Below are 922746 nucleotides of genomic sequence, written 5' to 3' on the forward strand. Positions count from 1 at the left end.
ACAGGGTGGGGAGGTGACCCGCGCGGCGATGGTGCTTTTGTCCTGGCCCTCGCTTGAGCTACTGGAGTATCAGGTAGCGCGCATCCCCACCACCATGCCCTATATCCCCGGTTTTCTCTCCTTCCGTGAATATCCTGCGCTGCTCGCAGCGTGGGAGCAGCTCTCGCAAAAGCCCGACCTGCTGTTCGTTGATGGACACGGCATCTCTCACCCGCGCCGCCTGGGCGTTGCCAGCCACTTTGGTCTGTTGGTGGACGTGCCGACCATTGGCGTTGCCAAAAAACGGCTGTGCGGAAAGTTTGAACCTCTCTCTGACGAGCCTGGGTCACGGGCGCCGCTCATGGACAAAGGGGAGCAGCTGGCATGGGTCTGGCGCAGTAAAGCGCGCTGCAACCCGCTTTTCGTGGCAACAGGCCATCGGGTAAGTACTGACACCGCCCTGGCGTGGGTCGAACGCTGTACAAAAGGCTACCGACTCCCGGAGCCGACACGTTGGGCCGATGCGGTAGCCTCAGGGCGCCCGGCGTTCACGCGATGGCAGGCAATTCAGGGCTGATTAAGGTACACTGCGGCTAATTTCAGTGTCTGAGAACTCATCATGTTACAAAACCCGATTCACCTGCGTCTGGAGAAGCTCGCCACGTGGCAGCATGTCACCTTTATGGCCTGCCTGTGCGAACGTATGCATCCCAATTACGCCATGTTCTGCCAGCAAACCGAGTTTGGCGAGCCACAGTTGTACCGCCGTATCCTTGACCTGGTATGGGAAACGCTAACGGTCAAAGACGCGAAAGTGAACTTTGATAATCAGCTTGAGAAACTGGAAGAGGCAATTCCCTCTGCTGACGACTACGATATGTACGGTGTCTATCCGGCGATCGATGCGTGCGTGGCGTTGAGCGATCTGATTCATGCGCTGTTAAGCGGCGAAGCGCTGGAATACGCCATCGAGGTCAGCAAGACCTCGATCACCACCGTGGCAATGCTTGAAATGACGCAGGCGGGTCGTGAAATGACCGACGAGGAGTTGAAAGAGAACCCCGCAGTGGAGCAGGAATGGGACATCCAGTGGGAAATCTTCCGCCTTCTGGCGGCGTGCGAAGAACGCGATATTGAGCTGATTAAAGGCCTGCGGGCAGACCTGCGTGAGGCTGGCGAGAGTAATATCGGTATAAATTTGCAGCAATGAGACAACAAAACGTGATTTAACGCCTGTTTTGTCGTTCTGGGAGGCTTCCCTTCTGACCCCCGTCTGGTCTACATTTGGGGGGCGAAAAAAAGTGGCTATCGGTGCGTGTATGCAGGAGGGTGCTTTTGAGGCATTTCCGTCGCACTCGATGCTTAGCAAGCGATAAACACATTGAAAGGATAACTTATGAACAAGACTCAATTAATTGATGTAATTGCAGACAAAGCTGACCTGTCTAAAGTACAGGCTAAAGCTGCTCTGGAATCCACCCTGGCTGCGATTACTGAGTCTCTGAAAGAAGGCGATGCTGTACAACTGGTTGGTTTCGGTACCTTCAAAGTGAACCACCGCGCTGAGCGTACTGGCCGCAACCCGCAGACCGGTAAAGAAATCAAAATCGCCGCAGCTAACGTGCCGGCATTTGTTTCTGGTAAAGCACTGAAAGATTCTGTTAAGTAAGACAGCATGGCAGTGAACAGTTTTATCGAAGGGGCTTTGCGGCCCCTTTTGTCATTCTGGCGTCGGTCGTTGCCGCTGGCTGGCATACTGTTACTGACTGCCTGTAGTCACAACGACGCGCTACCGCCTTTTACCGCCAGTGGTTACGCCGGGGACCAGGGGGCGATGCGCTTATGGCGTAAAGATTCTGGCAACGAGACACATATTCTCGCGGCTTTCAGCCCCTGGCATCGTGGCAACACCTCCCTGAGTGAGTATCGCTGGCAGGATGATGCACTCAGCCTGATTGAGCTCAACATCTACGGTAAACAGCCCGAACACATCCGTATACGCTTCGACGACCACGGCGAACTCAGCTTCATGCAGCGTGAAATCAACGGGCAGAAGCAGCAAATTTCCAGCGATCAGGTCGCGCTCTATCGCTATCGTGCCGATCAGATTCGCCAGACCAGCGATGCATTGCGACAGGGAAGGGTAGAACTGCATCAGGGCCGCTGGCATACCAACGGTGCGGTGACCACCTGTGAGGGCCAGACGATAAAGCCTGATCTGGATGCATTAGCGCTTAGCCACATTCAGCGTCGACAGGATCACTCGTCGGTAGAGGTGAGCATCGCCTGGCTTGAAGGACCTGAAGGGGCGCAGTTGTTGCTGGTGGCAAATGAAGATTTCTGCACCTGGCAGCCAACGGAGAAGCGCTTCTGAGGTCATTGCGACCAGCAGCTTTCATGCCGACCCTCTCCCTGAGGAGAGGGTGGATTAGAGAAATTACTTCCCTTGCTCGCGTGCAATAGCACGATAACCAATATCCTTGCGGCTGAAGCTGCCATTCCAGTGAATATCGGCCATCAGTGCATTAGCGCGCTGTTGAGCTTCGGCAACGGTCTCGCCAAGCGCCGTAACGCAAAGTACACGGCCTCCGCTTGTCAGCACCTGATCCTCAGCCGACAGTGTCGTACCGGCATGGAACACTTTACCTGCAGGCGTCGATTCCAGCGGCAGGCCGTGGATAACGTCACCCGTGTTGTATTCACCCGGATAGCCGCCTGCCGCCATCACTACACCCAGGGCAGCGCGTGAGTCCCACTCAGACGTCTTCTCATCCAGATTGCCTTTGCAGGCGGCAAGACAGAGGTCTACCAGATCTGACTGCATACGCATCATGATCGGCTGCGTTTCAGGATCGCCAAAACGGCAGTTGAATTCGATAACCTTAGGGTTACCTGCTTTATCGATCATCAGCCCGGCATACAGGAAACCGGTGTAGGTATTTCCCTCTGCCGCCATGCCTTTTACGGTTGGCCAGATCACGCGTTCCATGGTGCGCTGGTGAACGACATCCGTCACGACCGGAGCCGGGGAGTAAGCCCCCATACCGCCGGTGTTCGGGCCAGTATCACCGTCGCCCACACGCTTGTGGTCCTGGCTGGTGGCCATCGGCAGCACATGCTCACCGTCGACCATCACAATAAAGCTGGCTTCTTCGCCATCCAGAAACTCTTCGATAACGATACGGTGACCCGCGTCACCAAAGGCGTTGCCAGCCAGCATGTCGTTCACGGCGGCTTCCGCTTCTTCAAGGGTCATTGCTACGATAACGCCTTTACCGGCCGCCAGACCGTCCGCCTTAATCACAATCGGTGCACCTTTCTCACGCAGGTACGCCAGCGCAGGCTCTACTTCAGTGAAGTTCTGATATTCCGCTGTCGGAATCTTGTGGCGTGCCAGGAAGTCCTTGGTGAAGGCTTTGGAGCCTTCCAACTGGGCGGCACCCTGCGTGGGGCCAAAAATTTGCAAGCCCGCTGCACGGAAAGCATCCACCACACCAATAACCAGCGGTGCTTCCGGGCCCACAATCGTCAGGTCAATTTTTTCACTTTGAGCAAAATTCAACAGGGCCGGAATATCCGTCGCACCAATAGCAACGTTCTGCAACGTCGGCTCCAGAGCAGTGCCGGCATTACCCGGTGCCACGAATACGGTATTAACGAGCGGCGATTGTGCCGCTTTCCATGCAAGGGCGTGTTCGCGCCCACCGTTACCAATCACTAATACTTTCATTGTCTGCTCCGTGGATTAATGGCGGAAGTGACGCATGTCGGTGAAGATCATTGCGATACCGTGTTCGTCGGCGGCGGCAATCACTTCTTCATCACGGATAGACCCGCCAGGCTGGATGACACAGGTGATGCCCACCGCCGCCGCCGCGTCAATGCCGTCACGGAACGGGAAGAACGCGTCGGAAGCCATTGCTGAGCCTTTTACTTCAAGCCCTTCGTCGCCGGCTTTAATCCCTGCGATTTTCGCGGAGTAAACGCGGCTCATCTGCCCTGCGCCTATGCCGATAGTCATGTTCTCTTTGGCGTACACAATGGCGTTGGATTTCACGAACTTCGCCACCTTCCAGCAGAACAGCGCATCGCGCAGCTCTTGTTCGGTCGGCTGGCGTTTACTGACCACGCGCAGTTCACCTTCGGTTACCATTCCAAGATCGCGGTCCTGAACCAGCAGGCCACCGTTAACGCGTTTGAAATCCAGACCCGGCACACGTGCAGACCATTCACCGCAGGTCAGGACGCGAACGTTCTGTTTAGCAGCAGTGATTTTCAGCGCTTCCTCTGTCGCAGAAGGGGCGATGATCACCTCTACAAACTGACGAGAGATAATGGCCTGTGCGGTATCCGCATCCAGCTCGCGGTTAAAAGCGATGATGCCGCCGAATGCCGAGGTGGGGTCGGTTTTGTACGCGCGATCGTAGGCATCCAGAATAGAGTTGCTTACCGCCACGCCGCACGGGTTCGCGTGCTTGACGATAACGCAGGCCGGCTCGCTGAACTCTTTCACACATTCCAGCGCCGCATCAGTATCCGCGATGTTGTTATAGGAGAGGGCTTTACCCTGCAGCTGCCGGGCTGTGGCTACCGAGGCTTCTTTCACCTCTTCTTCTATATAGAAGGCTGCCTGCTGGTGGCTGTTCTCGCCATAACGCATATCCTGCTTCTTAATGAAGTTCAGGTTCAGGGTACGCGGGAAGCGACCGGCGGCTTCTTTACTATCGCCGTGGTAAGCCGGCACCAGACTACCGAAGTAGTTGGCAATCATGCTGTCGTAGGCCGCAGTGTGTTCGAATGCTTTGATGGCGAGGTCGAAGCGGGTTTCCAGCGTCAAAGAGGCGTCGTTGGCATCCATCTCTTCAATAATGGCGTTGTAGTCGCTGCTCTTTACTACAATGGCGACATCTTTATGGTTCTTGGCCGCAGAGCGCACCATGGTCGGGCCGCCAATATCGATGTTTTCTACCGCATCTTCCAGCGAGCAGCCTTCGCGAGCAACGGTCTGTGCAAACGGATAGAGGTTAACGACAACCATATCAATGGGAGAGATGCTGTGTTCAGCCATGATGGCATCATCCTGGCCACGACGGCCGAGGATCCCGCCGTGTACTTTCGGATGCAGGGTCTTCACGCGTCCATCCATCATTTCCGGGAAACCGGTGTAATCGGAAACTTCGGTCACGGGTAAGCCTTTATCTGCCAGTAGGCGGGCAGTACCGCCTGTAGAAAGCAGTTCCACACCACGTGCGGAAAGCGCCTGAGCGAATTCAACGATGCCTGCTTTGTCAGAAACACTGAGCAGAGCGCGGCGGACTGGACGACGTTGTTGCATGGTAAATCCCCTGGATTTGACGATAACAGAGAGCGTTAGCTGAATTTTCATTTAAAAACTCAGCTAACGCCCCTTACGGGGCTGCTTTTTTGCGCGGGCATTGTAACGAAAACGTTTGCGCAACGCTCGCGAATTTTTATCTTTCGACCAGGAACGCATAATTTTGCCCTTCCTTTATAGGTTGGCGAGGCTAATTTCAGCAAGGTGCCGGAAAGGTTTGTGGATAACTCTGTGCGTAAAAGGGTATAAGGCGGGGTTTTGCTGGGGAATGCAGCAGTCAGTCATTTTTCTGCAATTTTTCTATTGCGGCTTCAGGAGAACTCCCTATAATGCGCCTCCATCGACACGGCAGATGTGAATCACTTCACACTAAACAGCCGGTTCGGTTGAAGAGAAAAATCCTGAAAATCAGGGTTGACTCTGAAAGAGGAAAGCGTAATATACGCCACCTCGCAACGGTGAGCGAAAGCCGCGTTGCACTGCTCTTTAACAATTTATCAGACAATCTGTGTGGGCACTCAAAGTGACATGGATTCTTGATGTCCTCGGACAAAAAATGAATACCAAGTCTCAAAGAGTGAACACGTAATTCATTACGAAGTTTAATTCTACGAGCATCAAACTTAAATTGAAGAGTTTGATCATGGCTCAGATTGAACGCTGGCGGCAGGCCTAACACATGCAAGTCGAACGGTAGCACAGAGAGCTTGCTCTCGGGTGACGAGTGGCGGACGGGTGAGTAATGTCTGGGAAACTGCCTGATGGAGGGGGATAACTACTGGAAACGGTAGCTAATACCGCATAATGTCGCAAGACCAAAGAGGGGGACCTTCGGGCCTCTTGCCATCAGATGTGCCCAGATGGGATTAGCTAGTAGGTGGGGTAATGGCTCACCTAGGCGACGATCCCTAGCTGGTCTGAGAGGATGACCAGCCACACTGGAACTGAGACACGGTCCAGACTCCTACGGGAGGCAGCAGTGGGGAATATTGCACAATGGGCGCAAGCCTGATGCAGCCATGCCGCGTGTATGAAGAAGGCCTTCGGGTTGTAAAGTACTTTCAGCGGGGAGGAAGGCGATACGGTTAATAACCGTGTCGATTGACGTTACCCGCAGAAGAAGCACCGGCTAACTCCGTGCCAGCAGCCGCGGTAATACGGAGGGTGCAAGCGTTAATCGGAATTACTGGGCGTAAAGCGCACGCAGGCGGTCTGTCAAGTCGGATGTGAAATCCCCGGGCTCAACCTGGGAACTGCATTCGAAACTGGCAGGCTTGAGTCTTGTAGAGGGGGGTAGAATTCCAGGTGTAGCGGTGAAATGCGTAGAGATCTGGAGGAATACCGGTGGCGAAGGCGGCCCCCTGGACAAAGACTGACGCTCAGGTGCGAAAGCGTGGGGAGCAAACAGGATTAGATACCCTGGTAGTCCACGCTGTAAACGATGTCGACTTGGAGGTTGTGCCCTTGAGGCGTGGCTTCCGGAGCTAACGCGTTAAGTCGACCGCCTGGGGAGTACGGCCGCAAGGTTAAAACTCAAATGAATTGACGGGGGCCCGCACAAGCGGTGGAGCATGTGGTTTAATTCGATGCAACGCGAAGAACCTTACCTACTCTTGACATCCAGAGAACTTGGCAGAGATGCCTTGGTGCCTTCGGGAACTCTGAGACAGGTGCTGCATGGCTGTCGTCAGCTCGTGTTGTGAAATGTTGGGTTAAGTCCCGCAACGAGCGCAACCCTTATCCTTTGTTGCCAGCGATTCGGTCGGGAACTCAAAGGAGACTGCCAGTGATAAACTGGAGGAAGGTGGGGATGACGTCAAGTCATCATGGCCCTTACGAGTAGGGCTACACACGTGCTACAATGGCATATACAAAGAGAAGCGACCTCGCGAGAGCAAGCGGACCTCATAAAGTATGTCGTAGTCCGGATCGGAGTCTGCAACTCGACTCCGTGAAGTCGGAATCGCTAGTAATCGTGGATCAGAATGCCACGGTGAATACGTTCCCGGGCCTTGTACACACCGCCCGTCACACCATGGGAGTGGGTTGCAAAAGAAGTAGGTAGCTTAACCTTCGGGAGGGCGCTTACCACTTTGTGATTCATGACTGGGGTGAAGTCGTAACAAGGTAACCGTAGGGGAACCTGCGGTTGGATCACCTCCTTACCTTAAAGAACCTGCCTTTGCAGTGCTCACACAGATTGTCTGATGAAAAGTAAATAGCAAGGCGTCTTGCGATTGAGACTTTGTGTCCCCTTCGTCTAGAGGCCCAGGACACCGCCCTTTCACGGCGGTAACAGGGGTTCGAATCCCCTAGGGGACGCCACTTGCTGGTATGTGAGTGAAAGTCACCTGCTGATATATCTCAAAACTCATCTTCGGGTGACGTTTGAGATATTTGCTCTTTAAAAATCTGGATCAAGCTGAAAATTGAAACAACACCCTGTTTCTTTTCTCCGTAATAAGAAAAGAAAAACAGGCGTGTTTGAGTCTCTCAAATTTTCACGACACTGAAGTGTTTTACGAAACAGCTTCGGGTTGTGAGGTTAAGCGACCAAGCGTACACGGTGGATGCCCTGGCAGTCAGAGGCGATGAAGGGCGTGCTAATCTGCGATAAGCGCCGGCGAGGTGATATGAACCCTTGACCCGGCGATACCCGAATGGGGAAACCCAGTGTGACTCGTCACACTATCATGTCATGAATACATAGTGGCATGAGGCGAACCGGGGGAACTGAAACATCTAAGTACCCCGAGGAAAAGAAATCAACCGAGATTCCCCCAGTAGCGGCGAGCGAACGGGGAAGAGCCCAGAGTCTGAATCAGCAAATGTGTTAGTGGAAGCGTCTGGAAAGTCGCACGGTACAGGGTGAAAGTCCCGTACACGAAAATGCATCTGTTGTGAACTCGAAGAGTAGGGCGGGACACGTGGTATCCTGTCTGAATATGGGGGGACCATCCTCCAAGGCTAAATACTCCTGACTGACCGATAGTGAACCAGTACCGTGAGGGAAAGGCGAAAAGAACCCCGGCGAGGGGAGTGAAAAAGAACCTGAAACCGTGTACGTACAAGCAGTGGGAGCACCTTCGTGGTGTGACTGCGTACCTTTTGTATAATGGGTCAGCGACTTATATTCTGTAGCAAGGTTAACCGTATAGGGGAGCCGCAGGGAAACCGAGTCTTAACTGGGCGTTAAGTTGCAGGGTATAGACCCGAAACCCGGTGATCTAGCCATGGGCAGGTTGAAGGTTGGGTAACACTAACTGGAGGACCGAACCGACTAATGTTGAAAAATTAGCGGATGACCTGTGGCTGGGGGTGAAAGGCCAATCAAACCGGGAGATAGCTGGTTCTCCCCGAAAGCTATTTAGGTAGCGCCTCGTGAACTCATCTCCGGGGGTAGAGCACTGTTTCGGCTAGGGGGCCATCCCGGCTTACCAACCCGATGCAAACTACGAATACCGGAGAATGTTATCACGGGAGACACACGGCGGGTGCTAACGTCCGTCGTGAAGAGGGAAACAACCCAGACCGCCAGCTAAGGTCCCAAAGTCATGGTTAAGTGGGAAACGATGTGGGAAGGCACAGACAGCCAGGATGTTGGCTTAGAAGCAGCCATCATTTAAAGAAAGCGTAATAGCTCACTGGTCGAGTCGGCCTGCGCGGAAGATGTAACGGGGCTAAACCATGCACCGAAGCTGCGGCAGCGACACTTATGTGTTGTTGGGTAGGGGAGCGTTCTGTAAGCCGTTGAAGGTGGCCTGTGAGGGCTGCTGGAGGTATCAGAAGTGCGAATGCTGACATAAGTAACGATAAAGCGGGTGAAAAGCCCGCTCGCCGGAAGACCAAGGGTTCCTGTCCAACGTTAATCGGGGCAGGGTGAGTCGACCCCTAAGGCGAGGCCGAAAGGCGTAGTCGATGGGAAACAGGTTAATATTCCTGTACTTGGTGTTACTGCGAAGGGGGGACGGAGAAGGCTATGTCGGCCGGGCGACGGTTGTCCCGGTTTAAGCATGTAGGCGGAGGTTCCAGGTAAATCCGGTACCTTTTAACGCTGAGGTGTGATGACGAGGCACTACGGTGCTGAAGTGACAAATGCCCTGCTTCCAGGAAAAGCCTCTAAGCATCAGGTAACACGAAATCGTACCCCAAACCGACACAGGTGGTCAGGTAGAGAATACCAAGGCGCTTGAGAGAACTCGGGTGAAGGAACTAGGCAAAATGGTGCCGTAACTTCGGGAGAAGGCACGCTGGTGCGTAGGTGAAGTGACTTGCTCACGGAGCTGAAACCAGTCGAAGATACCAGCTGGCTGCAACTGTTTATTAAAAACACAGCACTGTGCAAACACGAAAGTGGACGTATACGGTGTGACGCCTGCCCGGTGCCGGAAGGTTAATTGATGGGGTTATCCGTAAGGAGAAGCTCTTGATCGAAGCCCCGGTAAACGGCGGCCGTAACTATAACGGTCCTAAGGTAGCGAAATTCCTTGTCGGGTAAGTTCCGACCTGCACGAATGGCGTAATGATGGCCAGGCTGTCTCCACCCGAGACTCAGTGAAATTGAACTCGCTGTGAAGATGCAGTGTACCCGCGGCAAGACGGAAAGACCCCGTGAACCTTTACTATAGCTTGACACTGAACATTGAGCCTTGATGTGTAGGATAGGTGGGAGGCTTTGAAGCGTGGACGCCAGTCTGCGTGGAGCCAACCTTGAAATACCACCCTTTAATGTTTGATGTTCTAACGTGGACCCGTTATCCGGGTTGCGGACAGTGTCTGGTGGGTAGTTTGACTGGGGCGGTCTCCTCCTAAAGTGTAACGGAGGAGCACGAAGGTTAGCTAATCCTGGTCGGACATCAGGAGGTTAGTGCAATGGCATAAGCTAGCTTGACTGCGAGAGTGACGGCTCGAGCAGGTGCGAAAGCAGGTCATAGTGATCCGGTGGTTCTGAATGGAAGGGCCATCGCTCAACGGATAAAAGGTACTCCGGGGATAACAGGCTGATACCGCCCAAGAGTTCATATCGACGGCGGTGTTTGGCACCTCGATGTCGGCTCATCACATCCTGGGGCTGAAGTAGGTCCCAAGGGTACGGCTGTTCGCCGTTTAAAGTGGTACGCGAGCTGGGTTTAGAACGTCGTGAGACAGTTCGGTCCCTATCTGCCGTGGGCGCTGGAGAATTGAGGGGGGCTGCTCCTAGTACGAGAGGACCGGAGTGGACGCATCACTGGTGTTCGGGTTGTCATGCCAATGGCACTGCCCGGTAGCTAAATGCGGAAAAGATAAGTGCTGAAAGCATCTAAGCACGAAACTTGCCCCGAGATGAGTTCTCCCTGAGACTTTAAGTCTCCTGAAGGAACGTTGAAGACGACGACGTTGATAGGTCGGGTGTGTAAGCGCAGCGATGCGTTGAGCTAACCGATACTAATGAACCGTGAGGCTTAACCTTACAACGCCGAAGCTGTTTTGGCGTGAGAAACACGATTTTCAGCTGATTCCAGAATTAAGTGCGCAATAATTTACGCAGCAGCAAGGCGGCCAGCGAAGGAAAGGAAGGAGCATACTGAGGTATGTGACTGACTTTGCGAGCGCAGGCAACGCGGCTGATGCGATAAAAGATTGCGTACAGAGCACAAAGAATTTGCCTGGCGGCAGTAGCGCGGTGGTCCCACCTGACCCCATGCCGAACTCAGAAGTGAAACGCCGTAGCGCCGATGGTAGTGTGGGGTCTCCCCATGCGAGAGTAGGGAACTGCCAGGCATCAAACAAACAGAAAAGCCTCATGCGAAAGCATGGGGCTTTTTTGCTATTGTTATATCTCAAAACGTTGAACGTATTGCTAAAGGAATTGGCTATGACTGTTCTGTACGCTCAGATTTATAAAAACCGAATGGTGGTTCGTAACCTTAATACGCGCCAGCAGGTCACCGGTACCCACATATTCAGCAATCAACGCATCATTATTGCCGATTTCTTTGAAGCGGAAGGTTTCCTGGCCCATCTTATTAAGCAGGTTGCACCCCGATCTTTCTGGCATGTGCTACCCGGCGCGGGAAACTTGCAGATCCTCAGCCACGCCCTGGAAATGAACGAGGGCGGGCTGTCGGCGGTAGAAGAAAGAGCCTTGCTTGAAATGACCTTCGGGGCCTCACAGGGGCGGTGTAAATATCCCAAAGTCATCGATGATGAGACGCTTCTGAACGATGAACAGGTCCTGGCGGCGCTCAGTCGGCAGGGTAAAGACGCTAATCCCCCCGCCAGTAAGCCTAAAATTATCTCCTGACCACAAATTGCCACGTTGCGACACAGTCGCGACGTGAAACTTCCTCACCTTCCACATGCAGACTCGACATTTACAGAAATCCTGGGTATCTTTCCAGCTGTCTGGATGTCTAAACGTTTAAACGTATGCAGTGAGGATATAAGTTATGCCGATTCGGGTGCAGGACGAGCTACCAGCCGTCAATTTCTTACGTGATGAAAACGTCTTTGTAATGACGACGTCACGTGCAACTGGTCAGGAAATTCGTCCGCTGAAGGTACTTATTCTCAATCTGATGCCGAAGAAAATCGAGACGGAGAACCAGTTTTTACGCCTGCTTTCCAACTCTCCCCTGCAGGTTGACGTTAAACTGCTGCGTATTGATACACGAGAATCCCGCAATACACCCGTTGAGCATCTGAACAATTTCTACTGCAATTTCGATGAAATCAGCGAAGAGAATTTCGATGGACTGATCGTTACAGGCGCGCCGCTGGGGCTGGTCGAGTTTAACGATGTGGCCTACTGGCCGCAGATCCAGCAGGTGCTGGAGTGGGCCAAAGATCACGTCACCTCAACGCTTTTTGTCTGTTGGGCCGTACAGGCGGCGCTCAATATTCTGTATGGTATCCCCAAGCAAACTCGTGAAGGAAAACTCTCCGGCGTTTACGAGCACCGCATTCTGCACCCTCATGCGCTGCTGACCCGTGGTTTTGACGATACCTTCCTGGCGCCGCACTCCCGTTACGCCGACTTCCCGGCCGCGTTGATTCGTGACTATACCGATCTTGAAATCCTGGCTGAAACAGACGATGGAGACGCTTACCTCTTCGCCAGTAAAGACAAGCGTATCGCCTTTGTTACCGGCCACCCTGAGTATGATGCCAACACCCTGGCGGGAGAATATTTCCGCGATGTGGAGGCGGGGCTGTCACCAGAGGTTCCCTATAACTATTTTCCTAAAAACGATCCGCAGAACAAACCGCATGCTACCTGGCGTAGCCATGGAAACCTGCTGTTTATCAACTGGTTGAACTACTATGTTTACCAGATCACCCCTTACGATCTGCGCCACATGAACCCCACTCTGGACTGATCCATTTGCGGGATCGTTAACCGTTTCAGCAGCATTTTAAGGCACCTTCGGGTGCCTTTTTTATTTCCGAAACCCCCTCCATGAACGATACAAACTTTAAATCATTTGTTATCAATACGTTAAATTGATTTTAAATTAAAAATGGAAATTGTTTTTGATTTTGGATTTTAATTGAGTAGTCTTATTTCTGCTGAACGAAAAAACGACAACCTGTCTCTTTCAGCGTGGGGACGTATTCGGATCACTGACGAGGGCTGCGTAATGACACAACAGGCAACGACAACGGACGAACTGACGTTTATTAAACCTTCTGGCGAGCGGGAAGAGCATATTCTTACGCCCGGTGCGGTAGAGTTTTTGACTGAACTGGTTACGCGCTTTACGCCACAACGTAATAAACTGCTGGCGGCACGCATCCAGCAACAACAGGCTATTGACGAAGGGACGCTTCCTGATTTTATTTCGGAAACGGATTCCATTAGAAATAGTGAATGGAAGATCCGTGGGATTCCGGCTGACCTCATGGATCGCCGCGTAGAGATCACCGGGCCGGTAGAGCGCAAGATGGTGATCAACGCGCTCAACGCCAATGTGAAGGTCTTCATGGCGGATTTTGAAGATTCCCTCTCACCCGACTGGGACAAAGTTATTGAGGGACAGGTTAACCTGCGCGATGCAGTGAACGGCACCATCAGTTACACCAACGATGCCGGGAAAATTTACCAACTTAAGCCCAATCCGGCGGTACTGATTTGCCGTGTGCGCGGTCTGCATCTGCCAGAAAAACATGTTACCTGGCGGGGTGAAGCCATTCCCGGTAGCCTGTTTGATTTCGCGCTCTACTTCTTCCACAACTATAAAGCGCTCCTGGCTAAAGGCAGCGGCCCCTATTTCTATCTGCCAAAAACCCAGGCCTGGCAGGAAGCCGCATGGTGGAGTGAGGTTTTCAGCTATAGCGAAGATCGCTTTAATCTGCCTCGCGGCACCATCAAAGCCACCCTGTTGATTGAAACGCTGCCTGCGGTTTTCCAGATGGATGAGATCCTGCACGCGTTGCGCGACCATATTGTGGGGCTTAACTGTGGTCGCTGGGACTATATTTTCAGCTATATCAAGACACTGAAAAACCACCCGGACCGGGTGTTGCCTGACCGTCAGGTCGTTACTATGGACAAACCTTTCCTCAATGCCTATTCGCGTCTGTTGATCAAAACCTGCCACAAACGCGGCGCGTTTGCGATGGGCGGTATGGCGGCCTTCATTCCGAGTAAAGATACTGAGCGCAACAATCAGGTGCTGGAGAAAGTTAAAGCGGACAAAGCGCTGGAAGCCAACAATGGGCATGACGGAACCTGGATTGCGCACCCTGGTCTTGCCGACACGGCGATGGACGTCTTTAGCAAAGCGTTGGGTGAGAATCCTAATCAGCTCTCTGTCACCCGGGAAGAAGATGCACCTATTACCGCAGAACAACTGTTAGCGCCAGCTGACGGTGAACGAACTGAAAAGGGGATGCGCGCCAATATCCGCGTGGCGGTGCAGTACATCGAAGCCTGGATCTCCGGCAATGGGTGTGTGCCGATCTATGGTCTGATGGAGGACGCGGCCACGGCTGAAATCTCCCGCACCTCCATCTGGCAGTGGATCCACCACGAGAAAACACTCAGTAACGGTAAGCCTGTGACCAAAGCCCTGTTCCGCCAGATGCTTGCTGAAGAGATGCGGGTCATTCAGGACGAGCTGGGGGAGCACCGCTTCAGCAGCGGTCGTTTCAACGATGCCGCGCGGTTGATGGAACAAATCACCACTTCTGATGAGCTGATTGATTTCCTGACCTTGCCGGGCTACCGCCTGCTCGCATAACGCCCAGGCTATTTTGTTCGCCATTTTGACTTCGGGCAGTTCTGAGACAAAACGCAACACGTTTTAAACGCCCTGGGGTGGTCCCGAAGGGATAAGCGGCTTCCCGAAAGCAAACTGCCTTCACTAATAACGCCTGGGTTGCCAGGATAAAAAATGGAGCATCTGCACATGAAAACCCGTACCCAACAAATCGAAGAATTACAAAAAGAATGGACTCACTCTCGCTGGGAAGGCATTACACGTCCTTACAGCGCGGAAGAGGTGGTGAAATTACGTGGCTCGGTGAACCCGGAATATACGCTGGCGCAGCTGGGTGCCGCGAAAATGTGGCGTTTATTGCATGGCGAATCGAAGAAAGGCTATGTCAACAGTCTGGGCGCGCTGACCGGTGGGCAGGCACTGCAGCAGGCGAAGGCGGGCGTGGAAGCCATTTATTTGTCCGGCTGGCAGGTGGCCGCAGATGCGAACCTCGCATCCAGCATGTATCCGGATCAATCGCTCTATCCGGCTAACTCCGTGCCCTCCGTGGTGGATCGGATCAACAACACCTTCCGCCGCGCGGATCAGATCCAGTGGTCATCCGGTATTGAACCCAACGATCCGCGCTACGTGGACTACTTCCTGCCGATCGTCGCCGATGCGGAAGCCGGATTTGGCGGTGTACTGAATGCCTTCGAGCTGATGAAATCGATGATTGAAGCCGGTGCAGCGGCGGTTCACTTCGAAGATCAACTCGCCTCGGTGAAAAAATGCGGACATATGGGCGGCAAGGTACTGGTTCCGACGCAGGAAGCAGTGCAGAAACTGGTGGCCGCACGCCTGGCGGCAGATGTACTGGGGGTGCCAACGCTGGTGATTGCGCGTACCGATGCTGACGCGGCGGATTTGATCACTTCTGATTGCGACCCTTACGACAGCGCATTCATTACCGGTGAGCGCACCAGCGAAGGGTTTTACCGTACTCACGCCGGTATCGAACAGGCTATCAGCCGTGGCCTGGCGTATGCGCCTTATGCTGATTTAGTGTGGTGTGAAACCTCCACACCGGACCTGGCGCTGGCGAAGCGCTTCGCCGATGCGATTCATGCGAAGTTCCCAGGGAAATTGCTGGCCTACAACTGTTCTCCCTCATTTAACTGGCAGAAAAATCTGGACGATCAAACCATCGCCAGTTTCCAGCAACAGTTGTCAGACATGGGCTACAAGTATCAGTTTATTACGCTCGCGGGTATTCACAGCATGTGGTTCAACATGTTCGATCTGGCGCGTTCTTATGCGCAGGGCGAAGGAATGCGTCACTACGTCGAAAAAGTGCAGCAACCGGAATTTGCCGCCGCCAAAGAGGGTTATACCTTTGTGTCCCATCAGCAGGAGGTGGGGACGGGTTATTTCGATAAGGTCACCACTATCATCCAGGGTGGCGTTTCGTCGGTGACGGCGCTGACCGGGTCAACGGAAGAGTCGCAGTTTTAATTTTCCCCTCACCCTAACCCTCTCCCCATTGGGGAGAGGGAACTGGCCGTGCTCGCCTTTTTTTGTGGGGATTCCCCAACCCTTAGGGAGAGAGGATGACAGGGTTGGGTGCTCAGGATTCGTGCCGTTTTTTTCTCCCTCTCCCCATTGGGGAGCGGGAACTGGCCGTGCTCGCTTTTTTGGTGGGGATTTCCCAATCCGCAGGGAGAGAGGATGACAGGGGTGGGTGGTCAGGATTCGTGCCGTTTTTTTCTCCCTCTCCCCATTGGGGAGCGGGAACTGGCCGTGCTCGCTTTTTTGGTGGGGATTTCCCAACCCTCAGGGAGAGAGGATGACAGGGGTGGGTGGTCAGGATTCGTGCCGTTTTTTTTCTCCCTCTCCCCATTGGGGAGAGGGAACTGGCCGTGCTCGCCTTTTTTTGTGGGGATTCCCCAACCCTCAGGGAGAGAGGATGACAGGGTTGGGGGCTCAGGATTCGTGCCGTTTTTTTCTCCCTCGCCCCTCCGGGGAGAGGGCCGGGGTGAGGGGACGCTATGTCGCGTGGGCTGGAACTACTGATTGCACAAACCATTCTGCAGGGCTTCGACGCCCAGTATGGTCGTTTTCTGGAGGTTACCTCCGGGGCGCAGCAGCGCTTTGAACAAGCCGACTGGCATGCGGTACAGCAGGCGATGAAACAACGCATCCATCTCTACGATCACCATGTGGGGCTGGTGGTGGAACAACTGCGCTGTATTACTGATAACCCGCGCCCTGACCCCGATTTTCTCCTTCAGGTTAAAGCGCACTATACCCAGCTTCTTCCGGACTATCCGCGCTATGAAATCGCCGAGAGTTTTTTTAACTCCGTATATTGCCGCCTGTTCGATCACCATGCGCTGACGCCCGAGCGGCTATTCATATTCAGTTCTCAGCCAGAACGCCATTTTCGTGAGCATGCCCGTCCGCTGGCAAAAGATTTTTACCCTGAAGCTTGTTGGGAAACGCTGCTGACGCGGGTGCTCAGTGATTTACCATTACGCCTGCCCTGGCAGAACCTGACGCGGGACGTGGGCTACATCATTGCCCATCTGGTGGAAACCTTCGGTGTTGAGGTGCTACGCAAGGCGCATCTGCATATCGCCAATGAACTCTTTTATCGTAATAAAGCGGCCTGGCTGGTAGGCAAACTGGTTACGCCTGCGGGGACGCTGCCTTTTTTGTTGCCGATTCACCGTAGCGATGATGGCGAGCTTTTTGTGGATACCTGTCTGACGGCCATCGCTGAAGCCAGCATCGTATTTGGCTTCGCCCGCTCCTACTTTATGGTTTATGCACCACAGCCTGCCGCGCTGGTGGAGTGGCTGCGGGAAATCCTGCCCGGCAAAACTACCGCCGAGTTGTATATGGCAATTGGCTGCCAGAAGCATGGCAAAACCGAAAGCTACCGTGAATATCTGAGCTACCTTGCGGGCAGTGATGAGCAGTTTATCGAAGCGCCGGGCATACGCGGCATGGTGATGCTGGTGTTCACTCTGCCGGGCTTTGATCGGGTGTTTAAAATCATTAAGGACCAGTTCCCGCCGCAAAAAGAGATGAGTGCCGCCCATGTACGTGCCTGCTATCAGCTTGTCAAAGAGCACGATCGCGTAGGGCGCATGGCGGACACCCAGGAGTTCGAAAACTTCGTGCTGGAGAAACGCCGGATAGCACCAGAATTAATGGCATTGCTATTTAAAGAGGCATCACAAAAGATCACCGACCTCGGCGATCGCATTGTCATCAGCCATCTTTATATCGAGCGGCGGATGGTGCCGCTCAATCTGTGGTTTGAGCGGGTAAGCGGTCAGCAGCTGCGCGATGCCGTTGAGGAGTATGGTAACGCGATTCGCCAGCTTGCGGCCGCGAATATTTTTCCCGGCGATATGTTGTTTAAAAACTTCGGCGTCACCCGCCACGGGCGTGTGGTGTTCTACGACTATGACGAAATTTGCTACATGACCGAGGTGAATTTCCGGGATATTCCTCCGCCGCGCTACCCGGAAGACGAGATGAGTGCGGAACCCTGGTACAGCGTCGCGCCGGGAGATGTGTTCCCGGAGGAATTTCGCCACTGGCTCTGCGCAGACCCGCAAATCGGACCTTTATTTGAGGAGATGCATGCGGACCTGCTGCGGGCAGATTACTGGCGCGGGTTACAAACACGTATTAAAAACGGCCACGTGGAGGATGTTTACGCCTACCGCCGGCGCCAGCGGTTTTGTATTAGAAGGTAAAAGCAAAACGGCAACATTGTTGCCGTTTTTAGGGTTTGTACCTTCTCACTGTAACTGTTTTATTCACATTGCGCTGTGTTATCGCTGTAAAGCGTAATGTTACTGAGGCCTCCTCTCCCGGTGGGCTGAGGAATCCTCATAAAAAATGCGAGCACAGACGGTTCCCTCTCCTCTTAGGGGAGAGGGCCAGGATAAGGGCATCAGCCTTAGCGCATCCCGCCCCAGGCCAGCGTCACCTCTTTCGCCCCTTTGATCGCCATCGCCCCCAGCTCCGTCACCCGGTCATCCGTGATGCGTGAAACCGGACCCGAAATAGAGATTGCCGCGAACGGCACGCCATGTTCATCATAAATACAGGCGGCAACGCAGCGCAGACCCAGTGCATGCTCTTCGTCATCAAAGGAGTAGCCGCGCTTGCGCGTCTGGGCAAGATCTTCTTTAAGATGTATCGGCGAGACCAGCGTCGCATGGGTATAAGCATGCAGCCCTTTACGATGCAGCAAGCCCGTGACCTGCTCCTCGCTTAACTGAGACAGAAAAGCTTTCCCCGCCCCTGAAGCGTGCATCGGCAGCTTGCCGCCAATCGGTGCGGACATACGCATAAGCTGGGTGCACTGCACCTGGTCGATAATAATGGCCTGATGATCGCTCTGGTCGAGTACCGCCAGGTTGACCGTTTCGCCGGAGTTCTCCATCAGGGTGCGCAAAATCGGATGCACAATCGCCATCAGATTGCGGCTTTGCAGGAAGCTGCTGCCGACGATAAAGGCATGCGCCCCTACGGACCAGTGGCCCAGTTCGCCCACCTGACGCACAAACCCCAGTTGTTGCATGGTGGTCAGTAAGCGGTGGGTGGTGGAGTTGGGCAAGCCAGCCTGCTGTGCCAGTTCGGTTAACGCCACGCTGCCGTGGGATTCAGCAATGGACTCCAGCAGCTTAAGCCCGCGCGTTAACGACTGGACCTGACCTGTGGGTTGCGTGGCAGCGGCAGTAGCGGGTTTTCTGCCGCGTTTAGCGGGTACATTGGCAACCATAGCTGACTCCTTTTCTGTATCGTGGAAATCATTTTCGTTTTATAGAATTATAACGCAACCCCATCAACTACTGATCGGATGAGTTCAGGTGAACATCTCTCATGTTACCCCTGTGCGACTTTTCCGATCTGCCAGTTTATGCCAGTATGTCCTGCTGGCCTTTTGGCCTGGTTGAGCGTCGTCGGGAGCACGTGTGAGCAGCAAAGTTGAACAACTGAAGCAGCAGTTAAACGAACGCATTCTGATTCTGGATGGGGGCATGGGCACCATGATCCAGAATCAACGTCTGAGTGAGCAGGATTTTCGCGGCGAACGTTTCGCCAACTGGCCCTGCGATCTCAAAGGTAACAATGACCTGCTGGTCATTACCCAGCCCGAGGTGATTGCGACTATCCACTCCGCCTATTTTGCTGCGGGTGCGGATATTATCGAAACCAACACCTTTAACTCGACGACTATCGCGATGGCGGATTACCAGATGGAATCCCTGTCAGCGGAAATCAACTTTGCCGCGGCGAAGCTGGCACGCGCCTGCGCTGATGAATGGACAGCCCGCACGCCGGAAAAACCGCGCTACGTGGCCGGGGTTCTCGGGCCAACCAACCGTACTGCCTCTATCTCACCGGACGTTAACGACCCGGCGTTTCGTAATATCACCTTTGACGGGCTGGTAGAGGCGTATCGCGAGTCCACCAAAGCGCTGGTGGAAGGGGGCTGCGACCTCATCCTGATTGAGACGGTGTTCGATACCCTCAACGCCAAGGCCGCCATTTTTGCGGTAAAAGAAGAATTTGACGCGCTGGGCGTCGACCTGCCGATCATGATTTCCGGCACCATTACCGACGCCTCCGGGCGCACGCTCTCAGGGCAGACGACGGAAGCCTTTTATAACTCCCTGCGCCACGCCGATGCGCTCACTTTCGGCCTCAACTGTGCGCTGGGGCCGGACGAACTGCGCCAGTATGTGCAGGAACTCTCCCGCATCGCCGAATGCTACGTGACCGCGCACCCGAACGCCGGCCTGCCCAACGCCTTTGGTGAGTACGATCTTGATGCGGACACCATGGCGGCGCAAATCCGCGAGTGGGCCGAAGCGGGCTTCCTTAACATCGTGGGTGGCTGTTGCGGCACCACGCCGGAGCACATCAAGGCGATGAGCGATGCTGTGGCAGGCCTGGCGCCGCGTAAGTTGCCGGATCTGCCGGTGGCCTGCCGCCTGGCCGGTCTGGAACCGCTGAACATTGGCGACGACAGCCTGTTTGTGAACGTGGGGGAACGTACCAACGTTACCGGTTCAGCCAAATTTAAACGTCTTATTAAAGAAGAGAAGTACAACGACGCGCTGGATGTCGCCCGCCAGCAGGTGGAAAGCGGTGCGCAGATTATCGATATCAACATGGATGAAGGGATGCTCGACGCGGAAGCGGCAATGGTGCGTTTCCTTAATCTCATCGCCGGTGAGCCGGATATTGCCCGCGTGCCCATCATGATTGACTCCTCCAAATGGGAGGTCATCGAAAAGGGGCTGAAATGCATCCAGGGCAAGGGCATCGTCAACTCTATCTCAATGAAAGAGGGTGTCGACACCTTTATCCATCACGCGAAGCTGGTGCGCCGTTATGGTGCCGCGATGGTGGTGATGGCCTTTGACGAAGTGGGGCAGGCGGATACCCGAGAGCGCAAAATCGAGATTTGCCGCCGGGCGTACAACATCCTGACCGAAGAGGTGGGCTTCCCGCCGGAAGATATTATTTTTGACCCGAACATCTTCGCGGTCGCGACCGGTATCGAGGAGCACAATAACTACGCCCAGGATTTCATCGGTGCCTGTGAAGACATTAAGCGTGAACTGCCGCATGCGCTGATCTCCGGTGGCGTATCGAACGTCTCGTTCTCGTTCCGTGGTAATGACCCGGTGCGTGAAGCAATCCACGCTGTCTTCCTCTATTACGCCATCCGGAACGGGATGGATATGGGGATTGTGAACGCCGGGCAGTTGGCGATTTACGACGACCTGCCCGCCGAGCTACGCGAAGCGGTTGAAGATGTGATCCTCAACCGCCGCGATGACGGCACCGAGCGTCTACTCGATCTGGCGGAAAAATACCGCGGCAGTAAAACCGATGAAACCGCTAACACCCAGCAGGCGGAATGGCGTAGTTGGGATGTGAAAAAGCGTCTTGAGTACTCGCTGGTCAAAGGCATCACTGAATTCATTGAGCTGGACACCGAAGAGGCTCGTCAGCAGGCTGCGCGCCCGATTGAGGTGATTGAAGGCCCGCTGATGGATGGCATGAATGTGGTGGGCGATCTCTTCGGTGAGGGCAAAATGTTCCTGCCACAGGTGGTAAAATCGGCCCGCGTCATGAAACAGGCGGTGGCCTGGCTGGAGCCCTTTATCGAAGCCAGCAAAGAGAAAGGCTCCAGCAACGGAAAAATGGTCATCGCCACGGTGAAAGGCGACGTGCATGACATCGGCAAAAATATCGTTGGCGTCGTTTTGCAGTGTAATAACTACGAAATCGTCGACCTTGGCGTGATGGTGCCGACAGAAAAAATCCTCAAAACCGCCCGCGAAGTGAATGCCGACCTGATTGGCCTCTCCGGGCTGATTACCCCGTCGCTGGATGAGATGGTGAACGTCGCCAAAGAGATGGAGCGTCAGGGCTTTACCCTGCCGCTGCTGATTGGCGGGGCGACGACCTCGAAAGCGCACACGGCGGTGAAAATCGAGCAGAACTATAGCGGCCCGACGGTTTACGTACAGAACGCCTCGCGGACCGTGGGTGTGGTGGCGGCGCTGTTATCGGAGACTCAACGTGATGACTTTGTGGCCCGCACCCGCAAAGAGTACGAAACCGTGCGTATTCAGCATGCACGCAAGAAACCGCGTACCCCACCGGTAACGCTGGCCGCTGCGCGCGAAAACGATCTGGCGTTTGACTGGGCAAGCTACACGCCGCCGGTTGCGCACAAGCTGGGCGTGCAGGACGTGGAAGCCAGCATCGAAACGCTGCGCAACTACATCGACTGGACGCCGTTCTTTATGACCTGGTCGCTGGCCGGAAAATATCCGCGCATTCTCGAAGATGACGTGGTGGGGGAAGAGGCGAAACGCCTGTTCCAGGACGCCAACGATATGCTGGATATGCTCAGCCGTGAGAAGACGCTCAACCCGCGTGGCGTAGTCGGTCTGTTCCCGGCGAACCGCGTCGGCGACGATGTAGAAATCTACCGCGACGAGAGCCGCACGCAGGTGCTGACCGTCGCGCATCATCTGCGCCAGCAAACGGAAAAAGTCGGCTTTGCAAACTACTGTCTGGCCGATTTCGTCGCACCCAAACTCAGCGGAAAAGAAGACTACATTGGTGCCTTTGCGGTGACCGGTGGCCTGGAAGAGGATGCACTGGCAGAGGCTTACGACGCGCAGCATGATGATTACAACAAAATCATGGTGAAAGCGGTGGCAGACCGCCTGGCGGAAGCCTTTGCCGAGTATCTGCATGAGCGTGTGCGTAAGGTCTACTGGGGTTATGCGCCAAATGAGAACCTCAGCAATGAGGAGCTGATTCGCGAAAACTATCAGGGCATTCGCCCGGCACCGGGCTACCCGGCCTGCCCGGAGCACACCGAGAAAGGCACCATCTGGGAACTGCTGGATGTGGAAGCCCACACCGGCATGAAACTGACGGAATCCTTCGCCATGTGGCCGGGCGCATCGGTCTCTGGCTGGTACTTTAGCCACCCTGACAGCAAATACTTTGCCGTGGCGCAGCTGCAGCGCGACCAGGTAGAGGATTATGCCCGTCGTAAAGGGATGTCGACGCAGGAAGTGGAACGCTGGCTGGCACCGAATTTAGGCTATGACGCGGATTAATACTCCTCGCTGCTCATATTCAATACATGGCCTGATTATTCAGGCCATTTTTATTTTCATCATTTCATTCGATGGACATCGCGGTACGACAATTTTTTATTAATCGTATGACAATTATAATTGTCATTAGCCGTCTTCGTATATATAACTATAGAGAGTGTTAATCCGCGTCATAATTAATAACGTATTAAAAATGATACCTCAAAATAATATAAAAAATTAGGTACTATTTTTGATACCTTAAAAGTCACCTCTCTAAATCAGGTTATGTGATCGCCGTAAATAACTAAGCTTAGCCTTATTTTATAAAATAACAAAATAAAGACAGCGTTCTTATTTCTTGAATATGAGCCAAATTAATTTGGCTTAAATATCTATTACAGAGGCCATATATGGAAAACGTTCAAAGTACTCTTGTCACGCGTGAAAGCAGTGGCTGGAGAAAGAGTGATACCGTCTGGATGCTGGGCCTGTACGGTACTGCAATTGGCGCTGGCGTACTCTTCCTGCCCATTAATGCCGGGGTAGGGGGTTTAATTCCGTTAATTATTATGGCCCTGCTGGCCTTCCCGATGACCTTTTTTGCTCACCGTGGCTTAACCCGTTTTGTCCTGTCCGGCAAAAACCCGGGGGAAGATATTACCGAAGTTGTCGAAGAACATTTTGGTGTGGGTGCGGGTAAATTAATTACTCTGCTCTATTTCTTTGCCATATACCCGATTCTGTTGGTATATAGCGTAGCCATTACGAATACCGTCGACAGCTTTATTACCCATCAACTTGGCATGGTGTCACCGCCGCGCGCTATCCTGTCGCTGATCCTGATTATCGGTATGATGGCAGTCGTGCGCTTCGGTGAAAAAATGATCGTTAAAGCGATGAGCGTGCTGGTGTTCCCGTTCGTTGCGGCCCTCATGATGCTGGCGCTGTATCTTATCCCCCAATGGAACGGCGCGGTTCTTGATACCCTCTCACTGAGCAGCGCGGCGCCCACCGGCCACGGTCTGTGGATGACCCTGTGGCTGGCGATCCCGGTCATGGTGTTCTCCTTTAACCATTCGCCGATCATCTCCTCCTTTGCTGTCGCAAAACGTGAGGAGTACGGTCAGGATGCCGAACGCAAATGCTCCCGTATCCTGAGCTTTGCCCATATTATGATGGTGCTGACGGTGATGTTCTTCGTCTTCAGCTGCGTGCTGAGCCTGTCGCCGGAAAACCTGGCCGAAGCGAAAGCCCAAAACATCTCCATTCTCTCTTACCTGGCAAACCACTTTAATGCACCAGTGATTGCCTGGATGGCACCCATTATTGCCATGATCGCCATTACTAAATCCTTCCTTGGCCACTACCTGGGGGCGCGTGAAGGCTTTAACGGCATGGTGATTAAATCTCTGCGCGGCAAAGGCAAGTCCATTGAGCTCAACAAACTGAACAAAATCACGGCGCTGTTCATGCTGGTGACCACCTGGATTGTTGCCACCCTGAACCCGAGCATCCTCGGCATGATTGAAAACCTCGGTGGCCCGATTATCGCCGTCATCCTGTTCCTGATGCCGATGTATGCCATCAATAAAGTCCCGGCGATGCGCAAATACAGTGGTGCTATCAGCAACGTGTTTGTGGTCATGATGGGCCTGATTGCCATCTCCGCCATCTTCTTCTCGCTGTTCAGCTAAGTTTCCCGCGCCGCCTGACTGAGGCGGCGTCTCTTTTCTGCTCCGTAACTCGCATGGGTGCCACATGATTAGCGTTTTCGATATTTTCAAAATCAGCATCGGGCCGTCCAGCTCTCATACCGTCGGGCCAATGAAAGCGGGAAAACAGTTTGTTGATACCCTGCAGGAAAAAGGCCTGTTACATAAAGTCACGCGGCTGGTGGTGGACGTTTACGGTTCGCTGTCATTAACCGGCAAAGGCCACCATACGGATATCGCCATTATCCTTGGCCTTTCCGGTTATTTACCGGAGACGGTGGATATCGACGCCATCCCGACGATTATCCGTGACGTCAACACCAACCAGCGTCTGTTTATCGAAGAAGGGAAGCGTGAAATAAAGTTTCCGGTCGCGGAATGCATGCGTTTTCATAATGAGTTCCTGCCGCTGCATGAAAACGGTATGAGCATCACCGCATTTTGCGAGGGCAAAATTGCCCATTTCCAGACCTATTATTCCATCGGTGGCGGCTTCATTGTTACCGAAGAAAACTTTGGTAAAAGCCAGGATGCGGATATTGATATTCCTTTCCCGTTCTATTCTGCGCGTAATTTACTAACCCACTGCCATGACAATTGCCTCTCTATTTCAGCCGTGATGATGAAAAACGAGATAGCTCGTCACGGTCGGGGCAATGTTGAACAGAACATGGCGAAAATATGGGACACCATGCGCAATGCCATCAACCGTGGGATGAGTACCGAAGGCATTCTGCCAGGCCCACTGAAGGTGCCTCGTCGCGCCTCCGCACTGCACCGTGTGCTGGCACCGCAAAGCCAGTCCATTACCCCATTAAGTGCAATGGACTGGGTTAACATGTTTGCAATGGCGGTGGGGGAAGAGAACGCCGCGGGCGGGCGTGTGGTGACGGCCCCGACCAATGGCGCCTGCGGGATCATTCCTGCTGTTCTGGCTTATTACGATCGCTTTATCAAAACCGTAACCCCGGACATTTACATGCGCTATTTTCTGACCGCAGGCGCGGTTGGCATTCTGTATAAGATGAATGCCTCGATTTCCGGTGCGGAAGTAGGCTGCCAGGGTGAAGTGGGTGTGGCATGTTCGATGGCCTCAGCCGGACTTGCTGAACTGCTGGGCGGTAGCCCGGAGAAGGTGTGCATTGCTGCTGAAATTGGCATGGAGCACAATCTGGGACTGACCTGTGACCCGGTTGCCGGTCAGGTGCAGGTGCCGTGCATTGAGCGTAACGCTATTGCGGCAGTCAAAGCCATTAACTCGGCCAGCATGGCGATGTACCGCACCAGCGACCCGAAAGTCTCTCTGGATAAAGTCATCGAAACGATGTTTGAAACCGGTAAAGACATGAATGCGAAGTACCGAGAAACGGCGCGGGGTGGGCTTGCTATCAAAGTCGCGGTGTGCGAATCCTGATCTCCTCAATTAAACCGTCTGCCTGGCAGACGGTTTTTTTCTGTCATTACTCTTTCTTTGCAACATCCGGCGCCTGATGTGACCAGACGACGCTATGGGAGGCAGAGGAGGTGTACCACTCGTTAATGGTTGAGTGGGCATCGTGCTTGAGAGCCGCATCTTCGGCGAATTTCTCTTTCGACGCGGTGGCCTGTTTCTTACGAATGCGGATACGGGCAGGAACGGCGGCGTTAATCTGTGCATTAAAGGCGCGTATGTGGGAGTCATACAAAATCGACTCCAGTTGATGCAGCCGATCCAGGCCCCGCAAAATGCCAATTAAGGTGCTGAGCGTGACGGACTCGCCCAGTTCAACGCGCTTAATGGTCGCGGCGCCAACCTGAGCGCGTTCCGCCAGTTCGATTTGCGACAGTCCGAGTTGCATACGGGTTTCTTTAATTCGGCGGCACAATTCGGCGATAATTTCATTATCGGACATCGTACTGAAGCGCATTTCACATCCTCTACTGCGACATTAAGCAGAGCAGATTATTTAACATAATAAATTATAAATAAAGCGGATAATTTTAAATTTGCGATGGTAACAACATGCTTTTTTCATTAACAAAGTTTCTACAGGAGAGACAGCCAATAATAAAAATAATAAAATTCCCCCCAAATAAATACCGCAGACGTTCTTTATCTCATTATTGCCGCGATTGCCTTTATACTTGATACGGTTAGCCGAACAAGGATGAAGTAATGAGATGAGTATAAAAGATAAAATATTTACGTTCTGGGGAATGATGGATGTGTTCGCTATCGGCAGCTACCTCTTTTTTTCCGTAAAAATGGGTAATCTGCCGTTCTGGTCTGACATTCGACACTTCTATGTCAATCTGTCGTTTATGCAAGTGAAGGGTGCTGACTATCTGTTGTTACAGTGTGTTTTCTTTATCTACCTGATGCTGATGGTTTCCCTGTTTTATTCTGGCTGGTGTTTCCTTAAGAAAAAACAGATTGGTATTTTGTTCATTAGCTTACAGGAGGTGATGCGGTTTTTCTCTCTCTCCTGCTCCGTTGCCTTCTTTCCTCTCATCTTACGGATCATGCGCATCGAGGATGCTCTGGTGGCCTTTATCCTCTTTCTGCTCTCGGAGACGCTTAAAATTGGCTCGTTGCAGTGGCTCAGGAAACAGAAGGGTTAAGGCGAACGGGCACCTGCTGTCTCTTTATTGTGTTTAACCTCTTATACTGAGAGTAAACCTTCCCCGCTTCCGCCCCCCGTGGTGGCACGACCCCCTTTCTGCTGAAGTAAGGAAGGGGTAGCGAGGGAAAGACAGGAACTTATAACAATAAGGAGAATCTGCATCCGTGTTAATTCTGCTTCACCTGCTCTCTTCGGTTGCCCTGTTAGTCTGGGGCACACACATTGTACGTACCGGCGTGATGCGCGTATTCGGTGCGCGGCTGCGCACCGTACTCAGCCGTAGCGTCGAGAAAAAAACGCTCGCCTTTAGCGCCGGGATTGGGGTAACTGCTCTGGTTCAGAGCAGCAATGCGACCACCATGCTGGTCACCTCTTTTGTGGCCCAGGATCTGGTAGCACTGGCGCCTGCGCTGGTGATTGTGCTGGGGGCGGACGTGGGAACCGCGCTGATGGCGCGCGTGCTCACTTTCGATCTCTCCTGGTTGTCGCCTTTGCTGATTTTCGTAGGGGTCATCTTCTTTCTTGGACGTAAGCAAACGCGGGAAGGGCAGCTGGGCCGCGTGAGCATCGGCCTTGGGCTTATCCTGCTGGCGCTTGAGCTTATTGTACAGGCGGTCACGCCCATTACTCAGGCGAACGGCGTACAGGTGATTTTCGCCTCACTGACGGGCGATATCATGCTGGATGCGCTCATTGGCGCGGTGTTCGCGATCATCAGCTATTCGAGCCTGGCCGCCGTACTGCTGACGGCGACCCTGACCACGGCGGGGATCATCTCTTTCCCGGTGGCCCTCTGCCTGGTGATTGGCGCGAACCTCGGCTCTGGCTTGCTGGCGATGCTCAACAATAGCGCAGCCAATGCCGCCGCCCGCCGCGTGGCACTGGGGAGCCTGTTGTTTAAGCTGGTGGGGAGCATCGCCATTCTGCCGTTTGTGCATATGCTGGCGGATCTGATGGACGAGCTGCCGCTGCCCAAAGCTGAGCTGGTTATCTATTTCCACGTCTTCTACAACCTGATTCGCTGTCTGGTGATGGTGCCCTTTGTGGGGGCGATGGCGACCCTTTGCCAACGATTAATCCGTGATGAACCAGAACTGGACGCCCGGCTTAAGCCGAAGCACCTGGACAGTTCTGCGCTCGACACGCCTACCCTTGCACTGGCCAATGCCGCCCGTGAAACGCTACGCATTGGTGACGCGATGGAGCTCATGCTTGAAGGGCTGCACAAAGTGATGCACGGTGAACCCCGTCAGGAGAAGGAGCTGCGTAAGCTCGCTGATGACATCAACGTGCTTTATACCGCCATCAAGCTTTACCTTGCCCGTATGCCCAAAGAGGAGCTGGCCGAAGAGGAATCTAAACGCTGGGCCGAAATTATTGAGATGTCGCTCAACCTGGAGCAGGCGTCCGATATTGTCGAGCGTATGGGGAGTGAAATCGCTGATAAATCGCTGGCGGCCCGGCGGGCTTTTTCCGTCGAGGGACTCAGGGAGCTGGATGCGCTCTATGAGCAACTGCTCACCAACCTGAAGCTGGCAATGTCGGTCTTTTTCTCCGGTGATGTCACCAGCGCCCGCCGCCTGCGTCGCAGTAAGCACCGTTTTCGCATTCTCAACCGACGCTATTCTCACGCGCATGTTGACAGGTTACATCAGCAAAACGTGCAGAGCATTGAAACCAGTTCACTGCATATGGGCCTGCTGGGTGACATGAAACGCCTCAACTCGTTGTTCTGCTCCGTAGCTTACAGCGTGCTGGAACAGCCCGACGACGATGACGGGAAGGACGAGTATTAAGTCTGACAGAGTGGGTGGCGCAGCGGATCCACTGCACGGCGCCATCTGCCAGTGCTTATTGTTTATAGTGCAATGACTGTCTTAATGGATAGCGCAATGGCCAGCGCTTTCATCACGGCGAGGGTCGTTTTCAGCGTTGAATTGCCTTAGTCACTGACTGAGCGAGATAGCTGTTCGCGGGATAAACCCGTGCTGGCTGCAACCTGTGTCATCCCTTTCGCACGCGCCACGACGCCTAACGCTTTTGCACTGTACGCGGCATCGCCTGTTTCAAACGCATCAGCCATAAAGATGGCAATTTCATCATCAACCAGCGCAGTGGCGGGATCATAGAGGGTAAGGTTGTTCATCAGTGAATATCCCCTGCTCTGTGATTGAATTTGATAATTTTTCGGCAAGGATGATGTCGTTTTCTTGAGAACGTTTATCACCATAAAGCAGAAGAATGATAACCTTCCCCTGTTATTTATAATAAATCCTGTATCCCGGCCCCCAGTGAACCCTTGGCTCACTAATGCCCTCTCCAACGGGTTACGCATCACCCGAAAGGGGATTGGCCAGGCGGAAAAGGCGAGTGGCAATAAGTGTCTTTGCCCGTCGGTCTGTAAGATTTTTTTCCCATCTACGCAACACATCGGTTGATTCCGCGTTTGTTGCTCACACAACGTTGCGCGGTCTTTCAGGCGTCACGTTATGCAGAAAGACGCAGCAGATCACATTTAATTGGCGAGCGCTTGTGTAGAGGATTTTTTATCTGCAGTCAGGTGAGATATATTTCACCGATTACAGGAGAATTTATGCTGCCAGACTCATCAACCCGATTAAATAAATACATCAGTGAGAGCGGAATCTGCTCGCGCCGCGAGGCCGACCGCTTTATCGAACAAGGCAACGTCTTTATTAATGGTAAACGCGCTGCCATTGGCGATCAGGTTAAGCCCGGTGACGTTGTGAAGGTCAACGGCCAGTTGATTGAGCCGCGCGAAGCCGATGATTTAGTGCTGATTGCGCTGAACAAACCGGTCGGTATTGTCAGCACAACCGAAGATGGTGAGCGCGATAACATCGTGGACTTCGTTAACCACAGTAAGCGCGTTTTCCCTATTGGCCGTCTGGATAAAGACTCTCAGGGGCTGATTTTTCTTACCAACCACGGCGACCTGGTCAACAAGATTTTGCGCGCCGGTAACGATCACGAAAAAGAGTATCTGGTGACGGTGGATAAACCCGTTACCGACGATTTCATCCGTGGCATGGGCGCGGGTGTACCGATCCTGGGTACCGTCACCAAAAAATGCAAGGTCAAGAAAGAGGCACCTTTTGTGTTTCGCATTACCCTGGTGCAGGGGCTGAACCGCCAGATCCGCCGCATGTGCGAACACTTTGGATTTGAAGTGACCAAACTGGAGCGCACCCGCATCATGAACGTCAGCCTGACGGGCATTCCACTGGGTGAATGGCGTGATCTCACCGACGATGAGCTGATCGACCTCTTTAAACTCATCGAGAATTCGTCGTCTGAAGCGAAGCCGAAAGCGAAGGTAAAACCGAAGGCCGCAGCGACAACCGCGAAGAAACCGGCAGCCAGCGGGGCGAAAAACATGGCAAAAACCCCGGCGGAGCTGGCGTCACGCAAACGCTTTACCGCACCGGGTCGTAAGAAGAAAGGACGTTAACGCCTGCCGCGCGTTGAGGTACTGGCCGACCACGAAAAGGTGGCCGCTTCATCCGGTTTGTAAGCCTGCTTTTTCTTTAACTGGCGGGCTTTTTTTGCCTCTGCTTCCCGCTCCACCATCAGTTTGTCGATGTACTCTTTTTTGACGTTATTGGTTTCGGCGTTGGTCAGCACGCGTCCGTGGGCAATGCGTGCGCGATCCAGTAACGTTTTCAGTTCACGCTGTTCGCGCTCGGTCATCTCTTTTTGCGTAATGCGGGGGAGTGCCATGGGTGTGCCCTCAGTGGGAAAGTGAACCCAGTGTACGGCAATGTGGCGAAGCTCACCATGATATAAGCCGGGTAAGCGTGAGCCACCCGGCTTTGCTCATTACTTTTGCGTCACTCTGTCCTGCGGTTGCTGTTCAATAGGCTTACCAGACCAGTAGCCTGCCAGCAGCGAACCGGAGAGGTTGTGCCACACCGAGAACAGTGCCCCCGGCAGGGCCGCCAGCGGGGAAAAGTAGATTTTACCGAGCGCTGCCGCCAGCCCGGAGTTTTGCATACCCACTTCAATCGCAAGCGTGCGGCAGGTGGACTCGTCAAAACCAAACAGACGTCCGCCCCAGTAGCCGCACAGCAGACCGATGCTGTTATGCAGAATCACCGCCACTATCACCACCAGGCCGACTGACGCAATGTGTGCCGCAGAACCCGCCACCACCGCGCTGATGATCGCCAGAATGCAGACCATTGAAAATGCCGGCAGGTACGGCTCTACAGCTTTCACCACACGTGGGAACAGATGGTGAACGACCAGACCGAGGCCAATCGGTATCACCACAATTTGCAGGATGCTGAGCAGCATACCCATGATATCAACCTGAATATGCGCGTCCACGTAGAGGCGGGTGAGCAGCGGCGTGGCAATCACGCCCACCAGCGTGGAGACAGACGAAATCGTCACGGAGAGCGCCACATCACCCTTCGCCAGATAGATCATCACGTTGGAGGCCGTGCCGCTTGCCACGCTGCCAACCAGCACCATCCCGGCAGAAAGGTCCGGCGGCATGTTGAAAATCATCGCCAGCAGCCAGGCGGCTAATGGCATCACAAGGTAGTGCAGAAAAGTCCCTGCGGCGACGGGAGCCGGGCGCGACAGCACACGCTTAAAGTCGTCAATTTTTAAGTGTACGCCCATGCCAAACATAATCAGCATCAGAAGCGTGCTGACCCAGGGGCCAATGGGCGTAAAGGTAGAGGGCGTGTAATAAGCAACAACAGAGAGCAGCAGCGCCCATAACGGGAACAGCCGGGTCAGTACGGCGAGCATAGCGATTTCCTTGCAGGTGTGGTGTTGTGTTTCGTTATGTACCCTAACTAATTCGAGTCGCCGGAAGGCGGCAAGTGTGTGACTCCCAGGGAGCTTACCGAAGTAAGTGACTGGGATGAGCAAACACAGCCAACACGCGTGCGGCCTGAAGTATGACGGGTATAAAAAAGGCCGGGATCGAGCACGGCCATAGGTATTGTTTATCGTGTGCGGAAAAAATATTCAAACAAATTATGGTGAAGAGGATTCATGTGCCGGTGTGGATGCTTTCCCAGCTCAGCCCGAAACGGGCCAGATATTTGCGCAGACGGTCGGCATCGTTAGGATTGGCTTTCTTCAGCCGTGAGACGGCAAACAGCTCGCGGCCTGCCCCGGAGAGAGAGGTACTGCGGCGGCACACCTCCAGCACCGTTTCGAGCTGGCGCTGGTCAAAGAGATCAATCTCTTCATTGAGCGGCGTGGGGGCAGGTATGCTGCGCCAGTTCTGTTGTAAGCGTGTAATCTCCTCTTCAGCGCCGGCCAGGGTGATACGACCTTGCTCCGCAAGCGTTGCCATACGGGCAATGGACGAACTCAGCTCGCGGAAGTTGCCGCGCCACTGCGCCTGAGCGGAACAGGCAAAGGCCAGATAGCGCTCACGGGCTTCTTTGTCGAAGCGGATCTGCGTTTGCGCTTCTGCCGAGAAGCGTTGCAGTTCAAATTCGATATTGGGGGCGATGTCTTCCCGCCGCTCGGCAAGCCCAGGCAGGGCGAAGGTCCACATATTGATACGTGCGTAGAGATCCTCGCGAAACCGTCCTTCCATCACCCACTGGTGCATATCCCGGTGGGTTCCGGCGATAAGCTGAAAATCGCTGTGGACCTCTTTATCTGATCCGAAGGGAAAAAAGGTTTTTTCCTCAATGGCTTTTAGCAGCATCGCCTGTTCGTCCAGCCCCAGTTCGGCAATTTCATCCAGAAAGAGTACCCCTCCATCCGCCTCGCGCAGTAACCCCTGGCGTGATGAGAGCGCCCCGGTAAAAGCGCCTTTCACGTGGCCAAACAGCGTGGACATGGCGTTATCGCCACGCAACGTGGCGCAGTTGACCGCCACCAGTCTGCCCGCCACCCGGTGCCGAGCCTGACGCAGCTGAAAAATACGTTTCGCCAGGAAGGATTTCCCGGCACCTGTCGGGCCGGTAAGCAGAATCGGGGCCGTGGAGCGTAAGGCGACACGTTCGATCTGTTCTATAAGCGTATTAAAGGTTGCGTTGCGGGTATCGATACCCGCTTTCAGCAGAGACACCGCGTGCTGCTGCTCGCGCTGAAAGCGGCTGGTTAAGGTGGCGTAGCGGCTCAAATCCAGGTCGATGACAGAATGTACCCCCGCCGCAACATCTTCTTCTGAGGAGCCTTTGGGTGCCGGACCGGTTTGCAGAAGGCTGGCGGGCAGATAGCGGGCCTCCGTCAGTAAAAACCAGCAAATCTGTGCCACGTGCGTGCCGGTGGTGATATGCACCAAGTACTCTTCGTTGTCGGTATCAAAGTCATAGTGGGTCGCAAAATCGAGAAACGCAGCGTAGACCTCTTCAAAGTCCCAGGGGTCCTGGATCGTCACGCTGTGCGGACGCACCTCCGTCCCGGGGGAGAGAAGGGCAATATCTTCCGCCAGTTGTTGTGCCATACCGATGTCGCGTGGCTGATGGAGCAGTTCCAGCCGATCGACTGGCAAATCCGGCTGCTGACACAACCCGACCGTTGGCCGCCATTTGCGCAGGCGGTTGGCCCGTTTTCCCCGCTTGTCGAGTACCGTACCAAGAACACCAATCACTACCCTGCGTTTCTTCATGTTTATCCTGCAAGATAAATTCCGATAACTTAGTATAAAAATACAGCTAAGTGAACACAAGTTAGTTAAAAGCGATTGTCATAAAATTACTTATTTATCAATAGCTTAAATAAATTATTTTCTTTTTTATCTTTCTGGCACGCTTCTGGCAATAGCTAATACGTCACGATGCTGAGCACGCAGGGGGTAAGGCCCCGCCAGCGCACCCGGAACGGTAAGACGTTATCCGCGGGGCGTTCTGTCAGCACCGGGACACATTAAGGGTTCGATTCCCGACTCACCCTTCCAGGTGAACACTGGTTGTATTGGTTAATGCGCTGTCAGGTTGGTAACGACAGCAACACACCGGCGCCGATAAGGGTTCCGGGTCGCAGGCAAAACAGGCTGGCAGGAGTGGCCTGTTCCCCTCCGGCTCCGCACCTGCATCCGTGCCGGTACGTGAAAAGATAAGGATGAAAAATGAATAAGAAAATCACTATTCGTAAAGGACAGTTGGCTCTGCTGGCAAAAGCAGGCGATTACACCCACATTTTTGAGGCAGGAGAGCACCGTCTCCCCAGGTTTGGTAAGCAGGAGGTCACCTTCGTTGATCTCAATGGCGGGGATGTGGAGAGAGAACTTGCTCACTATCTGCGCCGTTTCCGGCCGGAATGGGTCGACGCCTACTGCCTGACCGCTGATACCACCGAGCATAACGTTGCTGCGCTGTACCGTAATGACATCCTCGTGGAAATCATACCTCCCGCTTCGCGTCGGATGTTCTGGCAGGACGGCAGCCTGAGCATTGCATTGCTGGATACTAAGGATGCGCGCGTGCCTGAGCGCATCATGAATGCCGTACTGCAACCACGTACTGCCATTAAGGGACGGGAAGCCATCCAGACCGTCAACGTCGGAGCATGGCATGTCGGCGTCCTGAAAATTGATGGTGTTACACAGCCGCTGTTGCCACCGGGCATCACCGCCTACTGGCAGGTGAACCATCTGATTGAGGCGGATGTTGTCGACACGCGTTTGCAGGTGATGGAGGTCACGGGGCAGGAGATCCTGACCAAAGACAAAGTGAATTTGCGCATCAACCTGGGCGCAAACTGGCACTACAGTGACGTCTTACGGGCGTTCAGTCAGCTTAGTAAACCGCTGGAGCATCTCTATCGCGAGTTACAGTTTGCTCTGCGTGAAGCGGTAGGGACCCGTACACTTGATGAACTCCTGGAAGACAAGCAGGTGATCGACAGCGTGGTGAGCGCCCAGGTTAAAACGCGCATGACGCCCTTTGGCATGGATATCGCCTCGCTGGGGGTGAAGGACATCGTACTGCCAGGCGACATGAAAACTATCCTGGCAAAACTGGTGGAGGCGGAAAAATCAGCACAGGCGAATGTGATTCGTCGACGTGAAGAGACAGCGGCGACCCGATCATTACTGAACACCGCAAAAGTGATGGAAAGCAACCCGGTGGCACTGCGCTTAAAAGAGCTGGAAACCCTGGAAAGAGTGGCGGAGCGTATCGATAAGATCTCCGTCTTCGGTGGCCTGGATAATGTACTGAATGGACTGGTGAATATTAAAGGATAACCTCATGCAGCATAACGAATTTCAACTGTTAACGGCGCAAAACAGCGCGCCAATAAAAATGTGGACCCACGGAGTTCCGGTCGAGCCTGAGGCGCGTGCGCAGTTGCAGAACACGGCGAAGATGCCGTTTATTTTTCAGCATCTGGCGGTGATGCCGGATGTGCATCTGGGTAAAGGCTCCACCATCGGCAGCGTGATCCCAACCAAAGGGGCCATCATTCCGGCGGCGGTCGGCGTGGATATAGGTTGTGGCATGATCGCTGTACGTACTTCGCTTATGGCAAGCGACCTGCCCGATAACCTGAGTGGACTGCGCAGCGCCATTGAGCAGGCGGTGCCGCACGGGCGAACCAGTACCCGCTCCGGGCGTGATAAAGGGGCCTGGGAAACGCCCCCGCAGGAAGTGGATAACCACTGGTCGCTGCTGTCAGCGCGCTTTAAGCGCCTGACGGATAGCTATCCGCAGTTACTGAAAACCAATAATTATCAGCACCTGGGTACGCTCGGGACGGGCAACCACTTTATAGAGATCTGCCTGGACGAGCAGCAGCGCGTGTGGGTGATGCTACATAGCGGATCCCGCGGCGTGGGTAACGCCATCGGTACGCTGTTTATTGCGCTGGCGCAGCAGGATATGCAGCAGCATATTGCCAACCTGCCGGATAAAAACCTGGCCTATTTCCAGGAGGGGAGTAAGCACTACGACGATTACATGGAGGCGGTCTCATGGGCGCAGGATTTTGCCCGTCATAACCGGGAAGTGATGATGGCGCGCGTGCTGGCGGCGCTGTCACGCATCGTGACGAAGCCGTTCATGACGCAGCAGGAAGCGGTGAATTGCCACCATAACTATGTCCAAAAAGAGCGCCATTTTGGTGAAGAGGTGCTGGTGACGCGCAAAGGGGCGGTCTCCGCGCAAAAAGGCCAGATGGGGATTATTCCCGGTTCGATGGGGGCCAAAAGTTTTATCGTGCGGGGACTGGGGAACGAAGAGAGTTTCTGCTCCTGTAGTCATGGCGCAGGGCGTGCGATGAGCCGTACGGCTGCGAAAAAGCGCTTCACCGTTGATGACCAGATTCGCGCTACCGCGCATGTTGAATGTCGTAAAGACAGCGACGTCATTGATGAAATTCCGATGGCCTACAAGGATATCGATGCGGTCATGGCGGCACAGGCGTCGCTGGTGGAAATCGTTCACACCCTGCGTCAGGTGGTGTGTGTAAAAGGATAAAAAAATGACGGTCAATGGTGTGGATGCTGGCATGCGCGAACGCGTGCGGCAGCATTTGAAGAGGGTTGAGCAGGACTATGGTGTTCGGGTGCTCTACGCCTGCGAGTCCGGCAGTCGGGGGTGGGGCTTTGCCTCACCGGATAGTGACTATGACGTGCGATTTTTATACGTGCATCCACCGGAATGGTACTTACAAGTGGAGACACCACGTGACGTTATCGAACTGCCGATCAATGATGAGCTGGACGTGAGCGGTTGGGAGTGGCGCAAAGCGCTGGGCTTGCTAAAAAGCGCCAACCCGACACTGATTGAGTGGCTGGATTCGCCTGTCGTTTACCAACGGGAGGAGGCGGTGATAGCGGCGCTCAGCGCGCAGGTGCCGAAATGGTTTTCTCCCGTGCGGGCGCGCTGGCACTACTACTCTATGGCCCGCAGAAACTTTCACAGCTATTTGCAGGGCGATGAGGTGCGGTTGAAGAAGTATTTCTATGTGCTGCGTCCGTTACTGGCCGTGCGTTGGGTGGAAGCAGGAAAAGGCGTTCCTCCTATGCGCTTTGCCGAACTGCTGGCAGGCAGTGAACTGGAGGCGGAGCTGCGTCTGGAGATAAAGGAACTGCTGGCGCGTAAGCAGCGTGCCGGAGAAGCGCAGTATGGTGCACCTTTGCCACGCTTGCATGCGTTTATCGCCGCGGAGATCGACAGGGGCACGCTTCCTCCCGTGTTACCAGATAGTCGGGATGGAGAGGTGAAAGCGCTTGATCGGTTGTTGTATCAAACGGTGATGGCATAAAACGAGGCCGGACAGGGTTGCCCTTCCGGCCTCTGCCTTGTTATTCGAACAGATTATGGTGCAGTTTCTGAACGACCTGCTCCGCTTCGCTGCCCGGCACCAGGAAGCACAGGTTGTGGCTGGATGCGCCGTAGCAAATCATACGGATATTGAACGGTTCGAGTACACCAAAAACCTCTTTGCCGACGCCGCAGGCTTTCGACAGGTCATTACCAATAATCGCCACCAGCGCCAGGTTTTCTTCCACCTCTACCCGGCAGAGTGAAGAGAGCTCGGTCAACAGCGCCTGCGTCAGCAGGGTATCTCCGGTAGAGGTAGAACCGGTGGTGTCCAGCGTCAGCGCCACGCTCACTTCCGAGGTGGTAATGAGGTCAACCGAGATGCTGTGGCGCGCCAGAATGCCGAATACTTCCGCCAGGAAACCGCGGGAGTGCAGCATGTTAAGGCTGTGCAGCGTCAGCAGGGTCTGCTTACGGCGCAGAGCCAGCGCCCGGAACAGCGGAGGATTGCTGGTTGTATTGCAGACCAGGGTGCCGCCTGCTTTTGGATCTTTACTGGAACCCACGAACACCGGGATGTCGCTGCGTACGGCAGGAAGCAGGGTGGCAGGATGCAGCACTTTCGCGCCAAAAGTAGCCATTTCAGCCGCTTCTTCAAAGGCAATTTCGTCGATGCGTTTGGCCGAAGGCACTACGCGTGGGTCGGTGGTATAGATGCCTGGAACGTCAGTCCAGATATCAACGCGGGCGGCATGCAGGGCTTCACCAAGCAGGGCGGCGGTATAATCGCTGCCCCCGCGGCCCAGGGTCGTGGTGCGGCCTTTAGCTTCGCTGCCAATAAAGCCCTGGGTGACCACCATGCCGTCGGCGAGTCGCGGGGCGAGCTGCTGGGTGGCGAGTTCCGCCAGGGCGGCAACGTCCGGCTCGGCACGACCAAAACGATCGCTGGTGCGCATCACTTTACGTACGTCAAACCACTGCGACTGAATATCGCGTTCGCGCAGGATTTCAACAAACAGCAGGGTCGACATCAGTTCGCCGTGGCTGACCAGTTCGTCGGTCAGTGCGGTGGAGGTTGCCAGGGAAGCGGCTTCGGCAAGCGTGGTGATGTTTTCCAGCAGGCGTTCGATCTCTTCCCGGATAACGTTCGGGTTGGCCAGGCGTTCCAGGATATCGAACTGAATTTTACGGATAGCATCAAGTTTGACGAAGCGCTCGGTGGACTCCAGCCCTTCGGCGAGCGCAACCAGCAGATTGGTGACGCCAGCAGAAGCGGAGAGCACCACTAAGCGGGTATTCGGGTCGGCGAGCACCACATCGGCGCTGTGGTTCATGGCATCATAATTTGCCACACTGGTACCGCCAAACTTGGCGACAACTAATTCAGACATAACAACCTCGTGTCAGGGGATCGATTATTCAGCCATGGCACAAGGGAAGAGCGAAAGGGGTAGGCGCAGCAAACTACGATTACACCCAGAAGTGCTCCACCACTTGTGAAACGCCCGACTGCGAACGTTTCTGGTGACAACTCAGGGGATTCAGCCCCTGTAGCCGATGGTGATTGCTGCCGTGCAATCCACCACCTCGGCGGTGCTCCCCCTCACGTATCGTCTCCGGATGGGCTCCTCGAATACGGTTACCTGGGCAACGCTCCTCTTCTGGCTATTACCTTCGCCTTTCACACTCTCTGTAGCGAGAAATGCTCTGGTAATACACAAACTCGCCTGTAGGCGGGTAGCGCATATAGAAATAAAGGCTCGCGGCATCCCTGTCAATGTTGTGATTATGCGGATTTTTCATGCAGAGGAATCGATTAGAAAAAGGGCTTATGTTGGGCTAATTTATTGCTTTATTTCGCCCGTTTTGCCGCGGCGTCCGGGAGTGGAAAACAAAAACCATCACAATTTTTGTTCGCAGGCGCTACAATCGACCGCAGTCACAATTCTCAAATCAGAAGAGTATTGCTATGAAAAATATCAACCCAACGCAGACTTCTGCCTGGCAGGCATTACAGAAACACTACGCTGACATGAAGGACGTTACCCTCGCGGATCTCTTCGCGAAAGATAGCGACCGTTTTGCTAAGTTTTCCGCAAAATTTGATGATGTGATGCTGGTGGATTTTTCCAAAAACCGCATTACCGACGAGACCCTGGCCCTGCTGCAAAATCTCGCGAAAGAGACCGAACTGGCAGGGGCGATTAAGTCCATGTTCTCCGGCGAGAAAATCAACCGTACCGAAGACCGTGCCGTGCTGCACGTGGCGCTGCGTAACCGTAGCAACACGCCGATTATGGTTGATGGCAAAGATGTCATGCCAGAAGTGAATGCCGTACTGGAGAAGATGAAAACCTTCTCGGAAGCCATCATTTCCGGTAGCTGGAAAGGCTATACCGGCAAAGCCATTACTGACGTGGTGAATATCGGTATCGGTGGTTCTGACCTTGGCCCGTTCATGGTGACCGAAGCACTGCGCCCGTATAAAAACCATCTCAACATGCACTTCGTTTCTAACGTTGATGGCACGCATATCGCTGAAGTCCTGAAAAAAGTGGAGCCGGAAACCACGCTGTTCCTCGTGGCTTCCAAAACCTTTACGACGCAGGAAACCATGACCAACGCCCACAGCGCCCGCGACTGGTTCCTGAAAACCGCCGGTGATGATAAGCACGTAGCGAAACACTTCGCCGCGCTTTCCACCAATGGTAAAGCGGTTGGTGAATTCGGTATCGACACGGCAAACATGTTCGAGTTCTGGGACTGGGTTGGGGGTCGTTATTCGCTGTGGTCGGCGATTGGCCTGTCTATCATTCTGTCCGTGGGTTTCGACAACTTTGTTGAACTGCTTTCTGGCGCGCATGCGATGGACAAACACTTCTCCACCACCGCACCTGAGCAAAACCTGCCGGTTCTGCTGGCGCTCATCGGTATCTGGTACAACAACTTCTTCGGTGCTGAAACCGAAGCGATTCTGCCGTATGACCAGTATATGCACCGCTTTGCCGCTTACTTCCAGCAGGGCAACATGGAATCCAACGGTAAATACGTTGACCGCAACGGCAACGCCGTGGATTACCAGACCGGCCCCATTATCTGGGGTGAGCCAGGGACCAACGGCCAGCACGCGTTTTACCAGCTGATTCACCAGGGCACCAAAATGGTACCCTGCGATTTCATTGCTCCGGCCATTACTCACAATGCGCTCTCTGACCACCATCAGAAATTGCTCTCCAACTTCTTCGCTCAGACCGAAGCGCTGGCGTTTGGTAAGTCCCGCGATGTTGTTGAGCAGGAATATGCTGACCAGGGTAAAGATCCGAAGACGCTGGAACACGTTGTGCCGTTTAAAGTCTTTGAGGGCAACCGCCCGACGAACTCTATCCTGCTGCGTGAAATCACGCCGTTCAGCCTGGGCGCACTGATTGCGCTGTATGAGCACAAAATCTTCACCCAGGGGGCGATCCTGAATATCTTCACCTTCGATCAGTGGGGTGTGGAGCTGGGTAAACAGCTGGCGAACCGCATTCTGCCGGAACTGGGCGACGATAAAGAAATCAGTAGCCACGACAGTTCCACCAATGGGCTTATTAATCTGTATAAAGCCTGGCGTTAATTTTTTTTGCATCCTTAGCGATGCGCCGGATATGCTATAAAAAAATGCCGACATTGCGTCGGCTTTTTTTATCGGATAAATCTTCTTCCCACTATTAATACCTAATTCCGCGCTCTGAGGTTATTCTGAAAAGCAAGAATAACCGTTTAATGTCCAGGCGTTATTTTCAGATGTTACCTATACTTCCCAACTGGGTGAGTAATTTTAACAATATGAAATATAAAGGTTTTAAATTAAATATATAATTTTTATATATCTCTTTTATCCAATTTTCTTAAAACTTCCCGCTACGTTTCCCATTCGATTAATAGCCTGCTTTAGTTGTGTATACTCGTACTCGCCTGATTATTTCAGGCACATACCCGTCGTACTTCAGGTTGCATGTGTGTTGGCTGCATTCGTTCACCCCGGTCACTTACACCAGTAAGCTCCCGGGGATTTTCTCACTTGCCGCCTTCCTGCAACTCGAATTATTTAGGGTAAATCTCCATTCATTCAATGAAGGGAAATTGATATGAAAAAGGCACTGTTTGGCATTTTTGCCATAACCGCGCTTGCGGCGACGTCTGCGTTTGCGGCACCGATTCAGGTCGGTGAAGCAGCAGGCTCGGCAGCGACGTCTGTCTCAGCGGGAAGTTCGTCTGCGACCAGCGTCAGCACCGTAAGTTCTGCGGTGGGTGTTGCCCTGGCGGCAACCGGTGGCGGTGATGGTTCCAATACCGGAACCACAACCACTACGACCACCAGTACTCAGTAATCGCGAGTACTTAATCATAACCACACTTCGGTGTGGTTATTTCGTCACTCCCCTGGAGAAGAGTCGTGAAGCGACCCGCAATTATTCTGATTTGCCTGCTTATTCAGGCCTGTTCTGCCACCACCAAAGGGCTGGGGAATTCGCTGTGGGATAGCGTTTTCGGCACGCCCGGCGTCCATCTGACCGATGAAGACATTGCCAGCATGCCTTACGCCAGCCAGTACATGCAGCTTAATGGCGGGCCGCAACTCTTTGTGGTGCTTGCCTTTGACGAGAATGGTCAGCAGAAGTGGGCGACACAGGACCAGTCGCTGGTTGTCACTCAGCATTACCGCATCGTTAAAACCCGGCTGGGTGAAAATAACCTGCTTGAGGTGAACAATCTGGCGGCAGACCCGCTGGCTAACCCAGGCCTGATTACCGACGGGGCGAGCTGGACCCGCACGATGGGCTGGACCGAACACAATCAGGTGCGCTACGCCACGGCGCGTTCCATCTTTCGCTGGAACGGTACCGACACGGTAACCCTTGGTAGTGACGAGACGCCCGTGCGGATCCTGGATGAAGAGGTGACCACAGATAAAAAAAGCTGGCGTAACCGCTACTGGGTGGATGAGAACGGCCTCATCCGCCAGTCGGAACAGTACCTGGGAGCGGACTGGTTCCCGGTAAAAACTACGCTGATTAAGGCGCCGAAATCATGAAGATACGAATTTATGCAGCGCTGATCATGACCCTTTGCGCTCCCCTGGCGCTGGCCGCGGGTACCATTGAGGTACACACCGCAGGCGACACTAAACCCAGAACCCTGACCGACGCCGCCCATCTGATAGATGTGGTCGGCCAGCCGCGACTGGCGCAAAGCTGGTGGCCTGGCGCCGTCATTAGCGAGCGTCAGGCTACGGCTGTAGCAACCGAACGCCAGCAGGCCCTGCTGGGTCGGTTACGCAGCCTGGCGGCGGAAGAGAGCGGTGATGATGCAGCGGCGGTGAATGCGCTGAGTCATCAGGTTGCGGCGCTGAAAATCACAGGTCGCCAGCAGGTTAACCTCGACCCGGACGTCGTTCGGGTAAGAGCTGGCGCAAACCCGCCTTTAGAAGGGCATTACAGCCTGTGGGTCGGCCCCCGTCCTGACACCATTACCATTTTTGGCCTCGTCAGTAGCCCAGGAAAAAAAGCGTTCACGCCGGGACGTGACGTCGTGAGTTATCTTGACGAGATGCATTTGCTGAGCGGCGCGGATAAAAACGATGCCTGGTTGATTTACCCCAACGGCCGCACCAAAAAAGTACCGGTGGCCTACTGGAACCGACGCCACGTCGAGCCAATGCCCGGCAGCACCATTTTTGTCGGCTTTTCCCCGGCGTTATGGGGCGACCGTTATGAAACGCTGAACGCGGACATTCTTCATTCTCTGACGCACAGGATACCGGAACAATAATGAAAAAATCCTTTGTCATCAGTGTGCTGGCGCTGGGGATTAGCGCCGCCTGCCACGCAGAAAGTTACCCGGCACCCATTGGCCCGTCGCAGTCTGACTTCGGTGGGGTGGGTCTGCTGCAAACCCCCACGGCGCGTATGGCCCGGGAAGGGGAGATCAGTCTCAACTATCGCGATAACGATCAGTATCGCTATTACTCCGGCTCAATACAGCTTTTCCCGTGGCTTGAAACCACGCTGCGTTACACCGATGTGCGTACCCGTCGCTACAGCAGTGTGGATGCCTTCTCTGGCGACCAGTCCTATAAAGATAAGGCCTTCGATCTGAAATTACGCCTGTGGGAAGAGGGGTACTGGATGCCGCAGGTTGCCGTAGGCGCACGTGATATCGGCGGAACGGGGCTGTTTGATGGCGAATATGTGGTGGCAAACAAGGCCTGGGGGCCGTTCGACTTCTCCCTTGGCCTGGGATGGGGCTATCTCGGTACGGCCGGGAATATCAAAAACCCCCTCTGTTCGTATGAAGAGAAATATTGCTACCGCGATAACAGTTATAACCAGGCAGGCTCGGTGGATGCCAGCCAGATGTTCCACGGTCCCGCGTCGCTGTTTGGCGGGGTAGAGTACCAGACACCCTGGCAGCCCCTGCGGCTTAAGCTGGAATATGAAGGCAACAACTATCAGCAGGACTTTGCCGGTAGCCTGCCGCAAAAGAGCAAGTTTAACGTCGGTGCCATTTACCGGGTGGCGGATTGGGCTGACGTCAATCTCAGCTATGAACGTGGTAACACCTGGATGTTTGGCTTCACGTTACGCAATAACTTCAATGACCTGCGTCCCGCCTACAATGATAACGCCCGACCGCAGTACCGCCCGCAACCGCAGGATGCCATCATTCAGCACTCTGTTGTCGCCAATCAGCTGACCTTGCTGAAATACAATGCGGGTCTGGCCGATCCGAAAATTCAGGTGAAAGGCGATACGTTGTACGTGACGGGCGAGCAGGTAAAATACCGCAACTCGCAGGAAGGTATCGAACGCGCTAATCGCATCGTGATGAACGACCTGCCGGAAGGTATTCGCACCATTCGGGTGACGGAAAACCGCCTTAACCTGCCGCAGGTGACCACCGAGACGGACGTTGCCAGTCTGCAGCGCCATCTGGAGGGGGAGCCGCTGGGGCAGGAGACGACGCTGGTGCAAAAACGCGTCACCCCGATAGTGCCGGAATCTACCGAGCAGGGCTGGTATATCGAAAAGTCGAGCTTTGATTTCCATATCGACCCGGTGCTCAATCAGTCGATTGGTGGCCCGGAAGGGTTCTATATGTATCAGCTTGGGGTGATGGCGACCGCCGACTGGTGGCTCACCGATCACCTGCTGACGACCGGCAGTCTGTTCGCTAACCTTGATAACAACTACGACAAATTCAACTACACCAACCCACCGAAGGATTCACAACTGCCGCGTGTGCGTACCCGCGTACGTGAATATGTGCAGAACGATGTGTATGTGAATAACCTGCAGGCCAACTACTTCCAGTATCTGGATAATAATTTCTATGGCCAGGTGTACGCCGGCTATCTGGAAACCATGTACGGCGGCGCGGGGGCTGAGGTGCTCTGGCGTCCGGTGGACAGCAACTGGGCGTTTGGTGTGGATGCCAACTACGTGAAGCAGCGTGACTGGCGCAGCGCGCAGGATCTCATGAAATTCACCGATTACAGCGTGAAGACCGGGCACTTAACGGCCTACTGGACGCCACCGTTTGCCCAGGATGTGCTGATCAAAGCCAGCGTTGGGCAGTATCTGGCGGGTGATAAGGGCGGCACACTGGAGGTGGCGAAACACTTCGACAGCGGTGTGGTGGTGGGAGCCTATGCCACTATCACCAACGTTTCGCCGGATGAGTATGGTGAAGGGGACTTTACCAAAGGCGTATATGTCTCCATTCCGTTGGATCTCTTCTCCACCGGCGCGACCCGCAGTCGTGCGGCCGTTGGCTGGACGCCACTGACGCGTGATGGCGGGCAGCAGCTGGGACGTAAATTCGATCTTTATGGGATTACCAGCGATAAGAGTATGAATTTCAGGTAATTTGGCGTTCGCGTCCCCTCACCCTGGCCCTCTCCCCAGAGAGACGAGGGGAGCGATGGAGCCGCTTTCCCCCCTCACCCTGGCCCTCTTTCCAAAGGGGCGAGGGGATCGATCGAGCCGCTTTCCCCCTCACCCTGGCCCTCTCCCCAAAGGGGCGAGGGGAGCGATCGAGCCGCTTTCCCCCTCACCCTGGCCCTCTCCCCAAAGAGACGAGGGGAGCGATGGAGCCTGCTAAAAGGTGTGGACTTTTCTCCCTCTTTCTTTTAATTGAAGTGCCCTCACTAATATTACGTTTTACAGCGATAACATTGCGTCATGGGAATAAAACAGTCACCGCGATGACAGGGTCCGGCTGAAAATCGACGACGCGTATCCGCAAGGCCGGGGCGCCGCGCAGGGATGCGCGGCGAGGGCGGCTTTACAGGGAGGTTTCCTCCGCCCGTCCCCGACAAGCCTGAAGGATTAAGCGTCGTGGACCGCGAAGCGGCGATTTTCGTGGCCGGGAGCCCGGGTCGCCAGGGTGGTGGCGGTGAACCACCCTGGCACGTTCACGGGTTCTGGCGTGACAGAGAAGCAAGAAACATAAGGTGAACGGAATGACCACAAGAGCCGCATGTTTCCCCTCACCCTGGCCCTCTCCCCAAAGGGGCGAGGGGAGCGATGGAGCCGCTTTTCCCCTCACCCTGACCCTCTCCCCAGAGAGGCGAGGGGAGCGATGGAGCCGCTTTTCCCCTCACCCTGACCCTCTCCCCAGAGAGACGAGGGAAGCGATCGAGCCTGCTAAAAAGCGTGGTTTTTTCTCCCTCTCCCTTTCAGGGAGAGATACCGTCTTGCGGTTCAGGCCGCAAGCGGTATCTCAGCGTCGAATATGCGACCCGATTTCACTACGCCATAAGCCAGTTGCAACAGCTTTCTCATTCCCGCGCAGACCTGCTCTTTCCCTGATTTTCCTCGTTCAGCCAGCCGCCCCATCAGGCTCTTCACCACTTCGTTATATCTGCCCGCGACGATGGCAGGCATGTACAACGCGCTACGTAACTCTCCCTGCCCCACCTTCGATATCCGGCTTTTCCCTTTCCACAACCCCGATTCACAGCGCCGTGGATTCAGTCCTGCATACGCCACCAGCGCCTTGCTGCTACTGAACCGGCGCAGGTTTCCCGCATATGCCAGCAGGCTGGCACTCAGCATATCTCCCACGCCCGGAATGCTCTTCAGCAGGGCTTTATCACGCTTCAGATCCGGGTTGTCGTCGATGTGCTGATTGATTTTCTTCTTCGTCTCTTCTATCAGCGCATCCAACTGGGCGATATGTTCAGTCAGGGACGCAAGGATGACCTCTTCAGCCCCTTCCAGCCGGTTTTCCTCCATCTGGCGCATCTCTTCCAGATTTTTCAGATGGCGGACCAGCGCAGTCAGTTGCCGCTCGTACAACGGCGCCGGGAACCAGGCCGATGGCTTATGCAGGGCGCAGTAACGCGCTATCAGCGCAGCATCACCTTTATCCGTCTTATTGCGGGTCAGTTCAGCCTTGCCAAAAGCGCTGATGCGCGCCGGATTTTCGAGGCTTACCCTGCAACCGTTATCAGCCAGCAGAGTGGCAAGTTCAGTGCTGTAGCAACCGGTGGCTTCCATGCAGACATGGCAGTCGCCAAAGCGCTTCAGCCAGGCCAGGAACTCGCGCGCCCCGGAAGAGGTATTCGCGAATTTTTTAGTTTTGTATTTCTGATTAGGAAGCAGAACGGCAACATCAAATTTGAGTTTGGCGATATCCACGCCGACAGGAACAAGATTCATGATGGCACTCCGTAACCTTATGACAATATCGCCGGACCATCCTTATATGTGGGTGCTCAGGGCACAGGATACCGTTCGGTCTTGAGGCGACAGGGAAACAGGTGACCGGGGCATAATCTCTCCCACGGGCTCAGAGGCACCAGGGCCAGGGGATGCTCACCGGTCACCTCCCGATGATCAGTCGGGGATCTTCTCCGGCTGAGCGGAGAAGATCAAGACATAAGGGTCGGGGTGAGGGTCTACAGCCGCCGCAGTAGCCTTGCCGGATTCCCTGCATACACCCCTTTCTCGGTCAGCGACTTTGTCACCACACTCCCCGCACCAATCACCACGCCATCGGCAATGCTCACCGCCAGAATAGTCGCGCCGCTGCCAATCGACACCTCGTTGCCTATCACAATCCGCCCCCAGTTTTCCCGGTCCGGGTCAGGTTTTCCGTCGCGGAACATGTCGTTGGCGAACATCACGCCGTGGCCGATAAAGCAGCGCTCGCCAATGGTCACGTACTCACAAATAAAGGTGTGCGACTGAATTTTGCTGCCTTTGCCAATACGGGTATGACCCTGGATCTCCACAAAAGGCCCGATAAAAACCTCATCTGCCAGCGCACAGTCGTAGAGATTGACCGGTTCGTAAATCACCACATTCTCGCCACGCACCACGTTGCGGATTGCCACCTGCCGTATATTTGGATTCATTGCGACGCCTTAAATTGATTTTCCCAAAATATGCATTGTGCTCTGCTGTGAGGGACTGCTGAACACCGTATCGTGTAGATGGATCAATCCCAGGCGTTCATAAAAGCGGCGGGCCTGCGTATTTGCGCTTAGAACTTCCAGCCAGAAAAATGTTTCGCCGTGTGCTTTGGCTCGCTGAATAACATCGTTGAAAATCACCTCGCCATAGCCTTTGCCGGTCGCGTGCGGCAGTAAATAGAGTTTATTCAGTAGGGTGCCAGCGGGGCCTTGCGGATGAACAGGATGGTGCCAGCTGAATTTGGCAAAGCCAACGGGCTCGCTGGCATTCGTGGCGATAAGCCAGCAGCAATTGTCGTTCTGTAAGCTCTCCTGCAGAGCCTGAAGGGAATATTCCTGTTCGAGAAAATTCGTCAGCTCATCTTTGTCCTGCCACAAATGGGCGAAATGAAAGGGGTAACTTGTACAGCCCATTTCGTGCAGTAATGGCGCGTCAGTAACATGCGCCTTATTGATTGTCAGCACTCTGTTTTTTCTCCCTGTTCTTATCAGTACAGGGCGCTATGTCATCATGGCGCGGCACAAAATATAAGCAAAAAATCTAGATCTGGATCACATTTCTGCGTTATACAGGAGGCTCGCCACTGAACATGAGGTGCCAGTATGACCATGCCATCGCTCAACACGCGCCCGCGCGTTGAGTTCATCTCTACCGTTCTTCAGACGGTGTTAAACATGGGCCTGTTGAGTCTGGGGCTGATCCTGGTTGTCTTTCTTGGCAAAGAGACGCTGCATCTGGCGGACGTCCTGTTTGCGCCCGAGCAGGCCAGCAAGTATGCGCTGGTAGAAGGGTTGGTGGTTTATTTTCTCTACTTCGAATTTATCGCCCTGATTGTGAAGTACTTTCAGTCCGGTTTTCACTTCCCGTTACGCTACTTTATCTACATTGGGATCACCGCGATTGTGCGGTTGATCATTGTTGATCATAAATCACCGATGGACGTGCTGATCTACTCCGGCGCGATCCTGTTGCTGGTGATCACTCTCTGGCTTTGTAACTCTAAGCGCCTGAAACGTGAATAAAAAAGGGCGCTCCGAAGAGCGCCTGATAAACAATCATAGTCACAAGTTAACTCGTCATACTTCGTGTTGCAGTGTGTTGGCTGCGCTCTTTTGCCGCCTGTCTGCAACCCGCGTTATTCAGAGTTACGGGTCAATATTCCAATGAGGACAACAGTGGCACATCATGATGAAACTTAACCTTTTACACCGCCCGCGGTCAGGCCGTTCACCAGCCAGCGCTGAGCCAGCAGGAAGACGGCGGTAATGGGGATAGCTGACAACACAGCAGCGGCGGCAAAGTCACCCCACAGATAGTTCTGCGGGTTCAGGTACTGCTGCATGCCCACCGCCAGGGTGTAGCTGTTAACGTCACGTAATAGCAGCGAGGCGACCGGCACTTCAGTAATGGCCGCGATAAACGACAGAATAAAGACCACCGCCAGGATAGGCACCGATAGTGGCAACAGCACCAGACGGAACGCCTGCCACGGTGTGGCGCCATCCAGCGCAGCGGCTTCTTCAAGGGAACTATCGATAGTTTCAAAATAGCCTTTGATGGTCCAGACGTGTAGAGCAATGCCACCCATATAAGCGAAGATCACCCCGCCGTGCGTATTCAGTCCGATAAAGGGGACGTACTGGCCCAGACGGTCAAACAAGGCATACAAAGCAACCAGCGACAGAACCGCCGGGAACATCTGGAAAATTAGCATCCCTTTAAGCAGCGTGGCTTTGCCGGGAAAACGCATACGGGCAAAGGCATACGCACAGGTGGTGGAGAGTGCCACCACGCCAATGGCGGTAATGACCGCAATCTTGATAGAGTTCCACAGCCACAACAGCACCGGGAACGGCGGCGGGGTGACGCGCCCGTCAGCGTGTTCGACGCTAAAGCCCAGCGCCAGCTTCCAGTGCTCCCAGGAGATGGTTTCCGGGATGAGACTGCCTGTCGCGAAGTTACCTTCACGCAGGGAGATGGCGATGACCATCAGTAACGGGAACATGATGGCGGCAATAAATGCCAGCAGCAGCACGTGGGTAATCAGTAATCTTAGTTTTTGCGATTTTGCCTGGACCATAGCCATGTTCATCGCCCTCCTTAGTCAAATTTCATGCGTGTGGCTTTCAGATTGATGATGGCAAGCGCACCCACCAGCAGGAAAATCAGCGTGGCAATGGCGGCGGCAAGGCCAAAATCCTGCCCACCGCCGCCTTCAAAGGCGATGCGGTAGGTGTAGCTGACCAACAGGTCGGTATAACCCGCTGGCGTGGTAGTGCCGATGCGGTCCGGGCCACCATTGGTCAACAGCTGAATCAACACGAAGTTGTTAAAGTTAAAGGCGAAGCTTGCGATCATGAGCGGCGTGAGCGGCTTAATCAGCAGCGGGAACGTGATACGGAAAAAGTTCTGCAATGCGCTGGCTCCGTCCATCGCAGAGGCTTCGTACAAATCGTCCGGAATGGCTTTCAGCAGGCCCATGCAAAGAATCATCATGTACGGGTAGCCGAGCCAGGTGTTGACGATGACGATCATTGATCGCGCGGTGGTCGGGTCGCTGAACCAGGCGGGTTTGATGCCAAACAGGGCGCTCAGCATCATGTTGATCTCACCAAAGCTCTGGTTAAACAAACCCTTGAAGATCAGGATGGAGATAAACGATGGCACTGCATAGGGCAGAATGAGCAGCACGCGGTACACGGCTTTGCCTTTGAGCGCTTCCCACTGTACCAGGCAGGCCAGCACCATCCCGACCGCCACGGTGAGCACCACGGTCAGCAGCGAGAAGACAATGGTCCAGATGAATATGGCGAAGAAGGGCTTCTGGATGCCTTCATCGGTAAAGACACGGGTGAAGTTATCCCAGCCGATGGTCACGGTATAACCCGGACTGAGCTTTTCGTCGCCCCAGCTGTTATCCGCATTGACTGCCTGATAAAAACCGAGGCTGTTATTGGGGCGGTATTTTACGCCGCTCTGTTTGTTTGTCAGCGAGCCATCCTGCTCCAGGGCATACAGCGGTGTCGTACCGGAGAACTGACGCAGGGAGCTCATGACCACATTACTGTTGTCCGGCAATACGGCGGTGAGCTGAGTTAAGGCGGCACGGTTTTGCGTAACATCACGTAGGGTGCCACGCTCGCCGGTGGGCAGGGCGTCGGCCTCTTTTAAGGTGATTTTCTGCTCGCCGCCAAGAGAAAAAGCGTCTGAGAGATAGTTTTTGCCGCTTTCCCCGTCGGTCAACGCAAGGCGCCATTTTCCCTCTGCGGGATAAAGGGCAAAGTTGTAAATTTTCCCTGCCTGATAGGAGCGATCCATCAGTACCTGTTGAGCACGCTCCTGGGTGAGCTGGTGGGTGCTACTGTAGTTGGTAAACGCAATGGCGATGGTACAAACCAGCGGAAACAGTACAAACAGCCCCATGCCAGCAAGGCCAGGGTAGACATAGCGCCAGGCGTAGGCTTTACGGTTGGCGAAAATATAGAGGCCAAGAGAGCTTAAAATCAGCGTCGTGATGGCAAAAAGGTATTCCCCTTGGGCATACATCAATACGACAAGATATCCCACCAGCAGTCCGAGCAGCCCGATGACGGACCACTTCAGCGTGTTACTTTGCCACCAGTGTTTCTTTTTAACGACATCCATGGGAAATTTCCTCTACAACAATTAAGCAACCCTCACCCCAACCCTCTCCCTGAGGGAGAGGGGGTAGTTTTCTCCTTCTCCCTTCAGGGAGAAGGCCGTGATGAGGGGGTAACAGCCTGTCTTACTTAGTAATACGACCCTGTGCATCTTTCAGCGCGGCATCCACGGTCTGACGACCGCTGACTGCGTTGATCACCGCCGTGCGGGTGGCATACCAGAAGGCAGCCATTTGCGGGATGTTCGGCATGATTTCGCCTTTTTGGGCGTTGTCCATGGTGGCCGCAATGCGTGGGTCTTTCGCTAACTGATCCTGGAAGGATTTGAGGGCCACCGCGCCGAGCGGTTTATCCTTGTTCATTTCATCCAGTCCCTGGTCGGTCAGCAGGTAGTTTTCGAGGAACTCTTTTGCCAGCTCTTTGTTCGGGCTGGCGGCGTTAATACCGGCACTCAGCACGCCCACAAAGGGTTTAGACGGTTTGCCATTGAAAGTTGGCAGTGGTGCAACGCCGTAATTGACTTTGCTCTTATCGATGTTGGCCCATGCCCACGGACCATTAATGGTCATCGCCGTTTCGCCTTTGTTAAACGCAGCTTCGGCGATGGAGTAGTCGGTGTCGGCATTCATGTGCTTGTCTTTGATAAGCTTCACAAGGAAGCTCAGGCCGGCTTTCGCGCCCGTGCTGTCCACGCCCACATCTTTCACATCATACTTACCGTCGGTATATTTGAACGCGTAGCCACCGTCAGCGGCAATCAACGGCCAGGTAAAATACGGCTCCTGCAGGTTAAACATCAGCGCGCTCTTACCTTTCGCTTTCAGCGTCTTATCCAGCGCTGGGATCTCTTCCCAGGTTTTTGGCGGATTGGGTACGAGGTCTTTGTTATAAATCAGCGAGAGCGATTCCACGGCTACCGGGTAAGCGATCAGCTTGCCGTTGTAGCGCACCGCGTCCCAGGTGAACGGGAACACTTTGTCCTGGAAGGCTTTATCTGGGGAGACTTCTGCCAGCAGGCCAGATTGCGCGTAGCCGCCGAAACGGTCATGCGCCCAGAAAATGATATCCGGACCGTCGCCGGTAGCCGCAACCTGCGGGAATTTCTCTTCCAGCTTGTCCGGGTGCTCAACGGTTACTTTAATGCCGGTGTCTTTCTCGAATTTCTTACCCACTTCCGCAAGGCCGTTGTAGCCTTTGTCACCGTTGATCCAGATGACCAGCTTACCTTCTTCAATTTTTGCGAGGGCAGAAGCGGAGAACATCATCGTCGTCAGTGCAGACAATGCGAGGATGCGTGCGCCTGTTTTGAATTTCATATATCCCGTCCTTTAGGTGATGTGCTCGTGGATATGTTGAGGGGTCTGACGGCAGGTAGTCTCCTTTTTTGGCAAGCGCTTCTCATCCTCCTTACCCCTACGCCCCTGGGGCCAAATATGTGATCTTTGTTACATAAACTTTCGTTATGCGTGTCAGCGCACACAAAACCACACCGTTTTTTGCCGTCTGTGTCACGAAAATTGCCTCACCCCCTGGTCGCCCTGACCAGCCTCGTCCCTCTCATCCTCCCGTCTCCTCCCCCACAAAAAACCAGGGGGGCGGAGGATTCGCGGCGTTTTCGGATGGCCCATAGTCAGCCCCATCTTGAATGTATCCGTAAGTGACAAGTTGTAACGAAGGGAGAGGGCATGGCGAACGTACAGCTGCGTAATGTGACGAAAGCCTGGGGCGATGTGGTCGTATCAAAAGACATTAATCTCGACATCCATGAAGGCGAATTCGTGGTGTTTGTCGGGCCATCGGGCTGCGGTAAATCTACGCTGCTGCGTATGATTGCAGGCCTGGAAACCATCACCAGCGGCGATCTGTTTATTGGCGATGTGCGGATGAACGATGTTCCTCCGGCCGAACGTGGCGTGGGGATGGTCTTCCAGTCTTACGCGCTCTATCCGCACCTGTCGGTGTCGGAGAATATGTCGTTTGGCCTGAAACTGGCTGGCGCCAAAAAAGAGATGATTCAGCAGAAGGTCTCGCAGGTTTCTGAGGTGCTGCAACTGGCTCATCTGTTGGATCGTAAACCAAAAGCACTTTCCGGTGGGCAGCGTCAGCGTGTGGCCATTGGCCGTACCCTGGTCGCGGAGCCGCGCGTCTTCCTGCTCGATGAACCCCTTTCTAACCTTGATGCAGCACTGCGCGTGCAGATGCGCATTGAGATCTCCCGCCTGCATAAGCGCCTTGGGCGCACCATGATCTACGTTACCCACGATCAGGTCGAAGCGATGACGCTGGCCGACAAAATCGTGGTGCTGGACGCCGGGCGCGTGGCCCAGGTGGGTAAGCCGCTTGAGTTGTATCACTACCCCTCTGACCGCTTTGTTGCCGGGTTTATCGGCTCGCCAAAAATGAACTTCCTGCCGGTAAAAGTGACCGCTACCGCCATTGAACAGGTACAGGTGGAACTGCCAAACCGCCAGCAGGTCTGGCTGCCTGTCGACAGTGCCAACGTGCAGGTCGGCAGCAATATGTCACTGGGTATTCGCCCGGAACATCTGCTGCCCAGCGACATCGCGGATGTCACGCTGGAAGGGGTGGTGCAGGTCGTCGAACAACTCGGCCACGAAACGCAAATTCATATCCAGATCCCCGCCATCCGTCAGAACCTGGTCTACCGCCAGAATGACGTGGTGTTGGTAGAAGAGGGGGCCACATTCGCTATCGGTCTGCCACCGGAGCGTTGTCATCTTTTCCGTGAAGATGGCACCGCCTGTCGTCGGTTGCATAAAGAGCCGGGCGTTTAAGGCTTCCCATTAAAAGAAAACGCCAAACGCGTCGTATCTGCCGCCTACGAAGAGGCAGCCGACGGGTGAAGCGTTCAAAGAAAAGCAACTCTCTCAGGAGATAGAATGATGACTACTCTGCGCAAACTTCCACTGGCCATCGCCATTACCGCAGGCATCCTGTCTGCGCAGGCGGGCGCCGTAGACTTCAAAGGTTACGCACGTTCCGGCATCGGCTGGACCGGTAGCGGCGGTGAGCAGCAATGCTTCCAGGCCACCGGTGCACAAAGTAAATATCGTCTTGGTAACGAATGCGAAACTTATGCTGAGCTGAAACTGGGCCAGGAAGTCTGGAAAGAAGGCGATAAGAGCTTCTACTTCGATACCAACGTAGCCTACTCCGTTTCACAACAAAATGACTGGGAATCCACCAGCCCGGCGTTCCGTGAAGCTAACGTTCAGGGTAAAAACCTGATTGAAGCGCTGCCGGGTTCTACCATCTGGGCAGGTAAGCGTTTCTACCAGCGTCATGATGTGCACATGATCGACTTCTACTACTGGGATATTTCAGGTCCTGGTGCCGGTATTGAAAACATCGATCTGGGCTTCAGTAAGCTCTCCCTTGCGGCAACCCGTTCGTCTGAATCAGGCGGCTCGGGTACCTTTGCTGACCGCGATGCCTTTGGTAACCGTGTTTATGACAACATCGTCCCTAACGACGTGTTTGACGTGCGCTTCGCGGGGATGGAAATCAACCCGGGCGGCACGCTTGAATTCGGCGTCGACTACGGTCACACCAACCTGCCGGATAACTACAATCTGGCGCCTGATGCGTCCAAAGATGGCTGGATGTTCACCGCTGAACATACTCAGAGCATGCTGAAAGGCTTTAACAAGTTTGTTCTGCAGTACGCGACGGACTCCATGACCTCTAACGGTAAAGGGATCCCGCAGGGCGGCAGTATCAACAACAACGGCTCTCTGTGGCGCGTGCTGGATCATGGTGCGGTTACGCTGGCTGACAGCTGGGACCTGATGTACGTCGGTATGTACCAGAATATCGATCGTGATGATAACAACGGTACCAAGTGGTGGACCGTGGGTATCCGTCCTATGTACAAATGGACGCCAATCATGAGCACCCTGCTGGAAGTGGGCTATGACAACGTGAAGTCTCAGCGCACTGACGAAACCAACAACCAGTACAAAATCACCCTTGCTCAACAGTGGCAGGCGGGCGACAGCATCTGGTCACGCCCGGCAATTCGTGTCTTCGCGACCTATGCCAAATGGGATGAGAAATGGGGTTATGCCAACAATGATTCAGGTGCCGGTTACACCTCTGGCGTAGCTTACAACGACACCTCCGCAAGAACCTTCAGCCGTGGTGACAACGACGAGTGGACCTTCGGCGCGCAGATGGAAATCTGGTGGTAATGCTGAAGCGTTGATGTAACGAACAAGAGGGGCGCAAGCCCCTCAATTCTTCGGGACAGCGCGCTATTGCCGGGCGTTAGCTGACTCATGTAAAGAAGGTGATAACAATGAAAATGAAAAAAAGTCTCCTCGCCCTGTGCCTGTCCGCCGGCCTGTTTGCCGCCGTGCCTGGGGTGAGCGTCGCCGATGTTAACATCGTGCCACAAAATACAACCGCTGCGCCGTCTGTTCCGGCCTCTGCCCTCCAGCAACTGAGCTGGACGCCGGTTGATCAAAGCAAAGTACAAACCACCTCTCTTGCCACCGCAGGCCAGCGCCTGAACGTGGCGGGGATAAGCGGCCCGGTGGCGGCTTACAGCGTACCGGCCAACATCGGTGAGCTGACCCTGACCCTCACCAGTGAAGTGAGTAAGCAGACCAGCGTATTTGCGCCCAACGTCTTGATCCTCGATCAGAATCTGGCGCCTGCCGCCTTTTTCCCGAGCAGTTTCTTTACCTATCAGGCACCCGGCGTCATGAGTGCCGACAGGCTTGAAGGCGTGATGCGTCTGACGCCCGCCCTCGGCCAGCAAAAAATCTATGTGCTGGTCTTTACCACCGACAAAGATTTGCAGCAGACCACGCAACTGATGGACCCGGCCAAGTCCTATGCCAAAGGGGCAGGTAACGCGGTGCCGGATATCCCTGATCCTATTGCGCGCCATACCACCGAGGGTACGCTGAAACTGAAGGTGAAAACCAACAGTAGTTCGAGCGTACTGGTAGGCCCGTTGTTCGGCTCATCAGGACCCGGCCCGGTCACCGTGGGTAACACGGCGGCACCAGCCACGGCGTACAGTGCGCCGGTTGCGGCACCTGTCGCCGCTCCTGCTGGCGCGCCGACCTCTGCTGCTGCGCCATCTGCAGCGAAAAGCGAACCGATGCTGAATGACACCGAAAGCTATTTCAACAAAGCCATTAAAGAGGCTGTAGCGAAAGGTGATGTTGATAAGGCTCTGAAATTACTGAATGAAGCTGAACGTCTCGGGTCTACCTCTGCCCGGAGCACTTTTATCAGCAGTGTAAAAGGCAAGGGGTAATTCACCCCGCAATGCTGATGTTTGCAACAACTGGTGCGTCGCCTGACGCACCCTTTTTTCCCGGCGCAACGGGCGCTGTTGCACAGCTGTTGCGCTTATGAAAACTGAATGAAGTTTCCACGCACGAGGCCCTCTGTTCTGCGATACAATGCAATAACGTAATGTATTGGAGAGTAAGGCATGTCACACCCCGCGCTTACGCAATTGCGTGCGCTGCGCTACTTTGACGCACTTCCCGCACTCGATCCGCAACGACTCGACTGGCTGTTGCTGGAAGATTCGATGACCAAACGCTTTGAACAACTGAATAAAAAAGTGACCGTTACCCTGGTTCAGGAAGCGTTTGTGACCGCTGAGTCTCTGGAACAGGAACGCCATCTGCTCCCCGATGATAAGCGCTACTGGCTGCGTGAAATTCTGCTTTGCGCTGACGGTGAGCCCTGGCTTGCCGGACGCACGGTGGTACCGGAATCGACCCTGACCGGCCCGGAACTGGCCCTGCAGACGCTAGGCACTACCCCGCTCGGGCGCTATCTCTTTACATCGTCTACGCTAACACGAGATTTTATTGAAGTCGGCCAGGTCGAGTCGCTGTGGGGGCGTCGTTCCCGCCTGCGGCTGGGGGGAAAACCGCTGCTGCTGACTGAACTGTTTTTGCCTGCATCACCGCTGTATTAAGAGGATAGAAAAATGGAGTGGAGTCTCACGCAGAATAAGCTGCTGGCCTTTCACCGACTTATGCGCACGGATAAGCCGATTGGCTCATTTTTATTGCTCTGGCCGACATTATGGGCGCTGTGGGTGGCTACGCCGGGCGTGCCGCCGCTGTGGATCCTGCTGGTGTTTATTGCCGGTGTCTGGTTAATGCGTGCAGCGGGGTGTGTGGTCAATGATTATGCTGACCGCAAGTTTGACGGGCACGTTAAGCGCACTGCCGGTCGCCCGATGCCGAGTGGGGCGGTGACGGAAAACGAAGCGCGGACGTTGTTTGTTGTGCTGGTACTGCTGGCGTTTGCGCTGGTACTGAGTCTCAACATGATGACCATTCTGCTCTCCGTTGCGGCGCTGGCGCTGGCCTGGGTTTATCCTTTTATGAAGCGCTACACCCACCTGCCTCAGGTGGTGCTGGGGGCGGCATTTGGCTGGTCGATCCCAATGGCCTTTGCTGCGGTGAGTGAATCCGTGCCGCTGAGCTGCTGGATATTGTTCCTCGCCAATATTCTCTGGGCCGTAGCGTACGATACCGAGTATGCGATGGTGGACCGGGATGACGATCTGAAAATAGGCATCAAGTCGACGGCGATTCTGTTTGGTCGTCAGGACAAGCTGATCATTGGTATTTTACAGGTGGCGGTGCTGGCGTTGATGGTTGCCGTAGGCAAGCTTAACGGTCTGGGCTGGGATTTTTACTGGTCGGTGCTGGTTGCGGGCGCACTCTTTGTTTATCAACAAAAGCTTATCGCCGGGCGCGATCGGGATGCCTGCTTTAAGGCCTTTTTGAACAATAACTATGTGGGCATGGTGCTGTTTATAGGGCTGGCGGTGAGCTATTGGAGGTAAAAGCAAAAAGGCAACGTCAGTTGCCTTTTTTGTGTTTGCTCCTTCTCCCTGGGGAGAAGGAAGCAGACCGCATCCTGTTCACTCGCTCTGCGTCGCACTCTCAATCGTCAAACGCACATCCGAGGTAATCAACTCCGCCAGCAGTTGGTAAATCTCCAGCGTTTGCGCCGGTTCCGCATCACCGGTATCGCTGATGAAGCCCTCATCACGCAGGGTCAGCACCAGGGTACTGAACACCGCCTTGTCGAAGAATTCCGGCGCGTTGATGCCATGCAGCACGGAAAGACGTTGTGCCAGCGTGCGGCTCTCTTTCTCCAGCGTACTGCGGTTGAACGACGGATTCGCGCTCAGCAGCCAGAAGGTAATGGCGTAGCGTTGCAGCGTTTCGCGCGCACCCGCCGCCAGCAGTTGCAGGGTACGGGAGTGTGAAGGGTTAATATTCAGCTGCCCCTCTTTGATGGTGACCAGCCCCTGGCGCAGCATCTCCTGTGCGAGGTTGTCCAGCACGCCCGCCAGCTCCGCTTTTTCCCAGCGCAGGAACAGTTCTGCTTTGAGCATCGGGTAGAGCAGCTCAACATGGCGCAGCATCTCATCCTGAGAAATATGACGGTGTTGGGTGAGGATGGCTGCCATTAACGACGGCAGCATCAGCATATGCGCGATGTTGTTGCGGTAGTAAGTCATCAGCACCGCCTGCTCACGCGGCAGAATGATGATGTCGCCGATGGTGTCTTTTTCTACCTCAAACTTATTCATCTGCAGGGCATGGGCGATGAGCTCCGACGCGCTGGCCGTTGGCACCGTGGAATCTTCCGCGTAAGGCACATTGCGCATCAGGTTCAGGTAGCAATCCAGTTGCTCCGTCAGTTGTTCACGGGTCAGCGAACGCTGGCGGGAGGCGAGGAGGGCGGTGCAGCAGAGGTTCATGGCATTGGCAGCCCCTGCGTTGTTAATGCGCACCATCAGATCGGCGGCGATGGCGTTCACCGTCGGCGTCAGCCAGGCCGGACGCACCGCTTCGATAGGATCGATAGATTCCCGCCATTCCGGCACGCGCTGGTTAAGGTAGTTCATCAGCGGGATAGGCTCGCCGAAGTTCACATACCCCTGACCCAGGTTACGCAGCTTGCTTAAGCCGCGTAACATCTGCATAAAACCCTCTTTCTCTTTGGTCGCGCCACGCAGCTCTTTGGCGTAAGTTCCGACTTCCATGACGTGTTCATACCCAATGTAAATGGGCACTAAGGTGATGGGACGGGTGCCGCCGCGCAGCATCGCCTGGATGGTCATCGACAGGGTACCGGTTTTCGGGTCCAGCAGGCGACCGGTACGCGAACGTCCGCCTTCCACGAAGTATTCGACCGAATAACCACGCTGGAACAGCTCGCCCAGATATTCACGAAACACGGTAGAGTAAAGTTTGTTGCCTTTGAACGAGCGGCGAATGAAGAACGCGCCCAGACGGCGGAAAATCGGGCCGGCAGGCCAGAAGTTCAGGTTAATACCAGCCGCGATATGCGGCGGGACCAGCCCCTGGTGGTAAAGGACGTAGGAGAGCAATAAATAGTCCATGTGGCTGCGGTGGCAGGGCACATAAACAATTTCATGGCCATCATGGGCCAACTGGCGCACACGCTCAGCGTTGTGCACGTTAATGCCCTGATACAGACGGTTCCAGGTAAAGCTCAGGATGCGATCGGAGAGACGAATCATCTCATAAGAGAAGTTTGCCGCTATCTCTTCCATCAGGGCGATGGCGTTTTGCTGCGCCTTGTCATGAGAGATTTTTTTGCTGCGCGCTTCGTCTTCTACTGCACGCGCAATTGCCTTGGAGGCCAGCAGTTTGTTAAACAGATCCTGACGGGCAGGCAGGCGCGGGCCAACCGCAGCCAGACGCTGGCGAGCGAAATGCATACGCGCCACACGGGCCAGCTTCTGCGCGATGATTTTATCCGTACCGTGCTCGGTCGCCATGCGGCGTAACGAGACCGGGGGAGAGAAGCGTACAAAGCTGTCACGGCCAAGCCAGGAGACAGCAAAGAATTTCTGGATGCCATTGAGCATACGCAGGGGGGGATTCACTTCACCCTTCTCGCGGCCCGGTGAGCGGCCGAACATCATCGAAACCGGCACCATCTGCACATCCAGATCGGGATGGCTACGGTGCACATCGAGATAGTCATGGAACAGCTTGATAGACTCTTCTTTCGGCGTGTACCAGGTAAACACCCGTGGTCCACCGTGAATGAAGATGTATCGCGGGAGCTCCGCTCCGTCGATCACCAGCGGTTCTAACGGGTCCGGCAAATCATGTGCCAGACATTGTGCACGTAACGTGAGTAAGTCAGCCTTAGAGTTATAAGGCAAAACGTACATAATAGGGCGTGAGGTATCGAGCCCCAGCTCCTGCGCAGGTTCCGCAGGGATCGACTTACTTTTTACCAGTACGCTTAATGGTAAATTAAGTAATTTGTAGTAAATTCGTGGCCAGCCGGACATAAAGGATGTGAAGCCTCTGGTTAAAAATGCCATTGCGCCGCAAGAATATCAGAAAGCGCGCACAAATTCTTTGTACCTCTATAACCTTACATAGAGATCGTTGTTCATTACATAAAAAGGTTCTTTTAATGGCCAATAATACCACTGGCATTACCCGCATCATCAAAGCGGCGGGTTATTCATGGAAAGGCGTACGCGCAGCATGGATCAACGAAGCTGCTTTCCGCCAGGAGGCCGTTGCGGTCATTCTGGCAATTATTATCGCCTGTTTCCTTGATGTTGACGCCATCACCCGTGTATTGCTGATTGGCTCAGTGGTTCTGGTGATGATTGTTGAAATCCTCAACAGCGCTATTGAAGCCGTGGTTGACCGAATTGGCGCTGAATTTCATGAGCTGTCCGGGCGCGCGAAAGATATGGGGTCGGCAGCGGTGTTGATGGCCATTCTGGTTGCGATCTTTACCTGGGTTTCGCTGTTGTGGAGCCATTTTCGATAAAGCTTCAGGATTTGCGCTAACTGCTGGTTTTTTGCGTAATTTTGGTTTCAAAATCGCCTTTAGCTGTATATACTCACAGCATAACTGTATATACACCCAGGGGGCGGAATGAAAGCTTTAACGGCCAGGCAGCAAGAGGTGTTCGATCTTATCCGCGATCGAATCAACCAAACCGGTATGCCGCCGACGCGTGCAGAGATCGCGCAACAATTGGGGTTCCGTTCCCCAAACGCAGCGGAAGAGCATCTGAAAGCGCTGGCGCGTAAGGGTGTACTTGAGATTGTCTCTGGTGCCTCTCGTGGCATTCGTTTGCTGCTTGAAGTGGAAGATGATGCAGGTCTGCCCTTAGTCGGGCGCGTCGCGGCGGGCGAGCCTCTTCTGGCCCAGCAGCATATTGAAGGCCATTACCAGGTTGACCCCTCTCTGTTCAAACCTAATGCTGATTTCCTGCTGCGCGTTAGCGGGATGTCGATGAAAGACATTGGCATTATGGACGGCGACCTTCTGGCCGTGCATAAAACGCAGGATGTCCGTAATGGTCAGGTAGTGGTCGCCCGTATTGATGACGAAGTGACGGTTAAACGGCTGAAAAAGCAAGGTAATACTGTTCAGCTCCTGCCGGAAAATAGCGAGTTTTCGCCTATCGTGGTTAATCTGCGCGAGCAGAATTTTACCATTGAAGGGCTGGCGGTTGGCGTGATCCGCAATGGCGAATGGCTGTAACTTACTTTTATGAGCCGTGATAACGCATACAGTTATCGCGGTTTATTTGCTTTTATTACAATAACTTAAATCCCCCTCGTTCTCTGCCGCATTCTTTTTTCTCCTCAATGTCTATTCTTCAAAACAGCGTATGGATGGTTAAAAATTCCGAATAAATCCACCGCATCGTTATCCCTGACTACAATTATTATCACGTTCAGCACATTAAGAACGTAATAAATGGATGAATACTCGCTATTCAAAACCGAACGATGAGGAAATGATTATGAATAAAGACGAAGTCGGCGGTAACTGGAAACAGTTCAAAGGTAAAGCGAAAGAACAGTGGGGCAAACTGACTGACGATGACATGACCGTCATCGAAGGTAAACGCGATCAGCTGGTAGGTAAAATCCAGGAACGTTATGGCTACCAGAAAGATCAAGCGGAAAAAGAGGTTGGTGACTGGGAAACCCGTCACGATTACCGCTGGTAGTCTTAAAGCCCTCTGAACAGGCATTTTAAGAGACTACCCTGCCCGACGGTACATGGACGTACCACTCTTCTTTCTCCACCCGCCCAGAGCCCGTGCTTAACGTGGCTTTTTCTTGATTAAAATTGAGTGATCGTGGTGGCAGTCGCCCTGATGGCGGCAGGCTTCCACTTCAGCGCAACGGGCACACAGGCCATGCGCTTCAATAACATTATGGCGCAGGGCAAAGCCTAATTTTGCGGCGAGCATGTGCATGATATCTTCCACACCTTCCGCTTCTTCCTCTTTGACCACCCCGCAACGATCGCAGATGAACATCGCCGAAGTATGGGTCGGCTGGTCAAAAAGATGGCACAACACATAGCTGTTGGTAGATTCTACTTTGTGCACAAAGCCTTGTTCCAGCAGGAAATCCAGCGCACGATAAACGGTGGGCGGTTTCGCCTGCGGCTCGCTCTCGCGAAGCAGATCCAGCAGATCATAAGCGCTGATAGCACCCTCTTGCAGACTCATCAGCCGCAGAACCTCAAGGCGCTGTGGCGTCAGACGCACATTGCGCTGCACGCACAGTTTTTCAGCCTGCGTTAGCATCTCTTGCGAAGTGGTCTTATCCATTGTCGTCCTCTCGTTTCCCGGCGGCATAATCCCTCACTTTATCATGTTCTGCGTTAAACGCCGAGATCGGCCTGCTTTAGCGCCTTTCACAATCGCATTACGTCTTCTATAAATAATGTGGGACATTTCTTATAACTATACTTTCTGCCAGTTATTGCCTGTCTGGCAGAATAAGACATATTTTTGGTGTTATTCGCAGCAATAGAGCATTCCCGTTCATGTAAAAAGGAGCGGGGCATAAAAAAACTCATCTGACTACGAGACGCATAATTGTGAAAAACAAACTCAAACTTTCAGTGGTCGCTATCGCTGTCTCCTTTACAGTGGCAAATCAAGCGGGAGCAGCGAATACCTGGGCGGAAGCGCGTAATGATGCGATGGGGGGGACGGGGGTTGCTTCAGCCAGTTATGGCAGTGCGGCATTAATTAACCCGGCGCTCCTGGCGAAAGCCAAACCTGAAGATGATATATCCATTATTCTGCCAAGTTTTACTGCGCAAATTAATGATAAAGATGATTTGAGAAATGAAATTGAGGACATCAGTGACAAGATCGATTACTACGGTGATGTCGTTGATGGTCTTTCACTTGGGGATGTGCTCGCTAATCCCATTGGTACCGTCAACCAGTTCCAGAATGCCGCAGGCGATCTGGCTGAATCTCTGGAGTTTTTAAAAGGCAAACGCGCAAGCGCGAATGCGGGGGCGGGAATTGCCGTCAGTATTCCAAACGATACGCTCTCCGTGGCATTTATGACCAAGGCTTACGCTCATGCTTATGTGTCTGCTTCAATCGATCAGCAAGATATTCGCTATCTGCGTGAGATGGACGATCCCAATGACCCTGCTGATTTTACCAGGGCAAGCCTGAGGGCAGTTGATGCCGCTGTCTTTGGTACTGAACGAATTTCAGATAACCTCAACTCTACCGCATCAGGTCGCGCTGCCATTGTCTCCGATTTTGGGGTGGCCTTCGCGCATCAGTTCGACGCAGGTGGGGTACCGCTGTCGGTAGGGGTGACGCCTAAACTGCAGAAAACCTGGCTTTATAACTACACCACCACGATTAGCGATTACGATAAAAACGACTGGAAAAAAGATCGTTACCGTACTGATGACACGTCGTTCAACATTGATGTGGGCCTGGCTGCAGACCTGACGGAAAACTTCACCGTGGGGTTAACCGGGCAGAACCTTATCTCTAATAACATCGATACCAAAGATGTACTCATCGAAAACCGCCGTACCGGCGAAGTGAAAAATTATAAAGATACCTATCAAATCAGTCCGGTGGTGACCGCCGGTGTGGCCTGGCAAAATGAACTGCTGACCCTGAGTGCGGATGGCGATCTTACTGAAACCAAAGGGTTTAAAAGCGAGAAAAACTCACAGTATGTGGGTGTCGGTGCAGAAGTGCGTCCGCTTAACTGGCTGGCTGTTCGCGCCGGTTATCGTGCGGACGTAAAAGGAGATGAAAGCAATGTCTTTACCGGAGGGGTAGGTTTTGCGCCCTTTAACACCGTACATGTCGATTTGACAGGTATGGTGGGTGAAAAAGAGACATGGGGAGCGGGAGCACAGCTCACCCTGACGTTCTGACAGAGAGCCGGAGGCCTTGCGCCTCCGGTTTTTCTTTGTGCTATAGTAGCGCCCCTTTTTCGTAAAGCTCATTTATTCGCCATGTCGCCAGAAATTCAGCCTACTGTTTACCCCGCTCACCGTTTCTCGATCGCGCCGATGCTCGACTGGACGGACAGGCATTGTCGTTACTTCCTGCGTCAGCTCTCCCGCCATACGCTGCTCTACACCGAAATGGTGACGACGGGCGCCATTATTCATGGTAAAGGTGACTATCTGGCCTACAGCGAGGAAGAGCATCCGGTGGCCTTGCAGCTCGGAGGAAGCGACCCGGCTGCGCTGGCGCAATGTGCAAAACTGGCTGAACAGCGCGGTTATGATGAGATCAACCTGAACGTAGGTTGCCCGTCCGATCGCGTGCAGAACGGCATGTTTGGCGCCTGCCTGATGGGTAATGCGCAACTGGTTGCCGACTGTGTTAAAGCGATGCGTGATGTCGTAACGATCCCGGTGACCGTGAAAACACGTATCGGGATTGACGACCAGGACAGTTACGAGTTCCTTTGCGATTTCATCAACACCGTCGCCGGCAAAGGCGAATGTGAGACCTTTATCATCCATGCGCGTAAAGCCTGGCTCTCTGGTCTGAGCCCGAAAGAGAACCGCGAGATCCCGCCGCTGGATTACCCACGGGTTTATCAGTTAAAGCGTGATTTCCCGCATCTGACCCTTGCCATTAACGGGGGCATTACGTCGCTGGAAGCGGCGAACGCCCATCTTGAACACATGGATGGCGTCATGGTGGGGCGCGAAGCCTATCAAAATCCAGGGATCCTGGCGCGAGTTGATCGCGAGATTTTCGGCGTGGATGGTCCGGATGCCGATCCGGTGGCCGTGGTGCGTGCCATGTATCCTTATATTGAAAATGAGCTGAGACAAGGCACCTATCTTGGCCATATCACGCGACACATGCTGGGTCTCTTCCAGGGCATCCCTGGTGCACGCCAGTGGCGGCGTTACCTCAGCGAAAATGCGCACAAGCCCGGCGCTGATGTCGCCGTGCTGGAACATGCGTTGAGCCTGGTGGCTGGTCGTTAAATTTTCACTACTTGTTGGTCAATTTCACCAAACCCTGCACTTGATGGCAGGGTTTTTTGTTGATAAATCAACGATAAAAATTCTGGCACGTTTCTTGATATATCTCTGGCATAGAGTCCAGGTTATGACTCATTTATCGGGAGCGCACCATGCTGGAATTACTGTTTGTTATCGTCTTTTTTATTGTGTTACTGGCGACAGGCGTGTCGGTATTAGGCATTCTGGCGGCTATCCTGGTTGCCACCGCTTTGATGTTTGTCGGCGGTTTGTTCGCCATGATGATTAAACTGTTACCGTGGCTGCTGCTCGCCGTGGCGGTTGTTTGGGTGATACGCGCGGTCAAAGCTCCAAAAGTGCCTCAATATCAGCGCAATAAGCGCTGGCGTTACTAAAGGTTTGAGTGCTTGATCACAACCTCAACACTTTTTCAGGCACATCGCTAAGAACCGAATAGGATTTAGATATCAAATCTGTCACTATCGCGCCGTTAACGAATTCATCGCGCTGTACCCTACATACAGCCGAACTAAAAAAAGAATGGGCTTCCCTCGGGAAGCCCTAATTCTTTCTTCCTCGTCATCATTCATGCCGTAGATGCGTGGCTGCTTTCATTCGCCCTGGTCACTTACCTGAATCAGCTTCCAGGGATTCATTCAATTGCCGCTTTTCTGCAACGTAAATTATTTAGAAGATGCAGGAATCAGCAAACTTGACCCTTGCGTGGCACGACTTTCCAGCATCTCATGCGCCCGCTGCGCATCCTCAAGTGCGAATTTCTGCGTATCGGCCACATCAACTTTTATCACGCCGCTGGCAATCAATGAGAAGAGTTCATTGCTGGCCTCTTCCAGCTCCTCCCGCGTGGTCACGTAGCCGTTCAGCGAGGGACGCGTGGCGTAAAGTGACCCCTTTTGATTAAGAATGCCAAGATTCACGCCTGTTACCGGTCCTGAGGCGTTACCGAAGCTGACCATCAGCCCCTGGCGTTGCAGGCAGTCCAGCGAGCTTTCCCAGGTATCTTTACCCACGGAGTCATACACCACGCGCACTTTTTTACCGCCGGTTATCTCTTTTACCCGCTCGACAACGCTCTCCTCACGGTAGTTAATGACCTGCCAGGCACCGGCCTGCAAGGCGCGCTGCGCTTTCTGGGCAGAGCCCACCGTACCAATGAGCTTCGCCCCCAGCGCTTTCGCCCACTGACAGGCAATCAGGCCCACGCCACCGGCTGCGGCGTGGAACAGAAAAGGCTCATCGGGCTTGATCTCATAGGTTTTGCGCAGCAGGTAAAAGACCGTCAGACCCTTCAGGAAGGAGGCCGCAGCCTGCTCAAATGAGATGGCATTCGGCAGGATGGCGACTTTATCGGCGGGAACATTATGCACTGAGCTGTAAGCGCCCAGCCCGGACTGAGCATAGACCACGCGGTCACCCACTTTAATGTGCTCAACCGCACTGCCTGTTTTGCTCACTACACCAGCCGCTTCAGTGCCGAGGCCAGCAGGCAGCGCTGGCGGTGGATAGAGGCCGCTACGTATATAAGTATCGATATAGTTAATGCCAATCGCTTTGTTTTCTACCTGCACCTCGTTCGCCGCGGGATCGGCGGGAGTGAATTCAACGGCTTGCAGAACATCCGGCCCACCATGCTTGTGAAATTCAATTCTTGTCGCCATGCTTCCTCCTGAATGTGATAATCTTTCGACCCATTCTCTATCTCGGTAACTCCATTCACTATGGCAGGAAATAAACCCTTCAACAAACCGACTGAACCCCGCGACAGACAGCTCGAGGGGATGAAAGTGCCTCCTCATTCTATTGAAGCGGAGCAGTCAGTGTTGGGCGGTTTAATGCTGGATAATGAGCGCTGGGACGACGTAGCTGAACGCGTAGTATCAGAAGATTTCTATACCCGCCCGCACCGCCATATCTTCACGGAAATGCATCGTCTTCAGGAGATGGGTAAGCCTATCGACCTGATTACACTGGCGGAATCGCTGGAACTGCAAGGGCAGCTGGACATCGTCGGCGGTTTTGCTTATCTGGCTGAATTGTCCAAAAACACGCCAAGTGCGGCGAATATCAGCGCTTATGCCGATATCGTCCGTGAACGTGCAGTCGTGCGTGAGATGATCTCCGTCGCCAATGAGATCGCCAGCGCGGGGTTTGACCCTCAGGGGCGCACCAGTGAAGACCTGCTCGACCTGGCTGAGTCGCGCGTTTTCAAAATAGCGGAAAGTCGCGCCAACAAAGATGAAGGCCCGAAAAACATCGCTGATGTGCTTGAGGCGACCGTTGCGCGTATTGAGCTGTTGTTCCAGCAGCCGCACGATGGCGTCACCGGCGTCAACACCGGTTATGACGACCTCAATAAAAAAACCGCGGGTTTGCAGCCTTCCGATTTGATCATCGTCGCCGCGCGTCCCTCGATGGGTAAGACCACTTTTGCGATGAACCTCGTCGAAAATGCGGCGATGTTGCAGGACAAACCGGTGCTTATCTTCAGTCTTGAGATGCCTTCTGAGCAAATTATGATGCGTTCGCTGGCCTCGCTGTCACGTGTGGACCAGACCCGTATTCGTACCGGGCAGCTGGATGACGAGGACTGGGCGCGAATCTCCGGCACCATGGGCATTTTGCTGGAAAAACGCAATATCTATATTGATGACTCATCCGGCCTGACGCCGACAGAAGTGCGTTCCCGTGCGCGCCGCATTGCGCGCGAGCACGGCGGGATCGGTCTTATCATGATCGATTACCTTCAGTTGATGCGCGTACCGTCGCTCTCAGACAATCGTACGCTTGAGATTGCCGAAATCTCCCGCTCGCTGAAAGCGCTGGCGAAAGAGCTGCAGGTGCCGGTGGTGGCGCTCTCCCAGCTAAACCGCTCCCTGGAGCAGCGCGCCGATAAACGCCCGGTGAACTCCGACCTGCGTGAATCCGGTTCCATCGAGCAGGATGCCGACCTGATCATGTTTATCTATCGTGACGAGGTCTATCACGAAAACAGCGACCTGAAAGGGATCGCAGAAATCATTATTGGTAAGCAACGTAACGGCCCTATCGGTACGGTGCGTTTGACCTTTAACGGGCAGTGGTCGCGTTTTGATAATTACGCAGGACCACAATACGACGACGAATAATCCTCGTCATCCTTTGAGCTGCAGCGGCGTTGCCTGCGTCCGCTCACTCCGTGAACGTAGTGGACTACGTTCACGGAGAGTCGTGGCTTTGCCGCCTAGCTGCAACTTAAATGATTCAGAGGATGGTCTATTTTTCATTTAGGCAAGGAATTCAAATGCAAGCGGCAACTGTTGTAGTCAACCGCCGCGCTCTGCGACATAACCTGCAACGCCTGCGCGAACTGGCTCCCGCCAGTCGCCTGGTGGCGGTTGTGAAAGCGAACGCCTATGGACACGGTCTTGTTGAGACCGCGCGAACGCTCCCCGATGCCGACGCTTTTGGCGTCGCCCGTCTCGAAGAGGCCCTTCGCCTGCGCGAAGGCGGCATCACTCATCCCATTCTGTTGCTCGAAGGTTTTTTTACCGCCGACGAGTTGCCTCTCGTGTCGGCTCAGCGCCTTGATACCGTAGTGCACAGCGTCGAACAGCTGGTGGCGCTGGAGTCCACCGACCTGGCGACTCCCGTCACCGTCTGGATGAAGCTCGACACCGGCATGCATCGCCTTGGCGTGAGTCCGGATGAGGCTGAGGCTTTCTATCAGCGCCTGACGCAGTGTAAAAATGTGCGTCAGCCGGTCAATATTGTCAGCCATTTTGCCCGTGCGGATGAGCCCGACTGTGGGGCTACCGAGCGCCAGATTGCTATCTTCACCACCTTCAGTGAAGGTAAACCGGGACAGCGTTCTCTTGCCGCCTCCGGCGGAACGCTCCTGTGGCCCCAGGCACATTTTGACTGGGTGCGCCCTGGCATCATTCTTTACGGTGTTTCGCCGCTTGACCGCCGTCCGTGGGGCGAAGATTTTGGTTTCCTGCCGGCGATGACTCTCACTTCCAGCCTTATCGCCGTGCGCGAACACAAAGCCGGTGAACCCGTGGGTTATGGCGGCACCTGGGTCAGTGAGCGTGACACCCGTCTGGGAGTGGTGGCGATGGGCTATGGCGATGGTTATCCGCGCTCGGTGCCATCCGGTACGCCGGTGCTGGTTAACGGGCGCGAAGTGCCAATCGTCGGCCGTGTGGCGATGGATATGATCTGTGTCGACCTGGGGCCGGAGTGTCAGGATCAGGTGGGCGATCCGGTTATCTTCTGGGGTGAAGGTCTGCCTGTTGAACGCATTGCGGAGCATACCGGCATCAGCGCCTATGAGCTGATAACGCGTCTGACCTCGCGTGCGGCGCTGAAATACGTTGATTAACCTGGAGTTTGCTCTCTTCCTCAACCTGGTCCTCTTCCCAAAGGGTGAGAGACCGAAATCAGCACGCTTTTCGCCCTCTCCCCGTGGGCTGAGGAATTTCCAGTAATATGACGTTTTACAGCGATATCACGGCGCAATGAGAATACAGCCGTCACCGCGATGACTGGGTCCGGCTGAAAATCGATGAGGCGTTGACGGCTGACCGGAGCCGCCCGCAGGGAGGCAGGCTGGTCCCCGACCCGATAGTCAGACGATATAAGCATCATGGACCGCGAAGCGGCGATTTTCCTGGCCGGGAGCCCGGGTCGCCAGGGTGGTGGCGGTGAACCACCCTGGCACGTTCACGGGTTCTGACGCTACAGAAAAGCAAGGAACATGAGGTGAACGGAATGACCACCAGAGCCGCATGTTCCCCTCACCCTGACCCTCTCCCCAAAGGGGCGAGGGGACCGACCGTGCTCGTATTATTTTGTGGGGATTCCTCAGCCCCGTGGGAGAACGCCGGGCTGAAGGCACCAGACGATGAGGTGTAAACATCTCTCTCGACCTTCCTCCGCTTCCGGTTTATTGTGTCTTTCTTGCCACTGTAAACCTGGAGAACCACCTCGTGTTTCAGAAAGTTGACGCCTATGCGGGCGACCCTATCCTGACGTTGATGGAGCGTTTTAAAGAAGACCCCCGTAGCGACAAAGTAAACCTCAGCATCGGGCTCTATTATAACGAAGAGGGTATCATTCCTCGTCTGCAGGCGATTGCCGAAGCCGAAGCTCGTCTGAATGCTCAGCCGCACGGGGCGTCACTTTATCTGCCGATGGAAGGGTTGAACAGCTACCGCCATACCATCGCCCCCCTGCTGTTTGGGGCCGATCACCCGGTCCTGGCGCAAAAACGCCTGGCGACCATCCAGACGCTGGGCGGCTCCGGCGCGTTGAAAGTGGGTGCCGATTTCCTTAAACGCTACTTCCCGAATTCCGGCGTCTGGGTCAGCGACCCTACCTGGGAAAATCACGTTGCTATCTTTGAAGGTGCCGGTTTCACCGTCAGCACTTATCCCTGGTTCGACAGCGAAACTAACGGCGTGCGCTTCGCGGCGCTGCTTGAAACACTGGAGGCGCTGCCGGCGCAGAGCATCGTGTTGCTGCATCCGTGCTGCCATAACCCGACCGGCTCCGATCTGAGTAACGATCAATGGGATGCGGTGGTGGCCGCGCTCAAAGCACGCAACCTGATCCCGTTCCTCGACATCGCGTATCAGGGCTTTGGCGCTGGCATGGAAGAGGATGCCTACGCCATTCGCGCGGTTGCGGATGCCGGCCTGCCTGCGCTGGTAAGCAACTCGTTTTCCAAAATTTTCTCCCTTTATGGTGAGCGTGTCGGCGGCCTGTCGGTGGTTTGTGAAGATGCTGATGCAGCCAGTCGCGTACTGGGTCAACTGAAAGCTACGGTCCGTCGCAACTACTCCAGCCCGCCAAATTTTGGTGCTCAGTTGGTCGCAACCGTGCTTAGTGATACGGCGCTGAAAGCCTCATGGCTGGCGGAAGTGGAAACCATGCGCATCCGTATTCTGTCCATGCGTCAGGCACTGGTTACCGTGCTGAAAGAGGCGGTGCCTGGCCGTAACTTTGATTGTCTGCTGCAGCAGCGCGGCATGTTCAGCTACACCGGCCTGAGCCCGGCGCAGGTTGACCGTCTGCGTGACGAGTTTGGCGTTTACCTCATCGCCAGCGGACGCATGTGTGTCGCTGGTCTTAACAGCCGCAACGTTCACCGCGTGGCGCAGGCATTTGCCGCCGTAATGTAACCGCCCACTTTTCCTCCCGCCGGGGAGGAAAATGCCCTAAAAAGTGCAGAAACGACTTTCCATACCCCGCTTCAGGGGGTATGGTCGAACGGTTTTTTAATCATTTGCACAAATTCTAAGCATAACGAACTGAAAATTTAGGGATAAATATGCGAAAAATTACAGTGGCACTCTGCTTATCATTTTCGCTTTTCAGCGCGGTCTCTGCTCTTGCCTCCACGCCAACGCCTGACAATACCGCTGGGACCAATGTTGCCAGACTCGCCGAACAGGTTCCCGTGCATTGGGTCTCCGTCGCTCAGATTGAAAACAGCCTTGTGGATCGCCCGCCGATGGCCGTAGGATTTGATATCGACGACACGGTGCTCTTTTCGAGTCCGGGCTTCTGGCGCGGGAAAAAAATCTACTCCCCGGACAGCGACGCATATCTGCAAAATCCTGAATTCTGGGAAAAGATGAACAACGGCTGGGACGAGTTCAGCATTCCAAAAGAGGTGGCGCGCGCGCTGATTGCGATGCACGTGAAGCGAGGCGATCGCCTCTTTTTCGTGACGGGGCGCAGCCAGACTGCGACCGAAAGCGTAACCAAAACTTTGCAGGACGACTTCCTGATCCCCGCCGCCAACATGAACCCGGTAATTTTCGCCGGCGATAAGGCCGGGCAAAATACCAAAACCCAGTGGCTGATGGATAAGCAGATCAAAATCTTCTACGGGGATTCGGACAACGATATTACCGCAGCCAAAGCGGCTCAGGCGCGACCGGTGCGCATTCTGCGCGCTTCAAACTCTACCTACCGGCCGCTGCCGCAGGCGGGGGCGTACGGCGAAGAGGTCATTGTTAACTCAGAATACTGAAGTTTTTTACTGCCTGATTAAACAAAAAAGCCTTAGCGGGTTTTACCTTTTGCTGACTTGCTGCACACTTAAAAAGATTCGTCTTTCACAATGGAGCAGCAGATGTGGTATCAACAAACGTTAACGTTGGACGCTAAATCACGTGGTTTTCATTTAGTCACTGACGAGGTGTTGGGGCAGATCCATGATTTGCACCGCATCAAAACGGGATTGTTACATCTGCTGCTACAGCATACTTCTGCTTCTCTTACCCTCAATGAAAACTGCGACCCTACCGTGCGTCACGACATGGAGCAGCATTTTCTCAAGACCGTACCTGAAAATGCGCACTATGAGCACGACTATGAAGGGCCGGATGATATGCCTTCACATATCAAGTCCTCCATGCTTGGCGTGTCCCTGATGCTACCCATTTCTCACGGGCGCGTTCAGCTTGGCACATGGCAGGGGATCTGGCTGGGAGAGCATCGTATCCACGGCGGCTCGCGACACATCATCGCGACGCTACAAGGAGAATAAAGATGACCATTTCGGAGTTATTACAGTACTGCATGGCGAAAAAGGGCGCAGAGCAGAGCGTTCACAGTGACTGGAAAGCCACGCAAATCAAAGTATCTGACGTATTGTTTGCGATGGTGAAAGAGGTGGACGGGCGTCCGGCGGCGTCACTGAAAACCAGCCCGGAGCTGGCGGAGTTGCTTCGTCAGCAGCATAAAGATGTGCGCCCCAGCAGGCATCTTAATAAAGCCCACTGGAGCACGGTCTATCTCGACGGCTCACTGCCCGACTCACAGCTCTACTACCTGGTTGATGCCTCGTATAATCAGGCGTTATCGCTGTTGCCTGATCCCGTCAGGCAACAGCTGTCCGTCTGACTACTTCAGTAACGGCTTCAGGAAGCGCGCCGTGTGCGAGGCTTCGCATTCGGCGACGGTTTCAGGCGTACCGGAGATGAGAATTTCCCCGCCGCCGCTACCGCCTTCCGGACCAAGATCGACAATCCAGTCGGCAGTTTTAATAACGTCCAGGTTGTGCTCAATCACCACGATAGTATTGCCCTGATCGCGCAACTGATGCAGCACTTCCAGCAGCTGCTGAATGTCCGCAAAGTGCAGACCGGTGGTGGGTTCATCCAGAATATACAACGTCTGACCGGTGCCACGTTTCGAAAGCTCACGCGCCAGCTTCACACGCTGTGCTTCACCGCCGGAGAGCGTGGTGGCAGACTGCCCCAGGCGGATGTAGGTCAGGCCGACATCCATCAGGGTTTGCAGCTTACGGGCCAGCGCTGGCACGGCGTCAAAGAATTCACGCGCCTCTTCGATGGTCATATCCAGCACTTCGTGGATCGTCTTGCCCTTGTACTTAATCTCCAGCGTTTCGCGGTTGTAGCGTTTGCCTTTGCACTGGTCGCACGGCACGTAAATATCCGGCAGGAAGTGCATTTCAACTTTGATGACGCCATCGCCCTGGCAGGCTTCGCAGCGTCCGCCACGGACGTTAAAGCTAAAGCGCCCAGGGGTGTAGCCACGAGAGCGGGACTCCGGCACGCCAGCGAAAAGTTCGCGTACCGGCGTAAACACCCCGGTATAGGTTGCCGGGTTTGAACGCGGTGTGCGGCCAATCGGACTCTGATCGATGTCGATAACTTTATCGAAATGTTCCAGCCCTTTGATATCGCGATAAGGCGCGGGTTCCGCCAGCGTTGCGCCGTTGAGTTGGGTCTGGGCAAGCGGGAAGAGGGTGTCATTAATCAGGGTTGATTTACCGGAGCCGGAGACGCCGGTAATGCAGGTAAACAGGCCAACCGGCAGCGTCAGCGTCACGTCTTTAAGGTTGTTACCGCGTGCGCCGGTCAGTTTCAGCACTTTTTCCGGGTCAGCCTTAACGCGTGATGCTGGTACGGTGATCTGCCGCTTACCGCTCATGAACTGGCCGGTGAGTGACTCTGGTACCGCCATAATGTCATCCAGCGTACCTTCTGCAACAACCTGGCCGCCGTGAACGCCGGCGCCAGGGCCGATATCAATCACGTGGTCCGCGGCGCGGATGGCATCTTCATCATGTTCAACCACAATGACGGTATTGCCGAGATTGCGCAGGTGAATCAATGTACCGAGCAGGCGCTCGTTATCACGCTGATGCAGGCCAATCGACGGCTCATCCAGGACGTACATCACCCCCACCAGACCAGCACCAATCTGGCTCGCCAGACGGATACGTTGCGCTTCGCCACCGGAGAGGGTCTCCGCCGAGCGGGAAAGCGTCAGGTAGTTCAGGCCAACGTTGACCAGGAATTTCAGGCGATCGCCAATCTCTTTCAGCACTTTTTCGGCGATTTTAGCCCGCTGACCAGAAAGCTTCAGGTTAGTGAAGAAGTCCATCGCGTGGCCAATGCTCATATCCGAAATGGTTGGCAGCGGCGTATTTTCAACATAGACGTGGCGTGCTTCACGGTTCAGACGCGTCCCTTCGCAGCTCGCACACGGGCGATTGCTGATGAACTTTGCCAGTTCTTCACGCACCGCAGAGGACTCGGTCTCTTTATAGCGGCGCTCCATATTATGCAGCACCCCTTCAAACGGATGGCGGCGCACGGAGGTGTCGCCGCGATCGTTCATGTATTTGAACTCGATGCTCTCTTTTGCGGAACCAAACAGCACCACTTTATGGACGTTTGCGCTCAGGCTTGCCCAGGGCGCGTCCACATCGAATTTGTAGTGGTCAGCCAGCGACTTCAACATCTGGAAATAGTAAAAATTGCGCCGATCCCAGCCGCGAATAGCGCCGCCCGCGAGGGACAGTTCAGGATTCTGAATAACGCGATCCGGGTCGAAATACTGCTGCACGCCGAGGCCGTCGCAGGTAGGGCAGGCGCCAGCCGGGTTGTTGAACGAGAACAGGCGCGGTTCCAGTTCACGCATGCTGTAGCCACAAACTGGGCAGGCAAAGTTGGCGGAGAAGAGCATCTCTTCCGCTTTGGTGTCGTCCATATCGGCGACAATCGCCGTACCGCCGGAGAGCTCCAATGCAGTTTCAAAAGATTCCGCCAGGCGTTGGGCTAAATCCTCACGGACCTTGAAGCGGTCAATCACCACCTCGATGGTGTGTTTCTTTTGCAGTTCAAGCGACGGCGGATCGGAAAGGTCGCATACTTCACCATCAATACGTGCGCGGATGTAGCCCTGGCTGGCCAGATTTTCCAGCGTCTTGGTGTGTTCACCTTTTCGCTCTTTAATAACCGGCGCGAGGAGCATCAGGCGCTTGCCTTCCGGCAGGGCCAGTACGTTATCCACCATCTGACTGACGGTCTGCGCCGCCAGCGGCACGTCATGATCCGGGCAGCGCGGCTCGCCAACGCGAGCATACAGCAGACGAAGGTAGTCGTGGATTTCCGTGATGGTCCCGACCGTAGAGCGCGGGTTGTGCGAGGTGGATTTTTGCTCAATGGAAATCGCAGGCGACAGCCCTTCGATGTGGTCAACGTCCGGTTTTTCCATCAGGGAGAGGAACTGGCGGGCGTAGGCAGAGAGCGACTCTACATAGCGGCGCTGCCCTTCGGCGTACAGGGTGTCGAAAGCCAGTGATGATTTACCTGAACCCGACAGCCCGGTCACGACAATCAGCTTGTCGCGTGGGATGACGAGGTTGATGTTTTTGAGATTGTGGGTGCGTGCGCCCCGTACTTCGATCTTATCCATTCACCTTTCCCGGTAATGACTCGGAATGCCTGGTTTGTTTGAAGGACAACCGGCAGAAACGGCTAATTATGACACAATTTAACCTGGCTGAATATACAGTATTGGAATGCGCATTCTGATTAAGTGTGCAACAATGTATGGATCGTGCGAATGCCGGGAGATGCTTCGAAACTATCGAAAGGCCACGTGGAAATGGTACACTCGCGCGCTTACACTATTTAGAAATGTTTTCAGGAGACACGATCATGGCCAGCAGAGGCGTAAACAAGGTGATTCTCGTCGGTAATCTGGGGCAGGACCCGGAAGTACGCTACATGCCGAGTGGTGGTGCAGTGGCCAACATTACGCTGGCGACCTCCGAATCCTGGCGCGATAAAGCGACGGGTGAGATGAAAGAGCAGACTGAATGGCACCGTGTTGTGCTGTTTGGCAAACTGGCTGAAGTCGCCGGTGAATACCTGCGCAAAGGTTCTCAGGTCTATATCGAAGGTCAGTTGCGTACCCGTAAATGGACAGATCAGTCTGGTACTGAAAAGTACACCACTGAAGTCGTGGTTAACGTTGGTGGCACCATGCAGATGCTCGGTGGTCGCCAGGGTGGCGGTGCGCCGGCAGGTGGCAATATGGGCGGCGGCCAGGGTCAGCAGGGCGGCTGGGGTCAACCTCAACAACCGCAGGGTGGCAACCAGTTCAGCGGCGGTGCACAGTCCCGTCCGCAGCAGCAGTCTGCGCCAGCGCAGTCTAACGAACCACCGATGGACTTTGACGACGATATCCCGTTCTGATGGATGTCCGAAACGGCGCATTAAGCCACTGACTAAAACCCTCGCAATGACGAGGGTTTTTTGTCTCTGCCATCCAGATATAAAAAAAGCTCCACGCGGGAGCTTTTGCATCAGGTAATCACCATTGGCCATTCCGGCGGCGCTTTTGCTGATATTTCCGTCATGATATTGACCAGGTTATGCCAGACGTTGGCTGCGTCCATCAGGGTAATACCCAGCAGACCGGTGGCAAACCAGCAGGCCGCGACAAGCCCCAGTCCACTACTGATAACGGCAAGGCCGATATAATCCGCTTTACGAAACCGAATATTCAGTGTGCTGGCCATAAACATCAGCACTGCACTCAATATCTGCCAGCGTAAGAGAACAACGCCGGTGGTTAAGGTTGCCATGAAACTATCCTCAAAAAGAAACAAAGCTCAGGCGGACAGGCGTGGGCCATGCCCATTATGGGCTGGCAGTGCTTGAGTCCGCAGGGGGTAGCGCATCAGGTTGAAACAGTGTTGCTGCTTTCAATAATGTGAACTATATCACGTTTGTTCTTTTATTCACCAGCCTGATACGTGTAAATTTTGGCTGAAAAGCGGGAGCGGGGCATCAAAGGGATAGCTTCTGTCACCCCTTCGCCACGCAGGAAAGAGTGAACCTGTAAAGGCGTACAGGTAGCCTGCGGGGCAACAGATACTTTAATTTTACTTACGCTTACCGGAAACATCATGTGCTGCCGCGAAGCATAGGGGAGAGAGTAAGAAGGGGTGAATGCAAGAGCATTATCGCTATTTTCAGTCGTAAATGATCGGGCATGCAATAGCTGAAAAAATATCCTACCGGCCCGCCTTTTTTTTATCCTGTGGGAAGTTTGACTTAATCAACGATAGTATGTTGCGCAATCAAAAAAAACGTCTGAACAGTGGATAAAGGCATTCCTTAATATAAACATAACGCATACTTTTAGTTTGGCTTACGGACAAATATTATCGTCATAACCAAATATTAGGTTTTTAATGAGAAAAGTAAGTTGCTAATGTCGTATGATTCATGCAACGTAATCACCTGTTTATCAAAGCATCCTGCCTACATTACATGCAGGCACACTAAATGCAGGGATATAGGCGGAAATGAATCATAGCGTGCGTCGCAAGATGCTGAGACTTGTCGGGATCATCGTGGTAGTGCTCCTGCCGGTGATGCTGTCGCTATGGTTTGCGCATGTACGTGCAGTGAAGGAAACAGGAGCGCATTTCAACGTCGAGTGACAGCTATTATCAGTCCCTCTATCACCAGGCAACGCTGACTCTGCCGTTGGGGATGATATGCAGTATTATTGTGTTGCTGATGTGGTCACGAACACGACAGGAGTTTAACTCCCCACGTCGGTTACTTCATCGGGCATTAGCAAAACATCAGCTGAAACTTCATTACCAACCTATTATTGATATAAAAAATGGCCAATGCGTGGGTGCTGAAGCATTATTACGCTGGCCTGGTTTTAATGGCCCGGTAATGAGCCCGGCGGAATTTATTCCGTTGGCAGAAAAAGAGGGGATGATTGAGCGTGTCACCGATTATGTGGTTGACGAACTTTTTCAGGATTTAGGCGATTTTCTGGCTAAGTGGCCTGAGCTTTATATTTCGGTCAATCTTTCAGCAGTAGATTTTCACTCATCAAGGCTCATTGCCCTTATTTCTAATAAAGCCCGCGAATATTCGGTCCGTGCAGAGCAAATTAAAATAGAAGTCACTGAGCGCGGGTTTATTGACGTCCCTAAAACAACACCCGTCATTCAGGCATTTCGTCAGGCAGGTTATGAAGTCGCAATTGATGATTTTGGTACTGGTTATTCAAACTTACATAACCTGTATTCATTAAATGTCGATATTCTGAAGATAGATAAATCCTTTATCGATACCCTGACTACCAATAGCACCAGCCATCTCATCGCCGAACACATTATCGAGATGGCGCACAGTCTGCGGTTAAAAATCATCGCTGAAGGGGTGGAAACCGGTGAGCAGGTCACCTGGTTGCTCAAGCGCGGCGTGCAGTTTTGTCAGGGCTGGCACTTTGCGAAGGCGCTCCCCCCGCAGGACTTCATGGCCTGGGTTAAGCAGCCGCCTCCACTAAAGTAATTACCCCGGCGGCCGCTACGCGTGATGACGATAGTCGCTGGGTGTCCGATCAAATTCACGACGAAACACCCGAGAAAACGTCTGTTGCGAGACATATCCCAGATCCATCGCAATATCAAAAATCGGACGCTGCGTAGTGCGCAGTGCTTCCGCCGCCAGTAACAACCGACGCTGACGAATATAATCGCCCAGGGTTTGATGCGTTACCGTGCGGAACATCCTTTGCAGATACCATTTAGAATAGCCTGACTTTCTGGCGACAACATCAATGTTCAACGGTTGGTCGATATGCTCATCAATCCATTCCGTCAGTGTTTGAATAATCTGCTGATGGGACATATTGGTGCCTCTTTCTCGATTCGTCGATTTGTCTGCGCTGGAGTATAATTCCTCAAGTTAACTTGAGGTAAAGGGGTTTTATGGCAGTAAAATCACCGCGTATAAAAGCGCTGTTATCGCCGGGAGAAGTGGCTAAGCGTAGCGGGGTAGCGGTCTCTGCATTGCACTTTTATGAAAGCAAAGGGCTGATTAAAAGCACGCGAAATAGTGGTAATCAGCGGCGTTATACGCGTGATGTGTTGCGTTATGTGGCGATTATCAAGATTGCCCAGCGCATTGGCATCCCGCTGGCGACCATTCACGATGCTTTTGGTGTGTTGCCGGAAGGGCATACGTTGAGCGCAAAGGAGTGGAGGCAGCTCTCCTCTCAATGGCGTGAGGAGCTCGACAGACGTATTCATACTCTGGTGGCACTGCGTGACGAGCTCGATGGCTGTATCGGCTGCGGTTGTCTGTCGCGCAGCGACTGCCCGTTGCGTAACCCTGGCGACCAGTTAGGCCAGCAGGGTACCGGCGCGCGGTTGCTGGAAGAGGAGTGATAGCGCCAGTGCGCGCTGCAAAAAACTAAAGCGCACGGCAGGGGCGCTTTAGTCGTTCCGGTCTTTGCCTTTCTCTCTATCCCACTCATCTCTGGGAGGGTTTCCCCCGACTTCAGCACCCCTCAGGTAGACAGGAGGTTCCGGATTGTGCTGACACCTTTAGTATAGATCCTGCTTAAAAAACAACCCGCTCGTGCCGCGACTTTTTAGGAATTTTTTTATCCAACGGCCAGCCTTTTCTATAGTTAATTCGAATAAATTGTTATTCAACTAACCTGGGGAGACCACCATGCTTACCGTGCATCATCTGAACCAATCACGTTCCCAGCGGGTGCTCTGGGCCCTGGAAGAGTTAGAGCAACCCTACCAGATCGTCCGCTATCAGCGTGAGAAAACCATGCTTGCCCCGGATTCACTCAAAAAAGTCCATCCACTGGGTAAGTCTCCGGTGCTGGAAGATGGCGGGCTGGTGATTGCCGAATCCGGCGCTATCCTTGAGTACCTTCAGGAAACCTATGATCCTGAACAGCGCTTTAAACCGCAGGACCCCGCCATGCGCCAGCAGTATCGGTTCTGGCTGCATTATGCAGAAGGTTCGCTGATGCCGTTGTTACTGATGAAACTGGTATTTTCCAGTCTGGGTAAAGCGCCGGTGCCGTTTGGCTTTCGAACAATAGGCAAAGCCCTGGGCGGCGGCATTCAAAAAGCCTGGCTGAATAAACAAATAACGACTCATGCCCGGTTTATTGAATCTGAACTGGCGCACCGTCCCTGGTTTGCAGGGGAGGCGCTAAGCATGGCTGACGTGCAGATGAGCTTCCCCATCTTTGCCTTACTTGCCAGAGGCGGCCTTGACGACCTTCCCAATACCAAAGCCTGGCAAAAACGCGTTGAACAGCGTCCGGCCTGGCAACGGGCGATACAGCAGGGTGGACCTTTTGAGCTACCGGGCAGCGAAAAGTGATCCCGAAATGTTGCAAAGTTGCGCACCCACGATAACGTTTGCGCATATGGCGGTTATTTCTTCACCGCCATAAGCGAAAATTAGCAAAAAGCGGCAAAGTTCTGTTGAAAAGCGGTATCTAAACGCTGGATAATCGTTTGCCTTTTTCTTCCAACCGTTTTGTATGCGCGGAGTTAAACGTTTGCTTTTTGTGACACCCCTTTGTCACAAAGCATAGGGAAACGACGTTTGACACGCAGTGGACTGTCCGCCGCGTATACCAACGAACGATAAAAATTCTCAGGGGATGTTTTCTATGTCTACGCCTTCAGCGCGTACCGGCGGTTCGCTTGACGCTTTCTTTAAAATTTCTGCCCGTGGCAGCACGGTTCGTCAGGAAGTTGTCGCCGGTTTAACCACTTTTCTGGCAATGGTCTATTCCGTCATTGTGGTGCCCGGCATGCTGGGCAAAGCAGGCTTTCCGCCCGCTGCGGTTTTTGTGGCAACCTGCCTGGTTGCCGGTGTGGGTTCTATCGTCATGGGCCTGTGGGCGAATCTGCCGCTGGCTATCGGTTGTGCTATCTCGCTGACGGCGTTCACCGCATTTAGCCTGGTGCTGGGTCAGCAGATCAGCGTCCCGGTTGCGTTAGGTGCAGTGTTCCTGATGGGGGTATTGTTCACCGTGATTTCCGCTACGGGCATTCGTAGCTGGATCCTGCGCAACCTGCCGCAGGGCGTTGCGCATGGCACGGGTATCGGTATCGGCCTGTTCCTGCTGCTGATTGCGGCCAATGGCGTGGGTCTGGTTGTGAAAAATCCTCTGGACGGTCTGCCGGTTGCGCTGGGTCATTTCGCCAGCTTCCCGGTCATCATGTCGCTGATTGGTCTTGCGGTCATCATCGGTCTGGAAAAACTGAAGGTGCCGGGCGGTATCCTGCTGACCATCATTGGTGTCTCCATCGTCGGCCTGATTTTCGATCCGAGCGTCCACTTCTCCGGCATCTTCGCGATGCCATCGCTCAGTGATGACAAAGGTAATTCGTTAATTGGTAGCCTGGATATCATGGGTGCGCTGAATCCGGTTGTTCTGCCAAGCGTGCTGGCGCTGGTGATGACCGCCGTGTTTGATGCCACCGGCACGATCCGCGCGGTAGCCGGGCAGGCGAATCTGCTGGATAAAGACGGCCAAATCATTGATGGCGGTAAAGCGCTGACCACTGACTCCCTGAGCAGCGTCTTCTCCGGGCTGGTGGGGGCTGCGCCTGCGGCGGTCTATATCGAATCGGCAGCGGGTACAGCGGCTGGCGGGAAAACCGGTCTGACTGCGCTGACTGTAGGTGTATTGTTCCTGTTGATTCTGTTCCTCTCGCCGCTCTCTTATCTTGTACCGGCTTACGCCACCGCTCCTGCGCTGATGTACGTCGGCCTGCTGATGCTCAGTAACGTCGCTAAAATTGATTTTGCTGATTTTGTGGATGCGATGGCGGGCCTCATCACGGCGGTGTTTATCGTGCTGACCTGTAACATCGTAACCGGCATCATGATCGGTTTTGCCTCGCTGGTTATTGGCCGCGTGGTTTCCGGTGAGTTCCGTAAGCTGAACATTGGCACCGTCGTGATTGCGGTGGCGCTGGTGGTCTTCTATGCCGGTGGCTGGGCTATCTAAAGCAATGCTGGATGGCAAAAACGGGCGGCGCTGGCCGCCCGTTCTCATTTTTGCGCACATCTCGTTATCATTGCGTTAAGCTGGATGTTCTATTATCAAGGCATGACGCCTTTATAAAAAACATTGCAACAGGGAACGCATGGAACTCTTTTTTACCATTCTCATCATGATCCTCGTGGTATCGCTCTCCGGGGTCGTTACCCGTGTTTTACCCTTCCAGATCCCCCTCCCGCTGATGCAAATTGCCATCGGCGCGCTGTTGGCTTTTCCTACGTTTGGTCTGCACGTGGAGTTTGATCCGGAACTGTTTCTGGTCCTCTTTATCCCGCCGCTGCTCTTCGCTGATGGCTGGAAAACACCGACGCGAGAGTTTCTCGAGCATGGGCGAGAGATCTTCGGTCTTGCGCTGGCGCTGGTCGTTGTGACCGTCGTGGGAATTGGTTTTCTCATCTATTTTCTGGTGCCAGGCATTCCACTGGTACCGGCTTTTGCGTTAGCTGCGGTGTTGTCACCCACCGATGCGGTGGCATTGTCGGGTATTGTCGGCGAAGGGCGCATTCCAAAGAAAATCATGGGTATTTTGCAGGGTGAGGCGCTGATGAATGACGCCTCTGGCCTGGTGTCGCTAAAATTTGCCGTGGCCGTGGCAATGGGCACGATGGTCTTCACCATCGGCGGTGCCACCGTCGAATTTTTCAAAGTGGCCATCGGCGGCATTCTCGCCGGGTTTGTGGTGAGCTGGCTGTATGGTCGCTCACTGCGTTTTCTCAGCCGCTGGGGTGGTGATGAACCTGCTACCCAGATAGTTCTGCTGTTCCTTCTGCCGTTCGCCTCTTATCTGATTGCTGAACATATTGGTTTCTCCGGTATCCTGGCGGCGGTGGCGGCGGGGATGACCATCACCCGTTCCGGCATGATGCGTACCGCGCCGCTGGCTATGCGCCTGCGAGCCAACAGCACGTGGGCGATGCTGGAGTTTGTCTTCAATGGCATGGTGTTCCTGCTGTTAGGCCTGCAGCTGCCGGGTATTCTGGAGTCCTCTCTGGTGGCGGCGGAGGCCGATCCCAATGTCGAAACCTGGATGCTGTTTACTGACATCGTACTGATTTATCTGGCGCTGATGCTGGTCCGCTTTGGCTGGTTGTGGACCATGAAAAACTTCAGCAAACGCTTTTTACGCAAGAAGCCGATGGAGTTTGGTTCCTGGAGCACACGTGAGCTGCTGATTGCCACCTTTGCGGGCGTGCGTGGGGCCATTACCCTGGCGGGTGTGTTGTCTGTTCCCCTGTTCCTGCCAAACGGTATGGACTTCCCGGCCCGGTATGAACTGGTGTTCCTCGCCGCGGGCGTTATCCTCTTCTCGCTGTTTGTAGGGGTGATTGCCCTGCCGCAACTGCTCCAGCACATTGAAGTGCGTGACCATACGCAGCAGTTCAAAGAAGAACGCATGGCTCGTGCAGCAACGGCAGAAGTGGCGATTGTCGCGATCCAGAAGATGGAAGAGCGCATGGCGGCAGATGCTGAAGAGAACATCGATAATCAGCTGCTTACCGAAGTCAGCTCAAGGGTTATCGGAAACCTGCGACGTCGTGCGGATGGCCGTAATAATGTCGAAAGTTCGCTAATGGAAGAGAACCTGGAGCGGCGCTTTCGTCTGGCGGCACTGCGGTCAGAGCGCGCTGAGTTGTACCATCTGCGTGCAACCCGTCAAATCAGTAATGAGACGCTGCAGAAGATGCTTCACGATCTGGACTTACTGGAGTCACTGCTGGTAGAGCACAAATAAACCTTTTGCCCGCCCGGTAACGAGACGCTTACCGGGCTGTGGCGTCAAAGACCGTTGTGGTCGTGTTCAGAAAAAATCCCTCGCAGCACGTCAGCCACGCTCTGGCGCTGTGTGATAAGTAAACGCCGTCGCGCCAGATCAACCCCAACCGCCAGCGCAAATCGCTCTCCAGTGGAACCCAGTTTAGCGTCTGCCTGTCGAGACGCTGACAGATTGGCTCAGGCAAAATAGCAATGCCCACGCCAGCCTGCACCATCGCGGCAAGAAAATCCCACTGCCCGCTGCGTACCGCAATTTGCGGTTTCACACCATGTTCACTGAAGAGCTGATTAAGCTGGCGGCTTAAGGCGAAATCCTCGTTGTAGATGAGCAGCGGGTGGTCGGCAAGCAGTGCCGGCGTAATGGATTTCATGGTGTGCCACTCACCGGAACGCGGCGTCAGCACACAGAGCGGATGGCTGAACAGGGGGAGGGCGGCAAGGCCGCTGTCCGACGCTACCGGCAGGGCCGTCATGGCGACATCAAGCTCCCCATTAATGACAGCCTGCTGCACCGATAAGCCACCAAACTCAGCAATTTTCAGCTCGACCCCTGGATAGCGTTGGCGAAATAAACCGATGGGACCCGCCATTAACATGCCAACCATCGGGGGAATACCCAGGCGCAGCACGCCGCTGTTCAGCGCGTTGATATCACCCAGTTCGTCCTCCAGCTGGCGAAATTCAGTAAGAATTGCCAGGCCACGTTCGAACACCACCCGTCCGGTATCAGTGAGCAATAATTTGCGCCCGTCACGAATAAGCAGTGTGCAGTTAAGTTCATCCTCAAGGTTTTTAAGCATCTTGCTGATGGTAGGCTGCGTGACGAATAAGCGCTCCGCTGCGCGCGTGAAACTTTGCTGGCGCACCACCTCGACAAAATAACGCAGCGTTCGGATATCCATCATTATTCCTTAAGACCCTGCCTGCAATGAGTTTAATGTATTTCTGAACGCAGCGGTGGCACTCTGTACGCGGCCTCTGTCTCATTTGTGCAAGAAATAGTGATGAAAATAACCTGAGTCTCCTCAGTGTCTGCAGGTAATAAAAAACGCATCGCTGCCGGCTGCATAAAACCCCATAAAGCCCAACAAAAAAATAGCGCGGAGTGACCCGCGCTGCTCATTCTCTATTGCTGCTTTCTGAGGCGCGACACCAGTTCAAATTCGCTGAAATTGACCGGGCGCTGTTGCTGCATTGACAGATTTCCCGCAATGCCGGTCAGAATAGACATGGCCCCTGCCCGGTGGTCGGCCGCGCGCTGAAGCGGATCATGGCCTGGCGTGCCGAACAGGTCGGCGAGCATCGCGTTATCGCCGCCGCCATGACCCCCTTCACCCAGGGTAAAATCCGCCTCCCAGGCGGGCGCAAACATCGGGAATACCGTAATATTGCAGGACTCCAGACTACCCTCGTCAGCGCGCGCGCCTCCGGCGTTAACGTAGGATTTTTCAACGATTTTCATCTCAAGTCGCCCAAGACTGCCGTTAAACACCACGTTCAGTCCCTCCCAGGGCAAGTACGTATTCAGCGAATAACTGAGCTGGCACTGGTTCTGGTATTTCACCAGTACTGAGAGCGTATCTTCGATGGTGATCCCATCGCTGAATACGCTCTGATCGCGCCAGTAGTTATCCTCATGTTCTGCATCGAGATAGAGCGCTTTGAGCTGCGGATTTTCCTCCATATGCAGCGCGAAAGGGTCATTTTTCGCCGCCGGATAGCCGTGAGCCCGTGGATAAAAGTCGGTAACGCCACGCTTTTCCGCATTCTCTTTACCATAAAAACGGAGCGCCCCTTCGGCGTAAACCCGCTGCGGGTAACTATCAAGCCAGAAGTTCATCAGATCGAAATGGTGAGTGGATTTGTGGACCAGCAGGCCGCCGCTGTTGCGTTTCTCCCGGTGCCAGCGACGGAAATAATCTGCACCGTGCTCGGTATTCAGTAGCCATTCGAAATGGACAGAGTAAACCTCGCCAATGGCACCGCTCATTAACAGTTCGCGCACTTTACTGTGGTGAGGCGCATAGCGGTAATTGAAGGCCACACGCACGGTATGGCCGGTCTCTTCAATGGCATCGAGAATACGCAGGGCGCGTTTTTCATCAATGGTCATCGGTTTTTCGGTTATAACATCGCAGCCTGCTTTCAGCGCCCGCACAATATAATCATCATGCGTGCGGTCCATCGTGGTGACAATAATAATATCCGGGCGCGTTTCATGGATCATCGCTTCAAATTGCCCGGCAGGCCAGGTCGAAACCGGCTCTGCGCCTTCTTTTGTTAATAAGGTATTGGCATACTGCATTCGCGTCTGATTGGTATCACAAAAGGCGACCATCCGCGCATTCTCTTTCCACTGCCCCCCGATGGCGGCAATATAAAGCCCGGCACGTCCCCCTGTACCCACAAGAGCATATTTCTTCATAGCATCCTCTTTGACTCAATGAATAAGCGTATCTAAGTAATAAAACAATGTTTCAGTTTGCTTGTTTACTGTAACGCTACGGCTGAGGATGGATACTGTGCGGGGAGAAAAATGTGATCCCCGGCCAGAATGACCGGGGAGTGTGATTAATGCGCGCGACCTTGATCGATGCCAATACCCGTTTGCGAACGGATAAACTGCGCACGGAACTGCTCGCGTTCACGCAGCCCTTCGGCGGTATTATCGGTAATTGAGAAGATCCAGATACCAATAAAGGCCACGGCGATGGAGAAGAGTGCCGGATATTCATAAGGGAATATCGGAGCGGCATTACCCAGGATCTTCACCCAAATGGTCGGGCCCAGCACCATCAGAATAACCGCGGTCAAAAGCCCCAGCCAGCCGCCAATCATTGCGCCACGGGTGGTCAGTTTGGACCAGTACATGGAGAGCAGAATGATCGGGAAGTTACAGCTGGCAGCAATGGAGAACGCCAGGCCTACCATGAAGGCAATATTCTGATTTTCAAACAGAATACCCAGAAGAATGGCGACGACACCCAGCACCAGCACGGTAATTTTCGACACTCTCAGCTCATCACGTTCGGTTGCCCCTTTACGGAACACGTTAGCATAGAGGTCATGAGACACCGCCGAAGCACCTGCCAGCGTGAGGCCGGCCACTACCGCCAGAATGGTGGCGAAGGCTACGGCTGAGATAAAGCCAAGGAACAGGTTACCGCCCACGGCGTTCGCCAGATGGACAGCGGCCATGTTGTTGCCGCCAATCAATGCACCTGCCGCATCTTTAAAGGCCGGATTCGCCCCCACCAGCATGATGGCACCAAAGCCGATGATAAAGGTCAGGATGTAGAAGTAGCCCATAAAACCGGTGGCATAAAAGACGCTTTTACGCGCCTCACGTGCATCACTCACCGTGAAGAAGCGCATCAGAATGTGTGGCAGACCTGCCGTACCGAACATCAGACCCAGCCCCAGAGACAAGGCGGATATAGGATCTTTCACCAGCCCTCCCGGGCTCATAATGGCAGACCCTTTGGGGTGTACCGCCATCGCTTCGGTGAAAAGGTTATTGAAGCTAAAGCCAACGTGTTTCATCACCATAAAGGCCATAAAGGTGGCGCCAAACAGCAGCAGCACGGCTTTGATGATCTGCACCCAGGTGGTAGCGAGCATGCCACCGAAGAGTACATACATCACCATCAGCACACCCACCAGCACCACGGCAACATGGTAGTTCAGGCCGAACAGCAGCTGAATGAGCTTACCGGCACCCACCATCTGTGCGATGAGGTAAAGCGCGACCACCACCAGCGAGCCGCAGGCAGAGAGTGTGCGAATCGGCCCCTGTTTCAGGCGGTAGGAGGCGACGTCAGCAAAGGTGTAGCGACCAAGATTACGCAGACGTTCGGCAATCAGAAACAGAATGATAGGCCAGCCCACCAGGAAGCCCAGTGAGTAGATGAGCCCGTCATACCCGGAAGTAAAGACCAGCGCGGAGATGCCGAGAAACGACGCCGCCGACATATAGTCTCCGGCAATCGCCAGGCCGTTCTGAAAGCCGGTAATATTGCCGCCCGCCGTATAATAGTCGCTACGGGTGCGGGTACGTTTTGAAGCCCAGTATGTGATACCGAGCGTGAACGCCACGAAAATCACAAACATAATGATCGCCTGCCAGTTGGTTGGCTGACGCTGCACAGCTCCGGTGAGCGCATCCGCCGCCTGAGAGGCGAAAGAGGTGACGAGAAGTGGGGCGGCGAGCGCCATCAAAAAACGTTTCATGGTGCTTTTACCTCTTGCAGAACCGCTCTGTTCAGACGATCAAACTCGCCGTTGGCACGCCAGACGTAAACGCCGGTGAGAATAAATGAAATCAGGATCACACCCACGCCAATCGGAATACCGCGCGTGATGCTACTGCCGTCGGAAATCGGTGTCCCGAGCCAGCCAGGGGCGAAAGCGATAAGCAGAATAAAGCTGACGTAAATCACCAGCATAATAAGCGACAATATGGTGGCAAACCGTTGCCTTTTTTCGACTAACTCCCTGAAATGCGCGTTGTTTTCAATCCGTTGATAAATGGTGTCATTCATCACAGAGTCTCCAGAGGTATCCCCTTCGTCTTTCGCGCCGCAGGTGCGTTGGCTGCGCTCGTTACTCGGCCCATCCCTGGGCCTCGCCCCTGACGGGGCCGTTACAAGTAACGTTCAAATCTGTTCCATACAGATTTGTCACCCCAGTCACATAGTTCACTATGCTCCTGAGGATGTGCTCGCTTGCCGCCTTCCTGCAACACAAAATCCTTTGGGGAGGGGTTTTTTATATTATTCCCTCCCCCGGATGGGAGAGGGGTAGGGTGAGAATAACGTTACGATGGCATGGTGATGGCCTGCTTCTCTTCGAGCAGTTTGTCCACGACACCAGGATCGGCCAGAGTGGATGTATCGCCCAAATTGCTGGTATCTCCGGCGGCAATCTTGCGCAGAATGCGGCGCATGATCTTGCCTGAGCGGGTTTTGGGTAACGAGTCGGTCCAGTGCAGCACGTCCGGCGTCGCCAGCGGGCCAATCTCTTTACGCACCCAGTTACGGACCTCAGTGTAGAGCGCAGGGGTCGGCTCTTCTCCGTGGTTCAGCGTGACATAGGCGTAGATAGCCTGGCCTTTAATATTGTGCGGAATACCGACCACCGCGGCTTCGGCGATTTTCGGGTGAGAGACCAGCGCTGACTCAATCTCGGCGGTGCCCAGACGGTGTCCGGAGACGTTCAGCACATCATCCACGCGACCGGTTATCCAGTAATAACCATCGTCGTCACGACGTGCGCCGTCGCCACTGAAGTACATGTTTTTGAAGGTGGAGAAGTAGGTCTGCTCAAAACGGTCATGGTCGCCAAAGAGCGTGCGGGCCTGTCCCGGCCAGGAGTCGACAATCACCAGGTTACCCTCGGTCGCTCCTTGCTGGGGATTCCCTTCGTTATCCACCAGCGCAGGCTGCACACCGAAGAACGGACGCGTCGCGGAACCGGCTTTCAGCTGGGTAGCGCCGGGCAGCGGCGTTATCATGAACCCCCCGGTTTCGGTCTGCCACCAGGTGTCCATCACCGGGCATTTTTCGTTGCCGATTTTTTTCCAGTACCACTCCCAGGCTTCCGGGTTGATTGGCTCGCCCACGGACCCGAGAATGCGCAGTGAAGAACGGTCAGTCCCTTCAATCGCTTTGTCGCCTTCGGCCATCAGGGCGCGAATCGCGGTCGGTGCGGTGTAAAGAATATTCACCTTGTGCTTATCGACCACCTGGCTCATGCGTGCCGGGGTTGGCCAGTTTGGTACGCCCTCAAACATCAGCGTGACCGCGCCACAGGCCAGCGGCCCGTACAGCAGGTAGCTGTGTCCGGTGACCCAGCCGACGTCGGCGGTACACCAGTAGACATCGCCATCATGATAGTCGAAGACATATTTAAAGGTGCTTGCGGCATACACCAGATAGCCGGCAGTGGTGTGCAGCACCCCTTTCGGCTTGCCGGTTGAACCCGAGGTATAAAGGATAAACAACGGATCTTCCGCATTAACTTCAACCGGCTGGTGCTCGTCGCTGGCGGTTGCAGTCAGCGCATCCCACCACAGGTCGCGGCCTTCATGCCACTCAATGTTGCCGCCGGTACGCTTGAGTACAACCACATGTTCAACGGTTTTGACGCTTGGGTTTTTCAGCGCATCATCGACGTTCTTTTTCAGCGGAATGCTGCGTCCTGCGCGTACCCCTTCATCGGCGGTTATCACCAGCCGTGAACTGGAATCCACGATGCGCCCGGCAACGGCTTCGGGTGAGAAGCCGCCGAAGATAACCGAGTGAACCGCACCGATGCGCGCGCAGGCGAGCATGGCGACGGCAGCTTCAGGCACCATCGGCATATAAATAGCCACGACATCGCCTTTTTTGATGCCAAGATCCACCAGTACATTGGCAAAGCGGCAGACGTCACGGTGCAGTTCGCGGTAAGTGATGTTTTTACTTTGCGTCGCATCATCACCTTCCCAAATAATCGCGGTCTGATCGCCACGCGTGGAAAGGTGTCTGTCCAGGCAGTTAGCCGCAAGGTTAAGCGTGCCGTCTTCATACCATTTAATTGAAATATTGCCTGGCGCGAAGGAGGTATTTTTTACCTTCTGATAAGGTTTAATCCAGTCAAGGATTTTACCCTGCTCGCCCCAGAACGCATCCGGGTCGGTGACCGATTGCTGATATTTCGCCTCGTACTGCTCCGGATTAATCAGGCAACGCTCCGCAATATTTGCGGGAATATCGTGTTTATGGATTTGGCTCATGGCTTTTGCTCTCCTTGTAGGATGTTAATGATATGTCACATAAACGTTAATTGTAGGGGCTTTGCCGGCTTTGTTTATTATTTGCGCGACAGATCACGCATTAATGAACAGGTTGAAAAATGGGCAAATGAAACTTTGCAGGGAAATAATTACCCGTGGGCATTATCTAAAATAGGCGCAAAAAAAGCGGTTTCATAACAAATAGTTATGCACGATAAATGGTATAAAAATGCGGTTTTAAACAAAAAATCAGTCAATACCCCTTCTGGTAAAGGGTTGCACGTTACACCCTGCAAATGGTACTGATAACGCGCGTTAAAAAACCCCGTAAGAGCGTGTGACGCTAACCATACCCTTTCCCTATGAGTCGTTCCCCGGTCGGGAAAGTCGCTTTATTGAGGATCTCTGCAGTTATGAAAACATTGAAAGTCAGCCTGGCCTGGCAGATTTTGCTGGCCCTGGTGCTGGGTATTCTTCTGGGCAGCTATCTGCATTACCAGAGCGACAGCCGTGAATGGCTTATCGCGAATCTTCTGTCTCCGGCAGGGGATATCTTTATCCACTTAATTAAAATGATTGTGGTGCCCATTGTTATTTCCACGCTGGTTGTCGGTATTGCCGGTGTCGGTGATGCGAAACAACTGGGGCGAATTGGCCTGAAAACCATTCTCTATTTCGAAGTGATCACCACGGTTGCTATCGTGCTGGGTATTACGCTGGCGAATGTGTTCCAGCCAGGTACGGGCATCGATATGACGCAACTGGCATCGGTGGATATTTCGAAATATCAGAGCACGACGGCCGAGGTGCAAAGTCATGCTCATGGCCTGATGGGGACGATTCTCTCCCTGGTGCCGACCAATATCGTGGCCTCAATGGCAAAAGGCGATATGCTGCCGATCATCTTCTTCTCGGTATTGTTTGGCCTCGGGCTCTCTTCACTGCCTGCCACGCATCGCGAACCGCTGGTGACCGTATTCCGCTCTATTTCAGAAACCATGTTTAAAGTTACCCATATGGTGATGCGCTATGCGCCGGTTGGGGTATTTGCGTTAATTTCCGTGACGGTCGCCAACTTTGGTTTCGCCTCTTTGTGGCCGCTGGCAAAGCTGGTTATCCTGGTGTATTTCGCGATTCTGTTCTTCGCACTGGTGGTGCTGGGGATCGTGGCGCGTATCTGCAAGCTCAGCATCTGGACGCTTATCCGCATCCTGAAAGAAGAGCTGATTCTGGCCTACTCCACGGCGAGCTCTGAGAGCGTGCTGCCGCGTATCATTGAGAAGATGGAAGCCTACGGTGCCCCGGCGTCAATCACCAGCTTCGTGGTGCCAACCGGTTACTCATTCAACCTCGACGGCTCTACGTTGTACCAGAGTATTGCGGCTATCTTTATTGCCCAGCTGTACGGCATTGATCTGTCGCTCGGCCAGGAGATTATTCTGGTGCTGACCCTGATGGTGACCTCAAAAGGGATCGCGGGTGTGCCGGGGGTATCCTTTGTGGTGCTGCTGGCAACGCTCGGTAGTGTCGGTATCCCGCTGGAAGGTCTGGCGTTTATTGCCGGCGTTGACCGTATCCTTGATATGGCGCGTACCGCACTGAATGTGGTTGGTAATGCGCTGGCTGTGCTGGTTATCGCCAAGTGGGAACACCGCTTCGACAGCAAAAAAGCACAGGCTTACGAGCGTGAAATGCTCGGTAAGTTTGAAAAAACCGCCGACCAGTAATCTTTGCTCCGCCCTCACCATAATGAGGGCGGAGAAAAATTGGGTGCATTAAGAACCTCACTTCCAAATAAGTCGGGCGAGTTTCCCCGCCCGAGAGTTAACCTAACGAACAGGCTAATTTCGCTACTACCTCCTGATTCTCTCCACGAATATATAATTCGCACAGTTTCCCACGATGAATAAATGAAAACGTCAGGATCGTCAGACACACGATAATAAGAATGGCCAACGTCTATTTTAATGGCTCCATGCCTAATACTCCTTGTAAAAAAAGGGTACGAGGCCACTCTCAACTTGTTTGGAGTTGAGGTAGAGTAGCCTCGGGTTATTGGAAACTAGCCCTGGGCTTTTCCACTCTCTGACCTTCAACAATAATGCTCAAGACCAGAAAGCCTTAAGCACCGCGACGTATAACATTCAATTTCATATACCCGTCATACTTCAAGCTGCATGTGCGTTGGCTCTCCTCACTCACCCCAGTCACTTACTGGAGTAAGCTCCTGGGGATTCGCTGCGTTGCCGCCTGCCTGCAACTCGAATTATTTAGGGTGTTAAAATAAAGACAAAGCAGAATGTAATTTCGTTGCATTTATTCCATGTTCATGGAATAACACTCGCAAAAGAGCTATTTAATATTTATATAATGAATTAATTATTGGTGGAAATAAAACGGCGCAGGGACTAAATCCTCTGCGCCTTTTATTCTTTACCGAAGGTATTACCCCATCGCGCTTTCGCGCAAGCGGGATTTCAGCTTAGTATACTCATCAATGACGTACTGTTCCGCGGCACGCTGGTCGGCAATAGGTTCAATATTGACGGCACAGTATTTGTACTCCGGCGTTTTGGTAATCGGACTGAGGTTCTCGGTCACCAGCTCATTGCAGGCACCAATCCACCACTGGTAGGTCATATACACAGCTCCTCTGTTCGGGCGCTCACTGACCTGTGCACGGGTGATAATCCGCCCTTTACGTGAGTTCACCCACACCAGGGCTTCATCCTCAATACCAAGGCGCACGGCATCGGCGACGTTGATTTGCGCATAGCCGGGTTCATCCGCCAGGGCAGAAAGTGCGGCACAGTTACCGGTCATCGAACGGCAGGAGTAGTGGCCGACTTCACGCACGGTAGAGAGCACCATCGGATATTCGTCAGTGAGTTTATCGACAGGTGCCACCCAGTCGCAGGTGAAGAACTTCGCAAGGCCGGTATCGGTGTCGAACTTCTCTTTAAAGAGATACGAGGTACCCTGATCGGCATCCGAGGTGTCACGACACGGCCACTGGATGTAGCCCAGTTCACCCATTTTTTCATAGGTGGCACCGTAGAATTCCGGGCAGAGGTGACGCAATTCGTCCCAGATGTCCTGCGTGTTGTGGTAATGCATCGGATAACCCATGCGGGTGGCAATCTCACTGATAATCTGCCAGTCCGTTTTCAGATCCCACTGCGGTTCCACTGCCTTAAAGAAGCGCTGGAAGCCACGGTCAGCCGCCGTGTACACCCCTTCATGTTCGCCCCATGACGTTGAGGGTAAAATGACATCCGCTGCCGCCGCGGTTTTGGTCATGAAGATATCCTGCACGATGACCAGCTCCAGATCCTCAAACGCCTTACGCACGGCGGAGAGCTCTGCGTCTGTCTGCAGCGGATCTTCTCCCATAATGTAAGCCGCACGCACGTCACCGTGCGCCGCGCGGTGTGGCAGTTCGCTGATGCGATAGCCAGTATGTGCAGGCAGGCTTTCCACGCCCCAGGCCCTGGCGAATTTATCGCGGTGGGCCTGCTCTTTCACGAACTGATAGCCGGGGAAGGTATCCGGCAGTGCTCCCATATCGCAGGCGCCCTGGACGTTATTCTGACCACGTACCGGGTTAACCCCGACATGGGGTTTGCCGAGGTTGCCGGTCAGCATGGCGAGACTGGTCAGCGAGCGCACGGTCTCCACCCCCTGGTAAAACTGGGTGACGCCCATGCCCCAAAGAATGGTGGCATTTTTCGCCCCGGCATACAGACGCGCCGCGTTACGGATCTCCGTTGCCTGCACGCCCGTAATCTCTTCTACCGCCTCAGGTGTATAGCCTTCGACGATTTTTTTATACTCATCAAAGCCTTGTGTGCGTGACGCCACAAATGCCTGGTCGTAAAGCTTTTCTGCAATAATGACGTGTCCGAGCGCATTCAGCAGCGCAATATTGGAGCCGTTTTTCAGCGCCACGTGCATATCCGCAATGCGCGCGGTTTCAATTTTCCGCGGATCGCAGACGATGATTTTTGCCCCGTTCTGTTTTGCGCGAATCACATGATTAGCGACGATGGGGTGGGAATCTGCCGGGTTGTAGCCAAAGATGAACACAAGATCCGTGTTATCGATTTCATTAATGGCATTGCTCATTGCGCCATTGCCGACCGACTGGTGCAGACCTGCAACCGAGGGGCCGTGTCAGACGCGTGCGCAACAGTCGACGTTATTAGTACCAATAACGGCGCGCGCAAATTTTTGCATGATGTAGTTGGTTTCGTTACCCGTGCCCCGTGACGAGCCGGTCGTCTGAATCGCATCCGGGCCATACTTCGCTTTAATGGCGCTCAGGCGGCTGGCGACGTACTCCAGGGCTTCGTCCCAGCTAACGGACTCCAACTTGCCGCCACGCTCACGACGGAGCATAGGGGTTTTCAGGCGAGGAGTGAGGATCTGGGTGTCGTTGATAAAATCCCAGCCGTAATAGCCTTTCAGACACAGCGTACCCTGGTTGGTTTTACCCTGCGCCGCTTCCGCCCGAACGATTTTGCCGTTATCCACCACCAGGTTTATTTTGCAACCTGAGGCGCAGTAGGGGCAAACCGTGACGACTTTTTTCATCGCTATCGCTCCAGTTAAGAAAAAGCGCGCTTTCGCGCCATCACACCCATTATGCATCATCTAAGCCATGCTGCTTTTGTGGGTATTGCCGGATCTTAAGCCCAATTTCTGTTCAAAATGCTGACGACGGGCAGGATGTCGTCAGATTTGACGTGACCACAGGGAAGGGGGATGTGACGGTGATTATAAAAACAGCATTAATTCACCGCCGTTATGCATCCGCCAAATAAAATAAAGCAGAATAGGTAAACTTTCCTGACGGATGCGGACGATGAAACCTGCAATTCTGATAGTGGATGACGATCTGGCGGTGTGTGAACTGCTGAACGATGTGCTCAGCGAGCATGTCTTTACCGTTCTCGTTTGCCATAACGGGCTGGATGCTATCGCGGCGGTAGCGCGTCATCCGGAGATAGCGCTGGTGTTGCTGGACATGGTTCTGCCGGACATCAACGGATTGATGGTGTTACAACAACTGCAAAAGCAGCGCCCGGCGCTGCCCGTCATTATGTTGACAGGCCTCGGCAGTGAGTCCGATGTGGTGGTGGGGCTGGAAATGGGGGCCGACGACTATATTGGTAAACCCTTCAATGGCCGCGTACTGGTGGCACGGGTCAAAGCCGTCATGCGGCGAACCGGTGCGCTGGCGACAGAAGCGGCAAACGTGAAGGTGGCTGGTTTCAGTTTTAACGGCTGGCATCTCGACCCGGCACGCTGCGCCTTACAGGATCCCCGGCAGCAGACCGTGGCGCTGACCCAGGGCGAGTACAGTCTGCTGCTGGCGCTGGTGCAAAATGCGCGCCGTGTCCTGAACCGGGAGCAGTTACTGGAACTCACGCACAGTGAAAGTATCGAGGTGTTTGATCGCACCATCGATGTCTTGATTATGCGCCTGCGGCGTAAGATCGAAATCAATCCACACCAGCCCGCGCTCATTAAAACCATTCGCGGCATCGGCTATGTGTTTGCCGCTGACGTGGCCGACAATAATAAAGCGGCGTAACAGGCTACGCCGCATCCGTTAACTCTGCTTTAAGCTCCTCCAGCGTCTTCGCACCATCAATAGCGTTGGCGCATAACAGGCTGGCGCGGGCACACGCATGGGCCAGTTGAATGCTTTGCACCAGCGACCAGCGTTCATGGCAGCCGTACAACAGGCCCGCGCAGAACGCATCTCCCGCCCCCACGCTACCGACAATCTCTTCCTGTCTGAGCAGTCGTGATGCCACCCACTGGCCCTCGCTGCCGGCCTGCAATCCCCATGCGCCTTCCGGGCAATGAATGACCACACGCTGTTTCACACCGGCGTTCATTAGTTGGGTCGCGGCCAGGGAGATATGGTCGATATGGGGCGCATCGTCAGCTGTTCGCATCTCAAGCCCGCTAAACTCGCCCGCCTCCAGCTCATTAATCACCAGATAATCAAGATGCGGCAGGCAGGGAACGACCAGCGGCTGATAGCGCGGGTCGCCCTTGCGGGAGACCAAATCAAGGGACGTTTCATAACCCTGCTCGCGCATCTGCGCCAGCAGGCGCGCGCTGCGGGTGCCATATTCTTCATCCGGCAGATCGAGACTGTCGAGCAGCAGCAGGTAGCCAAGATGGAAGATTTTCAGGGTGGTGTCGAGACGGTCAAACGCGGGCAGATCCAGCAGGCGATTTGCCCCTGGCGAGTGGAAGAAGGTGCGCTGTCCGGTAGGGTCGGTCATCACCTGCGACATTGACGTGGGCGCCACGGTGGTGCGCTGCACGTGCTGGCGATTAACGTGGTACTGCTCCAGCATCGCCATAATATAATCACCGTCGTTATCCTCGCCCACAAGCCCCACGGCCTGAAGCGGCATACCGGTATGCATTTTTGCCAGCGTCAGCAGCACGTTAAGTGGCGCGCCGCCGGTGGAGCGTTCGCTCTGCGTGATCTCCGCCAGCCAGCCACGCTCCGGCCACTGCACAATCTGATGCACATGATCGACCAGCATATTTCCGGCGGCGATAATCCCCTGGCGCGCCATCAGCATTGCCCCGCACTGCCAAAGGTGCGCATCTGCGTGGCGACGGTATCGGTAATGGCCTCTTCGATACTCAACAATAACTGGGCGAACTCGTCATACACCGGCTGGCGATCGGCCATCCGCGCTTCGATGGTATCGAGTGCTGCCTGAGACATGCCGGTGTAGAAATTAATCTTATGGATGCCGAGCGAGATGGCGCGACGGAAATCCGCATCGCTGATCCCGGAGCCACCGTGCAGCACCAGCGGCAGGCCGGTTTGCTGACGAATCTCATCCAGCCGCGTGAAGTCGAGTCTGGGCTCCCCTTTGTATTTGCCATGAGCGTTACCGATGGCCACCGCCAGGGCATCAATGCCGGTGCGATCGACAAAGTCGCGCGCAAGGGCCGGGTCGGTAAAGAAGGCCTCATCGGCATGGCCGTAAAGTGCGCCGCCCTCATCGCCGCCCACGGCGCCCAGTTCAGCCTCCACCGACACGCCCACCGCATGACACATCTTCACCACTTCCCGCGTCTGGCGAATATTCTCCTCGTACTCCAGCGTTGAGCCGTCGAACATCACCGAGCTGAAACCAAGCCGCAGCGCGCGCACCACCGATTCGAAATGCAGGCCGTGGTCGAGGTTGAGCACCACCGGGATGTCGCTGCGCATGGCCTCAAACTTTACCGCTTCCACCAGCGAGTCGAGGGAGACATATTTAAAATGGACTTCGGCAATATTAATAATAAACGGCGAACGTTCCTGTTTTGCCGCCGCAAACAGGGCGCGCAGGAAATGAGAGTCGAGCACGTTAAAAGCGCCCAGTGCATAGCGGTGCTCACGGGCATGGGTTAAACCTTCAGCAAGCGAAATCAGCGGCATGGGAATCTCCTTTAATCCAGAAACAGACGGTATTCGTTACACAGCACTAACTGTGCGGTTTCGTCTTCCAGAATGTCGTTATAGCGATCCACGGGTGTCAGAAAGTGGTTATCGTGGTCGTCGTCGTTAACCGATGAGACCTCACCGACCAGCACATCACCAAAGCCCGTTTCGCCCCAGAAGCTGTGGTACAGGCCTGGTGTCAGGCAGATGCTTTCTCCGGGGGAGAGCCGCAACTGGCTGCCTGCTGCATGCGTTTGCATGCAGCCATCAATCACCACCGTCACGTCGCTGTTGACGGTCTCTTCTCTGGCACCGGCATTCCACAACTCAATGATGAGATTGCCGCCGCCGCGATTGATGATGTCTTCACGCTTGCGCCAGTGAAAATGCATCGGCGTTACCTGCCCGTCGCGCACGTGCATGATTTTCTCGGCATAGCATTTGGCATAAGGCGTGCCGTTTGGGGAGCCGTTACGCAGGGTAAAAAGCGTGAGCCCCTGGGTGTAAAAATCGGTACTGCCGAAGGCGGTCACATCCCAGCCGAGCTTGAGGTCAAAAACTTCTCGCCAGGCCCCTTTGTCGAGCTGCCGCCATTTAGTGGGCGGGAAACTGGCAAACGGCGGTAAATGCACATCGTGCATTGAAAAGAACTGGCGGGTATGGCCGAGTATTTCGTTGATTTCGGAGCGTTTCATGGCGATCTCCTGATGGCATTTGAGCGCGTTGTGCCCCTCACCCTAACCCTCTCCCCCCAGGGGCGAGGGGATGGTTTGCTCCCTCTCCCACAGGGGCGAGGGGATGGTTTGCTCCCTCTCTCACAGGGGCGAGGGGATGGTTTGCTCCCTCTCCCCTATGGGGAGAGGGCAGGGGTGAGGGGAAGAATCCGCACTTACTTAACCGTCCAGCCCTTGTAGTTCCCGACGTTCTGCTTGTCGATCATCGTCACCGGGATCAGCACCGGCTCTTTTGGCGCCGCTTTACCCTGCAGAATGTCGTAACCGATCTCCACCGCTTTGGCCGCCATGACCTGCGGGTCCTGCGCCGGGGTGGCTACGAACAGGGAGTTTTCACGCTTCAGCGCCTCCTCACCGTCCGGGGAACCATCCACGCCGACGATAAAGAATTCGTTGCGTTGCGCCTGTTTTGCTGCCAGATCGGCCCCGATCGCGGTCGGATCGTTAATCGCAAACACGCCGTCAATTTTCGGATGCGCAGCCAGCAACGAGGTCATGATCTCCAGACCCCCTTCGCGACTGCCTTTGGCGTTTTGGTTATACGAGAGCACTTTGATATCCGGGTGGCGCTTGAATTCAGTCTGGCAGCCTTCCACACGGTTCTGTACGGCGGATACCGGCGGTCCGTTGATGATGACTACGTTGCCTTTGCCTTTCAGGCGATCGGTAATGTACTTACAGGCCATTTCTCCGGCCTGGGTGTTATCGGAGGTAATAGTGGCATCGGCCCCTTCCGCTGCCACGTCAACGGCGACCACCACGATCCCGGCCTCTTTGGCGCGTTTCACCGCCGGACCAATGCCTTTAGAATCGGCGGCATTGAGGATAATCATGTCCACTTTTGCGGCGATGAAGTTATCAATCTGCGCCACCTGCTGGCCCAGATCGTAACCGCTCGACACCAGCGTGACTTTGACGTTATCACCCGCCAGCTTGCGAGCCTCAAGCTCAGCCCCTTTGGTGATTTGCACGAAGAACGGGTTAGCAAGATCGCCCACCGTTACCCCGATGGATTTCAGATCTTTTGCCTGGACAAACGGCGTTGCGACAAGCAGTGCGCCAGCACAGAGCGCGGTGACTAAGGGTTTCAAACGCATGTTCTTTCCTCACGTAGGGTTTTCAGGGAAATATTGTTGTTATGCACTTTGATGATGTCGGGTACGGTATTTATCTATCAGCACTGCAATGATGATCACCGCCCCTTTGATCACCAGTTGCCAGAAGTAGGAGACGCCCATCAGGGTCATGCCGTTATTCAGTGTGGCGATGATTAATGCGCCCACCAGCGTACCGGTGATGGTGCCAATACCGCCGACGAAGCTGGTGCCGCCAAGAATGACCGCCGCGATGGCATCCAGCTCATAGCCTGCTCCAAGATTGCCGTTGGCGCTGTAGAGGCGCGAGGCGCTCATCACTCCGCCGAGGCCAGAGAGCAAACCGCTCATGCCATAGACAAACAGCAGCACCATCCACACTTTGATACCGGTAAGACGGGCGGCCTGCATGTTGCCGCCAACGGCATAAATGTGAACGCCAAGCGTGGTACGCCGCAGGATGAACCAGCAGATGGCAATCACTGCCAGGGCGATTACCACCAGCCACGGCACCGGCCCGAGGTAGTTATTACCAATCCACTCAAAGCCAATACTGGAGTTAATCACCGTGGTGCCATCCGCCAGCAGATAAGCCGCACCGCGCAATGCCGTATAGGTGCCCAGCGTAACAATAAAGGGTGGTAGTCCGGCAAAGGCGACCAGCGCGCCATTAAACAACCCCAGCACCATGCCAAGCATCAGTGCGGCAGGAACTGAGAGCATGGCCAGTTCAGGCATCAGCGACACGACCATCGCCGCCACTGCCGTGGTGCCAAGAATCGACCCCACCGACAGATCGATACCCCCTGTCAGAATGATGAAAGTCATGCCAGCCGCGAGCACGATGTTGATCGAGGCCTGACGGGTAATGTTGAGCAGGTTACTTTCAGTGAAGAAGTTCGGTGCGATAAAGCCAAATACCGCCACAATCAGGATCAGAATGGGTAAAATACCGACCGTTTGCATCAGATCGCCCATCAGCATTTTCTTCGCTGAGGCCGACTTTGGTGTTGAGGCAGAGGTATGTTTAGATTCAGTCATGGTGCACCACCTGATGGGATTCGTTAACGCCGGTTGCCAGCGTCATAATGTTTTCCTGGCTAATCCGCTCGCCTTCCAGCTCGCCGGCAATGCTGCCTTCATGCATCACGTAAACGCGGTCACTCATCCCCACCACTTCCGGCAGTTCGCTGGAAATCATCAGAATGGCGACACCCTGACGCGCCATCTGGCTCATGATGCGGTAGATTTCGCTCTTGGCCCCGACGTCCACACCGCGCGTCGGTTCATCCAGGATGAGTATGCGCGGGCCGATGGCCACCCAGCGGGAGATCAACAGTTTTTGCTGGTTGCCGCCCGACAGGCCTCCCGCCCGCACCTGAGCGTGGGGTACGCGAATATTGAGCAACTTAATGGCGTCATCGGAGATGGACTGCGCTTTTTTGCGGTCGAGCATGCCGTAGTTAGCGTCGCGCTCAATGGTCGCCATGGTGATGTTTTCCTGCGCCGCCAGCTCCAGAAACAGACCCTGCTCTTTGCGGTTCTCGGTGAGAAACCCGATGCCCAAATCAATGGCGGCACGCGGCGAGTGAATCACCACCGGTTCGCCATCAATTTCGATTACCCCACCGGTGGCTTTACGCACGCCAAAAATCAGCTGTGCCAGTTCAGAGCGGCCCGCGCCCACCAGCCCGGCAAGGCCGACGATTTCACCTGAGCGAACCTGCAAACTGACCGGCTGAATTTTGCTGCCGTCGGTGAGGTGATGAATGTTCAGCCGGATGTCGCCTTTGGGGATGTCCCGCTCTTTGTTGAACAGGTCACTGAGTGGGCGGCCCACCATCATGCGTACCAGCTCAGAGGCGTTGAGTTTGTCGCGAGTCAGGCTGCCGACGTACTGCCCGTCACGCAGCACGCTCACCCGGTCAGAGAGCTCATACACTTCTGCCATACGGTGGCTGATGTAGATGATCGCCATTCCTTCGTCACGCAGACGCATGATCAGCTCAAACAGGCGGTGGGTTTCGCGGGAGGAGAGGGCGGCGGTGGGTTCATCCATTACCAGAATACGGCTGTTGCGGTGCAGAGCGCGGGCGATCTCCACCTGCTGCTGCTCAGCGATGGTCAATTTCATTACCAAATCGCTGGCTTTGAATTGTGCGCCGAGCCGGTCAATCACGCTCTGCGCCTGGGCCACCATTTCCCGGCGCTGTACCAGTCCGCCGCGTGAAATTTCGCTGCCGAGGAAGATGTTTTCCGCCACGGTCAGATTGGGGGCGAGCTGCATCTCCTGGTAAATCAGCGTGATGCCGGCCGCCAGCGCGTCTTTTGGCCCTTTAATATGAAACGGCTGACCGTCTATCAGGATCTCACCGCTGGTGGCAGTGTACGCCCCGGCGAGGATTTTCATCAGGGTGCTTTTACCTGCGCCATTTTCACCCATTAAGGCATGGATTTCACCGGCATACACCGTCAGGTCGACCCCTTTTAGCGCATAAAACTTGCCAAACACTTTGGCAATATTGCGCATCTCCAGAACCGGCGTCTTGCTCATTGCTTGCTCCTGCAAGGGTTTGGTTTACGCCAGTCCAACACGGCGAAATAAATGCAAAATGTCATTGGGCATTCATATTTGTCATATTGTTGAATAGTTAACGAAGATCACAGTTACGTAACATGACTTCCTTCACCCTCACCCCAGCCCTCTCCCTGGAAGGGAGAGGGAGAAAACCCGCTCCCGGCGCATTGGGGAGAGGGGGAAAACCAGGCCGCACTGAAGCCTCCTCTGTTCCTGGAAGGGAGGGGGGAAAAACCAGACCGCACCGAAGCGTCCCCTCGCACCTCCGGGGAGAGGGTCAGGGTGAGGGGAACACAGACACCGGAGCCCGCTATGCCTTATCGGCACAACTCGTTCTTCGCCAGCGCCCGTGGGCGACTGCTGTTCTTTAACCTCTTGGTGATGGCCGTGACCCTGATGGTCTGTGGCGTGGCGGTATTGGGTTTTCGCCATGCCAGCCAGATACAGGAACAGGTTCAGCAACAAACCCTGGATGACATGACCGCCAGCATGAATCTGGCGCGGGATACCGCCAACGTTGCCACGGCGGCGGTGCGCTTATCGCAGGTGGTAGGCGCACTGGAGTACAAAGGAGAAGCCGAGCGACTGAAGGCGACACAGACGGCGCTGCAGCGCTCGTTGTCACAACTGGCGCAGGCGCCGCTGGCACGGCTTGAACCTCAGCTTGTCGAGCGGATTACGTCGCGTAGCAACGAACTGGAACAGAGCGTAACGCAAATGCTGGAACGCGGTCAGCGTCGGCACCTTGAGCGCAATACGCTGCTCAGTTCGCTCTATCAAAACCAAAGCTATCTGCGCCACGTACAGCATATCAACCAGCGTGTAGGCGGGGCGCTACCCGATCCCCGGCTGCTCAGTGAGATGGACAGATTGCTGGATGCGGCCATTCGTACCCCTTCACCCACGGCGACGGTGCAGCAACTGACGGCGGTAATGAGACAACTGCCGTCGCAGACAACAAATCCGATGGTCAGCAGCATTGTGGCAGAGTTCAGAACCGAGCTTGGGAAACTCGCTCCGCTATCCGGGCAACTGGAAGAGAGCGATATGGCCATCAACTGGTCGATGTTTCATATCAAAGCGCTGGTAGCCATTCTTAATACCGATATCAATCAATACGTGGCGCAGGTAGCGAGGGCCTCTGAACAACGTACCGCGCAAAGCCATCGTGAGATGCACTCCATCATCATCTTTATCAGCACCTTTGCTCTGCTGGCGCTCATCATCACCGGCTGCGCGGGCTGGTATATCTACCGCAACCTTGGCTCCAACCTGACGGCGATTTCCCGGGCGATGGCGCAACTGGCGCGTGGGGAGGCAGATGTCTCTGTACCTGCGCTGCAACGGCGCGATGAGCTTGGCGAGCTGGCGCGTGCGTTTAACGTTTTTGCCCGCAATACCGCCTCGCTGGAGCACACCTCCCGGCTGCTGAAAGAGAAAAGCACCCAGCTTGAAACCACCTTTCACGCCATGCGCGATGGCTTTGCCCTGTTTGATAACCTCGGCTGTCTCGTGGTCTGGAACCCGCAGTATCCGCTGCTGCTGGGGCTGGATGCGGAGGCGCTGCAACGGGGAATGCATTACCAGAGCCTGCTGCGTCAGGTGGGGGATCTGCCAGGGCATGTGCAGGAGAATTTATCGCGCCTGATGCCCAGGGCCCAGGAGCTACGGCTGGCGGACCACCGCACCATCGAACTACGCTTTAGCCCGGTGCCGGGGCGCGGCATGGTTAACGTGGTGCTGGACCGAACCGAGCGCAAAGGGCTGGAAGAGGCGTTGCTGCATAGTCAGAAAATGAAAGCGGTCGGGCAACTGACCGGCGGGCTGGCCCATGATTTCAACAATCTGCTGGCGGTGATTATCGGTAGCCTTGAACTGGTGAGCCCGGCGTCGCCAGATGCGGTTCGCATCTCCCGTGCGCTCAAAGCGGCTGAACGCGGTGCATTGTTGACCCAGCGCCTGCTGGCGTTCTCCCGTAAACAGTCGTTGCACCCGCATCCGGTCGAGATGCAGCCGCTACTTGAGAACCTGAGTGAACTGATGCGTCACTCGCTGCCAGCATCACTGACCCTCGATATTGAAGCTCAGCAGCCCGCCTGGCCCGCCTGGATTGATGTCGGCCAGCTGGAAAACGCCATTATTAACCTGGTGATGAATGCCCGCGATGCGATGGAAGGGCAGAGTGGGGTGATTAAGATCCGTACCTGGAATCAGCGGGTGACCCGTACCGACGGACGCAGGCAGGATATGGTAGCGCTGGAGGTGATTGACCGGGGATGTGGCATGTCGCAGGAGGTGAAAGCGCGCGTCTTTGAACCGTTCTTTACCACCAAGCAAACCGGCAGCGGCAGCGGTCTGGGGCTGTCGATGGTCTATGGCTTCGTGCGCCAGTCCGGGGGGCGGGTGGAGATCGAAAGTGCGCCCGGGCAGGGGACAACCGTGCGGTTACAGCTCCCACGCGCTTTTGTGCAGGCGGCGGCCCCGCTGGAGCAGGATGCGACTCAGGCGCAGGAGGGTACTGAGAAGCTGATTCTGGTACTGGAAGATGAAGCCGATGTGCGCCAGACCCTGTGTGAACAGCTGCATGAGCTGGGCTATCTGACGCTGGAGGCGGAGAGTGGCGAACAGGCGCTGCAACTGCTGGCGGCGTCGCAGGAGATTGGCATGGTGATAAGCGACTTAATGCTGCCGGGGCGGCTCAGTGGCGCAGAGGTGATCAACTTTGCCCGCCTGCACTACCCGCATCTGCCGTTGTTACTGATAAGCGGGCAGGATTTACGCCCGGCGCACAATCCGGCGCTGCCGGACGTGGAGCTGCTGCGAAAACCCTTTACCCGTGGGCAACTGGCCCAGGCGCTGCGGCGGATTGCGGCGTAAGAGGGCGGCGGTTTGGGATTCCTCCGCTACTCCTTGTGATGACTCTTTAATAAGGTTAAGCCAGTCCAATTCCGAGGCTGGCATTATGAAATCTTATGTAACTCTGCTGCTCGTCAGCACGCTCTCTTTCTCTGCTCCGTTCGCACAGGCGGATATTGTTGATGATGCCATCGGGAATATTCAGCGCGCGATTAATGATGCCTATAATCCGAACGATGCAAACCGCGACGACGAGCAGAGGCGTTATGAAGAGGATCGCCGCCGCAGCGACGATCAAAGCAGACAGTATGAAGAGAGGCGCAGACAGCTGGAAGACCGGCGTGCCCGGCTCGACGACCGTCAGCGCCAGCTCGATCGCGAGCGCCGACAGTTAGACGATGAAGAAAGGCGGCTGGAAGAGCAGTTCTGAAAAGGTATTAGTTCTTTTTAACGAATTCTGATTTCAGCTTCATCGGGCCGAAGCCGTCGATTTTGCAGTCGATATTATGATCGCCTTCAACCAGGCGGATGTTTTTCACCTTGGTCCCAATCTTCAGCATCGACGAGCTGCCCTTTACTTTCAGATCTTTAATCACGGTGACGCTGTCGCCGTCGACCAACAGATTGCCGTTCGCATCTTTCACGATCGGTTCGTCTCCATCCTGCGCGGCTTCGTTGTCATTCCATTCATGAGCGCATTCCGGGCAGATGAACATGCCATTATCTTCATAAACGTATTCAGAATTGCATTGTGGGCAGTTAGGGAGTTGCATGCGGATATCCTCAAAAGTACCTGGACGCTGGAAACAGGCCAGCAAAAAAGGCGGTGTTTTGCCAGAAAGGGGAGGGATTATACAACAAGTCCGCACTTTTGCTGGTGCTATTCTTTTTTTCAGAAAAAGATAAAAAAGTGATTACGGTGACATAACCTGTCATCACGTTGAGCGATGCTGAATGCGTCCGATACTGTGGAATCGCTTATGAATACTATTTAGAATATTTTCGCCATGAAATTGCCACTTTTTACCAATTCAGATAAGGTGGGATGAAGCATTCGGTGTTAATAATGACATGCCGTCATCCTTGCTAAGCTTTCAGTCGAAGGCAGTTAATTACCTCGCAAATTGGGGGGGTAAATAAATGACGATATATTCTGGCAGCTCCTGAAAATGGGCTACCCTCTGTATCTCCCCGGCCTTAATTGGCGTGGAGGGTGTACTGTGTCAGTCTCTCTAGAGAAATATAATTTCCTGATAATCTTCAGGCGCTTATCTTTTATAAGATATTTTCCACACGTAATTATAAAAGCCGAAACTTCACAAATAAAACATTGCGGCTTAATAAAAGTAAGAAATTTGCGTTAAGGAAAGACTTTTATATGCACACACAAACGATTTTCGAATTAAGCCAGGAAGCAGAGAGGCTTTTGCAGCTCTCATTGCATAACCTGCAGGCCCTGAAGACGTTGCCATTAGCCACGCTTGATGATGTAGCTCCTGGTAAAAAAGCAGAAAACACCAATGTATTACCCTTACATTTCAGTACGCGTGGAATCGAAACGCAGCAAGCCACCCTGCACAATGAATTGCGTAAAATTACCCGTCTGGAGATGGTATTAGCCATTGTCGGCACCATGAAGGCCGGGAAGTCGACCACCATTAATGCCATTGTCGGGACGGAAGTGCTGCCGAACCGCAACCGTCCTATGACTGCATTACCTACATTGATTCGTCATACGCCGGGGCAGAAAGAACCCGTGTTACATTTTGCCCATGTCGGCCCTATCGATGCCCTGACACAACAATTACAAACCCGACTGTTTAATTTCGATCGTGAAAAATTGGCGCAAAGACTGGAAGTTGACAAGGACATGAGTGCGCTGCTCGACCGTATTACGCAGGGCGATGCATTTGATAAACATTATTTGGGTGCACAGCCCATTTTCCACTGTTTAAAAAGTCTTAATGATCTGGTGCGGTTATCGAAGGCACTCGACGTCGATTTTCCTTTTTCTGCTTACGCGTCCGTAGAAAATATCCCTGTTATTGAGGTGGAGTTTGTCCATCTGGCTGGTCTGGAAAATGCCGTCGGTCAACTGACGTTACTGGATACACCGGGGCCGAACGAAGCGGGGCAACCACACCTGCAAAAAATGCTCAGTGAACAGCTGGCGCGAGCGTCAGCGGTGCTGGCGGTGATGGATTATACCCAGCTTAAATCAGTCTCTGACGAAGAAGTCCGTCATGCTGTTTCTGCCGTCGGTCGGTCAGTGCCACTTTATGCGCTGGTTAACAAATTTGATCAGAAAGATCGTAATAGCGACGATGAGGATCAGGTTCGCGCGCTGATTTCCGGGACGTTAATGAAGGGGCATATTAACCCTTCGCAGATTTTCCCGGTCTCGTCTATGTGGGGCTACCTGGCAAACCGCGCCCGCCATGAGATCAAGCATCGCGGTAAATTGCCCGATCCGGACGATCAGCCCTGGGTACAGGATTTTGCCGAAGCCGCACTGGGCAGACGCTGGCGCACCGCAGACCTGGATGATGTAGACCATATTCACCATGCCGCTGAGCTGTTATGGAAAGACTCACTCTTTGAGCAGCCTATCCGCAAACTCCTTCATGCAGCGCATGCGAATGCCTCGTTGTTTGCCCTGCGTTCGGCGTCACACAAACTCCTCAATTACGCCCAGAGTGCGCGTGAATATCTCGATTTTCGCTATCAGGGTCTGACCGTGGCCTTTGAGAATCTGGAGCATAATATTGCCCGTCTGGAAGAAGATATGGCCCTTCTCCAGAGCTGCCAGGTAAGCGTCAGTGATGAAATCGATCATGAGGTTGATGAGGCGCTGGTGGCTGCTAACCAGTTCATTTACGACCAGCAGATTGAGATTATCGCGGCTATTGATGCCTGGTTCCGTGATGGCGAACTGATGCATATGGTGAAGGAAAACCGGGTGAATTTGCGTCTTGACGCAGAGTTCTCCGCAGGGCAACTGGTGCTGGAAGATGAAGGGCAGGCGCAGAACGTACTCAGTAAAATGCGCTCATCCTGTGAATCTATCTTACTGGCGGCGCAAGAGAAAATCAGCCGTGAGCTGGCGCTGCGTTTTGACCAGCTGGAAAACACCCTCACTCGTTCCCTGAACGATGCCATGCGCCCTATTGAGATGCGTATCAAAGAAGAGTTGAGCCACGCGGGATTCCGTGCGCGCATTAGTTTTCCGGCGTTTCAGCCCAGTGCGCTTAACTTTAATACCCGCCAGCTTTTCAATAATGCGATTGCGTCAGAAGATACGCCGGCGGGGCAGCTTCCCCGTGCAGGGAGCGTGCGTGAGACGGTGTCGCGCTGGTTGAACAATCCGGGCTGGGGCTGGGATGATTATGTGGTAACCCGCACCCGTTACGTCATTGATGTGGCCTCCTTACAGCAGAAGCTCACTCAGCATGTCGCTCATTTTTGTGAACAAATTCGTAAAGCTTTAGCCGCGCAGGTCGATGTTTCTGTTACGGCCGGAATGGCAACGTTCTTTGCCGAATTCTCGTTGAGTCTCGAGGGACTACAAGAAAGTTTGCGTGACAGTCTGGCGATACGTCAACAAAACGAATCTTCAGTGCAGGCCTTGCGACAGCATCTACAACAATGCATCAAGACTGCCCACTGGATTCAGGAAGATGCACGCCTGTTACGCGATGATATTCAAACTCTATTCGCGGCAGAACAACCATGAAAAATCGACTACTGGAAGGGCCCGGGCGGACACTGGAGTGTATTCATCCCAAGTTCATCGTCGATCTGGTGCAGGGCGTTGATGCGCCCCGGCAGAGCCAGATTGTGCCCCAACAGCAGTTGTTTCGTGAGCGGTTGACGCAGGAAGTCATGGCGCAAACGCAATTACGCCCGTGGGCGATGTCCGGGGTGCTGAATGAAAATGATACCCTTCGACTGGGTCTGGCGGAAAAACTGGCCAGTATGCTCGACCCCGGCCATCTTGCGCTGACGCGTATTACCCAGCGTTTAATCGCCTTACAGCAGACAGAGCGACGGCCGGTTAACGGCACGGGCAGTGGTCTGCCACAATATGATGAGATGATTGAGCATTTCAGTCAGCGAGCTGGCTGGAAAGAGAAAGCCCTGACCCAGCGCGGCCTGACGGTGCAGGCCGGTCATCACAGCGAACAGATTTTTACCCGCTGGCGCGCCGGTAATTATAACGGCTGGTCAATGGCCGGGCGTTGCTATGTGGCGCTGGAGGAGCTGCGTTGGGGAGCATTTGGTGATGCCTGCCGCCTGGCAAGCAGTGAAGTTGCTTCAATGCTGAAAGATAACCTGCGCGCAATGGCAGCGGATTTTCTGGCACAAGGTATTAACGCCTCCCCCTCCACGCGGCACTTTTATCACCAGTGGCTGACCACCCCTGCCACACCGGGAATAATGGATTACAAGGATTTGCTGGGCTGGTTAGGCGACTGGAGTGATGCGGAGCGTCATCCCATTTGCTGGTCGGTGACCCAAAGCTGGCAGACCGTGGCGCTGGGTATGCCAAGACTCTGCTCAGCCACCCGCCTGGCGGGGGCAATGGTGGATGAGATATTTGGCGAGTAAAAAGATGTGCCCTGCAATTAACCAACCTTGATGGTTAATTGCAGGATGCAGCTGCCTGACAGGAAGTAAAAGAAGCGTTCCCCCATCATGCCTCCCTGACAGCAAAAAGAACCTTTCCACCGGGTGAAAAGGTCCTCTTTTGCGTAAATCAACTACCTGACACTAGCGGCGAGCGAGATCAGTGCCCCGCAGATTCGACGGGCTTTTCTGCCGCTTTATCGGCAACCGGAACGTTGCCGAAGCGTCTTGCATAAAGTGCGGTAATAATCGGCACCAGAATCGCGGTCACAATCACACTGGCGGCCACCAGTGCAGTGGCGGAAGCGGCGACCGGCTCAAACGCCGGGTTAATCTGGGCGATGATAACCGGGTTTGCAACCGCGGCCCCTGCGGCAGATGAGGCTGCTATACCCGCTGTGCCGTTACCGCCGCCGATGACTTTGTCAGCAATGATCAACGGGATGCCGGTGATGATGATGACCGCAACACCCAGGAAGATACCGAGTAAACCTGTATCGAGAATGACGCTCAGGTTAATGGTATTACCCAGTGCAAAGCCAAAGAATGGAATCAGAACCGGTGTGGCTTTGCTAAAGAAGGCGCGAAGATCGTGGTCCAGGTTACCCAGTGCAAAGCCGATGAGGAACGGCAGCACCGCGCCGATAAAATGGTGAGGTTCAAAAGAGGCCAGCCCTGCGGAGCCCAGAATCACCATTGTCATCAACGGGCCGGACTCCAGCGACATCAGGACGAAGGCGCCCGATTCTTCTTTCGTACCGTACTGGTTCATCAGGCTGGCATAGAGGCCACCATTTGTCATGTCCATAGCGGAGACGATAGCCAGAACGGAGATGCCTGCAAAGAAGCCGGTCTGAATTCCACCTTCAGGAATAAAGGAGGCGGCAATCATAGCCACAAGCCAGGCGACGGCGATTTTTGTCACCACCAGCGTGCCGGATTTACGCAAAACCGTACCGGTTGCGCGCAGGTCAATGGATGCGCCAATACAGAAGAACCAGACAGCCAGAATTGGAACCGTACCGCTAATCATCCCTTTGGTGAAGGAGCCAAAATAAGCGCCTGTATTCGGGGCAAGGGTATTTAAGATTGCCCCAAGGAGCAGAGGTATCAACATCATCCCGCCAGGGATTCGTTCAATGGTGGCTTTGATCTTCATAATAAATCCTCACTTCTCATCATATGGAATGACCGAGAAAAACCAGAAGTTAACTTTCATAAATTCAAAGGGTTAAGCCCGCAGAGTTTTATCGCCCCTGGCACATTTCCGCCGATGCGGCTGATGAGAGGAGCAGGCTATAAATCTGTTTATCTCTGGTGGCAACATATCTGGGCGTATGATGCGATCAATGGAATATTGATTCAATGAAAATAAAACAATGTTTTAGTTATCTTCATCACATATTCCGTGTAAAGATTTCTAAAGGCTCCAATAATTAGATTGGCTGTAAATGGCTTGTAAAGAATCAGAGGGTAAATACTGCTAGCAAAGTAATAATCACCACAGTTATTTGGTTTCATGTTTTGCTATGCGTCAGGAACATCTTATTTTTATTGAACGTAATTTCCCGTTAAGTAAAACGTAGTTTCGATAAAAAAAGGTTCAGATTGCTGGAATTGTGCCGTGCTTCACACGGCAACTTTATGTGAAGTTGATCACGTTTTTAAATCCTGTTAGGGTAAAAATAAATCGTTAACTGCCCCAGCAGGCGTCAACAGGTTCGGTTGTACAGGCTGTGACCAGCCCGTGTAAGTAAACCTGCTACGCTTGAATAAGGACGCTGCAAGATGCGGCGTAATACGCCTGGCGTTAATGTGGAATAAAGCCGGGCGGTAATGGGCGAAAGTCAAAAGAGGAAACTATGTTAAAAAGGAAAAAAGTTAAACCCATCACTTTGCGCGATGTAACCATTATAGATGATGGGAAATTACGCAAGGCTATTACCGCTGCATCGCTGGGTAATGCGATGGAGTGGTTTGACTTCGGGGTATATGGTTTTGTGGCTTACGCCCTCGGCAAAGTGTTTTTCCCTGATGCCGATCCCAGCGTACAGATGATTGCAGCGTTAGGTACCTTCTCTGTACCGTTCCTTATTCGTCCGCTCGGCGGGTTATTCTTCGGGATGCTCGGTGACAAATACGGGCGTCAGAAAATTCTCGCTATCACCATTGTTATTATGTCCGTCAGTACATTCTGTATTGGCCTGATTCCCTCGTATGAATCCATCGGCATATGGGCACCCATCCTGCTGCTGCTTTGTAAGATGGCGCAGGGCTTTTCGGTGGGCGGAGAATATACCGGTGCATCTATTTTTGTGGCGGAGTATTCCCCGGACAGACGTCGCGGCTTTTTAGGAAGCTGGCTGGACTTCGGTTCTATTGCGGGCTTCGTATTAGGGGCAGGTGTTGTGGTTCTGCTTTCCACGATTGTCGGCGAACAGAACTTCCTGGACTGGGGCTGGCGTATTCCATTCTTCCTGGCCTTGCCGCTCGGCATTATTGGTCTTTATCTCCGCCATGCGCTCGAAGAGACCCCGGCGTTCCAGCAGCATGTGGATAAACTGGAACAGGGCGATCGTCAGGGATTACAGGAAGGGCCGAAAGTCTCCTTTAAAGAGATTGCAACGAAACACTGGCGTAGCCTGCTGACCTGTATCGGTCTGGTGATTGCAACTAACGTCACCTACTACATGCTCCTGACCTACATGCCGAGCTATCTGTCTCATAACCTGCATTACTCTGAAGATCATGGCGTGCTGATTATCATCGCTATCATGATGGGTATGCTGTTTGTTCAGCCGATGATGGGGCTTCTGAGCGACCGCTTTGGCCGACGTCCTTTCGTCTTGTTCGGCAGCGTGGCGCTCTTTGTGCTCGCCATTCCGGCGTTCCTGTTGATTAACAGTAACGTTATCGGCCTGATTTTTGCGGGTTTGCTGATGCTGGCGGTGGTGCTCAACTGCTTCACCGGTGTCATGGCCTCTACGCTTCCGGCGATGTTCCCGACGCACCTTCGTTACAGTGCGCTGGCCAGTGCCTTTAATATCTCCATTCTGATTGCGGGTCTCACCCCAACGCTGACGGCCTGGATGGTCGAAACCACCTCCGATCTAATGATGCCAGCCTATTATCTGATGGTGGTTGCGGTAGTGGGCCTGATAACTGGTATCACGATGAAAGAGACGGCCAATAAACCGTTGAAAGGGGCAACGCCTGCGGCATCGGATATTCAGGAAGCCAGAGAGATCCTGCAAGAGCATCACGACAATATCGAACAGAAAATCGAGGATATTGATCAAGAGATCGCAGAACTGCAGAAGAAGCGCACCCGGCTTGTTCAGCAGCATCCGAAGATTGACGAGTAAGTGAATAAAGCCCGGTGAGAACCGGGCTTTTCTTTATCTATTAGCACCCGGCAGCAATGTAGTCGCCGTTGGCACTGACCGGAATCACGGTTAAGAAGAGCACCACCGCAAAAAGCAGTAATGCCACGCCACCGGCAAGACGCACTGCCGAAAGTAGCCAGGGGAATTGCCCGGACTCCCGGCTGAAGAATGTCGCGGTGCTATTACGGGCGTAACGGACGGCCAGCGACAGGCCCATAATAGACAGCGCCGTGCCGAACGACATCGTCATCACGGCCGCCATTCCCCAGCTCACGATCCCCAGCGCATTAGAGAACAACAAGATCATGATGGCCCCACTGCATGGGCGAGCACCGATGGCCAGAATCACCCCGAGACGCGTTTTCCAGTCGCCCTGCGTACTGACGCCGACACCGTGTTGCCCACAGCCGCAGTCCATGTGATGGGCATGTTCCCCGGCAAGTGGCCGTAACGCTGTGATTTGCCGTTTTTTCGGTTTTAAACGCCTCGCCGCCTGCCAGATAAGCCAGCAGCCGAAGCCGCCAATCATCACGGCACTGATTTTCTCCACATACCAGCGGCTTTGACTGAGATCGCCAGAGGCAAGGTTGAACCCTACCGCCAGAATGAAGACAAACAGAATCGCGCTGACGCCCTGCATCAGGCTGCCCAGAAAGGGAATCACGCGAGCGGCAGTCTGACTCTCTTGATTGGTCGTCATCCAGGTCGTCACAATGAATTTGCCGTGCCCCGGCCCAATGGCATGGAGTACGCCATAAAAGAAGGCGCCTGACAGGAGCCAGATTCCTCCGGTGTACTGATGATTATTAAGCTGGAGCAAATACATCACCAGGTAACGATGCAGCGTGATTTGCGCGTTCAGACACCACTGCAAAAACTCGGCCCAATGGGTATGCAAGGCCACGGCGGCGAAGATAACAAGCATTACCAGCGCGATGGCGCCCGGTACGCGCCAGGGGCGGGTCAGGGTTTGCGTCGTCATAGTGTCAGGCGGGATGGGGAGACCATAAGGGCAGTATAGGTGCTGCTTTGGGTTCGCTCCAGAGAACCGGCGATGGCGAACAGGCGTGAGCAATAAAAACGGGAGCCAAATGGCTCCCGCATGAGGGGATCAGAAGGTTTTGCGCAGACGTAAACTAAAGGTATGCGCCTGGTAACGCTCGCCTGCCTGCAGATCGTAACGCGCATCAAGGGTAAGGTCCTTCGCGTTATACAAGGTGCTGCCGATAGCGATCCCGGCCATGTCTTTCACCGGCGCGGCACCTTTGGTCGTAAACTGCGTTTCGCCAAGGGTATCGGCACCAAAGGTCGCCGTGCTGCTCATCTGACGATCGTCATACTGATGAATCCAGGACGCTTGCACGAACGGGGTCAGTTTGCCGAGACGCGTATCAAAAGTCTTCTCTACGCGGGCACCGATATCGCTGGTTACCGACTGATTGTGGCTGCTGCCGACATTCAGTGCCATACCATTACCGCCGCTCTCTTTGTAGCCATCAATATGCTGATAACCATAAGTGAGCGTCGCCATCGGCGTCAGTACGACGTCGGCAGGAAGCTGTAGTGGGTAGCCCAGCTCAGTTTGCAGCGTCACGGACTGACCATTGAACTTGCCATTTGCACGACCAGAGAAGCCAGTAAAGTCGGCATTACGCGTCGACGCGTAGTTTTGACGGTTCACACCGGCAGAGAGGTTCAGGTACCACGGGTTGCCCGTGTAACCGGCATAACCAATCACACCGTAGTTATCGGCAGTCGAGCGATCATTGTTCAGGTTGCCGGTACCGTGAACGGAGGTGTTGCTATAGTTCACGGCCGCACCGGCACGCCAGTTGTCACCCAGGGCACGATCGGCACCCAGCAGCAGACCGCCGAACTTCGCTTTATAACCGCTGACTTCACGAGAGCTGTCCTGACGGGCAAAGCCACCAAACGGTTGACCCCAGAAGGCCCACTCATCCCAGGCATCACCGGTAGAGATGCCGCTCATGCCCGCGGTTTGCGGATTACGCGCCGTGTTCATGTGGTTACCGACAATACTCATCGCTTTGGTGACTGCGGTGCCGGTGGCAGTACTGGCATTGATGTTCTGGCTGGAGGAGAGTTGCTCACCAACACGGTTTGCCTCAGAGGTACCGTTGATGGCCAGTGAGGCGTTATACAGCTCCAACAGTTGCGGAGAAATACCGGAATACTGCGTCAGGCCGGTCAATGTTGACGTCGCACCCTCCGTGGTAGCCCAATTTTTCAGGCCTGGTTTTACCGGCTCCGCTTGCGGCTGTGCTGGCGTTGCGGCAATCGGTGTCACAACAGCAGGGGGCGCAACCACTGGCGTCGCATCGACGGGCGTGACAACAACCGGCGTCACCACGGCAGGTGTTTTTGGTACAGTCGTGGTCGGTGCCGTCGTTACCGGGGTGACAACCACCGGTGATGTCGGGGTGGTGACAACCACCGGTGATGTCGGGGTGGTGACAACCACCGGTGATGTCGGGGTGGTGGTAACAGGAGGAACCGTAACAGGTTCTGGGGTCACCGGTGTTGGCTGAGATGTCTGCGGAGGCGTAACGATAACCGGTGCCTCTTCCAGACTCAGCACTAACGCACTGCGCGTGCCGTCGTTAACTTCCGTTCCTTTCACGGCACCGTTGTAACCCACGGCTTTATAATTCAGGCTGCTGGCGTTGTACTGGGTATCGGCACTGTTTGCGCTGATAACCACATAGCGCTGACCGGTGGCAAACGAGTAAGTATTGCCTGTACGTGCCAGCGAGATGTGGGAACCCTGGTCGATGGTTGCAGCACCGTTCACCGTAAGACGACCGTAGCCAGAGGCCGTCGTTGTATCTTCCGAGGCATTAGCACCGTCACTGACGCCCAGAATCAGGGAGCCGGTGGCATTCTGGTGATAATTGCCATAAATGATAAGCGGCGCATTCACCTGGAGACGTGCCGCGTCGTTAAGGACCGTGCCACCCGAGGCATAAACATGGTTGTTCAACAGTAACGAACCTGAACTGAAGGTCACGTTCCCGCCATTGGTAAAGATATACCCGGTTGCGCCTGGATTATAACCTGTCAGTAGACCTTGCCCGTCACTGCTGCCAGCGATAACGATCGGCGTTGCACCATAATTATAAATATTACCGGCGATGGTTCCGCTGTTGGTAATCTTTATAGCGTCACTAAAGCTATTGTTATTATAGGTATATATGGCCTGCGGCGCTTTAATTAGCCCGCTATTAATGATCTCGCCAATGGCATTATATTGCGTGCTGTCGCTTAAAATGCCGAAATAATTGCTGCTGATGGTTCCGCTGTTGATCAGTGTGCCAATGTTGCCATAGTTTCGAATGGCGACGCTGCCGCCGACCAGGCCATTACTGTAATTGGAAGAGATAGTTCCGGTGTTAACAATGGTATCAATGCTGCCTTCGTTAAAAATAGCACTGTCACCTGAGTGACCATTATTATTATTGGAAATGGTACCGGCGTTTTCGACCTGGTAGATATATCCGTTGTTATACAAACCCATAGCACCAATAATAGTGCCATCGGCTTTGTTATTCAGCGTGTTGATATAGCCATAGTTATGAATGGCGTATCCATAGTTGCTGCTGCTGGCGTCGCCAATCAGTCCGCTGTTGCTGATGAGGTCAGTCTGACTGCCGTTTTCCAGGTAGACAGCCCCATAGGTGCTGGCGTTCGCAATCGTGCCGCTGTTCGCAATCGTGCCGATAGTGCCAGCGTTATAGACCGAATATCCACTGGTGCCGGAAATCGTGCCCGCATTATTTAAATAATTGAGGTTACCATCGTAAGTTACCTGGATTGCAGAAAATCCAGAAGCAATCAATGAACCCTGGTTGGTAATATCTAAATTATCGAAAGTAAATGAAATTTCACGACTTGTACTAACTGCTGTGCTAATAGTTTCATTCGTTGTAATGGCGTGAGCATAAGTCGCCAGCAATCCTTGCGCAGAGGTGAGTGCCACCAGCAATGAACCATGCTGGCCGATTCTTAATTTCTTCATGATGTACCGTTGCGTTATATTTTTAAAAGATTCCTGGTGTTGGTGAAATTGGATCTCAGATTCGTCTGATATTTATCCAAGTGCAGAATATACATTTGGTTGCAAAAAACACAATCCGTGCTAAATGATGTTTAAGCATCACTATACGCTTTATAAATGCCGTTTTATGCACGATAAAACCCTGCAAAGAGAAGGCTTAATGCGTAATAAATGTGGAGAGAAAGTAAGTCATTTGTTGATTGCTATGGTTTTTTTATTAAGCGGATGTGGTACTACCACTCGTCAGGATAATCTTGGTGCGCTCACAAAAACTACTGGTCTAACCAGTGAAAATTTACAAACTAAGACATTTGTGCTACGCGCCTTAAGTAAAACTTTAGCCCCTGTTAACATTTTGCGGGTTTATATTGAAGGTGATGGTTTCGCCTGGGTTAATCGCTCAACCCCTTCAGATGACCCGACACCGCGTAACCCGGTAGGATTAAAACTCGCAGCAGCGGATCCGTCGCCCAATGTCCTTTATCTGGCCCGCCCTTGCCAGTTCACTGATCTTCCTATGGCTGCCGTTTGTACCACAACGTGGTGGACGGACAAACGCTTTGCGCCTGAAGTGGTCAGCGCGATGAATGAAGCGCTCACAATATTTGCTAATCGTTATCCGGGGGTGCAATTAGAGCTGGTGGGGTATTCAGGCGGGGCAACCCTCGCTGCGTTGCTTGCAGCACGTCGCCATGATGTCCGTTCATTGCGCACGGTTGCCGGAAATCTGGATGTTGCTTACGTCAATGCGTTACATCATGTCACGCCAATGCCTGAGTCGCGCAGCGCAATAGACGTCGCCGCACAACTTTCAACCCTGCCGCAGGTACATTTCAGTGGCACCGACGACACCACGGTCCCAACGTTAGTGGCAAGACGATTTCAGCAGGTGGCCGGTAAGCGATGTGTTCAGATCGTGGAGGTTACGGGCATGGAGCATGGTTCAGACTGGGCAGCGCGCTGGCCGGTATTGCTGGCGACGCTGCCGAAGTGTCAGTGATTACGGGTTAACGATCACTTTGTGGTAGTTCTCTTTATCGATCTCGCCAATCTCAATGGTGATGCTGGTCTCTACGCCATCCTCGACGGAGAAGTGTTCAGCCGCCAGCGCCAGCACGATATCCGCAGCGGCTTTTTTCACCTCCGCGCTACGCCCCGGCAGCATGCGAAAATCAATTTGCAGGAAGGCTTTGTGTGCAATGCCTGCACCTGAGACGTAACGGGATACGGGAATAAAGAAAGTTTTGAAATTGCCGACGTCGGTGACCACAACGGGTGCGAGCAGAGTGTGTATCTTTTGCGCAAAGGTTTCGAGTTTATCCTGTGCAGGCAGATTGGCGGTGTAGTGCATGAGAATATTAGGCATGAGATTTCCCTGTAAGAAACAGGCCTTTATGTATACGTCAGGTGGTGGCGTGAAAGCAAGCGAGGGTAGGGGAATGGATAATCGGGTAGCAGGAATGAGATGTGGGCAAATGCCGAAGGGGCGCAATCGGGAGATAAGCTGTCGCATTTTCCCCCTCACCCTAACCCTCTCCCTCAAGGGAGAGGGGACCGATCGTGCTCGCATTTTTTTGTGGGGATCCCTCAGCCCTCAGGGAGAGGGAGAAAACCAAAAGCAAAAACCCAGCCATAGGCTGGGTTCTCTGAATAAGTGGTGCCCGGACTCGGACTAACGCCGGAGGCGTTGAACAGCGCGTGTGTCGCGCTGGCCCCGAAGGGGTGAGTCGCTTGCGGCGAATAATCGAACGGAGTTCGATGGAGAGTCCGCATCTCTAAAAGCAAAAACCCAGCCATAGGCTGGGTTCTCTGAATAAGTGGTGCCCGGACTCGGACTAACGCCGGAGGCGTTGAACAGCGCGTGTGTCGCGCTGGCCCCGAAGGGGTGAGTCGCTTGCGGCGAATAATCGAACGGAGTTCGATGGAGAGTCCGCATCTCTAAAAGCAAAAACCCAGCCATAGGCTGGGTTCTCTGAATAAGTGGTGCCCGGACTCGGAATCGAACCAAGGACACGGGGATTTTCAATCCCCTGCTCTACCGACTGAGCTATCCGGGCAACGGGGCGCATTAAACCTTAATCGCTGTAAGGCGTCAACTCTATTTCAAAAAATGCTGTTCAGTTGCTCAACTTTACGGCAGTCTGAGCGATTCTGCGCCAAATAGCGGCGTGCTGCACAAATCTTCCAGATTTTTTCTGCGCGGGCAGGCCATGCTGTTCACGAGGATAGCGGAGGCAATATGGCAAATGACTGGCTGGAGCTACGGCAACATGCTGATACCGGTATTGAAACCATTCGTGCGCACTTTGAGGGGCACGCGTACGATCCGCACTGGCACGATAGCTATCTTGTCGGTATTACCCTGAGCGGCACGCAGGAGTTTCATTGCCGCCGTGAACGCCATCGCAGCGTGCCGGGTGACGCATTCTTGCTGGAACCTGGCGAGATTCATGATGGCGACGCGCCGGTGGAAGGGGGCTTTACCTACCTGACGTTCTACCTTGATGAAGGGTGGTTGAACTCAACATTGCGTGGATTATACGACTCGGTGCCTTCCAGCTACTCGCTCCATTTTTCTCGCACGATGGCGCGCGAGCCGCTGCTCGCCAGGGCTATTTCGCAAACGTTTTATTCTCTGCATAGCGAAGAGATGCGGATCGTGCAGCAAAGTGCGATGGACAATCTGCTTGGCCAGCTTACCCGGCATACCCAATGGCGAAAGCGCCTGCCGTCGCAGTTGCAAAGCGCCGCAGTGGCGCATCGTGCACGTGATTATTTGCACGCGCATATAGGGGAAAATATCGGCCTGTCGGATCTGGCGCGGGAGACGGGTACCGATCGCTTCACCCTGACGCGTTGCTTTAAACGTGAGTTCCACCTTTCGCCCCATGCCTGGCTTATTCAACTGCGGCTGGCCAATGCCCGCAGCAGGCTGGCACGGGGAGAGCAGCCCGCGAGCGTGGCGGCCGCGCTGGGGTTTGCCGATCAAAGCCACCTCGGGCGCTGGTTCCAGCGTGCTTATCGCCTCTCCCCCGCCCATTACCGAAAACTCTGCACAAATCTTCCAGACGGTGTCAGTAAATAGCGCGACAGTCACAGTACGGAGAATAAGGAGTCCCGACTGTGCATACTTTCTACACTTACCTGCCGTTTATGCTTTTTGCCTTTGTGGCGTCGATAACCCCCGGCCCAACTAACATTTTGATTCTCACCAGCAGCCAGCGCTATGGCGTTAAGGCGACCCTGCCTGCGGTGATGGGGGCCTGCGTGGCGGCGAGCCTGATTGTGTTTATTTCCGGCGCGGGGGCAGGGGAAATACTGCGTGACCACCCGCTGATACGCGAGGCCATGAGCTGGGCGGGCGCCCTCTGGCTAAGCTGGATGAGCTGGCAGTTGTTTACCGCGCCGCCGGCCAGTTTGCACGGCAATGCCGGGGCGCCGTTTAGCGGGCGATCTGCGGCCATGTTGCAGCTCATTAATCCGAAAACCTGGATGATGGCGCTGGCGATCGTAAGCCTGTTCGCGCCAGCGGGCGCACACCCACTGCGGGATGTGTCGCTGCTGTCGCTGAGCTTTCTGGTCATTTCCCTGCTTTGTCTGTGCGCCTGGACGCTGCTTGGCAAAGCGGTTAACCGACTGTTTCGTACGGCGACATCACTGATTATTTTTCAGCGGGTAATGGCGCTGTGTCTGTTGCTATCGGCCTGGATGGGGTTTGTCGGCTGATCAGGTCAAGGCACCGCCTGCCCGGCAGCAGGCAAAGCGCAGAATATCTTCCGCCAGCCGATGTGCCGTATCCACATCCGCCTGGCTGCGATTAACCAACATCCGGCTCAGGCAGCCTTCCAGCACCAGCTCCATCTGTTTGGCAACCATCGTCGGGTCGTCCACATCCAGTTGCCTTAGCAGGTCATGCGTGAAGGCGAAGGCTGCTTGCTTTTGCTGCTCAGCCAGCTGGTGGACAGGATGATCGCGGTCCGGATAAAACGTGCACGCGGCAATGAACAAACAGCCCGGATAGCGGTTGTTGCTCACACACTCGGTTAACGCACCGTAGCGGGCCAGTAGCTTTTGCTCCGTCGTCAGCGCTTCGTTGAGCAGAAGCTGCCTGCGCCAGGCGTCCACCTGCTGGCTGAGATGGCGCAATGCATCATAAAACAGGGCCTCTTTATCCGGCCAGAACCGCTGAAACGTCTCCAGAGGATAATCAACGCGCTCGGCCACCATCTCGGGCTTTGTATCAGCAATTCCTTTCAATTCAAAAAGTTGAAGCGTTTCATTTAAAACATCTTCACGTTGCACGGTGAACTCCTCCGTCTTCATAAGCCAGCTTCCCCCCCCAAGTGTTGTTTATGGGGCCAGATTGCGCAAATGCGCGGCGAAGGCGCTGGCATCCATAAATCCTGTCACGCGCTGCGCCGGATGCTCCTTGCCCTCTGCATCGAAAAATACAATGGTGGGCAAACCCAGCACCTGTAAATGTTGCAGCAGGGCTTTATCCTGCGCGGTATTGCGTGTCACATCGGCTTGCAGAAGCAGCGTGTTCTGCAAGGCTGTTTGTACCTGTTTATCGCTAAAGGTGTACTTCTCGAACTCTTTACAGGCCACGCACCAGTCAGCATAAAGATCCAGCATGACCGGGCGGCCGTTCGCCTGCGCCAGCGCCTGATTGAGGTCGTCGACGGTTTTGATAGTGGTAAAGGGCAGATGCGCCTGACTTTCAGTAACGGGTTGCCCAAATGCCCAGTCCTGTAACGGACGCGCGCTGACCAGGGCGGCGCCGAGCAGGAGAATCTGGAAGATACGCATTACCGGGCGGGTGGCCCCGAGGCTTGAAATAAACGCCCAGGCGAAGAAAGCGACGCCGAGCAGCGACCAGAGACGCAGCCCCCAGTCGTCACCCAGCACACGCTCCAGCAGGAACACCGGCAAGGCAAGGATCACAAAGCCAAAGGCGATTTTGACCTGCGCCATCCACGGCCCGCTTTTGGGCAGCAGCCGGTTGCCAAACACCGTCACCAGAATCAGTGGCAACCCCATGCCCAGCGCATAGAGGTAGAGCGTGCCGCCACCGAGCCACAGATTACCGCTCTGGGCAATATAGAGCAGGATGGCACTCAGTGGCGCGGTGGTACAGGGGGAGCAGATAAGCCCGGCAATGGCACCCATGGCGAAAACACCGCCCGGCGAGCCGCCCTGCTGGCGATTGCTCAAGAGTGTCAGGCGTGTTTGCAGGGACGAGGGCAATTGCAGGGAGAACAGGCCAAACATCGACAGCGCCAGCAGAATAAAGACCACGGACAGGCCAATCAGCACGTAAGGATGTTGAAGTGCAGCCTGGAACTGAAGCCCGGCGGCGGCGACCACCAGACCGAGCGCGGTGTAAGTCAGCGCCATCCCCTGAACGTAGATGAATGCCAGCATGAGGGCTCGCGCCGTGGAGAGACGCTGTTTACCGCCAAGCACGATGCCGGAAATCAGCGGGTACATCGGCAGCACGCACGGCGTAAAGGCGACACCGATGCCGATAAGCAGTGCCCAGAGCGCAGAGAAGGGCAGTGCGTCTGAGTTTTGGGTGTCATCGCCCCTCACCCCGGCCCTCTCGCCCGAGGGGAGAGGGGGAATGTCAGCTTCAGCGCGTGTTTGTTCCCTCTCCTGGGGGAGAGGGTCAGGGTGAGGGCGAACCTCACTTAGCGGAATCACTTTGGTTTCCGGTGGGTAGCAGAACCCGGCGTCGGCACAGCCCTGGTAAGTAACCGTCAGCGTCGCGCCCTCTGCCGCCTGGTTAATCGTGACCGGCAGGTTTAACCGCTGGCGGTAAATCTCACTCTTACCGAAAAACTCATCCTCATGGGACTCGCCGGCGGGCAGCGAGAGCGGGCCAACGTCCGCCTGCGCAGGCGTGACTTTTATCTGCTGGCGATAGAGGTAGTAGCCCTCTTTGATCTGCCAGTTCAGCGAGAGATCCTGCGCCTGCTGTTGGAAATCGAATACAAATGCCCGATCCGCAGGCACAAAATTCGACCCTCCGGGCGCGTCAAACAGCCCGGCGAGGGCAGGGGTACTGCATAGCAGCAGAATCAGCGTAAAGATGCGTTGAGCCATGAGAGGTAGTCAAAGTCTCCGTGAGTAACCGGTATAGCGAGCAATTCTGGGGTCTGGTAAGGATGATGCGCTTTAATGCAGGCGAAGAGGCCTTCGAGATGAGCAGCGTCGCTTTTCAGCAGCAGCTGGACTTCGTACTCCTGTTCGAGCTTTCCCTCCCAGTAATAGAGGGAGGTCGCACCGGGGAGGATCGTCACGCAGGCGGCGTGTTTATCGGCCAGAACTTTTGCCGCCAGCTCCTGGGCGGTGGCCTCATCCGGAGCAGTGCAGAGTACAACAACAGCGTCGGGCGTGTTCATCGTTAACCTCTTCTTCGCGAAAAGAGGACTATACCACGCGTAAAAAAATCGGGCCGCAGCACGGCCCGGTTTTAATAAGATTTACATCAGGATGCCGCCAATCACAAAGCCGAGCAGCACGCAGAGCGAAATGGCGATGACCCCCGGGATAAGAAAAGCATGGTTAAACACATACTTGCCAATGCGGGTTGAACCGGTGTCGTCCATCTCGACGGCAGCCAGTAACGTCGGGTAAGTCGGCAGGACAAAAAGCGCTGACACCGCCGCAAAAGAGGCCACCGCCGTCAACGGGCTTACCCCCAGCAACAGCGCCGCAGGCATAAGCGCCTTGGTGGTAGCGGCCTGAGAATAGAGCAGCGTTGAAGCAAAGAAGAGTACAACGGCCAGTAGCCACGGGTAATTATGCAGCAGATCGCCTGCTACTGTCTGAATGTCGGTAATGTGCGCTTTCACGAAGGTATCACCCAGCCAGGCGACACCCAGAACGCAGACGCAGGCGCTCATGCCGGATTTAAAGGTACTGGCGTTGAGAATGTCGCCGGTATCGATTTTACAGGTCATGCTAATCAACGTCGCGATGGTCAGCATAAAGACCACGATCGCTTCGTTACGCGGCAGTACCGGGTTCTTAATCAGACCCACGGTGTCACTGATGGCAGTGGCATAAAACATCACTGCCACAATACCGATCAGGAAGAGCAGCACGGAACGTTTGGCGTGTGGCTTAAGCTCGAATGCCTGACTGCCACGCAGTTTGACTTCGCCCTTCGCCAGACGCTCCTGGTAAACCGGATCATCCTTAAGCTCCGTACCGAGAAAGTTACACACGACAGCCGTCAGCATCACGGCGATCAGCGTCACCGGGATACAGATAGCCAGCAGCGTCAGGTAGCTCACCCCCAGCGGCTCCAGGATCCCGGCAAAGAAGACCACGGCGGCGGAGATAGGTGAGGCGGTGATCGCAATTTGCGAGGCCACCACGGCAATGGAAAGCGGGCGTGACGGGCGAATGCCCTGCTCTTTTGCCACTTCCGTAATCACCGGCAGCGTGGAGAACGCTGTATGCCCGGTGCCCGCCAGAATCGTCATAAACCAGGTAACCAGCGGGGCGAGAAAGGTGATGTATTTCGGGTGCCGCCTTAGCATACGTTCCGCCAGGCTTACGAGGTAGTCCATCCCCCCTGCCACCTGCATGGCGGCGATGGAGGCGATAACGGCCATGATGATTTCAATGACGTCAAAGGGTATTGCGCCAGGTTTGATTTGAAAGAAGAGGGTGAGTATAAGCACGCCGAAGCCACCGGCAAAACCAATGCCGATGCCGCCGAGTCTGGCCCCCAGGTAAATGGCAAGCAGGACGAGTACAAGTTCTGCAGCAAACATAAATGCCTTCCTTGTTGATGAAGTGAGATTGAATTTTTTCTACTGAAGGCCAAAAAAAAGGCACGTCTGCTGACGTGCCTTCAGGCTTTAGCCGCCAGTGTTACTGTTCGCTTTCATCGGTATAACGCTTGGCTTTATAGGCCGGATGCATCAGGTTCTGGGCGGAGAAAATATCATCCAGTTCCGCTTCGGTAAGCAGACCACGCTCCAGAACGACTTCACGTACGCTCTTGCCCGTTTCGGCGCAAATTTTGCCGACGATGTCACCATTGTGGTGACCAATGAACGGGTTAAGGTAGGTGACGATGCCGATGGAATTATAAACATAGCCCTCACAGACGGATTTATTAGCGGTAATACCGTTAACGCATTTTTCCAGCAGGTTGTAGCAGGCATTCGTCAGAATATGGATGGACTCAAACATCGCCTGGCCAATCACGGGTTCCATCACGTTCAGCTGCAGCTGGCCCGCTTCAGACGCCATCGTCACGGTGGTGTCGTTACCAATTACCTTAAAGCAGACCTGATTCACCACCTCTGGCACCACCGGGTTCACTTTGGCCGGCATGATGGACGAGCCCGCCTGCAGCTCAGGCAGGTTGATTTCGTTCAGGCCGGCGCGTGGGCCGGAGGAGAGCAGGCGCAGGTCATTACAGATTTTGGACATCTTCACGGCAAGGCGTTTGAGCGCACTGTGTACCATGACGTACGCGCCGCAGTCAGAGGTCGCTTCAATCAGATCTTCTGCCGGAACCACGGGTAAGTTTGACACTTCTGCCAGCTTCTGCACCGCCAGCTGCTGGTAGCCGTCTGGCGTATTCAGCCGTGTGCCGATGGCAGTTGCGCCGAGGTTCACTTCCAGCAAGAGTTCTGACGTGCGCAGCAGATTTTTGGTCTCTTCTTTTAGCAAGACGTTAAAGGCATGGAACTCCTGACCGAGGGTCATGGGCACCGCGTCCTGCAACTGGGTACGGCCCATTTTCAGAACATCGCGGAACTCATCCGCCTTATGTTCAAAACCATCGCCCAACTGGCTAATGGCGTCGATCAATTTAAGCACCGAGGTATACACCGCAATACGAAAACCGGTTGGATAGGCGTCGTTAGTGGACTGGCATTTATTCACGTGATCGTTCGGGTTGAGGTACTGGTACTCACCCTTCTGGTGTCCCATCAGCTCAAGGCCAATATTTGCCAGCACTTCGTTGGTGTTCATATTCACCGAGGTTCCTGCGCCGCCCTGGTAGACGTCGACCGGGAACTGGTCCATACATTTGCCGTTATTAAGGACTTCATCACATGCTGCCACGATGGTATTCGCAATGCTCTTCGGGATGGTTTGCAGCTCTTTGTTTGCCAGAGCCGCCGCTTTTTTTACCATCACCATGCCGCGGACAAATTCCGGGATGTCGCTGATTTTGCTATTACTAATGTAGAAGTTTTCAATCGCTCTAAGAGTATGTACACCATAATAGGCATCCGCTGGAACTTCCCTTGTACCCAACAAATCTTCTTCGATACGAATGTTGTTTAACATGTGAACCTTCTTTTTCAAGCTACGAATGAATGCACCAAACACACAGTAGATATGTGGTTATGTGTGATTTCTGACCGACGATTATCTCCTTTATCGGCCAGATATTCGCGATCATATTCTGATTACGCTGAAATGCCGTAATCTGGATCACTTATTATCTTAGCTGTTTTAGCAGAATCATTAATCTGTGAAATGAATCACCGCTTGCGGAGCGCCTGAAAAATACTTTGGTGAAAAAATTGAATTTTGGCCTAATCATCACCATCTCACCTTAATGCGACTCGCAAACCCTTTTCGACGGGGGCCTTAGGCGTCCGTCCCCTGACAGGAGAAACCAGTGCGCTGGATACCGTTACTCGCTATTTTTTTATACGTTTACATTGAGATTTCAATTTTCATTCAGGTCGCCCATGTGTTTGGCGTTCTGATGACCCTGCTGCTGGTTATTTTCACTTCCGTGATTGGTATGTCGCTGGTGCGTAACCAGGGCTTTAAAAATTTCCTGCTGATGCAGCAGAAGATGGCGGCAGGCGAAAGCCCGGCGGCAGAGATGATCAAAAGCGTGTCCTTGATCATCGCCGGTTTACTACTGCTGTTGCCAGGATTTTTCACCGATTTGCTGGGGCTGTTACTTCTGCTTCCGCCGTTGCAGAAGCTGCTGACGCTTAAGCTGATGCCGCATTTGCGTTTTGCACGCATGCCGGGCGGTGGGTTTAGCGCGGGGCCGGGTGCGGGTAATACTTTTGAAGGTGAATATCAGCGCAAAGACGAGCAGCGCGACCGTCTGGACAATAAAGACGATCGCTAACCGTTTTAGCGTGTAAAAAGCCCGGGTGCCGGGCTTTTTTACTGCATGACCAGGGTGCGTTTAGGCAACAGCACCCACAGCCCCGCCAGCATGACAATCGCGTACAAGCTTTTCCAGCCGGGAATCGCCAGCAGTAACAGGCAGAGCAGGCTACCCACCCACGCCAGCACCTTGTATTTGCCTTTCAGCAAGCGGCATCCTGCCATCATGCATAGCAGATAGATAAGAATGAAAATACCGTTGGCGTAGATTATCAAGGTATCGAGATCGACCGAGAACGCGTAGATGCCGATCGTGCAGATAACGCAACAGGCCAGCACCGCATTCAGAGCATTAAGCGGGATGTGTCTCGCAGAGAGGCGGGCAAGCGGGCTTTGCGGCTTATATTGTGCCTGCGACCAGACCAGGCGGGCAAAGCTCTGGATATAGATATTAAGACTGGCGAAGCAGGCGAGGTAGCCAATGATACAGGCAATCCATAGCGTCTCTTTGCCAAAGAGATTGACGACAATAACCGGCAACGAAGCCGCTGCGCCCAGGTCGCGCCAGAGATCAAAATGCAGCACCACCACGGTACAGGCCCAGTAGACGGAGCCGGCCAGTATCAGGCCAATCATCAGCGCCCGCGGGAAGTCGCGCTCCGGGTGTTTAAATTCCGATGCCAGATGAGCAAAGGCTTCAAGCCCGACGAAACACCAGAACATGACCGCCAGCGCGCCGGTCATGCCCGAAAGTGACACCTCTGCAGGCGCAGGGAAAGGGATTGTGGAGAGCGATAATTCTCCTTTCCACCAGATAGCGGCGATCAGCGCCACAATCAGCCCGGCAATCAGCATCTGCAAATTGGCGCTTGAACCGGCACCACGCGTGCCCATAAGCCAGATCAATCCCAGCGTCGCCAGTTCAGCCATCAATACCTGCCAGCCCTGCCAGCCAAACATCCCTTGCCAGAAGCCTGCTGCTATGTGCAGCGCAGCGGGAAGGCCCACCGGAATGACCGATAAGAACAACCAGCCGGTTACGCGTTCCAGGCGCGGGCCAAAGGCCATGCCAACAAAATGGGCAACGCCGCCCGCGCTGGGAAAGTGACGCCCCAGTACCGCAAAAACGATGGCAACCGGGAACACAAGAGCAATCAAAACCGGCCAGGCCCACAGGCTGTCATTGCCTGCCGCCAGCGCCGCCAGCGCCGGAACGGCAAATACCCCCGTGCCCAGCAAAGAGGTGGAGAGTAGTCCAATCCCTTGTGCTAACCCCAGCTCCTGTTTTAATCCGCTCATGCTGCTTATTCCTGTCGTCGTCATCGTATTGTCGTTGAAGTCATGCTAACACAATAGATTTTACTTATGGTCGCCGGGTAGCCTGCCGGAAACAGCAGCTTGTCTTCGGGTTTTTTTACCGCAGAGCGCATTTATGCGAATTTTTTTTGAGCCCCCCCCTTGAAGGGAAAAAACATGGCCCCATCTCTCAGGTCACCAGCCGGAGAAGCCAGTGCGGACCGGCGCCATCCATAACTGATAAAGACTTTCTCAAAGGAGAGCTATCAATGAGTATTCGTCCGTTACATGATCGTGTGATCGTCAAACGTAAAGAAGTTGAATCCAAATCCGCTGGCGGCATCGTTCTGACCGGTTCAGCAGCAGGCAAATCAACTCGTGGCGAAATCATCGCTGTCGGTAAGGGCCGCATTCTGGAAAACGGTACTGTTCAACCGCTGGACGTTAAAGTGGGTGACATCGTGATTTTTAACGACGGTTACGGCGTGAAATCTGAGAAGATCGACAATGAAGAAGTGTTGATCATGTCCGAAAGCGACATCCTGGCAATTGTTGAAGCGTAATCCGCGAACGACACTGAACATACGAATTTAAGGGAAAGAAAAAATGGCAGCTAAAGACGTAAAATTCGGTAACGACGCTCGTGTGAAAATGCTGCGCGGCGTAAACGTACTGGCAGACGCAGTGAAAGTGACCCTGGGCCCGAAAGGCCGTAACGTGGTTCTGGATAAATCTTTCGGTGCGCCGACTATCACTAAAGATGGTGTTTCCGTAGCACGTGAAATCGAACTGGAAGACAAGTTCGAAAACATGGGCGCGCAGATGGTGAAAGAAGTTGCCTCTAAAGCGAACGACGCTGCAGGCGACGGCACCACCACCGCAACCGTACTGGCACAGTCCATCATCACCGAAGGACTGAAAGCGGTCGCTGCTGGCATGAACCCGATGGATCTGAAACGTGGTATCGACAAAGCTGTCGCTGCTGCGGTTGAAGAGCTGAAAGCGCTGTCCGTACCGTGTTCTGACTCTAAAGCAATCGCTCAGGTTGGTACCATCTCCGCTAACTCCGACGAAACCGTAGGTAAACTGATCGCTGAAGCGATGGATAAAGTCGGTAAAGAAGGCGTGATCACCGTTGAAGACGGTACCGGTCTGCAGGACGAGCTGGACGTGGTTGAAGGTATGCAGTTCGACCGTGGCTACCTCTCCCCGTACTTCATCAACAAACCGGAAACCGGTGCTGTTGAACTGGAAAGCCCGTTCATTCTGCTGGCTGACAAAAAAATCTCCAACATTCGCGAAATGCTGCCGGTTCTGGAAGCCGTTGCGAAAGCAGGTAAACCTCTGCTGATCATCGCTGAAGACGTTGAAGGCGAAGCGCTGGCAACGCTGGTGGTTAACACCATGCGTGGCATCGTGAAAGTGGCTGCGGTTAAGGCACCTGGCTTCGGCGACCGTCGTAAAGCTATGCTGCAGGACATCGCAACGCTGACTGGCGGTACCGTTATCTCTGAAGAGATCGGTATGGAGCTGGAAAAAGCAACCCTGGAAGACCTGGGTCAGGCGAAACGCGTTGTTATCAACAAAGACACCACCACCATTATCGATGGCGTGGGTGACGAAGCAGCGATTCAGGGTCGTGTGACTCAGATTCGTCAGCAGATCGAAGAAGCGACGTCTGATTACGACCGTGAAAAACTGCAGGAGCGCGTAGCGAAACTGGCAGGCGGCGTTGCAGTAATCAAAGTTGGTGCTGCTACCGAAGTTGAAATGAAAGAGAAAAAGGCACGCGTTGAAGATGCTCTGCACGCTACCCGTGCTGCGGTTGAAGAAGGCGTGGTTGCAGGCGGCGGCGTGGCGCTGATTCGCGTTGCAAGCAAAATCGCTGAGCTGAAAGGCCAGAACGAAGACCAGAACGTGGGTATCAAAGTTGCGCTGCGCGCGATGGAATCCCCGCTGCGTCAAATCGTGCTGAACTGCGGTGAAGAGCCGTCTGTTGTCGCTAACACCGTGAAAGCGGGCGACGGTAACTACGGTTACAACGCAGCAACCGAAGAATACGGCAACATGATCGAGATGGGTATCCTGGACCCAACCAAAGTGACCCGTTCTGCGCTGCAGTACGCGGCCTCTGTGGCTGGCCTGATGATCACCACCGAGTGCATGGTAACCGACCTGCCGAAAGGTGATGCGCCTGACTTAGGTGCAGCTGGTGGTATGGGCGGCATGGGCGGTATGGGCGGTATGATGTAATTTAATCTTCATACTTCAGACCGCAGATGCGTTGGCTGCGCTCATTCACCCCAGTCACTTACTTGAGTAAGCGCCTGGGAATGAATGGACTTGCCGCCTGCCTGCAACCTGAATGATTCGATTAAATAAGTATCTCGCTAAAAATGAGAAACCCCCGGGCAGAAATGGCCGGGGGTTTTTCTTTTGGTCATCTTTTTAGTATAAGGTTTACACACGGACGACTGTGTCCAGCTCATTGAAAATGGGGAATAACATGCAGGTGAAATATTTAGCAGGGATCGTTGGCGCAGCCTTATTGCTGGCAGGTTGCAGTTCCGGCAATGAGCTCTCTTCAGGCGGGCAGAACGTGCGCTTTGTTGAAGATAAGCCTGCCGCCGAATGCCAGTATCTGGGTACCGCCACCGGTAAGCAAAGTAACTGGCTTTCCGGGCAGCATGGTGAAGAGGGCGGGTCAATGCGTGGTGCCGCGAACGCGCTGCGTAATCAGGCCGCGCAGATGGGCGGAAACGTAATATTTAGCGTCACCAGTCCGACACAAGGCTTCCTCTCCAGCTTCGTGCCGACCGCCAGTGAAATGAACGGTCAGGTTTACAAGTGCCCAAACTGATTTGAACTGCGGTGAGAACGCCCCTGAAAACGCTCAGGGGCGGATTGCCACTAACTCTGACTGGCTTTCTGTTTTATCTGCTGCTGCACGCTGTGCAGGCTGCGCATGCATTGCTCAAGCGTCAGGCGGTGGCGTTTATCGCTGCTTAACGTTTTAACGCTCACCTGGCAGGGTTTCCCCTTCAGTCTGTTCAAACGATGGCTGTAATCCAGTACGCGACGGGAAACAGAGGCCATCTCATCGTCTTGCGACAGGCTACGGGTTTTAATCACGGTTCCGCTGTACTGAATGTCTCCATTTGCATCAGTGTAATGATAAATAAGGGCGTGATGGTGGCTAAACAGGGCCTGCTTCCATTCCGCCTGAGTATAAGTATCGTAGGCAATATTACCGTCAGGTAAAAAGTCTGCGTCATATAATGGAAGAAAATCCAGAACAGATGAGAGGCTGATAGCAACCTCACGCATCTCCGCATTATTAATTGCATGAATAATTGCTGCGACGACGACCTCTATCTGATGCTCATTAATACTTAACTTCAGTTTTTTGCCGCAATGCAGCGTAAAATTAAAAATCAGTTCACTGGCTCCGTTTTCATCCAGTTCCACAAGATTAACGCGCTGACCAATATCCGCATTTTTTAGCTCATCTATTTCAACAGGCGGGATATGGGAATGCATTTTTTTTGATGCTGAATCAATAGCTTTTCGCTGTTGCTCCTTCGCCTTACCGGCAGATGCTGCCTGGCGTGACAGGCGATGCTCCAGCGCGAGTAACAGATCTTTCAACGCAACCAGTGGGAAAAATAATAGGGATTGTTTATTTTTAGGGTGCTTAATTTTTAAGGCTAAAGCCGCGAATTTATCATTGTGACGAATAACACCGGTATTAACACCCATAATTGTGTATACCATCTGGTTCTCCTTAACCATTCATCTATTTAATTTATGCGAAATCGCAGAGCGTCATAATAACAAAAAATAGAGCGCAGGGGTCCCCGGATGAAGCGTGAATTCACCCAGGGCGAGAGTGGAAATATAAAGTGTGGGGTTACGACTGGCGCAGCTGTAAATCCAGCGGCGTTTTACTTGGCTCACCGCCAATTTCACGGGCCAGTTTTGGCACCATATAACCGGACACCAGCGTGAGTAATTCGCGCATGATGGTACGTGCCTCATCGTCACTCACCATAAAATGCGCCGCGCCCTCTACTTTATCCAGCACATGCAGGTAGTAGGGCATTACGCCTGCATCGAACAACGCATTGCTTAAGTCAGCCAGGGTCTGCGCATTATCGTTCACGTCGCGCAGTAACACGCTCTGGTTAAGCAGTCTTACGCCAGCCTGACGCAGCTTTGTCATCGCGGCCCGGAAGTCCTCACCAATCTCCCTGGCGTGATTAATATGGTTAACCAGCAGGAGTTGCAAAGAAGAGCGGGCAAAACGTGCGGCCAGAGCGTCAGTTATACGTGCCGGGATCACAATGGGTAAACGGCTATGGATGCGCAGGCGCTTGATATGCGGAATACCTTCAAGCTGCTCAAGCAGCCAGTCCAGCTCGTGATCCTTCGCCATCAGCGGATCGCCACCGGAGAAAATGATCTCATCCAGTTCATCGTGCGCGGCAATATAGTCGAGGGCGACCTGCCAGTTACGTTTGTTGCCCTGGTTTTCCGCATACGGGAAATGGCGACGGAAGCAGTAGCGGCAGTTCACCGCGCAGCCGCCTTTCACCAGCAGCAGTGCACGGTTGCGGTATTTGTGCAGCAGACCGGGCACCGCATTATGCTGTTCCTCCAGCGGATCGGTGCTAAATCCGGGGGCGGCGAGAAACTCCTCCCTGGCGGTCAGAACCTGGCGTAACAGAGGGTCGTCAGGATCGCCTTTTTGCATACGTGCAACAAATGCCCGGGGAACGCGCAGCGCAAACAGGCGCTTTGCCTCGCGTCCGGCAAGGAGATTTTCGTCAGCGTCTATATTTAAAACACGCAGGAGTTCATCGGGATCGGTTATTACATCGGCAAGTTGTACTAACCAATCTTCTCTGGATGGGGTATTTAGGGTTACAATATGCGCCATTTTGTGGCTTAGCTACCAGTTAACAATTTTAGAGGGCCTTTATGGCGACTTACTATAGCAACGATTTTCGTGCCGGTCTTAAAATCATGATGGACGGCGAACCCTACGCGGTTGAAGCCAGTGAATTTGTTAAACCGGGTAAAGGTCAGGCTTTCGCACGCGTTAAGCTGCGTCGTCTGCTGACCGGCACTCGCGTTGAGAAAACCTTTAAATCAACGGACTCCGCTGAAGGCGCTGACGTTATCGATATGAACCTGACTTACCTGTACAACGACGGTGAGTTCTACCACTTCATGAATAACGAAACCTTCGAGCAGCTGGCTGCGGACGAAAAAGCAGTTGGCGACAACGCCAAATGGCTGCTGGATCAGGCGGAATGTATCGTTACTCTGTGGAACGGTCGTCCTATCGCTGTTCTGCCGCCGAACTTTGTTGAACTGGAAATCGTTGAGACCGATCCAGGTCTGAAAGGCGACACCGCAGGTACTGGCGGCAAACCTGCAACCCTGAGCACTGGCGCTGTGGTTAAAGTGCCGCTGTTCGTGCAGATTGGTGAAGTGATCAAAGTGGATACACGTTCTGGCGAATACGTTTCCCGCGTGAAATAATCCCCGATTATCTCTTACCCGTGGCGCAGCAGCCCTGTTGCGCCATCCTTCCGCCAGGCAACCCTCTTTCTCGTGCGGTCAGTTAAGGCTTCACATCGTCCTAAAAATCATCCTTCCTTCTGCATCCTGCGCAATCTTGTCTATGCTTAAGTAGCTATACACAAACAATATTGGCTATAAAAGGAAGATATTATGGTTAAGAAAACAATTGCTGCGATCTTTTCTGTGCTGGTGCTTTCTACTGTACTGACTGCCTGTAACACCACCCGTGGTGTCGGTGAAGATATCTCCGATGGCGGTAGTGCTATCTCTGGTGCAGCCACAAAAGCGCAGCAGTAATACCAGCCGGTACGGCTCACGCCGTACCGCTCATTTCAGCGTTACGGTAGTGAATCAACCCCGCCATGAACTTCTGGCAGTGACAGAAACGGCGTGAACCGATTTCCCATTCCCAGCTTCATTCTTATATTCCGCTTATAGGTGTACACCGTTTTACCATTGATACTGAGCTTGGTGGCGATCGACTGATTGCTTGTGCCTTCCATCCAGAGCGACAACACTTTCTCTTCCTGGCGCGTCAGCAGCGGGGTGGCAATATGCGGTGCCATTCGCACCGGGCGAGCAAGAACTGCCGCATCGATAGCGTATGCCAGCGTTTCCAGGGGCACGCTTTTTTGCAGACTCGCATGGAGAGCATACTGCGCACAATAGTCATCCAGCTGCGTATCTTTTCCCGACTCCAGTAGGATGAGACGGTTCTCTTCGCTGCACGCGGAGAACAAGGAGGAGAGTTGATGAATATGGTGCAGGTCGTTTCTGAAGCCAAACAGGTCGGCGATGATCAGGTCAGGCTGCCACTGCGCAATGTGCTCTTTTGCCAGCATCAGATTATTCAGTGCCGTCACAAGAAATGAGGCGGGAAAAAGATCGGTTTGATTGAGCCAGGCTTCCAGCCCCGTCCGGGTGAAATAACAACGGTCAATCAGAAGGATTTTGAACATATTTTTCTTCGCAGTAGAATGGTGGCGCACGGCTTCCTTTTCCCGGATAGCACATCATCATAGGGGGTAGCGAAGGTGAATAAATGCCTGAACTGCGCAGCTATCTGGGGCTATTTCTTGCTTTAAGTCACTTAAATTGATGCAATTGCAAAAAAATTGCATCAGGGCGGTTACTGCGCCAGACTTTATTTTCTACCACCAGCCTGTCGGGACGACCCGGCAGCGCCAATCTCAACGGGGACGGCCCCACACTGGAGCCAACAATGTCCTGGATAATTCTATTGATTGCAGGCCTTCTGGAAGTGGTTTGGGCCATTGGTCTGAAATACACGCACGGATTTACCCGCCTGATTCCCAGCCTGATTACCGTTTCGGCGATGATAGCAAGCGTTGTGCTGTTGTCATGGGCAATGAAGAGTCTGCCGGTCGGTACGGCTTACGCCATCTGGACCGGCATTGGGGCCGTGGGTGCGGCGATAACGGGCATGATATTGCTCGGCGAGTCAGCCAGCCCCGCCCGATTGCTCAGCCTGGGGCTGATTGTTGCAGGTATCATCGGGCTTAAACTCAGCACCCACTAATAGGTCTGGTTTATCCACATCAGTTTTTCAACGGCAAAACCTTCGCGGGCGGCGATATCAACCATCTGTTTTTTCACCTTATCCGGCAGGGTCGGGGTGCGGGAGAGGATCCACAGATAGTCGCGATCCGGCCCGCACACCAACGCGTGCTGGTAATCCTTATCCAGCGCAATGATGTTATAGCCGCCATAGAATGGCCCAAAGAACGACACTTTTAACGCCGCACGGCGGCTGTCACCGGTGAAATAGGCTTTACCAATCGACTGCTGCCACTTTCCTCTTTCCCGATTGTATCCCCGGTTAATGACCTGAATACCACCATCGTCCATAGTGCTGTAAGTGGCGGTCACCTTTTCCAGCCCGCGTTCGAAGCGGTGGTCGAAGCGGGCGATTTCGTACCAGCGACCGAGATAACGCTGGGCGTCAAAATTCTCAACAACGGTTACGCCAGAAGGCGGGGTGGGCGTACTACAGGCCACAAGCAAAAACGCAGCGGCAGCTGTTGCAATGACAGGCAGCAAACGCATGATGTTTTCCTTTCAGGTTTTTATGCTAAGTGTAGAACCTTAGGGAGAAATTGCCTGCGCAGCGATCTGTGACGCCACCTGCATTACCGCAGCGGGAGGCTGTTGCTGACGTATCTGCTGCGCCATGAATCGCATCCACGGATCCATATGGCTGAACATGGCTTTGTACCCGGCACAAAGGTGGTTGTGCCAGCGATCGCCCATTTTGTGAATGCGATGTTTTGGGCAGCCGCCGTGGCAGGCGAAGCGCCACTCACACTGCTGACACAATGACGAAACCTGTCCCTTCTCCAGTCCGAATTTACGTTGCTGTTTACCGTTAGCCATCTGTGCCAGTGAATCACGACGCACATTGCCCAGTTTATGGGTGGCGTACACGTAATGATCGCAGCTGTATACATCGCCGTTTTGTTCGACCACCAGCCCAAAACCGCACCGTGACTGCATGACGCAGAGCGAGGGCGTCTCCCCAAGCCAGGCGGCCAGGGCACTGTCAAACAGCTGGACATAAACCCGGCCAACATCATGGCGAACCCAGTAATCAAAAACAGTGATAATAAACTGCCCCCACTGCTCGCCTGAAACTGACCAGTCCGTCACCTGGCGCTGGCTAAGTGACTGAGGGTAGAGCAGCTCACCATATTTTTCATGCACCGGCCGTTGCTCAACGGCAGGGATGAATTGTACAAAATCGGCACCGAGCTCCTGGGTAATAAAGCGGTATATCTCAAGCGGGTGCTGTGCTGTTTGATCATTAATAACCGTAAGCACATTGACCTCAACGCCGTGTTGTTTAAGCAACGTCATGGCGTTCAGCACCTGACTAAAAACGGAGCGACCACTCTGGGTTTTACGGTAGGTGTCATGCAACCAGGCAGGGCCATCGATGGATAGCCCGACAAGAAAATGGTGTTTTGCCAGAAAACGCGCCCAGGTCTCGTCAATTAAAACGCCATTTGTCTGGATGCTGTTACGGATAGTTTTGCCCGCTGCGTAACGGGCCTGGAAGGCGAGCGCTTTCTCAAAAAACGCCAGTCCCGCCATCGTAGGCTCGCCCCCTTGCCAGGTGAACTCCACTTCGGGCGCGGGATTCGCCTCAATGTACTGCTGAACGTAGCGTTCAAGGGTAACGTCATCCATATGACGCTGTACCTTTTTAGGCTTTAGCGTGTCCTGTTCTTTTTCAAGGTAGAAGCAGTATTCGCACGTCAGATTACACTGGTAACTGACCGGTTTTGCCATCAAATGAAAAGCGCGATTCATGTCATTCTCCCGATCGGTTAGCACGACTAAAAGTGATATGAGTCACTGTTTCGTCGCTTGCCGTTGACATTATGTAGAATGCAAGGAAATAATAATTTCATTAAAACACAACAAGCGTGAAATTTAAAATTCAAACGTCAACATCAGGGAATCCTTATGAGCAAATTCTTTGCAGGCGCACAGAATCTGGGTAAGTCGTTCATGTTGCCCATCGCGGTGCTTCCGGCGGCGGGGCTGTTACTGGGTATCGGCGGCGTTTTCTCAAATCCGGTCACTATTTCCACCTATCCGCTACTGGATAACCATATCCTGCAGGCCATTTTTACCCTTATGAAACTCTGCGGAAGCGTAGTGTTTGATAACTTGTCCCTGCTGTTTGCCGTGGGGATTGCCGTCGGTCTTGCGCGAAGCGATAAAGGCACCGCCGGGCTTGCATCCGTTCTCTGTTTCGTGGTGATGAACAAAGCGATTAACGCCATGCTGATGCTGACCGGAAAGCTGGCGGTGGATAATCTGGCGGCGGTCGGACAAGCGAACGTGCTGGGAATTGTTACGCTGCAAACCGGGGTGATGGGCGGCATCATCAGCGGCCTGCTGACGGCCTGGGCGCACAATCGCTATAACAAAACGGAGCTGCCAAATCTGCTGGCCTTCTTCAGCGGCTCGCGCTTTGTGCCTATCATGACCTCTTTCTTCGCCATTTTTCTTGGCGTCGCGCTCTTTTGGGTGTGGCCGCCCATTCAGGCCGGGATTACCCACCTCGGCGGGTTAGTTGAGAAAACCGGTTATGTTGGTACGCTTTTCTACGGCATGATCCTTAAGTGCCTGATTCCTCTTGGCTTACACCATCTTTTCTATCTGCCATTCTGGTTAACCAGCGTGGGCGGTGAGATGACCGTCAATGGTCACGTGGTTCAGGGAACGCAAAAAATCTTTTTTGCCCAGTTAGCTGACCCGAGCGTGCAGCAATATTACATTGGCGTTTCGCGTTTTATGGCCGGCCGTTTCGCAGACTTTATGTTTGGCTTACCGGGCGCAGCGCTGGCTATTTATCACACCTCCAAACCTGAAAATCGCAAAAAAGTGGCGAGTCTGATGCTCTCGGCAGCCCTGACGGCGTTCGTCACCGGTATTACCGAGCCACTGGAGTTTGCGTTCATGTTCTGTGCTCCGCTGCTGTATGGCGTGCACATCATCCTCACGGGCGTGGCCTTCATGTTTACGCACATCCTTGAGATCACCGTCGGACAGACGTTCTCAGGTGGCCTGATTGATTTCCTGTTGTTTGGTGTACTGCAAGGCAATGCGAAAACCAACTGGATGCTGATGCTGCCGCTGGGGGCCGTGATGTTCTGCCTCTATTACTTCTCCTTCCGTTTCCTCATCCAGTGGCGTCAGTTGAAAACCCCTGGTCGTGAAGAAGAGACGCAGGAGTCAGTTACCGTCAGCGGCAGTGCACGACCGGCGCAAATCGTGGATGCGCTGGGCGGAAAAGAAAATATCGTCGATGTTGACTGCTGCGCAACACGCCTGCGAATCACGGTGAAAGATCCGGCGCAGGTGCAACTGGATAACTTTAAAGCGCTGGGGAGCAAAGGCGCATTTATACGTGGACAAGGAGTCCAGGTGGTGTACGGCCCGCACGTCACCATTATTAAGAATGAAGTTGAAGAATTTATTGGCGCCTGACCAGGGACCTTATTATGAAAGCTGTAATGCTGATGTTTGACACACTGACGCGCAATCACCTTGCGCCTTATGGTGGCGATGCGATTACGCCGAACTTTACCCGGTTAGCACAGGAGTCTGTGCAATTTAATAACTTTTTCGTGGGCAGCATGCCGTGCATGCCTGCCCGCCGGGAACTGCATACCGGACGCTACAATTTCTTGCATCGCAGTTGGGGTCCGCTCGAACCTTTTGATTTTTCTACCATGCAGGCTTTGCATAAGCAGGGTGTGCACACCCATATGGTGACTGACCACAAGCACTACTGGCGGGACGGCGGCGCGACCTACCATACCCGGTACTCCACGTTCGACTTTATTCGTGGTCAGGAAGGGGATTGCTGGAAAGGGCAGGTCGAGAAACCGCTGATTCGCTGGCAGGGCATGGAGGATGAAGAAACCCGCCGCCGTCGTGCCGGGCGCATGACCCAGGATCTGATTAACCGGGCGGCAATGCCGACGCAGGAAGACCATTTTACTCACCGAACCATTGCGTCTGGTCTGGAGTTTATGGAGACCAACCAGCATCAGGATAACTGGTTCTTACAGATAGAGTGTTTCGACCCACATGAACCTTTCTTTGTGCCAGAGAAATACCTGGCCCAGTATGGATGCACTTCCGATGACTTCGACGGCTGGGTGCCCTATTACTGTGGTAGCCCCGGCGGAGAGAATAATGATAAAGCGAGGAAGTTTTATCAGGCGCTGATCACCATGTGCGACGACTATCTCGGTCAGGTCATGGATAAGATGAAGGCGCTCGACCTGTGGGAAGATACCCTTTTCATCGTCTGTACCGACCACGGATTCTTGCTGGGCGAGCATCAGTGGTGGGGTAAAAACATCATGCCGGTGTATAACGAGATCGCCAGAACGCCATTCTTCATCCGCGATCCGCGCTGTAAAAAGCAGGGAGAGCAACGTGAAGCCCTGGCGCAAACTATAGATATTCCTGCGACGTTGCTGGACTACTTTAATGTTGAGCGGCCGGATTCCATGACCGGGCGGCCTCTGCTTCCTGCCGTTATTGATGATACGCCGGTACGCGACTATGGCCTGTTTGGTTATTTCGGCGGCCATATAAACATTACCGATGGCGAATCCGTCTATATGCGCTGTCCGCGTGAAAAGGGCAAAGCAAACCTCTTTGAATACACCCTGATGCCCACGCGTATTGATAGCCCCTTTAGCGTCAGCGAGTTAAAAGATATTCGCATCCACCCAGGGTTTGACTTCACGCAGGGGGCCCAGGTCATGCAGATCCCTGCCAGCTTCGGCTATCTGAATCCGTGGCGTTTTGGCGACAAACTCTATGATATTAAGAATGACCCTTTACAGGCGCAGCCACTGAACGATCCGCAAAAGTCATTCGAGATGGCGCAGGCCATGTTGCCCCTTCTTAAGGCTCACGATGCGCCGGCAGAATTACTGGTGCGTTTTGAACTGGACGAGCTTTCACCCGAGCGCGAACAGGCGTTCAGTGAGCGCTGGAGCCAGGACGATGCGCTGGCAGACACGCCGTGGCACTGTGCCGACCGGGGTGTCTATGAAGCCCTGATGTTTGTCAGCAAAGCCGCAGAAAAACAAGGGGTAACCCTTGAGATGCTTCTCGAAGCGTGCCCGGTAGAGCAGGGCATTCACGGGGACGATGTCCTGCGGCTGGTCGAACGTCATTTTACTGGTGACCAGCAACTGGCCCTCTCTTATCAGGTTCGATTACTGCTCAGGGTGGAGTAACAATGGCGTGCTGGACGCTGGAAAATGACGCCTGGCGGATACGCGTGGCGGCCCGGGGCGCGGAACTGTGTGAATGGTGGGATAAAACGCATCAGCGTTCTCCGCTCTGGCAACCCGATCCCAGGGTGTGGAACAACAGCGCCACGCAGCTCTTTCCGGTCGTTGGACGGTTACGCCATAACGGTTTGTGGCATCAGGACGCGTTCTGGCCGCTGCCTGCGCATGGTTTTTTACGGCATCAGCCGTTCAGCCTTGAGCACATTGGCCCGGACACGCTGCAACTTAAGTGTGACGCGAATGATGAGACGCGGAAAATGTGGCCGTTTGACTGGACGCTCCGGGTTGGCTGGACGCTCACGCCTCAAGGAATAACGGTCAACTGGAGCATCGAGAACCATGACGCCCGGGCCTTTCCTTTTGCGCTGGGCTGGCACCCGGGTTTTGCGCTTACGGTGGCAACGCAAGCCGGGTGGCAGATCAGGTTTTCATCACCGGTCGGCGGCCCTTATCCTACGCAGGACAGAACGTTATCTATTCCTGACGAGTCGCCCTGTACTTCCGCCTTTTCGCTCGGCCCTGACACCTTTCAACAGGGTGCCGTCTATTTTGCAATGCAGGAGGCAAAGGATATCAGCGTTGTCTCTCCTGATGGGGTGGTCGCGCTACGAATGAACGCACCCGAAGCGCGCTGGCTGGCACTTTGGGGGGTGCCGGGTGCGGACTTATTGTGTATCGAACCGCTGACGGGCACAACGGACGACCCGACCTTCGATGGCAATGTTATCCACAAACGTGGAATGCGCTGGTTAGCGCCAGGTGAACGTTACCGGCAGAGTGTCGGCGTTATCCTTGCGCAAGACGTGGCATGAATTGATGGCTAAAATACCCGGCAATAATCTGTTGCATAACGCGTTGTCCATGAAAAGGGATGAGCCGGGAGAGTCATGCATGAGTGTTAATAAAGAAAAGGTGCGCGTTTACATCGCCAATATCCTGGTGGGACTGGCGGAGACAGACCACAAAATTGCAGAGTTCATATTGCGTAACCCGGCGCGGGTCGTTCAGTTACCGGTGAAGAAAATTGCCCTCGAGATAGGCGTTAGCGAAGCCACTATTGTCCGGTTTTGTAAGAAGATTGGCTATGGGGGTCTCCTGAGTCTGAAGGCGGAGCTTAAACGTGAACTGCTGGAAGAGAGTGACCTGACGTTGCCCTCATCCCCGGACATCTTTATGAACGACACCCGCAATGATGTTGCACATAAAATTGCGCTCACGCTTGAGACTACGGTGAAAGAGACCATCGATCTGCTCGACATGAAAAAAGTGAAATCCATTGTCGAGCGGTTTATTCAGGCACCAAGGGTGATGTTCGTTGGTTTCGGCGCGTCTGGTCTCGCGGCGATGGAGGCGCGAGACAAGATGAACCGTATTGGTATTGAATCCGAAGCCTTTACTGACCGCTTCACCATGACCTTAAAACTGGCAAACCTGAAAAGTAACGATCTGGTGGTGGCATTCTCCCACTCCGGTGAAACGCCCGAGGTGGTTAATGCTTTTCGTCTTGCCCAAAAAGCCGATGCCGGGCGGCTGGCCATTACGCATAACCCGCACTCACCGTTAACCGAGATGGCCGATATTTTTCTGTTGACCTGTGGTGCCGCCGGGCCTTTTCAGGGTGACTCTATCGCCACCCGTGTATCACAACTATTTATGATTGAATTTCTCTGCACCGAGATAACCCGGCATAACTTTAAAGAGAGTGCTTCGCCGGGGCTCTCTATCAAAGAGATACTGATTAAGGAACGCATCAAACGTGAGTCAGCAGGGTAACACTTCCCCTCGTTTGCGAGAAAAATGGTGGCTGGCGGGTAAAAAGCCAGATTACCGCTTTACGCTTGCCAACGAACGTACTTTTCTCGCCTGGATCCGTACCGCGCTGGCGTTGCTGGCGGGGGCGGTGGGCATCGATCAGTTTTCTCCACAGTTAAGCTCCCCGACACTGCGCCTCGCGCTTGCGCTGCTGCTGGTGTTCTCCGGTACGGTACTGGCCATCGTTGCCTGGTATCGCTGGCGTGAAAATGAATATGCCATGCGGCTGGAGAGAGAGCTTCCTTACACCCGTTTCTTATTGCTGATTGCCGGTGGCGTGGTGCTGATTGCTCTCTTACTGGCGTGGTTGCTCTGGCAGGGCCAGCCGTGACGGTACGCGACCCGGGATTGCAGCCTGAGCGTACCCGGCTGGCGTGGAGGCGCACAGCGTTTTCGGCTCTGCTGGTCGGTTGCTTGTGTCTGAGAGGTTGGGTGACGCAGGCAAATTACCTCTATGGCGCGGCGTTCTGCCTGATGCTGCTGGCAATCATCGCGATTGTTTTACAACGAAAACGAGCGGTTGTGCTCTCGCTGGTGTTAGCTGGCATCGGGCTTGCCATCCATTTTACCCGTCTGATCTGAACACCCGCCAGCCTGAGCCAGCGGGTCTTTGCTTAAAGAAAAATCACACCGATCAGCGTTACCACGCTCAGAATGGCGGCAAGGCCGTAAAAGACCCATTTCCCGTTAGGCACATGCACTTTGATGTCATGCATGGCGTGGTGCAGGCGATGAAGCCCGCACCAGAGCGGCAGGACGATCATCAGGAACAGAAAAGCACGACCAATAAAACTCTGGGCAAAAGCGAGAACACGTTCATAGCCAAGCGCCTCGCCAGGGTAGAGTCCCAGCGGCAATAGCACCCCGACCAGCAACACTATCACCGGGGCCACGATCGCTCCCCACATGCCGCCTGCACCAAATAATCCCCAGAAGACGGGTTCGTCAGAGCGTTTTGGGTTTGGATTAATCATCGGGGCCTCCTTACCAGAAAAGTGCGACGAAAAGGATGACCAGCGTCGCCAGTCCGGTCACGACCCAAAGTCCGAGAATGATCGGTTCGGGCCTGAGTTTTTCATCTTTAATGATGACGTTTGCGGCCTTGGGTGCCAGCTCAAACCAGGTTTTGGTATGCAGCAGCGCAGCGGCCAGGGTTATCAGATTCAGAATGACCACAATGGGGTTTTGCAAAAAACTGACGAAACCCATCCAGGATTCCGGCCCATGTTTTAGCGAAAACAGCCCGTATATCAGGATAATACTGAACCAGACGGTGGGGACCGCCGTACCTTCACGCAGCATATAGAAGCGATAAAACGGCAGTGACTTCCACCAGGTCGACGGCACAGGCCGGACATAGGGTTTGCGTTGAGTCATAGTGCGCTCCTTAGCGTGGTTTCAGGGTTGCGATAAGAAAGTCTTTCGAGCTTTCTACTTTGCCCTGCTGAATAGCGGCCGCCGGATCAACGTGTTTCGGACACACTTCCGAGCAGTAGCCAACAAAGGTGCAGCTCCAGACGCCATTAGGGCTGTTTAACTGTGCCATACGCTGCTGCTTGCCTTTATCGCGGCTGTCCAGGTTATACCGGTGCGCAAGCGTAATAGCGGCGGGGCCAATGAATTCAGGATTAAGGCCGAACTGCGGGCAGGCGGCATAGCACAGGCCGCAGTTAATACACCCCGAGAACTGATGGTACTTCGCCATTTGCGCCGGCGTCTGTTTGTTGGGACCCTGATCGGGCGTGCGCGGGTTGCCAATGATGTATGGCTTGATGGCTTCCAGGCTTTCGATAAAGTGGGTCATGTCGACCACCAGATCGCGTTCAATAGGGAAATTGGCCAGCGCTTCAACCTTCAGACCTTTCGTGTATTCACGTAAAAACGTCTTACAGGCAAGCTTAGGCACCTTGTTGACCATCATGCCGCAGGAGCCGCAAATCGCCATGCGACAGGACCAGCGGTAGCTGAGGTCGGGCGCCAGGTTATCTTTGATGTACCCGAGCGCATCCAGCAGCGACGTTTGCTCATCGTAGGGAACATCATAAAAAGCACTGTGCGGCGCAACATCGACTTCCGGGTTGTATCGCACCACCTCTATTTTCAGCATCTTCATTTCAGCCATGGGTCGATTCCTTCTTCTCGGTGGCTTCCGCTTCTGCACCATAAACGCGTTTTGCAGGAGGCAACGTCGTTATCTTCACGTCGCTATAATCAAGGCGCGTTGAGCCATCTGCATCGCGGTAGGCCAGCGTGTGTTTCAGGAAGTTCACGTCATCACGTTCGGTGCAGCCTTCATCCAGACGCTGATGGGCACCACGGGACTCTTTACGCGCCAGCGCGGAGTGCGCCATACATTCGGCAACGTTCAGCCCGTGACCTAATTCGATGGTGTAGAGAATGTCGGTGTTGAAAACACTTGAGGTATCCGTGATACGCACGCGCTTAAAGCGCTCCTGCAGCTCTGCGAGCTTATCAACGGTTTTCTGCATCAGCGCTGGTGTGCGATAAATCCCGCAGCCTTCTTCCATCGACTCACCCATCTCGTCACGGATTTTCGCCCAGTTTTCAGTGCCCTCCTGGTTCACCAGCGTTTTCAGGCGTTGCTCAACGTCGGCAGCTTGTGCGTTAAGTGCGGCATCGCTGGCAGCAGAAGCAGAAGCGGCACGGGCCACAGCCTGTTCACCGGCCAGGCGACCAAATACGACGAGCTCGGCCAGTGAGTTGGAACCGAGGCGGTTTGCGCCGTGTAGCCCAACGGAGGAGCACTCACCCACGGCAAACAGCCCCTGGATCTGGGTTTCACACTGCGGGTTGGTTTCGATGCCGCCCATGGTGTAATGCGCGGTCGGGCGAACCGGAATCGGCTCTTTTACCGGGTCGACGCCGACATAAGCTTTTGCCAGTTCGCAGATAAAGGGTAAGCGTTCGAGCAGCTTTTTCTCGCCAAGATGGCGAAGATCAAGATGCACGACATCGCCGCGCGGGGTAGAGATAGTGTTGCCTTTACGCCACTCATGCCAGAATGCCTGCGACACTTTATCGCGCGGGCCAAGCTCCATATATTTGTTTTTTGGCTCGCCCAGCGGTGTCTCTGGACCCATGCCGTAATCCTGCAGATAACGGTAGCCATTTTTATTCACCAGAATCCCGCCTTCGCCACGACAACCTTCTGTCATCAAAATGCCGGAGCCGGGCAGCCCGGTTGGGTGGTATTGCACAAACTCCATATCCCGTAGCGGAACGCCGTGCGCCAGCGCCATCCCCATGCCGTCGCCGGTCACAATGCCGCCGTTGGTATTAAAACGGTAGACGCGCCCCGCGCCCCCGGTGGCCAGAATGACGGCATTCGCGCGGATCTGCACCAGCGTGCCCTCCATCATGTTCATGGCGACGAGGCCGCGTGCCTGACCGTCATCGACGAGAAGATCAAGGACAAAATGTTCGTCGAAACGCTGAATTTGCGGGAACTGTAAAGAGGTCTGGAAGAGGGTGTGCAGCATGTGGAAGCCGGTCTTATCGGCGGCAAACCAGGTACGTTCAATTTTCATGCCCCCAAAGCGGCGCACGTTGACGGAGCCATCTGCGCGACGACTCCAGGGGCATCCCCACTGCTCCAGTTGGGTCATCTCCGTAGGGCACTGATGCACGAAATAGTCGACAACATCCTGTTCGCACAGCCAGTCGCCACCAGCGACCGTGTCGTGAAAATGATACTCAAAGCTATCATGATCCTGGGCGACGGCGGCGGAGCCACCCTCCGCGGCCACGGTGTGGCTTCGCATAGGATAAACTTTAGAAATGAGGGCGATTTTGGCATCAGGATTCGCTTGGGCTGCGGCGATAGCAGCGCGTAATCCCGCGCCACCAGCACCTATTACAGCGAGATCGGCGTGAAAGGTATGCACGACATTCCTCCAGGTTTTGTTATTTCGTCCTGCGACAGGGGTCGAAGACGAACGTGTTCACTGCTCCTTTTTGTGCTGGCAGTATAACCGTAGGGGAAACAGGGAAATTTGATGTGTTCGATTTTTTTGCTGTTCACCGTTGTTATTAATCACTCAGGTTGATAAATGTCAGCTTGAAAGCGTGATCCGGCCTCTGTTTTCCTCCTTCAGTAAATGTATTGCGCAAAATTTGTCTCTCTCAGCCGATGCGGGTAGACTTCGTGCCCTTATCAGAATTTGGAGAAAGTACCATGAGCGAGACGGCAACCTGGCAGCCGAGCGCATCCATTCCTAACTTATTGAAACGCGCGGCTATCATGGCGGAAGTTCGACGCTTCTTCGCCGATCGCGGCGTACTGGAAGTGGAAACGCCATGTATGAGCCAGGCCACGGTTACGGATATTCATCTGTTTCCGTTCGAGACTCGCTTTATAGGACCCGGCCACTCTCAGGGGATGAATCTCTACCTGATGACCAGCCCGGAATACCATATGAAACGCCTGCTGGCCGCAGGATGTGGCCCGGTGTTTCAGCTGTGCCGTAGTTTCCGTAACGAAGAGATGGGACGTCATCACAACCCGGAATTCACCATGCTTGAGTGGTATCGACCCCATTACGACATGTACCGTCTGATGAACGAGGTGGATGACCTTTTGCAGCAGGTACTGGAGTGCCCCGCTGCAGAGTCACTCTCTTACCAGCAGGCCTTCCAGCGTCACCTGGAGATCGATCCGCTTTCAGCCGATAAGACCGCGTTACGTGAAGTGGCTGCAAAACTCGATCTGAGTAATATTGCCGACACTGAAGAAGACCGCGATACATTATTGCAACTGCTCTTTACCATGGGTGTTGAACCGCATATTGGCAAAGATCGCCCAACGTTTGTCTACCACTTCCCGGCGAGCCAGGCCGCGCTGGCGCAAATCAGCACCGAAGATCACCGTGTGGCAGAGCGCTTTGAGGTCTACTTCAAAGGCATTGAGCTGGCGAATGGTTTCCATGAGCTAACGGATGCCCGTGAGCAACAGCAGCGTTTTGATCAGGACAACCGTAAACGTGCCGCCCGCGGTTTACCGCAGCAGCCGGTGGATATGAATCTGCTGGCGGCCCTCAAAGCGGGAATGCCGGACTCTTCCGGCGTGGCGCTGGGTATAGACCGGTTAGTGATGCTGGCGCTGGGGGCTGAAAGCCTGGCAGAGGTAATGGCCTTTACCGTCGACCGCGCTTGATTTAGTAAGCTCTTATATGAGCGGAAAATATATCCATACCATTTATAGATTAGCTATAACTACTAAATGGTATGGAGAATGAGGTTTCCTGTCTTTTTATTTTTGCCGTAGCTGTTACGCTTTAAATCACCACGGGTTAAAAAGAAGTGCAGTAAATATAATTAACTGTATTCATAAACCCGCAGGCTTGTTATCTCACGAATAGCATGTATGTGGATGCCAGATTATCGAAGAGAAAGCGACTATAATAAAAATTCTGGGGAATCAGTAATGACATGGAAAGTGTTCACACCAGGCTTTTTATAGCTTTTAGCTTCCCTGCTCTGGATTGTAATCTGTTCTGTTCAAGATAAAGAGTGGTGGACAGGTATTGGGGAAGTCCATAACATTTGCGATCTTATGAGATCTATTGTGAAGGATGATATTCGCGATGTTGGGCTCGTCTCTTCATTACCTGTATTCTTTCCGGCAAGTTATGCCATTCTCATAAAAAGAAAACGGTATTGGTTTATTTACCTGGTGACTTTTCTTATTAGTGGATACTGGTTGTGGCAATTTTTCATCCGCTACCCGCTTTGTCTGTGGTAATTAACATTGTAAAAAATACCGGCCAGATGATGACCGGTATCTGTGATTTATAAACTCCCTGCCGGGCGTTTATTGTTACCCGCTGACGTTAAGGTACGTGCTGTTTTCTGCCCGTCCAGACTTTCCAGACGCATCTGGAAGGGAGGGAATGGCAGCTCAATCCCATGTTCACGGAAGCCCGCCAGGATCAGCTGATGAATTTCATGGCGCAGCGGCATACGATGTCCCATTTCTGCGGCATAAATACGCAGTTCAAACAGCTGAATGCCCTGCTGGAGATCCACGAGGAAAACTTCTGGCGCCGGGTTATCAATCACCAGCGAGCAGCGCTCTGCTGCCGTGTGCAGGATCTGCGTTACCTCTTCACTATTGGCATCTCCCGGGGCCGGTACCGTCAGCACCACGCGTGTCACCGAATCTGACAGTGACCAGTTGATAAACTGCTCAGTAATAAACGCCTTGTTTGGCACGATGATCTCTTTTCGATCCCAGTCGCTGATGGTTGTCGCACGGGTATTGATTCTGGTGATGCTGCCTGTCAGATCGCGGATTGTCACGGTATCGCCAATACGAATCGGCTTCTCAAACAGAATGATCAGGCCTGAAATAAAGTTGGCGAAAATCTCCTGTAAACCAAAACCTAAACCAACGCCGAGCGCGGCTACCAGCCACTGGAGTTTCGACCATTCGATGCCAATCATGGAGAAACCCACCAGCCCACCAAACAGCATCAGCAGATACTTGGTAATGGTGGTAATGGCGTAACCCGTGCCGGGCGTTAAATCCAGGTGCTGTAAGAGAGCCAGCTCCAGCAGGGCAGGGAAATTTCGCACCAGTTGCGTGGTAATGATAAAGACCAGAATGGCGATCAACACAGCACCAAGGGTAATCGGCTCAAGGCTCTCGACACCCTGTACGGTTGAGGTGACATCCCAGAGTGAGATATTTTCAAGGAAACCAAAGGCAGAGTGGATTTCGGACCACAGCACGATGACCGAAAGCAGCGCAATCAGCATCAGAATCGAACGCACCAGGCGCAACGACTGCACGCTGATGGCATCCAGATCGAGCTCTTTTTCATCAATCTCGACAACACCTTCAATACTGGTTGCGTGTGCGGCGTCATCTTCGCCTTTCGCGCGCTGGGCCAGAATTTCAGCGCGACGGTGCCGGGCGCGATCGAAGGCGAGGCGGCGGCGCTGTATCAGCATCCAGCGACGTATAACGTGATAGACCACCAGCAACAGGAACCAGATGGCAACGGAGGTTTCAAGTCGCGCCAGCAGCGCCTGCGACGTGGCCAGATAACCGACCGCCGCGGCCAGGATGGCGAGTAACGGAGCACTCAGTAACAGGTTCCACAACATGCTGTTTGCCATGTTATTACCGCTGCCGGTCTTGTCGACATAGAGCGGAATGCCTGCGCGCTTGAAGCTCAGGGTCACCACGGTTAAGGCACCGCAGATTAAAATAAAGCACAGACGCCCCAGCGACCCGGAAAACTCCCGATCATTAAGATTATCAAACATGATCAGGGCCATGATCAGCGGCACAATTAAGCTGATGCTCATCAGGTAATAACGCATACCGCGTGCTACCCGGTTCCGCGGCCAGCCAAAATGCGCCACAAACAGGCCCGTCGGACGGGCAAACGTGGCGCAAATCATCACCACCCACAACAGCGGCACGGTGGCGGTCACGCCATCACCAATGGCCACCGCCAGCGGATAAGGCCAGGCTTCGCGCAGCCCATAACCGAGCGTTGCCCAAAGCACCGGCAGCGGCAGTGCGACGAGAATTGACCAGAACACCGTTCGCAACGTGAGCCAGAAATGGTCCTGAGTGACCTTGCCGACTTTCGCGCTGGAACGCTCAAGGAAGCGGGTGAAATGTTTACGCGAATAAAGGCTAAACCCAACCAGCACCAGCGCGCCAAAGAGGGGGAATAACGTCTCTTTACTGGTTACCATCATCAGCCCGGCTTTACCCAGTTGACTGAAGGTGTCAAGGGAGATGAGGCGCTGAAGATCCTGGACGATTTCGAGTGGCCAGGCGAAGGTCATAGGGCTGACGTCTGCCGTCCAGAAGAGATAGCGGTGTGTGGCTTCGTTCATTTCCCGGAGCGCATCTTCAAGCTGGCTGTTTGACACTTTCAGTTTGGTCAGCTCAAGGATCAGCGTATCGCCGCCCTGCAACAACGAAGAGAGCAGCTCGCGCTGGGTGCGCAACTGCGCTTCCAGGATACGGTTCTGCTCGCTGGTCAGGGGCTTACCGTCCGCCTGACGAATTTGCCGTAACTGCGGCTGCTTGTTTACCAGATCTTCATACCGCATGCGATGGACGCGCAATTGGGCCATCTCGGTATCCAACTGCTGCGGTTTTGGCATCTCTGGCAGCCGGGCAACCTGTGCACGCAACGCTTCGCCGAGCATATTTGATGCGCCCAGCCACTGCGACTGTTCGCGCAGTGTGTTGAGCGCCTGGCGAACCTGTAACGTCTGATTCGTGGCCTGGCGCTGCTGGGAGGCGACCAGATCCATACGCTGCGCCTGTTGATTCAGCGCCTGCGACAGCTCACGGTTTACCTTGAACTGATCCACAATCCCCGGCGGCAGGTTGTCACTGTTTTCCGCTAAAAGCTCGGTGCTTTCCAGCGCCTGCTCCGCCTCACGCTGACGTTGACTGTTTAATTGGTTTCTTAAGGTTTGCAGATAGGTATCAAGCTGCTGGGCCTGTTTTTGCGCCAGTTCGGAGCGCATGCGGGCCAGCTCCTGACGGTTATTTGCCGACAGCTGTGCCAGTTCAAGCTCATCGACAAGCGCGCGGAGCCTGGCGGATTCAGCCTGAGCACTGAAATTTTGCGCCTGAGCCAGCGGCGTGGCCGCGCTTTGAGCGCCGATACGTCGTTCGACCTCATTGACCTGGCGACGGGCATCCGTTTGCTGTTGTGGTAGCTGGCTCAGAGAGTCGTTGATTTCACGGGCACGTTCCTGCTCTTGCTGTGCCTGGCGGGTTTTATCCAGTAACTGGCTGCTGACCTGCAAAATCTCCTGATTAAGGGCGTCAGTGCTGAGATTGGCGGGCACAGATTTGGGCTCGTCGCGCAGGTTATCCAGCTGCGCGCGCAGCGTGCGTGACAGTTTGGGGAAATTATCAATAACATCTTGATACTGCGAGGCGCGTTCAAGAGAACCTTTGCGTTCCTCAAGGGCGTTGAGCGCCCCCTGGAGCAGCTCTACTGTTTCGGTCTGTTCCGGTGTGGCTTTCGCCGCTTTGGCTTGCTCCAGCTCCTGGGAGATTTGTTTGGCATCAGGGGCGGTCGCCGCACTCGCCCCCAGGCTGAGGCACCAGGCCATCAGAAAAATGATAATCAGGCGCACAACAGCTTACCTTTCGTTAAACTTCGTCTTTTTTATCGTCAACCAGTGGGCTGGCTTCATGTTCTGCCGCGATCTCTTCTGCGGGCAGTGGGGTCGGTTCAATGTCAGGGGTGACCAGCGTTTCTGTTGAAGCCGCCAGCGGTTCACCGATTTTGGTCACCGACAGGTTTTGCAGATGCGCTACCAGTTCAACCTTACCAGGCGCAAACAGGTTAATAACGGTAGAACCCAGTTTAAAACGGCCCATTTCCTGACCTTTAAGCAAAGCAACCGCACCGTCGCTCTCCCCGGCAGGCCAGGTCCAGCGTTTAATAATGCCTTCACGCGGTGGGGTGATGGTGCCCGCCCAGACGGTTTCAATGCTACCAACGATAGTGGCACCCACCAGGATTTGCGCCATTGGGCCAAACTCGGTATCGAACAGGCAAATGACGCGCTCATTACGCGCAAAAAGGTTCGGGACGTTTTGCGCGGTCAGGTGATTCACAGAGAAGAGGTCGCCTGGCACGTAGATCATTTCGCGCAGAATACCGTTACAGGGCATATGCACACGGTGATAATCCCGCGGAGAGAGATAGGTGGTAACAAAAGAACCGTTACGGAAAAGATCCGCCATCAGGTAGTTGCCGGCCAGCAAGGCTTCGAGGCTGTAATGGTGTCCTTTGGCTTGCAGAAGTTTGTCATTCTCGATGGAGCCCAACTGACTTATCACGCCATCTGCAGGCATCACCAGCACGTTGAGATCGGTATTTAACGGGCGAACCTCATCACGCAGCGGGCGGACAAAGAAGTCATTAAAGGTGCGGTAGCTCGCGGTATCCGGCTTTTGCGCCTCGTTCATATCGACCTTGTAATATTTCACAAACAGATCGATAACCAGTTTAGTCAGCCAGCCTGCTCGTTTGCTTGCGCCCCAACCCGCCAGGCGAGTGAGCCACAGTTTAGGCAGAATATATTGAAGCGAAAGTTTAAATGAGTTTAACAAAGTAGCCTCCAGGCCATTGTTTTTTGTCGTTCCTGAACCGGGAGCATTCACCGGATCTATAGAAAAGGGGACGATTCTAGCGACGCTTAGGGTAGTTGTCAGTCTTCGGATTCAGAAAAGTTTTTACGCGTTTTTACCTGCGCCATACTTTCTAAAATACGGTGATAGTTTTCAAACCTTGTCTCAGCAATATCGCCCTTATCGACCGCTTCACGGATGGCGCAGCCAGGGTCGGTGTCATGCTTACAATCGCGATATTTGCAATGGCCGAGATAGTCATGGAATTCGACAAAACCATTAAAGATTTGTTCCGGTTCAAGGTGCCAGAGGCCAAACTCGCGCACCCCTGGAGAGTCAATCACATCACCGCCATGTGGGAAATGATAAAGACGTGAGGCGGTAGTCGTGTGCTGACCCAGACCGGAGTTATCGGAAACCTCGTTGGTGAGGATCTCATTTTGCAAGCCAAGCAGATTATTCAGCAGGCTGGATTTACCGACGCCGGACTGGCCAGCAAAAATGCTGATTCGGTCTGTTAACGCCTCTTCAAGCGGTGTCAGGCCATCTTTTTTATGGCTGGAAACCATCAGTACGCGATAGCCGATATGCCGGTAGATATCCATCTGTTCATTCACAAAATCCATGCCTTCCTGATCCAGCAGGTCGATTTTGTTCAAAACAATCAGGGGTTCAATCTCTAAGGTTTCGCAAGCGACAAGGTAGCGGTCGATGATATTCAGCGACAGCTCTGGCAGGATGGCGGAGACAATCACAATCTGATTGATGTTAGCGGCGATCGGCTTCACGCCATCATAAAAGTCCGGGCGATTCAGAACGGAAGTCCGTTCGTGCACAGCTTCTACAATGCCTTTTACCGTTACGCCTTCCGCGGCTTCTTTACCGGGGCGCCAGACCACGCGGTCGCCGGTCACCAGTGAACGAATCGTGCGGCGAATGTTGCAGCGGTGTACGCCGCCTTCGGCTGACTCTACATCGGCATGCATGCCAAAGCGGCTAATGACAATGCCTTCAGCCGTTTCGCCAAAGAGATTGTCATCAAAGTCTTTTTTCTCCGCCGACGTTTTTAATCTACGCTCATGGTTTGCATTAACGCGGCGCTGTTGGCCTTTGGAGAGTTTATTTTTACTCAATCGAGCTGGCTCCTGGTCGCCCTGTCAGGGCAAAACCTCTATGATACACGCTATTTTAGATGAATATAGTCACGCTGGTATGACGCGAGAAGGGTGGAAAATAGCATGAGTGCAAATGAAAACAACCTCATTTGGATCGATCTGGAGATGACCGGGCTTGATCCCGAGCGCGATCGCATTATTGAGATCGCCACACTGGTGACCGATGCGAATCTTAATATCCTGGCGGAAGGGCCGACCATAGCGGTTCATCAGTCTGACGAACAGCTGGCACTGATGGATGACTGGAACGTGCGCACTCACACCGGCAGTGGCCTTGTCGAGCGCGTCAAAGCCAGCCATCAGGACGACCGGGCTGCTGAACTGGCCACTATCGAATTTTTACGACAGTGGGTGCCGGCAGGAAAATCGCCCATTTGCGGAAACAGTATCGGTCAGGACCGGCGTTTTCTGTTCAAGTACATGCCGGAACTCGAAGCGTACTTCCATTATCGTTATCTCGATGTCAGTACGCTTAAAGAGCTGGCGCGTCGCTGGAAGCCGGAAATTCTCGATGGGTTCAAAAAGCAGGGCACCCATCAGGCCCTGGACGATATTCGCGAGTCGGTAGCCGAACTCTCCTATTATCGTGAGCACTTTATTCAGCTCTGACGCTGTCGCCGGGGGCGTGGAGGACCGCTATTTTCAGGTATTCCGGATAAAAACTCCCGCTTTCGGCGTAAAAACAGGCAATGTGACGAATAATCGAACACTTGAATCAAAATTCAAAAAAAACGGTTTCAGGGGGCTTGCAGGAGAAAGGAATTCTCGTATAATGCGCCTCCCGTGAAGACACAGAAATGTGAAAGCACGACAGCAAGAAAATGATGTTTGCGGGAATAGCTCAGTTGGTAGAGCACGACCTTGCCAAGGTCGGGGTCGCGAGTTCGAGTCTCGTTTCCCGCTCCAAAATTTGAATGCACCATCCTGATCAAAGATTCAAATCGCTGCCAGGCGCGGCAAATTGAATACCGAGATTATGCGGGAATAGCTCAGTTGGTAGAGCACGACCTTGCCAAGGTCGGGGTCGCGAGTTCGAGTCTCGTTTCCCGCTCCAAAATTTGAAAAGTATCGCAAGATACGCACCACCCAAGCGGGAATAGCTCAGTTGGTAGAGCACGACCTTGCCAAGGTCGGGGTCGCGAGTTCGAGTCTCGTTTCCCGCTCCAAAATTTACTTACCTCTAAAAGTATCCACAGCGAAACAGCAGGCTGGGGACGATTCTTTTCATGTTGAAAAAGTATTGTGAACAGACTTATCCACAGGTTCTGCCAGCGCAAGAAAAAATAAAATTACTTCGCCTGATTAATAGTATCTTTTTAACTTTTTGAATTTCATAGAAAAAATAACATTTCAAATTGTTACCGCGATCGCTTGACGAATCTGGTCGCGTTGAATCGCAATGCATTTTTAATTTTATTCACACGCTGTGGACGACTCAGGCATCACGTGCTAGGCCCTTTTCAATCACCCTGACAAGCCGCTGTTTCTGCGGTGTTTGCACCTCAACCACACAGGCATTTCGCTTCTCAATTTGCTGCGCAATCGCCCATTCAATGTGCTCATCAAGAAGTGGGTGCTCACCTCGTCGTTCTTCCAGCGCGGCAATATTAGCTTCATCCCAGGGCGCGTTTCCCAGCGCCACGGCAATGTTTCGCAACCATCGCAGATGACCGATGCGACGAATCGCTGACCCTTCCGTTACCTTCAAAAACCAGCTTTCACTCCAGGCAAATAGCGCAATCAACTCAGGTGCGTGCAGGGCTTTGCGTGGACTGAAATCCGCTTCATCGGTGATTTGTGAGTAACGGTTCCACGGGCAGATCAGCTGGCAGTCATCGCAACCATAAATGCGGTTGCCAATGAGCGGACGCAGGGCTGCGGGAATGGCCCCTTCAAGTTCAATCGTCAGATAGGAAATACAGCGCCGGGCATCAACCGTATAGGGTTCGACAATGGCACCCGTCGGGCAAATGGTCATGCAGGCGACGCAGCGACCACAGCCTTCTTCCACGGGCTTGTCGACGGGCAGAGGGATATCCACCAGCAGCTCCCCCAGGAAAAAGAAGGAGCCGGCGTCCCGGTTAAGGATAAGCGAGTGCTTACCTGTCCATCCAAGCCCGGCTTTTTCAGCCAGGGGACGTTCAAGAATGGGCGCAGAATCTACAAACGGTCTAAAATTCAGCGAGACACAATGCTGCTGAATTTTCTCGCCAAGCTGCTTCAGGCGGTTACGTAATAGCTTGTGATAATCACGGCCCAGCGCGTAGCGGCTGACATAGCCCAGCGCCGGGTTTTTGAGTGTGCTGGCAAAAGCGGCATTGGCGGGGAGATAGTTCATCCGGACGCTGATGACACGCAGGGTGCCGGGCAGCAGCTCATGCGGACGGGCACGCATCATACCGTGACGTGCCATCCACGCCATTTCGCCATGATATTGCTTGTCCAGCCAGGCCTGAAGTTTTGGCTCGCTGGCAGAAAGATCGGTATCGGCAATGCCGACCTGCTGAAAACCCAGTTCAGTGCCCCATTGTTTGATGTTCTGCGCTAATTGGTTGAAATCGAGGGGCTCTGACATGACGGACCATACAATGAAGAAAAACGCAGCAAGTATACCACACTCCATCTGGCCTGCGGAGGCACTACGGCAGGCAGAAAAAGAGGCTGCTGACAGTCTCGGCATTACGCTTTATGAACTGATGCAACGGGCAGGGCTGGCGGCTTTCAACGTGGCTCACACCCACTACCCCGACACGCAACGCTGGCTGATTTTATGCGGGCACGGTAATAACGGGGGAGATGGTTATGTGGTCGCCCGGCTTGCGGTCGCTGCGGGAATCGATGTCACTTTGCTGGCCATTGAGAGTGATAAACCACTGCCGGAGGAGGCGCAGGCCGCGCGCGATGCCTGGCTTGAGGCGGGCGGCACCCTCCATGCCCCGGATATTGCCTGGCCAGAAGATATTGACCTGATTATTGATGGTTTGTTGGGAACCGGCATCAGCAGCGCCCCGAGAGAACCCATCGCAGGGTTGATCACCCATGCTAACAGCCATCCGGCACCGGTCGTGGCGCTGGATATTCCCTCGGGTCTGGTAGCCCAGACCGGTGCTACACCAGGGGCCGTCATCAGGGCGGCGCATACCGTCACGTTTATTGCGCTTAAACCGGGCCTGTTGACCGGCCAGGCGCGGGACGTGGTGGGCGAGCTGCATCATCATGCCCTGGGACTTGAGGCCTGGCTTGCCGGGCAGGAGACGGCGCTTTCGCGAATGGATGCGTCCCAGCTTCCTCACTGGTTTCCGCCAAGACGGCCAACGTCGCATAAAGGTGCCCACGGCCGGCTGGTTATTATCGGCGGCGATCACGGCACGGCGGGGGCAATTCGTATGGCAGGTGAAGCCGCCCTGCGAGCCGGTGCGGGGCTGGTTCGGGTCTTAACCCGCCTGGAAAATATCGCGCCGATTATCACCGCGCGGCCCGAGCTGATGGTGCATGAGCTTACCCCTGAATCGCTGGAGGAGAGTCTGGAATGGGCCGATGTAGTCGTTATTGGGCCCGGCCTTGGTCAGCAGGAGTGGGGTAAAAAAGCGCTGCAAAAAATTGAGAATTTTCGCAAACCCATGCTCTGGGACGCCGATGCGTTGAACCTTCTGGCAATCAATCCCGATAAACGTCACAATCGCATTCTGACGCCACACCCCGGTGAAGCCGCGCGTCTGCTCAACTGTACCGTTGCAGAAATTGAAAGTGATCGCTTACTTTCGGCGCAGCGTCTGCTAAAACGGTACGCAGGCGTTGTGGTTTTAAAAGGTGCCGGGACGGTAGTCAGTGCGGAAGGTGGCAACACCTGTATCATTGACGCAGGCAATGCCGGTATGGCGAGCGGTGGGATGGGTGATGTCCTTTCTGGCATTATTGGTGCGTTACTGGGCCAGAAATTTGAATTGTATGACGCGGCCTGCGCGGGTTGTCTCGCGCATGGGGCGGCGGCTGATGTGCTGGCAGCACGGCAGGGCATGCGAGGCATGCTGGCGACCGATCTTTTTTCCACGCTGGTGCGTGTAGTTAACCCGGATGTTAGTGATACCGAATGATGAACCAAGTAATTCCTTTACCTGACGAGCAGGCGACCCTGGATTTTGGCCAACGTATGGCACAGGCTTGCGATGGCGCAACAGTGATTTATCTCTACGGTGACCTTGGGGCAGGCAAAACCACCTTTAGCCGGGGCTTTCTCCAGGCGCTCGGCCATAGCGGAAATGTAAAAAGCCCGACCTATACGCTGGTCGAACCCTATACGCTGGCAGGCGTAAACGTGTATCACTTTGACCTGTATCGTCTTGCGGATCCTGAGGAGCTGGAATTTATGGGGATCCGCGACTATTTTGCCAACGACGCAATTTGTCTGGTCGAGTGGCCGCAACAAGGCGCGGGTGTACTGCCTGACCCGGATGTCGAAATCCATATTGATTACAAGGCGCAGGGGCGTGAGGCGCGCATTACTGCTGTTTCCTCATCTGGCGTTTCGTTACTTGCACGTTTAGCCAGTTAGTTTTAGGGATGACGGGATGATTTATCGCGTAAAAAGTTGGCTGGCTGCAGCGTTCATTTTGCTCTGCACCCAGGCCGGTGCGGCCAGTTTGTCTGATATTCAGGTCTCGAATGGTGACGCTCAGGCCCGCATTACCTTTAGTTTTATGGGCGACCCGGAGTATGCGTTTTCGCAGGAAGGAAAACGCAGCGTGGCACTGGACATCAAGCAGACGGGCATTATCCAGGGTCTGCCGTTGCAGTTCAGCGGCAATAATCTGGTGAAAAGTATTCGTTCAGGCACGCCGAAAGATAACCAGTCGCTACGTCTGGTGGTCGACCTTACGCAAAACGGTAAAACCCGCGCGGTGAAGCAGCAAAATGGCGCGGGATATTCCGTGGTGTTCACCATTGATGCGGATGTTCCACCGCCGCCACCGCCACCACCGCCAAAAGCCGTGGTGCAGCGCGTAGAGACACCGGCTGTTGCTCCGCGTCCAGCCGAGCCTGCGCGTAACCCGTTTAAATCGGACAATGACCGTATTACCAGCGTCACCAGCAGCAATTCGTCAGTGCGCCCTGCGGTCCAGGCGCGTGCGGCAACGGGTGATAAGGTGATTATCGCTATTGACGCAGGACACGGTGGTCAGGATCCCGGCGCTATTGGGCCTGGCGGCACGCAGGAGAAGAATGTCACCATTGCTGTCGCGCGCAAACTGCGTACCTTACTCAATGCCGATCCAATGTTTAAAGCGGTCCTGACCCGCGATGGCGATTACTTCATTTCGGTGATGGGGCGTTCTGACGTGGCCCGCAAACAGAATGCCAATTTCCTGGTGTCGATTCACGCCGATGCGGCACCAAACCGCAGCGCCACCGGGGCTTCAGTGTGGGTCTTGTCCAATCGCCGGGCCAACAGCGAAATGGCAAACTGGCTTGAAGAGCATGAGAAGCAGTCTGAACTGCTGGGTGGTGCAGGTGATGTTCTGGCGAACAGTCAATCCGATCCCTACCTGAGCCAGGCGGTGCTGGATTTACAGTTCGGTCATTCTCAGCGGGTCGGGTATGATGTTGCCGCCAAGATGCTTACGCAGCTTTCGCAAATTGGCGCCCTGCATAAGCGTCGGCCTGAACATGCCAGCCTCGGTGTGCTGCGCTCGCCGGATATCCCGTCGGTGCTGGTCGAGACCGGATTTATCAGTAATAACAGTGAAGAACGCCTGCTGGACAGCGATGACTACCAGCAGCAGTTAGCTGAAGCCATTTACAATGGTTTGCGAACCTATTTCCAGGCGCATCCGTTGCAGTCTGCGCCACAGGGCGGTACCGCGCAAACCGCCAGTGCGGAAACCTCTTCACGCGGATTTTTTAACTAAGGAGTCTTCATGCCGATTCAGGTTTTGCCGCCACAGCTTGCGAACCAGATCGCCGCTGGCGAAGTGGTGGAGCGTCCTGCATCGGTGGTGAAGGAGCTGGTTGAAAATAGTATCGATGCGGGAGCAACCCGCATCGATATCGACATTGAACGTGGTGGTGCGAAGCTTATCCGCATTCGTGATAATGGATGCGGAATTAAAAAAGAGGAGCTGGCGCTGGCGCTGGCGCGTCACGCCACCAGTAAAATTGCCTCTCTGGACGATCTCGAAGCCATTATCAGCCTTGGATTTCGTGGAGAAGCCCTCGCGAGTATCAGTTCCGTCTCTCGTCTGATGCTCACCTCGCGTACGGCGGAGCAGGCGGAAGCCTGGCAGGCGTATGCCGAGGGACGAGACATGGACGTCACCGTCAAACCGGCGGCCCATCCGGTCGGCACCACGCTTGAAGTGCTGGACCTGTTTTACAACACCCCCGCTCGCCGTAAATTTATGCGTACCGAAAAAACGGAATTTACCCATATCGATGAGGTCGTGCGGCGAATTGCGTTGGCCCGCTTTGATGTCACTATTAATCTCAGTCATAACGGAAAAATGGTACGCCAGTATCGTGCCGTTCCTGAGGGTGGGCAGCATGAGCGTCGACTGGGCGCAATCTGCGGGACGGCGTTTCTTGAAAAGGCGCTGGCCATTGAGTGGCAACATGGCGATCTTGCCCTGCGCGGATGGGTAGCGGAACCCACGGCAACCTCTTCTGCACTGGCTGAAATTCAGTACTGCTATGTGAATGGTCGTATGATGCGTGACCGGCTGATCAATCATGCCATCCGCCAGGCCTGCGAAGACAAGCTGGGGGCCGAGCAGCAGCCCGCCTTTGTGCTTTACCTTGAGATTGACCCACATCAGGTGGATGTGAACGTGCATCCGGCAAAACATGAGGTGCGCTTTCATCAGTCACGATTAGTCCATGACTTTATTTATCAGGGCGTTCTGAGCGTACTTCAGCAGCAGGCTGAGACGTCACTGCCGCTAAAGGATGACGTTGCCCCGCGTACTATTGTGGAAAACCGGGTAGCGGCGGGTCGCAATCAGTTTGCAGAACCTGCGGTGAGTCGTGAACCTTCTGTGCTGCGCGAGCCTGCCTCGACAGGCACATTATCGGGCGCCTCTTCTGCACGCCAGCCTGCCTGGCCCAATGCACAGCCGGGTTATCAGAAAAAGCAGGGGGCCTTGTACCGCCAACTGCTGGAAACGCCAGAAGATACTCCTGTAGTAGACAGTAAGCCGGCTGAAAATAGAGCTGCGCCGGAGGCCCACAATCAGAGTTTTGGCCGGGTACTGACCATTGTGCCGCCGGCGTATGCTCTGCTTGAACGCGAAGGTGCGTTGATGTTGCTGGCGCTTCCTGTAGCCGAGCGCTGGTTGCGATACCGCCAGCTTTCGCCTCAAACGGGCCCGGTCTGCGGCCAACCGCTGTTGATCCCCGTGCGCCTTAAAGTCTCATCGCAAGAGCGTGCCACCTTAACGCAGGCGCAGGATGTTCTGGCGGAAATGGGGATTGAATTTGTTCCCGATGGTCATTACGTGACGCTGCGTGCGGTGCCTTTACCCTTACGCCAACAAAATTTACAAATCTTGATTCCTGAACTGATAGGCTACCTGGCGCAGCAGACAACGATTGATGCGGTGAATACTGCTCAGTGGATTGCCCGCCATCTGGCCAGCGAACCCGGCCAGTGGAATATGGCACAGGCCATTACTCTATTGACCGACGTCGAACGTCTTTGTCCGCATCTGGTGAAAAATCCACCGGGTGGTTTATTACAACCTGTTGATTTATCTATGGCGATGAACGCCCTGAAACATGAGTGATGTAAGTAAAGCTGGCCTGCCAAAGGCGATTTTTTTGATGGGGCCGACCGCCTCCGGCAAGACGGCGCTCGCCATTGAGTTACGTAAAGTTTTGCCAGTTGAGTTGATAAGCGTCGATTCCGCCCTTATCTATCAAGGGATGGACATCGGGACGGCGAAGCCGAATGCCGATGAATTGCGTGCCGCTCCCCATCGTTTACTGGATATTCGCGATCCTTCTCAGGCTTATTCCGCAGCGGATTTCCGACGTGATGCGCTGGCTGAGATGGAGGAGATCACTGCAGCAGGGCGTATTCCTCTGCTGGTAGGTGGCACTATGCTCTACTTCAAAGCGTTGCTGGAAGGGCTTTCACCACTGCCTTCCGCAGACCCGACAGTAAGAGCCGAGATTGAAAAACAAGCAGCAGAGCGTGGGTGGGATGCGCTACATCGGCAGTTACAGGAGATCGATCCTGTCGCCGCAGCGCGAATCCATCCGAATGATCCGCAAAGGCTTTCCCGGGCACTGGAAGTTTTTTTCATTTCGGGTAAAACTTTAACAGATCTGACGCAAACGTCAGGAGACGCTCTGCCGTATCAGGTGCATCAGTTCGCCATCGCCCCGGCGAGCCGTGAACTGCTCCATCAGCGAATTGAGCAGCGGTTTCATCAGATGTTGGCTTCAGGTTTTGAAGCAGAAGTGCGGGCTTTATTTGCCCGCGGTGATTTGCATACGGACATGCCTTCCATTCGTTGCGTGGGATATCGCCAGATGTGGTCTTACATCGCCGGTGAGATTTCATACGACGAAATGGTTTACAGAGGTGTTTGCGCTACGAGGCAGTTAGCCAAGCGGCAGATTACCTGGTTGCGTGGGTGGGAGGGCGTTCACTGGTTAGACAGTGAAAAGCCGCAACATTCATACAACGATGTGTTACAGGTTATTGGTGCTATAGCGGGTTGAGTGTGTACAATTAACTAGTATCGTGCGCAAAATTTTACGCAGTTTTCAGAACTCCCGGGTTCTAAGTACAAAACAAGCATATAAGGAAAAGATAGAATGGCTAAGGGGCAATCTTTACAAGATCCGTTCCTGAACGCACTGCGTCGGGAACGTGTTCCAGTTTCAATTTATTTGGTGAATGGTATTAAGCTGCAAGGGCAAATTGAGTCTTTCGATCAGTTCGTGATCCTGTTGAAAAACACGGTCAGCCAGATGGTCTATAAGCATGCTATTTCTACTGTTGTCCCGTCTCGCCCGGTTTCACATCATAGCAACAACGCGGGTGGCGGCACGGGCAGTAACTACCATCATGGTAGCAATGCACAGGCTTCTGCGCAGCAGGACAGCGAAGAAACCGAATAAGGTTGATGGCTGTATTTCCATGTCGGGGAGCCAGGATTCTGAGTTCCCCGCTGGTATTTTAGGAGAGTTTACGCTTGTTTGACCGTTATGAAGCCGGTGAGCAGGCGGTGCTGGTACACATCTATTTTTCGCAAGACAAAGATATGGAAGATCTCCAGGAGTTTGAATCTCTGGTCTCTTCTGCCGGTGTCGAAGCAATGCAGGTGATTACTGGTAGCCGTAAAGCGCCGCACCCAAAGTATTTTGTAGGTGAAGGTAAGGCTGTCGAAATTGCGGAAGCCGTAAAAGCGACAGGGGCTTCTGTTGTTTTATTTGATCACGCATTGAGTCCGGCCCAGGAACGCAACCTGGAACGTTTATGCGAATGTCGCGTAATTGACCGCACAGGTCTGATTCTCGATATTTTCGCCCAACGTGCGCGTACCCATGAAGGTAAGCTGCAGGTTGAGCTGGCGCAGTTGCGCCATTTAGCTACGCGCCTGGTGCGTGGCTGGACCCACCTTGAAAGACAAAAAGGCGGGATTGGTTTGCGTGGCCCTGGTGAAACCCAGCTCGAAACCGACCGTCGTTTACTGCGTAATCGTATTATGCAAATCCTCTCGCGGCTTGAGAAAGTGGAAAAGCAGCGTGAACAGGGACGCCGCTCGCGTATGAAAGCGGATATTCCTACGGTGTCGCTGGTGGGGTATACCAACGCCGGCAAATCCTCACTGTTTAATCAGATAACCGAGGCCCGGGTGTACGCGGCGGATCAACTCTTCGCCACGCTGGATCCGACCCTGCGTCGTATTGATGTTGCTGACGTAGGGGAAACCGTGCTGGCGGATACCGTTGGCTTCATCCGCCATCTGCCACATGATCTGGTGGCCGCGTTTAAAGCGACGCTACAGGAAACCCGGCAGGCGACGTTGCTTTTACACGTCATTGACGCCGCCGATGTGCGGTTGCAGGACAATATTGAAGCCGTAAACATTGTGCTCGAAGAGATCGATGCGCATGAAATCCCGACGCTGCTGGTGATGAACAAGATTGATATGCTGGACGATTTTGAGCCACGTATCGACCGGGATGAAGAAAATAAACCCATTCGGGTCTGGTTATCTGCCCAGACCGGAGAGGGTGTATCACTGTTATTTCAGGCTTTAACAGAGCGTCTGTCTGGCGAGGTGGCGCAACATACCTTGCGTTTACCAGCCAAAGAGGGGCGCCTGAGAAGTCGTTTTTATCAGCTTCAGGCCATCGAAAAAGAGTGGATGGAGGAGGACGGGAGTCTGGGTATGCAGGTGCGCATGCCGATTGTGGACTGGCGTCGCCTCTGTAAACAAGAACCGGCACTGGAAGACTATGTCGTCTGACCGGTTGGAGATGGCTTGAAGATTTTTTCGCCTCTATACCTTTTGGATTTTGAGCTGCAGGAAGGCGGCAAGCCCATAAATCCTCAGGAGCATAGTGAACTATGTAACTGAGGTTGATGGGTGTGGCCAACGCACATGCAGCACAAAAGACATAGGTATAGCACCGCATAACAAATATGGAGCACATACATGGCGTGGAATCAGCCCGGTAATAACGGACAAGACCGCGACCCGTGGGGAAGCAGCAAACCAGGCGGCAACTCTGAGGGAAATGGAAACAAAGGCGGTCGCGATCAGGGACCACCTGATCTGGATGATATCTTCCGTAAGTTGAGCAAAAAGCTCGGCGGTCTGGGCGGTGGCAAAGGCACCGGTTCTGGCGGAGGAAGCCAACAACCTTCTGGCCCACGTGCGCACATTGGTGGTCGTATTGTCACTATTGTTGCGGCAGCGGCGGTGATCATCTGGGCGGCGAGTGGGTTCTACACCATTAAAGAAGCCGAACGTGGCGTGGTAACGCGTTTTGGTAAATTCAGTCATCTGGTTGAACCCGGCCTGAACTGGAAACCGACCTTCATTGATAACGTAACGGCGGTTAACGTCGAATCAGTTCGTGAACTGGCGGCGTCTGGCGTCATGCTGACCTCCGACGAAAACGTAGTGCGCGTTGAGATGAACGTGCAGTACCGTGTTACCGATCCTGAGCGCTACCTGTTTAGCGTGACCAGCGCAGACGACAGCCTGCGTCAGGCAACCGACAGTGCGCTGCGTGGTGTCATCGGCAAATACACCATGGACCGTATCCTCACCGAGGGGCGTACCGTTATTCGTAGCGATACCCAGCGCGAGCTGGAAGAGACGGTGCGTCCGTACAACATGGGTATTACGCTGCTCGACGTCAACTTCCAGGCAGCGCGTCCACCGGAAGAAGTAAAAGCCGCCTTTGACGATGCGATTGCCGCACGTGAAAACGAACAGCAGTTCATCCGCGAAGCAGAAGCCTATACCAACGAAGTGCAGCCGCGTGCGAATGGTCAGGCGCAGCGTATTCTCGAAGAGGCACGTGCCTATAAGACGCAGACTATCCTGGAAGCACAGGGTGAAGTGGCTCGCTTCGCACGGATCCTGCCGGAATATAAAGCCGCACCGCAAATCACCCGCGAGCGTCTCTATATTGAAACCATGGAAAAAGTGTTAAGCCATACCCGCAAGGTGGTGGTGAATGATAAAGGTGGCAATCTGATGGTTCTGCCGCTGGATCAAATGCTCAAAGGCGGCACTGCCCCTGCGGCAAAGAGTGACAGCAGTGGCGCGAACAACCTTCTGCGCCTGCCGCCTGCCTCCTCGTCTGGCTCAAGTGGAGCAAGCTCGTCCTCGTCCTCAAATCAGGGCGATATCATGGACCAACGCCGTGCTAACGCACAGCGTAACGACTACCAGCGTCAGGGGGAATAACGATGCGTAAGTCACTTATTGCGATCATCATTATCGCGCTGGTTGTGCTTTATACCTCTGTATTTGTTGTGAAAGAGGGTGAGCGTGGCATCAAGTTCCAGTTCAGCAGCGTCGTGCGTGATGACGACAAAAAACCGGTAATTTACGAACCGGGCCTGCACTTTAAAGTTCCGTTTATTCAGTCCGTGAAGACGCTCGATGCGCGTATTCAGACGATGGATAACCAGGCCGACCGTTTCGTGACCAAAGAGAAGAAAGACCTGATCGTTGATTCCTATATCAAATGGCGCATCAGTGATTTTAGCCGTTACTTCCTGGCAACAGGCGGTGGCGATGTTTCTCAGGCAGAAGTCCTGCTGAAACGTAAGTTCTCTGACCGTCTGCGTTCTGAGATTGGTCGTCTGGATGTGAAAGATATCGTCACCGACTCACGTGGTCGCCTGACGCTGGAAGTCCGCGATGCACTGAACTCCGGCTCTGCTGGCACCGAAGATGAAGTGGCGACTCCGGCGGCGGATGATGCAATTGCCAAAGCTGCTGAGCGCGTTCAGGCTGAAACCAACGGCAACGTACCGGTGATTAACCCGAACAGTATGGCGGCACTGGGCATTGAAGTGGTTGATGTGCGTATCAAACAGATCAACCTGCCTGCTGAAGTCTCTGAGGCGATCTACAACCGTATGCGCGCTGAGCGTGAAGCGGTTGCCCGTCGTCACCGCTCTCAGGGTCAGGAAGAGGCTGAAAAACTGCGTGCAGCAGCGGATTACGAAGTGACTAAAACGCTGGCCGAATCTGAGCGTCAGGGACGTATCCTGCGTGGTGAAGGGGATGCCGAAGCGGCGAAGCTGTTTGCTGATGCCTTTAGTCAGGATCCAGACTTCTATGCCTTTATCCGTAGCCTGCGTGCTTATGAAAGCAGCTTCCAGAGCAACCAGGATGTCATGGTGCTCAGCCCGGATAGCGACTTCTTCCGTTATATGAAGTCACCCACAACGCCCGTGACGCGCTAAGCGCTCTTAAGCGGTTTAACATGATAAACCACCGGCTCCCCCAGGAGCGGTGGTTTTTTTATAGGGGTAAAAATGAACGCAACCATCTGGCTGGCACTGGCCCTCGTTCTGGTGCTGGAAGGGTTAGGTCCAATGCTCTATCCACGTGCCTGGCGCCGTATGATCGCGACGATGAGTACTCTGCCGGATAATATTTTACGTCGCTTCGGCGGGGGTCTTGTGGTCGCTGGCATTGTTGTCTACTACATGTTGAGGAAAACGATTGGCTGATCAAAAAGCAGGCAGTTTTGCCATAATTTGGGTACAAAAAGTGCTGTCTATCTGAAAATCCGATGGTAGAATCCATTTTTAAGCAAACGGTGATTTTGAAAAAATGGGTAACAACGTCGTCGTACTGGGCACCCAATGGGGTGACGAAGGTAAAGGGAAGATTGTTGATCTTCTGACTGAACGGGCTAAATATGTTGTACGCTACCAGGGCGGTCACAACGCAGGCCATACTCTCGTAATCAACGGTGAAAAAACCGTCCTCCATCTTATTCCATCAGGCATTCTCCGCGAAAATGTAACCAGCATCATCGGCAACGGTGTGGTGCTGTCTCCGGCTGCGCTGATGAAAGAGATGAAAGGCCTGGAAGACCGTGGTGTCCCGGTTCGTGAACGCCTGCTGTTGTCCGAAGCCTGCCCGCTGATCCTCGATTATCATGTGGCGCTGGACGTAGCACGCGAAAAAGCGCGCGGTTCTAAAGCCATCGGCACCACCGGTCGTGGTATCGGGCCTGCTTATGAAGATAAAGTGGCTCGCCGTGGCCTGCGCGTAGGCGATCTGTTCGACAAAGCGACCTTTGCTGACAAACTGAAAGAAGTGATGGAGTACCACAACTTCCAGTTGGTGAACTTCTATAAAGCAGAAGCGGTTGACTACCAGAAGGTGCTGGACGATGTCATGGCGATTGCCGACATCCTCACGGCGATGGTTGTTGACGTTTCCGACCTGCTGGATCAGGCGCGCAAGCGTGGCGACTTCGTGATGTTCGAAGGCGCACAGGGTACGCTGCTTGATATCGACCACGGTACCTATCCGTACGTCACCTCCTCTAACACCACCGCAGGTGGCGTTGCGACCGGCTCCGGCCTGGGTCCACGTTATGTCGATTACGTTCTTGGGATCATCAAAGCCTACTCCACACGCGTGGGTGCAGGTCCGTTCCCGACTGAACTGTTTGACGACATCGGCGAGTTCCTGTGCAAGCAGGGTAACGAATTCGGTGCCACCACCGGCCGTCGCCGTCGTACTGGCTGGCTTGATGCGGTTGCCGTTCGCCGCGCGGTGCAGATCAACTCCCTGTCTGGTTTCTGCCTGACCAAGCTGGACGTGCTGGATGGCCTGAAAGAGGTGAAAATCTGCGTCGGTTACCGTATGCCGGATGGTCGCGAAGTGACGACCACACCACTGGCGGCTGATAACTGGGAAGGTATTGAGCCAATTTATGAGTCAATGCCGGGCTGGTCTGAAACGACCTTTGGTGTTAAAACCCGTGATGGCCTGCCGCAGGCTGCGCTGGACTACATCAAACGCATTGAAGAACTGACTGGCGTGCCGATCGATATCATCTCTACCGGTCCGGACCGCTCTGAAACCATGATCCTGCGCGACCCGTTCGACGCATAATCATTGCAGGGGCCTGCCAGACGGGCCCCTTCTTCCTGCTTTTTCCCCCTCCTGTTCAAATAAATTAGCGGCATTCCTGCTGGCTGGTTTATCATCAATAGAGTCAATACCTGCGGGTATCTCATTTTCCCCCTGTTTCTGAGGTTGATGTGCAGTTAACGAGTTTCACTGATTACGGATTACGTGCGTTGATTTATATGGCGTCATTGCCAGAAGGGAAAATGACGAATATCACCGAAGTCACTGAGATTTATGGTGTGTCCCGTAATCATATGGTCAAAATAATCAACCAACTTAGTCGTGAAGGCTATGTGATGGCCGTCAGGGGAAAAAATGGCGGTATCCGCCTGGGCAGACCTGCGCAGGAGATTCGTATCGGTGATGTCGTGCGCGATCTGGAGCCGCTTTCGCTGGTAAATTGCAGCAGTGAATTTTGCCATATTACTTCCGCCTGCCGCCTCAAGCAGGCGCTTTCTAAGGCCGTCAGTAGTTTCCTTAAGGAACTGGATAACTACACCCTGGCCGAATTGGTTGAAGAGAATCAACCGCTTTACAAATTACTATTGGTGGAAGAGTAAAGCCCAGTAAATTTCGCGTTGCATCAAGGTGGCAACTGAACGAATGCCGGACTTACACAAGTGAGTGACCGGGAGACGTGAAGGCAGCCAACAAAGAGGCGGCGTGAAAAATGAAGGGACTTTCACCAGAGATGACAACGGAGGAACCGCTATGTCACACGATCCTTTCCAGGAACGCGAAGCTGAAAAATATTCCAATCCCATCCCCAGCCGCGAATTTATCCTCGAACACCTCACCAAACGTGAAAAACCCGCCAGTCGTGATGAACTGGCCACTGAACTCAATATCGAAGGCGAAGAACAGCAGGAAGCGCTGCGCCGCCGCCTGCGCGCTATGGAACGCGACGGGCAACTGGTCTTCACCCGCCGTCAGTGCTATGCCCTGCCGGAACGTCTCGACCTGCTAAAAGGCATGGTCATTGGCCACCGCGATGGGTTTGGTTTCCTGCGCGTTGAAGGGCGCAAAGACGATCTGTATCTCTCCAGTGAACAGATGAAAATGTGCATGCACGGTGACCAGATTCTGGCTCAGCCGATGGGTGCCGATCGTAAAGGCCGCCGCGAAGCACGTGTTGTGCGCATTCTGGTACCGAAAACCGGTCAGATTGTTGGCCGTTACTTTACCGATGCAGGCGTAGGCTTTGTGGTCCCTGACGACAGCCGTTTGAGCTTTGATATTCTGGTGCCGCCGGAAGAGACGATGGGTGCCCGCATGGGCTTTGTGGTGGTGGTTGAGCTGACCCAGTGCCCGACCCGTCGCACCAAAGCCATCGGTAAAATTGTCGAAGTTCTGGGCGACAACATGGGCACCGGCATGGCCGTTGATATGGCGCTGCGTACCCATGAAATTCCGTATGTCTGGCCGCCAGCGGTTGAACAGCAGATTTCTGGGCTGAAAGAACAGGTGCCGGAAGAGGCCAAAATTGGCCGTATCGATCTGCGTTCACTGCCACTGGTCACCATCGATGGTGAAGATGCCCGTGACTTTGATGACGCCGTTCACTGCGAGAAAAAACGCGGCGGCGGCTGGCGCCTGTGGGTTGCCATTGCCGACGTCAGTTATTACGTCCGTCCGGGCACGCCGCTGGATGATGAAGCCCGCAGTCGTGGTACCTCCGTCTACTTCCCGTCGCAGGTTGTGCCAATGCTGCCGGAAGTGCTCTCCAACGGCCTCTGCTCGCTCAACCCACAGGTTGACCGACTGTGTATGGTCTGTGAAATGACCATTTCGGCAAAGGGTCGCCTGACGAGCTATACGTTCTACGAAGCGGTAATGAGCTCTCATGCCCGTCTGACCTACAACAAGGTCTGGCATATACTGCAGGGCGATCAGGATCTGCGCCAGCAGTACGCGCCGCTGGTGAAGCACATTGAAGAGCTGCATAACCTCTATAAAGTGCTGGATGCCTCCCGTGCCGAACGTGGCGGTATCTCCTTTGAGAGCGAAGAGGCGAAGTTTATCTTCAATGCTGAGCGTCGTATCGAGCGCATTGAGCAAACGCAGCGTAATGATGCCCATAAGCTGATTGAAGAGTGCATGATCCTCGCGAATATCTCGGCGGCGCGTTTCGTTGAGAAGGAGAATGAGCCCGCGCTGTTCCGTATTCACGACAAGCCGACCACTGAAGCGATTACCTCCTTCCGTACCGTGCTGGCAGAGCTGGGCCTTGAGCTGCCGGGCGGCAAAGTGCCTGAGCCTGCGGATTATGCGGCGCTGCTTGAGTCCATCGCCGATCGTCCGGATCATGAGATGCTGCAAACCATGTTGCTGCGCTCCATGAAGCAGGCGGTCTACGATCCGGAAAACCGGGGTCACTTTGGCCTGGCACTGCAATCCTATGCCCACTTCACCTCGCCGATTCGCCGTTATCCTGACCTGTCGCTGCACCGCGCCATTAAGTATCTGCTGGCGAAAGATGAGGGCCATACCGGCAACAGCACCGAAACCGGTGGCTGGCACTACAGCATGGAAGAGATGCTGCAACTGGGTCAGCACTGTTCATTGACCGAACGCCGTGCTGATGAAGCGACCCGTGAAGTCTCTGACTGGCTCAAATGCGACTTTATGCAGGATCAGGTGGGCAACACCTTCCCGGGCGTCATTGCCAGCGTCACCGGCTTTGGTTTCTTTGTCCGTCTGGACGATCTGTTTATCGACGGTCTGGTACACGTCTCTACGCTGGATAACGACTACTATCGCTTCGACCAGGTGGGCCAGCGTCTGATTGGCGAATCGGGCGGGCAGACTTACCGTCTGGGCGATAAAGTGCAGGTGCGTGTGGAAGCGGTCAATATGGATGAGCGTAAAATCGACTTCTCGCTGATCTCCAGTGAACGTGGCCCGCGTAATGTCGGGAAAACCGCACGGGAAAAGGCGAAGAACGGCAGCGGCGCCAAACCGTCCGGCAGCAAACGTCGTCAGAGCGGAAAGAAAGTGAATTTCGAACCGGACAGCGCGTTTCGTAAAGCAAAAGACCCGGCGAAAGCGAAGAAAGAAAAAAGCGTGAAAAAGCCGTCGGCGAAAACGCAAAAAATCGCATCGGCGACCAAAGCAAAGCGTGCTTCAAAAAAGAAAGACGCTGAATAAATAGTCCTGAAATAACACCCCATAACCCCTCTCCATGCAGAGGGGTTATTCTTTTTTAACGTAATATATTCCACGCGTAATAGATATAGCCCTCCGGACGGTTATTTCCCGGCTTAGCTAAATTGTGAAAATCGATATTTATTATTGGTGATTAGCCGCCAGAATCAGATGTGTATAGTGACTTGCATCAGCTATTCGCTTATTTAGCAAGGCGTCATCATGCATCTGGCGCGTTTTCCCCGACTGTCACTCGGCCATTTTCCTACACCTTTAGAACTTCTGGATAATCTCTCCACTTTACGCGGTGGTCCGAAAATATGGATTAAGCGTGATGATGCAACGGGGCTTGCCAGCGGCGGAAATAAAACCCGCAAACTGGAATTTCTGCTGGCCGATTCGCTGGAGAAATAAGCCGATGTGATCATTACCCAGGGGGCGACGCAATCGAACCACGTGCGCCAGACCATTGCCGGAGCGGCAAAACTCGGCCTTGCGGCGAAAGTGCTGCTGGAAAAACGGGTCACTGACTTTGGTGAAGATTATCAGCGCTCCGGCAACGTGCTGCTGGATGATTTGCTGGGGGGCGACATTGTCGCGCATCTGCCGGGCGGCACCGATATGCAGCAGGCGATGGAGGAGTATGCCGCCACGCTACGTGAGCAAGGGCATAACCCCTACGTTATCCCCGGCGGGGGATCTAACCCGATTGGTGCACTGGGCTACGTAGCCTGTGCCGAGGAGCTTCTCTACCAGTCTTCGCAGTTACGTTTGTGTATTGATCATGTGGTGCACGCCACCGGCAGCACCGGCACACAAGCCGGGCTGGTCGCCGGATTTACCGCCACCAACAGTCAGGTGCCGGTGTTGGGGGTAAGCGTTCGTGCCCCTGCTGATGCCGCTCCAGCGTGAGTATGGGCTGGCGTATTTGTTTATCTCCCATGATTTAAACGTGGTGCGCCACATTGCTGACCATGTTGGGGTGATGCAGCACGGTCGCCTGGTGGAGCAGGGAGAGAGTGAGCGGATCTTCACCCGGCCAGCGCATGACTATACCCGTTATTTACTGAGCGCGAGGCTGCCTGAATACCCGGTCACGCACGATGACTGGCGTGCAGGGGTGAATGGTTGAACGTTCAGGAGTCGATTTGCAGGCGTTGTCGGTTATAATGGGCGATGTGACTATCTGAACCCTTTCAATCCGGCGATATCGCCTCAAATGAGTACCCTTAATGAGTGAAATGATTTACGGCATCCATGCGGTGCAGGCCCTGCTGGAACGCGCTCCCGAGCGTTTTCAGGAAGTGTTTATTCTGAAAGGCCGCGAGGATAAACGCCTGCTGCCCCTGATCCATGCGCTGGAAGCGCAGGGTGTCGTGATTCAGGTCGCTAACCGTCAGTATCTGGACGAGAAAAGCGAAGGCGCGGTGCATCAGGGTATCATCGCACGCGTGAAGCCGGGTCGTCAGTATCAGGAAAACGATCTGCCGGATCTGATCGCCAGCCTCGAACAGCCTTTCTTCCTGATCCTCGATGGCGTCACCGATCCCCATAACCTCGGTGCCTGCCTGCGTAGCGCCGATGCCGCTGGCGTTCACGCCATCATCGTACCGAAAGATAAGTCGGCACAGCTGAATGCGACCGCCAAAAAAGTGGCCTGTGGCGCGGCGGAAAATGTCCCGTTGATCCGTGTGACCAACCTGGCGCGCACCATGCGTCTGTTGCAGGAAGAGAACATCTGGATCGTTGGCACCGCAGGTGAAGCAGACCACACCCTGTTCCAGAGCAAAATGACCGGCCCGATGGCGCTGGTCATGGGAGCTGAAGGTGAGGGGATGCGTCGTCTGACGCGTGAGCATTGCGATGAGCTGATCAGCATCCCGATGGCGGGCAGCGTGTCATCGCTGAACGTGTCTGTCGCCACCGGTATCTGCCTGTTCGAAGCCGTTCGTCAGCGCACGAAATAAACAGCAAAAGGCAACGTAAGTTGCCTTTTTAGTGTTTGTACCCACACCCCTCACCCTAACCCTCTCCCCAAAGGGGCGAGGGGACTTTCCGTGCTCATATTATTTTGTGAGGATCCCTCTCCCCGTGGGCTGAAGAATCCCCTGTAATATGACGTTTTGCAGCGATATCACGGCGCAATGAGAATAAAGCCGTCACCGCGATGACAGGGTCCGGCTGAAAATCGATGAGGCGTTGACGGCTGACCGGGGCCGCCCGCAGGGAAGCGGGCGGAGGGGATAGCCTACAAGGACGTAGGCTGGTCCCCGACCCGATAGGCAGGCGACATAAGCATCATGGACCGCGAAGCGGCGATTTTCCTTGCCGGGAGCCCGGGTCGCCAGGGTGGTGGCGGTGAACCACCCTGGCACGTTCACGGGTTCTGGCGTGACAGAAAAGCAAGGAACATAAGGTGAACGGAATGACCACAAGAGCCGCATGTTTCCCCTAACCCTGACCCTCTCCCCAAAGGGGCGAGGGGACCGATCGTGCTCGCATTTTTTTCTGGGGATCCCTCTCCCTCAAGGGAGAGGGGACCGATTGTGCTCGTATCAGGCCGCACTACTCCTCCAGTGAGCGCTGATGGTCGTCCTTCCTGAGGGTCATCAGCGCAATCACACTTACTACCGCCGTTGCCATCACGTAATACGCCGGAATATCCAGATTCCCCGTCTGCTTAATCAGCCCGGTGATGATAAGCCCCGCACAGCCTGAAAAAATCGCATTCGACAGCGAATAGGCCAGCCCCAGCCCCGTATAACGAACGCGGGTCGGGAACATCTCGGCAAGCATGGCAGGCCCTGGCCCTGCCAGCATCCCCACCAGTCCACCTGCGATAAACACCACCAGCGCTTTGATGAGCAGCGTGCTGGATTCTGCCTGCAGAATTTTCAGTAACGGCAACGCCAGTACCAGCAGCAGGATTGCGGCGGTGACCATCACGGTGCGTCGACCTATCCGGTCACTGAGCATGCCGGAGGGGATAATCGTCACGGCGAACCCGACATTGGAAATCACCGCGATTAGCAGCGCCTGGTTAAAGCCTGTGTGCAGCGCCGACTGCAGGTAGGTCGGCATAATGACCAGGTAGGTATAGCCTGCCGCTGACCAGACCATCAGCCGGCCAATTCCGGTGATGATGGCTTTCAACGTACTGGTGAAACTGGCTGCCTGCGGAGGCGCGACCTGCGTTTGTTGACGAACAAAGCTGGGCGTTTCTTCCATATGAACGCGTAGCCAGAGCGCAACGGCACCCATCGGCAGGGCGATGAAGAACGGAATACGCCAGCCCCAGTCGTGGAGGGCTTCCGGACTGAGCAGTACTGAGAGCAGCGCCACTACGCCAGCGCCCGCCAGCAGACCAAGGGCAACGGTCAGCGACTGCCATGCGCCGTATAATCCACGTTTACCTCGCGGCGCAAATTCGGTCATCAGTGATACCGCACCGCCATATTCTCCGCCCGCAAATAATCCCTGCAAAATACGCAGACCCGTAATGATAAGAGGTGCAGCAACGCCAATACTGGCATAAACCGGTACCAGGCCAATGGCCGCTGTCGCGAGCGTCATCGACACCAGCACGATGATAAGCGTCGGTTTACGGCCTATCCGGTCGCCCATGCGCCCAAACACCACCGCCCCGAGTGGGCGAAAGAAGAAGGCGACGGCAAAAGCAGCGTAGGTCAGGATAAGACTGGTGATCGCCGATTCGCCTGCGAGAGTGAAGAAGTTCTTTGCAATCACCGTGGCAAGAAACCCGTAAACCGCAAACTCATACCATTCGATAAAGTTACCAATAGCGCCTGCGACCAGCGCTTTGCGTTGTGCATCAGTGGTAGTCATGGATATCACCTTTCCTGGTTTCATCTACGTAAGCCTTACCCCTAAGTACGCGTAACGCAAACAGAAAGCAGCTATACCTGCTGTTTTGTGACCGCTATCGCGGGCGGAGCGCCGCTCATCTGACCATACTTACAGGAATGCCATTGATGGAGGGAGAAGTGATGCACTGGCAAACGCATACCGTTTTTAATCAACCCGCCCCCCTGAATAACAGCAACCTTTTTCTGTCCGATAGCGCACTGCACGATGCCGTAATACGTGAGGGCGCCGCCTGGGATGTCGATTTGCTAGCCAGTATCGGACAGCAACTGGGGACGGCGGAGTCGCTGGAGCTCGGAAGGCTGGCCAACGTTAACCCACCTGAACTGCTGCGCTATGACCCGACGGGCGCCCGGCTGGATGACGTGCGGTTTCACCCCGCCTGGCACCTGCTGATGCAGGGGCTTTGCGCTAATCGTGTGCACAATCTTGCCTGGGAAGAGGAGGCCCGCAGCGGTTCCTTCGTTGCCCGGGCCGCCCGGTTTGTGCTCCATGCTCAGGTGGAGGCGGGATCGTTATGCCCTGTCACCATGACGTTTGCCGCGACCCCATTGCTGCAACAGGCGTTGCCCACCGCTTTTCACGACTGGTTGAAACCGTTACTGAGCGATCGCTATGACCCTCATCTTGCGCCAGGAGACCAAAAGCGTGGTCTGCTGATCGGCATGGGGATGACGGAAAAACAGGGCGGTTCGGACGTGCTCAGTAACACCACTCGTGCAGAGCGCAGTGGTGACAGCTACCGGCTGGTGGGACATAAATGGTTTTTCTCGGTCCCACAAAGCGATGCGCATCTGATTCTCGCGCAGGCTGAGGGCGGCCTTTCCTGCTTTTTCGTCCCGCGCTTCCTGCCCGACGGACAGCGCAACGGCGTCCGCCTGGAACGTCTGAAAGACAAGTTGGGCAACCGCTCTAATGCCAGCAGCGAAGCGGAGCTCTGCGAGGCCAGCGGCTGGCTGTTAGGGGAGGAGGGGGATGGCGTGCGCCAGATCCTTAAAATGGGCGGGCTGACCCGCTTTGACTGTGCGCTCGGTAGCCACGGTTTAATGCGCCGGGCGTTTTCCGTGGCTCTGTACCATGCTCATCAGCGGCAGGCCTTTGGTAAAAACCTCATTGACCAGCCGATGATGCGTGAAGTCCTTAGCCGGATGGCGCTGCAACTCGAAGGACAGACGGCCTTTTTATTCCGCCTGGCCCGCGCCTGGGATTCTCGCTCAACGGCGTCAGAAGCGCTGTGGGCTCGTCTTTTCACCCCTGTCGCAAAATTTGCCGTCTGCAAAGCCGGGATGCCCTTTATTGCTGAGGCGATGGAAGTGCTGGGCGGCGTGGGCTACTGCGAAGAGAACGAGCTGCCACGCCTGTACCGGGAAGCGCCGGTCAACAGCATCTGGGAGGGCTCCGGCAATATTATGTGTCTTGATGTGCTGAGAGTGCTCGGTAAGCAACAGGGTGCTTTCGAACTCCTGCAGGACGGTTTTGCGGCGGTAAAGGGCCAGGACCGTCACTTTGATCGGGCATGGCGTCAGCTACAACAGCAGTTACGCAAACCGCAGGAAGCCCAGGGGCGGGAGATAGTTCAGCAGCTATATCTGTTGGGAACGGGGGCGCAAATGTTGCAGTATGCTCCCCCGCCCAGGGCACAAGCCTGGTGCAGAATGATGCTGGATATACGTGGCCCTTCAGCGCTCGGCGAGCAGGTGAAAAATGACCTGCTGCTTCGCGCTACAGGCGGTGCGGGTTAGTCGGTTTTCAGGCTAAACAGGCGAACAACCTCGGTCAGATGTGCCCCTTTTTCGCGCAGGGTGCCAGCGGTCTGCTCGCTGCGCGAAACCCGTCCGGCGTTAATGTGGGTTGCCTCACCAATGTGTGTCATGGCGATATTAACCTGATTAATGCCAGCCGATTGTTCGTGAGAGGCGTTATTGATCTCATTAACGAGTTGATTAATATGATTCATATGTGCGGTGATGGATTCCATCGCCTGGCGTGTATTGTCAGATAATGTGTGACCCTCACGGACTTTTTTCAGCGTATCACTGGTCAGTTCATCAATCTCTTTAACCGCATTGGCGCTACGGGCGGCCAGCGCCCGCACTTCCTGCGCGACGACGGCGAACCCTTTACCATGCTCACCGGCACGCGCGGCTTCCACCGCCGCATTGAGCGCCAGGATGTTGGTCTGGAAGGAGATGGATTCAATCACGTTCGTGATGTCGGCAATGCGTTGAGAGGCAATACGAATCGCGTCCATCGTCGCAACGGCTTCGCCAACGGTTGCTCCCCCTGTTTGTACAGCCAGCGTTGTTTCATTTACCCTGGACTGCATTTCTTCCATATTGGCCGCGTTCTGCTGCACGGTGGCGGCGAGCTGCTCCATGCTGGCTGATGTCTCCTCAACGCTGCTGGCCTGCTTGTTGATTTGTTCGCTGATCTCACTGCTGTCGGCGGCAAGCTGGTTAGTACCAAGGTGGATCTCGCTTGCTGATTCACGGACCTGAAGCACGATGGCATGAAGCCCGTTCCCGATGCCATTGATAGCATCAATAAGTTGCCCGACCTCGTCCTGGCGGTTAACCGCAAGCGTGGCCCGGAGATCGCCCGACGCATAACGGCTCGCCAGACCGATGGCATCGCGCAGTGGACGAGTCAGCCAGCGGCGAACAATCACGACGAACAGGGCGGCAAATGCCAGGGAGAGCACCAGGCCGGCAAGCAGGAACTGGTTGCGTAAGGTGTTGACGTCATGGAGCAGTACCGCTTTATCAACTTCGCCCACCACCGTCCAGTTCCAGCCTGGGACGGTTATCCAGGAGAGCATGCGGGAGTGCCCCTCCGCATTCTGTTGCTCCAGCGTACCGGACGTCTCTTGCAGCACCCTGTTCAGCTCACGCTCCTCCCACTGCGGACGTTTTCCCTCTTCGCTGGGGTGAAAGAGGTAGTTACCGTAATTTTTACCGCTATTACGGTCCAGTACGTAGAAATGGCCGCTTTCACCGAGCCTACGACCAAGGATCTTACTGCGCATGATCTCCCATGAATGCGTGATATCCACCCCGACAAACAAGATCGCAATCGTATGGCCGCTGGCATCTTTCACCGGCTGGTACTGCGTGATGTAGCGCTTGCCAAATAAGAGAGCCAGCCCACGATAAACCTCGCCTTTGAGCACCGGCGCATAGGCCGGACTGGCTTTGTCCAGCCGCGTTCCTATAGCTCGTTCGCCGTTTTCTTTACGTAATGAGGTGGAGACACGAACAAAATCATCGCCGCTACGCACAAACAGTGTGGCGATAGCGCCTGTGCGCGTCAGGAAGTCATCTACCGTGGTGTTATTTTCATGAAGTTCACTGTCGCCGCCCTTCAGTAAGGGAACGTTGATGCCATTAATTTCACGGCGTTGAGCAGAGTCAATAGTGACAGGTTGAGGCAGAAAGCTCACGAACAGACGGGTATAGCTTTCGACCTCTTCGCTGAGGCTGCTGTTAAACATCTCCACCATGTCCTGAACACCCGTGGACTGATTATGGAGATCTTCCAGCGCCAGGGTTTGCAGTTGTTGGCTGGCTTTATTGCTTAACAGAAAGGTAAAGATCAGAAAAAGCACGGCGACGCTGGTGCCCGTCAAAAGAGAAAGTTTGGTGCCGAGTCCAATGCGACTGAAAAAGGTGCTCATAAAAAATCCGCTGAAAAAAATGTCAGCACCTTCAACGGCAATAATTCGATAACATTTAATTTGTCAATGTAACTAAATATTACACAAAGAGAACCTTACGGTAACTCATTGTTAACAAAGAGCGGCGCACAAAAAAGCCACTCTTAAAACGTGGCTTTTCGTCGTCACTCATCAGGCATAAAGAATGGCCTGAACCCGCCAGTTATCTACCCGGTGGTCTTCCTGCATTTGAATAATTCGGTACCAGGAGGCCCCTTGTTCATCAGCTTTTAACGCGATGACGCGCTCAACATCCTGGGGCGTACCGGAAACATTGTTGACAGAAATCAGGCCAATTTCATTCAGGCCGGTGACGCAGTCAGCGCTCGCGAACTCTGCGGACTGCGCTGATGTGGTTATCATACCCACGGAAAGCAACAGTGAGGTTAAGGCAAGAGATCGTTTCATATCAGCTCCATTTCACGTTACCCCGATGAATTACAGGGCATTCCATCGCGAGTGAATCCATACAATCCATTGTGCACAGGCGAACATAAACGGGTTAAAATCAGTGTAAATCTTCCTTAAACAACGCGCGTTTTACTGCCGGTACAGAAGGGCACGTGCGTACCAGCGTCCCGGGAGAATCGTGTCATCCATCATTAAAATGACGTAATAATCCGCCCTGGCTTCGGTCGCTTTTACCTTTATGGCCTCTTCAACATCCATCGGTGAACCTAACACCGTGACGCTCACGGCACCGATTTCCTGCAGGCCTGGCGTCTGATTACGACTGATCTCCTGCGGATGCGCACTGACCGGGGGCGCCGGCTGCGGCTTACCTTCCAGCACGCTACAACTGCTCAGCATCAACGTCAGCAGAAGTGTACTGACCATGCGCATCATGTTTTTATGTTTCCTGACTGCCATAGTGTAGTTCCTCCGGTATTCCCTCTCAGGGGAATGTTCCCAATCTGTTATCCCCACCGTTGTTTTCGAATGAAAAGACGGTGAAAGCGTAATCTGTATCGCAAAGTTTTCGCTTTATTAAAAAAGGCTGACTTGCGCCTTCCGCTATAAGGTGGCATACCAGCACTATAGAACACGGAGGCGACAGTGATTGAACTTAACGTTGACTATTTTGCAGGTATCGAAACGCTCCATGCTTTTCCGGCGGGAAAGGCGACGCAGCCGCTGCCCACGATTATTTTTTACCACGGGTTTTTGTCATCAAAGCTGGTTTACAGCTATTTTGCGGTGGCGCTGGCGCAGGCCGGATTTCGGGTAATTATGCCGGACGCCCCCCTGCATGGCGCGCGCTTTAATCATGATGAAAACGGCAGGTTGCAACAGTTCTGGCAAATCTTACAGAGCAATTTTACGGAGTTTCCCGCGCTACGGGATGCGCTTTATCAGGCTGATGTAGTGGAAGGTGATCGGCTGGCCGTGGGGGGCGCATCGATGGGCGGAATGACCGCGCTCGGCATCATGACGCACCACCCTGAGGTGCGCAGCGTGGCATGCCTTATGGGGTCAGGGTACTTCTCCACGCTCTCACGCACGCTTTTTCCGCCGGTTGACGTTACTCAGCCCGCTCAGAAGACGGATTTCGACGCTATTATTGCGCCCCTGGCACAATGGGATGCTACAACGCATTTACCGCAGTTGGGAAATCGACCGCTCCTGTTATGGCATGGCGAAGATGACGATGTCGTTCCGGCTGCCGAAACCGTGCGTCTCCAGCAGGCGCTGGCTGCAAAAGGGGGGGATAACCAGCTCACCTTTCTCCTGGAACCGGGTGTCAGGCACCGCATCACCCCCACCGCGCTTGAGGCCACCGTCGCGTTTTTTACACGCAGCCTGTGAGCAAATCCGTACTCCTTTTACGTTCAGATCCTCAGGCCCACTGAGGATCGTCGCAGTAGCCTTTATGCCGGATGATTATCCGGCATAAAGGCTGTTTTCACCGCTTTTGGGCAGGAGGGGAAGGATGCGCCAGCAAAACGCACGCTGCAGGAAGCCGTGGGGAAACCCTTCGCGCCGGATGCGGTGGCAAGAAAAAGCCTCCATTAAAGGAGGCTTAAACCGTAGCGTCGTCGCTCAACGGTAGACTTCTGCGCTGGCATGCAGGCTATGATGAGTGCCAGGCTCATGCATTATCAGGGTGTGAAAATATTTTGCCCCGCGTGCGGTGGCCTCTTTGTTCAACGCTTTTTCCGCATCATTTTCCTGCGCGAAGTTATGGTTGATGTAGACCACGCCCAGACTCTGGACATCATCCATGTTGCGGGCCTGTTGACCGTTAATGTTGATGGCCGCAGTGGCGCTGGCGCTCATCAACAGCATGGTTACTAAAATTGCGATGTTTTTCATGGTATTACGCTCCACAACTACTGACTTTATCATCGTCAGGTCATGCGTTCGTCCTGGTGTTTCGTTATGCGTAAAGTCTACGCTTTCCCGCCAAAACGTATCGCGACCATTTCTGATGCTGTCGTTCAAAAATTTGCCGTGATGCGGTTTGCCTTAAGTTTAATGCTGGCGGGTGATACGGCTTTGCGCTTAGTGCGAATTATTTGCGCAATCAGCTTGAGTTTGAGGGGGGAGGTAAGTATTATGACGCGTCATTTTTCAGCCGACCTTTAACACGTTCCTTGCCTCCATGGGCCTCGGCTGACCCAGACAGGAGGCTGAATAATCCGTAAGGAGCAATTCGATGCGTCATTACGAAATCGTTTTTATGGTCCATCCTGACCAGAGCGAACAGGTTCCGGGTATGATCGAACGCTACACTGGTGCAATCACTGCAGCAGAAGGCACGATCCATCGTCTGGAAGACTGGGGCCGCCGTCAGCTGGCTTACCCGATCAACAAACTGCACAAAGCACACTACGTTCTGCTGAACGTTGAAGCACCGCAGGAAGTTATCGATGAGCTGGAAACAAACTTCCGCTTCAACGATGCCGTTATCCGTAGCATGGTAATGCGTACTAAGCACGCTGTTACCGAAGCATCTCCGATGGTTAAAGCGAAAGACGAGCGCCGTGAGCGTCGCGATGATTTCGCAAACGAAACCGCAGATGATGCAGATGCTGGGGATTCTGAAGAGTAATTTCTGATGACCAACCGTCTGGCGTTATCCGGCACCGTGTGCAGGATGCCCCTTCGAAAGGTCAGCCCATCAGGAATTCCTCATTGCCAGTTCGTGCTTGAGCATCGTTCTGTGCAGGAGGAAGCCGGCTTTCACCGGCAGGCGTGGTGCCAAATGCCCGTTATTGTTAGCGGACACGAAAACCAGGCCATTACTCACAGTATAACGGTCGGTAGTGCAGTAATCGTTCAGGGGTTTATCTCTTGCCACAAGGCAAAGAACGGTCTGAGCAAAATGGTTCTGCATGCCGAGCAGATTGAATTGATAGATTCTGGAGACTAGCCATATGGCACGTTATTTCCGTCGTCGCAAGTTCTGCCGTTTCACCGCGGAAGGCGTTCAAGAGATCGACTATAAAGATATCGCAACGCTGAAAAACTACATCACCGAAAGCGGTAAGATTGTCCCAAGCCGTATCACCGGTACTCGTGCAAAATATCAGCGTCAGCTGGCTCGCGCTATCAAACGCGCTCGCTACCTGTCCCTGCTGCCGTACACTGATCGTCATCAGTAATCGGGCACAGTCCATTTATACGACTTTAAGAGGATAAGGTAATGCAAGTTATTCTGCTTGATAAAGTAGCAAACCTGGGCAGCCTGGGTGATCAGGTAAACGTTAAAGCGGGCTACGCTCGTAACTTCCTGGTCCCACAGGGTAAAGCTGTTCCTGCTACTAAGAAAAACGTTGAGTTTTTCGAAGCACGTCGTGCTGAACTGGAAGCCAAACTGGCTGACGTTCTGGCCGCTGCTAATGCACGCGCTGAGAAAATCAACGCACTGGAAACCGTAACCATCGCGTCTAAAGCTGGCGACGAAGGTAAACTGTTCGGTTCCATCGGTACCCGCGACATCGCTGACGCTGTAACTGCAGCAGGCGTTGACGTTGCCAAGAGCGAAGTTCGTCTGCCGAACGGCGTTCTGCGTACCACTGGCGAGCACGAAGTGGACTTCCAGGTTCACAGCGAAGTGTTTGCTAAACTGACCGTTAACGTTGTTGCTGAATAATTCAGCCTCTGACGTTGCGTAAGAAACGCCGGCCTTGTGCCGGCGTTTTGCTTTTCTGCCCGGCGACCATCCTCTCTGTTTCCATTCCTTAGCGATTTCGCGATAATCAAATTTAAAACGTAATTTTAAAATGGGGAATTAAATGGAAACCGTGCTCCCTGCTCCTCTCTTTGCGCGCAAAAAAGCGGCATACGCGGGTGCAGCCTTCTGTTGTCTACTTTGGGGAAGCGCCTACCCGGCGATAAAAAGCGGTTATGAGATTTTCCAGATTGCGGTGGACGATATTCCGTCCAAAGTGGTGTTTGCGGGCTATCGCTTCTTCTTTGCCGGACTCCTACTGCTGCTATTCATGATGGCGCAGCGCAAGCCGCTCGGTCGCCTCTCAACCCGGCAGTTTGGTCAGGTAGCCCTGCTTGGCGTGACGCAAACCTCCCTGCAATACGTCTTTTTCTACGTCGGTCTGGCCTTCACCACCGGGGTAAAAGGGTCGATCATGAATGCGACAGGCACCTTCTTCAGCGTGCTACTGGCGCACTTCATCTACCAGAACGACAAGCTCAGTTTCAACAAAAGCCTTGGCTGCGTGCTGGGCTTTAGCGGCGTGATGGTCGTCAACCTGAGTAGTGGCTCACTCGATTTCAGCTTCAGTCTGATGGGGGATGGGTTTGTGGTGCTGGCGGCGTTTATCCTGTCGGCCGCCACGCTGTATGGTAAGCGTATCTCTCAAACGGTGGACCCGATGGTCATGACGGGATACCAGCTGGCGTTTGGTGGCCTGGTTCTGATGATCGGTGGCTATGTTAGTGGGGGTTCACTCACCGTACATGGCCTCTCATCGGTAATGATTCTTGGCTACCTGACGCTGCTTTCCTCCGTCGCGTTCGCCTTATGGAGCGTGCTGCTGAAGTACAACCGCGTCGGCATGATTGCGCCGTTTAATTTCCTGATCCCGGTCTCAGGCGCGCTGCTCTCTGCGATTTTCCTTGGCGAAAACATCGTTGAACTGAAGTATGCCCTGGCGCTGGTACTGGTCTGTTCAGGCATCTGGTGGGTGAATAAGGCCACCAGTAACAGATAACGCCCTGATGAACCCGGCGGCACAGCCACCGGGTTCATCAGGCATCGTTAGCGTGCGCGAATAAAGCTACCATCCTGTTGACGGGTAAACAGCACGGACTGGGCATTACCACCTTCGATAGTCAGGCCTGTCACCACGCCGTTAGCGTTCTGGCGGATCTTAACCATCTGACCGCTTTGCAGGCTGCTGAGCGGCTTTCCGTCACCTTCCACTTTGGCCATGGCATAAACATCTGTCGGTGGCAGATTGTGATCGCGAAAAAGCTGTGCCAGCGTTTTACCCTTTTCAACACGATACGTCCGCCATTGCTGCTCAATACCCTCTGCAGCAGGCAGTGCGCTGTGTTGCGAGGTCTGTACGTCGTCCTGAGGCTCTTCCTGGATAGGTTCAGGTTCAAGCGGGACGTTCTGCTGCGGTGCATTGACCAGCGGTGCCGACGATGGCGTCTGTGCGGGCGGAGTCGTCAGGGTGGGCGAAGAGGGTTGTGATTGCGACTGGATATCCAGCTGGGCCTCGCGCGAGGCGGTAGCAGAAGGCGGTGCATCATTCCCAGAGGGCAACAGGATGCCAATCACCACCAGCAGAAAGGCGATAATCAGCCCCTTACGGTGCAACGACGGAAGCGGGTCCATAATGCGAAAATGGTCCGGGGCGTGCCAGATTTTCGCCAGGGTAGGTTTCAGTTCAAATCGCCCGGGCATGGCTTTCCTCCTGCTCCGCGTCATTTATTATCCTGTGATGTTGAGTATAGATGGCTAACTCTCTGATCGACTGCGTAATGTGATACGTCCTCACATGACATTGAGATAAATCTTACCGGCTCTATTCTTTCTGTTTCTCTGCGATTTGTCATCTTTACTGCGACAAAGTTTTACCCGTTGCAGTGTGGCTGCTATGCTGCGCGCTACCTTAAAAAGTGATGAAAGGAAGACCCATGACAACCCCAACGTTTGACACGATTGAAGCGCAGGCCAGCTATGGCATTGGTTTGCAGGTAGGGCAGCAGCTGAGCGAATCCGGCTTACAGGGGCTGTTACCGGAAGCACTGGTTGCCGGTCTGGCCGATGCGCTTGCAGGCAAACAACCGGCTGTTCCGGTGGATGTGGTTCACCGTGCGCTGCGTGAAATTCATGAACGTGCGGACGCGGTACGCCGTGCTCGCTTCGAAGAGATGGCGGCTGACGGCGTTAAGTACCTTGATGAAAACCGTGAAAAAGAGGGCGTGAACAGCACCGAATCCGGCCTGCAGTTCCGTGTTCTCACTCAGGGTGAAGGCGCTATTCCGGCACGTACTGACCGCGTCCGCGTACACTACACCGGTAAACTTATTGACGGCACGGTGTTCGACAGCTCTGTAGCCCGTGGCGAACCGGCTGAATTCCCGGTTAATGGCGTCATCGGCGGCTGGATTGAAGCTCTGACTCTGATGCCGGTCGGTTCCAAATGGGAACTGACAATCCCTCACAACCTGGCTTACGGCGAACGTGGCGCTGGCGCCTCTATCCCGCCATTCAGCACCCTGGTATTTGAAGTGGAATTACTGGAAATCCTGTAATCTTCACGGTGCTTTCCTCTCCCCGACGGGGGAGAGGAAGAGCACGCTACGCTAATCATTCAATAAATGAATTAATTTCGATACTTTATCTTGCCATACAGGACAGGCGGTGTATTTTTGTGAGCTTCGTCGACTAATACGAGTGATATGCTGCTCACTTTAAACAAATATTTAACATCGTCTTGAATTCAGAGTATTCATCCCGCCGATTCTTACCTAATATCGTTGCGTCCGCGATAGGGCGAATGACGTATTTAAAGGCCAGAAGAGCCTCAACAACACAGACAGGAAATAAACATGGTAGATCAGGTAAAAGTCGCCGCCGATGAAGAGGCGTCGACGGAACAATCGCTACGGCGCAATCTTACAAACCGGCATATTCAGCTTATTGCTATCGGCGGTGCCATTGGCACCGGGCTATTTATGGGGTCCGGGAAAACCATCAGCCTCGCCGGGCCGTCGATCATATTTGTCTATATGATCATTGGTTTTATGCTGTTTTTCGTCATGCGTGCAATGGGTGAACTGCTGCTGTCGAATCTGGTGTACAAATCTTTTAGCGATTTCGCTGCCGATCTGCTCGGCCCCTGGGCGGGGTACTTCACTGGCTGGACCTACTGGTTCTGTTGGGTTGTCACCGGCATGGCAGACGTGGTGGCCATTACCTCTTATGCCCAGTTCTGGTTCCCCGGCCTTTCTGACTGGATCGTTGCGCTCTCCGTGGTGGTACTCCTGCTGAGCCTTAACCTTGCCACGGTGAAGATGTTCGGCGAGATGGAGTTTTGGTTTGCGATGATCAAAATCGTCGCTATCGTGGCGCTGATTATTGTCGGTCTGGTGATGGTGTTAACCCACTTTACCTCGCCGACAGGCGTGGAAGCCTCGGTGTCACACCTGTGGAATGACGGCGGCTGGTTCCCGAAAGGCATCAGCGGTTTCTTTGCAGGCTTCCAGATTGCGGTCTTCGCCTTTGTAGGGATTGAACTGGTAGGCACCACGGCAGCGGAAACCAAAGATCCGGAGAAATCCCTGCCGCGGGCGATTAACTCCATCCCGATTCGTATCATCATGTTCTACGTCTTTGCGCTGATCGTTATTATGTCCGTGACGCCGTGGAGTTCCGTGGTGCCGGATAAGAGCCCGTTCGTTGAGCTGTTTGTGCTGGTGGGCCTGCCTGCGGCGGCGAGCATCATTAACTTTGTGGTGCTGACCTCGGCCGCCTCTTCAGCGAACAGCGGCGTCTTCTCGACCAGCCGTATGCTGTTCGGCCTGGCGCAGGACGGGGTGGCCCCGAAAGCCTTCGGGAAGCTCTCTAAACGCGCGGTACCGGCGAAAGGGTTGACCTTCTCCTGTATCTGCCTGCTCGGTGGCGTGGTCATGCTGTACGTGAACCCAAGCGCGATTGCCGCATTCACGATGATCACTACCGTCTCGGCCATTCTGTTTATGTTTGTCTGGACGATTATTCTTTGCTCGTACCTCGTCTACCGTAAACAGCGTCCACAGCTGCATGAAACCTCTATCTACAAGATGCCGCTGGGTAAACTGATGTGCTGGGTCTGCATGGCGTTCTTTGTCTTTGTTATTGCGCTGTTGACGCTGGAACAGGATACCCGTGAAGCGCTGATCATCACGCCGTTATGGTTTGTGGTGCTGGGCCTGGGCTGGCTGATTGTTGGCAGGAAACGTCTGCAGAACCTGCAGAAATAAAAAAGAGCCGCTTTGGCGGCTCTGAATGACTTCCATGACACAGGGCGCTCTCGGGCGCCTTTTTTAATTCCCGGCGAGGGCACGCGGAAACAGGACGTTGTTCTCCAGGCTGATGTGCTCCATCAGATCGTCAATCAATTCATTGATGCCGTTATACATCGCCTTCCAGGTGGTGCACGCTTCCGGCGGTGGCGTCACGCCATTGGTGATGTGTTTGATCACCTCCAGTAGCTCCCCGGCTTCATCATGCTCACTCTCCATCACGCTGATGGGGCCGGCGGCCTGGCTTCCCATACCCTGTTTGATCAGAGGGAACAGAATACGCTCCTCTTTCATCATGTGGCTGGAGAGTTCGTCGTGCAGCATGGTGAGATATTTTGTCAGCCCTTTAGGGACGTTCGGTTTGTCTGCGTGTACCCGCTCCACTTTGGTGGCCTGCAGAATCAGCTCCGGCAGTTGCTCACGATGGCGATCGTGGTAACGCACGATGATGTGGTCGATAATTTCGTCGAGTGCGGTAGCGCGCCAGTCCTGCTCCACCGGTTGTTCTGCCAGTTTTGCCAGCTCCGCTTCAATCACGCCCACGTCCAGCTCTTTGCGCGTTGCTGCGCGCGCAAGCGTCTGCTTACCGCCGCAGCAGTAGTCCATATCGTATTTACGGAACAGCGCAGACGCACGTGGAATGGAAAGCGCCAGTTCACCCAGGGGTTGGTCACGGAAGGCCATAGCAGTTACCTCATCATCGAAATTATAAGTTGTATTTTAAATGCATCTTTAAAGCGATGATATACCCCTTTCGGGCAAGAGGGAATGAATTTCACCGCCCCCGTCCAGGAGCGGTAGCGTCAGGCGGTGTGTTCAGAGGGGGACAACAGTGGTTTTTACTGGCTTCGCCCTGACCGCCATGACAACGCCTGTGACCAGCAGCGCAATACCGAAGAGCGTGAGCCAGGCGGGCACCGACTGGCGTAACAGAAAGGTGTAAAGCAGGCCCGCCAGAGTTTCAAAGACAATTAATGGCCCGAGGATCACCGTCGGCAGACGCTGACTGGCAACGTTCCAGCACAATGCGCCTACCCAGGAGCACAGCACCGCAATCGCCACCATCAGGCCGATAAACACCCCGGGGCGCGGGCCGAAGGGCTGAGCAAAGTCGGGTTGCTGAAGGTTCAGCCACAGGCAGGCGGCAGCATAGCCCAGAAGGGAGACCGGGAGGGTCACCAGCGCCTGGGCTGTGGCCCACATCATCGGGTTTTTGTCCGGGTTTTCCCGCAGCCAGCGGGCGTTGCGCAGGGCGTACCAGGCCCAACATCCCACAGATACCATCGCCAGGGCAATGCCGGAGCCATAGCGCCACCAGGAAAAATCAGGCAGACCGCCGTGCAGCTCAGCAATGTTGACGCATAACAATCCGGCCGCAATACAGAGCAGAGCAGGGGCAAGACTTGACCAGGCGAGCCTGCCGTCGCGCTGGCTGTAGAGCACATTAGCGCAGACTGGAATCACCACCGGCAGGGTGCCGATTATCATGGTTGAAACCGGTGCCCCGGTGCGCTGGATGGCGCTGGCAAGGCAGACGTAATAGATGAGGTTGCCCATCAGGGTCAGCGCAAGCGCCGTTGTCCAGTCGGCACGCGTGAGCTGGCGCAGACGCTGGCGGCCCAGCCAGGCGAGCGGCAGCGCAATCAGACCTAATGCCAGGTAACGTCCCGTGGATTGCAGAACCGCCGGGTAGTCCGGCACAAGTAAAGGACCAACGAAAATCAGCCCCCATAACATCCCCGCAAGCAGGGCATACAGCACACCACTAATCATACTTCCATCCACATTGACGAATTTCGCTGTCAGTGTAGAAAGGGCACGGAACGGAATATTGTATGAGATTGCGCATCAGCGCCGGGCCACCTGCTTTTGATAGCGAACTGGCGTAATACCATAGCGATGGGTAAAGGCGCGGGTGAGATGAGACTGGTCCGTCAGGCCGGTGGCCGCAGCCACTTCGGCGGCGGGCATCCCCTGGGTGAGGAAATTTTTGGCGCGCCAGAGACGGATTGCCATCAGCATCTGGTGCGGGGTGACATGATAATGGGCCTTAAACTGGCGCTGGAAATGGTAGGGACTCAGTGACACCACCCGGGCCAGCTCATCCAGCGTCAGAGGGCGCATGTAGTTGTCATGCAGGAATTCGCGCACGCGCCCGAAGCGGTGGGCGGCCTCCTGGTAAACCGGGGCATGACGCGCCAGCGGACGAAAGCTGTCGATGAGATCAAGCAGCAATCCTTTTTGCGCCAGCGGATCGTCGGTGTGCCAGAGGCCATGAATCAAGCCGCAGATCTGTTGGGTGCGCAGCGGGTCATGACGCATCACATCGCTGAACCACCAGTGACGAATACCGGTTACCTCTTCCAGTAACGACGGATCGAGATAAACCATCCGGTAACGCCAGCCGTCGGCGCCGTCGGCTTCTCCGGTATGAAGTTCATCCGGGTTCATGGTAACGACGGAGTTGGCAGGGGCAACATACTGGGTGCCCCGGTAGCGAAAGCGTTCGGCACCGGCTTCAATCGCGCCAATGCCAAAAGCTTCATGGGTATGGGGCTCAAAGGCGTAGCGGGAGATATGGGCGTGGTAAAGTTCGACGCCCGGCACCTGGGCCAGGTGGCGAAAACGCGCGCTGTCTCTCTCGTCATCAAACTGTTCCGGTACGCCCTGCACACTCACTCTCCGCCATGACCATCCTCTCATTATTAAGGATGGTCAGGCGGCATGCCACAAAAATTAACCATTTTGTAACTGTTACAGAATGCCTTTGACGCTCTCGGCAAGCGGGGTAGTCGGGCGTCCAGTCAGCGTGCTTAAGGTACGGCTGTCATCAAACAGGCCACCTTTTGCGGCACCGGTATCAGAGTCCGCAAGCAGGTTCGCGAAAGCCTCTGGCAGGCCCACGTCTTTCAGTGCAGCAGCAAAATCCGCTTCGCTCAGGTTCTGATACACCACGCTTTTCCCGCTCTGTTTGCTCAGTTCAGCGGCCAGTTCGCTTAACGTCCAGGCATCATCGCCCGCCAGCTCATAGACCTTACCTGCATGATTCTCTTCACGCATAACACGCGCCGCCGCCGCCGCGTAATCCGCACGGGTGGCAGAGGCGATTTTACCGTCACCTGCCGCTCCAATAAATACGCCGTGCGCCAGGGCTGCCGGCGCGCTGGCAAGGTAGTTTTCGCTGTACCAGCCATTACGCAGCAGCGCAAAGGGGATACCGGATTCAGCGAGCATATGTTCGGTTTCAACATGCTCAACGGCCAGGCCCAGCGGGGAGCTATCCGCATGCAGAAGGCTGGTGTAGGCAATGAACTTCACGCCCGCTGCTTTGGCTGCATTAATAACATTACGATGCTGAGAGGTACGCTGCCCCACTTCGCTGGAGGAGATAAGCAGCAGCTTGTCCACCCCGGTCAGGGCCGCGGTCAGCGCGGCGGCGTCGTTGTAATCACCCTGACGAACAACAACCCCTTTTTGAGTTAAGGCTTCGGCTTTCGCCGGGTTACGAACAATGGCAACTATCTCGTTGGCAGGGACGGTTTCCAGTAAGGCTTCAACAGTAAGTGCACCGAGCTGACCGGTAGCGCCGGTAATGGCGATCATGATGAATCTCCTTCGTGTTTGGCTTGTGTTGTGGCACACTATCACCTTAACTAACTTTTAGTAAGTACGTACAAAAAGGTAAGTATGAAAAACACCAATCCGACGCTAAGCGAGCAGCTGCGCAACGGGGATCTCTTTGCTGAGTCGTGTCCCTCGCGGGACGTGCTTAAACATGTCACCAGCCGTTGGGGCGTATTGATCCTGGTGGCCTTACGTGACGGCACGCACCGTTTCAGCGATTTACGCCGCAAGATGGGGGGAGTCAGCGAGAAGATGCTGGCGCAGTCATTACAGGCGCTTGAGCAGGACGGTTTTCTCAACCGTATTTCCTACCCGGTGGTACCGCCGCACGTGGAATATAGTCTGACGCCGTTAGGCGAGCAGGTGAGCGAGAAAGTGGCGGATTTAGCCGACTGGATTGAGCTGAATTTGCCTCAGGTTCTGGCGACGCGAGACGATCGCGCCGCCTGAGATGTTGCGCTTGGTATGACGAGCGCACCGCTGTTCCCCCTCACCCCGGCCCTCTCCCTCAAGGGAGAGGGAGAAAGGCAAATTTCAGACCGCTCGAGTGGTCCTCTGCCCCTGTAGGGCTGAGGAATCCCAGGTGATATTACCTTTTGCAGCGATAACACTGCGTCATGAGAATAAAACCGTCACCGCGATGACAGGGTCCGGCTGAAAATCGACGACGCGTATCCGCAAGGCCGGGGCGACGCGCAGGGATGCGCGGCGAGGGCGGCTTTACAGGGAGGTTTCCTCCGCCCGTCCCCGATAAGCCTGAAGGATTAAGCGTCGTGAACCGCGAAGCGGCGATTTTCGTGGCCGGGAGCCCGGGTCGCCAGGGCGGTGGCGGTGAACCGCCCTGGCACGTTCACGAGTTCTGGCGTGACAGAAAAGCAAGGAACATAAGATGAACGGAATGACCCTCAGAGCCGCATGTTTCCCCTCACCCCGACCCTCTCCCCAAAGCGGAGAGGGGGCTGTCCGTGCTCGTATTATTTGGTGGGGATCCCTCTCCCTCCGGGGGAGGGGCTGTTCACGGCTTACTGACTCAAATCCATCTGATACAGCGCAAAGCCAATCTCATCATCGCCCACTTTCTTCATCGGGTACTGCGCTTTCTCTTTGATAAAGGCCGCGGCTTTTTCTGACGGTGAGGTTTCGAAACGAATATCCAGCGGTACGGAGCTATGAATCGGGGCCAGACGCCAGTTGTTATCGGCCGCCGGGTGTATTTCTCCCGCCCGCGCTGACTCGTCGCTTATCCATTTTGCCAGCACCGCACGGTTTTCATCCGGGGAGGCAAAGGCGATATGGCTGTCGCCAGTACCCGCAAACTTGCCGCCGTAGGCACGGTAGTTGTTGGTGGCGACCAGGAACACCTGATTCGGATTAATAGGTTTGCCGTTGAACGTCAGATCTTTGATGCGCTCCGCCTGCGGATTGACGCTCTGGCATTCACCGTCGTAACGGGCCGGTTGCGACACATCAATCTGGTATTTCACCCCATCAATGACATCGAAGTTATAGGTACGGAACGTCTCCCAGTTGATAAGCGACTGGGGCTTGCTGTTGTTGGGATCTATCTGGTTAAACTGCCCCGCGGAACACTCCAGCCACTCTTTAACCTCTTTGCCGGTCGCTTTCACCACCACCAGGGTATTAGGGTAGAGATAAAGATCGGCGGCGTTGCGGAAGGTGAGTTGCCCTTTTTCGACCTCAACAAAACTGGCCGGATCGTTTTTACGCCCGCCCGCTTTAAACGGTGCGGCGGCAGAGAGCACCGGCAGGTTCGCCAGATCCGGATCGCCCTGAATAAAGTGCTTCACATAGGCCGTTTGGGCGTTGTTAACCACCTGCACGGTCGGGTCATCCTGTACCAGTGACAGGTAGCTGTACATATTGTCAGCGGACTTGCCGATAGGTTTGCCAACAAACTCGCGGGTGGCATCGTGATCGTGCTTGAGAATGTCCACCAGCTTGCTGTCTTCTTTCACCAGTGCCTTTTTGGCGGCGGCATCATAAATGGGGCGCGCTTCCGCTTTGGAGGAGATGACCTGCCATTTTCCACCATCGTTATTCAGCACCAGGTCAACAACACCCAGGTGATCGCCCCACATACCCGGCATCACTGATGGCACACCGTTCAGCGTGCCCTTCGCGATATCAGCGCCTTTAATGGCGGCGAAATCTTTTGACGGGAACACCGCATGCGCGTGGCCAAACAGGATGGTGTCAACGCCAGGAATTTCACTTAAGTAGTAGACGGAGTTTTCCGCCATCGCCTGGTAAGGCTCTGCGGAGAGTCCGGAGTGAGCCACCACGACAACCAGATCTGCCCCTTTTTCACGCATTTCAGGCACATATTTTTTTGCCGTTTCGGTGATGTCGTCGACGGTGACTTTGCCCGTCAGATTCGCTTTATCCCAGACCATGATTTGCGGTGGCACAAAACCGATATAACCGATTTTCAGGGTTTGCGGTTTTCCGTCTTTATCGATGACCTTCGTCTCTTTGATCAGGTAAGGCGTAAAGAGCGGTTTTTTAGTTTTGGTATCAATAATGTTGGCGTTAACGTAGGGAAATTTCGCCCCTTCCAGCGCCCGGTGCAGGTAATCCAGACCGTAGTTGAATTCGTGGTTACCGAGGTTACCAACCGCATAATCCAGCGTATTCAGCGCCTTGTAGACCGGATGAATATCACCCTTTTTCAGCCCCTTTGCCGCCATGTAATCACCCAGCGGACTGCCCTGAATTAAGTCGCCGTTATCCACCAGCACGCTGTTTTTGACTTCACTTCTGGCGGCATTAATCAGGCTGGCGGTGCGCACCAGGCCGAATTTTTCTGTCGCAGAATCTTTGTAGTAATCAAAGTCCATCATATTGCTATGCAAATCAGTGGTTTCCATAATGCGTAAATCCACTGTTGCGGCCTGCACGCTGGCGGCAATCAGCGTTGCCAGGAGCGTTGCGCTAAACTTAATCATCAGAGGTGTCCTTTTTAGATCTGAGCCACAAAAGAAAGTGATATGTACATTTTGTTGCTTACAGAATTGTGAATACTGACATGATTTTCGCCACATAAATGCAACAACTATCACACCTGGCGGATAATGGCTGAATGCGATATAAGTAAACCAATGAATTATCTAGGGTAAAAACCCCACTGCCAAAAACAGGAGGTGGACGATGTTAGAAGCGATTTGTCAGCTCGCACGGGAAGCGGGCGATGCCATCATGGACGTATACGACGGTCATCAGCCGATGGACGTCACCAGCAAGGCCGATGACTCCCCGGTGACCGCTGCGGATATTGCTGCGCATGGCGTGATCATCCGTGGCTTACAGGCGCTGACGCCTGACATTCCGGTGCTGTCAGAAGAAGACCCGCCCGGCTGGGAAGTGCGCCAGCACTGGCAGCGTTACTGGCTGGTGGACCCGCTTGACGGCACCAAAGAGTTCATCAAGCGTAATGGTGAGTTTACCGTGAACATCGCGCTGATTGAGCAGGGTAAACCTGTCCTGGGCGTGGTTTACGCGCCAGTACTGAAAGTGATGTATGCGGCAGCGGACGGCAAGGCATGGAAAGAAGAGAACGGTGTCCGCAAGCAGATTCAGGTGCGTGACGCGCGTCCGCCGCTGGTGGTTATCAGCCGTTCTCATGCTGCTGCGGACAGCGAGCTGCAGGAGTATCTGACCCAACTCGGCGAGCACCAGACCACCGCGATTGGCTCTTCGCTTAAGTTCTGCCTGGTCGCTGAAGGGCAGGCGCAGTTATATCCCCGTTTTGGGCCAACTAACTCCTGGGATACGGCGGCAGGCCACGCGGTGGCGGTGGCTGCCGGGGCGCACGTTCACGACTGGCAGGGCAAAACCCTTGATTACACGCCGCGTGAATCCTTCCTCAACCCCGGCTTCCGCGTTTCTATTTACTGAGTAATTTCTGCAGCAGGGCGACAACCTGCTGCACCTCCGCCTGGCTCAGACTGCCGTCTTTGGCGTACTGGATTTTTCCTTCTTTATCCAGCACCACAACCGCCGAACTCTCTTCTTCAAGCTGCCAGGCTTTGCGCACCATTCCATCGCTGTCCACCACAAACTGCGACCACGGGTAGAGCTTTTTGTTGCTCTCTATGCTGCTGCGCACAAACATGGCCGAGCCGGGAATCGCATCGTCAGTGTTGATAATAGTGGTGGTCTGGTAGCGGTCATGGGGCAAACTGGCGGACTTGATCGCTTCAATGAGGGCTGCATTTTTCTCTTTTGCCGATGTTCGACCCGCAATATGTTGCACCACTCGCACTTTGCCAGGAAGCTGCGCGCTATTCCAGGCTTTATAGCTAAACTTACTGTTATCGAGAATTAACTCTCCTCTGTCAGCGACGCCAACAGGTGGTACTCGCTGGCCCGTCTCAAAATTTTGAGCATGCGCCAGAAGCGGCATTAGCAGGCAGGTGGCTGCCAGGATGTTGCGTAGGGTCATGGTGTTTCCTTTATTGTTTTGCACTGATTATCTGCAGGTGATCCGACCACTTAATGAACCTCTTAATCATAAGTGCGATCAATAAGGATTTCCCGCAATCGGGATGCCAGTTTGCGGGTTAACGCACATAACCGCGAAAAAACGATGCCTTATACTGCCTTGCCTAAAGGACTGCAAAGAAAATTCTGAATAACTGTCATCAAAAGGTAAATAAACTTATACAGACTATGTGTCCTGAATGTTCTGGACTATAGTCACTGGGCAACAAAATTTGCGCTCATCACAGTCGGGCCAAGTGTGGCTCCGCAAGGGCGTAATACTCAACAGGAGATACAAAAATGAAAATTTTCCAACGTTACAACCCACTTCAGGTGGCGAAGTACGTGAAAATCCTGTTCCGTGGACGGTTGTATATCAAGGACGTTGGCGCTTTCGAGTTCGATAAAGGCAAAATTTTGATCCCGAAAGTGAAGGACAAACAGCATCTTACTGTTATGTCAGAGATCAATCGTCAGGTTTTGCGTCTCCAGGCGGAGATGGCTTAACAATCCATGCTATGCAGTAACCGCGGTACAAAGAAACGGCTCCGAAAAGGAGCCGTTGATGTTTTCAGCATCTGCCTTCACTCATCCCTTCATAACATTTTTTATATTCCATCGGTGGGATGCCATTATGTTTACGAAAGATCCGCGTGAAGTAGATCGGATCGGCGTACCCCACCGATTGAGCCACTTTAAATACCGGCAGCGGCGTTGACTGGATCAACAGCCGGGCGCGGTTGATGCGTTGGACTTCTCGCCAGGTTTACGATTTTTAACTCTTCGGCGATGTGCTCATTCAGATAATTGCACACCGTATTCATTTTAAACAGAATTTTTTCTCAGCTTCAATTAGCTTTTCCTTACGGTTTTTTCCAATACTACGAAAGCGCGTGGCACCTATTAAATAATAAACATTCTTTTTTTTATATTTTCCTAGAAGATAAAGCTCTTCAGCATTATTTGAATCCATTCCTGCTTTACACCAAACATGTTCGACTAATTCATCCTCTTTTTTCATAAGCAGTTCTCCGGCTAAAGATGCAGAGTAAACGAGTTCACTAGAGAATATTTTGTTATGTTTGTCATCAAGTTCAAATTTCACCCCGAATGTATTTATATCGACATTTGAGTAGACATCAATTTTCCTTGAGTTTTCTGGAAAGAAATCCGGGAGCCATGTCCTTACTCCTGAATTTTCTGGAATAGAAGAGTAGTGCTCATATTGATAACGATTGACGTCAATTTCTCCAATAAAGTAGTAGGTCATAACAAAAATAAACCAACATGGTAAGGATAGCGTAATGATTTTAAAGAAATGTCGCGGTATAATTCCTTGCTTCATTTAAGATATCCCTCTTCAATGAGGAGTTTTATTGTTTTTTTATGCTCTGGGTCGATGAATTTTTTACATCTATCTGAGCAAGTCTCCTCAGCAGGACAGGTGATTCCATACGCATTTACTTTTAGATCTTCCGCATTGTCTAAGACCATGTCATAAAGAGATAGTTTTCCTTTTCCATATAATCCAAAACCATTTAATAAGAAGTCTCTTGTTTCTTTTAAATTGCCGAGGAAGGTTGCATAGCCACTAGATGCAACTCTTGATTTAGATGTAAGACAAAATGCACTACAATGAAAAAACTGGTCTCCTCCAATTATATTCAATCTTTTCATGTCGTTATGAGTCTTACTGAGTATGCTATACGCATCAGCATTCATATACCATGGTTCATTGTTTTGTGCGGTTGTCAACGCTGACTGATAACCAGCCTGGCTAAAATGTCCATTTAGTATCGTCCAACCATTTAATCCTAAAGGATCTATAGTTGTAACCGGATCCAACGGATACAGATATAAATTCCACCCCCCCTTCAGCCCAACCGGGTCCTGGGTGATATACCGTCCCTGTCGCGGGTCATAATAACGATAGCGGTTATAGTGCAGCCCGGACTCTTCATCATACTGCTGACCCGGCAGGCGGAGTGACTGGATGAGGTTCTTCGGGTTGTCCTCGTACAGCAGGTTTCCCCACTCGTCATAATCGCCACGCCAGGCGAGGGTGCCGTCTTCGTTGACTAATGCGAGAGGCAGTCCCCGGTGGTCGCAGTGGTACAGATGAATTTTTCTCGCCGGGACGGGCAGGGCTTCCAGCAGTGCCGCCATGCGCTCCGGCGTCAGGCCGCATCCGGCCAGCCACTGATGGCTCTCCGTGCTGACGGCCCCGGCCCGCAGCTCACCCTCAAGCCGGTCCAGCATTGCCACCAGCTCTGGCGGGAACACCACGGCATAACCGGCCTCACTGCCATCCTGTTGCAGTTTCTGCGCCAGCGTCCGGTGATGGCGCAGGGCATCCAGTTCCGCCGTGGCGGTTTCCACCCGGATGAGCGGCGTAAAGCTGCCGGGTTCATAAATCGTCTGGATGCGGGACTGCGCCGTCTGCGTGGTCACCAGCCGGTCGCCGTCCCAGCCGTACCAGGTCAGTGACGGTTCCACATGCTCCTGATGCCGGAACTGCTTCGCCAGCCGGCGGCCCAGCGGGTCGTAGAGGTAGCGGCCTTCAGCCCTGAGGCCGTTATGCCGCGTGTGGATGAAATGAATCAGCCGGTGCTGGTTATCGTAACGGTAGTGATGGCTGTCCCCGTCATCCACCGGCGTGCGCGCCGTTTTCTCTGTCAGCCTGCCGTGGCGGTCGTGATGGTACAGATAATGTGCGTCTTCATGGATACGGTTATCCGGCCATGCTGTCAGGGCGCGCTCTGGATGCAGCCCGGGCTCAGGCAGCCGGTTGCCTGCAGGGTCGGTGAGGTAAGTGTGCTGCCCATCAAGGTTCTCACTGGTGGTACGCACAGCGGTCAGTCTGCCGCCGGAGCCGTACGTATACTCCCTGACCTGAAGCGGGCCGCTGATGCGTACCAGTTGCCCGACTGCATCGTAGCCATAGTCGCGGTCCTGCTGCGGGCTGTTGAGGTGGTGGCTCTGCAGCTGCCCGCCGGGGGTCCAGGCGGTGGACAACGTATATAAAGGTGTGCCGAAGTGGCGCAGGGTTTCCCGGTGCAGACGGTCGCGGGTGAACTCCATGAGCGGGGTGTCGCCGAGCTTCATGCCTGCCAGGTATCCGGAGCCGTATGTCAGCCACTCCACCGGGGGAAGGCTGTCCGGCCGGAAGCGGTTCACCTGTCCCTGTTCATTCCGGGCGTGTGTGGTTTCGTGCTGCCAGAGCAGTGCCGCCGTGTCCGGGGCCTGTACCGTCTGGCGCTCACTGACCAGGCGGCCACGGTCATCGTACTGATAGTGCACGGCGACCCGGTGCCCTTCGCTGAGGTGGCTGATTTCAGTCAGCCAGCCGCGGTCGTCATAGTGCCAGTGCTCTGCAGGCTCGCCGTTCATGCTGCGGTGCGTCAGCCGGTCGGATGCATCGTAGTGCCAGAGGGTGATGAGGTCTTCCTCTTCGCTGCGGCTCAGCCTGCCGGTCAGGTCGTACCGGTAATACTGTGTCCTGCCGTCGAAACCGGTCTGCTGCGTCAGCCGGTCCAGTACGTCGTAATGCAGTGTACAGTGGCGGCCGTTTTCATTCGTGAGCCGGGTGACACGCCCCGCGGCATCGTAATCGAGTTGCCGGGTCAGGCCATCCTGCGTGGTGGACACGGCCCGGCCCGTGGCGTCATACCCGGTTTCACTGCGCCTGCCGTCCGGCAGTATCACCGTGGTCAGGTCACCGGCATCGTTGTACGCATAGCGGGTTTCATGGCCGTCAGCATCCGTCTGGCTGACCATCTGGCCCCGTTCGTTGTACGCGAACACCTGGCTCAGCCCTTCCTCGTGATGGATGGCTGTCACCTGCCCGAAGCGATTGTATTCATAGTGGGTCTGGTATCCCGAGCAGTCGGTGAAAGTCAGTACCTGACCGTAGCGGTTGCGGGTTATCTGTTTCTGGCTGCCGGTAGCGTCCTGAATACGGGACGGGTATTCACTGCGCGGGTCCTCGTACCCGTAGCGGGTGGTATTGCCCTCGCGGGAGGTCTCTGCCGTCAGGCGGCCCTGCGCATCGTATGTGAGACGCAGGACCAGACCATCCGGGTACTTCACGGCGCAGAGCTGTCGCTGAGGGGTGTGATAAAATTCGGTCAGCCTGCCATCGGGGGTGACAATGCCGGTGATGTTGCCGGAGGCAATATTATGCCGGTACTGCGTTTTGCGGCCTGCCGTATCGGTCTGTTCGATAAGCCAGCCCATCGGATTGTATGCGCTGAGCGTCACGCTGCCGTCGGCGTGCTCTTTTTTCACCACCCGCTTCAGGCCACCTTCGCCTTCGGTGTGCAGGACCTCCCGGCGGTTCAGGCTGTCGGTGATGGCAACCTGGTCGCGGGCATAATCATAGCGGTAGCTTAAGCCTGCCGGATTATGCTGCTCCGTTACCCGTCCTGACGCATCGTAGCAATAGGTGGTCTCAGGGCGACCGGCATAGCCGTGCGCCACCATCCTGCCGGGGTGTGCCGGGTCGTATGCAAAGCGACGCACCTGCACATCGCCCCGGTCATACACGGCTGCCAGCTCTCCGGCCGGGGAATACACATAGCGCGCCAGCGGTGCCGCTGGCAGGGTGTCGGGGTATTCGGGGTCATGCGTCAGCCAGACGGCGTCCAGCCGGATACCGCTGTCCTGACCATAGCGGGTGGCGACCGGCGCATCAGGACAGGCCGGTAATCCCTGCTGCCGGTCACGCTCTGGTCGTGTACTCAGCATCAGGCGAAAGCGACGCCCTGCGCCGTCCGTTACCGCCGTGATATGCCCGGTAAACTCACCTGCGGCCTCGCGGTGATACGTCAGTGTATGCCCGAAACGGTCAGCCAGCCCGGTCAGCACCCGGTACGGTGGCAGCGGGGGTGGCAGCGCTTCATCGATGCCCGGTACGCGCTCAGCCCACCCCAGAATCCACCAGGGGCCCTGCAGGCTGCTGATGGCCAGGTACGTATGCTGACTGAGGCGGAGGTCTTCCGGCAGGGTCTGCCACACAGTATGCAGGGGGTTACTTGCGTGCAACCGGTCCACGCCACCCCGGGCAAGCCAGAACAGTTCAGAGCGGCTGAAGGCGGTCTCGCCGGGCAGCAGATGCTCAAAGTGAATGCTGCGCCCGCCGTTGTCATTGAGGATAAGCGCCCCGTCCTGTATCTGCAGGACGATATCAGACGGGGCTTTCCAGCCGGGGCCGAAGAGACCGACCGGGGCGGGAGTGGGGGTACGGTAACTGCTGTAGGTGCGGGTGAGCAGAAAAGGCAGCGGGCCGGGAAGGGCGATATCGGTTTCGCCGGGCAACACTTTGGCACCGGGAAGCGGGTTGACCGGGGAGCCGGAGGTGATACCCCCGGGGCAGACCGAGCAGGCCACCCCGGTGGGTGCCCCAATCATCACGCCCGCCGAGCCCTGCACAATGGGGCCGCCATACTGCGTCATGTCGCCCTTCCGGGCCGCCGGTCTGCCGCTCATCATCACATCCTTTTGTATGACGGCAGGCCTCATGCCCGCCGGTAAAAACAGGGATATACTTATGCTGTGCAACGGGAAGGAAACAGAGAACCCGATCCGCAACCGGGCAGATTAGGAAAACGTTTAGGGGAGTTGAACAGAACAATAGGGAGAAACAGGCAGGTAGAGTAGGTGAAACCAGTCCGCGCTAAACTGACTGGCACGGCTCCAAAATGGAGCCGTTGATGTTTTTAAGGTAGGGAGAAAATTAGGCGTCGTTCGCTATTTTTTCTTCCGCATCCGGCAGCTTTGGCGTTAACACAGTGGCTTTGCTGTCGATACGCGTCACCAGCAACTGGTCGATGCGGTAGTTATCAATATCCACCACCTCGAACTTGTAGCCAGAGAATTTCACCGCGTCGGTGCGTTTCGGGATCTTGCGCAGCATAAACATCATAAAGCCGCCGATGGTTTCGTAATTACCGGACTGCGGGAACTCGTCGATGTCCAGCACGCGCATCACGTCGTCAATGGGCGTACCGCCGTCCACCAGCCATGAGTTTTCATCACGCGCCACGATTTGCTCTTCCAGCCCCTGGCCCACCAGATCGCCCATCAGCGTGGTCATCACGTCGTTCAGGGTGATAATGCCCACCACCAGCGCGTATTCATTCATGATTACCGCAAAGTCTTCCCCGGCGGTTTTGAAGCTTTCCAGCGCTTCGGAGAGGGTCAGCGTATCGGGCACAATCAGGGTATTGCGGATCTGCACGCCGCTGTTCAGTGCCAGACTCTGGTTGCCCAGCACACGGTTCAGCAGATCTTTGGAGTCGACGTAGCCAACGATATGGTCAATGTCGCCATTGCAGACCAGGAACTTCGAGTGCGGGTGCCGGGCTACTTTATTCTTCAGACTCTGCTCATCTTCATGGAGATCGAACCAGATGATGTTCTCACGCGACGTCATGGAGGAGGGAACAGTACGTGACTCCAGTTCAAAGACGTTCTCAATCAGCTCATGCTCCTGCTTACGCAGCACCCCGGCCAGGGCACCGGCTTCGAAAACGGCATAAACGTCATCAGAGGTAATATCGTCTTTGCGCTCCATCGGTAGTTTAAACAGGCGGAAGATGTTGTTGGCCATGCCGTTAAAGAACCACACCAGCGGGCGGAAGATAAACAGGCAGAAGCGCATCGGGTTGATAATGCGCAAAGCCACAACTTCAGGCGCGATCATACCGATGCGTTTCGGGGTCAGGTCGGCGAACAGGATGAACAAACCCGTTACTAACGTGAATGAGATAATAAAGCTCAGGCGCTCTGCCAGTTCAGGTGAGACCACGCTGATGAGCATGCTGTAAAAGGCGGGGGAGAAGGCGGCGTCTCCGACGATACCGCCGAGAATGGCGACGGCGTTGAGGCCAATCTGCACCACGGTAAAGAAGGTGCCGGGGTTTTCCTGCATTTTTAAAATGCGCTGCGCATTGATGTTGCCATCATCGGCAAGCAGTTTCAGTTTGATTTTTCTGGATGCGGCAAGTGATATCTCAGACAACGAGAAGAATGCACTTACAACGATCAGACAGAGTATGACTAAGATGCTGTTTAACATAATTTATCCAGTCGGTGACCGGATCCTCGGAAGGGGAAATTGAATAATCCATGTGGCATAGCACATTAAAAGCCGGTCCGAAGCGGTGGGCCGGCAATTTCGTTGGCTAGTATAGCGTAAGCGGATAACCGCTCGCCAGCAGTGTAAGCAGTTTGTTACGTAACCCGGCAGGCGGTTCTTTCGTCAATCTGGCCTCATTTGCGCCAGAAATGGATGGAAACGTCACCGTCTCTGCATAACCAAAGGGTATATCGAAGACACGGGGGTATGGAAAAGAGGAACCGGCCCAACAGGCAAGCCGGTTATCGCTGATGGAAAATCAGGGGTTATGCCAGCTGCGGCGGCAGGCAGACGCCAATGCCGCCAATACCGCAGTAGCCATACGGATTTTTGTGCAGATACTGCTGATGATCATCTTCCGCATAATAGAACGGCGGCGCGGTGGTGATTTCTGTAGTGATGGTGCGTTCGTCATTGGCCGCATGCATTGCCTGCTGGAAACGCTCAAGGCTCGCACGTGCCGCTGCATCTTGTTCCGGGGTCAGCGGAAAAATGGCCGAGCGGTACTGGGTGCCCTGATCGTTACCCTGACGCATACCCTGCGCCGGATCGTGATTTTCCCAGAATGTCTGCAGGAGCTGATCATAGCTGATCACGGCAGGATCATAGACCACGCGAACGGCCTCGGTGTGGCCGGTCTGCCCGGTGCAGACTTCCCGATAGGTAGGATTTGGCGTGTAGCCGCCCATGTAGCCTGCGGCAGTGCTGTACACCCCAGGTAATTGCCAGAACAGGCGCTCAACGCCCCAGAAGCAGCCCATCGCAAAAAAGGCGGTTTCCATGCCATCTGGCACGTTGGTCATCGAGTGTTCGTTCACGGCATGTAAGCCTGCGACAGGCATCGGGGTGTTACGTCCGGGTAGCGCATCCGATTGAGTAACAAGATTTTTTTTATCAAACAGACTCATGGTGAGCCCTCCCAGGATCGCAAGTTGCGGTTAAGGTTGTAACGAAGCGTCTCTTTTAACACAATAAACGTGGTAAATAAGACTAGATTTAAACATAAGAAATATTTGGGGTGTCTTCCGTTTTTCAATCCACATTTTGGATTTTTTACAGGCCGCGGAGCGGCGTTGACGTTTCCTTCCAGGGGCGGGAACAAGGGATATTCAGGAGAAAACGTGCCAAAAATCCGTTATTTATGTTTTGTCGGCTTATTACTGGCATGCGAGAGCGCTGTCGCGGCAAACGTGCGATTACAGCTCGAAGGGTTAACCGGGACATTACAAAAAAACGTCCGCGCCCAGTTATCGACCATCCAGAGCGATGAAGTCACGCCGGATAAACGGTTCCAGGCACGCGTTGATGATGCCATTCGTGAAGGACTAAAAGCACTCGGTTACTACGAGCCGACGATTCAATTTGAGCTACGCCCCCCTCCGGCCAAAGGGCGCCAGGTGCTGATTGCCCACGTGACGGCGGGTGAACCGGTGCGCATTGGTGGCACGGACGTGATTCTGCGCGGCGGTGCACGCACCGACGAAGATTACCTGGCGTTATTAAGCAAGCGCCCAAAAACGGGCACCATTCTCAATCATGGCGACTACGACGGCTTCAAGAAATCTCTGACCCGCGTGGCCCTGCGCAAAGGCTACTTTGACAGCCAGTATAATCATAGCCAGCTGGGGATCGCCCTGGACAGACGCCAGGCTTTCTGGGATATCGACTACGACAGCGGTGAGCGTTACCGCTTTGGCGACGTCACCTTTGAAGGGTCGCAAATCCGCGAAGAGTATCTGCAAAACCTCGTGCCTTTTGAAAAAGGCGATTATTACCAGACGAAAGATTTGGCAGAGCTGAACCGCCGGCTGTCGGCTACCGGCTGGTTTAATTCCGTCATCGTGGCTCCCGAATTCGACAAATCGCGTAAAACAAAAGTGCTGCCGCTAAAGGGTGTGGTCTCACCGCGCATAGAAAATACTATTGAGACCGGCGTGGGCTACTCCACCGACGTGGGGCCACGTGTTAAAGCGACCTGGCGTAAGCCCTGGGTAAACTCTTACGGACACAGTTTCTCGACCACCGCCAGCGTCTCGGCACCCGAACAGCAGCTTGATTTCAGCTATAAAATGCCGCTTTTGAAAAATCCGCTTGAGCAGTATTACCTTGTGCAGGGCGGCTTTAAGCGCACCGATCTTAACGATACGGAAGCCGACTCCACGACCCTTGCGGTCTCCCGCTACTGGGATCTCTCCAGTGGCTGGCAGCGCGCCATTAACCTGCGCTGGAGCCTTGACCACTTTACTCAGGCCAATGTCACCAACACCACCATGCTGCTCTACCCTGGGGTGATGATAAGCCGTACCCGTTCACGCGGTGGGTTGATGCCGACCTGGGGCGACTCGCAGCGTTACTCGGTAGATTATTCGAGCACCGCCTGGGGCTCGGACGTTGAGTTTGTGGTGATGCAGGCGCAGAACGTCTGGATCCGCACCCTCTACGATCGTCACCGTTTCGTCGCCCGTGGCAACGTGGGCTGGATCGAAACTGATGACTTTGATCGCGTTCCACCGGATCTGCGCTTCTTCGCCGGTGGCGATCGCAGTATTCGTGGCTATAAGTACAAATCGATCGCCCCGGAAAATGACGATGGCAAACTGATCGGTGCCTCCAAAATGGCGACCGGCTCGCTGGAGTACCAGTACAACGTCACCGGAAAATGGTGGGGAGCGGTCTTCGTCGACAGCGGCGAGGCGGTCAGTGACATTCGTCGCAGCGATTTTAAAACCGGTACCGGTGTCGGCGTGCGCTGGCAGTCGCCGGTCGGCCCGATCAAGCTCGATCTCGCCGTTCCGGTGGGCGACAAAGATGAGCACGGTTTACAGTTTTACATCGGTCTGGGGCCTGAATTATGAGTTTATGGAAGAAGATAAGCCTCGGCGTACTGGTGTTTATTCTGCTGGTTCTGGGGACGATAGCCTTTCTGGTGGGGACCACCAGCGGCCTGCATCTGTTATTTAATGCGGCGAATCGCTGGGTGCCGGGGCTGCATATCGATCAGGTGACCGGTGGCTGGCGTGATCTGACGCTGAAAAACGTGCGTTACGACAGTCCCGGCGTGGCAGTGAATGCCGGAGAGCTTCATCTCGGTGTAAAGCTCGGTTGCCTGCGTGACACCAGCCTGTGTGTGAACGATATTTCGCTCAAAGACATCAATGTCGTCGTTGATACCAAAAAGATGCCGCCCGCCGCTAAAGTCGAAGAAGAGGAGAGCGGGCCGCTCAATCTTTCCACCCCGTACCCTATTACCCTTAGTCATGTGGCGCTCAACAACGTCAACATCAAAATTGATGACACCACCGTGTCGGTGATGGATTTCTCCTCCGCCCTGAACTGGCAGGATAAAAACCTGACCCTGAAACCCACGTCGCTGCGTGGGTTATTGATAGCACTACCTAAGGTGGCGGAGGTGGCGCAGGAGGAGGTGGTTGATCCAAAGATTCAACAGCCCAGACCTGACGAGTTACCGCTCGGTGAGTCGCTAAAACAACTGTTTTCGAAACCGGTCCTGCCGGAGATGACGGACGTTCACCTGCCGCTCAACCTGAATATCGAAGAGTTCCGTGGGGAACAACTGCGCCTGACCGGCGACACGGACATTATCGTCAGCACTATGCTGCTTAAAGTCAGTAGCATCGACGGTAATATGAAACTGGATGCGCTGGATGTTGATTCAAACCAGGGCACCGTGAATGCGACCGGCACCGCGACGCTACGTGATAACTGGCCGGTAGATATCACGCTCAATTCCACCCTCAATGTCGACCCGATTAAAGGTGAGAAGGTGAAGCTGAAAGTCGGCGGCGAAGTACGCAAGCAGCTGGAGTTTGGCGTTAACCTGTCCGGCCCGGTCGATATTGTTCTGCGTGGGCAGACGCAGCTGGCTGAAGCCGGGCTGCCGCTCAATCTCGATATCACCAGCGAACAGCTTTACTGGCCGTTTACCGGTGAAAAGCAGTATCAGGCCGATGACCTCAAGCTCAAGCTGAGCGGGAAAATGACCGACTACAGGCTGTCGTTCCGTACGGCGGTGAAAGGCGCGGATTTACCCCCTGCCACCATTACCCTGGACGGTAAAGGGAACGAGCAGCAGATCAATATCGACAAGCTGAGCGTGGCGGCGCTGGAGGGAAAAACCGAGCTCAAGGCGCTACTTGACTGGCAGCAGGCCATCAGCTGGCGGGGTGAGTTAACGCTGGACGGCATTAACACCGCCAAAACCTTCCCGGAGTGGCCGGCGAAGCTAAGCGGGCTGGCGAAAATGCGTGGCAGTCTGTACGGCGGTACCTGGCAGGTCGATATTCCTGAGCTGAAGCTCGCCGGGAACGTAAAACAGAATAAAGTGAGCGTCGACGGTCATCTTAAAGGCAACAGCTATATGCAGTGGGTTATTCCCGGCCTGCATCTGGAGCTGGGGCGTAATAAAGCAGACGTGAAAGGCGAGCTGGGGGTAAAAGATCTTAATCTGGATGCCACCATTGATGCGCCGGGGCTGGATAACGCCCTGCCGGGCCTCGGTGGCACCGCGAAAGGGCTGGTTAATATTCGCGGCACGGTAGAAGCACCGCAGGTGCTGGCTGACATTACCGCCAATAATTTGCGCTGGCAGGAACTACGCATCGCCAGAGTGCTGGTGAAAGGGGATATCAAATCCAGCGACCAGATAGCCGGGACGATGAACGTGCGTGTGGAGCGGATTTCTCAGCCCAACGTCAATCTCAGCCTGGTAACGCTGGCTGCAAAAGGCAGTGAAAAACAGCACGAGCTTGAACTGCGCGTACAGGGCAAGCCGGTTGCCGGGCAACTGAAGCTGGCGGGGAGCTTTGATCGCAACGAGCAGCGCTGGAAAGGCACGCTCAGCGATACCCGCTTCACCACCCCCGTTGGACCGCTGGTGCTCAATCGTTCCGTTGCGCTGGATTACCGCAATCAGGAGCAGAAAATCAGCATCGGGCCGCACTGCTGGAGCAACCCAAATGCGGAGCTGTGCGTACCACAAACCATTGATGCTGGCGCAGAAGGGCGGGCCGTGGTCAATCTCAACCGCTTCGATCTGGCCATGCTTAAACCCTTTATGCCGGAGGCGACGCAGGCCAGCGGCACCTTCAGCGGAAAAGCCGACGTGAGCTGGGACACCACCAAAGCGGGGTTGCCGCAGGGTGAAGTGACGCTGAACGGACGAAATGTTCGTGTGACGCAGCTTATTAATGGCTCGCCACTGCCGGTGGCCTTCGAGACGCTCAACCTCAATGCGCAGTTGCGTAATAACCGCGCGGATGTGGGCTGGATGATGCGCCTGACCAACAACGGGCAGTTTGACGGTCAGATCCAGGTGACCGACCCACAGGGGCGGCGCAACCTCGGTGGTAATGTGAACATCCGTAATTTCTCACTGGCGATGGCGAACGCTATCTTTACCCGTGGCGAGAAAGCGGCAGGCACGCTGAATGCCAGTCTGCGGCTTGGCGGCAACCTGCAAAGCCCGCAATTGTTCGGGCAGATGCAACTTAACGGTGTGGATGTGGAAGGCAACTTTATGCCGTTCGACATGCAGCCAAGCCAGCTGGCGATGAACTTTAATGGCACCACATCCACGCTACAGGGGGTGGTGCGCACGCAGCGCGGGCAGATTAGCCTGAGCGGTGATGCGGACTGGAGTCAGATAGATAACTGGCGCGCCCGTGTTGCGGCGAAAGGCAGTAACGTCCGGATCACCGTGCCGCCCATGGTGCGCCTCGACGTGTCGCCGGACCTGGTGTTTGAAGCGACGCCGAGTCTGTTCACCCTGGATGGCAATGTGGATGTGCCCTGGGCGCGCATCGTCGTGCATGAAGTTCCCGAGAGTGCGGTTGGCACCTCCAGCGACGAAGTGATGCTCAATTCAGACCTGAAACCGGAAGAAGCCAAAACCGCCGCCATTCCGATTAACAGCAATCTGACGGTGCATGTGGGCAATAACGTGCGTATGAGCGCTTTTGGCCTGAAAGCACGCTTAACGGGTGATTTAAAAGTTGTTCAGGATAAACAAGGGCTTGGTCTTAACGGACAGATCAATATTCCGGAAGGGCGTTATCATGCGTACGGTCAGGATTTGCTTGTGCGTAAAGGTGAGTTATTGTTCTCCGGTCCACCTGACCAGCCATTACTTAACATTGAGGCGATCCGTAACCCGGAGGCGACTGAAAACGACGTGACGGCCGGGGTACGCGTCACCGGTATGGCTGATGAACCGAAAGCAGAAATCTTCTCTGACCCGGCAATGTCGCAGCAGGAAGCGTTATCCTACCTGCTACGCGGGCAGGGTCTGGAGAGTGGTCAAAGCGATAGTGAAGCGATGACTTCTGCTCTGGTCGGTCTGGGGGTTGCACAAAGTGGCCAGGTTGTGGGTAAAATCGGCGAGACCTTTGGCGTCAGTAATCTGGCGCTCGATACCGAAGGGGTGGGTGACTCCTCTCAGGTGGTGGTCAGTGGTTATGTATTGCCGGGTCTGCAGGTAAAATATGGCGTGGGAATTTTTGACTCACTGGCGACTCTTACGTTACGTTATCGCCTGATGCCTAAGTTGTACCTGGAAGCGGTGTCTGGCATAGATCAGGCACTTGATTTGCTCTATCAGTTTGAGTTCTAGCAATGCGAATATTTGTCTACGGCAGTTTACGACGCAAGCAGGGCAATAGTCATTGGATGACAAATGCCCAGTGGCTTGGCGATCACAACGTTGAACATTATCAACTCTACAGTCTGGGGCACTACCCTGGTGCTGTGCCGGGTGATGGATGTGTGCAGGGTGAAGTGTACCGCATTGACGCGGCGACCCTGAGCGAGCTGGACGCATTGCGTACCGCAGGTGGCGAATACAAACGCCAGCTCATCCAGACGCCCTATGGCAGCGCCTGGATGTATGTGTATCAGCGTCCTGTTGATGGGCGACAGCACATCGTGACAGGCAACTGGTTGGACAGAGACCAGGCTTAAAACGAAACAACGCCACCTTCGGGTGGCGTTGTTTTTTACCCCGCTACCAGTGTTCAATCAGCGACGCGCCGATTTCCGCAATTTTCTTGTTTCGTTCATCCATCGTGGCCTGTGTTCCGGTCAGGTAAATCACCACAATGCGTGCCGGCTTGCCATCTGGCCCCAGCGCCGCAACGATGCCGCGGGAACCCCGCTCGCCCGCTCCTGTTTTATCAGCAATAAACCACCCTGCAGGCGTAACAGAACGCAGCAAAGGCCCGCCGACGTTATCTGCCTCCATCCAGTCCAGTAGCTGCTGGCGTGACGTTGGCGTCAGTACCTTGCCGATGAGAAGCTGACGCAGCGTCCGTGCCATGCTTTCTGGTGTGGTGGTATCTCGCTCATCTCCTGGCAGGGCGGCATTTAAGTCAGGCTCCCATCTGTCAAGACGCGTGGCCTCATCGCCCATCTTGCGTAAAAACGCGGTTAATTCCAGTGGGCCGCCAACTGTCGTCAGCAACAGGTTAGCCGACGTGTTATCACTCATGGTGATGGCGGCATCGCAGAGTTCAGCCACCGTCATACCGTCGGTAAGGTGCTTTTCCGTCACCGGTGAGTACTCAATCAAATCCTGCTGACGGTAATGAACGCGGCGTGTCAGTTGCTCCTTACCGGCGTCAACTCGAGATAATACTGCACCGCATAGCAGCGCTTTAAAGGTGCTCATCATCGGAAAACGTTCCTGAGAACGATAGCTCTCCAGAATCTTGCCATCAGCCAGAGAGACTTCGGCATAGCCCACGCGGGCATGAAGCTGCTGTTCGACTTCTTTAACTTTATTCAGTGTTTCCGGGTGAGCCCACGCGGGCAGGCAAAAGGTACTCAACAAGGGGATGAGGGGCAGGCGAAACCGTAGCATAGCAATACTCTTCCTTGGGATCGGGTTTATGACAGAGATGCATTGTAGGCGCAGATGATTTTCAGTGCGCGGTTGCCTGGACGTGAAGTGGGTAAAATCAGTCGGGAGAGGTACTGTGCCATCCGGCAATGAAGCCGGATGGCGTTCGGGATTAAGCGGCGCTCTGATGCAGTTTAAAGAGGCTGACAGCCTCTAACAGCTCCTCTGCCTGGCGCTGCATTTCATGAGCCGCGGCTGAGGACGCCTGCGAAAGGGTGGCGTTCTGCTGGGTAGCGGTATCCATATGGGTGACCGCGACGTTCACCTGATCGATACCGGTACTTTGCTCTTTGCTGGCCGCTGAAATGGTTTCCACCAGTTCACTGACCTGTTGCACGCTGCGCAGTATTTCATTCATGGCGGAACCCGCATTCTGCACCTGCGTGTTCCCTTCGGCGATACGGCCAACGGAATTGTCGATGAGGTGACGGATATCGCGCGCGGCTGAAGAAGATCGTTGTGCCAGCGCACGTACTTCTGCCGCCACCACCGCGAAACCCCGGCCTTCCGCCCCGGCGCGCGCGGCTTCCACTGCGGCATTCAGCGCCAGAATATTGGTCTGGAAGGCGATGCTGTCAATCACGCCAATGATGCTGTTAATTTCACTGGAGAGCTGGTGAATGTCGCTCATGGTCTGCACCACACGTTCCACGGCCTCGCCACCCTGACCGGCGATAGTAAAGGCATCACGTGCAATGGTGCTGGCGAAGCGGGAGTTCTCCGCGTTGCTTTTCACAACCGACGTCAGCTCTTCCATTGAGGCCGCGGTTTGTTCAAGCGCGCTGGCCTGCGCTTCATTACGCGAGGAGAGTTCACGGCTGCCCGTGGCAATCTCTGCCGAGGCGGAAGCGATGGATTCGGTACTATGACGCACGCCGTGCACAATGCGGGTCAGGTTGCCGTTCATCTCTTTAAGCGCCTGCATCAGTTCTGCGGTTTCATCGCGACCGGAAACCGTAAAGGTGGTTTTCAAATCACCGGATGCCACCGTACGGGCGACCGCGACCGCCTGAGCCAGCGGGTGCGTAATACTGCGCACCAGCCACCAGGTAATAAGCGCGCCGACCAGCATCGTAATGGCCATTGCAGTGAGTAGCATCAGGCGCGTTTGCTCAAACTGCGCCTGGTTGCGGGCATCCGTCTCGGTGTGAATGTTGTTGGCGTGTTCCAGCGTGCGTGCCACCACCTCGTCGATCATCCTGGTCGGCTCACGATCGATACCGGTGACCAGTTTGTCTACCCGTGAGGCGCTGGTGGCGTCGGTCAGTACAAACTGCTGTAAGGCGCTCAGGTAATGCTGCTCAAGTTCGGCATGCAGAATAAGGGTCTTCTCTACCTGCTTATTATCCATGCCCAACTGCGGCAGCAGACCACTGAGTTTTTGCAGTAACTGCTGGGTTGTCTGACTCTGCGCAATAAACGCGTTTTTATATTTATCAAACGTTTCCTGGCCTTGTGTGCCGCGCAGTAAGGTGTTTTTCCACTCCTGCACCTGAATTTTGAACTGTACCTGGGCGTTACGGGCGGTGTCGATACTGTCGGCCAGCACTTTTTCGGTGTTCATCATTTTTTGGTTCTGGTCGAAACCGGCGCTGTTGATAGCAAGCCCACGTAACCCGATAAACAGCGTTGCCAGGAGTAATAGCGTAGCCATCAGGCCAAGACGTTGTCCGATGGTGAATTGATTGAGTTTCATACCGCTTCCGTTGAGTTCACGAGACATTGATCACAAACAGGGGGTATCGACCAACGGGGAGAGGACTTTATGGCAGGAAAAACAGGGTGATAGCCTCAGTCTGGCTTATGCCATTCATTAGCATGGAAAAAGAATTTTATGGCACTTTTATGACAGCGCAATAAACGGGCGAAACAGGGTCAAAAAACCGACCCGTCCGCCGTCTGTTACAGGAAAAGCGCCCGTGATGACGCCGCACCGGATAACAGGGCGCGGCGTCACTCTCATCCCGGTCAGATTTTTTCCAGATCGATTTTCAGCACTGCGTCTGCTGATTTGCTCATCTCTTTTTCGCCCTGCTTCAGGCTGACAAACAGTTCGCTACCGTTAGCCGCCAGCGCCAGGCTGTTGGGCAGTAATTCGGTAGCAATATAGGTTTTAAGGCGATAGGAGGTGCCGTCAATAATGCTGATGAGTTTTGCATTGCGATGGGTAATATAAATTTCATCGCGTTTGGCGTTGTAAAGCACCGCCAGAGAGTTAACGTTATTAATACTGTGGATAATTTTACCGTTACGGGTATCGACGACCAGAATATTGGGCAGATCCGGGTCAGTAATAAAAGCGCGATCGTTTTTGCTGTCGAGTGCGATATTCAGGAAGAAGTGTTTTTTATTGCCTTCAATCACATGGCGGCTGACGATTGAATTATCTTTCCCATCGATAGTAACCAACTCGCCACTGCCGTTAATGACATATACCAGACCTTTTTCGCTATTCACGGCAAGGCCTGTTGGCCATTTACCCATCGCTTTTATGGTGGTCAATAGCGTATTTGTTTGGGTGTCAATAACCCAGACCACTCCCTCTTTTGCTACGCCGGAAACATATAAACGGTGGTGGACGTTATCCAGCGCCATTTCGCGGGTATGAATAATCGCTTCCGGGTTTGAGGTATCGCTCAGCTGCAGGGTTTTCAGTTCCTTACCGCTACGGGTATCCAGCAGGGTCACGGAGCCTTCCAGCGTGTTACCGAGGTATAACCTGTGGTTTGCTTCATCCAGCGCGGTGGCGAACGCGCGGCGGCTGGTGTTCAGCGTGCCGGTGGTATTCAGGGTCTGCGGATCGAGGCGGTAAACGAGACCATGCGTTTTGTCTTTATCGAAAGAGGGGGCAGAGGCAGCGAACAGTGTGTTCTGGCTCGCGTCATATGCCAGCTCATAAATTCCCGGACCGGGGGACGCGGTCAGAAAGTCGCTTTGCGGACGTGTTGCTGCGCTGGCAGAAAACGATGTCACAAGCAGAGTCAGAGAGAGAGTAATCGCAGAGGCCGCTTTCAGGGCAGGTAAACGAGATAAGGTCATTGGCGTATCTTAATGTTATTTATGGAACGCAAATGATAATTATTGTCAGTAACGTTTGCAATGTTCGTAACAGGTACAAAAAAGCCCTGAGCCGCCGTCACCGACGTTCAGGGCTTTTCAAGCAAAGGGATTACTTCTTCGCAGCGCGCTCGAAGGAAGCAACGATTTCAGCTTTAGCGGCTTCAGCGTTGTCCCAACCGTCTACTTTCACCCATTTGCCTTTTTCGAGATCTTTATAGTGCTCGAAGAAGTGCGTGATCTGGGCCTTCAGCAGCTCAGGCAGATCGTTTACATCTTTAATGTGATCGTACTCTTTGCTCAGTTTGGTGTGCGGAACCGCAACCAGTTTGGCGTCTTCACCTGACTCGTCGGTCATTTTCAGCACGCCAACCGGACGGCAGCGGATCACTGAGCCTGGCTCCAGCGGGTATGGCGTTGGGACCAGTACGTCAACCGGGTCACCGTCCAGAGAGAGGGTGTGGTTGATGTAGCCGTAGTTGCACGGATAGAACATCGCAGTAGACATGAAGCGGTCAACGAACAGCGCGCCGCTGTCTTTATCGACTTCGTATTTAATCGGGTCAGCGTTAGCCGGGATTTCAATCACTACATAGATATCTTCTGGCAGATCTTTACCCGCCGGGACGTTGAGTAAGCTCATGTTTGTTTCCTTTGAAATGTGTGGCAAACAAGTGCCGGGTATTATAGCCAACTCCCCGCGAATGTCTCCGCCTGTTTTACTCTTCACCCCATCAGCGGCAGACTATTTTGCATAAAAACATGACCGGATTGTCCATAAAGACAGCCGCATCATCAATAAAATTATGTAAGCGATTACACTGAGGGTGCTGAGAGCAGTTTCACCTGAAAAAGACTGTAATTTCAAAGCATGATGCAGGCCCGATCCCTCATGCTCTTTTCGCGCGCCAGATCGCAACTGGAAGCTAACAATTTATTCACTTTTCCAATTTGTGATGTAACGCATTCTGTTACATCTCCTATTGTCTATAGTTTTCCCGCAGGCAAAGTTGCAGCCAACAATAACCCTACGAGGATACTCTTATGTGGAAGCGCTTACTTCTTGTCACAGCAGTTTCAGCAGCCATGTCGTCTATGGCGATGGCCGCCCCTTTAACGGTGGGATTTTCGCAGGTTGGTTCTGAATCCGGCTGGCGTGCCGCCGAAACCAACGTCGCGAAGAGCGAGGCTCAAAAACGCGGTATCACCCTGAAAATCGCTGATGCACAGCAAAAACAGGAAAACCAGATTAAAGCCGTGCGCTCGTTTATTGCGCAGGGTGTGGACGCCATCTTTATCGCGCCTGTTGTGGCAACGGGGTGGGAACCGGTGCTGAAGGAAGCGAAAGACGCCAAAATTCCGGTCTTCCTGCTCGACCGCACCATTGATGTGAAAGATAAAGATCTTTATATGACCACGGTTACCGCCGACAACGTGCTGGAAGGCCGTCTCATTGGTGACTGGCTTATTAAGCAGGTCGACGGTAAGCAATGTAATGTTGTGGAACTGCAAGGTACCGTAGGGGCAAGCGTCGCCATCGATCGTAAGAAAGGTTTCGCCGAAGCCATCTCTAAAGCTTCCAATATCAAAATTATCCGCTCTCAGTCTGGCGACTTCACCCGCAGTAAAGGGAAAGAGGTCATGGAAAGCTTTATCAAAGCCGAGAACAACGGCAAGAACATCTGCATGGTTTATGCCCATAACGATGACATGGTGATCGGTGCTATCCAGGCGATTAAAGAAGCGGGTCTGAAGCCGGGCAAAGACATCCTGACAGGCTCTATTGACGGCGTACCGGATATCTACAAAGCGATGATCGACGGTGAAGCCAACGCCAGCGTTGAGCTGACCCCGAACATGGCTGGCCCGGCATTTGATGCGCTGGAGAAATTCAAGAAAGACGGCACCCTGCCTGAAAAAGTTACTATCACCAAATCGACGCTCTACCTGCCGGACACGGCGAAAGAAGAGTTAGAGAAGAAGAAAAATATGGGCTACTGATGCCTTTGTCGCTCTGCCCCTCACCCCAGCCCTCTCCCCGGAGGGGAGAGGGAGTCGAAGGGCTGGCACGATTAATCCCCTCTCTCCCGAAGAGGAGAGGGAGTTAAGGGTTGGCACGATTAATCTCCTCTCTCCCGAAGAGGAGAGGGAGTTAAGGGTTGGCACGATTAATCCCCTCTCTCCCGAAGAGGCGAGAGAGTTAAGGGTTGGCACTATTAATCCCCTCTCCCCTCTGGGGAGAGGGTCAGGGTGAGGGGGAGAATACAATGACGACTGAACAACACCAGGAAATCCTCCGTACTGAGGGGCTCTGCCAGTATTTTCCGGGCGTTAAAGCGCTGGATAACGTCAATTTCAGCCTGCGCAAAGGCGAAATTATGGCATTGCTCGGTGAGAACGGGGCGGGAAAATCAACGCTGATTAAAGCCTTAACCGGCGTCTATCATGCAAACAGCGGCACTATCTGGCTGGAAGGCCAGCAGATCAACCCCAAAAATACCGCCCATGCCCAGCAACTGGGCATCGGGACGGTCTACCAGGAGGTGAACCTGCTGCCGAATATGTCGGTGGCGGATAACCTGTTTATTGGCCGTGAGCCTCGCCGCTTTGGTTTACTGCGCCGTAAAGAGATGGAGAAGCGGGCCACCGAGCTTATGGCTTCTTACGGCTTTTCGCTGGACGTGCGTGAACCGCTCAACCGCTTTTCCGTCGCCATGCAACAGATTGTGGCGATTTGTCGCGCCATCGATCTCTCTGCGAAAGTGCTGATTCTGGATGAGCCTACCGCCAGCCTGGATACCCAGGAGGTGGAGATGCTCTTCACGCTCATGCGCCAGCTTCGTGCGCAGGGTGTCGCGCTGATTTTCGTCACTCACTTTCTCGATCAGGTTTATGAGGTGAGCGACCGCATCACCGTGCTGCGTAATGGCAGCTTTGTGGGCTGCCGCGAAACCCGCGAACTCCCGCAAATCGAACTGGTGAAAATGATGCTGGGGCGCGAGCTGGACAGTAACGCTCTGCAACGCGCAGGACGCACCCTGCTCAGCGAAAAACCCGTCGCGGCATTTAAAGATTTTGGTAAGAAGGGCGTCATTACGCCATTCGACCTTGAAGTTCGCCCCGGTGAAATTGTCGGACTGGCGGGACTGCTTGGTTCCGGGCGTACCGAAACCGCCGAAGTGATTTTTGGGATCAAGCCTGCCGACAGCGGTAGCGCCCTCATCAAAGGTAAGCCGCAGGCCCTGCGTTCGCCGCATCAGGCCTCCTGTCTGGGCATCGGCTTTTGCCCTGAAGATCGTAAAACCGATGGCATTATTGCCGCCGCTTCGGTGAGAGAAAATATCGTGCTGGCGCTACAGGCCCAGCGCGGCTGGCTGCGTCCGATACCCCGGCGCGAACAGAACGCCATCGCCGAGCGTTTTATTCGTCAGTTGGGCATTCGCACGCCGAGCGCCGAACAGCCCATTGAATTTCTGTCCGGTGGTAATCAGCAAAAAGTGCTGCTTTCACGCTGGCTGCTGACGAAGCCGCAGTTCCTCATCCTTGATGAACCGACCCGCGGCATCGATGTGGGGGCCCACGCGGAGATCATTCGTCTGATTGAAACCCTCTGCGCTGATGGTCTGGCGCTGCTGGTTATCTCCTCGGAGCTGGAGGAGCTGGTGGGCTATGCCGACCGGGTAATTATCATGCGCGATCGCAAACAGGTAGCGGAAATTCCGCTTGCTGAGCTGTCGGTTCCGGCGATCATGAATGCCATCGCGGCATAAGGAGTAATCTGTGATGCCTCAGTCACTTCCGCAAACCGGGCCGTCGAAACGGCGCTTCACATGGCCGACAGGCACGCCGCAGATCCTGGCGCTCCTGCTGGTGCTGCTGGTCGACAGCCTGGTTGCTCCCCACTTTTTTCAGATTATGTTGCAGGATGGGCGCCTTTTCGGTAGCCCGATAGACATTCTCAACCGTGCGGCCCCCGTCGCTTTACTGGCTATTGGCATGACGCTGGTGATTGCGACCGGTGGTATTGATTTGTCGGTCGGGGCAACCATGGCCATTGCCGGCGCAACGGCAGCCTCAATGACCGTCGCCGGGCATAGCCTGCCGATAGTGCTGCTCGCGGCGCTCGGCACTGGTGTGCTGGCCGGGCTGTGGAACGGCGTGCTGGTGGCGATACTCAAAATTCAGCCCTTTGTCGCCACGCTGATTCTGATGGTCGCCGGGCGCGGCGTGGCGCAGCTTATCACCTCAGGGCAGATTGTCACCTTTACTGCCCCGGATCTTGCCTGGTTCGGCAGCGGCAAGCTGCTGCTGTTCCCGACACCGGTAATTATTGCGCTGGTGACGCTGGTTATCTTCTGGCTGTTCACCCGCAAAACCGCACTGGGTATGTTTATCGAAGCGGTGGGGATCAACATTCGGGCCGCCAAAAACGCTGGCGTAAACACCCGCGTGGTAGTGATGCTGACCTACGTACTGAGCGGCGTCTGCGCCGCCATCGCCGGGGTGATTGTCGCGGCGGATATTCGTGGGGCGGATGCGAACAACGCGGGATTGTGGCTGGAGCTGGACGCGATTCTGGCGGTCGTCATCGGGGGCGCCTCCCTGATGGGCGGGCGTTTTAATCTGGTGCTATCGGTCATAGGTGCGCTGATTATTCAGGGCATGAATACGGGGATTTTGCTCTCGGGCTTCCAGCCAGAGCTTAACCAGGTGGTGAAAGCAGTGGTGGTGCTGTGCGTGCTGATTGTTCAGTCGCCGCGCTTTATTGCACTGATTAAAGGAGCTCGCGGTCATGATAAAACGTAACCTGCCGCTGATGATCACCCTCGGCGTCTTCGTGCTGGGGTATCTCTACTGTCTGACGCAGTTTCCCGGTTTCGCGTCGACACGGGTAATCTGTAACATTCTGACCGATAACGCCTTTCTGGGAATTATCGCCGTCGGCATGACCTTTGTTATTCTCTCCGGCGGAATTGACCTCTCCGTTGGCTCGGTGATTGCCTTCACCGGGGTGTTCTTAGCCAAAGCGATCGGCTTCTGGGGCATTTCGCCCCTGCTGGCCTTTCCGCTGGTGCTGGCGATGGGCTGCGCATTCGGGGCCTTTATGGGGCTTTTGATTGACGCGCTGAAAATCCCCGCCTTTATCATTACCCTGGCCGGGATGTTCTTCCTGCGCGGGGTGAGCTACCTGCTCTCGGAAGAGTCCATTCCGATTAATCACCCGGTCTACGATAGCCTGTCCAGCCTCTCCTGGCTGATTCCCGGCGGCGGACGCCTGAGTGCGATGGGGCTGCTGATGCTGGGCGTCGTGGTAATTGGTATTTTCCTCGCGCACCGCACTCGCTTTGGTAATGAGGTGTATGCGATTGGGGGCAGCGCGACCTCCGCGAACCTGATGGGGATCTCCACCCGCAGTACAACCATTCGTATCTACATGCTGTCAACCGGCCTTGCAACGCTGGCAGGCATTGTCTTTTCGGTCTACACCCAGGCAGGGTATGCGCTGGCGGGGGTTGGGGTCGAGCTTGATGCCATCGCCTCGGTGGTGATTGGCGGTACACTGCTCAGCGGCGGAGTGGGCACGGTACTCGGCACCCTGTTTGGCGTGGCTATCCAGGGGTTGATTCAGACCTATATCAACTTTGACGGTACGCTCAGCTCCTGGTGGACCAAAATCGCTATCGGCATTTTGTTATTTATTTTTATCGCGTTGCAACGTGGTCTGACAGTACTCTGGGAGAACCGTCAAAGCTCGCCCGTAACCCGCGTTAGTACGATGGCGCCAAAGTAGTAACCTATTGAAATTACTATAAAGAACTAAAGTTTTTCCGGTGGCGGACGATAACCTGCCAATGAGGCTTAATTTACGCCTGAAAGAATCTCTGTTACCGGAAAAACTATCATGCTCAGAACGCTCTCGCTCCGTACCGGCCTGTTATCTCTCCTCGCCGTAATGACTTTCCTCCTGCTGCTGGTCAGCGGCATGGGAATTTATGCCCTCAGTAAAAGTTCCTCCTCCCTTGAGCGCGTTAGCGTGTTGCAGGGGGAGAAAATGGCGCGCCTTAACGAAGGCTACACGCGGATTTTGCGGGCGCGTAATGAGTCAGGCCAGGCGGTGCGCATGATGGAGGTCGGGCTGCTGGCGGATGCCGGGAAGTCGGTTGCCGCCATTAATGACGAGATAGACAAAGGTCAGAAGGCGCTGGATAGCGTGCTTAAGGGTGGCATAGAGGATGAAAAGGGCGCTGCGCTCATGGCGCAGGTTTCTAAAAGCTATGCGGCTTACGTTGCTCAGGGCATCAAACCGATGCAGGCAGCCCTGAAGTCCCAGAGCGCTGATGACTATTACGAGCTACTGGAAAACAAACTCATCCCTGTCTCACGGCAATTTGATAACGACATGCAGACATTTCAGGCATGGGGTGAAGCCAGAGGCAAAGCGGAAGTCAGTGCCGTGCAGTCGAGCAAAAACGTGGTCATGATGCTGATTGTGGTAGTGGCAATAGCGGCGGCAGGGGTCATTGTGCTGGCCTGGCTTGCACTACGCCATATGCTGCTAAAGCCGCTGGAATCCTCTATCAGTCAGCTTGAGCATGTCGCCGCAGGCAATTTGACCGAAGTAAGTGCTCACACTGCTAGTAAAGAGTTCAGCCGACTTAACACTGCCATTGAGAATATGCGCTATTCGCTTATCAACTCGGTGACCCGCGTGCGTGATGCCAGTTCGCAGATTGACACCGGCAGCCGTGAGCTATCACTGGGTAACGTCGACCTGGCGCAGCGCACGGAATCTACCGCCACATCGCTGGAACAGACCGCGGCGAGCATGGAAGAGATCACCGCCACCGTGAAGCAGAATGCGGATAACGCCGATCAGGCGCATCAGCTGGCGAAAACCGTCTCCGATACCGCCGACCGCGGCAGTGAGATGGTCTGCTACGTGATTGAAAAAATGCGTGATATCTCCGACAGCTCCAGCCGTATTGCCGACATTCTCAGCATGATCGACAGCATCGCTTTCCAGACCAATATCCTGGCGCTCAACGCGGCGGTCGAAGCGGCGCGTGCCGGCGAACAAGGGCGCGGTTTTGCAGTGGTGGCAGGGGAAGTGCGCAACCTGGCGAGCCGCAGCGGCGATGCCGCCAAAGAGATCCGTCAGCTTATCAGCAGCTCTCAGGCTCATGTTTCTGAAGGCAGCGATCTGGCGATGCAGGCGGGTGAAACGATGGATGAAATCGCTGCGGAAGTGATGCGAATGACCAGGCTGATGCGCGAGATTGCCAGCGCCTCGCAGGAGCAGAGCCGTGGTATCGAACAGGTGAATATCGCGGTCAGTCAGATGGACGAGACGGCGCAGCAGAACGCCGCACTGGTACAGCAATCTTCTGCGGCAACACGCTCGCTGGAAGAGCAGTCCCGTGAACTCCTGGATGCAATGGCTTCTTTCCGTTTACAGTCAGCTGCATAATAATTAACGCCGTGCAGGTTCGCACGGCGTTAATTATCGACAGGGCAGGGATAGATGGAGACGCAGGAAGAAATCAGAAAAAATATTTGTACTCAATGCGATAACGAAGTGCTTAAGGGCGGTGATTATTGCGAAGCGTGCGAGAACAAAGAATGTAAGAAAATCGGTGGCTGGCTGTATCTTCCCGCGCTGGGACTGCTTGTGGCGTTAGTGGCCAGTATTTTCGCCATCAACAATACCGCACGTACCCTGCTGGAATTTGGCAGCAGCGTCACCCCCCGTGGGCTGGGGGTCATTTATTTTGAGCTCTTTGGTTTTATCGGACAATTTCTGCTGACGATTTATGTGGGCAGTCTCTTTCTGCGCAAAAAGCGCAGGTTACCGCTTACTTACATCATTTTTCTTCTTTACGGCGTGGTGTTTGTGGGCGTGGATTTGTGGCTGGCGAACGCACTGATGAACATTCCGCTTGGCTATGACGATGCACGTTCTCTGATTCGTGCGATTGTTGCCTGCTGCATCTGGATACCCTACTTCCGCGTTTCAACACGCGTTAAACGTACCTTTGTGCATTAACGCATTACTGCGCCGGGGAAACCCGGATGACGGCGCAGGGCCGCATCCGGATTATGGGTGTTACGCGTCCGGGTACTCACGCATAAGACGTTCTACATCATTCACCATATGCTCGTTGCCGACGAAGAACGGGCGGCGCTGGTGCAGACTTTGCGGCACGATATCCAGAATGCGGTCTTTACCGTCACTCGCTTTACCGCCAGCCTGTTCCGCCAGGAACGCCATCGGGTTGCACTCATACAGCAGGCGCAGTTTCCCTTCCGGGTGGCTTGCGGTGCTTGGGTAGAGGTAGATCCCGCCTTTCAGCAGGTTACGATGGAAGTCAGCCACCAGTGAGCCGATATAGCGCGTGGTGTAGGGACGCAGCGTCGCCTTATCTTCTTCCTGACAGAACTTAAGATACTTCTTCACGCCCTGCGGGAACTTAATGTAGTTGCCTTCGTTGATGGAGTAGGTGTTGCCCTTCTCCGGGAAGCGCATACGCTCCTGGCAGAGGCAGAACACGCCCAAAGAGGGATCATAGGTGAAGGCGTGAACGCCGCAACCGGTGGTGTAAACCAGCATGGTGGACGAACCGTAAACCACATAACCTGCGGCTACCTGCTGGCTGCCCGGTTGCAGGAAGTCTTCTTCGGTAACGGGGGTGCCGACCGGTGTGACGCGACGATAGATGGAGAAAATAGTCCCGACAGAAACGTTAACATCAATGTTACTGGAACCATCGAGTGGGTCCATGAGCACGACATACTTCGCATGTTCACACCCTTCAAAGACAACGATTTCATCTTCTTCTTCAGAGGCGATCCCGGCGACAATATCACGTGCACGCAGTGCGGCTTTTAGTTTTTCATTGGCGAACAGATCGAGCTTTTGCTGTACCTCGCCCTGCACGTTCTCAGCACCGCTGGCACCCAGGATATCAACCAGACCGGCTTTGTTGATATCGCGATGGATGATCTTGGCACCCAGTTTTATTGCTGACAGCAGCGCGGTTAACTCACCGGTAGCGTGAGAAAACTCATGCTGTTTCTCAACAATAAATTCACCTAACGTTTTCATACCCTGTCCCTGCATTTTGTGTGGAGTAATGTGACCTCAACAATCTTAACAAAGATTCAAATGATCGCGCACAGGTGAATCGCGCCAGCAGGATACGGATTATCCTGAAATGCATTTCCGTCATGTTAAACATATGAGTAAAATGTGCGCCAAAGATAAGAAGGATAGAGACGAATGCGCATTCATATATTGGGGATTTGTGGCACTTTCATGGGCGGTCTGGCAATGCTTGCCCGCTCGCTGGGTCACGAGGTGACGGGGTCGGACGCCAATGTGTATCCGCCGATGAGCACGTTGCTTGAGAAGCAAGGCATTGAACTTATTCAGGGTTACGACGCCAGCCAGCTCGATAACGCGCCGGATTTAGTCATTATTGGCAATGCAATGACGCGCGGGAATCCCTGTGTTGAAGCGGTGCTGGAGAGAAATATTCCGTTCATGTCTGGCCCTCAGTGGCTGCATGATTTCGTTCTGCGCGACCGCTGGGTAGTCGCGGTTGCGGGCACACACGGTAAAACCACCACTGCCGGAATGGCGACCTGGATCCTTGAAGCCTGCGGGTACAAGCCGGGTTTTGTGATTGGTGGCGTACCGGGCAATTTTGAGGTTTCCGCCCGCCTGGGAGAGAGCCCGTTCTTTGTTATCGAAGCGGATGAGTACGACTGTGCGTTCTTCGACAAACGCTCCAAATTTGTTCACTACTGCCCGCGCACGCTGATCCTCAACAACCTTGAATTCGACCATGCGGACATCTTTGACGATCTGAAAGCGATTCAGAAACAGTTCCACCACCTGGTACGCATTGTACCGGGGCAGGGCAAGATCATCTGGCCGGAAAACGACATCAATCTGAAGCAGACGCTGGCGATGGGCTGCTGGAGCGAGCAGGAGCTGGTCGGTGAACAGGGCCACTGGCTGGCGAAAAAACTGACCACTGACGCGTCAGAATGGGAAGTACTGCTTGATGGCGAAGTGGTAGGTCAGGTGAAATGGGGCCTGGTAGGTGAGCACAACATGCATAACGGACTGATGGCGATCGCTGCTGCCCGTCATGTGGGTGTCGCGCCGAAAGACGCCGCAGACGCGCTGGGTACGTTCATTAATGCGCGCCGCCGTCTGGAGCTACGTGGTGAAGCGCATGGTGTGAAAGTGTATGACGATTTTGCACACCATCCGACGGCGATTCTGGCGACGCTTGCCGCGCTGCGCAGCAAAGTGGGCGGCACGGCGCGTATTATCGCGGTGCTGGAGCCGCGCTCTAACACCATGAAAATGGGGCACAGCAAAGACGATCTCGCCCCCTCTCTTGGCCGGGCGGATGAGGTCTTCCTCCTTCAGCCGCAGCACATTCCGTGGCAGGTGGCTGAAGTGGCTGACGCCTGTGTACAGCCTGCATACTGGAGCGGTGATGTTGATGTGCTGACCGACATGATCCTGAAAACCGCACTGCCGGGCGATCATATTCTGGTGATGAGTAACGGGGGTTTTGGGGGAATTCATCAGAAACTGCTGGATGGTCTGGCGAAGAAAGCCGCAGTGGCCGCAGCCGGATAAGTGAGCCGGTAAAGTCATCGACTGGGAACCGCGCCATCTGATGGGAATGGCGCGGTTTTTTTATGCCTACTCTTTCGCGATAGGTGTCTCAATCACCTGCTGCGTTTTACTGCCCTGAATATCCGCTACCCGTTTTTCCACTTCCTGCACCTGGCCTGCGTTATGCAACAGGGTGTAGGTAAGGTCAAAGCGAGTGCTCTGGCCGGGTTCCAGTTTCTTCACGCGTTTCTGTTCACGCTCGATGGTGACCGGATAGGCGTAGCTGGTGCCAGGTTCAATGCCGGTGACATAGCCCTGCTTTAAGGTATCGGTGTTTTTCCACAACGTCAGAACAGGCAACTGCTGGGTGTTAAAGCTGATGGCGGCCCCTTTGTCGCCCGCCTTATTAATGACGGCTGCTACGGTCTGTTTGCTGGCGTCTGCCAGCGGTTTTAGGTTAAAGACCATCTCATCGAAGCCTTTGGTGGGGCCACTGTAGGTTTGCCACTCCTTCAGGCCCGCTTTGGCGTAATCGTTAAATGGACTGACGCTTTCGACCGGGGCGATAAAGCGCGCACCTTCTTCGAGGATCGGCGTACCAAAATTGCTGTGATAAATAATCTGATAGTCGTGCGCATAGTCAGCATGGTTGGTCAGCACGTCGTGCAGCGTGAAGCTGTTGCTGCCAGGGATGTAGCTCAACTCCATCGTCGTTTGCAGATCGGCCTTCTTGAAGGTGCTCTCTTTGACCAGACCGCGAATGCGAATTTCATACGGCGCTTCTTCGCTGACATCGACGGAAACCTGCGAAGCCGGGGTGTTGCCCACTTTGCCATGCAGGGTGTAAATTTGTCCGTCCGCGGTCACCGGATGGCCGGTCCACTCATAACCGCAGCGTACCAGCATCTCGTTGAATCCATCCAGCCAGCCCAGACCATTGCGGCTCTCCAGGTTGATATAGGCGGGGTTTACCACCTCTTTTACCGGTGAATCCCAGCCCATGCGCACGCCAAAACCTTCAACACGCAGTAAGTTCATGCCTCGCGTTGGGCTAAGGGTGATTGTCAGCCCGTTCTGGCTGGTAATGGTGATGATTTTGCTGCCTTCCTGCTTACCACCATGCAGCACCTTCTGCTCAATGCTGAAGTTCTGATCTTTAATTTTCAGCTGCTGGCTGTTCACCTGCCAGTTTCCTTGTTCTATGCCGCTTTCAGCGCTGGTCAGCAACCAGGTTTTCGCACTGACGTTGCCGGAGATAAGCAGGGCGAGGGCAGAGATCACGACTGTTTTTTTCATTCATCATTCCTTTTTGCTGAATCGATTATGTTTCTGACCCGTGAAATCTAATAATTGCTGACTCCAAAAAATGTGATCGAATCGATCTGATGGAATAAAGGGCGATGAGACGATCAAAAATACGATATTGATCGCTTTAATCAATGAAATACTAGTGATACATACAGAAAAGTTGTGAAGTTGGCAGGGTTATGCTTTAACGATTCAGCTAATCCAACTGCAAAGCATTAGCAGATTATGAGGTAATAATCCTTAAAAAGCAGAACCGCATCGTTGATTATGATGACGCCGTGTATGGCAGAGGGTTTTTAACGGGTTAATGACAAAGGGGTTGGCTTGCCAAAGCAGAAGACGCTTTCGGGGAGTGCCCGCTGGCTTGCGGCGCTTTGATTACTGGCTTTTAACCAGCCCATTGCTTACACCTACGGTAGCAGCAAAAGCGTGTTGCATTAATTCTGTTGCTTCACGAATGGCTTTAACGTCGATTTCGCCAAAGGTATGAACATGCTCGGGGCGGGCGTTTTCACCTTTATCAATTCTGCCCCTTTCTTTCGCACTTGCCAGCAGATCGGCAGATAATTCGGCTTTCATGGTAATCTTATCGCCTTCGTTAATGTCCCAATCGGCTTAGTAGAACGCTGTACGCCAGCGTTAAATCAGCATGCCGGTTAGCGACTTCAGCGCTTTTTTTGTTCACTGGTTAAATCGTCTCGTTCATTTTCAGGATAAACGTTTGTGTACCCGGTACGCTAAACCGGCGGCAGTGAATTACGGAAAAAGGAGGGGGATGAAGTATGAAGAGGAAAGCAAAAGCGATGTGCGGAGGCGAGTCCGCACATCTGCGAAGGGATTATTCCTGACCTTCTGCCAGCTCGCGCAGATACTGGAAAATCAGACGAGAAGATTTTGGCGGCTTATTGCCTTCTTTCTCTTTTTTAGCATTACGGATGAGTGAACGTAGCTGCTGACGATCGGCATCAGGCCACAGGTTCATCACTTCCGCCAGCGCATCGTCGCCATTTTCAATCAGACGATCGCGGATCTGCTCCAGTTTATGAAACAGCGCCACCTGCTGGTTATGACGGTTTTTCAGTTTATCCAGCGCCTGGCGAATCGGCTCAACGTCGCGCTGACGCAACATTTTACCAATCAGCTGGAGCTGACGGCGGCGTCCTTCTTTCTTAATGCGCTGGGCGAGTTCAATGGCCGCGCGCAGGTCCGGGTCAAGCGGGATTTTATCAAGCGCGTTTTTACCAAGCTCAACCATTTCGAGGCCGAGCTGTTTTAACTCTTCGGCATCACGCTTAATTTCACTTTTACTGACCCAGATTATCTCATCATCTTCGTCCTCGATGTCGTCACCGGGAACGTCGTCGAGCCAGTCTTCGGGCTGCTTTGTCATCTATGGCTCCTTAAAAAAGAGGCTAATGTTACCAGTTAAGGTGCGCACTGAAAAACGGTTCTCTGTTAGACTTCAAATTATCTCTCCTTTAATTATGGCATTGGCGATGAAAGTAATCACACAAGTTGCACAACAACGTAAGGCACTGGAAGAGGCCGTCTCTACCGCGCTGGAACTGGCGTCTGGAAAATCAGACGGTGCGGAAGTGGCCGTCAGCAAAACCACCGGGATTAGCGTCAGTACGCGCTACGGTGAAGTGGAAAACGTCGAGTTCAACAGTGACGGCGCGCTGGGCATCACGGTCTATCATCAAAACCGTAAAGGCAGTGCTTCATCGACCGATTTAAGTCCCGACGCCATTGCCCGCACGGTGCAGGCTGCGCTGGATATTGCCCGTTATACCTCCCCGGACCCCTGCGCGGGGGTAGCAGAAAAAGATCTGCTGGCCTTCGAGGCGCCGGATCTGGATCTGTTCCACCCGGCGGAAGTCTCTCCGGACGAGGCCATTGAGCTGGCCGCCCGGGCCGAGCAGGCGGCGTTACAGGCTGACAAACGTATCAACAATACTGAAGGCGGTAGCTTCAACAGCCACTACGGTATTAAAGTCTTCGGCAACAGCCACGGTATGTTGCAAGGCTATGCCTCGACCCGCCACTCTCTTTCAAGCTGCGTGATCGCTGAAGAAAATGGCGATATGGAGCGCGATTACGCCTACACCATTGGCCGTGATATTCGTGACCTGAAGAGTGCAGAATGGGTAGGGGAAGAGTGCGCGCGCCGCACCCTGTCCCGTCTGGCGCCGCGTAAACTGTCGACCATGAAAGCCCCGGTTATCTTCGCCAATGAAGTGGCAACCGGACTCTTCGGTCATCTGGTTGGGGCGATTGCGGGCGGGTCGGTATACCGTAAATCCACCTTCCTGCTGGATTCGCTGGGCCAGCAGATCCTCCCTGAGTGGCTGACCATTGAAGAGCATCCGCACCTGCGTAAAGGACTGGCCTCCACGCCGTTTGACAGCGAAGGGGTACGCACCGAACGTCGCGACATCATCAAAGACGGCGTGCTGACCCAATGGCTGCTGACTAACTACTCCGCACGCAAACTCGGCCTGAAAAGCACCGGGCACGCTGGTGGCATCCATAACTGGCGGATTAAAGGGCGCGGGTTGGGCTTTGAACAACTGCTGAAACAGATGGGCACCGGCCTTGTGGTCACCGAACTGATGGGTCAGGGCGTGAGCGGTATCACCGGGGATTACTCCCGTGGCGCGGCCGGTTTCTGGGTCGAAAACGGCGAGATCCAATATCCGGTCAGTGAGATAACGATTGCAGGAAATCTGAAAGATATGTGGCGTAATATTGTTACGATTGCTGACGATATCGAAACACGTAGCAATATTCAGTGTGGTTCAGTGTTGTTGCCGGAGATGAAAATCGCCGGCCAGTAAAACCCGCGATACTTCAGGTTACAGGTGCCTGGCTGCACGCACTTATCCCCGCCACTTACGCATGTAAGCTCATGGGATGGGCGTGTTTGCCAGTTGCCTGAAACTCGACTTATTCAGGGTATGACTTTTTAATAATAAAAAAGGAAGTGAGCAATGCGGAAAAAACTGCTGGCGATGTTAGCTGTCTCTACCCTTGTCCTCGGTTCGGTGCAGGCATTTGCCGCCGATCTTGAAGAGGATATGGATACCCTCAATGAAAATCTGAAAGTGGTCGAGAAAGCTGACGATGCGGCGACCATTAAAGATGCGTTAACCAAAATGCGCACCGCAGCAGAGGATGCGCAGAAAGCGACCCCGCCTAAGCTGGAAGGTAAAGCGCCGGACAGCCCTGAAATGAAAGATTACCGACAGGGCATGGACACGCTGATCACGCAGATTGATGGCGCGCTTAAACTGGCCAACGAAGGCAAAGTGAAAGAAGCAAAAGCGGCGGCGGAAGCGTTTAAAGCCACCCGCAACAGCAACCACAAGAAGTTTCGTTAATTATCCTGAAGTGGGGCGCTTGCCCCACTTTCGCCCTCACTGAGGTATTCCTCCTCACGTACAGCCTGCCTTTATGCCCGTTAATGCGTCAGCGCTTAACGCATAACACGCAGCTATCTCAACGGATACTGTTATCAGCGAATACGAAGTGGCTTCCTGGTGTTGATGGACGGAACGCGCCCGTGAATGCTGGAAAATATTTCGACCAGCGTCACTTTCGTGTGATCCTGGCGCATACCTGCCTCACCACACTTTGCGGCCCGCTGTATGGAGATGGCTTTGCGGCGGCGGCGTTTGTTAATGCGGTTGTTGAGCGTAAGACGCCTGTCAGCACAATGTTTGGCGAGGGCATTGCGCTTCTGCACCCGTTTGTGGCTGCGCGTTGATACAACGCGCCCCACCGTTGGCCAGTTAATATAAAAATTTATGCTGCGTATGCTTATTTCCCTTGCGGGGGTAAGGTTTTATTATTTTCCCTCTCGTGTAGCATTAAATACAAATTATGCAAGGAGGAGGGTTTATATTTATTAATGGTTATTGTTTTTCTTCATTGCGAGACTTAATAGATTCTCCTTCCTTAGCCGCAATATTTGTCATTTTATCATTGAGTATTTCTTTGATAACTGTCGCCGGTTGGCTCACGTTAAAGGCGAGTTCCGGGGCGCTTACTTTCAGCCCTGAGAAGGCATCTACCGTGACTTTCTCTCCGTTGGGATACTTCGTTACAGAGACCAGTCGGCCGTGATAGAGCGGGATACCGGTCATCTCCAGCGTATAATCGGTCTTCTTTACCTCCTCGTGTTTTAATTGCTTTTCTTTTTTAATTTCAGCTACTGATGTCGTTGCCAGAGAAACTTTCGTACTGCTTTCCTCCGGCTCGCTATTTTTATTATCAGCATTTATCTCTGCAGATTTAGGTTTATTTCGCAGAGCCAACGTGCTGTCATTATCTGATGGATGAGAATCGCCGTGTGCGCCAGCACTCACGGCGGTAATTTTATCAATACCGTTCATTATCATCTCCGGAATATAACGTAGAATCCGACGCCTGGAGCGTAAGTGCCTCGCTGGAATGATGAGTCTGCGTTAGACAAAACGAGACTACGTCGTTATCGGCAGCGGCAGGAATTTGTTTAGTTAATTGTCGCTGTTATTGTTCTTTCATTTTTTTTGAACGATAGAAACAAATAGTTAGGCTTTCCCTAACCGGCTGTTGGGATTACTCTTTTCAATTGTCAGGGCAAACTGCCACCGGGTTGTTTGCTCTCGTTTAAGGGAAAGACAGGAATCGGCGAATCATGAACTCGTTTCAGCGCATTTTGAACGCACTCTTATCACGTGAGCAGCCTGTCGCGCAGACCACAACCCCGTTGGAATTAACCACCCTTTCAGGAGGCGTTATGCCAGAGAACTACCTTGCTTTAGCGAAACAACGCAGAACCATTTATGCACTGGGCAAAGATCTGCCGTTGCCGGAAGATGACGTTGTTCAGATCATTCAGGACGCCATCAAGCAAGCGCCTTCTGCCTTCAACTCACAGAGCTCCCGCGCGCTTATCCTGCTGGGCAGTGAGCACAATAAATTCTGGGAACTGGTACGCGAACAACTGAGAAAAATCGTTCCGGCTGAGAGCTTCCATGCGACCTCCGATAAACTCGATGGCTTCGCCGCCGCGGCAGGTTCTGTACTGTTCTTTGAAGATCAGGGTGTGGTGACCGCGCTGCAGGAGCAATTTGCGGCATACGCGGATAACTTCCCGATTTGGTCAGAACATAGTTCGGGTATCGCCCAGTATGCCGTCTGGATGGCGCTGGCGGAGAAAGGAATTGGCGCAAACCTCCAGCACTATAATCCGCTGGTGGATGAAGACGTTCAGCGTACCTGGAATGTCCCGGCCAGCTGGAAACTGCGTGGCCATATGAACTTCGGTTCCATTCAGGCGCCGGCAGGCGACAAAACCTTCATCGAAGATGAAAAACGCTTTATCGTTGCCAAGTAATCCGCCGGTCCGGATATTTGATAAAACGGTTTTCTCCGGTAAGCATTGCGCTACCGGGGAATCCCGAAGAGTGGCACAAGTGTCTTGTCCGGGCTATTTATGAACTTCCGTGAAGAGGAGTATCAACATGACAGGTGATAATTCACCTGCCTGTAAAGGGCCAAAAAAGAGAGCGAGCTTTAACCTTTCGGTATTACCGCAACCCTTCAAATATGACGAAAAAATTTAAAGTGTATACAGGTTTTTATATTCATCAGTGCCCTGCATTTGCTAAAAATCATTTACCGTGTGTAATTACCCTTTCATCTTTATGCAAAAAATGCACATACATTTCCTTGTTTTCAGCTAAATCTTCATGTCCATTTATCAAATAAATTTCATGTCTCAATACAATTTCCTCTAAAAGCTATGAAAAAGGAGGTTGAAAGCGATACGTGAAATTCAGTACAATCCGCGAAAACAATATTACATGAAGTAATTCGTCCCTCTTTTTTTCATGAGCATTATATGTTGCTCATATTTATCATTCACATGAATGTTTGTGATAATATGAAGCTAATATTCTTTATATAAATGTGTAGAGGCGAATAATATATTTCACGGAGGGATATACCATGCATGGATGTGCATTTTTTCTCTTTTCTCTGTTCTGGTGTACGGCGACGCAGGCAGGGATTCAGTTTGACAGCACGCGGATTATTTATCCGGCGGCAAAGGGCGAAATAACGCTCGCGCTGACCAACAATGCCAGCACGCCGCGTCTGTTACAGGCATGGATGGATAATGGCGATCCCACTCTTCGGCCCGACATGTCTACCGTCCCTTTTATTGTTACGCCACCCATCTTTCGTCTCAATAGTGCCAAAGGCCAGACGCTGCGTATCCGTTTTATCGGCGGTAATATTTCGCCGGATCGTGAATCGGTTTTCTGGCTGAACGTGCTGGAAGTGCAGCCAAAAATGAAGCACAAGGCAAAGGACAATAATGTTATTGAGTTCCCGGTGCGTTCCCGTTTAAAACTCTTTTACCGTCCCGTAGGGTTGCCAGGCTCGCCGGGCGATGCCGTTAACGCGCTTCGCTGGCGGCTTCTCAGCGTAGCAGGCCAGAACAAAATCGAATGCGAGAACCCGTCGGCATTCAGTGTCTCGTTTGCTCGTCTCAGCCTCAGTGAAGCCGGGGCACATGCTGAGGAAATAACAGGCATGTGCCCGGCGAAAGCGCGTTCTGTATTTACGTTGTCGGGTGCGGGAAAGGGAATTATTTATTTCACCACGATTAACGATCACGGCGGCTTTACGCGACATCAAGCTGTCTATAGACGTTAAAGCAATGAGTTATTTGCGCTCCGGTTGGAGCAGGGAAATATGCGATGAATATGCTTAAGCACTTTTTAAATTTGTCCCTTCTTTTGGGGCTGATGACACTGAGTTTTATCAGCAATGCAGGTTGTTGGTTTACTGGTGGTGGTATTTACAACAGGTCTTACACTGTTGATATTGCATCGCTATCAGTAGCGAGTAATCAGCAGCCGAATACACCGCTGGGTCCGGTCATCACAATTCCGCAAGGGGGACAGGCATTTTTTCGATGCGATTCAGCGCCGGTTGATATGATGACGAAATTCGCAGAAACTCTGACAGAGTCTGTTTATCCCGGGATTTATAAGACTAATGTAGAAGGCATAGGTGTTAAGGTTTGGGTAGTGAGTGAAAGTAATGTTGTTGGTAACAATTTATCGATATATCTCCAATGGCCACTTAATAGTTTTGGGAGTTTCAAGTTTCTTAATACATACCTTCAGTTCTATGTTATCGGTCCGGTTAGTCAGGATGACGGTCCGTTACAACTTAACTTTACGGTTGAAGGCTGGGTAAATAATTCAGTTTCCACCATTGCTGGCATGAAAACTGCCGAAATAAAAATAACCAGTAATATCCCCGTCACCATCAAATCCTGCGAAACCCCCGATATTTCCGTTGACCTCAACAAACACAGTAAATCGGATTTCCCAAGCGTAGGTTCCACCAGTAGCGCCACACCATTTAATTTTGAAATCAAAAAATGCAGTAAGGATATGGCGGCGGTGAAGTATACTTTTAAGCCCGCTGCGGGGATCAATCTTGTCAATTCAGGAAGCAGTGATCAGCATATCACCCTGCGAAGTGGTTCCACAGCGAGCGGGGTGGGGGTGCAAGTGTTGTATGCCAATGACACACTGGTGCCGTTTAACAGCGCGGTGAAATACTCCGGCTACAGCCCATCCCTGGGCGGTGATTACGTTATCCCGATGAAAGCCCGCTTTATCCGCACGGGTGAGGTCAGCCCCGGTTCGGCAAACTCTGCGGTGGAATTTACGATGTCATATGAGTAATTCTCTCACTGCGGCGATGCGCTTATTCGGCCTGTAAATCACCTCAGCATGTGTTCTGAGGTGATTTTTTAGCGCAGGTGATGCACCACCTGATTGCTGCTGCCCCGCCAGATGAGCATGGGGTCTTTTAGATCCTGCACAAACTTCCCGTCGATCAGCACATTGATCAACGCCACCACCGCTCTTTGTGCCTCGTTTAGTTCGTCCATCTTATAACCCGTCCACAGCCAGATATCTTTGCCCGGGCATTCGGCCCGCACGCGTTTGACCAGTTTCAGGATCGCCGGTACGTTCTGCGGATGCAGCGGATCGCCGCCGGAGAGCGACAGCCCCTGGCGTTTGATGCGGGTATCGTTGAGATCGCTGATGATCTGGTCTTCCATTTCCTGCGTAAACGGCATGCCGGAGTTTAGCCGCCAGGTGCTTTTGTTGTAGCAGCCCTGGCATTCGTGCACGCATCCGGAAACGAACAGGGTGCAGCGGGTGCCGGTGCCGTTGACGATATCGACAGGGTAGTACTGGTGGTAATTCATTTTTCTACTAGGCCGGTTTTTACCGGCCTAAAATTCCTTAAAGTTTTACTTCGACGTCAATAATATCTACACAAGTTTGGGCTTTACTGTGATTGTCGGCGGTGTACCACTGACCATCACGGATTTGAACATTTTCTAAATCGACCAGCCGTAAGCAACGCCAGTTGTAGGGGGATGAAGAGTCGATTTTTCCCTTGCTGCTTTCCCCCCCGAATTGGAAGAACAATGCTTGTTGCTTGCCATTTTTAGTTCCTAAAGCGTGCGGACACATTTCTCGATAATAGCCATCGTATACAGCAGTAATTTGTTTTTTGTTCAGAATTGCATGCTTGATTAACTCGTAAGTATTCATACTGCGATCTCCTGGTTTGCTTGCTGTTAGAACTTAACCGATTTGCCCATTTCCCAGATGCTTAACCCGGCGTTTCACTTCTTCCTGCTTTCCGGCATTAAAGGGACGCGCATCCGGGCTGCCTAAGTAGCCACACACGCGGCGGGTGACCGAGACGCGGGCGGCGTCGTGGTTACCGCATTTCGGGCAGGTAAAGCCTTTGCTGGTACATTCGAACTCGCCGGTGAAGCCGCACTCATAGCACTCGTCGATAGGGGTATTGGTGCCGTAATAAGGCACATGCTGATAGCTGTAATCCCAGACATCTTCCAGTGCGCGCAGGTTGTGCTGGATGTTTGGATACTCGCCATAGCAAATAAAGCCTCCGCTGGCGAGCGGCGGGTACGGCGCCTCGAAATCAATCTTGTCGTACGGGTTCACCTTTTTCTCGACGTCGAGATGGAAGCTATTGGTGTAGTAGCCTTTATCGGTGACCCCGTCGACCACGCCAAACTCCGCGGTGTCGAGGCGGCAGAATCGGTCGCACAGGTTCTCGCTCGGCGTACTGTAGAGACTAAAGCCGTAGCCGGTCTCGTCTTTCCACTGATCCACGGCCTGACGCAGACGCTCCACAATCGCCACCCCTTTGGCACGCAGCGTTTCGCTGTCAAACATATGCGCTTTGCCGAACAGTGCATTGATGGTTTCGTGAATGCCGATATAGCCCAGTGAAATAGAGGCGCGGCCATTTTTGAAGATTTCAGAGACGTCATCGTCTGCTTTCAGACGCACACCGCACGCCCCTTCCATGTAGAGGATAGGTGCCACACGCGCTTTCACCCCTTCAAGGCGCGCAATGCGGGTCATCAGGGCTTTACGCGCCAGCACCAGACGTTCATCCAGCAGCGCCCAGAATGCGGCTTCATTGCCTTTGGCTTCCAGAGCAATACGCGGCAGGTTCAGGCTTATCACGCCGAGGTTATTGCGCCCGTCATGGATTTGCTCGCCATTCTCTTCGTATACGCCGAGGAAGCTGCGACAGCCCATCGGGGTTTTGAACGAGCCGGTGACTTTCACCACCTGGTCATAGTTCAGAATGTCCGGGTACATGCGCTTGCTCGCACACTCCAGCGCCAGCTGTTTAATGTCGTAGTTCGGATCCTCAACCTTATGGTTCAGGCCATCTTTAATGGCGAAGACCAGTTTCGGGAAGACGGCCGTTTTGCGGTTTTTGCCCAGGCCCGCGATGCGGTTACGCAAAATCGATTGCTGGATGAGGCGCGATTCCCAGCTGGTGCCAAGGCCAAAGCCGAAGGTTACAAAGGGAGTCTGCCCGTTGGCGGTATGCAGCGTGTTGACTTCATACTCCAGCGACTGGAAGGCGTCGTAGCACTCTTTTTCGGTGCGAGTACGGGCATAGCCGTCGGCGTCCGGGATCTGCCAGTCAATGGCAATCTTACGGTGTTTTTCAAAGCTCTCGGTCACGAACGGTGCGAGCACTTCGTCAATACGGTTGATGGTGGTGCCACCGTAAATATGGCTGGCGACCTGAGCGATGATCTGGGCGGTAACGGCTGTTGCCGTGGAGATGGATTTTGGCGGCTCGATTTCCGCGTTACCCATTTTAAAACCTTGCGTCAGCATGCCTTTCAGGTCGATCAGCATGCAGTTGAACATCGGGAAGAACGGCGAGTAATCGAGATCATGGTAGTGGATATCGCCACGTTCATGCGCCAGTACCACGTCGCGCGGCAGCAGGTGCTGGCGGGCATAATGCTTGGCAACGATACCGGCCAGCAGATCGCGCTGCGTCGGGATCACTTTACTGTCTTTATTGGCATTTTCATTGAGCAGAGCAGAATTGGTCTGTTCAACCAGGCCGCGAATTTCCTGATTCAGACGACCCCGCTTTTCACGCGCGATATCGCGGTCGTGGCGGTATTCGATGTAGGCGCGGGCAAGCTGTTTATGCGGCCCCGACATCAACTGGTTTTCCACCGCAATCTGAATTTCGCCGATATCAACCTGCGCACGGTTGTGCATCTGCTGACTGACGACTTCCGCGACGGTGGCGCAATAGTCTGCGTCATCGACTCCCGCTGCTTTAGCTGCACGCAAAATTGCTTCCTGAATGCGCTCTGACCTGAAAGGCACTTTCTTGCCATCACGTTTCATCACATGCGGTGTCATGATCACTCCATCTTAAAAACAGGTTATCCACAGAGGTGAGGAAATATTCACAGCCGTTAAGTGTCGCCGCGACAGTGAGTTCCCCGAATCCCGACCCTTGTTATCCACAATTCCAGCCAGTTATGCTGCCGTTATTTTGTTGGAATAATAGACGATAAATACAATATGTTGGGTCGGCGTGCATTCTAAGTTCTATATATAGTGATTTGCATCAAACAAGTTTGCGTTTTTATTGATTCAGGACAAAGTAAAAAAGAGAGAGTACAAAGGACGGGCGCTGGGGAGGTTTGTAAATTCACATGGAATAGTTTTGCTTAATTATTCAACAAAAACAGTATGGTAATCGTACACTGCCCGGCCGCAGCGACCTGCCGGGCAGTGCACTTAAGCATGATGCTGTAGCCACCAGATGGCCTCGAATGGCCGTAGCGTCATATTGCCAGGGGTGAGTGAGATCTCGTTATAGTTGTTCATCAGCACCTGCCAGCACCCCGCCTGATCGCCAGGCTGCCACTGCTGGCACTGGTGGCTGAGGTTAGCAGCCACCATCAGTGTCTGCCCGTTGTGCTGGCGACGGTAACACCACAGGTACGGGTGTTCCGGCAGCAGATCCTCATAGTCACCCCAGGTCAGTACGGGCTGGGTTTTACGTAGCGCGATCAGATGCTGATAGGTATAGAACACCGAGTCGGGATCGTTAAGTGCTGCCTCGGCGTTAATTTCCTGCACGTTATTGCACAGTGAAATCCACGGCGTACCGGTGGTAAATCCGCCATGCCTCTCTGCGGACCACTGCATGGGGGTACGACTGTTGTCGCGGGATTTGCTGGCGAGAATGGCGAGCAGCTCATCGGCATCACGTCCGCTGGCGCGCAGGCTGGCAAACATATTGTGGCTCTCTACGTCGCGGTAATCGGTTATTTGCGAGAAGTGCGGGTTAGTCATGCCAATCTCTTCGCCCTGATAAATGTAAGGCGTCCCCTGCAGACCGTGCAGCACCATCGCCAGCATTTTCGCCGCCGGAACCCGGAATTCTCCTTCATCGCCAAAGCGCGACACAATGCGTGGCTGATCGTGATTACACCAGAAGAGCGCATTCCAGGCCTGGTTGTGCATGCCCTGCTGCCAGTGGTTAAACAGGGCTTTGAGCGCCACATAGTCCGGCGCCGCCAGCGTCCATTTTTCGCCGCCGGGATAATCGACTTTCAGGTGGTGGAAATTGAAGGTCATCGACAGTTCACGTCCGTCGAGACTGGCGTACTGTTGGCAGTGTTCGAGGGCGGTGGAGGACATTTCGCCGACGGTCATCAGTTTACGTGGGGTAAACACGTCGCGGCTCATCTCTTGTAAGAATTCATGCACACGCGGGCCATCGGTATAGAAGCGGCGGCCGTCACCGTGTGGATCGTCCGGGAAATTCCAGTCTTTGGAAATCAGGTTCACCACGTCCAGACGCAAACCCTCGACGCCGCGATCGGCCCAGAATTCGCAGATCTTTTTCAGCTCGTCGCGAACCTGCGGGTTTTCCCAGTTCAGATCCGCCTGCTCCGGAGCAAAAAGGTGCAGATAGTATGCTTCGCTTTGCGCGTGCCACTGCCAGGCACTACCGCCAAACTTGGACTGCCAGTGGTTGGGTTGAGCGTCAGGCTGGCCTTCGCGCCAGATGTAATAGTGCCGGTACGGGCTTTGCGGATGTAAGGCGTCGTGAAACCACGGATGTGCCGTCGACGTGTGGTTAAGCACCATGTCGAGCACCAGACGAATGCCGCGCGCTTTAGCCTGCGCCACCAGCTCGTCGAAGTCCGCCAGCGTACCGTACGCCGGGTCAATGGCGGTGTAATCCGCCACGTCATAGCCATTGTCTATCTGCGGTGAAATATAGAAGGGGGTCAGCCAGATTGCATCCACGCCCAGCGTTTTCAGGTAATCAAGACGCTGAATAACGCCACGTAAATCGCCGGTGCCGCTGCCGGTCGTGTCCTGAAAGCTTTTGGGGTAGATCTGATAGATGACGCCGTTCTGCCACCAGTGGGGAAGGGTATTCATAGCGATTTCCTGGTTAAAGCGAAGGGGCGCAAGCGCGCCCCAAAATGTTACACAATCTGCAGCGTGCCCTGGCGGAACTTACGCTGGTAAATCACCGTGGTGAGCGCCATTGGCACGATAATCGCCACCGCCATCGCCACTGAGAAGACCTGCCAGTAGCCCGGTTGAATGGAGAGGATGCCAGGCAGACCGCCGACGCCGATGCCGTTCGCCATCACGCCGTTCAGACCACATAACAGCCCGGCGAGGCCAGAACCTACCATTGCGCAGAGCATCGGGAAGCGATATTTCAGGTTGATGCCGTACATGGCCGGTTCGGTTACGCCAAGGTAGGCGGCGATGGCAGCCGGAACGGAAATTTCGCGCTCGTTCTGTTTACGGCTGGTGAGGATGATTCCCGTCACCGCCGAGGCCTGAGCAATATTCGAAAGGGCGATCAGCGGCCATACCGGGGTGCCGCCGAGGCTCTGGATCATCTGCATGTCGATGGCAAGCGTGGTCTGATGCACGCCCGTGATGACCAGCGGCGCATACAGAAATCCGAACAGCGCAGCGCCAATTGGCGCGAAGCTACCGGTCATCAGGTGGCGGACGGCAAAGGCCACACCGTCGCCAATCATACGGCCAAACGGGCCGATAAAGGCGTGGGCGAGAAACACCGCCAGCAGCAGCGAACAGACCGGCACCATCACCAGATAGAGATAGTCCGGCACCCATTTTTTGAGACGTGTTTCAATCACGCCCAGCGCCAGGCCTGCCAGCAGGGCGGGGATGACCTGTGCCTGGTAGCCTACTTTTTCAATGGCAAACAGGCCGAAGTTCCACACTTCCGGGATTTTACTGCCGAGATCATAGGCGTTCATCAGCTGCGGCGACACCAGGGTCACACCGAGCACAATACCGAGGATCGGCGTACCGCCCATTTTACGCACCGCTGACCAGCAGATACCCACCGGCAGATAAAAGAAGATCGCTTCGCCAATCAGCCACAGGAAGTCATAAAGGGTTTTCAGGCCGGGAGACATTTGCGCCAGGGTTTGGCCGTTGCTCATTGGCAGGTCGCCAATGACATTGCGAAAACCAAGGATCAGGCCACCGCTGATTAGCGCCGGAAGGAGCGGGAAGAAGATCTCTGCAAAGTGCGAGATCAACTGCTCGTGCCATTTCATGTTCTGTCGGGCGGCACGTTTCGCCTGCTCTTTGTCGACGGAGGCCTGGCCGATCGTGGCGATCAGAGCCTGATACCAGTCGCCCACATCCGTGCCGATCACCACCTGGAACTGGCCGGCATTGGTGAAACAGCCTTTGACCATAGGGAGAGTGTCGATTGTTTTTGGGTCGGCTTTGGCCGGTGAATTGAGGACGAAACGCAAGCGGGTGATGCAATGGCTCACCGTTGCGATGTTCTCGCGCCCGCCGACCAGCTCAATAAGCCTGGCAATATACTCCTGTCTGACTTTGCTCATCGTGATGCCCCACTGAGAGAAATAATGACTGCTGATGAATGCGCGCAAGCATATCCATTGAATGGATAACTGAAAATGGGAACGTTCCCGTAATCAGGCGACGATCACAATAAACCGAACGGAGAGGGGATCAAATGAGGCTGGCGGGGATCACTATCTGTCGTGGATCGGCGCGACCATTAACCTGATCGATAAGCTGCGCGGCGGCCTGACGGCCTGCTTCGGCATAGCCGGGATCCACGGTGATGATTTCCGGGTGAAGAAATTTGATAAGCGGCGTGTTGCCTACGCTCGCAAGCTGCAGATTTTCAGTGCGCTGTTCCTGCAGGTATTTGCTCGCCCCGAGCGCGAGGGTGTCGGTGGCGCAGACCAGCGCGGTCGTCGTCGGAGTGAGCACGCGGGCCACGTTGTCATAACCGTGCTTCATCGCCAGCCCCGGCAGGAGGTAATGCGGCGTGAGCTGGTGCTGCTGACAAAACGCCATGTAGGCTTCGTGGCGGCGCTGACCGGTGGTGATATCGCTATGGGGGACGCCGATAAAGCTGATCTGGCGGTGGCCCCGCTCGAAAAGATGCTGCATCAAAAGCGTAATGGCCCCCTGGTCGTCATAGCAGACCGAGGCGAAACCTTTGGCATCCCGCGCCAGCAGAACCAGCGAGGCGCGCCAGGCCTGAAGCAGGGTGTCGGTGATGCCGGTAAAACCAAACAGCACCACGCCATCGATGTTACGTCGGCTCAGCATCTGGAGGTGTTCTTTCACCAGTTCCGGGGAGAACTGGCTCTCCATCATGATCGGGTCGTAACCCTGCTCATAAAAGGCGGGCAGCATGGTCTGGACGGCGAGGTTTTCAGACAAAGAATCCAGGCGGGAGACAATAATGGCGACCACTTTGTCACTCTGGCCGCGCATGGCGCGTGCGGAACGGGAAGGGGAGAAACCATGCTGATTAACCACCGCTGCTACGCGCTCGCGGGTGCGTTCACTGACGCCGCTTTCATTATTCAGCACACGAGAAACGGTGGATTTCCCGACGCCACTTAAGCGCGCAATGTCTTTGATTGTCAGCCGGTTTTGCATGCGTCCTGTCCTGTCCCTCTTCAGCGGTTTGCAGAGTAAAGCAAGTTTGGTCAACACTCAACCAGACGACAATGAGTAAAGTCCGGTTTACGTTCGGTTTAATTCACCTGCGTTACTATTTTCACGCTGTTACCGAGACATTTTTACCCTTACCGGAGGCTCTATGGACCCTGATCCCGCACCTCTCCCCCGACGGAGATATTTCTTCCGGTAAGCCCGTCTCTGCTGCCTTACCGGAAGCGTAAGGCAGCGACGTCACACGTCCCTGCACAATTTATTACGTCTTCAGGACGCGGCTTGCCCGTGCCCGCAAGATAAGGGACTTATCATGTTCAAAAATATTACCCGGATTCTCGCCCGGCTTAACCGTCATTTACCTCGCCGTCTGGTGCAGCGCGACCCGCTGCCTGACGCGGCACATTCCCCCCATGCTGAGGTTTCCGCCTCCTTAAGCGCACGTTGTCTGACGCTTGCGAAGATGGCTATCCCTGAACTGTGGAAACCCCTCAGCGCCCACCCGGAGGGGCTGAATGCCCAGGAGGTGCAGCGCGCGCGGGAAGCGCACGGCATAAATCAGATCCCCGCCCAGCGCCCGATGCCCTGGTGGGGACACCTGTGGGTCTGTTATCGCAACCCGTTCAACCTGCTGCTGACCTGTCTGGGACTTTTCTCTTATGCCTCAGAAGATCTGTTCGCAGCAGGGGTTATAGGCCTGATGGTGGCGATTTCCACCTGCCTGAATTTCATTCAGGAGGCGCGATCCACCAGGGCGGCGGATGCGCTCAAGGCAATGGTGAGTAATACCGCGACCGTTCTGCGCATAATAAATGCCAGAGGTGAAAACAGTTGGCTTGAGATCCCACTCGATCAACTGGTGCCCGGTGACATCGTCAGACTGGCGGCGGGGGATATGATCCCTGCCGATCTACGTGTGGTGCAGGCTCGCGATCTTTTTGTCGCCCAGGCGTCCCTCACCGGAGAGTCGCTGCCGGTGGAAAAAGTGGCACATACGCGCCTCCCGGAACAAACCAACCCGCTTGAGAGCGACACCCTGTGCTTTATGGGCACGAACGTTGTAAGCGGCACGGCGCAGGCCATCGTCATCGCCACGGGAGGCAATACCTGGTTTGGTCAACTGGCCGGGCGCGTCGGCGAGCAGGAGAGCGAACCGAATGCGTTTCAGAAAGGTATAAGCCGCGTCAGTATGTTGTTGATTCGCTTTATGATGGTAATGACGCCGGTCGTGCTGTTGATAAACGGGTTTACCAAGGGGGACTGGTGGGAAGCGGCGCTCTTCTCGCTCTCGGTGGCGGTGGGCTTAACGCCGGAAATGCTGCCGATGATCGTCACCTCAACGCTGGCGCGTGGTGCGGTGAAGCTCGCAAAACAAAAAGTCATTGTGAAGCATCTGGATGCCATTCAAAACTTCGGTGCGATGGACATTCTTTGTACTGACAAAACCGGCACCCTGACTCAGGATAAGATTGTTATTGAAAATCATACAGATATAGCAGGTAAACTCAGTGAGCACGTTCTGCATATGGCCTGGCTGAACAGCCATTACCAGACCGGGCTAAAAAACCTGCTCGACGTGGCGGTGCTGGAAGGGGTGGAAGCAGAAACAGCCCAGGCGCTCGCTTCACGCTGGCAGAAAATTGACGAAATCCCCTTTGATTTTGAACGCCGTCGTATGTCAGTGGTGGTAGCAGAAGAGGCGGATAAGCATCTGTTGATTTGCAAAGGGGCGCTACAGGAAGTCCTTGGCGTCTGTACTCAGGCACGCTACCACGGCGGCATTGTGCCGCTGGATGAAAGCATGTTGAAACGCATTCAGCGGGTGACCGAAACGCAGAATCGCCTGGGGCTGCGTGTGGTGGCGGTGGCAACGAAATACCTGCCTGCGCGCACCGGCGATTACCTGCGTGTGGATGAGTCGGATCTGATCCTCGAAGGTTACATGGCGTTCCTTGATCCGCCGAAAGAGAGCACCAAACCGGCGCTGAAAGCACTTAAGGCCAGCGGCGTGACGGTCAAAATACTCACCGGAGACAGTGAGCTGGTGGCAGCGAAAGTGTGCCGTGACGTCGGGCTGGAGGTGGGGGAGTGGGTTACCGGCCACCAGACAGAGCAAATGGGTGATGACGAACTGGCTAAACGTGCCAGAGAGACCACCCTGTTTGCCCGCCTGACGCCAATGCACAAGGAGCGTATTGTCACGCTGCTTAAGCGGGAGGGGCACGTGGTAGGCTTTATGGGGGATGGTATTAACGATGCACCTGCGCTGCGTGCGGCGGACATCGGTATTTCCGTTGATGGCGCAGTGGATATTGCCCGTGAAGCCGCCGACATCATCCTGCTGGAAAAGAGCCTGATGGTGCTGGAAGAAGGGGTGATTGAAGGGCGTAAGACCTTCGCCAACATGCTGAAATACATCAAAATGACCGCCAGCTCCAACTTTGGTAACGTCTTTAGCGTACTGGTGGCGAGCGCCTTTCTGCCGTTCCTGCCGATGCTGCCGTTACACCTGTTGATTCAGAACCTGCTGTATGATGTGTCCCAGGTGGCGATCCCGTTTGATAATGTGGACGAAGAGCAGATCCAAAAACCGCAGCGCTGGAACCCGGCGGATCTGGGGCGCTTTATGATCTTCTTCGGCCCGATAAGCTCCATCTTCGATATTTTGACCTTCTGCGTGATGTGGTGGGTATTTAAGGCCAACGTGCCGGAAGCACAGACTCTGTTCCAGTCCGGCTGGTTTGTGGTGGGACTGCTGTCGCAGACGCTGATTGTGCATATGATCCGTACCCGTCGCGTGCCCTTTATCCAGAGCCGCGCCGCCAGGCCGCTGATAATGATGACGCTAATGGTGATTGTGGTGGGCATTGCGTTGCCGTTCTCGCCGCTGGCGAGTTACCTGCAATTGCAGGCGCTGCCGCTGTCTTACTTCCCGTGGCTGATTGCCATTCTGGCAGGCTATATGACGCTGACCCAACTGGTAAAAGGGTTCTACAGCCGCCGGTATGGCTGGCAGTAATCTCACCTCATGGCTGCTACGGTAGCCATGACGCTTTCTCTGTTAGCCCTTTATGACCCGCTTTACGAGGGCTAAATTTTTTCTGAAATAATAAATGGTTAAAGCTACTTATCAGAACAGGCTAAATATTGATGTTAGCGTAAAAGAATATTTATTCCTTTATTGGTCTTTACATGATTAATATAACTTCAGTCGTGTTGTTATTATGTGGCGATTTTGATCAACAGTGTCTGGCCAGAGAGTTCAACATATTTGGCACGATTGAGACCGAGGTTAAATGGCATGACTGAACGTGGGTACGCCTTTTTCCTGTCGAAGATAGTCCGCATCGTTACGGTTGCTGCATTTATTTATATGCTTTATGTGATTTGCGCTTGTTGGGATTTTGTGCGTGAAAGCAGTGCGTTGGTGGCCGTACAATGGTGCCGTAACGATCAGTCACGTTTGCACTACGCTGACGAGCTCTCCAGACATGGGTTATATGTTTATCTGGAAAAATCCTCTGGGAAAGTCAGGGTGAGAGAAATGAGCATTGCGCTTGCCAGCCCCTTTCAGCCTTACAGATATCGTTATCAGACTATTGGTTATGAAAATAATATTCAGACAGCCAGAGAGAAATGGGGCACTATTAAATGTCTCAAGAAGAATAAAGCCCTTATCGGTTCATCGGGTTATATTTTCTCATGGGGGGAATAAGCGATGAATCATTTTTTACGGCAGCACAGACGAACTGTTGTTTTTCTACTGCTCGTACTATTGGTATGTGTCTTTTTAATTGGTTCAGCTCAGAGATATAACGATCTTGTCAGTTTTAGAACTGACAACGAAATGATTTTTACCCTGGAAAGAGTACGAGACGAAGGTGCTGATGTGCTGAAGTTGAATGTTTATCGCTCCAGAATAAGTTGGATTACGGGGCGGGTTTGCCTCTCTAAATATATTGAATCTCACACTACAAGCCCAATGGAGTTGTATAACTGGACGATCGAGAATCTTGCAAAGGACTCGGTGACATTAACCAACACTGGCAAAGTATTGGTTTATTCCTTTACTGACTGCACAGGCCAATTACTCAAAGATAAGCCGGATCAACCCGTATCCCAATGAGGCAAGAACCAGGATCAGGATGGTCCAGCTAAACATATAAAACGCATTACCCGTGCCCACACCTGAGCGGGCGAGGAAGGTATCGCCTATTTTGATATGTTTCGCAGACAGTGCGCGGTAGCGGCAGATATAACTCACGCAGTAAACCAGGAAAAGAGGGATCGTCCAGATAGCGACGGCCTTCGAGAAAATCAGTGCCAGCAATACGGAGGTAACCAGGAAGCCGAGAAAGACGAATGATGCTGTGGTTTCCATTTTCTTTAAGTCACCGCGAATGCGCCTGGCATGCTGTTCTTCCCAGCGACGAAGCGTGCTCATGCTAAAGCCATACTTCTCACACAGTTCATTACCCGGTGTGCCACCTTTGGCCTGCTGCAGAAATGCCGCAATCTGCTCTTCTGTAAATCGTGCATTTGCCATTGCTGAACCTCCGTGGCGCGACCTGTCTACTGGGGGAATAAAAGTGGGGGCGATGAGGAGAAAAGATAATCCAGGCTTCGCTTCGACCCGGATTATCTTGCCTGACAGCGACTAGCGGCGAACCGCGATGGCTTCAATCTCGATTTTCACATCTTTAGGCAGGCGGGCCACTTCAACGCAGGAGCGCGCCGGGAAGGTCGCATTATGCTCTGCGAAAAAGGCTTCATAGGTGGCGTTAACGGTGGCGAAATCGTTCAGATCTTTCACGAAAACCGTTGTCTTAACAATGTCACCTACTTTCAGGCCAGCGGCTTCGACGATGGCTTTAACGTTTTCCAGCGACTGGCGCGCCTGGGCTGCCACCTCTTCCGGCACGCTGCCGGTTTTCGGATCTACCGGGATCTGACCGGAAGTGATGATCATGCTGCCAAGATCAACACCCTGTACGTAAGGGCCGATTGCTGCTGGTGCATTTTCCGTCGCGATAGTTTTAGTCATGTTATCTCCTGAAGAACAGCGGTAAAAAGGTCGGGGCCATTATACCCATCATGCTTTAAGTTGCATGCCTGTTGCTCTGCTTTGTTCACCCCGACCCGATGATTAACCGCGCAGTACTACCGAGTGGGCAAACTCTTTTTCGCAATATTTGCACTTCAGGGCGATATCATTAGCGCGTTTTTTTACGGCAAAACTGGAGGCCACCGGCTCGGCGTGGCTGATGCAGTTGCTGTTCGGGCAGACCAGCACGCTATCAATGCGATCCGGCAGGTTCGGGTGTGACTTACTCACCACCTCGTAATTATCGATACGATTTACCGTCGCCAGCGGCGCATACAGCGCCAGCTGATCGACCTGCTCATCCGTCAGGAAGGTATTTTCAATTTTAATCAGATCCTTGCGGCCCATTTCGCCGGAGGGGAGGTTCAGGCCGATGGTGATGCGCTGGTCGGTTTCGGTCAGCTTGAACAGGGACAGTAGCTTGAAGCCGATCTGTGCCGGGATATGGTCAATTACGGTGCCACGTTTGATGGCTTCAACCTGGAGTTTGTTATCCTGTGTCATTGTCGTTTCCTCCTACAGAGCCAAATCACTATTCAGAACCAGTGCCAGAATCGCCTGACGCGCAAAGATGCCATTGCCTGCCTGCTGAAAGTACCAGGCGTGTGGCGTCTTATCGACATCGGTCGTTATCTCATCCACGCGCGGCAGCGGGTGCAGCACTTTCATATTGCTACGTGCTCCGGTCAGGTCGCTGGCACGCAGAATGAACTGCGCCTTCACGTTGGCGTATTCAGACGGGTCGAGACGCTCTTTCTGCACACGGGTCATATAGAGAATGTCCACCTCGGCCATCACCTCCTCGATACTGGCGTGAATGCTCCAGGCAAGCCCTTTCTCATCCAGCATGTCGAGAATGTACTGCGGCATGGCCAGCGCATCCGGGGCGATAAAGTAGAAGCGGTTGCCGTTAAATTTCGCCAGGGCCTGCGCCAGCGAGTGGACGGTGCGGCCATATTTCAGGTCACCGACCATCGCGATGTTGAGGTTTTCCAGGCGGCCCTGAGTCTCCTGGATGGTGAAGAGATCGAGCAGCGTTTGCGTCGGGTGCTGGTTCGCGCCATCACCGGCATTAAGGATAGGAATGCCGCCGGAGAATTCGGTCGCAAGGCGTGCGGCCCCTTCCTGCGGATGGCGCATCACGATGGCATCCACATAGGTGCTGATAACCGAGATAGTGTCCGCCAGGGTTTCGCCTTTTTTGCCAAGCGACGTGTTGCTGCTGTCCGAGAAGCCTACCACGCTCGCCCCGAGACGATGGATAGAGGTCTCGAAGGAGAGGCGGGTTCGGGTAGAGGCTTCAAAGAAGCAGCTGGCGATCACTTTGTGCCTGAGCAGCTCTGGCTGCGGGTTGGCTTTCAGTCGGGCAGCAGTGTTCAGCACCAGTTCAAGTTCTTCGCGGCTGAGATCGTTTATGGAAATGATATGTTTTTGATACAGCGGATTAGCCATGGTTATCTCCTGACGACTGCGCAAAAAAAAGCCCCTCAATAGAGGGGCTGTGGAATGGGGTAAGCAGCGGAAAGAAAAACGGCAGGCCAGCGTCCTTTTTCAGACGCCCAGGGACACTATGTCGAACACACTGGACCATGCTTCCTCCCGGCAAATTGTCCGCGATTATACTCAGCTGTTTTGGTCGATCAAGCGATTAATGCAACATTTACCATAAGCAATCGGTTTATTTGCATATAAATGCATAATTTATGGGTAATTAACTGATGTGCCTGCATGGGCCAGGTACGGAGGGGAGATCGCTGGAATAAACATGCGTTAGCGCAAAGCTTCGGCAGAAAGGGGTGGTAGCCAACAGGGTTTTTCCGTATAAAAGAAAAAATGAAACATTGTTTTATATTAAGGAGTGAATCATGATCGTTGGCAATATCCACCACCTCCAGAGCTGGCTTCCGCAGGAGCTGCGCCAGGCCATTGAACATATTAAAGCGCATGTCACCGAGGCCACCCCAACCGGTAAACATGACATCGACGGCAGCCGCCTGTTTTACCTGGTGTCAGAAGATATGACTCAGCCTTTCGCCGAGCGCCGTGCGGAGTATCATGCGCGCTATCTGGATATCCAGATTGTCCTGAAAGGTCAGGAAGGCATGACGTTCAGCACCCTGCCTGCGGGTGCGCCGGATACCGACTGGCTGGCGGATAAAGACATTGCGTTTTTGCCGAAAGGCGACGAGGAAAAAACCTTCACCCTGAGCGAAGGGGATTTTGTGGTCTTCTATCCCGGCGAAGTGCATAAACCGCTGTGCGCCGTCGGTGCGCCTGCGCAGGTGCGCAAAGTGGTGGTGAAGGTTTTAGTAGCCTGACTCGCGTTACCCGTTTCCCCTCATCCTACCGGGCGAGGAGAGCGATCGCCGTGCGAAGCACCGATTTCTTTGCGGGGCCGCAGAGATTGTAAAGGGGAACGCGGTGTTCCCCTTTACCCGTTCACGTGTCCGGAGATCCATTTCGCCATGAACATAAGGTGAACGGAACCCACCTCCCGAGCCGCATTTTCCCCCCTAGCCCTGGCCTCTCCCCGGGGGGAGAGGGAGAAAACCGGTCGTAGCCCGGGTAAGCGCATGCACACCCGGGAAAACATCTGGCTACCCCTCACCCCTTATCAGAGCTACACGAACAGCGCACCCAACGAATCTGGCTTTCCACTTTCCCTCCCTGCCTGGCTTCCCCTTACCACATCGCATAACGAAAACATGATGGCGATCTCATTAATACGTATTATAACGTATTAATGTTATCCCGAATTCAATATCCCTGCGTCTAACTTATGTGGAGATTTTCAACGTTATGAATATCAAAGAAATTATTGAAAAACTGGCGGCCAATGTTAAAGACAATGGCGGGATTCGCCAGGTGTTTCTGGTGGCATGTGGCGGTTCGCTGGTGGATATGTATCCGGCAAAATACTTCTTCGACAGCGAAGCCACCACGCTGCATGTGGGCATGTACACCGCGAATGAATTTGTTTATGCCACCCCGAAAACCCTCAGTGAAAACTCACTGGTCATTGTCTGTTCGCACGGCGGCAATACGCCGGAATCGGTCGCGGCGGCAAAACTGGCGCGTGCGCATCAGGCGCAAACCGTGACCCTGACCCACAACGAACAGGCGAAGCTTATTCAGCACGCCAGCCATAACATTCTGTATGCCTGGGGCAACGATACCAATGTCGTTGATAACCCGATGGCGATTATCCTCAGCCTGTGCGTCGAGGTACTCAATCAGGTGGAAGGGTATGCGCCTTATGCGGATTTTCAGCAGGGCATGGAACAAATCAACGGCGTTATTGCAAAAGCGCGTCAACAGGTGGCTGACCGCTGCCAGCGCTTTGCCCGTCTTTATCAGGACGAAAAATTGTTTTATATCCTTTCCAGCGGTGCGTCCTATGGCCATGCTTACGGCTTCGCCATTTGTTCGTTAATGGAGATGCAGTGGCTGCACGCCGCGCCCATTCACTCCGGCGAATATTTCCACGGGCCGTTTGAAGTGACCGATAAAGAGACGCCGTTTATCTTACTGATGAACGAAGGTCGCACGCGCGTGATGGATGAGCGGGCTAACGCTTTCCTTTCCACCTACGCAGAAAAAGTGGAAGTGGTTGATGCAAAAGAGCTGGGTATTGGCGTACTTCCTCCCCGCGTCGTGGAGTTCTTTAACCCGGTGCTGTTCTACAGCATTATGTGTGAATATCGTTCGGCGCTGGCGGATATTCGTCAACACCCGCTGGAAACACGTCGCTATATGGGACAAGTCGCGTATTAAGGAGAGCATGATGAAAGTCATAGGCGTTGGCGATAATGTCGTCGATCAGTATGCCCATATTCGTACGATGTACCCAGGCGGCAATGCGCTTAATTTTGCAGCTTATGCCTCTATGCTGGGCTATGAAGCGGCGTATCTGGGCATTTTTGGCAATGACAGCGCGGCAGAACATGTTATTTCCGTACTGGACGAACTGGGTGTCAAACATCCGCACTGTTTATATGTCTCCGGGGAGAATGGTTGTGCGCAGCTTAAAATAGAGAATGGCGAGCGAATATTTCTCGGATCAAATGCCGGAGGTATTCGTAAAACAACTTCAATGGATTTTATTTTCCATCATACGGACTATCTGCGGGAATATTCTCTCATTCACAGCGGTTGTTATAGCTATATGGAAGAACAGCTTCCGGCATTACAGCAACTGGGTGTGCCCGTCTCGTATGACTTCTCGGATGATTTTGTGCTCGAAGAGGCGTTGCCGCTTTGTCAGTATGTCGACTTTGCCTTTTTCTCCTGCGCTGATTACAGCCTTGAGCAGACGCGAGGCATTATTCAGCAGGCGCATAATAGCGGCAGTCGGATTGTCTGTGCCACGCGTGGCAGCGAAGGGGCAATTCTGTTTGATGGCAAGCAGTGGTATCAACAGGCCCCGGAATATGTCACGCCTGTGGATACGATGGGGGCAGGCGACGCGTTTATTACCGCCTTCCTGTGCCATTATCTTGCACAGACAAATACCCCGGATGAAGAAGCGATTCCTGCAAGCCTTAAGCAAGCCGCATTATTTTCGGCGAAAATCTGCCTCAAAGAGGGGGCTTTCGGCTACGGTGTTCGCTATTAAATAACGCTATCTAAATAGGTTTTTATTTCGCTCATTTTATGAGGGGAAGGGGCGCGGTTTTGCGCTTTTTCCCCAATAAGGAAAGAGTTATGCCTGAATATCATACTGCCGATCTTATTCTGCGGTCGGATAATATATTTACTGCCGACAGCGATGAATTATTTTCTGGATATATTGTTATAAGCCACGGCGTTATTTCAGCGATACTTGCAAACGATGAAGATATTCGCCCGTGGCGCGGCCCCACTACCCATTTTCGCGATCTTGGCGAGCGGCTAATTTGTCCTGGTTTTTGTGATAATCACACCTTTTTCACGGGGTATATGAGCATGCATCGCGGCGTAGATCTTAGCGCCACGAACACTAGCGCGGCGGCACTATCGCTGCTCAAAAAAGCGGAGCAGGGTCTGCCTGCCGGAAAAAGCCTTTACGCGTGGGGCTGGTCTGCGGCGCAGTGGGGAGCGTTGCCTGACAGTGCAGAACTTGACGACGCTTTTCCCCATCGCCCGGTGGTCGCGATTAATAGTGACAAGAGCTACTGCTGGATGAATCAGGCAGCGATCGCTCGCTACGGGTTCACGCCTGACGACTGTAGCGCGGAGGCACGTGTGCACCTGCTTACAGAAATGCTTAACGACGTGGGGCAGGTAAAAGAAGAGTTGCGCGCCTTTATGGCGATGCTGGCGACGCGCGGTATAACGGCAATTAAAGATGTCTGTTTTGATGATGCCCCCGCGCTGCTGGACGCCTGGGCCGGGCTTGAGGCGAATGATGAACTGTCACTGCGCGTCAGCCTGGTCAGTGAGCCAGTGGCCAGCGCCGCTAATTTTACTTTTGCCCGCCAGGCGCGTGACCGTTTTCACTCTTACCGGCTGCGTTTTCATGGCTTTAAATTTATGGTAGATGGCGTGATTGCCGATTACACCGGCGATATGTTGCAGCCTTATACTGACCGGCCGCACACGCATAACGAAAAACCGGTGGATTACGCGGTATTGCGCCAACAGGTGCTGGAAGCCGACCGGCTTGGGCTTAATTGCTGCCTGAACGCCGAAGGGGATGCCGCCATACGTCATTGCATCGATATTTTCGCTGAATGTCACCGCGTCAATCCTCCTCGAGTGCGCCATCACGCCTTAAGCGATCTCGAGTGCCCGCATCCGGACGATATCCCACGTCTTGCCGCACTGGACCTTTCTGCTGAGGTCTACGCGCAGATACTGCTGCTTAATCAGAGCGCGTCTGACGCCTATATGCGTGAGCGCGGAGGCGAAGCCAGGGAGAGGCAGTTCTTTAACTATGCCGCGCTGTTCAATGCCGGGGTTCTGGTGACCATCGGCACCGATTTGCCGCTGTTTATCCCCAGTATTCCCGATGCGATCTATGCGGCCTGCTGTCGCCATTTTGCCGATGGTTCGCCACCAGAAGGGTGGTATCGCGAACACGGAATGACGCGAACACAGCTTCTGAAAGCCTGGACCATCAACGCCGCCGTTCAGCATGGCATGGGGGCACAGACCGGAAGTCTGACCGTGGGCAAGCGCGCGGATATTGCCGTGTTCGACCGCAACCTGCTCACCTGTGCCGATGATGAAGTGCGTAACGCGCGAGTGGTGCTGACCCTGATGGATGGCCGTACAACACACGATGTTTTATAGACGCCCGCCTTCACGCGCACAGACGACGTGATGACAGGCGATAAAGCGAATTCTTACCGAGGCAGATTATGCGTATTCCAACAATAAAATGGGCCGTACCCCACTGCTACGCTCTGATCTTTTTTATCATTGTTGTGGTTGCCGTTTTAACGTGGTGCATCCCCAGCGGCAGCTTTGACTATCACGCGGTCACTTTACCGGGTGGCGAGACCAAAAGCCTGGTGGTGCCCGGCTCTTATCATGTACTTGAAAAAGTCACCACTGATGGTGACTTACGACAGGGACTTTCGGCAATTCTTGCCGCTCCCTTAGAAGGCATCATTAAAGCAGCCGATGTGATCGCCTTTGTGCTGATAGTCGGTGGCGCGTTTGGCATCATTATGCGGACCGGCGCCATTGAGCGCGGCCTGCTTGCGCTGGCGCAGCGGCTGGCAGGCAAAGGGATTCTGGTGATTCCGCTGTCTATGACGCTGTTCAGCTTGGGCGGTGCGACTTTCGGCATGAGCGAAGAGGTCATTCCGCTCTATGCCATCTTCATTTCACTGATGTTCGCACTGGGCTATGACTCCCTCACCGCCATTTTGATCTTGTTTCTGGGGACGCAGATTGGCTACGTCGGCGCGATGACCAACCCCTTTTCCGTGCTTATCGCCCAGGGCGTTGCCGGTATTCAGGGCAACCCACAGCTCTGGCTGCGCGCCATTGCCTGGGTGGTTTTTACCGCGATGTCGATTATCTTCACCATGTGGTACGCCCATCGCGTGAAGCGTGATCCGAGCAAATCACCGTCGTATGAAAGCGACTCCCAGAACCGCACGCTGTTTATGGGAGAGCAGACAGGAACGGTATACTTCTCGCTGAGTGACCGGTTGATCATCATCGCCTTTGTACTCGCGCTGGCGGTTATCTCCTGGGGGCTCATCACCCGTGGCTGGTATATGGTGGAGATTGGTACCGTCTTTTTAGCGCTGGGGCTGTTTGCCGGTATCGTCAGCAGAATGTCTGTGAGCGATGTGGCGGAAAGCTTTGTCGATGGCTGCAAAGAGTTTGTCTATGCCGCGGTCGTTATCGGCCTGGCGCGCGGCATTCTGGTGGTGGCGGAAAACGGCAAAATCATCGACACCCTGCTCTATGGCCTGTCGGAAATGCTGGATGGTTTGCCGCAGTATGCTTTTACGACGCTGATGCTGCTGAGCCATAACATCATCACCTTCTTCGTGCCGTCCTCTTCGGGGGAAGCGGCGTTAACCATGCCGGTGCTCGCACCGCTGGGCGATCTGGTTAATATCAATAAAGAGGCGATGGTGATGGCCTATCAATTTGGTAACGGGCTGACCAATCTTATTTCGCCCACCGGCGGTGTGCTGCTGGCCGGGTTGTCGATTGCGCGCGTAGGGTTTGGTCAGTGGCTGCGGGTGATTATGCGCCTATTTCCGCTGCTGTGGATCACCAGCGCCATTTTTGCGGCCATCTCCGCCTGGGTTTAACCGCGCTATGCGCGCCGGCATAGTTTGCCGTGCGCGCATCGACTATAATCCGGGTTCAAATCATTGGCCCTGTTGGTGAATACGCGATGTTGAGTAATGGACTGCAACAGCAGACCGCTGTCCCGCTATACAGACAGTTGAAGGATAAAATCCTCAGCGATATCTCCTCCGGCAAACTTACGGAAGGGGCGAAAATACCCACCGAAGTTGAGCTGAGCGAGCTGTATGACATTAGCCGTGTGACGGTGCGTAACGCTATTAAAGAGCTGGTGGACGAAGGCTATCTGGTTAAGAAACAGGGAAAGGGTACCTTTGTTTGTCTGCCGAAGATTGAACGTAAAGTGGTGCATCTGCTGAGCTTTACCGATGCCTGTGACAGTAGCCATCTGACTACCGCCAGCAAGGTGCTGCGTACCGCTATCCTCGACGATTATCACCATATTCGCGAAGCGCTGCGCTTAGCTGACGACGACTCGCTGCTCTATATTCAACGCCTGCGTCGCGCGGGGGACCAACCTTTGATGCTGGAGAATAACTACTACTCACTCAAGCGATTTGGTTTTTTACAGCAGGAAGATCTGAGCGGTTCGTTGTATCAGCTTTTACGCGAAAAGTACGCGATTTGCCCGACCCATGCCGGGGAAACCACCGTGGAGATGGTGCGCGCCCACGGCGAGACGGCAACGTTGCTGGAACAGCCGCTCGGAGAGCCGCTGTTTTTAATGAAGACGCTGATTCTGGATGCCGACTACCAGCCTATTCACTACGGCGAGCAGCTTATCGTTGCCGAGCGGTATAAATTCAATTTTTGAGATGCGGGTGATTCTCCCGGATGCGCTGCGCTTATCCGGGCTACGCCTGAGTGTCGCCACGGTAGGCGTAGCGCGCCGTGGAAATGATTACGGAGCCAGCGTCGCCACCATCACCGCTTTAATCGTATGCATCCGGTTTTCAGCCTGATCAAACACAATGCTTGCGGCTGATTCAAACACCTCATCCGTCACTTCCATCCCGCCGTGCAGACCAAACTCTTCCGCCATTTTCTTGCCGAGCGTGGTCTGGTCGTCATGGAATGCCGGCAGGCAGTGAAGGAATTTCACATTGGCATTGCCGGTCAGTGTCAGCATCTGGCTGTTCACCTGGTACGGGCGTAGCAGGCTGATCCGCTCTGCCCATTTTTCCTTTGCCTCGCCCATTGAGACCCACACGTCAGTGTAGATAAAGTCCGCGTCCTTCACGCCTGCGGCAATATCTTCAGTCAGTGTAATGTTGCCGCCGTTCTTCCTGGCCTGCGCCGTGCATTCTGTCACCAGGCGCTCTTCCGGCCAGCAGGCGGTCGGGGCGACAAGACGCAGATCCAGGCCAACCAGGGCGGCGGCTTCCAGCATTGAGTTACCCATGTTATTGCGCGCATCGCCGGCATACACCAGGGTCATCTCGTTAAAGGGTTTTCCCGGCAGGTGTTCCTGCATGGTCAGTAAATCGGCCAGCAGCTGGGTCGGGTGGAACTCATTTGTCAGGCCATTCCATACCGGTACTCCGGCGAATTCCGCCAGCGTTTCAACGATTTCCTGGCCGTAACCACGATACTGAATCCCGTCGTACATTCTTCCCAGCACGCGCGCAGTATCTTTAATTGATTCTTTATGCCCAATCTGACTGCCGCTTGGGCCGAGATAAGTGACGCGAGCGCCCTGGTCAAATGCGGCAACTTCGAAAGAGCACCGGGTGCGAGTGGAGTCTTTTTCGAAGATGAGCGCGATGTTTTTACCAGTAAGCTTTTGTACTTCCTGACCTTTTTTCTTATCAGATTTTAACCGGGCGGCAAGTTGTAGCAGGGTGTTGATTTGTTCAGGGGTAAAATCGAGTAATTTTAAAAAGTGCTTTTGGTAAAACGTCGTCATGGTTCCCTCACCTGGCTGGCCACTTATTGAATTAAAATTCAATTTATATGTATTAATATTCATTTTCAAGCGCTATGAATAAATCTTTTCTCCCAGGAGTGGAGGCATTGACGGCGGTATGTGACAATAAGTCTATCTGCCACATTATGAGGAATGAGCCATGGCGAACCCGGAACAACTGGAAGAGCAGCGCGAAGAGACGCGTTTGATTATTGAAGAATTGCTGGAAGACGGCAGCGATCCTGATGCGCTGTACACCATTGAGCATCACCTGTCGGCAGATGACTTCGAAACTCTGGAAAAAGTGGCGGTCGAAGCCTTTAAGATGGGCTATGAAGTGACCGAGCCGGAAGAGCTGGAGCTGGAAGATGGCGAAGTCGTTATCTGCTGCGACCTGCTTTCTGAGAGCGCACTGAATGCCGATCTGATTGATGCTCAGGTTGTACAACTGATGGATCTCGCAGAAAAATTTGAAGTCGAATACGACGGTTGGGGCACCTACTACGAAGACCCGAACGGTGAAGACGGCGACGAAGGTGATGACGATTATGAGGATGAAGACGACGACGGCGTGCGTCACTAAATCCCCCTGCGGCGGCTTCGGCTGCCGCACTGCAAGGAACAGGCATGGATTACCCGCAAATACTCTCTCCGGTTTTACACTTTCTGCACTGCACGACCCCGCAAGCCTGGATAGACAAAGCCCGTGACCCGGCACATCTGCCTCTGTTACTCACCGACCATCTGATCTGCGAACTGAAAGCGGCGCAAACGGCCATGCTGTTGGTGCGTAAATACGTTGCCAGTAAAGAAGGGGCCAACATGCTGCTGGAATGGCTGAAACCCTACGAGGCGTTCGCCTTTCGTGAAGGGCCAGAGCCCGATTTCAATACGTTGCAAAAACAGGTAGCCAAAGGCGCGATGCCCAAAACGGAGGATCCGTGGGGACAGGCATTAATCGACAGCATGGTATTGCTGATTAAAGAAGAGTTGCACCATTTCTGGCAGGTTCGTGAAGCCATGACAGCGCGCAATATTCCCTATGTGAAAATCACCGCCAGTCGTTACGCCAAAGGTATGCTGAAAGGGGTGCGCACGCATGAACCGTTGACTCTTATCGATAAGCTCATCTGTGGCGCCTATATCGAAGCGCGATCCTGCGAGCGCTTTGCGGCGCTGGCACCGCATCTGGACGATGAGCTAAAAGCATTCTATCTGTCACTATTGCGCTCGGAGGCCCGCCATTATCAGGATTACCTGACGCTGGCGCAGCAAATTTCAAAGACCGACATTACGCCACGTATTCGCTATTTTGGTGAGGTTGAAGCCGCCTTGATCAGCACCCCTGATGCCGAATTCCGCTTTCACAGCGGCGTGCCGCTCTGACCTGTCAGAAGCGGTTGTTCTGTTTCTCACGGCGTGACATCTTTCCAGGGCGGTTAAAGAGGCGGCATTACCGCTTTGGTGAGTGTTGTGGGCGTTATTCGGCTGACCGCGGAATATCAGTAAGCGGTTTGCCTCTCCCGTACAACGTGAGGGAGGCATGGTTTAAAGTGATTTCAACATCCTTACTTCGCAATCCACATGCCCGGTACAGCCGAGCGGCTCATGAATATGCATAAAGCCAAGGTGTTCGTACAGGCCTATTGCCTCTTTCAGAAAGGCCGTAGTCTCCAGATAACAGCGCGTAAACCCCTGCGCACGCGCGTGATCAAGGGCGAGAAGGGCCAGTTTTTTTGCCATCCCCAGGCCACGCGCTGAGGGCAGGAAATACATCTTTTGCAGCTCGCAGATATCCGGCTCGCTACCGCTCAGTGGTGCTACGCCGCCGCCGCCCACAACAACGCCATCCTGCTCAACCACCCAATAGGCATGGCCCGGTTGGCTGTAGAGTTGATAAAGCTCATCAAGATTAGGATCGGCCACGGTATAGCCTTTGTCAGCAGTCAGACCGTATTCTGCGGAAACCTGACGGATAACGGCGGCGATAACGGCATTATCACAGGCACGAATTGGGCGTAATGTTACGCACTGTTTAGCCACTACATTCATACATACACTCAATAATACAAACTTATTAATTGGCGTATTTAATAGCACTCTCTGAAAGTGCGTGCAAGTTGTTTAATACAGATGCCATTTATTGGTCGATACGTTATCGTAGCGCGCTCACGGAAGTGATAATCATTATTTGCTTATTCAATGCTTATATTTAAGGATGATGTTTTTATGCACGGAGATATCCGTTTTAAGAATGATGTAAGGCAGTCGTTTATATTTCATGGTAAAGGTCTGGACTATTTTTTAATTTCACTAGTCAATATTTTTCTGTCGCTTATCACTATTGGTATTTACATGCCCTGGGCGATGGTGCGATCCCGCCGTTACCTCTATGAAAATCTCGAACTCAACGGCGCACGCTTTGGCTACCACGCAAAGGGGAGTGCACTGTTTCTGAGCTGGCTACTCATGGCGATAATCCTGTTTATTGTTGTCTTTGTCGCCGGGCTGCTCCATCCTTTTGTAAGCTCATTGACTCTGTTTGTTATCATGCTGGTGATGCCGTTTCTGATGGTAAAAAGCCTGCAATATAATGCCCTGATGACCACGCTGAATAATATCCGCTTTGCATTTCATTGTTCGATGAAAAGCGCCTGGTGGATAATAATGGGGCTGCCCACGCTGTTGACCCTTATTTTATGCACGGTTTTATTTAGCCTCGGGTATATGATGTTCAACGGTTATAATTTTGACGGTTTGCTGGTGAAAATCATTCTCCTTGCGCTAATTGGAATAACGGGCCTGAGCGGGATCAATGGCTATGTCTATGCCAGATGGCTCTCCCTGATTGGGCAGAGCGGGCAGTTTGGCGTGCATAAATTTGATATTCATGTCAGCACGAAATTCTGTATTAAAGCCTGCCTGTTCTCGCTGTGTATTTTAATCCCTTTTTTAGGGCTGATTTTCTACTGCTTCTCACTGTCGTTTAGCAATATGGACATGCTGCGGAGGATGGGCGGTTCAGACAACGAGGTGATTTCGCATTTCCCTGGGCTGATTTTGTTGTGCTACCTGCTCTACTTCGCGGCGATTTTGCTCTCCTCTGCTTATATCTGGCAGGCCTATCGCAACCACTTTATGAATGGACTAACCCTGGCAGACGGGCGCATTCGTTTTGCCTCAACCCTGACATTTTACGGTGTTGTTGTCCAGTTGTTGCAGTTGGTTTTCGTCTCGATGATAACCTGTGGCTTAGCCTATCCGTGGATGAAGATGCGCTTTATCCGCTATCAGGCCCGCCACTCCTGGGTAGAAGGTTGCCTCTCCAGCGTGGCATTGACTGACCACAATGAACAGGTGGATAAAGGTGTGGTTGCAACGGTGTCTCGCGGCGTGATGCCGGTGATTCCCTTTCTTTAACCTTGCCGGCCGAAGCGTACTTCGGCCTTTATTTCACTCTCAGTTTTTCCGCCTGTTTTCCCGCTATAGCATCATCAGCATACCCTGACAATCCCAGTAATATTAGTCGCTACATTTTTAGTACAAAATTAACTAAACTTAATAACGGCAATAAAAACCGCAATGGTAGTGTGGCTTATTTGGTGTTGTTCTATTTACGATAAGGATTGTTATGTCTTTCGAAACTCAAGGTGCTACGGCAGCACCCTCACGGAATTTTACGTTCCAGGGGAGCGGTGCCGGCTATTTCTGGATCTGGCTGGTTAATATTTTACTGACTATTGTCACGATGGGACTTTTTTTACCCTGGGCATTAGTACGTGCACGCCGTTATTTTTATGCTAATACGGAACTGGAAGGGGCGCGTTTTTCTTACCATGCCACCGGCAGTTCGGTATTCATCGGCTGGCTCTGCCTGGTGGTGCTTTACGTTATCTTTTTTGTAAACATGGTCCACAATAACGTCCTGTTATCCTTTTGTATGATTGGGCTCTTTTTGATCTTCTTTCCCTGGCTGGTGACACAGGGTCTGCGCTATCAGATGCTGATGACGGAAATTAACAATGTCCGTTTCAGCTTCTATGCCAGCCCGCTGCGCGCCTGGTGGGTGATGCTGGGTTGTCCGTTGCTCATCATGGTGGTCTCCGTTCTTATTTTCTCCGGAATAATGACCAGCACCATGAGCACGGGTTCTTATACGGCGATGTTTGTGGGTATTGGCATTGGTTCGCTCTGTCTGCTGCTCGGTATGGCCGTAATGCAGGGGATCTACACGGCGCAGTGGTACGGTATGCTGGTAAATAACCTGCAGTATGGCACGCAGAAATTTGCCGGCAGCTTCTCCATCAAGAAATGTACTATGATTGCGCTGTTCTCAATGTTGCTGCTGTTCCCGTTCCTTGCGCTGGCGATGTTTATTGTCGTTCCGGCCCTGATGACCCTGATGCAGTACTCATCGGTGGTAGGGGGCGATCCTGAGCAACTGGCAGTGCTGGCCGGGCCGCTCTACAGCAGAATGGTGCTGGCTTACTTTGTCTATATTTTCGGGGCGTTGTTCTGCTTTATTTTCGCCTTCGTGAAAATGCGTAACTACATCTATTCGCAGGTTTCGCTGGCGCAAAACATCCACTTCTCCTCAACCGTCACTATTGGTCGTGTGATGTGGCTGTCGGTAACCAACGTTCTGGTGTGCATGGTAACGCTGTTCCTGGCGTGGCCGTGGGCGAAAGTGCGTTTTACCCGCTATGTGCTGGAAAACACCCATGTGCACGGCGAGTTGCAGAATCTGACGCTGGAAAATCATGGTCAGCAACCGGCGAAAGACCCGGCGAACCTGCTGGCGCGTGGGCTTTCCTTCTTCCCTGCGGTGTTCTGATTACGCTCAGTAAATAAAAAAGCCAGGCGTAAAAGCCTGGCTTTTTATTTTGCAACCCGATTACAGTGCGGCGATAACGGCCTGCTGCTCAATCAGCTTGGCTTTGGCTTCGGCATAGCCATCCAGCTTCTCACGCTCTTTGGCAATCACCGCTTCCGGTGCGCGGGCCACAAAGCCTTCATTGGACAGTTTGCTTTCGATGCGGCCAATCTCACCTTCGATCTTCGCCACTTCTTTCGCCAGACGTGCAAGCTCATCGTCTTTATTGATAAGACCCGCCATCGGGATCAGCAGCTCTGCGCCGTCAACAATCTTGGTCACGGAAACCGGACCTTTCTCGTTAGCTGGCAGTACGGTGATGCTCTCCAGGCGTGCCAGGTTCAGCAGGAAGCTGCGGTTGTCATTCACACGACGCTCCGCATCTTTGCTGCAACCGCGCAGCAGCAGCTCAAGCGGTTTACCCGGAGAGATGTTCATCTCGGCGCGGATGTTACGCACGGCGATAATCGCCTGCTTCAGCCATTCGGTGTCAGCGGCAGCGGCTTCATCAACCTGAGACGCATCGTACTGCGGCATAGGTTGCAGCATGATGGTGTCAGCGGTAATGCCTTTCAACACTTTTACACGCTGCCAGATGGTTTCGGTGATAAACGGAATGATCGGGTGCGCCAGACGCAGCAGCGCTTCCAGCACGTTGACCAGCGTGTTGCGGGTACCACGCAGTTCCGCTTCAGAGCCGCCGTTCATCACCGGCTTGGTCAGCTCCAGATACCAGTCGCAGAACTGGTTCCAGGTGAATTCATACAGAATGCCCGCCGCAATATCGAAACGGAAGTTATCCAGCGCTTCACGGTAGGCTTTCACGGTCTGGTTAAATTCCGCAAGGATCCAGCGATCGGCAAGAGAAAGCACCATATCGCCGCCGTTAAAGCCGCAGTCCTGCTCTTCGGTGTTCATCAGTACGAAGCGGCTGGCGTTCCAGAGTTTGTTACAGAAGTTACGGTAACCTTCCAGGCGCTTCATGTCCCAGTTGATGTCACGACCGGTGGAGGCGAGCGCGGCCAGGGTGAAACGCAGGGCATCGGTGCCGTGTGGCTCAATGCCGTTCGGGAACTGTTTCTCGGTGCGTTTGGCTATTTTCTCAGCCAGTTGCGGCTGCATCATATTGCCGGTGCGTTTTTCCAGCAGATCTGCCAGAGAGATACCGTCGACCATATCCAGAGGATCGATAACATTGCCCTTGGATTTGGACATCTTCTGGCCTTCGTCATCACGAATCAGACCGGTCATGTAGACGGTATGGAACGGCACCTGCGGCTTGCCATCTTCATCTTTGATGAAGTGCATGGTCATCATGATCATGCGGGCAATCCAGAAGAAGATGATGTCGAAGCCAGAGACCATCACGCTGCTCGGGTGGAACTGACGCAGGGCGTCGGTATTCTCCGGCCAGCCGAGGGTGGAGAAGGTCCACAGGGCGGAGGAGAACCAGGTGTCGAGCACGTCTTCGTCCTGGCGCAGGGCAACGTCAGCGCTCAGGTTATTTTCCTGGCGCACTTCAGCTTCGGTGCGGCCCACGTAGACGTTGCCTGCTTCGTCGTACCACGCCGGGATACGGTGACCCCACCACAGCTGACGGGAGATACACCAGTCCTGAATATCACGCATCCAGGAGAAGTACATGTTTTCATACTGTTTCGGCACGAACTGAATGCTGCCGTTTTCAACCGCTTCCACCGCCGGTTTCGCCAGCACGTCAGCGCGAACGTACCACTGATCGGTCAGCATCGGTTCGATAACCACGCCGCCGCGGTCGCCGTAAGGCACGGTCAGGTCGTGGGGTTTAATCTCTTCCAGCAGGCCCAGCGCATCGACAGCGGCAACCACCGCTTTGCGCGCGGCAAAACGTTCCAGTTTCTGGAACTCAGCCGGGATGGCGCTGGAATAGACGTCAGACTCTTCGCCTTTGGTGTCATAGACTTCGGCGCTTTCACGGATGTCGCCGTCAAAGGTCAGGATGTTGATCATCGGCAACTGATGACGACGACCCACTTCGTAGTCGTTAAAGTCGTGTGCCGGGGTGATTTTCACGCAGCCGGTGCCCTTTTCCATGTCGGCGTGTTCGTCGCCCACAACAGGAATGCGGCGGTTCACCAGCGGCAGCACCACGAATTTGCCAATCAGGTCTTTGTAGCGCGGATCTTCCGGGTTAACTGCCACGCCGGTATCACCGAGCAGGGTTTCCGGACGGGTGGTCGCAACCACCAGATAATCTTTACCGTCTGCGGTTTTTGCGCCGTCGGCCAGCGGGTAGCGGATATGCCACATGGACCCTTTGGACTCACGGTTTTCCACTTCGAGGTCGGAAATCGCCGTACGCAGTTTCGGGTCCCAGTTCACCAGGCGCTTGCCACGGTAAATCAGGTCTTCTTTATACAGGCGGACGAAGACTTCTTTCACGGCATTAGACAGGCCTTCGTCCATGGTGAAGCGCTCGCGCTCCCAGTCCACGGAGTTACCCAGACGGCGCATCTGGCGGGTAATGGTGCCGCCGGATTCTGCCTTCCACTGCCAGATTTTATCGATGAAGGCGTCGCGGCCGTAATCGTGGCGGGTTTTCCCTTCTTCAGCGGCAATTTTACGCTCAACCACCATCTGGGTGGCGATACCTGCGTGGTCGGTACCGGCCTGCCACAGAGTATTTTTACCCTGCATACGCTGGTAGCGGATCATGGTATCCATGATGGTTTGCTGGAAGGCATGACCCATATGCAAACTGCCGGTGACGTTCGGCGGCGGGATCATGATGCAGAAGCTTTCCTGGCTTTCATCGCCATTGGGTTTGAAGTAGCCCTGCTTTTCCCAGTGCTCGTAAAGCGGCTGTTCGATATCTTGTGGGTTGTATGTCTTTTCCATTATTTCCAGGTTGCCGTGTTCAGGTTGAAACCAGCCATGCGATAGGCTTTATAGCGCTCGCGAGCCAGTTGTTTCAGAGTGTCTTCGTAAGGGACAAAGTCTATCACTTCTGTGAAAGCGGTGGCAAAATCTGCAAAGTTCGTGCGCAGGCTGATAAGCACATCGCGGGCGCTGCTGTTGCGCTTTTGCGGCCAGGCGATTTCGACCGGCGCGCCGCCACGTGGGCCTTCACCCGCCAGGTTATGCGGCACAAAGCTTTCCGTTGGCCTTGCCCACAGCGCTTCGTCGAGGCGAATAGCCTGTTGCTCATCTTCGCAGGCAATCAGTACGCGTTTGCCAGTGCGCCAACGTTCTGCGGCAATCTCACACACCAGTTGCTCGACGGCGCTCAGGCCATCCTGCTGCGTGTCGTTGTCCAGAAGATAAAACGTGGCGTTCTTCATGATATGGGGCTTCTTGTGGTGGATTTAAATCGTACACCCTCACCCCGACCCTCTCCCTCAAGGGAGAGGGAGAAAACCTAACCCTCGCCCCTTTGGGAGGAGGGTTAGGGTGAGGGGGATTTTGCTTACTCTTCGCCGTTAAAACCCGCACGGTTCAGCAGGAACTGCGACAGCATGGCAACAGGACGACCTGTCGCGCCTTTGGCTTTACCGGAGCGCCATGCGGTACCGGCGATGTCCAGATGGGCCCAGTTGTACTTACGGGTAAAGCGAGACAGGAAGCAGCCCGCCGTGATGGCACCGCCGGGACGTCCGCCAATGTTTGCCATGTCGGCAAAATTAGAGTCCAGCTGTTCGTAGTACTCATCACCCAGCGGCAGACGCCATGCGCGGTCGCCCGCCTGTTCTGAAGCACCAATCAGCTCATGCGCCAGCGGGTTGTGGTTCGACATCAGCCCGGTGATGTGATGGCCCAGCGCAATCACGCAAGCACCAGTCAGGGTCGCCACATCGATAACCGCTTCCGGCTCAAAACGCTCAACGTAGGTCAGCACATCGCACAGTACCAGACGGCCTTCAGCATCAGTGTTGAGCACTTCAACGGTCTGGCCGGACATGGTAGTCAGCACGTCACCCGGACGATAGGCGCGTCCACCCGGCATGTTTTCACAGCCAGCCAGTACGCCCACAACGTTAATCGGCAGTTGCAGCTCTGCGACCATGCGCATTACGCCGTACACCGCCGCCGCACCGCACATGTCATACTTCATCTCGTCCATGCCTTCGGCAGGCTTGATGGAGATACCGCCGGAGTCAAAGGTCAGCCCTTTGCCCACCAGCACAATCGGGCGCGCCTCTTCTGACGGGTTGCCTTTGTATTCAATGACAGACATCAGGGATTCGTTCTGCGAACCGTTACCGACCGCCAGGTAAGAGTGCATGCCCAGCTCGCGCATCTGCTGCTCGCCAATCACCCGGGTAATGACGTTTTTACTGTAGGAGTCAGCCAGCTGGCGCGCCTGAGAGGCCAGGTAGGCCGCGTTGCAGATATTGGGCGGCATATTGCCGAGATCTTTTGCCGCTTTGATGCCGGCGGCAATGGCCAGACCGTGCTGAATGGCACGTTCACCGCTGGTCAGTTCACGGCGAGTCGGCACATTAAAGACCATTTTACGCAGCGGACGACGTGGCTCGCTCTTATTGGTCTTCAACTGGTCAAAACTGTAGAGCGACTCTTTTGCGGTTTCCACCGCCTGGCGCACCTTCCAGTAGGTGTTACGGCCTTTCACGTGCAGCTCGGTCAGGAAGCAGACGGCCTCCATAGAACCGGTGTCATTCAGGGTATTGATAGTTTTCTGGATGACCTGCTTATACTGGCGTTCATCCAGCTCACGTTCTTTACCGCAACCAATTAACAAAATGCGTTCGGAGAGCACATTTGGAACGTGGTGCAGCAGCAGGGTTTGTCCTGGTTTGCCTTCCAGTTCGCCACGGCGCAGCAGGGCGCTGATGTAACCGTCGCTGATTTTGTCGAGTTGCTCGGCAATCGGCGAGAGACGGCGCGGCTCAAAAACACCCACAACGATGCAGGCACTCCGCTGTTTCTCGGGGCTACCGCTTTTTACACTGAACTCCATGCACTACGCTCCTGAATCTTAAAGACAACAGCGGCGGCTACGGATAGAATTGCAAGCTTTCGTAACTCGGTTCCGCTGTTGCGGTGACTTCGTGTTAATCTTAACGTTACTTGGGTTTCGGCACGTCAGATCGGGGTCGGATACGTTTAACCGCTGAGTATAATAATCTTAGCGATGATTTCGACGACTCAAGAGAATAAATGACGTTTAAGCCACGAAACAAGCGATTTTCCAGTAAAAAGACTGGTTTTTACGGGCGTAATGTAAAGTGATAATCATAAGATATCTTGCGCGGGAGACGCTTAAAAGCCAGCTTGCGATCCTATTCATCCTGCTTCTGATCTTCTTTTGTCAGAAACTGGTCAGGATCCTTGGCGCAGCGGTCGACGGCGAAATTCCAACGAACCTGGTGCTCTCGCTACTGGGTCTCGGCGTGCCTGAAATGGCGCAACTTATCCTGCCTCTCAGTCTGTTCCTCGGTCTGCTGATGACGCTGGGCAAATTGTATACTGAAAGTGAAATTACCGTTATGCACGCCTGCGGCCTTAGCCGGGCGGTGCTGGTAAAGGCGGCAATGATCCTCGCGCTACTGACCGGTGCAGTGGCAGCCATCAACGTGATGTGGTTAAGCCCGTGGTCATCGCGCCATCAGGAAGTGGTACTGGCCGATGCCAAAGCCAACCCCGGCATGGCGGCACTGGCGCAGGGGCAGTTCCAGCAGGCCTCTGATGGCAACTCCGTAATGTTTATTGAGAGCGTTGATGGTAGCCAGTTTCACGAGGTCTTCCTTGCTCAACTACGCCCGAAAGGCAATGCGCGCCCGTCAGTGGTGGTCGCAGACTCCGGTCATCTTGCGCAGATGAAAGACGGCTCTCAGGTGGTGACCTTAAATCAGGGCACGCGCTTTGAAGGCACCGCGCTGCTACGTGATTTTCGCATCACCGATTTCAAAGACTATCAGGCAATTATCGGTCATCAGGCCGTAGCCCTGGACCCGGACGACACCGAGCAGATGAAGCTCGGCACCCTGTGGCGTACCGATAATCCGCGTGCGCAGGCAGAGTTCCACTGGCGTCTGACGCTCATCTTCACCGTCTTTATGATGGCGCTGATGGTTGTGCCGCTGAGCGTGGTCAACCCGCGCCAGGGCCGTGTGCTGTCGATGCTGCCAGCGATGCTGCTTTATCTGGTGTTCTTCCTGCTGCAGACCTCCCTGAGATCCAATGCCGCGAAGGGAAAAATTGATCCGTTGATTTGGATGTGGGCGGTGAACCTCGCGTACCTCGCGCTGGCAATCGGCCTGAATCTATGGGATACGGTGCCGATGCGCCGGATTCGCGCCCGCGTGATGGGCAGAGGAGCGGTATAATGCAGGCGTTTGGCGTACTTGACCGCTACATCGGTAAAACTATTTTCACCACCATCATGATGACGCTGTTCATGCTGGTGTCGCTCTCCGGCATCATCAAGTTTGTCGATCAGCTGAAAAAAGCCGGGCAGGGGAGCTACGACGCGCTGGGGGCGGGGCTCTATACCATCCTTAGCGTGCCGAAAGACATTCAGATTTTCTTCCCGATGGCTGCACTGCTCGGTGCCCTGTTAGGCCTCGGTATGCTGGCGCAACGTAGTGAACTGGTGGTGATGCAGGCATCCGGTTACACCCGTATGCAGGTGGCGCTCTCCGTTATGAAAACCGCCATCCCGCTGGTGCTGCTGACAATGGCGATTGGCGAATGGGTGGCCCCCCAGGGCGAGCAAATGGCGCGCAACCAGCGTGCGCAGTCAATGTACGGCGGCTCGCTGCTCTCCACGCAAACCGGTCTGTGGGCCAAAGATGGCAACAGTTTTGTCTACATTGAACGGGTGAAGGGCGATGACGAACTGGGCGGGGTGAGTATTTACGCCTTTAACGATCAGCGTCGTTTGCAGTCGGTACGCTACGCGGCGACTGCCAAATTTGACAAAGACCATAAGGTCTGGCGCCTCTCGCAGGTGGATGAATCGAACCTCACTGACCCGAAACAGGTGACGGGCGCGCAGACGCTGACCGGCACCTGGAAGACCAACCTCACGCCCGACAAACTGGGTGTGGTGGCGCTGGACCCCGATGCGCTCTCCATTAGTGGCCTGCACAACTACGTGAAGTACCTGAAGTCGAGCGGCCAGGATTCCGGGCGTTATCAGCTCAACATGTGGAGCAAAATTTTCCAGCCCATGTCGGTAGCGGTGATGATGCTGATGGCGCTGTCCTTTATCTTCGGGCCGCTGCGTAGCGTGCCAATGGGCGTGCGTGTGGTGACGGGTATCAGTTTCGGCTTTGTTTTCTACGTGCTTGATCAGATTTTCGGCCCATTGACTCTCGTCTATGGCATTCCACCGATAATCGGTGCCCTGCTCCCGAGCGCCTCGTTCTTCCTTATCAGCCTCTGGCTGTTGATGCGTAAGAGTTAGTTCTGCTCTTTCCCTCCGCCTGTAGATGAGGGCCCCGACTTTTCTCCCTCTACCCGTGGGAGAGGGTCGGAGTGAGGGCAGCAGACCGCACAAGGTAAAAGCAAAACGGCAACCTGCGTTGCCGTTTTTTGTGTTTTCTCCCTCGTCCCGTGGGCTGAAGCATCCCCAGTAATATGACGTTTTGCAGCGATATTACACTCCCATGAGAATAAAACAGTCACCGCGATGACAGGGTCCGGCTGAAAATCGATGAGGTGTTGACGGCTGACCGGGGCCGCCCGCAGGGAAGCGGGCGGAGGGGATAGCCTACAAGGATCCAGGCTGGTCCCCGACCCGATAGTCAGACGACATAAGCATCATGGACCGCGAAGCGCCGATTTTCCTGGCCGGGAGCCCGGGTCGCCAGGGTGGTGGCGGTGAACCACCCTGGCACGTTCACGGGTTCTGGCGTGAAAGAAAAGCAAGGAACATAAGGTGAACGGAATGACCACAAGCGCCGCATGTTTCCCCTCACCCTGGCCCTCTCCCCAAAGGGGCGAGGGAACTTTCCTTGCTCGTATTATTTGGCGGGGATCTCTCAGCCCCCGTGGGTGAGGGCACCAGACCGCACATAATGCCCATAACTTTCTCCATCGTTTACGCGGTTCTTGAAAACGTAATACGCAGCGCCGACTATGCTTGGCTTATGGTTCTCAAAAAATTCAGGAAGCTATGTCCAGATTCTTTTTTAATGACCGTAAACAACTGGTCAATGACGCCATTGAAGGAATGGTGATTTCCGCCCCTCACGGCAACCTGGTTCGCCTCGACATCGATCCCGCTATTCGCATTGTTGCCCGTGCCGACTGGGATAAATCCCGCGTCGCGGTCATTTCTGGTGGCGGCTCCGGCCACGAACCGGCCCATGCGGGCTTCGTCGGTAAGGGAATGCTTACTGCCGCCGTATGCGGCGACGTCTTTGCCTCCCCAAGCGTCGATGCGGTGCTTAACGCCATTGTGGCGGTGACCGGCGATCGCGGTTGCCTGCTCATCGTCAAAAACTATACCGGCGACCGGCTGAACTTCGGCCTTGCCGCCGAGAAAGCCAAACGTTACGGCCTGAAAGTGGAAATGGTGATTGTCGCCGACGATATTGCCCTGCCGGATAATAAGCAGCCGCGCGGGATCGCCGGGACAGCGCTGGTGCACAAAATTGCAGGCTATGCGGCTGAGCAAGGGAAATCCTTAAGCGAAGTGCGTGACATCGCTCAGCAGGCGAGCGAGAGCGTCCGGAGCCTCGGACTGGCGATGGAGAGCTGTAACCTGCCGGGCAGCGAAGAGGATGACCGCATTCCACGCGGGCAGGTGGAACTGGGGCTGGGCATTCATGGTGAACCCGGCGCCAGTACTGTCGACAGCCACAACAGCAAGCAGCTGATTGAGGCGCTGGTGACGCCGTTGAAAGCGCTGGCGGGTAACGACCGCGTTGCGGTGCTGATTAACAATCTGGGCGGTGTCTCGGCGCTGGAGATGGCCCTGCTTACTAAAGAGCTGGCGCACTCGTCGCTGAAAGACCAGATTGCATATCTGATTGGTCCTGCAACCCTGGTCAGTTCGCTCGATATGAAAGGCTTCTCCCTTTCCGTGCTCCGGCTCAATGAGACCTTCGAGAAGGCGCTTTGCGCCGATGTGCAGACCGTGGGCTGGCAAAAACCGGTACCCTTCGCGCCGATGAAAACCCAGCGTCATAGCCCGGTCTACAACCAGCTTGAGACTGAACCTTCTGAAAATGCGCAGGTAAAAGCGCTGGTTTCTGCCGCCGCACAGACGCTAATCGGGCTGGAAAACCGCCTGAACGCGCTGGATGCCAAAGTCGGCGATGGCGATACCGGCTCGACCTTTGCCGACGGGGCGCGGGAAATTGCCAGCCTGCTTGAGCAGGGCAAGCTGCCGCTTAACAACACCGCGCAACTGCTGCAACTGGTGGGCGAACGACTCGCGACGGTGATGGGCGGCTCAAGCGGCGTGCTGATGTCGATTTTCTTCACCGCTGCGGGTCAGGCGGTGCACGACGGCAAAACGCTGCCCGAGGCGCTGCTACGTGGCTTAACGCAGATGAAACACTACGGTGGGGCAGACCTTGGCGATCGCACACTGATTGATGCACTGCAACCGGCGCTGGAGGCCCTGCGTGACCGCGGGCTGAATGCCGCCGCTGCCGCCGCGAAGACGGGTGCTGAGAAAACGGCGACCATGCAGAAAGCCGGCGCAGGCCGCTCGTCGTATGTGAACAGCCAGAATCTTGAAGGGGTGCAGGACCCCGGTGCCGTGGCGATTGCAGAAGTGTTTGCGGCGTTGAATAAGGGGTAACACCCCTCACCCTGACCCTCTCCCCAAAGGGGCGAGGGGATGGTTTCTCCCTCTCCCGGAGAGAACGCGCGGAGTGAACCGGAACTGCGCTTTTCTCCCTCTCTGAGGAAGAGCTCGGAGTGAAATGGAACTGCGCTTTTCTCCCTCTCTGAGGAAGAGCTCGGAGTGAAATGGAACTGCGTTTTGCTCCCTCTCTGAGAGAAAGCTTGGAGTGAACTGGGACTGCGCTTTTCTCCCTCTTTGAGAGAAAGCTCGGAGTGAACTGGAAGTGCGCTTTTCTCCCTCTCCCTCAGGGAGAGGGCAGGGGGGAGGGTGGAAACGCCTGCACCTCACCCCCACACCTGCTCCCGCCTTTCCCTCAGCGAGACATCATCAGAAATCCGCTTTCAGCACCACGCGGTAACGCGCCTTGCCGTCACGCACATGCTGCAACGCTTCGTTGATCTGCGACATCGGGAACATCTCCGTCGTCGGCGCGACCTTCGCACGACCCGCAAACTTCATCAGCTTACGCAGCTCGAACGGCGTACCGGTCGCGGAACCGGAGATGGTTCTGTCACCCGCAATCAGGGTAAACGCAGGCACTTCCAGCGGCTTCAGCACCGCGCCCACCGTGTGGAACGCACCGCCGTGGGCCAGGGCTTCAAAGTACGGCTGCCACTGCAGATCGACGTTTACGGTGTTGATGATGAGGTCGAACTGGCCCGCCAGCGCTTTCAGTGCCTCCGGGTCGCGGCTGTTTACCACATAATCCGCACCCATCAGACGCACTTCCGCTTCCTTCGCCGGGTTCGAACTGAACGCCGTCACCTCACAGCCCATTGCGTGCAGCAGCTTGATGGCGATATGCCCCAGTCCGCCAATACCAATCACCCCGACGCGGCTGGTGGCGGTGATATGGTGCATCAGCAGCGGTTTGAACACGGTGATGCCACCGCACAGCAGCGGACCCGCGGTTTCAATGTCAATGCTGTCCGGCAGGGGGATGACCCATTGCCAGCCCGCACGAATTTTGTCGGCAAAGCCACCGCGATTCAGGATGGTCGGCACAGCACCTTCGTGACAGTTGATCTGGTCGCCGTCGATACAGGCGTCGCAGTGGCCGCAGCTTTTCGCCGTCCAGCCGATGCCCACGCGCTGACCAACCTTCAGCCCTTTGCTCTGCGCCGTGCTACCCAGCGCCACCACGCGGCCAATCACTTCATGCCCGGCGACCAGCGGATATTGTGAGAAGCCCCATTCATTGTCGATCATCGACAAGTCAGAGTGGCAGATCCCGCAGTAGTCCACCTGCACTTCCACGTCTTCCTGACCTAACTCTCCCGCGTCATACTCAAACAGCTCCAGGTCAGCCCCGGCTTCTTTAGCGGCATAGCTTTTGATAATCGACATCGCCTTTCCCTCATGATGGTTGAGAATTGAGTGTAGAGGATAGAGAAATAGTCTGAGCTAATCTTTGCGTAACAAGGCGTTAAGCCAGGTTTCATCACGATCGGGGCGTTTGTCCTGCGTCGTCCACATCGACTGCACCCGGATGCCCGCAAGCTGCGCGACCAGCGCATTCAGCCCCGCTTCGGTTAAATCACTGAAATGACGACCACCTTTTTCGCGCTCGCTGTCGCCGTATTTGAATGAGACGTACCAGATGCCACCCGGCTTCAGCGCCTGCGCCAGGCTGCTCATCGCCTGCGGCAACTCCTGCGCGGGCACGTGCAACAACGACGCGCAGCACCAGATGCCATCGTAATGATGACTGCCCTGCACCTCGTTAAAGGTCATCTGTTTGACGGGCAGACCGCTGTGCTCGGTTGCCAGGCGCACCATTTCCGACGAGGCATCGAAGGCCTCGACCGCATAGCCCATCTCCACAAAGGCACGGGCATCGCGGCCGGAACCGCACCCGGCATCCAGCACGCGGGCACCGGGCGCGAGGTGCGCGACAAAGGGGGCGTAGAGCGAGGACATATCGACGCCGATGGTGTCGGAGAAGAACGCCTGCGCATGGTGTTGATAGTAGTTGATGGTCATCAGAAGGTATCCGGCCCGGCGGCCTTTGGCTCCCATTCGTGGAATAAGGTTACCCGCGCAGTGTTCCAGACATTTGACAGAAAATCATGCCGTTTTGCGCTGTTTGCGCCGGTCTGACGGATGAGAGTTTCGCGCAGCGGGAGGTGACTGGTAATGAAGTATTCGTTGCGATCGTGCAGGCGCTGAAGCAGTTTGGCCGACGGGACGCGGGCAAATTTTCCCTGCTTACCCCGGTTACAACATTTACAGGCCAGCACCAGGTTCCAGACGCCGTTCACATTGCCCACCTGGTCTTTGAGCATCCACGGAATAAAGTGGTCGACATCGGCCAGGTTTGCGTCGCCCGGCTCCACGCTGATGGGCGCGAAGCAGTAAAAGCAGCGTCCTTTCTGGTATCCGTTGAGGCTGTCGCGACAGCTGGTGATGGTGATGCGGCGGTTATTCTGGATGCTGAACAGCATGTTGTCCTGCGCGTCATGCTCCACGGCGATGAGGTTGCGCGACACGCCCATCGCCCAGCCCTGTTCAACCAGATTCCAGCGCGCGTCGGTCTCACACTTCAGGTTCTGGAACTGCTGACGCTCGGTGAGCTGATGGAAGTTTGTCGTCAGGCGGATGCCTTTATGGCTTTTGCGCTCATCGATGAAAAAGCGCTTTTCAATCTCGCCCTGATTCACATTGTGGAAGGCATCAATCACGTTGTTAAAGCCGAAGCGCACGGTGGTTGCGGTGAGGGCGTTCTGGTCGATCTCCCCGGCGTTAAACTGGCGACAGGCATCAAGATACTGACTTCTGGCAGAGGTGATTTGTTTGGGGGCCTGCGCCAGGTGACGGCACAGATGCTGGCTGAACGGCACGGCGAGGTCTTCCAGCAGGATGAGGTCACTGCCGTCGCGCTTTACGTCGTACATCGCATGCGCCAGCGCGAACTTGTAGGAAGCGACATTTTTGCCAAAGAGGATGATGCCGCGCCAGTAGTTCTCCAGCGTGGGCTCGACCTGATAGAAACGCATGTCTTGTCCTGAGTTATAGATGCGGTGAATACCAACAACTTGTAACAGGATCAGATAACAAGACGGGAAAAATGTAAACCGCTACCGTCACGTTGCAGCGTTTTGCGAGCTGCCTTCCAGAGAAAGGCTAAGTGAATGGGGAATATGTCGATTTTTTCGGCACTCAGACGCGACAAGGCCGGGGAATGCTTGCGCAGGGGTCAGCAACAGGTATAATGCAACCCGCTATCAGCATCCCCTTCAGTGCCGAAGTGGCGAAATCGGTAGACGCAGTTGATTCAAAATCAACCGTAGAAATACGTGCCGGTTCGAGTCCGGCCTTCGGCACCAAAGGCATGTAAATGGACCTCAACTGAGGTCTTTTTTTATGTCTGAAATCCGCGCCACATAAGGCTTTCCACGATTTTCTCCTCAACTGAAGTCAACCTAACTCAACCCACATCAACAAGCTTGTGAGTATACTAATGAGTATATTTGCCGATTCGATATTGCTTGTATACTCACGAAATACCAATGGAAGGAGGACCATTATGGCCCTAACGGATACTAAAGTTCGTTCTGCGAAACCTGAGGAGAAAGAGTATTCACTTGTTGACGGTGACGGCATGTTCTTACTTGTAAAACCTAACGGTTCCAAGTATTGGCGATTTCGTTTCCGTTTTGGCGGTAAACAGCATTTGATGGCGTTCGGTGTCTATCCTGAAATTTCACTGGCGGATGCCAGGAAGAAAAGGGAAGAAGCCAGAAAGCTGGTAGCTGCTGGTATCGATCCTCGTGAGCATAGACGTGCTGTGAAAGAAGAGCAGGCGAAAGAGATTATTACTTTCGAGAAGGTTGCCAGAGAGTGGCTCGTGACCAACCAAAAATGGTCGGAAGATCATGCTAATCGCGTAAAAAAGAGCCTAGAGGACAATATCTTTCCGGCAATTGGTACTCGCAACATTACTGAATTGGGTACTCGTGACTTACTGGCACCCATTAAAGCGGTGGAACTGTCTGGACGTCTTGAGGTGGCCTCCCGTCTTCAACAGCGCACCACGGCCATCATGCGTTATGCAGTGCAAAGCGGGTTAATTGATTACAATCCGGCGCAGGAGATGGCGGGGGCGGTAGCTTCCAGTAATCGGCAGCATCGTCCGGCACTAGAGTTAAAGCGCATCCCTGAGTTACTTGAGAAAATAGATGACTACACCGGCAGGCCACTAACCCGTTGGGCAACGGAACTGACTTTGCTTATCTTTATTCGCTCCAGTGAACTGCGTTTTGCTCGCTGGTCAGAGATCGATTTTGAAACGTCAATGTGGACCATCCCGCCAGAGCGAGAGCCTATTCCGGGCGTGAAACATTCTCAGCGGGGATCAAAGATGCGTACACCTCATTTGGTGCCGCTTTCAAAGCAGGCGCTGGCGATCCTAAAGCAGATAAAACAGTTTTGTGGTGATAAGCATGAGCTGATTTTTATTGGCGATCATGATCCGCGTAAGCCAATGAGTGAAAACACCGTAAACAGTGCGCTAAGGGTGATGGGATATGATACTAAGGTCGAGGTTTGCGGCCACGGCTTCCGCACAATGGCCTGTAGTTCGTTAATTGAGTCAGGGCTATGGTCGAAGGATGCGGTGGAGCGGCAGATGAGCCATATGGAACGCAATTCGGTGCGGGCGGCGTATATCCATAAAGCGGAACATCTGGATGAACGCAAGCTGATGTTGCAGTGGTGGGCCGATTTTTTGGATGCAAACCGGGAGAAGGGGATTACGCCGTTTGACTATGCGAAGATTAACCGGGGTAATGGAGAGTGAGTTGCTCATTATACCTGTTTAATTAAACCTAGTCGGCCAGCCTTACTGGAGAGGCTGGTTGGTGATTTTACAGGGGGTATTGCAGTTAGAGGCTCTCCACAGGCCCATCAAGGTAGATGTACTGCCAGAACGAATCATTGCATGTTCAAAAGTCTTTGTTGATTAATTCTTATTTATCTCTCTTTTACGCGATCATAATATTCGATGATTTGCAGTGCCACGGCAGCAATTTGCACCGCTTCCTCCCTACTGGTACCGGCTGCTTTACCACCAAAACGATCATGGAGGACGGCTTGATGAAACTCACCCACCTCTTCCCCGAGAATAGCTCCCCAGATAAAAGGGTCTTGATTACGGTCTGCCCCCCATTTGTCATCCTGCCGATGCATTTCTGCTAATACGTCAGATAGGGCTTTAGTGTCTTGATGTTTACCTTTCATGTTTCCCTTACGAATCTGCTATTTTAAGGCCATCATTAACATTAAATATGTGCAGAGTCCATTAATTCGATACATCTCATTTTGTGAATGAGCGTTGAGTTTGCTATAAACGTAGCAACCAAGAAAAATAAAAGTGGATAATTTTGTTCATTACCTTTCAAAGCAAAAAGTTAAGGGCTATTTGCGAGAGTATGCACGAGGCAAATGAGATCTTTGGTGACAAACTGGCATCAAGACTGCGCTCGCGACTTTCCGACCTTTCCGTGACGGACAACATATTACTGTTGCCAGTGGGTTCGCCGGAGGTATGCTTTGAGGATGGGGAAGAGTGTATTACAATTACTCTTTTAGGTGATGTAGAAATGGGATTTGTCTGTGGGCATACAATTCAGCCAAGAAATCAAGACAATACAATTGACTGGTCTCGAGTCAGCCGGATACGGTTAGTGTTCATAGGTGACGTGAAATGATGGTAACGCAGGACTTCCAGCCTGACTGGGTATCTCCACCCGGTGATACGATTATAGATCTAATGGATGAACATGGGCTTTCTGGTGAAGAACTGAGCAAGAGAGTTGGATTGTCTCTTGTCCGGGGTCAGCAACTTCTCGAAGGGAAAATCCGACTCAATGAGTCTCTGGCCTGCAAACTTGAGGAGCTATTCAGCGTATCGACAGACTTCTGGATCAAGCGCGAAGACGCTTATCGCCAGCAAATTGAATACCTCGAGAGAGTGAATAGTGATTGGCTCGAATCATTGCCCGTACGTGATATGATGGAGTTTGGTTGGATCCCCAAAACTACAACTCGGGAAAGTAAATTCAGACACTGCCTGTCATTTTTCGGAATTAATTCCGTGAATGATTTTTTTTATAAAATTCAGACAGATGCTCCTTTGGTCGCTTTTCGTAAATCTCTTAATCTGGCAACCGAACCTGTAGCCGATTTGGTGTGGCTGACTAGGGCTGCACAACTTACCGCAAACCAAGACTGTGCAGTATGGGATAAAGAGGTGCTGCTAGCATTATTGCCAGAACTGCGCAAAGCCACAAATGAACCCGACATGGGGATTTTTATCCCTTACATTCGCGGCCTTCTCGCCACTGCTGGAGTTTCTCTTGTTGTGTTGCCAACGCCAAGGGGATGTCGGGCAAGTGGTGCTACCTGCTTTTTTACACCAGACCGTGCTACCCTAGTCATGAGTTTCCGTTATCTGACCGATGACCATTTTTGGTTTACGCTGTTTCATGAGATTGGGCATCTTATCTTGCATGAAGCTGTCCGAGTTCGCGTAGAAGGTAAAGATGGTCTTTCGACGAAAGAGGAAAAGGAAGCTGATAAATTTGCCGTTGATGTTCTTATCCCAGAAGAATACCGGCAGCAGCTTGGTCGCTATGGTGTCCGGCACTGGAAAGAGATCATCCGGTTAGCTAGGAAAATGGGGGTATCCAAAGGGATCGTGCTGGGATATTTGCAGCACGAAGGTAATATACCCTTTTCTCACCTTAATCGGTTTAAAGTGAGATTCCGTAAAGAAGATATCGTCTGATATTAGCCGCCGAAATAGACATAACGGTCAGGTGACTTCTGCCAGTTGCACAATGCATCTTCAATGATCTGCATTCTCAGGTAGGGTGCAGGAATAATTGCCGCAAGGTCAGCCAGTTTTTCATTCAATACATCTATTGTGTCACCAGCAGTCCGGCTATTGCTGAAAAGTAGTCGGCTTCCTTGGAGGGGACCTGTTGCCCCATTCAGAAAGACATGACCTGGTTCTGCCTCCAGAAGTCCAGTTTTCTTGAGCATAGTTAGGTAATCAAATTTTGCGGTTCTTCCAAATGAGATCACAGCATTCAGCCCTGAATACAAAAGTTCGAATAAAGCTTCGGGTGAAGATGAAAAACTCCTGGCCTCTGCAAACCTAGCCTCATGACTGTGTGTGGTACCAATGAATCCGATATAAGAGCGAAAAACCGCAGGTATTGAACGACGAGAGTGATATTTCTTCGTTTCATATTTCCGGTGGTTACCATACTGCCTTAGGCTGCTGTTTGCTGTCAGCTCATCAGAGACGCTGGCAAACCATTGTTCAAAAGCAGCAAAGTCATCAGTTATCGTATCCCATGTCCACGTTTGTGTACCGAGTCCACTGTATATATCTCGACACAAAATCCAGCCGGTTTTGTTACTCTTGCCGAAATGTGTGGCAAGGAAAACCAGCCAGCAGGCTTCGTCATAATTGTTTTCACGAAGATGAAGGCAGGCAGCACGGAGAGGATCAAAAACATCAGAATTCGGCTCTTTTCGTAACGGAGTCATATAATCAGTCCGTAATGCAAGAGTTTCCACATAGCGTATACGACGTATACTGTCGATAATCTGACAGGCTAAAACATCAAAGCAGGCGGGAGAACTTAGGCCATTTAGGTTGTGTTCATTGCGACTAAAATTTTGCAAACTAACAACCAACTGACTGATTTGATTGTGTCTTTTCATTGTAATTTTCCATCAAAAATAAATCGATATTCCTGATTTTTCATTGCAGCCAACTCTTGGAAGGCTAGTTCTTTGTGGTTGGATGTACGTGAACGTAACAAAAAGTGGATTTTTAAAATACGCAGTAAATCCTTCCAGTAGTCATTCAAGGAAGTAGTGTCAATATCAAATTCCTTATTCTCTCGAAGAGCTTTTTCTGCCTCAAGCAGGGGTAATATATCATCTAAGGAATGCATTTCAGGCATCGATCCCATGACTGGTAGAGTGCTCATGAACCCCTCTTTCTGAAGTGCCTCCACTTTTTCTAAATCATTTTTATAGAGATGTAGACTGGATACGAAGTGATGATAGTGGCCCAATTCGCATCCTATCAAGCGGGCGACTAATTCCTGTAGCATCGTGAAAGCAAATACATCATGGGGCAGCCCCATAAAGGCATCGTTAGAACGCATACAAACAAATAGATGCAGCTCCCCACGTCTGACAATAAACTGCATAGATATTGTACAAGGAATATCTACGTATTCTTGCTGTTCAGTTTTTGAGGGCACCAAGTCTGAAGCATCGAAAAGCTGTATTACTGCACGTCTGGTAGGTTTTTTCTCCTGCAAAAGGTTGATGACATTTTTCAGCTGATTATATAAACCACGCATATTAAACAACCGCGGGCCATAACCACCATGTATTTTCCCATCTGACTCAGCGGATTCAGCGTAACGTGGTATGAAGTGTTTGATAAACTCGAGATCGTTCTGAGCTGAGAGGTACCACAGTAATTCACCTAAGCAACTAATTAGTTTTCCTCGGGATTCCGTTCTACTTATTCTTCGCCGAGGGTCGGTAAGGACAAGATAGGCACCAAGAATCTCTAGAGTTGATCCTTTTGTAGGATCATTGCTGAGACCATCAGCCAAGATAGCTTGATGAACATCGTTTATCAGATCGTCGACACACTCAGCCGTTACCAAAAGGGTCATTTTCTGCCTTTTCCTGTATGGTTGTAACAAACCATTACCACCTGTACGGCATATAGTCAATATAGTATTAATATCAACATGGTTAACAGGTTAAGTCAGACTTGGCGTTCTTACATTACAATGTGACATTCAACTATGGCGGGAAAGCATTGGGCTAATCTGATGATGGTTATAGAATTATTTTCACGCTGGTTTCTAGGCTTGATGAGTTTGTTTTAATAGATACGACACTGACGGGGAAAAGCCCTCATGAAAATATAAAGATGAGGCTATAAAGACATCACTGCCAATATAGCCAAGACCAGTATTCGTGGGTCATTTTTTCATCTTTATTAATACTCACCCTGATTAATTGAAGTATGTTTGGCTAATTGAACCAAACATATCATTTGTTTCAACTATATTAATATTAAGTTTTTTCATTAGTTCAGAGTGAAAACTAACGATTTTAGAAAATGTCTGTTGTTTTTCTAAAGGAGGTACAGGTATCCTGAGTGCAGATAAGGTACCTTGGCTAATATTCTGAATATTCGCCCCTTGGCCTCCGCTTAACATTTTCCGTTTCATTGAAGGTGTACGGAAGAGAAAGTTAAGATATTCTGCCGTGATTGCAGAATTTTCTATTCTGTATCGAATGCAAAATCCACTAAATGTGACTTTTTCTTTATTTGGATAAATAGTAAGACATCTTCCGACCAAGGCTTTATTACCATTAGAACGGACAAAGACAATATCACCATCTTTCAAAAGATAATCATCTGAAGGGAGCGTATTTAATTCAATTTCACCGATATTGTCCATACAGGTAATCGTTGCTAGTGATTTGAAATTGCCAACTCCCAGACACTTCAGTACAGAGCCTGACTCACCTTTCGTAAAATTCATTCCATTTTTAAATGAACCATATTCTAATAAAGAAGCCACATCCCATCTCTTCGGGTTTTCAACAGGATCACCAAAAATCGCTAAAAACGTAGCACGCAAAAAATCATCAGCCAGTTTGATGGCTTGTTCGCGTTTTTGGCGTATGCTCGCTGCTTTATCAAAAATAGCAACTATACGTCTCTGATCATTTAAAGATGGTAGAGGTATAAGCAATTCTTTAAATCTTTCAAGATTTAAGTTCGATATATTAGTCGTTTTTTGCCCACAATTTCTTATTATTACTTGAGTGTGTTCAAGTGTCAGCCAAAAGTATAAATATTTTGGAATGACTTTTTCTTTTTTTGCTCTAATGATTGATATAAAACCACCAGCAGTAGATTTTGCCGGTAATTTTTCAATAAAACTAATTTTCCCAACAAGCTCCCAACTATTTGCACTGGAAATAAGCATATCTTCAGAACGTAAATATTGCTCATCCCGCTTGATAAAACTATCGGGAATGGCAATTAAATCCGAAATATCTAACCCACCCCTTTGAACATTTTTTGTTCTCATGACAATGGTTGAGCCTTCACTCAATGGCTCAACCTGATCATTTGGCTTAAACGTTACTCCTCGAATGATTGATAAAACATCCCCTAACTTCACCATTGGCCAGCTCACAGCATCCCCTCCAGCTCATCCAAATCCGCCAGAATCTCTTTTTCCAGATCCTTCAACCGCTTCAGTATCACCTTCGGATCTTCATACTTCTCCGTCTGATACACGACTTCTTTATAACGGTTGATGGAGAGATCGTATTTCTGCGCCGCAAGTTCCTCCTTCGGCACCACAAACACCGCCTGAGTGCGATCTTTAAAATCAACGCCAGCATCAATCCCTTCCGGGGACTGTTGTTTCAACAATGAGGCTAATTTCTCACCCATAAAGTTATCAACCGGTAGCCCGCGTAAAGTACGGTAATGCTTCCAGCTTGCCAGCAGATGCGGCAGGTCGTTGTCTTTTATCGGGTTACGCTTGTCATCCAGGCTGTAACCATCATTTTGCAGATCGTAGAACCAGACCTCGTCCGTCTGACCACCTTTGGTAAAGATCAGGATCGCCGTCGCCACACCAGCGTAAGGTTTAAATACGCCGGAAGGCAGATTGATCACCGCTTCCAGCTGGTTATCTTCTACCAGCGTTTTACGCAGTGATTGGTGCGCCTTACTGGAGCCAAACAGTACACCCTGCGGCACGATAGTGGCACTGCGTCCGCCTACTTTCAGCATTTGCAGGATGCGCGCCAGGAACAGCAGCTCAGTTTTCTTGGTTTTCACCATCGCCGACAGCGTGGCGTCGATATCTTCCTCATCCAGTGAACCGGTAAACGGTGGGTTCGCCAATATCAGATTGAAAGCATTTTTGCTGGCCTGTGGGAAGTTGGTGCTGAAACTCTGACTCATGGTGTCCTGATAGTGGATATCCGGCTCTTCCACGCCGTGCATAATCAGGTTCATAGCGGCGATACGCAGCATAGTAGTGTCAAAGTCGTAGCCGTGGAACATGTTGTTATCCACATGGTCACGCCACGGCGTCAGCAGATCGCCAGTAAAGATTTTTTGCTCTTCCAGCTCACCGCGTTCGTTGCTGCCAATCTCTGTATGGATGGACTCCAGCGAGCTGTATTTTTCCAGCAGGTACTCATAGCTGGTCGCCAGAAAACCACCAGTGCCACAGGCCGGATCGCAAATCGTCTCACCACGCGCTGGATTCGGCTCCATCATTTCAACCATCGTGCGGATAATGTGGCGCGGCGTACGGAACTGACCGTTGATTCCGGCGGTGGTCAGCTTGCTTAACAGGTATTCGTAGAGATCGCCTTTGGTGTCGCCACGATCCAGCGGCAGGTTTTTAATCACCTCTACGGCTTTGGTTAACAGCGACGGTTTGACGATCTCCAGACGGGCATCTTTCATAAAGTTGCCCAGCAGTGTCACCTTTGATGCATCAGCCTGGCCGAGCTGTCGGAAATGCTGGAACACGCCATCACGCACCACGTCCATCATTTCATCCGAGCCAAGGTTGCTGTAGTGGCTGAAGCGAAACTCCTGCTGCTCAGGCGCAAAGCGCGGTTTAAAATCAATACCCGCGATTTGCTTACGCTTCTCGTCCCGTTGTTCCTGGGTATCCAGCATCCTGGAGTACATCAGGTAGGTGATCTGTTCGATAACGGTCAGCGGGTTTGTGATACCACCCACCCAGAAATCTTCCCACAGCCCGTCGATTTTACTTTTTAAGTCACCGGTGATCATTGTTAACGTCTATACCCTGTTATAAAAATAAAAGCCCCGCAGCCGGGGCTTGTCATATGCGTATTATACCGTCGCTACGTCGGTCACAACACCCAACTCTTCGACTATCTTTTGCAACCGGGCGATCTGCTCTATGTCTGGGAAAACACCAGTAACACCTTCGTTGTGGATGTGTGTAAACGGCTGTTCAAAGAGCTGTCGCATTTCAATGGTGCCGTAATCGCGGATGTGGTTTTTCAGCAATGACAGGAAACGCAGTTGCTGGCTGGTCAGGCTGTTGTCAGCGGCGAACCGGGCAAAGCGCACTTCCACCGCGTCGCTGTCCATCCCGATAATGGTACGCAAAAGTTTATCCAGGCTTGCGGTTGCCTGCGGGTAGAACTCTTTTAGCGCTCGGATATCAACGTTGGGGTTTTGGATCAGTACCAGTTTTGCCAACTCATCCAGTTCGCCTTGTGTTACCGGCTCGCCGTTGCGGATTTTTTTCAGTACCGGATTTTGCTGAAACAGGGGCTCCAACGCTCCTTGAACCTGCTGACGATAGAGTTTGAAATCAATCGAGCGTATGTTGGTTTTGCGGGTCTCCGTCTGGATCAGGTTCGCATCTTCGGTAATATCCACCTGTATCGAACCAAATTTCGGCGTCGCGTCTTTTTCCATCAGGTGCATGATGCCGCGCAAATGAATGCGGATATCCTCCAGTTCTTCCAGGCTGGCTTGCTTCCACCAGCCTAAATCACGAAGTTGATTAATCCGTTGTCCTTGCTGTTGCACCTGAGTCAGATGCGGCGGCAGACGTTCCACTTTCTCGATGATGACCGGCCAGAGCACATCAAGCTCTTCCGGGTTGGTATAACGGGCAGTTTGCGCCGCCAGAATATCCATATCAAAGCGCATGGCATCGCTTTGCCCGCGAACGTCCAGCCACTGCATCAGCGGGGCCAGGACAGATAGCAGATCCTGCTGTGTTTTCGGGGAAAGCTGGCGCAGCACTTTTTCATCGCTGTACTGCGCTTTTTGCTGCCACTTCTCCTGTACGGCAATCGACTTTTCATCCAGCGCGTTGATCTGTTCGCGGAGCTGGTGAGCGACTAAATCCACCGCCTGTTTGTCGAACTTACGCTGTGCAGCAGCCCCCAGCATAACCCACGCTTCGAAGCGTTTTTGCGCCAGCGATTTTGTCGCTGTGACTTCGGCCTCTTCGGTATGCAACTCGTGATACTCAAAATTGCCCCAGTGATCGAAGATACGGAATTTTTGCTTATCCAGCGGTTTGCCGTTGTCATCGTAGCCGTACAGCCCCGCACAGAGGCGCGTACCACGGCCAATCATCTGCCAGAACTTCACTTTTGATTTGACCGGCTTGGCAAAGACCAGATTTACAATTTCCGGAACATCAATACCGGTATCAAGCATGTCAACAGAGATAGCGATGGTCAGCTCTTTGTTGGTGCTTTCATCCAGCCCTTTAAAATCGTCAATCAGTTGCTCGGCGCGGGGATCGTAGTTGTCGATGACCTGGCAGAAGCGTCCAGCAAACTGCGGGTACATGTCGTCGAACAATGCATTCAATAGCAGCGCGTGTTTGTGGTTACGGGCGAAAATGATGGTTTTACCTGGCAGTTGGCCGTCCTGATCTTTCAGGCCGTTTTCCATCAGGTTACGCAAGATATAGCGGTTGGTATCTTTGTTATAAATTGCCTCATCCAGCGCCTTGCCATCAAATTCCAGCGTATTGGGATCGATACCCTGTTCTTCCAGTTCGCGGATTTGTGCGTCGCTTAACTTCTCCCGTTTGATACCTTCGCGCAGGAATTCCGTGGTGTGCGTAACAACTTCATAGGGAACCAGATTGTTATCGGCGATGGCATCTTCCAGGCTGTAGTTGGCGGTAGGGATACGTCCTTCACAACCAAACAGGCCGAAAGTGGTTTTACTCACCATGTCGATCGGCGTGGCCGTCAGGCCAATCTGGAGGGCATCAAAATACTTAAACAGGTCGCCGTAGACGTTGTAGATAGAGCGGTGGGATTCATCGGCGATAATCAAATCGAAATAACCAACATCAAAATGGTCCATGATTTTCATCATGCCGGGATAGGTGGCGATGTAGATCCTGGCATTCTGCCTGTCTGCTTTCTTCGATTTCCCGACCACATACAGCGGCTCATTGGTGAATTGATTAAAGGCATTCGCCGCCTGTTTACGTAGCTCTTTGCGGTCACAAAGAAACAAGACGCGTTTTACCCAGCGGGCATCAATCATCAGTTTGCTCAGTGCAATAGCCACGCGGGTTTTACCTGTACCGGTAGCCTGAACAATCAACGACTGGCGATACTTGTTGGTGAAACGTTCGCTGACGCGGGCAATGGTTTCAAGCTGATATAGACGTCCGGCAACTGCTTTGCCTTCATTATCCTTAACGTGCGGCACGCTGTTGAGCGGCAGACGGGTTTCACGCTGCTGAATAAGATATTGCAGGCTTTCCTTGCTGTAGAAGCCAAATACCCGACGCGGCGGATAGCCATGAGTTTTATGGTCGTCCCACAGCCAGATATCGTAGCCGTTGGTGTAGAAGATGACCGGACGCTGACCATATTCCTTCTCTAGCCAGTCGGCATACAGCCGGGCCTGAATTCGCCCCTGCTCGGCATTGACGCTGGTTTTTTTGGCTTCCACCACCGCCAGCGGTTTATGTGCCTCATCCCACAAGACATAATCCGCATAACCGTCACCGGTTGCGGTAGGCTGTTCTTTAACAGGGTGTTCCTGCGTAACCTGATCGGTATCTTTTAGCTCTTCCCCTACATTCCAGTCAGCAGCAAGCAAGCGGGAGTCAATCAGGCGGCGGCGGGTTTCCGCTTCATCAATAGAGAGGATATCGGCAACATGCTGGTTACGCGCTCTGGCTTCATTCAGGCGCTGGGTGAGGTGTTCGGCCTTTTCCTGCTCTTGCTGTAGTGCGCGTTGTAACGCCAGTTCTCGCTCACGGCTTTCATCTTGAGCCCTGATTGCATCTTCCAGACGTTTATCATCTGCACGACCTGAAGATTGCGTTAATGGAGGAAGAGTAAATTTGGGGCAGTTATCAACATTACCGTGGGCGTAGCGGACATATAGCCAAATTCCCAACAAATACGCTTCTTTGAGCAGCCAGTAGGTATCTTTAGCTTTGATACGACCACCGTGCGCGGCACGGTTGCCGTGGATACGTAGCGCATCCATTTTCATGATGATGGCTTCCGGCATCATGCTGGTAAACACATCGGCGTTCATTAAATCGTACAGATTAGCCTTGATGCCTTCCGGCAACCGCTCCTGACGATACAACCAGCGCACTATCAATTCGGTGTAGTTACGCAGCTTAACCAGACAGCTTTCAGGATCGGAGTGAACATAGCGTTCCGCCATACACGCGAGTTCCGCCAGTTCCGGCCACTGGCTACGCAACATTTCAAAATTGAGAGACTGCTCCATCAATCATCGCCTTATGTCGTGGATACAACAGGAATTCTGGAAAGAATATCACACTATTTTGGCTGACGAAGTGAGCCGGATGGCATATGGGGGCTATGAATTGACTGCCGTAACAACTGTAAAGAGATCAAGCATTTATTAATTACAGTCAATAGCATGATTTTTTATACTTTGGGCTCAGAAGAACCCTGAAGACGGTAACGGGCTGTCCGTTCTCCCGCAACTGGCGATACTTCGGAAAGCCTGTTATTGGATTACATGAATTTATCTATGGGTTTTAATTATTGTGTTGTCTTTTGCACGCAGATAGAGCTTTATCGAAAAGTTCTTTAAAATCCCCCTCACGCGCCCACCCTTTTATCATGCTTGCTGAGTTAGCTGATTCATTCAAATTGTTAGCTATGATGAATTCATCAAGCCTCCCACCCAGTTCATTGTGTAATGCAGTAGCTGTTTTCAGTTTAGAGTTTGGTTCTGGCAGTATTTCCTCTTTCAGGATGCGAGTAACTTCTTTTTTGTGAGCACCAAAACTCTTCTCAGCCTTTACATTTGCAGCTTTTTTTGCATCCTCGTGTTTTTTTAACGCTGACTCAAGGGCCTGCACGTTGCTGCACCATCCCCGAAACTCTCCCAGCTGTTCGAAGGCTTCAAACATTGCATTCGACTTCTCGGCTTCGCGGCCCATTTCACTCAGGTAATGAAAGGCCAGAGTAAAAAAGTAAGAAGCTGCTTCAAACCTGTCCATTCCATTGGTATTCAGTAACTCATTTACCGTATCAAGTCCCTTGCGCAAGCCTTTGACATGCAGTGAAGTAAAATCTGGGTCTTCTACAGATTCTTGGTCGTTAAGTTTTTTCAGGTCGCTAAGTCCAGTTTCAATTTCATCTTCCTCACTTAAGTCTTCAAGAAGGAAGCGCATAAAAGTATCAAAATTGCACTGTGTGCTGACAACGTAGTTTTGAAGAATAGTTGACGGGTGTCGTTCCTTTACCGAGTTTTTCCTCAATGTAATGTGATGTATCCAGTCGGGATACGAGTCATTCAGATAACTTACCAGACGTTGTTCTGACGAGGAAAAACTGAGCCAGTGATCATTCAGGAAACTACCTGGAACAGGCGGTGTGGGCTTATTAAAGTGTTCTAGATAGTAATCAGTAGGCGTTTTACCAAATTTACCTTCAAAGTTATTGTTTCTTTTTCGTACCATGCCTCATGGGTATCCTTGCCAACATTATGATTTTTCTATCATAAACGAAAAAGTGTCAGGTGTTGTGCGCTATCTCAAGAAAATATTTTCTGCACACGTATTTTTACCTTTATATCTTGCTCTTAAAGTCAATAGCACTCCGGGGAATTCTCCGGCTATCAACTTAAGGAGGAACCAACGATGATCAACCCGCCACGAACCGATTATCCGGTTTATGCAAGCTGGCATAACAACATAGAGACTGGACGACCACCCCTACCAGACGTTGAAAAACGGATCCACTTTGCAATGGGCGATGACATCCTGCTCAGCATGAAAGACATCACCGCTCACAGTGGCCTTAGTGACAAGCATTACTATTCACTTATTTCCAGAGGTATGTTTCCCCGACCGCTGAAAATTGGTCGCTCAAGTCGCTGGAGAAAAAGTGACTATGAAGCATGGTTAAATGAGCGGGACACAAATCGCAAGTAATCTGGACTGCAATATCGCTTACTGAAACGATTTGTATTAATGGGATTATCTAAAGTACGAGAAAATACGCACGCCTGTAATTGAAAAATAAGTTATCTGTACCAGCATATTTATCACATTAACCCCGTGAGGGGAACAGCTATACCTGCTGTTCATCAGCTGGTATATGGCTTATGCTCTTTAACAATAAGGGAACATTATCATGAATCTGCCCCTGCAGAATTATCAGGGGGAAACTCCTGAACAACGAAATATGTCTGTTAACGCCTCTGAAACACTATCATTTCCAATAAGGTCTCTTCCCAAAAAAATCAGTAATGCAATCATCGCTACTAGTGTAAATAAAGGAGTCTCTGTAGAGATTGCTGCCAGTTCATTTCTGGCTGCTGCTTCTCTTGCCTGCCTCCCGCTGGTTGAAGTGATACCTGTACATACAAAGATCCCTGAGCCCGCCGTGCTCAATTTTCTGGTTATTGCCGGGTCCGGTAGCGGAAAGTCTACGGTGTTGAGAGCTGTTATGCAGGTCTTTCATGATTTTTCATCAGAGGTGAATGAAGAATATAAAAATCTATTGAACCAATTTCAGGCCGATACAAGCCTGTGGGAGGAAAATAAAAAGGCCCTGGCCCGAAACCTACGGCAGGCGACGTCCCGCAATTATGGTCGTGAAGATGCAGAAGGGGCTATGGAGGAGCATCTGAAAAATAAACCGCAGAAACCTGTCAGGTTTAAATTCTTATATCAGGATATATCTAACGGTGAGCTTATCAAAAGCCTCGGAGATAATCCTGATGCGGGTATTTTCTCTGAAGAAGCCGTTACATTTTTTAAATCTAGGGCTAAAAACGATCCGGGTATATTTAACCTCGGGTGGGACGGTGCTCCATACTCATATCAACGCGACGGCGTGGATTGTGAAATCAATCTTCGCCTGATGTTTTGCCTGATGGTTCAGCCCGATATTTTTGATGAATATATCACCAGAAATCAGACAACAGGGAGAGGGAGCGGTTTCCTTGCCCGCTTTCTGTCAGTCAAAGTCGAGGGTGAATGTCAATATCAGGATGGCGATTCTAGTCATATGAACCGCGCTCTTGACGAATTTGAAAACAGAGTCCTGGAGCTATTGGAACGGGCAAAGCAACGTTTTTATGATGGCATCACTGATAAGCAGCAATTAATCCTGTCACCTCAGGCCATTGCATTTATGGGCGAAAAACGCGCCGAAATGAAGCAAAAAATAAGCGAGGGAGGACCATGGGAACATATTAAGGATATTGCTCTTAAATCGGGCTCTAACGCGATACGACTGGCTGCAATGCTTCACCACTTTGATGAGCAGCCAGAAAATGAAATATCGCTTTCAGTAATGGAATGTGCACATAGGGTCATTGACTGGTATATGCAACAGGCTGGAAGAGTGTTTTATAGAAATTCACGTCTTTTCCTTTTTGAAAAAGATGTGCTGGAAGTATACCACTGGATCCACAACAGAATGACGATAGAGGGAAGAGCGATAATCGCAAAGTCCGAAATTATGCGTCTGGGACCCACGCATAAGGATAATAATCTCCGGTTAGCCAGCAAACTGGAACCCATCCTGGCACAACTGGCATGGCAAAAAAGAATTTATTTGATTCAGAATTACACAGGAGGACCTGTTTATATCATTCTGCCTAATTCACTCGGTTTTTTTCAGAATCCCGACATGCAGCGAGACTTATTCCCTCAGGGATGCAGATACCTTGAGCCCAGCGATTTATCTGAAAGGGTGGCACTGAACTTACCTAATCTGACTTTCTCTTGGTGAAGTCGGTGCCCATTACCGGATACTCGATGTGATTATTTATTCACTGTGTGTCTCGGTATCCACATAAGGCGGCTGAGTGTTTTTTCATCAAAATGCAATTACTATGACTTCACAAGCCCTGATTCTTGCGAATTTTCGCAGGATCACGGCAATGGTTATGTCTGCATTTTTATTTTTGGTTGAAAATTGAGTTGTAAAGCTATTTTGGGGGCGGCATGACCTAAAAGGTAAAACCTTCAAAACCGAATAATTAGTCACGTGGAACGCATTTGTTCATCAGTAAAACTCGCCCTTCATAGTCACTCTGTTATCACTTTGAGTACATTAGTAGCAACTGAAGGGCTTCATTAAATATACCTATCAGGGGAGGAAATATAAAATTTATAATGAATGAATATTTAAAATTTTAATGAGATAGTCTCTAGGTGGCTTCTGTCTCATTTAACCCATCTTACATTATCTTATTACTATCATTTATTAATAATTAACTATTCTATCTATTAATTATCATTAAGAATACTATCATGACACAATGTGATCGGGGTAACTGTAAAAAGGATATACTCAGACGTACAGCTTCTGGTAATGTAGGTCTTTGTGAAGAGCATTATCAGAAGTTTATGTTTAATCAACAAAATAAGGAGAAGAAATTATTAAGCATCTGCCAGTATTGCGGTTGTTCTTTGGCAGAGACAAGAAATGAAAAGTATTGCAGTACTGGATGCCGCCAGAAAGGTTCACGTAAAATCCCTTCTGATAGCGTTGTCAGTATTCTGAGTTCATCATACTCGCAGCATATTGATGAAACGATTAAACGAAATCCACTCTCATTAGGCTCTATTACTGGACCGGGGGATGTGGTGGATTTTCACCAGCTATATCAGATAAAAGCCCGTCATCAGCGAAGCTATGCCATTCCTGCTTACGAGGGGTACCAGGGAAAACTGAAGCTTGTAGCATTGCTGTGTATTGAAATATGTCATATGTATCCAAATGGAAAAGGAGGTGCAAACATAGCAGGTAATTTGATTATAGCTCCTGAATTATTAAACCGCAGAAACAGAGATATACTACCTTTTCAGGGACATGGTTTCGATGGTATTAAATCAACAGGTGAATATATTCCATTCAGTGGAAGCCTTTATGAAGGATTAGTTGAACGCTTCGGCTCAGTTGCCGTCAATAATTCCTTGGCTAAAATAACCCCTGTTAAGCGTTTTCATGGGAATGCCGTAAGAGAGATAGATTTCAGCGGGATTGATCAATTGCTCCCCCTATTTACCTTACTGCATGAAGAACTTTGGCGTCTGGGATACCGGAAGATCACAGAATGTCTTGCGCAGATCCGGCAGTTATATCCGTATTATCCTTTATATCTTGAGTTGTTGGCTGTCATCGGTTTTCATGCAGTTCTATCCGGTGATCCAGATCGTTTTATGGCACTTTTATGTCGCGTGTTTAACAAGTATTTCGGTTTTACCTCGCGGATATCCCGTCCACACAAGCGATGTGCAGGGCTGATGTATCTTCTATTGCGTAAATATCTACGTCGATATTTTAGCGTGGAAATTGAAAGTAAAGAGGCTGTGGTGGCTTTCTACAATAAATTCTATTCACAGGAGATAGTCTCGGTGAGCCCAGTCAAGGATCTGGTAATCTGTTACCAGTATTCAAGGGGAGTCAGAAGGTCCACCAGCACGTTTTTCTATATATCTCCCCAAGACAAAGATAACTCTATCGAATTATGGCATCTGATAGGAGGTGATTTGCCTTTTTAACCACTAAACAATCAGACCACATCACCTGTACCGTGATGTGGTCTTTTTTTAGCTTTCTCCTGCTTTCTGTAATACCCCTCGCTAAAAAATTATTTCCTGCCTGACAGCATTGACTGAAAACTATTCGATTTTATTACAATGCCTTATTTTTCTCAGATTAACCTGTAAACCATATCCCAGAAAATCTCACGGCTATATTACTCATGTGAACAGTCGGTTACTCATCTTCCGACTTTGCTTTTCACAGGAGTAAACATGCCTCAAACCCCCGAATCGCAGGATACCAGTGATATCCTGCGTACTTGCCTTAATTTCTTACCCCAACAAACGACCGAACGTATTATTTCCCGTCTGCAACAGGCAATTCACTACGAGCCCGTGATTGGTATTATGGGCAAAAGCGGTGCGGGTAAGAGTTCGCTTTGCAACGCCCTGTTTCAACAACCGGTATGTCTGACCAGCGATTTGCTGGGCTGTACCCGTGAACCTCAGCGGATAGTGCTCACCGTGGGCGAGCGCTGCATGACACTGGTAGATTTGCCTGGAGTTGGCGAGACACCGGAATACGATGCAGAATATTCGGCGTTGTATCAGAACTTGCTGACGGAGCTGGATTTGATTATCTGGGTCCTGCGTGCTGATGATCGTGCGCGTGCGGTCGATATCGTCACGCACCGGTCACTGCTTGCTTATGGCGCGGATGCTTCCCGTTTCCTGTTTGTTGTCAGCCAGGCAGACCGGATTCCTCCGTTGCCAGAACTTGCCGGACAGGTTGTTCCTTCAACGGAGCAGTGCCTTTCACTTGCGGTTATCAGTTCGCAGATTGCTGGTCAGTTGCCGTCCTCTTTCCCGGTGATGGCTGTTTCAGCACATACCGGCTACAACCTGCATGCTCTGGTGGAACTGATGATACATGCGTTACCCGTACAGGCCAGTAGCGCATTTTATTGTCAGTTAAAGCCAGAAAATCATACGGAGGAGAGTGATGTCGCTGTACGTCAGCGTTTTGGTGAGATAGCCGGTTCGGCTTTTGATACGGTGATCACTTCTGAGCGTCTGCCTTCTGGCTGGAGCTTGTTGCTGAGGAGGCTACGGAAAAAGCTGATACAGCTTGCGTCTGAATTATGGGAAAGGATTTTTGGCTGAACCGGACAGACTCAGCCACGGACAGACATAAACCCGTTACTTTTTATACCTTACAGATATGGTTCTTTTAACGTAATTCTTACCAATTTCATAGTCCGGGTTCCATGTCGCCAGATTATGGACACCGATTGCGGCGGCGCTCACCGCTCCCAGAAGTGCGGTTGGTGACCACAGGGAGCCTGCCACCGCAGTGCTTCTGTATTCGGTGTATACACGGCAGGTTAACTTCTTCTGCTGATGTTCTATCGCATACTCCACTCTTTTGACGGTTTCACTGATGTCAGTAACATTCGTGATATCAAAACTTTTCCGGTAAAAAATCAGGTCATTCAGTTCCTCTCTGGTTAGAAATTCTGCATTAAACGACTCAATCTGTACTGTTCCTGACATCCGTTGTTCCTCTCTTTCCTGGAATCTATGAATTTCCCCCGGTACGCGCCTTATGGTCAAACATTGCACTTTTCAGGGGCATTGTGTGTCAGAAAAGAATATATCGATCTGTATAAACGATCAATAATGATAAATTGATCGTTATTATCTATCAATAATAGCTTTCGATATCCATGAATTGATCGTCTTAACCTATCAAGAAGTAAGGATATTCTGGTTCGTTTAGCACCGTTTTCTTGCTCCTTTGACAGATGTCGACTGATTAATAACTTATGCAGTGGTTCTCTCCTGACCACTGCTGCCAATCCACAGGTGATTTATGAAAACCAGAACAATAATTGCTCTTTTACTCTCCGCCGCCTCTGTTTCTGCGCAGGCAGGCAACTGGATGGTGAAAAATGGATGGTGCCAGACCATGACGGAAGACGGTCAGGCGCTGGTTATGCTGAAAAAAGATACCATCGGCATCTTCGGCCTGTTGCAGGGTTGCCCCAACGGTCAGCAGGAACTGATGGGAAGCCGTATCAGTATTAACGGGAATCTGATCCCCACCTCACAGATGTGTAACCAAAAAACAGGCTATAAAGCTGTTGAAATTGAAGGTGAGCAGGCACCCGCCGCAGCCCGGAAAGCCATTGAATCAATTGCCGGTCAGGATATTTCCAGCGTACAGGCCTTCGGCACACAAATGAAATTTACCCGTGGCGATATGCTCCAGGTTTGCCCGAAATATGTCAGCGCCCTTGCAGGCGTATCAGCAGAAGCCACCGGGAACAAGCCGCTGAAAGTCAACAAAGGTTCGGTAATGAAAGCGGCCAGACAGGCGTACACGAAAGAATATGACCGTGAAACGGCAGACGCCGCTGATTTTGGCAGCTATGAAGTGAAGGGAAATACGGTGGTATATGAAGTCTACAATGCCGCTTACCGCACCTACGATAAAATCGTTGTTACTGTAGGGTCTGATGGTAACGCCACCGGTGCAAAGGTGGAGTACATGGGGCAATAACCCCCTGGTATCATTTCTGACTCAGTCATAAAGGCCGTGCCTCCATCGGGAAGCATGGCCTTTTTGCTTTTATGCCGCCTCACTCATTGCATCACCTACCACAAGAGCAGGCATAAATGACTGGCTCACCGTGTTTTAACACCCTGATTTAACGACTCATCATCACGCCAGCCCTGACCGGCTGGCTTTTTTATTTTCGGAGTGATTAATCATGACTACTGCAATTACTGACGCCACCTTATCGTCAGACACTATTTTCGCCGTGCCTGTCGCAGATGAACAGCGCCCCGGTTTCTGGCCGCTGCACTTTGGCTCCATTCCACAGTGGATATTACTGGAGCCACGTATCTTTGCCTGGATGGACCGTTTCTGTGCGGATTACAGCGGCGGTATCTGGAATTTTTACACACTCAGCAACGGTGGGGCTTTTATGGCTCCGTACACTGACCGCGATGCACAATGGCAACTCTTTAACAGCATGAATGGCAATGATGCGCAAATGAGTGCAGAGGCCGCCGGAATTACCGTCTGCCTGATTGAGTACAGCCATCACGCCTCTCGTACCGGGTGTGATGCCATGACCACGCATTATTATCGCCTGCGTGAGTATGCCCTGCGCCATCAGGAATGCTCCGCCATCATGCACATCATCGACTGAGGGGGCCGGTATGAATACAACCGAACTGTCGCTATCAGACACCCTGTGGGAATCGCTGAAACGCATTCCGGTCACAGAGGAGGATGAAGATATTGTTATCAGCGAACCTTTTTTGCATTTTCCTGCCGGAACGCACCTTACCACGGTCTGGATGTGGTTCGAAGCCATGGCCCCGGCCTTTTCCGTGGCCCATAAACTGTATGGCAAACCGCAGTAAAACCCCACTCCTTTTTACTATCCTGAATGACCAGAGAGAACATTATGGTTATATCCTCTTATTCGACAGACAGCGCGTTACCTTTAACCGCGCAGCGAACGGTAAAACGTGCGTTATCCCTTCTTGAGCACCATCTGCGTGAGCCTGGTGTGGCATTCACGTCTACCTCGGTTGTCCGGGACTGGCTGCGCCTGAAAATGACCGGGCTGAAGCGCGAAGTGTTTCTGGTGCTGTACCTTAACCAGCAAAATCAGTTAATTACTCACGAAACCCTGTTTACCGGCACCATCAACAGTACGGAAGTGCATCCCCGCGAAGTGGTGAAATCAGCCCTGCACCATAATGCCGCCGCCGTGCTTTTTGCTCACAACCATCCCTCCGGTGAAGCTGAGCCCAGCCAGGCCGACAGGCAGATTACCGCCAGACTGGTAAAGGCTCTTACGCTGGTAGACGTCCGGGTGCTGGATCACTGTATCGTCGGAGGCATGACAGTGGTTTCATTTGCCGAACGAGGCTGGTTATGAAGGAGGGCAAAAGATGCCACTGACTGATGCAAAACATTGGGGGTTACAGCGAAGTTTCACACCAAATTTTGGCGCAAGGCTGGTACAGGAAGGCAACCGACTGCATTACCTGGCTGACCGGGCCAATATCACCGGTAAATTTGTTGATGCCGAATGTCAGAAGCTGGAAGAAGCATTCCCGCATTTTATCCGCCAGATGGAACTGATGCTGAGCACTGGCGAACTTAATCCCCGTCATGCGCACAGCGTCACTCTCTACCACAACGCTTTCACCTGTGAAGCCGATACTCTCGGCAGTTGTGGTTACGTCTACATCGTTATTTATCCCACTCAACGTTAAATCTTTTTCATTCGCGAGAACAAAATGAAAACCATACCTGCAACAACTCAGCGGGCGGCGAAGTCGTGCCCGTCGCCCGTGGCTGTCTGGCAGATGCTACTTACCCGTCTGCTGGAGCAGCATTATGGCCTCACCCTGAATGACACGCCGTTCAGCGATGAAACCGCTATTCAGGAACATATCAACGCAGGCATCACACTGGTTGATGCCGTTAATTTTCTGGTGGAAAAGTACGAACTGGTTCGTATCGATCGCAGAGGGTTTAACTGTCAGGAGCAGTCCCCTTATCTGGGTGCAGTGGATATTTTGCGGGCGCGGCAGGTAACCGGCCTGTTGCGGCAAAGCCCTCATCCTTCGATACGCTGAATCTTGCGAGCCGTCTTCCCGAATTACATCACCAATCTTATTTCCTTATTAACTCATTGCATAATGCGCCTGCCACTCCCGGCAGGCGTGTTTGCTTTTATACGGACAAAAAAACATGCAAACAGAAGCTGAAGTCTTAACTGACCATAATGAGCTAATTTGCTCAACCAGCATTGAGCGTATCGTCACCGGACGTGATGCTGCCTTGAAACAGATTGAGGCGCTAATTCGTCAGCTTGATGACGTTTCCCGACTCACTTCCGGGATTGGTGGCGACGTAGCGAGTCATTGGGCGATGCGGCAGGGCCATGCTTTCGACTGCTGGCTGGTGCAACCTGTAGATAAAGCGATGCCTGTCATCACCCGCAATATCGACCGTAGCATCTGGCGCGATCTGATGCTGAAGTCCGGGATGTTAACGTTGATGGATGCCGAAGCCCGTAGCCAGTGGGCGAAGAATCTGGAGGAGGGCGATCTTCCGGCCATTAGCGAAGCCAATATCCTGAGTACCTTTGAACAGTTGCACCATAACAAGCAGGATGTTTTTGAACGTGGAATTATCAACGTGTTCAAAGGGCTAAGCTGGGACTATAAAACCAATAATCCCTGCTATTTTGGTAAGCGGATCATCGTTAACGGCCTGGTAAAGCACGACAAATGGGGCTACAGCCTGAATTGGGGCTGGCGGCGCGATCAGCTCGCCGATCTGGAGCGGATGCTGTATCTGCTTGACGGGAAGACTATTCCCGACAACCGGCATGATGTCTCTATCCGGTTTATGGACTTTGTGCGTGATAACCCGCATCAGCAGGTCTTTGAGGATGATTTATTCTTTATTCGCTACTTCCAGAAGGGCAGCGGGCATATCACGTTCAAGCGTCTGGATCTGGTGGAGAAGATGAATGATATTGTGGCGAAACACTATCCGGGGATGTTGCCTGCGAAATAAGATGTGATGTTTTTATAGGCACCTCTATGCTAATCTTAATAGGAGTTATTAAGTGTTATTAAAAGAGGTAATCCCTATGGGTTCGCTTACTAAACAAACCATCAGCGCACAGATACCTATTGAATTGGCCGCTGCTGTAGAGAATCTGGCAATTGAGTTAGATCGTTCTAAGAGCTGGATTATTAAGGAAGCGTTGACCAGTATGCTGGCCGAAAGAGAACGGCGTCACCAGAGCATCCAGGCCGGTCTTGCGGATGTGGATGCCGGTCGCGTGGTGAGCCACTCGGACATGGTGGATTTTGCTAATCGTTTAAAGAAATCCTGATAAATGGAAATTTACTGGACGCTTAAAGCTCAGGATGACCTGGAACGTATCTACCGTTTTGCCCTTCAGTACAGCCGCCAGCACGCCGATGACGTTTTGGATCGCCTGATTACTGGCTGTGCTGGTCTTACAGCGCATCCGGCTATTGGCGTACAGCAGACTCGGTATGAACCTCGGGAAGTCCGAAAAGTGTTATTTGATGACTATGAGGTTCACTACGAACTTCGTGACAATAACATTTATATCGTGGATCTCTGGCATACCAGAGAAGAACGTTGAAAAGTTGCTCTTCACATTAGCGAGTACAGCCCACTCGTTTAAAAACTCATTTTTGTGTTTTTTACTCTTTTTTGTGTTTTAATGATATCCATTACTTCTTGGTAAGTGAGGAGGGCATCATGCAAAACAAAATCAAAGAACTTCGTACTCAACTATCAATCACTCAGCGTGAATTGGCAGATATGGTTGGTACCAGCCAACAACAGATCCAACGTATAGAGACAGGGAAAGTTGCGGCCAAGTTAGGACTGGCGCAGGCGATAAGCGCTGTCTTAAAGAAACCATTGAATGCAGTTTTTCCTGGTAACGATACTTTATTGCAAAAAGTGCGTAATCAAAGTAGCCGTAGTGATGATGATCTGGAAAGCATCGCTGCTAGTGGTATTGAAATGGATGGCTGCATTTGGATGGTGAAACTCTGGTTACGAGGGCAGCAAGATTATTTGCTGTTACCTATTTCCCCGGCTGATAAGCGTCGTTTTTACTCACACTTTCAGGAAAGAGCAGTGCCTGGTTATGAGCATTTCTTTGTTTTCGACTCTGAACAGCATCGTTATGCCTTAAATGCGCGAGAGGTGATTTTCCACCAATTCTTGTTTGAAGCGTTTCCACCTATCCCTGATGACGAGGATGGTGATGCAGATGAAGGAAGATATGGGAATGTCCATATCACCATGGTGAATGGTGGCCCAGTTATTGAACTTTGTTGCGAGCCAGATGAGTCTGAGGACGAAAGTGATGGCGATATCGGTCAGTTGAATGCATTTTTTGACATTCTGGAGTTAGAGCCGGAATCAACAGAGCGATATCAGTTAACCGACATAGATGGAGAAGATGCTTTTATCCGTATTGGTTCTATTGCGATGGTGCGAGTACCACTTGATGCGCTGGAGCCTGTAGAAGAAGATGAGGAGTGATTTTAAGTTAGCTGAGTTTTCAGAGAATTGCGTATGAGTATACATGTGAGTATACATAGCGGTTCTCTTATTTTGTAATTTAAGCTATTTCAGTTGGTTACGTAGAGAGTCGCGGTGCGGCCTTCGCACCATCGGAACATCAATAGACGTCAACGGACGTCTTTTTTTGTGTCTGAAATCCAGTATCCGCAAGGCTTTCCTCGCTTTTTCACTCTACCTAAGTCAACCTGATTCAATCTACATCAACTTACTGATGCGGGTACAACTGCGGGTATATCCCGGTTCGATAATGTTTGTACCCACACAGAACTCTTGAAAGGATACTCATCATGGCTCTGAGTGATGTGAAGGTTCGTTCGGCTAAGCCTGAAGCAAAAGCCTATAAACTTACTGACGGCGACGGTATGGTTTTGCTGGTTCACCCGAATGGCTCAAAATACTGGCGGCTACGTTACCGCTTTGGTGGCAAAGAGAAGATGCTGGCACTGGGGAAATACCCCGAAGTCTCACTGGCGGATGCAAGGGCACGACGTGACGATGCGCGTAAGCAGTTAGCTAATGGTGTCGACCCCAGTGAGAGCAAAAAAGCCGTTAAGGTAGAGCAGGAGCAAGAAGTGATAACTTTTGAAGTGGTAGCCAGAGACTGGCACGCCAGCAATCAAAAGTGGTCTGCATCGCATAGTGCTCGTGTATTGAAAAGCCTCGAAGATAATCTCTTTGCTGCCATTGGTAAGCGGAACATTGCAGAACTGAAAACGCGAGACCTACTTGTACCCATCAAAGCAGTCGAGTCGTCCGGGCGCCTTGAAGTTGCTGCCCGTTTACAGCAGCGTACTACCGCAATTATGCGCTTTGCCGTTCAGAGCGGCTTAATCGACTACAACCCTGCGCAAGAAATTGCCGGTGCGGTGGCTACGGCGAAAAGACAGCATCGTGCTGCTCTGGAACTCAATCGTATACCTGAATTGCTTCACCGTATCGATCACTATTCTGGAAGACCGTTAACCCGACTGGCTGTCGAACTCACGTTATTGGTTTTCATCCGTTCAAGCGAGCTGCGTTTTGCCCGCTGGTCAGAAGTCGATTTTGAAACGGCTATGTGGACGATTCCAGGTGAGCGTGAACCGCTGGAAGGTGTTAAACATTCTCAGCGTGGTTCAAAGATGCGGACGCCACATCTTGTTCCCTTGTCGCGTCAGGCCTTAGCTATTTTGGAAAAGATCAAAGGCATGAATGGAAACCGAGAGCTGATCTTCGTTGGCGATCACGATCCGCGTAAGCCGATGAGTGAGAATACGGTGAACAAGGCTTTACGGGTGATGGGCTATGACACGAAAACTGAAGTTTGTGGACATGGTTTCAGGACGATGGCGTGTAGTTCACTTATTGAATCAGGATTGTGGTCGAGGGATGCAGTGGAGCGGCAGATGAGTCACCAAGAGCGTAGTTCTGTACGGGCAGCTTACATCCATAAGGCGGAACATCTGGGAGAGAGGAGACTGATGCTGCAGTGGTGGGCGGATTATCTGGATGCGAATCGGGAGAAGGGGGTTAGTCCGTTTGATTTTGGAAATAATGGTAATGTGTTGAAATGATTTAATTATTTATCGATTTTATAATTTAAAAGTGTGCGCTCGATATGGTCAGCTGACGTGGTTGAAGTGTTTGGGACTTTTTGTGTTTAGTTCAACACTACAAAATAGACGAACCCTTAAGAATTAGTCAGTTGCTGTGACGTTGGTCATTGCCCGGGAAGATGTGGAAAGCTAAGATAAAGAGTTATGAGCCTTAAATATATGGATAGGCTCGCACAGCGATGGATTAAAACCTAATGATGACTAAATCCAATTTTGAGTTCCTGAAGGGCGTCAACGATTTCACCTATGCCATCGCCTGTGCGGCGGAAAATAATTACCCGGATGATCCCAACACCGCACTGGTGAAAATGCGTATGTTTGGCGAAGCGACGGCTAAACACCTTGGCCTGCTGCTGGATATCCCCCTCTGTGAGAATCAACACGATCTTCTGCGTGAACTGGGCAAAATTTCCTTTGTTGATGACAACATCCTTTCTGTATTCCATAAATTGCGCCGAATTGGTAACCAGGCCGTCCACGAATACCATAATGATTTGGATGATGCCCAGATGTGCCTGCGCCTGGGTTTCCGTCTTGCCGTCTGGTATTACCGGTTGGTAACCAAAGATTACGACTTTCCTGTGCCGGTTTTTGTGCTGCCTGAGCACGGTGAGGATCGCTACCACGCCGAAGTTCTCACCCTCAAACAGCAACTGGAACAGCAGACACAGGAAAAAGTACAAAGCCAGGCAGAACTGGAAGCTCAGCAGCAACGATTAATTGCACTCAACGGCTACATTGCCGTTCTCGAAGGCAAACAGCAGGAAACCGAAGCACAAACCAAAGCACGCGTGGCCGCACTGGAAGCGCAACTCGCCGCCAAAAACGCCGAGTTAGCAAAACAAACCGAACAGGAACGCAAGGCATATCATAAAGAGATTATCGACCAGGCTATCAAGCGCACACTGAATCTCAGCGAGGAAGAAAGCCGCTTCCTGATTGATGCCCAACTGCGTAAAGCGGGCTGGCAGGCCGATAGTAAAACGTTACGTTTCTCCAAAGGTGAGCGTCCAGAACCGGGTGTAAATAAAGCCATTGCCGAATGGCCAACTGGCAAAGATGAAACCGGGAAGCAAGGTTTTGCGGATTATGTTCTGTTCGTGGGCCTTAAGCCTATCGCAGTGGTCGAAGCAAAACGTAAAAATATCGATGTTCCCGGCAAACTCAACGAATCGTATCGCTACAGTAAATACTTCGATAACGCGTTCTTACGCGACACGTTGTTAGAACACTACTCTCCTGATGAAGTACATGAAGCGGTACCTGCTTACGAAATTAGCTGGCAGGACACCAGCGGCACACAGCGTTTTAAAATCCCCTTTTGCTACTCCACCAACGGGCGTGAATACCGCGCGGCAATGAAGACCAAAAGCGGTATCTGGTATCGCGACGTCCGCCACACCACCAATATGTCGAAAGCGCTGCCGGAATGGCATCGCCCGGAAGAGCTGCTGGATATGCTGGGCAGCGACCCGCAAAAACAGAATCAGTGGTTTGCCGATAACCCCGGAATGAGCGAACTGGGTCTGCGTTATTACCAGGAGGATGCCGTTCGCGCGGTAGAGAAGGCCATTGTTAACGGCCAACAAGAGATCCTGCTGGCAATGGCGACCGGTACCGGTAAAACCCGTACCGCCATCGCCCTGATGTTCCGCCTGATCCAGTCGCAGCGTTTCAAACGCGTCTTGTTCCTGGTTGATCGTCGCTCGCTCGGCGAGCAGGCGCTGGGATCGTTTGAAGATACACGGATTAACGGCGACACTTTTAACAGCATTTTCGATATCAAAGGATTGACCGATAAATTCCCGGAAGACAGCACCAAAATTCACGTCGCCACGGTTCAGTCGCTGGTTAAACGCACGCTGCAATCAGATGAACCGATGCCGGTCGGCCGTTACGATTGTATTGTCGTCGATGAAGCACATCGCGGCTACATTCTTGATAAAGAGCAGACCGAAGGCGAGCTGCAGTTCCGAAGCCAGCTGGATTATGTTTCCGCCTACCGCCGCATTCTCGATCATTTCGATGCGGTAAAAATTGCGCTGACCGCCACGCCAGCGCTGCACACGGTAGATATTTTCGGCGAGCCGGTTTACCGCTACACCTACCGAACGGCGGTGATCGACGGCTACTTGATCGACCAGGATCCCCCCATTCAGATTGTCACACGTAACGCGCAGGATGGGGTCTATCTTTCCGAGGGCGAACAGGTGGAGCGCCTGAACCCGCAAGGCGAGCTGATCAACGATACGCTGGCTGACGATCAGGATTTTGAGGTTGCCGATTTTAACCGCGGCCTGGTGATCCCGGCGTTTAACCGTGCGGTATGCGGTGAGCTCACCAAATACCTGGATCCCACCGGACAGCAAAAAACGCTGGTGTTCTGCGTCACCAACGCCCATGCCGACATGGTGGTTGACGAGCTGCGCACCGCGTTTAAGAAAAAGTATCCGCAGCTTGAACACGACGCCATTATCAAGATCACCGGTGATGCCGATAAAGACGCGAAGAAAGTGCAAAGCATGATCGTCCGCTTCAACAAAGAGCGGCTACCCAATATTGTGGTTACCGTCGATCTGTTGACCACCGGCGTGGATATCCCGTCAATCTGTAATATTGTGTTCCTGCGCAAAGTCAAAAGCCGCATTCTCTACGAGCAGATGAAGGGCCGTGCCACGCGTCTGTGCCCGTCGGTGGGGAAAACAAGCTTTAAGATTTTCGACTGTGTTGATATCTACAGCTCGCTGGAAAGCGTCGATACCATGCGCCCGGTGGTTGTGCGTCCACAGGTGGAACTGCAAACGCTGGTCAATGAAATTACCGACTCAGAAACCTACAAAACCATTGAAGCGGATGGCCGCAGTTTTGCCGAGCACAGCCATGAACAGTTGGTCGCTAAGTTGCAGAGAATCATCGGCCTCGCCATTTATAACCGCGATCGCAGCGAAGCGGTGGATAAGCAGGTTCGCCGTCTGGACGAGCTGTGCCTGGATGCCGCGGGCGTCAACTTTGGCGGTCTGGCCTCACGCCTGCGGGAAAAAGGACCGCACTGGAGCGCCGAGATTTTCAATAAGCTTCCCGGCTTTATCGCGCGCCTCGAAAGGCTGAAAACCGATATCAACGCCCTGCGCGAGGCCCCTATTTTCCTCGATATTGACGATGAGGTGGTGAGCGTTAAATCGCTGTACGGTGATTACGACACGCCGCAGGATTTCCTGGAAGCGTTCGATGCGCTGGTGCAGCACGCTCCTAACGCCCAGCCTGCGCTGCAGGCGGTGATCAATCGTCCGCGCGACCTCACCCGTAAAGGGCTGGTGGAATTGCAGGAGTGGTTTGACCGCCAGCATTTTGAAGAGTCCTCCCTGCGCAGCGCATGGAAAGCAACGCGCAATCAGGATATCGCCGCCCGGCTGATCGGCCACATCCGTCGTGCGGCGGTGGGCGATGCGCTCAAACCGTTCGACGAGCGTGTCGATCACGCGCTGGCACGTATCAAGGGCGAGAACGACTGGAGCGATGAACAGCTAAGCTGGCTCGACCGTTTAGCGCAGGCGCTCAAAGAGAAAGTGGTGCTCGACGACGACGTCTTCAAAACCGGCAATTTCCACCGTCGCGGCGGTAAGCCCATGTTACAGCGCGCCTTTGACGACAACCTCGATAGCGTGCTGGATAAGTTCAGCGCTTACATCTGGGATGAGCTCGCCTGACGCGTTATCATCCCAGGCAATTTCTTCTTCTGCGGCCCCGATAAGGGCCGCTGTTTTACATAGGATCTTCAATGAACAATAACGATCTGGTCGCCAAACTGTGGAAACTGTGCGACAACCTGCGCGACGGCGGCGTCTCCTATCAAAACTATGTCAATGAACTCGCCTCGCTGCTGTTTTTGAAAATGTGCAAAGAGACCGGCCAGGAAGCGGACTACCTGCCGGAAGGCTACCGCTGGGATGACCTGAAATCGCGTATTGGTCAGGATCAGATGCAGTTCTACCGTAACCTGCTGGTTCAGTTAGGCTCAGATGAGAAAAAGCTGGTGCAGGCGGTATTCCATAATGTCAGCACCACCATTGAACAGCCCAAACAGCTGACGGAACTGGTCAGCTATATGGACGCGCTGGACTGGTACAATGGCGACCACGGCAAGTCCCGCGACGACTTCGGCGATATGTACGAAGGGCTGCTGCAAAAGAACGCTAACGAAACCAAATCCGGCGCGGGCCAGTACTTCACCCCGCGTCCGCTGATCAAAACCATTATCCATCTGCTGAAGCCGCAGCCGCGTGAAGTGGTGCAGGACCCGGCGGCGGGAACGGCGGGCTTTTTGATTGAAGCCGACCGTTACGTGAAATCCCAGACTCACGATCTCGATGACCTGGATGGCGACACCCAAGATTTCCAGATCCACCGCGCGTTTATCGGCCTTGAACTGGTGCCCGGCACCCGCCGTCTGGCGCTGATGAACTGCCTGCTGCACGATATTGAAGGCAACCTCGACCACGGCGGCGCCATCCGTCTGGGCAACACGCTGGGCAGCGACGGTGAAAACCTGCCGAAGGCGCATATTGTCGCCACCAACCCGCCGTTTGGCAGCGCCGCGGGCACCAACATCACCCGTACCTTCGTGCACCCGACCAGCAACAAACAGCTGTGCTTTATGCAGCATATTATTGAAACCCTGCACGCCGGCGGCCGCGCGGCGGTGGTGGTGCCGGATAACGTGCTGTTTGAAGGCGGTAAGGGCACCGATATTCGTCGCGACCTGATGGATAAATGCCATCTGCACACCATCCTGCGCCTGCCGACCGGCATCTTTTACGCCCAGGGCGTCAAAACCAACGTTCTGTTCTTTACCAAAGGCACGGTGGCCAATCCGCATCAGGATAAAAACTGCACCGACGACGTGTGGGTGTATGACCTGCGTACCAATATGCCGAGCTTCGGCAAGCGCACGCCGTTTACCGAGCAGCACCTGCAGCCGTTTGAAACCGTCTACGGCGAAGATCCACACGGCTTAAGCCCGCGTGAAGAAGGCGAATGGAGCTTTAACGCCGAAGAGAGCGAAGTCGCCGACAGCGAAGAGAATAAAAACACCGACCAGCACCAGGCCACCAGCCGCTGGCGCAAGTTCAGCCGCGAGTGGATCCGCAGCGCGAAATCCGATTCACTGGATATCTCCTGGCTGAAGGATAAAGACAGCATCGACGCCGACAGCCTGCCTGAGCCGGACGTGCTCGCCGCAGAAGCGATGGGCGAACTGGTCCAGGCGCTGGGCGAGCTGGACGCGCTGATGCGCGAGCTGGGGGCGGGGGATGAGGCGGATGCGCAGCGTCAGTTGCTGGAAGAAGCGTTTGGCGGGGTGAAGGCATGAGTGATTTTAAATTCCATACTCCCAACTCATGGATATTATCCTCACTGCCAGATATTGCTGGAATCAATATGGGACAATCACCCTCAAGTTCAGATGTTAATGAACAAGGAGAGGGTATTGTCTTTTTCCAAGGGAAGGCTGAGTTTGGAAAATTGTATCCAACCCCCAGAAAATATTGCACAAAACCAACAAAAATTGCGTCAGCTGGAGATATTTTGCTATCAATAAGGGCGCCGGTTGGACCAACGAACATTGCCACTGAAACAACGGCGATTGGTCGAGGGCTGGCAGCCATCAGTGCTCACAGTGGTTTAACAGACCCTAAATATCTTCTTTACTATTTTAGATGTATAGAGCCGTGGTTAAGTACACAAGGCACGGGGTCTACTTTCAAAGCTATTTCAGGTCAGTTTATTAAGGAATTAAAAGCCCCATTACCGTCTTTTGCCGAACAAAAAATCATTGCCGAAAAACTCGATACGCTGCTGGCGCAGGTAGACAGCACCAAAGCACGTCTTGAGCAAATCCCACAAATCCTGAAACGTTTTCGTCAGGCGGTGCTTGAAGAAGCTGTCAGTGGTAGATTAACGGAAAACTGGAGAGATGCGAGCATTAGTGAAAAATCAGCGGAAGAACTTCTCGTTACCATAAGTAAAACAAGAAAAAAAAATCTTACCAGTGGCGCAGACTCTCTAGCTACAGAGTCTAAGCGATATCTTGCAAAGATTGACGCCCATCATTTTAATATTCCTGATGTTATTCTTCCAGTTGGATGGAAATGGACTACTTTCTTACAATCGATGGAAAAAGTGGTTGACTGTCATAACAAAACAGCACCATATACAGAGAAAGGTATTTATCTTATCAGGACACCTGATATTCGTAACGGTATTATTTCATTAAAAAATACTAAATATGTCAATGAAGACACCTATAATTTTTGGTCAAAACGATGCCCCCCAAGAAGTGGTGATATAATTTTCACACGAGAAGCTCCTATGGGAGAGGCTGGAATTGTACCTGAGAATACACGTCTCTGCATGGGACAAAGAATGATGCTACTTCGCCCCATGCAGAGCTATCTCAGCAATAAATATGTTTTGCTGAATATTCTATCAATTAGTTTTCAGGCGAGAATGTTGTCTCAGGCAATAGGTACTGGAGTTAAGCACCTTCGGGTAGCTGATGTCGAATCATTAATGTATCCTTTACCACCACTCCCAGAACAACACGAAATCGTCCGCCGCGTCGAGCAACTCTTCGCCTACGCCGACACCATTGAAAAACAGGTCAACAGCGCCCTGACCCGCGTCAACAATCTCACCCAGTCTATCCTGGCAAAAGCCTTCCGCGGCGAGCTGACCGCCCAGTGGCGTGCTGAAAACCCTGATCTCATCAGCGGTGAAAACAGCGCCGCCGCCCTGCTGGAAAAAATCAAGGCCGAACGCGCCGCCAGCGGCGGTAAAAAAACCTCGCGTAAAAAAGCGTAATGATGGTCATCGGCCATCGCTGACTCGAGTCGTTTTAGCGCTCCCAACTCTTTATTGGGAGCGCTAATGCATTAAGACGGCATCACCTCTACCAGCACATCCGTTGCCCAGCTTTCCTCGCTATTAAGGACTTTGCCCTCCTGGCAGGCTTGCGCCAGTTTTACTAGCTGATAAGTCACATCATCAGTAAAGTCAAAGTTACGCCATGCATACGGGAAGTCGATACGCCAGTATCCCATTCCCTGGTCGAAGCGAATCTTCAACATCTGACTATCTTCAAAGGTCACCGTCAGCTTACGATGATGTGGAATATCACGTGGCGAATCGAACACCGTCAGTTCTACCGCTCTGCCCATTGCCGCAGTAAACCACTGGTCGGCGAAATCCTGAAAATCCGCTTCGCTCATCCAGTCATGAGAGGGGCGATTTCCTGAACGATCTTTGGGCTTAAACAGAGTATCAAGCTCAAGCTCCGCGTCATCGGTCAGCTTTGTTTTTAGCGGTTTCAGTATCGCCCCCAGCAGTGCCAGCGCAACCGGGTTTTGCAGATAGCGATCGGTATAGTGAACGCTGGTGATTCGCTGGTTTTTCATCAGTGACTGTGCTTCTTCATGGTTGTTACACAGCAAATCCCAGAAGCGTTGTCCGAACTGCGAAAGTGGACCATTTAACTGTTTATGAATCTCTATGTCTTTGACACGCTCAACCGCGTTCGCTGCTTTCCCCGGCAAAACAAACTCGTTCAGTTTTACCGTGTTATAGCCGAGGCTGCGAACGACCAGTTCGTCATTCAGGTGCCAGCCTGGCCCTGGGATAGTTGCCTGCTGGCTGCGTGAAGCCAGCGTCATTACGCGATCGGCAAAGGCGACTTGCGCAACAATCGGCAATTCCAGAGCCTGTTCGCTATGACACAAACGCACGCCCAAAGCAGTAAACTGCGAAAGCTCATGCAACAGCTCCGGATCATCGACGCCAGCAGGAATGACAAGGTCGACCGCAACATTGTCTTTAATCCGGTAGTTCTGAATAGCCGCCCGGAATTGACGGGCATAAAGATCCCACTCATTGAGTGGCCCATTCATCCACAGTGTGAGTTTTTCAGCACCCTCGTTAATCGCCCGACGAAGGGTATCGCCAATGGCTCCCGGGCAATATCGGGCATCCGGTAGCGAGAATGTTTCATCATCCGGCAAACCGATGTAGTACGAGAAGTCATCACCAAGCCATGCCTGTGCTGCTTTACGATCCAGCAAATCGTGATCGTGGCGAGTCTGGGAGTCGAGGAGGCATTCACTGCATGCCGTATCGCAGTGGTGGCAACCCAACTGCTTCACCATTCCCAACAGAATGGCCTCAATGTGCATTGGCGCACTGGATGCAAAACCTGCACCACCGCTAATCACATCGTAGAGTTGAACGGCTAATACTGATTGTCCATCTTCCAGTCTGACCGGACGAACGGCGTAGCCCAGTTCTGCCGCGGAGATACCCAAAACCCCGGCCAGCGCCTGACGTAGTGCTACCGCCAGAGTCATGGCAACAATCCGCCCTTCTTCCGTGCTATCCGGGAGATATTCACCGTTTTGCGGCTTGCGTAGAACCATTTCAAAGACATCCGTTCGTGCCAATGCCCCCAGCGTGACGTTCTTCATGAGCGCCGTCGAGCCGGGGCAAATTAGACGTTGATTCTGGCTGTCGCGATCTGCTTTTCCCGGACGCGGCGGGTAGTGGGCTTCCATACTTTTCGGCGCATCGTTTGCGTTCAACATCGACTCTGCGCGACCACAGCTCAGGCAAAGTGCGTAACCATGCCCACCTTCTCCAAGGCTTTGCTGGAAAACATGCCCATCAGCGCCAGATGCCATATACCCCATTATCGGGTTAGGCAGCGGTACGGGTTCTGCTTTAACAAATACCCAGGCAGGGACAACCGGGATAAATTTCATGGTTTCAATATTGTTCGTCACCGGCGCATGCGCATCAGTTACAAACCCGGCTGGCTGCAGCACCTGGCGACGATTATCCTGGATGATTTTTTCGCCACAGGCGCTGTTGGTGCAAAATAGCGTCCCGGAACTGCTCAACCCCTCTTCATAACCTATGGTCCCGCATTTGTGACAGCGCCAGGCGCAATCCAGACGCTGGGCTTCATTGGTATCGGCATTAATATTGTGCCAGTGCAGTGAGACGCCAGCAGAACGGAAGACCCGGCCATCCAGTATGATCTCTGCGCCTGGCGCATATTCACGGATGGCAACCCCCAGGTTACGCGAGGGAAGTCCTTTATAACGTGAAACATTATCTTCGCGATCTTTTTTATCCCGGCTTTTCTGTGATTTTTCACGGATATAGTCTTCCATAGTGAAGTTATCAAACGTCACCACATCTGTCGGGAAGCCGTATCCCGGCAGGAAAGTCCTGGCCGCCAGGTCACGCAGCAAATACTCGCCACAGTGCCGTTTTTTCTCCAGTTCTATGCGCTTGCGATAAGGTGTTTGTGGCTGCGATTCTCGTTCCTGGGCTACAAGATCGCGGTAGACGGAAAGCCATCGCTGTTGCAGGAACGTAATCGCATGGATTGTTTTATCCCGCAACAGGTCGGGTCTGGCGCCATGTAATGCTGTACCTTTCACCAGCCGTTCCAGCGCCGCGTCGATATCAAGAACCGGACGCTCGAGCCAGACTTTAAAGCGTTCACATTTTGATTGCCCGTCGTCTTCACCGAAAAACCAGAGGCTATCAAGACTGGTTTTTTCTTTATCCGTTTCGCCAATGACGTGACATAAAAAGTCGGACAGTAATAGCGCATTAACGTGGCGTTGCACCAGCCGGGCGGAATTCATTGCCACCATTGGCGCGGGGATCATGGTCTCAAATGGCCAGAGTGGGTTGGCAAAAACCTGTTGATCGTGCGGGTTCCCTTTACATAGTGTGTAAGAGATCGCACGCGATTCCTGACTACGCCCGGCTCGCCCGGCACGCTGTAAATAGTTAGCCGGATGGGGCGGTACGTTGTTCATCACTACGGCGGTAATGCCACCGATATCAACCCCCATTTCCATGGTGGTGGAACAGTTGAGAACATTAAGCTGCCCGTTTTTGAACATCTTTTCGTAGCTTTGCAAACGTTCTGACGATTGCTGAGCAGAGTGCTCGGCTGTGCGGTAGTAAAATCCGCCTTCCACGACACGATCGTTAATATCCGTCCAGACGTTTTCCGAACGTAATTGTGCGATTAGTGGCTCTTTACTAACCCAGTCACGTACCTTCGCCAGACCCGGAGCGTAGTCTTCTTGCGAACGATCCAGCTTCCAGATTTCCGGCATGGTGACCTTTTGCGCGACAAAAGCGTCATATTGTGTCTTGGTAAGGTGTTCAAACGAAATGTGGGTGGGCAGATAAGGGGTTAAGCCTTTAAAGGCTGTATCCAGAATCTTATTGGTTACCGGACAAATCCAGGCATCTATGATTAAAGAAAAAGTCATGTGCTCTTTTGGCAGATAGAAACGGTTACCATCAGGTTTCAGCACTGCAAGTGGCCCGGTAAGTTGGGTCCACGCTTCTTTCAGCCACGTATTGATAATATCCATCGTCGCCGTATTAACGGTTTTGAATCCTGCGCCAAGCATTAATAACTTCACTAAACGATGGGATATATTGCCATTACGAATTTGTGGCCAGCGTCTGTTCTGATTATCTTCGGGATCTTTTGTGTCCGGGTTACGGACGAATTTCGATGAAAAACGGCTACCAATCCAGTTTTTCAACTCATCGTCCAGTTGTGTGAAGTTGCTTTCACGTACGTACAGATCCAGTGTAACCTTAAGAAAATCCTTCCAGTCATCCAGCGTCAGCCCTTTCTCTTGCCAATGCACCGGCATCTTATGGACCTTCTCCAGCCCCTGATAACCAACCTGAACTAATCCCTGCGTTTCCAGGCTGTTAGTTCGTTTGGGTCGGCGCATAAACTCCCGGAATAACAACATTTCAGAAAGCTTCAGCGGCCCGCCATTTTCATTGAAAATTTCAGGCTTCAGATAGTGGTTATATTGCAGAATAGGGCCGCGAATATCGGCTTTCTCTTTAAGTTCATTAACCATTTCAATCCAGGTCCGCGAAACCAGAATAGTCGCAGCTTTGCCACCGGTCGCGGCCTGAATAGCCTGTTCAAGTTGTTCGGCTTGCGCTTCAGCCAGTTTTGCTTGTTCCGGCATTCCCCAGCTTCTATATTCTTTCGCCTCATGGCGGGCCTGTTTTGCCCTCGTCGCTAACTTTTCCAGATCGGCATTGGCATTCGGTGTTGCAGAAGTCTGTGTTCGTTGATGCCAGCTCAGGATTTCGACCACACTACCGCGTAAGCGGCTGCGCTCAGCTTCTTGCTGCATGCGCACCGCCATTCGGGCCGTTCCTTGCCGGCTGTCGGTAAAGGTAATAAGTCGACGGCCTCGACCTGGTAACGAATCAGGTCCGACGCCCTCTTTTCCTTCTTCACTAATAAAATCCTGACAATATTCCAGAACGGTTGGCACAATATTGGTGACGTAAAATGGCCCACCTAATAAGGCTCGGCGGAACGGTTGTTTTCCGCTCGCGCCTCTGTAGCCACAGCTACTGGCACTACATACTTGTTCAATGTCGTTAATAACCAGCGGGATGCTGTCATTGTTAATAACACCAATACGACGCGTCTGACGGTCCAGACGCTGTTGGGTATAACCCGCCGCGCTGGTCTTCTCTGCGGCGATAATGAGTGGGGGCTGAAAACGACTCTCTTTATCAACTTTTTCTTCTGCGGCATCATTTTCAATATGCACATCATCTTGCAAAGAGAACTCATCACCGCCTTTATTTTCCCATTGGACAAGTTTTCCCTTTTTGTCCCGCGCCAGAAGATGTGGCTCATTACATTCATTACAGAATGCCAGCTCGTAAACCGGGCTTCCACAATCGCAATTTTGGCGTTTGTTCACATACACATAACCAAAAGGCCAACCCTTTTCCAGCGGGGTACCGTGCTTTAATCTGCATTCTTTATCAACACAGGCCCACACCCCCTGGGTATTGCGTTGGAATATGTGCGCCCTGACCTTAAGAAATGCGGGATCCTTAGTATTGGGTTGTGTGCCAGAGCAGACGTCAATCCAGCGCAACACATCCTGTTGGCTATAATGCTGTTTTGTTAGCGAGTTCAACCGCTGCGTCATATCATCCAACTTCATTGGATTCGATTGAGTAACTAACATTTCACGCAAGTAATGCGCTTCAGGTGAATGCGTAAGTGCATCAAAGCGCTCTGGGCTTACGCCCTTCATGTCTGTATCAGGGATTTGCTCAATTTCTTCTAACGGAATAAAAACGTGTTTGCATGGTTCCAGTTCCGGAATAACCCGGCTTCCGTCCAGTACGTCAATGCGCTCTTGCGGTATACCGGATAATTCAGAGAGGAATTTTTTTAATTGCTTTTCGGCATCGCTTCCGGCAATGGTTGCAGAGGTTGCTACAAAGCGAACATCATCTGGAGTCACACCAAAGGCCGTCATCACGCGGCGTAACTGCAGCGCCAGTTCAGCGGCCTGCGAGCCGACATAGGTATGCGCTTCATCCAATACGATCCAGCGTAATGATTTTTGTGATTTAGATTGCTGGATAATTGGAGCGTCGATCTGGCGGACCATCATATATTCCAGCATTGTGCCGTTGGTCACTAGAATTGGAGCGGGTTCTTCACGCATTTTTTCGCGCGAGAGTACTTCATTCGGTCTTTTTACCTGTTCGCTTTTCACTGCGGCGTGTAGATTTTCGGTATTTCCGTTGTAGAGGCAGTATCGGATTCCGGAACCAAAACCACGTGTCCAGGCGTCCAGGCGCTCACGTTGCGAATTAATTAAGGCGTTAAGTGGATAGAGGAAAAGGGCCCTGACGCCGATAAGTGGGTTGTTGCCATTTTCATGTAATTGCCGGTAGAGGTCTTCCAGCACCGGCACCATAAAACATTCGGTTTTGCCTGAACCCGTACCGCTGGTCACTACCACAGAATGTTTTTTTTCCAGCAGAGCCTTCCAACTGGCTAGCTGGTGAGTAAAGGGTTTCCAGTCAGCACCAAAACGATAGCGTCCATTGTTCTGATCATCCAGCGAATCAACCACAGCTTTACTGAGCAATGCCTTGCCTTCCGTCAGGCTACGCATCGTTTTGTTTGACGCTTTCCAGCCAAACATTTGTTGGAAAACGGGAGAAGCAAGGAATGAGCCTGATTTCCCACAATCGGCGCCCATTTGTTGCGCGAGGTGCTCACGCAACTGCGGGTTTGTGACCCCCATGATACTCAGTGTTGCTTCAGTTGAACGAGACAACGATTGTTCAATAAGTGACGAAAAATAGCGTGTAGTCATTCTTATCCCTTTTTATTTTTGAGCAAAATAACGCAACAGGCTGCACTGGAAGATGGCCTTAAACCAGCGGGAATCGAAGTCCCTGACCTGTCTCAGGAAAAATACGGCACCCGGTTTACGGTCAAATACGGCTTCAAAAGAGGTATTGCCGCTTGCTACAGCTGCGGCGAAGACGGGTAACCAGGCAACGGAATAGCGGTATTCTGCGTCAGGATTAATGCTGATCACTGGATTTTTTTGTGATGTCATCCAGCTATGCAGCCGCTTGCTGCCGTACTCTGGCCAGCGAGCTTCACTATGCTCACGTAAAAGCTCCTGATACCACTCGCGAATGAAGAACTCTGGAATGGGCGGAGGGAATTGTCCATAACTTAACCATTTCTCAATTTCGTCGGCATATGTCGGGAAAACGAGCCCCAATCGCTGATACAAGCTCTTCACCAGTAAATTCTGGGTTTCTTCCGGTGCACCCTTTTGGCTCAGGAACAATTTAAATCGATCGGCTGCGGTTTTGATTTCGAAGATGGGGAAGAACTCCCATAAAATAGGGAACTCATTTTCAATGCGGCTCAGATACTCAGCTGACATCTCAAATTTAAATAGCGACATCGCCAGTGCTTGTGGATGCTGTACTAGCGCACGCCAAACTTCAAAGGTTGCCAGCGGCAGATAACCAAATTGGTCGTACAGGCAACGCATAAATTGCCAGCCGGAATGAGCGGGATCGTTAGCCATCTGTTCAAGTACCAGTGTAATGGTATTAACTTCAGACTGGGGATTAAAAAGCTGGGTCGCTTTCTGCAATGAACGAATACTACTTTCATCCACAGGTAACGACGGTTCCCCACGAATGAAGCAGGGGCGAAACGCCATTTCCTCACCCTGTTTGGGGACGACTAACCACGGCCCATTTTTGTTAATAACCGAACTCAGTTCATATTCACCTGTCGGTACACCTTCGCTCATTCTTGATGATAATGGGGTGATTTTTCTCTCCGGCTCACTCAATAACATGATGACAGGTGAAGACATTTGCTCGGTACGATAATGGGTTGACTGGCTGACGAGAAGTTCTCTTTCATAATCATAGCGTAAACTGTATTTATAGCGGCGAATCTGCCAGCTCATTACAGCACCTGCGCCTTTGATTTGCATCTCAACAACCTGGTCAATTCCTGTCTCAAGAGACAGTAAGTTTTCAATATGCTCTCTCAGGCTGTATAAATTGAGTTCGACGGGGTGTTCCCCCGCGGTATAACACCATTCATGCCATGCCTGTAACCCACTTTTGGAACGTAAATGTAATTCCAGTGAAAAACGTGTCGGATCGCCATTTTTACCAAATAAAAAGGCTCTCGAACCCAGCAAATCATGCAGAGTAATATTTTTATCCAGAGTGCATCCATTTGCATCAAGGGCCAGGCAACCTTTTGCAGGGAAAGGTAGAGTCATCTCTACTGGGGCTGCACCCAAATTTGGGTAAATCTGCAAAGAGACAAACGCAGGAGGTATTCCTTCTGCTTTAAGTAATATTTCTGTTTGTCCTGCTGAGCGTTTGCGAGCAACCTCTAATGTTTTATCTTTTAAGACAGACATGCAGGGATGTTGCGTTGAGATAACAATGGAACCTTCATTGGCTAGCTCACCACCCTTTATTTCAATGTTAAAATCTGCCGGCAAGATCCCAATTTTTCGACGCAGTAGAGTTTCATTGTGAGTATTTCTGACAGAAACATATTGCGTACCCATCATCTCTTGTACCTGACATTCATCTAACGATATGCCACTCAGGTAACGTTTGAATTGTATATCTTCAGCATTCAGGTTTTTCGCCGTAACTTTAGGTACACCAAGGAATGTTTCATCAGGATGGCAATTCCAGGTAACATGTTTTCCATAAAAATCAAATCCGCTCTGATTAGATTGTTCCCTCCCGGTGCGGATCCTGTATGTTTCATCTCCGGAAATGGTTATATCCTGGCGTCCTTTTACGGACAGTGTTCTGAGTCCTAATAACGACGCTGTACCTGGAGAGCCTTCACACCCTGAAATAGTGGTTTTTTCTTGAGGTAAGGCAATAAGAACATTGCTATTACGTACAGTACAAGAAGCTTGCCCTTGCAATAACCAGCGTTCCTCATCATCAACAAAAGTAAGTGGTACCTCGCCAACGGCGATTTCACTATCTTCAAGTTTTATGGTGCCAACAATCATTCCTCCAGTTCGTGCAACAATCGTTAAGCTCGCAGCTGGCTGGCGTCTGACAAATCTCGACTCACTTTTACGCAGGCGAACTTTGGCATGGGCGTTCTCCAGGGATGCATAGGCGGGGCCGAGACAGGTGACTTCTTCACCATCTTCATAAATGGCAAGTTCAAATCGCGTCGTTGAGGGAGTGCTGATGATTGGGAGGGTGAGTTCATCAGGCAGCGAAATTATCGCCTGGATTTGATTGGGATGGTTTTCCGACCAATAGAATTGACAACCGGAACCCTTATTTTTTTGTAAGTGGGATTTAGCCTCTACGGAGGCAGTACATAGCAACCCATTAAGAAAGCGAGTACCTGTTTCATCATCCAAAGGCATAGGGAACTCATCACGCCATTTTGGATGCACTTTATCAAGCTGCTTCACGGGTTCGGTATGATTGCTCAGGTTGTACATTAGAACCAGCGAGCTGAGTTTTTCCGCTATATGGCTGATGAGTTCTACAGAGGTGTCTTCGCTAAAAACAGTTGGCAGGGCTGATTTTTCTATGACAGTTCTTACTAGAGAAAGTATGGAAAATCCTGCCAGTTGTGCCTGCCCATATTGATTGAGAATCCGGGAGAATACATTCTGAAAATGGCTATCCGATTCTTTCAGTAAGCGGAACGGTAATCCCCCCTCACTGAACAATGTTCCGAGAAAATTACGTCGTTCTGATTCGTAAAATCGGATTGGGCGGTTCCAGTAACCTTCCATCCCTTTAGGGATAATAATCCTTAATTCAGTCGACGTTAATGATACTCCCAATGCTCTATATATAGGGTCCCACATCCAACCACAATGGCGCTCATAATCTCTGCGATACCATTCAGAGCAAAAAAGGACAAAACAGGCAGCGTAACCTTTATCATCGATATTACTCTGTACTTGACCAACTGCACGAAGTAGTTGTGTTAGATTATTGTATTCATCATTGGTCGCATGATATTCATATAGGGGACGGCTATCAGGTTGTCTCAATCCTCTACGATTAAGAAAGTTACTTAGCCAGGAAGTACATTTTACCCAAGAAATGCATTCTGATTGACTCAAGGCAAACTCCTTACAGACAAGCGAAAAAACCTTATAGTTTTAGTTAAAAAACAGATCAGATTACTCTTGTGTTGGTATAACTTCAACTACTAATTTTTGTGGGTGTATCTCACAGGTGGTTTTTATTTAAATGATAACAAAAATTGATTGATTCCATCCTATTTATCGAGTTGTTTTATTATTTCAAATAAAAGGAAGTTTTACTTTGGCGTCGCTATGCACAATGACGAATAACTTATCTTCTATGATATAGAGCAATCAGGAGAACTATACAACCAGGAATAATAAAAGTTGTATCATCAGTCAAAAATACATGGGGTTGATGTTTGCTGTGTATGCATTACATTATATGTATTGCAGGAGTATTTCTATATTATTATCAATGCGTTAAATGGAGATATATTCTTAAGCGCGCAGCGGAAGGGGTTACTGAACTAATAACCAGAGGCATCGTGTAGAAAATACCTATATGTTACTCATAATTTCAAGTTATGAGGCAATATACGCAGTGAGCAGGCATAGATTATTGCCTGCGTATAACTGCGCAGTATTGAGTAGGGTGCCTGTGAAACCGTTTATGGTGATATTGCCATGCGAAGTCAGCTGTACGTCTCCACCAGTCCAGAGCGTGCCTGAGGCGTTCAGCAAAAAGCTCTGTGCACTGAAAATACGGTAGTGTGTTGGGCATTGTTGGCAAAGTTACTTTCGTCATTCATCACTAGAACATTTCTCTGCATTACACCGCTGCTGGTGACTGTGTCTGCGTGTTTTTCTGGCGGCCAGTGTGCCTGTGTTCGTCAGCGCACTGATGAGTTTCAGCGTCGTATCACCGAGCGCCACCATCTGCCCACGACAGTTGAAGTCCTGCTTGTCGGGCAGCGCTGTCTGTACAGACGACTGGTGTCAGTCTGCACCAGTGACTCCCCTTTATCAGGCGAGCATTACCGTCTAGTGCGATAGAGGATTTTGCGTACGTGTAATGTTCCTTACCGCCAGATGACACGCAGGTTTGGTTCATCCCGGTGCGGGCAGACTGGCGGGTTTATCAAGTTAGAGCGTTTTAAGGGGGGCTACTGGCAATATCTGGTGTTTTACAGTGAGCAGTGTCAGAGAAAGCCGGGAAGCGAAGGGGACTTACTTCGATAAAATTCAGAGGGAGTTGGTCTGATCAACCGCCTCGTGAGTCCGCAATACGTTGCAGTAGCCAGTCTTCGACTTCACTTTGCTTCCAGCGGGAACTGCGGCCCAACTTGATCGGCTTTGGGAATTGGCCATCTTTTATAAGCTTGTAAAACCACTTGTCCGTAAGCCCTGTAAGCTTCGTGATGAAGCGAATATCCACCAGTTGGTCATCAAGCAAAGAAATTTGTTCTGTCATGATGCTGTCTTCCATTGTGGGATTATCCTGAGCTGGTGGGTGATTGTTCGTTACCACCAGCCCTTCCACATCAATGGATTGATACGTAAAAAAGTGCAGAACGCGAGTTACACCGTGCGAGGACGCCCCAGTCCGCTGGGCGGCGATACCTCACTGGCTCCGTAGTGATAGTGTCCGTGCTTTTGTTCTTCTTTGGCGAGATAACTGATGATATAGCGCAGGTTATCGATGGCTTCGGTATCAGCGTAGTTCACCGGCCTATCAGTACTGGCTTCATAAGAGGGTTTGTACTCGCAACGGTTGTAATAGCCTTCTCGTTGCGTTATTTCCCGCCATATTGTTCCTACTTTCTCAGCTATTGGGTAGGTAGCCTGGTTAAGGTGCCTGTCGAGATAGAATACGATATGGGCATGGCAGCCGTGGTCTACAGAATTCTCGAGTACCCAGAAATACCCTGCCAGATTTGTGTGCTGCAGGGTGCGTTCAACCAGTATACGTACTTCTCGTTCGGTTTCGTTCCATGAATAATGTTTATAGCGCTCTGTATCTTTCTGATAGAACAGGTCGAGTCTGAGTGCCTGTATTCGCGAGTATCGGTTCAGTAGCTGATTCAGGTGGTCATTGAGTAGAGACAGTAGAAACCAGTTCATCGTGTATCTGGAATTAAAAGGGTAAGGAGTGTGCATTGATTTATCCTTTGTCAGGTGGAGTACAAAGGATTGGGATGAGATGTAATTTTTAAGAGAAGCAGGGATACGGCAAATACAGGGAACTGTGTATCCAGGGGAATACAGGTAGGGTTGCTTGTTGGGGGAAGGAGCTGTGAACAGGGTGGTATAGAAACAGGGAGTTCCCCTTAATTATACTAAAAACCCAAATGTTCATATCTGCTGTTGAGCGATTCTAATGAGGTGAACAGAGGGGATTCATAGAGTAAAAACCACAGGAATAACGCAGTAAAATGTCAGAGTATTATCAAAATAAAATCAGCAGGATATCAGTTTAAAGTCAGTCATTCTTCAGGTCTGTGACCCGACTCCACCAACCAAAAAGGTGCTAATGCTAATCTGTTTTTGGGAGTCAGAAGCAGAGGGAAGAGACGATGTTGCATTACGATATGATCCGCTACGAGATAATGTACATAAAAACGCTGGATAGCGTTTTCAATACAGATCACTCGTTACTGTGCAGTACTTATGATACGCCGGATGATTTTAGACACTTGATCTCTCAGATACTTGAACAACATTTTCTTGGCGATCAGGGCAGAATCAAAGTTGCGCGGAAAACACTTAAAGAATGGGCCGACCTGCAACTGATTGATAAAGATTATTTTGATTGTTTCAAAGGTACACCAAGAGCATCGTGGTTTGCTCACCATTATATTTTTGAATACCCAGTAAAATCTGCAGGGTTGACACTTGGTGGATTGGGGAATGACGTCGGTTGTTCAGGTGGTTTTAATTCTCTTTTAATGGACGATAATATCTTCACCAATATTGATTACTCTAATTTGAATTGAATCGCCACGGATAATCTAGACACTTCCGAGCCGTTGATAATACTGGTTTTCATATTCTGTCGGTGACATCTGATTGCTCGAACCATGCCGTCGCTTACTGTTATAAGACATTTCGATGTAATCAAAAATATCGCTGCGGGCTTCTTCCCGCGTTCCGTAGATCTTTTTCTTTATCCGTTCGCGTTTCAGCAACTGGAAAAAGCTTTCTGCAACCGCATTATCGTGACAGTTACCGCGACGACTCATGCTCCCCTCCAGACCGTGTGATTTCAGGAACGACTGCCACTCATGGCTTGTGTACTGACTGCCCTGGTCCGAGTGAACCAGCACCTGTTTTTGAGGATTACGCCGCCATACAGCCATCAGCAGTGCGTTCAGGACAATGTCCTTTGTCATCCGGGATTGCATTGACCAGCCGATAATTTTGCGTGAGAACAGATCAACAACCACAGCAAGATACAGCCAGCCTTCGTGGGTCCTGATGTAGGTTATGTCCGTTACCCAACGCTTATCCGGAGCATCAGGATTGACCTGTCGCTGGAGCCTGTTGGGCGATACAATACTGGCCTCGCCTTTGCGTGCCCACGGGCTCCGGTACCCGACCTGAGCCTTTATCCCGGCACGATTCATCAGTCGCCAGACTCTGTTCACTCCGCACTGTTGCCCGCTATCCCGCAAGTCCAGATGGATCTTGCGATAACCATAAACGCAACCGGACTCCAGCCAGAACTGTTTGATCTGTCCCGTCAGTCTCAGGTCTGACTGGTGGCGCTGAGAATACGGTTGCTTAAACCAGGCGTAAAAGCCACTGGGATGAACATCCAGCACCCTGCAGAGCAGACGGACAGGCCAGCAACGGGAGTTGTCACGAATAAAGGCGTACCTCAGTCGGACAGCTTTGCGAAGTACGCCGCGGCTTTTTTTAATATGTCCCGTTCGTCAGTAACCCGCTTCAACTCCTTCTGGAGTCGGCGGATCTCGGCCTGAACATCTGACTGTTCTTTATTAGTGGATGAGTCCGGACCGTACTTCTTTATCCAGGCGTAAAGGCTGTGGGTGGTGATATCGAGACGTGTTGCAACACTGGAAACAGAATGACCGCGATCAATAACCTGTTTGACTGCTTCAATTTTAAACTCTTCGGGATAACGTTTACCGCTCATGGGCACCTCTCTTTAAGTCATCTTAAATGACTCCGAGGTGTCTGTTAAACCCGTGGCGATTCAAAGTCGTGCTGGAACGTCGAGTCCAGAATGGAGTAGATGGTATAATGATGCACCTTACGGTGATGATCCACTGGATCAGTATTGGATAAGGAAAGGGGTCAAGTATGCCATTGAAAACGGCTATTAAGTGGTTTCATCGTGCACTGACAGCCATCTTACTGATCATTGTTATTGGTTTTGTGATGATCAATTCAGGTGGTAATAACAGAGCAAAAGATAAACTGGTGAGTGCGCAACAAATTACCGACAGCACCTGGCTTTATGTTACGGAAGATTCAACTGGTGGGGCTACGGTGGCTGATTCTTATCGATATTACTTATCCGGAAAGCTGGAAGGTAATGTATCCGCCAGCCTTTCAAAACAGGTTCCATTCCTGGTTGCTGCGGGTAGTGCTGCGAATGTGAGTGCTGATGGGGATAACATCAATATTAAATACAGCGGCAAAGTTTTCTCGTTCAGTAATTCCATCGTCTATGAGGCAAAGGGTGATACACATTTTCCACACATTAATTTTCAGGCGAATAATTAGTGTGAGACGATGATAGTTAACATATTAAGCTCTAAAACGGGGCCAGAAAACTTCTGGCGCGTTTTTTATTAAAAGATGTGTAAATTTGTGCAGAATTCGCGGCGGTCTCATAGAGGGGCAGGCGAAGCCAGTTTAAAAGAGCGTATCGGAGATCGAGCAATTAATGAGAAATGTTGGCGAGCTTTAGCTTCACCGCGCCGCTTAACTTTATTTTCTACAGGTAGATTCTGACCGCGTCGTCAGTGCATTTGTGGTAGACCTGCCACAAGATGTTGTCCCACTTGTTACCCGTTCTCAGGTTTCATTCAGGATTGATACGAGCACCGGGAACATCAAGTAACACATTTCGCCCGGTTACCGGATTGTATTGTCGGGCGTTGGTTTCCGTGCTGAACTGAACGGAGGCGTAAACGGTTACCGCCAGGTTCATGGCGATCTGAACGAAATCGGGGAAACCTGCGGCAAAAACCGGGTGGGTCGTATTATGCAAATGAACCGGATCAAAGCCGTGCGCGGCTATAAAACACCACGCCGTATCGCCGGCAAACCTTCCGTTGTTACCCCTAATCGCGTGCAGCGGCAGTTTACCGTTACCCGGGCAAATAATCTGGCACCCAGTATGAGGCGGCGTGGCAGCTACTGGGATAATGCGGTGGCCGAATCGTTCTTCAGTTCACTGAAAATAGAACGCATCAGGAAAAGAATATACAAAAACCGGGAGCTGGCCCGGGCCGATATCTTCGGTTACATTGAAGTCTTCTATAACCGGGCCCGGCACCACAGTCATCTCGACGCCGTCAGTCCGGAGGACTTCGAACAGGCCTCCTCGTGAAGACAGAATTTGTCTACTATCGTGGGGGCAGTCCGGAATCTGATTATTCATTAATTCAAAGATACTTAAATGTGATGCAAGGATTTCCAGTATGAAGAGATTAACTATTCTACCTGTAATTTTCGTTCTTTCCGGCTGCCCTGGCGGTAATCCTGCACCACATCCAAGAGCTACGTTTATCAATGGCGATCATCTCTGTTTTAGTCTGGATAAGAAAGATGTGTTGAATTACTACACTGTTGATGTAAGTGAAGAGGGTAAAATACAAACAGTGGTTAGCTCTGGTTATAATAAATTAAATCATTCTTATCCTGATGATTGTATAGAGGTTAAATGGCAGAGTAATCGCACCTATGTGATCAATTATGGGTTAAATGATAAGAAATATGTCCATGAGTTCTTCGTTGATAATAATGGGCTGACCTGCTCCCCATTGATTAACACACCGCGATGATGTCGGCTTTATGCCAGTCTTTAGTCATGATTCCCTCCTGACGGTTTCTGTAATGTGATGAACTAATAGTAAAATACTACGTTATTCGTAGCTCATTTTGCATCCTTATAGCTACATATTACGTAGTTTCGCGATCGCCACCCTGCAATCCTGTAAAACGATGCAATAAGTCATTCTTAGAATAGCGGTGTGCTAAATACATTTCTCGTAGTATAGGAAGCGATAAAAAGCTACGACTATTGTAGCTATGAATGACTCCGCAAATTACCAACAGATCTTTTGTAAACGCCTGAAATCAGCGCGTCAGGCAAAGAAACTCTCGCAGAAACAGCTTGGCATCCTGGCCGGGATAGACGAGTTCGTCGCCATCACACGTATTAACAGATATGAGAAGGGCGTTCATCAGGCAAGCATAGAGGTGGTACATCAGCTTGCGCAGGCGCTGGATGTACCACTGGCATATTTCTATAGCGAAGAAGATGAGCTTGCCGCCTTGTTACTGCGCTGACAGCAGCTCACCAAAGTTACTGATTGAGATAATTCTCAATCGTCGCATTTAAGCTCTAAAAATTACCGTTCGGAAAAAACTATTCTGCGGCCACCTTCCCAACTACATCAGGTGGGGGGAGGAAGGGGTTTATTCACGAGAGGAGGGCGGTATACTGCGTAAGCCCTCGTTTTGGAAAGGAATGGAGCATGAGCTATTACAATTCGAACGCCATCTATGACCATCTTGGCCACACGCCGCATTACTGCTGGACGGTCGGAAATGCCTGGATTCTGGTTTATGGCGATCACAACTCCGATCCTAAATTACTCGTTTTTGCCCACGGTAAATCCTGGCTGGAAGATAACAGAGTGCTGGCGGTAGTGGCGGTCCTCTCCCGCTGGGCAAACCTTCCCAGCGTGCGTATTGAGTTTGACGACAGTGTTGATGAGATTGAGAGGGTCAGGCTTCACCTCAATGCCGAAACTCAGCAGGACATCACGTTGCCGCAGCTCAAAGCACTCTTTGCCGAACGTGGCGTGCCGGTAAATTCCGACAACTTTGCCAAAGCTATCAATGACAAAGAGAGCAGTGCGTACCATAAATGGCAACGCGCATCGCTGGGCAACATTACGGTAAGTGATATAGACCTGGTGCGTATCGACAACCGCAAGATGGTTGCCATTCTTGAACTCAAACGCTCGTTCAAATCGCTAAATGACTGGAGCCCGTACCCGGTCGATTACCCCAACTTCCGGCTGATAAATAACGTCTGCGTAAGAGCCGGGTTGGGCTTTATGATTGCCTATAATGTGCGCCATAAAGCGCCGACATTTTTTGACGATCCGTCGCAAATCAAACTCTACTATTACGACACGGATTTCAACGTCACGCAGACAAAAATCGTGTCACTGGCTGATTTCCAGAACTCGAATTACTGAGGCTGAAGAGGGCGGCGGCGCGCCTTTCTCCCTCGCCCTACAGGGGAGAGGGTGGTGTGAGGGGAAACGGGTGGCTCTGAGGTGTGTTACGTTCACTTCCAGTCCTGCTGAATATGCCGAAACGGTCACTGCCATTCCTGCTGAACCTGCAAAGGGGCACGGTTTTCCCCCTCGCCCCAACGGGGAGAGGGCTGGGGTGAGGGGGAACGGGTCGCACGGAAGTTTGTTACGCTGACGTGCCATTAACGCGGAGTGAACGGAACGAGTCTGTCCGTCTATTTTTCCATACGGTAGATATTTACTCCCCCATCAACCCCTTAATCTTCTCATACACCGCCTGCGCGCTGGTCGCTTCCGCAAACTCCACATTCACGGCCTTTTCCTTGAGCATATCGAAAAACTTACGCTGCACCTCGACAATCGCCTGGTCGCCAATGCGCATATTCTCCGCCTTGGTCTCCACCAGCAGGTAGACGCTGGTCGCATCCTCGCGCTCAATCAGGTAGACAAAGTCAGGCGTCGTGGTGCCGCCGGTGTATTTCGGCACCTGAATCGCCCGCTTTGGCAGCTTACCAAACACGGTCACTTTGGCCGGGTAGTTATGCTTGAGCAGCGCCAGCTCCGGGTCGGTGCTGTCGTAGCGCAGCGGCGGCAGTTCATAGAGATAACGCGGGTCGTCGATGGCACTATGATCGGTGGCCTTACCGAGAAGTTCGGCGGTCACCGCCTCTTTAAACGCCTGACGTTCACTGTCGAAAATCGACGTGGAGGCCTGGAACGCCAGCGGTTCGTACACGTAATGCTGAGCAAAGCGTTCGTCGAAGCGCTGCTTAAACTCGCGCACCAGGTTGTCCAGACTTGCCTGGCTCAGGTAGCGCGCGTCGCCTTTAAAGGTGTCGCGCAGCATCGCCATCAGCCGCGGGTGGAGTTGCTTTACCGGCAGGCTGGTATGCAGTACCAGTTGCTTAAGGAACTGACCGTAGGGCAGACCCGGCAGGTAGTGATGCGCGTCGTAGTCGCCCTCGCGCTCCGCAACCATCATCTTATTACCTTCGCCCATACGCAGCGTCTGGCGTGTCTGGTTCGGCTTCTCACGGCTGTAGAGGTCGGCGTTACCCATTACCGTGTCCGCAATCTGCGAGAGCGAGTCCGGGATGCGCTCGAACTGCAACATATAGCGGCGGGAGAAGTGCAGCCAGACGTCTTTAAGTTTTTCCCAGTTCTCCTTGCGCAGCTTCACGCGCAGTTTGGATGCCGGTTTGTTCTCCTGAATGCGGTCGGCCCGCACGCGTGCCTGATCCAGCTCGGCATAATAGTGCAGTAGCCACGCAAATCCGCTTTGGGTGACGCCATCGATGGTTACTGCATCATGGAAGTCGTTATTGCGTTTGATAAGGCCTTTCTCATCCAGCTCGTTAAGCAACGTCTCTTCGTTATACGTCGGGTTCACCTTCTGACGTTCGGTGACAATCAATTGGATCATCGCCTCGTCAAGTTTGTGCTCATTAAGCTGAATCTTACTGTCGCGATTAATCTCGTCGACCAGAGTACGGGCAAAGGCTTTTTCATCATAACCAATCAGAAACGCCAGCCGCGAAGGCCACTCTTCCTGCTGCACGCGGTGACCGTTTTCATCCACCGGCAAACGCAGGCCACGGCCCACTTCCTGAATTTTGCTCGCTTCACTGCCGGAGGTGCGCAGTTTAGCGATGACAAAGACGTTCGGATTATCCCAGCCTTCGCGCAGTGTCCATTTGGAAAAGAGGAAACGGCGGGTCTCCCAGTTACCGTGATGGTCTTTAAAGCTGAGTAGCTTCTCTTTATTTTTGAGAATATCGTCGACTTCCGCCTGAATGGCTTCGTCGCCGCTGCCCCGGTCCTCACCAAAATAGCCGGCGTGCACGTTCTGTTCGTCGGAATTAAGGCTGGCGAGGGTGGCGCGCAGGAAGGACAAATAATCCACTTCACGCGGCAACGTCTTCGGCTCGTATTCGCTGATTAGCGCCGTCAGCTTGTTACGTAATAATCGTTCAAAGGTCAGCTTTAACCAGCCTTCGTCATCGCGGTAGCTCTTGATGCTGTCAATAAAAAACAGGCTGAGGGATTTAATACGTGGCGCGTTGTTTTCCTGCTCATTGCCGCGCAGGAAATTGGCCTGCTCGGCATCGAAATGTTTGTCGATGGCATCCTGAATAATCAGCGCCTGGTAGCTGGCGTTAAAGGTGCCAGGCACCAGCGCCATACCGGTTTCCAGCTCCAGATCGTTCGACAGCATTTTGCTGCCTGCATATTCAATATTGCCCTCAAACCCGGCATCCACCTCGGCCAGGTTATCGCCCACGCCAATGTCGAAATAGCGGCTTCCCTGTTTAAGGGTCAGTTTTTTCGCGCTAATGCTGTCGACGATATAGCGGTTTTGCGCCTGCGCTTCGCTGAGATTGGGGTAATAAATATCGATGCCTTTCACCAGCCCGCCGTTGAAGCTGTCCACCGCGTTGAGGTCAAATTGCGGTTGGCGACGGTAATAGTCTTTACGCACCACCTTATTTTTGCCTTTCCCCTCTTCAATTTCCGGGAAGGTGGCACCAAAGCGCACAATCATCTGCGGCTTAATCGACTCGACGGCTTTGTAAAATTTGTTATCACGGGCGAAGCGGTGCGGCTCATCCATAATCACCACCGGGCGGGTCATTTGCAGACCCTCAATGGGCGAGGTCAGTCCACCTAATAACGTCTGGTCATAATCATTGCGCGTCATGCTCACCGAGTTCAGCATCTGGGCATTAATCAGCAGCACCTGAATGGTATGAGTATTACTGCGGCTGGCGTCGGTGAAATTCAGTAGCTGGACGGGGAAATTTTTACGTCCGGATTTCGTCCTGAAATCACCCGCGTTAATGGTCGACAGCTCAATGCGTGTGTTTTCATAAAACTGGGAAAAGTGCTGGCGGGCATAGTCGCTGGTAATAAAGTTGCGCGCCCCTTCCTTTATGGCAGGTGTTGGCACGACGAGCACAAATTTAAACAGCCCATAACGGCGATGCAGTTCATACATCAGGCGGGTATAAACGTAGGTTTTCCCGGTGCCGGTTTCCATTTTTACGTCGATATGAGTGTTATCTTCATAGCGGCCGTTAATCAGTGGATTGGCGAAATTATCGTGGTCAGATACCGTGCCATCAATACCGGAAAAATGATTGAGTATCGCCTCAAGTGCCTGTTGCTGGTGCGGCAGTTCTTCCAATAAAATTTTCATTTCATCCGCCTCAGTAACGCTTCACCAGGTTCACTTTCTGATCGAGCTGTTTTAAGCCCAGCTCCAGTTCGCGAAGGGATTCGAGATCAAACGAATAGCCGTAAACCACCACCGTCTGCACCGCCAGTTGATGGGTGCCAATCTGGTTCAATAGCTCGCGGGTCTGCGCCGCACGCCATTTCTCTTCAATTAAATAGAGGCGTGTGCCCTCCACATAGGTGGCGGTGTAACCTGCGAACGCCAGCTTTTGCGCATCCACGTCCAGCGTGTAACCGTCTGCGACCAGCCAGGTGGTGAGAATGGTCTCTTCGCCGCTGGTCTTGCCGGAAAGCCCCAGACCCTGAGCGGAGAAGGGGGTGATCATATTGTCGAAGCCGGATTCACTGAAAGCCGTGAGCTGGCCCCTGGTGGTCATGAAATTGCCGGTAGCGATGTCGAAGCTGTCTAAATCATCGAGCGTCTGCTGCACCGGGGTGACGAAACGATAATGTTTGAAGCCAAGATCTGCCTCAGTGGCCGGTATATCAGTGCGAATTTTACGCGCGGCACGTTTAATTCGTTCACGGCTCATCTGGTCAATGGAGGTAAATCCCAGCGCGTGTGCGGCATTATCATCCCGGATGGGTTCTGCCAGCTGTACGGTAATAAAATGGTGCTGACTGCCGCTTTCGGCATTTAATTCCATTACCGCATGGGCCGTGGTGCCGGAGCCTGCAAAGAAGTCCAGAATCACCCCATTTTTTATGCCCTGAATGGAGTTAAGCATCCGTTTCACCAGGCTGACCGGTTTTGGGTTATCAAAGTGAATATCCAGCGCGGAGAGCAGGGTATCGTCGCTGCCGCCAAAATAGAACAGTGACGGCACGTTCTCGTACATATTCTCTTTGAGAATGTACTTACGGTTCGGCTGGGTGGTGTCATCTTTGCCAAACAGAATGAGCCCTTTTTCCTGTAGCTCTTTCATGGTGGCGGACGGGTTACGCCAGCCGCGCTCCGGCAGCGGGCAGGGCTTACCGGTCACCGGGTGGATGAGTGGAATGAAATAATCATCCGGCGCTTTTTTCTTGTTCGGCCACGCCATCGAGACGGGACGGAAAATATCACCGTTATCATCAATCTGGTTATAGGCCTTTTCGCCGCCGCTGAAGTTTTGCTGGGCGATCCACTCTTTATATTCTTTACGCACGGCGTCGGTAATGCCGTTGTGCTTTTTAATTAAAGAGTCGACTTTCTCAAGCATGCGGGCGGCATTCTCTTTCGGCCGCTTCAGGCTGTTGACCGCTTTAAAGGCTTCGCTGTTTTTGCAGTAGGTCAGAATGACCTCATGCTGCTGGGAAATACCCGTGGCGTCACCTTTGGGGTTACGTTTATCCCAGACGATTTCGCCTAAATCATTGGACTCGCCAAATATCTCATTGCACAGCAGCTTAAGGTTAGCGTGCTCGTTCTCATCGATATGAATAAAGATGACGCCGGAATCACGCAGTACACGTTTTGCCAGCCACAGGCGCGGGTACATAAAGGTCAGCCAGGCGGCGTGGGTCGCTTTACCCTGAATGGATTTCAGGCGGGCCAGCTCCTGGTCATTAAGGCCAAACATCGCCTGCAGCGCCTGGTCGCTGTACTCGAAGGTATCCGGGTAAACAAAGCCGTCGGAACCGGTGTTGTAGGGCGGGTCGATATAGATAATGTCGACGGCGTTGTGATAATTATTTTGCAGATGGCGCAGCACCTCAAGGTTGTCGCCGGTCAGGAACAGGTTTTGGCTGTTACTGTTTTCTGGCTGCCCGTTGTGTTCGTTGTCCGGGACTATCACCGTCGTGGATTTTTCACCGGCCTGTTTTTTTGCATAGTCTTTGCCAATGAAATCAAGCTGGTAACCGCTGCTCAACTCCTCAATATTGCGTTCTTTGAGCGCGCGCTGAAATTTCGCCAGGTCAAAGCTGCCTTTGGCAAGCAGATTGCCGTTTTCATCGTATTCATCCGGCGTGAAAAATTCAGGCAGCTTCGCGTGCAGTTCATTCAGAAAGGCGCTGTTGGGAGTAATGGATTCATTCTGTTTCTGTAAATCTTTAAGCATTCGCATTTACTCCGGGGGGCATTCCATTGAGGGTCAAAAAGGCAGGGACGATGATACAAAAAAAAGGCCGTAACGCCTACCCGATGGGGCAGTGTAAGGGCGGCGACTGACACCCTCTGGCAGTCACACGTGCTTCATTTAAATCCCTGCAAAAACCAGGACTATCCCGAATTGATTCATCATACGAATGGTTTCACGATGGGGTAAAAACAAACGCAACGGATGAATGATGAGCGTACACGGTCACGAAGGCAGATTGCGCCTTCTGACGCTCGGAGAAATTGCTATGGCGCGCCGGGTTTTTGGCGAGGCCATCCACTACGGGCACGTCTGGGTGCACTGCGACAGCTATTTACCCTTCGGTATGCAGTGCAGTTGCTATGCGATGACGCCGAATGGCGAAATGTGGTTTCGGGAGCAGCACTATAAAGAGGATTTTGCCGCCACCCACGTCTATATTCAGGACAAGCATCTTTTTATTCATGAGTTAGGCCATGTGTGGCAGCACCAGCACGGGCAGTGGGTCAGAACGCGGGGATTATTTAGCTGGGCGGCAGAGTATGACTACCGACTGGATAAGCAAAAACTCACCGACTACTCCCTTGAGCAGCAGGCGTCTATTCTGGCGGATTACTGGTTAATTGTGACGTATGGCATCAGCACCTGGCAGTTTTATCAGATGGCGGGGAAACCAGGAAAATATCGCGGTAAGGATAACCTGAGGGACATACCTGCCCTTTATCAAAAAATTATCCGGGGCCCGGAGGGAATATGCTGAGGCATGGCGTGGTACTGGCTGCAGTTTTATTAACCGGCTGTCCGGGACCGGGTGACAAAGTGGTATCACGGGTTCCTGCGCTGGTGGCCATAAAGCACAACGCGGTTTGCGTGGTATCGCCCGTTAAGCCTGACGAGAAAATTATCGGTATTCAGTTTTACAGTAGCAGCGGCGAGAAGCAGGTTCGCCTGTTCCACAATCAGCCGGTGTATGCCCCGCCTGGAACCTGCCTGCCGCTGTTTGGCTACCTTTTTATGCCGGGCCAGCGTTACACGCTCGCTTACGATATCGAAACGCCAGACCCCAGCAATTACCATTTAGTGACCGCGGAGTTCAGCGTCCTGTCGACGGCGGGCGGCGGGTTACGCATTGCACCTTACTGATGCCGCTGGCTTAGCTTAAATCGTGGAGATCCTTTTCCAGCGCGGGCGTGAGCCTGATGTCATGGAAGTTAACCGCCAGCCCCTGACGCTCTGGCGTGCAGCACATCACGCCAATCTGCACCTTACCCGCAGGGAAGGGGCAAAGGCGAAGCAAGGGCCAGCTCACGCCGTCAGCAGAATATTGCAGGCGCAGCGCATCCCCTTTGCGGGTGAGGCGCATCCAGAATGCACCGGCATTGCCCTGAAAAATGCCGGTTGCCCAGTCGGAATGGCCCAGCGTCAGCACGCTGCCAATGGCGGGAGCGCCATCGTTAAACTCAATACCCGCTTTTAACCAGTGCTGCTCATCTTTCACCAGCATGATCCCGGCCTGGTCATAGAGGGTGGTAAAATCAGCACAGATTTTTGTCTGGAACGTGAAATCTTCACCGGTTTCCGTCGCATAGATATGACCGGAAAAGCGTTCGAAGCCGTACCAGGTTTTACGCCAGAAATCGGTGTGCCCATCCGTGACTACCGAAAGCTGACCCTCTTCATGACGCCACGTAGTCGGTTCGTTGATCCAGTTAAAAGCAGGCTGCATGATCTTTTTCCTTTTCAGTTATGCAAAACGGGTTGGATAGAGTGTAGCGTGACAATGCGACGTCCTGTTTTGCTTGATCCCCTTGACCACCGACAAGGTTACATCTGCCAATCCCTCGCATAATCACGCCCGCTTATCTTTCCACGGGTGTGACCACATGGCTTACCAACTAGACCTTAACTGGCCTGAATTTTTAGAGAAATACTGGCAGAAAAAGCCGGTTGTATTGAAAAACGCGTTTGCGAACTTCGTCGATCCTATTACGCCGGATGAACTGGCAGGTCTGGCAATGGAAGCGGAAGTCGACAGCCGCCTTGTCAGCCATTTCAATGGCGAATGGCAGGCAAGCAATGGCCCGTTCGAGCACTTTGACGGTCTGGGTGAAACCGGTTGGTCGCTGCTGGCGCAGGCGGTAAACCACTGGCATACGCCGTCAGCTGAACTGGTTAAACCCTTTCGTGCCATCCCGGAGTGGCGTTTTGACGATCTGATGATCTCCTTCTCCGTACCGGGTGGTGGTGTAGGGCCGCATATCGACTGGTATGATGTTTTTATCATTCAGGGGATGGGCAGCCGTCGCTGGCGCGTGGGCGATAAACTGCCGCTGCGTGAGTTCTGCCCGCATCCGGCGCTGCTGCACGTTGAGCCGTTCACGCCGATCATTGATGAAGATCTCGAACCCGGCGACATTCTTTATATTCCGCCGGGATTCCCGCACGACGGTATCACCCATCAGACCGCTTTTAACTACTCCATCGGTTTTCGTGGGCCCAACGGCCGCGATCTTATCAGCAGCTTTGCGGATTACGCAGTGGATAACGATCTGGGTGGCGATCACTATACCGATCCGGATCTTGTCAGCCGCGACAATCCGGGCCGGATCGAAGAGTACGAACTGGAGCGCGTGCGCGGCATGATGATCGCGATGATCAACCAGCCGGAAACGTTCAAACAGTGGTTTGGTCGCTTTATTACCACGCCACGTCACGAGCTGGACATCGCCCCGGCAGAGCCGCCCTATGAGCCGCAGGAAGTGCGGGATGCGTTGATGGATGGCGAGGTGCTGACCCGCCTGGGCGGCCTGCGCGTGCTACAGGTCGGCGATGGCTTCTTCGTCAACAGCGAGCGCTTTGAGACCGTTGCGCCAAAAGCAGCAGAAGCCCTGTGCCAGCATCTGCTCATCGGTAAAGCGGAGCTGGGCGAGGCGATAAATAATCCGACCTTTATCGCTGAACTCACTGCGTTGGTGAACCAGGGCTACTGGTATTTCGACGAGTAAGAACATTTGCTCGATCAGGTGGTGAAATCCCTACAAAAATGCGAGCACGGACGGTCCCCTCTCCCTTGAGGGAGAGGGTTAGGGTGAGGGGGAAAATGCGGCTCTGGTGGTCATTACGTTCACCTTATGCTCCTTGCTTTTGTGTAGCGCCAGAATCCGTGAACGTGCCAGGGTGGCTCATCGCCACCACCCTGGCGACCCGGGCTCCCGGCCAGGAAAATCGCCGCTTCGCGGCATTATTCGCCCCATCCCTGGGGCTCACCCCTTCGGGGCTGGCGCAGGCGCTATTCAAAATTGCTCCCGGCAATTCTGTCGTCTTATGTCGTCTGACTTTCGGATCGGGGACCAGCCTGCGTTCTTGCAGGCTATCCCCTTCGCCCGCTTCCCTGCGGGCGGCCCCGGTCAGCCTCCAGCGCCTCATCGATTTTCAGCCGGACCCTGTCATCGCTGTTACTTTTGTATTCTCATTGCGTAGTGTTATCGCTGTAAAAAGCAATATTACTGGCGATCCCCTCTCCCCAAAGAGGAGAGGGGATCGCCAGTGCCTGGTTTTATGTCACAGAACCTACCTGTACACCGGCAGCAAATTAAAACTCGACAGTACGTGAATAAGCGCGTTACCCGCCCCGAAACACAAAATCAAAATAATCATCGCCTTGCCGCCCCACACCCGATAGTGCGGGCTGCCAAAGCGTTTACGTGACGCGCTCGCCAGCAGCGCAGGCACAATCGCCGCCCATACGGTGGCGGCAAGACCCGCAAAACCAATTGCATAGATAAATCCGTTGGGCCACACCAGCCCACCGACTATCGGCGGCAGGAACGTCACCAGCGCGGTCTTAAAGCGACCTTTGGGGCTGTCGTCAAATTTGAACAGATCCGCCAGATAATCAAACAGCCCCAGGGTCACGCCAAGGAACGAACTGGCCACGGCGAAGTTCGAGAACACCGTCAGCAGTAAATCCAGTCCCCGGCTGTTCAGCACGCCACTTAACGCCTGCACCAGCACATCAATATTGCCGCCTTTCTCCGCGATGTCGATAAACGCCGGGCGCGGGATATTGCCCATTGTTCCCACCAGCCAGAAAATGTAGAGGATCAACGCCATCAGCGTGCCGAGCAACAGACAGCGGCGGATGGTGAGCGGATCCTTACCGTAGTATTTCATCAGGCTGGGCACGTTACCGTGGTAGCCAAAAGAGGCCAGGCAAAACGGCAGGGTCATAATGATGTAGGGCAGGTAGCTCGGATTCACTTCAGCAGTGTTCAGCAGTACCGCAGGCTGCACATGCCAGATAAGCCCGCCAAAGCTCATAAAGAAAGTGAGGATTTTGGCGCCGAGCACAATGGTGGTCATCCGGCTGACCGCCCGGGTACTTAACCAGACAATAAACGCGACGACTAAAGCAAATAGTACCCCGCCAATCCGTGCCGGGAAGGTAATATTCATCTGCGCGAAGGTATGATGAATAACGGAGCCGCTGGCGGAGATATACGCGTAAGTCAAAATATATAAAACGAAAGCGACCGTCAGACCATTAATAATATTCCAGCGGTTGCCGAGTAAATCTTTCGTAATGGTGTCGAAACTGGCCCCGATATGATAATTCAGGTTGGCTTCAAGGATCATTAATCCTGAATGCAGCATACAAAACCAGGTAAAAACCAATGCGAGCAGTGATCAGAAAAACCATGATCCAGACATGACAACCGGTAAAGAAAACATGCCTGCGCCAATAATGGTGCCACCAATAATCATTGCGCCGCCAACGAGTGAAGGCGCTTTATTTGTTACCGATAGAGTAGCCATAGTACGTTTCCATAGACGTCATATTTCGCATCGCCCTGACGGGCGACCTGTCTTTATTCTGGCGTGACATCGGAAAGACGCGCCCGTTGCGGACGCGTCTGATAGTGCTTTATTCCACCGGTTTCAGGCGGGCCACAAAGTGGCGCAGCACTGGCGGTTCATAGGTGAAGGTCAGCCCTTTAATGGACGACGCGCGTTCCTTCACCGCAATCAGCGAGTCAGCGATATAGTCCATATGGTCGTTGGTGTAGACACGGCGCGGGATGGTCAGGCGCAGCAGTTCCATCGGTGACGGTTTTTGCACGCCGGTGGTCGGGTCACGACCCAGCAATAAAGAGCCGATCTCAACGCTGCGAATACCCGCTTCCAGGTAGAGTTCGTTGTTCAGCGCATGGGCCGGGAACTGCTCAGCCGGAATGTGCGGCAACAGGAGTTTGGCATCAACAAACACCGCGTGGCCGCCGGTCGGGTACTGGATCGGGATGCCGCCTTCACGCAGACGCTCGCCGAGATACTCTACCTGCGCAATGCGGTAGGTGAGGTAATCTTCATTAGTGCCCTCTTCAAGGCCAATAGCCAGCGCTTCCATATCACGCCCCGCCAGGCCGCCATAGGTGACGAAGCCTTCCATCGGTACGCAGCGGATACGCACTTCGTTAAAGAGATCTTCATCGTCGCGGAAGCAGCACAGCCCACCAATGTTCACCAGCGGATCTTTCTTCGCCGACATGGTGAGCATGTCGCCATAGGTGTACATCTCGCGGATGATCTCTTTGATGGAGCGGTCCGCACAACCCTCCTCACGCTGCTTGATAAACCAGGCGTTTTCGCAGAAACGGGCGGAGTCAATCACCACCGGGATCTTATGGCTTTTCGCTATCTGGTAAACCTCACGCATGTTTGAGAGCGAAATCGGCTGGCCGCCGGAACTGTTGCAGGTCACGGTGGTGACGATGGCCGCCACGTTCTCCGCGCCGTGCTCGGCGATGGTCGCTTTCAACTGGTCGATATCAAAGTTGCCTTTCCAGTCGTACCACGAGGTGGTGTCGAAGGCTTTTGGCGTCACCACGTTGATGGCCTTCGCCCCGTTCAGCTCCACATGTGCGGCCGTAGTGTCGAAATGGAAGTTGGAGATAAACACCGGCTTTTTCGATTTGCAGCGGGCAATCAGGGAAGGGAAGAGGATCTGTTCCGCACCGCGCCCCTGGTGAGTCGGGATGGTAAACGGATAGCCGATGATCTCTTTCACTTTTGCGCATAAATTCTGGTAGTTACGCGAACCCGCGTAGGCTTCATCACCCATCATCAACCCTGCCCACTGGCGGTCGCTCATCGCGCCGGTGCCGGAGTCGGTCAGCAGGTCAATATAGACATCTTCACTGTTAAGCAGGAAGGGGTTATATCCGGCCTCGGCCAATGCTTTGACGCGATCGTCCCAGGTGGTCATGCGGATATTCTCAACCATTTTAATGCGGAAAGGTTCAGGGATGCGTTTCATAATAATTTCTCCAAAAGCGTGCCGTGCGACGTCTTGATATTTCTGGCGAAGATATGCGCGCAAAAAATATCCCTCAACGTCGTGTTGAGTAAGATTTTTTTAATGGATTACAGGCAGCGGAGAATTAACGAGGGAAGTCGTTGGTAATGCGTGGGTCGAGGTTATACCAAGCGTTGAGACCGCCCAGGGCAATGAGGCGGTAAATCAATCTTAATGTCATTACATCATCCTCTGGCGTTAAGGGTGTAATAAAAATAGAGAGAAATTAAATAATATCCGCGATTAATCTCACAAAGTGTTTACTAAAGATAATAAGGGGCAGAAAAGTTTGAAGACGGGCACGTTTTTAATGGGCGTTTTAAACCTTTATACAAAACACGCACTTTTAATAGGGTAAAAATGCGGGGGATTAAAACCCGCATTCTATTTTGTAACCACAAAAGCATTTAAGGAGGAGGATATCCTCTGCGTCATGGGGCCACCCTGCGTAAGTGTTGCGAGTGAGAATGGTTCTCAGTATTATTGCCGCGCCCTGACGGCGATGCTAAGGTGTAGCGTGTCTTAACGTCCGTTTTCTGAAATGCTGAAACGATCGCAACGGTTTGCAATGCAAAAGAAACACTTTTCTGTAGAAGATTTTATCGTGTTTGGCGAACGCTACGGCATCGACTATCGCTTCCCTTCACTGACGGCAGGCCGGAGCGTGACGAAAGAAAAGCAGATTGTCATTCAGGGCGATGTGGAAGAAATCGCACTCTCCTCTGGCCTCAACCTGACCCGCTCTGACATCCGGGTTATGCAACCCTATGAGACGACCTCACTGCATGCCTGTCCGCTCTATATGCTGGTGGTACTCGAAGGGTGCGTGATGTTGCGGGTGAACGGTCAGGAGTTTGTGGTCCGTTCCGGCATGGCGTTTACCTGCCGCCTGGATGAACAGCAGGTGATGAATGCGGTGCATCAGGCAGATCGCCATTTGCGTACGTTTTCACTCGGCGTTGATCCGCAAAACGCCTGGCAGTCCCCGCTCGTTTCGGCGTTGCTCCAGCAGTGGGAAAGCACCGGTGCCCCCACGTTTTTATGGCAGGTGCCGGACTTTATGATAGCCGGGTTGCAGCATACGCAGCAGTCCGGCATGGCCGGACTCGCGCGCCAGATAATGCTTGAAGGGGTGATGTTGCAACTGCTCGGGCACGGGCTTGCGCATCGTATGGCGAATCCAGTGGCGCGTTCTGCCTTTCCTGCCAGCGAGCACCATCGCCTGGAGACCGTTCGCCGCCTGCTCGAAAGCCAGCCTGAAAAAGAGTACACCCTCCCGGGGCTTGCTCAACTGGCGGCGATGAGCAGCAGCAGCCTGCGGGTAAAATTCCGCCAGGCCTACGGACATTCGGTCTTTGATTATCTTCGTGACTGCCGGCTTGAGCAGGCACGTCGTTATCTCGCGCAGGGGTACAGCGTGCAGCAGGCGGCCTGGCGATCCGGGTATCAGCATGCAACCAACTTTTCCACCGCGTTTCGGCGTCGTTATGGCTTCGCGCCAAGCGATGCCCGCCTGCCTGAATAACCCGGCGGTGTTGCCGGGATATCACGTTACATAGACCCTTATTCCCCGTGTAAATGCAGTTTGGCACCACGCATACGCGTCCTGGCATTGCGCATAGCTATTGCTGCGTTCAAAAGGGTAATAATTCTTATTTACAATAATAATGGCTTCTGGAGAGTTACATGTTCGCAAAAACGCGGCTGGCATTACTGATTGGCTGTATCACCGGTGGAATGAGCCTGATGGCTCATGCAGAAGAGGCATCCACTGCGCCTGCAAAGAACGATACGCTGGTGGTGACATCGCAGATGCAGAGTGGGGCGACCAAACTGGAGACGCCGGATATCGAAACGCCGCAGTCTGTTTCCATTGTTACGCGCCAGCAGTTTGAAGAGCAAGGGGCGACCAGCGTCCGCCAGGCCGTGAGCTACACGCCGGGCGTCTACGCCAACCAGATTGGCGCCTCTAACCGTTTTGATTACATCGTGATGCGGGGCTTTTCCGACGGCAGCCTGGATAACATCTATCTCGATGGTCTGAAAATGATGGGCGACACCAACTCGCACAGCTCGCTGGTGGTTGACCCCTGGTTCCTCGACAGCGTGGAAGTGGTGCGTGGCCCGGCCTCGGTGCTGTATGGCCGCTCTTCTCCCGGCGGTATTGTGGCGCTGAACTCGCGCAAACCTTCTTTTGACCCAGGCGGTCAGGTCAAACTCTTTGCCGGCAACAATAACCAGCGCGGTGCCGCGTTTGATGTGACCGGCCCGGTCGATGATGATGATCGCGTTGCGGTGCGCCTGAGCGGGATGACCCGCTATGCGGACTCCCAGTTTGACCATCTTAAAGAAGAGCGTTATGCGATCATGCCGAGCCTGACCTGGCGCATTACCGACAGGACGCGCCTGGACGTGATGGCCTATCTGCATCGTGATCCAGAGGGCGGCAGCCACTCCGGTCTGCCGTATGAAGGCACCGTGGTCCCGCACGCAGGCAAAAAAATCTCCAACACCTTCTTTGAAGGCGAAGACGATTACGACAACTACGATCGCCGTGAAAACATGGTCGGTTATAACGTTGAGCACGCCTTTGAAAGCGGCTGGTCGGTGCGTCAGAAGCTGCGCTATCTGCAGACCAAAGTGAACCTGAATCAGGTGTATGCGGCGGGCTGGCTGAACGACACTGAGCTGAACCGCGGCTACTCCGGTTCCGATGAGAAGATGAATGCGCTGACCCTGGACAACCAGGTCGATGGCAACATCGAAACCGGGATTGTGAACCACCGTGTACTGCTGGGCGTGGATTATCAGCGCCGCAGCAACAACACCACCGGTTATTACGGCGGCTTCCCGACGATTGATGCCTTCCACCCGGTGTATGGCGCAGACCCGGACTACATCACTATGTACAGCCGTGAGAAGCACAAGCTTGAGCAGACCGGTATTTATGTGCAGGATCAGATGTCGCTCGACAACTGGCGTCTGACTCTTGGTGGTCGTCATGACCAGGTGAAAGTGACCAACGTCAACAAGCTGAACGACACCAGCGACACGCTGGACAAAGGCCACTTCAGCAGCCGTGCGGCGCTGCTCTATCTCTTCGATAACGGTTTTGCGCCTTATGTCAGCTACTCAACGGCCTTCACGCCAACCAGCTTTACTGACGAATTCGGCAAGATCCTCCAGCCGATGAAGGGCAAACAGTGGGAAGCCGGGCTGAAGTATGAACCGGAAGGGATGCAGGCGATGTACAGCGCCTCCGTGTTCCGTATCAATCAGGAAAACATTGCCACCAAAGAGGAGCCGACCGACCCCTACCGCTCCATTGGCGAAATTGAGTCTGAGGGTGTGGAGCTGGAAGCGGTGGGTCAGCTGACCGAGAACGTCCGTTTGCAGGCGGCCTATACCTACACCGATATCCGTTATAAAAAGAGCAGCCCGGAAGAGCAGGGCAAGCGCGCGGTCTACGCGCCGCGTAATCAGGCCAGCGCCTGGCTGAGCTACGATGTGAAGAGCGGCCCGCTGAATGGTCTGACGGTGGGCTCCGGGGTGCGCTATGTGAATGGGATAACGTCCGATCGCCAGAACACCCACACGCTGCCGTCATACACGCTGATGGATGCGGTGGTGGGCTACGATCTGAGCTATGTCGGGCTGAAGGGGCTGAGTGCGCAGGTCAACGTCAACAACCTGTTTGATAAGCGCTATGTGGCTTCCTGTAACTCTCTGTCCTATTGCTACTTTGGTGCCGAGCGCAGCATTGTAGGCAGTGTGTCTTACTCGTTCTGATAAAACTGCCCGGCCAGGCGCCGGGCATCTTTTCTGCCTCGCCTGGGATTTTAATCCGGTACCCGGAACAGGCGGAGGCCAGAGATAGCCACAAATCCCGGTCCTTTCTTGTGCTACTTCCTCTCGCCCTTTATAGATTCCGAATTCTGCTCTTCTGACGGGTTTTCGCTTCGCCACTTTCATGCCGTCTGCAATGATTCCTTCTCATATCAGGAACACTGTGCCCGCTGTACGCAGGAGAAACCCCGGTTTTCCCCGGCGGTAGCGTGACTGGTCACGGAGGAATGTATGTCTCAGGAAGGCCTTCGCTTTACCCTTGACGTGGAGGGGCTCCCCCCGCGTGCCATCGCCGTCGTCACCTTTTCCCTTCAGCAGCACCTCTCCACACCCTTCCGGCTTGACGCGGAGGTCACCGGCAGATTCTCAGGCTGGGACGCCGCCCGTTTTCTGGAGAAAAATGCCACCTTCACCATCTGGCAGGGCAGCGTTTCCCGGTTCGTCCTCAGCGGCATCGTGACCGGCTTCGCCCTCGCGCACAGCGCCCACGGTCAGATGAACTTTGCCCTGACGGTCTCGCCTGCCCTCTGGCGCTGCGGCCTGCGCCGGAACTTCCGCATCTTCCAGCAACTGGACACTGAGGCCATCACCGCCACCCTCCTCACGGAGCACGGTGTCACCGGCCAGGTGCCCTGCCTGTACGACCCCCATCCGCCACGCGAATTCTGCGTCCAGTACGGCGAGACTGACCTCGGTTTCCTGCGCCGTCTGTGGGCCGAGGAGGGTATCTTCTTCTTCGACTGGTTCGCCTGCGGCGCAGCGGAGCAGAAACTGGTGCTCACCGATGATGTCGCGGGCACCGGCAACGCAGGTGAGCTGCCCTTTAACCCCAACACCCGCACGGAGGTCTCCACGGACTGCATCAGCCTGTTCCGCTACCAGGCGCAGATACGTCCCTCCTCGGTACAGACCCGGGATTACACTTTCAAAGCGCCACACTGGCAGGGCAGCTTCAGTCACCACCCCCGTGAGCTCAACGGCCAGCGCACGCAGTACGAAATCTTTGACTACCCCGGGCGCTTCAAGGATGAGCAGCACGGGCGGGATTTTGCCCGTTATCAGGCAGAGGGCTGGCGCCGGGATGCGGAGACCGCCACCTGCGAGAGCAACAGCCCGGTACTGTGGCCCGGCCGGCGGTTCACCCTGACCGGTCACCCCGCCTCCCTGCTGAACCGGGAATGGCAGGTCACCGGCAGTGTCATGGAGGGCCGGCAGCCGCAGGCGCAGCACGGCAGTCCGGGGGAAGGCACCACGCTGAGCAACCGCCTGGAGGTTATCCCGGCAGACCGCACCTGGCGTGTCACCCCGCTGCCGAAGCCGCGGGTGGACGGCCCGCAGAGTGCCGTGGTCACGGGCCCGCCGGGCGAGGAAATCTTCTGCGACAAATACGGCCGCGTGCGGGTGCGCTTTCACCAGGACCGTTACCACGGCAACAGTGAAGACAGCTCCTGCTGGATACGGGTCTCCCAGGGGTGGGCGGGCGCCGGGTTCGGCAGCCTGGCCCTGCCCCGCGTCGGCCAGGAGGTGATTGTCGACTTTCTGCACGGCGACCCGGACCAGCCCGTCATCACGGGGCGTCTGTACCATGACGTGAACCGCGCCCCCGGCCGTCTGCCGGACACGAAGACGCAGATGACCATCCGCTCAAAAACCTACCGGGGTGACGGGTTTAACGAACTGCGCTTTGAGGATGCGACGGACCAGGAGCAGGTGTACATCCACGCCCAGAAGGACATGGACACCGAGGTGCTGAACAACCGCACCACGGACGTGAAGGCGGACCACACCGAGACCATTGGTCATAACCAGCGGATGAGCATCGGGCACGACCAGACCCTCACCGTGGCTCATGACCGGCGCATGACGGTGCGCAATGACCAGACGCTCCGGGTTAATAACGACCGGAGGGTGAGCACCGGTCATGACGACGGCCTGCACGTGGCGAATGACCGCACGGTGACCGTGGAGGGAAACCAGCATCATAACACCCGCGGAAACCACCTCTGCAGGGTGGAGGGCAGCCACAGCCTGACGGTCAAAGGCAGCCAGGCCCTGAAGGTGACGGGGGCCTGCGGCACCCGTGCGCGGGGTGAAATCGTGCTGCAGAGCGACACGCAAATCACCCTGCGGGTGGGGGGCTCCTTTGTGGTGATACACCCGGCCGGGGTGGACATCACGGGGCCGAAAATCAATCTCAACAGCGGGGGACGTCCGGGAACACCGGTGGGGGTGATGTTACCGGGGGGGATGGAGGGGCTGGAGGATGGGAATAAATATGAGGAGCAGAATGAACCGCAGGCTGAAGAGAATAATTACAATCATGGTGACGATGAAACACCCGATGATCAGGAAGAACCGGACGATGATGACAATTATTACCGTCAGTTTCATTTCAAAAATGATGATGGCGTCCCTTACGCCGCTGCCCGATACGTTGTGCGATATGCCGATGGAAGTAAAAGTTATGGCATAACGGATCAAGAAGGCCAGACGGAAAGATTCATCCGCGAATGCGCAGAGATAATTGATGTACGATTATTAAGCCAGAATATTGATATGACTGAAGGAGGCGTCGATGAGTGAGAAAAAAAAGAGTTCATCAGCGGTAACGATTAAAAGTAAAAAATGTGTGCAAGAGGTGAAAGTCACCAACCAGTTTAAAAGAATGATGACAAAAGCGCTGAAAGCGACATTGATGGTGCTGGAAAAAAGACGGGATGATTTATCCGAGGAAAAGTGGGGGATAGAACAGCAGAAAGATTTTTTTAAAATCTTTGGAGTAAGGCATGATGTGATCATCACTATTGACAGCGAGGCAGAAAAGGAAAGAGCGAAACAACGAGATCGGAAATCACCCAGAGATCCCTACATTGAAAAAAATGAAAATATCACCGCCTATCTCTTTATGCAAAAAAGCGTCGACAGAATGATATTTATTTGCGAAAAAATGAACCTCGAAAACAGAGTTAACAGTAATGACATCCGACAGGGGAGTTTTATTAATAAAACTGATGATAGCAAAGCAAGCGCAAGTGTGTCTGCTGACCAGACAATGGGCCTACACCCTGATTTGTACAGCAAAACCTTAACGGTAAACATATTCCAGAAATTTGTGTGTAAGCCTCTAACAGGGCAGTATTCTCAGGTCTCAACCCTTTGCCATGAGCTTTCACATTTTTATCGGCATGGTAATAATGGAGAGTATGGCGGAATGGGTACGGATGACATCCCAATTGACACGAAAGACAAAAATGAAACTGGTTACCTGCTTAAAGCAAATGATCTTGTGAAAAAGAACAGCCAGTATGTTTTTAAAAGCGCCTACAATATTGAACGCTATTTTGAATTAAATCTGACAGAGGAAGAAATGAAAATAATAGAAGGCATCTATTAGAGTGCCAGTGATTGGCACCCTAAGAAATCGATAAATTATCGCAAGCTGTAATTTATGAAACATGCAAAATAAAGGATAGGTTATGTGTTTTTGTTTATGGCGAAGATTGGTGTTGGCAATTTTCATTATCTTCAATGGGGCAATATGCTATGCAAGTGAAGAAATGTTGTTAACCCGCTATGGATATGGTTTTCTAATATGGGATGGAGTAAAGCATGACAAGCCAGCTATTTGGCCATATTTCTATCTTTCAGGTAGTAATCGCATAAATGACAGAGTTTATCCGAGATTTGAAATAAGTGATTTTGAAAATAAAAAATCTCAGGAAAGGCAAAAGCTTTATGTGAAGTTAGATGTAAACAAAAACAATAAATATCTACAGGCGCATGTGGTTTTTCAAAACAAAAGCACAACCCCTTATTATGTACATAAAAGTAGGTTGGCAGAACAGAAAAAAAATAATTTTCATCCACTTTGCAGTGATGCTTTTTCCATAACCTCTGAGGGGATATTACTAAATTTCCTTTCCATGGAATGTCGTTATGATATTGAGGATGAGTGGAAAGAAGTTCCAGCCGGTGGCACCTTTACATTTTCATCAAACCTGAATGAGGCCTATGCATTTCCTTCAGGATACCGGCGATACAACATTGGTTCAGTCGAATATCAAGTGGTGACTGAAAACTGGTTTCAGGAGCAGAACATCAACGAGGCGATGTTTTCAATATTAGACTGGGAATATCACTGTAAAATTGAAAAAAATGTCAGTTACATAGAGTCAGGCGGAGCGGTATGTGACCTGGATAAAAAATCCTTTAGTACATTTATCTATCTTACAGGACTGAAAAGTGAACGAAGTGGCAATAAGTTTTACATCAGAACGAATCAGGTTACCATCTATCTGGACGGTGACACATTGCAACCCTTCAACTATAACCAGTAGTGATGCAAAAAATATAAACACGTTGATTTCAGAATGAGTCACAGGAGTGTTTCGTCATCGCGCCCTGAAGAAAGTATTCAGGGCCTTTATTTCACCCCTCCTCCATCGCAATACGCACCGCTTCCCCCACCTTTTGAATCGCCTCGCGATTTTTATCGCTCAGGGGCATCGCACAGTTAACTCGCAGGCAGTTGCGGTACTTTCCGGATGCAGAAAACAGCGAGCCGGGGGCAATTTGCAGTTTCATGCGGCAGAGCTGGCGCGACACACAAAGCATATCTACCGTCTCCGGCAGTTCGATCCATAACATGAATCCGCCCTGCGGGCGCGTGACGCAGATTTCGCAGGGGAAATACTGACGCACCCAGCAGGTGTAAGTTTCCAGATGTTGTTGATAAATCTGACGCATGCGCCGCACATGGCGGTGATAGTGCCCATCGCGAATAAAAGCCGCTACCGCCAGTTGAGTTGACGGAACATTACTGCCGATGGCGGCATATTTCATATGCAGTACACGGTCACGGTAGCGCCCTGGAATTATCCAGCCAACCCGCAGGCCAGGTGCGACAGATTTGGTAAACGAGCTGCACAGCAGCACCCGGCCATCAATGTCGAAAGATTTTATGGTGCGCGGGCGGGGATAGTGGGTGGCCAGTTCGCCGTAAATGTCGTCTTCGAAAATGACGATATCATGGCGCTGAGCCAGTGCCAGCACCGCCTTTTTGCGCACTTCCGGCATGATAAAACCCAGCGGGTTATTACAGTTGGGGACCAGGATCACCCCCTTGATCGGCCACTGTTCCAGCGCCATTTCCAGCGCTTCAATACTGATCCCGGTTTCCGGATCGGTCGGGATCTCAATGGCTTTAATATCGAACCCGCGCAGTAGCTGCATGGTGCCGTAAAACGAGGGCGATTCGACGGCGACAATATCGCCCGGTTTGCAGACGGACAACAGCGCAATCGCCAGCGCACCATGACAGCCGTTAGTGATGACTATGTCGTCAGGATCGACAGACGATCCGCTGTCGAGCATCAGGCGGGAGATCTGAATACGGAGTTCCCGTTGCCCGGCCAGCGGATCGTAGCTCAGTACGTCGTGAACATGATGTTGCGCCAGGCGGCTCATCTCTCGCCAGAGAGGTTTTAAACTCGGCTGGGTCACATCCGGCGAACCGCCGCCGAAGTTCACTATTTCACGATCGCCACGGGCTTCCAGCAGCGTCAGCACTTCATCCCATTGGGTTACTTCTACCGGGCGCTGTACCGGGCGCGACATGGCGGGCACCGGCGGCTGCGCTTTGCGTGGGGCAACAAAATAGCCGGAACGCGGTTGGGGGCGAATAAGCTGAAGCTTTTCCAGCACCTGATAGGCCTGCTGCACGGTGCTGATGCTCACACCATGCTCCTGACTGAGATTGCGTACCGAAGGAAGCTTCTCACCGTGGCGATAGAGCCCTTGTTCAATACGCTCGGCTAAAAGCGTAGCCAGATTTTCATAACGCGTCATGCTGTATCCCCAATACCCACCATACAGATTTCAAAACCAGTACAGAATTGCCCACGTTTTGCCTTTCAGATAAGGTTTTAGCGGATCTGTATGTTAAAGAAAAGTGATTTCTGAATCTGTATTGTGAGGGTGAATTCCGGCGAAGATAAGGCTCTGCGAGAGAGGAGAGACGCGATGGAATTCTTTGAAAACCCGTCAAAACAACCGTTTTTACTGTTCACCCATACCTGGAACTGGCTGGTAAAAAAATGGCAACGGCACCACACCCGTAAGGTGCTGAGTCGCTTAAGTGATGAGCAACTGAAAGACGTAGGATTACGCCGTCAGGACCTCGGTTATTGATCCCCCCAGAGGGCGAAGATAACATCTTGTTAATTTCCGCCTTTTCTGGCGTAGACTATGCTTAATGCCATCACCATTACGGGGGACACAACATGCATTTTATGGGCGGTAAGGACGACGAGAAAAAAGAGAGCGAAGGCGGCAATGTGACGCAACTGATGCAGCAGAAACTGCTGGATTCACGCTCTATTATCATCTCCGGCGAAATCAACCAGACGCTGACTGAAAAAGTGGTCACGCAGCTGCTGCTGTTACAGGGCATCAGCGATGCGCCGATCAAAATCTACATCAACAGTCAGGGGGGGCATGTCGAAGCGGCGGACACCATCCATGACATCATTAAGTTCATCAAGCCGGAAGTGCATGTGATTGGTACCGGTTGGGTGGCCAGCGCCGGGATCACCATTTTCCTTGCAGCGAAGAAAGAGCACCGCTACGCGCTGCCGAACACCCGCTTTATGATCCACCAGCCGCTGGGCGGCGTGCGTGGTCAGGCGAGCGACATTGAGATCGAAGCCAAAGAGATCATCCGCATGCTGGATCGCGTGAACCGTCTTATCGCTGAGGCTACCGGTCAGACGGTGGAAAAAGTGAAACAGGATACGGATCGTAACTACTGGATGAACCCGCAGGAAGCCATTGATTACGGGATTGTCTCCCGCGTGGTAAAAAGCTATGAAGAGCTGAATCTGGACTGATTCTTCTCCTTTTGCTCCCGCAGCACAGGCGGGAGCAAAAATAAACCGCTTCTCCTCAGATTTTCCGCAAAAATTCACTTCTCCAGCCACGCAAATTTCTTCACACTGTCCGTGATTCTGATTACGGAGAAACGGCATGAATAACAGTTACAAAGCCGCAGTTTTGATGATGGCGACCCTCAGTGCGCCAGTGCTGGCGGACGACAGTGGCACCGCCTTCAACCACAAAGACTGGGAAGTGGTCTGCGACAACACATTAACCTGCCGTGCCGCCGGTTATAGCCAGGAAGAAGAGGTGGCCGGTGGCTCCGTAGGGTCCGTGCTGCTCACGCGCAAAGCGGGCGCTGACACGCCGGTCACCGTAGACGTGGTGCTGGCGGAAATGGAAGCAGATGAAACTGTCCAGCAGCCGAAGCTGACGTTATGGGTTGATGGTACGGACCGGGGGGAGGTGGAAGCGCAGGACAGCGATACCTGGCATCTCTCTGATGCGCAAACCAGCGCACTGATCGCGGCGGTAAAAGGCAGCGGGAAAGTGGAGTTCAGAGGCGGGGCGAAACCCTTTATCCTTTCCGGCGATGGCGCGACTGCGGTTCTGCTGAAAATGGATGACGTGCAGGGGCGTGTTGGCACTCCTGGCGCGCTGAGCAAAAAAGGGGACAAACCCGAAAGCGGCGTAACTGCCCCGGTGCCGGCACCGGTCATCCAGGCCGCAAAAGTGAGCGAGGCGCCGGAGCGCACCCTGACTGAGGCGGAAGTGGCGGCCCTGAAGCCCAAACTCATCGCCACCCTGAATAAAGACAGCGGATGCGATCGCCTGGAAACGCCGGATGAAAACGCAGAAGAGGGAGATAACGACATCACTCTTACCCCCCTCAATGAGAGCCATGTACTGATCTCCGCCCTCTGCTGGCGCGCGGCCTACAACGAAGGCTATGGCTTCTGGGTGACCGACAGCAAGATGCAGGGCACGCCGGTACTGGTGACTGACTCCGCTTCCGACTATAGCGATGGCCTGATTTCATTGGGTCAGCGTGGACGGGGTATTGGCGATTGCTGGTCTTCAGCGGAATGGGTCTGGGACGGCAAAGCCTTTGTGCAATCCAGCCGGTCAACTACCGGCATGTGCCGCTACATCCGCGCAGGCGGTACCTGGGATCTCCCCTCCTTTGTCGCCGAGGTGAAAACACCGGAGTAAGCCATCATCCTGATAATGGCATCTCTGCTTGCTTGTTAAGCATTCATTCGGTTAAGCAGCGGTGCCATGCTTATCTCCCCCACCCTGGCATCACCTCGCATGCACTCCATCCGCGTAATAGCCGGGCACACGGCTGACGATTCCTGAACGCCAGGCATCGCGTATTCAGGCCAGACGGCGCGGGGCGCTGTACCTTTTCCAAAAAGTGGAGATAGAATTGACCATACCGGTCGCGATGATGGACTCAAGGAGACAGTATGGACGACGCGCTGCTGCTCGCTTCGAAGCAGCTTTCTCATCAGGCTTTTCTGGGAGAGTGGGAGGCCGTATTTCGCCTTCTCGAACAGTTTCCTGCCCTGATAAATCACACCTCGCCTGAGAAAGGCTACTCGGCGCTGCATCAGGCGGCCTGGCATGGGGCAACGCTGGAAACCATTGGTGGTCTGCTCCGGCTTGGCGCAAACACGCAGCTGAAGACCAGAGACACGCAGCAAACGCCGTATGACATTGCCTTGCAAAAACAGAAGCAGCGGCCCGATCTCCACTTTGCCCTCGATCCGACTCCCCGTACGCTCGCGCAGTTAATGCGCAAAATTTTCGCCCGGGGGTTACCGGAAAACATGGCCTATCCCGATCTGCTGTTGATGGACAATCTGGTGATGCTCCTGAGCGATGAAGAGTGCGTTGCGCCCGGCTCCCCGGCGAAGGCGCGTTTTAATGCCGCATTTTTAGCGCTGACGGGTACGGATATTGCGGCCCCTTATACTTCCCCTGCCTCAATTCCGCCCCACTGGTGGGTAAATACGGACTACTGGCGAAACATCTTCCTGCCAGAACTCCTTGAGCTTGAGCAGCAAAAATCATGCATTCCGCTTGAGCGGAACTGGGCCACCATTGGCGATCTGCTGGTGCAGGAACATGAGCGGTGGGGGCTACGCGGTGACCCCTGGCTATGGATGGAACTGCGCAAATCCACCACGCGTATTCCCCTGCCCGCGACCACAAAAGAGCTCACCGCCCTGCTGCGTAATCTTGTGCTGGCGCGCACTAACAGCACGATGCTGGATAGCGACGCTGTCTATATCACCCGTTTCAGCCGTGGCGGCATGAGCAGCGGCCATATCTCACTGCGTTTCTGGGAGCAGGAGGGGATACCAGCGATTGTCGGGCGTGCCGGGTGGTTACGAGAGATGTGGGGGATGGTGTGACCATCTGAACTGATGGCGATGGGATGGCTGAAAAGCCCCGGCAAAGGTAACCCGCTTTGTCTGAATGCGCTTTTTTGTTATCCCCTGCTGCGCGTGATGCACAAAAAACCCTCCGGACCGCAGTCGCGCGGCCTTTCGCATTCCATGCTGTTTCTCACCGTCGTTTCTTGATACTTACCCTGGTAACTATTATTCTCCTCAGCCTTAAATGAGGAGCCTCCCGTGACAGAAGATGAATTGTTTGCCCGCCGGCCGCTGGGGATGCGGATGGCGATGATCGTGCGCCAGTGGCGTGCGACCATCGATAACGCGCTGGCAGATACGGGGCTGACGCAGTCCGGCTGGACGGTGCTGATGCAGCTTCGTCAGTTAGGGGATAACGTCTCGGTGAGTGAGTTAGCAGAAGTGCAGGGCATCGAACTGCCGCCTTTAATGCGCACCCTCTCGCACCTCGAAGCGCAGGGGCTGATAGCACGTACGATATCGCCTTATGACAAGCGCATCCGCCTGCTCGCACTGACCCAGGAAGGCACGGTTATGCTGGAGAAAATTACCCGCGTAATCGAGGCCTGCCAGCAACGCGCTGCGCAACACATCCCGGCGGAAAATCTCGACATTTTCAGCGCCACGTTGAATCAAATCGCCTGCAATTTACGCGTAATGCGTAGTGAAGATAACAAGACACAATAAATCATGATGACACCAGAACAAAAATTTGCCCGCTGGGTAAGGGTCAGTATTGCCTCTTTCCTGTTGATGTTTGTCTATTTTATCGTTGCCGATATCTGGATCCCGTTGACGCCGGACTCCACGGTGATGCGTGTTGTCACGCCGGTTTCATCACGGGTGGCGGGGTATGTTGCAAAAGTGCATGTGCAAAACAACAGCCAGGTAAAAAAGGGTGACCTGCTGTTTGAACTGGACGCCACGCCCTTTGTTAATCAGGTCGAAGCGGCAAAAATCGCCCTGGCCCAGGCAAAGCTGACCAACCAGCAACTGGATGCGCAGATTGTAGCTGCGCAGGCGAGTCTGAAAACGGCCGAGCTTACCGCGCAGAACAACAAAGTGACCTTTGATCGCTACCAGCGTCTGGGCGCGATGCAAAATGTCTCGCAATCGGATCTCGATAACGTCCGTACCACCTGGCAGAGCAGCGTACAGTCGGTCAATAACCTCAATGCCAGCATTCGTGCCCTCATCATCCAGCGTGGTGAACGTGACGACAGCCGTAACGTGACGCTGCAAAAGTACCAGAACAGCCTCGAGCAGGCGCAGCTCAACCTTGGCTGGACAAAGGTGCGGGCGGAGATGGACGGTAAGGTGAGTAACCTTCAGTTAAGCCCCGGTTTTTATGCCGCAGCCGGCAGTGCTGCCCTGGCACTGGTTCATGACAACGCCGATATCGTGGCGGATTTCCGTGAGAAAAGCCTGCGCCATACCCACCCCGGAACGGATGCCGCAGTGGTCTTTGATGCTCTGCCTGGACAGGTTTTCCCCGCGCACGTCACCAGTAGCGATGCCGGTGTGCTGGCAGGTCAGGAAGCGGTGAACGGGGCCCTGTCCCAGCCGGAAACGTCCAACCGCTGGGTACGTGACGCACAGCGCATGCGCATTCATGTTGCACTCAATGATCCGCTGCCACCCAACCTGCCGACCGGGGCGCGCGCCACTGTCCAGCTTTATAACAGTGAAGGCGTGTTTGCCCGCTTCTTCTCGGGTCTGCAAATCCACCTGGTGAGCTGGCTGCACTATGTCTATTAATACCCTGGCGCGGGTTTTCACCCCGCACGGCAACATTGTCTATACGGCAAATGATTTTCGTCAGACCTTGCGGATTGTGTTCGCCGGGATGCTTGCGCTCAGTATGTCGAGTTTTTATAACACCAGCTACGGCGTCTTTTACGTCGTCTATCCGGTGATGTTGCTCTCGCTGGTGCCGGTCTTTAACCGTCACGTGGCGAAGCAGTTCATCTTCAGTGCGGTGATCAACTGTATCGAGATGGTGCTGATCATTGGCTTTTTAGCAAAATGGCCGGTGATCATGACGCTGGTGGTATTTGGCCTCTACGTCATGCGTTTCCGTTTTATGAGCAAAGGGCCACTCTTCCTCTTTGGTTCTGCGGGCGTCGTGTGTCAGAGCACGATGCTCAACTTTATGAGCTACCCGACCAGCGACTGGCACACGCTTATCTTCTCCAATATTGAAGCCAGCGTGATAGCGGTAATGCTCAGCGCGTTAATGAATTACCTGATCCCGGATCTCGCCCCTCGTCAGCCGCCACCGCGAATTGAAAAAAGCGATGCCCGCGTGCGCCATGAGTCCCTGCTCTCCGGTAGCGTGGCGACCATGATCTTCGTGGTGTTCCAGCTCAGCGATCTCAGTGATTCCCTGTCGGCGCTAATGGCGGGGATCCTGATCCTCTTCCCGATGCATTATCGCGGGGCGGTGATGAGTTCCATCTGGCGCGTGGTGGGGGTGATGCTTGCCTGTCTCTATATTCTGCTGGTGCAACTCATACTCTATAACCACAGTAGCCATATGCTGCTGATGATGCCGCTGATTGGCCTGGGGCTGGCGTTCAGCGCGCGGCTGCACGTCATGGAAAAAGTAGGGGCTGGCGTCGGGTTTGCCAGCGTGACCACCATCGGCATTATGTTCGGCCAGAACCTGCACCCGGATACGGATCTGGTCTTCAGCGATCTCTACCGCATTGTGTCAGTCACGGTAGCGCTTCTGGGCACGCTGACGCTGGTCTTTCTGATGCATCTTTTATTAAACCGCTTTGAGGCGACGCGCTTTGTAGTTGAGGAGCAGTAGCGCCCCTGTTTCCTTGCCCGATGGAGGCTTAGGGGGAGAGGGCGCTATGGATTCGTCACAGGATCATGCGCTCTCCGTACTCTGTTCATACTGCCGTACCCGGCGCAGCAGACTCAGCAGGCACAATACCGCCACACAGCAGGCCACCAGCGCCAGCAGATGGAACGGCAGACGGCCACCGGCAGAAAACCACAGCCATCGCGCCCCTTCAATGGCAACAGCCACCGTACTGAGCACGACGATATTAAGCGAGGCGGAGACGGTGCCTTTGGGCAGGTCGTTGGTAAACAGTGTGAAACGGTAAAGCGTGGAAAAAATCAGCCCGATCCCGAAGGCATAAATGCTGGTGCCCATGACTGACCATAACCAGAGATGGGGAGAGAGAAGATTTCCGCCAACCAGCACGATCGCCCCGGCAAGCTGGATCGGTATTGCACGGCGAACATAGCGTGGATCGGTCGGATCCTTAACAAAGCGCATCATGACGATATTGGCGGCGATCAACGCGCCAAAGACCGGGATCTGTGCCCAGGCAAACTCTGCGGTAGTCATGCCGCCTGCGTCAATCAGGATAACCGGCGACACGGCGACCCATGTCATGAGCGGAATATAGTACAGGGCAAGGGTGGCCGCACCGGTGAGGAAACGCGGGTTGCGATAGACGGCGCAGAAGTCACGCACCACGCTTTTTGCACGCAGAGGCTCACTCTGCTTTTGCACGGTTTCTGGCATCGCCAGTACCAGCCCAAGCCAGGCGATAAAGCCTATCGCTGCGATCGCCGCGAAGATAACCTTCCAGTGTACAAAGTGCATAATGGCCGCACCGCTAAGCGGGCCGATCACCGGGGCGAGCAGCACCACGGAGGTGATCATCGACATCAGCTTAATTGCTTTGGTCGGCTCAAACGCTTCCTGGATGGTGACGTAACCCACGGTCGAAATAAAACAGATACTGGTGCCCTGCACGACACGCGCCACCAGGAACTGCTCGAAGGTGGTGGTAAACAGAGTGGCGATGCAGGCGAGGGTGAAGATGAGTGCGCCAGTGAGCAGGACCGGGCGACGGCCAATGCGGTCGGAGAGCGGGCCAAGCGCCCACTGCAGCGCCATTCCCCCCGCCATGTAGAGACTTACAGAAAGCGGCGCAAGGCTAACGTCACCGTCAAAATCGCGTACCACCTGAATGATGCCCGGTTGGATCATATCGGTGGTGAGATAGGCGGCGAAGTCATACAGCACCAGCGCCATCGGGAAGATAAAGGCCCCGCCGTAGCGGGTAAAAAAATCAGTTTTCCATGACATCACACGCTCCTTTTACGGCTCAATCACAGTCAGTGTGCGAGCAGGCAAATTTTATGTCGATGCAAATATGCTGGTTTTATCCGCCCGGGAGTGTCAGTAACGCAGGGAGTTGTGACAGCAGATAGAGCACCAGGCCAATAGTGCCGCCGACCAGGGTGCCATTAATCCGGATAAACTGCAGATCCTTGCCGATATTCAATTCGACCTGATGTGACATGTCGCGCGCATCCCAGCTCTTTACCGTATCGCTGATATGACGGGTCAGGAAGGTGGCAAAATCGGGCGCGACGCTGTGCGCCGCCTGTTCCAGATGCCCATTCAAGGAGGTGCGCAGCGCCTCATCAGCCAGTAGCGCCTCCCCGAACCACAGCCCCGCTTCGGTGATGCGCAGTTTGATGCGCGAGTCGTCGGACTGCATGTCGCTTTTTATCCAGTCACGCAGATCGCCCCACATTTCGCCAAGATAGCGGTTAAAGGCCTCATCTTCTTTCAGATACTGTTTGATATTGTCGGCACGGGCCGCCATTTCCGGATCGTTTTTCAGGTTATCGATAAGCTTCAGTGTGGCGCGGTCAAAAGCACGGCGGATCTGGTGCGCACTGTCGTGGGTGACATCGTCCAGCAGCGTGTTGACCGCGCGGGTGACCATCCCGGCGCTCTGATCGCCCAGCCATTCGGTAGGCAGGATTTTCGCCTTATGCGGATGTTCCGTTTTCAGCCAGCGTACCACCTGGCTTGCGATAAATTCCCGGCTGCTCTCTTTTTGCAACAGCTGCATCATCTGGCCAATCAGGGCGTCGAGCAGTACCTGGTGGCGCTGGTTTTTGGTCATGCTCTCCAGCATCGAGGCGCTGGTCTGGGTTAAATCCACCTTATCGATGGCGCGATGCACGGCCCGTTTGAGCACGTTTTTGATCCGCGTGTCGTCGGCCAGTTCCATAAAGCCGCTCATCACCTGCAGCAGATGCTGTCCCACCCGGCGGGCGTTATCCGGCTGGCTGAACCAGGCCCCGATCATCTGCGCGGGCTGGTGGCGATGAATCAGTTCTACCAGCGATTGGGTATCAAGGAATTTTTCCTGCACGAACTGGCCGAGATTGTCGCCAATCCGGTCTTTATTGCGCGGAATAATCGCCGTATGGCGTGAAATAAACGGGATGGGTACGCGACGAAACAGCGCCACCACGGCAAACCAGTCTGCCAGCGCCCCCACCATTGCCGCCTCGGCAATAGCTTTGACCCCACTCACCCAGAAGCTGGGTGGCAGGAACAGAGTGACGACAAAAACCGCTGCAGCAATCAGCAGTAATGAAAGCGCCAGGCGTTTGGCGCGTTTGAGTTCAGTGAGTTTGTCCATGGTGTTAAGCATAGAGCCGGGCGGCGAATTTCGCAGAATTTTCAAGGTGCAACAGAAAGCGGATTATTCCCCCTCACCCTGGCCCTCTCCCCAAAGGGGCGAGGAAGAAAAGCCGAGCAGGCCGCATAAGCAATGATTGCATCCTGATGCGCCACGGGTATGGTAGTCGCAGAAACAAGGGAGAAAGGAATGACTGACATGACACTCACGATAATGGCTGCCGTGCTGGCTGCGCTGGCAGGGGGCGTTTTTGGCTGGCTGCTGACAAAGATGACTTTCGCACAAAAAATTGCCGCCCTTGAACACGACAACGATCAGGCCGAAGACGCGCTGGCAGCGACGAAAAAAGGGCTGCGTGAGCAGGAAGGGAAAGCCGAAGCGCTACGCAATGAAAAGCACCAACTGGACGTAGAGACCAGCGTGCTTCGCCAGCAGATTAATGACCTCAAATCGCGAACGGCAGAATTACTCCAGCGTCTGGGAAAAACAGAAGATCAATTAACGGATGAACGTCGTCTGTCAGCACAGCTTGACCACGACTATACCGAGCTGAAAACCACCCTGACGCAGCGCGAGCAGCATTTCCGCGAGCAGTTTGCCAGCCTGGATGAGACCAAAAAATCCCTCTCGCGTGAGTTCGAAAACATCGCCAATAAAATCTTCGAAGAGAAGGGTAAAACCTTTACCACCACCAGTAAAACCAGCCTTGACGACATGCTCAAACCGTTTCGCGAGCAAATTGAGGGGTTCCAGAAGCGGATCAACGAAGTGCATGATGCCTCGATTCGCGGCAACGCTGACCTGAATGCCGAGATTAAAAAGGTGCTGGAGATTGGCCTGCAGATGAGCGCGGAGGCCACCAACCTGACCACTGCCCTGAAGGGCGACTCCCAGCAGCGGGGTGCCTGGGGTGAAGCACAGCTACGTCGCACGCTTGAAATGAGCGGGCTGGTAGAAAAAGCGCATTTCGAAGTGCAGAGTGCTTTCAGAGATGAGGAGGGGCGCCGTAAGCAGACTGACTACCTGATTCGTCTGCCGGACAATAAGCACATCATCATTGACAGCAAAGTCTCCCTCAATGCCTACGATCGAGTCTGTTCTGCTGAAACACCGGAGGCGCAGGTGAGGGCGATGGACGACCATATAATGGCGGTGCGCCGCCACATCGACGATCTGGCCTCCAAGGATTACACCAACCTGGCGGGCATTCGCAGCCCCAGTTTTGTGCTGATGTTTATGCCTGTCGAAGCGGCCTACATTGAAGCGCTGAAAACCAACAAAGGGCTGTTTGAATACGGTTATAGTAAGGGCATCGTGCTTGTCTCCCACACGACGCTTATCCCTATCCTGCGTACCGTTTCCAATCTGTGGATGATTGAGCGCAGCAACAGCGAGGCGCGGGAAATCAGTGAACGCGCTGGGGAAATCTTCAATAACGTCTGTCTGGTGGCCGAACGCTTAAGTAAGCTCGGCGGCACCCTGACTACCGCCAGTAATCAGTACAACCAGACCGTGACGGCGCTGGTGGGGAATCAGGGGCTGTACGGCAAGGTGGAGCGCTTTGGCACACTCTCCGAGAAGGTCAATAAAGAGTTGCCGAAACTGGAACTTGCCCATCGTGATTTCGAACATGAGCGCATGGCGCTGATTGTGGAAGCGCTGGATGAGCCTGACGTTGAGATTGTGACGGTTGGGAGTAATAACCCGCTAAGCGATACCACGTTGAGTGGATCTACTGGCGCTTAACTTATTCGGATTTTATTAAGCCTGCTTTGTGGCTACAGCGTAGCTACAAAATGAGGAGGATCTATGGATTCTGTTATTCGATCGCGGATCGACAAAGGGCTTAAAGAGCGTGCTGGTTTAGTGCTTGAAGATTGCGGCCTGAGCTGGAGCGTAGCTATCTGTTTGTTCGCTGAGCAAATTGTCAAAAATGAAGGGCTGCCTTTTGAAGTCACCCAAAAACCGAATGCCCGTCTGCAAACCGCAATGCGCGAAGCAGATGAAATTATCACGCACCAGCATGGACGCTTTGAGAGTGCGCAGCAGCTAATGGACAGCCTGAATGATGGTAAAAAGCAGACGGACTAGCTTGCCCTTTCGATAGGATTACACCCGATCTTTTATCAAAGCCTGGGAACGCTATAACAAAGCAGGGCGCAGAGATATGCATGAAACTGCCGCCGTAATGACGATGGTTCTGTCAGGCAACCCATTGCCCGCGCACGACAATGACCACGCCTTAGCAGGAAATATGCAAGGTTTTAGAGAACTGCATATCGGTGGTGATTATTTGCTGATCTATAAAGTTGAACACGGCAAACATCAGGTCGTGTTTACCGATTTAGGCACGCATTCAGAATTGTTTGAACAGGCATAGGTGATAAAAGGGCCGAAAGGCCCATTTATCATCATGCTTCAGACGTCGTGCCTTTCAGCCCCGCAAAAGCATCGCGGATCTCTTGTTCAGGTAGCTGAATACCGATAAACACCAGCGTGCTGTGTGGGGTTTCATCAGCCCAGGGGCGGTCCCAGTCGGCGCTGTAGAGGCGCTGCACGCCCTGGAACAGCAGGCGGTTCGGTTCGCCATCAATCCATAACATGCCTTTGTAGCGCAGTAACTTGTCCGCAAAAGAGAGCAGCAAATTTTCCATGACGCGGGACACCTCGCTGATATCTACCGGGTAATCCAGCTCCACGACGATAGAGGAGACGTCATTCTGTTTATCAGCGATAAAATGAAAGCGCGGTGTGGCGGTGATCTTCTCTTCGAGCATAAAGCCATTGGTGTCGAACAACTGCGCCAGATCGATATCGCCATGAATAACGGTGTAGACCGGGGCGCGGGCATTGATGCGGCCGAGGCGTTCACGCAGCTTTTCGCTCCCGCCTGCCACGTCAGTTTTGGTCAACAGAATGCGGTCGGCATAGCCCACCTGGGACTGAGCGATGGTGAACTGGTTCATCTGCTCGTCGGCGTGTACCGCGTCGACCAGTGCAATTACGCCGTCCAACTGATAGCGCTGGCAGAGAATTTCATGGGAGAAAAAGGTCTGGATAATGGGACCGGGATCGGCCATACCGGTGCACTCAATCACCAGACGGTCAAAGGCGATGTCGCCACGGTCAAGGCTGTCGAGCAGGTCTAGCAGCGCGTCTTCAAGTTCGTTAGAACGGGTACAGCAGATGCAGCCGTTGGTCAGGGTCTTAATTTGCGTGGCGCGGTCGCCAATCAGCTGATCGTCGACGGAGACTTCACCGAATTCGTTTTCGATGACCGCAATCCTCAGGCCATGCTGTTCATTGAGAATGTGGCGCAGCAGGGTGGTTTTGCCTGCGCCGAGAAAGCCGGTAAGTAGGGTGACTGCAATCGGTGTCATCTTGCCTCCATTAACAGCAGCGTACGCCGCCTTCGCCGCTCCCGCCGTAGCGTGCTTCCTGACGCTCACGGAAGAATTCGTTGTAGGTCATAAAGGGTTTATCCGGATGGTTGGCCTTCATATGCTCAACGTAATTGTCGTAATCCGGAATGCCAATCAGCATCTTCGCCGCCTGGCCTAAGTATTTTTTTGCTTCGCCTAAGTTACCAAACATTATTAGTTCCAGATAACGAATAAAGCCCGGGGGTGCAGGCTATTTTACTTGCCATTTTGAACCTGGGCAGTGCTCAACATCCTCACGTACTACGTGTACGCTCCGGTTTTCCGCGCTGTCCGTGTTCAAATTGCCTGCGCCAATTACGCCTGTGTGGCTCACTTAAAAACCCCGCCGAAGCGGGGTTTTAGGGTTGCCGATTTAGTGGTGTGAAGCGGTTTTCACGCCGCCTTCCGGCACCGGCACATATGGCGTTTCTTTGTCAGTACGCACGGTGTTATTGCGCACCTGCAGCCAGGTTTTGATGCCGTAGAAAATGATGCTGTAGACCACCACCAGGAACAGAATGCTCAGGCCCGCGTTGGTGTAGTTGTTCACCACGATATGGTTCATGTTAGCAATCTGCTGGGCAGTCAGATCAGCGCCGCCTGCGGCAATTTTCGCTTTGTACTGGTTAGCCATGAAGAAGAAGCCTTCCAGTTGCGGGTTGGCGCTGAACAGTTTCAGACCCAGTGCCCAGGTGGTGCACAGCAGCAGCCACAATGCCGGGATCACGGTGACCCAGATGTATCTGGTGCGCTGCATTTTGATCAGCACCACGGTACCCAGTACCAGCGCCACGGCAGCCAGCATCTGGTTAGAGATACCGAACAGCGGCCAGAGGCTCTTCACGCCACCCAGCGGATCAACCACACCCTGATACAGCAGATAGCCCCAGAGACCTACGCAACCGGCAGTACCGATGATACCTGCCACCAGAGAGTCGGTTTTCTTGAGGAAGGGAACGAAGTTACCCAGCAGGTCCTGCAGCATAAAGCGGCCCGCGCGGGTACCTGCATCCAGCGCGGTCAGGATAAACAGCGCTTCAAACAGAATACCGAAGTGGTACCAGAAGCCCATGTCAGCCATCGGCATGATTTTATGGAACACGTGAGCGATACCTACCGCCAGTGTCGGCGCGCCGCCGGCACGGTTCAGTACGGAAGGTTCACCGATGTCTTTGGCAGTCTGCATGATCTGCTCAGGGGAGATAACAAAGCCCCAGGAGCTGACGGTCGCCGCCGCATGTGCGCTGACGTCTTTCAGTTGCGCCATGATCATGGCTGCATTTTCGCCACCCATTTCATGCAGGTTAGGCATGGTGATGCCAAGGCCAGCAGGCGGGGTATTCATGGCGAAGTAGAGGCCCGGTTCGATGATTGAAGCTGCAACCAGCGCCATGACAGCGACGAAAGACTCCATCAGCATTGCGCCGTAACCGATAAAGCGGGCATCGGTTTCGTTAGCCAGCAGCTTCGGTGTTGTGCCGGAGGCAATCAGGGCATGGAAGCCGGAGACCGCGCCACAGGCGATGGTGATAAACAGGAACGGGAACAGTGCACCTTTCCATAGCGGCCCGGTGCCGTCAATATACGGCGTAATCGCCGGCATTTTCAGCTCAGGGTTCAGAATGACAATGCCCAGCGCCAGGCCGACGATAACGCCGATTTTCAGGAAGGTCGCCAGGTAGTCGCGCGGTGCCAGAATCAGCCATACCGGCAGCAGCGCAGAGATAAACGCATAGCCAATCAGTGCGAAGGTGATGGTGGTGTCTTTAAAGGTCAGCGCCGGGCCCCAGTACGGGTCATGAGCGATGATGCCGCCGAAGTAAATGGATGCCACCAGCAGCACGATACCAATCACGGACACTTCACCCACACGGCCTGGGCGCAGGAAACGCATGTAGATACCCATGAACAGCGCAATCGGCACGGTAGAGCAGACGGTAAACACACCCCACGGGCTTTCTGCCAGTGCTTTCACCACAATCAGCGCCAGTACGGCGAGGATGATTATCATGATTAAGAAGCAGCCGAACAGCGCAATGGTGCCTGGTACACGGCCCATCTCTTCTTTGATCATCTCACCCAGAGAAGCGCCGTTACGGCGGGAAGAGATAAACAGCACCATGAAGTCCTGTACGGCACCAGCCAGTACCACCCCTGCCAGTAGCCACAGCGTACCCGGCAGGTAGCCCATCTGCGCAGCCAGAACCGGCCCCACCAGCGGGCCTGCACCGGCGATAGCCGCAAAGTGGTGACCAAACAGGACGTAACGGTTAGTGGGAACGTAGTTCAGACCGTCATTGTTAATGACCGCAGGCGTGGAACGCGTAGGGTCCAGCTTCATCACTTTTTGCGCGATGTAGAGGCTGTAGTAGCGGTAGGCCACAAGGTAAACAGAGACGGAGGCAACCACAATCCACAGCGAGCTGACGTGCTCACCGCGGCGTAATGCAACGACGGATAAGCAGAAGGCACCGAGGATGCCGAGGATCACCCAAGGTATATGTTTGAATAGCTTTTTAGTATCCATATCAGACCTGATTAACAGAAAAATGGAGTGAAGGTTGATGTGTTGAAAGTCGATTTTGCTGGTGGCGATCATGACAAATTACAAGCCTGAAAAGGGCGGGATTTGGGTAAGTGGCAGGAAAACGGGGGTAAGCGGTCAGCCCAAGGGGTAAGCGGTTTTATACCGGTTTAAGCGGTTAAAAATGTGTGATGCAGATCACGAGGCTTTGCGCTGGTTTTCCGGTTTCTCTGGACGGTCTTAACGGGGTGTTATGCAAAATGATTAATGTAAACAATCAGCTTTTAGCCAACCCGACTCTAAAGTTTTCGCTTTCCAGGCCGAAAAGTTGATGTCTGGATAAGGGATGGAAAAACATGTTAAACCGTATGAAACTTGTCACCAGTTTACTTGTGGTACTGGGACTCTTTGGCCTTTTGCAACTTACCTCTGGCGGCTTGTTCTTTAACGCACTCAAGCACGACAAAGAAAACTTCACCGTTTTACAAACGATTCGTCAACAGCAATCCACGCTGAACGCCAGCTGGGTCGCGCTTTTGCAAACCCGTAATACCCTCAACCGCGCCGGGATCCGTTACATGATGGATCAGAATCAGATTGGCAGCGGTGCAACCGTGAATGACCTGATGCAGATCGCCAGCACCTCTCTCAAGCAGGCGGAAATCAACTGGAAGGCGTATCAATCCGCCCCACGTGACCCGCGTCAGAATGAGTCAGCCGCTGCCGAAATTAATCGCACTTATGATATTTACCATAATGCGTTGGCGGAGCTGATCCAGTTGCTTGGCGCAGGTAAAATCAATGAGTTCTTCGACCAGCCGACGCAGGGCTACCAGGACGCCTTTGAGAAACCCTATCTGGATTACCTTCAGCAAAACGATCGCCTCTATGCTATCGCCGTAGAAGAGAGCAACAGCTCCTACTCTACTGCCGTGTGGATAATCATTACGGTTCTGTTGGTAGTGATGTTCGTGATCCTGGCAGTATGGATGGGCATTAAACGCGGCATGATTGCCCCGATGAACCACCTCATCGAAAACATCCGTCATATTGCGGGTGGCGATCTGGAACAAACCATCAACGTTCACGGCACGAACGAAATGGGACAACTGGCAGAAAGTCTGCGCCATATGCAGAGCGAGCTGGTGCGTACCGTGGGCGATGTGCGTAACGGCGCTGATGCGATTTACAGCGGTGCGAGCGAAATTTCCGCCGGTAACAACGATCTCTCTTCCCGTACGGAACAGCAGGCCGCTTCTCTGGAAGAGACCGCTGCCAGCATGGAAGAGCTGACCGCAACGGTGAAACAGAACGCCGAAAACGCCCGTCAGGCAAGCCACCTGGCGCTCAGTGCTTCCGGCACCGCGCAGAAAGGCGGCAAGGTGGTGGATAACGTGGTGCAGACCATGCGCGACATTACCGCCAGTTCCCAGAAAATTGCTGACATCATCAGCGTGATCGACGGCATTGCCTTCCAGACTAACATCCTGGCACTGAACGCCGCCGTTGAAGCAGCACGAGCCGGTGAACAGGGCCGTGGCTTTGCGGTGGTGGCAGGGGAAGTGCGTAACCTGGCCCAGCGCAGTGCGCAGGCTGCCCGTGAAATCAAAGGATTGATTGAGGACTCGGTGAGCCGCGTTGAACTGGGGTCAACCCTGGTAGAAAGCGCCGGTGAAACTATGGATGAAATCGTCAGCGCGGTAACCCGCGTGACCGACATCATGGGCGAGATCGCCTCTGCTTCTGATGAGCAGAGCCGTGGTATCGACCAGGTGGGTCTGGCGGTAGCTGAAATGGATCGTGTGACGCAGCAGAACGCCTCGCTGGTAGAAGAGTCCGCTGCGGCCGCCGCCGCACTGGAAGAGCAGGCCAGCCGTCTGACGCAGGCCGTTGCTGTGTTCCGCACCCGTCGGATTACCCGCGAAACAGCGGCTGCACCGGTGCTGATCAAACCTAACTTGTCTAAACCACTGATGGCGAAAGCTACCGGCGGCGAAGACAACTGGGAAACCTTCTAAGCCCGAATGCGCCCTGCTGATGCGGGGCGCGTTTTATCTCAGCCTTTCACTGACGAGGATACAGGCTTCACTGTTTTCACGTTTTCCTACCGCAACCACTGCAATGACCAAAACATCCTCAATGGCCTGATAAACGAGCCTGAAACCTGATGCGCGTAATTTGATTTTATAGCAAACAGGTAAGCCTCTTAACCTTGCTGAGGGTATGTGCGGGTTTTCAGGACATTTTTGGCGTTTTCTGGCGAACTGCTGCTAAATAGCGTTATCGAGTTTTTCCCCTTCCCGAAGTGCGTCCTTCCTGAACTTAACGCGATATCTCATAAGTATTTATCCAGATCGATATCGACCAGTTCTTGCTGATCACGTTCTTTCACCAGGCGAATCAGCTTATTGTCGTCCAGGAGTTCAAGCATTTTTTTATAACGTGCTGTCTGATGCAGTAAAACACAGGCTGATTACGCTTGAGAATCGCAACAGGGTAACCCGCACCTGCGTTGGCGGTCGCCATCGGGTTTTTCTTCAGTTGGCTGACACTCGCACGGGTATTACTCAGGGAGGCTATAGAAAATTATGACCGCCTGAAAGGAGTGCGTCGTACAGGGTCGGTTATGCTTAAGAATTAAACCTGGAGGACAGTATGAAACTGACTACCCTTTCCGCCCTTCACTACAGCAGCGAGCAGCTCTCCTGCTTTTTAGGCGCGTGTTTTGAAGGCTACAGCGTACCCGTTTCTCTCACTGCTGAACGTTTTGCCCTGCGTTTCGGCGCGGAAGATATCAGCCTTACCGACTCTTGCGTCTGGTGGGAAGGGGAGACACTGGTGGCGATAGCGATCATCACACAGCGTAGCGACACCGCGAGGCTGGCGGCGTATGCCGTGCGCCCTGCATACCGGGGGAAGGGCATCAGTAAGCGGCTACTGGCACCTCTGTTCGAGAGACTAAGGCAAAAGGGCATCAGGCAACTGCGCCTGGAAGTGATTGCAGATAACCTTGCCGGTATCGGTCTTTATCGGTCACTGGGGTTTGAACAACAGCGGGTGCTACGGGGCTATCAGGGCGCTACCTCTTCCGCCTCCGGGGAGAACGTACTGCGCGACGTGAATCCGCTTGAACTAATCTTGCGAGCCGCGAAGGAGGTGAAAAACACACTTCCCTGGCAACTCGATCCGCTTTCTCTCCTCACGCTGCCTTGTCAGGTGTATGAGTACCGTAAGCATGCGTATGCCGCCATTTCAATGTTGATGGATGCGCCCTCGCTGCGTTTTATTTATGTTGAGCCGGAATATCGCGGTAACGGGGTGGCGCGCGAGATGTTGACGGTTCTGCATCACCGCTTTGCAGGGCTGAGTACACCGGTGGCAGTGCCGGAATCTTTTACCCCGCTGTTTGTGTCAGCGGGGTATTGCCTGATGGATATCAGGCAGCTGGAAATGCGGGCGATGCTTTGATGTTCGCCGAATGTTTTAACCGTTGGTATTTACGACTTTGATTTCCACCATCCCAATCCCGAGCTTACGGGGTGAGTGACCGAGAATATTGCCTTCATTCGTCGATACGGGTTCCGGCGGGACAATCACCAACCTGTTACTGCGGCCCGGATTGGAGAAACGAAGCGTGGTTGTGGACACGTCGTTGCCAAGAGTGAGCACTTGCTCTTCTTTGCCCACTCGCACCGGGATCGGTTTATTGGCGTTCGGTCCAAAAGCCCTGGCGGTGATCACCAGTTCAAAGTTTTCCGGGAGCGGATCGTTAAACTCAATGGACACCTCTTCCCCCAGCCGCGCGTTAGACCAGCGCCCCCAGCTTTCAGGGCGGGAAATGCCGCTAAACTTTTTCACCTCTTGTGGTGCGCCGGCCACGTTAAAAATAAAGCTGTCGGCTTTATAGCGAATATCATCATCGACAATTTTTAGCATATCGACGTTTTGTTTATAGCGATCGGTGGCGATCACCGTCTCTTTTATCGCGGTCTTGCCTTTCCACTGGGCCTGGTCGACCCGCTGCACGTGTTGCTCGCCGCCGAGCTGCCCCTGAGAGACACACCAGTCGGTAGAGAGCGCGAATTCCGGTGCCCACAGGCGCGCCATTTTATAGCATTGGTCAATCCAGACGAACTTATCGCGCGGGGCAAAATCCGCCAGCTGATAGCGCAAAGGGGCGGAGTATTCACTTTCTGGCAGGGGTTCGACCCGCTTGTCCGAAACGCGGACCAGCAGCGGCAGACGGAATTTACTGCCTGAAAAGGCAATCGTCTGTTTATCCCTGTCGATGGTGAATGCCTCCATCGTCTTCGGAAAGTTCCACAGTCGAATAATGTCCGGCTTCCAGGCCAGCGCCTTCTCTTTCATGTTAAGAAAGATACCCGAAAGTGACTGCCCGGAGAGGCTGCTTCGTCCGAGGCCAATAAAATTATCGCCACCGAGTATGTCAAGGACGGTGGCCCCGTTATCCATGGTGTTACGCTTCATGGTCAGGGTATCTTGCTGCACTTCATCGCCCCGGATAACGACGAAGAGGTTTTTACACTCCTCTTTATTGAGGTATTTCCATGCGGTGTTATTCATGGCCAGATGATCGGAGGAGACCACGATTACGGTCTCTTTAAACCAGGGCGAGGCTTTGATCTTGTTAATCAGCGCCGCTATATGCTGCTGGCTGCAGGTGACCGCGCTAAAGGATTGGTTGGGCTTACCGTCATACGCATAGCTTTTCCGGTCACAGGTGCGGGAGATAAAACCGTCAGGATGGTGAGTATCAACCGTTAGCGCGAAAAGAGAGAAGCGTTTGCCGGAACGGGCCAGGGTTTCATATTTTTGCCATACCTCCTCCAGTACGGTGTCATCGTAGAACCCCCAGTCATTACGATAAGCCGGATCTTTTACCTGGGTTTTGAGTTCCTCTGCCCCGATCAAATTATCGAAACCGTGGGATTTGAGAAATACATCTTTGCCGGCGAAGCGCAAGTTCGCCCCCTGGATAAAGTAATTTTCGTACCCGGAGTTTTTAAGGATATCGCCAAGGCAGATGTTCTGCGGGAAAAAGCTGGATACCGAGGCAGAGGCATTACCCTCAAACGGGGCAAATAACGGAATGCCGCACTGGGAAGCGACCATCCCGGCGATGGTGTAATCGGTGCCGGGCAGCTGTTCCGTGTTAGCAAAATCGAGCCCTTCGTCCTTTAACGCGCCAAGTTCCGGGGTGAGGTCGGGAAAGGCGTTATCATCAAAATAGGTGCGTTCCAGACTTTCCCCGTAGATATAGACCAGGTTGAGTTTGGGATGGGGGATGAATTTTGCAGGCTCTTTGTAATACGCCGTGAAGTCCGGATCGCCTTCCCGTGACTGCGATTTCACCAGTTCGGTTAGTTGGCGAAAGGCCGGGCTGGCATCGACGGAGGCCAGCGCCAGCACGAGTGCAAGCAGGCTGTAACCAAAATGATGAGGCAGATGACGACGGCGGCGTAAGACCCAGCCCAGGGCACAAAAAACAGCGATCAGGGCGACGACAATCCCGACGCCCGGCAGGATGTATTTACCGATACCCGCGCCCGTCAGGCTGCTGGTCAGCGTATAAATGACGGCATCGGTAATGCCGTCACCGGTGAAGTAATTACTGGCATACAGGGTGATATTGAGCACGACAAAAATGCCCAGCACCAGCAGGGTTGCGGTGAACCACCAGGTATTACGACCCGCTTTCCATGCGTAAATCACCACGGATGCGAGAAACAGGGCAATCGACATTAACTCGGACAACCGTTTTCCCTCATGAAGGCCAGCGTGGCTGCTGGCACCTGTTCATTAACAAAGCGATACAATTTAATGGCGATGTAACACAGCTGCAATTGTAGTGTCACGCTAATTGCAAGTTATTAGGAATCGGTTTAGATAGGCGGAAACTTGATCGCTGTCGCTTCTCAACGCGCGTGGCGGGGGACGGGAGGGGTGAAGAGGGCGTTTGCAGCCGGGACGGGCAAACGCAACAGGAGAAGCTTAAGAGAGGAAACTGACGCCCTGTTTCAGCACAATATCGCAGGCTTTGGTTTTCACTTTTTCCGCAAGCGGCGTGTTGCCGATATTGTTCAGATTAAGCTGTCCACCGTTTTTGGTGTTCAGCAAACCCTGCAGCCCTTCAAGATAGTTGGTGTCCTGCTTCTGCTCTGCCGTTCCCAACCCGAGCCTATCCATTACCTGATTTTTAATGTTTTCGGTGTTGGTCAGCGAGGCGAGCTTGTTTTTCGCGCAGTACGACATAATCCCCGCCGCATTGTTCATGGTGTCAGCACTTAATGACTGACTGCCACCGTTAAGTAAACCGGTGAGCGATGACAGGGATAAGCCGCCCTGCTGCGCGCCACTGTTTTGACTAAGCTGGCTGGCAGCGCTGGAAAGGCTCTCCTGCCAGGAAGCGGCGAAGGAGACGCTGGAAAAGAGCGCACCGCTCACGATGGCAGTGCACAGAAGGCGTTTGGCAACGGACATGTTCTTACCCTGATGGTGACTGGAAAGGCGACAGTATACACCCCAGTCGGGTGGCGTTAATCAGGGGACAATTCTCAATACTCTTTACCCGTAACGCGGCTGCGGAAGCTGTCCCAGGTGAAGTTGACCCACAGACTGTTACCCAGACGCATCCTGTCCATCACGCGCTCCCCCAACAATTTATTCATTTCATCCAGGGTGCTGTTGGTCAGCATGCCGGTAGGGCGTTTAGAGGAAGAACGACGGTCAACAATCTGATTAATAATCACCTTTTCATACCGCGATTCGGTTTGCATTCCAATCTCATCAATCACCAGCAGATCGACACTGCTCAGATCGTTAAGCAGTTGCTCTTCGCTGCTTTCACGGTTTCCAAAGGTCTCTTTCATGGCAGACATGATATCGGCGACGGTAATAATCAATACCGACTTGCCACGCAGTAACAGCTCATTGCAGATGGCAGCAGCGAGATGGTTTTTGCCCGTTCCGGGTTTGCCGGCAAAGATAAAGCTGGCGATGTTGCCTTCAAATTCAGCGACATACTGGCGTGCCTGGTCCAGTGCGCGCATCTGCCCGTCACACTCCACCTTATAATTTTCAAAAGAGCAGTTCTGGTGCAGGGGACGAATACCGGAGCGGTTGAAGGTTCGCTGCATTTTCATGGCCCGGTTTTCACGTGCCAGCGCGGCTGACCGAATCTCACCTTGCTCTTTTTGCCAGGCCATAAGCTCTTCGCCCGTTTTAAAGGCGGGCTGCGTGTTAGCAGGCATCATTTTTTGCAGTCGTTGCATCAATTCGCCGACGTTTTTCATCGTTAACCTCTAAAACCCGGTGGAATTTGATTATCAGGTTGGGAAATGGCGTTCACATCGCGCCTGGTGCTGCCGCTCTGGTTGCTGCGGTTCATCTGCACGCTACGCGCCAGCTTCTGCTGCCACTGCACGTGGTGGAATACTTTCCCCTCCGCCTGCCAGTAAGCCACAAACGCGGCCAGCTCTTCCGGCGTCACCGGCTGGGTCAGCGCAATACCCCAGAGCGCGGCCATACGCTGGAAGTCAGCATCCGGCTGCCAGTCTGCGTACATAGGGAATTTACCCATCGGCACCCGGGAGGGGGCGGCGGAGGGCTCGTCAAAAAACTGGTTATCAAGGGCGACATCAATGGCAGGCCGTGCCAGCCGTGCCTCCAGTGCGAGCAATTGTTCCAGACGTGCAGGCGTGATGGCATAAAAGGCTGGCGCATTATTGGCAAAAACGGCAACGGCGCCGCCTTCGGCCCGCGCCAGGACACTGGCGGGATCGCGCATAAAATCATCAACACCGGTAACAGTGGACGTCAGGATTCTGGAAGACATAACGCGTTCTCAAACTGGAAAAACAGTACAGGCGCACTGCGTTGCGGATCCGCAGGCATATTGACACATAGTAACACAGAGCGGGCGAAGGGGGATGGAGACGAAAAAGCCGGGTTGCCCCGGCTGTGTTTTTCCCAATGGTGTTGACTCCCGGATCTCTGGCCTGAGCCTGTCCGGTTTTGTATTACGCGATGATGGTTAAGGTCACATCGACGTTGCCACGAGTGGCGTTAGAATAAGGACATACGATATGAGCAGCATCGACCAGTTTCTTCGCTTCTGCTGCATCCATACCTTCAAGATGAATTTTCAGTTCAACTTCAATACCAAAACCGGTCGGCAGTGGGCCGATCCCGACGTTTGCTTCAGTAAAGGCGTCTTTTGGCATAGTGAATTTGTCACGACCGGCAACGAACTTCATCGCACCCAGGAAGCAGGCAGAATAGCCAGCGGCAAACAGCTGCTCTGGGTTCGTGACTTCACCACCCATGCCACCCATCTCTTTAGGGACGCCGAGTTTTACATCCAGCACGCCATCAGAAGAGGTCGCGCGGCCATCACGACCACCGGTGGCTTTAGCGTTTGCGGTGTAAATCACTTTTTCTAAAGACATAACAGGTTCCTTATCGTATTTGTCGGTTGCTATAATATAGTGTGCTATTTATTTACGTGCATGACGCCTGCGCTAGCGAAGCGTTATGCACGTTGAAACTGGTGGCGAAGCTGCTCAAGCTGCTGCTTGAGGATCATTAACTGTGCATGGTCACAATCAAACGAACACATTACCGCGTTCGGAATGGACTGCGCCTGCTGGTGTAGCTCGCGACCGCTTTCAGTCAGGGTTATCACCACCTGACGTTCATCCTGACGGGAGCGCTGACGACTAATAAAACCTGCGCTTTCCAGGCGCTTTAGCAGTGGCGTTAACGTAGCCGAATCAAGAAACAGGCGTTCACCAATATCCGACACGGTTACGTCATCCTTCTCCCATAACACCAGCATTACCAGGTACTGCGGGTAGGTCAGGTTCAACGGTGCCAGTAACTGCCGGTAAAGTTTATGCAGCGCCAGATTTGTCGAGTAAAGTGCAAAACAAAACTGGTTATCAAGTGCAAGCTGCGCGTTCGGGGTCTGCTTTGTTTTCATGTTTATGAATATAGGTAGTGCACGATTTAATTGCAAGTGATTTATGCACAAATATAACGCAATACTACGTCAACCGCCATTTGCCGATAGTGTAAGCGCTCCTGCTGCTCTTCATCATCCTCAACAAGCATGGAGAAGGCGTAGCAGTTGGCAACGTAGTGGAAACTGAAGCTGCTAATGACCCGGTGCAGGTCGCGGGCGCATACGCTCTGATGGAACAGGTGCTTATCCTTCCCGCGAGATAAAATCTCTTCCAGTAACGTCAGGGCGCTACGGTTCAGGTCACGCAGCAGGGCAGACTGGCGGATATACCGTCCCCGCTGCATGTTTTCCATACAGATGATACGAATAAAATCAGGATGATTGGCGTGGTAATCAAAGGTGCTTTCCACCAGATGAACCAGGGCTTCGACAGGGGCAAGCGTGGCAAGATCTAACGCATTCTCGCTGGCTCGTATCGCGGTATAAACATACTCGAGCACCTGCAGATACAGATTTTCTTTCGTTTTATAGTGGTACACCACCATACGTTTAGTGGTGCCTGCTTTTTCGGCGATCTGTTCCATACGTGCGCCGTTAAGTCCATATTCTGCAAACAGAGCAATGGCGCTAAGAAAGATTTTGTCTTTTACCCTGGATTGATCAAAATCAGCGGGTGCATAAATACCCTGTTGTTCCACATCCGTTCCTTATCTGCCATCGTAGGGATAAGGATTATTACCACGCCGTGTTGATAACTCAAACTCAGACGCGCGGGCGTTTGCGATAGAGCCAGAGCCCGGGAATGGACAGGCCAATCGACAGTGCCCCGACTATGGAAGAGGCTTTAAGAAAGTTGGTCAGCAATAAAATCATCATCTCTTCGCTATAGCCGATATGACTAATTTTAACCGCCGAAATCATGGCGGTATAGGCAGAAATACCGGGAAACATAGGGATAACCGCCGCGACAGTGAAAACTTTCGGATGGGCCAGGTACCAGCGTGACCAACGAATACCGATGCTTCCGACCAGCATGGAGGCGACGAATGTCGACCATTCGATATTAAAACCGCCGTGAACCATAGCAAAGCGTGCGCCATGACCTATTGCGCCAAGCAGCGCGCACCAGGGCAGGGCGCGGTGAGGCACGTTGAACACCATCGCAAACCCTACGGCCGGAATGGCGGCAAGCACCATATCCTGGAGAAGCGCCAGTAAAAACCAGATTACATCCATCCTCGTAGCCCCCATAACGTCATGGACATCACCACACCAATACAGGTGGCAAGCGTTAGCAGACTGGCGATAGCCCAGCGGGCGAGGCCGGTGTTGATGTGCCCCTTAAACATGTCCGCCACGGCATTAATTAACGGAAAACCCGGCACGAGGAGCAGAACGCTCGCGGCCATCGCGACGGTGGACGTATGAATAAAGCCCGGTAACGTTAGCATCAGGCCTGAGATGGTTGTCGCCACGAATGCGGTGATGCAGAAATTAATCTGTGGGTGCATATGGCGATTTGCCAGCAACAGGCGAACATACATCGCCACACTACTTGCGCAGAATGTAATAAAGGCGCCATCCCAGCCACCATTATTTAACCGGCAAAAACAGGCGCAGGAAAGCCCGACCATGACGGTGACCAGCCAGCGTGGATAACGTAATGGTTTAACCTGTGAGAAGCGTTTTTCGACATCCCGGGCGTCGAGCAATTTATGCTCGGCCATTATAACAATGTGCTGCACTTCGGTGACGACGTGCATATTAATGCCACGATCGCTGTTTTTGCGGGTGGAGGTCAGGCACTGGCCATCTTTAATGGTGGTGAGCACGATGGCATTCGAGGAGATGGAACTCTCAACGCTGTCCATACCCAGTGCCAGGCCGAGGCGGGTAGATAACTCCTCAACCAGTGCGCTTTCGGCACCATGTTGTAATAAAAAAAGCCCGCACTGAATAGATAAACGTGTGATGGCACGTTGTGACGACTGCTCTTCTTGCATCTGCATGATAGCCCTGGTGGTAATGCCAAAGTCCCACGGATCGTGGCACGAATCGCTAATTTTTAGCATAGGTTGGCCTGCTCATGGCGCGGGAGCAGATCAATATTCGTGCAATAAATCATAAAATTTTACCCGGATGCGCACAGGGCAGGCACGGTGACAGCGACCGAGGAGGCCGGGGAAGGCAGACGTAGTAAAGGAGAGAGAAAACATTATTTAGCGGAAATATATAACGCGCATGAATTAATAAGGGTGGGTTGATATATATTTGTTTGGGTTATCCTGAAAGGAAGTATTATATCTTTTCAATGTGACGCAACAGGTTGACACTATTACCAGTGATTTTTATACTCGCTCATTGTTTCAACAATTTCTGTTGGGCATTAATAATGCCAGGTTCCTTGTTATCAGGGTGATTAGCATGTGTTGCTGACAAGGTAGTTGGCATTCTATGAATTATTCATATTCTTTATTTTATAAGACTCGCGAATGGATGCGGAGGTTTTATGTTATCAGGGTTGTGTAAATACGGAATCGTTATCAGTAAAGTGCCCGTATTAAAAATTGGGTTGGGTGACATAATGGAACGTCACTTTCCTGACTATGAAATGACGTTTTTCCGCTCTCTGGAAGAGGTCACGCTGTTACACCTGCGCCGTGCTGATTTGATTATTGCGGACCTCTCAGGCGATCCGCGGCACACTAAAAACGTGTGTGAGCAATATTTCTCTATTATTAAACAGCACCCTGATGTTCACTGGGTTTTCTTCGTTTCACGTCATTTTTATCCTACTGCCGTAGAATTACTCATGCGTCCGGGCAGCACGCTTCTTTCTGATATGGAACCGATTGAAGGGGTCATTGGCGCTATTCGCCACGGCACCGGACAAGCAGAAAAAATTAGTCAGACACTATTAACGTCTGATTATCTTGAAATTGAGGCATCGGTAGAAAAGTCCGAGCGTTTAACGCTTTCCGAACGCAAAGTCATGCGATTGCTTGGAAAGGGATGGGGTATTAATCAAATCGCCACGCTGTTGAAGAAGAGTAATAAAACAGTAAGCGCACAAAAGAACAGTGCAATGCGTCGGTTATCGCTACGCAGCAACGCAGAATTATATGCATGGATAAACAGTTCAGAAGGCATGAAAGAGCTGAATCTGATTTCAGCCTATGGAGAACCGTCAGAATGGAACGCATCTCAGCCAAAAAGCATGTTGCCATCATCGAGAAGTGCATGATGAGCGAGGCGGGCCTTCGCCATCTTTTATCATCGCCCGCCACTCAAAAATACCGTTTTCATTTTTTCAGGGATCGCGAGGTTTTTGCTGAAGCTATGTGCAAGACGGATTTTTTCTCCGTCATATACTCTCTTTCCGGTTTGCGAGAACCACGACGTGAATGTCTGATGTGCCTGCATATGCTTTCAGTGTCTCATCCGGGGATTCAGCGTATTGTGCTGGCGGAAGACGATCGCGAAGCGCGTCTGGTGAGCCGTCTGTATCCCAAAGAGCTGCATGGCATTTTGAGTAAATCCGATACCCTGAACGCGTTGCTCAGCCAGCTCGTTACGCTTCTTGGGGAGACGCGGCGGGTGAATGATAACGTCATTAATCACTGGTACGTCAGCCGAAGCCGCATGTTAAGCCCGACCGAGCATGCCATATTGCGGCACATGTCACGCGGGCTGTCGATTCCTGAAATCGCCATCACCCTGGATCGCAATATTAAAACCGTGCGCGCGCATAAGTTTAATGCGATGGCAAAACTGGGAATTAATTCTGAAGTGGCTCTGCTGCATGCGGCGGATATTATCGCCTGGCTACCCATCTCCACTTTTATGCAGGATTCTGACTCCGCTGTCGCCTGACAGGTGACGCTCTTTTGCCAGGTTAATTAACCTGGCATTTTTTTACAGGCAGACATCAATCCATTTTGCTTTCGTCAGCTCAGCCATACGCTGAGGAGAGATACGGACAGCGCTGTGGGTTGCACCGGCCGCTGGCAGCACTTCGTCGTAGTGTTTCAGGGAGATATCACAATAGACGGCCAGCGGGTTTTCCAGACCAAAAGGGCAGACGCCGCCAACCGGGTGGCCTGTCATGGTGACCACTTCGTCGCTACTGAGCATCCGGGCTTTCGCCCCGAAGGTGGATTTCAACTTTTTGTTATCCAGCCGGGCGTCGCCTTTGGCGACAACCAACACAACCTCATCTTTGATCTTCAGTGACAGCGTCTTGGCAATCTGACCAGGCTCAACGTTATGCGCCGCCGCAGCCAGGGCGACCGTAGCAGTGCTTTGACTGAGCTCAATGATGTCAATTTCGGGGGCATTGTCGGCAAAGAATTGCCGCACTGACTGCAAACTCATTTTTTTCTCCTGAACGTAACCTTCAATAATCTGTCACAAGCCCGTGATCCCTGTAAATATTTTGTCATAACAAACTCGTTACGGCGCATTTCTGGATCCCCTTCACAATCGCGGAAACCGGTTACAGTAACCGGTTGCAGTGTTTCAAACCGGGGTTAATACTGACTCGGTCACTTCCTCTGTTCTGATAATTAATAAGAGCCGTCTATGAAACGTATCCTGCTTCGTTGTAATGCTGGTTCGTTAACCAGCATGGTTTTAAACCCTAAAAATGGATTGCTGCACGGCAAAGTACTCGCTGTTGCGCTGAATTATTTAGACTGACAGGAGAGCCGCTATGTCTGCCAACCATGCTGTGTTTAACGTGATATTTCGCTTCATCGAAAACTATGTCAGCCCGATTGCCGGGCGAATTTCATCTCAACGTCATGTCATGGCTATCCGTGATGGTTTTATTTCCGCCATGCCATTTATGATTGTCGGTTCATTTTTATTGGTTTTTGCCTACCCGCCTTTCTCGCCGGATACCACCTGGGGCTTCGCTCGTGCCTGGCTGGATCTGGCAAAAGAGTATGAAGGCCGTATTCTCACCCCCTTTGATATGACGATGGGTATTATGTCTGTTTACGTGTGTGCTGCTATCGCCTATAACCTCGGCAAGCACTACGTAAAATCCCATCAGCTCGATCCTTTTATGTGCGCCATGCTCGCACTGATGGCCTTTCTGCTGGTTGCCGCTCCAAAAACAAAAGGCACGCTGCCGGTAGACAGCCTCGGCGGGGTCGGTATTTTCACCGCGATCTTGGTTGCTCTCTATTGCGTTGAAATGATGCGCCTGTTGAAAACATGGAATATTGGTATCCGCTTACCCGAGCAGGTGCCGCCGATGATCAAAAACTCCTTTGATCTGTTGATCCCGGTACTGGTCGTGGTGCTGACCCTCTATCCGTTGAGCCTGTTTATTCAAACCCAGTTCGATATGCTGATCCCGCAGGCGATTATGGCGGTATTCAAGCCGCTGGTTTCTGCGGCGGACTCTCTGCCTGCGATTCTGCTGGCCGTACTGATAGGCCATCTTCTCTGGTTCGCAGGCATTCATGGTGCAGCGATTGTCTCAGGTATGCTGCAAATGTTCTGGCTGACTAATCTGGGCCTGAACCAGACGGCGCTGGCGCAAAGCGCGCCTCTGCCGCACATCTTTATGGAAGCATTCTGGACGTTTTTTATTGTGATAGGAGGTTCCGGTGCAACCATGGGGCTGGTGCTTTGCTATCTGCGCAGTAAGTCTGTGCATTTACGCTCAATTGGACGTCTGAGCGTGGTGCCGAGTATGTTTAACATTAACGAACCGGTTATTTTTGGCACCCCGATTGTGATGAACCCCGTGTTCTTTATCCCGTTCCTGCTGGCACCGATGCTCAATGCCGTTGTGGCCTGGGCTGCCATGAAAATGGATCTGATTGGTCGTGTGATTTCCGTTGTGCCCTGGACGGCACCCGCGCCTATCGGCGGGGCATGGGCGTTAGGCTGGGATTTCCGGGCCGCTATCCTGGTGATTATTCTGGCCGTAATTTCCGCCATCATTTATTACCCGTTCTTTAAAGTCTACGAGAAGCAGCTACTTGAGCAGGAAGCAGAGGAAGCACAGCGTATGGAAGAAGAGAAACAACAGGTGGCCTGAATAAAAGCAAAAAAGCTTACTCTTTTTACGGTTTGCCCCTCTCCCGGAGAGCTGAGGGATCCTCAGAAAAAAATGCGAGTACAGTCGGTCCCCTCTCCCTTGAGGGAGAGGGCCAGGGTAAGGGGGAAATGCAGCTCTGATGGCCATTCCGTTCACCTTATGTCCCTTGCTTTTCTGTCACGCCAGAACCCGTGAACGTGCCAGGGTGGTTCACCGCCACCGTCCTGGCGACCCAGGCTCCCGGTCAGGAAAATCGCCGCTGGCGCAGGCGCTATTCAACATTGCTCCCGGCAATGTTGTCAGCTTATTCCTTCAGGCTTATCGGGGACGGGCGGAGGTAACGTCCCTGAAAATCCGCCCTCGCCGCGCATCGCCCCGCTCTTGCGGATACGCCTCATCGCTTTTCAGCCGGACCCTGTCATTGCGGTGACAGTTTAATTCTCATTGCGCCGTGATATCGCTGCAAAACGTCATATTACCGGGGATCTCTCAGCCCGGAGGGAGAGGGTGTGAGTGAGGGCAAAGATTATTTCAGCGTGCAGTCGCCGCACTGCTGGACATCCGGCAGGCGGTAACGCTGGCAGCAGGTGCGTCTGACCAGTGTTCCGTCACGGTTAACGACGGTCCGCCAGAGCGGGTTGTCGTTACCATCCGACAGCTGTTTTTCAAAGAAACAGAACTGACGCAGGGCTGCTACTCGTGATTCCCCCAGCAGTGGGGTCATTTCCCCCAGATACCAGTTAATCAGATAGCCAGTATTGCTCCAGATAAGCTTACCGTTTATCTCACCGGTTGCCTCTAACGCTTTCACTACCGGCAGCATGGCATCGCGAATCAGTGCCTCAATACGGGGGATATCCCCTTCGGCAGTCAGGGCATCATCCTGCCAGAGATCCAGCCAGAAGCAGGCCGCACGCCCGCTCTCATGAAACTCGACATGAATATGTTCTGAAGAGAGATTTAGCGCTTGTTTCTGCGTTAACAGCGCCAGCAGGAGGGGCGGCACCATCAGGCCGAAATACCACTGCGCCCACAAAGAAAGAAGCGGTTTACCTTCATAGGGAAGGGCCGGTTGTTTTTGATAGATATGCCTGGCATAGATCGCTATGAGTTCTTGCAGTTTTGCCGGACGCATCCATTCAACAAGGGTTAAGGCCTCGCGGGGAGCAAGCTCATTAAGTCTGATAAAATCCAAAAGATGGGGCCGCAGGCGGGTAAGCGTATCGCGAATGCTCGTGGCCAACGCGTCAGTAGCGTTAACGTGTCTGACGCGTCGAATGATCAGTTCATTTATAGGTGCGCAGCGATAGGCCATAGTTCAGGATAGATGGAAATCTAAATGATAATGATTGCCAATCCTAGCCAGAGGTAAAATCGATAGCAAGTTGTTTATCGTAAAAAAAGGATTACCCGTCAGGCTGTCTGTAAATCATCACTGACCAGAATATTATTCCGGCCCTGATGTTTGGCCTCGTAGAGGGTTTTATCCGCTTTACTCAGGGCTTCTTCGATATCGCCATCTTCAAGTGGGGCAATGCCAATACTCACGGTAACGTTCGTGGCGACGCTCTCATTAAACATATGGGGGATGTCGAGATCGTAAACCTGCTGGCGAATGCGCTCCGCCGCTGCGCGGGCGCGCTCAATATCGACACTGTTAAGCAGGATCATAAATTCTTCCCCTCCAAAACGCGCAACGATATCGCGGGAACGTACGGCATCGCGGATGGCGGCAGAAACACGAATAAGCGCCTGATCGCCCATCATATGACCATAATGGTCATTGTAAGCTTTGAAATGGTCGATATCGAGTAACAGAACAAACCGCGTGCCATCATCCAGCGCCATCAGGTTATCAAGCTTATGCTGCAGCCCGCGACGGTTATAGAGACCGGTAAGCGGGTCGAGCATGCTCAGATCATTAAGTGTCTTACGTTCCTGTAACAGCCGGTACATCAATGCCTGAGCGAAATTGTCGTTACGCTTTTGAATGACATGCTGTATGGAGATGGCGACGAGAGGGAGCGCAAAGGCGTAGATCAGGCGTATCGACATTTCACCACTGCTAAACCAAAGGCAGGCAGCGAACGTCGGGAAGGAGTGCAACACAAAGGCGATGATATTATTAGAAAAGGCGAGGGCGCCAATAAATAAAACACTTAATAGGGCAATAAGCAGATAAGGAGAATGATAATTTTCCAATGCCCTGGTTTTAATAATGATATGCCATGCCCACAGACAGCCAAATAAAAAAGAGCTGACGGTGATATTTAATTTTTTCCTGGGAAATTTCCACTGCCAGAACAGTGCAAGCCCGCTAAGGCTGGCAATGAGACACTGAGGAGGTGTAAGCACCTGCAAATTGCCAAGCGGCAGTGCGACAGAAAACAGAGCTGAAATGACATTAAGTAACAAGAAAAGTCGTAGCGACAGACGATATTTCTTTTTACAGAGAGATTGCCAGGTTTGTGCTGTCATATATTTAAAAAATCGTTATTAATCTGCAATGTATAATTTAACGGGTTGCCAAAATGAAAAATAACGCGAGGAAACGTGACCGCGAAAAGATGAAATTGTTTAGATTTAATTAAGTGACGCTTAATTTATCACCTTCGTGAATCTCTGTCACCTGAAGATGAGTAAAGTTCATACCGCTTTTTGTCGGTATGCTGACAAATGAGAAAAGATATCATATGATATTGGTTATCATTATCAGTGTGAGAGATGAAACCATGTTGCAACGTGCTTTGGGAAGTGGATGGGCCATCCTGTTACCCGGTATCGTCGTCGCTGTGATGGCTTTTGCCGATCTTTCGCTGGATGCCTGGCGGGCAATGATCATTATCGGGTTAGTGCTGACACCTGCCATGCTCTACCATAAACGCTTGCGTCATTTTATCTTATTGCCATCAGGTGTTGCCCTGGTAGGCGGAATCATCCTGGCTATGCTCAATGTGAAAACGATGTTGTAACAGGATGGTGAAACCGGGGGGGCAAATCAGGAAAGGAGATAAGATATTTGGTGCGAGGGGGGGGACTCGAACCCCCACATCCTAAGGACACTAACACCTGAAGCTAGCGCGTCTACCAATTCCGCCACCTTCGCACAACTATCTTACTTTGCTACTGCTGTTTGATATCGCCTCGTTGGTGCGAGGGGGGGGACTCGAACCCCCACATCCTAAGGACACTAACACCTGAAGCTAGCGCGTCTACCAATTCCGCCACCTTCGCCCAGTGCGAGCAATATCATTGTGGATTATGGTGCGAGGGGGGGGACTCGAACCCCCACATCCAAAGGACACTAACACCTGAAGCTAGCGCGTCTACCAATTCCGCCACCTTCGCATACCATCGATACAATAAGTATCGTTACCACGGAGGCGCATTCTAGATGTTTTCTGGTTTTCGTCAATAGTTAATTGCAGGTCGCTTTTTCAACTGACGTAAAAAAACGCAGCGGGAATTCAGGCATTAGGGCCCGGTAAAATAACCCTTACCGGGCGCGGGAAAGTTAACGTTTAGCCTGACGGGTCAACACGGTGCGATAGACCTTAAAGCGCCCGGTCTGAGCAATCACCTCATGGAAACCAAAGATTTCATCCAGTACGGCAGGATAAGGCAGGAAGGCGTTAGCGACGATACGCAACTCTCCCCCGCTGTTAAGGTGGCGAACCGCGCCGCGGATCAGCACCTGCGTAGCTTCCAGGCTGGTTTGCAAGCCATCATGGAACGGCGGGTTAGAGATGATCATGTCGAAGCGACCGGTGACATCAGAGAAGACGTTACTGGCAAACACCTCTCCTTCCAGCCCGTTCGCAGCAAGGGTAGACTTACTTGCTGCAATGGCCGCAGCAGAAACATCACATAACGTCAGGCGCACCTTCGGGGAATGGCTGGCCAGTACTGTAGAGAGTACGCCTGCACCACAACCCACATCCAACACTTTGCCTTTCGTATGCGGCGTCAGGGTGGAGAGTAAGAGCTGGCTTCCAACGTCGAGCCCATCGCGGCTGAAAACGCCCGGCAGGGTTTTGATGGTCAAACCATCCAGCGCGTATTCGTTCCAGAAACCCTGAGCATCAAAGGTCGGCTGTTTCTCCAGCCGGCCATGATACAACCCACAGCGACGTGCGCTATCAACCTTATTCAGGGGCGCGAACTCTGCCAGCATCTGTTCTGCACTGCGCACACCGCTGCGGTTTTCACCGACAACAAAAATGTCCGTCCCAACCGGCAGAAGGGAGAGGAGATTCATCAACTGATACTGGGCTTCAGGTTTATTCTTCGGCCAGTAATAGATAAGGGTATCACTGTCGCCCACAGCCTCTTGTTCCAGGCTCAGTGCGAAGACAGCATTATCGCCCATCTGGCGATTCAGCGTTTGCCACTGGTGATATTGCTGGGTCCAGGCGCGGCTAAACGCGGTCTCCAGCCTGGCGGGCAGGTCATCCTGCAAGTCACCGGCAAAAAGAATGCGGCTTTGTTCGAAATCATCACTGTGACGCAGCAAGACTTCACTTGCCGGGGTTAAAGCAGACATGGGAGGGTTCCTCATTAAACTCAGCCCGGGATTATACACGTTATCCTTCACGCTGCCTCTTTGTTGACGGCGTCTTTGCACCCCGGTCACTTACCTGAGTAAGCTCCCGGGGATACTCATCCTTGTCGCCGCGATGCAACGTGAATGATGTTGTGTGTATACAGGTTATCCTTCACGCTGCCTCTTTGGTTGATGGCGCATAATCGACGAGTTTGCTATATTTGCGCGCCTGACAGACAGGAGTGCTTCCCGATGACGACCCGACGCGACTGGCAATTACAGCAACTGGGTATCACCCAGTGGTCCCTGCGCCGCCCGACGGCGTTACAGGGAGAGATCGCTATCTCGCTTCCGCCTCATGTTCGTCTGGTAATGGTCTCTTCTGAACTTCCTGCCCTCACCGAGCCGTTGATAGACGATGTGTTACGCGCGCTGGCAGTGACTGCAGATCAGGTCTTACAACTGACACCGGACCGCGTACTCATGCTTCCCGAAGGGTCAGCATGTAACAGCTGGCGAATAGGTGTTGAGACACCCCTGACGCTGGCGGGCGCACAAGTGGCATCGCCTGCATTTGACGAACTTCGGGCAAACCCGGCGGCACGAGCCGCGTTATGGCAACAAATCTGCGATTATGAACACGATTTCTTCCCTCACCACGACTGATTTAGCCCGTGCCTATGATATCGAAACTCGCGCGCATGCCTTTCCCTGGAGCGAGAAGACGCTGGCGTCTAACCAGGGCGAGCGCTATCTCAATTTACGGCTGATGGTGGGCGATGAAATGGCGGCCTTTGCCATTACCCAGGCCGTGCTTGACGAGGCCACTCTGTTTAATATCGCCGTCGACCCGACATGGCAACGTAAGGGGCTGGGGCGGGCGTTGCTTGAGCACCTCATCAGCGAACTTGAAAAGCGCGACGTCCTGACGCTATGGCTGGAGGTGCGGGCGTCAAACCTTGCCGCCATTGCCCTGTACGAAAGTCTGGGCTTTAACGAGGCGACCATTCGCCGCAACTATTATCCCACCGCGACCGGGCGGGAAGACGCCATTATCATGGCGCTGCCACTTTAATAAATGAAAGGTGTAGATGTAATGAGATGGGACTGGATATTCTTTGATGCTGACGAAACCCTGTTTACGTTCGATGCGTTCGGCGGCCTGCAGCGGATGTTCCTTGACTATAGTGTCACGTTCACTAGCGAAGATTTTCAGGACTATCAGTCGATTAATAAACCGTTGTGGGTCGATTATCAGAACGGTGCTATTACCGCGTTACAGTTACAACATCAGCGTTTTCAGGGATGGGCTGAACGCCTTAACGTTGCCCCTGGTGATTTAAATCACGCCTTCCTTAATGCGATGGCGGAAATCTGTGCGCCGCTGCCCGGTGCCGCCTCTCTGTTGTCGAGCCTCAAAGGAAAGGCAAAGCTTGGCATTATTACCAATGGCTTTACCGCGTTGCAGCAAATTCGTCTGGAACGTACCGGTTTTCGTGACTACTTTGATTTACTGGTCATCTCTGAGCAGGTTGGCGTCGCAAAACCTGATCCACGTATTTTCGATTTCGCGCTGGCGCAGGCGCAAAATCCGGATCGCTCCCGGGTGCTGATGGTCGGTGATACCGCCGAATCCGATATTCTGGGAGGCATGAATGCAGGCCTGTCGACCTGTTGGCTCAACGCGCACGATCGCGTCCTGCCCGAGGGTATTGATCCCACCTGGACCGTGACATCGCTAACCGAACTGGAGCAACTCCTGTGTAAACATTGATTGTCTGCACTCAGTCGTTGAGTACAATAGCCGCATTTTTCTTATCTCCTGGCGTGGCTGTGGCCGCGCCTTTACCCAGAAGAAATTGATTATGACGTTGTCTCCTTATTTACAAGAGGTAGCGAAGCGCCGTACGTTCGCCATTATCTCTCACCCGGATGCCGGTAAAACCACCATCACCGAAAAGGTGCTGCTGTTCGGACAGGCTATCCAGACCGCCGGTACGGTAAAAGGCCGTGGCTCCAGCCAGCACGCAAAATCCGACTGGATGGAAATGGAAAAGCAGCGTGGGATCTCGATTACCACTTCCGTGATGCAGTTCCCGTATCACGACTGTCTGGTGAACCTGTTGGATACCCCGGGTCACGAAGACTTCTCTGAAGATACCTACCGTACCCTGACGGCGGTGGACTGCTGTCTGATGGTTATTGATGCGGCAAAAGGGGTTGAGGATCGTACCCGCAAGCTGATGGAAGTTACCCGTCTGCGCGACACGCCCATCATCACCTTTATGAACAAACTTGACCGTGACATCCGCGATCCTATGGAATTACTGGATGAAGTGGAAAACGAGTTGAAGATTGGCTGTGCGCCTATCACCTGGCCGATTGGCTGTGGAAAGCTGTTTAAAGGCGTATACCACCTTTATAAAGACGAAACCTACCTTTACCAGACCGGTAAAGGCCACACCATTCAGGAAGTGCGCATTGTTAAGGGTCTGAACAGCCCGGAGCTGGACGCGGCGGTGGGGGACGATCTGGCACAACAGCTGCGTGACGAACTGGAGCTGGTGCAGGGCGCCTCTAACGAGTTCGACCAGGAGCTGTTTCTGGCGGGCGAAATCACCCCGGTCTTCTTTGGTACGGCACTGGGTAACTTTGGCGTCGATCATATGCTCGACGGGCTTGTCGAGTGGGCGCCAGCGCCGATGCCGCGCGCGACCGACTCCCGCGAGGTCGTGGCGGCGGAAGAGAAGTTCTCCGGCTTCGTCTTTAAAATTCAGGCCAACATGGACCCGAAACACCGTGACCGCGTCGCCTTCCTGCGCGTGGTCTCTGGTAAATATGAAAAGGGCATGAAGCTGCGCCAGGTTCGCCTGGGTAAAGACGTGGTGATTTCCGATGCGCTGACCTTTATGGCGGGCGACCGCTCTCACGTTGAAGAAGCGTTCCCTGGCGATATCATCGGTCTGCACAACCACGGCACCATTCAGATTGGCGACACCTTCACGCAGGGTGAGATGATGAAGTTCACCGGCATTCCGAACTTCGCCCCTGAACTGTTCCGCCGTATTCGCCTGAAAGATCCGCTCAAGCAAAAACAGCTGCTCAAAGGGCTGGTACAGCTCTCAGAAGAGGGGGCCGTCCAGGTGTTCCGTCCCATCGCCAACAACGATCTGATCGTGGGTGCGGTAGGGGTGCTGCAGTTTGACGTAGTGGTATCGCGTCTGAAAAGCGAATACAACGTCGAAGCGGTGTATGAATCCGTCAACGTGGCAACTGCGCGTTGGGTGGAGTGCGGCGACGTGAAGAAATTCGAAGAGTTTAAACGTAAGAACGAAATTCACCTTGCGCTGGATGGCGGCGATAACCTGACCTATATTGCCCCCACTATGGTTAACCTGAACCTCGCACGTGAGCGTTATCCTGACGTTCAGTTCCATCAGACCCGCGAACACTAATCCCTCTACGGAGCGCGGCAGACGCCGTGCTCCGTCACTTTACCTGTCTTATTAGCCTCTTGCGGAAAGTTCTTAAATAGACGCGATTTCGCTTTCATTGCTCGCTTTTTAATCTCTCCAACAAGCGCTTTTGCGATTGTGATCTATATTTAACAAAGTAATGACATTTTGGTTGGGTGTTAATCCCGTTCAATGCATGTTCAAAGGTTATTTATTCATCCAAAGTGTCATTGCTCAGTATTAATGACTGGAAAAGAGCCATGTGCGAAGGGTGAAAGCGGCAAAGGCCGTGAATGTGACCCAAGTCCTTGACTCAATATTAGGTGATTTCACCAGAGTAACAACGGCTTGATTGCCGTGGACAGCCCAAATTGTGGGCAAACTACAGGAATAGATCGATGACTACGACAAGACTGAAGATTTCTAAGACTCTGCTGGCAGTAATGTTGGGCGCAACGCTTGCAAGTGGTTCTGCATTAGCGGAAACCACCACAACCGACAAAGCGCAAAATACTGCTGATAACGCAGGGCAAAAAATCGATAGCTCTATGAATAAAGTCGGTGATTTCATGGATGACAGTGCCATTACGGCAAAAGTTAAAGCCGCGCTGGTTGATCATGAGGATATCAAAAGTACCGATATTTCCGTGAAAACTGAGAAGAAAGTGGTGACCCTGAGTGGTTTTGTTGAGAGCCAGGCTCAGGCTGAAATGGCAGTAAACGCAGCGAAAGGTGTTGAGGGTGTGGCCTCCGTAAGTGACAAACTGCATGTTCGTGATGGTAAATCAACCACCGCGAAAGGTTATGCAGGCGATACGGCGACAACCAGTGAAGTGAAAGCAAAACTGCTTGCCGATGACATCGTCCCGTCCCGTAAGGTGAAAGTGGAAACAACCGATGGTGTCGTGCAGTTGTCCGGTACCGTTGATTCTCAGGCACAAATCGAACGTGCTGAGAGCATCGCTAAAGCGGTGGATGGCGTTAAAAGCGTGAAAAACGATCTTAAAGCAAAGTAATAAACCCTGAAAATGTGCAAACCCGATAAATTCGGGCGAAGTCAGTAAGCACCTGGGAAAATATCGCAGTGAGCATCCTGAGCGCTCACGTTTAGCGGTCGACATTAACTATGGTTAAGGAGAGTCTTATGTTTCGTTGGGGCATTATATTTCTGGTTATCGCGTTAATTGCCGCCGCTCTGGGCTTTGGTGGTCTGGCAGGTACGGCAGCTGGCGCTGCAAAAATCGTCTTTATCGTGGGTATCATTCTGTTCCTGGTCAGTCTGTTCATGGGACGCAGACGCCCATAGCGATGTAACGTTCGGTTAAACGAATCCTAAAGCCAGTCCATGTGACTGGCTTTCATTGTTTCTATGAATAGTAAAATGCGTTACTTTGGCTTAATGATAACCAATAATAATTAAAGGAAGGCAGGGTGGGGCAGCATATTCCCGTAACGCTTGGCAACATCGCGCCACTTGCGCTAAAACCATTTCGTCCTGGCCGCATCGCCCTGGTATGTGAAGGTGGCGGTCAGCGGGGCATCTTCACAGCCGGCGTGCTGGATGAATTTATGCGCGCCGAATTCGACCCCTTCGATCTTTACCTTGGCACCTCTGCCGGTGCGCAGAATCTCTCTGCGTTTGTCTGCAACCAGCCGGGGTATGCCCGCAAAGTTATCATGCGATATACCACGACGCGGGACTTTTTCGACCCGGTGCGCTTTGTGCGCGGTGGTAATCTGGTCGACCTTGACTGGCTGGTAGAGGCCACAGCAACCAAAATGCCGTTAGCGATGGACTATGCCGCGCGTGGGTTTGATGCAGGAAAATCCTTTCTGATGACCGCCTGCCGGCAGGATGACTACACGGCAGAGTATTTCTCACCGGATAACAGCACCTGGCTTGATCTGATTCGGGCGTCCAGCGCCATTCCGGGTTTTTACCGACCGGGCGTCATGCTTAATGGCATAAACTACCTTGATGGCGGCGTGAGTGACGCCATTCCGGTGCAGGAAGCGGCAAAGCGCGGGGCAAAAACCATCGTTGTGATCCGTACCGTACCCTCGCAGATGTACTATACCCCGCAATGGTTTAAACGCATGGAGCGCTGGCTGGGAGAGAGCAGTCTGCAACCCTTGATAAATCTGGTGCAGCATCATGAGAAAACCTACTCCGCGACCCAACGGTTTATCGAGACGCCGCCCGGTAAACTGCGCATTATCGAGATCTATCCGCCAAAACTGTTAAGCAGTATGGCGCTGGGCAGTCGGCTGCCCGCGCTGCGTGAAGACTACCGGACAGGTCGGCTTTGTGGCCGCTATTTCCTTGCCACGGTGGGTAAATTCCTGGTGGCAACGCCGCCGCTGCTTCGTCATCGCCCGGTTGTCACTCCCCCTGCGACCATTGTGGTACCGCCCGCCGCAGTGGCAAACGATGCGCTGGACACCCCACTGGTCAACGCAGTGCAGGCCAACGATGTGCCATTTATTGACGAGGATACGGCGTGACTTTTCGCTTCATCGATACCCACTGCCACTTTGATTTTCCCCCGTTTGCGGGCAATGAGGCGCAAAGCATCGCCCGTGCGGCAGAGGCGGGCGTCGAGCGGATTATCGTGCCATCGATAGCATCGCGCTATTTTGACCGCGTGGAGAGCCTGGCCCGTACATGGCCTGCGTTGTACGGCGCGCTCGGGCTGCATCCCATCGTCATCGAAGAACACACCCCGGATTGCCTCGACAAACTGGAACAGCGCCTCGCCACGCGGCCAGCCAACGTGGTTGCCATCGGTGAAATAGGTCTCGATTTATACCGTGAAAATCCGCACTTCGAACAGCAGGAAGCCGTGCTGGAAGCACAGCTTAAACTGGCAAAACGCTTTGATTTGCCAGTACTCCTGCACTCGCGGCGCACGCACGACAAACTCGCCATGTACTTAAAGCGTCACAGCTTACCGCGAACCGGCGTGGTGCACGGCTTTGCCGGCAGTTTGCAGCAGGCTGAACGCTTTATCAGCCTCGGGTATTGTATTGGCGTGGGGGGCACGATTACCTATCCGCGTGCCAGTAAGACCCGTGAGGTAATGGCGCAGTTGCCGCTTGGATCCCTGTTGCTGGAAACCGATGCACCGGATATGCCGTTGAATGGTTTTCAGGGCCAGCCGAACCGGCCTGAGCAGGCCGCACGCGTCTTCGACACGCTTTGTGAACTGCGCCCGGAAGCACCGGATGTGATTGCCCAGGCGTTGTTCGACAATACACACCGTCTGTTCCAGCTTGCCTGAGGATGACTACAGGTAGAGTGCAGGCAGGATAACGTTTGTGATGCCCCGTGTTTCCAGCGCCTGCGCCAGCGGTTCGACATCCTGCGCTCCAGCGCTGCGCCACTGTTTTGCTTCGCCATAAACGCCATGAGCATGAAACGCATTGAGTCTTACTGGTACCTCACCCAGCGTCTGAATAAAGGCGGCCAGAGCATCAATGTGTTGCAGGTAATCGCTATGGTCGGGGATAACCAACAGCCGCAGTTCAGCAAGCTTTCGGTTTTCCGCTAACAGACGCAGGCTGCTCTTCACCTGGCTGTTATCCCGCCCGGTAAGGCTGTGATGGCACGTACTACTCCAGGCTTTCAGGTCGATCATCGCCCCATCGCACACGGGCATCAGTTTATGCCAGCCCGTCTCGCTGAGAACGCCGTTGCTGTCCACCAGACACGTGAGGTGCCCCAGGGCTTTGCTGCTCTTAATGGCGTTAAAAAGTTCCAGTAAAAAGGGCAACTGCGTGGTCGCTTCTCCACCACTTACGGTAATGCCCTCAATAAACATCATTGCTTTCTGGATATGGGCCAGCACCTCATCCACGCTGAGCCTGCTCGCCATCGGCGTTGACTGCCGGGGGCAGAGCGTCAGGCAGGTGTCGCACTGCTGACACACCGTGGTATCCCAGTTTACTAACCCGCCTGCCAGCGTTAAGGCACCATGCGGACAGGCCGGTACGCACACGGCGCAATGATCGCAGCGGCCAATCGTCCACGGGTTATGGCAGTTTTTACAGTGCAAATTACAGCCCTGTAAAAACAGGGCCAGGCGGCTTCCCGGCCCGTCCACGCAGGAAAACGGAATGATGTTACTGACTAAAGCGCATCTGCTGTTCATGACTGACCACACGAGGTTGTCGTTCAAGGATACGGGTATTACGGGCAGCTTCTTCACCCAGCCAGGTGGTATTGGTGCGCGACCCTTCAGCGCGGAATTTTTCCAGATCGGAGAGGCGCACCATATAGCCTGTGACGCGCACCAAATCATTACCGCTGACGTTGGCGGTGAATTCACGCATCCCGGCCTTAAACGCACCGAGACAGAGCTGCACCACCGCCTGCGGGTTACGTTTTACCGTTTCATCCAGGGTGAGAATGTCGCTGATCCCCGAAGTATACCAGGCATGATGCGGGGCAACCGTGAGCAGGTGGGTGATGGGATCGGGTTCGTCGCCATAGGGCAGCCGTGCGCCTGGGGTCGTGCCAGCGTCTGAGCTGATACCCGATTGTGCATGCAGCATTGCCCGGTTATTCCAGCCATGTTTCACCGGCGTCGTTGCCACAAACTGAGCGAGCTGTTCGCTGATCTGATAGGCCAGCCTGGTGGCCTCTTCATCTTTACCGTAGCGGGCGCTGAGACCTGCTCGTTCACACAGCAGGTTAACCGCTTCGGCCAGCCCGTACATCCCAAACATTGGCGCAAAGCGCTGAGGGTCAATCAGCCCTTCCTTCACCAGGAAGCTATGCTCAAAGAAGCCGGACTGCGTGTAGAGGAAGTCACAACGCGCGTTGATGATGGCGATTTGCTGCTGGCAATAGTGGGGAAGCATGCGCCTGAAAAAATCGTCGCTCTCCTTGCTGCGTTCGGCGATGGCCTTCAGATTTAATCGCACCAGGGTGCTGCCCCCGCCTGCCAGCGGCAGGGAGTTGTAACAACTGACGATGCCGTACTGCCCTTTTGTGAAAATTTTATCATTTATCGGGCCGTTAGCGACGTGTGGCTTGCTGCATTCACAAATGTTTTTCGCCACCTCAAGCAGTAAATCCTGCGGCGTAATCTCTGGGTCATAAATAAAGGTCAGATTAGGCGCAACCTGCTTGAGTTCGGCATCTGCACGCAGAATGGCGCGTGTGACAGGCGTATCCGCAGGGCCAATATTGGCATGCATGAAGGCATCGGGCAGGGTTCTGTCGAGATAACGCCAGAAACGTTTTATTCGAATATCGATCTCTTCTTGTGTTAGAATTTTAACATACGGCTGCAGTATGGCATCGAGTTGCCCCAAATAGACGGGCATGGATGTGACGGAAGGAACATGGTGGTAGAGGATAGTCAGCATCGACAGCGCGTCGTCGAGGTCGGTTGCCCCTTCCAGTTCAAGCCATTGCGAACCGTTCGCGAGGAATTTTGCATAATCGGGCAGGACATAGCGTGGTTTATAGGGGGCATGGCCCTCGAACATATCGCAGATTGTCCCTTCTTCCAGCGCGGCACGAGACTGTTCCGGCAGCGCCGGGTAGGGGAGATGGTTCTCCGCTTCCAGCGCCAGAAAGTGGCGTTTTTGCGCAGGCGTGAGTGCCGTACTGGTAACAATTTCCCGGCAGCGTGACTGGTGGGATGAATCAGTAGTCAAAGACATATTCGCTCCTCTTATTCCTTAAGTGGTGAGCGAAGTGTAGGTAATCGGTGATTCGTCTCTCTTGATCCACACCCGCTAAATAGCCAGTAACGTTCTTCGCGTAATACAAAAATTTGATGAATGTCTCATTATGGTTTTGCAAATGTGTATGTCGTTTTCATTAACTGTGATGAGTGTCGAAGTGTGATGATGGGTAAATGTTAGAATAATAACAGACCCGACTAAATCGGCAGTTGCCGACGGAGAGAGCTATGACTGATTTAACTGCAAGCAGCCTGCGTGCGCTTAAACTGATGGACCTGACTACCCTTAACGACGATGACACCAATGAAAAAGTCATCGCCCTGTGCCATCAGGCAAAAACTGCAGTGGGTAACACGGCGGCCATCTGTATCTATCCGCGTTTTATTCCGATTGCGCGTAAAACGCTGAATGCGCAGGGCACCCCCGATGTGCGTATCGCGACGGTAACTAACTTTCCGCATGGTAACGACGACATTGATATTGCCCTGGCGGAAACCCGCGCTGCTATCGCTTATGGTGCAGACGAAGTGGACGTGGTGTTCCCGTACCGTGCGCTGATCGCCGGTAACGAGCAGGTGGGTTTTGATCTGGTCAAAGCCTGTAAAGAAGCCTGTGCGGCGGCAAACGTGCTGTTGAAAGTCATCATCGAAACCGGTGAGCTGAAAGAAGAAGCGTTGATCCGTAAGGCCTCTGAAATCTCCATCAAAGCCGGGGCGGATTTTATTAAAACGTCTACCGGTAAAGTACCGGTCAATGCCACGCCGGAAAGCGCTCGCATTATGCTGGAAGTGATCCGTGATATGGGCGTTGAGAAAACCGTTGGTTTCAAACCGGCTGGTGGCGTGCGTACCGCTGAAGACGCGCAGCAGTATCTGGCGATTGCCGATGCGCTGTTCGGTGCTGACTGGGCGGATGCCCGCCACTATCGCTTTGGCGCGTCCAGCCTGCTGGCAAGCCTGTTAAAGGCGTTGGGCCACGGCGACGGTAAGAGCGCAAGCAGCTACTGATTCACTCATCCTGCTTCAGGCTGCAGGTGCGTTGGCTGCACCTCCTTACCCAGGCCACTTGTTTTGGTAAGCGCCTGGGATACGCTTCCTTACCGCCTTCCTGCAGCCTGAATGATTTGAGTAAATCTTGCTTTTCATTGCGGCGGCTCATCCGCCGCCCTTAACCTGATTGTTCGGGGGTACCGTGTTTCTCGCACAAGAAATTATTCGTAAAAAACGTGATGGTCATGCGTTAAGCGAAGAAGAAATTCGCTTTTTTATCAATGGTATTCGCGATAATACCGTTTCCGAAGGGCAGATTGCTGCGCTGGCGATGACCATTTTCTTTCATGATATGTCGATGCCTGAGCGTGTTTCGCTGACCATGGCAATGCGAGATTCAGGAACGGTGCTGGACTGGAAAAGCCTTAACCTCAACGGCCCGATTGTCGATAAACACTCCACCGGCGGTGTGGGTGACGTGACCTCGCTGATGCTGGGACCGATGGTCGCCGCATGTGGCGGTTACATCCCGATGATCTCCGGGCGCGGCCTGGGGCATACCGGCGGTACGCTGGACAAACTGGAAGCCATTCCGGGCTTCGATATCTTCCCGGATGACCAGCGCTTCCGCGACATTATTAAAGATGTTGGTGTGGCGATTATCGGCCAGACCAGCTCTCTTGCCCCGGCGGATAAGCGTTTTTACGCCACGCGTGACATTACCGCGACCGTCGACTCCATTCCGCTGATCACCGCCTCGATCCTCGCCAAGAAACTGGCTGAAGGGCTGGATGCGCTGGTGATGGACGTGAAGGTGGGCAGCGGGGCCTTTATGCCGACATTTGAACTCTCTGCGGCGCTTGCCGAAGCGATCGTTGGCGTCTCCAACGGCGCAGGCGTGCGCACCACCGCGCTGCTCACCGACATGAACCAGGTGCTGGCCTCCAGCGCGGGTAATGCCGTTGAAGTCCGTGAAGCCGTGCAGTTCCTGACCGGCGAATACCGTAACCCGCGTCTGTTCGACGTGACTATGGCGCTGTGCGTTGAGATGTTGATTTCAGGCAAACTTGCCAGCGATGACGCCGAAGCGCGCGTGAAGCTGCAGGCGGTACTGGACAACGGCAAAGCGGCAGAGATCTTTGGTCGCATGGTTGCAGCCCAGAAAGGCCCAACCGATTTTGTCGAAAATTACGCCAGATACCTGCCCACCGCGATGCTGACGAAAGCGGTCTACGCAGACCATGAAGGTTTTGTGTCGGCGATGGATACCCGTGCGCTCGGCATGGCCGTCGTGTCGATGGGCGGCGGTCGTCGCCAGGCCTCTGACACTATTGACTACAGCGTCGGCTTTACGGATATGGCTCGCCTCGGCGAAAGCGTCGATGGACAGCGTCCGCTGGCCGTGATCCACGCGAAAGACGAAAACAGCTGGCAGGAAGCAGCGAAAGCCGTGAAAGCGGCGATTACGCTTGACGATAAAGCACCAGAATCCACACCAACGGTCTATCGTCGTATCGCTGAATAACTGTATACTGATCTGATCGCTATTTTTTGAAGCACTACGTACGGAGAACAATATGAAACGTGCATTTATTATGGTGCTGGACTCCTTCGGCATCGGCGCAACAGAAGATGCAGAACGTTTTGGTGACGTGGGTTCCGATACCCTCGGTCATATCGCAGAAGCCTGTGCCAAAGGCGAAGCGGACAACGGTCGTCAGGGCCCGCTGAATCTGCCAAACCTGACCCGCCTGGGTCTGGTCAAAGCGCATGAAGGTTCTACCGGTAAAATTGCTGCTGGTATGGACGGTAACGCGGAAGTGGTGGGCGCATATGCCTGGGCGCACGAGCTCTCTTCCGGTAAAGATACCCCGTCAGGCCACTGGGAAATCGCCGGTGTGCCGGTTCTGTTTGATTGGGGTTATTTCTCCGATCATGAAAACAGCTTCCCGCAGGAACTGCTGGATAAGCTGGTCAAGCGCGCCAACCTGCCAGGTTACCTTGGCAACTGCCACTCTTCCGGCACCGTTATCCTCGATCAGCTCGGCGAAGAGCACATGAAAACCGGTAAGCCGATTTTCTATACCTCCGCTGACTCCGTATTCCAGATTGCCTGTCATGAAGAGACCTATGGCCTGGATAAGCTTTACGAGCTGTGTGAAATCGCACGTGAAGAGCTGACCGAAGGTGGTTACAACATTGGTCGCGTTATCGCTCGTCCATTTGTTGGCGATAAAGCGGGTAACTTCCAGCGCACCGGCAACCGTCATGACCTCGCCGTTGAGCCACCGTCTGCGACGGTGCTGCAGAAATTTGTCGATGAAAAAGACGGCCAGGTGGTCTCCGTGGGTAAAATCGCGGACATCTACGCCAACTGTGGTATCACCAAAAAAGTGAAAGCGACCGGTCTGGACGCCCTCTTTGACGCCACCGTTCAGGAGATGAAAACGGCGGGTGATAACACCATTGTCTTTACCAACTTCGTGGATTTCGACTCATCATGGGGTCACCGTCGTGATGTCGCAGGCTACGCTGGCGGCCTGGAGCTGTTTGACCGTCGTCTGCCGGAGCTGATGGAGCTGGTCGGTGAAGATGATATTCTGATCTTGACCGCTGACCACGGCTGCGACCCGACCTGGCAGGGCACCGATCATACCCGTGAACACATTCCGGTGCTGATCTACGGCCCGAAAGTGAAACCAGGCTCGTTGGGACACCGTGAAACCTTTGCGGATATTGGCCAGACTGTCGCCTCGTTCTTCGGAACTTCGCCGATGGACTATGGCAAAAACATGCTTTAAATGCGTAGGGGTGGGCAGCGCTTGATGCCCATCCCAACCTTCTCCTACATGAAACATGGGTGCGGCCTGATGCCCTCACCCCAACCCTCTCCCACAGGAGAGGGTGAATTTAAAAATAAAAAGGAACTGAAGATGGCCACTCCTCACATTAACGCTGAAATGGGTGATTTCGCTGATGTTGTTCTGATGCCGGGCGATCCGCTGCGCGCCAAACACATTGCTGAGACGTTCTTTGAAGATATCCGCGAAGTAAATAACGTTCGCGGCATGCTGGGTTATACCGGTACCTATAAAGGCCGTAAAATCTCCGTGATGGGCCACGGTATGGGTATCCCGTCCTGCTCCATTTACGCGAAAGAGCTGATCACCGATTTCGGCGTGAAGAAAATCATCCGTGTGGGCTCCTGTGGCGCAGTACGCATGGACGTAAAACTGCGTGATATCGTTATCGGTATGGGTGCCTGCACCGACTCCAAAGTCAACCGTATGCGTTTCAAGGATCACGACTTTGCTGCGATTGCTGACTTCGACATGGTGCGTAATGCCGTTGATGCCGCTAAAGCGCTGGGCGTTGATGCCCGCGTCGGTAACATCTTCTCTGCGGACCTGTTCTATGCACCGGACGGCGGCGAGATGTTTGACGTGATGGAGAAATACGGCATCCTGGGCGTGGAAATGGAAGCGGCGGGCATCTATGGTGTTGCGGCCGAGTTTGGTGCAAAAGCGCTGACCATCTGTACCGTTTCCGACCATATCCGTACCCACGAGCAGACCACTTCTGCTGAACGTCAGACCACCTTCAACGACATGATCAAAATCGCGCTGGAATCTGTTCTGCTGGGCGACAAAGAGTAAGCATTTTTCAAACGGGTAGCGCTATGCTGCCCGTTTTATCTATTCATTTATTTTCCTCTCTTTCCTCTTTCTCCTTTTCTTTCATAACAATAACGCCATATATCTATTCATTAATCTATTCATCCATGAGCGCATTAACCGATTTACTCCTGCAAGAGCCGCGTTCCGCCCCTGACCTGCGGCAGTCGCTGGGAATCAGCCAGGCAACGTTCTCGCGTCTTGTGTCAGCACATGCTGAGATAGTGCAGTTTGGTAAAGCTCAGGCAACACGTTATGCACTCATCAGGCCGGTACGCGGTATCTCTTCTTTTCCTCTCTGGCAGGTCAATGCTCAGGGAAGCGCAAGTCAGTTTGGTGTGCTGTACCCCTGCTGGCCGCAGGGAAGCTGCCGATGTCGTTTGCGCCAGCGAATTCAGGTGCGATGCGCAACGAGGCTAGTGATATCAACGTGGATCTACGGTAAGCAAAGCGGCATGGATGTTTGCGGTGCCGCTCGCCGGGGAATTCTGGCAACAGGTGTTGGATGACAAACGCATCAGCGCGGGTTTTCAGGATCTCGCCCGCGCGATGCGAGAAAAGTTAACGCTGGCCGCCTCGATTATCCAGCGGCTGGCGTAAGGGGATTATCGCACCGCCCCCGCAATCCACGTCGTCAGTTCACGCAGTTCGGTTTCCTGGTCGGGGAAATCTCCCACCAATGCCTCACACTCCTGGACTAACGCATCGGCACGGTATAAACACCCTTGTAAACGGGCTGCGAGTGCTTCGAGCGGCGCAGGGTTCAGGCTATCGGTAAACACCTGTGTGCGGGTGATATGGCCTTTCTCCACGTCGAAATGCAGCTCCACGCCGCCCCAGGTGAAACGCTCATCCAGTAAGTGGCTAAACGCCGGTGCCTGACCAAAGTTCCACTCCCAACTGCTCTGGCGGGCAAAGGTTTCAGCGAAGTTTGGCAGATCCGGGGTCTTATCCGGTGAAATGATTTCAGCCTCTACTCGCTCACCGTAATGGGCGAAGAATGCTTCCGTTACCGCCTCGCAAATGCGTTCATGAGTGACACCTGGCAACAGATCGACCAAATTCGCGACGCGTCCACGCACCGACGTGATGCCTTTAGCCTGTAGTTTTTTCTTGTCCGGATTGAGGTAATTCGCCAGACGGCTTAAATCCGCATTCAGTAACAGCGTGCCGTGGTGGAAACCGCGATCTTTGGTTTCGCGGTAGGCTGAGCCTGAGACTTTGCGATCGCCTTCATCGGTTTTAACCACCAGATCATTTCGCCCGGAAGCCTCCGCCGTTACCCCAAGCGCGTTTAGCGCAGTGAGTACAATCGAGGTGGAGATGGTTTTGTCATACTCTGGCTTGCCTGCCATAAAGGTAAAACAGGTGTTACCGAGATCGTGAAAGACTGCGCCACCGCCGCTACTGCGTCGCGCGAGACGGACGTTATCTTCTTCCATGCGCCGCGTATTGCACTCTTTCCACGGGTTCTGCGCCCGGCCAATCACCACCGTGTCGGCGTTGCGCCATAAAAAGAGCACGCGCTGCGTGGCTGGCATCTGGCGAAAAATACACTCTTCAACCGCCAGATTGAACCAGGGATCGTAAGAGTCAGAGATAAGCAGGCGTAATGTTGTCATAGAATTTTTCCTTTTCGTCATGAGTAGCTTACCTGACCACTACTCTTTCTTTTCGCTCTCTTCTTCTTCCGCGACGGGTTTGTTGGCGGTCAGCAGGAAGGGGGATTGTTGCCAGCGAGTGCGTTTGCCCTGCAAGAGCGTGCGCGTGAGTACCACACCAATTGCCAGGGAGAGCAGCAGCATCAGGCGGAGAATATTCGTGGTGTTGTCGACCTGTTTGGATTCCGTCGCCAGCGTATGGGTATCAAGCGTTAAACGCAGATAACCCAGCGGGCCACTCTTTCCTTGTATCGGCTCAACAATTTGCTGGTTGAAGTAGCCGCCGGCTTTTTTTCCATCCAGGGCCAGCCTGTCGCGCACCTCTACGCTCTCCCCGGCGCGTGCGACAAGATCGCCGCTTTCATCGTAGACCCCCGCATCCAGAATCCGGCTCTCTTCCGTTAATTGCCGAAGCACTACGCCAATCCGTTTTTCATCAGGCGTTTCGGTGCGCATCAGCGGCGCAAGGTTCAGCGTCACCTGCTTTGCCAGCGTGCGGGCAAGCTCCTCGAACTGCGGATTTCGCTGACGCTGATGATTCTGGCTGAACCAGGAGGCACCTTGCATCAGGGCGACCAGCAGAGCCAGACAGAAAAGCACGATCACAGCGCGATGAAGCCTGAATTTAAGTTTTGCGCGAGCCATATTCCACCTGTTGAAAATTTGCGGCTTAATGTTGCCAGAAGCGCTGGTTACAAGGTAGCCTCATGCGTTATTTTTACCTCAGCACATATCCCTACAGGAGCTGTAATGCCGAATAATTTGACCTGGTGCGACCTGCCCAACGACGTTTCTCAGTGGCCTGGTTTGCCGCTCTCTTTAAGTGGCGATGAGGTCATGCCCCTGGATTATCACGCAGGACGCAGCGGATGGCTTCTGTACGGACGTAAACTGGATAAAGCCCACCTGACCGCCTGGCAGCGGAAACTGGGGGCGGCGATGGTCATCGTCGCGGCCTGGCGCGTCGATGACTATCAGGTGATTCGCCTTGCCGGTTCGCTAACGCCGCGCGCAACGCGCCTGGCGCACGATAACGGACTGGACGTCGCCCCACTCGGTAAGATCCCGTCGCTGCGTGCCCCCGGTCTGATGGTTATGGACATGGACTCCACGGCCATTCAAATCGAGTGCATTGATGAAATTGCCAAACTGGCGGGAACCGGTGAGCAGGTGGCTGAAGTCACGGAACGTGCGATGCGCGGTGAGCTGGACTTCACTGCCAGCCTGCGCAGCCGGGTGGCGACGCTCAAGGGCGCCGATGCCACCATTCTCCATCAGGTTCGTGAAACGCTGCCCCTGATGCCAGGGCTTACCCAGATGGTACTGAAAATGCAAACGCTGGGCTGGAAAGTGGCTATCGCGTCCGGTGGCTTTACCTTTTTTGCCGACCATCTGCGCGATAAACTGAATTTAGCAGCGGCGGTCGCCAATCAGTTGGAAACCTTTGACGGTAAGTTCACCGGCAACGTGCTGGGCGATATTGTCGATGCGCAGTACAAAGCAAAAACGCTTACCGAACTTGCTGAAAAATTTGATATTCCCCTTACCCAGACTATCGCTATCGGTGATGGCGCGAACGATCTGCCGATGATCAAAGCTGCTGGCCTGGGCATTGCCTACCATGCCAAACCGAAAGTTAACGAGAAGGCGGAAGTTACCATCCGTCACGCTGACCTGATGGGGGTGTTCTGCATTCTCTCAGCCAGCATCAGTAAAAAATAGACGAGGTCTCCGTGGCGAAAGCTCCAAAACGCGCATTTGTCTGTAATGAATGTGGTGCCGATTATCCGCGCTGGCAGGGGCAGTGCAGCGCCTGTCATGCCTGGAACACCATCACCGAAGTGCGTGGTATAGCCGCTTCGCCAGCCGTAGCACGTAATGAGCGCCTGAGCGGTTATGCGGGCAATGCGGGTGTCTCTAAAGTACAAAAGCTCTCTGAAATCAGCCTGGAGGCACTGCCGCGCTTCTCGACAGGATTTAAAGAGTTTGACCGCGTACTCGGCGGCGGTGTGGTGCCGGGGAGCGCCATTCTGATTGGCGGTAATCCGGGGGCGGGTAAATCCACGTTGCTGCTGCAAACGCTTTGCCGGCTCGCCGAACAGATGAAAACGCTGTACGTCACGGGTGAGGAGTCTTTACAGCAGGTGGCAATGCGCGCGCACCGTCTGGGCCTGCCGACTGGTAATCTGAATATGCTCTCGGAAACCAGCATTGAGCAGATCTGCATGATTGCGGAAGAAGAGCAGCCGAAGCTGATGGTTATTGACTCCATCCAGGTCATGCACATGGCTGAGATCCAGTCCTCACCGGGCAGCGTGGCGCAGGTGCGTGAAACCGCCGCCTGGCTGACGCGTTTTGCCAAGACACGCGGGGTGGCGATTGTGATGGTGGGGCATGTCACCAAAGACGGCTCGCTGGCCGGGCCAAAAGTGCTTGAACACTGCATCGACTGCTCGGTGATGCTTGATGGCGATGCGGATTCCCGTTTCCGTACTCTGCGTAGTCACAAAAACCGTTTTGGTGCGGTGAACGAACTCGGTGTGTTCGCGATGACCGAGCAGGGGCTGCGCGAAGTCAGTAACCCGTCAGCCATCTTTCTGAGCCGTGGTGATGAAGTAACCTCCGGCAGCTCTGTCATGGTGCTGTGGGAAGGAACGCGTCCGCTGCTGGTAGAGATTCAGGCGCTGGTGGATCAGTCAATGATGGGCAACCCACGGCGTGTCGCCGTCGGGCTTGAGCAAAACCGGCTGGCTATTTTGCTGGCAGTGCTGCATCGCCACGGTGGTCTGCAGATGGCCGATCAGGACGTCTTTGTCAACGTGGTGGGCGGCGTGAAGGTAACAGAAACCAGTGCTGACCTGGCGCTGCTGCTGGCAATGGTTTCCAGTCTGCGCGACAGGCCGCTGCCGCAGGATCTGGTGGTCTTTGGTGAAGTGGGCCTGGCGGGAGAAATTCGCCCGGTGCCGAGCGGGCAGGAGCGCATTGCAGAAGCGGCAAAACATGGTTTTCGTCGTGCGATTGTGCCTGCAGCCAACGTGCCGAAAAAGGCGCCTGAAGGGATGCAAGTCTTTGGTGTGAAGAAGCTTTCAGATGCCTTAAGTGTTTTTGACGACCTATAATAACGTATTCGAACACGCAGGAGGCACCGACTCATTATGTCGTCATTCGACTATCTAAAAACTGCCATCCGCCAGAAGGGCTGCACTTTGCAGCAGGTTGCGGATGCAAGCGGCATGACCAAGGGCTATTTAAGCCAACTGCTTAACGCCAAAATCAAAAGCCCCAGCGCACAAAAGCTGGAGGCGTTACACCGCTTTCTTGGTCTTGAATTTCCCCGCCAGCAGAAAAACATCGGCGTGGTCTTTGGTAAATTTTACCCGTTACACACCGGGCATATTTATCTGATTCAGCGCGCCTGTAGTCAGGTCGATGAACTGCATATCGTGATGGGGTATGACGAAAAGCGCGACCGTGAGCTTTTTGAAAACAGCGCCATGTCTCAGCAGCCAACCATCAGCGATCGCCTGCGCTGGCTGCTTCAAACCTTCAAATACCAAAAAAATATTCGCATCCATGCCTTTAACGAAGAGGGGATGGAGCCCTATCCGCACGGCTGGGATGTCTGGAGCAAAGGCATCAACGCTTTCATGGACGAAAAGGGGATTCAGCCTAACTGGATTTACACCTCAGAAGAGGCGGATGCGGAGCAATATCTCGAACATCTCGGCGTGCAGACGGTGTTAATCGACCCGAAACGCACATTCATGAACATCAGCGGCGGGCAGATCCGTGCGAATCCGTTCCGCTACTGGGATTATATTCCGACCGAAGTGAAGCCGTTTTTTGTACGCACCGTGGCTATCCTCGGCGGGGAGTCCAGCGGAAAATCGACGCTGGTAAATAAGCTCGCCAATATTTTCAATACCACCAGCGCCTGGGAGTACGGGCGGGATTATGTTTTCTCTCACCTGGGTGGCGATGAGATGGCGCTGCAATATTCTGACTATGACAAAATCGCCTTAGGTCAGGCGCAGTACATTGATTTTGCTGTTAAATACGCCAATAAAATCGCGTTTATTGACACCGACTTCGTGACCACTCAGGCCTTTTGCCTGAAGTATGAAGGGCGCGAACATCCCTTCGTGCAGGCGATGATCGACGAGTACCGGTTTGACCTTGTGATCCTGCTGGAAAATAACGTCCCCTGGGTAGCCGATGGGCTGCGAAGTCTGGGCAGTTCAGTGGACCGCCGGGAGTTCCAGAACATGCTGGTGGAGATGCTCAAAGAGAACAATATCACCTGGCGACACGTTGAAGAGCCGGATTACGATTCGCGGTTTCTGCACTGTGTGGAGCTGGTGAGAGAGTTGATGGGGGAGGAGGGGTAGGGCCCGTGGTCTGCTGCTCTCACCCCGGCCCTCTCCCACAGGGCTGAAAGATCCCCAGTACTATGACGTTTTACAGCGATACCACGGCGAAATGAGAATAAAACCGTCACCGCGATGACAGGGTCCGGCTGAAAATCGATGAGGCGTGACGGCTGACCGGGTCCGCCCGCAGGGAAGCGGGCGGAGGGGATAGCCTGCAGGGAGGCAGGCTGGTCCCCGACCCGATAGTCAGACGACATAAGACGACAAAATTGCCGGGAGCGATTTTGAATAGCGCCTGCGCTAGCCCTGAAAGGGTCAGTCCCAGGGATGGGGCGAATAATGCCGCGCCAGCGGCGATTTTCCTGGCCGGGAGCCCGGGTCGCCAGGGTGGTGGCGGTGAACCACCCTGGCACGTTCACGGGTTCTGGCGTGACAGAAAAGCAAGGAACATAAGGTGAACGGAACGACCACAAGCGCCGCATGTTCCCCCTCACTCTAACCCTCTCCCCGGTGGGGCGAGGGGACCAGGCGTGCTCGCATTTTTTTCTGGGGATTCTTCAGCCCACGGGGAGAAGGCGCAAACAATAAAAAAGGCAGCTAACGCTGCCTTTTTGCTTTTTATTTTGCAATACGCTTGTACTTGATACGCTTCGGCTCCAGCGCGTCAGCGCCGAGGGTGCGTTTCTTGTACTCTTCGTACTCGGTAAAGTTCCCTTCAAAGAATTCCACTTTACCTTCATCCTGGTAGTCCAGAATGTGGGTAGCAATACGGTCAAGGAACCAACGGTCGTGCGAGATAACCATCGCGCAACCCGGGAACTCCAGCAGGGCGTTTTCTAACGCACGCAGGGTTTCGATATCCAGGTCGTTAGTTGGTTCATCAAGGAGCAGCACGTTACCGCCAACCTGCAGCAGTTTCGCCAGATGCAGACGACCGCGTTCACCACCGGACAGCTCGCCCACGCGTTTGCCCTGATCAACACCTTTAAAGTTGAAGCGGCCAACGTAGGCGCGGCTTGGCATCTCGGTGTTGCCGATACGCATGATATCCAGCCCGCCGGAGACTTCTTCCCAGACGGTTTTGCTGTTATCCATCGCGTCACGGAACTGGTCGACGGACGCCAGTTTAACGGTATCACCGAGGGTGATTGAACCTGCATCCGGCTGTTCCTGGCCAGACATCATGCGGAACAGGGTAGATTTACCCGCGCCGTTCGGGCCGATGATTCCGACGATAGCGCCCTTCGGTACCGAGAAGCTCAGATCGTCAATCAGCACGCGGTCGCCGTAAGACTTACGCAGGTTGCTGACCTCAACCACTTTGTCCCCGAGACGTGCGCCAGGCGGAATAAAGAGTTCGTTGGTTTCGTTACGTTTCTGGTACTCAACGTTGTTAAGCTCTTCAAAACGCGCCAGACGGGCTTTGCCCTTAGACTGACGGCCTTTCGCGCCCTGACGAACCCACTCCAGCTCTTTCTCAATGGATTTACGACGGGCCGCTTCCTGAGACGCTTCCTGTGCCAGACGCTGATCTTTCTGCTCCAGCCAGGAGGAGTAGTTGCCTTCCCACGGAATACCTTCACCGCGGTCAAGCTCCAGGATCCAGCCGGCAACGTTATCGAGGAAGTAACGGTCGTGGGTAATTGCCACCACGGTGCCTTCGAAGTCGTGCAGGAAGCGTTCCAGCCAGGCCACAGATTCGGCATCGAGGTGGTTCGTTGGTTCGTCGAGCAGCAGCATGTCCGGTTTTTCGAGCAGCAGGCGGCAGAGTGCCACACGGCGGCGTTCACCACCGGAGAGGTTAGCGATTTTCGCATCCCAGTCCGGCAGACGCAGGGCGTCAGCAGCACGTTCCAGCTGTACGTTCAGGTTATGACCGTCGTGTGCCTGAATGATTTCTTCGAACTTGCCCTGTTGCGCTGCGAGCTTATCGAAGTCCGCGTCCGGCTCAGCGTACTTCGCGTACACTTCATCAAGCCCTTTCAGCGCGTTAACGACGTCTGCAACCGCCTCTTCAACGGACTCACGGACGGTTTGCTCAGGGTTTAACTGCGGCTCCTGCGGCAGGTAACCGATTTTAAGACCCGGCTGAGGGCGTGCTTCGCCTTCGATATCAGTATCAATGCCGGCCATAATGCGCAGCAGGGTAGATTTACCGGCGCCGTTAAGGCCCAGTACGCCAATTTTTGCGCCAGGGAAGAAACTCAGCGAGATGTTTTTAAGAATATGACGTTTCGGCGGAACCACTTTGCCGACACGGTGCATGGTGTATACGAATTGAGCCACGTTGGACTTCGCCTCTTTTATGTAATATCAACAGCGGAGTGTAGCCGTTTTCTTTGTCCAATCCCAGCCAGCCTCGAAAGCTGTGTTAAAACATGCGAGAAAGGTAAAAAAGTGTGCATGACGTGGCGCGTTGCGCCGGGCACGGTTAGCATTAAGTGAGTCTGTGGCATGAGGCTGCAATGACCGTTTTGATGAGAGGAATGCGCAGTGCAGAGAGCTAAACAAGCCGCCTGGCGTTACCTGGCGGCCAGTATGTGTTTACTGTCCCTCAGTAATGCAGCGCGAGCGGACTCGCTGGATGAACAACGTAGTCGTTACGCCCAGGTTAAGCAGGCGTGGGACAAAAAGCAGATGGATGTGGTGGCACAGTTAATGCCGACACTCAAAGATTATCCGCTCTATCCCTATCTGGAATATCGCCAGATAACTGACGATCTGATGAACCAACCCACCGTCACCGTCAGCCATTTTATTCAGGAAAATCCTACGCTTCCGCCCGCTCGTACCCTGAAGACACGCTTTGTAAATGAGCTGGCGCGCCGACAGGACTGGCGTGGTTTGCTGGCGTTCAGTCCGGAAAAACCGTCAACGACCGAAGCGCAGTGTAATTACTACTATGCGAAGTGGAACACCGGGCAGGCCGAGGAGGCCTGGCAGGGGGCGAAGGAACTCTGGCTCACCGGAAGCAGCCAACCGAATGCGTGTGACCAGCTGTTTGGCGCGTGGCGTGCTTCTGGCAAACAAGATCCTCTGGCATTTCTGGAACGGATCCGTCTGGCGATGAAGGCGGGAAATACCCGACTGGTGACGCTACTGGCCGGGCAGATGCCATCGGATTATCAAACCATCTCGACGGCAATAATTACGCTTGCCAACGACCCGAATAGCGTCATGAATTTTGCCCGCACCACCGGCGCGACGGACTTTACGCGGCAGATGGCAGCCGAGGCATTCGAAAGCGTGGCCCGTCAGGATGTGGAAAATGCACGCCTGATGATCCCATCTCTGGTGCAGGCGCAGCAGCTTAATGAAGATCAAACTCAGATCCTACGGGACACCGTGGCCTGGCGGCTGATGGGCAATGATGTCACCGATGAGCAGGCGCGTTGGCGTGATGATGCCATTATGCGATCCCAGTCGACGTCTATCGTAGAGCGCCGCGTGCGAATGGCGATTGGTACCGGGGATCGCGCCGGGTTAAATACCTGGCTTGCCCGTCTGCCGATGGATGCCAAAGAAAAAGATGAATGGCGCTACTGGCAGGCCGATCTGCTGCTGGAGCGGGGCCGTGAGACAGAGGCAAAAGAGATCCTGCATGCGCTCATGCAGCAGCGTGGCTTCTACCCTATGGTCGCGGCCCAGCGGCTGGGCGAAGCGTACACCATGAAGATTGATAAAGCACAAGGTAACATCGACCCTGCACTCTCTCAGGGGCCGGAAATGGCCAGAGTCCGTGAGCTCATGTACTGGCAGTTGGATAATACGGCACGCAGCGAATGGGCCAATCTCATTACCAGCCGCAGCGTTTCAGAACAAGCCCAGCTGGCCCGCTACGCATTTGATCGGCACTGGTGGGATCTGAGCGTTCAGGCGACGATCGCCGGTAAGCTTTGGGATCAACTGGAGGAGCGTTTCCCGCTGGCGTATCAGGATCTCTATGCGCGTTATACGCAGGGGAAAGATATTCCGCAAAGCTATGCAATGGCAATCTCACGTCAGGAAAGCGCCTGGAATCCCAAAGTCCGCTCACCGGTGGGGGCCAGCGGTTTGATGCAAATTATGCCAGCAACGGCAACGCACACGGTGAAGATGTTCAATATTCCGGGCTACAGCAACGCGGTACAGCTGCTTGATCCGGAAACCAATATCAACATTGGAACCAGCTATTTGCAGTATGTGTACCAGCAGTTTGGTAATAACCGCATTTTCTCCTCTGCGGCCTACAATGCCGGGCCGGGTCGCGTGCGGACCTGGCTTAATAACAGTGCCGGGCGCATCGATGCGGTTGCGTTTATTGAAAGCATTCCCTTCTCTGAAACGCGCGGTTATGTGAAAAACGTGCTCGCCTATGACGCTTACTATCGTTTCTTCATGGACGGCACCAGGCCCACTGTGCTGACCGAGGCGGAGTGGCAGCGTCGTTACTGATCGTCATGTTTATGCTATGCTGCGTACTCTTTAACGAGTACGCAGCAAAATGGCGGAATATTATGACCCAACAATCACCCTATTCAGCGGCCATGGCCGAACAACGCAACCAGGAATGGCTGCGCTTCGTTGAACTCGTCAGGCAATCTTATGAGAAGGATTTGCATCTCCCGCTGCTCAATTTAATGCTTACTCCCGATGAGCGTGAAGCGTTGGGGACGCGCGTGCGAATAATTGAAGAGCTGCTGCGCGGTGAGATGAGCCAGCGTGAGCTGAAAACAGAGTTGGGTGCCGGTATCGCCACCATCACCCGTGGCTCCAACAGCCTGAAGTCGGCACCGGCCGACCTGCGGGTGTGGCTGGAAGAGATTTTACTGAACGCTCAGCGATAGACCGCATTGTGAAAGGGGCTTAAGGCCAGAATCACCGCCTGGTGATAAACGCTGGCACGGGTGAGTTTACCGGCGGTGAATACCCCGATGGCCCCCTCTTTACGACCAATTTCATCAATCCCGGTGAAGTGTGACATTGCCGGACCAAGGGCTTCACCCGCACGGACTTTTTCCAGAATGACCTCTGGCAGGGGCAGGGTCGCCGAGCGTGCTTCGCCGCGCTGGTCGCCCTTCTCAATCACTACCCAGCTAAAGGTGCTACCTTCATCGATACCGGCCTCGATGGCGACCCAAAACGTCGCATCGGGTCTGGCAAGACGTGCATTGTTTACCCGGTTGCGCGCACCCAGACGGGTCTCTTCATTACCGAGTGGCTGTTCCGGTACACCGCTATCAACGTCAACGGATTCAATTTCACAGGAATCTTCGCCGTAAATCTCATTAAAAGCGTGCAGAATCGCCCGAATTTTGGCGGGATTGGTGGTAGCTGCGACAACATGGTGCATAATCTATTATTGGCAACCCGGAATGAGATGCGTTCTTCATGGCGGGATAGCCGTCCTCTTATAAAAAATTTCATCGCAGTATAATGGATAAAAAAGCATGTTACAGGTATACCTTGTTCGCCACGGTGAAACGCAGTGGAACGCCGAGCGTCGTATTCAAGGCCAGTCAGACAGTCCGTTAACCGAGAAAGGAGAGCAGCAGGCATGGCAGGTTGCTGAGCGCGCCAAAGCGCTGGGCATCACGCATATTATTGCCAGCGATCTTGGACGGACGCGTCGCACGGCTGAAATCATTGCGGAATTATGTGGATGCGAGATAACCCTTGATTCCCGTCTGCGTGAGCTGGATATGGGCGTTCTTGAAACACGTCGTATCGAATCCCTGACGGAAGAAGAAGAGGGCTGGCGCCGGACGCTGGTCAATGGCACCGAGGGTGGGCGTATTCCCGAGGGGGAATCCATGCAGGAGCTGGGCGACCGGATGCACGCGGCGCTGGCGGCCTGTCTCGATCTGCCGCAGGGTAGCCGCCCGCTTATTGTCAGTCATGGCATGGCGCTGGGCTGCCTGGTCAGTACCATTCTTGGTCTGCCTGCTTATGCGGAACGCCGTCTGCGGTTGCGTAACTGCTCTATCTCCCGAATCGACTATCAGGACAGTGCATGGCTGGCTTCAGGCTGGGTCGTGGAGACAGCAGGGGACGTGTCACATCTGGACGCCCCTGCGTTAGATGAATTGCAGCGTTAACGCCGGACCGGCACTAAATATTCGCAGCGAATATGACGTGGCTCTTCGGAGCGTGCGTCATCCTGCGGATAGAAGCGTTCAATATCCTGGCCTTTACGGCGGGTCAGATTGAGCATGGGCATGCAGGTGCCGTATACGGTCAGGATAAACTCCTGTATACCGCTCGCCAGGCCGTCGTAGGAGAACATCACGTAGTCGCCGCCTTCCAGCAGCACGGGATGGGCGTTATGTATATGCCCGTTCGCAATCTCTGGTGTCAGTGCCGTGGTGTAAAAAACTTCCTGCTCATCATCTTTCTCCAGGCTCGGACGCGGTTCATGCAACCCGTACATCTCCGCAGGAACTGAAGGCGCGTTAGCCAAAAATTCACGCCAGAACTGAATGCGCATCTGATGACGGAAATCGGAAATCTCTTCCAGAGAGCAGGTGTAGCTTTGGGTTACCCCGACCAGTTGGGTCGGAGGAAGCGTCACAAACTCGTGTTTCGGCATGGCGAATTCGCCTAAACGCATGGGTGGGCGGATGCCAAACGCGCTCCAGTCAGGCGAACGGCGGTAGAGTGCGGGAGTCTGTGAAAATTGCTTTTTAAAAGCGCGGGTAAAGGTTTGCTGCGAATCAAACCGATATTGCAGCGCGATATCCAGAATAGGACGCGAGGTCAGACGCAGCGCGACAGCGGATTTAGACAAGCGACGGGCACGAATGTAGGCGCCGATAGCATGGCCCGTCACGTCTTTGAACATCCTTTGCAGATGCCACTTGGAATAACCTGCTTTTGCCGCCACATTGTCCAGTGATAACGGCTGATCGAGATGGCCTTCAAGCCATGCAAGTAGATCGCGAATAATACCAGCCTGATCCATATCTATCCTCTTCCATAAAACGGCGAACGCCTGATACAAGGATGGGATAATATCATCGTTTGTTGTTTTAGCATTCAGTGTTTTTTTTGCGCATAAATGCGCATTGTCTCTGATTTTCATGGTGATTTTTGTAAATTAGTGATCTATAAACGTTTTCGCCTACGGCTATGAATAGTTGCTCAACGTTATATTCAGAAATGGTAACAATATGAAATATACAAGCCTCATCCTTTCCTCATTACTGCTGCTGAGTGCGGCCGCACAGGCAGAACAGATTGGCTCCGTGGACACCGTTTTTAAAATGTTTGGTCCGGACCATAAAATCGTTGTGGAAGCCTTTGACGACCCGGATGTTAAAAACGTGACCTGCTATATCAGCAGAGCAAAAACCGGTGGTATTAAAGGCGGGCTGGGCCTGGCGGAAGATACCTCCGATGCCGCCATTTCCTGCCAGCAGGTAGGGCCGATTGAGGTCAGCGATAAAATCAAACAGGGGAAAGCGCAGGGGGATGTCGTCTTCCAGAAACGCACGTCGCTGGTGTTTAAGAAGCTACAGGTCGTTCGCTTTTACGATGCTAAACGCAACGCGCTCATCTATCTGACCTACTCCGACAAAGTCGTGGAAGGGTCGCCGAAGAACGCGCTGAGCGCCGTGCCGATCATGCCCTGGGGCAAATAAGGGGACCAGGCATGTCACAACCGCAAATCTGGCTGGTTGAAGACGAAGTAAGCATCGCCGATACGCTGATTTACATGCTGCGCCAGGATGGTTTTGATGTTCGTGCTTTCGAACGCGGATTGCCCGTTCTGGATGCGGCCAACCGGCAACTGCCCGATCTGGCTATTCTGGATGTTGGATTACCGGATATCAGCGGGTTTGAGCTTTGCCGACGGCTGCTGACCGTTGCGCCCGGCCTGCCCGTGCTTTTTTTGACGGCCCGTAGCGATGAAATCGATAAGCTGCTGGGACTAGAAATGGGGGCAGATGATTACATCGCTAAGCCCTTCTCGCCCAGAGAGGTCTGTGCCCGGGTTCGCACCGTACTGCGGCGTTTTCAGAAAGCGGCAAGCCCGTCCACAACGGTACGTGTCGGTCAGTTTGAGCTTGATGAACCTGCTGCGCTGGTCCGCTGGTGTGGGGAAACGCTCCCCCTGACGCGCTATGAATTCTTACTGTTGAAAACGCTGTTACATGCGCCGGGGCGGATCTTTTCACGCCAGCAGCTCATGGATCTTGTCTGGTCTGATGCCCAGGAGAGTTTTGATCGGACGGTTGATACCCACATCAAGACGCTGCGCGCCAAATTGCGGGCAGTCAATGCGGAGGTTTCACCCATCAATACCCATCGCGGTATGGGCTACAGCCTGGGGAGCCGCTAATGCGTATAGGCATGCGGCTGTTGCTGGGGTATTTCCTGATTGTTGCCGTTGCCGCATGGTTCGTGTTGTCGATCTTCGTGCAGGAGATAAAACCTGGCGTGCGTCGCGCAACGGAGGGGACGCTGATTGATACCGCCACGCTGCTGGCGGAGCTGGCGCGAACGGACTTACTCTCCGGTCAGCCGCAAAACGGGCAGCTCGCTCAGGCTTTCGCTTCGCTTTCAACCCATGCTTTCCGGGCCGATATCAGCGGTATCCGTAAAGTTCGTAACGAGTATCACGTTTACATGACTGATGCTTCCGGCACGGTGGTGTTTGACTCTGCAGGAAAAGCGCTGGGGAAGGATTATTCGCGCTGGAATGACGTCTGGCTCACCCTACGCGGGAAATACGGCGCACGTAGCACCCCTTCCAACGCTGACGATCCGGAAAGTACCGTCATGTACGTGGCGGCACCGATAACCGTCAGGGGAAATATTATCGGTGTCGTCAGCGTAGGTAAACCTAACAGCGCGATTGCGCCGGTTATTAAGCGCAGCGAGCGGCGCATCCTCTGGGCAAGCGCCGCGCTACTCGGTATTGCGCTGATGATTGGCTTCGGGATTGCGCTATGGATCAACCGTTCCATCAGCACACTGACGCGCTATGCTGATGCCGTCACCGAGAAGACACCACTACCGCTGCCGTCGCTTGGCAGCAGCGAGCTACGCAAACTCGCGCAGGCGCTGGAAAGCATGCGCCAGAAGCTTGAGGGTAAGAATTACATTGAGCACTACGTGCATGCACTGACCCATGAGTTAAAAAGTCCGTTGGCCGCCATTCGCGGTGCGGCAGAGATCCTTCGTGAAGGCCCGCCACCTGAAGTCGTTAACCATTTCACGGGGAATATTCTCGCGCAAAATGCCCGCATGCAGGATCTGGTTGAAAAACTCCTTTCCCAGGCGAAGCTGGAAAACCGCCAGGAGATTGCGCCCTCGCAGGTTGAACTGAGTGAGTTGTTCGCACAGCTTGCCAATGAACGCAGCGCCATTCTGGCACGCAAGGGACTGACGCTTGAATGCCAGGCGCAACAGGTTATCGCGACGGCGGATCGCGCGCTGATAAGCCAGGCGCTTGGTAATCTGCTGGATAACGCTATCGACTTTACGCCGGAAAAGGGGGCAATTTACCTGCACGCCAACGATGAAGAGGGCTTTACGGTGATCACCGTTTCCGATAACGGACAAGGGATCCCGGATTATGCGCTTGAACGTATCTTCGAGCGTTTTTACTCACTCCCCCGCGAAGACGGCCACAAGAGCAGCGGTCTGGGCCTGGCATTTGTTCAGGAGGTGGCCCGTCTGCACCAGGGAAGCATCCGGATAAGCAATCGCCCTGAAGGGGGCGTCGAGGCGCGTCTGGCACTTCACCGTCACTTCACATAGCTTCAAACTCTCCCCACATAACCCCTTTATTGTGCAGGCACGACAAAGGAGGGGTTATGTTTAAATCACCATTATTCTGGAAAGTTTTTACCCTGGTAGGGTGTATTGCGTTGCTGCTGGTACCACTCATGATGGTTAGCAATCTGGTGAAAGAGCGCAGCGATTATCGTGATGAGGTCGCTGATGTTCTGCGACAGAGCAGCGCGGGTTCGCAAAAGCTGATTGGGCCGCTGATTGCAGTGCCAGTGACCGAAATCACGACGGTGCTGGAGTCCACCGGCGACGAGCCACCTAAAGAGATCCGTCGAAGTAAAAGTTTCATTCGCTACTGGCTACCTGAATCACTGATGATAGAAGCTAAGCAACAGGTTGAATCACGACAAATCGGTATTTACGACGGCCAGGTCTGGCATGGCGATATCTCGCTTAAAGCGCAATTCGATCCAAAGCGCCTTGGGCTGGAAGCGAGCGAAAACCTGAAAATAGGTGAACCTTTTGTGGTTCTGGCGTTGAGTGATGCCCGTGGTATTGGCCAGGTTCAGACCATGAAAATCAACGGTGAGACGCTTACCGTTGAGCCCGGTTCTGGCCTGGTGAGTAACATGCAGGGATTGCATGCGCCTTTGGGCTCAGTAGAGATAAGCCGCAACCCCCTCATGCTTGACATGTCATTTAGCCTGAATGGCACGGGGGCGCTCTCCGTGGTGCCTGTCGGGCGTAACAGCGAACTGACGCTGTTAAGCGACTGGCCTCACCCCCGTTTTACCGGGGATTTCCTGCCTACAAAACGTGAAGTCTCCGCCAGTGGATTTCAGGCGCACTGGCAAAGTACCTGGTTTGCCAACAACATAGACAGCAAAGTTCGCGATATGCTGAGCCTGAGTGAAGGCAATGAAGGCCGACTGCCTGCATTTAGCGTCAATATCACTACCCCGGCAGATCAGTATCAGCTTACCGACAGAGCCATAAAGTATGCCATTTTACTTATCGCCCTGATTTTTGCCGCTTTCTTTGTGTTTGAAAGTCTCACGGCCCGGCAGATGCACCCTATGGAGTACCTGTTGGTAGGGCTATCGCTGGTGATGTTTTATCTGGTGCTCCTGGCGCTGTCTGAGCATATTGGTTTCACCCCGGCGTGGATAACTGCGAGCCTGCTCGGCGGCTTTATTAATGGATTTTATCTGCAGGGCGTGATGAAAACCTGGCGTGCAAGTCTGCCTTTCACCGGCGCATTACTGACGTTATATGGGGTGATGTGGTGTCTGTTGAATTCTGAAGACAGTGCCTTACTGCTCGGGACCGGGGTGCTGTTTGTGGCGCTGAGTGCGATGATGATCCTGACGCGCCGGTTTGACTGGTATTCAATTTCTATGGTTCGTAAATCATCTGTTGCCAGGAGTGAACCGACGGATGAGGGAATGCGGCTGTGGAAGTAGGGAACGGGAAAAGGTTGTGATAAAAAAAGCGGCGCTTAGCGCCGCTTTTTGTTGAACCGGGGAGACTATTCCTGCAAATCACCACAGAAACGGTAACCTTCGCCATGAATGGTGGCGATGATTTCAGGGGTGTCAGGCGTGGATTCGAAATGTTTACGAATACGACGGATAGTGACATCCACGGTGCGATCGTGTGGTTTAAGCTCACGACCGGTCATTTTTTTCAGCAGTTCCGCACGGGACTGAATTTTCCCCGGGTTTTCGCAGAAGTGCAGCATCGCGCGGAATTCACTACGCGGCAGCTTATACTGCTCACCATTCGGGCTAACCAGCGAGCGGCTATTGATATCCAGCTCCCAGCCATTGAATTTGTAGCTGTCAACGCTGCGACGCTCTTCGCTGATAGTACCCAGATTCATGGTACGAGACAGCAGGTTGCGTGCGCGGATGGTCAGTTCACGTGGGTTGAACGGTTTAGTGATATAGTCGTCAGCACCAATTTCGAGGCCAAGGATTTTGTCGACTTCATTATCACGACCGGTCAGGAACATCAGCGCGACATTGGCCTGCTCGCGCAGCTCACGGGCTAACAACAGACCGTTCTTACCAGGCAGGTTGATATCCATGATCACGAGGTTGATGTCATTTTCAGACAGGATCTGATGCATTTCCGCGCCATCGGTCGCTTCGAATACATCGTAACCTTCTGCTTCGAAAATACTTTTTAACGTGTTGCGTGTTACCAACTCGTCTTCAACGATAAGAATGTGCGGGGTCTGCATGTTTGCTACCTAAATTGCCAACTAAATCGAAACAGGAAGTACAAAAGTCCCTGACCTGCCTGATGCATGTCGAAAATTAACATGATCGGCTAAACATGACTAAAGTACGTAATTGCGTTCTTGATGCACTTTCCATCAACGTCAACAACATCATTAGCTTGGTCGTGGGTACTTTCCCTCTGGACCCGACAGCGTCAAAAACGGCTGTCATCCTAACCATTTTAACAGCAACATAACAGGCTAAGACTCAAGGGACACCCAATAAAACTACGCTTCGTTGACATATATCAAGTTCAATTGTAGCACGTTAACACTTTGGTGAAATCTCTGTATCTTAATGTTAGCGTTTTTCACAATATTTCAATAAACCAACGAGTTGCGAATATTAATTCATAAATATGGTGAATCCAACAGCAGATTCCCATTACTTATCAAAATGCCATGAATAAACATAGGGATAAGCCTGTTATATTAACATTCTGAGCAGTAGTTTCACCCTTCAACAGTTTAGCTTCTTTTAACCGTTGGCAGGGTGAAATACAGTAATTTCTGTTACATAATTGTAAATTCTCACCGCGAAATATGTCCGTGGTGACGATATTTTCTCCATTAAACGATCAAGAAGAGAACGAAAATGCACCTGGCTGTTGTACTCGTTTCCCCCGCCAGAGCGGAAAATATTGGCGCTGCGGCTCGCGCCATGAAAACCATGGGTTTTACGGATCTGCGCATTGTGGATAGCATGGCTCATCTCGAAGATGGGGCGCGTCGTGTGGCGCACGGTGCCGGTGATGTGCTTGATAATATTAAAACTTATGCTTCTCTCGCCCAGGCGCTCGCCGACGTCCAGTTCACCATTGCCACAACAGCTCGTAGCCGGGCAAAGTTTCATTACTACGCCACGCCTGAGGAACTGGTTCCCTTGCTACAGGAAAAAAGTGAGTGGTTAAAAACCGGCGCACTCGTATTTGGCCGGGAAGATTCTGGCCTGACCAACGAGGAGCTGGCACTGGCTGATATTTTGACGGGCGTTCCTATGGTGGCGGACTATCCCTCACTCAATCTGGGACAGGCGGTGATGGTCTATTGCTATCAATTAGCGTCATTAATGCAAAAAATGGCTGACGCGGCGACTGACTACGATGAGAATCCGTTGCGTGCTTTACGGCTGCGTGCTCACGCCTTGCTCGAAAAACTCAACGTCGCTGATGACATAAAAATGGCTGACTGGCTCGATCAGCGCATTGGTGTTTTAGGGCAGCGGGACACCGCAATGTTACATCGATTGCTGCATGACATCGAAAAAAAACTCGCCGAGTAATGTCTGGATATTAATATAAATAAAAGATGAAAATATTGATTGGTTGCCGCTTTCACGGTCTTTGATGAATGTTTAGTCGCTGGCGGGCAGTGGAGATGAAAACCTGCCAGCAGGGGCAAAAACTAAAAATGCATTGACTTAAGAGGGCAGATACTTTAACCAATATAGGCACAGCGACAGACAGATAAAAATAACAGAGCACACAACAGCCATGAAACGCATCAGCATCGTCACCACCATTATTACCACCACCACAATTACCACAGGTAATGGTGCGGGCTGACGCGTACAGGAAAAACAGAAAAAAGCCCGCACCTGAACAGTGCGGGCTTTTTTTTCGACCAGAGATCAAGGGGTATAACATGCGAGTGTTGAAGTTTGGCGGTACATCAGTGGCAAATGCGGAACGGTTTCTGCGTGTTGCCGACATCCTGGAAAGTAATGCCAGGCAGGGGCAGGTGGCGACAGTGTTATCTGCCCCGGCGAAAATCACCAATCACCTGGTCGCCATGATTGAAAAGACCATTGGTGGTCAGGATGCCGTACCGAATATCAGTGATGCAGAACGGATTTTTGCTGAGCTTCTTGCAGGACTCGCAGACGCCCAACCCGGTTTCCCCCTCGCTTCGCTTAAAAGTGTCGTTGAACAAGAATTTGCACAAATTAAACATGTTCTGCATGGGATTAGCCTGCTGGGTCAGTGCCCGGACAGCGTTAATGCAGCACTGATCTGCCGTGGAGAAAAACTCTCGATTGCTATCATGGCAGGCGTGCTGGAAGCACGGGGCCACCATGTCTCTGTGATTGATCCGGTCGAAAAACTGCTCGCTGTTGGTCACTACCTTGAATCTACCGTGGATATTGCTGAATCCACCCGTCGAATTGCTGCAAGCCGTATCCCCACCGATCATATGATTCTGATGGCCGGTTTCACCGCCGGTAATGAGAAAGGCGAGCTGGTGGTGCTGGGGCGTAATGGCTCTGACTACTCCGCTGCGGTACTGGCGGCCTGTTTACGTGCGGACTGTTGTGAAATCTGGACTGATGTGGATGGCGTCTATACCTGTGACCCGCGCCAGGTCCCGGATGCGCGACTGCTGAAATCCATGTCCTATCAGGAAGCCATGGAGCTTTCCTACTTCGGCGCAAAAGTGCTGCATCCGCGCACAATCACCCCTATTGCCCAGTTCCAGATCCCCTGTCTGATTAAAAATACCGGTAATCCGCAAGCACCGGGCACCCTGATTGGGGCCACCTCTAATGAAGATGGTCTGCCGGTTAAGGGCATCTCTAACCTGAATAACATGGCGATGTTTAACGTTTCAGGCCCCGGCATGAAAGGTATGGTCGGCATGGCGGCCCGCGTGTTTGCGACCATGTCCCGCGCAGGAATTTCCGTCGTGCTGATTACTCAGTCTTCCTCTGAATACAGCATCAGCTTCTGCGTACCGCAATCAGACTGCGCGCGCGCGCAACGCGCGTTGAGCGATGAGTTTTATCTGGAGCTGAAAGAAGGATTACTGGAGCCGCTCGCCATCATGGAGCGTCTTGCCGTTATTTCGGTTGTAGGTGACGGGATGCGCACGCTGCGCGGTATCTCCGCAAAATTCTTCGCCGCGCTTGCCCGTGCGAATATTAATATCGTTGCCATTGCCCAGGGCTCTTCCGAACGTTCCATCTCGGTCGTCGTGAGCAACGACGATGCGACAACGGGCGTGCGCGTCACGCATCAGATGTTGTTCAATACTGACCAGGTTATCGAAGTCTTTGTCATCGGCGTAGGCGGTGTCGGCGGAGCGCTGCTGGAACAGCTTAAGCGCCAGCAAACCTGGCTGAAGAACAAGCATATTGATCTGCGCGTCTGTGGTGTGGCGAATTCCAAAGCCTTGCTCACCAATGTGCATGGTCTGAACCTGGAGAACTGGCAGGCTGAACTGGCTCAGGCAAAAGAGCCGTTCAATTTAGGCCGCCTGATTCGTCTTGTGAAAGAGTACCATCTGCTCAACCCGGTCATTGTCGATTGTACGTCTAATCAGAGTGTTGCCGATCAGTATGCTGATTTCCTGCGTGAAGGTTTCCATGTGGTTACGCCAAACAAAAAGGCCAATACCTCGTCAATGGATTACTACCACCAGTTGCGCCATGCGGCGGCGAAATCGCGTCGTAAGTTCCTTTATGACACCAATGTCGGCGCGGGCTTGCCGGTTATTGAAAACCTGCAAAACCTGCTCAATGCGGGCGATGAACTGCAACGCTTCTCCGGCGTCCTGTCGGGCTCTCTCTCTTTTATTTTTGGCAAGTTGGACGAGGGGATGAGCCTGTCGGACGCGACCAAAGCGGCGCGAGACATCGGCTTTACTGAGCCGGACCCGCGCGATGATCTCTCGGGTATGGACGTCGCTCGTAAGCTGCTGATTCTGGCACGCGAAACCGGACGCGAGCTCGAACTGTCCGACGTTGTGATTGAACCTGTCTTACCTGAGACATTCGATGCCAGCGGCGGGGTGACGGAGTTCATGGATCGCCTGGCGCAACTGGATGATGCATTTGCCGCTCGCGTGGCAAAAGCGCGTGATGAAGGTAAAGTATTGCGCTACGTGGGAAATATCGAAGAGGACGGCGTCTGCCGGGTAAAAATTGCCGAAGTAGATGGCAACGATCCGCTTTATAAAGTGAAAAATGGCGAAAACGCCCTCGCGTTCTACAGCCACTATTATCAGCCGATACCGCTGGTACTGCGTGGATATGGTGCGGGTAATGACGTAACGGCAGCGGGGGTGTTTGCTGATCTGTTGCGTACTCTTTCCTGGAAGTTGGGAGTTTAAGATGGTGAAAGTATATGCTCCGGCCTCCAGTGCCAACATGAGCGTAGGTTTTGATGTACTGGGTGCGGCAGTGACACCTGTCGATGGGACGCTGCTGGGCGATAATGTCTCGGTTGAAGCGGCTGACAGTTTTCGCCTCCAGAATCTGGGGCGCTTTGCCAGCAAGCTGCCCACCAACCCGAAAGAGAATATTGTTTATCAGTGCTGGGAGCGCTTCTGCCAGGAGATCGGTAAAACGGTTCCGGTTTCGATGACGCTCGAAAAAAATATGCCGATTGGTTCCGGCCTCGGCTCCAGCGCCTGTTCGGTGGTCGCGGCATTGGTCGCCATGAACGAATACTGCGGTAAGCCTTTGAACGACAGTAAAATGCTGGCGATCATGGGCGAGCTGGAAGGGCGTATCTCCGGCAGTATTCACTACGATAATGTCGCCCCTTGCTTCCTCGGCGGCATGCAACTGATGATCGAGGAAAACGGCATAATCAGCCAGCAGGTGCCATGCTTTGATGAGTGGCTCTGGGTGCTGGCTTATCCGGGAATCAAAGTATCGACGGCAGAAGCCCGCGCTATCCTGCCTGCGCAGTATCGTCGCCAGGACTGCATTGCTCACGGTCGGCACCTGGCGGGCTTTATTCATGCCTGCTATTCGCGTCAGCCCGCACTTGCTGCGACGTTAATGAAAGATGTTATTGCAGAGCCGTATCGCACTAAACTGCTGCCGGGCTTTGGTGAAGCGCGCCAGGCGGTGGCAGAGATTGGCGCCATCTCCTGTGGGATTTCTGGTTCGGGACCCACACTCTTTGCGTTGTGTGATAAAACCGAAACCGCGCAGCGTGTGGCTGACTGGCTGAGCAAACACTATTTGCAAAATCAGGAAGGCTTTGTTCATATTTGCCGTCTGGATACGACGGGCGCACGAGTAGTGGGATAACCAATGAAACTCTATAACTTAAAAGATCACAACGAACAGGTCAGCTTCGCACAGGCCATCACGCAGGGCCTTGGCAAAAATCAGGGGCTCTTTTTTCCTCACGATCTGCCGGAATTTAGCCTGACAGAGATCGACGAAATGCTGGGGCAGGATTTCGTTACGCGCAGCGCAAAGATCCTCGGTGCGTTTATCGGTGATGAACTGCCACCAGAGGTTCTGGAAGCGCGCGTCCGCGACGCATTTGCTTTCCCGGCCCCGGTGAAGGCGGTTGAAAGCGATATTGGCTGCCTGGAGCTGTTCCACGGTCCGACGCTGGCCTTTAAAGACTTCGGCGGGCGCTTTATGGCGCAGATGCTGACCTCCATCAGCGGGGATAAGCCAGTAACCATTCTGACCGCCACGTCAGGTGATACCGGTGCCGCGGTCGCTCATGCGTTTTACGGTCTGAAAAACGTGCGTGTCGTTATCCTCTACCCGAACGGTAAGATCAGCCCGTTGCAGGAGAAACTGTTCTGCACGCTGGGTGGCAACATCGAAACCGTTGCCATCGACGCAGATTTTGATGCCTGCCAGGCGCTGGTGAAGCAGGCATTTGATGATGAAGAGCTGAAAGTCGCGCTGGGTCTGAACTCCGCTAACTCCATTAACATCAGCCGCCTGCTGGCGCAGATTTGTTACTACTTTGAAGCCGTAGCGCAACTGCCGCAGGAAGCCCGCAATCAACTGGTCGTCTCTGTGCCGAGCGGCAACTTCGGCGACCTGACTGCCGGCCTGCTGGCGAAGTCACTGGGTCTGCCAGTCAAACGCTTTATCGCGGCCACCAATGCCAACGACACGGTGCCGCGCTTCCTGCAGGAGGGCGAATGGAAGCCAAAAGCGACGCAGGCCACTCTCTCTAATGCGATGGACGTCAGCCAGCCGAATAACTGGCCGCGTGTTGAGGAGCTGTTCCGCCGTAAAATCTGGCGTCTGAACGAGTTAGGCTATGCCGCGGTGGATGACGAAACCACCAAAGAGACCATGCGTGAGCTGAAAGGCAAAGGCTATTTGTCCGAGCCTCATGCGGCTATCGCTTACCGTGCGCTGCGCGATCAGCTGCATCCTGGCGAATATGGTCTGTTCCTCGGTACGGCCCATCCGGCGAAATTTAAAGAGAGCGTGGAAGAGATTCTGGGCGAACCGCTGGCGTTGCCAAAAGAGCTGGCCGAGCGTGCAGAACTTGAGTTGCTTTCCCACCACCTGCCTGCTGATTTTGCCCAATTACGTAAGCTGATGATGAGCAAAGCCTAAGCAGTAGACGAGCTTTCTAAAGGCCGGGTGTGCATCATGGCAACCCGGTTTTTTTTCGCGCAAATACGGAGGAAATGCGGAGGCATTGCGCAGGAAAAATGTAGAAATTCTCAATAAATGCGGGCACTTAAAGATTAGGATTGCAGAGAATAACAACCGGTCATCACTTTGCTTAAGCTCCTTTCATCGGCCCATAACGGGCAAAATGAACCCAGGAGTAACCCATGTTGAAACCTGTTTTCTTAGCGATTTCGTTAGTGATGGTGGCTCCGCTGGCGACACAGGCTGCAGAAATTACCCTCGTGCCGGCAGTAAAACTGCAAATTGGCGACAGTGATAATCATGGCAACCGTTGGGATGGCGGGCGCTGGCGTGACCATGACTGGTGGAACCGTCACTATGAGATGCGTGATAACCACTGGCGGTCGCATCATGAAGCGGTTCGTGACCATCATGACGATCGCCATGATGACCGACATGACGACCGCGGTCCGGGCTGGAAGCGTTAATGCTACTGATTCCCCTCTCCGGGCGGAGAGGGGAAACGTCGTTACTGCTCGTGACGTTTAAAAACCAGTTCACCTTTTCCTGACTGCTCCTCGTCAAAGAAATAGCCTTCACTGTTAAATCCGGTTAACTGCTCAGGCTTCGTCAGCCGTTTTTCAATAATGTAACGGCTCATCAGTCCACGCGCTTTCTTGGCATAGAAGCTGATGACTTTGAACTTGCCGTTTTTCTCATCGAGGAAGACCGGTTTGATGATACGCGCCTTCAGGCTTTTAGGTTTTACCGATCTGAAGTACTCATCTGAAGCCAGGTTGACCACCACCTCATCGCCCTGCGCTTTAATGGCTTCGTTGAGTTTCTCGGTGATGGTGTCGCCCCAGAACTGGTAGAGATCTTTGCCTTTCGCATTTTCCAGGCGAATGCCCATCTCCAGGCGATACGGCTGCATCAGATCCAGCGGTCGCAAGACGCCATAGAGTCCAGAAAGCATGCGCAGATGCTGCTGGGCAAAATCAAAATCGGCCTCTGAGAAGGTTTCCGCCTGCAGGCCGGTATAGACATCGCCTTTGAAGGCCAGAATAGCCTGGCGGGCATTCTGTGGCGTAAAGTCCGGCTGCCAGTCGTGGAAACGCGTGGCGTTCAGGTCGGCAAGTTTATCGCTGATTCCCATTAAGGTTTTGATTTGCGGCGCGGTCAATTGGCGAGCAACATCAATGAGCTGCTGAGAATGGTCCAGCAGCTCAGGCTGAGTGAAGCGTGTCGTGGCCAGCTCGCTCTGATAATCCAGCGTTTTGGCGGGTGAAATGAGAATCAGCATATTCAGTCCTTGCAGGGAATTTTTTGCTGATTTTAACAAAAAAGCGAACCGGGTTGATCAATAGTTGTGATTGTCAGTTGTCCGTTTTGTCTCACTGTCCCATGCTCCTGGCGCGAGCTGGCGATGGATCTCGGGATAGCGGCTGGCATCAAAAACGGGCGTTATCCCCAGCTTGCGCTGGCGTAGATAGTCACCCGCAATGACGTTGACGACGGGGGAGAGCAGCAGGATAGCGGTCAGATTGGCGATCGCCATAAATGCCATGACCACATCGGCCAGGTGCCAGAGTAATGGCATACGCAACAGAGAGCCGATGACGACCATTAGCAGTATTCCTGCGCGTAACAGCCAAATGTTTCTCTTGCTGTTTAGCCGCAGGAAGATGAGGTTGTTTTCGGCATAAACATAATTTGCCGTGATGGAGGTCAGGGAGAAGAGGAAGACAAGACCTGCCACGAAACTGGCTCCCCAATTGCCCGTGAGCGTTACCATCGCGTCCTGCACCATTTGCGTCCCACTAAAGGTGCCCTCCGCGGGGGAGACGTTCGCCAGCAGAAGAACAACCGCACTGGCAGTGCAGACCATAAACGTATCGATGACCACGCCAATCATCTGTACAAAACCCTGGGCAGCCGGGTGGGGAGGGGAAGAGGAGGCCATTGCCGCTGCGTTGGGGGTGGAGCCCATACCCGCTTCGTTGGAGAACATGCTGCGCTGAAAACCGCTGGTCAGCGCCTGGCTGAGGGTATACCCCATCGTACCGGCAGCAGCTTCCTGCCAGCCAAAAGCCCCCCGAAAAATGGCCTCAAAAACCCCAGGAAGTTCGACAGCATGGCTTATGCTGATAACGATACTTACGGCAACCCAGCCTAACGCCATCAGCGGCACTACCCACTGCACCACGCTTGCAATGATGCGCAGCCCACGCGTCATCAACAGCAATAGAAGCGCGGCAAGTATTATGCCGGGGATAAGGTGGTGGATACCCCAGGCGTAGTGTACGGCACGTGCCACGGAGTTGGCCTGAATGGTATTGAAAATGAGTCCATAGGCAAACAGCAAAAAGAGTGAGAACAGCACTCCCATCCAGCGCATGCCCAACCCGCGGGCCATATACCACGCCGGACCACCGCGAAACTGTTGGTTTGCATCTCGTTCTTTGTAGAGTTGTGCCAGCGTGCATTCAGCGAAACAGGTCGCCATGCCGATGAAGGCCGAAACCCACATCCAGAAAATCGCACCAGGGCCGCCGGCGGTAATGGCAAACGCCACGCCGGCGAGGTTTCCGCTACCTACGCGGGCAGCAAGACTGAGAAAGAGGGCCTGATATGCGCTTAGTCCCCCAGGCTGCGCGCTACGGCGACGTTTGAGGTTGCGATAGAAGTCGCCAGGTAGCCGGAAAGGGACGAATTTGCTGCGAAAGGCAAACCAGATACCCGCCGCAAGCAGTAAATAGAGCATCAGTGAGTCCCACAGTACTTCACTGATAAAGGAAAAGAATTCAGGCATTAACGTCCCTCTTGTTTATGCCATGACACGGAAAAATAAGCAGCGCCACGAGCTGTCGCAGACTACTTCGCAGGCAATTAATAAATCGAGTTTATCATAGTTACGCAACTTCACTGCGCGGTTGCGCTGCCAGTGCGTCGTGTTATCATCAGGGCAGACCGGTTACATCCCCCTAACAAGTTCAAAGAGAAACACTATCATGACGGATAAATTGACTTCTCTGCGTCAATACACGACAGTCGTGGCTGACACCGGAGATATCGCAGCAATGAAGCTGTATCAGCCGCAGGACGCTACCACCAACCCTTCTCTGATTCTTGGCGCTGCCCAAATCCCTGAATACCGTAAACTGATTGATGACGCCATCACCTGGGCTAAAAGCCAGAGCAGCGATCGCGCGCAGCAGATTATCGACGCTTCAGACAAACTGGCAGTGAATATCGGTCTGGAAATCCTCAAGCTGATCCCGGGTCGTATCTCGACCGAAGTGGACGCGCGTCTCTCCTACGACACTGAAGCCTCTATCGCCAAGGCCAAACATCTGATCAAACTGTACAACGATGCGGGCATCAGCAACGATCGTATCCTGATCAAACTGGCCTCTACCTGGCAGGGCATCCGTGCGGCAGAACAGCTGGAAAAAGAGGGCATCAACTGTAACCTGACCCTGCTGTTCTCCTTCGCGCAGGCGCGTGCATGTGCCGAAGCCGGCGTTTATCTGATCTCTCCGTTCGTTGGCCGTATTCTTGACTGGTACAAAGCGAACACGGATAAGAAAGAGTACGCACCGGCTGAAGATCCGGGCGTGGTGTCCGTGACTGAAATTTATCAGTACTATAAACAGCACGGTTATGAAACCGTGGTGATGGGCGCAAGCTTCCGTAACCTGGGTGAGATTCTGGAACTGGCAGGCTGCGACCGTCTGACTATCGCTCCGGCACTGCTCAAAGAGCTGGCGGAAAGCGAAGGCGCTATCGAGCGCAAACTGGCTTATACGGGCGAAGTGAAAGCGCGTCCTGAACGCATCACCGAAGCGCAGTTCTTCTGGCAGCATAACCAGGATCCAATGGCAGTGGATAAACTGGCGGACGGTATCCGTAAGTTTGCTGTTGACCAGGAAAAACTGGAAAAAATGATCGGCGACCTGCTGTAATCATTCTGCGTGGCCGGTCTTCGGCCACGTTTCCCCTCTGTCTGCTTCTCCGCTTCACGTGTATCATTTCCGTAAGTCAGACTTTTTTATACGGAATGAATATGGACACCTTACGCATTGGTTTAGTTTCTGTCTCGGATCGCGCTTCCAGCGGTATCTATCAGGACAAAGGCATCCCGGCGCTTGAGGAGTGGCTCGCAGCCACTCTCATTACCCCTTTTTCTATCGAAACGCGTCTGATCCCGGACGAACAAAACATCATCGAGCAGACACTCTGCGAGCTGGTGGATGAGATGAGCTGCCATCTTGTATTGACCACTGGCGGCACCGGTCCTGCACGCCGCGACGTTACGCCTGATGCCACACTGGCAGTAGCGGATCGTGAAATGCCAGGCTTTGGCGAACAGATGCGCCAGATAAGCCTCAATTTTGTGCCGACAGCCATTCTCTCCCGTCAGGTGGGCGTGATCCGCAAACAGGCGCTGATTCTGAATTTGCCGGGCCAGCCTAAATCCATCAAAGAGACGCTGGAAGGGCTGAAGGATGCAGAAGGTAACGTAAAAGTGCCGGGCATTTTTGCAAGTGTACCGTATTGTGTACAGTTGCTTGAAGGCCCTTATGTCGAAACCAATCCCGCCCGGGTAGCGTCTTTTCGTCCAAAAAGTGCCAGGCGCGAGACAATCTCCTGATGTTGCGCGTTTTTTGATTTAATCGGTTCGTGTAGTGGCGTGTTAAATTATTTACGGTATAGTAACTTTTAATTTACAGCTATCGTAAATATTACCTTAACCCGCCTCTTTACCTATGGTCCGTTATGTCAAAACACACACGCCCTTTGAATAAACAGGATTACAAAACTCTCACGCTTGCCGCATTAGGCGGCGCGCTGGAGTTTTACGATTTTATTATCTTCGTTTTCTTTGCTGCCGTGGTGGGAGAGCTGTTCTTCCCGGCGGACATCCCGGAATGGCTACGTCAGGTACAGACCTTCGGCATTTTTGCCGCAGGCTATCTGGCGCGTCCACTGGGCGGGATTGTGATGGCGCATTTCGGCGATCTGGTGGGGCGTAAGAAGATGTTCACCCTCAGCATCCTGCTAATGGCCGTCCCTACACTGGCGATTGGTTTACTGCCGACTTATGCCTCGGTCGGGCTGATTGCCCCTCTGCTTCTGCTGCTTATGCGTGTACTCCAGGGGGCCGCAATTGGTGGTGAAGTACCGGGAGCATGGGTTTTTGTCGCGGAGCATGTGCCGGAACGTCGTATCGGCATCGCGTGCGGCACCCTGACCGCAGGACTCACCGTTGGGATCCTGCTGGGCTCCGTTGTGGCAACCCTTATCAACACCAGCCTGAGCCAGCAGGCGATCCATGATGGCGGCTGGCGTATCCCCTTCCTGCTCGGCGGCGCATTTGGTCTGGTGGCCATGTATCTTCGTCGTTGGTTACAGGAAACGCCTGTCTTCCTCGAAATGCAACAGCGTAAAGCGCTGGCACAAGAGCTACCGGTTAAAGCCGTCGTGCGAAAGCATAAAAAAGCGGTGGTGGTTTCTATGCTGCTGACATGGCTGCTCTCGGCCTGCATCGTGGTAGTGATTCTGATGTCGCCTGTCTGGCTACAAAAACAGTATGGGCTGGCCCCTGCACTGACGCTACAGGCCAACAGCATAGCCACCATTATGCTTTGCGTTGGCTGCCTGATTGCGGGTCTGGTGGTGGATAAGTTTGGGCCGAGCAAAACCTTTGTTATCGGCGGCCTCCTGCTGGCCGTTTCGAGCTGGCTGTTCTATCACCAGGTGGGCAGTCATCCTGAACAGCTGTTCGTGCTCTATGGTCTGGTTGGACTCTGCGTAGGTGTTGTCGGTGCCGTGCCCTACGTGATGGTTCGTGCCTTTCCTGCTGAAGTACGTTTTACCGGGATTTCATTCTCTTACAACGTCTCGTATGCCATTTTTGGTGGGCTGACGCCAATTGCCGTTACCATGTTAATGGGGGTCAGCCCAATGGCACCCGCCTGGTATGTGCTGGCGCTGGCACTGACGGGGATAGGGCTTGGTATCTGGCTGCGCCAGGACTGGATGGCGGCGAAAAGCGCGGCACTGACAGAACAACCTCAGCCCTGAGACATCGGTGCGCCGTCGGATGACGGCGCCAGCGCGCTTAGTGTGAAGGGGTATAACTCAGGACAATATTGTCATCCGGGATCTGGGTGAAGCGCTTGATGATGGTGTGATAATCCGCCTGCGGGTCGAGGTCTTTAAAGCGGTCCGGGTAGAAGATCTTACTCAGTGTTTCAATGGCGACAATGTTGTAAGGGTTGTTGTAAAAGTGGTGATACAACGCCCCGGTATGTCCCTTAACCACTGCCGGAATGCTGCTGACACCCTGGCGGGCCAGCAGGGCATTAAAGGCGGCAGCAACCTCTTTCTGCTCGACGTTATAGCCAAACGGGATGATTGCCGTGCCTTTCCCCGGACGTTTTGACCCACTCATCAGGTAGTAGTCAGGATTCAGGGAGATGATCTTTTCCACTGACACGGTGCCCGTCGCGCCCGGCAACAACTGTGAACCAATGTTCACGCCGCCTGCCGCTTCCACCAGACCGCCCCAACCGTTACGCGCGTGGGTGAAACAGCAGCCATTGTCCAGACCGGCGACACCCGCGATAGGCTCAATAAACACCAGCGGTTTTCTGGCGGCGGTCGCCACGCGTTGTTGCAGGGTTTCCAGACGCTGTTGGTAGAAATCCGTATAGGCTTTGGCGCGTTCGTTCTGCCCCATCACTTTGCCCAGCAGCGTAATGCTCGGCAGGGTATTTTCCACCGGGTGCAGTTCGTAATCGACAAAAAGAACCGGTATATGTAGCGCTTCAAGCTTCGCGAGCACACCACTCTGCACCAGCGACGGTTTAGCGCGCAGTTGGGCAATCATCAGATCAGGCTGACGGGAGAGGATGGTTTCCAGATCCACATTCCCCTGATCGGAAAACTGCATATCAAGGATCTTTTCAGCCTGCGGCCACTTGCGTTTCAGTAGCTCCCAGGTCTGGGTATCCTGTTTTTTCGGCAGATTGTTCCATGCGACGACTTTGGCAAAGGGATTGTCTCGCTCCAGTAGCGCCAGGGCGAAAATGTCGCGGCCATCCTGCAAAATAATGCGCTGTGGCTCATGTGGAATGGTCACCGTGCGATTATCCATATCCTTGACCGTTACCGGCCAGTCAGCGGCCTGCGTGAATAATGGTGACAGCAGCAGAACCGCGCCACCCGCCACGGCAATAAGGGCCTTCTTCAGATTCATGGTTTCCCCGTCTTCCTTTTTTATTGTGTTAAGCCATCGACCACCACGTGCGGCAGTCCCTGTGAACAGCATTCAATTCGGCCCTGCACGCCATAGACAGTGGCAAGGTTAGCGGGCGTGACCACCGCTTCCGGCTCACCGCTGGCAACCAGCGCGCCATTTTTCAGCATGACGGCATAGTCGGCATGACGCAGGGCGATGTTGATGTCATGAATGACCACCACGGTCACGATGTTACGCAGCCGCGTCTCACGGGCCACAATGTCCATGACATGAAACTGATAATTAAGATCGAGTGCGCTGAGCGGCTCATCAAGCAGCAGCAGGTCAGGTTTGCGGATAAGCGACTGCGCCAGACCAATCAACTGCTTTTGCCCGCCGGATAGCTGATCGAGATAACGCATCGCCAGATGCGAGATCCCAAGCTTGTGCAAAATGTCGTAGGCCTCTTTTTCGACGTGCCGTTGCGCGTCAACGCCGCTGGCCCGGCGGGCAACAATCACTGACTCCAGCGCATGCAAATGCACCCCTTGCGGCAGCGATTGCGGCAGATAAACCACTTTCTGAGCTCGCGTTGCCGTCGGCAACGTCATCAGATTTTCGCCGTTGAGCTCAAGCGTGCCCTGCGCCGGATTCAAATCGGCCAGCGCGCGCAGCAGGGTGGATTTGCCTGAACCGTTAGGGCCGAGCAGGGCGGTAATTCTGCCACGCGGCAGCAGAGGGGTCGTCAGCCCGTCGATGATCTTCTTTTTACGATAGCCGGTATGCAAATCGTTGATTTTCAGGCCGTCGGTCATAATGTTCCCCGGTGGCGAATGATAATGCTGAGGAAGAAGGGCACGCCCACCAGCGAGGTAACGATGCCAACCGGAATGATGACGCCATCAACAATGTTTTTTGACAGCACCGACGCAAGAGAGAGGACCAGCGCGCCAATCAGCATGCTGCCTGGCAGATAAAAGCGGTGATCCTCGCCAAACATCATGCGGGAGATATGCGGGGCAACGAGGCCGATAAAGCCAATTGGGCCGACAAAGGCAACGGTGAGGGCTGAAATAATGCTGATGCGCAGCAGTGTGGCAAGGCGTAGCTGACGCACGTTTATGCCAAAACTGATGGCGCGATCTTCCCCCAGACGCAGGGCGGTAAGCTTCCAGGCGTTGCGCATCGACAGAGGCACAATCAAAAGCAGCGCCACCGCCAGAATGGTCAGTTTATCCCAGGAGGCTCGGGCCAGACTGCCCATCGTCCAGAAAACCAGCCCTTGGAGCGTATCTTCGCTGGCGACGAACTGCAGAATCGAAATCAATGCGTTAAAGGTAAAGACCAGGGCAATACCAAACAGCACGACGCCCGAGGTGGCCACACGCGTCCAGCGACTGATCCCGTCAAGTACAAAACAGGCCAACAGGGCAAAGACAAAGGCATTGGCCGAGATAAACCACTGGTCAGGAATACCCGGAAGGCCGATCCCAAGAATAATCGCCAGCGCCGCGCCAAAGGAGGCGGCTGAGGAGACGCCAAGCGTAAAAGGACTGGCGAGCGGATTGTTCAGGATGGTTTGCATTTCAGCGCCCGCCAGCCCCAACCCCATGCCGACCAGGACGGCCATCAGTGCGAAGGGCAAACGCAGCTCCCAGACAATCACCCGGATACCCGCATCCGCCGATGCGGCATGAAAGAGCGTCTGCCAGAGCGTGGAAACAGAAAGGCCGGAAGGGCCCAGGATGAAATCAAGGATCAGCGATGACAGAATTAGCAGCAGGAGAATGCCCGCTAAGATAAAACGCCGTAGCAGAATGCTTTTGTAATGCGACGCCACGGCCGACGCATCAGACTTCTCGCTGGCGGTAAGGGTGGAACTCATGGTCTGACCTTATGCAACATAACAGTAGGGGGATCCCACCCGACGTACCTGTCCGGGTTGTTGCATGAAATCCATTCACCGGGATGCTCCCGGCGAACATAATAAAAATGATAATGCTTATCAATTAAGCGAGGAGTGAATCACGCCTTCGTTTAGGAACTGTTATTGTTGTGCGCAAAAAACGACCTTACCGGCGGGACTCCAGCGCCCGGCAGGTGGCATAAGCGCCAGCGATACATAAGGCCACCGGCACCAGAAAGCTGTGATCCATACGGGTGGATTCCATTATTAACGCAAGGGTGGTGACCGGCATATGGGCCGAGGCCGATAAGAACCCTGCGGCGCCCAGCAGCGCAAAACTTTCCTTATCGCTGCCTGGAAAGAGGTGCCCGGCAAGCAGAAACAGCAGTGAACCAAGCAGGCCCCCCACCGCAAGACCAGGTGTCAACAATCCACCGGCCGCGCCTCCCCGGATCACAGCACAGATCAGGAACACTTTGAGCACCAGAAGAATGACGGCAAGCATCGCGGTCATTTCACCGCTTAAGGCCAGTTGCGCAGCCCCTTTGCCGTTGCCCGGTAATTGTGGAAACCAGATAGTACCCATGCCGAGCAACGTAAAGGCCACCAGGCTAATCACAGGCATCTGCCAGTTAGTGCGCACATGGCTTCTGGCGTATTGGGTGAGACGACGGAAAAGATACGCTGCGGCGCCGAACAAAGGGCCACTTAGTGCCCCCCAAAAGACTAACGAGGTCGCAGCGATTTCAGTAGTAAAACGATACTGGTGTTCATCCCCCAGCCCCAGCGAGGCGACCCAGGCGGCAAGAGCAGACGTCACCAGTGCCGCAATGGCGGCATCCCAGCTAAAACGCACCAGCAGGACTTCAAGCGTAAAGATAGCCCCGGCCAGAGGGACGTTATAAACGGCAGCAAGGCCGGCCCCCGCGCCGCAGGCCGTCATGAGCTGAATATCCGCCGCCGTCAAACACAAACGACGGGCGACGCCCCCGGCAAAGAGCGCACCGGCCTCACGCGGCGCGACTTCCCGTCCCAGCGGCGAGCCCATCGCGACGGTGATGATCTGCAGAAGAATATGGACAAGGGTAGTCAGGGGCGGCATGGGTTTACCGGCGTCAGCCACTGCCGCGCCAATGCTGACGCGCTTTTGGCCATAACGCGCCAGTAACCACCATCCGCATCCTGCCACGACGCCGGCCGCCACCAGCACGAGAAAGCGCCGCTGCGCGCTGGCATCCGTGACGCCTTCTAAAAAGGTTTGTGGGCTGATTAACTGGTTCTGGCTGTAGCCATAGGCGAGGTGCTGGATTTCATGTAACAGCATGGCCAACAACATGCCGCCAAGACCAGCCAGCATGCCGGTCAGAAGCAGCGCTGCCCAGCGTTGAAGCCCGTAAGTTCTGCCCTGTAATAAGATCATCATCCGCGTCTTAATAAGGAGGAAGGAGATCATCATCCCATAAAGCGGCTTAACAGGTAATCAATCGAAGCTGATAGGGAAAGGGGAAGGGATTCGTGCCCGCAGTGCAGGCACGAAGGGGAGTGATTAGTGCGGCTCGCCAATCGGCAGTACGGTGCGACCGTATTGCTCGTTCAGCACTTCACCCATCGCCAGGTAAATCGCGCTTGCGCCACACACCAGGCCAATCCAGCCCGCAATGTGAACGATGCTTTCGTTATCAGCCAGGTGACCGACGGCCAGTAGAGCAAACAGCACGGTCAGGCTCAGGAACACAAACTGCAACATACGCGCGCCTTTCAGCGTGCCAAAGAACATGAACAGGGTGAACACGCCCCAGATACCCAGATAAACACCCAGGAAGTGGCCGTTTGCCGCGTCAGCAAGGCCCATTTTCGGCAGCAGAAGAATAGCGACGAGGGTCAGCCAGAAAGAACCGTAAGAGGTAAATGCGGTTAAACCGAAGGTGTTGCCTTTCTTATATTCCAGCAGACCTGCGAAAATCTGTGCGATACCACCATAAAAAATACCCATAGCCAGGATAATGCCATCTAACGGGAACATACCAATATTGTGCAGGTTAAGCAGAATAGTGGTCATGCCGAAGCCCATTAAGCCCAGCGGAGCCGGATTAGCCAACTTAGTGTTGCCCATAATTCCTCAAAATAAATCAATTTGAATGATGAAAGGAGGCCCTGCATCCGTCTTGAGGGTGCGGGGCGGCGGCATCATAAATAGCGCCATGTCCTGTGTCTATGATCTGAACAGGTGGAAATTAAAAAATTTTTTAATCCTTCCCCCTTGATGAGTGCCGTTACGACCCCATCTTGTAGTCAACCGCAGTGTGTGGGCCTGAAAAAAAGCGAAGGTGGGTAGTTGAAACACCGTAATTCGCCCTTATTACAGGTTCACAACCACATGTTGACTGAATTTTTAGTGGAGACGTTTAGATGGGTAAAATTATTGGTATCGACCTGGGTACTACCAACTCTTGTGTAGCGATTATGGATGGCACTACTGCACGTGTGCTTGAGAACGCCGAAGGCGATCGCACCACGCCTTCTATCATTGCTTATACCCAGGATGGTGAAACTCTGGTTGGTCAGCCGGCTAAACGTCAGGCAGTGACAAACCCGCAAAACACCCTGTTTGCGATTAAACGCCTGATTGGCCGCCGCTTCCAGGACGAAGAAGTGCAGCGTGACGTTTCTATCATGCCGTATAAAATCATTGCTGCTGATAACGGCGATGCATGGCTTGACGTGAAAGGCACCAAAACTGCGCCGCCGCAGATTTCTGCTGAAGTCCTGAAAAAAATGAAGAAAACAGCAGAAGATTATCTGGGCGAGCCGGTAACTGAAGCGGTTATCACCGTACCGGCTTACTTTAACGATGCTCAGCGCCAGGCGACCAAAGATGCTGGCCGTATTGCTGGTCTGGAAGTCAAACGTATTATCAACGAACCGACTGCTGCTGCGCTGGCTTATGGCCTGGACAAAGAAGTGGGTAACCGTACCATCGCGGTTTATGACCTGGGTGGCGGTACTTTCGATATCTCTATTATCGAAATCGACGAAGTTGATGGCGAAAAAACCTTCGAAGTTCTGGCAACCAACGGTGATACCCACCTCGGTGGTGAAGACTTCGACAGCCGTCTGATCAACTATCTCGTTGAAGAGTTCAAAAAAGATCAGGGCATTGACCTGCGTAATGACCCGCTGGCAATGCAGCGCCTGAAAGAAGCCGCAGAAAAAGCCAAAATCGAGCTCTCTTCTGCGCAGCAGACCGACGTCAACCTGCCGTACATCACTGCAGACGCGACCGGTCCGAAACACATGAACATCAAAGTGACCCGTGCGAAACTGGAAAGCCTGGTCGAAGATCTGGTTAACCGTTCTATCGAGCCGCTGAAAGTTGCACTGCAGGACGCTGGCCTGTCTGTTTCCGACGTGCAGGATGTCATCCTGGTCGGTGGTCAGACCCGTATGCCAATGGTCCAGAAGAAAGTGGCTGAGTTCTTTGGTAAAGAGCCGCGTAAAGACGTTAACCCGGACGAAGCGGTTGCCATTGGTGCTGCGGTTCAGGGTGGCGTGCTGAGCGGTGATGTTAAAGACGTACTGCTGCTGGACGTGACGCCGCTGTCTCTGGGTATCGAAACCATGGGCGGTGTGATGACGGCGCTCATCACCAAAAACACCACCATCCCGACCAAGCACAGCCAGGTGTTCTCTACCGCTGAAGACAACCAGTCTGCGGTAACCATCCACGTGCTGCAGGGTGAACGTAAACGTGCGAGCGATAACAAGTCTCTGGGTCAGTTTAACCTGGACGGCATTAACGCAGCACCGCGCGGCATGCCGCAGATCGAAGTGACCTTCGACATCGATGCTGACGGTATCCTGCATGTGTCCGCGAAAGACAAAAACAGCGGTAAAGAGCAGAAGATCACCATCAAGGCTTCTTCTGGTCTGAATGAGGAAGAAATTCAGAAAATGGTTCGCGAAGCAGAAGCGAACGCTGAATCTGACCGTAAGTTCGAAGAGCTGGTTCAGACCCGTAACCAGGGCGACCATCTGCTGCACAGCACCCGTAAGCAGGTTGAAGAAGCTGGCGACAAACTGCCTGCTGAAGATAAAACCGCTATCGAGTCTGCACTGAGCGCGCTGGAAACCTCTCTGAAAGGCGAAGATAAAGACGACATCGAAGCGAAAATGCAGGCACTGGCACAGGTTTCCCAGAAACTGATGGAAATTGCCCAGCAGCAGCATGCCCAGCAGCAGGCGGGTGGCGCTGATGCCTCGGCGAACAATGCGAAAGATGACGATGTTGTTGACGCTGAGTTTGAAGAAGTAAAAGACAAAAAATAATCGCCCTGATGCAGGGTAAGTAATCAGCACGGGCGAAGAGGTTTCCTCTCCGCCCGTGCTCGCATGTTAAGGGGCTTAAAAAAACAATGGCAAAGCAAGACTATTACGAGATTTTAGGCGTTTCCAAAACTGCGGAAGAGCGTGAAATCAAAAAGGCGTATAAGCGCCTGGCCATGAAATATCACCCGGACCGCAACCAGGGGGACAAAGAGGCCGAATCCAGATTTAAAGAGATCAAAGAAGCCTACGAAGTCCTTACCGATGCCCAAAAACGCGCGGCCTACGACCAGTACGGTCACGCGGCGTTTGAACAGGGTGGCATGGGGGGCGGTGGCGGCGGTTTCGGCGGCGGCGCAGACTTCAGCGACATCTTTGGCGACGTGTTTGGCGATATTTTTGGTGGCGGCCGGGGCCGTCAACGGGCGGCGCGTGGTGCTGACCTGCGTTACACCATGGAACTGACGCTGGAAGAAGCGGTACGTGGCGTCAGCAAAGAGATTCGCATACCCACTCTTGAAGAGTGTGATGTTTGCCACGGCAGCGGTGCCAAAGCGGGTACCCAGCCGCAGACCTGTCCAACCTGTCATGGTGCGGGCCAGGTGCAGATGCGTCAGGGCTTTTTCGCCGTGCAGCAGACCTGTCCACACTGTCAGGGCCGCGGTACGCTTATTAAAGATCCGTGCAATAAATGTCACGGTCATGGCCGCGTAGAGAAAACCAAAACCCTGTCGGTTAAGATCCCGGCTGGCGTTGACACAGGCGATCGTATTCGTCTGGCGGGTGAAGGCGAAGCGGGCGAGCACGGCGCACCGGCAGGCGACCTGTATGTTCAGGTGCAGGTGAAGCAGCATGCTATCTTCGAGCGTGAAGGCAATAACCTCTACTGTGAAGTGCCGATTAACTTCGCTATGGCCGCTCTTGGTGGCGAGATCGAAGTGCCGACGCTTGATGGGCGCGTGAACCTGAAAGTGCCTGGCGAAACCCAGACCGGCAAGCTGTTCCGCATGCGCGGTAAAGGCGTGAAGTCAGTGCGCGGTGGCGCGCAGGGCGACCTGCTGTGTCGCGTGGTTGTTGAAACACCGGTTGGCCTGAACGACAAGCAGAAACAGCTGTTAAAAGAGCTCCAGGAAAGCTTCGGTGGCCCGACGGGTGAGCATAACAGCCCGCGCTCGAAAAGCTTCTTCGACGGCGTGAAAAAATTCTTTGATGATTTGACGCGCTAAAAGATGTGATCAATTTTTGCGGCCGCTGATGCGGCCCTTTTTTTTGCTAATTGCATTCATTTAAATAATGATTGAATGTTTTTTAAAACCCTGAGCTATATTTACTCCAGACCTTTGTGTTGGGGTAGTAACAAAATCTATTTTTAAATGTCAGTAAAATAAAAACTGAACCGCCCGTAATCTTCATTTCAGTTCGATATTTTTTGGATGCCTGAATACCAAGTGAGTCGTCCTCTCTGTTTTTCATGAGATAATTTATTAAAAAACAACATAATCTGACACCACCCTCTGGGTGAGTATTTATCAATCCCGGTGTGATATCTCTATCACAAACAAAAGTCTCCCTTTTTATAAACTACTGCCATTGTTTTTCTCATTTCAATATTTATTTGGAATTATTACCACCCGTTATAACAACAGGAGATAATCGAGTGTCCAACTGGAAGGAAAAACTTATCGTTTGCACGATATTATCAGCAACTGCATCGTATAGCTTACCGGCGTTATCTCTGGAATTTAAAAGTGCGTTTGGTTCAATTAATGCTGGATATGCAGACTGGAACAGTGGTTTTGTGAATGTTCACCGTGGAGAGGTCTGGAAAGCAACCGCGGATTTCGGGGTCAATTTTCGCGAAGCTGAGATTTATTCTTTCTTTGAGAGCAACGTATTAAACCACTCGGTGGCGGGGCGAAATCATACTGTTTCTGCTATGGCGCATGTTCGTCTTTTTGATACTGATTACAGTTTCTTTGGGAAGCTTTATGGGCAATGGGATAACTCATGGAGCGATGATTTAGATATGTTCTATGGCTTAGGCTATTTAGGCTGGCAAGGAAAAGAGGGCTTTTTTAAACCTTACATTGGCTTGCATAACCAATCTGGTGATTACGTATCACAACAATATGGGCAAACCAGTGGCTGGAATGGATATGTTCTTGGCTGGACCGCGGCTTATTTCTTTTCAGCGTGGGAACAGAAATTCGTGCTATCAAACTGGCATGAATTTGAATTTGACAGAAATGATGCTTATGCCGAGCAACAACATGGTCATACAGGAATAAATGGTGGACTGACGCTGGCGTGGAAATTTTATCCGCGTTGGAAAGCTGCGATTACCTGGCGCTATTTTGATAATAAGCTCGGCTATGACGGGTTTGGTGATCAAATGATTTATATGTTGGGCTATGAATTTTAACTTTATTCAGAGGATCTGAAATGAAAAAAACTTTTATTGCCAGCATGATTGGTCTGGCATTGTGCGGCGGCAGCACACTCTCATGCGCACAGGCGGCAGAGGTGAAACGCCCCAATCTGGTGATCATTCTCACTGATGATTTAGGCTATGGTGATTTAGGCACTTATGGTCATCAAATTGTTAAGACGCCGAACATCGATAAATTAGCGCAGGAAGGCGTTAAATTTACCGATTATTATGCGCCTGCCCCTTTATGCTCACCCTCACGTGCCGGGTTACTGACCGGGCGTATGCCATTCAGGACGGGTATTCGTTCATGGATCCCCGAAGGTAAAAATGTTGCGATTGGTCGTAATGAACTGACGATTGCCAATTTATTAAAAGAAAATGGTTATGACACTGCGCTGATGGGAAAACTGCACCTTAATGCCGGGGCCAACCGTACTGACCAGCCTCAGGCCAGGGACATTGGTTTTGATTACTCCCTGGTCCATGCGGGTGGGTTTATTACCAATGAGCGGTTGGCGAAGGCGAAAGAGCGCCCCCGCTATGGCGCTGTCTATCCCGATGGATTTATTCGTAATGGCACACCGCTGGGAGAGGCCAAATTATTAAGCGGTGAGCTGGTAAGTACAGAAGCCGTTAACTGGCTGGATAAGCGCGCCAAAACGAATAGTGAGAAACCTTTCTTCCTGTACGTGGCTTTCACTGAAGTACACACCCCGGTGGCCTCACCCAAAAAGTATCTCGATATGTATTCGCAATATATGAGCGATTACCAGAAGAAGCATCCTGATATGTTCTACGGCGACTGGGCTGATAAACCCTGGCGCGGTCCGGGAGAATACTACGCCAATATTAGTTACATGGATGAACAGGTGGGTAAAGTGCTGGAAAAAATTAAGGCGATGGGGGAAGAGGATAACACCATCATTATTTTTACCAGCGACAATGGTCCGGTGACACGCGAAGTTCGTAAGGTATATGAACTGAATATGGCCGGGGAAACCGACGGCCTGCGTGGACGTAAAGATAATCTATGGGAAGGGGGCATACGCGTTCCCGCCATTATTAAATACGGTAAGCATCTGCCACAAGGCATGGTCACCGACACGCCAGCATCTGGTCTGGACTGGATGCCGACCCTTGCACAGATGATGAAATTTGAGTTGCCCAAAGATCGCACCCTTGATGGTCAGTCACTGGCACCCGTGTTTGAAAAAGCGGAACTGAAGCGTCAAAAACCACTGATTTTTGGTATCGATATGCCCTTCCAGGATGACCCGACCGATGAGTGGGCGCTGCGTGATGGTGACTGGAAGATGATTATCGACAGGGAGGGGAAAGCAAAATATCTCTACAACCTGAAACAGGATCGTGCGGAAACGATGAATCAAATCGGGAAAAATCCTGAGGTAGAAAAACGTCTCTATCAAGAGTTCCTGAAATATAAGCAGGATATTGATAATGATTCGCTGATGAAAGCACGCGGCGAGAAGCCAACGCCAGTGACCTGGGGTTAATGCATTTAATAATAAAAAAACGTTATGCCACTTAGGGCGCTGCCCGCCCGATCTCTTTTTTGAAGAGATCGGGTCATTTTTATTTCAGGGAGCAAAAATGATGCGCAGAAAAAGTTGCCAGGTGATGATCAAACCTACCGGTTCAGTTTGTAATCTGGACTGTCAGTACTGCTTCTACCTGGAAAAAGAAAAACTCTACCCCGCAAGAAAAAAGCACTTCAGGATGAGTGAAGTTACGCTCGAAAAGTTGATTCAACAGCACATTGAAGCACAAGAGGTTGATGAGGTGATCTTCGCCTGGCAGGGCGGGGAACCGACCCTGATGGGGATTGATTTTTATCGTAAAGCGGTCGACTTACAAAAACGCTATGCCAATGGAAAAAGGATTATTAATACCTTCCAGACCAATGGTGTGCTGGTAGACGATCGATGGTGCGCTTTTTTTAAGGAGCACGCGTTTCTGGTTGGCATTTCAATTGATGGCGATGCCGCGCTGCATGATAAGTGGCGCGTCACCCGCTCCGGTAAACCGACGCATCGCCGGGTGGAGCAGGCTCTTTTTTTGCTGGTGCAGCACGGCGTTGAGTTTAATACCCTGACGGTTGTCAGCCAGACTAATGCCTCCCGACCGCTTGACGTTTATCGTTATCTTAAAGAGAAAGGCAGTAAACACATGCAATTCATCCCTCTGGTGGAACGACGCAGCAGTGGATGTGATGCGAAGCCGCTGGCCCATCCTGACGCACACTCGACCTCGGTTATGCCCTGGTCAGTGGGTTCGCTACAGTTCGGTAAATTTCTTTGCGCAATCTTCGATGTCTGGATTCGGGAAGATATTGGTCATATTGATGTTCAGTTGTTTAACCAGACCCTGGCGGCATGGTGTGAACTTCCCCCTCAGGTCTGCATTTTTGCCCCGCGTTGTGGCAGCGCATTTGCGCTGGAGATGAATGGTGATGTTTACAACTGCGATCACTATGTTTATGCCGATTATAAAGTGGGCAATATCAACCAAATCTCGCTAAAAGAAATGAATAATGGGGAACAGAATCTCGACTTTGCAGACAATAAGTATCGTAGCCTGTCCGGTGAGTGTCACTCCTGTCCGTGGCTTTTTGCCTGTTATGGCGGCTGTCCCAAACACCGCTTTTTGCCTTCGCGCACCGGCGACAGGCAGCAAAACTACCTGTGCGAGGGCTATCGGTACTTCTTTAGCCACACGGCTGAGTTAATGGGGGCCATGAAGACGTTGTTTCAACATGGCTATTCACCCGCTGATATCCAAACGGTTATAGGGTAGTCAGCCCACATTCAGAAGGAACTGCAATGTTTAAACATATCAACGTGAACTCCTGTAAAACGGTGGGGTGTAAAAACATCGGTCTACTGGAAAGTCCTGATTACCAGCCTCTCGGGGACAACGTTCTCTGTCGTGAATGCGGATTTTTATTCCCGCTTATTGCAGAGACGGCCCTCAATGCTTTTCGCGGGGCGGTCAATTACCCGTGGAAAGGAATTATCAGACAGTGTCCTGATTGTGGTGGAATAGCGCTGAAACGGCATGGATATGCCGCAGGTGGGAAAGCCAGACTGTTATGCCGACATTGCAACCGGACCTTTTTGTCTACCGCGACTCACGGGGAGACGAAAGTTCAGGGGGCATTATCTGAAGCCATTACCGCAGGTGTTACCCTCGCGGAGTTACGCAAAACACTTAAGATTGATAACACTGCGCTGGCCCGGCAGCTTGCCCGGTTATCGCTGCAAGCGAATCGGGAGATGTCCGGTTTGCGTTTCCCCGCCCTTGATATTGCGCTCAGTACACGTGCTTTTACGCTCAATTTTAATGATTCAGAGAATAAGCTTTACACGCTGGTGACGGCTGAAGTGGGGAGTGGCAATATCGTCGCTGTCTCGACTAACTACTCACCGCTTCCTGTGGATAGTGTCTACCAGTATTCTTCCCGTTTCGCAGAACGCCCCATTCCTGGAACCCTTGTGCATCTTGTGCAGCGAAAAGAGAAGATGACGGCAAGGCGTGGCCTGCTTTTCGATATTGATTATGGCGCGGCGAAGCTATGGAAAAATGATTCAGGTATGCTTGTTAAGCCGGTTTTACCTGCCTATCGGCATTTTGAGCTCGTTAAACGTCTGACGGATGAACGTTCCCTCAATGTGCTGCACTTTCTTGAGCATGAATGCTTTATTTTTGGAGGGTGCCTGATGGCGAATTATAGCGATGTGAATCGCGGTCGATGCCACATTTCGTTTGTCACCGAACGAGGCATTCAGCGAACGGACCAACATTACCCGCCTCGTTATTTTCTGGCAGGGGGAATACGCAACAACGCATGGCGCTATTTTTCTCATCGCGAGTATGCAATGGGCGTTTCAAACCTGACGGGCAATAAAAAAATGAGTCAGGTTAGCCAGGCGACGTTGTTACCCGCGACACGATTTATTCATTTCATTGAATCGCATCCTTTTTCCGGCCAAATGCAGCGCCTCTCCCCGGCAAATGTTGGCAGGGTGCTCGATTACCTCCGCTATGAATACAATCAAAAAATGCTGGCATGAGATTCTGGTGTGGCGATGCAGAGGGCGCATTCGAGAAAACGAGTGAAGCTAATCGGGGGGCGTAGCGCTAAAAAAACTCGGTTAAACCGAGTTTATCCTCAAAAATTATCTGATTTTATCGAGCTTTCTTACGCGGTAATATGGCCCTCCTTCAGGGAGCCGTTTATCGGGAGAAAATCATGAAATTTTTACAACGCTTCTTTAGTAGCGATGTTTCGGGAGGCATTGTCCTCATTATTGCCGCTGTGCTGGCGATGCTTTGCGCAAATCTCTCTTTTACTCAGGCAGGGTATCAGTCCTTTCTGGACACGCCTGTCGCCTTCAAAGTGGGCGCGCTTGAAATCAACAAAAACATGCTGCTCTTTATCAACGATGCGCTGATGGCGGTGTTTTTCCTGATGGTGGGCCTGGAAGTGAAGTATGAACTGGTGCAGGGCGCACTGGCCACACGTCAGCAGGCGATATTTCCCGTCATCGCTGCCCTCGGGGGCATGGTGGCACCAGCATTGATTTATCTGGCGTTCAATTTTCACGATCCGGTAGTCAGCCATGGCTGGGCTATTCCAACGGCGACCGATATTGCTTTTGCCCTGGGCGTACTGGCTTTGCTGGGTAATCGTGTTCCCGTTGTACTGAAAGTGTTCCTGATGGCGCTGGCAATCATCGACGATCTGGGCGCTATCATCATTATTGCCCTCTTTTACACCAGTGACCTGTCGATGATGGCCCTGGGCGTAGCAGCGGCTGCTATCGTCGCGCTGGCGCTGCTTAATATCTTGAATGTCCGGCGCACCGGTATCTATATCCTGGTGGGGCTGGTGTTATGGACGGCAGTGCTCAAGTCAGGGATTCACGCCACGCTGGCGGGCGTCATTCTGGGTTTCTTTATTCCGTTGAAGGAGAAGGACGGTGTTTCACCCGCCCGGCAATTGGTTGAGGTTATTCATCCGTGGGTGGCCTGGCTTATTCTGCCATTATTTGCTTTCGCAAATGCCGGCGTGTCGCTGGACGGTGTTTCGTTAGGCGGCCTGACCTCCGCGCTGCCGCTGGGTGTCATCGCCGGTTTACTGATTGGCAAACCGGTCGGTATCACCCTCTTCTGCTGGCTGGCATTACGGCTGGGCCTGGCAAAACTCCCTAAAGGCGCGGCCTTTAAGCAAATCATGGCGGTAGGCGTGTTGTGCGGCATCGGCTTTACCATGTCCATTTTTATCGCCACGTTAGCCTTCGGTGATGCCGACCCGCATAGCGTCGGTTGGGCGAAACTGGGGATCCTGACGGGCTCTGTTCTGTCTGCCATTATAGGTTACTGCCTGTTGCGCACACGGATCGTCCGTTAACCTCTGACGGGAAGGCGAGTGACCGCCTTCCCGTTATTTTACTCCGGGAGCGAAGCGGCGATGTCGAACATTAACTACAACCATTTGTACTATTTCTGGCATGTCTACCGGGAAGGTTCGGTTGTCGGGGCTGCAGAGGTACTATTCCTGACGCCGCAAACCATCACCGGGCAGATCAAATCGCTGGAGGAGCGGTTGCAGGGGAAACTCTTTAAGCGCCGGGGAAGAGGGCTGGAACCCACGGAACTTGGCGAGCTGGTGTTTCGCTATGCGGACAAGATGTTCACGCTCAGTCAGGAAATGCTTGATATCGTTAACTATCGCAAAGAGTCACATCTGCTTTTCGATGTGGGCGTGGCGGATGCGTTATCAAAAACGCTGGTCAGTGGCATTCTTGATGCCGCCGTGCAGGAAGGGGAGCCCATTCACCTGCGCTGCTTTGAATCGACGCATGAAATGCTTCTTGAACAGCTCAGCCAGCACAAGCTCGACATGATTATCTCCGACTGTCCCATTGATTCTACGCACCAGGAAGGGCTGTTTTCGGTAAAGATCGGCGAGTGCAGCGTCAGTTTCTGGTGTCAGAAACCGGCGTTAAAAAAGGCGTTTCCGGCCTGTCTGGAAGAGCGCCGGCTGTTGATTCCCGGGCGCCGTTCAATGCTCGGCAGAAAGCTGCTGAACTGGTTTAATTCGCAGGGACTCAATGTTGAGATTCTCGGTGAGTTTGATGACGCCGCACTGATGAAATCCTTTGGCGCGGCGCACAACGCCATATTTGTTGCCCCCACGCTGTATGCGCAGGACTTCTATTCTGACGACACTATGCTGGAAATCGGGCGGGTGGAGAATGTGATGGAGGAGTATCACGCCATCTTCGCCGAACGTATGATTCAGCATCCGGCGGTGCAGCGCATCTGCAATCGCGATTACGCCTCGCTCTTTCGCGGCCTGTGACGCGTTACGACATGTTTCGCTAAGCGACGAAGCATTCTGATCTCCGTGCCGTACATTTATCACCGTTAATTCATAGAGGTGATAAATCATGATAGCGGTACTTTTTGAAGCAGAGGCGATTGTCGAAAAACAGGCGCGATACCTCGAACTTGCAGCGCAGCTCAAGCCACTCCTGAACAGGATTGATGGCTTTATCGACCTGGAGCGGTTCCAGAGTCTGACCACGCCTGGCAAAATCCTTTCATTATCCTGGTGGCGTGACGAGGCTTCGGTTCTTGAATGGAAGAAGAACCACTTTCATCGCGCGGCACAGAGTGAAGGTCGGGAAGCCATTTTCTCGTATTATCGCATTCGTATCGCCCGACTTCAGCGTGAATATTCGTCGGAAAGTCGGGGGTAAGGCAATGTACGATATTCATGTGATTCTGAAGAACGCACCGGGTGAACTGGAGAAATTGGGTAAGACGCTGGGCAGCAATGGCATTGGCCTTGAAGGTGGGGGCGTTTTTACCACAGGAAACGAAGCCCATGCCCATTTTCTGGTTGCAGAGGGGGTAAGGACGCAGGCGGTGCTGGACGCGGCGGGTTTTCAGGTGGGTGGTGTGTCACGCCCACTGATCCGTAAGCTGAAGCAGGAACGGCCAGGCGAGTTAGGGGAAATTGCCGCTGCACTGGCGTTACGTGGAGTGAATATCCTGGTACAGTACAGCGATCATGCTAATCAACTTATTCTGGTGACCGATAATCCGGCCGTCGCCAGTGAGGCCACAGAACCCTGGGAGGTCACTGTTCATGACTGCGAGTCATCCTGAGCCGCTTGCGGAGGACGATGCGCCTGAACGCTCAATCGCGGTGGTCGCTGCCGCGATGTCCGATACTTCGCGGGTTAAAATGCTCTGCGCGCTCATGGACGGGCGCGCATGGACCGCCACTGAGCTTAGTACGGTGGCCGATATTTCGGCCTCCACCGCCAGCGCCCATCTTAGTAAGTTACTTACCAGTCATTTAGTCAGTTGCCTGAGCCAGGGGCGCCATCGTTACTTCCGTCTTGCCGGGCAGGACATTGCACAACTCATTGAGCAGATGATGGGGGTGTCCTGGCGGCGGGTAAATCCTCCCACAACCCGAACGCCCGTGGCCTTAAGACGAGCGCGTACCTGCTACGATCATCTTGCCGGTGAACTGGCAGTAAAAATCTATGATGCTCTGCAGAAGAAAGGGGAGATAGCGGAGGATGGCGGCACGCTAACGGCCCAGGGGATGGCATTGTTCTCCCGTATCGGTCTGCCGTTAGCAGAAAAAACCACCCGCAGGTTGTCCTGTGCCTGCCTCGACTGGAGCGAAAGACGTTTTCATCTTGGCGGACAGGCGGGGGCGCTACTGCTGCAGTACTTTGAACAAAAAGGGTGGCTCCTTCGGACGCCGGGCTATCGGGAAGTGACCTTTACGGAAGAGGGCATGCGGGGATTACAAACGTTATTCGCTATCGACGATAAATAGCAGGCATAAAAAAACCCGCATTAAGCGGGTTCTTTTTACAAAGCACAACAAGCGGGCGATTAAGCCAGTTTGCTGATCTGTGCAGTCAGGTTAGCTTTATGACGTGCAGCTTTGTTTTTGTGGATCAGACCTTTAGCGGCCTGGCGATCCACGATCGGTTGCATATCGTCAAATGCTTTCTGTGCAGCAGCTTTGTCGCCAGCTTCAATCGCAGCGTACACTTTCTTGATGAAAGTACGCATCATAGAGCGACGGCTTGCGTTGTGTTTGCGAGCCTTTTCAGACTGAACGGCGCGCTTCTTAGCTGATTTGATATTAGCCAAGGTCCAACTCCCAAATATGATCTATATGGACAATTCAAAGGCCGAGGAATATGCCCTCTTAGCCTTCTTTTGTCAATGGATTTGTGCAAATAAGCGCCGTTAAATACAACGCTCGTTACGTAGTGATGGCGCAGGATTCTACCAGCTTGCTGTCGATGAATACAGCTTTTCCACGATAAAAATCGTTAACCAGGCCAGTTTTTCGTACCAATGGTGGGCAGCTTAATGAAATCCTTCCCCTTTCTGGCGCCATCAGGCAATCGTCGGTTAACGTTGCACGTTGTACAAGGTATAATCCGACGATTTTCACTGTTTTGAGCCAGACATGAAGCTGATACGCGGCATACATAATCTCAGCCAGGCACCGAAAAAGTGTGTGCTGACTATTGGTAATTTCGACGGCGTTCATCGTGGTCATCAGGCGCTATTACAAGGGCTTAGCGAGGAGGGCCGCCAGCGTGGCCTGCCTGTTGTGGTGATGATCTTCGAACCGCAGCCGCTTGAACTTTTTGCAGGTAACAAGGCCCCGGCACGCCTGACCCGTTTACGTGAAAAACTGCACCTGTTGGCAAAATCAGGTGTGGATTACGTACTCTGTGTCCGCTTTGACCGCCGGTTTGCAGCATTAACGGCGCAAAATTTCGTCAGTGACCTGCTGGTCGACAAACTGGGCGTGCAATTTCTTGCTGTCGGGGATGACTTCCGCTTTGGTGCTGGTCGACAGGGCGATTTCTTGTTATTACAGAAGGCCGGGCAACAATACGGCTTTGACGTCACCAGTACACAAACATTTTGTACCGGTGGCGCGCGCGTGAGCAGCACGGCGATACGCCAGGCGCTGGCAGACGATAACCTTCAGCTTGCCGAAGCGTTACTGGGCCACCCGTTCAGTATTTCCGGGCGCGTCGTTCACGGTGATGAACTGGGACGCACCATAGGTTTTCCGACGGCGAATTTACCGCTACGTCGTCAGGTTTCCCCGGTTAAAGGGGTCTATGCGGTAGAGGTGGTCGGTTTAGGTAATACATTACTACCCGGCGTTGCCAATATTGGCACGCGCCCAACGGTTGCAGGCGTACGCCAGCAGCTGGAAGTTCATATCCTGGACGTTGTAATGGACCTTTACGGACGCCATATAGATGTAATACTGCGTAAAAAAATACGCAACGAGCAGCGATTTGGCTCGCTGGATGAACTGAAAGCGCAAATTGCGCGTGATGAGTCAACGGCCCGCGAGTTCTTTGGGCTATCAAAACCGGCTTAACTGCCTGACACGTAATAAATACGGAACCGAGAATCTGATGAGTGACTATAAATCTACCCTGAATTTGCCGGAAACAGGGTTCCCGATGCGTGGCGATCTCGCCAAACGCGAACCGGGAATGCTGGCGCGTTGGACCGATGATGACCTGTACGGCATCATTCGTGCAGCCAAAAAAGGCAAAAAAACCTTCATTCTGCATGATGGCCCTCCCTATGCGAATGGCAGCATTCATATTGGTCACTCAGTAAACAAGATTCTTAAAGACATTATTGTGAAGTCCAAAGGACTCGCAGGATATGACTCGCCTTACGTACCAGGCTGGGACTGCCATGGTTTACCTATCGAGCTGAAAGTAGAGCAGGAATTTGGCAAGCCGGGCGAGAAATTTACCGCCGCTGAGTTCCGCGCAAAATGCCGCGAATATGCTGCCACTCAGGTTGACGGCCAGCGCAAGGACTTTATCCGCCTTGGCGTGCTGGGTGACTGGTCACGTCCGTACCTGACGATGGACTTCAGAACCGAAGCCAACATCATCCGGGCGCTGGGTAAAATCATCGGTAACGGTCACCTGCATAAGGGCGCGAAGCCGGTGCACTGGTGCGTAGACTGTCGTTCTGCGCTGGCAGAAGCGGAAGTCGAGTATTACGACAAAACGTCCCCGTCTATTGACGTCGCGTTTGAAGCTGTCGACCAGGATGCCATCAAGGGCAAATTCGGCCTGCCAGCGGTAAGCGGTCCTGTCTCACTGGTTATCTGGACCACCACCCCGTGGACGCTGCCGGCTAACCGCGCTATCGCTCTCTCCCCGGAGTTTGACTACGCGCTGGTGCAGATTGACGGTAAAGCGGTTATCCTGGCGAAAGACCTGGTAGAAAGCGTGCTTAAACGCGTCAACATCAGTGAATACAGCGTACTGGGTACCGTGAAGGGCGCTGAGCTTGAGCTGATGCGCTTCAAACATCCGTTCCTGGACTTTGATGTTCCAGCGATCCTTGGCGATCACGTCACCCTGGAAGCCGGTACCGGTGCGGTACACACCGCAGGTGGCCACGGCCCGGACGACTACACGATCAGTCAGAAATACGGTCTGGAAATTGCCAACCCGGTTGGCCCGGATGGCGCGTATCTGCCGGGGACTTTCCCGGTTCTTGATGGCGTAAACGTCTTTAAAGCCAACGACATCATCGTCAACCTGCTGCGCGACAACGGTTCGCTGCTGCACGTTGAAAAAATGCAGCACAGCTACCCATGCTGCTGGCGTCATAAGTCGCCGATCATTTTCCGTGCGACCCCGCAGTGGTTCGTGAGCATGGATCAGAAAGGTCTGCGCGCGCAGTCGCTTTCCGAAATCAAAGGCGTGCAGTGGATCCCGGACTGGGGTCAGGCGCGTATTGAATCCATGGTGGCTAACCGTCCGGACTGGTGTATCTCCCGTCAGCGTACCTGGGGCGTGCCGATGTCTCTGTTCGTGCATAAAGAGACGCAGGAACTGCATCCGAACACGCTGGAACTGATGGAAGAAGTGGCGAAGCGCGTCGAAGTGGACGGCATTCAGGCCTGGTGGGATCTCGATTCCCGCGACATCCTGGGCGCTGATGCAGACCACTACGAGAAAGTGCCGGATACCCTGGACGTCTGGTTTGACTCCGGTTCCACCCACTCCTCTGTTGTTGACGTTCGTCCTGAATTTGCTGGCCACGCAGCGGATATGTATCTCGAAGGTTCTGACCAGCACCGTGGCTGGTTCATGTCCTCTCTGATGATCTCCACTGCCATGAAGGGCAAAGCACCTTATCGCCAGGTACTGACTCACGGTTTCACCGTTGATGGCCAGGGTCGTAAGATGTCTAAATCCATCGGCAACACCGTGTCGCCGCAGGATGTTATGAACAAACTGGGCGCGGACATCCTGCGTCTGTGGGTCGCATCTACCGATTACACGGGCGAAATGGCGGTCTCTGACGAGATCCTCAAACGCGCTGCCGACAGCTATCGCCGTATCCGTAACACCGCGCGCTTCCTGCTGGCAAACCTCAATGGTTTTGATCCGGCGAAAGACATGGTGAGTCCGGAAGAGATGGTGGTGCTGGATCGTTGGGCGGTGGGCTGTGCGAAAGCGGCACAGGAAGACATCGTCAAAGCCTACGAGTCTTACGATTTCCACGAAGTGGTGCAGCGCCTGATGCGTTTCTGCTCCATCGAAATGGGCTCGTTCTACCTCGACATCATCAAAGACCGCCAGTACACCGCGAAAGCTGACAGCGTGGCGCGTCGCAGCTGCCAGACCGCACTGTTCCATATTGCCGAAGCACTGGTGCGCTGGATGGCGCCAATCATGTCCTTCACCGCCGATGAAATCTGGGGCTATCTGCCAGGTGAGCGCGAGCAGTATGTCTTCACCGGTGAGTGGTACGAGGGGCTGTTTGGCCTCGCCGCAACCGAGGCGATGAACGACACCTACTGGGACGAGCTGCTGAAAGTGCGTGGTGAAGTCAATAAGGTTATCGAGCAGGCGCGCGCAGACAAGAAGGTCGGTGGCTCTCTGGAAGCGGCAGTCACGCTGTTTGCTGAGCCTGAACTGGCTGCCAAACTGACGGCGCTGGGCGATGAATTACGATTTGTCCTGTTGACCTCCGGTGCACAAGTTGAAGATTATGCTCAGGCTTGTGCTGATGCCCAGCAGAGCGAACTGCTCAAAGGGCTGAAAGTAGCATTGAGCAAAGCCGAAGGAGACAAGTGCCCGCGCTGCTGGCACTACACTCAGGACGTCGGTAAGGTGGCGGAACACGCAGAAATTTGCGGACGCTGTGTCAGCAACGTTGCCGGTGACGGCGAAAAACGTAAGTTTGCCTGATGAGTAAATCTGTCTGTTCAACAGGGCTGCGCTGGCTATGGCTGGTTGTGGCCGTGCTGATTATTGATCTTGGCAGCAAGTACCTGATCCTCCAGAACTTCGCTCTGGGGGATACGGTGTCGCTGTTCCCGTCACTTAATCTGCATTACGCACGTAACTATGGCGCGGCGTTCAGTTTTCTTGCCGATAGCGGTGGCTGGCAGCGTTGGTTCTTTGCTGGTATCGCGATCGGTATCTGTGTGGTGCTGACGGTGCTGATGTACCGCGCTAAGGCATCGCAGAAGCTGAACAATATCGCCTATGCGCTGATCATTGGTGGGGCGCTTGGCAATTTGTTCGATCGCCTGTGGCATGGTTTTGTCGTCGATATGATCGATTTTTATATGGGCGACTGGCATTTTGCTACCTTTAATCTTGCGGATACGGCCATTTGTATTGGCGCCGCGTTGATTGTGCTGGAAGGCTTCTTGCCTTCCGCCGAGAAAAAAGCCGCATAACATTGCCGGGTGGCGCTTATCAGGTTTTCTTGCCTGATAAGCGCATCGCCATCAGGCCCAACAAGTGAGCAAACCTGCATGTCAAAATCCATACAGAGTAATAGCGCGGTGCTGGTTCACTTCACGCTCAAGCTCGAAGATGGCTCCACCGCTGAGTCGACCCGCAATAATGGTAAACCTGCTCTGTTTCGCCTGGGAGACGGTTCGCTCTCTGAAGGACTGGAACAGCACCTGCTGGGGCTGAAAGAGGGAGATAAAAAAGCCTTCTCTCTGGAGCCTGATGCGGCGTTTGGTACACCGGTTCCCGATCTGATTCAGTACTTCTCGCGCCGTGATTTTATGGATGCAGGGGAGCCTGAAATCGGTGCGATTATGCTCTTTACCTCTATGGATGGCAGCGAAATGCCGGGCGTGATCCGTGAAGTCAACGGCGACTCTATCACCGTGGACTTTAATCATCCGCTGGCAGGCCAGACCGTTCATTTTGATGTTGATGTACTGGAGATTGAGCCAGTACTGGAGGGGTTGAATGCAGATTCTGTTGGCTAACCCACGCGGTTTTTGCGCCGGGGTTGACCGTGCTATCAGCATTGTTGAAAACGCACTGGAAATTTACGGTGCGCCCATTTACGTTCGTCACGAAGTGGTTCATAACCGCTACGTGGTAGACAGCCTGCGCGAACGCGGGGCGATTTTTATTGAGCAAATCAGCGAAGTGCCTGACGGCGCAATTCTCATTTTCTCTGCGCATGGCGTATCCCAGGCGGTGCGCAATGAAGCAAAAAGTCGCGACCTGACGGTCTTCGATGCTACCTGCCCGCTGGTAACGAAGGTGCATATGGAAGTCGCACGTGCCAGCCGCCGTGGCGAAGAAGCCATCCTGATTGGTCACGCTGGTCACCCGGAAGTGGAAGGGACGATGGGCCAGTACAGCAACGAGAAAGGCGGTATGTATCTGGTGGAGTCACCCGACGACGTCGCCACGCTGAACATCAAAGATGTTGGCAAGCTCTCGTTCATGACCCAGACCACACTCTCGGTAGACGATACGTCAGAAGTGATAGATGCACTGCGTGAGCGTTTTCCCAAAATTGTGGGGCCCCGCAAAGACGATATCTGTTATGCCACGACCAACCGTCAGGAAGCGGTTCGTGCGCTGGCGGAGCAGGCTGAGGTGGTGCTGGTGGTCGGGTCGAAAAACTCGTCTAACTCAAATCGCCTCGCGGAGCTGGCCCAGCGTATGGGCAAATCGGCTTATCTGATTGATGATGCTTCAGATATTCAGGAAGTCTGGGTAAAGAACATCAACTGCGTGGGCGTCACCGCAGGGGCATCTGCTCCGGATATCCTGGTGCAAAACGTGATTACCCGTTTACAGGAGTTGGGTGGCGGCGACGCTATACCGCTGGAAGGGCGTGAAGAGAACATTGTTTTCGAAGTGCCAAAAGAGCTGCGGGTGGATGTACGCGAAGTCGAATAACCTTTTTGCGTTGCCAGTATGAGATGATGCCAGACTACGGTCTGGCATTTTTTATGGAGGAGTTATGCGTCTGCCCATTATTCTCGACACCGATCCGGGAATTGACGATGCGGCGGCCATCGCCGCCGCGCTTTTTGCCCCTGAGCTTGATCTGAGGCTGATAACCACGGTCGCAGGTAATGTCTCGCTGGAAAAAACGACGCGCAATGCGCTACAACTGCTGCATTTCTGGAATGCCAGCGTGCCCGTCGCGCAGGGGGCGGCCACCCCGTTACTGCGCCCGCTTCGCGACGCTGCGACTGTTCATGGCGAATCGGGAATGGAAGGGTACGCTTTCGTGGAGCATCAGCGCCAGCCGCTGGCGAAACCGGCATTCGAAGCTATTCGTGATCAGCTGATGGCATCGCCTGAACCTGTCACGCTGGTTGCGATTGGCCCCTTGACCAATATTGCGCTGCTGCTGACGCACTATCCTGAGTGTCAGTTCAACATCTGCCGCCTTGTCATGATGGGAGGCTCCGCCGGGCGCGGCAACTTCACCCCCAATGCGGAATTCAATATCGCCATTGATCCGGAAGCCGCCGCCCGGGTGTTCAATAGCGGAATTGAGATTGTGATGTGCGGTCTGGACGTGACAAATCATGCCACCCTGACGCCTGAATATCTGGCCTCCTTGCCTGCGTTGAATGAGACGGGAAAGATGCTCCATGCCGTGTTCAGCCACTACCGCAGCGGCAGTATGGCGACGGGTCTGCGCATGCATGATCTTTGCGCCATCGCCTGGCTGGCGCGTCCTTCTCTGTTCACGCTTAAACCCTGCTTTGTGGCGGTTGAGACGCAGGGCACATGGACAGCGGGGACCACGGTTGTGGATATTGAAGGTAAACTCGGAAAACCCGCCAACGCGCAGGTGGCGCTGGGTATCGATGTTGAGGCGTTCCGGGAGTGGGTTGCCAGCGTCATTCGTCTCGCGCCGTAATCGCCATTTTCTCACCCAGATAATCAATCATGGCCCGCATGCGTGCGGGCATATGCCTGCCTGACGACCACAGCAGCCAGAGTTCACCTGAATAGGCACTGATAAACTCCCACTCCGGCAGAACCTGCACAATCTCTCCGCTCGCCAGTTTTTCTCTGGCGGTAAACAGCGGCAGGCTACCAATACCCACATGATTCAGTACTGCATCCAGTCGTACGCCCGTGTGGTTGGCCGCATAGCGTCCCTGCGTTTGCAGGGTGACGGTCTTGCCGTTTTTGCAAAATTTCCAGCGTGAATCGGCAGGGGTTTCCCCCAGACTGATACAGCTGTGACTGCGCAAATCTTCTGGCTTTTCAGGCCTCCCGTGCTGTTGCAAATAGGCGGGTGTGGCGCAAATGAGATGGCGGATGGGCATTAAGGCTTTGCCATACAGGCCTGGTGAAGGGGAGTTGGTTATCCGCAGCGCAAGATCGATGCTCTCATCAATCAGATCCATATACCTGTCTTCCAGGCGCAGGCGCACGTTGACCTGCGGGTATGTTGCCAGAAAGTCACGCATCAGTGGATGAATAACAAAACGACCCACGGCTTTCGGCACACTGATGGTGAGCGTACCCTGGGCGATGTCCTGCACGCTACTACCCACATCCATCGCCAGTTTTGCCGCATCCAGCATGGTCTGTGCATGTGCGAAGACGGCATGTCCGGCGTCGCTTAGTCGCAGTTTTCGGGTGGTGCGGTGCAGCAATTTACTCCCCAACGCTTCTTCAAGGCGTGACACGCAGCGGCTCATCGCGGAGGGGGTGGCACCCGTCACCCGTGCGGCTGCAGAGAAGCTACCCTGTTCGACAATCTGAACAAAGGTGGCGAGATCGGGAAGTAAGGTAATGTTCATTTGTGTCTGCCAGGCAAAAGTGCGTTGAGGGAAGGACCGATTATCTTCATTACCGAAGATAATATACTGATGTCATTGAGAGGAGAAAATGAATGACCCAACGAGATTACTACACCTGTGATGAGACCGACGGAGAGGCGAATGTCCTGCGCTGTGTTAGCGCCGAGGATGGCGGTTTTAATGTAGAACTGGACGCAACCCTGTTTCACCCTCAGGGCGGTGGACAGCCTGCTGACAAGGGCTGGATTAATGAAGTTGCGGTGTTGGGCGTATTTAATGAGGGTGACAGCGTATGGCACCGTACCTCTGCGCCCATTGAACCCGGACGGGTGTCTGTCCGGGTCGACCGCGAACTACGACGCCTGCATTCGCGCTGGCACTCAGCCGGGCATTTGATTGGTTATGCAGGTGAAATGCATCAATTGCAGCCCGTAAAAGCGCATCACTGGCCGGGGGAAGGGCGTATTACCTTTACCGGTGCCAGCGCATTGCCAGATGGGGCTGCCCTGGAGGCGCTTATCACGGGATGGGTTGCAGAAAATCTTCCGCTGAACGTTGCGTTCGTCGATGGCAAACGACAGGTCCGTTTTGGTGAACTGCCGGCTTATGGCTGCGGGGGAACCCATATGCCAGCGACCGGTGAAATTGGTCTCATTACGCTCACCACCATAAAGCTCAAAAAAGGACAACTGATAGTGAGCTATAGCGTTGACTGACTCAGGCAGTGATATTCAAGGGTAATGCCGTGCCCGAAAGCATCTCATCGCCTTTCTGCTTTCGGGGACAGCACGTCCAGCCAGTTTTGCTTTGCAAATCGCAACATGCGCACTCATGCCTTTTACTGATACTTCATGCTGTTTATCATTTAATTCTTATTATCGTCGTTTTCAGTTGGCAGCCACGCCGTGGGCTGGTTAATCTGGAAGCGATTTCAGCATTTTATTAACAAAAGAGTACAACTATGCATGATGCACTAATCCGCGTTGCTATCGCGGGTGCCGGCGGGCGTATGGGCCGTCAGTTAATTCAGGCCACCCTGCAAATGGAGGGCGTTGCCCTGGGCGCAGCGCTGGAGCGTGAAGGCTCTTCCCTGCTGGGTAGCGACGCGGGAGAGCTGGCGGGTGTGGGCAAAACGGGCGTCACCGTCAGCAGTTGTCCTGAGACGGTAAAGGATGATTTTGACGTCTTCGTCGATTTTACCCGGCCTGAAGGCACGCTGGCGCACCTGGATTTTTGCCGCAAGCATCAAAAAGGGATGGTGATTGGCACCACCGGCTTTGATGATGCGGGCAGGCAGGCCATTAGTGACGCCGCGAAAGAGATTGGTATCGTCTTTGCCGCCAACTTCAGCGTGGGGGTGAACGTCATGCTGAAGTTGCTTGAGAAAGCAGCAAAAGTGATGGGTGAGTATACGGATATTGAAATTGTGGAGGCCCACCATCGCCACAAAGTGGATGCCCCGTCGGGCACCGCGCTGGCTATGGGTGAGGCGATTGCCCACGCCCTCGATAAAGATCTAAAAGAATGCGCCGTATACAGCCGCGAAGGATATACCGGCGAGCGCGTACCTGGCACCATCGGTTTTGCGACCGTGCGCGCGGGTGACATCATCGGCGAACATACCGCGATGTTCGCAGATATCGGTGAACGCATAGAGATTAGCCATAAAGCCTCAAGCCGTATGACATTCGCAAACGGTGCCATTCGCTCCGCTTTGTGGCTAAAAAACAAGGATAAAGGCCTTTTTGATATGCGTGATGTGCTCAGTCTTAACGATTTGTAAGTTTTATTACCCATCGTGATGTGGTTATTGCAGTCTTAACTTATTGATTGCATAGGGCAATATTTTATTGCCCTTTTATTTTATGCTTCACAAGGATTAATTTAATCCAGTCCCCTGTTTTGTGGCTTTATTAGCACTATTTTTGTCTCAAAAATGTTAATTTTGACCATCTGGTCTGGTTTTTAAGCCCCTGACGACAACCCTACCGTTTTCACCGCTGCGCAAGCGTTTACGTAGACGCATAAAGCTGATCTTTTCTATCCTTATTTCATGCTATTCTTTCCTGGGGCGCAAAAAGACATGAAAAATATGCGCGATAAGTTGACTTTTACCCTTCATGTCTCCAGAATGCCGCCGTTTGCAAAAAATTCGCGGCTACGCAGATTTGCATTGATTCAAGGGCTATATTTGAATTAATATGCAAATAAAGTGAGTGAATATTCTCTGGAGGGTGTTTTGATTAAGTCAGCGCTATTGGTTCTGGAAGACGGAACCCAGTTTTACGGTCGGGCCATAGGGGCAACAGGTTCGGCGGTTGGGGAAGTCGTTTTCAATACTTCAATGACCGGTTATCAAGAAATCCTCACTGATCCTTCCTATTCCCGCCAAATCGTCACTCTAACTTATCCCCATATCGGTAACGTCGGCACTAACGCCGCTGATGAAGAGTCCTCTCAGGTACATGCGCAAGGTCTGATTATTCGCGACCTGCCGCTGATTGCCAGCAACTACCGCAACACCGAAGACCTCTCTTCTTATCTGAAACGCCATAACATTGTGGCCATCGCCGATATTGATACCCGTAAGCTGACGCGTTTGTTGCGTGAGAAAGGGGCACAAAACGGCTGCATTATCGCGGGAGATAATCTGGATGCTGCGCTGGCGCTGGAAAAAGCCAAAGCGTTCCCGGGTCTGAACGGGATGGATCTGGCGAAAGAAGTCACTACCGCTGAAACCTACAGCTGGACGCAGGGAAGCTGGACGCTTGCAGGCGAGCTGCCGGAAGCGAAAAAAGAGAGTGAGTTGCCGTTCCATGTGGTGGCCTACGATTACGGCGCAAAACGTAACATTCTGCGTATGCTGGTTGATCGCGGCTGCCGCCTGACCGTGGTGCCGGCCAAAACCCCGGCAGAAGACGTGCTGAAAATGAATCCGGACGGCATCTTCCTTTCCAACGGCCCTGGCGACCCGGCACCGTGCGATTACGCTATCAATGCGATTAAATCCTTCCTGGAAACTGAGATTCCCGTCTTTGGCATCTGCCTTGGTCATCAGCTTCTGGCTCTGGCAAGCGGCGCAAACACCGTGAAGATGAAGTTCGGCCACCACGGCGGCAACCATCCGGTGAAGGATATTGACAACAACACGGTGATGATTACCGCACAGAACCACGGTTTTGCTGTGGATGAAGCCTCCATGCCTGCCAACCTGCGAGTGACCCACAAATCACTCTTTGATGGCACCCTGCAGGGGATCCATCGCACCGATAAACCGGCGTTCAGCTTCCAGGGACACCCGGAGGCGAGCCCGGGGCCGCATGATGCCGCGCCGCTGTTTGACCATTTTATCGAGTTAATTGAGCAGTACCGTCAGTCCGCGAAATAATCAGGAGTTAAGAGAGCCATGCCAAAACGTACAGACATAAAAAGTATCCTGATTCTGGGTGCGGGCCCGATCGTCATCGGTCAGGCGTGTGAATTTGACTACTCTGGCGCTCAGGCGTGTAAAGCCCTGCGTGAAGAGGGCTACCGCGTCATTCTGGTCAACTCCAACCCCGCTACCATCATGACCGACCCGGAAATGGCGGATGCGACCTATATCGAGCCTATCCACTGGGAAGTGGTACGCAAAATTATTGAAAAAGAGCGCCCGGATGCGGTTCTGCCCACCATGGGCGGCCAGACGGCGCTGAACTGCGCGCTGGAGCTGGAGCGTCAGGGGGTGCTGGCTGAGTTCGGCGTGACCATGATTGGTGCCACCGCCGACGCGATTGATAAAGCAGAAGACCGTCGTCGTTTCGACGTGGCGATGAAGAAAATCGGCCTTGATACCGCCCGTTCTGGTATCGCGCACAATATGGAAGAAGCGCTGGCGGTGGCGGCTGACGTGGGCTATCCGTGCATCATCCGTCCCTCATTCACTATGGGCGGCACCGGCGGCGGCATCGCTTACAACCGCGAAGAGTTTGAAGAAATTTGCGAACGCGGCCTGGATCTCTCCCCAACCAAAGAGCTGCTGATTGACGAGTCGCTGATTGGCTGGAAAGAGTACGAGATGGAAGTGGTGCGTGATAAAAACGACAACTGCATCATCGTCTGCTCCATTGAAAACTTTGATGCGATGGGCATTCATACCGGTGACTCTATCACCGTGGCGCCCGCTCAGACGCTGACTGATAAAGAGTATCAAATCATGCGTAACGCCTCGATGGCGGTACTGCGTGAAATCGGCGTGGAAACCGGCGGCTCTAACGTGCAGTTCTCGGTGAACCCGAAAAATGGTCGTCTGATTGTTATTGAGATGAACCCGCGCGTGTCCCGCTCTTCAGCGCTGGCCTCTAAAGCTACCGGCTTCCCGATTGCGAAAGTCGCGGCCAAACTGGCGGTGGGCTACACCCTCGACGAGCTGATGAACGACATCACCGGTGGCCGCACACCTGCGTCCTTCGAGCCGTCCATCGACTACGTGGTCACTAAGATCCCTCGTTTTAACTTCGAAAAATTTGTCGGCGCTAACGACCGCCTGACCACCCAGATGAAATCCGTTGGTGAAGTGATGGCGATTGGCCGCACTCAGCAGGAGTCCCTGCAGAAAGCGCTGCGCGGCCTGGAAGTGGGTGCCACCGGCTTTGACCCGAAAGTGAGCCTTGATGACCCGGAAGCGCTGACTAAAATTCGCCGCGAGCTGAAAGACGCAGGCGCAGAGCGTATCTGGTACATCGCCGATGCTTTCCGCGCCGGCCTCTCCGTTGACGGCGTGTTCAACCTGACCAATATTGACCGCTGGTTCCTGGTGCAGATTGAAGAGCTGGTGCGTCTGGAAGAGAAAGTCGCTGAAGTGGGCATTACGGGGCTGGACGCTGACTTCCTTCGTCATCTGAAACGCAAAGGCTTCGCCGATGCCCGTCTGGCGACGCTTTCCGGCGTGCGTGAAGCAGAAGTGCGCAAACTGCGTGACCAGTATGGCCTGCACCCGGTCTACAAGCGCGTGGATACCTGTGCGGCGGAATTTGCGACCGACACCGCCTACATGTACTCCACCTATGAAGATGAGTGCGAAGCGAACCCGTCCGTTGACCGCGATAAAATCATGGTGCTGGGCGGCGGTCCGAACCGTATCGGTCAGGGCATTGAGTTTGACTACTGCTGCGTTCACGCCTCGCTGGCGCTGCGCGAAGATGGTTATGAGACCATCATGGTCAACTGTAACCCGGAAACCGTCTCGACCGACTATGACACCTCTGACCGTCTCTACTTTGAGCCGGTCACGCTGGAAGACGTGCTGGAAATCGTGCGCATCGAGAAGCCAAAAGGCGTCATCGTGCAGTACGGTGGCCAGACGCCGCTGAAGCTGGCGCGCGCGCTGGAAGCGGCTGGCGTACCGGTTATCGGCACCAGCCCGGATGCGATTGACCGCGCCGAAGACCGTGAGCGTTTCCAGCAGGCGGTTGACCGTCTGAAGCTGAAGCAGCCGGCGAACGCCACGGTAACGGCTATTGAGCAAGCAGTTGAGAAGGCAAAAGAAATCGGCTATCCGCTGGTGGTGCGTCCTTCCTATGTACTGGGCGGGCGGGCAATGGAAATTGTCTATGACGAGATTGACCTGCGTCGTTACTTCCAGACGGCGGTCAGTGTCTCCAACGATGCGCCTGTCCTGCTGGACCGCTTCCTCGACGATGCGGTAGAAGTGGACGTGGACGCCATCTGCGATGGCGAAAGAGTCCTGATTGGCGGCATCATGGAGCACATTGAGCAGGCGGGCGTTCACTCCGGCGACTCTGCCTGTTCTCTGCCAGCCTACACCCTGAGTAAAGAGATCCAGGATGTCATGCGCGAGCAGGTACAGAAGCTGGCCTTTGAACTGCAGGTGCGTGGCCTGATGAACGTTCAGTTCGCGGTCAAAGACAACGAAGTCTACCTGATAGAGGTGAACCCACGCGCAGCGCGTACCGTTCCTTTCGTCTCCAAAGCGACCGGTATTCCACTGGCGAAAGTGGCCGCACGCGTGATGGCGGGCCAGACGCTGGCACAGCAGGGCGTGACCAAAGAGATTATTCCTCCTTATTACTCGGTCAAAGAAGTGGTGCTGCCGTTTAACAAATTCCCTGGCGTTGACCCGCTGCTCGGGCCAGAAATGCGCTCTACCGGCGAAGTCATGGGTGTCGGTCGCACCTTCGCAGAAGCGTTCGCGAAGGCACAGCTGGGCAGCAACTCCACCATGAAGAAGCAGGGCCGTGCGCTCCTCTCCGTGCGTGAAGGTGACAAAGAGCGCGTGGTCGACCTGGCCGCTAAGCTGCTGAAGTACGGCTTCGAGCTGGATGCGACGCACGGTACGGCGATTGTGCTGGGCGAAGCGGGCATCAACCCACGTCTGGTGAACAAGGTGCATGAAGGTCGTCCGCACATTCAGGATCGTATCAAGAATGGCGAGTACACTTACATCATCAACACCACTGCGGGTCGTCAGGCAATTGAAGACTCCAAGCTGATTCGCCGCAGTGCGCTGCAGTATAAAGTGCATTACGACACCACCCTGAACGGCGGTTTCGCGACGGCGATGGCGCTGAATGCGGATGCCACCGAGAAGGTGATTTCGGTGCAGGAGATGCATGCGCAGATCGTGAAATAAAACCGGGTTGACTAACCGAAAGCCAGCGCAAGCTGGCTTTTTTTATTTTCGTCCCCCCTAAATTTAATAGTTAATTTATTTTTCACTATGCGAGAGCCATCCTTTACCCTTAAAACCGTGTCGTTTACTGAGTTCGTCTTTCACGTTTAAGGAGAAACACGTGTTAAAAAGAATAATGCTTTTGGGTGCCTGTCTGACGTTAACCGCCTGTTTTGGCGACAGCAAAGAGTTTCTTATTGATAACCCGACCGGGAAACCATTAGCGATTTCGATCGACGATCAAAAAATAACGATCCCGGCAAAAGAAACGCAAAATATTAAGCTGGACGCGGGTCAACACACGCTGACCCTGGAGAGTGGTGAAAAGGTCAAATTCAGCGTGTTTGACGCCTGGCCTCGCTCAGGCGAGAGTGGTCTTATCAACCCTACCCGGACCCGCTATATATATGTGGTACAGAAGTATCTGGCGCAAGGGGTACAGCCAGCCGGTGAAAACAGTGATGTGCATACTCTGACGATTGACGGACAGACCGTCACCGGTCCGTTTAACGATCTGGGCAGCGAGCTGTTTATTGATAAATTCGCGAATAGCTGGGAACTGAAACCCACTGAAGCTTTCCCTGAATCGATGTCCTCTACCTCTAAAGATAACTACAAAACCAAGATATTCCGTATAGAGGACTTTAAGCACTATTATAGCAATGAGTTTTCTCCGTCTGCTGATTACACTCAAAATATGCGCATCACAGAGTCGCGTTATCAGCCGCCGGTTATCACCGCCCATTTCAGCTCCCCTGAGCTTCAGCAAAATCTGAATGATGCCACCAAAATTTACACCGACTTCATTCATGCCGGGTCGGCAGATGAACAAAAAGATCTGCTGAAAGAATTCGAAAAACAGAACCGCGAAAAATGGCGCAGCCCTAAAGCAGGCGGCGAAGAGCTGACCCGCTATTATGAAGTGATGACCAATCTGAATCACACCATGATGAGCTCTATTCTTGAGCTTAAACCCTAACCTCTGAGGGCCGGGCAGGCGCTTATCCGGCTGCCCGGCCTCAGAACCTTCTGTATTTACATAAATTTTCAGCAAGTTAACCTAAAATAATAAGGCGAATAATCAAAACCAACTGAAAGCAGGGGAGAACACCATGCGATCGAAACTACTGATAACGTCCATTTTTGCTGCCGCCACGCTGTTTACCGTCGCGGGCTGTTCATCCAATCAGGCAGTGAAAACCACCGATGGCAAGACCATTGTTACAGACGGTAAACCAGAAGTAGACAGCGATACCGGGCTGGTGTCCTATGAAAATGCTGAAACCGGTAAAACCGAGCAGATCAACCGCGATCAGCTTAAGAATATGAGCGAACTGGATAACTAAGTTCGCGAAGCAGTGGCCTCCGTCACTGCTTCTCTCTTCTTTTGCCTGATTATCAAGGCGGTATTTTCAGTGAGTACACAGGTTAGGCCTGTAATAAGGATTTATCGCTTTTAGATTTACATCCGCGGCAAAATATAAATTAATTAAAGCCTCGCACATATTCACCGTGGATATATATATGTCCTGGTGGTGAAGTTTACTGAATATAAATAATAAATATTATTAATTGTCGCTGTGAATTTTTAAACAGTGTTTTCTATAGTTTTGATTTGTGTCATTGGCGGTAAGGGCGTATTAAAGGAAAATTATTTCCTTTTTAGGTACTCATCATGGATGAAAACAAAAGCCCTAAAGAGAGTATTTCTCTCAATATAACGCGGCGCAGGTTTATGAAAGGCAGCGCGGCGTTAGTGACGCTTCCATTTATTTCTACCAAAAATGCGCAAGCGACAACCCTGCCACCAGAATCAACATCTGGCGTGGCAGAGCAGGTTATCCCGACCTGCAGCACTTTCGATTGCGGCGGAAAATGTGATATTCGTGCGCATGTCTTAGACGGCGTTGTAACGCGCATCGCCACGCGTCCGGATGCGGCCCTGGATCCCGATATGCCAATCATGCGTGCATGTGTGCGAGGCCGGGGTTATCGGAAATTTGTCTACCATCCTGACCGCTTGAAATATCCGATGAAACGCGTTGGTAAGCGCGGGGAAGGAAAATTTGAGCGGATTTCCTGGGATGAAGCCACTACTCTTATTGCAGATAATCTAAAACGTATTACGGATAAATACGGTCCTGAATCACGCTTTGTGCATAATAATACGGCGACAAGCGGCGGTGCGTTCTCTGGTGATGGAATGATGCGCCGACTTTTAAATCTTACAGGCGGTTATCTCTCTTATTACCATTCCGTTAGCCTTGGTAATACGGTTGCAGCCACACCTTACACATATGGGGCGGCAGCAAGTGGTAATTCGTTAGATACACTTGAAAATACCCCATTAGTCATTCTTTGGGGACATAATCCTACAGAAACAATATTTGGTCATACCAACCACTATTTTCAGAAAATGAAAAAGAACGGTACGCGTTTTATAGTGGTTGACCCGCGTTATTCAGACACGGCCTCTTCACTGGCTGACGAGTGGATCCCGCTGCTGCCTACTACTGATAATGCGTTAATGGATGCCATGATGTATGTCATCGTCAGTGAAAATCTACATGATAAAACCTTTATTAATCGATATACGTTAGGGTTTGATGAAGATTCAATGCCAGACGGCGTGCCGGAAAACGAATCGTTGATGGCCTATCTCATGGGCAAAAAAGACGGTGTAGTGAAAACGCCGGAGTGGGCCGAAAAAATTACCCATGTTCCCGCACAGACCATCCGCCAATTAGCCCGGGACTACGCAACAACAAAACCGGCTGCGCTGATTCAGGGCTGGGGTCCCCAACGTCATAACTGCGGTGAGCGTACGGCACGTGGTTCTACCCTGCTGGCAACGATAACGGGCAACGTAGGTGTGAAAGGTGGCTGGGCTGCGGGTTACGGCGGCTGCGGAAATCGTAAATTTACCACGGGTACTGAGACGCTGGATAACCCGGTGAAAGAAACGCTCTCTATCATGAACTGGGTTCAGGCAGCTGAGGACGCCAGCAAAGTGACACCAGAGGACGGTTTAAAAGGTACCGACAAGCTGAAGAGCAATATACGTATTTTGTTTTCTCTGGCGGGGAATTACCTGGCGAATCAGAACCCTGATATCCATCAGGCGGTAAAGGTTCTGGAAGATGAAACTAAAATTGAGTTTATCGTTGTCAGTGACCTGTATCTGTCTCCCAGCGCGAAATATGCCGACGTGTTATTACCGGAAACAAGCTTCATGGAGCGCTGGAACATTGGCGAAACATGGGGGACCGCCAATTATCTTATTCTTTCCGAAAAATTGATCGAACCTGATTTTGAACGTCGTAGCGATTATGAGTGGCAGCGTGAAGTGGCCGCGAAGCTTGGTGTGGAAGCGGCATTCAGTGAAGGGCGTGATGAAAAGCAGTGGGTCGAGCATATTTGGGAACAGTCGCGAAAGGCCATGCCTGAAGAACATCTGCCCACCTTCGCAGAACTGCTGGTGAAGCGTCAGCATCTGTTCAAAGGCGCGCCTCATGTGGCGTTCGCAGACAACATCCGGGATCCGGAGAATCATCCTTTCCAGACGCCCTCCGGTAAAATTGAGATCTTTTCCAAACGTCTCTACGACATGCACCATGCAGAAATACCTGCATTGTCTCATTACGTACCCGCTCATGAAGGGCCCGACGATTCGCTCGCACAAAAATACCCTTTGCAGTTAATTACCTGGAAGGGGAAGAACCGCGCTAATTCCACCCAATATGCGAATCCGTGGTTGCAGGAAGTGCAAACGCAAAGGCTATGGATTAACCCGCAGGACGCAAAGCCGCGCGGTATTCAACAGGGCGATATGGTGCGCATTCACAATGACCGAGGCATTAGTCAGATTCCGGCGGAAGTGACACCCCGCATTATCCCAGGTGTTGTGGCAATGCAGGCAGGTGCATGGTGGAAGCCGGATGCTCAGGGTGTCGATCACGGGGGATGTGCCAATGTGCTCAGTTCGGCGCGTATTACTGCGCTGGCGAAAGGGAATTCCCATCAAACCATGCTGGTAGAGGTAGGTAAAGCATGAGCCAATTCATTGATTACGCATCGGTAAGTGAAAAACAGTTGGGTTTCTTCATTGATTCTTCTCGCTGTTCAGGTTGTAAGGCATGCCAGGTGGCATGTAAAGATAAAAATAATCTTGAGGTGGGACGGCGATTTCGGCGGGTCTACGAAGTGAATGGCGGCGGGTTTGTCCCTACCGGACAAGGCGGCGTAGAAAACAATGTCTTCGCTTACACATTGTCGATTTCCTGCAATCACTGCGACGATCCTGTTTGCACAAAAAACTGCCCAACTGGAGCGATGCATAAACGCGCAGGTGATGGGATTGTTCGTGTTGATACGGATAAGTGTGTGGGATGTGGTTATTGCGCATGGTCTTGCCCCTACGGCGCACCACAGCTTAATACTCAGACCGGACAAATGTCCAAGTGTGATATGTGTATCGATCTTTTAGCAAAAGGTGAGCCGCCAGTCTGTGTGGCAACTTGCCCGCTTGGCGCTATCGATTTCGGGCCTGTTGAAGAATTGCGCGCAAAGTATGGGGCCCTCTGTGATGTAAAAGGATTACCAGACTCTTCCATTACCCATCCTAACCTGGTCGTGAAAGCGCATTCGGGTGCGGAAAAAGAGGAGTCACACCATGCATGAGTTACCGTTACTGATTTTTACCCTGCTGTTGCAGGGGGCGGTTGGCATTATGCTGTTTCTGTCTGTAGCCTTGTTGAAGGCAGCGGCCTGTCCCGATTATCAGGCGAGCCTCGCAAGACATTTTTTACCTGCCCTGATGGTTGCCTGCATGGCGGGCGGGGTTGGCTTGCTTGCATCTGTGTTTCACCTTGGCTACCCACTAAATGCATTGAATGCGTTGTGCCATATCGCCAGTTCATGGTTGAGTCGTGAGATCGTTTTCGCCACGCTTTTCCTCGCTTCGTTGGGATTGTGCACACTTCTTGCACTTATGTTTAAACGGCTCTGGGGTTGGCTTATCCCGCTCGCAGCTTTGTTGGGATTAGTGGATGTCTTCTGCATGAGCGCTATTTATATGCACGCTTCAGTGGTGACCTGGACGCATATTAATACACCGTTGATGTTTTTTGGTTCGGTCGCCATTATCGGCGCGGTAGCCTCCACTATTCTCATCGCTGGATGCCGGTATACGCCTGCGCCATTGACGCGAAACCTGATGCGAATGGCGATTGCCCTTATTGGTGGGGCTATATTGGTGCGTCTGCTGGGGCAGCCTTCCTATCTGGAGTGGCTGGCGCAGGCCCTACAAAGTGATGCGGTGACCTTCCCGCATCAACCCCTTGTGGCCTTTTCTTCAATGAGCACTCTGCGTCTCGCCGCATGGTGTCTATCAGTACTGGGTGCACTCGTGTTTGTCGTTGGCGCATTACGTGCCAGCAGGAAAGCTATTTTTATCGGCGGTGTGCTCCTGATTGTGGCGGAGGTGCTATTGCGTTTGGTTTTCTTTAGCATCCAGTAATGTTGCGTTTTTCTCTTGCAGAGTCCCCTGCCCCGCCGGGTGTAGGGGAGGCCTGTTCCCGCCGCCGTTTTCGCCGCTCTTCATGCAGGGCGTGCGTTGATGTCTGTCCGGTGCAGGCATTATCCTTCACCGGTAGCGGCCCCATTCTCAACAATGATCACTGTATTCGTTGCGGCAACTGTCTGTTTGCATGTCCAGTTGGCGCCGGGGCATTAACGAATCTAAGTCCGGTTGCACGATATTACCGTCGCGATCGTCTGGTCTCTCCTTTTTCTTCCTGTCCGGCAAGTGCGAACGAATTACTGATATGGCATACCGACTATGCCATTCGCGGTGTGGAGATGGAACTGGACGCTCACCCTGCGTGGGGGCGGGAAATAGCGATATTAAATCTTCGCTTACAGGCGCTTGGTGAGCCCGCCTGGTGCGTTTATCCACCGCAAGAAAGTACAGTGGATATCGTTCGCCGTAAAATGCTCCATACAAAGGGGGGCGAGGTGCGCTGCCACGCCGCGACGCCTGATGCTAATAGATCGCGGCAGGCTTTCCCGCAACAGAGTGAGTTCGCCTTAGCTATCGACAGGCAGGCATGTTTGTTGTGTGGGGCCTGCTTTCGTGCCTGCCCGACAGCCGTTTTTACCGTGGGTGAAGAGACACTGTCTATCCGCGAACAGTCCTGTTCAGGATGTGAAATTTGCGTGGCAGTTTGCCCAACGAAGGCGATATCCATCACCCCTTACATTCATAAAACGTCTTATAAAGATATCCCCCTCTGCCACCTGACCTGTAAAAGTTGTGGCCGCCTTTTCATCTCATGGGAAGGTAATATCGATGAGTGCGCAATCTGTCGGCAGCATAATCACGGCATGCGTTAACGATCTTGAGCAGAGGGCGGGTCTTCCCACCATGCCTGCAATTCCCTACAGATTATCTCTGTTTGCCGGTCGATTAACTGTCTACACTCACTGAAAAATAGTGCAGTGAAAGCAGGTTAATCAATGATTCTGATTATTTATGCGCATCCTTATCCGCAGCATTCCCATGCGAATAAGCGGATGCTTGAGCATATAGGGACGCTGGAAGGGATTGAAGTTCGCTCTTTATATGAGCTTTACCCCGACTTTACTATCGATATTGCGGCTGAACAGGCGGCTCTTAACCGCGCTGATCTGGTGGTCTGGCAGCACCCCATGCAATGGTATAGCACGCCCCCTTTACTCAAACTCTGGATCGATAAAGTCCTCGCCCACGGCTGGGCATATGGTCACGGGGCGCAGGCATTGAAGGGTAAAAGTCTGCTCTGGGCCGTGACCACCGGCGGTGGCCAAGCGCATTTTGACATTGGCTCCCACCCAGGATTTGAGGTTCTGGCTCAGCCTCTACAGGCGACCGCGCTCTATTGCGGCATGAAATGGCTGCCGCCCTTTGCGATGCACTGCACTTTTATCTGCGATGATGAAACCCTGGAAGGAGAGGCTCGTCATTACAGGCAGCGTCTGATTGACTGGCAGGAGGCCTCGCATGGATAGCCACAGCTTAATTCAGGCGCTGATTTATCTTGGCGCGGCGGCATTGATTGTGCCGATTGCCGTCCGGCTGGGGCTGGGATCGGTGCTGGGCTACCTCATCGCGGGCTGTATTATCGGCCCCTGGGGATTGCGCCTGGTGACGGATGCCGCGTCGATTCTGCACTTTGCGGAAATCGGTGTCGTACTGATGCTTTTTGTCATTGGCCTTGAGCTGGACCCGCGGCGTTTGTGGAAACTGCGCGTCCCGGTATTTGGCGGCGGCGCGTTGCAAATGGCCTCCTGCGGGTTACTGCTTGGCGGTTTTTGCATGGCGCTGGGGCTCGCCTGGCCGGTAGCGCTCCTGACGGGCCTGACGCTGGGGCTCTCCTCAACGGCGATAGCCATGCAGGCAATGAACGAACGTAACCTCACGGTCTCGCAAATGGGACGCAGCGCCTTTGCAGTGCTCCTTTTTCAGGATATCGCCGCCATTCCGCTGGTCGCGATGATCCCCCTGCTGGCCAGCAGCGGCGCATCGACCACCTTAGGTGCCTTCGCGCTCTCGGCATTAAAAGTTATTGGTGCGCTGGCGCTGGTGGTGGCGCTCGGTCGCTATGTGGCACGCCCGGCACTACGGTTCGTCGCCCGCTCCGGGTTACGTGAGGTATTCAGTGCCGTGGCGCTGTTTCTGGTGTTTGGCTTTGGTTTACTGCTGGAAGAGGCCGGGCTCTCAATGGCGATGGGGGCCTTTCTGGCAGGGGTTCTGCTGGCGAGCTCTGAATATCGCCATGCGCTGGAAAGCGATATTGAACCTTTCAAAGGGCTACTGCTGGGGCTCTTTTTCATTGGCGTCGGCATGTCGATTGATTTCGGCACCCTGGTTACCCACCCGTTACGTATCCTCATTCTGCTGGCCGGGTTCCTCATTATCAAAGTTACGGTGTTGTGGCTTATTGGCCGACCGCTGAATGTCCCTGCGAAACAGCGACGCTGGTTTGCCGCATTGCTGGGGCAGGGCAGTGAGTTTGCTTTTGTGGTCTTTGGAGCGGCACAGATGGCAGGGGTGTTGGATCCGGAATGGGTCAAGGCGCTGACCCTGACCGTGGCGCTCTCGATGGCAGCGACGCCGCTGCTGCTTGTTCTGCTCACCCGCCTGGATAACGCAGGAAGTACCCAGGCGCACGACGCGGATGAGATTGATGAAGATGAACCGCGTGTGATTATTGCAGGGTTCGGGCGTTTTGGTCAGATTGCCGGGCGTTTACTACTTTCCAGCGGGGTAAAAATGGTCGTTCTGGATCACGATCCTGACCATATCGAAACGCTGCGCAAGTTTGGTATGAAGGTTTTCTATGGCGATGCTACCCGCGCGGACCTGCTTGAATCTGCCGGAGCCGGCAAGGCAGAAGTGCTGGTAAATGCGATTGACGATCCGCAGGCCAGTTTGCAGTTAACAGAACTGGCACAGACACACTTCCCGCATCTGCGAATTATTGCGCGTGCACGCGATGTTGATCACTACATCCGCCTGCGCCAGGCGGGCATTGAGAGCCCGGAACGTGAAACTTTCGAAGCGGCGCTGAAGGTGGGGCGCATGGCGCTGGAAGGGCTGGGGCTTGGTCGCTATGAAGCCCGTGAGCGCGCCGATCTGTTCCGCCAGTTTAATACCCGGATGGTGGAAGAGATGGCGGAGGTGGAAAACGATCCGCAGTCCCGCGCCGCCGTCTTTAAACGTACCAGCGCTATGCTGACGGAAATCATCACCGAGGATCGGGCGCATTTATCATTGATTCAGCGCCACGGCTGGCAGGGAACAGAAGAGGGCCGCCATACCGGCGATCCTCATGATGAGCCGGAAGTAAAACCTCAGCCGTAACCGCTCCCGGTAATAAAGTGGGAAACTTGCGGGTAACGTGTTGATTCAACGGATATCGAAAGCAAAACGTCAGCGATACAGGCGAGGGGTGGCTTACAGAATGCGAAAATTTTCGCATTCTTTACCCTGCCGCCAGTCGACGAAAGAATGTGCTTTCCGTATAGTGGCGACAATTTTTTTGCATCCAGGAAATTATCAATGATCAGTCTGATTGCGGCGCTAGCAGTGGATCGCGTGATCGGCATGGAAAATGCCATGCCATGGAATTTACCCGCCGATCTCGCCTGGTTTAAGCGTAATACGCTCAATAAACCTGTCGTGATGGGCCGCCTGACGTGGGAGTCGATCGGACGCCCGCTGCCAGGTCGCAAGAATATTGTGATAAGTAGTAAACCCGGCACTGACGATCGTGTGCAGTGGGTCTCCTCGGTTGACGAGGCGATTGCGGCCTGTGGCGATGCGCAGGAGATCATGGTGATTGGTGGTGGTCGCGTTTATGAGCAGTTCCTGCCAAAAGCGCAGAAACTCTACCTGACGCACATTGACGCGGAAGTGGAGGGCGATACCCATTTCCCGGATTACGATCCCGATGACTGGGAGTCTGTGTTCAGCGAGTTTAATGATGCGGATGAACAGAACTCACACAGCTACTGCTTCGAGATTCTGGAACGTCGCTGATCTCCGGGCATAAAGCCTGCGAAAGCGATAGTAAAAAGCCTGACGGCACTGGCCTGTCAGGCTTTTTTATTAGGCTAACGACACGGGTTATGAGGCAACCGCTTCGCCTTCCTCGGGATCTATCTGGCGATTCGATGGTTGCACGAACCAGCTTTTATCTTCCCAGCGCAGACAGGTCAGGTCGCCACCCCAGCAACAGCCGGTATCTAACGCATATATCCCTTCCGGCGTCCCTTTTCCTTCCAGCGATGCCCAGTGACCAAACACAATGTTGTACTCCTGTGACACCGGACCGGGAATGGTGAACCAGGGTTTCAACGGGGCGGGCGCATGTTCAGGAATGTCTTTGCAGTACATATCCAGTTCGCCATTCGGGAAACAGTAGCGCATACGAGTAAAGGCGTTACTGATAAAACGCAGGCGCGCCATGCCGCTTAGCTCACTGGACCAGCTATTGGGATAATCGCCGTACATGCCGTCAAGGAAGAAGGGGTAAGAGTCGCTGGCGAGGATCGCTTCCACATCGCGTGCACATTGCTGAGCAATGTCCAGCGTCCACTGTGGCGTAATCCCGGCGTGAGCCATGACTAACTTTTTCTCTTCATCGACCTGTAACAGCGGCTGGCGACGCAGCCAGTTGATCAGCTCATCGGCATCTGCGGCTTCCAGTAAAGGCGTGAGCCGATCCTTTGGCTTGTTGCGGCTGATACCCGCATACACCGCCAGCAGGTGCAGGTCATGGTTGCCGAGAACCAGACGAACGCTGTCGCCTAAGGATTTCACGTAGCGCAATACGTCCAGAGAACCCGGTCCGCGTGCAACGAGATCGCCGGTCAGCCACAGGGTGTCTTGCTCAGGCACGAACTGTACCTGATTCAGTAATGCGATCAGTTCATCGTAGCAACCGTGAATGTCGCCAATAAGATAAGTAGCCATGAATTAGTGGATCAGTGTTTGGACGGCAAGTCGGAAGACCGGGATTGCGACGCGGAACGCCTTCCCTTGCGCATCGATCATCTCGTAATGGCCCTGCATTGTGCCCATTGGTGTTTCAATAACGGCACCACTGGTGTACTGATATTCTCCGCCCGGCTCAATGTGCGGCTGAACGCCAATCACACCTTCGCCCTGAACCTCAGTCTCACGGCCATTCCCGTTGGTGATAAGCCAATAACGCTTCAGCAACTGGACAGGGGTTCGCCCCAAATTCCGAAGGGTGATGGTATAGGCGAATACATAACGTTCTTCTTCAGGTGAAGATTGAGACTCAATGTAGACACTTTGTACCTGGACACTGATTCGGGGCGAATTGATCATGAATTAACTCTCCTTCGGTGGCGCGTTTTCAGAAACGTAATTCGCCAGCTGGCAATACTGCGCTACAGAGATATTTTCCGCACGTTTAGCCGGATCGATTCCCAGCTCAGTCAATACCTCAACAGTAAAGAGATTGCCGAGGCTGTTGCGGATGGTTTTACGGCGCTGGTTGAAGGCTTCCGTGGTGATTCTGCTCAGCACACGAATATCTTTTACCGGGTACGGCATCGTGGTGTGCGGAACGAGACGCACCACCGCAGAATCAACTTTAGGCGGCGGTGTAAAGGCCGTCGGCGGTACTTCAAGCACTGGAATGATATTACAGTAGTACTGCGCCATAACGCTTAATCGACCATACGCCTTACTGTTCGGCCCCGCAACCAGGCGATTGACGACCTCTTTTTGCAACATAAAGTGCATGTCGGCAATGGCATTAGTATAGGTAAAAAGATGGAACATCAGCGGGGTGGAGATGTTGTAGGGCAGGTTGCCAAACACGCGCAGTGGCTGGCCCCGCTTTTCCGACAGCTCGCCGAAGTTCATGGTCATCGCATCTTGTTGATAAATCGTCAACTTTGGCCCCAGGAACGGGTGCGTTTGCAGACGAGCAGCCAGATCGCGATCCAGCTCGATGACGGTCAGTTCGTCCAGTCGTTCTCCGACGGGTTCCGTCAGTGCCGCCAGGCCCGGGCCGATTTCGACCATGGCCTGACCTTTCTGCGGATTAATGGCAGAGACAATACTGTCGATCACGAACTGATCGTTGAGGAAGTTTTGCCCGAAGCGTTTACGGGCTAAGTGGCCCTGGTGGACTCTATTATTCATTGAGTATTAACAATCATGGTAATGGCGAGATTAAGCGCCGTAATAAAACTGCCGACGTCTGCTTTCCCCTGACCCGCCAGTTCGAGCGCGGTGCCGTGGTCTACAGAGGTACGAATAAAGGGTAAACCGAGGGTGATATTCACGCCCCGGCCAAAGCCCTGGTATTTTAGCACGGGCAGGCCCTGATCGTGGTACATGGCGAGTACCGCGTCGGCGTTGTCCAGATACTTTGGCTGAAACAGCGTATCAGCCGGAAGCGGCCCGCTAAGATTCATGCCCGTTGCACGCATCTCATTAAGCACCGGGATGATAGTCTCTATCTCTTCTGTTCCCATATGCCCGCCTTCACCCGCATGCGGATTGAGTCCACACACCAGAATATGGGGCTGACGAATACCAAATTTTTGCTGCAAATCGGTGTGAAGAATGGTGATCACATCGCGGAGCACATCTGCAGTAATGGCCTCAGGAACAGCTTTAATCGGTAAATGAGTAGTTGCCAGCGCGACACGCATTGCTTCCGTTGCCAGCATCATCACGACTTTGTTGACCTGAGAGCGTTCTTCAAAAAACTCGGTGTGTCCGGTAAACGGTGTGCCTGAATCGTTAATCACACCTTTATGCACGGGGCCGGTGATCAGTGCGGCAAATTCACCGTTCAGACATCCGTCGCAGGCCCGGGCCAGGGTGTCGACCACATACGGGCCATTCTCGACATTGAGCAGGCCTGGCACGACCGGTGCTTTAAGTTCAACAGGCAGTAACGTCAAACTGCCCGCTTGCTGAGCAACGGCGGGCAGGGATGGAGCATATTCGCGCAGGGTGAGCGGCAGACCGAGCAAACAGGCTCGCCCGGTCAGTAATTCGGCATCCGCGCAGACCACCAGTTCGACCGGCCAGTCACGCTGGGCGAGCTGGACGACTAAATCAGGGCCAATCCCGGCAGGTTCGCCGGGAGTGATAACAACGCGATGTACCGGCATTAATTGCTCAGGACCTTAACATAGGCGCTGGCACGCTGTTCCTGCATCCAGGTAGCCGCTTCTTCAGAGAACTTACGGTTCATCAGCATACGGTATGCACGATCTTTTTGCGCCGCGTCGGTTTTGTCGACGTTGCGGGTATCGATCAGCTCAATTAAGTGCCAGCCGAAAGAGGAGTGTACCGGTGCGCTCAACTGGCCGCGATTCAGTTTCATCAGGGCATCACGGAAGGCAGGATCGTAGATATCAGACGCCGCCCAGCCCAAATCGCCTCCCTGGTTCGCTGAACCTGGATCCTGAGAAAACTCTTTTGCCGCCGCTGCGAAGGTGGTTTTGCCGCTCTTGATGTCAGCTGCAATTTGTTCCAGTTTTGCACGCGCCTGGTCATCGCTCATGATCGGCGACGGTTTCAGCAGAATATGACGTGCATGAACTTCGGTAACGGAGATACTTTTGCTCTGACCACGCAGGTCGTTCACTTTCAGAATGTGGAAACCCACACCGGAACGAATCGGGCCAATGACATCGCCTTTTTTCGCCGTGCTCAGCGCCTGAGCGAAAATAGACGGCAGCTCCTGAATGCGTCCCCAGCCCATCTGGCCACCTTTCAGCGCCTGTTGATCGGCGGAGTAGGTAATAGCCAGTTTGCCGAAATCACCGCCGTTACGCGCTTCTTCAACAATCGACGTCGCCTGGCGTCCAGCTTCGTTTACCTGCTCAGAGCTTGGATTTTCCGGCAGCGGAATCAGAATGTGGCTCAGGTTCAGCTCGGTGCTGGCATCGTTTTGATTGCCAACCTGCTGCGCGAGGGCATCGACTTCCTGTGGCAGAACGGTAATGCGACGACGCACCTCGTTATTACGTACTTCGGAGATAATCATCTCTTTACGAATCTGCGCACGGTAAGTGCTGTAATTCACACCATCGTAGGCCAGGCGGCTACGCATCTGATCCAGAGACATGTTGTTCTGTTTCGCGATGTTAGCGATAGCCTCATCCAGTTGTTCATCGGTGACTTTGACGCCCATTTTGGTCGCCATTTGCAGAATGATTTGATCCGTAATCAGACGTTCCAGAATCTGATGGCGCAGGGTGGCGTCATCAGGTAACTGCTGACCAGCCTGACCTGCGTTGAGTTTTACGGATTGCATCAAACCATCAACGTCGCTTTCGAGCACCACACCGTTATTGACGACGGCGGCGACTTTATCAACAACCTGTGGTGCAGCGAAACTGGTATTCGCGACCATAGCGATACCGAGAAGCAGCGTTTTCCAGTTCTTCATACCTTTTCCATTTCAATTAACCGCAATGCGGATTACGTGGCAAATCAACTACATCATAAAGAGCTACGGTACGGCAGAATGTTAGACCGCAGCATCTGCTGCGTGCCCAAACCGTAATTCGAACTCAAACCGCGCAACTCAATGTTGAAACCGATGACGTTGTCATACTTGCTTTGGTTATTTTCCCAGCCGTTGATCTTGCGTTCATAGCCAACGCGAAGGGCATAACAGCAGGAGTTATATTGCAGACCCAGCATCTGGTCAGCAGGTTTGCTCGTATTGGTGTCGTAATAGTAAGCGCCGACGACAGACCAGCGGTCGACGACCGGCCAGCTTGCAACCACACCCACTTGTGAAATTCCGTCTTTATACTGTTCTGTTGTGGCGTAGTTGGGCAAGGTAGCCTGAATGTATTCCGGGCTGGCATAGCGATAGCTTAGCTGTACCAGACGGTCTTCATCGCGGCGATACTCAACGGCGGCGGTGCTGTTGGCTACATTGTCCAGACGTGTGTCGTATTGCACACCACCACGTAAGCCCCAGCGATCGGAAATGCGCCAGTAAGTATCGCCTGCCCACACCAGAGAGCCCGTTTTGCTGTCTTTCTCCCAGTTGATATTGTCATCGCCGGTGCGAGACTCAGTGAAATAGTAGATTTGACCAACAGAAACGTTAAAACGTTCAACGGAAGCATCATCATAAATGCGGGATGTGACGCCGGAGGTGACCTGGTTCGCGGATGCGATGCGGTCCAGACCGCCATATACGCGGTCACGGAACAAGCCACTGAAGTCGGACTGCAGCAGCGAGGAGTCGTAGTTGTTGATACTGCTCTGGTCGCGGTAAGGCACGTACAGGTACTGCGCACGTGGCTCAAGCGTCTGGGTGTAGCCGTCGGCCAGGGACATATCCCGTTCAAAGATAAGCTTACCGTCAACTTTGAACTGTGGCAGGGTCCGGTTGACCGAGTCTTTTAATTTGTTGGCAGAACTGAGTAACCGTTCATTGCCTGACGGATTCGCATTGTACTGCTGCTGAGCATAATTGCGATAATCGTCCAGATTATCCTGCTGATAGTGGGTCGCAAGAAGTTTGACTTCAGTGTCTAAACTGCTCCACGAATTCGATAAAGGCAGGTTTAGCGTTGGCTCAATATGTAAACGTGTCGCTTCCGGGCGGCTCGAGTTGGTATTGGTGAAGTGCACGGCCTGACCATAGATCCGTGCATCGAACGGCCCGAGGTCGTTTTTATAGTAATTCACATCCAGCTGCGGTTCAGCTGAGTAAGAATTGCTGTTGGTACGATCGAAGACCTGGAACTGTTTGGTCGATACCGTTGCGTCAAAGTTATCAATGGCGTAACCAAGACTGAATTTTTGCGTGGCATAACCATCAGTACTGGAGCCATATTTCGATGAAAAATCATTGAAATAACTGGGATCGCTGACTTTGGTGTAATCCACGTTGAAACGCCACACCTGATCCATTACGCCAAAATGGTTCCAGAAGAATAACCAGCGATGACGATCGCCTTCGGTCGGGTGGTCATCCTGATAGACATCATCAGAGGGCAGATAATCAAATTCTACCAGCCCGCTGCCTGCCTGCGTCAGGTAACGAAATTCGTTTTGCCACTGAATATTCCCGCGTTTAGCGATGTAATGCGGCGTAATGGTGGCATCGAAGTTAGGGGCGATGTTCCAGTAATAGGGCAGGTAGAACTCAAAAGAGTTATTGGTACTGTATTTGGCGTTCGGGATAAGGAAGCCTGAACGGCGTTTATCGCCTACCGGTAGTTGCAGATAGGGGCTATAGAAAATCGGCACCGGGCCTAGTTTGAAGCGCGCGTTCCAGATTTCAGCGACTTGCTCTTCACGGTCATGAATGACCTCACTCCCGACCACGCTCCAGGTGTCGGAACCTGGCAGACAGGAGGTGAAGGTTCCGTTATCCAGAATGGTATAGCGGTTTGCACCACGCTGTTTCATCAGATCGGCTGTGCCCCGGCCCTGTCGGCCCACCATCTGATAATCGCCTTCCCAGACGTTGGTGTCTTTCGTATTCAGATTCGCCCAGGCTTTCGGACCTTTCAGGATGACCTGGTTATCGTCGTAGTGCACATTACCCAGTGCATCCACCGTGCGCACTGGCGCAGCCTGGCCATCAGCTTGCTGCTGATGAAGTTGTACCTCATCGGAGCGTAAACGGCTGTTTCCCTGATTGATATCGACATTGCCGGAAAAAACGGCATCGTCAGGGTAGTTCCCTTTCGCGTTATCAGCATTAATGGTAACAGGCAGATTATTGGTATCGCCTTCAACCAGAGGTCGATTATAGCTGGGTACGCCAAGCATACATTGCGAGGCGAGACTGGCCGTCAGCCCCTGTTGACTGTATAGGGCAGTACCAATCATGGTGGCCAGGAGGGTGGGAATACGTTTTTTCATACGTTGTATTTGTTGTTCCGTCATCTGTGGCTTTACGCTGGCAAACGGTCAGAGACTAACGTACTCATCTTCGCTGCGCTAGTTTTAATCCTGCCCGTTTTCGAGCCAGGTCAGAGAAGAGTGTACCTGTGCACGGCATAGAATGACGGGTATGATAAAGCAAATTTTAGCCGACGGCATGACGATTTGGGGAGTATATGCAGTATTGGGGAAAAGTGGCGGGTTTGGTCATCGCTCTGATTATGGGCGGAGGCTTTTGGGGCGCGGTCCTTGGGCTTTTAGTCGGTCATATGTTTGATAAGGCACGCAGCCGTAAAATGGCGTGGTTTGCCAATCAGCGTGAACGCCAGTCGCTCTTTTTCGCCACCACCTTCGAGGTGATGGGGCATCTGACCAAATCAAAAGGGCATGTTACTCAGGCAGATATCCAGGTAGCCAGCCTGTTCATGGACCGGATGAATCTTCACGGGGATTCCCGTACCGCGGCACAACAGGCCTTTCGCGTCGGCAAAGCGGATAACTACCCGTTACGTGAAAAAATGCGTCAGTTTCGCAGCGTTTGCTTTGGCCGCTTCGACCTGATCCGGATGTTTCTGGAAATTCAGATTCAGGCGGCATTTGCTGATGGTTCGCTGCACCCGAACGAGCGTGAAGTGCTGTATGTCATCGCCGAAGAGTTGGGTATTTCACGCACCCAGTTCGATCAGTTCCTGAGAATGATGCAGGGCGGCGCCCAGTTTGGTGGTGGCTATCAGCAACAGGCAGGCGGCGGCTGGCAGCAGGCGCAACGCGGCCCGACGCTGGAAGATGCCTGCAATGTGCTGGGGGTCAAAACCACTGACGATGCCGCGACCGTTAAGCGCGCCTATCGCAAACAGATGAGCGAACACCATCCTGATAAGCTGGTGGCGAAAGGTTTACCGCCAGAGATGATGGAGATGGCGAAGCAGAAAGCGCAGGACATTCAGAAGGCTTACGAGCTGATTAAAGAGCAAAAAGGGTTTAAGTAAGTCTGCAGTTTTTCATCCTCATGCCGACCCTCTCCCTCAGGGAGAGGGAGAAAATCGCCGTTCCAGTCCGCACAATCTGCCCCCCGCCCCTTTGAGAAGAGGGTCAGGGTAAGGGCAAAAACGAGACCCGAAACTAAAAATCCACCGGTGCTTTGAACGTCATGCTGTTGCCAAACGCGGGGTGGGTGATGGTTAAGCTTTCCGCATGCAGTAACAGGCGTGGCGCCATTGCCAGCGCCTCTGGTGTCGCGTAAAAGCGGTCACCCAGAATCGGGTGACCCAGTGCCAGCATGTGAACACGCAACTGGTGGGAACGCCCGGTAATGGGCTTCAGGCGCACCCGCGTGGTGTTGTCAGATGCACGCTCCAGTACCTCATATTCCGTCTGCGCTTTTTTACCGGTTTCGTAACACACCTTCTGCTTCGGGCGATTCGGCCAGTCGCAAATCAGCGGTAAATCCACCAGACCTTCTTCTTTTTCCAGATGGCCCCAGACGCGTGCGACATAGTGCTTTTTCGGCTCGCGGTCGCGGAACTGGCGCTTAAGCTCACGCTCGGCAGCTTTGGTCAGCGCCACCACAATGACCCCGCTTGTCGCCATATCCAGACGATGCACGGACTCGGCCTGCGGAAAATCGCGCTGAACACGTGTCATCACGCTGTCTTTGTGCTCATCAAGACGCCCCGGCACGGACAACAAGCCGCTCGGCTTGTTGACCACCATAATGTGTTCATCCTGATAAAGGATGACCAGCCAGGGCTCCTGAGGCGGATGGTAGGGCTCCATCAACATAGCCTTCTCCGTTACTGATGCGTCACGACGATAAGACGTAACGCATCCAGACGCCAGCCAGCCTGCGACAGGCTTTCCAGCACCTGCTGACGGTTACTCTCAATGGCAGCAAGCTCATCATCACGAATGTTCGGGTTCACTGCACGCAGTGCTTCAAGGCGAGAGAGTTCTGCGGAGAGCTTCTCGTCGGCTTCGGTTTTCGCGCCTTCAATCAGGGCCAGGGCCGCTTTCTCCACCTGCGCTTCGCCTTTTTGCAGAATGGTATGCACATCCTGATGCACCGCATTGACCAGTTTGCTGCCGGTATGGCGGTTCACCGCACTGAGCTGGCGGTTAAAGCTTTCAAACTCCACCTGACCTGCAAGGTTGGTTCCATTTTTATCTACCAGCAGACGAATCGGCGTCGGCGGCAGGAAGCGCGTCAACTGCAGCTGCTTCGGAGCCTGGGCTTCCACCACATAGATAAGTTCAAGCAGCAGGGTGCCAACAGGCAGTGCTTTGTTCTTCAGCAGTGAAATCGTGCTACTGCCCGTATCGCCTGAGAGGATAAGATCCAGACCGTTACGGATAAGCGGATGCTCCCAGGTAATGAACTGCGCATCTTCACGAGACAGCGCGACGTCGCGATCAAAGGTGATGGTGCAGCCATCTTCCGGCAGGCCAGGGAAATCCGGCACCAGCATATGATCTGACGGCGTCAGCACGATCATATTCTCGCCGCGATCGTCCTGGTTGATCCCGACGATATCAAACAGGTTCATCGCGAAGCTGATGAGTCCCGTGTCGTCGTCCTGCTCTGCAATACTCTCGGCCAGTGCCTGGGCGTTTGCACCTCCGTTGGAGTGAATTTCCAGCAGGCGATCGCGGCCTTGCTCAAGCTGCGCTTTCAGGGCATCGTGCTGTTCGCGACAGGTAGTGATCAGTTCATCAAAGCCCTCGGTCTCTTCGGGGGAGGCCAGGTACCCAATAAGGCGGGTATGAACCTGATCGTAGATGGCACGACCGGTGGGGCAGGTATGTTCAAAGGCATCCAGCCCTTCGTGATACCAGCGCACCAGCACCGACTGCGCAGTTTTCTCCAGATACGGAACGTGAATCTGGATATCGTGCGCCTGACCAATACGATCCAGACGGCCGATACGCTGTTCCAGCAGATCCGGGTTAAACGGCAGATCGAACATCACCAGGTGGCTGGCAAACTGGAAGTTACGTCCTTCCGAGCCAATCTCGGAACACAGCAGAACCTGAGCACCACTGTCTTCTTCACCAAACCACGCGGCTGCGCGGTCACGTTCAATGATCGACATGCCTTCATGGAACACCGCTGCGCGGATACCTTCGCGTTCACGTAAAACCTGCTCCAGTTGCAGCGCGGTGGCCGCTTTGGCACAGATGACCAACACTTTTTGCGAGCGGTGGCTTGTGAGGTAACCCATCAACCACTCAACGCGCGGATCGAAGTTCCACCAGGTGCCGGTGTCGCCTTCAAATTCCTGATAGATCTGCTCCGGGTAAAGCATGTCACGAGCGCGATCTTCCTGGCTTTTGCGCGCCCCCATGATGCCCGAAACCTTGATGGCGGTCTGATACTGGGTGGGGAGCGGCAACTTAATGGTGTGCAGCTCTCGTTTCGGGAAGCCTTTCACACCGTTACGGGTATTACGGAACAGCACGCGGCTGGTGCCGTGGCGGTCCATAAGCATTGAAATCAGCTCCTGACGTGCTGCATCAGCACCCTCTTTATCGCTGTTCGCGGTCTGCAAAAGAGGTTCAATATCCTGCTCGCCAATCAGGTCGCTCAGCATATTGAGGTCGGCATCACTCAGGCGTTTACCTTCCAGCAGGAGTGCTACGGCATCGGCAACCGGGCGGTAATTCTGTTGTTCATCCACAAACTGAGCGAAATCGTGAAAACGATTTGGGTCCAGCAGGCGCAGACGGGCAAAGTGGCTCTCCAGCCCCAGCTGTTCCGGCGTGGCGGTCAGCAGCAAAATGCCAGGTACGCGTTCGGCCAGCTGCTCAATAGCCATGTACTCACGGCTTGGCGCCTCTTCGCTCCAGACAAGGTGATGCGCTTCGTCGACCACCATCAGGTCCCATTCTGCGTCACAAAGGTGTTCGAGACGCTGCTTGTTACGGCGAACGAAATCGAGGGAGCAGATGACCAGCTGTTCGGTCTCAAACGGGTTATCCGCATCGTGCTGCGCTTCGGCATAACGTTCATCATCAAACAGCGCAAAGCGCAGGTTGAAGCGGCGCAGCATCTCTACCAGCCACTGATGCTGAAGGGTTTCCGGCAGGACAATCAGCACACGTTCAGCAGCCCCGGACAGCAGTTGCTGATGCAGAATCATCCCGGCTTCAATCGTTTTACCCAGGCCCACTTCATCAGCCAGCAGGACGCGGGGGGCGTAGCGACGGCCCACATCGTGTGCAATGTGCAACTGATGAGGGATCAGGCTGGTGCGCTGCCCGCGCAGGCCGCTCCACGGCATGCGGTACTGTTCGCTCTGGTATTTACGTGCGCGGTAACGCAGGGAAAAGCGATCCATACGGTCAATCTGACCCGCAAAAAGCCGGTCCTGCGGTTTGCTGAACACCAGTTTGCTGTCGAGCATCACCTCGCGCAGCATCGTGTTCGCTTCTTCCGTGTCTAAACGGGTACCGATATAGGCGAGCAGGCCGTTTTCTTCTTTAACTTCGTCGATGCTCATCTGCCAGCCTTCGTGGCTGGTCACCGTATCGCCAGGATTAAACATCACACGCGTGACGGGGGAGTCACTGCGTGCGTAAAGACGGTTTTCTCCGGTCGCGGGGAAAAGCAATGTGACAGTTCGCGCATCCATCGCAACGACGGTTCCAAGTCCGAGTTCGCTTTCCGTGTCGCTGATCCAGCGTTGACCAAGTTTAAAAGGCATAAATGGACTCTATATCTTAAATTGCAGGCAATAGTTCGTCACCGTCTGACAGGCAGGCGGGCGTCTAATGTTGGGGCCAGGAATAGAAAGGGCGCTATGGTACTGGATGGCAATGATTTCGTCACTACTCCTTATACCCGTTGTCTTTCATGTTGCCTCTTTGTTGGCTGACGTCAGATACCACCACCATAATGTGTACTCTGTTGATGGGGATGTGCTCAGTGGTCGTCGCAATGCAACCTGACATCCAACGTCATCAGGGCGCAAAACTGACAAGTGTTCACGCTCATTGTGTCAAAACAGTCCCAGTTGCCCCGTCAGTAGTGTAGCAAAATCATCGTCGGTGAAAGGTAAGATTCCATCGGCAACGGGCATCAGCTGTTTGGTCAGATAGTGATCATAGTCCAGCGGCGAATGCTGATAGTCGAGCGGCTCAGGTCCTTGCGTAGTCCAGACATATTTGATGGTTCCCCGATTCTGATACTGGGCGGGCCGTCCGCGTTTCAGGTTCTCTTCATCAGCAAGACGGGCGGCGCGAACATGGGGCGGCACATTGCGTTCATACTCGGCAAGGGGCCGACGCAGGCGCTTGCGATACACCAGCTGGTCATCCAGTTTTCCCTCTAACAGATCCTTAATGGTTTCGCGAACAAAGTCCTGATAAGGCTCACGGCGGAAAATACGCAGGTAGAGGTCTTTCTGAAATCTTTGCGCCAGTGGGGTCCAGTCGGTGCGCACCGTCTCCAGCCCTTTAAATACCATGCGTTGCGCTTCACCTTCCTGAATCAGCCCGGCGTAACGCTTCTTGCTCCCCTGGTCGGTGCCGCGAATGGTCGGCATTAAAAAGCGACAAAAATGGGTTTCAAACTCCAGCTCCATCGCGCTGGTGAGGTTCTGCGCCTTCAGATGCGCCGTCCACCAGTCGTTCACATGCGCCACCAGCGCCTGGCCTATGCGCGCTGCGTCTTCCTCACTATGGGCCTTTTTCAGCCATACAAAGGTCGAGTCGGTGTCACCGTAAATTACGTCGTAGCCCTTTTCCTCGATCAGCGTTTTTGTCTGGCGCATGATCTCATGGCCGCGCATGGTGATTGACGACGCCAGACGAGGATCGAAAAAGCGACAGGCGCTGGTACCGAGCACGCCATAAAAGGCATTCATAATGATTTTCAGCGCCTGCGAGAGCGGTTTGTTCCCGGTGCGTTTTGCTTCATCACGTCCTTGCCATATCTGGCCGACGATACCCGGCAGACAGTGGGTTTGCCGGGAAAACCACGCCCCAAGAAAACCCTCCGTACTCTGTTCTGCATCGGGGCTGGCCATGCCTTCCACCAGCCCGACGGGGTCGATAAGAAAAGTGCGGATGATGGAGGGGTAGAGGCTTTTGTAATCCAGCACCAGCACCGAATCGTACAGACCCGGGCGCGAGTCCATTACGTAGCCGCCAGGACTGGCCTGTGGCGGCACATCGCCGAGGTTGGGGGCGACGTAGCCCGCGCGGTGCATGCGGGGGAAATAGAGGTGGCTGAAGGCAGCGACGGACCCGCCGTGGCGATCAACCGCCAGACCATTGACCGTCGCCCGTTCAAGCAGAAACGGCATGATCTCAGTTTTGTGGAAAATGCGCGTGACCAGCTCACAATCTTTCAGGTTATAGGTGGCGAGGGCGGGTTTATCCTCGGCAAAGCGGCGTTCGATCTCATCCATGCGATCCCAGGGGTTATCAATGGCTTTTCCTTCGCCTAATAACGCCTGCGACACTGATTCCAGTGAAAATGAGGGGAATGACCAGAAGGCGGATTTAAGTGCATCGATGCCATCAATGATCAACCGACCCGTAGCCTGGGCGAAGAAAACGCCATTTTTAAAGCCATGTTCACGCCATTCGAGAAGAGCGTTGCCGCGCCCCAGCAGCAGAGGAACCCGGTAACGGTCGGCGCTCTTTTGCAGCACGCGCAGATCAAATTGCACCACGTTCCAGCCAATGATTACGTCAGGATCGTGCCTGGCAAACCAGGCGTTGAGCTTTTCAAGCAGTTGCGGGCGACTGTTAACGTACTCAAGGTGAAAATCGAGCCCGCTGTCATCACCGTTGGCCGGCCCCAGCATATAAACCGTGCGCTGACCGCAGCCTTCAAGACCAATGCAATAGAGTTCACCGTGGCGGGTGGTTTCAATATCCAGCGAGACCCATTTCAAAGAGGGGCGGTAATCCGGATTCGGTTTAAGACGGGCATTCACTAACCTTTGACCCTGCCCATCGCCGTCGACCCAGACGGGCGCCGTAATAAAGCGCTCCATCAGAAAACGTTCAGGTGGGCGTATATCGGCTTCATACACGGTGACGCCGCCGTCGCGTAGCAGCTTTTCATAACGCATGAGCTGGCGGTGGGCGCGGCAGTACAGGCCGTGTACCGGCTGGCGATGGAAATCGGATAGCTGGAGAGGGGCGAGGCGGAAATGATGTTCACCATCGAGCAGGCGCTGAGCCTGCGCAACCTGCGAGGAGGGGATAAACGCGACGGACTCCTGAGGCGGCAGAAAAACCTGCAACGGCCCGCTGTCCGTTGCCAGCCAGAACTCTACTTCAGTGCCCTGCGGCGTGTCCCGCCAGTGCCGGGTCAGTAAAAAGCCTTCTCGCGCCTGCGTCACACCGTTCTCTCACTCTGCCATTCACGGCGAGATTATAACCTGGAATGATCGTCAGTACTGATTTTTTGTACAGGTATCACCGGGAGATAGCGCAGGATCCGGTAGCCCGTGTAATAAAAGGCTTCGCGCAGCAGGAAGGGAAACCGGGTCGACCCGCTTTGATAGCGGCTGGCGGTAGTGGGAGAAGACCAGCTTTCAATGTGATTATCCCAGGCGATAATACGCATGCGCAGCATATGCAGGGGGTCACTCACCAGGAGCGCCGTCTTAAGCTGATGACGATGCATAAGCTCTGCGGCATAGCGCAGGTTTTCACGCGTGACGGTCGACCGCTCTTCGATAAGAATATCGGCATCCGGGACAGCGTTTGCCAGCACGTAGGCTTTTGCCACCGCGGCGTCCGAGCGCGTGGCGCCTGGGCTCATCCCACCGGTCAAAATCAATGTCCTGACAAAACCTTCGTGATAAAGCCAGATGGCGTGATCCAGTCGTGCTTTAAAAACCGCCCCCGGACCCTCGCCTTTAATCCCTGCGCCTGCGACGATGGCACAGTCTGCATGGCGCGTCTGATCCTGTTTGCTGAACTGCCAGATAGCCACGGCATTATAGATGATGACAATAAGCGCAGTGATCGCCCCCATTACCACCAGTTTGATTATGCCTTTGCGCATGATGCGGATCCTTTGTGATCGGTCAGGCAACAACGTTACCTGTTATCATTGTAGATTCAACATTCATGAAGACGTAATGCAAAAATTCGGAACTTACAAAGGGATAAGCGAAGCAGGACGCTTCGCTTCATGCACGTGGATTACTGACCGTAATAGGCTTTTGCGCCATGTTTACGCAGGTAGTGTTTGTCGAGCAGGGTTTGCTGCATGGCGGGCAACTCAGGGGTAAGCTGGCGGCAGAAAATACCCATGTAAGCTACCTCTTCCAGCACAATGGCGTTATGTACCGCATCGTCAGCATTTTTTCCCCAGGCGAAAGGCCCGTGAGAATGTACCAGCACGCCGGGCATCTGCGCCGGATCGATACCCTGAGTTTTAAAGGCTTCGACGATAACGTTGCCGGTTTCCCATTCGTACTCGCCGTTAATTTCCGCATCGGTCATTTTGCGTGTGCAGGGAATGGCACCGTAGAAGTAATCCGCATGGGTTGTGCCAGTGGCGGGTATGGATTTGCCCGCTTGCGCCCAGATGGTGGCGTGGCGCGAGTGGGTGTGGACGATTCCGCCTATGGTCGGGAACGCCTGATAGAGCAGACGGTGAGTGGGGGTGTCAGAAGAGGGCTTTTTACTGCCTTCCACGACTTCGCCGGTCTCCAGGCTCACGACCACCATATCCTCTGCTGTCATCACCGCGTAATCAACGCCGGAAGGCTTAATGACCAGCACGCCCTGTTCGCGATCTACCGCACTGACGTTGCCCCAGGTCAGGGTCACCAGGTTATGTTCAGGCAGGGCAAGATTGGCTTCCAGTACCTGCTGTTTAAGATTCTCTAGCATGCTTTCCTCCAGGAAAAAGCGGCCTGCCGGAGCAGGCCAAATGTTCCCCTGTTAACGTTTGGAGCCGTAATACACTTCATTCCAGCGCAGCGCGTCTTTAAAGGCAGGCAGGCGGGTATCGTTGTCAATAACAGCAAGTTCAATGCCGTGCAGTTCGCTGAACTGACGCATATCGTCCAGGGTGAGAGCGTGACTAAAGACGGTGTGGTGCGCACCGCCAGCGATGATCCAGGCCTCTGAGGCGGTTTGCAGATCCGGCTGGGCTTTCCACAGGGCATTAGCAACCGGCAGCTTCGGCAGCGCGTGTGGGGTTTCCACTGCATCCACGCAGTTCACCAGCAGGCGGAAGCGATCGCCCAGATCGATCAGGCTCGCATTGATGGCCGGCCCGGTTTTGGTAGAGAAGATCAGACGTGCCGGATCGGCTTTTCCGCCGATGCCGAGGTACTGCACGTCGAGGATCGGTTTTTCATCAAGCGCGATGGTCGGGCACACTTCCAGCATATGGGAACCGAGCGCCAGATCGTTGTTCTCTTCAAAGTGGTAGGTGTAATCCTCCATAAAGGAGGTGCCGCCCTGCAGACCGGTCGACATCACCTTCATGATGCGAAGCAGAGCGGCAGTTTTCCAGTCGCCTTCACCGGCAAAGCCGTAGCCCTGCTGCATCAGACGTTGAACCGCAAGGCCTGGCAGCTGTTTCAGGCCATGAAGATCCTCAAAGGTAGTGGTGAAGGCATGGAATCCGCCCTGTTCGAGGAAGCGTTTCATCCCCAGTTCAATGCGTGCGGCATCAATCACATTCTGGCGTTTGTCGCCGTTCACCTGCGCGGCAGCGGTCAGGCGATAGCTGCTTTCATATTCATCCACCAGTGCGCTGATGTCGCCGTCGCTGATACTGTTTACGACCTGAACCAGGTCGCCAACGGCCCAGGTATTTACCGAGAAGCCGAACTTGATCTGTGCTGCCACTTTATCGCCATCGGTCACGGCCACTTCACGCATGTTATCGCCAAAGCGGCACACTTTCAGGTGACGGGTGTCCTGTTTAGAGACGGCCTGACGCATCCAGGCGCCGATACGCTGGTGCGCTTTTTTATCCTGCCAGTGGCCGGTAACCACGTCGTGCTGCTGGCGCATACGGGCACCGATGAAGCCGAACTCACGACCACCGTGCGCGGTCTGGTTCAGGTTCATAAAGTCCATATCAATGCTGTCCCACGGCAGGGACGCATTAAACTGGGTATGGAACTGCAGCAACGGCTTGTTAAGAATGGTGAGGCCGTTAATCCACATTTTGGCGGGTGAGAAGGTGTGCAGCCACACCACCATACCGGCACATTTGTCGTCGTAATTGGCGTCACGGCAGATGTTTGTTATCTCATCCGGTGAGGTGCCGAGCGGCTTGAGTACCAGTTTGCAGGGCAGTTTGGCTTCGGCGTTCAGCGCGTTAACGACTTGTTCGCCATGCTGCGTCACCTGACGCAGCGCTTCGGGTCCGTAAAGGTGTTGGCTGCCAATCACAAACCAAATTTCATAATTATCAAAAATCGTCATTATTGTGTCCTTAGTGAGTGAGCGCTGCCTGCGGTGCTGGCGCGGCTACCGGGAGATAGTGAAGCTCGGCGCTTTTTGCCCACTGCTGATAGCGGCGATAGAGTTGTTCAAAACGCTGGGCTTGCGCAGTGGCGGGCTGCAGCGTGCTTTCGATCTGGCTGGCCATTTGCTGTTGCGCGGCCGGGATATCGGTATGCACACCCGCGGCGACGGCTGCAAAAATGGCCGCACCCAGCGCACAGCACTGGTCAGAGGCAACAATTTGCAGCGGACGATTGAGTACGTCGCAGCAGGCCTGCATGATGACTGGGTTTTTGCGCGCGATGCCGCCCAGTGCCATGACGTTGTCCACAGCAATACCCTGTTCGGTAAAACACTCCATGATGGCGCGCGCGCCAAAGGCCGTGGCGGCGATGAGCCCGCCAAAGAGCGCCGGAGCGTCGGTGGCAAGATTTAGATCGGTGATAACACCCTTCAGGCGCTGATTCGCATTCGGGGTACGGCGGCCGTTAAACCAGTCCAGTACCACGGGCAGATGTTCCAGAGAGGGGTTTTTCGCCCAGGCGGCGGTCAGTGCCGGCAGAAGCTGTTTCTGGCTGGCTTTGATCTGGGTTTTCAGTTCCGGATGCTCAATCGCCAGCTGCTCCAGCGGCCAGCCAAGGATGCGGCCAAACCAGGCGTAGATGTCACCGAAGGCAGATTGCCCGGCTTCCAGCCCGATAAAGTCCGGCACCACGCTGCCATCCACCTGCCCGCAGATTCCTTTTACCGCCCGATCCCCCACGCTGGGTTTATCCGCAATCAGGATGTCGCAGGTTGAGGTGCCAATCACTTTGACCAGCGTGTTAGGTTGTGCCCCGGCTCCTACGGCTCCCATATGGCAGTCAAATGCGCCACCAGAGATAACGACGGTTTCAGGCAGGCCAAGGCGCTGCGCCCACTCCGCCGTCAGCGTACCGACCGGCAGATCGGCGGTGAACGTCTCGGTAAAGAGCGGGGTCGGGAGGTGTTTGTTGAGCAGCGGGTCCAGATCGTCAAAGAAGCTCGCTGGCGGCAGACCGCCCCAGCTCTCATGCCATAGCGATTTATGCCCGGCGCTACAGCGTCCACGGCGAATATCCTGTGGTCGGGTGGTACCGGAGAGCAGGGCAGGTACCCAGTCGCACAGCTCAATCCACGAGGCGGCAGCCTGAGCAACATCGCGGTCTGCACGGGTCACATGAAGGATTTTGGCCCAGAACCACTCACTGGAATAAATACCGCCGATATAGCGTGAATAGTCGGTCTTGCCCGGTGCGTGGCAGAGTGCAGTGATCGCTTCTGCTTCTTCCACTGCCGTATGGTCTTTCCACAGCACGAACATCGCGTTGGGGTTGTCGGCGAATTCCGGTCGCAGAGCCAGTACGCGACCTTCAGCATCAATAGGGGCTGGCGTTGAGCCGGTGCTGTCGACGCCGATGCCTTTTACCTCCTGACGCTGCGTCTCTGTCAGTTGTGCCAGCACGGCTTTGATCGCCGCTTCCATCGACTCGATGTAGTCCCTGGGGTGGTGGCGAAAGCGGTTGTTGGCGGCGTCGCAGTAACGACCTTCCTGCCAACGAGGATACCACTCTACGCTGGTGGCGATTTCATTTCCGGACGCGCAATCCACTGCCAGTGCGCGTACCGAGTCGCTACCAAAATCGAGGCCAATTGCAATTGCCATCGTGTTGCTCCATGAAGAGTTACCTTAGGGAGAAACATAGTGATCGGCTGAAAAAAGCGTCAGGCTGTATTCGCTAATCTTATGGACGAAAATGCTATGTAAGTACAAAGTGTGACGCCGTGCAAAAATTCGATGTGGACATTTCTGCCGCCTTTATAGACACTTTGGTTGGCCCTTTCTCTACCAATAATATGCGCTAAACTGGCATAACTGCTTTTATCAGGCGGGGTTGAAAGTGGCGATCATTTCCTTGTGCCCGGTCAACATGTGGGGGGAATGAAGCGCGTATCAATATGGACAATTGGTTTCCTGACTGACATCCGGAGTATTGCGTTTATGGCTGAATCTCAAAACGATCCACTGCTGCCTGGCTACTCGTTTAATGCCCACCTGGTAGCGGGATTGACCCCCATTGAGTCGGAAGGTTACCTCGATTTTTTCATCGACCGTCCCCTCGGCATGAAGGGATACATTCTGAACTTCACCATCCGGGGGGAAGGGGTAATTGATAACAATGGCAAGCAGTATGTCTGCCGCCCCGGCGATATGCTGCTCTTCCCCCCCGGTGAGATTCACCACTATGGTCGCCACCCCGATGCCAGCGAGTGGTATCATCAGTGGGTCTATTTCCGCCCCCGTGCCTACTGGCATGAGTGGTTAAGCTGGCCGACTATTTTCGCCCAGACCGGTTTTTATCGCCCGGATGAACAGCATCTGACGCAGTTCAGCGAGCTGTTTGGACAAATCATTGATGCCGGGCAGAGTGGCGGACGTTATGCCGAACTGCTGGCGATTAACCTGCTGGAACAACTGCTGCTGCGACGTATGGATGCGATTAATGAATCTCTCCATCCTCCGCTGGATAATCGGGTTCGCGACGCCTGCCAGTATATCAGCGACCATTTGGCCGATAGCCATTTCGATATTGCAGGTGTGGCGCAGCATGTCTGCCTTTCACCCTCGCGCCTGTCGCATCTGTTCCGCCAGCAGCTGGGCGTTAGCGTGTTGAGCTGGCGCGAGGATCAGCGCATCAGCCAGGCCAAATTGCTGCTGAGTACCACGCGTATGCCGATTGCCAGCGTCGGGCGCAACGTGGGCTTTGAAGATCAGCTCTATTTTTCACGGGTATTCAAAAAATGCACCGGTGCCAGCCCCAGCGAATTTCGTGCAGGATGTGAATAAAGGGTAAAGAAGCGCAATGAATTTCGCGGGTGAATATCTTACTCGCTAAACTATTCGGATAATTAAGGATTGACCCTTGTGGTTCGGCTCCGGACAATCCCGGCGTCGTTACTCAACCGGATAGACTATGCAAGCTTTGCTGGAACACTTTATGACGCAGTCAGCCACCTATTCGCTGATTGCGATTGCGCTGGTGGCCTTTCTTGAGTCGCTGGCGCTGGTGGGGTTAATCCTCCCGGGCACGGTAATGATGGCGGGGCTGGGGGCGCTGATTGGCAGCGGTGAGGTGAATTTCTGGCATGCGTGGCTGGCGGGAATTGTCGGCTGCCTGCTGGGGGACTGGATCTCTTTCTGGCTCGGCTGGCGCTTTAAGCGCCCTCTGCACCGGCTCTCTTTCCTTCAAAAGAACAAAGCGTTACTGGATAAAACCGAACATGCGCTGCACCAGCACAGTATGTTCACCATTCTGGTGGGGCGTTTTGTCGGCCCTACTCGCCCGCTTATCCCGATGGTCGCAGGTATGCTTGACCTGCCGGTTGCCAAATTTGTGGTGCCTAATATCATTGGCTGCCTGCTCTGGCCGCCGTTTTACTTCCTGCCTGGTATTCTGGCGGGCGCAGCCATTGATATTCCGGCGGGGGAACAGAGCGGTGGATTCAAATGGTTGCTGGTGCTGGCGGCGGTGCTTGTCTGGCTGGCTGGCTGGATGTGCTGGCGACTCTGGCGCAGCCAGAAAAGTGGCCGTGATAAACTCTCCGCTTATCTTCCCCGCCAGCGCCTCTACTGGTTAACGCCGTTACTGGTGTGTGTGGCAGCCATTGCGGTCACCCTTCTTGTGCGCCATCCGCTGATGCCGGTCTATGCGCAAATACTCGTGAAAGTCGTCACCTGATGCCCAGCAGGGCGGAGACCGGGGCGCTGCCGCTCAGCAACGTGTCGGTTTCTCCATCCCAGGCGATCCGCCCGTCAGCCACCACTACCGAACGAGGCGCAATGCGCGCCGCATCTTCGACGCTGTGAGAGACCATGAGCAACGTTAACTGCTGGCGGTGACAGACTTCCTGAACCAGAACGAGCATCTCCTGGCGCAGCGCCGGGTCAAGGGCTGAAAAGGGTTCGTCGAGTAACAGCACCGGCTGTTCGCGCACCAGGCAGCGGGCCAGAGCGACACGTTGACGCTGCCCACCGGAAAGCTCGCCAGGTAGCCGGTTAAGCAGGCTCTCCAGCCCCATAGTGGCAGCAATGGTCTCCAGTTTGCTGGATTGCGCGCTGGACAGCTTCAGGCCGGCATCCAGCCCCAGTCCTATGTTCTGCCTGACGGTTAAGTGGGTAAAGAGGTTGTTTTCCTGAAACAGCATCGATACCGGGCGTTTTGCGGGTGGCGTGTGCGTATGTTCCCGGTTTTCAATCATGATGGTGCCACTCGCCGGGGCCAGGAAACCTGCAACCAGGCTTAACAATGTGCTTTTTCCCGCACCGCTGGGGCCGAGTACGGCAATACGTTCACCCTGTCTTGCCGAGAGTGTAAAGCGCATGGGCAGATGCTGGTACAACCAGGTTACATCAATCAGTCTTAGCATGGCGTCCCGGAAGTTTTTCAATAAAGGTGAACAGTGAGAAGCAGAGTATTAGCAGTATCAGTGCCGTGACCGCCCCGTCCTGGGTGCGATAGGAACCTATCTGCTGATAAAGGTAGAACGGCAGGGTGCGAAAATCGTCGTTACCAAAAAGCGCGACCACCCCAAAATCACCGATGGAGAGTACGCAGGCAAAGGCCAGCGCCTGCGCCAGCGGCACCTTCAGCGCTCGCAGTTCCACCACCCGCAGGCGACGCACTCCCGTCATACCCAGCGACTGGCACAGCAGGCTGTAGCGCGCGGTAATGTCACGCATCGGGTTTTCCAGCACTTTCAGAGCATAGGGAACCGCCATCAGCGCGTTGGTAAAAATCACAATGCCATCCGCTGAGCCAGGCAGGCCAATGCTGTCGTTCAGCAGCAGGAAAAACCCGGTCGCCAGGACAATGCCTGGCATCGCCAGAATCAACATGCCGCTCATCTCCAGCGCCTGGCCTGCCAGGATCTGCTGGCGTGCGCGCAGTTCGCGGCTGCTCCAGAGCAGCATCATGGTGAAGACAATGCAGAGCAGCCCCGCACAGAGCGCAATGCGTAACGAGGTCCAGACCGCCTGCCAGAGCACCGGACGTGAGAGCATGTTCAGCATGCTGAGGTTCAGCCCGTCAAACATCACCGCCAGCAGCGGCGGGAGAAGCAGCAGCAGCGCCAGCGCAATCAGGGTGACATCACAGATGCGGCTAAAGAGCCTGTCCTGCGGATCGCGCCAGCCCTGAATCTGATGGCTCCCCACGGCAAAGGCTTTGCTGAGGCGCTGGCTGAGCAGAACCAGCCCCAGGCAGCAGACCATCTGAATCAGCGCCAGCAGTGCCGCGCGGCCAGGGTCAAAGTCATAGCTCAGCGCCTGGTAAATGGCCAGTTCAATAGTAGTCGCCTGCGGCCCGCCGCCCAGCGACAGCACGGTGGCAAAACTGGCAAAGCAGAGCATGAAAATCAGTGCTGCGACGGGGGGAATTTGTCGACGCAGCCACGGCCACTCGACATAGCGGAAAAAGGACCAGCCTCGCATACCCAGCTGTGCCGCAAGCTGGCGCTGCTCACCGGGGATCTGTTCCAGCGCCTGAAGCAGTAAACGTGAGGCCATCGGCAGGTTAAAAAAGACATGGGCCAGCAGGATGCCTTGGAGTCCATAAGGTGAGAAGGACCACTTCAGTCCGAGTGCGGAAAATAGCGACGCCAGCCAGCCATGATGACCGTAAACGCTGAGAATGCCAAAGACCGCCACCAGCACCGGCAGAATCAGGGTCATGGCGCACAAACGTAACAGCGCCATTCGCCCCGGGAAGCGACGTCGGTAGAGCGCTCTGGAGAGAAAAATAGCCGGAACCACGGAGAACAGGGCTGAGAGAAACGCCTGCCAGAAGGAAAAACGCACCACGTGCCACAGATAGCTGTCCTGTAAGACCTCCGTCAGTTCAGACGCGGGGGCGTGCTTCCAGAGCGCCAGGAAGGCGGCCAGCGCTACCGCTACCATGACGGTAGCGGCGGTCAGGCCGGGCGCCATCCAGCCGGGAATCAGCGGCTGACGGCGTGTTGCCATGCACGGATCCAGTCGGCGCGCTGAGTTGCCACCTGTTCAGAGGTGTACTCAAGGGAGGTTTGAGGTTTCACCAGCGTATCAAAACCCGCCGGCAGCGCCACGTTGGTTACCGGGTACATCCAGTTGCCGGTAGGGATGGCGTTCTGGAACGCCGGAGACACCATGAATTTGAGGAATTTTTCTGCCAGCTCAGGCTCTTTGCTGGCGGCGGTGCGGGCCGCGACTTCAACTTGCAGGTAGTGTCCCTCGCTGAAGTTAGCGGCGGCGTACTGCTCTTTTTTCTCTTCAATGATGTGGTAAGCCGGAGAGGTCGTATAGCTCAGCACTAAGTCACCTTCCCCTTTCAGGAACAGACCGTAAGCTTCGCTCCAGCCTTTAGTGACGGTGACGGTCTTCGCCGCCAGCTTCTTCCAGGCGTCTGATGATTTATCGCCATAGACTTTCTGCATCCATAACAGCAGACCCAGCCCCGGTGTGCTGGTCCGTGGATCTTCGTAGATCACGCGCCATTTCTGTTCGCTTTCAACCAGCTCTTTCAGGCTTTTCGGCGGGTTCTGCAGTTTGGTTTTATCGTAAACGAAGGCAAACCAGCCGTAATCAAAGGGGACAAAGGTGTCATTCTTCCAGCCGCCTGGTACCTTAACCGCATCAGTGGCGACGCCGCTTTTGGCAAAGAGGTTGGTGCTGGTTGCTGCTTCGAGCAGATTGTTGTCCAGTCCCAGCACCACGTCAGCTTTGCTGTTTTTACCCTCCATACGCAGACGGTTAAGCAGCGAGACGCCATCTTCCAGCGCGACCAGCTTCAGTTCACAGTTGCAGTCAGCTTCGAACGCTTTTTTTATTACCGGGCCGGGGCCCCAGTCGGCGGCAAAAGAGTCATAGGTGTAAACGGTGAGGGTCGGTTTGGCAAATACGGGAGCTGCAACCAGCAGCAGGACGGGCAGAACGTTTTTTAGCACTTTGCACCTCAAAATGTAGGTGGCAAAGGATTTTGAGTGAGAGCCTCAAATCCCTTCGCCGGCGTTATCCGGATCAGGTTCGACGGGTATTTTCTCAGCACACGCCTGACGCGCAGCACCCCGTTGAGCACCGCAATAGTGTAATGATTTTGTAAGTTTTCGGAAAGCATTAAGGATCGGGTGGGGCAAACCAGGCCGATTTGAAGTCAAACCAGCCGAGCGTATTCATCCGTAGTCCGCGCATGCTTCGTTGGCCCTGAATCATCAGCCAGTGGTGGATTAACGGCACCATCGCTTTGCTCTCCAGCAACTGCTGACACCAGGCCGCAAGATTCAACTCTCCGGCACGCCAGATTGCAGCATCGCCCTGCCAGTCAAGGGGTATGCAGTGCCGGATGAGGGGGACTTCATAAAGATGCGTGAAGAGAGAGAAGTCGAGCGGCAGAGTAAAGTTGGCACTGTTTAGCCAGATGTCGCTGATGATTTCGCCCGCATGCCACTCCACATAGTCCACCTCCTGAATCTCCAGGCGCACGCCCTGGCTGGCAAGCAGGGCGCTCATGGTGTTGGCGATAGCTTTATGTTCGTTATGATCGCGATAGAAGGTCAGGGTCAGCGACTCCAGTCCGGCGGGTTTTTCTCCGCCGGTGGGACGGGCATGATGCCAGCGTGGCAGCAGGCCGTAAGCCGGGAACCAGTAGCGCTGATAGTGCTCTTCAGCGTGGTAAAGCAGGTTGGTGGGGGATAACACCTGGCTTATCCAGTCGCGTACCGCCGGGTTTGCGCCTCGCGTCGAACGCGTGTCAAAGAGCAGATAGTAGCATCCCTCCTCGAGGCGGCTTTCGATGGCTTGTTCACTGTCGGTCGGGCCGTCAATGGTCAGGCCGCCGTTAGGCTCATCACCGATTTCCGGCAGTACCCAGACGTTGACCTCATCGATCAGCGCGCGAAAGCCAAAATAATCCTCAAAGGCATGGATCTTCAGCTGGTTGCTATTGTTGCGAGTGACGGCATAAGGGCCGGTGCCAACCGGATGACTGGAGAAGTCAGGCAGGGTCTCCCACTCCTGGGGGAGGATCATCGCCGGGATATGCCCGACCAGCCACGGAAGCCATTGATCCGGCTGGCTCAGATGAATATCCAGCGTCCAGGGGGTGGGGGAGGAGATCCCGATGATATGAGAGTAGAGGGGCAGCGTACTGATGCGCTCAAGCGAGGCAATCACATCACGCATCTCCAGCTCACGCCCGTGATGAAAATGGATACCGGGGCGCAAATAAAATCGCCAGTGTAAGGGCGTAATCTCCTTCCAGTGGTGGGCAATGTCCGCTTCCAGTTCCCCATTTGCCTCATTTATGCGGGTCAGGGCGTTGAAAATCTGCCGGGCCATATGGGTTTCGGAACGGCGTAATGCCGTACCAGGTAACAGGTTGCGCAGCGGGCGGTAGTAGAGGACGCGCAGTATATGTCGGCCCTGCCGGAAACTGCGGCCCAGATGGGACACCAGCATCTGTCGCACCGTGCTTTTATCGCCAACCAGTTGCACCAGCTGATCGATGCGGTCCTGCTCAAGTAAGTCTTCGGCGCGCTGCTGCTGAAGAGCAAGCCCGGTATAGAGAAAGGTGAGGCGTGAGCGTTTCCCGCGTCCGGCTTCAGCATCCCATGTCAGCCAGCCCTTCTCCTGCATGGTATTGAGCAGAGTGCGCATGTGGCGGCGCGAACAGCTCAGTAACGTGGCCAGCTCATTGAGCGTGGTCTCTTGTGACTTCCCGTCGCAGCATTGCCAGAGGCGAATGAACTGCTGTTGCAGGCGACCAGAGGACATAAAAGGGGAACTCCTGAGAAAAAGTCAGCAATTTATTAATCCCTATATTAAGCCAATACTTCTCTGCGATGAAAGCGAGGAGGGGAGTATGAAGAGATCATTCACCCGGCAGTTTTACTTAGCGTATTTTCACGCGACACAGGCCGTGTCCTGGCTGAAATGCCCGAATGCCGTTCAGCGTCAGAAAATGCTCGAAGAATTAATGCAGTGGGAAGTGACATCCCCGATCTCCACCCTCAATAATTCGGATTGCAGCACGGCGGCAAGTGAGTGATTCTTCAGGCGCTTAATGAAGTAAGTAACCGGAAGAGATGCTGGCGGCCAATGCCCATGCAACCTGAAGTATGACGGGTATAAACCCTGAATCGCAGCCATCATGTGTGACTGAGTATTGGTGCGAATCACCACGCCAGCAGGTATCATCTGCTGGCTTTTTTCGTTTCTACGCATGGAAGGATCTTTATGCTCTGGTTGATGACGATGGGACGCCGCCTGAATGGGGTTTACCTCGCTTTTATGATGGTCGCGTTTATGATTGGGGTGGCGGGGGCGCTGCAGGCACCCACCCTTAGTCTGTTTCTCAGCCGCGAAGTGGGCGTGGAGCCCTTCTGGGTAGGCTTGTTTTACACCGTGAACGCTATCGCCGGGATTGCGGTAAGCCTGGCGCTGGCAAAGCGGTCTGACCGGCAGGGCGACAGGCGCAAACTGATTATGTTCTGCTGTCTGATGGCGGTGGGGAATGCGCTGCTGTTTGCCTTCAATCGCCATTATCTGACGCTCATCACCTGTGGCGTTTTCCTGGCGTCGCTTGCCAGTACGGCAATGCCGCAACTCTTCGCCCTGGCGCGTGAGTATGCGGATAATTCTGCCCGCGAAGTGGTGATGTTTAGTTCCATCATGCGTGCGCAGATTTCTGTAGCCTGGGTGATTGGGCCGCCGCTGGCGTTTATGCTGGCGCTCAATTATGGCTTCACTACCATGTACGTTATTGCCGCCGGGATATTCGTGATTAGCCTGGTGATGATGGCGTGCTGGTTGCCCTCGGTGGCGCGTGTTGAACAGCCGACCGATGTACCCGTGACCCGGATCAGTGGCTGGAGCGATAAAAATGTGCGCATGCTGTTTATCGCCTCCACGCTTATGTGGACCTGCAACACCATGTACATCATCGACATGCCGTTATGGATTAGTACGGTACTTGGGCTGCCCGACAGCCTGGCCGGTGTGCTGATGGGGACTGCCGCAGGGCTTGAAATTCCGGCGATGATCCTGGCGGGTTACTACGTTAAGCGTTTTGGTAAACGCAAAATGATGGTCGGCGCTGTCGGGGCGGGCGTGCTGTTCTACGCGGGTTTGTTGATGTTCCATAGCCACGAAGCCTTGCTGGGCCTGCAAATTTTTAATGCCATTTTCATCGGCATTATCGCCGGGATTGGCATGCTGTGGTTCCAGGATCTGATGCCGGGTCGTGCAGGTTCAGCCACTACGCTTTTTACTAACAGCATCTCGACGGGCGTAATTCTGGCGGGGGTTATTCAGGGCGCACTGGCGCAGAGTTATGGCCATGCCTCGGTGTACTGGGTTATTGCCGGGTTGTCGCTGGTGACGCTTTTTCTGACCAGTCGGGTGAAAGATATCTGACGCCGTTTCCGGCGTCAGGCGGTCGGCGGCGATCGGTCAGTGGCATTTACCCCTGAAGCCGCCCGCTTTCAGGCTGCTTTCAGGAGAGGATATCCATCATTTCACGCAGTTGGGCAAGGGCTATCTGACCGGGCGCTGACGCCTGACCCACGGTGCCGAAGGTCATGGCCGAACCAAAGAGACGTCCGGTAACACGACTCAGTCCCCCCATTTTTGCCATTGACATGGTGATGACAGGGCGCGTTGCATACTTCTCTTTCATCGTCAGCGTGGCGGACAATAGCGTCAGCACATCCTGCGGGGTCTGGGGCATCACGGCCATTTTCGGCAAGTCAGCCCCCAGGTCCTGCATCCGTCGCAAGCGATAGATGATCTCCTCCTGCGGCGGCGTTTTATGGAAGTCATGGTTACTCATGACAACTTTTACCCCTGCGGCATGAGCGACATCAACGATCGCGCGGATGTGCCCTTCATCATTAAAGAGCTCAATATCAATTAAATCGACCAGCCCGCTCTCTGCCGCCAGGCGGTTGAGTTCAAAGTAGGCTTCATCACTAAGCTCTGTTTCACCGCCTTCGCGTTTGCTACGAAAGGTAAAGAGCAGCGGGATGTCGGGCACTATCTGGCGAATAGCAGTAAGCGCCTGGTGTACCTGCTCCGCGTCACTCACCTGAGCGAAATGATCAACCCGCCATTCAATCAGATCCGCGCCTGCATTCGTGAGGGAAACAGCGCTGGTTTTTATCTGTTCCAGCGTTTTGCCAGTTAAAGGGACGCAAATCAGCGTACAGCCTTCCTGGAAGGTGATGTTTTTAACATTTACCGTTTGGGTCATCTTGGTATCCATTATTCTTTTCGCTGTGCTTTCAGGCCATCCGGACAGCATGCACCTGAAAGTGACGATAACCGATGTGCAGGGCGATCACAAAGCCGATGACGGCAATAATCAAATCAAAAGCGTTGACCATAAACGGTCTGGGAAAAGGGAAAAAGGGTGCTTTGATTTCAGCAAATTTGCTGCCAACAAAAAACCCGGCGCTGGGCCGGGCTAAAGAGGAGTTATCCACTCAGTTCATAAAAGCAGGTTGTTTTTGCTCATAAGCCGCAATCGCATCTTCATGCTGTAAGGTCAGACCGATGCTGTCCAGACCATTGAGCATGCAGTGACGACGGAACGGGTCAATCGTAAAGCTGTAGCTCTTCTCACCCGCTTTCACTACCTGAGCCTCCAGATCGACCTCAAACGAGATGCCCGGATTGGCCTGAACCAGTTTGAACAGTTCGTCGACCTCTTCATCACTCAGCTTTATCGGCAGCAGTTGGTTATTAAAACTGTTGCCGTAAAAGATGTCCGCGAAGCTTGGGGCAATCACGGTTTTAAAGCCGTAATCGGTTAATGCCCAGGGCGCATGCTCACGGGAAGAGCCGCAGCCGAAGTTTTCCCGCGCTAACAGAATCGACGCCCCTTTATATTCCGGGAAGTTCAGGACGAATTCCGGATCAGGCACTTCGCCTTTATCATCGAGGAAACGCCAGTCGTTGAACAGATGTGCACCAAAACCCGTACGCGTCACCTTCTGTAAAAACTGCTTGGGAATAATAGCGTCTGTATCGACGTTGGCGGCATCCAGAGGGACAACCAGGCCGGTGTGTTGAGTATATTTTTCTGCCATGATTATCTCCTGTTACAAGCTACGAACGTCAGCAAAATGGCCACTCACTGCGGCGGCGGCGGCCATTGCCGGGCTCACCAGATGGGTGCGACCGCCACGGCCCTGACGGCCTTCAAAGTTTCGGTTACTGGTGGATGCGCAACGTTCACCCGGATTCAGGCGGTCGTTGTTCATTGCCAGGCACATGGAGCAGCCCGGCAGACGCCACTCAAAGCCCGCTTCGATGAAAATTTTGTCCAGCCCTTCCGCTTCCGCCTGTGCTTTCACCGGGCCAGAGCCTGGCACCACCAGCGCCTGAACGCCGGGTGCCACTTTACGTCCTCTCGCCACTTCTGCTGCGGCACGCAAATCTTCAATGCGCGAGTTGGTACAGGAACCAATGAAGACTTTATCAATAGCCACTGAAGTCAGCGGGACACCAGGCTGCAGGCCCATATAGGCCAGCGCTTTTTCGGCTGAGGCCCGTTCAACCGGATCGGCAAACGAAGCCGGATCGGGAATGTTGTCGTTAACGGAGATAACCTGACCCGGATTAGTGCCCCAGGTCACCTGGGGGGCAATGTCTTCGGCTTGCAGTGTGACTACCGTATCGAAGACGGCGCCGTCATCGGTTTTCAGGGTCTTCCAGTACTCCACCGCATCGTCAAAGTCTTTGCCCTTAGGCGCATGCAGACGGCCTTTCACGTAATTGAAAGTAGTTTCATCCGGTGCGACCAGACCGGCCTTGGCCCCCATTTCGATGGCCATGTTGCATAAGGTCATGCGGCCTTCCATGCTCAGCGCCTGAATGGCCTCGCCACAGAATTCCACTACGTGACCCGTACCGCCGGCGCTGCCGGTAGTGCCGATAATGGCCAGCACGATATCTTTGGCGGTGATGCCTGCTGGCGCTTTGCCCTGGACTTCAATCTTCATGGTTCTGGCGCGGCCCTGTTTCAGGGTCTGGGTTGCCAGAACGTGTTCAACTTCTGAGGTGCCGATCCCGAATGCCAGCGCACCAAACGCACCGTGAGTGGCGGTGTGAGAGTCGCCACAGACGATGGTCATGCCCGGCAGCGTGACGCCCTGTTCCGGCCCCATCACGTGAACAATGCCCTGATACGGATGGTTCAGGTCATACAGCTCAACGCCGAACTCTTTACAGTTTTTAATCAGTTCCTGCATCTGGATACGCGCCATTTCACCAGACGCGTTGATGTCTTTGGTCTGCGTGGAGACGTTGTGATCCATGGTGGCGAAAGTTTTGCCAGGCTGGCGCACCGGACGATTGTGCGCACGCAGGCCATCGAACGCCTGGGGTGAGGTTACTTCATGCACCAGATGACGGTCGATATATAACAGTGGGGTTTCGTTGGGCGCTTCGTGGACAACGTGCGCATCAAACAATTTTTCGTATAACGTTTTAGCCATGATTACACCCCTTCGGCGACATAACGGGCGATGACGTCACCCATTTCATCGGTACTGACGGCGGCGGCACCACGGGCTAAATCGCCGGTGCGTACCCCCTCTTCTAATGCGCGGTTTATAGCACTTTCAATCGCGGTGGCAGCGTCGTCTGCCCCCAGGCTATAGCGCAGCAGCAGCGCCAGGGAGAGGATTTGCGCGATCGGATTAGCAATATTTTTGCCTGCGATATCGGGTGCGGAGCCGCCAGCAGGTTCATACAGACCAAAGCCTTGTTCATTCAGGCTGGCAGAGGGCAGCATGCCCATAGAGCCTGTGATCATGGCGCACTCATCAGAGAGAATATCGCCAAACAGGTTGGAACACAGCAGCACGTCGAACTGGGACGGATCTTTAATCAGCTGCATGGTGGCGTTGTCGATATACATGTGTGTCAGTTCAACGTCCGGGTACGCCTGCGCCACTTCATTAACAATCTCACGCCACAGCAGGGAGGTTTGCAGGACGTTGGCTTTGTCAATGGAGTGCACTTTTTTGCGGCGCTTGCGCGCAGATTCGAAGGCGATACGCGCAATACGCTCAATTTCGAAACGGTGATAGACCTCGGTATCGAACGCTTTCTCATGCTGACCGCTGCCTTCACGACCTTTCGGCTGGCCGAAATAGATGCCGCCCGTCAGTTCGCGTACACACAAAATGTCAAAGCCGTTTGCAGCGATATCGGCGCGCAGCGGGCAGAAGCCTTCCAGCCCCTGATACAGTTTTGCCGGACGCAGGTTACTGAACAATTTGAAATGTTTACGCAGGGGCAGCAGGGCGCCACGCTCCGGCTGCTGTGCCGGCGGCAGGTTTTCCCACTTTGGTCCGCCGACGGAGCCAAACAGGATGGCATCGGCCTGCTCGCAGCCTTCTACCGTTGCCTGCGGCAGCGGATTACCGTGACGATCGATGGCGATGCCGCCGACGTCATAGTGGCTGGTGGTGATACGCATATCGAAACGGTTACGAACGGCTTCCAGAACTTTCAGGGCTTGCGCCATCACTTCCGGGCCAATGCCATCTCCCGGCAAAACAGCAATATGAGCGTTCTTCGACATCACACAGTTTCCTTGTTGTTTTCTTTATTTTGAGCTTTGCGTTGCAACTCTTTTTCGACTTCGGCGGCGCGCCAGATGTTGTTCAGGACGTGAACCATCGCCTTCGCGGAGGATTCAACGATATCCGTTGCCAGGCCTACGCCGTGGAAACGGCGGCCGTAGTAGTTCACCACGATATCAACCTGACCTAATGCATCTTTACCCTGGCCTTTAGCATTGAGATCGTATTTGACCAGTTCAATGTCATAACCGGTGATGCGATTTATCGCCTGATAGACAGCATCTACCGGCCCGTTGCCATTGGCGGCTTCCGCTTTCGTTTCTTCGCCACAGGCTAATTTCACTGAGGCGGTAGCAATATCGCTGGAGCCGGACTGCACGCTGAAGTAATCCAGACGGAAATGCTCTGGCTCTTCCTGCTGTTTATTGATAAATGCCAGGGCTTCCAGATCGTAATCAAAGACCTGGCCTTTTTTATCTGCCAGTTTCAGGAAGGCGTCGTACAGATGATCCATGTTGTAGTCGCTCTCCTGGTAACCCATCTCTTCCATGCGGTGTTTCACTGCCGCACGGCCGGAACGTGAAGTCAGGTTCAACTGGACCTGATTCAGGCCAATGGATTCCGGGGTCATAATTTCGTAGTTTTCGCGGTTTTTCAGCACGCCATCCTGGTGAATACCAGAGGAGTGGGCGAAAGCGCCAGTGCCGACAATGGCTTTGTTGGCCGGAACCGGCATGTTGCAAATCTGGCTGACGGTCTGGCTGGTACGCCAGATTTCATGATGATTAATGCGGGTGTGCACATTCATAATATCTTTGCGCACCTTGATGGCCATGATGACCTCTTCCAGCGAACAGTTACCGGCACGTTCACCGATACCGTTCATCGCGCCTTCAACCTGGCGAGCTCCCGCGTGAACGGCGGCAATGGCGTTGCCGACGGCCAGACCCAGGTCATCGTGGGTGTGAACCGAGATAATCGCCTGATCGATATTGGGCACGCGTTCATACAGACCAGTGATGATATTGGCGAACTCAAAAGGCATGGTATAGCCGACGGTATCAGGAATGTTAATGGTCTTCGCGCCAGCGGTAATGGCGGCTTCGACTACGCGTGCCAGGTCAGCAATTGGTGTACGACCCGCATCTTCACATGAGAACTCCACATCGTCAGTGTAATTGCGTGCGCGCTTCACCATATAGACCGCGCGCTCAATCACCTCATCCAGCGTGCTGCGTAATTTGGTCGCAATGTGCATTGGCGAGGTGGCGATAAAGGTGTGAATACGAAAGGCTTCGGCAACTTTCAGCGACTCGGCAGCGACATCAATATCTTTTTCTACGCAACGGGCCAGCGCGCAAACGCGGCTGTTTTTCACCTGGCGGGCGATAGTTTGCACGGATTCGAAATCGCCTGGGGAGGAGACCGGGAAACCGACTTCCATCACGTCCACACCCATACGCTCCAGCGCCAGAGCGATCTGCAGTTTCTCTTTCACGCTCAGGCTTGCCTGTAATGCCTGTTCACCATCACGTAAGGTGGTATCGAAAATAATGACTTGTTGTTGCTGGCTCATGGATTGGTCCTTGTCTCTTCAGGTCGCCTTGCTACGAGCATAAAAAAACCCGCGCCAGGGCGCGGGTTTTTAGTGTTAACTGGAGGATGATTAACGCTGAGCGTCGTCCACCGGTCTACCGCGCACACAGAATGCGTTTAGTAGTAGTAGACCGAGGAAGCGAACATTGCGAATCATGACCATGCTCCAGATGAATGCGTAATGCTATTAGTGGTACTGGATACGGAATTCAAAGTCAACCCTCTGTTCTGGAAAAGAAGGGGAAAGCAAGAAGCGCATCGATTCTGGTTTTAGCTAATCGTGCTGGTTTTAACGGGAAAAACAAAATAAGGTATTTGTGCTATTTCATACTTGCTGATCTTTGTTCCCTGAAGGCACATTCCCTTGCAACTGGCCATATCTTTACACCCTTTTGTGGGCGTAAGTATCTCAATGAAATTGCATGAATAATAATAAAAATGTATCAGTGAAACTGAATAATAGGTCTAAATGATAAAATTAGGTTAAATTATGGTGTCCATGCTCTTTGAAATATTTTAGCAGGCTCGCATTTCTGATCCGTTTTCGCCGTATTGTGCATTCATTGAATTTATGATTTGATTTTCCACTATCGGTACCGGGAATTAATTAATGAAGATAAATGCGATCAGGCCGGGTGATAGGCTGAATGTATTTTACGTCTTTATATATTCCTATTTTATTGAAATTCTCTTTTCCTCATCCTATATGCATGGTAAATCATATTTGTAGCGGTTATTGCTACCGGAAAAGGGATGGAGTTTGACAGTGGAGATGAAAATGTCAGAAGAACACGTTGAAGACACCGGGAACATTGAGGCGTTGAAACCTCAACTGCGTAAAGTTGATCTTAATTTGTTAACGATTTTTGATGCCGTTATGCAGGAACAAAATATTACCCGGGCCGCCCATTCGTTGGGGATGTCGCAACCGGCGGTCAGTAACGCGCTGGCACGACTAAAAGTGATGTTCAATGATGAACTCTTCGTACGCTATGGCAGAGGCATCCAGCCTACCGCACGCGCGCATCAGCTTTTTGGTTCCGTCCGACAGGCGTTACAGCTCGTACAGAACGAGCTGCCAGGCTCCGGTTTTGAACCCGTAACCAGTGAGCGAATTTTTAATCTTTGCGTTTGCAGCCCAATAGATAATTTTCTGACTTCTATTATTTATAATAGCGTTGAAAAAATCGCGCCTCATATCCATCTGGTCTTTAAGTCTTCTGTCAATCAGAATACAGAACATCAGCTTCGCTATCAGGAGCTGGAATTTGTCATTGGTTACGATGAGTTTCATCGACCCGAGTTTAGTTGCGTTCCTCTTTTTAAAGATGAAATGGTGCTGGTCGCCAGTAAAACCCATCCACGTATTATGGGGCCATTGCGAGAAAGCGATATTTACAATGAACAACATGCTGTTGTCTCTCTTGAACGTTACGCATCCTTTAGCCAGCCCTGGTACGATACGCCAGATAAACAAGCCAGTGTTGCTTATCAGGGGATGGCGTTAACAAGTGTATTAAACGTGGTCTCCCAAACACATCTTATTGCTATTGCACCGCGCTGGCTGGCTGAAGAATTTGCGGAAAAATTACATCTGCAGGTCTTACCGCTTCCTTTAAAATTGAACAGCCGCACCTGCTATCTCTCCTGGCATGAAGCCGCCGGGCGTGATAAAGGCCATCAATGGATGGAGGAATTGTTAGTCTCTGTTTGTTCTCGATAATTATGTCTGCTCGCGAAAGCGCGTATATTCTTTAGGTTTGAACTGCTCAGGCGATGCATGACAAAATTTTATGCTGAAACCCATTTTACAGCCAGGGTTTTGGTCATTTAAAAATGCATGAATTACTGGGCAGTCAGCAATTTGAACGATGATTTATCATCGACTTTACTTATCTCAGACTATTCCACCATTTCCTGCAAACTAACATCCTGTTTTCACTTTTGATGACGGATGCGGCAGAGGGGGCGCTGATTGCCTGCCAGATTTTCTGCGGTTATGGTAACGGCCATTCATAATCAGAATGCAGGAATGTCCTGTTCTGAGCAGAGCGACAGAGTCGGCAGTTGAAATGAATTCTACTGCCCGTCGACAAACACTAGCCTGGAGGCAAACCATGGAGATGTTGTCTGGAGCCGAGATGGTCGTCCGGTCGCTAATCGATCAGGGCGTTAAACAAGTATTCGGCTACCCCGGGGGCGCGGTCCTCGATATTTACGATGCGCTACATACCGTCGGTGGCATCGACCATGTGCTGGTTCGTCACGAGCAAGCCGCCGTGCACATGGCCGACGGCCTCGCCAGGGCAACGGGGGAAGTAGGGGTGGTTCTGGTGACCTCTGGCCCGGGAGCAACCAATGCCATCACCGGCATTGCCACTGCTTATATGGACTCTATTCCTCTGGTGGTCATTTCCGGGCAGGTGGCAACCTCCTTAATCGGTTACGACGCCTTCCAGGAGTGCGACATGGTGGGTATCTCCCGCCCTGTGGTGAAACACAGCTTTTTGGTGAAGCAAGCGGAAGACATTCCTGGGGTGCTGAAGAAGGCCTTCTGGCTGGCTGCCAGCGGTCGCCCTGGCCCGGTGGTGGTTGATTTGCCAAAGGATATTCTTAGCCCCGCCAACAAGCTTCCTTATGTCTGGCCTGAGACGGTGAGTATGCGTTCGTATAATCCCACCACACACGGTCATAAAGGACAAATCAAGCGCGCCCTTCAAACGTTGATCGCCGCGAAAAAACCGGTTGTCTATGTGGGCGGAGGAGCGATTACCTCCGGCTGTGAAGCGCAACTGCGAACGCTGGTTGAAAAGCTCAATATCCCGGTCGCCTCTTCACTCATGGGACTGGGCGCGTTTCCGGCCACTCATCGGCAGGCGCTTGGGATGCTGGGCATGCATGGCACCTATGAAGCCAACATGACCATGCACAATTCCGATGTGATTTTTGCCGTTGGCGTCCGTTTTGACGATCGCACCACCAATAATCTGGCGAAGTACTGCCCAAATGCCACCGTGCTGCATATTGATATCGACCCTACGTCAATCTCAAAAACCGTGCAGGCTGATGTGCCCATTGTCGGGGATGCGCGTCTGGTGCTGGAGATCATGCTGGATCTGCTTGCTCAGGAGGAGACGCAGCAACCTCTGGACGATCTGCGCGACTGGTGGCTGCGTATCGATCAGTGGCGCGCGCGTCAGTGCCTTAAATATGATAAGCAGGGCGAAAGTATTAAACCGCAGGCTGTTATTGAAACCCTCTGGCGGCTGACCAATGGTGAAGCCTATGTGACTTCTGACGTCGGCCAGCATCAGATGTTTGCAGCCCTTTATTACCCCTTTGATAAATCACGGCGTTGGATCAACTCCGGTGGGCTGGGAACGATGGGCTTTGGCCTGCCTGCGGCCTTAGGGGTGAAAATGGCGTTGCCGGCTGAAACCGTCGTTTGCGTCACCGGTGATGGCAGTATTCAGATGAACATTCAGGAGCTTTCCACGGCGCTGCAGTATGAGCTACCGGTGCTGGTGCTCAATCTCAATAACGGCTATCTGGGCATGGTTAAACAGTGGCAGGACATGATCTATTCCGGTCGCCATTCCCAGTCGTATATGACCTCTTTACCGGATTTTGTTCGCCTGGCTGAAGCTTACGGGCATCTGGGGATGCGAATCACTCAGCCTGCTGAGCTTGAGAGCAAGCTGGCGGAAGCGCTTGAACAGGTGCGTAACAACCGCCTGGTGTTTGTGGATGTGTGCGTTGACGGTGGAGAGCACGTTTATCCGATGCATATTCGTGGCGGCGGTATGGATGAGATGTGGCTTAGCAAAACGGAGAGGACGTAATTATGCGCCGGATATTGTCTGTGTTACTGGAAAACGAGTCAGGTGCACTGTCGCGCGTGATTGGTCTGTTCTCCCAGCGTGGTTATAACATTGAAAGTCTGACGGTCGCGCCAACTGACGATCCCACGCTATCGCGTATGACCATTCAGACGGTTGGCGATGCAAAAGTACTGGAACAGATTGAAAAACAGCTGCACAAGCTGGTCGACGTGCTTCGCGTCAATGAGCTTGGTCAGGGAGCCTACGTTGAGCGTGAAATCATGCTGGTAAAAGTGCAGGCCAGTGGGTATGGCCGGGAAGAGGTCAAACGCAGTGCAGAAATCTTCCGTGGGCAAATTATCGACGTAACACCCTCCATTTATACTGTCCAGTTGGCGGGTACCAGCGACAAGCTTGATGCTTTTCTTGCGACAATTCGGGACGTTGCGAAGATTGTTGAAGTCGCACGTTCAGGCGTGGTTGGCTTATCGCGCGGTGACAAAATCATGCGTTAAGCTGTTTGCGTAGATAAATTCCAGGCCCGGCATCCACTGCCGGGCTTTTTTTTGCGAAATCCACCTGAAGCGAACATAAAAGCGGTTGCCGCAGTGACTATTCTGCGCTTAGATGTTATGGAATTTAACCTATATCCCTAAAAAGGTTATGGAGTTCTTTTATTTTTCGAGGGGCAATTGTGAAACTGGATGAAATCGCCCGGCTAGCCGGCGTCTCACGTACCACGGCAAGCTATGTCATTAATGGAAAGGCAAAGCAATATCGTGTAAGCGACAAAACCGTCGAGAAGGTTATGGCGGTTGTGCGTGAGCATAATTACCACCCGAACGCGGTGGCGGCTGGATTGCGGGCGGGTCGCACGCGCTCTATTGGTCTGGTTATTCCGGATCTGGAAAACACCAGTTATACACGGATTGCAAATTATCTTGAGCGCCAGGCCCGTCAGCGCGGTTACCAGCTGCTGATTGCCTGTTCGGAAGATCAGCCTGATAACGAAATGCGCTGCATTGAGCATCTTTTGCAGCGTCAGGTAGATGCAATTATCGTTTCGACCTCCCTGCCGCCGGAGCATCCTTTTTATCAGCGCTGGGCAAACGATGCCTTTCCTATCGTCGCGTTGGACAGGGCGCTGGATCGGGAACACTTCACCAGCGTGGTCGGGGCCGATCAGGATGATTCAGAGATGCTGGCGGCTGAACTGCGTACCTTCCCCGCTGAAAACGTGCTTTATCTGGGCGCACTACCTGAACTGTCCGTGAGTTTTTTGCGCGAGCAGGGTTTCAGGACCGCATGGCAGGACGATCCACGCGAGGTGCAGTACCTTTATGCCAACAGTTATGAGCGCGAGGCAGCGGCTCAGCTGTTTGAAAAATGGCTGGAAACCCATAAGATGCCGCAAGCATTATTCGTCACCTCATTTGCATTACTGCAGGGGGTGCTGGATGTCACGCTGCGTCGGGATGGCAAATTGCCTTCCGATCTCGCGATTGCCACCTTCGGGGATCATGAGTTACTGGATTTCCTGCAGTGCCCGGTGCTTGCGGTAGCGCAGCGCCATCGGGATGTCGCAGAGCGCGTACTGGAAATCGTGCTGGCAAGCCTTGATGAACCCCGGAAACCTAAAGCAGGGCTAAGCCGTATACGGCGTAACCTCTACCGCCGTGGCGTGTTGAGCCGGGTGTAAAAATCCATTAAAGGCAGCGCGGGCTGCCTTATTGCGACAGGGCTCATACCGGCATTAAGTATTTTCTTAATTAGGATAAATCCTTACTTTTTTAAAGTAGCGGTTTAATTAATTCCCGACTGCCCTTTTAATTACATCTGCAGGATAAATAAGACGTAACTAAACATTATGCTCGTATTGTTTTGTTACATCTTCATTCGTAAGCGGGCGAGGCGTGCCTTTTTCGAACTTAAAGAATCGTTGCCCTGCCTGACATCAGCAATCTCTTGTGATTCCTTAGACAGGTACTGTTATCCGGGCACGTTATGCCTTAAAATGCCGCCCGCGTCGCAAACTGACATTTTATATTTCATATGCGTCTAATGAGTACGCTTTAACGTCCTGATCAATATTTGCTTTTTTTCTTACAAATATTCATGACGTTAATTTCCCTCATCAGGTGAGTGGTATTTCGCCAATCTGAAATGAAACCGCGAATAAGAGATCTTTTGCTCTGGTTAGGCTTTGCCCTGGCTTGACAAGGTTTTCCTCCGCTCCGTAAACTCCTTCGGTGGGGATTTGTGGGTTAAAGTGGTGAAAAAGGTCATTCAGGGGTGGAGCGTGTATGTTCCGTGGAGCAACGTTAGTTAATCTTGATAGCAAAGGCCGGTTAGCCGTGCCGACGCGTTATCGTGATTCGCTGCTTGAGAATGCTTCCGGTCAGATGGTATGCACCATTGATATCCGTCACTCCTGCCTGCTGCTTTACCCCTTGCCTGAATGGGAAATTATTGAGCAAAAATTGTCGCGTCTATCAAGCATGAACCCGCTGGAACGTCGCGTACAACGCCTGTTGTTGGGGCATGCCAGCGAATGCCAAATGGATAATGCAGGGCGCTTATTGATAGCCCCCGTTTTACGGCAACATGCCGGGCTGACGAAAGAAGTGATGCTGGTTGGGCAGTTCAACAAGTTTGAGCTGTGGGATGAAACGACCTGGTATCAACAGGTCAGGGAAGATATCGACGCTGAGCAATCGGGTACTGACATGCTGTCAGATCGGTTGCAGGATTTGTCTCTGTAATGATGATGGAAAATTTTAAACACACAACGGTGCTGCTTGACGAGGCCGTTAACGGCCTGAATATTCGTCCTGATGGCATCTATATTGATGGCACTTTTGGTCGCGGTGGACACTCGCGCCTGATCCTCTCCCAACTTGGGCCGGAAGGGCGCCTGCTGGCTATTGATCGCGATCCACAAGCGATTGCTGTCGCGAAGACCATTACCGATCCCCGCTTTTCCATTGTGCATGGTCCTTTTTCCGCGCTTGCTGATTATGTCAATGAGCGTGGACTCACCGGAAAGATTGACGGCATTCTGCTCGATCTTGGTGTCTCCTCACCGCAGCTTGATGACGCCGAGCGCGGCTTCTCCTTTATGCGCGACGGTCCGCTGGATATGCGCATGGATCCAACCCGTGGCCAATCGGCAGCTGAATGGCTACAAACCGCTGATGAAGCCGATATTGCCTGGGTTATCAAAACTTTCGGAGAAGAACGTTTTGGTAAGCGTATAGCGCGCGCCATTGTTGAGCGTAATCGCCTTGAGCCGATGACCAGAACGAAAGAGCTGGCAACCGTGGTTGCTGCCGCGATGCCGGTGAAAGATAAGTTCAAACATCCCGCGACCCGTACCTTCCAGGCGGTGCGCATCTGGGTCAACAGCGAGCTGGAGGAGATAGAGCAAGCGCTAAAAAGCTCGATTGAGGTGCTGGCCCCGGAAGGGCGACTTTCTGTCATTAGTTTCCACTCTCTGGAAGACCGTATTGTGAAGCGTTTTATGCGCGAGCAGAGTCGTGGTCCTCAGGTTCCGGCGGGATTACCGATGACAGAAGCACAGCTTAGTAAGCTCGGTGGCCGTCAACTGAGAGCCCTGGGCAAGTTGATGCCGGGTGAGGAAGAAGTGGCAGAGAACCCACGTGCCCGTAGTTCAGTTCTGCGTATTGCAGAGAGGACGAACGCATGATCGGGAGAGTGTCGGAGACCCTGAGCAAGGTTAAAGGATCGTTAGCAAGCAACGAACGCCACGCCTTGCCTGGCGTGATCGGTGACGATCTTCTGCGTTTTGGGAAGCTGCCACTCTGCCTGTTCATTTGCATCATCATGACGGCCGTTACCGTCGTCACCACTGCCCATCACACCCGTTTATTAACGGCGCAACGCGAACAGCTCGTGCTTGAGCGTGATGCGCTGGATATCGAATGGCGTAACCTGATCCTTGAAGAAAATGCCTTAGGCGATCATAGCCGGGTAGAACGGATCGCAACGGAAAAGCTGCAAATGCAGCATGTTGATCCCTCTCAGGAGAATATCGTTGTTCAAAAATAAGGAATCACGCGTCGCATGAAAGCCGCTGCGGTCAAAACGCCAAAACCGAAACGCCAGGAAGAACAGGCCAGCTTTGTTAGCTGGCGTTTTGCCTTGCTGTGCGGCTGTATTTTACTGGCGCTGTGCTTCCTGCTAGGCCGTGTTGCCTTTTTACAAATCATTGCGCCGGATATGCTGGTACGCGAAGGTGATATGCGCTCCCTGCGCGTGCAGGAGGTCTCCACTTCGCGTGGCATGATTACCGACCGTTCCGGTCGTCCGTTGGCGGTGAGTGTTCCGGTTAAGGCAATCTGGGCCGACCCGAAAGAGCTCAAAGATGCAGGCGGCGTCACGCTGGATAACCGCTGGAAAGCGCTGTCTGATGCACTCAACATGCCGCTTGATCAGCTGGCTGCACGAATCAATGCCAATCCCAAAGGGCGGTTCATCTACCTTGCGCGTCAGGTTAACCCCGATTTAGGCGACTACATCAAAAAGCTTAAGTTGCCCGGTATTCACTTGCGCGAAGAATCGCGTCGTTACTACCCCTCAGGTGAAGTGACTGCTCACCTCATTGGTTTTACCAACGTCGATAGTCAGGGCATTGAAGGGGTTGAAAAGAGCTTTGATAAATGGCTTACCGGGCAACCGGGCGAGCGCGTGGTTCGTAAAGACCGCTATGGTCGCGTAATTGAGGATATCTCCTCTACTGACAGCCAGGCGGCGCATAACCTTGCCCTTAGCATTGATGAGCGTCTGCAGGCGTTAGTCTACCGTGAGCTGAATAACGCAGTGGCCTTTAACAAAGCGGAGTCCGGTAGCGCCGTACTGGTTGATGTGAACACTGGCGAAGTGCTGGCGATGGCCAACAGCCCGTCCTATAACCCGAATAATTTCACCGGCACGGCAAAAGATGCGATGCGTAACCGGGCAATTACCGACGTGTTTGAACCGGGCTCAACGGTGAAACCGATGGTTGTCATGACGGCCCTGCAGCGTGGCGTGGTGACGCCCAATACTGTTCTGAATACCGTCCCTTATCGAATTAATGGCCATGAAATCAAAGATGTGGCCCGTTACAGTGAATTGACCCTGACAGGGGTACTACAGAAGTCGAGTAACGTCGGTGTTTCTAAACTGGCGTTAGCGATGCCGTCCTCAGCGTTAGTAGATACTTACTCTCGCTTTGGGCTGGGAAAGGCGACCAATTTGGGGTTGGTCGGAGAACGCAGTGGCTTATATCCTCAAAAACAACGGTGGTCTGACATAGAGAGGGCCACCTTCTCTTTCGGCTACGGGCTAATGGTAACGCCGTTACAGTTAGCGCGAGTCTACGCAACGATTGGCAGCTATGGCATTTATCGTCCGCTGTCGATTACTAAAGTTGACCCGCCTGTTCCGGGTGAACGTATCTTCACTGAATCTATTGTGCGCAATGTCGTACACATGATGGAAAGCGTCGCGCTGCCGGGTGGCGGTGGTGTGAAAGCAGCGATTAAAGGCTATCGCATTGCGATCAAAACAGGGACGGCGAAAAAAGTCGGCCCGGATGGTCGCTATATCAACAAATACATTGCTTATACCGCAGGCGTTGCGCCCGCGAGTAATCCGCGCTTCGCGCTGGTTGTCGTTATTAACGATCCGCAAGCGGGTAAATACTACGGCGGCGCCGTCTCTGCGCCGGTGTTCGGTGCCATCATGGGTGGCGTGCTGCGCACCATGAACATCGAACCGGATGCGCTGGCGACGGGCGAGAAAAATGAATTTGTAATTAATCAAGGTGAGGGATCAGGTGGCAGATCGTAATTTGCGCGACCTTCTCGCTCCGTGGGTGCCAAATGCGCCGGAGCGAACACTGCGGGAAATGACACTCGATAGCCGTATTGCGGCATCGGGTGATCTTTTTATGGCAGTCGTAGGTCATCAGGCGGACGGGCGTCGATATATCCCGCAGGCGATTGCGCAAGGTGTAGCTGCCATTATTGCTGAAGCGAAGGATGAAGCCAGCGATGGTGAAATTCGTGAAATGCACGGCGTGCCGGTCATCTATCTTAGCCAGCTTAGCGAACGCCTTTCTGCGCTTGCGGGCCGCTTCTACGGCGAACCCTCTTCACGCCTGCGCGTAGTTGGTGTGACCGGCACTAACGGGAAAACCACGACCACACAACTGCTTGCGCAGTGGAGTCAGCTGCTGGGCGAAACCAGTGCGGTGATGGGAACGGTGGGCAACGGTCTGCTGGGGAAAGTCATCCCCTCCGACAATACGACCGGCTCTGCCGTGGATGTGCAGCATGAGATTGCCAGTCTGGTGCAGCAAGGTGCAACCTTTGCCGGCATGGAAGTCTCGTCACATGGCCTCATTCAACACCGGGTAGCGGCGCTGACCTTTGCCGCTTCCGTTTTCACAAATTTAAGCCGCGATCACCTTGATTACCACGGCGATATGACCCACTACGAAGCGGCAAAATGGCTGCTCTTCTCGGCGCATCACTATGGTCAGGCCATTGTGAATGCCGATGATGAAGTAGGACGCCGATGGCTCGCCAATTTGCCTGATGCTGTCGCGGTCTCAATGGAAGACCATATTAATCCGAACTGTCATGGCCGCTGGTTAAAAGCTGTCGCCGTTGAATATCACGACAGCGGCGCCACCCTTCGTTTCACCTCAAGCTGGGGGGAGGGTGAAATTGAAAGCCGTCTGATGGGGGCATTCAATGTAAGCAATTTGCTGCTGGCGCTGGCAACGCTGCTGGCGCTGGGCTACCCGCTCGATGATTTATTGAAAACTGCTGCGCGTCTTCAGCCGGTATGCGGGCGAATGGAAGTCTTTAGCGCACCGGGTAAACCGACCGTGGTAGTGGATTATGCTCATACACCGGATGCCCTGGAAAAAGCCTTACAGGCGGCACGGCTGCACTGCACCGGCAAGCTATGGTGCGTATTTGGTTGTGGCGGCGATCGCGATAAAGGCAAACGCCCGCTGATGGGCGCCATTGCTGAAGAATTTGCCGATATCCCGGTAGTAACTGATGACAACCCACGTACTGAAGAGCCTCGCGCCATTATCAACGACATACTGGCAGGTATGGTTGACGCCGGGCGTGCCCGTGTGGTGGAAGGTCGTGCGGAAGCTGTGACCAACGCCATTATGCAGGCGAAAGAAAATGATGTGGTTTTACTGGCTGGAAAAGGGCACGAAGATTATCAGATAGTTGGCGCACATCGCCTGGATTACTCCGACCGCGTGACCGCGGCACGCTTACTGGGGGTGGTGGCATGATTTGCGTCAAACTGAGTCAACTGGTTGCGGTTCTCAATGCTGAACTGCACGGTGCGGATGTGACGCTCGATGCAGTCACCTCGGATACGCGCAAAGTGACGCCTGGCTGCCTGTTTGTTGCGCTCAAAGGTGAACGTTTTGATGCCCATGATTTTGCCGATAAGGCGAAAGAAAGTGGTGCGGGCGCACTGCTGGTCAGCCGTAAACTGGCTATCGACCTGCCGCAGTTAGTGGTTAAGGATACGCGCGTCGCTTTCGGTGAACTGGCCGCATGGGTGCGCCAGCAGGTCCCGGCCCGCGTAGTGGCGCTGACCGGCTCCTCGGGTAAAACGTCAGTAAAAGAGATGACCGCGGCTATCCTCAGCCAGTGTGGAAACACGCTCTATACCGCCGGAAACCTGAATAACGACATTGGTGTACCCATGACCTTGCTGCGGCTGACAAACGAACATCAGTACGCGGTCATTGAGCTTGGCGCTAACCACCAGGGTGAAATAGCCTGGACGGTGGGACTCACGCGCCCTGAAGCCGCGCTGGTGAATAATCTGGCAGCGGCGCACCTTGAAGGGTTTGGCTCCCTTGCGGGCGTGGCGAAAGCGAAAGGTGAAATTTATACCGGTTTGCCTGCCAACGGCATTGCGATCATGAATGCGGATAACAATGACTGGTTGAACTGGCAAGAAATCATTGGCTCACGCAAAGTCTGGCGCTTTTCCCCCAACGCGGCCAACAGCGACTTCACTGCCACCAATATTCACGTCACTTCACACGGTACGGAATTTACGCTGCAGACGCCGACAGGCGGTATTGATGTTGTCCTGCCATTGCCCGGGCGTCACAACATTGCCAATGCGCTGGCAGCCACTGCGCTTGCGATGGCCGTAGGGGCGACACATGAGGCGGTGAAAACCGGCCTCGCCAATCTGCAGGCAGTTGCCGGGCGTCTGTTCCCGGTGCAGCTCGGCGAAAACCAGTTACTCCTCGATGATACCTACAATGCCAATGTTGGCTCAATGACGGCGGCAGCGCAGGTGTTGTCTGAAATGCCGGGGTATCGGGTGATGGTGGTTGGCGATATGGCAGAGCTGGGTGATGAAAGTGAAGCGTGTCATCAACAGGTCGGTGAGACGGCAAAAGCCGTGGGCATCGATCTTGTCATCAGCGTTGGCTCGCTGAGCAGAGCCATTAGTGATGCCAGCGGCGTGGGCGAACATTTTAACGATAAGCCATCCGCGATAGCGCGGTTAAAGACGTTAATTGCTGATAAGCAGATTATTACCATTTTGATCAAAGGATCACGTAGTGCCGCCATGGAAGAGGTTGCACGCGCATTACAGGAGAATAGGGCATGTTAGTTTGGCTGGCCGAACATTTGGTCAAATATTATTCCGGCTTTAACGTCTTTTCGTACCTGACGTTTCGCGCCATTGTCAGCCTGCTGACTGCGCTCTTCATCTCATTGTGGATGGGGCCGCGTATGATTGCCCGCCTGCAAAAACTCGCTTTTGGTCAGGTAGTTCGTAATGATGGTCCAGAGTCCCACTTCAGTAAACGCGGCACCCCGACCATGGGCGGGATCATGATCCTGACCGCCATCGTCGTTTCCGTACTGCTGTGGGCTTATCCCTCCAATCCTTATGTCTGGTGCGTGCTGGTCGTGCTGGTCGGGTACGGCATTATCGGTTTTGTCGATGACTACCGCAAAGTGGTGCGCAAAGATACTAAAGGCCTCATTGCGCGCTGGAAGTATTTCTGGATGTCGGTGATTGCACTTGGCGTAGCCTTTGCACTGTATCTTGCCGGTAACGACACGCCAGCGACCCAGCTTGTGGTGCCGTTCTTCAAAGATGTGATGCCTCAGTTGGGCATTTTCTACATTCTGCTTGCTTACTTCGTCATCGTGGGTACGGGTAATGCCGTGAACCTGACGGATGGTCTTGATGGCCTGGCTATTATGCCGACCGTCTTTGTAGCGGGCGGTTTTGCGCTGGTGGCATGGGCGACGGGTAACATGAACTTTGCCAGCTATCTGCATATCCCTTACCTGCGTCACGCGGGCGAGCTGGTGATTGTCTGCACGGCGATTGTAGGTGCAGGGCTTGGGTTCCTGTGGTTTAACACCTACCCGGCGCAGGTCTTTATGGGCGATGTCGGCTCACTGGCACTGGGTGGCGCGCTTGGCATCATTGCGGTGCTGCTGCGCCAGGAATTTCTGCTGGTGATCATGGGGGGCGTATTTGTTGTTGAAACGCTGTCGGTCATTTTGCAGGTGGGCTCATTCAAACTGCGCGGCCAGCGTATTTTCCGTATGGCACCTATTCATCACCACTATGAACTGAAAGGCTGGCCAGAGCCGCGCGTCATTGTGCGCTTCTGGATTATTTCGCTGATGCTGGTCCTGATTGGGCTGGCAACGCTGAAGGTACGTTAATCATGGCAGATTACCAGGGTAAAAAAGTCGTCATTATTGGTCTTGGTCTGACCGGGCTCTCGTGCGTGGATTTTTTCCTTGCCCGCGGCGTTACGCCAAAAGTGATGGACACCCGTACCTCGCCGCCGGGGCTGGATAAGCTGCCGGAAGAAGTGGAGCGACACCTTGGTGGTCTGAATGATGACTGGCTGCTCAGCGCCGATCTGATTGTGGCAAGTCCTGGTATTGCGCTGGCCCATCCTTCACTCAACGCGGCGTCTGAAGCAGGCGTTGAGATTGTGGGGGATATCGAGTTGTTTTGCCGTGAAGCGCAGGCGCCCATTGTGGCGATCACCGGATCGAACGGCAAAAGCACGGTCACTACGCTTGTCGGCGAAATGGCGACTTCAGCGGGGGTAAACGTGGGCGTCGGCGGCAATATTGGCCTGCCTGCGCTTATGCTGCTGGATGCTGCTCGCGAGCTGTACGTCCTTGAGCTCTCCAGCTTCCAGCTTGAAACCACCTCCAGCCTGCAGGCGGCCGCGGCGACTATCCTCAACGTCACTGAAGATCATATGGACCGTTATCCGTTTGGCCTTCAGCAATACCGTGCGGCGAAATTGCGAGTTTATGAGAAGGCCAGTGTCTGCGTGGTCAATGCGGACGATGGGTTAACCATGCCGGTCCGCGGTGCTGATGAGCGTTGTGTCAGCTTTGGTGTGGATGTGGGCGACTACCACCTTAACCGCCAGCAGGGGGAAACCTGGCTGCGCGTGAAGGGTGAAAAAGTGCTTAACGTTAAAGAGATGAAGCTCAGCGGCCAGCACAACTATACCAATGCGCTGGCGGCGCTCGCGCTGGCGGATGCCGTCGGATTGCCACGTGCCAGCAGCCTCAAGGCGCTGACAACATTCAGTGGACTGGCACACCGCTTCCAGCTCGCGCTTGAGCGTAAAGGGGTTCGCTGGATCAATGATTCCAAAGCGACCAACGTGGGCAGTACTGAAGCGGCACTGAATGGCCTCCATGTGGAGGGCACACTGCATTTACTGCTGGGGGGCGATGGAAAATCAGCCGATTTTACTCCGCTGAAACGCTATATCGGGGGCGACAATGTGCGCCTGTACTGCTTTGGACGTGACGGGGCTGAACTCGCGGCCCTGCGCCCGGACATCGCTGTGCAAACAACCGACATGGAGCAGGCAATGCGCCTTATTGCCAGCCGCGTTCAGCCAGGTGATATGGTTCTGCTCTCCCCGGCCTGTGCAAGCCTTGATCAGTTTAAAAACTTTGAACAGCGTGGTGATGTCTTCACGCGCCTCGCAGAGGAGTTAGGTTAATGCGCTTAACGCTCCCGCGCCTGAGAGTGCCACGCCTGCCAGGATTTGGGATCCTGGCCTGGGTATTTGGGGCATTAAAAGGCTGGGTGATGGGCTCACGCGTGAAAGACGATGACAGTCTTATCATGTATGACCGGACGATGCTGTGGCTGACGTTGGGCCTTGCTGCCGTCGGTTTCATCATGGTGACCTCCGCGTCAATGCCTGTCGGGCAGCGCCTGACTGACGATCCGTTTTTCTTTGCCAAGCGTCATGCGTTGTATCTGTTCCTGGCCTTCTGTTTTGCGATGGTGACGCTGCGCCTGCCGATGGAGTTCTGGCAACGCTGGAGCTCCGCCATGTTGATTGCCGCTATTGTCATGTTGCTGGTGGTTTTACTGGTGGGAAGCTCCATCAACGGGGCGTCGCGCTGGATTGATTTGGGTGTCATGCGTTTCCAGCCCGCAGAATTCACCAAGCTGTCGCTATTTTGTTATCTGGCGAACTACCTGGTTCGCAAAGTTGATGAGGTACGTAATAACCTGCGCGGCTTCCTGAAACCGATGGGCGTCATTATGGTGCTGGCGGTATTGCTGCTGGCCCAGCCTGACCTCGGTACGGTGGTCGTGCTCTTTATTACCACACTGGCGATGCTGTTCCTTGCGGGGGCCAAGCTGTGGCAATTCATCGCCATCATCGGTTCCGGTATTGCCGCGGTAGTGCTGCTGATCCTCGCTGAACCTTATCGTATTCGCCGCGTAACGTCGTTCTGGAATCCGTGGGATGATCCTTTTGGTAGCGGCTACCAGTTAACGCAATCGCTAATGGCTTTCGGACGCGGTGAGCTGTGGGGACAGGGGCTGGGGAACTCAGTACAGAAACTTGAGTATTTACCCGAAGCGCATACCGACTTCATCTTCGCCATTATCGGGGAAGAACTGGGTTATATCGGTGTGGTACTTGCCCTTTTAATGGTATTCTTCGTCGCTTTCCGCGCCATGTCCATTGGACGTAAAGCGCTGGAGATCGATCAACGATTTTCTGGCTTCCTGGCATGCTCTATCGGCATCTGGTTTAGCTTCCAGGCGTTGGTCAACGTGGGTGCCGCCGCTGGCATGTTGCCGACCAAAGGTCTGACGCTACCGCTGATTAGTTACGGTGGCTCCAGTTTGTTGATTATGTCGACGGCCATCATGCTGTTGTTACGTATTGATTATGAAACGCGTCTGGAAAAAGCCCAGGCGTTTACACGAGGTTCACGATGAGCGGTCAGGCGAAGCGGTTAATGGTGATGGCGGGCGGTACCGGCGGGCATGTCTTCCCGGGACTGGCAGTTGCTCACCATTTAATGGATCAAGGCTGGCAGGTACGCTGGCTGGGAACCGCCGATCGCATGGAAGCCGATCTGGTGCCAAAACATGGTATCGAGATCGACTTTATTCGTATCTCAGGTTTGCGTGGTAAGGGCCTGAAGGCCTTACTGCTTGCCCCTTTGCGTATTTTCAATGCCTGGCGTCAGGCGCGCGCCATTATGAAGCGCTACAGGCCGGATGTGGTGCTGGGCATGGGGGGTTATGTTTCAGGTCCCGGTGGGCTGGCGGCCTGGTCGTTGGGTATTCCGGTCGTCCTCCATGAACAAAACGGAATTGCCGGGCTGACCAATAAGTGGCTGGCGAAAATTGCTACCAAAGTGATGCAAGCTTTTCCCGGGGCATTTGCGAAAGCGGACGTAGTGGGTAACCCGGTACGTGTCGATGTGCTGGCGCTGCCCTTGCCACAGGATCGCCTGCCCGGTCGTGAAGGGCCGGTACGTGTGCTGGTTGTTGGCGGTTCGCAGGGTGCGAGGGTGCTGAACCAGACGATGCCGCAGGCAGCGGCAAGGCTTGGTGATACGGTCACTATCTGGCATCAGAGTGGTAAAGGTGCGCAGCACGCCGTTGAACAGGCGTATGCCGAAGCGGGCCAGACCCGGCATAAGGTTACAGAGTTTATTGATGATATGGCACAGGCCTATGCCTGGGCCGATGTCGTGGTATGTCGTTCGGGTGCGCTGACGGTCAGCGAAATCGCGGCGGCAGGTTTACCGGCGCTGTTTGTGCCTTTTCAGCATAAAGACAGGCAGCAATACTGGAATGCGCTGCCGCTGGAAAAAGCGGGTGCGGCGAAGATTCTGGAGCAACCACAGTTCACGGTGGATGCTGTTGTCCAGACGTTAACGAGCTGGAACCGTACTGAATTACTGGCGATGGCGGAGCGTGCACGTGCCGCTGCTATCCCGGACGCCACCGAGCGTGTGGCAAACGAAGTGAGCCTGGCAGCCCAGGCTTAATACTGGCGATGCCTTTTGCGTCGCGCGAATTTGAAGTGGTAGATGGCATAAAGAATGAATACACAACAACTGGCAAAACTGCGTTCAATCGTGCCCGAGATGCGTCGCGTCCGGCACATTCACTTTGTTGGCATCGGTGGTGCTGGCATGGGCGGTATTGCCGAAGTTTTAGCCAATGAAGGGTATCAGATCAGCGGTTCCGATCTGGCTCCAAACCCGGTTACGCAGCAACTGGCTGCGCTGGGGGCCACAATCTATTTTAATCACCGCCCTGAAAACGTTAGCGATGCAAGCGTTGTGGTGGTGTCGAGCGCCATCTCCGCTGATAACCCGGAAATTGTGGCAGCTAACGAAGCACGTATTCCGGTTATCCGTCGTGCGGAAATGCTCGCTGAGCTGATGCGCTTTCGCCATGGCATTGCCATTGCCGGTACGCACGGCAAAACCACAACCACGGCGATGGTTTCCAGTATTTATGCAGAAGGTGGGTTAGATCCTACTTTCGTCAATGGCGGACTGGTCAAAGCCGCAGGCGTGCACGCGCGCCTTGGTCATAGCCGCTATCTGATTGCGGAAGCGGATGAAAGTGATGCGTCATTCCTCCATCTGCAACCTATGGTGGCCATTGTCACCAATATCGAAGCTGACCATATGGATACCTACCAGGGCGACTTCGAAAATCTGAAAACCACCTTTATCAACTTCCTGCACAACCTGCCGTTTTATGGCCGTGCTGTGATGTGCGTGGATGACCCCGTCATCCGCGAATTACTGCCACGTGTAGGTCGTCAGATTACCACCTATGGTTTTAGTGAAGATGCTGACGTGCGCGTACAGGACTATCAGCAAAAAGGCGCACAGGGCCACTTCACCCTGATTCGCCAGGATAAGCCTGAGCTGCAGGTGACGCTGAATGCGCCGGGTCGTCATAATGCCCTGAATGCAGCCGCCGCCGTTGCGGTGGCAACAGAAGAAGGTATCGATGATGAAGATATCCTGCGCGCGCTGGAGAATTTCCAGGGCACCGGACGTCGCTTTGATTTCCTTGGTGAGTTTCCGCTGACCTCCGTTAACGGCAAAACGGGTACCGCCATGCTGGTGGATGATTACGGTCACCACCCCACTGAAGTTGACGCAACAATTAAAGCAGCTCGTGCGGGTTGGCCGGATAAAAACCTGGTCATGATCTTCCAGCCACACCGCTACACCCGTACGCGTGATCTTTATGATGATTTTGCCAATGTGCTCACCCAAGTGGACGCGCTGTTAATGCTGGATGTTTATTCCGCCGGCGAGGCGGCAATTCCAGGAGCTGACAGTCGCTCGTTATGCCGTACTATTCGAGGTCGTGGCAAAGTAGATCCCATTCTGGTATCCGATCCGACGCAGGCCGCCGCCATGCTCGCACCCGTGCTTACCGGTAACGATCTCATCCTGATCCAGGGGGCTGGAAATATCGGCAAAATTGCACGTCATCTGGCTGAGGTGAAGCTTATGCCGCAGGAGGAGGAGCATCATGGCTGAGAAAGTCGCCGTCCTGCTGGGCGGCTCTTCTGCTGAGCGTGAGGTCTCCCTGAATTCGGGAGCTGCGGTACTACAGGGATTGCGCGAAGGCGGTATCGATGCACATCCGGTCGATCCACGCGAAGTGGATGTCACGACGCTGAAATCCCTGGGCTTCGATAAGGTCTTTATTGCTCTTCACGGCCGCGGCGGTGAAGATGGCACGCTGCAAGGGTTACTGGAACTTATTAAGCTGCCCTATACCGGTAGTGGCGTAATGGCATCTGCCCTGTCGATGGATAAGATGCGCAGCAAGCTGCTCTGGCAGGGTGCAGGGTTGCCCGTTGCAGCGGGCGTTGCCGTTACGCGGCAAGAATTTGAAATTGGACTTAAGAACGACGTTGTTCAGCGCATTGAAGGGCTGGGGTTACCCGTTATTGTCAAGCCCAGCCGCGAAGGGTCAAGCGTGGGTATGTCAAAAGTGGAGGAAACTGGTGCATTGCCAGCCGCTTTAGCGCTTGCGTTTCAACATGATGATGAAGTTTTAATCGAAAAATGGCTCAGTGGGCCGGAATTCACGGTTTCGATACTCGGTGAAGAAATTTTACCGTCAATTCGCATCCAGCCCGCCGGAACCTTCTATGATTATGAGGCGAAGTATCTCTCTGATGAAACAAAATATTTCTGCCCGGCAGGTCTGGATGCGGAAGATGAAGCCAAATTACAATCTCTGGTGCTAAAAGCCTGGCAGGCGCTTGGTTGCCGCGGCTGGGGACGCATAGACGCAATGAAAGACAGCGATGGGCAGTTTTATTTGCTGGAAGCGAATACATCGCCAGGTATGACCAGCCATAGTCTGGTTCCTATGGCAGCGCGCCAGGCGGGGTTAAGTTTTACCCAGCTTGTGGTGCGAATTTTGAATCTGGCGGAGTGATATGTCTCAGGCTGCGCTGAACACGAGAAATCGCGATGTTGAAGAGGCTCCGGCTTCGCGTCGCAGTAATGGAACGCGTCTTGCAGGCATCCTGTTCCTGCTGACGGTGCTATGTACCGTGTTGGTAAGCAGTTGGGTCGTACTGGGCTGGATGGAAGATGCACAACGTTTGCCGTTGTCGAAACTGGTCGTTACGGGCGATCGCCATTACACCCGTAACGATGATATCCGGCAGTCGATCCTGGCTTTAGGCGCCCCTGGCACCTTTATGACCCAAGATGTCAACATTATCCAGAGCCAGATTGAGCGGCTACCCTGGATAAAGCAGGCAAGTGTGAGAAAACAATGGCCTGATGAATTGAAGATTCATCTGGTTGAATTTGTGCCCATAGCACGTTGGAATGATCAGCACTTAATGGATACCGACGGTAATGCGTTTAGTGTTCCTGCCGATCGAACCAGCAAGCAGGTTTTACCTATGCTGTATGGCCCGGAAGGGAGTGAAAGCGAAGTATTACAAGGCTTCCGTGACATGGGGCAAGTGCTGGCGAAGGATAAATTCACGTTAAAAGAAGCGGCAATGACGGCACGACGTTCGTGGCAATTGACCCTCAATAACGATATCAAGCTCAATCTTGGGCGAGGCGATACGCTAAAACGCCTGGCACGGTTTGTTGAACTGTACCCTGTGTTACAGCAGCAAGCCCAGGTTGATGGCAAAGAGATAAGCTACGTGGATTTACGCTATGACTCTGGCGCGGCGGTAGGTTGGAAACCGGCCCCGGCACAGGACCCTAATCAGCAACAGAATCAGGCACAGGCAGAGCAATAATGATCAAGGCGACGGACAGAAAACTGGTGGTTGGACTGGAGATTGGCACCGCGAAGGTGGCCGCTTTAGTAGGGGAAGTTCTGCCTGACGGTATGGTCAATATCATTGGCGTGGGAAGCTGCCCGTCCCGCGGTATGGATAAAGGCGGCGTGAATGACCTGGAATCGGTGGTGAAGTGCGTACAGCGCGCCATCGATCAGGCCGAGCTAATGGCCGATTGCCAAATCTCCTCGGTATATCTGGCACTGTCAGGTAAACACATAAGCTGTCAGAATGAAATTGGCATGGTGCCGATCTCAGAAGAAGAAGTGACGCAGGAAGACGTAGAAAACGTCGTGCATACCGCTAAATCCGTGCGCGTGCGCGATGAACATCGTGTTCTGCATGTGATTCCTCAGGAATATGCTATTGACTACCAGGAAGGTATCAAGAATCCGGTTGGCCTATCCGGCGTGCGTATGCAAGCGAAAGTACATTTGATTACCTGCCACAATGACATGGCGAAAAACATTGTTAAAGCCGTGGAACGATGTGGGCTGAAAGTTGACCAACTTATCTTCGCCGGACTTGCCTCCAGCTACTCCGTGTTAACGGAAGATGAGCGTGAACTGGGCGTCTGCGTTGTCGACATCGGCGGTGGTACAATGGATATGGCGGTCTATACCGGTGGAGCGCTGCGCCATACTAAAGTTATTCCCTACGCGGGGAACGTGGTGACCAGCGATATCGCTTACGCTTTTGGTACGCCGCCGAGCGATGCCGAAGCAATCAAAGTGCGCCACGGTTGTGCGCTGGGGTCGCTGGTTGGCAAAGACGAAAGCGTTGAAGTGCCAAGCGTTGGCGGACGTCCGCCACGCAGTCTGCAGCGACAAACGCTGGCAGACGTGATTGAACCGCGCTATACCGAGCTGCTCAATCTGGTCAACGATGAGATTTTGCAGCTACAGGAACAGCTACGTCAGCAGGGGGTGAAACACCACCTTGCGGCAGGTATTGTTTTAACCGGCGGCGCCGCGCAAATCGAAGGCCTGGCGGCCTGTGCGCAACGCGTTTTCCATACGCAGGTGCGTATTGGTGCGCCGCTGAATATCACTGGCTTAACAGATTATGCCCAGGAACCGTACTACTCGACGGCGGTGGGCCTGCTGCACTACGGGAAAGAGACACATTTAAGTGGTGAAGCAGATGTTGAAAAACGCGTATCCGTCGGCTCATGGTTCAAGCGAATCAACAGCTGGCTACGTAAAGAATTTTAATTTTTCAGAGACCGGGGCACATTAACGGTCTCAGGCGACAGGCACAAAACGGAGAGAAATTATGTTTGAACCTATGGAACTGACCAACGACGCGGTGATTAAAGTCATCGGCGTCGGTGGCGGCGGCGGTAATGCCGTTGAACACATGGTGCGCGAGCGCATCGAGGGTGTTGAATTCTTCGCAGTAAATACCGATGCACAGGCATTACGTAAGACTGCGGTGGGTCAGACCATCCAGATTGGCGGTGGCATCACCAAAGGTCTGGGCGCTGGGGCTAACCCAGAGGTCGGCCGTAATGCAGCGGAAGAAGACCGTGAAGCACTGCGCGCTGCGCTGGATGGTGCGGACATGGTCTTCATTGCTGCGGGTATGGGTGGTGGCACCGGCACGGGTGCAGCGCCAGTCGTAGCTGAAGTTGCAAAAGATTTAGGTATTCTGACCGTGGCTGTCGTCACCAAGCCTTTCAATTTCGAAGGCAAGAAGCGTATGGCGTTTGCGGAACAGGGTATCGCTGAACTGTCCAAGCATGTGGACTCACTGATCACCATCCCGAACGACAAATTGCTGAAAGTTCTGGGTCGCGGTATTTCGTTGCTGGATGCGTTTGGGGCAGCAAACGACGTACTGAAAGGTGCAGTCCAGGGTATCGCTGAACTGATTACCCGTCCGGGCCTGATGAACGTCGACTTTGCGGACGTGCGTACCGTGATGTCTGAAATGGGTTATGCCATGATGGGTTCCGGCGTTGCGAAAGGCGAAGACCGTGCAGAAGAAGCCGCCGAAATGGCAATCTCTTCTCCGTTGCTGGAAGATATCGATCTCTCTGGTGCCCGTGGCGTGCTGGTCAACATCACGGCAGGCTTCGACCTGCGTCTGGATGAGTTCGAAACCGTCGGCAACACTATCCGTGCGTTTGCATCGGATAATGCGACCGTGGTTATTGGTACTTCGCTTGATCCGGATATGAATGACGAACTGCGTGTTACTGTCGTTGCGACCGGCATCGGCATGGACAAGCGTCCAGAAATCACGCTGGTAACCAATAAACAGCAGCAGCAACCGGTGATGGATCGCTACCAGCAACATGGTATCCCGGCAATGCAGCAGGAGCAGAAATCTGCATCCAAAGTGGTAAACGACAATACGCCGCAGACCACTAAAGAGCCGGATTATCTGGATATTCCTGCATTTTTGCGTAAGCAGGCTGACTAAGAATTCGCTGGAAGTTGGGCTTCGTCGCTCTTTGTGCTAAACTGGCCCACCGATTGTGTAGTACACTTCGGTTGGATAGGTAATTAGGCGAGATTATACGATGATCAAACAAAGGACACTTAAACGTATCGTTCAGGCGACTGGCGTCGGTTTGCATACCGGCAAAAAAGTCACGCTGACGTTGCGCCCTGCGCCGGCCAACACCGGGGTCATCTATCGTCGCACTGACTTAAATCCTCCGGTAGATTTCCCGGCTGATGCTAAATCTGTGCGTGATACCATGCTCTGTACGTGTCTGGTCAATGAGCATGACGTGCGGATTTCCACGGTTGAGCACCTTAACGCTGCTCTGGCTGGTTTGGGTATCGACAACATTATTGTTGAAGTTGATGCGCCAGAAATCCCGATTATGGACGGCAGTGCTGCACCGTTCGTTTATCTTCTGCTGGATGCAGGCGTCGAAGAGTTGCGTAGTGCGAAGAAATTCGTACGAATCAAAGAGACGGTGCGCGTTGAAGACGGCGATAAGTGGGCAGAGTTCAAACCGTACAATGGTTTTTCTCTGGACTTCACCATCGACTTCAACCACCCGGCGATCGATGCCAGCACGCAGCGTTATGCGATGAACTTCTCTGCCGATGCATTTATGCGCCAGATTAGCCGTGCGCGTACCTTCGGTTTCATGCGCGATATCGAATACCTTCAGTCCCGTGGTTTGTGCCTGGGCGGTAGCTTCGATTGTGCCATCGTTGTTGACGATTATCGCGTATTGAACGAAGACGGTTTGCGCTTCGAAGATGAATTTGTTCGCCATAAAATGCTTGATGCAATTGGTGACTTGTTCATGTGTGGTCACAATATTATTGGTGCATTTACCGCGTTCAAATCCGGTCATGCTCTGAATAATAAGCTGTTACAGGCGGTTCTGGCCAAACAGGAAGCCTGGGAATATGTGACTTACGAAAACGATGCTGAACTGCCGCTGGCATTCAAAGCGCCGTCACTGGTTCTGGCGTAATCCAGCGCTAACGCAGTAGACGTAAATTCGACTGGTATTTCTGACAAACTCTCTCCTGTCAGGAAACCAGTCGTTTTTTATTGGTTCCTTATCTGACTTTCCTTTTCCAGACAACCATGCCTGTTTACCTGCAATGACCTGTGCGATCGCTGCTTTACTGGTCAATTTTACTCGCTTAACCCTTTATTAACGCTGCTGTCCTCGTTCATTAATGGTAATATCGGTGCGCATAATTACAGGTTCCGAAGTCTGGACAGACACATTCAAGTATTTTTTTGGTGGATTGAGTGAGCGGATTACTGACGCGCTGGCGACAATTTGGCAGACGTTATTTCTGGCCGCATCTCTTACTGGGGATGGTCGCGGCGAGCTTAGGCTTGCCTGCGCTAAACAGCACCGAGCACACTGAACCTGCCAGAGCGACAACCCGTAATCATGAAGGCGCAGGAACGGTAAACTTTACCAACCTTGCCTTGCTGGAAGGGACCCGTCGCCCCAACTTTACCGTCGATTACTGGCATCAACATGCCATTCGAACCGTCATCCGCCATCTCTCTTTCGCGATGGTGCCTCAGGCGCTTCCGGTCATTGAAGAAGCGCTGCCGATTCAGGCACAACGCCTTGCGTTACTGGATACGCTCAGTGCCCTGTTGACGCAGGAGCGCAGACCGCCCACGGTTGTGAGTGAGTCTCGCTATGCTGGTTTTCCTTCCCATTCTCTTTTTACTATCAGTACCTGGATAAGCCAGGTGCAGGGCATTCGTGCCGGACCTCAACGCCTTAGCTGAAAAATAACCTTCAACTACTTTTTGCCTCCGCAGAGCGGGGCGTTTGAGATTTTATTATGCTTATCAAATTATTAACTAAAGTTTTCGGTAGTCGTAACGATCGTACATTGCGTCGTATGCGTAAAGCAGTCTCTTTAATCAACGCGATGGAACCTGCGCTTGAGAAGCTCTCTGACGATGAGCTGAAAGGCAAAACTGCAGAGTTTCGTGCCCGTATTGAAAAAGGTGAGACGGTTGAGAGCCTGATCCCAGAAGCATTTGCGGTGGTTCGCGAAGCCAGTAAACGCGTCTTTGGTATGCGTCATTTCGACGTGCAGTTGCTCGGTGGCATGGTGCTGAACGAACGCTGTATTGCAGAAATGCGTACCGGTGAAGGTAAAACGCTGACGGCGACGCTCCCTGCTTACCTGAATGCGTTAAGTGGTAAAGGCGTACACGTTGTTACCGTGAACGACTATCTCGCCCAGCGAGATGCGGAGAACAACCGTCCTTTATTTGAGTTCCTGGGCTTAACGGTTGGTATCAACTTACCCGGTATGCCTGCGCCAGCGAAACGTGCGGCTTATGCAGCAGACATTACCTATGGTACGAATAACGAGTACGGTTTTGACTACCTGCGCGATAATATGGCGTTCAGCCCTGAAGACCGCGTGCAACGTAAGCTGCATTATGCTCTGGTCGATGAGGTGGACTCCATTCTGATCGATGAGGCGCGTACGCCGCTTATCATCTCCGGCCCGGCTGAAGACAGTTCTGAGCTCTACCGTAAAGTTAACAACATCATTCCCCATCTGGTACGTCAGGAAAAAGAAGATTCCGACACCTTCCAGGGCGAGGGCCACTTCTCGGTTGATGAGAAATCTCGTCAGGTTAACCTGACTGAACGTGGTCTGGTTATGATCGAAGAATTGCTGGTCAACCAGGGCATCATGGCTGAAGGTGAGTCGCTCTACTCTCCAACTAACATTATGCTGATGCACCATGTCACCGCGGCATTGCGTGCACACGCACTGTTCACCCGTGACGTTGACTACATCGTTAAAGATGGCGAAGTCATCATCGTTGATGAACATACCGGCCGTACCATGCAGGGGCGCCGCTGGTCTGACGGTCTGCATCAGGCTGTCGAAGCAAAAGAAGGCGTGGATATTCAGAACGAAAACCAGACACTGGCCTCCATCACCTTCCAGAACTATTTCCGTCTGTATGAAAAACTGGCCGGTATGACCGGTACAGCAGACACCGAAGCCTTCGAGTTTAGCTCTATTTACAAACTCGACACTGTCGTGGTGCCAACAAACCGCCCTATGATCCGTAAAGACATGCCGGATCTGGTCTACATGACCGAAGCGGAAAAAATTCAGGCGATCATTGAAGATATCCGTGAACGTACCGCTGCCGGGCAACCTGTTCTGGTGGGTACGATCTCTATCGAGAAATCTGAAGTAGTCTCTAATGAGCTGACCAAAGCAGGCATTAAACACAACGTTCTGAACGCAAAATTCCATGCCAAAGAGGCGGATATTGTTGCGCAGGCCGGTTATACCGCTGCGGTGACTATCGCCACCAACATGGCGGGCCGCGGTACTGACATCGTATTGGGCGGGAGCTGGCAGGCTGAAGTGGCTGAGCTGACCGATCCGACGCCGGAACAAATCGCCCAAATCAAAGCAGACTGGCAGGTTCGCCATGATGCCGTACTGGCTGCTGGCGGCTTGCATATCATCGGTACCGAGCGCCATGAATCTCGCCGTATCGATAACCAGTTACGTGGCCGTTCCGGTCGTCAGGGTGATGCTGGCTCCTCTCGTTTTTACCTCTCTATGGAAGATGCGCTGATGCGTATTTTTGCCTCGGATCGCGTGTCGGGCATGATGCGTAAACTGGGGATGAAACCAGGCGAAGCCATTGAACACCCGTGGGTGACCAAAGCCATCGCTAATGCGCAGCGCAAAGTAGAAAGCCGCAACTTTGATATTCGTAAACAGTTGCTGGAGTACGATGATGTGGCGAACGATCAGCGTCGTGCCATTTACACTCAGCGTAATGAACTACTGGATGTTTCTGATGTAAGCGACACCATCAACAGTATTCGTGAAGATGTCTTTAAAGCCACTATTGACGGACATATCCCGCCGCAATCGCTCGAAGAAATGTGGGATATCCCAGGGCTGCAGGAGCGTCTGAAAAACGACTTCGATCTTGATCTGCCGATTGCTGAATGGCTGGATAAAGAACCCGAGTTGCATGAAGAGACACTGCGTGAGCGTATTCTTGAGCAGGCTATCGAGGTTTACAAACGCAAGGAAGAGGTTGTCGGTGCCGAAATGATGCGTCATTTCGAAAAAGGGGTCATGCTGCAGACTCTCGATTCTTTGTGGAAAGAGCATCTGGCGGCAATGGATTACCTGCGTCAGGGCATCCATCTGCGTGGCTATGCGCAGAAAGATCCGAAGCAAGAGTACAAGCGTGAATCCTTCTCCATGTTCGCGGCAATGCTGGAATCACTGAAGTATGAAGTGATAAGTACCCTCAGCAAAGTGCAGGTGCGTATGCCAGAAGAAGTGGAAGCTATGGAGCAGCAGCGTCGTGAAGAAGCAGAGCGCCTTGCTCAGATGCAGCAACTGAGTCATCGCGATGACAACGCGGAAGCGGCGGCAGATCTGGCGGCACAGACAGGCGAACGTAAAGTAGGTCGTAACGATCCTTGCCCGTGCGGTTCCGGTAAAAAATACAAACAGTGCCATGGCCGACTGAGCTAAAAGGTACGCATTACAGAGAGAGGCGCAGATATCTGCGCCTTTTTTATGGAGTTATCACCATGAAAATACTGCAAATCGCCGTGGGGATCATTCTTGATCCGCAAAAGAGGATCTTTATCACGCAACGTGCTGCGGATGCACACATGGCAAACAAATGGGAATTTCCGGGCGGAAAAATTGAGCAGGGCGAATCCCCTGTTCAGGCGGTCATTCGTGAACTTGATGAAGAGGTGGGGATCCGTGCGCAATCTCCCCGACTGTTTGACACGCTGGAATACCAGTTCCCCGATCGTCATATTACGTTGTGGTTCTATCTCGTCGAACAGTGGGAAGGTGAGCCGTGGGGAAAAGAGGGGCAACCGGGAAGCTGGGTCGAGCTGGCCGCTCTTGATGCCGGGAAGTTTCCTCCCGCAAACGAACCCGTTATCACAAAACTACGCCAGTTAGCGCAAGATATTTGAGGCTGAGGCCGTGCGAGAGCGCTTATCCCGCACGGGTTTCACTTAGCGTTGTTCTTCACTCCAGTCGTCACTGTCCGTGAGATCCCCTGAACTTGGGATGCGTTTCTCTTCTGCTGCCCATTCGCCAAGATCGATCAACTGGCAGCGTTTCGAGCAAAAAGGACGATAAGGGCTGGATTCGTTCCAGACCACGGACTTGCCACAGTTGGGGCAATTAACATGCATAATTTCTGACATAGTAACTCCTTAACAACAGGCCAGTTCGAAATCCAGTCGTTCTGGCACGACGCCGTTTTCACTGTCGAGCGGTAAGAACCGGATAGCAAAGCGGCTCTTATGACCTGAGATTTGCGGATAAAGCTGAACGGCAAGGGGGAGTTGCAGGCGTAGCAGGTCTGCATCTTCGCCATTATCCTGGTAAAAACCATTCAGGCTGGTTTGTTTACGAAACTCAGCTGAGTTGCGAACCAGATCCAGGATCAGCGACAGCGTGTGGACAAGAGGTGCAAGACTTTCAAGCCATATATTGACCTGCGCATCACGGTGGGCCTGCGGCATATGCAACCAGACATGTAGCGTGGGCAGATCGAAGCTACAGCAGCCTCCGGGAATGCTCAGGCGCTGGCGAACCAGACCAATCAACCTGTCTTCACGCATAAGCTGACCGACTCGTGGGGCGCTCATGAGCATACTGCCCGTCTCTTTCAGCTGCTGGCGCAGGGCGTCAATCCGGCTTAAATCAACGCCCGGAACTTCTATCCAGGCTTTTAATTTTCGTTGATGGCGCTCAAGTTCTTTCAGTAATTCAGTGCGAATATCGCCACGTTCAAACACATCCAGCAACTCACCGGCGTTACGGAAAAAATGTAGCGCATCGGCATGGTCGACAAGAGGAAGGCGAACGGTCAGTTGTTGTAGTAAAAACTCGATACGCAGCCAGGTACGCATTTTTTCATTTAAAGGGTGTTCAAAAAGTACGTGGGTCTGCATTAGGGGGTTTCCTGTGATACGACCTGCGATGCGTAGCCCAGATAGGCTGCATGCAGGCGGGCAACATCTGATTCAATAGCCTCTGGTGCGCCATTATTGTCAATGACATCGTCTGCAACCGCAAGGCGCGCTTCCCGGGTGGCTTGCGCAGCAAGAATTCGCTCCGCATGTTCCCGACTGACGCCATCGCGCTGCATCGTTCGTAAAATCTGCGTTTCTGTCGAAACGTCAATAACCAGCACCCGATCGGCTTTATCCTGCAAGTGGTTTTCAACCAGTAAAGGGACCACCCAAAGCACATAAGGGGAGGTAGCAGCGGCAAGCTGTTGTTGGGTTTGCCGATGAATCAGCGGATGCAAAAGTGCGTTTAACCAGGTTTTATCGGACGGTGAAGCGAATACCCGATCGCGAAGTGCGCGTCGGTTTAGCGAGGCATCCTCATTGAGGATTTCAGAACCGAAATGGTCAACGATGGCCGCTAATGCCGCTGTTCCCGGCTCTACAACCTGCCGGGCGATAACATCGGCATCCACAACAACAATCCCCTGTCTGGAAAAGGCATCTGCCACTGTACTCTTGCCGCTACCAATACCGCCGGTTAATGCAACCGTATAACTCATAGCGCTTGTTCTCAAAAAATGTCAGTCCTGAAGATAAACCGGATATTTTTGACGCGTCCCGATCAGCATTACGACTGTTAAAAAACGAGCGAAGCGTGAAAAATGAAAAATACATTTCCATGCTGAATCAACAGGATGTAATTCGAACGATTCGTTTACGCGTAAATGCCAAATAAAGGATCTATTCAACAGATAAATTTATAGGATTGTAGCGTAAAAAAAGAGAATTTCGCAGTCTTGCGGAGTCCTTATTAGTGCGTATGATAGCGTCACTGGAGTTGTGTGTTTGCAGGTCTGCGTTGTTCGCCATTAACCCCAGGAATCCGAAATGCGTATTGAAGAAGATCTGAAATTAGGTTTTAAAGACGTACTTATCCGCCCTAAACGTTCTACCCTCAAAAGCCGTTCCGATGTTGAGCTGGAGCGCGAATTCACCTTTAAGCATTCAGGGATGCGCTGGACTGGCGTACCGGTTATTGCAGCTAACATGGACACCGTCGGTACTTTTGCGATGGCAAAAGCGTTAGCGTCATTTGATATCCTGACCGCTGTCCACAAGCATTACTCTGTAGAAGACTGGAAACGCTTCGTTCAGGGCGAAACCGAATCCGTGCTGCGCCATGTTATGGTTTCTACCGGCACCTCTGATACAGATTTTGAAAAGACCAAACAGATCCTTGCTCTGCACCCGCAGCTAAACTTTGTATGTATTGATGTTGCGAATGGTTATTCCGAACACTTCGTACAGTTCGTTGCGAAAGCCCGTGAAGCCTGGCCTGACAAAACCATCTGCGCAGGGAATGTTGTTACTGGCGAAATGTGTGAAGAGCTGATTCTCTCCGGTGCTGATATTGTCAAAGTGGGTATTGGCCCAGGCTCTGTGTGTACCACGCGTGTGAAAACGGGGGTTGGCTATCCTCAGCTTTCTGCTGTCATTGAGTGTGCCGACGCTGCTCACGGTCTGGGTGGCCAGATTGTCAGTGATGGCGGCTGTACGGTGCCTGGTGATGTGGCCAAAGCCTTTGGCGGTGGTGCTGATTTCGTTATGCTCGGCGGCATGCTGGCCGGTCATGAAGAGAGTGGCGGCACCGTTGTTGATGAAAACGGCGAAAAATTCATGCTTTTCTATGGTATGAGCTCGGAGTCTGCCATGAACCGTCACGTCGGTGGCGTTGCCGGTTACCGCGCTGCGGAAGGCAAAACGGTAAAACTGGTTCTGCGTGGCCCGGTAGAGAATACGGCACGTGATATTCTGGGTGGTCTGCGTTCTGCCTGTACCTATGTCGGGGCTTCCCGTCTTAAAGAGCTGACCAAGCGCACGACCTTTATTCGCGTTCAGGAGCAGGAAAACCGCGTTTTCAACAGTCTCTGATTGTCCTCAGGCGCAGCATGCTGCGCCTGCTTCATCCCACGCCGCTCATCGCATCGCCCAGATGAAAAATGGGCAGATACATCGCCACAACCAGTGTGCCGATGATGATACCGGTCACCACCAGTAACAATGGTTCAAGCAACGACGCCAGATTGTCTGCCTGATGTGAGGTCTGCTCACTATGATGATGTGCAAGATTTTGCAGCATGGTATCCAGTGCGCCTGAAGCTTCGCCGGTTCTCACCAGTTGAATACAGAGCGGTGTAAACATGCCGCTGGTTGCAAGCGCTGTCGAAATAGCCTGCCCCTGCACGATCTCCTGGTGTATCGCCGTCATTTTTTCCTGCCACCACGGACAGTTCAGGGTATTTGCCACGCTTTCCAGACCCTGCAAAAAGGCAATGCCTGAGCGCTGAGTGAGCGCCAGCACCGTAAAGATCTGACTTAATCTTTGCCCCCGAACTAACTGCCCCAACTGCGGACAGGCAAGCAAAACGCGCTGTCGATAACGCTGCCACCCCCGATGGCGCCGTAACCCGGCCAGCATGCCCGCACCCATTAGCGTCAACAACAGCAGTGGGATACTGCACTGTTGCATGAGAGAAGCCAGGGCGATAACGCCGCGCGTCAAGGCGGGAAGAGGAGTATTGAAGGTTTGATAGATAGTGGCAAACTCCGGCAGAACCAGATACACCATTGCCAGCACGACCATGAACGCCAGGGTAAGGATAATCAGCGGATAACGCAGGGCTTTTTTTACTTTTCTGGCAAGCAAAAGTTGAGCTTTTTGTTGATCCGCAAGCTTAAAACAACACTCGTCCAGGTTTCCCGTTAACTCGCCCGTGTTCACCATCGCCAGGTAAAGCGGAGGAAAAACATCGGGCCACTGCGCCAGAGCAGTAGAAAAGGGTTCACCCATCTCCAGTTTTGCCGCCAGGGTATGCAACAGTGCCTGCCATTGTACAGCTGGCTGCTGATTTGCCAGTAACCGTAGGCTTTCGGGCAGGGTCAAGCCGGCCTGTAAAAGCGTGGCCAGCTGACGCATGATTTCGCAGCTATGCTCGCCTCGCCATAACCGTGCACGTACCGACTGGCGCTTGAGCGAGAGCAGATGAATGTGCTGCTCGAGCAAGGCAAGCATTACGTCCTGACGTTGTGCCTCCCAGCTTGTTCCCTGAACGAGTTCTCCTTCGGCATTAAGTCCCGACCAGTGCCAGAGTGCTTTAGTGGTCATCAGGCATCCCCAGAACACGCACCAGTTCTTCGAAACTGGTTAATCCCGCTTCAACGGCCTGGCACCCATTCTGAAAGAGCGTTGTCATTCCAGCCTGCCGGGACAATGTCTCAATGTCAGCCGCCGCCATGCCGCTGGCGATGGCATGACGCAGTACGTTATCCACTTCCAGTATTTCAAATAATGCAAGACGACCATAAAAACCGTGATAACAGCGATCGCAACCGGACGCCTGCCAGTGTGGTAACGGTCGGGGCCAGAGAGAAGGGGGCAGATGGGTGCTGTCCGCCGCCCGCTGGCGGCAGTGAGGGCATAATTTACGTACCAGTCGCTGGGCAATCACCAGCGACAGTGCTGAGGAGATCATCCAGCGCGCGACGCCCATTTGCTGGATGCGTACCAGCGTTTCGGTCGTCGAATTCGTATGCAGGGTTGAGAGTACCAGATGGCCGGTTTGCGCTGCTTTGATGGCGATTTCTGCCGTTTCACCGTCGCGGATCTCGCCGATCATAATAATATCGGGGTACTGGCGGAGTAGCGCTCTGAGTACCGTCTGAAAGGTCAGGCCAGCACGCGGGTTAATTTGTGTCTGGTTCAGACCCGCAAGGGGAATTTCCACCGGGTCTTCCACGCTGCAGATATTAACCCCCGTTGTGTTACGGGCCTGTAAGGCGCTGTAGAGCGTTACGGTTTTACCGCTACCGGTTGGTCCGGTCACCAGCATCAACCCCTGCGGTTTATTCAGCACATCTTCAAATTGAGTCAGCTGCGGTTGCGTCATGCCAAGCTGAATAAGATCCAGCGACTGGCTAACCTGATGCAGCAGACGAAGCACCACTTTCTCGCCATAGCGACAGGGGAGCGTGGCGATACGGAATGACACCTCCTTTCCGGCAAGCACAACGCTGAACTGGCCATCCTGTGGCAAGCGGCGTTCAGCGATATCAAGATTACCCAGAACCTTCAGCCGGGCAGTCAGCATGCTGGCGATGGTGCTGGAGATGGGCGGCAGCGGGTGGAGCACGCCATCTACGCGTAAACGAATGCGGTAATGATGCTCACCGGGTTCGAAATGAATATCAGAGGCGCGTTGGGCTAAAGCCTGTTCAAGAGTCTGATTCAGTAAGGTCACTGCGGAACCGGTTTCTTCCGACGCGGCTACCGGCGTGACATCATTCGCCAACTGAAGATGGCTGTCCATCTGTTCTTGCGTCCAGCACTCAATATCCACACGTCGTTGGGTGGCAAACCGCAGGGCTTCCAGTAATTCCGTAGAGGGCTCTCCCACCACGGCAATGTTGAGCATGTGGGCATCGCTGGTCAGTAATATTGCCCGATGGCGCTTACATAAGGTGTGTAGTTTGTCCTGTTGCATAGCGCTCTCCTTACTGGCTATTGACACGAAAAACATCTTCACACGCCTGCTTAAGCGAGGGGGTGTCAGTGGTTTCGCAGGTACGGGACCAGCCGGACATACCCAGGCCACTGCTCCATTGAGGCGTCATCACCACCCGCAGGCCAGTAAGACTCTCCTGCCCGGTCAGCGTGATAATCCCTTTTGTCACCGTCATGGCGGAAACGTAACGGGTTGTCGCCGGGCCGGGGATGCCATTAGTGCCGCTGTTGCAACTGTCGACACCGCCATGATCCAACGCACACAGTTCAACCGCGGTCCGATAGGGGACAAAAGTCTGCAACATATCGGTCATGGCGGCTTTGCGCAGGTAGTTCTGATAGGCGGGAATACCGATGGCGCTCAGTATGGCGATAATGCCAATGACCACCATCAGTTCTATTAAGGTAAATCCGCGTTGTCTGTCCCTGTTCTGCTTCATAGTCTGCTCCTTGTGTTAGTGCAGGCTACTCTGGCAGCAGAAGCGTAAGCGAACGAGAAGGGAAAAAGAGTTCGTGGAAGGGGATTCCGTAGTTTTGAATGTTGTTACTGGCTGCTACAGAAAAATGACGGGACGCCTCGCAAAAACCCTCTCCGGAAAGGGAGAGGGTTACGTCGCGATTTAGCGAAAACGCATCGACAAATCCAGGGCTCGAACGTGTTTGGTCAGCGCCCCAACGGAAATAAAATCGACCCCGGTTTCGGCAAATTCACGCAGCGTTTCGAAGGTAACATTACCGGAGACCTCAAGCCTGGCCTGTCCGTTAGTACGTTTTACCGCTTCCCGCATCTGCTCAGTTTTAAAGTTGTCGAGCATGATGATATCGGCCCCTGCTTTTAGCGCATCGTCCAGCTCCTCAAGGGTTTCAACTTCAACTTCAACCGGCACGTCCGGGTGGAGCCAGAAGGCCTTCTCAACGGCCTGGCGTACCGAACCGGAAGCAATAATATGGTTTTCTTTAATTAAAAAGGCGTCAGACAGCCCAAGGCGGTGATTAGCCCCGCCGCCGCAAAGTACGGCATATTTCAGGGCAGAGCGCAGACCTGGCAGCGTTTTTCGCGTATCCAGCAGTTGGGTTTTTGTGCCCTCCAGCAGGGCGACATAACGGCTAACCTCGCTGGCAACGCCTGAAAGGGTCTGCACAAAATTAAGCGCAGTACGTTCGCCGGTCAGCAGTACGCGCGACGGTCCTTGCAACTCAAAGAGCGCCTGATCGGGCGTGACGGCATCACCATCTGCCACATGCCAGGTTATCTGCACGTCGTCGCCCGCAAGCTGAATGAAGACCTCTTCGACCCAGCGTTTCCCACAGAATACCCCCTCTTCACGGGTGATAATCACCGCATGGGATTGCGTATCTGCTGGCAACAATTGCGCGGTAATATCGTTACTGGCATCGACTTCCCCCCCCAGGTCTTCGCGCAGGGCTTGCGCGACGGCAGTGGGGATATCGAGCGCAATACGTTGTAAAAGCGCGTCACGTCGTTGATCGGGGTTATAGCGGCGAGGCGGCATGGTAACACTCCAAAAAAGGTAACGAATCATAAGGTTAGAGTGTGCCCTGTTATTAAGGATATGCTCAACTTACAGTGACAGGACAGCGTGCGAACATGCTACTCTAGAGCGTGTATGAGCACCATATATAAGGAGATCCTGCATGTTGTTAAATAAGGGCTGGCTGGAGGAGGCGCGGCGCGTGCCGTCCCCGCATTTCGATTGCCGCCCCGATGAGGTAACACCTTCGTTGCTGGTGGTGCACAATATCAGCCTGCCACCGGGAGAGTTTGGCGGGCCGTGGATTGATGCGTTGTTCACCGGTACGCTGGATCCCAGGGCTCACCCTTTTTTTGCACAGATCGCTCATCTGCGGGTTTCTGCACACTGCTTAATTCGCCGTGATGGTGAAATTGTTCAATATGTTCCTTTCGATAAACGCGCCTGGCACGCGGGGGTGTCGGTTTATCAGGGTCGCGAGCGTTGCAATGATTTTTCCATCGGTATTGAGCTTGAAGGCACTGATACCCTCGCTTATTCAGACGCGCAATATCAGCAACTGGCAAAAGTGACCCGCATGCTGAGTGAAATTTACCCTGAGATTGCCAGCAACCTAACCGGGCATAGCGACATTGCCCCTGTCCGTAAAACCGACCCCGGCCCGGCGTTTGACTGGCAGCGGTTTCGTGCGCTGGTGGTGGATAAATCAAATAAGGAGATGCCATGACATTGTTTACTATGCTGCTGGTGCTGATTGCTGAGCGGCTTTTTAAACTCGGTGAGCACTGGCACCTGGACCATCGCCTTGAGGCGCTCTTTTGCCGAGTTAAGCACTATTCGGTTACCCGTACGCTCCTGATGACCGCCTGCGCTATGCTGCTCACTTTCCTTGTTCTGCGCGCGCTGACAGGGCTCTTTTTCAATGTGCCGCTACTGGTGGTCTGGATCCTGCTCGGCCTGTTGTGTGTCGGGGCGGGGAAGGTACGATTGCACTATCATGCGTATCTGAAAGCGGCATCCCGTAACGACGAACATGCCCATAAGGCAATGGCGAGCGAACTGACGCTGATTCATGGCGTGCCGCCAGGTTGTAGCGAACGCGAATTCCTTCGTGAGCTACAAAATGCCTTATTGTGGATAAACTTCCGTTATTATCTCGCGCCTCTTTTCTGGTTTATTGTGGGGGGAGTATGGGCGCCAGTAACGCTGGTGGGGTACTGTTTCCTGCGGGCACTACAGTCATGGCTTGCGCGTTACAAGACACCCGGTGAGCGACAGCGTTCGGGCATTGATGCCATTCTGCATGTGCTGGACTGGATCCCGGTTCGCCTGGCGGGCGTGTTTTATGCGCTGATTGGTCATGGTGAAAAAGCGTTACCCGCCTGGTTTGCTTCTCTGGCAGACAGACACTCATCCCAGTACCAGGTGCTCACCCGACTTGCGCAGTTTTCGCTGGCGCGCGAACCCCATCTCGATAAGGTTGAGACGCCGAAAGCCGCCGTCTCAATGGCCAAGAAAACCTCTTTTGTTGTGGTTGTAGTAGTCGCGTTACTCACCATTTACGGCACGCTGATTTAACCGCGTGCCGTTATACGCTTCATAGGAAAGGCTGCACGGGCGTTGGCGGCGTCAGCGCCCCCCAGTCACAACGTTAGCCATGTTTCTGGGGGGAGGTACTGACTTCGCCTTCCTGCAAACAGAATTATGTAGAGTAAAACTTATTGCGTATCCGCAGGTGGGATGCCGAAATCAGGCATCCCGTTTTCCTGCCAGCGCACGAGCTTAAGACGCGTGTGACGATTGGGGTCATACAGCGGGTCGCCTTCAATTTCGGTGTAGTTGCGTGCGTGGTAAACCAGCACATCGTCACCGTTTTCCGTCTGCGTAAAGCTGTTGTGGCCAGGACCGTACTGCTGGTTTTCGTAACTGGTTTTGAACACCGGCTCTGGTGATTTATGCCAGTTAGCCGGGTTTTGCGGGTCGGCGCTGATATCAATCCATAGCAGCCCCATACAGTAGTTTTCATCGGTAGCACTGGCGGAATAGCTGATGAACAGCTTGTCGCCATGAAACAGTACGGCAGGCCCTTCGTTGACCAGAAAGCCTTTACACTCCCAGTCAAATTCCGGTTTGCTGAGCATCACCGGCTCGCCTTTCAGCGTCCAGGGATTCTCCATTTCTGCCAGATAGAGGTTTGAATTACCGGCAATATGCGGGGATTTTTGCGCCCATAAGTACCAACGTTTTCCCTGATGGACAAAGGTTGTGGCATCCAGGGCGAAGGTGTCGAAAGGGGTTTTTATCTGGCCTTTTTCTACCCAGTTCCCGCTTAACGGATCGGCGTCGGCACACTCCAGGGCAAACATGCGGTGCTGGAACATATTCAATGCATCCAGCGCTTGCGTCCAGGTGGCGGCAAAGTAGAGATACCATTTTCCATCGATATAATGCAGTTCAGGTGCCCAGATAAGTTCGCTCATCGGCCCGTTATCCGGTTTGCGCCACACGGTCACCCCTTCGGCTTCCCGTAGGCCTTCCAGTGACGTGGCCCGACGAAGTTCAAGCCGGTCATACTCCGGTACTGAGGCCACAAAATAGTAGTTACCCTCATGGCGCAGAATGTACGGATCGGCCCGCTGTTCTATAAAAGGATTTGGCCAGTTCATTATGCTTTCCTTACGTTTTCGCCTGCGGGTACCGCCTGAGCATCGCTCAGTTCGTGGTAATTCACACGGCGTTTTTCCAGATCTGCCTGGATGGTTTTCATCAGTTCACGATCGACTTTCAGCAGGCGAACCACGCCAGCCGTAATGAGGTAGCCCACGCCCGGAATGATGGTAAACAGCAGCATGATGCCATTAATGGCGCTCGGGCTTTGCGCTTTGGCACCCGCGTCATAACCGTACCAGGAGAGCAGGAAACCAACCATCGCGCCCGCAACCGCCAGCCCGACTTTCAGGAAGAAGAGGTTACCGGAGAAGCTGATGCCGGTGATGCGTTTGCCGGTTTTCCACTCGCCGTAGTCGTCAACATCCGCCATCAGCGACCAGTGAAGCGGTGATGGGATCTGATGCAGAATATTGAGCAGGAAGTAGAGCACCACAATCATCATGGTGGCTTTCGGGTCGAAGAAATAGAACGCGCAGGAGAAAATCGCCAGTGCGATATTGGTCCAGAAGAAGACTTTCAGTTTGCACCAGCGGTCGGTCAGCACTTTCGCCAGCATACTGCCGATCATCATACCCACCACGCCGAGGCTGATAAAAATCGTGGCAAAGTGGGTACTTTCGCCCATCACCCAGGTGACGTAATACATGGTGGCGGCCATACGAATAAAGCCCGGGCAAACGTTGCAGAGGGTAAGCAGCAAAATACGCACCCACTGGTCGTTCTTCCAGACGTCCTTCATATCTTTCTTCATGTCATCGTGGGTCGGCACGGCCGGACGAACACGCTCACGCACCGTGGCAAAGCAGAAGAGGAACATGCACATGCCGATAAATGCCAGTACCGTCATCGCCATTTGATAGCCTTTGGCTTTGTCCTCGCCACCGAACCATTCCGCCATCGGCAGCAGCGTCAATGACAACAGCAGGGTCGCAATACCCACCATCACGAAGCGGTAGGACTGACAGGCCACACGCTCTTTCGGATCGTTGGTGATGACACCGCCCAGCGAGCAGTAAGGGATATTGATGGCGGTATAGGTCAGAGAGAGCAGGAAGTAGGTGATGAAGGCATAGATAACTTTGCTATTGTAGGTCCAGTCAGGCGTGGTGAACATCAACACACTGAAGACCGCATAAGGGAGCGCTATCCATAAAAGCCAGGGACGGAAACGCCCGTATTTGCTTTGGGTTCGGTCGGCAAGCGCCCCCATGATGGGGTCGGTAACGGCATCAATGACGCGGATAGAGAGCAACAATACGCCGACCAGAGCCGGTGCCAGGCCGAAAATATCAGTATAGAAATAGTTAACAAACAACATGATGGCACCAAAGATGATGTTGCATCCGGCGTCGCCCATGCCATAGCCGATTTTCTCTTTGACAGACAGTTTAGTCGCGTCCATTAGCGATACTCCCAGTGAGATGTGGGAATAATTATTCGCCCCCTAAGAATAATTTGCGTTACAGGATGCGGGCAGAGACATGGACAAAACTGCTATGTAAAGCAAAGTGTGAGGAAGGTAACACCAGGAGAACCACCCTCTCCCGTAGGGGAGAGGGTAGGGGGCAATTAATTGGCTTTTGCCACTTTTGCCGTTTTCTGTTTGAACATGTAGCCAATACCCAGAATGACCAGCCAGACCGGGATGAGGTAGACCGAGATAGCCATACCTTCCGTCATCAGCATAATGACCAGCACTGCCGCCATGAAAATCAGGCAGATCCAGTTACCCAGTGGGTAGAACAGCGCCGGGAAGCGGGTAGTCACCCCCTGCTGCTGTTTTGCACGACGGAATTTCATGTGTGCGAGGCTAATCATCGCCCAGTTGATCACCAGTGCTGAAACCACCAGTGCCATCAGCAGACCGAAGGCAGATTCCGGTGCCATATAGTTAATTAACACACACAGAGCCGTAACCAGCGCAGACACGATAATGGTGTTGACCGGCACACCACGTTTATCCACGCTCAGCAGCGCCTTTGGTGCGTTACCTTGTTGTGCCAGGCCGAACAGCATGCGGCTGTTGCAGTAAACGCAGCTGTTATAAACCGAGAGCGCAGCCGTCAAAACGACGATGTTAAGTGCGTTCGCCACCAGCGTATCGCCCAGCTCGTGGAAGATCAGTACAAACGGGCTGGTATCGGCGGTGACACGCGTCCACGGCAGCAGAGAAAGCAGCACGGCCAGTGAGCCCACATAAAAAATCAGGATACGGTAGATAACCTGGTTGGTCGCTTTAGGAATGCTTTCATGCGGGTTATCGGCTTCAGCGGCGGTAATACCGACCAGCTCCAGGCCGCCGAAGGAGAACATGATGATAGCCATCATCATTACCAGCCCGGAAATACCATTCGGCAGGAAGCCACCTTGTTCCCACAGATTGCGCACGGTTGCCTGCGGACCCGCGTTGCCGCTGAACAGCAGCCAGCCGCCGAACAGGATCATGGCGACCACGGCGACCACTTTAATAATGGCGAACCAGAACTCCATCTCGCCAAAGACTTTTACGTTGGTAAGGTTGATGGCATTAATAGCGATAAAGAAGACGGCGGCTGATGCCCAGGTTGGGATTTCAGGCCACCAGAACTGGATATATTTCCCAACCGCAGTTAATTCCGCCATGGCCACCAGAACATACAGCACCCAGTAGTTCCAGCCAGAGGCGAAACCGGCAAACCCGCCCCAGTATTTGTAAGCAAAGTGGCTAAAAGAACCGGCGACCGGCTCCTCAACGACCATTTCACCCAACTGACGCATAATCAGAAAAGCAATAAAACCTGCAATGGCATAGCCGAGAATAATACCAGGGCCTGCCGCTTTGATAACTGACGCGCTGCCCAGAAACAGCCCCGTCCCGATAGCTCCACCCAGCGCGATAAGCTGTATATGGCGGTTCTTAAGGCCGCGCTTAAGCTGTTCGCTGTGCTGTTGACCTTCCATCATGAAACCTCGTGTGTGGTTATTATGTGTACGCTGTTGTTTGCGTGTAATTAAGTAATTCCATTTTTTGTATTGTTTTATTTACGAAGCGCTGACGTGAATTTTCGCCTATCCCTTTCGTATGGCCCAGAATAGTGGTAAGCGGCAGCCTTTGCACCTGCTTTGTGAATGGCTGATGACGACTTGAATAAAAAGAAACCATTTGTAAATCGCCTCGTTAATTCCGCGGGTATTCTGTTTTGGTTATTTATTCATTAATTTGACATAAATGGCCATTTTTATTCATGCTGAACCGGTTCAAATTCGTTTTGAACCGTTTCATTTACGTTAAAAATGCCCCTTAAGTAGTAAAGGAGAGATTTGTGCAAGGTTACATGTTTGAAACGTTATTTCTGTAACGTTGTTAAAATGTGCATGGTTTCCTGATTTCAATCAAAACCTGTATGGACATAAGGTGAATACTTTGTTACTTTAGCGTCACGAATATGAAATTGGTAAGACCAATTTACTCCGGGCGAATGGTAGAGACAGGGAACAATGGCCTACAGCAAAATCCGCCAGCCAAAACTATCCGATGTGATTGAGCAGCAACTGGAGTTTTTGATTCTCGAGGGGACATTACGCCCCGGTGAAAAACTTCCTCCGGAACGCGAACTGGCTAAACAGTTTGATGTTTCTCGCCCTTCCCTGCGTGAGGCCATCCAGCGCCTCGAAGCGAAAGGGCTTCTGCTACGTCGCCAGGGTGGCGGTACCTTTGTTCAAAGTAGCCTCTGGCAGAGCTTCAGCGACCCGCTCGTCGAATTGCTCTCCGATCATCCCGAATCCCAATTTGATCTGCTTGAAACACGTCACGCGCTGGAAGGCATTGCTGCCTATTACGCCGCATTGCGCAGTACCGACGAAGATAAGGTCAGAATTGGCGAGCTGCATCAGGCCATTGAGCTGGCGCAGCAGTCAGGCGATCTTGATGCCGAATCCAGCGCCGTAGTGCAGTATCAAATCGCTGTAACCGAAGCAGCACATAATGTGGTGCTTTTACATCTGCTACGCTGCATGGAGCCGATGTTGGCACAAAACGTTCGTGAAAATTTCGAATTGCTTTACGCGCGCCGCGAAATGCTGCCGCTCGTGAGCAAGCATCGCAGCAGTATTTTTGCGGCGATCATGGCCGGCGAGCCGGAGGAGGCGCGTGAAGCTTCCCACCGTCACCTGGCCTTTATTGAAGAGATTTTGCTGGATCGCAGCCGTGAGCAGAGTCGTCGTGAGCGCTCGCTACGCCGGCTGGAACAGCAGCGAAAGAATTAGCATTTTCTGGTGGAGTATGTGCCGGAAGAGTTGTAACCCAGAGCGCCATATTTAGAGCGCGGCAACTAAACGCAGAACCTGTCTTATTGTGCTTTTAGTTTTTCGACAGTGTTCTGGTTGTATCGCGGCGGCACGCGCGCGAATTGCCGGCAGCATAGTGAGCTATGCGGCCGGGCGAGGAAGCGCAGCCAACAAAGAGACAACCTGAACGATGAAGAAAAAAGAGTGCAATGGGACAGGTTCCAGACAAATCAACGTATTAGATAGATAAGGAATACCCCCCATGTCAGAACGTTTCCAAAATGACGTGGATCCGATTGAAACTCGCGACTGGCTACAGGCGATCGAATCGGTAATCCGTGAAGAAGGTGTTGAGCGTGCTCAGTATCTGATTGACCAGATGCTTTCCGAAGCCCGCAAAGGCGGTGTGAAGGTTGCCGCTGGTACCGGAGCAGGCAACTACGTCAACACTATTGCCGTTGAAGACGAACCGGAATATCCGGGCAATCTGGAGCTGGAACGCCGTATTCGTTCGGCCATTCGCTGGAACGCCATCATGACGGTTCTGCGCGCGTCCAAAAAAGACCTTGAGCTGGGCGGCCACATGGCGTCCTTCCAGTCTTCCGCAACCGTTTATGAAGTCTGTTTCAACCACTTCTTCCGTGCAGCTAACGAGAAAGACGGCGGCGACCTGGTCTACTTCCAGGGCCACATCTCTCCGGGCATCTACGCACGTGCGTTCCTGGAAGGTCGTCTGACTGAAGAGCAGATGAACAACTTCCGTCAGGAAGTTCATGGCAAAGGCCTCTCTTCCTACCCGCACCCGAAACTGATGCCAGAATTCTGGCAGTTCCCGACCGTATCTATGGGTCTGGGCCCAATCGGTGCTATCTACCAGGCTAAATTCCTGAAATATCTGGAACACCGTGGCCTGAAAGATACCTCTGAGCAGACCGTTTACGCCTTCCTGGGCGACGGTGAAATGGATGAGCCGGAATCCAAAGGTGCAATTACTATTGCTACCCGTGAGAAACTGGACAACCTGTGCTTCATCATCAACTGTAACCTGCAGCGTCTGGATGGTCCGGTAACCGGCAACGGCAAGATCATCAACGAACTGGAAGGCATCTTCGCAGGTGCTGGCTGGAACGTGATTAAAGTGATGTGGGGCGGTCGTTGGGATGAGCTGCTGCGTAAAGACACCAGCGGTAAGCTTATTCAGCTGATGAACGAAACCGTTGACGGCGACTATCAGACCTTCAAATCTAAAGACGGCAAATACGTCCGTGAGCACTTCTTCGGTAAATACCCGGAAACTGCTGCACTGGTTGCCGACTGGACTGATGAGCAGATCTGGGCTCTGAACCGTGGTGGTCACGATCCGAAGAAAGTCTACGCTGCACTGAAAAAAGCGCAGGAAACCAAAGGCAAAGCAACCGTAATCCTTGCTCATACCATTAAAGGTTATGGCATGGGTGACACCGCCGAAGGTAAAAACATCGCTCACCAGGTTAAGAAAATGAACATGGACGGCGTGCGTTATATCCGCGACCGCTTCAATGTTCCTGTGACCGATGAGCAAGTTGAAAAACTCTCTTACATCACCTTCCCGGAAGGCTCTGAAGAGCACAAGTACCTGCACGAACGTCGTCAGGCGCTGAAAGGCTACCTGCCTGCTCGTCAGCCTAAGTTCAGCGAGAAGCTGGATCTGCCAGCGCTGGCTGACTTTAAGCAACTGCTGGAAGAGCAGAACAAAGAGATCTCCACCACTATCGCTTTCGTTCGTGCCCTGAACGTGATGCTGAAGAACCCGTCTATTAAAGACCGCCTGGTTCCGATCATCGCCGACGAAGCGCGTACTTTCGGTATGGAAGGTCTGTTCCGTCAGATTGGTATCTACAGCCCTAACGGTCAGCAGTACACTCCGCAGGACCGTGAGCAGGTTGCTTACTATAAAGAAGACGAGAAAGGTCAGATTCTGCAGGAAGGTATCAACGAGCTGGGCGCAGGCGCATCCTGGCTGGCTGCTGCGACCTCTTACAGCACCAACAACCTGCCGATGATCCCGTTCTACATTTACTACTCCATGTTCGGGTTCCAGCGTATTGGTGACCTGTGCTGGCAGGCAGGCGACCAGCAGGCTCGCGGCTTCCTGGTAGGGGGTACTTCCGGTCGTACGACCCTGAACGGTGAAGGTCTGCAGCATGAAGATGGTCACAGCCACATTCAGTCTCTGACTATCCCGAACTGTATCTCTTACGATCCGTCTTACGCGTATGAAGTCGCCGTGATCATGCACGACGGTCTGACCCGTATGTACGGTGAAGCGCAAGAGAACATTTACTACTACATCACTACCCTGAACGAAAACTACCACATGCCTGCGATGCCGGAAGGTGCTGAGGAAGGTATCCGTAAAGGTATCTACAAGCTGGAAACCGTTGCGGGTTCCAAAGGTAAAGTTCAGCTCTTGGGCTCCGGTTCTATTCTGCGTCACGTCCGTGAAGCAGCACAGATCCTGGCGAACGACTACGGCGTAGGTTCTGACGTCTACAGCGTGACCTCCTTCACCGAACTGGCGCGTGATGGCCAGGATTGTGAGCGCTGGAACATGCTGCACCCGCTGGAAACCCCGCGCGTTCCGTACATCGCTCAGGTGATGAACGACGCCCCGGCTGTAGCATCAACTGACTATATGAAACTGTTCGCTGAGCAGGTTCGTACTTACGTACCGGCTGATGACTACCGCGTACTGGGTACTGACGGCTTCGGTCGTTCTGACAGCCGTGAAAACCTGCGCCACCACTTCGAAGTTGATGCTTCTTACGTCGTGGTTGCAGCACTGGGCGAACTGGCTAAACGTGGCGAAATCGACAAGAAAGTGGTGGCGGAAGCAATCACCAAATTCAACATCGATGCAGATAAAGTTAACCCGCGTCTGGCATAAGAGGTAAAAGAATAATGGCTATCGAAATCAATGTACCGGACATCGGGGCTGATGAAGTTGAAATCACCGAGATCCTGGTCAAAGTGGGCGACAAAGTTGAAGCTGAACAGTCGCTGATCACCGTAGAAGGCGACAAAGCCTCTATGGAAGTCCCGTCTCCGCAGGCTGGCATCGTTAAAGAGATCAAAGTCTCTGTCGGCGATAAAACCGAGACCGGTAAACTGATCATGATTTTCGATTCCGCCGATGGTGCAGCTGACGCTGCACCTGCCAAGGCAGAAGAGAAGAAAGAAGCGGCTCCAGCGGCAGCACCTGCTGCTGCAGCGGCTAAAGAAGTGAACGTACCAGACATCGGTGGCGACGAAGTAGAAGTCACTGAAATCATGGTTAAAGTGGGCGACACCGTTGCCGCTGAACAGTCTCTTATCACCGTAGAGGGCGATAAAGCCTCTATGGAAGTTCCGGCTCCGTTTGCGGGTGTCGTAAAAGAGATCAAAATCAGCACTGGCGACAAAGTCTCTACCGGCTCCCTGATCATGGTCTTCGAAGTCGAAGGCGCTGCGCCTGCTGCTGATGCTAAGCCGACCGTTACCGAGCAGGCAGCCTCTGCGCCGGCCGCAGCCGCTGGCGCGAAAGACGTTAACGTACCGGACATCGGCGGTGACGAAGTTGAAGTAACCGAAGTGATGGTGAAAGTGGGCGACAAAGTTGCTGCTGAACAGTCACTGATCACCGTTGAAGGCGACAAAGCTTCTATGGAAGTTCCTGCGCCGTTCGCGGGTGTCGTTAAAGAGATCAAAATCAGCACCGGCGACAAAGTGTCCACCGGCTCTCTGATCATGGTCTTCGAAGTAGAAGGCGCTGCGCCTGCTGCGGCTCCGGCTAAGCAGGAAGCGGCGGCACCGGCACCGGCTGCGAAAGCAGAAAAACCCGCTGCTGCCCCTGCTGCAAAAGCGGAAGGTAAATCTGACTTCGCTGAAAACGACGCTTACGTCCACGCAACGCCGCTGATTCGTCGCCTGGCGCGTGAGTTCGGTGTAAACCTGGCGAAAGTGAAAGGCACCGGCCGTAAAGGTCGCATCCTGCGCGAAGACGTTCAGGCTTATGTGAAAGACGCTATTAAGCGTGCTGAAGCAGCACCTGCTGCTGCCGCTGGCGGTGGTATCCCTGGCATGCTGCCGTGGCCGAAAGTGGACTTCAGCAAGTTTGGTGAAGTTGAAGAAGTGGAACTGGGCCGTATCCAGAAAATCTCTGGTGCTAACCTGAGCCGTAACTGGGTGATGATCCCACACGTTACGCACTTCGACAAAACCGACATCACCGACCTGGAAGCGTTCCGTAAACAGCAGAACGCCGAAGCTGAGAAGCGCAAGCTGGACGTGAAATTCACCCCGGTTGTCTTCATCATGAAAGCCGTTGCCGCTGCACTTGAGCAGATGCCACGCTTCAACAGCTCCCTGTCTGAAGATGCGCAACGTCTGACGCTGAAGAAATACATCAACATCGGTGTTGCGGTTGATACGCCAAATGGTCTGGTTGTTCCGGTCTTTAAAGACGTGAACAAGAAGAGCATTACTGAGCTGTCCCGCGAACTGACCACCATCTCCAAAAAAGCGCGTGATGGTAAGCTGACTGCCGGCGAAATGCAGGGCGGTTGCTTCACCATCTCCAGCATCGGCGGCCTGGGTACCACCCACTTCGCACCGATTGTGAACGCGCCGGAAGTGGCTATTCTTGGTGTGTCCAAGTCCGCGATGGAGCCTGTGTGGAATGGCAAAGAGTTCGTGCCGCGTCTGATGATGCCAATCTCTCTGTCCTTCGACCACCGCGTGATTGACGGTGCTGATGGTGCGCGTTTCATCACCATCATCAACAACACCCTGAGCGACATTCGCCGCCTGGTGATGTAATCGAAAAGCCGGCCAGTCGGCCGGCTTTTTTCTGTTAACCTCATGCGGGTTGTGAGGTTATAAGCGAAAGCAAGCATTCATGAACCGTTTGTTGTTTCAAAATTGTTAACAGTTTTGTAAAATACGGGCGGATAGAACGACCCGGTGGACGACGGGTATAAATTAAGAGGTCATGATGAGCACAGAAATCAAAACTCAGGTCGTAGTACTTGGGGCAGGCCCGGCAGGTTACTCCGCAGCATTCCGCGCCGCGGATTTAGGTCTGGAAACCGTCATCGTAGAACGTTACAACACCCTCGGTGGTGTTTGTCTGAACGTCGGCTGTATCCCTTCTAAAGCACTGCTGCACGTCGCGAAAGTAATCGAAGAAGCCAAAGCACTGGCTGAACACGGTATTGTTTTCGGTGAGCCGAAAACCGATATCGACAAGATTCGTACCTGGAAAGAGAAAGTTATCACTCAGCTGACCGGCGGTCTGGCGGGTATGGCCAAAGGCCGTAAAGTGAAAGTGGTTAACGGTCTGGGTAAATTCACCGGGGCTAACACCCTGGAAGTGGAAGGTGAAAACGGCAAAACCGTAATCAACTTCGACAACGCGATCATCGCGGCGGGTTCCCGTCCGATCGAACTGCCGTTCATTCCGCATGAAGATCCGCGCGTATGGGACTCCACCGATGCGCTGGAGCTCAAAGAAGTGCCGGAACGCCTGCTGGTTATGGGTGGCGGGATCATCGGTCTGGAAATGGGCACCGTGTACCATGCGCTGGGTTCACAGATTGACGTGGTTGAAATGTTCGACCAGGTTATCCCGGCTGCAGATAAAGACATCGTCAAAGTCTTCACCAAACGCATCAGCAAGAAATTCAACCTGATGCTGGAAACCAAAGTGACTGCCGTTGAAGCAAAAGAAGACGGTATTTATGTTTCCATGGAAGGCAAAAAAGCCCCGGCTGAACCACAGCGTTACGACGCCGTGCTGGTCGCTATCGGTCGTGTACCGAACGGTAAGAACCTTGACGCAGGCAAAGCTGGCGTGGAAGTGGACGACCGTGGCTTCATCCGCGTTGACAAGCAGCTGCGCACCAACGTGCCGCACATCTTTGCTATCGGCGATATCGTCGGTCAGCCGATGCTGGCGCACAAAGGTGTTCACGAAGGCCACGTTGCCGCTGAAGTTATCGCTGGTAAGAAACACTACTTCGATCCGAAAGTGATTCCGTCCATCGCCTACACTGAGCCAGAAGTTGCCTGGGTTGGCCTGACCGAGAAAGAAGCGAAAGAAAAAGGCATCAGCTACGAAACCGCCACCTTCCCGTGGGCTGCTTCCGGCCGTGCTATCGCTTCCGACTGCGCAGACGGTATGACCAAACTGATCTTCGACAAAGAGACTCACCGTGTGATCGGTGGTGCGATTGTCGGCACCAACGGCGGCGAGCTGCTGGGCGAAATCGGTCTGGCAATCGAAATGGGTTGTGACGCAGAAGACATCGCGCTGACCATCCATGCTCACCCGACGCTGCACGAGTCCGTGGGTCTGGCCGCCGAAGTGTTCGAAGGTAGCATCACCGACCTGCCGAACCCGAAAGCGAAGAAGAAATAATTTCGCTACGAAATTAGTGTTTCTGGCTGTTTATAAAGCCCTGACCAAAAGGTCAGGGCTTTATTGTATATTGCTCATCGATTTATACAGTACTTGTTTTTTGCCTTATTCAAGGCCATGTTATTTTTGCCGCGTGTGACTAGTGAAATATAGTATCTGTTATCCGGTAACTTCGCGATTATATATAAAGAGTTATATCGATCTCTATTTTCTTCGTCAATGGAGTCACTTTCCTGACACCACGAGTCAAGGATGTCATTCTTGTCTATATATTTAACTCCGTCAGGAGATGTTTTTACCGGGAATGTTCTATCAAAAATTTCCGATGAATTATTGTCTAAAGTGAAATTACTATAAAATGAATCACTTTCCACATCTGTAAATATAGTAATTCTCCTGGAGGTAAGTGGAAAGAAATGTGGTATCCATGAATAAACTCCCGCCTCTTTCGAAATATCTGTAAATTTCTCATACTTATGCATGTTGTTCTTGTTATGTTTGTTTTCAAACATAAAAAACACAATGAGCATGATAACTCCTAAATAGAATATTATTATTTTCTTATTTCCCATTTTCTAATTATCCAGATATCCTCTTATTCTAAGAAATGCTTTTGTCTTCTCATGGTTTGGATTGAGGTACCCCTCACATCGTGACGAGCAAGACTCGTCAGAAGGACAAGTTAAACCGTAGTGGTTTACCTTTAAGTCTTCTATGTTATCCAGAAGCATAGCTAACTCACCTTGTTTATTCCCATTCCCATACAGTCCAAAAATATTTTTGCATGATCAATCATTTCCTTACCAACACCCATTACTAACGCATTTGATTTATTTGCAGTCCTGGACTTAGATACTCGACAGAAAGCGGTACAGTGGAAAAATTGGTCTGACTGTGCCAACCCCCAGTTTGTCATATCATTTAATGTATTCATCAAAATACGTGTTTCTCCAGAATTCATATACCAGGGTTCATTTGTCATTATCTTTGATAGTTCTGACTGTATTCCTGGGGAATTGATAAATACAAAGAGATCATCAGCCAACCCAAGTGGATCAGTAGCATTAACGGGATCAAAAGGATATTTATATAAATTCCACCCCCCCTTCAGCCCAATCGGGTCCTGGGTGATATACCGTCCCTGTCGCGGGTCATAATAACGATAGCGGTTATAGTGCAGCCCGGACTCTTCATCATACTGCTGACCCGGCAGGCGCAGCGATTGAGTGAGGTGATGCGGGTTGTCCTCGTACAGCAGGTTTCCCCACTCGTCATAATCGCCACGCCAGGCGAGGGCACCATCTTCGTTTATCAGTGCCAGCGGCACTCCCCGGTGGTCGCAGTGGTACAGATGAATTTTTCTCGCCGGGACGGGCAGGGCTTCCAGCAGTGCCGCCATGCGCTCCGGCGTCAGGCCGCATCCGGCCAGCCACTGATGGCTCTCCGCGCTGACGGCCCCGGCCCGCAGCTCACCCTCAAGCCGGTCAAGCATCGCCACCAGCTCTGGCGGGAACACCACGACATAACCGGCCTCACTGCCATCCTGTTGCAGTTTCTGCTTGTCCGACTGTATCCTTCGGCGCACCTGATTCACTTTTCTAACGCATGGGTATGGGCAGCCTGCGGGTTAACGGACGCAACTTTTCTCTGTCATCCCATAAACCGGGGAAGACTTCGAATTTAAGATCGTCGCGGTCGATGCCCGTATCAAAATAACGTCTCAGTCGGTCGCCTAAATCTTTATCTCCCCACATACTGGTTAGCTCATAATTTTCAATAATGCTTTTGTCGTTAACGGTTGAAAGATCATGTTTAATAACGGTTGCATTTGTAATGGACATGTTATTTGACCAGTTTAGAGATATTAGTTTTCCACCTAAAAATGAAAAGCTAGAGCTGTCTCCTTTATAGTGATCACCATCAATTAATAAAGTATATGGATGTATCCAGTATTCATCCAAGATTTTTTGGCTGGGTATGACTGTTTCGTCTTTTATTTTTTTGAATGCTAGATTTTTATTTACAACTCTGCCTACAAATACCCTGAATAATTGTTTTGAGTTGTTTAGATTTATATTTTTCCACTCTCCATTTTTATTTTTTACATCAAAAAATCTCATGATGGAACCTGATTCCATCTGTGCAATTGTATATAGATCATCTCGTAACTTAAAACTAACTAAATGACCCGGTTTCCAGACTATTCGTGCCATATTATCGTCCTCAATAAATGTTGCCATAACACTGCGTATCCGCAGCATCTGCACCAATTTCTGTTTCATTCACGAGTGCACAGGCACATTGTGTCACGCTGCCATATTTGCAGGAGTTTAGTGAATTCATATGCAGTGCGGTACCCAGGAAACTTAAAATACCCATTCCTTTGGCTACACTATTCGGTACCTTCAGGTACTTATCAGCAGCACTAAGATAAGATGAGCGATTGGGATTATTGACACCCACGGGATTTTGTTTGTTCGCCGTGCCCGTTAGCCCACCTTGTTGCTCAAAAAAACGTTGTTCAAGACCTCGAGCAAGATTTTTGCCTTGTTGACCATAACCATCATAGAGGACCGTCGGTGGCGTCGCTCCAAAGCGGCTAAAATTACCTCCATAGCGATATGATAAAACATCTGAGGTGGATTGCGCTCCCTGCATACTGGCATAGCCAACATATGGTTTACCGGTACAAACGTCCATTCCCTGATAAGTAATATGCGTCGCCGTCGCGGGGTTGCCGGCAAGACCAAGCGGGTCGGCAAAACTGACAGGATCGAGAGGGTATATATACGGATTCCACCCCCCCTTCAGCCCAACCGGATCCTGGGTGATATACCGTCCCTGTCGCGGGTCATAATAACGATAGCGGTTATAGTGCAGCCCGGACTCTTCATCATACTGCTGACCCGGCAGGCGGAGTGACTGGATGAGGTGATGCGGGTTGTCCTCGTACAGCAGGTTTCCCCACTCGTCATAATCGCCACGCCAGGCGAGGGTGCCGTCTTCGTTGACTAATGCGAGAGGCAGTCCCCGGTGGTCGCAGTGGTACAGATGAATTTTCCTCGCCGGGACGGGCAGGGCTTCCAGCAGTGCCGCCATGCGTTCCGGCGTCAGGCCGCATCCGGCCAGCCACTGATGGCTCTCCGTGCTGACGGCCCCGGCCCGCAGCTCACCCTCAAGCCGGTCCAGCATTGCCACCAGCTCTGGCGGGAACACCACGGCATAACCGGCCTCACTGCCATCCTGTTGCAGTTTCTGCGCCAGCGTCCGGTGATGGCGCAGGGCATCCAGTTCCGCCGTGGCGGTTTCCACCCGGATGAGCGGCGTAAAGCTGCCGGGTTCATAAATCGTCTGGATGCGGGACTGCGCCGTCTGCGTGGTCACCAGCCGGTCGCCGTCCCAGCCGTACCAGGTCAGTGACGGTTCCACATGCTCCTGATGCCGGAACTGCTTCGCCAGCCGGCGGCCCAGCGGGTCGTAGAGGTAGCGGCCTTCAGCCCTGAGGCCGTTATGCCGCGTGTGGATGAAATGAATCAGCCGGTGCTGGTTATCGTAACGGTAGTGATGGCTGTCCCCGTCATCCACCGGCGTGCGCGCCGTTTTCTCTGTCAGCCTGCCGTGGCGGTCGTGATGGTACAGATAATGTGCGTCTTCATGGATACGGTTATCCGGCCATGCTGTCAGGGCGCGCTCTGGATGCAGCCCGGGCTCAGGCAGCCGGTTGCCTGCAGGGTCGGTGAGGTAAGTGTGCTGCCCATCAAGGTTCTCACTGGTGGTACGCACAGCGGTCAGTCTGCCGCCGGAGCCGTACGTATACTCCCTGACCTGAAGCGGGCCGCTGATGCGTACCAGTTGCCCGACTGCATCGTAGCCATAGTCGCGGTCCTGCTGCGGGCTGTTGAGGTGGTGGCTCTGCAGCTGCCCGCCGGGGGTCCAGGCGGTGGACAACGTATATAAAGGTGTGCCGAAGTGGCGCAGGGTTTCCCGGTGCAGACGGTCGCGGGTGAACTCCATGAGCGGGGTGTCGCCGAGCTTCATGCCTGCCAGGTATCCGGAGCCGTATGTCAGCCACTCCACCGGGGGAAGGCTGTCCGGCCGGAAGCGGTTCACCTGTCCCTGTTCATTCCGGGCGTGTGTGGTTTCGTGCTGCCAGAGCAGTGCCGCCGTGTCCGGGGCCTGTACCGTCTGGCGCTCACTGACCAGGCGGCCACGGTCATCGTACTGATAGTGCACGGCGACCCGGTGCCCTTCGCTGAGGTGGCTGATTTCAGTCAGCCAGCCGCGGTCGTCATAGTGCCAGTGCTCTGCAGGCTCGCCGTTCATGCTGCGGTGCGTCAGCCGGTCGGATGCATCGTAGTGCCAGAGGGTGATGAGGTCTTCCTCTTCGCTGCGGCTCAGCCTGCCGGTCAGGTCGTACCGGTAATACTGTGTCCTGCCGTCGAAACCGGTCTGCTGCGTCAGCCGGTCCAGTACGTCGTAATGCAGTGTACAGTGGCGGCCGTTTTCATTCGTGAGCCGGGTGACACGCCCCGCGGCATCGTAATCGAGTTGCCGGGTCAGGCCATCCTGCGTGGTGGACACGGCCCGGCCCGTGGCGTCATACCCGGTTTCACTGCGCCTGCCGTCCGGCAGTATCACCGTGGTCAGGTCACCGGCATCGTTGTACGCATAGCGGGTTTCATGGCCGTCAGCATCCGTCTGGCTGACCATCTGGCCCCGTTCGTTGTACGCGAACACCTGGCTCAGCCCTTCCTCGTGATGGATGGCTGTCACCTGCCCGAAGCGATTGTATTCATAGTGGGTCTGGTATCCCGAGCAGTCGGTGAAAGTCAGTACCTGACCGTAGCGGTTGCGGGTTATCTGTTTCTGGCTGCCGGTAGCGTCCTGAATACGGGACGGGTATTCACTGCGCGGGTCCTCGTACCCGTAGCGGGTGGTATTGCCCTCGCGGGAGGTCTCTGCCGTCAGGCGGCCCTGCGCATCGTATGTGAGACGCAGGACCAGACCATCCGGGTACTTCACGGCGCAGAGCTGTCGCTGAGGGGTGTGATAAAATTCGGTCAGCCTGCCATCGGGGGTGACAATGCCGGTGATGTTGCCGGAGGCAATATTATGCCGGTACTGCGTTTTGCGGCCTGCCGTATCGGTCTGTTCGATAAGCCAGCCCATCGGATTGTATGCGCTGAGCGTCACGCTGCCGTCGGCGTGCTCTTTTTTCACCACCCGCTTCAGGCCACCTTCGCCTTCGGTGTGCAGGACCTCCCGGCGGTTCAGGCTGTCGGTGATGGCAACCTGGTCGCGGGCATAATCATAGCGGTAGCTTAAGCCTGCCGGATTATGCTGCTCCGTTACCCGTCCTGACGCATCGTAGCAATAGGTGGTCTCAGGGCGACCGGCATAGCCGTGCGCCACCATCCTGCCGGGGTGTGCCGGGTCGTATGCAAAGCGACGCACCTGCACATCGCCCCGGTCATACACGGCTGCCAGCTCTCCGGCCGGGGAATACACATAGCGCGCCAGCGGTGCCGCTGGCAGGGTGTCGGGGTATTCGGGGTCATGCGTCAGCCAGACGGCGTCCAGCCGGATACCGCTGTCCTGACCATAGCGGGTGGCGACCGGCGCATCAGGACAGGCCGGTAATCCCTGCTGCCGGGCACGCTCTGGTCGTGTACTCAGCATCAGGCGAAAGCGACGCCCTGCGCCGTCCGTTACCGCCGTGATATGCCCGGTAAACTCACCTGCGGCCTCGCGGTGATACGTCAGTGTATGCCCGAAACGGTCAGCCAGCCCGGTCAGCACCCGGTACGGTGGCAGCGGAGGTGGCAGCGCTTCATCGATGCCCGGTACGCGCTCAGCCCACCCCAGAATCCACCAGGGACCCTGCAGGCTGCTGATGGCCAGGTACGTATGCTGACTGAGGCGGAGGTCTTCCGGCAGGGTCTGCCACACAGTATGCAGGGGGTTACTTGCGTGCAACCGGTCCACGCCACCCCGGGCAAGCCAGAACAGTTCAGAGCGGCTGAAGGCGGTCTCGCCGGGCAGCAGATACTCAAAGTGAATGCTGCGCCCGCCGTTGTCATTGAGGATAAGCGCCCCGTCCTGTATCTGCAGGACGATATCAGACGGGGCTTTCCAGCCGGGGCCGAAGAGACCGACCGGGGCGGGAGTGGGGGTACGGTAACTGCTGTAGGTGCGGGTGAGCAGAAAAGGCAGCGGGCCGGGAAGGGCGATATCGGTTTCGCCGGGCAACACTTTGGCACCGGGAAGCGGGTTGACCGGGGAGCCGGAGGTGATACCCCCGGGGCAGACCGAGCAGGCCACCCCGGTGGGTGCCCCAATCATCACACCCGCCGAGCCCTGCACAATGGGGCCACCATACTGCGTCATGTCGCCCTTCCGGGCCGCCGGTCTGCCGCTCATCGTCACATCCTTTTGTATGACGGCAGGCCTCATGCCCGCCGGTAAAAACAGGGATATACCTTATGCTGTGCAAAAGGGTGCAAACAGGGAGCCGGCTCCGGGAAGACTTAAATTAGGAAAACGTTTAGGCTGGTCATCCTCGACTCATCGCTAATTATTTCTTCTCTGGTATAAATTTCGCCCACCTTCTGCCGATGTAACACTACTGAATCTCTATCGACGAAAGAGGGAGTTTAATCGTCATGGTTACCGGTATTAAATCGCCTTTGTCGACAATGTTATCGAACCTGTCGACCACCCCGCGCGTGGGTACGCCGCGCGTAACCAGCACTGCCTCCTTGCCAGTCGCGGACAACGCCTCTACCAAAGTGACCTTTGGTAGCCAGACACAGGCCATCGCGGCGATTTACAGCCTGTCGCCGCAAAAAATCAGCGCCAGCGACACCGGCGTAAGCAATGCCACTATCCAGGTACTGCTGCATACCGCACAAAGCGGCAGCTCAATTTCCTCACTCGGTGGCGCCGGCCGCGCACTGCTTGAAACGCTGAAAGAGAATCGGGGGGACTTCACGCAAGCCGTCGCCGCAACGGATACCGCGCCGGGAATGGCTCCTGCTAATAAGTCCGCCATTTCACTGGATATCACCACCCGTTCCGGCTCGACGATACACCTCTCCCTGACGCAACAGGATGGTGGTGTTGCAGTGTCGATGACCACTGAGGGTGACGCGCTCAATGACGATGAGGCTGAGGCTGTAGCCTCGCTGGGCAAAGCGTTCCAGTCGGTGCTGGATGGACTGGGCAAACAGCCGCCAGAACTTGATATCTCAGGGTTGACGAAATTTAACAGCAGCGTCCTCAGGTCGATTGACCTGAAAACCGATGTGCGCAATGGTGATGATTCTCTACAGTCACTCAACTTCCACAGCGACAGCGATGAGAGCTGGGTGGCGTACCAGGATGCTGACTTCTCCCTGAAAATGACCAGCGATCGCTCCCAGAGCAACGATCCTGCCGATCGGGTGGCACAACAAGTCGCGCTGGCGGCCTACGATAAGCAGTTTGATAAAGCGCGTATCGACGGGAAGGGCGACAGAAATCAGATGGAGCTCATGAAGTCTGTTTTCCATGCCTTAAACACACCGCAGGATGAAACCATCAATGTCATCGATAACCCTGGTGACGTACGGGTCGGGGGTGGCAGCAGTGCGCCAGCCAAAGGGCTGAATGATTTTTCTCTCTCGCTGACGCGAACCTCGAAATCAATCAACCCGGCCCGACTTGATGAGAAAGAGAGCTTCTCTTATCAGGCTTCTCAAACTACTGAAGAGAGCCGGAGCTACGACGGTTCCCGCAGCGTGAAGCAGACGGCGCATAATCATCTGAGCGCCTCCTGGTATCAACCGCTGGACCCGTCTTTGCCACTATCGCTGAAAAAAGATAAGACCTCACAAAACTACCTCTATCACACGCTGGAAAATGATGAAGTCAACACCACAACCCTGAACTACAACGCTAAGGGGCTGCTGGCGGGCATCAGAAATCAGACTCAGGTGAACAACCTGGAAACCATGAAGAAGTACGTGATGGGCGATCTGGTGGATGAAATACATACACCGGAAAAATATAACCGCGAAACGCTTCAAAAGCTGTTGGCTGATTTATAGGCTGTTCTCAACGGGCCCTGCGGGGCCCGTTACGCTGGTTTTTAACGTGTAATCTGTTCCCGCAAAACCCGATTCCCGCTGCTTTATTCTGCCCTTAACGATTCAGCTAATTTTTAATGTTGCTTTTTTGTAAACAGATTAACACCCCCTCTAAATCCTGCTATGCTGCCGTCGCGGTATCGCGGATTTACCCTACAAACTGCTGTCTCACAGGAGCGTGAAGAGAAACGCCTGCCGCATTATGACAATGAGAGCGAGGAGAACCGTCGTGCTAGTAGAATACCGTAAGCACGTAGCCGAACGTGCCGCTGAGGGGATTGCGCCAAAACCATTAGATGCAACCCAAATGGCAGCACTCGTTGAGCTGCTGAAGAACCCGCCTGCTGGCGAAGAAGATTTCCTGTTAGACCTCCTGACCAATCGTGTTCCGCCGGGCGTTGATGAAGCCGCCTATGTTAAAGCGGGTTTTCTTGCGGCCATCGCCAAAGGCGAAGCCACCTCCCCCCTGGTTAATTCAGAGAAAGCAATTGAACTGCTGGGCACGATGCAGGGTGGTTACAACATCCATCCTCTGATTGACGCCCTGGACGATGCCAAACTGGCACCGATTGCGACCAAAGCACTGTCCCATACGCTGCTGATGTTCGACAACTTCTATGACGTAGAAGAAAAAGCCAAAGCGGGCAACGCGTACGCACAACAGGTACTGCAGTCCTGGGCTGACGCTGAATGGTTCCTGAGCCGTCCTCAGCTTGCAGAAAAAATGACCGTTACCGTCTTCAAAGTAACGGGCGAAACCAACACCGACGATCTCTCTCCGGCACCGGATGCCTGGTCCCGCCCGGATATCCCGCTGCACGCCCTGGCGATGCTGAAAAATGCCCGCGAAGGCATTGAGCCGGATCAGCCGGGTGTCGTTGGCCCCGTTAAGCAAATCGAAGCGCTGGCGAAAAAAGGTTTCCCGCTGGCTTACGTTGGTGATGTGGTGGGGACTGGTTCCTCTCGTAAATCAGCCACTAACTCGGTCCTCTGGTTTATGGGGGATGATATCCCTCACGTGCCAAACAAACGCGGTGGCGGTCTTTGCCTCGGCGGTAAAATCGCGCCTATCTTCTTCAACACTATGGAAGATGCGGGCGCACTGCCCATCGAAGTGGACGTAAACGACCTGAACATGGGCGACGTCATTGACGTTTATCCGTTTAAAGGCGAAGTGCGTAACCACGACACCGATGCGCTGCTGGCGACCTTTGAGCTGAAAACCGATGTCCTGATCGACGAAGTACGCGCCGGTGGCCGTATTCCGCTGATCATCGGCCGTGGGCTGACTACCAAAGCGCGTGAGTCGCTGGGTCTGCCGCACAGCGATGTGTTCCGTCAGGCGAAAGATGTCGCGGAAAGCAGCCGTGGTTTCTCGCTGGCGCAGAAAATGGTGGGCCGTGCCTGCGGCGTAAAAGGTATCCGTCCGGGTGCCTATTGCGAACCGAAAATGGCCTCCGTAGGTTCTCAGGACACTACCGGTCCAATGACCCGTGATGAACTGAAAGACCTGGCCTGTCTCGGCTTCTCTGCCGATCTCGTGATGCAGTCCTTCTGCCACACGGCGGCCTATCCGAAGCCGGTTGATGTCACCACACACCACACGCTGCCTGACTTCATCATGAACCGTGGCGGTGTGTCACTGCGTCCTGGCGATGGGGTTATTCACTCCTGGCTGAACCGCATGCTGCTGCCGGATACCGTCGGTACCGGTGGTGACTCCCATACCCGTTTCCCGATCGGTATCTCCTTCCCGGCGGGTTCTGGTCTGGTGGCCTTTGCCGCGGCGACTGGCGTGATGCCGCTGGATATGCCGGAATCGGTTCTGGTGCGCTTCAAAGGTGAAATGCAGCCGGGCATCACCCTGCGTGACCTTGTGCATGCTATCCCGCTGTACGCCATCAAACAGGGTCTGCTGACCGTTGAGAAGAAAGGCAAGAAGAACATCTTCTCTGGTCGTATCCTGGAAATCGAAGGTCTGCCGGATCTGAAAGTTGAGCAGGCGTTTGAGCTGACCGATGCCTCCGCTGAACGTTCCGCTGCCGGTTGTACCATCAAGCTGAACAAAGATCCGATTATTGAGTACCTGAACTCCAACATTGTTCTGCTGAAGTGGATGATCGCAGAAGGCTACGGCGATCGTCGTACGCTGGAGCGTCGCATCCAGGGGATGGAGAAATGGCTGGCGGATCCGCAGCTGCTTGAGGCCGATGCCGATGCGGAATATGCCGCGGTGATCGACATCGATCTGGCAGACATTAAAGAGCCGATTCTGTGTGCACCAAACGACCCGGACGATGCTCGTCTGCTTTCTGATGTGCAGGGCGCGCAGATTGATGAAGTGTTCATCGGTTCCTGCATGACCAACATCGGCCACTTCCGTGCAGCAGGTAAACTGCTGGATGCCCATAAAGGCCAGCTGCCGACCCGTCTTTGGGTTGCGCCGCCGACCCGTATGGATGCAGCACAGTTAACCGAAGAAGGGTACTACAGCGTATTCGGTAAGAGCGGTGCGCGTATTGAAATTCCGGGCTGTTCCCTGTGTATGGGCAACCAGGCGCGCGTAGCGGACGGTGCAACGGTGGTTTCCACCTCGACCCGTAACTTCCCGAACCGTTTAGGGACCGGTGCGAACGTCTATCTGGCGTCGGCGGAACTGGCGGCGGTCTCTTCTCTGCTTGGCAAGCTGCCAACGCCGGAAGAGTACCAGACCTATATCGCGCAGGTGGATAAGACGGCGGTGGACACCTACCGCTATCTGAACTTCGATCAGTTGAATCAGTACACTGATAAAGCCGACGGGGTTATTTTCCAGACGGCAGTGTAAATGTTTCCCCTCACCCTAACCCTCTCCCCAGAGGGGCGAGGGGACGGTCCGCACCACCCTCTCCCAGTGGGAGGTAAGTCGGGAGCGCACATAAATGCCACCCTCGCCCTGTGAGAGAGGGGCCGGGGGTGAGGGCATCAGAGCGCACATTGCTAAAAAGCGGAGAGCCTTCTCCGCTTTTTTTATTGCCTCCTTTCCACCGCTACGCTTTTTTTCTTCCGTTGTACTGCGATAATTAAAGCATTGGCTGACGTTAAGCCGGCATGAGGAAGAGATTATGGATTATGAATTTTTGCGTGACGTTACCGGTGGGGTAAAAGTCCGCATGTCGATGGGCCACGAGGTGGTGGGTCACTGGTTCAATGAAGAGGTGAAAGAGAACCTGGCGTTGCTGGATGAAGTCGAGCAGGCGGCGAAAACCGTGAAGGGCAGCGAGCGCTCATGGCAACGTGCCGGACACGAGTATACTTTGTGGCTGGATGGCGAAGAGGTGATGATTCGCGCCAATCAGCTGGCGTTTTCTGGTGATGAAATGGAAGAGGGCATGAACTACTACGACGAAGAAAGCTTCTCGCTTTGCGGCGTGGAAGATTTTCTGCAGGTCGTGGCGGCTTACCGGACATTCCTGAGCCAGCGTTAGTCTCCCCCGTCGGGCAATGAGGCCAGTGTGTGCTCGTTGCCGCCAGACATGCATCTACTGAAAAACGTCAGACGTTTTTCGCATTTCCCTTTGGCCTTAAATTACGTTTCTATGGTCTTCCGGACACGTCACGGAGACTTTCATGAAAGCGTTTATTTCTCGTTATTTTTTGGGCAGCACCCCGCGTGAACAGCGCGATGATGCGGAACATAATAGCCGGCGCGTCATGGAGTCGCTCCTGGCCGTGGCCAGCCTTTATGGCGTAGACATTGCGAGTGTTGACGTGGAGTGGTTTCATGATCAAACAACACGCTGAGCATCGCTTCACGCGAGAAATGTACTGGAATGAGCGATGCGCTCTGGCTGAACCTCTGGCGCTTCCCTGCGCCAGAGCGTCTTACACGGCGGGAATATTGCGGCCGTAATAGATCTCACGCATCTCCTTCCACAGCGCTTCGGTTATCTCTTTACGCTCCTGCGCGGTCAAATCTTCCGGACGAGTGTGGAACATGTAATGCCTGAGGTCGAACTCCTTAAGTAACATCTTGGTATGGAAGATGTTCTCCTGGTAAACGTTCACGTCCACCATGTCATACAGCGATTTCATATCATCAGACATAAAATTCTGAATCGAATTGATTTCGTGATCAATGAAGTGCTTCATGCCATTAACGTCGCGGGTAAAACCGCGCACACGGTAATCCACCGTGACGATGTCGGATTCCAGCTGGTGAATCAGATAGTTCAGTGCTTTTAAGGGCGAAATCACCCCGCAGGTGGAGACTTCGATATCTGCCCGAAAGGTACACAATCCCCCTTCCGGGTGGCTTTCAGGATAGGTATGCACACAGATATGGCTTTTATCGAGATGGGCGACGACGGCTTCCGGGAGCGGGCCAGGGTGTTCGGTTTTATCAATCAGCTGTGGATCGACCGGTTCTTCACTGACCAGAATGGTCACGCTCGCCCCCTGCGGCTCATAATCCTGACGGGCGATGTTAAGAATATTGGCACCGATAATATTGCAGGTTTCAGTGAGGATTTCCGTCAGGCGGGTGGCGTTATAAAGCTCATCAATATAGGCAATGTAGCCATCGCGCTCTTCTGCGGTTTTGGCGTAGCAAATGTCGTAAATACAAAAACTCAGACTTTTGGTCAGATTGTTAAAGCCATGCAGTTTCAGTTTTTTCAATTCTCATAGTCTCCTTAAGACGACGATGTCGAAAGCGCGTCTTGCAGGTACTGCGGCAGCGCAAAGGCGGCAGTGTGGATAGCTGGCGTGTAGTAACGGCAGGTGAGTCCCGCCTTATGAAAGCGTGCCTGAATAATTTCGCTTGAAAGGTGGCGCAGCGCTTCGTTATCCGTCGCCCAGGCAAAAGTCATGATGCCGCCGTAATAGGTAGGGATAGCTGCCTGGTAAAAGTTCACGTCAGCAAAGTAGTTACCCAGTTTGCGATGGCTGTCCAGCGCTTCGTCCTGTTGCAGGAAGCAGACCCCATTTTGTGCGACAAAAATCCCGCCCGGGTTCAGGCAGCGTTTGCAGCCTTCGTAAAAAGCGGAAGTGAAAAGGCTCTCGCCAGGACCGACCGGGTCGGTGCAGTCAGAGATGATAACATCGAAGGTCTGGTTAGTGCGGGTGACGAAATTGACGCCATCGTCGATGACGAGCTCAAAGCGGGGATCGACATAGGCTCCGGCATTATGCTTTGGCAGGTACTGACGACAAAAGGAGACCACGCCGGCATCGATTTCCACCATAGTGATGGTCTCGATCTCTTTATGACGGGTCACTTCACGCAGCATGGCGCCGTCGCCGCCGCCGATGATCAGCACCTGTTTCGCACGACCATGCGCCAGCAGCGGCACATGCGTCATCATTTCATGATAGATAAACTCATCGCGCTCGGTGGTCTGCACCACGCCGTCCAGCGCCATGACGCGGCCAAAAGCGGCATTTTCGAAGATGATGAGATCCTGATGCTCGGTTTTCTCATGATACAGCACCTGATCTACAGCAAAGTATTGCCCAAACTGGTCGTGCAGCGTTTCATGCCACAAGGTAGGGTCGGCCATTGGTTGCTCCTTTGTTAACATCTGCTCAAACAAAGCGCAACATCATAGCTAACTCTGACCGCAGTTGCACGGCCAGGGCTCAACGATGAACAGCGATTACTTCACGTAGGCAAGCAGGCTCAGGGAATCGCGCGCCAGCGCTTTGCATTTTTTAGCGGTGGGAATTTTTATACCACTTAAATCGCGGTAGCTCTCTTCACCAAGGGATTTCATATCCCAGGTATCGTAGTTGGTCAGATCCCACTGGTTTTGTTGCGCGAAAAAGACCAGCGCACGGCGGATCTGTCCATTAGGCAGGTTGTTATAGCCGCAATCGTTTTTCAGAAAGACAAACACTGCCGTGAGATCGGCCATATCTTCCGCTTCGGATTCGTTAAGGGCATAGCTATTAGCGGAGACAGCCAGCAGGCTGCCAAACAGGACTGATCTGAAAAGCGTCTTCATTGTTCATACCACGGCATAACGGAAATTAAACGTTAGCATACTGCAGGCGAGGCGACGATATTTATTATTGTCCGATAATAACCTCTTTTCTTGACCTTCCGGCAAGGGGAGGGTTTATGCTCAAAACATCGCCTGCAAGAGAATAAGGAAATGAAGATGCAACGTCGTGATTTTTTAAAGTATTCCGCGGTCCTGGGCACGCTCGGCGCTCTGCCGCTCTGGAGTCGCGCGGTGCTGGCGGCGGACCGACCCGTATTACCGGTTCCTGACCTGCTACAACCGGATGCGCGAAATCATATTCAGCTTAACGTGCAGGCAGGCACGTCGACGTTTGCAACAACACCGGTGACCACCTGGGGTTATAACGGAAATCTGCTGGGGCCTGCGATCCGGTTACGACGGGGGAAAGCGGTGAGTGTCACAATCCAAAATACGCTGGCAGAAGAGACCACACTGCACTGGCATGGCCTCGAAATACCCGGCGAAGTGGACGGCGGGCCGCAGGGTGTGATTAAACCTGGCGCCAGCCGCACGGTCAGTTTCACACCTAATCAGCCTGCGGCAACCTGCTGGTTTCATCCCCATCAGCATGGCAAAACAGGTCGCCAGGTGGCGATGGGACTGGCAGGACTGGTACTGATTGATGATGATTATAGCCAGACGCTGCGTCTGCCCCAGCAGTGGGGTATTGACGATATTCCGGTGATCATGCAGGACAAAAAATTCACCGCCGACGGGCAGATTGACTACCAGCTCGATGTGATGAGTGCGGCGGTGGGCTGGTTTGGCGACACGCTGCTGACCAATGGCGCGCGGTATCCGCAGCATGCCGCCCCGCGCGGTTGGCTACGCCTGCGCCTGCTCAATGGGTGTAATGCCCGTTCGCTGAACATTGCCACCAGCGATAATCGTCCACTCTATGTGATTGCCAGTGACGGCGGATTGCTTGCAGAACCGGTAAAAGTCAGCGAGCTGGCGATACTGCCCGGCGAGCGTTTTGAAGTGCTGGTGGAAAACCGCGACCGGGAGGCTTTTGATATTGTCACTCTACCGGTCAGTCAGATGGGTATGGCCGTATCGCCTTTCGATAAACCTCATCCGGTGCTGCGTATTCAGCCGCTGATGGTGACGGCGTCGGCAATACTGCCGGATACGCTGGTCCCCGTCCCTCCGGTTCCCGGACTTGATGGTATCACCCAACGCAGGCTGCAACTCTCAATGGACCCTATGCTCGACATGATGGGGATGCAGGCGTTGCAGCAAAAATATGGTGATGCGGCAATGGCTGGAATGAGTATGCATCACGGTCAAATGAATCACGGTCAAATGCATCACGGTCAAATGAATCACGGTCAAATGAATCACGGCCAAATGGAACACGGTAAGGGCGGGTTCGATTTCCACAACGCCAACCGGATTAACGGAAAAGCCTTTGATATGCAAAATCCGGCCTTTGCGGCAGAGCAGGGAATTTGGGAGCGCTGGGTGATTTCAGGTGAGGGGGACATGATGCTGCATCCGTTCCACATCCACGGCACTCAGTTTCGTATTCTGTCGGAAAATGGCAACCCACCCGCTGCCCATCGTGCAGGCTGGAAGGATATGGTGAGTGTGGACGGGGCGAAAAGCGAAGTGCTGGTGAAATTTAATCATCACGCAGCGAAGGAATCCGCTTATATGGCGCACTGCCATCTGCTGGAGCATGAAGATACGGGGATGATGGTAGGATTTACGGTTTAAAATGGGGGAGGCCTTATGCCCTCACCCTGGCCCTCTCCCACGGGGAGAGGGAGAAAACACTAAAAAAGGCAACTTACGTTGCCTTTTTGCTTTTATTTCGCGTCGTCCGGCAGCGCGTAGGCAACAATATAATCGCCCATCTTCGTACCAAACGAACCGTGACCGCCGGCAGAGATGACAACGTACTGCTTGCCATTCACTTCATAGGTCATCGGCGTGGCTTGTCCACCGGCGGGTAGACGGCCCTGCCACAGTTTTTCACCGTTGCTCATATTGTACGCACGCAGGTAGTTATCTGCGGTTGCGGCAATAAACAGTACGTTACCAGCGGTGGAAATCGGGCCACCCAGCATCGGCATACCCATATTGAACGGCACCGGAACCGGCATCGGGAACGGCATGCTGTCCTGTGGTGTACCAATACGTTTCTTCCACACTACCTGGTTGGTTTTCAGATCCAGTGCGGAAATATAACCCCATGCTGGCTGTTTACACGGCAGACCGAACGGAGAGAGGAACGGATTCAGGGTCACGCCAAACGGCACACCGTACTGCGGCTGAATACCGGCTTCGGTACCGCTGCCTTTGGCGTCTTTCGGCTGCTCCATTGGGTTACCCGGACCACGCGGAATCAGTTTCGAAACAAACGGCAGGGCCATTGGGTTAGCAATCGCTACCTGACGATTCGGGTCAACGGAGATACCACCCCATTCAAACATCCCCAGGTTACCCGGGAAGACCAGCGTGCCCTGTTCAGACGGCGGCGTGAAGATACCTTCATAACGCAGCTGATGGAACATGACACGGCACACCAGCTGGTCAAACATGGTGGCGCCCCACATATCCGCACCGCTCAGATCTTTCTTCGGGCGGAAGCTGAGATCAGAGAAGGGCTGGGTTTTGGTGACGTAGTCGCCTTTTGCGGCGCCCTGCGGAACCGGTTTTTCCGGGGCAGGAACCACTAACTTACCGTTGCTACGATCCAGCACGAAGATATTACCTGTCTTCGCCGGTGCGTAGATAACCGGAACGGTTTTGCCGTTAACGGTAATGTCAGCCAGCGTCGGCTGGGAAGGCATGTCCATATCCCACAGATCGTGGTGGACGGTCTGGTAGCTCCAGGCCAGTTTACCGGTGGTCGCGTTCAGCGCCACGATAGAGCTGGCGTAGCGTTCCTGCTCCGGAGTGCGGTTACCGCCCCAGATATCCGGCGTGGTCACGCCCATTGGCAGGTAGACCAGGTCCAGCTTCGCGTCATACGCCGCCGGTGCCCAGGAGTTAGGAGAGTTAAAGGTAAAGGTGTGCTCATCCGACGGGATGGCATTGGGATCTTTCGCGCCCGGATCGAAGGCCCACAACAGCTTACCGGTGTTGACATCAAAACCACGAATCACGCCGGAGGTTTCGCGGGTAGAGAAGTTATCGGTCACGGAACCGGCAATCACAATGGTCTTGTCGGTGATGATGGGCGGCGAAGTGGGTTCATACAGGCCTGGAGTGGTATCCGGCATGTTGGTTTGCAGATTCAGGATACCTTTGTTCGCAAAGGTTTCGCACAGTTTGCCGGTCTCAGCATTGAGGGCAAACAGACGACCATCATTGACCGGCAGCATAATGCGACGCGGGCAGTCGGCAATCACTTCCGGGCTTGCATTATCCGCGCGGGCTTCATGGTAAGAGACGCCACGACAGGTAACATGCTGGAAGGACGGGTTGGTATTTAACTGCGGATCGAAGTGCCACTTCTCTTTCCCGGTCGATGCATCCAGGGCAAACAGGCGCTGGTGCGCGGTACACAGGTAGAGCGTGTCGCCTACTTTAATCGGCGTCACTTCGTTGGTCAGTTCACCCGGATCGTTCGGGAGCTTCAGATCGCCAGTACGGAAAACCCAGGCTTCCTTCAGATTTTTGACGTTGTCAGCATTGATTTGCTTAAGCGGTGAGTAACGCTGACCTTCCTGATTACGTCCGTAAGCCGGCCAGTCACCATCAGCCACCTGCGAAATAGCGGGCGCCGGGGTGGAATCCGCACTCAGGGTGCCTTTCACTTCCTGCGGATCGTTAAACCCGGCCCAGGTCAGCATACCGCCACTGATTAACAGAGCAACCACCAGCGCGGCTACCGCGCCGCCGGAAGGAATAAACAGTCGACGCCAGACAAACGGCAGAACAAGCCAGATGCCAAAGAAGACCAGAATGTCACTGCGTGGCGTCAGCGCCCAGAAGTCAAAGCCGACCTCCCACACGCCCCAGATCATCGTTGCCAGCAGGAAAGCAGCATACAGCCACAATGCTGAACGCTTACGACGCCATAACAGGGCTGTTACCCCAAGCATGACCAGCCCTGCAATAGGGTAGTACCAGGAGCCGCCAAGGGAGACAAGCCAGACCCCACCTATCAGTAAATACAGTCCGCATAGTGCAGCGAACAGCGTAGTCAGCGTCACAAGGAGACCTGACCGTTGCGGTTTTGTTTCTGCCATAGAAAGTTACTCTTCAAATTCATTAATATTTTAGTAGCAACTAATTATAGGATTTAACAAGTGTGATCGTCATCACAAATTGAGCTTTATCGACAGATAAACATCAGAAATGCGTTTGCTGGTATACTGCACGACTTGCGCTTCATCAGCGGGAACAAGCGTACCGGTGATGATTGATTTGTTTTTTAAATCATATGGTTAGTTAAAATGAAACATACTGTTGAAGTGATGATCCCGGAAGCGGAGATCAAAGCGCGTATCGCGGAACTGGGTCGTCAAATCACCGAACATTACCGGGATAGCGGCAGTGAAATGGTCCTGGTAGGGCTGCTGCGCGGGTCGTTTATGTTTATGGCCGACTTATGTCGTGAGGTACAGGTCTCCCATGAAGTCGATTTTATGACCGCCTCCAGCTACGGCAGCGGCATGTCTTCCTCACGTGATGTAAAAATCCTCAAAGACCTTGATGAAGACATTCGCGGCAAAGACGTGTTGATCGTCGAAGACATTATCGATTCCGGCAATACCCTCTCGAAAGTGCGTGAGATCCTGAGCCTGCGTGAACCTAAATCGCTCTCCATCTGCACACTGCTTGATAAGCCATCCCGCCGTGAAGTTCAGGTAGAGGTTGAGTACATCGGATTTTCCATTCCCGACGAATTTGTCGTGGGTTATGGTATTGATTATGCTCAGCGTTACCGTCATTTGCCCTATGTCGGCAAAGTTGTCATGCTGGACGAGTAAGCATAAAAAAAGCCGGGACAAGCCCGGCCTGATTTGACGGACCGGTTAACGCCGGCCCGTGTGGCATTACTTATGGTTGATGTGTTTTTTGCTAAGGTTAGCGAGGCCCAGGCGATAGCGCTGTTCAAGCACCTCACGGTTGGTTGCCGTCACTTCCAGGTCACGCAGCAAGCCATCATGAATACCATATGCCCAGCCGTGAATCGTCACATTCTGACCGCGTTTCCAGGCGGATTGCATAATCGTTGAGTGGCCCAGGTTATAGACCTGTTCCATCACGTTCAGTTCGCAAAGCGTATCCAGACGGCGCTCTTCCGGCATCTCGTTCAGCAGTGCGCTATGTTTGAACCAGATATCACGAATGTGGAGCAGCCAGTTATTGATAAGCCCCAGTTCCGGATTTTCTACTGCGGCTTGTACGCCACCGCAACCGTAGTGACCACAGATGATGATATGCTCCACTTCCAGTACGTCGACCGCGTACTGAACCACGGAAAGGCAGTTGAGGTCAGTGTGAATGACCAGGTTTGCAACATTTCGGTGTACAAAAAGTTCACCAGGCTCTAAACCAGTAAGGCGCTCGGCAGGAACGCGACTGTCAGAACATCCAATCCATAGAAAGCGCGGTTTTTGAGCCTGCGCCAGCGTTTCAAAGAATCCAGGATCCTCTTCCACCAGCATTTTTGACCATAGTGCATTGTTGCTGATGAGTGTATCTATGTCTTTCATGGAAGTTAACGACCTGTAACTAAAGAAGTGCGTTGCGCTAATATAGGTCAACTCCATTTTTTTTTAAACCACACATTCGAGTGTAAAAAAAAGGTAAGTGAAAATTCATGACCATTGCACTGGAGCTTGAGCAGCTTAAAAAAACCTATCCCGGCGGCGTCCATGCGCTGCGCGGTATTGATCTGAAAGTAGAAGCCGGTGACTTCTATGCGCTTCTGGGGCCGAACGGTGCGGGTAAATCCACCACCATCGGAATCATCAGTTCACTGGTCAATAAGACCTCTGGCCGGGTGAGCGTTTTCGGTTATGACCTTGAGAAAGACGTGGTCAACGCCAAGCGGCAGTTGGGCCTGGTCCCTCAGGAGTTCAACTTCAACCCGTTTGAGACGGTTCAGCAAATCGTGGTGAACCAGGCGGGGTACTACGGCGTTGAGCGTAAAGAGGCGCTGGCACGCAGTGAAAAGTACCTGAAACAACTGGATCTGTGGGAAAAACGCAACGAACGTGCTCGGATGTTATCCGGCGGTATGAAGCGTCGTCTGATGATCGCCCGCGCGCTTATGCATGAGCCTAAACTGCTCATCCTCGACGAACCGACCGCAGGGGTGGATATTGAGCTGCGCCGTTCGATGTGGGGATTCCTGAAAGATCTTAACGATAAAGGCACCACCATCATCCTTACCACGCACTATCTGGAAGAGGCTGAGATGCTGTGCCGCAACATTGGGATTATCCAAAGCGGTGAGCTGGTGGAAAACACCTCGATGAAGTCGCTGCTGGCGAAGCTGAAATCAGAAACCTTTATCCTGGATCTGGCCGGTAAAAGTCCGCTGCCGAAGCTTGAGGGTTATGACTACCGGCTGGTGGACACTTCAACGCTCGAAGTGGAAGTGCTGCGCGAGCAGGGGATCAACAGCGTCTTCAGCCAGCTCAGCGCGCAGGGTATTCAGGTGTTAAGTATGCGTAACAAAGCTAACCGTCTGGAAGAGCTGTTCGTCGCGCTGGTTCACGATAAAAAAGGAGAACGCGCATGATGCAGCTTTATTGGGTCGCGCTGAAAAGTATCTGGCATAAAGAGGTTCAGCGCTTTATGCGTATCTGGATCCAGACTCTGGTGCCGCCGGTCATTACCATGACCCTCTATTTCATCATCTTTGGTAATCTGATTGGTTCACGTATTGGTGAGATGCATGGTTTTACCTATATGCAGTTCATCGTGCCGGGCCTCATCATGATGGCGGTGATTACCAATGCCTATGCCAATGTGGCCTCGTCATTTTTCAGCGCCAAGTTCCAGCGCAATATTGAGGAGCTGCTGGTAGCGCCGGTGCCGACGCATGTCATCATCGTGGGTTACGTTGGAGGCGGTGTCGCGCGGGGAATTTGCGTCGGGGTGTTAGTCACTGCCGTGTCGCTGTTTTTCGTGCCTTTCCAGGTGCATTCATGGGTGTTTGTGGCCCTGACGCTGCTGCTGACCGCGGTGCTGTTCTCACTGGCGGGGTTGCTGAATGCCGTCTTTGCCACGACCTTTGATGACATCAGCCTGATCCCAACCTTTGTGCTGACGCCATTGACCTACCTGGGCGGCGTATTCTATTCACTGACGCTGCTTCCCCCTGTCTGGCAGGCGCTATCGCACCTCAACCCTATCGTCTATATGATAAGCGGCTTCCGCTTTGGCTTCCTCGGCATTACCGATGTGCCCCTGTTTACCACGGTGGCGGTGCTGGCGGTCTTTATCATCGTGTTTTATGGCTTGTGCTGGTATCTCATCCAGCGCGGACGCGGCCTGCGTAGCTAATCCTTCCTGCCGGCGGGCGATGTTCGCCGGCGCTTTCTGCCCGCCATTCTATGATTTCTGTCACCGACGACTGTGGGTCACTTCGCTACACTTTCTCTCTGCTAAGGAGAAACGTATGCTGGGATGGGTCATTGCTTGTCATGATGAGCGCGCGCTGGCGCTGTTGCACACCCTTGAAGCGCAGTTTGCGCCGTTAGTGCAATGCCGCGCGGTAAATTTTCATCAGGGTCTGAGTACCAATATGCTAAGCCGGATGATGTGTGATGCCCTGCATGAGACTGATTGCGGAGACGGCGTGGTCTTCCTGACCGATATCACCGGCGCGCCACCCTACCGGGCTGCGGCCCTGCTGAGCCATAAGCATGACAATTGTGAAGTGATTTCTGGCGTTGATGCTCTGCTGCTGCAGACGATGTATCCGCTTCGCGAGACCCTTAACAGCGATGAGTTTCGCAATATGATGGTGGCGATTGGCGGGTCGACGGTGAGCAGCCTTTGGCATCAGCAGCAGAAGAACCCGCCATTTGTTTTACTGCATGATTTGTACGAAAAATAATCATTGGTATTCATTTTACTTTTGTTACAATACCGCCAGTTTTTTCCATCCGGTTGCCCCAATGCCTCGTTTATTCATCATTTTCCTGCTGTTTTTTTCCGGCGCCGCTTCGGCACGTCTGGTCACTGATAACCCCGAGCCCGCCCGTTATATGCAGATCACGGAGGATGCCGAAGTCTGGGGGCAAATCGGCAATGATGTCGTGACGGTTGGCAACCTGCGTGCCGGGCAAATTATCGCCGTGGAACCCGGCGTTGAAGATTACTACACCTTTCGTTTTGGATTCGGTAAAGCGTGGATAGATAAAGGTCATCTGGGCACTCTGCGCGGCAACGAGCGGGTAGAAGATAGTCTGGGAGATCTTAATAAGCCGCTCAGTAATCAGAATCTTATAACCTGGCAGGAGACGCCGATGTATAACGCGGCAGACGTCAAGAGTCCGCCGTTTGGCGTGCTCGCTGCCAATCTTCGCTATCCCATCATCAGCAAGCTAAAAGACCGGCTTAACCAGACCTGGTTTCAGATCCGCATTGGCGAGCGCCTGGCATGGATTAGCAGCCTGGATGCGCAGGAGGATAATGGTATTCCGGTTCTGACCTATCACCATATCCTGCACGATGAAGAGAACACCCGCTTTCGCCACACCTCGACCACCACATCGGTGCGCGCCTTCACCAACCAAATGACATGGCTGCGCGATCAGGGCTACACCACGCTTAGCCTGTATCAGCTCGAAGGGTATGTGCGTAACCGCATGAACCTGCCCGCACGCTCCGTTGTGATAACCTTTGATGACGGTCTGAAATCGGTGAGCCGCTACGCTTACCCGGTGCTGAAAGAGTACGGTTTCAAAGCCACGGCTTTTATCATCTCCTCGCGTATCAAACGCCAACCCCAGCCCTGGGATGCCCGGTTTCTGCAGTTTATGAGCATCTCCGAACTCAACAGCATCTCCAGCGTTTTCGACTTCCAGTCCCATACCCATTTTCTCCACCGGGTAGATGATGCCAGACATCCCGTTCTGCTCAGCCGCAGCTATGAAAATATTCTGATGGATTTCAGGCACTCACGCCGGGCCCTCTCTCAGTTCAACGCCCATGTGTGGTTTCTCTCCTATCCCTTTGGCGGCTACAACGATAAAGCCGTACAGGCAGCACAGGACGCAGGGTTCCACCTGGCGGTGACAACGGTGCGTGGGAAGGTGAAGCCGGGGGATAATCCGATGTTACTCAAGCGGTTATATATTTTAAGAACCGATTCACTGGAAGAGATGTCGAGGCTTATCAGTAATCAACCTCAGGGGTAAATCGAATCAGGGGCATAAGGCTATTTTATTTGTCATTTTGAACCCGGGCAGTGCTCGAAATCCTCACGTACCCTTTGTACGCTCCGGTTTCTGCGCGCTGTCCGTGCCCAGAGTGACTGCATCAATAACGCCTTCTCCCCCTGATCGGGAGCATAAGGCTATTTTATTGGTCATTTTGAACCTGGGTAGTGCTCGAAATCCTCACGCACCCTTTGTACGCTCCGGTTTCTGCGCGCTGTCCGTGCCCAGAGTGACTGCATCAATAACGCCTTCTCCCCCTGATCGGGAGCATAAGGCTATTTTATTGGTCATTTTGAACCCGGGCAGTGCTCGAAATCCTCACGTACCCTTTGTACGCTCCGGTTTCTGCGTGCTGTCCGTGTCCAGAGTGACTGCATCAATAACGCCTTCTACCCCTGATTGGGGCAATACTGCTCATCCGCCGGATGGCTTATGCCACCTGTACTGGTACCGCTTTCGCGGTGCGTTTCATTTCGTTGTCGCCATCAAAATAGGCCACTTTGGGCTGCCAGCTACGGGCCTGCTCATCGGGCATGGTGACGTAAGAGGCGATGATCAGAATATCACCAACGTCCGCGCAGTGTGCCGCCGCGCCGTTTACCGAAATAATGCGTGAGCCACGTTCACCGGCAATGGCGTAAGTGGAAAAGCGCTTACCGTTGGTCACGTTGTAAATATCGATGGCTTCGTATTCAAGGATACCAGCCGCCTCAAGGAAATCCTGGTCAATCGCGCAGGAACCTTCGTAGTGCAGGTCGGCCTGCGTCACCTTTACGCGGTGGAGCTTGCCTTGCAGCATCGTGCGAATCATAAATTGAACCTTTGTTACCAATAAACGCTAAAGGAAGGGCCGCTCCCTGCGATTCGCCCTGCATCTCCCCCTCGCCATACTGACGTTGGGGGAGTTTCAGAGCGGGAGTATTGCCCGATTTTTCACCAAAGTCTACTACGCCAAATCAACCAGGGTATTGTCGATTAAACGGGCCTCGCCGAGCCATGCGGCCATCAAAATCACGGCGCGTTTGCTGCTTCCGGTTAAAGCCATCAGGGTGTCGGCATCGCGAATCTGAATATCATCGGCACGAAAACCCTTGTCGTTCAGCGCCTGCCCGGCCAGGGCGATTACCTCATCAACATTGCGTTCGCCGGCACGTATTTTATCGGCCATCTCATTCATGGTCTTACTCAGACCAGGGGCGATTTTGCGCTGTTCGGCGGTCAGATAGCCATTACGCGAACTCAATGCCAGGCCATCTTTTGCCCGCACTGTGGGTACGCCGACTATCTCAATGTCATAACCCATATCGGCAACCATTTTGCTGATGAGTTTTAACTGTTGATAATCTTTTTGTCCGAAGCAGGCCACATCCGGCTGAATCAGGTTGAACAGCTTACTGACAATAGTGGATACACCACGGAAATGACCGGGACGGCTGGCCCCTTCAAGCATGGTCGAAATGCCAGGGACATCGACATAGGTCTGCGTCTCGGTACCGGCCGGATAAATATCCGCAGGGGCGGGGGCAAAGACGAAATCCACCTTGCGTTTATTCAGTTTTTCACAATCTTCCTGCAGCGTACGCGGGTAGCGCGCCAGATCGTCCGCACGATCGAACTGCATCGGGTTAACGAAAATAGTGACCACCACGACGTCTGCGCGCGCTTTCGCTTCATCCACGAGCGTCATATGGCCGTCATGCAGGTTGCCCATGGTTGGCACCAGGGCGATGCGTTTGCCTTCCTGACGCAGGCGACGGATATGCTGGCGTAGCAGCGGTAGCGTTTCGATAATCAACACGACGATACTCCTTAATGGAAACTGTGTTCTTCGCCCGGATAAGCGCCGGACTCGACGTCAGCAACATATTGACGCACGGCCGCGCGCAGGTTACCCGCCTCGGTGAGGAAGTTTTTGGCAAATTTGGGAATGTGTCCACCGGTGATACCAAAGGCATCGTGCATCACCAGAATTTGTCCGTCGGTCACGTTACCGGCACCAATACCGATAACCGGGATGGTCAGCGCCTCAGTCACGCGTTTAGCCAGTTCTACCGGGACGCATTCCAGCACCAGCAGCTGTGCGCCTGCAGCCTCAAGCGCCAGTGCATCATCCAGCAGCGTTTGCGCGGCATCCTCGCTGCGACCCTGAACTTTGTAGCCACCGAAAATATTCACGGACTGGGGCGTTAAGCCAAGATGCCCGCACACCGGTACGGCGCGTTCAGTGAGCATTTTCACCGTCTGGGCTAACCAGCGTCCCCCTTCGATTTTGACCATGTTGGCCCCGGCGCGCATGACGGTAGCCGAATGCGCAAAGGCCTGTTCTGGTGTGGCATAAGCCATAAATGGCAGATCGGCGAGCAGCAGGCAATAAGGGGCACCACGGCGAACCGCACGGGTATGATAGGCGATGTCGTCTACCGTCACGGGCAGGGTGGAATCATGACCCTGGACCGTCATCCCTAACGAATCGCCAACCAGCATCACGTTGATGCCCTCTTCAGCAAACAGCTTTGCAAAGCTGTAGTCGTAGGCAGTGATAGTGGCGAAGCGTTTTTTTTTCCTTTTTGCATTTAAGCAGCAGGGAAAGGGTGGTTGGTTTCATAACGTTTCCTGATGGCTAAAAACGAATCCTGGCGCATTCTAGCAGTATGATTCAGGTGAACAATGATTTTAGGCAATCGTTCAACTGCGATCACAACTACGGCGACAGAAAAGGGTTTTACCATAAGGCGGGTTTATCTGCACCGCATTGCGTGAGGCGTTCAGTGAGCAGGGTGCCATCAGGAAAGCGAAGGGCGGGGGCGATTTCAAACAGCGGCCAGAGCATGAAACCGCGGTTGAACATGTCGTAGTGAGGCACCGTCAGGCGTGGGGTCTGAATACTCTCATCGCCAAATAACATGATATCTAAATCCAGGGTTCGTGGCCCCCAGCGTTCGGCTTTACGCTCACGCCCTTGCTGTAACTCAATGCGCTGCGTGTTATCCAGTAACGCGTCCGGTGGCAGCTGCGTCTCAAGGGCCACGGCGGCATTAAGATAGTCCGGCTGATCCTGCGGGCCGAGTGGCGGGGTGCGATAAAATGAGGAAACAGCAACCACCCGGCTTTGGGGAATATCACCCAGTGCTGAAAGCGCAGCATTAACCTGTTGCAGGGGAGAGGCAAGATTACTACCGATGGCAATATAGCAAAGCGTTGGGGACATTTCGGCTCCTGATGCAGACACGGTAAAGCATCAGGCCTGCTCATGGCAGGCCTGAAGATCAAACGAATTATGCGCTTTCGCGCCGTGGCGCGCGCTTACGCGGCCTACGGTGGCGACGACGCGCGGCGGGCTCATCACCCAGATCGTCGAGCATCTCTTTTTGATCCGGTGGCGCGGAAACCTGAAATTCGCCCCACCATTTCGCCAGACGCTGTAGCTCAGCGTTGCGCTCAATTTCGGCCCTGAGCGCGAGCAGATCGTAAGCGGCCCGGAATTTAGGATGTTCCATCAGTTTCCAGGCACGTTTACCCTGGCGACGGGACATGCGTAACTGTAGCTGCCAGATATCACGCACAAGCGTCGTGATGCGCTTAGGAATAGCCAGCGTACGGCAGGCCTCATCGAGAACATCATTCATGGCCAGCGCAAAGGCATCGTAATAGGCCAGTCCACTCTCCTGCGCGATACGCTGGGCAGTTTCCAGTAAGGGGTACCAGAACATAGCGGCGAACAGGAAGGCCGGATTAACGCGCATATCATTGTGAATGCGGGTGTCGGTATTTTTAAGCACCTGCGCGATGATACGCTCCATCGCGCTGTCACCGTTTTCAGTGAAGTAGCGGCAGAGGGTCGGGAAAAGAGGCTGGAATAGATTGTATTCGCGTAGCAACGTGTAGGTGTCGAAGCCATAACCAGCTTGCAGCAGCTTAAGTGCCTCTTCGAACAGACGCGCAGGCGGCACGTCGTTGATCAGCGTTGCCAGCCGTGGAATGGGTTCAGCTGTTTCCGCGCTGATGCTCATACCCAGTTTGGCCGCAAAGCGAACAGCACGCAGCATGCGCACCGGATCTTCCCGATAGCGGGTCTCCGGGTTGCCAATCAGACGAATAACGCCATCTTCCAGGTCACGCATGCCGCCGACATAATCGCGGACGGTAAAATCGGCAACGCTGTAATAAAGGCTATTGATGGTGAAGTCGCGGCGCTGCGCATCTTCTTCAATGGAACCAAAGATGTTGTCACGCAACAGCATACCGTTTTGCCCGCGCTGTGACGTGGTGCGGTCAGATGCGGCCTCTTCATGATGGCCACGGAAGGTGGCGACTTCGATGATTTCCGGGCCAAACATCACGTGAGCCAGGCGGAAACGGCGGCCAACCAGGCGGCAGTTGCGGAACAGCTTACGTACCTGATCCGGCGTAGCGCTGGTGGTGACATCAAAATCTTTCGGTTTCTTGCCCAGGAGCAAGTCACGCACCCCGCCACCCACAAGGTAGGCATCGTAACCCGCTTTGTTCAGCCGATAGAGCACTTTGAGCGCGTTTTCACTGATATCTTTGCGGGAGATAGCGTGCTGCTCACGCGGAATAACCGTCATCTGAGGTTGTACAGTAGCCTCAACGACCATGCTTTCTTCGCGGCTAAGCACCTTACGGCAAAAATTAGCGACTCGGGTAAAAATAGTGCACCTCGTAGTGTCAAACGTCAGGACAAAAAAATAGCGGCTAATCATAGCTCAGCGCGAAGCGTTTGAGAATGATGTATTCACATCCACTGCATCTGGCACCCGGGAAAGCGTCCAGTTTGCGACTGCGCGAGAGAGTAAATCCTCGATGCTGAGGTCCTGCCATTCTTCTGTTGCGTTCTGGTTTAAGAATTGTAACGCCCTGATTATTATGGGGCGCGGATCGCCGCCAGGCAAGGCGGGCGCATGGTTTTGCTTGGAGAGCTTGTCCCCTTGTGCATTTAACGCCAGCGGTAGATGAATGTAACCGGGAGCAGGCCAGGCAAAGTGCTGATAAAGCGAAAGCTGCCTTACCGTAGGGTCAATTAAATCCGCACCGCGCACGATCTCCGTTACCCCCTGAAAGTGGTCATCGACCACGACGGCGAGGTTGTAGGCAAACAGACCATCCCGGCGGTGGATAATAAAATCTTCACGGGCCAGATGCGGATCGACATGAATATCGCCGCGCAGCTTGTCATGAAAATGGGTCACCGGATGGTGTTGCAACAGGCGGACGGCGGCATGGTCCGGGCCCTGATTCAGCGTGCGGCAATGTCCATCGTAAAATCCCCCCACACGCTGGATGCGCGCACGGGTACAGGTGCAGTAATAGCTCAGGTTTTGCGCCTTAAGCCAGGCGAGCGCTTCGCGGTATGCCTCGTGACGCTGTGATTGCCAGAGCACCTCGCCATCCCAGTGCAGACCATAGTGGGTAAGCTGGCGCAAAATAGTATCTGCAGCGCCGGGGACTTCGCGTGGCGGGTCGATATCTTCAATGCGAACCCGCCATACGCCGTGGTTGGCGCGAGCCTGCAGATAGCTGCCGAGGGCGGCAATAAGGGAGCCGAAATGAAGTTCACCAGAGGGTGATGGCGCAAAGCGTCCTGTATAGCGAGGTTCAGACATGGTGAAAGCGAAAAGCATCGATAGCGGAAAAATTGTCCCGACTATAGCACAGCCTGAAGTGAAGGCGCAGGCCGGGAACAGCGCTGCGCCAACAGAGAGATGACCGGCTGTCGGTCATCAGAAAACTTAACCCGCCATCTGTTTTTCGCGGATTTCAGCCAGGGTTTTACAGTCGATGCAGAGGTCGGCTGTTGGACGCGCTTCCAGGCGACGAATGCCAATCTCTACGCCGCAGGATTCGCAGAAGCCGAAGTCTTCGTCTTCCACTTTTTTCAGCGTTTTTTCGATCTTTTTAATCAGTTTACGCTCGCGGTCACGGTTACGCAGTTCGAGGCTAAACTCTTCTTCCTGGGCCGCGCGGTCTACCGGGTCCGGGAAGTTTGCCGCTTCATCCTGCATATGGGTGACGGTGCGATCGACTTCATCCCTAAGTTGATTACGCCACGCTTCAAGAATACGCTTGAAGTGCGCCAGCTGGGCTTCGTTCATATACTCTTCGCCCGGTTTCTCTTGATACGGCTCCACCCCAGCGATGGCGAGAATACTCAGGGACGATGTTTTACGGTTTTGCCCTTCTTGCATGTTGCTTCTCCTTAACACGCACTATCGATCCCCGTGTTCGGGGGAAAATCAGGCCGCTATAAATAGCAGATGCTTTTCAGGATGGCAAATATCTAAACGTAACACTTGACAAGCCTGTGAAGAAAAGCGTATTTGCGCACGCGACCAGAACACTAAATAATCATTGTTTTCCTTCATAACGCGAAGGGGAGCGGAAATCTCAGAGTCATATTTTTAGCAGAAAGTTCCGCTTTATAAGCCAGAATTTCTACGCCCTGACGGTGTGCGTCATTTAATAATCGTGCGTATTGCTCATCAATATGGCGCGCGGGGGAGAAATGTTCAACGGCTGAATGCAGAACGGCGAAGAGGATAACGGCACGTTCGCCGTTGGCCGCTACGCCCATTAACTCACGCAGGTGCTTTTGACCGCGTAAGGTAACCGCATCCGGGAAAAAACCGTTCCTTTCTTCGGCGAGCGTCACTGATTTCACTTCAATATAGCAGTTGCGGCGATCCTCTGCCTGTAACAGGAAATCAATTCTGCTGGCTTCAGAGCCATATTTTACTTCGCTTTTTAGCACGCTATAGCCGGTCAGTTCAGGTAGACGATCCTGCATAATCGCTTCTTTAGTCAGGCTATTTGCCCTCAGCGTATTAACACAAATACAGGCACCATTAAGCGTTTGAGTTAATTCCCAGGTGTAAGGATATTTGCGTTTAGTATTTTCTGATGTCGAATACCAGACCGTATCCCCAGGCGTTGCGCAGCCGGTCATTGCCCCGGTATTAGGGCAATGGATAGTTAGCGTTTCGCCATCCGGGGTGATGACATCGGCGAGAAAACGTTTATAGCGCTGAATTAGCGTGGCGGGCTTCAGGGCAGGGGAAAACTCCATGAGCGGTCCTTGTTATGTTTTTAACGTCCAGCGGTTGAGTACGGTGTAACGCACGCGACCACCGCTAAACTGCGATTCATACAACGCAAACTCGTTCACCGGAACAGACCAGTTGAAGCCCGGCGGAGGAAGCGCCATTGCATTGCGGGTATCACGTAGCAGCGTGATGTGGGGGTGGAAAGGCGTTGGGCTTTGGTAGCAGCCGCTGCGCGAGGCCTGCGCGCGCAGCATATCGGCTAACTGAATCAACCCGCGCGGAGGCTGACGACACCCGAGCCACGCCACGCGAGAGCGCCACCACTGGCCGGCATCATCCAGTCGCAGCGTAAAACCAGGTTGCGTAATGCGTCCGGCCATCGCTTCCAGCGCGTGTTGTTTCTCGTGACTGACTTCCCCCAGAAAGGCCAGCGTCAGGTGAAGATTCGCGGCGGCTACTGGTCGGCCCGCATCCTGGGCAAAATGTTCTGCTCGCCAGCGTACGATGTCCCGACGCGTTGCATCAGGCAGTTCGAGGGCAAAAAACAGCCTTTTCGATTCGTGCATAGCTGACTCTCCGTAAATATCTCCGGCGATGCTACCGCCCCCGACCCTAACCCGCAAATTTCAGAGCACTGCAACCGCATCGAGTTCATGTACAATTGCCGGCCTCTGCTATAGTTCAACGTCATTTCACTGGAGCCTTGCGTGTCCTCTTTGCCGGTTGCCGCCGTACTGCCCGATCTGTTAACCGCCTTACACCAGGCGCCGCAGGTGTTACTCATCGCCCCTACAGGCGCAGGGAAATCGACCTGGTTGCCGCTTCAGTTATTGCAGCAGTGCAAAAACAGCGGGCGTATTCTGCTGCTCGAACCGCGAAGACTGGCGGCGCGCAACGTGGCGCAGCGGCTGGCCGAGCAGCTCAATGAGCAGCCAGGTGAAACGGTCGGTTATCGTATGCGGTCACAAACCTGTGTCGGGCCGCAGACCCGGCTGGAGGTGGTCACCGAAGGGATCCTGACGCGCATGATCCAACAGGATCCTGAGCTCAGCGGTGTTGATATGGTGATCCTGGATGAATTTCATGAACGTAGCCTGCAGGCCGATCTGGCGCTGGCGCTTCTGTTGGACGTCCAGCAGGGTCTGCGCGATGACCTTAAATTGCTGGTAATGTCGGCCACCCTTGATAACAACCGGTTAAAAACACTGCTGCCCGAGGCGCCACTCATTGTCTCTGAAGGTCGCCTGTACCCGGTGGAACGTCGTTACCAGGCGCTGAATACGCATCAGCGTTTTGACGATGCTGTCGCATCCGCGGTCGCGGATCTGCTGCGTACACAGACGGGCTCGCTACTGCTCTTTCTACCGGGGGTGAGTGAAATAGAGCGCGTTCAGGAGCAGCTCTCCGGCAGAGTAGGGAGCGACGTTCTGCTCTGCCCGCTGTATGGCGCATTGCCGCTAAATGAACAGCGTAAAGCGATTTTGCCTGCTCCGGCCGGGCTGCGCAAAGTGGTACTGGCGACCAATATTGCGGAAACCAGCCTGACCATTGAAGGGATCTGCCTGGTGGTGGATTCGGCTCAGGAAAGGGTAGCCTGTTTTGATCCCCGGACGGGACTGACCAGACTGGTGACCCAGCGCGTGAGCCAGGCGTCGATGACGCAGCGCGCAGGACGCGCCGGGCGTCTACAACCGGGGATCTGTTTACACCTTATCAGTAAAGAGCAGGCAGAACGGGCAGCGGCACAGGCGGATGCAGAGATCCTGCAACGCGATTTATCGGGCCTGCTGATGGAGTTGTTACAGTGGGGATGCCAGGATCCTGGCCAGCTGCGCTGGCTGGATTTGCCCCCTGCTCATCATCTTGCCGCCGCGCGTAAGTTGCTCACGCAACTGGGAGCGCTGGACGGTGAACGTTTATCTGTCTTCGGGCAGAAAATGGCGGCGACAGGTAACGATCCGCGGCTTGCCGCTATGCTGGCCAGTGCTCAGAATGCCGATGAAATAGCCACGGCGGCGAAGGTGACGGCCATCCTTGAAGAACCTCCACGCAGCGCAAACAGGGATTTGAGTGCGGCATTTGCCCGGCATCAACCGCAGTGGCAGCAGCGTGCCCGTCAGTTGACCCGCCGCCTGAAGGCCACCGATGGCGAGGCGGACAGTAGCCTACTGGCCCCTTTACTGGCGCGCGCGTTTGCTGACCGGATTGCGCGGCGACGCGGGCTGGACGGACGCTACCAGCTGGCAAACGGCATGGGCGCTATGCTCGATGCTGATGATGCGCTTAACCGCCATGAATGGCTGCTGGCACCACTGCTTTTGCAGGGAAGTCACTCCCCCGATGCCCGTATATTGCTGGCGTTGCCGCTGGATATTGATGCGCTGGTCGCCGCGTGTCCGGCCATTTTGCAGCACGCCGATACGGTGGAGTGGGATGATGCGCAGGGAACATTAAAAGCCTTGCGCCGTAGCCAGATTGGTCAGCTTACGGTCAAGGTGCAACCGCTCTCGAAACCGTCAGAAAAGGTGCTGCACCAGGCAATGCTTAACGGCATTCGTGAGAAGGGGCTGGATGTCCTTAACTGGACACCAGAAGCAACTCAACTGCGGCTGCGGTTACATTGCGCAGCAAAATGGCTGCCTGAAGTTGCGTGGCCAGCGGTCGATGATGCCTCATTACTGGCTAACCTTGAGAGCTGGTTGCTGCCGCATATGGATGGCGTGCATTCACTGCGTGCCCTTAAGGCGCTGGACCTTCATGGCGCGTTACTCGCCTGGCTGCCCTGGCCTTTACGGCAACAGCTGGAGAGTTCGTTGCCAGCGCATTACACTGTGCCGACAGGAAGCCGGATTGCTATTCGATATCATGAGGATAATCCTCCGGCACTGGCGGTACGTATGCAGGAGATGTTTGGCGAGGCCACAACGCCTTCACTTGCGGGAGGGCGAATCGCGCTGGTGCTTGAGCTGTTGTCGCCAGCCCAGCGGCCGCTGCAAATTACCCGCGACCTGGCGGCATTCTGGCAGGGGGCGTATCGCGAGGTGCAAAAGGAGATGAAGGGGCGCTATCCGAAGCACGTCTGGCCTGACGATCCTGCGAATACGGCGCCGACCCGGCGTACAAAAAAGTATTCCTGATGTACGGAGGTGCGGTCTGATGCCCGCGCCCCAACCCTCTCCTGCGAGGAGAGGGGGAAAAGCTTAAAAGATTTTCTCCTGGAGGAAATCTGCTGTTTGTTTTGAGAGATATCTTCTTCCTCCACCTGGAGCAAGAACTGAGAATCGGGCCTTTGCGCCTGAATGTTGCGGAGAGAGAGAGCATGGCGGGGAATGACCGCGAGCCAATTGGACGTAAGAGCAGAAACACACGTCCGGCAAAAGAGAAAATCAGTCGTCGTCGCGCCAGAGAAGAGGAATACGACGACTACGACGATGAGGATAGCGAAGAGGTGTCAGCCCCACGCAAAGGAAAGGGCCGGGGCGGCAAGCCGCGGAAGAAACGCCGCTGGTTATGGCTGCTGTTTAAAATTTGTCTTATCGGCGCGGTCCTGTTAGCCATCTATGGGGTGTATCTCGACCAGAAGATCCGTGCCCGTATTGATGGCAAAGTCTGGCAGCTTCCGGCAGCAGTGTATGGCCGTATGGTCAACCTCGAACCTGATATGCCCGTCAGCAAAAATGAGATGGTAAAACTGCTTGAGTCGACGCAGTACCGCCAGGTAACCAAAATGACGCGGCCTGGCGAATTTACCGTGCAGGCCAAAAGCATTGAGATGATCCGTCGCCCGTTCGATTTCCCGGACAGTAAAGAAGGGCAGGTCCGCGCACGTCTGACCTTTGACGGCAACCGGCTGGATACTATCGAGAACATGGACAGCAACCGTCAGTTCGGTTTCTTCCGTCTCGATCCCCGCCTCATTACGATGCTCTCTTCACCTAACGGTGAGCAGCGTCTGTTTGTGCCGCGTAGTGGTTTCCCGGATCTGCTGGTGGATACGTTACTGGCGACCGAAGACCGTCACTTCTATGAACACGATGGCATCAGCTTCTACTCTATTGGCCGTGCGGTACTGGCGAACCTGACTGCCGGCCGTACCGTGCAGGGGGCAAGTACGCTGACGCAACAGTTAGTGAAAAACCTCTTCCTGAGCAGCGAGCGCTCATACTGGCGTAAGGCCAATGAAGCCTTGATGGCGCTCATTATGGATGCCCGATACAGCAAGGATCGTATTCTTGAACTGTATATGAACGAAGTGTATCTCGGGCAGAGCGGTGACAACGAGATCCGTGGTTTCCCGCTGGCGAGCCTGTACTACTTTGGTCGCCCGGTGGAAGAACTGAGCCTTGATCAGCAGGCGATGCTGGTGGGGATGGTGAAGGGTGCGTCTATTTACAACCCGTGGCGTAACCCGAAACTGGCCCTCGAACGTCGTAACCTGGTACTGCGCCTGATGCAAGAGCAGAAGGTGATCGATCAGGAGCTGTACGATATGCTCAGTGCCCGTCCGCTTGGCGTTCAGCCGCGCGGTGGCGTTATCTCCCCACAGCCTGCTTTTATGCAGATGGTGCGTCAGGAGTTGCAGGCGAAGCTTGGTGACAAAGTGAAGGATCTCTCAGGCGTGAAGATCTTCACCACCTTTGACTCCCTGGCTCAGGATGCAGCTGAAAAAGCGGCGGTGGAGGGGATTCCGGCGCTGATTAAACAGCGCAAACTGGACGATCTTGAAACCGCAATGGTCGTGGTAGACCGCTTTAGCGGTGAGGTCCGTGCGATGGTCGGTGGATCAACGCCGCAGTTTGCGGGTTATAACCGTGCGATGCAGGCGCGCCGCTCCATTGGTTCTCTGGCGAAGCCAGCAACCTACCTGACGGCGCTGAGCCAGCCGGATAAGTACCGTCTGAACACCTCGATTGCTGATGCCCCTATCTCGCTGCGCCTTTCTAATGGTCAGGTGTGGGCACCCCAGAACGATGATCATCGGTTTAGCGGCCAGGTGATGCTGGTCGATGCGCTTACCCGTTCGATGAACGTGCCAACCGTTAACCTGGGTATGGCACTGGGTCTGCCTGCGGTGACCGATACCTGGCTGAAGCTGGGCGCGCCAAAAGATCAGTTAACGGCGAACCCGTCAATGCTACTTGGTGCGCTTAACCTGACCCCGATTGAAGTGGCGCAGGCATTCCAGACCATCGCCAGCGGCGGTAACCGTGCCACCTTATCTGCGCTGCGCTCTGTGATTGCAGAAGATGGGACGGTGCTCTATCAGAGCTTCCCGCAGTCTGAGCGGGCAGTGCCGGCCCAGGCCGCCTATATGACGCTATGGACCATGCAGCAGGTAATACAGCGTGGTACAGGCCGTCAGTTAGGAGCGAAATACCCAAATCTGCATCTGGCGGGTAAAACCGGCACCACCAACAACAATGTGGATACCTGGTTTGCCGGTATTGACGGGCGTGAAGTGACCATTACCTGGGTTGGGCGGGATAACAACCAGCCGACCAAACTCTACGGGGCAAGCGGGGCAATGGCCATTTACCAGCGCTATCTGGCAAATCAGTTGCCTATTCCTCTGGATCTGACGCCGCCCGAAGATATCACCACCCTGAGCGTGGATGAGATGGGTAACTTCATCTGTGGAGGCGGTGGCGTCCGCTCGCTGCCGGTGTGGACGACCAATCCGGATGCGCTGTGTCAGCAAAGTCAAATGCTCATGCAGCAACAACAGCAGCAGCAACAGCAGGGCAATCCGTTTAATCAGTCTGCGCCGCAGCAACAGCAACAGCAGCAGCAACCGCCACAGCAGGAAGAGAAGAGCGATGGTGTTGCGGGCTGGATTAAGGATATGTTCGGCAGTAACTAACCTTATGACCCTCAGCCGTCAGGCTGGGGGTTTTTTGGGCGATAAACCCGACCCGATAAACCGCTCTGTTACCTCGATGTAACCACCCGATCCTTCTTTATTAACGCCCCACATTTCATCTGGTTATTTCTTCATCCCCTCTGTCGGTCAGGGCCGCATATCGCTTGCTATGCTGACAATCCTTCGCATATTATGCTGCCGTCATAATAATAATTATCGTTTACGTTATCATTCACTCATCGTCAGAGAAAAAATAATGGCGCGTCTAAAAACTGCTCAGCCAGTCAACAGTTCACTGCGTAAAATCGCAGTAGTTGTAGCCACAGCGGTTAGCGGCATGTCTGTTTATGCACAGGCTGCTACAACCCAAAAAGAAGATACCATCAACGTAAGTGCCGCCGCCGCGCCACAAGAGAGCGCGTGGGGACCGGCTGCGACGATTGCCGCACGCCAATCCGCAACGGCGACTAAAACGGATACCTCTATTGAGAAGGCACCGCAGTCTGTCTCAGTGGTAACCAGCGAAGAGATGGCGCTACACCAGCCAAAATCGGTTAAAGAGGCATTAAGCTATACGCCGGGTGTGGCCGTGGGGACGCGCGGCGCGTCTAACACCTATGATTACCTGATCATTCGTGGTTTTGCCGCTGATGGACAGAGCCAGAACAACTACCTCGACGGTATGAAGATGCAGGGCAACTTCTATAACGACGCGGTGATTGATCCTTACATGCTCGAACGTGCTGAGGTCCTGCGTGGCCCCTCTTCCGTGCTGTACGGCAAGAGCAGCCCCGGTGGGTTGCTGAACATGGTGAGCAAGCGTCCCACCACGACGCCGCTGTACGAAGTGCAGTTCAAAATGGGCACCGATAATCTCTACCAGACCGGCTTTGATTTCAGCGATGCGCTGGATGACGACGGTGTTTACTCCTATCGTTTAACCGGGCTGGCACGCTCCGCCACTGCCCAGCAGGAAGGGGCAAAAGAGCAGCGTTATACTATCGCGCCATCGTTTAGCTGGCGTCCTGATGACAAAACCAATTTCACCTTCCTCTCTTATTTCCAGAACGAGCCGGATACCGGTTATTACGGCTGGCTGCCAAAAGAAGGGACGGTTCAACCGCTGCCGAACGGTAAGCGTTTATCCCGCGACTTTAACGAAGGTGCTGAAAACAACACCTACTCTCGTAATGAGAAAATGGTGGGCTACAGCTTCGAACACGGCTTTGATGACACCTTCACCATGCGTCAGAACCTGCGCTTTGCAGAGAACAAAGTGGCGCAGAACAGCGTCTACGGCTACGGGATGTGTTCCGATAAGCTCTACTCCAGTAATCCGTCCACAAGCCCTTGTGCAGGCATCGCCTCCTCTGAATGGGATCATACGCTGACCCGCCAGTACGTGATTGACCGCGAAAAATTGCAGACCTTTACTGTCGATACCCAATTGCAGAGTAAATTTGCGACCGGTGCCATCGATCATACGCTGTTGACCGGCGTTGACTTTATGCGCATGCGTAATGATATCGACTCGTACTTTGGCTATGCAGGTTCTGTTGCCCCTTCAGATATCTACAATCTTGATCGCAGCGATTATGACTTTGCTGCGCACGATGGCCCGTCTGGTCCTTACCGTATCCTGCTGAAACAGCAACAGACCGGTGTGTATGCGCAGGATCAGGCGCAGTGGGATAAGGTACTGGTCACGCTGGGTGGCCGCTACGACTGGGCGAAACAGGATTCCCTGAACCGTGACTACGGTACGCATCCATCACGTGATGATAATCAGTTCACCTGGCGCGGCGGTGTAAACTACCTGTTTGATAACGGCGTCACGCCGTACTTCAGCTACAGCGAATCTTTCGAGCCGGCATCGACCACCGGTGCTGATGGCGCGATTTTTGCCCCCTCTAAAGGCAAGCAGTATGAAGCGGGCGTGAAGTACGTACCAAAAGATCGGCCGATTGTGCTGACCGGTGCCTTATACCAGCTGACCAAAACCAACAACCTGATGGCCGACCCGGCAGGCTCTTCCTGGTCTGTTGAAGGCGGGGAAATCCGTGCGCGTGGTGCAGAGATTGAAGCGAAAGCCGCCCTTTCTGCCAGCATCAACGTGGTGGGTTCTTACACCTACACCGAGGCTGAGTACACCACCGACACCAGCTACAAAGGCAATACGCCCGCCCAGGTGCCTAAACATATGGCTTCTGCATGGGGCGATTACACCTTCTATGATGGCGCACTGTCTGGCCTGACGCTGGGCACAGGCGCGCGCTTCACCGGTTCCAGCCAGGGTGACCCGGCGAACAGCTTCAGGGTGGGTAGCTATACCCTCGTTGATGCGCTGGTACGTTATGACCTGGCACGTGTGGGTCTGGCGGGCTCTAACGTGGCGGTACACGTGAATAACCTGTTCGATCGTGAATACGTTGCCAGCTGCTTTAACTCGTACGGCTGCTTCTGGGGCGCTGAGCGTCAGGTGGTGGCGACAGCAACCTTCCGCTTCTAATCTCTCTTCGGGCACGGTTCGCCGTGCCCATTTACAAGTTGGCTCTTATGCAGGAAAAGATCGCGCTTCCCGACACAACATTTCAACTCCTTGACGTCACCTTCCGTGTGCCTGGTCGAACGCTCCTTCATCCGCTTTCGCTGACCTTTCCGGTCGGTAAAGTGACGGGGCTGATAGGGCATAACGGTTCCGGTAAATCCACCTTGCTTAAAATGCTGGGTCGCCATCAACCCCCATCCGGGGGAGAGGTGCTGCTCGACGGGCAACCGCTCGAAAGCTGGAACAGCAAATCCTTTGCCCGCAAAGTCGCTTATCTGCCGCAGCAGCTGCCGCAGGCTGAGGGGATGACCGTACGTGAACTGGTGGCAATTGGACGTTACCCGTGGCACGGCGCGCTGGGGCGCTTTGGGGTGGCCGATCGTGAGAAAGTGGAAGAGGCGATTTCGCTGGTGGGGCTTAAACCGCTTGCCCATCGACTGGTGGATAGCCTGTCTGGTGGTGAACGCCAGCGTGCGTGGATTGCGATGCTGGTGGCGCAGGACAGCCGCTGCCTGTTGCTGGATGAACCCACCTCCGCGCTGGACATCGCCCATCAGGTAGATGTGCTGGCGCTGGTGCACCGTTTGAGCCAACAGCGTGGCCTGACGGTGATAGCTGTACTTCATGATATTAATATGGCCGCGCGTTATTGTGATTACCTTGTCGCCCTTCGCGGGGGCGAAAAAATTGCGCAGGGTACGCCGGATGAGCTTATGCGCGCCGAAACCCTGGAGCAAATTTACGGTATTCCGATGGGCATACTGCCTCACCCGTCCGGGGCAGCACCGGTGAGCTTTGTCTACTGATGGCCGGTTTTAATCAGATTAGCCGTCGCCGTCTGCTGACGATGATGGCACTTTCCCCTTTGTTATGGCAGATGCGCAGTGCGCAGGCGGCCGCTATCGATACGCAGCGAATTGTGGGGCTTGAATGGCTGCCGGTTGAGTTGATGCTGGCGCTGGGCATTAAACCTTACGGGATCTGCGATATTCCCAATTACACCTTGTGGGTCAATGAGCCCGCCCTCCCTGAAGGGGTGATTGACGTCGGGTTGCGTACCGAACCGAACCTTGAACTGTTGACGCAAATGAAGCCTTCGTACCTTCTCTGGTCTGCAGGTTATGGGCCCTCTGCGGAGGTGCTGGCAAAAATTGCGCCGGGGCGGGGTTTTAGTTTCAGCGATGGTAAAAAACCGCTGGCAACGGCACGGCAGTCGCTTACCGACATGGCCCAACTCTTTAATATGAATGCCGCGGCAGAAAAGCATCTGGCTGAATTTGACCGCTTCATGGAGAGCCGAAAACCCCATTTTTCCGGACGCGGCGAGCGCCCCCTGCTCATGGTGACGCTGCTGGATGCGCGCCATATGCTGGTGTTTACGCAAAACTGTCTGTTCCAGGAAGTGCTGGATGAGTTTGGTATCCGCAATGCCTGGCAGGGGGAAACCACCTTCTGGGGCAGTACCTCGGTGGGCATTGACCGGCTGGCCATCTTTAAGGATGCGGATGTAGTGTGCTTTGACCACGGCAATGACGCAGAGATGCGTAAGCTGATGGCGACGCCATTGTGGCAGGCGATGCCGTTCGTGCGTGCCGGGCGTTTTCAGCGCGTCCCTGCGGTATGGTTCTATGGCGCAACCCTTTCGGCGATGCACTTCGTTCGCGTACTGGATAACGCGCTGGGGGGAAAAGCATGAAAAACCGTATTGCTCTCTTTCCAGCCATTGTGCTCTCGATACTCTTCATGGCGGGCATCTGGCTGACGTGGATGAATTTCAGTGCCGCGCTGCCCCGGGCGCAGTGGGCGCAGGCCAGCACTGCGCCGGATATCAACGTCATCGAACAGATGCTGTTTCATTACAGCCTGCTGCCACGCCTGGCGATCGCATTGCTGGTGGGGGCAGGGCTTGGTCTGGTGGGGGTACTTTTTCAGCAGGTGCTACGTAACCCGCTGGCGGAACCGACGACGCTTGGCGTCTCCACCGGTGCGCAACTGGGCATTACCATTACTACGCTCTGGGCTCTGCCGGGGGCCTTAACCACGCAATTTGCTGCCCTTGCCGGTGCCTGTGTGGTGGGGGCACTGGTGTTTGGCGTTGCCTGGGGTAAACGTCTCTCACCGGTCACGCTGATTCTGGCGGGGCTGGTCGTGAGCCTTTACTGCGGGGCGATAAACCAACTGTTGGTACTTTTCCATCATGAGCAACTGCAAAGCATGTTCCTCTGGAGCACCGGTACGCTAACACAAACCGACTGGAGCGGCGTTGAGCGTCTCTGGCCGCAACTCCTTGGCGGCGTGGTGCTCACGCTGCTGCTGCTACGTCCGTTGACCCTGATGGGGCTGGATGATGGCGTAGCGCGAAACCTTGGGCTGGCGCTGTCACTGGCGCGTCTGGGCGCATTAACCCTGGCGATTGTGCTGAGCGCGTTATTGGTCAACGCCGTGGGGATTATTGGTTTTATCGGTCTGTTTGCCCCTTTACTGGCGAAAATGCTCGGCGCAAGACGTTTGCTGACCCGCTTGATGCTGGCCCCGCTCATTGGTGCGCTCATCCTTTGGCTCTCCGACCAGCTTGTTTTGTGGCTGACCCGTGTGTGGATGGAAGTCTCCACTGGGTCGGTTACGGCGCTGACTGGCGCACCTCTCCTGCTTTGGCTGCTGCCACGTTTACGCAGTATGAGCGCGCCATCAATGGACGCTGGGGACAACGTACCCAACGAGCGCGGAAATGTGCAGTGGTTTGCCCTTGCAGGGGTGACGGTTCTGCTGCTGGGAATTCTGGTGGCGCTCTCCTTCGGGCGCGATGCCGAAGGCTGGCGCTGGATAAGCGGCACGGTGCTTGAGGAAATGATGCAGTGGCGTATGCCGCGCATCGCGGCTGCGTTAACCGCCGGCATGATGCTGGCGGTGGCCGGATGTATTATTCAGCGCCTCACTGGTAATCCGATGGCGAGTCCGGAAGTGCTGGGTATCAGCTCAGGTGCCGCGTTTGGGATCGTCGTGATGCTCTTCTTTGTACCCGGTAACGCTTTTGGCTGGCTGATGCCCGCCGGGAGCATCGGGGCGGCCGCCACGCTGCTCGTCATCATGGTCGCCGCCGGGCGCGGCGGTTTTTCACCCCACCGGATGTTGCTGGCCGGGATGGCGCTCAGTACGGCGTTCACGATGTTACTGATGATGCTGCAGGCAAGTGGCGATCCCCGTATGGCGCAGATCCTGACCTGGATCTCCGGCTCGACCTACAGAGCAACCTGGGAGCAAGTGTCCCGCACGGGCCTTGCGATGATAGTCCTGCTGGCGATGGTGCCACTGTGTCGCCGCTGGCTGACGGTACTGCCGTTGGGAGGCGAAACGGCGCGTTCGGTGGGGTTAGCGCTCACCTCATCCCGCATCGCGCTGTTACTGCTGGCAGCCTGTCTCACCGCCACGGCAACCATGACCATTGGCCCGCTGAGCTTTATCGGCCTCATGGCCCCGCATATTGCACGTATGATGGGTTTCAGGCGTACGATGCCGCACCTTGTTATCTCGGCGCTGGTTGGCGGGTTACTGCTGGTGTTTGCGGACTGGTGTGGCCGGATGATGATGTTCCCGTATCAGATTCCGGCAGGTTTACTCTCGACCTTTATCGGCGCGCCGTACTTTATCTATTTGCTGAGAAAGCAGAGTCGTTAATACGTCATCCCTCTCCCGGTGGGAGAGGGATCCCCAGTAATGTTACGACTTACAGCGATATTACTGCGCCATGAGAATAAAACACTCATCGCGATGACAGGGTCCGGCTGAAAATCGACGACGCGTATCCGTAAGGCCGGGGCGACGCGCAGGGATGCGCGGCGAGGGCGGATTTACAGGGACGTTACCTCCGCCCGTCCCCGATAAGCCTGAAGGAGATGCTAAGTGGACCGCGCCAGCGGCGATTTTCTTAGGCCGGGAGCCCGGGTCGCCAGGGTGGTGGCGGTGAAACCCTCTGGCACGTTCACGGGTTCTGTCGTTACAGACAAGCAAGGAACATAAGGTGAACGGAATGACCCTCAGAGCCGCATGTTTCCCCTCACCCTAACCCTCTCCCCGGTGGGGCGAGGGGATTGTCCGTGCTCGCATCTTTTTGTGGGGATCCCTTAGCCCAGTGAGAAAGGGCCGGGGTGAGTGCATCAGGCCGCACAAATCTGGCCTGATGCTACCGCTTACAGCTTCGCGAACACCCGACGTGCGGCGTCTACGGTATTGCGAATGTCCTCTTCGCTATGGGCGACAGACATAAAGCCCGCTTCGAAGGCAGAGGGTGCCAGGTAGACCCCTTCTTCCAGCATCAAATGGAAGAAGCGCTTGAAGCGCTCAACGTCGCAGGCCATCACGTCCTGGTAGCAGGTCACTTCCGGCGCATCGGTAAAGAACAGACCGAACATGCCGCCCACATGGTTGACCACCAGCGGGATATTCTGGCCGCGAGCGGCATCAATCAGACCGTCAGCCAGCAGTGCCGTCAGGTCATTCAATGTTTCATGAATGCCCACCTGCGACACCTCGGTCAAACAGGCATAACCTGCCGCCATCGCAATCGGATTACCGGAAAGCGTACCCGCCTGGTAGACCGGGCCGGTCGGAGCCAGCGCGTCCATAATGTCGCGACGACCACCAAAGGCACCCACCGGCATACCGCCGCCGATGATTTTTCCAAGGCAGGTGAGGTCAGGGGTGACGTCGTAATAAGCCTGCGCGCCACCCAGGGCCACGCGGAAACCGGTCATGACTTCATCGATAATCAACAACGCGCCAGACGCATCGCACAGCGCACGCAGCCCTTGCAGGAAGCCCTCTTTCGGCGGAATGCAGTTCATGTTGCCGGCAACCGGTTCAACGATGATGCAGGCAATCTCCTGCGGATACTGCGCGAAAGCTTCACGCACGCTGTCAAGATCGTTATAGGTACAGGTCAGGGTGTGTCTGGCGAAATCAGCCGGTACGCCCGGTGAGTTTGGCTGGCCCAGGGTCAACGCGCCGGAACCGGCTTTCACCAGCAGGCAGTCGGCGTGGCCGTGGTAGCAGCCTTCAAACTTGATGATTTTGTCCCGGCCGGTAAAACCGCGCGCCAGGCGGATGGCGCTCATGGTGGCTTCGGTGCCGGAGTTAACCATACGCACCATGTCCATCGACGGCACCAGTTCAGTCACCAGCTCCGCCATTTTGACTTCCATCTCTGTCGGCGCGCCAAAGCTCAGACCGCGTTCAGCCGCCTCAATCACGGCGTTGCGAATCGCCGGGTGGTTGTGACCCAACACCATCGGACCCCAGGAGCCGACGTAGTCGATGTAGGCTTTGCCATCGGCGTCATAAAGATAAGCGCCGTCAGCACGCTCAATAAACAGCGGTGTACCGCCTACGCCGGTAAAAGCACGAACCGGGGAGTTCACGCCTCCCGGAATAAGTTTGCGGGCGGCGCTGTAGAGGTTTTCTGACTTACTCATAAATCGTTCCTGGTGAATTTTCGAAAGTAGAGGGCATTCTAAGGGATCAGGCGATCGTTACCAAAGTTTTGCGCACGGAAAGGATAGACAAGGCGAGGGGAGAAGACTTGAAGGATTAGTAGCAGTGATGGATAATAGCCAAAATGATCGGGTCATTATTTGCCCAGATCGCAGTATGAATGGGAGCAAAAGATGAGTGATGATGTAGTGCTGCCGCTGCAGTTTACGGACGCAGCCGCCAGCAAAGTAAAAAATCTGATCGCAGATGAAGAGAATCCAAACCTGAAACTGCGTGTCTACATCACCGGCGGTGGATGTAGCGGCTTCCAGTACGGTTTCACGTTTGACGATCAAGTTAACGATGGCGACATGACTATCGAGAAGCAGGGCGTGGGTCTGGTTGTTGACCCGATGAGCCTGCAATATCTGGTCGGTGGTGCGGTCGATTATACCGAAGGCCTTGAGGGCTCGCGTTTCGTGGTTACAAACCCGAATGCGACCAGCACCTGCGGCTGCGGTTCCTCCTTCAGCATCTGAGGTTAAGGATGCAAAAAAAGCCGTGTCACTGACACGGCTTTTTGTTATCTGCCATTCTCGTCCAGCGCAAAGGTGGGCAGTTTCAGGTGCCAGCGAATAGCGGCCAGTCGAATGGCCAGCGTGACTACCATTCCGACCATACTGGCGGCTTCCAGCGGCATAGCAAAAGTATAATAAGCCGTGGCATGTACGATTCCGCCTGCGATACAGGCCGTCGCGTAAATCTCCGTTCGCAGGATCATCGGGATTTCCCGCGCCAGGACATCGCGAATAATCCCGCCACCAACCCCGGTAACCACGCCCATGCAAATCGCTACCATCGGGCCGGTGCCAGCCAGAAAAGCTTTATTAACCCCGATGCCGACAAACACCGCCAGTCCAACGGCATCCAGCACCGGCAAAACCCATTTCGGCAGGCGGCGCGGCTGGCGCACCAGCAAAATGGTTAGCATACAGGTGACCATCGCAACCACCAGGTCGGTAGGATCTTTCACCCAAAACACCGGGCCGTGAGCGAGCGCCATATCGCGAATAGTGCCGCCGCCGACTGCCGTCACAACGCCGAGTACAAGAACGCCAAAGGGGTCCATCCGGAGCTTGCCGGCGAGTAATACACCTGATATTGCAAAAACAGCGGTGCCGACAATATCCAGCCAATAGACAAGCATGGTTCAATCCCCGGTTATTTCACCTGCGCAAGGGCAGAGCAGAGTTGTTGAGCGGCGAGGATAATACGCGGGCTGGCGCGTTCAAACCAGTCACTGGTAAGCGGAATCACCGGAATGGCGAGCTGTTTGTGCCAGAATTGCTCAATTTTAGGAATCTCGCCTGCACCTCCCGCCACCACAATAGCCTGCGGCTGGCGTGCCAGTACCTGCTCACGGCTGACCTGCGGCCAGGGCACCCGGCTGGCGGCAAAGATGTTTTCCCCGCCGCACAGCTCCAGCACCTCATTTTGCAGTGAGCCTTTGCCGCTGGTGAAAAGGGGCTCGCCGCCAAATTGCAGGAAAACACGTTTTTTCGTCTGACCGGCATACTGTTTTTTCAGCGCATCATATTGCGCCAGAAGCGCATCCGCAGCCTGCGTCGCCTTTTCAGGGGTAGGGCTGTACTGGGCCAGTTGCGCAAGCGCCCCGGCGACCTGTTCAATGGTTACGGCATCTATCCACTTGACCGTAATGCCGAGCCGACCCAACTGATCGACCTGGCGCTCAGCGTTGCCTCCGCGCCAGGCGAGCACCACATCGGGTTTCAGCGCCACGATGCGTTCAACGTTCATACCTTGCCAGGTGGCAACCTGTTCAATGCTGGCAGCTTCAGCAGGGAAATCAGAATAGCTGCTCACACCTACCGGCGTAATGCCTGCGGCGAAAGCCAGTTCCGTATTGCCAGGAGAGAGAGAAATGACCCGCGGCGCGGCAGAGAGCCACACGGGGAGAAGAAGGAACAGGGCGGCCAGCGCCCTGAAAAAAGAGTTAGCCACGCGTCAGGTTCTGCACCAGCGTCTCAACCATCAGGCTGGACTGTTTCGCCGCAACCACCAGGAACTCATCAAAGCTCAGGTGGGACTGCTGGTCGGCCACGTCGGAGATGGCGCGAACGACCACAAACGGGACGCCAAAATTATGGCAAACATGCGCAATCGCCGTGGCTTCCATTTCGACGGCGGCAGCCTGCGGGAAGTTATGGCGGATTTTTGCCAGCGCGACTGAACCATTGATAAAGGCATCGCCGCTGACGATAAGACCACGCACGGCGTTGAGATTGAGCGCGTTAATGCAGCTCTCTGCCGCAGCAATCAGTTTTTCATCGGCTTTGAAACCGGCCGGGCAGCCAGGAAGCTGACCGAACTCGTAGCCAAACGCGGTAACATCCGCATCGTGATAGCGCGCTTCGTCGGAAACCACGATATCACCCACTTTCAGCGTGGAGGCCAGGCCGCCCGCTGAACCGGTATTGATAATCACGTCTGGCTTGCAGCGCTCCAGCAGCAGGGTCGCCCCCATCGCAGCTGCCACCTTGCCAATACCGGATTTCAGCAGGGCCACTTCTGCGCCATTGAGCGTACCGGTGTAAATTTCACAGCCGCCCAGGGAGAGCGTCTGTCGATTGTCGATTTTGTCACGCAGAAGCGTAACTTCTTCTTCCATTGCACCAATAATGCCAATTTTCATGGAGATACTCGCTAAAGTGATAAGACAGGGTTACGTTTACAGGTCATAGTCTATCATGGCATACAGAATTGCATGACATCCCGTGACGCCTCGCAGACAGGAGCGGCAATGAGTGAGATCGATTTTCGAAAAAAAATAAACTGGCACCGTCGCTATCGCTCCCCGCAGGGGGTGAAAACTGAACGTGAAATCCTGCGCATTTTCGAAAGCGATCGTGGTCGCATCATCAATTCGGCAGCCATTCGTCGTCTGCAGCAAAAAACCCAGGTTTTCCCCCTTGAACGCAACGCGGCAGTGCGCACGCGTTTGACCCACTCGCTTGAGGTTCAGCAGGTCGGACGCTACATCGCCAAAGAAATTTTGAGTCGCCTGAAAGAGATGCGCCTGCTCGAAACCTACGGACTTGATGAACTGACGGGCCCTTTTGAAAGTATCGTTGAGATGGCGTGCCTGATGCACGACATTGGTAATCCGCCGTTTGGTCACTTTGGCGAGGCGGCCATCAATGACTGGTTTCGTCAGCGCCTTGCCCCCGATGATGCCGCCAGTCAGCCGCTGACGGATGATCGTTGCGAAGTGGTCACGCTTCGCCTGCGGGAGGGCGAGGAGAGTCTGAATGCGTTACGCCGTAAGGTGCGTCAGGATTTAAGCCATTTTGAGGGCAATGCGCAGGGGATTCGCCTGGTGCATACCTTAATGCGCATGAATCTTACCTGGGCGCAGGTGGGCTGTATTCTAAAATACACGCGTCCGGCGTGGTGGGCGGGTGAGCCTCTGGCAACCCACAGCTATTTAATGAAAAAACCCGGTTTTTATTTGTCAGAAGAAGCTTACGTTGCCCGCTTGCGTAAAGAATTAAACCTGGAGACATACAGTCGTTTCCCATTGACGTGGATTATGGAGGCGGCGGATGACATCTCCTATTGCGTGGCCGATCTTGAAGATGCGGTTGAGAAACGCATTTTCACCGTTGAACAACTTTACCAGCATCTTTATGACGCCTGGGGCAATCACGCAAAAGGTTCGCTCTTTTCTCAGGTGGTGGAAAATGCCTGGGAGAAATCCCGCGCCAATACGCTAAGCCGCAGTGCTGAAGATCAGTTTTTTATGTATTTACGGGTCAACACCTTAAATAAACTTGTGCCCTACGCGGCACAACGCTTTATCGAAAATCTGGCGCAGATTTACCGGGGAGAATTTAATCACGCGCTGCTGGAGGACGACAGCGATTACAGCCAGCTCCTTGAATTATATAAAAACGTCGCCATAAAAGAGGTGTTCAGCCACCCGGATGTTGAACAGCTGGAATTACAGGGGTATCGCGTGATTAGCGGGTTACTGGAGATATACCGCCCTCTGCTGCAATTATCGCTCGCAGATTTTTCAGAGCTTGTAGAAAAGGAGCGTCTACGCCGTTTGCCTATTGAATCGCGCTTACTGCAAAAGCTTTCAACCCGCCATCGACTGGCCTACGTTGAAGCGGTAAGTAAATTATCCTCGGAGGACCCAGAGTATCCGGTAATGGAATATTACCATCGCTGCCGTTTAATCCAGGACTATATCAGTGGCATGACAGATTTATATGCATGGGATGAATACCGCCGCCTGATGGCCGTGGAATAACGAGTCGGGAATTGTAAAGACCACCAATAAATTTTTACTTTTTCCAAAAACTTAATCCCGGAACTTCACGTTATAAAACGACTCTGAGTGACACATACACAGCCGTTTTGCGTTATCAGTAAAGAGATTGAGAGACATGAAAAAAACTACGTTAGCAATGAGTGCTCTGGCGCTGAGCTTAAGTCTGGCGCTGATCCCGGTATCTTCCTTGGCGGCAGAGACGGCATCGTCAGCAGCCACGTCTCAGCAGCTTCCAAGCCTTGCCCCAATGCTTGAAAAAGTGATGCCTTCCGTGGTGAGTATTAATGTTGAAGGCAGCACCACGGTCAACACGCCGCGTATGCCGCGCAACTTCCAGCAGTTCTTTGGTGATGACTCCCCGTTCTGCCAGGAGGGATCGCCCTTCCAGAGTTCACCATTCTGCCAGGGTGGGCAGGGCGGACCGGGAGGTCAGGGTGGCGGACAGCAGCAAAAATTTATGGCGCTGGGGTCCGGGGTGATCATTGATGCAGCAAAAGGCTACGTGGTTACCAATAACCACGTTGTGGACAACGCCACAACCATTAAGGTGCAGTTGAGCGACGGGCGTAAATTCGATGCGAAAGTTGTTGGCAAAGATCCGCGCTCTGATATCGCACTGATTCAAATTCAGGATCCTAAGAACCTGACGGCTATCCAGTTAGCGGACTCTGACGCGCTGCGCGTCGGTGACTATACGGTCGCTATCGGCAACCCGTTTGGTCTGGGTGAAACCGTGACTTCGGGTATTGTGTCAGCACTGGGACGCAGCGGTCTGAATGCTGAGAATTATGAGAACTTTATCCAGACCGATGCTGCCATTAACCGGGGTAACTCCGGGGGAGCGCTGGTCAACCTGAACGGTGAGCTGATCGGTATTAACACCGCGATTCTGGCCCCTGACGGTGGCAACATTGGGATTGGTTTTGCTATTCCGAGCAATATGGTGAAAAACCTCACGGCGCAGATGGTGCAATATGGCCAGGTACGGCGTGGTGAGCTGGGGATCATGGGCACTGAGCTCAACTCAGAGCTGGCGAAAGCCATGAAAGTGGACGCGCAGCGTGGGGCGTTTGTCAGCCAGGTCATGCCAAACTCTGCGGCCGCGAAAGCTGGCGTGAAAGCAGGCGATGTGATCACCTCCCTCAACGGTAAGCCTATTGCCAGCTTCGCTGCCCTGCGTGCGGAAGTCGGATCTATGCCGATTGGCAGTAAAGTAACGCTCGGCCTGGTGCGTGATGGCAAACCTGTGAATGTAAGCATTGAACTGCAACAGGGTAGCCAGGCGTCAGCAGAAGCGGCTACGGTATTCAGCGGGATCGAAGGCGCTGAAATGAGTAACAAAGGCAAAGATGAAGGCGTGGTGGTCAATGAAGTTAAAGCCAACACACCGGCTGCGCGCATTGGTCTTAAGAAAGGTGATGTGGTTATTGGTGCTAACCAGCAACCGGTTAAGAACCTGGGCGAATTGCGTAAAATTCTCGACAGCAAACCTTCCGTGCTGGCCCTGAACATTCAGCGCGGTGACTCCTCTCTCTACCTGCTCATGCAGTAACCGCTTTAACCCTCTTCTCCCGTCCGGGGGGAGAGGGCTTCCCGCAGATTCTGTGAGGCCTTCCACAACTCCATACTTCTGATTCTGGCTTTGTGCATATGCACAGTGCACGGCATGATTTTCTCTCATATGCTTGGGCTCTGCTCACGGGAGGGTTACATGGCTGGCTGGCATCTTGATACTAAAATGGCACAGGATATCGTGGCACGCACCATGCGTATCATCGATACGAACATTAACGTCATGGATGCCCGTGGCCGCATCATTGGTAGTGGCGATCGCGAACGAATTGGGGAATTGCACGAAGGCGCACTGCTTGTGCTTGCCCAGGGACGCGTGGTCGATATTGATGATGCCGTTGCGCGTCATCTGCACGGCGTTCGTCAGGGCATCAACCTGCCGCTGCGTCTGGAAGGGGAGATAGTCGGTGTCATTGGACTGACGGGAGAACCGGAATCGTTGCGCAAGTACGGTGAACTGGTGTGCATGACCGCCGAAATGATGCTGGAGCAGTCCCGGTTAATGCATCTGCTTGCCCAGGATAGCCGCCTGCGTGAAGAGCTGGTCATGAACCTGATTCAGGCGGAAGAGCACACGCCTGCCCTGACCGAATGGGCACAACGTTTAGGTATCGATCTGAATCAGCCGCGCGTGGTCGCCGTTGTTGAAGTGGACAGCGGGCAGTTGGGCGTCGACAGCGCAATGGCCGAGCTTCAGCAGCTGCAAAACGCCCTGACAACCCCTGAGCGCAACAACCTTATTGCGATTGTCTCACTGACAGAGATGGTGGTGCTGAAACCTGCGCTCAACCAGTTTGGCCGTTGGGATGCCGAAGATCATCGTAAACGCGTTGAACAACTGATTCAGCGCATGAAAGAAAACGGGCAGCTGCGTTTTCGTGTTTCTCTGGGTAACTATTTTACCGGGCCAGGAAGCATTGCCCGCTCCTACCGTACTGCCCGCACCACCATGATGGTGGGTAAACAGCGGATGCCGGAAAGCCGTAGCTATTTCTATCAGGACCTGATGCTGCCGGTTTTACTCGACAGCCTTCGCGGCGGCTGGCAGGCCAATGAACTCTCACGTCCGCTACAGCGCCTTAAAGCAATGGACAACAACGGTCTGCTGCGCCGTACCCTGTCAGCGTGGTTTCGTCATAACGTGCAGCCACTGGCGACCTCAAAAGCGCTCTTTATTCACCGTAATACGCTTGAATATCGCCTGAATCGCATTTCTGAATTAACGGGATTAGATTTGGGGAATTTTGACGATCGATTGCTGCTGTATGTGGCGCTGCAGCTGGATGAACAGCGCTAAGTAAAAGCAAAACGGCAGCCGCAGGGTTGCCGTTTTTGATGTCTGCTCCCTCTCCTGTAAGAGAGGGCGGGGCGAGGGCAGCAGAGTGCGCCCATCCCCGTCACTTATTGCGCGTCAGTTTTTCCAGGTCAGATTCAATTTCATTGATCTTATTGGCAACCACGCTTTCAAGATGGCGAAGATCGTCCAGGATCTTGCGTTTCAAATCCACATCCGTGCGGTCACGCTGGCAAATCTGGTCAAGCTCATCGATAACGTAGCGCAGGTTCGGACTGATTTCCTGCACTTCCTTATAGCCCTGACCGACCCCATCCGCGACCACCGTCTTGCGTTGGCGGGGATATTTAAACTTCACGCTTTTGGCAAAAAATTCGCCTTTGTCCTTGTGAAAATAGATTTTCAGGATGTCATTATTGGCTTCCTGGCGGAGGCTGTAACGGTCAATTTCATCAGGATTGGTAATGCCTAAACTTTTCAGATTATCGTACATAGCGGTACCCTTAAGCTCAACATAACCTATGAATAATTAACGAAAAAATCTATTTTCGCCACTTGAATGTGCTAAAAAGGCGGTATATATCACCCTCTTTCAAATCGGGAGAGGGGATTGCTTAATCGATGGTACGAAGCAGTTCGTTGATACCGACTTTACCACGGGTTTTTGCATCGACTTTCTTAACGATGACTGCGCAGTACAGGCTGTATTTGCCATCTTTAGAAGGCAGGTTGCCGGAAACGACGACGGAGCCAGCCGGTACGCGACCATAATGCACTTCACCGGTTTCACGATCGTAAATGCGCGTGCTCTGACCAATATAGACGCCCATTGAGATGACGGAACCCTCTTCGACGATAACACCTTCCACCACTTCAGAACGTGCGCCAATAAAGCAATTATCTTCAATAATAGTCGGGTTCGCCTGCAGCGGCTCCAGAACGCCACCGATACCCACGCCACCAGACAGGTGGACATTTTTACCAATCTGCGCACAGGAGCCGACGGTGGCCCAGGTGTCAACCATGGTCCCTTCATCGACATAGGCGCCAATGTTGACATAGGAGGGCATCAGTACGGTGTTACGGGCAATAAAGGCTCCCTGACGAACTGCCGCTGGCGGCACTACGCGGAAACCTTCTTTCTGAAAGCGTGCTTCGTCATAGTCAGCAAACTTCATCGGCACTTTATCGAAGTAGCGGCTTTCTGCGCCGTCGATAACCTGATTATCGTTAATGCGGAACGAGAGCAGAACGGCCTTTTTGAGCCATTGGTGAGTCACCCACTGGCCGTCAATCTTCTCTGCGACGCGCAGTGCGCCTGAATCCAACAGGGAGATAACCTGGTTAACCGCTTCACGGGTAACGGTATCCACGTTTGCCGGGGTGATTTCTGCGCGACGCTCGAAAGCGGCTTCAATAACGTTCTGTAACTGCTGCATTATGACTCTTTCCATCTCTGTAAAAAAAAACGTTACCCTTTATCGTTTGGATTGAGGGCCTCTGTCAACCGTTGTTGTACCTCTTGTTGCAGCGCATTATTAAGGCCGCGCCGCTCGGCTGTCGCGATTATAAATAAATCTTCTACTCGCTCACCAATTGTCGTAATTCTCGCCCCGTGGAGCGAAATACCGAGGTCGGCAAACACCTTACCGACGCGGGCCAGTAAACCTGGCTGGTCGAGGGCAATCAGTTCGAGGAACGTTCTTCTGTCCGTATGGGTCGGCAGGAAATTGACCTCGGTCTCGACGTTAAAGTGGCGCAGTTTGGCCGGCTGACGACGTGGCTGCGGCGGTTGCCATGAGCGCTGAGTAATGGCCTGCTCAAGGCCGAAGCAGGTGGCATCGTGCCGGTCTGCGGAGAGAGGGCTGCCGTCCGGCTCCAGCACGATAAAGGTATCCATCGCCATGCCATCACGGGTGGTGAAAATCTGGGCATCATGGACGCTCAGATTGCGACGATCGAGTTCGGCGCAGACAGCGGCAAACAGATAGGGTCTGTCAGGGCTCCAGATAAAAATTTCGGTCCCGCCACGTGTCGCCTGCGGACTAAGCAATATTAAAGGCCTGGTCAGATCGTGGTTCAGTAAGTGCCGTGCATGCCAGGCCAGTTGATTTGGGCTGTGTCGTACAAAATAGTTAGCACGGCATCGCGCCCAGATCTGGTGCAGTTTTTCCTCATCAATATTGTCCATTCGCAACAGCGCCAGCGCCTGGAGCTGATGATGACGAACGCGCTCACGCATATCCGGGGTGTTCTGCATCCCACGGCGCAACTGTTTCTCGGTAGCAAAATAGAGCTCTCGCAGAAGGCTCTGTTTCCAGCTGTTCCAAAGTGTCTCGTTGGTGGCGCAGATGTCAGCAACGGTCAGACAAACCAGAAAACGCAGGCGATTTTCGGTTTGGATCTCCTCGGCAAATTGCTTAATGACTTCCGGATCCTGAATATCGCGCCGTTGCGCAGTGACCGACATCAACAAGTGATTACGTACAAGCCAGGCCACCAGCTGTGTTTCACGTGAGTTAAGCCCATGCAGTTCGGCAAATTTCAGCACATCCTGCGCGCCAAGTATGGAATGGTCTCCACCGCGACCTTTGGCGATATCATGGAAAAGGGCGGCCATTAAAATCAGTTCGGGGTGCGTCAGGCGGGGCCAGAGATCAACACAAAGCGGGTGCCGCGCTCGTGTGGCTTCCTCCGCGAAGCTCTCAAGCTTAAGCATTACCCGGATAGTGTGCTCATCGACGGTATAGGCGTGAAACAGATCAAATTGCATCTGCCCCACAATATGCGACCACTGCGGCATATAGGCCCAAAGAACACTGTGACGATGCATGGGCAGTAATCCGCGCTTAACGGCACCAGGATGACGTAACAGGCTCAGGAAAATCGCGCGTGCTTCGGGGATATAGCACAACGGTTGAGTCAGATGACGGCGGGCATGGCGCAAATGGCGCAGTGTTGTCGAATAGATGCCGGTTATGCTGCTGTTCCGCACCATGATGTAGAACATACGCAATATCGCCTGCGGCTCGCGTATAAACAGCGTCTCGTCACGCAGATCAATCAGTGTACCGCGCAACTGGAATTCATCATCAATGGCGCGAGGTTTCTCATCCGTGGTCAGGGCCAGAATGGCTTCATCGAACAGCTGTAAAAGCATATGGTTCAGTTCAGTTACGCGACGGGTAACCCGGTAGAAATCCTTCATCATATGTTCGACGGGCTGATTGCCTTCCCCTACATAGTTCAGGCGTTGCGCCACACTGAGCTGCCGGTCAAACAGCAGGCGGTTATCGTAGCGGTTCAATTCGAGATGCAGAGCAAAACGGATCCGCCAGAGCAGGTGCAGGCACTCGTTCAGCTCGTTGCGTTCGGCCTCGGTCAAAAAGCCAAAGCCGACCATCTCATCCATTGAGGTGGCACCGAAATGGCGGCGGGCGACCCATTGCAGCGTGTGGATGTCTCTCAACCCGCCCGGACTGCTTTTAATGTCCGGTTCCAGATTGTAGCTGGTGCCGTGATAGCGTTGATGGCGCTCGTTCTGCTCCACCACTTTCGCCGGGAAAAATTTTTCGGAGGGCCAGAAGGCTTCACTGAATATGTGCTTTTGCAGTTCAAGAAATAACGCGACATCGCCAATTAACAGGCGCGACTCGATCAGGTTGGTGGCGACGGTTAAATCGGATAGCCCCTCCAGCAGGCACTCCTCTAACGTACGCACGCTGTGACCTACTTCCAGCTTCACATCCCAGAGCAGAGTAAGGAGTTCTCCAATCTTCTGCGCACGGTCATCGGCGAGTTTTGTCCGACTCAGGATCAGCAAATCAATATCCGACAGGGGGTGCAATTCGCCACGGCCATAGCCCCCAACGGCGACCAGCGCCACATCGCTCTGTTCACCAAAGCCGTAGTCCAGCCACAGGCGTTGCAGTAACTGGTCGATAAACTCGGTGCGCGCTTCTATCAACTGCTCAGCGGAGAGGCCGGCATCGAAGACATGTCCCAGCCACTGCTGGAAAGTATCGATGTGGCTTTTGATACTGGCACAGGTCAGTTCACTTGAGGGCCAGTCGCCCGGATAAGCGGGTTGGCCGGGGAGGGAAGGTTTTACGGTACTGACAAACTGTTCAGAAAAGGTATTGCTCATTAGCGGGCCACCCTACGCAATGGGACAGCGAAACACGCCGCTGGCCGTCAAATGTGCCGATGCGGACAACACGTATTCATAAAAGATTAAGACAAGCGTCTAAGCAGACAAATTAAAAGAGATAACGGGAAATGAAAAGACGTTTATCTTTATGAAACATGACACGGGGCATAAGAAAAACGCGTGCTTACATACTCAAGAAATAAGCGTTTTTTCTGAATCAATTATAAAAAAGCGGCCCTTTTGCAGGCCGCTTCTCATGACAAAAAAGAGATTACTCAGCCGTGAGAACGGCGGGGATGGTGTCATCTTTACGCAGGGTAAGGATTTCACAGCCATTCTCGGTCACCACGATGGTATGTTCGTACTGGGCAGACAGGCTGCGGTCCTTCGTTTTAACTGTCCAGCCGTCTTTCATCGTACGGATGCGATAATCGCCAGCGTTGACCATAGGTTCAATGGTGAAGGTCATGCCCGCCTGTAATACCACGCCGCCATCATCCGCGTCATAGTGCAGAACCTGGGGTTCTTCATGGAAAACGCGGCCAATGCCGTGTCCACAATACTCACGTACAACGGAAAAACCTTCGCCTTCAACATACTTCTGAATGGCCGCGCCCAGCGAGCGCAGGCGGATGCCCGGTTTCACCATCCGCAGGGAGAGATAGAGGCTGTCCTGAGTTACACGGCACAGGCGCTCACCGAGGATGGTAGGCTTGCCGACGATAAACATTTTGGAGGTGTCGCCGTGGTATTCGTCTTTAATGACGGTCACGTCAATGTTGACGATATCGCCATCCTTCAGCACTTTTTCGTCATCCGGAATACCGTGGCAGACCACTTCGTTAATGGAGATACAGACGGATTTCGGGAAGCCGTGATAGCCGAGGCAGGCGGAAACCGCATGCTGCTCGTTAACGATGTAGTCGTTACAGATGCGATCCAGTTCGCCGGTGCTCACGCCAGGCTTGATATAAGGCTCGATCATCTCCAGCACTTCTGCAGCAAGGCGGCCAGCCACGCGCATTTTTTCGATTTCTTCAGGGGTCTTAATTGAGATAGCCATTGATTCTGTCCATCAGTGCCGATTTTCGACATTATTTAGTTCAAGTGCTGCTAATGGTAACAGTCTGGCCTGGCGGGTGCCACATTGAGAATCATTCTGCCCGGTGCCTTTTGTGCCTCCCCTTACGCAAAGGTGCTACCCTTGTCTACCGGGCGCCGTGAATTGTCACAGGAAATTCACTGTTCAGCGGGCGGTTCTCCATTAACAATAATTGGAGTCTGGTCGCTGTTTGTGGTATAAAGCGCGCCGGACTCACGTTCCTCTTCGGAACGAAGTCGACAAATCTCACTTTGTGTAAATAACACACACGTATCGACACATATTCCGGGGTGCCCTTTGGGGTCGGTAATATGGGATACGTGGAGGCATAACCCCAACTTTTATATAGAGGTTTTAATCATGGCAACTGTTTCCATGCGCGACATGCTCAAGGCTGGTGTTCACTTTGGTCACCAGACCCGTTACTGGAACCCGAAAATGAAGCCTTTCATCTTCGGCGCACGTAACAAAGTTCACATCATCAACCTTGAGAAAACTGTACCGATGTTCAACGAAGCTCTGGCTGAACTGAACAAGATCTCTTCTCGTAAAGGCAAAATCCTTTTCGTTGGTACTAAACGCGCTGCGAGCGAAGCGGTGAAAGAAGCAGCGAACAACTGCGATCAGTTCTTCGTGAACCATCGCTGGTTGGGCGGCATGCTGACTAACTGGAAAACTGTTCGTCAGTCCATCAAACGTCTGAAAGATCTGGAAACTCAGTCTCAGGACGGTACTTTCGACAAGCTGACCAAGAAAGAAGCGCTGATGCGTACTCGTGAACTGGACAAGCTGGAAAACAGCCTTGGCGGTATCAAAGACATGGGCGGCCTGCCGGACGCACTGTTCGTTATCGACGCTGACCACGAACACATCGCGATCAAAGAAGCAAACAACCTGGGTATCCCGGTATTTGCTATCGTTGATACCAACTCCGATCCGGACGGTGTTGACTTCGTTATCCCGGGTAACGACGACGCAATCCGTGCAGTTAGCCTGTATCTGAATGCTGTTGCTGCTACCGTACGTGAAGGCCGTTCTCAGGATCTGGCTGTTCAGGCGGAAGAAAGCTTCGTAGAAGCTGAATAATAAGGTCCAGCCCTTATTAGTACCGAGTATGGATAGGGGCCACTTTTTGGCCCCTTTTTCACTTTTACACCTGTCTGGCTGATTGCCGGGCAGGTCATCTCTCCCGAGGATTAAAGAATGGCTGAAATTACCGCATCCCTGGTAAAAGAGCTGCGCGAACGTACTGGCGCAGGCATGATGGATTGCAAAAAAGCACTGACTGAAGCTAACGGCGACATCGAGCTGGCAATCGAAAACATGCGTAAGTCCGGTGCTATCAAAGCAGCGAAAAAAGCAGGCAACGTAGCTGCTGACGGCGTGATCATCACTAAGATCGACGGTACCTACGGCATCATTCTGGAAGTTAACTGCCAGACTGACTTCGTTGCGAAAGATGGCGGTTTCCAGGCATTTGCTAACAAAGTTCTGGACGCAGCTGTAGCAGGCAAAATCACTGACGTTGAAGTTCTGAAAGCACAGTTCGAAGAAGAACGCGTTGCGCTGGTTGCTAAAATCGGTGAGAACATCAACATCCGTCGTGTTGCTGCTCTGGAAGGCGAAGTACTGGGTTCTTACCTGCACGGCGCACGTATCGGTGTTCTGGTTGCTGCTAAAGGCGCTGATGAAGAGCTGGTTAAACAGCTGGCCATGCACATCGCTGCAAGCAAGCCTGAGTTCGTTAAGCCGGAAGACGTTTCTGCTGAAGTCGTTGAGAAAGAGTTCCAGGTTCAGCTGGACATCGCCATGCAGTCTGGCAAGCCGAAAGAAATCGCAGAGAAAATGGTTGAAGGCCGCATGAAGAAATTCACCGGCGAAGTTTCTCTGACTGGTCAACCTTTCGTTATGGATCCGAGCAAAACTGTTGCTCAGCTGCTCAAAGAGCACAACGCTGACGTAACTAACTTCATCCGCTTCGAAGTAGGTGAAGGCATCGAGAAAGTTGAGACTGACTTCGCAGCAGAAGTTGCTGCAATGTCCAAGCAGTCTTAATTAAAAAAGAAGCCGCCTGAGGGCGGCTTCTTTTTGTCCCCGTCTTGTAAATTCAGCTAACCCTTATAGAGGTTGCGCTGAAAAGCGACGTACAATGTCGCCGGAATTAACTCATCTCAATCGTTGACAGTCTCAGGAAAGAAACATGGCTACCAATGCAAAACCCGTCTATAAACGTATTCTGCTTAAGTTGAGTGGTGAAGCTCTTCAGGGTACGGAAGGCTTCGGTATTGACGCAAGCATCCTTGATCGTATGGCTCAGGAAATCAAAGAACTGGTGGAACTGGGTATTCAGGTTGGTGTGGTGATTGGTGGCGGTAACCTGTTCCGTGGTGCAGGACTCGCGAAAGCGGGTATGAACCGCGTTGTGGGCGACCACATGGGCATGTTGGCCACTGTCATGAACGGTCTGGCCATGCGCGATGCGCTTCACCGCGCCTATGTGAACGCCCGCCTGATGTCCGCTATTCCGTTGAATGGCGTCTGTGACAACTACAGCTGGGCTGAAGCTATTAGCCTGCTGCGCAATAACCGTGTGGTCATTCTGAGCGCCGGTACGGGTAACCCTTTCTTTACCACTGATTCTGCTGCATGTTTGCGCGGCATCGAAATCGAAGCCGATGTGGTACTGAAAGCAACCAAGGTTGATGGCGTCTTTACTGCCGATCCGGCAAAAGATCCCACTGCCACCATGTATGAGCAACTGACTTATACCGAAGTGCTGGATAAAGAGCTGAAAGTGATGGATCTGGCAGCCTTTACCCTGGCACGTGACCACAAATTACCTATCCGTGTCTTTAACATGAATAAGCCTGGTGCGCTGCGTCGCGTTGTCATGGGCGAAAAAGAAGGCACGTTGATCACGGAATAATTCCCGTAGGCAACAAATAAAGGTAAGATTCCGCTTTATTATTTAGCGATTATGGCAGGCATCTTTCACGGTGCCTTGTACTGAACGAGACTATACTAACCACACCTGTGGCGTATGGTTTGCCTGAGACAAGATTTCAAGGATTCGTAACGTGATTAACGACATCAGAAAAGATGCTGAAGTACGCATGGACAAATGCGTTGAAGCCTTCAAAACCCAAATCAGCAAAATCCGTACCGGCCGTGCTTCCCCAAGCCTGCTTGATGGTATCGTCGTGGAATACTACGGTACGCCGACGCCGCTGCGTCAGTTGGCTAACGTCACCGTAGAAGACACCCGTACGTTGAAAATCAACGTATTCGATCGCTCTATGGGTCCTGCCGTTGAGAAAGCAATTATGGCTTCCGATCTGGGTTTGAACCCAAGTTCAGCGGGCACTGACATCCGCGTTCCGCTGCCACCGCTGACGGAAGAGCGTCGTAAAGACCTGATTAAAGTGGTACGTGGTGAAGCTGAGCAGGGCCGCGTTTCCGTGCGTAACGTGCGTCGTGACGCCAACGACAAAGTTAAAGCTCTGCTGAAAGAGAAAGAGATCAGTGAAGACGACGATCGTCGTTCTCAGGACGATGTGCAGAAGCTGACAGATGCCGCCATCAAGAAAATTGATGCGGCGCTGGCAGATAAAGAAGCAGAACTGATGCAGTTCTGATTCAACTCTTGATTAAAACGCCGTACAGAGGGCTGCGATGCGGCTTTGCTGGCGGCGTTTTGCTTTTTTATCCTCGCGATAGTGTGAGCGTTTCATGAAGCATATAACCCTTCTGGGCTCCACCGGTTCCATTGGCTGCAGCACGCTTGATGTGGTTCGCCACAATCCTGAGCGGTTTACTGTGACTGCGCTGGTTGCAGGTAAAAACGTTGCACGCATGGTCGAGCAGTGTCTTGAGTTCACGCCGCGATTTGCGGTAATGGACGATGAGGCCAGTGCCAAAGAACTCCGCATTATTTTACGGCAGCATAACAGCCGCACAGAGGTCATGAGCGGTCAACAGGCGGCGTGTGAAATGGCTGCCCTTGATGAAGTCGACCAGGTCATGGCGGCGATAGTCGGTGCTGCGGGCCTTGTTCCTACGCTTGCCGCGATTCGTGCTGGTAAAACCGTTCTGCTCGCCAATAAAGAATCTCTCGTAACCTGCGGTCGTCTGTTTATGGAGGCGGTTAAGGAGAGCGGGGCGCAGCTTCTGCCGGTAGATAGTGAACATAACGCTATTTTTCAGAGTTTACCGGAACCAATCCAACAGAACCTGGGGTACGCTGATCTGGAGCAGAACGGCGTATCGTCGATTTTGCTCACCGGGTCTGGTGGTCCATTTCGGGAGACGCCACTGGCTGAACTGGCTGCGATGACGCCGGATCAAGCCTGTCGCCATCCGAACTGGTCGATGGGGAGAAAAATCTCTGTTGATTCAGCCACTATGATGAATAAAGGTCTGGAATACATTGAAGCACGCTGGCTGTTTAATGCCTCTGCCCGTCAGATGGAAGTGTTGATCCATCCGCAATCGGTGATCCACTCCATGGTTCGTTATCTGGATGGCAGCGTGTTGGCACAATTGGGTGAACCGGATATGCGCACGCCAATTGCACACACCATGGCCTGGCCTGGACGCGTGCCATCCGGTGTGAATAGCCTCGATTTCTGTAAACTCAGTGCCCTCAGCTTTGCCGAGCCGGATTATGATCGCTACCCGTGTCTGAAGCTGGCCATTGATGCTTTTGCGCAAGGACAGGCGGCGACCACCGCGTTAAACGCGGCGAACGAGGTGACGGTGGCAGCATTTCTGGCGTCTGACATTCGATTTACGGATATCGCAGCCCTTAATTTATCTGTTCTGGAACAGATGACGTTGTGCGAACCGCAAAGTATTGACGATGTTGTTGCAGTGGATCGACTGGCTCGTGACGTTGCGCGAAAACAAGTGATACGCCTCGCAAGCTGGTGATAATCCAGCCACGCTAAGTCATGCTATTTGTTAGCGTTAGGCTTCAGTGGTATAGTCTGCGCACCCAATTGCCAGAGTTAAACCTGGCGCTGAGGTGAAGCCGTGGTTGACACGGCTTTTTTGCGTAAGGGCTTTGTATTCCTGAGTACCGCTAAATCCTTTTCAGGGACTAAAACGCGTTATGTTGTCTGCTAATCAACCAATAAGCGAAAATTTGCCTGCGCATGGCTGTCGTCATGTTGCCATTATTATGGACGGCAATGGTCGCTGGGCGAAAAGACAAGGAAAAATCCGCGCCTTTGGCCACCGGGCTGGTGCAAAATCGGTTCGCCGTGCGGTTTCATTCGCCGCCAATAGCGGAATCGATGCGCTGACGCTGTATGCGTTTAGTAGTGAAAACTGGAACCGTCCGGCGCAGGAAGTAACGGCGCTGATGGAACTGTTTGTATGGGCCCTGGATAGTGAAGTGAAAAGCCTGCATCGCCATAATGTGCGTTTGCGAATTATTGGTGATACAAGCCGCTTCAATTCGCGTTTGCAGGAGCGCATTCGTAAAGCGGAGGCGTTAACGGCTCAGAATACAGGGCTGACGCTAAATATCGCAGCGAATTACGGCGGGCGTTGGGATATCGTGCAGGGCGTGCGGCAGCTGGCCGCTCAGGTTCAGGAAGGGCTATTGCGTCCTGAACAGATTGATGAAGAGGCGCTGAGCCAGCAAATCTGCATGCATGAACTGGCCCCCGTAGATTTAGTGATTAGGACTGGTGGGGAACATCGCATAAGTAATTTTTTACTTTGGCAAATTGCCTATGCCGAACTTTACTTTACAGATGTTCTTTGGCCCGATTTTGATGAACAAGACTTTGAAGGTGCGCTGCATGCCTTTGCCAATCGAGAACGTCGCTTCGGCGGCACCGAGCCCGGCAGCGATAATGCCTGATGGGGGTAGCTTTTGCTGAAGTATCGCCTGATTTCCGCGTTTGTATTAATACCCATTGTCATCGCCGCACTGTTTTTGCTGCCGCCGATGGGCTTTGCGATTGTGACACTGGTCGTGTGTATGCTGGCTGCATGGGAATGGGGGCAACTGAGCGGCTTCACCTCCCGTACGCAACGCGTCTGGCTTGCAGTGCTATGCGGCTTTGTATTGGCAGCCATGCTGTTTACCATCCCGGAGTACCATCACAATATTCATCAGCCATTGGTTGAAATATCCCTGTGGGCGTCATTGGGATGGTGGCTGGTCGCATTGTTATTGGTGCTAGGGTATCCGGCTTCTGCAGGGATCTGGCGTCATTCAAAAGTCCTGCGGTTGATGTTCGGCATTCTCACTATCATCCCTTTTTTCTGGGGTATGCTGGCATTACGTTCCTGGCACTATGATGACAACCACTACAGCGGTGCGCTGTGGTTGTTGTACGTTATGATCCTGGTCTGGGGAGCGGATTCGGGTGCCTATATGTTCGGTAAACTCTTTGGTAAGCATAAGCTGGCGCCAAAAGTCTCCCCGGGTAAAACCTGGCAAGGCTTCATTGGTGGCTTGTTCACCGCCGCTATTATTTCCTGGGGGTATGGCGCCTGGGCAAACCTGGATGTAACGATCTCCACACTGTTTATCTGTTCCGTTGTGGCGGCCCTGGCATCAGTGCTGGGTGATTTAACGGAAAGTATGTTTAAGCGTGAAGCGGGAATTAAAGATAGTGGTCATCTAATTCCGGGTCATGGCGGTATACTGGATCGCATCGACAGTTTGACAGCAGCAGTACCCGTATTTGCTTGCCTGTTATTGCTGGTTTTCAGGACGATTTGACGGAAGGATTTATGGTGAGCATTCTCTGGAATCTGGCAGCGTTTATTGTTGCACTTGGTGTGCTTATCACCGTGCACGAGTTTGGCCATTTCTGGGTTGCTCGCCGTTGCGGCGTCCGGGTTGAACGCTTTTCCATTGGGTTTGGTAAAGCGCTCTGGCGCCGTCATGACAAGCAGGGGACTGAATTTGTCATTGCCCTGATTCCACTTGGCGGCTACGTCAAAATGCTGGATGAGCGCGTTGAGGCGGTAACGCCAGAAATGCGCCACCACGCCTTTAACAACAAAACCGTAGGCCAGCGTGCGGCAGTGATTGCTGCAGGGCCTATTGCCAATTTTCTTTTTGCCATTTTTGCTTACTGGCTGGTGTTTATCATTGGCGTCCCTGGCGTGCGGCCGGTTATTGGTGAAATAACCACCGATTCCATCGCGGCACATGCGCAAATTACACCCGGTACGGAACTTAAAGCAATTGATGGTATCGAAACGCCTGATTGGGATGCTGTGCGTTTGCAACTGGTGTCAAAAATCGGTGACAAACAAACGACCCTCAGCGTGGCACCTTTTGGCAGCGACAGCCGCCAGGACAAAGTTCTTGATTTGCGCCAGTGGCATTTTGAGCCTGACAGAGAGGATCCGGTAGCGTCATTAGGGATTCGACCTCGTGGTCCGCAGATTGAACCGGTGCTTGCTGAGATACAATCAGGTTCTGCTGCCAGCAAAGCAGGTTTGCAAGCTGGCGACAGGATCGTTAAAGTCGATGGTCAGCCACTTACGCAATGGATGACGTTTGTAACCCTGGTGAGGGATAATCCGGGTACATCACTTGCGCTGGACATCGAAAGGCAAGGGAGTTCCTTGTCTTTAACACTGATACCGGATACAAAGCCCGGTAACAAAGCAGAAGGGTTTGCTGGCGTTGTGCCAAAAATCATCCCTCTGCCAGATGAATACAAGACAGTACGCCAGTACGGACCATTCAGCGCTATTGCCGAGGCCACGGATAAGACCTGGCAATTAATGAAGCTTACGGTCAGTATGTTGGGGAAATTGATAACCGGTGACGTAAAACTGAACAACCTCAGTGGGCCGATTTCGATCGCTCAGGGGGCTGGGATGTCAGCAGAGTTCGGGGTGATTTACTACCTGATGTTCCTCGCTTTAATCAGCGTGAACCTGGGGATAATCAACCTGTTTCCATTACCTGTCCTGGACGGGGGACATCTGTTGTTTTTGGCGATTGAAAAGCTGAAAGGTAAACCGGTATCCGAGCGAGTTCAAGACTTTAGCTACCGCATTGGCTCGATATTGCTGGTGTTGTTAATGGGGCTTGCACTTTTCAATGATTTCTCTCGGTTATGAGAGAGTTTGTTAGGAAGAACGCATAATAACGATGGCGATGAAAAAGTTGCTCATAGCGTCGCTGCTGTTCAGCAGCGCCACCGTATACGGTGCTGACGGGTTCGTAGTGAAGGACATTCATTTCGAAGGCCTGCAGCGTGTCGCCGTTGGTGCGGCCCTCCTCAGTATGCCGGTCCGTCCGGGCGATACGGTGAATGATGAAGATGTCAGTAACACCATTCGTGCGTTGTTTGCCACTGGCAACTTCGAGGATGTTCGCGTACTTCGCGACGGTGATACCCTTCTTGTTCAGGTAAAAGAACGCCCGACAATCGCCAGTATCACTTTCTCCGGTAACAAAGCGGTGAAAGATGACATGCTGAAGCAGAATCTCGAAGCTTCTGGCGTGCGTGTTGGCGAATCCCTCGATCGCACCACCCTTGCTGATATTGAAAAAGGGCTGGAAGATTTCTACTACAGTGTGGGTAAATACAGCGCCAGCGTGAAGGCTGTTGTCACGCCGCTGCCGCGAAATCGTGTTGATCTCAAACTGGTCTTCCAGGAAGGTGTCTCAGCGAAGATCCAGCAGATCAACATCGTCGGTAACCATGCCTTTAGTACCGAACAGTTGATCTCCACCTTCCAGCTCCGTGACGAAGTGCCGTGGTGGAACGTGGTCGGCGATCGCAAATACCAGAAGCAAAAACTGGCGGGCGATCTCGAATCCCTGCGCAGTTACTATCTGGATCGTGGCTACGCGCGTTTCAATATTGATTCCACGCAGGTGAGTCTGACGCCCGATAAAAAAGGCATCTATATCACCATCAATGTGACGGAAGGCGATCAGTACAAACTCTCAAGCGTACAGGTGAGCGGTAATCTTGCGGGGCACTCTGCTGAGATTGAAAGCCTGACCAAAATTGAGCCGGGCGAGCTGTATAACGGCGCCAAAGTGACCAAAATGGAAGATAATATTAAAAAGCTTCTGGGTCGCTATGGTTATGCCTACCCGCGTGTTCAGTCTCAGCCTGAAATCAACGATACCGACAAAACCGTTAAGCTGCACGTCAACGTTGACGCCGGTAACCGTTACTACGTCCGTAAAATCCGCTTTGAAGGGAATGACACATCCAAAGACGCTGTATTGCGTCGCGAGATGCGTCAGATGGAAGGGGCGTGGCTTGGCAGCGATCTCGTTGACCAGGGTAAAGAGCGTCTGAACCGTCTGGGTTACTTCGAGACCGTAGATGCGGATACGCAGCGCGTGCCGGGTCGTCCAGACCAGGTGGATGTTGTCTATAAAGTCAAAGAGCGTAACACCGGTAGTTTCAACTTTGGTGTGGGCTACGGTACTGAAAGCGGCGTGAGCTTCCAGGTCGGCGTTCAGCAGGATAACTGGTTGGGTACGGGTTATTCTGTTGGTATCAACGGCACCAAGAACGATTACCAGACCTACTCCGAGTTCTCTGTCACTAACCCGTACTTTACGGTAGATGGTGTCAGCCTTGGTGGGCGCATCTTCTACAATGACTTTAAAGCTGACGATGCGGATTTGTCCTCCTATACCAACAAAAGTTATGGTCTGGATGGCACGCTCGGCTTCCCGATTAACGAATACAACACCCTCCGCCTTGGTTTAGGCTATGTCCATAATGACTTGTCTAATATGGAACCGCAGGTGGCGATGTGGCGTTATCTGGACTCCGTAGGTCAAACGTCCAGCACGACCAGTGATAACAACGGCTATAATGCCAACGACTTTACCTTCAACTACGGTTGGACTTACAACAACCTTGACCGCGGCTACTTCCCGACAAAAGGCTCGCGCGTCAACCTGAATGGTAAAGTAACGATCCCAGGATCCGACAACGAGTTCTACAAAGTAACGGTAGACACCGCGTCCTACTTCCCTATCGATGAAGATCATAGCTGGGTTGTTCTTGGACGTACGCGTTGGGGGTATGGTGATGGATTGGGCGGTAAAGAGATGCCGTTCTATGAAAACTTCTATGCCGGTGGTTCCAGCACGGTTCGTGGTTTCCAGTCCAACAACATCGGTCCAAAAGCGGTCTACTACGGCGGCCGTGGCCTGGATAACTGTGATTCGACGACAGAAAAATACTGTAGCTCTGATGATGCGGTGGGTGGTAACGCCATGGGTGTTGCCAGCGTAGAGTTGATTACCCCAACGCCGTTTATCAGCGAAAAATATGCAAACTCAGTACGTACCTCCTTCTTCTGGGATGCAGGTACCGTATGGGATACCAACTGGCAGAATACTGCTGATATGAAAGCGCTGGGTGTCCCGGATTATAGTGATCCAAGCAATATCCGTATGTCTGCGGGTATCGCACTACAATGGATGTCCCCATTGGGGCCGTTGGTATTCTCCTACGCCCAGCCGTTTAAGAAGTACGATGGAGACAAGGCAGAACAGTTCCAGTTTAACATTGGTAAAACCTGGTAACGTGCCACTGCGATGGAATGCATGATGTAGTGATGGTCGTGGCGGTGACAGACACCGCCCGCCAACGCAAAGAACGGTACCTCAGGGTACAATTGGGATGGTGAGGAGTTTATAGTGAAAAAGTTGTTATTAGCTGCAGGTTTCGGTTTGGCAATGGCTTCTTCTGCTCAGGCAGCTGACAAAATTGCTGTCGTGGATATGAACAGCCTGTTCCAACAGGTTGCGCAGACTTCCGGCGTTTCTCAGACCATGAAAAACGAGTTCGGTAGCCGTGCCAGCGAGCTTCAGCGTCTGGAATCTGACCTGCAGACCAAAATGCAGCGTTATCAGCGTGACGGTTCCACGATGAAAGCGACGGAACGTACCAAGCTGGAAAAAGATATCCAGTCCCAGCGTCAGAATCTCGCGCAGAAAGGTCAGGCATTCGAGCAGGATCAGGCTCGTCGTTCTAATGAAGAACGTGGCAAGCTGATGACGCGTATTCAGGCTGCAGTGAAGAAAGTTGCTGCGGATCAGGGCGTAGACCTGGTTATCCCGGCTAACGCTGCTATCTACAACAGCAGTGACGTGAAAGACATCACCGCTGATGTGCTGAAACAGGTTAAATAAGTAATGCCTTCAATTCGACTGTCTGATTTAGCTCAACAGTTGGATGCAGAATTACACGGTGATGGCGATCTCGTCATCACCGGCGTTGCGTCCATGCAATCTGCTAAAGCAGGTCAAATCACCTTCATGGTTAATCCTAAATACCGTGAAAATCTGAATGACTGCCAGGCGTCTGCTGTCGTTATGACACAGGACGATCTTCCGTTTGCCAAAAGCGCGGCTTTAATTGTGAGAAATCCTTATCTCACTTATGCCCGTATGGCCCAAATTCTAGATTCAACGCCGCAGCCGGCTGAGAACATTGCACCCAGTGCCGTGATCGACCCGAGCGCAACAGTAGGCAATAACGTAGCTATTGGCGCAAATGCTGTTATCGAATCCGATGTGATTCTCGGTGATAACGTAGTGATTGGCGCCGGTTGCTTTGTCGGTAAAAAGACAAAAATTGGTGCAGGGTCGCGACTCTGGGCTAACGTCACCATTTACCATGAAATTGAGATCGGTGAGAATTGCCTCATCCAGTCCGGTACCGTGATCGGGGCTGACGGCTTCGGTTATGCGAACGATCGTGGTAACTGGGTTAAGATCCCGCAGATCGGGCGCGTCATTATTGGCGATCGTGTCGAGATTGGTGCCTGCACCACTATCGATCGTGGGGCGCTTGATGACACACAAATTGGTAACGGTGTGATCATTGATAATCAGTGTCAGATTGCACATAACGTCGTGATTGGCGACAATACTGCCGTTGCTGGTGGCGTCATCATGGCGGGCAGTTTGAAAATTGGCCGTTACTGTATGATTGGTGGTGCCAGCGTCATTAATGGTCACATGGAAATCTGCGACAAGGTCACCGTGACGGGGATGGGTATGGTGATGCGTCCTATCACTGAGCCTGGTGTCTATTCCTCGGGTATCCCGCTTCAGCCGAACAAAGTCTGGCGTAAAACTGCCGCACTGGTAATGAATATTGATGACATGAGCAAGCGCCTCAAAGCTGTTGAGCGCAAGGTCAATAAAGAAGACTAACAGCTCGCTCGTTAACACTTAAACTTCCCGGCCTGCAGGCATTCTCACGATTGCCTCGGGCCGTGTTATTATTGCCTTTTAGTATATTTAGACAGGAAGAGTATTTTGACTACTGACACTCATACTCTGCACATTGAAGAGATTCTGGAGCTTCTGCCGCACCGTTATCCGTTTTTACTGGTTGACCGCGTGCTGGATTTTGAAGAAGGTCGTTTTCTGCGCGCAGTTAAAAATGTCTCTGTAAATGAGCCATTTTTCCAGGGACATTTCCCGGGCAAACCCATTTTTCCGGGTGTGTTGATTCTGGAAGCGATGGCGCAGGCCACGGGTATTCTGGCGTTTAAAAGCGTTGGAAAACTGGAGCCGGGTGAGCTCTATTATTTCGCAGGTATTGACGAAGCGCGCTTCAAGCGTCCGGTTGTGCCAGGCGATCAAATGATCATGGAAGTCACCTTTGAAAAAACGCGCCGTGGGCTGACTCGCTTTAAAGGCGTAGCTCTGGTCGACGGTAAAGTTGTTTGCGAAGCTACTATGATGTGTGCACGTAGCCGGGAGGCCTGATACGTGATTGATAAAACCGCCTTTATTCATCCTTCTGCCATTGTTGAAGACGGTGCCATTATTGGCGCTAATGCTCACATTGGTCCGTTTTGTATTGTTGGCGCTAACGTCGAAATTGGCGAAGGCACCGTACTGAAGTCTCATGTTGTTATAAACGGCCATACTAAAATTGGTCGTGATAACGAGATTTATCAGTTCGCTTCCATCGGGGAAGTTAACCAGGATCTTAAATATGCTGGTGAGCCGACTCGCGTGGAAATTGGCGATCGCAACCGCATTCGCGAAAGCGTCACCATTCACCGTGGCACGGTACAAGGCGGCGGATTAACGAAGGTGGGCAGTGATAACCTCATGATGGTCAACACGCATGTTGCGCATGACTGTACCATTGGTGATCGCTGTATCCTCGCGAATAACGCCACGCTTGCAGGCCATGTCTCTGTTGATGACTTTGCTATCATCGGTGGCATGACCGCAGTCCACCAGTTCTGCATCATCGGTGCGCACGTGATGGTGGGCGGCTGCTCCGGTGTGGCGCAGGACGTTCCGCCTTACGTTATCGCTCAGGGCAACCATGCGACGCCGTTTGGGGTTAACATCGAAGGGTTGAAACGTCGCGGCTTCAGCCGTGAAGCGATTCACGCCATCCGTAACGCCTACAAACTGCTTTATCGCAGCGGTAAAACGCTGGACGAAGCAAAACCTGAGATTACTGAGCTGGCACAGCAGTATCCTGAAGTGAAGGCGTTCACTGAATTCTTTGAGCGCTCCACGCGTGGCCTGATTCGGTAATGGTCGAGCATCGCCCGTTAACAATAGCCCTCGTCGCCGGAGAAACCTCCGGCGATATTCTTGGTGCGGGGCTCATTCGCGCCCTGAAGGCGCGTGTGCCTGACGCCCGCTTTGTTGGGGTGGCAGGGCCACTGATGCAGGCGGAAGGGTGTGAAGCCTGGTATGAAATGGAAGAGCTGGCGGTGATGGGGATCGTTGAGGTACTGGGGCGGCTGCGTCGGTTACTTCACATTCGTGCCGATCTCACCCGCCGTTTCTCTGCATTAAAGCCGGATGTCTTTGTCGGCATTGATGCGCCTGATTTCAACATTACCCTTGAGGGGAACCTGAAAAAACAGGGCATCAGGACTATTCATTATGTCAGCCCCTCAGTCTGGGCCTGGCGCCAGAAACGCGTTTTCAAAATAGGCAGAGCCACCAATCTGGTGCTAGCTTTTCTGCCTTTCGAAAAAGCGTTTTATGACAGATTTAATGTTCCTTGTCGGTTCATCGGTCACACGATGGCGGATGCCATGCCGCTGGATCCGGACAAGCAGGCCGCGAGAAGCAGATTAGGGATTCCGCCTGAGGCACACTGTCTCGCCCTGCTACCGGGTAGCCGGGGCGCGGAAGTGGAAATGCTGAGTGCCGACTTCCTGCGTACGGCACAACTTCTGCGTGAGCATTATCCTGATCTGCATGTGGCCGTGCCCCTGGTCAATGCGAAAAGGCGTGAACAGTTTGAGCGAATCAAACAGGAGACCGCCCCTGATTTACAGGTGCATATGCTTGATGGCATGGCGCGTGATGCCATGATTGCCAGCGATGCAGCGCTTCTGGCGTCAGGCACCGCGGCGCTGGAGTGTATGCTGGCAAAATGCCCGATGGTGGTCGGCTACCGAATGAAGCCGTTCACCTTCTGGCTTGCGAAACGGCTGGTCAAAACCGATTACGTCTCGCTGCCAAACTTGCTGGCAGGCCGCGAGCTGGTAAAAGAGTTATTGCAGGATGAGTGTCAGCCTAAGAAATTAGCGGATGCATTACTTCCGTTGCTGGCGAATGGCAAAGCGCACCATGCCATGCATGACATTTTCCGCGAACTGCACCTGCAGATCCGATGTAATGCCGATGAACAGGCCGCTGCTGCTGTACTGGAGTTGGCACAATGATTGAATTTGAATACCCGCACACGCATCTGGTTGCGGGTGTGGATGAAGTGGGGCGCGGGCCGTTGGTAGGTGCAGTGGTCACCGCTGCGGTTATTCTTGACCCCCTGCGACCCATCGTGGGGCTAACTGACTCCAAGAAGTTATCGGAGAAGCGCCGTCTCGCGCTCTGCGAGGAGATCAAAGAGAAGGCGTTATCCTGGAGTCTTGGCCGCGCTGAGCCCCATGAAATAGACGAACTGAACATTTTGCATGCCACGATGCTGGCGATGCAGCGCGCCGTTGCCGGACTGCATATCGTCCCGGAGTATGTGTTGATTGACGGCAACCGTTGTCCCACATTGCCTGTGCCCTCGATGGCGGTGGTAAAAGGGGACAGCCGGGTGCAGGAAATCAGCGCGGCGTCTATTCTTGCCAAAGTGTCACGGGATGCGGAAATGGCCGCGCTGGATATGACATTCCCCCAATATGGTTTTGCGCAACACAAAGGTTATCCAACCGCATTTCATCTCGAAAAGCTGGTTGAACATGGCGCAACCGAACACCACCGGCGCAGTTTCGGCCCGGTCAAACGCGCGTTGGGCCTTGTGTCCTGATTCTTGTCACACGATAAAACCGGAATCTGAAAATGGCTGAACCACGTTTCGTACACCTGCGGGTGCATAGCGACTACTCCATGATTGATGGGCTGGCAAAGACCGGACCGCTGGTGAAAAAGGCGGCCGCGCTCGGTATGCCTGCGCTGGCGATCACCGATTTTACCAACCTATGTGGTCTGGTGAAGTTTTATGGAACGGCGCACGGTGCGGGTATGAAGCCCATCGTGGGAGCTGATTTTCACGTTCAGAGTGATGTGCTGGGCGATGAACTGACCCAACTGACGGTTCTGGCCGCCAATAACGCAGGATATCAAAACCTCACGCTGCTTATTTCCCGTGCCTATCAGCGTGGCTATGGCGCTGCTGGCCCGTGGATTGACAGAGACTGGCTGGTTGAGCATAAAGAGGGGCTGCTCCTGCTTTCCGGCGGCCGCATGGGCGATGTGGGACGAAGCTTGCTTCGTGGCAATACTCCCCTTGTGGAGCAGTGCGTCAGTTTCTATGAAACCCATTTCCCCGATAGCTATTATCTGGAGCTTATCCGTACCGGGCGCCCGGATGAAGAGAGTTACCTGCATGCTGCGGTAGCGCTGGCGGAGGCGCGGGGGCTTCCCGTGGTTGCCACCAATGATGTGCGTTTTATCGACGCGGGTGACTTCGACGCGCACGAGATCCGCGTCGCCATCCACGACGGTTTTACCCTCGACGATCCTAAGCGTCCGCGTCATTATTCCCCTCAGCAGTACATGCGTACCGAAGACGAGATGTGCGAGCTGTTTGCTGATATTCCGGAAGCGCTCGAAAACAGCGTCGAAATTGCCAAACGCTGTAACGTGACCGTTCGGCTGGGCGAATACTTTCTTCCTCAGTTCCCGACAGGGAATATGACCACCGAAGACTTCCTGGTAGCGAAATCCAAAGAGGGGCTTGAAGAGCGTCTGGCATTCCTCTTCCCGGATCCACAGCTGCGGGCAGAGCGTCGCCCTGAATATGATGAGCGCCTGGAGGTGGAGCTGCAGGTTATCAACCAGATGGGCTTCCCAGGCTACTTCCTTATCGTGATGGAGTTTATCCAGTGGTCGAAGGATAACGGCGTGCCCGTAGGACCCGGGCGTGGTTCTGGTGCGGGTTCGCTGGTGGCTTATGCACTGAAAATCACCGACCTCGATCCGCTGGAATTTGACCTGCTGTTCGAACGTTTCCTTAACCCGGAACGTGTCTCCATGCCCGACTTTGACGTTGACTTCTGTATGGAGAAACGCGACCAGGTCATTGAGCACGTGTCGGAAATGTACGGACGCGATGCGGTTTCACAGATTATCACCTTCGGTACGATGGCGGCGAAAGCGGTTATTCGCGATGTGGGGCGCGTGCTGGGGCATCCCTACGGTTTCGTAGACCGAATTTCAAAACTGGTGCCACCCGATCCGGGTATGACGCTGGCAAAAGCGTTTGAAGCGGAACCTCAGTTGCCTGAAATCTATGAGGCTGACGAAGAGGTGAGAGCGCTCATTGATATGGCGCGCAAACTGGAAGGTGTCACCCGTAACGCCGGTAAGCATGCGGGCGGGGTGGTTATTGCACCGACCAAAATCACCGATTTTGCACCGCTCTACTGCGACGAAGCGGGTCATCATCCGGTTACCCAGTTTGATAAAAACGACGTGGAATATGCCGGGCTGGTGAAGTTTGACTTCCTGGGGCTGCGTACGCTGACCATCATCGACTGGGCTCTGAAGATGATTAATCCGCGACGTGAGAAGCAGGGGCTTGAGCCTATCGATATCGCCGCTATCCCGCTCGATGACAAGAAAAGCTTCGATATGCTGCAACGCTCGGAGACCACGGCGGTCTTCCAGCTTGAATCCCGTGGCATGAAAGATCTCATCAAGCGTCTGCAGCCGGACTGCTTTGAGGACATGATAGCCCTGGTGGCGCTGTTCCGTCCTGGCCCGTTGCAGTCAGGGATGGTAGATAACTTTATCGACCGTAAGCATGGCCGCGAGGAGATCTCTTACCCGGACGTGCAGTGGCAGCATGAGTGCCTGAAGCCTGTTCTGGAGCCGACCTACGGCATCATCCTCTACCAGGAACAGGTGATGCAGATTGCGCAGGAGCTATCCGGCTACACCCTCGGTGGTGCGGATATGCTGCGTCGTGCAATGGGTAAGAAAAAACCGGAAGAGATGGCAAAGCAGCGGTCGGTTTTTGAAGACGGTGCAAAGAAAAACGGCGTTGACGGCGAACTGGCGATGAAAATCTTTGACCTGGTGGAAAAATTCGCCGGGTACGGATTTAACAAATCTCACTCCGCTGCCTATGCTTTAGTCTCCTACCAGACGTTGTGGCTGAAAGCCCACTTTCCGGCAGAATTTATGGCGGCCGTAATGACCGCGGATATGGATAACACGGAAAAAGTGGTTGGGCTGGTGGATGAATGCTGGCGCATGGGCCTTAAAATCCTGCCGCCGGATATTAATTCCGGTTTGTACCATTTCCACGTCAATGATGACGGGGAGATCGTGTATGGTATCGGCGCGATTAAAGGCGTCGGTGAAGGGCCCATTGAAGCCATCATTGAAGCGCGTAATGAAGGCGGATATTTCCGCGAGCTGTTTGATCTCTGCGCCCGTACTGACACCAAAAAATTAAACCGTCGGGTGCTGGAAAAACTGATCATGTCCGGGGCGTTTGACCGTCTTGGGCCGCACCGCGCGGCATTAATGAACTCTCTGGGCGATGCATTAAAAGCCGCCGATCAGCACGCTAAAGCGGAAGCGATTGGCCAGGCGGATATGTTTGGCGTGCTCGCAGAAGAGCCGGAGCAGATTGAGCAGTCTTATGCCAGTTGTCAGCCCTGGCCGGAACATACGGTACTGGAAGGTGAGCGTGAAACCTTAGGACTCTATCTGACGGGTCACCCCATCAACCAGTATTTAAAAGAAATCGATCGCTATGTCGGCGGCCTTAGGCTAAAAGACATGCACCCAACCGACCGTGGCAAGGTCACCACGGCGGCGGGGCTCGTGATTGCTGCAAGGGTAATGGTCACCAAACGCGGCAATCGTATCGGCATCTGTACGCTGGATGACCGTTCCGGGCGTCTGGAGGTGATGTTATTCACCGAAGCGCTGGAAAAGTACCAGCATTTGCTGGAAAACGACCGCATACTTATCGTCAGCGGACAGGTCAGCTTTGATGACTTCAGCGGTGGCCTTAAAATGATGGCCCGTGAAGTGATGGATATTGACGAAGCCCGTGAAAAATATGCTCGCGGGCTTGCTATCTCGCTGACGGACAGGCAAATTGATGACCAGCTTTTGACCCGACTCCGTCAGTCTCTGGAACCCCATCGCTCGGGGACAATTCCAGTACATCTCTACTATCAGAGGGCGGATGCACGAGCACGATTGCGTTTTGGCGCGACGTGGCGTGTCTCTCCGAGCGATCGTTTATTAAACGATCTCCGTGGCCTTATTGGTTCGGAGCAGGTGGAACTGGAGTTTGACTAATACAGGAATACTATGAGTCTGAATTTCCTTGATTTCGAACAGCCGATTGCTGAGCTGGAAGCGAAAATCGATTCTCTGACTGCGGTGAGCCGTCAGGATGAAAAACTGGATATTAACATTGACGAAGAAGTGCATCGTCTGCGTGAAAAAAGCGTAGAACTGACGCGCAAAATATTCGCCGATCTTGGCGCATGGCAGGTAGCCCAGCTGGCACGCCATCCGCTGCGTCCATACACCCTGGATTACGTCCGCCTCGCGTTTGATGAGTTTGACGAACTCGCAGGTGACCGTGCTTACGCCGACGACAAAGCCATCGTGGGCGGTATCGCCCGCCTGGACGGTCGTCCGGTGATGATCATTGGTCACCAGAAAGGCCGTGAAACCAAAGAAAAAATCCGCCGCAATTTCGGTATGCCTGCACCTGAAGGCTACCGTAAAGCGCTGCGTTTGATGGAAATGGCCGATCGTTTCAATATGCCCATCATTACCTTCATTGACACCCCAGGCGCTTATCCGGGTGTCGGTGCAGAAGAGCGTGGTCAGTCCGAAGCCATCGCCCGTAACCTGCGCGAAATGTCTCGCCTGAATGTGCCGGTCATTTGTACCGTCATTGGTGAAGGTGGTTCCGGTGGGGCACTGGCTATTGGCGTGGGTGATAAAGTGAATATGCTGCAGTACAGCACCTATTCCGTTATCTCGCCGGAAGGTTGCGCCTCGATTCTCTGGAAGAGCGCAGATAAGGCGCCGCTGGCAGCAGATGCTATGGGCATTATTGCGCCGCGTCTGAAAGAGCTGAAACTGATCGATTCTATTATTCCGGAACCACTCGGTGGTGCTCATCGCAACGCGGAAGCGATGGCTGCCTCCCTGAAAGCGCAGCTGATTGCCGATCTGGCCGATCTTGACGTGCTGAGTAAAGAAGATCTGCGTAACCGCCGTTACCAGCGTCTGATGAGCTACGGCTACGCCTGATTTCCCTGAAAGACCATTCTGAAAAGCCACACTCCGGTGTGGCTTTTTTTATACCCGCGGCCTGGCTCAACTATGCTTTACGCATGTTTTTTAAGGAGGTAGGCGTGAATATTATTGCCATCATGGGGCCGCATGGCGTTTTCTACAAAGACGAGCCAATCAAGGAACTTGAACAGGCGCTTAAGCAACAAGGCTTTCAGCTTATCTGGCCGCAAAACAGTAATGACTTACTCAAGTTTATTGAACACAATCCGCGTATTTGTGGCGTTATCTTTGACTGGGATGAGTACGACCTCGATCTCTGCAGCGAAATCAATCAGCTTAACGAATACCTGCCGTTATACGCCTTTATCAATACCCACTCGACGATGGACGTCAGCGCCCATGATATGCGCATGGCGCTGTGGTTCTTCGAATATGCGCTGGGCACGGCGGACGACATCGCGACCCGCATAGAACAGTACACGCGCGAATATCTCGATAACATTACGCCCCCTTTCACCAAAGCGTTGTTCACCTATGTGAAAGAGGGTAAATACACGTTTTGCACGCCGGGGCATATGGGCGGCACGGCCTACCAGAAAAGCCCAGTGGGATGTCTGTTTTACGATTTTTTTGGCGGTAATACGTTAAAAGCAGATGTATCTATTTCGGTGACTGAACTGGGATCGCTGCTGGATCATAGCGGGCCGCATCTGGAAGCTGAAGAGTATATCGCCCGCACCTTTGGTGCTGAACAGAGCTACATGGTCACCAATGGCACCTCCACCTCCAATAAGATTGTGGGAATGTATGCTGCTCCGGTCGGCAGCACGTTACTTATCGATCGCAACTGCCATAAGTCACTTGCGCATTTGCTGATGATGAGCGATGTCACGCCGATCTGGCTGAAACCCGGACGCAATGCGTTGGGTATTCTGGGCGGTATCCCGCGTCAGGAATTTGCCCATGCGAGTATTGAGCAGAAAGTGGCTACCACGCCGGGGGCGAGCTGGCCTGTTCATGCCGTCATCACTAACTCAACCTATGACGGCCTGCTTTACAACACTGACTGGATTAAAAAGACGCTGGATGTTCCATCCATTCATTTTGATTCTGCCTGGGTGCCCTACACCAATTTTCATCCTATTTACGCAGGCAAAAGTGGGATGAGCGGCGAGCGCGTGCCGGGCAAAGTTTTCTTTGAAACGCAATCGACGCACAAGATGCTGGCGGCGCTTTCGCAAGCCTCACTGATTCACGTTAAAGGTGATTATGACGAAGACACCTTCAACGAAGCCTTCATGATGCACACTTCCACTTCACCCAGCTATCCTCTGGTTGCCTCCATCGAGACGGCAGCGGCGATGCTGCGCGGCAACCCGGGCAAGCGGCTGATTAACCGCTCGGTCGAGCGGGCGTTGCACTTTCGCAAAGAGGTGCAGCGCCTTAAGGATGAAGCAGACAGCTGGTTCTTTGACATCTGGCAGCCTGAAGAGATCGATGAGGCTGACTGCTGGCCCGTTTCGCCAGGAGAAACATGGCACGGCTTCCGGGATGCTGACGCAGACCATATGTTCCTCGATCCGGTTAAGGTGACGATTTTGACACCGGGTATGGATGAGCACGGTCATATGAGCGAAGAGGGGATCCCGGCTGCGCTGGTAGCGAAGTTCCTTGATGAACGTGGCGTAGTAGTGGAAAAAACAGGCCCCTATAATCTGCTGTTCCTTTTCAGCATCGGAATAGACAAAACCCGGGCGATGGGGTTATTACGCGGGCTGATGGAGTTTAAGCGCGCCTACGATCTTAATCTTCGGGTGAAAAATATGTTGCCGGATCTCTATGCCGAGGATCCGGACTTTTATCGCACTATGCGTATTCAGGATCTGGCGCAAGGGATCCACAAGTTGATCCGCCAGCACGATCTTCCGCAACTGATGCTAAGAGCGTTCGATGTTTTGCCAGAGATGAAAATGACGCCGCATCAGGCCTGGCAGGAGCAGATCCGTGGCGATGTGGAAACCATTGAGCTGGAAAAACTGATCGGACGTACTTCCGCCAATATGATCCTGCCGTACCCACCGGGGGTTCCATTGCTGATGCCCGGAGAGGTGATTACCGAACAGAGTCGTGCGGTGCTGGACTTTTTATTGATGCTTTGCGCAATAGGACGGCATTACCCGGGGTTTGAAACGGATATTCACGGGGCGAAGCGGGGAGAAGACGGAGTGTATTGGGTACGTGTCTTAAAATAACCCTGACCGCTTGCGGGTTATCACCGGCAAGGGTAACGTGCTGAAAGACAAAAGGAGGCACTATGCTGGGTTTGAAACAGGTACACCATATCGCCATCATCGCGACGGACTATGCCAGAAGCAAAGCGTTTTACTGCGATATTCTGGGCTTCACATTAGAAAGCGAGTTTTATCGCGAAGAGCGTGATTCATGGAAAGGGGATTTGGCCCTCAATGGGCAATATGTCATTGAACTTTTCTCCTTTCCGTTCCCGCCAGCGCGTGCGAGTGGGCCGGAATCCTGCGGGTTGCGCCATCTGGCTTTCAGCGTTGAGAATATCGACAAGGCAGTTTCTCACCTTGAGGCGCACGGGGTTGTTTGTGAAGATATCCGCATCGACCCTTTTACTGGTAAACGTTTTACCTTTTTCAAAGATCCCGATAATTTGCCGCTGGAGCTCTATCAGCAGTAGGGCTTGCCACTTTTCCCGATGCCCGGTAACGTGCCGGGCATGAACCACCTTTCGGTTATCACCATGTCTCTGCCATTGCTGTCTCATCTACCCTCCTCTCAACGCCAGTTTTTAGTAGCGTTCAGTGGAGGGCTGGATTCCACGGTGCTTTTGCACCGGCTTGTGCTATGGCGTCGCCAGCAACCGACGATCGCACTGCGTGCCATTCACATCCACCACGGATTAAGCCCGAATGCGGATAAATGGGTGGAACACTGTCAGCAGCAGTGCGACAGCTGGCAGGTTCCCCTGGCGATATGTCGCGTCAATCTTGTGGATGAGGGGAACGGGGTGGAAGCGCAGGCTCGTAAGGCGCGTTATGCTGCTTTCGAAAAGGCTCTTTTGCCCGGTGAGCTATTGCTTACGGCACAACACCTTGACGATCAAGCAGAAACGTTTCTGCTGGCGTTAAAGCGCGGAAGCGGGCCAGCCGGACTCGCCGGTATGCCGGAAACCATGCCATTTGCTGGCTCACTACTGTTACGACCACTGCTAAATGAGACGCGGTCTGCGCTGGAAGCGTGGGCACACCAGCACGGTTTATCGTGGATTGATGACGAAAGTAATAACGACGACCGCTACGATCGCAATTTTTTACGGTTGCGGGTCTTACCCCAACTTAATGCCCGTTGGCCGCATTTTGCTGATGCAGTGGCTCGCAGCGCGGCGCTGTGCGGTGAGCAGGAACAACTGCTGGATGAATTGCTGGCGGATGAGCTTTCAGCCGCCACCAGCCAGGACGGTGGCCTGTTGATTGCGGCATTAACGCCGTTAAGTGCTATAAGACGAGGCGCAATCCTGCGTCGCTGGCTGGCTTCCCGACAGGCGGTTATGCCTTCAAGGGAGACGCTTAACCGCATCTGGAATGAAGTTGCCCTCGCCAGAGAGGATGCAGAACCTTGTTTACGCATGGGCGCTCTGAGCGTACGCCGTTATAAAGGTCAGCTTTTTCTGGTGAGCCTCTCTCCTGACTTGCGCGAGCTGGTGCTCGCGTGGCCTTCGCCATTCGCTCCGCTGAGGCTCCCCGGCAATGGCGGTATCGTGTCGCTAACCAAAGGGGGCGAGTTGCGTTCACCTCTACCAGATGAACCGGTATCCCTGCGTTTTCAGGCGAGCGGCATACTGCATATTGTTGGTCGCAACGGTGGACGTAAGCTCAAAAAAATCTGGCAGGAACGTGGAGTGGCACCCTGGCAGCGGGAGACTACCCCGTTACTTTTCTATGGCGAGAAACTTATTGCCGCGGCCGGGCAATTTGTCACGCTGGAGGGGGCGGTTAAAGAGGGGGACGAGGGGGTCGGACTCAGGTGGGAGAAGTAACGGGCAGACCGGGCTGCCCGTCTGAGGACTTCAGGACTCGCTCACCACAACGGTGCCGATTTCCGGATGACTGAAGCTCGCAATCTTGTCGAGGCGTAATTCGCGGATAGCGCCCGCGGTTTCCGCCACCAGGTACTCCACGTTTTTACGAGAGACCAAATCGCTGGCTTTTGCCTGCAACTCTTCGCCATCTTTGAGCGTCAGCGTCAATAAGAGATGATGCTGACAGGCAAGTTCCAGGTTGTCATAATCATCGCAGTTAATGGGTTGATAAGTATCATTCATTGACATAATCGCTCACCAGTAAGTTCGCGGCAGCATAAGCCGCCTTTTCCCTGACCGACTCTGAAACGGTATCGTCCGATGCCATCTCATTCAAAACCTTCAATACGCATCCCAGTGCATCCGGGACATACCCTAAATCCCCGCTCGCAATTTCCGCATACCGCTTGCGTATCAATTCACAATAATTTCCCACATGTCCTCCTGTAAGCGCCCTGGCTTTACTGTGAGATACCATTAAGCCTACGAAGATACGCTCTGTTTCGCAAGGTGACTATAACACAGCCAGCTAATCATTATCAGAGTGATGACCTCCGTGAAGCTAAAGAGAGAACAGCGTGTTATACCTTTATTCGCTACAATAGCGCCTGTTTTGTTCAGGAGGCGGTATGGCATTAAAAGCAACAATTTATAAAGCAATGGTGAATGTGGCAGATTTGGACCGGAATCAGTTTCTTGATGCCACCTTAACGCTTGCTCGTCATCCTTCTGAAACGCAGGAACGCATGATGCTGCGTCTGCTGGCGTGGCTGAAGTTTGCTGATGAACGCCTGCAGTTTACGCGTGGGCTCAGCGCGGAAGATGAACCAGAAGTCTGGTTGCTGAACGACCATCTGGGCATCGATCTGTGGGTTGAGCTGGGATTGCCCGATGAGAGGCGAATCAAAAAAGCCTGCAGCCAGTCTCAGGCGGTTGCCCTGTTTACCTATAACGACCGGGCGGCGCAAATCTGGTGGCAACAAAACCAGACCAAAATGGCGGGTTTTAAAAATTTGAGCATCTGGTATCTGGATGATATGCAGCTGGCGAAACTGAGCGAACTGGCTACCCGCACCATGACGCTTCAGGCGACGATTCAGGATGGAACTATCTGGCTCAGCGATGCTCAAAATAATCTGGAAATTCAGCTAACGACCTGGCAGCATCACGAATGATTGTCCTGTCCCGGCATGCCACTATTACGGATGACGAACTGGAGATCACCGCAGTTCGCGCGCAGGGGGCAGGCGGTCAGCATGTGAATAAAGCCTCGACGGCTATTCATCTGCGTTTTGATATTCGTGCTTCCGGTTTGCCTGATTTTTATAAAGAACGGCTTCTGGGGGCGTCGCATCATCTTATCACCGCTGATGGCGTGGTGATTATCAAGGCGCAGGAATACCGCAGTCAGGAGATGAATCGAGAAGCGGCGATCGCCAGGCTGGTGGCATTAATTAACGAGCTGACCGTGGTGCAAAAAAGCCGTCGTGCAACGCGTCCCACCCGGGCGTCGAAAGAGCGGCGCCTGGCGAGCAAGTCGCAAAAGTCGTCAGTAAAAGCGCTACGTGGAAAAGTCCGCCGACCACAGGAATGATGGGTGTAATAAGCAATATTCATAAGGAAAAGAGCGTGAAAAGAGCAATATTGTCCCTGGCTGCCGTCATAACACTCTTTGGCCTGATGGGGTGTAATAACCGGGGGGAAGTGCAGACGGTTTCACCACCCGAGTCGCATGAACTTAAGCCTATGCAGCAAAGCTGGCGGGGCATTTTGCCCTGTGCGGATTGTGAAGGCGTTGAGACCTCGCTTTTCCTCGAAAAAGACGGTACCTGGGTGATGAATCAGGGCTATCAGGGGGCTAAGGGGGCCGAAGAATTTGCCAGCTATGGCGTCTGGGCGCGTACAGCAGACAAGCTGGTTTTAACCGATACCGCAGGTGAGAAGCGTTACTTCCGGCCCAGGGGTGACGCGCTGGAAATGCTCGATCGCGAAGGAAATCCGATTCATTCTCAACTCAATTATACGTTACAGCCGGTAAAAAGTGCCCTGCCAGCCACACCTATGGCCATGCGTGGGATGTATCTCTATTTTGCGGATGCCGCGACCTTCACCGACTGCGCAACCGGCAAACGCCTTCCGGTGAAGAACAGTGACCAGCTTGCACTGAAGTTTAACCAGGCGAAGGGGACACCTGCGCAGGCACTACTGCTTGAAGTGGACGGTCATTACGCCCACACCCCAAACCCGGACACCGGGGGGCCGGTTATAACGGTGGTTACGGATAAGAACGCAAGATTCATCCTCGGAAAAGATTGCCATCATCCATAAAAAAAGGCCTCGCATGCGAGGCCTTTTTAATATTAAAGCGATTAGCCCTTAATGGCGTTAACCAGGAAGTTCATGATGTCACCGGTCTTGATCATCTGCTTCTCGCCGCTGCGACGGTATTTATACTCAATATCGTCGCTATCAAGGTTGCGGTCACCAATCACGATGGTGTGAGGAATACCAATAAGCTCCATGTCTGCAAACATGACGCCTGGGCGTTCTTTACGATCGTCCATCAGTACGTCGATACCCTGCGCACGCAGTTCGTGATAGAGCTTCTCTGCCAGTTCCTGTACACGGTAAGATTTGTGCATATTCATTGGCAAAATGGCTACCTGGAACGGGGCAATACTGTCCGGCCACAGAATGCCACGCTCGTCAAAGTTCTGCTCGATGGCGGCCGCCACTACGCGAGTCACCCCGATGCCATAGCAACCCATTGTCAGGATCTGGTTACGACCATCTTCACCCTGAACGGACGCTTTCAATGCTTCAGAGTACTTAGTACCCAACTGGAAGATATGGCCCACTTCGATACCGCGTTTAATCAGCAAAGTACCTTGACCATCCGGGCTGGCATCACCCGCCACTACGTTACGAATATCAGCCACTTCCGGGGTCGCTACATCGCGGTCCCAGTTGATACCGAAGTAGTGCTTGCCATCCACGTTAGCGCCGGCGGCGAAATCGCTCATGGCGGCAACGGTACGGTCGATAACCACCGGAATCGGCATATTAACCGGGCCCAGTGAGCCTGGACCCGCATTAACCACGGCACGGATGTCGGCTTCGGTTGCAAAGGTCAATGGGCTGGCCACCTGCGGCAGTTTTTCCGCTTTTACTTCGTTCAGTTCATGATCGCCACGTACCAGTAACGCGACCAGTGGGTAGCTGCTTCCTTCGACCGCTTTGACCAACAGGGTCTTCACAGTCTTTTCAATCGGCAGAGCAAACTGCTCAACCAGCTCGGCGATGGTTTTTGCATTTGGTGTATCGACCAGCGTCATTTCCTGCGTTGCCGCTGCGCGTGGCGTTTTTGGCGCAACCGCTTCTGCCAGTTCAATGTTAGCTGCATAGTCAGAGGTGTCAGAGAAGACGATGTCATCTTCACCGCTCTGCGCCAGAACCTGGAATTCGTGAGAGGCGCTACCACCAATCGAGCCGGTATCAGCCTGCACCGGGCGGAATTCGAGCCCAATGCGCGTGAAGATTTTGCTGTAAGCGGCGTACATTGCATCGTACGTTTCCTGCAGCGATTCCTGTGTTGTATGGAAAGAGTACGCATCTTTCATCAGGAATTCGCGGGAACGCATTACGCCGAAACGCGGGCGCACTTCGTCACGGAATTTGGTCTGGATCTGAAAGAAGTTCAGCGGCAGCTGTTTGTAAGAGCTGAGCTCGTTACGGATCAGATCGGTAATGACTTCTTCGTGAGTCGGGCCGAGTACGAATGGACGCTCGCCACGGTCGGAAATACGCAGCAGTTCCGGGCCATACTGCTCCCAACGACCGCTCTCTTGCCACAGTTCTGAAGGCTGAACTACCGGCATTAACACCTCGATCGCACCGGCGTTATTCATCTCTTCACGCACGATGTTTTCGACTTTTTTCAGGACGCGCACGCCGGTCGGCAGCCAGGTGTACAACCCGGAGGCCAGCTTGCGGATCATCCCGGCGCGCAGCATCAGTTGATGACTGATAACCTCGGCGTCGGCAGGTGTCTCCTTCAGAGTGGAGAGCAGGTATTGGCTAGTACGCATGTTGTTACGTTTCCAGTTGGACGAGTAGAACAGGCTCAAAGGGAGCCTGATTTAAAAAAGTGCTTCAGTTTACCAGCGAGGCCGGAATGTCAAAAGTAGAGCGGGATAAATTAACGGTCTTCCAGCGCAAAGACTTCAAAACCCGCTTCGGTTACCCGCCAGCGAACATTGAAATCCAGTAGCCAGACAGCGTAGGTTTTTCCCTGTTCTTCACCTTTTCGGTAGGCCGGGCGCGGGTCCTGGGCCAGCACTTCACAAATAAAGGAGGAAAGGTGAGGGTAACGCTTTTCAAGCCCAGGTAACAGTGCTTCAACGTCTGGACTGAACATGACGGGCATATCAGCAGACGGAGCATGCTGTGCATAGCTGGCACGTGCGTCTGGCAGGGCTTCAGCAAACGGCAGATAGGGTTTGATATCGACAACAGGTGTACCGTCGACCAGGTCCAGGCTGCCTAATTGCAGGATCACGCGATCTTTCTCGCACTGGATACCCTTTAGTTCAACCAGCGACATCCCGACAGGATTGGGACGAAAGGTCGACCGCGTGGCAAAAACGCCCATTCTGGCATTGCCGCCTAAACGGGGTGGGCGAACGGTAGGTCGCCAGCCGCCATCCATTGTCTGGTGAAAAACAAACAAAATCCACAGATGGCTGAAGGCTTCAAGTCCGCGAACGGCCTCGGCGTGGTTATAAGGGGCGATAAGATGCAATTCGCCGCCCCCATGTTTCACCAGACCTGGCTGGCGGGGAACGGCGAACTTTTCTTTATAGGGAGAGCGGATGACGCCTATCTGTTCAAAAGTAAACGCGGTCATTTCGCCGATACGTTAAGGGCGGAACCCACACAAACGGCCTGGCGATAACATCCCGGCGTACCGCTTGTGACTTCGCAGCTATGCAGCAAAACGGCGTTCGCTTTCATTTTAGACGCGTTAATCTGCAGGCGCTTACGCGCGGTAGGGATATTGGGCGGAGAGTCCTGAGTACTGGCCTGACAGGAGTCGCCCGTCACTTCTCCTAAATCACGGAACGTTTTTCCCACTAAATCTTCAGCATTAGTGATGATTCGCACGGGGGCGGCACGCGGCGGTTTGGGCTTTGCCGGTTCCACTTTTGGAGGCGTTGCTGTGCTTTTAACAGGTTCGACGGGAGATCTGCTTAGCATTGAACAGCCGCTCAGCATGAGTGCCAGTAAACAGATCGGTAAAGCACGCATAATATTTCCTCAATAAAATTTCTTAACGTTGCTTATTGAATCAGGTGCTTGGGAAAATAACAAGACGGGCATGTGCCCGTCCTGAAGGATTATAAGGTTACAGCGAATTACCAACCTTTAACCGCACCACCGTTGAACACTTTGTTAGCAGCTTCGTACACTTCATCAGACTGATAAGCCTGAACGAATTTCTTCACGTTTTCCGCGTCTTTATTGTCTTCGCGGCTGACGATCAGGTTTACGTATGGAGAGTCTTTATCTTCAACAAAGATGCCATCTTTTGCAGGCGTCAGGTTGATCTGGCTGGCATACGTGGTGTTGATGACGGCCAGCGCAATTTGCGCATCGTCCAGAGAGCGCGGCAGCTGCGGGGCTTCCAGTTCAACGATTTTCAGGTTTTTTGGATTCTCAGCAACATCCAGAACGCTAGGCAGCAGGCCGACGCCGTCTTTCAGTTTGATGAGACCCTGCTGTTGTAACAGCAACAGAGAACGGCCCAGGTTAGTCGGATCGTTTGGTACGGCGATCTGTGCGCCTTCCTGCAATTCATCGATAGATTTGATTTTTTTAGAATATCCGGCAATCGGGTAAACAAAGGTGTTGCCCACGGTCACCAGTTTGTAACCACGATCTTTAATCTGCTGATCCAGGTAAGGCTTATGCTGGAAGGCGTTAACATCGATATCGCCTTTACTCAGCGCTTCATTTGGCAGTACATAGTCGTTAAATGTCACCAGCTCAACATCGAGGCCATACTTCTCTTTCGCGACTTTTTGTGCCACTTCAGCAACCTGCTGTTCTGCGCCAACAATTACGCCAACTTTAATATGGTTTGGATTTTTTTCGTCCTGACCGCAGCCTGCCAGGGCCAGGGAGCCAATCAGCGCACCTACTGCCGCAAAGGTCTTGAATTTAAACGCCATGTGTATTTCCTTTCTCAGAGTCGTTGTGTTGTGTGCAACATTATTTATGCGTAACAGCGCGAACGATACGATCGCCTGCAAACTGAATTAAGTAAACCAGAATCACCAGTAGCGCCAGCACCGTATTCATGACCACGGCGTTGTAGCCTATGTAGCCATACTGATAGCCAATCTGGCCCAAACCACCGGCACCCACAGCGCCTCCCATTGCGGAATAACCTACCAGGGTGATAAGCGTAATGGTTGCCGCGTTTACCAGACCGGGTAACGCTTCCGGTAAAAGGACCTTACGCACGATTTGCATCGGCGTGGCACCCATCGCGCGTGAGGCTTCGATAAGACCCGTTGGGATCTCCAGCAACGCATTTTCTACCATACGTGCAATAAAAGGCGCAGCCCCGACGGTTAATGGAACAATCGCCGCCTGCAGGCCGATCGAAGTGCCCACCACAATACGAGTGAAGGGGATCATCCAGACCAGCAGGATAATAAAAGGAATAGAACGGAAGATATTCACCAGCGCGGATATCGTGCGGTAAAGCTTCGCGTTTTCAGAAATCTGCCCAGGACGCGTGACATAAAGAAGTACGCCGACCGGTAGGCCTAATACAAAACCGAAAAAACCGGAGACGAAGGTCATTGCCAGCGTTTCCCAGACGCCCTTCACCAGTAACCACATCATTGGCTCAGACATAACCCAGCACCTCTACTTTTACATGGTGTTCTTTAAGCCAGGCAATAGCCGCTTGCGTATCTTGTTGTGTGCCGTGCATTTCGGTCAGCATGATGCCGAACTTAACGCCACCGGCATAATCCATCTGCGCGCTAATAATGTTGTTGTTCACATTAAAACGACGGGCCGTTTCAGACAGTAACGGTGCGTCGACCGATTGACCGGTAAATTCCATACGCAGCATCGGTACGCTGTCTTCAAGCGGCTGGGGTTTTAAACGCTGAAGATAATCTTCCGGGATATCCAGGTGTAATGTGGACTGGATAAACTGCTGCGCCAGTGGGGTTTTCGGATGAGAGAAAACTTCACTGACCGTATCCTGTTCGATTAATTCACCATTACTGATGACGGCAACACAGTCACAGATACGCTTCACCACATCCATCTCATGCGTGATCAGCAAAATGGTCAGGCCCAGGCGACGATTAATATCTTTCAGTAGTTCCAGAATGGAACGGGTAGTGGCGGGATCGAGTGCGCTGGTGGCTTCGTCACACAGCAACACTTTGGGGTTACTCGCCAGAGCACGCGCGATGGCAACTCGCTGCTTCTGACCACCCGACAGGTTTGCCGGGTAGCTGTCCTGCTTGTCGCTCAGTCCAACCAGATCAAGCAACTCTTTCACGCGGCGGTTAATTTCTTCACGCGGTGTGCTATCCAGCTCCAGAGGCAGCGCGATGTTGCCGAAGACGGTGCGGGAGGCGAGCAGATTAAAATGCTGGAAAATCATGCCAATCTGGCGACGTGCTTTAGTCAATTCAGACTCAGAAAGTGCGGTCAGTTCCTGGCCATCAACCTGAACGCTACCCTGGGTTGGACGCTCAAGTAAATTGACGCAGCGAATCAGCGTACTTTTACCTGCGCCTGAGGCGCCAATGACGCCATAAATTTGCCCGGCAGGAACGTGCAGGCTGACATTGTTCAGCGCCTGAATCGATCGCGTCCCCTGCTGGAACACTTTGGTGATATTCGAAAGTTTAATCATCAGATTATTTTTATCGTATTAAGAGTGAGCCGTGGCATTTTGTTCTGCCGGTTACGGCCATTGACCGTAAACAGAGCGGATGTTAGGGCATCCAGACGTCTAAATCAATCATACCCTTTGCGATGAGCACTTTCCTGCCCGATGAAACGTGAGATAATAAAGGTACAAGCCTTATTCAGGAGCAAACCGGTGGCAAACTCAGTACCTGCAATTTTTCTCGATCGTGATGGCACTATAAATGTTGATCATGGTTATGTTCATGAGATAGACAATTTTGAGTTTATTGATGGCGTTATAGAGGCCATGCGTGAATTAAAAGCCATGGGCTTCGCTTTAGTTATCGTGACTAACCAGTCCGGTATTGCCCGCGGCAAGTTTACGGAGGCACAGTTCGAAACGCTGACGGAGTGGATGGACTGGTCACTGGCAGACCGGGATGTTGAATTAGATGGTATCTATTACTGTCCGCATCATCCTCAGGGGACGGTTGAAGAGTTCCGCCAGAGCTGTGATTGTCGTAAACCGCATCCGGGAATGTTCATCTCAGCTCGCGATCATCTGCACATTGATATGTCTTCTTCTTATATGGTGGGCGATAAACTTGAAGATATGCAGGCAGCAAATGCAGCGCAGGTAGGAAAGCGTGTATTGGTTCGTACCGGTAAACCCGTCACGCCAGAAGCAGAAAATGCAGCGGATTGGGTGATTAATAGCCTTGCAGACCTGCCTGCAGCCATTAAAAAGCACCAAAAATAGCCGTTATGATGAAAAGATGAGCGGTTGAAATAAAAATGCATTTTTCCGCTTGTCATTCATCGGGAGCTCCCTATAATGCGCCTCCATCGACACGGCAGATGTGAATCACTTCACACTAAACAGCCGGTTCGGTTGAAGAGAAAAACCCTGAAAATCAGGGTTGACTCTGAAAGAGGAAAGCGTAATATACGCCACCTCGCAACGGTGAGCGAAAGCCGCGTTGCACTGCTCTTTAACAATTTATCAGACAATCTGTGTGGGCACTCAAAGTGACATGGATTCTTGATGTCTTCGGACAAAAAATGAATACCAAGTCTCAAAGAGTGAACACGTAATTCATTACGAAGTTTAATTCTACGAGCATCAAACTTAAATTGAAGAGTTTGATCATGGCTCAGATTGAACGCTGGCGGCAGGCCTAACACATGCAAGTCGAACGGTAGCACAGAGAGCTTGCTCTCGGGTGACGAGTGGCGGACGGGTGAGTAATGTCTGGGAAACTGCCTGATGGAGGGGGATAACTACTGGAAACGGTAGCTAATACCGCATAATGTCGCAAGACCAAAGAGGGGGACCTTCGGGCCTCTTGCCATCAGATGTGCCCAGATGGGATTAGCTAGTAGGTGGGGTAATGGCTCACCTAGGCGACGATCCCTAGCTGGTCTGAGAGGATGACCAGCCACACTGGAACTGAGACACGGTCCAGACTCCTACGGGAGGCAGCAGTGGGGAATATTGCACAATGGGCGCAAGCCTGATGCAGCCATGCCGCGTGTATGAAGAAGGCCTTCGGGTTGTAAAGTACTTTCAGCGGGGAGGAAGGCGATACGGTTAATAACCGTGTCGATTGACGTTACCCGCAGAAGAAGCACCGGCTAACTCCGTGCCAGCAGCCGCGGTAATACGGAGGGTGCAAGCGTTAATCGGAATTACTGGGCGTAAAGCGCACGCAGGCGGTCTGTCAAGTCGGATGTGAAATCCCCGGGCTCAACCTGGGAACTGCATTCGAAACTGGCAGGCTTGAGTCTTGTAGAGGGGGGTAGAATTCCAGGTGTAGCGGTGAAATGCGTAGAGATCTGGAGGAATACCGGTGGCGAAGGCGGCCCCCTGGACAAAGACTGACGCTCAGGTGCGAAAGCGTGGGGAGCAAACAGGATTAGATACCCTGGTAGTCCACGCTGTAAACGATGTCGACTTGGAGGTTGTGCCCTTGAGGCGTGGCTTCCGGAGCTAACGCGTTAAGTCGACCGCCTGGGGAGTACGGCCGCAAGGTTAAAACTCAAATGAATTGACGGGGGCCCGCACAAGCGGTGGAGCATGTGGTTTAATTCGATGCAACGCGAAGAACCTTACCTACTCTTGACATCCAGAGAACTTTCCAGAGATGGATTGGTGCCTTCGGGAACTCTGAGACAGGTGCTGCATGGCTGTCGTCAGCTCGTGTTGTGAAATGTTGGGTTAAGTCCCGCAACGAGCGCAACCCTTATCCTTTGTTGCCAGCGATTCGGTCGGGAACTCAAAGGAGACTGCCAGTGATAAACTGGAGGAAGGTGGGGATGACGTCAAGTCATCATGGCCCTTACGAGTAGGGCTACACACGTGCTACAATGGCATATACAAAGAGAAGCGACCTCGCGAGAGCAAGCGGACCTCATAAAGTATGTCGTAGTCCGGATCGGAGTCTGCAACTCGACTCCGTGAAGTCGGAATCGCTAGTAATCGTGGATCAGAATGCCACGGTGAATACGTTCCCGGGCCTTGTACACACCGCCCGTCACACCATGGGAGTGGGTTGCAAAAGAAGTAGGTAGCTTAACCTTCGGGAGGGCGCTTACCACTTTGTGATTCATGACTGGGGTGAAGTCGTAACAAGGTAACCGTAGGGGAACCTGCGGTTGGATCACCTCCTTACCTTAAAGAACCTGCCTTTGCAGTGCTCACACAGATTGTCTGATGAAAAGTAAATAGCAAGGCGTCTTGCGATTGAGACTTTGTGTCCCCTTCGTCTAGAGGCCCAGGACACCGCCCTTTCACGGCGGTAACAGGGGTTCGAATCCCCTAGGGGACGCCACTTGCTGGTATGTGAGTGAAAGTCACCTGCTGATATATCTCAAAACTCATCTTCGGGTGACGTTTGAGATATTTGCTCTTTAAAAATCTGGATCAAGCTGAAAATTGAAACAACACCCTGTTTCTTTTCTCCGTAATAAGAAAAGAAAAACAGGCGTGTTTGAGTCTCTCAAATTTTCACGACACTGAAGTGTTTTACGAAACAGCTTCGGGTTGTGAGGTTAAGCGACCAAGCGTACACGGTGGATGCCCTGGCAGTCAGAGGCGATGAAGGGCGTGCTAATCTGCGATAAGCGCCGGCGAGGTGATATGAACCCTTGACCCGGCGATACCCGAATGGGGAAACCCAGTGTGACTCGTCACACTATCATGTCATGAATACATAGTGGCATGAGGCGAACCGGGGGAACTGAAACATCTAAGTACCCCGAGGAAAAGAAATCAACCGAGATTCCCCCAGTAGCGGCGAGCGAACGGGGAAGAGCCCAGAGTCTGAATCAGCAAATGTGTTAGTGGAAGCGTCTGGAAAGTCGCACGGTACAGGGTGAAAGTCCCGTACACGAAAATGCATCTGTTGTGAACTCGAAGAGTAGGGCGGGACACGTGGTATCCTGTCTGAATATGGGGGGACCATCCTCCAAGGCTAAATACTCCTGACTGACCGATAGTGAACCAGTACCGTGAGGGAAAGGCGAAAAGAACCCCGGCGAGGGGAGTGAAAAAGAACCTGAAACCGTGTACGTACAAGCAGTGGGAGCACCTTCGTGGTGTGACTGCGTACCTTTTGTATAATGGGTCAGCGACTTATATTCTGTAGCAAGGTTAACCGTATAGGGGAGCCGCAGGGAAACCGAGTCTTAACTGGGCGTTAAGTTGCAGGGTATAGACCCGAAACCCGGTGATCTAGCCATGGGCAGGTTGAAGGTTGGGTAACACTAACTGGAGGACCGAACCGACTAATGTTGAAAAATTAGCGGATGACCTGTGGCTGGGGGTGAAAGGCCAATCAAACCGGGAGATAGCTGGTTCTCCCCGAAAGCTATTTAGGTAGCGCCTCGTGAACTCATCTCCGGGGGTAGAGCACTGTTTCGGCTAGGGGGCCATCCCGGCTTACCAACCCGATGCAAACTACGAATACCGGAGAATGTTATCACGGGAGACACACGGCGGGTGCTAACGTCCGTCGTGAAGAGGGAAACAACCCAGACCGCCAGCTAAGGTCCCAAAGTCATGGTTAAGTGGGAAACGATGTGGGAAGGCACAGACAGCCAGGATGTTGGCTTAGAAGCAGCCATCATTTAAAGAAAGCGTAATAGCTCACTGGTCGAGTCGGCCTGCGCGGAAGATGTAACGGGGCTAAACCATGCACCGAAGCTGCGGCAGCGACACTTATGTGTTGTTGGGTAGGGGAGCGTTCTGTAAGCCGTTGAAGGTGGCCTGTGAGGGCTGCTGGAGGTATCAGAAGTGCGAATGCTGACATAAGTAACGATAAAGCGGGTGAAAAGCCCGCTCGCCGGAAGACCAAGGGTTCCTGTCCAACGTTAATCGGGGCAGGGTGAGTCGACCCCTAAGGCGAGGCCGAAAGGCGTAGTCGATGGGAAACAGGTTAATATTCCTGTACTTGGTGTTACTGCGAAGGGGGGACGGAGAAGGCTATGTCGGCCGGGCGACGGTTGTCCCGGTTTAAGCATGTAGGCGGAGGTTCCAGGTAAATCCGGTACCTTTTAACGCTGAGGTGTGATGACGAGGCACTACGGTGCTGAAGTGACAAATGCCCTGCTTCCAGGAAAAGCCTCTAAGCATCAGGTAACACGAAATCGTACCCCAAACCGACACAGGTGGTCAGGTAGAGAATACCAAGGCGCTTGAGAGAACTCGGGTGAAGGAACTAGGCAAAATGGTGCCGTAACTTCGGGAGAAGGCACGCTGGTGCGTAGGTGAAGTGACTTGCTCACGGAGCTGAAACCAGTCGAAGATACCAGCTGGCTGCAACTGTTTATTAAAAACACAGCACTGTGCAAACACGAAAGTGGACGTATACGGTGTGACGCCTGCCCGGTGCCGGAAGGTTAATTGATGGGGTTATCCGTAAGGAGAAGCTCTTGATCGAAGCCCCGGTAAACGGCGGCCGTAACTATAACGGTCCTAAGGTAGCGAAATTCCTTGTCGGGTAAGTTCCGACCTGCACGAATGGCGTAATGATGGCCAGGCTGTCTCCACCCGAGACTCAGTGAAATTGAACTCGCTGTGAAGATGCAGTGTACCCGCGGCAAGACGGAAAGACCCCGTGAACCTTTACTATAGCTTGACACTGAACATTGAGCCTTGATGTGTAGGATAGGTGGGAGGCTTTGAAGCGTGGACGCCAGTCTGCGTGGAGCCAACCTTGAAATACCACCCTTTAATGTTTGATGTTCTAACGTGGACCCGTGATCCGGGTTGCGGACAGTGTCTGGTGGGTAGTTTGACTGGGGCGGTCTCCTCCTAAAGTGTAACGGAGGAGCACGAAGGTTAGCTAATCCTGGTCGGACATCAGGAGGTTAGTGCAATGGCATAAGCTAGCTTGACTGCGAGAGTGACGGCTCGAGCAGGTGCGAAAGCAGGTCATAGTGATCCGGTGGTTCTGAATGGAAGGGCCATCGCTCAACGGATAAAAGGTACTCCGGGGATAACAGGCTGATACCGCCCAAGAGTTCATATCGACGGCGGTGTTTGGCACCTCGATGTCGGCTCATCACATCCTGGGGCTGAAGTAGGTCCCAAGGGTACGGCTGTTCGCCGTTTAAAGTGGTACGCGAGCTGGGTTTAGAACGTCGTGAGACAGTTCGGTCCCTATCTGCCGTGGGCGCTGGAGAATTGAGGGGGGCTGCTCCTAGTACGAGAGGACCGGAGTGGACGCATCACTGGTGTTCGGGTTGTCATGCCAATGGCACTGCCCGGTAGCTAAATGCGGAAAAGATAAGTGCTGAAAGCATCTAAGCACGAAACTTGCCCCGAGATGAGTTCTCCCTGAGACTTTAAGTCTCCTGAAGGAACGTTGAAGACGACGACGTTGATAGGTCGGGTGTGTAAGCGCAGCGATGCGTTGAGCTAACCGATACTAATGAACCGTGAGGCTTAACCTTACAACGCCGAAGCTGTTTTGGCGTGAGAAACACGATTTTCAGCTGATTCCAGAATTAAGTGCGCAATAATTTACGCAGCAGCAAGGCGGCCAGCGAAGGAAAGGAAGGAGCATACTGAGGTATGTGACTGACTTTGCGAGCGCAGGCAACGCGGCTGATGCGATAAAAGATTGCGTACAGAGCACAAAGAATTTGCCTGGCGGCACTAGCGCGGTGGTCCCACCTGACCCCATGCCGAACTCAGAAGTGAAACGCCGTAGCGCCGATGGTAGTGTGGGGTCTCCCCATGCGAGAGTAGGGAACTGCCAGGCATCAAATTAAGCAGTAAACCGGGGCAATAAACCGGCGGTTGTAGAAAAATTCGGTGGAGCGGTAGTTCAGTCGGTTAGAATACCTGCCTGTCACGCAGGGGGTCGCGGGTTCGAGTCCCGTCCGTTCCGCCACTTATTTAAGAGCCGCATCTCATATGAGATGCGGTTTTTTTTTTGCGTTTAATTTTCCGGTATGAGAAAAGAAGTCAGTAAATGAGCATCAAGAGCAGGGAGGCGAGAATTCGCTCACGAAATCAATAAAGGCCCGAATCCGGGTACTGACGGCTCTGTCACTGTAATAAACGGCACTGAATGGCATCTCAACGGGAAGCCGCCTGTCAGCCAGCACCTCCACCAGCTCTCCGCTCATAAGCTCTTTATTAATCATATAATCCGATAAACAGGCGATACCGTTGCCGCTCATACAAAGATGTTTAAGCGTCTCGCCGCTATTGGATGTCATACCACACTCTGTCTCGTACAACTGACCATCACTGGATGCAACAGGCCAGGTATTCAGTGATGCGGGTTCAGTGAATCCAAGACATATGTGGTTTTTAAGATCCGCCACTGTTGCAGGCATTCCGGCGTGGGCCAGATAGTCCGGGGAAGCAATGATTTTACGGTAACTCTTAAAAAGAGGGCGAGCGCGCAAGCTGGAATCGGTGAGTTTACCGACACGGATGGCGACATCAACTTTACGTTCGATCAGGTTGATAAAGGTTTCACTTGAGACCAGAGAGAGGGAAATCTCCGGATAGCGTTCGCGGAATGGCTTAATCAGTGGCAGCAAAAAATGCAGCATCACAGGCGTGGCTGCATCAATGCGCAACGTACCCCGCGGCGTTAATTTCGCCTCCATAATTTCGGTTTCGGCTGCTGCCATCTCCTGCAGTACACCCTGAACCCGGCGAAAGTAACGTTCGCCTTCTTCGGTGAGGCTGAGCTGGCGTGTCGTTCGGTTCAGAAGATTGACGCCCAGTTTATTTTCCAGTTTTTTTACCGCCCGACTGACCGCCGAGTTTGCCTGGCCGAGTCGTTCAGCTGCCCGGCTGAAACTCCCGCTTTCAACGACGGCAACGAATATAGTGAGTTCTTCAGAGCTGGCTTTCATTGTTGCACCTGCGGCAAAAATAAAAAGATATTATATCGATTGTGCTATTAAATCACTTTTCCATAGTGGTTGTTACTTTACATAGGCTAATGAGCACTTACTAACTTCAAACTGGCTCTTTTCTGACAATCAACGTTGAAACTCTGCGCTAAAATCCCTATAACTGAATGACAACTCCATGTAATGGAGATTTAGTGAAGAGGTCAGAATCTGAAAGTGCCGAAGAACACCTATGCCATGAGATACGTTGCCGGTCAGCCTGCGGAGCGCATTATGCCGCCTGGGTCATTCGCAACTATTGGCAAGGCGCTGCCCGCTGGGTTACCTCTGAGTAGCGAAGATAACATCCGTGTACTGGTATGGAATATTTTTAAACAACAACGTGCGGAGTGGTTATCGGTACTGCAAAATTTCGGTAAAGATGCTCACCTGGTACTGTTACAGGAAGCGCAAACAACACCTGAACTGGTAAAGTTTGCGACCACTAACTATCTTGCCGCCGATCAGGTGCCTGCGTTTGTTTTACCTCAGCACCCTTCAGGTGTGATGACGCTTTCTTCTGCTCATCCTATTTACTGCTGCCCATTGCGTGAGCGCGAACCCATTTTACGTCTGGCTAAATCTGCCCTGGTGACGGTATACCCGCTGCCGGACAGGCGTAATTTGATGGTAGTGAACGTACACGCAGTAAATTTCAGCCTTGGGGTCGATGTCTACAGTAAACAGCTGCTGCCCATTGGCGATCAAATTTTGCGTCATGTCGGGCCGGTCATTATGGCAGGTGACTTCAACGCCTGGAGCCGCCCGCGAATGAATGCGCTCTATCGGTTTTCAAGAGAGATGTCTCTGCGTCAGGTTCGCTTTACGGATGACAATCGCCGCCGGGCGTTTGGCCGTCCTCTGGATTTTGTGTTCTATCGCGGTTTAAACGTGCAGGAAGCTTCTGTACTGGTGACTCGCGCCTCCGACCACAATCCACTACTCGTTGAATTCACTCCCGGCAAGCCTGATCAATAATGGTGTGTCAGGTCTGCCGTCGGGCAGGCCGAACATTCTGGTGCTGCCCTTTCTTCCCACTCAATAAGGACAGCACAATGATTAAAGGCTCTCATCATGACAATGTCGAAAAACAGTTTGGTGACCAGGCCAGTGCCTATTTAACCAGCGCGGTACATGCTTTTGGACGCGACTTGCAGCGTCTTGGCGAACGTCTTCATGCATTCCCTCATGCGCATGTTCTGGATATGGGATGCGGCGCAGGGCATGCCAGTTTTGTGGCGGCGGGCGAGACGGCGCAGGTAACGGCTTACGATCTCTCCAGCCAGATGCTGGAAGTAGTGGCTGCGGCGGCCAAAGAGAAAGGTCTGAGCAATATTACGACGCGCCAGGGCTATGCTGAGGCGCTGCCCTTTGACCCGGAGTCTTTTGATGTGGTGATCAGTCGCTACTCAGCACATCACTGGCACGATGTCGGGCAGGCCTTGCGTGAAGTGCGACGTGTTCTCAAACCCGGCGGCATCTTCATCATTATGGACATCATGTCTCCTGGGCATCCTGTGCGTGATGTCTGGCTGCAGACAGTAGAAGCGCTGCGTGACACTTCACATGTACGCAACTATTCAAGCGGCGAATGGCTGAATCTGTTAAATGATGCCGGACTGACAACACGTCACCTCGTCACTGACCGTCTGACACTGGAATTCAGCACCTGGATTGCGCGTATGCGCACGCCGCAGATACTGAGTGACGCCATCAGAATGTATCAGCAAAGTGCCTCTGAGGAGGTGAAGCGCTATTTCGAATTATCGGAAGAGGGGTCTTTTACCAGCGACACTATCATGGCCGAAGCGCAAAAGGTTGCATAATAAAAAAGGCACCGGGGGAAACGGTGCCTTTATTTTTCTTACCTGGTTATCAGGAGTCTGGCGAGCTGTTATTGCTCACAAACAACGTTAGCTGATCGCCAGGCTGCAGGTTCGCAGTATCGCTATTCCAGCGCATCACATCGCGGATATTAACACCGTGACGTTTTGCAATGCTGGAGAGCGAATCACCCTTACGCACGCGGTAGGTGATGCTGTCAGCGTTACTGGCGAGGCGCTGTGCGCTTGTACCCGCTCCGACCGTCAGATTCTGACCTACCTTCAGGCTGGCTCCACGAAGACGGTTCCATTGCTGGAGATCTTTCGATGTAACCCCGAGGCGTGCAGCGATGCCGGATAAGGTATCACCTGAGCGAACCTTGTAGCTGCGGCTGCTCAAAGGCGTGTTATCCGCAACCAGCGTTGGCTGAACGGCAGCAATTTCACCGGAGGCCAGAGACTCACGCAACTGATCGGCGTGTTTCTGCGGGACCATTACATATTGCGGCCCGCTTGCACCTAAGGTTGATCCCTTAACGCCAGCGTTAAAGGTCTTAAGCTTGCTCACCGAAATACCGGCCATGTCTGCCAGTTGACCAACCTCTACAGGACTGCTCAGTCTGACTCTCGCCAGCGCACGGCTCTCATCCGATGATGGCAGGATGACACCGTACTGCTTGCTGTTCTTGAGAATGTCACTCAACGCCAGCATTTTTGGCACGTAAATTTTGGTTTCCTGTGGCAGTGAAAGCGACCAGAAATCCGTGGGTTTACCCCGCGCTTTATTCGCTTTCATTGCCTTCAGTACACGGCCCTCACCGCTGTTATAGGCAGCAACCGTTAATAACCAGTCGCCATCAAACATGCGATTCAAACGCTGCATCATATCGAGCGCGGCGGTTGTAGAGGCCACCACGTCACGACGCGCGTCATAGCTGCGGGTCTGTTTCAAACCATAATTACGACCCGTGCTCGGTATGATCTGCCAAATGCCGGCGGCATTACGACCAGACGTCGCATGTGGGTCAAAAGCGCTCTCCACTATGGGTAGTAGTACCAGTTCCATAGGCATGTTACGTTTTTTAACTTGCCCTGCTATCCAGTACATATACGGCTCTGCCCGTAAAGTTACATCGTGGAGATAGCTCTTATTTCTTAAATACTTCTGTTTCTGCTCGCGAATCCGGTTATTTTCCGGAATTCCCATCTTTAGCTCGTCGCTTATGGAGGCCCACAAGTCTTGTTCCTGCCCGGATAAGGTTCCATCATCCATCCACCGGGCCTGACTTGTAAACTTCCCTGCTTCCCCTTGACCAGCTGCAGAAAGGCTCTGTGCGTGCTGTTGTACGGTACCATCGTGCTGAGACGCCTGGCACCCCACAAGCAGGACAGAGGCGAATAATATCGCTTTTGCCTTCATGTGTGTGTCAATAGTTGCTTAAAAGACGAGCGATCATAACGGCGAAGTTTTAAAAAGGCAACCCGCAATTGTCAGAAGTTATCTTTCTTTGACCTTAACCAGGCAAAACGGGCATTAGGTTGTTGCATATTTGTTTCTCTGTTTATTACCTTAATTAAATCATTATCTTGCGTGCGTAAAAAAACATTAATACGGCGTTCATTTTTCAGAGTTGTAGGGAGTGTTTTTTGATTTTTTGCACGTAACTCATTAACTTTTCGATAATATTCCTTAAGGTCAGGATCTTCTGGCATGAGGCTCAGCGCAAACTTAATATTCCCTAAAGTATACTCATGTGCGCAACAAATAAGCGTATCGTCGGGAAGCGCATTAATTTTGCAGAATGAGTCAAACATCTGATCTGCTGTGCCTTCAAAGAGCCTTCCACAGCCGCCTGAAAACATCGTATCGCCACAAAACAGATAAGGAGCGCTAAAGTAACAGATATGTCCTAAAGTGTGACCTGGCGTATGAAAAACGCGGAAGGAGTGCTCAAGGATCTGAATCTCATCGCCCTCCCCAACAATGTTGTTGGTTCCTTTGTTTTCTGTTTCAGCCGGGCCGTATACCACCATATCCGGGAATTTACTCAGAAGGGTCTTCACCCCGCCAACATGGTCATTATGATGATGTGTCAACAGGATAGCCTGTGGCTGCCAGCCATTCTCTTCAATGGCTTGCAGCACGGGCGCGGCTTCGCCTGGATCAACAATCAGGCAGCGTCCATCATCGTGGCTCAACACCCAGATGTAGTTGTCCTGAAAAGCGGGAATACTGGTAAGATTCATAAATACCTCTCAAAGCGTAGCGGAAGGTCGTGATGAAGCCGGCAAGGACTCCCCGAAAATACAAAGCACCAACGCATTGGGCCGAACTGCCCAGAGGCGGTTATTATCGCGAAGCGCTGGAAAAGGAACTTAAGCCGTGGTTTGCAAAGATGTATGGCTTTCACCTGCTTAAGATTGGCAATCTCAGCGCGGAAATCAATGCCGAAAGTTGCGCTATTTCCCATCAGGTTAATGTTTCCCTCACTGGCGAACCTGCCCATGTTCGTGCAGATCCTTTGCATCTGCCGTTTGCGGCAAAATCTGTTGATGCTTGCCTGGTGGCACATGGACTGCCCTGGTGCCCGGATCCCCACCGTCTTTTACAGGAGGTGGATCGCGTTTTGATCGATGATGGTTGGCTGGTTATTAGCGGTTTTAACCCCGTGAGTTTACTGGGGGCAGGGAAGATGGTGCCATTTATCCGCCGTTCTCCTTCCGTCAGCAGCCGTATGTTTACTCTGATGCGCCAGATAGACTGGCTGTCGTTGTTAAACTTTGAGGTACTGCATTACAGCCGCTTTCATGTCCTCCCCTGGACAAAGCAGGGCGGCAGGTTGCTGGGCACTCACTTGCCGGCACTGGGCTGCATGCAGTTAATTGTTGCACGTAAGCGGACAATACCGCTTACGCCAACGCCGATGAAAAGACGCCGTAACACCTCCCAGGTGCGCCAGCCGGTGGGAGCGACGCGGCAAACACGTCAGCCCTGACCTTCCGTCTGATACCCGACGTCATCCTGCGTCGGGTGCATTGCCGCCGCGCGTGCCAGCTCATCGCAACGCTCATTTTCCGGGTGGCCCGCATGTCCTTTGACCCACTCCCAGCGTATCTGATGCTGACCCAGGGCTTTATCCAGGCGCTGCCAGAGATCCACATTCTTGACCGGCTTTTTCTCCGCTGTTTTCCAGCCGCGCTTTTTCCAGTTATGGATCCACTGGGTTATCCCCTGACGAACGTACTGACTGTCAGTACTGAGGATCACTTCACAATGTTCTTTTAGCGCCTCAAGCGCGACGATCGCTGCCATCAGCTCCATACGGTTATTGGTCGTGAGTCGATAACCCGTGCTGAACAACTTTTCCTTACCGCGATAACGTAAAATCGCGCCATACCCACCAGGTCCTGGATTACCCAGACAAGAACCATCGGTGAAAATTTCTACCTGCTTAAGCATCTCTGGTAGACTTCCTGTATTAGAAATCGATATGTAAAACGATAAGTCTGACATAAATGACCGCTATGAGCACTGCAATTACACGCCAGATCGTTCTTGATACCGAAACCACCGGTATGAACCAAATCGGTGCCCACTATGAAGGGCATAAAGTCATTGAGATTGGCGCCGTTGAGGTGATCAACCGTCGCCTGACGGGCAACAATTACCATATTTACCTCAAACCCGATCGTCTCATTGATCCAGAGGCCTTTGGCGTACACGGTATAGCCGATGAGTTTTTGCTCGATAAGCCCCTTTTCGGGGACATTGCAGACGATTTTATTGAATATATCCGTGGTGCTGAACTTATTATTCATAACGCATCGTTCGATATCGGCTTTCTCGACTACGAGTTCAGCAAGTTAAATCGCGATATACCGAAGACCAGCTCCTTCTGTAAGGTGACGGACAGCCTCGCCCTTGCCCGTAAGATGTTTCCGGGCAAACGTAACAGTCTGGACGCGCTCTGCTCCCGCTATGAAATAGACAACAGCAAACGTACCCTTCACGGCGCGTTACTTGACTCCCAGATTCTGGCGGATGTCTACCTTGCCATGACCGGCGGGCAAACCCTGATGTCATTTTCGATGGAGGGAGAAGGGCAACAGCAGGGTGATGTGGGGGGCATTCAGCGCGTTGTCCGCCAGGCAAGTAAGTTAAAGGTCATTTTAGCCAGTGACAACGAACTGGTGGACCATGAGTCGCGTCTTGACCTCGTGCAGAAAAAAGGCGGAAGCTGCCTCTGGCGCGCGTAACCTCTTCACTTATGTCGGAAAAATAGACCGTTGGGTGATTTTTGCAGCAAACGATGCAAATCCTCAGAAAAAGCGTTGACGGCCCTGAACACAATACGTAATATGCGCCTCGTTCCCCAACGGGAACATCGCGGAGCGGTAGTTCAGTCGGTTAGAATACCTGCCTGTCACGCAGGGGGTCGCGGGTTCGAGTCCCGTCCGTTCCGCCAACATTTTGTTCAGATGTTTCTGACGTCTGATAAGTAAAAAAACCGCAGCGTTGCAAAACGATGCGGTTTTTTGCTTTTCCAGCCCGTGCAGTTATTCATAATCCATCTCAAATTCTACTGCTGAATTAGCGGTGCCGCCGGTAATAGTTCCGGTGCGGATATAGCGTGCCTTCATCGGAATAATGTAACTACCGCCTGTCGCCTGAACATAATCCAGGTATTCTATTTTTGTGTTAAAAGGCACCAGCGTTTCATCGTTATAAAGCATTTGAATGCCGACGCCGGTCGCGCCCGAATCGGCAGTCAGCGTCAGATACCTGCTGGTGCCAGTGCCAGCCAGATATATCCCCGGCGCGGGTTTAAAAGTATAACTCACCGAATTTAAATTCTTCGGGCAATCATTCATGGTGAAATTAAACGCGGTTGACGCACTGGTGGACCCCACGGTGGGGAACGCCTGGCTTTTATGTTTATTCAGGTTAACGGTGATATTCGGTGTTTCGCAGCCCGTGTAATCAAAAGTCGCTTTACCCTTTATTGTCATCCTGGCATAGGTCAAACCTTCAGCCACCGTCGATATATAAGAATTGCCCCACGCGACCAGTTCCGTATCAAGGTTTACTTCTCCTGGCGTAACCGGACCTGTCACATAATATTGCAGATAAACGCTTTTAATTCCTCGCGCAACATCCGTTGCAACCCCCGTAGAGCTGAGCGTCTCATACCATGCCGTGGGAGTATTTAACTGATCGCTGAGCTCATATGTGCCTCTGAATTCAGACCAGATTTTGACCCCAATGCCGGGCAGGTTCGTCGGATAGACCTTCGGGATCGAGGTTTCTGTCCCCGGAGAAACCAGAGCCAGCATCATGTAGTAATAGTTGTCAGCGTTGGGTGTACAGCGAGTGATGGTAGTCGACCCATTAGGCACGGCAATTTTGCTGCCCAATGCTGTTCCGGGGGGAGCATTATGGGGAAGAGGAATCGATACATCGGCAAGTGACAGGGTATTAATGGCAACGGAGTTACCGGGTTTAAATTCACACCCGGCCCGGCTTTGCAGGCTGGCAATCAACAGGCCACAGGTTAATGCCAGTAAAAAAGCGTGTTTTCCCTCAGGCATGCTGACGTGCCCACAAGATAAAGCGTGCGTGACCTTACAGGCTGAAAGAGGCTTCATGCCGCTCAAATCCGCCATAGTCGTTAATCGTAGTCATGACTATTTTCCTGACATCCGCCTGCGCTGTAAGCGGCACGGAAAACTGTTTTTTTCCCTTTGCCGGACACATACCACGTATCGGCTTTATAGGGCGCTCTTCTTTTGCATACAGGTGAAGGTCGTTAAAAGAGATATTCCAGGCTGAAGGGTTTTCGCACTCCAGCGCATAGCCTCCTTCGACCGCTACCCTTCTCCAGCGCAGGGCGGAGACGGCTTTATCAGGGGTTCCCTGCAACCCTTGAGGGCGGTAAAACAGTTTTAATCGTGAGCGTACTGAAATTTGTACGTTATTCTGGCCGGAGTGAGCATTCCCGGTGGGTTTGGGCTGCAGCTCAAGAAGGTTGATCCAGAAAACCGATTCACGATCCTGGGGGAGCGCAGGGCCAACAAAGCGCACGCGCAGTTTGCGCCCATAAGCGGGATCAATGCGGAAAATAGGAGGAACGATGAGAAAAGGGGTGGCGCCCGGCTTTTCTCTGCTGACCGCGCCACCATCATCAATCCATGCCTGAATTAAGCGAGGGGTCGGAGCATTATTAGTAATACCTAAAAGCACTTCCTTTTTTTCGGCAGGATAGATAAGCCGCGTTTTATCAAGCTTAATACCGGCGAATACGGCAGTGCTAAAAAAGAGAGTAGATACAAAAAAGCAACGAAGCAGAATGTCCATATTCAGCGTTCCTTTTAAGATAAGGGCTCATTCATAATTTGCATGAATATTTTGTGCTTCAATAAATACGCCTGGGGAATAGTCGTGGTGTACCCTTTGGCTCAGGGGGGAAGTGTACTAAATCTCATTGAGCATTCCAATTGTTTAGCTTTGACCCGCGCTGGGGGCATTTTGCAGGCTAACTATAATTTACTGATAATTTTATTTATTTATTATTTGCGCTTTTATATTTTTATGCTTCATGCGGCACAACAGCATGCATTTATGCATTTTATGGCTCAACCATAGATAATTTATATTGCATGCACAATCACACTCACCTCTCTCAGGCCCGGACGCCTGTCCGGGCCTTTTGGCCTTTACTCTTTCACCGTGGCCCGGCGCGGCACAAACCCTTCGCTTACCCCTTCACGCTCGTGGCGTGCGATCCAGCGGTAGCTGACGCCGCCGAGGAAGACGCCAATAAACCAGCTAAAGTTCGCCAGTTCATGCATCGACGGAATAAAGCTAATGATCAGGCACGCAGCAACCGAAGGAATGAGGGCGGCAACGGCTTTCGGGTTAATGCCATTTTTATACCAGTAACGCCCGGTCGGTGAGACGGTAAACAGATCGTCGACAAACACCTTCCCACGTTTAATCAGATAGAAATCTGCCAGCAGGATGCCGAATAACGGTCCGATAAAGGAACCCAGTACATCCAGCGTGTAATGAATTAATTCCGGTGACTGGAAGAGGTTCCACGGCGTCAGCAACACGGAACCCACTGCGGCTATCATCCCGCCGGTGCGGAAGCTAATTTTCTGGGGCGAGCAGTTAGAAAAATCGAATGCCGGCGAGACAAAGTTCGCCACGATGTTGATACCAATGGTGGCGATGATCATGGTCAGCAACCCGATCGCCATTGCCAGGCTGTTGCCCACGTGGCTTACCGTTTCGATAGGATCGGTGATCATCTTACCGAACAGCGACTGCGTACCGGAGACGATCACCACCGTGACGATAGAAAAGAGCAGGAAGTTAAACGGCAGGCCCCAGCGGTTACCCCGGCGGATTTCCGACATGCTTTTACCGTAACGAGAAAAATCGCCAAAGTTGAGCAGCGGGCCGGAGAAGTAGGAGACCACCAGTGCGGTAGCGGTGAGCATCTGCCAGGCCTGCTCGCCGGTGGTCAGGGCTTTGCTGGCAAGGGTAAAAGAGATGCCATCAAAACCGGTTTGCGACAAAATCCACACCGCCAGCGCCAGCATCACTACATAGACCGCCGGACCTGCGACATCAATAAAGCGCTTGATGGCGCTCATCCCGTGCCAGAACACCAGCGCCTGCAGCACCCACATAATGCCAAAGCAGATCCACCCCAGATATGACAGGCCGAGAAAATGGCCCTCGGTCATTGGCGCTAAACCCGGCCAGAATTTTAACGCCACCAGCATCAGGGCGTTGGCTGCCAGATAGGTTTGTATGCCATACCAGGCGAACGCTATCAGGCCACGAATCACGGCCGGAATATTGGCCCCAAATACGCCAAATGCCTGACGGCAGATAACCGCATAAGGTACGCCAGCCATCTGGCTGGGTCTGGCGACCAGGTTGGCGCACAACTGCACAATGCAGATCCCCAGCAACAGGCAGAGCAGCACCTGCCAGCTGGCAAGGCCCAGGGCGAAGAAGCTCGCGGCCACCACGTAGCCGCCCATGCTATGCACATCTGACATCCAGAAAGAGAAGATGTTGTACCACGTCCAGTTCTGATCGCGCGTGGGGGCGAGGTCATTGTTAGTGAGTCTTGGGCTATAGCTGTCTTTATAAGTTGGTTCGAGATTTGGCATGGAATCTGCTCCTCTGAATACAGATAGCGACGTTATGTCTGCCATCATGAGTTGCATGAACCAGGCCAGTTTTTAATTTCATGTATACAAAATAGATTAATGATGTATACAAAAAGATAAGTAAAACATAACCAAGGAATTTCAGAATGAAGCAGCAGGCGGGGCTTCAGGCCCCAGCAGATCTGGAAGACAAAGAACATTTCATCTGGCAGTCGTTGCTGACGGCCATTGTTGAGCATCAGCTACCGCCGGGCAGTAAACTCCCTGAAGAGGCCCTGGCGGAGGTATTTGGCGTCAGCCGCACCGGGATCCGTAAAGTGTTAACACGCCTTGCTACGGTGCAAATGATCACCCTCACGCCCAGACGTGGTGCATTTGTTGCAAAACCTGATATCGAAGAGTCCACCTCAATCTTTGCCACCCGCAAAATGATCGAATGCGCCAACCTGCCGCAGGTACTGGCACATTTACAGCCGCCGCACCTGGCGGGACTGGAGAAAATTATCGTTCAGGAAGAAGAGGCGCATCATAAGCACGACGGTGCTGCAGCGATCCGCCACTCTGCGGCGTTCCACATTCAGCTGCAGGCTATCTCAGGTAATGCCGTGGTGACGGATATCGTTACTACGCTTGCCCAGCGCTCTTCGCTGGTAATCGCTGCCTGGGGCGCGCCCTGGCAGCAGGGATGCCGCTGTGATGATCATGACAGGCTTATTGAACTGCTGCGTAAAAAAGAGCTAACGGCGCTCACGCACGCCCTGTCGCATCACTTTGATCACATTGTCTCCAGCCTCAGCTTTGAGCGTGGGGGGGAGGTCCTTCCCGACTTTGCGCGTCTGTTTGGCGCAGCAGGAGAACAGTCATGACGTCCCTCTGTATACAAGTTATTAATCCGAATACCAGCCCGGAGATGACCCACACCATTGCCAGTGCGGCCCGCAGCGTCGCGGCGCCTGGCACCACTATTCTGGCGAGCTGCCCGACGCAGGGGGTGGAATCTATTGAGGGTCATTTTGATGAAGCCATCGCTGCTATTGGCGTACTGGAACAGATAAAGCATGGCAAAGCCCAGGGAGCGCAGGGGCATATCATTGCCTGCTTTGGCGATCCGGGTTTGCTGGCCGCACGCGAAGTGGCAAGCGGGCCAGTGGTGGGTATAGCAGAAGCGGCAATGCATGTGGCTACCCTGGTGGCGACACGCTTTTCTATTGTCACCACGCTGCCGCGCACGCTGATTATCGCCCGTCATTTACTGCAGCAGTACGGTTTTGAACACCACTGCGCGGCGCTGCATGCGATCGATTTACCGGTACTGGCACTGGAAGATGGCACGGGTCTTGCTCAACAAAAGGTACGCGAGCGTTGTATACAAGCCAGACGGGAAGACAATAGCGGTGCGATTGTTCTCGGTTGCGGTGGTATGGCGAACCTGGCGCAGGAGCTGACACGGGAGCTTGGCATACCGGTCATCGACGGCGTCACGGCGGCGGTGAAGATGGTGGAGTCTCTCATCGGGCTGGGGCTTGGCACCAGTAAATATGGCGACCTCGCGTATCCCAATAAAAAGCCGCTCTCAGGATGCTTTGAAATGCTGAGCTGAGTGCGGCCCCAAACAGAGGTCGAATCAGCATGCATGTGACAACGGACAAGCCACACTGGCACTTTAACGCGAACTACCCGCGCGATCTGGCAGGGTACGCCGGAAACCCTCCCCATGCGCAGTGGCCCGGCGGGGCGCGTATTGCCGTACAGTTTGTCCTTAATTTCGAAGAGGGCGGTGAGAACCATGTGTTGCATGGTGACGCCGGTTCTGAGCAGTTTCTGTCAGACATCATTGGCGCCGCCAGTTACCCGGCGGTGCATATGTCGATGGATTCGCTATATGAATATGGCTCACGGGCCGGGTTCTGGCGCATCCACAATGAATTCCGCAAGCGCGGTTTGCCGCTCACGGTATTTGGGGTGGCGATGGCGCTGGCGCGCAATCCTGCCATCGTAGAGGCCATCAGCGCAGCGGATTACGATGTGGTCAGCCACGGCTGGCGCTGGATCCACTATCAGAATCTTGATATCCGGACCGAGCGTCAGCATATGCAACAGGCGCTGGAGATCCTGACCACCCTGTTCGGCACCACGCCGCTCGGTTGGTACACCGGACGTGATAGCCCTAACACCCGTAAGCTGGTGGTAGAGCAGGGCGGTCTGCTGTATGACAGTGACTACTACGGTGACGATCTGCCCTTCTGGACCACGGTCGATCAAAAGCCGCATCTGATAGTGCCTTATACCCTCGATGCCAACGACATGCGCTTCGCCACCGCACAGGGGTTTAACACCGCGGAGCAGTTTTATACCTATCTGAAAGACAGTTTTGATGTGCTCTACGAAGAGGGAGAAACCGCACCAAAGATGATGTCGGTGGGCATGCATTGTCGTCTGCTGGGGCGTCCCGGAAGATTCAGAGCGTTACAGCGTTTTCTTGACTATGTGCAAGGGCATAAAGGGGTTTGGATCTGCCGCCGCCAGGATATCGCTGAGCACTGGATGAAGGTGCATCCTTATACTGCGGTATGATTTTTGACCCTCACCCCGGCCCTCTCCCTGGAAGGGAGAGGGAGAGAGGCGATCCGGTGCACGGATGTCAGAAAGTGCAGAACAGCCCAACCACCGGATTTCGCTCGATCGATCCTTTCGTCCCTCTGGGTGAAGATCATCCCAACCGCCTGATTTCGCCCGATGGATCCTTTGGTCCCTCTGGGTGAAGATCAGCCCAACCGCCTGATTTCGCCCGATCTATCCTTTCGTCCCTCTGGGTGAAGATCAGCCCAACCGCCTGATTTTGCTCGATCAATCCTTTCGTCCCTTTGGGTGAAGATCGGCCCAACCGCCTGATTTTGCTCGATCAATCCCCTCGCCCCTTTGGGGAGAGGGTTAGGGTGAGGGGATAAATCCGTCTTACCCCATCAAACTCACATGCGCCGCCACAATGCGCCAGCCGTAGGGAAACTTTACCCAGGTCTGCATCTGGCGACCCACGCGCTCGCTGTTCTCCCAGGTAAACTCGGTGCTCGCCACCGCCATATCCTCGCCGAAGGTGGTGATTGTGGTATTGCGCAGTAGCCTGTCGAGCCCGGCCGCCGGACGCGCATTACGAAATTCCCGAATCGCCTCGATGCCGTAGAGATTTTCCGTTGCTCCATAGCGCACCGTGCGGGTATCGGCCCAGAACAGCTCATCGAGCACCTCCACATCATTCGTAATCAGCGCCTGCTCGTAGCGGTAAAATGCGGCGGTGACGTCATTCAACACGGCGGGGCGGTCAATATGTTCTTTGTTCATCATGCTTCCTGTGAGTAAAGAATGCCCGCCTGCTCCAGTCGCCAGGCGGCCTGTAAACAGCGCGACTCCTGCCAGGGGGCGGCAATTATTTGTACGCCAATGGGTAACCCCGAGGTGGTGGTTACTGGCACCGTCACCACCGGCAGGCCCAGAAACGAAACCGGCTGTGTCAGCATACCCATGTTGGCTTTAACCGGCAGGTCGGTATTATTGATGCGCATAGTCTGCACGCCGACAGGGGTGGCGCTACACGGTGTGGCGGGCGCCAGCAGCAGATCGACCTCCTCAAACAGCGGCAGAGTGGTATCTCGAAACCAGGCGCGAAAACGCTGGGCCTGGGTGTACCAGGCTGAAGGGGTCATGGCGCCGGCGAGCAGACGTTCACGTGAGTGTGGCTCAAATTGCGCAGCCTCGGTGCGCAGTGCGGGTAGATAGTGGTTTCCGCCTTCGGCGGCAGAAAGCAAAAACGCCGCATTGCGGGCCAGTTCCGCCTCCGGTAACGTCAGCGTCTGCCCAGCGCCCAGCGCCCAGCGCCCGCGCGACGGTGCAGACGGCCTGGCGGGCATCCGCATCGCACCAGGTCGAAAAATACCCCTCCAGTACCGCGGCTCGCAACGGCCTTTTCTCTGCCAGCACGGGAACGGTAGCAGCAAGGGGCTGCGCTGACTGCCAGTTGTCTTCAGCATCATGGCCTTGCAGGGCATCGTACACGCAGGCCAGATCCCCTACGCTACGCGCCAGCGGCCCGATATGATCCAGACTGGCGACAAACGGGTGGCTGCCTGAGCGGGATAAACACCCGAAGGTAGGCTTAAGCCCCAGAATGCCGCACAGCGAGGCGGGGACACGCACAGAACCATTCGTGTCCGTACCGAGGGAAAAATTCACCATTCCGGCCGCCACAGCAGCCGCTGAGCCACCGGACGAACCGCCTGCGACCCGTGAGGTGTCTCGTGGGTTGCGGGTTGCTCCATAATGGCTGTTTTCAGTGGTAAAACCGTAAGCATACGCATCCATATTCAGCGTGCCGGCCAGCATCGCCCCCGCCTGCCTGAGCTTACGCAGGGCAAAGGCATCTTGCAGCGCCGGTGGTCGGGTACTGAACAGTTTCGCCCCGACAAGGGTCGTCACGCCCTCCACATCAAACAAATTTTTGACAGCATAGGGCACCCCAGCCAGCGGGGGGAGTACATCCCCCCGTGCCAGACGGGCATCAGTCTCTGCGGCTTCACGCAACATGCGCGTGCCGGTCACTCCCGTAAAGGCGTTGATAAGTGGATTATCCCGCTCAATATGTGCCAGCGACTGCTGCGCCAGTTCACGGGCGCTGAAGATTTTCGCCCGCAGCCCTTGCTGAATTTCCTGTATGGACAGCGTCATAGTCGATACTCTCCCGCCCCTTCCTGCCGATGCGGCAGAGGAAAGGCCATTAGCGGTGCCGCCATTGCGGCGACGCGCGTCAGTTGTACCTCCAGCTCAGCACGGCGGTCATCATCCAGCGGCACTGCCAGCAGTTGTTCCATCAGCCGGATATAGGTCGGCCAGTCAAACGTCGTCTCACTCATGTTTGTTCCTTAAAAACCAGCGGCACTGCCGTTACTGCGTGGATCGAATGCGCCTTCAAGCATGCCATCAGGATGGCGGACAATGGCCCCGGCATGGCCGGTCGCTTCACTCAGGCCCGGCAGCCGCTCGACATCGTGCCCGAGCGCCATCAGGGCGTTACAGGTCTCTTCGCTGAACCCGCCCTCAAGCTTCAGGCTGTCGGTGGCCTGACCCCAGGTGCGTCCCAGCAGCCAGCGCGGGGCACTGACCGCCTGCTGCAAAGGCATGTTCTGTATTACATGGCGGGTAAAAATGGCGGCCTGGGTTTGCGGCTGACCGTCGCCCCCCATGGTGCCGTAGACCATAGTGCGGCCATCTTTCAGGCGTGCGGCGGCGGGGTTCAGAGTATGGAAAGGCTGTTTGCCTGGCATCAGGGTGAGCAGGTGATCCGGGTCGAGGCTAAAGGCCGCTCCCCGGTTCTGCAGCAGGACGCCGCTTTCCGGCAGCACGACGCCGCTGCCAAACTCATGGTAAATACTCTGGATAAACGACACCGCCAGCCCGTTTTTATCCACCACGCCCATCCAGACGGTATCGCCGGGGCCTTTGCCTTTGCCCCAGGTCGCAGCGCGGGAGTCATCAATGCCGGCGGCCAGGGTTTCCAGTGGGGCCTGCTCCAGCAGGCTTTGCACCGGCAGGGTGACATGACGAGGATCGGTGATGTAGCGGTCACGCAGGCCGAAGGCTTTTTTAGTGGCCTCCACAATGCGATGGATGGTCTGAACTTCGGTGGCCTGCGCCATCCCCAGAAAGTCGGTAATGCCAAGGATCGCCAGCGAGACCAGTCCCTGCGTCGGCGGCGTCATATTGAAAACCTCACCCAGACTATGGGCCAGGCGTAGCGGCACGCGGCGGTGAGCACGGTGCGCCGCGAAATCAGCTGCGGTCAGCGGCACGCCGAGTTTACGCATCCCGGCGGCAAGCTCTTCTGCGAGGGGCCCGCGATAAAAACTGTCCAGCCCGTCGGTAGCGAGCCGCGTAAGAGTGCGGGCCAGCTGCGGCTGGTAAAAACGGCTGCCCGTCTGCGGCACGTTACCTTCTACCAGAAAGGTATCGGCAAAACCGGGAATATCGACCAGTTCAGGGTATTTGCTTTGCGTGGCATGGGCCTGAGAGTGGGTGACCGGGATACCGTCACTGGCGTACCGAATAGCATCCGCCAGCAGGCGCGACAGCGGCAACTGCCCGCCGCCGAGGGAAACGGAAACCTTAAGCGCCTCATCCCAGCCGCTGAGCGTGCCCGGCACAGTGAGCGCCGCCAGCGGGCCACGATGCGGAATATGTGCATGCCCGGCATATAAATCGGGTGTTGCCTGCTGCCCGGCGGCGCCGCTGGCGTCAATTGCCAGGGGTTCTCCTTCCGGTGGAACGATAAGCCAGAACCCATCGCCGCCGATCCCGTTCATGTGAGGGTAGACCACCGCAATGGTAGAGGCAGCGGCCACCATCGCTTCAATGGCGTCGCCGCCGTGGCGCAGCACCGATAATGCCGACTCGCTGGCAAGATGGTGGGGCGTTACGGCCATTCCGGATGGGGCCATATTACTTTGCATCGTCACGCTCTCTTATTCGGTTCAGTGAGAGAGTTAAGCAAGAGCCGTTCCAGATTGACGGTAAGTGATTCACTATGTCAGCTTAGAATGAAACGAAAGTTGCAGGAGGGGCTATGCAGCAGTTAGATGCGCGCTTGCGCGAGTGTTACAGCGAATTATCACCACAGGAACAACGGGTTGCCGCATTCATCATGGATCATTTTGACGATCTGGTGAGTTATAACAGCGCGGAGCTGGCGCGCCTGAGCGGGGTATCAAAGGCCACCGTTAGCCGTCTGTTCAGGCGGCTGGGTTATGATCGTTTCAAAGCGATGCGCGACGAGCTACGCACCCTGCGCCAGAGCGGGATGCCGCTTACTGATAACCGCGACGCGGTTCAGGGCAATACGCTGCTGGCACGTCACTACAAACAGGAGATGGCAAACCTCACGCACTGGGTTAATGCCCTGAATGCCGGGCAATTTAGCGAAGTGGTGCAAGCCCTGGGGGAGGCGCGGCGGGTGTTTATACTCGGCCTGCGTAACAGCGCCCCGGTTGCGCTACATCTGCGCCAGCAGCTGATGCAAAGCCGTGGGCAGGTCTACGTTATGCCTCAGCCAGGACAGACGCTGGCGGAAGAGCTGGTGGATATCACCCCAGCGGATCTGGTGGTCGTGGTGGCCTTCCGGCGTCGGCCACGGGTGATCCGTCCGGTACTTGAGGCGCTGCAACAGCAGGGGGTGCCGGTTGTCGCCATCAGCGAGCCGCAGGCCGCTGGCATCAACAGCCTGGCTCGTTGGCACCTGGGCGTGCCGCTTGACAGCGTCTCTGCCTTTGATAGCTATAGCGGGGCCATGAGTCTGGTGAATCTGCTGGCCAATGCGTTGCTTCATCATGCCCTGTCGCAAGGGCGTCAGCGCATCCACCAGATTTCCGCATTGTATACAACGCTCGATGAACTGGAACAGCGCTAGCGCACCGCAATGGTGCCGTTGCACCTGGCCGGTGCCGCTTTCTGGCGCAACAGAGGGCGAGTAACCGGCAGATAAAAAGCGCGATCACCCTTGATCCTCAGGCTGGTATCACTCCTGCGCGTGTGGCACATTAGTTGCAGAAAATAATTTAAAGAACTTTTTGTTTCACGATAACCGCTTTTGTATACCAAAGGACGCGTCTATGTTTGATTCACAGCACTCTTTGCAGATAAACCCGCCGCACCGCCTGCTGATGGGGCCTGGTCCGATCAATGCTGATCCACGTGTTCTGCGCGCTATGGCAAGCCAGCTGGTAGGGCAATATGATCCGGTAATGACCGGCTACATGAATGAAGTGATGGATCTCTACCGTGGCGTTTTCCGCACCCGGAACCGCTGGACGATGCTGGTGGATGGCACCTCGCGTGCCGGGATCGAAGCCGTGCTTGTCTCTGCTATCCGCCCCGGTGATAAAGTGCTGGTGCCGGTCTTTGGGCGTTTCGGGCATCTGTTATGTGAAATCGCCCGTCGCTGCCGCGCCGAAGTCCACACCATCGAGGTGCCGTGGGGCGAGGTCTTTACCCCGGATCACATTGAAGATGCCATCAAAAAAGTGAAACCACGCCTGCTATTAACGGTGCAGGGCGATACCTCTACCACCATGCTGCAACCGCTTGAACAGCTCGGCGATATTTGCCGTCGCTATGACGTGCTCTTCTACACCGATGCGACCGCGTCGCTGGGTGGAAACGTGCTGGAAACGGATGCCTGGGGGCTGGATGCGGTTTCAGCCGGGCTACAAAAATGCCTGGGTGGACCATCCGGTAGCGCTCCCATTACGCTCAGCCCGCAAATGGAAGCGGCGATCCGCGCCCGCAAATGTGTCGAGCAGGGGATCCGTACCGACACTCATCACGACGGCGATGACGAGATGATCTACTCGAACTATTTCGATCTCGGCATGGTGATGGACTACTGGGGGCCGGAGCGTCTGAACCACCACACCGAAGCTACCAGCATGCTTTTTGCCGCCCGCGAATGCGCCCGCATTATGCTGGAAGAGGGGATGGACGCGCTGATTGCCCGCCACGCGCTGCATGGTCGCGCTCTGCTGGCCGGTATCCAGGGTATGGGCCTTGACGTGTTCGGCGACATTCGCCACAAAATGAACAACGTGCTCGGCGTGGTTATCCCGTCTGCTGTTCACGGCGAAGAGGTGCGTAAGCGCCTGCTGGACGATTTCCACATTGAGATTGGGACGTCGTTTGGCCCGCTACAGGGCAAAATCTGGCGCATCGGTACTATGGGCTACAACGCCCGCAAAGACTGCGTACTGCAAACCCTGACCGCACTTGAAGCGGTGCTCAATCGCCTCGGCTTTTGTACCGTGCAGGGTGAAGGGATGCAGGCGGCATGGAACGTCTACGAAGGGGCCGTGTGATGATGACCGCCGAGGAGGCTGAGCGCGCCGCGCAGCGGGTGATGGCGCGTTGTGATGCGCTGGCCGACATCAGTGAAACGCCAGGCCTGCTCACTCGCGTGTACCTTTCCCCGGAGCATATGCGCGCCAACGCGTTAGTGGCGCGGTGGATGGAAGAGGCAGGCATGCTCACCTGGCAGGATGCGGTGGGTAATATCTGCGGGCGCTACGAGGCCGCTTGCGACGGCGCACCTGCCGTGCTGCTGGGTTCGCATCTCGACACCGTGCGTAATGCCGGGCGCTATGATGGCATGCTCGGAGTGCTGGCCGCAATTGAGGTGGTAGACAGTCTCCATCGGCAGGATCTGCGTGGCGCGCAGGCCGTGGAAATTGTCGGCTTTGCCGATGAAGAAGGCACGCGGTTTAATATCACCCTGCTGGGTAGCCGTGGCCTCACCGGCAGTTGGCCTGCGGGCTGGCTGGAATGTCAGGATGCCCGGGGCATAAGCGTGGCGCAGGCGATGGTCAACGTCGGGCTGGACCCGGCACGTCTGGCGACAGCAGAGCGAAACGCCGAAGCATTCTCCGCTTACCTTGAGCTGCACATTGAACAGGGACCAGTGCTGGAGCAGGAAGCGTTGCCGCTTGGCGTGGTCACCGCCATTAACGGCGCACGCAGGCTGACATGTCGTTTCACCGGCGAGGCCGGACATGCGGGGACGGTGCCGATGCGTCATCGCCGGGATGCCCTGGCAGCCGCCGCGCACTGGATGACCGTCGTGGAGCAAAGAACGCGGGAATCTGGTCCTGAGCAGGTAGCGACGGTCGGGACACTGCAATGTGAACCCGGTGCGGTGAACGTGATCCCAGGTGCGGTAACGCTGACGCTGGATATTCGTAGTCCTGATGACGAGCGGCGCGAGGTGTTACTGACCGCGTTGCTCGACGAAGCACAGGGCATTGCTGCTGAACGTGGTCTCTCCTTCAGCCATGAGATTTTCTATTCGATTCCCGCCACGCCCTGTGATGCAGCACTGCGCGAGATGCTGGCAGAGGCGGTTAACGCCGTGCAGGGGCGTGCGCTGTTGTTGCCAAGCGGAGCGGGGCATGACGCCATCGCGATGGCCGAACGCTGGCCATCGGCCATGCTGTTTGTGCGCTGCGACAGAGGCATCAGTCATCACCCGGCTGAACGTGTGCAGATAGAAGATGTGGCAAAAGCGCTACAGGCTTACAGTGCGGCGGTGCGCAATCTGGCTGAGTGCGGTGCAGTCTGAGGCCCTCACCCACAGCGAGAGGGAGAAAAGCGGCAGCCCGCACACTACAGTTCCCTCTCCCTCTGGGCTGAAGAATCCCCAAAAAAAATGCGAGCACGATCGATCCCCTCGCCCCTATGGGGAGAGGGTGAGGGTGAGGGGAAACCTCATCCGATCGTAAACGGATCAGCATCCTGCCAGGCGGGGAACTTCTCGCGGTACTCTTTCAGCGACGCCAGCGACAGCTCGGCGTCAATACGCGTCGCCTGATGCGGCTCAGCGGTGGCAATGACTTCACCCTGTGGGTTAATCACCCGGCTGTCGCCACGATAGTGGTGCCCGTTACCATCAGTCCCCACACGATTACACCCGGCCACATACGCCTGGTTTTCTATCGCACGGGCCACCAGCAACGACTGCCAGTGCAGTGAACGCGGCGCTGGCCAGTTGGCCACATACAGCGCCAGATCGTAATCATTGCGATTGCGCGACCAGACCGGGAAACGCAGGTCATAACAGACCAGTGGCAAGATACGCCAGCCACGCCATTCAAATACCACGCGCGCGTTGCCGGCTTCGTAGTGATGATGCTCATCGGCCATGCGGAAGAGGTGGCGCTTATCGTAGAAATGAACCTGACCCTCAGGCTCGACCAGCAGGAAACGGTTAACCGCACCGCGCTCGCTTTGCAGAGCGGCGCTGCCCGCAATCAGCGCATTGGTCTGCCGGGCTTTGGCTTGCATCCAGGCCACCACATCCTGCTCAGGCAGAGACTGTTTTGCCGCTTCCATAGCAAAGCCCGTGGTAAACATCTCTGGCAGGATGATGACATCACGCCCGGTAATCTCTTCCAGTTGACGATCGAAGTGGCGCAAGTTCGCCGGACCATCCATCCAGACCAGCGGTTGTTGTAGTAACGTTAATTTAAAACCCGGCATGATTAAGCTCTCCTGAAACAGCATTTTTACACTGTAGCATGAGAAAATGGGGGGCTGGGGGAATAAAAAAACCCCGCACGAGGCGGGGTGTGGGTTCATCAGCGGTTTCAAGCCGCCTGTGGCTTACGCAGGTTTTCCGCAGGCTTTACCGGCCGTGTGGCCAGCTCCTCCGGCTCAAAATCATCCACATTGATGCTACGCAGACGGCTGATTTCGGCTTTATGCAGAATGTCGGCTTCATCCTGATTGATAAGCCCGCCTGCCAGCGCCTCTTTTGCCAGCGCATCGAGACGTGTAAACGGCAGGTTTTTCCCCAGCTCTTTACAGATACGCTGGTGAATCGGGTCAGCGGCCATCACATCCAGCAGTGCCTCTTCCAGCAGGCCGACCGGGTTATGTTCGCTTGGTGCCAGATACTGACCGCGACCAATACGCGAGCGGGTCGCGCACGGCGTTTGCAGAATTTTCGCTACCTGATGGTCCAGATTATCGGACGGCGCAAGGTAGTGACGCCCGGTAGGGAAAATCATCGCCCGTAGCAGGCCCGCGACAATGCGGTTCGGGAAGTTCGCCAGCAGATCATCTATCGCTTGTTCAGCTTTATAGAGCGCATCCTGCACGCCCCAGTGCACCAGCGGCAGATCCATCTCGTTGCGTCCTTCGTCATCATAGCGTTTCAGAACGGCTGAGGCGAGGAAGGTCTGGCTCAGAATGTCACCCAGACGGGCCGAAATGCGTTCACGACGCTTCAGGCTACCGCCCAGCACCGCCATCGACACGTCAGACAACAACGCCAGGTTGGCACTCAGGCGGTTCAGATGCTGATAGTAACGTTTGGTGGCGTCATGGGTTGGCGTGGCGCTGGAGAGCCCGCGAGTCAGGCCCAGCCAGAAGCTGCGCACGGTGTTGCTACCGACATGACCAATGTGTTTAAACAGCAGCCTATCAAAGGCATTCACATCGTTGGTTTGTGCGGCAGCCATCTCTTCAAGCACATAGGGATGGCAACGAATCGCCCCCTGACCGAAGATCATCATGCTGCGGGTCAGGATGTTCGCCCCTTCGACGGTAATGGCGATAGGCGATCCCTGGTAGGCACGCGCAAGGAAGTTACCTTCACCAAGCATGATGCCTTTCCCGCCTGCGATATCCATCGCATCAATGATGGATTGCTGTCCCCGGTGGGTACAGTGATACTTCACGATAGCGGAGAGCACCGCCGGTTTTTCACCGAGCATAATGCCGTAGGTGATAAGCGACGCGGCGGCATCCATGACATAAGCATTCCCCCCGATGCGCGCCAGCGGCTCTTCAATCCCTTCCATCTTGCCGATAGCCACTTTGAACTGACGGCGGATATGGGCATAAGCACCAATCCCCAGTGCCACAGATTTCAGGCCGCCTGTTGAGTTAGACGGCAGCGTAATGCCGCGGCCAACCGAGAGACATTCAACCAGCATACGCCAGCCCTGACCGGCCATTTTCGGGCCGCCAATAATGTAATCAATCGGCACGAAGATATCCTGCCCGCGCGTCGGGCCGTTCTGGAAGGGCACGTTAAGCGGGAAGTGACGACGACCGATCTCCACGCCAGGCGTGCTGGTAGGGATGAGAGCACAGGTAATGCCGAGCTCTTGCTCACCGCCCAACAGTTTGTCCGGGTCGGAAAGTTTAAAGGCCAGTCCCAGCACCGTCGCGATAGGTGCCAGCGTAATGTAACGCTTGTTCCAGGTCAGGCGCATACCCAGCACCTGCTCACCCTGCCAGTCGCCCATACAGACGACGCCGGTATCCGGGATTGCACCGGCATCAGAACCGGCCTCCGGGCTGGTCAGCGCGAAGCAGGGGATCTCCTGCCCACGGGCCAGACGCGGCAGATAATGATCTTTTTGCTCCTGCGTGCCGTAGTGTTGCAGCAGTTCGCCCGGCCCTAAAGAGTTCGGCACCCCTACGGTAATAGCCAGAATGCCGGAGACGCCGGAGAGTTTTTGCAGTACGCGAGACTGGGCATAGGCCGAGAATTCCAGCCCGCCGTACTCTTTTTTGATGATCATCGCGAAGAAGCGATGCTCTTTCAGGAAGGCCCACAGTTCCGGTGGCAAATCCGCCATCTCATGGGTTATCTGGAAGTCATTTGCCATACGGCAGGCTTCTTCTACCGGATCATCAATAAAGGCCTGCTCTTCCGCCGTGAGGCGCGGTTGGGGGTAGTTATGCAGCTTTTTCCAGTCCGGGTTACCACGGAACAGGTCACCTTCCCACCAGGTAGTGCCCGCATCAATGGCTTCTTTTTCGGTGCGGGACATCGGCGGCATGACTTTACGGAAGCCACGGAACACCGGGGAGGAAATCAGTGATTTGCGCATTGAAGTGACGTTGAACGGCACAAGGATAATGGCCAGCGGCACCAGTACCCAGATTGACCACAGGCCGGACGCACCGAGAAGGGCAGTCCATGCCAGCAGGATTGCGCTGCTGAGCAGCAAATTAACCCGGTGGTAAAACAGCACCCCGAGCAGAACGATTGTTGCGAGAAGACTCAAAATCATCATAGAGAAAAGCTCCCTGGCTTGTAGGAGGTCTGACCACTTGTGATGATATGGTTTTAGTGGATGTTATTTCTTTTAGCAATGCGTTTACAAAATAATTACAACCTGGTTCACATTGTTGAGGTGAATAGTGGCACGAATAACGAAAACACCGGGTGATAAGTATGGCTTTAGCTTCTCGCTACTGATCCTATCCGGTAAACTGCGCTCGAGAATTTACATTCATACTGCTTACTGAAGGATCTCCTCATGTACCAGGATTTGATTCGTAACGAATTAAACGAAGCCGCCGAGACGCTGGCTAACTTCCTCAAAGATGACGCCAATATTCATGCTATCCAGCGTGCGGCGGTGCTGCTGGCAGACAGCTTTAAAGCCGGCGGCAAAGTGCTCTCCTGTGGTAACGGTGGTTCACACTGCGATGCCATGCACTTCGCCGAAGAGTTAACCGGTCGTTACCGCGAGAACCGTCCTGGCTATCCGGGTATCGCCATTTCTGACGTCAGCCATCTCTCCTGCGTAAGTAACGACTTTGGCTACGATCACGTCTTCTCGCGTTATGTTGAAGCGGTCGGTCGTCAGGGCGATGTGCTGCTTGGGATCTCCACCTCCGGTAATTCGGCCAACGTTATTAAAGCGATTGACGCGGCGCGCGCGCAGGGCATGAAAGTCATCACCCTGACCGGGAAAGACGGTGGGAAAATGGCGGGCAGCGCGGATGTCGAGATCCGTGTGCCGCATTTTGGTTATGCTGACCGCATCCAGGAAATTCACATTAAAGTGATTCATATCCTGATCCTGCTTATCGAAAAAGAGATGGAAAAAGCCTGAGAAGGCCAGGTTATCTGCCCGTTTGCAACGGTCGTTCGCGTTCAGACGGGCCGCAACAATAACGCCTTCTCGCTTTTGAGATGTTTTGTGGAGGTGATGTATGTGCGAATTGCTCGGGATGAGCGCCAATGTGCCGACCGATATCTGCTTTAGTTTCACCGGTCTGGTCCAGCGTGGTGGCGGCACCGGTCCGCATAAAGACGGCTGGGGAATCACCTTTTATGAAGGCAAGGGCTGTCGCACCTTTAAGGACCCACAACCCAGCTTTAACTCCCCCATTGCGCGCCTTGTGCAGGAATACCCGATAAAATCCTGCTCGGTGATAGCCCATATTCGTCAGGCGAACCGCGGCGAAGTGGCGCTGGAAAATACCCATCCCTTTACCCGTGAGCTGTGGGGCCGCAACTGGACTTATGCCCATAACGGGCAATTGACGGGCTATAAGAGTCTGCAGACCGGCAATTTCCGCCCGATTGGCGAGACCGACAGTGAAAAGGCGTTCTGCTGGCTGCTGGATAAGCTGACGACCCGTTACCCACGCACGCCTGGCAATATGGAAGCGGTGTTTAAATACATTGCGACGCTGGCGACAGAGCTGCGTGAGAAGGGGGTGTTCAATATGCTGTTGTCGGATGGGCGCTACGTCATGGCGTTCTGCTCAACCAACCTGTTCTGGATCACCCGACGCGCCCCCTTTGGCGTGGCGACGCTGCTGGACCAGGATATTGAAATTGATTTTCAGCGGGAAACCACACCGAACGATGTGGTCACCGTGATTGCCACGCAACCGCTGACAGGCAATGAAACCTGGCACAAGATCATGCCAGGTGAATGGGCGTTATTTTGCCTCGGGGAGCGTATAGTTTGACGCCAGCTGCGGGTGAACCACTTCGTGGCTCAGCGGCTTGCTGACCACATAGTTCCCGTCTACCACCGAAACTACCGGCGGCTTGCGCGTCTGTTCGAAGAAGTCATATCCCGGTTTGAGCTGCTGCCAGAATTTGGCAAAAGTCGAATATTTGTGGCGCTGCATATTCGCATCAGTCATACGGAACGGGTAAATGCTTAACTGGACCGTTGGCTGACCAAATACCAGTGCCGCAGTCACGAACTGGAAGATCTCGTCGATTTGTGAGTCCGTCATCGCGTAACAACCGATAGACACACATGCACCGTGGATCATCAGGTACTTACCTTCATAACCATGGGCACGGTCATAGGCGTTCGGAAAGCCAATGTTGATGGCTTTATAGAAACGGCTGTCCGGCTTGAGCTGGCTACGCTGAACGGAATAAAACCCTTCCGGACTTTTGAAATCACCCTGACGCTGCTTCGGACCCAGGCCGCCGGAATAATTGCAAATTTTATAGCTACTCAGAAGCTGGTACTGCTCGCCCATTTTGACGTAAAGATCAAGGGTACGCTCTTCTTTGAAGATCTGGATATAAACCGGCGACCCCATCAACTGCTGCTTGTATTCTTTGCTGATCGGCGTTGTTGAACTGTTGCTGGATAAACCGGCAAACGAGACGCACGGAATCAGAAGCATCGCAATAAATAATGCGATTTTGCGCATACTGCTTGTTTCCTTGATATAGCGGATACCACATTGCCAGGACGGCAAAAAGAGACCCGGAAATCAGATTTATCTGCTTCGGGCGCGCTCACATTAGCATCACGGTAGTTTTTCGCAAGCCGGAAAGTGGAGTTTTTACATTGCTTTTTTTTCCCCGCTGCCCCGCTGAATTATTGTCAGATAAAAACCCCTTCAATTACAACATGCCGGGGCATACAGAGGTGAACGCGGCAGTTTTTTCGGTAACTTCTCGTTTCTGATTAATATGCTGTATACTTATCCAGTGTTGGAAAGGGTGAGCTTATGCGTAAGATCATACATGTCGATATGGACTGCTTTTTTGCGGCGGTGGAGATGCGAGACAATCCTGCTCTGCGGGATATTCCGATCGCCATCGGCGGCAGTCGGGTTAAGCGCGGTGTGATCAGTACGGCCAACTACCCGGCACGGAAATTTGGTGTACGCAGCGCCATGCCAACCGCTATGGCACTAAAACTCTGCCCGCATCTCACCCTGTTACCCGGTCGCTTTGATGCCTACAAAGAGGCCTCAAACCAAATTCGTGACATCTTTTCGCGTTACACCTCCCTGATTGAACCTCTGTCCCTTGACGAAGCCTACCTTGATGTGACCGACAGCCCGCACTGCCACGGGTCCGCGACATTAATGGCTCAGGAGATCCGCGAAACCATTTTTCGCGAGACGCAGCTTACCGCTTCAGCGGGTATCGCCCCGATAAAGTTCCTGGCGAAGATTGCCTCTGATTTAAATAAACCGAACGGGCAATATGTCATTACCCCGGCCGACGTACCGGCATTTTTACGCACGCTGCCACTGAGTAAAATTCCCGGCGTGGGCAAGGTGTCAGCGGCAAAACTGGAAACGTTAGGGTTGCGTACCTGCGAAGATGTGCAAAACAGCGATCTGGCGATGCTGCTTAAACGGTTTGGGAAATTCGGTCGGGTATTGTGGGAGCGAAGCCAGGGCATTGATGACCGGCAGATCAGCAGCGAGCGGCTACGTAAGTCCGTCGGCGTTGAACGCACCTTACTGGACGATATTTACCAGTGGGAAGAGTGCGAAGCCATTATCGAGAATCTTTATGCTGAACTGGAGCGCCGTCTGTTAAAAGTGAAACCCGACCTGCTGATCGCCAGGCAGGGGGTGAAACTGAAATTTGCCGATTTTCAGCTCACCACACAGGAGCACATCTGGCCGCGTCTTAACAAAGAGGATTTGCTGGCGACGGCGCGTAAAGCCTGGGATGAACGCCGCAGTGGTCGCGGCGTGCGGCTGGTAGGCCTGCACGTGACCTTGCTTGATCCGCAAATGGAGCGACAGCTGGTACTGGGATTATAATCATGCTGGAAATAAGAACTTATCAAGAAAGGGATTTTGACGACCTGTGCGAAATATTTCTGCGGGCGGTCACTGAAACAGCCAGCCGCGATTATTCGCCGCGCCAGATTGCCGCCTGGGCGCAGATAGATGCGTCACGCTGGCAGGAAAAATTAACGCATTCTACGGTGCGTGTGGCGGTATCAGACCATCGCCCGGTGGGCTTTATTACCGCTATTGAACGTTATATTGACTTACTTTTTGTCTCGCCGGAATTTACTCATCAGGGGGTCGCCAGTGCGTTGTTGGATGCACTCATTGTTCTGCTTCCTGACGGAATGATCACCGTCGATGCCAGTATTACCGCGAAGCCTTTTTTTGAGCGTTATGGGTTTCAGGTTTTGCAGCAACAATCGGTTGAGACACGCGGAGTGCGGTTCGTGAATTATCATATGGCGCGACAAAAAAAGCCGGATGTCGCGTGAATAGACGACTTATCCGGCTCAGGTCTGAAGCAGAAATCGCAGGCCGGATAAGCAAACGCCCTCCGGCTTTTTAGCGCATTACTTCGCGGGAATGGCTTTCAGCAGCTCGGTCAGCAGCGTCCAGTACTGGCCAACGCTCTCAATATGAACCTGCTCATCCGGGGAGTGCGGACCGGTGATGGTTGGCCCAATAGAGACCATGTCCATGTTCGGATAGGGTTTTTTAAACAAACCACACTCCAGACCGGCGTGGATAATCTGGATGTTCGGCGTCTTGTTAAACAGACGCTGATAGGTCTCACGCACCAGATGCATGACCGGGGAGTTTGCGTCCGGCTGCCAGCCAGGATAGCCGCCTTTCGGTGCGGTTTTCGCCCCCGCCAGATGCCCCAGGGACTCCAGCATGCTCACCACGTAATCTTTGCCGCTGTCGATAAGGGAGCGGATGAGGCAGATGATTTCGACGCTCTCATTCTGCATGGTGACCACGCCGACGTTCAGGGAGGTTTCCACCACGCCTTTCGCCACGTCTGAATTACGGATAACACCGTTTGGCGTGGCGTTCAGTAGCTGAATGAATGCGTCACGGGAGGCCGGGGTCAACGCCTGTTTATCCGTGGTGACGGTATCAAGCAGAACCACCAGATTCTTCTCTTTGATTTCCAGTTCGTTTTTCAGGATGCCCTGATAGGTTGCCGCCAGCGTTTGCAGCTGTTCGGCTTTATCCGCCGGAACGGCGACGGTGGCGAAGGCCTCACGGGGGATGGCGTTACGCAGGGTGCCGCCGTTGAAGTCCACCAGTTGCAGATTCAGTTCTGCAGCATGACCGACCAGGAAACGGGCCAGCAGCTTATTCGCATTGCCTAGACCTAAGTGGATATCCCCACCGGAGTGGCCGCCTTTGAGCCCTTTTAGCGTCAGTTTGAACGTCCGGGAGCCAGCAGCAATCGCTTCGCGAGAGAGCGGCAGGGTGGTAATGAAATCAATACCACCGGCGCAACCCATATAGATTTCGCCTTCTTCTTCGGAGTCGGTGTTGATAAGAATGTCGGCCTGCAGCCAGTTTGCCTGCAGCCCGAACGCACCGTCCATTCCGGCTTCTTCGGTCATTGTCAGCAGCACTTCCAGCGGGCCGTGCTCGACGCTGTCGTCCGCCAGGACCGCCAGTGCGGAGGCCATACCGATGCCGTTATCCGCGCCCAGCGTGGTGCCGCGGGCTTTTACCCACTCGCCATCAATGTATGGCTGAATCGGATCTTTGGTGAAGTCGTGTTCGGTGTCGTTGTTTTTCTGCGGCACCATATCGAGGTGGGCCTGCAGTACCACTGGTTTACGGTTTTCCATCCCTGCGGTGGCCGGTTTGCGCAGCAAAATATTGCCGACCTGATCGCGCTCTGCATGCAAGCCTTTTTCTTTCGCCCAGCTCATCACATGCTCAGCAAGCTGCTCTTCATGGTAAGAGGGGTGGGGGATGGAACAGATTTTGGCAAAAATATCCCACAACGGCTGTGGCGACAGTTGAGACAATTCAGACACGATGAGTCTCCTTCGATAGGCCTGCGAAACAGACGTTGCAGGCCATTGGGTTAAATAAACGGACATCACAAGACAGGCTTGCGAGATGGTCCTGAGAATACCACTTAATTCCCCTCCTGTTAGTACGCGTCGCGTAAAAAGCCCTATTGATGCCGGGTAGCACTGGTTTTTAGCGCGTCAGATCTCTATAATCTCGCGCAACCTATTTCCCCGTAGAACACTTTTTAAGCCGTAGATACACAGGCTGGGACACTTCACATGAGCGAAAAATACGTCGTCACCTGGGACATGTTGCAGATTCATGCACGTAAACTGGCAAACCGCCTTATGCCGTCTGAGCAGTGGAAAGGCATTATCGCCGTTAGCCGTGGCGGTCTGGTTCCGGGGGCGTTACTGGCCCGCGAACTGGGTATTCGTCATGTTGATACCGTTTGCATCTCCAGCTATGACCACGACAATCAGCGTGAGATGAAAATTCTTAAACGCGCAGAAGGTGATGGTGAAGGCTTTATCGTCATCGACGATCTGGTAGATACCGGTGGTACTGCGGTTGCCATCCGCGAAATGTACCCAAAAGCCCATTTCGTGACCATTTTCGCGAAACCTGCAGGTCGTCCGCTGGTTGATGATTATGTGATTGATATTCCTCAGGATACCTGGATTGAGCAGCCGTGGGATATGGGCGTGGTCTTCGTACCGCCGATCTCCTCACGTTAATCACACCGTTGCACTCCTCCAACGCCTGGCTTTGCCGGGCGTTGTTCATTTTAGCGCTAAGCGGGTTACAATAGTCTCAGTGACGTACTCATGGAGGCTGCGTAAATGGCACAAGCTAACCTCAGCGAAACCTTATTTAAACCCCGGTTTAAGCACCCGGAAACCTCAACTCTGGTGCGTCGGTTTAACCGGGGCACACAACCTCACATCGACTCCGCCCTGGATGGCAGTAATGCCCCGCAGTGGTACCGGATGCTCAACCGTTTGATGTGGGTCTGGCGCGGTGTGGACCCGCGCGAAATCATGGACGTGCAATCCCGCATCGTGATGAGTGACGCCGAGCGTACCAGGCCGGATCTTTACGACACGGTAGTGGGGTATCGGGGTGGAAACTGGATTTACGAGTGGTCAACTCAGGCGATGCTCTGGCAGCAGAAGGCAAATCAGGAGCAGGATACGACCCTGAGCGGTCGCCACTGGCTGCATGCTTCCAACCTTTACAGCATTGCCGCCTACCCGCACATCAAAGGCGATGCGTTGGCCGATCAGGCGCAGGCGCTGGCGAATCGAGCCTATGAAGAGGCGGCGCAACGCCTGCCGGGTAAAATGCGCGAAATGGAGTTTGCTATCCCTGGCGGTTCACCGGTGACAGGTTTTTTGCATATGCCTGAGGGCGACGGGCCGTTCCCGACCATCTTAATGTGCGGCGGTCTGGATCATCTGCAGAGCGATTATTACACCTTGTATGAGCGCTATTTTGCCCCGCAGGGCATGGCGATGCTGACGCTGGATATGCCCTCTGTTGGCTTCTCATCCAGGTGGAAGCTGACGCAGGACTCCAGCCTGCTGCATCAGCATGTGTTACAAGCGCTGCCCAATATTCCGTGGGTCGATCATACCCGGGTTGCCGCGTTTGGCTTCCGCTTTGGCGCAAACGTGGCGGTTCGACTGGGCTACCTTGAGTCGCCCCGGCTGAAGGCCGTGGCTTGTCTGGGGCCGGTTGTCCATGCGCTGATGGCTAACCCTCAACTGCTGGGGCGGATCCCGGAGATGTATATGGATGTACTCGCCAGCCGCCTTGGCATGCATGATGCGTCCGACGAGGCTCTCTATATTGAATTGAATCGCTACTCCCTGAAAACGCAGGGTCTGCTGGGCCGCCGATGCCCGACGCCGATGCTCTCAGGTTACTGGAAAGACGATCCTTTTAGCCCGGAAGAGGAGTCACGTTTAATCACCTCGTCATCTGCAGACGGTAAGCTGCTGGAGATCCCGTTTAAACCGGTTTATCGCAATTTTGATAAGGCCCTTTGCGATATCACGGGGTGGATCAGTAATCGATTACGTTAATAGATTGCTAATTTCTATTTGTTTGGTAAAACAGTTGCATCATAAAAGGAGATCGCAATGACGTTACCGAGTGGACATCCGAAGAGCAGACTCATAAAGAAGTTTACCGCGCTTGGCCCCTATATTCGGGAAGAGCAGTGTGTCGATAATCGCTTTTTTTTCGATTGCCTGGCCGTATGCGTCAATGTAAAGCCAGCACCTGAAAAACGCGAGTTCTGGGGCTGGTGGATGGAGATGGAAGCGCAGGAGGACCGCTTTACTTACAGCTACCATTTCGGGCTGTTTGATAAAGAAGGGGAATGGAAACCCACCACGATTAAAGATTCAGAAGTCACCGAAAGGCTTGAAAAAACGCTGCGAGATTTTCATGGTCGGGCACGCGACATGCTGGCGACGCTTGAACTGAAACTGGAGCCTGCGGAGAACTTTGCTGACGACGTTAAACTCAGCGCCTGATCTGTTCCAGAGCCGGATAAAAGCAAAACGCCCTTCAGAGATGAAGGGCGTTTTTTTATGCCAGCCTGACTTAGAACTGGTAAGTCACGCCCACTGCAACCACGTCGTCGGTGCTGATACCAACCAGACGGGTGAAGGCATCTTCGTCGATCTGGTTAATTTTGTAATCAACCATTGCGGAGAAGTTTTTGTTGAAGTAGTAAGTTGCGCCCACATCGATGTACTTAACCAGATCCTGGTCGCCGTAACCTTCGATGTCGTGGCCTTTGGTCTGTACGTAGCCCACGGACGGACGCAGACCGAAGTCGAACTGATACTGCGCAACCGCTTCAAAGTTGTCAGCAGTGTTAGCAAAACCGCGGCTTCCAATCGGGGTCATGTTTTTCGATACGCCGTACATGGCAGCCAGGTACACGCCATTTGAGTCAAACTTCACGCCAGTGGCCCATGCTTCCGCATTTTCGCTGCCGAAGGCAAACTGCTGCGCTTCCTGAGCAATGGTACGGTCAGACTTCGCGTAGGCACCCACTACGGTGAACGGGCTGCCGCCGAAGTTGTAAGACAGAGAACCACCGAAGCCGTCGCCATTCTGTTTGGAGGCAGAACGACCAGATTCGTTTTTACCCTGGTACTGCAGGCCAAGGTTCAGGCCGTCAACTGCGCCGAAGAAGTCGGTGTTACGGTAGGTTGCAACGCCAGTGGTACGTTTGGTCATGAAGTTGTCGGTACGGGTCAGTGAATCGCCGCCGAATTCAGGGAACATATCGGTGACCGCAGCTGCGTCGTACAGAATACCCAGGTTACGACCGTAATCGACTGAACCCAGCGTTTTCACCTTCAGACCAGCAAAGGCCAGACGGGTTTTCTGAGTGGAGTTGCTTTCGTCCGCATTGCCGGCGAATTCCGTTTCCCAACGACCGAAACCGGTCATTTGATCGTTGATCTGCGTTTCGCCTTTGAAACCCAGACGCGCATAGGTTTTGTCACCGTTCTGAGAAGCATCGTCGCTCATGTAGTGTTGAGCTTTGATTTTGCCGTACAGATCCAGTTTGTTACCGTTCTTGTTGTAGATTTCCGCGGCTTGTGAAGATGCAGAAACAACGCCAACGCCAATCATCATTAATGCCAAAGTAGTTTTTTTCATTATGTTTCCTGATTTATTTTTAATTAACGCGCTTCGATTCACCGAGCGTCGCCGCTCACTTGAAAAATTCAGGTGAGTTTTTAACGTCTGTGAATTAAAGATTTATGACAATTCTTATTTATTTTTTAGAAACCGTGTTTTATCTGGTCTGTAATAAAAACGTCAAGTTTTGTAAGTAAACTTTCTGATTGGCCTCAAGGAAATTCTTATGTTGTGAAAAGTCACAGTTGGAAGTTGCTGCCGATCCTGTTACAAAGGCTGTTTCCTTTTTTTCTTACACGTTGAACGGCAGAGAAACATGAGTGACAGCCAGACGCTGGTGGTGAAACTAGGCACCAGTGTGTTAACCGGGGGCTCACGCCGCCTGAACCGCGCCCACATCGTTGAACTGGTGCGCCAGTGCGCGCAACAACACGCCGCAGGGCACCGCATTGTTATCGTTACCTCTGGCGCCATTGCCGCCGGGCGTGAGCACCTGGGTTACCCGGAACTGCCCGCCACTATTGCCTCCAAACAGCTGCTGGCTGCCGTGGGCCAAAGCCGCCTGATTCAACTCTGGGAACAGCTTTTCTCTATTTACGGCATCCATATTGGGCAAATGCTGCTAACCCGCGCAGACATGGAAGACCGGGAACGTTTCCTCAACGCCCGTGACACCCTGCGGGCACTGCTCGATAACAATATTGTTCCTGTAATAAATGAAAACGATGCTGTTGCTACGGCTGAAATCAAAGTTGGCGATAACGACAATCTTTCCGCGCTGGCGGCTATTCTGGCCGGAGCCGATAAGCTCTTATTACTGACCGATCAGCAAGGTCTCTTTACCGCCGATCCGCGTAACCACCCGGAAGCTGAACTCATCAAAGACGTCTATGGCATCGACGATGCGCTGCGTGCAATCGCAGGGGACAGCGTTTCGGGCCTTGGCACCGGGGGTATGGGCACTAAGCTACAGGCTGCCGATGTTGCCTGCCGCGCGGGCATCGAAACGGTGATTGCAGCAGGCAGCAAACCGGGCGTGATTGGCGATGTGATGGAAGGTACACCGGTCGGGACCCGTTTTCATCCTCAGGCCTCTCCTCTTGAGAACCGTAAACGCTGGATCTTTGGCGCGCCCCCTGCGGGCGAGATAAGCGTGGATGAGGGAGCTACCGCGGCCATCCTGGAGCGGGGGAGTTCATTGCTTCCTAAAGGGATTAAAAGCGTGACAGGTAACTTCTCCCGTGGTGAAGTGATTCGTATCCGTAACCTCGAAGGCCGTGATATCGCTCACGGCGTCACCCGTTATAACAGTGACGCATTGCGCCGTATTGCCGGTCATCACTCACAGCAAATTGATTCCATCCTCGGCTATGAGTACGGGCCGGTCGCTGTGCATCGTGATGACATGATCATCCGTTAAGGAGCAGAAGTATGCTGGAACAAATGGGCATGGCTGCCAAAGCCGCGTCGTACAAACTGGCGCTGCTTTCCAGCCGCGAAAAAAACCGCGCGCTGGAAAAGATGGCTGACTATCTTGAGGCGAGGACCGAAGAGATCCTGCTCGCAAACGAGCAGGACGTGCTGGAGGCTCGTCGTAATGGCCTGAGCGATGCAATGCTTGATCGTCTGGCGTTGACCCCCGCCCGTTTGAAAGCGATTGCCGACGACGTGCGACAGGTCTGTAGTCTGGCCGACCCGGTAGGGCAGGTTATCGATGGTGGCCTGCTGGACAGCGGCCTGCGCATTGAACGTCGCCGTGTGCCGCTCGGCGTAATCGGTGTGATTTATGAAGCGCGCCCGAACGTGACCGTAGATGTCGCTTCGTTGTGCCTGAAAACGGGCAACGCAGCGATTCTTCGCGGCGGGAAGGAGACCTGGCGGACCAACGCCGCGACGGTTAACGTGATTCAGCAGGCGCTGGAAGAGTGCGGTCTGCCAGCCGGTGCGGTGCAGGCCATTGAGAGCCCGGATCGCGCGCTGGTCAATGAAATGCTGCGCATGGATAAATACATCGACATGCTCATTCCGCGTGGCGGGGCAGGTTTGCATAAGCTGTGTCGCGAACAGTCCACCATTCCGGTTATAACCGGCGGTATCGGCGTATGCCATATCTTCGTCGATGATTCCGCTGAGATAACCCCGGCGCTGAAGATTATCGTTAACGCCAAGACGCAGCGCCCAAGCACCTGTAACACGGTTGAAACCTTGTTGGTGCATCAGAGCATCGCAGAAAGTTTCCTGCCTGCACTGAGCGCGCAGATGGCGCAAAGCGGCGTGACGCTGCATGCGGATGCGCCGTCGCTCAGAGTACTCCAGTCCGGCCCGGCTTCGGTTGTGCCAGTTAAAGCGGAGGAGTATGACGATGAGTTTCTGTCGCTTGATCTCAATGTGAAAATGGTGGCCGATCTGGACGATGCTATCGCGCACATCCGCGAGCACGGTACCCAGCACTCTGACGCCATCCTCACGCGTACCCTCAGCAATGCAAACCGCTTTATTAATGAAGTGGACTCATCCGCTGTGTACGTTAATGCCTCCACGCGCTTTACCGACGGCGGTCAGTTTGGCCTTGGCGCAGAAGTGGCGGTCAGCACCCAGAAGCTGCACGCCCGCGGCCCGATGGGGCTTGAAGCGCTGACCACCTATAAGTGGATTGGCTTTGGCGATGATACTATTCGTGCCTGAATAACCGCAGGGTGATGCAAAAGTAGCCATTTGATTCGCAAGGGCATTGACGCATCACTCTGTTGGATCTACTCTTTTGCCCCGTGGTTCACTATCGTGAATCCGCCCCTCTCAGGGCCGATATAGCTCAGTTGGTAGAGCAGCGCATTCGTAATGCGAAGGTCGTAGGTTCGACTCCTATTATCGGCACCAGTCACTTCTATCTTATTGATTTAATTAATATTAAATTCATTCAGAGTGAAATCGTGTAGCCTCTACTACATAGAGGTCATACAGCCGATGGCTCAACGTGATAATCTGTATCGCCGTAGCAGCGGTATTTATGTTGTCCGTATTGCAGTTCCCGCCCGATACCGTCTCTACACGGGACAGCGTGAGATTCACGCTTCAACAGAAACAAACGACATCAGAAAAGCGAGAGCGATTGCCGCAGGTTTATTGGTTGTCTGGCAGCGATGTCTGGGTGAGTATCAAAAATTGGATAGAGAAAAGTTGGTAAGCAGTGCGCCTGCTTTGGCTGGCGAAGGAATGATCAGCCTCGCTGAATTTTGCGGTTTAACGAGCGCTTCCCTGCAACAAGTGGCGCAGCGACTACTTGATACGAATATCCCACTTTTTTGGCTTGCTGATGGGCGTCCTGCCTACTATGTAGAAGATCTTTCACTCGTTGATAAGGATGATCCTGAGGCTTCAGGATTTATCATCGATAGTGCCATTAACATCGGGATCAGAGGCTCTCTGAGCGGTTATGTTCAGCCCTTGGTTTCATCACGTATATTACGTCAGATGATCGCTGGCGAGCCGCTGGATGCAGAAACCGCATTTAAATCTTCAGAGGCTTCATCCAAAGCCGCTTGGTTCGTTGACTTTCCCGGTGTCGAAATCTCGCCTAATTCATTGATGATTCATCGTGTTCAAGCCGAGCGCTTACGATTATTTTGGCTGTCACATAGCACCGCAGTTTCTCCAGTCATGCCAGAGAAACCAAAAGCAATTACCCCTGTATTATTGCCCTCATCGATACCGGATAATGAATATGTAAATCGTAAATACTACTCAGTGAAAATGAGCGAGTTATGTGAAAAATATATTCGCTACAAGCGCGGGGGGAAATTCACGGAAAAGGCAGAGAATCGAGTCCGGGAAGGTTTTGGCTTACTCCTTGAAGTCATGGGTGATTCAACGCTTGAAAAAGTTGACCGTGACTTCCTCCGTAAGTATGAGAGCTTACTAAGGTCGATACCTGCAAGGCGCGATCTGGCGAAAATAAGATACAAAATCAATGATGCTCATGAATTGATTGCCAAGGCAAAAGAGAATGGCGACCCCCTAATGAGCGATAATGCCGTTCGTAAATATATGCGAATTCTCTTCGAGGCTTTCCAGTGGGCTGATGGAGAAGGCATTTTTATTAAGTCTCCTGCGAATAAATTCTTTGCACCTGTTGAAAATGAAAAGATGGATCAGGATTTCAAATCTGATTTCACTGATGAGGATTTAAACGCTATTTTTGGTATGCCTTGGTATAAACGTGGGACTGTCGATAAAAACAGTCAGGGGCAATTCCATCATTATCGTGCATTTCATTACTGGCTACCGCTAATTGGTTTTTTTACCGGCGCGAGGATAAATGAGTTATGTCAGCTTTATCTTGACGATATTAAGCAGGATGCTGTCGGTTTTTATTTCTTCGAAATTAGCAATGAGCGTGCAGATCAGTCGCTAAAAACTATTCATTCGCGACGGAAAATACCGTTGCATCCGACATTGATCAAACTTGGATTAGTCCGCTATTGCGAAGCATTGAAGAAAGCAGGCCATGAACGTTTATTTCCCGAGCTTCCTTACCACCCTGTAAAAGGATATGGCGATAAGGCTTCGGACTGGTTTAATCGCTCGTTGCTCAAAGAGCGGTTAGGCTTTGAAAAAGGCAGCAAGAAATCTTTCCATTCATTCCGCCACACCTTTTCTACAAGACTTAAACAAGCTGGAATCGACAGCGAGACGCGTGCGCAGTTTGTTGGACATATCCGCGGTTCTGGCGAGACAGAGAACCGGTATAGCAAAGATCATCCGCCAGCAGCCCTCTATGCTGTGCTTGAGAGCGTTACGTTAGGGCTACCGGAAGTTGCTCCATTTGTTTGCGAAGATGGTGTAGATGCGGTAGCTGATGCGCTACGGATTAAGCAGAGCAATAAATCGCGAAAAGAACCGCAATAGCCTGAATTTCTCTCTTGCTCTAACGCGCTCAGAACTGTTCTGGCGCGTTTTTTATTAAGGGTGGTGGATTTCATAGTGCTGAATTTGGAGACGCTCAAAACGCGTTTGGTGAAGCCATATGACCTACGATTGCACCCGCAGCCCGTTCACACTTTCCGTCGGGAGGCTGATCACTGTTTTCGTGCAGGTCTCTATGCTGCCAATGATGTCTTGACGTGGGCCATTGCGCCAGTCATCACTCGCATAAAAGGCATCAAGAGCCGCAGCCATGCTTTCAACACTGTCAAAGGCGCGGATCAGGTAATAGCAATCCGGGTCATGAAGCGAGTTGCCAAACGAAACAACATCGATCCCGTGGCGGCGGTGTAGGGGAACGCTGATTTCCTGCATTATGGCGTGAAAAGCGGCACCGCTGCCTTTGCGTAAGGTGTATTGCAGTATTTCGACGGTTCTCAAGCGTTATCTCCGTGTTGCCCTTGGGCGGCTCCTAGTTGATAGCAATAAAGTAAACCGGACTGGGCCATGAAGCTACTGCTAATCAGACAGTCATCCGTAAGCAGAAGCTGCGATATGCGGTTCAAACGCGCTGTAAGGCTCTCTGGCGAGTGTTTTAAAGAAGGTAGTCGAAATCATAGTGCAGAATTCGCGGCGCTCTCTTAGAGTGACTGGCGAAGCCAGTTGAAACAAGCGTAGCGGAGTTCGAGCAATCAATGAGAAATCTGGGCGAGCTTTAGCTTTACCGCGTCGCTTAACTTTGGAGGCTGATTGCCTCTATAAGGACTGTCTCACCGCCACGGAAATTTTCGGATGCAATGCTTAAGAGGGGCGCTTCCAAACCTAGGAGAACCACTTTTTCGCACCCAACTTATCCGGCTGCATTTACACCGCGAACACGTTGAAGGTTAGCAGCTTCTGGTTCGTGTTTGGTTGTTACGCAGGAGAGGTAAAAACGGCAGGTTTACTTTTGACGGGAACGCCATAAGACACCAAACAGCAGAGAAGTGTAATTGTTAAAAATGTTAAAACATAACTTGTTCTTTAAGATGTAAACCCTTCCTCGGGGGGGAAGCCGGACATATCAACCCTAAGGCCATCTGAGAAGATAGCCTGTAGGTTGCTCGGTTCCCCTTGCCAGATGAAGATCAAGTCTTCCTCGTGGTGTGACGACCTTTCTTGAAAGATGCATTATGCGCAAAAGAAGCTACTCAAGAATCCGCCGATAGCTACTTTCACCCTCTGCTTGGCTGCATCAAACGCTTGCGCGCCCTACCTACCACAATCAACGTTACGCAGAGTTCCCATCCTGACGTCTTCCGCTAAACAGCGGTGATCTCCACCTACCCGGACCGGTTTACCGCATGAGGTAGGTGTCAGGAGAGAAGCTAGCACACCATCATTTTAAAGAAAAGTCATATATATCATATGGCTGCGTTCATATTCTGAACGCAGTTATCGATGTTAACCTAAAGGTATGAGAACACTGTCGTTTTTCATATACAAAGGGTGCTTCGGCTCACCTGTAGCGTTTAAGACGAAGCACATTGTGCTCTCTGGCAATAGCTGTCGGACGGTCGTTGAGCGTTTGAGGTGTCTTCCTTCATTTCCCCATGCGGCGACAACCAGTCCTGCACCGCTAACAAGACGTATCAAGTGGCTATCGTTATCTTTGCCAATGGGATCAGACGCTTTCATCATTTCATGTCGCTGGGTGTGAACGAATGCGAACAGGTTGGCCATGTATACGCCACCGTAGCCCCAGCTTTTGGCAAACGATATGCAGCGGCTCAAGGTGCGATCATCCTTCTCAGCATCGGCGTATGAAGGGTTTAGCCCTATGAAAAGGGTATACGGTTTTGATTCGTCCCAGACACGTGATAACGAGTAGCGATACTTACCGCACGGTGAAAAAATCGCGTCTTTAATCATTTCGGTTGTCCTTATGAAGTGATGGTTTCAGCCTAACATGTCTTCACCCGTTTTAAGCGCCAACAAACGACCATTTTCCGGCACCTTCCAATCGCGTGCTTTCGCACTGTTGGAAAATTAGCCTTGGCTTTTTTGGCAGGCCATCCTATTTTCATCACCGTTTTCCGGCAGGGGCCGGATGAGGAGATGACTATGGCGATTTTTGGCTACGGGCGTGTTTCGACATCGCAGCAGGATACTGAGAACCAGCGTCTTGAACTTGAACAAGCTGGGTGGACGTTCGACTTTTGGTTTACTGATGTTGTTAGCGGGAAGGTTCCTGCGGTGCAACGCAAAGCGTTTTCTGAAATGCTCAGCAAAATCCGCGATGGTGAAACATTGGTAGTTGCAAAACTAGACCGTCTGGGACGTGATGCGATTGACGTTCTGCAAACGGTCAGAAAGTTGGCTGACCGAAACATCAAGGTTATTGTCCACCAGCTTGGCACGACTGATCTCACCTCCGCTGCGGGTAAGCTTCTGCTGTCAATGCTGGCAGCGGTTGCAGAGATGGAACGTGACCTGCTGATTGAGCGGACCCAGGCGGGTTTGTTGCGGGCAAAAGCCGAAGGTAAGAAGCTGGGAAGACCGCCGATAATCGCCCCAGAAGACCGTAGAGCGATTATCGAGAAAAAGAATAATGGAAACAGTGTCAGTGCGTTAGCGCGCGAATACGGCGTTTCCAGAGCAACTATTACCGCAATCTTTGATTAATCTTTAATTTTCACATACCTGATTGGCAGGTTTGATAAACCAATGCTTCAACTTCTTGCGGTTTTTTTGCGGCCATGTCTTTGTAAACCATGCCAGCAAGGGCGTGGGCAAAAACAATATTACTCTCAGTGATGCCGGGTTTGCCTCTGAGATCTTCAATTTGTTGTTGGTAGACAGAAATTGGGTTGTGTTCGTCTCGCCCGATGGCAATATTTTTTGCCATCGTTGACCATGCAGTGCATACAGTATCGTTAGCATCTCTCTTCAACGAGCTTTCCAGCGCCTTATCACCTGTAATGGCATGCTGCGCCCACGCTGAATTGTTGGCGATAAACTTTTTGGAGCCGATGGCAATACCGTATTCAACGCGAATGCCATTATCGTGATAGCTACCGTCAGCATCTTTAGTCGCTAGCTTTAGAGATATGCGGCAACCGGGGAGCGTTTTGTGTTCTTGCACCGAGACAATAACGGTGTCCGTATCGCAATCAGCAAAGCTGTATTCGGGGTTAACGTAGGTGTTAGTTTTGATGAGCAGCCCGGTAAGTCCGTTTTTATAGCCTTTTGCCGGCAGCGTTTTGAAGGCGCTGCGATCACCCTTTTTGATCGCTTCCCGGAAGTGATCCATACCGATGCGCGTCGCCAGTTGATCGATGCTTTCTGCTGCATAAGATGCAGATGACGCAGCGATTAACATAATGGTCAGCACAGACTTGGCTGAAAAACCGGGCTTACTAAGCCGTGTTTTTGACATATTGTTATCCCTCAGAATCCACCCCAGCGGTGTCAGTTATCGCATCATAGACCATTGATTCAAAATGTCACTATTGGAGCGTGGCTCTTTAGTGGACATCTGCGCAAATTCAGGTCATGAAAATGACCCTGAGAAAACTGTTTGGACAACGAGTAAAAGAGTTGCGCATTGCCACCGGAATGAGCCAGGAAGCCTTTGCCGATCGGTGTGGGTTCGCACGTAGCTATATGAGCCGCATTGAACGCGGCGGTTCTAATGCGTCTCTGGATGCGATTGAGGTGCTGGCTAACGCTCTCAATGTTGAGCCGTGGCAGTTGTTAGCGTCTGACTCATCAGAAGATAACGATCCGGAACTGTTGGTTCCATACGCAGCCGATGGTTCCTGTTTTCACCCCGGTTTGGCGAGCACCCGCGATGGTTCGTTTGGAGTAGGTGATAAAGCGGCTCAGAAGCGTTTTGGCACCTTTTCCGAAGCGCTTGAGTATCTCCGTAGTATGGAGACGGCAAAATGGCGTAGGCCCAATGCCAGTGGCAACTGGGGCATTGTTTCGGCAGTGCGGTGGGACAAACTCGAGAAGTAGCGCAGGTATAAGTTTATAAATTCTGGCTGCTGTGTGAATGAACAGTATGTATAGACGATTGACCATCCCCAGTTGAACATTCTTCTTATTTCTAAAAGGGCGAAAAACATCGAAATACAGGTGCGTTACATAGGCGTTACGGTGGCGTTTTACCTTAGCCATGGAGCCGCGTGTTGCAAAAAATCATGAGAAATTGTAATGCCTTGTAACCTCGTTGATTTGTCCCAACAACTGATGACCTTGCTCTGATACGCGATAACGTGGTCTCGATGAGTTTTCGTTATAAACAGTATCGACCATCCCCTCGTTCATCAAGTTGGTTACTATGTTCGCAACATTGCTAAACCCGGGAATACCCCGTATAGCAAGGGTGCGATCTAGCCTCATCCAAGTCCAGTAGATGTCTTTTTCTGCCATAACTTTCAAGACATTGAGTTCTGTAGTGGTTAATGAGTATGTCTCTGTTATCATGATGAATTATGTCAAGCGAGTATGGCGTTTTCCCAAGTGGCTTTAAGGCGTGATACCTCACTTAGTAATTCATCCTCGTTTAAATCATCTTCGTCGATTAACTCAGGATCTGAACAGTAAGAATCGACTAATGAGAAAACTGAGTCAAAAAACTTCTGGGTGGCTATATCGGCTTTTTTTGTATCAGTTGAATCCCTGTAAGTTCGCCATGCGGCGGAGTATTCTTGTTCAAAATCCGGTGCAGCAATGTTACCGCACGTAAATGCGTCAATAAGATCCAAAATCGCCGATTCATTTTGATTAAAAGACATTGCCATTACCTATTAGGTCGGTTGATTGAGTATCTGACAGCTTCCATCCGGAAATGAAGTTGCCATCTGTTTTTGTCATAACATTTAGTTTGGTTTCTGGATTGTAGTAGTGATAGACATCCTGATTCCATCGATATTTACCTGTAATTCTATTGGTTAACGGATCGTCTATATGACTTTTTAACGCCTGTTCAAATGATTTTAATCCTTCTGCGTTTGGATTGCCGGAAGCGTTGAAATCAACAGCATGTTTGAACTTTTTCTGTAGCTGTCGTGACTCGAAACTAACCAACGTTGAAGGCGATGGTTTAGGCGTTTTAGACAGATTGGATAGTGTTTCTATTTCATTTACTGGGGTTAATCTTCCGATGCCAAGTGCCGCTGCAACTGACGCACCGGTGATGAGTAACCCTTTGTTATCCATTACCTGATTGTAACCTGACGGAGCATCCCCGCCGAGCTGCTCTGCGGTCTTTCTGAACCCCTCAACATTTCCGTTGTAAACACCGCCTGCGGCCAGAAGCCGACCCGCTGCTTTGCTGTTGATGGTTTTTGCCGCCTGAGCATGTTGAACGGGCGCTGATGGGCGAACGTAGTATACCGGGCGTTTTAGTTGATGTGAGATGAGGTAGCTAAGACGAGAGTGGAGGAGCAGGGGCAGATCACTGCGGAGGTTACCAGAGGATGTTTGCACCCCCGTGATGATATGACCGATTGTGCCCTTTCTCAGTAAAACGACCTTCCCGGCTCGAATGTCATTCAGCACGTCCCGGTATGCCATCCAGGGCTGCTGATAATGGAACTGACGATATCGACTGACAAAAAGACCATAGTTGCCAGGTAAATCCCACTCCCGAATGATTCTATTTGGCTGGGCAGTCTCCTCAAGGTAACGCGCTGCCATATCCGGGTGGATGATGTGGGGAAAGTCATCAAGGTATATATCGTCCAGTGACTTTGCCTGATAGTGATGAAGCATAATGTCCCTATTAGCGCCACCATCGCGCATAGCTTAAAAGCGACCGATGTTGAGTGAGGTTTAAGATTACCCCTTCGTTTGTGAAGAGGGAAGTGTCTGGCGCTAATGCAAAGAGCATTTTGGGGTAGCGAACAAACTGTTTGTAGCACCTACTACAAATGCGTCCTACAATCGAACCTCACAAACTCATGTGGTTACGCGAGTTTCGGTAATGCGAAGGTCGTAGGTTCGACTCCTATTATCGGCACCATTTCAAACTCTCCCCAAGTCTACCGAAATCAACTCAAAGCCCGTATACTGCGGTTTCTGGCCCGTATCTTATCTCCTGTTATCAACTGGACTCAACCAGAATCAAGTTACAATTGGGGGCATTCTGTGTTCGGTTTTCGGAGATGCCCCCAATGAAGCTTAATGCTCGACAAGTCGATACCGCTAAACCCAGAGAGAAAGCCTTCAAACTGTCGGATGGCGCTGGTTTGTATCTTGAGGTTGTTCCCTCTGGTTCTCGATACTGGCGGATGAAATATCGCTTCAATGGAAAAGAGAAGCGTATGGCTTTTGGTGTTTATCCAGCAGTGTCTCTCGCACAAGCTAGGGCGCTACGTGATGAAGCCAAGAAAAAGCTGGCCGAGGGTATCGATCCATCGTTTGCCAAGAAAGAAGAAAAGCTGGTTCGGGATGTGCAGCTCAATAATACGTTTCAGGCTGTGGCACTTGAATGGCATGGAACGAAGGTGAGCCGATGGTCAGAAGGTTATGCCTCCGACATTATCGAAGCTTTCAATAAAGATATTTTTCCCTATATCGGCCAGCAGCCGGTGAATGAAATCAAACCACTGGTTCTGCTGAATGTGCTGCGTCGTATGGAAAGCCGTGGCGCGACAGAGAAGGCCAAGAAGGTTCGCCAGCGCTGCAGCGAAGTCTTTCGTTACGCCATCGTTACCGGTCGCGCGGAATACAATCCTGCTGCGGATCTAACCAGCGCGATGTCAGGACATGAATCGAAGCATTATCCCTTCCTTACCGTTGAGGAGTTACCAGACTTCTTTAAAGCTCTCTCCAGCTATACTGGAAGCCCGTTAGTTGTTCTTGCTGCTCGACTGTTGATCCTTACGGGAGTTCGCACCGGCGAGCTTCGAGGTGCTTTCTGGAGTGAGTTTGATCTTGAGAAAGCGGTGTGGGAAATTCCTGCCAACCGAATGAAGATGATACGACCTCACCTTGTCCCCCTCTCTACCCAAGCCATAGAGATCGTACAGCAGCTCAAGGTGATGTCTGGGCAATATCCTCTGGTGTTTCCTGGGAGGAATGATCCCCGCAAATATTGTATCTATACTGTCTGATAAATTAATAAAAGAAGATTATCAGAAATATAATCGTTATATTATTCTTGAATTATCTCAAGATAATAAATTCTTTAAGCTTTAATTGTGCAGGCTGCTAAGTTAGCAGCCGTTCTTATGGAATGTTGCTACTTATAAAACCAATTGAGAAAATTAATAATCGCCATGTTGATATTCATGTTTTTACAATTAATGTGTTGATTGTTAAAAGTAAAGGGGTTTTTTTTTGGATTCTCCCTCCTACGTAAATGATTAAAAATTTCATCTATACAGATTGTTTAACTGCGGTAATTTGAAGAAATATGATTCATCTGTGTTTTTAAAATCCCCAGATGCATTTTCTCTGAGAGATGAGTTAATAAGGATACAGCAATTCTCAGCTCTGGTCATGCCAACGTTGTGAAGGTTAAGTTCTTGTTGAAGCGTCTGGTATATAGGTGTGTATCTGTCTTCGCTGTTATATTTTCTAAATGGGAAAGACCATTCATCTAAATTTAGGTGAAATACTAATTTGAATTCCAGTCCTTTAGATTTATGAAAAGTCATTACTTGTATCTCATTATCATCTAATAGTTTGAATAGTTTGAATAGTTTGAATAGTTTGAATAGTTAGAATTGTTTGGCTAAAATATCGTCAGAGATTGTTCTTATTAGATCTCCATAAGTATGTTCTGTTGAATTTATCCTTAAAATATATGCGATGTCATGAAATTTATGTATTAAATCTTCATTTTTTAATTCATTTCAAATTGTTTTTATTTTTTTCTTAGTAAGAGCGGAGTATTATCATCTACTATAACTCCATCAAAAACTTTGTTAATAAATTCTTGTGCTGTACTTATAGAGCCGTACTTGTATGCTAACAGATCTTTGTATAGATCTGAGCAATCAGTACCAGTTTTATCTAGAGGTGTGTCAACATAAAGCCTGAAGTTTAAGTTTAATCCAGAGCAGAATAATGTTAATGATTTTTCTTTTCTTGCTAAAATGGCTATTTGATTTGCTTTTTCTAACTTCCATTCGCCGTTACTCAGCCATCCTGAAATCCAGGGATGGACTGACCCCACGACAGTAGACAAATTCTGTCCTCACGACGAGGCCTGTTCGAAGGCCTCCGGACTCACGCCGCCGAGGTGACTGTGGCGCCGGGCCCGGTTGTAGAACACTTCAATGTAATCGAAGATATCCGCCCGGGCCAGATCCCGGATTTTGTATATTCTCTTCCTGATGCGTTCTTTTTTCAGGGAACTGAAGAACGATTCGGCCACCGCATTATCCTGGCAGTTGCCACGCCGGCTCATGCTCTGTGCCAGGTTATTGGCCAGGCAGAAGCGCTGCCAGTCGTCATTGCCGTACTGACTACCTTGATCGCTATGTACGATGACCTCGCCGTCCGGTTTTCGCCTCCAGACGGCCATCATCAGCGCGTCGAGTACCTTTTGATGCCCTGAATTTAATCACTAACCACCGGAAAACCTGAATTGCAGGATGGACACTTAATATGAGTGAATTAACATTCACTAACTTTATATGCCTTTCCGTTCTCTGCAGAGATTCAATCCTGCCTTGCTCAGTGTCACATTTATTTTCGACATCACATATTTGATCGGTAATAAACCATGATTCATACTTTAGGCTTTAGAGGGTTACAGGAACAATCGCACCATCGATCAACTCGTCAATAACATCCTCACGAAAAGAAACACCTACTTTTTAATGTTAATTACCACAACACCAAAGAAAAAACAAAACACAAATAATCACGGCATTTACAATAACCCCACAATGGAAACTCACCCACTTCATATCGGATAAACCGGGAACAATTAACCTCATATTCATAACTAATGAAAACCCCACACCCAGCCTTGCCTCTTTATTATCGACTCTCTTCACATCTATAAAATCGCCACGAACGCAACTCGTTTCGGCCAGATTCATTGAAAATGAATATGTAGATTTATGCCAAAACCCTCATGTAATTGTAAGCCTGGTTTATTTTTTACTAATTGAAGGTTCTATTGAAGCGACTTACTAGATCAGAAAGCAACCTTTTGAGATAGATCTGAGTGAAGTGATTACCTGCATTACACCTACGTAATTTCCGATAAAAACTTTTTCCATCTTTTTTATTGTCATTAGAATGATGAACAATGTTCTTATGTCTGAAAACGCCATCAGCAAGTGTTTGCGCTTGATGAAATATAGAATCTCGCCAGAGATTCGGCAGAAAATATAGCATTAAAGAAATCGCTAAAAATTAACACCCCAACAAGGTTAGCCACGAAATCAAGAGATAGAAAGAGGTATAGTACTATTGTGTAGAAAAAGTGGACACTGCTACTGGAAAAGCATTGGCAGACGAAAAACTCCAGGATATACAACACCCCGTCATGCCCACGCCATTTAAATATATTACTATGAAGCTCACCTTTATAAGATGCGTCCTATTTCATCAACCATAACCCAGGTAAACCGCGGCAACTTGATAACAACCTTAAAATATTGCATCAATAAATAAACGTCCATTCTAAAAATAGTGGCATGATAGTTTAACGGCCAAGTCTAACTTTGATGCAGGAATTTTTTATATTCAGGGCATACTATATTCAGTACACCCTGAATGTTAAAACTAACAGTTCTTAATATCAGGCTTTGCTGTAAAACGGCGAACAATAATAAAGAAAAGTGGAACAAAGAACAGCGCCAACACTGTACCGGCAAACGTACCGCCGATGATACCCGTTCCTATTGCAATACGGCTGTTAGCCCCTGCCCCGGTGGCCACAGCGAGTGGAACCACACCAGCGATAAATGCGAGAGAGGTCATCAGTATCGGACGCAAGCGTGTCTGTGCTGCACTGAGGGCTGCCAAACTCAGCGAGGTCCCTTTCTTGTAGGCCTCTTCTGCAAACTCAACGATTAGAATAGCATTCTTAGACGTAAGCCCGATTGTAGTCAGCAGCGCAACCTGAAAATAAATATCGTTATCCAGCCCTCGAATTGCGATGGCCATTACAGTTCCCAGCACCCCCAGCGGTACCGCCAGCAGAACGGAAAGAGGCACAGACCAGCTTTCATAAAGCGCAGCCAGACACAAAAAGACAACTAACAGCGATATTGAATAAAGCGCAACGGATTGACCACCAGCCTGTTTCTCTTGCAGTGAAAGCCCACTCCATTCTCCAGTTGCCCCCGCTGGCAGCTGTGCAGCAATCCTTTCTATGGCATCCATCGCATCCCCAGAGCTAAAACCGCTCGCATTTTGCCCCTGTATTTCATAAGAGGAGGAGCCATTGAAGCGATCCAGACTTTCCGGCCCGCTGGTCCAGCGAGTCGAGGCAAAGGCGGTAAACGGCGTCATTCCAGCATCGTCATTACGGATAAACCATTTATCCAGGTCAGTAGGTGCTGCCCGAAACTGTTCATCTCCCTGCATATAAACACGTTTAACGCGGCCTCGATCAATGAAGTCATTAACGTAGGCACCTCCCCAGGCACTGGTCAGAGTTTCAGTAACATCAGATAACTGTAATCCAAGCGCCACAGCCTTATTTGTATCGATGTCAATCTGCAGTTGGGGCATCTGGGGCAGTACGTTTGCGCGGACCGCTTGCAGTGCTGGATCTTTCTGAGCAGCAGCCAAGAGTTCATCGCGCATTTGTTCCAATTCGCTACGCGTCACACTGCCGCTGGCCATCAACTCATAGGTAAAGCCGGTATTCTGGCCAAGACCGGGTACGGGAGGCGGGGTCAGCGCGTAAATCTGGGCGTCTTTGACGGAAGACAATGCCATCATCGCTCGCATAGCTATCGCATCAGCTGAGTTATTACTCCCCTTACGGTCTTCCCAATTCCTGAGCTTTACAAATGCCATACCGGCGTTCTGAGCCGCGCCGCTGAAGTTAAAGCCATTAATCGTGAACACCACGTCAGTATTGTCTTTTTCCTCGCTTAGGAACCAGTCGGTGATCTGCTTATTCACCTCCTCGGTACGCCCGGACGTTGCGCCAGCAGGTAGCGTAGCCTGCAGCATGATACTGCCCTGATCTTCAGTGGGAAGAAAACTACCAGGGAGACGAGAGAACATAACAAACAACATCAAACCAACGGTACCGTAGAGCACAAGCATAAATATGGGACGTCGGAAAATTTTGATAACCACGAGCGAATATTTGTGTTCAAGTGCGTCATAGAACTTATTGAAACCACCAAAAAAACCCCGGTTTTTTAAATTACCCGGCTTCAAAAATGCCCCGCAAAGGGCTGGTGTCAATGTCAGAGCCACTACTACAGATAGTGTCATTGCCGCAATGATGGTGATGGAAAACTGACGATAGATGACACCTGTCGAACCGGCAAAAAATGCCATGGGAAGGAATACTGCAGAAAGTACCAGTGCAATAGCCACGAGCGCGCCGGAGATCTCCTTCATTGATTTTTCTGTTGCTTCCCTGGCCCCGAGCCCCTCCTCATGCATGATCCTCTCGACGTTTTCGACCACAACGATAGCATCGTCAACCAGCAAGCCAATCGCCAGCACCATCGCAAAAAGCGTCAGCGTATTTATCGTATAGCCAGACAGGGCGAGTACGCCGAACGTGCCTAGCAGTACCACCGGTACGGCCAGCGCAGGTATAAGCGTTGCGCGAATGTTTTGAAGGAAAAGGTACATCACAACAATTACAAGTCCGATAGCCTCGAACAACGTGATGATTACATCCTTCACTGAAAGACGGATAAAGTCAGTGCTGTCAAGGGCATAGGCCACCTCATACCCTGCGGGCATAGAATGGCGGTATTCATTAAGTTTTGACTTAACCTGCTCAGCTGTGTCCAGTGCATTAGCACCAGGGGCAAGCATGATGCCCATGCCAGTGGCGGGATGACCGTTCAGCCGGGTTGTCATGTCATATGATTCACTCCCGATTTCAACGCGCGCAACGTCACCAAGTCGGACGGTTGCTCCATCCTTACTACTCCTGACAATAATATTTCTGAATTCTTCCGCCGTCTGGAGGCGGGACTGAGCACGAACAGTTGCAGTCAATTGCTGGGAGGAAGACGAAGGAAGGCCTCCTATTTTACCCGCTGAGACCTGAATGTTCTGAGCCTGAATAGCCGATGAAATGTCCGAGGGTTGAAGTGCAAAGGAGTTTAACTTGAAAGGGTCCAGCCAAATACGCATGGCATACTGCCCACCAAAGACCTGAATATCTCCTACACCTTCTGTCCTGGCGAGCGGTTCTTGAAGGTTACTCACGAGCCAGTCGCCTATATCCGCGCTGGAGCTGGTATCTGTTTTGTCGTAAATACCTAAAACAAGCAGAAAGTTTGACTGCGATTTGGTTACAGTGACACCGAGCTGCTGTACTTCAGTCGGTAGACGGGAAAGCGCCTGCTGAACTTTGTTCTGTACCTGAACCTGTGCGGTATCCGGATCGGTTCCCTGGCTGAAAGTCACGGTCACGGTCACGTTACCCTGCGAACTGCTACTGGAGGTAAAATAAAGCAGATTATCAAGGCCAGTAAGCTGCTGTTCGAGTATCTGGGTTACGCTGTTTTCAAGCGTTTCCGCAGAGGCTCCAGTATACGTTGCAGATATATTTACGGCGGGCGGTGCCACATCAGGGTACTGCTCAACAGGCAAAAGCTTAATAGAAAGCGCACCCAACAGCATGATTAAAATCGCAATAACCCAAGCGAAGACCGGGCGATAAATAAAAAATCGTGAAAACATGAGAGAGCCTCTGTGAGCCTGACGTTATCAGGCCAGACTTAATAAAATAATAATTTACCAGCCCCATTAGGCTCAGTAAGGAAGCGTTCTGATCTGTACCGGCTTGAATTCTTCAATCATGTATACTTTCCTCACGTAAATACCCCACTATTATCTTTGTTTTTGCCAAACAAACATTAAAGAGCCTATCCGCATCTCATTCATGCAGAAAGTTGGTAATACCGTGCAAAACCACCCTCCACCTGCCCCGAAATATTTCACCGACATCATGTGGGGATGTTAATAGAGAAATACTTTCAACATCACTAAATTAACCTCCAGGTTTGAGTGAAATCACACCCTTTTTCAATAGAAGCCATTTTTAAACCCGCAATAAAATTTGTTAATAAACAACTCTCAAACTTCCTCATAAGAAGCTCAGGCTCGCAATGGTTAACCTAAACGAAATACAGAAAGTGACTCCCCGTTTCTCTTTCATATTTATTTAAGATACCATTTCATTACCTCGGATTTTATTTATAAAAAGGCATAAACAGTATCATATTATTGATTGCCCAGTACCGGGAGGTAAATTTCAAATAATGCGCCTCCGCTTTTCCCTTCCCCAGCTGAAACGCTCCCCTTATGCATATGAACAATTTCTTTCACTAAATGAAGCCCCAAGCCTGTACCCTGCGACTGTGGTATAACGCGCTGAAAAGGTTCGAAAATTCTCTCTCGCTCTGCCAGTGCTATACCAGGCCCTTCATCCTGAATAATGATATAACCATCTTCACTGAGTTCTACGGATATGAGCCCCTTCCCGCCGCCATAAATAACCGCATTCTGAAGAATATTAATAACGGCGCGAGAGAGAGAAGCCTCGTCCCCACGGACGCTGACGGTACACTTGCAGGAGATAAACTCAATGTCATAACCAGAAGCGATGATCATTGGAGAATAGTCAGAAATGACCTGCCGGAGCATATGTTTAAGATCAACGACGATAAAAGTTGAAAGCTCCCGACCGATTCGTTGCAGGTCTAGTAGGGATTCCGCGAGGTTTGACAAACGCGCGACATCATTGCCCAGAATGCGTCTGGCCTTTGTATCAGTAAGGATACTTAGTCGGGCCTCTATGATCGCAATCGGTGCTCTGAGCTCGTGCGCTGCACTCGATAGAAAACGATCGCGCTCGTCATATCCGTCGCTGAGTCGCTGTAGCGCTCCGTTTACGGCTTTAACCAGCGGCATAACTTCACTGGGGATACCGTCTTCTCTAATGCGCGCCTTGCGATCGCTTTCGTTAATGTGTTTTGCATCGCTCGCAGCGTTAGACAGTCCGGAAAGCATTTTACGCGTTATGAATGGAATAAAGATGACAGCGGCAATACCCATCGGCAAAAAGATTTTCAAGCTCAGCACAGAAGCTAAAAGCGAGAAAATATCAAAAGCTTTATACGTCGGTATTCCTCCAACCAAAACACGAATGGTTCTTTTACCTATGTTTTTGGTTAATAACTTCATTGAAAGCTGGCTGTTTTCTTTCGTTGCTTTAACTTCGGACATTCCGAGAGCATTGATGTTTTCGGTTAACCTCTCATATACCTCAGGCACGTTGCCTGAATGAATAACCTGCCCCTTATCATCACTGACCACAATCCATGCATCCGCATCCTCAAGTAGCGTAGCAACTTGAGGAGTTGCACGAATGAATAATTCCTTCCGCTCGTTATAAGCGACAGCATCCAGAATTAATTGCACCTGAGAATCGGGGATAACACCGCCAAATGTCAGATTATTAGTTCTCATCGCATCCAGGATAAAATAACCAATGGTGAGATACAGCGTGATAAGCTGTAGTGAAATAATACTCATGGCCATTTTAGAAGCGAGTGAGAGCGGTTTAAGAAGTTTCATGGCTTTCCTTAAGGAGATAGCCCACACCACGTATAACATGTATGGTTACCTGCGCTTCAGCAGACTCTAATGAACGACGCAGGCGGGAAACGTGCGAATCAAGAGAGTTGGACTGGATTACTTCATCGAAACCATAAACTCTCTCGATCAGCCATTCCCGCAGAACAGTACGTCGAGCACGTGTGCAAAGCGCCTCAAGTACAAGCAACTGCCTCCTCGGAAGTACTATTGGTATGCCGTCAACCACAACGTCTCTGTTGTTGAAATCGAAGATAAGGTTTGCAATTGTGACCTTCGGAATACTCACTTTAGCTGGTCGGCGACCAATTGCGCGAATTCTGGCCATTAGTTCTTCAAATGAAAACGGTTTATTGAGATAGTCATCCGCCCCAAGGTCGAGGCCTTCAATTCTGTCAGATATATTCGATTTACCGGTCAGGAAAATGATGGGCAGATCGGCGTTAATTTTACGAATGACGGGGACAAGTGATGCGCCATCGCCGTCCGGCAGTTGCCTGTCGAGCAGGATCAACCCGTGTAAATCGGCTTGAAGCACGCTTCTAGCTGCACTAATGGACGAAACGCCATCGGCAATCATGCCTTCTTTTTCGAAAGCCTTGATGAGAGCTGATACCATTTCTGGTTCATCTTCAACAATTAATACGCGCATCATTTCATCTCGCTTTTCATTTTATGAAAAGATTATCATATCTTTTTCTAGCATGACGTAATGTTTAGGTAAGGTTTTAAAGGTAGGGTATCCAAAATGTTAACGGATACAACAATAGAGCAGACTTACATTCTCCTTTTAGCTCGCTGCGTTTAATTCTCAGTCAGCATCTGAAAGCACCTGCAGACCAGCAGTAGGAGTAGGGCTAAATACAGAATCTTCTTACTATGAATGAAACCTTAAATATGTCTCATGAGCTTACTTTAACAATGCTGATTAGAACGTTCCAGAAATGAATAGCTATTATGTTGGCATTTCTGCCGAGGATACTTATGCTGCGAGTTATCAATAGATAAATCCTAAACTGGCATCTCTCTATACCTTGATTTCCAGGCGGCCTATTCAATGTCACAGCATTCTTCGTGTCAGAATGGACGTCTTATCCGATTGTCAGATCGGTGCATAGCAGCCCACGATTGATGATCATTTCACGCACTCATTTATTGCATCAGCAAGGTATCTATTTAATCCGCTGCTGAAAATAGGAGTGTTTTCCACATTTTTAATAATGGGAGTAAGTTTTGAAAATTGTACATTTAGGATGCCTTGGCGCTATCCTTTCCACATTATCATTTTCGACCATGGCCTTACAGGGAGGTGTTGATGCTGGCGAGCATTTCACCAATATTCAGGTAGGAATGGGCAACGATTCACCAGGCCTGGCGGTCAGCGGTGAATGGATGAAAAGCGATCACGACGGTAGCTTTGCTAACCTTGGCCTTAATTTCGGTATTGGCAATGAGAATTTCATGATTTCACCGGGTGCAAAAGTGCTCTTTACCAATCCGAAAGACAGCCATGACGGTTACGCGTCTGCCTTCGGCGGCGACGCCCTGCTGGCGCTTTCTCCGGCATTTCGGTTGTACGGTCAGTATTACTGGGCTCCTGACTCGATGTCTGCTCATAATGACGGCTTCCAGCAGGCATCTGCTGGCGTAAGCGTCCGCCCGATTTCACTGGTCGACCTGCGCATAGGTTATAAGTACGTTGCTATCAACGGTAAGGAAGGCCATAAAGATAACGTGCTGTCTGATGGACCTTATATCGGAGCGTCAATTCATTTCTGATCTGTTGTAAACAGCTTCACCATCCTTTAACTCCCTTCTCCGAGCAGGAGCATCCTCTCGGAGAAGAATCTCCCATCATTGGACGATGAATGCACGCCGTTTTATTTATTGTCAACCTTGACGCGTAGAAGTCACCAGTCTGACTGCCCCCCTTAAAAGCAAAATTGAAGCTCAGATCTAACCAGTCCTCATGTAAAATGAAATCTCAGGAATGGTAAATAATTGGCGACTGAAACTATCCTGAACCAATATTATAAGCAAATCAGGATTTCATTCTTATCCGATTATTATGGCTAGTTTTTCCGTAATAGCTGTATCTGCCGATACGCCAACGTGCTGATTATATTCTCCCAGATTTTTCCACATCCTCAGATGCAGTGTTTTGCTCAATGAACGCTTTCGCATTCCTCATGAACTACAAAGACAGGAGCGTGAACTGCAAAGGCTGTTCAATAACTCCTTGAGCCGGGTTACAGATGACAAACTGAAAAGACTGGACTGGCATCGATTATGAGTGGGAAATAACTGCGTGGTTTTTCCTGCGAGCCAGACCGTCAGCCAGCCACCGTAAGCAAAAAGTCGGAAAGAATCAGTTTTAGACTGAATACAAATCCAATCGGAATACATATTGAGTGGTTATGGCGCCGGGAAGGGTATATGTCAGCGAGGTAATGATAATAATTGCCCCATGATAATTCTTCGGAAATTTAATAGAAGCCCACCCCATAACAGACTCTGCAGAACATCCCAAGCTTTATATCCACGATTAACCTGCAGACAAGTCTCGCCACTGAGTATGCCAATATCATGAGATATGTATTTAGCAGCATTTATAACAGTAAAACTGTAAAATTAATTATGTAATGAATAGAACCTTTTACATTTCTGACCTACACTTGCGTACTGAATATCATTTGGCTATGGAGCAATTGCAGTCCACAGGAGCAGTACATGAAAGTAATTTCTTTAGGCGCATTTTCAACCACAGTAGGAGCTTTATGTTATGGCGTCCCAGGCGTTATTCTCACCCTTGCGGAAAAGCAAGGAAGTAATGTCAGCAATGTAATTTCCACACAATATCTGATTGCGTTTGTCGTCTTTTTTTTTGCTTCCGAAATCTGCCCCCCTCCAACTAAACCAATGAAGTTGAATGAAAAGGGCATCATTCTTGCCTCTGGTATTCCAGTATTTGGTGTAACTTACTGTTTTTATAAAGCACTGTTCTATCTGGGCGTGCCGACTGCAACCATGATGATGATGCAATCTGCATGGATTGCGCCCACCTTGACGGCGTTTCTAAAGGGAACCCGAATTAAACGTCATGACGTCGCGATAATCGTTCTTATCCTGACGGGTGTTGCCGTCGCTACGGGTGCTTTTCGTATGGGAATGTCTTTGAGTCTTCCCGGAATGTTCTGGGGCATGATGGCTGCGCTATGCTACAGCCTGTTCATAGTATCGATGTCCTGCATTCCCTCCGGAACGGGCATTTCGCAGAAAGCGCGATTGATGACGCTGGGAGCATTTCTGACCTCTCTGTTTATTTATCAGGATAAAGTGGATATATCACTCTTCAATACAGATATATATTGGGCTTGCCTTAACGGCGTGTTTGCCTGCATTCTGCCTTTAACCACTTTCAGCTTTGGCATACCTAAAATCCCATCTACTCTGGCAGGAATGTTGATAACACTTGAGCTTCCATCGGCCTATATTTTGTCTTACTTGATATTGTCCGAAAATATATCAATCGACCAGATATCAGGTTGCATAATCATTGTTGCTTCTATTGTGTTTTCAAATTTTGCCAGTGCAAAAAAATGTAGTGATTAAAGCAGAAATGAGGCCGAATTCCTTGGCCTCTGACTAAATAGTTAGAATCCCATATTAATCCCTCTAACATTCAGGCATTAGCCCATAGGCTGCTGACATGCATGGTTTTACGAGGCAATGTCTTCCATCACCATGCAGACTGACGTTGCTAAAGAGGACCATCTGCTCCCGCATACTTTAATTGAAGCAGCAAAAAACACTCTCAAAGCTCGACACTAAATAAAAAGTTAATGTAGCATCACAAAGTTGGGAAAAACCGTTAATCACAATGATAAGAAGAATGAAAATTTCTTTATGTCTGATATCATCGTTAAATCGAAATTTTTGTTTCAGAGAGCAAATCATGGCGAATCATCCAACCCAACTGTCATTATTGCAGGAACAAATCCGTGAGCGTTATGACTCGCTCAGCAAGAGGCTAAAGCAGGTAGCCCGCTATATCCTCGATAACAGCAACAGCGTGGCTTTTGATACTGTGGCCTCCATCGCGCAAAACGCCGACGTGCCACCCTCTACTTTGATTCGTTTTGCAAGTGCGTTTGGCTTCAGCGGCTTTAACGAGATGAAACAAGTATTTCGCCAACACTTGATGGAAGAGACGGTTAACTATACCGAGCGTGCGCGCTTGTTCCGTCAAACCGCGGCGGATGACGTTGGCGCTACGCCTGAAAAACCGTCAGAGATCCTTAACGTGTTCACGATGGTCAACGTGCAGGCTTTGCAGCAACTGTCCTCTCAGGCACGTCCGGAACAGCTCGAAAGCGCTGTTAAACTGCTTCAGCAGGCGGAAAATATCTACGTTATCGGCCTGCGGCGTTCGTTCAGCGTAGCCAGTTACCTCACATACGCTTTGCGTCACCTGGAACGCCGCACTTTCCTCATTGACGGTCTGGGTGGCATGTTTTCAGAGCAGTTAAGTATGGTCAGCCCGCGAGACGTGGTTGTGGCAATCAGTTACTCGCCTTATGCGCAAGAGGCCGTTGAACTGGTAGAACTGGGAGCAAAACGTGGCGCGAAGCAGATAGCCATTACTGATAGCCAGGTCAGCCCACTCGCTGCCTTCAGCGATGTCTGCTTTGTCGTGCGCGAAGCACAGGTTGATGGCTTCCGTTCCCAAGTAGCTTCTATGTGCCTTGCCCAGACGTTGGCGGTATCAATGGCGCTTAATACTTCTAATTAATCATCTCTCAGGCAGTGCATGACACTGCCACACGTTCTTTACGTGCCTCAGCGATATGTACAGTGAATCTGAGTTAATCTTTCGGTTTAAAACGTAAATCTATGAAGTGGCAGGATGAACAACTTAGAGGAATACGCATCCGGCGAAGAAGCCGGATGCGCAGAGTAGACTTATTTACCGAGGTATTTTTCCATATTTTCGCGGCATTCTGTCGCGATATCGTACAGATCGTATTCCCAGCGGTTCGGACTAAACAGTTCGGCTGACCACATACCGTCGTAGCCGGTAGCCTTGACCGCATCGACCCAGGCCTGGATATCAAGTTCGCCTTCGCCCGGCATATAGTTACGTAGCACCATCTGATCCCATGCTTCGCCTGGCTTCGGCAGTCGACCATCACAGAAATGCACACCGTAAATAAGATCTTTATCGAGCTTCGCGACTTCTTCCGGGGTGTTGCCCGCAGCATAGAGGTGCCAGAAATCGATAACCATCCCGACGTTCTTCTTGCCTACACGACGGATCACTTCCAGCCCTTGTTGCAGGGTGCGGAATTTGGTGAAGGCGATAACCTCAATCTGGTAACGCACGCCATACTCTTCGCCGATTCTGGCGATGGCACCGACGTTTTCAGTGATGATATCCATCACGGTATCGTCCGGCTGATCGTCGATTCCGTTAAGCGCAAGAATCTGCACGGTCGGGCAGTTAAGCTCTGCCGCCGCTCGGGTCAGACGGGTGGCTTCGGCCAGCATAGCTTTTTTCTCATCGCCCTTGTGGCGCTCAATTTCCAGCAGGGCGTTAACGCAGCCAACGGAGAGACCGTAGCCATCAGCAACCTGCTTCAGCTTCTGCGTGGTGCCGCCATTGTCCAGATAGCGAACTAATTTGGCACTCAGCAGTTCAAGGCTGTCATATCCTGTATCACGAGCGATCCGCGCATCAGTTAGAATATTGCAGTAGTGGGTTGAAATGCCATGTAATGCCTTTTGCATAGGGTACTCCTTCTTATTTGTAAGATTACAGATCGGTCATTTCGTGAATATATCGACGCGCTAACATCGCGTACTCAAGTGGGTTTGCTATTGCGGGGTCTTGCTCAGCCTCTACCACCAACCAGCCGCTATACTGATGTTTGGTCAGCAGAGCAAACACAGGTGCAAAGTCGATGACTCCGTCACCCGGTACGGTGAACATCCCTCTACGCACGCCCTCAAGGAAAGACAGTTTTTTCAGAGCTACCTGCTCTATCATTTCGTCACGGCAGTCCTTTAAATGTACGTGGCGAATGCGCGGCAGGTATTTCTCCAGCACAGCGACGACGGCACTCTGGCTGCGCTCTGAAGCGTAGACATGGCCGGTATCATAGAGAAGGAAGACGTTTTCATCGACGGAGGACATAAACCTGTCTATCTCATCCAGAGTCTGAATACCGGTACCGATATGGTGGTGCAGGCAGACCGACATCCCTTTTTTGGCCGCGCGAGCGGCAAGCAGGTTATAACCCTCGACAACGCGCTGCCATTGCTCGTCTGTAAACACCATCTTTTCGGCGTAGACTGGCACCGGTTTGCACTGAGTACTGCCGCTCTGCTCGGAGCAACCAATCACTTTTGCTCCCATCTCGTGGAGGAAATCCAGCATCTCGTCAAAATCGCGCAGCGTCTCTTCTTTACGACCATCGGCAAAAAAGGTGCTGAACCAGGCGTTACAGATTTGTAGGCCACGCAGCTCCAGTGCGGGTTTTAGCACGGCTGGATCACGGGGATACTTGCTGCCAATTTCGCTACCGCTAAATCCTGCCAGTGCCATTTCACTGACGATCTGCTGGAACGTATTCTCTTTACCGAGATCTGGCATATCGTCATTGGTCCATCCGATAGGCGCAATAGCCAGTCTCACGTTGTCGCGGTTCATAATCATGGCCTTTATTATTTTTTAACGTTGAGATATTGAGCAATACCCCACAGCACCAGGGCGTGGTCGTCCTGAGCCGGCAAACCACTCACGCTCACCGCTCCCATTACTGCACCCGAAGTATGCAGAAGCGGGAAACTGCCGCCGTGGTCACAAAATTCGGCCTGGTCGATGAAGTTATGCAACTCCATGCGCGCTCCGGTTCTCTCATAGTTAAGGCCGGCATACATGGAGGAGTGTCCCAGGCGTAAAACGGTATTACGCTTGCGCTTCATCCACTCTATGTTGTCGGAGGTTGAACCCGGTAACGCAGCGAAGAAAAGCGGTTGGCCATAGGCGTAGACCTCAATTGCAACCGGTGCGTTCTGCCCTGCGGCGCGCTCACGAATGGCCTGGCCAATCTCCCAGGCTGCGTTAAAGTCGATTTCGGTAAAGCGATGTTCTTTTTCCTGATTCAGTAATTGATCAAGGGTCAGTGACTGGCTCATAGCAAACTCCTGTTAGGAAATGGTTAGCAAGATGGATAGTGAAAATCAGTGATGAACATGTAGTGAGGTTATGCTTTTAAAATTTAAATTTCAATTTAGTGGCAATTTGGAATAAAACCACCTTTTACTTATTAACATAATGATTTATATGTAATTTAAAATGAAACGAAAGAAAGTGAGCTCAGCGTGAAATGAATGATGGTGTCTATTCGTGATCCCTATCACTCATATCATTCACTATCAATCGTGATAAATTTGTCGATATCCATCTCAGCTCACAAAATGTTTTCCTCCCTGACGCCAACAATCTAAAGCAGTATGTTTGTTTCATTTTTTGCAAAAAAAAAGCGCAGCATAGCGCTGCGCAAAAGATAGATAAGTGTCCGAGTGAGTAGGTTCTAATTGTCTTCTAAACGAGGGTAATCCTCACTATTCACCCAGGCGTGATCTTTCTCCCAGGTAAACAGCCATTTCCGCGTTGGTCCTGCCATAACATTGAGATAGTAATTATTGTACCCGGCGATAGTGGCGACCGGATGGTAGCCGCGTGGTACCTTCACCACATCTCGGTCATAAACAGCCATTGCTTCATCAAGACTACGATCGTCGGTATAGACACGCTGAAGAGCGAAGCCCTGCGGCGGATCGAAACGGTGATAGTAGGTCTCTTCCAGATAGGTCTCTTTTCCCTCTACTGGAGTGTCATGTTTGTGGCTCGGGTAGGAACTGGTGTCGCCTTCAGCGGTGTAAACTTCTACCACCAGCAGGCTGTCTGCTGGACGGTCATCCGGCAGGATGTTATGAACCAGCCGCTTGTTACGTCCTTTGCCACGGTGCTCTACACCTACATCTTTTGGCGCAATCAGCCGCACCGGCAGATCACCCCAACCCGGAGCGGAGCATACCGCCAGCTCCAGCGGAGTCAGAGCGGTAACCTGTGCAGGGGAATGGTGCGGCAGATAGACCGACCACGCGGGTGTGCGCTCGAACGGGCTCATACGCTCGCCGATACTCTCAAAAGTGCCCGCCTGAGTAACGACCGTCGCCTTGCCGGAAACGAGCACCAGGCAACGTTCGAGCGCATCCGCAGGCAGCGTTATCTCCTGCCCGGCCTGCAGCCGATAAACATCAAAACCCACATACTTCCAGCCAGCATTTTCCGGCGTAATGTGCTGGGTTCTGCCGTCCGGCAATGATGTCGAACGGCTGAGTAAGGTCGCCATGATCTTCTCCTTCTCTACGTTAACCCAGAGTCGGCATGCTGAATTCAGATACCGTCTGCTGCCCGTTAGGCCAGCGGGTCGTCACGGTTTTCATTCGGGTATAGAAGCGCACGCCGTCTGGTCCATGCACGTTCAGCGCGCCAAACACAGAGCGTTTCCAGCCGCCAAAGGAGTGGAATGCCACTGGTACAGGTACCGGGATGTTAACGCCGACCATACCTGCTTCCACCTCCTGAACAAACTCTCGCGCGTAGTGGCCGCTGGTGGTAAAGATGGCGCTGCCGTTGCCGAACTCATGGCCGTTAACAATGGCGATCGCCGTTGCATAGTCCGGGGCACGGACAATACCTAACACCGGGCCGAAGATTTCCTCTTTGTAAATAGTCATATCTGTGGTGACGTTGTCAAACAGCGTACCGCCGACATAGAAACCTTCTGGATAGCCAGCCACCTGACAGTTACGTCCGTCGATCACCAGATCAGCACCTTCCGCGACACCTTTATCAATATATCCGAGAACCTTCTGCTGGTGAGCGCGGGTGACGACCGGCCCCATCTCATTCTCTTGCGCACCTTTCAGGTGACCCGGACCGACACGTAGGCTCGTGACCAGAGGCTGCAGACGGGAGATCAGTTTCTCCGCCGTGCCTTCGCCCACCGCAACCACAATCGGCAGCGCCATGCAGCGTTCACCTGCCGAGCCAAACGCCCCGCCCATAATGGCGTTTACAGTGGCATCGAGATCTGCATCCGGCATTACAATCGCGTGATTTTTTGCTGCACCGAACGCCTGTACACGTTTGCCATGAGCGCTCGCTTCTTTATATACATGTTCTGCTACAGAAGAAGAGCCCACGAAACTCACCGCCTGAATACGCGGATCACGGGTCAGAATGCTGGCAACATCGTTACCGCAATGCACTACGTTGAAGACACCATCCGGTAGACCCGCTTCTTTCAACAGTTCGGCAATACGCAGCGACGCTGATGGGACTGGTGCTGGCGGCTTCAGGATAAAGGTGTTACCGCATGCCAGTGCGATAGGGAACATCCACATAGGAACCATCGCCGGGAAGTTGAATGGGGTTATCCCGGCTACCACACCCAGCGGCTGCATAACAGAGAAACTGTCGACGCCGGTGCCAACGGTAGATGAGAATTCGCCTTTCATTAGATGTGGGATACCGCAGGCAAATTCCACGACTTCCAACCCGCGAGTCAGTTCGCCCTGTGCATCAGAGAAGACTTTACCGTGTTCGCTCACGATAAGCTCCGCCAGCTCGTCACGGTGAGCTTCCAGCAGCGCTTTGAATTCAAACAGCACACGTGCACGACGCAGCGGGGTTGTTTTTGACCAGGCTTTGTAAGCTTTATCCGCTGCATCAATGGCTTGCAGCATCTCTTCCTGTGTGCTCTGGGTGACCTCGCGGATCACTTCACCACTGGCCGGGTTAGTGACGGGTTTGGTTTCGCGGCTGGTACTGATAACCGTTTTGCCATTTATAAAGTTACCGACAGTTTCCATTTCTCTTTACCTTCTTAACCATTATTCGTCATCCGGGCTGAATGCTCTCTGTACATGGAGCTCCCGGCCATCAACTCCGTTTCAATGTAATAATTCGAATCAAATATTTCAATTTAAATTTTATGAAACTTTAATTTAGTGTGATCTTCTGCAAGATTCTTTCATTTCTTTAGGAAAGGGACTGCCAGCTACAGCGTAGAAAGCCAGACCCAAACCACTGTATTGTAATGATTTTTATTCTATCGCCTATGCCACTCAAAAAAATGAAATTCGTTTCACTGATATGAAATGAATGTTTTTTATGATCTCGTTAACAAAACCAATACCCACAAAATGGTAGAAATAGTTCAGTTATTTTATGATTTGAAAAAAAAATACCATTTATCGGTCGCCACGGTCATCCCGCAGGCGTCATATGAGGAATAACCTATGTCTTACGATCATAAGTTCAATGCATGGTACGTCTACATGCTCTGCTGTATTGCCGCCCTGGGTGGCGTCATGTTTGGCTACTCCACGGGCGTTATTGCTGCCGCGGTCGGATCAATGCAGAAATATTTTGCATTAAGCCCGTCAGAAATGGGGTGGGCGGTCAGCAGCGTGATCGTCGGCGCAGTGCTGGGGTCGCTGATGGCGGGAAAAATTGCCGATCGTATCGGCCGAAAAAATGCTTTGTTGCTGGCTGCATTGCTCTTTGTTGTGACCTCAGTCATCTCAGCAGCATCGTCGCTGTTCTGGTTATTCAGCATTGCTCGCATAGTTTGCGGGCTGGCGGTAGGCATAGCCGGTACTGTTTCGCCGATGTATATGTCGGAGATAGCCCCGGCACGTATTCGCGGTAAGGCTTCTGGTATCTATAACGTCTCAACTAACCTTGGACAGCTGGCGGTGTTTATCGTCAACTTTTTCATCGCCCGAGGCATGGTGGAAGCATGGATGGTACAGGATGGCTGGCGCTGGATGATGGGCCTTCAGTTGGTGCCATCGCTGCTGATGCTGCTGCTGATCGCCTTCCTGCCTGAATCTCCGCACTGGAGCATCAAACGCCATCGCGGCCATAAAGCCATTCGTGTGCTGTCTCGTATCTACCCTGAATTTAATCAGGAGGAGGCACGTCAGCTTTTTGAGCAGGCCCCTGTAGCAAAAAGCGCTTCTTCTCCTGCTGGCACCACCAGCATTGCAGGCAAACCTGTGCTGCGCTACATATTGCTCGTCGGCATCATGATTGCAGTGCTTCAGCAGTTTACTGGCGTTAACGTTATGAATTACTACGCACCGTTAGTGCTGCAAGGCGCTTCCAGTAGTAAAGATGCTGCGTTATTCCAGACCATCTTTATCGCTCTGTTCAGCGGTGTCGGCGGCATTATTGGTATGAATCTGTTTGACCGCTACGGACGTCTGCCGGTGATGAAAATCGGTACTGTAGGTTCCATGATCGGCCTGCTGATTGTCTCTTATGGCCTCTACACGCAGGACACCGGATATATGACCATTTTCGGTATCCTCTTCTTTATGCTGTTGTTCTCTATCGGTTGGGGAAGCGGTGCATGGGTACTCATTTCTGAAATATTCCCGGAGCGCATTCGTAGTTTCGGGATGAGTCTGGCGGTCAGCTGCCTGTGGATTGCCAACTTCGTTATTACCCAACTCTTCCCTGTTGTGAATGACAACGCTTACCTGCAAGACAATTTCCATGGTGCGTTCTCGATGTGGTTGTTTGTCGGATTTAATGCCTTCTGCTTCTGGTTCTTACATCGTTATGTTCCAGAGACTAAAGGTGTTTCCCTGGAAGATATCGAACAGCTCGCCGAGAAAAAAATGCAGCAACTTCAGCGCTCTACCGACGCACTCGCCAGCAACAAATAACCTTTGGCCTGCCCTTTTTTAGCGGTGGGCCGGTTTGAATTTTTCAATTTAAAAAATTAAAAACAGGAGTGAATCATGCAGTTTCATAAGCCGTTACCTGTAGCAAGAACACCGGACGGAAAAAAAGCACCTGCGCTGCGCTGGGGGATCATCGGTCCCGGCTGGATCGCTAACCGCTTTGTTTCTTCGGTACAGAAGAGTACGCGGCAACAGATACTGGCCGTCGCCGACATTAGCCTGAAGGGCGCGCAGGATTTTGCGAGCAGCCACGATATTCCCTTCGCCTATGGCTCTGTGGAGGAGCTTGTTTATAACAAAGATATCGATGTGGTCTACATTTCCGTGCCACATCCGGCGCATTTCACCTGCGCGATGGAGGCAATTCGCGCAGGTAAGCATGTACTGGTTGAGAAACCACTGGCGCTTAATGGATCTGAAGTGCAGAAGCTGCGTGATGCGGCACGCCAGAATAAAGTCTTTTTGATGGAAGCCATGTGGACGTGGTTCCTGCCAAAATTCGACGTGCTTCGTCAGGTTCTGGAAGAGGGAATGATCGGCGAAGTTCACTCTATTATTGCCGATCATGGCGAACATTTTGGCCCAGAGCACCGTATTATGCGCGCCGATTTGGCCGGCGGTCCGTTGATGGACTTAGGCTCCTACCCGGTAGCTTTTGCGACTAAAATCCTCGGACGGCCGGAGAACGTGTTAGCCTCAGGCCAGCCTGCGCCAGCCGGGGTAAACGGCCAAGCATCGATCATCTTAAGCCATGCCAACGGTAACCAGTCATCTATTCATACCACGCTGTTCAGCCATACGCCGGGCAGCGCCGTGATTGCCGGAACAGAAGGCTATATCTTCATGGAAGGGATGTTCTATACACCGGGCAATTTCCATATTTTTAATAATGATAAGCAGAAAATCACCTACGAAGAGCCACGTTTTGCCTACGACCAGCTGTATCACGAAGCCGCGCATGTTGCTTACTGCATTGAGCAGGGGCTGCTCGAGTCCCCGCTGCGTCCGCTTGAAGACTCGCTGGTCACCATGCAAACGCTTGATGAAGTGCGTAAACAGTTAGGTATCGTATTTAATGAGGAACGCGACGGAGGTCGCTGATTCGTTCCTTTCTTTATAGAGACTGGGCCTGTAGATAAAATCGGGCCCAGCATTATCTCATTCTCCCGCCAGTCGTTTTCCCCTGCTATGGGGCTGAGTGGATCAGCGTCCGGATCGCAACTGCGCCAGCCAACGCGCAGCATGCAGCGGCAAAGTATATCCCTTCATAACCTGTTACCCCTGCCAGCAATCCCGCCAGCGGCCCGGTAATCCCATAGGCAATATCCTGAAAGGCAGAGAAGCCGCCGAGTGCTGTACCGCGCACCTGAGGACTGACGGCGCGTACCGTCACCACACCGAGGGAAGGAAAGACCAGAGAACAGCCCGCTCCGGTCAGCGCCGCGCCGAGAAGCGCAGCGACAGGCGTCGCTGCAAGCCAGATGATTAGCAGCCCCGCACACTCAACCAGGAGCGATAACGTTGCGATGGTGGCTGCGCCGTAGCGATCAAGTGCCTGGCCTAATAGTAGTCGTACCAGAATAAACAGGCCTCCAAACGCCGTCAGAGCAAAACCCGCATTTCCCCACCCTCTGGCAGCAAAGTAGAGCGCAATAAAAGCGCTGATAGCTGCAAAACCGATGCCCTGCAACGCGAGCGCCAGTCCAGGCCGCCAGATGCCATTCAATACCACGCGCAGCGGCACGCGATTGCCAGGATGCGGCGCCACGTGCAGCACACTGCTATTGATGAGCAAAGCGACAAGGGGTAAAACGATTGTTCCCATGCCGAGCGCGATAAACCCCGCCTGCAGATAGAGAAACGCCCCCAGCGGGGCACCACAGGCTAGTGCACCGTAGGTGGCCATGCCATTCCACGAGATGACCTTTCCAGCTTGCGCGCTGCCGGCAAGCCCCATCCCCCAGGTCAGGTTGCCCGTCAGAATCTGGCTCTCCCCGAGGCCGAGCAATAGTCGACCAATCAGTAATGTGCAAAGCGCCAGCCAGACATCTGCAGCGAACAGAGCAGCAAAGAGATAAGCGATTCCCGCAAGGCCGCAAACCAGCAGCCCTTGTAGCGTAGTACGCTTCGCCCCCCTGCTGTCGGCGAGACGACCGGCATAGCTACGGGTCAGCACCGTGGCAAGGAACTGAATTCCGACCGCCACACCGACCCAGGTATCACTCAGCCCCAGCTGCTGGTGAACAAAGAGCGGAATGGCGGTCAGCGGTAAACCGACTGTCATATAGGCGAAAAACATAGCAAGGGAGAGACGGATAAGCCTGCCAGAAGCAGCAGGTATCTCTGAAGTGGTAGTAGAGGTTGGCATCGGGTCTGATCTCAAGGAAGTGCAGAAATAAAAACGGGGCCGTAATTCGGCCCCGTTGATCATGCGCTCGCCATCAGGCGGCATTGGTCAGGCATTTCGCCGGACGATACTCTCGCCAGTAGCTGATTAGCGTCATATAACGCTTCTTCACCGCGTTTATCAGTTGCTCATCGCTGTACTCACGGCTGAGCCAGAAACGTGAAGGTTCGCCGAAGATGGTACGACCTACAGCAAAACCTTTTACCCAGGGAATATCTGCCGCTTCGGCGAAGCCAGCTTTCAATTCCTCTTCCGGCGCATCCAGCCCCAGGATCACGATACCGCGGCAGTGCGGATCGAAGTGTTCTATCAATGCACTGATCTTATGCCAGGCCGTGCGGGAGAGAGCTGGCAGCTTCCACCAGTCCGGCTTGATCCCCAGCGAATAGAAGTGCTCCACGATGGTGGCATAGTGTGCTTCGTCCCGGTCTTTTACTGTATGAGGTAAGATCACCTCAAGCAGCAGTTCATGCCCTGACTTGCAGCAGGCATGGTAGACTTCGTTGATCAATTCTTCCTGTTCACGGCGCAGCGCTTGCTCATCATTCGGATGGTAAAACACCAGGCATTTCACTACATGCTCCAGCGGCCAGTCCACCAGTTGCGAGCCTATATTGCCATGCTCCAGGCGTAACGGGCGTGAACCCGGCATCTCAATTGGGCGGCCAATCCACCAGCCTTCTCCCGTGATCGTATTGAGTGCGTCCTGCCCGTAAGTGGTATCAGCTAAAATGCCACTGTTGTGTGCCAGTCCGGCTTCCTTTGCCGCCTGGCGCGCGCCCTCCAGTAGCAGCTCTTTCAATTTCGGAATCTCTGTTTCACTTGCGCCTACCGCGTGAGCAATATCCTCAAGTTGCTTGCGGTGGTCGAACGCAAAGACACACAGCTCTTTCCAGTCCTGCTTGCGGGTAGTGGTGCGGTGCAGATGGTTCAGCGTCTCATCCTGGTCCGGACGCTTCACGCTCTCTTCACGGGTTAAATAATTATCCAGTTCTTCGCGCGTCGGCATCGCCGGAGCGCAGCCGTGGCGGGATACGACCAGGGCCCCGCAGGCGTTGGCGTAACGGCAGGCGGTTTCCCAGCCTTCATCGTTCATATAACCACGCAGCAAGCCGGACATAAACGCATCGCCTGCGCCCAGCACATTCAGTACTTCTACACGCACACCGCTGTGCAGTTTGACCGCATCCCAATGGGTGGGAATATCGCCTTCAAACACTGAGCAACCCAGCGCTCCGCGTTTGCACACCAGAGTAGCATGGCTGCGTTCGCGTACTTTGCGCAGCGCCGCCAGTGTATCGGTGGAACCGCCAGCAATATGGAACTCTTCTTCGGTACCGACGATAAGGTCGAACTGGTCCAGAACCTCCTGCAATTCCTGCGTGACCTTACCGGACTCAATAAAGCGGGTTTCACCATCGCCGAGGGAGGTGAGCCCCCATAGTACCGGTCGGTAGTCGATATCCAGCGCGCGACGTAAACCATGCTTTTTAGCGAAGGCCAGCGCTTTCAGTACTGCGGCACGAGTATCCGGGTGTGAAAGGTGTGTGCCAGTGATCGCCAGTGCGCGCGATGAGGCAATATAGCTCTCATCAATATCGTCTGGTGTCAGCGCCATGTCCGCACAGTTATCGCGGTAGAAGATAAGCGGGAAAGTGTCCCGGTCTTTAATCCCCAGCAGCACCAGTGCGGTAAGACGATCTTTATCGGTGATCAGATGTTGTGTGTCTACGCCGACACGGAGGAGCTCTTCACGCAGGAAACGCCCCATATGCTCATCGCCGACGCGAGCCAACATACCGGAGCGCAGCCCCTGTATCGCCGTACCGTAGGCAACATTACCTGATGAACCGCCCAGGTACTTCGCGAACGTCCCCATATCCTCTAGCCGTGCGCCAATCTGCTGGCCATACAAATCAACAGCGATTCGACCAATGCAAATGACGTCCAGTGCTTTTTGTTCACTGTCCATTGTTCATGCCCTCAGCAAAGATGGTGTGTTTTTATGCATGTTAAGGTTTAATAATTTCATTATCAACACAAATGAAACAAACATTACCATTAAAAACATGACAAAGATCACAGTTATATTCTGGAATGTAGAGCGATACCAGGTAGATACTCATTCATTAAAATTCAAATAATTCATGATATTGTAATAATCCCCTTTGAGTTTATAGGGGTGGACAATGCATGTTACCACCGCAACTACATAATGAAATTTTTTACTTTTTTTATGATCCCCTTCCCATTAATGAAATTTTAATTTTATATAAATATGAAATGAAAAATCATTCCTTATAATCGTCTACAACATGACTAACAGAACTCGCAGCGCACTCGCTCTAATGAGCCAATGCCAGCGAATCAATGACAGGTGATTCAATGACAACCTCCAGATTAACAGTATCGCAGGCGCTGGTGCGCTTCCTCGACAACCAATATGTCGAAGTCGACGGCAATGAGATTAAGTTCGTTAAAGGCATCTTCGCTATCTTCGGTCACGGCAACGTTCTTGGCCTCGGCCAGGCGCTGGAAGAAGATTGTGGCCGGCTTGCGGTTTATCAGGGACGTAATGAGCAGGGGATGGCGCATGCTGCTATTGGCTTTGCTAAACAAAAGCTGCGCCAGCAGATTATCGCCTGCACCTCTTCTGTCGGGCCTGGTGCGGCGAACATGATCACCGCGGCGGCAACCGCAACGGCTAACCGCATTCCACTGCTGCTGCTTCCGGGCGATGTCTACGCGACCCGCCAACCTGATCCGGTATTGCAGCAGATCGAGCAGTCACACGACTTGAGCATAAGCACCAATGATGCGTTTCGCGCAGTGAGTAAATACTGGGATCGCGTCAACCGGCCCGAGCAACTGATGAGCGCCTGCATCAACGCCATGCGTGTACTAACCGATCCTGCGGAGACTGGCGCAGTCACACTCTGTCTCCCACAGGATGTGCAAGGGGAAGCCTGGGACTACCCGGACTACTTCTTTACTAAACGCGTGCACCGAATAGAACGCACCGAGCCGACCGAAGCAATGCTTGCCGACGCACTGAAATTGATGGAGGGCAAGCGTAAGCCGCTTATCGTCTGTGGTGGCGGTGTGAAGTATTCGATGGCGGCGGGCATTCTGCTCAGTCTCGCTGAACGTTTCCAAATCCCGGTGGCGGAAACTCAGGCGGGCAAGGGAGCAATATCCTCCAGCCATCCGCTGAACGTTGGCGGTGTCGGGGAGACTGGCGGTCTGGCCGCGAATTATCTGGCGCGTGAAGCGGATGTGGTGATTGGCATAGGCACCCGTTACACAGATTTCACGACCTCATCGAAGTGGATTTTCCAGAATCCTGACGTCGATTTTTTGAACATCAATGTCAGCCGTTTTGATGCCTTCAAACTGGATGGAGTGCAACTATTGGGCGACGCCAGCGCCTCGTTGGACTTACTTGAGGCCGGGCTGATGAAAACGGGCTATCAATCTGCATGGGACAATATTGTTGAGGATGCCCGGCAGAAATATCAACAGGAGGTCGAGCGCGTCTATGGTGTGGAATTCTCCGGCGAGGGGTTTATACCAGAGATCGACGATCACTTGCCGCGCGAGCAGGTTTATAAAGAGTTCCAGGCAATTACGGCCTCCTGCCTCACCCAAAGTCGGGTATTGGGAGTCCTTAATGCTTCTCTGCCTAAGGATGCGGTGATCGTTGCCGCCGCAGGCAGTCTACCGGGCGATCTGCAGCGCGTCTGGCAAAGTCGTGGCAATAATGACTACCACGTTGAATATGGTTACTCCTGTATGGGCTATGAAGTGAATGCCGCACTCGGCGTCAAAATGGCGCAGCCAGAGCGGGAGGTCTACGTCATGGTCGGCGATGGCTCTTTTATGATGCTGCACTCCGAGCTGGTCACATCGCTACAGGAAGGCAAGAAAATCAATGTGATGCTTTTCGATAACATGACCAACGGCTGCATCAACAACTTGCAAATGGAGCACGGTATGGACAGCTTCTTTACCGAGTTCCGTTATCACCACAGCGACAGTGGCCAGCAGGAAGGCGGGCTGATACCCGTAGATTTCGCCAAAATTGCCGAGGGCTATGGCTGCCAGACCTGGCGCGTTACCACGCTCGAAGAGCTGCATCATGCGCTGGAGGAGGCGCGCCGGTCGCCGGTCTCTACGCTTATCGACATGAAAGTGCTGCCTAAAACGATGGTGCATAAATACCTGAGTTGGTGGCGCGTTGGCGGAGCTCAGGTGGCAAAGAAAGAGAGTATTCGTGCCATTGCATCCATGCTCGCTGAAAAAACGAAACAGGCACGCAAATACTGATTAGGATCGGGAGAACATACAATGAAAATAGCTTTTGACGTTGATGTTATTAAACATTTGCCAATTACCGACATGGTGCGGCAGGTGTCGGAATGGGGATACAAATATATTGAACAATCGCCCCATCCGCGAATAAACCCATTCTACAAGCACCCGCGCGCCTCACGGGAGTTGATGCATGAATACACCCGCGCACTACGACAGTACGGCGTGGAAATCTCTTCCGTTATCACTGTATACCGCTGGTCAGGTCCGGATGAGGAACGTCGCCGTGCGGCAGTAAAAAACTGGCGACGTATGATTGAAATCGCTGTTGAAATGGGCGTGCAAGTTATCAATACCGAGCTGGCCGGAACACCGGATGAACCGGAGATCTGTGAAGAAATGTGGTATCGCTCCATGGAGGAATTGTTGCCGATCATTGAGCGTGAAGGTATCCGTGTAGAAATTCAGTCGCATCCATGGGATTTCTGCGAGCTGAGCGATGATACAGCCGATTTGGTGAAGTCGCTGCGCAGTGACCATGTGACTTACCTTTACAGTGCACCACACACATTTTTCTATGACAAAGGCAAAGGCGACGTGGAGCAAATGTTGAAATTTGCCGGTCACGATCTCTCTCACGTACTGCTGGCTGATACATGGAATCATACGTTGCCGTGCCGTTATATTGTGAATCCGCCAGGGGTCAACGCCGCAATTCATCAGCACACCGGGATGGGAGAGGGAGAGGTGGATTTCGATGGCATCTTCCGTGCTCTCAGAGAGATGGATTTCGCCAATCGCACCTTTAAAGTTGGGGGCGAGTCGATTATTACCGCCTCGCTGTTTGGTTTCCCAGAGAAGATGAACGTTCAGGCCGTTGAAACCCGTGAACGAATTGAGCGTGAGTTGCTGGGGAATAAACGATGAGGCAGTTAACAAGCACGACGACACCTTATCACCTGACGACCCTCTACGCGCCGATCTCCGGTAACACGCTGGAACTGGAAAAGGTTAACGATGTTGTATTTTCAGAAAATCTGGTCGGTGTCGGGGTCGCGATTGTGCCAGATCGGGATAATGAAATCGATGTTCTGGCTCCGGCAGACGGCATTATCGTCAACATCCTGCCGGGTAGCCACGCTTTCTTCATGAAAACCGACGACGGTGTAGAGCTGCTGGTTCACTTTGGACTCGGGACTGTTAAACAGGAAGGAAAGGGATTTACCCGGATCGCAGGTATCGGCCAGCAGGTCACCCGTGGCGAGACCGTTCTGCGAGTGGATACCAGGCTTCTGGAGGAAAGTGACATCAACACCACTACGCCAGTTGTGATTATGTCCCCTGAACTCTATGACATGAAGGTCATTACTGGCGGCATGAGTGCTGGTGTAAGTCCGCTAATCCATCTACACCGCCGTTAGTCCCTATCACGCCCGGTGGTAAAGCACCGGGCCAACCTTTTCCTTCTAAGAATACTGGACTTCACGATATGGCAGAAATTTATAGACCGGTTCACGGTCCGCTTTGAGCGAGGAGCGGACGTTCGGATAACGGGCCTGAAAGCCAGGCCCGTGCGCTTCATCGCAGCATCAGCAGAGCCTGACGACTTTCTGACAGCATCTCTGTGGTGTGGCTGCCGATAAAGAACCGGCGCAGCTGTGAATGGCCATAAGCCCCCATCACCGTCAGGTCGATGCCATTCTCATCGGCATACCGGCATAACGCGCCGGTGACAGATTTATCCTTCAGTAGCTGGGCTGCCGTGACGATCCCAGCATCCTGCAGGATCGCTTGCGCATCCTGCAGCGTCGACGCTTCGCCGTTAACCATGACCAGATGACAGGTCAGGCCGCTCAGCAGCGGGCTAACGGTCAGGCGCATCAGGTTTTCCCGGCTCGCCTCACTGCCGTCATACGCAAACATGACCCGTGACGGCGTCGAAAAGGTTTCCGGCACGACCAGCACCGGCCGCTTCTGCAACCGGATGACGCTTTCCAGGTGACTGCCAACCGGATTCCGGGAGCCTCTGCGGCCCAGCACCATCAGGCGGATACCGCCCAGCTCTGCCAGGATCTCATCCAGCGCGCCGTGCTTTTGCATCAGCCGGGCCTCCGGCTGTCCGGCCTGCTTCAGCAGCGCCGCACAATCAGTCAGCACGGCCTTTCCCTGTGCCATCAGCAGGCGACTGCGCTCGCCTTCGAGGCGGACTAGCTCTTCAGTCAGCTGCTCCCGGCTGTCGATGCCAATGGTGCCGGTCAGGTCGGACACGGCGGGAGGATCATTTTTTTCCAGCACGTGCATCAGGGCAAGCGGCACGTCCAGCTTACCGGCCGCCCAAGCCGCATACTCACAGACCGGGCGGGTTGACGGCGAGCCGTCCACGCAGGCAATAACGGTGTTATTCATGTTGAATTCTCCTGTGAATTAATGGCCGCCCATCAGCTTCTCAACTTCTTCGGGTTTGTCATGCACGCCAAAGCGGTCAACGAGGGTCCGGGTTGCGTCGTTCATACCCCTGATTTCCACCTCCGTGCCCTCGCGGCGGAACTTGATCACGATGCGGTCCAGCGCGCTGACCGACGTAATGTCCCAGAAGTGGGCGTGCGTCACGTCGATCACCACGCGATCCAGCGCCTCGCGGAAGTCGAAGTGGCTGGTAAACCGGTCAGACGAGGCAAAGAAGACCTGGCCGGTCACGGTGTAAGTACGAGTATCGCCCTTCAGCTCAGAGGAAACTGCCATGAAGCGGGCGACCTTGGTGGCGAAGTTCAGCGAGGCAATCAGCACGCCGGTCAGCACGCCAAATGCCAGGTTATGCGTGGCCACCACCACCACCACGGTTGCCAGCATCACCACACTGGTTGACAGAGGATGGGATCGCAGGTTGCTGATGGAGCGCCAGGAGAAGGTACCTATGGAGACCATAATCATCACCGCAACCAGCGCCGCCATCGGTATCTGTGAAACCCACTGGCGCAGGAAGATAATGAGACAGAGCAGCACCACGCCGGCGGTCAGCGTGGAAAGACGCCCGCGTCCGCCGGACTTCACGTTAATCACCGACTGGCCAATCATGGCGCAACCCGCCATGCCGCCGATGAACGAGGTGCAGATATTGGCAATACCCTGCGCCTTGCACTCGCGGTTCTTGTCGCTCGGCGTGTCGGTCATGTCGTCCACGATGGTAGCGGTCATCATCGACTCCAGCAGCCCCACCACGGCAAGCCCGGCGGAATACGGCAAAATAATCAGCAGCGTGTCGAGGTTAAGCGGGATGTCAGGAATGAGGAATACCGGTAGGCTGTCCGGCAATTTGCCCATATCGCCCACGGTGCGCACGTCAAGGTGCAGCCACATGGAAATGGCGGTCAGCACGATGATGCAGACCAGGGGTGAGGGGATGGTTTTATTCAGGTACGGGAAGAGATATATGATACCAAGGCCGGCAGCGGTAAGAACATATACGTGCCAGGTGACGTTGGTGAGTTCCGGCAGCTGCGCCATGAATATCAGTATCGCCAGCGCATTCACGAAGCCGGTTACCACCGAGCGCGACACGTAGCGCATCAGGCTGCCGAGCTTCAGGTAGCCAGCAATCAGCTGGAACATGCCGGTCAGTACGGAGGCGGCGAGTAAATACTGCAACCCATGGTCTTTCACCAGCGTGACCATCAGCAGCGCCATCGCACCGGTGGAAGAGGAAATCATCGCCGTGCGGCCACCAAAGAAGGCTATAACGATGGGGATACAGAAAGCGGAATAGAGACCGACCTGCGGATCTACGCCAGCGATGATGGAAAAGGCGATCGCTTCCGGAATAAGCGCGAGCGCGACCACAATACCGGCGAGGACGTCACCACGGACGTTACCCAGCCAGTCCTTACGCGTCGAGGACAGCAACATAGTAGTTTCTCAGTTTTTGAATGCAGTCAGCCCGTGAGGGCAAAATTTATGTACGAAAAAGCACATCCGCAGACGGGATGTTTTTGAGTGCGCGACTGAGGTTACTCAGTGCGACAGAGAGGGGTACGACTCAGGGTGGCGTAATACGCATGATAATTTTTTTAACTCCTTTACAGGCATTTATGCACCTTAAGGAACCAGAAAGACCGGCTGTACAGGCTTTCAGCGCTGGTCACGAATGCCCGCCGGGCAGATCACAGTCAGAGCTGTCCCAGCAAAAAGCCTTTTTACTGTACACGAAGCGTAAATGGGGTCAATGCGCGGAGGATGAAAAATGCCCGCAAAGCACGCTGTCATCGGTTTAAATCGGCTCCGTTTCGCTTCCTTTTACCGGATGTTGCCGGTCATTTTCAACAGGGTTGATAGAATGCATACGGGACTTGAAGTTTAGTTCTGTTCAGATGTCCGCTTTTGGCACGGAGCGGACTGCCTGTAGCGCTGCTAGGTCTGCTTTGAGCGAGAAGTGGACACTCAGCATTTCGCGCCTCCACATTTCAGTCGCCTCGCCTCCGGGAGGGGTTACTTCTTGCATGCCTGCTTTTCGGCACGTAGAGATTGAACGACCGCATCGGCCGCCGTTACCCATGGCTGCAGACTATGCTGCTCATGAAGGATATCGAGTCCCTGCGCGGTAAATGTTCCTTCGTTGGCGATGGCCTGAAGCATAGTCTCAAGGGGCGCGCTGGCGTTGTGGATTCCATAATCGGCACAGTCGCGCATAGCACCGAGCACAAGGGCGCGTGCATGATGCTGAGGCATGCCTTTTTCCACCAACCAGCCCTGCAGGCCGTCAGCGAGGCCGTAAAGCCAGCCGTTCATGCACATGCTGACCGTCGCCAGCTCAAACCAGTCTTCGTTTTCCAGAACGGTTACGTTACCGAGAGCAGAAAAATACGACCGGATGTTGTCTTCACAGGCTGTCAGCACAACCGTGGTCCGGTTAATTTCGGCGGCATAAGTTAGCATCATTCTCACCACACGTTGATGGCTGAACAGCGTCTGCAGTTGTGCCGAGCTGACACCGGCTACAAGCGAAACCAGCAACTGATGAGGACGCAGCCTTATTTCTGACGCCAGGTGTTTCAGCGCATCGGGCCGGACGCCCACAATCAGTATGTCAGCTTCCTCAGCGACTGACTGATTGTTTACCGCCACGCGACAACCGAAGGTTTCCCGTAGCCTGTCGGCGCGCCCTGCATTCCTGGGTGACAGTACAACTTCAGCTGTAGCGCCTTTTCGGTAGAGACCCGCCACAACTTTCTCCGTCAGCTCACCCACGCCAAGAATACCTGCTTTCATTTGCCGCTCCTCATGTTCCAGACAGGCGAAATGGCCTGTTTCATACTGTTCCTTTCCCCGCCGGACATGCCCGCCCGGAGGGGCAATGTCAGTAAGTTATCCGGTATACACCCTCAAACCAGGGTGTGCCACATCGCAGATAGATGCCGTTGCGTTTTTTAACTAACTCAGGCTGCGTCAATGGCAGACGGCATATTTCCCGCGCAGCCTGCAGCGTCAGCAGACGAATGTCATCAACGTATCTCGTCCGGGCCAGCGCAGCCGGATAGCTTTTTCCGGTGCGCCAGAGGGCATTTTCCAGCCCGCTAAAGACGATAAAGAACACCGCCATCAGGCAAGGCAAAAGCACTGCGCCCGTTACCTTCTGCCGCGCGACGTTAAGCTCTGTCATTGCCGCTATCCCTTTTCAGCCACGGATGAAGGTGAACGCCAGCGCTCGGCGGCCGCCGCCGCGATCAAAACCACAAGAGAAGGCAGCACCCAGGCGAGCCCCTGGTTATGAAGGGGAAGATACTGCACCAGCCTAAAGGGCCACACACTGATGCCGGCCGAAGAAAGCGCGTCAGCAATGCCGAACACAAAGGATACCAGCGCGGCGGGCGCGATGACACGGGTATGAGAGTAAAAACGTGTCCGGATGAAGTAAGTCAGGACGAGTACGATAAAGACCGGATACACCGCCGTCAGCGCCGGCACCGAGAAAGCGATAAGCTGCGTCAGGCCCATATTGGAAACCAGCATGGAGAACGCAGCGAAGAACCAGGCATAAGCACGATAGCTGATACGGGTCACGGAACTGAACCAGGCAGCGCAGGCGCAGGTCAGGCCAATGGCGGTGACCAGGCAGGCCAGCGTAATGAGCGCGCCCAGGAACACATCTCCGCCTGCGCCAAAGACATGGTGTACGTAGGCGCTGAGCACCTGCGCCCCGTTGGTGGCGCTTACGGTCAGCCCCGTGCTGCCAGTGCCAAGCCGGAAAAGACTCAGGTAAACCAGCGCCAGGCCGATGCCCGCAATCAGGCCAGACAGGACGGCGTAGCGCGTAATGAGGCGTGCTGACGTCACACCCCGGGAACGAATTGCGTTAACGATAACGAGGCCGAAAGCCAGGGATGCCATCGTATCCATGGTCAGATAGCCGCTGGTCAGTCCCTGTGAAAACGCGGCGGTCGCGTAAGCCCCTTCAGGGGCGCGGGGCTGGCCTGCAGGATATGCCAATGCCGCCGCGGCAAGGACAATCAGAGCCAGGATCTTAACCGGGGAGAGAAACCGGCCAACCGTATCCAGTAGCCTGCCAGGGTGCAGTGAAACCAGGATAACAATACCGAAATAAACCACGCTCCAGACCGGTAACCAGCGCGCGCTGCCGGTAAAAGACTGAATGGCGATTTCGTAGGAAACCGTAGCGGTGCGGGGCGTGGCAAAGAACGGCCCGATACACAGGTAACAGATTACGGCCAGCATTAAACCACATACCCTGCCCACCGGGCGGGTAACGGCTGATAAGGCACCGCCTGCCTTTGCCATCGCAATGGCCGTCAAAACCGGAAGACCGACGCCCGTCAGCAGGAATCCGGCGGCCGCCGTCCAGACCGCCGTTCCCGCCTGCAGACCGATGAATGGCGGGAAAATGATATTGCCGGCGCCGACGAACAGGGCAAAATTCATGAAACCCAGGATAACAATGTCGCTGATACGAAATGTGTTCATCTATATGCCAATGATATGTTTGAGGGGGCCGGTTCCGCATCGCGGTCAGCCCGATTTTTTACTGTTACCGATGCCGGGGCTTTAAGGGGCAGAAGCCGGGCGCGGCATGGCCTGCTGTCGTTACCTGAAGGATGTGTAGAGCTGCTCACCGATGAGCAGGAAGGCGATGGCCATCATGGCTACGCCCGAGAACTGGCTGACCCGCCGCGCCGCCGCCGGACGCGTGCGCAGAATCGCTTTCGAACCCAGCCCGACCGCACTGTAGACAATCGCGCAGTTGATGATCTGTACCAGCCCCATACAGAAAATTTGCACACCAACAGACCAGTTCGCGTCCCGGCTGGTAAATTGCGGCAGAAGTGCCAGGAAAAGCAGCAGTGCTTTCGGGTTCATCCCGCTGATGCCAAACCCTTTCATCAGCGTACGGAACCCGTTTACCGTTTCATTAAAATTTCCGACAGAGGGAACCGGGGGATTACGCAGGACGCCCACTCCCAGCCAAAGCAGATAGGCTGCCCCGGCGTAGGTAAGCACCGTCAGTATTACCGGCGCGCTGGCGACCAGCGCACCGACACCGGCCGCGACGATAAACGTTATGACGACATACCCGAGCAGCATGCCGGAGACCGCAGGAAACAACATTCTGTTGCGCATGCCTGAGGAGATAGCATAGGCCCAGTCCGCTCCGGGTGTCATGACCAGGGAAAATGACACAATCCAGAACGCTGCGAGCAAACTGTAATCCACTTCATCACCTTTTTAATCAGTTAAAACCGCCTACGATTTTATCAACTGCGCAGGGGCAAAACTTTCCTGATTAGCCGGTAATGCCTTATATATTGGAAGATGTTTGCTTATATTTTGGGTTTACTGGAAATAATTCCCTCTGATACATTCAAAAGGATTAACGGCTCTGGTGATTGACGAAAAAGGCGGAAGAGAGTGGACAGAACAGATAAAAAAATCATTGCTGAACTCCAGGCAGACGGGCGGCTGTCCCTGACTGAGCTGGCCGAAAAGGTAGGACTCAGCCTTTCGCCCTGCCACCGGCGCGTAAAAAGCCTGGAAGAGTCGGGCATCATCAGCGGATACCGTGCTCAGGTGGATACCAGCAAACTCGGACTGAGCTTTTCAGTGATCGTTTTTGTGTCGCTTGAAAAGGCAGATCGTAAGGCGGTGAGCAGCTTTGAGGAGGCGGTGGTTGACGTCCCGGAAGTGATAACCGCGCAGCGGCTGTTTGGTAACCCGGATTATATGTTGCACGTTCTGACACGGGACATGGAAAGCTTTCAGCGTCTTTATGATCTTAATCTTTCCGCACTGCCTGGCGTTCAGCGTCTTACCTCAACCCTGGTGATGAAAACTGTTGTCCATAACAGGCCGGTGTTGCCCTGATTTTCAGAGAGCGGTGGCCGGGCTGTTACGCCCTTTAACAGGGCAGGATTTTATGCAACGTCCGCTCCTGGCACAAAGCGGGCAGAATCAGATGAACGTCTGCTAAGAGCAAAAATCAGACATTGGTATTGTTTTCAAGGATACTGAGAAATGCTAACGTCACCAAAGGCTAGACGTCAGGTAACAAACTGTAATGATTACATTGACAGTTGAAAACAAGGAAAGGAAAAGGGTTATGAAACTGAATTTTTATTGGGCATTACCGCTGGTCGTCATGTTTGTAGCGCAGATATTTTCATTTCATTTTTCCAGCACGGCAGAGCTGACCTCGCCGCGTTTTGTGTTTCTTTATGGCAGTTCGCTACTGGCTGGCAGCATGCTAATTGGTTTTACACTGAAACGATATTTGCCCCTGCCGGTATGGACGGCGTTAACCCTGATGCTGATTGTTTTAATCGGGTCGCCGGTTGTAAAAATTCTATTCGAAAATTAATTTACCGGGCGTGAACGTTATCCCCGCAGCGGCAATCCTGTTTTGATCCGGGGATGAAATTCTTATTCACAAGGAGGGTAATAGAATGAAGATGAACGCATTTGCTTTTGGTACATCAAACTGGAATGAAGTCGAAAGAACAGAGCATCCTGGAGAGACTGGCACCGCTTATTGGCGTACACAGTTCTTTGGTAACGAGCCCAATAAAATCCGTGTACGGATGGTTGAATATACGCCTGGCTACGTTGCGGATCATTGGTGTCAAAAAGGACACATCCTTTTTTGCCTGGAAGGTGAATTAGAAACAATACTTGATGATGGGCGAAAATTCATCCTGAAGGCAGGGATGAGTTATCAGGTTGGCGATAACGCTGAGCAACATCAGTCAAGCACCACTACAGGTGCAAAACTTTTTATTGTTGACTAACGTAAACCAGTTGCATCAAAGTCCGCTTTTGGCACAAAGCGGACAGTCAGATTATAGCAATCGCACCAGGCAATGTGCTGAGCAGAACTGCACATACTTTGAGGTATACGCGCAAAAAAGTGGTTCTGGTGACTCTTTATTAGCTTCGCTGACAATCTAAAGTCCTGGCCACTCATCCGGGTTTTGCGTAATTACTCTTTATTTTCCAGTGCCCGTTTAATTAACTCAAGCTTGGCAGTCTGGCGGCGAATTTCCAGTAAGTGGAGCGCTTCATATACTTCGATGCCTACAAGGTTTTGCTCTCCCAGCATATCCAGATCGCGTTTGAGCATCTCGATTTCGTCCTGGGTGATGAAGGGCCGCATAATGTTCTCCTGGTCTTTGATGTTTGGTCCTTTGCTTGCAGGAAAGTAGGACGTGATTTTATGGTTGTTTCCTAAGTAATGTTCGGCAACCTCAGGAAAAGCGTTCTCTCCTTTGTTTGTGAGGGGATAAATCCGTGATGTATGTAGAACTGCCTGGCGCAGTCAGAGAGTGCATGAACCATATTGCCCCCACACTAATGTTCTCAGCCACCGGCAGCAACGTAAGACGGTGCCATGAAGTAAATCAGCACCCATGCCTTTGCTATGTTAATACGTATCAACGGCAAGCCGTGCCAGAATGATGACGGCGACCGGCTCGGGCATATTCCTTCGCAGGCTCCCCGGTGCAATAGCATGGGTGACGCTGCCGGTTGCGAGAGAGTAGAACCCAGCCACCTGAGAAGAGTTTTCCCGTCAAACCACAAATGTTCTGGCTGCACCCATGGACTGGTTTTTCAGTCCCTGCTGCTTTATCCATTCGTCCAGTGCAGCTTCACCACAATGAAACTCAGCAAGAATGTGTGTCGGACTGAGTGGTACCGGCGCCGTTACTTTTCCCAGTGCGGTTTTCTCGCCAGAAGTTTGTCTATCGCAGGATTAGCTGTCACCGGGGCATCCAGCATGTCGATAAATTCGGCGTACTGTTCATCGTTAAGATTGAACATACGGCGGACAAGAATAACGTCCTCAGCGGCCTGGCAGGCCATCTCCAGGATAAAATCGGTACGTGATTTATGGAGAATCTCAGCGGCAGTATTAATCAGGACCCGCTGCGCTTCTTTTGCTCGAATATTGAGCTGGATATTATTATAATCTCTAATAGTGGCCATTCTGATGTACTTTTTTATGAGTAATTGAATGAGTGTTTTTCGTTTGAAACCGGTTTCGCACTAGCCCCGACAGGCGAAGCGCGGCCGGGGATCGTAAACCAGCTACTGCTGAATGCGCACCACGCTCTCGGGGTTGCCGCTTTTTGTCGCATCGCCGTCATTTTTTACCGTGACAAACAGGACGTTTGAGGCTGGATCCAGCGCGAGGCTGTTGGGGTGCGGCGGCAGGTCGACAGTTTGCAAGTGTTTCAGGGTAGCAGCATCAAAAACCGTCAGCGTGCCTTTGCCCTCCGCAACGCGCACGCCGTTACGGTTAGTGACGAAGATCCGCCGGGTACGCTCATCCAGCAGCAGGCCGATCGGCACCTCGTCGGTCGCCTCGCTGGTCAGCACCTCACCGCTGTCTGCATTAAGCGCGAACAGGCGGTGGCCGCTGCTGCGCCGGGTATAGCGCTGCTGCAGATAGTTATTGCGCGGCTTATCGCGATCGATGCCCTGGTCGACCCCCAGCAGCCGATTGCTGGCGGGATCGTAGACTAGGTTCAACAGCTGATCCGCCTGAATCTCTTTCGTGCTCTCAAGCGTCAGGGTGTCAGCATTCACCGTCATCAGCTGACCCTGCATATTGGAGACAAACACCCGACGACCGTTCTTATCGATCGCCACCCCGGTGGCGTAGAAGCCAAAGCCCGGCAGGGTCTTTTCCAGCCTGCCGCTGCGGGTGTCCACTACGAACAGGACGCTGTCAACGCCATAGCCCAGGCCGGGTAGGAACAGACGCCCGGTCTGCGGGTCGAACGTCGCCTCACGCACCTTGTAGAGGTAGTCGTCGACGATCTTAAAGCGTTTCAGCTCCGCCAGCAGATAGTCGAGTCGCGCGCCGCTGATGCCCGCTTTGCGGTAGGCCGCCTCAAGGTTCACCTTCTCCTGAACCGGGATCTGGCCGATGCTGCGGTTGCCGGCGGTATCCACAACCCCCACCGCGCCGTTAAAGCCTTCGGTGAGATAGAGGCGGTTGCGGCTATCGTCCAGCGCGACGCCGAAGCCCTTTACCGCCAGCGGGATGGCGGCCTCAATCGTCAGGGTCCGTGGATCGAGGCGCAGCACCTTTGACTGCGCCTCCTCTTTCCAGTCCGGGGCGCTGACAAATATCGCCTGCTGTTTTGCGCTCCAGGCCATTTCAACCAGCGTCGGGGCCAGCGCTTCACGCTTCATGGCGTCGGGGCGAATAGCCGTGCTCTCGGCCTGGGTCGCCGCGCTCAGGCTGACGGTGGCGACTACCAGCAAGGAGGTCAGCGAGCGGGCGGGGAAGTGAGTCAGAGACATCATTATTATCCTGTTGTCCGGGGGATCAGAAATCCAGTTCGATAGAGGCCCCTACGAGGCGCGAGCGCTGACGAATAGCACTGTAAACGTCGTTACCGCTAATCATCACTTTATGATCGGAGTCGAAAAGATTTTGAGCGAACAGCGTCGCGCGGCCATAGAGGAAGGTGTAAGCCAGCTGGGCGTTGGCCGTCCAGTAAGCGCCGATGCGTCCGCGCGAATCGTTATCGTATGCCGAGTAGTAGGAGCCGGAGTAAGCGACGTTGCCGCTCAGCTCGAGACCACTCATCAGCTGCCAGCTGGCCCCAACGTTGGAGGTCCAGGCCGGGGCACGCGCCAGATCGTTACCCTCTACGCCGCTGCCGCCAAAGTCGGAGATGCGCGTCTTCAGCAGGCCAACGTTAGTGAACAGCTCCAAATCCCATCGCGGGGTCCAGGTTGCGCCGACCTCTGCGCCCCAGGTCTCGACCTTATCGGCGTTGCGGATCGCCGTCGAGTTGCTAGCAAGATAGTAGGGGAGCTGCATATCTTTGTAGTCGTTATAGAAAAGGTTTCCGGTCAGCACCAGATTGGCATCGTCGAGCTGGTGACGGGTGTAGAGCTCGTAGTTCCAAACATACTCCGGATCGTAGGTATAGCTGGTGATCGGCGCGCTGAGGGTGATCCCGGCTCCCCCGGCGTTGTAGCCCCGGGCGATACGCGCTCCGTAGGTCTGATTTGCCTCAGGCTTCCACGCCACGTCCAGTTTGGGCAGGAAGACGTTGTAGGTCTCATCGAGATCGATACGCACGCTGTTGCTGCCACCCACCCGACGGCGATGCTCCTGCTCGACGCGGCTCGACGCGGTGATATCCACCTGCGGCGTGGCGGCCCAGGTCAGCTCGCCATAGGCCGCGCTGGTGCGGGTGTCATCCGTAAAGGTGGAGCCGCCAAAGATGTGGACATACTCATCCTGTGAGGCATCGAAGTAGCGCACGCCAGCCAGCCCGTGCAGGATGCTCTCTGCGGTACCGAAATGCGCTACCGGCTCAACATGTACCTCATGACCCTTGATCTCTGCTCGCGGCAGGCCGGTCGCCACGTAGCGGTTGATGTGGAAACCGGTGTAGATCAGCCGGTTCTCCAGGGTCAGATCGTCTCTGGCTTCCCAGGCAAGATCCCAGATGCCGCTGTTGACGTTGCTCTTAAACACCGGCCGACGCCAGTCATAACGCGCATTGGTCGGGTGCGGCAGCGGGTTATCGCTCTCATTCTGCGGTGCGCCGCTGTCCGAGTGGTTAAAGGTGAACTTGCTGGTAACGTCGCGCAGTCCTGCCGGGTTAAACAGCAGCTTGGCGCGAGCGCTGGTGGTCTGCACCTCGTCCGGATTACCGACCGGATCGTAGGAGGGCAGATCGACATCGCTGCGGCGGCGCTGGCGGTCAACACTGACGCGGAACGCGAGCTGGTCCTCAATCAGCGGCCCGGTCGCCATCGCGGCCAGCTCTGAGGAGTGCTGATTGCCCAGCCCGCCCTTAAAGGCGCTCTCCCACTCATAGTTCGGATCTTTTGAGGTCATCACCACTGCACCGGCGATGGCGTTTCGTCCCTGAATATAGCTCTGCGGCCCACGAAAAATCTCGACGCGCTCCATATCCCACAGCGACTGCGGGCCATACGCCTGTTCGTTGTAGGTCAGGGAGCGGCCATCCAGCGAGAGGCCGAGGCGAGGGCGGGTGCCGCTCAAAAAGGCCCCCGCGCCGGTGCTCGGGCCGGAGCCGTCTACGCCACGAACGGTGGGCAAATCGTTACCAATGCCGATATCCACGGTATTGGCAGTCATGCGCATCAGGTCGCCGACGGTCTCCGCCCCGGGAAGGGCATTGATGCGGCGGCTGTCAAAGACCTCCACGCTGGAGCCGGTATCCAGTATCGAACGTGCCGTCTTCTCGCCGGTAACAATCATCAGGTCCTGATCCTGATAGCTCCCCCCGGTCACGCTGCTTTCCGCTTCCTGCGTACTCTTTAGTGTATCGGCCGCATTAACGGCACCGGGAAGCAGCGTACAGAGTGTGATTAAAAGCGGGGAGAATCCGCGCATCGGCTTTATCGCGGCAGCTTGACGCTCTCCGCAGGCTGTGTGCTTGTCCATCTTGTCTGACTCCGAACCCATAGGTAAAAAAGTAACGCCAAATGTAAAAAATAATTGCAAACGATAATTATTTACATCAGTAAATGCAAATCACTATTATTGGCAGGTTTCACCGAGTCGTAGGAATGGCGTATCGCGCGGAAGAGTTTAAGGAGTAGAGTGGATAGCAAGTTGCCTGGGGGAGCGGTCAGGCTCGGCTGAAAATGATCGCTTCTCAGGGAATGTCGAATGAGTTGGGCGGTGTCATTTTCCTGTTTATAGGCGGTTTACTTGCGACCCTTGGCTGGCAGTGGTCGTTTTTGCTTTATCTTTTTACCTGGGTTCTTCTGGCTATGCAGCTGGCGTTTGTGCCGCAACCATTGACCCCCCAGGACAGAAAGCATGAATGAGAGCACCTGAGAAAGCGAATCGGTAGGCGCAGCTCAATTAGCGCCTGTGCTTTTTGCAGCCCTATTGTCCATGATTTGCTCCCTCACCGGCATTATCATCATTCCGCAGGTATTTAGCTGCATGGCTATTGGGGCGGCTGAAACCGGATACTTTTTGTCGTTTATCTCACTGGTTGCCGTCGGGGCTGCGGCGATAATGCCGCGCCTTATAGCACGCTTACGTGAGTACGGAACTCTGTACACGGCGTTTAGCTGCTACGCTGCCGGACATCTCATATTTTCATTCGCTGATAATGTAGTGTTCTACATCGCAGGCGGGGTTTAATGGGTTGTGGATTTGGTCTGTCGGTGCCGCTTGTGAATCATATGACAGACGGGCAGAGTCACACTCGCGTCCGGGGACGCAACCTTGCCTGGCTTTCCATGGCTATATTCTCCGGCCAGTTTTTATCATCATTCATGGAATTCATCCCGGGCGATTCATCAGTTGTCTTCCGGGGGCCGCGATAATTGCAGTGCGGTAATTGTAGCTCTCATGGTGATACACCTGAAACGTCGCTTTAAACGGTATAACGTCTGTCAGTATCTGCAGCGTCGGCATTGCTGAGTCGGCTTAATCTGGTGCGGGAACTGATGGTGCGAATGTCCGCTCCTGGCACGAAGCAGACCGCAAGAAACGGCGCGAAGTCCGCTTTGAGCGAGAGGCGGACGTCAGAATTCAAAACAGACAATCGGCCGTTGAGTTCGTCCGAAGTCAGCCTGTAGGAAATGCGCACCAGGAGTTTTAAAGCTCCCTCAAAAACTTAATGGTCAACTCTGATATCTTGGTTGGCCGCTCTTGCTGAAGCCAATGGCCTGCCTCCTGAATGACGTAGGAGCCGCGCAAGTCGGAAACCAGGTTCGGCATGTCAGCAATTATTTGATCCATACCAGGGATGGTAAGTCCGGTATCGCGCTCGCCGATCATGAACAGGGCTGGCACCGTAACGCTCTGACCGGCTTGAGTTTGTTGCAGTTCCCAGTTGCGATCAAGATTGCGATAGTAGTTCAATCCGCCAGTGAAGCCTGAAGATTCGAACGCCGCGACCAGTTTATCGAAATCACGGTTGGGTAGCCATTCCGGCAACCCGGACGGTGTCGGGAGGTTTGCCAGCAAGCCGTTGCTCTTCATGACCATGCCGAATGGATTAGGTGTCCCATCGCCCGGCTCGCGCCGCCCGGCTTCGCCACTTGCGGCGAAGATGATCTTGTGGAGAGTCAGGCTCACGTCCCGGCTGAACTCCGCCTCTGCGACATTTGGTTCTTGGAAGTAAAGTGCGTAGAAAAGCTCCTCTTCGGTCTGCGGGAAAACCTTAGAGGGTGGCACGGGTGGCTGTCCCATCATTGGCACGCTGAGCGCGACGACAGCACGGAACCGATCGGGGCGCAGGAGCGCGGCTTGCCACGCAATTGTCGCACCCCAATCATGGCCGACAACTACAGCCTGTTTCTCTCCTATCGCATCAAGGAGTGCCACCAAGTCGCCAACGGCGTGAAAGACTGTGTATTGATCCGCATGCTCTGGAGCATCCGTATTACCGTAACCTCTCATATCTGGCGCAACAGCACGGTATCCGGCTTGAACAAGTGCATCAATCTGGTGTCGCCAGGAGTATTTGGTCTCAGGGAAGCCGTGGCAAAGCAGAATTAACGGGCCTTGTCCGGCATCGAGGATGCTCATGTTAATCGTTCGGGTCTGAATGCTGGTCTCTATCATGGATGCCTCTTGACTGGTTGGCAGGGCAATTGAAAGAAAGGCAATCACGCCCGGTGAAAAATCAGAAATTTACGGCGTAGCATATGCGCTCTTTCTTTAGTGTAACAGTATATGTTACACTAAAGGCTAAAAGTCAAGATAGTGTAACTCATATTGTTGCGGAAGAGTGCGTGATGAAGACCGATAGTCGTCTTGCCAGAATGCTGCATGTCCTTGTTCACATGGGGCTATTGGGAGGTAGGGAAACGTCAGAGCGAATTGCACAGATGCTCAACACAAATCCTGTCGTTGTGCGGCGCACGCTTGGGAAGTTGCGTAATCATGGGATCGTAGAGTCCGAAGGCGGCAGGGGCGGAGGCTGGAGACTTACCCGGGCGCTCGACCATGTCACGGTGCTCGACGTTCAGCTTGCTCTAACCGAGGGAACTATTCTCGCTGCCCCCATCTCACGGGATCATCCTACATGCCCAGTGGAGCGTGCCTCCAATTTCGTACTGGAGGAAGCGCACGCTGCAGCGGAGACCCTCCTCATTGCAAAATACGCTGCAACCACTCTCGCGAAGATAGCAGAGGATGCAAAAGATAAGGCCTCGGCGACCTCGCTCTAGGCTCGCCATCACAATTTTCCGGTTCAGGTCAGCGTTACCCTTGCTACTCAGCAAAAAGAGGCGATTCAGAGCCTGGGCTCCACGAAAGACTTGCCTATGGCGAAGGGGGAGCGAGGCTCCCATTGGCATCACTATTTGTACCGACGCCCAAATAATCTCATTAAAAAGTCCTTTTCTTCCAGTAAAGGTGGGGGACTTTATGGTCGTTGCCTAAATAACGATCGGAGCCGCAATAAAGGGTTCTAACCTGTGTTTGTGAAGTCTCAAATCCTTGATGTATGTAGCACTGTCTGGCACTGTCAGAGAGTGCATGAACCATTACAGCCCGCGTCTGATTTTTTTAAATTACCTTAGATTTGCAAAATCTGCTCTTATTGATTATTTCTTACTTCTGCTTCTGGCACTGAGCGGACCAAACAGTTGGTTATAAGGTCCGCTATGAGCGAAAAGCGGACCTTTTCTGGGCTAAATGTTTAAGCCCTTAATACCCTGAGCAGGAAAACATGGCCAATGCAAAAGGATCATTCCATGGCCGTCGGGCGGACAACTATCTCATTAATATCGACTGCTTCCGGCTGGTTGATTGCAAAAGCGATTGTTTCAGCGAGGGTTTCAACAGGAATAGCCATTTCATGTATCTTTCTGACCTGCTCGGCAACTGCGGTATCAGTTACGCTGGATGGCAAATCGGTATCAACGGGGCCCGGAGAAATAATGGTGCTGCGAATGTTGTATGGGGTCATCTCCATGCGCAGGCCTTCAGAAATAACCCGCACAGCAAATTTGGTCGCTGAGTAAACGGCGGTTGTCGGACGAACACGATGCCCTGCGGTAGAGGCGACATTAATGATGTGACCACTTTTCTGTTCTTTCATAAAGGGAAGCGCGGCAGCAATACCGTAAAGTGTGCCTTTCAGATTGATATCAATAGCACGATCCCAGTCATCGACCTGCAACTGATCCAGGCGGGAGTTGGGCATAATACCTGCGTTATTAATCAAAACATCTATTCGGCCATATACATCAACTGCTTTTGCCACCAGGGCTTCTACATCCTGACGTTTTGATACATCTGTCTGTACGACTTCAGCTTTTCCACCAGTAGCCTTAATTTCATCAGCCAGAACAGTAAGTTTGTCCAGGCGGCGTGCTCCCAGCACTACGCTGGCCCCTGCTGCGCTCAAAAGGCGAGCTGTGGCTTCGCCGATACCGCTGCTGGCACCGGTGATGACAACTACTTTTTCACACATATTACTGGTCATAAAAGATTTCCTTTACGGGGTTACACATAAATAATCATATCGGGTGAGACAGAAAACGAATGATATCTTTCTCATCCGCCATCAGGGTGACGCGATTATAGACAGATGGATAGTTGTGCAATATTCCGTAAAGGCTCAGTTCAGTTATGCAAATATTCACAAGCCGTAAGCAGGCTCAATACAGTTGATGAGGAAATCCACCACGGCGCTGATATGCCTTGCATGACGCACATCTTCGTGAACGCTCAGCCAGATATCCAGAGTAAGAGCGGGACCGCCGGGTTCAACAGGTACAAGGTGGTATTCCTTTGCCAGATAATCGGGCAGCAGGGCGATACCGGCGTGACCTGCTGCCGTAATAGCCTGTATTCTGAGATCATTACTGAAGAAAACTACAGGTCGCCCGGCGCATTGTTTTTTCAGCCAGGCCTGCTGCGGGGTGTCTGCTACTGATTCATCGTAAGCGATAAAGCTCAGCTCGCATCCTGATGCGAGATATTCGGCACTGCCGTAGAGCATAAACTTTACCCGGCCAAGTAGTCTTGCTACCACTGCCGCTTCGACTGGCCGTACCATGCCAATGGTAATATCGGCTTCACGCCGGGTGAGAGAAAGTCGTTCCTTGGTTCCCGTCAGGCTCAGACGAAGACGCGGATACCGTTTGTAAAAACTGCCGATATGCGGCGCAATGAGATTGCCAATGAAAACATGGGGCGCAGCGATGATGACATCACCTTCCACTACATTTTGTTCAGCCCCGGAAAAGCGCTCTAATGAATAGGCTGACGCGCTCATTTGCTCGCCGTAGCGGGCCACCTGGCGTCCATCTTCTGTCAGGATATAAGATCGGGGCCTGCGGTCAACGAGCTTCAGATTAAACGATGCTTCAAGTGACGCGATCCGCCTTGCCACCGTGGCATGATCCACGCCCAGTTTTTTAGCTGCAGAGGCCAGCGAGCCTGTTCTGGCAAAGGTTGAAAAATAGCGTAAATCTTCCCAGTCAAACATAAAACCTCAAAATTAGCTTAGATACTTGGCTATGATGACGGTACCTGCCTCCTGGCTTATACCTGATGCAGTTCTTCATATAAAAAGAGAAATGCACTACTGATATACGTTGAATCAACCATTTTCCTTAAGAGATCCATTTAGCAGAGTCACGATGTACAGCGTACAGTAATAAGGGGGCTGTATTGTGATTTTAGAATATAAGAACGTCTGCCTTTGGCACATTGCAGCCCTCACTGGCTAAACTTCAATTGACTCCGATGGTGAGCTAGTTAAACCTCTTGGCTTCAATGTTGACCGCTTTCTCCCAATATGGAAAGTCCATTCGGTATCTTTCGAAACGTGTCTAGGCACTTCAGGTTGCTGGTAAAATGTCTGATTTATATTAGATGCGTGCTCATAAACTACATAGCCCCAGCAAATAGGCTGCATAAAAGCGAACTTGTTGTGTGAAGAATCACACAAATCCGGCAGGACTACTAATCATAGTAGTAAATCAAGCTGCCATTGGACAATTCCTAATTGACCAAATCATAGTGTCTTTTTTACTGGTAACGTGAATCGCCACGGATAATCTAGACACTTCCGAGCCGTTGATAATACTGGTTTTCATATTCTGTCGGTGACATCTGATTGCTCGAACCATGCCGTCGCTTACTGTTATAAGACATTTCGATGTAATCAAAAATATCGCTGCGGGCTTCTTCCCGCGTTCCGTAGATCTTTTTCTTTATCCGTTCGCGTTTCAGCAACTGGAAAAAGCTTTCTGCAACCGCATTATCGTGACAGTTACCGCGACGACTCATGCTCCCCTCCAGACCGTGTGATTTCAGGAACGACTGCCACTCATGGCTTGTGTACTGACTGCCCTGGTCCGAGTGAACCAGCACCTGTTTTTGAGGATTACGCCGCCATACAGCCATCAGCAGTGCGTTCAGGACAATGTCCTTTGTCATCCGGGATTGCATTGACCAGCCGATAATTTTGCGTGAGAACAGATCAACAACCACAGCAAGATACAGCCAGCCTTCGTGGGTCCTGATGTAGGTTATGTCCGTTACCCAACGCTTATCCGGAGCATCAGGATTGAACTGTCGCTGGAACCTGTTGGGCGATACAATGCTGGCCTCGCCTTTGCGTGCCCGCGGGCTCCGGTACCCGACCTGAGCCTTTATCCCGGCACGATTCATCAGTCGCCAGACTCTGTTCACTCCGCACTGTTGCCCGCTATCCCGCAAGTCCAGATGGATCCTGCGATAACCATAAACGCAACCGGACTCCAGCCAGAACTGTTTGATCTGTCCCGTCAGTCTCAGGTCTGACTGGTGGCGCTGAGAATACGGTTGCTTAAACCAGGCGTAAAAGCCACTGGGATGAACATCCAGCACCCTGCAGAGCAGACGGACAGGCCAGCAACGGGAGTTGTCACGAATAAAGGCGTACCTCAGTCGGACAGCTTTGCGAAGTACGCCGCGGCTTTTTTTACTATGTCCCGTTCGTCAGTAACCCGCTTCAACTCCTTCTGGAGTCGGCGGATCTCGGCCTGAACATCTGACTGTTCTTTATTAGTGGATGAGTCCGGACCGTACTTCTTTATCCAGGCGTAAAGGCTGTGGGTGGTGATATCGAGACGTGTTGCAACACTGGAAACAGAATGACCGCGATCAATAACCTGTTTGACTGCTTCAATTTTAAACTCTTCGGGATAACGTTTACCGCTCATGAGCACCTCTCTTTAAGTCATCTTAAATGACTCTGAGGTGTCTGTTAAACCCGTGGCGATTCACCCCTTATAATCTGCATGTTCCAGCTCTCGATTGGATGATGACATCTACTGGCCTATGCATAAGGGCAGACTATTTTCCCAGATCGCTGTGCGTAGAGCCCGTCATTCCCTATAACTTAGGGCAACCAGAGTTTGCTTATAAGCAAAGGTTTTGTGGTAACACGATTTTCTTTAGTGCTACGAATATTGACTACTGCCAGGTGATACGGATCAAGCCCTATGTGTCACTTCAGGGTAGCGTGCAGAGATTCGACACCCAAAGCGATCGACTTCTTTAAAATACATCATCCTGAATTTAAGAATAAATAGGCATGGCGCGGTAGGATAAAACATAGGCTACAGGAAACTATCTATATAAATACATCTCAGCGGGATACAAATTTAACAGAAATAAATTATTGCCGTTAATGAATGCATTGTTTTAATACGGCATGGGTCATTTGAATTTTTTCATATATGTCAGGTGCAGCTTTTTTGTGGCTTCTGACTCTGTTAATTAGTAGTTGCCAGAAAATGGCAGGATTGTATCATCCTGCAGAGAACAGAACCGAGCCTAGGGAATGACCATGAAAGACGCGTGGCTGGATACGTGCTCCGCAACAATTCAAAACTTCGTTGAACGCGCGACGAGGTTAGAGCCAGATAATCTTGACCTGGAATTAGTCGAAAAAATTGATTTTGGCTGCCAGATTAACTTAAGCCTGAATTTTCGTATTGAAACGGAAAAAAATCATCAGGCAGGTAGAGTGCATGCCGGAAATGGAACGCTGGTGTTTAATCATGCCTTCCAGTATTCCGAAGCGCTGCAAGCGGAAACCAGCGCGGTCTTATCCCGTAAAGAAACGCTGCGCGAAGCGCGTGAGCATGTGCTTTCGCAGCCATACGGTGGTATGAAAAAAGAGACGGTTATCTATTCCCATCCTAAGCGACTCTGTTTAACGGAAAACTGCACGCAATGTAATGGTCGTGGGCAGGTGAGCTGTTCCTGGTGCTATGGTTCTGGCCGTGTGACCTGCACAAGCTGTGGGGGAAGTGCGCAGGTATTGGATCAGCGTAGCTATTATGATCACTATACAAAGCAAAATCGGGTAGAGAGCTATTACCGCACCTGCTCAACATGTTCAGGTGGGAGCGTGCGCTGTAGCCATTGTAGCGGCTCAGGTAATCAGCGCTGCTCGCCCTGTGACGGCACGGGAGAGACAACCCTCATCACCCGGCTACACACCGTCGCAGTACCTAATTACCACATGGTTTATTATCGTGAGGATGTCCAGACCTTCATCAAAGATGGTCTGTACAAAGCAGGCATTCCCGAGCTTGAACGTTATGGCACTATCGCGCTTACAGAGTCCACGTCGGATGAAGCGTTGCGCTGCGTTAACTTTACTTACAACGCTGAAATCCCGTTTGCCAGGTTTACCAGCCGGCTGCCGCTGACGCCGCCTGCTGAGCAGCCGATTCACTGGGTAATTTACGGGATCACGCCGCACATCCTGGATTCAGGCCACGTTATTGAGCGGATGCTAAAGAAAGATCTTGATGGCCTTGTCTACCAGTCCAGCACCGGGAAATTGCTCAACCCCCTTGTCGCGGCGTTTAGCCGTAAAACCGTCGCCACATTTATGGAGTCGGAGGCCCATCAGGAGATGCTGGATGCCAACCGGGCGGGGAAATCCGGCGAGATGCTCCGCGAAGCGATGAATCGTAGCGTGACTACAACCTATATCGATGAAGCTCTGACCAGTCTGAAGGCCATCACACGCGCCATCCAGAACTGGTCGGTGTTGAAGTGGTCATTTTTCAGCGCCTTTCTGATTTACCTGTTTATGCCGTTTTATACGGCTTATGGCCGTTTCTGGGTGGGCGACCCCGCAACGGGACACCTCTACCTGACCCCCTTTACCCGCTGGGATAGTCAACAAAGATTACTCACCTCCCTTGAGTTATTGGCCCGTTACTGTGGCCTGTTTATGGCCATTGCCGCCATTGTTATGGCGGTAGTGGGTTATTTATGGCGCAGGGGCTGGGTTCACTGGCGAATGGATTCACATCTGGCTGATTGGGCGGTCGATAAGAAGATTTTACGCAGCGGCTGGTTCGTCAGTTTGCTTTTGACGAGCCTCTTCACAACGTGCCTGTTAATGCTTTGCCCGATTTGGGTGACACATGAGGGAGTACTCTTCGGGCAGTATCCAATAAAAGAGTTACTTCAATGGATCCTTCAGTCGGTTAAGTAAAATAATAATATCTGGGCTCCCTGAATAAATCAGGGAGTTCTGGTTCTTCAGGCATGGCTTATTTTGTCACATTTCACGCAATAACCTTTTTAAAGTTATTACTATTTTGTCTGCACGTTAAAGCGCAAAACGATTAATACAAGGTCTGATAATCCCCTCAATTCTAAGGATAGAAACCCTGCCTCTCCCATGTTACGGTCTGCCCAAAGCAATCAGGGATCGTTATGAAAATTATATTGTTAAGGCACGGTAAGCCAGATATTGAAACCGACCACAAATACACTGCGGATAAAATGGCGCAATGGATTGCCGCGTATGACCACAGCGAAGTCAGCGAAGACCCGCCAGCGGAATTAATATCCTGGCTTTCAACGCATCACTATCCTGCCGTTGCCAGTCCCTTACCCAGAGCCATCACTTCATTAAACAAACTCGGCATTGAACCCACGGTTGTTGATCCTGATTTCAGGGAAGCGCAATTACCGTTGATCAATCTGCTCGGGCTGACATTATCACCTTTAACCTACGCATTCTGGTTACGGATACTCTGGCTTGCAGGATTTTCCGCAAAGGTTGAATCGCGCGCTCTGGCGCAAAAGCGAGCGGTACAGGCGGCAGATAAACTCATTAAGCTTGCGGAAAATAACCAAAGTGTACTGCTGATGGGGCACGGCATCTTCAACCGCATGCTGGGAGCGGAATTAAAAAAGGAAGGCTTTAGCGTGTCCGGGAAAACGGGTAAAGGCTACTGGCATGCCGTCACCTACGAAAAAAGTCACTGAAACCTGATGACATAGCGGCTCGAGTAAAAAACCACCTACTACGTGTTGTGTACGGCGTTGATGAATTTTTTGTGATTAACATCTCGTTTTTAAGTGATTTAATGGATCTAAAGGATCAAATAGATCTAATTTGTGTCACCTCCCAAACGCACGATAAGTCAGGTCATCAATGAAGCCCTTTGTCCATTCTGTTAGCGATCTTGTGACGAATATCCGTACCTATTGCCGCGAAATGGCGATTCATTCCGACAGCCCCATTTTCGATCAGGTGGGTCGGGTCAAATGTTGGTATGCCTGGCGAGAGCCTGAGACCACTGAATGGCTGTTTGCCCCCAGCAAATACATCGGTTATGCCGGGATGGACAAAGATTACTATGCCGAAAATTATCGGGATCTGGACGGCAAGATAACGGAAGTGAAGCTCAGTAAATTCTCTGCAGGGGTCAGCAAAAGCGACCATGCTATGCTGGAGAAAAAACTGGCAGAACGGCTGTTTTACATTCACCGTTCGCCGGGGAAATCGATCAAAATCCGCGTGGTGAATGATCCAGATAATGAGGTTCACATTCCGGGCAGTCAGCAACGTCCGGTCTTTATTCTGCCGTCAACGGATCTGGATTTTTATCGTCTGGTTCAAGAGCCTCGTCTCGCACCGAAGGTTACCAGCATTGCATACAGCGAAGAGAGCGTGAAGCTGGATTTAAGTTTTAACGACGACAGATATAGTGTCGCGCTTCAGCGCCAGAGCAACGGCAAATTTGTGGGTCATGCCGAACGCCATGACAACGTTCGCATCCCCGTTGAGGCATATGTACATCTCAGTGATGACGACCTGGAAATTGAGGGTACGAAATGGGTGGAAAACGGCAGCGACTACGCCTGGCATTTATCGGTCGATCGTAAACTGTTGTGATCGCATGCCCCATGTGGCACGGGATTGAAGGCGCAGACAACGGCGGGCCGCCGCAGTTAATTGCGCACGTCGTGAACCTGTTCACACATTCTCACTAAGCGCGATGAATTTTCTTTCAGGCTGGGTTGCTCGGGGGGGGCTTGGGCAACGATGCGCACGCTATGCTATTTTTCCTGGCTTTATAATGCCTTATCAAAACGCCCGCCAATGATATATTTTCCTCGCTCTACGAATATTTGCGTTAAGTAAATCTATCTCCTCAATTAGCCCTAAATTACAGCTTTTATTACACGATTACATATCTTGACATAGATGTTACTGATCGGTAATTATTACGTAACGCAATAAGTTTATTCTTATTTGAAGCTCGTTATTCCGGCCGCCCCATTTATTAACTCACTGTTATGTCGGGATAACATGAGAAAAATTATGATCAGCGGGTCTTTTAATCTTTCTTAAATAAAGGGCTCTTCAGGAAATGGGGATTCTTTCAGGTCGACACAGTTTTAACATCCTGCCTGCAATTATACTTTCTTTACCCTTTGTCATTTCTGTGACGACGGCTCAGGCGAGGGTGCCTTCGTCCTCCTCGCACTCTGCTTCTACCGATACCTCAACGGGCGGTTTATTTGCCGCACTACGAAGCACCATGCTCCGTCACCCTGGTCTCGCCAGTCAGCAGGCTCTTCTGCGTTCCAAAGAGGCCAACGCCGACAGTGCTCGCGCGGCACGTTTGCCAACGCTTGGTGCCAGCGCGGGGACGGGGCAAATTTCAGGTTACAATGATTCCAGTACGACCACGCTGAGCGTATCGCAACCGTTATGGGCTTTTGGGCGTATCGACAGTGCCATTGACTACGCTGACAATGACACCCTTGCTCAGCAAGCCACGGCCTGGGCTACGCGTCGTCAATTGCTGGAAGAGACCGCAGTGGCCTATGCGAATGTGCAGGGTGTTCGTGAGCGTCTTGCCGTTGCTGAGTCGAACGTTAACAACCATCAGGCATTGCAGGAACAGATCCAGCGCCGTGCGCAGGGAGGACTGGCTTCTTCGGCTGATGTCAGCCTGGCGAAGGCCCGAATGTTACAGGCGCGGGCCTCATTCGAACAGGCCAAATCGGACCTGCTCACCGCCGAGTCCACGCTGTTGTCCTTAACTCAGGAGCCTGTCGCAAGCGACCTGCCGATTCCTGGCAACATCCTCAAACTGCCTGCCGATAAGTCTATCCAGGAACAAATCCTTGCGCAGAGTGCGACCGTGCGCGCACGCGAAGCGGCGGTGACGCTTGCCGAAACCGATGTAGAACGTCAGCGTACTTCATCGCTGCCGACCGTCTCTCTGCAAGCCTCCCGCAATGACTACTCCGGTATCCCCAACCAGAGAAATAACAATACGATCAATATTGTTGTGAGCGGCAGTATGGAGGGGCTGGGGCTGGTGTCCCGCGGCCTCCAGAATGCGGCACTGGAACGCGTGGAGGCGGCACGACAGGATCTGGCCCAACAACGCCACAGTGAAGATATCCAGACCCGCCAGTTGCTTGATCAGCGTGAGGCTAACGAGACGCTGCTGGCCGGTTATGAGCAGTCGGTCCTTGAACTCAGCGACACGCTGGCATCGTTTCGCCGCCAGTACGAATCCGGCTACAAAAGCTGGCTGGATGTCCTCAACGCTGTGCGCGAATTAACCGAACAACAACAAGCGCTGGTATCGGTGCGATCGGCATGGCGGGTCGATTCCCTGCGCCTGGCCGCACGCACGGGCCGTATGGACGATATCACTGGCGCCCAGCCCACGGGCACACAATTAGTTAACACGTCTGCGAGCCAACCCTGATGATACCTGTTCCTCTCCCTGAATTACTGGCCTTGCTGGACAAGCTACACGCCCCGGTGAATAAAGCGGCATTAACGCAGGCGTATGCGCGTGCGCAGAGCGTACCTCCGGTGAACGATCGTCCACAGGATCAGGTGCGCGGTTTATTGTCGGACGCGGGCATGAAAGATGTCCGGCTGGCGTTACTTCCCTGGCGGCGTTTTGATCCCCGCCATCTTCCGGCGTTGATGTGGCACGACCAGACATGGTGGCTGGCCGAACGACACAATGAGGGAGGGAAAACCGATACCCTGACTCTGACCCGTGAGGGTGCTGAATCCCGAACGCTGGCGGTCGACGACATTGTGACCGGTGCGCCGGGTTCGGCTGCGGGTGACGAAACGGCTGTACTCTGGTTCAGCCTGGCTTCACACGTTCAGTCAGAAAATCTCTCTGAAAGCGAAAACCCGGCCATGCGCCTGGTCTGGCGCGAACTGTTGCGTGACCGCAGTTGGGTGTACCGGGTCGTCGCTGCTACGCTGCTGGTGAACATCCTGGCCATTCCCACATCGCTCTTCGCGATGCAGGTCTACGACCGTGTGGTTCCTACCCTGGCCTGGGCGACACTGACCACGCTGGTCGTAGGGATGGTGCTGGTTGTGGGTCTGGACTGGCTGCTCAAAACACTGCGCGCCCACATTATGGACAGCGTTGCCAGCAGCGTGGATAAACGCCTTTCCCAGCATGTCTATGAACACCTGCTGCACCTGCAACTCGACCAGCAGCCCGGCAGTCTGGGCACCCTGGCCGCGCAGGTAGGGGCGCTGGATTCGGTACGGCAGGTTTTCTCTGCCGGTCTGGTCTTCGGCATCGTGGATCTGCCTTTTGCCTTGCTGTTCATCGGACTTATCGGTTTGATCGGTGGGCCCGTAGGCTGGGTTTACCTCGGAATGTTGCCTGTCGCGCTGGCGCTTGGCCTGTACACCCGCATGCGCTTGCGCCGTCTTACTCGCCAGCAGATGCTGCGCAGCAATGAGCGTCTGGGCCTGTTAGTGGACAGTATTCGCGGGGCTGAGACTATGCGCGCCAGTCATGCTGGCTGGCGTTTTGCACAAGACTGGCAGACGCTCAGTCACTCCATCGCGGGCTACAGCATTCAGCAAAAATCGCTCAGCCAGTTCTGTACCAACACCACCGGCAGTCTGTCGACGCTGGCGTATGTCATGGGGATTGTGGTGGGCGTTTGGGGCGTAGAGGCCGGATATTTGACCACCGGAGGCATGGTAGCGTGCAGTATTCTGGGCGGGCGCGTCATCGGGCCGGTGAGCCAGGGCGTGCAGTACCTGATGCAGTGGCAGCAGGTCAAAGAAGCGCTGGATATGGTGAACAACCTGCTGCGTAAACCTACTGAGCGTCGCCCCGGACAGACGCTGTTGTTGCCCGATCGCCTGCCAGAACATATTGGTGTGGAAAAGCTGCGCTTCGCCTTTCCGCAGTCTCCGGTACAACAACTCAATATTCCCGCACTCAATTTTCATGCCGGTGAACGCGTTCTGCTGTTAGGACCCGTCGGCGGCGGTAAATCGACGTTGCTGAAGATCCTGGCCGGGCTGTATCGCCCCGGTGAAGGCCGCGTACGCCTGGGCAATGCCGATTTGTGGGAGATAGACCCCCAACTGGTTAGTGCTCAGATTGGCTATCTGCCACAAGCAGTACAGCTCTTCAAAGGTACGCTCAGAAGCAATTTGATGCTCGCAGGCGCAGTCAGCGACTCCACGCTGACGGAGGTAGCCCGCGATCTGGCGCTGGATCAGGTGGCTGCCAGTAATCCGATGGGTATGGATATGGCTATCAGCGAAGGTGGCTCGGGTCTCTCTGGCGGCCAGCGCCAACTGGTCGGCCTGGCGCGTGTACTGATGGCTCGTCCGCGTATCTGGCTTCTGGATGAACCGACGGCCTCGCTTGATGGCGAAGCGGAGACGCGTGTCTGGAAAGCATTACAAGCCAGGCTGCAGCCAGAAGATATCCTCATCGTCGCCACACACCGTCCAATGGCGGCCATTAATTTTGCTACCCGCGTGCTGGTCGTGCAGGAAGGGAGCGTCGTACGTGATGGTCCTCCAGACAAGGTGATGCCAGGACTGATGGCCCGTGCCGCTAGCCCGAGGCCTGGCGTTGAAGTCACGAACGTAAAAACACGCATGCCAGAAGTATCACATTCAGCAGGAGTCGTTCATGGCCGTTGAACTGTTTGACGATGAGGTCGCTGACGCCCCGCGCGTGCATCGGCTGGAAAACTACCACCGTAGCCGACTCTCAGCCGGACTTATCTGGAGCATCGTTGCTCTGGTGTTGGGTTTTGTCATATGGGCTATGTCTTTTCACATTGATGAAGTCGCACGGGCACACGGTGAGGTTATTGCCAGCAGCCGGGTGCAGATAATCCAGACCGTGGACGGTGGCGTCCTTTCCGAGCTGCGTGTCAAAGAGGGTGATCATGTTAAAGCGGGGCAGATTCTGGCTCGCCTCGATCCAACCCGCGTTGAGGCAGCTGCGGGTGAAGTGGACGCGCGGATCATTGGTCTCAGGGCGCGTATAGCCCGACTTCGCGCAGAATCAACGGGACAGTCCGCTCCCCAGTTCCCCTCTGATCCCGGTCCGGCATTACGCGAGCAGGCAGACATTGAACGCGCGCTGTTTGTGCAGCGCCGTCAGAGCCTGAAGGAAGATATTACCGCGCTGCAGACCGCCGTGAATTTAGCCAGTCAGAAGCTCAGCCTGGTGAACGGGCTTGAACGTTCTGGCGATGTTAGCGCCAGTGAGCGGCTTAACGCACAGCGCGAGCTTAATGAGGCTCGTGCCCGCCTGCTTGGTCGGCGCAATAAGTTTTTGGATGACGCGCGAGCCGATCTCACCAAGGCAGAAGATGACCTGGGCCAGACCCTGCAACAGATGGCCGGTCGTCGCCAGCAGGTGCACGATACCGTCTTTACGGCCATGGGGCCTGGGATAGTCAAAAACGTCCGCGTCACCACGCTGGGTGGGGTATTGCGTGCCGGTGATGAGATCATGCAGATCGTCCCGTCAGATGATGCCCTCATCATTGAGGCAAAGGTTCTGCCTGCTGATATTGCCCGCGTCCAGGTTGGACTGCCGGCCACGGTACGCCTCGATCCCTTCGATTACACCATTTACGGAGCATTGCAGGGGGAGGTGATTTACGTGTCGGCCGACACCCTTAAAGAAAACACACCACGTGGCGAGGAGATTTACTACCGCGTCCATGTTCGTTTGAAAAGCCATGCAGAAGGTCTGTCAGGCGGTCAGCAAGAAGGGCAGTTTGTGCGCAGCACGACCGGTCGCCAGCTTGACATCCTTCCGGGCATGACATCTCAGCTCGATATCCGTACCGGCGATCGCACGCTGATGGACTTTTTACTTAAACCTTTGCGTAAAACACTTAGTGAATCATTCCAGGAGCGATGACACCTCAGGTGGTCGTTGCAACTCGATTTACCTGTTCGCCCCAAATGGAGATAACACACAATGAAACCCGAGACCCAAATGACGTCACGCCAATATACCCTCAGTACCGGTAAAAGCCGCATCTCTCTGCAGGCCGGGCAGAATAATATTCACAAGGTCGCGCCGGGTGAAACGTACCGGGTGCTCAAACGCAAGGGCGATAACGATCAGGAAAAACTGGCCGATGACGTTGTAGCTTCGCGTCACGGGCAGGATCTGCAACTGGATTATGCCGATGGCACCACGTTGACCCTGCAAGACTGGTATACGCAAAGTGATACCAGCGTAACCCTGCCTGCTGATGGCACCTCTACCCAGGTGATGACGCCCGGTAGCACCGAAGGGGCGGCGTTAGCCGATGGCAGCCATGTTATTTATGCGCACGGTTCTCCGGACGCGCTGGCCAGCATGACCTCAGGCCACCCTGGGCTTGAAGGTATCTTAGCTGGTCTGCAGGATGGCTCGGTAGTGACTGGCCATCCGGTAACCTATCTCCCGCAATCGCACTCTTACGCGGGCTATCTCGCCGGCGCCCTCGGACTGGGTGGCGTGGTCGGGGTTGCAGTGGCAAGTGCCAACAAAGGGCATGACAATGGCGGCAAGCACGATAACGGTGGTGGAGAAGCCCCGGTAGAGAATTCCGTCCAGCTTAACTTTGTCGGTGGTCCGGCGCTCAGCAGTAACGATTTGAAAGTGGAGATTTATCAGGCCGATGGCAAAACGCTGATTGGCACGGGGAGTTTGGGGGCCGATGGCTCGGTCACCCTGTCCGCTGGCAGTTACAGCGGCGTGGTTATTGTGAAACTGGTCAACAGCGGCGGCGCTGCTGACTACCTGGACGAAGCCACAGGCGCGGGTAAAGACCTCTCTGCTCAGCTCTGGAGCATGGGTGTTATCTCTGGAAACAACAGTACCCTTGTGCTCAATATCAACGTGTTGACCACGCTCGCCTATACCAAGGCTCAGGAAGCCCTCGGTGGCACGGCTGACAATCCCGCTACCCTGAGCGCGACGCAGGTGGCCGATACAGCCTCGGCCATCGGCAGCCTGTTTGGTGTGGATAACATTTTGAACACCACGGTCACCGCCACCAACGGCGGCAGTTTTAATGCTGCCGATGGCCTGAGTGCCGGTGAAAAATACGGCCTCCTGCTGGCTGCCTTCTCCGGTGCGGAAGCCAACGCCGGTGCGACTACCCAGACAGTCCTGGACACCGTGGCTGCCGGAATCACACTCGGCAGCAGTAACAATCTGTCTGAGGGAGCGCAGTCGTTGCTGATTAAGGGCGCCGCGACCGCCAGTGATGCATCCGGCGGCCTCAGCCTCATTATTGATACGCACGCGCCTGTCTTTAGCAGCGCGACGACGTCCAATGTGAATGAGAACATCGGCGCAGGCAAGGTGGTCTGGACTGCTGTTGCTACTGATCCTAGCCAATTTAGCTACAGCCTGGGCACTAATGGTGACAGCGCACTGTTCAGCATTAACCCCTCCACCGGTGCGGTGACGCTGACCGGCAACCCGGACTTTGAAAGCAAATCCAGCTACAGCTTCACCGTTGTGGCCACCGATGCCGCCGGGAATGCCAGCAGCCAGACGGTCACGCTGGGTATTAATAACCTGGACGAGGTTGCGCCTACGATCACCAGCGGCACCACGGCCACGGCGATCAACGAGAACAGCGGCGCGGGTCAGGTGATTTACACCGCCACCGCCACCGACACCGCGGATATCAGCGGTGGTGTCACCTTCTCCCTGAAAGCGGGCAGCGACACGGGTCTGACCATCAACCCGACCACCGGTGCGGTGACGCTGACCGGCAACCCGGATTTTGAAAGCAAATCCAGCTACAGCTTCACCGTTGTGGCCACCGATGCCGCCGGGAATGCCAGCAGCCAGACGGTCACGCTGGGTATTAATAACCTGGACGAGGTTGCGCCTACGATCACCAGCGGCACCACGGCCACGGCGATCAACGAGAACAGCGGCGCGGGTCAGGTGATTTACACCGCCACGGCCACCGACAGCGCGGATATCAGCGGGGGCGTCACTTTCTCCCTGAAAGCGGGCAGCGACGCGGGTCTGACGATTGACCCGACCACCGGCGCGGTGACGCTGACCGGCAACCCGGACTTTGAAAGCAAATCCAGTTACAGCTTTACCGTTGTGGCCACCGATGCCGCCGGGAATGCCAGCAGCCAGACGGTCACGCTGGGCATCAATAACCTCGACGAGGTTGCCCCGACGATCACCAGCGGCACCACGGCCACAGCGATCAACGAGAACAGCGGCGCGGGTCAGGTGATCTACACCGCCACCGCCACCGACACCGCGGATATCAGCGGGGGCGTCACTTTCTCCCTGAAAGCGGGCAGCGACGCGGGGCTGACGATTGACCCGACCACCGGCGCGGTGACGCTGACCGGTAACCCGGACTTTGAAAGCAAATCCAGCTACAGCTTCACGGTTGTGGCCACCGATGCGGCCGGGAATGCCAGCGATCGTACGGTCACGCTGGGTATTAATAACCTCGACGAGGTTGCCCCGACGATCACCAGCGGCACCACGGCCACGGCGATCAACGAGAACAGCGGTGCAGGGCAGGTGATCTACACCGCCACCGCGACCGACAGCGCGGATATCAGCGGGGGCGTCACTTTCTCCCTGAAAGCGGGCAGCGACGCGGGGCTGACGATTGACCCGACCACCGGCGCGGTGACGCTGACCGGCAACCCGGACTTTGAAAGCAAATCCAGCTACAGCTTTACCGTTGTGGCCACCGATGCGGCGGGCAACCACAGCGATCGTACGGTCACGCTGGGTATTAATAACCTCGACGAGGTTGCGCCTACGATCACCAGCGGCACCACGGCCACGGCGATCAACGAGAACAGCGGTGCGGGTCAGGTGATTTATACCGCCACCGCGACCGACACCGCGGATATCAGCGGGGGTGTCACCTTCTCCCTGAAAGCGGGCAGCGACGCGGGTCTGACCATCAACCCGACCACCGGCGCGGTGACGCTGACCGGCAACCCGGACTTTGAAAGCAAATCCAGCTACAGCTTCACGGTTGTGGCCACCGATGCGGCGGGCAACCACAGCGATCGTACGGTCACGCTGGGTATTAATAACCTGGACGAGGTTGCCCCGACGATCACCAGCGGCACCACGGCCACGGCGATCAATGAAAACAGCGGCGCGGGTCAGGTGATCTACACCGCCACCGCGACCGATACCGCGGATATCAGCGGGGGCGTCACCTTCTCACTGAAAGCGGGCAGCGACGCGGGGCTGACCATCAACCCGACCACCGGCGCGGTGACGCTGACCGGCAACCCGGACTTTGAAAGCAAATCCAGCTACAGCTTCACGGTTGTGGCCACCGATGCGGCGGGCAACCACAGCGACCGCACGGTCACGCTGGGTATTAATAACCTGGACGAGGTTGCGCCGACGATCACCAGCGGCACCACGGCCACGGCGATCAACGAGAACAGCGGCGCGGGTCAGGTGATCTACACCGCCACCGCCAGCGACACCGCGGATATCAGCGGGGGCGTCACTTTCTCCCTGAAAGCGGGCAGCGACGCGGGGCTGACCATCAACCCGACCACCGGCGCGGTGACGCTGACCGGTAACCCGGATTTTGAAAGCAAATCCAGCTACAGCTTCACCGTTGTGGCCACCGATGCGGCGGGCAACCACAGCGATCGTACGGTCACGCTGGGTATTAATAACCTGGACGAGGTTGCGCCGACGATCACCAGCGGCACCACGGCCACGGCGATCAACGAGAACAGCGGCGCAGGGCAGGTGATCTACACCGCCACGGCCACCGACACCGCGGATATCAGCGGGGGCGTCACTTTCTCCCTGAAAGCGGGCAGCGACGCGGGGCTGACGATTGACCCGACCACCGGCGCGGTGACGCTGACCGGCAACCCGGACTTTGAAAGCAAATCCAGCTACAGCTTCACCGTTGTGGCCACCGATGCGGCGGGCAACCACAGCGACCGCACGGTCACGCTGGGTATTAATAACCTGGACGAGGTTGCCCCGACGATCACCAGCGGCACCACCGCCACGGCGATCAACGAGAACAGCGGCGCGGGTCAGGTGATCTACACCGCCACCGCGACCGACACCGCGGATATCAGCGGCGGTGTCACCTTCTCCCTGAAAGCGGGCAGCGACGCGGGGCTGACGATTGACCCGACCACCGGCGCGGTGACGCTGACCGGCAACCCGGATTTTGAAAGCAAATCCAGCTACAGCTTCACGGTTGTGGCCACTGATGCGGCGGGCAACCACAGCGACCGCACGGTCACGCTGGGTATTAATAACCTTGACGAGGTTGCCCCGACGATCACCAGCGGCACCACCGCCACGGCGATCAACGAGAACAGCGGCGCGGGTCAGGTGATCTACACCGCCACCGCGACCGACACCGCGGATATCAGCGGCGGTGTCACCTTCTCCCTGAAAGCGGGCAGCGACGCGGGGCTGACGATTGACCCGACCACCGGCGCGGTGACGCTGACCGGCAACCCGGACTTTGAAAGCAAATCCAGCTACAGCTTCACGGTTGTGGCCACCGATGCGGCGGGCAACCACAGCGATCGTACGGTCACGCTGGGCATCAACAACCTCGACGATGTCGCCCCGACGATCACCAGCGGCACCACCGCCACGGCGATCAACGAGAACAGCGGCGCAGGGCAGGTGATTTACACCGCCACCGCGACCGACACTGCGGATATCAGCGGCGGTGTCACCTTCTCCCTGAAAGCGGGCAGCGACGCGGGGCTGACGATTGACCCGACCACCGGCGCGGTGACGCTGACCGGCAACCCGGACTTTGAAAGCAAATCCAGCTACAGCTTCACCGTTGTGGCCACCGATGCGGCGGGCAACCACAGCGACCGCACGGTCACGCTGGGCATCAACAACCTCGACGAGGTTGCCCCCAGCTTCACCACCGGTAACAGCAGCGACAGCTTCGCCACCGCCACGGTGAGCGTTGCCGAAAATACTGCCGCCAGCACCGCGATTTATACTGCGCAGGCCCTTGATAATGACGCCGTGGACGGTGGCGAGCATGTCACCTACAGCTTGATCGATACGGATAATGGCGCAGACGCCCGGTACTTTACTATCGACGCGGCAACGGGTGCAGTCACCTTCAATACCAGCCCTGACTATGAAGGCACCCACGCGCCTGCATACACCTTTATCGTCGCCGCCACTGACGCAGCGGGCCATATGACCACGCAGACCGTCACCGTTAATGTCACCGATGTCGATGAAATCGCACCGACTGTTACGCTCGACGGCAGCTCTAAGGGACCGGTGATGCTGAGCCCGGCGACCAACTTAGTTTACTCCAACGGTTTTGACACAACCACGCTGGGCGACGGTAGCTTCCTGGTGACATGGGGAGGCACCAACAATGGCAGCTACGGGATCTATGCGCAGCGCCTTAGCGCTCAGGGTGTGGCGATGGGTGATCCCGTACAGCTCGCATCTGGCGTGACCATCACTTACGCAAACGGGTCAGACAGTGTCGTCAGCGTGACGGCCATTAATGATGCCGGAGCGTATGCCGTGGCATGGGCCGGCAAGAATGGTACCAACACTGATAGCAGCATCTATACGCAGTTATTCAACGCTGACGGCAGCCCAATATCCGCAGCCGTAAAACTGGATGGGGCCGCTTCTGCGCAGGATATAGCCCCGCAGATCGCGACGCTTACCGATGGCGGCTATATCTTGAGCTGGTACATTAACAACGTCGGTGTCTACGTGCAGCGCTTTGATGACGCTGGTGCCACTGTTGGCAACACCGTGCCGCTGGCGGTGTCCGGTTCTTCTTACAACGCCAGCCCGCAGGTTACCGTGCTGGACAGCGGTAGCTACGTGGTGACCTGGCAGGGCCAAACCTCTGGCGACTACCACATCTATGTGCAGCAGTTCGACGCTACCGGCACCGCTTCCACCCCAGTGATGCTGGACGCCACGACGGGCAACAGTTCTAACAGCGAAATTCAGCCGCAGATCACAGCACTGGCTAACGGTGGCTATGTCGTCACCTGGTCCGGCTACAACTACAGCAACTCGAACTACAACAACGGCACCTATGTGCAGCAGTTCGATGCCAACGGCGCCAGGGTTGGCAGCATCGTTGAACTGGACAGCACGCATAATGGTAATTTCGGTAACAGCTCTACCTACCCGTTCGTTGCAGCGCTGGCCGACGGTGGCTACGCCATCAGCTGGATGGATTATTCCAGCATCAGCGGCTACGTCGATTACAATGTCTTTGTTCAACAGTTCTCTGCTGGTGGCAGCAAAGTGGGTGCTGCTGTGCAACTGGACGCATCACACAACAACACAAGCAGCAACTACGACCAAAACCCGCGCATCACGGCACTGGGCGATGGAGGCTACGTCGTCTCCTGGATGAGTAGGAACGGCTCGAATTGGGACGTCTACACGCAGAAGTTCAATGCCAGCGGTGAGCTTGTGGGTGGTTTCGTGAAACTGGAAGCTTTCAGCGGCGCAACTGACATCTATCCACAAGTTACCGCCGCCGGTGCAGACGGCGAATACATGGTAACCTGGTACGGTTATAACAGCGGCATTTCCGGCCGCCATCTCTACGTGCAGAAATTTAACGCCGATGGCAGCACCTGGGAAAACCTCGTCGTGCTGAACCATGATGGCCAGGCCACCGTGCAAAGCACCGAAAACGGCACCATCTATCTGGTCAACGACAATGTGACGGTAAGCCAGCTCAGCGACATTACCGGCGCTGCCAGCGACCAGTGGGCCAGCACTGCTGTCATCGCAAATACCAGCGCAGCGATCTCTGCTGCCAACCTTGCTGATGGCACTTACCACGCTTACGCCGTCGATGCAGCGGGCAATCTTTCCGTCATTTCCGGCAGCAGCGTGATGGTGGACAACACCGTGCCTGTTTTCACCAGCGCGACCACTGCCGCCGACATTACGGACAGCACCCATGCCGGCGACACCGTCTACACCGCTGCCGCCACCGATGCGCACGGGGTCACCTACAGCCTGAACGACACCGTACACTTCCGGATTAACGCCAGCACTGGCGTGGTGACGCTGCTCTCCAGTCCGGCTCAGGCTGCCGGTGCGCAATTCATCGTCACCGCCACCGACGCCGCTGGTAACCAGACTACCCAGACCGTGACCTACAACGTCGTCGATACCACACCGCCGACCGTCACGCTTATCCGTGACGGGGATGGCGTGGAGAACGGTAATGAGACCGTTAGTGTGCAGAGCACTGAAGCTGGCACGGTATACCTGGTCAGCGACAGCGTGACGGTGACGGATCTGAACAGCCTTACCAGTGCTGCCGACAACCTGGTGAACAGCGTTACCGTTACGGCGAACGCCGGCACCGCGCTGGCGCTGACTGGCCTCGCTGACGGTACATACCACGCCTACGCCGTGGATGCCTCAGGCAATGTCTCTGCTATCTCCGGCAGCAGTGTGATCGTTGACAACACCCTGCCTGTCTTCACCAGTGCCGCCATCGCCGCCGACATTACGGACAGCTCCCACGTCGGCGACACCGTCTACACCGCGGCGGCCACCGATGCGCACGGGGTCACCTACAGCCTGAACGACACCCAGCATTTCAGCATCAACGCCAGCACTGGCCTGGTGACGCTGCTCTCCAGCCCGGCGAAGGCCACCGGGGCGCAATTCATCGTCACCGCCACCGACGCCGCTGGTAATCAGACCACCCAGACCGTGACCTACAACGTCGTCGATACCACACCGCCGACCGTCACGCTTATCCGTGACGCGGATGGCGTGGAGAACGGTAATGAGACCGTTAGTGTGCAGAGCACTGAAGCTGGCACGGTATACCTGGTCAGCGACAGCGTGACGGTGACGGATCTGAACAGCCTTACCAGTGCTGCCGACAACCTGGTGAACAGCGTGACCGTCACGGCCAACACCGGGGCTACGCTGGCACTAACCGGGCTTGCCGACGGCACTTACCATGCTTACGCTGTGGACGCGGCCGGCAATGTCTCTGTTATCTCAGGCAGCAGCGTGGCGGTGGACAATACTGCACCTTTGCTGACCAGCAGTACCCCGCATGACGATGGCAGCAGCGTTGCCACGGGCGCTAACCTCACGCTGACCTTTAGCGAGAATGTGCTGGCGGGCAGTGGTCACATCACCCTGGTCAACGACAGCAACAGCAGTCTGAACAAGGTTATCGACATCACCGACAGTTCGCAGGTCAGCATCAGCGGCAACACGGTGACTATCGACCCGACAACGGATCTGGCGGCAGGCGCAAACTATCACGTCCAAATCGACAGCACCGCGCTGCACGACACGGCGGGTAATGGCTATGCCGGTATCAGCACCTCGACGGGGCTGAATTTCACGACCGCTGCCGCCTCGACCGGGAATCCCTCCATCGTGGTGTTCGACCTGACGACGGGCCAAAGCTCTGACCACAACGGGCGCGTTTTTGATGCCAATACCGCCTACACCATCTATATCAAGGTCAACAGCGATACCAGCACGCTGGTTGGTCTGGATAGCAACGAGATGTGGTCGGGTGCGCAGAATCTGGGCACCGACGACAAAATTGTGCTGGTAGGCACGGGCAGCGCTGTTAAGGGAAGCCATGGCGAGGCAGTGATGGGGATGAATCAAGTTGGAAATGCCGTTCACTGGATGGCAGCGTTCTCTACTTCGTTTTCTAATTATGTCGCCGGAATTAATGCAAACGGCCAGTTCACTCGCAATGATGTAGCGCCTGGCAAGGATCTTTGGAACGGTACCTGGGCCGCGAACCCGAATCATGACAATTCGTTTGCTCAGGCGTATATGCAGGCGATGCCTGCCGGTGTTCTCACCTCGCAAGGGCTGGCGATGCCATGACAGGTTCACTGATACTGCTACGCCGTCTGGTCGAAATGCGGCAGTTTGAGGCGCTGCAGGAGGCAGGCTTTAGCCTGCCGGCGCTCTCACCAGCAGAACAGGTGCTTTTGGCCCTGGCTCAGGCCCATTTGGGCCAGCCAGCGGCGGCCCGCCAGACGCTGATGGCGCTGGACCCGGCTACACTGGAGGTCGACGCCCGCGTCGACCTGGCGGCCTTACACCTGCTTCTTGGGGAATCAGGCGCGGCGCAGGCGCTGCTGGAAGCCACCCGCACTGAGGCACCAGACCACTCGCTTTTGCTGGCGCGTCTGGCTGCCTGTTATGTGCAGCATCAACGGGGGGAGGAGGCTATTCCCCTGTATGAATGCAGTTTGCGCCTGCAACCACGTATCGAGGTCTATCAGCAACTGCTGCGTCTCTATCTGCAAAGTGAGGCGTTGCATCAGGCAGAGGAGACACTGGCCGCCGCAGACCTCTTTTGGGCAGGCGAGCGGGAGCACTGGCCCGCACCGCAGGTGGCTCTGCACGACCAGCAACTGCGCGGCCTGCGTCTGGAACTGTGGCTGGCCCGTGGCGACAATGCCCGCGCTGAGGCCTGGCTGGACTCACGCCATGCTGAACTGGCTGAGGAGGATTACTGTGGCCTGCTGACCGGTTATGTTCAGCGTCTGGCCGAGCGTGGACGCCATGCCCAGGCTGAGGATGCGCTGCGCCGTGGTCTGCATCATTACCCGGAACATCCTGACCTCTACCAACAGCATGCGGAGCTGGCGGAGCTTCAGGGGCGGATGCCTCAGGCCATAATGTTGCTGCACCGCGCCATTAATCTGGCTGGGCAGCAGCAAAAAATGACGCTTCCTCTGCGCCTGAAACTGGCCAGCGTCGCGACTCATGGGCATCCTGCGTTGGCGCGTGACATGGCTGAACAGGCGATTGAGGAGGCCGGGGCGCTGACGCCTTCACCCGATATCGACGCCGCGCAAATCGACTACTGGCTGGCGCAGGCACACGTGGCACTGGCCGGAGTTGACGCGCAGGAGCAGCAGTACACCGGCGCGGAGGCGAGATACGTAGAGGTTCTGCAAGCACATCCGCGGCTGGTACCTGCACTGCAGGGGCTGGGGCAGTTGTATATGCAGTTGGGGCGCATCGACGAGGCCGTCGCGCTGTTTGAGCAGGTACTGGCTGTCGACCCGGCACGCGGTCATGCCGCACTGATTAACGCCCGACGCTTTCCACAAGATGAAGAGACGTTAATTCGCCTGGAAGCCTTTGCACGACGACCTGGCCTTACCGGACCGGTGCAGCCTGGACTACTGCTGCAACTGGCTGCGGCCTGGGAAAAACGCAAGGACTACACCAAAGCCTTCACCCTGGCCGATGAAGCCAATGCGGCCAGTCGTGCGTTTCTGAGTTATGACCCGGTTGCGCATCGGCAAGGCAGCGCGCGTATCCGTCATGCTTTTAGCCGTTCACTATACGAACACCGACGCGGCATCGGCAACGCCTCAACGCTGCCGGTGTTCGTCCTGGGTATGCCGCGTTCCGGTACGACGCTGATTGAACAGATTCTGGCAGGACACAGCCAAATCCACGGCGCGGGCGAACTTGGGGTGATTCCCAGCACGATTGCCAGGCTGGAGCGCTGGGAACGTCATACGGGGTCAGGACGCCATTACCCGGACTGTGTGGACGATCTGTCGGCCGATGTTGTGGCGGGCATTACCGACAGCCTGCTTAAGGAGCTCAAGGAAACCGTGCCAGAAAACGCGTCTGAGGTCCGGCATGTGGTGGATAAGCTGCCGCACAATTTCGAGAACATTGGTCTTATCAAACTGCTGTTCCCGAACGCGCGGATAATCTCAGTACGACGCGATCCGCGCGATATCGCTATCTCCAACTACTTCACCGACTACGCGGCGAAACATGGCGGTATGGGCTTCGCCTATGACCTGCAGTGGATTGGTGAACAGCTGGCCGACCACAATCTCATGATGCACCACTGGAACCAGCTGTTCCCCGGCGAAATTCTCGAGGTGCGCTATGAGGACGTGGTATCTGAACCGGAGCGCGAGGCGCGTCGCATGCTGGATTATCTGGGCGTGCAATGGGAGCCGCAGGTGCTCGACACGTCTGAACTGAAAAGGCCGGTCAAGACCGCCAGTGTGTGGCAGGTACGTCAGCCTATCTATCAGACCGCCCGCGAACGCTGGCGCCGTTACGCGGACTTTCTGACGCCGCTTATCGCCGGTACGAACGCGAAGATCGTGCATGAACCTATTGAGATGGTGAGCTTGCCCGTACCCGGCATGCAGACCGATGGCATAGCGCACTATCGTCAGGGGAAGCTAGATGAAGCAGAGATGCTCTTCAAACGCCTGTTGCACCACGTGCCTGAACACGCGACCGCGCATTTCATGTTGGGTCTGATTTGCGTGCGTAAAGGGCATCTGGCTGAGGGCATTACGCACATGGAAAAGGCACACCAGACATGCCCGTGGAATACCAACTGGCGGGGCGATCTGGCGCAGGCATACGAATTAGCGGAGCAACCGGAAAAAGCACAGAGGTTAAGGGCGCACCACGTCGGTACGGGTGACAACGTGGTAAGCGCAATGGATGAAGGCCGGGATGAGGCATTACCTCTGGGCTTTTCCATTCGCACCTCCGCGACGGGGCCATATTAGAACACCGCTATGACCCTTAGTCAGAAAAGGGGCAAAGGCTACCGGTACACTAAAATGGACGAAAAACGCTAAAAAGCAGACAGCATAAAAAAGCCCCTGCATGCCAGCGCATGCAGGGGCTTTACTCTCTTTCAGGCTCGGTCACCGCATGGGGATTAACCGCGGTTCTCTTCGATATAGTAGGCCAGGTCTGCCGGCGTTTTCAGCACCGTGGCGACTTCGGTGGGCGGGATCATGCAGCCGTAAACGTCCTGCACTTCCAGCACCAAATCCACCGCCAGAATCGAGTCGAGGATATCGGACTCAATCAGTTCATCGTGGAATCCTACTTTGCGGGATAACACTTTTTCAAACAGCGCGAGAATGTCTTGTTCCATCTTTTTTTCCTGAATAATTAGTTAGTGCGGGCGTGAGTATCCAGCAACTTACGATCGATTTTGCCGTTCGGGTTGAGCGGCAGGGCATCTTTAATGATGATTTGAGACGGCACCATGTAGTGCGGGATCACCGCAGAGAGCGACGATTTAATCGTCTCTGGCGCGAGATCCGTCACGCAGAATGCCGCAATGCGCAGTACACCGCCGCCGGATTTCATCAGCGGTAACACCACAGCTTCGCTGATGCCGGACATCGCCAGCAGGCGGTTTTCAATTTCATTAATCTCAATGCGATAGCCGTTCAGCTTGATCTGGCTGTCGTTGCGACCCTGGCAGTACAGAAGGCCGTCTTCATAGCCCAGATCGCCGGTGCGATAGCCACGGTAGGGTTCGCTCTCGCGATGCAGCAGTTTTTCGGCATTCTCCTGCGGCAGGCCCAGATAGCCGCGCATCACGTTTTTGCCCCAGATGATGAGTTCGCCTTCAGGCGTAATTTCCATGTGGGACTCCGGCATCATCGCGCCGACGGGCAGCAGGTCGATGTCGTTATTGAGGATCGCATCGGTGATTTCAATCACCGTGGTGGCGATAGTTGCCTCTGTCGGGCCATAAGAGTTGAGGATTCTGGCCTGGGGGAAGCGGCGACGAAGCTGTTTTACCAGCGCCTTGTTCAGCACCTCACCAATAAAGACAAACACCCCAAGCGCCGGCAGGTAATCGCTGTTGAACTGCGGAGAGAGCAGGCGCTGATAGGCGAACGACGGCGTGGAGACCCAGACGGACACGTCATTCGCTTTCAGACGATCCAGCCAGTTTTCAGCCGCAATATCCTCTTTGGCGTTCAGTACGATATGCCCCCCCGTGGCGAGGTTGGCCAGTAACGGAATCAACGACAGATCAAAACTGAACACCGCGTGGTTCATCAGCACCGGCTTTTCCGGCAGGCAGAAGTCATTGCGCACCCATTTCATAAAGTGCCATACGCTCTCACGGCCAATCTGCACCCCTTTAGGCTTGCCGGTGCTACCGGAGGTAAACATGATGTAGGCCAGATCCTGCTCGGCAAGCACCTCTCCCGCTTCAGCGGTTTTTACGAAGGTTCTGGTGACCACATCGTAGTAGTAAGGCGCCCTGGCGAGGTGACAGATTTCTCTCAGACGCTCCGTAGGATAGATGCAGTCGACAGGAATGTAGGGAATGTTATGCAGCAGGCAGCTATAAATGGCGACGGCAAACTCCGCCTGCTGATGACCGTAAAGCACCACTGGCGTACCGGCGGGCTGCTGGCAGTGTTCATAGCGCTGGGCAAAATCAACCACCGCACCAGCCAGCTCACCCCAGGTCAGCGTCACATCACTGCCGCTGATGGCCAACTGTTGCGGATGGGTGGGATCGCGCAATGCCGCACGCAGAAAGTCCTGTAGTTCAATGAGTTCAGATTGCATTTTCATAGGGGAGACATTCCACTAAAGATGTAAAGGGAGGCTGCGGCGCTTCCCAGCGTCAGAATTCGTCCCAGAAAGGCGATAGCCGGAAGCTGAAGCCAGTGGTTCAGCCTGGGGCTGCGTTTGGCCCACCAGAGCAGCATGTTATGCGCAACAGAGATGCCGCCAAAGAGCGCGCCGCTGATGACGTAGTGCCGTTCCAGCCCGTTCCATGCGCCCATACAAAACAGAGTGCAGAAGATGCCAATATTCTGCGCGAGCGTTTTGTTCTGCCGGAAATAGTTGAGCTTCATCAGGTTCATATAAACCGGCATAAAGACCACATCGCGCAGCCACTCTGAGAGGCTGATGTGGAAGCGACGCCAGAAATCCTGCGGGTTTTTTGCCAGAATCGGCAGGTTGAAGTTGGCAGGAATGTTCAGACCAAACAAGCGGCCCGCGCCTATCGCCATGTTGCTGTAGCCCGCGAAATCAAAGTACAGATAGGCGCTATAGGCCACCGACATCACCACGCCCACGGTCCAGTCAAACGGGCGATGGCTCCATGACTGAATCACCAGGTTATCGATGAGCATCGCCAGCAGGAATTTCTGGATGATGCCGGTAAATATCTGCTCCATTGCCGTTAAGAACTGCGCCCGGTCGATAGCAAACACCGGTTTATTAATATCATTCACCCAGGTGCGCCAGCGGTACATCGGACCTGCGAGAATAATAAAGGGCATAAACAGGTAACAGAAATAGTGCAGGATATTTCGCCCATCTTTTTTACTGCGATAGAGCAGTACGTCAATGGCGCGAAACGTCATAAAAGAGAGGCCAATCATACCCCAGTGATTATTCAGGTGCAGTTTTACCAGGAGTAAAGGCAGCAGCGTTAACGTGACCGCCTGCCAGGTTTTTAACCATCCTTTCTCTTTTAACGTGGCGAGCACAAAAAAAGCGACAAATACGGCGACCGGGATAAGATAGTCATCCTGAAAAATATATCCCCAACCGAATGCGGCCAGCACCGAAAATGCCGACAGATAGGTAAGCCGAAAATGGAGCACACGATTTACCAGCGCAAACATCAGCGCGGATGAAAAAAGCCAGAAAAAAAAGGTTCCGGAGCTGTACATCATTCACCCTCAGAATTTTTGATATTCAAAATGCACTTTAATATTTTTGCTATCGTCCACCGTGGACCAGGCAACAACCGTTACCGCCAGAAAGAGATAAAGAAAAAAAAGGCGTACCGCATATTTCATCATTTAAAATTCTCCGCAATAAAACGGTCCATCGGCACCCACGCAAGCTCAGTGGGATGCAGGCGATCCCAGTTCCAGCCGTTCTGATAAGGCTGCGCGTACATATCGAGATAAGGCACCTGGTTTTCTTTCAGGATTGCCTGAATGCGCTGATCCACTGGCCTGAACGTATCGGTGTTGTAGAGCGCCCACGGGTTTATGGGGTCGACGATGGCAATCACCTGCACATGGCGGGATTTCAGTAATGCAATCGTCTGCTGAAAGACCTCAATCTGTTTTGGTACCACCGGCGTGTCGTCCCATTGTTCGGGTTTATCTCCCGCTTCATAAATGGATTTATCCATCCACATGGTGGCGGCACTTTGCTGGCGTCGGCTGTTAAGTTCACGTGCGTGTGCCAGCTCCTGATCCCAGTCAGGCCGGGCGCTGGTGGGGTGCGGCATCGGCCACGAGGGGGCACTCTTCTTCTCAATATTGAGCAGGGCATACCAGTCGTTTTTCACCAACGTACAAAAATTAGCAAACTGGAAGCTCACTTCGTCGAGGATCATATCGACACTCCAGCCAGCGATTTTCATTTGAGCGAAGGTTAAATGGCTGACCTCTTCTTTATCGATATTTTTTAGGTAATTAACCAGTAGCGGTCGCGCCTGCGGATCCTTCATCAGCGGATCGAATATCGGCGACGGAAAGTGGTCGGCAAAAATAGCGGGTGGAATGCCTTTGGAATAAAAACTGTCCGGCGCTAATAACAGGACAACTTTACTGTTTTCATTCAGATCGTCTTTAAAGCGCGAGAAGAATAAGAACTGCGTAACATCGTCGACAAAGGCATCACCATAAGCCACAACGGGTTTGTGCAGCTGGTTATTAAAGTAATGATAAACCGCGTAATGTTCATTACGAGAGGTGGCCACTTCAGAAGCGCCAATAAAGAAAATTGCATTGCCTTTTAACGCATGTGAAATAGTCGCAATCTTGTCAGCCTGTTCTTTATCAGTGCCTTCCATTGAGGTGATCAACGGATGGAATCTCAGCGGCCCGGACTCGCGGGTCAGCAGCGGGTGGAGGCACAGGAACAGGACAGCGAGCGTCGCCATTAGGATATGTAGGCCCAGCGTGTTTTTTATTTTCATTATAAATGTGAAACAACCTGGTAATAATTTGTTTAAATTTTGTGAGTTGAAGATTCACAATAAAGAGACTTCTTCGTACCGGGCACTATATACCAGGGTGCTGTGCAAATATGAGTATTTCCGTGTAACGGTTTGTACAGCCTTAGCGGGGTAATAATACGCATTGCATCTACCCGGTCAGAGCCCGTTATTGCGGCGGTGAGGCACGGTTTACGCAATAGCTGATCAGCAGGCAGGTAACGGCAGTGCAGTGGGCGCTCAATGAGCGCGGCAGGGGGATGTTTATCCGAACCTAAAAGCAGGCAGCGGGCCGTTCCCCTGCTGCCTTAAGCGTGGCGAGGTCTGCTCTTGCATCATGCCTTGTGCGGGAGCGGTTTGCTGAACTCCACAAACACGGCCCAGGTTTCATCATTTTCTTGATTAAGCATCATGCCCGCGTCCAGTGCGCCGCTGAACATGTTTAATCCAACGTTCATTTTTCCTTCTTTACCGGAGGAGAAAATGGTTTTCTTTTTAAGCTCAAGTCCGGCGCTCAGGCAGCCGCCATTTTCTCTTGCGAAGACAATCGCTTCCCAGGAAGGCTCATAAGGTAACCAGCTAAAGCTGGGTTTATCGAGCGATGCGCCCTCCCGCTACTGGCAGATACTGTCAGGAAAACGATGATTCCTTGCCCTTACTTATTGAACGGCATCAGGTGCCATTACTTCAGGCCCGGTGGCCAATGAGTCCGCCCCGCCGTCAGGGCAGAACACGCCCGTCCAGCATCACCGCCCCCAGGGGCGTTGTTCGCTTATGTACGACCATGACCCCGTGGTCGTAATAATCTCCCGTGGGGTAGCAGACCCGGACCTCTTTCTGGAGATCGGGGTCAAAAACGTCCGCACCGGAACAGTTGTTTCTGCTACCGCTGGCATAGGTAAACGTGGTCCTGTACCAGGCCTCATCGCCAGGCAGGGCCCAGGCAATGACGCTGACAAGGAAATAGAGCACCAGCGTGGTCATGAAAAGGGAGGCAATAATTCCTGCTACCACCTTTTTCAGCCGCGTTTGTAAGTCTTCTGGCGTGCCTCGCATTCGACGAATGATCAAGACGACCATCAGGGCGGCGATGAGCAGGGCGGTAAGAAAAATAGCCTTCAGCAAGGCGGTATGCAGAAAGGTTACCCTGACGATATGTACCTGCCAGTAGACCACGCCAAAAATCACCGCAATGATGGAAAGCACGGTGGGGACCAAAAAAGAGTAAGAGTAATACTTCATTGTGTTGTTATTCTCTCTGCGCTACTGTTCTGCACCTTTGCGGCGTTACGCTAGCATACAAATTAAAAACTCGGCAAAACCTGTATATATGTGCATACTGATTAGGTCTTATCCAGACCTGTGCCGTAACCCCTGAGAGGCGAAATGAGTAAGAATGATAAGGAAAAGCTGGTAGATACCGTGATGGGAGAAGCTGTTCTCTCGATTCTGGAATCAGATGATGATGTCTCTTTTGATGCGTTGATTGGGCAGTTGCAGGAAAGCCTCAGCGCAGAAAGCAACGACGAAAGGCAAGAAGCCTTACGATCTGCGATTGGTGGTGTACATAGTTTTCGTACCCGTCCTGGCGGAAAAAAAGCCCCGGGTCGTTTGCAGGTCACTCAGCGTAAGAGCCGGCTCCAGCATGCCAGCCTTGTCATGGATGAGAACACCGTAAAGCATTAATTGTTGTCAGGCCCCTGTTTTCTGCTTGCGATGACAGGCCTAAGCTTTCCCACAAAACCCCTTCTAATCAGAATTGCTCCGGCATGTTTCTACGAATGCTAAATGTGAATTTGATCGAGCCTTCGGGCTCCAGAAGATATCACGCAGCAGCATGGAGTTTCATTGAAAGAAGATGAACAAATACGCATCGAAGAAATTCACGAGACGATTGGTCAGGCAGCAACGTACCTGATGAATTCCCGACTACCGGTGAATTCTGCCAACATCATCATGGTACTCCGTGCCCAATTGATCATTACCACAAACCCAGGGCAGAAAAAGGTCCTGGAAGCCACCCTGCATCATCTTACGTTAAAACGGGTCAAAACCGCCTGAGCGGGCCAGCTATAAAGCGGTTGCAGAGAGTGAGTAATGCCTTCACGGTTACGGGAAGGCATTACCTGGTCGAGAAAAATGATTTAAACAGCGGGATTACAGATCATCCGGGGTTTTCTGAACGATGATTTCCAGCGCATTTCGGTACACATCCAGTTTCACTACGTCTTCTTCCGTTTCAAGCAGTTGTATCAAAGCCAGAATGAGATCTTTATTTTGCACATCTGGTTTTATGCGACCGATACTTTTCCGGAGGTCGGCAATCAACTTCAACTCCACATCAAAGGCACGAAGGTTGCTTTCAAAGTGAGCGTTTAACTGGTCCTCGGTTGTCATGCGCATAGTCATTCCTGTAAAAATGAAAAAATGGCCTCTCTGAAAAGGGTGGAGAGCCAAGCCCTGAATAAAATTAGTCACCCTTTTTTAAGCCTGCAATGCCCGTCACAAAAAATATTTTTTCCGCTTGTGACCGGGTTACAAACGCCGTGAGGCGTGGCGCTACTATGCGCACGCAGTCCGCTTAGCGCGAAGCGTACTCCCACCACATTTTATGCAACGTATACCACTTATCACCCGGTTCGGGCTGTTTATCCCAGGGTTTATCGATAATGTAATGGATATTTTTTACCCGCGACATGTTCCACATTCTGGGGTGCTGAAATTGCAATGTTTTCAGCGCGTTGTAACCATAGTGCAGCGGCAGCCAGCGGCCATGAAAAATGTCGTTGAGGAAATCCTGCTCTGCGAATACATAGGTGCTGATGTCGGCCATCGCCACGATTTTGGTCAGCATCAGGTTATACACTGCCTGGTCGGGGGTGAGCACCAGAAAACCGGCGTTGAAGTAATTATCGACCGTGGTCGGGGGGCGGGCGGTCATCTCTTCATCTTCACACCAGCTGTAGTAACAGTTATCCGGCTGCCAGCTTGCAGGATAACTTTCGATGCGATTAGGGTTGCAGCGACAGGCGTGACAGGCGGCGATAAACCCCTCCTGTAACGGCAGCTCAAAGACCTCGTCCATGTTCTTTACCACCAGCATGTCGGCGTCGAGAAAGGCAACCCGGGCGTATTCGGTCATCGTCCATACCGCCAGTTTGCTCCAGACATCAGCAAATCGCGCGTTTGCATAGCGATGCGCCAGCGCCGGGTTGGGGCCAATTTCCGGCACGTCACGCACACGGCAGCCCTGATCCTGTAAACGCGAGCGGGTCTGCGCGTCAATGCCCGGCGTAACCATCACCTCCAGTGGCCAGGATGTACCGCTTCGCAGCAGCGAATGGTGCAATGCCTCCACGCCGGGCAGGTAGCCGGGCTGCGTCAGCAGCGTGACCCATGCGAACGTTGATGGGCTCATGCCAACACCTCCGTCATAAAATCATTCAGAAACACGCCACGCGGATCGAACGCCTGGCGGACTTCCTGAAACGCAGACCATTGCGGGTAGCATGTCGGCCAGTCATACAGCCGGGCGTCAAAATATTTGCCCCAGTGCGGTTTACCCCCGACGCTTGCCAGCAACGGCTCAACTGCCCGTAAAAATTCAAGTCCCTCCTGGGAGAGCGAGCCATCTTCGGCGTAATAGACCACAAAGCCGAAGAAACAGGTGGGCGTCTGCCAGGCCGGATTAAGCCAGGCGTCAGACGCGCCCGTACAACGTAAAATAATCGGGTAATGCATATGGGGATGCGTTTCGGCATACCATTTTTTGATTCGGGTAATCGCTGCCGGAGCGTTAGCCAGCGGCACACCGATTTCAATATTGATTTGTGGGGTGGCAATGCCCCGGCAGAAGACCTGGTAAACGTCACCGATCACATCCGAAAAGTCTTTAAAACGGGTGACGGTACGGAAGGGTTTGCCATTTTCGTCAACGATACGGGTGTCATTACGCATGTGCTGTAACGTCTTCTCCACCGCGTTGTTCATCTCGTCGCGGGTATCATCCAGCGTGACCAGGTCACCATGATTTTCTCGCCATGCCTGACGTTCATCCTCATTGGCCTCCCTGGCATTCCAGGTGTGTACTTTGTTTTCTTCCAGAAACCACCAGGCTTTACTGAAGACCCAGGACTGGTTCCATTCGACTAAATCCTGCTCCAGGGTATCTGCACTCACGGCATCTTTAAAACAGGTGTAGAGGGTCGCCGGGCGGGTACGCAGGGTGACGGCGGTAATGGCACCCAGAGCGCCAAGCCCCAGTTGCACCGCGCCAAACCACGGGTGGCTGCGATCCATGCTGTGCAGGTGGCCCGTACCATCAATGAAGCGAATATTCAGGGCTTCGTCGGCGATGGCGCTTTGCTGGAGTCCCTGTCCGTGTGTGCCCGTGGAGATGGCCCCTGCCAGCGTTTGCGCAGCAATCACGCCAGGGGAGGCGTTCAGCATCCGGTTCATGGAGGTCAGGATTTCGTAGACTTCGTGCATGGGGGTGCCCGCTGCAAAGGTGGCACTGTTGTCATCCACGGCCAGCAACCCGCGCAGGCGGGAGATATCCACCAGACGATCTTCAGGGTTGGCTACCGCGAGCATTCTGCCCGACGACATGCGACTCCCCATCAGGCGTATTTTCCCCCGACAATGAATAATGGCTTCCTGTAGCTGCGCCTCGGTCTCTGGTGTGATTACCGCACTTGCCTGCGCAAGGGTGGTGTTTTTCGCCCAGTTGAGCACCCGTGAGTCCGATGGACTCGCAGCTGGCTGGCGGCGGGGGAAAAGGGGGTGGAAAACGGTCATGAACAACTCCTCTGACAAAAACTGATCCAGTTTACAGCATAGTCCCGGATGTAAAAGCGTGACGGATGTCGCATTGATTTTTCAGGGTAAAGGAGGAGAAGAGGCGAAGGATAGGGAAAAAATAGTCATGAGGGGGTAAAGGATTAATTCATGCTTTCGCACTACGGCCTTTCACTTAATAATAAAATGGGTACTGGCAAGATAAGATAGTTATAAATTTGCACCTGCTCAGATTAATTCAAAACATTGTCAGGGTTGTAAATTGATAGTGCCAGATATAAGAACCTGCTAATATGGCTTTTGCACAATATATTTTATGCATCCTCACAACAATATTGATTCAGGATTATAATTATACTTCCCGGCTTGCCGTAAATGGCGGTGGTCAGGTCAGGACGACAATAAGGTGACGCAGTGACAATAAAAAAATTGGCTGCAATATTAGGCTTATCGCATACCACGGTCTCGCGTGCATTAAACGATCATCCTGCCATCAGTCAGGCGACCAAAAACAGCGTGTTGCAGGCCGCCAGAGAGTATGGCTATATCCCCAACAGCGCTGCCCGTGCGCTAAGAAATGCCAGTACCGGCGCCTTTGGCCTGGTCATTCCTGATATTCAGAACGACTTCTTTATCACTATTACCAATGCCATCGCCCACGTTGCGGCAGAACGCGCCTGGCAGATGATGCTCAGCATCAGCGGTGACAGGCCTGAAATGGAACACGCCGCGCTGCTGCGACTGATGACGGCGCGGGTGGACGGCATTATTTTCGCCCCTACCGCTGACCCCTTGCCGGAAACACAGGAGCTTGTGATGCGCACCAATGCCGTTCAGCTTCTGCGTCATCACGATAACCTGCCGACGCCGGTCATTGCTATCGATGAGCGCTACGGTATTAGCCTTGCGGTCAGGCATTTACAGGAACTGGGTCATACGCGTATTGGCTACATTGGCTCTGCCCAGCAGTTGAGCACGGGAGCGGAGCGCTTGCAGGGCTTTTTGCAAAACTTCACCCCGGCGCAGCAGCAGGCGCTTGAGGACATTATTAAAGTCGGGCCGCCGCAGGCAGAGTTTGGTGGCGATGCCTTCCGGCGTATCATGCGCTCGGCAGCACCCCCCAGCGCCCTGGTGCTGGGCAGCCCGCGCTACGCCATGAGTATTCTGCTTGCTGCAAAAGAGATGGATATCTCAATACCTGACGATCTCTCGCTGGTGGCTTACGGTGACGTCTCGTGGGGCAGCTTGCTGGAGGTGAAACTGACCTCTATCTCTTTGCCGGAAAAACAGGTTTCCGACGCCTGTATCAGCATTATCGACAGGCTGATGAACCAGGACACACCGCTCTCTCCCCGGCAATTTTATGCCAGCACGGAAAGCCAGCGCTTTACGCCGCAGCTGGTGCCGGGCGGTTCGACCAAAGCCTTTCGCCCAGGCCCGTAAAAAACCGGATGGGCCACAGGGCGCATCCGGAAAGGTAAATCCAATTGATACACAAGCTTCGGGAAACTATCTGAATGTCGCCAGGAGCTGTTCCGCACCTTTAGTCAGTAACCCCTGGTCAGATCCGATGGCAACCATCCGGAAGCCCAGCTCGATGTAGCGACGGGTCTGGGCTTCATCAGTACATAAAATGCCGGCCGCTTTTCCGGCCGCTCTCACCCGTCTGCCGGTCTCTTCGATCACCTTCACCACCTCCGGGTGCATCGGTTGACCGATGTAGCCCAGGCTTGCCGCGAGATCGCCCGGGCCAATGAAGAAAGCGTCAATACCATCAATGGCCGCCATCGCGTCGATATTCTCCAGCGCCAGGGTCGTTTCCGGCATCACAATCAGGCAGATCTCTTCGTCACAGGTGGTGGCGTAATTTTTGATGCGACCAAAACCGGAGGCGCGTGGGGCCCCGCAATACCCGCGTACGCCGTGTGGCGGATAACGCACAGCGGCCACCAGCGCTTTCGCCTGTTCAACGGTATCCACCTGCGGCACCATCAGCGTATTCACCCCTGCGTCGAGATACCGCTTGATTAACGAAATATCGTGATTCGGCACCCGCACCACCGGCTGGGTCGGCCCGCCGGCAGCACAGGCCTGGAGCTGAGAGTAAATCTCGATGTACTCACTTGGGCCATGTTCAGCATCAAGGCCAATAAAGTCGTAACCGCAGCCGGAAAGGAGCTCTGCGGCAACGTAGCTGCCAAGCTGTGTCCAGAGACCCAACTGCAGGGTGTTATTTTTAATGGCGTGTTTAAAATGATTTTTGGCGAGTTCCATCATTCTGTCCTTTAAGTGAGGGGACTTAACAGGAGTGGCCCTTTTATCCGGCAAAGCGTGTGCTTATCAGCCCGAGTCCGGTGATTTCCGCGTCAAACGCATCGCCCGGTTTGGCCGAAACGGCCGGACCTATCGCACCGGTAATGACAAACTCACCGGCGCGCAGGGGGTTGCCAGTGCGCACCAGGTCGTCCGCGAGCCACTTCAGGGCATGCAGCGGGTGGCCGAGAATAGCGGTCGCTTTACCCTGTGACACCACTTCATCGCCGCGTCGGGTGACCATTTCGCTACGGGTAATATCGCAGTCGGCGAGATAAACCGGACGGGTGCCCAGCACCACCAGGCAGGCAGCGGCGTTATCGGCGACAAAATCGCACGACGTCACGTCCCAGCCTGTTACGCGGCTGTCGCAGATTTCAAAGGCCGGCAGGAGATAGTCAACGGCGTCGATAATATCGAGGATGGTGTGCGCGGTTTGCGTCAGATCTTTTTTCAGCACCACCGCTATTTCCGTCTCGACACGCTGGTCGCTCACCACCGGTTTGGTAATTTCAGCCCCGTCAATCAGTACCATATCGGCATAAATGGTGCCGTAGCAGGGATCAGAGATACCAAACTGTTGCTGTACCGCTTTGTTGGTCAGACCCAGCTTGCGCCCCACCCGGCGGCGACCCCTGGCCTGCCAGAGGCGGTCGTTGTAGTTCTGAATCATGTAGGCAGTATCAAGATCCGTACTGTCGACCAGATCGCGGATAGGGTTACCGGCTTCGTTGTTATCCCAGGCCTGGCGCAGCAAATCCGCCGCTTTAATGATGTTGTTTTGCATATTTGTCTCTGTCTGTCTGAGTTTGTTCTGTTAATTACCGACCCGGTTCTGCGGTTTGCCATCAATAAACGCTTTTACGTTATCGACCGTGGTGTCCAGAATGCGTCCACGTGCTTCAACGGAGGCCCAGGCAATGTGCGGTGTAATGATGCAATTTTTGGCCGTTAACAACGGGTTATCAGGCACCGGCGGTTCTTTGGAGAGCACATCGACGGCAGCACCAGCAATAACGCCGTTATTCAGCGCTGCGGCAAGGTCGGCTTCGTTCACCAGATCGCCGCGAGAGGCATTAAGCAGCAGGGCCGATTTCTTCATTTTGCTCAGGGCCACGGCATTGATCATGCCCTGGGTTTTCGGCGTCAGCAGGCAGTGCAGGCTAATCACATCCGCTTCGGCGTAAAGGGTGTCGAGGCTGACATAGCGCACCCGGTCGTTTTCCAGCGCGCTGTTCTGGTACTCGTCATAGGCCAGTACGTTCATACCCAGCGCCTGGGCCACCACGCCAAAGGCCTGGCCGATGCGCCCATAGCCAATGATGCCGACGTTTTTACCCGCCACTTCCAGCATCGGTTTCAGCCAGTAACAGAAATCGGGTTTTTTACCCCAGCCGCCCGCATGTACATCGGTATCGTGCAGGCCGACCTGGTTGCAGAGTTCCAGCATCAGTGCGGTAGTAAACTGGGCGACGGTTGAGGTGCCGTAAGTGGGCACGTTGGAGATAATGACGCCATGTTTGCTGGCAGCCGCTAAATCAATGACGTTATAGCCGGTTGCCGTTACACCAATAAATTTCAGGTTCGGACACTGGCTAAATTCTTTTTCGGTTAATACGACTTTATTAATAATGGCAATATCCGCGTCGCCGATTCTTTCGACCACCTGGCTGGGTTCAGATGTGTCGTAAACGGTTATTTCACCCAGTTGCTGAAGTTTCTCCCACGACAGATCGCCAGGATTAAGTACACCACCATCTAAAATAACAATTTTCATCATTTTCCTGTTCCAGTGTTATTGCAGCAGTACATCAACCTAATCGATGTACTGCTGTCAGGTCATCAATTACTTAATGTAATTGTTTGGTCTGATTTATTGCTGTCTGTTTATGGTCGAGGGTTAATACCGCTAACAAACTCAGGACGGCGTTAAAGCCAAGCCATACGCCCACCATCGCATTACTGCTGAAGGTATGGTTCAGCCAGGTACAAATGGCCGGGGTCAGCCCGCCGAGGACAGCGGCAGCAACGGCCTGGGCAAAGGAGTAACCTGCAGTACGTGCATGCGCGGGCACCAGTTCCACCATCGCCGCCACCTGAACGGAGCTGTAGCAGGCATACATAAACGAGAACCACAGTTCAAAGACCACAAATTTGAACACGGTCGGGTCCGCCGCAAGCCAGGAGAGCAACGGCCAGGCGGTGATAGCCCCGGTGAGCGTCACCACAATCAACATGGTTCTGCGGTTAACGCGGTCGGCAATCATTGCGGTGACAGGCAGCCACAGCAGAATCGACAAACCAACAAAGAACAGCGTAATAAAGCCAACGTGCTCGCCAAGGTTCAGACTCTTGATAAAGGTGGGCGCATAGGTGGTGACCGTCTGGGCGGTGACGGTTGCCATCGCCACCATCCCCATGCAGGTCAGAATGATGCGCCAGCCGGAGACGAGGCTGCTACAGATCTCTTTGACGCTCGGCGTGGTCTTCTTCTTCGCAAAGACTTCAGTTTCCTGCAAATTAGAGCGCAGCCAGAACATCAACGGGATCACCGCACAACCAATCAGCAGCGGAATACGCCAGCCCCAGTCATGCAGCTCATCCGTGCTCAGGGTATAAAGCAGGACCAGGCCGATAAGGGAGGCGGCCATGACCGCAAACTGTTGGGAACCTACCTGCCAGCAGGTATAGAAAGCGCGGCGATTTGGCGGCGAAATTTCTGCCAGATAGACCACCACGCCACCCAGTTCAGCACCTGCGGAGAAGCCCTGTAGCAAGCGACCTAATATGACGATAACCGGTGCCGCCATGCCAATAGAGGCGTAGGTAGGGGTTAACGCCACGCAGAGAATACCCACCGACATCAGTGCCAGGGCCATAATTAACCCTTTTCTGCGTCCGTGGCGGTCGGTATAGGCCCCAAGGATGATCGCCCCGAACGGACGGGCGAAGAAACCTAAGGCAAATGTCATCAGGGTGAGCATTAACGAAACATATTCATTATCTGACGGGAAATAGGCCTGTGAAATATAACGGGCATAATAGCCATATACCATAAAGTCATAAATTTCCAGAGCATTACCCGCACCCACCTGAATGATGGGTTTCACCTGCATTTTATGTTTGGCCGCAGGGACTACCTCGGCGCTGGTTTCGGTCATTTGAATCTCCTTAAATTATGTTTACCCGTAAGGCGAATGGATAATTTTTGAAAAAACTCATACAACCAGAACAGACATTGAAAATTCAGGTGTAGGGCCCGGAGATAACGCCTGTTCCGCTAAGCGGATATACCCGTCATACTTCAGGCTGCATATGCACTGGTGCGTTCGTTCACCCCAGTGACTGACTTCAGTAAGCTTTTGGGCGCTCACGCGCTTGCCGCCTTTATGCAACGCGAAATAATAAGGGATAAAAATACAAATCTTTTAAAGCGTTATTTATAATCCAGAGCCTTTACGCCAAAATATTCCAGCGCATTACTGTCTTCCAGACGTATCGCTTCATTCCATTTAGAGGTGCGCTCGGCACGAGTCATTGAACCTACTTTTAATTGCCCTGCATTTAGCCCAACGGCGAGATGCACAATAATATTGTCTTCGGTTTCGCCAGAACGGGCTGAAACAATCGTGCCATAACCGGCTTTTTGCGCTTCCATGAAGGCCGTGCGTAACTGCGTAATGGTTCCGGCCTGGTTGGCTTTTAATAACACGGCGTTACAGGCACCTGACTGTGCAGCCGCTTTTACGCGATCACCACTGGTCACGAAATAATCGTCACCGACAATCTGCACTTTCGAACCGGCGGCTTTTGTGAAGGCAATGAGTCCGGCTTCGTCATCTTCCGCTAACGGATCTTCAATCGAAAGAATAGGGTAGCGATCGAGCCAGCCGAGCAGCAGGTCACACATACCGTCCGAATCGTATTCCGTCGATTCCAGCGCCAGACGGTAACGGCCCGCTTTACCAAATTCAGAAGCGGCAATATCCAGCGCAATAGAGACATCCTGACCCGGCGTGTAGCCCGCGCCCTCAATGGCTTTTACCAGGGTATCCAGCGCCTCTTCATTACTGGTGAATTCCGGCCACCAGCCGCCTTCATCCGCCACGCCACTTAAATGCCCGCGCTGTTTCATGATGCGCCCGGCGCTATGGTAGACCTCGGCGGTCATGACCAGCGCTTGCTCAAAAGAGGTGGCGCCGTTGGCAATTACCATCAGATCCTGAATATCGATGCGGCGGCCCGCATGGGCGCCGCCGCCGAATATCTGGATTTGCGGCAGCGGCAGCGCCACGTTGTTGTCCCCTGCCAGGTACTTCCACAGCGGCAGATGGGCATTGTTGGCCGCGGCATACAGGGCCGCCATCGAACAGGCGACAGCGGCGTTCCCCCCCAGACGGGAGAAAGTACCGGTGCCGTCGAGTTCAATCAGGATGCTGTCAATCAGCTGCTGGTCGTTAACATCGGTGCCAGTAAGCGCAGGGGCGATTTCATTTTTAATGTTGCGCAGCGCTTTTTGAACATCTTTACCTGACAGGGCATTACCGCCATCCCGCAACTCCACTGCTTCGTGCATCCCGCAGGACGCGCCTGCCGGTGCCATGCCACGGCCGACGATGCCGTTTTCCAGCTGCACTTCCACTTCGACCGTAGGCCAGCCGCGGGAGTCCCACACGCGACGCCCGCGCACATTTTTAATTCGACTCATAACCCGATCTCCTTCTTCCAGAATGATGTGATGTCTTTGAGCTGGGTAAACTGACGTTCCAGCAATGCGCAACTGATACGGCGCGCGGCTTGCGCCTGAGTTTCGGTAAAATATTCAACGGGAGATTTGCCATCGACCCGCGCCAGAATCAGGCAGGGTAATAACGTGGCGACGCGGGTTTCACAGGCGGTAGCAGGTTCCCATGTCACGCAGTTGAAATAGTGTTGTGTGAGCGTGTCGAAACAAAGGAGCAACTGTTCCTGCACTGCCTGGCTTGCGGTAACAAGGGTTTTTAACAAGAAATGGTTTAAGCAAAATGCCAGATCAAATGCCGGATCGCCGTACCAGGCGCACTCCGCATCGAGAATGACCGGCCCTTTTGGCCCGCGCAGGATATTTTTCGGACTGATATCCCCATGCACCAGCGCCAGCTTTGTTGACTGCGTTCTTTCGCATACCGATTGAATAAAACCAGCGTACTGGGGATAAACGCGGGCAATTTCCCCGAGGTAGGGGTCCAGGCGTAGCGAAAAGAAGTTGTCGTCCCAGGCAAAGATCTTTGCCAGTTCACTGTTTTTTGCGGTTTGCTGATGAATATGGCCCAGCAGGCTACCCATCAGGCCGGCAAACTCTGCATCAATTTCGCCCTGTAATAACTGCGCTTTCCAGTTGGCAAAGTGCTCTGCCGGTAAATAATCCATCACAAAGCAGAGCGCGCTTCTGTCGACGCCCTGAATATGCGGTACGGCATCCGGGGCGATTTGCGCTACGGTTTTCATCCAGTCTATTTCTGCAAAAACGCGTTCAAGCGGGGCGTGCCATGATTTTGCCACCTTCAGTTTGGGCAAGGCCTGCTTGAGGCAGAAATGGTGGTCGCCGACGCTTATCTTTAAAATCGTCGAAGAGACACCGCCTGTTAATGGCGTTACACGCAGGGTGTCGTGTTCGTGAATTAACCCCATAGGAAGCAAAACCTCACGTATTGCCTCCTGACTGGCTGCAAGATCGTTAAAACCTGTGTCCATGCCTGTACCTGCCATTAAATGGTTTTTTAAACGCGTTAAAAACGTCGTAAATATGCGATTTATGCCGCTGGATTAAGCGGGTAGGGTGCGCATTGCCTGATGCAATATCCAGGGTGCTCAAAAATGTTAGCCATTTTAATAACCTTAAATAACATCGTCTGTTGCTGATTTAGATGATTTTGTTGAAGTGAGTTAATTTATGCACACGTGTGCATTGGCGTCAATCGGTTGTTAGCTAAAATAGGTTGGTAACGCGATATGTTAAAATAAAATATGTATAATTCTTCGTTTTTAAATGTTTTATTTAATTGTGATCGGGATCGTATTTCAGAAAATAGTCTATTTTAAACGCGCTCCAGGTATTTAGCTCGCTGAAAGCAGTCTGCGGATGCGAAAGGTCTTAAATTCATTTTTGAGTGTGGGATCACAATGATTAACGGGCTTTTACTACAATTAAGTTAACATTTTGAATTTAATTTTAAGCAGGAGAGATAAATGCCTATACGTGCCGTCATGGCGGAAACGCCGGGCAGAGAGTAAAGTCATTCTTGCTCCCATGACGGTTTGTTATGAAAAATAAGCTTATTTAGTAATGATTGAAATATGCCCGTTGCGCTCCAGGATGGCGTACTTTATGTCATCAAGTTTATCAACGCCCTGATTATTACGGGCTGACACCATGATGTCGTCATAACTGATGTCAGCGTCTTTCATCTTTTTCATCAGCAACTGACCATTTTCCACCAGCACCACCGGCGCGCCATCAATCGCGTCCTCCGCATTGTGGATATACCGTTTGACCAGGCCGAACAAAATGTCGACCACCACCAGGGTGATAATGGTCAATGCCGCACCGGTGACTGAAAAATCGCTTCCCAACAGCGCCTGCTGGGTGGCCTCGCTGATGATGAGCAGCAAAATCAGATCAAACGAGGTCATTTGTAGTAAGGCCCGGCGCCCGGCAATTTTAAACACCACCATCAGTACCAGATAAACGGCGACAGCCCGCAAGACCATTTCCATATTGTCATCCTCAGGGATAGATAAATTGCCAGAGTGTGATGCCGGGTAAACCGTCCACGTCGATTTGTGAGGTCATGCTGCCGGGGGCCAGTGGCGTAAGGCCCAGCCAGAGGGTAAAGGTAGTGCCTGGATAGACATTGTTATACTCCAGTCGCAGTGCGCCATTCTGACTGGACATTGCCGACGGTTGCGGCTGTAAGGTGCGGATTTCGTAGCCTTGCATAAAGTCGCCGCCGAGCGTAATGACCACTCTCTCCTGCTGCGGCACCTTAACGCTTACCCGCATGCTGGTGTCACTTTGCAGACGACCAAAGCGCTGATAGGTGGCCGCTATCTGCCCGTTGTGGTTCCGGGCCGTCGCGTCGCTGAGATAACCTTCCGAAAACAGGCCGCCAAGCGCGGCAAGGACAATCAGCATAAGCAGAAGCGCACCGTACTTCTGAATGCGGGCTTCAGCACGTAGCCAGAAAGGATTTTCTTTTACAGGGTGAGAATAGACAGGCTCATGGTGCTCTTTCACCTTGCTCTCTCCATCAGACAAGATGTTAAGAGTATGGAACAGAAAAACGCGTTCTGCCTTGCGGTAAAACGCGGTATCAGGGGAGTTAACGGGGCAGGGCGATACGCGGTTTAACCCGGTCGTGCAGCGCCGGATTGTCACTCTCGTCTTTCAGTTTTACGCCGGTCAGCCTGCGTAAAAAGGCCTGTTCCAGCAGCCAGGCGAGCTTAAAGGCGGCGGCCTCAAAATTGAGCCCTTCCGGGCGGATGTTGGAGATGCAGTTACGCTCTGACTCTAGTCGCTTGCGCTCTGGCTTCCACGTCAAATAAACCCCCAGACTGTCCGGCGAGGAGAGACCAGGGCGCTCACCGATAAGCATAGCGACCGCTTTGCTGTTGAGGGTTTCGCCGATGTCATCGCCCAGCGCAACGCGGGACTGGTGTGCCAGCACCACCGGGCCATGAGAGAGTCCCAGCGTTTGCAGATAGGGTAACAGGGCGGTAATCAGCCCCAGCGACTGACGTTGCACCGCGTGGGAAGAGAGCCCGTCGCCAATGACCAGCAGCAGATCGTGCGGGGGGATGCGGCTGGCAGCCAGTTCAGCGCGGCTTTCGTCGCTGAGCCTGCGCCCCAGATCCGGGCGGTTAAGGTAGATATGCCGGTCCGTTGCGGCACTGTGTGCCTCCAGGGTTTCCAGGCCCAGCGCCTGAAGCTGTCGGGCAAGACTTTCACTGTCAAACGGCTGGTGGATGGCGTCCCGGGCCTGCGCATGGGCGAGGCCGAAGTTCAGCACTTCCTGGGTGGGAAGGCTGGCGCCACTGCGCCCAAGTGCTATGCGGGCATCGGTAAATTCACGCAGCAGGGTCCATGCATCAGGTGGATTCATGCGAGTGCTCCATGTGGCAGGGCGCTGAGTAGCGGATGGTTAACGCCGGTCAGACGGAGCTGTCCGTGCGCATCAATGATCTGCATGCGGGTTAACCAGTCGGCGAATTCCGGGGCATGCTTCAGCCCCAGCAGGCGGCGAGCATAGAGTGCGTCATGAAAAGAGGTGCTCTGATAGTTGAGCATGATGTCATCCGCACCCGGCACGCCAATCAGGAAGGTCAGCCCGGCGTTACACAACAGGGTGAGCAGGGTGTCCATGTCGTCCTGATCGGCTTCTGCATGGTTGGTGTAGCAGACGTCGCAGCCAATCGGCAGCCCCATCAGCTTGCCGCAGAAGTGATCTTCCAGCCCGGCGCGAATGATCTGCTTGCCGTCATAGAGATACTCCGGCCCGATAAACCCCACCACCGTATTGACCAGCAGCGGACTGAAATGGCGTGCCACGGCGTAGGCGCGCGCCTCGCAGGTTTGCTGGTCCACGTCGTAATGAGCGTTAGCCGACAGGCAACTGCCCTGGCCGGTTTCAAAATACATCACGTTGTTGCCGAGGGTGCCGCGTTTAAGACTTAGCGCCGCCTCCTGCGCCTCTTTAAGCATCGCCAGATTGATGCCAAAACCGCTGTTAGCCGCCTCGGTACCAGCCACCGACTGGAAGACCAGATCTACCGGCGATCCGCGTTCGATCAGTTGGAGGGTATTGGTCACATGGGTCAGCACGCAGGACTGGGTCGGAATGCTAAAGCGGGTAATGATGTCGTCCATCATATGGTTGAGCCTGTCCAGCACCGGCAGGCTGTCGCTGGCCGGATTAATCCCCACCACCGCGTCGCCGGCACCATAGAGCAACCCATCAAGCATACTGGCAGCGATGCCTTTGAGATCATCTGTCGGGTGGTTAGGCTGTAGCCGCACGCTGAGGTGACCGGGCAGACCGATGCTATTACGAAAACGGGTTACGACGCTGCACTTGCTGGCTGCCAGAATCAAATCCTGATTACGCATCAGCTTGCTGACCGCGGCGGCCATTTCCGGGGTAATGGCACAAGCAACGTCGCGCAGCACCGTGCTGTCCGTGGCGTCAGCCAGCAGCCAGTCGCGAAAATCGCCCACCGTCAGGTGGCTGATGGCGTGAAAGGCCGCCGTATTGTGCGTATCGATGATAAGGCGGGTGACTTCATCGTCTTCATAGGGAATAAGTGGATTTTCGAGAATGTCACGCAATGGCAGCGCGGCGAGCGCCATTTTAGCGGCCATGCGTTCTTCAGCCGACTGCGCAGCCACGCCGGCCAGCACATCCCCGGAGCGGGCCGGGGAGGCCTTAGCCATCAGCTCTTTTAAGCTGGCGAACCGGTAGACCCGGTGCGCCAGAGTGGTCTTATACATTCCGTCTCCTCAGGAGAGTACACGCAGTTGCGGGTCGGGTGCGGCGCGTTCACGGGCCGTTGCCGTTTTACGGAACCACAGATAACCGCCGAGCATCATCAGCGCGAAAATCAGCGCCAGCAGCGTGTTGTACCAGACCATCGCCACCAGACAGAGTACCGCCATGCCCAGGGCAAACGCCGGGGCGATCGGAAACAGCGGCGCTTTAAACGGGCGCGTAAGGTTGGGTTCGCTGCGGCGCAGCTTAAACAGTGCCGCCATCGAGGTGATATACATAACAATAGCGCCGAATACCGACATCGTCACAATGCAGGCGGTGAGCGGCATACCACTGATGGTAATGATCGAATCGGAGAAGATAGCGGCAATACCCACCACGCCACCTGCCAGGATGGCGAGATGCGGGGTGCGGGTTTTGCGATTCAGAGTTGCCAGCGGTGCGGGCAGATAGCCTGCGCGTGCCAGCGAGTAGATCTGGCGCGAGTAACCCATGATGATGCCATGAAATGACGCCACCAGGCCAAACAGCCCCAGCCAGACCAGCATATGCAGCCAGCCGCTGCTGTCACCCACCACCACTTTCATTGCCTGGGGCAGGGGATCGTTGATGTTTGACAGGGTGCGCCAGTCGCCCACACCACCGGCAAACATCATTACGCCTACCGCCAGAACGGTTAGCGTCAGAATGCCGCCGCCCAGGGCGCGGGGAATGGTACGCTGCGGATCTTTCGCTTCTTCTGCCGCCATCGACGCGCCTTCAATCGCGAGAAAAAACCAGATAGCAAACGGAATTGCTGCGAACATCCCCGGCAGCGCCAGCCCGCTGAAGTTGTCGGCACCCGCCCAGCCGTTGGCGGTGAAATTATCCCAGGAAAAACCCGGTGCCACGACGCCCATAAAGACCAGCAGTTCAAAGATGGCCAACAGAGTGACAATTAACTCAAACGTAGCGGCAATACCTACGCCGAGAATATTTAGCGTCATAAATATGACGTATGCCCCACAGGCCACCCATTTAGGATCAAGTGAGGGAAACTGAACATTAAGATAAGCCCCGATTGCCATTGCGATGGCCGGTGGCGCAAAAACAAATTCTATCAGGGTCGCGAAACCGGCAATGAAACCCCCGGTCGGCCCGAAAGCCCGATAAGCATAAGCGAAAGGGCCGCCCGCATGAGGGATTGCGGTGGTCAGTTCGGTAAAGCTAAAAATAAAGGCGCAATACATGGCGGCTATCGCCAGGGCGACAATCAGAAAGCCCAGCGTGCCTGCCTGGGACCAGCCATAACTCCAGCCGAAATATTCTCCTGAGATTACCAGGCCAACGGCAATACCCCATAAACGGAAGCTGCCGAGCGTTCTTTTTAGTGTGGTTGATTCGGTGGTCATCTTCTACTGCCTCGCCAATAAACAGAGTGCAGAAGGAATTGCAAAGGCGATGCCACAATCGCTTTATCCTCATAATTCATTGGGTTGTTGATCTTTTGCAGAGGATTACCAGCAAACCGGCCAGAGAATGCACCGTGACCTGTCAGCGGCTGGTGCAGCGTGCGCTTTCATGGTGAAAACCAGTAAGCCGTCTGCCATCGCAGGGCCTAAGGTGGCGTTAAATAAGGGGGAACTTGATAAAATAGGGACCTGAGTGAAATTTTTTCCACTGGCGAAGCATAATGTCCACGCCAAAAAGGAATATTAAAAATAAATACCGGTATACTAATGCGAATATTCCTGGGTCGGGATTTTGCCGCCGGTGCTTTAATTACCTTGAGACCTTTGGAATCGCACATCCTCTATTTTAAACGTTGATTACGTTATAGATTTAATTTTAGTTAATCGATTCTGTCGGTCGAACCATGTATATTTGAAGTTGTCGCCTGATGTTAAATGTAATTTCTGAGAATGAGTTGACCTGAACAAATTCGCACTTTAGTTTGAGAGTGAGAATGGTCAGGAAAATCCAGGATTGTATTTAACTAAGGAGGGGTATATGGCCTGGCGTCCAATTTTGTATGTCATTTTTACCACAAATCCACGATTAACGACCCGACGGGCAAGGCTGCGGCTGGTAGCCAGTCAGGGGTGAACTCGCTCGCTTTACTGGCAAGGGCACGACTTCAGTAACGCTCGTTAAATCCCTAAATCAAGGGCAGCAGACTGACTATCAGCGCTGCATGTTCCCCTCACCCTGACCCTCTCCCCGGAGGGGCGAGGGGATCGTTTTGTGCGGTTTGTCAGTGCTTCTCTCCCTCACGTTTTACAGCGATAGCATTGCTCAATGAGAGTAAAACCGTCGCAGCGATGACCAGGTCCGGCTGAAAATCGACGACGCGTATCCGTAAGGCCGGGGCGCCGCGCAGGGATGCGCGGCGAGGGCGGCTTTACAGGGAGGTTTCCTCCGCCCGTCCCCGATAAGCCTGAAGGATTAAGCGTCGTGAACCGCGAAGCGGCGATTTTCCTGGCCGGGAGCCCGGGTCGCCAGGGTGGTGGCGGTGAACCACCCTGGCACGTTCACGGGTTCTGGCGTGACAGAAAAGCAAGGAACATAAGGTGAACGGAACGACCCTCGGAGCCGCATATTCCCCCTCACCCTGACCCTCTCCCCGGAGGGGCGAGGGGATCGTTTTGTGCGGTTTGTCAGTGCTTCTCTCCCTCACGTTTTGCAGCGATAGCATTGCTCAATGAGAGTAAAACCGTCGCAGCGATGACCAGGTCCGGCTGAAAATCGACGACGCATATCCGCAAGGCCGGGGCGCCGCGCAGGGATGCGCGGCGAGGGCGGCTTTACAGGGAGGTTTCCTCCGCCCGTCCCCGATAAGCCTGAAGGATTAAGCGTCGTGAACCGCGAAGCGGCGATTTTCCTGGCCGGGAGCCCGGGTCGCCAGGGTGGTGGCGGTGAACCACCCTGGCACGTTCACGGGGTCTGGTGTGACAGAAAAGCAAGGAACATAAAGTGAACGGAACGACCCTCGGAGCCGCATGTTCCCCCTCACCCTGACCCTCTCCCTTGAGGGAGAGGGAACCGTCCGTGCTCGTATTTATTTGTGGGGATTCCTCAGCCTAAAGGGAGAGGGAACCGTCCGTGCTACAGGCTCTCAGCCAGTTCAAACATGCCGTACGGGTGAATTTGCAGGAAGTAGGTGTCCCCGACATCCGGCTGCAGCCGTGTGGCGTTCACCTGCAACAAAATGCGCTGTCCGTGCCACTCCACAATGACTTCATACTGCGGCCCCATATAAGCCACGTGCTGAATCACACAGCGCTGGCTCTCTTCGCCATGTTCTCCGAGGGTGATGGCCTCCGGGCGTACCCCCACTGTACCCGTACCCTGGGCGGCAAAATGCTCAGGCTTCGGCAAACGGTAGCCGTAAATAGCCACGCTGTCCTGCTGGATGGTCGCCGGGAACAGGTTGGCATCGCCCATAAAGCTCGCCATAAAACGTGACGCGGGCTGACGATAGAGGTCCTGCGGCGACCCCATCTGCATAATGTTGCCTTTATTCATCACCAGTACGGTGTCGGAGACGGCAAAGGCTTCACTCTGATCGTGAGTGACATACAGTGAAGTGATATTGAACTGCTTTTGCAGCTCGCGAATTTTATCGCGCATGCTGCGACGCAGGTTAGCATCCAGGTTACTCAAGGGTTCATCGAAGAGCAGCACCTTGGGTTTGAGGATCAGCGCACGTGCCAGCGCCACGCGCTGCTGCTGGCCGCCGGAAATCTGGTCTACGAAGCGGTCTTCAAACCCCTCCAGATCCACCATCGCCAGCGCCTCTTTGACGCGGGTTTTGATCTCCGCACGAGGTACGCCGAGCATCTTCAGACCGTACCCCACGTTCTCGCCGAGCGACATATGCGGGAAGAGAGCATAGGACTGAAACACCATGCAGATGTCACGCTGCTGGATAGAACGATGCGTAACGTCTTCGCCGTCAATGAAAATCTGCCCATCGGTGGGCTTTTCCAGCCCGGCGACCAGGCGAAGCACGGTCGTTTTTCCACAGCCGGAGGGGCCGAGCAGGCTTACCATTTCCCCTTTCGGGATGGCGAGATTAATACTTTCAATGACCGTGTTGTTGCCGAAGCGCTTGTTAACGTTACGCAATTCTACGAAATGTTGTTGTGTCATGGTCGTGCTCCGTTACGCCTGGTTTTTGGCTTTGGAACGGGAGATACGAGCCTCACCGATCAGCCAGTCAAAAATAAAGATGATGGCGAGCATCACCACAATAAGGATTGAGCCGTAAGCAATCGCCACGCCGTACTCGCCGTCTTCCACACGATTCAGGATGTAAGCGGTCGCCACGCGGGTGTCCGGGGTGACCAAAAAGACGATGGCACTGACGGTGGTAATCGCACGGACAAAGCTGTAAATGAGCGCTGACAAAATAGCCGGACGCAGCAGCGGCAGCAGGATCTGCGTGATGGTACGCAGAGAGCCGGCGCGCAGGCTAAGCGAGGCTTCATCCAGCGATTTGTCTATCTGACCCAGGCCTGCGATACCCGCACGAATACCCACCGGCACGTTACGCATCACCATCGACATGATGACAATCGCTGCGGTTCCGGTGATGTATACCGGGGCACTGTTAAAGGCGAGGATATAAGAGACCCCAGCCACGGTGCCCGGTACGGCAAAGCACAGCATGGTGGTGAATTCGATGGTCTTTTTGCCTTTAAACTGCTGGCGCACCACAACCCAGGCGATCAGCAGACCAAACGCAGCGGTAATTGGCGCGGCAATACCCGCATACAGCAGCGTATCGAGTAGTGAAGGCCATGCACCGTCGCTCATTCCCTGGCCAAACAGCTTGGTGAAGTTGTCCAGCGTCAGGGTGTAATCCACGCCCCAGTTAACGGTGAAGCTGCCGTAAAAAATGCTGCCGTAAAGCAGGGCATTAAAGGCGACCCAAATGGCCAGTAGCGCGATCACGCTCCAGACCAGGGTGACCGGCAGCGGCTGCACATCGCCACGGTAGGATTTCCCGGAGACCGTCACGTAAGAGCGTTTGCCAATCCACATGTACTGTACGCAGAACACCAGCAGTGAGAAGAGCAGCAGGAAGGCGCCCAGCGTACTCGCCGCCTGATAATCGAGCTGCGAGCCGGTAATATAGAAGTAGATCTGCGTTGCCAGTACGTCGAAGTTGCCGCCCAGCACCAGGGGGTTACTAAAATCAGCCAGCGACTGCACCACCACAATCAGGAAGGCGTTCGCCAGAGCGGGTTTGAGCAAGGGAACAAATACGCCGTTAAAGGTCTGCCAGCGGCTGGCGCGCAGCGTGTAAGACGCCTCTTCCAGCGAAGGATGGATGGTTTTGATGGCCCCATCAATAATCATGAATGCCATCGGCGTAAAGGCCAGAACCTGCGCCAGCCAGATACCGGTAAAGCCATACAGCCAGTTCGTGTTGGTAAGCCCGAACCAGTCGACCATCAGTTCGGTCACGTAGCCGGAACGCCCCATCATCAGGGTAACGCCTAAGCCCACCACGAACGGGGGGGTGACGATGGGCAGAATGGAGAACACGCGCCCGATAATGGCGCTGCGTTTGGCAATACGCGTGGTGTAGATTGCCAGCACCAGGCCAAAGAAGGTGCAGCCGACGCCAACGGCCATCGCCAGCCAGATGGAGTTGAGGATGACCTGGATAATATGCGCCTGCGAAAGCACACTCATAAACGCCAGCGGGGCGAACTCGCCGCTGTCAGTGGTGAACATTGGAATAAAGATGGCGATGCTTGGCCAGACGATAAAGATGCTGATGAGCGCCACAATGGCTATGAGCGACCCAATGACGAAACGGTCACCGCCGAGCCACTCCAGACGGGTCAGCGCCAGCGTCATGATGGCACCTAAAGAGACGAAAAGCACAATGCTGGCGTAGCCAAGACCGCGACCTTCGACCGTGGCGCTGATCGCCACAAAGGCGATGCACAGCAAGGCCCATAACGCATCAAAGTAGTGACGGCCGCGCTGCTCACGTTTCGCTTCACTGAGCGGACGAAGCGCCAGTACGGAAGGGAGCAGATACCATAACCAGCTGACATTGAAATGCGACCAGCCGTAGGCGGCAAAGATTTCATCGGACGTTGAGTCGGTCAGGCCATAATCCAGGCTCCAGCTCGGCAGCAGCGCAAACGCCAGCCAGCCGAGCAAAACCCAAAGGAAGACCGCATCCCGTTTTTTGGCGGGATGGAGAGTGAGTGTATGTGACATAAGCGTTCCGGTGTTGTAGGCCGGGTGAGGCCACAGCGCCTTCACCCGGCAAATGCTGCAGGTGTGGGTTTATTTGCCCATCTTCACGTCGCTAACCCATTTGTTGATCAGCGCCTTACGGACATCCGTGGAACCGTATTTGTCCATGTCGTAGCTGATAAGCTTCAGATCGTCGAGCTTCAGTGAGTTTGGCGAGGTTTCGGCCGTGGTGTTGGTCAGAATCTGGTAAGACTTGCCTTTTTTCCACGCCAGCTCCTGGGCTTCTTTTGACAGCGCCCAGTCCACGAACAGTTTCGCGTTATCCAGGTTACGCGCCCCTTTCAGGATGCTGATACCGCCAATTTCATAGCCGGTGCCTTCACACGGTGAGATAAGTTCCAGCGGTGCGCCTTGCTCTTTTTCCAGTGAGTAATCATGCAGGAAGCCGATGCCAATCGCCGTTTCGCCACGGGCGGCGTTACGCGCCGGGGCAATGCCGGATTTCGTGTACTGTGAGACGTTGCTGTTAAGTTGCTTGAGGTAATCAAAGGCCTGATCCTCGCCCCACAGCTGAACGAAGGTTGCCAGCGCGGTGTAGGCGGTGCCGGAGCTTTGTGGATCTGCTATCTGGATCTCGCCTTTGTATTCCGGTTTGGTCAGATCTTTCCAGCATTTTGGTATCGGCAGGTTTTTCTCTTTCAGGCGCTGGGTATTGACGCCAAAGCCCAGAATGCCCACATACACGGCGGAGGAGAGGTTGCCTTTCACTTTTGCCGGGTCACGGAATTTCTCCATCACCTGCTCAAGATTCGGTGATTTATAGGCCTGCAACAGACCCATTTCTCCCGCCTGGGACTGGGGGTCCAGAGTGCCGCCGTACCAGACATCCGCCTGCGGGTTTTTCTTCTCTGCGTCGACTTTCGCCAGCGTACTGCCGGAACCGTTACGGATGAAGGAGGTTTTGACGTTGTATTTTTCGCCAAAGGCCTGGGTTTCGGTTTCACACATTTCATTGGTGGCGCTGCAATAGACCACCAGACGACCTTCTGCTTTAGCCACGCCGCTAAAGGCGGAGAGTGCCAGGCCGGTTGCTACCAGGGTAGAGAGTAGAGTGACTTTCATTATTTTATCCTTCTTACGAGGTGCCAGGACTGCGTGATGTTGCAATGCCCGCCATCAGTAGCGGCATCAGTAATAAACCCATCAGTACGGCGGCAACGGAGAGCAGAGTGAACATCCCCGACCAGCCATAGCGTTCAATGATTTGTGACAGCGGCCAGCCCGCCAGCGCGGCTCCCAGGTAGGCGAATATGCCGAGAAACCCGGTTATTGAGCCCGCTGCTGCCTTATGTCCGCACTCAACGGCGGCAAGGCCAATCAACATTTGCGGGCCGAAGACAAAAAATCCCACCGTAAAAAAGCACATTGCCAGCAGTGCGTAATGGTGCACCGGCGCGAGCCAGAGTGCCGCCACCGATACCATCAGCCCCAGCGTAAAGAGCAGGATCATCGGCGCACGTTGTCCACTAAACAGCAGGTCTGAGCCCCATCCGGCAAATAACGCCCCCAGCAGGCCGCCGATTTCAAACAGCATGACCGTGGCGTTGGCGCTCAGTAAGTTGACGCCGTGGCTTTCCGACAGCCAGAGATTGCCCCAGTCATTGAGCGCGATGCGGATCAGGTAGACCAGCACGTAAGAGAACCCCAGTAGCCAAATCAACGGGTTACGCAGTACGGTTTCGCGCAGCATCTGCCAGAGGCCCATTGGCGGGCTTTGCTGCTCCTGACGCAGCTCCAGCGGGTCGTGTCGCCACGCCCCTACGCTCGGTAATCCCTCTTCCTGCGGTGTGCCCCGCAGTTGCATCGTTAACCACACGCCCAGTGCCATGCTGAGTATCCCCGGTGTCAGCATCGCCGCCTGCCAGCCCCACCAGTGAGCGGCGAAGGCGCAAATCAGCGGAATAATCGCACCGCCGATGTTGATAGACATATTCCAGCAGCCCCACCAGAAACCGCGTTCGTTACGCGAGTACCAGTGGGTCAGCAGTCGGGCGCAGGGTGGCCAGCCCCAGCCCTGGAAAAAACCGTTTAGCGTCCAGACCACCAGCAGTAGTGGCAGCGAATCACCAAACGCAAACAGCACGTTCAGAAGCCCAGTGGCAAAAAGTCCGCAGCCCATAAAGGCGCGCTGACCGTGGCTGTCGTGCCAGAGCCCGGCGGCGAACTTCGACATGCCGTAGCTGAGATAAAACAGCGATCCCAGCAGGCCGATATCACCTTTATCCAGACCCAAATCGCTTTGCAGCGCAGGGAGTACGTAGTTCACGCTTTTACGCGTCAGATAAAACGCGGCATAGCCCACCACCATAGAGAGCAGCAAACGCGAACGCAGCATGCGATAACGGTGGTCAATGTCCTCAGGCGAGATGGCGTACATAGCGGTCTCCAGTTGCGCTGACTATAGGTAAGTGCAGGCGAAAGCGGATGAGAGAAACTGCCCGGATGACTAAGACTTTTTCCTGGTCAGCGTGAGTTTTGTTGCAAAACTGTGGGCAAGTTAACAGTAACGAAGGTGCCGTTGCGGGATTCGAGGGTCAGCTCTCCGCCAAGCGCATGGACGCGTTCACGCATTCCCTGAATGCCGGAGCCGGGCATTTTCCCGGCGGCAATCCCTACTCCGTTATCCTGCACTTCAAGACGCAAACGCTCGTTGTACTCGCTAAGGCGAATGCGCACTTCGCTGGCGCTGGCGTGTTTGCAGACGTTATTGAGCAACTCCTGCACCAGCCGGTAAAGGGTAAAGACCAGCGTTTCGCTGGTGGGAGGGGTATGCAGTTGGTAGTTGAAACGGCAATCGATGCCACGCTCAGCGAAGGCGAACTCGTTAACCAGGTGGTGTAACGCTTCCTGGAGGGTGAGTTCATCAAGCACCGGGGGACGTAACTGGCGGAGCAACTGTCGCGTGGAGTGGTGAATGCGTCGCGCCAGGGCGTTGATCTGTTCGGCCGCTTCCAGCGCCTGGGGAGTATCGCCCGCGCGTTTGACTAACTGGGACTGGATTTGAATGGCGGTGATGTTCTGGCCGATTTCGTCATGCAGTTCACGGGCCAGGCTTTTACGGGTGTCCTCTTCCGTATGAATCAGCTTTTCCGCCAGTGCCTGCCGCGCGCGCAGTTCGCCCTCCAGCCTGCGACGATAGCGGTCAAGATTCAATGCCAGGTGCTGCTGGCGGCTGATGGCGATGCCCAGCCCGATGCCTAACAGCGCCTGGGTGGCGAGAAAAATCTCCAGCTCCAGTAGATCGCTAAAGCCAACACCGACCTGGCGGGCGATGGTGATGAGCATGCTACCAAGCAGACCCGACATCACGCCGCCCTGCCAGCCAAACTTCCATGCCATAACGACGTTGGGCAAGAACACCACAATCAATAACAGGCGTTCGATTTGCGGAGAGAGCACCATCTGGGTACCGATACCGATGATGAAAAAGAGGCTGCACCAGATGATAAGCGAGGTGCGCAGCGGCGGGGCGATAGTATCCAGCCCCAACAGATGGTGACGATGCTGCTGGCGCAGGAACTCGAAAATCAGATAGGCAAAAGGGGTGAGCAGCACGCCGCCGGTAAACGAAGCCAGCCCGGCCAGCAGGACCGGGCTGTGTAAAAACGGGGCGAGCAGCAGAGTGTGGAGCAGTGCGGTGACGGTAACGGCCGTGAGCAGTAAGGTTAATCGCTGCCAGTACAAGGGAAAGCGGTGCCAGTATCGCTGGGTAAACAGCGCCGGCAGAAGAGTAATAAAGGGGGCGACAAGCATACTGTAACCGCTCACCAGCTGTTCGCTCCAGAGCCAGAAGATCAGCGCCAGTTGCGGCAATAACAGGGCGGGCCAGAACCGCCTTGAAACCAGAATCAACAGAGCCAGATAGACTCCATGTGGCAGAAACAATACCGCCTGCTGGCCGTTGTGGGTCAGATAGAAGCTGAGGGTCCAGAGCATCAGCCAGCCCGGTCCCCAGGCCAGCACGATAAACAGCGATATCACGCCGTGACGCAGGGATCGCGTCATCAGTGGTTCGCCAGCAGATTATGATTTAGCGCGAAGTGCACCAGTTCAATGGTGGTCGCACATTGCAGTTTGCCAAGAACGTTGGCGCGGTGGACGTGAACCGTTTTGTGGCTCAGTTCGAGTTGAAAGGCGATCTCTTTAACGCTGTCACCTTTTACCAGTAAATCAAAAACTTCACGCTCGCGTGGCGTAAGGGTGGAGAGCACTTTTACCGGCTGCACATCGCCGCGCAGGGCTTTGAGGGCATCAGCACAGAGATAGTGCCCGCCAAGTCCGACAGAACGGACCGCACGTACCAGCTCCTCAGGGCCGCAGCGTTTTGTCAGATAGCCACTGGCACCCGCGTCGAGCGCGCTTTGGACAAAAGCCGGGGTGTCATAGATGCTAAGGATAATCGCGCGAAATCCAGGGCGCTGCTGGCGCAGGCGTTTGAGCAGACTGAGACCATTTTCATCCGGCATGGCGACATCCAGTACGGCCACGTCGACATCCTCCTTCAGCAGGGCGGGCCAGGCTTCGGCAGCGGTACTGTATTGCCCGCTGACGCTGAGATCGTCTTCCAGCCCCAGCAACTGCGCAAACCCTGACCGTACTACCACATGATCATCCACCAGAACCACACGTACCATAACGCACTCTCGCAGGAGAAAAGCCCTATCATGCCGCCTGGTTTACGGCTGGCAACGTTCAGGTCGGCGATATGGAACCGATGTAACATAAATGCAATATTTGTGGGGGAGGTGGGCCGCCCTCAGGCGGCCGTGTTGTTCAGATGCGCGCCGATATAGCGCTCATAACGATGGGGCTTCAGGCGTGTCAGATCCACCAGCACCAGACCATCCACGCAATTGTTAAAATCCGGGTCACAACCAAAATCAATAAACTGCACGCCGCCGGGCTCACATAGCTCTGAATACTGCTTATACAGAGGCGGAATTGCACATCCCAGATTGCCGAGCATGGATTTCAGACGGGTTAAATCTTCGCTGTAATCCTCACCGGTAAACTGGGTCAGTACATCCGGCAGCGTGGCAGGCCAGGGGCGGCGCGAGTGGGCCAGTGGCCAGCTTGCCGGGAACCACAGACGGTAGAAGGCCACTAATAAGTCGCGTGCCGCAGGGGGGAACCCCCCGGAAATCGATACCGGACCAAACAGGTAGCGGTATTGCGGATAGCGGGCCAGGTAAGCGCCAATGCCGGACCATAGATAGTCAAGGCCGCGACGCCCCCAGTAGCGTGGCTGAATAAAGCTGCGCCCCAGTTCAATACCCTGCGCCAGGACGTCGGACATCCGCTCGTCATAATGGAACAGGCTGTAGCTGTAGAGCCCGGCCGGACCCCGCTTTTCCACCTGACCTGCGGTAGGCATAAACCGGTAGGCGCCGACGATTTCCAGATCGGTTTCGTCCCAGAGGATCAGATGAAGGTAGTCGTCATCGTACCTGTCGGTGTCGCGGCGTTTGCCACTGCCTTCGCCAACAGCACGGAAGGCTATTTCCCGCAACCGGCCCAGCTCACGCAAGAGCGGCGCATCCTCCTGCCCCTGACGCTGCCAGAGATAAATGATTTTTCCGTCGGGGGTGCGCCCAAGGCACTCGGCTCGTGTCAGCTCCCGGCGCAGCATGGCCCGGTCTTCCGGTCGGGCGATCGCACTCTCGGTTTTAAACAGGCCTGGCGCTTTTTTGCCCAGTCGACGCACGTGCTTGCGACATCTGTCCGCCACATCGCGGGCGGAGAGTGAGGGGGATTGCCAGCTGTCCCAGGGAATACGCTGACCAATGGTGATGGGCAGCGTGGTTCCGCGGCGGCGAAACATTTGTTGCACCAGCAAAAGCAGCGGCAGCGTGTCCGAGAGCAGTGCGGTGCCATAGAAAAGGGGGCTGTTGCGGGCGTTGATCCAGATGGGAAGCAGCGGTGTGCGGAATTTTTTCGCCAGTTTAACGAAGCCTGGATGCCATTTGCCGTCGCGGATGCCTTTGCGGGTCAGCCGTGACACTTCCCCGGCCGGGAAGAAAATCAAGACGCCACCCCGTTGCAGCTGGTTTTCCATCTGTTGCAGTGAAGTTTTTCGCGTGCGGCCGCCCATGTTGTCCACGGGAATAAACAAGGAGCTGAGAGGTTCCAGATGACAGAGCATCCGGTTGGTTACCACTTTGACATCGCGGCGGACCCGGGAAACAGCATACAGCAGTGCCAGTCCGTCCAGTGTGCCGGTGGGATGGTTGGCCACAATCACCAGTGGGCCTTGCTCGGGGATCTGTTCGATGTCATGAGCGGGGAGGGTACAGTGGATCTGCAGATGCTCCAGGACCTGCTCAACCATGTCCAGCCCTTTAAGATGAGGGTGGCTGGCGGCAAACTGTTGAAACTCTTTTTCGTATACCAGGCGTCTTAGCAGATTTTTTTGCCAGGGGGCGGGTTTGGCCTGGGGCCAGAGGTCATCAAGCACACTATCGAGACTAAACATGGTCACTCCTCCTGCCGTCTTGCGATGACAGTAGAAGTTACGGATGACACTTACATTTCAGCTTTGTGAATTAATGGCAACGCAGGAAAGGGGAGAGAGGTAGCCCGGCAGACACCGCCGGGCCTGATGACTTACAAAATCTTACGTTCAGCGAGGTCGAGGGCGAAGTAGCTGAAGATTAAATCGGCACCAGCACGTTTGATTGCTCCAAGGCTTTCCAGAATCACCTTATCTTCATCAATAGCGCCAGCCCTGGCGGCAAATTTGATCATCGCATACTCGCCGCTGACCTGATAAGCCCCCAGAGGTAAAGCGGTACGTTCACGAATATCACGCAGGATATCGAGATAAGCACCGGCCGGTTTTACCATCAGGCAGTCCGCGCCTTGCGCTTCATCAAGCAGCGACTCACGAATGGCCTCGCGGCGGTTCATGGGGTTCATCTGATAGGTTTTACGATCGCCTTTCAGCGCAGTCCCGGCGGCTTCCCGGAACGGGCCATAGAAGGAAGAAGCAAATTTAGTGGAGTAGGACATGATGGCGGTGTCGGTAAAGCCCGCTGCATCCAGAGCCTGACGAATAGCCTGTACCTGGCCGTCCATTGCCGCTGAAGGTGCGATAAAGTCGGCACCGGCTGCTGCCGCGACGACGGCTTGTTTGCCAAGATTGAGCAGGGTTGCATCGTTGTCGACGCCATGATCGCAGAGTACGCCGCAGTGACCGTGAGAAGTGTATTCACAGAAGCAGGTGTCAGACATCACGATCATCTCCGGTACTGCATCTTTGGCAATACGTGACATGCGCGCCACCAGACCATTTTCCTGCCAGGCATCACTACCGGTTGCGTCCGTGTGGTGAGAGATGCCAAAGGTCATGACCGAGCGGATACCCGCGCTGGCGATACGTTCAATTTCACGAGCAAGGTACTTTTCAGGAATGCGCATCACGCCGGGCATGGCGGTAATCGCTTTGTAATCATCAATCTCTTCTTCAACAAAGATGGGCAACACCAGGTCGTTCAGGCTAAGTGTTGTCTCTTCAAACATGGCGCGAAGCGAGGCAGATTTGCGCAGGCGGCGCGGGCGGGTGATTAAGTCAGTCATGATGTGCCTGAAGTCTTAGGAAACGTGGGGGATAGTGTATCTGAAAAAAGAAGGGTGTGTTTTACCAAAATCGTCTTTAACGGCGAGAAGGCCCGACGGAGTCTACATTGGCATAATCATTAGTTGGTGTGATATTTCTTTTTTGAATTTATAGAGGCATTTTATTGGTTTTATAAATTGCATTTGTGTGTTGAATATTCGTTGGTTTTAATAGGCTTTGCTCTGATGTGTATTTCGTTTTAAACCGTTTCATAAAAGAGAATGTTTTCTTTTTTATCTGGATGAAAAGTATGGCTTTTGCTATTTAATCCCCAGGTGTTAGTGATTGAGAAAAGTAATTTATCCGAATTCGGACTTTACGTGAACTTTAATTGAACCATTTGGTTTATGTACGGCATAATTTTCTCCGCAACGAAACTTGATTGTATTTGATGCATTAATAATTGATGGACCAACGATAATATCCCTGAGGAGGGATGACAAATGCACTCCTGGAAAAAGAAACTTGTAGTATCGCAACTGGCATTAGCCTGCACTTTGGCAATCGCTTCTCAGGCAAATGCGGCGACTTATGATACCTGGAATTACGTTGATAATCCTAAGACAGCGCTGGACTGGAGCGATATGGATGCGCCAGGTACGGTTGATGGCAACTATGTGAATTATAGCGGTTTTGTTTACCACAATAATGCGAACGGCGACTTTGATCAAACATTTAACGGTGATACCGTTAACGGTACGATTTCCACCTATTATCTGAACCATGATTATACTAATGGTGTTGATGGCTCAGATAACATATTGAACATCAATAATTCAATTATCCACGGCTCTATTACCTCTCATCTGCCTATTGGCGTTGGTACTGATGGGCATGCATATCAATATCATGAATACGGTACTGACCGCGTAATCGATAATAACTGGCATGATGGCGATGTGTTCACACTGAACATTTCAAACTCCATCATTGATGACGATTATGAAGCATTATATTTCACTGACTCCTACCTGGACGGTGACGTAACCAAACAAACTCATGAAACCTTTACCACGGCAGCAGGTGAAGGCAAACCATATGGCGCAGGCCTTGGCCTTGCCGTAAATCTTGATGTTGAAAGCAATATCAATATTTCGAATAACTCTCGTGTCGCGGGTATCAGCCTGACTCAGGGCAATACGGCTAACAATACCTACACCACTGAGTCCCACACCTGGGATAATAACATCAACGTTTCCAATTCTACCGTCACATCTGGTTCAGTGACTTCTCTTGAGACTTCTGGCTTCTATGGCCACTCTGCTGAACCAAGTGATTATACCGGTAATGGCGGCGACAACGATGTAGCATTGTATTTCAGCGATAGTGCAGCATCTAACTATTCAATGAAAAACAATGTCAACTTTAACAACTCTACTCTGCTTGGCGATGTTGTTTTCAACAGTACCTGGAATGCGAATTTCTATCCTCATGGTTATGATAGCAACGCTGATGGCGCAAAAGACACCAACGGCGGCTGGGCTGATGATGCGTTAAACGTTGATGAGCTGAACATCACCCTGGATAACGGCTCTAAATGGACGGGTTCTGCAAGTTCCAGTTATGAAGCAATTGCCTCTACCGACTGGTATGACGTAACAGATAATAGTATTTATCCTGGCTCTGTCATCGAAGGGAATGCCTGGAACCGAGTCATTGACGATAAAGTTTTCCAGAGCGGCGTATTTAACGTAGCGTTAAATAATGGTTCTGTCTGGAATACTGTAAATGATTCTAATATTGACACTTTGACTGTGAACAACGGTTCAAAAGTTAATGTTGCTCAATCCAGCCTGCTTTCTGACACCATCGCACTGACTAACAGTTCTTCTTTGAACATTGGTGATGAAGGTTATGTAGCAACCGATCATTTGACCGTAAACAGCTACAGTACAGTTAACGTGTCCAGCGATGATACGACAGATTCTTATGGTGGTTACACTCCGTCTCTGTACGCTAACACCATCACTGTCACAAACGGCGGTCTGCTGAATGTGGATGTTGATGAATTTGATATCAACCCCTTCAAAACAGATACCCTGGAGCTGACCAGTGGAAATATTGCTGACAGCAAAGGTCATGTAGTTTCAGGTGTATTCAATATCAATAGCAGCAACTATGTTCTTGATGCTGACCTGGTCAATGACCGCACCAACGATAAAACCAAAGCTAATTATGGCTATGGTGTCATTGCAATGAACTCCGATGGTCACCTGACTATCAACGGCAACGGCGATATCAATGGTGGTAATGAACTGGATAACAGTTCTACTGATGACGTAACCGCAGCCAAAGGTAACTACAAAGTTCGCGTTGACGACTCAACCGGTGCTGGCCGTATCGCTGACTACAAAGGTAAAGAACTTATCTATGTTAACGATAAGAACACCGCAGCAACCTTTACTGCAGCTAACAAAGCCGATCTGGGTGCTTACACCTACGAGGCTCAGCAGAAAGGCAACACCGTTGTTCTGCGTCAGCGTGAACTGACCGACTATGCCAACATGGCGCTGAGCATTCCTTCTGCGAATACCAACATCTGGAACCAGCAGCAGGATACTCTGTCTACCCGTCTGACCAACGGTCGTCATGGACTGGCAGATAACGGTGGCGCATGGGTTAACTACTTCGGTGGTAGCTTCAACGGTGACAACGGCGTTATCGAATACGATCAAGATATCAGCGGCATCATGGTCGGTGTTGATACCTTCGTTGAAGGTAATAACGCGAAATGGACCGTCGGTGCGGCGGCTGGTTTTGCTAAAGGCGATGTAAGCGATCGTTCTGGCAAAGTCGATCAGGATAGCCAGTCTGCGTACATCTACTCTTCTGCACGTTTCGACAACAACGTCTTCGTTGATGGTAACCTGAGCTACAGCCGTTTCAGCAATGACCTGTCTGCAACCATGTCTAACGGTCAGTATGTTGACGGTGATTCTACTACGGATGCATGGGGCTTTGGTCTGAAAGCCGGTTACGACTGGAAAGTGAACGACAACGGCTATGTTACTCCGTATGCTGCTATCTCTGGTCTGTTCCAGTCCGGTGATAACTACCGTCTGAGCAACAACATGAAAGCGGGCGATCAGGATTACGATAGCCTGCGTTATGAACTGGGCGTGGATGCAGGTTACACCTTCTCCTACGGCAGCGATCAGGCTCTGACCCCGTACTTCAAACTGGCTTACGTCTACGATGACTCCAATAACACGGCGAAAGTGAATGGTGACTCTATCGACAATGGCGTTGAAGGTTCTGCGGTTCGTGTTGGTCTGGGTACGCAGTTCAGCTTCACCAAAAACTTCAGTGCTTACACTGATGCAACCTATCTGGGCGGCGGCGACGTTGAACAGGATTGGGGTGCTAAAGTTGGCGTGAAATACACCTGGTAATAAAACTGGCAGGGAAGATATCTTCCCTGCTATTTTGATTTATACAAATTCCCGCTATGGATTGGTGGGAATTTTTACATACAAGGACAGTTAATGATTTCACTGAATAAACCGCTTGCGGAATATTATTTACTAGATCAATGTTTTTCACCTCACGGTACGTTTTTCGAACTGCCAGAAAATACGCTTCTCACTTTCAAAAACATAAATCCTAATGAGGTGGCTATTTTTCTTCAGCAGGGTGAAATTGCTATCAGCCGAAAATATAATGATGTTCTGCTGGGGATTGCCCAGGGGCCTTTTATAAACGGCCTCAGTACAAGCATGATTGCCCGCCCTGTGGAGTACGTTTACACCACACAAAGCATATGTACGGGTTATTATTTACCTTCTGAAAAGGTATTAACCATACTTGAAGATAATCAACTCTGGCGTGAAGCCTTTGCCTGGTTGACCTGGTGGCACCGGCTTGCTGAAAGCCGCGACAGTCAGCTTATAGGAAGTAGCACTTATGATCAGATTCGTTCAACGCTACTAACCATGGCAGACTGGGATGAAACGCTACGCTCACGAATAGGCGTGATGTATTACATTCAACGGCGAACGGGTATTTCCCGCTCGGTGATTGCCGAGGTCCTTTCTGCATTGCGTAAGGGTAATTACATTGAAATGTATAAAGGCAAGCTATTAAAAGTTAATCGCTTGCCCTACGAATATTAAATGAACGGGAATGATATCAGGAGGATGGCACGATGATGGGCTTATTACTGCTCATTTCACTGACCAACTCGTTCACCCCATCACTCATGTTAGTAAATTTCGTTAACGGCGAGCGAGTGACGACAACAAATACCCCGACATTACTTTGTGGAATCATTGCCATATAGGTGATAAAACCGCCGCCGCCGCCTGTTTTTTGAATAATACCCGGGCGCCCCTCTTTGGGTGCCATATAGACCCATCCCATGCCCAAAGCATCAGCTCTGCCTGGCACATCCATACCGATAACACGGGTAAGCTGGTTGCGTTGATAAATCAATGTCTGCATCCGATCGGCCTGGTTATTTCGATGATAGAAATCCGACGAAAGGAACTGCTGCATCCAACGCATCATATCGCCTGGCGTGGAGTAAACCCCGCCACTGCCAATGGCAGCGAGCGTGTTATTACACGGACTGGCTCCCTTCTCGGCGATCATCAGTCGCTTGCATTGATCGGGTGAGGGGGTGAACGTCGTATCTTTCATGCCAAGCGGGCGGGTGATCTGCTCTTCGAAAAGCTGCGGATAAGGTTTACCTGCTGCTCTCGCCAGCGCATCTGCCAACAGATCAAACGCCAGATTGGAATAGGCGGCCTGCGTACCGGGGCCAGCTTTAAGTTTAGCCGTAGAGAGCCAGTTCCATCGTTGTTGCTGGGTAGGCCAGACAAAAACGTCTCTGTGCGCGGCTCCCCCGGGTTGTTCACGAGGCAGGGCACTCGTATGGGTGGCCAGATTCAGTAACGTAATCGGCGATCCCTGCCATGTCGGCACGACAGCGCCAGGCGGGGCATACTTACTCAGGGGATCGTTCAGTTTAACTATCCCCTGATCGTACATTTTCACCAGCATTTCACTGGTCATCAGTTTGGAAATCGACGCGATACGGATAACGGAATCGAGTTGAGGGCGTACGTTGGTGCCCGGGCGCGTTTCACCAAAGCTTCTGAAAACGCGCTGATTGCCATCAATGGCTACCAGAGCCATCCCCGTCGCGCCGCTGCCATAAAAAATATGGTTAGCGTAACGATCAACGATATCAGACGCAAAAGCCGGGTCGGGTGACGTCTGAGCTGCATGGGCTGGTGCCAACGTGAAGGCGTACAGCGCCGCAGAAAAAAGCAAACAACGTTTCAACGAAAGCATCCGTATATGAAAGAAGTGGATAGTGCGTATTTATACTATCTGGCGGGGTATTTCAAAGCACAGAAAAAGGCATAATTTCTGAAATTTACGTAACGATGCGTAAACATGAACTTTTTTCCTGAACCCCAAAGGAATAAAGGGCTGTGGTACCCTCACTTATTAGCAATGATAGCCAGTGATGAGGGGGGATGATGTCGGGCAGACGGATAGTGATGGTAGTGGATATGCAGCAAGGGGTATTCGCCACCCCGCGCTTTCAACGAGAAGAGTGTGTGCGGCAGATAAACCGGCTCATACATGCTGCGGACACGGTGATTTTTATCCAGCACTGTGAGGCGGGTGGCCTCGAGGAGGGCAGTGAAGGGTTCCAGTTACTTCCAGAACTTTACCAGCCGGACCATGCGCTCTATGTCATGAAAACAGCCTGTGACAGTTTCTATCAAACGCGACTGGAAGCGGTGCTCACTGAACATCACATTACACACTTCGTGATGTGCGGTTGCGCCACCGATTATTGTGTCGACACTACGCTGAAAAATGGGGCCAGTCGGGGGTATGCCATCACCGTTGCAGGCGATGCCCACACCACTGCGCATCGACCGGCAGCCAGAGCGGATACGCTCATCGCCCATTATAACGAGGTGTGGCGTACCCTCATACTTCCCGGTAATCCCGTTTTCGTGAAATCCGTCGAAACAATTCTTAACGAGTGGCAGGCGAACTAAGGCGCTACCCTCAGGTCTGATTATCCGCTCTGTAACACCTACCCCGGAAATTCTATATCCGGGGTGAGCTGTGTCGTGTAAGCAATGCAAAAAATAAGAAAGCGCAGGAGAGTATAATGTTTAAGTCTTTTTTCCCAACGCCGAAGTTATTTTTCCTCTCGGCGTTTATTTGGGCATTGATCGCCGTGATATTCTGGCAGGCCGGCGGGGAAGCCTGGCTGTTGAGAATGACCGGCGCCTCATCCGAAGTTCCAATCAGTGCCGCCCGTTTCTGGTCGCTCAATTTTCTTCTTTTTTATGCTTACTACGCCTTCTGTACCGGCATTTTTGCGCTGGCCTGGTTTTTCCTCTCGCCCCATCGCTGGCAGCGCTGGTCTATTCTGGGAACGGCGCTGATTATTTTCGTCACCTGGTTTTTGGTTGAAGTGAACGTTGCGATAAACGCCTGGTACGCCCCGTTCTATGATCTTATTCAGACTGCGCTCAGTGCCCCCAACAAAGTCAGCATCAGCCAGCTTTATCATGAGATTGGCACTTTTCTGTGGATTGCACTGATCGCCGTCTCCGTGGCGGTATTAAACAACTTCTTCGTGAGTCATTATGTTTTCCGCTGGCGTACGGCGATGAACGAATATTATATGGCGCACTGGGAACAGCTCCGCCACATCGAGGGTGCCGCCCAGCGTGTGCAGGAAGACACGATGCGTTTTGCCAGCACTCTGGAGGACATGGGGGTAAGCTTTATTAATGCCATCATGACCCTGATTGCCTTTTTGCCGGTGCTGGTTGCGTTATCGCCTCATGTCCCGGAACTGCCGTTGGTTGGGCATATTCCTTATGGCCTGGTGATTGCTGCGATCGCATGGTCTCTTTTGGGCACGTTTTTACTGGCAGCGGTGGGGATCAAACTTCCTGGCCTGGAGTTTAAAAACCAGCGCGTGGAAGCGGCTTACCGCAAAGAGCTGGTTTACGGTGAGGATGACGCAGAGCGGGCAAAACCAAATACCATGCGCGAACTGTTTGCCGCCGTTCGCCGTAACTATTTCCGTCTCTACTTCCACTATATGTATTTCAACATCGCACGTATTTTGTATCTTCAGGTGGATGTGGTTTTCGGTTTGATTGTGCTGTTTCCGACCATTGCTGCGGGTGCGATCACCTTTGGGTTGATGCGTCAAATCACCAACGTCTTTGAACAGGTTCGTAGCTCATTCCAGTATCTTATTGCTTCCTGGACTACGCTGGTTGAACTGATGTCTATCTATAAACGTTTGCGCAGTTTTGAACACGAACTGGACGGGCAGCCGCTAACGCAAATGACCAACCACTTTAGCTAACGCAAGGAACATTATGTCAGTTTGCGCGCCGCGTCTTTTCGCGACCACAATGACCCTGCTGGCGGGATGCATTCTCGCTGGCTGTACCACCGGCAAGAACACCACGGCGACCAGAACTGCTGGCCCGGCGGCCGTGTCTGAAGCAGAAAAACCACAGGATGTGGAGAGCGTTGTCCGACGCAAAATGCCCGCCAGTGTAAAAGACAGAGATGAATGGGCAAAAGCACTGGCTACGACCTTCTCAAGCCAGGGGCTGGACCCGACGCTGGAAAATATCTGTTCCGTGCTCGCTGTAGCGCAGCAGGAGTCGAATTATCAGGCCGATCCTGCGGTTGCCGGGCTGAATAAGATTGCCTGGAAAGAGATTGACCGACGGGCTGCACGCCTGCATATCCCTGAGATCCTCGTCCACACCGCGCTGAAAATTAACTCGCCGAACGGTAAGAGTTACAGCGAGCGCCTGGATAACGTCCGTACGGAAAAACAGCTGAGTGAAATTTTTGATGACTTCATTGGTACGGTGCCGATGGGGCTGACGTTATTCGGCTCTTATAACCCGGTGCGCACCGGCGGTCCGATGCAAATCAGTATTGCGTTTGCTGAGCAGCATACGGATGGCTACCCGTGGAAAATGGCGGGTACGGTACGTCAGGAAGTCTTTACCCGGCGTGGCGGCTTATGGTTTGGAACCTATCACTTGCTCAACTACCCGGCTAACTACAGCGCACCTCTCTACCGTTTTGCCGATTTCAATGCGGGATGGTACGCCAGTCGTAACGCTGCTTTCCAGAATGCAGTCAGCAAAGCGACAGGGGTGAAGCTGGCGTTGGATGGTGATGTTATTCTCTATAACAGTAGCGAGGCGGGCAGCACGGAACGCGCAGTACAAAAACTGGGGCCAGCGTTAGGGATGAGCGATCGGGATATTCATCGTCAGCTGGCCACGGGCGACAGCATAGCTTTCGAAAAAACTGCCTTGTATCGGGAGGTTTATCGCCTGGCAGAGCAGAAAACCGGTAAAAGCTTGCCCAGAGAAATCCTGCCGGGTATCCAGCTTGAAAGCCCGAAAATCACGCGCAACCTCACCACCGCATGGTTTGCGAAGCGCGTCGACGATCGTCGGGCTCAGTGTATGCGCGGTCAGTGATGACGTCGCCAGCGCAGTATAAGGCCAATAACGCCTAAAATTGCACTACCCACCAGAAACGGCACCAGACCAAAGAGGGTGCCGACGCCGAAGCCGATTTCAACCTGAGGTCGGTTTGCATCCTGCACCTGTACCAGATGTTCAAACACCCCCGGTGCATGGACCAGCAGATTCAGTAGCTGTGCCCCGGCCCAAAAGCAGAGAAGCACAAATACCGCATAGGCAATATTTCCTGGCGTGGAGGCGTCGCGGGTTTTCTTCCCGGTAAAGGGTTTCGACAGTGTAAAGTCAGCCATAGAGACCTCCGCTTGATTCAGTTTTCCGGCAAAAAGCCAGTGACACTGAGTGATTTTGACAGCAGGATGAAATTGTCAACATCGGAATGGTGATAATTTCATTGCGGGAAGGTTTCCAGTTGGGTAAATTTTGTCGATGCTCACATTTTTGTAATATTTTGGTTACGTAATTAACATTTAAGAATTTCCGCATAGGCCACAGACGGGATAACGGGAATATGCGAGGATATATTTTTTATTGCCGGAGTTGTCATGAAGCTGCCCACGAAAATACGCCGTGACTGGCATTATTATGCGTTTGCGATTGGTTTGATTTTTATTCTGAATGGAGTGGTGGGGCTATTGGGTTTTGAGGCCAAAGGCTGGCAGGAATATGCCGTCGGTCTGGTCACCTGGGTTATCAGTTTTTGGCTCGCCGGGCTCATTATTCGCCGCCGCCCTGAGGATGAGCCTGAAGCGACGGCGAAAAACGAGGAAGAAAAGCCGCTGGATTAACGTCCCATTGAGGACTTGAGTGCGCTATCTGCCTGATGGCGCGCCAGCGCCAGTTCAATAAGCTGCGTGATCAAATCGGTGTAGCCGATACCACTGGCCTCCCACAATTTGGGGTACATGCTGATATTGGTGAAGCCCGGCAGCGTATTGATTTCGTTAATAATGACTTCATTTTCTGGCGTGAGGAATACATCGACACGCGCCATCCCCGCGCACCCCAGTGTCTGATAAGCCTGAACGGCAATCTCGCGAATACGGTCATTCACTTCCGGGGTAATATCGGCAGGTACAACGACCTGTGCGCCATTATCATCAATATATTTGGTGTCATAGGCGTAGAAATCGCTGTTTAATACAATTTCACCGCAGGTACTGGCTCTCGGACGATCGTTCCCAAGTACCGCACACTCAATTTCACGCCCTTTTATGCCCGTCTCAACCACCACTTTATGGTCGAACTCAAAGGCCAGGCTGACGGCCGCAGCGTATTGCGCTTCGCTGGTGACTTTACTGACGCCGACCGATGAACCCTGGTTTGCCGGTTTAACAAACAGCGGCAGCCCAAGCTTTTCCTGAACCTCGTGGAAAGCGAAACGATCGCGGTTGCCGCGCGTCAGGGTGATAAAAGGCGCGATGGCAAGCCCGGCATCACGCAGCAGACGTTTGGTGACGTCTTTGTCCATGCAGGCTGCAGAGCCCAGCACATCAGAACCGACAAAGGGCAACCCGGCCATACGCAACAAGCCCTGGAGTGTGCCGTCTTCACCCTGGGTACCGTGAACGATAGGAAAGATAACATCCACCGGTGCCAGGGGGAGGCCGTCGTGAGCATTAATCAGTTGCCCGGACAACTGGCCCGGCACCAGGGCGACGGTTTCTTCTGAAGGGTTGAGGGCAATGCGCGCCGGATCGCTGGCATTTTGCAGGTAATTATTCGCATCATTACAGTGCCACTGTCCCTGCTTATCTATTCCCAGCAGGACGACCTCGAAACGCGATTTATCCATTGCATCAACAATATTTTTTGCCGATTGCAGCGACACTTCATGTTCAGCCGATTTACCGCCAAACACGACTCCTACCCGCAGTTTTGCCATCACACCTTTCACTCACATCAATCAGAAAGCACATACCATATCACTTCTGCCATACTGTTTTCAGTGATAAATGGAGGGGATACGTGAAAGGGAAAAGCCTGTTAGTTCTTGGTATTTTGGTGGCAGCAGGCGGGGCGGGATACCGCTATCTGCCATCTTATTACAACCCCTTTGCTCCGCTTACGCTGCGCGATCCGCCGGGGCGAATAACGCAATATAAATTACGTCACCTTTCGCCTGAACAGTGTTCAGCTCTCCTTGTGCAGGCTAATCAGCAAAAGTTAATCTCCGCATCGCCGGTTGCTGACAGCCAGGGCGAGTGTCCTTTAACCAACGTGGTACGGGTTCGCGACTTTGGTGCGGTGAAGTTGAGCAGCAGTTTTTTAGCCAGTTGTCCGCTGGCGCTGAGTTCGGCACTTTTCGTTGAACAGCAGGCGCGTCCGCTCACCCGGCAGTTCACCAACCAGGCACTGGTGCGTATTGATCATCTGGGCAGCTATGCCTGCCGTAATATTTATAACCGGGCAGAAGGACGGCGCAGCGAACACGCCACCGCGGATGCGTTAGATATCAGCGGGTTCAGGCTGGCAAATGGTGAAGTGGTAACGGTATTGCGTGGCTGGCCGGCGCCTGCCACACAACCCTGGCTGCGCGCGATGTTGAGCGCAAGCTGCCACTATTACGGCAATGGACTCGGCCCGGAATACAACGCCGCGCACGCCAACCATTTCCATCTCGGCATGCGTGGGTTCGGACTTTGCCGGTAAGTATAAACTGCGGATATTATTCGCGTTCTTGCTGTCCTCTGCCGCCAGCGCTGATTGTCAGGGGATAAAACACTAAAATAGGGGTAAAAGCACCACGGGTAGCTCTTCGCTCCGGCCTTCTTGTTACTCTGTGTCTAATTTGTCAAAAAATGAATCATTACTGCTATCTATGGAATCCTGGAAGGTCAATCTCATCTCGGTCTGGTTCGGCTGCTTCTTTACCGGCCTGGCAATCAGCCAGATCTTACCGTTTTTGCCGCTCTATGTTGCTGAACTCGGTGTCACGTCGCACGAGGCGCTGTCGCTATGGTCAGGGCTGACCTTTAGCATTACCTTTCTCGTTTCTGCTATTGTTTCGCCCCTCTGGGGCAGTCTTGCTGACAGAAAAGGGCGCAAATTAATGTTGCTGCGCGCGTCCCTCGGCATGGCGGTGGCTATCCTGCTTCAGGCATTTGCCACGAACGTCTGGCAACTGCTTATCCTGCGTGGCGTGATGGGGCTGACCTCAGGTTACATCCCCAATGCGATGGCGCTTGTGGCGTCGCAAGCGCCACGGGAGCGAAGTGGCTGGGCGTTGAGTACACTCTCTACTGCGCAAATTAGCGGCGTCATTGGCGGGCCGCTGATGGGAGGCTTCCTGGCCGATCATTTTGGTTTGCGAACGGTCTTCTTTATCACGGCTATTTTACTGGTTATTAGTTTCCTGGTGACCCTGTTTCTTATCAAAGAGGGGGGACGTCCCAAAATTACTAAGGCGCAGCGGTTAAGCGGCAGGGCCGTATTCTCGACGCTGCCTTACCCGGGACTGGTCATTAGCTTGTTTGTGACCACAATGGTCATCCAGTTATGTAATGGTTCGGTGGGGCCGATTCTGGCGCTTTTCATCCAGTCCATGACCCCTGACAGCAGCAACGTTGCGTTTCTTAGTGGCCTGATTGCGGCTGTTCCCGGTGTCTCTGCACTCATGTCTGCGCCCCGGCTCGGTAAACTTGGCGACCGTATCGGCACCGCGCGCATTTTAATGGCCACGCTGGTGTGTGCCGTGGTTCTGTTTTTTGCCATGTCCTTCGTAACCACACCCTTTCAACTGGGGGTACTGCGCTTTCTGCTGGGGTTTGCCGATGGCGCAATGTTACCCGCCGTGCAAACGCTGCTGCTCAAGTACGCGAGCGATCAGGTGACGGGACGTATATTTGGCTATAACCAGTCGTTTATGTATCTGGGAAACGTCGCAGGGCCGCTGATGGGGGCTTCGGTATCGGCAATGGCTGGATTCCGATGGGTCTTTGCCGCGACGGCGCTGGTTGTGTTGTGCAATATCTGGCAACTTGCCATCGCGCTTCGTAAGGTAAAAAAATAAACAGATGACTTGTCACGGGTCTATTACCCAGGCAGTTCGATAAGTTTTTTTATATAAAAGGTCGGTTTTTAGCCGTTATTTTTTCAGCGTTGAGTTGGCCATTGTACGCTTTTGTAGCAGAGAAACGTTTCGCTAATACGCTTTTAATATTATGAGTTGCAAGTCACGGATTTTGACTAAAAATAGTAGTTGCATCTGCTTTGCAACTACTAATGAGAATGCTAACTTCAGCGGATCTCACATAAGGAAATAGCACTATGAAAAATCTCATTGCAGAATTATTAGTGAAACTTGCCCAAAAGGAAGAAGAGTCCAAAGAACTGGTTGCGCAGGTGGAGGCGCTTGAGATCGTCGTAACGGCACTGTTACGACAGATGGCGCAACCGGAGCAGCAGGCGCTTATCGACAGCATCGAAGGTGCAATGGATGATATTTCGCCGGATTCAGAGGTTCCCCCGCAGGATAGGGAGTTACTTCAACAATACTTAAAAAAGCTTTTAAGGCACCCGCGCAACCAGGTTGGTAAGGAAGGTCAGATTGTCATCTGACTGTCATGCGCGCTGCCTATAGTCGCTCTGTTTTTTATTTCTTTTAAGTATTTTTACACGGAGAAAATAAATTGAAACAGAGCGCATTATTCCTTGCCTTATTTCCGATGCTGTTTACCCCTGTTATTTATGCTGAGACCTCTTCGACGGCAGTATTGGAAACGCGTGCCGCGCAAGGCGATATTACGGCCCAGGGCGGCGCTCGCCGTTTAAGTGGCGATCAGACCGATGCTATTCGCGCTTCACTGAATGATAAGCCCGCTAAAAATATCATTTTGCTCATTGGCGATGGGATGGGCGACTCCGAAATTACCGCTGCACGAAATTATGCTGAAGGTGCGGGTGGCTATTTCAAAGGTATAGATGCCCTACCGCTGACGGGGCAATATACGCACTATGCGCTCGATAAAAAAACGGGCAAACCTGATTATGTTACCGACTCGGCCGCGTCTGCGACCGCATGGTCTACCGGCGTGAAGACCTACAATGGCGCGCTGGGTGTCGATATCCATGAAAAAGATCATATGACGATTCTGGAAATGGCAAAGGCCGCAGGCCTGGCAACCGGCAACGTCTCGACAGCGGAGTTACAGGACGCCACCCCCGCAGCCCTGGTTTCCCATGTTATTTCGCGTAAATGCTACGGCCCGAGCGTGACCAGCGAAAAATGCGCTGCTAACGCACTGGAAAAAGGTGGCAAAGGATCAATTACGGAACAACTGCTCAACGCCCGTGCGGACGTCACGCTGGGTGGCGGCGCAAAAACTTTCAGCGAAGCGGCCACGGCAGGTGAATGGAAAGGTAAGACACTGCGTGAGCAGGCGCAGGCGCGCGGCTACCAACTGGTAGGCGATGCTGCTGGCCTTGCCGCCATTACTGATGCCAGTCAGGATAAACCGCTGTTGGGTCTGTTCTCTGAAGGCAATATGCCGGTACGCTGGGAAGGACCAAAAGCCTCTTTGCACGGCAATACCGATAAACCCGCCGTAACCTGTACGCCGAATGCTAAACGCAACGACACCATTCCGACTCTGGCGCAAATGACCGATAAGGCCCTTGAGCTGCTGAGCAAAAATGAGAAAGGCTTCTTCCTGCAGGTCGAAGGTGCTTCCATTGACAAACAGGATCACGCTGCCAATCCATGTGGTCAGATAGGTGAAACGGTCGATCTTGACGAAGCGGTACAAAAAGCACTCGCGTTCGCGAAAAAAAAGGGCAACACGCTGGTTATCGTAACCGCTGACCATGCGCATGCCAGCCAGATCATCCCTGCTGATACCAAAGCGCCGGGCCTGAGCCAGTTGCTCAATACCAAAGACGGCACGGTGATGGCGATGACATATGGCAACTCTGAAGAAGAGTCTATGGAACATACCGGCACGCAGATACGTATTGCTGCCTATGGTCCTCATGCCGCCAACGTGGTTGGCCTCACCGATCAGACTGACCTGTTCTTCACTATGAAAGCAGCGCTTGGTCTGAAATAAGAGCCGCCCGGCGGGAATTTCTTCCGTCGGGTGGTTTTTTTACCCGTACAGACCATTCTTAAGAAGCAAACTTCAAGAAGGATGGTGCTATGAAAATAACCTTACTGGTCACGCTCCTGTTCGGTCTTGTGTTCGTCACGGCGCTTAGCGCTGCTGAAAAACCTCTTACTCCTCAACAACAACGAATGACCCTGTGTAATCAACAAGCGAACGTCCAGACGCTCTCCGGCGATGCCCGCAAGCAATACATGAGTGACTGCCTGAAAAATACCCACACTGAACCTGGTCAAAAAAGCCTGTCACCGCAGCAGCAAAAGATGCGCGAGTGCAATTCACAGGCCACTCAGCAATCGCTTAAAGGTGAAGATCGCAGCAAGTTCATGAGTGCCTGTCTGAAAAAAACCGGCTAAGCCGAACGGGTGAGCGGCATCCTTCGCTCACCCGAAATTTCATACTTTCTCCCCACACCCCCTCTCTATAATTTGGGAAATTGTTTCAGAATGTTCCCAAAAATTATGAGTGATAATAGCTTTTATACCGACGAAGAGGCGGGCAAGGAGGGCAACGTCAAGCGTCGCGACGAGGATCGTTACAGCGACGGTCTGCATTTCGCGCGACGGGAGAGATTGCCTCGTGCCGTAGGGCTTGCATGTCTGTTCTTCCCGCTGGCCGCCGAACTGGTATCCAGGCCGACGGCGGGAGGCTGGTGGGTACTACTGGTGCTCTGGACGTTCGTCTGGCCCCATCTGGCCTGGCAGCTTTCCTCGCGATCCAGCGATCCGCTCACCAGCGAAATACACAACCTGAAGGCAGATGCCATCTTCGCAGGGGTCTGGATGGCGTTAACCGGCCTGAACCTGATGCCGTCGCTGGCGCTCGCCATCATGGTCATCACCACCACCATGTGCGCGGGGGGCACGCGTCTTTGTATCGCAGCCGTGATTCTGACTTTGGTATCTGGTCTGACAACGCTCAAACTCACCGGTGTGGCCGTCAACCCGGTCAGTTCGCCATTTACCGTCTGGCTGACTGTGCCAGTCCTGCTTATCTATCCGCTGCTCTTTTCCTGGGTGAGCTACCGGACTATGGCGCGCATGGAGGAGCACCGGCGACGGCTTCAGGAGATGAGCATCCGTGATGGCATGACAGGGGTTTATAACCGGCGTCATTGGGAAACGTTACTGCGCAGCGAGTATGATCACTCCAGACGGCACCAGCGCGTCGCAACGCTGTTACTTATCGACGTTGATCATTTTAAGTTGATCAATGATACCCACGGTCACGATATTGGCGATGAAGCGATCATTGCGATCACGCGTCATCTCCAGCTCAGCCTGCGGGGAAGTGATGTGATTGGTCGTTTTGGCGGCGACGAGTTTGCCATCATTATGGGCGGCACTTCCTCCGAAAATGCTATCGCAGCCATGGCGCGGGTGCACGATCGCCTGGCGACCTTCCGCCTTACCAGTGTCCCCCAGCTTGAACTGCACATCAGCGTAGGCATTGCCTCGCTGACCGAAGAGATGACCCATCATCGTGAATGGCTAAAATCTGCCGATCTGGCCCTTTATAAAGCGAAAAAAGCGGGGCGCAATCGTACTGAAGTGGCTGCCTGAAACCTCCCGTCTTGTTGCTCAACGTCTAATCTCTGCCAGGCTTAAAGCGTCACCATTACCTTTTGTGTGTCTTTATTTTTCCTCGTGGTGTGCGCTGTCTGGCGTTACGACCCTTTTCCCACACTGGTACGAGAGCACTGTTATGAGCTATCAATTTGTAACTGAAATCAATAAATTACCCGAAGGTCAGCCGGTAAAATTTGAAGTATCTGGTACCTCGATTATCCTCATTCGTACTCTGGCCCAGGTGCGGGCGTTTCAAAGTAAATGCCCGCATGCAGGCGCGCCGCTGGAGCAAGGGGCGGTATGTGAAGGTCGCCTTGTCTGCCCGTGGCATAAGGCAGAGTTTGACATCCGAAACGGACAGTGGCTGGAGCCGTTAGCCCTCTCCAGCCTGAAACAGTACCCGGTTCTGATTGAGGAAAATCGGGTGATGGTCAACCCGCGCCCGATGTCTCCTGCACGTTTTCCCCAGATCCGTGGCGATGAAGAAGAGACCACCGTTATTGTGGGAACGGGGGCGGCTGGCAGTGCGGCAGCCATCACCCTGCAGGATGAAGGTTATAAGGGGCGGCTGATCCTGATTGATAAAGAGGATGATGCACCTTATGACCGTACAGCACTGAGCAAATTTGTCCCGGCGGGAAAGATGAAGATCGGCGAAGTGCCGCATATTCTGGATGAAGCCTTTTATCATCAGCCTGGCGTTGAAAGCGTGCGTGGGGAGGTCACCCAGCTCAACAGCCGCGAGCACCTGCTGACATTGAGCAGTGGCAATACTATCCGTTATGACAAGCTTCTGCTGGCGACGGGCGGGCAGCCCGTGTGGCCTGAAACCGAAGGCAGAGAGCTGGGCGGCGTGCATGTCCTGCGTGATATACACCAGGCGGAGCAGTTGTTAAATGACGTTGAGCGTGAGCAACAGCTGGTGATTATCGGTAACAGCTTTATTGCTATGGAACTGGCGGCAGCATTACGTAATCAGGACATAAATGTCACCGTCGTCTCCCGCCATGAACTCCCTTTTGTTCCGCAGTTTGGCGAGGAAATGGGGCGTCACTTCTTTGAACTGCACAAACAAAATGGTGTGAAATTCGTGACCGGTGAGCCTGCTGCTCTGCAGGGGAACGGGCAGGTGCATAGCGTGGTGCTTAAAAATGGCCGCACCCTGCCTGCGCATGTGGTGGTATTTGCCACGGGCGTTACTCCCTCTACGGCGTTCGTCCATGATCTTCATCGTGAAGAGGATGGCAGCCTGACTGTCGATGAAATGCTTACGGCTGCGCCGGACGTTTGGGCCGTAGGGGACATTGCGAGCTATCCTGCTCCCGAAGGGCGTCGGCGCATTGAACACTGGCGTGTTGCGCAGCAGCAGGGCCATCTGGCGGCGCTGAATATGATGGGCGCGCAGCACCGCTTTACTCAGGTGCCCTTTTTCTGGACGACCCACTTTGGCACCCGATTTGAGTACCTGGGCTACGCCGCAGACTGGGACAGCACAAAAATGCTCGGCTCCTTCGACAGCAAGCGCTTTGCGGTGCTTTACGGCGAGGAGGGGATATTAAAAGCTGTGCTGAGCAGCGGAGAGTACACGCAAACCGCGGCACTGCTGCTGAAGATGCAGCGGCCGCTCAGCCTTGACGCGGCCAGCGAAATGTTTGCCTGAGGAGAGGCGCCACCGGTGAACCTGCCTGTGGCGCACTCCTTTATTTGCTCAGTGCTTCAGACTTCGCCATACAGGCCTGCATGGCATCCATGATGGCCGCGCGAAAACCTTTCTCTTCCAGCACTTTTACCGCTTCAATGGTCGTTCCTCCTGGCGAGCAGACCATATCTTTAAGCTCGCCGGGGTGCTTACCGGTTTCCAGCACCATTTTTGCCGATCCCATGACCGCCTGCGCCGCAAAGCGGTAAGCTTGCGCACGGGGCATACCGCCAAGCACGGCGGCATCGGCCATCGCTTCAATGAACATAAACACGTAGGCAGGGGCGGAACCACTGACGCCCACCACCGGGTGGATCATGGATTCAGAAACGACTTCCGCTTCGCCAAAACTTCGGAATATGCTCAGTACATCGGCGATATCTGCATCAGTCACCAGCGCGTTGGCGGTGACGGAGGTCATGCCAGCATTCACCAGCGAAGGGGTATTTGGCATGGTGCGGATGATTTTGCGATCGTGGCCGAGCGCGCGCGCCAGTTGATCCAGCGTGACGCCGGCAGCAATGGAGACAACCAGGGTCTCTTTATTCAGGCTGGACGCCACATCGCTGAGGACTTTAATCATGATGTTAGGTTTGACCGCACCGAAGACGATATCCGCAACCTGGGCCACTTCCTGCGCGCTCTGGGCAGCGTTAATCCCATATTCATCATGCAGAGCCGCAACCTTGTCCGGCGACGGGGTGTAGACCCAGATCTGTCCAGGCTGTACCTGACCACTGGCAATAAGCCCACCCAGAATCGCTTTACCCATATTGCCGCAGCCGATAAAACCGATTTTTTTCTCCATTCCCTCTGTCTCTCCGCTGATAGTGTGTTGTGGGCTATAGCTTAACGCATGACGGTGATGCAGGGCTAAATCTTAACGTTATGCTTTGCGTGCCCTGGATTTAACGCCACAATGAACGCAACTAACTGAGAGGTCAGCATGGTGATTTGGGTTGATGCGGACGCCTGTCCGAATGTAATTAAAGAGATTCTTTTTCGTGCCGCCGAGCGCACGCAAACGCCGCTAACATTGGTGGCAAACCAGAATATCCGCGTTCCACCGTCCCGTTTTATACGTTCAGTGAGGGTCGCGGCGGGTTTTGACGTCGCTGATAACGAAATCGTCCGTCTCTGCGGACAAGGGGATCTGGTTATCACCGCCGACATTCCTCTCGCGGCGGAGGTCCTGGCAAAAGGGGGCGAAGCGCTTAATCCACGTGGCGAGCGCTATACCGAGGCGACCATAAAAGAGAGGCTGACCATGCGCGATTTTATGGACACCCTGCGTGCCAGCGGTATTCAGACCGGCGGCCCGGACAGCCTGACCCAGCGCGATCGTCAGCAATTTGCCGCGCAACTGGATAAATGGTTACTGGAGCGGCAACGTCGTCAGGGATAGCCTTCACATTATGACTGTCATGTGAATATGTTACGCTTACTTCGCCCGTAGCCTTGTCAACCGTCATGAGTTTAAGTAAGGTTATCGCTACACGGGTTGCATTAAAATCTTTACGCTCAAACCAGGCGTCGTTTCTGGATTTAGTCGGAGCGGGATGCAAATAATACTTTCATATGTAAAGATTAATTTACGACCGCAAGACACCACGCGGGGTGATCAATCACTTTCATTTTTCATGCACCTTGCAACATCTGAGGGAACATCAGTTCATGACGCTACCCATCTTTCTCATTGGCGCACGCGGCTGCGGAAAAACCACCATCGGTCATGCGCTTTCGCAGTTACAGTCCTGTAAGTTTGTTGACACCGACCACTGGCTGCAGGAACAGGCGCAGATGACCGTTGCGCAGTTGGTTTGTCAGGAAGGCTGGCAGGGCTTTCGGGCCAGAGAGACGCAAGCGCTGGAGGCGGTCACGGCACCTGCTCATGTGGTTGCGACGGGCGGGGGGATCGTTCTGAGCGAATATAATCGTCAGTTCATGCGTGAAAAAGGGCTGGTCTTTTATCTGCACGCCCCGGTTTCGGTGTTGGTGGATCGTCTGGAAGCTTATCCACACGAGAGCCAGCGCCCGACGCTCACCGGTAAGCCGATTCGCGAAGAGGTCAGTGAGGTGCTGGCCGGGCGGGATGCACTCTACCGTGAGACTGCGCATCACGTTGTCGATGCTTCGGCGAGCCTTGATGAGGTTATTGCTGAAATTCGTCACGCGATCGGTATGGCCCGCGCCAGTTAGCGAAACGATTGTCTATACTTAAAGCCTGACTGAAATAAAAGGAAAAGTCATGGCCAGTAAACCACCCTATCCAAGAGAAGCCCGTGTCGTTACCATCGAAAAAGGCGCGACCGGGCAGACTGTTACCTGGTATCAGCTCCGTGCCGATCACCCTAAACCTGATGCCTTGATAAGTGAACATCCTACGGAGCAGGAAGCCCTTGATGCAAAACGTCGCTATGAGGACCCGGAAAAAAGTTGATGCCTGAGGTGCTCCTACTGCTGTTCCGTAAAGGCTGAAAAAGAGGTTTTCGTCACATTATTCACCCTGGTAAAGTGGATGATGACCGATAATAATCAAACGTTATTAAATCATTCTGGAAACTTCCGGAAACTGGAAGAGAGGTGGTTATCCGACGCGAATGCACGGGATGCCACTCAGTTGTACTTCCGGTTTCCGCCGAAGCCTGAATAAACGTGCAGTGTTGCAAGGCGGATATACAATGAGTGCGACCCTGGCAATCCTCACCATCGGTGTGGTGCCTGTAAAAGAGATCTTACCGCTGTTGACCGAACATATTTCTGAACAGCAAATTACCCATGTTAGCTTGCTCGGCAACATGGAACCAGAAGAGGTCCAAAAGGAATATTACCTTGAGCCAGGGCAAACCCCCCTGCCAACCCGGCTGAGTGACGAGAACATCGTCAGTGTTTCACGCGAGAAAGTGGAACGCGATCTGCAAAGTGTCATTGAAGTGCTTGATAACCAGGGCTACGACGTCATTTTGCTGATGAGCACTGCGCCGATTCGTGGCCTGAGTGCGAGAAATGCCATTCTTATCGAACCGCAACGCATTATTCCGCCGCTGGTCGCCTCTATTGTTGACGGACACCAGGTCGGGGTTATTGTGCCTATTCCGGAGCTGATGGCTCAACAGAGACAAAAGTGGGCGCTGCTTGAGAACGAACCCTACTATGAACTGGCCCACCCCTTCCAGGCGACGGAATATGAGCTGGTAGAAGCAGGAAAAAGCCTGATCGACCAGGGGGCCGATGTTTTAATGCTTAATTGCCTTGGCTTTCATCAATGGCACCGCGATTTATTCCAGAAAGCCCTCGATGTGCCGGTATTACTCTCTAACGTGCTGGTGGCGCGGCTGGCGTCGGAACTGCTGGTATAGGTCTTTTTCGCGTGACAGAGATGAAGTCTGGCCTCTATAGTGGTTTTCCATACGTTTTCTTAAAATAAAAGGGCCAGTACATGCTTCAGAGTAATGAATACTTTTCCGGTAAAGTGAAATCCATTGGTTTTACCAGCAGCAGTACGGGTCGTGCCAGCGTTGGCGTGATGGCTGAAGGGGAATATACCTTTGGGACCGCACAACCTGAAGAGATGACGGTGGTAAGTGGTGCGTTACATGTCCTGCTGCCAGGCGAAACTGAGTGGAAAACTTATGCTGCCGGAGAGGTGTTCCATGTGCCGGGCCACAGTGAATTTCATCTGCAGATTGCAGAGCCTTCTTCCTATCTCTGCCGCTACCTGTAAGCCAGATTCAAAAAAATGCCCGGACAGACCGGGCTTTTTTTATGCAGAGTCAGCGGTCAGCGCTGGGCTTCGCCGCCAAGCCCTTCCACCAGACTATGAATCAGCGTCGAGAGTTCACCGGTCATCAGAATAAAGTCAGCATCGAAACGCTGAGCCACGTCATCCCGGTCAATGTCCTGATTCTGGTCACGAATTTCATCGCCAAATTTCAGCCGTTTGATAGATCCATCGTCGCAGACAACAAACTGCACGCGCTGTTGCCAGTCGAGGGCCAGTTTCGTCACTACTTTTCCGGCTTCGATGTGCACGGCGATTTCGTCACTGACCAGCTCCTGCTTTTTACAGCGAATCACGCCGCCATCTTCCAGCATCGCCTTAAGCTCTGCTTCATCAAGCAGCTGGAAACCCTGGGCAACGGTGCCGGAGCGTACCCATTCAGTCAGCGTCAGTTCAATGGGATTTTCCATAGTGAGCGGAACCACCGGCAGGGAGCCAAGGCTTTTACGCAGCAATGCCAGCGTATCTTCAGCCTTTTTCGCGCTTGCGCTGTCGACCATAATCAGCCCGTTGACCGTATCAATCCACATCATGGTCTGGCTGAAACGGCTGAAAGCGCGAGGCAGCAAAGAGTGCAGCACTTCGTCTTTCAGCGAGTCTTTTTCAGTTTTCTTCAGTTTGCGGCCCTGATCGGCTTCCAGGCGGGAAATTTTTGCTTCCAGCGCCTGTTTCACCACCGGAGAAGGGAGAATTTTTTCTTCTTTGCGGGCGCAAATAATAATCTGGCCGTTGGCAGTGTGGGTCAGCGCATCACTGTGTGAACCCATCGGTGGAACCCACCCGGTTTTCGCCATATCCTGACTACCGCATGGGGTAAACGATAGTGGGGCAAGCTGTTTTTCCATCTCTTCCGCCTGCAACGCAACATCGCGGCTGAGACGGTATACCATTAAATTTTTAAACCACAGCATGATTTTTTCCACGGCCTTGTCGTTAAATGCAGCGGGCATGATACCCAATTGTCGCCACGCTTGCATGTGAATGCGTTGTCCAACTATGAGGAGCATTGTGTGCGTATTGGTATTGATTTAGGTGGCACGAAGACAGAAATTATCGCGCTGAGCGACGGCGGGGAGGAGTTGTTTCGCCACCGCCAGGCAACCCCGCGTGATTATCATCAAACCATTGAACTGATTGCTTCTCTTGTTTTTCTTACCGAAAAAGAGACCGGCCAAACCGGCACGGTGGGAATGGGCATTCCGGGCTCAATTTCCCCTTATACCGGCGTGGTGAAGAATGCCAATTCGACCTGGCTGAACGGTAAACCTTTTGATAAAGATCTGAGCCAGCGTCTGAATCGCGAGGTGCGACTGGCAAACGATGCCAACTGCCTGGCGGTGTCAGAAGCCGTGGACGGCGCAGCGGCAGGGGCGCAAACCGTCTTTGCGGTGATCATTGGCACGGGGTGCGGATCGGGCGTGGCTCTCAGCGGCCGATCCCATATCGGCGGCAACGGCACGGCCGGAGAGTGGGGCCATAATCCCCTGCCGTGGATGGATGAAGATGAGCTGCGCTATCGTGCCGAGGTTCCCTGTTATTGTGGCAAACAGGGCTGCATTGAAACCTTTATTTCCGGCACCGGCTTTGGCACCGACTACCAGCGTTTAAGTGGTAAATCACTCAAAGGGAACGAGATAGTTCGTCTGGTAGAGGAACAGGACCCGGTTGCTGAACTGGCGTTAAGCCGTTACGAGTTGCGTCTGGCCAAGTCGCTGGCCCATGTGGTGAATATTCTTGACCCGGATGTCATTGTGCTCGGCGGTGGCATGAGCAACGTTGAGCGTCTCTATAAAACAGTACCTGGTCTGATAAAGCATTGGGTCTTTGGCGGGGAGTGTGAAACGCCGATTCGCAAAGCGCTTCATGGTGACTCCAGCGGCGTTCGCGGCGCCGCCTGGCTGTGGCCACAGGCGTAGCGCAAAGCATGTACCCGGCGATCGTCACACCGCCGGGTACATGCGTCATTTCTCTACCGCAAAAACCTTATCCAGCTTGCTGTACCCCAGCCCGTTGATTTTTCGCACTTTGATCTGCACCGGGATCCGCTCCTTCATGGCCTCGACGTGGCTGATGACCCCAATGGTCTTCCCGGTCGCGTTCAGCGCATCGAGGGCATCCAGTGCCGTATCCAGCGTTTCGCTGTCGAGGGTGCCAAAACCTTCATCAAGGAACAGCGAATCGATACGGGTTTTATGACTGACCAGGTCCGAGAGCGCCAGCGCCAGCGCCAGACTGACAAGAAAACTTTCCCCGCCGGAAAGCGTTCGTGTATCACGCACTGCATCTGCCTGCCAGGTATCGATCACCTCCAGTTCGAGGGCTTCACTCGCTTTACGTTTAAGCAGATAACGTCCATGCAGGCGGTTAAGCTGGTTATTGGCGAGCCAGACCAGGTTATCAAGCGTTAACCCCTGGGCGAACTTACGGAATTTATCGCCATCCCTGGAGCCGATAAGCTGGGAAAGATGGCTCCAGTCCTCGCAGCGGGCCGAGATGTGATGGATCTCCTGCATCAGCGACTGCAGGCGCTGGCGATTATCCGCATCCTGTTTGATCTGCTGGCGAAGCGCGCCCTGACGGGTAGTGTTTTCGCGAAGCTCACCGGCAAGCACCGTCTGCGCCTGCTGACTTTTCTCCCTGGTGGCGTCCTCATCCAGTCCGGCGGGTGGCCGGGCAGTATGCATATCCAGAGCCTGAGCGGCGCTGGAGACCAGCGTCCGGGTTTGCTGAAGGTCGCTCTCCAGCCGCTGGCGTAACTGCTCCAGCCGCAGACGCTCGGCATCATCCAGCAGGGCGGCAAGGAACGACTGCTCATCAACAAACTCACTGTCTGCCAGCGCACCGGCAAACTGTTTTTCCAGCGCGCTCAGGCGCTCTGCTTCCTGGGCGAGTTGCTGTTGCAGGGTCTGCCACTGGCTTTGCAGTGAGACGCACTCGTTATGCACCTGCTGCCAGTTCTCCAGCGGGGCGGTCGTAGTGGCGTCGTCGCAGGCCTCGTCCGGCAGCGTATCGATAACCGGCGCGAGTCGGGCAATATTTTCATGCAGGGCGGTAAACGCCGCCTGTTTCTCCTGCCATTCTTCCGCTTCCCGGGTGCGTTCGGCCAGCCATGCTGTTGCTTCTCCTTCAGCTGGCAGGGTCAGCCCCAGTGGCTCCAGCAAGGCTGCCAGCGTGGCGCGACGGGCATCCGCGCTCTCCTGATACTGTGCCACCTGCTGACGAAGCTCGTTTATCTGAGTCTGTAACGACTGGCGCTGACCGAGCTGATAGAGCTGATGTTCATACGCATCCTGCGCGGCCTGCCAACTGGTAAGATCGTGCCGGGGCGGCATGTCAATGTTCAGCGCCGCGCAGAGGGTTGCCCACTCCTCACGCAGCGTCTGCTCATCCTGCTGCAAAATTTTGGCTTCACGCTCCTCTTTTTCATACCGCTCCGCCAGTCCCTTGAGGCGTTCGCTGAGGGCCACGCCCTCTTCCTTTATTGTGCGGACTTCACTGTCCAGCGCATCGCGGCGAGCCTGATTGACGCCTGGCACAATGGCCTGATAGTCGGCAATAGCCGGGTGGCTGGTCGAGCCGCAAAGCGGGCAGGGAGTATCGGGCTGCAGCCGGGCACGTTCATTTTCCAGACGATGGATACGTTCCTCAAGTTCGCAAAGGGTACGAATGTCGGTCAGGAGCTGATTTTTTTCTTTATATTGCGCCCGTTTTTGCGCCAGTTCTTCCTCATACTTTTTACGCTGCGCATCCAGTTCAGTAAGGCTTTGCTGCCGCCGGGAGAGATGGTTTTGCAATGGTGCAAAGCGGGCGTGAAGCGCGTGCAGACGCTGGCGCAATGGGCGCTGTTGTGCGCTGTGTGACATCGCAGCAGCCACCTCTTCCGCGGTCATTTCCAGCGAAACAGTCGTCAGCGTGCGTAACTTCTCTTCATTTTGCGTGAGTCGGGATTGCAGGGCCTGCCAGGGTTTTTTATCCTCTTCCTGCTGACTGAGCATGGCGCGCCAGCCTGCCAGCTCATTCTGCCAGCGCTGGAAACGGGCGTTATCGGCAAGCCAGGTTTTTAGGGATATCTGGGATGCCATTAACTGTGCATGCTGGTGCACCGCTGTCGCGCGAATGCGCCCACGCAGCGTGCGACTGGCATGTAAGCGAGTGTTCACTTCTTCGCTCTGACGATGGCCGTTTTGCCACTGCAGACGCTGTTCCTGAAGGCGAGACCAGACCGGTTGTAGCGCCAGCGCGGGCTGGGCGCGGCTGAGCAGGGCCAGTTGAGGCTGGGCATCGGTGTAAGCCTGGGTAGCCTGCGCGTTTGCAGCCTGCGCCCGATGCAGATCGGTTTGCAATTCATGGCTGCGGTTAAGCCAGTTCAGCTGCGTCTGCGCGGCCTGCTGTCTCGTCAGCAGACGCGCTTCCTCGTCAGTGAGCGCCTGCAAACCTGTGGTGAGCGCCTGACGTTGCTCCTCATTGAGCAGCACAACGCCTTCGGCCTGTGCCTGGTACTTTTCCAGTTCCGTTCTGGCGAGTTTGTGTTTTTCAAACACGCTCGCGGAAATCTGCCCGTAAATCTCAGTGCCCGTCAGTTCTTCCAGCAACTCCGCCCGCTCTTTGGGTCTGGCGTTGAGAAACGCAGCAAATTGCCCCTGCGAAAGCAGCATTGAACGGGTAAAGCGGCCATAGTCCAGACCGGTCAGGGAGGCGGTGAGCTCCAGCTTGTCTTTGACTTTATCGGCGAGGATCCGGCCATCAGCACATTGCGCCAGCTCGACACGCGGCACCTGCAAATTACCGTCCGGCTGATTGCGGGCACGGGTCTGGCTCCAGAAAGCGCGATAGGCTATGCCTTTCACCTCAAATTCCACTTCCGCAAGACAGTCAGCGGTGTCACGGGTCATCAAGTCATTCTGCGACTGTGAAACGTTATTCAGGCGCGGTGTTTCGTGATACAGCGCGAGACAAATGGCATCCAGCAGAGTGGTTTTCCCGGCCCCCGTCGCCCCGGTAATGGCAAACAACCCATTGCTGGCAAAAGGCTCGGCGGTGAAATCAATCTTCCACTCCCCTTTCAGGGAGTTGAGGTTTTTCAGGCGCAGGCTAAGAATTTTCATGCATCATGCTCCTGATGTAATTCATGCAGTGTTTCGCTAAACAGCGCCTGTAATCTGCTCTGCTGCGATGCATCAAGCTCTTCCAGTGCCAGGCGACGGGCAAAGACATCCTCAACGTTCAGTTCGCTCAGCGTTTCGCGTAGCTCGCCTGCGAGAATGCGATCCCTCTGTTCCCGACTGCGGCGGACCAGCAGCACCTCGACGGGCAATTCGGCCGTCAGCTGTTGAATTTTGCGCTGCATATCGCCGAGGTAGTCGTCGGTGGCAATTTCAATATCAAGCCAGACAGGACGCGCAGCATCATGATGCCGCCACTGTTCAAGCTGCTGCCGGATGGCATCAAGATCGCCCTTGATGACGCCAAGTGACTGAGTCACTGGTACTTCCAGGGGAGTCACCTCGCTCAGTGTTCCCTCGCTGAAGGTCACCAGATTGACATATTTGTTTTTGCCGGTTTCATCAAAGCTGAGGGCGATAGGGGATCCGCAGTAACGGATATGCTCATGTCCGCCAATTTTTTGTGGCCGGTGAATATGGCCTAATGCGATGTAATCGGCAGGGGGGAAATTCTGTGCGGGGAAGGCGTCAAGGGTACCTATGTAGATCTCGCGCACGGCATCGCTCTTGCTGGCCCCGACGGTGGTGAGATGGCCGCTGGCAATAATGGGAATGGCTTTATCACCGCGAAGTACGCAGGCTGCATCATGTTGTTGCTGATAATAATCGGTAATGGCCCTTAACAGCTGCTGCTGCTTTTGCTGCCCCGATAGCCCTGCCTGGCTGGTGACGATATCGCGCGGACGTAAAAACGGTACCGGGCAGAACACCGCACCAGGCGTACCATCGCGCAGCGGTAAATAGAATGGGGCGCTTCCCGCACTGGCCACGACGGTGGTTTTCAGCCAGGCCAGAATATCTTTTGATTCATTGAGGGTGGCAACTGAATCGTGATTACCTGCCAGCACCACCAGCCGGCAGCCGGTACTCTGCAGCTTCACCACAAACTGGTTGTAGAGTTCGCGCGCATAACTGGGGGGCGAGCCGGTATCAAAGATGTCACCTGCGACAATAATCGCGTCGACCTGATGTTCTTCCGCGGTGATCAGGAGCCAGGAGAGAAAAGCGTCGTGCTCTGCGGCACGGCTTTTACTGTAAAAGTTCTGACCGAGGTGCCAGTCCGAGGTATGAATGATGCGCATAGCGGTTCCGTGGCAAAAAAGCGTAAACGGGATTATAACATTCAAGGGCCTATGAGCCGCCAGCGAAAGCGCTTAGCTGCTGTCATATAACGAAATGATGCGTCATCTGTTGGTCATTTGTTTCATAAATCTGTCACAAAAGTGACGCATACTGGCGCCGCGATTGACTGATGACTTTAATTAAACAGGGCAAATTATGGCAAGACGCATTCTGGTCGTAGAAGATGAAGCTCCCATTCGTGAGATGGTCTGTTTCGTGCTTGAGCAAAACGGCTTTCAACCTGTCGAAGCGGAAGATTATGACAGCGCGGTGAACCAACTGAATGAACCCTGGCCAGACCTGATTTTGCTGGACTGGATGTTGCCAGGCGGCTCTGGCATCCAGTTTATTAAACACCTCAAGCGTGAGGCCATGACCCGGGAAATACCGGTGATGATGCTGACCGCGCGTGGCGAAGAAGAAGACCGTGTGCGTGGCCTGGAAACCGGTGCCGACGATTACATCACCAAACCCTTTTCCCCTAAAGAGCTGGTCGCGCGTATCAAAGCGGTCATGCGCCGTATCTCGCCGATGGCGGTAGAAGAAGTTATCGAAATGCAGGGGCTGAGCCTCGACCCGAGTTCGCATCGCGTGATGACCGGTGAAAATCCGCTGGACATGGGGCCGACGGAGTTTAAGCTGTTGCACTTCTTTATGACCCATCCCGAACGCGTCTACAGCCGCGAGCAACTGCTCAACCACGTCTGGGGTACCAATGTGTACGTAGAAGATCGCACGGTGGACGTGCATATTCGCCGCTTGCGAAAAGCGCTGGAAACCAGCGGCCACGATCGTATGGTGCAGACCGTTCGCGGCACGGGTTATCGGTTCTCGACCCGTTTCTGAAATCTGACAGGAGTGTGACGCGTGCTCGAACGGCTGTCATGGAAAAGGCTGGTACTCGAACTCATCCTATGTTGTCTACCTGCTGCGCTGCTTGGCGCATTCTTCGGTTATCTGCCCTGGTTTTTACTGGTGGCCGTTACCGGCTTACTGGCCTGGCATTTCTGGAATTTAATGCGTCTGTCCTGGTGGTTATGGGTCGATAAAAGCATGACCCCGCCGCCGGGCACCGGAAGCTGGGAGCCACTGCTTTATGGTCTGCATCAGATGCAGATGCGTAATAAAAAACGGCGCCGTGAGCTGGGTAATCTCATTAAGCGTTTTCGCAGCGGTGCGGAGTCATTACCGGATGCCGTGGTGCTCACCACGGAGGAAGGCGCCATTTTTTGGTGTAACGGTCTTGCCCAACAGCTTCTCAATTTACGCTGGCCGGATGATAACGGGCAAAACATCCTCAACCTCCTGCGTTACCCGGAATTTACCCGCTATTACAAAGCAAAACAGTTCGATCGCCCATTGAACCTGGTGCTGAACAATGGCCGTCATCTCGAAATGCGCATGATGCCTTACAGCGAGCAGCAGCTGCTGATGGTGGCGCGTGATGTAACGCAGATGCATCAGCTTGAAGGGGCGCGACGTAATTTCTTTGCTAACGTCAGCCATGAACTGCGCACGCCGTTAACGGTTTTACAGGGCTATCTGGAAATGATGCAGGAGCAGACGCTGGAAGGGCTGCCGCGTGAAAAAGCGCTGCATACCATGCGGGAGCAAACCTCGCGGATGGAAGGTCTGGTAAAGCAATTGCTAACGCTTTCAAAAATCGAAGCCGCGCCAATTACGCCGCCCAATGAAATCATTGATGTGCCGATGATGCTACGGGTGGTAGAGAGAGAAGCGCAAACCTTAAGCCACAATAAGCACGAACTGGAATTTGTGGTCGATGGCGCCCTCAAAGTGCTGGGCAACGATGAGCAACTGCGAAGTGCAATATCAAACCTGGTTTATAACGCGGTGAACCACACGCCGCCTGGTACACATATTACGGTGCGCTGGCATCGGGTGGCGCAGGGCGCGCAGTTTAGTGTGGAAGATACCGGGCCGGGAATTGCCGCTGAGCACATTCCACGCCTGACGGAGCGGTTTTACCGTGTGGATAAAGCCCGTTCCCGACAGACCGGCGGCAGTGGTCTGGGTCTGGCGATTGTGAAGCATGCGGTCAGCCACCACGACAGCAAACTCGCCATTGAAAGTACGCCGGGTAAAGGCACTCGCTTTAGCTTTACGCTGCCGGAACGACTGGTGAAGAACGCAGGCTGACACTAAGGTGTCAGCTTTTCTTTCCATTCCTCTCTGCGGGGGTTCATTTTTCACTCCCCCTTTCCATCTATTCATCCACAGAATATGGCTTCGCTGCTTTTTTGTTCGCATGATTAGCCATCCGTTTTTCTTATATACAGCATCATCCTCTGGACTTTTTTTTAGATCTGGAATAACCATCTGGTTTTGCGATCCCTTATTGCCTTTAAACGTTATAAGCGTTTAAATTGCGCCCCGGTGGTCGTCAGACCCACTGTATTTGCGTGGTAAATCGAAAAACTATTCTCCGCCACGTGATGAGGGAAGTATTTCCCGCTTCGTTTCAGGACCTTGCCGCTGTAATGTTCCGCACGACAAGGCGAAAATTTCAACATTTGCATCACCACATCCACAGGCAGTAAACGTTTATGACCCATCATTTAAAACCACGAGACATTGTTGCTCTGGGCTTTATGACCTTTGCGTTGTTTGTCGGCGCAGGCAATATCATTTTTCCTCCCATGGTCGGTTTGCAGGCAGGCGAGCACGTCTGGACTGCATCAATTGGCTTTTTGATTACTGCCGTAGGTCTGCCGGTGCTGACCGTGATAGCGCTGGCCAAAGTCGGCGGCGGAGTGGACAGCCTCAGCACGCCTATCGGTAAAGTTGCGGGCGTACTGCTGGCGACGGTGTGCTATCTGGCCGTTGGGCCATTGTTTGCCACGCCGCGCACGGCGACCGTCTCGTTTGAAGTCGGCATTGCACCGCTGACCGGTGAAGGCCCTCTGCCTTTGCTTATCTACAGCGTTATCTATTTTGCGCTGGTGATTCTGGTGTCGCTCTATCCGGGCAAGCTGCTGGATACCGTAGGTAACTTCCTGGCACCGCTGAAAATTATTGCGCTGGTGATCCTCTCTGTTGCGGCGATTGTCTGGCCGGCAGGCCCGATCAGCCACGCGATGGAGGCATACCAGCATGCGGCCTTCTCCAATGGCTTCGTCAATGGTTACCTGACGATGGACACCCTGGGGGCAATGGTATTCGGTATTGTGATTGTTAACGCCGCCCGTTCTCGCGGTGTCACCGAAGCGCGTCTGTTGACCCGTTATACCGTCTGGGCTGGTCTGATGGCCGGTGTGGGCCTGACGCTGCTCTATCTGGCCCTGTTCCGCCTGGGTTCAGATAGCTCTTCACTGGTGGATCAGTCTGCTAACGGCGCAGCCATTCTGCATGCCTATGTTGCTCACACCTTTGGTGGCGCAGGTAGCTTCCTGCTGGCGGCGCTGATCTTTATTGCCTGCCTGGTAACGGCAGTTGGCCTCACCTGTGCCTGCGCGGAGTTCTTTGCTCAGTACCTGCCGCTCTCCTATCGCGCGCTGGTGTTTATCCTCGGTATCTTCTCAATGGCGGTGTCGAATCTGGGTCTGAGCCATCTGATTCAGATCTCTATTCCGGTACTGACAATGATCTATCCGCCCTGTATCGTCCTCGTCGTGTTGAGCTTCACCCGCTCGTGGTGGCATAATTCGTCCCGCGTCATTGCTCCGGCGATGTTTATCAGCCTGCTGTTTGGCGTGCTGGACGGCATTAAAGCTTCTGCATTCAGCGATATGCTGCCGGCCTGGACCCAGCGTTTGCCGTTGGCAGAGCAGGGACTCGCCTGGTTGATGCCAACGCTGGTGATGGTGGTTCTGGCCGCAGGCTGGGATCGTGCAGCCGGTCGTCGGGTGACCTCCTCCGCACATTAATCAGCGCGGCATGGTTTGCTAACCACGGGACTTCTGGTCCCGTGGTTTTTTGTTTTTTTAAATCCTGGAACGGGAAACGATGGAAAGTACGAACAAACTAAAGCGAGGGTTGAGTACCCGACACATCCGCTTTATGGCCCTTGGGTCGGCGATTGGCACCGGGCTGTTTTACGGCTCGGCAGATGCTATCAAGATGGCGGGGCCGAGCGTCCTGCTGGCTTACATGATTGGTGGCGTCGCAGCCTATATCATCATGCGCGCGCTGGGCGAGATGTCCGTGCACAATCCTTCCGCCAGTTCGTTCTCCCGTTATGCCCAGGAAAACCTGGGGCCGCTGGCCGGTTATATCACCGGCTGGACCTACTGCTTTGAAATTCTGATTGTTGCCATCGCTGATGTGACGGCCTTTGGGATTTATATGGGAGTCTGGTTCCCGACGGTGCCGCACTGGATATGGGTACTTAGCGTGGTGCTTATCATCTGCGCCATCAACCTGATGAGTGTCAAAGTGTTCGGCGAGCTGGAATTCTGGTTCTCCTTCTTCAAAGTCGCCACCATTATCATCATGATTGCTGCCGGATTTGGCATCATCATCTGGGGTATCGGGAACGGCGGTCAGCCCACCGGGATCAGCAATTTGTGGACTAACGGCGGCTTCTTCAGCAATGGCTGGATGGGCATGGTGATGTCGCTGCAGATGGTCATGTTTGCCTACGGCGGCATTGAGATCATCGGTATCACCGCCGGCGAAGCGAAAGACCCGGAGAAGTCCATTCCCCGCGCCATTAACTCCGTGCCGATGCGTATTCTGGTGTTCTATGTCGGCACACTGTTTGTGATCATGTCTATTTACCCGTGGAACCAGGTGGGCACTAACGGGAGCCCCTTTGTGCTGACTTTCCAGCATCTCGGCATTACCTTTGCTGCCAGTATCCTGAACTTCGTGGTACTGACCGCATCGCTGTCGGCCATTAACAGCGATGTCTTTGGCGTGGGGCGTATGCTGCACGGCATGGCAGAGCAGGGCAGTGCGCCGAAAATCTTCGCTAAAACATCGAGCAAGGGCATTCCTTGGGTGACGGTACTGGTGATGACGCTGGCGCTGCTGTCGGCGGTATATCTCAATTACATCATGCCGGAAAATGTCTTCCTGGTGATCGCCTCGCTGGCAACCTTTGCCACCGTCTGGGTCTGGATAATGATCCTGCTTTCGCAGGTGGCCTTCCGCCGCCGTCTCTCTGCCGATGAAGTTAACGCCCTGAAATTTAAAGTCCCCGGCGGCGTGGCGACCACGATAGCGGGTCTGCTTTTCCTGGTCTTTATTATCGCGCTGATTGGCTGGCACCCGGAGACGCGCATCTCGCTGTACGTGGGTTGCGCCTGGATTGTACTGTTGCTGGTTGGCTGGATGTTTGTACGCAAGAAGCTCGCATAGCATGCGATCCCATGCCCGGTGCGCCTGTTCGCGCCGGGCATAGAGAGTAAAGAGTTAACACGACGGTGAGGGGCCACCTCATGTCCCTGCTTTGCCACTTACCTTACCTTTCCTGAACTTACTGCGTGCCTGACCTGTGCACCAGCAGGCTCCTGTCTGCGAACGACGGTTATGCCTCGCGCTCTGCGCCCTGGCCCTCACCCCCATAAAAAAACAGAAAAGATGAGTCTGCAAGACTACATTTGTGCAAGAGTGACGCCATTTTTGACGAAGGGGAAAGTCGATGTTGCATGCCTGGCATTTGCCTGTTGCGCCGTTTGTGAAGCAGAACAAAGATCAACTGGTCATTACCCTCTGGCTCACCGGAAATACACTCCCGGCCCGCGTCACACTTCGGGCAGATGTTGATAACGAAGAGACATCATTCATCATGCGCCGGGTGCGTATCGCCCCGAAACCGGGCGTAACGGCGTGGCGGGCAACCCTCTCACTGGAGAGTGGTCAGCCACGTCGCCGCTACAGCTTTAAGCTGCTGTGGGAGGACCGCCAGATGTGGTTCGGCCCGCAGGGGCTGACGCGCTTCCCGCCGGCACGACTGGAACAGTTTGCAGTGGACTGCCCGGATTTGGGGCCGCAGTGGGTGGCAGAACAGGTATTTTATCAGATCTTTCCGGATCGTTTTGCCCGCAGCGAGAAGGGCAACGATCAGCACGATAAGGTCTATTTTCACCATGCGGCGAAACAGGAGATTGTGCTTCGTGAGTGGGATGAGCCGCTGACGGGAGAAGCCGGAGGATCCACCTTTTATGGCGGCTGCCTTGAAGGCATCAGCGAAAAGCTGCCTTATCTGCGCAAACTCGGAGTGACCGCACTCTACCTTAACCCCATTTTTGTTGCCCCCAGTGTGCATAAGTACGATACGGAAGATTACCGTAGGGTCGACCCGCGCTTTGGTGGCGATCAGGCGCTGCTTCGTCTGCGCCGCAATACCCACAAACTCGGGATGCGGCTGGTGCTGGACGGCGTGTTTAACCACAGCGGCGACTCTCACGCCTGGTTTGACCGGCATAACCGGGGCACTACCGGGGCATGCCATAACCCGGCCTCGACCTGGCGTGAGTGGTACAGTTTCCACGAGGATGGCCGCGCCCGCGACTGGCTCGGCTACCCCAGTCTGCCCAAGCTGGATTATCAGGCGCAAACGCTGGTAGAGGAAATTTATCAGGGTGAAGACAGTATTGTTCGCCACTGGCTGAAAGCCCCGTGGAACATGGATGGCTGGCGACTGGATGTGGTGCATATGCTCGGTGAAGCAGGGGGGGCGCGCAACAATTTGCAGCATGTTGCGGGCATTACCAGAGCGGCGAAAGAGACGCAGCCGCAGGCCTATATTGTGGGTGAGCATTTTGGTGACGCACGGCAGTGGCTACAGGCGGATGTGGAAGATGCCGCCATGAACTACCGGGGATTCACCTTTCCGGTCTGGGCGTTCCTTGCCAGTACCGACATCTCTATGGATCCGCAACGCATCGATGCCCAGACCTGCATGGCATGGATGGATAACTACCGGGCCGGGCTCTCCCATGAGCAGCAGATTCGCATGTTCAATCAGCTCGACAGCCATGATACGCCGCGTTTCAAAACCGTACTGGGTAAAGAGGTGGCGCGCCTGCCGCTGGCGGTGATCTGGCTGTTTACCTGGCCTGGCGTACCCTGCATCTATTATGGTGATGAAGTGGGGCTGGACGGCGCGAACGATCCTTTCTGCCGCAAACCTTTCCCCTGGGACAAAGCAAAGCAGGATAGTGTCCTGCTGGCCTTATACCAACGCATGACGAAGCTTCGGCGGCGAAGCCAGGCGCTGTGTTACGGAGGGTGTCAGGTCGTGTACGCAGAGGAGAATGTGGTGGTATTCCTTCGTCTCTGGCAGCAGGAAAGGGTGCTGGTTGCCATCAACCGGGGCGAACCCTGTGAGGTTGTGCTGGCTGACTCTCCACTGTTAGATGCCAGAAGCTGGCACGGTAAAGAGGGCAAAGGCACGCTGACCGATGGGGTGTTGTCACTTCCCGCGGTGTCGGCAACCGTCTGGCAGGGGAATTAATCACTATGGCCTTAACCAGGCCATATTTATTTCTTGAATAGAACAATCAATTATATTTTCATCAGTGATGAAAATAGCGGGGGTTCACTATTGTTAATACTTTAATCTGCATTTTATGCCGCCAGCGACGTATACTCTCCTTCCCTTGAGGATGTTATATGTTCAATTAAAAGGATTTTGAACGGCATGGAGGCTGTTAATGCTAAAGCATTTATTTTTATTCCTTATTTTAATTTCCAATGTGGCCTTTGCGAATACCGTAGCCTGTTCTGCAGACAGCGGTTTACCCGAAAGAACGATTCATGTGCCGCTCGGCGATATTAAAGCTTCAGCTTCAATGTCGCTGTACAATCAACCGATCTACATTGCCCTCTATACCTACCGTGCGTATTTCATTGGCAATACTACGCTGAACTGTAGTTCATCAAACGGGCAGCCTGTCCCTGCTTCGCGCCAGGTGTATATTTCACCGCCAACAGAAGCAACCCACGGTGTGGCTATTAATTCAGCTGGATATCCGAGTTATGTTTTTCCAACCTCAGTTCGTGGCATTGGTGTTTCATTCGATTATTCTTCCGGCGCATCGGGGATCCCTGATAAATCAGCCTCATTAACCCTGGCCCCCTCTTTTGATATTAATCAGGGTTATTCCGGTGTTGACAGAGTTGATATTACTTTGTGGGCAACGCCAGAGTTTAAAAATAATAATAATGCTGACGGCAGGTATCAGCTAAATGATTCATTTACGTTTACCCATGCCATAACTTTAAACAATGGCGGTGATAATTTTAGTTCAGTGCCTTATCCGGACTCCTCCATTGCTAATGGCTGGGCAATGAATCGCGTTAAGCTGAATCTCAACGGGGTCATGGAAGTGCAAAATGGCACCTGCAATTTTCAGAGCAAAACGGTGCCGATGGGCAATCATCCAGTGGAGAGTGGTGCGCAACCTTCAGCATGGCGGGATGCCAGCTTTACGGTAACCTGCCCCGCAGCCTGGGGGCGGGGAGCGATTGCTGACTATAACGATAGTCATGGCTATATCGGAACCGCGGAAAAATTCAATGAATGGGGATTTAGCGTCATGGTCATCCCGCGAACGGACGTTATCGACAATAGCAGAGGCATTATAGGATTAAAAAATGGCGGTGCTTCGGGGTACGGTATCCAGCTTGCCTGGGGAAAACCCTCGGCACAACTCACCTCGGGCGAGCCTGCTAATCCGGTCGCATTCAACGCCTTAATCTATGGCATGTTTATCCCTGATATTGGTTTTCCCATGTTTGATTTTGGCGCAACGCCACAGCAGGAATTTGCGCTTTCGGCTCGCTATGTTCGATTACCCGTCGGGGTGGCTGCACCCGGCGCTGCCGACGCCAGTATTGAGGTGATTGTCACCTACCTTTAAGCCATACTGTCCTTGATGATCATGGATAAACTGAAAGGGACTCAACATCTGAGTCCCTTTCTTTTATTTTGATCGTGCGTCGGTAAATTTTTGTGCCAAAGTATAAGCACGCTACGAAATGAAGGTGAGATCATGGATGAACTGGTGCTGTTAGCCTGTGCCGTGCTTTTTATGTTGCTGGTGGTCTGTCCGGCCCTGGCGGTGATTGCATATCGAAGAAGTTCTGCTGCTCAAGATGAGCTGTGGCAGTTGCGCCAGCGGGTGGTGGCACTTGAACAACGTCTGACTGCTGAGCCGGCAACACCGTTGCCAGAGCCCCGGGCTGCGGCGCCTGCTGCTGTTCACACCGCCACTGAACCAGAGCCCCAGGCTGTTCACACAGCCACTGAACCAGAGCCTCAGGCTGTTCACACTCCCATTGAGCCAGAGCCTCTCCCGGAACCTGAGAAACCCGTTGTGGTTGAACCGGCACCTGCTAACGTCTGGGCCAGGGGGACACCGGTGACGGCGAAGCCTGTTAAGGTTTCTGCGCCCGCCACGGATGCGGCGAAAACCGCAGGCTCATCAGGCGGCATGGTTACCTCGCTGGTGCGCTGGTTTATGCAGGGCAATCCGCTGGCAAAACTGGGGATTGTGCTGCTTTTCCTCGGGCTGGGATTCCTCTTTCGCTACAGCGTTGAAAATGCGCTCTTCCCGTTATCTCTGCGCCTGATTTTTGCCGCAGTGGCGTCGATGGTATTGCTGTTTGTTGGCTGGCGGTTACGGCGTAAACAGCTGGTCTTTGCATTAATCCTGCAAGGCGGTGCCACGGGTGCGCTTTATATGACAGTGTTCGGTGCCTTCCGGCTCTGGCAGATGTTACCGATGCCCCTGGCGTTCGGTCTGTTGCTGATTATCTGTGCGGCAAGCGTTGGCCTGGCGGTGCTGCAGCGTGCACTGAGCCTGGCGATGCTGGCAAGCCTGGGAGGGTATGCGGCACCGCTGTTACTCTCTACGGGTGGCGGTAGTCACATCGCGCTCTTTTCATTCTATCTTCTGCTCTCCGTTGGCATTCTGGTCATCAGCATCTGGCAACACTGGCGCGAACTTAATCTGCTGGGGATGTTGTTTACCTTCGGTGTGGCGGGTATCTGGGGCGTTGCCGACTATCGCCCGGACTATTACCTGAGTTGCCAGCTGTTCCTGATAGCGAACCTTCTCATTTTTGGCGTCCTGAGCGTGGCGTTGTCTTTGCGGGCGCAGAAGCGTGGCGAGCGGATTGTGGACGGCGTCCTGCTGTTTGCTCCTCCGCTGATTGGCTTTGGTATGCAATATGCCATCACGCAGCATCTGACCTATGGCCCGGCGTTTAGTGCGCTGGGTTTCGGTGCCTTCTATCTGCTGCTGGCATTTGGCGCGCTGAAACGTTTTCCCTCTGCGGGCAGACCGCTGGTGCTGGCAGCGCTGGCGCTGGGGGCGGCTTTCGTCACTCTCGCTATTCCGCTGGCGCTGTCCGCCCGTTGGACCGCAATGGCATGGGCGCTGGAAGGGCTTGGCATTCTCTGGCTTGGCGTCATGCAGGGCCAACGACGCATGAGCTACAGCGGCACGGGCCTGCTGGTGCTGGCGCTGGCCAGCGCGCTGTGGGCGCTTACTGCTTCCCTGACGGCGCTTTCCCTGTTTGTCATTTTCACCGTGCTCAGCGGGACCTGGCTTGCCGCTGCCTGGCTGTGGCGTGGTATTCAACGTATCGGCAGCGAGGTGTTGCTCGCCGGTGGGATTATCTACTGGCTTATTGCGCTGTGGGGATTGTCCTGGCTTGCGCAGCCGCTCGGTGTCGAAAAGGCCTTTGGTACGCTTGCACTGCTGAGCCTGACGGTCTGGATCTGGCGTGGCGCCAGCCAGCGATTGGGCTGGCAGGCGCTCCATATTGCCGTGTGGTTATTATGGCCTGCCATGATGGTTCTTCTGTTCTGGATGCTGGCGAATGCGTCCCATCTGCTGGCCGCGGGCTGGCAAAATCTGGCCTGGTGCCTGGTTCTGCCTTCGGCGCTGTTGCTGCTGCATCGGGATCAGAAATCCTTACCGGCACCGCTCGCGGGGGGATTACATCTTTCCCTTGCGTGGATGGTGCTGCTGGCAGTCAGTTCAGAACTGTACTGGTATGTTGACGAACTCCCCTGGGGGATGGAGGCGTGGCGTAGCGGCGTGCTGATGGCGGCAGGTGGTGGCGTGATACTCCTCCTCCTTGCGGGGATTCGCCGTGCCATCTGGCCACTGCGGGTATGGCCTGCACTTTATGGCACTCTGGTGCTCCTGCCGCTTATTCCGCTGCTCGCCCTCCTGCTGGTGATGGCGAATCTCCAGGACGCACGCGCGGTTAATCTGTTCTATCTGCCACTGATTAATCCGCTCGAAGAGGGGGCTGCTTTTGCTCTCGTGGGATTATGGGCCTGGGCGCGGTTTAGTATGCCGCGGTTGACGCCTTATCTGCCCTCGGCCCCGCGCGCTATTCCGATGGCAGTGGCGGCACTGAGTTTCTGGTGGATTAATGGTCTGCTGCTGCGGGCGCTGGCAAATTATGCGGGCATAGACTGGGATAGCGAGGCGCTCTGGCATTCCCGCTTAATTCAGACCACCTTCGCGCTGTTCTGGATGCTGGGGGCACTGGTCATCATGTTGATGGCCAGCCGCCGTGGTTCCCGGCGCGGCTGGTTTTGCGGTGCAGCACTACTGGGTGTGGTCATCATCAAACTTATGCTGGTGGACAGCGCAGGTGGAGGAGGCCTGGCGCGTGCCGTGGCCTTTATTGGCGTGGCGGTGCTGGTACTGATAGTGGGCTATTTTTCGCCCTTACCACCAAAAAAGACAACAGGGTTCAATGAGGAAGAAAAACCATGAAATGGATGAGATATATTGCCGTTGGCGCACTCCTCAGCGTGGCATCAAGTGGATTCGCCCGCACGGAAGACACGCCTGAAACGCCTCAGGATTATGGCTGGGGTAAGGCGCTGGCGACGACCGAATCTTCTCCCTGGTATCGCGTAAACCTGCCTGTAGAGGTTTATGAACAAAGCGCATGGCCCGATCTTCGTGATGTGCGAGTGTTCAATCATCAGGGTGAGCGCGTCCCTTTCTCACTCGAAAAGCAGAAACTGGCACCGGCGAACGCTAAGACCACCGAACTTCGCATCTTTCCGCTCACCACCTCTCCTGTTGAGTCTGTAGAGAGCGAGGGGGCAAAGGGTGAACGGATCTGGTTACGTTCGCCAAATGGCTATGAAATCACGCTGGAAGGCGAGCGTGTTGAGGGCATCGGCAAAAGCTATCTTCTGGCGTTACCCGATAGTACCGATGATCCCTTCACTGTTTCACAGCTGCGGCTTGGCTGGGATAAACCGACGGTGAACTGGCAGGGAAAAGCCTCAGTCTACAGCAGTAGCAATATGCAGGAGTGGGTGACGATGAAGTACGATGTTCCGTTAATGGACATCGCCAGCGGGGATGACCGTCTCGCGCTGGATAAAATCAACCTTGACCTTCGCATGGGGGGCGACAGCCCGCGCTATTTGCTGGTGGTGTTTGATAAGCCGCAGCTTCCTTTCACCCTGACCCAGGCATCGGTTGTTGAAGAGCAGTTGCAGGAGAAGCCCGCGCAGGTCAGTTTACCGGGCTGGGCGACGAAAGTTTCGGCCGATGAGGTGCACTATCAGTGGACACAGCCGCAGCCGCTGACGGCGCTATCCGTCAGACTGGATTATGAAGGTGTGTTACCCGTGGCGATTGCATGGCGCCCCACGGCACAGGATGCGTGGCGGCCTCTAAAGAAAGAGCTGATTTTTAATCTTAACAATCAGGTTTCAGATGACATTGTCCTTCCCGGCCAACCGGTACAGGCAATACGCCTGACGACAGTAAATGCGCATCTCCCCGAAGCACTGCCGCAGGTGGAGGGGCTACGCGAAAGGCAGGATCTTATTTTCAACGCGCAGGGCAACGGGCCCTTTATTCTGGCCTGGGGTAATAAAGCGGCAACAGAGGCCGCTTTACCGCTCGATAGCCTGATTCCCGCCCGCCTGCGTTCACAACATGCGCCGGATACGTTGCCACAGGCTATGGGGCGCGAAGCGGTCAAACTGGGAGGCGAATCTCGTCTTAGCGCAGTGTCGCCAGCGGAAAGAGAGAGTCAGTGGTACAGGTTTTTAGTCTGGGGTGTGCTGGTGTTTGGCGCACTGGCCCTGGGCTGGATGGCGCTGCGGATCTGGCGTGACGTCCAGAAAGACAAGGCGTCCTGAGTCAGAGCGTGCGGGCTTTTGCCTGCGCCATCATGCGCGGGTAAAACTGCCAGAACAGCTGTTCCAGCGCCGCATAGTGGTCATCCAAATCCTGCCAGGAGTCGCGCAAGGCATCAAGCTTAGGGCGACGACTGGCCATACCGTTTAGTACCCGCTGAATAAACGCCATCTCCCGGTAGCGCTCCAGCCAGCGTTCAGACCATAAGTAGTCGTTAAGGTTAACAAAGCGGGGCGGGGCGTCCGGGAGGATGACACTCACCTGGGCCTGGGCATAGGCAACAAACTCAGCGAGTGGCGTTTGCGGCGAAATTTCAGCCCAGTGACGCGAGAGGAAGTGATCCCACATTACGTCGAGCGTAATCGGGGCCACACGGCGAGTGTGCGGTCGAAACCATTGGCGTGCTGCTTTCACTTCCGGCAGGTTGTCGGTCAGGACGTCTATACGTCGGTGCATGTGAATGCCTGCGACCACGTCCGCCGGGTAGAGCGCGTCGGGGTTTCCGCGCACAAAATCAGCCAGTAAATTGCCGGACAGGGAGCTGTTGGCAAGGTGAGCCAGGTGCAGGTGAGCCAGAAAATTCATTTAATTACTCGTTATAATTCCAGTTGCAGATACGCTGGCTTCTTTCGTTCTTACCGGTCACGAGGTTAATTAACGTTCCCGTTATTCTCTGGGTTACCGCGGTTCTGCAACGCGAATTATTTAGAGTATATGAACTATCCAGAGGGGTAAAGGTTGCAGGGAGAACGCCCCGGCACTAGACTACCCGCCTCTTAATTATGTCTCGAGTTAGTGTCATGCGCGTTGCCGATTTTTCCTTTGAGTTGCCAGAATCCCTGATTGCCCACTATCCCCAGCCTGAGCGCAGCAGCTGTCGCTTGCTGTCACTGGATGGGCCAACGGGCGCGCTGACGCACGGTACGTTCACCGATTTGCTCGATAAGCTCAACCCCGGCGATCTGCTGGTCTTTAACAATACCCGCGTGATCCCGGCCCGTCTGTTTGGCCGTAAAGCCAGCGGTGGCAAGATCGAAGTGCTGGTGGAGCGTATGCTCGACGATAAGCGTATTCTGGCACACATTCGTGCGTCCAAAGCGCCGAAGCCGGGAGCGGAACTGCTGCTGGGCGATGACGAGAGTATCAATGCCACGATGGTGGCGCGTCATGACGCGCTGTTTGAAGTTGAATTCAATGATGAACGTCCGGTTCTCGATATCCTCAACGCCATCGGCCATATGCCGCTGCCGCCCTACATAGACAGGCCGGACGAAGAGGCTGACCGTGAGCTTTATCAGACCGTTTACAGTCAGAAGCCGGGCGCGGTGGCCGCGCCGACCGCCGGTCTGCACTTTGATGAACCGTTGCTTGCACGCCTGCGTGAAAAAGGCATTGAGATGGCCTTCGTCACGCTGCACGTGGGGGCAGGGACCTTCCAGCCGGTGCGCGTAGATAGCATCGAAGATCACATCATGCACTCCGAATATGCCGAAGTACCGCAAGAGGTCGTCGACGCCGTACTGGCTGCAAAAGCGCGAGGTAATCGTGTTATTGCGGTCGGCACCACCTCGGTACGCTCGCTGGAGAGTGCGGCGCAGGCCGCGCAAAACGCGCTGATTGCCCCCTTCTTTGGCGACACGCAAATCTTTATCTATCCGGGTTATCAGTACAACGTCATTGATGCGCTGGTCACCAACTTCCACCTGCCGGAATCGACCCTGATCATGCTGGTTTCTGCCTTTGCCGGTTATAAACACACCATGCACGCCTATCAGGAAGCGGTTGCGCACAAATATCGCTTTTTTAGTTACGGTGACGCGATGTTTATCACGTACAATCCGCAGGCTATTTTTGAGCAACCATAAGAAGGCTATCTTATTTGCCATTTTGTCGCCGGGTTGTGCTCGCCATCCTCACGTACGATGTGTACGCGCCGGTGACAGCGCGCTGACCGAGCCAAACTGGCAGCGCCGGTAACGCCTTTAAGAATCTATTCGCTATGGAATTACGCCGTAGCGGGGTGTTAAACGTCAGACTGTTTTTCTGACGCGGGAGAAAACATGAAATTTGAACTGGATACCACCGATGGGCGCGCCCGCCGCGGCCGCCTGGTGTTTGATCGTGGCGTAGTGGAAACGCCTGCTTTTATGCCTGTCGGTACCTATGGCACCGTAAAAGGGATGACGCCGGAAGAAGTTGAAGCAACTGGCGCACAGATCATCCTCGGTAATACCTTCCATTTATGGCTGCGCCCTGGCCAGGAAATCATGAAACTGCATGGCGATCTGCATGATTTTATGCAGTGGAAAGGTCCTATTCTGACCGACTCCGGCGGCTTTCAGGTCTTCAGCCTGGGGGATATCCGTAAGATCACCGAAGCGGGCGTCCATTTCCGCAATCCGATCAACGGCGATCCCATTTTCCTCGATCCTGAAAAGTCGATGGAGATTCAATACGATCTCGGTTCCGATATCGTCATGATCTTTGACGAATGTACCCCTTACCCGGCTGATTGGGATTATGCTAAGCGCTCGATGGAAATGTCGCTGCGCTGGGCAAAACGTAGTCGTGACCGCTTTGATTCGCTGGAAAACCCGAATGCGCTTTTTGGCATCATTCAGGGCAGTGTTTACGAAGATTTACGTGATATCTCCGTCAAAGGTCTGGTAGAGATTGGCTTTGATGGCTACGCTGTCGGCGGTTTGGCTGTTGGCGAGCCTAAAGCAGATATGCACCGTATTCTGGAACATGTTTGCCCGCAAATTCCGGCAGATAAACCACGATACCTGATGGGCGTGGGTAAACCAGAAGATCTGGTGGAAGGGGTGCGTCGTGGTATCGATATGTTCGACTGTGTCATGCCAACCCGTAACGCCCGTAATGGTCATCTGTTTGTGACTAACGGCGTGGTGAAAATCCGTAACGCGAAATATAAGAGTGATACTGGCCCGCTCGATGCTGAGTGCGATTGCTACACCTGCCGCCATTATTCTCTCGCTTACCTCCATCACCTTGACCGTTGCAATGAGATATTGGGCGCGCGGCTTAATACCATTCATAACCTGCGTTATTACCAGCGCTTGATGGCGGGTTTACGTAAGGCTATTGAAGAGGGTAAATTAGAGAGCTTCGTGACTGATTTTTACCAACGTCAGGGACGGGATGTTCCGGCTTTGAACGTTGATTAATATAATTAATGAGGGAATTTGAATGAGCTTTTTTATTTCTGATGCGGTAGCAGCAGGCGGCGCACCGGCGCAGGGCAGCCCGATGTCTCTGATCCTGATGCTGGTGGTGTTTGGTCTGATTTTCTATTTCATGATCCTGCGTCCTCAGCAGAAGCGTACTAAAGAGCACAAAAACCTGATGAGCTCCATTGCGAAAGGCGATGAAGTTCTGACTACTGGCGGTCTGGTTGGTCGCGTAACCAAAGTAGCAGACACCGGCTACCTGGCTATTGCGCTGAACGATACCACTGAAGTGGTTATCAAACGTGACTTCGTAGCTGCCGTTCTGCCGAAAGGCACGATGAAGGCGCTGTAATTTCTTGTTTTCCCAAAGGGAACTGCCGTGTTAAACCGTTATCCTTTGTGGAAGTACATCATGCTGGTCGTCGTGATTATCGTCGGCCTGCTGTACGCACTTCCCAACCTGTATGGTGAGGATCCGGCTGTTCAGGTCACTGGCGCGCGCGGCGTCGCCGCCAGTGAACAAACGCTGATCCAGGTCCAGAAAACTCTACAAGAAGAAAAAATCAACGCGAAGTCTGTGGCACTGGAAAACGGCGCTATTCTCGCTCGCTTTGACACCACCGATATTCAGCTGCGCGCCCGTGAAGCGCTGGTTAATGAACTTGGCGATCAGTTTGTCGTGGCGCTCAACCTTGCTCCGGCCACCCCGTATTGGCTCACCAAAATCAATGCCGAACCCATGAAACTGGGTCTCGACCTGCGTGGCGGCGTGCACTTCCTGATGGAAGTCGATATGGACACCGCGCTTGGTAAGCTTCAGGAACAAAATATCGACAGTCTGCGTAGCGATTTACGTGAAAAAGGCATTCCTTACACCACCGTGCGTAAGGAAGAGAACTACGGTCTGAGCATTCAGTTCCGTGATTCTGCGGCACGTAATGAAGCGAATACCTATCTTGCTGCCCGCCATCGTGATCTGGTGCTGACTAACCAGGGCGATAACGTCCTGCGTGCGGTCATGACCGATGCGCGTCTGAGCGAAGCCCGTGAGTATGCTGTGCAGCAGAACATCAACATCCTGCGTAACCGTGTAAACCAACTGGGCGTGGCTGAACCGCTGGTACAGCGCCAGGGTGCTGACCGTATTGTGGTCGAACTGCCGGGTATTCAGGACACCGCGCGTGCGAAAGAGATTCTGGGCGCCACCGCAACGCTGGAATTCCGTCTGGTCAACAGCAACGTTGATCAGTCTGCCGCCGCTTCGGGTCGTGTACCGGGTGATTCTGAAGTCAAACAGATGCGTGAAGGTCAGCCGGTTGTGCTGTACAAGCGTGTCATTTTGACCGGCGATCATATTACCGATTCCACCTCCAGCCAGGATGAGTACAACCAACCGCAGGTTAACATCTCGCTCGACAGTGCGGGTGGTAACATCATGTCTAACTTCACCAAGGACAATATCGGTAAACCGATGGCCACCCTGTTTGTGGAGTACAAAGACAGCGGTAAGAAAGATGCCAACGGCCGTTCGGTGCTGGTAAAAGAGGAAGAGGTGATTAACATCGCCAATATCCAGTCTCGCCTGGGTAACAGCTTCCGTATTACCGGTATCAATAACCCGAACGAAGCGCGTCAGCTCTCTCTGCTGCTGCGTGCCGGTGCGCTGATTGCGCCGATTCAGATTGTTGAAGAGCGCACTATTGGTCCAACCCTTGGGATGCAAAACATCACGCAGGGTCTGGAAGCCTGTCTGGCGGGTCTCGTTGTTTCAATCATCTTTATGATCTTCTTCTATAAGAAGTTCGGCCTGATTGCGACCTCGGCGCTGATTGCCAACCTGGTACTGATTGTCGGCATTATGTCACTGCTTCCAGGTGCAACGCTCACTATGCCGGGTATTGCGGGTATCGTGTTAACCCTTGCGGTTGCGGTCGACGCCAACGTACTGATCAACGAACGTATCAAAGAAGAGTTGAGTAACGGACGTACGGTGCAGCAGGCGATCGACGAAGGTTACCGAGGGGCGTTCAGTTCCATTTTTGATGCCAACATCACGACGCTTATCAAGGTTCTGATCCTGTATGCGGTCGGTACCGGTGCCATTAAAGGGTTTGCCATTACAACCGGTATCGGTGTGGCGACCTCAATGTTTACCGCTATCGTCGGCACCCGTGCCATCGTGAACCTGCTGTACGGCGGCAAGCGCGTTAAAAAGCTGTCTATCTGAGGAGTGCGTTGTGGCACAGGAATACACTGTTGAACAATTGAACTACGGCCGTAAAGTCTGGGACTTTATGCGCTGGGATTACTGGGCTTTCGGTATCTCAGGTCTGCTGTTAATCGTCTCTATCGCCATTATGGGCGTGCGCGGTTTTAACTGGGGGCTTGATTTCACCGGCGGTACGGTCATCGAAATTACGCTGGAAAAACCAGCGGACATGGACATGATGCGCGAAGCGTTGCAGAAAGCGGGTTTTGAAGATCCACTGCTGCAAAACTTCGGCAGCAGCCGCGATATCATGGTGCGTATGCCCCCTGCTCAGGGTGAAACCGGTGGGCAGGAGCTGGGAAGCAAGGTGCTTCGCGTCATCAATGACGCCACCAGCCAGAACGCATCGGTAAAACGTATTGAGTTCGTCGGGCCGAGTGTAGGGGCTGATTTGGCGCAAACCGGGGCGATGGCGTTGATTGTGGCGCTGATCTCCATCCTGGTTTACGTTGGCTTCCGCTTTGAGTGGCGACTGGCTGCTGGTGTAGTTATTGCCCTTGCGCACGACGTGGTGATTACGATGGGGGTGCTGTCGCTGTTCCACATCGAAATTGACCTGACCATCGTCGCGTCACTGATGTCCGTTATCGGCTATTCGCTTAACGACAGTATCGTGGTCTCGGACCGTATTCGTGAGAACTTCCGCAAGATCCGTCGCGGCACGCCTTATGAGATTTTTAACGTGTCCCTGACCCAGACGCTGCATCGTACATTGATCACCTCTGGTACGACGTTAGTGGTTATCCTGATGCTGTATCTGTTTGGTGGCCCGATTCTGGCTGGCTTCTCACTGACCATGCTGATTGGTGTTTCCATCGGTACTGCCTCGTCCATTTACGTAGCGTCCGCGCTGGCACTGAAGCTGGGTATGAAGCGTGAACACCTGATCCAGCAAAAAGTGGAGAAAGAAGGGGCGGATCAGCCGTCCATTCTGCCTTAATCACCTTTTAGAACTGAAAACCGTGGCTTGCAGGCCACGGTTTTTTTTTCGCCTGGCGATCGCTCCTGACAGTATGCTGTCAGGAGGGGGGTGGCAGACTCTCTTTGTCGAAAACACAAAGAGGGCACCACAATGAACAACATTATCAACTGGTTTGAAATCCCGGCAGCGGACCTTGAAAGAGCGACTCACTTTTACGAATACTGCGTGGGGGCAACGTTCCGTCAGGAGCATGTCGCAGGAATATCGATGGCGGTCTTTGAGTATAACGCGCCATCCATCGGCGGGGCGTTGGTTAAGTCGCCGATGTTTCAGCCTTCGACCAGTGGCACGGTGGTTTATCTTTTCACACCTGACATAACGGCCTCTCTGAAGAAAGTGTCGGAGAAAGGTGGAACCTGCTGCTTCGGCCCGGAGATTTTGCCGGAGGGTATTGGCACCATTGCGCTTATCATTGACAGTGAAGGCAACCGGGTTGGGTTGCATCAACCAGCCTGATACAAACAACACACCGTAACGGAAAATTTACCATGAGCCGCCGTGCCGATCGCCTGTTCCAGATAGTGCAAATTCTTCGCACCCGTCGTCGCGTGACGGCGGCAATGCTCGCAGAGCGACTGGAGGTCTCAGAGCGGACGGTTTATCGGGATATCCGTGATTTATCCCTCTCGGGTGTACCGATTCAGGGAGAAGCCGGGAGTGGTTATCGTTTGCTGCCCGGCTTCGATCTTCCCCCGCTGATGTTTACCGGGCTGGAGGTGGAAGCCCTGATTGCTGCCATTGGGATGTTACAAACCTGGAGCGGCGATGTACTGGCGCAGGCTGCGGGCTCGGCGCAGGAGAAGTTGCTCGGCGTGTTGCCCACCGACAGGCGCATTCTGGCGGAAAGTAACCGGATTATCACGCCGAACATGGGTAAATATTCGCAGGTCCGGCGTTGGTTTGATGTGCTGCATCAAGCGATGCGTCAGCATGACGTTGTCTACATACGTTATGAAAATGAAAAAGGTGAAGCTTCTCAGCGGGCCATTCATCCGCTGGGGCTTTCCTTCTGGGGCGAGGTCTGGGTACTGGTCGCCTGGTGCGAGCTGCGTGGCGATTACCGCTGTTTTCGACTGGATCGCTGTCAGGCGGTCGCGATCACCGGCAACGTGTTCAAGGAAAGGCCGGATCGTTCATTTGAAGATTTTATCCGCCGCCAGAAGCGCGGGGATTAAATGGGGCAACAGCGCAGTGGTAATCATTGATAAAGCAGCCAGAGCGCGCGAAACTAACGTTAATTCACCACTTACCTGGGTATCGACTTACTGATGGCTATTATCCCTAAAAACTATACGCGGCTGGAAAGCGGTTATCGCGAAAAAGCACTCAAACTCTTTCCGTGGGTATGCGGTCGCTGCTCACGTGAATTCGTCTATTCGAATCTTCGTGAACTCACGGTTCACCATATGGATCACGACCATACCAATAACCCTGAAGATGGCAGCAACTGGGAGTTATTGTGCCTGTTCTGTCACGATCATGAACATGCTAAATATACCGAGGCAGACCAGTATGGTTCGACAGTGATTGCAGGAGAGGATGCGCAGAAGGATGTCGGCGAAGCGACTTATAACCCTTTTGCAGATCTGAAAGCGATGCTTAACAAGAAAAAATAATCCCGCTACCGGCCTTACATCAGCCTCAGGAGTGTGACATAACCTGAGGCATCAAAAAAAAGCACCGACGAGAGCCTCGTGCGGTGCTTTTTTATTGCCATCCTGGATCGCCAGGGCGTGATGATGATCTGTCTTAGAAGTTGTAACCGACCACCAGGTAGCCACCCCAACCGGTAGAGCGTACGCTGAAATCGCCGTTACCGAAGTTCAGACTTGCATCGTCGTTCCACTGACCGCCGTTGTGCCAGTAACGAGCCACTACGGAGTAATGCCAGTGATCGTAGCCCAGAGAGAGGATGTGGCTGGAGGCAATAGAATCATTGGTACGGGCACGTTTGTTGTTCAGATCGTGGAAATCTTTATCGCCCAGCTCAGAACCCCAGTCGAAGTTAGTAAAACCGATGTAGCTTAACTGACCGCCCCACAGGGAGGTGATCGGAACGAAGTATTTCACTTTGAAACGGTAGCCGTCCCACTCGTTTTCGTTCGCCGCTTTGTAGTTCTGCCACTGGTATTTCGCGTAGACGTTCAGGGAAAGGCTCATCGGCAGGCCAGTGTCGATGTCGGTACCCAGACCCATGTACCAGGTGCTCTGACGACCGGATTCGTTACGACCCATATCGTAGATATAGTTGTTGGCAAAATACCACTCTTTGAACGGGCCGAAGCTCAGATCGGTACCGGTCAGCTTATCAATAGAGAAGCGCGGCTCAATTTCCATGAACAGCGGAGAGCCGTGGTTCCAGATACCTCTTGCATCAGTGTTACCGCCGAAAAACACCGGGGCGTCCAGGTAGCCATAGAAATCAAACCACTCTTTCTTGGCAAAGGCTTCATATTCCAGGTAGGTATCGTTGTGGATCTGCGGTCCGAAGCGGGTGTGATAGCTGCCGACAACGTTAACGCTCTGATGCCACCAGTCTGAGACATATTCAGGTTTGTCGGTTTCTGCCGCGTTCACGGTAAAAGACGTCGAGATCGCCAGCGCAGCGCCAGCTGCAAGTAATGTATTTTTCATAATTATGCCACTAATAAAAGATCCCTTACGGGAATGAAAGAATGCACGCATTGCGTTTCTAAATGTTTCATATTTCTGCGAGGCTATTATAAGTATCCTTGTTCACAAAAATATGTGTTGTTTCACATAACTGACACATACGTAATCGATTGCGTTCACGTTTGCGTCCAATAAACAGCGGGGATTATAATGATGAACCTCAGTGTTGCCAATAAATGAAAGCCGCCTGATATCACCCAGACGGCGTAAAAGAGATGACAACGTATGAAAAAGGGCGACAGCGCCCCAAAATTACTCAGGCGTGGCGGGCTGAATATCGTGAATGCGAACAAAGCCCAGTTGTTCAGGGGTAAGGCCATCAAGCTGGAGTGTAACCTCAACGTCGCTTGGGGCGAGGGTACTGGCAGGGGCGCTCATCAACTGGTTACGGACGTTCACCTCCTGATAATGTTCAGTGGTGCCCTGAATCTGACCCCATTCCACGGTGCCGTTGAAGGCCGGTAAAGGGTCGTTTGACTCACCCTGAATACGCAGCGTGACGCGTGTGCCATCTGCATCAGGAGCAATATTTTTCAGTGACATACGTAGCATTCCTACCTGGCTGTTCAGCCTGGCGGGAGTATTAGCCCCGGGCAGCAGGTACACGCCGCTGCTGGATTTCGCATTGAGGGCATTTTGCTGCGTTATCTTCACGGTCTCCTGATTCAGCTTGCTCATCTCTTTATTCAGCGTGCTCACGCTCTGATGCAGTTGTCGCACTTCACTTTGCTGTGCGCAGGCGCTGAGGGCAAAAACGCTTCCCAGCAACAGGGATCTTAGGTAACGTCTTGTCATTGTGTCTGTTTCCTTGAAAATGAAGATATTCTTAATGGTAGCCAGCAACCACTGCGTTGCCATCTATCCATTGTCTCAAAATCGGTCCGTCTTTGTTGTCACGCCAGTTCAGGGTAAAATAGATTTTAATTAACTCACACGTCAGGACGTCGTATGCATTGCCCATTCTGTTTCGCCGTGGATACCAAAGTAATCGATTCTCGCCTTGTGGGGGAGGGCTCCTCTGTTCGCCGCCGTCGTCAGTGTCTGGTATGCAACGAACGTTTCACAACCTTTGAAGTTGCTGAACTGGTGATGCCGCGTGTCGTCAAAAGCAATGACGTGCGTGAACCCTTCAATGAGGACAAATTGCGCGGGGGCATATTAAAAGCGCTCGAAAAGCGTCCGGTGAGCGCGGATGACGTTGAAATGGCATTGAATCATATCAAGTCACAATTACGGGCGACCGGCGAACGTGAGATTGCCAGTAAAATGATTGGTAATCTGGTGATGGAACAGCTTAAAAAACTCGATAAGGTCGCTTATATCCGTTTTGCTTCGGTATACCGCAGCTTTGAAGACATCCGCGAATTTGGCGAAGAGATCGCTCGCCTACAGGACTGATCATGCAGGACGACATCTACATGGCACGTGCGCTGAAGCTGGCGCAACGCGGTCGTTTTACCACGCATCCGAATCCAAATGTCGGGTGCGTTATCGTTAAAGACGGCGAAGTGGTTGGCGAAGGTTTCCACTATCGTGCCGGAGAGCCCCACGCCGAAGTACATGCGCTGCGCATGGCGGGTGGCAATGCAAAAGGGGCTACTGCGTATGTCACTCTGGAGCCATGCAGCCATCATGGACGCACCCCACCGTGCTGTGAGGCGCTGATCGGCGCCGGGGTAACGCGTGTCGTGGCTGCGATGCAGGATCCTAACCCGCAGGTGCAGGGGCGCGGCCTCTATCGCCTGCAGCAGGCAGGCATAGAAGTGAGCCATAGCCTGATGCTGCCAGAAGCGGAAGCCCTGAATAAAGGTTTTCTTAAACGTATGCGCACGGGGTTTCCCTACGTACAGCTTAAGCTGGGTGCCTCACTGGACGGCCGAACCGCGATGGCCAGTGGCGAAAGTCAGTGGATAACCTCGCCACAGGCGCGCCGGGATGTGCAGCGTCTTCGTGCGCAGAGCCATGCGATCCTCACCAGCAGCGAAACGGTGCTGGCAGATAACCCAAAACTGACGGTACGTTGGGATGAGCTCGGTGCCGACATTCAGGCGCATTATCCGCTGGAAAACCTGCGCCAGCCGCTGCGCGTCGTGGTGGACAGCAAAAACCGCGTGACCCCTGAGCACGCGCTGGTGCATGAAGCGGGTGAGACCTGGTTTGCACGCACGACGCCTGACAGCCGTTCATGGCCAGCCTCAGTTCGCGACCTCCCGGTGCCGGACTATAACGGCCATGTCGATCTGGTTTCGTTGATGATGCTGCTCGGCAAACAGCAAATAAACAGTATCTGGGTCGAGGCGGGAGCTCATCTGGCCGGCGCGCTGTTACAGGCGGGTCTGGTGGATGAACTTATTGTTTATCTTGCGCCAAAACTGCTGGGCACGGATGCCAGAGGGCTTTGCGCTCTGCCGGGTCTTCAGGCACTTGCCGATGCCCCCGCTTTCAAATTCAATGAGATTCGTCAGGTCGGCCCCGATCTCTGCCTGCATCTCACGCACGCGTAGCGGCGCCTGTAAAAGGGAAGCAGCGCGTCAAATATTATGATAAAATCCGCCCCCCTGCGGGGTCTGAACTGAACCTGTAAAGGAAGAGTATGAACATTATTGAAGCTAACGTTGCTACCCCGGACGCTCGCGTCGCCATCACCATCGCGCGTTTCAACAACTTTATCAATGACAGCCTGCTGGAAGGTGCGATTGACGCCCTGAAACGTATCGGCCAGGTTAACGATGACAATATTACCGTTGTTTGGGTTCCAGGTGCTTATGAGCTGCCGCTGGCGGCAGGCGCACTGGCTAAGACCGGTAAATATGACGCGGTGATTGCGCTGGGTACGGTAATTCGTGGCGGTACGGCTCACTTTGAATATGTGGCTGGTGGCGCAAGCAATGGCCTGTTGCACGTTGCACAGGACAGCGAAATCCCGGTCGCTTTTGGTGTACTGACCACTGAAAGCATTGAACAAGCTATCGAACGTGCTGGCACCAAAGCCGGTAACAAAGGTGCGGAAGCTGCATTGACCGCGCTTGAAATGATTAATGTATTGAAAGCCATTAAGGCCTGATTTTTTGTAAGGGGAAATCCGTGAAACCTGCTGCTCGTCGCCGCGCCCGTGAGTGTGCTGTCCAGGCACTCTACTCCTGGCAGTTGTCCCATAACGACGTCGCTGATGTCGAATACCAGTTCCTGGCGGAACAGGACGTTAAAGATGTTGACGTCGCGTACTTCCGTGAACTGTTAAGCGGGGTGGCGACTAACAGCGCGTATCTCGACGGCCTGATGAAGCCGTATCTGTCCCGCCTGCTCGAAGAGCTGGGCCAGGTTGAGAAAGCGGTACTGCGTATTGCGCTGTTCGAACTGTCCAAACGTTCAGACGTGCCGTACAAAGTGGCCATTAACGAAGCTATCGAACTGGCGAAAACGTTCGGCGCTGAAGATAGCCATAAGTTCGTTAACGGTGTGCTTGATAAAGCCGCCCCTGTGATTCGTCCTAACAAAAAATGATCCTCAAGCCGGAGTGGAGTGCGATGTCAAACCGCACGCTGCCCGGCTTTTTCTTTTCTACGCTGAGGCATAACGTATGGCATGCGGCGAATTTTCCCTGATTGCCCGTTATTTTGATCGTGTCAAAAATGCACGTCGCGATGTTGAAACCGGCATTGGCGATGATTGTGCACTGCTCAATGTTCCTGAGAAACAGACGCTGGCAATCAGCACTGATACCCTGGTATCAGGCATCCATTTTCTTCCTGATATCGACCCTGCCGATCTGGCCTATAAGGCGCTGGCGGTAAACGTAAGCGATTTGGCTGCGATGGGCGCGGATCCGGCATGGCTCACGCTGGCATTGACGCTTCCGGATGTTGATGAAGCCTGGCTTAAAGCCTTTAGCGACAGCCTGTTTGAACAACTCAATTATTACGATATGCAGCTTATTGGCGGCGACACCACCCGTGGCCCGCTCTCAATGACGCTGGGTATTCACGGCTATGTGCCGGTTGGCCGAGCGCTCAAGCGCACCGGTGCAAAGCCGGGTGACTGGATTTACGTGACCGGTACGCCAGGAGACAGCGCCGCCGGGCTGGCTATTTTGCAGGATCGTTTGCAGGTGAAGGATGCCACGGATGCCCGTTATCTGCTGCAACGCCACCTGCGCCCCATGCCGCGTGTGCTGCACGGTCAGGCGCTGCGTGGTCTGGCGACCTCCGCAATTGATCTTTCTGACGGACTGATTTCCGATCTCGGGCATATCCTCACCGCAAGCGAATGCGGCGCGCGTATTGATCTGGACGCACTACCTTATTCAGAAGCGATGAAGCGACATGTGGATGCGGAGCAGGCGCTGCGCTGGGCGCTGTCGGGTGGTGAAGATTACGAACTGTGCTTTACCGTACCGGAGCTTAACCGTGGTGCGCTTGAGGTCGCGGTCGGCCATCTTGGCGCACCGGTGACCTGCATCGGCCAGATGAGTGCGGATGTAGACGGTATACATTTTACTCGTGACGATAAAACCGTGACGCTTGACTGGAAGGGATACGATCACTTTGCCGCTCTTTAAGAAAGACATTGCCAAAAGCCGTCTCAAAATGAGTAACCCGTGGCACCTGCTGGCCACAGGATTTGGTAGCGGGCTGAGCCCTGTCATACCCGGGACGATGGGGTCGCTTGCGGCGATCCCCTTCTGGTACCTGATGACACTGCTCCCCTGGCAGCTCTATTCCTTACTGGTTATGTTGGGAATCAGCCTCGGGGTTTACCTCTGTCATCAAACCGCGAAGGACATGGGTGTTCACGACCACGGCAGTATCGTCTGGGATGAGTTTATCGGTATGTGGATAACCCTGATGGCGTTACCGACCAACGACTGGCAGTGGGTTGCTGCGGGATTTGTCATTTTCCGCATTCTTGATATGTGGAAGCCGTGGCCGATTCGCTGGTTTGACAGAAACGTGCATGGTGGGATGGGTATCATGGTTGATGATATTGTCGCCGGGATTATCTCCGCAGGTATTTTGTATGCGGTAGGACATCACTGGCCGCTGGGGCTCATTTAACCCGTTTCCCTCTCCCGCCGGGCTGAAGAATTCCCAGTAATATGACGTTTTGCAGCGATATCACAGTCCCATGAGAATAAAACCGTCACCGCGATGACAGGGTCCGGCTGAAAATCGATGAGGCGTTGACGGCTGACCGGGGCCGCCCGCAGGGAAGCGGGCGGAGGGGATAGCCTGCAGGGAGGCAGGCTGGTCCCCGACCCGATAGTCAGACGACATAAGACGACAAAATTGCCGGGAGCGATTTTGAATAGCGCCTGCGCTAGCCCTGAAAGGGTGAGCCCCAGGGATGGGGCGAATAATGCCGCGAAGCGGCGATTTTCCTTGCCGGGAGCCCGGGTCGCCAGGGTGGTGGCGGTGAACCACCCTGGCACGTTCACGGGTTCTGTCGCTACAGACATGCAAGGAACATAAGGTGAACGGAATGACCACAAGAGCCGCATGTTCCCCTCACCCTGGCCCTCTCCCCAAAGGGGCGAGGGGACTTTCCGTGCTCGTATTATTTTGTGGGGATCTCTCAGCCCTGAGGGAGAGGGAAACAGTGCCTGTCAGGACTATTTAAACCCGACCACCGGATGCTGCTTATACGGGGTTTCCATCTCGGCAATCTGTTCTGGTTTCAGCGTCAAATCGACTGCCTGCAGTAACTCCTCAAGCTGTTCTTCGCGCGACGCACCAATGATGGGGGCGGCGACACCCGGCTTGCTTAACAGCCATGCCAGCGCGACCTGAGCGCGTGTCGCGCCGGTTTCATCAGCAATGGACTCCAGACGTTCGGCGATTTGCGCGTCGTTTTCATCGTGTTCGTTATAGAGATTTCTGCCGACTTCGTCCGAGACAAGACGGGCGGTGGTTTCACCCCACGGGCGGGTCAGGCGGCCTCGCGCCAGCGGGCTCCACGGGATAACGGCAATGCCTTCCTGATAACAGAGCGGCAGCATGTCCCGCTCTTCTTCACGATAAATCAAATTGTAATGATTCTGCATGGTGACAAACTGCGCCCAGCCGTGCTGTTTCTGCAACTCCAGCGCCTGAGCAAACTGGCTGGCATGCATTGAGGATGCGCCGATATAACGTGCTTTCCCGGATTTAACCACCTCATTGAGCGCGTCCAGCGTCTCTTCAATCGGCGTATTGTAGTCCCAGCGGTGGATTTGCAGTAAATCAACGTAATCCATACCCAGACGGGTGAGGCTGTCGTCAATGGAGCGCAGGATCTGGGCGCGGGAAAGCCCCTCGGTCAGGGTACCGGACGGGTAATAGACTTTAGTGGCGACGACCACCTCATCCCGGCGGGCGAAATCACGCAATGCGCGGCCGACAATCTCTTCACTGCTGCCGTCGGAGTAGCTGTTCGCCGTATCAAAAAAGTTGATGCCGCCGTTTAAAGCATGCTGAATAAGCAGACGGCTGCTCTCTTCCGGTAGCGTCCAGGCGTGATTTCCCCGGTCAGGCTCGCCAAATGTCATGCAGCCAAGGCAAAGGCGGGAAACGTTAAGGTCGGTTTTTCCTAATGTGTTGTATTGCATGCTTCCACTCCTGCATATACTCGTCCTGTTTCACGTTGCAGGGACAGGGTCTGGGCCAGCTCTCCCGGTCACATCGCACTCCATGCTCCCCGGAAATAACTGGCCTGCCGCCTTTCTGTAACGCTAACTATTTAGAGTAGGATTATAAAGTTACCCTTAAGCATAGCAGGAGCGGTAAAGGAGGCTATGCGAGCCAGCGTCGGATGTGAGATTCAATGCCTGCGGCATCCAGTCCAATCTCAGCGCGGGCTTCATCCTGGGTTCCCTGGGGGATGAAGAAATCTGGAAGACCCAGATTCAGCACTGGCACCGGTTTACGATGGGACATCAGCACCTCGTTAACGCCGCTGCCTGCGCCGCCGATAATGGCGTTCTCCTCAAGCGTTACCAGGCATTCATGGCGTGCGGCCATTTGCAAAATCAGCGTGGTATCCAGCGGTTTTACGAAACGCATGTCGACCAGCGTGGCGTTCAGCGCTTCAGCCGCTTTCCTGGCTTCAGGCAGCAATGTACCGAAGTTAAGGATGGCAATTTTTTCGCCTTCACGTTTCACCACCCCTTTGCCCAGCGGCAGTTTCTGCAACGGGTCGAGAGTCACACCGACCGCGTTACCGCGCGGGTAACGCACGGCGCTCGGGCCATCATTGTAGTGATAGCCGGTAAACAGCATCTGGCGGCATTCGTTCTCATCGCTCGGCGTCATGATGACCATCTCCGGTATGCAGCGCAGGAAGGAGATATCAAATGCCCCCTGGTGGGTCTGCCCGTCAGCACCGACAATGCCCGCACGGTCAATAGCAAAGAGCACCGGCTGTTTCTGGATGGCGACGTCGTGAATCACCTGATCATAAGCGCGCTGCAGGAAGGTGGAGTAAATTGCCACAATCGGTTTGTAGCCGCCAATCGCCAGCCCGGCGGCAAAGGTGACGGCGTGCTGTTCAGCGATGGCCACATCAAAGTATTGATCCGGAAATTTGCGTGAGAACTCCACCATGCCGGACCCTTCACGCATGGCTGGCGTGATCGCCATTAGTTTGCTGTCTTTGGCCGCCATTTCGCACAGCCAGTCGCCAAAGATTTTGGAGTAGCTCGGCATGCCGCCGCTGCTTTTCGGCAGCGTTCCGCTGGTAGGATCGAACTTCGGCACCGCATGGAAGGTGATGGGATCTTTTTCCGCCGGCTCGTAGCCACGGCCTTTTTTGGTCATTATGTGCAGGAATTGCGGGCCTTTCAGACCGCGCATGTTTTTCAGGGTATGCACCAGCCCCAGCACATCATGACCATCAACCGGACCAATGTAATTAAACCCAAGCTCCTCAAACAGCGTCCCCGGCACGACCATGCCCTTAATGTGCTCTTCGGTACGTTTGATTAGCTCTTTGATGGGAGGAACACCGGACAGCACTTTTTTGCCACCTTCACGCAGGGTGGAGTAGAGCTTGCCGGAGAGCAGCTGCGCCAGATGGTTGTTCAGTGCGCCAACGTTCTCGGAAATCGACATTTCATTGTCATTAAGGACGACCAGCATATCGGGGCGGATGTCCCCCGCATGGTTCATCGCTTCAAACGCCATTCCGGCCGTGATGGCGCCGTCGCCAATGACACACACCGTGCGGCGCTGTAAGTTTTCTTTCGCGGCGGCAACGGCAATCCCGATACCGGCGCTAATAGAGGTGGACGAGTGGCCAACGCTTAAAACGTCATACTCGCTTTCACCTCGCCAGGGGAATGGGTGCAGGCCATTTTTCTGCCGGATAGTATCGATACGATCGCGACGACCGGTCAGGATCTTATGCGGATAAGCCTGATGACCGACGTCCCAGATGAGTTGGTCAAAGGGGGTGTTGTAGACGTAGTGCAGTGCCACGGTTAATTCCACCGTGCCAAGCCCGGAGGCGAAGTGCCCGCTGGAGCGGCTCACGCTGTCGAGCAGGTAGCGACGCAGTTCGTCGCATAATTTCGGCAGGCTCTCTTTTGGCAGTGAACGCAGTTCCGCAGTGGAATCGACCAGCGCCAGCGTCGGGTATTTGGCTATATCAAAACTCATCAGAGACTCATTGTCATGTGGTCATTATTTATCACGCTGGATTATGTAATCAGCCAGTGCTTCCAGTGCCGTTGTATCCAGCGATTGCGCAGCCAGCAGCTCTAGCGACTGGCGAGCCTCTGCAATCAGATCGCGGGCTTTTACCCGGGCTTGCTCGAGGCCCAGTAATGCAGGGTAAGTACTTTTACCAAGTTGTTGATCGGCACCCTGGCGTTTTCCAAGGGTCGCAGTATCGCCGACAACATCCAGTATGTCATCCTGAACCTGGAACGCCAGGCCGATGCATTGCGCATAGTTATCAAGCACCGGCAGCCAGACCCGGCCCCTTGCTCCGGCGGTAAGCGCGCCCATTTTCACCGCGGCACGAATCAGAGCGCCGGTTTTATGACGGTGAATCTGTTCAAGGGCCTGTAAATCAACAGACTTGCCCTCGGCGGCTAAATCCAGCGCCTGCCCGGCACACATGCCCGCTGCGCCGCTGGCGAATGCCAGTTCACGCACCATCGCCAGACGGTCTTCAGCCATCACCTCCTGCATCGGCGCATCGCTGAGAATCGAAAACGCCAGCGTTTGCAGCGCATCGCCTGCCAGAATCGCATTCGCTTCGCCGAACCTGATGTGGCAGGTCGGCTGACCACGGCGTAAATCGTCATCATCCATGGCGGGCAGATCGTCGTGAATCAAGGAGTAGGCGTGGATGCATTCAACGGCCGCAGCCGGTGCGTCCAGGGTTTCGCGGCTGACGCCAAACATGCTTCCCGTGGCGTAAACCAGAAAAGGTCGCAGGCGCTTGCCGCCCAATAATGTGCCATACGCCATCGCATCAACCAGTGGAGAGTTCTGAAAGGGCAGGGGAGCGATGAACCGACGCAGGGCGTCATTGGCGTGCTCAACACACGTCTGTAACTGTTGGTTAAAGTCCATTTAATCGTTATCCGGAGTAAACGGCGTTAAGGGCGCTTCCTCATTCCCGGACAGCAAAATCTGTACGCGCTGTTCCGCCTGCTGAAGTTTGGCCTGCCCCTGACGGGCGAGTTGAACGCCACGTTCAAATTCATTGAGGGCATCTTCCAGCGGAAGGTCGCCACTTTCTAAACGGGTAACAATCTGTTCCAGCTCGTTTAATGCGGTTTCAAAGCTGGCGGGTGCGTCTTTTTTCTTTGGCATAATGACTGTCTGACTCTCATTGTGTTCCGACCTCATTATGTTAGCGAAGTCGTGAGGCTTAGCAAATAACGCGCAATGGTCATGCAAAATACACAGGAGCGTCGCGATGGTGGTATACTTCCGCGCCTGGATGCAGCCGCAGGTGTGGGCTGCTGTATTTTTTTCTGAGAAGCCCAACCGGGCTTGCCAATGAACCCTTGCCGCCATGAAGTTTATCATTAAATTGTTCCCGGAAATCACCATCAAAAGCCAATCTGTGCGTTTGCGCTTTATTAAGATCCTTACCGGGAATATTCGTAACGTTTTAAAGCACTACGATGAGACCCTTGCGGTCGTCCGCCATTGGGATCACATTGAAGTTCGCGCAAAAGACGAAAATCAACGTCTGGTGATCCGCGATGCACTGACCCGTATTCCGGGTATCCACCATATTCTGGAAGTGGAAGATGTGCCTTTCACCTCCCTGCACGATATCTTCGAAAAAACCCTGGAAGCCTGGCGTGAAAAGCTGGAAGGGAAAACGTTCTGCGTGCGCGCAAAACGTCGTGGTAAACACGAATTTAGCTCTATTGAAGTTGAACGCTACGTCGGCGGTGGGCTGAATCAGCATATCGAAACGGCCCGCGTGAAGCTGACTCACCCGCATATCACCGTCAATCTGGAAATCGAAGACGATCGCCTGCTGCTGGTGAAAGGCCGTTACGAAGGTATTGGCGGCTTCCCGATTGGGACCCAGGAAGATGTGCTGTCGTTGATTTCCGGTGGTTTCGACTCCGGCGTCTCCAGCTATATGTTGATGCGTCGCGGCTGCCGCGTGCATTACTGCTTCTTCAACCTTGGCGGTGCCGCCCATGAAATTGGTGTGCGCCAGGTTGCGCATTATCTGTGGAATCGCTTTGGTAGCTCACACCGCGTGCGTTTCGTCGCCATTAACTTTGAGCCAGTGGTGGGCGAAATTCTTGAGAAAGTCGATGACGGCCAGATGGGCGTGGTTCTCAAGCGTATGATGGTGCGTGCCGCTTCTCAGGTGGCAGAGCGCTATGGCGTACAGGCACTGGTTACCGGCGAAGCGCTGGGTCAGGTCTCCAGCCAGACGCTGACCAACCTGCGTCTGATTGATAATGTTTCTGACACGCTGATCCTGCGCCCGCTTATCTCTTACGATAAAGAGCATATTATCGATCTGGCCCGTGAAATCGGCACCGAAGATTTCGCCCGTACCATGCCGGAATATTGTGGCGTCATTTCTAAAAGCCCGACCGTGAAAGCGGTTAAGGCTAAAATCGAAGCTGAAGAAGCCCACTTTGATTTCTCTATCCTCGATAAGGTCGTTGCTGAGGCCACTAACATTGATATTCGTGTTATTGCCGAGCAGACCAGTGAAGAGGTCGTTGAAGTCGAGACGGTGAGCGGTTTCGGTGCGAATGACATGCTGTTAGATATCCGCTCGATAGATGAACAGGATGCCAAACCGTTGGAAGTCGAGGGCATTGAGGTGGTTTCACTGCCGTTCTACAAACTCAGCACCAAATTTGGCGATCTTGATCAGAGTAAAAACTGGCTGTTATGGTGTGAGCGCGGTGTGATGAGCCGTCTGCAGGCGCTTTACCTGCTGGAGCAGGGCTTTAAAAATGTGAAGGTTTATCGCCCGTAGTGATAGGGCCGGATGGCATGACACCGCCATCCGGCACAGTAAGTCTCACTCTTCGAAGTAGTAGTTATAAATCCCCGCCGGTATCACCAGCTGTTTTGCCACTTCATGCGCTTTCTCGTGCCCGACCAGTACATCAATAATCTTCAGCGCAAAATCGATTGCGGTTCCCGGTCCCTGACTGGTGATGAGCTTCACGCGTGGGTCCCAGACAACGCGCTTATCCTGCCACTGGCCTTCAGGGATCTTCTCTTTTAGCGCAGGAAACCCGGTCATATTGCCTATGGGAAACAGGTCATGGGGCACCAGCACCGTGGCGGCGGCCGCGCAAATGGTGGCCACGACGCGACCGGAGAGATGAAACTGCCTGACGGTTTCGACCAGCAGCGGGTTGTCGCGAAAATTTTCCGCGCCTTTGATACCGCCGGGTAACACAATCACGTCAAAATCCCCGTCCGCGACGGCGACCAGCGGGGCATCAGCAAGCAGTTTCACGCCGCGCGAGCAGGTAATGGTGAGGTCACCATCGCTGGCAACGCTTGCCGTGGTGACGGTAATTCCTCCACGAACTAACAGATCAATGGTAGTGACCGCTTCGGTCTCTTCGCTACCAGGGGCGAGACATACCAGAGCTGACGCGCTCATACTCACTCTCCTTGCGTTTTATTAAATCATAGAGGCGGGCATTTTCCGGCACTGCAATGCCATGTGCCCTGGCGCGCCGAAGCAGATAACCGGTAATGTAATCGCATTCGGTGTGCCGCATTGCCCGAATATCCTGCAACATCGAGGAGACATTCTCCGACGTGCTCTCAATAATCTGATAAACATAGTCCAGCAGTTCGTCGGCGGAAATATGATGGCCTTCCCGCTCAATGACGGCTGCCACTTCATGGGTCACTTTTCGTATTTCGTCCGGAAAATCCCGCAGTTCGCCATTTTTGCACTCCTGCAGCGCAGTGATGGGGTTAATGACGCAGTTGACCGCCAGCTTGCGCCACAATGCCGGGCGAATGTTGTTATGCCAGGCAACATCCGGAAGCACCTCCTGCAGAATCTCCGCCAGGTAGCTGAAATCACCATCCTGCTGGCGGCCAGGGCCGATATGTGTCGTGCCGCTGGCAACGTGCACTATAACGTTGCCATCCCGGCGGGCCGCGTGAGTGGTGGTGCCAATCAGCAGGGGCTGTTCGAGATTTTTGAGTTCATCGACAGTCCCCATTCCGTTATGAATGAGCAAAATGGGTGCGGTTTTGGGTAAGATACTGGCCGCACTTTTAACGGCATTAGAGACTTGCCAGGCTTTGAGCGTGACCAGTAACAGATCGCTGTGTGCCAGAAACTCCGGATCGTTTGCCGTCAGAGACTCGTTAAAAATGGTGCCTTCTTCATCGACCACGTTCACACTGCAAAAGGGCTGAGGAACACGTAACCAGCCCTGAACCTCATGCCCATGCTTGTGCAGCGCAGTCAGCCATAACTGGCCTAACGCACCGCAGCCAAGTACGGTAATTTTCATTTTTCCTCCTCACCTGCAACTGCGCCAGGTGCTACTGCTTTCAGTATAGCGCCGTCGTGGAAGCTTCCGGCCATTACAAGTTGAGTTATGCTTAGTTGCGGGTATTATGCATCGCAATAAACACTGAGGGAGAAGAAAAGATGCCATCTTTCGATATTGTTTCTGAGGTAGAACTTCAGGAAGTCCGCAACGCGATCGAGAATGCGACTCGCGAACTTGAGACTCGTTTCGATTTTCGCAACGTTGAAGCCTCTATTGAGCTGAACGAAAAGAATAAGACCATCAAAGTGCTCAGTGAGTCTGATTTTCAGGTGAATCAGCTGCTGGATATTTTGCGCGCTAAGCTGCTAAAACGCGGCATTGAAGGTACTTCGCTGGAGGTGCCGGAAGAGTTTGTGCACAGTGGCAAAACCTGGTTTGTGGAAGCCAAACTCAAACAGGGCATTGAGAGCGATGTGGCGAAGAAAATCGTTAAGCTTATCAAAGAGAGCAAACTGAAAGTGCAGACCCAGATTCAGGGTGAAGAGCTGCGCGTAACCGGTAAAGCCCGCGATGACCTGCAAGCCGCAATGGCGCTGGTACGCGGTGGCAATCTCGGCCAGCCGTTCCAGTTTAAAAACTTCCGCGACTGACCGAAGATAAATAAAAAGCGGGCCAGCCCGCTTTTTTTATACCCCTTTGATAGCCTGCTCGACCTCAAAGCGGTTAGTGACTTTACTGTCGATTTTTACATAGGCGCTGCGCTCTTGTGCGACCACCAGCACATCATTGATGCCAGCCGCTGCGCGTAAGCGCTGTTCCAGTGCCGCATCAAGCACCACATCGTCAGGAATTTCGATGCGCAGGCTGCTGACATACGGGGGCTCCTGCATCGTGCTGGCCACCAGCAGCCAGACCATCGCCAGCAGCGCGCCGGCCAGAAATACGGTTTGTGAATCGAACCAGCCGTCCACCCAGCCGCCCAGTGCGCCACCAATGGCTACGCCAATAAACTGGCTGGTGGAGTAAATGCCCATCGCAGTACCTTTGTAGCCTGCCGGCGCTTCTTTGCTGATAAGGGAAGGCAGGAGCGCTTCCATCAGGTTGAAGGCGACAAAGAAAATCTGTACTCCCAGCACCTGTTCCCAGAAGTGCGGTCCCGCTCCCCAGAGCACGATCTCCGCAATCAGCAGCAGCGCTACACAAAACAAGAACACGCGCTTCATGCGCCGCTTAACTTCAGCATAAATGATGAAAGGCACGACCGACACAAAGGACACCAGCATGGTGAACAGATAAATTTTCCAGTGATTGGCTGCGGCGAAACCGGCGGCCTCAAGCTGACCGGGCAGGGCAACAAAGGTCGACATCAACAGGATGTGCAGACACATAATGCCAAAATTCAGTTTGAGCAGCCGGGGGCTTGCAATGACCTGGCTAAAGCAGCCTTTGACCATTCCAGAATCCCGGTTCAGTACGTGGTGCTCGCTGTTGGGGACGACCCATAGCGTTAACAGAATGCCCGCACTTGCCAGGGCTGCAATCATCCAGAACAGGGCGTGCAGACCGAGCTGGTGGGTAATGATTGGCCCCAGTACCATTGCGATAGCGAAGGTGACGCCGAAGCTGACGCCAATAAACGCCATTGCCTTGGTACGGTTTTGCTCACGGGTTAAATCAGAAAGGAGTGCCATCACGGCGGCCGCAATGGCCCCCGAACCCTGCAAGGCCCGCCCCAGAATAATTCCCCAGATGGAGTCAGAAAGCGCCGCAATCACGCTGCCCAGGACAAAAATCGCCAGCCCTCCAATAATCAGCGGTTTACGACCAATACGGTCAGAGAGCAAACCGAAAGGAATCTGGAATACCGCCTGCGCCAGGCCATAGATGCCAATGGCAAGGCCTATTAAGGCTTCACTGGCACCCTGTAAGGCCATGCCGTACGTGGTCAGAACGGGCAGGACCATAAACATGCCAAGCATGCGCAACGAGAAAACAGTCCCTAAACCCCAGGTTGCGCGCAACTCGCCTGGTGTCATTTTATTATCGTTCATTACCACCTCATTTCGAATGCAGGCCATAGTGTAGGCGGGGTGGTGTACACGGTAAACAGATGTTTGTTTAATAGTTATTACAAGGCTGTAACGGCGCAGTGAGACCAGTGGCCTTCCTGGTGGGGATTACTGGCGAGTGCGTGTTATCAGGCGCATATTGACCCGGATGGTCTCTTTCACCGGGTTGCCTTCAATGGCAGATTGCATCACCTGGAAAGCATTCTCAGCCCAGGTGTCTTCGTCCTGCTGCATCGACCAGACGTTGTTGGCGAGAAAACCTAACATCGGGTGTTCGTCAAAGGTACCTATGTTGATGTCGACAGGAATGATCCCCAGTTTGGCGCGAATAGCGTGAATCGCCCCTTCAAGCACCGGCAGTGACGAGGCAATAAACGCCTGCGGCACGCCGTGCTTTTCGATGAGTTGCATCATCAGGTGATGCCCTTCTTCAGGGGAATTCTCCGGTCCTTCGCAAACCCACTGCTGGTGGTCGATACGGCTCTCTTTGAGCGCCGTCAGGTAGCCCTGTAAGCGGTCGTTAATACTGGGCAGGGCGGTATCGCCTACCAAAAACCACACCGGCGTTTTACCTGTTGCCAGCAGGCTGCGGGTCAGGGTTTCACCGCCATCGGTGTTATTACTTTCCACCAGAGCGTTATCCGTAAAGCGAAAATCCCGGTCCAGCAGCACCAGTGGTTTTTTTACCTGCTGCAGGTGATGCTGCTGGTTTTCCAGTGTTGAAGGCACAACGAAAAGACCGTCGACATTCCTTGCCATCATGGCGTGAACGAGCTGATTTTCATAATCCACATCGTCGTACGAGCAGCTGATCGCCAGTTGATAACCTGAGCGGCGACAGCGTAACTCGAGCTTCTCTGCCAGGGTGGCAAAGAAGACATTCGAGATGTTAGGAACAATCAGCCCGAGTGTCTCCGTTTTGTTGAGCTTGAGGCTGCGTGCCGAATGGTTCAACGTATAGCCATAACGCTCGACGTGTTCATTGATGCGTGTCTGCGTTTTCTCACTGATACGATACTGCTCTGCCTTACCTCCCAGCACCAGACGTACCGTGGTGATGGACAAGTTCAGATCGTTGGCTATCTGTTCAACGGTTTTTGCCATCTCCCGGCACCTCATTCCCATCCAAAAAAGAAAAACATGTCGACTGTAATTCTGCTCTATCGACTCAGCCTGAAGGTGTAAGCGTACTCCAGGCCAAGATCGAACCGCCAGGGCAGCGGGTGCAAAATGAGAGTGCCCTCGGCAATATCGAACGGTACGTCAATTTCCTCGCCCCGGCAGAGCAGGGTACAAGTGCGCGGTGCCTCCCCATCAGTGAGCTGAAGGCGCAGCGCGTCCGTTGGCCACTCGGTTGTTATCAGGTAGTCACTGTCGCCTTTGCAGGTGAACGCACAATGGGGATTGTTACTTTTCAGGCGCGTGCAGATATCACTGCCATAAATCGCGTCACCGTTGACCTCCATCCAGCGGCCAATATCCCGTAAGCGTTCCTGTTGCAGCGTTGGAATACGTCCGTCCGCTGTCGGCCCCACATTTAACAGGAAGTTACCGCCTTTGGAGACGATGCCGATCAACTGATTAATCAACGCCTGCGAAGTGCAATAATCCTCCAGTTGCTCCGCGCGGTTAAAGCCGTATGACTTGCCGATACCCCGGCTCTCTTCCCACGGATGATGGACGCCAAAGCCCTCTTTATCGTTGTACTCGGTGCTGTAGTAGTCGCCGTGTTCACCAGGCATGCCTTTAAAGAAGCGGTCATTCACCACCACTTCATCTTTATTAGGTGCTTCGTTGTAGAGCCAGGAGAGGAAGGGTTTGGTCTGGCTGTATTCTTCGCTGAGATCCCACTCGCCGCCGTCAGAGAAAATCAGGCACGGGGCGTAGTTTTGCACCAGCTCTTTCAGTTGCGGAATCAGAATTTCATCCGGGTATTTTTCCTCAGGGATACCGAACTTTTCGCGGTCACGCTGCGGCACAAAATAGCCGCCTTCCGGGCGGTGGCTCCAGTTGGTTTCCCAGTCGATGATGGAGTAATAGATGCCCATCTTCAGACCGCTGTCGCGTACCGCATGGGTGATGTCGCCGAGCAGGTCGCGTTTTGGCCCAATATCCCCGCTGTTCCAGTTCGCTTTATGCGGATTTTTTGTCGGCCACAAACAGAAACCGTCGTGATGCTTGGTGGTCAGCACTACATACTTAGCGCCAGAGGCTTTAAACAATTCCGCCCAGGCGTCAGGCTGGAAAAGTTCGGCTTTGAACTGCGGAGCAAAATCGCGGTACAGGAAATCTTTCCCGTAATGCTTTTGGTGAAAGTCATCATCATTATTGCGGTAATTGCCGTAAACGCTGGCGTAATACCACTCGGCGTAAGAGCCAAACAGGGAGTTATCAATTTTACGCCACGCCGGAACCGAGAAGACGCCCCAGTGGATGAAAATGCCGAATTTTGCGTCGTTATACCATTCCGGCATCTCGCGGCTGTCGAGGCTCGCCCAGTCTGGCGTGTAGGTCTTATTACTCATGAATCACATCCCCTTCGTGTTGATGTACGTCCGTTTTCGCGATGCACAAACCCGTAACCGCGTAGAAACCTGCAATAATCAGCCCCGCATAACATTGCACGGCCCATAGCGCATAGTCGAGAGTCGGCACGCCGAGGGTGGCAGCCATAAATACCCCGGCGGCCGTCCATGGGATCAGCGGCTCGATAACGGTGGCGGAGTCTTCGACGGTGCGGGAGATATTTTTACGGTGCAGCCCATTGTTTTCAAAAGCTTTGCGGAACAATTCTGACGGCAGAAGGCAGGCGATATTGTTATTACCTGTTGCGGCAATCAGCGCCACACAAGCGGCAATGGTTGAGAAGATAAGACCGGCGGCGCTTTTCACAATGCGGGTAAAGTAATTGATGATGGTGTCCAGTGCCTGGGTCAGCGAGAGTGGACCGGCAAAGGAGAAGGCGCAAAGGATAACTAGGATAAGCGGCATCATGGAGGCCACACCACCGCGTTCAAGCAGGCTGCGAATGGTCTCTGGCACCGCTTGTGGCTGCCCTGGCAGCACACTGACGCTAAATCCAGACACCCACACGTTCAGGTTTTCGATAATCCCGATCCCTTGGGTAAAGTACGAAATGGCAATCGAAATGGCAGTGGCAAACAGCAGTACGGGGATCACCGGTTTTTTCATCAGGGCGCCCGCCAGCACGATAAAGATCGGCACGGCGAGGATCCAGTGAGTGTGGTACAGCGCGTGAATCTGATCCACCGTTTGCTGAGCAGAATCGACATTGCCCACTGTCGCGTTGTTGTTCAAGCCAATGACAAAATAGACCACCGCCGAAATGAGATACGCTGGAATCGTGGTTTTTGACAGGTGCTTGATGTGCTCGTAGAGATCGAGATTATTAACGATCGCCGCAAAGTTAGATGATCCGCTTAACGGTGAGATCTTGTCGCCAAAATAGGCACCGCCAACGATTGCGCCCGCTACCGCAGCCAGATTGGCATCGAGACCGTGGGCAACGCCCATCAGCGCAACGCCAATGGTTCCGGCGGAGCCCCAGGAGGTGCCGGTGCAGGTGGCAACAATGCTGGTGACAATAAAGGCGATGAATACAATGTACTGTGGGTTAATGATTTTCAGACCGATGGTAATCAGATAGGGAATGGTGCCGGAACTCATCCAGACACCAATGACCCCACCGACGCACATCACAATCATTAAAGAGGGGAGGGCCTGAGCAAATTTTTGCACGATTTCATCGATGATTTCCTGGAACGTATGCCCGAGCCAGAGTGCAACAAACGAGATAGCCACCGCAGTAATGCACAGCAGCGCCTCCAGTTTTATCTCCAGTAGCGTGTAGCCCAGGATAATAAAGAGTAATGATGCGCCGAGTAGCAGAAAAGAGGCCGGGAGGCCCAACTGCTTCATAACAGGTTTCTGTATAGGTTCTGATGTTACAGACATGACTATCCTCGCTGAATGCCTGGCCGTCTTAAGGTGTTGTTGTGTTTTGCCGCACGCTGAGCGTACTGGCTGATTGTTTTTATTAAGATTTCCCTTTCTTCGACAAGCTGCCTGCCTTAGCCCGGCAGGTTGGCTCATCGCGTGTGAAATACATTTCCGGTGTGCAAAACTAAGGTAACCATTTTTTCATAATGATTGCTAACTCGAATTAGCAAGCATAGTTAAAAGCTATTTTAGCGGACGGCATTCACCAACGGCTTTTCGCTCAAACTGTGATGGGCCGCAAGCGTTGCACCGATATAAAGCAAATATGTGATAAGAGAAAGTGATGACGAGAAGGGAAGGAGCGAACAGTAGGGCTGAATTGCAGGCATAAAAAAACCGGGTTAAAACCCGGTTTTTACAACATGAGACTTACCAGACGTAGGTCAGCAGGCTATGCGAGTCAGGAACCATAAAATCCACTGACATCATCACGCTCAGGGCGGTAATGGCGATGATGGAGAAGCCGAACAGTTTACGTGCCCAGACTTTATCATCTTCAACTTTGTAACCGCGCAGCGCCATACCCAGCCACCAGACGCTCACCGCTGCCGCGACGATCAGATACTTGTACCCGGCATAACCACCCAGAGAAAGCATCAAGGTCGCCACCGCGAAGGCGATGATATAAAGCGTGATGTGGTTTTTAGCCACCGAGATACCTTTCACCACCGGCAGAACCGGGATGTTGGCCGCCTGATAATCTTTGAAGCGGAAAATGGCAATCGCGTAAGAGTGCGGCATCTGCCAGAGGCTAAAAATAGCCAGCAGAATGGCAGCGCCACTGTCGAAGTTACCGGTGACGGCGCAGTAGCCAATCACTGGCGGCGCAGCGCCAGAGAGTGAACCGATCAGCGTGCCGTAGACCGAGTGGCGTTTCATGTACAGGCTATAGATGCCCACATAAACCACAAAGCCCATCACCCCCAGCCAGCAGGCCAGGGGATTTGCACCAAACCACAGCAGCATAAAGCCAGCAATACCCAACAAGGCAGCGTACGCCAGCGAGACTTTTGGCGAAATCAGACCCCGAACCAGTACGCGGTTTTTCGTCCGTTCCATCTTTTTATCAATGTCACGGTCAATGTAGTTGTTAAATACACAACCCGAGGCGACAACCAGTGACACACCCAACAGGGTGCAGGCGAAGAGGGGATAGTCAATATGGCCTTTTGAGGCCAACAGGAACCCCCCGATCACCGAGATCAGGTTGCCAAAAATGATGCCAGGCTTCGTTACTTGCAGGTATTGCTTAAACATACTCGCCGCTCTTAGTGAACCATCATGTTGTAGTTCAGGTTCCACATAATCCAGATGGAGCCGACTACCAGGATAGCGATGATAATCACGGTAAAGACAAAGGCCGTCATATTCCAGCCTTCGTCAGACTTGGTGTTCATGTGCAGGAAGCAAGACAGATGCACCAGAATCTGAATCACCGCAGTCACCAGGATCGTACCCAGAATAACACCGTGAGATGCCGATCCGTTCATCACCATCCAGAACGGAATGACCGTCAGGATGATCGACAGGATGAAACCTGTCATGTAGGTTTTTACGCTGCCATGGGAAGCGCCATGATCGTTAGAATGACTCATTACATCGCCCCCATCAGATAGACAACAGAGAACACGCAGATCCACACTACGTCCAGGAAGTGCCAGAACAGGCTCAGGCACATGATACGGGTGCGGTTAGTGCTGGTCAGGCCGCGACGGGATACCTGGAACATCAGTACCGCCATCCAGATGAGACCAGAGGTCACGTGCAGACCGTGGGTGCCGACCAGCGCGAAGAACGCGGAGAGGAAGCCACTACGATCCGGACCAAAACCTTCCATAATCAGATGATGGAATTCATAGATTTCCATCCCGATAAAGCCCGCACCAAACAACCAGGTCAACGCCAGCCAGGAGACAACCTGGCTTTTGTTGTTTTTGTACATGGCGATAGCCGCCATGCCGTAGGTGATGGAGCTGAACAACAGCAGTGCGGTTTCTACCAACACGAACGGCAGTTCAAAAATGTCCTTGCCGGTCGGGCCGCCTGCAGTGCCGTTCACCAGAACGGCATAGGTTGCGAATAAGCAACAGAACAGAATGCAGTCGCTCATCAGGTAGATCCAGAAACCGAAGACTTTCATCGGCCCTGTATCATGGTGCCCATGCTCGTGCGCGTGGGCAGTGTCATGCGTCAGAGTATCAGTTGCCATTTTTCAGCCCTGCTTTAGTGATTTCATCGAAATGCTGTTTTTCCAGTGTTTCGACGTCGCGAACCGGTACGTAATAATCCACGTCCTCGTCAAAGCTTTTCACAATCCAGCTGATGACGATGCCCGCGAAGCTTGCGATGGCAAGCCACCAGATATGCCAGATCATGGCGAAACCAAACACCGTTGCGAAGGCGGCAATCACGATACCGGCAGCGCTGTTTTTCGGCATATGGATTTCTTCGTAGTGCGCAGGCTGTTTGTACGCTTCGCCTTTTTCTTTCATTTCCCAGAATGCATCACGCGCATTGATCTGCGGCACAATGGCAAAGTTATAGAAAGGAGGCGGAGAAGAGGTTGCCCACTCCAGCGTACGGCCACCCCACGGGTCACCGGTCAGGTCACGGTTCTGCTCGCGGTCGCGAATAGAGACGTAGAACTGAATCAGCTGAGATGCGATACCACAGGCGATCAGCGCGGCACCGACGGCGGCAACAACCAGCATCGGGTGGAACTGCGGATCAATCTGTTGGCTCAGACGACGGGTCATCCCCATAAAGCCCAGCACGTACAGCGGCATAAATGCCACGAAGAAGCCGATAATCCAGAACCAGAAGGCGCGTTTGCCCCACTTCTCATTCAGCGTGAAGCCAAAGGCTTTAGGCCACCAGTAGGTCACACCTGCGAAGCATCCGAAGACCACGCCGCCGATGATAACGTTATGGAAGTGCGCAATCAGGAACAGACTGTTGTGCAGAACGAAGTCCGCACCCGGTACCGCCAGCAGTACGCCGGTCATGCCGCCGACTGAGAAGGTCACGATAAAGCCGATGGTCCACAGCATTGCTGAGTGGAACACGATACGGCCCTGATACATGGTGAACAGCCAGTTGAAAATCTTAACCCCGGTTGGGATCGCGATAATCATGGTCGTAATACCGAAGAAGGCATTCACGTTTGCACCGGCACCCATGGTGAAGAAGTGGTGCAGCCAAACGATAAACGACAGAACGGTAATACAGACGGTTGCCCACACCAGTGAGGTGTAACCAAACAGACGTTTACGCGAGAAGGTAGCAGCGATTTCGGAGAAGACACCGAAGACCGGCAGCACCAGGATATACACTTCCGGGTGGCCCCACGCCCAAATCAGGTTGATGTACATCATCATGTTGCCACCCAAATCATTCGTGAAGAAATGGGTACCGAGATAGCGATCCAGGGTCAGCAACGCGACGGTGACGGTCAGAATAGGGAACGAGGCAATAATCAGGATGTTGGCGCACAGAGATGCCCAGGTAAATACCGGCATCTTGAACATGGTCATGCCAGGGGCACGCATCTTGAGAATGGTCACAAAGAAGTTAATACCGGTCAGGGTGGTACCGACACCGGAGAGCTGAATCGCCCAGATCCAGTAATCGACCCCTACGCCGGGACTGTATTCAATTCCCGAAAGCGGCGGGTAAGCCAGCCAGCCGGTCTGCGCGAATTCGCCCACACCCAGTGACAGGTTAACCAGAATGACGCCGACAACCGTGAACCAGAAGCTCAGGTTGTTCAGGAACGGGAAGGCCACGTCGCGAGCACCGATTTGCAGCGGAACCACAACGTTCATCAGGCCGATAACCAGCGGCATCGCCACGAAGAAGATCATGATAACGCCGTGAGCGGTAAAGATCTGATCGTAGTGATGTGGCGGCAGGAAGCCAGCTTCACCCGCCGAAGCAAGCGCCTGCTGACTGCGCATCATGATAGCATCGGCAAAGCCACGAATTAACATGACGATACCAACGACGCAGTACATGATACCGAGTTTTTTGTGGTCAACCGAAGTCAGCCATTCATTCCACAGATAGCTCCACTTACCGAAGTAAGTGATAAGGCCCAGTAAGGCCGCGCCACCAATGATAATTGCAGCTAGCGTCACCACGATAATAGGTTCGTGGTACGGCACCGCATCCAGTGTCAATTTTCCGAACATTTTCTTCCTCGGCCCCTTAGTGAGAGGTTTCCGCGTGATTCATGTCCATGCCTTCCATCCCTTCATGTGAAGTATGTTCACCTTCAGGTTGGGTCACGTTCATGCTCTTGCCGTGGTCCATAAATTTGTTGGTCACATCTTTGAACAAATCAGGTTTCACGTCAGAGAAGTACTCCACCTTGTTATATTCGCTAGGTGTTGCCACTTTTTCGAAGGCAGCCATGTCTGACATGGTGTTCGTTGACTGCTTCGCTTTAGCAACCCACTGGTCGAAAGCGGCGCGGTCAGGTGTGGCAATGGCTTTGAACTTCATACCTGAGAAGCCCGGCCCACTGTAGCTGGCGGAGATACCATCATAGGTGCCTGGTTCGTTTGCGATCAGGTGCAGGTTAGTCTGCATACCGGCCATCGCATAGATCTGGCTACCCAGACGCGGGATAAAGAAGGAGTTCATCACGGAGTTCGAGGTCACTTTGAACTGCACCGGCGTATTCGCCGGGAAGGCGATTTCGTTTACGGTAGCAATGCCCTGTTCCGGATAGATGAAGAACCATTTCCAGTCCATTGAGATGACTTCGATCGTAATCGGTTTCTCATCGTGAACCAGCGGTTTACTTGGCTCAAGCGCGTGAGTCGTTTTCCAGGTCAGAACGGCAAGGAACAGGATGATAAGGATAGGCACTGTCCAGACTACAGCTTCAACTTTGTTGGAGTGTGACCAGTTAGGGCTGTACTTCGCATCTTTATTGCTCGCACGGTATTTCCAGGCGAAACCGACTGCCATCAAGATGGCGGGAATCACGACAATCAACATCAGGCCAAATGCCGTCAGTATCAACGAACGTTGCTCCAGTCCAATCTGTCCTTTTGGGTCGAGGAGCGCAGAATCACAACCACTGAGTAAAACAGTACCTGCGATTAATGACATCCATCCCAAACTTTTATTGTATTTCCTGAGTCTCATTTAACGACCTCAATTCCACGGGGGTCTGGTGGCGTTTAAAGTGTGCGGGCATTTTACGGGAAGGTTACATTACTGTAAACATGAATGGCATAGTGTCAGTAAGGTGTTACTGAGTTCTGCCGAGTGTGTCACGCGGAATGCAACAACCTGTAAAATTGCGCCTTCGCACAACCTCTCATCAAGGTTATAACGAAAACACTGCCTTACAATAGTGGGTGTGGGTAAATTGGTATAACCAATCAAATTAATACACATTTGCTTAACAATAATTCAGCATTTATTGAACATTACTGGAAAGTAAATATTAATAACGCTGCTGAATCGTTAAAGAGTAGCCCTTAATTTATATCGCACAAATTAATTAAAGAAAAAATATTACGACATATCTTAATAATCGCGAAACGTGTTTTTAAAATGCGATTAAATATTGAACAATGTGATAACTATTAGTAATTATTTAGTAAGGTTTATTTCTAAGCGACTGATTTCATGAAATGATTCAGTCGAAGGGCGTGCTCAGTTGATCCTGACCTCTTTTCCCGACTCCAGCCTTACTGACTCCGCCAGCCTGAACGCTGTCAGGCTGGCGGGGTTCTGCGAAGCGCGAGAAGGTCGAGGAAGCCACCGAAAAGAATGCCGCTGATGGCGAAAAGGGCACCGATTTCCAGTACCGTATCGAGGAAACTTATTGTCGTAAGCCCGCTGGCGTTAAGAAGTAAGCACAACAGCCAGACCGCGAGCAGCAGGCAGCCTGCGCATAGGATGCGTAGTGCCATACGATAGCCGGTTACAAAGGCTGTTCTTCGCATAAACGTTTGAGACGATTGGGTATATTCCAGCGTTTTCTTACACAGAAGCAGCAAAAGCAGGCCGGGTATGGCTGCAACAATGGAGAATAAATAGAAAGACGACCAGCCGTGCTGTTCAACAAACCAGCCCGCAAGGGGGCCTACATAGACTCGTCCAACCGCCGATAGCGCAGAGAGCAGCGCAAATTGGGTGGCGGAAAAGGATTTGTTGCAGAGCGTCATAAGTAAGGCCACAAAGGCCGAGGTTCCCATTCCGCCGCAAAGATTCTCAAAAAACACCGCCGAGGCCATGCTGAGGATGTTTTTATCGGTTACCGCCAGCAGCCAGTATCCTGCATTTGACGCGCCTTGCAACATGCCGAAAATCAGTAAGGCGCGAAACAGAGAGAGGCGCTGCATAAGTACGCCACCCCATAACGCACCGATGATGGTGGCAAGAAGGCCCAGCGATTTGTTGACCACGCCCACTTCACCTGCATCAAAACCGACGCCACGAATCAAAAAGGTGGTGGTCAGCGTCATGGCAAAAGCATCGCCCAGCTTGTAAAGCACAATCAGCAGCAGAATAAGCCAGGCGTTATTGCGTCCGAAAAAATCCCGCAGTGGTTCAGCAATGGCCTGCTCAAGACTGCGCGGCGCGGGAATAGCATCGTCGGGTTCAGGTGCAATATAAGTGGCAATAATGCAGGGAATTAAAAATGCGGCCATCAGCCAGTACATGCCCTGCCAGCCAAGCCAGCGGTCTGCAAGCCATAATGCCAGCCCGCCTGAAACCAGCATGCCGAGACGGTAACCCAGTACGCTGATTGCTGCACCAGCGCCACGCTCTTCGGCGGTCAGTACATCGGTTTTCCAGGCATCAAAGACAATGTCCTGTGACGCTGAACAGAACGCGATGATGACAGCGAGCGCCGCCATCCAGCGAAGCTGACTCAGCGGCTCAAGAAACCCCATCGCCGCAATCGCAATAAGCAGTCCCAGTTGCGTGACAAGCAGCCAGCCTCTGCGACGCCCCAGAAACGAGGGGGTATAGCGATCCATGACCGGAGACCACAGGAACTTGAAAACATAAGCCTGGCCGACCAGCGAGAAGAAACCGATGGTTTTCAGGTCAACATTGGCGACCGTCATCCACGCCTGAAGCGTCCCTGATGTCAGGGCAAGCGGCAGTCCGGAAGCGAAGCCCAGCACCAGGAGTATGGCTGATTTAGGCTGCTGAAAGATGCGCAAATAGTGATTTGACATGGTTTGAAACTGGCCCGGAGAACCGGGCCAGAGAACGGGGCTTAGCGCGCGTTCTGCTTGATGAACTGATGAATAACGGTGTCCTGAGACATATCGGCGATAGTATCGGTCAGCACGTTGTTAACCGCATTGGCGATTTTGTCATTTGAGGCCTGAAGGGCACCCTCAACGTTATAGCTGGCGCGGTAATTTTTCGTCATTTTGTTGCCATTCGCTGCGGTTGCGATGATGGCGATATCCGCTTTGGTCGAAATTTTGTAACGCAGGTTGCCTTCAGAAACGTCAGCAAAAAGCTGGTTAACAATAATCTGCAGGTTAGCCGCGCCGTTAGGCCCGATCATATAGCCGCGCGCAGTCATTTGTTTCTCAAGCACTTCCTGCAGGAGGAAGCGTAAGTCGCGAGAAGCGGTAAGGGTTACCAGTTGGTTATCGCGGTTTACTTTCGCCAGCGCCTGGTCCTGACGCTGGTCGGCGCCGTTAATGCTGACGGTGACGCCCATCAGGCTCGGATCCTGCTGTGGCAGCGTGATTTTAGGCGCAACATCAATGGTTGTTGGCGGTGTTGCACAACCGGCCAGCATGAACATAGCGACCAGGGGAAGAAGAAGTTTTTTTAACATGTTCAGACTCTCTGCAGACGGTATACGTAAAGGGGAAAAATTTGCGTCATCATAACATCGCCATCCGCAAGGGGAAGGGCTCAACGCATGTAAATTCATCGCCTTGTGCGTAAATCGTACTGTGAGACAGTTTTCTGGGCGCATCAGGGTGTCAACGGGGAGCTTTTAATCAGAGTTCATACCTTTGGCTGAGAATTCACGACGAAGGCTAAATTTTTGTTGTTTTCTTGTTATGGGCAGGATAAAAGCGGCTAACATTTAAAGGGATGGGTAGCATCTCAGCGTTGCGGAGGAGTCATTTCATGATGATACGTGAACAGATAGAAGAAAAGTTAAGGGCAGCGTTTGAACCCGTGTTCCTCGAAGTTGTTGATGAAAGCTATCGTCACAATGTACCGGCCGGTTCTGAAAGTCATTTTAAAGTGGTGTTGGTCAGTGACCGATTCACCGGTGAGCGTTTTCTGAATCGACACCGCATGATATACGGAACCCTGTCGGCGGAGCTGTCTTCCACCGTCCATGCGCTGGCGCTGCATACCTACACCATTAAGGAGTGGGCGGGTCTGCAGGATACCATTTTTGCCTCGCCGCCTTGCCGTGGGGCAGGCACCATCGCATAAAACGCATTTGCAACTGCGTGAACTTTTCCAGTATGTTGCGTACAGATTATGTGAAAACGGCCTGCGGGCCGTTTTGTTTTGTCTGAGATTTGAGCGAGAAGGGCAATTTTTAGGTCAAAATTACCTCGGAATTGTGAAAAATGGCGCAACAATGCGGCGTTCCCGTTCTCGACTCACTAAAGTGATGCCGCTATAATGCCGCGTCTTTATATATGAACGTCTTCGGGATGATTCTGGCGACAGGGAATGTTTATCAAATTTGAGAAAGCATCCCGGTTAAGTGAAGCCAATGACAGCTTCCAGTGAAGAGTTGACCGAGCACCGTGATTTTTTGAGGTAACAAGATGCAAGTTTCAGTTGAAACCACTCAGGGCCTTGGGCGCCGTGTAACGATTACTATCGCTGCTGACAGCATCGAGACCGCTGTTAAGAGCGAACTGGTCAACGTAGCGAAAAAAGTACGTATCGACGGGTTCCGTAAGGGCAAAGTACCGATGACCGTTGTTGCTCAGCGTTATGGCGCTTCCGTTCGCCAGGACGTACTGGGCGAACTGATGAGCCGCAACTTTATTGATGCAATCATCCAGGAAAAAATCAACCCGGCTGGCGCACCGAACTATGTTCCGGGCGAATACAAACTGGGCGAAGACTTTACCTATTCCGTTGAATTCGAAGTGTATCCGGACGTTGAGCTGAAAGGCCTGGAAACCATCGAAGTTGAAAAACCTGTTGTTGAAGTCAACGATGAAGACGTCGACACCATGCTGGATACCCTGCGTAAACAGCAGGCAACCTGGAAAGACAAAGACGGCGCAGTTGACGCTGAAGATCGTGTTACCGTTGATTTCTCCGGCTCTGTAGATGGCGAAGAGTTCGAAGGCGGTAAAGCGACTGATTTCGTACTGGCTATGGGTCAGGGTCGTATGATCCCGGGCTTTGAAGACGGTATCAAAGGTCACAAAGCGGGCGAAGAGTTCACCATCGACGTCACCTTCCCGGAAGATTACCACGCTGAAAACCTGAAAGGTAAAGCGGCTCAGTTCGTTATCAACCTGAAAAAAGTTGAAGAGCGTGAACTGCCGGAATTCACTGAAGAGTTCATCAAACGTTTCGGCGTTGAAGATGGATCTCTGGCTGGTCTGCGTAGCGAAGTGCGTAAAAACATGGAGCGCGAACTGAAAGGTGCCGTACGTAACCGCATCAAAACTCAGGCTATCGACGGTCTGGTGAAAGCGAACGATATCGACATCCCGGCTGCACTGATTGACAGCGAAATCGACGTTCTGCGTCGTCAGGCTGCTCAGCGCTTCGGTGGTAACGAGAAGCAAGCACTGGAACTGCCGCGTGAGCTGTTCGAAGAACAAGCTAAACGCCGTGTCGTTGTTGGCCTGCTGCTGGGCGAAGTCATTCGTACCAACGAGCTGAAAGCTGATGAAGAGCGCGTTAAGGGTCTGATCGAAGAGATGGCGTCTGCCTACGAAGATCCGAAAGAAGTTATCGAGTTCTACAGCAAAAACAAAGAGCTGACCGACAACATGCGCAATGTTGCTCTGGAAGAACAAGCGGTAGAAGCTGTTCTGGCAAAAGCAAAAGTGACTGAAAAAGCGACCAGCTTCCAGGAACTGATGAACCAGCAGGCTTAATTTACTCCCGTACATAGAGTAAACAATGAGCCCGTCACCGTCAGGTGGCGGGCTTTTTTTATCGCATTGACGCTATCAGAAGTGTGCTAAAAGGATGTTTCAGTGTTAGCGTAACAGCAAAAGATTGTTATGCTTGAATTAAGGTGTGGTCATCCCCATACAGGGAAGATGAATGTAAACACTCTGGCTGATACTCCGTCCGTGTGCCGATCGTAGTCAGACCTGGCTCACTCAAGTACAATCAGTACAGCAGGTTATTTATTTTTATATCCAGGAGACGGAAATGTCATACAGCGGCGAACGAGATTCCTTTGCACCCCATATGGCCCTGGTGCCTATGGTTATTGAGCAGACCTCACGCGGTGAGCGCTCCTTCGATATCTACTCCCGTCTTCTTAAGGAACGTGTCATTTTTATGACGGGTCAGGTCGAAGATCATATGGCTAACCTGATTGTCGCGCAGATGCTGTTTCTGGAAGCTGAGAACCCGGAAAAAGATATCTACCTGTACATTAACTCTCCTGGCGGGGTAATTACTGCCGGGATGTCGATTTACGACACCATGCAATTTATTAAGCCTGATGTCAGCACCATTTGCATGGGTCAGGCCGCGTCGATGGGCGCATTCCTGCTCACTGCGGGGGCCAAGGGCAAGCGTTTCTGCTTGCCAAACTCACGTGTAATGATTCACCAGCCGCTGGGCGGCTATCAGGGTCAGGCAACGGACATTGAGATCCACGCGCGTGAAATTTTGAAAGTAAAAGGGCGCATGAATGAACTCATGGCCCATCATACGGGTCAACCATTAGAGCAAATTGAACGTGACACCGAGCGTGACCGCTTCCTGAATGCACACGAAGCCGTCGAATACGGACTGGTCGATTCAATTCTGACCCATCGTAATTAATGCCCAGGCTGCAGGTGTACCGCTATACTCAATGAAAGCGGCATTACGTTTTGTAGCGTTTTGCGCCTGGAATGGCATCTGCGTCGTCATGTGCGGCACAAGAACAGAAAAGAGGTTTTGACTCATGACAGATAAACGCAAAGACGGTTCAGGCAAACTGTTGTACTGCTCTTTCTGCGGCAAAAGCCAGCATGAAGTGCGCAAACTGATTGCCGGGCCGTCCGTGTATATCTGCGACGAATGTGTTGATCTGTGTAACGACATCATTCGCGAAGAGATTAAAGAAGTTGCGCCCCATCGCGAGCGGAGCGCACTGCCGACCCCGCATGAAATTCGCCACCATCTTGATGACTATGTTATCGGGCAGGAGCAGGCGAAAAAAGTGCTGGCGGTTGCGGTATACAACCACTACAAACGTCTACGCAACGGCGATACCAGTAATGGCGTTGAGTTGGGTAAAAGTAACATTCTGCTTATCGGGCCGACCGGCTCCGGTAAAACGCTGCTCGCTGAAACGCTGGCGCGTTTGCTGGATGTTCCCTTCACCATGGCAGATGCCACAACCCTGACCGAAGCAGGTTATGTGGGTGAAGACGTCGAAAACATCATTCAGAAGCTGCTGCAAAAGTGCGACTACGACGTACAAAAAGCGCAGCGTGGCATCGTCTACATCGATGAAATCGATAAGATTTCTCGTAAATCTGACAACCCCTCCATTACGCGTGATGTCTCTGGCGAGGGCGTGCAGCAGGCGCTGTTGAAACTGATTGAAGGGACTGTCGCTGCTGTTCCACCGCAAGGGGGGCGTAAGCATCCTCAGCAGGAATTCTTGCAGGTCGATACCTCTAAAATCCTGTTTATCTGTGGCGGTGCATTTGCCGGCCTGGATAAAGTCATTTCACACCGCGTTGAGACCGGTTCTGGCATCGGCTTTGGCGCGACCGTGAAATCTACGGCTGAGAAACCTAATGAAGGACAACTGCTGGCGCAGGTTGAGCCTGAAGATCTGATCAAGTTCGGTTTAATCCCCGAATTCATCGGTCGTCTTCCGGTTGTAGCAACGCTGAATGAGCTGAGCGAAGAAGCGCTGATTCAGATCCTGAAAGAGCCTAAAAACGCGCTGACTAAACAGTATCAGGCGCTGTTCAACCTCGAAGGTGTTGATCTGGAGTTCCGTGACGAAGCGCTGACGGCTATCGCCAAAAAAGCGATGGTACGTAAAACAGGTGCACGTGGGTTGCGTTCCATCGTCGAAGCGGCGCTGCTGGATACCATGTATGACCTGCCATCAATGGATGAAGTCGAAAAAGTGGTTATCGATGAATCTGTTATCGGCGGGCAGAGTAAGCCATTGCTGATCTATGGCAAGCCAGAAGCACAGCAGGCATCTGGCGAATAATTCGCCAATCCTTACAATCAGTTAATAAAAAAGGGGGGATTTCATCTCCCCTTTTATTTTTCCTTATTCCCGCCGTTGAATGTGTGGGAAACATCCCCATATACTGGTTTACATGTTAACGGTGCGTGTTGCACAGTCACGTCACCGACTTACCTGGCGGACATTAAACTAAGAGAGAGCTCTATGAATCCTGAGCGTTCTGAACGCATTGAAATCCCCGTATTGCCGCTGCGCGATGTGGTGGTTTATCCGCACATGGTCATACCCTTATTTGTAGGGCGGGAAAAATCTATCCGTTGCCTTGAAGCCGCCATGGATCATGATAAAAAAATCATGCTGGTTGCGCAGAAAGAAGCCTCAACGGATGAGCCGGGTGTAAACGATCTTTTCACCGTCGGGACCGTGGCCTCAATTCTGCAGATGCTGAAATTACCGGACGGTACCGTAAAAGTGCTGGTCGAAGGCTTGCAGCGCGCGCGTATTACCGCTTTATCTGACAATGGCGAACATTTCTCAGCGAAGGCGGAATACCTTGATTCGCCGGCCATTGACGAGCGTGAGCAGGAGGTGCTGGTTCGCACCGCGATAAGCCAGTTCGAAGGCTACATCAAGCTCAACAAAAAAATCCCACCGGAAGTGCTGACGTCGCTGAACAGCATTGACGACCCTGCGCGTCTGGCAGACACCATTGCTGCGCATATGCCGCTGAAACTGGCTGACAAACAGTCCGTACTTGAGATGGCTGACGTCAATGAGCGTCTTGAGTATCTGATGGCGATGATGGAATCCGAAATCGACCTGCTTCAGGTTGAAAAACGTATCCGTAATCGTGTTAAAAAACAGATGGAAAAATCTCAGCGCGAGTACTATCTGAATGAGCAGATGAAAGCCATCCAGAAAGAACTGGGTGAGATGGATGACGCGCCGGATGAAAACGAAGCACTAAAACGCAAAATTGACGCGGCGAAAATGCCGAAAGAGGCGAAAGAAAAAGCCGAAGCTGAACTGCAAAAGCTCAAAATGATGTCCCCGATGTCTGCGGAAGCAACCGTCGTACGCGGTTACATCGAGTGGATGGTTCAGGTTCCGTGGAACGCCCGCAGTAAGGTGAAAAAAGATCTGCGCCAGGCGCAGGAGATTCTGGATACCGATCACTATGGCCTTGAGCGCGTTAAAGATCGCATCCTTGAATATCTCGCGGTGCAGAGTCGTGTTAATAAGCTCAAAGGGCCGATTCTGTGTCTGGTTGGGCCGCCGGGGGTGGGTAAAACATCTCTCGGGCAGTCCATCGCCAAAGCCACCGGGCGTAAATACATCCGTATGGCGCTAGGTGGCGTGCGTGACGAGGCGGAAATTCGCGGTCACCGTCGTACCTATATTGGCTCTATGCCGGGTAAACTTATCCAGAAAATGGCAAAAGTAGGGGTGAAAAACCCACTTTTCCTGCTGGATGAGATCGACAAAATGTCTTCAGACATGCGTGGCGATCCGGCTTCAGCCTTGCTGGAGGTTCTTGATCCGGAACAGAACGTGGCGTTCAGCGACCACTATCTGGAAGTGGATTACGATCTTAGCGATGTCATGTTCGTGGCGACCTCTAACTCCATGAACATCCCGGCACCGCTGCTCGATCGTATGGAAGTGATTCGTCTGTCCGGCTATACCGAAGATGAAAAACTTAACATTGCTAAACAGCACCTGTTGCCGAAACAGATTGAGCGTAACGCGCTGAAAAAAGGCGAGTTAACCGTCGAGGATAGCGCTATTATCGGCATTATCCGTTACTACACTCGTGAAGCGGGTGTACGTAGCCTTGAGCGGGAAATCTCCAAACTGTGCCGCAAAGCGGTGAAACAGCTGCTGCTGGACCCGTCTCTCAAGCATATTGAGATCAACGGTGAAAACCTGAATGACTACCTGGGCGTTCAGCGCTTTGACTATGGTCGCGCGGATGATGAAAACCGCGTAGGTCAGGTTACCGGGCTTGCCTGGACAGAAGTGGGCGGCGATCTGCTGACTATCGAAACGGCCTGCGTGCCGGGTAAAGGTAAGTTGACCTATACCGGCTCACTGGGTGAGGTGATGCAGGAGTCTATCCAGGCGGCGCTGACCGTGGTGCGTGCGCGTGCAGAAAAACTCGGTATCAACGGTGATTTCTACGAAAAACGTGATATTCACGTTCATGTGCCGGAAGGTGCCACGCCGAAAGACGGCCCAAGCGCCGGTATTGCGATGTGTACCGCGCTGGTTTCTTGCCTGACCGGCAACCCGGTTCGTGCAGATGTGGCAATGACCGGGGAAATTACCCTGCGTGGTCAGGTGCTGCCGATTGGCGGGCTGAAAGAGAAACTGCTTGCTGCCCACCGTGGTGGTATTAAAACCGTGCTGATTCCTTTTGAGAACAAACGCGATCTTGAGGAAATTCCGGAAAACGTTATCGCCGATCTGGAAATCCATCCGGTGAAACGTATCGATGAGGTTCTGACGCTTGCGCTGCAGAATGAACCCTTCGGCATGCAGGTAGTGACCGCAAAATAGTGACCCCGCGCAAAGAGCGTTGATAAAAACAAGGCTGGTAAGGCATTTCGCACTTGCCAGTCTTTTTTTGTATAGCTAATTTAGATTGCTGGTTGGTTGTGTCATCATCAACTGGTGTTGTAAGGGCATGACAGGCCTGATATAACAGCTGCGCGGTCGCACTGTGAAGGATGCAGGTGCGATATAAATTATAAAGAGAGGAAGAGAAGAGTGAATAAATCTCAACTGATAGACAAGATTGCCGCAGGGGCCGATATCTCTAAAGCGGCAGCTGGACGTGCGTTAGATGCTTTAATTGCTTCTGTTACTGAATCTCTGAAAGCTGGGGACGATGTAGCGCTGGTAGGTTTTGGTACCTTCGCTGTTAAAGAGCGTGCTGCGCGTACTGGTCGCAACCCGCAGACAGGCAAAGAAATCACAATCGCCGCGGCTAAAGTTCCTGGCTTCCGCGCAGGCAAGGCGCTGAAAGACGCGGTAAATTGATCGCTTTCCCTTACGGAAGGTGAAAAAGAACAAGGGCGCATCGTGAGATGTGCCTTTTTTTATTTGTTCAGCCATCTTTATCCGAGTTTCTACGTGTTCTGGGCTGACAATTGACCCCTTTTCTTGTCAAAATACATCTTTGTACGCAGCGTCGGGAAACTGAGTGACTGCGCGAGGTCTACAGTCACCTACAGCGGAGTGTTGTTACACCATGATGGACAATTTACGCACGGCAGCAAACAGCATCGTGCTCAAAATCATCTTCGGCATCATTATCGTGTCGTTCATTTTGACCGGCGTCAGTAGCTATCTCATTGGCGGTAATGATACTTACGCCGCGAAGGTTAACGATCAGGAGATTGGTCGCGGTCAATTTGAAAATGCCGTTGCCAGTGAACGTAACCGCATGCAGCAGCAGCTGGGCGAGCAGTTCTCTGAACTGGCAGCCAATGAAAACTACATCAAATCTATGCGTCAGCAGGTGCTCAATCGTCTTATCGATGAAGCGCTACTCAATCAATACGCGAAACAGTTGCATCTTGGCATTAGTGACGAGCAAATAAAGAAATCGATTTTTGCGACCCAGGCCTTTCAGACCAACGGCAAATTCGATAATGCGCGCTTTAACAGCATCGTCAATCAGATGGGCATGAGCGCCGATCAATACGCACAGGCGCTGCGTAATCAGCTTATCTCCCAGCAGTTGATCAACGCTGTTGCGGGCACCGATTTTATGCTCAAAGGCGAAACGGATGAACTGGCTGAACTGGTCGCCCAGCAGCGCGTAGTTCGTGAAGCGGTCATCGATGTAAACAAACTGGCCGCTACCCAGTCCGTTAGCGATGCGGAAATTTCCAGCTTCTACGAACAAAACAAAAGTCGCTTTATGACACCGGAACAGTTCCGTGTGAGTTACATCAAGCTGGATGCTGCCAGCATGCAGACTTCCGTCAGCGATGCAGATATTCAGACTTACTACGATCAGCATATGGATCAGTTCACTCAGCCACAGCGTAACCGCTACAGCGTGATTCAAACCAAAACCGAAGATGAAGCAAAAGCGGTGCTGGATGAACTCAAGAAAGGCGGTGATTTTGCGGCACTGGCGAAAGCTAAATCAGCGGACATTATCTCTGCCCGTAACGGCGGTGACATGGGCTGGCTGGAAGCTTCTACCACGCCGGATGAACTGCAAAACGCCGGTCTTAAAGAGAAAGGGCAACTTTCTGGTGTGATCAAGTCTTCAGTGGGCTTCCTTGTGGCTCGTCTTGACGATATCCAGCCTGCAAAAGCGAAACCGTTAAGTGAAGCGCGTGACGACATCGCGGCGAAAGTGAAACAGGAAAAAGCGCTGGATGCCTGGTATGCGCTGCAACAGAAGGTCAGTGAAGCGGCCAGCAACGATAATGAAACCCTGACGGGTGCCGAGCAGGTTGCGGGTGTGAAAGCGGTAGAAACGGGCTGGTTCAGCCGTGAGAGTTTACCGCAAGAGCTGAACTTTAAACCCGTCGCTGATGCCATCTTTGAAGGTGGTCTGGTTGGGCCAAACGGCGCACCGGGTAGCAACTCCGATATCATCACCGTAGATGGCGACCGTGCCTTTGTGTTACGTATCAGCGAGCATAAACCTGAAGCGATTAAACCGCTTGATGAGGTGAAGGCGCAGGTAAGTGATATTGTAAAACATAACAAAGCACAGCAGCAGGCGAAGCTGGATGCAGACAAGCTGATCGCGGCCCTGAAAGAAGGCAAAGGTGACGACGCGATGAAAGCGGCTGGCCTGAGTTTCGGTGAAAGTAAAACGCTGGCTCGTACCGGTCAGGATCCGGTTAGTCAGGCGGCATTCTCATTAACGCTGCCTGCGAAAGATAAACCGAGCTACGGCGTTGCTAACGATATGCAGGGTAATGTCGTGGTGCTGGCGCTCGATGAAGTCAAAGCAGGCACCATGCCGGACGCGCAGAAAAAAGCGATGGTGCAGGGTATTACCCAGAACAATGCCCAGATTGCTTTCGAAGCGCTGATGAGCAATCTGCGTAAAGAGGCCAAAATCAAAATCGGTAGCCAGCTCGATCAGCAACAATAACGAGACGTCTTCCACAATTTTTGCAATTTAATGCAAACTCAAAGGCCGCTTTCGCGGCCTTTTCCATTTCTGCATGTTGCCGTTTGTTCGGCGGTGTTCCGCTGTTTATGGTGTGCTTACTGTAAACAAACAAGGAGAAACAGTATGAAACGTGGAATCAAAGCCCTTTTAATTTCCCTCACTTTTGCCTGTGCAGGCATGGCGCAGAGCGCACTTGCCGCACCTGCCGAGGCAGGCGCAAAAGTGCCGGTTGCTCAGTCCAAAGCAGACAGCTCTTCCCAGGCGCCAGGCAAAAAACTGGAAAGCGCAAAAAGCAGCGATGATGAAGGCGGCACGCAGGTCAGTATCAATACCGGGAGTGCGGAAGACCTTGCACGGGTGATGAATGGCGTCGGCATGAAAAAGGCGCAGGCCATCGTCAGCTATCGTGAAGAGTACGGCCCGTTCAAATCGCTGGAAGACCTCAAACAAGTGCCCGGCATGGGGCATTCGCTGGTTGAACGCAATCTCAGCCATCTCACTCTTTGAATTTAGCGCTTGCGCGGTAGCCATTTTTTGCCATGCTAAAGAGGTCATACCAGTTATGGCCTCTGTTCCTATAACAAAAGTGAAGGCTAACGCGCTATGCAGACTCAGATTAAAGTCCGTGGTTTCCATCTTGATGTCTATCAACACGTCAACAACGCCCGCTATCTCGAATTTCTTGAAGAGGCGAGGTGGGACGGGCTGGAGAATAACGAAAACTTTCAGTGGATGACAGCAAACAACATCGCGTTTGTGGTCGTCAATATCAATATTAATTACCGCCGTCCGGCCGTGCTTGGCGATCGGCTGACGGTGACCAGTCACGTTAAACAGATCAACGGCAGAAGCGGTGTCTTAAGTCAGGTAGTGACGCTGGACCCGGATGCTGAGGTGGTAGCAGATGCGCTGGTGACGTTCGTCTGCATCGATCTCAAAACGCAGAAGGCACTGTCGCTTGATGGCGAGTTGCGCACAAAACTGCAGGAGATGATCCAGGAGGAGATGTAACGCACGTCGGCAGGTTTTAAAATGCATGCCCCGGCAGACAACAGGCTATCGGGGCATTCACCTTACCTGAGGCCGGTTTTCTTTTTCATTGCTGACATCACGCCCGGCTTGTCTGCAAGATAGTGATGCAGACCGTTAGCGCGAAGATTACAGGCAGCGCAATGAACACAGCCGTCGCCCTTGATGCCGTTGTAGCAGGTCAGGGTTTCGGTACGTACCAGCTCAAGTTTGCCCCAGTAATCAGCGAGAGCCCAGGTTTCCGCTTTGTCCAGCCACATGAGGGGCGTTTCAAAGCGAATGTCTTTTGCCATACCAAGGCTGACTGCATGATTCAGCGCTTTTACAAATTCGTCGCGGCAGTCAGGATAGCCCGAAAAATCCGTTTCGCAGACCCCCGTGATGACGGCTTCCGCTTGTACCTGATACGCATAAATTGCCGTCAGCGTTAAGAACAGAATATTGCGGCCAGGAACAAAGGTATTGGGTATACCACTGGCATCAGGTTCGTAATCGGGAACGGGGATGCTGTCGCGCGTCAGGCTGCTCACTGCCAGTTCGTTTAACAGAGTAACATCAAGCACTTTGTGCGCCCGGGCACCCAACGCCAGCGCCAGTTCGCGCGCAACGTCTATTTCAGCGCGATGACGCTGACCATAATCGAAGGTGACGCAATGCACTTCATCGTATTGTTGTAACGCCTGTATCAGACAGGTCGTGGAATCTTGCCCGCCACTAAACACGACAACGGCACGTTTCATAATTCTTCCCGGCTTCAGTCATAAACCCGTATGGTAACGCGAGCCGCAGATGCCGACCAGCTTCTTCACTGCATCGGCGGCGGCAGCCAGGCCCTGGTAAAATCGAACCAGCCGCGGGTATTTAACTGAATGCCTTCCACGCCTGGCGGTGCGCTGATGCGATACTGATAATTAAACAGCGGCGTCAGAATGGCCTCATCCATCAGACGATTCAACACCGCCTGGAGGGCGGCGATCCTCGCCTGTTCATTTGGCACGCTTTGTACGGCATCCAATGTGGCCTGCAAATGGGAGAATTGCGAAACGCTCAACACGTTCGGCCACAGAGGATCGCAGCGAAGCCACTGCTCAAGAGTGTATTCCGGCGCCTCGCCAATCAGCCTGTCTCCCATCATTAAATCCGCACTCACCAGCGCGTCACACCCCTCCCAGGTTTTTGCATCGTGAAAAATGACCGTCAAATCACAGCCCAGGGTGGCCAGGTAGCGCTGCAACTGGCGGGCCATCGTGTGTAATTCCACCGGCAGGTGGTAAACCAGCGTCAGGGCAGGCGGCAGCGGAACCGTCTCCTGATGTGACCAGTGGGGCATGTCCCAGCCCGGGATGAGCGCTTTACTGGGGGTTATAAGATCTTCATCAAGCGGTAGCGTCTGTAACAGTGTTGTCTGGTGAATAATCTGTACCAGACGGCGGGACTGCGCGGGGCTGAGTGTCGAGCCGGCACGCTGCGCGAGGTAACAAAAGCCGAGGCTGGTACTGTTACTTACTGTTTTCAGATTGAGCAGGTCGTCGGCTTCCCCGATGGCGATTTGCACCGGGTGGCGGCAACTCGTCCCCAGATCCTGCTCAAATAACAGCGGCGTTATCCAGTACTCCACCGCTTTTATACATGGATGCGTTAAATGATACCAGGCATGGCTTTCGAGGCGAACCAGCGCCTCGCTGAATGTGACTAACTGAAACGGCCCGGTTCCCGACATCGGCAACTCTGGGTGTGCCAGCAGACAGGCGTAACTGGCAAGCCGGTGTGCAAGCCAGAAGTCAGGGCGATGCAGCCAGAAAGTCAGGCAGTATGAATGGGTCGCCTCTACTGTCCTGACGCTGGAAAACAGCGTGCGCAGCGCAGGTTGCGCCAGTAGCATTTTAAATCGCTGTTCTAACTGGAAAGTCTCCACCACATCACCGTTGTGCCAGCGCAGCGTGGGTCGAATATGAAAACGCCAGCAAAGCGTGTCATCACTGATTTCCCAGTGATGCGCTAAATCGCCCTGGGGCACCGCGCTGTCGCTCACGAAGCGCGTAAGGCCGGAGAAAATCTGCCCTGCCAGATGTTGCTCCGCCCGTCCGGGAAGAAAGCCAGGGTGCAGAGGGTCGAGTGGGCGATAGTAGGGAATACGTAACGTGGGGGTATCGTTTTGCCATGAACCGCCAAGAAAAGGATTAAGCAGGGTACGCAACGCGTCAGGAGCAAGCTGCGCCAGGGCAAGGGCACTATGTTGCTGCCCGGTACGCAGTGCGTTTTCCATCATCTCCTGGCGCAGTGACTCAGGGGTACGTAAAAACGTCAGCGTCCCGCGTTTTCCTCGCCCGGATTGCGACTGCCAGTGCAGCCAACCGGAAGCCTGCATCTGACCAAGCAATGTGCGCATATGCCGCCCACTACAAAAACAGCTATCAGCGAGTCGGGCAACGCTGACCTGCTGATCTTCACCTGATGAGGTCTGCCACAGGCGCTGGTATTGATTGAGTCGGTTAAGTTGTCGCATAAACCCGGAACAATTATCCCCATCTGCTCACTATTACTTCCGTATATATCAGGCAATACTTTTGCGCAATACGAGGCGTTGAAATCTGGAGAAAATATGGCCCGGCTGGCAGCTTTTGATATGGATGGCACATTGCTCATGCCCGATCACCGTTTAGGCGATCTGACGCTGGCGACATTGCGTCGTCTGCGTGAGCGCGATATCACCCTGGCCTTTGCCACGGGCCGCCACGCGCTGGAGATGAAAAAGATCGTCAAATCGATTTCACTGGAGGCGTTTTTGATAACCGGTAATGGCACTCGCATCCATTCGATGGAGGGCGATCTTCTGCACTGCCAGGATCTTGACCCTGATATCGCCGAGCTTGTGCTGCACAGCAGATGGGATACGCAGGCTACCCTTCACGCCTTTAATGATTCTGGCTGGTTGACGGACAAACCTATTCCGCCTGAGCTGAATGCGCATTTCTACAGTGGTTTTACTTACCAGCTTGTGGACCTCAAACGCCTGCCTGCTCATGACGTCACGAAAATCTGTTTTGTCGGGGAGCATGAGGATTTGTGTCGGTTGCGTGTACAGCTTAATGAGGTCATTGATGGACGGGCGGCGCTCTGCTTCTCGGCGTTCGAATGCCTCGAAATATTACCGCTCGGCTGCAATAAAGGTGCTGCGCTCACTAAGCTGAGTGGCCTGTTGAATGTGCAGATGCAGGATTGTATGGCGTTTGGCGACGCCATGAATGACGCCGAAATGCTGGCAGGCGTCGGGCGGGGACTCATTATGGGCAATGCGATGCCGCAACTGCGGGCCGCACTGCCCGATTTACCGGTGATTGGACACTGCCGTAATCAGGCTGTTTCACACTATTTAACACATTGGCTGGACACACCACATCTTCCTTATTCCCCCGAATGACGAGATTTTTCCAGCAAGCCAGACCCCGGTCTGGCTTTTTTTATTTTACCAACCGGGTAATTTCCGTCTGCCAGGGACGGATATCGCCGATATTGCTGGCAACCCATTGCGGGTCGTAATAGGTCTCGAGGTAACGGTCACCGCTGTCACATAACAGGGTCACAATTGAGCCGGTCTGGCCCGCGTCACGCAGGCGAGCGGCCATGTTCAGAGCGCCCCACATATTGGTGCCGGTAGAGGCACCAACTTTGCGACCCAGTTGGGTTTCCAGCCATAACGCGGTGGCGACACTGGCGGCATCCGGTACGCGCAACATCTCATCGACGACATCCGGAATAAAAGAGGGCTCGACGCGAGGGCGTCCGATGCCTTCAATTTTGCTACCAACGGTTGAACGTCGCGTCGCGTCACGGGTTTGCCAGTAATCCATAAAGACGGAGTTTTCCGGATCGACCACCATAAGCTTAGTGTCGTAACCCTGACAGCGAATATAGCGGCCAATGGTAGCGGATGTGCCGCCCGTCCCTGCGCTCATCACGATGCAGGCGGGCACCGGATGCGGTTCATTTTTCATCTGCCGGAAAATACTGTCGGCAATGTTATTGTTGCCGCGCCAGTCAGTTGCGCGTTCGGCAAAAGTGAACTGATCCATATAGTGGCCGTTTAATTCACGGGCCAGCATCTCTGATGCGGCATAAATCTCGCAGGCGCTCTCCACGAAATGGCAGCGGCCACCATAGAATTCAATCTGCTCAATTTTTCGTTTTGCGGTGCAGCGTGGCATGACCGCGATAAATGAGAGCCCCAGCAGCCGGGCGAAGTACGCCTCCGATACGGCGGTAGAACCCGATGAGGCCTCAATAATGGTGGTGCCTTCCTTAATCCAGCCATTGCACAAGCCGTAGAGAAACAGCGAACGCGCCAGTCGGTGTTTCAGGCTGCCGGTGGGGTGGGTACTTTCATCTTTCAGATAAAGTTGGATCCCTGCAAAGGCGGGCAGGGTAAGACGAATCAGGTGTGTGTCCGCCGAGCGCTGGTAATCGGCATTAATTTCGCTGATCGCGTGTTTAACCCAGGCACTGTTCATTCATTTATCCCATTTGTCATTTTGTGCCCAGAATAGAGCAAAGCACAGAAAAAATTGTTGCCATTACGCCTTTAAATTAGAATCTTGGTAGAAAAGTTTTCTCTGTAAGGCCCTTATGATAGATAAAATTGACCGTAAGTTACTGGCGTTACTGCAACAGGACTGTTCGCTCTCTTTGCAGGCGCTTGCGGATGCCGTTAATCTGACCACCACGCCCTGCTGGAAACGGTTAAAAAGGCTGGAAGATGAGGGGATTTTGCTGGCTCGCGTGGCGATGCTGGATGCAGAAAAGCTCGGTCTCGGCCTGACCGCATTTGTGCTGATTAAGACCCAGCATCACAGCAGCGACTGGTATTCCCGCTTCACTGCCGTGGTGAAGGATATGCCAGAAGTGCTCGGATTCTGGCGCATGGCGGGCGAATATGATTACCTGTTACGCGTGCAGGTGGCGGATATGAAACGTTACGATGATTTCTACAAGAAATTGGTCAACAGTGTGCCAGGCTTGTCAGATGTCACCTCAAGCTTCGCCATGGAGCAGATTAAATACACCACGGCTTTGCCCATAGAATAACCCTCCCGGCGTTGGCCGGAAAATCACGTTCAGGATGTAAACGCGTGCGATTATTTGCTCAGTTAAGCTGGTATTTTCGCCGGGAATGGCGACGCTATCTCGGTGCCGTTGGCTTACTTATCATTATTGCCATACTGCAACTCGTGCCGCCCAAAGTGGTGGGCATTGTGGTCGATGGCGTTACCCGCCAGCACTACAGCGTCTCGCAAATCATGATGTGGGTCGGTACGCTGGTGCTGATTGCGGTGGTGACTTACCTGCTGCGCTACGTCTGGCGCGTCTGGCTTTTTGGCGCCTCGTACCAGCTGGCTGTTGAACTACGCGAAGATTTCTACCGCCAGCTCAGCCGTCAGCACCCTGAATTTTACCTACGGCACCGGACCGGGGATCTCATGGCCCGTGCGACGAACGACGTTGACCGCGTCGTCTTTGCGGCTGGCGAAGGGGTCCTGACGCTGGTGGATTCACTGGTGATGGGCTGCGTCGTACTCATTGTGATGTCCACGCAGATAAGCTGGCAGCTGACCTTACTTTCTCTGTTGCCAATGCCAGTTATGGCGCTGGTGATCAAGCGCTACGGTGATCAACTGCATCAGCGCTTCAAGCTCGCCCAGGCGGCGTTCTCTGCCCTTAACGATCGCACCCAGGAAAGCATGACCAGTATTCGGATGATAAAAGCATTCGGTATGGAAGACCGGCAGTCGGCGCTGTTTGCCGGCGAAGCCGCGGATACCGGTCAGAAAAATATGCGCGTGGCGCGCGTCGATGCCCGTTTCGATCCGACAATCTATATCGCCATCGGTATGGCGAACCTGCTGGCGATAGGCGGCGGAAGCTGGATGGTGGTGCAGGGGACGCTGACGCTGGGGCAACTTACCAGCTTTATGATGTATCTGGGGCTGATGATTTGGCCAATGCTTGCGCTCGCCTGGATGTTTAATATCGTTGAACGCGGCAGTGCGGCCTATACCCGTATCCGTGACATGCTGGCTGAAGCGCCGGTGGTAAGCGACGGCACTGAAACCGTGCCAGACGGACGCGGAACGCTGGAGATAGCGATTCGTGAATTTACCTATCCACAGACAACACAACCCGTGCTTAATGACGTCCGCGTCACGCTGAAGCCGGGGCAAATGTTGGGTATTTGTGGGCCGACGGGCGCCGGGAAAAGTACATTACTCTCGCTAATCCAGCGCCATTTTGACGTGCAACATGGCGATATTCGTTTCCACTCCCTGCCGCTGACCACGCTCAAACTGGATGCCTGGCGCAGTCGCCTGGCAGTGGTAAACCAAACACCGTTTCTCTTTTCTGATACCGTTGCCAGCAACATTGCGTTAGGAAAACCCGGCGCGGCCCGTGAGGAAATTGAACAGGTTGCCAGACTTGCCAGCGTTCATGACGATATTTTACGTCTGCCGCAGGGTTATGAGACGGAAGTGGGGGAGCGCGGAGTCATGCTTTCCGGAGGGCAAAAACAGCGCCTGTCCATTGCCCGAGCGTTATTACTGGATGCGGAAATTCTGCTTCTGGATGACGCGTTGTCGGCCGTTGACGGACGAACCGAACACCAGATTTTGCATAACCTGCGTCAGTGGGGTGAAGGACGGACGGTTATCATCAGCGCACATCGCTTGTCGGCACTGACCGAGGCCAGTGAGATTCTGGTCATGCAGCACGGGCATGTGGCTCAACGTGGTCAGCACGAACAGCTGGCGAGCCAGCCCGGGTGGTATCGCGACATGTACCGTTATCAGCAGCTGGAAGCGGCGCTGGATGATGTGCCAGAGGAGGCCAGCCATGCGTAATTTTGGACAGTTATGGCCGACCCTGAAGCGCCTGCTGGTTTATGGTAAACCCTGGCGTAAGCCCTTGAGCAAAGCGGTGCTGATGCTCTGGATTGCGGCGGCGGCTGAGGTCTCTGGCCCGGCGCTCATTAGCTATTTCATCGACAATATGGTGGCCAAAAGTTACCTCCCGCTGGGGCTGGTGGCAGGCCTGGTGGTGGCTTATGTCGGTCTCCAGGTGCTCGCCGCAGGGCTGCACTATGCCCAGTCGCTGCTGTTTAATCAGGCGGCCGTAGGCGTGGTGCAAAAATTGCGTACCGACGTAATGGATGCAGCGCTACGTCAGCCGCTCAGCGCTTTCGATACGCAACCGGTAGGGCAGATCATCTCCCGCGTGACCAATGACACCGAGGTTATCCGTGATCTCTATGTCACCGTGGTAGCGACGGTACTGCGCAGTGCGGCACTGATTGGCGCCATGCTGGTCGCCATGTTCAGCCTCGACTGGCGTATGGCGATGGTGGCGATTGCGATATTCCCTGCGGTGCTTATTGTGATGCTGATTTATCAACGTTATAGCACGCCCATCGTCCGGCGCATGCGGGCCTACCTTGCCGACATTAATGATGGTTTTAATGAAGTGATAAACGGTATGGGCGTTATCCAGCAGTTCCGTCAGCAGGGGCGATTTGGCGAGAAAATGGGCGAGGCAAGTCGCTCTCACTATCTCGCGCGGATGCAGACGTTGCGCCTGGATGGTTTCCTGCTCCGGCCTTTACTGAGCTTATTTACCACGCTTATCCTCTGCGGCCTGCTGATGCTCTTTGGTTTCAGTGCGACCGGAACGGTTGAAGTCGGTGTGCTGTATGCCTTTATTAGCTACCTTGGTCGGCTCAATGAACCGTTAATTGAACTCACCACCCAGCAGTCAATGCTACAACAGGCGGTAGTGGCCGGGGAGCGCGTCTTTGAACTCATGGACTGCCCGCGCCAGACCTACGGGTACGACGACGCGCCGCTGAAAAGCGGTGCTATTGATATTGATAACGTGTCATTTGCCTACCGGGAGAACCAGTTTGTACTCCAGGACATTAATCTGAGCGTGCCCGCGCGCAGCTTTGTGGCACTGGTCGGGCATACCGGCAGCGGGAAGAGCACGCTCGCCAACCTGCTCATGGGCTATTACCCGCTCACGAAAGGTGAAATTCGTCTCGATGGCCGCCCGCTTTCTGCATTGAGCCACGCCTCCTTGCGCAAAGGTGTGGCGATGGTACAACAGGACCCCGTAGTGATGGCCGACAGCTTCTTTACCAACGTGACGCTGGGACGCGACATTTCTGAACAACAGGTCTGGCAGGCGCTGGAAACCGTGCAACTGGCGGATCTGGCGCGGGGGATGAGTGAAGGCATTTATACCCGTCTTGGAGAGCAGGGGAATAACCTCTCCGTCGGGCAGAAGCAGCTTCTCGCCCTTGCGCGTGTACTGGTAGAGACGCCGCAGATTCTTATCCTTGATGAAGCAACCGCCAATATCGATTCGGGTACGGAACAGGCTATTCAACATGCGCTCAAAGCGGTACGGGAGCAGACAACCCTGGTGGTGATTGCCCACCGCCTGTCGACCATTGTTGAAGCGGAAACCATCCTGGTTCTCCACCGGGGACAGGCTGTTGAGAGAGGGACACATCAGCAACTCCTTGAAGCAAAAGGACGTTACTGGCAGATGTACCAGCTGCAGCTGGCAGGAGAAGAGCTTGCAGCCAGCGCACGAGAAGATTCTCTTATCGCCTGATGCACCATAATCAGGCAGGCTACTGGCCGCTATCCCTGTTGGTGCAAAAATCTAACGCATCACGCACCGTCGTGGTGCGTTTTTTCTTTCCAGGAACAATCCGAACCCGTCCCGCTTTTCCCTGCCTGCCTCACAATCCCGCTGGCAGCGGATAAGCGTCTGAAACCCTCACTATTTTCATTTCTGGCACAGGCCTTGCAATAACGTTGACGTATTAGCTGCGGACATTTCGATTTTCGACTGGAGGGGGATCTATGAAGCTGGTTACCGTGGTCATTAAGCCATTCAAGCTGGAAGACGTTCGTGAGGCGCTGTCTTCAATTGGTATTCAGGGGTTGACCGTAACCGAAGTGAAAGGTTTCGGACGTCAGAAAGGGCATGCAGAGCTGTACCGCGGTGCTGAATATAGCGTCAACTTCCTGCCAAAAGTGAAGATTGATGTCGCTATTGCTGACGATCAGCTTGATGAAGTCATTGATGTTATTAGTAAAGCAGCCTACACCGGAAAAATTGGCGACGGCAAAATTTTCGTTGCTGAGTTGCAACGTGTCATTCGTATTCGTACCGGCGAAGCCGACGAAGCGGCACTGTAATACCTGCACACAGTGAAAGAATGGGGAATAAAATGATGAAAACAACATTGAAAGCAGGACTTGCCTCACTGGCCTTACTGCCCGGGCTGGCGATGGCGGCTCCCGCCGTTGCAGACAAAGCTGACAACGCCTTTATGATGATCTGCACCGCGCTGGTGCTGTTTATGACAATTCCGGGTATTGCGCTGTTTTACGGTGGCTTAATCCGCGGCAAAAACGTGCTTTCTATGCTGACGCAAGTGGCCGTAACCTTTGCGCTGGTCTGTGTCTTGTGGGTGGTGTATGGCTACTCCCTGGCCTTCAGCGAAGGCAACAATTTCTTCGGTAGCTTTAACTGGGCGATGCTGAAAAACATTGAGCTGACCGCCGTCATGGGCAGCTTCTATCAGTACATCCACGTAGCGTTCCAGGGATCATTCGCCTGCATTACCGTCGGACTTATCGTCGGGGCGCTGGCTGAACGCATTCGCTTCTCTGCTGTTCTTATCTTTGTCGTCGTCTGGTTGACGCTCTCTTACGTGCCGATTGCACACATGGTCTGGGGCGGTGGTCTGCTGGCATCGCATGGTGCTATGGACTTCGCGGGCGGTACCGTTGTACATATCAACGCCGCCGTAGCGGGGCTGGTCGGCGCTTATCTGATTGGTAAACGCGTTGGCTTTGGGAAAGAAGCCTTTAAACCGCATAACCTGCCAATGGTCTTCATCGGTACGGCCATCCTTTACTTCGGCTGGTTTGGTTTCAACGCTGGATCTGCCAGCGCCGCCAACGAGATAGCGGCCCTGGCATTTGTAAACACGGTTGTCGCAACAGCGGGCGCTATCCTCTCCTGGGTATTTGGTGAATGGGCCGTGCGAGGGAAGCCGTCTCTGCTGGGTGCCTGTTCCGGTGCGATTGCAGGTCTGGTCGGTATTACCCCGGCATGTGGCTACGTCGGCGTAGGTGGCGCGCTGATCATCGGGCTCGTGGCCGGTCTTGCGGGACTCTGGGGCGTAACCTCTCTGAAACGTTTCCTGCGTGTGGATGATCCCTGCGATGTGTTCGGTGTCCACGGTGTGTGCGGTATCGTCGGCTGCATCATGACCGGTATCTTCGCGGCCACTTCACTGGGCGGCGTAGGCTATGCCGAAGGCGTGACGATGGGACATCAGGTACTGGTGCAGCTTGAAAGTATTGCTATCACCATCGTCTGGTCTGGTGTGGTCGCCTTCATCGCCTACAAACTGGCTGATATGACCGTGGGCCTGCGCGTACCTGAAGAGCAGGAGCGCGAAGGGCTGGACGTCAACAGCCACGGCGAAAACGCCTACAACGCCTGACGGTAATGCGTTATCTCCCAAGCAAAAAAAGCCTTCCTCAGGGAAGGCTTTTTTATGTGCCGCAGGGGCATCAGGCTCCGCGGTTACGCATCACGCCTTCCTGCACGGTGGAGGCCACCAGCACACCGTCACGATTATAAAACTCACCACGCACAAAGCCGCGTGCGCTGGAAGCAGAGGTACTTTCCACGCTATAAAGCAGCCAGTCATTCAGATCAAACGGGCGGTGGAACCACATGGAATGGTCAATGGTCGCCACCTGCATCCCTTTCTCAAGGAAGCCCACGCCGTGTGGCTGGAGTGCGACCAGAAGGAAATGGAAGTCTGAGGCGTAACCGAGCAAATACTGTTGAACGCGTAAGTCATGCGGCAGGCTGCCATTGGCGCGCATCCATACCTGACGAGTGGGGGCAGCCTTGTGGCCCTTTAACGGGTTATGGAACTCAACGGGACGGATTTCGATAGGCTTATCGCCAAGAAACTTCTCTTTGACAAGCGGCGGTAAAAAGCCGGACAGCTCGCGGGCAATCTCAGTTTCTGATTTCAGTGATTCCGGGTCGGGTGCCTCCGGCATGGCTTTCTGATGCTCATAACCGGGCTCAGGGGCCTGGAACGAGGCCGTCATGTAGAAAATGGGTTTGCCATTCTGAATGGCGGCAACGCGGCGGGCGCTAAAGCTGTTGCCGTCTCGCAATACTTCGACATCATAAATAATCGGCTTCTGGCTGTCGCCAGGGCGAAGAAAATAGCTGTGAAAGGAGTGCACGAAACGGTCCGTCGGTACGGTCTCTTTGGCGGCATACAACGCCTGCCCGACCACCTGTCCGCCGAAGACCTGGCGAAGCCCTAAATCTTCACTCTGCCCACGAAAAAGACCCTCTTCAATTTTTTCCAGATTCAGTAATGACAGCAGATTGTTAAGCGCCTGACTCATAGGTGTCCTCAATGATATATACCCCGCCGAAGCGGACGTTTTGAATAGTATAACCTGGAAACTAAAGTGGTCCGATGGGTGCAATAATCTGAATAGAGGGGTGTTTGCAGGAAGAAATCAGTGATGTGTGCCACACTTACAGACGTTAAGAGGATTTGACCACACAATCTGGCAGGACGGCGTCCTGCTGGTGCATTGAAGATAAGGAGAACTCATGAAACTCGTGCACATGTTAAGTGGTTTGGCCGTGGCGGTAGCGCTGGCTGGATGCGCCAAAAAAGGCGCGGATATTCCAACCCCAACACCGAATCCTAACGCCCCGTCAGCGGTCAATCAGGCGGCCATTACGCAGCCTAACGTTTCGGGTACGGTATGGATCCGCCAGAAAGTGGCATTACCACCTGATGCGGTGTTAACCGTGACGGTGTCGGATGCTTCTATGGCCGATGCACCATCGAAAATTATTGCCCAGAAAGCGGTTCGTACTGATGGCAAACAGTCCCCGTTCAGCTTCGTGCTGCCGTTTAACCCGGCAGACGTACAGCCTAACGCGCGTATCTTGTTAAGCGCGGCGATTACCATCAAAGATAAAGTGGTGTTTATCACGGATGCCGTGAAACCCATTATTAACCAGGGTGGTACTAAAGCTGAGCTGACGCTGGTGCCTGTACAGCAAACGGCAGTACCGCTGCAGGAAAGTGGTGGCGCGACCTCCACGGTGCCTTCAACGTCACCGACGCAGGTTAGCCCGTCCACGGCAACACCTGCCCCTACCCAAATGTAATTTTGCTCGCTCTCCTCTCCCTCGCGGGGGAGGAGATGTCAGTAAATCCATCGATAGTGCGATAAATCAATCTGCCCGCTCCCGGACACCACTACCCCATCCTGCAGTAATGCCTGCCGCTGTCGCTGCAGATCCGGCCCCGTAAGCGAAATACAGCCGTGACGATTGACCACCCGGTGCCAGGGCAAGGTGCTGCCTTCCGGCAGTCGTTTAAGCACGCCGCCTACCTGTCTTGCCGCGCGCGGTGATCCTGCAAGCCTTGCGACGTCTCCGTAAGTGGTTACATAGCCTTGCGGAATTGAAGCCACAATTTGCCAGACCCGTTGGGGGAAAGAATCGTGTTTATCCATATACCCTTCCTGATGCGTGAGCTTTCAGAATATCAGGGAGTTAGCTAAGACGCAGTGGGAATCGTGCAAGAAACCAGCATCCGGTTGCAGGTTGCTTGCAATTGGGGGGAGGGACAGGGATAATGCGCCAGCGCGTTGGGTAACAACGCCCTCAATGGAGGCCCTGTTGGTTCTCCCGCAATGCTACTTTGTTTACCAGGTCAGGTCCGGAAGGAAGCAGCCAAGGCAAAGAACGCGTGTGCCGGGATGTAGCTGGCAGGGCCTCCACCCATTTAGCCTCCCATTTTTCTCTTCGTTATCCCTGATCCTTTTTGTTGGCAAAAAGACGGCGTTCTGCACGCCAGAGAGAAAGGGGTCACAAACACCCTGAATAATATAATTATTACTCTTGACGCAGATTGTCATTACTTTGAAATATTACCTTCATATAAATGTCATAATTAAGCGGCAAGATAATGTTGGGAAATTTTCAAACTGTCATATCAGTTAAATATATTTCTGGATCAAGGTATTAACTTCGTGTATTAATATTTCATCGTATTCACACGAGAAGGGATAATCATGGTCACTGCGGTTTTAAACGTTAAAATCGATGAAGCGCTGAAAGAGAAACTTCGTCATTATGCAGAAGTGAATAATGAAAACCTGAGCACCGCCACTGAGAAGCTGCTACTTCTGGCTCTCGACGCCGATGAAGCCGGTGGCGTTTCTGAAGAAGACATCGATAATCAGCATGTAGAAGAAGACAATGCTGCTCCGTTAAGTTCAAAAGAAATCAAAGCGTTACGCAAACTCCTGAAGAAGAAAAAATGAACCAACAACTGCTATCTATAGCCAGTAACTACGGCGAAGCGTGCGAGCTGTTACGCTCGGGATTTGTTAAGCAGGTGCGCCTGAACTGGAATATTGGAACGGATGAGTTCTTTCGCATCGCGAGTGACTGGTGTGATGCTGGTGCAAAAATTAAAAAAGAAGGGAATAGCTTTATCATCTCTCTGAAAGGGTTCCCTATTCCTCGCCAGCTGTAAAACTTTTGCCATGAAATTGTCATTTTAATTGCATAAAGATTTGTGATGATACGCGCAAAATATAATATGTAACCATCTCAAAACGTCACGGATGATCTTTCCGACGAGCCGGTCCTGGCTCGTCGCTATTTATTTTTTCTCACCGCCGATCGCCATTGCTCGTGCTCCATGACCAGCAAACGGCATCTGTCACACTCCTCGCCGGATAGGTTACACTCTGCCAACCCTGTTGCCACGATGAACACCATGAAACCAATTACGCTTTATGACGTTGCCCGTCATGCTGGTGTCTCTTACCAGACCGTCTCCCGCGTTATCAACCAGGGGGCGCATGTTTCGCCGCGCACCCGGGAAAAAGTCATGGCGGCAATGGCGGACCTGCATTACATCCCTAACCGGGGTGCACAACAGCTGGCTGGCAAAAAGACGCCCACGCTGGGGCTGTTGACCACCGACCTGGCGCTTCATGCGCCGTCGCAAATTGCTGCCGCGGTGAAGTCGAGAGCCGGGCAGGCGGGCGTGAGCGTGATCATTTCCATGCTGGAGCAACATGATAACGCCGCCTGCAGGGTGGCGTTGCAGGAGTTATTGTCCCAGCGCGTTGAAGGGCTGCTCATTAACGTGCCGCTTGAAGATGAGGAGGCCAGGATGCTTGCCGAACTGGCCTCGCCTGTTCCTGTCCTTTTCCTTGACGTCAGCGACACAGCTACCGTCAGTAGCCTCATCTTTGACGCTGCCCAGGGCGCCCGGCTGGGGGTCAGCCATCTGCTTGCGCAGGGGCATCGACGTATTGCCCTGCTGGGTGGCCCGCTGACGTCGGTTTCAGCACGTGCCCGTATGGAGGGATGGTGGTCGGCACTGGAAGCCGAAGGACTCACGCCGCATCAATGTGAATATGGTGACTGGAGCGCGGCCTCCGGTTACGAGAAAGGCCACCAGTTGTTGTCGGGTAGCTTACTGCCGCAGGCCATATTAGTCGCCAACGATCAAATGGCGCTTGGCGTTATCCGTGCATGTGAAGAGAAGGGGCTGAGGGTGCCGGGGCTGGTCTCAGTGGTCGGTTATGATGATACGGCTGACAGCGCCTGGTATTCACCGCCACTGACGACCATTCGTCAGGCATTTCGCGAGGCAGGAGAACAGAGTGTGGAGTGGCTGCTGAATCAGCAGGCCGGTAAAAGGACTACCGCCACACAGACGCGATTACCGGTCACGCTGGTGGTCCGCGCGTCAACGTCTCCCGCCAGGCAGATGGACATCACCGGAGAGGCCCTCGCAAAGCAGTTGCATGAACTGGCCCACCTGGCGGCACAACTCGATCGTCACCGTTAGTTTTGTGATCCTTTTCGCTTAATTATCCGGCATGCCTTTACGAGGCGACTGAAAAAGCGCATGGTATTTTTAAATTGTGAGCGCTTCGCAAAAGAGGAAAACATGACCATTACTGCACTGAGTACACTGTTGTCTCGCCGGGACTGGGAAAACCCGGTCATTACCCATTGGCATCGTCTTGCGGCCCATGCGCCGATGCAAAGCTGGCGGGACAGCCACGCCGCGCGGGATGATTGCCCATCACCCTCGCGCCGTGTGCTCAATGGCACGTGGCAGTTCCGCTTTTTCGACGCCCCGGAGCAGGTGCCTGCCAGCTGGATTGAAAAAGACTGTGACGACGCCATGTCCATGCCGGTGCCCTCGAACTGGCAGATGCAGGGCTTTGACACGCCGATTTACACCAACGTCACCTATCCGATTCCGGTCAATCCGCCGTGTGTCCCTCAGGCTAACCCCACCGGTTGTTACTCGCTCACATTTGAAGTGGAGGAGGAGTGGCTGGCCAGCGGGCAGACGCGAATCATCTTCGATGGCGTCAATTCGGCTTTTTATCTCTGGTGTAATGGTCAATGGGTGGGATACTCCCAGGACAGTCGCCTGCCAGCCGAATTTGATCTTAGTGCGGTACTGCAGCCCGGCGTAAACCGCCTGGCGGTGATGGTACTGCGCTGGTGTGATGGCACTTATCTCGAAGATCAGGACATGTGGCGCATGAGCGGCATTTTCCGTGATGTTTCTCTGCTGCATAAACCGCAGGCGAGGATCGCGGACTTCCACTATGTCACGCACCTGAACGCCGGGTATGATCAGGCTCTGCTCAAGGTTGATGCCCAACTGGCCGGTGACTTTACCGACTGTGAGCTTGCATTCACCCTGTGGAAGGGAGAGACAAAAGTAGCCGACGCGCGTCAGAGGCCTGGCAGCGATATCATCGATGAGCGCGGAGCCTGGGCTGAGCGGTTGAGCGTGGCGATGCCTGTCGGGCAACCGCTGTTGTGGAGTGCGGAAACGCCGCATTTGTACCGCTTAACGGTGGCCCTGTATAGCAGGGACGGGGTGTTGCTTGAAGTTGAGGCGTGTGATGTGGGTTTCCGTGAGGTAGAAATCAGTCATGGTCTGCTTAAGCTCAATGGCAAACCGCTGCTGATCCGGGGCACCAACCGTCATGAGCATCACCCCGAAAACGGCCAGGTGGCAGATGAAGCCACCATGCGCCGCGACATTGAACTGATGAAGCAGCACAATTTCAATGCCGTCCGCTGCTCGCATTATCCTAACCATCCCCTGTGGTATCGCCTGTGTGACCAGTACGGGCTGTATGTGGTGGACGAAGCCAATATCGAAACCCACGGTATGGTGCCTATGAGTCGCCTCTCTGACGATCCGCAATGGCTTCCGGCCATGAGTGAACGGGTCACCCGCATGGTACAGCGCGATCGTAACCATCCGTCGATCATTATCTGGTCGCTGGGCAATGAATCGGGCCACGGAGCCAGCCACGATGCGCTTTATCGCTGGGTGAAAAGTACCGATCCCACACGCCCGGTACAGTATGAAGGCGGCGGTGCGAACACAGCGGCAACCGATATTATTTGCCCGATGTATGCCCGCGTCGACCAGGATCAGCCCTTCCCGGCGGTGCCAAAATGGTCGATCAAGAAATGGGTCAGTATGCCTGATGAAACCCGCCCGCTTATTCTGTGCGAATATGCCCACGCGATGGGCAACAGCTTTGGTGGATTCGCCAGCTACTGGCAGGCGTTTCGTGCTTATCCACGTTTGCAGGGCGGTTTCGTCTGGGACTGGGTCGATCAGGCGTTGACCAAAACCGATGAAAACGGCATCTCCTTCTGGGCGTACGGCGGCGATTTTGGCGACACGCCAAATGATCGGCAGTTCTGTATGAACGGACTGGTCTTTCCGGACAGAACGCCCCATCCCGCGCTCTATGAAGCCCAGCGTGCGCAGCAATTTTTCCAGTTTGCGCTGATCAGCACCTCGCCACTGGTGATTGAGGTCACCAGCGAGTTTCTGTTCCGCGATACCGATAACGAAACGCTGCGCTGGTCTGTCGTGTGTGATGGCGACATCCTTGCACAGGGGGAGGTGGTGCTCAGGGTTCCGGCACAGGGCACCCGGCGTATTGAACTCCCGGCCCCGGTGCTTACTGCAGCCCCTGGCGAGGTCTGGCTGAATGTGGATGTTTTCCAGCGTGAGGCGACAGCCTGGTCACCGCAGCAGCATCGCTGCGCATGGGATCAGTGGCCTCTGCCCGCACCGCTGTTCGTTGCGCCTGAGACGGTGGCTACCGCACGCCCGGCGCTGATCGTGGACGATACCACCTTTTATGTTGAACAGGCGAACCAGCGCTGGGCCTTCTCGCGCCAGAGCGGGCATCTGACGCAGTGGTGGCGCGACGGGCAGCCAACGCTGCTGTCGCCGGTTATCGATAACTTCACCAGGGCTCCTCTGGATAACGACATTGGCGTAAGTGAAGCGACCCGTATCGATCCTAATGCCTGGGTAGAGCGCTGGAAAGCGGCAGGAATGTATCAACTGACGCCACAGCTTTTGCAGTGCGAAGCGCAGGAGAACGTCAGTGATGTCACCGTTATGACCCGCCACGGCTGGCAGCATGAAGGCAGGACGCTCTTTATCAGCCAGAAGTGGTGGCGCATTACCGGTGAGGGGACGCTGCAAGGGGAGGTGGATGTGCAGATTGCAGAGGACGTGCCACCGCCGGCCCGTATTGGCCTGCACTGCCAGCTTGCAGACCTGCCTTCAGAGGTGAGCTGGCTGGGGCTGGGGCCGCATGAAAACTACCCTGACCGTAAACTGGCGGCCCGTCAGGGGCAGTGGACGCAGACGCTGGCGCAGATGCACACCCCCTATATTTTCCCCAGCGAGAACGGGCTTCGTTGTGACACGCGTGCCCTGCGTTATGGTGCGCATCAGCTGAATGGTCGATTCCACTTCTCCTTAAGTCGCTACAGTCAGCAGCAGCTTAACGAGACAACTCATCATCACCTACTATGTGAAGAAGACGGATGCTGGCTGCAGCTCGACGCGTTCCATATGGGAGTGGGCGGTGATGATTCCTGGAGTCCCAGCGTAGCGCCGGAATTTATACTCAGCGAAAAGACGGTGCGTTATACCTTCCTCTGGTCTCAGAGCTAAACTTTACCTGTCAGGCGCGGCGGGAGTTCCTTCGCCGCGTCACTCACTTCGGAGACGCTTTCATGAAGTACATTGATGGGTTTGTAGTGGCAGTGCCGGCAGATCAGAAAGAGGTGTACCGGCAACTGGCGGCCAAAGCGGTGCCGCTGTTCAAAGAGTTTGGTGCCACGCGGGTGGTGGAGTGTTGGGCTGATGACGTGCCCGCAGGCAACATCACCGATTTTCGCATGGCGGTGAATGCCGAAGATCATGAAGAGGTGGTGTTCAGCTGGATTGAATACCCCTCCAGAGCAGTGCGGGATGCCGCTAACCAAAAGATGATGTCTGATCCCAGAATGCGTGAGCTGGGTGATGCGATGCCCTTTGATAGTAAACGCATTATCTACGGAGGCTTTGCCCCGATCCTGGATGAGTAGCCGCCCGTCACCCGGTGGATGGGCGCGCCACCTGCGATCTCTGTTACCTCCCGCGAGTTTGCTGGTATATCGGGTAACACTCAGAGGGGCGCGAGGTGCTTCTCCGCCCAGGCAATGAAGTCCTCTCTGGGCAGCGCTTTGCTGTAAAGCCAGCCTTGCCCGTACTGCACGCCATGCTGATAAAGCCAGTCCCGCTGATTTTCAGTTTCAATCCCTTCCGCCACCATCGCCAGTTTCAGCGCCTTAGCCATCTCGACAATATGCGTCGTCATATTTTTGTACTCCAGCGCGTCCACAAAGGATTTGTCAATTTTAATGATGTCGACGTCCAGATTTTGCAGATAGCTGAGGCTGGAGTAGCCGGTGCCAAAATCATCGATGTAGATGGCATGCCCGGCGGAACGCAGGGCTGAAAGCGTCGGCCTGGTAGCAGTGGGATCGGCAAATCCCCGTTCGGTCACTTCCAGCGCTATCTGCGAGGCCGATAGCTGCCAGTGCATCAGTAGCTGCTTGATCTGGTCAGGCACCGCCGGGGTCAGCAAATCACCAGGTTCAAGATTAATGGAAACATGCTGGGTGGGATGGGCTTTCAGCCAGCAGCCCATGTCTTCAAACACCTTTTCAATGATCAGTGTGGTCAGCTGTGGCATCAGGCCGGTTTGCTCTGCAAGCGGGATAAAGGTATCCGGCGAGAGAAAACTGCCATTGCCCTGCCGCCAGCGCACCAGCGCCTCGGCACCGACAATGTTGCCATTATCCAGGGAGACAATCGGCTGATAAAACATCTCAATTTCGCGGGCCCGGATGGCATCCAACAGGCGGGCGCCCGGCGACTGCAGGCGGCGCAGAATTCGGATCAAAAAGTACGCCAGGGCCAGGCTCAGCAGCAATCCTACCGGAAGCCAGAAAACCAGCAACCGCAGCCAGCTTGTTTCAAGCGGGGCCAGCGAGGCCCAGGTGATAATGGCTATCCCCATCTGCGGAACCGGCGTGATGTTCCACGCGGCGTTATGCGCCTTAAGTTGTACCGGATGCAGGGCATTGAGCTCACGTAATATTTCCGCTCCAGGAGCTGTACTGCTGCTGGCTATCACTCGCCTGGTGTTAATGCCAATAAGTGCAATATTAATCGGCCACGAACCTGAGGGGATGACATCAATAAACGACTGGGGATCGGTCATGATGATATGGCGTTGAGTCCCTACAGCGACCATATACTGGTTTAAACCCAGGTCATTATGGCTGGTCAGCCAGGCGCGATAGCCGTCGTCAGTGATCCTTTCCGGTGGGGGAAAAGCGGTGGCTTCGCTGCCACTTTCCAGCGATGAGCACTGAGACATACTCTGGTTGAGGTAAATCACTTCCTGCACATAGCGAAAGCTATAGGAGACCCGGCGCATCATCAACAGGTGTTCCGGGCTGCAGGGAACGCCGTGAAAACTGTCGAGATGACGGAGCGCCTCTTTTCCCTGATTAGCCACTTTTTCAGCGCGCATTTTCACCAGTCGGGAAAAGGTATCCAGCTCGTTCATAAACGCCTCTTCCGCCTGGCGATGTGACAGCCAAATGCTCAGCGCCACGGGCACGAGAACGGCGAAAAGTAGCACACCTGTAATCAGGCTCACCAATCGTCGGTTTGTCATGACCAAAAATCCCTGTTTGATACTGAGAAACATGCGTATTTGAAAACCACAAATGTTATAACACGCGACAATGATTGATTTCTTTCAGGAATGACGGGATGAAGAAAAAAGAATTCGTAACCCAGGATCTCCTTAGCAAAATTTATCAATTCAGCGATGCAGGTCCACGAAAACTCCCGCCGGAAAGACAGCTTGCTGAGGAGTATGGTGTGTCGCGCTTTACCGTACGCCAGGCTATCGAAAAACTGGCCAGCATCGGCGTGGTGCGGATCATACAGGGGTCCGGGGCGTGGATTAACGAGCAGGCGCGCAGCAACCCGCTGGTCTATAACTCGATCACCGAAAAACGCTTCGATCAAATCCGCTTTCGGATGATCAGTCTGCATAAAAAACGGCCCGACCGGGATGAACAGCAGATCTTTGGCCTGCGTGACGAAAGCTTCATCTGGCAGTTTTGTCGGCTTCGTTATGTCGATGAAGAAGCCGTACAGATTGAAGTGTCCCGCATGCCGGTGGGGGGGTTCAGCGATCTTAATCAGCAGGTTATTGAAAGTTCGCTGCAACAGTATGTGCTGGGAAAGGGCTATCATATCTCACATATGCTGACGACCTACCGGGCGGTCGCCGTCAGCCGTGAACAAGCGACGCTGCTGGGCTGCAAAAAGGGCAGCCCGGCTATGCATATCAGCAATCGCGGTATTCTGGAAGGGGGACAGGTCTATGAAATCAGCGACATTATCGACATCAATTACACCTGTACCTATGTCATCCCCCATAATCGGCAGAATCTCGCTTTTCGCAAAGGCGAGCAGTAAGTTAAGGCGTGTGCATCGTCCCGTCCGGTAAGCGGCTTTGTGTCCACTCATGCGGGCGGTAGAGCACCGGATAGCGTGATCCTTCCTGTTCATTGAACGTGACGCCAATGCCAGGCGCTTGCGTTGGATAGACAAAACCCTCTTTGACAACGGGCGCGCCGGGGAAAACCGCATCGGTCGCGGCGGAGCGCGGTATGTACTCCTGAATCGCTGCATTGTGCAGGTGAATGTTCAGGTGCGTATTCACTGCAACGCCAATCGGGGTCATGTCACCAGGGCCATGCCAGGCGAGGCGTACACCAAAGGCCTGGCACAGCACCGCCAGTTTGAGCGCCGGGGTGATGCCGCCAATTTGTGAAATATGGCAGCGTATAAAATCAATACGGCGATGCACTATCAGCTCATGCCACTCCGCCGGATTATTAAAGAGTTCCCCCATCGCCAGGGGAATGCAACTCTGCTGACGAACCTGTTCAAACCAGCCGCTCTGCTGCGGAGAAAGAATATCTTCGATAAAGTAGGGCTGATAGGGTTCAAGCCGCTTCGCCAGTTGCACCGCCTGTTGCGGGAAGAGTCGCTCATGCACATCGTGCAAAATTTCTAACCCAAACCCGTACTTTTCCCGCAGCGCTTTAAACATTGCCACGGTGTTATTCATATAGGTTTGCTGATCAAAATAGGCCCCCGGCGTCGGATTTTGCGGGGTGTGTAACGCGTCCGGCGTGCCGCCGTAAAAGCCCAACTGACAGCGAATGTGACGGTAGCCCTGTTCGCGCAAATGGTCGACGCTTGCAAATAATTCCTCCAGCGTTTCACCGCTGGCATGGCTGTAAGCGGCAATGGCGCTGCGCGATTGTCCGCCGAGTAATTGATAAAGCGGCATACCTGCCAGCTGGCCTTTGATATCCCAGAGCGCCATATCCACCCCGGAAATAGCATTGTTCATTACCGGCCCATTACGCCAGTAGGCGTTAACGTTCATCATCTGCCAGAGGTCTTCAATGTGGTTGGCATCGCGTCCGATAAGCAGTGGCCTGAGATACTCATCCACCATCGTTTTGACCGCCAGCGGACGCTGCTGAAAAGTGGCGCAACCGTGACCGGTGATGCCTTTATCCGTGGTCACGCGCACGGTCACCAGATTGTGCCTGTCCGGGCGAGTAATAAAACATTCGATATTTTGAATCAACGATGGCGTCACAGGGAGACTCCTTTACAACGAGGTGATAAGCCAGAATGGCTATTATCTTCCCCCTAAATTTTGTGCAAGGTAAACCCTTTTTTAAGATAAATATTTTGGTCAGTTATTTTGATTTAATTTAATTAAAAACCGTACCAATTTGAGGTTGAGTTATCTATTGTCTGCCTTACGGTAGCGAATTGTGACGTGACTCATGTTTTATTGGTTTGTTTTGTCATTTCTCTTTCTTTACTCTTTAAGGCAAGAAGTAAAACGACAATATTCCTGCAGGAGCTTTTATGGGAACGCAAGAGGCCATCAATAATATTATCCGCCTGGTGGGTGGGAAGGATAATATCAATAATGTCTGGCATTGCATGACGCGCTTACGCTTTGATCTTATTGATGATAACAAAGTGGATCAGGGGGCAATAAAAGCGCTACCGGGTGTGATGGGGGCGCAGTTACAGAGCGATCAATTCCAGATTGTTATTGGCCCGAAGGTCAACAGCTGGTATGAGCAAATGCTGGCAGCGCTCGGCAGCAAGCCGGAAACAACAACCAGTCCGGTGAAAGGGCATAAGAGCCTGGTATCAATGTTTATGGATACCGTTTCCGGGGTGTTTGGTCCTATCGTCCCCGCAATCGCTGGCGCCGGTATGATCAAAGGCCTGCTGGCCGGGCTGATTGCCCTGAAGCTGGTCTCTGCAAAAAGTGATACCGTGGTGATTATTGATTTGATCGCCAGCGGCGTTTTTTATTTTCTGCCCTTTTTCCTTGCCGTATCGGCGGCAAAAATCTTTAAAACTAATGAATATCTGGCAGCGGCGGTCGCCGCCTGTCTGATGTACCCCTCGTTAATTGATGCGGCGAAAGCGCTGGCGACCCATCAGGAAGGGGCCGTGAGTGCCCTGTGGCTGCTGAATGCCATCCCGGTCTCGGTGTTCAACTATGCCTCCAGCGTCATTCCGGTCATTTTCTCCATTCTGGCGCTGAGCTATATCCACCGCTGGGTCGACAGATTCATGCCTGATGTACTGAAAACCGTCTTTACCCCGACGCTGACGCTCTTTCTGGGGGCGCTGGCGGCGCTGGTGATCATCGGTCCGATCGGTATTTATCTTGGCAAGGCGCTGGCATGGTTTATCGAGGGGTTATTTGGCGTGTCAGCCAGCTTTGCCGGGCTGGTGGTGGGGGCAATTCGTCCGGTGGCAATCCTCACCGGGATGCACCACGCCATGACGCCGATTGCGCTGCAAAACTTCAGCGATCGCGGCTACGACATGCTCATGCCAATGATGTTTATGGCGAACATGGCGATTGCCGGATCCACCTTTGCCATCTGGCGACTGAGCAAAAACCGTCAGGACAAGACGGTGACGCTGTCCGCAGCAATTTCCGCGCTGTTGGGCATAACCGAACCGGCGCTGTTTGGTGTGCTCACGCGCTATAAAAAGGCCTTTATTGCCGCAACGGTGGCAAGCTCCCTGGCCTCAGCGTTCATTGCTTTCTTTGGTGTCCGACTTTATGGCTACATATTGTCGAGCATCTTCAGCCTGCCTGCCTATATTGGCCCCTACTTTGTCTATGCCCTTTCCGGGGTGGGAATGGCGCTGGTGCTCTCCTTTGTGCTGACGACCATGCTGGTCGGAAAAGAGGCCACCGAATAAGTTACCGTCGGTGCGCCAGTCGGCGCACCAGATGGTCTCCGGCCATTTGTACCCCTTGTACCATGACCAATAAAATCACCACGGTAGCGAGCATCACCTGGTCATTAAACCGTTGATAGCCATAACGAATCGCCAGATCGCCAAGACCGCCGCCGCCAATAACCCCTGCCATCGATGAAAAACCAATCAGCATCACCACGGTAAGGGTTATCCCTGCAAGCAGTGTCGGGAGGGCTTCCGGCAACAGCGCTTTGGTAATCACATGCCAGGGGCTGCCGCCCATCGACAATATGGCTTCAATGCGGCCGTAATCCACCTCGTCCAGCGCACTTTCCGTTAGCCGGGCGAAGAAGGGAAATGCGCCGATGGTAATAGGCACGATGGCCGCGGTGCTGCCAAGCGTCGTGCCAATCAGCAGCCTGGTAAAGGGAATCAGGGCGATCAGTAATACGATAAAGGGCAGCGAACGGCCAAAGTTAATCACCGTAGCCAGCAGGGTATTAAGCCGTGGCATCGGCACAAGGCCGTTTTTGCGTGAAATAAACAGTAAGACGCCCAGCGGAAGGCCAAGCAGCACGGTAAAGAGCGAGGCCAGCGCCACCATATAAAGGGTATCGAGCGTCCCGTCGACCAGCAACGGCCACAAATCTTCCAGGCTCATGCGACCACGCATAATGGCCTCCCGTTAAAGCCGTGGCGAGCCAGGAAATTCCGCTCGGCCTGCGGGTCATGAAGTAACGTCTGGCGCAGTTTTGACCTGGTGGCCACCAGCAGGTCGGCGATTTTGCCACTCTCAATGATTTCGCCGTTTTCCAGCAGTGCGGCATGGCAGCAGAGCGTTTTCACCACTTCCAGCTCATGGGTAATCAGCACAATGGTTAGCTTCAGTTTTTGGTTGATGTCGGCCAACAGTGACAGCACCGATGCGGTGGTTTCCGGGTCGAGCGCACTGGTCGCCTCATCGCACAGCAGCACATCCGGACGGGCCGCCAGTGCTCGTGCGATGCCGACGCGCTGCTTTTGCCCGCCGGAAAGCTGTGAGGGATAAGCTTTCGCTTTGTCGCTCAGTCCTACCAGCCAGAGCAGCTCTTCCACGCGCGCCTGACGCAGTGCTTTTGGCGTGCCGGCTATCTCCAGCGGCACGGCGACGTTATCTGCCACCGTACGCGCGTGAAGCAGGTTGAAGTGCTGAAAAATCATGCCGGTGCGTAACCGATGTTCGCGCAGTCCGGCTTTGTCGAGCTGCGTAATCTCACTGCCATTAATGATGATGCGGCCCGTGGTGGGCCGCTCCAGCAGATTCAGACAGCGGATCAGGGTGCTTTTCCCCGCGCCACTGCGCCCGAGGATGCCATAAATGGCTCCTTTTGGCACGCTCAGCGACACGTTATTCAGTGCCGGTCGGCCCGTTCCGGCGTAAATCTTACTCAGCCCTTCAACCTCAATCATGACTGTGGCGCAACCGGGATAACGGAGCCGTTGTAGGTTTTACGAATAAATTCGGCCACCTGCGGCGAGGTCAGATCTTTTGCCAGCGCTTTAATACGTGGGTCACTGGCAAGCGCCGGGGTGGTGACCAGGATATTGGCATACGGGTTATGGTCGGCACTCTCCAGACCCAGCGCATCTTTTGCCGGTGAGAGGCCCGCCTCCAGGGCATAGTTACCGTTGATAACCGCCAGCGCTACATCGTCCAGTGAGCGGGGGATCTGCGGTGATTCGACTTCCAGAATCTTCAGGTGTTTCGGGTTCTCAACGATATTTTTCGCAGTGGCCAGCGTACTTGCCGGATCGGTGAATTTCGCATCCAGTTTTATCAGGCCCTGGCTTTGCAACAGGAAGAGCGCGCGGCTCAGGTTGGTGACGTTGTTGGGCACCGCGACGGTTGCGCCATCCGGCACGGATTTAAAATCTTTGTACTGGCGCGAGTAAATACCCAGCGGTTCGATATGCACCGTGGCGGCGACGGCAAAGGTTTTACCCAACGCCTTTTCCTGACTCTTCAGATAGGGCACATGCTGGAAGTAGTTGGCATCCACGTCGCCGCTCGCCAGCAGCTCGTTGGCATTTGCTCCGCTGGTCAGTTCAACAATGTTGATATCCAGCGTCGGGTCAATTTTTTTAACGTAATTTAAGATCTCGGCGTGTGGCACCGGATCGGCGGCGATACGCAGTGCTTCTGCCTGAGCGCTACTCCAGGCGAGAGAAAGAGACAACGACACCCCTGCCAGTTTAAATGCGGCATATTTCATGATGCTCATCCTTATATTGTTATGAGTTATACGATCAGTTGTTCACTGCGTTCGCGCAGCACATCGCGGTAATAGCGCTCGGCAACATCCGGGTGGGAACGCAAGCGGCCCTTCAGGTAGTTCCAGCCAACGTCCCGTAACAGTGGGTTTTGAGGATCGCTTTCCGGCCCCCGGGCTTCACGTGCCAGCGATTCAGGCAGTGCGTATACCGGGACAACGGCGTCCAGTTGCGCGCCCAGAAAGAACGCAATGGAGAGGCGCTCCTGCCCGGCCGGCGGCGACGTCACACGATGCACAGTGGCCCGCAGATAGCCGTTGGTCGCCAGTTCCAGCAGTTCACCAATGTTGACTACGAAGCTGCCGGGCAGTGGGATGGCCTCAATCCAGTTATTGGGGGAAACTTCGACCTCTAACCCTTTTTGCTCGTCCTGCAACAGGAAGCTCAAAAAGCCGGAATCTTTGTGGGCACCAACGCCCTGGCTGCTTCGGGTCCCCTCCTGACCGGGATAGCGAATCAACTTGATGTGTTCGTTGGGTTTCTCGCCATAGAGCGCATCAAAGGCATTGGCAGGGAGCTGTAATGCTTCGGCAAAGGCGCGCAGTAACACAACGGCCATGTCGGTCATCGATTTTTGCCAGGCAAGCAGGGTGCTTTTTAACGCCGGTTGCTCCGCAGGCCAAAGATTCGGCCCCTGTAACCGACCCCAGCGGGGGGCGCTCTCGCTTAACGCCAGTGCGGGACGCTCTGCGCCAATATCAAACTGTTCGCGCCAGTCCGGTTTACCGCGGGTCAGCTCTGAGGCGGCACGGTTGTATCCGCGAAAATGGGGGGAGTTGATCATCGCTACCTGCTGTTTTTGCTCCTCGTTTAGGGCAAAAAAGCGGCGGGCTTCCTGTTGAACGGTGTACTGAAGCGCGTCATTCACACCGTGGTGTGTGAGATAGAAGAAACCAATATCGCGCGCGGCGGTGCGCAATTGCACAAGGAAAGCATCGCGTTCAGCGGGATTGAAGTACCGCGCCAGGCTGAGGATAGGTAAGGTGGTGGCGTTCATTATGTTCTCCGGATAAGGGGTCGCAGGTGTTAATGCTTTTCAGGGGACGGGGTCTGGCACAACAGCAGCGCATCATGATGCTTTCCTCACATGTGGTTTAACGCCAGCTTGCCCTAAGCCCAGCCATTCAACCAATAACGTTCTTTTCTAATTTATGTCGGCGTGGGGTTCGTTGCTTTTGCGAAAAACAGATAAGGCGTGGCAGTTGCGGTGGCCGGATAAATTCGTTATGATTTTTGTTATGTTATAACAAAACATGTGAGAGTAAGATGAAACCCGATATTCACCCGTACTACCGTACCGTGGTGTTTCATGACACCAGCGCGGATCAGTACGTTAAAGTAGGCTCGACCATTAAGACCGATCGTGAGATTGAACTGGAGGGCAAGACCTATCCTTACGTCACGCTGGATGTGTCATCAGCGTCGCATCCGTATTACACGGGCAAGCAGAAGGTGGTGGGAACCGAAGGCAGCGCAGCCCGTTTCCAGCAGCGTTATGGCCGTTTTCTTGGCACCAGGCGGGACTAAACTATGCAGGTACTGAACTCTTTACGCAGTGCAAAACAACGCCACCCTGACTGTCAGATAGTCAGACGCAAGGGGCGTATTTATGTGATCTGCAAATCTAACCCGCGCTTTAAAGCGGTTCAGGGTCGAAAAAAAAGAGGTTAACGACGATACGCTTCGAGAGTGTGTCGTTGCCTGCCGTCGGCCGAGAAGTTGTCGGCGGCAAGCCATTTTCTGAACGCCTGGTCTAACTGCGGCCATTCACCGTCAATAACTGAAAACCAGTCGGTATCCCGGTTGCGGCCCTTCGCAACCAGAGCCTGACGAAAACGCCCTTCATACTGAAAACCTAACCGCAGTGCAGCACGCCTTGAGGGTTCGTTAAGGCTGTTGCATTTCCACTCATAGCGGCGATAGCCCAGCGTTTCCATAACGTAATGCATTAACAGCCACTGTGCTTCCGTCGCAGCGACCGTTCGCGTAAGCAGGGGCGAGAAATGCACGCTTCCTACCTCCACCACGCCATTAGCGGCATCAATGCGCATCAGTGAGAGAGAGCCGACCGGAGACTGCCTTCGCGTATCAATCACGGCAAAATGAAGAGGATCCTGTAATTCGCACACGCTGGCGACCCATGCACTGAAGGATGCCAGATCCTGATCCGGTTCACGCAAAAGCCAGGTCCAGCTGCGCGTATCGCCAGCAAGGCTGTGCGCTGCGAAAAGGGCAGGTGCATGACCGACCTGAAGGGGCTCCAGACGGCAATATTGTCCCTCAAGCGTGACGCGCTGCGGAAAAGGGCGTGGCTGCCAGTCGGGCAGGGCATCCCCCACCGGTTGTCCGTACTGATTGCGTTGATTCATTGTCTCTCCCCTATGTCATCAACCCAGCGTAAAGCGTTGCGGGTTGGATAAAAAGAGCCACAATGAACAATTTTTACGGTGCCATTTTGGGATGCTGTCCCTTCGTCGGTCTTTGCGTTTATGCCCGAATGCGCTGCGGTGAGACACCCAGGTTCTTACTGAGCGGCATCTTGTCTGGAAAGCGTGAAAACATCGTAAAACGAGAGTTCGCCTTTGCGGGCAATCATTTTCTGCAGTTGGGTTTTGCTCTCAACATCCACGCCCGGGGAACTGAGGATGGCGCTGATTAACTCCTGAGGAACAAAACGGGTGTTATACCATTCGCCGTTATAGCAAACGCGAAAGTCCAGAACATCGATATCGTCGTAACGATAACGTGGGGAGACATCGAAGAAGAAGAAGGCGTTGAGCAGGCCAAACAGCACCACCAGCAGCCAGACTGAGTCTTCAAGCGTTTCTGATAGCAGCATAACCGCGAGTGTCGCAAAAAAAGCGAGGTACATGCCGACAAAAAGCCCGGGGTGTTTGCGTATAAAGCTGATGCTAAACCGTGGACGATTGTCACGCTTTTCGCGCTGGTTAATATCGTCAATGGTTTCGCTGAGCAGCCGCTGGATCTCTGTCATCTGGCGCCTTGTATGATCTGATATGCTGGGGAATGCGATATTTTAAGTTGCCATAATGTGTGAAAAAAGTAACAGTTGTGCGGCAAAAAATGATAACAGTTACGCCTTTTGCTCTGGCAAGGTTTTGATCACACGAGCCGGATTGCCGCCCACCACGGTATTGGCAGCAACATCTTTCACGACAACCGCACCGGAGGCAATGACGGCGTTATCGCCGATCGTGACGCCGGGATTGATCACCGCGCGCCCGCCTATCCAGACGTTATTGCCGATGCGTACGGGCTTACCGAATTCGAAACCGCTATTACGCTCAGTGGCATCCAACGGATGCGTTGCGGTGTAAATATGCACCCCTGGCGCCAGCATGCAGTTATCACCAATATGAATAGGGCATACATCGAGCATCACGCAATCAAAATTAGCGTAAAACGCTTCACCTAAATAAATATTGTAGCCGTAGTCGCAACGAAAGCTGGGTTCAATATATGCTCCGCGACTCTGGCCCAATAATTCTTCAAGTATGGCGTTACGCTCGGCTTTGTCGTGCGGGCTGGAGTGATTATAACGGTGAAGTAAGGCTCTGGCATGCAGTCGATCAGCGCGCAGCGTCTCATCGGCAGGCTGATAGGGAAGGCCCGAAATCATTTTTTGTTTTTCTTCATTCATGAAGATAACGCGCACCTGTTAAAGCCTGTTAAAGCCTGTTAATACGAAAGCCATAATAAATGTTGGCAAAGATTAGCGTACAAATTTCCATACGGAGGAAGGAATTTTGTCATAAAGCTTATTCATGGTGAGTTCCGCCAGGCGGTGGTCGGCTGCTGAATAAAACACCGTTAGTTCATCATCCGGCAGTTCGTATTTATTTTTTTCAATAACGCGTTCCAGGGTGTCAATTGACTGACAGCGTCGTAAACGCATCAAATAATCAACTTTGGTTAATGGCTTTTCGGACATAACTTTACCTTTACTGGTTGTAATATTTAACAGGAATGGCTAACAGGGTGAGCCTTGCTCACATTCACAAAACAGCGAAACAGGCGATTGCCTGATTGACGCCATTTCTGCAAGTCTAGTGTGTTGATACCGTAACTACTGAACAGCATAAACGTATCATCAAGGTATTCGTCTATCTGCTCAATCAGCTTATTATCTTCATTATACTTAATTTTATAATTAAGTGCGAAGGTTGCGATATGCTCGATCAACTCATTTAACTGTAAGTTGATTGCAGACGTAGGATCATTAACCCATCCATGATGACTTTCTTCAAGATTGACGAGACAGTCATGGTACAACGTTTCGCAGAGAAATTTAAGCTGTGCGATATCATGCCTTTTTGGCGAGTATTCGTCCATCACGCATCCCCTTCTGAGTCGATTTTTTTACTAATTTAAACACTGCTCGGGATGGAAACTTCTGATCTGACCAGAAGCATAAGCTGCTTTCTGCATTGATTTAACTATAAGCCAGTCTTAAAGAGATTTCATGGCGCTATTACGAAAAATTACAATTAATCCTTACCTTCTCCAGCGAGGCGCTGGAACCCCATTCATAAAGGCAATTTTACGCACTGACTACGTGGAGAAAGCTGAGCAACATCTCTTAAACTTCATCAGGTTAGCAAAAGCAACACGCTATTTGACTAATATAAACGATCGAAAACGAGAATAACCAGGAACATTCTTACTTAAAGAGATTGTACCAGTTCATTAAGAATAATACCTGGATATATAAAATACAGTTTCAATGCCGTATTAATTCTAAGCCTAATTGATGATTCATAAAATAAACAGTCAGACAATAAGAGCATTTAATGATACGTGTAACGGAGATGAAAAAGGCCGCTTACGCGGCCTTTTCTTTTAAGGTTTTCAGTGTTGCTCAACCTTATGGCTGTGCTCCACATCTTCATTTTTACGGCTAAATCGACGGCGTACCACCACGAAGAAGACCGGAACGAAGAAGATGGCCAGTACCGTTGCGGTGATCATACCACCCATTACGCCAGTACCGACTGCGTTCTGTGCGCCGGAACCAGCACCAGAGCTGATAACCAGCGGCAGAACCCCAAGGATAAACGCCAGCGACGTCATCAGAATAGGACGCAGACGCATACGCACCGCTTCCAGGGTGGCTTCAATAAGCCCTTTGCCTTCTTTATCCATAAGGTCTTTGGCGAATTCCACGATAAGAATCGCGTTCTTCGCCGACAGGCCAATGGTTGTCAGCAGACCTACCTGGAAATAGACGTCGTTCGTCAGTCCGCGGAAGGTTGCTGCCAGCAGCGCACCGATGACACCGAGGGGAACAACCAGCATAACGGAGAACGGAATCGACCAGCTTTCATACAAAGCGGCCAGACACAGGAACACCACGATTAACGAGATGGCATACAGGGCAGGGCCCTGGTTGCCGGACAGACGTTCCTGATAGGACATCCCCGTCCAGTCGTAACCAATACCGGTCGGTAATTTACCGGCCAGCTCTTCCATCATCGACATGGCTTCACCCGTACTCTTACCAGGTGCAGCCTGACCGAGGATTTCCATGGACGGTAAGCCGTTGTAACGTTCCAGACGCGGTGAACCGTATTCCCAATGCGACGTCGAGAATGCAGAGAAAGGCACCATCTGTCCGTCAGAACCACGTACATACCACTTGCCGATGTCGTCTGGCAGCATGCGGTATTTTGCCTCTGACATCAGATAGACTTTTTTCACGCGGCCACGGTCGATAAAGTCGTTCACATAGCTACCGCCCCATGCTGCGCCCAGCGTGGTATTGATATCGCTAAGTGAAACGCCCAGCGCCTGTGCTTTTTCCTGATCGATATTGATCTTGAATTGCGGTGTATCTTCCAGACCGTTCGGACGGACGCCAACAAGCAGATCGGGATGTTTTGCAATCTCACCGAATAACTGATTACGCGCCTGCATCAGTTTGTCGTGACCAAGGTTCGCCTGGTCAATCAACTGGAAGTCAAAACCGGTTGCCGTACCCAGCTCCACAATCGCGGGCAGGTTAAAGGCGAAGACCATTGCGTCCTTGATTTGTGAGAAGTGCGCACTTGCACGTCCTGCGATCGCCGGGACTTTATTTTCTTCACCCGGACGTTCATCCCAGTTTTTCAACGAGACGAAGGCAAGACCGGTGTTCTGACCACGTCCCGAGAAGCCGAAGCCGTTAACGGTAAACACCGAGTTTACGTTAGCTTTTTCGTTGTCGAGGTAGTACTTAGACACTTCATCCAGCACTTTCTGCGTACGTTCCTGGGTCGCGCCAGCCGGAAGCTGTGCCATGGTCAGGAATACGCCCTGGTCTTCATCAGGCAGGAACGAACTTGGCAGACGAACAAACAGCAGCGCCATGCCCACCACGATGATAACGTACAGAATCAGGTAGCGACCGGTACTACGCAGGATGTTACCCACGCTATCGGTGTAGTGGTGCGTACTCTTATCAAATACCCGGTTGAACCAGCCAAAGAATCCTTTCTTGTCTTCGCCATGATTACCTTTAGCCACCGGCTTGAGCATAGTCGCACACAGTGCTGGTGTCAGAATCAATGCCACCAGTACCGAGAGTACCATTGCAGAAACGATGGTGATGGAGAACTGACGGTAAATGGCACCGGTTGACCCTCCGAAGAAAGCCATCGGAATAAATACCGCCGACAGTACCATCGCGATACCCACCAGGGCGCCCTGAATCTGGCCCATGGATTTCCGCGTCGCTTCTTTAGGTGACAGCCCCTCTTCGGACATCACACGCTCAACGTTTTCTACCACCACGATGGCATCATCGACGAGCAGGCCGATCGCCAGCACCATACCAAACATGGTCAGGGTGTTTATCGAATAGCCAAAGATAGAGAGGATGGCGAAGGTCCCAAGCAGAACGACAGGTACCGCGATAGTAGGAATCAGGGTCGCACGGAAGTTTTGCAGGAACAGATACATAACCAGGAATACCAGTACGATCGCTTCAACCAGCGTTTTCACCACTTCGTTAATAGAGATCTTAACGAATGGGGTGGTGTCATACGGATACACCGCTTTCAAACCGTGCGGGAAGAACGGCTCCAGCTTGGCAATGGTCGCACGTACTGCACTAGCGGTATCCAGCGCGTTCGCACCAGTGGCAAGTTTAATACCCAGACCGGAAGCGGGTTGGCCGTTATAGCGAGCGATAACGTCATAGTTCTCGCCGCCAAGCTCAATCTTCGCCACATCACGCAGACGTACCTGTGAACCATCCGGGTTCACTTTCAGCATGATTTTCCCAAACTCTTCTGTCGAGGTCAGACGGGTCTGCGCGATGATTGAGGCGTTCAACTGCTGGCCCTTCACCGGTGGAGTACCGCCCAACTGACCGGCCGCCACCTGGGCGTTCTGCGCTTTAATCGCGGTAATAACATCGACAGGAGTGAGATTGAAATTGTTCAGTTTGGTCGGGTCCATCCAGATACGCATCGCATACTGCGCACCGAACAGCTGTACGTCACCCACGCCGGTAGTACGACTGACCGGGTCCTTGACGGTTGCGCCGACATAATCCGCAATATCTTCCTGAGTCATGGAACCGTCGGTACTGATCATACCGAGAACCATCAGGAAGCTACTGGAGGACTTCTCAACGCTAACACCCTGTTGCTGTACTTCCTGCGGTAACAACGGCATCGCCAGCTGCAGTTTATTCTGCACCTGAACCTGCGCGATATCCGCATCCGTACCGGAATCAAAGGTGATAGTGATTTGTACAGTACCTGAAGAATCACTGGTGGAGGACATGTAGAGCAGGCCATCGATACCGTTCATGTTCTGTTCGATAACCTGGGTCACGGTATCCTGCACCGTTTTGGCATCAGCACCTGGGTAGGACGCGCTGATCTGAATTGCCGGTGGCGCAATGGTGGGATATTGCGCAACAGGCAGCTTCAGGATCGCAAGACCCCCAGCCAGCATGATGATGATTGCGATCACCCACGCAAATATGGGGCGATCAATAAAGAAATTTGGCATGTCTTAACGGCTCCTGTTTAAGTTAAGACTTAGAAGGCTGGGACTGATCGCCTGCCTGAGACTGCTCTTTGTTATCTGCCGTCACTTCCTGAGCTTTTACCTGCGCACCGGGTTTCACTTTTTGCAGCCCGGTAATAATGACGCGGTCGCCAGCTTTAAGACCATCGGTTACCAGCCATTTGTCACCAATGGCCTGGGCTGCGGTAAGCTTACGTATTTCCACTTTATCGCCTTCGCCCACCACCATTGCGGTGGCTTCACCACGCGGTGTACGCGTCACGCCCTGTTGCGGCACCAGCAGCGCGTTAGGGTTGGTTCCCTCTTCAAGTTTCGCGCGTACAAACAGGCCCGGCAGCAGCGTCATCTCTTTGTTAGGGAAAATAGCGCGCAGGGTGATAGAGCCGGTTGTCTGGTCAACGGTAACATCAGAAAACTCAAGCGTGCCGGTCTGCGGATACTTCATGCCATCATTAGTAACCAGTTCCACCTTCGCTTTGCCATTCTCTTGTTTCAGCGTGCCGTTCGCCAGTTCCTGCTTCAGACGCAGGTAGTCATTACTGGATTGGGTTACATCAACATAGATAGGATCGAGCTGCTGAACGGTGGCCAGTGCGTTTGTTTGACCGGATTGCACCAGAGCCCCTTCAGTCACGGAAGATTTACCAATGCGACCACTAATAGGCGACGTCACTTTGGTATAAGCGAGGTTAATGCGCGCGGTTTCCATGGCAGCTTTTGCAGCAACGACCGCAGCAGAGGCCTGTTGTGCATCAGCCCGTGCAGTATCAAAGTCCTGTTGGCTGATGTACTTAGTGCCAACCAGTTTCTGATAGCGGTTCAGGGTCATTTGCGCAATATTCGCAGCGGCCTGCGCCTTCGCTAAATCACCTTTAGCGCTTTCGTAGGAGGCCTGATAGGTAGCCGGATCAATCTGATAAAGTGAGACACCCGCTTGAACATCACTACCTTCAGTGAAGTTGCGCTTTAAAATAATACCACTGACCTGCGGACGGACTTCCGCAACACGAAATGCGCTGGTCCTGCCCGGAAGTTCTGTTGTGACCTGCAGAGATTCAGTTTTGAGCGTCACTACGCCCACTTCTGGCATCTGCCCCGCACCTTGTTGTTGTTCTGCGGGTTTTTCGTCACATCCTGTAAGCGCTAAGCTGCCTGAAAGCATCAGAACGACCGCCAGAGGCGTAAACCCTCTGTTTTTGTTCATAAGTAAACCTCGAGTGTCCGATTTCAAATTGATCAATGGATCACGTATCCCAAACCCATTGCTGCGTTTATATTATCGTCATGCTATAGTACAAACATTCATAAATGTATGTAAATCTGACTCCTGTCAATTCACCAACATATGGCACGAAAAACCAAACAGCAGGCTATGGAGACACGTCAACACATCCTTGATGTGGCAATGCGTCTTTTTTCCCAGCAGGGCGTCTCTTCTACCTCCCTTGCAGATATTGCGCAGGCGGCCGGGGTAACACGTGGTGCAATTTACTGGCACTTTAAAAACAAGTCTGAATTGTTTAGCGAAATCTGGGAATTGTCAGAATCCAGTATTAGCGATCTTGAAACTGAGTATCGGGCAAAATTCCCCGGCGATCCACTCTCAGTTTTAAGGGAAATTTTGGTCTATGTCCTTGAAGCTACCGTTGTTGAAGAACGTCGTCGACTAATGATGGAGATCATCTTTCACAAGTGTGAATTTGTTGGCGAAATGGCCATCGTTCAACAGGCACAGCGTAATTTATGCCTCGAAAGTTACGATCGTATTGAACAAACGCTCAAAGAGTGCATGGAGGCGAAATTATTGCCGACCAACTTATTAACACGACGAGCGGCTATCCTGATGCGGGGCTACATTTCCGGTATCATGGAAAACTGGCTATTTGCCCCCCAATCCTTTGACTTAAAAAAAGAAGCCAGAGATTTTGTGGCCATTCTACTCGAGATGTGCCGCTTTTGCCCGACGCTGCATAATAACTCGGAAAACGGAACAGTTTAAAACCCTTCTGTGCGGAAATTATCGCCCCCTTTCTGGGTGACCAGGTTGTCTATTTATCGCGGCATGTTATCCTTCGGCGTTGGCTAGTTTCGGCCCTCTTCCCTGTATACAGATTAATCACGCAAATGATGCCGCAATTCACTCGCTCATGCCGTCCGCTCTCAGCTTTCGCTGTCATGCTCATTATCTTTGTCTGCTTTGTGGGCAATGCCATTGGGGCGACCGCCGCCAATGATTTACCTTCCCGCAGTGATGTCCAGAGCCAGCTTGACGCACTCAATAAACAAAAAGATCACAGCGCGGTGGATAAGCTGGTCATTGAAGACCTGACCGCTACGCTGGAGACGCTTGATAAAATCGAGCGGGTAAAGCAGGAGACCATCCTGCTTAAACAGAAAGTGACCCAGGCACCGGATAAACTGCGTCAGGCCACGGACGCCCTGAACAGCCTCAGCGATAAAGACAACGATGACGAAACGCGTAAAACGCTGGCAACGCTATCGCTGCGCCAGCTTGAGTCGCGCTTAGCCCAGTTGCTTGATGATTTACAGACGGCGCAGAACGATTTATCCAACTACAACAGCCAGCTGGTTTCTCTGCAAACGCAACCGGAGCGTGTGCAGAACCAGATGTATACGTCCTCACAGCAGTTGCAGCAGATTCGTAATCGCCTAAATGGCACGGCAGCGGGAGAAGGGGCATTACGCCCGACGCAACAGGCGTTGCTGCTGGCTGAACAGGCATTACTGAATGCGCAGATTGAGCATCAACGTAAAAGTCTGGAAGGCAATACCACGCTACAGGATACCTTGCAGAAGCAGCGCGATTATGTCACCGCCAACAGCAATCGCCTTGAGCATCAGCTTCAGTTGCTGCAGGAGGCGGTGAACAATAAGCGACTGACGTTGACAGAAAAAACCGCTCAGGAAGCAGTTACACCCGATGAAACCGCGCGGATTCAGGCCGTGCCTTTGGTGAAACAAGAGTTAGACGTTAACCATCAGTTGAGTCAGAAACTCATCACCGCTACGCAAAATGGTAATACGCTGGTTCAGCAAAACATCAAAGTGAAAAACTGGCTCGACCGTGCGTTACAGTCTGAGCGTACCATTAAAGAGCAAATTTCCGTTCTGAAAGGGAGTTTGCTGCTGTCACGCATTCTTTATCAACAACAGCAAACCCTGCCTTCGGCCGATGAGCTGGAAGACATGACCAATCGCATTGCCGATCTGCGTCTTGAACAATTTGAGGTCAATCAGCAGCGTGATGCGCTGTTCCAGAGCGACACCTTCGTAGCCAAACTGGAAGAGGGGCATCAGAGTGACGTAAACGACGAGGTTCACGATGCGCTGCTGCAGGTGGTGGATATGCGTCGCGAGTTGCTGGATCAATTAAATAAGCAGTTAGGCAACCAGCTGATGATGGCCATTAATCTTCAGGTGAATCAGCAGCAGTTAATGAGCGTGTCCAAAAGTCTGCAAGAGATCCTGACGCAGCAAATCTTCTGGGTAAACAGTAATAAACCAATGGACTGGGACTGGATTAAATCTTTCCCCCAGGCGCTCAAAGATCAGATCAGCAAAATGAAAATCACCGTTAACTGGGAAAAAGCCTGGCCTGCGGTGGCGATTGCTTTCCTGACGGGATTACCGCTGCTGCTGATCGCGGGACTTATCCGCTGGCGTCTGAGCTGGTTGCGTAGTTACCAGGCAAAACTGGCCTTACAGGTCGGACAGTTACGTAACGACAGCCAATTGCATACGCCGAAAGCCATACTGATTGACCTGATTCGGGCGCTCCCGGTGTGCCTGATTATTCTGGCGATCGGGCTGATATTACTGACCATGCAGCTCAACATCAGTGAACTGCTGTGGGCGTTCAGTAAAAAACTGGCAGTGTTCTGGCTGGTCTTCGGGCTGTGCTGGAAAGTCCTGGAAAAAGATGGTGTGGCGGTTAACCACTTTGCAATGCCGGCACAACTGACCAGTCACTGGCGTCGACAGATTGTCCGCATCAGCCTCGCGTTGCTGCCTCTGCATTTCTGGTCCGTCGTCTCTGAGCTGTCCCCCTTACATTTAATGGATGACGTGCTGGGGCAGACCGTTATTTTCCTGAACCTGCTGGTGATCACCGCCCTCGTCTGGCCGATGTTCCGTGAAAGCTGGCGTGATAAAGAGTCGCATAGCATCCGGCTGGTAACGATCACGGTGCTGGCCTTTGTGCCGATCGCATTGATGGTGCTGACCGCGACGGGGTACTTCTACACCACGCTGCGCTTGTCCGGGCGCTGGATTGAAACCGTCTATCTGGTGATTGTCTGGAATCTACTCTACCAGACCGTATTACGTGGGCTGAGCGTGGCTGCCAGACGTATTGCCTACCGTCGTGCGCTGGCACGCCGTCAGAATATGGTCAAAGAGGGTGCCGAAGGGGCTGAACCGCAGGAAGAACCCACTATCGCGCTGGAGCAGGTCAACCAACAGACGCTGCGCATTACCATGCTGGTGATGATCTCTCTGTTTGCGGTCCTGTTTTGGGCAATCTGGTCGGATTTGATCACTGTTTTCGCCTATCTCGATAGCGTTGTACTTTGGCACTACAACGGCACTGAAGCGGGTGCAGCGGTGATGAAAAACGTCACTATGGGCAGCATGTTGTTTGCTCTTGTGGCCTTTGTGGTTGCCTGGGCGTTGATACGAAACCTGCCCGGTCTGCTGGAAGTCCTGGTGCTCTCGCGACTCAATATGCGTCAGGGGGCGTCCTACGCCATCACCACTATCCTCAATTACATCATTATTGGGGCCGGTGCGATGACGGTGTTCGGTTCGCTGGGCGTGTCATGGGACAAACTGCAGTGGCTGGCGGCAGCCTTGTCGGTGGGCCTTGGGTTTGGCTTACAGGAAATATTTGGTAACTTCGTCTCAGGGCTTATCATTCTGTTCGAACGTCCGGTGCGTATTGGCGATACGGTGACAATCGGGACCTTCTCTGGTTCGGTCAGTAAGATCCGCATCCGTGCCACGACAATCACCGATTTTGACCGTAAAGAGGTCATCATTCCGAACAAGGCGTTTGTGACCGAACGTCTGATTAACTGGTCACTGTCCGACACCATCACCCGCGTGGTCATCCGGCTTGGCGTCGCCTATGGCTCAGATCTGGATAAAGTGAAAGCAATCTTATTGCAGGCGGCGATGGAGCATCCGAAAGTGATGCATGATCCAGAGCCGTCGGTCTTCTTCACGACCTTTGGCCCCAGTACGCTGGATCACGAACTGCGCCTGTACGTGCGTGAACTGCGCGATCGTAGCTATACCGTTGATGAGCTGAACCGCACCATTGATAGACTATGTCGTGAAAACAACATCAACATTGCCTTTAACCAGCTTGAGGTGCATTTGCGCAATGAGAAAGGTGAAGAGCACCAGGAAGTGAAGCGTGAGCGCAGAGGGGATGACCCAACGCCTGCCCTAAAATAATGTAAAGCCGACCCGCGCTCTCCTTAAGGAGAGAGCGGGGACGAGGGTGAAAGTCCCTCGATCTTCTTCTCAAAATCCCGTCTTACTATCTCCAGCGCTTTCAGTGCCGTATCGGGCGCAACCTGATGCTCTTCCAGCAGCATAATCAGGTCCACCGCCAGCTTGATTTCATCCGGGGCATTTTCCAGTGACATTTCCTCTCCTCGTTTAGCGTGTCAGATGCGCCAGCACGCGTTCAATTTTATCCAGCGCGTGACGGCAGCGACGGAGCCTTTCTTCAAACGCAATAATCTCTTTATGGAGCTGCTGCTGCTCGGCGAAGGTGGCAACCTGGCTGACTTTTTCTTCGCGCTCACGCTTCATCGCAAGCAGACGCTGCTCAAATTGCTGGTGCTGTAAGCGCTTGCGTTGCCATTTAGCGATACCGGGTTTAGCCGCGTCCCAGGACCGCAGTGACCAGACGGCGCTTTCACGCACCAGGGCGGTGAGTTGCGACGCCAGGTGCTCCGCAAGCCAGGCTACCTGAGGAGCGCGCTCTGCATTCACGGCATGGCGCAGCGCTGCGAGATTGTCGCGTGCTTCGTCAAGATAAGCTCGCATCATCGTGCTGCGGGTGCGAAAAAGTTGCCGATCGAAACGGGGACTCACGGTGGCGTGCGAAGACAAGGGAGCCATCTCCCTGGCGAGCGCGGATAATTTTTGTTCCAGCGCCTGTAACAGCAACATGCTTTTCACTTCCCATTCCCCTGAAAATCCTGCGACTATGCTACAGTAGCCGCTCATCTTGATAACGATTCGCATTATGAAACGAACTATTTTAATCATCATTGGCTGGGTGGCGGTAGTGCTCGGTACCCTGGGGGTGGTGTTGCCCCTGCTGCCAACCACGCCGTTTATCTTGCTGGCGGCCTGGTGTTTCGCGCGATCTTCTCCCCGTTTTCATGACTGGCTGCTTTACCGCTCCTGGTTTGGCGGCTATTTGCGCCACTGGCAACAGTACCGGGCAATGCCACCGGGCGCTAAGCCACGGGCCATCGCCGTTATTCTGGTGACCTTCGCCATTTCATTATGGCTGGTAAAGATGATGTGGGTACGGATCCTGCTTCTGGTCATTCTGAGCTGCCTGCTCATTTTTATGTGGCGTCTGCCCGTGATTGACGCAAAGCAACAAAAACCGTAAAGGGCAGTAATGGCAGTTGCAATTGTCGCGCTCAG

779 protein-coding genes, 13 tRNA genes, 6 rRNA genes, 1 other RNA gene, 21 pseudogenes, 2 riboswitches and 1 other annotated feature (1 of these 823 only partly in view) are annotated in these 922746 nt (G+C 53.3%); of the genes and pseudogenes, 464 read left to right on the plus strand and 356 right to left on the minus strand.

Annotated elements, in window-relative coordinates; genetic code table 11:
- From nfi to M1D91_RS01390, 4 genes are all read left to right on the plus strand, one after another.
- On the plus strand, positions 1-556 hold the 3' portion of the coding sequence (gene nfi / locus M1D91_RS01375; protein WP_437434196.1) for a deoxyribonuclease V. Its footprint begins 116 nt before the window's first position; the window shows 556 of its 672 coding nt (coding positions 117-672); its start codon lies beyond the left edge, outside the window; the stop codon is at positions 554-556.
- A 42-nt stretch (positions 557-598) separates the two neighbouring features.
- Positions 599-1189, plus strand: coding sequence for a YjaG family protein (locus M1D91_RS01380; RefSeq protein ID WP_437434197.1), 591 nt, complete (start codon positions 599-601; stop codon positions 1187-1189).
- A 186-nt stretch (positions 1190-1375) separates the two neighbouring features.
- Positions 1376-1648: a nucleoid-associated protein HU-alpha gene (hupA, locus tag M1D91_RS01385; RefSeq protein WP_437434198.1), complete on the plus strand. Its 273-nt coding sequence runs from the start codon at positions 1376-1378 to the stop codon at positions 1646-1648.
- A 12-nt stretch (positions 1649-1660) separates the two neighbouring features.
- Complete coding sequence (locus M1D91_RS01390; protein ID WP_437434202.1) at positions 1661-2353, plus strand: DUF1481 domain-containing protein; 693 nt, start codon at positions 1661-1663, stop codon at positions 2351-2353.
- A gap of 63 nt (positions 2354-2416) precedes the next feature.
- Here the strand turns inward: M1D91_RS01390 and purD are convergent, their stop codons facing one another.
- Both purD and purH read right to left on the minus strand, forming a co-directional pair.
- On the minus strand, positions 2417-3709 hold the full coding sequence (gene purD / locus M1D91_RS01395; protein WP_437434199.1) for a phosphoribosylamine--glycine ligase: 1293 nt from the start codon (positions 3707-3709) through the stop codon (positions 2417-2419).
- Positions 3710-3724: 15 nt separating this feature from the next.
- Complete coding sequence (purH, locus tag M1D91_RS01400) at positions 3725-5314, minus strand: bifunctional phosphoribosylaminoimidazolecarboxamide formyltransferase/IMP cyclohydrolase (protein ID WP_437434200.1); 1590 nt, start codon at positions 5312-5314, stop codon at positions 3725-3727.
- A gap of 625 nt (positions 5315-5939) precedes the next feature.
- Between purH and M1D91_RS01405 the strand changes: the two genes are divergently transcribed.
- The 9 genes from M1D91_RS01405 (at position 5940) to aceK (ending at position 18263) form a co-directional block, all read left to right on the plus strand.
- Positions 5940-7479, plus strand: a 16S ribosomal RNA gene (locus tag M1D91_RS01405).
- An 84-nt stretch (positions 7480-7563) separates the two neighbouring features.
- A tRNA-Glu gene (locus M1D91_RS01410) sits at positions 7564-7639 on the plus strand.
- Positions 7640-7857: 218 nt separating this feature from the next.
- Positions 7858-10763: ribosomal RNA gene (locus tag M1D91_RS01415) — 23S ribosomal RNA — on the plus strand.
- 195 nt (positions 10764-10958) lie between these two features.
- A 5S ribosomal RNA gene (gene rrf / locus M1D91_RS01420) occupies positions 10959-11074 on the plus strand.
- The 16S, 23S and 5S rRNA genes sit together here with 1 tRNA gene alongside, the layout of an rRNA operon.
- Positions 11075-11168: 94 nt before the next feature.
- Positions 11169-11597: a YjaA family stress response protein gene (locus tag M1D91_RS01425; RefSeq protein ID WP_437434151.1), complete on the plus strand. Its 429-nt coding sequence runs from the start codon at positions 11169-11171 to the stop codon at positions 11595-11597.
- A gap of 145 nt (positions 11598-11742) precedes the next feature.
- Positions 11743-12672 (plus strand): homoserine O-succinyltransferase MetA, encoded by a 930-nt coding sequence (gene metA, locus M1D91_RS01430; protein WP_437434152.1) that lies wholly within the window; start codon positions 11743-11745, stop codon positions 12670-12672.
- A 261-nt stretch (positions 12673-12933) separates the two neighbouring features.
- Positions 12934-14535, plus strand: a complete 1602-nt coding sequence (aceB, locus tag M1D91_RS01435; protein ID WP_437434153.1) for a malate synthase A — start codon at positions 12934-12936, stop codon at positions 14533-14535.
- Between the two features lie 168 nt (positions 14536-14703).
- Entirely contained in the window at positions 14704-16008 is a 1305-nt protein-coding gene (gene aceA, locus M1D91_RS01440) for an isocitrate lyase (RefSeq protein WP_437434175.1), read from the plus strand.
- A 533-nt stretch (positions 16009-16541) separates the two neighbouring features.
- Complete coding sequence (gene aceK / locus M1D91_RS01445; protein WP_437434154.1) at positions 16542-18263, plus strand: bifunctional isocitrate dehydrogenase kinase/phosphatase; 1722 nt, start codon at positions 16542-16544, stop codon at positions 18261-18263.
- A gap of 206 nt (positions 18264-18469) precedes the next feature.
- Here aceK and iclR read toward each other — a convergent pair whose 3' ends face one another.
- A complete protein-coding gene (iclR, locus tag M1D91_RS01450) occupies positions 18470-19297 on the minus strand; it encodes a glyoxylate bypass operon transcriptional repressor IclR (protein WP_437434155.1) in 828 nt (275 codons plus the stop codon).
- 193 nt (positions 19298-19490) lie between these two features.
- Here iclR and metH point away from each other — a divergent pair, with 193 nt between their 5' ends.
- From metH to M1D91_RS01465, 3 genes are all read left to right on the plus strand, one after another.
- Positions 19491-23174, plus strand: a complete 3684-nt coding sequence (gene metH / locus M1D91_RS01455) for a methionine synthase (RefSeq protein WP_437434156.1) — start codon at positions 19491-19493, stop codon at positions 23172-23174.
- Between the two features lie 392 nt (positions 23175-23566).
- Positions 23567-24850: an HAAAP family serine/threonine permease gene (locus M1D91_RS01460; RefSeq protein ID WP_437434157.1), complete on the plus strand. Its 1284-nt coding sequence runs from the start codon at positions 23567-23569 to the stop codon at positions 24848-24850.
- 64 nt (positions 24851-24914) lie between these two features.
- A complete protein-coding gene (locus tag M1D91_RS01465) occupies positions 24915-26282 on the plus strand; it encodes an L-serine ammonia-lyase (protein WP_437434158.1) in 1368 nt (455 codons plus the stop codon).
- 46 nt (positions 26283-26328) lie between these two features.
- Here the strand turns inward: M1D91_RS01465 and M1D91_RS01470 are convergent, their stop codons facing one another.
- Positions 26329-26775, minus strand: a complete 447-nt coding sequence (locus tag M1D91_RS01470; protein ID WP_437434159.1) for a helix-turn-helix domain-containing protein — start codon at positions 26773-26775, stop codon at positions 26329-26331.
- A 253-nt stretch (positions 26776-27028) separates the two neighbouring features.
- On the opposite strand from M1D91_RS01470, the gene M1D91_RS01475 reads away from it, so the two are divergent.
- Both M1D91_RS01475 and M1D91_RS01480 read left to right on the plus strand, forming a co-directional pair.
- A complete protein-coding gene (locus tag M1D91_RS01475; protein WP_437434160.1) occupies positions 27029-27469 on the plus strand; it encodes a hypothetical protein in 441 nt (146 codons plus the stop codon).
- A gap of 166 nt (positions 27470-27635) precedes the next feature.
- Positions 27636-29267 (plus strand): Na/Pi cotransporter family protein, encoded by a 1632-nt coding sequence (locus tag M1D91_RS01480; protein ID WP_437434161.1) that lies wholly within the window; start codon positions 27636-27638, stop codon positions 29265-29267.
- 62 nt (positions 29268-29329) lie between these two features.
- On the opposite strand, the pseudogene M1D91_RS01485 reads toward M1D91_RS01480, so the two are convergent.
- Positions 29330-29617, minus strand: a pseudogene (locus M1D91_RS01485) (addiction module antidote protein).
- Between the two features lie 447 nt (positions 29618-30064).
- On the opposite strand from M1D91_RS01485, the gene rluF reads away from it, so the two are divergent.
- The gene (rluF, locus tag M1D91_RS01490) at positions 30065-30943 is read left to right on the plus strand and encodes a 23S rRNA pseudouridine(2604) synthase RluF (protein ID WP_437434162.1); all 879 of its coding nucleotides are present in this window, start codon (positions 30065-30067) and stop codon (positions 30941-30943) included.
- On the opposite strand, the gene M1D91_RS01495 is transcribed toward rluF, so the two are convergent.
- From M1D91_RS01495 to rtcR, 3 genes are all read right to left on the minus strand, one after another.
- Positions 30940-31212: a YjbD family protein gene (locus tag M1D91_RS01495; protein WP_437434163.1), complete on the minus strand. Its 273-nt coding sequence runs from the start codon at positions 31210-31212 to the stop codon at positions 30940-30942. The genes rluF and M1D91_RS01495 overlap by 4 nt on opposite strands.
- 99 nt (positions 31213-31311) lie before the next feature.
- A complete protein-coding gene (panS, locus tag M1D91_RS01500; RefSeq protein WP_437434164.1) occupies positions 31312-32253 on the minus strand; it encodes a ketopantoate/pantoate/pantothenate transporter PanS in 942 nt (313 codons plus the stop codon).
- A gap of 247 nt (positions 32254-32500) precedes the next feature.
- Entirely contained in the window at positions 32501-34081 is a 1581-nt protein-coding gene (gene rtcR / locus M1D91_RS01505; protein WP_437434165.1) for an RNA repair transcriptional activator RtcR, read from the minus strand.
- 459 nt (positions 34082-34540) lie between these two features.
- Between rtcR and M1D91_RS01510 the strand changes: the two genes are divergently transcribed.
- From M1D91_RS01510 to M1D91_RS01520, 3 genes are read left to right on the plus strand one after another with little or no spacing between them, the layout of a single operon-like run.
- Complete coding sequence (locus M1D91_RS01510; RefSeq protein WP_437434166.1) at positions 34541-35659, plus strand: slipin family protein; 1119 nt, start codon at positions 34541-34543, stop codon at positions 35657-35659.
- Between the two features lie 4 nt (positions 35660-35663).
- Entirely contained in the window at positions 35664-36890 is a 1227-nt protein-coding gene (locus tag M1D91_RS01515; protein WP_437434167.1) for an RtcB family protein, read from the plus strand.
- Positions 36891-36894: 4 nt separating this feature from the next.
- Complete coding sequence (locus M1D91_RS01520) at positions 36895-37680, plus strand: nucleotidyltransferase domain-containing protein (protein ID WP_437434168.1); 786 nt, start codon at positions 36895-36897, stop codon at positions 37678-37680.
- Positions 37681-37720: 40 nt separating this feature from the next.
- On the opposite strand, the gene lysC is transcribed toward M1D91_RS01520, so the two are convergent.
- Positions 37721-39070 carry a lysine-sensitive aspartokinase 3 gene (gene lysC / locus M1D91_RS01525; protein WP_437434169.1) on the minus strand — a complete coding sequence of 450 codons (1350 nt, stop codon included), beginning with the start codon at positions 39068-39070 and terminating at the stop codon, positions 37721-37723.
- Positions 39071-39151: 81 nt separating this feature from the next.
- Positions 39152-39348, minus strand: a riboswitch (Lysine riboswitch).
- Positions 39349-39648: 300 nt separating this feature from the next.
- Between lysC and pgi the strand changes: the two genes are divergently transcribed.
- The 5 genes from pgi (at position 39649) to M1D91_RS01550 (ending at position 45589) form a co-directional block, all read left to right on the plus strand.
- A complete protein-coding gene (gene pgi / locus M1D91_RS01530) occupies positions 39649-41295 on the plus strand; it encodes a glucose-6-phosphate isomerase (protein ID WP_437434170.1) in 1647 nt (548 codons plus the stop codon).
- A gap of 514 nt (positions 41296-41809) precedes the next feature.
- A complete protein-coding gene (gene yjbE, locus M1D91_RS01535; RefSeq protein ID WP_437434171.1) occupies positions 41810-42052 on the plus strand; it encodes an exopolysaccharide production protein YjbE in 243 nt (80 codons plus the stop codon).
- Positions 42053-42117: 65 nt separating this feature from the next.
- On the plus strand, positions 42118-42756 hold the full coding sequence (locus M1D91_RS01540; protein WP_437434172.1) for a YjbF family lipoprotein: 639 nt from the start codon (positions 42118-42120) through the stop codon (positions 42754-42756).
- Positions 42753-43493: a capsule biosynthesis GfcC D2 domain-containing protein gene (locus tag M1D91_RS01545; RefSeq protein WP_437434173.1), complete on the plus strand. Its 741-nt coding sequence runs from the start codon at positions 42753-42755 to the stop codon at positions 43491-43493. Before M1D91_RS01540 ends, M1D91_RS01545 begins: the two co-directional genes overlap by 4 nt.
- On the plus strand, positions 43493-45589 hold the full coding sequence (locus M1D91_RS01550) for a YjbH domain-containing protein (RefSeq protein ID WP_437434174.1): 2097 nt from the start codon (positions 43493-43495) through the stop codon (positions 45587-45589). The genes M1D91_RS01545 and M1D91_RS01550 overlap by 1 nt, the downstream gene beginning before the upstream one ends.
- A gap of 837 nt (positions 45590-46426) precedes the next feature.
- Here the strand turns inward: M1D91_RS01550 and M1D91_RS01555 are convergent.
- The 3 genes from M1D91_RS01555 to M1D91_RS01565 form a co-directional block, all read right to left on the minus strand.
- Positions 46427-47386, minus strand: coding sequence for an IS110 family RNA-guided transposase (locus tag M1D91_RS01555; RefSeq protein ID WP_457975816.1), 960 nt, complete (start codon positions 47384-47386; stop codon positions 46427-46429).
- A gap of 239 nt (positions 47387-47625) precedes the next feature.
- A complete protein-coding gene (locus M1D91_RS01560) occupies positions 47626-48084 on the minus strand; it encodes an acyltransferase (RefSeq protein WP_437432174.1) in 459 nt (152 codons plus the stop codon).
- Between the two features lie 9 nt (positions 48085-48093).
- Positions 48094-48555, minus strand: coding sequence for a GNAT family N-acetyltransferase (locus tag M1D91_RS01565; RefSeq protein WP_437432181.1), 462 nt, complete (start codon positions 48553-48555; stop codon positions 48094-48096).
- A gap of 195 nt (positions 48556-48750) precedes the next feature.
- Here M1D91_RS01565 and psiE point away from each other — a divergent pair, with 195 nt between their 5' ends.
- Positions 48751-49164: a phosphate-starvation-inducible protein PsiE gene (gene psiE / locus M1D91_RS01570; RefSeq protein ID WP_437432180.1), complete on the plus strand. Its 414-nt coding sequence runs from the start codon at positions 48751-48753 to the stop codon at positions 49162-49164.
- A 173-nt stretch (positions 49165-49337) separates the two neighbouring features.
- Here psiE and malG read toward each other — a convergent pair whose 3' ends face one another.
- The 3 genes from malG to malE form a co-directional block, all read right to left on the minus strand.
- A complete protein-coding gene (gene malG / locus M1D91_RS01575; protein WP_437432179.1) occupies positions 49338-50228 on the minus strand; it encodes a maltose ABC transporter permease MalG in 891 nt (296 codons plus the stop codon).
- 14 nt (positions 50229-50242) lie between these two features.
- Positions 50243-51787, minus strand: coding sequence for a maltose ABC transporter permease MalF (malF, locus tag M1D91_RS01580; protein ID WP_437432173.1), 1545 nt, complete (start codon positions 51785-51787; stop codon positions 50243-50245).
- Positions 51788-51908: 121 nt separating this feature from the next.
- Positions 51909-53099, minus strand: coding sequence for a maltose/maltodextrin ABC transporter substrate-binding protein MalE (gene malE, locus M1D91_RS01585; protein WP_437432172.1), 1191 nt, complete (start codon positions 53097-53099; stop codon positions 51909-51911).
- Between the two features lie 369 nt (positions 53100-53468).
- On the opposite strand from malE, the gene malK reads away from it, so the two are divergent.
- From malK to ubiA, 5 genes are all read left to right on the plus strand, one after another.
- The gene (gene malK, locus M1D91_RS01590; protein ID WP_437432171.1) at positions 53469-54578 is read left to right on the plus strand and encodes a maltose/maltodextrin ABC transporter ATP-binding protein MalK; all 1110 of its coding nucleotides are present in this window, start codon (positions 53469-53471) and stop codon (positions 54576-54578) included.
- 105 nt (positions 54579-54683) lie between these two features.
- On the plus strand, positions 54684-55994 hold the full coding sequence (locus M1D91_RS01595) for a maltoporin (RefSeq protein WP_437432170.1): 1311 nt from the start codon (positions 54684-54686) through the stop codon (positions 55992-55994).
- A 107-nt stretch (positions 55995-56101) separates the two neighbouring features.
- The gene (gene malM, locus M1D91_RS01600) at positions 56102-57073 is read left to right on the plus strand and encodes a maltose operon protein MalM (protein ID WP_437432169.1); all 972 of its coding nucleotides are present in this window, start codon (positions 56102-56104) and stop codon (positions 57071-57073) included.
- A gap of 180 nt (positions 57074-57253) precedes the next feature.
- Positions 57254-57751: a chorismate lyase gene (gene ubiC, locus M1D91_RS01605; RefSeq protein ID WP_437432168.1), complete on the plus strand. Its 498-nt coding sequence runs from the start codon at positions 57254-57256 to the stop codon at positions 57749-57751.
- Between the two features lie 12 nt (positions 57752-57763).
- Entirely contained in the window at positions 57764-58633 is an 870-nt protein-coding gene (gene ubiA, locus M1D91_RS01610; protein ID WP_437432167.1) for a 4-hydroxybenzoate octaprenyltransferase, read from the plus strand.
- Positions 58634-58711: 78 nt separating this feature from the next.
- On the opposite strand, the gene plsB is transcribed toward ubiA, so the two are convergent.
- Positions 58712-61132, minus strand: coding sequence for a glycerol-3-phosphate 1-O-acyltransferase PlsB (gene plsB, locus M1D91_RS01615; protein ID WP_437432166.1), 2421 nt, complete (start codon positions 61130-61132; stop codon positions 58712-58714).
- Positions 61133-61260: 128 nt separating this feature from the next.
- Here plsB and M1D91_RS01620 point away from each other — a divergent pair, with 128 nt between their 5' ends.
- The 3 genes from M1D91_RS01620 (at position 61261) to M1D91_RS01630 (ending at position 62827) form a co-directional block, all read left to right on the plus strand.
- On the plus strand, positions 61261-61629 hold the full coding sequence (locus M1D91_RS01620) for a diacylglycerol kinase (protein WP_437432165.1): 369 nt from the start codon (positions 61261-61263) through the stop codon (positions 61627-61629).
- Between the two features lie 108 nt (positions 61630-61737).
- A complete protein-coding gene (gene lexA, locus M1D91_RS01625; protein WP_437432164.1) occupies positions 61738-62352 on the plus strand; it encodes a transcriptional repressor LexA in 615 nt (204 codons plus the stop codon).
- A gap of 265 nt (positions 62353-62617) precedes the next feature.
- Positions 62618-62827: a CsbD family protein gene (locus tag M1D91_RS01630; protein ID WP_072570189.1), complete on the plus strand. Its 210-nt coding sequence runs from the start codon at positions 62618-62620 to the stop codon at positions 62825-62827.
- Between the two features lie 96 nt (positions 62828-62923).
- On the opposite strand, the gene zur is transcribed toward M1D91_RS01630, so the two are convergent.
- Positions 62924-63439, minus strand: a complete 516-nt coding sequence (zur, locus tag M1D91_RS01635) for a zinc uptake transcriptional repressor Zur (protein ID WP_437432163.1) — start codon at positions 63437-63439, stop codon at positions 62924-62926.
- Positions 63440-63711: 272 nt separating this feature from the next.
- On the opposite strand from zur, the gene traF reads away from it, so the two are divergent.
- From traF to pspG, 3 genes are all read left to right on the plus strand, one after another.
- Entirely contained in the window at positions 63712-65037 is a 1326-nt protein-coding gene (gene traF / locus M1D91_RS01640; RefSeq protein WP_437432162.1) for a conjugal transfer protein TraF, read from the plus strand.
- An 81-nt stretch (positions 65038-65118) separates the two neighbouring features.
- Positions 65119-66114 carry a tRNA dihydrouridine(20/20a) synthase DusA gene (gene dusA, locus M1D91_RS01645; RefSeq protein ID WP_437432161.1) on the plus strand — a complete coding sequence of 332 codons (996 nt, stop codon included), beginning with the start codon at positions 65119-65121 and terminating at the stop codon, positions 66112-66114.
- A gap of 149 nt (positions 66115-66263) precedes the next feature.
- Complete coding sequence (pspG, locus tag M1D91_RS01650) at positions 66264-66506, plus strand: envelope stress response protein PspG (protein WP_437432160.1); 243 nt, start codon at positions 66264-66266, stop codon at positions 66504-66506.
- Between the two features lie 288 nt (positions 66507-66794).
- Here the strand turns inward: pspG and M1D91_RS01655 are convergent, their stop codons facing one another.
- A complete protein-coding gene (locus tag M1D91_RS01655) occupies positions 66795-67790 on the minus strand; it encodes a quinone oxidoreductase (protein WP_437432159.1) in 996 nt (331 codons plus the stop codon).
- Positions 67791-67850: 60 nt separating this feature from the next.
- On the opposite strand from M1D91_RS01655, the gene dnaB reads away from it, so the two are divergent.
- From dnaB to M1D91_RS01685, 6 genes are all read left to right on the plus strand, one after another.
- A complete protein-coding gene (gene dnaB, locus M1D91_RS01660; RefSeq protein WP_437432158.1) occupies positions 67851-69257 on the plus strand; it encodes a replicative DNA helicase in 1407 nt (468 codons plus the stop codon).
- A gap of 155 nt (positions 69258-69412) precedes the next feature.
- Positions 69413-70492: an alanine racemase gene (gene alr / locus M1D91_RS01665; protein ID WP_437432157.1), complete on the plus strand. Its 1080-nt coding sequence runs from the start codon at positions 69413-69415 to the stop codon at positions 70490-70492.
- Between the two features lie 607 nt (positions 70493-71099).
- Positions 71100-72293 carry an aromatic amino acid transaminase gene (gene tyrB, locus M1D91_RS01670; protein WP_437432156.1) on the plus strand — a complete coding sequence of 398 codons (1194 nt, stop codon included), beginning with the start codon at positions 71100-71102 and terminating at the stop codon, positions 72291-72293.
- 149 nt (positions 72294-72442) lie between these two features.
- Entirely contained in the window at positions 72443-73150 is a 708-nt protein-coding gene (aphA, locus tag M1D91_RS01675) for an acid phosphatase AphA (protein WP_437432155.1), read from the plus strand.
- A gap of 102 nt (positions 73151-73252) precedes the next feature.
- Positions 73253-73669: a secondary thiamine-phosphate synthase enzyme YjbQ gene (locus M1D91_RS01680; protein ID WP_437432154.1), complete on the plus strand. Its 417-nt coding sequence runs from the start codon at positions 73253-73255 to the stop codon at positions 73667-73669.
- A 2-nt stretch (positions 73670-73671) separates the two neighbouring features.
- Positions 73672-74025 (plus strand): MmcQ/YjbR family DNA-binding protein, encoded by a 354-nt coding sequence (locus tag M1D91_RS01685; RefSeq protein WP_437432153.1) that lies wholly within the window; start codon positions 73672-73674, stop codon positions 74023-74025.
- Here M1D91_RS01685 and uvrA read toward each other — a convergent pair whose 3' ends face one another.
- Positions 74026-76851, minus strand: a complete 2826-nt coding sequence (uvrA, locus tag M1D91_RS01690) for an excinuclease ABC subunit UvrA (RefSeq protein ID WP_437432152.1) — start codon at positions 76849-76851, stop codon at positions 74026-74028.
- Between the two features lie 245 nt (positions 76852-77096).
- Here uvrA and ssb1 point away from each other — a divergent pair, with 245 nt between their 5' ends.
- The gene (gene ssb1, locus M1D91_RS01695) at positions 77097-77636 is read left to right on the plus strand and encodes a single-stranded DNA-binding protein SSB1 (RefSeq protein WP_437432151.1); all 540 of its coding nucleotides are present in this window, start codon (positions 77097-77099) and stop codon (positions 77634-77636) included.
- Between the two features lie 110 nt (positions 77637-77746).
- On the opposite strand, the gene M1D91_RS01700 is transcribed toward ssb1, so the two are convergent.
- On the minus strand, positions 77747-78028 hold the full coding sequence (locus M1D91_RS01700; RefSeq protein WP_437432150.1) for a YjcB family protein: 282 nt from the start codon (positions 78026-78028) through the stop codon (positions 77747-77749).
- An 847-nt stretch (positions 78029-78875) separates the two neighbouring features.
- Between M1D91_RS01700 and M1D91_RS01705 the strand changes: the two are divergent.
- Positions 78876-79766, plus strand: a pseudogene (locus M1D91_RS01705) (EAL domain-containing protein); the annotation flags it as partial.
- 15 nt (positions 79767-79781) lie between these two features.
- Here M1D91_RS01705 and soxS read toward each other — a convergent pair.
- A complete protein-coding gene (gene soxS / locus M1D91_RS01710) occupies positions 79782-80105 on the minus strand; it encodes a superoxide response transcriptional regulator SoxS (protein WP_437432149.1) in 324 nt (107 codons plus the stop codon).
- Positions 80106-80185: 80 nt separating this feature from the next.
- Here soxS and soxR point away from each other — a divergent pair, with 80 nt between their 5' ends.
- The 4 genes from soxR (at position 80186) to M1D91_RS01730 (ending at position 85039) form a co-directional block, all read left to right on the plus strand.
- Positions 80186-80644, plus strand: a complete 459-nt coding sequence (gene soxR / locus M1D91_RS01715; RefSeq protein ID WP_437432148.1) for a redox-sensitive transcriptional activator SoxR — start codon at positions 80186-80188, stop codon at positions 80642-80644.
- Between the two features lie 289 nt (positions 80645-80933).
- On the plus strand, positions 80934-81608 hold the full coding sequence (locus tag M1D91_RS01720; RefSeq protein ID WP_437432147.1) for a glutathione S-transferase family protein: 675 nt from the start codon (positions 80934-80936) through the stop codon (positions 81606-81608).
- Between the two features lie 295 nt (positions 81609-81903).
- Positions 81904-83253, plus strand: coding sequence for a guanine/hypoxanthine transporter GhxP (gene ghxP, locus M1D91_RS01725; RefSeq protein WP_437432146.1), 1350 nt, complete (start codon positions 81904-81906; stop codon positions 83251-83253).
- Positions 83254-83392: 139 nt separating this feature from the next.
- The gene (locus M1D91_RS01730) at positions 83393-85039 is read left to right on the plus strand and encodes a Na+/H+ antiporter (RefSeq protein ID WP_437432145.1); all 1647 of its coding nucleotides are present in this window, start codon (positions 83393-83395) and stop codon (positions 85037-85039) included.
- A 28-nt stretch (positions 85040-85067) separates the two neighbouring features.
- Here M1D91_RS01730 and M1D91_RS01735 read toward each other — a convergent pair whose 3' ends face one another.
- The 5 genes from M1D91_RS01735 to acs all read right to left on the minus strand — a co-directional run bounded on the left by M1D91_RS01735 (position 85068) and on the right by acs (position 91855).
- A complete protein-coding gene (locus tag M1D91_RS01735) occupies positions 85068-85982 on the minus strand; it encodes a LysR family transcriptional regulator (protein WP_437432178.1) in 915 nt (304 codons plus the stop codon).
- 224 nt (positions 85983-86206) lie between these two features.
- The gene (locus tag M1D91_RS01740; RefSeq protein ID WP_437432144.1) at positions 86207-87505 is read right to left on the minus strand and encodes a Gfo/Idh/MocA family protein; all 1299 of its coding nucleotides are present in this window, start codon (positions 87503-87505) and stop codon (positions 86207-86209) included.
- Positions 87506-87651: 146 nt separating this feature from the next.
- The gene (gene actP / locus M1D91_RS01745) at positions 87652-89310 is read right to left on the minus strand and encodes a cation/acetate symporter ActP (protein ID WP_437432143.1); all 1659 of its coding nucleotides are present in this window, start codon (positions 89308-89310) and stop codon (positions 87652-87654) included.
- Positions 89307-89621, minus strand: a complete 315-nt coding sequence (locus tag M1D91_RS01750; protein ID WP_437432142.1) for a DUF485 domain-containing protein — start codon at positions 89619-89621, stop codon at positions 89307-89309. Before M1D91_RS01750 ends, actP begins: the two co-directional genes overlap by 4 nt.
- 275 nt (positions 89622-89896) lie before the next feature.
- The gene (acs, locus tag M1D91_RS01755; RefSeq protein ID WP_437432141.1) at positions 89897-91855 is read right to left on the minus strand and encodes an acetate--CoA ligase; all 1959 of its coding nucleotides are present in this window, start codon (positions 91853-91855) and stop codon (positions 89897-89899) included.
- Between the two features lie 413 nt (positions 91856-92268).
- On the opposite strand from acs, the gene gltP reads away from it, so the two are divergent.
- A complete protein-coding gene (gene gltP, locus M1D91_RS01760; RefSeq protein ID WP_437432140.1) occupies positions 92269-93582 on the plus strand; it encodes a glutamate/aspartate:proton symporter GltP in 1314 nt (437 codons plus the stop codon).
- 97 nt (positions 93583-93679) lie between these two features.
- Here gltP and M1D91_RS01765 read toward each other — a convergent pair whose 3' ends face one another.
- Positions 93680-93793 (minus strand): Hok/Gef family protein, encoded by a 114-nt coding sequence (locus tag M1D91_RS01765; protein ID WP_457976310.1) that lies wholly within the window; start codon positions 93791-93793, stop codon positions 93680-93682.
- A 507-nt stretch (positions 93794-94300) separates the two neighbouring features.
- Positions 94301-96448, minus strand: a complete 2148-nt coding sequence (gene fdhF, locus M1D91_RS01770; protein WP_437432138.1) for a formate dehydrogenase subunit alpha — start codon at positions 96446-96448, stop codon at positions 94301-94303.
- A 271-nt stretch (positions 96449-96719) separates the two neighbouring features.
- On the opposite strand from fdhF, the gene M1D91_RS01775 reads away from it, so the two are divergent.
- On the plus strand, positions 96720-97451 hold the full coding sequence (locus M1D91_RS01775; protein WP_437432137.1) for a response regulator: 732 nt from the start codon (positions 96720-96722) through the stop codon (positions 97449-97451).
- Positions 97452-97455: 4 nt separating this feature from the next.
- Here the strand turns inward: M1D91_RS01775 and M1D91_RS01780 are convergent, their stop codons facing one another.
- The 6 genes from M1D91_RS01780 to M1D91_RS01805 all read right to left on the minus strand — a co-directional run bounded on the left by M1D91_RS01780 (position 97456) and on the right by M1D91_RS01805 (position 103705).
- Positions 97456-98463 carry a carbohydrate kinase family protein gene (locus tag M1D91_RS01780; RefSeq protein ID WP_437432177.1) on the minus strand — a complete coding sequence of 336 codons (1008 nt, stop codon included), beginning with the start codon at positions 98461-98463 and terminating at the stop codon, positions 97456-97458.
- Positions 98460-99320 carry a ketose 1,6-bisphosphate aldolase gene (locus tag M1D91_RS01785; RefSeq protein ID WP_437432136.1) on the minus strand — a complete coding sequence of 287 codons (861 nt, stop codon included), beginning with the start codon at positions 99318-99320 and terminating at the stop codon, positions 98460-98462. Before M1D91_RS01785 ends, M1D91_RS01780 begins: the two co-directional genes overlap by 4 nt.
- 11 nt (positions 99321-99331) lie before the next feature.
- On the minus strand, positions 99332-100018 hold the full coding sequence (locus M1D91_RS01790; RefSeq protein ID WP_437432135.1) for a D-lyxose/D-mannose isomerase: 687 nt from the start codon (positions 100016-100018) through the stop codon (positions 99332-99334).
- A 194-nt stretch (positions 100019-100212) separates the two neighbouring features.
- Positions 100213-101154 (minus strand): ABC transporter substrate-binding protein, encoded by a 942-nt coding sequence (locus M1D91_RS01795; protein WP_437432134.1) that lies wholly within the window; start codon positions 101152-101154, stop codon positions 100213-100215.
- 39 nt (positions 101155-101193) lie between these two features.
- A complete protein-coding gene (locus tag M1D91_RS01800) occupies positions 101194-102192 on the minus strand; it encodes an ABC transporter permease subunit (RefSeq protein WP_437432133.1) in 999 nt (332 codons plus the stop codon).
- Positions 102185-103705 (minus strand): sugar ABC transporter ATP-binding protein, encoded by a 1521-nt coding sequence (locus tag M1D91_RS01805; protein WP_437432132.1) that lies wholly within the window; start codon positions 103703-103705, stop codon positions 102185-102187. The genes M1D91_RS01800 and M1D91_RS01805 overlap by 8 nt, the downstream gene beginning before the upstream one ends.
- Before the next feature lie 336 nt (positions 103706-104041).
- On the opposite strand from M1D91_RS01805, the gene M1D91_RS01810 reads away from it, so the two are divergent.
- Both M1D91_RS01810 and yjdP read left to right on the plus strand, forming a co-directional pair.
- Entirely contained in the window at positions 104042-106606 is a 2565-nt protein-coding gene (locus M1D91_RS01810) for an ATP-binding protein (protein ID WP_437432131.1), read from the plus strand.
- Positions 106607-106691: 85 nt separating this feature from the next.
- Positions 106692-107015, plus strand: a complete 324-nt coding sequence (gene yjdP, locus M1D91_RS01815; RefSeq protein ID WP_437432130.1) for a DDRRRQL repeat protein YjdP — start codon at positions 106692-106694, stop codon at positions 107013-107015.
- 7 nt (positions 107016-107022) lie between these two features.
- Here yjdP and M1D91_RS01820 read toward each other — a convergent pair whose 3' ends face one another.
- Positions 107023-107358 (minus strand): zinc ribbon domain-containing protein YjdM, encoded by a 336-nt coding sequence (locus M1D91_RS01820; RefSeq protein WP_437432129.1) that lies wholly within the window; start codon positions 107356-107358, stop codon positions 107023-107025.
- 605 nt (positions 107359-107963) lie between these two features.
- Between M1D91_RS01820 and crfC the strand changes: the two genes are divergently transcribed.
- Positions 107964-110318 carry a clamp-binding protein CrfC gene (gene crfC / locus M1D91_RS01825; RefSeq protein WP_437432128.1) on the plus strand — a complete coding sequence of 785 codons (2355 nt, stop codon included), beginning with the start codon at positions 107964-107966 and terminating at the stop codon, positions 110316-110318.
- Positions 110315-111193: a diguanylate cyclase regulator RdcB family protein gene (locus M1D91_RS01830; RefSeq protein WP_437432127.1), complete on the plus strand. Its 879-nt coding sequence runs from the start codon at positions 110315-110317 to the stop codon at positions 111191-111193. The genes crfC and M1D91_RS01830 overlap by 4 nt, the downstream gene beginning before the upstream one ends.
- 178 nt (positions 111194-111371) lie before the next feature.
- Here M1D91_RS01830 and kdgT read toward each other — a convergent pair whose 3' ends face one another.
- A complete protein-coding gene (kdgT, locus tag M1D91_RS01835; protein WP_437432126.1) occupies positions 111372-112370 on the minus strand; it encodes a 2-keto-3-deoxygluconate transporter in 999 nt (332 codons plus the stop codon).
- A 703-nt stretch (positions 112371-113073) separates the two neighbouring features.
- Here kdgT and proP point away from each other — a divergent pair.
- A complete protein-coding gene (gene proP, locus M1D91_RS01840) occupies positions 113074-114576 on the plus strand; it encodes a glycine betaine/L-proline transporter ProP (protein WP_437432125.1) in 1503 nt (500 codons plus the stop codon).
- A gap of 40 nt (positions 114577-114616) precedes the next feature.
- Here the strand turns inward: proP and M1D91_RS01845 are convergent, their stop codons facing one another.
- Both M1D91_RS01845 and M1D91_RS01850 read right to left on the minus strand, forming a co-directional pair.
- The gene (locus M1D91_RS01845) at positions 114617-115579 is read right to left on the minus strand and encodes a nickel/cobalt transporter (protein ID WP_437432124.1); all 963 of its coding nucleotides are present in this window, start codon (positions 115577-115579) and stop codon (positions 114617-114619) included.
- Between the two features lie 129 nt (positions 115580-115708).
- Positions 115709-118633 carry an autotransporter family protein gene (locus M1D91_RS01850; protein ID WP_437432123.1) on the minus strand — a complete coding sequence of 975 codons (2925 nt, stop codon included), beginning with the start codon at positions 118631-118633 and terminating at the stop codon, positions 115709-115711.
- 199 nt (positions 118634-118832) lie between these two features.
- On the opposite strand from M1D91_RS01850, the gene M1D91_RS01855 reads away from it, so the two are divergent.
- Positions 118833-119672 (plus strand): alpha/beta hydrolase, encoded by an 840-nt coding sequence (locus M1D91_RS01855; RefSeq protein ID WP_437432122.1) that lies wholly within the window; start codon positions 118833-118835, stop codon positions 119670-119672.
- Here the strand turns inward: M1D91_RS01855 and M1D91_RS01860 are convergent, their stop codons facing one another.
- Positions 119673-120038 carry a 5-carboxymethyl-2-hydroxymuconate Delta-isomerase gene (locus M1D91_RS01860; protein ID WP_437432121.1) on the minus strand — a complete coding sequence of 122 codons (366 nt, stop codon included), beginning with the start codon at positions 120036-120038 and terminating at the stop codon, positions 119673-119675.
- 615 nt (positions 120039-120653) lie between these two features.
- Positions 120654-120729: transfer RNA gene (locus M1D91_RS01865), tRNA-Phe, on the minus strand.
- A 182-nt stretch (positions 120730-120911) separates the two neighbouring features.
- Between M1D91_RS01865 and M1D91_RS01870 the strand changes: the two genes are divergently transcribed.
- Positions 120912-121757, plus strand: coding sequence for an AraC family ligand binding domain-containing protein (locus tag M1D91_RS01870; protein WP_437432120.1), 846 nt, complete (start codon positions 120912-120914; stop codon positions 121755-121757).
- Between the two features lie 68 nt (positions 121758-121825).
- On the plus strand, positions 121826-122398 hold the full coding sequence (locus tag M1D91_RS01875; RefSeq protein WP_437432176.1) for a LysE family translocator: 573 nt from the start codon (positions 121826-121828) through the stop codon (positions 122396-122398).
- Here M1D91_RS01875 and M1D91_RS01880 read toward each other — a convergent pair whose 3' ends face one another.
- The 5 genes from M1D91_RS01880 to aspA all read right to left on the minus strand — a co-directional run bounded on the left by M1D91_RS01880 (position 122399) and on the right by aspA (position 127996).
- Positions 122399-122974 (minus strand): transcriptional regulator, encoded by a 576-nt coding sequence (locus tag M1D91_RS01880; RefSeq protein WP_437432119.1) that lies wholly within the window; start codon positions 122972-122974, stop codon positions 122399-122401.
- 48 nt (positions 122975-123022) lie between these two features.
- Positions 123023-124777 carry a protein-disulfide reductase DsbD gene (locus tag M1D91_RS01885; protein WP_437432118.1) on the minus strand — a complete coding sequence of 585 codons (1755 nt, stop codon included), beginning with the start codon at positions 124775-124777 and terminating at the stop codon, positions 123023-123025.
- On the minus strand, positions 124753-125076 hold the full coding sequence (gene cutA / locus M1D91_RS01890) for a divalent cation tolerance protein CutA (RefSeq protein WP_437432117.1): 324 nt from the start codon (positions 125074-125076) through the stop codon (positions 124753-124755). Before cutA ends, M1D91_RS01885 begins: the two co-directional genes overlap by 25 nt.
- 81 nt (positions 125077-125157) lie before the next feature.
- Positions 125158-126459 (minus strand): anaerobic C4-dicarboxylate transporter, encoded by a 1302-nt coding sequence (locus M1D91_RS01895; RefSeq protein WP_437432116.1) that lies wholly within the window; start codon positions 126457-126459, stop codon positions 125158-125160.
- Positions 126460-126559: 100 nt separating this feature from the next.
- Positions 126560-127996 (minus strand): aspartate ammonia-lyase, encoded by a 1437-nt coding sequence (aspA, locus tag M1D91_RS01900; RefSeq protein WP_437432115.1) that lies wholly within the window; start codon positions 127994-127996, stop codon positions 126560-126562.
- A 337-nt stretch (positions 127997-128333) separates the two neighbouring features.
- On the opposite strand from aspA, the gene M1D91_RS01905 reads away from it, so the two are divergent.
- On the plus strand, positions 128334-128804 hold the full coding sequence (locus M1D91_RS01905) for an FxsA family protein (protein ID WP_437432114.1): 471 nt from the start codon (positions 128334-128336) through the stop codon (positions 128802-128804).
- Between the two features lie 38 nt (positions 128805-128842).
- Here M1D91_RS01905 and yjeH read toward each other — a convergent pair whose 3' ends face one another.
- Positions 128843-130084, minus strand: coding sequence for an L-methionine/branched-chain amino acid transporter (yjeH, locus tag M1D91_RS01910; RefSeq protein WP_437432113.1), 1242 nt, complete (start codon positions 130082-130084; stop codon positions 128843-128845).
- A 266-nt stretch (positions 130085-130350) separates the two neighbouring features.
- Between yjeH and M1D91_RS01915 the strand changes: the two genes are divergently transcribed.
- The 3 genes from M1D91_RS01915 to M1D91_RS01925 all read left to right on the plus strand — a co-directional run bounded on the left by M1D91_RS01915 (position 130351) and on the right by M1D91_RS01925 (position 132941).
- The gene (locus M1D91_RS01915) at positions 130351-130644 is read left to right on the plus strand and encodes a co-chaperone GroES (RefSeq protein WP_013367964.1); all 294 of its coding nucleotides are present in this window, start codon (positions 130351-130353) and stop codon (positions 130642-130644) included.
- 43 nt (positions 130645-130687) lie between these two features.
- Positions 130688-132334, plus strand: coding sequence for a chaperonin GroEL (gene groL / locus M1D91_RS01920; protein ID WP_437432112.1), 1647 nt, complete (start codon positions 130688-130690; stop codon positions 132332-132334).
- A 253-nt stretch (positions 132335-132587) separates the two neighbouring features.
- Positions 132588-132941 (plus strand): DUF4156 domain-containing protein, encoded by a 354-nt coding sequence (locus tag M1D91_RS01925; protein ID WP_437432111.1) that lies wholly within the window; start codon positions 132588-132590, stop codon positions 132939-132941.
- A gap of 50 nt (positions 132942-132991) precedes the next feature.
- On the opposite strand, the gene yjeJ is transcribed toward M1D91_RS01925, so the two are convergent.
- Together yjeJ and epmB are read right to left on the minus strand one after the other, a co-directional pair.
- On the minus strand, positions 132992-133855 hold the full coding sequence (gene yjeJ, locus M1D91_RS01930; protein ID WP_437432110.1) for a YjeJ family protein: 864 nt from the start codon (positions 133853-133855) through the stop codon (positions 132992-132994).
- Between the two features lie 136 nt (positions 133856-133991).
- Positions 133992-135020 carry an EF-P beta-lysylation protein EpmB gene (gene epmB, locus M1D91_RS01935; RefSeq protein WP_437432109.1) on the minus strand — a complete coding sequence of 343 codons (1029 nt, stop codon included), beginning with the start codon at positions 135018-135020 and terminating at the stop codon, positions 133992-133994.
- Between the two features lie 41 nt (positions 135021-135061).
- On the opposite strand from epmB, the gene efp reads away from it, so the two are divergent.
- Both efp and ecnB read left to right on the plus strand, forming a co-directional pair.
- A complete protein-coding gene (efp, locus tag M1D91_RS01940) occupies positions 135062-135628 on the plus strand; it encodes an elongation factor P (protein ID WP_437432108.1) in 567 nt (188 codons plus the stop codon).
- 192 nt (positions 135629-135820) lie between these two features.
- On the plus strand, positions 135821-135967 hold the full coding sequence (gene ecnB / locus M1D91_RS01945) for a lipoprotein toxin entericidin B (RefSeq protein ID WP_437432107.1): 147 nt from the start codon (positions 135821-135823) through the stop codon (positions 135965-135967).
- A gap of 41 nt (positions 135968-136008) precedes the next feature.
- On the opposite strand, the gene M1D91_RS01950 is transcribed toward ecnB, so the two are convergent.
- Positions 136009-136629 (minus strand): helix-turn-helix transcriptional regulator, encoded by a 621-nt coding sequence (locus tag M1D91_RS01950; protein WP_437432106.1) that lies wholly within the window; start codon positions 136627-136629, stop codon positions 136009-136011.
- Between the two features lie 263 nt (positions 136630-136892).
- On the opposite strand from M1D91_RS01950, the gene sugE reads away from it, so the two are divergent.
- Positions 136893-137210 (plus strand): quaternary ammonium compound efflux SMR transporter SugE, encoded by a 318-nt coding sequence (sugE, locus tag M1D91_RS01955; protein ID WP_437432105.1) that lies wholly within the window; start codon positions 136893-136895, stop codon positions 137208-137210.
- On the opposite strand, the gene M1D91_RS01960 is transcribed toward sugE, so the two are convergent.
- Together M1D91_RS01960 and M1D91_RS01965 are read right to left on the minus strand one after the other, a co-directional pair.
- Positions 137207-137737: a lipocalin family protein gene (locus tag M1D91_RS01960; RefSeq protein WP_437432104.1), complete on the minus strand. Its 531-nt coding sequence runs from the start codon at positions 137735-137737 to the stop codon at positions 137207-137209. The two genes, sugE and M1D91_RS01960, sit on opposite strands and share 4 nt — an antisense overlap.
- A gap of 39 nt (positions 137738-137776) precedes the next feature.
- Positions 137777-139000: an anaerobic sulfatase maturase gene (locus M1D91_RS01965; RefSeq protein WP_437432103.1), complete on the minus strand. Its 1224-nt coding sequence runs from the start codon at positions 138998-139000 to the stop codon at positions 137777-137779.
- Between the two features lie 156 nt (positions 139001-139156).
- Between M1D91_RS01965 and M1D91_RS01970 the strand changes: the two genes are divergently transcribed.
- From M1D91_RS01970 to M1D91_RS01995, 6 genes are all read left to right on the plus strand, one after another.
- Positions 139157-140689, plus strand: a complete 1533-nt coding sequence (locus M1D91_RS01970; protein WP_437432102.1) for a PTS transporter subunit EIIC — start codon at positions 139157-139159, stop codon at positions 140687-140689.
- A 14-nt stretch (positions 140690-140703) separates the two neighbouring features.
- Positions 140704-142464, plus strand: a complete 1761-nt coding sequence (locus M1D91_RS01975; RefSeq protein ID WP_437432101.1) for a sulfatase — start codon at positions 140704-140706, stop codon at positions 142462-142464.
- Positions 142465-142466: 2 nt separating this feature from the next.
- Complete coding sequence (locus tag M1D91_RS01980; RefSeq protein WP_437432100.1) at positions 142467-143333, plus strand: aldose epimerase family protein; 867 nt, start codon at positions 142467-142469, stop codon at positions 143331-143333.
- Positions 143334-143412: 79 nt separating this feature from the next.
- Positions 143413-144294: a MurR/RpiR family transcriptional regulator gene (locus M1D91_RS01985; protein WP_437432099.1), complete on the plus strand. Its 882-nt coding sequence runs from the start codon at positions 143413-143415 to the stop codon at positions 144292-144294.
- Positions 144278-144664, plus strand: coding sequence for a YidH family protein (locus tag M1D91_RS01990; protein ID WP_437432098.1), 387 nt, complete (start codon positions 144278-144280; stop codon positions 144662-144664). Before M1D91_RS01985 ends, M1D91_RS01990 begins: the two co-directional genes overlap by 17 nt.
- Positions 144661-144915 carry a DUF202 domain-containing protein gene (locus M1D91_RS01995; RefSeq protein WP_437432097.1) on the plus strand — a complete coding sequence of 85 codons (255 nt, stop codon included), beginning with the start codon at positions 144661-144663 and terminating at the stop codon, positions 144913-144915. The genes M1D91_RS01990 and M1D91_RS01995 overlap by 4 nt, the downstream gene beginning before the upstream one ends.
- A 32-nt stretch (positions 144916-144947) precedes the next feature.
- On the opposite strand, the gene frdD is transcribed toward M1D91_RS01995, so the two are convergent.
- Genes frdD through frdA form a run of 4 tightly spaced genes read right to left on the minus strand, consistent with a single transcriptional unit; the run spans position 144948 to position 148238 of the window.
- Positions 144948-145307 (minus strand): fumarate reductase subunit FrdD, encoded by a 360-nt coding sequence (gene frdD / locus M1D91_RS02000; protein ID WP_437432096.1) that lies wholly within the window; start codon positions 145305-145307, stop codon positions 144948-144950.
- 10 nt (positions 145308-145317) lie between these two features.
- Positions 145318-145710, minus strand: coding sequence for a fumarate reductase subunit FrdC (gene frdC / locus M1D91_RS02005; protein WP_437432095.1), 393 nt, complete (start codon positions 145708-145710; stop codon positions 145318-145320).
- 10 nt (positions 145711-145720) lie between these two features.
- Entirely contained in the window at positions 145721-146455 is a 735-nt protein-coding gene (locus M1D91_RS02010) for a succinate dehydrogenase/fumarate reductase iron-sulfur subunit (protein ID WP_437432094.1), read from the minus strand.
- On the minus strand, positions 146448-148238 hold the full coding sequence (gene frdA, locus M1D91_RS02015; RefSeq protein WP_437432093.1) for a fumarate reductase (quinol) flavoprotein subunit: 1791 nt from the start codon (positions 148236-148238) through the stop codon (positions 146448-146450). Before frdA ends, M1D91_RS02010 begins: the two co-directional genes overlap by 8 nt.
- 290 nt (positions 148239-148528) lie before the next feature.
- On the opposite strand from frdA, the gene epmA reads away from it, so the two are divergent.
- Both epmA and M1D91_RS02025 read left to right on the plus strand, forming a co-directional pair.
- A complete protein-coding gene (gene epmA, locus M1D91_RS02020; RefSeq protein ID WP_437432092.1) occupies positions 148529-149506 on the plus strand; it encodes an elongation factor P--(R)-beta-lysine ligase in 978 nt (325 codons plus the stop codon).
- Positions 149507-149875: 369 nt separating this feature from the next.
- On the plus strand, positions 149876-150094 hold the full coding sequence (locus M1D91_RS02025; protein ID WP_457976312.1) for a DUF2645 family protein: 219 nt from the start codon (positions 149876-149878) through the stop codon (positions 150092-150094).
- Positions 150095-150141: 47 nt separating this feature from the next.
- Here the strand turns inward: M1D91_RS02025 and mscM are convergent, their stop codons facing one another.
- The 3 genes from mscM to rsgA form a co-directional block, all read right to left on the minus strand.
- Positions 150142-153474: a miniconductance mechanosensitive channel MscM gene (mscM, locus tag M1D91_RS02030; RefSeq protein ID WP_437432091.1), complete on the minus strand. Its 3333-nt coding sequence runs from the start codon at positions 153472-153474 to the stop codon at positions 150142-150144.
- Between the two features lie 16 nt (positions 153475-153490).
- Positions 153491-154459, minus strand: a complete 969-nt coding sequence (gene asd / locus M1D91_RS02035; RefSeq protein WP_437432090.1) for an archaetidylserine decarboxylase — start codon at positions 154457-154459, stop codon at positions 153491-153493.
- A gap of 98 nt (positions 154460-154557) precedes the next feature.
- Positions 154558-155610, minus strand: coding sequence for a small ribosomal subunit biogenesis GTPase RsgA (rsgA, locus tag M1D91_RS02040; RefSeq protein WP_437432089.1), 1053 nt, complete (start codon positions 155608-155610; stop codon positions 154558-154560).
- Between the two features lie 105 nt (positions 155611-155715).
- On the opposite strand from rsgA, the gene orn reads away from it, so the two are divergent.
- From orn to M1D91_RS02060, 4 genes are all read left to right on the plus strand, one after another.
- On the plus strand, positions 155716-156261 hold the full coding sequence (orn, locus tag M1D91_RS02045) for an oligoribonuclease (RefSeq protein WP_437432088.1): 546 nt from the start codon (positions 155716-155718) through the stop codon (positions 156259-156261).
- A 221-nt stretch (positions 156262-156482) separates the two neighbouring features.
- Positions 156483-156558 (plus strand) — tRNA-Gly (locus M1D91_RS02050).
- A 72-nt stretch (positions 156559-156630) separates the two neighbouring features.
- Positions 156631-156706 (plus strand) — tRNA-Gly (locus M1D91_RS02055).
- A 36-nt stretch (positions 156707-156742) separates the two neighbouring features.
- Positions 156743-156818 (plus strand) — tRNA-Gly (locus tag M1D91_RS02060).
- 269 nt (positions 156819-157087) lie between these two features.
- On the opposite strand, the gene queG is transcribed toward M1D91_RS02060, so the two are convergent.
- Positions 157088-158227: a tRNA epoxyqueuosine(34) reductase QueG gene (gene queG / locus M1D91_RS02065; RefSeq protein WP_437432087.1), complete on the minus strand. Its 1140-nt coding sequence runs from the start codon at positions 158225-158227 to the stop codon at positions 157088-157090.
- Between queG and nnr the strand changes: the two are divergent.
- The 16 genes and pseudogenes from nnr to rlmB all read left to right on the plus strand — a co-directional run bounded on the left by nnr (position 158226) and on the right by rlmB (position 175393).
- Positions 158226-159771: pseudogene (nnr, locus tag M1D91_RS02070) on the plus strand (bifunctional ADP-dependent NAD(P)H-hydrate dehydratase/NAD(P)H-hydrate epimerase). The gene queG and the pseudogene nnr sit on opposite strands and share 2 nt — an antisense overlap.
- Complete coding sequence (gene tsaE / locus M1D91_RS02075) at positions 159743-160204, plus strand: tRNA (adenosine(37)-N6)-threonylcarbamoyltransferase complex ATPase subunit type 1 TsaE (protein ID WP_437432086.1); 462 nt, start codon at positions 159743-159745, stop codon at positions 160202-160204. The pseudogene nnr and the gene tsaE overlap by 29 nt, the downstream one beginning before the upstream one ends.
- Before the next feature lie 16 nt (positions 160205-160220).
- Positions 160221-161558, plus strand: a complete 1338-nt coding sequence (gene amiB / locus M1D91_RS02080) for an N-acetylmuramoyl-L-alanine amidase AmiB (RefSeq protein ID WP_437432085.1) — start codon at positions 160221-160223, stop codon at positions 161556-161558.
- Between the two features lie 9 nt (positions 161559-161567).
- Positions 161568-163427, plus strand: a complete 1860-nt coding sequence (mutL, locus tag M1D91_RS02085) for a DNA mismatch repair endonuclease MutL (RefSeq protein WP_437432084.1) — start codon at positions 161568-161570, stop codon at positions 163425-163427.
- A complete protein-coding gene (miaA, locus tag M1D91_RS02090) occupies positions 163420-164370 on the plus strand; it encodes a tRNA (adenosine(37)-N6)-dimethylallyltransferase MiaA (RefSeq protein WP_437432083.1) in 951 nt (316 codons plus the stop codon). The genes mutL and miaA overlap by 8 nt, the downstream gene beginning before the upstream one ends.
- Positions 164371-164466: 96 nt before the next feature.
- Positions 164467-164772, plus strand: a complete 306-nt coding sequence (gene hfq, locus M1D91_RS02095; RefSeq protein ID WP_437432082.1) for an RNA chaperone Hfq — start codon at positions 164467-164469, stop codon at positions 164770-164772.
- Between the two features lie 74 nt (positions 164773-164846).
- Positions 164847-166127: a ribosome rescue GTPase HflX gene (gene hflX / locus M1D91_RS02100; RefSeq protein ID WP_437432081.1), complete on the plus strand. Its 1281-nt coding sequence runs from the start codon at positions 164847-164849 to the stop codon at positions 166125-166127.
- A gap of 189 nt (positions 166128-166316) precedes the next feature.
- Positions 166317-167582, plus strand: a complete 1266-nt coding sequence (gene hflK / locus M1D91_RS02105; protein WP_437432080.1) for an FtsH protease activity modulator HflK — start codon at positions 166317-166319, stop codon at positions 167580-167582.
- Positions 167583-167584: 2 nt separating this feature from the next.
- Positions 167585-168592 carry a protease modulator HflC gene (gene hflC / locus M1D91_RS02110; protein WP_437432079.1) on the plus strand — a complete coding sequence of 336 codons (1008 nt, stop codon included), beginning with the start codon at positions 167585-167587 and terminating at the stop codon, positions 168590-168592.
- 72 nt (positions 168593-168664) lie between these two features.
- Positions 168665-168862 carry a DUF2065 domain-containing protein gene (locus M1D91_RS02115; RefSeq protein WP_437432078.1) on the plus strand — a complete coding sequence of 66 codons (198 nt, stop codon included), beginning with the start codon at positions 168665-168667 and terminating at the stop codon, positions 168860-168862.
- Between the two features lie 103 nt (positions 168863-168965).
- Positions 168966-170264, plus strand: a complete 1299-nt coding sequence (locus M1D91_RS02120; protein ID WP_437432077.1) for an adenylosuccinate synthase — start codon at positions 168966-168968, stop codon at positions 170262-170264.
- A gap of 149 nt (positions 170265-170413) precedes the next feature.
- The gene (gene nsrR / locus M1D91_RS02125; RefSeq protein WP_437432076.1) at positions 170414-170842 is read left to right on the plus strand and encodes a nitric oxide-sensing transcriptional repressor NsrR; all 429 of its coding nucleotides are present in this window, start codon (positions 170414-170416) and stop codon (positions 170840-170842) included.
- 151 nt (positions 170843-170993) lie between these two features.
- Positions 170994-173429, plus strand: a complete 2436-nt coding sequence (rnr, locus tag M1D91_RS02130) for a ribonuclease R (RefSeq protein ID WP_437432075.1) — start codon at positions 170994-170996, stop codon at positions 173427-173429.
- Between the two features lie 219 nt (positions 173430-173648).
- A pseudogene (locus M1D91_RS02135) lies at positions 173649-174317 on the plus strand (D-cysteine desulfhydrase family protein); the annotation flags it as partial.
- Positions 174310-174558, plus strand: coding sequence for a hypothetical protein (locus tag M1D91_RS02140; RefSeq protein WP_437432074.1), 249 nt, complete (start codon positions 174310-174312; stop codon positions 174556-174558). The pseudogene M1D91_RS02135 and the gene M1D91_RS02140, both read left to right, overlap by 8 nt.
- 100 nt (positions 174559-174658) lie before the next feature.
- Positions 174659-175393 carry a 23S rRNA (guanosine(2251)-2'-O)-methyltransferase RlmB gene (rlmB, locus tag M1D91_RS02145; RefSeq protein ID WP_437432073.1) on the plus strand — a complete coding sequence of 245 codons (735 nt, stop codon included), beginning with the start codon at positions 174659-174661 and terminating at the stop codon, positions 175391-175393.
- Between the two features lie 598 nt (positions 175394-175991).
- Here the strand turns inward: rlmB and M1D91_RS02150 are convergent.
- Entirely contained in the window at positions 175992-177272 is a 1281-nt protein-coding gene (locus M1D91_RS02150; protein ID WP_437434339.1) for an MFS transporter, read from the minus strand.
- Positions 177273-177433: 161 nt separating this feature from the next.
- Between M1D91_RS02150 and M1D91_RS02155 the strand changes: the two genes are divergently transcribed.
- On the plus strand, positions 177434-179053 hold the full coding sequence (locus M1D91_RS02155) for an isovaleryl-CoA dehydrogenase (protein WP_437434340.1): 1620 nt from the start codon (positions 177434-177436) through the stop codon (positions 179051-179053).
- Here M1D91_RS02155 and M1D91_RS02160 read toward each other — a convergent pair.
- The 3 genes from M1D91_RS02160 to bsmA all read right to left on the minus strand — a co-directional run bounded on the left by M1D91_RS02160 (position 179050) and on the right by bsmA (position 181893).
- Positions 179050-180984 carry a methyl-accepting chemotaxis protein gene (locus M1D91_RS02160; RefSeq protein WP_437434341.1) on the minus strand — a complete coding sequence of 645 codons (1935 nt, stop codon included), beginning with the start codon at positions 180982-180984 and terminating at the stop codon, positions 179050-179052. The genes M1D91_RS02155 and M1D91_RS02160 overlap by 4 nt on opposite strands.
- Positions 180985-181155: 171 nt before the next feature.
- Complete coding sequence (gene yjfN, locus M1D91_RS02165; protein ID WP_437434342.1) at positions 181156-181431, minus strand: DUF1471 family protease activator YjfN; 276 nt, start codon at positions 181429-181431, stop codon at positions 181156-181158.
- A 132-nt stretch (positions 181432-181563) separates the two neighbouring features.
- Positions 181564-181893: a biofilm peroxide resistance protein BsmA gene (bsmA, locus tag M1D91_RS02170; protein WP_437434343.1), complete on the minus strand. Its 330-nt coding sequence runs from the start codon at positions 181891-181893 to the stop codon at positions 181564-181566.
- A gap of 186 nt (positions 181894-182079) precedes the next feature.
- On the opposite strand from bsmA, the gene yjfP reads away from it, so the two are divergent.
- Positions 182080-182829, plus strand: coding sequence for an esterase (gene yjfP / locus M1D91_RS02175; protein WP_437434344.1), 750 nt, complete (start codon positions 182080-182082; stop codon positions 182827-182829).
- Between the two features lie 234 nt (positions 182830-183063).
- On the opposite strand, the gene M1D91_RS02180 is transcribed toward yjfP, so the two are convergent.
- Positions 183064-183336 (minus strand): YdgH/BhsA/McbA family protein, encoded by a 273-nt coding sequence (locus tag M1D91_RS02180; protein WP_437434345.1) that lies wholly within the window; start codon positions 183334-183336, stop codon positions 183064-183066.
- A 66-nt stretch (positions 183337-183402) separates the two neighbouring features.
- Between M1D91_RS02180 and M1D91_RS02185 the strand changes: the two genes are divergently transcribed.
- The 6 genes from M1D91_RS02185 (at position 183403) to M1D91_RS02210 (ending at position 186197) form a co-directional block, all read left to right on the plus strand.
- The gene (locus tag M1D91_RS02185) at positions 183403-183609 is read left to right on the plus strand and encodes a hypothetical protein (protein ID WP_437434346.1); all 207 of its coding nucleotides are present in this window, start codon (positions 183403-183405) and stop codon (positions 183607-183609) included.
- Positions 183610-183679: 70 nt separating this feature from the next.
- On the plus strand, positions 183680-184075 hold the full coding sequence (rpsF, locus tag M1D91_RS02190; protein ID WP_006686337.1) for a 30S ribosomal protein S6: 396 nt from the start codon (positions 183680-183682) through the stop codon (positions 184073-184075).
- 6 nt (positions 184076-184081) lie between these two features.
- Positions 184082-184396 carry a primosomal replication protein N gene (priB, locus tag M1D91_RS02195; RefSeq protein WP_437434347.1) on the plus strand — a complete coding sequence of 105 codons (315 nt, stop codon included), beginning with the start codon at positions 184082-184084 and terminating at the stop codon, positions 184394-184396.
- Between the two features lie 4 nt (positions 184397-184400).
- Positions 184401-184628 carry a 30S ribosomal protein S18 gene (gene rpsR, locus M1D91_RS02200; RefSeq protein ID WP_000135199.1) on the plus strand — a complete coding sequence of 76 codons (228 nt, stop codon included), beginning with the start codon at positions 184401-184403 and terminating at the stop codon, positions 184626-184628.
- A gap of 41 nt (positions 184629-184669) precedes the next feature.
- Positions 184670-185119, plus strand: a complete 450-nt coding sequence (gene rplI / locus M1D91_RS02205) for a 50S ribosomal protein L9 (protein WP_437434348.1) — start codon at positions 184670-184672, stop codon at positions 185117-185119.
- A 142-nt stretch (positions 185120-185261) separates the two neighbouring features.
- A complete protein-coding gene (locus M1D91_RS02210; protein WP_437434349.1) occupies positions 185262-186197 on the plus strand; it encodes a DMT family transporter in 936 nt (311 codons plus the stop codon).
- Between the two features lie 47 nt (positions 186198-186244).
- On the opposite strand, the gene M1D91_RS02215 is transcribed toward M1D91_RS02210, so the two are convergent.
- On the minus strand, positions 186245-186898 hold the full coding sequence (locus M1D91_RS02215) for a LysM-like peptidoglycan-binding domain-containing protein (protein ID WP_437434350.1): 654 nt from the start codon (positions 186896-186898) through the stop codon (positions 186245-186247).
- Between the two features lie 233 nt (positions 186899-187131).
- On the opposite strand from M1D91_RS02215, the gene fklB reads away from it, so the two are divergent.
- Positions 187132-187752 (plus strand): FKBP-type peptidyl-prolyl cis-trans isomerase, encoded by a 621-nt coding sequence (gene fklB / locus M1D91_RS02220; RefSeq protein ID WP_437434351.1) that lies wholly within the window; start codon positions 187132-187134, stop codon positions 187750-187752.
- Positions 187753-188049: 297 nt separating this feature from the next.
- On the plus strand, positions 188050-189462 hold the full coding sequence (cycA, locus tag M1D91_RS02225) for a D-serine/D-alanine/glycine transporter (protein ID WP_437434352.1): 1413 nt from the start codon (positions 188050-188052) through the stop codon (positions 189460-189462).
- A gap of 63 nt (positions 189463-189525) precedes the next feature.
- Here cycA and ytfE read toward each other — a convergent pair whose 3' ends face one another.
- From ytfE to M1D91_RS02245, 4 genes are all read right to left on the minus strand, one after another.
- Positions 189526-190188, minus strand: a complete 663-nt coding sequence (ytfE, locus tag M1D91_RS02230; RefSeq protein ID WP_437434353.1) for an iron-sulfur cluster repair protein YtfE — start codon at positions 190186-190188, stop codon at positions 189526-189528.
- 132 nt (positions 190189-190320) lie between these two features.
- The gene (locus M1D91_RS02235; RefSeq protein ID WP_437434354.1) at positions 190321-191277 is read right to left on the minus strand and encodes a DMT family transporter; all 957 of its coding nucleotides are present in this window, start codon (positions 191275-191277) and stop codon (positions 190321-190323) included.
- A gap of 75 nt (positions 191278-191352) precedes the next feature.
- Positions 191353-192177, minus strand: a complete 825-nt coding sequence (locus tag M1D91_RS02240) for an AraC family transcriptional regulator (protein WP_437434355.1) — start codon at positions 192175-192177, stop codon at positions 191353-191355.
- Positions 192178-192258: 81 nt separating this feature from the next.
- Entirely contained in the window at positions 192259-193107 is an 849-nt protein-coding gene (locus M1D91_RS02245; RefSeq protein ID WP_437434356.1) for an SDR family oxidoreductase, read from the minus strand.
- An 84-nt stretch (positions 193108-193191) separates the two neighbouring features.
- Here M1D91_RS02245 and M1D91_RS02250 point away from each other — a divergent pair, with 84 nt between their 5' ends.
- A complete protein-coding gene (locus M1D91_RS02250) occupies positions 193192-193578 on the plus strand; it encodes a winged helix-turn-helix transcriptional regulator (RefSeq protein ID WP_437434357.1) in 387 nt (128 codons plus the stop codon).
- A gap of 572 nt (positions 193579-194150) precedes the next feature.
- Here the strand turns inward: M1D91_RS02250 and M1D91_RS02255 are convergent.
- A complete protein-coding gene (locus M1D91_RS02255) occupies positions 194151-196094 on the minus strand; it encodes a bifunctional 2',3'-cyclic-nucleotide 2'-phosphodiesterase/3'-nucleotidase (protein ID WP_437434358.1) in 1944 nt (647 codons plus the stop codon).
- A gap of 202 nt (positions 196095-196296) precedes the next feature.
- Between M1D91_RS02255 and cysQ the strand changes: the two genes are divergently transcribed.
- Entirely contained in the window at positions 196297-197043 is a 747-nt protein-coding gene (gene cysQ / locus M1D91_RS02260; protein WP_437434359.1) for a 3'(2'),5'-bisphosphate nucleotidase CysQ, read from the plus strand.
- Here the strand turns inward: cysQ and M1D91_RS02265 are convergent.
- Positions 197033-197590, minus strand: coding sequence for a YtfJ family protein (locus M1D91_RS02265; protein WP_437434360.1), 558 nt, complete (start codon positions 197588-197590; stop codon positions 197033-197035). The genes cysQ and M1D91_RS02265 overlap by 11 nt on opposite strands.
- A 338-nt stretch (positions 197591-197928) precedes the next feature.
- Between M1D91_RS02265 and M1D91_RS02270 the strand changes: the two genes are divergently transcribed.
- Positions 197929-198135 carry a DUF1107 domain-containing protein gene (locus M1D91_RS02270; protein ID WP_437434361.1) on the plus strand — a complete coding sequence of 69 codons (207 nt, stop codon included), beginning with the start codon at positions 197929-197931 and terminating at the stop codon, positions 198133-198135.
- A gap of 64 nt (positions 198136-198199) precedes the next feature.
- Here M1D91_RS02270 and M1D91_RS02275 read toward each other — a convergent pair.
- The 5 genes and pseudogenes from M1D91_RS02275 to msrA form a co-directional block, all read right to left on the minus strand.
- Positions 198200-198455 (minus strand): annotated as a pseudogene (locus M1D91_RS02275) (helix-turn-helix domain-containing protein); the annotation flags it as partial.
- Complete coding sequence (locus M1D91_RS02280) at positions 198449-198973, minus strand: YbbD family protein (RefSeq protein WP_437434362.1); 525 nt, start codon at positions 198971-198973, stop codon at positions 198449-198451. The pseudogene M1D91_RS02275 and the gene M1D91_RS02280, both read right to left, overlap by 7 nt.
- On the minus strand, positions 198970-203115 hold the full coding sequence (locus tag M1D91_RS02285) for an RHS element core protein (protein ID WP_457976314.1): 4146 nt from the start codon (positions 203113-203115) through the stop codon (positions 198970-198972). Before M1D91_RS02285 ends, M1D91_RS02280 begins: the two co-directional genes overlap by 4 nt.
- A 247-nt stretch (positions 203116-203362) precedes the next feature.
- Positions 203363-204706, minus strand: a complete 1344-nt coding sequence (locus tag M1D91_RS02290) for a polyamine export protein PaeA (protein ID WP_437432292.1) — start codon at positions 204704-204706, stop codon at positions 203363-203365.
- A gap of 326 nt (positions 204707-205032) precedes the next feature.
- On the minus strand, positions 205033-205674 hold the full coding sequence (msrA, locus tag M1D91_RS02295) for a peptide-methionine (S)-S-oxide reductase MsrA (RefSeq protein WP_437432293.1): 642 nt from the start codon (positions 205672-205674) through the stop codon (positions 205033-205035).
- Positions 205675-205887: 213 nt separating this feature from the next.
- Here msrA and tamA point away from each other — a divergent pair, with 213 nt between their 5' ends.
- The 3 genes from tamA to M1D91_RS02310 are packed head-to-tail and all read left to right on the plus strand — an operon-like array spanning position 205888 to position 211741.
- Entirely contained in the window at positions 205888-207621 is a 1734-nt protein-coding gene (gene tamA, locus M1D91_RS02300) for an autotransporter assembly complex protein TamA (RefSeq protein ID WP_437432294.1), read from the plus strand.
- A complete protein-coding gene (gene tamB, locus M1D91_RS02305) occupies positions 207618-211394 on the plus strand; it encodes an autotransporter assembly complex protein TamB (RefSeq protein ID WP_437432295.1) in 3777 nt (1258 codons plus the stop codon). Before tamA ends, tamB begins: the two co-directional genes overlap by 4 nt.
- A gap of 2 nt (positions 211395-211396) precedes the next feature.
- Complete coding sequence (locus M1D91_RS02310; protein WP_437432296.1) at positions 211397-211741, plus strand: gamma-glutamylcyclotransferase family protein; 345 nt, start codon at positions 211397-211399, stop codon at positions 211739-211741.
- A 43-nt stretch (positions 211742-211784) separates the two neighbouring features.
- Here M1D91_RS02310 and bla read toward each other — a convergent pair whose 3' ends face one another.
- From bla to ppa, 4 genes are all read right to left on the minus strand, one after another.
- Entirely contained in the window at positions 211785-212639 is an 855-nt protein-coding gene (gene bla / locus M1D91_RS02315; protein ID WP_437432297.1) for a class A beta-lactamase, read from the minus strand.
- Positions 212640-212790: 151 nt separating this feature from the next.
- The gene (locus M1D91_RS02320) at positions 212791-214374 is read right to left on the minus strand and encodes a methyl-accepting chemotaxis protein (RefSeq protein WP_437432298.1); all 1584 of its coding nucleotides are present in this window, start codon (positions 214372-214374) and stop codon (positions 212791-212793) included.
- Between the two features lie 272 nt (positions 214375-214646).
- Complete coding sequence (gene yncE, locus M1D91_RS02325; RefSeq protein ID WP_437432299.1) at positions 214647-215717, minus strand: 7-bladed beta-propeller protein YncE; 1071 nt, start codon at positions 215715-215717, stop codon at positions 214647-214649.
- Positions 215718-215847: 130 nt separating this feature from the next.
- Positions 215848-216378, minus strand: a complete 531-nt coding sequence (ppa, locus tag M1D91_RS02330) for an inorganic diphosphatase (protein WP_263098289.1) — start codon at positions 216376-216378, stop codon at positions 215848-215850.
- 401 nt (positions 216379-216779) lie between these two features.
- Between ppa and ytfQ the strand changes: the two genes are divergently transcribed.
- The 6 genes from ytfQ to M1D91_RS02360 all read left to right on the plus strand — a co-directional run bounded on the left by ytfQ (position 216780) and on the right by M1D91_RS02360 (position 223779).
- The gene (gene ytfQ, locus M1D91_RS02335) at positions 216780-217736 is read left to right on the plus strand and encodes a galactofuranose ABC transporter, galactofuranose-binding protein YtfQ (RefSeq protein WP_437432300.1); all 957 of its coding nucleotides are present in this window, start codon (positions 216780-216782) and stop codon (positions 217734-217736) included.
- Positions 217737-218002: 266 nt separating this feature from the next.
- Positions 218003-219505, plus strand: coding sequence for a galactofuranose ABC transporter, ATP-binding protein YtfR (gene ytfR / locus M1D91_RS02340; RefSeq protein ID WP_437432301.1), 1503 nt, complete (start codon positions 218003-218005; stop codon positions 219503-219505).
- Between the two features lie 10 nt (positions 219506-219515).
- Complete coding sequence (gene ytfT, locus M1D91_RS02345) at positions 219516-220541, plus strand: galactofuranose ABC transporter, ATP-binding protein YtfT (protein ID WP_437432302.1); 1026 nt, start codon at positions 219516-219518, stop codon at positions 220539-220541.
- Positions 220528-221526, plus strand: a complete 999-nt coding sequence (gene yjfF / locus M1D91_RS02350) for a galactofuranose ABC transporter, permease protein YjfF (protein WP_437432303.1) — start codon at positions 220528-220530, stop codon at positions 221524-221526. The genes ytfT and yjfF overlap by 14 nt, the downstream gene beginning before the upstream one ends.
- 111 nt (positions 221527-221637) lie before the next feature.
- On the plus strand, positions 221638-223203 hold the full coding sequence (locus M1D91_RS02355) for a methyl-accepting chemotaxis protein (RefSeq protein WP_437432304.1): 1566 nt from the start codon (positions 221638-221640) through the stop codon (positions 223201-223203).
- Between the two features lie 54 nt (positions 223204-223257).
- Positions 223258-223779, plus strand: coding sequence for a DUF2569 domain-containing protein (locus M1D91_RS02360; protein ID WP_437432305.1), 522 nt, complete (start codon positions 223258-223260; stop codon positions 223777-223779).
- Positions 223780-223839: 60 nt separating this feature from the next.
- Here the strand turns inward: M1D91_RS02360 and fbp are convergent, their stop codons facing one another.
- A complete protein-coding gene (fbp, locus tag M1D91_RS02365; protein ID WP_437432306.1) occupies positions 223840-224838 on the minus strand; it encodes a class 1 fructose-bisphosphatase in 999 nt (332 codons plus the stop codon).
- A gap of 174 nt (positions 224839-225012) precedes the next feature.
- Between fbp and mpl the strand changes: the two genes are divergently transcribed.
- The gene (gene mpl / locus M1D91_RS02370) at positions 225013-226392 is read left to right on the plus strand and encodes a UDP-N-acetylmuramate:L-alanyl-gamma-D-glutamyl-meso-diaminopimelate ligase (protein WP_437432307.1); all 1380 of its coding nucleotides are present in this window, start codon (positions 225013-225015) and stop codon (positions 226390-226392) included.
- A gap of 66 nt (positions 226393-226458) precedes the next feature.
- On the opposite strand, the gene M1D91_RS02375 is transcribed toward mpl, so the two are convergent.
- From M1D91_RS02375 to yjgA, 3 genes and pseudogenes are all read right to left on the minus strand, one after another.
- The gene (locus M1D91_RS02375) at positions 226459-227667 is read right to left on the minus strand and encodes an aldose 1-epimerase family protein (RefSeq protein ID WP_437432308.1); all 1209 of its coding nucleotides are present in this window, start codon (positions 227665-227667) and stop codon (positions 226459-226461) included.
- Between the two features lie 252 nt (positions 227668-227919).
- Positions 227920-228258, minus strand: a pseudogene (locus M1D91_RS02380) (NadS family protein).
- 259 nt (positions 228259-228517) lie between these two features.
- Positions 228518-229069 (minus strand): ribosome biogenesis factor YjgA, encoded by a 552-nt coding sequence (gene yjgA, locus M1D91_RS02385; RefSeq protein ID WP_437432309.1) that lies wholly within the window; start codon positions 229067-229069, stop codon positions 228518-228520.
- 94 nt (positions 229070-229163) lie between these two features.
- Here yjgA and pmbA point away from each other — a divergent pair, with 94 nt between their 5' ends.
- From pmbA to M1D91_RS02400, 3 genes are all read left to right on the plus strand, one after another.
- The gene (gene pmbA, locus M1D91_RS02390) at positions 229164-230516 is read left to right on the plus strand and encodes a metalloprotease PmbA (RefSeq protein ID WP_437432310.1); all 1353 of its coding nucleotides are present in this window, start codon (positions 229164-229166) and stop codon (positions 230514-230516) included.
- Positions 230517-230669: 153 nt separating this feature from the next.
- Positions 230670-231059 (plus strand): cytochrome b562, encoded by a 390-nt coding sequence (gene cybC / locus M1D91_RS02395; protein WP_437432311.1) that lies wholly within the window; start codon positions 230670-230672, stop codon positions 231057-231059.
- Between the two features lie 182 nt (positions 231060-231241).
- Positions 231242-231445, plus strand: coding sequence for a hypothetical protein (locus M1D91_RS02400; protein ID WP_437432312.1), 204 nt, complete (start codon positions 231242-231244; stop codon positions 231443-231445).
- 148 nt (positions 231446-231593) lie between these two features.
- On the opposite strand, the gene M1D91_RS02405 is transcribed toward M1D91_RS02400, so the two are convergent.
- Complete coding sequence (locus tag M1D91_RS02405; protein ID WP_437432313.1) at positions 231594-232073, minus strand: hypothetical protein; 480 nt, start codon at positions 232071-232073, stop codon at positions 231594-231596.
- A 386-nt stretch (positions 232074-232459) separates the two neighbouring features.
- On the opposite strand from M1D91_RS02405, the gene M1D91_RS02410 reads away from it, so the two are divergent.
- The 3 genes from M1D91_RS02410 (at position 232460) to M1D91_RS02420 (ending at position 235430) form a co-directional block, all read left to right on the plus strand.
- Positions 232460-233059 carry a nitroreductase family protein gene (locus tag M1D91_RS02410; RefSeq protein WP_437432314.1) on the plus strand — a complete coding sequence of 200 codons (600 nt, stop codon included), beginning with the start codon at positions 232460-232462 and terminating at the stop codon, positions 233057-233059.
- A gap of 614 nt (positions 233060-233673) precedes the next feature.
- Positions 233674-234384 (plus strand): fimbrial biogenesis chaperone, encoded by a 711-nt coding sequence (locus M1D91_RS02415; RefSeq protein WP_437432315.1) that lies wholly within the window; start codon positions 233674-233676, stop codon positions 234382-234384.
- A 44-nt stretch (positions 234385-234428) separates the two neighbouring features.
- Positions 234429-235430 (plus strand): fimbrial protein, encoded by a 1002-nt coding sequence (locus M1D91_RS02420; RefSeq protein WP_437432316.1) that lies wholly within the window; start codon positions 234429-234431, stop codon positions 235428-235430.
- Positions 235431-235498: 68 nt separating this feature from the next.
- Here M1D91_RS02420 and nrdG read toward each other — a convergent pair whose 3' ends face one another.
- The 6 genes from nrdG to treR all read right to left on the minus strand — a co-directional run bounded on the left by nrdG (position 235499) and on the right by treR (position 243074).
- Positions 235499-235963: an anaerobic ribonucleoside-triphosphate reductase-activating protein gene (gene nrdG, locus M1D91_RS02425; protein ID WP_437432317.1), complete on the minus strand. Its 465-nt coding sequence runs from the start codon at positions 235961-235963 to the stop codon at positions 235499-235501.
- A 37-nt stretch (positions 235964-236000) separates the two neighbouring features.
- Complete coding sequence (locus M1D91_RS02430) at positions 236001-236315, minus strand: hypothetical protein (RefSeq protein WP_437432318.1); 315 nt, start codon at positions 236313-236315, stop codon at positions 236001-236003.
- 33 nt (positions 236316-236348) lie between these two features.
- The gene (gene nrdD / locus M1D91_RS02435) at positions 236349-238484 is read right to left on the minus strand and encodes an anaerobic ribonucleoside-triphosphate reductase (protein ID WP_437432319.1); all 2136 of its coding nucleotides are present in this window, start codon (positions 238482-238484) and stop codon (positions 236349-236351) included.
- Between the two features lie 384 nt (positions 238485-238868).
- The gene (gene treC, locus M1D91_RS02440; protein WP_437432320.1) at positions 238869-240530 is read right to left on the minus strand and encodes an alpha,alpha-phosphotrehalase; all 1662 of its coding nucleotides are present in this window, start codon (positions 240528-240530) and stop codon (positions 238869-238871) included.
- Positions 240531-240577: 47 nt separating this feature from the next.
- Positions 240578-241996 (minus strand): PTS trehalose transporter subunit IIBC, encoded by a 1419-nt coding sequence (treB, locus tag M1D91_RS02445; RefSeq protein ID WP_437432321.1) that lies wholly within the window; start codon positions 241994-241996, stop codon positions 240578-240580.
- 130 nt (positions 241997-242126) lie between these two features.
- Positions 242127-243074 carry a trehalose operon repressor TreR gene (gene treR, locus M1D91_RS02450; RefSeq protein WP_437432322.1) on the minus strand — a complete coding sequence of 316 codons (948 nt, stop codon included), beginning with the start codon at positions 243072-243074 and terminating at the stop codon, positions 242127-242129.
- A gap of 163 nt (positions 243075-243237) precedes the next feature.
- Between treR and mgtL the strand changes: the two genes are divergently transcribed.
- From mgtL to M1D91_RS02465, 3 genes are all read left to right on the plus strand, one after another.
- Positions 243238-243288: a mgtA regulatory leader peptide MgtL gene (gene mgtL / locus M1D91_RS02455; protein WP_437432376.1), complete on the plus strand. Its 51-nt coding sequence runs from the start codon at positions 243238-243240 to the stop codon at positions 243286-243288.
- A gap of 114 nt (positions 243289-243402) precedes the next feature.
- Complete coding sequence (gene mgtA, locus M1D91_RS02460) at positions 243403-246108, plus strand: magnesium-translocating P-type ATPase (RefSeq protein WP_437432323.1); 2706 nt, start codon at positions 243403-243405, stop codon at positions 246106-246108.
- A 282-nt stretch (positions 246109-246390) separates the two neighbouring features.
- Entirely contained in the window at positions 246391-246804 is a 414-nt protein-coding gene (locus M1D91_RS02465; RefSeq protein ID WP_437432324.1) for a hypothetical protein, read from the plus strand.
- A 372-nt stretch (positions 246805-247176) separates the two neighbouring features.
- Here the strand turns inward: M1D91_RS02465 and M1D91_RS02470 are convergent, their stop codons facing one another.
- From M1D91_RS02470 to pyrL, 5 genes are all read right to left on the minus strand, one after another.
- A complete protein-coding gene (locus M1D91_RS02470; RefSeq protein WP_437432325.1) occupies positions 247177-247635 on the minus strand; it encodes a transposase in 459 nt (152 codons plus the stop codon).
- A 111-nt stretch (positions 247636-247746) separates the two neighbouring features.
- Positions 247747-248133, minus strand: coding sequence for a 2-iminobutanoate/2-iminopropanoate deaminase (ridA, locus tag M1D91_RS02475; RefSeq protein ID WP_437432326.1), 387 nt, complete (start codon positions 248131-248133; stop codon positions 247747-247749).
- A gap of 102 nt (positions 248134-248235) precedes the next feature.
- On the minus strand, positions 248236-248697 hold the full coding sequence (pyrI, locus tag M1D91_RS02480; RefSeq protein WP_437432327.1) for an aspartate carbamoyltransferase regulatory subunit: 462 nt from the start codon (positions 248695-248697) through the stop codon (positions 248236-248238).
- Positions 248698-248709: 12 nt separating this feature from the next.
- Entirely contained in the window at positions 248710-249645 is a 936-nt protein-coding gene (gene pyrB, locus M1D91_RS02485; protein WP_437432328.1) for an aspartate carbamoyltransferase, read from the minus strand.
- Positions 249638-249784, minus strand: coding sequence for a pyr operon leader peptide (gene pyrL / locus M1D91_RS02490; RefSeq protein WP_437432329.1), 147 nt, complete (start codon positions 249782-249784; stop codon positions 249638-249640). The genes pyrB and pyrL overlap by 8 nt, the downstream gene beginning before the upstream one ends.
- Here pyrL and M1D91_RS02495 point away from each other — a divergent pair.
- The 7 genes and pseudogenes from M1D91_RS02495 to M1D91_RS02525 form a co-directional block, all read left to right on the plus strand.
- A pseudogene (locus M1D91_RS02495) lies at positions 249764-249856 on the plus strand (hypothetical protein); the annotation flags it as partial. The gene pyrL and the pseudogene M1D91_RS02495 overlap by 21 nt on opposite strands.
- A gap of 202 nt (positions 249857-250058) precedes the next feature.
- A complete protein-coding gene (locus M1D91_RS02500; protein WP_437432330.1) occupies positions 250059-250511 on the plus strand; it encodes a YhcH/YjgK/YiaL family protein in 453 nt (150 codons plus the stop codon).
- A gap of 481 nt (positions 250512-250992) precedes the next feature.
- The gene (locus M1D91_RS02505) at positions 250993-251967 is read left to right on the plus strand and encodes an SIS domain-containing protein (RefSeq protein WP_437432331.1); all 975 of its coding nucleotides are present in this window, start codon (positions 250993-250995) and stop codon (positions 251965-251967) included.
- A gap of 10 nt (positions 251968-251977) precedes the next feature.
- Entirely contained in the window at positions 251978-252808 is an 831-nt protein-coding gene (locus tag M1D91_RS02510) for a PfkB family carbohydrate kinase (protein ID WP_437432377.1), read from the plus strand.
- Positions 252809-252897: 89 nt separating this feature from the next.
- Positions 252898-254466 (plus strand): amidohydrolase, encoded by a 1569-nt coding sequence (locus M1D91_RS02515; protein WP_437432332.1) that lies wholly within the window; start codon positions 252898-252900, stop codon positions 254464-254466.
- A 68-nt stretch (positions 254467-254534) separates the two neighbouring features.
- Positions 254535-255953 carry a YfcC family protein gene (locus M1D91_RS02520; protein ID WP_437432333.1) on the plus strand — a complete coding sequence of 473 codons (1419 nt, stop codon included), beginning with the start codon at positions 254535-254537 and terminating at the stop codon, positions 255951-255953.
- Between the two features lie 86 nt (positions 255954-256039).
- Positions 256040-256765, plus strand: coding sequence for a GntR family transcriptional regulator (locus M1D91_RS02525; protein WP_437432334.1), 726 nt, complete (start codon positions 256040-256042; stop codon positions 256763-256765).
- A gap of 87 nt (positions 256766-256852) precedes the next feature.
- Here the strand turns inward: M1D91_RS02525 and argF are convergent, their stop codons facing one another.
- A complete protein-coding gene (argF, locus tag M1D91_RS02530; protein ID WP_437432335.1) occupies positions 256853-257857 on the minus strand; it encodes an ornithine carbamoyltransferase in 1005 nt (334 codons plus the stop codon).
- 160 nt (positions 257858-258017) lie between these two features.
- Between argF and rraB the strand changes: the two genes are divergently transcribed.
- Complete coding sequence (rraB, locus tag M1D91_RS02535) at positions 258018-258440, plus strand: ribonuclease E inhibitor RraB (RefSeq protein WP_437432336.1); 423 nt, start codon at positions 258018-258020, stop codon at positions 258438-258440.
- A 44-nt stretch (positions 258441-258484) separates the two neighbouring features.
- Positions 258485-259243 (plus strand): tRNA isopentenyl-2-thiomethyl-A-37 hydroxylase MiaE, encoded by a 759-nt coding sequence (gene miaE, locus M1D91_RS02540; RefSeq protein WP_437432337.1) that lies wholly within the window; start codon positions 258485-258487, stop codon positions 259241-259243.
- Positions 259244-259405: 162 nt separating this feature from the next.
- On the opposite strand, the gene M1D91_RS02545 is transcribed toward miaE, so the two are convergent.
- Positions 259406-259909: a GNAT family N-acetyltransferase gene (locus M1D91_RS02545; RefSeq protein ID WP_437432338.1), complete on the minus strand. Its 504-nt coding sequence runs from the start codon at positions 259907-259909 to the stop codon at positions 259406-259408.
- A gap of 177 nt (positions 259910-260086) precedes the next feature.
- On the opposite strand from M1D91_RS02545, the gene M1D91_RS02550 reads away from it, so the two are divergent.
- Together M1D91_RS02550 and M1D91_RS02555 are read left to right on the plus strand one after the other, a co-directional pair.
- Positions 260087-261277 carry a YjgN family protein gene (locus M1D91_RS02550; RefSeq protein ID WP_437432339.1) on the plus strand — a complete coding sequence of 397 codons (1191 nt, stop codon included), beginning with the start codon at positions 260087-260089 and terminating at the stop codon, positions 261275-261277.
- Positions 261278-261488: 211 nt separating this feature from the next.
- Positions 261489-262691: a YjgN family protein gene (locus M1D91_RS02555; RefSeq protein WP_437432340.1), complete on the plus strand. Its 1203-nt coding sequence runs from the start codon at positions 261489-261491 to the stop codon at positions 262689-262691.
- 60 nt (positions 262692-262751) lie between these two features.
- Here M1D91_RS02555 and M1D91_RS02560 read toward each other — a convergent pair whose 3' ends face one another.
- The 3 genes from M1D91_RS02560 to pepA form a co-directional block, all read right to left on the minus strand.
- On the minus strand, positions 262752-265607 hold the full coding sequence (locus M1D91_RS02560) for a valine--tRNA ligase (protein WP_437432341.1): 2856 nt from the start codon (positions 265605-265607) through the stop codon (positions 262752-262754).
- Positions 265607-266050: a DNA polymerase III subunit chi gene (gene holC / locus M1D91_RS02565; protein WP_437432342.1), complete on the minus strand. Its 444-nt coding sequence runs from the start codon at positions 266048-266050 to the stop codon at positions 265607-265609. The genes M1D91_RS02560 and holC overlap by 1 nt, the downstream gene beginning before the upstream one ends.
- Positions 266051-266175: 125 nt before the next feature.
- Entirely contained in the window at positions 266176-267687 is a 1512-nt protein-coding gene (gene pepA / locus M1D91_RS02570; protein ID WP_437432343.1) for a leucyl aminopeptidase, read from the minus strand.
- A gap of 153 nt (positions 267688-267840) precedes the next feature.
- Between pepA and M1D91_RS02575 the strand changes: the two genes are divergently transcribed.
- From M1D91_RS02575 to M1D91_RS02590, 4 genes are all read left to right on the plus strand, one after another.
- The gene (locus tag M1D91_RS02575) at positions 267841-267891 is read left to right on the plus strand and encodes a hypothetical protein (RefSeq protein WP_215195782.1); all 51 of its coding nucleotides are present in this window, start codon (positions 267841-267843) and stop codon (positions 267889-267891) included.
- Positions 267892-267955: 64 nt separating this feature from the next.
- Positions 267956-269056, plus strand: coding sequence for an LPS export ABC transporter permease LptF (lptF, locus tag M1D91_RS02580; RefSeq protein ID WP_437432344.1), 1101 nt, complete (start codon positions 267956-267958; stop codon positions 269054-269056).
- A complete protein-coding gene (gene lptG / locus M1D91_RS02585; protein ID WP_437432345.1) occupies positions 269056-270138 on the plus strand; it encodes an LPS export ABC transporter permease LptG in 1083 nt (360 codons plus the stop codon). The genes lptF and lptG overlap by 1 nt, the downstream gene beginning before the upstream one ends.
- A gap of 711 nt (positions 270139-270849) precedes the next feature.
- A complete protein-coding gene (locus tag M1D91_RS02590; RefSeq protein WP_437432346.1) occupies positions 270850-272487 on the plus strand; it encodes a dihydroxyacetone kinase subunit DhaK in 1638 nt (545 codons plus the stop codon).
- 372 nt (positions 272488-272859) lie between these two features.
- Here the strand turns inward: M1D91_RS02590 and ahr are convergent, their stop codons facing one another.
- Genes ahr through M1D91_RS02605 form a run of 3 tightly spaced genes read right to left on the minus strand, consistent with a single transcriptional unit; the run spans position 272860 to position 275528 of the window.
- Positions 272860-273879, minus strand: a complete 1020-nt coding sequence (ahr, locus tag M1D91_RS02595; protein ID WP_437432347.1) for an NADPH-dependent aldehyde reductase Ahr — start codon at positions 273877-273879, stop codon at positions 272860-272862.
- A gap of 57 nt (positions 273880-273936) precedes the next feature.
- Entirely contained in the window at positions 273937-274515 is a 579-nt protein-coding gene (locus tag M1D91_RS02600) for a class I SAM-dependent methyltransferase (protein ID WP_437432348.1), read from the minus strand.
- On the minus strand, positions 274515-275528 hold the full coding sequence (locus M1D91_RS02605; RefSeq protein WP_437432349.1) for an HNH endonuclease family protein: 1014 nt from the start codon (positions 275526-275528) through the stop codon (positions 274515-274517). Before M1D91_RS02605 ends, M1D91_RS02600 begins: the two co-directional genes overlap by 1 nt.
- Positions 275529-275773: 245 nt before the next feature.
- Between M1D91_RS02605 and M1D91_RS02610 the strand changes: the two genes are divergently transcribed.
- Positions 275774-275858: transfer RNA gene (locus M1D91_RS02610), tRNA-Leu, on the plus strand.
- Between the two features lie 200 nt (positions 275859-276058).
- A complete protein-coding gene (locus M1D91_RS02615; protein WP_437432350.1) occupies positions 276059-277330 on the plus strand; it encodes a tyrosine-type recombinase/integrase in 1272 nt (423 codons plus the stop codon).
- Between the two features lie 173 nt (positions 277331-277503).
- Here the strand turns inward: M1D91_RS02615 and M1D91_RS02620 are convergent, their stop codons facing one another.
- Entirely contained in the window at positions 277504-277770 is a 267-nt protein-coding gene (locus tag M1D91_RS02620) for a MazG-like family protein (RefSeq protein WP_063149787.1), read from the minus strand.
- A gap of 466 nt (positions 277771-278236) precedes the next feature.
- On the opposite strand from M1D91_RS02620, the gene M1D91_RS02625 reads away from it, so the two are divergent.
- Positions 278237-279319, plus strand: coding sequence for an ImmA/IrrE family metallo-endopeptidase (locus M1D91_RS02625; RefSeq protein WP_437432351.1), 1083 nt, complete (start codon positions 278237-278239; stop codon positions 279317-279319).
- A gap of 2 nt (positions 279320-279321) precedes the next feature.
- Here M1D91_RS02625 and M1D91_RS02630 read toward each other — a convergent pair whose 3' ends face one another.
- The 6 genes from M1D91_RS02630 to M1D91_RS02655 all read right to left on the minus strand — a co-directional run bounded on the left by M1D91_RS02630 (position 279322) and on the right by M1D91_RS02655 (position 289106).
- Positions 279322-280266, minus strand: a complete 945-nt coding sequence (locus tag M1D91_RS02630; protein WP_437432352.1) for an alpha-glutamyl/putrescinyl thymine pyrophosphorylase clade 3 protein — start codon at positions 280264-280266, stop codon at positions 279322-279324.
- Entirely contained in the window at positions 280263-281243 is a 981-nt protein-coding gene (locus M1D91_RS02635; RefSeq protein WP_437432353.1) for a thymidylate synthase, read from the minus strand. Before M1D91_RS02635 ends, M1D91_RS02630 begins: the two co-directional genes overlap by 4 nt.
- 348 nt (positions 281244-281591) lie before the next feature.
- Entirely contained in the window at positions 281592-282791 is a 1200-nt protein-coding gene (locus tag M1D91_RS02640; RefSeq protein ID WP_437432354.1) for a restriction endonuclease subunit S, read from the minus strand.
- Positions 282788-284422: a type I restriction-modification system subunit M gene (locus tag M1D91_RS02645; protein ID WP_437432355.1), complete on the minus strand. Its 1635-nt coding sequence runs from the start codon at positions 284420-284422 to the stop codon at positions 282788-282790. Before M1D91_RS02645 ends, M1D91_RS02640 begins: the two co-directional genes overlap by 4 nt.
- A 63-nt stretch (positions 284423-284485) precedes the next feature.
- Positions 284486-287899: a DEAD/DEAH box helicase family protein gene (locus M1D91_RS02650; RefSeq protein WP_437432356.1), complete on the minus strand. Its 3414-nt coding sequence runs from the start codon at positions 287897-287899 to the stop codon at positions 284486-284488.
- 277 nt (positions 287900-288176) lie between these two features.
- A complete protein-coding gene (locus tag M1D91_RS02655; RefSeq protein WP_437432357.1) occupies positions 288177-289106 on the minus strand; it encodes a hypothetical protein in 930 nt (309 codons plus the stop codon).
- Positions 289107-289286: 180 nt separating this feature from the next.
- On the opposite strand from M1D91_RS02655, the gene M1D91_RS02660 reads away from it, so the two are divergent.
- The 4 genes from M1D91_RS02660 to M1D91_RS02675 all read left to right on the plus strand — a co-directional run bounded on the left by M1D91_RS02660 (position 289287) and on the right by M1D91_RS02675 (position 294314).
- Positions 289287-289580 (plus strand): helix-turn-helix transcriptional regulator, encoded by a 294-nt coding sequence (locus tag M1D91_RS02660; protein WP_437432358.1) that lies wholly within the window; start codon positions 289287-289289, stop codon positions 289578-289580.
- A 202-nt stretch (positions 289581-289782) separates the two neighbouring features.
- Positions 289783-291390: a YfjI family protein gene (locus M1D91_RS02665; protein ID WP_437432359.1), complete on the plus strand. Its 1608-nt coding sequence runs from the start codon at positions 289783-289785 to the stop codon at positions 291388-291390.
- A gap of 524 nt (positions 291391-291914) precedes the next feature.
- Positions 291915-293168 carry a hypothetical protein gene (locus tag M1D91_RS02670; protein WP_437432360.1) on the plus strand — a complete coding sequence of 418 codons (1254 nt, stop codon included), beginning with the start codon at positions 291915-291917 and terminating at the stop codon, positions 293166-293168.
- A gap of 255 nt (positions 293169-293423) precedes the next feature.
- A complete protein-coding gene (locus M1D91_RS02675) occupies positions 293424-294314 on the plus strand; it encodes a GTPase family protein (RefSeq protein ID WP_437432361.1) in 891 nt (296 codons plus the stop codon).
- A 36-nt stretch (positions 294315-294350) separates the two neighbouring features.
- Here M1D91_RS02675 and M1D91_RS02680 read toward each other — a convergent pair whose 3' ends face one another.
- Positions 294351-294704: a hypothetical protein gene (locus M1D91_RS02680; RefSeq protein ID WP_437432362.1), complete on the minus strand. Its 354-nt coding sequence runs from the start codon at positions 294702-294704 to the stop codon at positions 294351-294353.
- Between the two features lie 319 nt (positions 294705-295023).
- Here M1D91_RS02680 and M1D91_RS02685 point away from each other — a divergent pair, with 319 nt between their 5' ends.
- From M1D91_RS02685 to M1D91_RS02750, 14 genes are all read left to right on the plus strand, one after another.
- Positions 295024-295713 (plus strand): hypothetical protein, encoded by a 690-nt coding sequence (locus M1D91_RS02685; protein WP_437432363.1) that lies wholly within the window; start codon positions 295024-295026, stop codon positions 295711-295713.
- Between the two features lie 211 nt (positions 295714-295924).
- A complete protein-coding gene (locus M1D91_RS02690) occupies positions 295925-296371 on the plus strand; it encodes an antirestriction protein (RefSeq protein WP_437432364.1) in 447 nt (148 codons plus the stop codon).
- Between the two features lie 10 nt (positions 296372-296381).
- Positions 296382-296588: a hypothetical protein gene (locus M1D91_RS02695; RefSeq protein ID WP_437432365.1), complete on the plus strand. Its 207-nt coding sequence runs from the start codon at positions 296382-296384 to the stop codon at positions 296586-296588.
- 44 nt (positions 296589-296632) lie between these two features.
- Entirely contained in the window at positions 296633-297112 is a 480-nt protein-coding gene (radC, locus tag M1D91_RS02700) for a RadC family protein (protein WP_437432366.1), read from the plus strand.
- A gap of 13 nt (positions 297113-297125) precedes the next feature.
- Positions 297126-297452 (plus strand): type IV toxin-antitoxin system YeeU family antitoxin, encoded by a 327-nt coding sequence (locus M1D91_RS02705; RefSeq protein WP_437432367.1) that lies wholly within the window; start codon positions 297126-297128, stop codon positions 297450-297452.
- Positions 297453-297476: 24 nt separating this feature from the next.
- On the plus strand, positions 297477-297818 hold the full coding sequence (locus M1D91_RS02710) for a TA system toxin CbtA family protein (protein ID WP_045411008.1): 342 nt from the start codon (positions 297477-297479) through the stop codon (positions 297816-297818).
- Between the two features lie 115 nt (positions 297819-297933).
- On the plus strand, positions 297934-298767 hold the full coding sequence (locus M1D91_RS02715; protein ID WP_437432368.1) for a DUF4942 domain-containing protein: 834 nt from the start codon (positions 297934-297936) through the stop codon (positions 298765-298767).
- A 76-nt stretch (positions 298768-298843) separates the two neighbouring features.
- On the plus strand, positions 298844-299092 hold the full coding sequence (locus M1D91_RS02720; RefSeq protein ID WP_000535212.1) for a CopG family ribbon-helix-helix protein: 249 nt from the start codon (positions 298844-298846) through the stop codon (positions 299090-299092).
- Between the two features lie 3 nt (positions 299093-299095).
- Entirely contained in the window at positions 299096-299371 is a 276-nt protein-coding gene (locus M1D91_RS02725) for a type II toxin-antitoxin system RelE/ParE family toxin (protein WP_045411006.1), read from the plus strand.
- A 119-nt stretch (positions 299372-299490) separates the two neighbouring features.
- The gene (locus tag M1D91_RS02730; protein ID WP_437432369.1) at positions 299491-300288 is read left to right on the plus strand and encodes a helix-turn-helix transcriptional regulator; all 798 of its coding nucleotides are present in this window, start codon (positions 299491-299493) and stop codon (positions 300286-300288) included.
- Positions 300289-300617: 329 nt separating this feature from the next.
- Positions 300618-301883: a tyrosine-type recombinase/integrase gene (locus M1D91_RS02735; protein ID WP_437432370.1), complete on the plus strand. Its 1266-nt coding sequence runs from the start codon at positions 300618-300620 to the stop codon at positions 301881-301883.
- Between the two features lie 236 nt (positions 301884-302119).
- Positions 302120-305632, plus strand: coding sequence for a type I restriction-modification system endonuclease (gene hsdR, locus M1D91_RS02740; protein ID WP_437432371.1), 3513 nt, complete (start codon positions 302120-302122; stop codon positions 305630-305632).
- 71 nt (positions 305633-305703) lie between these two features.
- Positions 305704-307293, plus strand: a complete 1590-nt coding sequence (gene hsdM / locus M1D91_RS02745) for a type I restriction-modification system methyltransferase (RefSeq protein WP_101700326.1) — start codon at positions 305704-305706, stop codon at positions 307291-307293.
- A 68-nt stretch (positions 307294-307361) separates the two neighbouring features.
- A complete protein-coding gene (locus M1D91_RS02750) occupies positions 307362-308783 on the plus strand; it encodes a restriction endonuclease subunit S (RefSeq protein WP_437432378.1) in 1422 nt (473 codons plus the stop codon).
- Between the two features lie 71 nt (positions 308784-308854).
- Here M1D91_RS02750 and M1D91_RS02755 read toward each other — a convergent pair whose 3' ends face one another.
- The 4 genes from M1D91_RS02755 to M1D91_RS02770 all read right to left on the minus strand — a co-directional run bounded on the left by M1D91_RS02755 (position 308855) and on the right by M1D91_RS02770 (position 320539).
- The gene (locus tag M1D91_RS02755) at positions 308855-315175 is read right to left on the minus strand and encodes a DEAD/DEAH box helicase (protein WP_437432372.1); all 6321 of its coding nucleotides are present in this window, start codon (positions 315173-315175) and stop codon (positions 308855-308857) included.
- A gap of 12 nt (positions 315176-315187) precedes the next feature.
- Positions 315188-318475 carry an STY4851/ECs_5259 family protein gene (locus M1D91_RS02760; protein ID WP_437432373.1) on the minus strand — a complete coding sequence of 1096 codons (3288 nt, stop codon included), beginning with the start codon at positions 318473-318475 and terminating at the stop codon, positions 315188-315190.
- A gap of 1168 nt (positions 318476-319643) precedes the next feature.
- The gene (locus M1D91_RS02765; RefSeq protein ID WP_101700380.1) at positions 319644-319853 is read right to left on the minus strand and encodes a helix-turn-helix transcriptional regulator; all 210 of its coding nucleotides are present in this window, start codon (positions 319851-319853) and stop codon (positions 319644-319646) included.
- 107 nt (positions 319854-319960) lie between these two features.
- Entirely contained in the window at positions 319961-320539 is a 579-nt protein-coding gene (locus M1D91_RS02770) for a YagK/YfjJ domain-containing protein (protein WP_437432374.1), read from the minus strand.
- A gap of 416 nt (positions 320540-320955) precedes the next feature.
- Here M1D91_RS02770 and M1D91_RS02775 point away from each other — a divergent pair, with 416 nt between their 5' ends.
- The gene (locus M1D91_RS02775; protein ID WP_437432375.1) at positions 320956-321375 is read left to right on the plus strand and encodes a hypothetical protein; all 420 of its coding nucleotides are present in this window, start codon (positions 320956-320958) and stop codon (positions 321373-321375) included.
- A 15-nt stretch (positions 321376-321390) separates the two neighbouring features.
- On the opposite strand, the gene M1D91_RS02780 is transcribed toward M1D91_RS02775, so the two are convergent.
- Positions 321391-322538 (minus strand): IS3 family transposase gene (locus M1D91_RS02780; protein ID WP_457975961.1). Its coding sequence is split into 2 segments (ribosomal slippage): positions 321391-322301 and positions 322301-322538, totalling 1149 coding nucleotides; the frame shifts between segments, so codons are not numbered across the junction.
- Between the two features lie 167 nt (positions 322539-322705).
- Between M1D91_RS02780 and M1D91_RS02785 the strand changes: the two genes are divergently transcribed.
- From M1D91_RS02785 to M1D91_RS02805, 5 genes and pseudogenes are all read left to right on the plus strand, one after another.
- Positions 322706-323131, plus strand: a complete 426-nt coding sequence (locus M1D91_RS02785; protein WP_437434435.1) for a hypothetical protein — start codon at positions 322706-322708, stop codon at positions 323129-323131.
- Between the two features lie 394 nt (positions 323132-323525).
- A pseudogene (locus M1D91_RS02790) lies at positions 323526-323963 on the plus strand (IS3 family transposase); the annotation flags it as partial.
- A 91-nt stretch (positions 323964-324054) separates the two neighbouring features.
- Positions 324055-324417, plus strand: a complete 363-nt coding sequence (locus M1D91_RS02795; RefSeq protein WP_437434434.1) for a putative T6SS immunity periplasmic lipoprotein — start codon at positions 324055-324057, stop codon at positions 324415-324417.
- A 247-nt stretch (positions 324418-324664) separates the two neighbouring features.
- On the plus strand, positions 324665-324925 hold the full coding sequence (locus M1D91_RS02800) for a helix-turn-helix domain-containing protein (RefSeq protein WP_437434433.1): 261 nt from the start codon (positions 324665-324667) through the stop codon (positions 324923-324925).
- A gap of 188 nt (positions 324926-325113) precedes the next feature.
- Complete coding sequence (locus M1D91_RS02805) at positions 325114-325845, plus strand: hypothetical protein (protein WP_437434432.1); 732 nt, start codon at positions 325114-325116, stop codon at positions 325843-325845.
- Between the two features lie 298 nt (positions 325846-326143).
- Here M1D91_RS02805 and M1D91_RS02810 read toward each other — a convergent pair whose 3' ends face one another.
- Positions 326144-329101: a type III restriction-modification system endonuclease gene (locus M1D91_RS02810; RefSeq protein ID WP_437434431.1), complete on the minus strand. Its 2958-nt coding sequence runs from the start codon at positions 329099-329101 to the stop codon at positions 326144-326146.
- A gap of 10 nt (positions 329102-329111) precedes the next feature.
- The gene (locus M1D91_RS02815) at positions 329112-331181 is read right to left on the minus strand and encodes a site-specific DNA-methyltransferase (RefSeq protein WP_437434430.1); all 2070 of its coding nucleotides are present in this window, start codon (positions 331179-331181) and stop codon (positions 329112-329114) included.
- A gap of 229 nt (positions 331182-331410) precedes the next feature.
- Here M1D91_RS02815 and M1D91_RS02820 point away from each other — a divergent pair, with 229 nt between their 5' ends.
- Both M1D91_RS02820 and M1D91_RS02825 read left to right on the plus strand, forming a co-directional pair.
- The gene (locus tag M1D91_RS02820; RefSeq protein WP_437434436.1) at positions 331411-331959 is read left to right on the plus strand and encodes a type IV secretion protein Rhs; all 549 of its coding nucleotides are present in this window, start codon (positions 331411-331413) and stop codon (positions 331957-331959) included.
- Positions 331953-332342 carry a putative T6SS immunity periplasmic lipoprotein gene (locus tag M1D91_RS02825; RefSeq protein WP_437434429.1) on the plus strand — a complete coding sequence of 130 codons (390 nt, stop codon included), beginning with the start codon at positions 331953-331955 and terminating at the stop codon, positions 332340-332342. The genes M1D91_RS02820 and M1D91_RS02825 overlap by 7 nt, the downstream gene beginning before the upstream one ends.
- Before the next feature lie 10 nt (positions 332343-332352).
- Here the strand turns inward: M1D91_RS02825 and M1D91_RS02830 are convergent, their stop codons facing one another.
- Positions 332353-332925 carry a DUF1349 domain-containing protein gene (locus M1D91_RS02830; protein WP_437434428.1) on the minus strand — a complete coding sequence of 191 codons (573 nt, stop codon included), beginning with the start codon at positions 332923-332925 and terminating at the stop codon, positions 332353-332355.
- 157 nt (positions 332926-333082) lie between these two features.
- Between M1D91_RS02830 and M1D91_RS02835 the strand changes: the two genes are divergently transcribed.
- Entirely contained in the window at positions 333083-334204 is a 1122-nt protein-coding gene (locus M1D91_RS02835; RefSeq protein WP_437434427.1) for a ribosomal protein uL16 3-hydroxylase, read from the plus strand.
- Positions 334205-334769: 565 nt separating this feature from the next.
- Here the strand turns inward: M1D91_RS02835 and mtr are convergent.
- The 3 genes and pseudogenes from mtr to tnaC all read right to left on the minus strand — a co-directional run bounded on the left by mtr (position 334770) and on the right by tnaC (position 337732).
- Positions 334770-336014: pseudogene (gene mtr, locus M1D91_RS02840) on the minus strand (tryptophan permease).
- A gap of 109 nt (positions 336015-336123) precedes the next feature.
- Positions 336124-337512 (minus strand): tryptophanase, encoded by a 1389-nt coding sequence (tnaA, locus tag M1D91_RS02845; RefSeq protein ID WP_437434425.1) that lies wholly within the window; start codon positions 337510-337512, stop codon positions 336124-336126.
- Positions 337513-337636: 124 nt separating this feature from the next.
- Positions 337637-337732 carry a tryptophanase leader peptide gene (gene tnaC / locus M1D91_RS02850; RefSeq protein WP_437434424.1) on the minus strand — a complete coding sequence of 32 codons (96 nt, stop codon included), beginning with the start codon at positions 337730-337732 and terminating at the stop codon, positions 337637-337639.
- Between the two features lie 387 nt (positions 337733-338119).
- On the opposite strand from tnaC, the gene M1D91_RS02855 reads away from it, so the two are divergent.
- From M1D91_RS02855 to M1D91_RS02875, 5 genes are all read left to right on the plus strand, one after another.
- Positions 338120-339076 (plus strand): helix-turn-helix transcriptional regulator, encoded by a 957-nt coding sequence (locus M1D91_RS02855; RefSeq protein ID WP_437434423.1) that lies wholly within the window; start codon positions 338120-338122, stop codon positions 339074-339076.
- 161 nt (positions 339077-339237) lie between these two features.
- Entirely contained in the window at positions 339238-341340 is a 2103-nt protein-coding gene (foxA, locus tag M1D91_RS02860; RefSeq protein ID WP_437434422.1) for a ferrioxamine B receptor FoxA, read from the plus strand.
- 288 nt (positions 341341-341628) lie between these two features.
- Positions 341629-343980 (plus strand): type VI secretion system Vgr family protein, encoded by a 2352-nt coding sequence (locus tag M1D91_RS02865; protein ID WP_457975964.1) that lies wholly within the window; start codon positions 341629-341631, stop codon positions 343978-343980.
- Positions 343973-344791: a hypothetical protein gene (locus M1D91_RS02870; RefSeq protein WP_457975966.1), complete on the plus strand. Its 819-nt coding sequence runs from the start codon at positions 343973-343975 to the stop codon at positions 344789-344791. Before M1D91_RS02865 ends, M1D91_RS02870 begins: the two co-directional genes overlap by 8 nt.
- A gap of 109 nt (positions 344792-344900) precedes the next feature.
- Entirely contained in the window at positions 344901-345734 is an 834-nt protein-coding gene (locus M1D91_RS02875) for a hypothetical protein (protein ID WP_437431035.1), read from the plus strand.
- A gap of 91 nt (positions 345735-345825) precedes the next feature.
- Here the strand turns inward: M1D91_RS02875 and M1D91_RS02880 are convergent, their stop codons facing one another.
- The gene (locus M1D91_RS02880) at positions 345826-347244 is read right to left on the minus strand and encodes an aminotransferase-like domain-containing protein (RefSeq protein WP_437431036.1); all 1419 of its coding nucleotides are present in this window, start codon (positions 347242-347244) and stop codon (positions 345826-345828) included.
- Between the two features lie 174 nt (positions 347245-347418).
- On the opposite strand from M1D91_RS02880, the gene M1D91_RS02885 reads away from it, so the two are divergent.
- The 7 genes from M1D91_RS02885 to M1D91_RS02915 all read left to right on the plus strand — a co-directional run bounded on the left by M1D91_RS02885 (position 347419) and on the right by M1D91_RS02915 (position 353508).
- Positions 347419-347586 (plus strand): DUF1127 domain-containing protein, encoded by a 168-nt coding sequence (locus M1D91_RS02885; protein ID WP_437431037.1) that lies wholly within the window; start codon positions 347419-347421, stop codon positions 347584-347586.
- Positions 347587-347678: 92 nt separating this feature from the next.
- Positions 347679-348284, plus strand: a complete 606-nt coding sequence (locus M1D91_RS02890) for an ATP-dependent Clp protease proteolytic subunit (RefSeq protein WP_437431038.1) — start codon at positions 347679-347681, stop codon at positions 348282-348284.
- A gap of 136 nt (positions 348285-348420) precedes the next feature.
- The gene (locus tag M1D91_RS02895) at positions 348421-349482 is read left to right on the plus strand and encodes a DUF1176 domain-containing protein (RefSeq protein WP_437431039.1); all 1062 of its coding nucleotides are present in this window, start codon (positions 348421-348423) and stop codon (positions 349480-349482) included.
- A gap of 257 nt (positions 349483-349739) precedes the next feature.
- Entirely contained in the window at positions 349740-350690 is a 951-nt protein-coding gene (locus M1D91_RS02900) for a hypothetical protein (protein ID WP_437431040.1), read from the plus strand.
- Positions 350691-350912: 222 nt separating this feature from the next.
- On the plus strand, positions 350913-351380 hold the full coding sequence (locus M1D91_RS02905; RefSeq protein ID WP_437431041.1) for a MarR family winged helix-turn-helix transcriptional regulator: 468 nt from the start codon (positions 350913-350915) through the stop codon (positions 351378-351380).
- Positions 351381-351383: 3 nt separating this feature from the next.
- On the plus strand, positions 351384-352451 hold the full coding sequence (locus tag M1D91_RS02910; protein WP_437431042.1) for an HlyD family secretion protein: 1068 nt from the start codon (positions 351384-351386) through the stop codon (positions 352449-352451).
- Positions 352441-353508, plus strand: coding sequence for a DUF2955 domain-containing protein (locus tag M1D91_RS02915; protein ID WP_437431043.1), 1068 nt, complete (start codon positions 352441-352443; stop codon positions 353506-353508). The genes M1D91_RS02910 and M1D91_RS02915 overlap by 11 nt, the downstream gene beginning before the upstream one ends.
- 63 nt (positions 353509-353571) lie before the next feature.
- Here the strand turns inward: M1D91_RS02915 and M1D91_RS02920 are convergent, their stop codons facing one another.
- Together M1D91_RS02920 and M1D91_RS02925 are read right to left on the minus strand one after the other, a co-directional pair.
- Positions 353572-354810, minus strand: a complete 1239-nt coding sequence (locus tag M1D91_RS02920) for an MFS transporter (RefSeq protein WP_437431044.1) — start codon at positions 354808-354810, stop codon at positions 353572-353574.
- A gap of 76 nt (positions 354811-354886) precedes the next feature.
- Entirely contained in the window at positions 354887-356167 is a 1281-nt protein-coding gene (locus tag M1D91_RS02925; RefSeq protein ID WP_437431208.1) for a DUF445 domain-containing protein, read from the minus strand.
- A gap of 189 nt (positions 356168-356356) precedes the next feature.
- Between M1D91_RS02925 and rmuC the strand changes: the two genes are divergently transcribed.
- From rmuC to M1D91_RS02940, 3 genes are all read left to right on the plus strand, one after another.
- Complete coding sequence (gene rmuC / locus M1D91_RS02930; protein WP_437431045.1) at positions 356357-357913, plus strand: DNA recombination protein RmuC; 1557 nt, start codon at positions 356357-356359, stop codon at positions 357911-357913.
- Positions 357914-357976: 63 nt separating this feature from the next.
- Positions 357977-358258 (plus strand): type II toxin-antitoxin system RelB/DinJ family antitoxin, encoded by a 282-nt coding sequence (locus M1D91_RS02935; RefSeq protein WP_437431046.1) that lies wholly within the window; start codon positions 357977-357979, stop codon positions 358256-358258.
- Positions 358259-358334: 76 nt separating this feature from the next.
- Positions 358335-358547 carry a type II toxin-antitoxin system RelE/ParE family toxin gene (locus tag M1D91_RS02940; RefSeq protein WP_457975969.1) on the plus strand — a complete coding sequence of 71 codons (213 nt, stop codon included), beginning with the start codon at positions 358335-358337 and terminating at the stop codon, positions 358545-358547.
- Positions 358548-358578: 31 nt separating this feature from the next.
- Here the strand turns inward: M1D91_RS02940 and yjiA are convergent, their stop codons facing one another.
- The 3 genes from yjiA to M1D91_RS02955 form a co-directional block, all read right to left on the minus strand.
- Positions 358579-359547, minus strand: a complete 969-nt coding sequence (yjiA, locus tag M1D91_RS02945; protein WP_437431047.1) for a GTPase — start codon at positions 359545-359547, stop codon at positions 358579-358581.
- A 10-nt stretch (positions 359548-359557) separates the two neighbouring features.
- Complete coding sequence (locus tag M1D91_RS02950; RefSeq protein WP_437431048.1) at positions 359558-359761, minus strand: YbdD/YjiX family protein; 204 nt, start codon at positions 359759-359761, stop codon at positions 359558-359560.
- 201 nt (positions 359762-359962) lie between these two features.
- Positions 359963-362116 carry a carbon starvation CstA family protein gene (locus tag M1D91_RS02955; protein ID WP_437431049.1) on the minus strand — a complete coding sequence of 718 codons (2154 nt, stop codon included), beginning with the start codon at positions 362114-362116 and terminating at the stop codon, positions 359963-359965.
- 365 nt (positions 362117-362481) lie between these two features.
- Here M1D91_RS02955 and tsr point away from each other — a divergent pair, with 365 nt between their 5' ends.
- Positions 362482-364131 carry a methyl-accepting chemotaxis protein gene (gene tsr / locus M1D91_RS02960; RefSeq protein WP_437431209.1) on the plus strand — a complete coding sequence of 550 codons (1650 nt, stop codon included), beginning with the start codon at positions 362482-362484 and terminating at the stop codon, positions 364129-364131.
- Positions 364132-364164: 33 nt separating this feature from the next.
- On the opposite strand, the pseudogene M1D91_RS02965 reads toward tsr, so the two are convergent.
- Positions 364165-364452: pseudogene (locus M1D91_RS02965) on the minus strand (type II toxin-antitoxin system RelE family toxin).
- A pseudogene (locus M1D91_RS02970) lies at positions 364449-364639 on the minus strand (type II toxin-antitoxin system Phd/YefM family antitoxin). The pseudogenes M1D91_RS02965 and M1D91_RS02970 overlap by 4 nt, the downstream one beginning before the upstream one ends.
- Before the next feature lie 129 nt (positions 364640-364768).
- Between M1D91_RS02970 and M1D91_RS02975 the strand changes: the two are divergent.
- Complete coding sequence (locus tag M1D91_RS02975; RefSeq protein WP_437431050.1) at positions 364769-365581, plus strand: GNAT family N-acetyltransferase; 813 nt, start codon at positions 364769-364771, stop codon at positions 365579-365581.
- A 15-nt stretch (positions 365582-365596) separates the two neighbouring features.
- Here M1D91_RS02975 and opgB read toward each other — a convergent pair whose 3' ends face one another.
- The 9 genes from opgB to M1D91_RS03020 all read right to left on the minus strand — a co-directional run bounded on the left by opgB (position 365597) and on the right by M1D91_RS03020 (position 373099).
- The gene (gene opgB, locus M1D91_RS02980) at positions 365597-367888 is read right to left on the minus strand and encodes a phosphatidylglycerol--membrane-oligosaccharide glycerophosphotransferase (protein ID WP_437431051.1); all 2292 of its coding nucleotides are present in this window, start codon (positions 367886-367888) and stop codon (positions 365597-365599) included.
- 237 nt (positions 367889-368125) lie between these two features.
- Positions 368126-368614, minus strand: coding sequence for a DUF2501 domain-containing protein (locus tag M1D91_RS02985; protein ID WP_437431052.1), 489 nt, complete (start codon positions 368612-368614; stop codon positions 368126-368128).
- A gap of 74 nt (positions 368615-368688) precedes the next feature.
- Entirely contained in the window at positions 368689-369426 is a 738-nt protein-coding gene (gene dnaC, locus M1D91_RS02990) for a DNA replication protein DnaC (RefSeq protein ID WP_437431053.1), read from the minus strand.
- Positions 369427-369428: 2 nt separating this feature from the next.
- A complete protein-coding gene (dnaT, locus tag M1D91_RS02995; protein WP_437431054.1) occupies positions 369429-369968 on the minus strand; it encodes a primosomal protein DnaT in 540 nt (179 codons plus the stop codon).
- A 184-nt stretch (positions 369969-370152) separates the two neighbouring features.
- On the minus strand, positions 370153-370581 hold the full coding sequence (locus tag M1D91_RS03000) for an organic hydroperoxide resistance protein (protein ID WP_437431055.1): 429 nt from the start codon (positions 370579-370581) through the stop codon (positions 370153-370155).
- An 83-nt stretch (positions 370582-370664) separates the two neighbouring features.
- Positions 370665-371114, minus strand: coding sequence for a MarR family winged helix-turn-helix transcriptional regulator (locus M1D91_RS03005; protein WP_437431056.1), 450 nt, complete (start codon positions 371112-371114; stop codon positions 370665-370667).
- Between the two features lie 41 nt (positions 371115-371155).
- On the minus strand, positions 371156-371794 hold the full coding sequence (locus M1D91_RS03010; protein ID WP_437431057.1) for a TetR/AcrR family transcriptional regulator: 639 nt from the start codon (positions 371792-371794) through the stop codon (positions 371156-371158).
- A gap of 64 nt (positions 371795-371858) precedes the next feature.
- Positions 371859-372332: a threonine/serine exporter gene (locus M1D91_RS03015; protein ID WP_437431058.1), complete on the minus strand. Its 474-nt coding sequence runs from the start codon at positions 372330-372332 to the stop codon at positions 371859-371861.
- Positions 372323-373099, minus strand: coding sequence for a threonine/serine exporter family protein (locus tag M1D91_RS03020; protein WP_437431210.1), 777 nt, complete (start codon positions 373097-373099; stop codon positions 372323-372325). The genes M1D91_RS03015 and M1D91_RS03020 overlap by 10 nt, the downstream gene beginning before the upstream one ends.
- Before the next feature lie 506 nt (positions 373100-373605).
- Here M1D91_RS03020 and M1D91_RS03025 point away from each other — a divergent pair.
- On the plus strand, positions 373606-374340 hold the full coding sequence (locus tag M1D91_RS03025; protein ID WP_437431059.1) for a helix-turn-helix transcriptional regulator: 735 nt from the start codon (positions 373606-373608) through the stop codon (positions 374338-374340).
- Complete coding sequence (bglJ, locus tag M1D91_RS03030; protein WP_437431211.1) at positions 374340-374969, plus strand: DNA-binding transcriptional activator BglJ; 630 nt, start codon at positions 374340-374342, stop codon at positions 374967-374969. Before M1D91_RS03025 ends, bglJ begins: the two co-directional genes overlap by 1 nt.
- Positions 374970-375011: 42 nt before the next feature.
- On the opposite strand, the gene M1D91_RS03035 is transcribed toward bglJ, so the two are convergent.
- Complete coding sequence (locus tag M1D91_RS03035; RefSeq protein WP_437431060.1) at positions 375012-375470, minus strand: YbaK/EbsC family protein; 459 nt, start codon at positions 375468-375470, stop codon at positions 375012-375014.
- Between the two features lie 337 nt (positions 375471-375807).
- On the opposite strand from M1D91_RS03035, the gene M1D91_RS03040 reads away from it, so the two are divergent.
- Positions 375808-377151, plus strand: a complete 1344-nt coding sequence (locus tag M1D91_RS03040; RefSeq protein ID WP_437431061.1) for a PTS sugar transporter subunit IIC — start codon at positions 375808-375810, stop codon at positions 377149-377151.
- Positions 377152-377677: 526 nt separating this feature from the next.
- Here M1D91_RS03040 and fhuF read toward each other — a convergent pair.
- Both fhuF and M1D91_RS03050 read right to left on the minus strand, forming a co-directional pair.
- Positions 377678-378466, minus strand: a complete 789-nt coding sequence (gene fhuF, locus M1D91_RS03045; RefSeq protein ID WP_437431062.1) for a siderophore-iron reductase FhuF — start codon at positions 378464-378466, stop codon at positions 377678-377680.
- 98 nt (positions 378467-378564) lie between these two features.
- A complete protein-coding gene (locus M1D91_RS03050) occupies positions 378565-379629 on the minus strand; it encodes a GGDEF domain-containing protein (RefSeq protein ID WP_437431063.1) in 1065 nt (354 codons plus the stop codon).
- A gap of 215 nt (positions 379630-379844) precedes the next feature.
- Between M1D91_RS03050 and M1D91_RS03055 the strand changes: the two genes are divergently transcribed.
- Positions 379845-380123, plus strand: coding sequence for a DUF1435 domain-containing protein (locus M1D91_RS03055; RefSeq protein ID WP_437431064.1), 279 nt, complete (start codon positions 379845-379847; stop codon positions 380121-380123).
- Between the two features lie 48 nt (positions 380124-380171).
- Here the strand turns inward: M1D91_RS03055 and M1D91_RS03060 are convergent.
- The 4 genes from M1D91_RS03060 to rsmC all read right to left on the minus strand — a co-directional run bounded on the left by M1D91_RS03060 (position 380172) and on the right by rsmC (position 381694).
- A tRNA-Leu gene (locus tag M1D91_RS03060) sits at positions 380172-380257 on the minus strand.
- Positions 380258-380299: 42 nt separating this feature from the next.
- Positions 380300-380385, minus strand: a tRNA-Leu gene (locus tag M1D91_RS03065).
- Positions 380386-380413: 28 nt separating this feature from the next.
- Positions 380414-380499 (minus strand) — tRNA-Leu (locus tag M1D91_RS03070).
- A 166-nt stretch (positions 380500-380665) separates the two neighbouring features.
- Positions 380666-381694: a 16S rRNA (guanine(1207)-N(2))-methyltransferase RsmC gene (gene rsmC, locus M1D91_RS03075; RefSeq protein WP_437431065.1), complete on the minus strand. Its 1029-nt coding sequence runs from the start codon at positions 381692-381694 to the stop codon at positions 380666-380668.
- A 252-nt stretch (positions 381695-381946) separates the two neighbouring features.
- Between rsmC and M1D91_RS03080 the strand changes: the two genes are divergently transcribed.
- From M1D91_RS03080 to M1D91_RS03115, 8 genes are all read left to right on the plus strand, one after another.
- Positions 381947-382360, plus strand: coding sequence for a DNA polymerase III subunit psi (locus M1D91_RS03080; RefSeq protein ID WP_437431066.1), 414 nt, complete (start codon positions 381947-381949; stop codon positions 382358-382360).
- Entirely contained in the window at positions 382329-382769 is a 441-nt protein-coding gene (rimI, locus tag M1D91_RS03085) for a ribosomal protein S18-alanine N-acetyltransferase (protein ID WP_437431067.1), read from the plus strand. Before M1D91_RS03080 ends, rimI begins: the two co-directional genes overlap by 32 nt.
- A gap of 21 nt (positions 382770-382790) precedes the next feature.
- On the plus strand, positions 382791-383468 hold the full coding sequence (yjjG, locus tag M1D91_RS03090; RefSeq protein ID WP_437431068.1) for a pyrimidine 5'-nucleotidase: 678 nt from the start codon (positions 382791-382793) through the stop codon (positions 383466-383468).
- A gap of 91 nt (positions 383469-383559) precedes the next feature.
- On the plus strand, positions 383560-385149 hold the full coding sequence (prfC, locus tag M1D91_RS03095; protein WP_437431069.1) for a peptide chain release factor 3: 1590 nt from the start codon (positions 383560-383562) through the stop codon (positions 385147-385149).
- Positions 385150-385547: 398 nt separating this feature from the next.
- Positions 385548-386165, plus strand: coding sequence for a molecular chaperone OsmY (gene osmY / locus M1D91_RS03100; protein WP_437431070.1), 618 nt, complete (start codon positions 385548-385550; stop codon positions 386163-386165).
- A gap of 128 nt (positions 386166-386293) precedes the next feature.
- Positions 386294-386455 carry a DUF1328 domain-containing protein gene (locus tag M1D91_RS03105; protein WP_007373037.1) on the plus strand — a complete coding sequence of 54 codons (162 nt, stop codon included), beginning with the start codon at positions 386294-386296 and terminating at the stop codon, positions 386453-386455.
- Between the two features lie 125 nt (positions 386456-386580).
- A complete protein-coding gene (locus M1D91_RS03110) occupies positions 386581-387654 on the plus strand; it encodes a patatin-like phospholipase family protein (RefSeq protein WP_437431071.1) in 1074 nt (357 codons plus the stop codon).
- Positions 387651-388430, plus strand: coding sequence for a TatD family hydrolase (locus M1D91_RS03115; protein ID WP_437431072.1), 780 nt, complete (start codon positions 387651-387653; stop codon positions 388428-388430). Before M1D91_RS03110 ends, M1D91_RS03115 begins: the two co-directional genes overlap by 4 nt.
- A 6-nt stretch (positions 388431-388436) precedes the next feature.
- Here M1D91_RS03115 and M1D91_RS03120 read toward each other — a convergent pair whose 3' ends face one another.
- Both M1D91_RS03120 and M1D91_RS03125 read right to left on the minus strand, forming a co-directional pair.
- Complete coding sequence (locus M1D91_RS03120) at positions 388437-389300, minus strand: YjjW family glycine radical enzyme activase (RefSeq protein ID WP_437431073.1); 864 nt, start codon at positions 389298-389300, stop codon at positions 388437-388439.
- The gene (locus M1D91_RS03125) at positions 389272-390822 is read right to left on the minus strand and encodes a YjjI family glycine radical enzyme (RefSeq protein WP_437431074.1); all 1551 of its coding nucleotides are present in this window, start codon (positions 390820-390822) and stop codon (positions 389272-389274) included. Before M1D91_RS03125 ends, M1D91_RS03120 begins: the two co-directional genes overlap by 29 nt.
- A 251-nt stretch (positions 390823-391073) precedes the next feature.
- On the opposite strand from M1D91_RS03125, the gene deoC reads away from it, so the two are divergent.
- The 6 genes and pseudogenes from deoC to M1D91_RS03155 all read left to right on the plus strand — a co-directional run bounded on the left by deoC (position 391074) and on the right by M1D91_RS03155 (position 396109).
- A complete protein-coding gene (gene deoC / locus M1D91_RS03130; RefSeq protein ID WP_437431075.1) occupies positions 391074-391853 on the plus strand; it encodes a deoxyribose-phosphate aldolase in 780 nt (259 codons plus the stop codon).
- 184 nt (positions 391854-392037) lie between these two features.
- Positions 392038-393360, plus strand: coding sequence for a thymidine phosphorylase (gene deoA, locus M1D91_RS03135; RefSeq protein WP_437431076.1), 1323 nt, complete (start codon positions 392038-392040; stop codon positions 393358-393360).
- Positions 393361-393412: 52 nt separating this feature from the next.
- Positions 393413-394636, plus strand: a complete 1224-nt coding sequence (gene deoB / locus M1D91_RS03140; protein WP_437431077.1) for a phosphopentomutase — start codon at positions 393413-393415, stop codon at positions 394634-394636.
- 132 nt (positions 394637-394768) lie between these two features.
- The gene (gene deoD / locus M1D91_RS03145) at positions 394769-395491 is read left to right on the plus strand and encodes a purine-nucleoside phosphorylase (protein ID WP_047371922.1); all 723 of its coding nucleotides are present in this window, start codon (positions 394769-394771) and stop codon (positions 395489-395491) included.
- Between the two features lie 125 nt (positions 395492-395616).
- Positions 395617-395880, plus strand: a pseudogene (locus tag M1D91_RS03150) (type II toxin-antitoxin system HipA family toxin YjjJ); the annotation flags it as partial.
- 88 nt (positions 395881-395968) lie between these two features.
- On the plus strand, positions 395969-396109 hold the full coding sequence (locus tag M1D91_RS03155; protein WP_437431216.1) for a hypothetical protein: 141 nt from the start codon (positions 395969-395971) through the stop codon (positions 396107-396109).
- Positions 396110-396114: 5 nt separating this feature from the next.
- Here M1D91_RS03155 and lplA read toward each other — a convergent pair whose 3' ends face one another.
- Positions 396115-397131: a lipoate--protein ligase LplA gene (lplA, locus tag M1D91_RS03160; protein ID WP_437431078.1), complete on the minus strand. Its 1017-nt coding sequence runs from the start codon at positions 397129-397131 to the stop codon at positions 396115-396117.
- A 39-nt stretch (positions 397132-397170) separates the two neighbouring features.
- Positions 397171-397815, minus strand: a complete 645-nt coding sequence (locus M1D91_RS03165) for a YtjB family periplasmic protein (protein WP_437431079.1) — start codon at positions 397813-397815, stop codon at positions 397171-397173.
- A gap of 105 nt (positions 397816-397920) precedes the next feature.
- Here M1D91_RS03165 and serB point away from each other — a divergent pair, with 105 nt between their 5' ends.
- The 3 genes from serB to nadR are packed head-to-tail and all read left to right on the plus strand — an operon-like array spanning position 397921 to position 401558.
- A complete protein-coding gene (gene serB, locus M1D91_RS03170) occupies positions 397921-398892 on the plus strand; it encodes a phosphoserine phosphatase (protein WP_437431080.1) in 972 nt (323 codons plus the stop codon).
- A gap of 11 nt (positions 398893-398903) precedes the next feature.
- Entirely contained in the window at positions 398904-400289 is a 1386-nt protein-coding gene (radA, locus tag M1D91_RS03175; RefSeq protein WP_437431081.1) for a DNA repair protein RadA, read from the plus strand.
- 36 nt (positions 400290-400325) lie between these two features.
- Positions 400326-401558: a multifunctional transcriptional regulator/nicotinamide-nucleotide adenylyltransferase/ribosylnicotinamide kinase NadR gene (gene nadR, locus M1D91_RS03180; protein ID WP_437431082.1), complete on the plus strand. Its 1233-nt coding sequence runs from the start codon at positions 400326-400328 to the stop codon at positions 401556-401558.
- A 600-nt stretch (positions 401559-402158) separates the two neighbouring features.
- On the opposite strand, the gene ettA is transcribed toward nadR, so the two are convergent.
- Positions 402159-403826: an energy-dependent translational throttle protein EttA gene (ettA, locus tag M1D91_RS03185; protein WP_437431083.1), complete on the minus strand. Its 1668-nt coding sequence runs from the start codon at positions 403824-403826 to the stop codon at positions 402159-402161.
- 207 nt (positions 403827-404033) lie between these two features.
- Here ettA and sltY point away from each other — a divergent pair, with 207 nt between their 5' ends.
- Positions 404034-405974, plus strand: a complete 1941-nt coding sequence (sltY, locus tag M1D91_RS03190; RefSeq protein WP_437431084.1) for a murein transglycosylase — start codon at positions 404034-404036, stop codon at positions 405972-405974.
- 62 nt (positions 405975-406036) lie between these two features.
- Complete coding sequence (gene trpR, locus M1D91_RS03195) at positions 406037-406366, plus strand: trp operon repressor (protein ID WP_437431085.1); 330 nt, start codon at positions 406037-406039, stop codon at positions 406364-406366.
- Here trpR and yjjX read toward each other — a convergent pair.
- Entirely contained in the window at positions 406357-406872 is a 516-nt protein-coding gene (gene yjjX / locus M1D91_RS03200; RefSeq protein ID WP_437431086.1) for an inosine/xanthosine triphosphatase, read from the minus strand. The genes trpR and yjjX overlap by 10 nt on opposite strands.
- A 97-nt stretch (positions 406873-406969) precedes the next feature.
- Here yjjX and gpmB point away from each other — a divergent pair, with 97 nt between their 5' ends.
- Entirely contained in the window at positions 406970-407617 is a 648-nt protein-coding gene (gpmB, locus tag M1D91_RS03205; RefSeq protein WP_437431087.1) for a 2,3-diphosphoglycerate-dependent phosphoglycerate mutase GpmB, read from the plus strand.
- Here the strand turns inward: gpmB and robA are convergent.
- Complete coding sequence (gene robA / locus M1D91_RS03210) at positions 407614-408480, minus strand: MDR efflux pump AcrAB transcriptional activator RobA (RefSeq protein WP_437431088.1); 867 nt, start codon at positions 408478-408480, stop codon at positions 407614-407616. The two genes, gpmB and robA, sit on opposite strands and share 4 nt — an antisense overlap.
- Before the next feature lie 208 nt (positions 408481-408688).
- Here robA and creA point away from each other — a divergent pair, with 208 nt between their 5' ends.
- From creA to creD, 4 genes are read left to right on the plus strand one after another with little or no spacing between them, the layout of a single operon-like run.
- The gene (gene creA, locus M1D91_RS03215; RefSeq protein WP_437431089.1) at positions 408689-409159 is read left to right on the plus strand and encodes a protein CreA; all 471 of its coding nucleotides are present in this window, start codon (positions 408689-408691) and stop codon (positions 409157-409159) included.
- A gap of 11 nt (positions 409160-409170) precedes the next feature.
- A complete protein-coding gene (gene creB / locus M1D91_RS03220; protein ID WP_437431090.1) occupies positions 409171-409860 on the plus strand; it encodes a two-component system response regulator CreB in 690 nt (229 codons plus the stop codon).
- A complete protein-coding gene (gene creC / locus M1D91_RS03225) occupies positions 409860-411284 on the plus strand; it encodes a two-component system sensor histidine kinase CreC (protein WP_437431091.1) in 1425 nt (474 codons plus the stop codon). The genes creB and creC overlap by 1 nt, the downstream gene beginning before the upstream one ends.
- A gap of 56 nt (positions 411285-411340) precedes the next feature.
- A complete protein-coding gene (gene creD / locus M1D91_RS03230; RefSeq protein WP_437431092.1) occupies positions 411341-412720 on the plus strand; it encodes a cell envelope integrity protein CreD in 1380 nt (459 codons plus the stop codon).
- Positions 412721-412785: 65 nt separating this feature from the next.
- On the opposite strand, the gene arcA is transcribed toward creD, so the two are convergent.
- Positions 412786-413502, minus strand: coding sequence for a two-component system response regulator ArcA (gene arcA / locus M1D91_RS03235; RefSeq protein ID WP_437431093.1), 717 nt, complete (start codon positions 413500-413502; stop codon positions 412786-412788).
- Between the two features lie 95 nt (positions 413503-413597).
- Here arcA and yjjY point away from each other — a divergent pair, with 95 nt between their 5' ends.
- The 7 genes from yjjY (at position 413598) to M1D91_RS03270 (ending at position 420378) form a co-directional block, all read left to right on the plus strand.
- Positions 413598-413738 (plus strand): YjjY family protein, encoded by a 141-nt coding sequence (gene yjjY, locus M1D91_RS03240; RefSeq protein ID WP_121497538.1) that lies wholly within the window; start codon positions 413598-413600, stop codon positions 413736-413738.
- 398 nt (positions 413739-414136) lie between these two features.
- Positions 414137-414823 carry a tRNA/rRNA methyltransferase gene (locus M1D91_RS03245; protein ID WP_437431094.1) on the plus strand — a complete coding sequence of 229 codons (687 nt, stop codon included), beginning with the start codon at positions 414137-414139 and terminating at the stop codon, positions 414821-414823.
- 211 nt (positions 414824-415034) lie between these two features.
- A complete protein-coding gene (gene thrL, locus M1D91_RS03250) occupies positions 415035-415106 on the plus strand; it encodes a thr operon leader peptide (RefSeq protein ID WP_072042696.1) in 72 nt (23 codons plus the stop codon).
- Positions 415042-415162: a sequence feature (Thr leader region), on the plus strand. It overlaps the preceding gene by 65 nt.
- A 23-nt stretch (positions 415163-415185) precedes the next feature.
- Positions 415186-417648 (plus strand): bifunctional aspartate kinase/homoserine dehydrogenase I, encoded by a 2463-nt coding sequence (thrA, locus tag M1D91_RS03255; RefSeq protein WP_437431095.1) that lies wholly within the window; start codon positions 415186-415188, stop codon positions 417646-417648.
- A 1-nt stretch (position 417649) separates the two neighbouring features.
- A complete protein-coding gene (gene thrB / locus M1D91_RS03260; protein WP_437431096.1) occupies positions 417650-418579 on the plus strand; it encodes a homoserine kinase in 930 nt (309 codons plus the stop codon).
- A 3-nt stretch (positions 418580-418582) separates the two neighbouring features.
- Positions 418583-419869 (plus strand): threonine synthase, encoded by a 1287-nt coding sequence (gene thrC, locus M1D91_RS03265; RefSeq protein ID WP_437431097.1) that lies wholly within the window; start codon positions 418583-418585, stop codon positions 419867-419869.
- 224 nt (positions 419870-420093) lie between these two features.
- Entirely contained in the window at positions 420094-420378 is a 285-nt protein-coding gene (locus tag M1D91_RS03270) for a DUF2502 domain-containing protein (protein ID WP_437431098.1), read from the plus strand.
- 41 nt (positions 420379-420419) lie between these two features.
- Here M1D91_RS03270 and yaaA read toward each other — a convergent pair whose 3' ends face one another.
- Together yaaA and M1D91_RS03280 are read right to left on the minus strand one after the other, a co-directional pair.
- On the minus strand, positions 420420-421193 hold the full coding sequence (gene yaaA, locus M1D91_RS03275) for a peroxide stress protein YaaA (RefSeq protein ID WP_437431099.1): 774 nt from the start codon (positions 421191-421193) through the stop codon (positions 420420-420422).
- Positions 421194-421250: 57 nt separating this feature from the next.
- Positions 421251-422702: an alanine/glycine:cation symporter family protein gene (locus M1D91_RS03280; protein ID WP_437431100.1), complete on the minus strand. Its 1452-nt coding sequence runs from the start codon at positions 422700-422702 to the stop codon at positions 421251-421253.
- 199 nt (positions 422703-422901) lie between these two features.
- Between M1D91_RS03280 and tal the strand changes: the two genes are divergently transcribed.
- The 3 genes from tal to M1D91_RS03295 all read left to right on the plus strand — a co-directional run bounded on the left by tal (position 422902) and on the right by M1D91_RS03295 (position 425977).
- Entirely contained in the window at positions 422902-423855 is a 954-nt protein-coding gene (tal, locus tag M1D91_RS03285) for a transaldolase (RefSeq protein WP_437431101.1), read from the plus strand.
- A 101-nt stretch (positions 423856-423956) separates the two neighbouring features.
- Positions 423957-424544: a molybdopterin adenylyltransferase gene (gene mog / locus M1D91_RS03290; RefSeq protein WP_437431102.1), complete on the plus strand. Its 588-nt coding sequence runs from the start codon at positions 423957-423959 to the stop codon at positions 424542-424544.
- A gap of 125 nt (positions 424545-424669) precedes the next feature.
- The gene (locus M1D91_RS03295) at positions 424670-425977 is read left to right on the plus strand and encodes an MFS transporter (RefSeq protein ID WP_437431103.1); all 1308 of its coding nucleotides are present in this window, start codon (positions 424670-424672) and stop codon (positions 425975-425977) included.
- Positions 425978-426014: 37 nt separating this feature from the next.
- On the opposite strand, the gene M1D91_RS03300 is transcribed toward M1D91_RS03295, so the two are convergent.
- The 5 genes from M1D91_RS03300 to satP all read right to left on the minus strand — a co-directional run bounded on the left by M1D91_RS03300 (position 426015) and on the right by satP (position 431155).
- On the minus strand, positions 426015-427154 hold the full coding sequence (locus tag M1D91_RS03300; protein WP_437431104.1) for an ABC transporter substrate-binding protein: 1140 nt from the start codon (positions 427152-427154) through the stop codon (positions 426015-426017).
- A gap of 20 nt (positions 427155-427174) precedes the next feature.
- Entirely contained in the window at positions 427175-427951 is a 777-nt protein-coding gene (locus M1D91_RS03305) for an ABC transporter ATP-binding protein (RefSeq protein ID WP_437431105.1), read from the minus strand.
- A complete protein-coding gene (locus tag M1D91_RS03310) occupies positions 427948-429021 on the minus strand; it encodes a FecCD family ABC transporter permease (RefSeq protein WP_437431106.1) in 1074 nt (357 codons plus the stop codon). Before M1D91_RS03310 ends, M1D91_RS03305 begins: the two co-directional genes overlap by 4 nt.
- A 187-nt stretch (positions 429022-429208) precedes the next feature.
- Positions 429209-430462 carry a chloride channel protein gene (locus M1D91_RS03315; protein WP_437431212.1) on the minus strand — a complete coding sequence of 418 codons (1254 nt, stop codon included), beginning with the start codon at positions 430460-430462 and terminating at the stop codon, positions 429209-429211.
- A 126-nt stretch (positions 430463-430588) separates the two neighbouring features.
- Entirely contained in the window at positions 430589-431155 is a 567-nt protein-coding gene (satP, locus tag M1D91_RS03320) for an acetate uptake transporter (RefSeq protein WP_437431107.1), read from the minus strand.
- Positions 431156-431451: 296 nt separating this feature from the next.
- Between satP and dnaK the strand changes: the two genes are divergently transcribed.
- The 11 genes from dnaK (at position 431452) to M1D91_RS03375 (ending at position 443681) form a co-directional block, all read left to right on the plus strand.
- Entirely contained in the window at positions 431452-433368 is a 1917-nt protein-coding gene (dnaK, locus tag M1D91_RS03325; RefSeq protein WP_437431108.1) for a molecular chaperone DnaK, read from the plus strand.
- An 86-nt stretch (positions 433369-433454) separates the two neighbouring features.
- Entirely contained in the window at positions 433455-434591 is a 1137-nt protein-coding gene (gene dnaJ, locus M1D91_RS03330; protein ID WP_437431109.1) for a molecular chaperone DnaJ, read from the plus strand.
- Between the two features lie 431 nt (positions 434592-435022).
- A complete protein-coding gene (locus M1D91_RS03335) occupies positions 435023-435787 on the plus strand; it encodes an outer membrane protein OmpK (RefSeq protein WP_437431110.1) in 765 nt (254 codons plus the stop codon).
- A gap of 20 nt (positions 435788-435807) precedes the next feature.
- Positions 435808-437310 (plus strand): sulfatase family protein, encoded by a 1503-nt coding sequence (locus tag M1D91_RS03340; protein ID WP_437431111.1) that lies wholly within the window; start codon positions 435808-435810, stop codon positions 437308-437310.
- Positions 437311-437407: 97 nt separating this feature from the next.
- Positions 437408-438610 carry an anaerobic sulfatase maturase gene (locus M1D91_RS03345; protein WP_437431112.1) on the plus strand — a complete coding sequence of 401 codons (1203 nt, stop codon included), beginning with the start codon at positions 437408-437410 and terminating at the stop codon, positions 438608-438610.
- A 26-nt stretch (positions 438611-438636) separates the two neighbouring features.
- Complete coding sequence (locus M1D91_RS03350) at positions 438637-439887, plus strand: transposase (RefSeq protein ID WP_437431113.1); 1251 nt, start codon at positions 438637-438639, stop codon at positions 439885-439887.
- 179 nt (positions 439888-440066) lie between these two features.
- On the plus strand, positions 440067-441227 hold the full coding sequence (nhaA, locus tag M1D91_RS03355) for a Na+/H+ antiporter NhaA (RefSeq protein ID WP_437431114.1): 1161 nt from the start codon (positions 440067-440069) through the stop codon (positions 441225-441227).
- 60 nt (positions 441228-441287) lie between these two features.
- The gene (gene nhaR, locus M1D91_RS03360) at positions 441288-442181 is read left to right on the plus strand and encodes a transcriptional activator NhaR (protein ID WP_437431115.1); all 894 of its coding nucleotides are present in this window, start codon (positions 441288-441290) and stop codon (positions 442179-442181) included.
- Positions 442182-442269: 88 nt separating this feature from the next.
- A complete protein-coding gene (locus M1D91_RS03365) occupies positions 442270-442581 on the plus strand; it encodes an antibiotic biosynthesis monooxygenase family protein (protein WP_437431116.1) in 312 nt (103 codons plus the stop codon).
- Positions 442582-442585: 4 nt separating this feature from the next.
- Positions 442586-442993, plus strand: a complete 408-nt coding sequence (locus M1D91_RS03370) for an amino acid-binding protein (RefSeq protein WP_437431117.1) — start codon at positions 442586-442588, stop codon at positions 442991-442993.
- Positions 442974-443681, plus strand: coding sequence for an ArsR/SmtB family transcription factor (locus M1D91_RS03375; RefSeq protein WP_437431118.1), 708 nt, complete (start codon positions 442974-442976; stop codon positions 443679-443681). The genes M1D91_RS03370 and M1D91_RS03375 overlap by 20 nt, the downstream gene beginning before the upstream one ends.
- Before the next feature lie 59 nt (positions 443682-443740).
- Here the strand turns inward: M1D91_RS03375 and rpsT are convergent, their stop codons facing one another.
- Positions 443741-444004: a 30S ribosomal protein S20 gene (gene rpsT / locus M1D91_RS03380; protein WP_437431119.1), complete on the minus strand. Its 264-nt coding sequence runs from the start codon at positions 444002-444004 to the stop codon at positions 443741-443743.
- Between the two features lie 103 nt (positions 444005-444107).
- Between rpsT and M1D91_RS03385 the strand changes: the two are divergent.
- The 7 genes and pseudogenes from M1D91_RS03385 (at position 444108) to rihC (ending at position 451078) form a co-directional block, all read left to right on the plus strand.
- Positions 444108-444322: pseudogene (locus tag M1D91_RS03385) on the plus strand (DUF2575 domain-containing protein).
- A 7-nt stretch (positions 444323-444329) separates the two neighbouring features.
- A complete protein-coding gene (gene ribF / locus M1D91_RS03390) occupies positions 444330-445268 on the plus strand; it encodes a bifunctional riboflavin kinase/FAD synthetase (RefSeq protein ID WP_437431120.1) in 939 nt (312 codons plus the stop codon).
- Positions 445269-445305: 37 nt separating this feature from the next.
- Complete coding sequence (gene ileS, locus M1D91_RS03395) at positions 445306-448122, plus strand: isoleucine--tRNA ligase (protein WP_437431121.1); 2817 nt, start codon at positions 445306-445308, stop codon at positions 448120-448122.
- Positions 448122-448619 carry a signal peptidase II gene (gene lspA / locus M1D91_RS03400; protein WP_437431122.1) on the plus strand — a complete coding sequence of 166 codons (498 nt, stop codon included), beginning with the start codon at positions 448122-448124 and terminating at the stop codon, positions 448617-448619. The genes ileS and lspA overlap by 1 nt, the downstream gene beginning before the upstream one ends.
- Before the next feature lie 78 nt (positions 448620-448697).
- The gene (gene fkpB, locus M1D91_RS03405) at positions 448698-449168 is read left to right on the plus strand and encodes an FKBP-type peptidyl-prolyl cis-trans isomerase (protein ID WP_437431123.1); all 471 of its coding nucleotides are present in this window, start codon (positions 448698-448700) and stop codon (positions 449166-449168) included.
- Positions 449149-450099 (plus strand): 4-hydroxy-3-methylbut-2-enyl diphosphate reductase, encoded by a 951-nt coding sequence (gene ispH, locus M1D91_RS03410; RefSeq protein WP_437431124.1) that lies wholly within the window; start codon positions 449149-449151, stop codon positions 450097-450099. Before fkpB ends, ispH begins: the two co-directional genes overlap by 20 nt.
- Positions 450100-450163: 64 nt before the next feature.
- The gene (gene rihC / locus M1D91_RS03415; RefSeq protein ID WP_437431125.1) at positions 450164-451078 is read left to right on the plus strand and encodes a ribonucleoside hydrolase RihC; all 915 of its coding nucleotides are present in this window, start codon (positions 450164-450166) and stop codon (positions 451076-451078) included.
- On the opposite strand, the gene M1D91_RS03420 is transcribed toward rihC, so the two are convergent.
- Positions 451059-451973 (minus strand): LysR family transcriptional regulator, encoded by a 915-nt coding sequence (locus M1D91_RS03420; RefSeq protein ID WP_437431126.1) that lies wholly within the window; start codon positions 451971-451973, stop codon positions 451059-451061. The two genes, rihC and M1D91_RS03420, sit on opposite strands and share 20 nt — an antisense overlap.
- Before the next feature lie 92 nt (positions 451974-452065).
- Here M1D91_RS03420 and M1D91_RS03425 point away from each other — a divergent pair, with 92 nt between their 5' ends.
- From M1D91_RS03425 to folA, 13 genes are all read left to right on the plus strand, one after another.
- Positions 452066-452689, plus strand: a complete 624-nt coding sequence (locus M1D91_RS03425) for an alanyl-tRNA editing protein (RefSeq protein WP_437431127.1) — start codon at positions 452066-452068, stop codon at positions 452687-452689.
- A 245-nt stretch (positions 452690-452934) separates the two neighbouring features.
- The gene (gene dapB / locus M1D91_RS03430) at positions 452935-453756 is read left to right on the plus strand and encodes a 4-hydroxy-tetrahydrodipicolinate reductase (protein ID WP_437431128.1); all 822 of its coding nucleotides are present in this window, start codon (positions 452935-452937) and stop codon (positions 453754-453756) included.
- Positions 453757-454212: 456 nt separating this feature from the next.
- A complete protein-coding gene (gene carA / locus M1D91_RS03435; protein WP_437431129.1) occupies positions 454213-455361 on the plus strand; it encodes a glutamine-hydrolyzing carbamoyl-phosphate synthase small subunit in 1149 nt (382 codons plus the stop codon).
- An 18-nt stretch (positions 455362-455379) separates the two neighbouring features.
- Entirely contained in the window at positions 455380-458604 is a 3225-nt protein-coding gene (carB, locus tag M1D91_RS03440) for a carbamoyl-phosphate synthase large subunit (RefSeq protein WP_437431130.1), read from the plus strand.
- Positions 458605-458764: 160 nt separating this feature from the next.
- On the plus strand, positions 458765-459622 hold the full coding sequence (locus M1D91_RS03445; protein WP_437431131.1) for a hypothetical protein: 858 nt from the start codon (positions 458765-458767) through the stop codon (positions 459620-459622).
- Between the two features lie 133 nt (positions 459623-459755).
- Positions 459756-459989, plus strand: coding sequence for a YgdI/YgdR family lipoprotein (locus M1D91_RS03450; protein WP_437431132.1), 234 nt, complete (start codon positions 459756-459758; stop codon positions 459987-459989).
- A gap of 389 nt (positions 459990-460378) precedes the next feature.
- Positions 460379-462697, plus strand: coding sequence for a DMSO/selenate family reductase complex A subunit (locus tag M1D91_RS03455; RefSeq protein WP_437431133.1), 2319 nt, complete (start codon positions 460379-460381; stop codon positions 462695-462697).
- Complete coding sequence (locus M1D91_RS03460; protein WP_437431134.1) at positions 462694-463323, plus strand: DMSO/selenate family reductase complex B subunit; 630 nt, start codon at positions 462694-462696, stop codon at positions 463321-463323. The genes M1D91_RS03455 and M1D91_RS03460 overlap by 4 nt, the downstream gene beginning before the upstream one ends.
- The gene (locus M1D91_RS03465) at positions 463316-464161 is read left to right on the plus strand and encodes a dimethyl sulfoxide reductase anchor subunit family protein (RefSeq protein WP_437431135.1); all 846 of its coding nucleotides are present in this window, start codon (positions 463316-463318) and stop codon (positions 464159-464161) included. The genes M1D91_RS03460 and M1D91_RS03465 overlap by 8 nt, the downstream gene beginning before the upstream one ends.
- The gene (locus M1D91_RS03470; protein ID WP_437431136.1) at positions 464161-465036 is read left to right on the plus strand and encodes a 4Fe-4S binding protein; all 876 of its coding nucleotides are present in this window, start codon (positions 464161-464163) and stop codon (positions 465034-465036) included. Before M1D91_RS03465 ends, M1D91_RS03470 begins: the two co-directional genes overlap by 1 nt.
- Positions 465037-465159: 123 nt before the next feature.
- Positions 465160-465690, plus strand: coding sequence for a glutathione-regulated potassium-efflux system oxidoreductase KefF (gene kefF / locus M1D91_RS03475; RefSeq protein ID WP_437431137.1), 531 nt, complete (start codon positions 465160-465162; stop codon positions 465688-465690).
- Positions 465683-467545, plus strand: coding sequence for a glutathione-regulated potassium-efflux system protein KefC (kefC, locus tag M1D91_RS03480; protein WP_437431138.1), 1863 nt, complete (start codon positions 465683-465685; stop codon positions 467543-467545). Before kefF ends, kefC begins: the two co-directional genes overlap by 8 nt.
- A 198-nt stretch (positions 467546-467743) precedes the next feature.
- Positions 467744-468223 carry a type 3 dihydrofolate reductase gene (gene folA / locus M1D91_RS03485; protein WP_437431139.1) on the plus strand — a complete coding sequence of 160 codons (480 nt, stop codon included), beginning with the start codon at positions 467744-467746 and terminating at the stop codon, positions 468221-468223.
- A gap of 87 nt (positions 468224-468310) precedes the next feature.
- Here the strand turns inward: folA and apaH are convergent, their stop codons facing one another.
- The 6 genes from apaH to lptD are packed head-to-tail and all read right to left on the minus strand — an operon-like array spanning position 468311 to position 475081.
- The gene (apaH, locus tag M1D91_RS03490; protein ID WP_437431140.1) at positions 468311-469159 is read right to left on the minus strand and encodes a bis(5'-nucleosyl)-tetraphosphatase (symmetrical) ApaH; all 849 of its coding nucleotides are present in this window, start codon (positions 469157-469159) and stop codon (positions 468311-468313) included.
- Positions 469160-469162: 3 nt separating this feature from the next.
- Positions 469163-469540: a Co2+/Mg2+ efflux protein ApaG gene (gene apaG / locus M1D91_RS03495; protein ID WP_437431141.1), complete on the minus strand. Its 378-nt coding sequence runs from the start codon at positions 469538-469540 to the stop codon at positions 469163-469165.
- A 3-nt stretch (positions 469541-469543) separates the two neighbouring features.
- Positions 469544-470365: a 16S rRNA (adenine(1518)-N(6)/adenine(1519)-N(6))-dimethyltransferase RsmA gene (gene rsmA / locus M1D91_RS03500; RefSeq protein WP_437431142.1), complete on the minus strand. Its 822-nt coding sequence runs from the start codon at positions 470363-470365 to the stop codon at positions 469544-469546.
- Positions 470362-471348 carry a 4-hydroxythreonine-4-phosphate dehydrogenase PdxA gene (pdxA, locus tag M1D91_RS03505; protein ID WP_437431143.1) on the minus strand — a complete coding sequence of 329 codons (987 nt, stop codon included), beginning with the start codon at positions 471346-471348 and terminating at the stop codon, positions 470362-470364. Before pdxA ends, rsmA begins: the two co-directional genes overlap by 4 nt.
- Positions 471348-472634, minus strand: coding sequence for a peptidylprolyl isomerase SurA (surA, locus tag M1D91_RS03510; RefSeq protein ID WP_437431144.1), 1287 nt, complete (start codon positions 472632-472634; stop codon positions 471348-471350). The genes pdxA and surA overlap by 1 nt, the downstream gene beginning before the upstream one ends.
- Before the next feature lie 53 nt (positions 472635-472687).
- Positions 472688-475081, minus strand: a complete 2394-nt coding sequence (lptD, locus tag M1D91_RS03515; RefSeq protein ID WP_437431145.1) for an LPS assembly protein LptD — start codon at positions 475079-475081, stop codon at positions 472688-472690.
- Between the two features lie 197 nt (positions 475082-475278).
- On the opposite strand from lptD, the gene djlA reads away from it, so the two are divergent.
- Complete coding sequence (gene djlA, locus M1D91_RS03520; RefSeq protein ID WP_437431146.1) at positions 475279-476091, plus strand: co-chaperone DjlA; 813 nt, start codon at positions 475279-475281, stop codon at positions 476089-476091.
- 133 nt (positions 476092-476224) lie between these two features.
- Here djlA and rluA read toward each other — a convergent pair whose 3' ends face one another.
- The 7 genes from rluA to araB form a co-directional block, all read right to left on the minus strand.
- Positions 476225-476884 carry a bifunctional tRNA pseudouridine(32) synthase/23S rRNA pseudouridine(746) synthase RluA gene (gene rluA / locus M1D91_RS03525; protein ID WP_437431147.1) on the minus strand — a complete coding sequence of 220 codons (660 nt, stop codon included), beginning with the start codon at positions 476882-476884 and terminating at the stop codon, positions 476225-476227.
- Between the two features lie 11 nt (positions 476885-476895).
- Positions 476896-479802, minus strand: coding sequence for an RNA polymerase-associated protein RapA (rapA, locus tag M1D91_RS03530; protein WP_437431148.1), 2907 nt, complete (start codon positions 479800-479802; stop codon positions 476896-476898).
- A gap of 294 nt (positions 479803-480096) precedes the next feature.
- Positions 480097-482454: a DNA polymerase II gene (polB, locus tag M1D91_RS03535; RefSeq protein ID WP_437431149.1), complete on the minus strand. Its 2358-nt coding sequence runs from the start codon at positions 482452-482454 to the stop codon at positions 480097-480099.
- 32 nt (positions 482455-482486) lie between these two features.
- On the minus strand, positions 482487-483125 hold the full coding sequence (locus M1D91_RS03540; protein ID WP_437431150.1) for a YdcF family protein: 639 nt from the start codon (positions 483123-483125) through the stop codon (positions 482487-482489).
- Positions 483126-483265: 140 nt separating this feature from the next.
- The gene (araD, locus tag M1D91_RS03545; protein WP_437431151.1) at positions 483266-483961 is read right to left on the minus strand and encodes an L-ribulose-5-phosphate 4-epimerase; all 696 of its coding nucleotides are present in this window, start codon (positions 483959-483961) and stop codon (positions 483266-483268) included.
- A 51-nt stretch (positions 483962-484012) separates the two neighbouring features.
- Positions 484013-485515, minus strand: a complete 1503-nt coding sequence (araA, locus tag M1D91_RS03550) for an L-arabinose isomerase (protein WP_437431152.1) — start codon at positions 485513-485515, stop codon at positions 484013-484015.
- Between the two features lie 10 nt (positions 485516-485525).
- Positions 485526-487220: a ribulokinase gene (gene araB / locus M1D91_RS03555; protein WP_437431153.1), complete on the minus strand. Its 1695-nt coding sequence runs from the start codon at positions 487218-487220 to the stop codon at positions 485526-485528.
- A 336-nt stretch (positions 487221-487556) separates the two neighbouring features.
- Here araB and araC point away from each other — a divergent pair, with 336 nt between their 5' ends.
- Entirely contained in the window at positions 487557-488402 is an 846-nt protein-coding gene (gene araC, locus M1D91_RS03560; protein ID WP_437431154.1) for an arabinose operon transcriptional regulator AraC, read from the plus strand.
- A gap of 127 nt (positions 488403-488529) precedes the next feature.
- The gene (locus M1D91_RS03565) at positions 488530-489294 is read left to right on the plus strand and encodes a DedA family protein (RefSeq protein ID WP_437431155.1); all 765 of its coding nucleotides are present in this window, start codon (positions 488530-488532) and stop codon (positions 489292-489294) included.
- Here the strand turns inward: M1D91_RS03565 and thiQ are convergent.
- From thiQ to sgrR, 4 genes are all read right to left on the minus strand, one after another.
- Complete coding sequence (gene thiQ, locus M1D91_RS03570; RefSeq protein WP_437431156.1) at positions 489287-489982, minus strand: thiamine ABC transporter ATP-binding protein ThiQ; 696 nt, start codon at positions 489980-489982, stop codon at positions 489287-489289. The genes M1D91_RS03565 and thiQ overlap by 8 nt on opposite strands.
- Complete coding sequence (gene thiP, locus M1D91_RS03575; RefSeq protein ID WP_437431157.1) at positions 489966-491576, minus strand: thiamine/thiamine pyrophosphate ABC transporter permease ThiP; 1611 nt, start codon at positions 491574-491576, stop codon at positions 489966-489968. Before thiP ends, thiQ begins: the two co-directional genes overlap by 17 nt.
- The gene (gene thiB, locus M1D91_RS03580; protein WP_437431158.1) at positions 491552-492535 is read right to left on the minus strand and encodes a thiamine ABC transporter substrate binding subunit; all 984 of its coding nucleotides are present in this window, start codon (positions 492533-492535) and stop codon (positions 491552-491554) included. The genes thiP and thiB overlap by 25 nt, the downstream gene beginning before the upstream one ends.
- A 32-nt stretch (positions 492536-492567) precedes the next feature.
- A riboswitch (TPP riboswitch) is annotated at positions 492568-492668 on the minus strand.
- A 36-nt stretch (positions 492669-492704) separates the two neighbouring features.
- Positions 492705-494360 (minus strand): HTH-type transcriptional regulator SgrR, encoded by a 1656-nt coding sequence (sgrR, locus tag M1D91_RS03585; RefSeq protein WP_437431159.1) that lies wholly within the window; start codon positions 494358-494360, stop codon positions 492705-492707.
- Positions 494361-494448: 88 nt separating this feature from the next.
- On the opposite strand from sgrR, the gene sgrT reads away from it, so the two are divergent.
- Positions 494449-494634 (plus strand): glucose uptake inhibitor SgrT, encoded by a 186-nt coding sequence (gene sgrT, locus M1D91_RS03590; protein ID WP_437431160.1) that lies wholly within the window; start codon positions 494449-494451, stop codon positions 494632-494634.
- 188 nt (positions 494635-494822) lie between these two features.
- Positions 494823-496001: a sugar efflux transporter gene (locus M1D91_RS03595; RefSeq protein ID WP_437431161.1), complete on the plus strand. Its 1179-nt coding sequence runs from the start codon at positions 494823-494825 to the stop codon at positions 495999-496001.
- A 79-nt stretch (positions 496002-496080) separates the two neighbouring features.
- Here M1D91_RS03595 and aroD read toward each other — a convergent pair whose 3' ends face one another.
- The 6 genes from aroD to leuL all read right to left on the minus strand — a co-directional run bounded on the left by aroD (position 496081) and on the right by leuL (position 501938).
- Complete coding sequence (gene aroD, locus M1D91_RS03600; RefSeq protein WP_437431162.1) at positions 496081-496836, minus strand: type I 3-dehydroquinate dehydratase; 756 nt, start codon at positions 496834-496836, stop codon at positions 496081-496083.
- 232 nt (positions 496837-497068) lie between these two features.
- Positions 497069-497674 carry a 3-isopropylmalate dehydratase small subunit gene (gene leuD, locus M1D91_RS03605; RefSeq protein WP_437431163.1) on the minus strand — a complete coding sequence of 202 codons (606 nt, stop codon included), beginning with the start codon at positions 497672-497674 and terminating at the stop codon, positions 497069-497071.
- A 12-nt stretch (positions 497675-497686) separates the two neighbouring features.
- The gene (leuC, locus tag M1D91_RS03610) at positions 497687-499084 is read right to left on the minus strand and encodes a 3-isopropylmalate dehydratase large subunit (protein ID WP_437431164.1); all 1398 of its coding nucleotides are present in this window, start codon (positions 499082-499084) and stop codon (positions 497687-497689) included.
- 2 nt (positions 499085-499086) lie between these two features.
- Entirely contained in the window at positions 499087-500178 is a 1092-nt protein-coding gene (gene leuB, locus M1D91_RS03615) for a 3-isopropylmalate dehydrogenase (protein ID WP_437431165.1), read from the minus strand.
- The gene (leuA, locus tag M1D91_RS03620) at positions 500178-501755 is read right to left on the minus strand and encodes a 2-isopropylmalate synthase (RefSeq protein ID WP_437431166.1); all 1578 of its coding nucleotides are present in this window, start codon (positions 501753-501755) and stop codon (positions 500178-500180) included. The genes leuB and leuA overlap by 1 nt, the downstream gene beginning before the upstream one ends.
- Before the next feature lie 90 nt (positions 501756-501845).
- Positions 501846-501938 (minus strand): leu operon leader peptide, encoded by a 93-nt coding sequence (gene leuL / locus M1D91_RS03625; protein ID WP_437431167.1) that lies wholly within the window; start codon positions 501936-501938, stop codon positions 501846-501848.
- Between the two features lie 615 nt (positions 501939-502553).
- Here leuL and leuO point away from each other — a divergent pair.
- The 23 genes from leuO (at position 502554) to mutT (ending at position 529748) form a co-directional block, all read left to right on the plus strand.
- A complete protein-coding gene (gene leuO / locus M1D91_RS03630) occupies positions 502554-503498 on the plus strand; it encodes a transcriptional regulator LeuO (protein WP_437431168.1) in 945 nt (314 codons plus the stop codon).
- Between the two features lie 394 nt (positions 503499-503892).
- On the plus strand, positions 503893-505617 hold the full coding sequence (gene ilvI / locus M1D91_RS03635; protein WP_437431169.1) for an acetolactate synthase 3 large subunit: 1725 nt from the start codon (positions 503893-503895) through the stop codon (positions 505615-505617).
- Between the two features lie 2 nt (positions 505618-505619).
- Positions 505620-506111 (plus strand): acetolactate synthase small subunit, encoded by a 492-nt coding sequence (gene ilvN, locus M1D91_RS03640; RefSeq protein WP_437431170.1) that lies wholly within the window; start codon positions 505620-505622, stop codon positions 506109-506111.
- Positions 506112-506290: 179 nt separating this feature from the next.
- Positions 506291-507295, plus strand: coding sequence for a catabolite repressor/activator (gene cra, locus M1D91_RS03645; protein ID WP_437431171.1), 1005 nt, complete (start codon positions 506291-506293; stop codon positions 507293-507295).
- Between the two features lie 604 nt (positions 507296-507899).
- Positions 507900-508358 (plus strand): division/cell wall cluster transcriptional repressor MraZ, encoded by a 459-nt coding sequence (gene mraZ / locus M1D91_RS03650; protein ID WP_437431172.1) that lies wholly within the window; start codon positions 507900-507902, stop codon positions 508356-508358.
- Positions 508359-508360: 2 nt separating this feature from the next.
- Entirely contained in the window at positions 508361-509302 is a 942-nt protein-coding gene (rsmH, locus tag M1D91_RS03655; protein ID WP_437431213.1) for a 16S rRNA (cytosine(1402)-N(4))-methyltransferase RsmH, read from the plus strand.
- Positions 509299-509664, plus strand: a complete 366-nt coding sequence (gene ftsL / locus M1D91_RS03660) for a cell division protein FtsL (RefSeq protein ID WP_437431173.1) — start codon at positions 509299-509301, stop codon at positions 509662-509664. The genes rsmH and ftsL overlap by 4 nt, the downstream gene beginning before the upstream one ends.
- A gap of 15 nt (positions 509665-509679) precedes the next feature.
- The gene (locus tag M1D91_RS03665; protein WP_437431174.1) at positions 509680-511449 is read left to right on the plus strand and encodes a peptidoglycan glycosyltransferase FtsI; all 1770 of its coding nucleotides are present in this window, start codon (positions 509680-509682) and stop codon (positions 511447-511449) included.
- The gene (murE, locus tag M1D91_RS03670; protein WP_437431175.1) at positions 511436-512923 is read left to right on the plus strand and encodes a UDP-N-acetylmuramoyl-L-alanyl-D-glutamate--2,6-diaminopimelate ligase; all 1488 of its coding nucleotides are present in this window, start codon (positions 511436-511438) and stop codon (positions 512921-512923) included. The genes M1D91_RS03665 and murE overlap by 14 nt, the downstream gene beginning before the upstream one ends.
- The gene (gene murF / locus M1D91_RS03675; protein WP_437431176.1) at positions 512920-514278 is read left to right on the plus strand and encodes a UDP-N-acetylmuramoyl-tripeptide--D-alanyl-D-alanine ligase; all 1359 of its coding nucleotides are present in this window, start codon (positions 512920-512922) and stop codon (positions 514276-514278) included. Before murE ends, murF begins: the two co-directional genes overlap by 4 nt.
- Positions 514272-515354, plus strand: coding sequence for a phospho-N-acetylmuramoyl-pentapeptide-transferase (gene mraY / locus M1D91_RS03680; RefSeq protein ID WP_437431177.1), 1083 nt, complete (start codon positions 514272-514274; stop codon positions 515352-515354). The genes murF and mraY overlap by 7 nt, the downstream gene beginning before the upstream one ends.
- 2 nt (positions 515355-515356) lie before the next feature.
- Positions 515357-516673, plus strand: a complete 1317-nt coding sequence (gene murD / locus M1D91_RS03685; protein WP_437431178.1) for a UDP-N-acetylmuramoyl-L-alanine--D-glutamate ligase — start codon at positions 515357-515359, stop codon at positions 516671-516673.
- Complete coding sequence (ftsW, locus tag M1D91_RS03690; protein WP_437431179.1) at positions 516673-517917, plus strand: cell division protein FtsW; 1245 nt, start codon at positions 516673-516675, stop codon at positions 517915-517917. The genes murD and ftsW overlap by 1 nt, the downstream gene beginning before the upstream one ends.
- Positions 517914-518981 carry an undecaprenyldiphospho-muramoylpentapeptide beta-N-acetylglucosaminyltransferase gene (gene murG, locus M1D91_RS03695; protein WP_437431180.1) on the plus strand — a complete coding sequence of 356 codons (1068 nt, stop codon included), beginning with the start codon at positions 517914-517916 and terminating at the stop codon, positions 518979-518981. Before ftsW ends, murG begins: the two co-directional genes overlap by 4 nt.
- A 54-nt stretch (positions 518982-519035) precedes the next feature.
- Entirely contained in the window at positions 519036-520505 is a 1470-nt protein-coding gene (gene murC, locus M1D91_RS03700) for a UDP-N-acetylmuramate--L-alanine ligase (protein WP_437431181.1), read from the plus strand.
- Complete coding sequence (locus tag M1D91_RS03705) at positions 520498-521418, plus strand: D-alanine--D-alanine ligase (protein ID WP_437431182.1); 921 nt, start codon at positions 520498-520500, stop codon at positions 521416-521418. The genes murC and M1D91_RS03705 overlap by 8 nt, the downstream gene beginning before the upstream one ends.
- Position 521419: 1 nt before the next feature.
- A complete protein-coding gene (gene ftsQ / locus M1D91_RS03710) occupies positions 521420-522250 on the plus strand; it encodes a cell division protein FtsQ (RefSeq protein WP_437431183.1) in 831 nt (276 codons plus the stop codon).
- Complete coding sequence (gene ftsA, locus M1D91_RS03715; RefSeq protein WP_437431184.1) at positions 522250-523506, plus strand: cell division protein FtsA; 1257 nt, start codon at positions 522250-522252, stop codon at positions 523504-523506. Before ftsQ ends, ftsA begins: the two co-directional genes overlap by 1 nt.
- A gap of 61 nt (positions 523507-523567) precedes the next feature.
- Positions 523568-524719: a cell division protein FtsZ gene (gene ftsZ, locus M1D91_RS03720; RefSeq protein ID WP_437431185.1), complete on the plus strand. Its 1152-nt coding sequence runs from the start codon at positions 523568-523570 to the stop codon at positions 524717-524719.
- A gap of 100 nt (positions 524720-524819) precedes the next feature.
- Entirely contained in the window at positions 524820-525737 is a 918-nt protein-coding gene (gene lpxC, locus M1D91_RS03725) for a UDP-3-O-acyl-N-acetylglucosamine deacetylase (RefSeq protein ID WP_437431186.1), read from the plus strand.
- A 287-nt stretch (positions 525738-526024) separates the two neighbouring features.
- Positions 526025-526525 (plus strand): secA translation cis-regulator SecM, encoded by a 501-nt coding sequence (gene secM / locus M1D91_RS03730; RefSeq protein ID WP_437431187.1) that lies wholly within the window; start codon positions 526025-526027, stop codon positions 526523-526525.
- A 56-nt stretch (positions 526526-526581) separates the two neighbouring features.
- The gene (secA, locus tag M1D91_RS03735; protein WP_437431188.1) at positions 526582-529287 is read left to right on the plus strand and encodes a preprotein translocase subunit SecA; all 2706 of its coding nucleotides are present in this window, start codon (positions 526582-526584) and stop codon (positions 529285-529287) included.
- 59 nt (positions 529288-529346) lie between these two features.
- Positions 529347-529748, plus strand: a complete 402-nt coding sequence (gene mutT / locus M1D91_RS03740; RefSeq protein ID WP_437431189.1) for an 8-oxo-dGTP diphosphatase MutT — start codon at positions 529347-529349, stop codon at positions 529746-529748.
- Positions 529749-529790: 42 nt separating this feature from the next.
- Here mutT and yacG read toward each other — a convergent pair whose 3' ends face one another.
- From yacG to coaE, 3 genes are read right to left on the minus strand one after another with little or no spacing between them, the layout of a single operon-like run.
- A complete protein-coding gene (gene yacG / locus M1D91_RS03745) occupies positions 529791-529985 on the minus strand; it encodes a DNA gyrase inhibitor YacG (protein ID WP_437431190.1) in 195 nt (64 codons plus the stop codon).
- Between the two features lie 9 nt (positions 529986-529994).
- Positions 529995-530738, minus strand: coding sequence for a cell division protein ZapD (gene zapD, locus M1D91_RS03750; RefSeq protein ID WP_437431191.1), 744 nt, complete (start codon positions 530736-530738; stop codon positions 529995-529997).
- Complete coding sequence (gene coaE, locus M1D91_RS03755; RefSeq protein ID WP_437431192.1) at positions 530738-531358, minus strand: dephospho-CoA kinase; 621 nt, start codon at positions 531356-531358, stop codon at positions 530738-530740. Before coaE ends, zapD begins: the two co-directional genes overlap by 1 nt.
- Positions 531359-531686: 328 nt before the next feature.
- On the opposite strand from coaE, the gene M1D91_RS03760 reads away from it, so the two are divergent.
- Entirely contained in the window at positions 531687-532730 is a 1044-nt protein-coding gene (locus tag M1D91_RS03760) for a GMP reductase (RefSeq protein ID WP_437431193.1), read from the plus strand.
- Between the two features lie 31 nt (positions 532731-532761).
- Here M1D91_RS03760 and hofC read toward each other — a convergent pair whose 3' ends face one another.
- The 4 genes from hofC to nadC form a co-directional block, all read right to left on the minus strand.
- Entirely contained in the window at positions 532762-533964 is a 1203-nt protein-coding gene (gene hofC / locus M1D91_RS03765; RefSeq protein ID WP_437431194.1) for a protein transport protein HofC, read from the minus strand.
- Positions 533954-535339 (minus strand): type II secretion system protein GspE, encoded by a 1386-nt coding sequence (gspE, locus tag M1D91_RS03770; protein WP_437431195.1) that lies wholly within the window; start codon positions 535337-535339, stop codon positions 533954-533956. The genes hofC and gspE overlap by 11 nt, the downstream gene beginning before the upstream one ends.
- Before the next feature lie 10 nt (positions 535340-535349).
- Positions 535350-535799 (minus strand): prepilin peptidase-dependent pilin, encoded by a 450-nt coding sequence (gene ppdD, locus M1D91_RS03775; RefSeq protein ID WP_437431196.1) that lies wholly within the window; start codon positions 535797-535799, stop codon positions 535350-535352.
- 180 nt (positions 535800-535979) lie between these two features.
- The gene (gene nadC, locus M1D91_RS03780) at positions 535980-536873 is read right to left on the minus strand and encodes a carboxylating nicotinate-nucleotide diphosphorylase (protein ID WP_437431197.1); all 894 of its coding nucleotides are present in this window, start codon (positions 536871-536873) and stop codon (positions 535980-535982) included.
- 142 nt (positions 536874-537015) lie between these two features.
- On the opposite strand from nadC, the gene ampD reads away from it, so the two are divergent.
- Together ampD and ampE are read left to right on the plus strand one after the other, a co-directional pair.
- Positions 537016-537579 (plus strand): 1,6-anhydro-N-acetylmuramyl-L-alanine amidase AmpD, encoded by a 564-nt coding sequence (gene ampD, locus M1D91_RS03785; RefSeq protein ID WP_437431198.1) that lies wholly within the window; start codon positions 537016-537018, stop codon positions 537577-537579.
- The gene (ampE, locus tag M1D91_RS03790; protein ID WP_437431199.1) at positions 537576-538430 is read left to right on the plus strand and encodes a beta-lactamase regulator AmpE; all 855 of its coding nucleotides are present in this window, start codon (positions 537576-537578) and stop codon (positions 538428-538430) included. The genes ampD and ampE overlap by 4 nt, the downstream gene beginning before the upstream one ends.
- Before the next feature lie 140 nt (positions 538431-538570).
- Here ampE and M1D91_RS03795 read toward each other — a convergent pair whose 3' ends face one another.
- The 3 genes from M1D91_RS03795 to aroP form a co-directional block, all read right to left on the minus strand.
- Positions 538571-539521, minus strand: coding sequence for a glycoside hydrolase family 43 protein (locus tag M1D91_RS03795; RefSeq protein WP_437431214.1), 951 nt, complete (start codon positions 539519-539521; stop codon positions 538571-538573).
- A complete protein-coding gene (locus M1D91_RS03800) occupies positions 539518-540924 on the minus strand; it encodes a glycoside-pentoside-hexuronide (GPH):cation symporter (RefSeq protein WP_437431200.1) in 1407 nt (468 codons plus the stop codon). Before M1D91_RS03800 ends, M1D91_RS03795 begins: the two co-directional genes overlap by 4 nt.
- Positions 540925-541091: 167 nt before the next feature.
- Positions 541092-542465, minus strand: a complete 1374-nt coding sequence (gene aroP / locus M1D91_RS03805) for an aromatic amino acid transporter AroP (protein ID WP_437431201.1) — start codon at positions 542463-542465, stop codon at positions 541092-541094.
- 534 nt (positions 542466-542999) lie between these two features.
- Between aroP and pdhR the strand changes: the two genes are divergently transcribed.
- The 4 genes from pdhR to lpdA all read left to right on the plus strand — a co-directional run bounded on the left by pdhR (position 543000) and on the right by lpdA (position 550224).
- The gene (gene pdhR / locus M1D91_RS03810) at positions 543000-543767 is read left to right on the plus strand and encodes a pyruvate dehydrogenase complex transcriptional repressor PdhR (RefSeq protein WP_437431202.1); all 768 of its coding nucleotides are present in this window, start codon (positions 543000-543002) and stop codon (positions 543765-543767) included.
- Positions 543768-544050: 283 nt separating this feature from the next.
- On the plus strand, positions 544051-546714 hold the full coding sequence (aceE, locus tag M1D91_RS03815) for a pyruvate dehydrogenase (acetyl-transferring), homodimeric type (protein WP_437431203.1): 2664 nt from the start codon (positions 544051-544053) through the stop codon (positions 546712-546714).
- Between the two features lie 14 nt (positions 546715-546728).
- Complete coding sequence (gene aceF, locus M1D91_RS03820; protein WP_437431204.1) at positions 546729-548624, plus strand: pyruvate dehydrogenase complex dihydrolipoyllysine-residue acetyltransferase; 1896 nt, start codon at positions 546729-546731, stop codon at positions 548622-548624.
- A 175-nt stretch (positions 548625-548799) separates the two neighbouring features.
- The gene (lpdA, locus tag M1D91_RS03825) at positions 548800-550224 is read left to right on the plus strand and encodes a dihydrolipoyl dehydrogenase (RefSeq protein WP_437431215.1); all 1425 of its coding nucleotides are present in this window, start codon (positions 548800-548802) and stop codon (positions 550222-550224) included.
- Between the two features lie 733 nt (positions 550225-550957).
- Here lpdA and M1D91_RS03830 read toward each other — a convergent pair.
- From M1D91_RS03830 to M1D91_RS03840, 3 genes are read right to left on the minus strand one after another with little or no spacing between them, the layout of a single operon-like run.
- Positions 550958-551818 carry an RHS repeat-associated core domain-containing protein gene (locus M1D91_RS03830; protein ID WP_437431205.1) on the minus strand — a complete coding sequence of 287 codons (861 nt, stop codon included), beginning with the start codon at positions 551816-551818 and terminating at the stop codon, positions 550958-550960.
- A gap of 4 nt (positions 551819-551822) precedes the next feature.
- Positions 551823-552464, minus strand: a complete 642-nt coding sequence (locus tag M1D91_RS03835) for a hypothetical protein (protein ID WP_437431206.1) — start codon at positions 552462-552464, stop codon at positions 551823-551825.
- Positions 552448-556644: an RHS element core protein gene (locus M1D91_RS03840; RefSeq protein ID WP_457975998.1), complete on the minus strand. Its 4197-nt coding sequence runs from the start codon at positions 556642-556644 to the stop codon at positions 552448-552450. The genes M1D91_RS03835 and M1D91_RS03840 overlap by 17 nt, the downstream gene beginning before the upstream one ends.
- Positions 556645-556886: 242 nt before the next feature.
- Between M1D91_RS03840 and M1D91_RS03845 the strand changes: the two genes are divergently transcribed.
- The 4 genes from M1D91_RS03845 to M1D91_RS03860 all read left to right on the plus strand — a co-directional run bounded on the left by M1D91_RS03845 (position 556887) and on the right by M1D91_RS03860 (position 562133).
- Positions 556887-558311 (plus strand): hypothetical protein, encoded by a 1425-nt coding sequence (locus M1D91_RS03845; protein WP_437433398.1) that lies wholly within the window; start codon positions 556887-556889, stop codon positions 558309-558311.
- Positions 558312-558579: 268 nt separating this feature from the next.
- The gene (gene acnB / locus M1D91_RS03850; protein ID WP_437433397.1) at positions 558580-561177 is read left to right on the plus strand and encodes a bifunctional aconitate hydratase 2/2-methylisocitrate dehydratase; all 2598 of its coding nucleotides are present in this window, start codon (positions 558580-558582) and stop codon (positions 561175-561177) included.
- A gap of 277 nt (positions 561178-561454) precedes the next feature.
- Positions 561455-561817, plus strand: coding sequence for a protein YacL (gene yacL, locus M1D91_RS03855; protein WP_437433396.1), 363 nt, complete (start codon positions 561455-561457; stop codon positions 561815-561817).
- 142 nt (positions 561818-561959) lie between these two features.
- Positions 561960-562133: a hypothetical protein gene (locus M1D91_RS03860; protein WP_437433395.1), complete on the plus strand. Its 174-nt coding sequence runs from the start codon at positions 561960-561962 to the stop codon at positions 562131-562133.
- Positions 562134-562214: 81 nt separating this feature from the next.
- Here M1D91_RS03860 and speD read toward each other — a convergent pair whose 3' ends face one another.
- From speD to M1D91_RS03875, 3 genes are all read right to left on the minus strand, one after another.
- On the minus strand, positions 562215-563009 hold the full coding sequence (speD, locus tag M1D91_RS03865; protein ID WP_437433394.1) for an adenosylmethionine decarboxylase: 795 nt from the start codon (positions 563007-563009) through the stop codon (positions 562215-562217).
- Between the two features lie 14 nt (positions 563010-563023).
- Positions 563024-563890 (minus strand): polyamine aminopropyltransferase, encoded by an 867-nt coding sequence (gene speE / locus M1D91_RS03870; RefSeq protein WP_437433393.1) that lies wholly within the window; start codon positions 563888-563890, stop codon positions 563024-563026.
- Positions 563891-563986: 96 nt separating this feature from the next.
- Positions 563987-564334: a YacC family pilotin-like protein gene (locus tag M1D91_RS03875; RefSeq protein ID WP_437433392.1), complete on the minus strand. Its 348-nt coding sequence runs from the start codon at positions 564332-564334 to the stop codon at positions 563987-563989.
- Between the two features lie 156 nt (positions 564335-564490).
- On the opposite strand from M1D91_RS03875, the gene cueO reads away from it, so the two are divergent.
- Positions 564491-566074: a multicopper oxidase CueO gene (gene cueO, locus M1D91_RS03880; protein WP_437433391.1), complete on the plus strand. Its 1584-nt coding sequence runs from the start codon at positions 564491-564493 to the stop codon at positions 566072-566074.
- Between the two features lie 92 nt (positions 566075-566166).
- On the opposite strand, the gene M1D91_RS03885 is transcribed toward cueO, so the two are convergent.
- Positions 566167-568557 (minus strand): glucose/quinate/shikimate family membrane-bound PQQ-dependent dehydrogenase, encoded by a 2391-nt coding sequence (locus tag M1D91_RS03885; RefSeq protein WP_437433390.1) that lies wholly within the window; start codon positions 568555-568557, stop codon positions 566167-566169.
- A 207-nt stretch (positions 568558-568764) separates the two neighbouring features.
- On the opposite strand from M1D91_RS03885, the gene hpt reads away from it, so the two are divergent.
- A complete protein-coding gene (gene hpt, locus M1D91_RS03890) occupies positions 568765-569301 on the plus strand; it encodes a hypoxanthine phosphoribosyltransferase (RefSeq protein ID WP_437433389.1) in 537 nt (178 codons plus the stop codon).
- 66 nt (positions 569302-569367) lie between these two features.
- Here hpt and can read toward each other — a convergent pair whose 3' ends face one another.
- Positions 569368-570030: a carbonate dehydratase gene (gene can, locus M1D91_RS03895; RefSeq protein ID WP_437433388.1), complete on the minus strand. Its 663-nt coding sequence runs from the start codon at positions 570028-570030 to the stop codon at positions 569368-569370.
- 107 nt (positions 570031-570137) lie between these two features.
- Here can and M1D91_RS03900 point away from each other — a divergent pair, with 107 nt between their 5' ends.
- From M1D91_RS03900 to M1D91_RS03915, 4 genes are all read left to right on the plus strand, one after another.
- A complete protein-coding gene (locus M1D91_RS03900; RefSeq protein WP_437433387.1) occupies positions 570138-571064 on the plus strand; it encodes an ABC transporter ATP-binding protein in 927 nt (308 codons plus the stop codon).
- A complete protein-coding gene (locus M1D91_RS03905) occupies positions 571061-571831 on the plus strand; it encodes an ABC transporter permease (RefSeq protein ID WP_437433386.1) in 771 nt (256 codons plus the stop codon). Before M1D91_RS03900 ends, M1D91_RS03905 begins: the two co-directional genes overlap by 4 nt.
- A 115-nt stretch (positions 571832-571946) precedes the next feature.
- On the plus strand, positions 571947-572387 hold the full coding sequence (locus M1D91_RS03910) for a PTS sugar transporter subunit IIA (protein WP_437433385.1): 441 nt from the start codon (positions 571947-571949) through the stop codon (positions 572385-572387).
- A gap of 61 nt (positions 572388-572448) precedes the next feature.
- The gene (locus M1D91_RS03915; RefSeq protein WP_437433384.1) at positions 572449-573693 is read left to right on the plus strand and encodes a polysaccharide deacetylase family protein; all 1245 of its coding nucleotides are present in this window, start codon (positions 572449-572451) and stop codon (positions 573691-573693) included.
- Between the two features lie 451 nt (positions 573694-574144).
- On the opposite strand, the gene panD is transcribed toward M1D91_RS03915, so the two are convergent.
- The 9 genes and pseudogenes from panD to thpR all read right to left on the minus strand — a co-directional run bounded on the left by panD (position 574145) and on the right by thpR (position 581338).
- Positions 574145-574525 carry an aspartate 1-decarboxylase gene (gene panD / locus M1D91_RS03920; RefSeq protein WP_039078406.1) on the minus strand — a complete coding sequence of 127 codons (381 nt, stop codon included), beginning with the start codon at positions 574523-574525 and terminating at the stop codon, positions 574145-574147.
- A gap of 135 nt (positions 574526-574660) precedes the next feature.
- Complete coding sequence (panC, locus tag M1D91_RS03925) at positions 574661-575512, minus strand: pantoate--beta-alanine ligase (protein ID WP_437433383.1); 852 nt, start codon at positions 575510-575512, stop codon at positions 574661-574663.
- A gap of 11 nt (positions 575513-575523) precedes the next feature.
- Positions 575524-576319: pseudogene (gene panB, locus M1D91_RS03930) on the minus strand (3-methyl-2-oxobutanoate hydroxymethyltransferase).
- Positions 576320-576436: 117 nt separating this feature from the next.
- Positions 576437-576922: a 2-amino-4-hydroxy-6-hydroxymethyldihydropteridine diphosphokinase gene (folK, locus tag M1D91_RS03935; protein WP_437433381.1), complete on the minus strand. Its 486-nt coding sequence runs from the start codon at positions 576920-576922 to the stop codon at positions 576437-576439.
- 67 nt (positions 576923-576989) lie between these two features.
- Positions 576990-578384, minus strand: a complete 1395-nt coding sequence (gene pcnB / locus M1D91_RS03940; RefSeq protein ID WP_437433401.1) for a polynucleotide adenylyltransferase PcnB — start codon at positions 578382-578384, stop codon at positions 576990-576992.
- A 54-nt stretch (positions 578385-578438) separates the two neighbouring features.
- Entirely contained in the window at positions 578439-579335 is an 897-nt protein-coding gene (gene gluQRS / locus M1D91_RS03945) for a tRNA glutamyl-Q(34) synthetase GluQRS (RefSeq protein WP_437433380.1), read from the minus strand.
- A gap of 126 nt (positions 579336-579461) precedes the next feature.
- Positions 579462-579917, minus strand: coding sequence for an RNA polymerase-binding protein DksA (dksA, locus tag M1D91_RS03950; protein ID WP_007373199.1), 456 nt, complete (start codon positions 579915-579917; stop codon positions 579462-579464).
- Positions 579918-580090: 173 nt separating this feature from the next.
- Positions 580091-580795 (minus strand): DNA/RNA nuclease SfsA, encoded by a 705-nt coding sequence (gene sfsA / locus M1D91_RS03955; protein WP_437433379.1) that lies wholly within the window; start codon positions 580793-580795, stop codon positions 580091-580093.
- Positions 580796-580807: 12 nt separating this feature from the next.
- Positions 580808-581338 carry an RNA 2',3'-cyclic phosphodiesterase gene (gene thpR / locus M1D91_RS03960; RefSeq protein WP_437433378.1) on the minus strand — a complete coding sequence of 177 codons (531 nt, stop codon included), beginning with the start codon at positions 581336-581338 and terminating at the stop codon, positions 580808-580810.
- 141 nt (positions 581339-581479) lie between these two features.
- Here thpR and hrpB point away from each other — a divergent pair, with 141 nt between their 5' ends.
- The 6 genes from hrpB (at position 581480) to fhuB (ending at position 592855) form a co-directional block, all read left to right on the plus strand.
- Positions 581480-583909, plus strand: a complete 2430-nt coding sequence (gene hrpB, locus M1D91_RS03965; RefSeq protein ID WP_437433377.1) for an ATP-dependent helicase HrpB — start codon at positions 581480-581482, stop codon at positions 583907-583909.
- 182 nt (positions 583910-584091) lie between these two features.
- Positions 584092-586632 carry a bifunctional glycosyl transferase/transpeptidase gene (mrcB, locus tag M1D91_RS03970; protein ID WP_437433376.1) on the plus strand — a complete coding sequence of 847 codons (2541 nt, stop codon included), beginning with the start codon at positions 584092-584094 and terminating at the stop codon, positions 586630-586632.
- 256 nt (positions 586633-586888) lie between these two features.
- Entirely contained in the window at positions 586889-589141 is a 2253-nt protein-coding gene (fhuA, locus tag M1D91_RS03975; protein ID WP_437433375.1) for a ferrichrome porin FhuA, read from the plus strand.
- Between the two features lie 47 nt (positions 589142-589188).
- Positions 589189-589986, plus strand: coding sequence for a Fe3+-hydroxamate ABC transporter ATP-binding protein FhuC (gene fhuC / locus M1D91_RS03980; RefSeq protein ID WP_437433374.1), 798 nt, complete (start codon positions 589189-589191; stop codon positions 589984-589986).
- The gene (gene fhuD, locus M1D91_RS03985) at positions 589986-590876 is read left to right on the plus strand and encodes a Fe(3+)-hydroxamate ABC transporter substrate-binding protein FhuD (protein ID WP_437433373.1); all 891 of its coding nucleotides are present in this window, start codon (positions 589986-589988) and stop codon (positions 590874-590876) included. The genes fhuC and fhuD overlap by 1 nt, the downstream gene beginning before the upstream one ends.
- Positions 590873-592855 (plus strand): Fe(3+)-hydroxamate ABC transporter permease FhuB, encoded by a 1983-nt coding sequence (gene fhuB, locus M1D91_RS03990; RefSeq protein ID WP_437433372.1) that lies wholly within the window; start codon positions 590873-590875, stop codon positions 592853-592855. Before fhuD ends, fhuB begins: the two co-directional genes overlap by 4 nt.
- Positions 592856-593367: 512 nt before the next feature.
- Here the strand turns inward: fhuB and hemL are convergent.
- A complete protein-coding gene (gene hemL, locus M1D91_RS03995; protein ID WP_437433371.1) occupies positions 593368-594648 on the minus strand; it encodes a glutamate-1-semialdehyde 2,1-aminomutase in 1281 nt (426 codons plus the stop codon).
- A gap of 192 nt (positions 594649-594840) precedes the next feature.
- Between hemL and erpA the strand changes: the two genes are divergently transcribed.
- Positions 594841-595185: an iron-sulfur cluster insertion protein ErpA gene (gene erpA, locus M1D91_RS04000; protein ID WP_437433370.1), complete on the plus strand. Its 345-nt coding sequence runs from the start codon at positions 594841-594843 to the stop codon at positions 595183-595185.
- 44 nt (positions 595186-595229) lie between these two features.
- On the opposite strand, the gene M1D91_RS04005 is transcribed toward erpA, so the two are convergent.
- Genes M1D91_RS04005 through mtnN form a run of 3 tightly spaced genes read right to left on the minus strand, consistent with a single transcriptional unit; the run spans position 595230 to position 597359 of the window.
- On the minus strand, positions 595230-595853 hold the full coding sequence (locus M1D91_RS04005; RefSeq protein WP_437433369.1) for a TRIC cation channel family protein: 624 nt from the start codon (positions 595851-595853) through the stop codon (positions 595230-595232).
- Between the two features lie 14 nt (positions 595854-595867).
- Positions 595868-596668: a vitamin B12 ABC transporter substrate-binding protein BtuF gene (gene btuF, locus M1D91_RS04010; protein WP_437433368.1), complete on the minus strand. Its 801-nt coding sequence runs from the start codon at positions 596666-596668 to the stop codon at positions 595868-595870.
- Positions 596661-597359, minus strand: coding sequence for a 5'-methylthioadenosine/S-adenosylhomocysteine nucleosidase (mtnN, locus tag M1D91_RS04015; RefSeq protein ID WP_437433367.1), 699 nt, complete (start codon positions 597357-597359; stop codon positions 596661-596663). Before mtnN ends, btuF begins: the two co-directional genes overlap by 8 nt.
- Before the next feature lie 108 nt (positions 597360-597467).
- Here mtnN and dgt point away from each other — a divergent pair, with 108 nt between their 5' ends.
- From dgt to cdaR, 3 genes are all read left to right on the plus strand, one after another.
- The gene (gene dgt / locus M1D91_RS04020) at positions 597468-598982 is read left to right on the plus strand and encodes a dGTPase (protein ID WP_437433366.1); all 1515 of its coding nucleotides are present in this window, start codon (positions 597468-597470) and stop codon (positions 598980-598982) included.
- Positions 598983-599118: 136 nt separating this feature from the next.
- Positions 599119-600555, plus strand: coding sequence for a serine endoprotease DegP (gene degP / locus M1D91_RS04025; protein ID WP_437433365.1), 1437 nt, complete (start codon positions 599119-599121; stop codon positions 600553-600555).
- A 159-nt stretch (positions 600556-600714) separates the two neighbouring features.
- The gene (gene cdaR / locus M1D91_RS04030) at positions 600715-601872 is read left to right on the plus strand and encodes a DNA-binding transcriptional regulator CdaR (RefSeq protein WP_437433364.1); all 1158 of its coding nucleotides are present in this window, start codon (positions 600715-600717) and stop codon (positions 601870-601872) included.
- 100 nt (positions 601873-601972) lie between these two features.
- On the opposite strand, the gene M1D91_RS04035 is transcribed toward cdaR, so the two are convergent.
- The 4 genes from M1D91_RS04035 to map form a co-directional block, all read right to left on the minus strand.
- Entirely contained in the window at positions 601973-602362 is a 390-nt protein-coding gene (locus M1D91_RS04035; protein ID WP_437433363.1) for a DUF3461 family protein, read from the minus strand.
- Positions 602363-602483: 121 nt separating this feature from the next.
- Positions 602484-603308: a 2,3,4,5-tetrahydropyridine-2,6-dicarboxylate N-succinyltransferase gene (gene dapD, locus M1D91_RS04040; RefSeq protein WP_437433362.1), complete on the minus strand. Its 825-nt coding sequence runs from the start codon at positions 603306-603308 to the stop codon at positions 602484-602486.
- A 32-nt stretch (positions 603309-603340) separates the two neighbouring features.
- Positions 603341-606016, minus strand: coding sequence for a bifunctional uridylyltransferase/uridylyl-removing protein GlnD (gene glnD, locus M1D91_RS04045; RefSeq protein WP_437433361.1), 2676 nt, complete (start codon positions 606014-606016; stop codon positions 603341-603343).
- 274 nt (positions 606017-606290) lie between these two features.
- A complete protein-coding gene (gene map, locus M1D91_RS04050; RefSeq protein ID WP_437433360.1) occupies positions 606291-607082 on the minus strand; it encodes a type I methionyl aminopeptidase in 792 nt (263 codons plus the stop codon).
- 399 nt (positions 607083-607481) lie between these two features.
- On the opposite strand from map, the gene rpsB reads away from it, so the two are divergent.
- From rpsB to tilS, 20 genes are all read left to right on the plus strand, one after another.
- Positions 607482-608207, plus strand: a complete 726-nt coding sequence (rpsB, locus tag M1D91_RS04055) for a 30S ribosomal protein S2 (RefSeq protein ID WP_437433359.1) — start codon at positions 607482-607484, stop codon at positions 608205-608207.
- 117 nt (positions 608208-608324) lie between these two features.
- Positions 608325-609176 carry a translation elongation factor Ts gene (gene tsf, locus M1D91_RS04060; RefSeq protein WP_437433358.1) on the plus strand — a complete coding sequence of 284 codons (852 nt, stop codon included), beginning with the start codon at positions 608325-608327 and terminating at the stop codon, positions 609174-609176.
- A gap of 145 nt (positions 609177-609321) precedes the next feature.
- The gene (gene pyrH / locus M1D91_RS04065; RefSeq protein ID WP_035891961.1) at positions 609322-610047 is read left to right on the plus strand and encodes a UMP kinase; all 726 of its coding nucleotides are present in this window, start codon (positions 609322-609324) and stop codon (positions 610045-610047) included.
- Positions 610048-610198: 151 nt separating this feature from the next.
- Complete coding sequence (gene frr, locus M1D91_RS04070) at positions 610199-610756, plus strand: ribosome recycling factor (protein ID WP_437433357.1); 558 nt, start codon at positions 610199-610201, stop codon at positions 610754-610756.
- Between the two features lie 94 nt (positions 610757-610850).
- On the plus strand, positions 610851-612050 hold the full coding sequence (gene ispC, locus M1D91_RS04075) for a 1-deoxy-D-xylulose-5-phosphate reductoisomerase (protein ID WP_437433356.1): 1200 nt from the start codon (positions 610851-610853) through the stop codon (positions 612048-612050).
- 181 nt (positions 612051-612231) lie between these two features.
- Positions 612232-612990 (plus strand): (2E,6E)-farnesyl-diphosphate-specific ditrans,polycis-undecaprenyl-diphosphate synthase, encoded by a 759-nt coding sequence (ispU, locus tag M1D91_RS04080; protein ID WP_437433355.1) that lies wholly within the window; start codon positions 612232-612234, stop codon positions 612988-612990.
- Positions 612991-613002: 12 nt separating this feature from the next.
- The gene (gene cdsA / locus M1D91_RS04085; protein ID WP_437433354.1) at positions 613003-613860 is read left to right on the plus strand and encodes a phosphatidate cytidylyltransferase; all 858 of its coding nucleotides are present in this window, start codon (positions 613003-613005) and stop codon (positions 613858-613860) included.
- Positions 613861-613871: 11 nt separating this feature from the next.
- Positions 613872-615221, plus strand: a complete 1350-nt coding sequence (rseP, locus tag M1D91_RS04090) for a sigma E protease regulator RseP (protein ID WP_437433353.1) — start codon at positions 613872-613874, stop codon at positions 615219-615221.
- A 31-nt stretch (positions 615222-615252) separates the two neighbouring features.
- A complete protein-coding gene (gene bamA / locus M1D91_RS04095; RefSeq protein ID WP_437433352.1) occupies positions 615253-617667 on the plus strand; it encodes an outer membrane protein assembly factor BamA in 2415 nt (804 codons plus the stop codon).
- Positions 617668-617781: 114 nt separating this feature from the next.
- A complete protein-coding gene (gene skp, locus M1D91_RS04100; RefSeq protein ID WP_437433351.1) occupies positions 617782-618276 on the plus strand; it encodes a molecular chaperone Skp in 495 nt (164 codons plus the stop codon).
- 3 nt (positions 618277-618279) lie between these two features.
- Complete coding sequence (gene lpxD, locus M1D91_RS04105) at positions 618280-619305, plus strand: UDP-3-O-(3-hydroxymyristoyl)glucosamine N-acyltransferase (protein ID WP_437433350.1); 1026 nt, start codon at positions 618280-618282, stop codon at positions 619303-619305.
- Between the two features lie 105 nt (positions 619306-619410).
- On the plus strand, positions 619411-619866 hold the full coding sequence (fabZ, locus tag M1D91_RS04110; protein ID WP_007373234.1) for a 3-hydroxyacyl-ACP dehydratase FabZ: 456 nt from the start codon (positions 619411-619413) through the stop codon (positions 619864-619866).
- Positions 619867-619869: 3 nt separating this feature from the next.
- Positions 619870-620658: an acyl-ACP--UDP-N-acetylglucosamine O-acyltransferase gene (gene lpxA, locus M1D91_RS04115; protein ID WP_437433349.1), complete on the plus strand. Its 789-nt coding sequence runs from the start codon at positions 619870-619872 to the stop codon at positions 620656-620658.
- Positions 620658-621806 carry a lipid-A-disaccharide synthase gene (gene lpxB / locus M1D91_RS04120; RefSeq protein ID WP_437433348.1) on the plus strand — a complete coding sequence of 383 codons (1149 nt, stop codon included), beginning with the start codon at positions 620658-620660 and terminating at the stop codon, positions 621804-621806. The genes lpxA and lpxB overlap by 1 nt, the downstream gene beginning before the upstream one ends.
- Positions 621803-622399, plus strand: a complete 597-nt coding sequence (gene rnhB / locus M1D91_RS04125) for a ribonuclease HII (RefSeq protein WP_437433347.1) — start codon at positions 621803-621805, stop codon at positions 622397-622399. The genes lpxB and rnhB overlap by 4 nt, the downstream gene beginning before the upstream one ends.
- 32 nt (positions 622400-622431) lie before the next feature.
- A complete protein-coding gene (gene dnaE, locus M1D91_RS04130; RefSeq protein WP_437433346.1) occupies positions 622432-625914 on the plus strand; it encodes a DNA polymerase III subunit alpha in 3483 nt (1160 codons plus the stop codon).
- Between the two features lie 12 nt (positions 625915-625926).
- Entirely contained in the window at positions 625927-626886 is a 960-nt protein-coding gene (accA, locus tag M1D91_RS04135; protein ID WP_437433345.1) for an acetyl-CoA carboxylase carboxyl transferase subunit alpha, read from the plus strand.
- A gap of 104 nt (positions 626887-626990) precedes the next feature.
- On the plus strand, positions 626991-629123 hold the full coding sequence (locus tag M1D91_RS04140; RefSeq protein WP_437433344.1) for a lysine decarboxylase LdcC: 2133 nt from the start codon (positions 626991-626993) through the stop codon (positions 629121-629123).
- A 62-nt stretch (positions 629124-629185) separates the two neighbouring features.
- Positions 629186-629575: a VOC family protein gene (locus M1D91_RS04145; protein ID WP_437433343.1), complete on the plus strand. Its 390-nt coding sequence runs from the start codon at positions 629186-629188 to the stop codon at positions 629573-629575.
- A 63-nt stretch (positions 629576-629638) separates the two neighbouring features.
- On the plus strand, positions 629639-630934 hold the full coding sequence (gene tilS / locus M1D91_RS04150; protein WP_437433400.1) for a tRNA lysidine(34) synthetase TilS: 1296 nt from the start codon (positions 629639-629641) through the stop codon (positions 630932-630934).
- A 30-nt stretch (positions 630935-630964) separates the two neighbouring features.
- Here tilS and rof read toward each other — a convergent pair whose 3' ends face one another.
- Positions 630965-631225, minus strand: a complete 261-nt coding sequence (rof, locus tag M1D91_RS04155; protein ID WP_437433342.1) for a Rho-binding antiterminator — start codon at positions 631223-631225, stop codon at positions 630965-630967.
- Positions 631212-631412 (minus strand): YaeP family protein, encoded by a 201-nt coding sequence (locus M1D91_RS04160; protein WP_437433341.1) that lies wholly within the window; start codon positions 631410-631412, stop codon positions 631212-631214. The genes rof and M1D91_RS04160 overlap by 14 nt, the downstream gene beginning before the upstream one ends.
- Positions 631413-631605: 193 nt before the next feature.
- Here M1D91_RS04160 and M1D91_RS04165 point away from each other — a divergent pair, with 193 nt between their 5' ends.
- The 3 genes from M1D91_RS04165 to nlpE are packed head-to-tail and all read left to right on the plus strand — an operon-like array spanning position 631606 to position 633304.
- Positions 631606-632151 (plus strand): YaeQ family protein, encoded by a 546-nt coding sequence (locus M1D91_RS04165; protein ID WP_437433340.1) that lies wholly within the window; start codon positions 631606-631608, stop codon positions 632149-632151.
- Positions 632148-632570, plus strand: coding sequence for an alternative ribosome rescue aminoacyl-tRNA hydrolase ArfB (arfB, locus tag M1D91_RS04170; protein WP_437433339.1), 423 nt, complete (start codon positions 632148-632150; stop codon positions 632568-632570). Before M1D91_RS04165 ends, arfB begins: the two co-directional genes overlap by 4 nt.
- Before the next feature lie 35 nt (positions 632571-632605).
- Positions 632606-633304, plus strand: coding sequence for an envelope stress response activation lipoprotein NlpE (gene nlpE, locus M1D91_RS04175; RefSeq protein ID WP_437433338.1), 699 nt, complete (start codon positions 632606-632608; stop codon positions 633302-633304).
- Between the two features lie 41 nt (positions 633305-633345).
- On the opposite strand, the gene proS is transcribed toward nlpE, so the two are convergent.
- The 6 genes from proS to metN all read right to left on the minus strand — a co-directional run bounded on the left by proS (position 633346) and on the right by metN (position 638924).
- Positions 633346-635064, minus strand: a complete 1719-nt coding sequence (gene proS / locus M1D91_RS04180; protein WP_437433337.1) for a proline--tRNA ligase — start codon at positions 635062-635064, stop codon at positions 633346-633348.
- Between the two features lie 110 nt (positions 635065-635174).
- Entirely contained in the window at positions 635175-635882 is a 708-nt protein-coding gene (tsaA, locus tag M1D91_RS04185; protein WP_437433336.1) for a tRNA (N6-threonylcarbamoyladenosine(37)-N6)-methyltransferase TrmO, read from the minus strand.
- The gene (rcsF, locus tag M1D91_RS04190; RefSeq protein ID WP_437433335.1) at positions 635879-636283 is read right to left on the minus strand and encodes an Rcs stress response system protein RcsF; all 405 of its coding nucleotides are present in this window, start codon (positions 636281-636283) and stop codon (positions 635879-635881) included. The genes tsaA and rcsF overlap by 4 nt, the downstream gene beginning before the upstream one ends.
- Positions 636284-636390: 107 nt before the next feature.
- A complete protein-coding gene (locus M1D91_RS04195; RefSeq protein ID WP_437433334.1) occupies positions 636391-637206 on the minus strand; it encodes a MetQ/NlpA family lipoprotein in 816 nt (271 codons plus the stop codon).
- A gap of 40 nt (positions 637207-637246) precedes the next feature.
- Positions 637247-637900 (minus strand): methionine ABC transporter permease MetI, encoded by a 654-nt coding sequence (locus tag M1D91_RS04200; protein WP_437433333.1) that lies wholly within the window; start codon positions 637898-637900, stop codon positions 637247-637249.
- On the minus strand, positions 637893-638924 hold the full coding sequence (gene metN / locus M1D91_RS04205; protein WP_437433332.1) for a methionine ABC transporter ATP-binding protein MetN: 1032 nt from the start codon (positions 638922-638924) through the stop codon (positions 637893-637895). The genes M1D91_RS04200 and metN overlap by 8 nt, the downstream gene beginning before the upstream one ends.
- Positions 638925-639113: 189 nt before the next feature.
- Between metN and gmhB the strand changes: the two genes are divergently transcribed.
- From gmhB to M1D91_RS04235, 6 genes are all read left to right on the plus strand, one after another.
- On the plus strand, positions 639114-639680 hold the full coding sequence (gmhB, locus tag M1D91_RS04210) for a D-glycero-beta-D-manno-heptose 1,7-bisphosphate 7-phosphatase (protein WP_437433331.1): 567 nt from the start codon (positions 639114-639116) through the stop codon (positions 639678-639680).
- Positions 639681-640051: 371 nt separating this feature from the next.
- A 16S ribosomal RNA gene (locus M1D91_RS04215) occupies positions 640052-641591 on the plus strand.
- 84 nt (positions 641592-641675) lie between these two features.
- Positions 641676-641751: transfer RNA gene (locus M1D91_RS04220), tRNA-Glu, on the plus strand.
- Between the two features lie 218 nt (positions 641752-641969).
- A 23S ribosomal RNA gene (locus tag M1D91_RS04225) occupies positions 641970-644875 on the plus strand.
- 195 nt (positions 644876-645070) lie between these two features.
- Positions 645071-645186, plus strand: a 5S ribosomal RNA gene (gene rrf / locus M1D91_RS04230).
- Between the two features lie 55 nt (positions 645187-645241).
- Positions 645242-645318 (plus strand) — tRNA-Asp (locus M1D91_RS04235).
- 88 nt (positions 645319-645406) lie between these two features.
- Here M1D91_RS04235 and yafC read toward each other — a convergent pair.
- Positions 645407-646300, minus strand: a complete 894-nt coding sequence (gene yafC, locus M1D91_RS04240) for a DNA-binding transcriptional regulator YafC (RefSeq protein WP_437433184.1) — start codon at positions 646298-646300, stop codon at positions 645407-645409.
- 216 nt (positions 646301-646516) lie between these two features.
- On the opposite strand from yafC, the gene M1D91_RS04245 reads away from it, so the two are divergent.
- Together M1D91_RS04245 and M1D91_RS04250 are read left to right on the plus strand one after the other, a co-directional pair.
- On the plus strand, positions 646517-647317 hold the full coding sequence (locus tag M1D91_RS04245; RefSeq protein WP_437433183.1) for an endonuclease/exonuclease/phosphatase family protein: 801 nt from the start codon (positions 646517-646519) through the stop codon (positions 647315-647317).
- A gap of 77 nt (positions 647318-647394) precedes the next feature.
- Positions 647395-648165, plus strand: a complete 771-nt coding sequence (locus M1D91_RS04250; RefSeq protein WP_437433182.1) for a class I SAM-dependent methyltransferase — start codon at positions 647395-647397, stop codon at positions 648163-648165.
- A gap of 49 nt (positions 648166-648214) precedes the next feature.
- Here M1D91_RS04250 and mltD read toward each other — a convergent pair whose 3' ends face one another.
- Complete coding sequence (gene mltD / locus M1D91_RS04255; protein ID WP_437433181.1) at positions 648215-649582, minus strand: murein transglycosylase D; 1368 nt, start codon at positions 649580-649582, stop codon at positions 648215-648217.
- Positions 649583-649653: 71 nt separating this feature from the next.
- The gene (gloB, locus tag M1D91_RS04260) at positions 649654-650409 is read right to left on the minus strand and encodes a hydroxyacylglutathione hydrolase (RefSeq protein ID WP_437433180.1); all 756 of its coding nucleotides are present in this window, start codon (positions 650407-650409) and stop codon (positions 649654-649656) included.
- 32 nt (positions 650410-650441) lie between these two features.
- Between gloB and M1D91_RS04265 the strand changes: the two genes are divergently transcribed.
- Positions 650442-651158, plus strand: coding sequence for a class I SAM-dependent methyltransferase (locus M1D91_RS04265; RefSeq protein WP_437433179.1), 717 nt, complete (start codon positions 650442-650444; stop codon positions 651156-651158).
- On the opposite strand, the pseudogene rnhA reads toward M1D91_RS04265, so the two are convergent.
- Positions 651149-651734 (minus strand): annotated as a pseudogene (rnhA, locus tag M1D91_RS04270) (ribonuclease HI). The gene M1D91_RS04265 and the pseudogene rnhA sit on opposite strands and share 10 nt — an antisense overlap.
- Here rnhA and dnaQ point away from each other — a divergent pair.
- Together dnaQ and M1D91_RS04280 are read left to right on the plus strand one after the other, a co-directional pair.
- Positions 651688-652419 (plus strand): DNA polymerase III subunit epsilon, encoded by a 732-nt coding sequence (gene dnaQ / locus M1D91_RS04275; RefSeq protein ID WP_437433178.1) that lies wholly within the window; start codon positions 651688-651690, stop codon positions 652417-652419. The pseudogene rnhA and the gene dnaQ sit on opposite strands and share 47 nt — an antisense overlap.
- 132 nt (positions 652420-652551) lie before the next feature.
- Positions 652552-652628, plus strand: a tRNA-Asp gene (locus M1D91_RS04280).
- Positions 652629-652719: 91 nt separating this feature from the next.
- Here M1D91_RS04280 and M1D91_RS04285 read toward each other — a convergent pair.
- From M1D91_RS04285 to M1D91_RS04295, 3 genes are all read right to left on the minus strand, one after another.
- Complete coding sequence (locus M1D91_RS04285; protein ID WP_437433177.1) at positions 652720-653703, minus strand: fimbrial protein; 984 nt, start codon at positions 653701-653703, stop codon at positions 652720-652722.
- A gap of 82 nt (positions 653704-653785) precedes the next feature.
- Positions 653786-654517: a fimbrial biogenesis chaperone gene (locus tag M1D91_RS04290; protein WP_437433176.1), complete on the minus strand. Its 732-nt coding sequence runs from the start codon at positions 654515-654517 to the stop codon at positions 653786-653788.
- Between the two features lie 359 nt (positions 654518-654876).
- Entirely contained in the window at positions 654877-656349 is a 1473-nt protein-coding gene (locus tag M1D91_RS04295; protein WP_437433175.1) for an NCS1 family nucleobase:cation symporter-1, read from the minus strand.
- A 146-nt stretch (positions 656350-656495) separates the two neighbouring features.
- Here M1D91_RS04295 and M1D91_RS04300 point away from each other — a divergent pair, with 146 nt between their 5' ends.
- Genes M1D91_RS04300 through puuE form a run of 3 tightly spaced genes read left to right on the plus strand, consistent with a single transcriptional unit; the run spans position 656496 to position 658923 of the window.
- Positions 656496-657215, plus strand: coding sequence for a GntR family transcriptional regulator (locus M1D91_RS04300; protein ID WP_437433174.1), 720 nt, complete (start codon positions 656496-656498; stop codon positions 657213-657215).
- Positions 657212-657949: an aspartate/glutamate racemase family protein gene (locus tag M1D91_RS04305; protein ID WP_437433173.1), complete on the plus strand. Its 738-nt coding sequence runs from the start codon at positions 657212-657214 to the stop codon at positions 657947-657949. The genes M1D91_RS04300 and M1D91_RS04305 overlap by 4 nt, the downstream gene beginning before the upstream one ends.
- A 29-nt stretch (positions 657950-657978) precedes the next feature.
- A complete protein-coding gene (gene puuE, locus M1D91_RS04310; protein WP_437433172.1) occupies positions 657979-658923 on the plus strand; it encodes an allantoinase PuuE in 945 nt (314 codons plus the stop codon).
- Positions 658924-659304: 381 nt separating this feature from the next.
- On the opposite strand, the gene hpxZ is transcribed toward puuE, so the two are convergent.
- The 4 genes and pseudogenes from hpxZ to M1D91_RS04330 all read right to left on the minus strand — a co-directional run bounded on the left by hpxZ (position 659305) and on the right by M1D91_RS04330 (position 662846).
- A complete protein-coding gene (hpxZ, locus tag M1D91_RS04315; protein ID WP_437433186.1) occupies positions 659305-659688 on the minus strand; it encodes an oxalurate catabolism protein HpxZ in 384 nt (127 codons plus the stop codon).
- Positions 659688-661068, minus strand: a pseudogene (locus M1D91_RS04320) (AtzE family amidohydrolase). The gene hpxZ and the pseudogene M1D91_RS04320 overlap by 1 nt, the downstream one beginning before the upstream one ends.
- Positions 661065-661253, minus strand: a complete 189-nt coding sequence (gene hpxX, locus M1D91_RS04325; RefSeq protein WP_437433171.1) for an oxalurate catabolism protein HpxX — start codon at positions 661251-661253, stop codon at positions 661065-661067. Before hpxX ends, M1D91_RS04320 begins: the two are co-directional and overlap by 4 nt.
- A 9-nt stretch (positions 661254-661262) precedes the next feature.
- A complete protein-coding gene (locus M1D91_RS04330) occupies positions 661263-662846 on the minus strand; it encodes a gamma-glutamyltransferase family protein (protein WP_437433170.1) in 1584 nt (527 codons plus the stop codon).
- A gap of 113 nt (positions 662847-662959) precedes the next feature.
- Between M1D91_RS04330 and M1D91_RS04335 the strand changes: the two genes are divergently transcribed.
- From M1D91_RS04335 to hpxK, 3 genes are all read left to right on the plus strand, one after another.
- Positions 662960-663799, plus strand: coding sequence for a MurR/RpiR family transcriptional regulator (locus M1D91_RS04335; protein WP_437433169.1), 840 nt, complete (start codon positions 662960-662962; stop codon positions 663797-663799).
- A 202-nt stretch (positions 663800-664001) separates the two neighbouring features.
- Complete coding sequence (locus tag M1D91_RS04340; RefSeq protein WP_437433168.1) at positions 664002-665240, plus strand: pyridoxal-phosphate-dependent aminotransferase family protein; 1239 nt, start codon at positions 664002-664004, stop codon at positions 665238-665240.
- Positions 665240-666496 (plus strand): allantoate amidohydrolase, encoded by a 1257-nt coding sequence (gene hpxK, locus M1D91_RS04345; protein WP_437433167.1) that lies wholly within the window; start codon positions 665240-665242, stop codon positions 666494-666496. The genes M1D91_RS04340 and hpxK overlap by 1 nt, the downstream gene beginning before the upstream one ends.
- A gap of 146 nt (positions 666497-666642) precedes the next feature.
- Here the strand turns inward: hpxK and M1D91_RS04350 are convergent, their stop codons facing one another.
- Both M1D91_RS04350 and fadE read right to left on the minus strand, forming a co-directional pair.
- Positions 666643-667413: an amidohydrolase gene (locus M1D91_RS04350; protein WP_437433166.1), complete on the minus strand. Its 771-nt coding sequence runs from the start codon at positions 667411-667413 to the stop codon at positions 666643-666645.
- A gap of 107 nt (positions 667414-667520) precedes the next feature.
- A complete protein-coding gene (gene fadE, locus M1D91_RS04355; protein ID WP_437433165.1) occupies positions 667521-669965 on the minus strand; it encodes an acyl-CoA dehydrogenase FadE in 2445 nt (814 codons plus the stop codon).
- Positions 669966-670211: 246 nt separating this feature from the next.
- Here fadE and lpcA point away from each other — a divergent pair, with 246 nt between their 5' ends.
- Together lpcA and M1D91_RS04365 are read left to right on the plus strand one after the other, a co-directional pair.
- The gene (lpcA, locus tag M1D91_RS04360; protein ID WP_437433164.1) at positions 670212-670793 is read left to right on the plus strand and encodes a D-sedoheptulose 7-phosphate isomerase; all 582 of its coding nucleotides are present in this window, start codon (positions 670212-670214) and stop codon (positions 670791-670793) included.
- Positions 670794-670893: 100 nt separating this feature from the next.
- Positions 670894-671661 (plus strand): class II glutamine amidotransferase, encoded by a 768-nt coding sequence (locus tag M1D91_RS04365; protein ID WP_437433163.1) that lies wholly within the window; start codon positions 670894-670896, stop codon positions 671659-671661.
- Here the strand turns inward: M1D91_RS04365 and dpaA are convergent.
- Positions 671632-672369 (minus strand): peptidoglycan meso-diaminopimelic acid protein amidase, encoded by a 738-nt coding sequence (dpaA, locus tag M1D91_RS04370; RefSeq protein WP_437433162.1) that lies wholly within the window; start codon positions 672367-672369, stop codon positions 671632-671634. The genes M1D91_RS04365 and dpaA overlap by 30 nt on opposite strands.
- 303 nt (positions 672370-672672) lie before the next feature.
- On the opposite strand from dpaA, the gene dinB reads away from it, so the two are divergent.
- A complete protein-coding gene (gene dinB / locus M1D91_RS04375; RefSeq protein WP_437433161.1) occupies positions 672673-673728 on the plus strand; it encodes a DNA polymerase IV in 1056 nt (351 codons plus the stop codon).
- Between the two features lie 2 nt (positions 673729-673730).
- On the plus strand, positions 673731-674192 hold the full coding sequence (locus M1D91_RS04380; protein ID WP_437433160.1) for a GNAT family N-acetyltransferase: 462 nt from the start codon (positions 673731-673733) through the stop codon (positions 674190-674192).
- A gap of 78 nt (positions 674193-674270) precedes the next feature.
- Here the strand turns inward: M1D91_RS04380 and pepD are convergent, their stop codons facing one another.
- On the minus strand, positions 674271-675728 hold the full coding sequence (pepD, locus tag M1D91_RS04385) for a cytosol nonspecific dipeptidase (protein ID WP_437433159.1): 1458 nt from the start codon (positions 675726-675728) through the stop codon (positions 674271-674273).
- A 258-nt stretch (positions 675729-675986) separates the two neighbouring features.
- Here pepD and gpt point away from each other — a divergent pair, with 258 nt between their 5' ends.
- From gpt to crl, 3 genes are all read left to right on the plus strand, one after another.
- A complete protein-coding gene (gpt, locus tag M1D91_RS04390) occupies positions 675987-676445 on the plus strand; it encodes a xanthine phosphoribosyltransferase (protein ID WP_437433158.1) in 459 nt (152 codons plus the stop codon).
- A 105-nt stretch (positions 676446-676550) separates the two neighbouring features.
- Positions 676551-677795: an esterase FrsA gene (gene frsA, locus M1D91_RS04395; protein WP_437433157.1), complete on the plus strand. Its 1245-nt coding sequence runs from the start codon at positions 676551-676553 to the stop codon at positions 677793-677795.
- A gap of 57 nt (positions 677796-677852) precedes the next feature.
- Positions 677853-678251, plus strand: a complete 399-nt coding sequence (gene crl / locus M1D91_RS04400; protein ID WP_437433156.1) for a sigma factor-binding protein Crl — start codon at positions 677853-677855, stop codon at positions 678249-678251.
- 70 nt (positions 678252-678321) lie between these two features.
- Here the strand turns inward: crl and M1D91_RS04405 are convergent, their stop codons facing one another.
- Positions 678322-679395 carry a porin gene (locus tag M1D91_RS04405; RefSeq protein WP_437433155.1) on the minus strand — a complete coding sequence of 358 codons (1074 nt, stop codon included), beginning with the start codon at positions 679393-679395 and terminating at the stop codon, positions 678322-678324.
- Between the two features lie 298 nt (positions 679396-679693).
- Between M1D91_RS04405 and proB the strand changes: the two genes are divergently transcribed.
- The 4 genes from proB (at position 679694) to M1D91_RS04425 (ending at position 684282) form a co-directional block, all read left to right on the plus strand.
- Positions 679694-680797 (plus strand): glutamate 5-kinase, encoded by a 1104-nt coding sequence (proB, locus tag M1D91_RS04410; RefSeq protein ID WP_437433154.1) that lies wholly within the window; start codon positions 679694-679696, stop codon positions 680795-680797.
- 11 nt (positions 680798-680808) lie between these two features.
- Entirely contained in the window at positions 680809-682062 is a 1254-nt protein-coding gene (gene proA, locus M1D91_RS04415) for a glutamate-5-semialdehyde dehydrogenase (RefSeq protein ID WP_437433153.1), read from the plus strand.
- 116 nt (positions 682063-682178) lie between these two features.
- Positions 682179-682254: transfer RNA gene (locus M1D91_RS04420), tRNA-Thr, on the plus strand.
- Positions 682255-682341: 87 nt separating this feature from the next.
- Positions 682342-684282, plus strand: a complete 1941-nt coding sequence (locus M1D91_RS04425) for a tyrosine-type recombinase/integrase (RefSeq protein ID WP_437401788.1) — start codon at positions 682342-682344, stop codon at positions 684280-684282.
- Positions 684283-684405: 123 nt separating this feature from the next.
- Here the strand turns inward: M1D91_RS04425 and M1D91_RS04430 are convergent, their stop codons facing one another.
- Entirely contained in the window at positions 684406-684738 is a 333-nt protein-coding gene (locus M1D91_RS04430) for an NIPSNAP family protein (RefSeq protein WP_437433152.1), read from the minus strand.
- A gap of 1002 nt (positions 684739-685740) precedes the next feature.
- Positions 685741-686208, minus strand: coding sequence for a DUF1643 domain-containing protein (locus M1D91_RS04435; protein WP_000588536.1), 468 nt, complete (start codon positions 686206-686208; stop codon positions 685741-685743).
- 192 nt (positions 686209-686400) lie between these two features.
- Here M1D91_RS04435 and M1D91_RS04440 point away from each other — a divergent pair, with 192 nt between their 5' ends.
- Entirely contained in the window at positions 686401-686961 is a 561-nt protein-coding gene (locus M1D91_RS04440) for a recombinase family protein (RefSeq protein ID WP_125400768.1), read from the plus strand.
- 265 nt (positions 686962-687226) lie between these two features.
- Here the strand turns inward: M1D91_RS04440 and M1D91_RS04445 are convergent.
- A pseudogene (locus M1D91_RS04445) lies at positions 687227-687715 on the minus strand (hypothetical protein); the annotation flags it as partial.
- 122 nt (positions 687716-687837) lie between these two features.
- On the opposite strand from M1D91_RS04445, the gene M1D91_RS04450 reads away from it, so the two are divergent.
- On the plus strand, positions 687838-688296 hold the full coding sequence (locus tag M1D91_RS04450) for a helix-turn-helix domain-containing protein (RefSeq protein ID WP_437433151.1): 459 nt from the start codon (positions 687838-687840) through the stop codon (positions 688294-688296).
- 183 nt (positions 688297-688479) lie between these two features.
- Here M1D91_RS04450 and M1D91_RS04455 read toward each other — a convergent pair whose 3' ends face one another.
- The 3 genes from M1D91_RS04455 to M1D91_RS04465 form a co-directional block, all read right to left on the minus strand.
- Positions 688480-688713 carry a MarR family transcriptional regulator gene (locus tag M1D91_RS04455; RefSeq protein WP_071934121.1) on the minus strand — a complete coding sequence of 78 codons (234 nt, stop codon included), beginning with the start codon at positions 688711-688713 and terminating at the stop codon, positions 688480-688482.
- A gap of 65 nt (positions 688714-688778) precedes the next feature.
- Complete coding sequence (locus tag M1D91_RS04460; RefSeq protein ID WP_071934120.1) at positions 688779-689078, minus strand: colicin immunity domain-containing protein; 300 nt, start codon at positions 689076-689078, stop codon at positions 688779-688781.
- On the minus strand, positions 689068-690057 hold the full coding sequence (locus tag M1D91_RS04465) for a colicin D domain-containing protein (protein WP_437433150.1): 990 nt from the start codon (positions 690055-690057) through the stop codon (positions 689068-689070). Before M1D91_RS04465 ends, M1D91_RS04460 begins: the two co-directional genes overlap by 11 nt.
- A 401-nt stretch (positions 690058-690458) precedes the next feature.
- Between M1D91_RS04465 and M1D91_RS04470 the strand changes: the two are divergent.
- Positions 690459-691379 (plus strand): annotated as a pseudogene (locus tag M1D91_RS04470) (tyrosine-type recombinase/integrase); the annotation flags it as partial.
- A gap of 282 nt (positions 691380-691661) precedes the next feature.
- On the opposite strand, the gene M1D91_RS04475 reads toward M1D91_RS04470, so the two are convergent.
- The 6 genes and pseudogenes from M1D91_RS04475 to M1D91_RS04500 form a co-directional block, all read right to left on the minus strand.
- Positions 691662-691946, minus strand: coding sequence for a 3'-5' exonuclease (locus tag M1D91_RS04475; RefSeq protein WP_437433149.1), 285 nt, complete (start codon positions 691944-691946; stop codon positions 691662-691664).
- A 209-nt stretch (positions 691947-692155) separates the two neighbouring features.
- Positions 692156-692479 (minus strand): hypothetical protein, encoded by a 324-nt coding sequence (locus M1D91_RS04480; protein WP_437433148.1) that lies wholly within the window; start codon positions 692477-692479, stop codon positions 692156-692158.
- A gap of 9 nt (positions 692480-692488) precedes the next feature.
- Positions 692489-692833 (minus strand): annotated as a pseudogene (locus tag M1D91_RS04485) (IS3 family transposase); the annotation flags it as partial.
- 1199 nt (positions 692834-694032) lie between these two features.
- Entirely contained in the window at positions 694033-697140 is a 3108-nt protein-coding gene (locus M1D91_RS04490; RefSeq protein WP_437433147.1) for an efflux RND transporter permease subunit, read from the minus strand.
- Between the two features lie 543 nt (positions 697141-697683).
- On the minus strand, positions 697684-699039 hold the full coding sequence (locus M1D91_RS04495) for a sensor histidine kinase (protein WP_437433146.1): 1356 nt from the start codon (positions 699037-699039) through the stop codon (positions 697684-697686).
- A complete protein-coding gene (locus M1D91_RS04500; RefSeq protein ID WP_437433145.1) occupies positions 699026-699712 on the minus strand; it encodes a response regulator transcription factor in 687 nt (228 codons plus the stop codon). The genes M1D91_RS04495 and M1D91_RS04500 overlap by 14 nt, the downstream gene beginning before the upstream one ends.
- 578 nt (positions 699713-700290) lie before the next feature.
- Here M1D91_RS04500 and M1D91_RS04505 point away from each other — a divergent pair.
- From M1D91_RS04505 to M1D91_RS04515, 3 genes are all read left to right on the plus strand, one after another.
- Positions 700291-700836, plus strand: coding sequence for a YfaZ family outer membrane protein (locus M1D91_RS04505; RefSeq protein ID WP_437433144.1), 546 nt, complete (start codon positions 700291-700293; stop codon positions 700834-700836).
- Between the two features lie 951 nt (positions 700837-701787).
- Positions 701788-702669 carry a DMT family transporter gene (locus M1D91_RS04510; protein WP_437433143.1) on the plus strand — a complete coding sequence of 294 codons (882 nt, stop codon included), beginning with the start codon at positions 701788-701790 and terminating at the stop codon, positions 702667-702669.
- A gap of 343 nt (positions 702670-703012) precedes the next feature.
- Positions 703013-703849, plus strand: coding sequence for a MurR/RpiR family transcriptional regulator (locus M1D91_RS04515; RefSeq protein WP_097486261.1), 837 nt, complete (start codon positions 703013-703015; stop codon positions 703847-703849).
- A 170-nt stretch (positions 703850-704019) separates the two neighbouring features.
- Here M1D91_RS04515 and M1D91_RS04520 read toward each other — a convergent pair whose 3' ends face one another.
- From M1D91_RS04520 to M1D91_RS04540, 5 genes are all read right to left on the minus strand, one after another.
- Complete coding sequence (locus M1D91_RS04520; RefSeq protein ID WP_437433142.1) at positions 704020-704844, minus strand: sugar phosphate isomerase/epimerase family protein; 825 nt, start codon at positions 704842-704844, stop codon at positions 704020-704022.
- A gap of 25 nt (positions 704845-704869) precedes the next feature.
- Entirely contained in the window at positions 704870-705766 is an 897-nt protein-coding gene (gene iolE / locus M1D91_RS04525; protein ID WP_437433141.1) for a myo-inosose-2 dehydratase, read from the minus strand.
- 14 nt (positions 705767-705780) lie between these two features.
- On the minus strand, positions 705781-706254 hold the full coding sequence (locus M1D91_RS04530; RefSeq protein ID WP_437433140.1) for a heme-degrading domain-containing protein: 474 nt from the start codon (positions 706252-706254) through the stop codon (positions 705781-705783).
- Positions 706255-706652: 398 nt separating this feature from the next.
- On the minus strand, positions 706653-707477 hold the full coding sequence (iolB, locus tag M1D91_RS04535) for a 5-deoxy-glucuronate isomerase (protein WP_437433139.1): 825 nt from the start codon (positions 707475-707477) through the stop codon (positions 706653-706655).
- 19 nt (positions 707478-707496) lie between these two features.
- On the minus strand, positions 707497-709002 hold the full coding sequence (locus tag M1D91_RS04540; protein WP_437433138.1) for a CoA-acylating methylmalonate-semialdehyde dehydrogenase: 1506 nt from the start codon (positions 709000-709002) through the stop codon (positions 707497-707499).
- 429 nt (positions 709003-709431) lie between these two features.
- On the opposite strand from M1D91_RS04540, the gene M1D91_RS04545 reads away from it, so the two are divergent.
- Both M1D91_RS04545 and M1D91_RS04550 read left to right on the plus strand, forming a co-directional pair.
- Complete coding sequence (locus M1D91_RS04545) at positions 709432-710868, plus strand: sugar porter family MFS transporter (RefSeq protein ID WP_437433137.1); 1437 nt, start codon at positions 709432-709434, stop codon at positions 710866-710868.
- A 75-nt stretch (positions 710869-710943) separates the two neighbouring features.
- Positions 710944-711987 carry a Gfo/Idh/MocA family protein gene (locus M1D91_RS04550; RefSeq protein ID WP_437433136.1) on the plus strand — a complete coding sequence of 348 codons (1044 nt, stop codon included), beginning with the start codon at positions 710944-710946 and terminating at the stop codon, positions 711985-711987.
- An 85-nt stretch (positions 711988-712072) separates the two neighbouring features.
- Here the strand turns inward: M1D91_RS04550 and M1D91_RS04555 are convergent, their stop codons facing one another.
- Together M1D91_RS04555 and M1D91_RS04560 are read right to left on the minus strand one after the other, a co-directional pair.
- The gene (locus M1D91_RS04555; RefSeq protein ID WP_437433135.1) at positions 712073-713254 is read right to left on the minus strand and encodes an arabinose transporter; all 1182 of its coding nucleotides are present in this window, start codon (positions 713252-713254) and stop codon (positions 712073-712075) included.
- 73 nt (positions 713255-713327) lie between these two features.
- Positions 713328-715265: a bifunctional 5-dehydro-2-deoxygluconokinase/5-dehydro-2-deoxyphosphogluconate aldolase gene (locus tag M1D91_RS04560; RefSeq protein WP_437433134.1), complete on the minus strand. Its 1938-nt coding sequence runs from the start codon at positions 715263-715265 to the stop codon at positions 713328-713330.
- 413 nt (positions 715266-715678) lie between these two features.
- On the opposite strand from M1D91_RS04560, the gene iolD reads away from it, so the two are divergent.
- Genes iolD through M1D91_RS04575 form a run of 3 tightly spaced genes read left to right on the plus strand, consistent with a single transcriptional unit; the run spans position 715679 to position 719025 of the window.
- Positions 715679-717619, plus strand: coding sequence for a 3D-(3,5/4)-trihydroxycyclohexane-1,2-dione acylhydrolase (decyclizing) (gene iolD, locus M1D91_RS04565; RefSeq protein WP_437433133.1), 1941 nt, complete (start codon positions 715679-715681; stop codon positions 717617-717619).
- Between the two features lie 21 nt (positions 717620-717640).
- A complete protein-coding gene (gene iolH / locus M1D91_RS04570) occupies positions 717641-718531 on the plus strand; it encodes a sugar phosphate isomerase/epimerase IolH (RefSeq protein WP_437433132.1) in 891 nt (296 codons plus the stop codon).
- On the plus strand, positions 718528-719025 hold the full coding sequence (locus M1D91_RS04575) for a PTS sugar transporter subunit IIA (RefSeq protein ID WP_437433131.1): 498 nt from the start codon (positions 718528-718530) through the stop codon (positions 719023-719025). Before iolH ends, M1D91_RS04575 begins: the two co-directional genes overlap by 4 nt.
- 157 nt (positions 719026-719182) lie before the next feature.
- Here the strand turns inward: M1D91_RS04575 and M1D91_RS04580 are convergent, their stop codons facing one another.
- The 6 genes from M1D91_RS04580 to M1D91_RS04605 form a co-directional block, all read right to left on the minus strand.
- On the minus strand, positions 719183-720010 hold the full coding sequence (locus tag M1D91_RS04580; protein ID WP_437433130.1) for a universal stress protein: 828 nt from the start codon (positions 720008-720010) through the stop codon (positions 719183-719185).
- An 18-nt stretch (positions 720011-720028) separates the two neighbouring features.
- Entirely contained in the window at positions 720029-721507 is a 1479-nt protein-coding gene (locus tag M1D91_RS04585; protein ID WP_437433129.1) for a SulP family inorganic anion transporter, read from the minus strand.
- A gap of 579 nt (positions 721508-722086) precedes the next feature.
- Positions 722087-722866 (minus strand): NAD(P)-binding domain-containing protein, encoded by a 780-nt coding sequence (locus tag M1D91_RS04590; protein ID WP_437433128.1) that lies wholly within the window; start codon positions 722864-722866, stop codon positions 722087-722089.
- An 88-nt stretch (positions 722867-722954) separates the two neighbouring features.
- The gene (locus tag M1D91_RS04595) at positions 722955-723257 is read right to left on the minus strand and encodes a hypothetical protein (RefSeq protein WP_437433127.1); all 303 of its coding nucleotides are present in this window, start codon (positions 723255-723257) and stop codon (positions 722955-722957) included.
- Positions 723258-723262: 5 nt separating this feature from the next.
- On the minus strand, positions 723263-724576 hold the full coding sequence (gene brnQ / locus M1D91_RS04600) for a branched-chain amino acid transport system II carrier protein (RefSeq protein WP_437433126.1): 1314 nt from the start codon (positions 724574-724576) through the stop codon (positions 723263-723265).
- Between the two features lie 120 nt (positions 724577-724696).
- Complete coding sequence (locus M1D91_RS04605) at positions 724697-725323, minus strand: LysE family translocator (protein WP_437433125.1); 627 nt, start codon at positions 725321-725323, stop codon at positions 724697-724699.
- Between the two features lie 195 nt (positions 725324-725518).
- Between M1D91_RS04605 and M1D91_RS04610 the strand changes: the two genes are divergently transcribed.
- The 3 genes from M1D91_RS04610 to M1D91_RS04620 all read left to right on the plus strand — a co-directional run bounded on the left by M1D91_RS04610 (position 725519) and on the right by M1D91_RS04620 (position 726891).
- A complete protein-coding gene (locus M1D91_RS04610) occupies positions 725519-725971 on the plus strand; it encodes an Lrp/AsnC family transcriptional regulator (RefSeq protein WP_437433124.1) in 453 nt (150 codons plus the stop codon).
- Positions 725972-726164: 193 nt separating this feature from the next.
- Positions 726165-726464, plus strand: a complete 300-nt coding sequence (locus tag M1D91_RS04615) for a hypothetical protein (RefSeq protein ID WP_437433123.1) — start codon at positions 726165-726167, stop codon at positions 726462-726464.
- An 85-nt stretch (positions 726465-726549) separates the two neighbouring features.
- Positions 726550-726891, plus strand: coding sequence for a DHCW motif cupin fold protein (locus tag M1D91_RS04620; protein ID WP_437433122.1), 342 nt, complete (start codon positions 726550-726552; stop codon positions 726889-726891).
- Between the two features lie 191 nt (positions 726892-727082).
- Here the strand turns inward: M1D91_RS04620 and M1D91_RS04625 are convergent, their stop codons facing one another.
- The 5 genes and pseudogenes from M1D91_RS04625 to M1D91_RS04645 all read right to left on the minus strand — a co-directional run bounded on the left by M1D91_RS04625 (position 727083) and on the right by M1D91_RS04645 (position 731543).
- Positions 727083-727256, minus strand: coding sequence for a hypothetical protein (locus M1D91_RS04625; protein WP_437433121.1), 174 nt, complete (start codon positions 727254-727256; stop codon positions 727083-727085).
- A 71-nt stretch (positions 727257-727327) separates the two neighbouring features.
- Positions 727328-727817: pseudogene (locus M1D91_RS04630) on the minus strand (GNAT family N-acetyltransferase).
- Positions 727805-728086, minus strand: a complete 282-nt coding sequence (locus M1D91_RS04635) for a type II toxin-antitoxin system TacA family antitoxin (RefSeq protein WP_437433120.1) — start codon at positions 728084-728086, stop codon at positions 727805-727807. The pseudogene M1D91_RS04630 and the gene M1D91_RS04635 overlap by 13 nt, the downstream one beginning before the upstream one ends.
- 102 nt (positions 728087-728188) lie before the next feature.
- Entirely contained in the window at positions 728189-729412 is a 1224-nt protein-coding gene (locus M1D91_RS04640) for a YncE family protein (RefSeq protein WP_437433185.1), read from the minus strand.
- 25 nt (positions 729413-729437) lie between these two features.
- Positions 729438-731543, minus strand: coding sequence for a TonB-dependent receptor (locus M1D91_RS04645; protein ID WP_437433119.1), 2106 nt, complete (start codon positions 731541-731543; stop codon positions 729438-729440).
- Between the two features lie 203 nt (positions 731544-731746).
- On the opposite strand from M1D91_RS04645, the gene M1D91_RS04650 reads away from it, so the two are divergent.
- Positions 731747-731932 (plus strand): hypothetical protein, encoded by a 186-nt coding sequence (locus M1D91_RS04650; RefSeq protein WP_437433118.1) that lies wholly within the window; start codon positions 731747-731749, stop codon positions 731930-731932.
- A 784-nt stretch (positions 731933-732716) separates the two neighbouring features.
- On the opposite strand, the gene M1D91_RS04655 is transcribed toward M1D91_RS04650, so the two are convergent.
- Positions 732717-733688: an alpha/beta fold hydrolase gene (locus M1D91_RS04655; protein ID WP_437433117.1), complete on the minus strand. Its 972-nt coding sequence runs from the start codon at positions 733686-733688 to the stop codon at positions 732717-732719.
- A gap of 221 nt (positions 733689-733909) precedes the next feature.
- Here M1D91_RS04655 and M1D91_RS04660 point away from each other — a divergent pair, with 221 nt between their 5' ends.
- Positions 733910-734296 (plus strand): RrF2 family transcriptional regulator, encoded by a 387-nt coding sequence (locus M1D91_RS04660; protein WP_457976318.1) that lies wholly within the window; start codon positions 733910-733912, stop codon positions 734294-734296.
- 160 nt (positions 734297-734456) lie between these two features.
- Here the strand turns inward: M1D91_RS04660 and M1D91_RS04665 are convergent.
- From M1D91_RS04665 to M1D91_RS04680, 4 genes and pseudogenes are all read right to left on the minus strand, one after another.
- Positions 734457-734624 (minus strand): annotated as a pseudogene (locus M1D91_RS04665) (hypothetical protein); the annotation flags it as partial.
- A gap of 193 nt (positions 734625-734817) precedes the next feature.
- Positions 734818-735558, minus strand: a complete 741-nt coding sequence (locus M1D91_RS04670) for an SDR family oxidoreductase (protein WP_437433115.1) — start codon at positions 735556-735558, stop codon at positions 734818-734820.
- A gap of 156 nt (positions 735559-735714) precedes the next feature.
- The gene (locus tag M1D91_RS04675) at positions 735715-736566 is read right to left on the minus strand and encodes a LysR family transcriptional regulator (protein ID WP_437433114.1); all 852 of its coding nucleotides are present in this window, start codon (positions 736564-736566) and stop codon (positions 735715-735717) included.
- Between the two features lie 575 nt (positions 736567-737141).
- Positions 737142-738289 (minus strand): IS3 family transposase gene (locus M1D91_RS04680; RefSeq protein WP_457976027.1). Its coding sequence is split into 2 segments (ribosomal slippage): positions 737142-738052 and positions 738052-738289, totalling 1149 coding nucleotides; the frame shifts between segments, so codons are not numbered across the junction.
- Positions 738290-738918: 629 nt separating this feature from the next.
- Here M1D91_RS04680 and M1D91_RS04685 point away from each other — a divergent pair.
- The 8 genes from M1D91_RS04685 to M1D91_RS04720 all read left to right on the plus strand — a co-directional run bounded on the left by M1D91_RS04685 (position 738919) and on the right by M1D91_RS04720 (position 759258).
- Positions 738919-740589 carry a zinc finger-like domain-containing protein gene (locus tag M1D91_RS04685; protein ID WP_437434487.1) on the plus strand — a complete coding sequence of 557 codons (1671 nt, stop codon included), beginning with the start codon at positions 738919-738921 and terminating at the stop codon, positions 740587-740589.
- A 224-nt stretch (positions 740590-740813) separates the two neighbouring features.
- Positions 740814-741371 carry a histidine phosphatase family protein gene (locus M1D91_RS04690; RefSeq protein ID WP_437434486.1) on the plus strand — a complete coding sequence of 186 codons (558 nt, stop codon included), beginning with the start codon at positions 740814-740816 and terminating at the stop codon, positions 741369-741371.
- A gap of 169 nt (positions 741372-741540) precedes the next feature.
- Positions 741541-742284: a hypothetical protein gene (locus M1D91_RS04695; RefSeq protein ID WP_437434485.1), complete on the plus strand. Its 744-nt coding sequence runs from the start codon at positions 741541-741543 to the stop codon at positions 742282-742284.
- A 649-nt stretch (positions 742285-742933) separates the two neighbouring features.
- Entirely contained in the window at positions 742934-744121 is a 1188-nt protein-coding gene (locus M1D91_RS04700; RefSeq protein ID WP_437434615.1) for a TolC family protein, read from the plus strand.
- The gene (locus M1D91_RS04705; RefSeq protein ID WP_437434483.1) at positions 744121-746346 is read left to right on the plus strand and encodes an ATP-binding cassette domain-containing protein; all 2226 of its coding nucleotides are present in this window, start codon (positions 744121-744123) and stop codon (positions 746344-746346) included. The genes M1D91_RS04700 and M1D91_RS04705 overlap by 1 nt, the downstream gene beginning before the upstream one ends.
- On the plus strand, positions 746336-747586 hold the full coding sequence (locus tag M1D91_RS04710) for an HlyD family efflux transporter periplasmic adaptor subunit (RefSeq protein WP_437434482.1): 1251 nt from the start codon (positions 746336-746338) through the stop codon (positions 747584-747586). The genes M1D91_RS04705 and M1D91_RS04710 overlap by 11 nt, the downstream gene beginning before the upstream one ends.
- 78 nt (positions 747587-747664) lie before the next feature.
- On the plus strand, positions 747665-756571 hold the full coding sequence (locus M1D91_RS04715) for a beta strand repeat-containing protein (RefSeq protein WP_457976030.1): 8907 nt from the start codon (positions 747665-747667) through the stop codon (positions 756569-756571).
- Complete coding sequence (locus M1D91_RS04720; RefSeq protein WP_437434255.1) at positions 756568-759258, plus strand: sulfotransferase; 2691 nt, start codon at positions 756568-756570, stop codon at positions 759256-759258. The genes M1D91_RS04715 and M1D91_RS04720 overlap by 4 nt, the downstream gene beginning before the upstream one ends.
- 155 nt (positions 759259-759413) lie before the next feature.
- Here M1D91_RS04720 and M1D91_RS04725 read toward each other — a convergent pair whose 3' ends face one another.
- From M1D91_RS04725 to M1D91_RS04750, 6 genes are all read right to left on the minus strand, one after another.
- On the minus strand, positions 759414-759635 hold the full coding sequence (locus M1D91_RS04725) for an acyl carrier protein (protein WP_437434254.1): 222 nt from the start codon (positions 759633-759635) through the stop codon (positions 759414-759416).
- Between the two features lie 17 nt (positions 759636-759652).
- The gene (locus M1D91_RS04730) at positions 759653-761086 is read right to left on the minus strand and encodes an AMP-binding protein (RefSeq protein ID WP_437434253.1); all 1434 of its coding nucleotides are present in this window, start codon (positions 761084-761086) and stop codon (positions 759653-759655) included.
- On the minus strand, positions 761083-762201 hold the full coding sequence (locus tag M1D91_RS04735; protein WP_437434257.1) for a membrane-bound O-acyltransferase family protein: 1119 nt from the start codon (positions 762199-762201) through the stop codon (positions 761083-761085). Before M1D91_RS04735 ends, M1D91_RS04730 begins: the two co-directional genes overlap by 4 nt.
- Positions 762202-762329: 128 nt before the next feature.
- Positions 762330-763466 (minus strand): D-alanyl-lipoteichoic acid biosynthesis protein DltD, encoded by a 1137-nt coding sequence (locus M1D91_RS04740; RefSeq protein WP_437434252.1) that lies wholly within the window; start codon positions 763464-763466, stop codon positions 762330-762332.
- Between the two features lie 353 nt (positions 763467-763819).
- The gene (locus M1D91_RS04745; RefSeq protein ID WP_437434251.1) at positions 763820-763942 is read right to left on the minus strand and encodes a hypothetical protein; all 123 of its coding nucleotides are present in this window, start codon (positions 763940-763942) and stop codon (positions 763820-763822) included.
- A 262-nt stretch (positions 763943-764204) separates the two neighbouring features.
- Entirely contained in the window at positions 764205-764726 is a 522-nt protein-coding gene (locus M1D91_RS04750) for a hypothetical protein (RefSeq protein WP_437434250.1), read from the minus strand.
- A 144-nt stretch (positions 764727-764870) separates the two neighbouring features.
- On the opposite strand from M1D91_RS04750, the gene M1D91_RS04755 reads away from it, so the two are divergent.
- Together M1D91_RS04755 and M1D91_RS04760 are read left to right on the plus strand one after the other, a co-directional pair.
- Positions 764871-765170 carry a hypothetical protein gene (locus M1D91_RS04755; RefSeq protein ID WP_437434249.1) on the plus strand — a complete coding sequence of 100 codons (300 nt, stop codon included), beginning with the start codon at positions 764871-764873 and terminating at the stop codon, positions 765168-765170.
- Between the two features lie 162 nt (positions 765171-765332).
- Positions 765333-765545, plus strand: coding sequence for a hypothetical protein (locus M1D91_RS04760; protein ID WP_437434248.1), 213 nt, complete (start codon positions 765333-765335; stop codon positions 765543-765545).
- A gap of 96 nt (positions 765546-765641) precedes the next feature.
- Here the strand turns inward: M1D91_RS04760 and M1D91_RS04765 are convergent, their stop codons facing one another.
- From M1D91_RS04765 to M1D91_RS04775, 3 genes are all read right to left on the minus strand, one after another.
- Complete coding sequence (locus tag M1D91_RS04765) at positions 765642-765887, minus strand: biofilm development regulator YmgB/AriR family protein (protein ID WP_437434247.1); 246 nt, start codon at positions 765885-765887, stop codon at positions 765642-765644.
- 178 nt (positions 765888-766065) lie between these two features.
- Positions 766066-766902 carry a glycosyltransferase family 8 protein gene (locus tag M1D91_RS04770; RefSeq protein WP_437434246.1) on the minus strand — a complete coding sequence of 279 codons (837 nt, stop codon included), beginning with the start codon at positions 766900-766902 and terminating at the stop codon, positions 766066-766068.
- On the minus strand, positions 766899-768281 hold the full coding sequence (locus M1D91_RS04775; protein WP_437434245.1) for a D-arabinono-1,4-lactone oxidase: 1383 nt from the start codon (positions 768279-768281) through the stop codon (positions 766899-766901). The genes M1D91_RS04770 and M1D91_RS04775 overlap by 4 nt, the downstream gene beginning before the upstream one ends.
- 414 nt (positions 768282-768695) lie before the next feature.
- Between M1D91_RS04775 and M1D91_RS04780 the strand changes: the two genes are divergently transcribed.
- On the plus strand, positions 768696-769724 hold the full coding sequence (locus tag M1D91_RS04780; RefSeq protein WP_437434244.1) for a LacI family DNA-binding transcriptional regulator: 1029 nt from the start codon (positions 768696-768698) through the stop codon (positions 769722-769724).
- Positions 769725-769790: 66 nt separating this feature from the next.
- On the opposite strand, the gene M1D91_RS04785 is transcribed toward M1D91_RS04780, so the two are convergent.
- From M1D91_RS04785 to hemB, 19 genes are all read right to left on the minus strand, one after another.
- A complete protein-coding gene (locus tag M1D91_RS04785) occupies positions 769791-770558 on the minus strand; it encodes an HpcH/HpaI aldolase family protein (RefSeq protein WP_437434243.1) in 768 nt (255 codons plus the stop codon).
- A 40-nt stretch (positions 770559-770598) separates the two neighbouring features.
- Positions 770599-771381, minus strand: coding sequence for a 2-keto-4-pentenoate hydratase (locus tag M1D91_RS04790; RefSeq protein WP_437434242.1), 783 nt, complete (start codon positions 771379-771381; stop codon positions 770599-770601).
- Positions 771382-771411: 30 nt separating this feature from the next.
- Complete coding sequence (locus M1D91_RS04795; protein WP_437434241.1) at positions 771412-772374, minus strand: D-2-hydroxyacid dehydrogenase; 963 nt, start codon at positions 772372-772374, stop codon at positions 771412-771414.
- A gap of 70 nt (positions 772375-772444) precedes the next feature.
- Positions 772445-773755, minus strand: coding sequence for a tricarballylate/proton symporter TcuC (gene tcuC / locus M1D91_RS04800; RefSeq protein ID WP_437434240.1), 1311 nt, complete (start codon positions 773753-773755; stop codon positions 772445-772447).
- 275 nt (positions 773756-774030) lie between these two features.
- A complete protein-coding gene (gene eno / locus M1D91_RS04805) occupies positions 774031-775302 on the minus strand; it encodes a phosphopyruvate hydratase (RefSeq protein ID WP_437434239.1) in 1272 nt (423 codons plus the stop codon).
- Entirely contained in the window at positions 775299-776327 is a 1029-nt protein-coding gene (locus M1D91_RS04810; RefSeq protein WP_437434238.1) for a phosphotransferase family protein, read from the minus strand. The genes eno and M1D91_RS04810 overlap by 4 nt, the downstream gene beginning before the upstream one ends.
- 582 nt (positions 776328-776909) lie before the next feature.
- A complete protein-coding gene (locus tag M1D91_RS04815; RefSeq protein WP_437434237.1) occupies positions 776910-777350 on the minus strand; it encodes a DUF421 domain-containing protein in 441 nt (146 codons plus the stop codon).
- 10 nt (positions 777351-777360) lie between these two features.
- Positions 777361-777870 (minus strand): hypothetical protein, encoded by a 510-nt coding sequence (locus M1D91_RS04820; protein WP_437434236.1) that lies wholly within the window; start codon positions 777868-777870, stop codon positions 777361-777363.
- A gap of 85 nt (positions 777871-777955) precedes the next feature.
- Positions 777956-778735: an ethanolamine ammonia-lyase subunit EutC gene (eutC, locus tag M1D91_RS04825; RefSeq protein ID WP_437434235.1), complete on the minus strand. Its 780-nt coding sequence runs from the start codon at positions 778733-778735 to the stop codon at positions 777956-777958.
- The gene (locus M1D91_RS04830; RefSeq protein WP_437434234.1) at positions 778732-780120 is read right to left on the minus strand and encodes an ethanolamine ammonia-lyase subunit EutB; all 1389 of its coding nucleotides are present in this window, start codon (positions 780118-780120) and stop codon (positions 778732-778734) included. The genes eutC and M1D91_RS04830 overlap by 4 nt, the downstream gene beginning before the upstream one ends.
- 9 nt (positions 780121-780129) lie before the next feature.
- Complete coding sequence (gene eat, locus M1D91_RS04835; RefSeq protein WP_437434233.1) at positions 780130-781509, minus strand: ethanolamine permease; 1380 nt, start codon at positions 781507-781509, stop codon at positions 780130-780132.
- Positions 781510-783202: 1693 nt separating this feature from the next.
- A complete protein-coding gene (gene fbpC / locus M1D91_RS04840; protein ID WP_437433828.1) occupies positions 783203-784249 on the minus strand; it encodes a ferric ABC transporter ATP-binding protein in 1047 nt (348 codons plus the stop codon).
- A 12-nt stretch (positions 784250-784261) separates the two neighbouring features.
- The gene (locus M1D91_RS04845; protein ID WP_437433827.1) at positions 784262-786340 is read right to left on the minus strand and encodes an ABC transporter permease; all 2079 of its coding nucleotides are present in this window, start codon (positions 786338-786340) and stop codon (positions 784262-784264) included.
- Between the two features lie 69 nt (positions 786341-786409).
- Positions 786410-787441, minus strand: coding sequence for an ABC transporter substrate-binding protein (locus M1D91_RS04850; RefSeq protein ID WP_437433826.1), 1032 nt, complete (start codon positions 787439-787441; stop codon positions 786410-786412).
- A gap of 13 nt (positions 787442-787454) precedes the next feature.
- Positions 787455-788756, minus strand: coding sequence for an MFS transporter family glucose-6-phosphate receptor UhpC (uhpC, locus tag M1D91_RS04855; RefSeq protein WP_437433825.1), 1302 nt, complete (start codon positions 788754-788756; stop codon positions 787455-787457).
- 86 nt (positions 788757-788842) lie between these two features.
- On the minus strand, positions 788843-790384 hold the full coding sequence (locus M1D91_RS04860; protein WP_437433824.1) for an MASE1 domain-containing sensor histidine kinase: 1542 nt from the start codon (positions 790382-790384) through the stop codon (positions 788843-788845).
- Positions 790384-791013, minus strand: a complete 630-nt coding sequence (locus M1D91_RS04865) for a response regulator (protein ID WP_437433823.1) — start codon at positions 791011-791013, stop codon at positions 790384-790386. Before M1D91_RS04865 ends, M1D91_RS04860 begins: the two co-directional genes overlap by 1 nt.
- A gap of 122 nt (positions 791014-791135) precedes the next feature.
- The gene (locus tag M1D91_RS04870) at positions 791136-792851 is read right to left on the minus strand and encodes a lysophospholipid acyltransferase family protein (RefSeq protein ID WP_437433822.1); all 1716 of its coding nucleotides are present in this window, start codon (positions 792849-792851) and stop codon (positions 791136-791138) included.
- Positions 792852-792982: 131 nt separating this feature from the next.
- Positions 792983-793954 (minus strand): porphobilinogen synthase, encoded by a 972-nt coding sequence (hemB, locus tag M1D91_RS04875; RefSeq protein ID WP_437433821.1) that lies wholly within the window; start codon positions 793952-793954, stop codon positions 792983-792985.
- Between the two features lie 483 nt (positions 793955-794437).
- On the opposite strand from hemB, the gene M1D91_RS04880 reads away from it, so the two are divergent.
- Positions 794438-797386, plus strand: a complete 2949-nt coding sequence (locus M1D91_RS04880; RefSeq protein WP_437433820.1) for an autotransporter outer membrane beta-barrel domain-containing protein — start codon at positions 794438-794440, stop codon at positions 797384-797386.
- A gap of 93 nt (positions 797387-797479) precedes the next feature.
- Complete coding sequence (locus M1D91_RS04885; RefSeq protein ID WP_437433819.1) at positions 797480-798106, plus strand: helix-turn-helix domain-containing protein; 627 nt, start codon at positions 797480-797482, stop codon at positions 798104-798106.
- Between the two features lie 16 nt (positions 798107-798122).
- Here M1D91_RS04885 and ampH read toward each other — a convergent pair whose 3' ends face one another.
- The gene (ampH, locus tag M1D91_RS04890; RefSeq protein ID WP_437433818.1) at positions 798123-799280 is read right to left on the minus strand and encodes a D-alanyl-D-alanine-carboxypeptidase/endopeptidase AmpH; all 1158 of its coding nucleotides are present in this window, start codon (positions 799278-799280) and stop codon (positions 798123-798125) included.
- Between the two features lie 200 nt (positions 799281-799480).
- On the opposite strand from ampH, the gene M1D91_RS04895 reads away from it, so the two are divergent.
- The 3 genes from M1D91_RS04895 (at position 799481) to M1D91_RS04905 (ending at position 802498) form a co-directional block, all read left to right on the plus strand.
- On the plus strand, positions 799481-800014 hold the full coding sequence (locus tag M1D91_RS04895; RefSeq protein WP_437433832.1) for an isochorismatase family protein: 534 nt from the start codon (positions 799481-799483) through the stop codon (positions 800012-800014).
- Positions 800015-800130: 116 nt separating this feature from the next.
- Positions 800131-801351 carry a peptide antibiotic transporter SbmA gene (gene sbmA / locus M1D91_RS04900; protein WP_437433817.1) on the plus strand — a complete coding sequence of 407 codons (1221 nt, stop codon included), beginning with the start codon at positions 800131-800133 and terminating at the stop codon, positions 801349-801351.
- A 13-nt stretch (positions 801352-801364) separates the two neighbouring features.
- Entirely contained in the window at positions 801365-802498 is a 1134-nt protein-coding gene (locus tag M1D91_RS04905) for a DUF1615 domain-containing protein (protein WP_437433816.1), read from the plus strand.
- On the opposite strand, the gene M1D91_RS04910 is transcribed toward M1D91_RS04905, so the two are convergent.
- A complete protein-coding gene (locus M1D91_RS04910) occupies positions 802492-802794 on the minus strand; it encodes a DUF2755 family protein (RefSeq protein WP_437433815.1) in 303 nt (100 codons plus the stop codon). The two genes, M1D91_RS04905 and M1D91_RS04910, sit on opposite strands and share 7 nt — an antisense overlap.
- A gap of 252 nt (positions 802795-803046) precedes the next feature.
- Between M1D91_RS04910 and M1D91_RS04915 the strand changes: the two genes are divergently transcribed.
- Positions 803047-803289, plus strand: a complete 243-nt coding sequence (locus M1D91_RS04915) for a DUF2754 domain-containing protein (RefSeq protein ID WP_437433814.1) — start codon at positions 803047-803049, stop codon at positions 803287-803289.
- On the opposite strand, the gene ddlA is transcribed toward M1D91_RS04915, so the two are convergent.
- On the minus strand, positions 803286-804386 hold the full coding sequence (gene ddlA / locus M1D91_RS04920) for a D-alanine--D-alanine ligase (RefSeq protein WP_437433813.1): 1101 nt from the start codon (positions 804384-804386) through the stop codon (positions 803286-803288). The two genes, M1D91_RS04915 and ddlA, sit on opposite strands and share 4 nt — an antisense overlap.
- Before the next feature lie 83 nt (positions 804387-804469).
- Here ddlA and M1D91_RS04925 point away from each other — a divergent pair, with 83 nt between their 5' ends.
- From M1D91_RS04925 to M1D91_RS04955, 7 genes are all read left to right on the plus strand, one after another.
- Positions 804470-805153: an extensin-like domain-containing protein gene (locus M1D91_RS04925; protein WP_437433812.1), complete on the plus strand. Its 684-nt coding sequence runs from the start codon at positions 804470-804472 to the stop codon at positions 805151-805153.
- 169 nt (positions 805154-805322) lie between these two features.
- A complete protein-coding gene (locus M1D91_RS04930) occupies positions 805323-806513 on the plus strand; it encodes a multidrug efflux MFS transporter (RefSeq protein ID WP_437433831.1) in 1191 nt (396 codons plus the stop codon).
- Between the two features lie 257 nt (positions 806514-806770).
- A complete protein-coding gene (gene iraP / locus M1D91_RS04935) occupies positions 806771-807061 on the plus strand; it encodes an anti-adapter protein IraP (protein WP_437433811.1) in 291 nt (96 codons plus the stop codon).
- A 71-nt stretch (positions 807062-807132) separates the two neighbouring features.
- Positions 807133-808548 (plus strand): alkaline phosphatase, encoded by a 1416-nt coding sequence (phoA, locus tag M1D91_RS04940; protein ID WP_437433810.1) that lies wholly within the window; start codon positions 807133-807135, stop codon positions 808546-808548.
- 89 nt (positions 808549-808637) lie between these two features.
- A complete protein-coding gene (gene psiF / locus M1D91_RS04945) occupies positions 808638-808958 on the plus strand; it encodes a phosphate starvation-inducible protein PsiF (RefSeq protein ID WP_437433809.1) in 321 nt (106 codons plus the stop codon).
- 90 nt (positions 808959-809048) lie between these two features.
- A complete protein-coding gene (gene adrA / locus M1D91_RS04950; RefSeq protein ID WP_437433808.1) occupies positions 809049-810164 on the plus strand; it encodes a diguanylate cyclase AdrA in 1116 nt (371 codons plus the stop codon).
- A 142-nt stretch (positions 810165-810306) separates the two neighbouring features.
- Positions 810307-811830 carry an FAD-dependent oxidoreductase gene (locus M1D91_RS04955; RefSeq protein ID WP_437433807.1) on the plus strand — a complete coding sequence of 508 codons (1524 nt, stop codon included), beginning with the start codon at positions 810307-810309 and terminating at the stop codon, positions 811828-811830.
- A gap of 40 nt (positions 811831-811870) precedes the next feature.
- Here M1D91_RS04955 and proC read toward each other — a convergent pair whose 3' ends face one another.
- Positions 811871-812677: a pyrroline-5-carboxylate reductase gene (gene proC, locus M1D91_RS04960; RefSeq protein ID WP_437433806.1), complete on the minus strand. Its 807-nt coding sequence runs from the start codon at positions 812675-812677 to the stop codon at positions 811871-811873.
- A 138-nt stretch (positions 812678-812815) separates the two neighbouring features.
- On the opposite strand from proC, the gene M1D91_RS04965 reads away from it, so the two are divergent.
- The 5 genes from M1D91_RS04965 to ppnP all read left to right on the plus strand — a co-directional run bounded on the left by M1D91_RS04965 (position 812816) and on the right by ppnP (position 815593).
- Positions 812816-813274, plus strand: a complete 459-nt coding sequence (locus M1D91_RS04965) for a YaiI/YqxD family protein (protein WP_437433805.1) — start codon at positions 812816-812818, stop codon at positions 813272-813274.
- Between the two features lie 269 nt (positions 813275-813543).
- Positions 813544-814068 carry a shikimate kinase AroL gene (gene aroL / locus M1D91_RS04970; protein WP_437433804.1) on the plus strand — a complete coding sequence of 175 codons (525 nt, stop codon included), beginning with the start codon at positions 813544-813546 and terminating at the stop codon, positions 814066-814068.
- Positions 814069-814117: 49 nt separating this feature from the next.
- Positions 814118-814309 (plus strand): protein YaiA, encoded by a 192-nt coding sequence (yaiA, locus tag M1D91_RS04975; protein WP_437433803.1) that lies wholly within the window; start codon positions 814118-814120, stop codon positions 814307-814309.
- Positions 814310-814550: 241 nt separating this feature from the next.
- Complete coding sequence (locus M1D91_RS04980) at positions 814551-815228, plus strand: AroM family protein (RefSeq protein WP_437433802.1); 678 nt, start codon at positions 814551-814553, stop codon at positions 815226-815228.
- A gap of 80 nt (positions 815229-815308) precedes the next feature.
- Entirely contained in the window at positions 815309-815593 is a 285-nt protein-coding gene (gene ppnP / locus M1D91_RS04985; RefSeq protein ID WP_437433801.1) for a pyrimidine/purine nucleoside phosphorylase, read from the plus strand.
- Positions 815594-815649: 56 nt separating this feature from the next.
- Here the strand turns inward: ppnP and rdgC are convergent, their stop codons facing one another.
- The gene (gene rdgC / locus M1D91_RS04990; protein ID WP_437433800.1) at positions 815650-816561 is read right to left on the minus strand and encodes a recombination-associated protein RdgC; all 912 of its coding nucleotides are present in this window, start codon (positions 816559-816561) and stop codon (positions 815650-815652) included.
- A 99-nt stretch (positions 816562-816660) separates the two neighbouring features.
- Here rdgC and mak point away from each other — a divergent pair, with 99 nt between their 5' ends.
- Positions 816661-817566 (plus strand): fructokinase, encoded by a 906-nt coding sequence (mak, locus tag M1D91_RS04995; protein WP_437433799.1) that lies wholly within the window; start codon positions 816661-816663, stop codon positions 817564-817566.
- Positions 817567-817611: 45 nt separating this feature from the next.
- Here mak and sbcC read toward each other — a convergent pair whose 3' ends face one another.
- Both sbcC and sbcD read right to left on the minus strand, forming a co-directional pair.
- Complete coding sequence (gene sbcC, locus M1D91_RS05000; protein ID WP_437433798.1) at positions 817612-820755, minus strand: exonuclease subunit SbcC; 3144 nt, start codon at positions 820753-820755, stop codon at positions 817612-817614.
- Positions 820752-821954, minus strand: a complete 1203-nt coding sequence (gene sbcD / locus M1D91_RS05005; RefSeq protein WP_437433797.1) for an exonuclease subunit SbcD — start codon at positions 821952-821954, stop codon at positions 820752-820754. Before sbcD ends, sbcC begins: the two co-directional genes overlap by 4 nt.
- A 196-nt stretch (positions 821955-822150) precedes the next feature.
- Here sbcD and phoB point away from each other — a divergent pair, with 196 nt between their 5' ends.
- From phoB to M1D91_RS05045, 8 genes are all read left to right on the plus strand, one after another.
- Positions 822151-822840: a phosphate response regulator transcription factor PhoB gene (gene phoB, locus M1D91_RS05010; protein ID WP_437433796.1), complete on the plus strand. Its 690-nt coding sequence runs from the start codon at positions 822151-822153 to the stop codon at positions 822838-822840.
- A gap of 21 nt (positions 822841-822861) precedes the next feature.
- Complete coding sequence (phoR, locus tag M1D91_RS05015) at positions 822862-824154, plus strand: phosphate regulon sensor histidine kinase PhoR (protein ID WP_437433795.1); 1293 nt, start codon at positions 822862-822864, stop codon at positions 824152-824154.
- A 407-nt stretch (positions 824155-824561) separates the two neighbouring features.
- Positions 824562-825881, plus strand: coding sequence for a branched-chain amino acid transporter carrier protein BrnQ (gene brnQ / locus M1D91_RS05020; protein WP_437433794.1), 1320 nt, complete (start codon positions 824562-824564; stop codon positions 825879-825881).
- A 79-nt stretch (positions 825882-825960) separates the two neighbouring features.
- Positions 825961-827316: a proline-specific permease ProY gene (gene proY / locus M1D91_RS05025; RefSeq protein WP_437433793.1), complete on the plus strand. Its 1356-nt coding sequence runs from the start codon at positions 825961-825963 to the stop codon at positions 827314-827316.
- A gap of 283 nt (positions 827317-827599) precedes the next feature.
- On the plus strand, positions 827600-829417 hold the full coding sequence (gene malZ, locus M1D91_RS05030; RefSeq protein ID WP_437433792.1) for a maltodextrin glucosidase: 1818 nt from the start codon (positions 827600-827602) through the stop codon (positions 829415-829417).
- 199 nt (positions 829418-829616) lie between these two features.
- Positions 829617-830825 (plus strand): hypothetical protein, encoded by a 1209-nt coding sequence (locus M1D91_RS05035; protein ID WP_437433791.1) that lies wholly within the window; start codon positions 829617-829619, stop codon positions 830823-830825.
- A gap of 132 nt (positions 830826-830957) precedes the next feature.
- Positions 830958-833705, plus strand: a complete 2748-nt coding sequence (locus M1D91_RS05040) for a DUF2339 domain-containing protein (protein ID WP_437433790.1) — start codon at positions 830958-830960, stop codon at positions 833703-833705.
- Positions 833702-835099, plus strand: coding sequence for a DUF3999 domain-containing protein (locus M1D91_RS05045; protein WP_437433789.1), 1398 nt, complete (start codon positions 833702-833704; stop codon positions 835097-835099). The genes M1D91_RS05040 and M1D91_RS05045 overlap by 4 nt, the downstream gene beginning before the upstream one ends.
- 1 nt (position 835100) lies before the next feature.
- Here the strand turns inward: M1D91_RS05045 and acpH are convergent, their stop codons facing one another.
- Complete coding sequence (gene acpH, locus M1D91_RS05050; RefSeq protein WP_437433788.1) at positions 835101-835682, minus strand: ACP phosphodiesterase; 582 nt, start codon at positions 835680-835682, stop codon at positions 835101-835103.
- A gap of 215 nt (positions 835683-835897) precedes the next feature.
- Between acpH and queA the strand changes: the two genes are divergently transcribed.
- From queA to yajD, 8 genes are all read left to right on the plus strand, one after another.
- The gene (gene queA / locus M1D91_RS05055) at positions 835898-836962 is read left to right on the plus strand and encodes a tRNA preQ1(34) S-adenosylmethionine ribosyltransferase-isomerase QueA (RefSeq protein ID WP_437433830.1); all 1065 of its coding nucleotides are present in this window, start codon (positions 835898-835900) and stop codon (positions 836960-836962) included.
- Positions 836963-837157: 195 nt separating this feature from the next.
- The gene (tgt, locus tag M1D91_RS05060) at positions 837158-838285 is read left to right on the plus strand and encodes a tRNA guanosine(34) transglycosylase Tgt (RefSeq protein ID WP_437433787.1); all 1128 of its coding nucleotides are present in this window, start codon (positions 837158-837160) and stop codon (positions 838283-838285) included.
- A gap of 22 nt (positions 838286-838307) precedes the next feature.
- Positions 838308-838640: a preprotein translocase subunit YajC gene (gene yajC / locus M1D91_RS05065; protein WP_437433786.1), complete on the plus strand. Its 333-nt coding sequence runs from the start codon at positions 838308-838310 to the stop codon at positions 838638-838640.
- Between the two features lie 27 nt (positions 838641-838667).
- Positions 838668-840515, plus strand: coding sequence for a protein translocase subunit SecD (gene secD, locus M1D91_RS05070; RefSeq protein WP_437433785.1), 1848 nt, complete (start codon positions 838668-838670; stop codon positions 840513-840515).
- Between the two features lie 10 nt (positions 840516-840525).
- Positions 840526-841497 carry a protein translocase subunit SecF gene (gene secF, locus M1D91_RS05075; RefSeq protein WP_437433784.1) on the plus strand — a complete coding sequence of 324 codons (972 nt, stop codon included), beginning with the start codon at positions 840526-840528 and terminating at the stop codon, positions 841495-841497.
- Positions 841498-841629: 132 nt separating this feature from the next.
- On the plus strand, positions 841630-841995 hold the full coding sequence (locus M1D91_RS05080) for a VOC family protein (protein ID WP_437433783.1): 366 nt from the start codon (positions 841630-841632) through the stop codon (positions 841993-841995).
- A 32-nt stretch (positions 841996-842027) separates the two neighbouring features.
- Complete coding sequence (locus M1D91_RS05085) at positions 842028-842714, plus strand: helix-turn-helix transcriptional regulator (RefSeq protein ID WP_437433782.1); 687 nt, start codon at positions 842028-842030, stop codon at positions 842712-842714.
- A gap of 93 nt (positions 842715-842807) precedes the next feature.
- Positions 842808-843155 carry an HNH nuclease YajD gene (yajD, locus tag M1D91_RS05090; RefSeq protein ID WP_437433781.1) on the plus strand — a complete coding sequence of 116 codons (348 nt, stop codon included), beginning with the start codon at positions 842808-842810 and terminating at the stop codon, positions 843153-843155.
- Positions 843156-843288: 133 nt separating this feature from the next.
- Here the strand turns inward: yajD and M1D91_RS05095 are convergent, their stop codons facing one another.
- Both M1D91_RS05095 and M1D91_RS05100 read right to left on the minus strand, forming a co-directional pair.
- Positions 843289-844173, minus strand: coding sequence for a nucleoside-specific channel-forming protein Tsx (locus tag M1D91_RS05095; RefSeq protein WP_437433780.1), 885 nt, complete (start codon positions 844171-844173; stop codon positions 843289-843291).
- 291 nt (positions 844174-844464) lie between these two features.
- Positions 844465-845007, minus strand: coding sequence for a SadB/YajI family lipoprotein (locus tag M1D91_RS05100; RefSeq protein ID WP_437433779.1), 543 nt, complete (start codon positions 845005-845007; stop codon positions 844465-844467).
- A 153-nt stretch (positions 845008-845160) separates the two neighbouring features.
- On the opposite strand from M1D91_RS05100, the gene nrdR reads away from it, so the two are divergent.
- From nrdR to pgpA, 6 genes are all read left to right on the plus strand, one after another.
- Positions 845161-845610, plus strand: coding sequence for a transcriptional regulator NrdR (nrdR, locus tag M1D91_RS05105; RefSeq protein WP_437433778.1), 450 nt, complete (start codon positions 845161-845163; stop codon positions 845608-845610).
- 2 nt (positions 845611-845612) lie between these two features.
- Positions 845613-846716, plus strand: a complete 1104-nt coding sequence (ribD, locus tag M1D91_RS05110; protein ID WP_437433777.1) for a bifunctional diaminohydroxyphosphoribosylaminopyrimidine deaminase/5-amino-6-(5-phosphoribosylamino)uracil reductase RibD — start codon at positions 845613-845615, stop codon at positions 846714-846716.
- 89 nt (positions 846717-846805) lie between these two features.
- A complete protein-coding gene (gene ribH, locus M1D91_RS05115; protein ID WP_437433776.1) occupies positions 846806-847276 on the plus strand; it encodes a 6,7-dimethyl-8-ribityllumazine synthase in 471 nt (156 codons plus the stop codon).
- 20 nt (positions 847277-847296) lie between these two features.
- Entirely contained in the window at positions 847297-847716 is a 420-nt protein-coding gene (nusB, locus tag M1D91_RS05120) for a transcription antitermination factor NusB (RefSeq protein WP_437433775.1), read from the plus strand.
- Between the two features lie 76 nt (positions 847717-847792).
- Positions 847793-848770, plus strand: coding sequence for a thiamine-phosphate kinase (thiL, locus tag M1D91_RS05125; RefSeq protein ID WP_437433774.1), 978 nt, complete (start codon positions 847793-847795; stop codon positions 848768-848770).
- A 28-nt stretch (positions 848771-848798) separates the two neighbouring features.
- Complete coding sequence (gene pgpA, locus M1D91_RS05130) at positions 848799-849266, plus strand: phosphatidylglycerophosphatase A (RefSeq protein WP_457976049.1); 468 nt, start codon at positions 848799-848801, stop codon at positions 849264-849266.
- Positions 849267-849820: 554 nt separating this feature from the next.
- Here the strand turns inward: pgpA and M1D91_RS05135 are convergent.
- From M1D91_RS05135 to xseB, 4 genes are all read right to left on the minus strand, one after another.
- Positions 849821-850795, minus strand: a complete 975-nt coding sequence (locus M1D91_RS05135) for an aldo/keto reductase (protein ID WP_437432458.1) — start codon at positions 850793-850795, stop codon at positions 849821-849823.
- A gap of 184 nt (positions 850796-850979) precedes the next feature.
- On the minus strand, positions 850980-852842 hold the full coding sequence (gene dxs / locus M1D91_RS05140) for a 1-deoxy-D-xylulose-5-phosphate synthase (protein ID WP_437432459.1): 1863 nt from the start codon (positions 852840-852842) through the stop codon (positions 850980-850982).
- Positions 852843-852866: 24 nt separating this feature from the next.
- Entirely contained in the window at positions 852867-853766 is a 900-nt protein-coding gene (ispA, locus tag M1D91_RS05145) for a (2E,6E)-farnesyl diphosphate synthase (protein ID WP_437432460.1), read from the minus strand.
- A complete protein-coding gene (xseB, locus tag M1D91_RS05150; RefSeq protein ID WP_437432461.1) occupies positions 853767-854009 on the minus strand; it encodes an exodeoxyribonuclease VII small subunit in 243 nt (80 codons plus the stop codon).
- A 205-nt stretch (positions 854010-854214) separates the two neighbouring features.
- Here xseB and thiI point away from each other — a divergent pair, with 205 nt between their 5' ends.
- Positions 854215-855663, plus strand: coding sequence for a tRNA uracil 4-sulfurtransferase ThiI (gene thiI, locus M1D91_RS05155; RefSeq protein ID WP_437432462.1), 1449 nt, complete (start codon positions 854215-854217; stop codon positions 855661-855663).
- A gap of 45 nt (positions 855664-855708) precedes the next feature.
- Here thiI and yajL read toward each other — a convergent pair whose 3' ends face one another.
- Positions 855709-856305 carry a protein deglycase YajL gene (gene yajL, locus M1D91_RS05160; protein ID WP_437432463.1) on the minus strand — a complete coding sequence of 199 codons (597 nt, stop codon included), beginning with the start codon at positions 856303-856305 and terminating at the stop codon, positions 855709-855711.
- Complete coding sequence (panE, locus tag M1D91_RS05165) at positions 856268-857179, minus strand: 2-dehydropantoate 2-reductase (protein WP_437432464.1); 912 nt, start codon at positions 857177-857179, stop codon at positions 856268-856270. The genes yajL and panE overlap by 38 nt, the downstream gene beginning before the upstream one ends.
- A 140-nt stretch (positions 857180-857319) precedes the next feature.
- On the opposite strand from panE, the gene M1D91_RS05170 reads away from it, so the two are divergent.
- Positions 857320-857811: a YajQ family cyclic di-GMP-binding protein gene (locus tag M1D91_RS05170; RefSeq protein ID WP_437432465.1), complete on the plus strand. Its 492-nt coding sequence runs from the start codon at positions 857320-857322 to the stop codon at positions 857809-857811.
- 36 nt (positions 857812-857847) lie between these two features.
- Here M1D91_RS05170 and M1D91_RS05175 read toward each other — a convergent pair whose 3' ends face one another.
- The 11 genes from M1D91_RS05175 to M1D91_RS05225 form a co-directional block, all read right to left on the minus strand.
- Complete coding sequence (locus M1D91_RS05175; protein WP_437432466.1) at positions 857848-859212, minus strand: MFS transporter; 1365 nt, start codon at positions 859210-859212, stop codon at positions 857848-857850.
- A 126-nt stretch (positions 859213-859338) separates the two neighbouring features.
- On the minus strand, positions 859339-860334 hold the full coding sequence (locus tag M1D91_RS05180; protein WP_437432467.1) for a LacI family DNA-binding transcriptional regulator: 996 nt from the start codon (positions 860332-860334) through the stop codon (positions 859339-859341).
- 56 nt (positions 860335-860390) lie between these two features.
- On the minus strand, positions 860391-861755 hold the full coding sequence (locus M1D91_RS05185; protein WP_437432468.1) for an alpha-L-fucosidase: 1365 nt from the start codon (positions 861753-861755) through the stop codon (positions 860391-860393).
- On the minus strand, positions 861748-863169 hold the full coding sequence (gene nhaC / locus M1D91_RS05190) for a Na+/H+ antiporter NhaC (protein ID WP_457976054.1): 1422 nt from the start codon (positions 863167-863169) through the stop codon (positions 861748-861750). The genes M1D91_RS05185 and nhaC overlap by 8 nt, the downstream gene beginning before the upstream one ends.
- A 450-nt stretch (positions 863170-863619) precedes the next feature.
- Positions 863620-864507, minus strand: a complete 888-nt coding sequence (gene cyoE, locus M1D91_RS05195; RefSeq protein ID WP_437432470.1) for a heme o synthase — start codon at positions 864505-864507, stop codon at positions 863620-863622.
- Between the two features lie 11 nt (positions 864508-864518).
- Positions 864519-864845 carry a cytochrome o ubiquinol oxidase subunit IV gene (locus M1D91_RS05200; RefSeq protein WP_437432471.1) on the minus strand — a complete coding sequence of 109 codons (327 nt, stop codon included), beginning with the start codon at positions 864843-864845 and terminating at the stop codon, positions 864519-864521.
- Complete coding sequence (locus M1D91_RS05205; protein WP_437432472.1) at positions 864845-865459, minus strand: cytochrome o ubiquinol oxidase subunit III; 615 nt, start codon at positions 865457-865459, stop codon at positions 864845-864847. Before M1D91_RS05205 ends, M1D91_RS05200 begins: the two co-directional genes overlap by 1 nt.
- Positions 865449-867440: a cytochrome o ubiquinol oxidase subunit I gene (gene cyoB, locus M1D91_RS05210; RefSeq protein ID WP_437432473.1), complete on the minus strand. Its 1992-nt coding sequence runs from the start codon at positions 867438-867440 to the stop codon at positions 865449-865451. Before cyoB ends, M1D91_RS05205 begins: the two co-directional genes overlap by 11 nt.
- A 16-nt stretch (positions 867441-867456) precedes the next feature.
- Positions 867457-868404, minus strand: a complete 948-nt coding sequence (gene cyoA, locus M1D91_RS05215; RefSeq protein ID WP_437432474.1) for a cytochrome o ubiquinol oxidase subunit II — start codon at positions 868402-868404, stop codon at positions 867457-867459.
- A gap of 578 nt (positions 868405-868982) precedes the next feature.
- Complete coding sequence (gene ampG, locus M1D91_RS05220) at positions 868983-870458, minus strand: muropeptide MFS transporter AmpG (RefSeq protein WP_437432475.1); 1476 nt, start codon at positions 870456-870458, stop codon at positions 868983-868985.
- 41 nt (positions 870459-870499) lie between these two features.
- Positions 870500-871078: a lipoprotein gene (locus M1D91_RS05225; protein ID WP_437432476.1), complete on the minus strand. Its 579-nt coding sequence runs from the start codon at positions 871076-871078 to the stop codon at positions 870500-870502.
- 302 nt (positions 871079-871380) lie between these two features.
- Here M1D91_RS05225 and bolA point away from each other — a divergent pair, with 302 nt between their 5' ends.
- From bolA to M1D91_RS05270, 9 genes are all read left to right on the plus strand, one after another.
- Entirely contained in the window at positions 871381-871698 is a 318-nt protein-coding gene (gene bolA, locus M1D91_RS05230; protein WP_437432477.1) for a transcriptional regulator BolA, read from the plus strand.
- A 344-nt stretch (positions 871699-872042) separates the two neighbouring features.
- Positions 872043-873341 (plus strand): trigger factor, encoded by a 1299-nt coding sequence (gene tig / locus M1D91_RS05235; protein ID WP_437432478.1) that lies wholly within the window; start codon positions 872043-872045, stop codon positions 873339-873341.
- Positions 873342-873624: 283 nt separating this feature from the next.
- Positions 873625-874248, plus strand: a complete 624-nt coding sequence (gene clpP / locus M1D91_RS05240; protein WP_437432479.1) for an ATP-dependent Clp endopeptidase proteolytic subunit ClpP — start codon at positions 873625-873627, stop codon at positions 874246-874248.
- 124 nt (positions 874249-874372) lie between these two features.
- The gene (gene clpX / locus M1D91_RS05245; protein ID WP_437432480.1) at positions 874373-875647 is read left to right on the plus strand and encodes an ATP-dependent protease ATP-binding subunit ClpX; all 1275 of its coding nucleotides are present in this window, start codon (positions 874373-874375) and stop codon (positions 875645-875647) included.
- Between the two features lie 183 nt (positions 875648-875830).
- Positions 875831-878185 (plus strand): endopeptidase La, encoded by a 2355-nt coding sequence (gene lon / locus M1D91_RS05250; protein WP_437432481.1) that lies wholly within the window; start codon positions 875831-875833, stop codon positions 878183-878185.
- Positions 878186-878395: 210 nt separating this feature from the next.
- Positions 878396-878668: a nucleoid-associated protein HU-beta gene (hupB, locus tag M1D91_RS05255; protein WP_437432482.1), complete on the plus strand. Its 273-nt coding sequence runs from the start codon at positions 878396-878398 to the stop codon at positions 878666-878668.
- A 211-nt stretch (positions 878669-878879) separates the two neighbouring features.
- A complete protein-coding gene (gene ppiD / locus M1D91_RS05260; RefSeq protein WP_437432483.1) occupies positions 878880-880754 on the plus strand; it encodes a peptidylprolyl isomerase in 1875 nt (624 codons plus the stop codon).
- A 144-nt stretch (positions 880755-880898) separates the two neighbouring features.
- A complete protein-coding gene (locus M1D91_RS05265) occupies positions 880899-881282 on the plus strand; it encodes a helix-hairpin-helix domain-containing protein (protein ID WP_437432484.1) in 384 nt (127 codons plus the stop codon).
- A 96-nt stretch (positions 881283-881378) separates the two neighbouring features.
- On the plus strand, positions 881379-881786 hold the full coding sequence (locus M1D91_RS05270; RefSeq protein ID WP_437432485.1) for a YbgC/FadM family acyl-CoA thioesterase: 408 nt from the start codon (positions 881379-881381) through the stop codon (positions 881784-881786).
- Positions 881787-881848: 62 nt separating this feature from the next.
- Here the strand turns inward: M1D91_RS05270 and queC are convergent, their stop codons facing one another.
- The gene (queC, locus tag M1D91_RS05275; RefSeq protein ID WP_437432486.1) at positions 881849-882544 is read right to left on the minus strand and encodes a 7-cyano-7-deazaguanine synthase QueC; all 696 of its coding nucleotides are present in this window, start codon (positions 882542-882544) and stop codon (positions 881849-881851) included.
- A gap of 65 nt (positions 882545-882609) precedes the next feature.
- The gene (locus tag M1D91_RS05280; protein WP_437432487.1) at positions 882610-884310 is read right to left on the minus strand and encodes an SgrR family transcriptional regulator; all 1701 of its coding nucleotides are present in this window, start codon (positions 884308-884310) and stop codon (positions 882610-882612) included.
- Positions 884311-884406: 96 nt separating this feature from the next.
- On the opposite strand from M1D91_RS05280, the gene cof reads away from it, so the two are divergent.
- Complete coding sequence (gene cof, locus M1D91_RS05285) at positions 884407-885225, plus strand: HMP-PP phosphatase (RefSeq protein ID WP_437432488.1); 819 nt, start codon at positions 884407-884409, stop codon at positions 885223-885225.
- A 40-nt stretch (positions 885226-885265) separates the two neighbouring features.
- Here the strand turns inward: cof and M1D91_RS05290 are convergent, their stop codons facing one another.
- Positions 885266-886312, minus strand: coding sequence for a PLP-dependent cysteine synthase family protein (locus M1D91_RS05290; RefSeq protein WP_437432489.1), 1047 nt, complete (start codon positions 886310-886312; stop codon positions 885266-885268).
- Between the two features lie 115 nt (positions 886313-886427).
- Here M1D91_RS05290 and M1D91_RS05295 point away from each other — a divergent pair, with 115 nt between their 5' ends.
- The 5 genes from M1D91_RS05295 to amtB all read left to right on the plus strand — a co-directional run bounded on the left by M1D91_RS05295 (position 886428) and on the right by amtB (position 892377).
- Positions 886428-886886: an Lrp/AsnC family transcriptional regulator gene (locus M1D91_RS05295; protein ID WP_437432490.1), complete on the plus strand. Its 459-nt coding sequence runs from the start codon at positions 886428-886430 to the stop codon at positions 886884-886886.
- Positions 886887-886930: 44 nt separating this feature from the next.
- Positions 886931-888694 (plus strand): SmdA family multidrug ABC transporter permease/ATP-binding protein, encoded by a 1764-nt coding sequence (locus M1D91_RS05300; RefSeq protein ID WP_437432491.1) that lies wholly within the window; start codon positions 886931-886933, stop codon positions 888692-888694.
- The gene (locus M1D91_RS05305; RefSeq protein ID WP_437432492.1) at positions 888687-890465 is read left to right on the plus strand and encodes a SmdB family multidrug efflux ABC transporter permease/ATP-binding protein; all 1779 of its coding nucleotides are present in this window, start codon (positions 888687-888689) and stop codon (positions 890463-890465) included. Before M1D91_RS05300 ends, M1D91_RS05305 begins: the two co-directional genes overlap by 8 nt.
- 254 nt (positions 890466-890719) lie before the next feature.
- Complete coding sequence (gene glnK, locus M1D91_RS05310; protein ID WP_002891893.1) at positions 890720-891058, plus strand: P-II family nitrogen regulator; 339 nt, start codon at positions 890720-890722, stop codon at positions 891056-891058.
- A 32-nt stretch (positions 891059-891090) separates the two neighbouring features.
- Positions 891091-892377: an ammonium transporter AmtB gene (amtB, locus tag M1D91_RS05315; protein WP_437432493.1), complete on the plus strand. Its 1287-nt coding sequence runs from the start codon at positions 891091-891093 to the stop codon at positions 892375-892377.
- A 70-nt stretch (positions 892378-892447) separates the two neighbouring features.
- On the opposite strand, the gene tesB is transcribed toward amtB, so the two are convergent.
- Positions 892448-893311 (minus strand): acyl-CoA thioesterase II, encoded by an 864-nt coding sequence (tesB, locus tag M1D91_RS05320; RefSeq protein ID WP_437432494.1) that lies wholly within the window; start codon positions 893309-893311, stop codon positions 892448-892450.
- A 214-nt stretch (positions 893312-893525) separates the two neighbouring features.
- On the opposite strand from tesB, the gene M1D91_RS05325 reads away from it, so the two are divergent.
- Positions 893526-894095, plus strand: coding sequence for a YbaY family lipoprotein (locus tag M1D91_RS05325; RefSeq protein ID WP_437432495.1), 570 nt, complete (start codon positions 893526-893528; stop codon positions 894093-894095).
- A 38-nt stretch (positions 894096-894133) separates the two neighbouring features.
- Here the strand turns inward: M1D91_RS05325 and M1D91_RS05330 are convergent, their stop codons facing one another.
- On the minus strand, positions 894134-894445 hold the full coding sequence (locus M1D91_RS05330) for an MGMT family protein (protein ID WP_437432496.1): 312 nt from the start codon (positions 894443-894445) through the stop codon (positions 894134-894136).
- A 164-nt stretch (positions 894446-894609) separates the two neighbouring features.
- Here M1D91_RS05330 and ffs point away from each other — a divergent pair.
- From ffs to M1D91_RS05360, 6 genes are all read left to right on the plus strand, one after another.
- Positions 894610-894706, plus strand: an RNA gene (gene ffs, locus M1D91_RS05335) — signal recognition particle sRNA small type.
- A 300-nt stretch (positions 894707-895006) separates the two neighbouring features.
- Entirely contained in the window at positions 895007-895258 is a 252-nt protein-coding gene (locus M1D91_RS05340; RefSeq protein ID WP_437432497.1) for a hypothetical protein, read from the plus strand.
- Positions 895255-895473, plus strand: coding sequence for a hypothetical protein (locus M1D91_RS05345; RefSeq protein WP_437432498.1), 219 nt, complete (start codon positions 895255-895257; stop codon positions 895471-895473). The genes M1D91_RS05340 and M1D91_RS05345 overlap by 4 nt, the downstream gene beginning before the upstream one ends.
- Positions 895474-895719: 246 nt before the next feature.
- Positions 895720-896805: a LacI family DNA-binding transcriptional regulator gene (locus M1D91_RS05350; RefSeq protein WP_437432499.1), complete on the plus strand. Its 1086-nt coding sequence runs from the start codon at positions 895720-895722 to the stop codon at positions 896803-896805.
- 102 nt (positions 896806-896907) lie between these two features.
- Complete coding sequence (locus tag M1D91_RS05355) at positions 896908-899982, plus strand: beta-galactosidase (RefSeq protein WP_437432500.1); 3075 nt, start codon at positions 896908-896910, stop codon at positions 899980-899982.
- Between the two features lie 62 nt (positions 899983-900044).
- On the plus strand, positions 900045-900398 hold the full coding sequence (locus M1D91_RS05360; RefSeq protein ID WP_437432501.1) for a DUF1428 domain-containing protein: 354 nt from the start codon (positions 900045-900047) through the stop codon (positions 900396-900398).
- 80 nt (positions 900399-900478) lie between these two features.
- On the opposite strand, the gene M1D91_RS05365 is transcribed toward M1D91_RS05360, so the two are convergent.
- Complete coding sequence (locus tag M1D91_RS05365) at positions 900479-902041, minus strand: EAL domain-containing protein (protein WP_437432502.1); 1563 nt, start codon at positions 902039-902041, stop codon at positions 900479-900481.
- A 98-nt stretch (positions 902042-902139) separates the two neighbouring features.
- On the opposite strand from M1D91_RS05365, the gene M1D91_RS05370 reads away from it, so the two are divergent.
- Positions 902140-902856 carry a GntR family transcriptional regulator gene (locus tag M1D91_RS05370; protein ID WP_437432503.1) on the plus strand — a complete coding sequence of 239 codons (717 nt, stop codon included), beginning with the start codon at positions 902140-902142 and terminating at the stop codon, positions 902854-902856.
- A gap of 1 nt (position 902857) precedes the next feature.
- Here M1D91_RS05370 and M1D91_RS05375 read toward each other — a convergent pair whose 3' ends face one another.
- Entirely contained in the window at positions 902858-904057 is a 1200-nt protein-coding gene (locus M1D91_RS05375) for an enolase C-terminal domain-like protein (RefSeq protein WP_437432504.1), read from the minus strand.
- Positions 904058-904335: 278 nt separating this feature from the next.
- Between M1D91_RS05375 and M1D91_RS05380 the strand changes: the two genes are divergently transcribed.
- Positions 904336-905706: a PTS transporter subunit EIIC gene (locus M1D91_RS05380; RefSeq protein WP_437432505.1), complete on the plus strand. Its 1371-nt coding sequence runs from the start codon at positions 904336-904338 to the stop codon at positions 905704-905706.
- A gap of 1 nt (position 905707) precedes the next feature.
- Here M1D91_RS05380 and M1D91_RS05385 read toward each other — a convergent pair whose 3' ends face one another.
- Genes M1D91_RS05385 through M1D91_RS05400 form a run of 4 tightly spaced genes read right to left on the minus strand, consistent with a single transcriptional unit; the run spans position 905708 to position 909013 of the window.
- The gene (locus tag M1D91_RS05385; RefSeq protein ID WP_437432557.1) at positions 905708-906367 is read right to left on the minus strand and encodes a methionine ABC transporter permease; all 660 of its coding nucleotides are present in this window, start codon (positions 906365-906367) and stop codon (positions 905708-905710) included.
- Positions 906364-907155, minus strand: a complete 792-nt coding sequence (locus tag M1D91_RS05390; RefSeq protein WP_437432506.1) for a methionine ABC transporter ATP-binding protein — start codon at positions 907153-907155, stop codon at positions 906364-906366. Before M1D91_RS05390 ends, M1D91_RS05385 begins: the two co-directional genes overlap by 4 nt.
- Positions 907152-907958 carry a MetQ/NlpA family ABC transporter substrate-binding protein gene (locus tag M1D91_RS05395; RefSeq protein ID WP_437432507.1) on the minus strand — a complete coding sequence of 269 codons (807 nt, stop codon included), beginning with the start codon at positions 907956-907958 and terminating at the stop codon, positions 907152-907154. Before M1D91_RS05395 ends, M1D91_RS05390 begins: the two co-directional genes overlap by 4 nt.
- 26 nt (positions 907959-907984) lie before the next feature.
- On the minus strand, positions 907985-909013 hold the full coding sequence (locus M1D91_RS05400; protein ID WP_437432508.1) for an isopenicillin N synthase family dioxygenase: 1029 nt from the start codon (positions 909011-909013) through the stop codon (positions 907985-907987).
- 269 nt (positions 909014-909282) lie between these two features.
- On the opposite strand from M1D91_RS05400, the gene M1D91_RS05405 reads away from it, so the two are divergent.
- Both M1D91_RS05405 and ykgO read left to right on the plus strand, forming a co-directional pair.
- On the plus strand, positions 909283-909543 hold the full coding sequence (locus M1D91_RS05405; protein ID WP_437432509.1) for a type B 50S ribosomal protein L31: 261 nt from the start codon (positions 909283-909285) through the stop codon (positions 909541-909543).
- Positions 909544-909546: 3 nt separating this feature from the next.
- On the plus strand, positions 909547-909687 hold the full coding sequence (gene ykgO / locus M1D91_RS05410) for a type B 50S ribosomal protein L36 (RefSeq protein WP_437432510.1): 141 nt from the start codon (positions 909547-909549) through the stop codon (positions 909685-909687).
- Here ykgO and M1D91_RS05415 read toward each other — a convergent pair.
- The 7 genes from M1D91_RS05415 to acrA form a co-directional block, all read right to left on the minus strand.
- Entirely contained in the window at positions 909684-910385 is a 702-nt protein-coding gene (locus M1D91_RS05415; RefSeq protein WP_437432511.1) for a GNAT family N-acetyltransferase, read from the minus strand. The genes ykgO and M1D91_RS05415 overlap by 4 nt on opposite strands.
- Before the next feature lie 155 nt (positions 910386-910540).
- Positions 910541-911011 carry a YlaC family protein gene (locus M1D91_RS05420; protein ID WP_437432512.1) on the minus strand — a complete coding sequence of 157 codons (471 nt, stop codon included), beginning with the start codon at positions 911009-911011 and terminating at the stop codon, positions 910541-910543.
- Between the two features lie 99 nt (positions 911012-911110).
- Complete coding sequence (maa, locus tag M1D91_RS05425; protein ID WP_437432513.1) at positions 911111-911677, minus strand: maltose O-acetyltransferase; 567 nt, start codon at positions 911675-911677, stop codon at positions 911111-911113.
- Between the two features lie 72 nt (positions 911678-911749).
- On the minus strand, positions 911750-911968 hold the full coding sequence (locus M1D91_RS05430; RefSeq protein ID WP_437432514.1) for an HHA domain-containing protein: 219 nt from the start codon (positions 911966-911968) through the stop codon (positions 911750-911752).
- Positions 911969-911994: 26 nt separating this feature from the next.
- Positions 911995-912369, minus strand: a complete 375-nt coding sequence (tomB, locus tag M1D91_RS05435; protein WP_437432515.1) for an Hha toxicity modulator TomB — start codon at positions 912367-912369, stop codon at positions 911995-911997.
- Positions 912370-912885: 516 nt separating this feature from the next.
- Complete coding sequence (gene acrB, locus M1D91_RS05440) at positions 912886-916035, minus strand: multidrug efflux RND transporter permease subunit AcrB (protein ID WP_437432516.1); 3150 nt, start codon at positions 916033-916035, stop codon at positions 912886-912888.
- A gap of 22 nt (positions 916036-916057) precedes the next feature.
- On the minus strand, positions 916058-917257 hold the full coding sequence (gene acrA, locus M1D91_RS05445; protein WP_437432517.1) for a multidrug efflux RND transporter periplasmic adaptor subunit AcrA: 1200 nt from the start codon (positions 917255-917257) through the stop codon (positions 916058-916060).
- Positions 917258-917398: 141 nt separating this feature from the next.
- Here acrA and acrR point away from each other — a divergent pair, with 141 nt between their 5' ends.
- Positions 917399-918052 (plus strand): multidrug efflux transporter transcriptional repressor AcrR, encoded by a 654-nt coding sequence (acrR, locus tag M1D91_RS05450; RefSeq protein ID WP_437432518.1) that lies wholly within the window; start codon positions 917399-917401, stop codon positions 918050-918052.
- Between the two features lie 176 nt (positions 918053-918228).
- Positions 918229-921531, plus strand: a complete 3303-nt coding sequence (mscK, locus tag M1D91_RS05455; RefSeq protein ID WP_457976060.1) for a mechanosensitive channel MscK — start codon at positions 918229-918231, stop codon at positions 921529-921531.
- Between the two features lie 23 nt (positions 921532-921554).
- On the opposite strand, the gene rsmS is transcribed toward mscK, so the two are convergent.
- The gene (gene rsmS / locus M1D91_RS05460; RefSeq protein WP_437432520.1) at positions 921555-921725 is read right to left on the minus strand and encodes a pleiotropic regulatory protein RsmS; all 171 of its coding nucleotides are present in this window, start codon (positions 921723-921725) and stop codon (positions 921555-921557) included.
- Between the two features lie 13 nt (positions 921726-921738).
- Positions 921739-922266 (minus strand): primosomal replication protein N'', encoded by a 528-nt coding sequence (gene priC, locus M1D91_RS05465; RefSeq protein ID WP_437432521.1) that lies wholly within the window; start codon positions 922264-922266, stop codon positions 921739-921741.
- A gap of 67 nt (positions 922267-922333) precedes the next feature.
- Between priC and M1D91_RS05470 the strand changes: the two genes are divergently transcribed.
- A complete protein-coding gene (locus tag M1D91_RS05470) occupies positions 922334-922711 on the plus strand; it encodes a DUF454 family protein (protein ID WP_437432522.1) in 378 nt (125 codons plus the stop codon).
- Positions 922712-922746: the final 35 nt, after the last annotated feature.

The organism is Enterobacter sp. SA197, assembly GCF_054131575.1.

What these genes read in the sequence shown, in the direction of transcription:
- bglJ (WP_437431211.1), top strand. Translation starts at nt 374,340, where the DNA reads ATGAGCGAGGCGGGCCTTCGCCATCTTTTATCATCGCCCGCCACTCAA.
- folA (WP_437431139.1), top strand. Translation starts at nt 467,744, where the DNA reads ATGATCAGTCTGATTGCGGCGCTAGCAGTGGATCGCGTGATCGGCATG.
- M1D91_RS05365 (WP_437432502.1), bottom strand. Translation starts at nt 902,041, where the DNA reads ATGACAAACCGACGATTGGTGAGCCTGATTACAGGTGTGCTACTTTTC.
- yjbE (WP_437434171.1), top strand. Translation starts at nt 41,810, where the DNA reads ATGAAAAAGGCACTGTTTGGCATTTTTGCCATAACCGCGCTTGCGGCG.
- mltD (WP_437433181.1), bottom strand. Translation starts at nt 649,582, where the DNA reads ATGAAGGCAAAAGCGATATTATTCGCCTCTGTCCTGCTTGTGGGGTGC.
- ampG (WP_437432475.1), bottom strand. Translation starts at nt 870,458, where the DNA reads ATGTCAAATCACTATTTGCGCATCTTTCAGCAGCCTAAATCAGCCATA.
- M1D91_RS02825 (WP_437434429.1), top strand. Translation starts at nt 331,953, where the DNA reads ATGCTGAGGCATGGCGTGGTACTGGCTGCAGTTTTATTAACCGGCTGT.
- M1D91_RS01680 (WP_437432154.1), top strand. Translation starts at nt 73,253, where the DNA reads ATGTGGTATCAACAAACGTTAACGTTGGACGCTAAATCACGTGGTTTT.
- hofC (WP_437431194.1), bottom strand. Translation starts at nt 533,964, where the DNA reads ATGACCACTAAAGCACTCTGGCACTGGTCGGGACTTAATGCCGAAGGA.
- M1D91_RS03465 (WP_437431135.1), top strand. Translation starts at nt 463,316, where the DNA reads ATGCATGAGTTACCGTTACTGATTTTTACCCTGCTGTTGCAGGGGGCG.
- ecnB (WP_437432107.1), top strand. Translation starts at nt 135,821, where the DNA reads ATGGTTAAGAAAACAATTGCTGCGATCTTTTCTGTGCTGGTGCTTTCT.
- M1D91_RS02235 (WP_437434354.1), bottom strand. Translation starts at nt 191,277, where the DNA reads ATGATTAGTGGTGTGCTGTATGCCCTGCTTGCGGGGATGTTATGGGGG.
- frdC (WP_437432095.1), bottom strand. Translation starts at nt 145,710, where the DNA reads ATGACTCAACGCAAACCCTATGTCCGGCCTGTGCCGTCGACCTGGTGG.
- trpR (WP_437431085.1), top strand. Translation starts at nt 406,037, where the DNA reads ATGACCCAACAATCACCCTATTCAGCGGCCATGGCCGAACAACGCAAC.
- radC (WP_437432366.1), top strand. Translation starts at nt 296,633, where the DNA reads ATGGTTATATCCTCTTATTCGACAGACAGCGCGTTACCTTTAACCGCG.
- ampE (WP_437431199.1), top strand. Translation starts at nt 537,576, where the DNA reads ATGACATTGTTTACTATGCTGCTGGTGCTGATTGCTGAGCGGCTTTTT.
- aceA (WP_437434175.1), top strand. Translation starts at nt 14,704, where the DNA reads ATGAAAACCCGTACCCAACAAATCGAAGAATTACAAAAAGAATGGACT.
- yajL (WP_437432463.1), bottom strand. Translation starts at nt 856,305, where the DNA reads ATGAGCGCGTCAGCTCTGGTATGTCTCGCCCCTGGTAGCGAAGAGACC.
- cueO (WP_437433391.1), top strand. Translation starts at nt 564,491, where the DNA reads ATGCAACGTCGTGATTTTTTAAAGTATTCCGCGGTCCTGGGCACGCTC.
- M1D91_RS04475 (WP_437433149.1), bottom strand. Translation starts at nt 691,946, where the DNA reads ATGACTTTTCATAAATCTAAAGGACTGGAATTCAAATTAGTATTTCAC.
- aceB (WP_437434153.1), top strand. Translation starts at nt 12,934, where the DNA reads ATGACACAACAGGCAACGACAACGGACGAACTGACGTTTATTAAACCT.
- M1D91_RS04715 (WP_457976030.1), top strand. Translation starts at nt 747,665, where the DNA reads ATGACGTCACGCCAATATACCCTCAGTACCGGTAAAAGCCGCATCTCT.
- M1D91_RS02835 (WP_437434427.1), top strand. Translation starts at nt 333,083, where the DNA reads ATGGCTTACCAACTAGACCTTAACTGGCCTGAATTTTTAGAGAAATAC.
- proA (WP_437433153.1), top strand. Translation starts at nt 680,809, where the DNA reads ATGCTGGAACAAATGGGCATGGCTGCCAAAGCCGCGTCGTACAAACTG.
- yjdP (WP_437432130.1), top strand. Translation starts at nt 106,692, where the DNA reads ATGAAATCTTATGTAACTCTGCTGCTCGTCAGCACGCTCTCTTTCTCT.
- ahr (WP_437432347.1), bottom strand. Translation starts at nt 273,879, where the DNA reads ATGTCGATTATCAAAAGCTATGCCGCTAAAGAAGCCGGGGCTGACCTG.
- M1D91_RS02625 (WP_437432351.1), top strand. Translation starts at nt 278,237, where the DNA reads ATGATGGTAACGCAGGACTTCCAGCCTGACTGGGTATCTCCACCCGGT.
- M1D91_RS04330 (WP_437433170.1), bottom strand. Translation starts at nt 662,846, where the DNA reads ATGCAAAGTAATATGGCCCCATCCGGAATGGCCGTAACGCCCCACCAT.
- map (WP_437433360.1), bottom strand. Translation starts at nt 607,082, where the DNA reads ATGGCTATCTCAATTAAGACCCCTGAAGAAATCGAAAAAATGCGCGTG.
- M1D91_RS04845 (WP_437433827.1), bottom strand. Translation starts at nt 786,340, where the DNA reads ATGTCACATACACTCACTCTCCATCCCGCCAAAAAACGGGATGCGGTC.
- efp (WP_437432108.1), top strand. Translation starts at nt 135,062, where the DNA reads ATGGCGACTTACTATAGCAACGATTTTCGTGCCGGTCTTAAAATCATG.
- crfC (WP_437432128.1), top strand. Translation starts at nt 107,964, where the DNA reads ATGCACACACAAACGATTTTCGAATTAAGCCAGGAAGCAGAGAGGCTT.
- M1D91_RS04675 (WP_437433114.1), bottom strand. Translation starts at nt 736,566, where the DNA reads ATGTTTGACTGGGAAGATTTACGCTATTTTTCAACCTTTGCCAGAACA.
- M1D91_RS02290 (WP_437432292.1), bottom strand. Translation starts at nt 204,706, where the DNA reads ATGTTAAACAGCATCTTAGTCATACTCTGTCTGATCGTTGTAAGTGCA.
- dapB (WP_437431128.1), top strand. Translation starts at nt 452,935, where the DNA reads ATGCATGATGCACTAATCCGCGTTGCTATCGCGGGTGCCGGCGGGCGT.
- yjeH (WP_437432113.1), bottom strand. Translation starts at nt 130,084, where the DNA reads ATGAGCGGATTAAAACAGGAGCTGGGGTTAGCACAAGGGATTGGACTA.
- M1D91_RS02665 (WP_437432359.1), top strand. Translation starts at nt 289,783, where the DNA reads ATGAATCTGCCCCTGCAGAATTATCAGGGGGAAACTCCTGAACAACGA.
- sbcC (WP_437433798.1), bottom strand. Translation starts at nt 820,755, where the DNA reads ATGAAAATTCTTAGCCTGCGCCTGAAAAACCTCAACTCCCTGAAAGGG.
- pyrH (WP_035891961.1), top strand. Translation starts at nt 609,322, where the DNA reads ATGGCTACCAATGCAAAACCCGTCTATAAACGTATTCTGCTTAAGTTG.
- leuO (WP_437431168.1), top strand. Translation starts at nt 502,554, where the DNA reads ATGTCAGAAGAACACGTTGAAGACACCGGGAACATTGAGGCGTTGAAA.
- rtcR (WP_437434165.1), bottom strand. Translation starts at nt 34,081, where the DNA reads ATGAAGAAACGCAGGGTAGTGATTGGTGTTCTTGGTACGGTACTCGAC.
- thiI (WP_437432462.1), top strand. Translation starts at nt 854,215, where the DNA reads ATGAAGTTTATCATTAAATTGTTCCCGGAAATCACCATCAAAAGCCAA.
- M1D91_RS04495 (WP_437433146.1), bottom strand. Translation starts at nt 699,039, where the DNA reads ATGAAACTTCTTAAACCGCTCTCACTCGCTTCTAAAATGGCCATGAGT.
- rihC (WP_437431125.1), top strand. Translation starts at nt 450,164, where the DNA reads ATGCGTCTGCCCATTATTCTCGACACCGATCCGGGAATTGACGATGCG.
- M1D91_RS04910 (WP_437433815.1), bottom strand. Translation starts at nt 802,794, where the DNA reads ATGGCTGACTTTACACTGTCGAAACCCTTTACCGGGAAGAAAACCCGC.
- M1D91_RS02635 (WP_437432353.1), bottom strand. Translation starts at nt 281,243, where the DNA reads ATGACCCTTTTGGTAACGGCTGAGTGTGTCGACGATCTGATAAACGAT.
- M1D91_RS04700 (WP_437434615.1), top strand. Translation starts at nt 742,934, where the DNA reads ATGCTCCGTCACCCTGGTCTCGCCAGTCAGCAGGCTCTTCTGCGTTCC.
- M1D91_RS02545 (WP_437432338.1), bottom strand. Translation starts at nt 259,909, where the DNA reads ATGAATGTAGTGGCTAAACAGTGCGTAACATTACGCCCAATTCGTGCC.
- aroL (WP_437433804.1), top strand. Translation starts at nt 813,544, where the DNA reads ATGACGCTACCCATCTTTCTCATTGGCGCACGCGGCTGCGGAAAAACC.
- araD (WP_437431151.1), bottom strand. Translation starts at nt 483,961, where the DNA reads ATGCTAGAGAATCTTAAACAGCAGGTACTGGAAGCCAATCTTGCCCTG.
- M1D91_RS01915 (WP_013367964.1), top strand. Translation starts at nt 130,351, where the DNA reads ATGAGTATTCGTCCGTTACATGATCGTGTGATCGTCAAACGTAAAGAA.
- M1D91_RS01520 (WP_437434168.1), top strand. Translation starts at nt 36,895, where the DNA reads ATGACGGTCAATGGTGTGGATGCTGGCATGCGCGAACGCGTGCGGCAG.
- M1D91_RS04660 (WP_457976318.1), top strand. Translation starts at nt 733,910, where the DNA reads ATGGGGCTATTGGGAGGTAGGGAAACGTCAGAGCGAATTGCACAGATG.
- mtnN (WP_437433367.1), bottom strand. Translation starts at nt 597,359, where the DNA reads ATGAAAATTGGCATTATTGGTGCAATGGAAGAAGAAGTTACGCTTCTG.
- pyrL (WP_437432329.1), bottom strand. Translation starts at nt 249,784, where the DNA reads ATGGTCCAGTGTGTTCGACATAGTGTCCCTGGGCGTCTGAAAAAGGAC.
- ilvI (WP_437431169.1), top strand. Translation starts at nt 503,893, where the DNA reads ATGGAGATGTTGTCTGGAGCCGAGATGGTCGTCCGGTCGCTAATCGAT.
- M1D91_RS02820 (WP_437434436.1), top strand. Translation starts at nt 331,411, where the DNA reads ATGAGCGTACACGGTCACGAAGGCAGATTGCGCCTTCTGACGCTCGGA.
- M1D91_RS03040 (WP_437431061.1), top strand. Translation starts at nt 375,808, where the DNA reads ATGTCTGCCAACCATGCTGTGTTTAACGTGATATTTCGCTTCATCGAA.
- mraY (WP_437431177.1), top strand. Translation starts at nt 514,272, where the DNA reads ATGTTAGTTTGGCTGGCCGAACATTTGGTCAAATATTATTCCGGCTTT.
- M1D91_RS02525 (WP_437432334.1), top strand. Translation starts at nt 256,040, where the DNA reads ATGTTGAGTAATGGACTGCAACAGCAGACCGCTGTCCCGCTATACAGA.
- M1D91_RS01805 (WP_437432132.1), bottom strand. Translation starts at nt 103,705, where the DNA reads ATGAGCAAGACGCCGGTTCTGGAGATGCGCAATATTGCCAAAGTGTTT.
- M1D91_RS02795 (WP_437434434.1), top strand. Translation starts at nt 324,055, where the DNA reads ATGAAGAGATTAACTATTCTACCTGTAATTTTCGTTCTTTCCGGCTGC.
- proP (WP_437432125.1), top strand. Translation starts at nt 113,074, where the DNA reads ATGTTAAAAAGGAAAAAAGTTAAACCCATCACTTTGCGCGATGTAACC.
- bamA (WP_437433352.1), top strand. Translation starts at nt 615,253, where the DNA reads ATGGCGATGAAAAAGTTGCTCATAGCGTCGCTGCTGTTCAGCAGCGCC.
- M1D91_RS05415 (WP_437432511.1), bottom strand. Translation starts at nt 910,385, where the DNA reads ATGAATCAACGCAATCAGTACGGACAACCGGTGGGGGATGCCCTGCCC.
- M1D91_RS05395 (WP_437432507.1), bottom strand. Translation starts at nt 907,958, where the DNA reads ATGAAATATGCCGCATTTAAACTGGCAGGGGTGTCGTTGTCTCTTTCT.
- plsB (WP_437432166.1), bottom strand. Translation starts at nt 61,132, where the DNA reads ATGTCCGGCTGGCCACGAATTTACTACAAATTACTTAATTTACCATTA.
- M1D91_RS02865 (WP_457975964.1), top strand. Translation starts at nt 341,629, where the DNA reads ATGTCTCAGGAAGGCCTTCGCTTTACCCTTGACGTGGAGGGGCTCCCC.
- iclR (WP_437434155.1), bottom strand. Translation starts at nt 19,297, where the DNA reads ATGGTTGCCAATGTACCCGCTAAACGCGGCAGAAAACCCGCTACTGCC.
- M1D91_RS04635 (WP_437433120.1), bottom strand. Translation starts at nt 728,086, where the DNA reads ATGGCCACTATTAGAGATTATAATAATATCCAGCTCAATATTCGAGCA.
- M1D91_RS02660 (WP_437432358.1), top strand. Translation starts at nt 289,287, where the DNA reads ATGATCAACCCGCCACGAACCGATTATCCGGTTTATGCAAGCTGGCAT.
- dnaJ (WP_437431109.1), top strand. Translation starts at nt 433,455, where the DNA reads ATGGCAAAGCAAGACTATTACGAGATTTTAGGCGTTTCCAAAACTGCG.
- rsmS (WP_437432520.1), bottom strand. Translation starts at nt 921,725, where the DNA reads ATGTCACTGGAAAATGCCCCGGATGAAATCAAGCTGGCGGTGGACCTG.
- xseB (WP_437432461.1), bottom strand. Translation starts at nt 854,009, where the DNA reads ATGCCAAAGAAAAAAGACGCACCCGCCAGCTTTGAAACCGCATTAAAC.
- M1D91_RS01870 (WP_437432120.1), top strand. Translation starts at nt 120,912, where the DNA reads ATGGCAAATGACTGGCTGGAGCTACGGCAACATGCTGATACCGGTATT.
- M1D91_RS04650 (WP_437433118.1), top strand. Translation starts at nt 731,747, where the DNA reads ATGATCGCTTCTCAGGGAATGTCGAATGAGTTGGGCGGTGTCATTTTC.
- hsdR (WP_437432371.1), top strand. Translation starts at nt 302,120, where the DNA reads ATGATGACTAAATCCAATTTTGAGTTCCTGAAGGGCGTCAACGATTTC.
- M1D91_RS02160 (WP_437434341.1), bottom strand. Translation starts at nt 180,984, where the DNA reads ATGAGCACCTTTTTCAGTCGCATTGGACTCGGCACCAAACTTTCTCTT.
- iolE (WP_437433141.1), bottom strand. Translation starts at nt 705,766, where the DNA reads ATGAACCGCGACAACGTGAGACTGGCTATTGCGCCTATCGGATGGACC.
- dksA (WP_007373199.1), bottom strand. Translation starts at nt 579,917, where the DNA reads ATGCAAGAAGGGCAAAACCGTAAAACATCGTCCCTGAGTATTCTCGCC.
- M1D91_RS01620 (WP_437432165.1), top strand. Translation starts at nt 61,261, where the DNA reads ATGGCCAATAATACCACTGGCATTACCCGCATCATCAAAGCGGCGGGT.
- M1D91_RS03245 (WP_437431094.1), top strand. Translation starts at nt 414,137, where the DNA reads ATGCACCTGGCTGTTGTACTCGTTTCCCCCGCCAGAGCGGAAAATATT.
- M1D91_RS03835 (WP_437431206.1), bottom strand. Translation starts at nt 552,464, where the DNA reads ATGGCAACATTTATTGAGGACGATAATATGGCACGAATAGTCTGGAAA.
- M1D91_RS02770 (WP_437432374.1), bottom strand. Translation starts at nt 320,539, where the DNA reads ATGCACACTCCTTACCCTTTTAATTCCAGATACACGATGAACTGGTTT.
- M1D91_RS02560 (WP_437432341.1), bottom strand. Translation starts at nt 265,607, where the DNA reads ATGGAAAAGACATACAACCCACAAGATATCGAACAGCCGCTTTACGAG.
- phoB (WP_437433796.1), top strand. Translation starts at nt 822,151, where the DNA reads ATGGCAAGACGCATTCTGGTCGTAGAAGATGAAGCTCCCATTCGTGAG.
- M1D91_RS02940 (WP_457975969.1), top strand. Translation starts at nt 358,335, where the DNA reads ATGCATGAAACTGCCGCCGTAATGACGATGGTTCTGTCAGGCAACCCA.
- M1D91_RS04795 (WP_437434241.1), bottom strand. Translation starts at nt 772,374, where the DNA reads ATGATGAAAATTGTTATTTTAGATGGTGGTGTACTTAATCCTGGCGAT.
- rsmC (WP_437431065.1), bottom strand. Translation starts at nt 381,694, where the DNA reads ATGTCTGCTTTAACCCCGGCAAGTGAAGTCTTGCTGCGTCACAGTGAT.
- M1D91_RS02155 (WP_437434340.1), top strand. Translation starts at nt 177,434, where the DNA reads ATGCACTGGCAAACGCATACCGTTTTTAATCAACCCGCCCCCCTGAAT.
- araA (WP_437431152.1), bottom strand. Translation starts at nt 485,515, where the DNA reads ATGACGATTTTTGATAATTATGAAATTTGGTTTGTGATTGGCAGCCAA.
- tamB (WP_437432295.1), top strand. Translation starts at nt 207,618, where the DNA reads ATGAGTTTATGGAAGAAGATAAGCCTCGGCGTACTGGTGTTTATTCTG.
- lplA (WP_437431078.1), bottom strand. Translation starts at nt 397,131, where the DNA reads ATGACAACATTACGCCTGCTTATCTCTGACTCTTACGATCCCTGGTTC.
- M1D91_RS05305 (WP_437432492.1), top strand. Translation starts at nt 888,687, where the DNA reads ATGCGTAATTTTGGACAGTTATGGCCGACCCTGAAGCGCCTGCTGGTT.
- thrC (WP_437431097.1), top strand. Translation starts at nt 418,583, where the DNA reads ATGAAACTCTATAACTTAAAAGATCACAACGAACAGGTCAGCTTCGCA.
- M1D91_RS03565 (WP_437431155.1), top strand. Translation starts at nt 488,530, where the DNA reads ATGCAAGCTTTGCTGGAACACTTTATGACGCAGTCAGCCACCTATTCG.
- M1D91_RS03420 (WP_437431126.1), bottom strand. Translation starts at nt 451,973, where the DNA reads ATGAACATTACCTTACTTCCCGATCTCGCCACCTTTGTTCAGATTGTC.
- uhpC (WP_437433825.1), bottom strand. Translation starts at nt 788,756, where the DNA reads ATGTACGCCATCTCGCCTGAGGACATTGACCACCGTTATCGCATGCTG.
- hpxZ (WP_437433186.1), bottom strand. Translation starts at nt 659,688, where the DNA reads ATGAACAAAGAACATATTGACCGCCCCGCCGTGTTGAATGACGTCACC.
- ghxP (WP_437432146.1), top strand. Translation starts at nt 81,904, where the DNA reads ATGTCTACGCCTTCAGCGCGTACCGGCGGTTCGCTTGACGCTTTCTTT.
- fbpC (WP_437433828.1), bottom strand. Translation starts at nt 784,249, where the DNA reads ATGACACAACAACATTTCGTAGAATTGCGTAACGTTAACAAGCGCTTC.
- M1D91_RS03450 (WP_437431132.1), top strand. Translation starts at nt 459,756, where the DNA reads ATGCGATCGAAACTACTGATAACGTCCATTTTTGCTGCCGCCACGCTG.
- M1D91_RS02830 (WP_437434428.1), bottom strand. Translation starts at nt 332,925, where the DNA reads ATGCAGCCTGCTTTTAACTGGATCAACGAACCGACTACGTGGCGTCAT.
- M1D91_RS02750 (WP_437432378.1), top strand. Translation starts at nt 307,362, where the DNA reads ATGGGACAATCACCCTCAAGTTCAGATGTTAATGAACAAGGAGAGGGT.
- M1D91_RS02735 (WP_437432370.1), top strand. Translation starts at nt 300,618, where the DNA reads ATGGCTCTGAGTGATGTGAAGGTTCGTTCGGCTAAGCCTGAAGCAAAA.
- M1D91_RS04455 (WP_071934121.1), bottom strand. Translation starts at nt 688,713, where the DNA reads ATGGCAGAAAAAGACATCTACTGGACTTGGATGAGGCTAGATCGCACC.
- leuD (WP_437431163.1), bottom strand. Translation starts at nt 497,674, where the DNA reads ATGGCAGAAAAATATACTCAACACACCGGCCTGGTTGTCCCTCTGGAT.
- M1D91_RS04200 (WP_437433333.1), bottom strand. Translation starts at nt 637,900, where the DNA reads ATGTCTGAGCCAATGATGTGGTTACTGGTGAAGGGCGTCTGGGAAACG.
- M1D91_RS04290 (WP_437433176.1), bottom strand. Translation starts at nt 654,517, where the DNA reads ATGGACATTCTGCTTCGTTGCTTTTTTGTATCTACTCTCTTTTTTAGC.
- arfB (WP_437433339.1), top strand. Translation starts at nt 632,148, where the DNA reads ATGATTGTCCTGTCCCGGCATGCCACTATTACGGATGACGAACTGGAG.
- ykgO (WP_437432510.1), top strand. Translation starts at nt 909,547, where the DNA reads ATGCAGGTACTGAACTCTTTACGCAGTGCAAAACAACGCCACCCTGAC.
- M1D91_RS01460 (WP_437434157.1), top strand. Translation starts at nt 23,567, where the DNA reads ATGGAAAACGTTCAAAGTACTCTTGTCACGCGTGAAAGCAGTGGCTGG.
- folK (WP_437433381.1), bottom strand. Translation starts at nt 576,922, where the DNA reads ATGTCCCCAACGCTTTGCTATATTGCCATCGGTAGTAATCTTGCCTCT.
- M1D91_RS04335 (WP_437433169.1), top strand. Translation starts at nt 662,960, where the DNA reads ATGCAGCAGTTAGATGCGCGCTTGCGCGAGTGTTACAGCGAATTATCA.
- M1D91_RS02505 (WP_437432331.1), top strand. Translation starts at nt 250,993, where the DNA reads ATGAATATCAAAGAAATTATTGAAAAACTGGCGGCCAATGTTAAAGAC.
- frsA (WP_437433157.1), top strand. Translation starts at nt 676,551, where the DNA reads ATGGCACAAGCTAACCTCAGCGAAACCTTATTTAAACCCCGGTTTAAG.
- treR (WP_437432322.1), bottom strand. Translation starts at nt 243,074, where the DNA reads ATGCAAAACCGGCTGACAATCAAAGACATTGCGCGCTTAAGTGGCGTC.
- cyoE (WP_437432470.1), bottom strand. Translation starts at nt 864,507, where the DNA reads ATGTTTAAGCAATACCTGCAAGTAACGAAGCCTGGCATCATTTTTGGC.
- mgtA (WP_437432323.1), top strand. Translation starts at nt 243,403, where the DNA reads ATGTTCAAAAATATTACCCGGATTCTCGCCCGGCTTAACCGTCATTTA.
- M1D91_RS02855 (WP_437434423.1), top strand. Translation starts at nt 338,120, where the DNA reads ATGCAAAAGAAACACTTTTCTGTAGAAGATTTTATCGTGTTTGGCGAA.
- M1D91_RS05270 (WP_437432485.1), top strand. Translation starts at nt 881,379, where the DNA reads ATGCAGACTCAGATTAAAGTCCGTGGTTTCCATCTTGATGTCTATCAA.
- argF (WP_437432335.1), bottom strand. Translation starts at nt 257,857, where the DNA reads ATGACGACGTTTTACCAAAAGCACTTTTTAAAATTACTCGATTTTACC.
- M1D91_RS01595 (WP_437432170.1), top strand. Translation starts at nt 54,684, where the DNA reads ATGATGACTACTCTGCGCAAACTTCCACTGGCCATCGCCATTACCGCA.
- rluA (WP_437431147.1), bottom strand. Translation starts at nt 476,884, where the DNA reads ATGTTGATGGAGCCCTACCATCCGCCTCAGGAGCCCTGGCTGGTCATC.
- M1D91_RS01550 (WP_437434174.1), top strand. Translation starts at nt 43,493, where the DNA reads ATGAAAAAATCCTTTGTCATCAGTGTGCTGGCGCTGGGGATTAGCGCC.
- M1D91_RS04690 (WP_437434486.1), top strand. Translation starts at nt 740,814, where the DNA reads ATGAAAATTATATTGTTAAGGCACGGTAAGCCAGATATTGAAACCGAC.
- soxR (WP_437432148.1), top strand. Translation starts at nt 80,186, where the DNA reads ATGGCAGTAAAATCACCGCGTATAAAAGCGCTGTTATCGCCGGGAGAA.
- arcA (WP_437431093.1), bottom strand. Translation starts at nt 413,502, where the DNA reads ATGCAGACCCCGCACATTCTTATCGTTGAAGACGAGTTGGTAACACGC.
- tesB (WP_437432494.1), bottom strand. Translation starts at nt 893,311, where the DNA reads ATGAGTCAGGCGCTTAACAATCTGCTGTCATTACTGAATCTGGAAAAA.
- M1D91_RS05470 (WP_437432522.1), top strand. Translation starts at nt 922,334, where the DNA reads ATGAAACGAACTATTTTAATCATCATTGGCTGGGTGGCGGTAGTGCTC.
- M1D91_RS02695 (WP_437432365.1), top strand. Translation starts at nt 296,382, where the DNA reads ATGAATACAACCGAACTGTCGCTATCAGACACCCTGTGGGAATCGCTG.
- M1D91_RS03365 (WP_437431116.1), top strand. Translation starts at nt 442,270, where the DNA reads ATGATAGCGGTACTTTTTGAAGCAGAGGCGATTGTCGAAAAACAGGCG.
- M1D91_RS03155 (WP_437431216.1), top strand. Translation starts at nt 395,969, where the DNA reads ATGTTTGCGGTGCCGCTCGCCGGGGAATTCTGGCAACAGGTGTTGGAT.
- ytfR (WP_437432301.1), top strand. Translation starts at nt 218,003, where the DNA reads ATGACGACTGAACAACACCAGGAAATCCTCCGTACTGAGGGGCTCTGC.
- ubiC (WP_437432168.1), top strand. Translation starts at nt 57,254, where the DNA reads ATGTCACACCCCGCGCTTACGCAATTGCGTGCGCTGCGCTACTTTGAC.
- M1D91_RS03105 (WP_007373037.1), top strand. Translation starts at nt 386,294, where the DNA reads ATGTTTCGTTGGGGCATTATATTTCTGGTTATCGCGTTAATTGCCGCC.
- can (WP_437433388.1), bottom strand. Translation starts at nt 570,030, where the DNA reads ATGAAAGACATAGATACACTCATCAGCAACAATGCACTATGGTCAAAA.
- aroD (WP_437431162.1), bottom strand. Translation starts at nt 496,836, where the DNA reads ATGACCCAAACGGTAAATGTTAAAAACATCACCTTCCAGGAAGGCTGT.
- M1D91_RS04655 (WP_437433117.1), bottom strand. Translation starts at nt 733,688, where the DNA reads ATGATAGAGACCAGCATTCAGACCCGAACGATTAACATGAGCATCCTC.
- M1D91_RS03845 (WP_437433398.1), top strand. Translation starts at nt 556,887, where the DNA reads ATGGTTACCGGTATTAAATCGCCTTTGTCGACAATGTTATCGAACCTG.
- M1D91_RS03470 (WP_437431136.1), top strand. Translation starts at nt 464,161, where the DNA reads ATGTTGCGTTTTTCTCTTGCAGAGTCCCCTGCCCCGCCGGGTGTAGGG.
- M1D91_RS01845 (WP_437432124.1), bottom strand. Translation starts at nt 115,579, where the DNA reads ATGACGACGCAAACCCTGACCCGCCCCTGGCGCGTACCGGGCGCCATC.
- M1D91_RS01850 (WP_437432123.1), bottom strand. Translation starts at nt 118,633, where the DNA reads ATGAAGAAATTAAGAATCGGCCAGCATGGTTCATTGCTGGTGGCACTC.
- M1D91_RS03080 (WP_437431066.1), top strand. Translation starts at nt 381,947, where the DNA reads ATGACGACCCGACGCGACTGGCAATTACAGCAACTGGGTATCACCCAG.
- M1D91_RS03295 (WP_437431103.1), top strand. Translation starts at nt 424,670, where the DNA reads ATGTCAAAACACACACGCCCTTTGAATAAACAGGATTACAAAACTCTC.
- M1D91_RS02710 (WP_045411008.1), top strand. Translation starts at nt 297,477, where the DNA reads ATGAAAACCATACCTGCAACAACTCAGCGGGCGGCGAAGTCGTGCCCG.
- M1D91_RS02285 (WP_457976314.1), bottom strand. Translation starts at nt 203,115, where the DNA reads ATGAGCGGCAGACCGGCGGCCCGGAAGGGCGACATGACGCAGTATGGC.
- msrA (WP_437432293.1), bottom strand. Translation starts at nt 205,674, where the DNA reads ATGAGTCTGTTTGATAAAAAAAATCTTGTTACTCAATCGGATGCGCTA.
- iraP (WP_437433811.1), top strand. Translation starts at nt 806,771, where the DNA reads ATGAAAAATCTCATTGCAGAATTATTAGTGAAACTTGCCCAAAAGGAA.
- M1D91_RS01750 (WP_437432142.1), bottom strand. Translation starts at nt 89,621, where the DNA reads ATGAATGACACCATTTATCAACGGATTGAAAACAACGCGCATTTCAGG.
- dinB (WP_437433161.1), top strand. Translation starts at nt 672,673, where the DNA reads ATGCGTAAGATCATACATGTCGATATGGACTGCTTTTTTGCGGCGGTG.
- eat (WP_437434233.1), bottom strand. Translation starts at nt 781,509, where the DNA reads ATGACCACCGAATCAACCACACTAAAAAGAACGCTCGGCAGCTTCCGT.
- M1D91_RS02810 (WP_437434431.1), bottom strand. Translation starts at nt 329,101, where the DNA reads ATGAAAATTTTATTGGAAGAACTGCCGCACCAGCAACAGGCACTTGAG.
- M1D91_RS01965 (WP_437432103.1), bottom strand. Translation starts at nt 139,000, where the DNA reads ATGAATCGCGCTTTTCATTTGATGGCAAAACCGGTCAGTTACCAGTGT.
- ispU (WP_437433355.1), top strand. Translation starts at nt 612,232, where the DNA reads ATGTTGTCTGCTAATCAACCAATAAGCGAAAATTTGCCTGCGCATGGC.
- M1D91_RS02115 (WP_437432078.1), top strand. Translation starts at nt 168,665, where the DNA reads ATGAACGCAACCATCTGGCTGGCACTGGCCCTCGTTCTGGTGCTGGAA.
- sbmA (WP_437433817.1), top strand. Translation starts at nt 800,131, where the DNA reads ATGTTTAAGTCTTTTTTCCCAACGCCGAAGTTATTTTTCCTCTCGGCG.
- M1D91_RS01950 (WP_437432106.1), bottom strand. Translation starts at nt 136,629, where the DNA reads ATGTTCAAAATCCTTCTGATTGACCGTTGTTATTTCACCCGGACGGGG.
- M1D91_RS02800 (WP_437434433.1), top strand. Translation starts at nt 324,665, where the DNA reads ATGAATGACTCCGCAAATTACCAACAGATCTTTTGTAAACGCCTGAAA.
- rmuC (WP_437431045.1), top strand. Translation starts at nt 356,357, where the DNA reads ATGACTGACATGACACTCACGATAATGGCTGCCGTGCTGGCTGCGCTG.
- brnQ (WP_437433794.1), top strand. Translation starts at nt 824,562, where the DNA reads ATGACCCATCATTTAAAACCACGAGACATTGTTGCTCTGGGCTTTATG.
- M1D91_RS04550 (WP_437433136.1), top strand. Translation starts at nt 710,944, where the DNA reads ATGCAGTTTCATAAGCCGTTACCTGTAGCAAGAACACCGGACGGAAAA.
- treC (WP_437432320.1), bottom strand. Translation starts at nt 240,530, where the DNA reads ATGAATACCCTTCCCCACTGGTGGCAGAACGGCGTCATCTATCAGATC.
- M1D91_RS04775 (WP_437434245.1), bottom strand. Translation starts at nt 768,281, where the DNA reads ATGACCGTTTTCCACCCCCTTTTCCCCCGCCGCCAGCCAGCTGCGAGT.
- M1D91_RS02955 (WP_437431049.1), bottom strand. Translation starts at nt 362,116, where the DNA reads ATGGATACTAAAAAGCTATTCAAACATATACCTTGGGTGATCCTCGGC.
- M1D91_RS04405 (WP_437433155.1), bottom strand. Translation starts at nt 679,395, where the DNA reads ATGAAAAAAACTACTTTGGCATTAATGATGATTGGCGTTGGCGTTGTT.
- M1D91_RS01970 (WP_437432102.1), top strand. Translation starts at nt 139,157, where the DNA reads ATGAGCAAATTCTTTGCAGGCGCACAGAATCTGGGTAAGTCGTTCATG.
- miaA (WP_437432083.1), top strand. Translation starts at nt 163,420, where the DNA reads ATGAGTGATGTAAGTAAAGCTGGCCTGCCAAAGGCGATTTTTTTGATG.
- M1D91_RS03540 (WP_437431150.1), bottom strand. Translation starts at nt 483,125, where the DNA reads ATGCGCAAAGGCATAATCAAACTGGTGGTAATGGGGGCGATCACTGCG.
- ytfQ (WP_437432300.1), top strand. Translation starts at nt 216,780, where the DNA reads ATGTGGAAGCGCTTACTTCTTGTCACAGCAGTTTCAGCAGCCATGTCG.
- rof (WP_437433342.1), bottom strand. Translation starts at nt 631,225, where the DNA reads ATGTCAATGAATGATACTTATCAACCCATTAACTGCGATGATTATGAC.
- M1D91_RS03900 (WP_437433387.1), top strand. Translation starts at nt 570,138, where the DNA reads ATGACCATTGCACTGGAGCTTGAGCAGCTTAAAAAAACCTATCCCGGC.
- M1D91_RS05385 (WP_437432557.1), bottom strand. Translation starts at nt 906,367, where the DNA reads ATGAGCCTGGAAGATTTGTGGCCGTTGCTGGTCGACGGGACGCTCGAT.
- M1D91_RS02725 (WP_045411006.1), top strand. Translation starts at nt 299,096, where the DNA reads ATGGAAATTTACTGGACGCTTAAAGCTCAGGATGACCTGGAACGTATC.
- tcuC (WP_437434240.1), bottom strand. Translation starts at nt 773,755, where the DNA reads ATGACCGAAACCAGCGCCGAGGTAGTCCCTGCGGCCAAACATAAAATG.
- M1D91_RS03000 (WP_437431055.1), bottom strand. Translation starts at nt 370,581, where the DNA reads ATGTCTTTAGAAAAAGTGATTTACACCGCAAACGCTAAAGCCACCGGT.
- ampD (WP_437431198.1), top strand. Translation starts at nt 537,016, where the DNA reads ATGTTGTTAAATAAGGGCTGGCTGGAGGAGGCGCGGCGCGTGCCGTCC.
- M1D91_RS02605 (WP_437432349.1), bottom strand. Translation starts at nt 275,528, where the DNA reads ATGCGTTTCTATCAGGTCGAGCCCACGCTGGAGAACTACTGGCGCGGC.
- M1D91_RS02680 (WP_437432362.1), bottom strand. Translation starts at nt 294,704, where the DNA reads ATGTCAGGAACAGTACAGATTGAGTCGTTTAATGCAGAATTTCTAACC.
- M1D91_RS01560 (WP_437432174.1), bottom strand. Translation starts at nt 48,084, where the DNA reads ATGAATCCAAATATACGGCAGGTGGCAATCCGCAACGTGGTGCGTGGC.
- M1D91_RS03375 (WP_437431118.1), top strand. Translation starts at nt 442,974, where the DNA reads ATGACTGCGAGTCATCCTGAGCCGCTTGCGGAGGACGATGCGCCTGAA.
- pgpA (WP_457976049.1), top strand. Translation starts at nt 848,799, where the DNA reads ATGAGTAACCCGTGGCACCTGCTGGCCACAGGATTTGGTAGCGGGCTG.
- M1D91_RS04765 (WP_437434247.1), bottom strand. Translation starts at nt 765,887, where the DNA reads ATGCGCATGACAACCGAGGACCAGTTAAACGCTCACTTTGAAAGCAAC.
- yajC (WP_437433786.1), top strand. Translation starts at nt 838,308, where the DNA reads ATGAGCTTTTTTATTTCTGATGCGGTAGCAGCAGGCGGCGCACCGGCG.
- M1D91_RS03455 (WP_437431133.1), top strand. Translation starts at nt 460,379, where the DNA reads ATGAAAGGCAGCGCGGCGTTAGTGACGCTTCCATTTATTTCTACCAAA.
- M1D91_RS04350 (WP_437433166.1), bottom strand. Translation starts at nt 667,413, where the DNA reads ATGCCGGGTTTTAAATTAACGTTACTACAACAACCGCTGGTCTGGATG.
- M1D91_RS02010 (WP_437432094.1), bottom strand. Translation starts at nt 146,455, where the DNA reads ATGGCTGAAATGAAGATGCTGAAAATAGAGGTGGTGCGATACAACCCG.
- clpX (WP_437432480.1), top strand. Translation starts at nt 874,373, where the DNA reads ATGACAGATAAACGCAAAGACGGTTCAGGCAAACTGTTGTACTGCTCT.
- pyrI (WP_437432327.1), bottom strand. Translation starts at nt 248,697, where the DNA reads ATGACACAGGATAACAAACTCCAGGTTGAAGCCATCAAACGTGGCACC.
- M1D91_RS03350 (WP_437431113.1), top strand. Translation starts at nt 438,637, where the DNA reads ATGTTTAAACATATCAACGTGAACTCCTGTAAAACGGTGGGGTGTAAA.
- M1D91_RS04340 (WP_437433168.1), top strand. Translation starts at nt 664,002, where the DNA reads ATGTTTGATTCACAGCACTCTTTGCAGATAAACCCGCCGCACCGCCTG.
- lysC (WP_437434169.1), bottom strand. Translation starts at nt 39,070, where the DNA reads ATGTCTGAATTAGTTGTCGCCAAGTTTGGCGGTACCAGTGTGGCAAAT.
- yjeJ (WP_437432110.1), bottom strand. Translation starts at nt 133,855, where the DNA reads ATGGTATACACAATTATGGGTGTTAATACCGGTGTTATTCGTCACAAT.
- yaiA (WP_437433803.1), top strand. Translation starts at nt 814,118, where the DNA reads ATGGCCAGTAAACCACCCTATCCAAGAGAAGCCCGTGTCGTTACCATC.
- osmY (WP_437431070.1), top strand. Translation starts at nt 385,548, where the DNA reads ATGACTACGACAAGACTGAAGATTTCTAAGACTCTGCTGGCAGTAATG.
- M1D91_RS05040 (WP_437433790.1), top strand. Translation starts at nt 830,958, where the DNA reads ATGGATGAACTGGTGCTGTTAGCCTGTGCCGTGCTTTTTATGTTGCTG.
- M1D91_RS04645 (WP_437433119.1), bottom strand. Translation starts at nt 731,543, where the DNA reads ATGGACAAGCACACAGCCTGCGGAGAGCGTCAAGCTGCCGCGATAAAG.
- serB (WP_437431080.1), top strand. Translation starts at nt 397,921, where the DNA reads ATGCCGAATAATTTGACCTGGTGCGACCTGCCCAACGACGTTTCTCAG.
- malE (WP_437432172.1), bottom strand. Translation starts at nt 53,099, where the DNA reads ATGAAATTCAAAACAGGCGCACGCATCCTCGCATTGTCTGCACTGACG.
- M1D91_RS02935 (WP_437431046.1), top strand. Translation starts at nt 357,977, where the DNA reads ATGGATTCTGTTATTCGATCGCGGATCGACAAAGGGCTTAAAGAGCGT.
- M1D91_RS03905 (WP_437433386.1), top strand. Translation starts at nt 571,061, where the DNA reads ATGATGCAGCTTTATTGGGTCGCGCTGAAAAGTATCTGGCATAAAGAG.
- M1D91_RS04790 (WP_437434242.1), bottom strand. Translation starts at nt 771,381, where the DNA reads ATGCAAAACAACATCATTAAAGCGGCGGATTTGCTGCGCCAGGCCTGG.
- M1D91_RS03005 (WP_437431056.1), bottom strand. Translation starts at nt 371,114, where the DNA reads ATGAAAACAAAGCAGACCCCGAACGCGCAGCTTGCACTTGATAACCAG.
- fhuF (WP_437431062.1), bottom strand. Translation starts at nt 378,466, where the DNA reads ATGGCCTATCGCTGCGCACCTATAAATGAACTGATCATTCGACGCGTC.
- glnK (WP_002891893.1), top strand. Translation starts at nt 890,720, where the DNA reads ATGAAGCTGGTTACCGTGGTCATTAAGCCATTCAAGCTGGAAGACGTT.
- rapA (WP_437431148.1), bottom strand. Translation starts at nt 479,802, where the DNA reads ATGCCTTTTAAACTTGGTCAACGCTGGATCAGCGACACGGAAAGCGAA.
- yjjY (WP_121497538.1), top strand. Translation starts at nt 413,598, where the DNA reads ATGACTAAAGTACGTAATTGCGTTCTTGATGCACTTTCCATCAACGTC.
- M1D91_RS04145 (WP_437433343.1), top strand. Translation starts at nt 629,186, where the DNA reads ATGCTGGGTTTGAAACAGGTACACCATATCGCCATCATCGCGACGGAC.
- M1D91_RS04435 (WP_000588536.1), bottom strand. Translation starts at nt 686,208, where the DNA reads ATGATTAAAGACGCGATTTTTTCACCGTGCGGTAAGTATCGCTACTCG.
- ftsW (WP_437431179.1), top strand. Translation starts at nt 516,673, where the DNA reads ATGCGCTTAACGCTCCCGCGCCTGAGAGTGCCACGCCTGCCAGGATTT.
- creC (WP_437431091.1), top strand. Translation starts at nt 409,860, where the DNA reads ATGCGTATAGGCATGCGGCTGTTGCTGGGGTATTTCCTGATTGTTGCC.
- M1D91_RS01785 (WP_437432136.1), bottom strand. Translation starts at nt 99,320, where the DNA reads ATGCCGCTGATTTCGCTTGCTGAAGGTTTAACCCATGCCCGTGAGCAC.
- M1D91_RS01830 (WP_437432127.1), top strand. Translation starts at nt 110,315, where the DNA reads ATGAAAAATCGACTACTGGAAGGGCCCGGGCGGACACTGGAGTGTATT.
- M1D91_RS02120 (WP_437432077.1), top strand. Translation starts at nt 168,966, where the DNA reads ATGGGTAACAACGTCGTCGTACTGGGCACCCAATGGGGTGACGAAGGT.
- M1D91_RS02755 (WP_437432372.1), bottom strand. Translation starts at nt 315,175, where the DNA reads ATGACTACACGCTATTTTTCGTCACTTATTGAACAATCGTTGTCTCGT.
- psiE (WP_437432180.1), top strand. Translation starts at nt 48,751, where the DNA reads ATGCCATCGCTCAACACGCGCCCGCGCGTTGAGTTCATCTCTACCGTT.
- malZ (WP_437433792.1), top strand. Translation starts at nt 827,600, where the DNA reads ATGTTGCATGCCTGGCATTTGCCTGTTGCGCCGTTTGTGAAGCAGAAC.
- rpsR (WP_000135199.1), top strand. Translation starts at nt 184,401, where the DNA reads ATGGCACGTTATTTCCGTCGTCGCAAGTTCTGCCGTTTCACCGCGGAA.
- M1D91_RS04810 (WP_437434238.1), bottom strand. Translation starts at nt 776,327, where the DNA reads ATGGACACAGGTTTTAACGATCTTGCAGCCAGTCAGGAGGCAATACGT.
- lpdA (WP_437431215.1), top strand. Translation starts at nt 548,800, where the DNA reads ATGAGCACAGAAATCAAAACTCAGGTCGTAGTACTTGGGGCAGGCCCG.
- actP (WP_437432143.1), bottom strand. Translation starts at nt 89,310, where the DNA reads ATGAAACGTTTTTTGATGGCGCTCGCCGCCCCACTTCTCGTCACCTCT.
- lpcA (WP_437433164.1), top strand. Translation starts at nt 670,212, where the DNA reads ATGTACCAGGATTTGATTCGTAACGAATTAAACGAAGCCGCCGAGACG.
- hsdM (WP_101700326.1), top strand. Translation starts at nt 305,704, where the DNA reads ATGAACAATAACGATCTGGTCGCCAAACTGTGGAAACTGTGCGACAAC.
- yjjG (WP_437431068.1), top strand. Translation starts at nt 382,791, where the DNA reads ATGAGATGGGACTGGATATTCTTTGATGCTGACGAAACCCTGTTTACG.
- dnaK (WP_437431108.1), top strand. Translation starts at nt 431,452, where the DNA reads ATGGGTAAAATTATTGGTATCGACCTGGGTACTACCAACTCTTGTGTA.
- M1D91_RS02600 (WP_437432348.1), bottom strand. Translation starts at nt 274,515, where the DNA reads ATGACCATCAACTACTATCAACACCATGCGCAGGCGTTCTTCTCCGAC.
- M1D91_RS04885 (WP_437433819.1), top strand. Translation starts at nt 797,480, where the DNA reads ATGATTTCACTGAATAAACCGCTTGCGGAATATTATTTACTAGATCAA.
- M1D91_RS02785 (WP_437434435.1), top strand. Translation starts at nt 322,706, where the DNA reads ATGCCATTGAAAACGGCTATTAAGTGGTTTCATCGTGCACTGACAGCC.
- rimI (WP_437431067.1), top strand. Translation starts at nt 382,329, where the DNA reads ATGAACACGATTTCTTCCCTCACCACGACTGATTTAGCCCGTGCCTAT.
- nadR (WP_437431082.1), top strand. Translation starts at nt 400,326, where the DNA reads ATGTCGTCATTCGACTATCTAAAAACTGCCATCCGCCAGAAGGGCTGC.
- M1D91_RS03125 (WP_437431074.1), bottom strand. Translation starts at nt 390,822, where the DNA reads ATGTCTTTGACTACTGATTCATCCCACCAGTCACGCTGCCGGGAAATT.
- M1D91_RS02705 (WP_437432367.1), top strand. Translation starts at nt 297,126, where the DNA reads ATGCCACTGACTGATGCAAAACATTGGGGGTTACAGCGAAGTTTCACA.
- M1D91_RS05175 (WP_437432466.1), bottom strand. Translation starts at nt 859,212, where the DNA reads ATGAACGATAATAAAATGACACCAGGCGAGTTGCGCGCAACCTGGGGT.
- rnhB (WP_437433347.1), top strand. Translation starts at nt 621,803, where the DNA reads ATGATTGAATTTGAATACCCGCACACGCATCTGGTTGCGGGTGTGGAT.
- M1D91_RS02510 (WP_437432377.1), top strand. Translation starts at nt 251,978, where the DNA reads ATGAAAGTCATAGGCGTTGGCGATAATGTCGTCGATCAGTATGCCCAT.
- rnr (WP_437432075.1), top strand. Translation starts at nt 170,994, where the DNA reads ATGTCACACGATCCTTTCCAGGAACGCGAAGCTGAAAAATATTCCAAT.
- M1D91_RS03055 (WP_437431064.1), top strand. Translation starts at nt 379,845, where the DNA reads ATGATATTGGTTATCATTATCAGTGTGAGAGATGAAACCATGTTGCAA.
- ppdD (WP_437431196.1), bottom strand. Translation starts at nt 535,799, where the DNA reads ATGAAGCAGAACAGGGACAGACAACGCGGATTTACCTTAATAGAACTG.
- M1D91_RS02730 (WP_437432369.1), top strand. Translation starts at nt 299,491, where the DNA reads ATGCAAAACAAAATCAAAGAACTTCGTACTCAACTATCAATCACTCAG.
- M1D91_RS01875 (WP_437432176.1), top strand. Translation starts at nt 121,826, where the DNA reads ATGCTTTTTGCCTTTGTGGCGTCGATAACCCCCGGCCCAACTAACATT.
- M1D91_RS05180 (WP_437432467.1), bottom strand. Translation starts at nt 860,334, where the DNA reads ATGGCAAAAACCGTTGAACAGATAGCCAACGATCTGAACTTGTCCATC.
- deoC (WP_437431075.1), top strand. Translation starts at nt 391,074, where the DNA reads ATGACTGATTTAACTGCAAGCAGCCTGCGTGCGCTTAAACTGATGGAC.
- M1D91_RS04300 (WP_437433174.1), top strand. Translation starts at nt 656,496, where the DNA reads ATGAAGCAGCAGGCGGGGCTTCAGGCCCCAGCAGATCTGGAAGACAAA.
- M1D91_RS01425 (WP_437434151.1), top strand. Translation starts at nt 11,169, where the DNA reads ATGACTGTTCTGTACGCTCAGATTTATAAAAACCGAATGGTGGTTCGT.
- murC (WP_437431181.1), top strand. Translation starts at nt 519,036, where the DNA reads ATGAATACACAACAACTGGCAAAACTGCGTTCAATCGTGCCCGAGATG.
- M1D91_RS02815 (WP_437434430.1), bottom strand. Translation starts at nt 331,181, where the DNA reads ATGCTTAAAGATTTACAGAAACAGAATGAATCCATTACTCCCAACAGC.
- M1D91_RS03910 (WP_437433385.1), top strand. Translation starts at nt 571,947, where the DNA reads ATGCTGGGATGGGTCATTGCTTGTCATGATGAGCGCGCGCTGGCGCTG.
- thiL (WP_437433774.1), top strand. Translation starts at nt 847,793, where the DNA reads ATGGCATGCGGCGAATTTTCCCTGATTGCCCGTTATTTTGATCGTGTC.
- epmB (WP_437432109.1), bottom strand. Translation starts at nt 135,020, where the DNA reads ATGGCGCATATTGTAACCCTAAATACCCCATCCAGAGAAGATTGGTTA.
- M1D91_RS05345 (WP_437432498.1), top strand. Translation starts at nt 895,255, where the DNA reads ATGAACCAACAACTGCTATCTATAGCCAGTAACTACGGCGAAGCGTGC.
- M1D91_RS05045 (WP_437433789.1), top strand. Translation starts at nt 833,702, where the DNA reads ATGAAATGGATGAGATATATTGCCGTTGGCGCACTCCTCAGCGTGGCA.
- M1D91_RS04165 (WP_437433340.1), top strand. Translation starts at nt 631,606, where the DNA reads ATGGCATTAAAAGCAACAATTTATAAAGCAATGGTGAATGTGGCAGAT.
- apaH (WP_437431140.1), bottom strand. Translation starts at nt 469,159, where the DNA reads ATGGCTACTTATCTTATTGGCGACATTCACGGTTGCTACGATGAACTG.
- M1D91_RS04915 (WP_437433814.1), top strand. Translation starts at nt 803,047, where the DNA reads ATGAAGCTGCCCACGAAAATACGCCGTGACTGGCATTATTATGCGTTT.
- M1D91_RS04965 (WP_437433805.1), top strand. Translation starts at nt 812,816, where the DNA reads ATGGTGATTTGGGTTGATGCGGACGCCTGTCCGAATGTAATTAAAGAG.
- M1D91_RS05325 (WP_437432495.1), top strand. Translation starts at nt 893,526, where the DNA reads ATGAAACTCGTGCACATGTTAAGTGGTTTGGCCGTGGCGGTAGCGCTG.
- maa (WP_437432513.1), bottom strand. Translation starts at nt 911,677, where the DNA reads ATGAATGAAGAAAAACAAAAAATGATTTCGGGCCTTCCCTATCAGCCT.
- deoD (WP_047371922.1), top strand. Translation starts at nt 394,769, where the DNA reads ATGGCCACTCCTCACATTAACGCTGAAATGGGTGATTTCGCTGATGTT.
- M1D91_RS03800 (WP_437431200.1), bottom strand. Translation starts at nt 540,924, where the DNA reads ATGGACGCGACTAAACTGTCTGTCAAAGAGAAAATCGGCTATGGCATG.
- M1D91_RS02630 (WP_437432352.1), bottom strand. Translation starts at nt 280,266, where the DNA reads ATGAAAAGACACAATCAAATCAGTCAGTTGGTTGTTAGTTTGCAAAAT.
- malF (WP_437432173.1), bottom strand. Translation starts at nt 51,787, where the DNA reads ATGGATGTCGTTAAAAAGAAACACTGGTGGCAAAGTAACACGCTGAAG.
- kefF (WP_437431137.1), top strand. Translation starts at nt 465,160, where the DNA reads ATGATTCTGATTATTTATGCGCATCCTTATCCGCAGCATTCCCATGCG.
- M1D91_RS02245 (WP_437434356.1), bottom strand. Translation starts at nt 193,107, where the DNA reads ATGATCGCCATTACCGGCGCTACCGGTCAGCTCGGTGCACTTACTGTT.
- M1D91_RS01565 (WP_437432181.1), bottom strand. Translation starts at nt 48,555, where the DNA reads ATGGGCTGTACAAGTTACCCCTTTCATTTCGCCCATTTGTGGCAGGAC.
- lexA (WP_437432164.1), top strand. Translation starts at nt 61,738, where the DNA reads ATGAAAGCTTTAACGGCCAGGCAGCAAGAGGTGTTCGATCTTATCCGC.
- hupA (WP_437434198.1), top strand. Translation starts at nt 1,376, where the DNA reads ATGAACAAGACTCAATTAATTGATGTAATTGCAGACAAAGCTGACCTG.
- M1D91_RS02500 (WP_437432330.1), top strand. Translation starts at nt 250,059, where the DNA reads ATGATCGTTGGCAATATCCACCACCTCCAGAGCTGGCTTCCGCAGGAG.
- murG (WP_437431180.1), top strand. Translation starts at nt 517,914, where the DNA reads ATGAGCGGTCAGGCGAAGCGGTTAATGGTGATGGCGGGCGGTACCGGC.
- M1D91_RS01860 (WP_437432121.1), bottom strand. Translation starts at nt 120,038, where the DNA reads ATGCCTAATATTCTCATGCACTACACCGCCAATCTGCCTGCACAGGAT.
- M1D91_RS04560 (WP_437433134.1), bottom strand. Translation starts at nt 715,265, where the DNA reads ATGGACAGTGAACAAAAAGCACTGGACGTCATTTGCATTGGTCGAATC.
- M1D91_RS03015 (WP_437431058.1), bottom strand. Translation starts at nt 372,332, where the DNA reads ATGGATGTAATCTGGTTTTTACTGGCGCTTCTCCAGGATATGGTGCTT.
- aceF (WP_437431204.1), top strand. Translation starts at nt 546,729, where the DNA reads ATGGCTATCGAAATCAATGTACCGGACATCGGGGCTGATGAAGTTGAA.
- thpR (WP_437433378.1), bottom strand. Translation starts at nt 581,338, where the DNA reads ATGCACGAATCGAAAAGGCTGTTTTTTGCCCTCGAACTGCCTGATGCA.
- aroP (WP_437431201.1), bottom strand. Translation starts at nt 542,465, where the DNA reads ATGATGGAAGGTCAACAGCACAGCGAACAGCTTAAGCGCGGCCTTAAG.
- M1D91_RS01510 (WP_437434166.1), top strand. Translation starts at nt 34,541, where the DNA reads ATGAATAAGAAAATCACTATTCGTAAAGGACAGTTGGCTCTGCTGGCA.
- tomB (WP_437432515.1), bottom strand. Translation starts at nt 912,369, where the DNA reads ATGGACGAATACTCGCCAAAAAGGCATGATATCGCACAGCTTAAATTT.
- M1D91_RS04585 (WP_437433129.1), bottom strand. Translation starts at nt 721,507, where the DNA reads ATGTTGCTGTCCTCGACGCGTAAGGACTGGCTGGGTAACGTCCGTGGT.
- sugE (WP_437432105.1), top strand. Translation starts at nt 136,893, where the DNA reads ATGTCCTGGATAATTCTATTGATTGCAGGCCTTCTGGAAGTGGTTTGG.
- M1D91_RS04510 (WP_437433143.1), top strand. Translation starts at nt 701,788, where the DNA reads ATGAAAGTAATTTCTTTAGGCGCATTTTCAACCACAGTAGGAGCTTTA.
- ytfE (WP_437434353.1), bottom strand. Translation starts at nt 190,188, where the DNA reads ATGGCCTTCCGTGACCAACCCCTGGGTGAACTGGCGCTTTCCATTCCA.
- rseP (WP_437433353.1), top strand. Translation starts at nt 613,872, where the DNA reads ATGGTGAGCATTCTCTGGAATCTGGCAGCGTTTATTGTTGCACTTGGT.
- soxS (WP_437432149.1), bottom strand. Translation starts at nt 80,105, where the DNA reads ATGTCCCATCAGCAGATTATTCAAACACTGACGGAATGGATTGATGAG.
- M1D91_RS04580 (WP_437433130.1), bottom strand. Translation starts at nt 720,010, where the DNA reads ATGAATAACACCGTTATTGCCTGCGTGGACGGCTCGCCGTCAACCCGC.
- murF (WP_437431176.1), top strand. Translation starts at nt 512,920, where the DNA reads ATGATTTGCGTCAAACTGAGTCAACTGGTTGCGGTTCTCAATGCTGAA.
- leuB (WP_437431165.1), bottom strand. Translation starts at nt 500,178, where the DNA reads ATGTCGAAGAACGCTCATATTGCTGTTTTGCCGGGAGATGGCATTGGC.
- M1D91_RS01380 (WP_437434197.1), top strand. Translation starts at nt 599, where the DNA reads ATGTTACAAAACCCGATTCACCTGCGTCTGGAGAAGCTCGCCACGTGG.
- aceK (WP_437434154.1), top strand. Translation starts at nt 16,542, where the DNA reads ATGTCGCGTGGGCTGGAACTACTGATTGCACAAACCATTCTGCAGGGC.
- treB (WP_437432321.1), bottom strand. Translation starts at nt 241,996, where the DNA reads ATGAGCAAAGTCAGACAGGAGTATATTGCCAGGCTTATTGAGCTGGTC.
- cyoB (WP_437432473.1), bottom strand. Translation starts at nt 867,440, where the DNA reads ATGTTCGGAAAATTGACACTGGATGCGGTGCCGTACCACGAACCTATT.
- M1D91_RS03305 (WP_437431105.1), bottom strand. Translation starts at nt 427,951, where the DNA reads ATGACCGACGGCCTGAAAATCAACGATTTGCATACCGGCTATCGTAAA.
- glnD (WP_437433361.1), bottom strand. Translation starts at nt 606,016, where the DNA reads ATGAGCAATACCTTTTCTGAACAGTTTGTCAGTACCGTAAAACCTTCC.
- djlA (WP_437431146.1), top strand. Translation starts at nt 475,279, where the DNA reads ATGCAGTATTGGGGAAAAGTGGCGGGTTTGGTCATCGCTCTGATTATG.
- M1D91_RS01495 (WP_437434163.1), bottom strand. Translation starts at nt 31,212, where the DNA reads ATGGCACTCCCCCGCATTACGCAAAAAGAGATGACCGAGCGCGAACAG.
- rpsF (WP_006686337.1), top strand. Translation starts at nt 183,680, where the DNA reads ATGCGTCATTACGAAATCGTTTTTATGGTCCATCCTGACCAGAGCGAA.
- M1D91_RS01980 (WP_437432100.1), top strand. Translation starts at nt 142,467, where the DNA reads ATGGCGTGCTGGACGCTGGAAAATGACGCCTGGCGGATACGCGTGGCG.
- M1D91_RS04695 (WP_437434485.1), top strand. Translation starts at nt 741,541, where the DNA reads ATGAAGCCCTTTGTCCATTCTGTTAGCGATCTTGTGACGAATATCCGT.
- M1D91_RS01855 (WP_437432122.1), top strand. Translation starts at nt 118,833, where the DNA reads ATGCGTAATAAATGTGGAGAGAAAGTAAGTCATTTGTTGATTGCTATG.
- M1D91_RS03120 (WP_437431073.1), bottom strand. Translation starts at nt 389,300, where the DNA reads ATGAACAGCAGATGCGCTTTAGTCAGTAACATCATTCCGTTTTCCTGC.
- M1D91_RS04895 (WP_437433832.1), top strand. Translation starts at nt 799,481, where the DNA reads ATGTCGGGCAGACGGATAGTGATGGTAGTGGATATGCAGCAAGGGGTA.
- M1D91_RS02265 (WP_437434360.1), bottom strand. Translation starts at nt 197,590, where the DNA reads ATGACCCTACGCAACATCCTGGCAGCCACCTGCCTGCTAATGCCGCTT.
- M1D91_RS01740 (WP_437432144.1), bottom strand. Translation starts at nt 87,505, where the DNA reads ATGAAGAAATATGCTCTTGTGGGTACAGGGGGACGTGCCGGGCTTTAT.
- M1D91_RS03310 (WP_437431106.1), bottom strand. Translation starts at nt 429,021, where the DNA reads ATGAGTTCCACCCTTACCGCCAGCGAGAAGTCTGATGCGTCGGCCGTG.
- nrdD (WP_437432319.1), bottom strand. Translation starts at nt 238,484, where the DNA reads ATGACACCGCATGTGATGAAACGTGATGGCAAGAAAGTGCCTTTCAGG.
- rcsF (WP_437433335.1), bottom strand. Translation starts at nt 636,283, where the DNA reads ATGCGTGCTTTACCGATCTGTTTACTGGCACTCATGCTGAGCGGCTGT.
- M1D91_RS03340 (WP_437431111.1), top strand. Translation starts at nt 435,808, where the DNA reads ATGAAAAAAACTTTTATTGCCAGCATGATTGGTCTGGCATTGTGCGGC.
- mutL (WP_437432084.1), top strand. Translation starts at nt 161,568, where the DNA reads ATGCCGATTCAGGTTTTGCCGCCACAGCTTGCGAACCAGATCGCCGCT.
- foxA (WP_437434422.1), top strand. Translation starts at nt 339,238, where the DNA reads ATGTTCGCAAAAACGCGGCTGGCATTACTGATTGGCTGTATCACCGGT.
- M1D91_RS04500 (WP_437433145.1), bottom strand. Translation starts at nt 699,712, where the DNA reads ATGATGCGCGTATTAATTGTTGAAGATGAACCAGAAATGGTATCAGCT.
- ubiA (WP_437432167.1), top strand. Translation starts at nt 57,764, where the DNA reads ATGGAGTGGAGTCTCACGCAGAATAAGCTGCTGGCCTTTCACCGACTT.
- araB (WP_437431153.1), bottom strand. Translation starts at nt 487,220, where the DNA reads ATGGCAATTGCAATTGGCCTCGATTTTGGTAGCGACTCGGTACGCGCA.
- mraZ (WP_437431172.1), top strand. Translation starts at nt 507,900, where the DNA reads ATGTTCCGTGGAGCAACGTTAGTTAATCTTGATAGCAAAGGCCGGTTA.
- M1D91_RS04195 (WP_437433334.1), bottom strand. Translation starts at nt 637,206, where the DNA reads ATGGCGTTTAAATTCAAGACCTTTGCGGCAGTAGGTGCGCTGATTGGC.
- malK (WP_437432171.1), top strand. Translation starts at nt 53,469, where the DNA reads ATGGCGAACGTACAGCTGCGTAATGTGACGAAAGCCTGGGGCGATGTG.
- metA (WP_437434152.1), top strand. Translation starts at nt 11,743, where the DNA reads ATGCCGATTCGGGTGCAGGACGAGCTACCAGCCGTCAATTTCTTACGT.
- M1D91_RS05400 (WP_437432508.1), bottom strand. Translation starts at nt 909,013, where the DNA reads ATGAACGCCACCACCTTACCTATCCTCAGCCTGGCGCGGTACTTCAAT.
- yafC (WP_437433184.1), bottom strand. Translation starts at nt 646,300, where the DNA reads ATGAAAGCCAGCTCTGAAGAACTCACTATATTCGTTGCCGTCGTTGAA.
- M1D91_RS04450 (WP_437433151.1), top strand. Translation starts at nt 687,838, where the DNA reads ATGACCCTGAGAAAACTGTTTGGACAACGAGTAAAAGAGTTGCGCATT.
- mog (WP_437431102.1), top strand. Translation starts at nt 423,957, where the DNA reads ATGGACACCTTACGCATTGGTTTAGTTTCTGTCTCGGATCGCGCTTCC.
- M1D91_RS02880 (WP_437431036.1), bottom strand. Translation starts at nt 347,244, where the DNA reads ATGACGCGTTATGAAAATCTGGCTACGCTTTTAGCCGAGCGTATTGAA.
- M1D91_RS02150 (WP_437434339.1), bottom strand. Translation starts at nt 177,272, where the DNA reads ATGACTACCACTGATGCACAACGCAAAGCGCTGGTCGCAGGCGCTATT.
- M1D91_RS05295 (WP_437432490.1), top strand. Translation starts at nt 886,428, where the DNA reads ATGATAGATAAAATTGACCGTAAGTTACTGGCGTTACTGCAACAGGAC.
- hpt (WP_437433389.1), top strand. Translation starts at nt 568,765, where the DNA reads ATGAAACATACTGTTGAAGTGATGATCCCGGAAGCGGAGATCAAAGCG.
- M1D91_RS01720 (WP_437432147.1), top strand. Translation starts at nt 80,934, where the DNA reads ATGCTTACCGTGCATCATCTGAACCAATCACGTTCCCAGCGGGTGCTC.
- ppa (WP_263098289.1), bottom strand. Translation starts at nt 216,378, where the DNA reads ATGAGCTTACTCAACGTCCCGGCGGGTAAAGATCTGCCAGAAGATATC.
- M1D91_RS03370 (WP_437431117.1), top strand. Translation starts at nt 442,586, where the DNA reads ATGTACGATATTCATGTGATTCTGAAGAACGCACCGGGTGAACTGGAG.
- tnaA (WP_437434425.1), bottom strand. Translation starts at nt 337,512, where the DNA reads ATGAAACGCATCCCTGAACCTTTCCGCATTAAAATGGTTGAGAATATC.
- M1D91_RS03840 (WP_457975998.1), bottom strand. Translation starts at nt 556,644, where the DNA reads ATGAGCGGCAGACCGGCGGCCCGGAAGGGCGACATGACGCAGTATGGT.
- fhuD (WP_437433373.1), top strand. Translation starts at nt 589,986, where the DNA reads ATGGCCGGTTTTAATCAGATTAGCCGTCGCCGTCTGCTGACGATGATG.
- M1D91_RS04590 (WP_437433128.1), bottom strand. Translation starts at nt 722,866, where the DNA reads ATGAAAGCAGGTATTCTTGGCGTGGGTGAGCTGACGGAGAAAGTTGTG.
- aceE (WP_437431203.1), top strand. Translation starts at nt 544,051, where the DNA reads ATGTCAGAACGTTTCCAAAATGACGTGGATCCGATTGAAACTCGCGAC.
- prfC (WP_437431069.1), top strand. Translation starts at nt 383,560, where the DNA reads ATGACGTTGTCTCCTTATTTACAAGAGGTAGCGAAGCGCCGTACGTTC.
- rluF (WP_437434162.1), top strand. Translation starts at nt 30,065, where the DNA reads ATGCTGCCAGACTCATCAACCCGATTAAATAAATACATCAGTGAGAGC.
- M1D91_RS01630 (WP_072570189.1), top strand. Translation starts at nt 62,618, where the DNA reads ATGAATAAAGACGAAGTCGGCGGTAACTGGAAACAGTTCAAAGGTAAA.
- M1D91_RS03025 (WP_437431059.1), top strand. Translation starts at nt 373,606, where the DNA reads ATGTTATCAGGGTTGTGTAAATACGGAATCGTTATCAGTAAAGTGCCC.
- mpl (WP_437432307.1), top strand. Translation starts at nt 225,013, where the DNA reads ATGCGCATTCATATATTGGGGATTTGTGGCACTTTCATGGGCGGTCTG.
- M1D91_RS02975 (WP_437431050.1), top strand. Translation starts at nt 364,769, where the DNA reads ATGAAACTGACTACCCTTTCCGCCCTTCACTACAGCAGCGAGCAGCTC.
- M1D91_RS04830 (WP_437434234.1), bottom strand. Translation starts at nt 780,120, where the DNA reads ATGTATAAGACCACTCTGGCGCACCGGGTCTACCGGTTCGCCAGCTTA.
- M1D91_RS03425 (WP_437431127.1), top strand. Translation starts at nt 452,066, where the DNA reads ATGACCCAACGAGATTACTACACCTGTGATGAGACCGACGGAGAGGCG.
- M1D91_RS05185 (WP_437432468.1), bottom strand. Translation starts at nt 861,755, where the DNA reads ATGAGTAATAAGACCTACACGCCAGACTGGGCGAGCCTCGACAGCCGC.
- M1D91_RS04905 (WP_437433816.1), top strand. Translation starts at nt 801,365, where the DNA reads ATGTCAGTTTGCGCGCCGCGTCTTTTCGCGACCACAATGACCCTGCTG.
- M1D91_RS05340 (WP_437432497.1), top strand. Translation starts at nt 895,007, where the DNA reads ATGGTCACTGCGGTTTTAAACGTTAAAATCGATGAAGCGCTGAAAGAG.
- M1D91_RS02180 (WP_437434345.1), bottom strand. Translation starts at nt 183,336, where the DNA reads ATGAAAAACATCGCAATTTTAGTAACCATGCTGTTGATGAGCGCCAGC.
- satP (WP_437431107.1), bottom strand. Translation starts at nt 431,155, where the DNA reads ATGGGCAACACTAAGTTGGCTAATCCGGCTCCGCTGGGCTTAATGGGC.
- rplI (WP_437434348.1), top strand. Translation starts at nt 184,670, where the DNA reads ATGCAAGTTATTCTGCTTGATAAAGTAGCAAACCTGGGCAGCCTGGGT.
- M1D91_RS04460 (WP_071934120.1), bottom strand. Translation starts at nt 689,078, where the DNA reads ATGTCTTTTAATCAAAATGAATCGGCGATTTTGGATCTTATTGACGCA.
- M1D91_RS03280 (WP_437431100.1), bottom strand. Translation starts at nt 422,702, where the DNA reads ATGCCTGAATTCTTTTCCTTTATCAGTGAAGTACTGTGGGACTCACTG.
- cysQ (WP_437434359.1), top strand. Translation starts at nt 196,297, where the DNA reads ATGTTAGAAGCGATTTGTCAGCTCGCACGGGAAGCGGGCGATGCCATC.
- M1D91_RS04005 (WP_437433369.1), bottom strand. Translation starts at nt 595,853, where the DNA reads ATGCTTGTCTATTGGCTGGATATTGTCGGCACCGCTGTTTTTGCAATA.
- M1D91_RS03665 (WP_437431174.1), top strand. Translation starts at nt 509,680, where the DNA reads ATGAAAGCCGCTGCGGTCAAAACGCCAAAACCGAAACGCCAGGAAGAA.
- M1D91_RS04615 (WP_437433123.1), top strand. Translation starts at nt 726,165, where the DNA reads ATGATTACATTGACAGTTGAAAACAAGGAAAGGAAAAGGGTTATGAAA.
- acpH (WP_437433788.1), bottom strand. Translation starts at nt 835,682, where the DNA reads ATGAATTTTCTGGCTCACCTGCACCTGGCTCACCTTGCCAACAGCTCC.
- cycA (WP_437434352.1), top strand. Translation starts at nt 188,050, where the DNA reads ATGGTAGATCAGGTAAAAGTCGCCGCCGATGAAGAGGCGTCGACGGAA.
- thiP (WP_437431157.1), bottom strand. Translation starts at nt 491,576, where the DNA reads ATGGCAACACGCCGTCAGCCGCTGATTCCCGGCTGGATGGCGCCCGGC.
- M1D91_RS02590 (WP_437432346.1), top strand. Translation starts at nt 270,850, where the DNA reads ATGTCCAGATTCTTTTTTAATGACCGTAAACAACTGGTCAATGACGCC.
- M1D91_RS05350 (WP_437432499.1), top strand. Translation starts at nt 895,720, where the DNA reads ATGAAACCAATTACGCTTTATGACGTTGCCCGTCATGCTGGTGTCTCT.
- yacL (WP_437433396.1), top strand. Translation starts at nt 561,455, where the DNA reads ATGGATTATGAATTTTTGCGTGACGTTACCGGTGGGGTAAAAGTCCGC.
- ribH (WP_437433776.1), top strand. Translation starts at nt 846,806, where the DNA reads ATGAACATTATTGAAGCTAACGTTGCTACCCCGGACGCTCGCGTCGCC.
- adrA (WP_437433808.1), top strand. Translation starts at nt 809,049, where the DNA reads ATGTTCCCAAAAATTATGAGTGATAATAGCTTTTATACCGACGAAGAG.
- M1D91_RS02950 (WP_437431048.1), bottom strand. Translation starts at nt 359,761, where the DNA reads ATGTTTGGTAACTTAGGCGAAGCAAAAAAATACTTAGGCCAGGCGGCG.
- M1D91_RS02805 (WP_437434432.1), top strand. Translation starts at nt 325,114, where the DNA reads ATGAGCTATTACAATTCGAACGCCATCTATGACCATCTTGGCCACACG.
- M1D91_RS04250 (WP_437433182.1), top strand. Translation starts at nt 647,395, where the DNA reads ATGATTAAAGGCTCTCATCATGACAATGTCGAAAAACAGTTTGGTGAC.
- dapD (WP_437433362.1), bottom strand. Translation starts at nt 603,308, where the DNA reads ATGCAGCAGTTACAGAACGTTATTGAAGCCGCTTTCGAGCGTCGCGCA.
- M1D91_RS02615 (WP_437432350.1), top strand. Translation starts at nt 276,059, where the DNA reads ATGGCCCTAACGGATACTAAAGTTCGTTCTGCGAAACCTGAGGAGAAA.
- sbcD (WP_437433797.1), bottom strand. Translation starts at nt 821,954, where the DNA reads ATGCGCATCATTCATACCTCGGACTGGCACCTCGGTCAGAACTTTTAC.
- M1D91_RS02520 (WP_437432333.1), top strand. Translation starts at nt 254,535, where the DNA reads ATGCGTATTCCAACAATAAAATGGGCCGTACCCCACTGCTACGCTCTG.
- nhaA (WP_437431114.1), top strand. Translation starts at nt 440,067, where the DNA reads ATGAAATTTTTACAACGCTTCTTTAGTAGCGATGTTTCGGGAGGCATT.
- panD (WP_039078406.1), bottom strand. Translation starts at nt 574,525, where the DNA reads ATGATTCGCACGATGCTGCAAGGCAAGCTCCACCGCGTAAAGGTGACG.
- yjiA (WP_437431047.1), bottom strand. Translation starts at nt 359,547, where the DNA reads ATGACACCGATTGCAGTCACCCTACTTACCGGCTTTCTCGGCGCAGGC.
- purD (WP_437434199.1), bottom strand. Translation starts at nt 3,709, where the DNA reads ATGAAAGTATTAGTGATTGGTAACGGTGGGCGCGAACACGCCCTTGCA.
- M1D91_RS05370 (WP_437432503.1), top strand. Translation starts at nt 902,140, where the DNA reads ATGAAGAAAAAAGAATTCGTAACCCAGGATCTCCTTAGCAAAATTTAT.
- panS (WP_437434164.1), bottom strand. Translation starts at nt 32,253, where the DNA reads ATGCTCGCCGTACTGACCCGGCTGTTCCCGTTATGGGCGCTGCTGCTC.
- M1D91_RS03875 (WP_437433392.1), bottom strand. Translation starts at nt 564,334, where the DNA reads ATGAAGACGCTTTTCAGATCAGTCCTGTTTGGCAGCCTGCTGGCTGTC.
- M1D91_RS02355 (WP_437432304.1), top strand. Translation starts at nt 221,638, where the DNA reads ATGCTCAGAACGCTCTCGCTCCGTACCGGCCTGTTATCTCTCCTCGCC.
- pyrB (WP_437432328.1), bottom strand. Translation starts at nt 249,645, where the DNA reads ATGGCTAATCCGCTGTATCAAAAACATATCATTTCCATAAACGATCTC.
- yacG (WP_437431190.1), bottom strand. Translation starts at nt 529,985, where the DNA reads ATGTCAGAAATTATGCATGTTAATTGCCCCAACTGTGGCAAGTCCGTG.
- M1D91_RS04930 (WP_437433831.1), top strand. Translation starts at nt 805,323, where the DNA reads ATGGAATCCTGGAAGGTCAATCTCATCTCGGTCTGGTTCGGCTGCTTC.
- acrA (WP_437432517.1), bottom strand. Translation starts at nt 917,257, where the DNA reads ATGAACAAAAACAGAGGGTTTACGCCTCTGGCGGTCGTTCTGATGCTT.
- sgrR (WP_437431159.1), bottom strand. Translation starts at nt 494,360, where the DNA reads ATGTCCTCTGGTCGCCTGCAACAGCAGTTCATTCGCCTCTGGCAATGC.
- M1D91_RS02310 (WP_437432296.1), top strand. Translation starts at nt 211,397, where the DNA reads ATGCGAATATTTGTCTACGGCAGTTTACGACGCAAGCAGGGCAATAGT.
- tgt (WP_437433787.1), top strand. Translation starts at nt 837,158, where the DNA reads ATGAAATTTGAACTGGATACCACCGATGGGCGCGCCCGCCGCGGCCGC.
- hfq (WP_437432082.1), top strand. Translation starts at nt 164,467, where the DNA reads ATGGCTAAGGGGCAATCTTTACAAGATCCGTTCCTGAACGCACTGCGT.
- hemL (WP_437433371.1), bottom strand. Translation starts at nt 594,648, where the DNA reads ATGAGTAAGTCAGAAAACCTCTACAGCGCCGCCCGCAAACTTATTCCG.
- leuA (WP_437431166.1), bottom strand. Translation starts at nt 501,755, where the DNA reads ATGAGCCAGCAACAACAAGTCATTATTTTCGATACCACCTTACGTGAT.
- M1D91_RS01820 (WP_437432129.1), bottom strand. Translation starts at nt 107,358, where the DNA reads ATGCAACTCCCTAACTGCCCACAATGCAATTCTGAATACGTTTATGAA.
- cybC (WP_437432311.1), top strand. Translation starts at nt 230,670, where the DNA reads ATGCGGAAAAAACTGCTGGCGATGTTAGCTGTCTCTACCCTTGTCCTC.
- leuC (WP_437431164.1), bottom strand. Translation starts at nt 499,084, where the DNA reads ATGGCTAAAACGTTATACGAAAAATTGTTTGATGCGCACGTTGTCCAC.
- hflK (WP_437432080.1), top strand. Translation starts at nt 166,317, where the DNA reads ATGGCGTGGAATCAGCCCGGTAATAACGGACAAGACCGCGACCCGTGG.
- M1D91_RS04035 (WP_437433363.1), bottom strand. Translation starts at nt 602,362, where the DNA reads ATGTACGATAATCTGAAAAGTTTAGGCATTACCAATCCTGATGAAATT.
- M1D91_RS04720 (WP_437434255.1), top strand. Translation starts at nt 756,568, where the DNA reads ATGACAGGTTCACTGATACTGCTACGCCGTCTGGTCGAAATGCGGCAG.
- fhuC (WP_437433374.1), top strand. Translation starts at nt 589,189, where the DNA reads ATGCAGGAAAAGATCGCGCTTCCCGACACAACATTTCAACTCCTTGAC.
- M1D91_RS02405 (WP_437432313.1), bottom strand. Translation starts at nt 232,073, where the DNA reads ATGAACGGTATTGATAAAATTACCGCCGTGAGTGCTGGCGCACACGGC.
- dnaQ (WP_437433178.1), top strand. Translation starts at nt 651,688, where the DNA reads ATGAGCACTGCAATTACACGCCAGATCGTTCTTGATACCGAAACCACC.
- amiB (WP_437432085.1), top strand. Translation starts at nt 160,221, where the DNA reads ATGATTTATCGCGTAAAAAGTTGGCTGGCTGCAGCGTTCATTTTGCTC.
- lspA (WP_437431122.1), top strand. Translation starts at nt 448,122, where the DNA reads ATGAGTAAATCTGTCTGTTCAACAGGGCTGCGCTGGCTATGGCTGGTT.
- M1D91_RS04955 (WP_437433807.1), top strand. Translation starts at nt 810,307, where the DNA reads ATGAGCTATCAATTTGTAACTGAAATCAATAAATTACCCGAAGGTCAG.
- tsf (WP_437433358.1), top strand. Translation starts at nt 608,325, where the DNA reads ATGGCTGAAATTACCGCATCCCTGGTAAAAGAGCTGCGCGAACGTACT.
- nrdG (WP_437432317.1), bottom strand. Translation starts at nt 235,963, where the DNA reads ATGAATTACCACCAGTACTACCCTGTCGATATCGTCAACGGCACCGGC.
- M1D91_RS01730 (WP_437432145.1), top strand. Translation starts at nt 83,393, where the DNA reads ATGGAACTCTTTTTTACCATTCTCATCATGATCCTCGTGGTATCGCTC.
- M1D91_RS02360 (WP_437432305.1), top strand. Translation starts at nt 223,258, where the DNA reads ATGGAGACGCAGGAAGAAATCAGAAAAAATATTTGTACTCAATGCGAT.
- M1D91_RS03315 (WP_437431212.1), bottom strand. Translation starts at nt 430,462, where the DNA reads ATGATCTTATTACAGGGCAGAACTTACGGGCTTCAACGCTGGGCAGCG.
- M1D91_RS02890 (WP_437431038.1), top strand. Translation starts at nt 347,679, where the DNA reads ATGCATTTTATGGGCGGTAAGGACGACGAGAAAAAAGAGAGCGAAGGC.
- dnaT (WP_437431054.1), bottom strand. Translation starts at nt 369,968, where the DNA reads ATGTCTTCCAGAATCCTGACGTCCACTGTTACCGGTGTTGATGATTTT.
- pepA (WP_437432343.1), bottom strand. Translation starts at nt 267,687, where the DNA reads ATGGAGTTCAGTGTAAAAAGCGGTAGCCCCGAGAAACAGCGGAGTGCC.
- M1D91_RS03885 (WP_437433390.1), bottom strand. Translation starts at nt 568,557, where the DNA reads ATGGCAGAAACAAAACCGCAACGGTCAGGTCTCCTTGTGACGCTGACT.
- M1D91_RS02715 (WP_437432368.1), top strand. Translation starts at nt 297,934, where the DNA reads ATGCAAACAGAAGCTGAAGTCTTAACTGACCATAATGAGCTAATTTGC.
- leuL (WP_437431167.1), bottom strand. Translation starts at nt 501,938, where the DNA reads ATGGTCATGATTCGCAATGTTCGCTTCCTCGGTCTACTACTACTAAAC.
- M1D91_RS02920 (WP_437431044.1), bottom strand. Translation starts at nt 354,810, where the DNA reads ATGTCATGGAAAACTGATTTTTTTACCCGCTACGGCGGGGCCTTTATC.
- panE (WP_437432464.1), bottom strand. Translation starts at nt 857,179, where the DNA reads ATGAAAATTACCGTACTTGGCTGCGGTGCGTTAGGCCAGTTATGGCTG.
- acrR (WP_437432518.1), top strand. Translation starts at nt 917,399, where the DNA reads ATGGCACGAAAAACCAAACAGCAGGCTATGGAGACACGTCAACACATC.
- M1D91_RS02430 (WP_437432318.1), bottom strand. Translation starts at nt 236,315, where the DNA reads ATGAATACTTACGAGTTAATCAAGCATGCAATTCTGAACAAAAAACAA.
- M1D91_RS04745 (WP_437434251.1), bottom strand. Translation starts at nt 763,942, where the DNA reads ATGAACGTTGGATTAAACATGTTCAGCGGCGCACTGGACGCGGGCATG.
- tsr (WP_437431209.1), top strand. Translation starts at nt 362,482, where the DNA reads ATGAAACTTGTCACCAGTTTACTTGTGGTACTGGGACTCTTTGGCCTT.
- pspG (WP_437432160.1), top strand. Translation starts at nt 66,264, where the DNA reads ATGCTGGAATTACTGTTTGTTATCGTCTTTTTTATTGTGTTACTGGCG.
- proS (WP_437433337.1), bottom strand. Translation starts at nt 635,064, where the DNA reads ATGCGTACTAGCCAATACCTGCTCTCCACTCTGAAGGAGACACCTGCC.
- thrB (WP_437431096.1), top strand. Translation starts at nt 417,650, where the DNA reads ATGGTGAAAGTATATGCTCCGGCCTCCAGTGCCAACATGAGCGTAGGT.
- aspA (WP_437432115.1), bottom strand. Translation starts at nt 127,996, where the DNA reads ATGTTAAACAACATTCGTATCGAAGAAGATTTGTTGGGTACAAGGGAA.
- zur (WP_437432163.1), bottom strand. Translation starts at nt 63,439, where the DNA reads ATGGATAAGACCACTTCGCAAGAGATGCTAACGCAGGCTGAAAAACTG.
- M1D91_RS02470 (WP_437432325.1), bottom strand. Translation starts at nt 247,635, where the DNA reads ATGGCAAATGCACGATTTACAGAAGAGCAGATTGCGGCATTTCTGCAG.
- M1D91_RS02900 (WP_437431040.1), top strand. Translation starts at nt 349,740, where the DNA reads ATGGACGACGCGCTGCTGCTCGCTTCGAAGCAGCTTTCTCATCAGGCT.
- M1D91_RS02550 (WP_437432339.1), top strand. Translation starts at nt 260,087, where the DNA reads ATGCACGGAGATATCCGTTTTAAGAATGATGTAAGGCAGTCGTTTATA.
- M1D91_RS05430 (WP_437432514.1), bottom strand. Translation starts at nt 911,968, where the DNA reads ATGTCCGAAAAGCCATTAACCAAAGTTGATTATTTGATGCGTTTACGA.
- murD (WP_437431178.1), top strand. Translation starts at nt 515,357, where the DNA reads ATGGCAGATTACCAGGGTAAAAAAGTCGTCATTATTGGTCTTGGTCTG.
- M1D91_RS02555 (WP_437432340.1), top strand. Translation starts at nt 261,489, where the DNA reads ATGTCTTTCGAAACTCAAGGTGCTACGGCAGCACCCTCACGGAATTTT.
- M1D91_RS02925 (WP_437431208.1), bottom strand. Translation starts at nt 356,167, where the DNA reads ATGGACAAACTCACTGAACTCAAACGCGCCAAACGCCTGGCGCTTTCA.
- psiF (WP_437433809.1), top strand. Translation starts at nt 808,638, where the DNA reads ATGAAAATAACCTTACTGGTCACGCTCCTGTTCGGTCTTGTGTTCGTC.
- M1D91_RS01985 (WP_437432099.1), top strand. Translation starts at nt 143,413, where the DNA reads ATGAGTGTTAATAAAGAAAAGGTGCGCGTTTACATCGCCAATATCCTG.
- M1D91_RS04980 (WP_437433802.1), top strand. Translation starts at nt 814,551, where the DNA reads ATGAGTGCGACCCTGGCAATCCTCACCATCGGTGTGGTGCCTGTAAAA.
- M1D91_RS04730 (WP_437434253.1), bottom strand. Translation starts at nt 761,086, where the DNA reads ATGAAAATGCAATCTGAACTCATTGAACTACAGGACTTTCTGCGTGCG.
- lpxC (WP_437431186.1), top strand. Translation starts at nt 524,820, where the DNA reads ATGATCAAACAAAGGACACTTAAACGTATCGTTCAGGCGACTGGCGTC.
- pdhR (WP_437431202.1), top strand. Translation starts at nt 543,000, where the DNA reads ATGGCCTACAGCAAAATCCGCCAGCCAAAACTATCCGATGTGATTGAG.
- M1D91_RS04685 (WP_437434487.1), top strand. Translation starts at nt 738,919, where the DNA reads ATGAAAGACGCGTGGCTGGATACGTGCTCCGCAACAATTCAAAACTTC.
- carB (WP_437431130.1), top strand. Translation starts at nt 455,380, where the DNA reads ATGCCAAAACGTACAGACATAAAAAGTATCCTGATTCTGGGTGCGGGC.
- metN (WP_437433332.1), bottom strand. Translation starts at nt 638,924, where the DNA reads ATGATTAAACTTTCGAATATCACCAAAGTGTTCCAGCAGGGGACGCGA.
- M1D91_RS03705 (WP_437431182.1), top strand. Translation starts at nt 520,498, where the DNA reads ATGGCTGAGAAAGTCGCCGTCCTGCTGGGCGGCTCTTCTGCTGAGCGT.
- M1D91_RS04425 (WP_437401788.1), top strand. Translation starts at nt 682,342, where the DNA reads ATGGCTCAACGTGATAATCTGTATCGCCGTAGCAGCGGTATTTATGTT.
- M1D91_RS02515 (WP_437432332.1), top strand. Translation starts at nt 252,898, where the DNA reads ATGCCTGAATATCATACTGCCGATCTTATTCTGCGGTCGGATAATATA.
- M1D91_RS04265 (WP_437433179.1), top strand. Translation starts at nt 650,442, where the DNA reads ATGAAGCCGGCAAGGACTCCCCGAAAATACAAAGCACCAACGCATTGG.
- M1D91_RS04520 (WP_437433142.1), bottom strand. Translation starts at nt 704,844, where the DNA reads ATGCAAAAGGCATTACATGGCATTTCAACCCACTACTGCAATATTCTA.
- lon (WP_437432481.1), top strand. Translation starts at nt 875,831, where the DNA reads ATGAATCCTGAGCGTTCTGAACGCATTGAAATCCCCGTATTGCCGCTG.
- M1D91_RS04865 (WP_437433823.1), bottom strand. Translation starts at nt 791,013, where the DNA reads ATGGTACGTGTGGTTCTGGTGGATGATCATGTGGTAGTACGGTCAGGG.
- acrB (WP_437432516.1), bottom strand. Translation starts at nt 916,035, where the DNA reads ATGCCAAATTTCTTTATTGATCGCCCCATATTTGCGTGGGTGATCGCA.
- rpsB (WP_437433359.1), top strand. Translation starts at nt 607,482, where the DNA reads ATGGCAACTGTTTCCATGCGCGACATGCTCAAGGCTGGTGTTCACTTT.
- mscK (WP_457976060.1), top strand. Translation starts at nt 918,229, where the DNA reads ATGCTCATTATCTTTGTCTGCTTTGTGGGCAATGCCATTGGGGCGACC.
- lpxB (WP_437433348.1), top strand. Translation starts at nt 620,658, where the DNA reads ATGGTCGAGCATCGCCCGTTAACAATAGCCCTCGTCGCCGGAGAAACC.
- ilvN (WP_437431170.1), top strand. Translation starts at nt 505,620, where the DNA reads ATGCGCCGGATATTGTCTGTGTTACTGGAAAACGAGTCAGGTGCACTG.
- gpmB (WP_437431087.1), top strand. Translation starts at nt 406,970, where the DNA reads ATGTTACAGGTATACCTTGTTCGCCACGGTGAAACGCAGTGGAACGCC.
- M1D91_RS04705 (WP_437434483.1), top strand. Translation starts at nt 744,121, where the DNA reads ATGATACCTGTTCCTCTCCCTGAATTACTGGCCTTGCTGGACAAGCTA.
- tsaE (WP_437432086.1), top strand. Translation starts at nt 159,743, where the DNA reads ATGATGAACCAAGTAATTCCTTTACCTGACGAGCAGGCGACCCTGGAT.
- M1D91_RS01800 (WP_437432133.1), bottom strand. Translation starts at nt 102,192, where the DNA reads ATGACTGAATCTAAACATACCTCTGCCTCAACACCAAAGTCGGCCTCA.
- M1D91_RS02255 (WP_437434358.1), bottom strand. Translation starts at nt 196,094, where the DNA reads ATGATTAAGTTTAGCGCAACGCTCCTGGCAACGCTGATTGCCGCCAGC.
- holC (WP_437432342.1), bottom strand. Translation starts at nt 266,050, where the DNA reads ATGAAGAACGCCACGTTTTATCTTCTGGACAACGACACGCAGCAGGAT.
- robA (WP_437431088.1), bottom strand. Translation starts at nt 408,480, where the DNA reads ATGGATCAGGCTGGTATTATTCGCGATCTACTTGCATGGCTTGAAGGC.
- M1D91_RS01735 (WP_437432178.1), bottom strand. Translation starts at nt 85,982, where the DNA reads ATGGATATCCGAACGCTGCGTTATTTTGTCGAGGTGGTGCGCCAGCAA.
- M1D91_RS02690 (WP_437432364.1), top strand. Translation starts at nt 295,925, where the DNA reads ATGACTACTGCAATTACTGACGCCACCTTATCGTCAGACACTATTTTC.
- M1D91_RS05330 (WP_437432496.1), bottom strand. Translation starts at nt 894,445, where the DNA reads ATGGATAAACACGATTCTTTCCCCCAACGGGTCTGGCAAATTGTGGCT.
- M1D91_RS03915 (WP_437433384.1), top strand. Translation starts at nt 572,449, where the DNA reads ATGCCTCGTTTATTCATCATTTTCCTGCTGTTTTTTTCCGGCGCCGCT.
- M1D91_RS02420 (WP_437432316.1), top strand. Translation starts at nt 234,429, where the DNA reads ATGAATATGCTTAAGCACTTTTTAAATTTGTCCCTTCTTTTGGGGCTG.
- eutC (WP_437434235.1), bottom strand. Translation starts at nt 778,735, where the DNA reads ATGAATCCACCTGATGCATGGACCCTGCTGCGTGAATTTACCGATGCC.
- M1D91_RS05100 (WP_437433779.1), bottom strand. Translation starts at nt 845,007, where the DNA reads ATGACAAGACGTTACCTAAGATCCCTGTTGCTGGGAAGCGTTTTTGCC.
- bolA (WP_437432477.1), top strand. Translation starts at nt 871,381, where the DNA reads ATGATGATACGTGAACAGATAGAAGAAAAGTTAAGGGCAGCGTTTGAA.
- erpA (WP_437433370.1), top strand. Translation starts at nt 594,841, where the DNA reads ATGAGTGATGATGTAGTGCTGCCGCTGCAGTTTACGGACGCAGCCGCC.
- tnaC (WP_437434424.1), bottom strand. Translation starts at nt 337,732, where the DNA reads ATGACATTAAGATTGATTTACCGCCTCATTGCCCTGGGCGGTCTCAAC.
- M1D91_RS03860 (WP_437433395.1), top strand. Translation starts at nt 561,960, where the DNA reads ATGAAAGCGTTTATTTCTCGTTATTTTTTGGGCAGCACCCCGCGTGAA.
- M1D91_RS01885 (WP_437432118.1), bottom strand. Translation starts at nt 124,777, where the DNA reads ATGGCTCAACGCATCTTTACGCTGATTCTGCTGCTATGCAGTACCCCT.
- ddlA (WP_437433813.1), bottom strand. Translation starts at nt 804,386, where the DNA reads ATGGCAAAACTGCGGGTAGGAGTCGTGTTTGGCGGTAAATCGGCTGAA.
- rsmH (WP_437431213.1), top strand. Translation starts at nt 508,361, where the DNA reads ATGATGGAAAATTTTAAACACACAACGGTGCTGCTTGACGAGGCCGTT.
- dnaB (WP_437432158.1), top strand. Translation starts at nt 67,851, where the DNA reads ATGGCAGGAAATAAACCCTTCAACAAACCGACTGAACCCCGCGACAGA.
- M1D91_RS01700 (WP_437432150.1), bottom strand. Translation starts at nt 78,028, where the DNA reads ATGGCAACCTTAACCACCGGCGTTGTTCTCTTACGCTGGCAGATATTG.
- ftsQ (WP_437431183.1), top strand. Translation starts at nt 521,420, where the DNA reads ATGTCTCAGGCTGCGCTGAACACGAGAAATCGCGATGTTGAAGAGGCT.
- M1D91_RS02720 (WP_000535212.1), top strand. Translation starts at nt 298,844, where the DNA reads ATGGGTTCGCTTACTAAACAAACCATCAGCGCACAGATACCTATTGAA.
- M1D91_RS02645 (WP_437432355.1), bottom strand. Translation starts at nt 284,422, where the DNA reads ATGATCACCGGTGACTTAAAAAGTAAAATCGACGGGCTGTGGGAAGAT.
- gluQRS (WP_437433380.1), bottom strand. Translation starts at nt 579,335, where the DNA reads ATGTCTGAACCTCGCTATACAGGACGCTTTGCGCCATCACCCTCTGGT.
- bsmA (WP_437434343.1), bottom strand. Translation starts at nt 181,893, where the DNA reads ATGGCAGTCAGGAAACATAAAAACATGATGCGCATGGTCAGTACACTT.
- M1D91_RS04725 (WP_437434254.1), bottom strand. Translation starts at nt 759,635, where the DNA reads ATGGAACAAGACATTCTCGCGCTGTTTGAAAAAGTGTTATCCCGCAAA.
- M1D91_RS04440 (WP_125400768.1), top strand. Translation starts at nt 686,401, where the DNA reads ATGGCGATTTTTGGCTACGGGCGTGTTTCGACATCGCAGCAGGATACT.
- M1D91_RS05280 (WP_437432487.1), bottom strand. Translation starts at nt 884,310, where the DNA reads ATGCGACAACTTAACCGACTCAATCAATACCAGCGCCTGTGGCAGACC.
- groL (WP_437432112.1), top strand. Translation starts at nt 130,688, where the DNA reads ATGGCAGCTAAAGACGTAAAATTCGGTAACGACGCTCGTGTGAAAATG.
- deoB (WP_437431077.1), top strand. Translation starts at nt 393,413, where the DNA reads ATGAAACGTGCATTTATTATGGTGCTGGACTCCTTCGGCATCGGCGCA.
- M1D91_RS04755 (WP_437434249.1), top strand. Translation starts at nt 764,871, where the DNA reads ATGAGTAAGAATGATAAGGAAAAGCTGGTAGATACCGTGATGGGAGAA.
- M1D91_RS02915 (WP_437431043.1), top strand. Translation starts at nt 352,441, where the DNA reads ATGTCTATTAATACCCTGGCGCGGGTTTTCACCCCGCACGGCAACATT.
- fhuB (WP_437433372.1), top strand. Translation starts at nt 590,873, where the DNA reads ATGAAAAACCGTATTGCTCTCTTTCCAGCCATTGTGCTCTCGATACTC.
- sfsA (WP_437433379.1), bottom strand. Translation starts at nt 580,795, where the DNA reads ATGGAGTTTTCCCCTGCCCTGAAGCCCGCCACGCTAATTCAGCGCTAT.
- M1D91_RS02985 (WP_437431052.1), bottom strand. Translation starts at nt 368,614, where the DNA reads ATGTCCGTTGCCAAACGCCTTCTGTGCACTGCCATCGTGAGCGGTGCG.
- M1D91_RS04620 (WP_437433122.1), top strand. Translation starts at nt 726,550, where the DNA reads ATGAAGATGAACGCATTTGCTTTTGGTACATCAAACTGGAATGAAGTC.
- M1D91_RS01775 (WP_437432137.1), top strand. Translation starts at nt 96,720, where the DNA reads ATGAAACCTGCAATTCTGATAGTGGATGACGATCTGGCGGTGTGTGAA.
- M1D91_RS04295 (WP_437433175.1), bottom strand. Translation starts at nt 656,349, where the DNA reads ATGCCAAATCTCGAACCAACTTATAAAGACAGCTATAGCCCAAGACTC.
- puuE (WP_437433172.1), top strand. Translation starts at nt 657,979, where the DNA reads ATGCATGTGACAACGGACAAGCCACACTGGCACTTTAACGCGAACTAC.
- M1D91_RS04540 (WP_437433138.1), bottom strand. Translation starts at nt 709,002, where the DNA reads ATGGAAACTGTCGGTAACTTTATAAATGGCAAAACGGTTATCAGTACC.
- brnQ (WP_437433126.1), bottom strand. Translation starts at nt 724,576, where the DNA reads ATGAACACATTTCGTATCAGCGACATTGTTATCCTGGGTTTCATGAAT.
- mutT (WP_437431189.1), top strand. Translation starts at nt 529,347, where the DNA reads ATGAAAATACTGCAAATCGCCGTGGGGATCATTCTTGATCCGCAAAAG.
- M1D91_RS04860 (WP_437433824.1), bottom strand. Translation starts at nt 790,384, where the DNA reads ATGACGCGATCCCTGCGTCACGGCGTGATATCGCTGTTTATCGTGCTG.
- M1D91_RS05200 (WP_437432471.1), bottom strand. Translation starts at nt 864,845, where the DNA reads ATGAGTCATTCTAACGATCATGGCGCTTCCCATGGCAGCGTAAAAACC.
- M1D91_RS02185 (WP_437434346.1), top strand. Translation starts at nt 183,403, where the DNA reads ATGCGTAAAGTCTACGCTTTCCCGCCAAAACGTATCGCGACCATTTCT.
- fklB (WP_437434351.1), top strand. Translation starts at nt 187,132, where the DNA reads ATGACAACCCCAACGTTTGACACGATTGAAGCGCAGGCCAGCTATGGC.
- crl (WP_437433156.1), top strand. Translation starts at nt 677,853, where the DNA reads ATGACGTTACCGAGTGGACATCCGAAGAGCAGACTCATAAAGAAGTTT.
- proY (WP_437433793.1), top strand. Translation starts at nt 825,961, where the DNA reads ATGGAAAGTACGAACAAACTAAAGCGAGGGTTGAGTACCCGACACATC.
- nhaC (WP_457976054.1), bottom strand. Translation starts at nt 863,169, where the DNA reads ATGAAGCAGTTGGGCCTCCCGGCCTCTTTTCTGCTACTCGGCGCATCA.
- ribD (WP_437433777.1), top strand. Translation starts at nt 845,613, where the DNA reads ATGCAGGACGACATCTACATGGCACGTGCGCTGAAGCTGGCGCAACGC.
- pmbA (WP_437432310.1), top strand. Translation starts at nt 229,164, where the DNA reads ATGGCATTGGCGATGAAAGTAATCACACAAGTTGCACAACAACGTAAG.
- iolH (WP_437433132.1), top strand. Translation starts at nt 717,641, where the DNA reads ATGAAAATAGCTTTTGACGTTGATGTTATTAAACATTTGCCAATTACC.
- yjfN (WP_437434342.1), bottom strand. Translation starts at nt 181,431, where the DNA reads ATGAAACGATCTCTTGCCTTAACCTCACTGTTGCTTTCCGTGGGTATG.
- M1D91_RS05205 (WP_437432472.1), bottom strand. Translation starts at nt 865,459, where the DNA reads ATGGCAACTGATACTCTGACGCATGACACTGCCCACGCGCACGAGCAT.
- M1D91_RS02765 (WP_101700380.1), bottom strand. Translation starts at nt 319,853, where the DNA reads ATGACAGAACAAATTTCTTTGCTTGATGACCAACTGGTGGATATTCGC.
- M1D91_RS02415 (WP_437432315.1), top strand. Translation starts at nt 233,674, where the DNA reads ATGCATGGATGTGCATTTTTTCTCTTTTCTCTGTTCTGGTGTACGGCG.
- M1D91_RS02685 (WP_437432363.1), top strand. Translation starts at nt 295,024, where the DNA reads ATGAAAACCAGAACAATAATTGCTCTTTTACTCTCCGCCGCCTCTGTT.
- fhuA (WP_437433375.1), top strand. Translation starts at nt 586,889, where the DNA reads ATGGCGCGTCTAAAAACTGCTCAGCCAGTCAACAGTTCACTGCGTAAA.
- bla (WP_437432297.1), bottom strand. Translation starts at nt 212,639, where the DNA reads ATGCTACGGTTTCGCCTGCCCCTCATCCCCTTGTTGAGTACCTTTTGC.
- M1D91_RS01475 (WP_437434160.1), top strand. Translation starts at nt 27,029, where the DNA reads ATGAGTATAAAAGATAAAATATTTACGTTCTGGGGAATGATGGATGTG.
- M1D91_RS05225 (WP_437432476.1), bottom strand. Translation starts at nt 871,078, where the DNA reads ATGTTAAAAAAACTTCTTCTTCCCCTGGTCGCTATGTTCATGCTGGCC.
- M1D91_RS04710 (WP_437434482.1), top strand. Translation starts at nt 746,336, where the DNA reads ATGGCCGTTGAACTGTTTGACGATGAGGTCGCTGACGCCCCGCGCGTG.
- coaE (WP_437431192.1), bottom strand. Translation starts at nt 531,358, where the DNA reads ATGAGTTATACGGTTGCATTAACCGGCGGTATTGGTAGCGGCAAGAGT.
- M1D91_RS01515 (WP_437434167.1), top strand. Translation starts at nt 35,664, where the DNA reads ATGCAGCATAACGAATTTCAACTGTTAACGGCGCAAAACAGCGCGCCA.
- frdD (WP_437432096.1), bottom strand. Translation starts at nt 145,307, where the DNA reads ATGATTAATCCAAACCCAAAACGCTCTGACGAACCCGTCTTCTGGGGA.
- M1D91_RS02250 (WP_437434357.1), top strand. Translation starts at nt 193,192, where the DNA reads ATGAAAAACACCAATCCGACGCTAAGCGAGCAGCTGCGCAACGGGGAT.
- fbp (WP_437432306.1), bottom strand. Translation starts at nt 224,838, where the DNA reads ATGAAAACGTTAGGTGAATTTATTGTTGAGAAACAGCATGAGTTTTCT.
- surA (WP_437431144.1), bottom strand. Translation starts at nt 472,634, where the DNA reads ATGAAGAACTGGAAAACGCTGCTTCTCGGTATCGCTATGGTCGCGAAT.
- M1D91_RS04555 (WP_437433135.1), bottom strand. Translation starts at nt 713,254, where the DNA reads ATGCCAACCTCTACTACCACTTCAGAGATACCTGCTGCTTCTGGCAGG.
- M1D91_RS01465 (WP_437434158.1), top strand. Translation starts at nt 24,915, where the DNA reads ATGATTAGCGTTTTCGATATTTTCAAAATCAGCATCGGGCCGTCCAGC.
- M1D91_RS02910 (WP_437431042.1), top strand. Translation starts at nt 351,384, where the DNA reads ATGATGACACCAGAACAAAAATTTGCCCGCTGGGTAAGGGTCAGTATT.
- hemB (WP_437433821.1), bottom strand. Translation starts at nt 793,954, where the DNA reads ATGACTGACTTAATCACCCGCCCGCGCCGCCTGCGCAAATCTGCCTCG.
- proC (WP_437433806.1), bottom strand. Translation starts at nt 812,677, where the DNA reads ATGGAGAAAAAAATCGGTTTTATCGGCTGCGGCAATATGGGTAAAGCG.
- queA (WP_437433830.1), top strand. Translation starts at nt 835,898, where the DNA reads ATGCGCGTTGCCGATTTTTCCTTTGAGTTGCCAGAATCCCTGATTGCC.
- aphA (WP_437432155.1), top strand. Translation starts at nt 72,443, where the DNA reads ATGCGAAAAATTACAGTGGCACTCTGCTTATCATTTTCGCTTTTCAGC.
- M1D91_RS02270 (WP_437434361.1), top strand. Translation starts at nt 197,929, where the DNA reads ATGAAAATTTTCCAACGTTACAACCCACTTCAGGTGGCGAAGTACGTG.
- dnaE (WP_437433346.1), top strand. Translation starts at nt 622,432, where the DNA reads ATGGCTGAACCACGTTTCGTACACCTGCGGGTGCATAGCGACTACTCC.
- cdaR (WP_437433364.1), top strand. Translation starts at nt 600,715, where the DNA reads ATGGCTGGCTGGCATCTTGATACTAAAATGGCACAGGATATCGTGGCA.
- tal (WP_437431101.1), top strand. Translation starts at nt 422,902, where the DNA reads ATGACGGATAAATTGACTTCTCTGCGTCAATACACGACAGTCGTGGCT.
- M1D91_RS02775 (WP_437432375.1), top strand. Translation starts at nt 320,956, where the DNA reads ATGTTGCATTACGATATGATCCGCTACGAGATAATGTACATAAAAACG.
- queC (WP_437432486.1), bottom strand. Translation starts at nt 882,544, where the DNA reads ATGAAACGTGCCGTTGTCGTGTTTAGTGGCGGGCAAGATTCCACGACC.
- M1D91_RS05380 (WP_437432505.1), top strand. Translation starts at nt 904,336, where the DNA reads ATGGGAACGCAAGAGGCCATCAATAATATTATCCGCCTGGTGGGTGGG.
- M1D91_RS02465 (WP_437432324.1), top strand. Translation starts at nt 246,391, where the DNA reads ATGACTGAACGTGGGTACGCCTTTTTCCTGTCGAAGATAGTCCGCATC.
- M1D91_RS04640 (WP_437433185.1), bottom strand. Translation starts at nt 729,412, where the DNA reads ATGTCTCTGACTCACTTCCCCGCCCGCTCGCTGACCTCCTTGCTGGTA.
- M1D91_RS04490 (WP_437433147.1), bottom strand. Translation starts at nt 697,140, where the DNA reads ATGTTTTCACGATTTTTTATTTATCGCCCGGTCTTCGCTTGGGTTATT.
- M1D91_RS03035 (WP_437431060.1), bottom strand. Translation starts at nt 375,470, where the DNA reads ATGAGTTTGCAGTCAGTGCGGCAATTCTTTGCCGACAATGCCCCCGAA.
- fkpB (WP_437431123.1), top strand. Translation starts at nt 448,698, where the DNA reads ATGTCAAAATCCATACAGAGTAATAGCGCGGTGCTGGTTCACTTCACG.
- M1D91_RS05405 (WP_437432509.1), top strand. Translation starts at nt 909,283, where the DNA reads ATGAAACCCGATATTCACCCGTACTACCGTACCGTGGTGTTTCATGAC.
- M1D91_RS02670 (WP_437432360.1), top strand. Translation starts at nt 291,915, where the DNA reads ATGACACAATGTGATCGGGGTAACTGTAAAAAGGATATACTCAGACGT.
- M1D91_RS04575 (WP_437433131.1), top strand. Translation starts at nt 718,528, where the DNA reads ATGAGGCAGTTAACAAGCACGACGACACCTTATCACCTGACGACCCTC.
- M1D91_RS05095 (WP_437433780.1), bottom strand. Translation starts at nt 844,173, where the DNA reads ATGAAAAATACATTACTTGCAGCTGGCGCTGCGCTGGCGATCTCGACG.
- malM (WP_437432169.1), top strand. Translation starts at nt 56,102, where the DNA reads ATGAAAATGAAAAAAAGTCTCCTCGCCCTGTGCCTGTCCGCCGGCCTG.
- M1D91_RS01975 (WP_437432101.1), top strand. Translation starts at nt 140,704, where the DNA reads ATGAAAGCTGTAATGCTGATGTTTGACACACTGACGCGCAATCACCTT.
- rraB (WP_437432336.1), top strand. Translation starts at nt 258,018, where the DNA reads ATGGCGAACCCGGAACAACTGGAAGAGCAGCGCGAAGAGACGCGTTTG.
- uvrA (WP_437432152.1), bottom strand. Translation starts at nt 76,851, where the DNA reads ATGGATAAGATCGAAGTACGGGGCGCACGCACCCACAATCTCAAAAAC.
- ispC (WP_437433356.1), top strand. Translation starts at nt 610,851, where the DNA reads ATGAAGCATATAACCCTTCTGGGCTCCACCGGTTCCATTGGCTGCAGC.
- iolD (WP_437433133.1), top strand. Translation starts at nt 715,679, where the DNA reads ATGACAACCTCCAGATTAACAGTATCGCAGGCGCTGGTGCGCTTCCTC.
- malG (WP_437432179.1), bottom strand. Translation starts at nt 50,228, where the DNA reads ATGGCTATGGTCCAGGCAAAATCGCAAAAACTAAGATTACTGATTACC.
- queG (WP_437432087.1), bottom strand. Translation starts at nt 158,227, where the DNA reads ATGTCAGAGCCCCTCGATTTCAACCAATTAGCGCAGAACATCAAACAA.
- M1D91_RS03460 (WP_437431134.1), top strand. Translation starts at nt 462,694, where the DNA reads ATGAGCCAATTCATTGATTACGCATCGGTAAGTGAAAAACAGTTGGGT.
- mrcB (WP_437433376.1), top strand. Translation starts at nt 584,092, where the DNA reads ATGGCGGGGAATGACCGCGAGCCAATTGGACGTAAGAGCAGAAACACA.
- proB (WP_437433154.1), top strand. Translation starts at nt 679,694, where the DNA reads ATGAGTGACAGCCAGACGCTGGTGGTGAAACTAGGCACCAGTGTGTTA.
- lpxD (WP_437433350.1), top strand. Translation starts at nt 618,280, where the DNA reads ATGCCTTCAATTCGACTGTCTGATTTAGCTCAACAGTTGGATGCAGAA.
- ribF (WP_437431120.1), top strand. Translation starts at nt 444,330, where the DNA reads ATGAAGCTGATACGCGGCATACATAATCTCAGCCAGGCACCGAAAAAG.
- sgrT (WP_437431160.1), top strand. Translation starts at nt 494,449, where the DNA reads ATGAAGAGATCATTCACCCGGCAGTTTTACTTAGCGTATTTTCACGCG.
- zapD (WP_437431191.1), bottom strand. Translation starts at nt 530,738, where the DNA reads ATGCAGACCCACGTACTTTTTGAACACCCTTTAAATGAAAAAATGCGT.
- M1D91_RS01685 (WP_437432153.1), top strand. Translation starts at nt 73,672, where the DNA reads ATGACCATTTCGGAGTTATTACAGTACTGCATGGCGAAAAAGGGCGCA.
- speE (WP_437433393.1), bottom strand. Translation starts at nt 563,890, where the DNA reads ATGGCCGACCCTACCTTGTGGCATGAAACGCTGCACGACCAGTTTGGG.
- M1D91_RS01925 (WP_437432111.1), top strand. Translation starts at nt 132,588, where the DNA reads ATGCAGGTGAAATATTTAGCAGGGATCGTTGGCGCAGCCTTATTGCTG.
- yjgA (WP_437432309.1), bottom strand. Translation starts at nt 229,069, where the DNA reads ATGACAAAGCAGCCCGAAGACTGGCTCGACGACGTTCCCGGTGACGAC.
- M1D91_RS02620 (WP_063149787.1), bottom strand. Translation starts at nt 277,770, where the DNA reads ATGAAAGGTAAACATCAAGACACTAAAGCCCTATCTGACGTATTAGCA.
- gloB (WP_437433180.1), bottom strand. Translation starts at nt 650,409, where the DNA reads ATGAATCTTACCAGTATTCCCGCTTTTCAGGACAACTACATCTGGGTG.
- nrdR (WP_437433778.1), top strand. Translation starts at nt 845,161, where the DNA reads ATGCATTGCCCATTCTGTTTCGCCGTGGATACCAAAGTAATCGATTCT.
- M1D91_RS01470 (WP_437434159.1), bottom strand. Translation starts at nt 26,775, where the DNA reads ATGCGCTTCAGTACGATGTCCGATAATGAAATTATCGCCGAATTGTGC.
- M1D91_RS03165 (WP_437431079.1), bottom strand. Translation starts at nt 397,815, where the DNA reads ATGGCTCGCGCAAAACTTAAATTCAGGCTTCATCGCGCTGTGATCGTG.
- degP (WP_437433365.1), top strand. Translation starts at nt 599,119, where the DNA reads ATGAAAAAAACTACGTTAGCAATGAGTGCTCTGGCGCTGAGCTTAAGT.
- lptG (WP_437432345.1), top strand. Translation starts at nt 269,056, where the DNA reads ATGCAGGCGTTTGGCGTACTTGACCGCTACATCGGTAAAACTATTTTC.
- priB (WP_437434347.1), top strand. Translation starts at nt 184,082, where the DNA reads ATGACCAACCGTCTGGCGTTATCCGGCACCGTGTGCAGGATGCCCCTT.
- tsaA (WP_437433336.1), bottom strand. Translation starts at nt 635,882, where the DNA reads ATGACCGCGTTTACTTTTGAACAGATAGGCGTCATCCGCTCTCCCTAT.
- yjjX (WP_437431086.1), bottom strand. Translation starts at nt 406,872, where the DNA reads ATGCACCATGTTGTCGCAGCTACCACCAATCCCGCCAAAATTCGGGCG.
- yaaA (WP_437431099.1), bottom strand. Translation starts at nt 421,193, where the DNA reads ATGCTGATTCTCATTTCACCCGCCAAAACGCTGGATTATCAGAGCGAG.
- ftsA (WP_437431184.1), top strand. Translation starts at nt 522,250, where the DNA reads ATGATCAAGGCGACGGACAGAAAACTGGTGGTTGGACTGGAGATTGGC.
- gpt (WP_437433158.1), top strand. Translation starts at nt 675,987, where the DNA reads ATGAGCGAAAAATACGTCGTCACCTGGGACATGTTGCAGATTCATGCA.
- dpaA (WP_437433162.1), bottom strand. Translation starts at nt 672,369, where the DNA reads ATGCGCAAAATCGCATTATTTATTGCGATGCTTCTGATTCCGTGCGTC.
- thiQ (WP_437431156.1), bottom strand. Translation starts at nt 489,982, where the DNA reads ATGCTAAGACTGATTGATGTAACCTGGTTGTACCAGCATCTGCCCATG.
- M1D91_RS04465 (WP_437433150.1), bottom strand. Translation starts at nt 690,057, where the DNA reads ATGCTTCATCACTATCAGGCAAAGTCACTGGACGATATATACCTTGAT.
- purH (WP_437434200.1), bottom strand. Translation starts at nt 5,314, where the DNA reads ATGCAACAACGTCGTCCAGTCCGCCGCGCTCTGCTCAGTGTTTCTGAC.
- M1D91_RS05360 (WP_437432501.1), top strand. Translation starts at nt 900,045, where the DNA reads ATGAAGTACATTGATGGGTTTGTAGTGGCAGTGCCGGCAGATCAGAAA.
- M1D91_RS03300 (WP_437431104.1), bottom strand. Translation starts at nt 427,154, where the DNA reads ATGAATCTGAAGAAGGCCCTTATTGCCGTGGCGGGTGGCGCGGTTCTG.
- M1D91_RS01810 (WP_437432131.1), top strand. Translation starts at nt 104,042, where the DNA reads ATGCCTTATCGGCACAACTCGTTCTTCGCCAGCGCCCGTGGGCGACTG.
- M1D91_RS05080 (WP_437433783.1), top strand. Translation starts at nt 841,630, where the DNA reads ATGAACAACATTATCAACTGGTTTGAAATCCCGGCAGCGGACCTTGAA.
- cof (WP_437432488.1), top strand. Translation starts at nt 884,407, where the DNA reads ATGGCCCGGCTGGCAGCTTTTGATATGGATGGCACATTGCTCATGCCC.
- M1D91_RS02650 (WP_437432356.1), bottom strand. Translation starts at nt 287,899, where the DNA reads ATGGAGCAGTCTCTCAATTTTGAAATGTTGCGTAGCCAGTGGCCGGAA.
- ispA (WP_437432460.1), bottom strand. Translation starts at nt 853,766, where the DNA reads ATGGACTTTAACCAACAGTTACAGACGTGTGTTGAGCACGCCAATGAC.
- M1D91_RS04785 (WP_437434243.1), bottom strand. Translation starts at nt 770,558, where the DNA reads ATGATGGAACTCGCCAAAAATCATTTTAAACACGCCATTAAAAATAAC.
- miaE (WP_437432337.1), top strand. Translation starts at nt 258,485, where the DNA reads ATGGATTACCCGCAAATACTCTCTCCGGTTTTACACTTTCTGCACTGC.
- rsmA (WP_437431142.1), bottom strand. Translation starts at nt 470,365, where the DNA reads ATGAATAATAGAGTCCACCAGGGCCACTTAGCCCGTAAACGCTTCGGG.
- secA (WP_437431188.1), top strand. Translation starts at nt 526,582, where the DNA reads ATGCTTATCAAATTATTAACTAAAGTTTTCGGTAGTCGTAACGATCGT.
- M1D91_RS04870 (WP_437433822.1), bottom strand. Translation starts at nt 792,851, where the DNA reads ATGTTTAGTCTCGATAGTGTGCTTGATGACCTCTGGCCCCAGGCCAAA.
- M1D91_RS05170 (WP_437432465.1), top strand. Translation starts at nt 857,320, where the DNA reads ATGCCATCTTTCGATATTGTTTCTGAGGTAGAACTTCAGGAAGTCCGC.
- orn (WP_437432088.1), top strand. Translation starts at nt 155,716, where the DNA reads ATGAGTGCAAATGAAAACAACCTCATTTGGATCGATCTGGAGATGACC.
- creB (WP_437431090.1), top strand. Translation starts at nt 409,171, where the DNA reads ATGTCACAACCGCAAATCTGGCTGGTTGAAGACGAAGTAAGCATCGCC.
- hpxK (WP_437433167.1), top strand. Translation starts at nt 665,240, where the DNA reads ATGATGACCGCCGAGGAGGCTGAGCGCGCCGCGCAGCGGGTGATGGCG.
- rlmB (WP_437432073.1), top strand. Translation starts at nt 174,659, where the DNA reads ATGAGTGAAATGATTTACGGCATCCATGCGGTGCAGGCCCTGCTGGAA.
- M1D91_RS02655 (WP_437432357.1), bottom strand. Translation starts at nt 289,106, where the DNA reads ATGGTACGAAAAAGAAACAATAACTTTGAAGGTAAATTTGGTAAAACG.
- accA (WP_437433345.1), top strand. Translation starts at nt 625,927, where the DNA reads ATGAGTCTGAATTTCCTTGATTTCGAACAGCCGATTGCTGAGCTGGAA.
- M1D91_RS01795 (WP_437432134.1), bottom strand. Translation starts at nt 101,154, where the DNA reads ATGCGTTTGAAACCCTTAGTCACCGCGCTCTGTGCTGGCGCACTGCTT.
- eno (WP_437434239.1), bottom strand. Translation starts at nt 775,302, where the DNA reads ATGAGTCGAATTAAAAATGTGCGCGGGCGTCGCGTGTGGGACTCCCGC.
- nhaR (WP_437431115.1), top strand. Translation starts at nt 441,288, where the DNA reads ATGTCGAACATTAACTACAACCATTTGTACTATTTCTGGCATGTCTAC.
- creD (WP_437431092.1), top strand. Translation starts at nt 411,341, where the DNA reads ATGTTTAAATCACCATTATTCTGGAAAGTTTTTACCCTGGTAGGGTGT.
- clpP (WP_437432479.1), top strand. Translation starts at nt 873,625, where the DNA reads ATGTCATACAGCGGCGAACGAGATTCCTTTGCACCCCATATGGCCCTG.
- lptD (WP_437431145.1), bottom strand. Translation starts at nt 475,081, where the DNA reads ATGAAAAAACGTATTCCCACCCTCCTGGCCACCATGATTGGTACTGCC.
- nadC (WP_437431197.1), bottom strand. Translation starts at nt 536,873, where the DNA reads ATGCCGCCTCGCCGCTATAACCCCGATCAACGACGTGACGCGCTTTTA.
- M1D91_RS01655 (WP_437432159.1), bottom strand. Translation starts at nt 67,790, where the DNA reads ATGGCGACAAGAATTGAATTTCACAAGCATGGTGGGCCGGATGTTCTG.
- M1D91_RS02215 (WP_437434350.1), bottom strand. Translation starts at nt 186,898, where the DNA reads ATGCCCGGGCGATTTGAACTGAAACCTACCCTGGCGAAAATCTGGCAC.
- hflC (WP_437432079.1), top strand. Translation starts at nt 167,585, where the DNA reads ATGCGTAAGTCACTTATTGCGATCATCATTATCGCGCTGGTTGTGCTT.
- M1D91_RS05135 (WP_437432458.1), bottom strand. Translation starts at nt 850,795, where the DNA reads ATGCAATACAACACATTAGGAAAAACCGACCTTAACGTTTCCCGCCTT.
- M1D91_RS04740 (WP_437434252.1), bottom strand. Translation starts at nt 763,466, where the DNA reads ATGAAAATAAAAAACACGCTGGGCCTACATATCCTAATGGCGACGCTC.
- M1D91_RS04625 (WP_437433121.1), bottom strand. Translation starts at nt 727,256, where the DNA reads ATGCGGCCCTTCATCACCCAGGACGAAATCGAGATGCTCAAACGCGAT.
- M1D91_RS04545 (WP_437433137.1), top strand. Translation starts at nt 709,432, where the DNA reads ATGTCTTACGATCATAAGTTCAATGCATGGTACGTCTACATGCTCTGC.
- gltP (WP_437432140.1), top strand. Translation starts at nt 92,269, where the DNA reads ATGAAAACATTGAAAGTCAGCCTGGCCTGGCAGATTTTGCTGGCCCTG.
- yncE (WP_437432299.1), bottom strand. Translation starts at nt 215,717, where the DNA reads ATGACCTTATCTCGTTTACCTGCCCTGAAAGCGGCCTCTGCGATTACT.
- M1D91_RS03345 (WP_437431112.1), top strand. Translation starts at nt 437,408, where the DNA reads ATGATGCGCAGAAAAAGTTGCCAGGTGATGATCAAACCTACCGGTTCA.
- M1D91_RS04530 (WP_437433140.1), bottom strand. Translation starts at nt 706,254, where the DNA reads ATGAGCCAGTCACTGACCCTTGATCAATTACTGAATCAGGAAAAAGAA.
- amtB (WP_437432493.1), top strand. Translation starts at nt 891,091, where the DNA reads ATGATGAAAACAACATTGAAAGCAGGACTTGCCTCACTGGCCTTACTG.
- M1D91_RS03595 (WP_437431161.1), top strand. Translation starts at nt 494,823, where the DNA reads ATGCTCTGGTTGATGACGATGGGACGCCGCCTGAATGGGGTTTACCTC.
- rdgC (WP_437433800.1), bottom strand. Translation starts at nt 816,561, where the DNA reads ATGCTGTGGTTTAAAAATTTAATGGTATACCGTCTCAGCCGCGATGTT.
- M1D91_RS04735 (WP_437434257.1), bottom strand. Translation starts at nt 762,201, where the DNA reads ATGTACAGCTCCGGAACCTTTTTTTTCTGGCTTTTTTCATCCGCGCTG.
- M1D91_RS04670 (WP_437433115.1), bottom strand. Translation starts at nt 735,558, where the DNA reads ATGACCAGTAATATGTGTGAAAAAGTAGTTGTCATCACCGGTGCCAGC.
- kdgT (WP_437432126.1), bottom strand. Translation starts at nt 112,370, where the DNA reads ATGAAGATCAAAGCCACCATTGAACGAATCCCTGGCGGGATGATGTTG.
- fadE (WP_437433165.1), bottom strand. Translation starts at nt 669,965, where the DNA reads ATGATGATTTTGAGTCTTCTCGCAACAATCGTTCTGCTCGGGGTGCTG.
- apaG (WP_437431141.1), bottom strand. Translation starts at nt 469,540, where the DNA reads ATGATCAATTCGCCCCGAATCAGTGTCCAGGTACAAAGTGTCTACATT.
- ftsZ (WP_437431185.1), top strand. Translation starts at nt 523,568, where the DNA reads ATGTTTGAACCTATGGAACTGACCAACGACGCGGTGATTAAAGTCATC.
- hpxX (WP_437433171.1), bottom strand. Translation starts at nt 661,253, where the DNA reads ATGAGTGAGACGACGTTTGACTGGCCGACCTATATCCGGCTGATGGAA.
- M1D91_RS02320 (WP_437432298.1), bottom strand. Translation starts at nt 214,374, where the DNA reads ATGAAACTCAATCAATTCACCATCGGACAACGTCTTGGCCTGATGGCT.
- M1D91_RS04595 (WP_437433127.1), bottom strand. Translation starts at nt 723,257, where the DNA reads ATGACAGAGCTTAACGTCGCGCGGCAGAAGGTAACGGGCGCAGTGCTT.
- M1D91_RS05420 (WP_437432512.1), bottom strand. Translation starts at nt 911,011, where the DNA reads ATGACAGAGATCCAGCGGCTGCTCAGCGAAACCATTGACGATATTAAC.
- M1D91_RS02410 (WP_437432314.1), top strand. Translation starts at nt 232,460, where the DNA reads ATGCCAGAGAACTACCTTGCTTTAGCGAAACAACGCAGAACCATTTAT.
- M1D91_RS03760 (WP_437431193.1), top strand. Translation starts at nt 531,687, where the DNA reads ATGCGTATTGAAGAAGATCTGAAATTAGGTTTTAAAGACGTACTTATC.
- M1D91_RS05035 (WP_437433791.1), top strand. Translation starts at nt 829,617, where the DNA reads ATGCTAAAGCATTTATTTTTATTCCTTATTTTAATTTCCAATGTGGCC.
- ridA (WP_437432326.1), bottom strand. Translation starts at nt 248,133, where the DNA reads ATGACTAAAACTATCGCGACGGAAAATGCACCAGCAGCAATCGGCCCT.
- M1D91_RS05085 (WP_437433782.1), top strand. Translation starts at nt 842,028, where the DNA reads ATGAGCCGCCGTGCCGATCGCCTGTTCCAGATAGTGCAAATTCTTCGC.
- ssb1 (WP_437432151.1), top strand. Translation starts at nt 77,097, where the DNA reads ATGGCCAGCAGAGGCGTAAACAAGGTGATTCTCGTCGGTAATCTGGGG.
- M1D91_RS02210 (WP_437434349.1), top strand. Translation starts at nt 185,262, where the DNA reads ATGGAAACCGTGCTCCCTGCTCCTCTCTTTGCGCGCAAAAAAGCGGCA.
- M1D91_RS05355 (WP_437432500.1), top strand. Translation starts at nt 896,908, where the DNA reads ATGACCATTACTGCACTGAGTACACTGTTGTCTCGCCGGGACTGGGAA.
- M1D91_RS01960 (WP_437432104.1), bottom strand. Translation starts at nt 137,737, where the DNA reads ATGCGTTTGCTGCCTGTCATTGCAACAGCTGCCGCTGCGTTTTTGCTT.
- M1D91_RS02675 (WP_437432361.1), top strand. Translation starts at nt 293,424, where the DNA reads ATGCCTCAAACCCCCGAATCGCAGGATACCAGTGATATCCTGCGTACT.
- M1D91_RS02280 (WP_437434362.1), bottom strand. Translation starts at nt 198,973, where the DNA reads ATGAAGCAAGGAATTATACCGCGACATTTCTTTAAAATCATTACGCTA.
- iolB (WP_437433139.1), bottom strand. Translation starts at nt 707,477, where the DNA reads ATGGCGACCTTACTCAGCCGTTCGACATCATTGCCGGACGGCAGAACC.
- M1D91_RS03050 (WP_437431063.1), bottom strand. Translation starts at nt 379,629, where the DNA reads ATGACAGCACAAACCTGGCAATCTCTCTGTAAAAAGAAATATCGTCTG.
- pgi (WP_437434170.1), top strand. Translation starts at nt 39,649, where the DNA reads ATGAAAAATATCAACCCAACGCAGACTTCTGCCTGGCAGGCATTACAG.
- M1D91_RS02870 (WP_457975966.1), top strand. Translation starts at nt 343,973, where the DNA reads ATGAGTGAGAAAAAAAAGAGTTCATCAGCGGTAACGATTAAAAGTAAA.
- acs (WP_437432141.1), bottom strand. Translation starts at nt 91,855, where the DNA reads ATGAGCCAAATCCATAAACACGATATTCCCGCAAATATTGCGGAGCGT.
- ppnP (WP_437433801.1), top strand. Translation starts at nt 815,309, where the DNA reads ATGCTTCAGAGTAATGAATACTTTTCCGGTAAAGTGAAATCCATTGGT.
- tilS (WP_437433400.1), top strand. Translation starts at nt 629,639, where the DNA reads ATGTCTCTGCCATTGCTGTCTCATCTACCCTCCTCTCAACGCCAGTTT.
- cyoA (WP_437432474.1), bottom strand. Translation starts at nt 868,404, where the DNA reads ATGAGACTCAGGAAATACAATAAAAGTTTGGGATGGATGTCATTAATC.
- araC (WP_437431154.1), top strand. Translation starts at nt 487,557, where the DNA reads ATGGCTGAATCTCAAAACGATCCACTGCTGCCTGGCTACTCGTTTAAT.
- M1D91_RS05390 (WP_437432506.1), bottom strand. Translation starts at nt 907,155, where the DNA reads ATGATTGAGGTTGAAGGGCTGAGTAAGATTTACGCCGGAACGGGCCGA.
- dusA (WP_437432161.1), top strand. Translation starts at nt 65,119, where the DNA reads ATGTCGCCAGAAATTCAGCCTACTGTTTACCCCGCTCACCGTTTCTCG.
- M1D91_RS04770 (WP_437434246.1), bottom strand. Translation starts at nt 766,902, where the DNA reads ATGAGCCCATCAACGTTCGCATGGGTCACGCTGCTGACGCAGCCCGGC.
- thrA (WP_437431095.1), top strand. Translation starts at nt 415,186, where the DNA reads ATGCGAGTGTTGAAGTTTGGCGGTACATCAGTGGCAAATGCGGAACGG.
- M1D91_RS02375 (WP_437432308.1), bottom strand. Translation starts at nt 227,667, where the DNA reads ATGAAAAAAACAGTCGTGATCTCTGCCCTCGCCCTGCTTATCTCCGGC.
- kefC (WP_437431138.1), top strand. Translation starts at nt 465,683, where the DNA reads ATGGATAGCCACAGCTTAATTCAGGCGCTGATTTATCTTGGCGCGGCG.
- M1D91_RS01790 (WP_437432135.1), bottom strand. Translation starts at nt 100,018, where the DNA reads ATGAAACGCTCCGAAATCAACGAAATACTCGGCCATACCCGCCAGTTC.
- pdxA (WP_437431143.1), bottom strand. Translation starts at nt 471,348, where the DNA reads ATGCCGGTACATCGCGTTGTTATCACTCCCGGCGAACCTGCCGGGATT.
- gspE (WP_437431195.1), bottom strand. Translation starts at nt 535,339, where the DNA reads ATGCAACAGGACAAACTACACACCTTATGTAAGCGCCATCGGGCAATA.
- dgt (WP_437433366.1), top strand. Translation starts at nt 597,468, where the DNA reads ATGAGTGAGATCGATTTTCGAAAAAAAATAAACTGGCACCGTCGCTAT.
- ppiD (WP_437432483.1), top strand. Translation starts at nt 878,880, where the DNA reads ATGATGGACAATTTACGCACGGCAGCAAACAGCATCGTGCTCAAAATC.
- M1D91_RS04380 (WP_437433160.1), top strand. Translation starts at nt 673,731, where the DNA reads ATGCTGGAAATAAGAACTTATCAAGAAAGGGATTTTGACGACCTGTGC.
- M1D91_RS01545 (WP_437434173.1), top strand. Translation starts at nt 42,753, where the DNA reads ATGAAGATACGAATTTATGCAGCGCTGATCATGACCCTTTGCGCTCCC.
- ispH (WP_437431124.1), top strand. Translation starts at nt 449,149, where the DNA reads ATGCAGATTCTGTTGGCTAACCCACGCGGTTTTTGCGCCGGGGTTGAC.
- dnaC (WP_437431053.1), bottom strand. Translation starts at nt 369,426, where the DNA reads ATGAAAAACGTCGGCGAATTGATGCAACGACTGCAAAAAATGATGCCT.
- ftsL (WP_437431173.1), top strand. Translation starts at nt 509,299, where the DNA reads ATGATCGGGAGAGTGTCGGAGACCCTGAGCAAGGTTAAAGGATCGTTA.
- M1D91_RS04305 (WP_437433173.1), top strand. Translation starts at nt 657,212, where the DNA reads ATGACGTCCCTCTGTATACAAGTTATTAATCCGAATACCAGCCCGGAG.
- M1D91_RS01895 (WP_437432116.1), bottom strand. Translation starts at nt 126,459, where the DNA reads ATGTTTGCTGCAGAACTTGTACTCGTCCTGCTTGCCATTTACCTGGGG.
- tig (WP_437432478.1), top strand. Translation starts at nt 872,043, where the DNA reads ATGCAAGTTTCAGTTGAAACCACTCAGGGCCTTGGGCGCCGTGTAACG.
- yjfF (WP_437432303.1), top strand. Translation starts at nt 220,528, where the DNA reads ATGATAAAACGTAACCTGCCGCTGATGATCACCCTCGGCGTCTTCGTG.
- M1D91_RS03020 (WP_437431210.1), bottom strand. Translation starts at nt 373,099, where the DNA reads ATGCAAGAAGAGCAGTCGTCACAACGTGCCATCACACGTTTATCTATT.
- M1D91_RS03270 (WP_437431098.1), top strand. Translation starts at nt 420,094, where the DNA reads ATGTTGAAACCTGTTTTCTTAGCGATTTCGTTAGTGATGGTGGCTCCG.
- M1D91_RS05290 (WP_437432489.1), bottom strand. Translation starts at nt 886,312, where the DNA reads ATGAACAGTGCCTGGGTTAAACACGCGATCAGCGAAATTAATGCCGAT.
- dxs (WP_437432459.1), bottom strand. Translation starts at nt 852,842, where the DNA reads ATGAGTTTTGATATAGCCAAATACCCGACGCTGGCGCTGGTCGATTCC.
- M1D91_RS02885 (WP_437431037.1), top strand. Translation starts at nt 347,419, where the DNA reads ATGGAATTCTTTGAAAACCCGTCAAAACAACCGTTTTTACTGTTCACC.
- creA (WP_437431089.1), top strand. Translation starts at nt 408,689, where the DNA reads ATGAAATATACAAGCCTCATCCTTTCCTCATTACTGCTGCTGAGTGCG.
- M1D91_RS04815 (WP_437434237.1), bottom strand. Translation starts at nt 777,350, where the DNA reads ATGGAAATGGTCTTGCGGGCTGTCGCCGTTTATCTGGTACTGATGGTG.
- M1D91_RS04515 (WP_097486261.1), top strand. Translation starts at nt 703,013, where the DNA reads ATGGCGAATCATCCAACCCAACTGTCATTATTGCAGGAACAAATCCGT.
- M1D91_RS05265 (WP_437432484.1), top strand. Translation starts at nt 880,899, where the DNA reads ATGAAACGTGGAATCAAAGCCCTTTTAATTTCCCTCACTTTTGCCTGT.
- M1D91_RS04850 (WP_437433826.1), bottom strand. Translation starts at nt 787,441, where the DNA reads ATGAAAGTCACTCTACTCTCTACCCTGGTAGCAACCGGCCTGGCACTC.
- ileS (WP_437431121.1), top strand. Translation starts at nt 445,306, where the DNA reads ATGAGTGACTATAAATCTACCCTGAATTTGCCGGAAACAGGGTTCCCG.
- yajD (WP_437433781.1), top strand. Translation starts at nt 842,808, where the DNA reads ATGGCTATTATCCCTAAAAACTATACGCGGCTGGAAAGCGGTTATCGC.
- M1D91_RS04365 (WP_437433163.1), top strand. Translation starts at nt 670,894, where the DNA reads ATGTGCGAATTGCTCGGGATGAGCGCCAATGTGCCGACCGATATCTGC.
- M1D91_RS04880 (WP_437433820.1), top strand. Translation starts at nt 794,438, where the DNA reads ATGCACTCCTGGAAAAAGAAACTTGTAGTATCGCAACTGGCATTAGCC.
- M1D91_RS01555 (WP_457975816.1), bottom strand. Translation starts at nt 47,386, where the DNA reads ATGAATCTTGTTCCTGTCGGCGTGGATATCGCCAAACTCAAATTTGAT.
- M1D91_RS02895 (WP_437431039.1), top strand. Translation starts at nt 348,421, where the DNA reads ATGAATAACAGTTACAAAGCCGCAGTTTTGATGATGGCGACCCTCAGT.
- epmA (WP_437432092.1), top strand. Translation starts at nt 148,529, where the DNA reads ATGAGCGAGACGGCAACCTGGCAGCCGAGCGCATCCATTCCTAACTTA.
- alr (WP_437432157.1), top strand. Translation starts at nt 69,413, where the DNA reads ATGCAAGCGGCAACTGTTGTAGTCAACCGCCGCGCTCTGCGACATAAC.
- M1D91_RS04750 (WP_437434250.1), bottom strand. Translation starts at nt 764,726, where the DNA reads ATGAAGTATTACTCTTACTCTTTTTTGGTCCCCACCGTGCTTTCCATC.
- cutA (WP_437432117.1), bottom strand. Translation starts at nt 125,076, where the DNA reads ATGAACACGCCCGACGCTGTTGTTGTACTCTGCACTGCTCCGGATGAG.